General features: G+C 43.5%; 570 protein-coding genes, 16 tRNA genes, 3 rRNA genes, 2 other RNA genes, 4 pseudogenes and 1 riboswitch. Of the genes and pseudogenes, 333 read left to right on the top strand and 262 right to left on the bottom strand.

Translation table 11 applies throughout. The features are described from left to right. Positions 1-191 (top strand): annotated as a pseudogene (gene tuf / locus J3U64_RS04005) (elongation factor Tu); the annotation flags it as partial. A 17-nt stretch (positions 192-208) separates the two neighbouring features. Continuing rightward, on the top strand, positions 209-520 hold the full coding sequence (gene rpsJ, locus J3U64_RS04000) for a 30S ribosomal protein S10 (protein WP_025329903.1): 312 nt from the start codon (positions 209-211) through the stop codon (positions 518-520). Between the two features lie 184 nt (positions 521-704). Here rpsJ and J3U64_RS03995 read toward each other — a convergent pair whose 3' ends face one another. The 3 genes from J3U64_RS03995 to lptM form a co-directional block, all read right to left on the bottom strand. Further along, the gene (locus J3U64_RS03995; protein WP_267408355.1) at positions 705-1,916 is read right to left on the bottom strand and encodes a PLP-dependent aminotransferase family protein; all 1,212 of its coding nucleotides are present in this window, start codon (positions 1,914-1,916) and stop codon (positions 705-707) included. A 275-nt stretch (positions 1,917-2,191) separates the two neighbouring features. Further along, entirely contained in the window at positions 2,192-3,418 is a 1,227-nt protein-coding gene (gene lysA / locus J3U64_RS03990) for a diaminopimelate decarboxylase (RefSeq protein ID WP_267408354.1), read from the bottom strand. Continuing rightward, positions 3,411-3,581, bottom strand: a complete 171-nt coding sequence (lptM, locus tag J3U64_RS03985; RefSeq protein WP_100140802.1) for an LPS translocon maturation chaperone LptM — start codon at positions 3,579-3,581, stop codon at positions 3,411-3,413. Before lptM ends, lysA begins: the two co-directional genes overlap by 8 nt. 130 nt (positions 3,582-3,711) lie before the next feature. On the opposite strand from lptM, the gene cyaY reads away from it, so the two are divergent. The 6 genes from cyaY (at position 3,712) to J3U64_RS03955 (ending at position 9,448) form a co-directional block, all read left to right on the top strand. Continuing rightward, positions 3,712-4,035, top strand: coding sequence for an iron donor protein CyaY (gene cyaY, locus J3U64_RS03980; RefSeq protein ID WP_267392032.1), 324 nt, complete (start codon positions 3,712-3,714; stop codon positions 4,033-4,035). An 18-nt stretch (positions 4,036-4,053) separates the two neighbouring features. Continuing rightward, positions 4,054-4,953: a LysR family transcriptional regulator gene (locus J3U64_RS03975; RefSeq protein WP_267392033.1), complete on the top strand. Its 900-nt coding sequence runs from the start codon at positions 4,054-4,056 to the stop codon at positions 4,951-4,953. A 600-nt stretch (positions 4,954-5,553) separates the two neighbouring features. Beyond that, positions 5,554-6,687: a T6SS immunity protein Tli4 family protein gene (locus J3U64_RS03970; RefSeq protein ID WP_267408353.1), complete on the top strand. Its 1,134-nt coding sequence runs from the start codon at positions 5,554-5,556 to the stop codon at positions 6,685-6,687. 600 nt (positions 6,688-7,287) lie between these two features. Beyond that, positions 7,288-8,253, top strand: coding sequence for a thiamine-phosphate kinase (gene thiL, locus J3U64_RS03965; protein ID WP_267408352.1), 966 nt, complete (start codon positions 7,288-7,290; stop codon positions 8,251-8,253). Further along, on the top strand, positions 8,237-8,758 hold the full coding sequence (locus J3U64_RS03960) for a phosphatidylglycerophosphatase A (RefSeq protein ID WP_371687806.1): 522 nt from the start codon (positions 8,237-8,239) through the stop codon (positions 8,756-8,758). Before thiL ends, J3U64_RS03960 begins: the two co-directional genes overlap by 17 nt. 144 nt (positions 8,759-8,902) lie before the next feature. Further along, complete coding sequence (locus J3U64_RS03955) at positions 8,903-9,448, top strand: ZapG family protein (RefSeq protein ID WP_267392037.1); 546 nt, start codon at positions 8,903-8,905, stop codon at positions 9,446-9,448. Between the two features lie 72 nt (positions 9,449-9,520). Here the strand turns inward: J3U64_RS03955 and J3U64_RS03950 are convergent, their stop codons facing one another. Next, a complete protein-coding gene (locus tag J3U64_RS03950) occupies positions 9,521-10,939 on the bottom strand; it encodes a 3'-5' exonuclease family protein (RefSeq protein WP_267408350.1) in 1,419 nt (472 codons plus the stop codon). A gap of 219 nt (positions 10,940-11,158) precedes the next feature. On the opposite strand from J3U64_RS03950, the gene J3U64_RS03945 reads away from it, so the two are divergent. Together J3U64_RS03945 and J3U64_RS03940 are read left to right on the top strand one after the other, a co-directional pair. Further along, positions 11,159-11,235: transfer RNA gene (locus J3U64_RS03945), tRNA-Arg, on the top strand. 5 nt (positions 11,236-11,240) lie between these two features. Continuing rightward, positions 11,241-11,315: transfer RNA gene (locus J3U64_RS03940), tRNA-Glu, on the top strand. Positions 11,316-11,418: 103 nt separating this feature from the next. Here the strand turns inward: J3U64_RS03940 and J3U64_RS03935 are convergent. The 3 genes from J3U64_RS03935 to J3U64_RS03925 all read right to left on the bottom strand — a co-directional run bounded on the left by J3U64_RS03935 (position 11,419) and on the right by J3U64_RS03925 (position 13,876). Further along, positions 11,419-12,135: an SIMPL domain-containing protein gene (locus tag J3U64_RS03935; protein WP_267408349.1), complete on the bottom strand. Its 717-nt coding sequence runs from the start codon at positions 12,133-12,135 to the stop codon at positions 11,419-11,421. A gap of 119 nt (positions 12,136-12,254) precedes the next feature. Beyond that, positions 12,255-12,352, bottom strand: an RNA gene (ffs, locus tag J3U64_RS03930) — signal recognition particle sRNA small type. Between the two features lie 114 nt (positions 12,353-12,466). Further along, positions 12,467-13,876 (bottom strand): DEAD/DEAH box helicase, encoded by a 1,410-nt coding sequence (locus tag J3U64_RS03925; protein ID WP_267408348.1) that lies wholly within the window; start codon positions 13,874-13,876, stop codon positions 12,467-12,469. Positions 13,877-14,300: 424 nt separating this feature from the next. On the opposite strand from J3U64_RS03925, the gene recA reads away from it, so the two are divergent. Together recA and trpE are read left to right on the top strand one after the other, a co-directional pair. Next, entirely contained in the window at positions 14,301-15,350 is a 1,050-nt protein-coding gene (gene recA / locus J3U64_RS03920; protein WP_267392042.1) for a recombinase RecA, read from the top strand. A 232-nt stretch (positions 15,351-15,582) separates the two neighbouring features. After that, positions 15,583-17,058, top strand: a complete 1,476-nt coding sequence (gene trpE / locus J3U64_RS03915) for an anthranilate synthase component I (protein WP_267408347.1) — start codon at positions 15,583-15,585, stop codon at positions 17,056-17,058. A gap of 175 nt (positions 17,059-17,233) precedes the next feature. Here trpE and modD read toward each other — a convergent pair whose 3' ends face one another. Further along, positions 17,234-18,079, bottom strand: coding sequence for a ModD protein (gene modD / locus J3U64_RS03910; RefSeq protein WP_267408346.1), 846 nt, complete (start codon positions 18,077-18,079; stop codon positions 17,234-17,236). A gap of 733 nt (positions 18,080-18,812) precedes the next feature. On the opposite strand from modD, the gene J3U64_RS03905 reads away from it, so the two are divergent. From J3U64_RS03905 to rrf, 5 genes are all read left to right on the top strand, one after another. Continuing rightward, positions 18,813-20,351 (top strand): 16S ribosomal RNA (locus J3U64_RS03905). 77 nt (positions 20,352-20,428) lie between these two features. Further along, positions 20,429-20,505, top strand: a tRNA-Ile gene (locus tag J3U64_RS03900). A gap of 16 nt (positions 20,506-20,521) precedes the next feature. Continuing rightward, a tRNA-Ala gene (locus J3U64_RS03895) sits at positions 20,522-20,597 on the top strand. Between the two features lie 322 nt (positions 20,598-20,919). After that, positions 20,920-23,809: ribosomal RNA gene (locus J3U64_RS03890) — 23S ribosomal RNA — on the top strand. A 110-nt stretch (positions 23,810-23,919) separates the two neighbouring features. Beyond that, a 5S ribosomal RNA gene (gene rrf, locus J3U64_RS03885) occupies positions 23,920-24,032 on the top strand. Together the 16S, 23S and 5S rRNA genes with 2 tRNA genes alongside form the textbook arrangement of a ribosomal RNA operon. A gap of 66 nt (positions 24,033-24,098) precedes the next feature. Here the strand turns inward: rrf and J3U64_RS03880 are convergent. Then, positions 24,099-24,281 (bottom strand): annotated as a pseudogene (locus J3U64_RS03880) (tRNA (cytidine(34)-2'-O)-methyltransferase); the annotation flags it as partial. Positions 24,282-24,496: 215 nt separating this feature from the next. On the opposite strand from J3U64_RS03880, the gene J3U64_RS03875 reads away from it, so the two are divergent. From J3U64_RS03875 to J3U64_RS03860, 4 genes are all read left to right on the top strand, one after another. Next, complete coding sequence (locus J3U64_RS03875; protein WP_267408345.1) at positions 24,497-25,927, top strand: UbiA family prenyltransferase; 1,431 nt, start codon at positions 24,497-24,499, stop codon at positions 25,925-25,927. Positions 25,928-26,244: 317 nt separating this feature from the next. After that, complete coding sequence (locus J3U64_RS03870) at positions 26,245-28,572, top strand: hypothetical protein (protein WP_267408344.1); 2,328 nt, start codon at positions 26,245-26,247, stop codon at positions 28,570-28,572. A gap of 366 nt (positions 28,573-28,938) precedes the next feature. Further along, a complete protein-coding gene (locus J3U64_RS03865) occupies positions 28,939-30,126 on the top strand; it encodes a M20 aminoacylase family protein (protein ID WP_267408343.1) in 1,188 nt (395 codons plus the stop codon). A 38-nt stretch (positions 30,127-30,164) separates the two neighbouring features. Then, positions 30,165-31,445 (top strand): MFS transporter, encoded by a 1,281-nt coding sequence (locus tag J3U64_RS03860; RefSeq protein ID WP_267391493.1) that lies wholly within the window; start codon positions 30,165-30,167, stop codon positions 31,443-31,445. A 59-nt stretch (positions 31,446-31,504) separates the two neighbouring features. Here the strand turns inward: J3U64_RS03860 and tkt are convergent, their stop codons facing one another. Beyond that, complete coding sequence (tkt, locus tag J3U64_RS03855; protein WP_267408342.1) at positions 31,505-33,490, bottom strand: transketolase; 1,986 nt, start codon at positions 33,488-33,490, stop codon at positions 31,505-31,507. Between the two features lie 307 nt (positions 33,491-33,797). Here tkt and J3U64_RS03850 point away from each other — a divergent pair, with 307 nt between their 5' ends. Next, entirely contained in the window at positions 33,798-34,121 is a 324-nt protein-coding gene (locus J3U64_RS03850) for a ComEA family DNA-binding protein (RefSeq protein WP_267408341.1), read from the top strand. 25 nt (positions 34,122-34,146) lie between these two features. Here the strand turns inward: J3U64_RS03850 and J3U64_RS03845 are convergent, their stop codons facing one another. Further along, on the bottom strand, positions 34,147-35,034 hold the full coding sequence (locus J3U64_RS03845) for a LysR family transcriptional regulator (protein WP_267408340.1): 888 nt from the start codon (positions 35,032-35,034) through the stop codon (positions 34,147-34,149). Between the two features lie 228 nt (positions 35,035-35,262). On the opposite strand from J3U64_RS03845, the gene J3U64_RS03840 reads away from it, so the two are divergent. The 6 genes from J3U64_RS03840 (at position 35,263) to J3U64_RS03815 (ending at position 40,972) form a co-directional block, all read left to right on the top strand. Continuing rightward, on the top strand, positions 35,263-36,618 hold the full coding sequence (locus J3U64_RS03840) for a CitMHS family transporter (RefSeq protein ID WP_267408339.1): 1,356 nt from the start codon (positions 35,263-35,265) through the stop codon (positions 36,616-36,618). Positions 36,619-36,656: 38 nt separating this feature from the next. Next, positions 36,657-37,997, top strand: coding sequence for an acyclic terpene utilization AtuA family protein (locus J3U64_RS03835; protein ID WP_267408338.1), 1,341 nt, complete (start codon positions 36,657-36,659; stop codon positions 37,995-37,997). Between the two features lie 2 nt (positions 37,998-37,999). Continuing rightward, positions 38,000-38,302 (top strand): hypothetical protein, encoded by a 303-nt coding sequence (locus J3U64_RS03830; protein ID WP_100139627.1) that lies wholly within the window; start codon positions 38,000-38,002, stop codon positions 38,300-38,302. Between the two features lie 126 nt (positions 38,303-38,428). Beyond that, a complete protein-coding gene (gene atoD, locus J3U64_RS03825) occupies positions 38,429-39,082 on the top strand; it encodes an acetate CoA-transferase subunit alpha (RefSeq protein WP_267391484.1) in 654 nt (217 codons plus the stop codon). A 12-nt stretch (positions 39,083-39,094) separates the two neighbouring features. Further along, positions 39,095-39,760 (top strand): 3-oxoacid CoA-transferase subunit B, encoded by a 666-nt coding sequence (locus J3U64_RS03820; RefSeq protein ID WP_267391482.1) that lies wholly within the window; start codon positions 39,095-39,097, stop codon positions 39,758-39,760. 30 nt (positions 39,761-39,790) lie between these two features. Continuing rightward, a complete protein-coding gene (locus tag J3U64_RS03815) occupies positions 39,791-40,972 on the top strand; it encodes an acetyl-CoA C-acetyltransferase (protein WP_267408337.1) in 1,182 nt (393 codons plus the stop codon). 116 nt (positions 40,973-41,088) lie between these two features. Here the strand turns inward: J3U64_RS03815 and J3U64_RS03810 are convergent, their stop codons facing one another. Both J3U64_RS03810 and J3U64_RS03805 read right to left on the bottom strand, forming a co-directional pair. Next, the gene (locus tag J3U64_RS03810; RefSeq protein ID WP_267408336.1) at positions 41,089-41,505 is read right to left on the bottom strand and encodes a GFA family protein; all 417 of its coding nucleotides are present in this window, start codon (positions 41,503-41,505) and stop codon (positions 41,089-41,091) included. Between the two features lie 116 nt (positions 41,506-41,621). Beyond that, positions 41,622-42,005: an MAPEG family protein gene (locus tag J3U64_RS03805; RefSeq protein WP_267408335.1), complete on the bottom strand. Its 384-nt coding sequence runs from the start codon at positions 42,003-42,005 to the stop codon at positions 41,622-41,624. 254 nt (positions 42,006-42,259) lie between these two features. Here J3U64_RS03805 and J3U64_RS03800 point away from each other — a divergent pair, with 254 nt between their 5' ends. The 3 genes from J3U64_RS03800 (at position 42,260) to J3U64_RS03790 (ending at position 47,001) form a co-directional block, all read left to right on the top strand. Next, positions 42,260-43,435, top strand: coding sequence for a phosphoglycerate kinase (locus tag J3U64_RS03800; RefSeq protein WP_267408334.1), 1,176 nt, complete (start codon positions 42,260-42,262; stop codon positions 43,433-43,435). A 466-nt stretch (positions 43,436-43,901) separates the two neighbouring features. Continuing rightward, positions 43,902-46,310, top strand: coding sequence for a membrane-bound PQQ-dependent dehydrogenase, glucose/quinate/shikimate family (locus J3U64_RS03795; protein ID WP_267408333.1), 2,409 nt, complete (start codon positions 43,902-43,904; stop codon positions 46,308-46,310). Between the two features lie 190 nt (positions 46,311-46,500). Next, on the top strand, positions 46,501-47,001 hold the full coding sequence (locus J3U64_RS03790) for a Spy/CpxP family protein refolding chaperone (RefSeq protein WP_100139635.1): 501 nt from the start codon (positions 46,501-46,503) through the stop codon (positions 46,999-47,001). Between the two features lie 71 nt (positions 47,002-47,072). Here J3U64_RS03790 and J3U64_RS03785 read toward each other — a convergent pair whose 3' ends face one another. From J3U64_RS03785 to recC, 5 genes are all read right to left on the bottom strand, one after another. Beyond that, positions 47,073-49,166, bottom strand: a complete 2,094-nt coding sequence (locus J3U64_RS03785) for a TonB-dependent receptor domain-containing protein (RefSeq protein ID WP_267408332.1) — start codon at positions 49,164-49,166, stop codon at positions 47,073-47,075. A gap of 119 nt (positions 49,167-49,285) precedes the next feature. Then, the gene (locus J3U64_RS03780) at positions 49,286-50,599 is read right to left on the bottom strand and encodes a DUF445 domain-containing protein (protein ID WP_267408331.1); all 1,314 of its coding nucleotides are present in this window, start codon (positions 50,597-50,599) and stop codon (positions 49,286-49,288) included. Positions 50,600-50,852: 253 nt separating this feature from the next. Beyond that, positions 50,853-51,254, bottom strand: a complete 402-nt coding sequence (locus J3U64_RS03775) for a hypothetical protein (protein WP_267408330.1) — start codon at positions 51,252-51,254, stop codon at positions 50,853-50,855. 50 nt (positions 51,255-51,304) lie between these two features. Next, complete coding sequence (recB, locus tag J3U64_RS03770) at positions 51,305-54,934, bottom strand: exodeoxyribonuclease V subunit beta (protein WP_267408329.1); 3,630 nt, start codon at positions 54,932-54,934, stop codon at positions 51,305-51,307. After that, complete coding sequence (recC, locus tag J3U64_RS03765; RefSeq protein WP_267408328.1) at positions 54,931-58,158, bottom strand: exodeoxyribonuclease V subunit gamma; 3,228 nt, start codon at positions 58,156-58,158, stop codon at positions 54,931-54,933. Before recC ends, recB begins: the two co-directional genes overlap by 4 nt. 242 nt (positions 58,159-58,400) lie before the next feature. Between recC and J3U64_RS03760 the strand changes: the two genes are divergently transcribed. Next, the gene (locus J3U64_RS03760) at positions 58,401-58,772 is read left to right on the top strand and encodes a hypothetical protein (protein ID WP_257377951.1); all 372 of its coding nucleotides are present in this window, start codon (positions 58,401-58,403) and stop codon (positions 58,770-58,772) included. A 77-nt stretch (positions 58,773-58,849) separates the two neighbouring features. Here the strand turns inward: J3U64_RS03760 and dsbD are convergent, their stop codons facing one another. Beyond that, positions 58,850-60,709 (bottom strand): protein-disulfide reductase DsbD, encoded by a 1,860-nt coding sequence (gene dsbD / locus J3U64_RS03755; protein ID WP_267408327.1) that lies wholly within the window; start codon positions 60,707-60,709, stop codon positions 58,850-58,852. Between the two features lie 154 nt (positions 60,710-60,863). After that, positions 60,864-61,637, bottom strand: a complete 774-nt coding sequence (gene folE2, locus J3U64_RS03750) for a GTP cyclohydrolase FolE2 (RefSeq protein ID WP_267408326.1) — start codon at positions 61,635-61,637, stop codon at positions 60,864-60,866. A gap of 257 nt (positions 61,638-61,894) precedes the next feature. Here folE2 and J3U64_RS03745 point away from each other — a divergent pair, with 257 nt between their 5' ends. Genes J3U64_RS03745 through J3U64_RS03735 form a run of 3 tightly spaced genes read left to right on the top strand, consistent with a single transcriptional unit; the run spans position 61,895 to position 64,678 of the window. Then, a complete protein-coding gene (locus J3U64_RS03745) occupies positions 61,895-63,052 on the top strand; it encodes a trans-sulfuration enzyme family protein (protein ID WP_267408325.1) in 1,158 nt (385 codons plus the stop codon). 20 nt (positions 63,053-63,072) lie between these two features. Continuing rightward, positions 63,073-63,855 (top strand): J domain-containing protein, encoded by a 783-nt coding sequence (locus J3U64_RS03740; RefSeq protein ID WP_267408324.1) that lies wholly within the window; start codon positions 63,073-63,075, stop codon positions 63,853-63,855. A gap of 49 nt (positions 63,856-63,904) precedes the next feature. Then, positions 63,905-64,678, top strand: coding sequence for a ferredoxin--NADP reductase (locus J3U64_RS03735; protein WP_267408323.1), 774 nt, complete (start codon positions 63,905-63,907; stop codon positions 64,676-64,678). A gap of 450 nt (positions 64,679-65,128) precedes the next feature. Here J3U64_RS03735 and J3U64_RS03730 read toward each other — a convergent pair whose 3' ends face one another. After that, entirely contained in the window at positions 65,129-65,773 is a 645-nt protein-coding gene (locus J3U64_RS03730) for a cysteine hydrolase (protein ID WP_267408322.1), read from the bottom strand. 158 nt (positions 65,774-65,931) lie between these two features. Between J3U64_RS03730 and J3U64_RS03725 the strand changes: the two genes are divergently transcribed. The 8 genes from J3U64_RS03725 to J3U64_RS03690 all read left to right on the top strand — a co-directional run bounded on the left by J3U64_RS03725 (position 65,932) and on the right by J3U64_RS03690 (position 76,819). After that, positions 65,932-66,228: a MerR family transcriptional regulator gene (locus tag J3U64_RS03725; protein ID WP_100139646.1), complete on the top strand. Its 297-nt coding sequence runs from the start codon at positions 65,932-65,934 to the stop codon at positions 66,226-66,228. Between the two features lie 11 nt (positions 66,229-66,239). Next, positions 66,240-66,656, top strand: coding sequence for a DciA family protein (locus J3U64_RS03720; protein ID WP_267408321.1), 417 nt, complete (start codon positions 66,240-66,242; stop codon positions 66,654-66,656). Between the two features lie 758 nt (positions 66,657-67,414). Then, positions 67,415-70,090: a preprotein translocase subunit SecA gene (gene secA / locus J3U64_RS03715; RefSeq protein ID WP_267408320.1), complete on the top strand. Its 2,676-nt coding sequence runs from the start codon at positions 67,415-67,417 to the stop codon at positions 70,088-70,090. A gap of 265 nt (positions 70,091-70,355) precedes the next feature. Continuing rightward, positions 70,356-71,132, top strand: a complete 777-nt coding sequence (locus J3U64_RS03710; RefSeq protein WP_267391459.1) for a ferredoxin--NADP reductase — start codon at positions 70,356-70,358, stop codon at positions 71,130-71,132. A gap of 111 nt (positions 71,133-71,243) precedes the next feature. Beyond that, positions 71,244-72,161: a lysine exporter LysO family protein gene (locus J3U64_RS03705; protein WP_267391458.1), complete on the top strand. Its 918-nt coding sequence runs from the start codon at positions 71,244-71,246 to the stop codon at positions 72,159-72,161. Positions 72,162-73,733: 1,572 nt separating this feature from the next. Continuing rightward, complete coding sequence (locus J3U64_RS03700; RefSeq protein ID WP_267391457.1) at positions 73,734-75,002, top strand: MFS transporter; 1,269 nt, start codon at positions 73,734-73,736, stop codon at positions 75,000-75,002. 21 nt (positions 75,003-75,023) lie between these two features. Further along, positions 75,024-75,848: an amidohydrolase family protein gene (locus J3U64_RS03695; RefSeq protein WP_267408319.1), complete on the top strand. Its 825-nt coding sequence runs from the start codon at positions 75,024-75,026 to the stop codon at positions 75,846-75,848. 419 nt (positions 75,849-76,267) lie between these two features. Continuing rightward, on the top strand, positions 76,268-76,819 hold the full coding sequence (locus J3U64_RS03690; protein ID WP_100152170.1) for a hypothetical protein: 552 nt from the start codon (positions 76,268-76,270) through the stop codon (positions 76,817-76,819). Between the two features lie 257 nt (positions 76,820-77,076). On the opposite strand, the pseudogene J3U64_RS03685 reads toward J3U64_RS03690, so the two are convergent. Then, positions 77,077-77,942, bottom strand: a pseudogene (locus J3U64_RS03685) (P-loop NTPase fold protein). 238 nt (positions 77,943-78,180) lie between these two features. Continuing rightward, on the bottom strand, positions 78,181-78,507 hold the full coding sequence (locus J3U64_RS03680; RefSeq protein ID WP_267408318.1) for a P-loop NTPase fold protein: 327 nt from the start codon (positions 78,505-78,507) through the stop codon (positions 78,181-78,183). Positions 78,508-78,996: 489 nt separating this feature from the next. Here J3U64_RS03680 and uvrB point away from each other — a divergent pair, with 489 nt between their 5' ends. Further along, positions 78,997-81,024 (top strand): excinuclease ABC subunit UvrB, encoded by a 2,028-nt coding sequence (gene uvrB, locus J3U64_RS03675; RefSeq protein ID WP_100139657.1) that lies wholly within the window; start codon positions 78,997-78,999, stop codon positions 81,022-81,024. A gap of 68 nt (positions 81,025-81,092) precedes the next feature. Here uvrB and J3U64_RS03670 read toward each other — a convergent pair whose 3' ends face one another. Further along, a complete protein-coding gene (locus tag J3U64_RS03670) occupies positions 81,093-81,215 on the bottom strand; it encodes a hypothetical protein (RefSeq protein WP_267408317.1) in 123 nt (40 codons plus the stop codon). 3 nt (positions 81,216-81,218) lie between these two features. On the opposite strand from J3U64_RS03670, the gene J3U64_RS03665 reads away from it, so the two are divergent. Both J3U64_RS03665 and mqo read left to right on the top strand, forming a co-directional pair. Next, the gene (locus J3U64_RS03665) at positions 81,219-81,662 is read left to right on the top strand and encodes a hypothetical protein (RefSeq protein WP_267408316.1); all 444 of its coding nucleotides are present in this window, start codon (positions 81,219-81,221) and stop codon (positions 81,660-81,662) included. Between the two features lie 385 nt (positions 81,663-82,047). Next, complete coding sequence (mqo, locus tag J3U64_RS03660) at positions 82,048-83,571, top strand: malate dehydrogenase (quinone) (RefSeq protein WP_267408315.1); 1,524 nt, start codon at positions 82,048-82,050, stop codon at positions 83,569-83,571. 1,987 nt (positions 83,572-85,558) lie between these two features. Here the strand turns inward: mqo and J3U64_RS03655 are convergent. Further along, positions 85,559-86,041: a hypothetical protein gene (locus tag J3U64_RS03655; RefSeq protein ID WP_267408314.1), complete on the bottom strand. Its 483-nt coding sequence runs from the start codon at positions 86,039-86,041 to the stop codon at positions 85,559-85,561. A 956-nt stretch (positions 86,042-86,997) separates the two neighbouring features. Between J3U64_RS03655 and J3U64_RS03650 the strand changes: the two genes are divergently transcribed. From J3U64_RS03650 to J3U64_RS03635, 4 genes are all read left to right on the top strand, one after another. After that, the gene (locus J3U64_RS03650; RefSeq protein WP_267408313.1) at positions 86,998-88,689 is read left to right on the top strand and encodes a glutamine--tRNA ligase/YqeY domain fusion protein; all 1,692 of its coding nucleotides are present in this window, start codon (positions 86,998-87,000) and stop codon (positions 88,687-88,689) included. A 132-nt stretch (positions 88,690-88,821) separates the two neighbouring features. Next, positions 88,822-90,984: a YccS family putative transporter gene (yccS, locus tag J3U64_RS03645; protein ID WP_267408312.1), complete on the top strand. Its 2,163-nt coding sequence runs from the start codon at positions 88,822-88,824 to the stop codon at positions 90,982-90,984. A 188-nt stretch (positions 90,985-91,172) separates the two neighbouring features. Then, positions 91,173-92,738, top strand: coding sequence for a glycine betaine/L-proline transporter ProP (proP, locus tag J3U64_RS03640; RefSeq protein WP_100152177.1), 1,566 nt, complete (start codon positions 91,173-91,175; stop codon positions 92,736-92,738). 109 nt (positions 92,739-92,847) lie between these two features. Beyond that, positions 92,848-93,795 (top strand): hypothetical protein, encoded by a 948-nt coding sequence (locus tag J3U64_RS03635; protein ID WP_267408311.1) that lies wholly within the window; start codon positions 92,848-92,850, stop codon positions 93,793-93,795. A 622-nt stretch (positions 93,796-94,417) separates the two neighbouring features. Here J3U64_RS03635 and J3U64_RS03630 read toward each other — a convergent pair. Genes J3U64_RS03630 through tsaD form a run of 4 tightly spaced genes read right to left on the bottom strand, consistent with a single transcriptional unit; the run spans position 94,418 to position 98,339 of the window. Beyond that, positions 94,418-94,840, bottom strand: a complete 423-nt coding sequence (locus tag J3U64_RS03630; protein ID WP_267408310.1) for a DUF4124 domain-containing protein — start codon at positions 94,838-94,840, stop codon at positions 94,418-94,420. 21 nt (positions 94,841-94,861) lie between these two features. Beyond that, positions 94,862-95,347, bottom strand: coding sequence for a hypothetical protein (locus tag J3U64_RS03625; protein ID WP_267408308.1), 486 nt, complete (start codon positions 95,345-95,347; stop codon positions 94,862-94,864). A gap of 24 nt (positions 95,348-95,371) precedes the next feature. Then, positions 95,372-97,276 carry an ATP-binding cassette domain-containing protein gene (locus J3U64_RS03620; RefSeq protein ID WP_267408307.1) on the bottom strand — a complete coding sequence of 635 codons (1,905 nt, stop codon included), beginning with the start codon at positions 97,274-97,276 and terminating at the stop codon, positions 95,372-95,374. Positions 97,277-97,316: 40 nt separating this feature from the next. Next, the gene (tsaD, locus tag J3U64_RS03615; protein WP_267391444.1) at positions 97,317-98,339 is read right to left on the bottom strand and encodes a tRNA (adenosine(37)-N6)-threonylcarbamoyltransferase complex transferase subunit TsaD; all 1,023 of its coding nucleotides are present in this window, start codon (positions 98,337-98,339) and stop codon (positions 97,317-97,319) included. 196 nt (positions 98,340-98,535) lie between these two features. On the opposite strand from tsaD, the gene queC reads away from it, so the two are divergent. From queC to lipA, 4 genes are all read left to right on the top strand, one after another. Beyond that, a complete protein-coding gene (gene queC / locus J3U64_RS03610; protein ID WP_100152182.1) occupies positions 98,536-99,198 on the top strand; it encodes a 7-cyano-7-deazaguanine synthase QueC in 663 nt (220 codons plus the stop codon). 110 nt (positions 99,199-99,308) lie between these two features. Beyond that, positions 99,309-99,581, top strand: a complete 273-nt coding sequence (locus tag J3U64_RS03605; RefSeq protein ID WP_100156240.1) for a YbeD family protein — start codon at positions 99,309-99,311, stop codon at positions 99,579-99,581. Further along, positions 99,578-100,222, top strand: coding sequence for a lipoyl(octanoyl) transferase LipB (gene lipB / locus J3U64_RS03600; RefSeq protein ID WP_267391442.1), 645 nt, complete (start codon positions 99,578-99,580; stop codon positions 100,220-100,222). The genes J3U64_RS03605 and lipB overlap by 4 nt, the downstream gene beginning before the upstream one ends. Next, a complete protein-coding gene (gene lipA, locus J3U64_RS03595) occupies positions 100,219-101,175 on the top strand; it encodes a lipoyl synthase (protein WP_267408305.1) in 957 nt (318 codons plus the stop codon). The genes lipB and lipA overlap by 4 nt, the downstream gene beginning before the upstream one ends. Before the next feature lie 141 nt (positions 101,176-101,316). Here the strand turns inward: lipA and J3U64_RS03590 are convergent, their stop codons facing one another. Continuing rightward, on the bottom strand, positions 101,317-101,526 hold the full coding sequence (locus tag J3U64_RS03590; protein ID WP_267408304.1) for a hypothetical protein: 210 nt from the start codon (positions 101,524-101,526) through the stop codon (positions 101,317-101,319). Between the two features lie 819 nt (positions 101,527-102,345). Between J3U64_RS03590 and gltB the strand changes: the two genes are divergently transcribed. Together gltB and J3U64_RS03580 are read left to right on the top strand one after the other, a co-directional pair. Then, on the top strand, positions 102,346-106,812 hold the full coding sequence (gene gltB, locus J3U64_RS03585) for a glutamate synthase large subunit (RefSeq protein WP_267408303.1): 4,467 nt from the start codon (positions 102,346-102,348) through the stop codon (positions 106,810-106,812). A 49-nt stretch (positions 106,813-106,861) separates the two neighbouring features. Then, positions 106,862-108,271, top strand: a complete 1,410-nt coding sequence (locus J3U64_RS03580) for an FAD-dependent oxidoreductase (protein ID WP_267408302.1) — start codon at positions 106,862-106,864, stop codon at positions 108,269-108,271. Positions 108,272-108,352: 81 nt separating this feature from the next. On the opposite strand, the gene J3U64_RS03575 is transcribed toward J3U64_RS03580, so the two are convergent. Together J3U64_RS03575 and J3U64_RS03570 are read right to left on the bottom strand one after the other, a co-directional pair. Continuing rightward, positions 108,353-109,981: an FAD-dependent oxidoreductase gene (locus tag J3U64_RS03575; RefSeq protein WP_267408301.1), complete on the bottom strand. Its 1,629-nt coding sequence runs from the start codon at positions 109,979-109,981 to the stop codon at positions 108,353-108,355. Between the two features lie 13 nt (positions 109,982-109,994). Continuing rightward, on the bottom strand, positions 109,995-111,503 hold the full coding sequence (locus tag J3U64_RS03570) for a polyamine aminopropyltransferase (protein ID WP_267408300.1): 1,509 nt from the start codon (positions 111,501-111,503) through the stop codon (positions 109,995-109,997). A 244-nt stretch (positions 111,504-111,747) separates the two neighbouring features. Between J3U64_RS03570 and J3U64_RS03565 the strand changes: the two genes are divergently transcribed. Genes J3U64_RS03565 through speD form a run of 4 tightly spaced genes read left to right on the top strand, consistent with a single transcriptional unit; the run spans position 111,748 to position 115,442 of the window. Next, positions 111,748-112,146 carry a DUF350 domain-containing protein gene (locus tag J3U64_RS03565; protein ID WP_100139677.1) on the top strand — a complete coding sequence of 133 codons (399 nt, stop codon included), beginning with the start codon at positions 111,748-111,750 and terminating at the stop codon, positions 112,144-112,146. A gap of 28 nt (positions 112,147-112,174) precedes the next feature. Continuing rightward, a complete protein-coding gene (locus J3U64_RS03560) occupies positions 112,175-113,206 on the top strand; it encodes an SPFH domain-containing protein (protein WP_267408299.1) in 1,032 nt (343 codons plus the stop codon). Positions 113,207-113,214: 8 nt separating this feature from the next. Further along, positions 113,215-115,077 carry a DUF4178 domain-containing protein gene (locus J3U64_RS03555; protein ID WP_267408298.1) on the top strand — a complete coding sequence of 621 codons (1,863 nt, stop codon included), beginning with the start codon at positions 113,215-113,217 and terminating at the stop codon, positions 115,075-115,077. Then, the gene (gene speD / locus J3U64_RS03550; protein WP_267408297.1) at positions 115,077-115,442 is read left to right on the top strand and encodes an adenosylmethionine decarboxylase; all 366 of its coding nucleotides are present in this window, start codon (positions 115,077-115,079) and stop codon (positions 115,440-115,442) included. The genes J3U64_RS03555 and speD overlap by 1 nt, the downstream gene beginning before the upstream one ends. A gap of 386 nt (positions 115,443-115,828) precedes the next feature. Here the strand turns inward: speD and J3U64_RS03545 are convergent, their stop codons facing one another. Beyond that, the gene (locus J3U64_RS03545) at positions 115,829-116,635 is read right to left on the bottom strand and encodes an outer membrane protein assembly factor BamD (RefSeq protein WP_100152195.1); all 807 of its coding nucleotides are present in this window, start codon (positions 116,633-116,635) and stop codon (positions 115,829-115,831) included. Here J3U64_RS03545 and rluD point away from each other — a divergent pair. Then, on the top strand, positions 116,634-117,758 hold the full coding sequence (gene rluD / locus J3U64_RS03540; protein WP_267408296.1) for a 23S rRNA pseudouridine(1911/1915/1917) synthase RluD: 1,125 nt from the start codon (positions 116,634-116,636) through the stop codon (positions 117,756-117,758). The two genes, J3U64_RS03545 and rluD, sit on opposite strands and share 2 nt — an antisense overlap. 12 nt (positions 117,759-117,770) lie before the next feature. Continuing rightward, positions 117,771-118,565 carry a peptidoglycan editing factor PgeF gene (gene pgeF / locus J3U64_RS03535; RefSeq protein WP_416384974.1) on the top strand — a complete coding sequence of 265 codons (795 nt, stop codon included), beginning with the start codon at positions 117,771-117,773 and terminating at the stop codon, positions 118,563-118,565. Between the two features lie 86 nt (positions 118,566-118,651). Here the strand turns inward: pgeF and J3U64_RS03530 are convergent, their stop codons facing one another. Both J3U64_RS03530 and J3U64_RS03525 read right to left on the bottom strand, forming a co-directional pair. Beyond that, positions 118,652-119,377, bottom strand: a complete 726-nt coding sequence (locus J3U64_RS03530) for a hypothetical protein (protein ID WP_267408295.1) — start codon at positions 119,375-119,377, stop codon at positions 118,652-118,654. Between the two features lie 346 nt (positions 119,378-119,723). Next, positions 119,724-120,176 carry a hypothetical protein gene (locus J3U64_RS03525; RefSeq protein ID WP_267408294.1) on the bottom strand — a complete coding sequence of 151 codons (453 nt, stop codon included), beginning with the start codon at positions 120,174-120,176 and terminating at the stop codon, positions 119,724-119,726. A gap of 593 nt (positions 120,177-120,769) precedes the next feature. Between J3U64_RS03525 and J3U64_RS03520 the strand changes: the two genes are divergently transcribed. The 17 genes from J3U64_RS03520 to J3U64_RS03440 are packed head-to-tail and all read left to right on the top strand — an operon-like array spanning position 120,770 to position 135,406. Further along, positions 120,770-121,498 (top strand): beta-ketoacyl synthase chain length factor, encoded by a 729-nt coding sequence (locus J3U64_RS03520; protein WP_267408293.1) that lies wholly within the window; start codon positions 120,770-120,772, stop codon positions 121,496-121,498. Next, the gene (locus J3U64_RS03515) at positions 121,498-122,280 is read left to right on the top strand and encodes a lysophospholipid acyltransferase family protein (RefSeq protein WP_267408292.1); all 783 of its coding nucleotides are present in this window, start codon (positions 121,498-121,500) and stop codon (positions 122,278-122,280) included. Before J3U64_RS03520 ends, J3U64_RS03515 begins: the two co-directional genes overlap by 1 nt. Then, a complete protein-coding gene (locus tag J3U64_RS03510) occupies positions 122,268-122,528 on the top strand; it encodes a phosphopantetheine-binding protein (RefSeq protein WP_100139688.1) in 261 nt (86 codons plus the stop codon). The genes J3U64_RS03515 and J3U64_RS03510 overlap by 13 nt, the downstream gene beginning before the upstream one ends. Before the next feature lie 31 nt (positions 122,529-122,559). After that, the gene (locus J3U64_RS03505) at positions 122,560-122,817 is read left to right on the top strand and encodes an acyl carrier protein (protein WP_100139689.1); all 258 of its coding nucleotides are present in this window, start codon (positions 122,560-122,562) and stop codon (positions 122,815-122,817) included. Beyond that, entirely contained in the window at positions 122,810-123,364 is a 555-nt protein-coding gene (locus tag J3U64_RS03500; protein ID WP_267408291.1) for a hypothetical protein, read from the top strand. The genes J3U64_RS03505 and J3U64_RS03500 overlap by 8 nt, the downstream gene beginning before the upstream one ends. After that, positions 123,361-125,064 (top strand): AMP-binding protein, encoded by a 1,704-nt coding sequence (locus tag J3U64_RS03495; RefSeq protein WP_267408290.1) that lies wholly within the window; start codon positions 123,361-123,363, stop codon positions 125,062-125,064. Before J3U64_RS03500 ends, J3U64_RS03495 begins: the two co-directional genes overlap by 4 nt. Next, on the top strand, positions 125,061-125,801 hold the full coding sequence (locus J3U64_RS03490; protein ID WP_267408289.1) for a glycosyltransferase family 2 protein: 741 nt from the start codon (positions 125,061-125,063) through the stop codon (positions 125,799-125,801). The genes J3U64_RS03495 and J3U64_RS03490 overlap by 4 nt, the downstream gene beginning before the upstream one ends. Beyond that, positions 125,794-126,744: a glycosyl transferase family 2 gene (locus tag J3U64_RS03485; RefSeq protein ID WP_267408288.1), complete on the top strand. Its 951-nt coding sequence runs from the start codon at positions 125,794-125,796 to the stop codon at positions 126,742-126,744. The genes J3U64_RS03490 and J3U64_RS03485 overlap by 8 nt, the downstream gene beginning before the upstream one ends. Continuing rightward, positions 126,728-127,186: an acyl-CoA thioesterase gene (locus J3U64_RS03480; RefSeq protein WP_267408287.1), complete on the top strand. Its 459-nt coding sequence runs from the start codon at positions 126,728-126,730 to the stop codon at positions 127,184-127,186. The genes J3U64_RS03485 and J3U64_RS03480 overlap by 17 nt, the downstream gene beginning before the upstream one ends. Beyond that, entirely contained in the window at positions 127,180-127,782 is a 603-nt protein-coding gene (locus tag J3U64_RS03475; RefSeq protein ID WP_267408286.1) for a LolA family protein, read from the top strand. Before J3U64_RS03480 ends, J3U64_RS03475 begins: the two co-directional genes overlap by 7 nt. Next, the gene (locus tag J3U64_RS03470) at positions 127,766-130,105 is read left to right on the top strand and encodes an MMPL family transporter (protein WP_267408285.1); all 2,340 of its coding nucleotides are present in this window, start codon (positions 127,766-127,768) and stop codon (positions 130,103-130,105) included. The genes J3U64_RS03475 and J3U64_RS03470 overlap by 17 nt, the downstream gene beginning before the upstream one ends. A 2-nt stretch (positions 130,106-130,107) precedes the next feature. Continuing rightward, positions 130,108-131,361, top strand: coding sequence for an NAD(P)/FAD-dependent oxidoreductase (locus J3U64_RS03465; RefSeq protein ID WP_100139696.1), 1,254 nt, complete (start codon positions 130,108-130,110; stop codon positions 131,359-131,361). Then, positions 131,355-131,795, top strand: coding sequence for a hypothetical protein (locus J3U64_RS03460; protein WP_267391413.1), 441 nt, complete (start codon positions 131,355-131,357; stop codon positions 131,793-131,795). Before J3U64_RS03465 ends, J3U64_RS03460 begins: the two co-directional genes overlap by 7 nt. After that, a complete protein-coding gene (locus J3U64_RS03455; protein WP_267408284.1) occupies positions 131,788-133,008 on the top strand; it encodes a beta-ketoacyl-ACP synthase in 1,221 nt (406 codons plus the stop codon). The genes J3U64_RS03460 and J3U64_RS03455 overlap by 8 nt, the downstream gene beginning before the upstream one ends. Continuing rightward, a complete protein-coding gene (locus J3U64_RS03450; protein ID WP_267391409.1) occupies positions 132,989-133,459 on the top strand; it encodes a thioester dehydrase in 471 nt (156 codons plus the stop codon). Before J3U64_RS03455 ends, J3U64_RS03450 begins: the two co-directional genes overlap by 20 nt. Next, positions 133,452-134,186, top strand: coding sequence for a 3-oxoacyl-ACP reductase FabG (gene fabG, locus J3U64_RS03445; RefSeq protein WP_267391408.1), 735 nt, complete (start codon positions 133,452-133,454; stop codon positions 134,184-134,186). Before J3U64_RS03450 ends, fabG begins: the two co-directional genes overlap by 8 nt. Beyond that, positions 134,180-135,406 (top strand): beta-ketoacyl-ACP synthase, encoded by a 1,227-nt coding sequence (locus tag J3U64_RS03440; protein ID WP_267408283.1) that lies wholly within the window; start codon positions 134,180-134,182, stop codon positions 135,404-135,406. Before fabG ends, J3U64_RS03440 begins: the two co-directional genes overlap by 7 nt. Here J3U64_RS03440 and J3U64_RS03435 read toward each other — a convergent pair. Then, the gene (locus J3U64_RS03435) at positions 135,390-136,034 is read right to left on the bottom strand and encodes a 4'-phosphopantetheinyl transferase family protein (protein ID WP_267408282.1); all 645 of its coding nucleotides are present in this window, start codon (positions 136,032-136,034) and stop codon (positions 135,390-135,392) included. The genes J3U64_RS03440 and J3U64_RS03435 overlap by 17 nt on opposite strands. A gap of 32 nt (positions 136,035-136,066) precedes the next feature. On the opposite strand from J3U64_RS03435, the gene J3U64_RS03430 reads away from it, so the two are divergent. The 10 genes from J3U64_RS03430 to J3U64_RS03385 all read left to right on the top strand — a co-directional run bounded on the left by J3U64_RS03430 (position 136,067) and on the right by J3U64_RS03385 (position 144,998). Further along, positions 136,067-136,492, top strand: a complete 426-nt coding sequence (locus J3U64_RS03430; protein WP_267408281.1) for a hypothetical protein — start codon at positions 136,067-136,069, stop codon at positions 136,490-136,492. A 242-nt stretch (positions 136,493-136,734) separates the two neighbouring features. Further along, entirely contained in the window at positions 136,735-138,525 is a 1,791-nt protein-coding gene (locus J3U64_RS03425) for a 2-isopropylmalate synthase (protein ID WP_267408280.1), read from the top strand. A 227-nt stretch (positions 138,526-138,752) separates the two neighbouring features. Next, on the top strand, positions 138,753-139,055 hold the full coding sequence (gene ureA, locus J3U64_RS03420) for an urease subunit gamma (protein ID WP_100156253.1): 303 nt from the start codon (positions 138,753-138,755) through the stop codon (positions 139,053-139,055). Positions 139,056-139,145: 90 nt separating this feature from the next. Then, positions 139,146-139,460 (top strand): urease subunit beta, encoded by a 315-nt coding sequence (gene ureB / locus J3U64_RS03415; RefSeq protein WP_267408279.1) that lies wholly within the window; start codon positions 139,146-139,148, stop codon positions 139,458-139,460. Positions 139,461-139,542: 82 nt separating this feature from the next. Continuing rightward, the gene (gene ureC, locus J3U64_RS03410; RefSeq protein ID WP_267408278.1) at positions 139,543-141,264 is read left to right on the top strand and encodes an urease subunit alpha; all 1,722 of its coding nucleotides are present in this window, start codon (positions 139,543-139,545) and stop codon (positions 141,262-141,264) included. A 300-nt stretch (positions 141,265-141,564) separates the two neighbouring features. Further along, positions 141,565-142,086: an urease accessory protein UreE gene (ureE, locus tag J3U64_RS03405; RefSeq protein WP_267408277.1), complete on the top strand. Its 522-nt coding sequence runs from the start codon at positions 141,565-141,567 to the stop codon at positions 142,084-142,086. Between the two features lie 11 nt (positions 142,087-142,097). Continuing rightward, on the top strand, positions 142,098-142,817 hold the full coding sequence (locus J3U64_RS03400; RefSeq protein WP_267408276.1) for an urease accessory protein UreF: 720 nt from the start codon (positions 142,098-142,100) through the stop codon (positions 142,815-142,817). Between the two features lie 23 nt (positions 142,818-142,840). After that, complete coding sequence (locus J3U64_RS03395) at positions 142,841-143,398, top strand: HupE/UreJ family protein (protein ID WP_267408275.1); 558 nt, start codon at positions 142,841-142,843, stop codon at positions 143,396-143,398. Between the two features lie 137 nt (positions 143,399-143,535). Then, on the top strand, positions 143,536-144,171 hold the full coding sequence (gene ureG / locus J3U64_RS03390; RefSeq protein ID WP_100139710.1) for an urease accessory protein UreG: 636 nt from the start codon (positions 143,536-143,538) through the stop codon (positions 144,169-144,171). Beyond that, on the top strand, positions 144,171-144,998 hold the full coding sequence (locus J3U64_RS03385; protein WP_267408274.1) for an urease accessory protein UreD: 828 nt from the start codon (positions 144,171-144,173) through the stop codon (positions 144,996-144,998). The genes ureG and J3U64_RS03385 overlap by 1 nt, the downstream gene beginning before the upstream one ends. A gap of 540 nt (positions 144,999-145,538) precedes the next feature. Here the strand turns inward: J3U64_RS03385 and J3U64_RS03380 are convergent. Beyond that, positions 145,539-145,614, bottom strand: a tRNA-Ala gene (locus J3U64_RS03380). 245 nt (positions 145,615-145,859) lie between these two features. Between J3U64_RS03380 and mltG the strand changes: the two genes are divergently transcribed. From mltG to J3U64_RS03350, 6 genes are read left to right on the top strand one after another with little or no spacing between them, the layout of a single operon-like run. Next, positions 145,860-146,864, top strand: a complete 1,005-nt coding sequence (gene mltG / locus J3U64_RS03375) for an endolytic transglycosylase MltG (RefSeq protein WP_100152219.1) — start codon at positions 145,860-145,862, stop codon at positions 146,862-146,864. A gap of 14 nt (positions 146,865-146,878) precedes the next feature. Then, positions 146,879-147,505 carry a dTMP kinase gene (gene tmk, locus J3U64_RS03370; protein WP_267408273.1) on the top strand — a complete coding sequence of 209 codons (627 nt, stop codon included), beginning with the start codon at positions 146,879-146,881 and terminating at the stop codon, positions 147,503-147,505. Further along, on the top strand, positions 147,502-148,485 hold the full coding sequence (holB, locus tag J3U64_RS03365; RefSeq protein WP_267408272.1) for a DNA polymerase III subunit delta': 984 nt from the start codon (positions 147,502-147,504) through the stop codon (positions 148,483-148,485). Before tmk ends, holB begins: the two co-directional genes overlap by 4 nt. 15 nt (positions 148,486-148,500) lie before the next feature. Beyond that, entirely contained in the window at positions 148,501-148,860 is a 360-nt protein-coding gene (locus tag J3U64_RS03360; protein ID WP_100139715.1) for a PilZ domain-containing protein, read from the top strand. Between the two features lie 2 nt (positions 148,861-148,862). Beyond that, a complete protein-coding gene (locus J3U64_RS03355; RefSeq protein ID WP_370389647.1) occupies positions 148,863-149,642 on the top strand; it encodes a TatD family hydrolase in 780 nt (259 codons plus the stop codon). Then, complete coding sequence (locus tag J3U64_RS03350; protein WP_267408271.1) at positions 149,639-150,430, top strand: MBL fold metallo-hydrolase; 792 nt, start codon at positions 149,639-149,641, stop codon at positions 150,428-150,430. The genes J3U64_RS03355 and J3U64_RS03350 overlap by 4 nt, the downstream gene beginning before the upstream one ends. Positions 150,431-150,684: 254 nt before the next feature. On the opposite strand, the gene J3U64_RS03345 is transcribed toward J3U64_RS03350, so the two are convergent. After that, positions 150,685-151,794: a hypothetical protein gene (locus J3U64_RS03345; RefSeq protein WP_267408270.1), complete on the bottom strand. Its 1,110-nt coding sequence runs from the start codon at positions 151,792-151,794 to the stop codon at positions 150,685-150,687. Positions 151,795-153,307: 1,513 nt separating this feature from the next. On the opposite strand from J3U64_RS03345, the gene J3U64_RS03340 reads away from it, so the two are divergent. The 19 genes from J3U64_RS03340 (at position 153,308) to J3U64_RS03250 (ending at position 176,786) form a co-directional block, all read left to right on the top strand. Next, positions 153,308-156,037 carry an SdrD B-like domain-containing protein gene (locus tag J3U64_RS03340; RefSeq protein ID WP_267408269.1) on the top strand — a complete coding sequence of 910 codons (2,730 nt, stop codon included), beginning with the start codon at positions 153,308-153,310 and terminating at the stop codon, positions 156,035-156,037. A gap of 534 nt (positions 156,038-156,571) precedes the next feature. Next, the gene (locus J3U64_RS03335; protein WP_267408268.1) at positions 156,572-157,441 is read left to right on the top strand and encodes a L,D-transpeptidase family protein; all 870 of its coding nucleotides are present in this window, start codon (positions 156,572-156,574) and stop codon (positions 157,439-157,441) included. Between the two features lie 1,121 nt (positions 157,442-158,562). Continuing rightward, the gene (locus J3U64_RS03330; protein ID WP_267408267.1) at positions 158,563-159,423 is read left to right on the top strand and encodes a hypothetical protein; all 861 of its coding nucleotides are present in this window, start codon (positions 158,563-158,565) and stop codon (positions 159,421-159,423) included. A gap of 131 nt (positions 159,424-159,554) precedes the next feature. Then, positions 159,555-163,256, top strand: coding sequence for an Ig-like domain-containing protein (locus tag J3U64_RS03325; RefSeq protein WP_267408266.1), 3,702 nt, complete (start codon positions 159,555-159,557; stop codon positions 163,254-163,256). A 48-nt stretch (positions 163,257-163,304) separates the two neighbouring features. Then, positions 163,305-167,564: an RHS repeat-associated core domain-containing protein gene (locus J3U64_RS03320; protein ID WP_267408265.1), complete on the top strand. Its 4,260-nt coding sequence runs from the start codon at positions 163,305-163,307 to the stop codon at positions 167,562-167,564. A 12-nt stretch (positions 167,565-167,576) separates the two neighbouring features. Then, positions 167,577-168,092, top strand: coding sequence for a hypothetical protein (locus J3U64_RS03315; protein ID WP_100156269.1), 516 nt, complete (start codon positions 167,577-167,579; stop codon positions 168,090-168,092). Positions 168,093-168,192: 100 nt separating this feature from the next. Next, positions 168,193-168,726 carry a hypothetical protein gene (locus J3U64_RS03310; protein WP_100156270.1) on the top strand — a complete coding sequence of 178 codons (534 nt, stop codon included), beginning with the start codon at positions 168,193-168,195 and terminating at the stop codon, positions 168,724-168,726. Positions 168,727-168,809: 83 nt separating this feature from the next. Further along, on the top strand, positions 168,810-169,268 hold the full coding sequence (locus J3U64_RS03305; protein ID WP_267408264.1) for a hypothetical protein: 459 nt from the start codon (positions 168,810-168,812) through the stop codon (positions 169,266-169,268). 54 nt (positions 169,269-169,322) lie between these two features. After that, positions 169,323-170,180, top strand: a complete 858-nt coding sequence (locus tag J3U64_RS03300) for an RHS repeat-associated core domain-containing protein (protein WP_323811391.1) — start codon at positions 169,323-169,325, stop codon at positions 170,178-170,180. Then, positions 170,171-170,452, top strand: coding sequence for a hypothetical protein (locus J3U64_RS03295; protein WP_267408263.1), 282 nt, complete (start codon positions 170,171-170,173; stop codon positions 170,450-170,452). Before J3U64_RS03300 ends, J3U64_RS03295 begins: the two co-directional genes overlap by 10 nt. Positions 170,453-170,749: 297 nt before the next feature. Then, entirely contained in the window at positions 170,750-171,511 is a 762-nt protein-coding gene (locus J3U64_RS03290; RefSeq protein ID WP_267408262.1) for an RHS repeat domain-containing protein, read from the top strand. Between the two features lie 250 nt (positions 171,512-171,761). Then, positions 171,762-172,019: a hypothetical protein gene (locus tag J3U64_RS03285; RefSeq protein ID WP_267408261.1), complete on the top strand. Its 258-nt coding sequence runs from the start codon at positions 171,762-171,764 to the stop codon at positions 172,017-172,019. Between the two features lie 32 nt (positions 172,020-172,051). Continuing rightward, complete coding sequence (locus J3U64_RS03280) at positions 172,052-172,270, top strand: hypothetical protein (RefSeq protein ID WP_267408260.1); 219 nt, start codon at positions 172,052-172,054, stop codon at positions 172,268-172,270. 337 nt (positions 172,271-172,607) lie between these two features. Further along, positions 172,608-173,426, top strand: a complete 819-nt coding sequence (locus J3U64_RS03275; protein ID WP_323811390.1) for an RHS repeat-associated core domain-containing protein — start codon at positions 172,608-172,610, stop codon at positions 173,424-173,426. A 34-nt stretch (positions 173,427-173,460) separates the two neighbouring features. Continuing rightward, on the top strand, positions 173,461-173,943 hold the full coding sequence (locus J3U64_RS03270; RefSeq protein WP_267408259.1) for a hypothetical protein: 483 nt from the start codon (positions 173,461-173,463) through the stop codon (positions 173,941-173,943). A 233-nt stretch (positions 173,944-174,176) separates the two neighbouring features. Further along, entirely contained in the window at positions 174,177-174,563 is a 387-nt protein-coding gene (locus J3U64_RS03265) for a hypothetical protein (protein WP_267408258.1), read from the top strand. An 852-nt stretch (positions 174,564-175,415) separates the two neighbouring features. Beyond that, positions 175,416-175,835 (top strand): DUF6911 family protein, encoded by a 420-nt coding sequence (locus J3U64_RS03260; RefSeq protein WP_267408257.1) that lies wholly within the window; start codon positions 175,416-175,418, stop codon positions 175,833-175,835. Positions 175,836-176,109: 274 nt separating this feature from the next. Then, a complete protein-coding gene (locus J3U64_RS03255) occupies positions 176,110-176,361 on the top strand; it encodes a hypothetical protein (protein WP_267408256.1) in 252 nt (83 codons plus the stop codon). Then, positions 176,358-176,786, top strand: a complete 429-nt coding sequence (locus J3U64_RS03250) for a DUF6911 family protein (RefSeq protein WP_267408255.1) — start codon at positions 176,358-176,360, stop codon at positions 176,784-176,786. Before J3U64_RS03255 ends, J3U64_RS03250 begins: the two co-directional genes overlap by 4 nt. 443 nt (positions 176,787-177,229) lie before the next feature. On the opposite strand, the gene J3U64_RS03245 is transcribed toward J3U64_RS03250, so the two are convergent. Beyond that, a complete protein-coding gene (locus J3U64_RS03245) occupies positions 177,230-177,442 on the bottom strand; it encodes a hypothetical protein (protein WP_267408254.1) in 213 nt (70 codons plus the stop codon). Between the two features lie 459 nt (positions 177,443-177,901). Next, positions 177,902-178,651: an amino acid ABC transporter permease gene (locus J3U64_RS03240; RefSeq protein ID WP_100156280.1), complete on the bottom strand. Its 750-nt coding sequence runs from the start codon at positions 178,649-178,651 to the stop codon at positions 177,902-177,904. 238 nt (positions 178,652-178,889) lie between these two features. Between J3U64_RS03240 and ribF the strand changes: the two genes are divergently transcribed. From ribF to J3U64_RS03210, 6 genes are all read left to right on the top strand, one after another. Continuing rightward, positions 178,890-179,819, top strand: coding sequence for a bifunctional riboflavin kinase/FAD synthetase (gene ribF, locus J3U64_RS03235; RefSeq protein WP_267408253.1), 930 nt, complete (start codon positions 178,890-178,892; stop codon positions 179,817-179,819). An 84-nt stretch (positions 179,820-179,903) separates the two neighbouring features. Further along, complete coding sequence (gene ileS, locus J3U64_RS03230; RefSeq protein ID WP_267408252.1) at positions 179,904-182,684, top strand: isoleucine--tRNA ligase; 2,781 nt, start codon at positions 179,904-179,906, stop codon at positions 182,682-182,684. Positions 182,685-182,782: 98 nt separating this feature from the next. Next, positions 182,783-183,274, top strand: coding sequence for a signal peptidase II (lspA, locus tag J3U64_RS03225; RefSeq protein WP_100152236.1), 492 nt, complete (start codon positions 182,783-182,785; stop codon positions 183,272-183,274). 43 nt (positions 183,275-183,317) lie between these two features. Beyond that, positions 183,318-184,259 carry a 4-hydroxy-3-methylbut-2-enyl diphosphate reductase gene (gene ispH, locus J3U64_RS03220; protein WP_100139731.1) on the top strand — a complete coding sequence of 314 codons (942 nt, stop codon included), beginning with the start codon at positions 183,318-183,320 and terminating at the stop codon, positions 184,257-184,259. Continuing rightward, positions 184,256-184,960 (top strand): ABC transporter ATP-binding protein, encoded by a 705-nt coding sequence (locus J3U64_RS03215; RefSeq protein ID WP_267408251.1) that lies wholly within the window; start codon positions 184,256-184,258, stop codon positions 184,958-184,960. The genes ispH and J3U64_RS03215 overlap by 4 nt, the downstream gene beginning before the upstream one ends. Beyond that, a complete protein-coding gene (locus J3U64_RS03210) occupies positions 184,960-185,769 on the top strand; it encodes an ABC transporter permease (protein ID WP_100139733.1) in 810 nt (269 codons plus the stop codon). Before J3U64_RS03215 ends, J3U64_RS03210 begins: the two co-directional genes overlap by 1 nt. 133 nt (positions 185,770-185,902) lie before the next feature. On the opposite strand, the gene iscX is transcribed toward J3U64_RS03210, so the two are convergent. From iscX to J3U64_RS03155, 11 genes are all read right to left on the bottom strand, one after another. Then, complete coding sequence (gene iscX, locus J3U64_RS03205) at positions 185,903-186,097, bottom strand: Fe-S cluster assembly protein IscX (protein ID WP_100152239.1); 195 nt, start codon at positions 186,095-186,097, stop codon at positions 185,903-185,905. Between the two features lie 80 nt (positions 186,098-186,177). After that, positions 186,178-186,519 carry an ISC system 2Fe-2S type ferredoxin gene (gene fdx / locus J3U64_RS03200; protein ID WP_100139735.1) on the bottom strand — a complete coding sequence of 114 codons (342 nt, stop codon included), beginning with the start codon at positions 186,517-186,519 and terminating at the stop codon, positions 186,178-186,180. A gap of 78 nt (positions 186,520-186,597) precedes the next feature. Continuing rightward, entirely contained in the window at positions 186,598-187,224 is a 627-nt protein-coding gene (locus tag J3U64_RS03195; RefSeq protein ID WP_267408250.1) for a glutathione S-transferase family protein, read from the bottom strand. A 52-nt stretch (positions 187,225-187,276) separates the two neighbouring features. Next, on the bottom strand, positions 187,277-189,145 hold the full coding sequence (gene hscA, locus J3U64_RS03190; protein WP_267408249.1) for a Fe-S protein assembly chaperone HscA: 1,869 nt from the start codon (positions 189,143-189,145) through the stop codon (positions 187,277-187,279). A gap of 86 nt (positions 189,146-189,231) precedes the next feature. After that, on the bottom strand, positions 189,232-189,735 hold the full coding sequence (gene hscB / locus J3U64_RS03185) for a Fe-S protein assembly co-chaperone HscB (protein WP_267391372.1): 504 nt from the start codon (positions 189,733-189,735) through the stop codon (positions 189,232-189,234). Between the two features lie 157 nt (positions 189,736-189,892). Then, a complete protein-coding gene (iscA, locus tag J3U64_RS03180) occupies positions 189,893-190,213 on the bottom strand; it encodes an iron-sulfur cluster assembly protein IscA (protein ID WP_100139739.1) in 321 nt (106 codons plus the stop codon). A gap of 43 nt (positions 190,214-190,256) precedes the next feature. After that, entirely contained in the window at positions 190,257-190,517 is a 261-nt protein-coding gene (locus J3U64_RS03175) for a TraR/DksA C4-type zinc finger protein (protein ID WP_267391371.1), read from the bottom strand. A gap of 7 nt (positions 190,518-190,524) precedes the next feature. Beyond that, a complete protein-coding gene (gene iscU / locus J3U64_RS03170) occupies positions 190,525-190,908 on the bottom strand; it encodes a Fe-S cluster assembly scaffold IscU (RefSeq protein ID WP_025330175.1) in 384 nt (127 codons plus the stop codon). Between the two features lie 132 nt (positions 190,909-191,040). Then, on the bottom strand, positions 191,041-192,255 hold the full coding sequence (locus tag J3U64_RS03165) for an IscS subfamily cysteine desulfurase (RefSeq protein ID WP_100139741.1): 1,215 nt from the start codon (positions 192,253-192,255) through the stop codon (positions 191,041-191,043). Positions 192,256-192,293: 38 nt separating this feature from the next. Continuing rightward, positions 192,294-192,764 (bottom strand): Rrf2 family transcriptional regulator, encoded by a 471-nt coding sequence (locus J3U64_RS03160; protein ID WP_100139742.1) that lies wholly within the window; start codon positions 192,762-192,764, stop codon positions 192,294-192,296. A 197-nt stretch (positions 192,765-192,961) separates the two neighbouring features. Beyond that, positions 192,962-193,324, bottom strand: coding sequence for a winged helix-turn-helix transcriptional regulator (locus tag J3U64_RS03155; protein WP_218966444.1), 363 nt, complete (start codon positions 193,322-193,324; stop codon positions 192,962-192,964). Positions 193,325-193,428: 104 nt separating this feature from the next. Here J3U64_RS03155 and J3U64_RS03150 point away from each other — a divergent pair, with 104 nt between their 5' ends. Continuing rightward, complete coding sequence (locus tag J3U64_RS03150; RefSeq protein WP_267408248.1) at positions 193,429-193,968, top strand: NAD(P)H-dependent oxidoreductase; 540 nt, start codon at positions 193,429-193,431, stop codon at positions 193,966-193,968. 85 nt (positions 193,969-194,053) lie between these two features. Here the strand turns inward: J3U64_RS03150 and pip are convergent, their stop codons facing one another. After that, a complete protein-coding gene (gene pip / locus J3U64_RS03145) occupies positions 194,054-194,995 on the bottom strand; it encodes a prolyl aminopeptidase (protein WP_267408247.1) in 942 nt (313 codons plus the stop codon). 101 nt (positions 194,996-195,096) lie between these two features. Continuing rightward, positions 195,097-195,939 carry a phosphoserine phosphatase SerB gene (gene serB / locus J3U64_RS03140; RefSeq protein WP_267408246.1) on the bottom strand — a complete coding sequence of 281 codons (843 nt, stop codon included), beginning with the start codon at positions 195,937-195,939 and terminating at the stop codon, positions 195,097-195,099. Between the two features lie 308 nt (positions 195,940-196,247). Here serB and J3U64_RS03135 point away from each other — a divergent pair, with 308 nt between their 5' ends. Next, positions 196,248-198,293, top strand: a complete 2,046-nt coding sequence (locus J3U64_RS03135; protein ID WP_267408245.1) for an OPT family oligopeptide transporter — start codon at positions 196,248-196,250, stop codon at positions 198,291-198,293. Between the two features lie 231 nt (positions 198,294-198,524). Here J3U64_RS03135 and J3U64_RS03130 read toward each other — a convergent pair. Then, a tRNA-Glu gene (locus tag J3U64_RS03130) sits at positions 198,525-198,600 on the bottom strand. Between the two features lie 560 nt (positions 198,601-199,160). Between J3U64_RS03130 and J3U64_RS03125 the strand changes: the two genes are divergently transcribed. Continuing rightward, positions 199,161-199,391: a hypothetical protein gene (locus J3U64_RS03125; RefSeq protein ID WP_267408244.1), complete on the top strand. Its 231-nt coding sequence runs from the start codon at positions 199,161-199,163 to the stop codon at positions 199,389-199,391. Positions 199,392-200,566: 1,175 nt separating this feature from the next. On the opposite strand, the gene J3U64_RS03120 is transcribed toward J3U64_RS03125, so the two are convergent. Genes J3U64_RS03120 through J3U64_RS03110 form a run of 3 tightly spaced genes read right to left on the bottom strand, consistent with a single transcriptional unit; the run spans position 200,567 to position 203,291 of the window. Beyond that, positions 200,567-201,928, bottom strand: coding sequence for an ATP-binding protein (locus J3U64_RS03120; protein WP_267408243.1), 1,362 nt, complete (start codon positions 201,926-201,928; stop codon positions 200,567-200,569). Further along, positions 201,925-202,587 (bottom strand): response regulator, encoded by a 663-nt coding sequence (locus J3U64_RS03115; RefSeq protein ID WP_267391293.1) that lies wholly within the window; start codon positions 202,585-202,587, stop codon positions 201,925-201,927. The genes J3U64_RS03120 and J3U64_RS03115 overlap by 4 nt, the downstream gene beginning before the upstream one ends. A 5-nt stretch (positions 202,588-202,592) precedes the next feature. Continuing rightward, positions 202,593-203,291 carry a VIT1/CCC1 transporter family protein gene (locus tag J3U64_RS03110; protein WP_267408242.1) on the bottom strand — a complete coding sequence of 233 codons (699 nt, stop codon included), beginning with the start codon at positions 203,289-203,291 and terminating at the stop codon, positions 202,593-202,595. 143 nt (positions 203,292-203,434) lie between these two features. Between J3U64_RS03110 and J3U64_RS03105 the strand changes: the two genes are divergently transcribed. The 3 genes from J3U64_RS03105 (at position 203,435) to dcd (ending at position 207,173) form a co-directional block, all read left to right on the top strand. Then, the gene (locus tag J3U64_RS03105) at positions 203,435-205,051 is read left to right on the top strand and encodes a phosphoethanolamine transferase (protein ID WP_267408241.1); all 1,617 of its coding nucleotides are present in this window, start codon (positions 203,435-203,437) and stop codon (positions 205,049-205,051) included. Positions 205,052-205,614: 563 nt separating this feature from the next. Continuing rightward, positions 205,615-206,517 carry a recombination-associated protein RdgC gene (locus tag J3U64_RS03100; protein ID WP_267391284.1) on the top strand — a complete coding sequence of 301 codons (903 nt, stop codon included), beginning with the start codon at positions 205,615-205,617 and terminating at the stop codon, positions 206,515-206,517. A gap of 89 nt (positions 206,518-206,606) precedes the next feature. Beyond that, on the top strand, positions 206,607-207,173 hold the full coding sequence (gene dcd / locus J3U64_RS03095; protein WP_100139758.1) for a dCTP deaminase: 567 nt from the start codon (positions 206,607-206,609) through the stop codon (positions 207,171-207,173). A gap of 45 nt (positions 207,174-207,218) precedes the next feature. On the opposite strand, the gene J3U64_RS03090 is transcribed toward dcd, so the two are convergent. The 6 genes from J3U64_RS03090 to J3U64_RS03065 form a co-directional block, all read right to left on the bottom strand. Continuing rightward, complete coding sequence (locus J3U64_RS03090; protein WP_100139759.1) at positions 207,219-207,563, bottom strand: DMT family protein; 345 nt, start codon at positions 207,561-207,563, stop codon at positions 207,219-207,221. Positions 207,564-207,897: 334 nt separating this feature from the next. Next, a complete protein-coding gene (locus J3U64_RS03085) occupies positions 207,898-209,004 on the bottom strand; it encodes a class I SAM-dependent methyltransferase (RefSeq protein WP_267408240.1) in 1,107 nt (368 codons plus the stop codon). A 148-nt stretch (positions 209,005-209,152) separates the two neighbouring features. Next, positions 209,153-209,845 (bottom strand): Bax inhibitor-1 family protein, encoded by a 693-nt coding sequence (locus J3U64_RS03080; RefSeq protein ID WP_267408239.1) that lies wholly within the window; start codon positions 209,843-209,845, stop codon positions 209,153-209,155. 210 nt (positions 209,846-210,055) lie between these two features. Beyond that, on the bottom strand, positions 210,056-210,670 hold the full coding sequence (locus tag J3U64_RS03075; RefSeq protein WP_267408238.1) for a 7-carboxy-7-deazaguanine synthase QueE: 615 nt from the start codon (positions 210,668-210,670) through the stop codon (positions 210,056-210,058). Beyond that, on the bottom strand, positions 210,667-211,095 hold the full coding sequence (gene queD / locus J3U64_RS03070) for a 6-carboxytetrahydropterin synthase QueD (RefSeq protein ID WP_267408237.1): 429 nt from the start codon (positions 211,093-211,095) through the stop codon (positions 210,667-210,669). Before queD ends, J3U64_RS03075 begins: the two co-directional genes overlap by 4 nt. Positions 211,096-211,181: 86 nt before the next feature. Next, positions 211,182-211,227, bottom strand: a riboswitch (PreQ1 riboswitch). A gap of 115 nt (positions 211,228-211,342) precedes the next feature. Continuing rightward, on the bottom strand, positions 211,343-213,007 hold the full coding sequence (locus J3U64_RS03065) for an ABC1 kinase family protein (RefSeq protein WP_267408236.1): 1,665 nt from the start codon (positions 213,005-213,007) through the stop codon (positions 211,343-211,345). A gap of 49 nt (positions 213,008-213,056) precedes the next feature. Between J3U64_RS03065 and J3U64_RS03060 the strand changes: the two genes are divergently transcribed. Beyond that, positions 213,057-213,620 carry a C40 family peptidase gene (locus tag J3U64_RS03060; protein ID WP_267408235.1) on the top strand — a complete coding sequence of 188 codons (564 nt, stop codon included), beginning with the start codon at positions 213,057-213,059 and terminating at the stop codon, positions 213,618-213,620. Further along, complete coding sequence (locus tag J3U64_RS03055) at positions 213,620-213,838, top strand: hypothetical protein (protein WP_100139765.1); 219 nt, start codon at positions 213,620-213,622, stop codon at positions 213,836-213,838. Before J3U64_RS03060 ends, J3U64_RS03055 begins: the two co-directional genes overlap by 1 nt. A 261-nt stretch (positions 213,839-214,099) precedes the next feature. On the opposite strand, the gene J3U64_RS03050 is transcribed toward J3U64_RS03055, so the two are convergent. The 3 genes from J3U64_RS03050 to J3U64_RS03040 all read right to left on the bottom strand — a co-directional run bounded on the left by J3U64_RS03050 (position 214,100) and on the right by J3U64_RS03040 (position 216,013). Further along, entirely contained in the window at positions 214,100-214,624 is a 525-nt protein-coding gene (locus J3U64_RS03050; RefSeq protein ID WP_267391277.1) for a hypothetical protein, read from the bottom strand. A gap of 143 nt (positions 214,625-214,767) precedes the next feature. Next, complete coding sequence (locus J3U64_RS03045) at positions 214,768-215,394, bottom strand: BON domain-containing protein (RefSeq protein ID WP_267408234.1); 627 nt, start codon at positions 215,392-215,394, stop codon at positions 214,768-214,770. A gap of 31 nt (positions 215,395-215,425) precedes the next feature. Further along, entirely contained in the window at positions 215,426-216,013 is a 588-nt protein-coding gene (locus J3U64_RS03040; protein ID WP_267408233.1) for a D-sedoheptulose-7-phosphate isomerase, read from the bottom strand. Positions 216,014-216,252: 239 nt separating this feature from the next. On the opposite strand from J3U64_RS03040, the gene rsmI reads away from it, so the two are divergent. After that, entirely contained in the window at positions 216,253-217,137 is an 885-nt protein-coding gene (rsmI, locus tag J3U64_RS03035; protein ID WP_267408232.1) for a 16S rRNA (cytidine(1402)-2'-O)-methyltransferase, read from the top strand. Positions 217,138-217,281: 144 nt separating this feature from the next. Then, a complete protein-coding gene (locus J3U64_RS03030) occupies positions 217,282-218,211 on the top strand; it encodes a peptidoglycan DD-metalloendopeptidase family protein (protein WP_100139770.1) in 930 nt (309 codons plus the stop codon). Between the two features lie 328 nt (positions 218,212-218,539). Here J3U64_RS03030 and J3U64_RS03025 read toward each other — a convergent pair whose 3' ends face one another. Beyond that, positions 218,540-219,097, bottom strand: a complete 558-nt coding sequence (locus J3U64_RS03025) for a cysteine hydrolase family protein (RefSeq protein ID WP_267408231.1) — start codon at positions 219,095-219,097, stop codon at positions 218,540-218,542. A gap of 105 nt (positions 219,098-219,202) precedes the next feature. On the opposite strand from J3U64_RS03025, the gene J3U64_RS03020 reads away from it, so the two are divergent. Beyond that, the gene (locus tag J3U64_RS03020; protein ID WP_267408230.1) at positions 219,203-219,595 is read left to right on the top strand and encodes an Lrp/AsnC family transcriptional regulator; all 393 of its coding nucleotides are present in this window, start codon (positions 219,203-219,205) and stop codon (positions 219,593-219,595) included. 9 nt (positions 219,596-219,604) lie between these two features. On the opposite strand, the gene J3U64_RS03015 is transcribed toward J3U64_RS03020, so the two are convergent. Then, the gene (locus tag J3U64_RS03015) at positions 219,605-220,180 is read right to left on the bottom strand and encodes a hypothetical protein (RefSeq protein WP_267391271.1); all 576 of its coding nucleotides are present in this window, start codon (positions 220,178-220,180) and stop codon (positions 219,605-219,607) included. A 199-nt stretch (positions 220,181-220,379) separates the two neighbouring features. Beyond that, the gene (locus tag J3U64_RS03010) at positions 220,380-221,015 is read right to left on the bottom strand and encodes a flavin prenyltransferase UbiX (RefSeq protein WP_267408229.1); all 636 of its coding nucleotides are present in this window, start codon (positions 221,013-221,015) and stop codon (positions 220,380-220,382) included. Between the two features lie 238 nt (positions 221,016-221,253). Here J3U64_RS03010 and J3U64_RS03005 point away from each other — a divergent pair, with 238 nt between their 5' ends. Then, positions 221,254-221,751, top strand: a complete 498-nt coding sequence (locus J3U64_RS03005; protein ID WP_267391269.1) for a hypothetical protein — start codon at positions 221,254-221,256, stop codon at positions 221,749-221,751. Between the two features lie 87 nt (positions 221,752-221,838). On the opposite strand, the gene J3U64_RS03000 is transcribed toward J3U64_RS03005, so the two are convergent. Both J3U64_RS03000 and J3U64_RS02995 read right to left on the bottom strand, forming a co-directional pair. Beyond that, on the bottom strand, positions 221,839-223,002 hold the full coding sequence (locus tag J3U64_RS03000; protein ID WP_267391268.1) for a polyamine ABC transporter substrate-binding protein: 1,164 nt from the start codon (positions 223,000-223,002) through the stop codon (positions 221,839-221,841). 55 nt (positions 223,003-223,057) lie between these two features. Continuing rightward, positions 223,058-223,327: a hypothetical protein gene (locus J3U64_RS02995; protein WP_100152267.1), complete on the bottom strand. Its 270-nt coding sequence runs from the start codon at positions 223,325-223,327 to the stop codon at positions 223,058-223,060. On the opposite strand from J3U64_RS02995, the gene alaS reads away from it, so the two are divergent. Together alaS and J3U64_RS02985 are read left to right on the top strand one after the other, a co-directional pair. Next, entirely contained in the window at positions 223,326-225,953 is a 2,628-nt protein-coding gene (gene alaS, locus J3U64_RS02990; protein WP_267408228.1) for an alanine--tRNA ligase, read from the top strand. The two genes, J3U64_RS02995 and alaS, sit on opposite strands and share 2 nt — an antisense overlap. An 87-nt stretch (positions 225,954-226,040) precedes the next feature. Continuing rightward, positions 226,041-226,658: an MlaC/ttg2D family ABC transporter substrate-binding protein gene (locus J3U64_RS02985; protein WP_100139778.1), complete on the top strand. Its 618-nt coding sequence runs from the start codon at positions 226,041-226,043 to the stop codon at positions 226,656-226,658. Between the two features lie 58 nt (positions 226,659-226,716). On the opposite strand, the gene J3U64_RS02980 is transcribed toward J3U64_RS02985, so the two are convergent. The 5 genes from J3U64_RS02980 to miaA form a co-directional block, all read right to left on the bottom strand. After that, positions 226,717-226,968 (bottom strand): GlsB/YeaQ/YmgE family stress response membrane protein, encoded by a 252-nt coding sequence (locus J3U64_RS02980; RefSeq protein ID WP_100139779.1) that lies wholly within the window; start codon positions 226,966-226,968, stop codon positions 226,717-226,719. Between the two features lie 293 nt (positions 226,969-227,261). After that, positions 227,262-227,468: a hypothetical protein gene (locus tag J3U64_RS02975; RefSeq protein ID WP_100139780.1), complete on the bottom strand. Its 207-nt coding sequence runs from the start codon at positions 227,466-227,468 to the stop codon at positions 227,262-227,264. A 279-nt stretch (positions 227,469-227,747) separates the two neighbouring features. Continuing rightward, the gene (gene glyA / locus J3U64_RS02970) at positions 227,748-228,998 is read right to left on the bottom strand and encodes a serine hydroxymethyltransferase (protein WP_100139781.1); all 1,251 of its coding nucleotides are present in this window, start codon (positions 228,996-228,998) and stop codon (positions 227,748-227,750) included. Between the two features lie 328 nt (positions 228,999-229,326). Beyond that, the gene (locus tag J3U64_RS02965; RefSeq protein ID WP_267391265.1) at positions 229,327-230,844 is read right to left on the bottom strand and encodes an acetyl-CoA hydrolase/transferase family protein; all 1,518 of its coding nucleotides are present in this window, start codon (positions 230,842-230,844) and stop codon (positions 229,327-229,329) included. 354 nt (positions 230,845-231,198) lie between these two features. After that, a complete protein-coding gene (gene miaA / locus J3U64_RS02960; protein ID WP_267391264.1) occupies positions 231,199-232,143 on the bottom strand; it encodes a tRNA (adenosine(37)-N6)-dimethylallyltransferase MiaA in 945 nt (314 codons plus the stop codon). A 495-nt stretch (positions 232,144-232,638) separates the two neighbouring features. On the opposite strand from miaA, the gene J3U64_RS02955 reads away from it, so the two are divergent. The 5 genes from J3U64_RS02955 to J3U64_RS02935 all read left to right on the top strand — a co-directional run bounded on the left by J3U64_RS02955 (position 232,639) and on the right by J3U64_RS02935 (position 238,132). Next, the gene (locus tag J3U64_RS02955) at positions 232,639-233,529 is read left to right on the top strand and encodes an NAD(+) kinase (protein WP_267408227.1); all 891 of its coding nucleotides are present in this window, start codon (positions 232,639-232,641) and stop codon (positions 233,527-233,529) included. Between the two features lie 240 nt (positions 233,530-233,769). Continuing rightward, on the top strand, positions 233,770-235,431 hold the full coding sequence (gene recN, locus J3U64_RS02950) for a DNA repair protein RecN (protein WP_267408226.1): 1,662 nt from the start codon (positions 233,770-233,772) through the stop codon (positions 235,429-235,431). Between the two features lie 820 nt (positions 235,432-236,251). Next, entirely contained in the window at positions 236,252-236,491 is a 240-nt protein-coding gene (locus J3U64_RS02945) for a sulfurtransferase TusA family protein (protein WP_416384973.1), read from the top strand. A 138-nt stretch (positions 236,492-236,629) separates the two neighbouring features. After that, positions 236,630-237,664: a dihydroorotase gene (pyrC, locus tag J3U64_RS02940; RefSeq protein WP_267408224.1), complete on the top strand. Its 1,035-nt coding sequence runs from the start codon at positions 236,630-236,632 to the stop codon at positions 237,662-237,664. Positions 237,665-237,670: 6 nt separating this feature from the next. Continuing rightward, complete coding sequence (locus J3U64_RS02935; protein ID WP_267408223.1) at positions 237,671-238,132, top strand: acyl-CoA thioesterase; 462 nt, start codon at positions 237,671-237,673, stop codon at positions 238,130-238,132. A 26-nt stretch (positions 238,133-238,158) separates the two neighbouring features. Here the strand turns inward: J3U64_RS02935 and J3U64_RS02930 are convergent, their stop codons facing one another. After that, positions 238,159-238,380 (bottom strand): YdcH family protein, encoded by a 222-nt coding sequence (locus J3U64_RS02930; protein WP_100139789.1) that lies wholly within the window; start codon positions 238,378-238,380, stop codon positions 238,159-238,161. Between the two features lie 144 nt (positions 238,381-238,524). Here J3U64_RS02930 and J3U64_RS02925 point away from each other — a divergent pair, with 144 nt between their 5' ends. Continuing rightward, entirely contained in the window at positions 238,525-239,115 is a 591-nt protein-coding gene (locus J3U64_RS02925) for a LemA family protein (RefSeq protein WP_267408222.1), read from the top strand. A gap of 835 nt (positions 239,116-239,950) precedes the next feature. Here J3U64_RS02925 and J3U64_RS02920 read toward each other — a convergent pair. Beyond that, entirely contained in the window at positions 239,951-240,544 is a 594-nt protein-coding gene (locus J3U64_RS02920; protein WP_267408221.1) for a glutathione S-transferase family protein, read from the bottom strand. Between the two features lie 600 nt (positions 240,545-241,144). On the opposite strand from J3U64_RS02920, the gene J3U64_RS02915 reads away from it, so the two are divergent. From J3U64_RS02915 to J3U64_RS02905, 3 genes are all read left to right on the top strand, one after another. Then, the gene (locus J3U64_RS02915; RefSeq protein ID WP_267408220.1) at positions 241,145-242,014 is read left to right on the top strand and encodes a TPM domain-containing protein; all 870 of its coding nucleotides are present in this window, start codon (positions 241,145-241,147) and stop codon (positions 242,012-242,014) included. Positions 242,015-242,137: 123 nt separating this feature from the next. Then, complete coding sequence (locus J3U64_RS09940; protein WP_323811389.1) at positions 242,138-243,067, top strand: DnaJ domain-containing protein; 930 nt, start codon at positions 242,138-242,140, stop codon at positions 243,065-243,067. A gap of 461 nt (positions 243,068-243,528) precedes the next feature. Then, on the top strand, positions 243,529-244,029 hold the full coding sequence (locus J3U64_RS02905; RefSeq protein ID WP_267408219.1) for a TPM domain-containing protein: 501 nt from the start codon (positions 243,529-243,531) through the stop codon (positions 244,027-244,029). A gap of 438 nt (positions 244,030-244,467) precedes the next feature. Here the strand turns inward: J3U64_RS02905 and J3U64_RS02900 are convergent, their stop codons facing one another. From J3U64_RS02900 to modA, 4 genes are read right to left on the bottom strand one after another with little or no spacing between them, the layout of a single operon-like run. Then, on the bottom strand, positions 244,468-245,337 hold the full coding sequence (locus tag J3U64_RS02900) for a TOBE domain-containing protein (RefSeq protein ID WP_267408218.1): 870 nt from the start codon (positions 245,335-245,337) through the stop codon (positions 244,468-244,470). After that, entirely contained in the window at positions 245,255-245,944 is a 690-nt protein-coding gene (locus tag J3U64_RS02895) for an ATP-binding cassette domain-containing protein (RefSeq protein ID WP_267408217.1), read from the bottom strand. Before J3U64_RS02895 ends, J3U64_RS02900 begins: the two co-directional genes overlap by 83 nt. Before the next feature lie 56 nt (positions 245,945-246,000). Then, a complete protein-coding gene (gene modB / locus J3U64_RS02890; RefSeq protein ID WP_267408216.1) occupies positions 246,001-246,681 on the bottom strand; it encodes a molybdate ABC transporter permease subunit in 681 nt (226 codons plus the stop codon). A gap of 51 nt (positions 246,682-246,732) precedes the next feature. Beyond that, positions 246,733-247,500, bottom strand: coding sequence for a molybdate ABC transporter substrate-binding protein (gene modA, locus J3U64_RS02885; protein WP_267408215.1), 768 nt, complete (start codon positions 247,498-247,500; stop codon positions 246,733-246,735). A gap of 473 nt (positions 247,501-247,973) precedes the next feature. On the opposite strand from modA, the gene fdnG reads away from it, so the two are divergent. The 7 genes from fdnG (at position 247,974) to J3U64_RS02850 (ending at position 256,917) form a co-directional block, all read left to right on the top strand. Next, on the top strand, positions 247,974-251,081 hold the full coding sequence (gene fdnG / locus J3U64_RS02880; protein WP_267408214.1) for a formate dehydrogenase-N subunit alpha: 3,108 nt from the start codon (positions 247,974-247,976) through the stop codon (positions 251,079-251,081). 12 nt (positions 251,082-251,093) lie between these two features. Then, positions 251,094-252,008, top strand: a complete 915-nt coding sequence (gene fdxH / locus J3U64_RS02875; protein ID WP_267408213.1) for a formate dehydrogenase subunit beta — start codon at positions 251,094-251,096, stop codon at positions 252,006-252,008. Continuing rightward, entirely contained in the window at positions 252,008-252,670 is a 663-nt protein-coding gene (locus tag J3U64_RS02870) for a formate dehydrogenase subunit gamma (protein ID WP_267408212.1), read from the top strand. Before fdxH ends, J3U64_RS02870 begins: the two co-directional genes overlap by 1 nt. Before the next feature lie 134 nt (positions 252,671-252,804). Next, positions 252,805-253,617 (top strand): formate dehydrogenase accessory sulfurtransferase FdhD, encoded by an 813-nt coding sequence (fdhD, locus tag J3U64_RS02865; RefSeq protein WP_267408211.1) that lies wholly within the window; start codon positions 252,805-252,807, stop codon positions 253,615-253,617. Positions 253,618-253,706: 89 nt separating this feature from the next. Continuing rightward, positions 253,707-255,032, top strand: a complete 1,326-nt coding sequence (locus J3U64_RS02860) for a cation:dicarboxylate symporter family transporter (protein ID WP_100139801.1) — start codon at positions 253,707-253,709, stop codon at positions 255,030-255,032. 253 nt (positions 255,033-255,285) lie between these two features. Continuing rightward, entirely contained in the window at positions 255,286-256,215 is a 930-nt protein-coding gene (locus tag J3U64_RS02855; RefSeq protein WP_267408210.1) for a formate dehydrogenase accessory protein FdhE, read from the top strand. 141 nt (positions 256,216-256,356) lie between these two features. Then, the gene (locus tag J3U64_RS02850) at positions 256,357-256,917 is read left to right on the top strand and encodes a hypothetical protein (protein ID WP_267404555.1); all 561 of its coding nucleotides are present in this window, start codon (positions 256,357-256,359) and stop codon (positions 256,915-256,917) included. Between the two features lie 493 nt (positions 256,918-257,410). Here J3U64_RS02850 and glp read toward each other — a convergent pair whose 3' ends face one another. The 4 genes from glp to J3U64_RS02830 are packed head-to-tail and all read right to left on the bottom strand — an operon-like array spanning position 257,411 to position 259,911. Then, positions 257,411-258,601: a gephyrin-like molybdotransferase Glp gene (gene glp, locus J3U64_RS02845; protein WP_267408209.1), complete on the bottom strand. Its 1,191-nt coding sequence runs from the start codon at positions 258,599-258,601 to the stop codon at positions 257,411-257,413. Between the two features lie 23 nt (positions 258,602-258,624). Then, positions 258,625-259,209 (bottom strand): molybdenum cofactor guanylyltransferase, encoded by a 585-nt coding sequence (gene mobA, locus J3U64_RS02840; RefSeq protein ID WP_267408208.1) that lies wholly within the window; start codon positions 259,207-259,209, stop codon positions 258,625-258,627. Continuing rightward, entirely contained in the window at positions 259,200-259,661 is a 462-nt protein-coding gene (locus tag J3U64_RS02835) for a molybdenum cofactor biosynthesis protein MoaE (RefSeq protein ID WP_100156326.1), read from the bottom strand. Before J3U64_RS02835 ends, mobA begins: the two co-directional genes overlap by 10 nt. A 1-nt stretch (position 259,662) precedes the next feature. Next, on the bottom strand, positions 259,663-259,911 hold the full coding sequence (locus J3U64_RS02830) for a MoaD/ThiS family protein (protein WP_267391244.1): 249 nt from the start codon (positions 259,909-259,911) through the stop codon (positions 259,663-259,665). Between the two features lie 185 nt (positions 259,912-260,096). On the opposite strand from J3U64_RS02830, the gene moaA reads away from it, so the two are divergent. After that, the gene (moaA, locus tag J3U64_RS02825) at positions 260,097-261,071 is read left to right on the top strand and encodes a GTP 3',8-cyclase MoaA (protein ID WP_267408207.1); all 975 of its coding nucleotides are present in this window, start codon (positions 260,097-260,099) and stop codon (positions 261,069-261,071) included. A gap of 55 nt (positions 261,072-261,126) precedes the next feature. Here moaA and J3U64_RS02820 read toward each other — a convergent pair whose 3' ends face one another. After that, the gene (locus J3U64_RS02820) at positions 261,127-262,770 is read right to left on the bottom strand and encodes a lactate permease LctP family transporter (protein ID WP_267408206.1); all 1,644 of its coding nucleotides are present in this window, start codon (positions 262,768-262,770) and stop codon (positions 261,127-261,129) included. A gap of 650 nt (positions 262,771-263,420) precedes the next feature. Between J3U64_RS02820 and J3U64_RS02815 the strand changes: the two genes are divergently transcribed. From J3U64_RS02815 to J3U64_RS02795, 5 genes are all read left to right on the top strand, one after another. Then, a complete protein-coding gene (locus tag J3U64_RS02815) occupies positions 263,421-264,998 on the top strand; it encodes an inorganic phosphate transporter (RefSeq protein ID WP_100152292.1) in 1,578 nt (525 codons plus the stop codon). Positions 264,999-265,174: 176 nt separating this feature from the next. Then, positions 265,175-266,311 carry a polyamine ABC transporter substrate-binding protein gene (locus J3U64_RS02810; protein ID WP_267408205.1) on the top strand — a complete coding sequence of 379 codons (1,137 nt, stop codon included), beginning with the start codon at positions 265,175-265,177 and terminating at the stop codon, positions 266,309-266,311. Positions 266,312-266,728: 417 nt separating this feature from the next. Beyond that, the gene (gene surE / locus J3U64_RS02805; protein WP_267408204.1) at positions 266,729-267,481 is read left to right on the top strand and encodes a 5'/3'-nucleotidase SurE; all 753 of its coding nucleotides are present in this window, start codon (positions 266,729-266,731) and stop codon (positions 267,479-267,481) included. Further along, the gene (locus J3U64_RS02800; RefSeq protein ID WP_323811358.1) at positions 267,475-268,152 is read left to right on the top strand and encodes a protein-L-isoaspartate(D-aspartate) O-methyltransferase; all 678 of its coding nucleotides are present in this window, start codon (positions 267,475-267,477) and stop codon (positions 268,150-268,152) included. The genes surE and J3U64_RS02800 overlap by 7 nt, the downstream gene beginning before the upstream one ends. A 684-nt stretch (positions 268,153-268,836) precedes the next feature. Then, positions 268,837-269,877: a zinc-dependent alcohol dehydrogenase family protein gene (locus J3U64_RS02795; RefSeq protein WP_267408203.1), complete on the top strand. Its 1,041-nt coding sequence runs from the start codon at positions 268,837-268,839 to the stop codon at positions 269,875-269,877. 88 nt (positions 269,878-269,965) lie between these two features. Here J3U64_RS02795 and J3U64_RS02790 read toward each other — a convergent pair whose 3' ends face one another. From J3U64_RS02790 to tsaB, 10 genes are all read right to left on the bottom strand, one after another. Next, positions 269,966-270,973, bottom strand: coding sequence for an aldo/keto reductase (locus J3U64_RS02790; RefSeq protein WP_267408202.1), 1,008 nt, complete (start codon positions 270,971-270,973; stop codon positions 269,966-269,968). A 194-nt stretch (positions 270,974-271,167) separates the two neighbouring features. Next, entirely contained in the window at positions 271,168-272,139 is a 972-nt protein-coding gene (locus J3U64_RS02785; RefSeq protein WP_267408201.1) for a LysR family transcriptional regulator, read from the bottom strand. A 399-nt stretch (positions 272,140-272,538) separates the two neighbouring features. Then, positions 272,539-273,339, bottom strand: coding sequence for an ABC transporter permease (locus tag J3U64_RS02780; RefSeq protein ID WP_267408200.1), 801 nt, complete (start codon positions 273,337-273,339; stop codon positions 272,539-272,541). Further along, a complete protein-coding gene (locus J3U64_RS02775; RefSeq protein ID WP_267408199.1) occupies positions 273,339-274,289 on the bottom strand; it encodes an ABC transporter ATP-binding protein in 951 nt (316 codons plus the stop codon). Before J3U64_RS02775 ends, J3U64_RS02780 begins: the two co-directional genes overlap by 1 nt. 981 nt (positions 274,290-275,270) lie before the next feature. Beyond that, positions 275,271-275,347, bottom strand: a tRNA-Asp gene (locus J3U64_RS02770). A gap of 33 nt (positions 275,348-275,380) precedes the next feature. After that, positions 275,381-275,456, bottom strand: a tRNA-Val gene (locus tag J3U64_RS02765). 65 nt (positions 275,457-275,521) lie between these two features. Beyond that, complete coding sequence (locus tag J3U64_RS02760) at positions 275,522-277,495, bottom strand: cation:proton antiporter (RefSeq protein ID WP_267408378.1); 1,974 nt, start codon at positions 277,493-277,495, stop codon at positions 275,522-275,524. A 90-nt stretch (positions 277,496-277,585) separates the two neighbouring features. Further along, on the bottom strand, positions 277,586-278,437 hold the full coding sequence (locus J3U64_RS02755; RefSeq protein ID WP_267408198.1) for a uracil-DNA glycosylase: 852 nt from the start codon (positions 278,435-278,437) through the stop codon (positions 277,586-277,588). Beyond that, positions 278,431-278,862 (bottom strand): ribosomal protein S18-alanine N-acetyltransferase, encoded by a 432-nt coding sequence (gene rimI, locus J3U64_RS02750; RefSeq protein ID WP_267391231.1) that lies wholly within the window; start codon positions 278,860-278,862, stop codon positions 278,431-278,433. The genes J3U64_RS02755 and rimI overlap by 7 nt, the downstream gene beginning before the upstream one ends. Then, a complete protein-coding gene (gene tsaB, locus J3U64_RS02745) occupies positions 278,859-279,542 on the bottom strand; it encodes a tRNA (adenosine(37)-N6)-threonylcarbamoyltransferase complex dimerization subunit type 1 TsaB (protein ID WP_267391230.1) in 684 nt (227 codons plus the stop codon). Before tsaB ends, rimI begins: the two co-directional genes overlap by 4 nt. Positions 279,543-279,789: 247 nt before the next feature. Between tsaB and gluQRS the strand changes: the two genes are divergently transcribed. The 9 genes from gluQRS to J3U64_RS02700 all read left to right on the top strand — a co-directional run bounded on the left by gluQRS (position 279,790) and on the right by J3U64_RS02700 (position 289,038). Continuing rightward, positions 279,790-280,683, top strand: a complete 894-nt coding sequence (gene gluQRS / locus J3U64_RS02740; RefSeq protein ID WP_267408377.1) for a tRNA glutamyl-Q(34) synthetase GluQRS — start codon at positions 279,790-279,792, stop codon at positions 280,681-280,683. Positions 280,684-280,721: 38 nt separating this feature from the next. Further along, positions 280,722-282,425 carry a thiol reductant ABC exporter subunit CydD gene (gene cydD, locus J3U64_RS02735; protein WP_267408197.1) on the top strand — a complete coding sequence of 568 codons (1,704 nt, stop codon included), beginning with the start codon at positions 280,722-280,724 and terminating at the stop codon, positions 282,423-282,425. Beyond that, a complete protein-coding gene (locus J3U64_RS02730; protein WP_267408196.1) occupies positions 282,422-284,080 on the top strand; it encodes an amino acid ABC transporter ATP-binding/permease protein in 1,659 nt (552 codons plus the stop codon). Before cydD ends, J3U64_RS02730 begins: the two co-directional genes overlap by 4 nt. Positions 284,081-284,479: 399 nt before the next feature. Further along, positions 284,480-286,024 carry a cytochrome ubiquinol oxidase subunit I gene (locus J3U64_RS02725; RefSeq protein WP_267408195.1) on the top strand — a complete coding sequence of 515 codons (1,545 nt, stop codon included), beginning with the start codon at positions 284,480-284,482 and terminating at the stop codon, positions 286,022-286,024. Between the two features lie 9 nt (positions 286,025-286,033). Then, positions 286,034-287,182 carry a cytochrome d ubiquinol oxidase subunit II gene (gene cydB, locus J3U64_RS02720; RefSeq protein WP_267408194.1) on the top strand — a complete coding sequence of 383 codons (1,149 nt, stop codon included), beginning with the start codon at positions 286,034-286,036 and terminating at the stop codon, positions 287,180-287,182. 58 nt (positions 287,183-287,240) lie between these two features. After that, a complete protein-coding gene (cydX, locus tag J3U64_RS02715; RefSeq protein WP_267391225.1) occupies positions 287,241-287,363 on the top strand; it encodes a cytochrome bd-I oxidase subunit CydX in 123 nt (40 codons plus the stop codon). Positions 287,364-287,616: 253 nt separating this feature from the next. Then, a complete protein-coding gene (locus J3U64_RS02710; RefSeq protein WP_100139828.1) occupies positions 287,617-287,898 on the top strand; it encodes a hypothetical protein in 282 nt (93 codons plus the stop codon). Positions 287,899-288,163: 265 nt separating this feature from the next. Then, positions 288,164-288,526, top strand: coding sequence for a DUF423 domain-containing protein (locus J3U64_RS02705; protein WP_100139829.1), 363 nt, complete (start codon positions 288,164-288,166; stop codon positions 288,524-288,526). 29 nt (positions 288,527-288,555) lie between these two features. Continuing rightward, complete coding sequence (locus J3U64_RS02700; RefSeq protein WP_267408193.1) at positions 288,556-289,038, top strand: hypothetical protein; 483 nt, start codon at positions 288,556-288,558, stop codon at positions 289,036-289,038. A gap of 100 nt (positions 289,039-289,138) precedes the next feature. On the opposite strand, the gene J3U64_RS02695 is transcribed toward J3U64_RS02700, so the two are convergent. The 3 genes from J3U64_RS02695 to J3U64_RS02685 form a co-directional block, all read right to left on the bottom strand. Then, positions 289,139-290,509, bottom strand: a complete 1,371-nt coding sequence (locus J3U64_RS02695; RefSeq protein WP_267408192.1) for an NAD-dependent succinate-semialdehyde dehydrogenase — start codon at positions 290,507-290,509, stop codon at positions 289,139-289,141. Positions 290,510-290,687: 178 nt separating this feature from the next. Then, positions 290,688-291,377, bottom strand: coding sequence for an LrgB family protein (locus J3U64_RS02690; RefSeq protein WP_267408191.1), 690 nt, complete (start codon positions 291,375-291,377; stop codon positions 290,688-290,690). 37 nt (positions 291,378-291,414) lie between these two features. Beyond that, entirely contained in the window at positions 291,415-291,819 is a 405-nt protein-coding gene (locus tag J3U64_RS02685) for a CidA/LrgA family protein (protein WP_267408190.1), read from the bottom strand. Positions 291,820-291,921: 102 nt separating this feature from the next. On the opposite strand from J3U64_RS02685, the gene J3U64_RS02680 reads away from it, so the two are divergent. Continuing rightward, positions 291,922-292,815, top strand: a complete 894-nt coding sequence (locus tag J3U64_RS02680) for a LysR substrate-binding domain-containing protein (RefSeq protein ID WP_267391221.1) — start codon at positions 291,922-291,924, stop codon at positions 292,813-292,815. A 964-nt stretch (positions 292,816-293,779) separates the two neighbouring features. Here J3U64_RS02680 and coaD read toward each other — a convergent pair. Beyond that, on the bottom strand, positions 293,780-294,295 hold the full coding sequence (gene coaD / locus J3U64_RS02675; protein WP_100139835.1) for a pantetheine-phosphate adenylyltransferase: 516 nt from the start codon (positions 294,293-294,295) through the stop codon (positions 293,780-293,782). A gap of 364 nt (positions 294,296-294,659) precedes the next feature. Here coaD and J3U64_RS02670 point away from each other — a divergent pair, with 364 nt between their 5' ends. The 11 genes from J3U64_RS02670 (at position 294,660) to nagZ (ending at position 306,847) form a co-directional block, all read left to right on the top strand. Then, positions 294,660-295,856: an efflux RND transporter periplasmic adaptor subunit gene (locus tag J3U64_RS02670; RefSeq protein ID WP_416384972.1), complete on the top strand. Its 1,197-nt coding sequence runs from the start codon at positions 294,660-294,662 to the stop codon at positions 295,854-295,856. 3 nt (positions 295,857-295,859) lie between these two features. Then, a complete protein-coding gene (locus J3U64_RS02665; RefSeq protein WP_267408189.1) occupies positions 295,860-297,797 on the top strand; it encodes a MacB family efflux pump subunit in 1,938 nt (645 codons plus the stop codon). A gap of 96 nt (positions 297,798-297,893) precedes the next feature. After that, positions 297,894-299,285, top strand: a complete 1,392-nt coding sequence (locus J3U64_RS02660; protein WP_323811388.1) for a TolC family protein — start codon at positions 297,894-297,896, stop codon at positions 299,283-299,285. 593 nt (positions 299,286-299,878) lie between these two features. Then, a complete protein-coding gene (gene dnaQ / locus J3U64_RS02655; RefSeq protein ID WP_267391217.1) occupies positions 299,879-300,616 on the top strand; it encodes a DNA polymerase III subunit epsilon in 738 nt (245 codons plus the stop codon). Continuing rightward, positions 300,613-301,320 (top strand): 2-C-methyl-D-erythritol 4-phosphate cytidylyltransferase, encoded by a 708-nt coding sequence (gene ispD / locus J3U64_RS02650; RefSeq protein WP_267391216.1) that lies wholly within the window; start codon positions 300,613-300,615, stop codon positions 301,318-301,320. The genes dnaQ and ispD overlap by 4 nt, the downstream gene beginning before the upstream one ends. Next, entirely contained in the window at positions 301,317-301,799 is a 483-nt protein-coding gene (gene ispF / locus J3U64_RS02645; protein ID WP_267408188.1) for a 2-C-methyl-D-erythritol 2,4-cyclodiphosphate synthase, read from the top strand. Before ispD ends, ispF begins: the two co-directional genes overlap by 4 nt. 81 nt (positions 301,800-301,880) lie before the next feature. Next, positions 301,881-302,549, top strand: coding sequence for a ribose-5-phosphate isomerase RpiA (gene rpiA / locus J3U64_RS02640; protein ID WP_100139840.1), 669 nt, complete (start codon positions 301,881-301,883; stop codon positions 302,547-302,549). Positions 302,550-302,711: 162 nt separating this feature from the next. After that, positions 302,712-303,380, top strand: coding sequence for a thermonuclease family protein (locus J3U64_RS02635; protein WP_267408187.1), 669 nt, complete (start codon positions 302,712-302,714; stop codon positions 303,378-303,380). Then, positions 303,377-304,018 (top strand): endonuclease III, encoded by a 642-nt coding sequence (nth, locus tag J3U64_RS02630; RefSeq protein ID WP_267408186.1) that lies wholly within the window; start codon positions 303,377-303,379, stop codon positions 304,016-304,018. Before J3U64_RS02635 ends, nth begins: the two co-directional genes overlap by 4 nt. Positions 304,019-304,098: 80 nt before the next feature. Beyond that, the gene (locus tag J3U64_RS02625) at positions 304,099-305,574 is read left to right on the top strand and encodes a DegQ family serine endoprotease (protein WP_416384971.1); all 1,476 of its coding nucleotides are present in this window, start codon (positions 304,099-304,101) and stop codon (positions 305,572-305,574) included. Between the two features lie 175 nt (positions 305,575-305,749). Further along, positions 305,750-306,847, top strand: coding sequence for a beta-N-acetylhexosaminidase (nagZ, locus tag J3U64_RS02620; protein ID WP_267408185.1), 1,098 nt, complete (start codon positions 305,750-305,752; stop codon positions 306,845-306,847). Positions 306,848-306,909: 62 nt separating this feature from the next. Here the strand turns inward: nagZ and adhP are convergent, their stop codons facing one another. Beyond that, positions 306,910-307,923, bottom strand: coding sequence for an alcohol dehydrogenase AdhP (gene adhP, locus J3U64_RS02615; RefSeq protein ID WP_267404508.1), 1,014 nt, complete (start codon positions 307,921-307,923; stop codon positions 306,910-306,912). A 593-nt stretch (positions 307,924-308,516) separates the two neighbouring features. Between adhP and truB the strand changes: the two genes are divergently transcribed. Continuing rightward, positions 308,517-309,440 carry a tRNA pseudouridine(55) synthase TruB gene (gene truB, locus J3U64_RS02610; RefSeq protein ID WP_267408184.1) on the top strand — a complete coding sequence of 308 codons (924 nt, stop codon included), beginning with the start codon at positions 308,517-308,519 and terminating at the stop codon, positions 309,438-309,440. A gap of 88 nt (positions 309,441-309,528) precedes the next feature. Continuing rightward, positions 309,529-309,795: a 30S ribosomal protein S15 gene (gene rpsO, locus J3U64_RS02605; protein WP_100139845.1), complete on the top strand. Its 267-nt coding sequence runs from the start codon at positions 309,529-309,531 to the stop codon at positions 309,793-309,795. 222 nt (positions 309,796-310,017) lie between these two features. Here the strand turns inward: rpsO and J3U64_RS02600 are convergent, their stop codons facing one another. Next, the gene (locus J3U64_RS02600; protein WP_180295869.1) at positions 310,018-310,593 is read right to left on the bottom strand and encodes an acyl-CoA thioesterase; all 576 of its coding nucleotides are present in this window, start codon (positions 310,591-310,593) and stop codon (positions 310,018-310,020) included. Positions 310,594-310,825: 232 nt separating this feature from the next. Between J3U64_RS02600 and J3U64_RS02595 the strand changes: the two genes are divergently transcribed. The 4 genes from J3U64_RS02595 to mpl all read left to right on the top strand — a co-directional run bounded on the left by J3U64_RS02595 (position 310,826) and on the right by mpl (position 315,831). Continuing rightward, entirely contained in the window at positions 310,826-311,029 is a 204-nt protein-coding gene (locus J3U64_RS02595; protein WP_267408183.1) for a hypothetical protein, read from the top strand. Further along, complete coding sequence (gene pnp / locus J3U64_RS02590; protein ID WP_267408182.1) at positions 311,011-313,134, top strand: polyribonucleotide nucleotidyltransferase; 2,124 nt, start codon at positions 311,011-311,013, stop codon at positions 313,132-313,134. The genes J3U64_RS02595 and pnp overlap by 19 nt, the downstream gene beginning before the upstream one ends. Before the next feature lie 659 nt (positions 313,135-313,793). Then, on the top strand, positions 313,794-314,210 hold the full coding sequence (locus J3U64_RS02585; protein WP_267408181.1) for a hypothetical protein: 417 nt from the start codon (positions 313,794-313,796) through the stop codon (positions 314,208-314,210). Between the two features lie 226 nt (positions 314,211-314,436). After that, complete coding sequence (mpl, locus tag J3U64_RS02580; protein ID WP_267408180.1) at positions 314,437-315,831, top strand: UDP-N-acetylmuramate:L-alanyl-gamma-D-glutamyl-meso-diaminopimelate ligase; 1,395 nt, start codon at positions 314,437-314,439, stop codon at positions 315,829-315,831. A gap of 208 nt (positions 315,832-316,039) precedes the next feature. On the opposite strand, the gene J3U64_RS02575 is transcribed toward mpl, so the two are convergent. Then, entirely contained in the window at positions 316,040-316,315 is a 276-nt protein-coding gene (locus J3U64_RS02575) for a hypothetical protein (protein ID WP_100139850.1), read from the bottom strand. A 183-nt stretch (positions 316,316-316,498) separates the two neighbouring features. Here J3U64_RS02575 and J3U64_RS02570 point away from each other — a divergent pair, with 183 nt between their 5' ends. Further along, positions 316,499-317,176 (top strand): S24 family peptidase, encoded by a 678-nt coding sequence (locus J3U64_RS02570; RefSeq protein ID WP_267408179.1) that lies wholly within the window; start codon positions 316,499-316,501, stop codon positions 317,174-317,176. Positions 317,177-317,348: 172 nt separating this feature from the next. Here the strand turns inward: J3U64_RS02570 and clpX are convergent, their stop codons facing one another. Then, on the bottom strand, positions 317,349-318,626 hold the full coding sequence (gene clpX / locus J3U64_RS02565) for an ATP-dependent Clp protease ATP-binding subunit ClpX (protein WP_267408178.1): 1,278 nt from the start codon (positions 318,624-318,626) through the stop codon (positions 317,349-317,351). A gap of 409 nt (positions 318,627-319,035) precedes the next feature. Between clpX and J3U64_RS02560 the strand changes: the two genes are divergently transcribed. From J3U64_RS02560 to J3U64_RS02550, 3 genes are all read left to right on the top strand, one after another. Then, a complete protein-coding gene (locus J3U64_RS02560; protein ID WP_267408177.1) occupies positions 319,036-319,986 on the top strand; it encodes a serine hydrolase in 951 nt (316 codons plus the stop codon). A gap of 162 nt (positions 319,987-320,148) precedes the next feature. Continuing rightward, the gene (locus J3U64_RS02555; protein WP_323811387.1) at positions 320,149-320,901 is read left to right on the top strand and encodes an SDR family oxidoreductase; all 753 of its coding nucleotides are present in this window, start codon (positions 320,149-320,151) and stop codon (positions 320,899-320,901) included. An 11-nt stretch (positions 320,902-320,912) separates the two neighbouring features. Then, on the top strand, positions 320,913-321,413 hold the full coding sequence (locus tag J3U64_RS02550; protein WP_267408176.1) for a Fur family transcriptional regulator: 501 nt from the start codon (positions 320,913-320,915) through the stop codon (positions 321,411-321,413). A gap of 161 nt (positions 321,414-321,574) precedes the next feature. On the opposite strand, the gene J3U64_RS02545 is transcribed toward J3U64_RS02550, so the two are convergent. From J3U64_RS02545 to J3U64_RS02535, 3 genes are read right to left on the bottom strand one after another with little or no spacing between them, the layout of a single operon-like run. Beyond that, the gene (locus tag J3U64_RS02545; protein ID WP_267408175.1) at positions 321,575-323,824 is read right to left on the bottom strand and encodes a UvrD-helicase domain-containing protein; all 2,250 of its coding nucleotides are present in this window, start codon (positions 323,822-323,824) and stop codon (positions 321,575-321,577) included. A 9-nt stretch (positions 323,825-323,833) separates the two neighbouring features. After that, on the bottom strand, positions 323,834-324,103 hold the full coding sequence (locus tag J3U64_RS02540; RefSeq protein WP_267408174.1) for a hypothetical protein: 270 nt from the start codon (positions 324,101-324,103) through the stop codon (positions 323,834-323,836). Positions 324,104-324,141: 38 nt separating this feature from the next. Further along, entirely contained in the window at positions 324,142-326,034 is a 1,893-nt protein-coding gene (locus J3U64_RS02535) for an ATP-dependent nuclease (RefSeq protein WP_267408173.1), read from the bottom strand. A 434-nt stretch (positions 326,035-326,468) separates the two neighbouring features. On the opposite strand from J3U64_RS02535, the gene J3U64_RS02530 reads away from it, so the two are divergent. Both J3U64_RS02530 and J3U64_RS02525 read left to right on the top strand, forming a co-directional pair. Then, positions 326,469-327,272 carry a carbon-nitrogen hydrolase family protein gene (locus J3U64_RS02530; protein ID WP_267408172.1) on the top strand — a complete coding sequence of 268 codons (804 nt, stop codon included), beginning with the start codon at positions 326,469-326,471 and terminating at the stop codon, positions 327,270-327,272. 227 nt (positions 327,273-327,499) lie between these two features. After that, on the top strand, positions 327,500-328,861 hold the full coding sequence (locus J3U64_RS02525; protein WP_267408171.1) for a sodium-dependent transporter: 1,362 nt from the start codon (positions 327,500-327,502) through the stop codon (positions 328,859-328,861). 709 nt (positions 328,862-329,570) lie between these two features. On the opposite strand, the gene J3U64_RS02520 is transcribed toward J3U64_RS02525, so the two are convergent. The 5 genes from J3U64_RS02520 to J3U64_RS02500 form a co-directional block, all read right to left on the bottom strand. Further along, positions 329,571-330,413 carry a class II glutamine amidotransferase gene (locus J3U64_RS02520; RefSeq protein WP_267408170.1) on the bottom strand — a complete coding sequence of 281 codons (843 nt, stop codon included), beginning with the start codon at positions 330,411-330,413 and terminating at the stop codon, positions 329,571-329,573. 170 nt (positions 330,414-330,583) lie between these two features. Then, complete coding sequence (locus J3U64_RS02515; RefSeq protein ID WP_267408169.1) at positions 330,584-335,425, bottom strand: calcium-binding protein; 4,842 nt, start codon at positions 335,423-335,425, stop codon at positions 330,584-330,586. 57 nt (positions 335,426-335,482) lie between these two features. Further along, entirely contained in the window at positions 335,483-336,355 is an 873-nt protein-coding gene (locus J3U64_RS02510) for a hypothetical protein (RefSeq protein ID WP_267408168.1), read from the bottom strand. 242 nt (positions 336,356-336,597) lie between these two features. After that, positions 336,598-337,467, bottom strand: coding sequence for a hypothetical protein (locus J3U64_RS02505; protein ID WP_267408167.1), 870 nt, complete (start codon positions 337,465-337,467; stop codon positions 336,598-336,600). 534 nt (positions 337,468-338,001) lie between these two features. Then, positions 338,002-339,636 carry a calcium-binding protein gene (locus J3U64_RS02500; RefSeq protein WP_267408166.1) on the bottom strand — a complete coding sequence of 545 codons (1,635 nt, stop codon included), beginning with the start codon at positions 339,634-339,636 and terminating at the stop codon, positions 338,002-338,004. A gap of 615 nt (positions 339,637-340,251) precedes the next feature. Here J3U64_RS02500 and hslO point away from each other — a divergent pair. Next, entirely contained in the window at positions 340,252-341,166 is a 915-nt protein-coding gene (hslO, locus tag J3U64_RS02495) for an Hsp33 family molecular chaperone HslO (protein ID WP_267408373.1), read from the top strand. A 75-nt stretch (positions 341,167-341,241) separates the two neighbouring features. Here the strand turns inward: hslO and J3U64_RS02490 are convergent, their stop codons facing one another. The 6 genes from J3U64_RS02490 to J3U64_RS02465 form a co-directional block, all read right to left on the bottom strand. Then, on the bottom strand, positions 341,242-342,564 hold the full coding sequence (locus J3U64_RS02490; protein WP_267408165.1) for an aminopeptidase P N-terminal domain-containing protein: 1,323 nt from the start codon (positions 342,562-342,564) through the stop codon (positions 341,242-341,244). A 2-nt stretch (positions 342,565-342,566) separates the two neighbouring features. Then, positions 342,567-342,953: a VanZ family protein gene (locus J3U64_RS02485; protein ID WP_267408164.1), complete on the bottom strand. Its 387-nt coding sequence runs from the start codon at positions 342,951-342,953 to the stop codon at positions 342,567-342,569. After that, positions 342,950-343,159: a dioxygenase gene (locus J3U64_RS02480; RefSeq protein WP_100139870.1), complete on the bottom strand. Its 210-nt coding sequence runs from the start codon at positions 343,157-343,159 to the stop codon at positions 342,950-342,952. Before J3U64_RS02480 ends, J3U64_RS02485 begins: the two co-directional genes overlap by 4 nt. A gap of 69 nt (positions 343,160-343,228) precedes the next feature. Beyond that, positions 343,229-343,957, bottom strand: coding sequence for a YebC/PmpR family DNA-binding transcriptional regulator (locus J3U64_RS02475; protein WP_100139871.1), 729 nt, complete (start codon positions 343,955-343,957; stop codon positions 343,229-343,231). 166 nt (positions 343,958-344,123) lie between these two features. Continuing rightward, the gene (locus J3U64_RS02470; RefSeq protein ID WP_267408163.1) at positions 344,124-344,606 is read right to left on the bottom strand and encodes a low molecular weight protein-tyrosine-phosphatase; all 483 of its coding nucleotides are present in this window, start codon (positions 344,604-344,606) and stop codon (positions 344,124-344,126) included. 1 nt (position 344,607) lies between these two features. Beyond that, entirely contained in the window at positions 344,608-345,708 is a 1,101-nt protein-coding gene (locus J3U64_RS02465; protein ID WP_267408162.1) for a conjugal transfer protein, read from the bottom strand. Positions 345,709-345,921: 213 nt separating this feature from the next. Between J3U64_RS02465 and htpG the strand changes: the two genes are divergently transcribed. Then, on the top strand, positions 345,922-347,820 hold the full coding sequence (gene htpG, locus J3U64_RS02460) for a molecular chaperone HtpG (RefSeq protein WP_267408161.1): 1,899 nt from the start codon (positions 345,922-345,924) through the stop codon (positions 347,818-347,820). A 317-nt stretch (positions 347,821-348,137) separates the two neighbouring features. Further along, on the top strand, positions 348,138-348,551 hold the full coding sequence (locus tag J3U64_RS02455; protein WP_267408160.1) for a DUF2628 domain-containing protein: 414 nt from the start codon (positions 348,138-348,140) through the stop codon (positions 348,549-348,551). 342 nt (positions 348,552-348,893) lie between these two features. Here J3U64_RS02455 and J3U64_RS02450 read toward each other — a convergent pair whose 3' ends face one another. The 7 genes from J3U64_RS02450 to J3U64_RS02420 form a co-directional block, all read right to left on the bottom strand. After that, positions 348,894-350,273 (bottom strand): amino acid permease, encoded by a 1,380-nt coding sequence (locus J3U64_RS02450; RefSeq protein ID WP_267408159.1) that lies wholly within the window; start codon positions 350,271-350,273, stop codon positions 348,894-348,896. A gap of 82 nt (positions 350,274-350,355) precedes the next feature. Then, positions 350,356-351,606: a kynureninase gene (gene kynU, locus J3U64_RS02445; RefSeq protein WP_267408158.1), complete on the bottom strand. Its 1,251-nt coding sequence runs from the start codon at positions 351,604-351,606 to the stop codon at positions 350,356-350,358. Positions 351,607-351,755: 149 nt separating this feature from the next. Continuing rightward, entirely contained in the window at positions 351,756-353,135 is a 1,380-nt protein-coding gene (locus J3U64_RS02440) for an amino acid permease (protein ID WP_267408157.1), read from the bottom strand. Positions 353,136-353,290: 155 nt separating this feature from the next. Further along, on the bottom strand, positions 353,291-354,748 hold the full coding sequence (locus J3U64_RS02435) for an NAD-dependent succinate-semialdehyde dehydrogenase (protein WP_267408156.1): 1,458 nt from the start codon (positions 354,746-354,748) through the stop codon (positions 353,291-353,293). 80 nt (positions 354,749-354,828) lie between these two features. Beyond that, on the bottom strand, positions 354,829-356,103 hold the full coding sequence (gabT, locus tag J3U64_RS02430; RefSeq protein WP_100139880.1) for a 4-aminobutyrate--2-oxoglutarate transaminase: 1,275 nt from the start codon (positions 356,101-356,103) through the stop codon (positions 354,829-354,831). 425 nt (positions 356,104-356,528) lie between these two features. After that, positions 356,529-357,734: a sugar efflux transporter gene (locus J3U64_RS02425; protein WP_267408155.1), complete on the bottom strand. Its 1,206-nt coding sequence runs from the start codon at positions 357,732-357,734 to the stop codon at positions 356,529-356,531. A 350-nt stretch (positions 357,735-358,084) separates the two neighbouring features. Beyond that, on the bottom strand, positions 358,085-359,086 hold the full coding sequence (locus J3U64_RS02420; RefSeq protein WP_267408154.1) for an asparaginase: 1,002 nt from the start codon (positions 359,084-359,086) through the stop codon (positions 358,085-358,087). Positions 359,087-359,199: 113 nt separating this feature from the next. Here J3U64_RS02420 and gltX point away from each other — a divergent pair, with 113 nt between their 5' ends. From gltX to J3U64_RS02405, 3 genes are all read left to right on the top strand, one after another. Beyond that, positions 359,200-360,585: a glutamate--tRNA ligase gene (gene gltX / locus J3U64_RS02415; protein ID WP_267408372.1), complete on the top strand. Its 1,386-nt coding sequence runs from the start codon at positions 359,200-359,202 to the stop codon at positions 360,583-360,585. 262 nt (positions 360,586-360,847) lie between these two features. Further along, positions 360,848-361,954 carry a tRNA 2-thiouridine(34) synthase MnmA gene (gene mnmA / locus J3U64_RS02410; protein ID WP_267408153.1) on the top strand — a complete coding sequence of 369 codons (1,107 nt, stop codon included), beginning with the start codon at positions 360,848-360,850 and terminating at the stop codon, positions 361,952-361,954. Positions 361,955-362,105: 151 nt separating this feature from the next. Further along, on the top strand, positions 362,106-363,770 hold the full coding sequence (locus J3U64_RS02405) for an AMP-binding protein (RefSeq protein ID WP_267408152.1): 1,665 nt from the start codon (positions 362,106-362,108) through the stop codon (positions 363,768-363,770). 240 nt (positions 363,771-364,010) lie between these two features. On the opposite strand, the gene purE is transcribed toward J3U64_RS02405, so the two are convergent. The 4 genes from purE to J3U64_RS02385 are packed head-to-tail and all read right to left on the bottom strand — an operon-like array spanning position 364,011 to position 366,103. Then, complete coding sequence (gene purE / locus J3U64_RS02400; protein ID WP_100139885.1) at positions 364,011-364,508, bottom strand: 5-(carboxyamino)imidazole ribonucleotide mutase; 498 nt, start codon at positions 364,506-364,508, stop codon at positions 364,011-364,013. 25 nt (positions 364,509-364,533) lie between these two features. Further along, on the bottom strand, positions 364,534-365,202 hold the full coding sequence (locus tag J3U64_RS02395) for a tetratricopeptide repeat protein (protein WP_267408151.1): 669 nt from the start codon (positions 365,200-365,202) through the stop codon (positions 364,534-364,536). Between the two features lie 29 nt (positions 365,203-365,231). After that, the gene (locus J3U64_RS02390) at positions 365,232-365,900 is read right to left on the bottom strand and encodes a class I SAM-dependent methyltransferase (protein WP_267408150.1); all 669 of its coding nucleotides are present in this window, start codon (positions 365,898-365,900) and stop codon (positions 365,232-365,234) included. A 17-nt stretch (positions 365,901-365,917) separates the two neighbouring features. Further along, complete coding sequence (locus tag J3U64_RS02385) at positions 365,918-366,103, bottom strand: DUF3460 family protein (protein ID WP_100139888.1); 186 nt, start codon at positions 366,101-366,103, stop codon at positions 365,918-365,920. 205 nt (positions 366,104-366,308) lie between these two features. Here J3U64_RS02385 and pcnB point away from each other — a divergent pair, with 205 nt between their 5' ends. The 12 genes from pcnB (at position 366,309) to J3U64_RS02325 (ending at position 379,428) form a co-directional block, all read left to right on the top strand. After that, the gene (gene pcnB / locus J3U64_RS02380) at positions 366,309-367,643 is read left to right on the top strand and encodes a polynucleotide adenylyltransferase PcnB (protein ID WP_267408149.1); all 1,335 of its coding nucleotides are present in this window, start codon (positions 366,309-366,311) and stop codon (positions 367,641-367,643) included. Further along, on the top strand, positions 367,640-368,146 hold the full coding sequence (gene folK / locus J3U64_RS02375; protein WP_267390038.1) for a 2-amino-4-hydroxy-6-hydroxymethyldihydropteridine diphosphokinase: 507 nt from the start codon (positions 367,640-367,642) through the stop codon (positions 368,144-368,146). The genes pcnB and folK overlap by 4 nt, the downstream gene beginning before the upstream one ends. A 13-nt stretch (positions 368,147-368,159) precedes the next feature. Continuing rightward, entirely contained in the window at positions 368,160-368,792 is a 633-nt protein-coding gene (locus J3U64_RS02370) for a deoxynucleoside kinase (protein ID WP_267390039.1), read from the top strand. A gap of 573 nt (positions 368,793-369,365) precedes the next feature. Further along, complete coding sequence (panB, locus tag J3U64_RS02365; RefSeq protein WP_267408148.1) at positions 369,366-370,157, top strand: 3-methyl-2-oxobutanoate hydroxymethyltransferase; 792 nt, start codon at positions 369,366-369,368, stop codon at positions 370,155-370,157. Positions 370,158-370,330: 173 nt separating this feature from the next. Beyond that, positions 370,331-371,155: a bifunctional hydroxymethylpyrimidine kinase/phosphomethylpyrimidine kinase gene (gene thiD, locus J3U64_RS02360; RefSeq protein ID WP_267390041.1), complete on the top strand. Its 825-nt coding sequence runs from the start codon at positions 370,331-370,333 to the stop codon at positions 371,153-371,155. 85 nt (positions 371,156-371,240) lie between these two features. Then, positions 371,241-371,900, top strand: a complete 660-nt coding sequence (gene ung / locus J3U64_RS02355; RefSeq protein WP_267408147.1) for a uracil-DNA glycosylase — start codon at positions 371,241-371,243, stop codon at positions 371,898-371,900. An 84-nt stretch (positions 371,901-371,984) separates the two neighbouring features. Beyond that, positions 371,985-373,985 carry a DNA helicase Rep gene (rep, locus tag J3U64_RS02350; RefSeq protein WP_267408146.1) on the top strand — a complete coding sequence of 667 codons (2,001 nt, stop codon included), beginning with the start codon at positions 371,985-371,987 and terminating at the stop codon, positions 373,983-373,985. A gap of 96 nt (positions 373,986-374,081) precedes the next feature. Further along, the gene (locus J3U64_RS02345; RefSeq protein WP_100139894.1) at positions 374,082-374,564 is read left to right on the top strand and encodes an FKBP-type peptidyl-prolyl cis-trans isomerase; all 483 of its coding nucleotides are present in this window, start codon (positions 374,082-374,084) and stop codon (positions 374,562-374,564) included. 175 nt (positions 374,565-374,739) lie between these two features. After that, the gene (gene glnE / locus J3U64_RS02340; protein ID WP_416384970.1) at positions 374,740-377,469 is read left to right on the top strand and encodes a bifunctional [glutamate--ammonia ligase]-adenylyl-L-tyrosine phosphorylase/[glutamate--ammonia-ligase] adenylyltransferase; all 2,730 of its coding nucleotides are present in this window, start codon (positions 374,740-374,742) and stop codon (positions 377,467-377,469) included. 140 nt (positions 377,470-377,609) lie between these two features. Further along, complete coding sequence (hda, locus tag J3U64_RS02335) at positions 377,610-378,278, top strand: DnaA regulatory inactivator Hda (protein ID WP_100139895.1); 669 nt, start codon at positions 377,610-377,612, stop codon at positions 378,276-378,278. Beyond that, on the top strand, positions 378,275-378,940 hold the full coding sequence (locus J3U64_RS02330; RefSeq protein WP_267408145.1) for an HAD family hydrolase: 666 nt from the start codon (positions 378,275-378,277) through the stop codon (positions 378,938-378,940). The genes hda and J3U64_RS02330 overlap by 4 nt, the downstream gene beginning before the upstream one ends. An 11-nt stretch (positions 378,941-378,951) precedes the next feature. Continuing rightward, complete coding sequence (locus tag J3U64_RS02325) at positions 378,952-379,428, top strand: GNAT family N-acetyltransferase (RefSeq protein ID WP_267408144.1); 477 nt, start codon at positions 378,952-378,954, stop codon at positions 379,426-379,428. Positions 379,429-379,496: 68 nt separating this feature from the next. Here J3U64_RS02325 and J3U64_RS02320 read toward each other — a convergent pair whose 3' ends face one another. Continuing rightward, positions 379,497-379,865: a hypothetical protein gene (locus J3U64_RS02320; protein ID WP_267408143.1), complete on the bottom strand. Its 369-nt coding sequence runs from the start codon at positions 379,863-379,865 to the stop codon at positions 379,497-379,499. Positions 379,866-380,200: 335 nt separating this feature from the next. On the opposite strand from J3U64_RS02320, the gene J3U64_RS02315 reads away from it, so the two are divergent. From J3U64_RS02315 to J3U64_RS02290, 6 genes are all read left to right on the top strand, one after another. Beyond that, positions 380,201-381,037: an HNH endonuclease gene (locus J3U64_RS02315; RefSeq protein ID WP_267408142.1), complete on the top strand. Its 837-nt coding sequence runs from the start codon at positions 380,201-380,203 to the stop codon at positions 381,035-381,037. Positions 381,038-381,673: 636 nt separating this feature from the next. Beyond that, positions 381,674-383,944 carry an NADP-dependent malic enzyme gene (locus J3U64_RS02310; protein WP_267408141.1) on the top strand — a complete coding sequence of 757 codons (2,271 nt, stop codon included), beginning with the start codon at positions 381,674-381,676 and terminating at the stop codon, positions 383,942-383,944. Positions 383,945-384,022: 78 nt separating this feature from the next. Continuing rightward, a complete protein-coding gene (gene greB, locus J3U64_RS02305) occupies positions 384,023-384,526 on the top strand; it encodes a transcription elongation factor GreB (RefSeq protein ID WP_267408140.1) in 504 nt (167 codons plus the stop codon). Between the two features lie 192 nt (positions 384,527-384,718). Beyond that, positions 384,719-385,630 carry an AAA family ATPase gene (locus tag J3U64_RS02300; RefSeq protein ID WP_267408139.1) on the top strand — a complete coding sequence of 304 codons (912 nt, stop codon included), beginning with the start codon at positions 384,719-384,721 and terminating at the stop codon, positions 385,628-385,630. Next, complete coding sequence (locus tag J3U64_RS02295; RefSeq protein WP_267408138.1) at positions 385,614-386,546, top strand: hypothetical protein; 933 nt, start codon at positions 385,614-385,616, stop codon at positions 386,544-386,546. The genes J3U64_RS02300 and J3U64_RS02295 overlap by 17 nt, the downstream gene beginning before the upstream one ends. Continuing rightward, the gene (locus tag J3U64_RS02290) at positions 386,546-388,555 is read left to right on the top strand and encodes a DUF3488 and transglutaminase-like domain-containing protein (RefSeq protein ID WP_267408137.1); all 2,010 of its coding nucleotides are present in this window, start codon (positions 386,546-386,548) and stop codon (positions 388,553-388,555) included. The genes J3U64_RS02295 and J3U64_RS02290 overlap by 1 nt, the downstream gene beginning before the upstream one ends. A gap of 826 nt (positions 388,556-389,381) precedes the next feature. Here J3U64_RS02290 and J3U64_RS02285 read toward each other — a convergent pair. Then, positions 389,382-391,094: a thiamine pyrophosphate-dependent enzyme gene (locus J3U64_RS02285; protein ID WP_267408136.1), complete on the bottom strand. Its 1,713-nt coding sequence runs from the start codon at positions 391,092-391,094 to the stop codon at positions 389,382-389,384. A gap of 274 nt (positions 391,095-391,368) precedes the next feature. Beyond that, the gene (gene grxB / locus J3U64_RS02280; RefSeq protein ID WP_267408135.1) at positions 391,369-392,016 is read right to left on the bottom strand and encodes a glutaredoxin 2; all 648 of its coding nucleotides are present in this window, start codon (positions 392,014-392,016) and stop codon (positions 391,369-391,371) included. Between the two features lie 236 nt (positions 392,017-392,252). Here grxB and hemF point away from each other — a divergent pair, with 236 nt between their 5' ends. Further along, positions 392,253-393,179, top strand: coding sequence for an oxygen-dependent coproporphyrinogen oxidase (gene hemF / locus J3U64_RS02275; RefSeq protein WP_267408134.1), 927 nt, complete (start codon positions 392,253-392,255; stop codon positions 393,177-393,179). 24 nt (positions 393,180-393,203) lie between these two features. Here the strand turns inward: hemF and J3U64_RS02270 are convergent, their stop codons facing one another. Then, positions 393,204-394,427, bottom strand: a complete 1,224-nt coding sequence (locus J3U64_RS02270) for a chloride channel protein (RefSeq protein WP_267408133.1) — start codon at positions 394,425-394,427, stop codon at positions 393,204-393,206. Positions 394,428-394,571: 144 nt separating this feature from the next. Here J3U64_RS02270 and J3U64_RS02265 point away from each other — a divergent pair, with 144 nt between their 5' ends. Next, positions 394,572-396,200 (top strand): ABC-F family ATPase, encoded by a 1,629-nt coding sequence (locus J3U64_RS02265; protein ID WP_267408132.1) that lies wholly within the window; start codon positions 394,572-394,574, stop codon positions 396,198-396,200. A 52-nt stretch (positions 396,201-396,252) separates the two neighbouring features. Next, the gene (locus J3U64_RS02260) at positions 396,253-396,798 is read left to right on the top strand and encodes a GNAT family N-acetyltransferase (RefSeq protein ID WP_267408131.1); all 546 of its coding nucleotides are present in this window, start codon (positions 396,253-396,255) and stop codon (positions 396,796-396,798) included. Positions 396,799-396,880: 82 nt separating this feature from the next. Here the strand turns inward: J3U64_RS02260 and crcB are convergent, their stop codons facing one another. Further along, positions 396,881-397,267, bottom strand: a complete 387-nt coding sequence (gene crcB / locus J3U64_RS02255; RefSeq protein WP_100139909.1) for a fluoride efflux transporter CrcB — start codon at positions 397,265-397,267, stop codon at positions 396,881-396,883. A gap of 124 nt (positions 397,268-397,391) precedes the next feature. Between crcB and J3U64_RS02250 the strand changes: the two genes are divergently transcribed. The 5 genes from J3U64_RS02250 to J3U64_RS02230 all read left to right on the top strand — a co-directional run bounded on the left by J3U64_RS02250 (position 397,392) and on the right by J3U64_RS02230 (position 400,529). Then, positions 397,392-397,922: an NUDIX hydrolase gene (locus J3U64_RS02250; protein WP_267408130.1), complete on the top strand. Its 531-nt coding sequence runs from the start codon at positions 397,392-397,394 to the stop codon at positions 397,920-397,922. Positions 397,923-397,945: 23 nt separating this feature from the next. Then, on the top strand, positions 397,946-398,704 hold the full coding sequence (gloB, locus tag J3U64_RS02245; RefSeq protein ID WP_267408370.1) for a hydroxyacylglutathione hydrolase: 759 nt from the start codon (positions 397,946-397,948) through the stop codon (positions 398,702-398,704). Positions 398,705-398,870: 166 nt separating this feature from the next. Continuing rightward, positions 398,871-400,211 carry a deoxyguanosinetriphosphate triphosphohydrolase gene (locus tag J3U64_RS02240; protein WP_267408129.1) on the top strand — a complete coding sequence of 447 codons (1,341 nt, stop codon included), beginning with the start codon at positions 398,871-398,873 and terminating at the stop codon, positions 400,209-400,211. A gap of 156 nt (positions 400,212-400,367) precedes the next feature. Then, positions 400,368-400,444 (top strand) — tRNA-Arg (locus tag J3U64_RS02235). A 10-nt stretch (positions 400,445-400,454) separates the two neighbouring features. Then, positions 400,455-400,529 (top strand) — tRNA-Glu (locus J3U64_RS02230). A gap of 612 nt (positions 400,530-401,141) precedes the next feature. On the opposite strand, the gene recG is transcribed toward J3U64_RS02230, so the two are convergent. From recG to J3U64_RS02150, 16 genes are all read right to left on the bottom strand, one after another. Next, complete coding sequence (gene recG, locus J3U64_RS02225; protein WP_267408128.1) at positions 401,142-403,178, bottom strand: ATP-dependent DNA helicase RecG; 2,037 nt, start codon at positions 403,176-403,178, stop codon at positions 401,142-401,144. A 223-nt stretch (positions 403,179-403,401) separates the two neighbouring features. Continuing rightward, entirely contained in the window at positions 403,402-405,270 is a 1,869-nt protein-coding gene (ilvD, locus tag J3U64_RS02220) for a dihydroxy-acid dehydratase (protein ID WP_267408127.1), read from the bottom strand. Positions 405,271-406,461: 1,191 nt separating this feature from the next. Further along, positions 406,462-407,040, bottom strand: a complete 579-nt coding sequence (locus tag J3U64_RS02215; RefSeq protein WP_267408126.1) for an RDD family protein — start codon at positions 407,038-407,040, stop codon at positions 406,462-406,464. Positions 407,041-407,297: 257 nt separating this feature from the next. After that, positions 407,298-407,948 (bottom strand): RDD family protein, encoded by a 651-nt coding sequence (locus J3U64_RS02210; RefSeq protein ID WP_267408125.1) that lies wholly within the window; start codon positions 407,946-407,948, stop codon positions 407,298-407,300. 154 nt (positions 407,949-408,102) lie between these two features. Next, the gene (gene nusB, locus J3U64_RS02205) at positions 408,103-408,519 is read right to left on the bottom strand and encodes a transcription antitermination factor NusB (RefSeq protein WP_100152718.1); all 417 of its coding nucleotides are present in this window, start codon (positions 408,517-408,519) and stop codon (positions 408,103-408,105) included. Positions 408,520-408,553: 34 nt separating this feature from the next. Continuing rightward, the gene (gene ribH / locus J3U64_RS02200; protein ID WP_100139918.1) at positions 408,554-409,006 is read right to left on the bottom strand and encodes a 6,7-dimethyl-8-ribityllumazine synthase; all 453 of its coding nucleotides are present in this window, start codon (positions 409,004-409,006) and stop codon (positions 408,554-408,556) included. A 130-nt stretch (positions 409,007-409,136) separates the two neighbouring features. After that, on the bottom strand, positions 409,137-410,033 hold the full coding sequence (locus J3U64_RS02195) for a DMT family transporter (RefSeq protein WP_267408124.1): 897 nt from the start codon (positions 410,031-410,033) through the stop codon (positions 409,137-409,139). A 150-nt stretch (positions 410,034-410,183) separates the two neighbouring features. Continuing rightward, on the bottom strand, positions 410,184-411,272 hold the full coding sequence (ribBA, locus tag J3U64_RS02190; RefSeq protein ID WP_370386422.1) for a bifunctional 3,4-dihydroxy-2-butanone-4-phosphate synthase/GTP cyclohydrolase II: 1,089 nt from the start codon (positions 411,270-411,272) through the stop codon (positions 410,184-410,186). A 1,324-nt stretch (positions 411,273-412,596) separates the two neighbouring features. Continuing rightward, positions 412,597-412,956 carry a DUF805 domain-containing protein gene (locus J3U64_RS02185; RefSeq protein WP_267408123.1) on the bottom strand — a complete coding sequence of 120 codons (360 nt, stop codon included), beginning with the start codon at positions 412,954-412,956 and terminating at the stop codon, positions 412,597-412,599. Positions 412,957-413,186: 230 nt separating this feature from the next. Further along, positions 413,187-413,795 carry a riboflavin synthase subunit alpha gene (locus tag J3U64_RS02180; protein ID WP_267408122.1) on the bottom strand — a complete coding sequence of 203 codons (609 nt, stop codon included), beginning with the start codon at positions 413,793-413,795 and terminating at the stop codon, positions 413,187-413,189. A gap of 22 nt (positions 413,796-413,817) precedes the next feature. Further along, positions 413,818-414,315 (bottom strand): acyl-CoA thioesterase, encoded by a 498-nt coding sequence (locus tag J3U64_RS02175; RefSeq protein ID WP_100139923.1) that lies wholly within the window; start codon positions 414,313-414,315, stop codon positions 413,818-413,820. A gap of 83 nt (positions 414,316-414,398) precedes the next feature. Then, positions 414,399-415,475: a magnesium/cobalt transporter CorA gene (corA, locus tag J3U64_RS02170; RefSeq protein WP_267408121.1), complete on the bottom strand. Its 1,077-nt coding sequence runs from the start codon at positions 415,473-415,475 to the stop codon at positions 414,399-414,401. A 23-nt stretch (positions 415,476-415,498) separates the two neighbouring features. Then, the gene (gene ppx, locus J3U64_RS02165) at positions 415,499-416,998 is read right to left on the bottom strand and encodes an exopolyphosphatase (protein WP_267408120.1); all 1,500 of its coding nucleotides are present in this window, start codon (positions 416,996-416,998) and stop codon (positions 415,499-415,501) included. 352 nt (positions 416,999-417,350) lie between these two features. Continuing rightward, complete coding sequence (gene glnA, locus J3U64_RS02160; protein ID WP_100139927.1) at positions 417,351-418,769, bottom strand: type I glutamate--ammonia ligase; 1,419 nt, start codon at positions 418,767-418,769, stop codon at positions 417,351-417,353. A 404-nt stretch (positions 418,770-419,173) separates the two neighbouring features. Continuing rightward, on the bottom strand, positions 419,174-420,304 hold the full coding sequence (locus tag J3U64_RS02155) for a P1 family peptidase (protein ID WP_100139928.1): 1,131 nt from the start codon (positions 420,302-420,304) through the stop codon (positions 419,174-419,176). 67 nt (positions 420,305-420,371) lie between these two features. Continuing rightward, positions 420,372-421,844 (bottom strand): MFS transporter, encoded by a 1,473-nt coding sequence (locus J3U64_RS02150; RefSeq protein WP_267408119.1) that lies wholly within the window; start codon positions 421,842-421,844, stop codon positions 420,372-420,374. A gap of 477 nt (positions 421,845-422,321) precedes the next feature. Between J3U64_RS02150 and aroE the strand changes: the two genes are divergently transcribed. Beyond that, entirely contained in the window at positions 422,322-423,125 is an 804-nt protein-coding gene (gene aroE / locus J3U64_RS02145; RefSeq protein WP_267408118.1) for a shikimate dehydrogenase, read from the top strand. Further along, positions 423,122-423,817: a monofunctional biosynthetic peptidoglycan transglycosylase gene (gene mtgA, locus J3U64_RS02140; RefSeq protein WP_100156830.1), complete on the top strand. Its 696-nt coding sequence runs from the start codon at positions 423,122-423,124 to the stop codon at positions 423,815-423,817. The genes aroE and mtgA overlap by 4 nt, the downstream gene beginning before the upstream one ends. A 32-nt stretch (positions 423,818-423,849) precedes the next feature. Here mtgA and J3U64_RS02135 read toward each other — a convergent pair whose 3' ends face one another. Further along, positions 423,850-424,116 (bottom strand): chaperone modulator CbpM, encoded by a 267-nt coding sequence (locus J3U64_RS02135; RefSeq protein WP_100139932.1) that lies wholly within the window; start codon positions 424,114-424,116, stop codon positions 423,850-423,852. A 15-nt stretch (positions 424,117-424,131) separates the two neighbouring features. Beyond that, positions 424,132-425,100, bottom strand: a complete 969-nt coding sequence (locus J3U64_RS02130; protein WP_267408117.1) for a DnaJ C-terminal domain-containing protein — start codon at positions 425,098-425,100, stop codon at positions 424,132-424,134. Between the two features lie 896 nt (positions 425,101-425,996). Here J3U64_RS02130 and aceE point away from each other — a divergent pair. The 6 genes from aceE to panS all read left to right on the top strand — a co-directional run bounded on the left by aceE (position 425,997) and on the right by panS (position 435,067). Next, positions 425,997-428,705: a pyruvate dehydrogenase (acetyl-transferring), homodimeric type gene (aceE, locus tag J3U64_RS02125; RefSeq protein ID WP_370386417.1), complete on the top strand. Its 2,709-nt coding sequence runs from the start codon at positions 425,997-425,999 to the stop codon at positions 428,703-428,705. A gap of 108 nt (positions 428,706-428,813) precedes the next feature. Continuing rightward, positions 428,814-430,439: a dihydrolipoyllysine-residue acetyltransferase gene (gene aceF / locus J3U64_RS02120; RefSeq protein WP_267408116.1), complete on the top strand. Its 1,626-nt coding sequence runs from the start codon at positions 428,814-428,816 to the stop codon at positions 430,437-430,439. 112 nt (positions 430,440-430,551) lie between these two features. Next, positions 430,552-432,306, top strand: coding sequence for a dihydrolipoyl dehydrogenase (lpdA, locus tag J3U64_RS02115; protein ID WP_267408115.1), 1,755 nt, complete (start codon positions 430,552-430,554; stop codon positions 432,304-432,306). Between the two features lie 260 nt (positions 432,307-432,566). Next, positions 432,567-433,685: an AI-2E family transporter gene (locus J3U64_RS02110; protein WP_370387135.1), complete on the top strand. Its 1,119-nt coding sequence runs from the start codon at positions 432,567-432,569 to the stop codon at positions 433,683-433,685. A gap of 129 nt (positions 433,686-433,814) precedes the next feature. Continuing rightward, a complete protein-coding gene (gene rpsT / locus J3U64_RS02105) occupies positions 433,815-434,081 on the top strand; it encodes a 30S ribosomal protein S20 (protein ID WP_025330392.1) in 267 nt (88 codons plus the stop codon). A 32-nt stretch (positions 434,082-434,113) separates the two neighbouring features. After that, on the top strand, positions 434,114-435,067 hold the full coding sequence (gene panS / locus J3U64_RS02100; RefSeq protein WP_267390074.1) for a ketopantoate/pantoate/pantothenate transporter PanS: 954 nt from the start codon (positions 434,114-434,116) through the stop codon (positions 435,065-435,067). Positions 435,068-435,201: 134 nt separating this feature from the next. On the opposite strand, the gene recX is transcribed toward panS, so the two are convergent. The 4 genes from recX to J3U64_RS02080 form a co-directional block, all read right to left on the bottom strand. Continuing rightward, the gene (gene recX, locus J3U64_RS02095; RefSeq protein WP_100139939.1) at positions 435,202-435,675 is read right to left on the bottom strand and encodes a recombination regulator RecX; all 474 of its coding nucleotides are present in this window, start codon (positions 435,673-435,675) and stop codon (positions 435,202-435,204) included. Continuing rightward, positions 435,672-436,379: a phosphoglycolate phosphatase gene (locus J3U64_RS02090; RefSeq protein ID WP_267408114.1), complete on the bottom strand. Its 708-nt coding sequence runs from the start codon at positions 436,377-436,379 to the stop codon at positions 435,672-435,674. Before J3U64_RS02090 ends, recX begins: the two co-directional genes overlap by 4 nt. 152 nt (positions 436,380-436,531) lie before the next feature. After that, positions 436,532-437,602 (bottom strand): aldose epimerase family protein, encoded by a 1,071-nt coding sequence (locus J3U64_RS02085; protein ID WP_267408113.1) that lies wholly within the window; start codon positions 437,600-437,602, stop codon positions 436,532-436,534. Continuing rightward, positions 437,589-438,902, bottom strand: a complete 1,314-nt coding sequence (locus J3U64_RS02080) for a replication-associated recombination protein A (RefSeq protein ID WP_267408112.1) — start codon at positions 438,900-438,902, stop codon at positions 437,589-437,591. The genes J3U64_RS02085 and J3U64_RS02080 overlap by 14 nt, the downstream gene beginning before the upstream one ends. 164 nt (positions 438,903-439,066) lie before the next feature. Between J3U64_RS02080 and J3U64_RS02075 the strand changes: the two genes are divergently transcribed. Both J3U64_RS02075 and thrC read left to right on the top strand, forming a co-directional pair. Further along, complete coding sequence (locus J3U64_RS02075; protein WP_267390078.1) at positions 439,067-439,414, top strand: hypothetical protein; 348 nt, start codon at positions 439,067-439,069, stop codon at positions 439,412-439,414. A 41-nt stretch (positions 439,415-439,455) separates the two neighbouring features. After that, positions 439,456-440,868, top strand: a complete 1,413-nt coding sequence (gene thrC / locus J3U64_RS02070) for a threonine synthase (RefSeq protein WP_267408111.1) — start codon at positions 439,456-439,458, stop codon at positions 440,866-440,868. Positions 440,869-440,935: 67 nt separating this feature from the next. Here the strand turns inward: thrC and J3U64_RS02065 are convergent, their stop codons facing one another. Both J3U64_RS02065 and J3U64_RS02060 read right to left on the bottom strand, forming a co-directional pair. Further along, positions 440,936-442,438 (bottom strand): cation:proton antiporter, encoded by a 1,503-nt coding sequence (locus J3U64_RS02065; protein WP_267390080.1) that lies wholly within the window; start codon positions 442,436-442,438, stop codon positions 440,936-440,938. A 103-nt stretch (positions 442,439-442,541) separates the two neighbouring features. Next, entirely contained in the window at positions 442,542-443,480 is a 939-nt protein-coding gene (locus J3U64_RS02060) for a Dyp-type peroxidase (protein ID WP_267408110.1), read from the bottom strand. Positions 443,481-443,812: 332 nt separating this feature from the next. Between J3U64_RS02060 and J3U64_RS02055 the strand changes: the two genes are divergently transcribed. After that, complete coding sequence (locus tag J3U64_RS02055) at positions 443,813-445,543, top strand: cation:proton antiporter (RefSeq protein WP_267408109.1); 1,731 nt, start codon at positions 443,813-443,815, stop codon at positions 445,541-445,543. Between the two features lie 180 nt (positions 445,544-445,723). Here J3U64_RS02055 and J3U64_RS02050 read toward each other — a convergent pair whose 3' ends face one another. The 10 genes from J3U64_RS02050 to J3U64_RS02005 all read right to left on the bottom strand — a co-directional run bounded on the left by J3U64_RS02050 (position 445,724) and on the right by J3U64_RS02005 (position 457,718). Continuing rightward, positions 445,724-447,079, bottom strand: a complete 1,356-nt coding sequence (locus J3U64_RS02050; RefSeq protein WP_267408108.1) for an MFS transporter — start codon at positions 447,077-447,079, stop codon at positions 445,724-445,726. 123 nt (positions 447,080-447,202) lie between these two features. Further along, on the bottom strand, positions 447,203-448,093 hold the full coding sequence (gene cyoE / locus J3U64_RS02045) for a heme o synthase (RefSeq protein ID WP_100139948.1): 891 nt from the start codon (positions 448,091-448,093) through the stop codon (positions 447,203-447,205). A 9-nt stretch (positions 448,094-448,102) separates the two neighbouring features. Continuing rightward, entirely contained in the window at positions 448,103-448,435 is a 333-nt protein-coding gene (cyoD, locus tag J3U64_RS02040; RefSeq protein WP_100139949.1) for a cytochrome o ubiquinol oxidase subunit IV, read from the bottom strand. Next, a complete protein-coding gene (locus J3U64_RS02035) occupies positions 448,432-449,043 on the bottom strand; it encodes a cytochrome o ubiquinol oxidase subunit III (protein ID WP_267408107.1) in 612 nt (203 codons plus the stop codon). Before J3U64_RS02035 ends, cyoD begins: the two co-directional genes overlap by 4 nt. Then, positions 449,043-451,028 carry a cytochrome o ubiquinol oxidase subunit I gene (gene cyoB, locus J3U64_RS02030; RefSeq protein WP_100139951.1) on the bottom strand — a complete coding sequence of 662 codons (1,986 nt, stop codon included), beginning with the start codon at positions 451,026-451,028 and terminating at the stop codon, positions 449,043-449,045. Before cyoB ends, J3U64_RS02035 begins: the two co-directional genes overlap by 1 nt. A 19-nt stretch (positions 451,029-451,047) precedes the next feature. Beyond that, complete coding sequence (gene cyoA / locus J3U64_RS02025) at positions 451,048-451,938, bottom strand: ubiquinol oxidase subunit II (protein WP_267408106.1); 891 nt, start codon at positions 451,936-451,938, stop codon at positions 451,048-451,050. A gap of 1,033 nt (positions 451,939-452,971) precedes the next feature. Next, complete coding sequence (gene hemB / locus J3U64_RS02020; RefSeq protein ID WP_267408105.1) at positions 452,972-453,985, bottom strand: porphobilinogen synthase; 1,014 nt, start codon at positions 453,983-453,985, stop codon at positions 452,972-452,974. Between the two features lie 1,073 nt (positions 453,986-455,058). Next, positions 455,059-455,829, bottom strand: a complete 771-nt coding sequence (locus J3U64_RS02015) for an endonuclease/exonuclease/phosphatase family protein (RefSeq protein ID WP_267390087.1) — start codon at positions 455,827-455,829, stop codon at positions 455,059-455,061. Between the two features lie 22 nt (positions 455,830-455,851). Next, entirely contained in the window at positions 455,852-456,295 is a 444-nt protein-coding gene (gene nudB / locus J3U64_RS02010; RefSeq protein ID WP_267408104.1) for a dihydroneopterin triphosphate diphosphatase, read from the bottom strand. After that, positions 456,288-457,718, bottom strand: coding sequence for a mechanosensitive ion channel family protein (locus J3U64_RS02005; RefSeq protein WP_267408103.1), 1,431 nt, complete (start codon positions 457,716-457,718; stop codon positions 456,288-456,290). The genes nudB and J3U64_RS02005 overlap by 8 nt, the downstream gene beginning before the upstream one ends. A gap of 333 nt (positions 457,719-458,051) precedes the next feature. On the opposite strand from J3U64_RS02005, the gene rpsF reads away from it, so the two are divergent. The 8 genes from rpsF to recR all read left to right on the top strand — a co-directional run bounded on the left by rpsF (position 458,052) and on the right by recR (position 464,316). After that, the gene (gene rpsF, locus J3U64_RS02000) at positions 458,052-458,432 is read left to right on the top strand and encodes a 30S ribosomal protein S6 (RefSeq protein ID WP_100139956.1); all 381 of its coding nucleotides are present in this window, start codon (positions 458,052-458,054) and stop codon (positions 458,430-458,432) included. Positions 458,433-458,451: 19 nt separating this feature from the next. Then, positions 458,452-458,748 (top strand): primosomal replication protein N, encoded by a 297-nt coding sequence (priB, locus tag J3U64_RS01995; RefSeq protein WP_267408102.1) that lies wholly within the window; start codon positions 458,452-458,454, stop codon positions 458,746-458,748. 5 nt (positions 458,749-458,753) lie between these two features. After that, a complete protein-coding gene (gene rpsR, locus J3U64_RS01990; protein WP_025330416.1) occupies positions 458,754-458,984 on the top strand; it encodes a 30S ribosomal protein S18 in 231 nt (76 codons plus the stop codon). Between the two features lie 15 nt (positions 458,985-458,999). Beyond that, positions 459,000-459,455 (top strand): 50S ribosomal protein L9, encoded by a 456-nt coding sequence (gene rplI / locus J3U64_RS01985; RefSeq protein WP_100139958.1) that lies wholly within the window; start codon positions 459,000-459,002, stop codon positions 459,453-459,455. Positions 459,456-459,575: 120 nt separating this feature from the next. Continuing rightward, on the top strand, positions 459,576-460,652 hold the full coding sequence (mltB, locus tag J3U64_RS01980) for a lytic murein transglycosylase B (protein WP_267408101.1): 1,077 nt from the start codon (positions 459,576-459,578) through the stop codon (positions 460,650-460,652). A 459-nt stretch (positions 460,653-461,111) separates the two neighbouring features. Further along, positions 461,112-463,091, top strand: coding sequence for a DNA polymerase III subunit gamma/tau (gene dnaX, locus J3U64_RS01975; RefSeq protein ID WP_267408100.1), 1,980 nt, complete (start codon positions 461,112-461,114; stop codon positions 463,089-463,091). Positions 463,092-463,147: 56 nt separating this feature from the next. Beyond that, positions 463,148-463,489 (top strand): YbaB/EbfC family nucleoid-associated protein, encoded by a 342-nt coding sequence (locus J3U64_RS01970; RefSeq protein WP_100139961.1) that lies wholly within the window; start codon positions 463,148-463,150, stop codon positions 463,487-463,489. A 221-nt stretch (positions 463,490-463,710) separates the two neighbouring features. Beyond that, the gene (recR, locus tag J3U64_RS01965; protein ID WP_267408099.1) at positions 463,711-464,316 is read left to right on the top strand and encodes a recombination mediator RecR; all 606 of its coding nucleotides are present in this window, start codon (positions 463,711-463,713) and stop codon (positions 464,314-464,316) included. A 346-nt stretch (positions 464,317-464,662) separates the two neighbouring features. Here recR and ilvA read toward each other — a convergent pair whose 3' ends face one another. Next, a complete protein-coding gene (gene ilvA / locus J3U64_RS01960; RefSeq protein ID WP_267408098.1) occupies positions 464,663-466,198 on the bottom strand; it encodes a threonine ammonia-lyase, biosynthetic in 1,536 nt (511 codons plus the stop codon). 204 nt (positions 466,199-466,402) lie between these two features. On the opposite strand from ilvA, the gene J3U64_RS01955 reads away from it, so the two are divergent. Continuing rightward, on the top strand, positions 466,403-467,551 hold the full coding sequence (locus J3U64_RS01955; protein WP_267408097.1) for a D-alanyl-D-alanine carboxypeptidase family protein: 1,149 nt from the start codon (positions 466,403-466,405) through the stop codon (positions 467,549-467,551). Positions 467,552-467,671: 120 nt separating this feature from the next. On the opposite strand, the gene J3U64_RS01950 is transcribed toward J3U64_RS01955, so the two are convergent. From J3U64_RS01950 to purL, 16 genes are all read right to left on the bottom strand, one after another. Continuing rightward, positions 467,672-468,964, bottom strand: a complete 1,293-nt coding sequence (locus tag J3U64_RS01950; RefSeq protein WP_267408096.1) for an adenylosuccinate synthase — start codon at positions 468,962-468,964, stop codon at positions 467,672-467,674. A gap of 36 nt (positions 468,965-469,000) precedes the next feature. Then, on the bottom strand, positions 469,001-470,152 hold the full coding sequence (locus J3U64_RS01945) for an ATP phosphoribosyltransferase regulatory subunit (protein WP_267403679.1): 1,152 nt from the start codon (positions 470,150-470,152) through the stop codon (positions 469,001-469,003). A gap of 151 nt (positions 470,153-470,303) precedes the next feature. Beyond that, positions 470,304-471,122 carry an undecaprenyl-diphosphate phosphatase gene (locus tag J3U64_RS01940; protein ID WP_100139967.1) on the bottom strand — a complete coding sequence of 273 codons (819 nt, stop codon included), beginning with the start codon at positions 471,120-471,122 and terminating at the stop codon, positions 470,304-470,306. A gap of 99 nt (positions 471,123-471,221) precedes the next feature. After that, positions 471,222-471,917 carry a thiol:disulfide interchange protein DsbA/DsbL gene (locus J3U64_RS01935; RefSeq protein ID WP_100139968.1) on the bottom strand — a complete coding sequence of 232 codons (696 nt, stop codon included), beginning with the start codon at positions 471,915-471,917 and terminating at the stop codon, positions 471,222-471,224. 35 nt (positions 471,918-471,952) lie between these two features. Further along, positions 471,953-472,663: an SPOR domain-containing protein gene (locus tag J3U64_RS01930; RefSeq protein ID WP_267408095.1), complete on the bottom strand. Its 711-nt coding sequence runs from the start codon at positions 472,661-472,663 to the stop codon at positions 471,953-471,955. A gap of 99 nt (positions 472,664-472,762) precedes the next feature. Further along, positions 472,763-474,259: a YifB family Mg chelatase-like AAA ATPase gene (locus J3U64_RS01925; protein WP_267408094.1), complete on the bottom strand. Its 1,497-nt coding sequence runs from the start codon at positions 474,257-474,259 to the stop codon at positions 472,763-472,765. An 11-nt stretch (positions 474,260-474,270) separates the two neighbouring features. Then, positions 474,271-474,573, bottom strand: coding sequence for an accessory factor UbiK family protein (locus tag J3U64_RS01920; protein ID WP_267390101.1), 303 nt, complete (start codon positions 474,571-474,573; stop codon positions 474,271-474,273). An 84-nt stretch (positions 474,574-474,657) separates the two neighbouring features. Beyond that, positions 474,658-475,098, bottom strand: coding sequence for a hypothetical protein (locus J3U64_RS01915; RefSeq protein WP_267390102.1), 441 nt, complete (start codon positions 475,096-475,098; stop codon positions 474,658-474,660). Between the two features lie 79 nt (positions 475,099-475,177). Then, positions 475,178-475,969 (bottom strand): NUDIX domain-containing protein, encoded by a 792-nt coding sequence (locus J3U64_RS01910; protein ID WP_267408093.1) that lies wholly within the window; start codon positions 475,967-475,969, stop codon positions 475,178-475,180. Then, entirely contained in the window at positions 475,966-476,352 is a 387-nt protein-coding gene (acpS, locus tag J3U64_RS01905; protein ID WP_100156850.1) for a holo-ACP synthase, read from the bottom strand. The genes J3U64_RS01910 and acpS overlap by 4 nt, the downstream gene beginning before the upstream one ends. 24 nt (positions 476,353-476,376) lie before the next feature. Next, entirely contained in the window at positions 476,377-477,105 is a 729-nt protein-coding gene (locus tag J3U64_RS01900; RefSeq protein ID WP_100139975.1) for a pyridoxine 5'-phosphate synthase, read from the bottom strand. A gap of 72 nt (positions 477,106-477,177) precedes the next feature. Next, complete coding sequence (gene yfaE, locus J3U64_RS01895) at positions 477,178-477,495, bottom strand: class I ribonucleotide reductase maintenance protein YfaE (RefSeq protein WP_267408092.1); 318 nt, start codon at positions 477,493-477,495, stop codon at positions 477,178-477,180. 61 nt (positions 477,496-477,556) lie between these two features. Then, positions 477,557-478,690 (bottom strand): class Ia ribonucleoside-diphosphate reductase subunit beta, encoded by a 1,134-nt coding sequence (gene nrdB, locus J3U64_RS01890; protein ID WP_267408369.1) that lies wholly within the window; start codon positions 478,688-478,690, stop codon positions 477,557-477,559. Positions 478,691-478,777: 87 nt separating this feature from the next. Beyond that, complete coding sequence (gene nrdA, locus J3U64_RS01885; RefSeq protein WP_267408091.1) at positions 478,778-481,057, bottom strand: class 1a ribonucleoside-diphosphate reductase subunit alpha; 2,280 nt, start codon at positions 481,055-481,057, stop codon at positions 478,778-478,780. 385 nt (positions 481,058-481,442) lie between these two features. Next, positions 481,443-481,949: an S-ribosylhomocysteine lyase gene (gene luxS / locus J3U64_RS01880; RefSeq protein WP_267408090.1), complete on the bottom strand. Its 507-nt coding sequence runs from the start codon at positions 481,947-481,949 to the stop codon at positions 481,443-481,445. 19 nt (positions 481,950-481,968) lie between these two features. Then, on the bottom strand, positions 481,969-485,904 hold the full coding sequence (purL, locus tag J3U64_RS01875) for a phosphoribosylformylglycinamidine synthase (protein WP_267408089.1): 3,936 nt from the start codon (positions 485,902-485,904) through the stop codon (positions 481,969-481,971). 165 nt (positions 485,905-486,069) lie between these two features. On the opposite strand from purL, the gene J3U64_RS01870 reads away from it, so the two are divergent. Beyond that, positions 486,070-486,408 carry a P-II family nitrogen regulator gene (locus J3U64_RS01870; protein WP_100139980.1) on the top strand — a complete coding sequence of 113 codons (339 nt, stop codon included), beginning with the start codon at positions 486,070-486,072 and terminating at the stop codon, positions 486,406-486,408. A gap of 82 nt (positions 486,409-486,490) precedes the next feature. Here the strand turns inward: J3U64_RS01870 and J3U64_RS01865 are convergent, their stop codons facing one another. The 11 genes from J3U64_RS01865 to dapA all read right to left on the bottom strand — a co-directional run bounded on the left by J3U64_RS01865 (position 486,491) and on the right by dapA (position 497,254). Further along, on the bottom strand, positions 486,491-487,081 hold the full coding sequence (locus J3U64_RS01865; protein ID WP_267408088.1) for a biotin transporter BioY: 591 nt from the start codon (positions 487,079-487,081) through the stop codon (positions 486,491-486,493). 83 nt (positions 487,082-487,164) lie between these two features. Then, on the bottom strand, positions 487,165-488,502 hold the full coding sequence (gene hslU, locus J3U64_RS01860) for an ATP-dependent protease ATPase subunit HslU (protein ID WP_267408087.1): 1,338 nt from the start codon (positions 488,500-488,502) through the stop codon (positions 487,165-487,167). Between the two features lie 58 nt (positions 488,503-488,560). Beyond that, the gene (gene hslV, locus J3U64_RS01855) at positions 488,561-489,094 is read right to left on the bottom strand and encodes an ATP-dependent protease subunit HslV (RefSeq protein WP_100139982.1); all 534 of its coding nucleotides are present in this window, start codon (positions 489,092-489,094) and stop codon (positions 488,561-488,563) included. Between the two features lie 228 nt (positions 489,095-489,322). Then, positions 489,323-489,880 carry a hypothetical protein gene (locus J3U64_RS01850; protein WP_267408086.1) on the bottom strand — a complete coding sequence of 186 codons (558 nt, stop codon included), beginning with the start codon at positions 489,878-489,880 and terminating at the stop codon, positions 489,323-489,325. Between the two features lie 256 nt (positions 489,881-490,136). Beyond that, on the bottom strand, positions 490,137-490,955 hold the full coding sequence (locus J3U64_RS01845; protein ID WP_267408085.1) for a symmetrical bis(5'-nucleosyl)-tetraphosphatase: 819 nt from the start codon (positions 490,953-490,955) through the stop codon (positions 490,137-490,139). A gap of 67 nt (positions 490,956-491,022) precedes the next feature. After that, the gene (locus J3U64_RS01840) at positions 491,023-491,409 is read right to left on the bottom strand and encodes a RidA family protein (protein WP_267408084.1); all 387 of its coding nucleotides are present in this window, start codon (positions 491,407-491,409) and stop codon (positions 491,023-491,025) included. Positions 491,410-491,447: 38 nt separating this feature from the next. After that, a complete protein-coding gene (hemW, locus tag J3U64_RS01835) occupies positions 491,448-492,647 on the bottom strand; it encodes a radical SAM family heme chaperone HemW (protein ID WP_267408083.1) in 1,200 nt (399 codons plus the stop codon). Beyond that, positions 492,640-493,251: an RdgB/HAM1 family non-canonical purine NTP pyrophosphatase gene (gene rdgB / locus J3U64_RS01830; RefSeq protein ID WP_267390122.1), complete on the bottom strand. Its 612-nt coding sequence runs from the start codon at positions 493,249-493,251 to the stop codon at positions 492,640-492,642. Before rdgB ends, hemW begins: the two co-directional genes overlap by 8 nt. Beyond that, on the bottom strand, positions 493,244-493,483 hold the full coding sequence (locus tag J3U64_RS01825) for an NGO_0222 family membrane protein (RefSeq protein ID WP_323811376.1): 240 nt from the start codon (positions 493,481-493,483) through the stop codon (positions 493,244-493,246). The genes rdgB and J3U64_RS01825 overlap by 8 nt, the downstream gene beginning before the upstream one ends. Before the next feature lie 1,700 nt (positions 493,484-495,183). Next, on the bottom strand, positions 495,184-496,332 hold the full coding sequence (bamC, locus tag J3U64_RS01820; RefSeq protein ID WP_267408082.1) for an outer membrane protein assembly factor BamC: 1,149 nt from the start codon (positions 496,330-496,332) through the stop codon (positions 495,184-495,186). A 46-nt stretch (positions 496,333-496,378) separates the two neighbouring features. After that, a complete protein-coding gene (dapA, locus tag J3U64_RS01815) occupies positions 496,379-497,254 on the bottom strand; it encodes a 4-hydroxy-tetrahydrodipicolinate synthase (RefSeq protein WP_267408081.1) in 876 nt (291 codons plus the stop codon). A 223-nt stretch (positions 497,255-497,477) separates the two neighbouring features. Between dapA and J3U64_RS01810 the strand changes: the two genes are divergently transcribed. After that, complete coding sequence (locus J3U64_RS01810) at positions 497,478-498,872, top strand: nucleobase:cation symporter-2 family protein (RefSeq protein ID WP_267408080.1); 1,395 nt, start codon at positions 497,478-497,480, stop codon at positions 498,870-498,872. Between the two features lie 77 nt (positions 498,873-498,949). Here the strand turns inward: J3U64_RS01810 and J3U64_RS01805 are convergent, their stop codons facing one another. The 8 genes from J3U64_RS01805 to J3U64_RS01770 all read right to left on the bottom strand — a co-directional run bounded on the left by J3U64_RS01805 (position 498,950) and on the right by J3U64_RS01770 (position 508,491). Then, on the bottom strand, positions 498,950-500,347 hold the full coding sequence (locus J3U64_RS01805; protein ID WP_267408079.1) for a DHA2 family efflux MFS transporter permease subunit: 1,398 nt from the start codon (positions 500,345-500,347) through the stop codon (positions 498,950-498,952). A gap of 516 nt (positions 500,348-500,863) precedes the next feature. Then, positions 500,864-501,610 (bottom strand): phosphate/phosphite/phosphonate ABC transporter substrate-binding protein, encoded by a 747-nt coding sequence (locus J3U64_RS01800; RefSeq protein WP_267390128.1) that lies wholly within the window; start codon positions 501,608-501,610, stop codon positions 500,864-500,866. A 1-nt stretch (position 501,611) separates the two neighbouring features. Beyond that, a complete protein-coding gene (locus J3U64_RS01795; protein WP_267390129.1) occupies positions 501,612-502,115 on the bottom strand; it encodes a PAS domain-containing protein in 504 nt (167 codons plus the stop codon). A gap of 430 nt (positions 502,116-502,545) precedes the next feature. Next, entirely contained in the window at positions 502,546-502,908 is a 363-nt protein-coding gene (locus tag J3U64_RS01790; RefSeq protein WP_100139998.1) for a roadblock/LC7 domain-containing protein, read from the bottom strand. 886 nt (positions 502,909-503,794) lie between these two features. Beyond that, positions 503,795-505,780, bottom strand: a complete 1,986-nt coding sequence (locus tag J3U64_RS01785; RefSeq protein ID WP_267408078.1) for a DNA topoisomerase IV subunit B — start codon at positions 505,778-505,780, stop codon at positions 503,795-503,797. A 126-nt stretch (positions 505,781-505,906) separates the two neighbouring features. Continuing rightward, positions 505,907-506,446, bottom strand: coding sequence for an RNA pyrophosphohydrolase (locus J3U64_RS01780; RefSeq protein WP_267390132.1), 540 nt, complete (start codon positions 506,444-506,446; stop codon positions 505,907-505,909). A 281-nt stretch (positions 506,447-506,727) separates the two neighbouring features. Next, positions 506,728-506,871, bottom strand: coding sequence for a hypothetical protein (locus J3U64_RS01775; protein ID WP_267408077.1), 144 nt, complete (start codon positions 506,869-506,871; stop codon positions 506,728-506,730). A gap of 285 nt (positions 506,872-507,156) precedes the next feature. Then, positions 507,157-508,491 carry a DEAD/DEAH box helicase gene (locus tag J3U64_RS01770; RefSeq protein ID WP_267408076.1) on the bottom strand — a complete coding sequence of 445 codons (1,335 nt, stop codon included), beginning with the start codon at positions 508,489-508,491 and terminating at the stop codon, positions 507,157-507,159. Positions 508,492-508,906: 415 nt separating this feature from the next. Between J3U64_RS01770 and J3U64_RS01765 the strand changes: the two genes are divergently transcribed. The 5 genes from J3U64_RS01765 (at position 508,907) to hisC (ending at position 514,864) form a co-directional block, all read left to right on the top strand. After that, positions 508,907-509,854, top strand: a complete 948-nt coding sequence (locus J3U64_RS01765; protein WP_267408075.1) for a class I SAM-dependent methyltransferase — start codon at positions 508,907-508,909, stop codon at positions 509,852-509,854. A gap of 29 nt (positions 509,855-509,883) precedes the next feature. After that, positions 509,884-510,498: a ricin-type beta-trefoil lectin domain protein gene (locus J3U64_RS01760; protein WP_267408074.1), complete on the top strand. Its 615-nt coding sequence runs from the start codon at positions 509,884-509,886 to the stop codon at positions 510,496-510,498. A 469-nt stretch (positions 510,499-510,967) separates the two neighbouring features. Further along, positions 510,968-512,152 carry a 5-(carboxyamino)imidazole ribonucleotide synthase gene (locus J3U64_RS01755; RefSeq protein ID WP_267408073.1) on the top strand — a complete coding sequence of 395 codons (1,185 nt, stop codon included), beginning with the start codon at positions 510,968-510,970 and terminating at the stop codon, positions 512,150-512,152. 24 nt (positions 512,153-512,176) lie between these two features. After that, on the top strand, positions 512,177-513,721 hold the full coding sequence (locus J3U64_RS01750) for a SulP family inorganic anion transporter (RefSeq protein ID WP_267390139.1): 1,545 nt from the start codon (positions 512,177-512,179) through the stop codon (positions 513,719-513,721). Between the two features lie 81 nt (positions 513,722-513,802). Further along, on the top strand, positions 513,803-514,864 hold the full coding sequence (hisC, locus tag J3U64_RS01745) for a histidinol-phosphate transaminase (RefSeq protein ID WP_267408072.1): 1,062 nt from the start codon (positions 513,803-513,805) through the stop codon (positions 514,862-514,864). Between the two features lie 67 nt (positions 514,865-514,931). Here the strand turns inward: hisC and J3U64_RS01740 are convergent, their stop codons facing one another. After that, positions 514,932-515,900 carry an FAD:protein FMN transferase gene (locus tag J3U64_RS01740; protein WP_267408071.1) on the bottom strand — a complete coding sequence of 323 codons (969 nt, stop codon included), beginning with the start codon at positions 515,898-515,900 and terminating at the stop codon, positions 514,932-514,934. A 25-nt stretch (positions 515,901-515,925) separates the two neighbouring features. Then, complete coding sequence (locus J3U64_RS01735) at positions 515,926-518,703, bottom strand: flavocytochrome c (RefSeq protein WP_267408070.1); 2,778 nt, start codon at positions 518,701-518,703, stop codon at positions 515,926-515,928. 534 nt (positions 518,704-519,237) lie between these two features. Between J3U64_RS01735 and J3U64_RS01730 the strand changes: the two genes are divergently transcribed. The 5 genes from J3U64_RS01730 (at position 519,238) to sbmA (ending at position 525,571) form a co-directional block, all read left to right on the top strand. Next, positions 519,238-520,488 carry a lipoprotein-releasing ABC transporter permease subunit gene (locus tag J3U64_RS01730; protein WP_100140014.1) on the top strand — a complete coding sequence of 417 codons (1,251 nt, stop codon included), beginning with the start codon at positions 519,238-519,240 and terminating at the stop codon, positions 520,486-520,488. Continuing rightward, a complete protein-coding gene (lolD, locus tag J3U64_RS01725) occupies positions 520,481-521,176 on the top strand; it encodes a lipoprotein-releasing ABC transporter ATP-binding protein LolD (protein ID WP_100140016.1) in 696 nt (231 codons plus the stop codon). The genes J3U64_RS01730 and lolD overlap by 8 nt, the downstream gene beginning before the upstream one ends. A 35-nt stretch (positions 521,177-521,211) precedes the next feature. Then, on the top strand, positions 521,212-522,996 hold the full coding sequence (recD, locus tag J3U64_RS01720; RefSeq protein ID WP_267408069.1) for an exodeoxyribonuclease V subunit alpha: 1,785 nt from the start codon (positions 521,212-521,214) through the stop codon (positions 522,994-522,996). 140 nt (positions 522,997-523,136) lie between these two features. After that, positions 523,137-523,856 carry a 5'-methylthioadenosine/adenosylhomocysteine nucleosidase gene (locus J3U64_RS01715; protein ID WP_267408068.1) on the top strand — a complete coding sequence of 240 codons (720 nt, stop codon included), beginning with the start codon at positions 523,137-523,139 and terminating at the stop codon, positions 523,854-523,856. A 512-nt stretch (positions 523,857-524,368) separates the two neighbouring features. Beyond that, complete coding sequence (gene sbmA, locus J3U64_RS01710) at positions 524,369-525,571, top strand: peptide antibiotic transporter SbmA (RefSeq protein ID WP_323811343.1); 1,203 nt, start codon at positions 524,369-524,371, stop codon at positions 525,569-525,571. Positions 525,572-525,816: 245 nt separating this feature from the next. On the opposite strand, the gene J3U64_RS01705 is transcribed toward sbmA, so the two are convergent. Continuing rightward, complete coding sequence (locus J3U64_RS01705) at positions 525,817-527,583, bottom strand: cation:proton antiporter (RefSeq protein WP_267408067.1); 1,767 nt, start codon at positions 527,581-527,583, stop codon at positions 525,817-525,819. A gap of 372 nt (positions 527,584-527,955) precedes the next feature. On the opposite strand from J3U64_RS01705, the gene fumC reads away from it, so the two are divergent. Further along, positions 527,956-529,344 (top strand): class II fumarate hydratase, encoded by a 1,389-nt coding sequence (fumC, locus tag J3U64_RS01700; protein ID WP_100140021.1) that lies wholly within the window; start codon positions 527,956-527,958, stop codon positions 529,342-529,344. Positions 529,345-529,446: 102 nt separating this feature from the next. Here the strand turns inward: fumC and J3U64_RS01695 are convergent, their stop codons facing one another. The 6 genes from J3U64_RS01695 to J3U64_RS01670 form a co-directional block, all read right to left on the bottom strand. Beyond that, the gene (locus J3U64_RS01695) at positions 529,447-529,890 is read right to left on the bottom strand and encodes an META domain-containing protein (RefSeq protein ID WP_267390149.1); all 444 of its coding nucleotides are present in this window, start codon (positions 529,888-529,890) and stop codon (positions 529,447-529,449) included. A gap of 90 nt (positions 529,891-529,980) precedes the next feature. After that, positions 529,981-530,817 carry an RnfABCDGE type electron transport complex subunit B gene (locus tag J3U64_RS01690; protein WP_267408066.1) on the bottom strand — a complete coding sequence of 279 codons (837 nt, stop codon included), beginning with the start codon at positions 530,815-530,817 and terminating at the stop codon, positions 529,981-529,983. A gap of 128 nt (positions 530,818-530,945) precedes the next feature. Beyond that, positions 530,946-532,352: an efflux transporter outer membrane subunit gene (locus tag J3U64_RS01685; RefSeq protein WP_267408065.1), complete on the bottom strand. Its 1,407-nt coding sequence runs from the start codon at positions 532,350-532,352 to the stop codon at positions 530,946-530,948. Further along, entirely contained in the window at positions 532,349-533,605 is a 1,257-nt protein-coding gene (locus J3U64_RS01680) for an HlyD family secretion protein (protein ID WP_267408064.1), read from the bottom strand. The genes J3U64_RS01685 and J3U64_RS01680 overlap by 4 nt, the downstream gene beginning before the upstream one ends. A 24-nt stretch (positions 533,606-533,629) precedes the next feature. Next, positions 533,630-535,309 carry an MFS transporter gene (locus tag J3U64_RS01675; protein WP_100140026.1) on the bottom strand — a complete coding sequence of 560 codons (1,680 nt, stop codon included), beginning with the start codon at positions 535,307-535,309 and terminating at the stop codon, positions 533,630-533,632. 781 nt (positions 535,310-536,090) lie between these two features. Further along, positions 536,091-536,166 (bottom strand) — tRNA-Thr (locus J3U64_RS01670). Between the two features lie 188 nt (positions 536,167-536,354). Here J3U64_RS01670 and J3U64_RS01665 point away from each other — a divergent pair. After that, entirely contained in the window at positions 536,355-537,593 is a 1,239-nt protein-coding gene (locus tag J3U64_RS01665; protein WP_100152432.1) for a uracil-xanthine permease family protein, read from the top strand. Positions 537,594-537,993: 400 nt separating this feature from the next. On the opposite strand, the gene J3U64_RS01660 is transcribed toward J3U64_RS01665, so the two are convergent. Beyond that, positions 537,994-538,197: a cold-shock protein gene (locus tag J3U64_RS01660; protein WP_025330479.1), complete on the bottom strand. Its 204-nt coding sequence runs from the start codon at positions 538,195-538,197 to the stop codon at positions 537,994-537,996. 226 nt (positions 538,198-538,423) lie between these two features. Here J3U64_RS01660 and clpS point away from each other — a divergent pair, with 226 nt between their 5' ends. Together clpS and clpA are read left to right on the top strand one after the other, a co-directional pair. Next, complete coding sequence (clpS, locus tag J3U64_RS01655) at positions 538,424-538,729, top strand: ATP-dependent Clp protease adapter ClpS (RefSeq protein WP_100140028.1); 306 nt, start codon at positions 538,424-538,426, stop codon at positions 538,727-538,729. 139 nt (positions 538,730-538,868) lie between these two features. Then, the gene (clpA, locus tag J3U64_RS01650) at positions 538,869-541,163 is read left to right on the top strand and encodes an ATP-dependent Clp protease ATP-binding subunit ClpA (protein WP_267408063.1); all 2,295 of its coding nucleotides are present in this window, start codon (positions 538,869-538,871) and stop codon (positions 541,161-541,163) included. Between the two features lie 244 nt (positions 541,164-541,407). Here the strand turns inward: clpA and J3U64_RS01645 are convergent, their stop codons facing one another. The 3 genes from J3U64_RS01645 to J3U64_RS01635 all read right to left on the bottom strand — a co-directional run bounded on the left by J3U64_RS01645 (position 541,408) and on the right by J3U64_RS01635 (position 544,990). Further along, positions 541,408-542,991: a phosphoethanolamine transferase gene (locus tag J3U64_RS01645; protein ID WP_267408062.1), complete on the bottom strand. Its 1,584-nt coding sequence runs from the start codon at positions 542,989-542,991 to the stop codon at positions 541,408-541,410. A gap of 7 nt (positions 542,992-542,998) precedes the next feature. After that, a complete protein-coding gene (locus J3U64_RS01640; RefSeq protein WP_267408061.1) occupies positions 542,999-544,000 on the bottom strand; it encodes a 2Fe-2S iron-sulfur cluster-binding protein in 1,002 nt (333 codons plus the stop codon). Between the two features lie 198 nt (positions 544,001-544,198). Further along, on the bottom strand, positions 544,199-544,990 hold the full coding sequence (locus J3U64_RS01635) for a basic amino acid ABC transporter substrate-binding protein (RefSeq protein ID WP_267408060.1): 792 nt from the start codon (positions 544,988-544,990) through the stop codon (positions 544,199-544,201). A 243-nt stretch (positions 544,991-545,233) separates the two neighbouring features. On the opposite strand from J3U64_RS01635, the gene panC reads away from it, so the two are divergent. The 3 genes from panC to J3U64_RS01620 all read left to right on the top strand — a co-directional run bounded on the left by panC (position 545,234) and on the right by J3U64_RS01620 (position 550,726). Next, positions 545,234-546,076 carry a pantoate--beta-alanine ligase gene (gene panC / locus J3U64_RS01630; protein WP_267408059.1) on the top strand — a complete coding sequence of 281 codons (843 nt, stop codon included), beginning with the start codon at positions 545,234-545,236 and terminating at the stop codon, positions 546,074-546,076. 51 nt (positions 546,077-546,127) lie between these two features. After that, positions 546,128-549,772 carry a DNA translocase FtsK gene (locus tag J3U64_RS01625; protein WP_267408058.1) on the top strand — a complete coding sequence of 1,215 codons (3,645 nt, stop codon included), beginning with the start codon at positions 546,128-546,130 and terminating at the stop codon, positions 549,770-549,772. Between the two features lie 576 nt (positions 549,773-550,348). Beyond that, complete coding sequence (locus tag J3U64_RS01620) at positions 550,349-550,726, top strand: DUF805 domain-containing protein (RefSeq protein WP_100140033.1); 378 nt, start codon at positions 550,349-550,351, stop codon at positions 550,724-550,726. A gap of 558 nt (positions 550,727-551,284) precedes the next feature. On the opposite strand, the gene J3U64_RS01615 is transcribed toward J3U64_RS01620, so the two are convergent. Together J3U64_RS01615 and J3U64_RS01610 are read right to left on the bottom strand one after the other, a co-directional pair. Beyond that, positions 551,285-551,647 carry a T6SS amidase immunity protein Tai4 family protein gene (locus tag J3U64_RS01615; protein ID WP_267408057.1) on the bottom strand — a complete coding sequence of 121 codons (363 nt, stop codon included), beginning with the start codon at positions 551,645-551,647 and terminating at the stop codon, positions 551,285-551,287. Continuing rightward, on the bottom strand, positions 551,632-552,096 hold the full coding sequence (locus J3U64_RS01610; protein ID WP_100140036.1) for a type VI secretion system amidase effector protein Tae4: 465 nt from the start codon (positions 552,094-552,096) through the stop codon (positions 551,632-551,634). Before J3U64_RS01610 ends, J3U64_RS01615 begins: the two co-directional genes overlap by 16 nt. A 561-nt stretch (positions 552,097-552,657) precedes the next feature. Between J3U64_RS01610 and J3U64_RS01605 the strand changes: the two genes are divergently transcribed. The 8 genes from J3U64_RS01605 to narI all read left to right on the top strand — a co-directional run bounded on the left by J3U64_RS01605 (position 552,658) and on the right by narI (position 564,765). Then, a complete protein-coding gene (locus tag J3U64_RS01605) occupies positions 552,658-554,589 on the top strand; it encodes a histidine kinase (RefSeq protein ID WP_267408056.1) in 1,932 nt (643 codons plus the stop codon). A gap of 19 nt (positions 554,590-554,608) precedes the next feature. Beyond that, positions 554,609-555,262, top strand: coding sequence for a response regulator (locus tag J3U64_RS01600; protein WP_100140038.1), 654 nt, complete (start codon positions 554,609-554,611; stop codon positions 555,260-555,262). Between the two features lie 185 nt (positions 555,263-555,447). Continuing rightward, complete coding sequence (locus tag J3U64_RS01595) at positions 555,448-556,671, top strand: MFS transporter (RefSeq protein WP_267408055.1); 1,224 nt, start codon at positions 555,448-555,450, stop codon at positions 556,669-556,671. A 12-nt stretch (positions 556,672-556,683) separates the two neighbouring features. Beyond that, on the top strand, positions 556,684-558,054 hold the full coding sequence (locus tag J3U64_RS01590) for a NarK family nitrate/nitrite MFS transporter (protein ID WP_267408054.1): 1,371 nt from the start codon (positions 556,684-556,686) through the stop codon (positions 558,052-558,054). Between the two features lie 98 nt (positions 558,055-558,152). Further along, positions 558,153-561,848: a nitrate reductase subunit alpha gene (locus tag J3U64_RS01585; RefSeq protein ID WP_267408053.1), complete on the top strand. Its 3,696-nt coding sequence runs from the start codon at positions 558,153-558,155 to the stop codon at positions 561,846-561,848. 16 nt (positions 561,849-561,864) lie between these two features. Beyond that, entirely contained in the window at positions 561,865-563,415 is a 1,551-nt protein-coding gene (gene narH, locus J3U64_RS01580; RefSeq protein ID WP_267390170.1) for a nitrate reductase subunit beta, read from the top strand. Positions 563,416-563,426: 11 nt separating this feature from the next. After that, positions 563,427-564,062, top strand: a complete 636-nt coding sequence (narJ, locus tag J3U64_RS01575) for a nitrate reductase molybdenum cofactor assembly chaperone (protein WP_267408052.1) — start codon at positions 563,427-563,429, stop codon at positions 564,060-564,062. Positions 564,063-564,075: 13 nt separating this feature from the next. Further along, the gene (narI, locus tag J3U64_RS01570) at positions 564,076-564,765 is read left to right on the top strand and encodes a respiratory nitrate reductase subunit gamma (protein WP_267408051.1); all 690 of its coding nucleotides are present in this window, start codon (positions 564,076-564,078) and stop codon (positions 564,763-564,765) included. A 244-nt stretch (positions 564,766-565,009) separates the two neighbouring features. On the opposite strand, the gene J3U64_RS01565 is transcribed toward narI, so the two are convergent. Further along, entirely contained in the window at positions 565,010-565,627 is a 618-nt protein-coding gene (locus tag J3U64_RS01565) for a LexA family protein (RefSeq protein WP_267408050.1), read from the bottom strand. 377 nt (positions 565,628-566,004) lie between these two features. Here J3U64_RS01565 and J3U64_RS01560 point away from each other — a divergent pair, with 377 nt between their 5' ends. Further along, positions 566,005-566,433 carry a hypothetical protein gene (locus tag J3U64_RS01560; protein ID WP_267408049.1) on the top strand — a complete coding sequence of 143 codons (429 nt, stop codon included), beginning with the start codon at positions 566,005-566,007 and terminating at the stop codon, positions 566,431-566,433. A gap of 629 nt (positions 566,434-567,062) precedes the next feature. Here the strand turns inward: J3U64_RS01560 and J3U64_RS01555 are convergent. Further along, entirely contained in the window at positions 567,063-567,653 is a 591-nt protein-coding gene (locus J3U64_RS01555) for a helix-turn-helix domain-containing protein (RefSeq protein ID WP_267408048.1), read from the bottom strand. A 364-nt stretch (positions 567,654-568,017) separates the two neighbouring features. Between J3U64_RS01555 and J3U64_RS01550 the strand changes: the two genes are divergently transcribed. The 4 genes from J3U64_RS01550 to J3U64_RS01535 all read left to right on the top strand — a co-directional run bounded on the left by J3U64_RS01550 (position 568,018) and on the right by J3U64_RS01535 (position 570,481). After that, complete coding sequence (locus tag J3U64_RS01550) at positions 568,018-568,917, top strand: phage antirepressor N-terminal domain-containing protein (RefSeq protein ID WP_267408047.1); 900 nt, start codon at positions 568,018-568,020, stop codon at positions 568,915-568,917. 248 nt (positions 568,918-569,165) lie between these two features. Beyond that, on the top strand, positions 569,166-569,654 hold the full coding sequence (locus J3U64_RS01545; protein ID WP_100140049.1) for a hypothetical protein: 489 nt from the start codon (positions 569,166-569,168) through the stop codon (positions 569,652-569,654). 3 nt (positions 569,655-569,657) lie between these two features. Next, positions 569,658-569,996: a hypothetical protein gene (locus J3U64_RS01540; protein WP_267390178.1), complete on the top strand. Its 339-nt coding sequence runs from the start codon at positions 569,658-569,660 to the stop codon at positions 569,994-569,996. 53 nt (positions 569,997-570,049) lie between these two features. Next, positions 570,050-570,481, top strand: coding sequence for a M15 family metallopeptidase (locus J3U64_RS01535; protein WP_267408046.1), 432 nt, complete (start codon positions 570,050-570,052; stop codon positions 570,479-570,481). A 641-nt stretch (positions 570,482-571,122) separates the two neighbouring features. Here the strand turns inward: J3U64_RS01535 and ssrA are convergent. Then, positions 571,123-571,483: a transfer-messenger RNA gene (ssrA, locus tag J3U64_RS01530) on the bottom strand. A gap of 214 nt (positions 571,484-571,697) precedes the next feature. Here ssrA and J3U64_RS01525 point away from each other — a divergent pair. The 25 genes and pseudogenes from J3U64_RS01525 to J3U64_RS01405 all read left to right on the top strand — a co-directional run bounded on the left by J3U64_RS01525 (position 571,698) and on the right by J3U64_RS01405 (position 593,766). Beyond that, positions 571,698-572,195: a DUF1841 family protein gene (locus tag J3U64_RS01525; protein WP_267408368.1), complete on the top strand. Its 498-nt coding sequence runs from the start codon at positions 571,698-571,700 to the stop codon at positions 572,193-572,195. 115 nt (positions 572,196-572,310) lie between these two features. Further along, a complete protein-coding gene (locus J3U64_RS01520) occupies positions 572,311-572,760 on the top strand; it encodes a DUF441 domain-containing protein (protein WP_100156895.1) in 450 nt (149 codons plus the stop codon). Positions 572,761-572,826: 66 nt separating this feature from the next. Beyond that, positions 572,827-572,917 (top strand) — tRNA-Ser (locus J3U64_RS01515). Positions 572,918-573,580: 663 nt separating this feature from the next. After that, positions 573,581-574,174 carry a phage protein Gp37 gene (locus tag J3U64_RS01510; RefSeq protein ID WP_267408045.1) on the top strand — a complete coding sequence of 198 codons (594 nt, stop codon included), beginning with the start codon at positions 573,581-573,583 and terminating at the stop codon, positions 574,172-574,174. Between the two features lie 40 nt (positions 574,175-574,214). Further along, entirely contained in the window at positions 574,215-574,394 is a 180-nt protein-coding gene (locus tag J3U64_RS01505; RefSeq protein ID WP_100156897.1) for a DUF2635 domain-containing protein, read from the top strand. Further along, the gene (locus tag J3U64_RS01500; RefSeq protein WP_267408367.1) at positions 574,394-575,824 is read left to right on the top strand and encodes a phage tail sheath subtilisin-like domain-containing protein; all 1,431 of its coding nucleotides are present in this window, start codon (positions 574,394-574,396) and stop codon (positions 575,822-575,824) included. Before J3U64_RS01505 ends, J3U64_RS01500 begins: the two co-directional genes overlap by 1 nt. Positions 575,825-575,883: 59 nt before the next feature. Next, on the top strand, positions 575,884-576,270 hold the full coding sequence (locus tag J3U64_RS01495; protein WP_100140057.1) for a phage tail protein: 387 nt from the start codon (positions 575,884-575,886) through the stop codon (positions 576,268-576,270). Next, entirely contained in the window at positions 576,270-576,647 is a 378-nt protein-coding gene (locus J3U64_RS01490; RefSeq protein ID WP_100152456.1) for a hypothetical protein, read from the top strand. Before J3U64_RS01495 ends, J3U64_RS01490 begins: the two co-directional genes overlap by 1 nt. 71 nt (positions 576,648-576,718) lie before the next feature. After that, a complete protein-coding gene (locus tag J3U64_RS01485; RefSeq protein WP_180295877.1) occupies positions 576,719-576,865 on the top strand; it encodes a hypothetical protein in 147 nt (48 codons plus the stop codon). A 129-nt stretch (positions 576,866-576,994) separates the two neighbouring features. Beyond that, positions 576,995-579,526, top strand: coding sequence for a hypothetical protein (locus J3U64_RS01480; protein WP_267408044.1), 2,532 nt, complete (start codon positions 576,995-576,997; stop codon positions 579,524-579,526). Continuing rightward, the gene (locus J3U64_RS01475; RefSeq protein ID WP_267408043.1) at positions 579,526-580,854 is read left to right on the top strand and encodes a DNA circularization protein; all 1,329 of its coding nucleotides are present in this window, start codon (positions 579,526-579,528) and stop codon (positions 580,852-580,854) included. The genes J3U64_RS01480 and J3U64_RS01475 overlap by 1 nt, the downstream gene beginning before the upstream one ends. Beyond that, entirely contained in the window at positions 580,844-581,983 is a 1,140-nt protein-coding gene (locus tag J3U64_RS01470) for a phage baseplate assembly protein (RefSeq protein WP_267408042.1), read from the top strand. The genes J3U64_RS01475 and J3U64_RS01470 overlap by 11 nt, the downstream gene beginning before the upstream one ends. A 42-nt stretch (positions 581,984-582,025) precedes the next feature. Continuing rightward, on the top strand, positions 582,026-582,706 hold the full coding sequence (locus J3U64_RS01465; RefSeq protein ID WP_100156902.1) for a phage baseplate assembly protein V: 681 nt from the start codon (positions 582,026-582,028) through the stop codon (positions 582,704-582,706). A 78-nt stretch (positions 582,707-582,784) separates the two neighbouring features. Beyond that, positions 582,785-583,135, top strand: a complete 351-nt coding sequence (locus J3U64_RS01460; RefSeq protein ID WP_267408041.1) for a phage GP46 family protein — start codon at positions 582,785-582,787, stop codon at positions 583,133-583,135. Positions 583,136-583,160: 25 nt separating this feature from the next. Beyond that, positions 583,161-584,213 (top strand): baseplate J/gp47 family protein, encoded by a 1,053-nt coding sequence (locus J3U64_RS01455; RefSeq protein WP_267408040.1) that lies wholly within the window; start codon positions 583,161-583,163, stop codon positions 584,211-584,213. Beyond that, positions 584,210-584,776, top strand: coding sequence for a YmfQ family protein (locus J3U64_RS01450; protein ID WP_100140065.1), 567 nt, complete (start codon positions 584,210-584,212; stop codon positions 584,774-584,776). Before J3U64_RS01455 ends, J3U64_RS01450 begins: the two co-directional genes overlap by 4 nt. A 2-nt stretch (positions 584,777-584,778) precedes the next feature. Further along, positions 584,779-584,964, top strand: a pseudogene (locus tag J3U64_RS01445) (phage tail protein); the annotation flags it as partial. Further along, on the top strand, positions 584,962-585,873 hold the full coding sequence (locus J3U64_RS09975; protein WP_416384977.1) for a phage tail protein: 912 nt from the start codon (positions 584,962-584,964) through the stop codon (positions 585,871-585,873). The pseudogene J3U64_RS01445 and the gene J3U64_RS09975, both read left to right, overlap by 3 nt. An 11-nt stretch (positions 585,874-585,884) precedes the next feature. Further along, the gene (locus tag J3U64_RS01435; protein ID WP_267408039.1) at positions 585,885-586,526 is read left to right on the top strand and encodes a hypothetical protein; all 642 of its coding nucleotides are present in this window, start codon (positions 585,885-585,887) and stop codon (positions 586,524-586,526) included. Between the two features lie 204 nt (positions 586,527-586,730). Continuing rightward, a complete protein-coding gene (locus J3U64_RS01430; RefSeq protein WP_267390192.1) occupies positions 586,731-587,402 on the top strand; it encodes a CerR family C-terminal domain-containing protein in 672 nt (223 codons plus the stop codon). Positions 587,403-587,414: 12 nt separating this feature from the next. Beyond that, the gene (gene hlyD, locus J3U64_RS01425) at positions 587,415-588,404 is read left to right on the top strand and encodes a secretion protein HlyD (protein WP_267408038.1); all 990 of its coding nucleotides are present in this window, start codon (positions 587,415-587,417) and stop codon (positions 588,402-588,404) included. A gap of 1 nt (position 588,405) precedes the next feature. After that, positions 588,406-590,160, top strand: a complete 1,755-nt coding sequence (locus J3U64_RS01420) for an ATP-binding cassette domain-containing protein (RefSeq protein WP_267408037.1) — start codon at positions 588,406-588,408, stop codon at positions 590,158-590,160. Next, the gene (locus J3U64_RS01415; RefSeq protein WP_267408036.1) at positions 590,157-591,284 is read left to right on the top strand and encodes an ABC transporter permease; all 1,128 of its coding nucleotides are present in this window, start codon (positions 590,157-590,159) and stop codon (positions 591,282-591,284) included. Before J3U64_RS01420 ends, J3U64_RS01415 begins: the two co-directional genes overlap by 4 nt. Further along, positions 591,284-592,381, top strand: a complete 1,098-nt coding sequence (locus J3U64_RS01410; RefSeq protein ID WP_267390196.1) for an ABC transporter permease — start codon at positions 591,284-591,286, stop codon at positions 592,379-592,381. Before J3U64_RS01415 ends, J3U64_RS01410 begins: the two co-directional genes overlap by 1 nt. Beyond that, the gene (locus J3U64_RS01405; protein ID WP_267408035.1) at positions 592,378-593,766 is read left to right on the top strand and encodes an efflux transporter outer membrane subunit; all 1,389 of its coding nucleotides are present in this window, start codon (positions 592,378-592,380) and stop codon (positions 593,764-593,766) included. Before J3U64_RS01410 ends, J3U64_RS01405 begins: the two co-directional genes overlap by 4 nt. Before the next feature lie 89 nt (positions 593,767-593,855). Here the strand turns inward: J3U64_RS01405 and J3U64_RS01400 are convergent, their stop codons facing one another. Then, on the bottom strand, positions 593,856-595,175 hold the full coding sequence (locus J3U64_RS01400) for an N-acetylmuramoyl-L-alanine amidase (protein WP_267408034.1): 1,320 nt from the start codon (positions 595,173-595,175) through the stop codon (positions 593,856-593,858). A 2-nt stretch (positions 595,176-595,177) separates the two neighbouring features. Then, entirely contained in the window at positions 595,178-595,648 is a 471-nt protein-coding gene (gene tsaE / locus J3U64_RS01395; RefSeq protein ID WP_267390199.1) for a tRNA (adenosine(37)-N6)-threonylcarbamoyltransferase complex ATPase subunit type 1 TsaE, read from the bottom strand. A 235-nt stretch (positions 595,649-595,883) separates the two neighbouring features. Between tsaE and murI the strand changes: the two genes are divergently transcribed. The 6 genes from murI to upp all read left to right on the top strand — a co-directional run bounded on the left by murI (position 595,884) and on the right by upp (position 600,356). Beyond that, positions 595,884-596,693, top strand: coding sequence for a glutamate racemase (gene murI, locus J3U64_RS01390; RefSeq protein ID WP_100152467.1), 810 nt, complete (start codon positions 595,884-595,886; stop codon positions 596,691-596,693). Positions 596,694-596,722: 29 nt separating this feature from the next. Continuing rightward, a complete protein-coding gene (gene purN, locus J3U64_RS01385; protein ID WP_267408366.1) occupies positions 596,723-597,355 on the top strand; it encodes a phosphoribosylglycinamide formyltransferase in 633 nt (210 codons plus the stop codon). A 16-nt stretch (positions 597,356-597,371) separates the two neighbouring features. Continuing rightward, positions 597,372-598,046 carry a DUF3108 domain-containing protein gene (locus tag J3U64_RS01380; RefSeq protein WP_267403599.1) on the top strand — a complete coding sequence of 225 codons (675 nt, stop codon included), beginning with the start codon at positions 597,372-597,374 and terminating at the stop codon, positions 598,044-598,046. Positions 598,047-598,055: 9 nt separating this feature from the next. Further along, positions 598,056-599,318, top strand: coding sequence for an RsmB/NOP family class I SAM-dependent RNA methyltransferase (locus J3U64_RS01375; RefSeq protein ID WP_267390477.1), 1,263 nt, complete (start codon positions 598,056-598,058; stop codon positions 599,316-599,318). An 18-nt stretch (positions 599,319-599,336) separates the two neighbouring features. Further along, positions 599,337-599,648: a Grx4 family monothiol glutaredoxin gene (gene grxD, locus J3U64_RS01370; RefSeq protein WP_100140078.1), complete on the top strand. Its 312-nt coding sequence runs from the start codon at positions 599,337-599,339 to the stop codon at positions 599,646-599,648. A gap of 75 nt (positions 599,649-599,723) precedes the next feature. Beyond that, positions 599,724-600,356: a uracil phosphoribosyltransferase gene (gene upp, locus J3U64_RS01365; RefSeq protein ID WP_100140079.1), complete on the top strand. Its 633-nt coding sequence runs from the start codon at positions 599,724-599,726 to the stop codon at positions 600,354-600,356. A gap of 192 nt (positions 600,357-600,548) precedes the next feature. Here upp and J3U64_RS01360 read toward each other — a convergent pair whose 3' ends face one another. The 6 genes from J3U64_RS01360 to arsC all read right to left on the bottom strand — a co-directional run bounded on the left by J3U64_RS01360 (position 600,549) and on the right by arsC (position 606,199). After that, positions 600,549-601,955 carry an ATP-binding protein gene (locus J3U64_RS01360; RefSeq protein WP_267408033.1) on the bottom strand — a complete coding sequence of 469 codons (1,407 nt, stop codon included), beginning with the start codon at positions 601,953-601,955 and terminating at the stop codon, positions 600,549-600,551. Then, the gene (locus tag J3U64_RS01355) at positions 601,931-602,593 is read right to left on the bottom strand and encodes a response regulator transcription factor (RefSeq protein ID WP_100140081.1); all 663 of its coding nucleotides are present in this window, start codon (positions 602,591-602,593) and stop codon (positions 601,931-601,933) included. Before J3U64_RS01355 ends, J3U64_RS01360 begins: the two co-directional genes overlap by 25 nt. A gap of 126 nt (positions 602,594-602,719) precedes the next feature. Continuing rightward, positions 602,720-602,986: a hypothetical protein gene (locus tag J3U64_RS01350; protein ID WP_100140082.1), complete on the bottom strand. Its 267-nt coding sequence runs from the start codon at positions 602,984-602,986 to the stop codon at positions 602,720-602,722. Between the two features lie 618 nt (positions 602,987-603,604). Then, on the bottom strand, positions 603,605-604,894 hold the full coding sequence (hemL, locus tag J3U64_RS01345) for a glutamate-1-semialdehyde 2,1-aminomutase (protein WP_267390204.1): 1,290 nt from the start codon (positions 604,892-604,894) through the stop codon (positions 603,605-603,607). Positions 604,895-605,173: 279 nt separating this feature from the next. After that, positions 605,174-605,842 (bottom strand): YdcF family protein, encoded by a 669-nt coding sequence (locus J3U64_RS01340; RefSeq protein ID WP_323811386.1) that lies wholly within the window; start codon positions 605,840-605,842, stop codon positions 605,174-605,176. Continuing rightward, the gene (gene arsC / locus J3U64_RS01335) at positions 605,843-606,199 is read right to left on the bottom strand and encodes an arsenate reductase (glutaredoxin) (RefSeq protein ID WP_100140085.1); all 357 of its coding nucleotides are present in this window, start codon (positions 606,197-606,199) and stop codon (positions 605,843-605,845) included. A gap of 270 nt (positions 606,200-606,469) precedes the next feature. Here arsC and J3U64_RS01330 point away from each other — a divergent pair, with 270 nt between their 5' ends. After that, positions 606,470-606,988: a TlpA disulfide reductase family protein gene (locus tag J3U64_RS01330; RefSeq protein WP_267408032.1), complete on the top strand. Its 519-nt coding sequence runs from the start codon at positions 606,470-606,472 to the stop codon at positions 606,986-606,988. Positions 606,989-606,991: 3 nt separating this feature from the next. Here J3U64_RS01330 and nadB read toward each other — a convergent pair whose 3' ends face one another. Both nadB and nadA read right to left on the bottom strand, forming a co-directional pair. Further along, entirely contained in the window at positions 606,992-608,521 is a 1,530-nt protein-coding gene (nadB, locus tag J3U64_RS01325; RefSeq protein ID WP_267408031.1) for an L-aspartate oxidase, read from the bottom strand. Then, on the bottom strand, positions 608,490-609,722 hold the full coding sequence (gene nadA / locus J3U64_RS01320; RefSeq protein ID WP_323811385.1) for a quinolinate synthase NadA: 1,233 nt from the start codon (positions 609,720-609,722) through the stop codon (positions 608,490-608,492). Before nadA ends, nadB begins: the two co-directional genes overlap by 32 nt. 220 nt (positions 609,723-609,942) lie before the next feature. On the opposite strand from nadA, the gene J3U64_RS01315 reads away from it, so the two are divergent. Both J3U64_RS01315 and nadC read left to right on the top strand, forming a co-directional pair. Beyond that, positions 609,943-610,899, top strand: a complete 957-nt coding sequence (locus J3U64_RS01315) for an NUDIX hydrolase (protein WP_267390210.1) — start codon at positions 609,943-609,945, stop codon at positions 610,897-610,899. Positions 610,900-611,181: 282 nt separating this feature from the next. After that, positions 611,182-612,030 (top strand): carboxylating nicotinate-nucleotide diphosphorylase, encoded by an 849-nt coding sequence (nadC, locus tag J3U64_RS01310; protein ID WP_267408030.1) that lies wholly within the window; start codon positions 611,182-611,184, stop codon positions 612,028-612,030. A 457-nt stretch (positions 612,031-612,487) separates the two neighbouring features. Here nadC and serC read toward each other — a convergent pair whose 3' ends face one another. Further along, entirely contained in the window at positions 612,488-613,591 is a 1,104-nt protein-coding gene (gene serC, locus J3U64_RS01305; RefSeq protein WP_100140091.1) for a 3-phosphoserine/phosphohydroxythreonine transaminase, read from the bottom strand. 314 nt (positions 613,592-613,905) lie between these two features. Then, positions 613,906-614,721 (bottom strand): competence/damage-inducible protein A, encoded by an 816-nt coding sequence (locus J3U64_RS01300; RefSeq protein WP_267408029.1) that lies wholly within the window; start codon positions 614,719-614,721, stop codon positions 613,906-613,908. A 132-nt stretch (positions 614,722-614,853) separates the two neighbouring features. Between J3U64_RS01300 and J3U64_RS01295 the strand changes: the two genes are divergently transcribed. Next, positions 614,854-615,669, top strand: a complete 816-nt coding sequence (locus tag J3U64_RS01295; RefSeq protein ID WP_267408028.1) for an META domain-containing protein — start codon at positions 614,854-614,856, stop codon at positions 615,667-615,669. Between the two features lie 91 nt (positions 615,670-615,760). Here the strand turns inward: J3U64_RS01295 and J3U64_RS01290 are convergent, their stop codons facing one another. The 5 genes from J3U64_RS01290 to trhA all read right to left on the bottom strand — a co-directional run bounded on the left by J3U64_RS01290 (position 615,761) and on the right by trhA (position 618,718). Continuing rightward, positions 615,761-616,189 (bottom strand): hypothetical protein, encoded by a 429-nt coding sequence (locus J3U64_RS01290; protein ID WP_267408027.1) that lies wholly within the window; start codon positions 616,187-616,189, stop codon positions 615,761-615,763. Between the two features lie 100 nt (positions 616,190-616,289). Then, positions 616,290-616,694, bottom strand: coding sequence for a type IV pilin protein (locus J3U64_RS01285; protein WP_100140096.1), 405 nt, complete (start codon positions 616,692-616,694; stop codon positions 616,290-616,292). Positions 616,695-616,759: 65 nt separating this feature from the next. After that, the gene (locus tag J3U64_RS01280; protein ID WP_257377998.1) at positions 616,760-617,074 is read right to left on the bottom strand and encodes a DUF2288 domain-containing protein; all 315 of its coding nucleotides are present in this window, start codon (positions 617,072-617,074) and stop codon (positions 616,760-616,762) included. 76 nt (positions 617,075-617,150) lie between these two features. Further along, complete coding sequence (locus tag J3U64_RS01275) at positions 617,151-618,017, bottom strand: MetQ/NlpA family ABC transporter substrate-binding protein (RefSeq protein ID WP_267408026.1); 867 nt, start codon at positions 618,015-618,017, stop codon at positions 617,151-617,153. A gap of 77 nt (positions 618,018-618,094) precedes the next feature. Continuing rightward, a complete protein-coding gene (gene trhA / locus J3U64_RS01270) occupies positions 618,095-618,718 on the bottom strand; it encodes a PAQR family membrane homeostasis protein TrhA (protein ID WP_267408025.1) in 624 nt (207 codons plus the stop codon). Between the two features lie 179 nt (positions 618,719-618,897). Between trhA and glyQ the strand changes: the two genes are divergently transcribed. The 6 genes from glyQ (at position 618,898) to J3U64_RS01240 (ending at position 624,692) form a co-directional block, all read left to right on the top strand. Next, positions 618,898-619,815: a glycine--tRNA ligase subunit alpha gene (gene glyQ / locus J3U64_RS01265; RefSeq protein ID WP_100152480.1), complete on the top strand. Its 918-nt coding sequence runs from the start codon at positions 618,898-618,900 to the stop codon at positions 619,813-619,815. A 22-nt stretch (positions 619,816-619,837) separates the two neighbouring features. After that, positions 619,838-621,901 carry a glycine--tRNA ligase subunit beta gene (gene glyS, locus J3U64_RS01260; protein ID WP_267408024.1) on the top strand — a complete coding sequence of 688 codons (2,064 nt, stop codon included), beginning with the start codon at positions 619,838-619,840 and terminating at the stop codon, positions 621,899-621,901. 41 nt (positions 621,902-621,942) lie between these two features. Next, on the top strand, positions 621,943-622,392 hold the full coding sequence (locus J3U64_RS01255; RefSeq protein ID WP_257377999.1) for a cell surface protein: 450 nt from the start codon (positions 621,943-621,945) through the stop codon (positions 622,390-622,392). A gap of 8 nt (positions 622,393-622,400) precedes the next feature. Then, the gene (gene gmhB, locus J3U64_RS01250; protein WP_100140101.1) at positions 622,401-622,976 is read left to right on the top strand and encodes a D-glycero-beta-D-manno-heptose 1,7-bisphosphate 7-phosphatase; all 576 of its coding nucleotides are present in this window, start codon (positions 622,401-622,403) and stop codon (positions 622,974-622,976) included. A gap of 6 nt (positions 622,977-622,982) precedes the next feature. Next, positions 622,983-623,744, top strand: a complete 762-nt coding sequence (locus J3U64_RS01245) for a lysophospholipid acyltransferase family protein (RefSeq protein ID WP_267390222.1) — start codon at positions 622,983-622,985, stop codon at positions 623,742-623,744. 249 nt (positions 623,745-623,993) lie between these two features. Next, on the top strand, positions 623,994-624,692 hold the full coding sequence (locus J3U64_RS01240; RefSeq protein ID WP_267408023.1) for a M48 family metallopeptidase: 699 nt from the start codon (positions 623,994-623,996) through the stop codon (positions 624,690-624,692). A gap of 110 nt (positions 624,693-624,802) precedes the next feature. On the opposite strand, the gene mfd is transcribed toward J3U64_RS01240, so the two are convergent. The 3 genes from mfd to typA all read right to left on the bottom strand — a co-directional run bounded on the left by mfd (position 624,803) and on the right by typA (position 631,072). Then, positions 624,803-628,213, bottom strand: a complete 3,411-nt coding sequence (mfd, locus tag J3U64_RS01235) for a transcription-repair coupling factor (RefSeq protein WP_267408022.1) — start codon at positions 628,211-628,213, stop codon at positions 624,803-624,805. 190 nt (positions 628,214-628,403) lie between these two features. Further along, positions 628,404-628,892 carry a DUF456 domain-containing protein gene (locus tag J3U64_RS01230; protein WP_267390225.1) on the bottom strand — a complete coding sequence of 163 codons (489 nt, stop codon included), beginning with the start codon at positions 628,890-628,892 and terminating at the stop codon, positions 628,404-628,406. Between the two features lie 365 nt (positions 628,893-629,257). Further along, positions 629,258-631,072 (bottom strand): translational GTPase TypA, encoded by a 1,815-nt coding sequence (gene typA / locus J3U64_RS01225; RefSeq protein WP_100152485.1) that lies wholly within the window; start codon positions 631,070-631,072, stop codon positions 629,258-629,260. Between the two features lie 232 nt (positions 631,073-631,304). On the opposite strand from typA, the gene J3U64_RS01220 reads away from it, so the two are divergent. Continuing rightward, positions 631,305-631,574 carry a DUF1289 domain-containing protein gene (locus J3U64_RS01220; RefSeq protein ID WP_267408021.1) on the top strand — a complete coding sequence of 90 codons (270 nt, stop codon included), beginning with the start codon at positions 631,305-631,307 and terminating at the stop codon, positions 631,572-631,574. A 50-nt stretch (positions 631,575-631,624) separates the two neighbouring features. Further along, positions 631,625-632,509 (top strand): DMT family transporter, encoded by an 885-nt coding sequence (locus tag J3U64_RS01215; protein WP_267408020.1) that lies wholly within the window; start codon positions 631,625-631,627, stop codon positions 632,507-632,509. 42 nt (positions 632,510-632,551) lie between these two features. On the opposite strand, the gene prfA is transcribed toward J3U64_RS01215, so the two are convergent. Both prfA and hemA read right to left on the bottom strand, forming a co-directional pair. Next, positions 632,552-633,634, bottom strand: coding sequence for a peptide chain release factor 1 (gene prfA / locus J3U64_RS01210; RefSeq protein ID WP_267408019.1), 1,083 nt, complete (start codon positions 633,632-633,634; stop codon positions 632,552-632,554). Between the two features lie 81 nt (positions 633,635-633,715). Further along, entirely contained in the window at positions 633,716-634,978 is a 1,263-nt protein-coding gene (gene hemA, locus J3U64_RS01205) for a glutamyl-tRNA reductase (protein WP_267390229.1), read from the bottom strand. A gap of 187 nt (positions 634,979-635,165) precedes the next feature. On the opposite strand from hemA, the gene pdxH reads away from it, so the two are divergent. Further along, positions 635,166-635,798 carry a pyridoxamine 5'-phosphate oxidase gene (gene pdxH, locus J3U64_RS01200; protein WP_267408363.1) on the top strand — a complete coding sequence of 211 codons (633 nt, stop codon included), beginning with the start codon at positions 635,166-635,168 and terminating at the stop codon, positions 635,796-635,798. 27 nt (positions 635,799-635,825) lie between these two features. Here pdxH and J3U64_RS01195 read toward each other — a convergent pair whose 3' ends face one another. Next, complete coding sequence (locus J3U64_RS01195; RefSeq protein ID WP_267408018.1) at positions 635,826-636,638, bottom strand: lysophospholipid acyltransferase family protein; 813 nt, start codon at positions 636,636-636,638, stop codon at positions 635,826-635,828. Positions 636,639-636,650: 12 nt separating this feature from the next. Beyond that, the gene (gene mutM, locus J3U64_RS01190; protein WP_267408017.1) at positions 636,651-637,472 is read right to left on the bottom strand and encodes a bifunctional DNA-formamidopyrimidine glycosylase/DNA-(apurinic or apyrimidinic site) lyase; all 822 of its coding nucleotides are present in this window, start codon (positions 637,470-637,472) and stop codon (positions 636,651-636,653) included. Between the two features lie 328 nt (positions 637,473-637,800). Between mutM and J3U64_RS01185 the strand changes: the two genes are divergently transcribed. The 8 genes from J3U64_RS01185 (at position 637,801) to J3U64_RS01150 (ending at position 644,798) form a co-directional block, all read left to right on the top strand. Next, positions 637,801-640,647 carry a tetratricopeptide repeat protein gene (locus tag J3U64_RS01185; protein WP_267408016.1) on the top strand — a complete coding sequence of 949 codons (2,847 nt, stop codon included), beginning with the start codon at positions 637,801-637,803 and terminating at the stop codon, positions 640,645-640,647. A 186-nt stretch (positions 640,648-640,833) separates the two neighbouring features. Beyond that, positions 640,834-641,460: a lipoprotein insertase outer membrane protein LolB gene (lolB, locus tag J3U64_RS01180; protein ID WP_267408015.1), complete on the top strand. Its 627-nt coding sequence runs from the start codon at positions 640,834-640,836 to the stop codon at positions 641,458-641,460. A gap of 19 nt (positions 641,461-641,479) precedes the next feature. Further along, complete coding sequence (ispE, locus tag J3U64_RS01175) at positions 641,480-642,331, top strand: 4-(cytidine 5'-diphospho)-2-C-methyl-D-erythritol kinase (RefSeq protein WP_267408014.1); 852 nt, start codon at positions 641,480-641,482, stop codon at positions 642,329-642,331. 10 nt (positions 642,332-642,341) lie between these two features. Beyond that, positions 642,342-642,417: transfer RNA gene (locus tag J3U64_RS01170), tRNA-Gln, on the top strand. Positions 642,418-642,434: 17 nt separating this feature from the next. After that, positions 642,435-642,510 (top strand) — tRNA-Gln (locus tag J3U64_RS01165). Positions 642,511-642,540: 30 nt separating this feature from the next. After that, positions 642,541-642,616 (top strand) — tRNA-Gln (locus tag J3U64_RS01160). A gap of 559 nt (positions 642,617-643,175) precedes the next feature. Then, positions 643,176-644,162: a ribose-phosphate pyrophosphokinase gene (locus tag J3U64_RS01155; RefSeq protein WP_100140241.1), complete on the top strand. Its 987-nt coding sequence runs from the start codon at positions 643,176-643,178 to the stop codon at positions 644,160-644,162. A gap of 63 nt (positions 644,163-644,225) precedes the next feature. Continuing rightward, positions 644,226-644,798 (top strand): 50S ribosomal protein L25/general stress protein Ctc, encoded by a 573-nt coding sequence (locus J3U64_RS01150; RefSeq protein ID WP_267408013.1) that lies wholly within the window; start codon positions 644,226-644,228, stop codon positions 644,796-644,798. Between the two features lie 429 nt (positions 644,799-645,227). Here the strand turns inward: J3U64_RS01150 and rnr are convergent, their stop codons facing one another. Further along, entirely contained in the window at positions 645,228-647,567 is a 2,340-nt protein-coding gene (gene rnr, locus J3U64_RS01145) for a ribonuclease R (RefSeq protein WP_267408012.1), read from the bottom strand. 87 nt (positions 647,568-647,654) lie between these two features. On the opposite strand from rnr, the gene J3U64_RS01140 reads away from it, so the two are divergent. After that, positions 647,655-647,741: transfer RNA gene (locus tag J3U64_RS01140), tRNA-Leu, on the top strand. Between the two features lie 274 nt (positions 647,742-648,015). On the opposite strand, the gene J3U64_RS01135 is transcribed toward J3U64_RS01140, so the two are convergent. The 8 genes from J3U64_RS01135 to yjgA form a co-directional block, all read right to left on the bottom strand. Continuing rightward, the gene (locus tag J3U64_RS01135; protein WP_267390237.1) at positions 648,016-649,317 is read right to left on the bottom strand and encodes a threonine/serine ThrE exporter family protein; all 1,302 of its coding nucleotides are present in this window, start codon (positions 649,315-649,317) and stop codon (positions 648,016-648,018) included. Between the two features lie 297 nt (positions 649,318-649,614). After that, positions 649,615-649,833: a hypothetical protein gene (locus tag J3U64_RS01130; protein WP_267408011.1), complete on the bottom strand. Its 219-nt coding sequence runs from the start codon at positions 649,831-649,833 to the stop codon at positions 649,615-649,617. A gap of 207 nt (positions 649,834-650,040) precedes the next feature. Then, complete coding sequence (locus J3U64_RS01125) at positions 650,041-651,639, bottom strand: peptide chain release factor 3 (RefSeq protein WP_100140119.1); 1,599 nt, start codon at positions 651,637-651,639, stop codon at positions 650,041-650,043. 214 nt (positions 651,640-651,853) lie between these two features. After that, positions 651,854-652,726, bottom strand: a complete 873-nt coding sequence (locus J3U64_RS01120; protein ID WP_267390241.1) for a YgfZ/GcvT domain-containing protein — start codon at positions 652,724-652,726, stop codon at positions 651,854-651,856. Between the two features lie 117 nt (positions 652,727-652,843). Continuing rightward, a complete protein-coding gene (locus J3U64_RS01115) occupies positions 652,844-653,128 on the bottom strand; it encodes a helix-turn-helix domain-containing protein (RefSeq protein ID WP_100140121.1) in 285 nt (94 codons plus the stop codon). Positions 653,129-653,442: 314 nt separating this feature from the next. Next, entirely contained in the window at positions 653,443-654,222 is a 780-nt protein-coding gene (gene map, locus J3U64_RS01110; RefSeq protein ID WP_100140122.1) for a type I methionyl aminopeptidase, read from the bottom strand. A 45-nt stretch (positions 654,223-654,267) separates the two neighbouring features. Beyond that, positions 654,268-655,056, bottom strand: a complete 789-nt coding sequence (gene trpC / locus J3U64_RS01105) for an indole-3-glycerol phosphate synthase TrpC (protein ID WP_267408010.1) — start codon at positions 655,054-655,056, stop codon at positions 654,268-654,270. Positions 655,057-655,141: 85 nt separating this feature from the next. Beyond that, complete coding sequence (yjgA, locus tag J3U64_RS01100) at positions 655,142-655,645, bottom strand: ribosome biogenesis factor YjgA (protein WP_100152732.1); 504 nt, start codon at positions 655,643-655,645, stop codon at positions 655,142-655,144. Positions 655,646-655,808: 163 nt separating this feature from the next. On the opposite strand from yjgA, the gene pmbA reads away from it, so the two are divergent. The 3 genes from pmbA to J3U64_RS01085 all read left to right on the top strand — a co-directional run bounded on the left by pmbA (position 655,809) and on the right by J3U64_RS01085 (position 658,992). Continuing rightward, positions 655,809-657,140: a metalloprotease PmbA gene (gene pmbA, locus J3U64_RS01095; RefSeq protein WP_267408362.1), complete on the top strand. Its 1,332-nt coding sequence runs from the start codon at positions 655,809-655,811 to the stop codon at positions 657,138-657,140. A 62-nt stretch (positions 657,141-657,202) separates the two neighbouring features. Continuing rightward, a complete protein-coding gene (locus J3U64_RS01090) occupies positions 657,203-657,700 on the top strand; it encodes a disulfide bond formation protein B (protein ID WP_267408009.1) in 498 nt (165 codons plus the stop codon). 50 nt (positions 657,701-657,750) lie between these two features. Beyond that, positions 657,751-658,992, top strand: a complete 1,242-nt coding sequence (locus tag J3U64_RS01085; RefSeq protein WP_267408008.1) for a DUF1615 domain-containing protein — start codon at positions 657,751-657,753, stop codon at positions 658,990-658,992. 55 nt (positions 658,993-659,047) lie between these two features. On the opposite strand, the gene J3U64_RS01080 is transcribed toward J3U64_RS01085, so the two are convergent. The 3 genes from J3U64_RS01080 to J3U64_RS01070 all read right to left on the bottom strand — a co-directional run bounded on the left by J3U64_RS01080 (position 659,048) and on the right by J3U64_RS01070 (position 663,190). Beyond that, complete coding sequence (locus tag J3U64_RS01080) at positions 659,048-660,955, bottom strand: ATP-binding cassette domain-containing protein (RefSeq protein WP_267408007.1); 1,908 nt, start codon at positions 660,953-660,955, stop codon at positions 659,048-659,050. Between the two features lie 91 nt (positions 660,956-661,046). Beyond that, positions 661,047-661,481: a type IV pilin protein gene (locus J3U64_RS01075; RefSeq protein ID WP_267390247.1), complete on the bottom strand. Its 435-nt coding sequence runs from the start codon at positions 661,479-661,481 to the stop codon at positions 661,047-661,049. 395 nt (positions 661,482-661,876) lie between these two features. Next, complete coding sequence (locus J3U64_RS01070; RefSeq protein ID WP_267390248.1) at positions 661,877-663,190, bottom strand: homoserine dehydrogenase; 1,314 nt, start codon at positions 663,188-663,190, stop codon at positions 661,877-661,879. 147 nt (positions 663,191-663,337) lie between these two features. Here J3U64_RS01070 and J3U64_RS01065 point away from each other — a divergent pair, with 147 nt between their 5' ends. After that, positions 663,338-663,715, top strand: a complete 378-nt coding sequence (locus J3U64_RS01065; protein WP_100140130.1) for an Mth938-like domain-containing protein — start codon at positions 663,338-663,340, stop codon at positions 663,713-663,715. 178 nt (positions 663,716-663,893) lie between these two features. On the opposite strand, the gene J3U64_RS01060 is transcribed toward J3U64_RS01065, so the two are convergent. The 3 genes from J3U64_RS01060 to rlmB are packed head-to-tail and all read right to left on the bottom strand — an operon-like array spanning position 663,894 to position 666,077. Continuing rightward, positions 663,894-664,847, bottom strand: a complete 954-nt coding sequence (locus J3U64_RS01060; protein ID WP_100152506.1) for an SPFH domain-containing protein — start codon at positions 664,845-664,847, stop codon at positions 663,894-663,896. Between the two features lie 2 nt (positions 664,848-664,849). Next, positions 664,850-665,284, bottom strand: a complete 435-nt coding sequence (locus tag J3U64_RS01055; protein ID WP_267390249.1) for an NfeD family protein — start codon at positions 665,282-665,284, stop codon at positions 664,850-664,852. 43 nt (positions 665,285-665,327) lie between these two features. Then, complete coding sequence (gene rlmB / locus J3U64_RS01050) at positions 665,328-666,077, bottom strand: 23S rRNA (guanosine(2251)-2'-O)-methyltransferase RlmB (protein ID WP_267408006.1); 750 nt, start codon at positions 666,075-666,077, stop codon at positions 665,328-665,330. Positions 666,078-666,445: 368 nt separating this feature from the next. On the opposite strand from rlmB, the gene J3U64_RS01045 reads away from it, so the two are divergent. From J3U64_RS01045 to J3U64_RS01035, 3 genes are all read left to right on the top strand, one after another. Continuing rightward, the gene (locus J3U64_RS01045; RefSeq protein WP_267408005.1) at positions 666,446-667,111 is read left to right on the top strand and encodes a DUF421 domain-containing protein; all 666 of its coding nucleotides are present in this window, start codon (positions 666,446-666,448) and stop codon (positions 667,109-667,111) included. Positions 667,112-667,237: 126 nt separating this feature from the next. Next, the gene (locus tag J3U64_RS01040; protein WP_267408004.1) at positions 667,238-668,044 is read left to right on the top strand and encodes a squalene/phytoene synthase family protein; all 807 of its coding nucleotides are present in this window, start codon (positions 667,238-667,240) and stop codon (positions 668,042-668,044) included. Positions 668,045-668,331: 287 nt separating this feature from the next. Next, positions 668,332-669,336 carry an ABC transporter substrate-binding protein gene (locus J3U64_RS01035; protein ID WP_267408003.1) on the top strand — a complete coding sequence of 335 codons (1,005 nt, stop codon included), beginning with the start codon at positions 668,332-668,334 and terminating at the stop codon, positions 669,334-669,336. Positions 669,337-669,368 lie beyond the last annotated feature (32 nt).

The following is a 669,368-nucleotide window of genomic DNA, read 5'->3' as shown; positions in this document are numbered from 1 at the left end:
ATTTCCGTACCACTGACGTAACAGGCGCAGTAAGTCTGGCTGAAGGTGTAGAAATGGTAATGCCGGGTGAAAATGTGACCATCGACGTAGAGTTGATTCACCCAATCGCAATGGAAGAAGGCTTGCGCTTTGCGATTCGTGAAGGTGGCCGAACAGTTGGTGCCGGTGTGGTTGCTAAAGTTATCGCTTAATCAGGAAGAATATAGATATGAAAAACCAGAAAATCCGTATTCGTCTGAAAGCTTATGACTACGCCCTGATTGACCGTTCTGCTCAGGAAATCGTGGATACTGCTAAACGTACTGGCGCTGTGGTAAAAGGCCCGATTCCTCTGCCTACTAAAATTGAACGTTTCAATCTGCTGCGTTCACCACACGTGAACAAAACTTCACGTGAACAGTTGGAAATCCGCACTCATCTGCGTCTGATGGACATTATCGACTGGACTGATAAAACCACTGATGCATTGATGAAACTGGACTTGCCAGCTGGCGTTGATGTAGAAATTAAAGTTCAATAATGAGCTGAACGACAAAAACGGACTGGATTTTATTCAGTCCGTTTTTAATTAACCACAGCATATAACAACTGTAGAAAAATCTCTCGTTACTATCGTTTGTACTGGTTAACTGCAAAAATTTCCATCTGATATACCTCAACACCAATACCTGCCGATATTGGTCAGTCAATGAATGATATCAAATTTACATCATCACTGTTTTTTCTTGCAGATGATGAATTCGATGATTAATCATCTCAGCCAAAATTTTTATACCACGTTCGATTTTTTCTTCCGGGACTGTCACAAAGGCAAGTCGAAAGCAATTGGTTTTTTCGGCATGAGCATAAAAAGTTTCGCCAGGAACAAAAGCCACTTTCTGGCTGATTGCGTCGCTGAGTAATTCAGTAGCATTGATATTTTCCGGTAACTCTACCCAAATAAACATGCCACCTTCAGGCTGATTCCAATGAACTTGTCTGGGCATATAACGTTTTAGTGAATCCAGCATGTACTGACAGCGCTTGGCATAGATTTCGCGAATTTTGGGAATATGGTGTGTAAGAAAATTATTCTTGCTCAGTACTTGATAGGCTATATATTGAGTCAGACTGGGAGTATGTAAATCTGCCGCCTGTTTGAGTTGTACCAGTTTGCCGATAAATTGCTCACTGGCGACAATAAAGCCCAAGCGTAGCCCCGGCGTTAATATTTTTGAAAATGAGCCCAAATAAATGGTGTTTTCCGATGCGAGACTATACAGACAAGGTAGACGATGACCCTGATAATCCAAATCACCATAGGGATCGTCTTCAACCAATATCAAATGATTATGTTTGGCTTTTGCTACCAGTGTTTGTCGCCGCGATTCCGTTAAACGACGACCTGTAGGATTTTGAAAGTTAGGGATTGTATACAAAAATTTTGCTTCAGCTGCCACATCATCGCTAATAGTTTCGGGTTTCAGCCCATCGCTATCACTTTCTATCGCAATATATTCTGGTGCGTATTGATTGAAAGCCTGTAATGCACCCAGATAAGTAGGGGTTTCTACCAAAACTTTATCATCAGAATCAATCAGCATTTTGCCTATTAAATCCAGAGCCTGCTGTGAACCGGTTACTATCAGAACCTGTGCTGGTTTTACTGCGGTTTGATCGCGCGCAGACAAATAATCAGCTATCCATTGGCGTAAAGGTGCATAACCTTCAGTGGGGCCATATTGCAATGCTCCGTAAATATCTTTGCTTTGTAGTACAGTGTCTGTGGCAGTTTTGATTTCTGTCAGCGGGAATGCATCGGGGGCAGGTAGACCTCCGGCGAAAGAGATGATATCGGGTTGCTCAGTTACCTTAAGAATTTCACGAATAGCAGAACTTTTTAATACCTGAGCACGATGCGAAAATTTCTGGTGCATATACGTATCTTTCCTGAAAGATAATCCATTTAATACGATAGAATATAGGTATAAGAATATTTATTTGTAACGAAGGGTTAGGGTTAAAGAATAAAAATTGATTAATTCAGACAATTATCGCTAACTGGCTGATATAACCAGATACAATAACAGCAAATATCAGGAATGAATAAAAAAATTTATCTATCGGGAGAAAATATAGCGTATTCGCCTAAGGATTGAGCTAATACGCTGTTAATAGATTTATGCGATGATATTTAACAGTTACTGGTTGTTTACAAACAGGCCTTTTCAGGACTCAGCAAATCAGTGAGGTTTTCACGTTGACGAATTAATTTATATTCTGCTCCATTTACCAGTACTTCTGCCGCTCGACAGCGGGTATTGTAGTTACTGGCCATACTCGATGCATAGGCACCTGTACTTTTAATCAACAGTAAATCACCAGCTTTAGCAGCAATGGTGCGGTCTTTGGCCAGAAAATCACCGGATTCACAGATCGGACCGACCACATCAGCGGTTAATTCATCTGCTGAAGTCTGGTTGGCATTAACAATGGCGTGATAGGCCTGATACAGCGATGGGCGCATCAAATCATTCATAGCGGCGTCGACGACAACGAAATTCTTTTCTTCGCCATGTTTAATGTATTCAACAGTAGTCAGTAAAGTGCCGGCATTACCAATCAGACTGCGACCCGGCTCCAGCATTAGCTGCAAATGACGACCAGCCAGCAACCGTTCCACGGCAGCAGCATAAGTAACTAAATCCGGCACATTTTCATTTTGATAAACAATACCAACTCCACCACCTAAATCAATATGTTCTAGGTGAATATTTAATGTGGCCAGTTTATCAACCAGCAGCAGCATGCGTTCCAGTGCTTCAACTAATGGCGATAAATCCGTTAACTGTGACCCGATGTGGCAGTCGATTCCAGTTATCAGCAGATGCGGTAAAGTGGCTGCCAGTTGGTAAGCTGCTATGGCATCTTGATAGGCAATACCAAATTTATTAGCTTTTAATCCGGTAGATATGTACGGATGAGTATGCGCGTTAACATCAGGGTTGATGCGCAAAGATATCGGGGCAATTTTGTCCAGTCTGGCTGCAATGGTATTGATGCGTTCTAGTTCCGGCAATGATTCAACATTAAAGCAGCGAATATTTTGCTTCAGCGCCCATTCTATTTCGGCACAGCTTTTACCCACGCCGGAAAAAATAATTTTTTTGGTATCGCCACCTGCAGTTAAAACGCGCTGTAACTCACCTCCGGAAACGATATCAAAGCCACAACCTAGTCGAGCAAAATAGCGCAAAATAGATAAATTACTATTAGCCTTAACTGCATAGCATATTAAGGGCTGTAAAGCGGCAAAAGCCTGCTGGTATTGATTAAGGGCCGCAGTCATGGCTTGCTGGCTGTATACATACAGTGGTGTACCGTATTCAGCAGCTAAAACGGAATAGGGTATTTGCTCACAATGGAAAGAATCAGTCATGTTTAGGTAGTGTTTTCTGGTCAATTGGGTCGATGGTCAAGCCGGTTTGTATTACGCCGTATTTGGCTTTATCACCTTCTTTAGGCAGATATAAGTCACCTTTATAGCCACAAGCAGACAAAAAACAGGTTGCAAGCACACTTAAAAATAAAAAACGAAGCATTAATCTGGCTCACTTTGATTTGAATGGCCGGTACGGCAAATTGCCATCACGGATAAAACTAGGATTTAGCCATATTATATGGCAAGATAACAGCTTGAATGTAATAAAATGTAGAGTTACGGTAAGCGAAATGACCGAAAGTGAATTTTTACAGTATAGCGATGAGCTGTTTGGTTATATTGATGAATGTATAGATACTGGTGGGTGGGAGTTGGATTGTGAGGCAGGTGGTAATGTACTCACTATTGAGTCCGACAACGGTGAGCAGATTATTGTTAATCGTCATGTGGCTACTCAAGAATTATGGATTGCTGCAAAAAGCGGTGGTTATCATTTTGCTTACCACGAAGGGCAATGGATTTCTGGTCGTGATGGCAGTGAATTTTTTGCAGTATTAAGCCAGGTATTATCAGCTGCCTGTAATGATACGGTGCTGATACCGGTATTAAACTAATTTATACAATGGGCGACTATGTTACACACCTTGATAAAACATGATTTAAAGGCTTTACAGGCATTTGTAGCCATTGTGGAGTGTCAGGGTGTTACTGCTGCTCAGAAGCGGCTTAATATGTCGCAGTCAGCCATCAGTACTCATCTGGCGCATCTGGAAGAGAGTCTAGGCGTGGTGCTATGCCGGCGTGGGCGTTCCGGTTTCGCCTTAACCAAAGCTGGCCATCAATTATATGAAGCTTGTACATTACTGCTTCAGGCAACCAGTGAATTTCACCGTGAGGTACAGAACATTAAGTGGCACCGCTCAGTGTTGTCTGGTACTTTGCGTATTGGACTAGTGGAATATCTGCCGGTAGATTTTCAGAATATCCTTAATAAGGTCATTGCCAGTGCATATCAGCATTATCCGGAGCTACGGCTGTCAATAGATATTTGTGCACCGCAGGATATTGAGATTGCCATCGCCAATAATCAGATGGATTTTGGTGTTGGTTATTATTACAGCCTTTTAAAGAATCTCCATTATCAACTGGTATTTGAAGAACGTGAGTATATTTATTGCCATATATCTCATCCAGCAGCTAAAGTGAGTGATTTAACATTAAATTTATTAGCTGAAGACTATCAATGGGTAAAACGTATTTATGCTCGGCAGCAAGAAGGTAATAGTTTGATGACAGGTAATACAACTGCTGTGGCTCATAAACAGCAAGCTACACTGATGTTTATTCTGGCAGGTAGCCATCTTGGCTTGTTATCTGAAGAAGTAGCGGAGTCTTATGTACGTAGCGGTGTATTAATACCACTGTTGACCCAGCAGGCTGCTAATATAGTAAATTATTTTGCTGTAACACGCCCGACCCCTGATCCTAGGGTAAACTGGTTTCTAGGAGAGCTGAGCGGGCTTTTGCCATGACTTAGAATTGTTTTCGCTAATAAAATTTTCTAATCCATTTTGTTTGTGCCATTTATTTTAATAACCAATAAGCATTTGTACTATAGAATGAGTGACTGTTCCCCGCTGCCAATAATCGGTCAAATAGATTTTCCGCGCAAAACTCCTAATTAAAGTAAAGCTAGCACAACAATTCTTTTTCATAGCAAATTGCAAATATAAAAGAGTATAAGTAAAAGCTAAAGGAGATTAATTTAGCGGATGTGCGCAATAGCTAAAGCCAGATAAAAACTTTTTTCTTGGTAAGAAATAACTCTATTTTTTACCTAAACGGATAGATAAAGTTATTGTTGCAGCCATTGTATTGGTTGCTGTTTAGGCGGTATTAAAGTGTATCAGTTATCGTACATTAATTGAAAAGACTTAATTCACAAACAGGCTAACAGCTAAATGTGCATAGAGATAATTTATATTATTTTGAAGGGCGCTTTATATGGGACTGGTGGAAGATTTAGATTCGAGCAAATAATGCTATTTATATGCAAGAAAATATTTTGAATTAACTATATAAAGAAGTTAATAAACCAGAATATTCTTCATAATGAAAAAGGTGCCTCTAGCATGAACACATTAACCCCCTTAAAAAAAAAGGGAGCCGTCACGATTGCTCTGTTGTTAACATTAATCAGTTGTCAGTCATTTAACAAAAATATCAAAAAATTGACTTTATCAGCAAACGAACAGCAGCAGGTTGATGCTTTACTAAACAATTCCCCGACACGCTGTGTTGGCACTTATTTAATTGATTTTCCTGCGGCATTTAAAGTCAATAATGAAAGCCTGTTTTATTATAAAGGCACGGGTGATTTTGTGATTACCACCCAAAAGCAGTATTTACCGCCGTTTAAACAGATGATCGCCCAGCGTGAGCAGGCGTTAAAAGATACTAAAACGATTGACCCGACCGATAGCCCCTATTTAAAAGCGGTGTATCCGGTACAGACTAATCATCCGGATAAAATGCAAGGGATTATTTTTGAACGGATGGAGAGTCCAGGTACCGATGATTCCGCCAGAATTCTTGAGGGTTACCGCTGGCAAGACGAAGTGACGTTAAAAATAGAGATGAAAGCGCAAAACGGTTCTGATAAAAAACATGATGAAAATCGGATGAAATATCCAGAACTCTATACAAATGATGTCCCAAAAAAATTACAAGAACTGCGCCAACTGTTTAAGCGAATTCAGCCACGTGACGATTTAAGTATTCCAACCACACCAGGCTTTTGTTTGTTACATGGATTTATGCAAGGTGAGGATAGCGAATGGAAAGATACCGGGGTTACTTATCGGTATAATGAGGACAATAATTTTTATTTTAGTATTTCGTATAACAATTATAAAGGTTTTTATAAGCTACTTGATCAAGCCGAAAGTTACGTAACCGATGATCGGGGGCACACTATTTATAAGGGCACGCGCGAAAGTCAAGGTTTGCTGTTAGAAGAGTGGTTAACCAAAGGGCAGTTTTTTTCGGATGAATCAGGTTATGAGTCAGATGACTGGTGGTATAAGTTTACATTAGGTATAAATATGCTCGATCCAACCTATAAAACGCCACAGTTGCAAATCAAAATGTATTATAAAATTCCCGAAGATGAAACTCAGGGGTATACGCAAGAGCAATTGATGGTGATTTGGCGAGAAATTACCAACAGTATTCGGGTGCGCACGGGTGCTTTTGGATTGGAGTAAAGACAAATAATAGTGATATTGCCTTAATTTATTGAGGTATTTTCTAATTTGCTTGAACAATAGTTCAATACTCGATCACAAACGGCGGTGGTAGTGTCCTCTAAAATGTGACGCTCTCCTTTGATGAGCCATCATTTTAACAAACAGTTTAGTTAAATCATTATTTCAGTTTATTTTCAAATTGAACAGGAGATAAATAATTCAAATGCGAATGTTTTGTCATCCGGTTAATGTAGGCTTCACAATACCACAATCGCATCGATTAGCCTTTTTCGACGCGATTAATAAATATCGTGATGACATTGGTTTAGTGGTTTTGATGTTGGCAATATAGCAATTATTTTTGTTTCTGTAGAATAATTGCTTATATATTGTTCAGTTATTATTATTTGAAGATGGCGATTATTCCTTGCTTTGTAAGTACTATATTGTCATTTTTTTAAATAATATGGGAATTAATCAAGCTTTGGAATAAAAAAATAAAGATTGCATATTTGGTTATTCATACAATTATCAGTATATTTAAATACAAGCTTTTGTGGCACGATAAGCTAAGAATCTTTAGAATTATCCTAGATTTTAGATAAAATTGGATATTTGGTGACAGAATTTGATTTCATTCAACAATATCTCTACCGGCAGCAGCAGGATAACGAACTGGTGTTGGGTATTGGTGATGATGCGGCCATTGTGCGGCCACGCAGTGGCTATGATTTGCATTTCAGTACAGATATGCTTGTGGGAGGAACCCATTTTTTTACAGATGTTGCCCCAGAAGATCTGGCGCATAAGGTATTAGCTGTCAATTTTTCAGATATGGCTGCTATGGGTGCTACTCCTCGCTGGGCTCTATTAAGCGTGGCATTACCGGAGCTGAAGCAAGACTGGTTAACCGCTTTTTGTGATGCATTGTTTGCACTGGCACGTCAATTTGGTGTTACCTTAATAGGAGGAGATACCACTAAGGGTAATTGGGTATTTAATGTTACCATTATTGGTGAAACACCACGCCAACAGGCATTACGCCGAGATGCAGCACAACTGGGTGATGATATCTGGGTGACCGGATTGCTGGGTTTGGCTGCGGCTGCTCTGGATGTGTACTTGCATAAGACTTCTTTACCAGCTGCAGTATTTGCTCAGTGTGAAGCTAAACGACTGCGTCCGGAACCTCGTGTTGCATTAGGAAAAGAGCTTTTATCACTGGCACATGCGGCACAGGATATATCTGATGGTCTCGCACAGGATATCAATCATATTCTCAAAGCCAGCAATGTTGGTGCAACAATAAATGTTGATTTGATTCCTTCATTACCAGATCTACGAATATCTGATGCATTTCTTCCGGCTCAGCTATACCATTGGCTTTTGGCTGGTGGTGACGATTATGAGCTGGTATTTACCGCTGCGCCCAGTCAACGTGAGGCAATTATGGCTGCAGCCAACAAAGTTAATACATCAGTAACAAAAATAGGTACCATTACCGCAGGGCGTGAGCTGCAATTAATTAATCATGCTGGCAATGTGATTCAGCTACAGCATCAGGGATTTGATCATTTTGGCTAATTCAGAAACGACTACACCTTTGGTTACCCCGACATGGCACTGGTTATGTAAGCATCCAGTGTGTTGGCTGGGCTTTGGCTTTGGTAGCGGTCTGGCACCTAAAGCACCTGGTACATTTGGGACGCTACCAGCATTGCCCTTGGCTGCATTGTGGCTCATGCTCGGTTTTTCGTTCTGGTACAACATTGTGTTTGCTGTCTTTCTTTTTCTGGTGGGTATTTTTATTTGTGATTACACTGAAAAAGCATTACACCGACAAGACTATGGTGGCATAGTCTGGGATGAAATAGCTGCCATGGTGCTGATTTTATTCTGCATACCAGCTGGCTGGATATGGTGGTTGGCTGCATTTGCGGTTTTTCGCTTTTTTGATGCAGTTAAACCTTGGCCGATTCGCTGGTTTGATAAGCGTGTCCATGGTGGTTTTGGGATTATGCTTGACGATTTGATTGCGGCTCTGTTCAGCTTAGTGGTGTTGTTACTGAGCGTCTATCTAATGATTTAACCAAATACAAATGTTGAAAATGTTTAGAACGACTAAATTTGAGCCATATAGCCGTAAATTAAATTACTTTATAGCTTCGATGGCTGTTATAGTCACAGCCGCTAGACATAACAAAAGCGATATTGATTGGAAAAGGAAAACAGTATGAATGGTCAGCTTTGGTTATATGTATCTTTAGCTGCAATAATCGGATTGTTGCTTGGATTGGGTTTGATGTGGTTAATTCTGCGCCGTGGAAAACAGCACCAGCACTATCAGGCCGTGAAAACCAGTTTTGATAACTATCGTCAGCAGGTAGACAAACATTTTATTGATACGGCTAATGCTATAGATGAAATGAATTGTAGTTATCAGAAAGTATTACAGCTATTAAATGCAGATGCGAAGCAATTAATGGAAAAAAAAGTCTTACAGGAGCAGCTGCGCAAACGTGCTGACAAGAGCATTACATTGGATTTCATGAGTAAAGGGGTGAATAAAAACTCTCCGGCTGATGCAGAATCATCCTTACCCTATACTGATATTACACAGGCAGCGGTTATACCGATTAATGGAATGCCGGACCAAGTGCCTGATCGCATCGGCCCCAATGTTGTTCACACGCATGAACAGCTGACTCAGCCCAAAAATTCCGTTCGGGACAATATAGCGACAACTAAAAACGAAGACTTACAGCAAAGCAAATCTTGAATACAAAATTATCATATTACTGAAAGCAGCTGGTTGTGACAGCTCATAAATACAACCTGCTGCTTTATTTCCTTAACAGATAAACTTAATATTTGTAAGTTTTTTCAGCCGTTGCTTCAGAAGTTTTGGTAGCAGCGGATGAAAGTACCAGTGTTGTTCATCCAGTCGAATGCAACCTGCCTGGGCTTCAATGATTACGTTGTTACCGGTAACAGCATCAATTTCAGTCAGCTGCAACTGGTGCCATTTGCCCCAGTCACAAACTGGTAATAACGGCGCATACTTTAAAACCAGCTTATTGTGTTTCTGGGTAGCAGCATCCTGTCGGCAATTACCATCACATAATCCTGCTGCCTGTTTAGGGCAGGGTTCATCTTGGGCAAGACTTTGTGGCGTTATATCCAGCACCGCCGGACACAAATCATACTGGCGAGCCCATTCTGCCAGTGCTCGCTTGGCTGCCCGTGGATGAACAAATAATCCAAACGGTGGTTGAGACAGGATCCCTTCTCTGAGGTGAACAATCCGAGCCTGCAGCTGACCATGAAAGTTTGGAACAAAAGTAACTGTATACCATTTCGCTGGTGCACTTTTTTCATCCGTACAACTATATCCATGATGCAACAAATAATAGCCTTGCAGCCAAACTGCATGCAATGTACTTACTGAAGGAATAAAATCTACGCTTCTAGCTAGCGACCAATCTTTTAAAGTATTTTTATGCTGGAGTAGCGTGCACATATCAGTAAATGCACGTTCCACTAACCTTATTTTGGTGTTTTCCTGCTGATTTGGCTGCCATAGAATCAGACCTGCACAATCTGGTAAAGAATACAACTGCTGGCGTAATTCTGATTGAAGCCATGAAGGCAGAAAACCAGGTTTAATCAATGTTTGCCAGTGGGTCATCCAAACTGATATGGTTTTTTCTTTTAAGCTGTATTGTAAAAATTCAGCCAGAGCTATGGCATCACCCATTGCCCGATGGCGTTTTGCAGCATCAATCTTAATTGCAAAGCGTTCAATAATGCTGTCTAGATTATGCTTAAAATATTGCGGATACAATTTGCGTGAAAATGGCACAGTGTCCAGGGTAGGAGCAGCAAAGTTAATCTGGCAGTGGGCAAAGGCATGGCGCAAAAAAGTATAATCAAAGCGGCTATTGTGCGCGACCAGTAAGTGCCCTCTTAATAAGGGTAATAATTCTGTGGCTATATCAGTAAAAACTGGCTTATCCTGCACCATTTCATTGCTGATGCCGGTTAACTGAGTAATGAATTCGCTAATAGGCTGCTGTGGATTAATTAGCCATTGATGCCGGCTGATACAACCTTCATGAAACCTCAAAATGGCTATTTCAGTAATCCGGTCATTTTCAAAGTGACCACCGGTGGTTTCCAGATCAACAATCGCAACTGGCAACGGCAGCGTGAACAAAACCGCTGCCAGCTCGGCAAATGCAGCGGCGTCATAATTGACAGCATGATTCATGACGCAAACAAATAACGCATAAAGAATAAGTATTTTATCTTAAAATGAATGCAAGTACAGCTAATAAAATATATGAAATGCATATTTAATCCTGTATTCAACCCCTTCAAATCGAAGAATTCTTTTTCATCAAAACAATATATTGCCTATTATTAATTTTTTTGAGCATCGCTAGTGTTGACACTGGAGTCAATGTTGCCTATACTGCACATCTTTCACGCACCCGTAGCTCAGTTGGATAGAGTATCTGGCTACGAACCAGAGGGTCGGGCGTTCGAATCGCTCCGGGTGCACCAAATCCGCGCCCATCGTCTAGCGGTTAGGACATCGCCCTTTCACGGCGGTAACCGGGGTTCGATTCCCCGTGGGCGTGCCAGTTTAAAAGAAAAGCCAGTTCATTCGAGCTGGCTTTTCTTTTATCTTTCGTATTCAACTAAAGTCAATAACATGGATATAGTTAAAAGAGCATTGAAGCGAGATTAGGGTAATCCGGTCACCTGTATCTTTCCATTAATGTTTAGAGTTAATTGGGTTTCTCCAGCTGCAACGTCCTGAATTGGAGCAGAGTTACTAGCTCGGCTCATCATCATAGGGCTAGCATAAGAGTTATAATTTCGACCACTCTGGCTGCTGCCTATACTCATATTCACTACTTTGTATCCATGTCCACCTAAATTATGAGTAATCTGTCGGGCTCGCTGCTGAAAAAGGGCAATGGCCTGCTGGGTCAATTTTGCTTCATTATTTTGCAGAGTAGCATCTGCAACCTGATAATCAATACCTTCAATCGCTGCCACTTTCTGTACTTCAGCAGCAAAACGATTTAGAGCAGATAAATTAGTACTTTTAATTTGTATCAGGGCAAAATCCTGCCAGCCATTGTCTATTCTCTTATCTTTTTGATAATCAAATCTAGGCTCAACCCTGCGGGTTAGCTGAGTGGTATTGAAATCCTCATGCCGGCGAGCAATGGCCAAAACCTGATTCAATTGATTAGTAACGTTACTGCTTACTTGTTGCCTGTTTATACCCTGCTGCTGAATTTTGAGTAGCAACACCATTTCATCGCGAGCTACAACTTGTTTCGCATCTGCGGTTAACTCAACGACACCATAATTCAGTCCTTCTGCCATGGAATTAAAACCACTAACAGACAGTATTATTGCGTACAAATAGGAAGAGTATCGAATATTCATTGTGTTAACTCTTGTTGTAATCAGATTGATGCAGATTAACAAAGCAGCAGAGTAAATACAATAATCAATTGATGAAAAGGAGAATAAGGAAATAAAAGATAGAATTTATTAGAGATGAGGGTGGCGAGCCAGACCCCCGGCACTGGTCGCTTTAAGCTGGGCTGCTTGCTTCCGCACCTGACCCGTTGTCCTAAATAACCATGCGGGGAGACCCGCCACAGCAGCGCATTATACCTATAGTTGGATTAATTCCCAAATTTTTTCACAATTTACTCATTTGCAAATAGAGTAGATGTTAAAACAATAAATATATCAAAGAATTAAATTCTCTCTAAATACGGATTTTCGTTTTTCGAGCGCCATAATTAGGTTGCAACAGGGCACATTGCGGATGATTATGCCGACTAAAGCGACGTGCTCGGCCAGGAATCTGCTGGCAAGTCACACTGACATCCTTATTGTCCAATCCTCTATTATTGTTTTCTGAATTAAATTTGCTATTGCGTTGATGCTGGTGTGGTGTGTGATTATTACTTTCCACTTTCACGGAGGATGTCTGTACAGCCTTATTTTCTGTTGGGGTCTGTTCCCACCAACGTGGCTCAAAACCCTCAATCCGCTCTATTAAAAGGTCATTTCCGGTCAATTCCTTTATCGCACCGAATACTTTCTGTTCCTGCTCATCCATTAATGAAATGGCCACGCCTTCTGCACCGGCACGTCCCGTACGTCCTATTCGGTGTACATAGTCTTCAGCATTCAGTGGCAGTTCATAATTAATTACAAAAGGCAGTTCGGCAATATCGAGTCCTCTAGCCGCCACATCAGTAGCCACCAGAACACGTAAACTGCCTTCCTTAAATTGAGCCAGTGTTTCCAGACGTGTTTGCTGCGATTTATCACCATGAATTGCCTGTGCAGTAATACCCCGTCGGTTTAATTCGCGATTAACCTGATCAACACTTTGCTTGGTGTTGCAGAATACAATTACCTGATTCATGTTCAGGTCGCATATCAGCCGTTGCAGAAGAGAACGTTTGCGCCCACTATCCAATGCAATAATATGTTGCTCCACATTGGCCGAAGTAGTATTTTGTGCTGTTACCTGAATTTTCTCAGGGTAATGCATGAAATCCTGTGCCAGCCGCTGAATTGCTGGTGCAAAGGTAGCAGAAAACAGTAGTGTTTGCCGTTGCGGCGGCAGCATCTGCATAATTTTGCGGATATCATCAATAAACCCCATATCCAGCATACGGTCTGCTTCGTCCAACACCACAATTTCCACCTTGTTCAGTTGAATATTTTTTTGCTGAACATGATCCAGCAGACGTCCTACTGTAGCAATGACAATTTCACAGCCCTGACGTAAATTCTGTTTCTGGATTTCCATATTCATACCACCAAACAAAACCGTCTGGCGTAAAGACAGATTTTTTAGATACCCCTGTACATTCTGGTCAATCTGATCTGCCAGTTCACGCGTAGGTGTCAGTACCAACATACGTACCGGATGCATCGCCGGAGAAGTACTGGTATTTCCATAACACTTTAGTCGCTCCAGACTCGGCAGCATAAATGCTGCGGTTTTTCCAGTACCGGTTTGTGCTGCCGCAAGTAAATCCGCACCAGCCAAAGCCTTTGGAATAGCGGCAGATTGGATAGGCGTAGGTTCCTGATAGCCCTGATCAGAAAGTGCAGAGACAATTTCCTGAGATAAGCCCAAATTGGCAAAAGCATTCATATAAGACAACCCCCAGCTGCTGCCAGCAATGACAAGCAACTGTAACGAATTCGATAGAACTAATTACTGAACAAATGTCAGCATTGTGAAAGACAACCTAACAACCGCTATCCGGCCGTCATGGAAGAGTCATAGCAACAACAAAGTTACTAAAGTAAGACAATAGTGTATCATCTTTATCAACCTCTTATAAACTTGACTGACAACCGTCTGCAATCAATAAAAATTCGTAAAAAATTATTCTGAGGAAATAACTTCATAAGTGGAAAACAGGCAGCAGTCGGACATTTCCACTCACAGCAGACAATAACAAAACTGTAAAATTCAAATACATAGCATAACTAAACTTTTGCTAAACACCTGACCAGAACCTTATGCGATAATTGATTTATTTAATCAATTATAAACAGGCGAGCACAACATCATGTCAGATGAAAAAAGCAAAGCACTGGCTGCGGCCCTAGCCCAAATAGAAAGAAGTTTTGGTAAAGGTTCCATCATGAAAATGGATGGCAGCCATACTGATGAAAACCTTGAAGTCATTTCTACCGGTTCACTTGGACTAGATTTGGCTTTGGGCGTAGGTGGCCTACCCAGAGGTCGTATTGTAGAAATCTACGGTCCAGAATCATCCGGTAAAACCACACTCTGTCTAGAAGCCATTGCTCAATGTCAGAAAGGTGGAGGTACCTGCGCCTTTATCGATGCCGAAAATGCCTTTGACCCCATCTATGCACGTAAACTAGGTGTAAAAGTTGAAGAATTATTGGTTTCCCAACCGGATACCGGTGAACAGGCTCTGGAGATCTGTGACATGCTGGTACGCAGTGGTGGTGTAGATATGGTTGTCGTTGACTCCGTCGCTGCACTGGTACCTAAAGCTGAAATCGAAGGCGAAATGGGTGACAGCCATGTTGGTTTACAGGCTCGTCTGATGAGTCAGGCCTTACGCAAATTAACTGGTAACATTAAAAAAACCAACACACTGGTTATCTTTATCAACCAGATTCGCATGAAAATCGGCGTAATGTTTGGAAACCCTGAAACCACGACTGGCGGTAATGCACTTAAATTTTACTCATCCGTACGATTAGACATCCGCAAAATCGGCCAGATTAAAAAAGGGGATGACGTCATTGGTAACGAAACACGCGTGAAAGTGATTAAAAACAAAGTTGCTCCACCGTTTAAGCAAGCCGAATTTGATATTTTATATGGCGAAGGCGTAAGCTGGGAGGGAGAACTGATAGATATTGGTGTTAAACTGGGTATCGTTGAAAAAGCTGGTGCTTGGTACAGCTACAATGGCAGCAAAATTGGTCAGGGTAAAGATAATGTACGCCAGTGGCTTAAAGACAACCCAGAAATTGCCAATGAAATCAATCTTAAAATTCGCAACAAAGTCGGTATCACTGCGCAGAATACCGAAGGGCAACTGGACGAAACTGACGGTGAAGCACCAGTTGACGAGTAAACCAGCAAAAAAGCTGCCCATCAAACGGCAGCTTTTTTATTGACAAGTCTGATTTCACTCCAAATAACAGTATATTAAGTCATCTCTCCTACGTGCATGTCATAACAAAAAAGCCTGCGTAAAAAATGCTTTTCATTATGAATTACGCTATGATATGAATCAGTAAAAAACAATAGTTTAAAAGCATCATTATTCTGAGCAAGCATATCAATACACAGACCAAATAAATATCATGATTACCCTAGCTGAATACCAGCAACAGACTGCAGCCGGCTATACGCATATCCCTTTAGTGCAGGAAGTGTTAGCCGACATGGATACCCCCTTATCGCTCTATCTTAAATTAGCAAACAAACCATTCAGCTACCTGCTCGAATCTGTAGTAAACGGCGAGCGGTTTGGACGTTATTCTTTTATAGGTCTACCCTGTGATACCTATTTGAAAATATCTGGGCAAACCACCAATGTATATCAGCAAGCGCAGCTAGTTGAGACATATCAGGGTAATCCACTGCCTTTTATCAACCAGTTTCAGTCCCGTTATAAAACACCTGCTATTCCGAATTTGCCTCGCTTTACCGGAGGACTAGTTGGCTATTTTGGTTACGAAACAATATACCATTTCGAGCAGATTGCTCACCGTCTAAAACAAGCAGATAAACCTAACCCCATAGGGACACCAGATATATTTTTATTACTTTCCTTAGAGCTGGCCGTAGTAGATAATCTATCCGGTAAAATCTACCTGATTGTTTATGCAGATACCAGCAAAAAAGACGGTTATCAACAGGCAAGGTCACGGCTGGAGGAACTCCGTACCGCTCTGCGTCAAAGCGTACAATTACCCCTTTCTCTTGGTAGCAAGCGTACAGAAGCTGTACCAGAAACCGGTGCTGAGCAGTACAAAAATTATGTTAAGCAAGTACGGGAATACATTCTTGATGGTGATTGCATGCAAGTCGTGCCTAGCCAGCGCCTAAGTATGCCTTTTCATGACAATCCACTCAGTCTCTATCGTGCTTTACGCACCTTAAATCCTTCACCTTATTTATTTTATTACCATTTTGACGATTTTCATGTGGTTGGTTCCTCACCGGAAATTCTGGTGCGGCGAGAACAGAACAATGTTATCGTACGTCCCATTGCCGGTACTCGGCCTCGTGGAAAAACACCGGAAGAAGATCAGGCGCTGGCACAGGAACTGAGCCACGACCCTAAAGAAGTAGCTGAGCATGTTATGCTAATCGATCTTGGTCGCAATGACGTCGGGCGCATCAGCAAAACAGGACAAGTAAAAGTGACCGATAAAATGGTTATTGAGCGTTATTCTCATGTCATGCATCTGGTTTCCAACGTTGAGGGTGTGTTACAGGATGGCATTTCCAATCTAGATGTACTCGCCGCAACTTTTCCAGCCGGAACACTATCAGGAGCACCCAAAGTGCGTGCTCTGGAAATTATCGAAGAGCTAGAACCAAATAAACGTGGTATCTATGGCGGCGCAGCCGGCTATCTAAGTTTTTCTGGTGACATGGATTTATGTATCGCCATCCGTACCGGAGTTATCAGAAATAACACTCTTTTTGTACAAAGCGGGGGCGGCATCGTATTTGACTCTGATGAAGAACTGGAATGGCAAGAAACTCAGAATAAAGCTAAAGCCGTAATCCGAGCAGCACATATGGTGCAGCAAGGGCTGGATAAATAACCAGTCTTCAGGCTTATACGGTAGATAAAAAACGATGGTTAAGCTGACATCACCAAAACACACCATCTTAGCCATCGTTAAACCAAATAAAATACAAAAACAAGCAAAGCATTGCATAAGCGGGGTCGATATTACAGAACCAACCCTTGAGCCATAACTTCGACTGAAATTCAACTCAAATAGGTTGTAAACGTACCTTAATATCTATCGGTGGCGCATAATAGGGCGCAGAAGTTACCAATAATAGCGCACCGGCACGCACATAATCCGCCACATTCATTAACGTAATTCCTCCTGCTGCTGATAGCAAACACCTCGGTGCCAGCGATTGAGCTTGCTGCATTACCAAAGCAAATTGTTCCGGTGAAAACTTATCCAATTGCACAATATCAGGCTGTACATTTAAAGCAGCCACAGCCTCTTCAATATTATCTGCTTCAACAATAATCTTCTTTTCCGGCGCAGACCGCCGGAGTTTAGTCACCATAGCATCCCAGTTATCGGGTTCTGCATAAAACCGGCGATGATTGGCAAATAACAACACCGATTCAGCCGTACCTGCACGATGTAAAATCCCCCCACCATCAATCACCGCCACAATTGCCAGCGTCTTAGTGCTGGGAATACTTTTGCGCGTACAGGCAATCTGTACCAGTGGATTTATAGCCTGAGCTGTGGTCACCATCTGCGCCATATATTGCGCCACACCGCCACACCATTCCAGCACATTTTGTACCACCTTCCAGCCCATATGCAGCTTTTCTGCTGAGCCGGAAGCCGTCACTAATACCGTACCTGCAGCCACATCTTCACCATCTTTCACATGAGCCACCACATCCAAAGCCAGCTTTTGCAACAACCTTACAGCCACAGCCACACCACTTACCCGACCGGCCATCTGCCGACAAAACGTCATCTGTCCTATACGGTCACCCACACCCAAAGCCCGTGTCGTTAAATCACCATATGCAACATCGTCCAGTAACAGCCTGTCCAGTTCAGCATCAGATAAATAAAACATTCTCTATTTCCCCCTAAAATTAATAAGCAACAAAATCAAAAAAAACGCATCTACAATTTCGTCATAATACAAACAATACATAATAGACTACTGACAGAGCGCGACCATATCATCAGTATTACCACTGTACCTTCGACCTAATTTAATTTGCAGGTAACTAGATGAAATAGTGCAAATGCTTGAGCAAATGCAAAACACGCGTGCATAACCATCAGATGAATCGCTAGTGAAAAAGCATCAACTTATAAAAAGCCTGGTAAGGAATAGACTTTAGCAGGCTTAATTTAACGGAAAAAAAATAGTAATCGCCGTTTCTAAAAGCCATAAACAGAAAAAAGAAAAGTCAAAGCACTACAACAGTCAAATCACAAAGGTATTGAGTTAAATGACTGAATGAAGACCAATATCGGGGCGAAAGCGGTAAAAATAAATCTTATTAGAACAGAGGTTTGGTGGATTGTATAAAAATAAGAGGAGGAAGTAGTTGACAGGGTGGATGTAGGGGCGTATAGTTCGCCTTCTTCGCTGAGACGCGAGCCGAAACGAACGAAACAGTTTAAAGTAGAACGCAGTCGAAAGCAACGCTCTTTAACAGAACAGATTACCGATAAGTGTGAGTGCGGATAAGCCTCACACTGATTCAGAGGGACAGGATAGTAATAAATCTTGTCAATAACTTTGAAGCAGACCAGTGATACTGAAGGGAACTTCAGGATTACAACAAGCTAAGATTAAACATAAGAGTTTGATCCTGGCTCAGATTGAACGCTGGCGGCATGCTTTACACATGCAAGTCGAACGGCAGCACGGAGAGCTTGCTCTCTGGTGGCGAGTGGCGAACGGGTGAGTAATGCATCGGAACGTACCGAGTAATGGGGGATAACTGTCCGAAAGGATGGCTAATACCGCATACGCCCTGAGGGGGAAAGCGGGGGATCTTAGGACCTCGCGTTATTTGAGCGGCCGATGTTGGATTAGCTAGTTGGTGGGGTAAAGGCCTACCAAGGCGACGATCCATAGCGGGTCTGAGAGGATGATCCGCCACATTGGGACTGAGACACGGCCCAAACTCCTACGGGAGGCAGCAGTGGGGAATTTTGGACAATGGGGGGAACCCTGATCCAGCCATGCCGCGTGTCTGAAGAAGGCCTTCGGGTTGTAAAGGACTTTTGTTAGGGAAGAAAAGCCGGGTGCTAATACCACCTGGTGCTGACGGTACCTAAAGAATAAGCACCGGCTAACTACGTGCCAGCAGCCGCGGTAATACGTAGGGTGCGAGCGTTAATCGGAATTACTGGGCGTAAAGCGAGCGCAGACGGTTAGATAAGTCAGATGTGAAATCCCCGAGCTCAACTTGGGACGTGCATTTGAAACTGTCTAACTAGAGTGTGTCAGAGGGAGGTAGAATTCCACGTGTAGCAGTGAAATGCGTAGAGATGTGGAGGAATACCGATGGCGAAGGCAGCCTCCTGGGATAACACTGACGTTCATGCTCGAAAGCGTGGGTAGCAAACAGGATTAGATACCCTGGTAGTCCACGCCCTAAACGATGACAATTAGCTGTTGGGGCACTAGATGTCTTAGTAGCGAAGCTAACGCGAGAAATTGTCCGCCTGGGGAGTACGGTCGCAAGATTAAAACTCAAAGGAATTGACGGGGACCCGCACAAGCGGTGGATGATGTGGATTAATTCGATGCAACGCGAAGAACCTTACCTGGTCTTGACATGTACGGAATCTCTTAGAGATAGGAGAGTGCCTTCGGGAACCGTAACACAGGTGCTGCATGGCTGTCGTCAGCTCGTGTCGTGAGATGTTGGGTTAAGTCCCGCAACGAGCGCAACCCTTGTCATTAGTTGCCATCATTAAGTTGGGCACTCTAATGAGACTGCCGGTGACAAACCGGAGGAAGGTGGGGATGACGTCAAGTCCTCATGGCCCTTATGACCAGGGCTTCACACGTCATACAATGGTCGGTACAGAGGGTAGCGAAGCCGCGAGGTGAAGCCAATCTCAGAAAGCCGATCGTAGTCCGGATTGCACTCTGCAACTCGAGTGCATGAAGTCGGAATCGCTAGTAATCGCAGGTCAGCATACTGCGGTGAATACGTTCCCGGGTCTTGTACACACCGCCCGTCACACCATGGGAGTGGGGGATACCAGAATTGGGTAGACTAACCGCAAGGGGGTCGCTTAACACGGTATGCTTCATGACTGGGGTGAAGTCGTAACAAGGTAGCCGTAGGGGAACCTGCGGCTGGATCACCTCCTTTCTAGAGAAAAGAAGAGGGTTATTCGCATTCACACTTATCGGTAAACTGAAAAGATGCGAGAAGAGACTGAATAAACTGGGTTTGTAGCTCAGCTGGTTAGAGCACACGCTTGATAAGCGTGGGGTCGGAGGTTCAAGTCCTCCCAGACCCACCACTTATTTAAGAAGAGAGGGGGCATAGCTCAGTTGGTAGAGCACCTGCTTTGCAAGCAGGGGGTCATCGGTTCGATCCCGTTTGCCTCCACCACACTTTACTTTGGAAATTAAATTGAGTTTATCTGGAAGCAGAAGAAGCGGAAGCTGAATTTAATTTGCGAAGTAACGCATCGATCTTTAACAAATTGGAAAGCCGAAATCAACAAACAAAGATTGAGGCATGGAAGCTGAGTCTGGAGACGGATGAAGTGGAAGTGCTGAAAGAATTGGGTGATGATTGTATCGCTGAGCAACGAAGACAAAAGGCGTTGTTCAGACAACCAAGAAGTAAGCTTTATGAGAGTAGGGAGCTTAAGTCATGATTACAGGTCAACGGTAGTTGTGATGAAGTCAAGAGGTTCTTGAAATGATAGAGTCAAGTGAATAAGTGCATCAGGTGGATGCCTTGGCGATGATAGGCGAAGAAGGACGTGTAAGCCTGCGAAAAGCGTGGGGGAGCTGGCAATAGAGCTGTGATCCCGCGATATCCGAATGGGGAAACCCACCATGTAAAAGCATGGTATCCTAAACTGAATACATAGGTTTAGAGAAGCGAACCTGGAGAACTGAACCATCTAAGTACCCAGAGGAAAAGAAATCAACCGAGATTGCGCAAGTAGTGGCGAGCGAACGCGTAAGAGCCTGTATATGATAGTCACTGAGATAGAAGAACAAGCTGGGAAGCTTGGCCACAGAGGGTGATAGCCCCGTATTTGAAATTTCAGAGATGGTACTAAGTATACGAGAAGTAGGGCGGGACACGAGAAATCCTGTCTGAATATGGGGGGACCATCCTCCAAGGCTAAATACTCATCATCGACCGATAGTGAACCAGTACCGTGAGGGAAAGGCGAAAAGAACCCCGGGAGGGGAGTGAAATAGAACCTGAAACCTGATGCATACAAACAGTGGGAGCGGAGTAATCCGTGACTGCGTACCTTTTGTATAATGGGTCAACGACTTACATTCAGTAGCGAGCTTAACCGATTAGGGGAGGCGCAGGGAAACCGAGTCTTAATAGGGCGACGAGTTGCTGGGTGTAGACCCGAAACCGAGTGATCTATCCATGGCCAGGTTGAAGGTGCCGTAACAGGTACTGGAGGACCGAACCCACGCATGTTGCAAAATGCGGGGATGAGCTGTGGATAGGGGTGAAAGGCTAAACAAACTCGGAGATAGCTGGTTCTCCCCGAAAACTATTTAGGTAGTGCCTCGAGCAAGACACTGATGGGGGTAAAGCACTGTTATGGCTAGGGGGTCATTGCGACTTACCAACCCATGGCAAACTAAGAATACCATCAAGTGGTTCCTCGGGAGACAGACATCGGGTGCTAACGTCCGGTGTCAAGAGGGAAACAACCCAGACCGCCAGCTAAGGTCCCAAATGACAGATTAAGTGGTAAACGAAGTGGGAAGGCCCAGACAGCCAGGATGTTGGCTTAGAAGCAGCCATCATTTAAAGAAAGCGTAATAGCTCACTGGTCGAGTCGTCCTGCGCGGAAGATGTAACGGGGCTCAAATCTGTAACCGAAGCTGCGGATGTCAGGTAACTGACATGGTAGGGGAGCGTTCTGTAGGCCGAAGAAGGTGTGTTGAGAAGCATGCTGGAGGTATCAGAAGTGCGAATGTTGACATGAGTAGCGATAAACAGGGTGAAAAGCCCTGTCGCCGAAAACCCAAGGTTTCCTACGCAACGTTCATCGGCGTAGGGTGAGTCGGCCCCTAAGGCAAGGCAGAGATGCGTAGTCGATGGGAAACAGGTTAATATTCCTGTACTTGATTCAAATGCGATGTGGGGACGGAGAAGGTTAGGTCATCGATCTGTTGGAATAGATCGTTTAAGCCGGTAGGTGGAGCACTTAGGCAAATCCGGGTGCTTAACGCCGAGAAGTGATGACGAGTGTCTAAGGACACGAAGTGACTGATACCACGCTTCCAGGAAAAGCCACTAAGCTTCAGTTTGAATGAAACCGTACCGCAAACCGACACAGGTGGGTAGGATGAGAATTCTAAGGCGCTTGAGAGAACTCAGGAGAAGGAACTCGGCAAATTGATACCGTAACTTCGGGAGAAGGTATGCCTCTGATGGTGAAAGATTAACTCTGTAAGCTATTAGAGGTCGCAGAGAATAGGTGGCTGCGACTGTTTAATAAAAACACAGCACTCTGCAAACACGAAAGTGGACGTATAGGGTGTGACGCCTGCCCGGTGCTGGAAGGTTAATTGAAGATGTGCAAGCATCGGATCGAAGCCCCAGTAAACGGCGGCCGTAACTATAACGGTCCTAAGGTAGCGAAATTCCTTGTCGGGTAAGTTCCGACCCGCACGAATGGCGTAACGATGGCCACACTGTCTCCTCCTGAGACTCAGCGAAGTTGAAATGGTTGTGAAGATGCAATCTCCCCGCTGCTAGACGGAAAGACCCCGTGAACCTTTACTGTAGCTTTGCATTGGACTTTGAAGTCACTTGTGTAGGATAGGTGGGAGGCTAAGAAGCAGGAACGCTAGTTTCTGTGGAGCCGTCCTTGAAATACCACCCTGGTGACTTTGAGGTTCTAACCCGGATCCATTATCTGGATCGGGGACCGTGCATGGTAGGCAGTTTGACTGGGGCGGTCTCCTCCCAAAGAGTAACGGAGGAGTTCGAAGGTTACCTAGGTCCGGTCGGAAATCGGACTGATAGTACAATGGCACAAGGTAGCTTAACTGCGAGACCGACAAGTCGAGCAGGTGCGAAAGCAGGACATAGTGATCCGGTGGTTCTGAATGGAAGGGCCATCGCTCAACGGATAAAAGGTACTCCGGGGATAACAGGCTGATTCCGCCCAAGAGTTCATATCGACGGCGGAGTTTGGCACCTCGATGTCGGCTCATCACATCCTGGGGCTGTAGTCGGTCCCAAGGGTATGGCTGTTCGCCATTTAAAGTGGTACGTGAGCTGGGTTTAAAACGTCGTGAGACAGTTTGGTCCCTATCTGCAGTGGGCGTTGGAAGTTTGACGGGGGCTGCTCCTAGTACGAGAGGACCGGAGTGGACGAACCTCTGGTGTACCGGTTGTGACGCCAGTCGCATCGCCGGGTAGCTAAGTTCGGAAGAGATAAACGCTGAAAGCATCTAAGCGTGAAACTCGCCTGAAGATGAGACTTCCCTAGGGATTTAATCCCTCTAAAGAGACGTTCGAGACCAGGACGTTGATAGGTCGGGTGTGGAAGAGTGGTAACACTTGGAGCTAACCGATACTAATTGCTCGTGAGGCTTGACTCTATCATTTGAAGGACTTCGCACACAGAAGATGTGCAAGGTAAATGATAAAGCTTACTGATGAGAATACAAGCATCACCAAGATTAAGGCTTTCTGATTTGACAGTTTAAAGTCTGGCGGCCATAGCGGGTTGGTCCCACGCCTTCCCATCCCGAACAGGACCGTGAAACGACCTAGCGCCGATGATAGTATGGATGCCCATGTGAAAGTAGGACACCGCCAGACACCCATTAAGAAGAACCCAGTAGACTATCTACTGGGTTCTTTGCTTTGTGCTGAATGAGAAACTGGTTAAGACAAACCAGCGAACCCCTGCTGCCGTAGCGCTTCGTACACTACGATGGCTGCTGCGTTGGATAGATTCAATGAGCGGATATGGGAAGTCTGAGGGATACGCAGGCAGTGATCTGATCTGGCCTGTGCGAACTCCTGCGGCAGGCCGGTGGTTTCGCGGCCGAAGAGGAAATAGATTGCTTGCTTACTGTTGCTGTAGTCAAATCCTGTGTGGTAGCGGGTATAATTAGTATAAAATTATTAGGTATATATTAACTCATAACTGTTTCTAAATCAGGGAAACTTATTCTTTAATTGTTTGATATCTGATTTAATCAAGATAAATAATCTATATGTTGATGGTATTGACAGTTATATATAAAATTATTTTTTGTTTGATTTGTTAAGGAAAAATAGTGCAAGAATCTAGTCATCCACTTGTAGTGGATTTAGATGGAACTTTAATTCTGACTGATTCGTTACATGAAACTTTAATAGCCTTGATTAAGATAAAACCTTATGTAATTTTTAAACTGATCAAGTTATGTTTTCATAGCAAGGTAGAATTAAAAAAATTTGTTTATGAGCAGACAGGTTATCGTGCTGAACAAATGCCTTATCGCCAAGAACTACTCGAATATATTTGGCATGAAAAACAAAATGGAAGAAAAATCTATCTAGCCACTGCTGCATATGAGGGTATTGCAGAAAAAACAGCTAACTATCTTCAATGTTTCGATGATGTTATTGCTACTAATTCTAGGCAAAATCTAAAAGGTATTAATAAACTCAATGCCATACAGGAAAAGATTGGTCAAGAATTTGTTTATGCCGGTGATAATGTTGCTGATTTAGTAATCTGGAAGGAAGCATGTGGTGCAATTGTAGTAGGAAAAAAAGTAAATCAATTAACTCTCAAGATTCAACAATCTGGAACACCTGTTTTAAAGAAATGGGAAAATACAGGTTTTAGCATCACTACTTGGATGAAAGCGATTCGCATACATCAATGGCTAAAAAATATTTTACTTTTTGTTCCTCTGTTAACTGCTTTTCAGTTCTTTGATTTGCATAAATTATTTACAACTTTTGTCGGATTTGTGGCTTTTTCTTTAGGTGCATCAGCAACTTATATCCTTAACGATTTATGGGACATAGAAAATGATCGTGTCCATAGTAATAAAATGCAGCGACCTTTCGCATCGGGAAAGTTATCAATCGTACAAGGTATAACAGCCAGTCTAGTACTATTAATCATTGCTGCTATTATTGCTATCAATATTTCTTGGATGTTTTTTAGTGTTTTTTTATTATATTTATTGATAACTACTATATATAGTTTGAGATTAAAACAAATTATATTGCTTGATATTATAATTTTGTCTGTTTTGTATACCATCCGAATTTTTGCTGGAGGTGTGGTTACAAATATTGATTTAAGCTATCCGCTTTTAGCTTTTTCAATTTCCATTTTCTTAAGTCTAGCTACAGTTAAACGTTGTACTGAGCTGATTGCTATGCCATATGAAAAAAAAGTAATTGCTGGTAGGGGTTATATTAAATCTGATTTGGATATACTTTGGCCTTTGGGTATAAGCACCTATATCGGAGCCATTATTCTATTTGGTTTATACATCACTGCGTCTGAAACAATTGTTCTTTATCATGTCCCCGCTTTATTGTGGTTGGTGCAGCTCCTCATGATTTATTTGATAGGTAACTTATGGATGATGACAAAACGTGGTTTGATGAATGAAGATCCAATTGTTTTTTTAATTCAGGATAAAAAAAGCCTAGCTTTGCTGGCTTTAATTATAGGTATCATATTATTGGCTAGATATTTATAAATTTAGAAAGTGGAAGAGTTGCAGAAATATTTTCTACTTGCTGTTATTAATTCTAGAATACCGTTATAAGCCATTTTAGTACATTTCAATTCCGAACTATTTGTTTAGCAGGTTCATACTGGATTCAATATACTTGGCGTATCATTTTTGATGATTTTGTATAACGCATCTATTCAAAGTATTGTTCGTGAACGTTGATTAAAAGTTTATGTTAGATACTGGTAAGATAATTCGATAATTTGTATGAATTCTGTCTAGTACCGATATTGAGTGATATGTGCCGATTGTAATAATCTTAAAGATTCGGATAAAAATCGATGAACCAAAATAAAATTAACCTTAAACAGGCTCTGTTATTTTCTACATTATATGCTATTACTGTTATAACTATTTGTTGTTTGTTTCAGAACGATTTTTTTTGTGTTGATGATGCCGAATTTGAAATGCTGGGTTTTTTCAGACAGATGGGTCATATATGGTCACTGGGTAAAATACCTTTAATTGTTGATTCGATGTATTTTGGCGGTAATGAAGTGATTGATTTAGATAGAGGAATTTTTTTGCCGCAAAATATTCTCGTTTCTCTCATTACTTCCAAGTTTGATGATATTCAGTTACCTGGACGGGTATTAGCTTTCATTAATATTGTATTAGTATGCCTTTCGTCTTTGTCTATTGCTAAAACGTTCAAACTGCAAAATTGTTATGCTTATGCATTTGCTAGTTTAGCTGTGATTCAGCCAATTTTTCTTTATCAGTATTTAGGTGCATGGTGGAATGCAGCTAGTGGGCAGGCTTGGGCCATGGTTTCTATTGCCACTTTTTTGTTACTTCTAAATCATTTTTCTAAAACAAATATTGTTTTAAATTTTATTTCAGTCATTTTTTTGTTAGCAGCTGGCTGGCCACATGGTGTCATCGGTTACGTTGTTTTTGTTGTAGTCAGTGTAGCTTATCAACTGAAACAATCTAATGGATTGCAAAAAGCATTTTATTTAAGTTTACCTACCGTTTTGGCTTTTATTTTTGCTTTTCCTATTTATTCTGAATATATTTTTTCTCATGAGTTAATTAACCGAGTTAGTGGATTTGATAACCAAAATAAAGCTTTTATACCGTCTTGGGCAACAATCATTATGGGTTTTTTCCCTACATTTTATGATTACATGACTTATTTTAGCTATAAATTAATACTCATTCCTTTAGGTTTTTCAACTTTATTCGTACCAATAGTTTTTTTTTACTACAATGTGAAATCATTATGGCAAAAAAATGACAATTTAAAAATATTTTTGACTTTAATGATTGCGTTTTTTGTTTTGTCACAAATGCCCAGTCAGTTTGGACCTTTTCGCTGGCCTTTTCGCTTTTTACCTTTTCTAAGTTTATTTGAGTGTTTAGCTGTATTCTATATTTTGCAATTTGCTCAAGGTATAAATGAGAAAGGTATAAAATTAAATAAAAAAATTTCTTTTGTTTTATACATTATATTGGGCTGTTTTTTTCTTGGATTACCTTTTTATGCCGGATTTGATACATTCGCGCTGATTTTATGTTTTATATTAATTTTATTTTTATTGGAGCGCGATTCATTTTTTTTAAATAAAAGTATTTTGGCAAATTTGAATAAGAAATATTTGTGTTTTATTCTTTTATCGTCAATATTTGTTTTTTTTAATTCTTGGAATCTCCATCCTATTTTTGTTGTGTTGCAGATTTTTTCAATTTGGTTACTTTTATTGAGCCCTATGTTTATAAAGAGAAAAAGCTCATTTTCAATGGTAGGGTTAAGTTTATTAATACTATTAATTATATTAAATGGATTGCCAACTTTGGGTGGCTATTATTCGAGACATACTGATTTAGCAGAGCAAATTAGTTTACCTAAAAATGTCAATTTGGAAGGCTATGTTTTATCGCTTCCAGATAATACTAATTTAAAACAGATTAGACAATTTAATGATATTGCTTCTGCTCTGTTTGGTTTTTATGGTATTAAATCAATAAATGGTTATACTCCGGTTGGTAATAAAAGATTAGATAAGATTCTGCCTGCAAATCAAACTTCGCATGGTATTTTCAAGCCTGAGATGTCTTTAAAGAATATTTTGCAATTATCTGACAAATCTCATGTTTGCCAGGCTGAGTTGATGCGTATTAGCACAATTATTGTAGATGAAGCTAAATATTCTGCTTTTAGTTCTCAGTTTAAGCAATGTGGATACACTGTGGTTCAATTTGCAGGAAGTAGGCATGATCTTTATGTTTCTTTACCGTTAGACAAAACTATAGGATGGAACAGAAATTCTCCTTTTGTATTTCCTAATATTGCGGGCGTTAATGTTTTATCACATCAGAATAATATTGATTTAATTAGAATCCCAGAACATAAAGAGGTGTTAACTCTTATTTTTCCTCGCTTATGGTGGTTTGGTTATACTGCAAAAATTAACGATCACTCTTTACCTGTTGTTGCGGATGATTCAGGATCTTTAGTGCAAGTTTCAGTCCCACCACAATGGAATGGTGTGTTAAAGCTTAGTTATTTTCCTGTTACTTGGCGCTATGTTTGGGTTTTACCTTTGGTTGCCATGTTTGCGCTAATTTTATTATTGATATTTAATAGAGATATGAAATTTAGGTAGAATATTGAATTTTTGTTAGAATTTAATATTCTGATATATATTAAAGCTGGATAATACGTTTTTAATGTTTAAATGCACTTTATATTTTGATGTAAAGTGCATTTTTTCTTTTAATTTTTTTGGATATTAAACTATCAATTAACAACTTAATTTTAATATTGTTGGAAATAAATTTAAGTTATTAGTTTGATTTTTGGTTATAAATATGTAATCTATTTAAATAAATCATATATTTATATAATAAGTTCTTAATAATTAGTGTCAATAACATCAAATTCTGTTTTTAATTATTCTTTTTTGTCAATGAAAATCGTGTTTGTTAAGCTATAATCCTTTCTTTTAAAGAATATGTGTAAGGGTATGTTTATGAAAGCAGTTAGGGAAATGGTAGAGGCTGAATTGGATACTTTTGTTCAGCTGCGTCATGATATTCATCAACACCCTGAGCTGGCTTTTGCTGAAAATCGCACCAGTGATCTGGTTGCTGGTATGTTGGAGCAATGGGGTTATCAAGTTGAGCGAGGAATTGGAGGCACCGGTTTAGTTGCCCAGCTTCGTGTTGGTGATGGTTCAAAGAGTGTTGGTATTCGTGCTGATATGGATGCGCTTCCGATTATGGAAGAAAGTGGTGTGACGCATTCGAGTAAACATGAAGGGAAGATGCATGCCTGTGGTCATGATGGGCATACGACGATGTTGTTGGCAGCAGCGAAAGTGCTGGCAAGTAGAAAGGCGTTTAATGGAACGCTGAATTTGATTTTTCAGCCGGCTGAAGAGTATGGTAAATCGGGTAGCGGCGCAATGCAGATGATTGCTGACGGCCTTTTTGAAAAATATCCGTGTGATGCGGTATATGGTATGCACAATATGCCTGGTTATCCTCAAGGTGAATTGCATTTTTATGATGGCTGGATGATGGCTTCTTCTGATGTGGCAACGATTACGGTTAAAGGGGTAGGTGGTCACGGGGCGAAACCGCATAATACGCACGACCCTATTGTGGCTGCTTCTTCTATTGTGATGGCTTTGCAGACGATTGTGTCTCGTAATGTAAATCCGCTTGATTCAGCAGTGGTGACTGTGGGTATGTTCCATGCAGGTGTAGCCAATAATGTGATACCGGAACAAGCTGAATTAAAGCTGACTGTGCGTTGTTTTAAGCCGGAAGTACGTAAGATGTTGCAGGAACGTATTGAGGCTATAGCTCAGGCTCAGGCACAAAGTTTTAATGTGGTGGCTTCTGTGGATTATCAACATGGTTATGCTCCTGTATTTAACACGAGTAAGGAAACACAATTTGCCCGTGATGTTGCCCGTGATGTGGTTGCAGAAGAAGATATTATAGACCAGACGCAACCTATGGCTGGTAGTGAAGATTTTGCGTTTATGCTGGAAAAGTGTCCGGGAAGTTATTTATTTATTGGTAATGGTCTGAAGGAAAAGGATGCCGCTTCTGGTTTTGATCTGCATAATCCTTATTATGATTTTAATGACAAGAATATTGCTATTGGTGCCACTTACTGGGTGGCGCTGGCAGAAAGATATTTAAAATAATTTTGTTTTGATTTTTTATTTTATCAGGGAGTTTTAATATGAATACAGGCCAAGAGGCTGTTGAACACAAGAAGCCACCGGCGAAAGCGATAGCTGCGGCAGTAGCGGGTAATGCACTAGAATTTTACGATTTTATTATTTATTCGTTTTTCTCTGTTTATATTGCAAAGTCTTTTTTTCCAAATGATGATAAATTTATCAGCTTGCTGACTGCTGTGGCTGTTTATGGTGTAGGTTTTTTTACTCGTCCTCTTGGTGGACTGTTAATTGGCACTTATGCAGATAAAAAAGGGCGTAGAGCTGCCATGATATTAACGGTAACGTTAATAACGATTGGTACGCTGGGGCTGGCTGCTACGCCTAGTTATGAAAGTATCGGTATTGCTGCACCAATTATTGTGCTGTTGGCTCGTCTAGTACAAGGTTTGGCGCTAGGTGGAGAGGTTGGTCCGGCTTCGTCTATGCTTATCGAATCAGCGCCTCCTAATCAACGTGCTTTTTATGCCAGCTGGCAAATGGCTAGTCAGGGTATTGCAGTGGCTGTAGGCGGAGTGGTGGGTTATGTTGTTTCTGCTACACTGAGTTCCGAGCAGTTGGCTAGTTGGGGATGGCGTATACCATTTCTGGTGAGTCTGGCATTAATTCCGATTGCCGTTTATATTCGCCGTGCTTTACCGGAAACTTTGGAAAAACCAGCCTATCATAGTGATTCTCAGATAATAAAGATAATATTCACGCGTTATCGAAAAGAGGTTATTCTGGGTATTTTAGCTTTGATGTCGACTGCTATTACGGCTCAGGTTGGCAATTATATGACTACTTTTGCTATTAATACGCTTGAGTTGAATCCGGCAGTTGCTCAAATTAGTACTGTTTTGGGCGGGGTAATGATGTTTCTGTTTTCTCTGCTAGCCGGTTTTCTGGCTGATAAATATGGGCGCAAAAGTATTATGCTCTGGCCACGTGTGGCTTTGATGTTGCTGATTGTGCCAATGTTTTATATGTTGGTAAAAACTGAAAGTGTGGCAATGTTGTTGCTGGTGACGATGACAGTTACGTTGTTAACAGGAATGAGTGGTGCCAGTAGTTTGGTGGCAATTCCAGAAATGATGCCGATTGCGTTGCGCGCAACGGGTGTATCGTTAATTTATGCGATTGGGGTGACATTGTTCGGAGGTACGGCGCAGTTTGTGTTAACCTGGTTAATAGAGCATTTTGGTGCAGTCTCCCCTGCTTATTATGTGGTGGTTACCAGTGTATTTTCTATCATAGCGATGCTGATGATGCCAGAAACGCGCCATGTTAATGTAAAAGATTGATGAGAATTGAACTGATGTAAAAAAGCCAGCAATTATTGCTGGCTTTTTTACAAGTTGATTTAAATTAGGCGTTTAACCACATCAATTACTTGTTCAACGGTAAAGCCAAATTCTTTGAACAGCTGCTCTGCAGGCGCAGATTCACCAAAGCGGTTGATGCCGATAATAGCTCCGTTGTTACCTACGTATTTGTACCAAGAATCACTGACGCCAGCTTCTATGGCAATACGAGGTAAGCCGGCTGGTAAGACGCTGTCGCGATAAGCTTTATCTTGCCTGTCGAAGATATTGGTATTGGGCATAGAGACAACGGTAGTGCCTATGCCCATTTCGGCTAGTTTGCTTTGCGCATTAATGGCTAGTTCAACTTCGGAACCAGTGGCAATCAGTACGGCCTGTGTTGTTTTTTCATTTGCGGTTTTTAATACGTATCCGCCACGGCGTATATCTGCTAGCTGCTGGCTGGTTCTTGGCATAAAAGGTAATCCCTGACGGCTGAAAATTAAGCAGCTTGGGTGGTTTTCAGCAGCTACGGCATCAGCCCAGGCCACCAATGATTCTGCGCTGTCGCACGGACGCCATACACTCATATTCGGAATGAGGCGTAAGGTAGCGATTTGTTCCACAGGTTGGTGTGTAGGGCCGTCCTCTCCTAAGCCAATTGAGTCGTGAGTAAATACGAATACCGGATTGATACGCATCAGTGCTGCCATGCGCAGGGCATTACGTGCATATTCGCTGAACATTAGGAAGGTGGCGCCAAACGGCTTGATGCCGCCGTGTAGGCTGAGGCCATTCATGATGGCAGCCATACCAAATTCGCGCACGCCATAGTGAATATAATTGCCGCTATCTGAGGGCGTTATAGAGGTACTGCCGGACCAGTCGGTCAGGTTTGAGGGTGTAAGATCTGCAGAACCGCCAACTAATTCTGGCAGAATCTCTGCCAGAATTTCGATACTGTTCTGACTGGCTTTGCGAGTAGCAACTTTTTCAGCTTTGTTGCATATGTCGTTCAAGGCTTTTTGTACATGGGCGTCGTAATTTTCTGGCAGTTTGCTATCCATACGGCGCATGAATTCTGTAGCTTCGGCCGGATATTGCTGCTGGTAACGGCTAAATAAATCTTGCCAGTCCTGCTCCAGTTTTGCGCCGGCTGCTGCTGCATTCCAATCGTCGTAGATTTCCTGTGGAATGGTAAAGGGCGCATGTGTCCAGTTAAGGGCTGTCCGTGTAGCGGCAATTTCTTCGGCACCTAGTGGGGCGCCGTGGGTTTTATGGCTACCCTCTTTATTAGCTGCACCTTTTCCGATTTTGGTTTTGCAACATATGATAGATGGTTTATCAGTTTCGGCTTTGGCGGCGGTGATGGCTGCGCGGATGGCGGCTTCATCATGGCCGTCTACATTGGCCACGGTGTGCCAGCCGTAAGCAGCAAAGCGTTCAGGAATGTTTTCGCTAAACCAGTTGTCTACTTTGCCATCAATGGAAATGTTATTGTCATCATATAAAACAATTAGTTTGCCTAGTTTGAGGGTGCCGGCCAGTGAACATACTTCGTGAGAGATACCTTCCATTAAGCAGCCATCACCGACGAAAACGTAGGTGTAATGATCCATGATGTTGAAGCCGGGTTTGTTGAATCGGGCTGCCAGAATTTTTTCGGCTAATGCCATACCAACTGCATTACCGATGCCCTGTCCCAGAGGACCAGTGGTGGTTTCGACGCCATCAGTGTAGCCATACTCGGGGTGGCCGGGTGTTTTGCTATGCAGCTGACGAAAGTTTTTCAGGTCTTCTATGCTGAGGTTGTAGCCGCTCAGATGCAGCAGGCTGTACAGCAACATGGAGGCGTGGCCATTGGATAAAATGAAGCGGTCACGGTTATAGAATTTAGGATTTGCTGGGTTGTGTTGCAGGAATTCGCGCCACAGTACAGTTGCCATTTCGGCCATGCCCATTGGTGCACCAGGGTGGCCGGAGTTAGCCTGTTGAATTGCGTCCATTGCTAGAAAGCGAATTGCGTTAGCCAGATGTGATGCCATGAAGTTGCCTTTTGATGAAGGGTGACAGCTGCCTGAATCAGCTTTGTTTTAGTAAGGTTCTAAACCTTGTTGTATGGGACAGGGTTTATCCGGTATGAATTATCCTGAATCTGTGCAAACCTTTCAAGGAAAGTATATTTTTTATGTTTGGTTTGTGGTGGGTTGTTTGGGTATTTGTGCTATATGAATTACTGAATGGGTATAAAAATAATATTTGCATAAATGTTATTTGTGTTTTATGCTTTTGGCACATTCTGAATGTAAGGATGTGCTCAATTCTTCAAGTGGATATTCAGGGGAGAAACAAATGCGGAAGATGATTGTGCTGCTGACATTATTGTTGGCTATGGTTTCGGCGCGGGCGGCGGTAAATATTAATTCTGCTACAGCGCAGCAGCTACAATCCTTACCGCATATTGGAGCGGTAAAAGCGCAGGCAATTGTGGAATATCGGAATGAACATGGTCCTTTTACTTCTACAGCAGATATTATGAAGGTGAAAGGTATAGGTAAAGCTACTTATGAAAAGTTGCGGTATGAAATTAGTGTGAGCGGTAGTAGTGCTCAGCCTGCTGAATTCTCTTCTGCATCTGGCCAGCGTCGTGCCCGTCCGGCTACTGCTGGAAAATAAAATAATTATTTGCTAATACGGGTAGTTAATCGCTGAAGATATTGGCTTTGATATGGTGGTAAAAATTCTCCGCCTGTGCTGAGAGTTTTCGTTCTTTGTGTTTTATCAGATATATGGATCGTTCCAGATTCATGTCTTGTACGTCTTTGACGACCAGATTATTGTGCTCAAACTGAAATAAGGTCAGTCTGGGCACAAGTCCAATGCCATAGTTTGCTGCAACCAGCCCCATCATGGTGGTGAGTTGACTGACTTCAACTACATAATTAATTCCAAATAAATCAACGATTTTATCGACATAGTGGCGGATGCTGGTGCCTTTGGTGAAGCCTATCATGTCGTATTCCAGTAGATCTTTGAGTTGGATATTGTCTTTGCACGCCAATGGATGGTTTATATGACAAATAAGATGAAATTTATCTGAAAAAAGAAATTCAGATGATATTTCTGTTAAAGACGGGGATTTGGCGGTTAAGGCCAGCTCGGCGTGTCCTTGTAATAAAGCTTGTAGGCATAAGTCCCATTGTGTGTCTAACAGTTCGACTTTGATGTTGGCATGCCGGTGATGAAAGGTGGCCAGCAGCTGCGACACCCATTGCACGACGATGGAGGGCATGACTGCGAGTATTAATTTTTCCTGATAGGCATTGGCATGAGAACGTATTTCTTTGGTTGTCCGTTCGTAAGCAAACATGAGTTCACGTGCCAGTTTGATGAAGTGGATACCGTTTTCATTTAGGCGAACTTTGCGGGTATCTCGGTCAAACAGGCGGTAGCCGATTTCCTGTTCTAAATTAGCTATAAGGCTGCTGAATGCAGGCTGAGATAAATGAATTTTCTGTGCGGCTCGGGTGAAATTGTCTTCTTCGACCAATGCGAGAAAAGCTTTTATCTGTTTGATTGATATATTCATATATCATTAATTGCCGTTTTTATTTTTATCATTTTCTACGATAGCATATTTTCTGCAAAGTTTATTATTTTTTTATCAATGTTTTTTAAAGCGGAATTGATTAATCGATTTTCTTTATTAATCCATCTTTTTAATCGATTAGACAGGGTGGGTCGTTATGGTGAGAATGCTGCATTGTTGGATATTGATTCTTTTTTTTATTAATAACGACCCAAAAAGGGGACTTTTATGCTGGCTTTAATAGGCATATTAACTATTGCAACTTTGCTGTTTTGTATTATGAGCAAGCGGCTATCGCCGATTGTCGCTTTAATTACGATTCCGATTCTGGGAGCGGTGGTTGCGCTTTATGCTGTGCCATTGTTTGATGGTGGTCAGGAAATTGTGCCACATTACACCACGATTCCTAAGATGGTGGTGGCGGGGATTGCGAAACTGGCACCGATGGCGGCTATGTTCGTGTTTGCCATTATTTTCTTTGGTGTGGTAAGCGATGCGGGGATGTTTGATCCGATTATTGCCAAAATTCTAAAGGTTGTCGGTACCAGTCCGAAGAAAATCATTATCGGTACGGGTGTGCTGGCGCTGATTGCGCATTTGGATGGTAATGGTGCGGTGACTTTTCTGATTACTGTGCCGGCGATGCTGCCTTTGTATGACAAGTTGGGCATCGATAAAAGAATTCTGGCCGGTATTACGGCATTGAGTGCAGGTGTAAATTTTCTGCCTTGGACGGGGCCGATGATTCGCGCTGCGGCTGCTTTGGATGTATCGACGCATGATTTGTTTACGCCTTTGATTCCTGCACAGATTTGCGGTTTGGCATTCATGGTATTTATGGGCTGGTACTGGGGTCGTAAGGAAGAACGGCGTTTGGGGCTGGCTGGAGCTACAGCCAGTGCTGGTGGTGATGAAAATGCGGTAACGCATTTTGCGCCTAAAGAGCTGACTGAGGAAGAACGCAAACTGCGTCGTCCGCATTTATTCTGGCCGAATATTATTCTGGTGGTTTTGGTGATTACCGGTATGGTGGCCACTAAGATTCCGCCGGTTGTTATTTTTATGGTGGCCTGCTGTATTGCGCTGACGCTGAATTACCGTAAACCGGCTGAGCAATCTGCGCGAATTAATGCGCATGCTAAGGGTGCGCTGATGATGGCTTCGATTTTGTTTGCGGCAGGTGTGTTCACGGGCATTATGGGTGAATCCGGCATGCTTAAGGCGATGGCGGTTTCTGCTGGTCATTTTGTGCCTGATGCGCTTTCTTCTCATATTCCGTTTATTGTCAGTCTGATTGCGATGCCGCTGAGTCTGGTATTTGATCCTGATTCTTATTATTTCGGCATTATGCCGGTAGTGGCGAATATTGGCGGTTTCCCGCCGATTGAGGTGGCACAGGCTTCTTTGCTGGGACAGATGACTACAGGTTTTCCGGTAAGTCCGCTGACGCCTGCTACTTTTCTCTTATGCAGTCTGTGTGGTGTGGATCTGGCCGATCATCAGAGATTCAGTATTCCGGTTTTGTGGCTGGCTTCTATTGTGATGGCGATTGGTGCAGTGGTGACGGGTGTATTCCCGCTGTAAAAGGCTGTTTGTAAATTATTGTGTGTAATGAGGTATGGATGATGAAAAAAATCAGAATTGGTTGCGGTGCCGGATATGCCGGCGACCGGATTGAGCCGGCGGTTGAGTTGGCTGAAAAAGGGAATATTCAGTATCTGGTGTTTGAATGTTTGGCTGAGCGGACGATTGCGATTGGTCAGCGCCAGAAAAAACACAATCCGGATGCTGGTTTTAATGAATTGCTGGGTGTACGTATGCGGGCGGTATTGCCGGCCTGTCTGGAAAAGGGCATTAGGATTGTGACCAATATGGGTTCTGCCAATCCGCGGGCTGCTGCGAAGTTAACTGCTGAGATTGCGCGTTCGCTAGGCGCTAAAAATCTGAAAATTGCGATTATTGAAGGTGATGATGTTTTTGAACAGGTCATGCAGCAGGATTTGTTGCTGGATGAGCAGCAAAAACCAGTTTCACAATGCGGCAAGAAAATTGTTTCTGCTAATGCCTATATTGGTGCGGAACCAATGGTGCAGGCGCTGGCTAACGGGGCAGATATTGTGATTGCAGGCCGTGTTTCTGACCCGTCTTTATTCCTGTCTATTATGATGCATGAGTTTCATTGGGCAGCGGATGATTGGGCGCATCTGGGTAAAGGCACGATTCTGGGACATTTGTTGGAATGTGCCGGCCAAATTACCGGTGGCTATTTTGCTGACCCAGGCTATCGTGATGTACCTGATCTGGCACGTTTAGGCTTTCCAATTGCTGAAATCAGTGCGGATGGTGATGCGGTGATTACTAAAGTTGAAGGTTCTGGCGGTATGGTGACGCCTGATACTTGTAAAGAACAGATGCTGTATGAAATTCACCGGCCGGATGAGTATAAAACGCCGGATGTGACTGCTGATTTCAGTCAGGTAACGTTTACTCAGGTGGGTAAGGATCGTGTGGCGGTATCAGGCGGTACCGGCCGTGCGCGTCCAGAAACGTTGAAGGTGTCTGTGGGTTATGAGGATGGCTTTATTGGTGAAGGTGAGATGAGCTATGCCGGCCCTGGTGCGGTTGAGCGTGGTCGTTTGGCTTTGGACATTGTGAAAGAACGTTTTGCGATTACTGCTGTGCAGCCACAAGAGGTTCGTTTCGATTTAATCGGAGTGGATTCTTTGCATGGGGCGACGTTGTCTCGGAATAGTCAGCCTTACGAGGTGCGTGTACGTGTGGCCGGCCGTTTTGAAACGAAAGCTGCTGCTGCGGTGGTGGGTAATGAAGTGGAAGCTTTGTATACCAATGGTCCTGCTGGCGGTGGTGGTGCAATGAAGTCTGTCAAAGAAATTGTGGCGATGGATTCTACTTATATTCCGCGTAATCTGGTGACAACCAGCATTGACTATCTGGAGGTTTGATAATGAAGCTACGTGAAATTGCACACTCTCGTACTGGTGATAAGGGCAATACTTCTAATATTTCGGTAATTGCTTATCAACCTGAAGACTTTGAGCGTCTGAAAGCGGCTGTTACACCGGAAAAGGTGAAAGCGTTTTTTGCTGACGTTGTGACTGGTGAGGTGGTGCGCTATGAGCTGCCAAATATTGGTGCGCTGAATTTTGTGATGTATGGCGCGCTGGGTGGCGGGGTGACCCGTTCTCTGGCTCATGATATGCATGGCAAAGGGCTAAGCGCCGCAATTCTAGATATGGATATTGAGTAATTGCTAAATGGCTGGCGGTAGCTGTGGGCACCGCCGGCCGACAAGACGATATGTCCTGATGTGCATGTAGGCTGGAAGGGTAGTTGCTTTTTGTCTGGATTTTGGTTTGTCTCAGGTTAGAAAAATATGAAAACGAAACAGCTCAGTTTGGCAGATGTGAAAAATCATCTGTGGGATGGCATGACAATTATGTTTGGCGGTTTTATGGGTATAGGTACGCCTGCCAGATTAGTACAGGCCATTCTGGATGCAGGGGTGAAAGATTTAACGATTATTGGCAATGACACGGCATTTGTGGAAACCGGTGTAGGGCCGTTGATTACGCATAATCGGGTGAAAAAAGTAATTACTTCCCACATTGGTACCAATCCGGAAACTGGTAAAAAAATGATTGCCGGCGAGATTGAGGTGGAGCTGGTGCCGCAGGGTACTTTGGCTGAGCGTATTCGCGCAGCCGGTGCTGGTCTGGGCGGAGTGCTGACGCCAACAGGGCTGGGAACGGTGGTTGAGGAAGGTAAGCAGAAAATTGAGGTGAATGGGCGCGAGTTTCTGCTGGAACTGCCTCTGGAGGCTGACTTGGCTATTGTGGAAGCCAAAACGGCCGATAAGCTGGGTAATTTGGTGTATGAGCTGGCGGCGCAGAATTTCAATCCGCTGGTTGCTCTGGCGGCGAAAACGGTAATTGTGGAAGCGAATAACGTGGTTGAAGTAGGCGCAATTACACCAGATGCAGCGATTACGCCAGCAGCACTGATTGATTATATTGTTTATCCAGCATAGGGGATTATTGCCATGAATGCAAAAGAGCTGATTGCACGCAGAATTGCGCTGGAATTTAATGACGGTGATGTGGTGAATCTTGGGATTGGTCTGCCAACACAGGTGGCCAATTATGTGCCGGAAGATGTGCATATTACCTTACAGTCTGAAAATGGTTTTCTGGGTCTGGCAGCATTTAATCCAGATGAAGCCAATCCGAATATGGTGAATGCTGGGGGGCAGCCGTGTGGTATTGCAGCTGGTGGCTGTACTTTTGATAGTGCGTTTTCATTTGCGCTGATTCGCGGCGGCCATGTGGATGCCTGTGTGCTGGGTGGTCTGGAAGTGGATCAGGAAGCCAGTCTGGCCAATTGGATGGTACCTGGCAAAATGGTGCCGGGCATGGGAGGAGCGATGGATTTGGTTACCGGAGCTCGTCGTGTGATTATCGGTATGGAACACTGCACGAAAAACGGTGAATCGAAGATTCTGAAAAAATGTAGTCTGCCGCTGACAGCTAAAAACAAGGTAAATCTGATTGTTACTGAGCTTGCGGTGTTTGCTTTTGACGATGGGCAGCTGGTGTTGCAGGAGCATGCGCCGGGCGTTGATTTGGAAACGATTAAGGCCAAAACACAGGCTGAATTTATGGTTGCAGAAAATTTCTGCGAAATGACAATCAGCCAGCGAGGTCTGTAAAACGGGCAGTTGTCAGGTAAAGGAGTAGATATGGAACATGCGGTAATTGTTAGTGCAGCGCGTACACCAGTAGGCAGTTTCAATGGTTCGCTGGCCAGTGTGGGTACGGTGGATTTAGGCAGATTAGTGATTGCAGAATCGATTAGTCGTGCCGGTGTCGATGCGGGGCTGGTTGATGAAGTTGTGATGGGTAACGTGTTGCAGGCAGGGCTGGGACAAAATCCGGCACGGCAGGCAGCACTGGCAGCTGGGTTGAATGATACGGTACCGGCTTATACGGTAAATAAAGTATGCGGTTCTGGTCTGAAAACGGTAGCTTTGGCGGCACAGGCTATTGCAGCTAAAGATGCAGAAGTGGTTATTGCGGGTGGTATGGAAAATATGAGCCGTGCACCGTATCTGCTGGACAGTGGAGCACGCTGGGGCTTTCGTATGGGCAATCAGCAGGTAATTGATACGATGGTTCATGATGGTCTGACTTGTGCGACCAATCATTATCATATGGGTATTACTGCTGAAAATATTGCACAAAAATATCAGATTAGCCGGCAGGAGCAGGACGGGCTGGCTTTACGTTCGCAGCAGCTGGCGGCACAGGCTGTGGCTGCTGGTGTGTTCGACGCTGAAATTGTGCCGGTGACGATTAAGTCGCGTAAGGGTGAAGTGGTGTTTGCTCGTGATGAGTATCCGCGTGCAGAAGCTACCGCTGAGGGGCTGGCTAAGTTAAAACCGGCTTTCCGCGCCGATGGTACGGTGACGGCGGGTAATTCATCTGGTATTAATGATGGTGCGGCAGCAGTGATGGTGATGGCGGAAAGTAAAGCCAGAGAGCTGGGTTTGCAACCGCTAGCGCGTATTCGTAGCTATGCCAGTGCCGGTGTTGATCCTGCGCTGATGGGGCTTGGGCCAGTGCCGGCGACTCAGAAAGCTTTACAGAAAGCTGGTCTGTCTCTGGCAGATATTGATCTGATCGAGGCTAATGAGGCTTTTGCTGCGCAGTTTCTCGGGGTTGGGCGTGAGTTGAACTTTGATATGGATAAAACCAATGTTCATGGTGGGGCAATTGCGCTTGGTCACCCGATTGGTGCCAGTGGTACACGTATCCTGGTAAGCCTGCTGTATGGTTTGCGTAAACGTGATGTACAGCTAGGTTTGGCTACGCTGTGTATTGGCGGCGGTCAGGGTATTGCCATGATAGTGGAACGGATGTGATGTTGTCGCAATTGTGTTAGCAAGGAATGGAATATGTGAGCCATGTAATACGGATGTGTTATGTGGCTTGTTTTTTGTCAGAAACTATACCAGTTGATATGGTGTGACTTGGTATTTTAGTTTTTATCTTCAATCATTTGCAGAATGTCGGCTTCTGTCATGTTTTGGGTTTGATTGGCGAAGGTGTAGCAGTCAGGTTTGTTGTCTATATACACTTGTAGGTTGAAGTCCAGTGGCAGGGGTGGTTTGAAAATCCATGCAGCTATGTAATATCGGCCGCTGTGTTTTAATCGGTAGTAAAGATGGGTGCCGCATGCTGAACAGAATGCCCGTTCTGCCCATTCTGATGATTGATAATGAGTAATCAGCTCTTTGTTGTGAAAGTGAATTTTGCCAGCATGCATGATGGTCATTAATGGACCAGCATTCCATTGGCGGCAGGTATGGCAGTGGCAGGCATTCATGGAATAATCTTCCAGTTCAAGGGAAAAAGTAATTTTTCCACACAAACATGAGGCAGTGTGATTTGCCATGTATGGACTCCGATAGAATATGTAAAGCGTAGTAGACGGCAGTAGTTAGGCTTTTGGTCTGACTACTGTTGTCTGTAAGCTTTGGTTATGTTTTTATATTGCTACAGACTACACTTTTAGATGGAAGCGATATATAAGGAGATGATGCACACGACGCCTACACCCCAAATGCAGGAGCGGGCAAAGGGTTTATCTTTGATGTAGCAATATAGGTAACCTAGCCGGCTGAGTATGAATAGAACGCTCCAGTAATTAATAGTGATCTGGGCAGCCTTGCCAGTGGCATGAGCTATGATAACCGCAGCGGCAAAGGGGGCAAAAATTTCGTAACCATTCTGTTGCGCTGCATCGGCGCGAGCAGCTTTGTCATACGCTCTAGCCAGAAATGCGCGCGGTCGATGATTGTCGTCGGCGATGAAACCACCGATTTTTCTTGCATAAAAGGCGGTAATCCATGGCAGTAGCATGGCTATAAAAATACACCAGTAGGCAAGGGTCATGATGTTATCCTGTTTGAGTATGCTTATGTGTTGGGTTGATAATGGTTTTAACTATATTAAGGGTATATGTGCTTTCGGTTTTATCCGGTTTCTGACTTTACCCTGAATTTAAATTATAAGATAATTCAAAGTTTTTCAAGTTTTTTGTGCTTGATAACTATTTTTATGTGTTTGTTGCGCTGATGAGGTGGTCGTCGGGCGGTTTTGGGTGGTAAGGCGATTTTGTCGGCGTTTTTTGTTTCGGGAACTCTACCATGTTGTTTAAAAAGTTGGCTGACCAGAATGTGTCGGGCAAGACTGTTGTTATTCGGGTGGATATGAATGTGCCGGTAAAGGATGGTGTGATTGCAGATGATACGCGCATTCGTGCTTCGCTGGCTTCAATCCGTTTTTGTTTGCAGCAAGGGGCTGCTGTGGTGGTATTGACGCATCTGGGGCGTCCGAAAGCTGGAGCACCGAAGCCGGAAGACAGTGTGGCGCCGGTAGCACAGCGTCTAGGCGAGCTGCTGGGGCAAGAAGTCAGGGTAGTGGAAGATTGGCGTGAGCATAAACCACAGTTACAGGCGGGAGAGGTGGTGATGCTGCCTAATGTGCGCCTGAATGTTGGTGAAAAAGAAAATGACTCAGCTCTGGCTGCGGCCTATGCTGCGCTGGGTGATGTGTATGTAAATGATGCGTTTGGGACGGCACACCGAGCTGAAGCTTCTACTGTGGCGGTAGCCGCGGTGGCGGGTATGTCCTGTGCTGGTATGCTGTTGACTGCTGAGCTAGATGCGCTGTCACAAGCGTTGCAAAATCCCCAAACACCGGTGGTTGCGATTGTGGGAGGCAGTAAGGTATCGACTAAACTGACGATTCTGGAGAGTTTGGCTGATAAAGTGGACCATTTGATTGTTGGCGGTGGGATTGCTAATACTTTTTTGCTGGCACAAGGCTTGCCAGTGGGACAGTCGCTGGCGGAATCGGAGCTAGTAAACAGTGCGCGGCAGATTCTGGACAAAATTGCGGCTAAGGGCGGGGATATTCCCCTGCCCACTGATGTGGTAGTGGCAAAACGCTTTGCGGCAGATGCGCCGGCTGAAATCAAAAATGTGGCAGATGTGGCGGCGGATGATATGATTTTGGATATTGGCCCGCAGTCGGCACAAAAGCTGGCACAGATGCTGAAATCGGCCAGAACAATTGTTTGGAACGGCCCAGTAGGGGTGTTTGAGTTTGCTTCGTTTGCGCATGGTACTGAGGTGCTGGCTGAGGCAATTGCGGCTAGTGAAGCTTTTTCAATTGCCGGTGGCGGCGATACGCTGGCGGCGATTGCTCAGTTTGGTGTCAAGGATGATATTAGTTATATCAGTACTGGCGGTGGTGCATTTTTGGAGTTTTTGGAGGGTAAGACTTTGCCAGCTGTGGCTGCGTTAACTGCCCGTGCGTAGGTCGGAATAATTCTGCCGGTACTGCTCTGGTATCTATGATGATGGCGAAACCGCTACTAATAGCGGTTTCGCTTTTTTTATGGCCGTAAGTCCGGCTGTTAGGACTACTCTGATGTGATGATAAAGAATGAGAATATGGATTTGTTTGGATTTAAATGAGTGCCGACGCAGGCAGAAAGCAGAATTTTTTTCAAAATGCGCACTTTTTTAATTTTTTGCTTGGTCTGTTTTTACTTATCAACTATAGCCTGAATGTTAATTTTTTGACAATGGCTTATTTTCAAGTTAATAATAATGCTGTTTTGTTAATTTTATTTTAATTTTGTTTGTTTAAGTCATTTAATTTCATTGATTTATAAATAATTATTTCAAATATTGGTATTGATTGCTGGCTGACGGGCAGGGTGGAGGCTTTGCGTGTTGGGTGGCAATTTTTTATTCACACACTTCAGGTTAGGAGTAGTTGATGTCTGGTTCTTCAGGTGGTTGCTGGCGTTGTTTACCTCGCTGGCTGCTGGTATTGATTTTACTGGCAAGTGGTCTGGCGCTGGGCTATGGCGGGATTGTGCTGCTGATGCAGGGCGGATCCATGTATTATCTGCTGGCCGGTATTGCTTATCTGGTGCTGGCGGTGCTGGTAGCTAAGCGTAAGTCTTGTATGGCTTTAGTTTCACTGCTGATTTTTGTGGCAACGTTTATCTGGGCATTGGTGGATGCACCGGAGCTGACTTTCTGGCCGCTATTGTCGCGACTGGTAGTGCCGGCTCTGCTGCTGATGATGACTTTCTGGTCAGGCAGTGGTTATTCAGGTGTTTCGACTGGGGCGCGCCGTTTCTACAACTGGGGCGGAGCAGTTATTTTCCTAGCGTTGCTGGCTACGCTGATTGCGGCATATTTTCCACATGGTGAGATTCGTAATCAGGTCGCCATTAGCGAGAATGCAGCTGCTGCTCAGGTAAGTGCGCGTAATCCAGCTGATTGGGCATTTTTTGGCCGTAATCAGCATGGGACACGTTTTGCGCCTTATACCCAAATTAATCCGGATAATGTACGTAATCTACAGGTGGCATGGACGTTCCATACCGGCCGCCGTACCAGTGGCAAAGCAATTGGTGTGGATGAGAATACGCCGTTGCAGATTGGTGACAAACTATATTCGTGTACGCCGGAAAATTTGGTTTCGGCTATTGACGCGGATACAGGTAAGCTGATTTGGCGCTTTGACCCGAAAGCGCGTACAGCTGAACATGTGACCTGTCGTGGTGTTGGCTATTATGATATGGATAAGGACGAAAGTCTGACTGCAGCTGAGAAAGCAGCCTATACTGAGCCAGTATGCCGCCGCCGTATTGTGGTTTCTACTGTTGATGCACGCTTATTTACACTGGATGCGGATAAAGGTACGTTGTGCCCAGGTTTCGGTAATAAAGGCTATGTGGACCTGAAAACGTATATGGGGCCGACTGAAAACAGTAAGCGCTATCACCCAACTTCGGTACCGGTAATGATGGGGCATCTGACGGTGGTTGGCGGCTGGGTACGTGATATCGTGCATGGTGAGCCTTCCGGTGCGGTGCGTGCGTTTGATGTGCGTGACGGTAAGCTGGTGTGGACTTGGGATATTGGTAAACCGGATGGTTTAGCTAAACCTGGTCAGAACTATACCTTAGAAACGCCAAATGTATGGACTATTCCTACTTATGATAAGGAACTGAATCAAGTTTACTTACCAACTGGTAATGGCCCTCCGGATTACTGGGGCGGTGACCGCAATCACATTAAAGAAAAATTCGGTGCGGCTGTGGTGGCTCTAGATGCCAGCACGGGTAAGCTGCGCTGGGTGCGACAGCTGATTCACCATGATGTGTGGGACTATGATCTGCCTTCTCAGCCGGTGTTGTATGATGTGACTAATGATAAAGGACAGAAAGTTCCTGCTCTGATTCAGACTACTAAGACCGGTCAGATTTTTGTGATTGACCGTCGCAATGGTGAGTTTGTGACTAAGGTAGTGGAACGGCCTGTACCGACTGCTCCGGCTGCAGAAGGTGAGCGTCTGGCGACTACGCAGCCGGATTCGGTAGGTATGCCGAGTATCGGAAATGAAACGCTGACTGAGCAACGGATGTGGGGTATTACGCCGTTTGACCAGCTGTATTGCCGTATTTTGTTTAAGAAATCGGTATACAAAGGCCGTTTCACGCCACCGGGTGTGCAACCCTATATTGAATGGCCTAGTCTATTGGGTGGTATGAACTGGGGCGGTATTTCGATTGATGAATCGCGCAATCTAATGTTTGTTAATGATATGCGCATGGCGCTGCGTATGCAGTTGGTCACCCGTGAGCAGGCTAAGCAGTATAAGGTATCCACTGATGAAGTACCTGGCTTTATGGGTACAATCCGGCCGCAGGTGGCAGGTATTTATGGTGGGGTGAAGATTGATATTCTGCAGTCTCCACTGGGTGTGCCGTGTCAGCAGCCTCCGTTCGGTACAATGAGTGCTATTGATTTAACCACTAAGCAGCTGGTATGGCAGGTACCTTTGGGTACGGTGCAGGATACTGGTCCGCTGGGTATTAAGACGCATCAGCAAATGCCGATTGGTATGCCTACTTTGGGCGGCCCTACGGCTACAGCTTCTGGTCTGGTGTTCTTTGCTGGTACGCAGGATTATTATCTGCGTGCTCTGGATGCGAAAACAGGTAAGGAAGTGTGGAAAGCGCGTCTGCCGGTAGGTTCTGTGGCTGCTCCGCTGATTTATGTTTCGCCGAAAACAGGTAAGGAATATGTAGTGATTTCAGCTGGTGGCACCAGCCATGCTACGGATGTAGGCGATTACGTAATTGCTTATGCGCTGCCGGATAAGAAATAATTCTGGCCGTTTGATTCAACAGCACCTGTAATGCAGGTGCTGTTTTTTTTCTGATGGCGCTATAATGGCATTGTTTACTTATTAATTGCATTTATATTCCTGTTTTTACGCTGGTTTATGAAATACTGTTGATGATATAAGAATGTGATGCTGTGGTGCATTGTTAACTGAAATAATAAGGAGTTGTGTTATGAAAAGTTTTACCCGTGTAGTAACGCTGGCTGCTTTGTCTTCTTTGAGTATGGCCGCTTTTGCAGCACCCGCAACGGAGGTGCCCACTGCGGTGATGACTGAAACTGTAGTGGTTCAAGAACATGCACCGGTAAAAGGGTGGGTGAATACGCATTCAATTTTGCCGCAGTTGAATTTGAGTACGCAACAGAAGGCGCTGGTGCAGAAAATTGATCATCAATATGCTAGTCAGCGTCCGTTGATGAGTAATGAAAATCGGCAGACATTGTCTAATCTTCAGCAGCTGCGTAGAAATCTGGTTACTGGCAAACGTTTTGATGATGCTAAGGCTAAGAATATGATTGCGCAGGAACAGCAGATATGGGCGCAGCAACAACAGGCTCGCGCTGATTATGATTTTTTACAGCTGAAACGGGAACACGATATTTATCAGATTCTGACGCCTAAACAGCAGCAGCAATATTGGCATTTACGCCAGCAGCAGAAGTTGTTGCGCTGATGCGCTGGTGTGTATTCTGTTGATTGAAAACCCCGGATATCCGGGGTTTTTGTATGTGGGTTGGCAATGTATCAGAAGCGTATCTGAGCCCGTGCCCAAAGAGTACGGCCGGGTTCGTTGACGCGACGTTCCTGTACGGAATAGGTGTCGAAGTCGTAGGCAGATTTGTTGACAGCTTCGGCATAGGTTTTGTTGAAGAGGTTGTCGATGCCGATTTGTACGAGTGCGTGTTTGTTGGGTTTCCAGCCTGCATTGAGGGCAAGCGTGCCGAAACCATTGATGCGGCCTAAATCCATGCCGACGATGTTGCCCTGATTTTTGGCATAGCGATGTTGGCTGGCAGCTAAACGCCAAAGGGCACCGGCGCTGAAGTGTTCGTTTTCCCAGTTGAGATAGGTGCGCCATTCTAGTGGTGGGGTTTGTGCTAGCGGCCGTTTGTCGCTGCGGTTGCTGGCATAGGTATAAGCTAGACTGCCACCAAGATTCCAGTGTGGGGCAAACTGCCAGTTAGTTTTGGCTTCGAAGCCATAGCGACGGGCATTAATCTGGCGGGCAAAATTTTTGTTGTTTATGCTTTCAATCAATATGAAATCATTGATTCTGCTAGCGAAGATGTCGATGGAGCTGGTGATGCTGCTGCCTTGATAGCTGAGGCCAGCGTCGATTTCGTGGTTGGTTTCTTTGTGCAGTTTTGCACCATTTGTTTTACTGCGTTCCCAGTAATCGGGGGCACGCTCGGCCTGACCATAGCCAATATAGCTGGTGAATCTGTCACCACGGTGTTGCAAACGCATGAAGCCTGCGTTTAGGCCTTCATGTTGATGTAGATAATTTGGGGCAATGGTATTTTTCTTAGGGTTGAACTGGGTATTGGTCCAGTCGTGACGCAGACCACCGTAGAGGCTATTGTTTTCGTCGAAATTCCATTCGCTTTGCACGTAGACGCCATGGCGTTTATAAGTCTGATTCCATTCAAACGGCCATCTGGTGAAGTTTTCTGCCTGATGTTTGTCTGTGCTCATTACCATCGGGCGTGCGCTGACTTCGTCACTCTGCCAGTCTGTGCCAATTTCGCTGTGGGTGTTGCCAAGCTCTATTTGTGCCGACAGTTTGGCTGATTTAATTTCACGTCCTGGATTCATGACTGAATACATGTGCCGTACCGGCATGGCTGCTTGATGCGTACTGTCCATTCCGTTCATGCCTGTACCCATTTTCATGCCCATACCCATGCCGCCATTCATTTTCATTGGTGGAGTAGTACGCAGGCTGAAGTTGTCCATGACATGATCAATTTTGCTGCGGCCGTATTCAAACTGTATCTGGCTTAGCCAGTCGGTTATGTTTTGCTGACGCAGTTTCATTGACCAGCCACGGCGGTTAAATTGGGTACCGTCCATTGATCGGTCGGCATAGCGGGCATGGCCGGTGCTGTGTTCGTACTGTACGGCCAGCAAGGTATCGGTGAAGGGTGTGAGGGCAGCCTGCACCATCTGGTTGTTGCGCTTGAAAGCGGAATGAACGGTGTCACCATCACCATCTTTGTAGTCTTTTGATTCGTTATGGCTGGCATTAAGTCGCAGCCAGCCGTACTGGTTGCCTAATGTGCTGTCTATGTAGGCATCGCTACGGCCAAATGAGCCTTTGGTAAGGGCGATATCGAGTTTGGCCGTGGGCTGTGTGAGTGGTTTTTCGTCACGCATGAATCGGACTGAACCAGTAATCATGCCCGGCCCTTGATTAACGGCCTGAGGGCCTTTAGTAATGATTACGCGGTCGTAGCTGGCCGGAAAGAGGTAGGATGTGGGCGGGTCCATGCGTCCGGGGCAACCACCGAGTACAAACTGGTCGTCGGCGGTAATGAGCAGGCGCGAACCGCCAAGACCGCGCAGCAAAGGGTCGCCGGAGCTACCGCCTTTGCGGGTAACACTCATGCCGGCTACGGATTTGAGTAAGTCGGCACCATCCTGTGTCGGTAGGGGTTGAAGGGCGGTTTTGGGGTCGATAATTTCGATACCGGGTGCATTTTGCTTTGAAGCAACAACCACAATGGGACTTAGTTCGGCGGTATGAGAATCAGAATTAACTGGCTGGGGCTGAGCCTGTGCTTTGACGAGAATGCAGGACAGTGCAAGAAAAACAAGAAAGCGGGAGGGAATATACATGGGGTGAGTCTGTCCAGATGCAGGTATGGATGTGGCTTATTATATCTTAATCAATACAAACAAATCTTTAAACAATAAAATCATTTGTTTAGGGGGACAGGTTAATGTGCTTTAATTTTTTAGTGACTTAACCATTGTGATAGTACGTAGATGATGAGACCGATACATCCGCCCACCAATGTGCCGTTGATGCGGATGAATTGTAAATCGCGGCCAACACTTAGCTCGAGTTTATCTACCATCTGCCGGCTGTCCCAGCTTTTTACTTTGTCTGCGATAAACTGGCTGACGCGATTTTTGTACTGCTGGATGAAATGGCGTGCACATAGTGTGATGCGGGTGTCGAGCCGGCGCATAAATTGTGGATACTGGCTGGCTTGCTGTTGCATATGGCAACACAGGCGGATGAGCTGTTGCTGCCACCAAGAGTTATGTTGAGTGATGTCCTGCTCACTCCAGCCGACGAAGCTATCCCATAAATCTTTGATGCTTTGCTGTAAGGCGGATGATTGTAGTAGTTGCTGCCGGCTGGTGGCCAGTTTGCGGTGCCAGCTGCGGTTGCGGCGTAACTGCCGCTCGATGATAAGAAGCTGTTTGCGACTGGCACGCCAGAATGCATGTTGTGGATTGGACAGTACAGCGTCTATATAGGAATCAGCCCAGTTGAGGGCTTTGCCGGCTACCCAATCATCTATCTGTGCAGTGAGGGTGGTTTTAAGGGAGGCTTTGAGTTTGTCCCATGTGGATGGATCGCTTTTTTCAATTCTGCCTACCCATGACAGCAGACTTTTTTCCAGCTGGGCTCGTGTCTGTTCGTTTTGTAACCAGCAGCGCACTTGTTGTAATAGAGCACGCAGGAGAATGGAGTCGATTCCTTGTTTATTGATTAGCAGTAGAATGTTGGCCAGTGTTCTACCTATGCGGGCACCACTGTACTGTGTATTTAGCAGTTGGCTGATGAATCGGGATACATCGCTAGCGGTAGCGGTGCGTAATAGGAGAGGAATCTGACGAGTAAGGATGGGCAACCATTGCTGTTGGTTGTGTGTATTGACCAGCCATTGTAATGCGCTGGTGGCCGGATGCAGACGATAAATGCGGCTGGCGATGGCTTTGTCTTGCAAAAAATTGTTTTCGATAAAGCGTGCGAGCTCGTCGGCAATTTTATTTTGCTTTTGCGGCAGAATGGCGGTGTGAGGAATGGGCAGACCGAGTGGATGGCGGAATAGAGCGGTAACAGCAAACCAGTCTGCCAGTGCACCTACCATGGCTGCTTCGGCAAATGCTTTCAGGTAAGCGAGTGCCGGATAGTGCTGCTGCCATAGACAACTGAACACAAATAAGACGCAGGCAGCAAACAGTAGGCTGGTAGCCAGTAGGCGCATGCGGCCTAATCGACGGCGTTGCTGCAAATTCTGTACGGTTTGGGACATGGTTTGGGCTGATGGTGTTCTGTAGTAGTGGTAGATGTAGTGATTTTAGTGGCTGGTGACCGGTTATCCAGTCTGATTTCCGGAATTTTACCCGATTAAGTAAAAATATGGATTTTGGGAGCAGGTGCGTGTGACAGGCTGTTGTTTTTTTGATGGCAGGGTTTGGACAGTGGGAAAGCCGCCTATCATGCGTAAATGAATTTGCGGCAAAACTATGGTTTTGCCGCACGATAGGCGTGATGCGAATAGAAATTTAAACGCTAGGCTGCGTGCGTTGCTGTTTATGCTGCCACCATTTGAAAGCATAGCCGGCAATAACCGGAATCAGGGCGTAGATAATGAGTGCTGTCCAGCTGCCGTACCAATGTACCAATTTGGTAGTGCTGCCATCACTATTGAGCATGATTTCGCTTGAGCCGTGGTGAATGGCACGCCACCAGCACATGACCAGTAAACCCAAAAATAATGGCCATATGTTGCGCGTGCGTGCGCGTTGCCATAGAAGAAAAAACACCAGTGCCCACACCAGTGTCAAGGTGGTGACGAGCAAACCCGTATCTGTTGGCAGTTGTAGATAGCGGCAGATAATAAAGGTGATCACTACCCAGATGCCGGCGAGAATGGCCATGATGAATTCTTCGGGTTTATTTAGCATACTGTTGCTTCCTTAGCGAATTTACGGCAGTTACGTTCAATATACCGCAGCTATTTTGCTTTGTCATGTGCTGGCAGCCATGGCTTCAGGGTACTGGTATCGATATCCCACTGCCAGATGCCATGCTGATTGAGCGGATTAAGGCCGCGCAGAAACAGATACCGTACGCTGATGGTGGGCGGCAGCTGTCCGTGGCTGTGCAAAAATCGGGCGCAGGCGATGCTGTAGATGAGTGCCTGTAAATAGTAATGATGTCTGGCGATAGCGGTGTCCATGTTTGCCTGGGTATAGTCGTCAAGGCGGTTGCCCAGATGGTTAGATTTGTAATCAATTACATATACTTGCCCGTTAATGTCTTCGCCCATTAGGTCGATGGCGCCGTTGATATAGCCGCTGACGGTGGCAAAGTCCAGCTCTTGAGCTGCCTGAACACAGCATTCAGGCAGGCCGGGTGCTTGGGCAAACCACTGTTGTAAATCTGCGATATTAAAGTCGTCGACGTGTAGCATGAAATTCATTTCGGCAACGCGCTGTGTGATGGGCAGGTTTGCTATGGTGGTCTGTGCGGACAAGGGGCAGTGGCGTACGGCATCGCTGAGTTCCTGCATGGTAGCAGCATGGGTGTTATCGAAACCGTAGCGGGCGAGACAGGCAAGTATTTGTTCTTGTTCGTCACTGTTGGCTGGCTGGCTAAATTCAGTCTGTTCTAGTATGGCATGCAGGCACAAGCCGGCATTGATGCCACGTTCAAATGCCAATAGGGCGGTTTCGGCTTCAGCGACGGGGGTTGCAGGCTGTGACAATATTTCCGCCTGATCGAGTGCTGGTGCCAGTTTTTCTTCTTCGAGGCTGTGTTCGTGGTGACGGTATTCGTGGCGGCTTAAGCTGGTGAAGCTGGTATAGCGTACAGTCTGAAATTCTCGTGGTGGCAGGGTCAGGGCGCGATAGGGTTGCTCTGGCGCTGCTGCTTCATCCGCAACGGTAGGCGCAACACTGCCTTCGCACCAGTGAAACATGGATGTGCTGCAGCCGGCTAATCGTTTTTGCCATGCTGCATGCAGGGTGCTGGAGAGATTTTTTTTATGGGTTTGTTGCCAAAACTGTAGTGATTGTTCAAGTGTGCCGTCGGGCTGTCCGTCCAGTAACCATGCCATAGGGTTGCTGGCGGTGTTGTTGCAGGCGGCTGTATAGAGAATGAGTTGTTCACGGGCACGGGTGAAAGCTACGTAATACAGGCGCAAACGTTCGGCCATGCTTTCGCGTACCAATTCTGTGCGGTCAGTGTCGCTAAGGAGGCTGCTGGCAATCAGTTCTGTCTTATCCTGCTGATGCAAGCGCTGCCAATTTTCCTGATTGCTGATGGCCTCTTTGCCGTCCCAAACAAAAGGACAGAATACGACAGGATATTCTAGCCCTTTGGAGGCATGCATGGTAACAATTTTAACCAATGCTTCGTCGCTTTCCAGCCGCAGCAGGCTGTTTTCAGCTGCCGGCCGTTCGTTGTCGATGGCACTGGCTAGCCAGTCGAGCAAGGCGGTGGCGGTGGGCAGGGTTTGTTCGGCGTCGGCAAGTAATTCAGTGAGTTGCCACAGATTGGTCAGGCTGCGTTCATTGCGCTGGCTAAGCAGGTTCGTTTCCATGCTGGTGTGGCCGGCAAACCACTGCATGGCGCTATAAATCCCGTACTGCTGCCATAGCTCGCGGGTTTGCTGTGCCAGTTGTATCCATTCGCTGAGGTCGTTTTCGTTTTCGTTCAGTTGTGCCAGTTGTGCCGCTGTTTGGTTATACAGTATGCCGCCAAGAATAAAGCGCAAAATTTCGGTACGTTGTGGTTGCAGCCAAAAACGGAGCAGCGCCAGTACAGCCTGTGCTTCGGTACTGGCAAATACGGACTGATTACCCAGTGACACACTCATGATACCGCAGCGTTTAAGTGCACTGGCAATCATGCTGCCCTCGTTGTGGGAATGTACCAGTACGGCGATGTCGCCTGCCTGTAATGGCCGAGTATTGAGTAACAGTTCATCTCGTCTGCCTTGATTAATCAGGCTGGCTATTTCGTGGGCACAGCATTCTGCTGCACGTACACGCAAGCTGTCTTTATTGGGGATAAGCTCTTCGCCTTTGCTGTTGAGCTCAATTTGTTCTGGTAGCCAGCGTACGACCACGGCAGGTACGACTGTTTTGTTCAGTCTGCTATGCAGGCGGCTTTCAAGCGCCTGTGCTTGTACCGGTGGGTAATCGATACCTTCCAGCACAAATGGCAGCTGTTTGCCATTGAAGAGATGCCCGATTGCCTGTACGAGTGCCTGATGGCTGCGGTAATTGGTGGTGAGGGTGTAGCGCTGTTGCGGCGGAGTATCGGCGGCAGCACGTAGATAGGCATGAATGTCGGCACCGCGAAAACGATAAATAGCTTGTTTGGGATCGCCAACCATAATCAGTGGTCGATTTTGCTCGGCGAAAGCGGTTTTGAATATTTTGTATTGCAGCGGGTCGGTGTCTTGGCATTCGTCTACAAGTGCTATTTGCCATGTTTGTGCTAATGCGGCAGCCAGTGCAGAGGCCATGGGATTTTCTGTAGATAGTGCCATACCAACGTCGGCAAGAAGATCGTCGTAGCTGCGTTGATGGCTGTGGCGCCGATGTTCGCTCAAACACTGTTTTACGTAATTGAAGCAATCCAGCTGTAATTGCAGTACAACGCTTGTGTCTGCAGCTTGCAAGGCGCTGAAAGCAGCGGCTAACTCGGCTAATACCGCTACTTCCGCTACCAGTACATCGTTTAGAGTTTGTCCTTTTCTGGTTTTTTCGTGCAGCTGGTCAGCAGACAGTTTGGCACATCTTTCTAGTGTTGCTGTGGAAAAGGTCGGTATGCTGGCTACACTTTCCAAAGCTGATTGTAGTTCGCAGAAAAGTTGTTGGTAGCTGCTAGTGCGATAAATATTGCCGTTGAGATGTGGCTGTAATTGCCAGAAAGCATCCTGAATATGAGCAAAGCGCGTACTGACAGTGTGCCAGGTCTGCTGCCAACATGCATGGATAGCATCTTTGTTTACAGCCGGCGGCTGGCGCAACTGGATATCGGCTATACCACAATAACGACCCATTTCACGCATTAGGCGTGCCGGTGTTAGTTTGTAGGTTACCACAAGCTCAGCTAAGCTGTTGTTGTTGCTGACTTGCCGGCGCCAGAAATCTTCGGCAAACCGGCACAATAGTTCAGGGTCGGTTTCGATGGTTTCAGTATCAAACGGTGTCTGGCACAAAAAGGCGTAGTCAGTGAGTACGCGCTGACAGAAGCCGTGAATAGTGTAGACGGCGGCGCGGTCGAATTGGGTAATCGCTGCCTGTAGGCGCAGTATCAGACTGTTTTCGTCTTCCTGAGCACGCGCATAGTCAATCAGCTGTTGCAGTACCGGATCGTTTTGTTCGGCGGGCAGAGTGTTTTGAAGTAAGGCCAGAGCTTGGTTGAGGCGTGTCCGCAGGCGGGTTTTTAGTTCGGCAGTGGCGGCTTTGGTGAAGGTCACCACCAGTATGGCGTCTACCGGCATGTGTTCCAGCAGTACCAGCCGTGCAAACAAAGCTGCGATGTTGAATGTTTTGCCGGTACCGGCAGAAGCTTCTATGAGGCTGCTGCCGTGCAAGGGCATGGTAATGGGATTTAAGGCTTGGCTCATTGTTCTTTTTCGGCTGTTTCCAGCGTGGCCATCATTGGCAGAAGTAGTTCTTCAATCAGCTGCCAAAACAGCGGGCTGTCAATCGGCAGGGTGTCGTCACGGCCGAATACTTGGGCTACTTCGGGATATTCGGCCTGCGGTTTGCCGTTGTGGCTGTCTATATACATTTTAAAAGCTGCGCTGCGTTCTTCCGAGCCATATTCTGCTGGAGTGTTGGCTTTTTGTAGGCGCTTATACCAGTAGCGGGCGGCACTGAGACTGGTTTTCGGAAAAAACGGCAGTGGCCGGTATTGCCCAAGCTGGTAATAATCCAGCCATAAGGCCAGCTGCGCCTGTGCATCCGGCCGGCTTAGTGCGGCTAGCTTGCGAGGCTGGGGCGGGTATAGCTCGTAGGTATCCTGTTTAAACTCAGTGGCGCAGGCGCAAAAAAGTAAATGGCGCAGGTACAATTCAATGTTATCTGGTGCGGTGGGCGCCTGAGAGCGCTCGAGTAATTGTCCGCACTGGTGTATATGGCTGATGTTGCCATTAAGCTGAAGCTGTTGATGATTGAAAACGAAAGCGATATCGGCTACAGCGGGGCTAAACAGTATTTCACCGTCCAGAGCGAGTGTTTGGGTGCGTAAAGTCTGGCTGACAACTAAACCAAGCGCGCCTTCTGGCACCAGTCCGCTGACCGCCAATGCTGCATCCACGTCGTTAAAATCCAGATGCTGCTGGCGCGCGCGCGTGTAAGCACTATAGATTAAGGCGCTGTTTTCAATGGCAAATGGTTCTGCGGCGCTGACCGGTGCTTCTTGATACGGTGCCTGCCATTGCAATTGTTGTTGTAGCCAATGGCGTACCGGATTGCGCCAGAAACGGATAAACGTTTCAGTATCAATTTCTTGTGGTTGTGGTTCGGCTTCTTCTGTGGCTGCATAAAATGGTAGTGGCTTGACCATTTTTTGATTCAAAGCTTCGGCATAATCAGAGCGGCTGCTATTTAGGTCTCCGTTAAAATATCGATAGGAAAACGGTTGTAATGGATGGCGAATGATATGTTGCTGATTGAACTGCAATGGGTTGCAGCCGGTCATAGCAGACAGTACATCTATTAGCTCATGCAGTAGGGCAGAGGGTGCCAACTCTTCGTTTTTGCGTATATCTTTACCAATGTATGACAGATAGAGTTTCTCTTGTGCGCTCAAAATGGATTCGAGAAACAGATAGCGGTCGTCGTTTCGGCGTGCACGGTCGCCTTGGCGTGGATGGCGGGCAATCAAATCGAAAGCAGCGGATTTAGTGGTACGCGGGTAGTCTCCGTCGTTTAGACCAAGTAGGCAAATGCAACGAAAGGGTAGACTGCGCATCGGCACCATACTGCAAAAGGTGATGCCACCCCGTAAAAAGCCGGCCTGACGAGTGCCGGATAGATAGTTCTGTAAATGCTCTATGGCAATTTCTGGCTCAATTAGACACTCAAATTGTGCCAGCTCTGCTTGTGCCTGCCATTCGCCAAGGCTGGTTTCCAATTGCTGCATGGCTTGACCAGCCAGAGAATCTGCATCGGCTATATCGCGCAGGAGCAGGCGTGTGCGGGCAATCCAATCGCTGATGCTGGCAGCGCTTTGCCAGCAGCTGTGGTGCTTAATCAGACAATCAATTAATTGTTGTCCCCGAGCTAGAATCTCTGTCTGACCAACATCGCCAAACCATGGCAATTGTTGCTGCCACAGGGCAGTGCGTTTATCGTCTGGCAGCAGCCAGCCTAGTACAGTTCGTTCTCGTGCTTGCTGCCAAGTAAAAAGTTTGCTTTCACCGCCATATTTATGGCGCATATCTGTGTCTATGCCCCAGCGCACACCTTGTTCTCGCCAGACACGGCTAATTAGTTCCACATCGCTGTCACTTAAATCGAAACGTGCGCGCAGCGGTGATTCGTCTAATAAGGGCTGTATGCTTTCGATGTCGAAGCGGCTTTGCATGAGTTGCAAGAGTTTTTCCAGCAATTGCAGTAATGGCTCCTGCAAGCTGATTTTTACGTCAGCAATGTTGTAGGGCAGTGCAGGGGTGTTGCCCTGAGTCTGACCAAATACCGCATGTATGAACGGTAAATAAGGCTCGATATGCGGAGTGAGTACGGCAATGTCTTGTGGCTGCCACTCTGGATGTGTGGCTAAATCCTGCATCAGCTGCTCTTTCAGAATTTGCAGCTCACGTAAGCAAGAGTGTGCAGACACAATCTGTATAGAATTATCATAAGCTTGCTGTACATAAGGTGGCTCGGTCTGTTTGGGATGGTGCAGACACTGAATATCGTTTTGTAGCCGGTGTAGCAGGCTGTCGGCAGTGTAGCCGCATTCTGCATAAACTGGTGGCATGTACACCACTTCGCCTAAATCATTGAGTGCATCAAAAAAATCACGCCCCTGTTTTCCCAGACTGGCGAGTAGTGGATGGCCGACCATACTTGAATCCGCTTGCTGCTGCTCGAGCAGTAAATCAGCAGAAAGGACATTGCCCCAGTATTCGGCACATGGATTCACTGCAAACACATGTACATCAGTGTGCTGTGCCATTATCTGCAAAGCGTGTAGATAGACTGGAGCCAGAGTAGCAATGCCAAAAACAAAAATACGTTTCGGTAGGTGTTCTTCTCGCAGCTGTGACATAAAATCTTGCATTAGGCCTGCACGATGGGGGAAACTGGTTTCCTTGCTTAGCCAATACCATAATTCTGCCTGCCAGTCCTCATCTTCTCCAAGACCAACTAATTCTTTTTTTTGCCAATTATTTATCCAATCATTGCGATAAATTAAATATTGGTCAAACATATCTGCAAGTTTGCCGGCAAGATGGTAGGGTGCCTGTATACTGCTTTCAAGGTATGATTGCAATGCTTTGGCAGTCAGGCATAATTGCGCTCCCTGTAAATCATTGCTACGAAACAGGCTGAATAGGCGCCAGCGTAGCACATCTGTCTGAAAAGGATTGAGTCTGGGCGTGTCAGGTAGTACTTTATGAGTTAACTGCCAGATGTAAGCAGCTGGTAGGCTGAAATGCAGATTGGCTGCGATGCCGTGTTCCTGAGCCAGATAGTGGTTAAGGTAGCGGCGCATACCCTGACTTTGAACTACAATTTCAGTCGGTGTCCAAGCTGAATACTCGGCGGTGTGCTGATACACGCTGGCCAAAAGTGCAGCTAAATCAGATAAGTGATTGGATTGATAAACATACAGCATAACAGCTTCCGCCCCTGTTCAATGTTGCTATTATAGCGGTAGCACGGTGGTTTGCATCTGATTCAGAACTGGAATTTGCTTCTGAGGGCTGACTGGGCTATCTGTATGAAGATAAATGAATATCGAAAAGAGCATCGAGTTAAAAAAATAGTTAATGCTGGTCAAAAGCGGGAAAAAATTGGAAAATAGATGCTTAAATACCCTGCCATAAGCAAGTATGGCATCAGAAGAAGGATATCACAGTGAGATTTGAAGGCGTCATTGATGAGCTGGCGGCAACTAAAGGTGTCATGGCGTGTGCTGTCGTGGATTATGAAAGCGGAATGTTTATAGATGGAGTCAGCCCGTCTGGCATGGATCTGGACATTCTTTCTGCTGGCAATACTGAAATTGTTCGTTCCGAGGTAAAAGCCATTGCACGCCTCTATGGGCAGGAAAGTAATGAAGATGCAATAGATGATATTCTCATCAGTCTGCACAAACAGTATTACTTACTGCGGCCGATGAAGAATGTGAAAGGCGTATTCATGTTTATGGTACTCGACCGTAAAACTGCCAATCTGGCTTTAGCTCGGAGAGCACTAAAAGTAGCCGACCGCAAATATCACGACTAAACACTTTTCTTTGATACAGCCGATACAGTTTGTTATCTGCGCGGCAGCCTCCCTGCATTTGCAGCGAGGCTGCTAATTTATTGTGCTTTCTGTACTTGTTTGTCATACCAACTTAATAATTCCGGTGCTGGTACATAGCCAATTAAGGGTTTACTGCGATAGCCGTTACTGTGTACCACAAATAGACCCGGTGGTCCGTACAAGCCATACTGTTGCAACATGTGTCGTTGCGCTGGTGTATTATTGGTAACATCGATTTGTAAGAAGCGATCTTCTTCAATAACTCTTCTGACCGCAGCATTACTTAATGTAAACGCTGTCATTTCTTTACAGGAAATGCACCAGTCGGCATAGAAATCTACGACTACCGGTTTGTCTGGATCCTTATCAAACAGCTCCTGCATGGCCTGTCGCAAATGAATTGGCTTAGTGAAATATCGTCCGAAATGCTGGCCGTTTGGCGGTGTTAATGTCAAAAAACGATGGAGCGGGGTGACATAGTGCATGACGCTGGCTGTCATAAAATAAATACCACCAGTCAGAAATAGTATGCCGGCCAGTGCTGTGAACCAGCGTCTGCGTTTGGGGGCATAATACCACTGCCAGCCCAGATAACACGCCGGTGCAACCATCAGCAAGGTATAAATGATGATTACCAAATAGTAGTTTAGAAACGGGGTGGCAATATAAGTGGCCGCGCCCAATAGCATCAACCCGAATAAATATTTTACACATGTCATCCAGTTTCCGGCACGCGGTAGAATATGTACGCCAAATACGGAAATCAGAATCAGTGGAACACCAGTACCCAGTGCCATGACATACAGTGCCATACCTCCCAGAGCAGCATCACCGCTCTGACCAATATAGCCAAGCGCAAAAGCCAATGGCGGTGCAACACAAGGACCGATAATTAGTGCCGACAATGCCCCCATAACCAGTACTGATAATAAATGACCGCCACGGAAATGGTTGCTCATGCGTTGAAAATATGCCTGCCAGCTGGCGGGTAGCTGAATACTGTATAAATCAAACATCGACAATGCCAGAACCACCAATATTGCTGCTGCAGATAGCACTACTGCCGGCTGTTGTAGCCAGCCGGTGAGAAAAGCTCCGGTACGTGCCGTTACAATACCCACCACGGTGTAAGTAAAAGCCAGCCCCTGCACATACACAAACGACAGCAGAAATGCCCGCCATTTTGTAGTTTTCTGGCGCGAACCCATGACAATTGCCGACACAATCGGCAGCAATGGATACATACATGCCGTCAGGCTCAAACCCATGCCGGCAATGAAAAACGTCATTAAATTGGTAATTAGGGTTGTCCGGGATAACTGAAACAGACTGTCACTGCCCGAATTGCCAGACCAGTCTGGAGGTGGAGCAATAGCAGGAGGGCTGCTAAAACTATCCAGCTCCGGCTGAGTAGACGCAGAAGAGGGGACAATATGATATTTGCCAGTGCGGCTGATGGTAAGAGTATTTTCCACTGGCGGATAACAGATACCAGCTTCAGCACAGCCCTGATAGGATAAGGTCAGCTGATATGGTTCGGTTTGTGTGCCTTTGTTATAGCGCCAGACCACATCAGTATGTTGGTAATAAACCTCTTGCTTGCCAAAGAATTCATCCTCTTTCTGTTTTCCCGACTGGTTAAACTGAGCGGCACCGAGCACGCCCGCCGGCTCAGTAGTAGCTAGAATTTTATTGCGGTATAAATAATAGCCATTTGCAATAACAAAATGTACCCGTATTTCATTATCATGTACATTTAACTGTGGCACAAAAGCCTGTTCCGGCGGCAACAGTCTGCCGTTATTACCGGCTGCCAGCCCAGTATGGCTTAGAACCAATAGCAGCGCAGATAACAGCAACAAATGCTTCAGTAGGAAATCCGTGCAGACACGCAAGCGAGAAAAAGAGTGATACATAAATGTCACAGTAGCCAGTTTAATTCCAACCAGAACATCGAACTCAGTAAATGGCTACCAGCAAAATCAGGCGGGGGTAGCCATTCACTTCCCCTTATGTTTCCTAAGTTTATCCACACAGAAACGGATAAAGATTGAATGTTGAGATATCAAATCAGGGGTATTGTATCAGTGCATAGGCCGAGTGATTGTGAATAGATTCGAAATTTTCGCTTTCCACGGTAAAAGATTGAATGCGCAGGTCGGCTTTAAGCGCCGTAGCTACATCACGTACCATATCCTCAACAAATTTCGGATTGTCGTAAGCGTATTCAGTTACATATTTTTCATCCGGCCGTTTCAGCAGACCATATAATTGACAGGAACCCTGCTGCTCCACCATATCAATGATTTCTTCAATCATCACGGCTTCGCAGGATTGTAGTGTAACTGTCACATGTGAGCGCTGATTATGTGCACCGTAAGCCGAAATTTCCTTACTACACGGACATAAGCTAGTTACCGGAATCATTACCTGCAACGTGTGCTGATAAATACCGTCCTTGATCTCCCCACAGAGCTTCACTTCGTAATCCAGCAGGCTGGAAATAGCCGTCACTGGTGCCTGCTTGCGCCGAAAAAAAGGAAAACGCATACTGATTTTACCAGCCGTTGCCTGTAGCTTCTGCAACATGCTCACGGTAAGCTCTTTGAGCGCCGCAAAATCAATGCTGACTTGCTGCGATTGCATTAACTCGACAAAACGAGACATATGCGTGCCCTTCTGCTCGGCTGGCAGCGCTACTGTCATGGTTAAATCAGCTATTGTGTGTTGTTCACCGGCCGCACTCATAATACATAGCGGTAGCCGTAAGCCCTTCACTCCAACCTGATTGATTGGCATATTGCGTTTATCAACACTGCTTTGCACATCGGCAATAGTGTCCATTCTGATGGTTTTCCTCTTGAAACAATGTCAAATCTGCCCGCCAGATACTATAAAAACATCCAAACCGGCGGCACATAAGGCGTAAAATTATACTTTATGGTTTAATTCCGAGCAAATCACTCGGGTTTAGGTATTCGGCAACGTGAAGCTGCCTCAGAAGCAGGGTGCATGCTAAACTAAGCACCCGCTGCAGCCTGTATATTGCCAGTACCTGCTGCGGTACCGACAAAACCAAGACTTATCCCAGCGGAGAAAATATGAAATTTGCCACACAGACCATTCATTCCAGTTATCAGCCTGAAGAGCATAACCGTGCTTTAATGCCGCCTATTTACCAAAACAGCATGTTTGCCCTGCATGAAATCGGCGAAAATATCCCGTTTCGTTATGCACGCATCTCCAACCCTACCCGTCAGGTGTTAGAAGATACGGTAGCCGAGCTGGAAAATGGTTGCGCTGGCTTTGCCTACGCCAGTGGTATGGCCGGAATTGATGCCGTGTGGCGTACTTTTCTGCGTCCAGGTGACACTATTGTGGCTGTAGCCGATATTTATGGTGGTGCCTACGACCTACTCACAGAAGTGTATGCCCAATGGGGCGTGAATGTTATTTTTGCAGACCTCACTAATCCAGCCAATCTGGATAGCATATTGGCACAAACAAAAGTCAAAATGGTATGGCTAGAAACTCCGAGTAACCCGTTATTGCGTCTGGTAGACATCTCCGCATTGTGTGAGAAAGCCAAAGCAGCCGGAGCCATTGTTGGTATGGACAATACCTTTGGCACTCCCTATGTTCAGCAACCGCTGAATCTGGGTGTAGACATCGTGTTTCATTCTGCTACCAAATATTTGTGCGGACATTCCGATGTATTAATGGGTATTGTCGTGGTTAAAGATGAGGCACATGCGCGGCAGTTGCGAGCATTGAGTATTCAAACCGGCGGCGTGGCCGGCCCAATGGACTGTGCGCTGGTATTACGCGGTATCAAAACTCTGGTGGTACGCATGGATCGGCATCTGGCCAATGCAGCTGAGCTAGCGCGCCGGCTGAAGCAGCATCCGGCGGTAGAAAAAGTGTTTTATCCCGGCCTGCCTGAACACGAACATCACGATATTGCCTGCAAACAGATGAAGCATGGCTTCGGCGGAGTAGTCTCCATCTACCTATGCCAGAACAGCCGCGAAGCGGCAAACAGCGTAATTAAAAACTTGCGCCTAATCCGCATGGCTGCTAGCCTTGGTGGCGTGGAAAGCTTAATTAACCACAGCTCCAGCCAGTCGCACAGCGGCATGAGTAAAGAAGTAAAAGAAGCATTAGGTATTCGGGAAGGTCTGCTGCGTATTTCTGCCGGCATCGAAGATATCGAAGATATCTGGGAGGATATCAGCCATGCACTCAATACCTTGATTTAACCAGTGTAAGTGAACAATCCGTGCACAATTACTACGACGTATTAAATGTAGCTCCCGGCGCGTCTGCAGAAGTGATTCGCGCCGCCTATCGGGCTTTGTCTCAAAAATACCATCCAGACCGCAATCCGCATAATCCGCAGGCACATCAGCGTATGGCTGAAATCAACGAAGCCTACAACGTGCTCTCGGACCCAGAAAAACGCCACCATCATGATGTGTGGATTGCGCGCCAGAGCCTGCAAGCACATGTGTCACCGGCCTTACTGGCTCGAAAGCAGACCCCGTTTGCTCCGCCAGTTTTGCTACCTAATCATCAAGACCACGTGGTTGACCTGCACGACCATGGCCATGGGTGGATGTGGATAGTGGGTATCGCGATTCTGATAGCCATGAGTGGCGTATGGTGGCGTCTGGCCTATCCGCCTGCGGAAAATACGCCTGCGCAGAACGGCGCACCAGTGCTAACAGCACCCAACGGACAGCTTTTTCCGCTTAAGGCTGCCTATGTATCCGGTTATCCAGTTTTGCGTGAACGCGGTAATAATACCATCATCGTGCACGCCTCATCCTTGCAATCGCCGGTATTTGCCCAATTATACGAATTGCACGCTGGAAAATTCACCGCTATCCGCTCTTTTTATATTCCAGCGGGCGAAACCTTTGCCCTGCATAAAATCGGCGATGGCGACTTCAGCCTGCAATACCAGCGTATCAACGATGGTAAATGGGCAGTAAGCGACGGCATTGAAATCAAAAATACCGAAATCAGCCGCAAATATCAGGACATCGATATCAGACTCTAACTCAATACAGCGCCGCCGCTTGGCTGGTGGCCGACACAGGAACAACTGCATGCAGGCTGCTGAAGCCAAATTTACCGAAGAAACTGTACTGTGGGTAAAATACCATACCCCGAAACTGCTGACTTTTGCCATTACCCGCCCCGAAGCCTATCGCTTCAGTGCCGGCCAGTTTGCGCGATTGGGTTTTCGCGATGGCGCTGGATATATCTGGCGCGCCTATTCCATTGTCTCAGCCGAATATGCTGAGACATTAGAATTTTTTGTGGTACTGATTGAAAACGGGCCGATGAGTGCAAGGCTGGCACAGCTAAAAGCAGAAGACACCATCCTGCTTGATAAAACTGCATTTGGCTTTCTATTGCCTGGCCGCTTCACCGATGGTGAACAACTGGTTCTGCTCAGTACCGGCAGCGGCATCGCACCGTTTCTGTCTATGCTACAACAACCATCGGTGTGGGAGCGTTTTCAGCAAATCGGGCTGGTGCATTCTGTTTCTCACGCAAATGAATTAATTTTTAGCAATTATATCAATGAATTAAATCATCATCCGCTGGTTGGTGAATATGTTGATAGATTATCCTACCAACCAGTGGTTACCCGTGAAAATGTCACAGGTGCGCTGAATGAACGTTTACCACAATTATTGTCAAATGGTTCTCTAGCCAAGGGCTTACGGCTTGATTTTACTCCAGAGAAGACTCGGTTTATGTTATGTGGCAATCCAAGCATGGTAGCTGATACATTTCAGTCACTGCTGAATATGGGCTATAGCATGCATCGCAATAGAGTACCAGGGCAGATTATTATGGAAAATGGTTTTTAACAAAGAGTACGATATTCAATTGCGTTCAGCATATTTTTCCAATTTGAGATATTGTGAATTCATGCCTGAGTCGCTTGAAATATTTTTTTGCATGGTAATATTTAGACCAGTATACAAATGGTAAAAGGTTGAAAAAATTAAATTCTTTTTTAAACATTATCAAGCTAAAATCAAAAATTTCTACACTGTGATCCGGTTGTTTTTTTAATATATTTAATTAATTGAATTTAATAAAAAAAATTATAAATGCTGATTTTTTTTAGCTAAAGCGATAAATTTGGATCCTACATTCATTTTATTATAAATTAAAATACCTTTTACCAGTTGATTTAAACTGTTAGTTAATATTTAGAATAAATTTGAAGAATGTGATTTAGCTATCCCAATCATCAGAATAGCTAAACAGGTTGTTCTATAAACTATTGAATTTATTTAAATTTAAATTAAAAATTAGCTATAGTCATATAGCCGCTCAAATTCGCTAGTCGTTATTGATTCACCATAATGGGGAACTGTATACTTCAGCATATGATCTTGTTGAATTCTATCAAATGTTCCAGTTGCATCACTAATAATGACTGGAAGATAGCCTTTGTCTTGAGCTTCACGGAAAGTTGATTCCACACAAACATTAGTAGCATATCCTACTAAATAAAGTGTTTCTATATTATTGTTTCTAAGGTAAACATCCAAATTGGAACCAGCAAATCCACTTGATCCAGTTCTTCCCATTACAATAAATTCATCATTTATTGGTGCTAAAGTTTCATAAAATTGTGAATTAAAAGTGTCAATAGGAAATGTACCATAGTGACTAATGGCACATCTCAAGCCTGTTTTTCCATTGGCTAATTCTGGATATCCCTTTTGAAATCTTAAACCACAATGAATAATTGGCATCTTAATCTGTCTTGCATAGACCAAAGCTGATTCAATATTTTTGATTGAATCTTCAAATAAATCTTTATCTTTAAAGCTCTGATATAAATGGCCTGTTGGGTGAAGCCATTCATTTTGGCATTCGATAAGAACCAATGCAGATTTTTTTACATCATCTGTCTTTGATTTCAATGTGGTTAAATTTGCTTTTGTCATATTATGTCTCTGAAAATTAGCGGTTAGTACAGGATAATCAGCTGATTACATTGCAATTTGGTATTTAATTTTTATACAGGTATACTATTTTACAGAATAAATTTATTTTTGCAATTTATTTACAATCATTGCAAATAAATTCCAAATAAGGTTGTAATATGGCATTTGATGATAAATTTTTAGAAACACTTATTGTGGGTATTGGTGAGGTGTCTCAGATAACAGGAATTCCAACACGGCAAATCCGTTACTGGGAGGACAAAGGTATAGTAACCAGTCTTACAAATGGTGAAGGAAAAAATAGAAGATATAATTATATCAATATAAAAAAAATGCTTTTGATTAAAGAGCTGATAGATGAAGGCTATACATTAGAGACAGCTAACTTAAAAGTTGTTAAACGTATGGAAATGATTGAATCTACAATGAACTCTTTGAAATCAATTCAATCTTGACAGTGACTGCTATGAATCTGAACCATTTTGGCCAAAAAAATAAGCAACTTCAACAGTTGTTGGCACAGTCTACACACTGGCAACGTTTGACAAACTGTCTCAAGCAAGAATTGCCTGCCACCATGAGACCGCACTTTAATGTAGCTTGTGTGCGCGATGGATGTTTGGTCGTCATCGCCTATAACAGCATGGCCGCTTCTCGATTACGCATGGTATTACCGGCATTATTACCACAATTACAATTGATTGATGGCACGGTTGAATCAGTAAAAGTTAAAGTACAGCCACCAGATTTAAAGCCTGAAGTAGTTAAACAAGCTAGTTTGGGTCCAGAGGCGCGCAGTGCATTGTCACGCTCTGCTCAGACCTTAGCCCATCATCCCGAACTGGCGGCTGCCTTACGCCGTCTGAGTGAAAAAAATATTTAAGCCAGCCAACTGTATCGCAAATTCGGATTTGTAGAGATTTCCGACTACTCATTAGAAATCATTGCTTCGATATTTAAATGAAATATTAATTCTAGCCAAATAAATATTATTCGAAAATATAAATTCAAATTCTAAATTTAATTTGTCTAGCTTGAAAACATGGTTTACATTTATTACGTTTTAATGAAAATCCACTACAGCATCAGGAGGAATATTCAAAAAAAATTTTTATAACAAGCATTTACTGTATTATATATTAAAATATTTTATATTCATAAAAATATATCCCGATTATGCTGCTTTTCAAAATTTCATTTTAGCTTATCGGGAAATCCGGTACATATGTAATTGAAAACATACCAGCGAGCCATTCAGATTTTGTTTACGATATTTCCATTTCATTGGCGCAAATATAAACAAAGAATCAAATGTTAACATCTAAAATATTCTCTTTATTAGTTGCAGAAAATTTAATTTATATGCCATTTAAGTGAAATAAAAAACCAGCCGACAACAAAGCCATGCGCCCCCCATAACACATAATAGATTCATTTCTGTAGCAGCAAAACTTGGAAAAAGCGGATTCACCATTATATTAAGCCGCAGAAAACACAGCCTGTATTAGCCAGCTGGTCACATATTACGCATAATTGACACAGGCATGCAATCAGCCGCACAGTAGCACAGAGGCTTGTGTTAAAATTCCCTATTTCATGCTTACTTTTTACTGCGCCCTTTAGGTGCCGGACTATTGATTTATGTTGAAGAACCTGGCAAAAAAAATTCTCGGAAGCCGCAACGACCGGCTTTTGAAACAATATCGTAAAGAAGTATCCAAAATCAATGCCGTTGAACCAACCATTCAGGCACTTAGTGATACTGAACTACAGGCTAAAACAGCTGAATTCAAACAACGTCTGGCCGATGGCGAAAAACTGGACCACCTGCTGGTAGAAGCCTTTGCCGTTTGTCGTGAGGCTAGCCGGCGCGTACTTGGCATGCGCCACTTTGATGTGCAGCTGATTGGCGGCATGGTGCTGCATCACGGCAAAATTGCCGAAATGCGAACCGGTGAAGGTAAAACACTGGTGGCCACCACAGCTGTGTATCTTAATGCTCTGGCTGGCAAAGGCGTGCACGTCGTTACAGTCAACGATTATTTGGCCGCTCGTGACGCCGGCATCATGCGTCCGCTGTATGAATTCCTTGGCATGTCTGTTGGCATCATTATCAGCAACATGGACCATGAAGATAAAAAAGCCGCTTATCAGGCTGATATTACCTACGGTACCAACAACGAATACGGCTTTGATTATCTCCGCGACAATATGGTCAGCGACTTGAGCGAAAAAGTACAGCGTGAGCTCTCATACGCTGTAGTCGACGAAGTCGATTCCATCCTAATTGACGAAGCACGTACTCCACTAATTATTTCCGGTCAGGCCGATGATAACGTCACTCTATATCAGGTAATGAACCAGATACCGCCGCAACTAATCGCCCAGAAGACCGAAGAAGGCGAGGGCGATTACTGGGTAGACGAAAAAGGTAGACAGGTCATTCTCAGCGATCAGGGGCATGAGCACGCCGAACAGATTCTCACCAAAATGGGATTGTTAAAAGAGGGCGATTCCCTTTACTCCACTACCAACATCATGCTGATGCACCATCTGATGGCTGCCTTGCGCGCCTATACCTTATACCAGCGCGACCAGCATTACGTGGTGCAGGATGGTGAAGTAGTGATTGTAGACGAGTTTACCGGCCGTCTGATGGCCGGCCGGCGCTGGTCTGATGGTCTTCATCAGGCAGTAGAAGCCAAAGAAGGTGTGGAAATCAATAAAGAAAACCAGACACTGGCTTCCATTACTTTCCAGAATTTCTTCCGCCTGTACGACAAACTAGCCGGCATGACCGGTACTGCTGATACCGAAGCATTTGAATTCCAGAATATTTATGGTCTTGAAACCGTCATCATCCCGCCAAATCGCCCGATGATACGCAAAGACCTGAACGACCAGATTTACCGTTCCATCGAAGAGAAGTTCGAAGCTGTAGTGGCTGATATCAAAGAACGCCACGCCAAAGGCCAGCCCATACTGGTCGGTACCACCAGTATCGAAAACTCCGAGCTGGTTTCCGCATTATTGGATAAAGAGCATTTGCAGCACAATGTGCTCAATGCCAAAGAGCATGCCCGCGAAGCCGACATCATTGCACAGGCCGGCCGCCCAGGCATGATTACCGTTGCCACCAACATGGCAGGCCGCGGTACCGATATCGTACTTGGCGGCAACATCAAGCCGCAAATCGATGCCATTCAGGACGACGAGAGTCTCAGTGAAGCTGCCAAAGCAGAAAAAATTGCCAAACTACAGGAACAATGGCAGCGCGATCACGATGCTGTAATAGCCGCAGGCGGGTTGCACATCATTGGTACTGAACGCCATGAAAGCCGCCGTATCGACAACCAGTTGCGTGGCCGCGCCGGCCGTCAGGGTGATGCAGGTTCGAGCCGTTTTTATCTTTCATTTGAAGACCCGCTGCTACGCCTGTTTGCCTTAGAACGTGCCACGGCCATTCTGAATCGCCTCGCGCCCGAACGTGGCGTTGCCATAGAAGCTGGCATGCTGACCCGCCAGATTGAAGGTGCCCAGCGTAAAGTGGAAAACCGTAATTTCGACATGCGTAAGCAAGTACTGGAGTACGACGACGTTGCCAACGACCAGCGTAAAGTAATTTACCATCAGCGTGCTGAAATACTGGCTAGCAACGATATCGACGGCCTGATGCAGGAAATTCGTCACGATGCTATTGTGGAAACGGTAGACAGCTTTATCCCGCCCGATAGCATGGAAGAGCAATGGGATATTGCTGGACTGGAGCACAAACTGGCCAGCGATTTCCACATCGAAGTTTCCATCAACGACTGGCTAAAAGAAGACAATAGCCTCGACAATGAAAGCATCTGTGAGCGCCTGCTAGACATGGTTGAAAAGGATTATGCTTATAAAGTCGAACAGGTTGGCCTTGAAACTATGCGAAGATTCGAACGCGATATCATGCTGCAAATCATCGACAACCGCTGGCGCGAGCATCTGGCCGATATGGATTACCTGCGGCAAGGGATTCATCTGCGCGGATACGCCCAGAAAAACCCCAAACAAGAATACAAACGCGAAGCATTTGAAATGTTTCAGGCCATGTGGAGCAACATACGCAATACCGTAGCCTCATTGCTGATTTCCGTGCGTTTCGAACAGGCGCCGGCAGAAGAAGAGACACTGCCGCCGCAGATGTTTGCAGCCGGTACTGACGACGATGAGGATTACAGCCCCACAGCCATGGAAGCACGCGGCATCATTGTGCGCCGCAACGACCCTTGTCCCTGTGGCAGTGGCCTGAAATATAAATTGTGCCACGGCCGCCTGTAATTTCGACTAAATTATTTCATCATTCACAATAGGCTGTCGGGAAACTGGCAGTCTGTTGCTGTATTGGCAGAAGCCTGTGCTGAATGTTTCCTGCCAGCTGAAATGATTAAAGTGATTACTCTAAAACCCATTGAACCGCGCATCAAATTGTCTTAAAATTCACACCTTACGCCAGCGCCGACAGCAAAAATGCTTATTCAGACATCAGGCTGGCGTATTTTCGGTTTACGCTAAAAATACCGCTTTCCTTAATCATGGATTATTAATGGCAGCCTACAACACTCAAAAAGTCCTGTCCGTACATCACTGGACAGATGCATACTTCACATTTACCTGTACCCGTGACGAATCTCTGCGTTTTCAGAATGGCCAGTTTGTCATGATTGGTTTGCTGGTGGATGGCAAACCGCTAATGCGTGCTTACAGTATTGCCAGTGCCAATTGGGAAGAAGAGCTGGCTTTTTTCAGTATTAAAGTACAGGATGGCCCATTAACCAGTCGCCTGCAACACCTGAAGCCGGGCGATGAAGTGCTCGTTAGCAAAAAGCCCACTGGCACATTGATTGCTGGTGATCTCAATCCTGGTAAAAACCTGTATTTGCTTTCTACCGGTACCGGTTTAGCACCGTTTCTCAGCGTCACCAAAGACCCTGATATCTACGAGCAGTTTGAAAAAATTATCCTGATTCACGGCGTACGCTACCAGAAAGATTTGGCCTATTACGACCACTTCACCACCGAACTGCCTAATCACGAATATCTGGGTGAGATGGTGCGCGAAAAACTGATTTATTATCCGGTGGTATCACGTGAAGACTACATTCATCATGGGCGCTTAACTGATTTAATGAAATCAGGTAAACTTTTCACCGACATTGGCTTACCGCCGATCAATTCCGCCGACGACCGAGCTATGATTTGCGGCAGTCCGGAAATGCTCAAAGATTGCTGTGACACCCTCAATAGCTTCGGGCTATCCATTTCCCCGAAAATGGGGCAGCGCGGTGACTATGTAATCGAGCGCGCATTCGTAGAGCAGTAAAGCTAAACCGGACGAATTCGGCAGCAGCCATTGTCAGTCAATGTGCTGCTGATTTTATTTAGTCTGGCAGCCATATCATGCTACTCATTTAACTGCACCTTAACCGCGACTATGCAAAATCTGCTTACTTTGTTCATCATCTTGATTCCGCTGTTTGCCGGATTTTGTATTCCTGTGCCTGCGCGTGCCGTTAGCTGGCTGAATATCGGACTCTCATGGCTGGTGTATTTGATTTTATTTTTGATTGGTCTGTCACTGGCACAAGTGCCCAATCTAGGCGCCGAGCTGGCCGTCATCAGCTTTACCGTAGCAGTATTATTTGTCTGCCTTATAAGTACCAATCTACTGCTGTTTATCTGGTTTGACCGCCGTTACCCGTGGCATCTGCAACGGCAGCAGACCGCCACCCAGTCTGGTGATATCAGCATTATGGGTAGCTTAAAACAGGTAGCCTGTCTGCTGCTCGGGTTGACCGCCGGCCACTTTTTTTCTTTTAGCTGGTTAGGCAATCCGCAGGCTGCTGTCAACAAGGCACTGATTATTCTATTGCTGCTGGTGGGAATGCAGTTGCGTAGTTGCGGTATTACCTTGCGACAAGTATTTCTGAATCGCCGTGGTGTGATTTGTGCCGTTTTGTTCACACTGGCCAGTCTGCTTGGCGGTCTGCTGTTTGCACTGTTGATGCCAAACGTATCCATTAGCAAAGGGCTGGCACTGAGTAGTGGATATGGCTGGTATTCGCTTTCCAGCATTATTATGAGTAAATCCTATGGAGCCGTGTGGGGCAGCATTGCCATGTTCAATGATCTGGCACGCGAATTCTTTGCCCTGCTGTTTATTCCTCTTCTGATGCGACGCTATCCTACTGCAGCCGTCAGCATCGGCGGCGCCACCAGCCTTGATTTTACCCTGCCCGCGATACAGGCTTCCGGTGGAATCAGCGCTGTACCATTGGCCATCAGCTTCGGCTTTATTGTTAACCTCACCGCACCGGTGCTAATGGTGTTTTTTTCTTCGCTGAATTTTTAGTGTAAAAATTTTGTTGTTTAGCTGTGCGATTGACCAAAATAGCCGTCTCATTTTTTTTATCTAAAAAATAGTTATTATGTTTATCAAGCGTGTATATACCAGAAAATAACGCATTACCGTATCAATATTCAAAATGGTTTCTGGCCAGAATGAATCAGTTGCGGTAAAAAATTGTTTGAGTTCACTGCATTACATGGATATGATCCATTACAATGTCCTTGCCCAACATTATTTGGATTATTTTAAAGTCCATAAATAATGGCATAACCCAAAATTTTTTGTCTACAAATGACATCTATCGTTAGGTTAATGTTACATTTAAATACAAAACAAATTACGCCTATATCAATACGACTAATGTGTTTTATATCCCGTTTTTTACCACTCTATCCGTACTTAGAAAAATTATGTTCTTCACTTATCCAACATAGAAATTTTATGAATTGAAGATGATATTAATTGTTGGAAGAAGCTAAATCATATTCACAAGTAAAATAAATAACTTTAAAGAAAATTTTGTCTGGTTTAGGTTTAACTCTTTCTATTAAATTTCAAAATATTTTCTAATTTGCATTAGCAATTGATTATTAATACCTACCTTGAAGGTATTTATTAAATGTTTGTGTCAAAGTTCAAACCATTTATCCAGATTTTATATTTCTGATTATTCATAATAAAATTATTAATAAGGTATTTTAAACTGATAATACTAAATATATATTATAAATATATAATTTACGAAATTATATTTTATAGAATTATATTCAAGCAAAACTAATTAAATCCTTTTTTTAAATCATTTATTTTGACAAAACTTATTTTAAGTATTAATATTTTAATGTTTAATTTAATAAATATAATGTAAAAATTGAAAACACAAGCTGTGGGAGAACAGCAACCAGACAGGAGGAACAATCTGCCGGATATCATCCGGCTAGCTATTCCGGCCGCAATAAAAAATGTTGCCTTAAATTTGGAAACAACATACAGGTATCAATCCTGATTTATTGCAATATCATTTAAATTTCACCATTCTCCAGCGGCAGTCAACAGTGCCAGAAGAAAGCAAAGCCACAGTGAATATTATTAAATATTAAATTAATGATTTGAATTAGAATTTTATGTCAAATATATCGATATATGCGCAATTTTTAACGATATATAAAAATATGTACGCAAATAGATTGCAACAAATGAAATATCTTCATTAAAATTAAATGAAATTGCTTATTCCTAACCATAATTTACAAATACAGCTTCACGAATTAGACCTGCCGTTGCTCGTGTTTAAGGCGCTGCATAGTATCTGAATGATACTCAGCCTGATTTAATCAATAAACTTCGATGAACCTATACGGTAAGAAAAGAGTTGATTAATAAGTTACTGAGTTTTAAAGATTCGAAAAAATCATTCTGCCTATTTGTTTTAGTTCAAATAAACAAAGCTTTTTTATTGGCTAAAAATGCTGTTAAGAGTAAATTAAAGGCATAAAGTTTTAAAAAAAACTTTAATCTGTAAGAAATTAATCAAAACGATATATTCTCAAAACTAGACAAAGAAAGAGAACCATCATGTTTATGTGGTATAAAAATGTATCAAGAAATGAGAGAAAAACTTTTTGGGCGTGTTTCAGTGGCTGGGCACTTGATGCACTCGAAAATCAGATGTTCGGATTGGTGATTCCCTCATTAATTGCCTATTTTGCCATTACCAAAGGGCAGGCCGGATTACTCAGCAGTGCGACATTAGTTACCTCAGCTTTGGGCGGTTGGTTTGCTGGAGCTCTTTCCGACCGCTATGGGCGCGTCCGGACACTGCAAATCATGATTGTGTGGTTTGCATTTTTTACATTCCTGGCTGCATTTGTAACCGACTACCATTGGTTGTTAGCACTCAAAGCCTTACAGGGTTTTGGTATTGGGGGAGAATGGGCTGCCGGAGCTGTACTGATGGCTGAAACTATCTCCAGTCAGTATCGTGGCAAGGTAATGGCTATTGTACAAAGTGCATGGGCTGTGGGATGGGGATTATCCGTAATCTTGTTTTCCATTGTGTTTAGTCTGGCACCAGAAAGCATGGCTTGGCGCATTATGTTTGCTGTGGGTCTATTGCCATCGTTACTTATATTTTATGTTCGCCGGCATGTAGAGGAACCGGTCAAGCAGACAGTCGAAACATCAAAAACCGAAGAAAGGCAACCATTAGCTGATGCACTCTTCGGTATTTTTTCACCCAAGCTTATTCGCACCACGGTATTGGGTGGTTTACTAGGACTGGGTGCACATGGCGGCTATCATGCCATTATGTCGTGGCTGCCAACCTTTCTTAAAGAAGAGCGCCATCTTTCGGTACTTAATTCTAGTGGCTATTTGGCTGTAATTATTGTTGCATTCTGGTGTGGCTGTATCGCTAGCTCGGTACTGCTCGACAAAATCGGCCGCCGCTTCAATGTAGCTTGCTTTGCCATCTGTTGTGTAATTACCGTTCGCATCTATCTTTTTGTACCATTGACTAATACCCAAATGCTGTTTCTCGGTTTTCCACTAGGCTTTTTTGCCGCTGGTATACCTTCAAGCCTTGGTGCATTGTTTAACGAACTCTATCCGCAACAGTATCGTGGTGCCGGCGTGGGTTTTTGTTATAACTTTGGCCGCATACTTTCCTCAATCTTTCCGTTTCTAGTTGGTCACATGAGTGCATCTATGTCACTGGGTTCCGCAATCGGTATTGATGCCAGCTGGGCTTATTCAATTGTAGTTATCAGTGTATTGCTCTTGCCGGAAACCAAAGGCCGTGATTTAAAGCAGATCAATCAGGATGGTCAGATTTCCGATAAGTAGTATATTAAATAAGGTAAAAAAATGATTCAGCCAACAATCGGCAGAATAGATAGTCATGCACATGTATTTACACTGGATTTGCCGATGGTGGCTTGCCGGCGCTATACACCGGCTCAGAATGCGCCACTGTCTGCTTATCTGGCGCATCTGGATGCGCTCGGCTGCACCCATGGCGTATTAATCCAGCCAAGTTTTCTGGGTAGTGACAATAGCTTTATGCTGCAAGCGATAGCTCAGGCTGCCCCCAGACTCAGAGGCGTAGCCTGTGTTACTCCAGATATCAGCTTGCCCGAATTGGAAGCATTAGACAGAAGCGGCATCGTTGGCATTCGTCTTAATGTTATCGATGGCACCCAGCCGGATCTGAATACTGCTGCATGGCAAGATTTGCTCGAAAAAATCAAATCTCTTAGCTGGCACGTAGAAGTTCATTGCCGCAGCAACAAACTAAGCTCCATTCTGGTGCCACTGCTTAGAAAGCAGATCAATGTGGTAATTGACCATTTCGGCCGGCCATCAGATTTTAATCATAGCCGTGATTACGGTTTTCAGCAGCTATTAGAATGGGGGCACAGTGGGCTGGTGTGGTGCAAAATCTCTGCGGTTTACCGCACCTGTGCTCATGCGGACGAGGGTCATAAATTTTTAGCCGATACTGTACCTAAGCTTGTGGAAAACCTTGGCCGTGAGCGCCTGATGTGGGGCAGTGACTGGCCGCATACTCAGTATGAACAGCAGATTAATCCTGAATATCTGACTACACAGCTGAATATGTTGTTACAGGATGAAACACTGGCACAGGCCGTATTGTGGGACACTCCGGCTAAGTTTTTTAAATTTGTTTAAACCAAGTTCAGATTGATACAACTTCTTTTATGCTAAATATATTTCTGGGCGCAATGTTAGCAAAAATCTCTGTTTTGTTATGCTGAAGCAACCCTTTATCATTTAGACCAATTCTGCAAACAAGTGGCGATAAGTTTCCCTTATTCGGAAAATGATTCAGAACATATTAGAAGACTGGTTTGTTATAAGTTTTGATGTATAAATTGAACAAATATTAGACACTTTTGGTTGTTATAACAGAAATGGTTATGAACAGTAGCAAAATTGTTTATATATTAATTTTGGCTGTTGGATTAAATTTATGCGATGGGTTAAATCAGAGCAAAAGTTCTGAAATTTTATAATTGCGAAGCATATATTGCAGGCTGTATAAAGAAAGTATGGCTTAATCCACTCATATAAATTAGGAATATTCACTTATGAAAAAATACATTTTAGCTTCTGCATTATTATTTGGGCTGTGTTCGGGCGTATTTGCTAAAGGATATAGCTATGATTCCTCTAACATCGAAGACTTACCTGCACAATGCATAACCTTGGAAACGGTTTTATCAACAACCTATAATCAATATAATATGGCTTACAGAGGGCAAAGATCGCTGGCGGATGCTGATAGAGTAGTGGGTACAGAAATTGAAAAAGCCTTTTTAAAAGGCACACCTGATGAGTACCTGCTCAATAAAAATCTACAACAATTTACTATGATTAAAAGAAACGGGCTAGAAAATGAGATTGCTCGAAACAGAATTTACAATCTTACCGGATTGATGACGAGACAGGAATTAATCAACATCGCTAAAAAAATGAAAAAGAAAGCAATGAATGGTGGTTTGACTGATAAAGATTATCGTATGTATGATGAATCAGTAATTAACGATTGCCTTGCCAGAGTGAAAAAACATCCGGAAGGTAATAGCGGCTCAGATTACTATAAAGCCATTGATTATTCAAAACGCAAAGCCACTAAATAATATATCCAGCCGCTAAATAGGCGGCTGATTATTTTATTAATAAATGGAAAGCATTAATCCAATATCCGATACCGGTGCTGGCAGCGGGGTAGGTTGGTCGCTGCGACAATGATGGAGTCTTCACTCAAAGATACAAATACAATCGGCTTTTAGGCTAAGTCTAAACAGATCCTTATTTTGTACATCTTTAGAGCCTTGCAGACGCTACACAATGTTGAATTTCTAATTCTTAAAATGAAATTTTATCAAGAATAAGTTCAAAAGCTGAAATTCGTTGAAATTTCAATTGCTTTTTTAATTTCTTGCAAAGTGGAAATACCAATTTCTTCAGTTTTACTTTTACGTAAACAATTATGTATAATTTTTATTTTTTCCTCATCAAGGTTAAATTTTTTCAAGTAATCAGTTATGGTTGGTGTGAGTATTTCTACTGAGTCAGAACTAAAAATGCTCAAAAGTAAGCATCCTAAATACTCAAAAAAATTCAAACGGTTTTTATCTACCAAAGTATAATTTGAATCGATATTTTCTAAGACATTATTTATAAAAATAATCATATTATCATTATCTTCACTATCTAGATTATTATAAGTTTTATAAATATCTGGAACTTTTATTTTTATAATAATGAAAAAGAAGACTAGAATAAGTTCATTTGTACGAAAACGATTATGAGATCTTGCTACGATATTCAAAATATTACAAAATGCTTCTATTTCTCTTAATGTTAATTGATATAAATAAATAAAATCCCAAATAAATACTCTTATTGTAACGCCACTGTAAAATATTACATCTACAATGTCGTTGAGTGATAATTTTTCCAGTAAAGTATTAATAAATTTATTTTTATTTGGTATTGGTAATAAATAATCAAAATCAATAAACCGGCGCAGATAGCCATTTACATCCAGTCCTTGCCCATATACTGCCCGAATGGAATGCGCTAGCTGGCTTTTATCTGTGGCCAGTACAAAAATAATATTGTCCACATTAAACAAATGTTTGGCTTTTTCCAGTACTTCAATTGCAAAATTGGGGGGCAGCGATCCAGCTCATCAATAAAGATTATCAATGGTTTCATTTCATTGCTAGGAGAATGGCATTCTGCCAGTTTACTCAAATTTTCTTTAAATTCATTTAAAATCTGTTTTGATTTTTCGTATTTTTCAATTTGCTTTTTGGCTAAGCAAGCACCCAAATTGTTTGTAAAATCTACAATTTTATCCGCTTTAATTCGTCCATTCGTAAAAAAGCTTCCTATTGCTGAACCAATTGCCAGCCAGTCTTTCGCAGAAGCATCTTTTACCAAATAGATTGATTTGTTCTTTAACGTATTTAAAAAATCATTGCCTTTTTCCTTATTTTTTTCCAGACAAATTTTCAATTGATAAACCAATCTCCCCAATCAAAGCAATCAGTGCATCATCAGTGTAATCACTTTCCCAGGCATTGAAATAAATAGTCGGAATAGATTGCTGATGCAAATATTTTTCCCACATCCTGATAAAAGTGGTTTTGCCTTGCCCCCAGCCGCCATCAATACACAGCACAATTGATTGTTCAAAGCTGGTGATAAACTTGGTGAGAATTTCAATATTGTCTTTTCTGTTCAGTACATCGTTCTGAAACGGATTATCATCTGGAATTTCGATAGGTACACATTTTTTCAGGCTGTTTTCACTCATTTCAGCTTATCCCCTGTAGCCAATTTGTTAGCGGCCACTTGGTTTACTCTGATTTTGTCTAGATTATAACTGTTTATGTTGTATACAAGTCCGATATCATTGCATAGGTGCAGCACATTAGCGCAATATAAATATTTTAACAGTCAGATAGGCATAAAATATCGAATCAGCACTGTATTCGGCCACTAAATTCCAGCGGCTTGTTGCAATTAGCTTTGCTAGTAGTAGCGATAAGCAGAACAACAGGCCTTGCATTTCAGTTGAGAGTATTAGTTCCATCTAATAAGATGATTTGTAAGAAAATTATTATGAATAGTAAAGTCTGGTCACGGCCGTTGCTGAAATGCCCGATTGCGTTATAAATCCCCTGTGGCTGCTTGCTTTTTGCTATAGATGGCCTTATGTGTAGATTAAACCGCGCACTGCGGTTTTTAGCCGTTATGAGCAGTGTCAATTTTTTGGATGAATTTATTTTCAGGTAGCAGATATATGGATGTGATTCAGTATCCCGGTAGTGTATTCAAATTGCACCAGCCGTTTCCACCGGCTGGCGACCAGCCAACGGCAATTGAGGGATTGCTGGAAGGGCTGGATGATGGTTTATCCAGCCAGACTCTGCTTGGGGTAACCGGCTCAGGTAAAACCTTTACCATGGCTAACGTTATCGCACGTAGTGGCCGTCCGGCCATCATCATGGCGCACAACAAAACACTGGCCGCCCAGTTGTACGCAGAGATGCGCGAATTTTTTCCTGAAAACGCCGTTGAATATTTCGTCTCCTACTATGATTACTATCAGCCAGAAGCCTATGTTCCCAGCCGCGACTTATTTATCGAAAAAGATTCGGCCATCAATGAACACATCGAACAGATGCGCCTGAGCGCCACTAAAAGCCTGATGCAGCGGCAGGATGTTGTGATAGTTGCCACTGTGTCTGCTATTTACGGTATTGGCGACCCCAATGAATACCATCAGATGATTCTGCACCTTAAAGAAGGTCAGAAAATCGACCAGCGCGACATCATAGCGCGACTGGTAGCGATGCAATATGAACGCGGCGACATCGACTTTGCGCGTGGTTCTTTTCGTGTACGTGGTGACGTGATTGATATTTATCCGGCCGAAAGCTCCGAGCTGGCACTGCGCGTAAGTCTGTTTGATGATGAAGTTGACCGCATGCAATTATTCGACCCTGTATCCGGCAGCTTGCAACAGCGTGTCGGCCGCTATACGGTATTCCCATCCAGCCACTATGTCACCCCACGTGATACGGTACTGCGTGCCTGTGAACACATCAAAGAGGAGCTGGGCGACCGCATCAAATGGTTTACCCACGAGGGGCGGCTGGTTGAAGCCCAGCGCATAGAGCAGCGTACGCGCTTTGATTTGGAAATGCTGTACGAAATGGGTTTCTGCAAGGGTATTGAAAACTATTCTCGCCATTTTTCCGGCAAACCTGAAGGCGAACCGCCACCCACTTTGATGGACTATCTTCCCAAAAACGCACTGATGTTTATCGACGAGAGCCATGTCACCGTCAGCCAGATTGGTGGCATGTATAAGGGTGATGCTTCGCGCAAGCAAAATCTGGTCGATTATGGTTTCCGCTTGCCTTCGGCACGAGACAACCGCCCATTGAAGTTTCACGAATTCGAGCGCGTGATGCCACAGACTATTTTTGTTTCCGCCACACCGGCGAAATACGAAGAAGAGCACGCAGGGCAGGTGGTCGAACAGGTGGTGCGCCCCACAGGTCTTGTTGACCCAGAAATCATCATTCGCCCTGTGGCCACGCAGGTAGATGATTTACTTTCAGAAATTAACATTCGCCGTGAAAAAGGTGAGCGCGTACTTGTCACCACTCTGACTAAACGCATGGCCGAGCAGCTTACCGATTACTACGCTGAGTTAGGCGTTAAAGTTCGCTACTTGCACAGCGACATTGATACTGTTGAGCGCGTCGAAATCATCCGCGACCTGCGACTTGGATTATTCGATGTACTCGTCGGCATCAACCTGCTACGTGAGGGGCTGGATATTCCCGAAGTTTCACTGGTGGCCATACTCGATGCCGACAAGGAAGGCTTCCTGCGTAGCCACCGCAGTCTGATTCAGACCATTGGCCGTGCCGCGCGTAACGTCAACGGCAAAGCCATTCTATACGCCGACAAAATCACCGACTCTATGAAAGCGGCGATAGACGAAACTGAGCGCCGACGTGCCCGCCAGATACAATTCAATACTGAACACGGTATCGTACCACAGCAGATAAAAAAACAGGTACGTGACCTTATCGATGGTGTGTATCACGACGAAAACGGCGGCAAAGGCCGAGGCCGTAGTAAACTCAAAGTTGGCGAAATCCATACCGAAGACGATGCGGTTAAAGAGATTGCTAAACTCGAAAAAGCCATGCAGGCAGCCGCCCGTGACTTACAGTTTGAAGAAGCAGCCCAGATACGTGACAAAATTCGCGCCATCAAAGAAAACCTGCTCTTCGGCGCCAGTGACACCTGAATGACAAATGTTTCCGGTATCGGCCGGTGTATTGCCATCCAATAGTGGTTGGCGCTGCCCAAAAAATACTAAGCCGGCCGTACTCGGAGCATAAAATTTCCGCCCTTAGCGCCACAGGTATATACTAACCTAGCTATCTCTATACGTGCCGGCCGCTGCCGCCCAGCACCGGCACACCATACTGGAGCCATACTATGCAGCTCTCGCATCGCCAGCGCTTGCTGGCTCTGGCCAGACTTCCCGCGCTGCTTCTGCAAACCGCCGCCAGCGTAGTGTGTACCGCAATATTTTGCTCCATCCTCTTCATATGGCGAGTAAGTAGCGAGCTGCCACTGCATCCCGTCAACCTGCTCAACCACAACGATTTTCGCCTTATCCTAATATTACTCTGCGGCTGCATGCTGTTTGCCTTTCTACCCTCACTTCTGTCTGCCATCCTCAGTAGCTACCTCAGCCACCACCTGCCACGTCTCATCATCAGTGCCGTAGCCGCCGGCACCGCTTTGTTTACTGCCCTGATACAGAACTGGCTGTTTGTCTGGCCGCTAGACTGGTTGCCCCTGCTCCTCAATGCACTGGCGGCCGGACTTAGTGCACTATGCTTTGCCAATGTAAAAATACTAGCAAAAAAACATTAGTTATCAGGCTGTAATCATCTGCACTCTCGCCATTACAGCCGGCTGTTATCGCAAATCTTCAATATCATCATACACATAATCGGCTCCCGTTCCTAAGCTGGTGTAGCCATCACCTGCTGTTATCAAAAAATTTCATCGTCATCATAACAATCGTCAAACAGCAAAATAATCAACCAGCTAATCGTTGCAAAACCGGCATAGCCGCGCCAGAACTAAATTTACTATTGCTGAGGACAAGTAAAAGTGCTTAAATTAAGCACTTATTATTGTCAATGATTTAAGTCAAAAACACATAAATCACACCAATAGTGAATACTTCTTTGTGCTAACTTCCAGATAAACACTTATCAGAACAACCTGAAGAGAAGAGAGAAGAGTTTGCGTTATGAAAAACACCAAATGCGATAGCTCAGCAGACGTCGTACTCATTGGCGCCGGCATCATGAGCGCAACACTGGGAACATTTCTCAAGGGGTTACAGCCAGACTGGCAGATAAACATCTACGAACGCCTTGCCGATGTAGCCGCCGAAAGTTCCGATGCATGGAATAATGCCGGTACCGGCCACTCAGCCCTGTGCGAACTCAACTATACACCTGAGCTAAAAGACGGCACAGTTGAAGTATCCAAAGCCATCAAAATCATCGAGCAGTTCGAGCTGTCCAAACAGTTTTGGGCCTCACTTGTTGACGCCGGCATGATTTCTGACCCTAGCGAATTCATCCGCAGCGTTCCTCACATGAGTCTCGTGCGCGGTGAAAAGGATGTAGATTTCCTACGCAAACGCTACCATGCCCTGCAACAATACCGTCTGTTTCAGGACATGCTCTACACCGAAGACAAACAACAAATCAGCCAGTGGGTACCCCTTATGATGCAAGGACGGGACAACAGTGAGCCCGTTGCCGTCACTTGGTCAGACCTTGGTACCGACGTAAACTATGGCTCTTTAAGCCGCCTCTTAATCAACAACCTTACCGAACACGGTTGTCACCTGCATCTTCAGCACGAAATTATTGACCTCCGGCAGGAAAGTGGCCGCTGGTTGCTTGATATCAGAGACCTCTCTACCAATACCCGTCAGCAGATATCTGCTCGTTTTGTATTTATCGGTGCTGGTGGTGGTTCCTTGCGTTTGCTGCAGAAAAGCCAAATCAATGTCAGCAAGGGCTACGGCGGCTTTCCTGTATCCGGACAATGGCTAGTGTGTAAAAACCCTGAAATCGTCCGCCGCCATAATGCCAAAGTCTATGGCAAAGCCTCCGTCGGTGCTCCACCTATGAGTGTGCCACATCTGGATAAACGCGTGATTAATGGCGAAGAAGCCTTACTTTTCGGCCCTTTTGCCGGCTTTACCACCAAATTCCTCAAACGTGGTTCCTTCAAAGATCTATTCAAAACCCTCAACTTTGCCAATATTCGTCCTATGCTCACCGTTGGCATGCACAACCTCGGCCTCGAACACTATCTCATCCAACAAGTGAGATTAAGCTTTGCCGACCGCATGAAAGAATTACGCACATTCTATCCTGAAGCTCGAGATGAAGACTGGCAGCTTGCCATCGCCGGTAATCGTGTGCAGGTAATTAAAAACGATCCACATAAGGGTGGTGTGCTTCAGTTTGGCACTGAACTGGTAAAATCTGCCGATGGCACTCTTGCCGCTCTTTTAGGAGCCTCCCCCGGAGCCTCCACTTCTGTATCCATTATGCTTGAGTTACTTGAACACTGCTTTCCCGCTCAAGTGGCTGGCGATTGGTCTGCGACCCTACATAAATGGATACCTAGCTATGGCCAGAAACTCGAACACAATCCCGAGCTTGTACAGCGCATCCGCGACTGGACCCTCAAGTCGCTAGGTCTGCATATCCCTGACAGACACACACCCACTCAGCCTGTCCATTCATAATAATAACGTTGCCATAAACTACCTGACCAAATTCTAAGAATTTGGTTTTTTTTTCATCTGTAACCCTCATACATTCCATCACAGCAGCGCTGACTACCAAATTTTTTGCATGCCTCTAACGAAGCAGCTACTTTAAGTTTTAGTGCTTCGACGTCTTTAATCCCGAAAAGTTTTCCACCGTATTAAGGGGAGGAAATGATTAGTAAAAGTTGGTTTTACTATTATATTTAGCGTGTCCGCATCGCCCTGCATTGAGGAAATTGGCCATAACAATATTTGTGTTAGCTAGGCACGTGGCAACTAGGATCTGACTTGTATTAACGTGATTAGAAAAATTAAAAAATCAAAAGTCATAGAATTCTAGAAAACATACAGAAATTGTAAAAGGTAAAGGTATCAGAAAGGGTAAACCATACTTATTAGTTAGTGGCACAAAAAGGCAAGTGAAGCAGGCTAAGATAATATCAGCAACAAGCGAGTAGTGTATAAGAATGGAATGTGTAAGCAACTCACTCTTGATGGCATTTAGCCGGCCAGGCTTAGCAAATTTCTCCTCAGCATCGTCAGAAAAATTTATATTGGCAACAAAGGTTGAAATTTAATAGAAGAAAGCCATAAATTGATGGTTAGATACCTGCATGGATTTCATCTCGAAAACATGCATTCCGGCATTTTTGATTGACACTTATTTGCCTAAGCGGAGACAGACACTTTCACCACAAAAGATTGAAATAATAAAAAAAGTATTGCTAAGTTTGCTGAATTAGCAGTAATCTCAATACAGCGTTTCATTAACGCTGACTTCGCCCCAACGCCATTGCATTGATATCCATGCAGTGGCGTTTTATTGTGTACATTGCCAATATCACTCTTTTTAAGTAGATTATAGTGTATTAATGATATTGGTATAATTAATCCCGTGGCTTTGCTTTAGCTTCTATTTATCAAAATATATCTTAATGGATAAATTACAAATAAAAGTATCGAATATAATTAAGAATTATATGCTATATAGTTTTTAAAGTAAATAAAAGAACTAAAGTAATCAATTTCTATATTATAGATAACTCTTTTTCAAATTTTCTAGAATATAGAAATAGATATTTTGTATGAATTATGCAAATATATTATTATTTATCAGGTTAACCAGCATATTATCGGCAGTTCCGGCTATCATCTCTTACAATTCGGCTTCAGACCTATTATCTTAATAACCTTCGGCAAAAACTAATCCAAAGCGGGCTCTGTAAAAGCACTCGTATACGATTGTGAAAATATGTACAGTGATCCAATCAACGACAACTGAATACAGGGTGCCAGAAATGGGGATGCTTACGAAATCGGTAAAAAATAAATGTGCATTCACCCTTGGTTCTTTTTATCTGTGAGAAAAATGGGGGCAGAAGCATGGTCGTGTATACATCATGGGTCGCGCTACTGTATTGAGAGTGGTAGATAAGTATTTAAATTTATTAAGATTAATAATAAAAAAGAAATGGTTATATTATGCCATATGCTAAAAAATATTTAGCTGATGTTTACCTTACCGCCCTCATCACCATCTGCCAGCGATGATTTTGGCAGGGTAAAAAATATCACCGTGCATTTTCTGGCTTGTAATCAGATTTTCATTACCTACAGTACTATTAAGAGGGTAGAAATACACCGATGCATTCTAAGCTATTTGCCAAAAGTTAAAAGCTATGCGCGCCACGACAGAGTCTTAAATCCATGGCCGATTATCGGCACAATTAAGCCAAGCTCGAAGCCATCAAGAAAGAGGGCGAAAACATCGCACAGATGATTATACCGGCATATAGAGGAATTACTACAGCAAGGCAAGCTGCCGGCAGCTTCGAATTAGACTGCAATGTATGCTGATTATGTGGCGGTATTGCCACCAGCACCAGCATGAGCCGACCTTGTGGCACCGGCGTAAAGCTACCTCGCAAAGTCAGAATGATATGCCGTGGCGTAGGTGAATGGTTTAGTTTTCTGTGCGGTGCTGTTTTAGTGCGTTTTGTTGTTGGTGCGGAACCGGCTGGCTGCTGATAATGTTTTTCTCACTATTGAGAGCGTTAAATAAGGCACGGAAGTTTTGCACGGTAAAGGGGAAGGGTTTGCGCACACCGGCAGGCGGAATGGTGAATATGGTGTGACCAGGGTTGGTATTTTTAAGGCGGATGATATTTCGAACTGAAGCAAAGATGATGAGGGCAATGCTGAGTAATAATGCGGTTTTGGCAGTAATTTGAATTGTTTTGATACGGTTTTTTCTGCGGATGGTTGCTGCTGGATGGAAGTAATAATGGCAGACTCGGCTCAGCAGTGAATGAGAGGGCGATGATGAGGCTACGCTATGCTTATCGGCAGCAGCGTGGTGATTAATTGATGCCTGTTGGTTGCCGATTTTGTGTTGCTGTTGTTCGGGCTGTGGCTTTAGCTTGCTGATGTTGTCTGTTGTTCCCATGTTTTGTCCTTTGATGCTGTGCCTGATGTTGTTTCTTACTCGCATTGGATGCGAAAAGCGTGGCACAGTGCTGCTTTAATTGAATTAATTGCCGTCCTTATGCTGTAACCACCAATTTATAGGCTTCGTTTTGAAGCGATAAATTGCAGGGAGCCCAGTATTTTTAGCAGTTTGTTGTTGTGCTGAAGCAGCGTGGATGTAAGTAAGATTTAGTTACTAAAACATAGCGTTAGTATTTTACATTAAACTTTTGTTCTATGCTCGGTATGGTATATGAAATTTGTGTTGGCATTGTGTGCAGTTGGACAAGTAGGTCTATACTTTATTTATTGGTAGGGTTAGCTGCAGGCTGATTGAGGTGTTTCTGGTGTAGGTACTGGCCGGCATTTGGAAAAAGGACGATACAGCGGTCAGGAATGTGGATTTACTTACGTGCAACTGCGGTGCTTGTGCTTAAGGCTATCGGCTTGAAGCCGGAAACTGCTGGCGTGGCGGCTGTAAAGCTTTGTGATAATTATTAGTATGTATGCAGGGGTAAATTTTGGGTGCTGCGGCACGGGGCTAAAAAAGAGTTATTTCGGCATAGGCTACTTTTATAGCTGCACTTGGACTAAATAGAAGGTGCTACGTGCTGAAAAATAGGGGTGACATTTGCTATGGCATGTTTTCCTGTAGCTGGTTGCTCTGCTATCCGTTTGATTAGCCGGATGCTGACTGAGGTAAAAATGCTATTTGAAGAGCTTAAGTAAGCTGATTACGGGTGTTAAAGTAAAATTTTGTTTGTATTTCGGTTAATTTGGTTTAGTATTTGCCAGACTATTACTAAAATACTTAATGCTTTTTTTATTTAGTATAATTGTATATTGCTTATATAAATTGGGTATATAATTATTACCTTTTGGTTGGTATTTTCAGCCGGTCTGCTGTGAATGCCTTTGCACATATTCAGAATAGCTATGCTTAATAAAGATCAGTTTGCCGATAATCATTTTATCCGTTCTATCATTGAGGAAGACCTGCAAAGCGGCAAGTGCCAGCAGGTGATTACGCGTTTTCCTCCGGAGCCGAATGGTTATTTGCATGTTGGCCACGCCAAATCCATTTGTTTGAATTTTGGTCTGGCTTATATTTATGATGGTTTGTGCAATCTGCGCTTTGATGATACGAATCCTGAGAAAGAATCGGATGAGTATGTGCGCTCGATTAAAGAAGATGTGCAGTGGCTGGGCTTTCAGTGGCATGAGGAACATTATGCTTCTGATTATTTCGAGCGTCTGTATGATTACGCAGTGGCGCTGATTCAGGATGGTAAAGCGTATGTGGATGATCTGGATGCGGAGGAAATGCGCCAGTACCGCGGTACGTTAACTGAGCCAGGCAGAAACAGCCCATATCGCGAACGTTCTGTTGAGGAAAATCTGGATTTGTTTGCGCGCATGCGTGACGGTGAGTTTCCAGACGGCAGTAAAACGCTGCGGTTGAAAATCGATATGGCGGCAGGCAATATCAATCTGCGCGACCCAGTGATTTACCGTATCCGCCGCGTGCATCATCACCGTACTGGTGATAAGTGGGTGATTTACCCGATGTATGATTACACGCATGCGATTTCAGATGCGATTGAAAATATTACCCATTCGTTGTGTACGCTGGAATTCGAATCCCATCGGCCACTGTACGACTGGGTGGTGGAAAACATTGCTATTGCCCATCAACCCCATCAGTATGAGTTTTCGCGGCTGGAGTTGTTATATTCGATTACGTCCAAGCGCAAGCTCAATCAGCTGGTAGTGCAGGATCATGTGTCTGGGTGGGACGACCCGCGTATGCCTACTATTTCTGGTATGCGTCGTCGCGGCTATACTCCCGAAGGGCTGCGCCTGTTTGCTAAGCGGGTGGGAATTTCTAAAAGTGAAAATGTAGTAGATATGAGTGTGCTCGAAGGAGCCATTCGAGAAGATCTGGAAAGTGTAGCGCCACGAATGATTGCGGTGTTAAACCCGATTAAAGTGGAGCTTATTAATTTTGATGAGGCAGTGACACAAAGCCGTGAAGCGCCATACCATCCACATCATCCAGAGATGGGTGAGCGTCTGATGCCGCTGAGCAAAACCATTTATATCGAAGCCGATGATTTTGCGTTAGACCCGCCTAAAGGCTGGCAGAGGCTCACACCGGGTGGCGAGGTGCGTCTGCGATACAGCTATGTGATTAAATGTGAGGAAGTGGTGCAGGATTCATCCGGCCGGGTGGTGTCGCTGAAGTGTTCCATCGATCACGAAACGCTGGCTGCCAAGCCGCAAGGGCGTAAGGTGAAAGGGGTAATACACTGGCTGTCTACGGAGCATGCGGTATCGGCCAAAGTACGTCTTTACGACCGGCTGTTTACGGTGGAGCGTCCGGATGCAGTACGTGGAGATGATGGTCAGTACCGCGATTTTACTGAATTTCTGAATCCGGCCTCGGTAACGGAAATTGATGCGCTGGTCGAACCAGTAGCGAATACGCTGGCACCGGAAACGCGCTATCAGTTTGAGCGGTTGGGCTATTTTGTTACCGACCGCTACGACCATACGCCGGAAAATCCGGTATTTAACCGCACGGTTACTTTACGTGATACGTGGCAGGCACAGGCAGAAAAAAAATAATTGTGCCTGTATTCCTGTGTATATAGCCGGCCGTTATGGCCGGCTTTTTGGTAAACAGAATCCGCCGGACGGGCAGCCGGTGGCTTGTTAAAATAAGCATAATGGTAAGTTCTGCTGATTAAGGACAGTCTGATGAGAACAATTCCGGTGCGTGCCGGTTATCTGGCTAATCTGCCGATGCTGCTGAGCATGGTGCTGGCCGCTTTGTGGGTTTGGTATACCGGTAATACGGCGGAAAGCACGGCTCTGTTTCTGGGGATTATCGCTGGCGGACTGGTAGATTTAGATGATGGTTTTACCGGCCGGCTACGTAATCTGTTTTATACGCTGATTCATTTTTCTTTAGCGGCTACGGCAGTTCAATGGACATTTGGGCACCCTCTGGCGTTTTCGCTACTGATGATTTGGGCGGCGTTTACCATGACGATGATGGGCGCCATTGATGCGCGCTACCGTACCATTGCGTTTGGTACGCTGCTGGTGATGCTGTATACGGTTCTGACTTATTCGCCAATGCTGCCTTGGTATACCAATCCGCTAATGCTGATTTGCGGCACCAGCCTGTTTAGTATATGTACGCTTGTGCTGCATTTGCTGTTTCCCAATCGGCCGGTACAGGATAATTTATCAGGTGCTTTTGCGCGTCTGGCCGATTATATGCTGGTGAAAGCACAGTTTTTCGACCCAGATGAGGCTGACTTGCTGGCAGAAAAGGAATTGGCGCTGGCGATGAAAAATACGGCTGTAATTGAGGGGTTTAACCGCTGTCGCGCAGCGCTGTTTTACCGTCTGCGCCGTCAGCATCGCCAGCGCGGTTTGGGCACCTTACTGCAATATTATCTAACCGCACAGAATATTCATGAACGCATCAGCTCGCGCCATGTGGATTATACGGCGCTGGCTCACAGGTTGGCTCATTCTGATCTGATTTACCGAATTCAGCGTTTGATTGTGCTGCAGGCACAGGCTTGCCAGCAGATGAGTGAGTGTCTGCACGAGGACAAACACTATGTATTCAATCCGATGCTGCGCCGTGCTGGTGAGGGCATTGAGCAGGCAGCTGAGCGCTATTGTGCTGAAAATGGTTGTGATGAAGATACACCAGGGTTGCAGCAATTGATAGCCAATGTTTTGGGAATCAATGAGCAGCTATTGTGGCTGGAGCAGGTAAAGACTGGTGCCACAGCAGAAGCGGTCAGCGAGACACAAATCGCAGGACTGGATGTGGCTCGCATTCGCGATATTCTGCCGGCTGTGCGCGCTCATTTTACTTTGCAATCAAATGTATTGCGTCATGCGGTACGGCTAGCCATCCTGACGGCAGTGAGCTGTGTGGTGGTGGAAGGCTGCCAGCTTAAAATGGGCTACTGGATTCTGCTCACTGGTGTTATTGTTTGCCAGCCCAACTATTCAGCCACTACTGTCCGTCTGAAGCAGCGTATCGTGGGCACGCTGCTCGGTGTGGTAGTGGGGTCGGTGTTGCCATATTTTGTGCCGACACTGGCTGGCCGGCTGGTGATTGTGGTAGTGAGTACGGTATTGTTTTTTGCTTTCCGTGTACGCCGTTATAGTTTTTCTACCTTTTTTATTACCGTACAGGTGTTGGTTGGCTTTGCTATTATTGGCATGGATACCCAGTCGGCAATGCTGTCGCGCTTTGTGGATACGATTCTGGGTTCGGTATTGGCGTGGTGCGCGGTGTCGTATCTGTGGCCAGACTGGCGTTATCTGACGTTGGGACGGATTGCCCGCCGTGCTCTGTGCAGTGACGCTGCCTATCTGCGGCAAGTGGCGCAGCAATTGCAGCAAGGGCTGCGTGACGATGTGGACTACCGTTTAGCCCGCCGCACGGCACATGAGCTGGCGGCAACGTTAAGTAATACGGTGGCAGATATGTCGATGGAGCCGGCGCGCTATGGACGACGTCTGCCCGAGGGCAAAACTATTTTGCAACTTAATTATGTGTTGCTAAGCTGTATTTCCGCACTCGGGGCGCTGCGGGCGCAGGTGGATCGGATGCGACCACAGCTGACGCCACAACGAATACAGCACTGGTCTGTTATCGCATCAGCACTGGCAGAGCTGATGGCGCAGGATGCTGCTGATGCTGTGCTACAAGCTGAATGGTCAAAACTGGACACAGATCTGGCGCAAAGCCGGCCTCAGGCGGATGAAGATGTGGTGGAGAAAGTGTTGTGGCGGCAGCTACACCGGCTGCATGAACAGCTGCCGGCCTACTGGCAGGCTTTGCAGGCGGATGCAAGGGCTGGTACTGCTGTGCAGGAATATCAATGAAAGTAGCGGAAAAAAACTTGCGTTAAGCTGGTTAAAATTCGTGACTGAATAAGTTAATCTTGACGTGCAGTGGTGTTTTCTCAATTATGCTATTGGTGGTTTTCTTTTAAAATCAGATATAAAGCTAAAATTTTGGCGTATGTTATACTGATATTCACCATTTCAATATTAATAATGAGAGGATTACCATGGCTGAACCTAATGAACAGATTGAGACTTCGTCTCAAGTACCGCCATTGATTCCTACCCAGAATGGTACACTGGAATTACACGACATTACGATTGTTGACCAGAGTAAGCTGAAAAAGGCGATTTCAGCAGCGGCGCTAGGCAACGCCATGGAATGGTTTGATTTTGGTGTCTATGGTTTTGTGGCCTATGCGCTAGGACAAGTGTTTTTTCCATCAGCTTCACCCAGTGTGCAGATTATCGCTGCGCTGGGTACCTTCTCCGTTCCCTTTCTGGTGCGCCCTTTAGGTGGCGTATTTTTCGGTATTCTTGGCGACCGTTTCGGCCGGCAAAAAGTGCTGTCGACCACCATTATTATTATGGCGCTCAGTACGTTCTGTATCGGGCTGATTCCTTCCTATCACAGTATCGGCATTTGGGCACCGGTGCTGTTGCTGCTATGCAAACTGGCACAGGGTTTTTCAGTAGGCGGTGAATATACCGGTGCAGCAATTTTTGTGGCGGAATATGCGCCCGACCGCCAGCGTGGTTTTCTGGGTAGTTTTCTGGATTTTGGGTCAATATGCGGCTTTGTGCTCGGCGCGGGGTTGGTGGTGTTGCTGGAAAATATCATGGGCTCGTCGCATTTCCTTTCATGGGGCTGGCGTATTCCATTTTTCCTAGCCGCTCCTTTAGGCTTGCTCGGCCTATATCTGCGTCATGCCGCTGAAGAAACTCCGGCTTTCCAGAAACATCTGGATATGATGGAAAAAGAAGAACAGGAAGCAGTGAGCAACCGCCCGCAGGTGTCGTTCAAAGAGGTCTTGCGCCGATTTTGGCGAACTTTGCTGGTCAGCGTAGGGTTAGTGCTCACTACCAATATTACCTATTACATGCTACTGACTTATATGCCCAGCTATTTGTCGCATAATCTGCATTACGGAGAAGACCGTGGGGTGCTGATTATTATCGCGATTATGATAGGCATGATGTTTATGCAGCCAATTATCGGATTCACTAGCGACAAAATCGGCCGTAAGCCCTTTGTGATTGGCGGTTCGATTGCTCTGCTGGTACTGGCCATACCGTGTTTTCAGCTGATTACCAGCGGCAAAGTAGGGTTGATATTCCTCGGTCTGTTTATTCTTGCAGTAATATTGAATTCCTTTACTGGCGTAATGGCCTCTACTTTACCGGCCTTGTTTCCAACACGTATTCGCTACAGTGCTCTAGCCAGTGCGTTTAATATTGCGATTATTATTGCCGGATTAACGCCAACCATCGCAGCAGCACTGGTGGACGCCAGCAATAATCTGTTTATTCCGGCCTATTATCTGATGCTGGTGGGCGTAATCGGAATTGTGACCGGTATCTGCCTGAAAGAAACAGCTAACCGCCCATTACGCGGTGTTTCACCTTCTGCCTCGAGTAAGCAGGAAGCGCGTGAGCTGCTAGCACAGACTTATGAGCATATTGAGCAGAGTGTGGAAGATATCGACGCAGAAATTGCACGCTTGCAGGAACAGATACAGACGCTGGAAATGCGCAAACAGCAGTACATTGATTTACATCCGAAGCTTGAATGAGCTTTTAGTAACTTATCCGCTTAAATTCAGCCACTAATGTTAATCTATATAGGTTAATATTGGTGGTTTTTTATGTATATTTAATTCCTTTTAGTAGAGGGGTAAGGCTGTGAACGATAAAACAAAATTAATACAATTCACGAAAGAAATGTTTAAATTCACGAGCGCTTTAAGTACTTTAATTGGATTTTTTATTGTCTTTTTTTATTGTATCGAGATTCATTATTTTCCTGTTGGTATCACAACTGGTGATGCACTCTTATTTGTTTGGGCGGTAATCAGTTTTGGTTTAATTTATGCGGTTTTCATTTATTTTATTTACACTGCTAATAGTGTTTATTTTTATATTGGCTCTATTCGTATAAATAAATTTTATAAAAAAACAATAATAGACAAATTACCATGTGGAAATAATAAATTCTTTATTTTAACTTTTGGTATAATTGCGCAAATATTTTTATGGATAATGGGTTGGCGTGTAGATTTTTTTTCGTTGATTTTAATAACAGTCTCACAATGCATAATGCTGATACTTTATTTTATAGGTTATTGTGCATATTACGATGTTAAATTCCCAAAAAAAAATAAAATTAATGAATCAAAAGAATCAAAAGATTCAAAAGATTCAAAAGATTCAAAAGATTCAAAAACAAATAAAAATTTTTACCTTATAATATTTGTATTAATATATATTTCTATACCACTTATATTTGGTCATGTAGGTATCGGTTTCATCAAAATTTCATTTAATCTGATTGGTATTAGACAAAATAATGTAGTTATCTATATAGATAAACAGTACCAGACTATTCTACAAAGCAGAATCAGTGACTATACAAAATCTGAAAAAAATCATTACCTTTTAATGGGAAAATTAAATTGTAGTGAGGTATGTAATATCGATAACGTCAATATTTTATTTACTGACATCGGTACTAAAATTCTCTTCGAGATACCTTCTCATCCAGATAAAGATGGAAATATCAAAGCCTTGCAATTTGAATTACCTGCCAGTGCAATCAAAGGGATTGAACGTAAAATAATTTACGTTAAGTAATTTTTTGAAATTGATACTTATGTTTTTCATTAATTTAATTAGAATAAAATTTTATAATGTATAACTAATTGAAATTTGCATTGAATAAAGATTTGGAATGATATCGAATATTTATTCTTATAGATATCAATCGGTGTGCTGTTGGTGATTACTACTGCTAGAGTTATAAGTTTACCCTAGCTGTCTGGTTATTGCCGATAAGCAGATTATCTAGTGGGAGATTCTTCTATTTGGCCTGAACTATATTGTGCTGAATAGGTTTTTTTCAGCCAGTGTGTTTTTTTTGCTTCTACAGAAGTTGTTTAACATTCTGTGATGTGAGTATATGGCACAACTCAAGGGTGCTGATTTGATGCAATAATATTTTTCTGGATGTTATGCCATCGGTAAACTTGCTCGATAAAAAATCATAGCTTTTGCATCTGGTATTTCACACTCGTGGTATTCAAGTGATCGGTGGCACAACAATAATACTAATCATTGATAATATGAAGACAGGGTGTAGTGTGCGCGATTGAAAAAATGGTTGATTTTATAGATTTTTATGTAAATATCATTCGTTTTATGAGTTATCCCTGCTTAAAGTTTGAAGGAAAAAACTGTAAGCAGGGATATCAGTGGTTTAGTTGCCATTCATGGCTTTGTCCAGTTCCTGTTGTCTGGCTTGTACGGCATCTTCTAATCCTTTGATGCGTTCCTGATAGCGTACGTAGTTGCGTTCGTTGCCCAAACGTACTTTTTTGCCTTCTTCCAGCGCTTTTTTGGCATCAGCAAGATTTTTTCGTGCTGAAGCTATTGCCGATTGGTTAGGCTGCTTTTCTGCTTCGTTGTTATCTGTGGGAGCAGAATGGTTATCCACAGCAGGTTTGTAAGCTGGTGTAGTGGAAAAATTTGCCCCTAGATTATTGGCCTGGCGACAGTTTTTGCCATTTGGTACTTCTGAATAGCTGTGGTTGCCACGGCTGTCCGTACATTCGTATATCTGTGCTAGTGCAGTAGTGCTCAGTAGGGAGCATAGTGCAGCCAGAATGAGGTTTTTTTTCATGATTTGTCCTTTGTCCGGGGGTTACATGCGGCCAAGTTCGCGCTGAATGGCCTGAATATTCTGCTGGCGGTCGAGTACGGCGCTTTGCAACTCGGTAGTATTGCCGCCTTTGCCAGTACGGCTGCGGTTAAGTGCTTCCTGTGCCTGAGCCAGTGCGTTGCGCTCGTTGGTCAGTTCCTGTTGCAGGATTGCACGACGAGTATTGTCGCTGCCTTTGGGTACGATATTTACCGAGGGCTGGGGTCCACTGTATGCTGTGGCTACGCGTGTGGCCGGGCGCGGTCGACTACGCACGCTTGTTGAAGAGCTACTACTGCGGTAGCTGGGGCGGCTGTCGCTATAGCTGCCGATAGCAGGCAAGCTAGCGACGGCACAGTTGCCTTTAGGTTTTGATGTATAGACAACTTCGCCGTTTTCAAGGCAGGTATATACTTTTGCCGATACTTGCGCACTGATTAGCAGGCTGCCAGAAATGATCAGTATGGGAAGCGCTTTTTTATATGTCATTATTAAACCTTGTACATCAATCATTCAGTTTTGTTGGCTGATGTCTTCAAGCTGTTGCTGCCATTCAAGCCATTTTTCTTCAGTTTGGGTTAATTTTACTTTGAGCTCGGCTAGTTGGGTAATGGTTTGTTGTAATTTTGTGCGGTTTTCGTCAAGGTAGGCTTCTTCGCTGGCGAGAAAGGCTTCGCCTTCCTGTTGCTGCTGTTGCCAGATTTCCATGTCGCGTTCGGCTTTTTCGATATTTTTCATCAAGGGTTTGGTCAGTTTGGCTCGTTCCTGCCGCTGTTGTGCTTCGATGCGCTTTTGCTCTTTGCGCTTAATGCTGTCGCTGGAGTTTTGCAGCTGGTCGATACTGGTTTGCTCTTGTGTCAGACGCCATTGGCGGTAGTTGCTTAGGTCACCATCAAAGTGTCTGAGCTCACCATGATTAAGGTATATCAGGGCGTCGGTGGTGGATTCGAGCAGGCTGCGATCGTGCGACACTACGATTAATGCGCCCTGAAAGCTTTGTAACGCCAGTGTCAGGGCATGGCGCATGTCTAAATCCAGATGGTTAGTGGGTTCGTCCAGCAGTAAAAGGTTGGGCTTCTGCCACACAATCATGGCCAGTGCCAGCCTTGCTTTTTCTCCACCTGAAAAGGGGGCTATAGGTTGCATTGCCATATCGCCGATAAAGGCAAAGCTGCCAAGGAAATTGCGAATTTCCTGTTCGCGCACGTCTGGAGACAGTTGCTGAATGTGCCATATTGGGCTTTGGTCGGCACGTAGGGTTTCAAGCTGGTGCTGTGCAAAGTAGCCGATTTTGAGTTTTTCGGCTCGCACAATCTGGCCGCTTAATGGTTGCAGGCTGCCGGAGATGGCTTTTATTAGGGTGGATTTACCGCTGCCATTGACACCTAGCAGACCATAGCGGGCACCTGATTCGACTGAGAGATCGATGTTATGCAATACCGTTCGGTTGCCATAACCTAGATTGATGTTTTCCAGTTTTAGCAGCGGATTGGGCAGATGGTCGGGCTGGGCAAATTCAAATGAAAATTCGCTGTCCAGATGAGCTGGTGCGATACGTTCTAATCTGGCTAATGCTTTGATGCGACTCTGTGCCTGTACTGCTTTGGTGGCTTTGGCTTTGAAACGGTCAATAAAGGATTGCAGATGCTGTATGTGTGCCTGTTGTTTGATATAGGCGGCCTGCTGCTGTGCGAGTCGCTGTGCGCGCTCTTGCTGGTAGAAATCGTAGTTGCCACCGTAAAGAGTCAGTTGTTGCTGTGCCAGTTCAACGGTTTGGGTGGTGGTGGCATTGAGGAAGTCGCGGTCGTGCGAGATGATTATCTGGGTAGTATCTAGACCGGCCAGATGTTGCTCTAGCCACAGGACAGTTTCTAAATCCAGATGGTTGGTGGGTTCGTCTAGTAGAAGCAGATCAGTACGACACATGAGTGCCTGAGCCAGATTTAGGCGCATACGCCAGCCACCGCTGAATGATTTTACTGGCTGTTGCTGTTCTTGCTGTGAGAAACCTAGGCCGTTTAGTAATTTGGCGGCACGTGCTGGTGCGCTGTAGGCGCCGATTTCATCTAGACGAGCATGGTATTCGGCCTGTTTGAGTCCGTCGTTGCCTGCTTCGGCCTGTTGCAGCAGTTGTTGTAGTTGCTGTAATTCTGTGTCGCCTTGAAGTACGTAGTCCAGCGCAGGGATATCCAGTGCCGGTGTTTCCTGCTTGACGGTGGCTAGCTGCCAGTGTTTGGGTAGGCGTAGGTCGCCGCTGTCATGGCTGATTTTTCCTTCCAGCAGGGCAAACAGGCTGGATTTGCCGGTGCCGTTTTTGCCAATCAGGCCGACGCGCTGACCGGGATAGATGGTCAGGCTGGCGTGTTGCAGAAGCTGTTTGCTACCACGCTGTAAGCTGAGATTTTTTATTTCAATCATACATATCAAACGCTACAAGTTGAGAGGCAAGGGGGGCGGGTTAGTTGACAATCTGGCTAAGCGGCCAGCGCGGTCTAACATTAAAACTGCCGGTAGGGCGGGCACTGGACAGATGCATAGCTCCGGCAAAGGCAATCATGGCACCGTTGTCGGTGCAGTAGGCTAGCGGAGGAAAGAATGTATGCACTTCAGGAAGGCTGCTGAGGCTTTGGCGCAACTGCCAATTGGCACCCACACCGCCAGCTACGACCAGTTGTTTGTAGCCGGTTTGCTGTAGTGCCTGTTTGGCTTTGCTGGTCAGTACATCGACAACGGCGTTCTGGAATTCGCGGCAGATATCATGTCTGATTTGTTCGGGTAAAGCTTCGCCGCAGCCAGTTTCTGCTTTAATTTTGTTGACGGCAGTGAGTACGGCGGTTTTTAAACCGGAAAAACTCATGTTCAGATCGTGCGAATGCAGCATAGGGCGCGGAAAATGCAGGCTGCCGCTGTGGCCAAGTCTGGCTAGCTCGGACAGTTTGGCACCGCCTGGATAGGGCAGGCCTAGTAGTTTGGCAGTTTTATCAAATGCTTCACCGGCTGCATCATCGATGCTTTCGCCCAGTAGGGTGTAGTCGCCGATGCCTTTGACGGCCATAAATTGGGTGTGACCGCCAGAAACCAGTAAGGCGACAAATGGAAAATCCGGTTTGTCGTCGCTGAGCAACGGCGACAGCATATGGCCTTCTAGATGATGGACGGGAATGATGGGTTTATTTAGGGCAAAAGCCAGTGCGTTGGCAAAGCTGGCTCCGGCCAGTAATGCACCACCTAGCCCTGGGCCTTGGGTATAGGCGATGGCATCAATGTCGGCAAAAGTTTTGCCGGCCTGATGCAAACACGCCTGTGTAAGCGGGGTTAGGCGGCGAATATGGTCGCGGCTGGCCAGCTCGGGCACGACGCCGCCATATTCGGCATGCATGGCAATTTGTGTATGCAGCTGATGAGCCAGTAGTCCGTGTTCGGTGTCGTATAGGGCAACGCCGGTTTCGTCACAGGATGATTCGATTCCCAGTACCAACATGTTTGAATATTTGAATTTAAAGCAGTAAAGCGGTTTATTTTACCTGTTTTGGTGGCTTTCGTGGACTGGCTATCGGTAGGGGGAGAGCAAATGTTTTATAATAAGTACTTGCGTGGTTCGCAAACTTCCCACGTCAGGCGGCGGTAAAAGCGGTTTTTACGGCTGTTTCTGAAATCAAAACTAAGGAAACGAAATAATGAAACAACATACTCGAGCGCTGGTGATTTTTTCCGGCGGTCAGGATTCGACGACTTGTCTATTGCAGGCTATTGCGACTTATGGACGTGATAATGTGCAGACGATTACTTTTCAGTATGGTCAGCGCCATGCGATTGAGCTGGAAAAGGCACGCTGGATTGCGCAGGACTTAGGCGTAGCACAGACGGTAATGGATTTGTCATTGCTGCAAAGCATTACGCATAATGCGCTGATGGATAAGCAGCAGTCTATTGAAACTCCGGCAAATGGGCTGCCGAATACGTTTGTAGATGGCCGTAATGCGTTGTTTCTGTTGTATGCCGCTATTTTTGCTAAAGGACAGGGTATTCATGATGTGATTGCTGGCGTATGTGAAACCGACTTTTCTGGCTATCCGGATTGCCGCAATGTGTTTGTACAGTCGATGAATGTGACGTTGAATCTGGCTATGGATTATGAGTTTCGTCTAATTACGCCGCTAATGTATCTGGACAAGGCACAGACATGGGCGCTGGCAGATGAGCTTGGCTATCTGGATTATGTGCGCGAGCATACGCACACTTGCTACAACGGCGTGGAAGGCGGCTGCGGTGAGTGCCCAAGCTGTGTATTGCGTGAACGGGGTCTGCAAACCTATCTGGCACAGAAAAGAGCTGTTTAGTATGGGTTTAGGGCCGCTGTTTGCCTGTGATTAAATTTTTTTACGTGATTAAGCCTGTTTTGCATGTGATTTACATGGTAAAAACGTGACCGAACAGGAAAGGTATGAAGATGAGTGATGATCTGAAAACCAGTATTATTGAATTTCCGCTGGATTTCCCGATTAAGGTAATGGGTGAACAGCATCCGGAATTTGCGGCTCGGGTGTTGGATGTGGTGCAGCAGCATGCGCCAGAAACCGCAGCTTCAGATATTAATACCCGCCCGAGCAGTAAGGGTAATTATATTAGTGCTACAGTGGTGGTTCGTGCCGAAAGTCAGCAGCAGTTGGATGATATTTATCGTTCTTTAAGCAGCCATCCGATGGTGAAAGTTGTACTATGAAAGTGGTGCAGCTGGGTTTACGCGCTTATCAGCCGGTATTTGCTGCAATGCAAGATTTTACGGCTGCTCGCACAGCCCAAACCGAAGATGAGTTGTGGGTTGTTGAACATCCGCCCGTATTTACACAGGGCATGGCCGGTAAACCGGAACATATTCTGGTGCATGATGATATTGAGGTAGTACAGATAGACCGCGGTGGGCAGGTGACTTATCACGGCCCGGGTCAGTTGGTGGTGTATACGCTGATTGATTTTAAGCGTCGCCATATTACCGTGCGTGAGCTAGTAAGCCGGTTGGAAAACAGTATTATTGCTACGCTGTCCGATTATGGCATTGCAGCGGAGAATGACCCGAAACGGCCCGGTGTCTACGTTAGCGGCCGGAAAATCGCGTCGCTGGGGCTGCGCATTAAACAGGGTGCGGTGTATCACGGGCTGGCGCTGAATGTGAATATGGACCTGACTCCGTTTACACACATTAATCCTTGCGGCTATGCCGGCTTGCATATGACGCAGATTGCTGAGCTGATAAAGCCGTGTCCAACACTGGCTGAAGTGGCAGAACGCTTAACCGGCTACCTGAGTTTGCAATTGAATGCTCCGCCTCCTGAGCGGCCATCTACACAGAAAGTTGTACTATGAATCAAGATAACAGCCAAGGGGTAAAACACAAGGGTGCAGAAAAAACGGCACGTATTCCGATTAAAGTGGTTCCTCTGGAACAAAAGCTGAAAAAACCGGAATGGATTCGGGCACGTTTGCCGAGCAGTCAGAAGTTTTTTGAAATTAAAAGTATCGTGCGCGAACAGAAGTTGCATACGGTATGTGAGGAAGCCAGTTGTCCAAATATCGGTGAATGTTTTAGCAAGGGTACGGCTACTTTCATGATTATGGGTGATATCTGTACTCGTCGTTGTCCGTTTTGCGATGTAGGCCATGGCCGTCCCAATCCGCTGGATGAGCAGGAACCAAGCCATCTGGCTGCTTCGGTAAAAGCAATGAATTTGCGCTATGTGGTGATTACGTCTGTTGACCGTGATGATCTGCGTGATGGTGGTGCGCAGCATTTTGCTGACTGCATTACTGCTATCCGTGAAGCCAGCCCGCATACTCAGATTGAGGTGCTGGTGCCGGATTTCCGTGGACGCCTAGATATTGCACTGGAAATTCTGGCGCAGACTCCGCCGGATGTGCTGAATCATAATCTGGAAACGGCACCGCGGCTGTATAAACAGGCGCGCCCTGGTGCAGATTATCTGCATTCACTGAAATTGCTGAAGCAATATAAGGCGCTACGTCCTGAAGTAGCCACCAAGTCTGGATTGATGGTTGGTCTGGGTGAAAGTGATGAAGAAATTCTGCAAGTGATGCAGGATTTACGCGACCATGATGTAGAAATGATTACCATAGGCCAGTATTTGCAACCCAGCAACAGCCATTTGCCAGTGCTGCGCTATGTGACACCGCAGCAGTTTAAAGCTTTTGAAAAACGTGCTTATGAGATGGGATTTAAGCATGGTGCTATTGGGGCGATGGTTCGCTCTAGTTATCATGCAGATGTGCAGGCTGAGCACGCAGGCGTGGTAAACGAATAAAACTTCAAGGGAGATGCGGGCATCTCCCTTATTCATTGATAACAAGATACAGCATACAAGCTAGAAGATGCGTATTTTGGTTGTTATTTACGATACTCGTGAATTTTAGCCGCTAAAATTTCAATGTGTCTTTTCGTTTTTTCAGCGGCATTTACGTGGACTTAGACTTTTTATTTCTTCGTTTGTATGTAAATCGTATACGCGAATAATAGCTCCTGGAGAACCTGCACACAGGCTAATTTTAGTGCTGGTAATACCTGTGCCATTTTGGGCAACAAATTTGATATTCGGAGCTAAATCTCTTCCAAATTCATCTTCCGCGACAATGTGATAATCGCCTTTCGGAGTCATACAACCACAGAGTAAGGCAATGGTGATCATGCAAAAAATATTTTTCATTTATTTAAATTTATTCTAATTTTGTAATGATATTTTATTTTATCGATAAATACTTTAAATGTCATTTGTTTGTCAATTTTCATTTTCTATCAGTTGTGTTTATTTAGGCAGATAGCTTTACCAGTGGGAGATTAAATGAATATTTTGGCAAAAAATTGATATTGGTTGGAATGGAAATGAATATATTGCCGGCGATCATCGGCATGGTGCTGCTCAGAGAATTTACTTTTCTGGTTCGGGATAGGGATTATTGAATACTATTTTTGGCGCAAGATATGCGCTGTTGTCGCAAACATAAATTAGTAAATTAGAAAATGTTTTAGGCTGGTGAGAGGATTTCAAATAAAGTCTGCACATTCATTTAAGTTAAAGATACGCAGGATAAGGACGATTTTTTTCTTTAGGGTCAGGTGTAGGCAGCCAGTTGTTATATATAATTGAATTACAATAATAATTGATTATTATTTTTATTTAGAATAATTTGCTGATGACATTATTCGTGTTTTCAGCAAATTTTTTTGCTTTTTGAAGTCTGATTAGCATGTTTATGTAAATTGGTGAAATATAGTGATTTTTTGATTAAATGCCGGTTTAATCTGCATATATATGTCTCTGGGTAGTGATTTATGCTGTAATTGATTCAAATTATAGCGTTTTTTTTATCATCTCTATGAAAAAAGGTTTTGACGTTAAAGGGTAAATTTTTGTATGTTTGTTACCTTGTCTAACTAAATTGTGCTTTGCAATCAGTGCAGCAAACGAGGTTTCCTGATGTCCGGCTTATATGACCATACTCTGGTAAAAGAAAACTGCGGTTTTGGATTAATCGCCAATATTGATGGTGAACCCAGCCATAAGGTGGTGCGTACCGCAATATTGGGGCTGTCGCGCATGCAGCATCGCGGCGCGATTTTGTCGGATGGTAAAACTGGCGATGGTTGTGGCCTGCTGCTGCAAATGCCGAAAAAATTCTTTCAGGCTGTGGCTGAGGAAAGCGGCATCACTCTGGCAAAAAATTTTGCCGTCGGCATGATTTTCTTTCCGCGCGATGAGGCGCTGGCACAGGAGTACAAAGCGATTATTGAAGAAGAGCTGACGCAGGAAACGCTGAATATTTCTTTGTGGCGTACGGTGCCCACCAACCCTAAAATGCTTGGCGCCATTGCGTTAGCCGATATGCCGCATATTGAGCAGGTGTTTGTAAATGCACCTGCCGGCTGGCTGCCGCGCGATTTGGAGCGGCGGCTGTTTATGACGCGCCGGCGGATTGAGAAACGCATTAGTCACCGAGATTTTTATATTTGCAGCTTGTCTAATCAGGTGATGATATATAAAGGGCTATGCATGCCCAAGGATTTGCCGCGCTTTTATCCTGATCTGGCTGATTTGCGTATGCAAAGTGCAATTTGTCTGTTTCATCAGCGCTTTTCTACCAATACGCTGCCGCGGTGGCAATTGGCGCAGCCTTTTCGCTATTTGGCGCACAATGGGGAAATCAATACCATTTCCGGCAACCGTGCTTGGGCACGAGCACGCTCCTACAAATACCATACGCCTTTGATTCCGGATTTACAGACCGCTGCGCCGTTTGTGAATGAAACTGGCTCGGATTCCAGCTCTCTGGATAATATGCTGGAGCTGTTTGTGAATGGTGGTATGGATTTGTTTCGTGCTATGCGTTTACTGGTACCACCGGCATGGCAGCACAATCCAGATATGGATGAGGATTTACGCGCATTTTACGATTTCAATTCTATGCATATGGAGCCATGGGACGGGCCGGCAGGAATTGTGCTCAGTGATGGTCGCTATGCAGCCTGTACGCTCGACCGTAATGGTCTGCGGCCAGCGCGCTATGTGATTACGCAGGATAAGCTGATTACTATTGCTTCCGAAGTAGGTATCTGGGATTACGCTCCCGATGAGGTGATTGAAAAAGGCCGTGTCGGCCCCGGTGAGCTGCTGGTGATTGATACGCGTGAAGGACGGTTGATGCAGTCGGCAGACATTAATACCGAGCTGAAAACGCGCCATCCGTATAAAGAATGGCTAGACAGAAATGTTTTATCGCTAATTCCATTTGAAAAACTGCCGGAAAATGAAACCGGAGAAGCCATTTTTTCAGCAGACCAGCTTTTGGTTTACCAAAAACTATTTGGCTATGACATGGAAGAGCTGGAAAGTGTGATTCGTGTGCTGGGCGAGAATGGACAGGAAGCAGTAGGTTCGATGGGAGACGATACGCCGTTTGCGGTACTTTCGCAGCGACCACGCCTGCTGTTTGATTATTTCCGCCAATATTTTGCTCAGGTAACCAATCCGCCAATAGACCCTTTACGCGAAAAGCATGTGATGAGCCTGAATACTTGTATCGGGCGTGAGATGAGCGTGTTCTTTGAGGCTGAAGGCATGTCTCATCGGGTGAATTTTAAATCACCAGTATTGCTTTACTCCGATATGCAGCAGTTGCTTCAGCTTTCTGCCGAACACTATCAGCATCATCACCTGCAGGCGGTGTACAACCCACATGAAACCAGCTTGCAGGAAGCTTTGCTGCATTTGTGTGATGAGGCAGTTGCTGCGGTCAGAAATGGGGCAGTTCTGTTGGTGGTATCTGATCGCAATGTCAGCCGTAATGCTATGCCGATTCCGGCTGTGCTCAGTGTGGGCGCGATTCAGCAGCGGCTGGTAGAAACCAATTTGCGATGCGATGCCAATATTGTGGTTGAAACCGCATCTGCACGAAATCCGCACCATTTTGCCGTGCTGATTGGTCTGGGTGCTACAGCGGTGTATCCGTATCTGGCGTATGAAAGTCTGGCCAGAATGGTAAGTATTGGTGCGATTACTAAACCTTTACGGCAGGTGATGCTCAATTTCCGTAATGGTATCAATAAGGGGCTGTATAAAATCATTTCCAAAATGGGTATTTCTACCATTTCGTCTTATCGCTGTGCCTGTCTTTTCGAAGCCATTGGTTTTCATCATGAAGTCATGCAGTTGTGTTTCAAAAATATGGTAAACCGTATTGAAGGGGCTACATTTGCACAGCTAGAAGATGATCTGCGCTGGTTCCACAAACGTGCATGGCAGAAAAGCCGTGGTCTGGAAATTGGCGGTTTTCTGAAATACAAGCCGCAGGGTGAATTCCATGCCTACAATCCAGAAGTGGTGAATACCTTACAGGCTGCCATCAACAGCGGTGACTATGCCCGTTACCGCCACTATGCGGATGCTGTGAATAAACGCCCTCCCTCCATGCTGAGGGATTTGCTACGGCTTAAAACGGAAGCAGCCACACCAGTGGCACTTGAACAGGTAGAAGCAGCAGAAAATTTATATAAACGATTCGATAGCGCGGCTATGTCGATTGGTGCATTAAGTCCAGAGGCACATGAGGCACTGGCCACGGCGATGAATCGTCTGGGCGGCTATTCCAACTCTGGCGAGGGTGGCGAAGACCCACGTCGCTACGGCACCGAACGTGTTTCACGGATTAAGCAAGTGGCTTCGGGACGTTTTGGCGTCACACCGGCCTACCTGATGAGTGCCGATGTAATTCAGATAAAAGTAGCGCAAGGTGCCAAACCGGGTGAGGGCGGACAGCTTCCCGGAGATAAGGTCACACCATACATCGCGCAATTGCGCTTCGCTGTGCCCGGTTCCACCTTGATTTCACCACCCCCGCACCATGATATTTATTCCATCGAAGATTTAGCACAGCTGATTTTCGATTTAAAACAGATTAATCCGCGTGCGCTGATTTCGGTAAAACTAGTGTCTTTACCGGGCGTGGGTACCATCGCTACCGGCGTAGCCAAAGCTTATGCAGATTTGATTACTATATCCGGCTATGACGGCGGCACTGGCGCCAGCCCGATAACCAGTGTGAAATACGCTGGTAGTCCGTGGGAGCTGGGACTGGCAGAAGCCCAGCAGGCACTGGTAGAAAACAATTTGCGCCACAAAGTGCGGTTACAGGTTGATGGTGGCTTGAAAACCGGTCTAGATATCGTTAAAGCGGCTATTCTGGGAGCGGAAAGCTTTGGCTTCGGCACTGGGCCGATGATTGCGCTGGGCTGCCGCTATCTGCGTATCTGTCACCTGAATAACTGTGCCACCGGCGTGGCTACGCAGGATGACACTCTGCGCCACGAACATTTCCACGGTCTGCCTGAAAAAGCGATGAATTATTTTAAATTTATTGCACAGGATGTGCGTGAAATCATGGCACAGCTCGGTATCACCCGCCTGACTGATTTAATCGGCCGCACGGAGCTATTGGAAATCGTTGCTGGCATTACCCCGAAACAGGGTACGCTGGATTTAAGTAAGTTACTGTATTCACCCAAGGTACCGGATGGCAGTGCTCGCTACTGTACGCAAACCAATCCGCCATTCGATACTGGTCGCCTCAATCACACCATCATGAAGGACATTGGCGATGCCGTACAGAGCGGTGCCGATGTGGATCTGACCTATGATATCAATAATACCGACCGCTCCGTAGGCGCTGCCTTAGCCGGACAGATTGCCGCTACTCATGGAAATCGTGGCCGTACTTCACAACGCTTTGACATCTATCTAAATGGTACTGCCGGACAGAGTTTTGGTGTTTGGCTGGCTGGTAGCATGAATCTGTATCTAACTGGCGATGCCAACGATTATGTCGGTAAAGGTATGGCCGGCGGCAAAATCGTGATTAGGCCGCATGGAGGCACTGCTTTCCGGCCAGAAGACACCACCATTATCGGCAATACCTGCCTTTATGGTGCTACTGGTGGCAAATTGTTTGCTTCTGGCAAGGCAGGTGAGCGCTTTGCGGTGCGTAATTCTGGTGCCACAGTCGTGGTGGAAGGTATTGGCGACAACGGCTGTGAATACATGACCGGCGGAGTAGTGTGTGTATTAGGCAAAACCGGTATCAATTTCGGTGCCGGTATGACTGGTGGCTTTGCCTATGTGCTGGATGTGGATGGCGGCTTCAGACAGCGTATTAATTCTGAGCTGGTTGAAGGTTTAGACATCGCCGCACTCACCATGCATCAGGAAAATCTACGCGGCCTCATCGCCGAGCATGTGGAAAATACTCACAGCCCGCTGGGGGAACGCATTCTGGCTGAGTGGGACAACTATGTGAACCGCTTTGTGCTGGTGAAACCAAAAGCCAATGATGTCGATGCGCTTCTGGGGCACAAACCGCGAACCGTCACTGAATTGCGCGCTGTTACCCAGTAAGAGCAGACATTAAGACAGCAATAATCAAAAATCGTGCAAGGAACACCACATGAGTCAACGCGAAAATGTTTATCAGTTTATTGATGTACCGCGTGTCGATCCACCGAAAGAACCGCTGAGCGTACGCCAGCAGGAGTTTGCGGAAATTTATCAGCCCTTTACCACAGCACAGGCAATTGCTCAGGCAGACCGCTGTCTGGCCTGTGGTAATCCGTACTGCCAGAATAAATGCCCGTTGCACAACAACATTCCCAATTGGCTGAGACTGGCGAATGAAGGGCGGATTATCGAAGCAGCCGAGTTAGCACACACCACCAACAGCCTTCCTGAAGTCTGCGGTCGCGTGTGCCCGCAGGATCGTCTGTGTGAAGGCGATTGTACCTTGAATGCGGAATTCGGCGCCGTTACCATCGGAGCCATCGAAAAATACATCACCGAGCAGGCATTTGCGCAAGGTTGGCATCCAGATATTGCCACCGTGGAAAAAGTGGGTAAAAAAGTAGCGGTGGTTGGAGCCGGACCCGCCGGCCTCGGCTGTGCCGATGTTCTCATCCGCAATGGTGTGGACGTGACCGTATACGAACGGGCATCCGAAATCGGCGGCCTGCTCACCTTTGGTATACCGGCGTTCAAATTGGAAAAAGAAGTCATGATGCGGCGGCGGCACGTACTCACTGATATGGGCATAGAATTCAAACTGGGTGTCAATGTCGGCACCGACATTAGCTTGCAAGAGCTTGAGCAGCAATATGATGCAGTGTTTTTAGGCGTGGGTACCTATCAGGGACTACGTGCCAGTATCGAAAATGAAGAGGCCAGCGGTGTTTATCTGGCTTTGCCCTATCTGATTGGCAATACAGAACATCTGCTAAACATCGATAGCAAAGATTATGTATGCATGGAAGGTAAGCGTGTCGTGGTGCTTGGTGGCGGCGATACTGCCATGGATTGTGTACGTACCGCGCTGCGGCAGCAGGCTAAAGAAGTAATCTGTGCTTATCGCCGAGATGCTGCCAATATGCCCGGCTCTAGGAAAGAATTCAACAATGCGCGGGAAGAAGGCGTGCAGTTTAAATTCAATGTGCAGCCTCAGGCTGTGGTGACAAACGAAGCAGGCATAGTAACCGGCATTCAGGTTGTCCGCACCAGCATGGGTGCACCAGACGAACGCGGCCGGCGCCGTGCCGAAATCATAGCCGGTAGTGAAGAAATCATTACCTGTGATGCCATAATTGTAGCCTTTGGTTTTGCACCGCACAGCATGCCGTGGTTAGGTGAAGTTGGTGTCACCGTAGACGAGCGCGGCCGTATTCAGACTAGTGGTGAATACAAACAGCAAACCGCCAATCCAAAAATCTTTGCTGGCGGCGACATCACCCGTGGTTCGGATTTGGTGGTTACCGCCATAGCAGAAGGGCGTGAGGCTGCACAAAGTATTATGGATTACTTCGAAATCTAGTATATATCAGAGCAGATTAAGCAGCCTGTGGACAAGTTCGTACACAGGCTGTTGTTATTCAAATCAGACCTGTAATCAATATTACTGTTGTGCCAGAATCTGCTCAGCGGCACGTTTACCCCAATAGCAGGCTTCCTCAAAAATCGAATAGCCGGATAAATCACTATGGGCAAACTGTAAACGACCCTGATACGAGCGCAACGCCATTAAGCCCGCATTGGTGAGATAACCGGGCTGTGGTACGGCCATGGCATGGCCGCGTAGACTGATACGCGCCTGTACCATACGCTTTCGCAACACAATGCCATAAATCTCTTCCAATTCTTTAGCCGCGCATTGGTATATTTCTTCAGGTGAGGCCGATAGCATCCAGTGACGTATGTTGGTCGGCGAATCATGATTCAATGCTGTATAGGCAGTGAAAGATGTAAAGGGTGGCGGCCCTTGCCGAATTTGCTGGTGCGTGGCCACCACATAGCCTAGTCCATCACCTTGATACAAAATGTTGTCCCATGCCAGCGCGCTGCCTCTTTTTTCTGGAGGCATGCCGCGCAGCAAAAAATTAGCCACAATCCAAGGGGCATACTGAGGCATATGGGTCTGCGGCTGAAAACCATATCGCTGAATATTCTGCACCACGTGAGCTGCAATATACAGTGGCATGGCACAGATCGCATGCCGTGCCTGTAGCCAGAAATATTGCTGTTGTGCAGTACAGATTAACAGACGTACTCCCTGAGCCTCTTCTTCAATCGAAACTGCATAAGCACGGAGACTGCGCGGCTGAGTCAATGGCTGATCGGTTTCAGGAATGTTTTCCATAGCTTGCAGACGGCAAAATGCGCGTATCCGCTGCGACAGCTCATGTAAACCGTGCGGCCAGGTCAGCACTGTACCGTGTTCATTCTGCTCTGTGCCACGGGCGCAGAAATAGTGCAGGCCGGCCCACGCACAGATTTGGCCGATGCCTTGCCCATAATCATCACGACAGCAATAGTCCAGATACCACAGCAGAGTAGGCGAGTGATAACCTTGCTGTTCCAGCCAATTGGCAAAAGTTATCCGTTCCAGACGGCGCCATTCGTTGTCGTTACTGGCCAAATCCAGCGGAATGGTAAATATACGCTTGCCATCCACACCGCGCTGGCTGCTGAGCTGATGAATAAAACGGAAAAAACGCTGACTATCGGCATCACGCTGAGGCAGCAATTCATTCTGCCAGTGTTGTTGATAGAATAAACGCTCATTGGGCACCTGTAGCAGTGAGCGCTCATCATACACACCATGCTGATACAGTTGTAAATCGCCGAGTAATTCTCGGATGTGTTCCGATTCCGGTGAGGGTAGGGGCAGATAATGCGCACCGGTGGGATAATCCACACCAAACTGGTGTTCACCGCGATTATTGCCATTGCGTTCAGCACCATCAAGTAAAATATAATCGTGCATGCCCTGTCTCGATAACTGCCAAGCAGCAGACAGCCCCGCCGCACCACTGCCGACAATCACCGTATTCACATGGCGTGTTGGAATATTAGCTGGAGGTTGTCGTTGCGCATCACGAATAGCATGCCCCACAGTCTTACCGGGGAAATCCACACTGATTGGTGGCTGCCCTGGTACAAAATAGCGCCACGCCTCATAGCTGCTCAAACCCACCATACTGGCGCCCAACACATTGCTGAGAAACCGGCGGCGACTGATTTTCATCTGTTTACCCCTATCAGCGCATCACCGCGCGCCAGTCAGCCTCAAAATATTCCACTAACTTCTGCGTGTTCAGATGATTGGGTTCTACTGCTCGCCGCTGCATATCTTTTGGAAACACAAACATTTCGCGCGTCGTTTCTGCATCTAGATAGCGTGTCGGCACCCGATAATGGTCTGGAATCAGAAACTCACCAGTCTGATTGGCCATCACATAGCCCCACTCACCAAAAGAAGGGACATACACATGAAAAGGTAGCGTTTTCAGTCCGGCAGCTTCCAGTGTATTGACAATGCACCAGAACGCATTGGGTGCAAAGTAAGGTGAAGTAGACTGCACCACCAGATTACCATGCGGATTTAAATGTCGCGCCACCATACGGTACATTGGTACCGAATACAGTTTGCCGAGGGAAAAATTGGAAGGGTCAGGAAAATCGATAATCACCACATCGAATTTTTCCTGATTGTGTTGCAGCCATTGTGCCGCATCCGCATTAATAATGCGCAGTTTCGGGTGATTAAGCGAGTTCTGATTCAGCTCACGCAAAGATGCCGAAGTACGGAAAACACGCGTCATACTTGCATCCAGATCCACCAGCGTAATCTGGCTTACCTGTGGATATTTCAGCACCTCCCGTGCTGCCAGCCCATCTCCGCCACCTAGTATCAAAATGCGGGAGGCCTGCGGATTCTGCTCCATCACCGGCAGTACCAGTGCTTCGTGATAGCGTGCCTCATCCACTGAAGAAAACTGTAAATTACCATTAAGAAACAATCTTGTATCATTATGCCATTTCGTAATCACCAGCCGCTGATAAGGAGAAGCGGTGCTAAACACCACTGGGTCACCAAAATAATGTTGTTCTGCTTTATTCGTAATGTGATTGGCGTAACAGAAAAACAGCAATAAAACCAACAGCACTATATTGCCGCGCATACGTAGACGCTGGTAACGAGGTAGCTCGTGCTTAAACAGCCGCGCTGTCAGCAGTGCCACTGCCGTATTTAAAATCCCGAACAACAGCGCACTTCTTGCCATGCCCAGCTTTGGAGCCAGAATCAGAGGAAACAACAACGAAACAGCCAGCGCTCCTAGATAGTCAAAAGTCAGTACACGGCTGACCACTTCTTTAAACTCCACCTCACGCAGATTCAGCACCCGCATCACCAGCGGCAGCTCCATTCCCGTAATAATACCGATAATCAGCACCAGCCCGTATAGCACCGAACGAAAAGGTGCCGCAGAAAAACCAAATAAAACAAACAAAAGCAGCGCCGAAACACCGCCGACAATTCCCACCAGAATTTCAATATCAATAAAGCGGCTCAGCGCATCACGGTCGGATATATAACGAGTCAGATGCGCACCAATGCCCATCGCAAACATATACACACCGATAATCGACGAAAACTGGAGTATCGAGTCACCAAGCAAATAGCTGGCCAGTGCCGCCATAATCAATTCATAAGCCAGCCCACAACTGGCCACAACAAACACAGAAACAATCAAAGCAGGATTCACAAATTATCCTTTTAATATTTTTTCAGCATCACAGCAGCCACCTGCCGTCCGTTGAAACCAGCTCTGTAATAAAAATAAAGCATCCCGATTAAAAAATACTTAATAAATATTTCTGCTCTAGCAACAAACCTGATACCACATTTCAAGCTAAAGCTAACAAATTGCAAAAAAAAGTAAATAATAAACTATACAAAAACATTATTATACGGTATGTTAAAAAACTAAACAGTCAGGATAATAAACTATGGTAATTACTCTCTGGCAGTACATACAATATTTAAAATATTTTGGCGTTGCCCTGTTGCTACTTATCGTATTTATTATTTTTTATATACGAATAACTCCGGTAGCCGAACTAAAATTGATTAAGCAGGGCAACCTTGCCTGTGCCGTCTCAATGAGCGGCGCCATGATCGGATTCTGCATCACCCTCATTTCCAGCATGTTGCAATCTGTCAATCTCATCAGTTTCATCATCTGGGGCGCGGCAGCTATGATTGTGCAGATTCTGGTGTACTTTATTGCCACATTGCTTATCCCCAAGGCCAATTTCGAACTGGCGAACAACAATATCGCCGTCGGCGCCTTGTTTTTCGGGCTGTCAGTGTCTATCGGCATCCTTAATGCAGCTGCACTAAGTTAACAATCAAACATCTGAACGGGATACAAAAATGGTTCTGAACTCAATTTTTGGCATTAACAAACTCGGTGGCTTCATCAAGAAACAATTCATTGATGTAATCCAGTGGGAAAACCCCGACCCTGAAGTCCTGATGTGGCGTTTTCCGATTAAGGATCAGGAAATTCAAAACGGAGCCGCGCTCATCGTCCGCGAATCACAAAATGCCTTGTTTGTAGACGAAGGCGCCATCGCCGACCTGTTTGGTACCGGTACATTCACACTCAATACCCAGAATCTGCCCTTACTAACCGATCTCAAACATTGGGGTAAATTATTTCAATCACCATTCAAATCCGACGTGTACTTCTTCAATATGCGTCAGCAGCTTTCCAGACGCTGGGGCACCGCACAGCCGGTTACCATCCGCGACAATGATTTCGGTGCTGTTTCTGTGCGTTCATTTGGTATGTATTCATTCCGTATTGCCCAGCCAGAATTATTTTTTAGCCAAGTAAGCGGCGTATGCGAAGAATACCGCACCGAAACACTGGAAGAACAGCTGCGCAATCTGGCTGTTACTCAGCTTGCCTCCGCTTTTGGCAACGCTAATATTCCTTTTCTGGATATGGCCGCTAATCAGATGCTGCTGTCGGAACAAATGACTACTTTATTACAACCGGCATTCACCGCCATGGGGCTGGCGCTGGAAAATTTCACCGTAGAAAGCATTACCCTACCAGAGAGCCTGCAAGAGCGGCTGGATGAACGCATGGGTATGGGTATCGTTGGCGACATGGGACGCTACACCCAATACCAGACGGCTCAGGCTATTCCACTGGCTGCACAGAATGAAGGCGGAGTAGCCGGCATCGGAGCTGGATTAGCTGCCGGTATGAATATTGCTAATGTCATGACTTCAGGTATCACCGGTACTGCCACTTCCGCACCGGCCTCTAAACCAGAAACAGCAGATATAACCGCTCGATTGTCACAGCTGAAAACCCTGCTGGAGCAGAATCTTATCAGTCAGAGCGACTATGATTCAGCTAAGGCCGAGATTCTCAGAAAACTCACTGACTAAATGGCTGTATGAACAGTTTTTCCTATCTGCTGCACAGTACTTGTCCGAGCTGTGGTGCCGAAATCGGTATACGCTCAGCAACCGCCGTCACCGCAGTTTGTGGCTATTGTCATTCTGTTTTATTAATCCAACAGAATGCATTAGTACTATCCGGCCGCCATTCTGCAGTTTTAAATGATCTATCACCACTGCAAATCGGTACTACCGGGATGTGGCAGGGTAAACCGTTCACCCTCATCGGGCGTATGCAAGTCAGCTACGAAGCCGGTTCGTGGAGTGAATGGCATGCACTGATGCATGATGGCAGCAGTGCATGGCTATCTGAATCCAATGACCGCTTTGTTTTCACCCGCCTGCAGCCTACACCTCCTCAAGCGAAAGCTTTACCAGAATTCAGCAATCTCAAAGTAGGAAGCTCTTATTTCAAATACAGAGACCGGCACTATGCCGTAGCCGATATCCGTGATATCCGCCGCGGCCAGTATGCAGCCGAAGGCGAACTGCCGGTGCCTTTACCTGAATCGGAAAAGGCACAGGTAGCAGATTGCCGCAATGGTACATCCTTCATTACACTAGATTACGCCGACGGTCAGGCACAGCCACAGGTCTTTGCCGGTAAAGGCGTGGCACTCAGTGCCCTGAGACTGCAAAACACCCGTACACCCGACCAGATTCGTACCCGTTCCGGTTATGTCAAGGGCAGTACCAAAAGAGGTAAATGTCCCAATTGCGGCGGGGAAATACGCTGGGTAAGCGGTGTGGCAGACCACGTTGTCTGCCAGTATTGCCGCAGCCAGCTCAACATGAGTGAAGAAACGGCTCACCAGAATGCGACGCATGAAATGCGTGAGCATCAACAACGCGCTCTAACCATTAAAATCGGCAGCAAAGCACGCATTGATAATGAAAACTGGTGGGTGCTGGGCGCCATGGTGTTGTATTACGTACCGGTAGAAAAAGTTATGCCGGATGTACCGCTTTATATCCAGCTGGCTGAACGCAAAGAAAGTGAAGATGAGGATGACTCAGCTGGCTGGACAGAATATCTGCTCTACTCACCCAAAAAAGGGTTTCTGTGGCTGGTGGAGCAGGGAAAAAACCAATGGGCAATAGCTACCACATTGGATGACTGGCCGGTTCTGAAAAAACCGCTAGAACCAATTGATGCAAACAAAGACAGCGTCCCATTTTTATATGATTACGCAGCTCAAGTTGAGTATGCAGCTGGAGCCTTTTACTGGCAAGTCTCTCCTAGCGACAGGATGTATTACATCGATTATGGGTGCGAAGAGCGTAAATTATCTACCACCCTGACCCGAAACGAACAATCATGGTCTGTCGTCAGCAATATACCGGCGACACTGGTGTCTGCATGGTTTCAGGGAAATAAAAACATCAGCATTGATGCCAAACCCATGCCTGCTGATAAAGCAGCAGTTCTTGTTCGTGAACATCAAAACATTAAAGCAAACGATTTTACCAAAGCCAACATTAAAAGCTGGCGGGTGAAAAACGTATTGCATCTCAGTACCGATATCTACACGCCAACCTTCTGGATGCTGGTATTTATTGTTTTGAATTTGCCTATTTTTATTAAAATTTTTATTGCTGGTGTAGCAGATTTTGAATATCTGTTCACGCCTTTGTGTTGGCATCTTCTTGCCTATGGATTACTCCGTGATTTTCCTTATCGGGAACTCTTTATATTCGGTTCAGCAGAAGGTTATAAAAAATTCAATATCTTCATGGCCATCCTGATTGTGATCGGCTTCACTTGGATAAATTATGCTTCGTATTCTTCTGAGAAAGCAGAAGATTCTACTGTTGGTCACAGCTATTATGGAGGTAGCAGTGGACATTGGCACAAATAATGCAGAATAATCATATTATCGGGCAGCACTGTCTGCTGGATGTTTATCAGTTGGACAGCAAATGGTTACAAAACAGTAGTGCAATCGAGCAGCTCTTGCGTCAGCTAGCCCAAGCTGCACGGGCACATATCTTGGAAAGCTATTTTCATACTTTTGGTGGTAGTGGAGGCGTAACCGGCGTATTGCTACTGGCCGAGTCACATATCAGTATCCATACGTGGCCGGAGCATCAGTATGCCGCTATCGATATATTTATGTGTGGGAAGTTACTGGCAGAAGCAGCAGTTACTGAATTAAAACAATTGCTACCAGACGCACAGATGCACATTCGCTGGCTGGCACGGACATATCAGCCACAAGCATAAATGCCACTTTCATTGCTTTTGAGCATAGAATTTCGCAGATTCAGCAATACTGCAAAAAATAAACAGCTGGCAAACAAATAGCCCAGTGCTACACAATTAGTAATCAGTAAAAAATTTTTAAAACGAGATATTAACTTTTATAAATGTTCATCACCATCGGCTACTATAACCAATCAAACCTAGAATAAATAATATCGATACAAAATCACCCTCAACTCAAAAATATTAATATCTAAATTATCATCTCACTGGATAGAATTTTTATAGCATATAAGATTAAAAAGAATTTCAGTCTCCAGTCCAAATAACCAAATAAAAAATTAGACCGATACCTTGTATCGATCTAATAGCACTGTTCATCAGATTTTGAGATTTACCGTTAGGCTTTACTTCCAATAACGCCACCATGGAATGGCATTATGATCCTGCCACGGAGATTGCAGATACGGGCTATTTGGAAAATTCTGTGCCAGAACGCGCTTAGTATCATCACTGAGCTTCTGCTCACCCAGTTTTTCATACGCAGAAACCATAATAGCCAGTGCTTCCTCCACATTAGGCGTATTCTGGTATTGAGAAATAACCGTCTGTGCACGGCCAACAGCCGCCAGCCATGCACCACGTTTCATATAATAACGTGCTACTGAAAGCTCATTCCCGCCAAGCGCATCCAGCAGTTTCTGCATCTTATCGCGAGCATCGGCAGCATATTTACTTTGAGGGAAATATTCTACTAGTTGAGCAAAAGTGGTATAAGCTTCCCGGTTAGCTTTCGGGTCGCGGTCAGACCAATCTTGTTTGGCCAGCTTATTAACAAAGGATTTGTCCTCATTCAGCTGAATCAGTGCTTTCAAATACAAAGCGTAATCCATATTGGGGTGCTGCGGGTACAAACGCTGAAACTGTTCAATTGCCGCCAATGCTTTATCATTCTCATCATCTTTATAATAAGCATATGCTGTGTCCAGCTGAGCCTGCTCCGCATACGAACCATACGGGAATCGAGACTGCAGAATTTCGTATAATTTCTCTGCATGAGTATAATTACGATGCATCAGCTCATCGTGTGCTTCATTATACAGACGCTGAACAGACCAGTCCTGAGTAATCTGGGAATCCTTATCGACCGTACTTGTGCTGGCACAGGCACTCAGTAAAAGGCCTAAGGCCACCGCCAAAAACAAATTTTTCATGAAAGACACTTCTTTGTTAGAGAATGATGACGATTATAACGATGATTTGCCCTTTGCGGCAGATGAAGCTGCACAAAGTTATAAAAATTGGACCGTACCTAATGAACTAGCCGGCCTGCGCCTGGACGCAGCATTGGCCAAACTGGCGCCTGAGTTCTCCCGCAGCCGTCTCACTGCCTGGATCAGGGAAAATCACGTTACCGTTAACGGCCACATCGTACCGCCGAAGTATAAACTGATCGGCGGTGAAACCATACAGGTAGCCATACAACAGGATGAAAGCCAGCTCGCATTCATCCCCGAAGCCATGGCACTAGACATTATATATGAAGATGATAGCGTACTGGTATTGAATAAACCGGCTGGTCTTGTTGTACATCCCGCAGCAGGCAATTGGCAGGGCACACTACTGAACGGCCTGCTCGCCTATTGCCCGGCACTGGGACAAGTACCGAGAGCCGGTATCGTGCACCGTCTAGATAAAGATACCAGCGGCCTCATGGTTGTAGCCAAAACCGTGCCGGCACAAACACACTTAGTACGCCAGCTACAAGCACGGACTGTTAAACGGACCTATCGTGCAGTGGCTGACGGAATCGTACCTTATAATGGCAAAATCGAAACACTGATTGGCCGGGATCCGCATAACCGTACACGAATGGCCGTGGTACCGTTTGGTGGCAAAGAAGCCATCACCCACGTCAAAGTGCTCGAACGGTATGCCGATTTCAGCTATATCGAATGTCAGCTCGAAACCGGCCGTACCCATCAGATACGTGTACACATGAAAGCTGCAGGCCATCCGCTTGCTGGAGATCCGTTATATGGCAACCCGCGCCATCCTGCTACCACCGAAGCTAAAGCAGCAATAAAAGTAATGGCACGGCAGGCACTGCATGCTTACCGGCTCAGTTTCATTCATCCGCAGACACAAGAAAAAATACAGTTTGAAGCTTCACTGCCCGAAGATATCTATCACTTACTTTCTGTACTGCGTCTACAGGCAGGCATGGATTCAGCCATCAAAAACGCTGATGAATGGCAGAAACGTCTGATCGATGATGAAGACGAAGACTGGGATGACGATGATTACGACGTGGATGTAATTTACATACGCGAATAATAAGGCCGCAGTATGAATACACAATGGGACATGAATCAGGCACTTGGTCTGTGCCAAGACAAAAACGCCTTTGCACAGGCAGACTGGCCAGCACCAAACAATGTACATACCCTGATCACTACACGACTGGGTGGCATCAGCAAAGCGCCATTTGCATCATTGAACGTTGGTGCACACGTAGGTGATCATCCTCAAGGCGTAGCACAAAACCGCGCCATCGTGCAGCAGCAGGCAGCACAGCCAATCGCCTATCTGAATCAGACTCACAGCGTAAATGTAATCGCAGCCACAACGGCATTATCTGCATTGCAGTCTGGACAGCCAGCTGAAGCCGACGCCAGTTATAGCCGCCAAGGGGAAAAAGTCGCCTGCGCCATCATGACAGCCGATTGCCTGCCGGTACTACTGTGTGACCGTGCCGGTACAACCGTAGCTGCCGCCCATGCCGGCTGGCGCGGACTGGCCGGTGGCATATTGCAAAATACCATAGAAGCCATGCGGGTCAGCCCATTGGAAATACTGGCTTATCTTGGTCCGGCAATCGGACCCGAAGCTTTCGAGGTCGGCTCCGACGTATGGGAAGCTTTCTGCCTGCATCAGCCCAAAGCACAGGCTGCTTTTACTGATATCGGCAACAACCATTATCTTGCCGATATATATGCGCTGGCACGGCTAGCTCTGGCAGATGCCGGTGTACATCAAGTCTATGGTGGCACAGAGTGTACGGTATTGCAGCGCGAACGCTATTTCTCGTATCGGCGTGATGGACAAACAGGCCGCATGGTTAGTGCCATCTGGCTTGATTAAAGCGTATCTCATCGGCTTAACTTTCCGTTTGGTTAATCACAAGCATAAAATGTGACATCAAACCCAAAGGTAGATTTCAAGAAAAATCAATTGTTAAGCGGCGGTAAACCAGCATTCTGCAATACAGCTTCAATTTCCTGCATTAATGCTGAGGCAGCACTTAGACCCAGACGGGTAGGGCAGGTAAACATATTTTCAGCCTGCCGATGAGAATACTGTGTACATTGATTAACCAATAAATGACTTTCCGGTGGTGCCGTTTTAATTAACCATTGCCCGCCAGCCCATGAAACCCAGTTTTCCCATTCAGCAGAAAAGCGGTTTTCTGCCAGCCTTATGTGAAAGCCACGGATATTCATCCACTTATTCGCTACGGGTGCCGGAATATTGTGGTAAATCTGAGCCTGACGCATCAGATGACCGGCGATCCGGATATCATGATTTCCACAGCCTACTGGATCCAGTGTAACTAAAAAACGGCAGCGGATACCATGAGCAGCCAATATCCGGCTCAGATGCGCACCGTTCCAGCCGCCAAGGCTGTGGCCAACAATAAAAACCTGAGTATGCTGGCCAATATTTTGGCATAAACGGATAAACGCCGGATTTAGTCTCAGCGAAGGCACCGAAGCATCATGATAACGTTTAGCCTCACGGTAAAAAATTTCTGTATAACTTAAATAATCACAACGATAATAATGCCGAACAAATACAGATGGCAGCTGCCAACGCGCTTGCAAATACCTAAATAAACGAAAATGAAAGCGCCGTACTAGATGATAGGTAATACGATGAGGCCACGGACTCTTCACAGGCAAATTGACATTACCCCTTAAAAAAGATTCCTTATCAGCTGTACCATCTATAAAGAGTACATAAATTAAAGGACTAGAAGAAGTATCATTTGTGAATATATGGTTTATAATTAAATGTACACAACAAATTAGTTTTCATATACACAATACTTCTCAAGATTTTGGGTTATTGCATAAAATTGAAGATAAGATGTCTAATACATACTCTAAAAATATAATTTAATCCTAATTTAACTGATTTTTCTGTCTAGTTAATTTTATCCATCCCTCTATATATTGCTACATGAAGCAGAAAACTTATATATTTATAGAATTAGTATGAAAACTACAAAAAACTTTAAGTTTAGCTGAGTAACGATTTTTTAATTTTATTAATACGGATACCATCACAAATATTTAAAATGATTAATATGCAGTTTATTAATCCGGCACATAGTTCTAAGGTTTGTACTGAATAAAAAGTACTATCTAACATCTTAAATGAGAGATACTCTAGATATATAGCACAAGGAATAAGGATAAAAACGCCATTCAACGCTATAAATGGCATTCTCTTTCTCTTCTTTAAAACATTAACATTTTTCGATTGCCTAGCCAGTTTGAAACCAATAGCCCCTGTGATAATTAAACATGGAATCAGAACAAACAGACCGCGCCAAACAATCAAAGATTTTACTTTTTGAATTAGAAGAATATTTCCACTTATTTCTGCATAAATGGTACTGACCATAAATAATAAAATTAATATTAAAGATATTAATCCTGTAACTTTATGCAAAATTTTCAATATTTTCATAACTTACCTTAAGGAACTAACCAATATTTAAATTTAGGTGAATATAAACTCGAATTTGAATATTTATTATCAATAATAGTTAATATATTTATTTTTATTTTAAGCAAAATCAAAGTTGATTACTCATTATAGAAATTAAGAGCTAAACAGAACCTTGAGTAAATGTTTAAATTAAGTCAATTAAACAAAATATCAGCTATGCTTCAAGAAATAGACCACTTAATTGCCTATTTTGTTAGCTTAAAATCTTTGACTAAAACTTTAGAACGGCATTATTCGCAATAGCGCATCCTCTGTCGCACTATCTATCACAGAACATTCATAATGATATGAAACTAATACCATCACTCTTACTTATAAAAGCTAAATAGAAATAAATAATGTCAGTTGTGTTAAGAGACAGCTATATCTATGGGTTATGATATTCTCTCTTTCATGATTATCAATGTCGGAAATATTTAATAATAAAATGTTAATGATGCTAATCAAATTATAGTAAATGTTTTCTGATTAACATTTTAGGAAACAGTTTAATTGTTCTTGGCAATAAATTTACATATAATGCGACATTTATAATATTTTTAAACAGATTTATGAAGTTTGCGATATCTGCATGGCGCGCGGTCAGCCCTTTTCACCGTACGTTAGCAGACTGGCAACAGTGGGTTGCTGAGGGGGAGGTAATAAAGAATTTATCTGCTGGAGAGATAGATGTTTCTTTTTTACCAGCCATGAAAAGACGTCGCCTTAGTTCCGCTGCACGCTTGATGTTTGCAGCATCATGGCCTTTGTTACCTGAATATACAGCTTGTCCTGTGGTATTCGTTTCTCATGACGGTGAAATAAACCGTAGCTTTCAATTATGGCAAAGTCTGATAAAACAGGAAGAGTTATCACCAACTTCATTTGCTTTGTCAGTACACAATGCCATCGTCGGTCAGTGGTCGATGCTTCGCGCCGATATGAGTGAATGTACCGCATTGAGTGCGCAATACAATGGACTGGAGCTGGGTGTAACTGAAGCGGTTGGTTTACTGCAAGAAGGTGCACAGCAGGTACTGGTTGTAGTGGTGGATGAACCAATGGCATCAGAATATGAAGTCAATGCGGTACGGGCACCATTTCCTATGGCACTGGGATTGGTTGTTACCCATGGCGATGAAGTCAATCTGGAGTATCGTGCCGAGTATCCTGCCATTACAGATGCAGGTAAGCTCAAATATTACAGCAGCACATTAGAATGGATTGTGCAGCGGATAAATGCACAGTCGGAGCGCTGGCAGTCTGCACCGCAGGGCGTATGGTATTGGCGGATAAACTGATGAATTGGTGTAATTGGTTATGGCGCTGGTGTGCAACAGCAATAGGCTTTTTGTTGTTTGGTATCTTCGGAATAGTGTTTAAAATTCTCCTTTTGCCTTATACCTTACCAAATACTCGGAAAAAAAGTGCTAGTCATTTAAAGGCGCGAAGACTGGTAGGCGGTATCTGGGCCGGGTTTATCCATTACCTGAGATTTACTGGAGTCATATCTGTACGCTATCAAGGGTTTGAACGTCTTGGCAGGCCGGGGCAGCTTATCATGGTAAACCATCCGTCTTTGCTAGATGTGGTGTTTATGCTAGCTAAGGTTCCCAAGCTAAACTGCATCGTTAAAAAGGATTTATTGTCTAATCCTATTATGAAAAGCCCAATTTTAGCCTGTGGATTTCTGCCAAATGATGAATCTTTACAGATTATTGAAGACGCTGATGCAGTATTGAAGGGCGGTCAAAGCCTGCTGATTTTTCCTGAAGGAACGCGTACCGGTTGGGATAATAAAATCTGCTTTAATCGTGGTGCTGTTTCTATCGGATTACGCAGCGCTACAGTAATCACTCCGGTAGTAATTGTGATGAATCCGCCGGCATTAAAAAAAAATCAACCATGGTATCAGATACCGAAACAAAAAATTCAATATGATTTTTATGTTGGCAACGATATTGATCCACAAGATTGGTTGCAAAGCAAACCCTTACCCATAGCGGCCAGACAGCTTAACCAGCAGTTACAGGAATATTTTCAGCAGGAATGTAAAAGAGAAAGTTTTAAATGGAAGATTTAATTATACAAATTAAAGAATTGATTATTGATAGTTTAGGTCTGGAAGATATCACAATAGACGATATCAAAGATGATACTGCTTTATTTGGTGATACTGGACTAGGGCTGGATTCTGTAGATGCTTTGGAACTTGGTCTGGCTATTCAGAAAAAATTTGGCTTGCAAATGGAAAGCGACAGCAGCGAGCTGCGTGAACATTTTTACAGCGTTCATTCATTAGCCAACTATATTCAAAGTAAATGCTTATGACAAATGTTGTATTGAATAGGGGAACTAGCAAATGACTGAACATGAAATCTATGCCATTCTGGCCAAAGCTTTGGAAAATCTTTTTGAAATTGAACCCGAACGAATTAAGCCAGAAGCCGATTTATTCAATGATCTTGAAATTGACAGTATAGATGCAATCGATTTAATTGATTATATCAAGCGACAAACAGGGCATAAATTAATGGCAGAAGATTTTCGCAATGTGCGTACAGTGGCTGATGTCATTCAGGCAGTGATAAACAAGGCAAAACAGTCAGATAATGCCTAGGTTGCAATTTTTCATAAATCTGACACTGGTACTGGTGACATTTCTCTATCCGTTTATTTGGTATTTCGGACAGATATATTTCGGCGTTACAGCAGTTACCATCCTGATGGCATGTATATGGTTGTTACGGGCTTTACTGAGTAAACAAAAATTACAGAAAATTATGTCGTTTGTTCTGGCGTTTATTTTTATGCTTTTATGCTGGATGAATTCAGCTAAATTCATGTACTGGTATCCGGTGATGGTCAGCATACTGCTGTTACTGATATTTGGTGCTAGTTTGTTCAGCAAACAATCAGTAATTGAACGCCTTGCTCGTTTACAGCATCCAGATCTGCCAGAAAGCGGAGTACGGTACACCAGATGTGTAACACAGATATGGTGCGGCTTTTTTATTGTGAATATTTTGATTATTTCCGCATTGATTCTGGGTGCATACTGGCGGGCATGGGCAATCTATACCGGCGTAATTTCTTATATGCTTATGGGAATGTTATTGAGCGGAGAATTCCTATACCGCCGTCTAATATTAAAAATATCCATATGATGATGGCAGAACATTTCTGGGCAGAACGTACCCAAAGTCAGCACTTATTTGCTACTGGTTCAAGCAATCTGAACTGGCAGCAAGCTATGGCACAGGTAGCTGGATTGAGCCGGTATTTATCCTGTAGATCTGTAAAATGTGCAAGTTTGTATTTCGATGACGCAGGCTATTTTGCCATTGCGTTATTGGCCTGTGTCAAGGCTGGTATTGATGTTTGCTTGCTTACTTATTTGTCACATGAAAACTGTTGCTGGCTTAATAAGTCATCGGATATTTTATTAACCGATGTCATGCCCGATAAACTGACTATTCCCACCTTTTTACCATCTGAGTGGTCAACCAATGCGCCTGCTGAGAGTAGCAGATTTGTCGTTCATAATATTAATATCTTGCTGCAAACATCTGGCTCTTCTGGAATAGCCAAAATAATAAAAAAAACATGGGAGGAATTATGGCTTGAGGCACAAACAATAGCTTCCGTTTTGCCGGCATCCGTTCTTCGACTAAAACCAGTTGTTTTAGGTAGTGTTAGTGTACAGCACATGTATGGTTTGAGTTTTCGGATAATGCTAAGCCTGTATCTGGGTCTGCCCATTTACCGGCAGCGTTTAGTCTTTCCAGAAGGACTTTTGGTCAGTAGTGCATCTTTTCAGCGCGTGATTTGGGTTAGCAGCCCTACCTTGCTGCATACCTTACGCTTATCGCATGATATTAAATTGGTTCAGGGACATGTTGCGACAATTATTTCAGCTGGCGGTGCCCTGGCCGAAAAAAGTAAATATTTTTTACAGCAACATATTTGTTCTGATGTTGTGGAAATTTATGGTAGTACAGAAACGGGCGTAATAGCTTATCGCAAGGAACAAGCGCACTGGCAATTTTTTCAGGATGTTATGCATAAAAGTACGGTAGACGGTCTGATTATTCAGTCACCACGGTGTCTGCCGGAGCAGATTCTGGCGGATAAGATAGCTGAGTATGAGGATGGTTTTGAGCTTTTGGGTAGACTTGATCGTATCATCAAATTAGCAGATAAGCGCATATCCTTGCTGCAACTGGAAAACCAGCTGATGCAACATGAATGGATATCTGATGTTCATATTCTAAAACATCCACATGGCAGCCATCTGGTTGCATGGGTAGCTTTGAATCATTCTGGTATTCATGCATGGCGTCAGTATGGACGCAAGCATATCATCAACCAGCTTAGAGAATGTCTGTCTAAAAATCATGAAAGAATTTCAATTCCTCGTTACTGGCGTTTTAGTACGGTTTTACCGCGAAATAGTCAGAGTAAGCTGAATCCGGTTGATGCTGAGCGAGTATGGGCAGAACCGGTTATTAAACCTATAGTGTTGCATCAGCAGGAAATAACGGCTGATGAATACTTGTTTCACCTTCAGATACCACTGGATTTGCTTTATTTTCGCGGTCACTTCGATAATTTTCATCTCGTACCTGGCGTTATTCAGCTTAAATGGTTCATAGAGTTGCTGCAACAATGCGGCTGGTTAAAACAGCATCCATTGCAGATAGAAAATCTGAAATTTCAAAACTTTTTACGGCCTGCTGATACGGTAGAACTGCATTTAAAACGTGATTGTGTACGCCAAAAAATCACCTTTCAGTGCATTATGAATGAAAAAAAAATTTCTTCTGGCCGTATGGTTATTCCTGCAGGTACAAGTGAAACGATATGAAATTGTTAGCATTGATTCCTCATTACAACCATTTACGCACAGTAGGAAAAGTGGCACAGGCTATGCAGGATTCCAACATAGACTGTCTGATTGTGGACGATGGTTCTGATAATGAAATCCGAAAAGAATTGCAACAATTGGTTCGTCCCAGTATCACCGTGATCTACCGTGAGAAAAATGGCGGCAAGGGCGCAGCTGTAAAAGAAGGTATCAATTATGCAGCTTTGCATGATTATACTCATGTATTACAAGTAGATGCAGATGCTCAGCATTGTTTGTCTGATACTTCAAAATTAATAAATGCAGCCATGAAGGAACCGAAATCGGTGATTTGTGGTCGACCGGTTTACGGACCCGGTACACCCAAATCTCGCCTTTATGGCCGTAAGATTACAAATTTCTGGCTAGCAGTCAATACGTTATCGACAGATATAAAAGATGGTATGTGTGGATTTCGTATTTATCCGGTTACACCAACGCTAGATGTTATTCATAGTGAATATGTAGGTAATTACATGGATTTTGATGCCGAGCTGCTTGTACATTTGCACCGGCGCGGGTGTTCCTTTGTCTGGATCGATACACCTGTGACTTATGCTCAGGATGGCATTTCTCATTTTCGCTTCTGGCAGGACAATGTTCTTATTTCTAGAATGCATGCACGTTTGTTTTTCAATATGTTACGAAATGCACCAGTTTTGCTAAGGCGTAAATGGTCAAGGATTCTGCATGGCTAAGAACATCCGCCATTGGGCAAATCAGCAGGAAAGAGGCAGTAGCGGTGCTTTATGGCTGACCCGTTATTTGGTTAAGTACTTTCCGGCTTGGGGACTATCTCCGATAGTTTGTCTGGTGGTTACGTATTTCTATATTACGTCTTCATCTTCCAGACGTAATATTGCCCGCTATCAGCAATTGCTGGCACAAAAATGTGTTTATCTAACACCTGTATTAAGTAAGAAAAGCTCGGTTTTCCGACAGTTTTATGCATTCGCGCAAAATATTGTGGATCGCTTTGCTGTGTGGCAAGGAAAATTTTGTTATGAAAATCTAATCATTCATGACCCAGATAAGCTTGGCCAGGAGATTGACCGGCCAACGGCTGGAAAAAGAGGACAAATATTTGTTTGCTCACATTTAGGCAATACCGAAATCTGTCGTGCATTGGTGAAAAAGCATAAGCATCTGAAGCTAAATGTGCTGATTCATAGCGGCCATTCAGTGAAATTTCATCGGGCATTGCAAGAAGCCGGAGCTTACCGTATCCGCCTGATTCAGGTCACATCGCTGGATGCAAAAATGATGATGGAACTGAATGATCGGGTACAGCGTGGAGAATGGCTGGCTATTGCAGCTGACCGAGTACCGGTTCACGGTGAAAAAATTGTCAATGTCCCTTTTCTAAATCAAATGGCCTGTTGGCCTAAAGGGCCGTGGTTATTAGCCGGATTGCTCAAAGTACCGGTAAATACCCTTTTCTGTTTTAAAGAAAATGGAAGCTACCATTTGTATTTACAGCGGTTTGCCGACAGTATTAATTGGCATCGGCATCAACGGGAACGCACTATAGAGCAGTATGTACAGCAGTATGCTGAGTTACTCACTGCATACTGTATCAAAGCGCCTAGGCAGTGGTTTAATTTTTTTGATTTTTGGAATCAAGATGACAAAGCAGTATAGTCAGTTGCGGTACAGTATGGTAATGGAAGTACCTTTTTTTGATGTTGATTCAATGGATATTGTCTGGCATGGACACTATGTTAAATATCTGGAAATAGCACGTTGTGCTTTTTTAAGTGCCATTGGTTATGATTATAATGTCATGAAGGCCAATGGTTATGGCTGGCCAATTGTGCATTTGCAGTTGAAATATGTGCGTCCAGCAGTTTTCGGGCAGAAAATTCTCATCGATGTCTTATTAAAGGAATATGAAAGCTGTCTAAAATTTGATTATGTTATTAGTGACTGTGCAACAGGTGAAAAACTGACCAAAGCATCTACTATGCAGGTTGCAGTGTGTATGAAAACTCGGGATACACAGTATCAAACCCCAGAAAGCTGGGTTAAGGCGGTCAAGTTAGCAATGCAGAATGGTTTTGCACAGGAAAAAAAATCATGTTAAGAAATTTTTTATTAGTAAGCTGGTTGTGCTTATTAAGTGGACTGGTAAGTGCTTTTGGTTTAACAGATTTACAAGCGCAGCTGCAACAGCCACAAAATATCAAAGGTGATTTTGTTCAGCAGCGATTTTTACGTGGCACCAGTAAGCCCATTGTGACACAGGGCCAGTTTATACTGGTGCCAAAAGCGGGTTTGTTGTGGCAAATGAAAAAACCTTTTACTAATACCATGCGGGTGCGTCAGACGGGAATTGAGCAGCTTAATGCAAATGATCAGTGGATAGCCAGTAGGCAGTCAGCCGCGGCGAAAAAAAATCAAGTGAAACTTTTTTTGGATTTACTTGGCGGTCAAACTAACGGAATTCAGAATCAGTTCAGTACGCGATTAACAGGAACAGCGCAAAACTGGCAATTGCATCTGCAACCTAAAAGCGTATTGATGAAACAGATTTTTACTAGCATTGATATTCAGGGTGACCAAGCAGTTAAGAAAATCATTCTGTCAGAAGTGCAGGGCGATCGCACTGAGATTGCATTCACAGCGCTAAAATTCAATTCAGCTCTAAACAGGTTTGAACAACATGCCATTTTACCGTAAACGTATTTGGACATGGCTGTACCTGCTACTAATATTGTGTGTGGCTATTTCTTTGCTGTGTAGCTGGCTGCAAAAAAATCGTCTGGATACGGACTTAATCAGCCTGCTTCCGTCTAACGGGCAAAACACACAGGCTCAGCAGCTAGCTGCAAAGCGCATGAATCAGCGCATGAATCGCGATATCGTGATTTTACTGAGCAGTGATTCAGCGGATAAAACCATCTCTGCAGCACAGATGTTGCAAAAAAAATGGCAGGCCAGCGGTATTTTTCAAACCGTTACCGGTAAAATTGAACTGGATGTTGAAGCTTTGACGGCCACTATGCAGCGTTTGCAATTGGCTGTTGTATCGGAAAATAGTTGGCGACATATTATCAATGATCCGAAAAGTGCTTTTGCTCAGCAGGCACAAGTGCTTGTTAATCCATTTGCCGAACGCAGTATTTTATCTCCAGATCAAGATTGGCTTGGATTGGGAAATATCATCATGCATCAGGCCAGTCCGGATGGTCCGATATTTTATAACGTTCAAACTGGCTGGTTAAATATTGAAGAAAATGGCAAGACATGGATTTTATTACGGGCGCGTTTGCCAGAAAAGTCTGGTCTGATTAGTGTACCAGATAAACTGCTGCCGTTAGTACAGGCTACACAAGCTTCGATGGCGCAGAAAAATGTACAAATTCTGATGGCTGGTGGTGCGCTCTTTGCAGCAGAAAATAAATCTTCTGGAGAACGAGAAAGCCAGTATATGAGCATACTGGGTATGGGGCTGACATTTCTGTTGTTGCTCATGATTTTTCGCAGTCTGCGTATTCTGTTTTTGGTACTTCCTATGGCTGTAGGTATTTTGTTTGGTGTGGCCGCTACAGTCTCTATATTCGGCAAAATACATATTCTGACCCTTGTTGTGGGAACCAGTTTATTAGGAATATTGCTGGATTTTCCTCTTCACTGGTTAGCTAGTGGCGTGATTCAGCAGCACTGGCAGCGCTGGCAAGCATTACATATTGCCGGCAAAGCTTTTTTATTAAGTCTAGTGATTACCTTACTAGGCTATGCGGCTTTGCTAATTACGCCGTTACCGATATTGCAACAGACAGCTATTTTTTCTGCTGCGGCATTGATTGGTGCATTTTTGTTCAGTTTGTTGTGCTTACCTTTGCTTTTCAGCCGTACTCAAGAAAAGATTCAACCCTGTTTTTTACAGGTAATGCTTTCTTTAGGAAATGCCATTACTAGCTATCGCCTGTTTGTAGTACAGAAAAAATGGCCGTTGTTATTAGGGTTTATTTTGCTGGGTGTGGGTCTGTTAAGTTTGAACACTCAAGATGACATCCGTCAATGGGTAAATTTGTCACCACAATGGCTGAGTCAGGCTCAGAAAGTTGGGGAGTTGACCCAGACTGCGCCTTCAGCTCAGTATTTTGTGATTCAAGCAAACAATGATGATGAGTTGTTGGCTAAAAATCAGGCTTTAGGGCAAGAATTGCAGAAATTAGTTTTACAAAAACAATTATCTGGGTTCCAGTCTCTGGATCAATGGGTTATGCCGACTGCTATTCAAAAGCAACGCAAAAGTGATGTTGAACGTTTGTTGAAAAATTCGGATAACTGGCAGGATTTAGTTTATTTAGGAATCGATGAAAACAATATAAGGAATTATCTGACTAATCTAAAACAATTGCCGGTTCAGTCTATATCTCAAAGCCTGAATAATGATCTGGCCACTGTGTGGCAGGATTTATATCTTGGCAAGATGGAGAATGGAGAGATAGCGTCTATTATTAGTTTGTCTGGAGTCAGACAGACAGCAGCCTTGCAAAAACTTGCAGATAAAAACAACAAGATTTATTTTGTTAATAATCTTCAGGCATTAAATCAATTATTTACTCATACACGCAATCAAGCTATTTTCCTGAAGTTAGCATCCTATGTCTTGGCAATTCTGTTATTAGTTTATGCGTTTGGCTGGCGCAAAGGATTATTGCTATTAGCCGTTCCCGTTTTGTCTTCGCTATCCTGTCTTGCGGTATTTGCTTTTGTGGGCTGGTCTTTGTCTTTGTTTGCGATCTTTGGTTTGTTTTTGGTTACAGCCATCGGTATGGATTATGCCATTTATGTTTCTACAGAGCAGATGGCTGTGGCTGAGCGTTTGGCGGGAGTATTGCTTGCCGCAATAACAACAATGATTTCATTTGCCATTCTGGGTTTCAGTGCGACTCCTGCTATAGCTAGCTTCGGTCGCAGTGTGGCTATAGGGGTGTTTTTTAGCATGATACTGGCTCTGAGTTTATTGCCTAGAGCCAAAAACAAGGGGTAGGTATGAGTCAGTTTGATGTGGTGATTATCGGTGCAGGGCCGGCAGGTGCCATTGCCAGTGCTCTATTAAATAAAAAAGGGTATCGGGTCTGTGTGCTGGAAAAGCAGGTTTTTCCGCGTTTTGTAATTGGAGAAAGCCTGTTGCCGCACTGTATGGAATTCATCGAAGAGGCAGGGATGCTTGAGGCTATAAAAGCAGGTATTTCTGATGGTTTTCAATTTAAAAACGGTGCTGCCTTTAGTTGGGGTAATCGCTATACGACTATCGATTTTACCGATAAGTTTTCACCGGGCCCAGGAACAACCTTTCAGGTAACCCGTGCCCGTTTTGACCATATTCTAATTAGTGAGGCGCAAAAGCAGGGAGTAGAAGTGCGTTTCGAGCATAGTGTTGAATCAATCGAATTTAACCGGCAGGCTGCTGTGCTTTCGGTGTCCGATCCACAAGATAAAGCTTACCAGATTGAGGCACAATTTGTACTGGATGCCAGTGGCTATGGTCGGGTCTTAGCGAAACTATTAAATCTCGAGTATCCCTCTTCGTTACCAGAGCGTATGGCTTATTTTACTCATATTGATGACAATGTGACTGACCCCACATTTGATCGCAATAAAATTCTGATATGTACTCATCCTGTTTTGCGTGATGTATGGATATGGTTTATTCCCTTTAGCAATAATCGCACATCGGTTGGTGTGGTAGGTCAACCGGAGTGCTTGAATAATTATGGTTGTGAGGGGGCAAAGGCAATTCTTAAGAAGTTTGTTAGTGAAGTACCAATGCTTAAACGTATTCTGAGTAATGCTCAATGGGATAATGAAGTCCCTTTTCGAACTCTGCGCAATTATTCTGCAAATGTTAAAAGTTTGTATGGTGAGCACTTTGCCTTGCTGGGCAATGCCTCTGAGTTTCTCGATCCAGTCTTTTCATCTGGGGTAACCATTGCCATGCATTCAGCCAAGTTAGCGGCGGATGTATTGCACCGACAATTTTCGGGTGAGGCGGTGAATTGGCAGCAGGAATATGCCGATAAATTACAAGTAGGTATCAATGCATTTAAAACCTATGTTAATGGCTGGTATAGTACAAAATTTCAGGATGTCATCTATGCAGAGCACAATAATCCTGAAATCAGGCGCATGATTAGTTCTATTCTTGCAGGATATGCATGGGATGAAAATAATCCTTTTGTCACTAATTCAGAACGTCGGCTGGATGTACTGGCTGAAATATGCGGTCCTGCTAAATCATGCTGAAGAATATTTTTATTTGCGTGTTGCTTATGGTGGTTCTGAATGCCTGCCACAGTGTACCGGTAATTAATGTACTCCCCGAATTAAAACACACGCTAAGTATGCAAATTATTGATGTAAATGGAAATAACAGTCTGCTGTTAATTGAGCCGTTGGGAAGACAGCAATGGCGTTTTGTACAGGTGGATAGTCTGGGGGCGCCGATTTCAAGACAGATATTGCAAAATGGTAAATGGCGTAATGATGGTTTTATGCCACCAAACCCCGGCGCCCGACAATTATTTTCTGTGGTCTATGCCTATCTTGGACAGCAGCATCACTGGCCGGTACCCTCTGTATTGAATGATGTCAAGATTGTTACCGGTAAAGGGGATACTGTTGCAGATATCAGTTGGAAGAACCAGCATTGGCAAATCAGAGAGTTAGCTGATGAATAGGCCGGTTTTTCTAAGTCAGCCGGCAATGGTCAGTTCGCTGGGATGCGGGGTGCATGAACATATCATAGCTTTGCTGGGTAAAAAAGATAATTATTTGACACCAAGTGATAGTTGGGTAAATGGACAATCTTATCTATTTGGTGCCTTTAGTTCCCCGTTAAGACCTTTTCCGACTGATTTGAGTTCAGATTTTCGCAGTCGGAATAATCAGTTGTTGTGGCATGCACTGTTTCAAATTGAGGATAAGATACAGGCTGCAATAGCAGAATATGGAGCTGATCGAGTAGCGGTTGTTCTAGGTACATCCACCACAGGCGGAGATGAAAACCGTTCTGCGATGGAGTATGGATTTATCAGACAAGACTGGCTGAACAGTGGTTATAAACAGAGCTTGCAGTTGATGTCTTCTCCCGCAGATTTTGTTGCACATATCTATCAGTTACGCAATGTTCATTATGGTATTTCAACAGCTTGTACATCTGGAGCAAGAGCCTTAATTAGTGCCGCACGATTGTTGCGTATGGGATTATGTGATGCCGTAATTTGTGGCGGTGTAGATACTTTGTCGGCACTGACCATTAATGGTTTCCATGCTTTACAGGTTTTATCCTCAGGACAATGTCAGCCATTTACTGCTGAGCGTGATGGCATCAATATTGGAGAAGGTGCTGCTGTTTTTATTATGACACTTGATGCAGACAAAGGTTTGCCATTACTCGGTTATGGTTCTTGTAGTGATGCCTATCATATGTCGAGCCCGAGACCGGATGCCGCAGGTGCCAGAAAAGTAATACAACAGGCTTTAGAAAAAGCACAATTAAAAGCCGGTTCTATTGGATGGGTTAATCTGCATGGTACTGGAACCATCCATAATGATGCTATGGAGGCACTGGCAATTCATCACGAACTGGGTGCTGAAGTATCCTGTGCATCAACTAAAGCTTTAACTGGCCATACGCTGGGTGCAGCTGGAGCGCTGGAAGCAGCATTCTTGTGGACGATAATCAGCCGTCAAACCAATAAGGCTGGTTTATTACCACCGCATCGGGCAAAGACAAAAATTGATCCTGCGCTGGCTCCTATTCATCTGACCCATTATTCAGAAACGTTCGATATTGAAAGTCCGCGCATTGCTATAAGCACTTCATTTGCGTTTGGTGGCAATAATACTGCTTTGATTATAGGGAGTAATAATGCAAACCCCGATTTATGAAGTGGCTTCTCTGCTGCCTCATAGTGGCAAAATGGTGTTATTGGATGAAATAGTATCCTATGATGCTCATAGTCTGACAGCATATGCTTGTGTAAAACCAGAACAGATACTGGTATCTGAAGGTTGCTTACCTTCGTGGGCGGCCATGGAGATCATGGCACAAGGAGTGGCTGCTTGGGCTGGAGTATTATCACGTGATGCTGGTGAACCGGTGCGGTTAGGTTTTTTGCTCGGAACCAGAAAGCTACAGCTTTATTTTTCTGCGTTGCCCGTTCCAGCAATATTGCAGATAAAAATACAGGCATCTTTGCAGGATGCAAATGGTTTTGGTGTTTTTGACAGCCAGCTTTGGTTGTGTGAGGAAAATCGAAAGCCAACAATGTTATTGGCTGAAGCGGCACTGAACGTTTACAGCCCTACTGAAAACATAATAACGCATGATGATGAATAACGATAAAACTATTTTGGTGACTGGTTCCGCACGCGGTATCGGCAAAGGCATTGCCCTCACATTAGCTCAGGCAGGTTGGGATATAGTACTTCACTGTCGCAAAAGGCGTGATTCTGCTGAATCCGTAGCAGCTGAAATAGCTGCACTTGGCGGTCGCAGCCGTATCCTCACTTTTGATATCAGTGAGCGAGAGGCATGCAAGGAAATATTGCAGGCTGACATAGAAGAGCATGGTGCATATTATGGCGTGGTTTTGAATGCAGGAATCACCCGTGATAATGCTTTTCCAGCTCTAAGTAATGAAGATTGGGATCAGGTGCTGAATACTAATTTGGATGGATTCTTTAATGTACTGCATCCAGTGATGATGCCGATGATACGCAGGCGTAAAGCTGGACGTATTGTTTGTGTGGCTTCAGTTTCGGGTATTACCGGTAACCGTGGGCAGGTAAATTATAGCGCATCTAAAGCGGGTCTCATCGGTGCAGCCAAAGCATTGGCCGTAGAACTGGCGAAACGAAAGATTACCGTTAATTGCGTGGCTCCCGGCTTGATTGAAACCGAAATGATTGATGAGCATGTACCTGTTGATGAGATTGTTAAAGCCATTCCGATGCAACGTATGGGACAGGTAGAAGAAGTTGCGCATGCGGTAGCTTTTCTAGTTTCCGAACAGGCCGGATACATCACACGGCAAGTATTGTCTGTAAACGGAGGATTATGTTGAGACGTGTTGTCATTACAGGTATGGGGGGAGTCAGCGCTCTAGGTAATAACTGGCCAGCAATAAAAGCTGGATTGCTTGCCTATAAAAATAAAGTAGTCCATATGGACAACTGGGAGCGTTATAAAGATTTGAATACCCGACTAGCAGCTCCGATTTTGAACTATCAACCGCCGGTACATTGGACGCGCAAGCAGCTACGTAGCATGGGTAAAGTCGCGCAGATGTGCACTCAGGCAGCAGAAGATGCACTTGCTGAAGCCGGACTGCTTGGTGATGAATCCATTAAAGATGGGCGCATGGGTGTAGCCTGTGGCTCTTCTACAGGTAGTCCACAGGACATAAGGGATATCAGTGAACTGGTTCTCAATGGCAGTTCGGCAAATTTTAACGCCAACACTTATGTGCGCATCATGCCGCATACCACTGCTGCTAATTTGTCTATTTTCTTTGGTCTAACCGGACGGGTGATTCCAACTTCCAGCGCGTGTGCTTCCGGTAATCAGGCAATTGGTTATGCCTATGAAGCCATTAAATATGGCAAGATTGACATGATGTTAGCCGGAGGAGGGGAAGAATTATGTGTTTCTGAAGCTTTTGTATTTGATTCACTTTTTGCCACCAGTTTGCGCAATGAGACTCCTGAATTGTCACCATGTCCTTATGATGCCAGCCGAGACGGACTGGTGATCGGTGAAGGAGCCGGTATTCTTGTTCTGGAAGAATATGAAATGGCTAAAGCACGCGGTGCTAAAATTTATGCTGAAATAGTCGGATTTGGCTGTACCAGTGATGGTTCACACATTACTCGTCCTGAACGTATGACCATGCGTCGTTGTATGGAGATGGCACTAGAAGATGCGCAATTGGACGCAGCTGAAGTTGGTTATGTAAATGGACATGGTACAGCTACGGAGCAAGGCGATATTGCCGAAACACTTGCCACTCAAGATGTTTTCGGACAAGTGCCCATTAGTTCTCAAAAAAGCTATCTGGGACATACGCTGGGTGCATGCGGAGCATTGGAATCTTGGTTTTCGGTTCAGATGATGAATGAAGGTTGGTTTGCGCCCACACTGAATCTAAATCAAGTGGATAGTCGCTGTGGCGACCTGGACTATATTGTAAACACTGCGCGTACGATCCATACCGAATTTGTAATGAATAATAACTTTGCTTTTGGCGGGGTGAATTCGTCTCTAGTATTCAGACGTCTGGATTAATTGGCCACTGATGCCAGTTAAATTGACAGTTTTGCCAGTGGCCGAAGGCAGAAGTACAGCACTGTGGGGATATAGAGAAGGAAGAGGGGTAAATAACGCTGATATGCCAGTTTTTATCAATCACGCAGCTATAGGCTTTCACAGGAGGATTGTGTGCCGGTATATGTATAGCATTATAACCTTGTGGTACCAAGCACCAGCGGTGCATGTCAGCCAATTGTCCACGGCTGACTTTGATGAAAGCTTCTTTGAGTGTCCATAACTGATAAAAAGCCGTGCTTAAATCGGCCTGTTGTACCAGCCACGCTTGTTCATTTTCTGTACAGAAAAATTGTGCCAGTTCAAGAAAATTGCGCTTTTGAGCGTATTCAATGTCAATTCCGATTGCATCTAGAGTAGTTGAAGTGGCAATCAAACCAGCATGGCCTTTTTTATGGGTCAGTGAATAAATGCTGTATGGATCAGCAAGCTGTTGTTTTAAAAAACGGCTCGATTGCCAGTCTGTACGCTGTTCTAATTCAGGATGTTGATGCAAACGCTTTCTGTCTGTGTTGTCCAGTTTCTGATTGCTATAAAGCCCGCATACATCAGCAGAGGCAAGCAGAATCACGCAGTCTATGTTCATCATGTAGTATTTTTTAACAATTAAAGGAGTAATGAATGAAGAAGTTTTCCCGTACCATCATAATGATTGCATTTATGGCGTGTGTAACTGCAGCTCATGCGCGTGATGACAAACTACTGCTTCCGATTCAGGAAGCACTCAATTCGCCTGAAGCAGTAAAAGTACTTAATCCAAATGTGCAACTATATTTTGCCAAAAGCTCAGGGCGGGTTGTGCAGGCTGGATTGGTGACTAATAGAAAAACCAGCAGCGTTGGTAAATCAGATGAAGCAGCATGTCAATGGGCATTTCTGGCTGCTGTAAAACAGTTGCAGGAACAGGCATCATCTAATCATGCCACTAAAGTAACGAATATTGTCAGCTATTATAAGAAAAACAGTATGGCCAGTACAAATGAATACGAATGCCATGCTGGTGGCGTAATTGCAGGTGTTGCGTTGAAAGGGGATTTGGCTAAATAAAAGCTCTTGCAGTTAGAAAAACCGTCGTCATATCCAATTAATTTTGGCTAATACGACGGTTTATGGTGCTTTTTTTTATAATAAATAAAACCATTATTCTGATATGTACAAAATGTCTAAAAAATAATTTCAATAATATCTTTGAATAAAATAAACTTGTTTTTTTGTCCAATTTTACGTATATTAGCGTAATAGAATAATTGTAGCATGATGAAAAAAGTAAATTGGACAAAAGGTCAGTTATGCAATTGAATATAGACCGCTTAATTGCCTATTTTGGTGGCGTAAATGCTTTAGCTGAAGCTCTGAAACAGCATTATCCTGATAGCGCAGCCTCTGCTGCAGCCATCTACAAATGGCGTAAGCGTGGTTCCTTACCACTGAATCAACTGCAAAAAATTATTCTGATGGCTGAGAAACAAAACAAGCCGCTCGATATCAATGCATTTATGCAACACAATAACACTACCTTGGAGAGACCAAGAATGACCAGTATTAATAATCGAGTCATTATATTTGATACCACTCTGCGTGATGGAGAACAGTCGCCGGGAGCGGCTATGACGAAGGAAGAAAAAATTCGCATTGCACGCCAATTGGAGAAGCTGGGTGTGGACGTAATTGAAGCCGGATTTGCGGCAGCCAGCCCAGGGGATTTTGATGCTATTCACACCATTGCTGAAATTATCCAGAATGCCACAGTGTGCTCATTATCCCGTGCAAATGAACGCGATGTACGTAAGGCTGGCGAAGCAATCGCACCAGCCAGGAAGAAACGAATTCATACTTTTATCGCCACCAGCCCCCTGCATATGGAGCATAAACTGCGGATGAAACCGCAGCAGGTGAAAGAAACCGCAGTCAAAGCCGTTAAAATCGCGCGCGAATATACGGATGATGTGGAATTCTCTTGCGAAGATGCATTGCGTAGCGATATTAATTTTCTAGCAGAAATCTGTCAGGCAGTGATTGAAGCAGGTGCCACCACCATTAATATCCCTGATACCGTGGGCTATGCCATCCCATTTCAGACAGAAGCCTTTTTCCGTGAATTGATTCAGAAAACACCGGGTAGCGATAAAGTAATTTGGTCGGCACACTGCCATAATGATCTCGGACTCGCTGTGGGTAATTCACTAGCAGCGGTGATTGGCGGTGCTAGACAGGTAGAATGTACCATTAATGGATTGGGTGAGCGTGCCGGCAATGCCAGCCTTGAAGAAGTGGTAATGGCATTGAAAACCCGCCATGATGTTTTTGGCTTGGAAACCAATATCGACACCACGCAGATAGTACCAACCTCGAAAATGGTGTCTACTGTAACCGGTTATCCGGTGCAGCCGAATAAAGCCATAGTTGGTGCCAATGCTTTTGCACATGAATCCGGTATCCATCAGGATGGCGTGCTGAAATGCCGTGAAACATATGAAATTATGTCTGCTGAATCAGTAGGTTGGAGTACCAACCGTCTGACACTAGGCAAACTCTCCGGTCGCAATGCTTTCCGTACCAAATTGCAAGAGCTGGGTATTGAACTGGATAGTGAAGAAGCTTTAAATGCGGCTTTTGCCCGCTTTAAAGAGCTGGCGGATAAAAAACGCGAAATTTTCGATGAGGACTTGCATGCACTGGTATCAGATGAGTTAGTCAGCCGCGCGCCTGATCGTTACAAATACGTTTCACTGAGTATTCATAGTGAAACCGGTGAAGAGCCGGTAGCTGAAATCGTCTTTAATGTGGACGGAAACGAAAAACGCGCCAGCAGCCATGGTTCTGGTCCGGTTGATGCTGTCTTCAAAGCTATTGAATCAGAAGCGGGTAGTACAGCTGATTTGCAGCTGTATTCGGTAAACGCCATTACAGCGGGTACCGAAAGTCAGGGCGAAGTAACAGTACGGTTGTCGCGTGAAGGCCATCTGGTTAGCGGGCAGGGTGCTGATACCGATATTATTGTTGCCAGTGCCAAAGCCTATCTGTCAGCCCTTAATAAACTGGAAAGCCAGCCAAGAGTAAAAGCTCAGGGAGTGATTTAACTTGCATTGTTCTTTATATTGGGCTGTTTATATTAAATAAATCCAGTTTTCAGCAGTGTTAAGCCCGTATAAGCATATGTTTATACGGGTTTATCAATTTCACCGAAACATTCAGCTACCTATATACAGAAACACTACTTTAAGTTTATTATCAATTGTAAATAAAACTATCTTAGTTTATAGCGCAATGTAAATAACGTTCAGATATTTACACAGGAAAACAAACCATGCATTTAACCAGTCGTGAACAGGAAAAACTAATGCTGTTTCTGGCCGGCGAACTGGCTGCCAAACGCCGTGCTCGCGGTGTACTGCTGAATTATCCCGAAGCCATAGCCTACATCAGCAGCCAGCTACAGGAGGCAGCACGTGACGGCATGAGCGTAGCAGAATTAATGCAATATGGTGCGACATTATTAACCAGTGCTGACGTGATGGAAGGTGTGGCTGAAATGGTAAATGAAGTACAGATTGAAGCAACTTTTCCGGATGGTACCAAACTGGTGACCGTGCACCAGCCCATTCGCTGATACAGAATTCAAACATTGCAGGTTACGCCCTGCTAAATAGCAACTGCATGCGAACAAAATATTCGTACAACGTCTGATCAGGAGAAATGTATGATTCCCGGAGAATATGTGCTGGCCGCAGACGATATTATCGCCAATCAGAATCGCCGTACCCTTACCATTACCGTAGTGAACCGTGGCGACCGTCCCATACAAGTGGGCTCACATTATCATTTTTATGAAACCAATGCGGCACTGGAATTTGAACGAGAACAAACGCGCGGCATGCGCCTGAATGTGCCTTCTGGTAATGCTGTACGTTTCGAGCCTGGTGAAGTAAAAACCATAGAATTAACCGAATATGGTGGTTTGAAAAATATATTTGGATTCCATAATGCCATTAATGGCAGTCTAAACAATCAATAATTATTTGTATCCAGATACCAGACAGAACCAAACTAAGTCACCACTAAACATTTCTACCAGTGAATTAAATCGAGAATCTGCCATGAGCCTGAAAATTTCCCGTCAGCAATATGTTGCTACCTATGGGCCTACCGTAGGCGATAAAGTGCGTTTGGGTGATACTGAATTGTTTGCCGAAGTAGAACGCGATTTACTTACTTATGGAGAAGAGGGCAAATTTGGCGGTGGAAAGTCCATTCGGGATGGTATGGCGCAGTCTGCTACTGCCACACGCAGCAACCAGAATGTGTTGGATATGGTAATTACCAATGTACTGATAATGGATTACTGGGGAATCGTCAAAGCTGATATCGGTATTCGTGATGGTAAAATTGTGGGCGTTGGGCAGGCAGGTAATCCCGATACTATGGATGGTGTGACACCAAACATGATTATCGGTGCGGCCACCGAAGTCCATAATGGTGCCAATCTGATAGCCACAGCCGGGGGAATAGATACCCATATCCACTTTATTTCACCGCAGCAGATTACCCATGCCATTGAATCCGGCATCACCACCATGATTGGTGGAGGGACAGGGCCAGCAGACGGCACCAATGCCACCACAGTCACACCAGGTGCGTGGCATATACAAAAAATGTTACAGGCGGCAGAACAGGCACCAGTCAATCTGGGCTTTTTTGGTAAAGGCAATTGCGCCAGCCTCGAGCCTTTACGTGAACAGATAGCCGCCGGTGCGCTGGGGTTGAAAATTCACGAAGATTGGGGTGCCACCGCGGCTGTTATCGATGCTTCCTTAAAAATTGCGGATGAAATGGATGTGCAGGTAGCTATCCACACCGATACTCTGAATGAAGGCGGATTTCTGGAAGATACCATGCGTGCTATTGATGGCAGAGTAATCCATACCTTTCACACAGAGGGCGCAGGCGGCGGCCATGCACCGGATATCATCAAAGCTGCTATGTATCCGAATGTTTTACCAGCGTCTACCAATCCCACACGCCCGTTTACCGTGAATACCATCGACGAGCATCTGGATATGCTGATGGTGTGTCATCATCTGGATAAAAGTGTGGCTGAAGATGTGGCCTTTGCCGATTCACGCATTAGACCGGAAACAATTGCTGCGGAAGATATTCTGCATGATATGGGTGTATTCTCAATTATGAGTTCGGATTCACAGGCGATGGGCAGGGTAGCGGAAGTTATCGTACGCACATGGCAAACTGCCGACAAAATGAAACAGCAGCGTGGCTCGTTGCCAGAAGAAACCGGCAACAATGATAATTTCCGTATCAAGCGCTATTTAGCCAAATACACCATTAATCCTGCCATTGCTCAAGGCATCAACGATTATGTCGGTTCAATCGAAGCCGGCAAAATCGCCGATTTGGTTTTATGGAAACCAGCTTTTTTTGGCGTCAAACCTGAAATTATCATCAAAGGTGGCACCATCAGCTACGCCCGTATGGGTGACCCGAATGCCTCTATCCCGACTCCTCAGCCGGTAATCTATCGTCCTATGTTTGGTGCACTGGGGCGGGCTGTGCAAGATACTGCCGTATTATTTGTTTCACAGGCTGGAGTAGATAACGATATCCGTAGCCGGTATGATTTGCATAAACAAACTCTTCCCGTGCGCAATTGCCGTAATATCGGTAAAAAAGACATGATTCATAATCATGCCATGCCGGTAATTACCGTGAATCCGGAAACATATGAAGTACGCGTGAATGGTGAGCATATTACCTGTGAGCCAGCTAAAAAAGTAGCTTTGGCGCAGCGGTATTTTCTGTTTTGAGGATGATTAAGAATGGAATGAAATCAATTTTTTTATTTTTAATGGTGTTAAAATTTAGGACAAAAAATTCATACCATTTGTCTCAATGCATAAAATTTGTTTATTCAGATAGTAAAATTAACTTTATGTTTTTGAAATAAATTTTCTTTGTATTGAAAATGTTGGATTGAATTTAATATGACGAAAAAAAATCTTTGTGATTCGAGTCAAATGTTTTTATATTAATCTGTTTGAAATTAAATATTTTTCATAATTTTTATTATATTCTCTTATTGTTACTTAAAATCATCAAAAATCAAAATGAATCTCATCATCCAAACCATTATCGGCAATCTGCAAACGCTTAAACAACAGCAGCAGATAACAACCCAGAAAGTCGATACCGTCTGCCTGCAATGGTTTGAAGCAGACCGCCGCATTATCCGCACCACCACCAATGACGGGCGAGAAATTGCTTTTCGCCTGCTGAAGGAAGGACAACGTCTGCATCATGATGATGTGGTGTATCTGGATAAGCAACTGGCTATCGTAGTGCAGATTGAGCCTAGTGAAGTGATAGTTCTGGCACCACAGACCCTAGCGGAAATGGCACGTGCCTGCTATGAAATCGGGAACAAACATACCCCATTATTTTTAGACGGAAATGAATTACTGTTGCCATTTGATAAACCATTGTTTGAATGGTTGCAAGCAGCTGGTTTTGCGCCTACACGCCAGCAAAGGCGGTTGAGTGAACAATTGCGTGCCAATTCTGCACCAGGTGTGGGCGGTAGTCACACGCATAGCCACAGCCATGATTTTGCAGAACACCACCATCATTAATGTTTGCATCTATGAGCAACTTTGGAAGCCAGCTTGATATTCACGCTTTAACCCGTGCAGGTTTATTGCTGCAACTGGCTGATCCTACGCTGCCAATTGGAGGCTTTAACCACTCCGGCGGGCTTGAAACCTTTGTCCAGCACGGCGCAGTACATAATGCGGCTACCCTGAAAGAATTTGTTTGTACCCAATTGCAGCAAAACTGGATACACAATGATGGTGCCTATGTATCATTGGCCTATCATTCCAGCAAAGACAATAATCTGCCAGCTCTGATACAGCTAGATAAACAGATAGGTGCTGCCAAAGTGGCTCGTGAACTGCGTGAGAGCAGCTACAAACTCGGCATACGCCTGCTTAAAATTTTTGCACCGCATTGCCAGACAGCCATAGTGAGATCCTTTCAGGATGCACTGTTGTCACAGCAGGTACGGGGATTTTATCCACTGGTATTTGGTCTGCTGGCGGCTGCAATGCATTTAGATAAAGCGGCTACCCTACAGGCATTTTATTACAACGCTGTAGTGGGCCTGATTACTAATGGGGTGAAATTGATTCCACTTAGCCAGATGGCGGGGCAGGAAATGTTAATTGAATTGCATGAAAAGATTGCTGAAACCGTTGCTGCTAGCATGCAGCCTTCTATAAAGCAATTAGGTGCGACAACACTGGCCACAGATATCAGAGCCATGCAGCATGAACGATTATATACTCGTTTATATATGAGTTAGATTCATCTTTAATGGAGAAAATTATGAAAAAAATATTTACCTTGTTATTATTAAGTCCGGTACTGGCTTTTGCTCACCCCGGGCATATTACTGAAGGCTGGCAGGCGGGTGCATTGCACCCGCTCAGTGGCTGGGACCATTTGCTGGCAATGCTGGCCGTGGGTTTGTGGGCTGCTACTTTCCGCGGAAAAGCACGCTGGCTAATACCATCAACATTCGTTGGTGTGATGATAGTTGGTTTTATACTTGGTGCACATGGTATGCAGATACCGATGCTGGAGCAGGGAATAGCCGCTTCGGTACTGGTACTGGGCCTTGCTGCAGCGTGGCTTAAAAAAGTACCGGCTTCAGCAGCCATGGTTTTGGTCGGATTGTTTGCTCTGTTTCACGGCGTAGCACATGGTGCTGAAATGGGTGCTCATGGCACATTCAGCTATGCATGTGGTTTTGTTATTGTTACCGCAGCGTTGCACGTCGCCGGTTTTGGATTGGGTACGGCCTTAGGCAAACAACAATGGTTATTACGACTCACCGGCAGCTTGATTGGTCTGGTTGGCTTTGGGATGCTGTTTACAGCCTGATCGCTATTAACTCTCCGTGCAGACAGAAAAGGCTGATTTGCCTTTCTGTATGTCCACATGAGTTTAAGAGTCTAAAAACATTGTTCACAAAATAAATACAAATAAGCGCTTACCAAAGCGAAAGGTCTGCACATAAGATGCGTCAATACATAAAAATCGGTGTTGCTGGTCCGGTGGGTTCGGGCAAAACCGCATTGATTGAAAAACTGACTCGCCATATGGCACAGCAATACAGCATTGCAGTAATCACCAATGATATATATACACAGGAAGATGCCGAGTTTCTGACCAAAAATAGCTTGCTGCCACCTGAGCGTATTATGGGGGTAGAAACTGGCGGTTGTCCGCATACCGCCATCCGTGAAGATGCCAGCATGAATCTGGAAGCAGTAGACGAAATGGTGGCGCGGTTTCCAGACATTCAGATTGTCTTTATCGAAAGTGGTGGCGATAATCTTTCCGCCACCTTTAGTCCGGATTTGGCCGATGTCACGCTGTTTGTTATCGATGTGGCACAAGGCGAAAAAATTCCGCGCAAAGGTGGCCCCGGTATTACCCGTTCTGATTTACTGGTCATTAACAAAACCGATTTGGCTCCTTACGTAGGTGCCAGTCTCGAAGTTATGCAGCATGATGCTCAGCGCATGCGTAAAGGGCAGCCGTTTGTATTTACCAATCTGATGGCAGAAGAGGGGATCAATACAATAATAGACTGGATTAAAAAATACGCCTTACTGGAAAATGTAGCAGAACCTGCAGGCTTGATACGCTAATGCACAGCCGATTAGCACTTATCACTCAGCTCAACCAGCGCAGACAGACAATCTTAGGCAATTGCTTTTATACCCCGCCACTGAAAATCCTGACTTTACCCCATATGTCTACACCGGTATGGCCTCAGGCACTCTCGGTGATGCAGATGAGTTCTTCGCCGGGTTTGCTAGCTGGTGATCATATAGATATTGAGTTAGAGCTGGCGCAACAAACACAACTGTACTTGTTCACTCAAGCCTTTACTCGCATCCAGTCCATGCCTGAGGCAACAGAAGCGCAGCAGCATACACGTATTTTTCTGCATGAAAACAGCCGGCTTTGCTATCTACCGCATCCATTGGTGCTGCATCGCGATGCGGCCTTAACTCAAAGTATGCAAATCAGTCTGGCGTATAACTGCCAGCTAATTTTGTGCGAATTCATCGCCTGCGGCCGCGTACTTAATCATGAGCGCTGGGATTTTCGTTATTTGTCATCACGAGTAACCATCGACTATCAGCAACAGCCATTACTAAGCGACAATATCTTCTGGCAACCCAATCGCCAACCTCTTAATGTATTGGGACAGATGGAGCAATACACTCACCAAGCCTGCCTCTATTATGTCAATACAGCCGCCAGCAAAACGGACATGCAGCAGCTAATTAACCAAATATACACCGCTTTATTGCCAGATTGGCCACTTGAGAACGATGATTATCTGTGGGGTATCACACAAGCTGCAGATTGCGTTTTATGTGTGCGTGCTTTGGGAATGAATGCAGAATCGCTGCAAAATTTTATATATCAAATAAACCAAAATATTTTGATTAATAAAAATGATTGAAATAATGAAATAAATAATTCAATTTTAAATTGCATTAAATTGAAATATAAATTTGTATAAACTTTAAAATTTATTTTATTCGAATAAAAAGAATCTCTTTTTTATTCAAATTGTATCTGTTACATAGCTAGATTGAGTACCTTTCCAAATGAGAAAACCTTGAAGCAGATAGCAGATTTCAAAATATGCTTAATCTTTAACCTTTAGCTACAGATAATAATTCACCTAAATTTAAATTCTACTTTAGTACTTTATTGTTTTCAATCTCTACACAGCTTCGGATATTAGTGGGTGAAATAACTTTCAATTAGAATGTGTATGAGCTTAATATTTTTAAAACTGGCTAAAATGGAATTCATGCGATTCATTTCTCTTATTTTTAAGCATGATTTTATTTACAAATAGTCATTTGCTTTTATTTCAAAGGTAAAAGAAAATCGAATAATTTATAAAACCGGAGCAAAACGCAAGCGCTGTAAAAAGCAGATACAAAAAAAGACGCATGTTTGCGTCCATTTATCTATAAAATTATTATTTATATGGTGGAGGTAAGCGGGATCGAACCGCTGACCTCTTGCATGCCATGCAAGCGCTCTACCAACTGAGCTATACCCCCGATTGTTACAGCGTTTATTGCTGAACAGGCTGCGCATTTTACCTGAACTACTGAATTTTGCAAGCCCTAGCTTAAGCTTTCTTGTTAAAGTGGAAATACAGTTCTCAATCTGTAAACTATTCTACCCAATAAGTATTGCAAATCTGGACACACATTTGGATTAAAGGCAGGAGTGGTGGCTTCTGCCATTTAAATTTATACTTACAGGCTGGTTTAAAATAATCTTATTTAACAGGATAGCTTTTATGCGGCGTAAACAACGACGGGCGGTATTGCTGATTTTGACGGGTTTACTGATGTTTGCGCTAGTATGGGCATTGTTGTTGTTTATGCCTAAAAGTAACGCGGGCTATCGTTTGAAAGTACCAGCAGGCTATGGTATTAGCGGAGTAAGCAGGATACTTACCAGTAATGATGTGATTTACAGCCGCTGGGTATTTGTTGGCACGGCCTATATGCTTGGCATGGGTGATAAAATTCATCGTGGCAATTATCGCTTGCCCCGCTCGGTATCAAGCTGGCAGATTCTGCAAAGGCTGCGAAATGGTAAGCCAGACAGTATTAATGTGCAAATTATTGAAGGTAGTACGTTTGCACAGATGCGCAGGATTGTTGATGGTACACCCGATATAGAACATCTTACTCGTGGCTGGACTGATGCCCAAATACTTAAACAAGTGGCAGATGATACCCATTATGCCCACGCAGAAGGGCTGTTTTTTCCAGCAACGTATGATATTAGCTCTGATAGCAGTGATTTATCGCTATATCAGCAAGCATATAAGGCGATGCAGAAACATTTGCAGGCCGCATGGGAAGAACGGCGCAGTAATCTTCCTTACCAGTCTGACTACGAAATGCTGATTATGGCCAGTCTGATAGAAAAAGAAACTGGACATGCGGAAGACAGAAGCAATGTGGCCGCGGTATTCGTTAATCGGCTTAATCAGCATATGCGCTTACAAACAGACCCTAGCGTGATTTATGGCATGGGCAGCCGCTATAAAGGTAAAATTGGCAAAGCTGATTTACGTCGTGACACACCGTACAATACTTATACTCGCGCCGGACTACCGCCCAGCCCGATTGCATTGCCGGGCAAAGCTGCTCTAGAAGCGGCTGCTCATCCGGCAAGTAATGATTACCTGTATTTTGTGGCGCGTAATGATGGTAGCGGACGTAGCCAGTTCAGCCACAGTCTGAACGAGCATAACGCAGCGGTTCGCCAGTATATTCTGAAAAAACCCTGAGCAGATTAGTATAGATGAAAGCAAAATTTATTACGTTGGATGGGATTGATGGTGCCGGTAAATCAACCAACCTCGATACCATTCGTACATGGTTTGAAAAACACCAATTGCCGGTACTCTTTACCCGTGAGCCGGGAGGCACTGCTATTGGTGAAGCGTTACGCGAGCTCTTGCTTAATCCTGCTACCCGTGCCAATGCCCGCACTGAAACACTGATGATTTTTGCTGCCCGTCAGCAACATCTGGATGAGGTGATTAAACCGGCTCTGGCACAAGGTATGCATGTTGTCAGTGATCGTTTTACAGACGCTACTTTTGCTTATCAGGGTGGTGGACGCGGTCTGCCTCTGGCTGATATAGCCATTCTTGAAAACTGGGTACAGCAGGGATTGCAACCTGATTTAACTTTACTACTGGATGTGCCCTTGATTGTGGCTCAGCAGCGTCTAAGTCACAACACAAGCCCCGACCGCTTTGAGCAACTGGATACTAATTTTTTTGAACACACACGTCAGATTTATTTAGACCGTGCCGCGGCGGCACCGCAACGCTATGCCATCATTAATAGCAGCCTGCAACTGGATGCTGTAGCAGAGCAAATCAATCAGAGTTTGTCACAACAGTTTGGATTGAACCCATGATTTACCCATGGCTCGAACCTGTTTGGCAACAGATTGCCCGGCACTGGCAGAAGCAACCGCAAGCATGGTTGCTTTATGGCCATCCGGGAATCGGTAAGCGGGAATTTGCCGAGCATCTGGCGCAAGCACTGTTGTGTGAGTCCCCGCAAGCCAATCATCAGCCTTGTGGTGTGTGTACTTCTTGTCATTTATTCAGCCAGCACAGCCATCCGGATTTCCTGATGGTGACGCCGGAAGAAGCAGAAAGCGACGGCGGTGAACGAAAGCTGGCACAAATTAAAGTAGAAACCATCCGTAATGTGCTCGACTTTGCTCACCTGAGTGCCCATCGCGGCGGCAAACGTGTGGCTTTGATTTACCCTGCTGAAAGTATGAATACACAAGCCGCCAATGCATTGCTGAAAATTCTAGAAGAACCTCCGGCTGGGATGGTTTTTATTCTGGTCAGCCATCAGAAAGATCGCCTACTACCTACCATTAAAAGTCGTTGTCGTCAGGTGGTGCTAACCATGCCCACACCAGCAGAGGCATTGGCCTTTGCTCAACAATTACATGGTGAAAAAACGGCTGATTTGCTTGCCTTTCACGGCGGGGCACCCTTGTTTTCTGATAACGACAGCCATACGCAGCTACGTAATGAACTTATCCCTTTGCTCGTCAAGCCACGTCTGATTGCTATGCTGGATTATGCTGCTGCTTTTGACAAACAGAAACTGGCTCTGGCAACCTTTCTCGACTGGCTGGCCAAATGGTTACTGGATATGTCTCTAGCGCAGCAACATATGTGTGCCATGTATTATCCGGCTTGGCAAAATGCATTGAACGAGATTACTGCACAAATTGACCCGTTATCCCTGTTTGCTTTAATCGACAGAGTAAATGCGCTAGCCCCTTACGGTAAACATACCCTCAATGTTAAAATGCAACTAGAAGACTTGTTAATAGATTATCTTAATGTGTGGCAGCATAAACACACATAAGCACAAAGGAAGTTTATGGCTGAAGCGCCTACCAATCTGCCGGGCAAAATGCTCAATTTAACCATTCCCGATAAACCAGAGCTGTATCGCAGCTATATGGCATTTCTACAGCATGGTGGCCTGTTTGCACCCACAACAGATACGTTTCAAATGGGTGAAGAAGTATTACTGGCGGTAAACCTGCCCGAATTCAACGAAGCCAAATATCTGCGTACAAAAGTAGTATGGATAAACACTGCCGCTACATCTACCGGCCAGCCTCAGGGAATCGGACTGGCATTTGGCAAAGATGAAGACAGCATTGCCGTAAAGCAGAGTATTGAAGATATTCTGCCTGGTTTACTGCTGAGCGAACGCACAACATATACCCTGTAATCATGCTTATCGATTCACACTGCCATTTGAATATGCCTGAGTTGGCAGCCAGACTGCCACAAGTTTTGGAGAATATGGCACAGGCAGAAATAGGGCAGGCTATTGCCATTAGCGTAGACCGCCAAAGTGCCGACGAAGTGCTGGCACTGGCCGAGCAGCATACAAATCTGTTTGCCAGTGTCGGAGTGCATCCTGAAGACCAAAACTCGGCGGAAATGAGTGTGGATGAACTGATTGCGGCTGCACAACATCCTAAAGTAGTCGGTATCGGGGAAACTGGCCTCGATTATCATTGGTGCAGTGGAGATCTGGCCTGGCAGCATGCACGCTTCAGCACGCATATACAGGCCTCCAACCAAACCGGTCTGCCCCTGATTATCCATACCCGTGATGCTGCTGCGGATACACTGCGCCTTTTACATGAAAATCAAGCACAACAAGGCGTTATCCATTGCTTTACCGAAGATACTGCCTTTGCCAAAGCAGTATTGGATTTAGGCTTTTATATTTCTTTCTCTGGTATTGTGACCTTCAGAAACGCGCAGCAGATACAAGAAGCCTGCAAATACGTGCCTTTAGATCGCATATTGGTTGAAACTGATGCTCCTTATCTGGCTCCAGTGCCCAAGCGTGGCAAACCAAATGAACCGGCTTACGTACGTTACACCGCCGAATTTGTCGCACAGCTTCGCGGCGACAGCATGGCAACCATCGAAGCTGTCACCACCGCCAATACCTATCGCTTGTTTAGCAAATTACCATCGCTGACTAGCCAGCCATGACACAGATTACCCTAACTGTACTTGGCTGTGGCAGCTCCTCCGGCACGCCAGTAATCGGTTGTGAATGTGCTACCTGCACCAGCAGCGACCCGAAAAACAGGCGCACCCGTTGCAGTGCTCATATTCAGATAGGCAAACAGCACTGGCAAATTGACACCGGTACCGATTTTTACTATCAGGCTTTACAACATCAACTGTCGCATATCGATGGTGTGCTCTACACCCATCCTCATGCCGACCATCTAAACGGTATCGATGATTTGCGCGCATTCTGCTACAAACAGCGCGCGCCCATACCTATATACGGCCATCGTGATACATTGGCTAATATTTGCAGCCGCTTTGATTATGCTTTTCTGGAACAAAATAACTACTGGAACCGGCCTGTACTGCGCGCACATGAGTTACCGTTAAATCAGGGGCAGAGCAGGGTTTTCACTATTGAAGATGTACCTGTATGGCAGTTTACTGTACCACATGGAAGCTGGACAAGCAGTGCTTATCGCATAGGCAACATTGCTTGGTTTACCGATCTCAACCATATTGAAGAATCCATTTTCCCACATTTACAGGGACTAGATTACCTGTTTCTCGATTGCTTGATGGACACTTCATACCCCAGCCATCTTAGTACCAAACAGGCTTTTGCTTACGCCGAACGCATTCAGGCCAAACATACTTACTTTATCCACATGACACATAAACAGGAATACCATAATTTAAAGCAGCGCTGTCCGAAAAACTGCGAACCTGCTTATGATGGATTGGTTGTGCACAGTAGTTATTAGTTTCGCTCTGAATTGAACTAACCTAATAAAAAACAATTATTTAATAAACTGCGCGTGCTATCTATAGCAAACACAAATTTGTTTGCAACAAAAAAACGATTACGCTTAAGTCGAAATCTATTTTATTTTAAAATTGATTCGGTGATAGTTGTATTAATAAGCAAATTTTTTCATATCTATTACTTGAAATGAATAACCTTATTGGTAAAAAAGCCTACCTGTAGGTTTGTATTTTTATTATTGAAATCTAAGCTTTACAATTCTTCTTTCTCCGCATAATCATCCACAACAGCATCTGTCATTCTATTTAAATGTTTTTGCTTACTCAATTCCTTTAAATTACTATAGGAAATATAACTACAGCTTTCAAACAGCGGTCCTTTATCCAAAAGAGAGAATACGGGCCTACGAATTTCTTGAAACACTTTCCCCTTTCTCGCGTCTGGTGCCACAATATGAAGATTAATATTCATATTTGGCTGTAATGCAAGCAAATCTGCCATCCGTAACAAACCGGAATAAATCGAAGTAGTATGTTCTACTTCAAAAGCACGAACAATTGAACGTCCTTTTAACCAAATTACATCAATTTGTTCAATTGTACTTAATGTTGCTTCGTCATAATTAAGCGGTAAATGGTCTAATAAAAGTTCTGTTCCGTTTTTCCACTCTTTTAATACCCTGCACCTGTCTGCTTTGGGCAGCCAGATACGTAGCCCCATACGAGCGCCTATCTGCGCTAGTAATGCTTGCATTTTAATCGATTCACGCACATCTTGAGATTGCTGCTGTTTATCACTTGCCAAGAATTCATCATCATTGTCAGGTACAGAAACTTCTACAACCTTATCAATGCGGTTCACGATATGGACTTTAAGACTTTTTTGTTCTTTTTCATCCAATGGGTGTAATTCTGGATTTACTGATTGCTCTAATAACGTACTAGCTAGAAATTTACCGTCTTTATCTGTAAATTTATTTAAACTACAACGTACAAAGCCTGTCCAGATGGTGCTTTTTTTATCACAAGATTGGGTAAATGAAAGTTGCTGCCATATTTCGTCTAGATGAATAGGTAATGTTTCATGCAAAGGTAGCCACACTTTAGCGCGAACATGAAAACGAACAATATAAGGATCGTCTTTTACCATAAATATGGGCGTATCATCCAGAAATGGTCCATCTACTATTTCTAGCAAACCGCACCAGCGCGATAAACGTGTCACATAGCAAATCAGCACATCCCCAGCCTTAATACGGTTTGCCACTCCTTGCTGTCGATTACGAAAACCAGTAATCGTTCTATTCGAATGAGTAAATGCAGCATAAGTTTCTGGTGAAAAAAGATTAAGGTAATAAGCCATGATTTTTGTTCTTATCCAATACTTTTTTATCTAAAAAATAACAGCATCGCCTTTGATAAAAATATCGGCTGCCATGTATCTGCAACACAATTTAAAATTTACAATACTTTTAATATAGTATGTTGGCTTTGCCATATTGGTAAATTTTATTACATATTCTTAATGTTATCATTTTTTCCTACACATGAAAAAAAATATCGGCTTCTATTATCGATATGTCTAGGCATCATTGAAACGAAAAGAGCTGAATGATTCAATCGTATAGTGAGGTTAATCAGTTTGGCAGGTACTGGTTTTTTGTATCTGTTAATGTGTATTAAACTTTAATACATAATTATATCTTTATTATTATTCCATCTATTTATAAATAAAGTAGCCTTAGTAGTGTTCTAAACTAATTCATGATGTTTAGTTTGTCTATATATTTATGCTTTTGGTATTTATTTGTACTAAGTTTGGCTTGCAAATGATAATTGAAAAAGGGTATAGTTAAAAAAATTTTATAAATAGGATTTTGCTGCACTGATTCATGTATAAAAACGGTGTAAAGATATTCGCTGTAATATTTATTATATTTGGCAGGATAGTTTATAAAAAGAGTAATGATGGGAATTAGAGGTTTAACATTTTGCAATAAATTATAGTGGGTCTGAATTCTATGATTTTTAAACATTTAATTTATAGAAGGAATTTTGATATATTTTACCGATAAAAAATTCAGCTTCGTTTGTTTAATCTTAATATAGGTTAGGTTAAATATTGATTTTGCTTGTGCAGCTATTATATTTCTCTTGAATACTATGTGTACTATTTATAGATTTTTCTTTGTGAACTTTGCTTCCAATTTAATGCAAATTTAAATTTTATTCATTGCATCCTTATGCTTTACAATAAAAAATCGTGCATTCCAGAACAAATATTAGGAAATTATTTCACTTGAAGAAATATAAGCCGGATGCTTGGATACTTTATTTTTGTGTCAGCATTAATTTTGAGTGCTGTACTTTTAATTCTTTCAACTAACGCGCCACATACAAAGCTTTAGTTGTAGTTTTTTGAAAAAATATAATTGATTTTTGTGCCGGCGGCTTTTTGCTTTGCTGGCTTTAATGGTCAGATAATATTCCACTTATATAGCTTAAAATAAAAGTATTGTCTTGATTATATTTATGTCTATGAGTTTGGGTTTGAAATCTATTTAGCTGATTTTGATATTTTATTTACGCTGTTTAAATTATAACTAAATGGGCATAATTTATCTGATAATTTTAAAAATATCATTATATTTTAATTACAATAATTTCATATGCATATTAAAATGGAGAATATAAGAATCTAAATAAAAATTAGAACTATCTATAAATAATATTTTTAAGGAGAGTAAACAGATAAATATTGAGAAGATGAGTAAGTGTGACTAGATTTATCTGTAAATTCAATAAAATGAATAATAATATATAAAGGTTAAATGATGAAGGGTACCCTGTTGAAATATGGTAAGGGGTTTTGCCATATGCTGACTCTTCTGGCATTTTTGTTCTGTAGCATTTTGCCGGTCAGATCGGCATTTGCGCAGGATGTGGAGTGTGCGGAAGTTAAAATTGTGATTGAGCAAAAGCTGTCTTTTGAGCGGCAAGCTTTTGATGCTCGGATGTTAATTAAAAATGGTCTGGATGCAAATCTGAAAAATATTCGTGTGGAGCTGGTTTTTACGGATAAGGATAATCAGCCAGTTGAAGTAACGCAAAAAACTGAGGATAGCCAGGCCAAATTCTTTTATCGTACTGATTCTTTGTCCGGTGTTGATGATATTAATGGGACGGGGCAGATTGCGGCCAAATCCAATGCTGATATCCATTGGATGATTATTCCTGCATTTGGCGCAGCTCAGGATAAGGACACGCTTTACAATATAGGCGCAAAACTCACCTATGAGCTAAATGGTCAGGAAACGACGGTAGATGTAGTGCCAGATTATGTGGTAGTGAAACCTCAGCCATTGCTGACGCTCGATTATTTTTTACCGGGAGAAGTTTATGGTGACGATCCGTTTACGGCTGAGGAAGAAACACCTGAGCCTTTTACTCTTGGTGTTCGTATTCGCAATGATGGTAAGGGCATTTCTTATCACACGGTGATTGATTCAGCTCAGCCGAAGATTGTGGAAAATAAGAAAAATCTTTTGGTGGATTTTTCTATTCTGGGCAGCTATATCAATAATCAGCCTGCAGATAAAAGTCTATTGCTGAATTTTGGAGATATTGCTGGAGGTTCTTCTACAGTAGGCCGCTGGAATATGATTGCCACACTGTCGGGGACATTTACGGATTTTAAGGCCACGTTTACACATGCGGATACACTGGGTGGGGCAGTGACCAGTCTGTTGAAAGCCACGAATACCCACTCCTTAATTCATGATGTAAAAGCTGATTTACCGGATAGCGATGATGTCAAAGATTTTCTGGCTCGTGATGGTGATGTAGTACGTCTGTATGAATCTAGTGGCCTGAACTCAGATGTGTCTGAGCAGAGCAGTCAAGCTTTATTGCAAGCAGGTGATAAAGGCTATCAGCTTTCTTTTCCTGCTACAAAAGGATTTGTTTATGCCAAGGTGGCGGATCCTTTTCAGGGTAGCAGACAGCCAGACGATGTGGTACGTTCGGATGGTAAACACTTGCTAAGTGATAATGTCTGGTTATCCAAATCGCGTAATAAGGATATGTCTTGGTCTTATTATGTGAATGTGTTCGATTCTGATTCTACCGGTCAGTATAGTTTATTTAAGCATAATGCTACGTATGCTCAGGGGCTGATAGCCGGTACAGTCTACAATGATGTGAATGCTGATGGCCTGCTAAATCATGATGAAAAGGGTTTAAGCCATATCAAGGTTGTTTTATCAGGGCAGAATGTGGCCGGTAAGCGCATTGAACAAGTTGCCTACACTGACGAATCAGGCAGGTTTAGTTTTGATAAGTTAGCGGCCGGTGATTATTCTATCTGGGTTGACGATGTTGCAGATATGATTGACGGACCAGCTGTGGCAGGTAGTGCCGGTGGTCAGGCTCTGGCAGGTAAAATCGAGCATATTGTTCTGCAAGACAATATGCATGCTGAGAATTATTTGTTTGCTAAGCAAGCTGCAGTTCAGCCGCCTGTGGCTGGTGATGCAGATATTGCTGTGAATATTGAGACAGTAGAGTGGAATGATAAACTGCCTGCGGATACGGCACAATTTTTACTGACTGTGTCGAACCAAGGGCCGGAAACAGCACGAAATATTCATGTGCAGCCTGAATTGTCATCTGATTTGGAAATTACTGAGCAAAAAGTTTTGTCTGGCAATTTCAATTCTGTGAAGCAGCGTATCGATGCACTTGGCGCCAATGAAACAGTTACGATGCTATTTACTGTGCGAATGAAAAATGCTGATGGTAAGGGTGAATTTACTGCACATATCAACAGTGATTCAGCTGACCCTGATATGAGTAATAATGTTGCATCTGCTGCTGTGGCTCCAGGTAAGACAGATGTTGCAATCAGTGCTGAAGCCGTTGAATGGAATAATTCTTTAGATCAAGATACCGCTCAGTTACTCGTCACAATTAGTAATAACGGACCACTGAGTGCACGTAATGTTTATCTCCAACCTGAGTTACCAGATAATCTGGAGATTACAGCTCAGCAAGTACTGGCTGGAAATTACAATACTCAGGAAGAGCGTATCGATAATCTAGCCGCCGGAGAAAGCACCACGTTGTTACTGACGGTTAAGGTGACCGGATCCGATAAGGTAAGCCAGTTTACGGCTCGGATTAAAAGTCAGACGGAGGATGCTAATTTAAATAATAATGAGGTCAGTATTCCTGTGATGCCTGGAGCAGCTGATATTGCTTTGGAGGTTGAAAAAGTAGAGCTTACTCCGGCATTACCGGCTGACTGTGTGCAATTGTTGTTGACTATCACCAACAACGGTCCTGCGGATGCGCGCAATATTTCTCTGCAATCGCTATCCGATGATGTACAAATCACGAAACAGAAAGTAGTGATGGGCAATTATAATGAGTCTGCAAACCGGATTGATAAACTGCCTATAGGCGAAGAGACGATTATTCTGCTGACAGTCAAAATTACCAGCGCAAACGGTAAGGCTGATTTTAAAGCACGAGTTCAGGGGTTGTTAGCTGATCCGAATAAGACTAATAATTTAGTTACCTTTCCGGTTTCATTAGAAAAAAAGTAAGAGACAAGCGGTAAAATCATTTTAGTAGGTTTCTGGACAGCGCATCACGTTATGTGTCAGCTGAACAGGAAGTAACAAACAAAAGCATTACCAATGGCTTATAGGCTGCGGGTAATGCTTTTTTTATTTCTTATTGCTAATAAATTTAATGTGTGAAATTATTAAGAAACAACAGATGTTTGTTCAGTAGTTTTTAATAGCAAATTGAAGCTGAAGCTGCATAAAATATTAGCTAATCTGTTTTAAAAAAATTAGTTGCAGAATGTTAACTTTTTCTGTTTGATTAAATACAAGTTTAGCATCAAGTTATTATAGATTGTCAAAAATCAGCAAGCAAGTAAATGATTGATTAGTCAATTTAAATTCTGAATAGAATGCTAAATAAATTGATTTATTTTTACATACTATAGTAATATAAGTTGAATAAGATACTTTTAATCTTAAAGCGCTGACGAAATCATATAAATCAGTTGTTTAACAACCAGCCATCAGTTTAAACAGTCAGATTTCTGTTGAAAAAATCAAAGATAATATATGTCAAAATTAATCGGAAACCTGCTTTGCCTCTCCAGCCTGATATTTTTGGTTGCTGTAGGGTTTGTTTTATTGATTTCGGCTGTAGTGAGAAAACGCAAAAACAATTTTAAATTCAGGAATAATAGAATCTTTGGTTTTTTTGTGGGTGGCTGTGTAATTGCTTTTATTGCTGGGTTTGTGCTGGTGTTGAAGAATAATCCGCTATACATTGATTCTTTATCAGCAATTAATCAGGCATTGAATCGATACCATCATGCTCAAGCTTTGGAATATCCACTTCAAACGAATCCGGCCAATTATCCAGTACGCGGGGATAATATTTATTTGCGTCTTTTTAAGCAGGAAGGGATTCTGGAAATCTGGACTCAACATAAAAATCAGCCATACAAGCTATATAAAACATGGAAAATTTGTACTTTTTCTGGTGGACTGGGACCTAAAAAAGCAGAAGGTGATGGCAAAAGTCCGGAAGGCTTTTATGCAACCCAGAAAAATCTGCTCAATCCACATAGCCGTTATCATCTGTCTTTTAATATTGGTTTTCCAAATATTTTCGATCAAGCAAATGGTTTTAGCGGTAGTTATATTATGATACATGGTAAATGTGTTTCTGCGGGTTGTTATGCCATGACAGACGCAAGTATAGAAGAAATATATACTCTCGTCAGCTTGGCATTAGACGGGGGGCAGAAGCAGATTCCTATACATATTTTTCCATTTATGATGAGTCCATCTAATATGAAAAAAAATCAGGATTCAGAATATTTTCCTTTCTGGCAACAATTGAAACCTGCATATGATATTTTTGAGACTCAGCGACGTATACCAGATATCAGCGTTGAAAGAAGGCATTACGTTGTCCAATAATTTTATTTTGTAGGTACTTAAATTCGCCTGTTTAGGAAAACCTTTTCATTAGGTAACTTAATCATTATCCAGAGATATTTTGGAAATTAATAACATAATTAAATTTAGCTTGTTGAAGAAGATAAAGATATAAACATCTCTAGAGGTGCAAATAATCGCGCTTGAAGCAGAAATATTTACAGATAGCTTCCTAAATAGTTGTATGGAAAAAAATAAGTATCATCTAATTTATGGTAGTAAAATAATGCTTTATTAGCGTAGTTAAGTAACTGATACAAATTATTTGCCTAAAAATATTAGGGTATGCTAATATTAAAGGTGTACAAAAGAAAGTTAATATCTAATTAGCAAAATTATTAACTGTTTACAAAATTTATTGGCTATATACAGCCGTATGAAATCCGGGATTCAGACTTCAGAACAAGATAGAGCGCAATCACAAAGCTCTGAAACCTTTAAATCTGAAATCCGTATATATAGAGCATCTGTACCATTTCTTTATCTTGATTCGCTTGTGAGCCTCATTAATGCGAGCAGGAGAATTGATTGTTGCAAATAATGGAGCTATGCAATTAAGTTAATATTTCATTGATATTTAGCTAATATAGAGGAACTATTCACAATAGAAAAATTTTGAATTTAATAAATAGATTAAAAATATTTGTATTTTAATGGCAACCATAAAATAGAGGTTGAAAGTTTTTAATGACAATTAATCTTATCTGGATTGTGGTAATAAGTAATTTATGCTTTTAAAATAAATATTATTTGTTTATTTTATGAAATATAGCTAATTAATAATGCTATTCGAAGATATTTAAAATTTTTCTAGTGGTTGCTAACGTGCAATCGCTCTATTACTGGCCACCGGAGTAGAAATTTTACGCGATTCAGAAATAAAAGCGCTTGTATGTTGAATTCAAATGATAATTTTTAGTCGAATAATGATTACATATTAGCAATAAACCATTTTAACCATTGTCAAATCAAGCTAATTGGTAAGTATTAATATTTCAATTAGATGAGAATACTATTTAGCTTGATTATTCAGCTGCAACACCACGATATATCGTTGTAGCTGTAAATTTTGAATGATAAACCAATAAAAATACAGATATGCGATGCTGAAGTTATCACAGATTATTTATATCACTGGAATTTTATTTTTTTTCAGTGTACGGATATTGGCACAGGAATTATCTGCCTGTCTCAATGATAAACCAGACTTGGCACAACAACCTGTAGCCGTAAACTGGCCGCAAAACCACGTTAAACAACCACTTGATCATAAATACTGGCTTAGCATAAAAGCGTTAAGTCAGCCGCAATGGCAGGATGCGGTGTGGGTGGATATCAGAACTGGTGCAGTGCAACAAGAGACAGGGTTGAAAATGCTGGCTGTACCGCTTAGTCGATTGTATAGTGCCGATTTTTTAGCTCATAAAACCGTGATTTTGGTTGGAACTGGTTTTGATGAATTACAGATAAATCAAACTATTAAAAATTTAAGAAAAAAAGGTTTTAACCACGTATATGCTTTAAGCGGAGGATTTTTTGTCTGGGAAAAAGTACAAAATCATAATAAGCCCAATCTGCAGGAAATCTCTGCACTTGAGTTTTTATCCGGTGGTCAATCCATACAATGGCAGGTGATTAGTATAGGTTTGAATTCACAACAAATGAATACTTTACCAGAACTACCTGCTAAACAATTTAGTCTTGCCCAGATATCTAGTCCAGAACTAAAGCAATACATCAGCCAAGGAGATAATCGTAATGATGCCTTTATACGCTATGTACTGGTTAGCCCAGATGAACACACGCTTAGGCTATTGCAACGGCAAATGAATTTTGCAGAAAACGACCATATTGTCTGGTTGCAAGGCGGATTAGCGGCTTATCAGCAATATATACAACAACAAAATAATTTAATGAATCATGCTGGACAAAGTTTATCCAGACCATGCCGCATAACTATTTAATTTATTTAAGGAGTATTCGAACTCATGAGGGGTACACAATGAATATTTATCAATACTGGAAAAAAAGGTTTTTCGGTTTAAACATAAAAAAAGAGCCAAAACATAAAAATAAGCAGAGAAAAGCATATGCAATGGTTGTCTGTGCATTATGCACCATTGCCAGTGCGGCAAGCTATGCCGGTACCGACACAAAACTGAAAGGTGATGATAAAGTCAGTGGCGCATTACCGATTGGTTTTGAGTTTAATTATTATGGCAAAAAATATAATAAATTTTATGTGAGTACAAATGGATTGCTGCAATTTTCGAATCCAAGCAGCAGTTACAATAACTCTTGCCTACCTGCAATCAATAATACACTGTTTGTTTTCTGGGATGATTTAAGAACTGATGTATATGGCCAGCCTGCGGGTACCATCAAGTACGAAACACAGGGGGAAGCGCCAAACAGAAAACTCATTGTGCAATGGACGAATCAGTATTTTTATAGTTCAAATCTGCCTATGGGTACCTTTGAAGCGATTCTTTATGAAGGCACAAATCAGATTAAATATCAGTATCGTACTTTAAATATTGATTTAAGCAAAGGCGAGAGTGCAACAATTGGTATTCAGGGCATCACGCCAAAGAACGTTCAAGTAGGTTGTAATAAAGCCAATATCATTAAACCAGAACAGGCTATTTTATTTACGCCAAATAATGATTTAAGTGAATATACCAAGAATGAGAATGCTGAGTACAATTTTATCGACATCTCTGATCTAACACCGGCTGCACCACAACCTGCTGCCCGTTATACAAATCAGGCACCAAGCTGGACATGGCAGAATATCAATACACTTGATACATGGGAAATTGAAATTCAGGATGCTTCCGGAAATACCGTCTATAAAAAAATACTGAATAAAGTAAATCAATATACTTATGATGCAGGTTTACAAAATGGACAGTCTTATCGCGCCCGTGTACGCGGAAGTATTAATCGAGGTGCTACCTGGGAAATGTGGTCTTCACCCTCTGAGCTCATTACCGTAGATACGACCAAACCGGTTGTGGAACTGAACCAATTCAGTCGCGTTAATGACAAAGCGGTGAGAATTGGTTACAGCAGCAGTGATAATCTGAGTGGTATAGCCTCTATACATCTGCAAATTGCCAATAATCCAGATTTCAATAAACCCATTATCGATCAGGATATTAATCTGCAAAGCAGTAATATGCAGATAGATAATGTGCCCGCCGGTGGTATCTTATATGCCCGACTGAATGCTTTGGATAAAGCAGGCAACAGCTCAGGCTATACTCAGGCATCTGCTATTACGGTTACACCTCCAGTACTTATCAGCCCTGTTACCCAGACAAAAGTTAAGAACGCAGCATTAAAAGTTCAGGGTACAGCTGAGTCTGGTGCAAAAGTTCAGTTGTATCTGAATGATAAACCAGTGAGTGAAAAAGTTACCGCTGATGCACAAGGCTATTTCACTCAGGATATTCTGCTGCCGAAAGAAGGTAGTTACCGCTTACATGCTGTAGCGCAGAATGATGCTGGCAGCAGTGAGCCCAGTGCACCGGTGCAGTTTGATTTCGCTTTACCGACACCCACTGCAATCATTACTACTCCCAGTGATAATCAAACACTTGCTGCTCCGGTTGATATTCAGGTAGATGCTGCAGATGAACTTGGTATCGAAAAAGTAGATTTATTGATAGATAACAAACAGTTTGCTACTCTGTCAGAACGCCCCTATCAGGCACACTGGCCTCTGACCATGGAGGATAATGGCAGCCACAAAATCAATGCAAAAGTGACCAATACCAGCGGCAAAACAGTGACCAGCACCCGTACGGTCAATGTCAAAATTGAACCACCGGCTCCGCCTCCCACACCTTATACCGGTAAAATTACCGCAATCAGCCCTGCGGTTAGTTATGGCCCGCAGCCAGTAACCATTAGCGGGCAGGCTGTTTATCGTGCTGAAAATACGATAGCTGTAAACGTACCGCTAAAACTGGTTTTGAATGTAAAAGGGTTTGAACGCAGAATAGCTGTTGCCACTGATGAAAACGGCCATTTCACCTATACCTTTACCCCGCAGGAATCTGACTCGGGTACATATCAGGTTGACATTATTCATCCGGATGAAAAAACTGTTACCAGTCAGGGTAGTTTTGATATCAACCGCATCGCATTTAATATACAAGGCTATCAGCTCAAAGCGCCGCGAACCATCACCACACCCATACAGGTTAATGCTACAGCCAGTACCGGTGCTAAAAACCTGCGCTGGGTATTGGCTGCTGAAAATCAGCCAGATGGCGTATTGCCTCAGGGCGTGAATATTGAATCTGAAGCTGTAAATATTGCCCCCGGACAGAGTCGCACGACAACAATTAAATTCACCGCAGACAATCATGCAGCCGAAAAGGGCAGCTTGTTTTTGGTGGCCTATGCCGATGATTCAGGAGATCTGGTACGCGGTAAATTACAGATTAATTATGAGCTTGGTCAGCCAATGCCTGAATTGTATGCATCGCCTACCTATATACAGACTGGCTTACAGCAAAATACCAGCTCCACAGCCAAAGTCAGCGTTGGCAATAAAGGATTGGCAGCGGCAAAAAATGTTCAGGTAGAGCTGGTAGATGAGCAGGGTAATCCCGCTCCGAGCTGGGTATTTATTGCCAGTGATAAAAATATTAATGAAATTGCGGTTGATGAAAAAGTACCGGTACAAATCATGGCTCAGCCGGACAACAGCATCCCCGACGGCATTTACAACTTTATTATCAGAGTATCCAGCAGCGGCAAAGTAGCAGGCACCATTCCGGTAAGAATTTCCGTTACCCAGAGCGGACAGGGCGTAGCTCACTTTGATGTGGCTGATATCTATACCGCCACCCTAGATGCAGACGGACAGCCCATCAAAGGCGTAAAAGGAGCAACCATCAAGTTGCAGAATGATAGTGTATTAACGGAACAATATACTTTCAATACAGACAAAGATGGTATCGCAACCTTAAACAAGCTGCCGGCAGGCATCTATCGCTATCGCGTTAGCGCACCTAATCATATGGATGCCAGCGGCCGTATAGTGATTCAGCCTGATAGCACAACTAATCAGCATGTATTTCTGGAGTATCAGACAATCAATGTAGAGTTTGGCGTGACTGAAACCTCCATTAAAGATGTGTATGACATTAACGTTAATGCCACTTTTAATACGCAAGTACCGGCACCTGTCATTATGCTCGAACCATTGTCTATTAATCTTGGTGCAATGCAGGTTGGAGAAGAAAAAACGGGGCAGATTACAGTCAGCAATTATGGTCTGGTACAGGCTGACCATGTGGTACTGAATTTGCCGAAAACTGATGCCCACTTCAAGTATGAATTTTTTGGTGAAGTGCCCAGTGTGCTCAAACCAAAAGAAAAAGTAGTGATTTCCTATAAAGTGACTGCTCTTGATCCGAAACAGCAGGCGCCGGCAGAAACCAGAATTGCTTCGCTATCAGACTTGCTACGTGCCGCACCAGAAGAAGACGACTGCACATCCTACGAAGCTAGCTATGAGGAATCACATCAGAGTGAGTGTCCCAGTGGTGACATTTCCAAAGGCAGCAGCAGTGGACGTTTCTATCAGTACACCGGTAAAAAATGCTCAACCAAGGGCAGTGGTATCGGCTGGGGAGGCGGCGGTTCACTTGGAGGAGTGGGCGGCGGCACTTTCGGAAATGGGGCTGTGGGTGGTTCGCCGGAGGCGATGCCAATAACGCCTGGCTGTACCCCAGATGCGCCCTGTGCTTCAGGTGGTTCGAAAGATGGTTCGCGCTAATGCCAACAAATAAAACAAAATAAATAAATTAAACACAAGGGTCAAAAAATGAAAACAAACAACCGACCTAGGAACAGCCTGAAGGAACGGCTGTTCCGGGTAATCAGCTACATACTCATGCTGGTAATGGCATTGCCGCAGATGGCTTATGCCCGCATCAGCGGCAATGACGAAAAAATATCTGGCATCAGTCATGCCAGCGTCAGACTACCGAATACCGAATTTACCGAAAACACCGTAGATATGCGGGTAAAAGTATTAGGTGGAGAAGTTAAACTCAACCGTACCTGGGAGAACGGGCGCTGGTATCTGAATCCGGCCTGGGCCGAACTACGCTTCGTACTGGATCCGCTCGACAGCACTGTCAAAACTATTGACCGAGCCGGTACCCTGTATCAGCGCAGCGGCGAAGCCGACTTATATACCTACAAACAAGTATCCATCAGCAAAACCGAAACCGGCTGGCGCTGGACGGATCCAGAGGGTAACTGGATAAACTATGACAGCAAAGGCCGGCCACTGGCCTATGGCAATGCCAACAACGTACAAGTTAGCTTTGAGCTAAATAAAGACGGACAGCGCAAAGCCATAAAAGATAACAACGGCGAACTCGTATACAGCCTAGACTATGACAATCAGGATCACCTAATCAAAGCCACCGACCGCAGTGGCCGCAGCGTCAGCTACAACTGGTCCGGAGACCGCCTGACCCAAGTAACCGACGTCATGGGCAACGTCTGGAAATATGGTTACGATAACAACGGACAGATAAACCGCCGCACCGATCCCGATGGTGGCGTCACCAAAATTGATTACATCGTGTCCGTACCCTCATCACAGTTTGCCATGGGCAGCGGCCGCAATGGTGGCGTAATATCACAAAGTGCCGTAGTGAGCACCGGTGCAGCCGATCATGAAAACAAACTGGCACGCGTAGGCAAAATCACCAGCAAAACCGGCGCCGTAACCGTTTATAATACCGAATACAATCGCGTCAACAAACAGTACACCATCACCGTCAACGATCCGGCCGGCCAAAAAACCGTCACCGTATTTGACAGCAATGGACGCGTACTGACCGAAAGCATAAACGGCCATCTTACCGCTCGCTATGATCGAGACAGCGCCAACAACATCGTTAAATACACCGATGAACGCGGGCAGATTACCACTACCCAGTACAACCAAGCGGACTATCCAGTTAGAATCACCTATCCGAATGGCGCAGTAGAAGAATATCAATACAATCAGGCCAACAAACCGGTCAAACAAATCAACGCCAAAGGCGACAGCATCACCTTTGAATACAATGCAGCCAACCAGCCGACCAAAATCACCTATGCTGCCGGCAAACCCGAGCAACGCATCGTCAACTTCGAGTATGACAACCTAGGTCAGCAAACCAAAGCCACCATAGGCAATAATCAAAAGAGCATCAGCCTGCAGCAAAGCTTTGACCGCTACGGCAACATAGCCAGCTATACCGATGGCAAAGGGCAACAGTATCAGTACAGTTATAACATACAAGGACAGCCAATCGAATTACAGAACCCTTTACAGCAGAAATGGCTATTGGGTTACAACGCTGCCGGTTACACAACACAAGTAACCGACCCACTCAAGCACACCTTTACCATGAAAACCGATGCCCTCGGCCGAATAGTAGAGATGACCGATGCGCGAGGCAACAGCACCCATTACAGCTATCAAAATACAGCAACAGGGCGCGAAGTAAAAACCACCGACGCATTGAATCAAGTCACCACCGAGCAGTATGACCAGCTCAACCGCCTGATTAAAACCATCACCCCATCCGGACTGGTTAGTGAACAGAGCTACGACAGCAACAGCAGAATCAGCCAGTATAAAGACTACAACGGCAATCAGCTTAGCTACGAATATGGCGCACCCGGCACCAGTCAGGCTGGACTCCTGACCAAAATAAACTACCCGACCTACAGCGAAAGCTACGATTATGACAACATGGGTAACACCATCAGCGTCAACCAGCAGCTGGACAGCAATACCCAGATAAGCAGCCACAGCAGCTATGACCAATTAGGCCAACAAATCAGCCGCACCGATGCTGCCAACCGCACCAGCCAAAGCCAATACAACGCACTGGGACAAATCACAGCCGACATAGATGCACTGTCAGGTAAAACCCAGTACCAGTATGACCTGTCTGACAACCTCAGCACACTGACTGATGCCAAAGGCAACCAGTACCACTTTGAATATGATCAAAATAACAACCTACTCAAAGAAACCAAAACACTGGGCAACGACGTCGAATACAGCTACAACGCTGCCAACCAGTTGACCGAACAGAAACAGGCCAACGGCAACCGCATACAGTATCAGTATGATGCAGCGGGAAACATCAGCCAGCAACACTACATCGCAGCCGGTACCGACACCGCCGAACAGACAGTCAACTACCAGTACGATGCCAACAACCAGCTGACAGATGTACAGCAAAGCGGCAGCACCAACAGCCATTACACCTATCAGCGCGATGCCCTAGGTCGAATCGTTGAAGAAAACATCAGCTATGGCCGCATCAGCAAAACCTTAAAATACAGCTATGATACAGATGGCAACCTAGCCAGCATCACCTATCCCGATAACAGCACAGTAAACTATCGTTATGCCAACGGCCAGTTACAGCAAGCCATACTGCCAAACGGAGAAGAAATCAACTGGCGTGATTACCAATGGAATCAGCCTAAACGTATCACCTATCCGCAAGTAGAACAAACCAACAGCTATGATGCCTTACAGCGACCAACACAAATCAAACTGGTTAGCAAAGGACAAACCCTACTCGAACGCCACTACAGCTACGATAAAGTTAGCAACATCAGCAGTATCCAGACAGAAAAAGGCAGCAGCAACTACCAGTATGACCAACTGGATCGCTTAACCCAAGTCAAACCGGAACAAGAAAACCAAGCGCAACGAGCAGAATCCTACAGTTACGATGCCATCGGCAACCGCACCGGTAGCGCCCAACAACCAGGTGAGTGGCAGTACAACGACCTCAACCAACTCATCAAATGGGGAGAAGGCAAACAACAGACCAGCCTCAGCTACACCATCAACGGGCAGCTAGCGACAGAAGAAAACGCCAATAAAAAACTCAGCTATAGCTACAACGCTGCAGATAGACTAAGTAAAGTCAGCAACGACAGCGGAGAAATAGCCAGCTACCAGTACGACCCGTTTGGTCGGCGCATCAGCAAAACCGTAAATGGCAAAACCACCTACTACATCTACAGCAGCGAAGGGCTGATAGCAGAACTGGATCAGACAGGACGGATGCAAGTAGCGTACGGTTGGGCACCAGACAGTGATTGGGGCACCAGACCCTTATGGCAGGCCAATCTAAACGAAGGCCAAACCCTAAAAAATGCCAGCTATCACTACCTGATAACAGACCATCTGGGCACCCCACAACTAGCAATAAACAGTGCAGGAGAACAGAGCTGGAAGATTACCAGTGATGCATTTGGCAATAGCGAACTGGATGCCAATAACCAAATCACCATGAACCTGAGGTTTCCGGGACAGTATTACGACGAAGAAACCGGACTAACGTATAACTACTTCAGGGATTACGACGCGAAGACGGGGAGATATATCCAGAGTGACCCGATAGGGTTGGCTGGGGGGATAAACACGTATGGATATGTAGGTGGAAATCCGCTGGTATACAGTGATCCGACTGGGGAGTATGCTCAAGTAATAATGCCTGTATTAATAGGAGCCGCTATTTTAAGTGCATGTGTAGTGTTACCAGTATGTAAAAAAATTGTCACTGATTCTTGGTCTGGTTTATATCAAAATATACGTGAAAGAATTAAAGGCACAGATGTTTTGCCTACATTAACGGAGCACAGAGAAGATGATAAAAATAATACAAAATCATGTGATAGTAATACAGTTAATATAAACGACCTTAATAATATAAGTACTAATGGAGCAGCTTCTCCTCCAGATCCTGATAATGAGAATGAACAAGATAAAGTTCTAGAGGATATTATCAATGATTCTACTCCTGGGCCAAAAACAAAAGGATCCAGTAAACAATATATACGTAATAAATCAGGATGGGAGCAAACACAAAAAGATTTTAATAATTTAAATCCGAGTAATGTTAAGAATGTAGGAAGAGAAAATGTTGTTTTACATGGTCAGCTTAAGGATGGCAGAATAGTAGTAATACGTCCTAATAGCTCTAGTGGCAGACCCACAATGGAAATAAGACCTATTAAAGGTAAACGAGTAACAAAAATTAGATATTAACAAGGATATGTAATGAACATTTGTGATCAAAATACATCTTTGTATAGAGATAAAATTGAATTTATACAAAGTATTTTAAATACTCACTGCGTCATTTCAAAAGATTTTATTTATAAAAATAATTGGGTAGCAATGATTATTCCTGAAAATCTTGAAATTATTGAGTCTGAATGGTTGTCTGATGCCATTCATAGATTTGGATTTACTACATATGAACAATATATTATCGAAAATAATGATAAAATAGAATATTTAGAAATTATTAATAATCAAGAAAATATTTATGATAGCGAATACGGTTTTTTGGATAAAAGAGTTATTCTAACTAATAAAAATATTGATTTTATGTATTATAAAAATTTAGATAATTTATATCATATATTTGCTGGAACTTATGATTTTGTTTATAGCTGCATTCAATGTAGTGAGCAAAATTGTAAAGAAATTTATAACGAGTACTATCATCAATTTATGAAAGATTCCAAAGAATTTCGAGAATGCAAATATATATGGGATTTATATCAATAAATTAATTTAGCTTTATTTAGTATTTAATCCTTGCCTTTTGGCAAGGATTTATATATATAATTTTTAATTAAGCGTAAGTAAATAAATAATGGGGCTAATAATGAGTAATTTAATTTCAAGAAAAGCATTATTTGAGAATAAAGCTAATTTTTCTGAATACTTACTAAATTCAGATAAAGGAATTTCTAAGCAATTTATAAATGATAAAGGATGGGTAGCTATGCCTTGTGCAGGCTATCTATATTCAATAGAGGCTGAGTGGCTTTCTGATGCAATTCATAGGTTAGGGTCTAATAGTTATTATCAATACTTATTCTATGACGATGGATTGGAAGAAATATTACAATTTAATAATAATAGTAGTAATATTAATTCTAGTGATTTAAATTATTCATATTGTCATACAATTATAACTAATGAAAATGTTGATTTTGTATATTACAGGCATGAATGGGGTTTATATCATATGTTTGCTGGTACACCTGATTTTGTTTATAGTTGTATTCGTTGTAGTAGAAGAATTAGTAAAAAAATGTTTTTAGAATATTGTTTTAATGATGCGGAAAGTCCAGCTGATTATGAAAAATGTAAACGAGCTTGGTTTTTATATCAAGGTGATGATTTGGAAAATTAATTTATATTGATCTGATATAATTAATTTATTTTAAATGTTTAATCCAATTATTAATTCTCAATCTTAAATAATTAATAATTGATTTGTTAATCCAAGTCAAACCGAAACAAGAAAGACAAGCGCAACGAGCAGAATCGTACAGCTACGATGCCATAGGCAACCGCACCGGTAGCGCCCAACAACCAGGTGAGTGGCAGTACAACGACCTCAACCAACTCATCAAATGGGGAGAAGGCAAACAACAAACCAGCCTCAGCTACACCATCAACGGGCAGCTAGCGACAGAAGAAAACGCCAATAAAAAACTCAGCTATAGCTATAACGCTGCAGATAGACTAAGTAAAGTCAGCAACGACAACGGAGAAATAGCCAGCTACCAATACGACCCATTTGGCCGGCGCATCAGCAAAACCGTAAATGGCAAAACTACCTACTACATCTACAGCAGCGAAGGGCTGATAGCCGACCTAGATCAAACAGGACGGATGCAAGTAGCGTATAGCTGGATACCGGACAGCGATTGGGGCACCAGCCAATTGTGACAGGCCAATCTAAATGAAGGCCAAACCCTAAAAAATGCCAGCTATCACTACCTAATAACAGACCATCTGGGCACTCCACAACTAGCAATAAACAGTGCAGGAGAACAGAGCTGGAAGATTACCAGTGATGCATTTGGCAATAGCGAACTGGATGCAAATAACCAAATCACCATGAACCTGAGGTTTCCGGGACAGTATTACGACGAAGAGACCGGACTATCGTATAACTACTTCAGGGATTACGACGCGAAGACGGGGAGATATATTCAGAATGACCCGATAGGGTTAGCAGGAGGAGTAAACACGTATGGGTATGTAGGTGGAAATCCGCTGGTATATAGTGACCCAACTGGGGAGATTGCTCCTGTAGCTGTTCCATTAATTGTTGCTGGAATAAGGGTTGCAATAAATGGAATACGATTTTGTGTGTTGAATCCTACTTGTAACAGACTGGCAAGCGAAGCGTTGAAATGGGGGATGGTAGGTTGGCTTACGGGATTACCCACAATACCAATGCTTAATGATAATAAAAGTAAGGATAAAAAGGACTGTGAAACTAAAGATGTTGAAATAAATGATGCAAACAGTCAAAATATAGTAGGTGGATCTCCTAATCCACCGGATCCTGATGATAAAAATGAATCAAAAAGTCATACAAAAGAATCTGATCATGGTAAATTAAGAAGAGAGCAAGCAGCTACTGATAAACATAGGCAAGTGGGTGATAGGAATAGAGTCATAAGAGAAGGTAAAAAATATAAAGATAGTGAGACAGGTTATACTGTACATGTTTCAGGAGATAGAGTTGTAATTACAAAATCAAATGGAGAAATACATACTAGTTTCAAAAATTCCAGAGCTAATACCAATATGAGAGTAAAGAAGGGAAAATGGGTTCGACAATGGGACTAAATTTATATAAAGAAAGCAGTATATTAATAAATCAATGTAATAATGATTGTAATAATATATGTAAAGCTAACTTGTTAGAAAGATTGAAAGATAATAAGTTTGCTGTAATATCAATAGATTATTTATACGATGATACTGATTTCGAGAAGGATTGTGTAAGCCAAAAAAAAAATTATTACGAATTAGTTAGAGAAGAATTTAGCTTTTCATATTTAAAATGGTTTAATACTGAACAAGAAGCATTAGACAATTTTTTTTATGATATGGTTTAATAAAAATGTACTTTATTTTATTTGCAATTAACTTTAAAGCTATGGATAAGTAAAATAGCGGTAAAATATATTTGGGCTTTAACTAAGATTAAATAGTTAAAGCTTTTTTTAATTTATTATTATTTGCAGATGCATAAATTCCGAACTATATAAATTAAAACGACTATTTAAGAAGAAATAGCCAGCTACCAATACGACCCATTTGGCCGGCGCATCAGCAAAACCGTAAATGGCAAAACTACCTACTATATCTACAGCAGCGAAGGGCTAATAGCTGAACTGGATCAGACAGGACGGATGCAAGTAGCGTACGGCTGGGCACCAGATAGCGACTGGTGCACCAGCCCACTGTGGCAGGCGAATCTAAACGAAGGCCAAACCCTAAAAAATGCCAGCTATCACTACCTAATAACAGACCATCTGGGCACCCCACAACTAGCAATAAACAGTACAGGAGAACAGAGCTGGAAAATTATCAGTGATGCATTTGGCAACAGCGAACTGGATGCAAATAACCAAATCACCATGAACCTGAGGTTTCCGGGACAGTATTACGACGAAGAGACCGGACTGTCGTACAACTACTTCAGGGATTACGACGCGAAGACGAGGAGATATATTCAGAGTGACCCGATAGGGTTGGCTGGGGGGATAAACACGTATGGATATGTAGGTGGAAATCCGCTGGTATACAGTGATCCGACTGGGGAGTATGCTCAAGTAATAATGCCTGTATTAATAGGAGCCGCTATTTTAAGTGCATGTGTAGTGTCACCAGTATGTAAAAAAAATGTCACTGATTCATTGTATGGTTTATATCAAAATATAAAAAATCGAAATGAAGAATTAGGATCTCTTCCATCAATTGCTATCTTAAACAAAACTAAAAATAAAAGAAAAAAGGGAAAAGAGTGTAATGAAGTAGATATTAATTTAAATAGTAGTTCTAATTCTCCTAATGGAGATTGTGATCCTAAAGAATCTGATTGCAAAAGAGAATTTAAAAAACGAATTCCTAAGCAATCGGGTAAAGAATCTGCTAACGATACTCCCGACTGAGTAAGAGGAAAACCACCATATAAAGATGAAACCCCTGAGCAATATGCACTTAGATTAATTAGAAAAAATATGGTAAAGATAAAGTTTTACAAAATTCGGAAAAAAGTGCAGGATCAGAGTACAGCCGAACCAAAAGAGCATGGAGAGGCTATAAGAAGATTTTATTTTTAAAAATAGTTAATTAATTTACAATTAAGATATAATAAAAATATAAGGAAAAAACCTTAATTTGAAAAGGATTAAAATAGTTATGACATTATTCCGGTTGAATTACGTAACTTATTCTTATCATGGTAATCAAGCTATTGAATTAGCATTTCCATATTCAGAAGATTTTGATGCTGAGGCAGAACTAATATTAGGTTTTTATAGCACTTATCATAAAGCCTTAGAAAGAAAAAAATATTATTCAAAAATTTTTTATCTAAGTAAATTGAAAAGGCTTGAAATTTATGATGTTAATAATATAGATGAAGATTCCTGGCGTGATGGTTTTGTGACTTTTTAATTGGATAAGATAAATTATAAAAGGTGTTAAATATGACTCAAAACAAAGTTTATACATTAATTCATGCCAAGGAAACAAAACAGAAAGGTTTAACTGAATTCGAAATTGGCACTTTTTCTTCTTTAGAAAAAGCACTTGAGGAAAAAAAGAAACGGGAGAATATTTCAGGCTTTAAAGATTATCCTAAAGGTTTCAGAATAGAGGTGTTTGTAATAGATAAAGATTTTTGTCATGAAATCATTTATCTATAAACAAAAATTTATAAGTTTAACCGATGAGACCGCTTAGCTCTGGTAAAACTAAAATAGAAATACCAGAGCAGCGGCCATATTTTACAGAATAATGCCATTGACAATTTAACTGGCAGCACCAGATGAATTAGAAAATGGCACTTCAATTAGCAGAATTAATTGATTAAATGGGAGAAAGAAAAGGATAGATCAATGATTTAACCTATACCAGCGATGACCAGCTATTGATCTATATGGCATTCGCGCTAGTAAAACTGCAAACTGCAAACGGCAAATCCACCTGCTACATCTACAGTAGCAGACGGCTAAAAACTGACTGTGTTAGGGATATCAGCCTATTGCGGCAGGCCAACATGAACGTAGGTCAGACCCCAAATTAGCCACCTATGACCATCTAATAACAGATATTCTGGGCACCCCACAACTAGCAATAAACAGTGCAGGAGAACAAAGCTGGAAGATTACCAGTGATGCATTTGGCAACAGCGAACTGGATGCCAATAACCAAATCACCATGAACCTGAGGTTTCCGGGACAGTATTACGACGAAGAGACTGGACTATCGTATAACTACTTCAGGGATTATGACGCGAAGACGGGGAGATATATTCAGAATGACCCGATAGGGTTGGCTGGAGGGATAAACACGTATGGATATGTAGGTGGAAATCCGCTGGTATACAGTGATCCGACTGAGGAGATTGCTCCTGTAGCTGTTCCATTAATTGTTGCTGGAATAAGGGTTGCAATAAATGGGATACGATTTTGTGTGTTGAATCCTACTTGCAACAGACTGGCAAGCGAAGCGTTGAAATGGGGGATGGTAGGTTGGCTTACAGGATTACCCACAATACCAATGCTTAATGATAATAAAAGTAAGGATAAAAAGGACTGTGAAACTAAAGATATTGAAATAAGTGATGCAAATAGTAAGAATACGGTAGGAGGTTCACCTGATCCTGATGATCAAGATAATAATTATAAAAAGAAATTAAAAAAAGGAGATCAAGTTGACTTAAGCCGATTTAATAAAAGACTTAAGGGTGGAGATTATCAAGATCCTAAAACTGGCTGGAAAATTTCTAAAGACAGAGCAGGAGTAAGAGGACATGGAGGTAGTTACTGGAAGTTATTTAACAAAAAGGTGATAGAATAGGTACATTAAGTAAAGAAGGAAAATATATAAGAGAATGAGAAATTTAATATACAAATTGATTAAATTAGATTTAAGTAATTTAAATGTATTAGAAAAAAAATATTATATTTTTTGTATTTCTATTTTTGATCATTTTTTAACAGAAAATGAATACATTAATGCTGATCTAGTTTCTTATAATGATGCAAAAAAAAGTGTAAGAAAAAAAATGTTATTTAATAAAATTGAAAATAAATTTATATTTATATATACATATTTGTTTAAAATTTCAAAAGCAAATGTTATTGCTATAATTGATAATAAACCAATAAGAATTAAATCGTTTAATAATTATATGTATTTATTGGATAATGTTCTTAAAGAAAAAAGATTGTATATATTTATTTATCCATTATTAGGTTGTTTTACAATCACTGGATATGATTTAACACATCAATTTTTTGTTAAAAAAAACAAATTTATTCTTAAAAAACAAATTGAAATTTTAGCAAATAAAACTAAATTAAACATAATATAAAATGAAATTTCATTTCAAAAAACAGCGTTTTCTTACGCTGTTTTTATATCTAATAAAGTTTCAAAAACATTTACAAAGGGTTGGATAACACCTAAGACTGGTGAAATAATAAGAACAAAAAAATTTGGCAACAGCAGGTCTAATAAAATGAAAGGCAAGATTAGTGGGGAAATAAATTAGAAAATGAATCGCATTCAACTAGGCATTTTGTAAAATAAATTTGGGAGATAAATATGAAAAAGATTTGTGATTTAGGATTAGGATTTACAAAAATTTTAAATCATGGTAATGATTTATCATTAGAACTAGTAAGTGTATACCATCAAGGCGAAGTAATGGGTAATATTATATGTAAAGATATTAAACTTTTGCATATTTTTAATAATGATATTGATGAAGATGAAGGTTTAGAAGGATGCTATATTTCATCTATTTGTATTAAAAAATTAGATAATATTTTGATTAAATACCCTTTTAAAGATAATATGAATTTTAAAATAAAAAAGAAAAGCGGTTATGAAATTTGTCTAGAAAGTGGTTCAATTAATGGAAAAATTATTTGTTTAGAAGCTATTTTAAATATTAAAGATAAATATAAAAATATTCTCATTGAAGAATAAATTACATGATAATAATGAAGATTTATAATTATCTAAAATGTATTTAATATTCTATTAACGCTGAGTGATTACAGCCTATATTTTTTATTTTAATAAATATTTGTTAATAAAGACTTAAAATGATTCATCTAAACGATAATGGAATAAAAACGGGAGATAAACTCAGTTTGGAAGGATGTATAACTAGACTACTAATATGCTTTTTGATTTTAAAAATTATCTTACTGAATCTAGTTATAACTATTAATTATTAATACACAAGGTTGAAATAATTGTAAATACTAATATTTTTGGTTTAATTCATTACTTGAAATTAAATGTCAATTTCAAATTGTTAAAAAGGGAAGGTTTACAAGCTACAGATATGTATATTTTAGATGAAATCTAAATATGATAATCCCGCAATTTATTATATTGCGGGATTATTTTTAATTTAAAGTTAGAACTTTGACTACAACGCCCCCGAGAACCTGAGTAAAGTCAGCAACGACAGCGGATAATTAGCCAGCTAACATACGACCTGTTTGGCCGGCGCATCAGCAAAACCGTAGATGGCAAAACCACTTAGTACAAAATACCGGATAGCGATTGGAGCACGAGCCCATTATGGCAGGTTAGTTTGAATAATAGCCAGACTTTATATAATAATGAAATTAACTACCTGATTAACGATTTATGTGTATCCCCCAACTGGCAGTAAATTTGAGGGGGCTGCTGATATGGAGAGGTATTGCTGATTCGTTTGGGAATTTTAAACTTGATTCTGCAAACCAGACTACTTTGAACCTTAGATGATATATTTTATGAATAAATAGCTGGTGAGCGTAAAATGAATAGAAAGAAGATTTCAAAATGAAAACAGAATTCAAATTTAATGGAACTCTTTTTGGTAATGTAAGTTGTAGTGGTAATCCAACATTAGAAGATATAAATAATGCTCTAGATTTATTTGCTTCAAGCGAAGGCGTACTTTATTTGATACAGGATTATGTGAAAGGTACAACGCCTTACGAATTGACGCTTTACGCAGATAAAGGAAAATATCTAGTCATGTTTTCAAAAAGGCTTCCATTAGCTGGAAATGAAGATGATGAAGATAATGAAGATGATGAAGTAAGAACTTTTTGGGACAGTAATCGATCGCGGGGTATGGTAGATTTACAAGGTGATTTATGGGATAATCGAGTCATAACCGAAGATTTTACGAAAGTCAGAAAAGCATTCAATGAATTTTATTTAACAGGAGATATTGATAGAAATCTTGTTGAATAGAAAAAAGCCCCGAAATTTTATTCGGGGTTTTTTTATTCTTCAATTCAATTCTAAAGCCGTAATTAAGATTCTGGATTGATTTAAAAATTGTTAAACCAATTCCTATCAAGGCTGTTGACTAATTTGTCAAAATTACTATTAATTTAATACAAGAGATTATTTGATTTTAGTAAAAAGGTAAATTAAAAAAAACGAGTTTATTTAATAAAATGTTGATACACAAGAAATAGCTAAGAAAGTAGCAAAATCCAAAAATCCAAAATCAAATGGTGATATGAAGAATGCACATGCAGAAATAGGAGCACTACAGCAGGCTGCTGATAAGGTTGTAACCGAAGGAGCTAATGCATATATGAGAGTTAAGGGAGAGGATGTGTGTACTTATTGCAGACATGATATTGTTTCAATGGCTAAAGCATCAAAATTGAATTCATTAAATATCAAAGCTGAGACTACAGAAGCAGATATATTTTATAAATGGAAACCTGGTATGAGTAAAATGGAAAGAACGGAGACTCCAAAATGAAAACAGAATTTAAATTTAATGGAAGAATAGTTGGTGATCTATACAAAAATAATGATGGAATTGTAAATCGTAACCCAACACTAGAAGATATAAATAATGCTCTGGATTTATTTGCCTCAAGTGAGGGCGTACTTTATCTGATACAAAATGATGTGAAAGGTACGACTCCTTACGAATTGAAGCTTTACGCAGATAATGGAAAATATCTAGTCTTGTTTTCAAAAAGGGCTCCATTAGCTGGAAATGAAGATGATGAAGATGATGAAGTAAGAACTTTTTGGGACAATAATCGAACTCGGGGTTTGGTAAGTTTATACGGTGATTTGTGGGATAATCGAACCATAACCGAAGATTTTACGAAAGTCAGAAAAGCATTTAATGAATTTTATTTAACAGGAGATATTGATAGAAATCTTGTTGAATAGAAAAAAAGCCCCGAAATTTTTTTTTGGGGCTTTTTTATGCTTCAATTCAATTCTAAAGTCGTAGTTAAGATTCTGGATTGATTTAAAAATTATTAAACCAATTCCTATCAAGGCTGTTGGCTAATTTGTCAAAATTACTATGTGGGAACCGTAAAATGGGGTGTGTAGTGATGTACCCCATGCTTGATTGGCGCTATGTCGGTTTAATTGTCCACCACCAAGTCCAACTACTGTCCAGTCTCCACCCAAACCAACAGTTTTGGCTCCTAAGGCCAATGTTGGATTGTTACCGACGAAGTCGAGAATAACGGCACATTTTTTGAATCAGTAATTTGGGTTATTTCTTTGGCAACGGTATCAATATCTTTATTAGTACGCACGACGTAATCGGCACCGTATTTTTTGGCTAATTCAAGCTTATCATCGGCAATAATGGTGGCACATTAAACATTTTTTAGAATTTGGACTGCCATATGTCCTAAGCCAACAATACCGATGACAAATACAAAAGCAGATGGTGTAATCTTGTTTGATGAACGTTTAATGGCATGACATGGAGTTAAGGCGGCATCGGTGAGTCTAGCCACTTCTTTGAAGTGTAATTTATAAATTTGCATCAGTGAACGGCTGGCAGAGACGATCATGTATTTAGTCATGCTACCATTAGTGCCCATGCCACGCCAAAAATTGGCGATTCAGTTTGATATATACATTAATTTTTAAGATTGCTAGCAAGGGGCGCAATGGCCGAAGCCCCATGCAGTGTAAACTTTAGTTGCTGCTCCAACTTTAAAATCATTCATACATTTGCCCTGTTCAGCAATCTAGTCTGGGTTTTCATGGACAAGGGTAAATGTAGATTCCCCATCTAGAGTGTCGATATGCATCAATATTAGTCGGAATGACAAATTTTGCCTGTGCCTATTTTTTATTTGTATTTCAAATGTTTGGGTGGGCTACTTAATTAAAGATGAGAAAATAAATGTATTTAGATCAGGCTATTTATTTGGTATGGTTTTTTAACATTTTTTAGCGGATAAAAAAATAGAGCGGTATATATATTTCAACCGCTCTGTATGATTGTTATATTTGATATCTTTTGCGTGAATTATGAATTAATGCTGATAACCTTTATTGTATCTTTTTTCAAGCCATGAAAAGAACCAACTCAATGCTATGGTCATGATCAAATAGATTATGGCGATGGTGTAGAGTGGGGTTTCATAGTTAAGGTATCGTCCGGCTGCTGCGCGGGCGGCAAAGGCCAGTTCGGCCACAGCGATGGCTGAAAGTAGAGAGCTGTCTTTAAGAAGAGTAATGAATTCATTCCCAATGGGTGGCAGCATGCGCCGGATGGCCTGTGGCAGGATAACGTAGCGCATGGCTTGTGTATAGCTGAGACCTAGTGAACGGGAGGCTTCAAATTGACCGCGGTCGATAGACTGAATACCAGCGCGGAAGATTTCGGTGATGTAGGCGCCGGAGTTGACTGACAAGGCCAGTGTGCCGGCAATCAGTGCGCCATAACTGCGCCGGAGTTCTACGGCAAGATCTCCGCTGATAATTAGGCCATCAGTTGGGTTGATGAGCAGTGGAAACCAGACGAAATACCAGATGAAAATTTGAACAAATAGCGGTGTACCGCGAAAGATGGTGACATACAGCAGCGAAATTTGCCGCAGTGTCCATACCAGTGCGCGTATGGGCAGGCCGCCCTTTTCGAGGCGGATGATACGCGTGAGGGCGAATATCAGGCCGAGTAAGGTGCCCATAAATGTGGAAATCAGGGTGACGCCTAATGTGGTAAGCGCACCGTAATAAAACATTTCACGGTATTCGTAGATGATGTCGAAACGAAAGGCCATTGTGTTACCTAATGGTGGTTTTTGGGGTATTGCTGCCGGCTGGGCTAAGCCTTGGCGTTATGTGGGCGCTATTTTAGCAAGAAATGCTGTTGTAACTGTATCAAATTTTGTTTGCCGTTGAGTATAAAGCGGATTTGTCGGTTGCAGAGGTTGGAAAATGCTGTTTAATTACGCTGGCTAAGGTGAGCTGAAGTGTTTACAATGATGTGTTTTATTATTTGATTCGTTCAAGAATTGTATGCAAGTTTGGTTGGGGAGCGGGCTGCGGCCGGATTGGTCTGGTGGTACGGCAGTAACAATCGGTAATTTTGATGGTGTGCACTGTGGACATCGCCATATTTTGCTGCGCTTGCGTCAGGAAGCTGATAAACGCGGGCTTGCTTCGGTGGTGATGATATTTGAACCGCAACCTCAGGAGTTTTTTGCGCAGCAGACAGGTAAGTCTTTGCCTTACCGGTTGTCGCCGCTGCGGGATAAGCTGAATTTGCTTGCTGAAAGTGGTTGTGTGGATGCGGTGTATGTGCTGCGGTTTAATCAGCAGTTTGCATTGATGCAGCCGATGGATTTTATCCGGCAGATGCTGATTGAAAAGTTATCAGCACGCTATTTGCTGGTGGGTGATGATTTTCGTTTTGGAGCCCATCGCAGCGGTGATTTTGCTTTATTGCAGGCTCAGGAGGCTTTTGTAACAGAGAGAACGCCATCTGTTGTGGTTGAGGATGTACGTGCCTCGAGTACGGCAGTTCGTATGGCGCTGGCTGCTGGTAACCTGGCTTATGCGCAGTTGCTGCTGGGACATGAGTATGTGCTCAGTGGTCGAGTGAAACATGGCGCCAAGCTTGGTCGCGAATTGGGCTGCCCAACGGCAAATGTGCATCTGCCGGCTTTGCATTATGCGCTGAATGGGGTTTTTGTGGTGGATGTAACTGGTGCTTTCGGACGTAAACGTGGTGTGGCCAGTTTTGGTAAAAATCCGACGGTTTCTGCAGGTAGCCAGCAGAAACTTGAAGTACATATTTTTGATTGTGCTGCCAATTTGTATGGTCAGCGCTTAGGGATACATTTTCTGCATAAGTTGCGTGATGAGCTGAAGTTTGATTCTTTGGCAGCGTTGCAGGCTCAGATTTTTGCTGATATGGATGCGGCACGAATATGGCAGGCTGCCTGAATTGCTAAGTAGCGTTCGGGTGGCCGTAAAATAATACTGATTTTTAGATTATTGAATTAACGGATATATTTTAAAGAGAAAGTCATGACTGACTATAGTAAAACTGTAAATTTGTTGGACACGCCGTTTCCAATGCGCGGTAATTTAGCCAAGCGTGAAGGTGGCTGGCTGAAATCATGGTATGAACAGAAACGTTATCAGAAGCTGCGTAAGCTGGCTGCCGGACGACCGAAATTTATTCTGCATGATGGCCCACCATATGCGAACGGTGATATTCATATCGGTCATGCAGTGAATAAGGTATTGAAGGATATTATTATCCGCAGTAAGACGCTGGCTGGTTTTGATGCGCCATATGTGCCGGGCTGGGATTGTCATGGTTTGCCGATTGAGCTGATGGTAGAAAAGAAGCACGGTAAGAATATTCCGGCTGCTAAATTCCGTGAGCTTTGCCGTGAATATGCGCGGGAGCAGATTGCGCGTCAGAAACAGGATTTTATGCGTCTGGGGGTGCTGGGCGACTGGGAGCATCCGTATCTGACGATGGATTATCAGACTGAAGCGGATATTGTCCGTACACTGGGAAAGATTCAGCAAGGCGGCTATTTGTATCGGGGTGAGAAACCAGTGCAGTTCTGTCTGGATTGTGGTTCTTCGCTGGCAGAAGCTGAAGTTGAATATAAAGATAAGGTTTCTTTTGCGATTGATGTGGCGTATCAGTTTAAGGATAACGCGGCGCTGGCTACTGTGTTTGGTCTGAATGAGATTTTAGGCGAAGCCTATGCGGTGATCTGGACAACTACGCCGTGGACTTTGCCGGCCAGTCAGGCAATTTGTGTGGGGCCGGACGTTGTTTATCAGTTGTTTGATACGCCAAAAGGTAAGCTGGTGTTGGCTAAAGAGCTAGCTGAAGCAGCTTTGGAACGTTTTGGTTTCGATGTGGATGATACTGCGGTACTGGCTGAAGTTGTAGGACGACAACTAGAGAATCTGCATTTGAATCATCCATTTCTGGATCGAGATATTCCGGTTTTACTGGGTGAGCATGTGACTACTGAGGCTGGTACAGGTCTGGTACATACGGCACCTGCACATGGTCTGGACGATTATTTTGCCTGCTTGCGGTATGGGATTCAGTTATATAACCCAGTGAATGCTGAGGGACGATATATCAGTGATGTGCCCAGATTGGCAGGGATGACGGTCTGGGAAGGTAATCCGGTGGTAATTGATTGGGTAGCCGAAGAGGGCAGATTACTGTCGAATGGAAAAATTACTCATAGTTATGCGCATTGCTGGCGCCATAAAACGCCTTTGATTTACCGTGCTACTGGCCAGTGGTTTATTGGTATGGATAAAAAAGGTACGGATGGCAAGACTTTGCGTGATAAGGCGATGGATGCTGTAGAGGTGACTGAGTTTTTTCCGGCATGGGGACGCGCGCGTCTGGAGGCAATGATTGAAGGTCGTCCAGACTGGGTGGTATCTCGCCAGCGTTACTGGGGCACGCCAATGGCCTTTTTTGCCCATAAGGAAACTGGTCAGCTCCATCCACGTTCGGCTGAATTGCTGGAAGAGGTGGCTAAGCGGATTGAGCAGCATGGTATTGAGGCGTGGTTTGCGCTGGATAAGCATGAGCTTTTGGGCGCAGATGCTGATGAGTATGATAAATTGCCAGATACGCTGGATGTTTGGTTTGATTCGGGCAGTACGCATTACGCAGTACTGCGTCAGCGCCCTGAGCTGGCATGGCCTGCAGATTTGTATCTGGAGGGCTCTGATCAGCATCGCGGCTGGTTTCAGTCTTCGCTGCTAACTGCCTGTGCTACAGTTGGCAGTGCGCCGTATAAACAGTTGCTGACACATGGTTTTGTGGTGGATGGCAACGGGCAGAAAATGTCTAAATCTGTGGGTAATGTGGTATCACCACAGAAGGTAAATGATAGTCTGGGTGCAGATATTCTGCGCTTGTGGGTGGCTTCTACTGATTATTCCGGTGAGCTGGCAATTTCAGATGAAATTTTAAAACGAGTGTCAGAAAGCTACCGGCGTCTGCGGAATACGCTACGTTTCCTTTTAGCGAATTTAAGTGATTTCAATCCGGCTACAGATGCGGTGCCAGTGGATGAGATGCTGGAGCTAGACCGTTATGCACTGGTTTTGGCACAGCAATTGCAGCAGCGTGTGGTTGATGATTATTTTGCCCGTTATGCGTTCCATTTTGCGGTACAGGATATTGTCCATTTCTGTTCAGAAGATATGGGTGCGTTTTATCTGGATATTCTGAAAGACCGTTTATATACAATGCAGGCTGGCAGCCATGGCCGACGTAGTGCGCAAACTGCACTGTATCATATTACGCGTAATCTGGTGCTTTTATTGAGCCCAATTCTTTGCTTTACTGCAGAGGAGGCTTGGGCAGTACTGAGTGGTGATGAAGAAGATAGTGTACTGTACCATACGGGGCATGAATTCCCGCCTGTGGCTGATGTAGATAGCTTAACACTGAAATGGCAGGCGATCCGAGCAGTGCGTGATACGGTGAATGTGGCTATTGAATCGTTGCGTGCGGATAAAAGTGTAGGGTCTTCTTTACAGGCTGATGTAGCGATTAAGGTGCCAACAGATATGCTGCCTTATGTGGCCGCGCTGGGTGATGAATTACGTTTTGTATTGATGGTAGCGAAAGTTACCGTAGAAGCTGGAGAAGAGTTATCTGCCACTGTATCGGTGGATCAGGGTACAAAATGTGAGCGTTGCTGGCATTATACTGATGATGTGGGCTCCGACCCTCAGCACCCGACTATTTGTGGTCGTTGTGTGCAAAATGTCGATGGTGCCGGTGAAAAGCGTTTGTATGCCTGAGACTAGGTAACGGCTGTAATGTTGTCGTTTTTTTAGGCTTGATTTGAATGATTCAGGTGTGGCAGATTTAGTCGGTCACGCCTGTTCTGGTTTTAAGGATGGTTATGCAACGTAAAAAACTGTTTTTATATGGTGCCATTATCGTACTGGGTCTTTTGGCAGACCAGTTAACGAAATATCTGATATTGCAGAATGTTCATTATCTGGAACGAATTGCGGTAATACCGGGTTTTTTTGATTTGACGCTGGCTTATAATCCAGGTGCGGCATTTAGTTTCCTTGCCGATGCGGGTGGATGGCAGAAGTTTTTCTTTATGGGACTGGCGCTGGTAATTTGTATTTACCTACTGCGTGGGATTATCCGCGATGAATTCGGAACAATAGGTAAAGTGGCTGCTGCGTTGATTATTGGTGGTGCGGCTGGTAATGTTGCTGATCGATTGGTCCATGGTCATGTGGTTGATTTTCTGTTGTTTTACTACCATAATTGGTTTTATCCGGCGTTTAATGTTGCGGATAGCCTGATTTGTGTCGGTGCGGTTTTGCTGGTGCTGGAAAGTATTTTTCATCAGAAGAAAAAGACAGCTTGATTGGTTTAATTTTGGTGAAATCAGCCAGCTAACGGGAAGTTGAATGAGCGACAAAAAGATTTTACTGGCTAATCCGCGTGGATTTTGTGCTGGTGTTGACCGAGCCATCAGTATTGTAGAACGGGCTTTGGAAGAATATGGTGCACCGATTTATGTGCGCCATGAAGTGGTACATAATAAGTTTGTTGTTGATAATCTGCGCAACAAGGGCGCAGTGTTTATTGAGAGTCTGGATGATGTGCCACCTGATGCCACATTGATTTATTCGGCACATGGAGTATCGCAGGCGGTGCAGCAAGAAGCGGTGGCGCGTGGTTTCCGTATTTTTGATGCTACTTGCCCTTTGGTAACGAAAGTCCACAGACAGGTATCTCGTCTTGATGAGCAGGGATATCAGATTGTGATGATCGGGCATAAGGGTCATCCGGAAGTAGAAGGTACGATGGGGCAACTGCCGCCGGGGGCAATGCTGCTGGTGGAAACAGTTGCTGATGTGGCAGGTTTACAGGTCCGCAATGAAGAAAAGCTGGCGCATGTGAGCCAGACAACGCTATCGGTAGATGAAACCAGCGGTATTATTGCTGCGTTGAAACAGCGTTTTCCTCACATTAAAAGTCCGCATAAAGAGGATATTTGTTATGCAACCACCAATCGTCAGGAGGCGGTAAAGAAGTTAGCCGCTACTTGTGATGTGGTAATTGTGGTAGGGTCTCCTAACAGTTCGAATAGTAATCGTTTACGCGAAGTGGCAGCTTTGCTGGGTGTTGATGCTTATATGGTAGATAATGCCAGCTGTCTGCAGACTGAGTGGTTTTCCGGCAAGAGCCGTGTTGGCGTTACTGCCGGTGCGTCAGCACCGGAGGTACTGGTTAATGATGTTGTACAGACGATTGTTTCCTGGGGATATCCAACAGTTACCGAAGGTGAGGGTGTGGAGGAAAATATTATGTTTGTGCTGCCGAAAGAACTGCGTGGTTCGTCATGAATACGCCAATTTTATCTGGTGAGGGTGTGTGTCAGCGCGCCCATGATGATGGCAGAATGTTATTACAGGATATCGATTTTCAGCTCAGAGCTGGTGCACGTGTGGCGATCAGCGGTGCATCCGGAGCAGGAAAATCGGTTTTTTTACGTACAATTTCTTTGCTAGATTTACCTGCTGCTGGTACGTTATATTGTCAGAATCAGCCTGTGAATTTGAATGCACATAGTATTGCACGGCACCGTAGCCAGATTGCTTATGTGCGTCAGCAGGCGGTATTGATTCCGGGTACGGTGCGTGATAATTTGCAGTTACCTTATACTTTGCATCATTATCAGCATTTGACGTTTCAGCCGGAACATGTGCTTCAGGTTTTGCAGAATCTGGGTAAAGATGAGCATTTTCTGGAGCGTGACGGTACTGATTTATCGGGTGGTGAAGCACAATTGGTTTGTCTGCTGCGTATTTTACAGTTGAATCCACCGGTATTGTTGCTGGATGAACCCACAGCATCTCTGGATGAGGATTCTGCACGCATGGTACAGAAACTGGTTAATCAGTGGCAACAGGCAAATCCGCAGGCTGCCTATATGTGGGTTTCGCATAGTGAGCAACAAGTTAGCGAAGTGGGTGATGAAATCTGGTATTTTGATGCCGGACGAATAACGCACATCAAGCATTCGGTAAAGAATGGGAGGCAATAATGCAAGGAACTAATTATATTAGTGTTGCTGAGCTGGCTCTGGCTTCTTTGCTGATTTTGGTGAGTGCCGGTGTATCATTATGGCTAAAGCTAGGGTTAACGAAACGGATTTTGATATCTGCTGTGCGTGCTGTGGTGCAGTTATCCATTGTAGGCTTGTTGCTTAAATGGATTTTTGCGGCTAATCAATGGTATTGGGTACTGCTGATTATTGCTGTGATGACCTTAATAGCCGGATTTTCGGCGCGCTCTCGTGGTAGCTATGTTTATCGTGGTCTGACTCGTGATGCACTGTCTTCGGTGTGGTTGGCTTCTTGGTTAAGTGCAGCAGTAGGACTGTATGCGGTGCTTCATATCCATCCATGGTATTCGCCGCAGTATGTCATTCCGATTTTGGGTATGGTGCTTGGAAATTGTTTAACTGCTGTAGCTTTATGTCTGGACCGGTTAACACAGGACTTACGCCAGCAGCAGGCTAGGGTAGAAGTGTTATTGTCCATGGGCGCCAGTGGCTGGGAAGCTTATCGGGATACGGCACGATCTGCCGTTGTCGCTGGGATGTTGCCGACGATTAATCAGTTGAGTGTAGTGGGGCTGGTGAGTCTGCCGGGAATGATTACCGGACAGATTCTGGCCGGTGCTTCACCTGATCAGGCCATTCGTTTTCAGTTGCTGACCATGTTTCTGATTTGTGCTGGTTCTGCCGGTGGCTGCCTGCTGTGTGCGATTTTTGTGTATCGCCATGTGTTCAACCGCTGCTGGCAGTTTTGTAGCTGGCGTTTGCAACGGCGTAATACAGAAAAAGCTTAGATATTTGGATAATTTATTTTTAGCCAGAACATTTGCCCTTAAGGGTGGCTATAGTGTTCTGGCTGTTATCAGTTGAGTTTGTTGCTTAAAATGTCATGATAGATATGGTTTGATTGCTGGTATGCTTTTCTGCTCAGTCAGTTTCATCTATCCATGCTTGCTGAATGGCTTCAAGTACGCGCTCACCGCAATGCTCTGGCTGGTCATCAAAGTCTGGTAATGCCAATACTAGTTCACGCAATCGAGTAAAGCGGATGGTGGTAGGATCGATGTCTTCGTGACGGTCTGCCAGTTCTTCGGCAATCTGATGTATATCAGTCCATTTCATGATGTGATTCTGTATTAATTGTTAAGAATTAGTAAAAAAAATAGTGATGGCAAGCGGTAATTTTGAGCTGTGCTCTGATATCAGTGTTCTTCACGTGCATGGTTAATAGTGTATTTGGGGATTTCAATGGTTACATCGCTATCTGCCAAACGAGCCTGACAGCTCAGACGTGAATCGGCTTCGAGCCCCCATGCCTGATCGAGTAAATCTTCTTCCTGTTCGCTTGGCTCAGGTAGGCTGTCGTAGCCCTGACGCACGAGCACGTGGCAGGTGGTACAGGCGCAGGATTGCTCGCAGGCGTGTTCAATTTCAATATCATGCTCAAGTAATGCATCACAAATTGAGGTGCCGGACGGAATATTGTCTAATATTTTTCCTTCAGGACAAAGTTGTGGGTGAGGCAGTACAGTAATTTTGGGCATGGTAGTTCCGTCATTCATAATGATGCAAGGCGTGGCTGGTGTCTATTCTTGCTACCAGCCACGCCGGAGTGAGTATTATTATATCAAGCCTTGTGCTTTCAGCACTGTGTTGACACCATTGTCAGCGCTTACCCGCTGAGCAAAAGAAGTCAAATGCTGATATTTGCTAAGATCAATTTTACATCTCTGAGCCCATTGCATTTCAATGAAAATGTAAACATCGGCAATACTGATGCTATTACCTGTTAAATAATCTTGCTGAGCCAGCATTTTATCTAACGATGCAAATGTGTTTTCAACATCACTACTAGCATAAGCAATAAGACTGTTCTGAGCAGCTTCACCATCAACCATTCTGGCTGCCCCGAATAGAGGCTTGAATTTTGTATGCAGGTCACTATTGGCAAAAGCCAGCCATTGCCGAGCCTTGGCACGTATTTTAGGGTCAGTAGCTGATGCAGCGCCATAGATACCTTTATCGGGTGCTAAATCATTAATATAATCAATAATAGCTATATTCTGACTTAGTGCCCAGTTTCCATCTACAAGTAAAGGTACCTGACCTTGCGGATTCAGAGCCCGATATTCTGCAGATTTTATTTTATCGCGACTTACTTCTTCTGCTACATAATCCAGTCCACTCCATTGTAGAGCTACGTGGGGGACAAATGAACATGCACCTGGTAGGTAATATAGTTTTAACATTGTTTTATCTCCTGTGTAAGTACAGATAGTTTTAGCTGTCTGTGGTTGAATTCTATATATCGCTAACGTTTTTACCTTGTAATGCACGCTGTATATTACGGTTCATGCGTCTGGCAGCAAACTCATCTGTGGCATGGCTAAGCTTTTGTATGGCATCGCGGATGTCCTGTGCATTGCCAATTTCCATCTGGTGTCTGATTTGTGCCAAGGCTGTGTCGATGATTTGCTGTTCGGCAGTACTGAGTAAATCAGCATCAAGATTTAGGGCGCTGCTGACTGCGCCCATAATGCTTTCAGCTTCTACTATTGCTTCCGCATGGGCGCGTTGCTGCGCATCAGTCTGTGCATGGGTAAAGCTGTCTTTTAGCATCTGAGTAATAACGGTATCATCCAGTCCGTATGAGGGCTTAACTTCAATATGAGCCTGTACGCCGGTAGTTTGTTCTCTTGCGGAAACAGATAACAGGCCATCGGCATCTACCTGAAAGGTCACCCGAATGCGTGCAGCACCGGCAGCCATTGGCGGGATACCGCGCAGAGTAAATTGGGCGAGACTGCGGCAATCCGAAACCAATTCACGTTCTCCCTGTACTACATGAATCATCATTGCGGTCTGTCCGTCTTTAAATGTAGTGAAATCTTGGGCGCGAGCGGTGGGCAAGGTGCTGTTGCGCGGAATGATTTTTTCAACCAAACCGCCATACGTTTCCAGCCCCAATGAGAGGGGAGTAACGTCCAGAAGCAGCCATTCATCATCGTTTTTATTTCCGGCCAGTACATTGGCCTGCATGGCAGCACCGAGCGCAACTACTTCATCGGGATTGAGATTATTCAGTGGCGTTTGGCCAAAAAAGGTAGCTACAGCCTGCTGTACATGCAGCATTCGAGTGGCACCGCCAACCATAATAACGCCTTTTATATCGTTTTTGCTGATATTCGCATCACGCATAGCCTGTTTAACCGGCTCCAGTGTTTTGGCTACCAGTGGTTGTGTAAGCTGATGGAACGTATCTCGGCTAATATCAGTGACTATTTGTTGACCATTGGAAAGCGTAGCAGCTATGGTGGTTGATTGTTCAGTGGTTAAAGATTCTTTAGCTGCGCGCGAAAGTGATTGCAGTAGGGCGCTGTCCTGTGCATTAAGCTGAGACAATTTGTTTTGTTCTAATAACCAACAAAAAAGGCGCTGGTCAAAGTCATCCCCACCTAAAGCACTGTTGCCATTGGTGGCTTTTACTTCAAATAAGCCACGGCTTAATGTTAGAACGGAAACATCAAATGTACCTCCGCCAAGGTCGTAAACAATAAACGTTCCTTCGGCGGCATTATCCAGACCATAGGCAATGGCAGCGGCAGTAGGTTCATTAAGTAACCGAAGGACGTGCAAGCCGGCAAGGCGCGCTGCGTCCTTGGTGGCCTGCCGCTGGGCATCATCGAAATATGCTGGTACGGTAATTACAGCGCCAGCCAGTTCGCCACCCAAACTATTTTCTGCCCGTGTTTTCAGCACGCGCAAAATGTCCGCAGAAACTTCTATAGGTGTTTTATTACCGGCGCGGGTCTGAATACTGATGATGCGTTCTTCATCGGTGAAACGATAGGGCAGGTAATGGGTTTCAGGCTGATTTCTAATGTCGTCCAGACTTCGGCCAATAAGGCGTTTGGCCGAACTAATGGTATTGGAAGGATCAATGCGCTGGGCTTTTAATGCATCTGTACCTACTTCTGGAGCACAATTCTGCTGATAACGGACTACTGAAGGCAGGGTAATTCGCCCTTGTTCGTCTGCTAAACATTCTGCATGACCGCTGCGTACAGTGGCCACTAGACTGTTGGTGGTGCCTAAATCGATTCCCACGGCACGTCGGTGCTCATGCGGGGCGGCAGAAAGGCCGGGTTCGGCAATTTGCAATAAAGCCATAATTTGAACTAAGTCCTGATTTTAGATGTTACTTATATGATTTAAACTTATTTTAAATCATATTTCTGACGCTGAAGTTAACGGTGTCAGAGCAATGCAGCCTGTATTTCGGCATTTAATTTGTATAAAAAACGCCCCTGACGCACCAATTCAGCTGCCTTATCCGCCTGATTCTGCGCAAAAGCGGTATCAAGTTTTTGATATAAATGGTTTTGTTCCTGCTGAATGGTTGTTGCCAATTCATGTAGAGTAGCTGTATCCGCCTCAGCTCGTGCATCTTCCAATGTTTCGCGCCACTGCATTTGCTGTATCAGAAATTCGGCTGGAAAATGAGTGTGTTCCGGTGCATCTGCATCTATGCCCTTCTGTTGTAACAGATAGGCCGCACGATCCAAGGGATTGCATAGAATACGATAAGCTTCATTTACCGTGGCTGCCATCATCATGGCCTGCTTCTGCTCAAAGCTGCTGCTGGCTGCAAATTTGTCAGGATGACATTGTGCAGCCAGTAAATGATAATTCTGTTCGAGCTGTTTAATATCAATGTTAAATTGTTCGGGTAGCTGAAACAAAGCAAAGTATTGGTTCATGTATTTCACCTTGTGGTGATAACAGGATAGAAGCAGAAGTCACATCAAAGTAATAAGGCAAATTTGGGATTGTTAATCTGCTTTTTCTGCAGTCAATGTCTCGTTGTGATGCGATACAAGGTAGTAGGTGATCGCTATTGGTAGCAATATTTCGTGCTTATACGTGAAAACTTTCGCCACAACCACACTCATCTTTTGCATTGGGATTGGCAAACTTAAATCCTTCCTGCAAACCTTCTTTAACAAAATCAAGCTCGGTACCATCCAGATAGACATGGCTTTTGGGGTCAACAAAGACTTTGACACCATGTTGCTCAAAAATTAAATCTTCCGGCTGGATTTGGTCGACAAATTCCAGTGTATAGGCCATGCCTGAACAACCGCTATTCTTGACTCCTAGGCGAATACCTTCGCCTTTACCACGTTTGGTCAAATAATTACTGATGTGCTGGGCGGCTTTTTCAGTCAGAGAAATCATATTCTCTCCTGTCAGAACTGAGGCCTGAATGAGCGTTAGTCATTCAGGTTTGATTACGGTTACGGTTAAAACGGCGTTTATAGGAAGAGAGAAAAGAGCGTTTAACGGCGATTTTTTCCTCACAATTACTACAAAAACGCGTGCCAGGATATTGAAACTGGCGTTCGGGTGAAATGGGTTCGTTACATTCAAGACAAAACTGATTGGAACACATTCTGATATTGTTTAGGCGTACTGCATTAACCTGCTGATTATCATTTTTTTCTGTAGTGGATTCATCATTGTTTGCGGTACTGCTTAACATTGTCATATCACTCGTTATGTTTTTTTCGATAATCTGCTACAGCAGCCTTGATGGCATCTTCGGCCAAAATTGAGCAGTGGATTTTCACTGGCGGCAATGCCAGTTCTTCTGCGATGGCACTGTTTTTAATGGCCAGCGCCTCATCCAAACTTTTGCCCTTTACCCATTCTGTAATTAGGCTGGAAGAGGCGATAGCCGAGCCACAACCATAAGTTTTGAATTTAGCGTCTTCGATGATACCGTTATCGCTTACCTTGATTTGCAACTTCATTACATCGCCACAGGCCGGTGCACCCACCATGCCAGTGCCCACGCTCTGGTCGCCCTTTTCAAACGAACCAACATTGCGTGGATTTTCATAATGATCAATGACTTTATCGCTGTAGGCCATGATATGTTCCTTTAACAATTATTATGCTGAGAGGCAAAATCCTATTCTGCACATCAAATAGCCCTCGGTTTAGAGGGAATGCTGCCTTAAACGTTACTAAAGCAGAAACCGAAGGTTACTATTGCACGCAGATTAATGAGCTGCCCACTCCACACTACTTAAATCAATACCTTCTTGATGCATTTCCCACAACGGTGACAACTCGCGTAATTTACCGATTTTGGATTTTATCAGTTCGGCAGCGTAATCCACTTCTTCTTCAGTAGTAAAGCGCCCAAAAGTAATACGCAGCGAACTATGCGCCAATTCATCATTACGGCCAAGAGCGCGCAGCACGTAGCTCGGTTCCAGACTTGCTGAAGTACAAGCAGAACCGCTGGATACCGCAATATCCTTCACCGCCATAATCAGGCTTTCACCTTCCACAAAGTTAAAGCTGATATTCAGATTCTGGTAAACGCGATGTTCAAGGTCGCCATTAATATACACTTCCTCAACATCTTTGATGGCATTAAGAAAACGGTCACGCAGAGCTTTAGCATGCGCATTATCTTTATCCATTTCCAAACGTGCCAGACGGAATGCTTCACCCATACCAACAATCTGATGAGTAGCCAGCGTGCCAGAGCGGAAACCACGCTCATGACCACCACCATGCATCTGTGCATTCAGACGTACACGCGGTTTGCGCCGTACATATAAAGCACCAATACCTTTAGGACCATAGGTTTTGTGAGCCGACATACTGAGTAAGCCAATTTGATTGGCCTTTACATCAATATGTACTTTGCCGGTAGCCTGCGCGGCGTCAACATGAAAAATTACCCCTTTTTCATTGCAGATTGCTCCGATAGCGGCAATATCCTGAATTACGCCGATTTCATTATTCACCCACATTACACTTACAACAGTAGTATCTGGACGGATTGCTGCTTTCAGTTCATCCAAATCAATTAGACCATTTTCTTTTACGCCGAGATAAGTGACTTCAAAACCCTCACGTTCCAGCTCACGCATCGTATCCAGTACAGCTTTATGTTCAGTTCTGACCGTAATCAGATGTTTGCCTTTACTGGCATTGAACTGAGCGGCTCCTTTCAGCGCCAGATTATCCGATTCAGTGGCACCAGACGTAAAAATAATTTCTTTAGAATCAGCACCAATTAATGCAGCAATTTCATTCCGGGCATTTTCTACTGCTTCTTCTGCCTGCCAGCCGAAACTGTGGCTGTTTGAAGCGGGGTTGCCGAAGAATTCAGTCAGATAGGGAATCATTTTCTCTGCTACACGCGGGTCTACTGGCGTGGTGGCTGAATAGTCCAGATAAATAGGAAGTTTTACGGTCATTGTCGTGTTCTCTTTAAATATCTATCACAGCGCTTGTTTTAGTGCAGATTAATCAAGGTAATCGGCTGCTCAAGGCTGCTTTTTTGTTCATTACTGATATTTCGGTAAGATTGTTGATTCAGGATACATTGCAAAGTAATTCCGCGCAGATAATCGTCTATGGTTTTATTTAGGTTGACCCATAAATCGTGAGTCAGACAAGGCGTACCATCCTGACAGTCTGCATGTCCGCCGCACAATGTTGCATCCATCGTGTCTTCTGCAGCTGCAATGATATCGGCAATATTGATATGGTCGGCTGCATGACTTAAAACATAGCCGCCACCCGGTCCGCGGATACTTTCTACTAGCCCTGCACGGCGTAATTTGCCAAAAAGCTGTTCCAGATAAGATAAGGAAATACGCTGGCGCTCACTAATCGCAGTCAGGTTTACCGCACCAGATTGCGCATGCATGGCTAAATCCAGCATGGCAATAACAGCAAAACGCCCCTTGGTGGTTAAACGCATGACAAAACCCGAAATAGATTGACAATGGTTGAATTATCTAATACCCGACAATTTTAGTCAACTTTATTCATGGCTAAATCAAGTAATTATGCTAGAGCCGAAACCAGCCAAAATAAAAGAATCAAATTGAAACCAACCCATTCAGATCGTATAAACCGGCCAGAAATCATAATTGAAAATTATTTATCTGCTTAAACCTAAAGCATTTTTTGATTTTCATCATTAATCACTTCGGCCCAGTTACATAGAGACATTAAAATCGGGCTAAGTAAATGACCTTTGTTGGTAAGTGCATAGCTCACTTGTACGGGAGGTTTATCACCTTTCACCGTTCGAGTAATTAACTCATCCTTCTCTAGCTGTTTAAGCTGAAGGCTTAGCGTCATTTCAGTAATATCTGGCATATTTTTTCTGAGTTCACTGAATCTTTTTGGTTGATTACGTAAATAATAAAGAATCACACCTTTCCATTTACCGCCAATTAGATTCATAGCTAAACTAATATTGCAATGATAGCGTTTACCACGATGGGTAATCGCACAGGAATCATCTGTATGCATGATTTTTTTCCTAACTCTCATATTTGATAGTTATAGTATTTTTTCTAAATTCTACTAAAATTATTTGAGTACATAAAATTTTTATAGTTTATTGAGGAAAAATCATGACCCTAATGATACTGGCGCACCCAGATTTTAAAAACTCCATTGCAAACAAAACAATCTCCGAATCCTTAGCTGTAAGACTACCGGATATAGAGATTAGAAATATTTACAACTTATATCCTGATTATCAGATTGATGTTGATGCCGAGCAACAAGCTTTGCTTCGTCATAAGCTTATTATTCTTCAATACCCAATGTATTGGTTTAATATGCCCGCTATATTAAAAATTTGGTTTGATCAAGTGTTCACTTATCAATTTGCCTATGGTTCACTAGGAAACAAATTGAAAGATAAAAAATTACTCGTCTCTATGACAGTTGGCCAACCAGAGATTAATTTTCAAAAAGAAAATCATTTTCTCATCGATGATTTTTTACAATCAGTAAAACAATCTGCGCAATATACGCAAATGAATTACCTTGGGTATACTGCCTTATATGGTATTTCTCCAGTATCGGGTATAGCAAAAAATGCCATAGCAGCAAAAGCTGAACAACACAGTGGCAGTTTATACAGTCTGATTCAGAAATTTTGCTAAGAAAGATAAAGGTAATTTTGATCAACATAAAAGGCCTGATTCGATTCAGGCCTGTTTAATTAAAGCTTAATCTTGTATAGGTTAACTATAGATTAGCAAAAGCGTCTGTAGCAGCCACCAATGCCGCTTGATTGGCTGGTTCAAATCCAGAATGACCCGCTATGGTGACCACCAGCTTGGCATGAGGCAAAGCCTGTTTTAACTCCCAAGCACTTTCAAATGGTGTGCACATATCATAGCGCCCCTGAACAATCACCATCGGAATATCAGCCAACACTTGAATATTTTCTAGTAAAGCAAATTCACTCGCCAGCCAGCAGCGATGAACAAAATAATGATTTTCAATGCGAGCGATTGCTAATGCTTTATAAGAATCGTCATATTCATCCACACCGGCTTGATCTGGTTCCAAATGAACAATATTGCTTTCCCACTGTGCCCATGCTCGAGCTGCATTAAGCTGGGAGGCTTCGTCGGTATATGGATGGCAAAGCAACTCATGATAGGCATCAATCAGATTGTGTTGTTTATTTTCAGCAATCGGAGCAAGGTAATTTTTCCATGCTTCAGGAAAAAAACGATTGGCACCCTGCTGATTGATCCAATCCATTTCATGTGGACGGCATAAAAATATTCCTCGAAGTACTAGCTCAGACACTCGATGCGGATAAGTTTTTGCATAGGCTAATGCCAACGAACTGCCCCAAGAACCGCCAAAGACTTGCCATCTCTCTATCTGTAGCATTCGGCGTACTTTTTCTATATCTTCTACCAGATCCCAAGTGGTATTGTCATCAATACAAGCATAAGGTAGGGAGCGGCCGCAGCCACGCTGGTCTATAATAATGATGCGGTATTTTTCTGGATTAAAAAAACCTCGGCAAGCTGGTGAAGCTCCTGCACCCGGTCCGCCATGCAAAAAAATTACCGGCTTACCGGCCGGATTACCGCTTGCTTCCCAGTAAATCTGATGAATTGCAGAAACTTGCAACAGGCCAGACTGATATGGCTCAGCTATCGGGTACATAAGTGTATTCCTAAAAATATCTATGTAACTATGTGATTATTCTTAATTCTAAATTAATTGCAATGAGTTTTTAATATAAGTCTGTAAGACAAAACTAAATATTAGCGGAACCATTTGCGCACCGCATCCAAACCACCAAAACGGACACTAATGGTCGTGGCAGCCTGAGTTTTGGGTTTGGCATGATAAGCTACACCAAAACCAGCAGCCTGTAACATCGGAATATCATTGGCACCGTCACCCATAGCCACAATCTGAGACTTAGCCAATCCTAGCATTGCTGAATATTCTGCCAGTAAATCTGCTTTAGCCTGTGCATCGATAATACGGCCGGTTAGCTCGCCAGTTAACTTATCGTTTTGCACTACTAATTGGTTGGCATATGTGTAATCAAGCCCGTATTGCTGTTTGAGACGATCAGTAAAGTAAGTAAAGCCACCTGAAACCAGCATAAACTTTACCCCATATTCTCGACATTGCTGTAGCAGCCATTCGGCTCCCGGTGATAATTTCAAAACTTCGTCATATACTCGGTTAAGTTCAGTAACCGGTAACCCTTTTAACAATGCTACCCGAGCACGTAATGATTGCTCAAAGTCAATTTCTCCCCGCATTGAGCGTTCAGTAATGGCTGTTACTTCTGCCTGCAGACCCACGCCGGCCGCAATTTCATCCACACATTCAATCGTGATCAGGGTTGAATCCATATCGCTGACAATCAGACCCAAGTCAGCAAAACGCTCATCCGGTAGAATAGCAAAATCTATATGCTGCGCCAGTAGCTTAGCTTGTACTGCCTCTTCAAGCTTGAATTCTTTCCGCACCGGTAAGCGTAATACTGATTTATTGAAACTGTACTCAGGTGAAATAGGCATAATTGCATCTAATGCAGACAAATCACAGGAAAGCAAATCAGCATGCTGTAAAACCAGAACGAAACTCATGACAAATACACAGCTTGATAAAAATGCCCAGTATAGACATCAGTATCAGGCTTGACAACAAACGGCTGGAAAAGAAACGATTTCAATAAATAATGAAATATCACCAGCTGATTTAAACCCAATTAACCTAATAAAAAATAAAATAAATATTATTTACATTAGATTCTTAAAATCTAATGAAAAAACACAGACCAGTTTGTACAATGCAGCTTTTTGTCCAAAATAGCGGCGGTAAAAGAATAAATTAATATCCAGAAATTTCAGAATTATTGCTATTATTCCAGTCCGCATCTTTATGGAGTTATTACATGCAACACCCCTCAACCACCTCATCGGCGGTCGATCAATACCGGGAATTAACCATTCGCGGCATGATCTTAGGTGCACTCATCACTGTTATCTTTACAGCATCTAATGTATATCTGGGGCTAAAAGTCGGCCTGACATTTGCATCATCCATACCAGCAGCCGTGATATCCATGGCTGTACTCAAATGCTTTCAAGGTTCAAATATTCTTGAAAACAACATGGTACAAACACAGGCTTCAGCCGCCGGAACATTGTCTTCAATAATTTTCGTCTTACCCGGCCTGCTGATGATTGGCTACTGGCAAGGCTTTCCCTTCTGGCAGACCACTTTAATATGTGTGGCTGGTGGTATTTTGGGTGTTATTTTTACCGTACCCCTGCGCCATGTACTGGTTGTTAAAAGTGATTTACCTTATCCAGAAGGCTTGGCTGCTGCCGAAATACTCAAAGCCGGAGATCACAATCAGCCGCAGAACGATGCTGATGCTCAGGAACCACAAAGTGGAGTAAAACAAATTGTTACCGGCGGTATACTCTCAGGTATATTCAGCTTTTTGGTCAGTGGATTGCGCATAATTAGCGAAAGCGCTAGCGCTTGGTTTAAAGTAGGGGGAGCAGTTTTTCAGGTACCCATGGGATTCTCACTTGCTCTACTGGGTGCCGGCTGGCTGGTAGGAATTACGGGTGGTATAGCCGTCTTATTGGGTATGTTTTTCTCATGGGGCATAGCAGTACCGTATTTTACCAGCACCACACCCATGCCTGAACATGCAAGCATGATTGATTTTGCCATCAATTTGTGGGTTACCAAAGTTCGTTATATTGGCGCTGGGGCAATAGCCGTGGCAGCAATCTGGACTTTAATCACCCTGTTCAAACCAATGCTTGAGGGCATGAAGCTATCTTTTCAGGCTTTTAGTTCCAGCTCAGATAGCGCACAGACACAGGAACGGGTGAATCAGGATTTATCTCCTAAAACCATGCTACTTATTGTGCTTGCTACATTGATTATTCTGGCAGCCACCTTTTATAGTTTTATTTCCTCTGTGCATATATCCGTTGGACTTGCCTGTGCGCTGGTAGCTTGTGCCACAATTATGGCATTTATTATTGGTTTTCTTGTGGCTGCGGCCAGTGGCTACATGGCCGGCCTGATTGGTTCTTCTTCAAGCCCAATATCCAGTATCGGAATCGTTTCAATTGTTATTATATCTTTAGTATTCATGGTAATTGGCCAGTCAAGTGGCATCTTTGCTATGGCAGGTGGCAACCAGTTTATGACCGCACTGGCGTTGTTTACAGCATCTGTAGTCATGGCTATTTCTACTATTTCAAATGACAATTTGCAGGATTTAAAAACCGGCCATCTCGTGCACGCCACTCCATGGCGTCAACAGGTTGCCCTGATTATCGGCTGTATTGTTGGTGCCATTGTTATTTCGCCAGTACTGGAATTGCTATATAACGCTTATGGCTTTACTGGCGCGTTGCCAAGAGCAAATATGGATGCAGCACAGGCATTGTCTGCGCCGCAGGCTACGCTGATGACTACTATAGCCAAAGGTATTTTCTCCCATAATCTGGAATGGACCTATATTAAAATAGGTGTCTTCCTAGGTATATTTCTTATCCTTCTGGATTTAGTAGTCAAAAAACTGCGCCCGGGCTGGAGTGTGCCTCCATTGGCAGTAGGTATGGGCATTTACCTGCCTGCTTCTGTAAATATGCCCATTTTTATTGGCACCGTACTTTCATACTTCTGTATGCGTCACATTAGAAATCGATACAGCGACCCTAAAACACAGCAGCGTGAGCTAAAAGGCACTGACCGCCGTGGAACTTTACTGGCAGCTGGCTTGATTGTTGGTGAAAGTATTGTTGGCGTGGTCATGGCCATGGTAATTGTGGTTTCCATTGCGTTAGGTGAAGGAGAAGCGCCGCTGGCTCTGAATTTGCATAACTGGGATAAAATGAGTGAGCTCTTGGGACTAATATTCTTTGCTTGCGCTATCATTTTCTTGATAAGACGCATTATTAGAAAATAGAAATAAGAGAAGTAATAAAAAAACAGCGTGTTAAAACGCTGTTTTTTGTTACGGTAGCTTAATTAGACTGCCTCTGACCAAGATATAATCCTAGTCAACAACATAGAGAAAATAGTTAAGGAATGCAGTAATTAAAAATAAATAGAATTGGACTGATAAAATTTTGACCAATACTTAAAAAAATTGAATAATCAGATTCATAATCTAAGCAATTAAATTAGCTTCGCAATTTGGCACGCCTACAGGGATTCGAACCCCGGTTGCCGCCGTGAAAGGGCAGTGTCCTCGGCCACTAGACGATAGGCGCGTGCATAATAGGCGTGCGAATTATCCCTAAGTGTGCATAGATGTGTCAAATTGTGTGGGTGAGTGGATTTTTGCTAAAATATCAACATACCAGTATATTTATCAAATAGAAATGTACTGAACTTTATTCAATTTACTATAAATTCATCTGTGGTTTTATTCAAAATTGGATATGAATAAAAATAGTATTTTATAAGCACTGTCAAAATTAATTCGAATAAAAATATTCTTTATTTCTAAATCTAATCAAAACAGACTTAATTTACCGGTATTAAATTATTTTTATAAATTAAATAATTCAAAAGGGCAAAAAAAAAATTTTACTTTGAAACAAGAAAATTAATTTATTTTCAATTTATCTGTTAGTAATGGAAATTACTTAATTATTGATGGTAATATTGTATTATGGTAATGGATTCAGGTTTCATTTATACCGTTATATAAAGGAATTAAACAAATTAATAAGTAAAGGTGATGATTTTTGTCTGTTATTTGAATCACAGCAAAACACAAATTCAATTAACAGGTTAAATATTATCTGGTGACAAAGGATTAATGTTAATGAAAAACGGTTTTGCCTCTATTGTTCTGGCTATATTGTTATCTTGCTCTTTAAGCAATGTTTTTGCTTATAAACCTTCGCAGTTTGATAAAATAAGGCTTAAAGAAAATTGCAAAAATGAGCAGGAGTCGCCTTTTAAAGATTTTGCCGGTACGCCCAGTTGTGACAAGCTGAAAAAAATTGAAATAGAGGAAAATCAGCCGATCTATCGGGTAAAGCAGGAATCGTAAGATTTGTTTATCTGCAAAGCTTTATGTTTTGGATAGTCTAAGGTGGGAATATAAATTCCATTAACTCTGATTTTAATGATGGTACTGCTTCTTTGCTGCAAAATGCCGCGGCTATGTCTATTATCTGCAACAATTAATTAAGCGCTGAACAGAAAAATGCCTAAATCAGCTTCAAGGTGGTTAAATATCTGCTCTATTGTTGCTGTGAAGAAGCACTTGTTCTGCATGAAATAGTGTATATGCTGGCCAAACGCGTTGCTCTAAGCAATAAGTGTTTTATTTCATTTTTTCTGAATATATCAAATTATAGCTGATTTAAAAAAATCATTATGTTATATTAGATAAACCTTTATCATTAAATATATAAGCATAAGAATTAGGTTTATTATATAAAAAATATAACCAAAATATACTTTCCTATTAAACCTGTGTTAAATAAAGTTTTGTTAGATTTTTGTAATGAAATAAATAATCAAAAGCCTTTATTAGTTAATGTTTTCCTGCCGATGATGCTCTTGTACATGAGTGTATAGATAATGTTTCTGAATATATAAAAGTTAATAGTCGAGATAGATGTTACACCAAGAAAATATGCTTCAAAAAAATTATTTTTACCAAATATAAATATAAAATATGAAGGATATCAAATTAATAATATTAGAAAACCTTTAACAAATTTGTCTTGTGTGCAAAATTATAGAGAATTACTTAATAAAAAAATTTGAAATTCTAAACAATGAAAATTTTAAAAATAAATTTGGGTTACTTAAATTATCTGGTAGAGATTCAGAACAAATGAATGGAATTTCAAATTAAATTTTTCATTTAAGTCCTGAAATTTTCAAATATGAATAAGTTATTGGACTTTATCAACCTTGTCCTTGTGGAAAAAGAAAATAGTGTGACTTTAAATAGCATTGAAACCAATAATCTATCAAGTTTATTAATATTGATAAATTATAAATATTAATATTTAATTTATATTTATGAACATTGTTTTTAATATATATAATTGTATTAAAATTCAAATAATTTTAAAAAAGTTATTTTAATAAAGTTGTTGTTGCCAAGTTAAAATGAATTAAATTAATAAGCTTATTAAAAATTCTGAAATTGATATATTGATATATGGATGGATAATTTCTTATTAATAATATTTTCATAGAAATACTTTCTTAAATTGGGAAATTTATCCTTGCTTGAAAAAAGATTAGTTCATTATAGGTTGGTTTTTTAGTATCCAGTTGAATTTTTAGCCCATGCAATTGCGCTACCCCCTCTACAATCGATAACCCCAGTCCGCTGCCGCTGCTATCCTGTCCGGCCGGCCGGAAAAACCGTTCGCGCAGGCGTTGCATGTTTTCGGGGGCGATGGCGTTGCAAGGGTTGGTGATGGTGATACTGTCGGCTGCTAGAGTGAGGTTGATGGTGCTGTGTTCGGGGCTGTAGCGGATGGCGTTATCCAGTAGGTTGCGGATAAGTATGGTCAGCAGGGTCGGGTCGCCGGTCAGAGGGAGTATGTCTGCTGTTTCGGCCTGATACTGGCGCCGGATGCGACAGTGGCGTTCACGTGCTTGAAGACTGACGTTTTCAATGGCTTCGTTGGTGATTTCTGTCCAGTTTACTGCGGTGGTATAAGTCGGGGAGGTAAGTGGGTCGAGGCGGGAAAGGGTGAGGAGCTGGTCGACGAGATGAGTGGTGCGGTCGATGCTGTGTTCGATGGTGCGTACGCGCTGCTGTTGGGCATCGCTGAGGCTGGTTAATGCCAATACTTCTGTTTGTACTTTGAGGGCAGCCAGCGGGCTGCGCAGTTCATGTGCGGCATCAGCAGTAAAACGCAGCTCACGGGCTCGGGTTTGTTCAATACGCTGGAGTAAGTCGTTCAGCGCGTTAATCATGGGTTGTATTTCGCTGGGAACGTCGCTGGTAATGGGCGTGACGCTATGCGGATCTCGCTGGTATAGGGTCTGGGTTAATTTTTGCAGAGGTCTGGTGCCTCGACGGACGCCCCATACAATGAGCCATAGCAGCAAGGGGATGGCAAGAATAGACACGGCTAATTGTGACCATACGGCGCGTAAGACGGTTTGCAGGCGTTCATGCATGCTGAAGGATACGGCTACTTGAAGTTGCTGCTGAGGGTTATTCAGGTAAAAGAGGCGCCATGCGTGACTTTGCCACCATTCCCCCTGATTGATGAAGCCTTGATAGTTGTTGCGATATGGGATGCTGTGGCCGGTTTGGTCTGCGTTGATAAGCTGTCCTTTGTACCAGATGGCATAGCCGGATTCTTTGCTGTCGATGAGTCCACGTTGTTTTTGTGGTATTTCCGGCAGGGTTGGGTAATGACTGGTATCAAGGTTGATGGGAGTATGCATCAGCCGCTGTGCGAGCTGGCTCATTTGAGTATCGCCGGCTTCGTCTATTTCATGCATGACGGCTGCTGCGCTAATAAAGGCAGTGACTAGCCACAAAATGGGCAGGGTGGCACCAAGATAGATAAGTAATCGCCGGCTGATGGCGGTGGTGGGCTTCATGGTGCCTCTCCGAGCTGATAGCCAAGACCGCGGCGGGTGCGGATGATGCTGGCACCGATTTTTTTGCGTAAATGATGTACGTGGACTTCTACGGCGTTGCTCTCAACTTCTTGCTCCCAGCTATAAAGTTTGTCTTCGATCTGAGCCCGCGTAAATACGCGCTGGGGGTGAGTAACGAGTAGTTGCAGCAGCAACCATTCGCGCTGGGTGAGATTTAGTGGCTGGCCATATAAGCTGGCGCTACAGCTGTTGAGACTAAGGATAAGCTGGCCAAAGCTGATTTGGGTCTGGCTGATGCCCTGACTGCGCCTTATCAAGGCGTGAAGGCGGGCAATGACCTCATCTAAGGCAAAGGGTTTGCATAGGTAATCATCTGCTCCGGCATTGAGACCAGCTAGCCGGTCTGGCAAGGCATCCCGTGCAGTAAGAATGAGTACGGGAGTATTGATTTCCTGTTCGCGCCAGTGTCTGAGTACGTCCATACCGTCTGTTTCGGCTAGACTTAAATCGAGTATAACGGCGTCGTATGGAGCAGCGCTCAGCGCTTGTTCACCCAGACGTCCGGAAGCAAAGATATCACAGGCCATGCCATGCTGGTGTAAGCCTGCATGCAGGCCATCTGCAATATCGCTGTCGTCTTCGAGTATCAGTATGCGCATGCTTTTTATATTGTTATGCCGATTATTCGACCGATCATGCTGGTAAAAGCGAGTGCCAGAGCACCGAGGATGATGATGCGGATGACTGCCGGTCGTTTGGGTGCCCCACCTAGATGGGCTGAGATGCAACCGAGGACGCCGAGACCGATTACGGTGGTGACAGCCAGTGTGCTCATTAGCCAAACGGTTGAGCTTAGTAGTGATAGTAATACGGGTAGTAGGGCGCCGCAAGCAAAAGAAAAGGCAGAAGCCATCGCTGCTTGCAAAGGGTTGGCTTTACTAACTTCGGTGATGCCGATTTCTTCGCGGGCGTGGGCTTCGAGGGCGTTGTGTTTGGTTAATGCTTCTGCTACTTGCTGTGCCAGTGTCTGATTTAAGCCGCGCTGCCTGTATATATCAGTAAGTTCTGCCAGCTCAATTTCGGGATAGCGAGTGAGAGAGTCGAGTTCTTTGCGTAAATCGGCAGCTTCAGTATCGCGCTGGCTGGATACGGAAACATATTCCCCGGCGGCCATGGAGACAGCACCGGATACAAGGGCAGCAATACCGGTAATGAGCAGGGTTTGGTGGTTTGGTTCAGCAGCGGCCAGACCCATCAACAGGCTGGCTGTAGAAATGAGGCCATCATTGGCACCGAGTACGCTGGCTCGCAGCCAGTTATTACGGTTGGAAAAATGTTTTTCTTCATGCCAGGATTGATTCATTTGTGGCTCCTGATATGTACAGGTTAATGCTTTTTGTTCTATACCGTATCACATCGCTATGGGGTGTGGGTACGGTTTACCTTAAGCTTCACTTAAGGCTGTTTTTTTACACTTGCCACTGTTTGGTTAACAGGGGCTAGCAAATGCAGTCTAAATGGGTTTTGAGCAGTAATCGAACGGTGTTATTGCTGAGTGTTTATATTTCTGTAGTTTTGAATTTCGGCTTCTGGAAATATCTGGTGCAGCATGTTAGTTTTAATCACAACATCATATTATGGTTAACTATACCCTTTTTTCTGCTGGCGGCGATGAATTTATGTATGCAATTGCTGTTTTGGCCTTATTTGCATCGGGTGATGGTGCCTTTGTTGCTGCTACTAGGTTCGGCAGTAAGCTATGCGGTAATGATGCAGAATATTTATTTTGATGCGAATATGCTGCAAAATATTATTCAGACTAATGTTGGTGAGGCTGGAGCTTGGTTGACGCCACAATTTTGGATGTGGCTGGGGATAACGGGTTTGTTACCGGCACAGTGGTATTGCTGGGGGATAAAGATTGGCTATGCTCGTCCTTGGTTTCGTGAGCTAGGTGGGCGTTTGTTGGTGATGGGTGGTTCTCTGGCTATGGTGGCAGCGATTATTTTTCTGGCATATGGTAGCTATATTTCTTTTTTTCGTAATAATAAGGCTGTGAATCATCTGATTGTGCCAACAAATATTGTGGGTGCGGCATTGAAAACCGCTTATAACGCTTATGATGCGCACCAGCCGTTACAGAAAATTGGGCTGGATGCCCGTCATCAGCAACAGGGGCCGAAGCGGTTGCTTGTGGTGGTGATGGGAGAAACCACGCGTGCACAAAGCTGGGGCCTGAATGGTTATCAGCGCCAGACTACGCCGGAGCTGGCGGCGATGGGAGAGCAAGTAATTAATTTTCCGCAAGTCACTTCTTGTGGTACGGCAACGGCGATATCTTTACCATGCCTGTTTTCCAATATGCCACGTCAGCACTATAAAGCCAATTTGGCTAAACATCAGGAAGGTTTATTGGATGTTTTGCAACGTGCGGGTGTGGATGTGCTGTGGCGTGATAATGATGGCGGTTGTAAAGGGGTGTGCGAGCGCATTCGCCATGTGGATGTACGAGATTGGGCACCGAATTTGAAATGCAACGGTGATGGGTGTTTGGATGAGAGTCTGTTGCTTAATTTACGGACTGCGATTACTGATTTACCGGATGATGCCGTGCTCGTACTGCATACCATGGGTAGCCACGGACCAGCTTATTATCAGCGTTATACAGATGCGTTTCGGCGGTTTACGCCTACCTGTGATACCAATCAGATTCAGCAGTGCAGTAATGAGGAATTGCGCAATACTTATGATAATACGGTGTTGTATACGGATCATGTGCTGGCTGAATTGATTAAGCTGTTGCAGCAGGAAAAGGGACTGGCCAGTGCCATGTGGTATTTTTCTGACCACGGTGAATCTTTGGGCGAAAATGGAATGTATCTGCATGCCACACCATACGCAATCGCGCCGGCAGAACAGACCCACGTGCCGATGGTGTTTTGGGCTAATCAGGATTTTGCCCGTGTCAGCCATTTGGACATGGGCTGTCTGCGCCGGCATGCTCAGCAGCAGGCCTATTCACACGATAATATTTTTCACTCAATGCTTGGATTGATGGATGTGCACACTAATGAATATCAGGCACAGCTTGATTTATTTGCAGAGTGCCGGTCGAAAGAGTAAATGATTCAGTTGAGTTGGTAATAAATGTTTAGGTTTGGTCGGTTTCGGGCTGGGTGGGGATAAATTACTGTAGCCATTGGTGCGTTGCAGTGGTATCAAATGCCTGACTGGCATAGCTCATTAATAGGAGATTATCCGGCTAGTACGCATCATATTTTTCCAGTTTTCTTTCCGGTACCTGCTCGGCCAGTATCCACGCTTCATCCTGCTGGGCTTGTGCCAGATGTTGCAGGATGGTTTTTATTTGCTCAATAAATATAAAATGTAAAAAGGTATAGTAGTGGGCGATTGTTTCGCCATTAAGGTCTGAAATCTAAATATTTAAGAGATTTGGGGGGTAAGTGTTTCATCTACACAAAACTTTAATTAAACATGAAAAATGTAAATTAATAATTGAAGCGCTACAAAATAATATTCGAACAATGTTGACTGATATTTGCATCGCTTTGCTCTGGTTCACACCTTAAAAATTAATTACCTTATCAGCGTCCAGCTTCAGGACGCTGTGGTGCAAGCTGCCGTATAATCTCCTCTTTCTCAGTTGAATGTGAAAGACATAACGCATGTGGTTTAAGCAATTAACTATTTATCCGCTTAATAAAGAGAATTTACCGGCTCTGGAAACTTTGGCCGACAAACTCGCTCAAGCTGAATTCAAGCCATGTATGGGGCTGGACTGGGATAGCATCGGATTTGCCAGCCCAGTATCATTTAGCCCGGAAATGGTGTTTCCGGCACAAAACACTTTGCGTATAGCATTAAAAAAAGAAGAAAAAGTATTACCGGCTGCAGTGGTACGCGATATTTTGGAAGAAAAAATCAGCGAAATCCGGGAAGCAGAAGGGCGTAATGTTGGCCGCAAGGAAAAGATGGAACTAAAAGAAACCATCACAGATGATTTACTGCCGCGTGCCTTTACCAAAAGCAGCAAAACAGAAGCGTTAATTGATACGCAGCGTGGTCTGCTGCTGATTAATCAGGCCAACACCAATCGCGCAGAAATGCTGCTTACCAAATTGCGTGATGCATTGGGCGGTTTGGAAGCTAGGCTACCGCGAACCCAGCAATCGCCGGGCAGCCTGATGACAGAGTGGCTGCTGAATGGTGCTGCAGCCGGCCATTTTGAGCTCGACAGTGATTGTGAACTGAAAGGTCTGGGTGATGCTGCACCGGTGGTGCGCATCAGCCATCAGGATTTGACTGCCGAAGAAGTGGTTAATCTGGTGAAAAACGGTAAAGTCGTTACTCAGCTGGGGCTAAGCTGGCAGGATAGAGTGCGCTTTGTGCTCACACAGGATTTTACTCTGAAGCGCATCCAGTTTCTGGACGTGATTCAAGAAGAAGCAGCCGGTCAGGGTGATGATATACAGAGCATAACTTTTGCTTCACAGATTCTGATGGCTGAAGCTTTGGGCGATCTGCTGGCTGAGCTGGTGCATCATCTTGGTGGCTGGATGGCCGATTAAATGTATATGCAGGCGTAAATTGCCGCAATAGGCCTGCAACAGCAGCATAGGCTTCGGTATAATGCGCTAAATTTATCAAGGGTATCGTCATGAGTATTAAATCAGACAAGTGGATCTGCCGCATGAGCGAAGAGCATGGCATGATTGAACCATTTGAACCGAACCAGATTAAACAGGTAAACGGTGAAAAAATCATATCCTATGGCACTTCAAGCTATGGCTACGATATCCGCTGCGCCCGTGAATTCAAGATTTTTACCAACATTAACAGCACCATTGTTGACCCGAAAAATTTTGATACGCGCAATTTTGTTACCGTTGAGGATGATTTCTGCATTATTCCGCCCAATTCATTTGCTCTGGCTCGTACAGTGGAATACTTCCGTATTCCGCGCAATGTGCTCACTGTGTGTCTGGGTAAATCCACTTATGCGCGTTGTGGCATCATCGTCAACGTTACGCCGTTTGAGCCGGAGTGGGAAGGCTATGTCACTCTGGAGTTTTCCAACACCACGCCGCTGCCAGCTAAAATTTATGCCAACGAAGGTGTAGCGCAAGTGTTGTTTTTTGAAAGTGACGAAGAGTGCGCTACTTCTTATAAAGACCGTGCCGGCAAATATATGGGACAAACCGGTGTGACTTTGCCGAAGGCCTGATAGGCGAATTTAAAAAAGGACGCAGATGCGTCCTTTTTTATTGGATTATCGTTTAAAAGCAAAATAAACTGCGCCGAGAATGAATGCAAAGCTGATCAGGTAATTTAGGCGGAATTCATCTTTTAGATACAGTATTGCAAACAGTGTAAATACTACTAGTGTAACAACCTCTTGGATAATCTTTAGCTGAAAAGGTTTAATACCCCATTGTGCGCCAAGATGATTCGCGGGCACTGCTAGACAATATTCAAACAGGGCAATACCCCAGCTGATAAGAATAATTTGCCACAGCGGAAAAATGTTATTGCTTGGCTTAATGTGCCAGTACCATGCTGTTGTCATCACTAGATTGGAAGCAGTCAGCAGACCGATAACGATTAAATAATGCATAGTAGTGTAGGTGGATCATCCAAAACGATTTAAGACATTAACTGTAATATAATATGAATTTAGCTGATTTGCAGAAAAGAATAGCAATTTCACTCAGAGTAATCTCGATTGGAATAATGGATTAGTAACTTTTTTGTTGTTGAGTAAAAAAGTAGCAGCTACCCAATTGCTGAGTTATCGGAATAGGTTTTATTCTGATTTAATGTGCAACTGGGTTTTTGCTAAGAGATTGGTATAAATAAAGCGGTTTATAAAAATAGATTAAAATCGAGAAATTAAAAACACTAAAATTTATGCTATTGAGTTAAATTTGTTTCTCGTTTTAGTTACAGTGTTATTGTGCTGATAACTGCCATAGGGAAGTAATTTCGCGGTTGCGTGCATTGGCCAGTGGGAGATGGTGTTGGTGAGCTTTTGGATGTGTTGGTTGAATATCGGTTTTGTGTATCACTTTTAAGCCGGCTGATTGTATCCACTGCGGTAATGCTTCTGTAGGTCGTAAACCCAGATGTTCAGCAATATCGGACATGATCAGCCATACCTGTCCATTCGAATTCAAGTGGTTGAGTGCCTGACTGAGAAAGGATTGCAGCATTTGGTGTGCCGGGTCGTAAAGGGCAGTTTCAATATCGCTGCTTGCTTTGGCAGGTAGCCATGGCGGGTTGCAAATAATGAGGTCGGCGCGGCCATCTGGAAATAGGCTGGTGTTTTGGATGTGAATCTGTCCAGCTAATCCGAGGCGTTGAATGTTGGCTTGTGCGCATGCTATGGCGCGTGGGTTGTTATCGGTGGCAGTTATATGAGCTATACCGCGCTGTGCCAGTATGGCAGCCAGTACGCCACTGCCAGTTCCAATATCCCATGCGCTGTGGCAGGGTTCGGGCAGTTGGGCTTCGGCTACTAGTTGCAGATATTCGCCACGTACAGGTGAAAATACGCCATAGGGAACATGGATTTTCTGCCCGTTGAGTGCGGGTATGCGGACACCTGTTTTATGCCATTCATGTGCGCCAATGTAGCCGAGAAGCAAATGAAGGGGGAGAAGCAAGTTGGTGTGGTTGGGGCTGCCATATACATCGGTGATCGCGCCTGCAACGTTGGGTGCACGATTATTGGATATTTGTCCGTCTGGTTGAATTTCTATAAGTAGCTGCTGAAACAGGCGGCTGTGTTGTGCCTGTTGCAGACGGTGTTTGTGAAAATCGTTGTGCGTGCGTGCTTTGCTATGTACGCGTTTTTTGATTGCTGCCAGTAACTGTTTGCCTTGGTGGTAATCACCCCGCCAAAGCAGTGCGATATTCTGGCGCATCTGTTGCAAAGCTTGTTCTGCACTGATTTGGCTGATTGTCTGAATTTGGGTGGGTGCCGGATGGCGGCTGTCACCGCCCCACATGGCTTGCATGCTCTGACCGTGTTCTGTCCAATGTATGGTTTGGTTCATGTTGATTCTGTGCTTAAAAGTCTATTATAAGAAAATGCTAGGTTAAATGGTGTGTTCTGAGAGCTTTAAACTTTGCTTTGCTGGGTAAAACAAAACTGCCTGAATCGATATGGGATTCAGGCAGTTTTTTCATGATATGTAGGGGATATCAGCGATTGTCCATTACGGCCAACAAAATTTGGATTAGGCTGGTAAAAATGTTGTAAATGGAAATAAACAGGGTTAGGGCTGCACTGGTGGGGCTATCTTCACCGCCGGCAATGACGGCACGGATTTGCCACATGATAACTAGTGAGCTGAAGATAACAAAACCAGCTGCTATGGTTAATCCAAGTGCAGGTATGTTCATAAACATATTGACAATCATGCCGATGATAAGGACAACTGCACCTACAGTCAGAAACTGGGCAATGCCATTCATGCTTGATTTAGAACGGTGTGCGATGGCGGCCATAGTGAAAAATACCCCTGCGGTCATCAGGGCAGCCATGCCAACAATTTGTCCGCCGATACTAGAGGCTAGAGCAAATTGTAAGATAGGGCTAAGGAAAAATCCGAAGCCGAAGGTGAATACCATCAGTAAACCAATACCCAAGTTGTTGTAACGGTTTTTTTCTATGGCAAACATGAGGCCGTAGGCAAAGATGAAAAAGGCGACGACAGATAGCCAAGAATTGCTAAACAATGCATAGAAATTGACATATGTTCCAGCGTAAGCACCAGCTGCGCAAGGCAGGAATGAGAGGCCAAGTAGAGCATAGGCTTTGCGCAGCACTACGGTTTGTGGGTTTTCACTAGCTTGTCCAAGCTGAGTGAAATCATAGCTGTTGCGTGGTTGCATGTGTGTAATTCTCCGTGATTTTGTGGGTAAATAATTTCTCAGGTTGATTATATTGTAACAATTGTTGGCATATATGCACAATGTGGTTGCATTGTAAGTAGTAAAGTTGAATTTTTTAATTTTGAAGTAAATTATCTTGCTTATGATATTGTGTTGATTTGCTGAATTTCAATGGTTTTTGGGATATTTGATAAAAAATACGTTGAAGATTTAAGCTATATCGGCCAGTTTATGTGTCTGCAAGCTGAGCAGCCATTTATTGTCGTGACGATGTTGGTTGAGCTGACCTAATGCTCGCAAAGTGGTAAGCATGTTGAAGCGACCGTTTTGTTCGCAGGGTGAGAGGAAGTAATGTCTGGCCTGTATGTGTTGTTCGATTTTTAGACAGAATGCTAAAAATTCGGGATGGTCTTCTACGACGATGCGTACTTCATCAGCCTGATTCTGAGCTGGAGACGGATAGTGCTGGCGGTAGTGAAATTTGGGACTTAGTGAGATGTAGTCTATTTGAGGGTCTATCTTTCCCAGTCCGTTGCTTTCTATGGCAAGGTAATAGCCTAATTGTTTGAGCTGCTGTAAGAGCAGGGGTAGTTTTTTGTTGATAGTGGGTTCACCGCCGGTGATGATAATGTTTTTGCTCTGATACTGTTGGACGGTGTTGAGGATTTGTTGTAGAGACATGCTTTGATAATGCATGTAGTCGGTATCGCACCATGGGCATCTGAGATTGCAGGCGGCCAGACGGATGAAAATGGCGGGCATGCCAGTGTTGTAGCCTTCGCCTTGTAGTGATTCGAAAATTTCGACAATGTTGAATTGAGTCATGTCTGGCTTTGCTGATACTCGCAATAGGATGTGGGCGTTTCCCACAGGGTGATTTTGGATACGGGTAGTTTGTCGCAGAGCTGATTGAAGATGAAGCGGCTCATGCCTTCGGCAGTGGTGCGGCAGGGAAAGGCGAATACTTTGCGCTGCATCTGTTGTAGCAGGGCGGCTATTTTGCATTCGTTGCTATTGCTGGCATCATACAGGTAGGCGTGATCTAGCTGGCTGATGATGCTTTGGTTGATAATGGTTTTAATGTCGGCAAAGTCCATTACCATTTCTTTGCTGGAGCCGTGTGGCCGGAGCTGGTCACTGATTTCGACTATCAGCCGGTATGTGTGGCCATGGAGATTGTGACATTTGCCTTTATGTCCATCTAGCATATGACAGGCATCGAATTGGAATTCTTTGGCGATTTTGTACATATTGCTTCTGCTTCAGCGGCTGTTTGAAAGACTAAAACCGTAATGAGCAGAAAATATGGCTGGATTCAGCTGAGACATGTGAATTGAGGCTCCTAGTTTTTTTGCGTGGGATGGATTGCGAACCACGTGGTTATTCTGTTGTTAATAACACTATATGCAGATTGATGATGCTTTGCTTCTATATGAATATATATTTTAATGGAAACGGGTGGGGTTTAACAAGGGTAACTTTGGGGTGAGATGGGTGTCAGTGCCGGCCTGAGCGCCATATAGACCAGATGACCCACAGGCTGTTACTGAATGCGAGCAGATAGCCAATCAGGCCGAAAAAAGACAAGCCGAAGATTTTTGGACCGGCGTTGATGTTCATTACGATGGAAGAACCGATAATCAGTGCCGCGGTAACGATCCCCATGGTTAGCCGGTTGGCTACTTTGTCTAGCTGGTTGTTGAATTTGTCGATATGCTGAATATTGATGCTGACGGGAAGTTGGCCATGCTGAATGCGCTTATTTAGTTGCAACAGGTTTTGAGGCAGGCTGTTTATGAGTTGTGAGAGTAGGTGCAGCTGCATTTTGCTGTGACGCCAGAATGTGCGGGTGTTGAAACGCTGGCGTAATACGTTGTGAATGGAGTTCTGGGCATGGCTAAGAAGTTCGAAATCACCGTCTATCTGTTTGATGACGCCATCAAGCGTAATTAAGCATTTGAATAAAATTACCAGGTCGGCCGGCAATGTGAGGCCGTGTTCGCGGATGATGTAGGTGATATCATTGATAATCTGGCTAATGCTGATATCGCCGCTGCTGAGCTGTTCATAGTTGAGCAGCATTTCGAATACGTCGCTGCCGAGCTGATTTTCGTTAAGTGGTTCGCCCTGTGCCCAGTTGGAGAGAATATATTGTAAAGCAAACTGGTCGCGTTCCAGCAGAGCTTGAATAAGGGAGATGATTTCCTGATGGCGCTGCTGGCTTAGGCGGCCTATAAGGCCAAAGTCTATTAGGGTGATACGGCCATCGTTTCGCACTAAGATGTTACCGGGGTGGGGGTCTGCATGAAACAGGCCGTGCTGTAATATCATGTCGAGTAGAATATCAACCAGTGCGGCAGCAAGCTTGCGTCGCTGTTCTTTGCTCCAGCTGCTGAGAGCAAGATTTTTAAGTAAAGTATCGTCAATATATTCTTGTACCAGTATTTGACGGTTAGAATACGCCGCATAAGTTTGCGGTATATGGATTTGCTGTTGGTGGTTGTAAAGACGGGCAAAATGTTGCATATTGCGACGTTCAGCAGTGAGATCTGTTTCTTTTTCAAGTGAGCGGGCAAAGTATTGCACCATTTGTACCGGATAGTAGCGTCTGGATTCAGGTATTTCTGATTCCAGTAGCTGAGCTATGTGGTTAAGAATACGCAGATCGGCGGCTACGGTGGATTCTATTCCCGGTCGTTTCACTTTGATGGCGACCTGCTCGCTGCTGCTGAGTGTGGCTCGGTGAACCTGTGCGATGGATGCGCTGCCGATGGGCTGAGCTGCTATGTGGCTGAAGATGCTTTCCAGTGGCTGGTTGAGCTGAGCCTGAATGATGTTTTTGATTTCTATGATGGGAAGAGGATGGGTATTGTTTTGGAGTTGAGCAAATTCCTCCGTCCATTCTTCTCCGAAAACATCTGTACGGGTGGCGAGTATTTGTCCGAGTTTGATGAATGTGGGCCCCAGCTCTTCAAAGGCAAGGCGCACGCGCCGCGGTGTACTGAGATAGCCCTGCTGAGCCGATGGGTCGGTATGTTTGTACCGGCGTATCGGCAGTTTGATACGAACAAGAAATTCACCCAGACCGTGTTTGGCCAAAATGGTAAGAATTTCACGCATACGAGTCCAGTCGCTAATGCGGGATGAGCTGGGTGAAAACATATGATTATGTCCCGAACAAAGTCTGCTTACAGGATAGCAGAATTGTTTGATGAACAGATGGAATAATGTTGGCATGAAGTGGATAAAAAAATTAATGAAAACGGCAACGGTATGCCTATGCGCCGGTTTCATTTTGGTGCCGCCGGTGATGGCGGCGCCTGACGAGGGACTGGATAATGCTGCACTGGAGCGTCTGATTCGTGACAGAACAGCAGCACCAGCCGTACGTACGGGTGATGATGCCAGTGACCTGATTATGAATGCGATGGGGTTGCTTGGGGTGGCCTATCACTTTGGTGGTAATTCACCCACCAGTGGGCTGGATTGCAGTGGATTTATGCAATATATTTTCCGCCGCAGTATGGGCGTGACGCTGCCGCGTAGCTCGCGCCAGATGGCTACGGTGGGTGAAGTGGTAAGTCGTGCTGCACTGCAACCGGGTGATCTGGTTTTTTTCAGCCCTAGCGGTGGTGGGATTTCGCACGTGGGTATGTATATTGGTAATGGTAGAATGATTCACGCGCCTCGTACGGGCAAGAATATCGAAATTACCAGTATTGAGCAGGGGTACTGGTCTAAAGCTTTTGTAACGGCGCGCAGGGTGAAACATTGATGAAACCTTTACCTCCGATGCCCAGATGGGTGGATGATGCCGGTAATGTGGTCTCTTGCACGGAAAAAATTAAAGTGATGCAGCAGAATATGCAAGAAATCTATGAGCTGGCACAGGAAGCCTTTGAAGATGGATTGCTGATGGGTTGTCAGGAAAAGCAGCTGCGTGCTTATCTGGCTGAATTGATGGCTACATTGGATAATCCCTATCAGAAATAAGTTTAGCTGTATCTGAACTTTGCTGGCAGCTAAATACAGGATTACGATTTATTCCGTTGTAGCGGCGTGTTTTGTGCAGCTTCAGTGTGCGGTAATTACATGGTAATGGGCGATGTAATGTACCATTACATATGTATGCTCTTGCCGATATTTTGCAGTAGCTGCTCAGGCAGGTGTCTGGATTGCATGTTTTCAATGTAAGCTGACAAAAAAACAATGCCCGTCCTTAAGACGGGCATTGTTGTTTATACCGGAGTGTTATCAGAACAGGTTGTCTAATGGTTTGCCATTGGCACTGTTGTTGGATGATTTGGGTTTAGGTGCAGGAGCTGGTGCGGCTGGAGTTTCCGGATTGTTGTCTCTGTTGGTAGCAGCAGGTGCATTGGTGGGTACCAGTGGCTGTAATTCTTCGTTGTCCGCATTGGCTTTTGGCTTAGTGCTATTTTTTATAGGTGTGGCCGGAGTCTGCGGAGCTGAGGCGCTGTCATTGTTATCACTGTCAGAAGCAGTGGTGACAGTAGCATTGGGAATAAATACCGGTGATTGCGTGGTATTGTTGTTTCCGGGAGCACCATTGGGTGTAAGAATTTCAAAACTAGCCTGTGAGGCATAGCCGGCTGTATCTGGTGCATTGTTCAGCACCTGCCAAGCGTGAAAAACAAACCAGACAACAAAAATAGCCAGAATCAGAAACAGGCTGAGAAGGATTTTAGTGAAGGTGCTTAGGCCAGCTTTAACCGCGTTTTTTTTGTTTTTGCTTTCGGGTGCGGTGGGTTTTGTGCTCATGATGTGGTAATCCTTTAAGGGATATCGTCGGGTGTAAGGCAGTTATTATACGCAAAATTGTGTTTACGCTAATCAGATACTTTACTTTTTAGTTGCTGCAACCGGCCGTTTGTGAGCATTTGATTGCAGCAGCTGGACGCTTATCAGGAATTGGCTGCTGTGGTAGTGGGGGTGTTTTCAAAGGTCTGATATAGAGTAACCACTTTTTGCACGCCAGAGGTGGTGCTGATGGCTGCGGTGACAGCCTGCTGTTCTGCTGGTGTCAGAATACCCATAACGTAGGTAACACCGTTAAAGGTAACAACCTTGACGTGATTTGGTGAAACGCCTTTGGTATTGAACAGGTTGGAACGGACTTTTGATGTAATCCATGTGTCGTCCGTCACATGGCTCAATTTACGGTTCTGACTGGCGATGTCTATGTAGTTGTAAACTTTCTGTGCAGCAGGCTGAGCACGGGCTACGCGTTCCACGAGATTTTTGTCATTTTCGTTGGCTACTAGTCCGAGTAGCAGGATTTGCCGATTGTAGCTGATAACGGATATGGTTGGCTGGAATTTGCTTTCCTGTGCTTGGCTGTTGAGATAGGAAATGGCGCCATCGTGAATGCGTACTTCCATTATTTTGTCATCGGTCTGAGCGCCGGTAGTGCGCCGATCGGTGACTGACAGGGTGCCAACGGCAGCTCCGCCTACCAGAACAGCCGGACATCCGGTGAGGGTGGTGGTCAGACACAGCCCCAATGCCAGGGCAGACAAGTATTTTTTCATGAGTTACACCTGTAATATGTATTGATGCTGTTTATAAACCACCGAGCAATAATTGGTCAATCTGTGCACACAGGGCATGAATGGTAACCTGATGTGCTTCAAGTACGCGCAGGGGATGGTCTCCAGGGACGTTTAGCCACAGATCATCATCGCGTAGTAAGGCGGCTACTTCGCCACCACTGCCGCCGGTAATGGCCAGTACACGCATATCGCGTTCGTGGGCAGTTTTGATTGCACTGACGAGATTTAGGCTCTGGCCATCGGCAGAGAGTACGCACAGCATATCGTGCTGTTTGCCGAGCGCATGAATCTGTTTAGCAAAGACATCTTTGGGTTCGCTATCTGTTAGCGTGCTGATTACGGAAGGATTGGTACAGAGAGATAAGGCAGCCAGAGCCATGCGATCCTGTTGCAGGCGGGTAACCATATAAGCGGCCAGTGTGTTGGCCAGAGAAGCATAGGCGCCATTGCCGGCTATCAGCAGTTTGCCATCGCTCATCAGAGCCATGAGAATGCCATGAGCCACTTCGGCAATGGGTTCTGCCAATAAATCAGCGCATTCGTTTAGTAGCTGGGCGCTATCGACAAAGTGTTGATGGGCGGAAATGGGTTCTGTCATATAAGTTTATGTGTCAATTAATATGAATTTGCGCTTTGTGTTTTGAGCCGATAAGGCAGCCGGATAATGTGCCCGTTGTTCGGTTAAATAGTATTTCTAGTGGTGGTTAGGTATTTCTGGTTGGTGCTTGAATACGAATGCAATGTGACATCGTGGTATAGTATTCATTTAAGGCTGAGTGCTGCCGGTATTCTGCCTTGACACTTAAATGATCACTTAACCAGATTACGGATTGATAAATGCAAGTCCATTACCAGAAAGCTGTTGCCAGCATTGTACCGCAAACCCTTTATGTAGTGGCTACTCCAATTGGTAATCTGGCTGATCTAAGCTTTCATGCTCTGGCTGTGTTGTCGCGAGCTGATTTGATTTGTGCCGAAGATACGCGGGTAACTCAGCAATTGCTGCGGGCTTATGGTATTTCGGGCAGGCTGATTAGTGTGCGTGAGCAGAATGAGCAAAGTATGGCGCAGCGGGTGATTGATGCACTGGCAGCAGGAGAAGTTGTGGCACAGGTTTCGGATGCCGGTACACCGGCGATTTGTGACCCCGGTGCCCGTTTAGTTACGCGGGTGCGAGAAGCTGGATTTATGGTATCACCTGTGGCTGGTCCTAGCGCGGTGATGGCTGCTTTAAGCGTGGCTGGAGTGACGGAATCTGATTTTTATTTTGCAGGTTTTGTGCCGGCCAAAAGTGGCGAACGTCAGCAGCGTTTAAAGGAGTGGCAAAAAGCAGTTTGTCCGGTGGTGATGTTTGAAACTCCGCACCGGATTATGGATACGCTGGCACAGATGGCTGTGTTGTATCCTCTGCGTAGTATGCTTTTGGCGCGTGAAATTAGTAAAACTCATGAAACTTATATAACGGGTACGGTGGCGCATATCCAGACGGTTTTACAGACGGATGCTAATCAGAAACGTGGCGAGATGGTATTGGTGCTGCATCCGGCCGAAGTTGAAAAGCAGGCTGATTTGTCTGCTGAGGCAATCCGTGTGATGCAGATTTTGGTGCAGGAACTGCCTACCAAGCAAGCCGCCGCTTTGGCTGCGGAAATCAGTGGTGAGAGTAAAAAAGCACTGTATGACTGGGCAATTGCTGAGAAAAACAGCCTGAATAATACATAATTATTAGGACATGTTAAAATAGTTTAACCTTGATGCTATTTTACACAATGCTGGGCATTGTTTATGATAATGTCTGAATTGGCTGTTGCCGCCGCTATCGCGCTGGCACCCCCTGAACATTGCAATGATTTAAGGTAAACCGTTATGTTGAAAAAAAACGTAATTCGTTCCAGCTGGTGTTTGCTGGTGCTGGCATTAGGTGCCTGTACTATTTTCAAACAACCGGCAGCACCGACAGAAACGGGCAGCAGTAACGCCGGTACTGCTGCTACCACTGCCGACAATCCTTATGGTGCCCCGCCTTATACACCACCGACAGATACGCCTCCGGCTTATACGCCCAATGCTGGCGCCACAGCCACTGGTTATGTAGGCAATTATTCACCGGTTGATATCAATGCTGCTACGCATACGGTACAGCGTGGTGACACGGTATACAATATTTCAAAACGTTATCAGATTACGCAGGATAATTTGCGTGCCTGGAATAATCTGGCTGATAACAATATTCGTCTGGGGCAGGTGCTGCGGGTGAAGCCGGCTGGGTATGTTGCACCGGCCGGAAGCAAAAATACCACCACTACGGTAACGACGCCGGTAAGCACAGCGAATGTGACAACGACCACCAGTACGACTACGACGACTACACCATCTAGCTCTACTACTGTCTCAACAAGTAAAACCGTAAGCACTGGTGGTGTGCGCAGCGTAAGCGGTATTGAATGGCAGCGTCCGACTGCCGGTAATATTCTGCAAAGCTTCGGCGGAAGCAGTAAGGGAATCGATTATGGTGGCAATGCTGGCCAGCCAATTATGGCCGCCGCTTCCGGTAAGGTGGTGTATGCCGGTAATGGTTTGCGCGGCTATGGTAATCTGATTATTGTGCAGCATAATCAAACCTATCTGACTGCCTATGGCAATAACCAAAGTATTATGGTGAAAGAAGGCCAGCAGGTGAAACGTGGTCAGCAGATTGCCACGATGGGTAGCACCGATGCTAAGCGTACCCAGCTGCATTTTGAATTACGTGAGAATGGTCAGCCGCAGGACCCAAGCCGCTATATCCCAATGTAAGCAATTAAGTCCAATCAGCAGATTGGCACTGAAAAGCATCTGTTTTCTGAATTTGGTAAACAGATGCTTTTTTATCTTTGTTAATTTGAAATTTTACATCTATTTTTTGCGAATAACTAAAGGTATCCGTGGCTATTTGTGTATATTACAGTACCGGTATATTTGTTTTTAAAATTTCAGAATAATCACTATATATATTGACAGTTTTAATATAAAAACAATAGGATGAAGAATGATAACTGCCTTGTTGTCTGACAATTATGTGTCAAACAGACGGGCAGTTATTTCTTTTTATTTGTGATGGCTAATAAAAAGTTTCAGAAATGATTTAGGCATTGGATGGATTTAAGAACTGGCTGGCGAACTGGATGTCAGCAAAAAAACTCAAAGCCGCGATAAAGCTATGCTGTACAGTTTTTGCCGGTATCGTCTCGCCATTCAGTTCGAGATCACGTGTGGCACAGGCGTCGGCAATTAGAATAGGTTGAAAATTAATTTCTGCTGCTTGGCGGGTAGTGGAATCTATGCAGATATGGGTCATCATTCCGCAGATAACCAATTGTTCTACTGCCTGCTTTTGTAGCTGCGTTAGTAGATCGGTTTGTACAAAGCTGTTGGGGAAATTTTTGCGGATAATCCATTCTGTCTGAGTGGAGATGGGCAGTAGCTGTGGATGAAGCTCTATTCCATGGCTATCCGGCAGGAAAAAAGTTGCATTATTACGAATATTGATATGTTGAATATAGAATATTGGTAGCTGCAGCCGGCGAAACTGTTGGCGCAATCTGAGTATATTTTCCAATGCCATTTGTGGCTGATGCAATGCCATTTTTCCTTGGGGGAAATAATCATTTTGCACATCGATGATAAGGAGTGCTTGTTTCATATATGTTTTCATGTTTGTTGTGAGGCTTCTATTATCTGTAATTAGCATGCAATACTGAACGGGTATATGAAAGCAGTAGGCAGGATTTATTTTCAGGATGAAAATATGGATAAAAAAGACCGGGCAATTGTGGATTTGTTGAAAATCAATAGCCGGATGTCATGGAAAGAAGTTGGGGAAAAAGTATTTCTGAGTGGTCAGGCAGTGGGGCTAAGGGTACAGAGCCTGCTTGATAGAGGCGTGATTGAGCGGTTCACGGTGTCAGAATATTATGAGTCAGAACAGTTTATTACGATTTATATGAACGGCAGCCGGTTTGAGGAATTTGAAAATATGGTCAGTTGCTTTGCTGCGGTAGAGGCTCTGCACAAAATTACAGGGGACGGCTGTTATTTTATCCATACTCGTTTTGCTGCTGCAGAACTGGAGCAGTTTTTGCAGCAGGTGGCGTTGTATGCCCGATATAAAGTTAGTCACAATCTACGCAGAATTAAATGAGTGCAGGTTTTAAATCTGGTGGCAGGCAGCCAGTATGCTGTTTTCGCTCAGACAATGCATACGGGCAAAATCGATGCTGTTTTGTAGCAGTCCTTTATCTTCTTCACATTGTGCTTCTGTTTCGATAATCAACATCTGTTGCGGCCGGCCGGCATGCAAACTCATACGCATTTGTGCCTGAGTAAAGGGAAGGTTGTGCTTTTGTGCAAACATACGGGCGCGGCTATTGGCCGTTTTCAGCATGGGGATTAAGGTGATATCCAGGTGAAAAATGCGCACGCCCATTACCAGGATACGGGCAGCAAACCAGTCTGCTTCTTCACTGATAATGTCTGGTGTAGGTTGATCAGAACTGAGCCGCTGTGCGGCTATTAACATGGCTACCATCCGCAGCTGTGGAATCAGTGCTTCACTAAGCATATACGGGCTTTGAAATTGTGGCTGAAGCTGTAACAGGTCGCTTCGGTGCTGATTGCCATCTACAATCATATACCAGCGCTGAAGTTGTGGTACAGGTGCTTCAGTGTGCTGCATTCGTTTCTGCGGTAATACCGGCATTTTATTCTCCAATAGTTGTTGATTCATTGTTATTGCCTTAGTGTACGAGGCGTTTATGGTATAAAAAAACCGCCTCGGATTGGCCGGGCGGTTCACTTTGTTTTTGCTTATGTTTTTTTAAATAAACGCAAAAAGGCACCGCACCGAGGTGTGGTACCAATAATAAGCAAAAGAGAAAGTGTGTTTGGTTTTCATTTTTATACAGTAAAACATTCAATGAGTGGTGTCAATAATTATTTTCTTCGCCCCAACGCGCTATCAGCCGGTGCGGAATCTGCAACTGATCCAGAATACGTGCTACCACAAAATCTACCATATCTGCTACGCTTTGCGGATGCTGATAGAAAGCCGATACCGGTGGTAGGATACAGACGCCTAGGCGTGCGAGTTTAAGCATATTTTCCAGATGAATGGCTGAAAGCGGAGTTTCTCGCGGTACGATAATCAGTGGTCGCTGTTCTTTGATGCAAACATCGGCTGCGCGTTCGAGCAAATGATCTGAGGTACCGGCAGCAATGGCGGCAACACAGCCCATGCTTGCCGGACAGATGATCATGGCATCTGCGGGATTAGAACCGGAGGCGGGTGGAGCAAACCATTCATCACGGCCAAATGCGGTGAGTTGAGATGGGTCGACCCTGAATTCACTACATAAAGCTGCGGTACATTGCTTGGCGTTGGTAGGTAGATGCCAATTGATTTCCTGCTGTGCCACTATCTGTGCAGCTTGTGAGTACAATAACCAGACTTTGATATTTGCTTGCAAAAGGCAGGCCAGTAGTCTTTTGGCATAAGGCATGCCTGAAGCGCCGGTTAAGGCGAGAGTAACGGTTTTTATGGGTCGGGCTGCTGAAAAAATCATGATAAGACTGGTGTGTGGCAAGATATGGCTGTTATTATAGCCACTTTGCTTTCGATATTACATTTGTTATGCAGGTGTTTTATGCATTGGCAAAGATTAATCAATTAATCATTATGTTATGCCCATGAAGTTAATAAAACTGGGCAGATTCAGTAAACCTGCTGCCTGTTGGCGGGGAAAAATTATGTCTGGGTTCAGTTTGGCATAGAACCTCTAGGCATCCAGTGGAAAATCAAACATGTTGTGGAAGAATTTATTATGGTGGCCTTGTCTATGTGCCAGCATGTTGGTGGGGTGTGCTCAGGTCACACCTTATGCGCAAGAAGAGCGCGAATGTGATTCAGAGGCTATGGCCAAAGCTTTATTGCAGGCTGACCAGCCCATAGGCAGTAAAGGTTTTCGTTGTGCGGTAGTCACAAAAGATGTCACGGTGCTGAAACCGGAACGTAGTACTCCGCCGGAAGTGAGCCTGAATATTGACCGGCCTGCTATCGAAGTCAGCAAGTGTTTGCACGATAAGTTGCAGTCTCGCTTTAATCTTCCACGTGAATTTTATCGAATAAGCAGTTATCCGAATGGTAGCCAGACGCTGGCGCTGGTTAATCCATTTACCGGTAAAGAAGGATTGCAGATAGATGTGGTTAAAGCGGGTATGGCGCAGAGTACGGTTAATTTATATGCAAATGGTATGACGTTGTCGCAGGCATGGCGGAAATTCCCTGAGCTTTGTCGTTAGCCGTGGAAAATTTCTGCCTCGGCGGCCGGCAATACAAAACCCCTCAGAAATGAGGGGTTTTGTATTGAGCAAATAGTGGCTAATGGTTTATTTGCCTGCTTTGAGATTTTGCCATAAGCGCAATTCGTATTTCAGAGTATCGGATTTGGCCGGTAAAACGAGATAGCTGTTGGCCAGCACTTCATCTGATGGGAAGATGCTGCTGTCTTCGCGATATTCTTTTTTCATCAGTTGTTTTGCTGGCAGGCTGGCGGGTGCATAGGTGACATGGTTGCCATTGCGGGCAGCAATCTGGGGTTCGAGAACCCAGTTTAGATAGCGGTAAGCATTTTTCAAGTTGGCGGCATCTTTGGGAATGGCCAGAGTATCCACCCATAGAGATACGCCTTGTTCAGGAACTAAAACTTGAATATCTTTTTTACCGGTGGCTTCTAGCCGACGACGTTTGGCGATATTTAAATCGCCACCAAAGCCGATGGCCACGCAGACATCTCCTCGAGCTAGATCGTCGATGTAGCCTGAAGAAGAGTAGCGCAGCACGTTGCTGCGGTTGGCTTTGATGAGATTGGCAGCCATGTCTATATCGTCTTTGCTTTGGCTGTTGGGATCTTTACCTGCATAGTGCAGTGCCAGCGGAATCATTTCTACAGGGCTGTCCATGTAGCTGATGCCGCAGCTTTTTAGTTTGTCTGTATATTTCGGATTGAAAACCAGATCCCAGCTATTTTCTGGCATTGGGGTGTCACCCAGTGCGGCATTGACTTTCTCAATGTTGATGGCGATGGTATTCATACCCCAGTAATTGGGGACAGCATATTGGTTGCCCGGATCGACATCTTTTAATAAATCAAGTAATTTCGGGTTAATGTTTTTCCAGTTGGGTATCAGACTCTTGTCTAGCGGCTGATAAGCGCCAGCTTTAATCTGTCGGCCGACAAAGGAGTTGGACGGTCCAACGATGTCGTAGCCAGACTGTCCGGTTAGGATTTTGCTTTCTAGTGTTTCGTCGCTGTCATAATAGTTGTAGGTAACTTTTATGCCGTATTTCTTTTCAAATTCACTGATGGTTTTTGGGTCCACATAATCAGACCAATTGTAGATTTTCAGTGTTTTAGTTTCGTTCAATGTGCCGGTGCTGCTGGCCGCTACGGCAGAAGCCGGCTTGGTGCCGCTATTTTCATGAGAACCGCTGCAGGCGGCCAGTATGCATAAAATCAAACTGGATAAACTCAGGCTGGCTGTGTTTTTCATGTTTGTCCTTTTCAAAGATGCGCCTGTTTTAGGCTGGCATGGTGATGGGGTATGATCACCTTGTAACTTCATATTCTGTGTGCTTAGGGCTAACTATACCGTAATCGGGTAGGGGTGTTGTCGGATTTGTCATTTTGGCATGGTTTTTAGCCAGTTCTGGTATGCTTATGCGTAAAACTGCGGTAAGATAAGCACATGATTTTAACAAGGGCGGTAGTTGGGATAGTTTATCCAGTGTCCTGTTTTTAATATCCATATTCAGGCAGTCTGTGTGTATACAGACTGCCTGAATACGATTAATCGCCCGCTCAACTGAAACTACCATGAAAACAGCAGATTTACGTTCTAATTTTCTTAAATTTTTTGCCAGTAAGGGGCATCAGGTGGTGCCGTCTTCTTCGCTGGTTCCACCTCAGGATGATAAAACCCTGTTGTTTACCAACGCAGGCATGAATCAGTTTAAAGATGTGTTTCTGGGTTTTGACAAGCGTCCGTACAGTCGCGCAACCACGGCACAGAAATGTGTACGCGCCGGTGGTAAGCACAACGATCTGGAAAATGTAGGCTACACTGCGCGTCATCATACGTTTTTTGAAATGCTAGGCAATTTCAGCTTTGGTGATTATTTCAAACATGATGCGCTACATTTTGCTTGGGAATTCCTGACGAGTAAGGATTGGCTTAATCTGCCAAAGGAAAAGCTGCTGGCTACCGTTTATGCAGATGATGATGAAGCCTATAATATTTGGTTGAATGAAATCGGCCTACCGGCAGAAAAAATTATTCGCATTGGCGACAATAAAGGTGCGCGCTATGCTTCGGATAATTTCTGGCAGATGGGTGATACTGGCCCTTGTGGTCCATGCTCAGAAATTTTTTACGACCATGGTGAACATATTTGGGGAGGCCCTCCGGGTAGCCCTGAGGAAGATGGTGACCGTTTTATCGAAATCTGGAACTGTGTGTTTATGCAGTATAACCGCGATGAAAACGGCAATATGAATCCGCTGCCAAAACCTTCGGTCGATACCGGTATGGGACTAGAGCGCGTGTCTGCGGTATTGCAGCAGGTGCACAGTAATTATGAAATCGATTTGTTTGTGCATTTACTGCATGCTGTAGCTCGTGTGGTTGGCGTGCCTTACAGTCAGGAAGTACCCAGCCTGAAGGTGATTGCCGACCATATCCGCTCTTGTGCCTTTTTGATTGCTGATGGTGTACTGCCGAGCAATGAAGGACGTGGCTATGTATTGCGGCGCATTATTCGCCGCGCGGTACGCCATGGCTACAAACTGGGCTGTAAACAGGCGTTTTTCCATTTGCTGGTAGCTGATCTGGTGCAGGAAATGGGTGCGTCCTATCCAGAACTGGTAGAAAAACAGGCACAAATCAGCGAGGTGCTGAAACAAGAAGAAAGCCGTTTTGCGCAGACGCTAGAAACGGGTATGGCCTTATTGGAAAATGCTTTGCAGGATGGTGGTAATACGCTTGCCGGTGAAGTGATTTTCAAGCTGTATGATACTTATGGATTCCCTTATGATTTAACTGCTGATATTGCCCGTGAACGCAATATTAGTCTGGACGAAGCAGGGTTTGAGCGCGAAATGGCTGCTCAGCGTGCGCGTGCGCGTGCGGCGCAGAATTTCAAAGCCAATACCCAGTTGGCTTATGATGGAGCAGATACTGAATTCACTGGTTATCATGAGCGTCAGAATGAAAGCACGATTTTGGCTTTGTATAAAGACGGTGAGGCAGTTGAACAGTTGCACGCAGGTGAAACTGGTGCCGTGGTGATTGATTTCACGCCATTTTATGCCGAATCTGGTGGTCAGACAGGTGATATGGGCTATATTTTTGCTGGTGAAAACCGTTTTCAAGTAGATGACACGCAGAAAATTAAGGCAAAAGTGTTTAGTCAGTTTGGAGAAATGGTTTCTGGCAGCCTGAAAGTTGGCGATGCGGTTACTGCTCAGGTAGATAGTACTTTGCGTGAAGCGAGTATGCGTAACCACAGTGCGACTCATCTGATGCATCGTGCCCTGCGTGAAGTGCTGGGTACGCATGTTGAGCAGAAAGGCTCGCTAGTGAATGCAGAGCGTACACGCTTTGATTTCTCACATACGCAGCCGGTAACCATCGCCCAATTGGCAGAAGTGGAACGCCGTGTAAATCAGGCTATTGTGGCCAATGTGCCAGTGTGTGCTCAGAATATGAGTTTTGATGATGCCATTGCCGCTGGTGCCATGGCGCTATTTGGTGAGAAATACGGTGATGAAGTGCGTGTATTGAGCATGGGTGAATTTTCTACCGAGCTGTGTGGTGGTACTCATGTGGCACGTACCGGTGATATCGGCCTGTTCAAGATAGTATCTGAGAGTGGTATTGCCGCCGGTGTACGTCGCATTGAGGCGGTAACCGGCTTGAATGCGCTACAGTATGTACAACAGCAGGAAGATTTGCTGAAAGCCGCAGTAGTGGAGGTGAAGGCTCAGACTGCTGAAGACCTAGTGCCTAAACTGCAAAGCATGCACAGCCAAATGAAACAGCTGGAAAAAGCACTGAGCGAAGCCAGAACAGAGCTAGCCAAACACGCGGGCAGTGCGCTGCTGGCACAGGCTCAGGCTGTGGGCACTGCGCGGCTAATACTGAACCAGATCGATGCTGACAGTAGTGCGTTGCGCGATATCGCTGCTGATTTGGTTTCACAAGGTGAGAATATTGTGGTGGTTTTGGCTGCTGTAAATGATGGTAAAATTGCCGTTACTGCAGGTGTATCGAAAGCCCTGAGTAAAACAGTTAAAGCAGGAGAGCTGGTTAATTATGTGGCTGCGCAGGTTGGTGGAAAAGGCGGTGGCCGTCCTGATTTGGCACAGGCAGGTGGCCATGATGTGGCAGCGTTGCCGAAGGCACTGGCCAGTGTAACTGACTGGTTAGCTGCTAAAGCAGTGTAGAGATATTTCGCAGATGAAAACAGCAAACGGTTTATGGAAGATAATTACATAAGCCGTTTTTTTTGCTTACCAATAGGAGAATGAAAAATGCAGAGGTATGTTAAAGCTTGTCTGGCTGCGTGGATGCTGATGGTATCGGTGTGTACGTTTGCCGCTACGCAAGAACAGCTGGCGCAACAGCAATTGCAGCAGAATGTGGATGCGGTGTTGTCGGTAGCACGTGACAAAAGTCTGAATGAGCAGCAGCGAATCAGTCAGATTGAGCGCTATGCGGATCAGTATTTGGATTACGAGCGTATATCAGCTTTGGCAGTAGGGTTGCCGTGGCGGCAATTTACTGCGCAGCAGCGGCAGGATTTCAGCGCGGCTTTCAAGAATATGATTGTACGAATTTACGCACATTCTGCTTTGATGGGTGCCAGCAATGCAACGGTAAAAGTCCTGCCCAAAGTGGTGAATCAGGGTAATAACAAACTGGAAACCTTCACTGAGATTGTCAGTGCCAGTGATAAACATTATACCGTGGGTTATCAAATGTATTATTCTAATGGGGTATTTAAGATTTATAATTTCCGTGTGAACGGCACTAGTTTAGTGACGGTCTACCGTAATCAGTTTGATCAGTTAATTCAGCAGCAGGGTATTGATGCAACGATTGCTCAACTTCGGGAAAAGGGGCTGGGAAAGGTGCAGATGAAGAAGTAAAGATATATTTGTTGAAAAAATGGTGGCGAATAATGTATTCGTCACCGTTTTTTTTATTCTATAATGGCCGGTTTTTAATTTTGCCGTAAATAAACAAAATAATACAGGCGAAGATAATCGAAGCGATTAAACCGGCTTTTTCTCCTGCATGATACCAGCCAAAAGCCTGACCAACATATCCAGCGAGTAAGGAACCACCAATACCCAGTAGTGTGGTAACGATCCAGCCAATTTGTTGTTTGCCTGGATAAATCAATTTGGCAATTACGCCAATAATGAAACCTACTACAATTGTCCAGATTAAGCCCATGTTGTACTCCCTGAAAATAAGGAAACTTTATCTTAATCCTTGAAACTTATGAGATGTTCGTTATTGATGTAAAATCACTAATTGAAATGCTTATTTTAAATAAATACGTGTTATCAGTATGTTATGTTTTGGGTGGTAAGGCGGTTTTTTTGGTATGAGAATGATATTTTAGTTTATGTTCGATAATGCATCGAAATAAGAAACGTGAATGAATATCAAAAAGCAAATATTGATAATATGGACGAAAAAAAAGCATAACTGAAAAGTTATGCTTTTTGATTATTACTCACTATTTAGTGATTACCAGCATAGGTATTAACAGTGCGGTATGGAGTGTTTTCGGGAGTTGAATCAGAAACATGAGTATTCTGGCCATTTTGAGCAGTGGATTCTGCAAAATTGCGCACATCGGTAGTGTCATTCTGAGAATTAGCCAAAGCAAAACCAGCAGTCATTGTTAAAGATGCAGCCAATAAAGCAGTAGAAACTAATTTTTTCATTTTGTTTCCTTTCAAATTTTATTATCAAGATACCTTAAATCTTAAAAGCAAAGTGTAAACTTTGCTTTTTCAATGAGGCTATATTAATACTTTATTGGTATTTTGATAATATCTGATTAGTTAAAGCTGGTTTTCCTGTAAGGAAATCCATGTTGATGTTTATATCATTAGAAAACAGATTAAAACATCATTTTATCGATATTAAATTAGCCTTATTTGAGTATAAATATTCTATAGTATCTAAGCAATAACTAGATATTAAGAATTTAATAATGTTGTTTATTTTCCATAAACGGGTAATCTATTGCAAATTTTCTGTACTTTTTCAGCCACCTCTGAAATTACCTGCTGATTATCTGCGTTGTCCAGTACGTCGGCAATCAAATGACCTAGCTCGCGGGTATCGGCTTCAGTAAAGCCGCGGGTGGTAATGGCGGCGGTACCTAGACGAATACCTGAGGTGACAAACGGTTTTTCTGGGTCGTTGGGAATGGCATTTTTGTTCACAGTGATGTGAGCCTGTCCCAACACTGCTTCGGCAGTTTTTCCGGTCAGTTTTTTCGGCTGTAAGTCCACCAGAAATACATGGCTTTCTGTGCGGCCGGATACGATGCGCAAACCACGTTCAATCAGGGTTTCTGCCAGTACCTTGGCATTGGCTTTAATCTGACGGGCATACTGTTTGAATTCTGGCTGCAAAGCTTCTTTGAATGCCACGGCTTTGGCGGCAATCACATGCATCAGTGGGCCGCCTTGCAGGCATGGGAAAATAGCAGAATTAAGCGCTTTGGCATGTTCTTCGCTGCGGCACATAATCACACCACCGCGTGGGCCGCGCAGGGTTTTATGGGTAGTGGTAGTGACAAAATCGGCAAACGGTACTGGATTTGGGTATTCTCCGCCGGCTACCAGACCAGCGTAGTGTGCCATATCCACAAACAGATAGGCGCCAACTTTATCGGCAATGGCACGGAAACGTGCCCAGTCGATTTCCAGTGCATAGGCAGAAGCGCCAGCGACAATCATTTTCGGTTTGTGCTCAAGAGCCAGTTGTTCTACTTGTGCGTAATCGAGGATTTCGTTTTCATCCAGGCCATAGGTAATGGCATTATATAAGCGTCCGGAAATGTTGACGCTGGCGCCATGAGTGAGGTGGCCGCCATGAGCCAGTGACATGCCCAGAATGGTGTCACCTGGTTGCAGCACACTGGCGTACACTGCCTGATTGGCTTGTGAACCGGAGTGTGGTTGCACATTAACATAGGTAGCGCCAAATAGTTGTTTGAGGCGGTCTATGGCCAGCTGTTCCACTTCGTCTACGTATTCACAACCGCCATAGTAGCGTTTGCCTGGATAGCCTTCGGCATATTTGTTGGTTAGCTGGCTGCCCTGAGCTTCCATTACAGCGCAGCTAACATAGTTTTCTGAGGCAATTAATTCCACATGATCTTGCTGGCGCTGGTCTTCGCGGGCAATGGCTGCGGCTAGCTGTGGGTCGAATTTTTCGATGGTTAACGCTTTGGAAAACATGGCGGTCTTTCCTTTTATGAAAGTAGAGAAATAAAGAGAGTGCTGTATGCAGCTAATGAGATTGAGTCGCGCTTATTTTAACTGATAGTGATGGCTGTGTGGCTGAATTTGATGCCTTGCCATGATGAAGGGAATTCATACAATGCGAATGTTTTGCAGTCAGGGTCAGACTGTGGGAAAAATTATTGTACAAAATGCTGTGCAGATGTAGTACTTAATACTGCCGAGTATAGGATACGAAACTATTAGTTGGCTGATGGTGCGTGTTGATTAAATAAACAAACAGCCCTGAATGATTCAGGGCTGTTTGGATACGGTATATGATGAATTACATTTTCATAGAACCGGTTTTTAGGAAATGTTCGTGCCAGCTTAAGGCTTCCGTCAGGATGTGTGGCGTATGAATACCTTTTGCGGTCTGCAATGCACGATCATAATAATCTTGCAACTGGTCGCGATAATCAGGATGTGCACATTTTTCGATAACCACTTTTGCACGCTGCCGTGGAGCCAGTCCGCGTAGGTCGGCCAGACCTTGTTCGGTAACAATAATCTGTGTATCGTGCTCGGTGTGGTCAACATGCGATACCATCGGCACGATGCAGGAGATTTTGTCATCCTTAGCAGTAGATGGGGTAACGAAGAAGTTTAGGAAGCTGTTGCGAGCAAAGTCGCCGGAGCCGCCGATACCATTCATCATGCTGGTACCCATTACGTGCGTAGAGTTGATATTGCCGTAAATGTCCGCTTCAATCATGGAATTCATGGCAATAATGCCTAAGCGGCGTACCAGTTCAGGATGATTGGAAATTTCCTGCGGACGCAGAATAATGCGTTCACGGTAAAAATCAATATTGTCGGCAAAGTCTTTGAATGCTTTGGCAGACAGAGAGATGGCTGTAGCGGAGGCGGTGGCCATTTTACCTGCGCGCAGCAAGTCTAGCATGCCATCCTGTAATACTTCAGTATAGCCGAAAAGATTTTCAAACGGACCGGTTAACAGACCAGCCAATACAGCATTGGCCACATTACCTACGCCGGACTGAATTGGCAGCATTTCTTTCGGTAAGCGTCCCATTTTGATTTCCTGAGACAGGAAGTCTACGATGTATGCGGCAATCTGTTTGGATTTGTCATCGGGTTCGCTGAATACATTGTCGCGGTCTGGAGCATTGGATTCTACAATGGCTACCACTTTGTTTAGATCGACTTTCATGTATTTTTCACCGATGCGGTCGTCTGCACGGGTCATGTTGATTGGAGTGCGATGAGGCGGAATGGCATTGCTCACCGGGATGTCGTGCATGCCTTCCATCTGTACCGGCAGACCAGTATTCACTTCCAGAATCACTTTATCGGCCATATCCAGCCAAGTCTGGTTGTTACCAATGGCAGTAGACGGAATCAACAAACCATCTTCGGTGATGCCCAGCACTTCGATAATAGCCACGTGCATGTGACCCAGAAAGCCAAACCAAGCTTGCTGCGCAACATGTGATAAATGCATGTCGATGAAGTTGACATCGCCATTATTGATTTCCTGCCGCATGTGGCGGTCGGTATTGAAGGGCAGGCGCTGATTAATAGCATGTGCATCAGCCAGAACGCCATCACACTCAGGTGCTGTAGACGCACCAGTCCAGACATTGATTTTGTACGGCCGGCCGGCAGCGTGTTCTGCACGAGCAAAATCGGCAATTGCCTGCGGTAATACTTTAGGGTAGCTGGCTCCGGTAAATCCGCTCATGCCAACATTGGCATCATTTTGAATCAGGGTTGCAGCCTGAGCAGCAGACATCAGACGGGAATGAAGTGAGGTATAACGGATGCGATCCTGTACGGACATCGTGTTTTCTCCTTATTAAATCAAAAATGCCTGACCCTTGCCTGGCTAGAGTGAGGCGTGAAGGATAAATGTTGTCTTTGCCGTTTATCTCTTTCGGAATGAATGAGAAGACGTAATGACGCTATCAACGGTGTGCATTTTACTGTAAATAATTGTCTTATGCTGTTTTGTCTGTGCATGGGTAAGGGGCTGTGCTGTACACATAGATAAATAATTATAGATTAATAATCAGTAAGATTAATTAATTCAGCATGTTGTGAATATGTCTATTGAGGAAGCATGCAGATGTTTACATAAATTTTTACTATTATTGCTTAAATATTCATAGCTAGAATTTTTCTGAAATGGATGATTTCAGGAAAAGAATTGCTGCATCAGATGAGCTGTCTGCTCAAAGAGTCCGGCTGGATTAAATGGGTCAAGCATATGCTGCGGATTGAGCTTGCGTAGCCATGTGAGCTGGCGTTTGGCTAGCTGGCGAGTAGCCACGATACTGCGTTCTACGAAGGTGTCGTAATCAATGATACCATTCAGATAATCAAATGCTTGCCGGTAGCCGACACAACGCATGGAGGGTAGGTCTGAGTGCAGGTCTGGGTATTGCAGACGCAATGCTTGCACTTCTTCTACAAAACCCTGTGCCAGCATGGTATGGAAGCGGGTGCCAATCTGAACGCGAAGGTGAGCACGGTCGGCTGGCAGCAGTGCCAGTGTGCATACGTCTACAGATGGTTGCTGGTTTTGCTGATTGGCCAGATGGCTACTCATCGGGATACCGGTAATATGATAGATTTCCAGTGCCCGTTCTATGCGCTGGCTATCGCCGGCAGGCAGGCGTGCAGCCGTAATTGGGTCTACTTTCTGCAATAAAGTATATAAATAATCCATGCCATGCTGTTGTTTTAGTTTTTCCAGCTCGGCACGGATATGTGGATTGGCTTCAGGCAGGCTGCTGAGCCCCTGAGTAAGGGCGTGGTAATACATCATTGTGCCACCCACCAGTAAGGGAAGGTGGCCGCGGCTGTGTATCTCTTTAGCTAAGCGTACACAGTCACTCACAAATTGGGCAGCGCTATAGCATTCCAATGGGGAAATGATATCAATCAAATGATGCGGTACTGCCTGCTGTTCTGCGGGTGTGGGTTTGGCGGTGCCGATGTTCATGTCCCGATAAATCAAAGCTGAATCCAGACTGATGATTTCTACCGGAAATTGAGCAGCCAGATTCAGAGCTAAACTGGTTTTACCGGAAGCTGTGGGTCCCAGAAGCGCAAATACTTTAGGCAAAGATGTAACCATCGCAGTAACTCTGTTTTTAAACGATTATTGTAGCTTGAACTAGCTAAATCAGCGAATGATAGTTAAATGGCAGCAGATAACTGCTATTTATGTGGCGATATCTGAAGTTGGTGGGTATTCGAAGAAAATTGTTTGTTTTTAGTCCAAAGCTATGCTGTAAATTAGGCTATATTTGCAAAATCAATGCTAATTTTTCAACAGTTTGCAAATAAAAGTGAGCATTTTATAGTTTGTATTTGAAGACAAATGCTAGTCAGCACTCAGATCAGATTTGTGTACACGCTGTTGCCAAGGTAATAATCATTTATTTTAAAATTATCAGGATTTACAGCTGATTAGCCCTTGAGTGTGATGTTGCGCCTGATTCATAAGAATTTTGCTGAAATCGGAGGATTACAATAAGGAAGTATATTAATGTATTACCCTTTATAATAAGCCATAAAAACCAAGGCAGTTGAATTCTGGGTGAGCTACTTTGTTAGGAACATGTAATTCATGAATAGCCAGTTTAACCATATCGGAATTGTGACCCGTCCGCAAACGCCGATGATGAGTGAAGTATTGAATGAACTTATTGCTTTTTTATTTGAAGCAGGGTTATCGGTGTATCTGGACGGCGAGGCACAAGCAGATAATCATATCAGTGCGGCTAATTTGCATTGCTGCCAGATCATTACCAAATGTGAAATGGGAAGACGCTGTGATTTGGTAATGGTGTTGGGCGGTGATGGCACACTGCTCTCAGTGGCTCGCAAACTGGCTCCCTATCGTGTGCCACTGATTGGTATTCATCAGGGGCACTTAGGGTTTCTAACACAGGTACCGCGTGCTCAAATGGTTAGCGAACTAACCGGCATGCTGACGGGCAAATATCTGCCAGAAGAGCGTATTCTTCTGGAAACGACGGTAGTTCGAGAAGGCAGAGACGTTTACCATTCACTGGCACTAAACGATGTGGTACTTAGCCGTGGTGCGCTGGGGCAGATGATTGAATTTGAAGTATTCATTAATAAAGAATTTGTTTACACCCAGCGTTCGGATGGTCTGATTGTGTCCACACCAACGGGTTCTACAGCGTATGCACTTGCGGCCGGCGGACCAATTCTACAGCCCACGTTGCGTGCATTCAGTTTGGTGCCTATCTGCCCGCAATCGATGTCAAACCGCCCGATTGCTGTAAGTGATACCAGTGAAATCGAAGTGTTGATTACCAAAGGCGGGGATGCGCGTGCGCATTTTGATGGGCAGGCATTTTTTGATTTGCAGACAATGGATAAAATCCGTATTAGTCGCTACCGCAATTCACTACGTATCTTACATCCAGTGAATTATCAGTATTACCGTACTCTACGCCAGAAACTGCACTGGGGTGATCAGCTGGTATGAAATGTGGCTGATAGTTTCTAATACATCTACATCCTTATTTAATTACGTTAATTTTAGGCTTTAGCTGACGTGGCATGACAGATGGTAATGCTTTAAAAGTGTAAGGCATGTAGTAAAAATTAATAAAATCGAAATTTTTATAATTAATTTTAGTTTTTTCTAAAAAATACCTTGCACTTTTTTTAAAAAATACTAAAATCAGCCCTGAATCATGGATGCTTTCTTGAAGAAAGGCTGTTTATGCTGCTGGCGTTGTCTTTACGTGACTTTGTGATTGTGGATGAACTGAACCTGAGTTTTCAGAGTGGATTTACCGTTCTGACTGGGGAAACTGGTGCCGGCAAATCAATCACACTGGATGCGCTGGGGTTGTTACTGGGTGATAAAGCAGATTACGGCCAAATACGGCATGGAGCTAAAGAAGCGCAGTTATCAGCCCTGTTTGATGTAAGCGATGTCCCGCAGGCGCAGTCCTTACTACAGGAACAGGGCTTATTGGATGCACAGGAAACGCAGCTGAGTATCCGCCGTACCATTGATGTGAAAGGCAAAAGCCGCAGTTTTATCAATAATCAGGCTGTGACACTGGGACAACTGCGCCAAATTGGTGAATTACTGATCGATATCCATGGCCAGAATGCTCATCATTCGTTAAATAGTGAAGCTGCGCAGCGCGTTTTACTGGATGCCTTTGCTGGGGCGGATAAGGAAGTTGCACGTGTGCGAGAAGCCTACCAGCGCTGGCAGGAAGCCGAACGCGAGCTGGAAAAAGCTCAGACTCAAGCTGACAGCCTGAATATCGAACGCGAACGCCTACAATGGCGCCTGGATGAGCTCAGTGCTTTAAATGTGCAGGAAAATGAATGGGAAACGCTGAGTCAGAGCCATGATGCGCTGGTACATGCAGCCGATATTCTGCACACAGCTGCCAGCGTAGAAGAGATTCTCAATGGTGATGATGGCTTGCAAAGCCGTTTGTTTCACTGCCGCCAGCAACTGGCTGCATTGATTAAGGCTGCACCGGCTTTTGCCGATAGTGTGACTCTGCTGGAATCGGTAGAAGCCGAGCTGGGTGAAGTCAGTGCTTATCTGCGCGAAGCCAGTGCCAGTGTAGAAACTGACGAAAATCTGCTGGTACAGCAGGGGCAGCGGATGCAGGAATTAATGAGCATAGCGCGCAAATATCGGCTGGAGCCACCGCAATTGCCGGAAGAATTGGCCAGAGTGGAATCTGCATTAAATGAGCTGGAAGCAGCGGCTGATATTGAGGCTTTGCGGGTGCGAGTAGCAGAGCGTGAAAACGAATATATGCAGGTAGCCCAGCAATTATCTGCCCGCAGGCATCAGGCAGCAGCGAAATTGGCTAAACAAACTACTGTTCATATGCAGAATCTGTCCATGCAGGGTGCACGTTTTCATATTGAACTGCTCAGTGCTTCTCCCTCTCTGCATGGTCTAGAACAGGTGCAATATCAGGTAGCCGCTAATCAGGGCACACCTTTGCGCGCCATGAGTAAAGTGGCATCCGGTGGCGAGCTGGCGCGCATCAGCCTGGCACTGCAAATGGTAACTAGCCAGTACAATGAAGTTCCTACGCTGATTTTCGATGAAGTGGACACTGGTATCGGCGGTGCAGTGGCGGACGTTGTTGGACATGCTTTGCGCAGTCTCGGGCAGAACCGTCAGATTCTGGCGGTTACCCATTTACCTCAGGTAGCAGCTTGTGGCCAGCAGCACTGGCAGGTGCGCAAACACAGCATTAAAGGGCAGACTGTAAGTGAAATAAAGGTTCTTACTGCCGATAGCCGGATAGATGAGATTGCCAGAATGCTAGGAGGTGAAACCATTACTGATACCACGCGCAATCATGCTCGCGAGATGTTGGCGCTGGCACAAAAGTAATTTGGTTTGACTATATACAGCATCTGGTACTGAGGAGGCGGTGGTTGCCGTACTTGGGTTGGAGTAGATTTTTATTTTTTTGCTGATTTTGCCTACAGTAAACTACTATATTTTTATCATATAGTTTGAAATAACTTCACAAAAAATTTGCCGCCCGTATAAACAATTTTATCTATTGAGAAGTATTTACAACTGTATATGACTTACTGAATCAACAATTAACGATGTGAATCAGCTAACATGCGAAAGAATTACGGATCTATTTGTTCGCAAACCCCAATCAGTCAGCTTGATTGTACAGATACAATGCTAGAAAAGAGTTTGTATTATCCACGGTGGTAGGAGGTACAGCACCGTAAAACACCTATAAGCAGGGATGGTTTAGGCAGAGGTATTGTATAAGAAAGTATGTTTGCTAACGGCACAATATAAAATCATAGAATCACTCAGTAGGTTGATTTTTTATCTCTAGTAATTTTCAGCTTAATCCAGCAATCCGATACTGTAGAAAACTGACAAATATCATTTATCAGATAACAGCCAAAATATGATAATGAGCTTCAGATATGATTCAACGAAATAGTGCTGTATTTAGGTATTAAATCTGATTTAATAAACAGAAAGAATATTTTTGAGAGTACGTAGTTATTTATTCACAGCCTGTACATGTTAGGCAGAGAAGGCCATGGAAAATAATATCCAGATGATAAATAGCTGTACTTTGTTCTAATTAATATGTTGGGCTTCTGCCCAGAGACTATTGGGCAAATGCATGCACGTTGTATAATCATATTTTTCAATTATCTGTGATGAGCTGATGATGAGCGAACCACATAGTGATGAGACATTGGATGTTATCGGCCTGAATTGCCCAATGCCGATTCTGCGAGCCAAAAAAGCCTTGGCCGCGATGGAGGCTGGAAAGATATTAAAAGTGTTGGCAACCGATAAAAATGCGCCAGACGATTTTGCTGCTTTTTGCTGCCAGACAGGCCATCAGCTTCTGCAAGTGCATAATGGCGAAGATGGTGTGATGCAGATGTGGGTGAAACACCGTTAGTTTTCGCGCTGCTGCGGATAAATGGCGGCATGAATACGATGTTTAGCCGTTCCATGCTGGCTACGGTGGTTCTACAATCTAAATAAGCCTAACTGTATTATTGAGCTGTAAAACAGTTTGTTAACGAAACGGATGCAGATGCAGACTCTTACTCTAACCAGACCAGACGATTGGCACCTTCATGTGCGTGATGGTGCAGCTTTAAAAGCAGTGGTGCCTTTTAGTGCACGTCAAATGGGGCGAGCTGTGATTATGCCTAATCTGAAGCCGCCGGTAACTACCGTTGCTGCTGCGCTGGCTTACCGTGAACGGATACTCGCCGCGGTACCGGCCGGCAACAGTTTTCAGCCACTGATGACTTTATATCTGACCGACCAGAGCACACCAGCGCTGATTCGTGAGGCCAAAGCCGCCGGTATCGTAGCGTGTAAATTATATCCAGCCGGTGCTACGACCAATTCCGCTGCCGGTGTCAGTGATTTATGGGCTCTGCTGCCTGTACTGGAAACCATGGCCGAAGTAGGCATGCCTTTACTGGTGCACGGCGAGGTAACCGATAGTGAAGTTGATATTTTTGACCGTGAAGCGGTGTTTATTGATGAGTTGTTGCAGCCATTACTACAACGTCTGCCTGAACTGAAACTAGTATTTGAGCATATCACCACCGCCCAAGCTGCTCAGCTGGTGGCGGCAGCAGGTAAGAATGTGGCTGCTACGGTAACGCCACAGCATCTGTTGTATAACCGTAATGCTCTGCTGGTAGGAGGCATGCAGCCGCATCATTATTGTTTACCGGTACTGAAGCGTGAAAATCATCGACAGGCATTGATACAGGCAGTATGTGGCCCACAATTTCATAAATTTTTTCTTGGCACAGACAGTGCGCCGCATGCGCAGACGCACAAAGAATGTGCCTGTGGCTGTGCCGGAATATTTAGTGCTTTTGCCGCTATTGAGTTGTACGCTGAAGCATTTGAGCAGGCCGGCGCACTGGATAAATTACAAGCTTTTGCATCGGAAAACGGACCAGCATTTTATGGTCTGCCACGCAATACGGATACCATTACACTGGTAAAAACCAATCGCTCGGTACCGGCATATTACCCGTATGGCCATGAGCGTTTGGTGCCACTACGTGCAAATAGCACAATTAGCTGGACACTGGTGGATTAGGCGCTTATGCAGAAATTAGAGCAGACACTGTCCGCTACAGTGCATCAGACTCAAATACGAGTACGCGGTTTTCATGTGGATGTATACCAGCATGTTAATAATGCACGATATCTGGAGTTTTTAGAGGAAGCGCGCTGGGAATATTTTGATACGGCTGGGCTGACGCCATTATTGGCTGAAGCGGGCTGCGGGATGGCAGTGATTAATATCAATATCAGCTATCGACATAGTGCTGTGTTTGGCGATGATTTGCTGATTGAAACTGCTTTCAGTAGGGTACATTCCCGCAAGGTCGAAATTTGCCAGTCTATCTTTTTGAAAGATACTGGCCAGACTGTTGTTCAGGCATTGGTAACGTTTGTTGCATTCGATCAGCAAAATAATAAGGCAGTTTCTTTTCCTGCTGCTATTTTGCAACGTTTCAAAACGCTAATGCTACATGATTGCATCCAAAAAAACCCTGCTTAAAGCAGGGTTTTTTCTGGACTGAATTATCAGGCTTTGCCATCTGCTTCGCGCAGCATGGCATAAATTTCATCTTTAAGACGTAATTTTTCCCGTTTTAGTTCATCCAGATTTTCCAGCCCGCTGGTTACCGGATTGTTGGTCAGGCCGGTGATTTTATCATCAAGACGGTTGTGTTCTTCAAATACATTAGCAAAATGAGTGTTTTCCGCCTTTAATTTGCTAATTAGGTCACGATATTCAGGAAACATATAACATCCTTTACAGTTTGGTAAAAATGATTTTTATTATTTTGCATTCATTATAGCTTAAGGTATATAAGATTTCGCTAGTAATGGCAAAAAAAGTAACGATGGCATGTTAAACTGACACAATAACACATACGGGAGTTTACAATGTATAAACGCTTAATGGGATGTTTAAGCGCATTTATTCTGACTCTGAGCCTGAGTGGCTGTGGTTATAATACCATGCAGTCTCAGGATGAGGCCGCCAATGCTGCATGGTCTGAAGTGCTGAACCAATATCAGCGGCGTGCCGATCTGGTGCCTAATTTGGTGAATACAGTTAAAGGCTATGCTAAGCATGAGCAGCAGGTGTTAACTGAGGTAACCAATGCGCGGTCGCGGGTGGGCAGTTTGAATATGACGAGCAGCGATGCGGATGATCCTGCAAAAATGCAGCAGTTTTCGCAAGCACAGGGTAATCTGAGTAATGCGCTTAGCCGCTTACTGGTTGTGACTGAAAACTATCCAAACCTGAAAGCGGATCAGAGCTTCCGTGATTTGCAGGCACAGCTGGAAGGTACTGAAAACCGCATCGCACTGGCTCGAAACCGTTATATCCAAACGGTGCAGGTGTATAACACGACCTTGCGTTCTTTCCCGAATAATGTGACGGCGAAAATTTTCGGAATGCATGTGCGGCCAAATTTTGTGCCGGAAAACGAAGCCGCTGTAAAACAGGCGCCTCAGGTAGAGTTTTAAAGCTCGAATAGAGGTACAAATTGTTTTACAAAGTGACAGCCGGTTCATGAGAACTGGCTGTTTGCTTTTGCTGAGAACATATAGAGTAGGACTTTTATGTGTAACAATAGTAAGTATTAATTTTTTTTCTAATACTATTGGTTACTTCTCGCCGTATAGCCATTATCTGCCCTTCACCATAAGCTTTGGGACTATCAAGCGGAACACTATATATTAAATCATTTAAACTATTAAGCTAGAATATTTATTATTGTCTTCTTCCGTATTGATGCCTAATTTAAAAATATAACTCTCTTTTTAATTCATTTATTATGGTTTTCAACATTAGAATCGTTATTTTTAACAATAATCTTTTTTAATATAGATGATGCCTTTCACATGTCACTTTATATCTTTTGCTCAACTGCCTGAATAATGAGATAGTCGGACGTCTCAAACGGTGAATTATCTCTGGCATAATTACTAATAATGGAAGTATTGAAAAATATATACTCAATATTTCGTTCAAAACTTGAGGATTTTATTAAAGGACTTAATGATAAAAATGCGATTTTATAAATATTCAAATGGCATATAATGGTTTTTTAAAGTGATTATAATGGTTGCTTATTCATAAGAGCAGTAGAGGAAATGCGTGAAACCTTGCCTTGCGCATCAGACATACTTAGGGCGCATAAAGAATTTGTTAGAAGACTAATTTATTTAAAACTTGAAGAGTATTCCGATAAAGCGTCTTTTAACTTGCTCAAGGCTTAACCAATCCAATTCAGTAAAGAGGGTTCAGTCAAAAAAACCGCCATGAAGCGGTTAATCAAAAAAGTAAAATAAATGAGAATTAATTATCATTTATTTTATGAGCTTTCAAAAACGCCGGTCTACTCGTCGCTTTTTGAAGATAGTTTTCAAGTTTTTTGTCCAACGTAATGCCAAATGCTTTTGCAAACATTAATCGATGAGATAAAAAGATATCTGCTAACGTAAAGGTATCACCAATGAGCCATGCATTTGTTTCTTTTAGTTCTATCCTAGACAAAACATCAATGGTTTGTTTTTTAAAGTAATTGATAAATTCTGGCCATTGCTGATCTTCAGGAGTAAACAGTATCTGTTTAGCAAGGCAAGAAAGTGGCGTTTCTAAGTCAGTAATCGAAAAACTGATTAAAGAATTGATGATAGCTTTTTCTTGTAAATTCGCAGGGTATAACGTATTTTGTTTTTTTTCACAAATATAAAGGCATATGGCCAACGTTTCACTTAATGAAAAGCTCCCTTCCGTTAAAAATGGCACTTTACCAAAAGGATGAGGTGATTTGACAACCGCATTATCTATGTGTATTTCAACCCGGATTGCTTCATAAGGAAGACCTATTTCTTCCAAGGCCCAGATAACAGCCAAAGATCGTGCTCCAGGTGCAGTGTATATTTTCAAGCTTAGTCTCCTTTTAATAAATCAAATAATCGGTATTGCGTAAAAGTAAGTATTCATTTTTGGTTTAAGTGATCATTTCCTATTGCAACTCTAGATGATCACCTTATGTGATGACAGATTGTAAAGTAGTTGCTGGATAAAACAAAATCTTTATCTTCTAAGATTTCTTGCAATTTGAATTTACTAATTTAATGCTGATAAATAAAAGGTAATATTCGGGTGGCAAGATATTAATATAATTCATTTAGGTTTTATCCCTCCCATAGACGATGCCTCGCGGTAGTGCTAAAAGAATGATTTTGGTGGTTTAGCGATTTGTCGAAATGTAGTTGTATAGATGCGATATTAGCCGGCTATTTTATCTGCCCTCAGTTTGTGCTTGCTGCTAAGTGTTAAATCTGTACCGATTTTAATTAAATCGTGCTAGCAGAGCCGAATTGATCTTTTGTCTAAAGCCTCTTAGCAAAGTGCTGCCGTGATGGCGGAAATGGCTGACTATCGGTTATGATTCAGATACATGGTCTAAATACAATTAGATTCTGATTCCGGTTTTACAGTCAGCGGAGACACTCTGCAGTACTGTTTCTAGGTAATAATGATATGAACACTATCCGCTTATCCATCCATAAACTGTTGGTATTTTTTCTAAGCTGCGTGCTTTATATTATGGCTGCGCAAGCGGAAAATTTGGCGCCGATACCTGCTTTAACTGCGCCGGTGATGGACACTGCAAATATGTTGCAGCAGGATACGCGAGAGGATTTAAATGGACAGTTGCTGGATTTCAGTCACCAGCATGGTAGTCAAATTGTGATTTTAACTGTCCCTACTATTGCACCGGAAACGCCGTTTGATTACGCCACCAGAGTTATGAATAACTGGCGGCCGGGGCGCATGGGTGTTGATGATGGTGTGTTACTGCTGCTGGTGCGTGATGAACACAAAACCTTTCTGGCCACTGGCCGCGGACTGGAAGGTGCTATTCCAGATGTGTATGCAAAGCGTATTCTGGATGATGTGCTGCGTCCGCAACTGCGTGCAAATAATACCGATGGTGGGGTACGACAAACGGTAGACATTTTGGAAAAACTGATTGATGGTGAGAAACTGCCGGCGGTATCACAGCAGCCTCCGCAAAAGCAAAGTTTCTCTGCCATGTTTATAGAAGCAATGATGTTGGTCTTTTTTGGGGGAGCATTTTTAAAAAATATTTTCGGCACTCGGCTAGGCAGTTTCATTTTAGCTTTACTGGTGTTGGCTCTGGGCTGGTATATTGGCTGGAACCTGATTCTGGCCGTTATTATTGCGCTTTTTTCCTATATCGTAACTTATGTTTTTGCCGGAAATGTATTTGTCAGTGACCATTACAATCCGCATGATGATAATTTTTGGGGTGGTGGCGGGTCAGGCGGAGGCTTCAGCGGTGGAGGCGGTGGATATGGTGGAGGCGGTGCTTCTGGTAGCTGGTGAAAGCGGCACAGGGTGGTGCTGAGCAGAATAAAATTCTGAAAAATTATCAGACTCCGCGTAAATTCATGTATAGTTATTTGTCTTACCTTACTATTTACTGATTTTATCTATCGGCTGGTCTACATGTCTAATCTCGGTGCAGGTATCTGTTTATTGCTGTTGTGGTTTTTACCTTTGCTCTTCGGTGCTGGTGGTGTGTTGCTGGATATTATACTGATTATCCTGATTTTGTTTTATTTATTTGCTGCCCACATTGTAGATGATGGTACTGAAGATTCCATTGCAACCGATAAAAATCTCTATGTAGCGGTAATGTTTGAAGTGGCCGGCCAGATATGTGCGTCTAAGGGACATGTCACGGATGAAGACCGTTCATCTGTTTATGCCTTGATTAAAAAGTTGCAGCTCAATGACGAATTGGCCGTTCTGGCGCGCTATGGCTTTAACATGGGGCAACTGAAAAACTATCCGCTTAGAGCTCGGCTGGGGCAGTTGTACCGTATCTACCGAAATGAAAAACGCGCGTTGATGTTGTTTTGTAAACACATGCTTGAGCTGGCGCTGATTGATGGCAGGCTGCACAATAATGAACGGCGTATCTTAAATATCATTGCTGATGAGTTTCATATTCCTTACTCGCAGATGCTGATTTTTGCCAGCCAAACTGTGCATGGGCAAGAGAGTGAATATAAGCGTTACTGGCAAACTAATGAGCAATGGAAGCATCAGCGTCAGAGTAAGCGCCAAAAGGAACGACAGCAGCAATCGCGGCAGCAACAACAGCAGTTCCGGCAACAGCAGCAGAGCAGTCGTCAACAGCATCAGACTGTTGAAGAACCGCTGGGCGGCGATCCGTATCAGGTGCTGGGTATCAATCCCCAAGCCAGTGTGCATGAAATCAAACAGGCTTACCGCCGCCTGATGAATAAATATCATCCGGATAAACTAGTAAAACAAAAATTGTCTGCAAAAGAAATGCAGCGGGCTACCGAGCATACTCAACGTATACAAGCTGCTTATGCTTACGTGAAACAGTTGCGTGGTTTTGTTTAGCTTAAATGATGCTTTGCTTTTGTGTATTGATGTTGAATAGCTAATCTATTATTTGGAATTCCGAGATAAAGTGTCAGATAGGTTGTTGGAAGCAAGAAATTTCTGATTCCGGAGTGGTTTTTTTCTAAGATGGCAACACCTATGAAAATTCATTTCTCAGCAGTGTAGTCCTGCCGGATCTTTGCTCTGAAGATACTGTGGATATTTTTTAAAAATATTTTGTATGGGCTGGTACCTGATTTTTAACGTGCTGAAAGAGGTAATAAGCTTGATTATATAAAAGCATTCAGCCGGTTCAGGGTAGACAGTTGAGCGTATTTCTCTGTCTTCGGTGTAGAAATAAATATTTCTCAGATTTTGATTTTCCCTATCTCTGCGTCCACGAAATCAGCTTGAAGTGCTACCATACTGATTCTGAAACTGCGAAAAGAGCGGACAGGATGCGCACGGATAAACTGAGTATGCGAATGTTGCCCCGATTATGGCGTCACTGGACCCATCCGCGCCAGCGGGTGAGTAAGTATTTTCCTGAAGAAGTGCTGCAACAATTGACCACACACATTGCCAATTCTGAACAGCGCCATACCGGACAATTACGCTTTGTGATTGAATCGCGTATCAATACGGCCAGTTTGTGTCACCATACAACGCCTCGACAGCGTGCGCAGTATTGGTTCAACAATTTGGGTATTTGGGATACTTCTGCACGTTGTGGCGTTCTGGTGTATGTCCTGTTTGCAGACCGCGCTGTAGAAATTATCGCCGATCGTGGAATAGATGCCTGTGTTAGTGCTGCGCAATGGCAGGAAATATGCACGCACATACTTATGGCTTTTCATCAGCAGAATTATGTGGATGGTTTAAGCCGCGGACTGGAAGAACTAACAGATTTGCTGGCGCAGTATTTCCCGCGTACTCAGGCTGGAAGAAACGAACTGGCCGATGATGTGATTTTGCGTTGATACTTGCAGAATAACATGGGGGTTGAGTATCTGTAAGTATCCGCAGATTATATGCTATCCGGCTGGTTAGTTCTGTGCGAAAAGCAATTTCATCTCCGGAAGTGATCAGCGGCATTAGAAACGATATTTTTATCCAATATTGCCACAATAGAAGAAACGCAATAATGGTAATTATTGATATTTATTATCAATAAACTTCTCTGAATTGATATAAATAATTTTTTTTGAATAAAATTTCAATGAAAATATAATTTACAGATAGGTTGGGTTTACAATAAGTTGCGGCTTTAAATGACAGATTGAAACAAAGAGCGCATGTATGGCCGCTGATAGCCTGTCTATCAGGCGTCACAACAGCCAGAATAAACTCATTGCTAAAATGGTTATTCTGGCTTCATTTTATTCATGATTACTTTGTGGTTTGAATCTAAAAAATGTTTAGCGTAAGCGTCCGAGAATAATGCTTGGAGCTTTAATTAGCAGCATGATTTCATCGCCGCTATCCAATTGCATCGTTTCAGCACTGTGCCGAGTAATACTGGCAGACAAGCTCAGCTCAGCACCTAAATCTACGGTCACAACACTATTCACGGCACCGGTGTCTATACGGCGTATGCAACCGCGAATTTGATTGCGAGCAGAAAGATTAAAATTGGTAGTAGGGCGAGCCAGTATGATGGCAGAGGCTTGAATCAGTGCCAGAGCATCTACACCCTCTGTGAGCTCCATTTGTTCACAGCTGTGGCGTGTGAGTATGGCCACCAGTTCCTGTCCGCTACTCAAGCGTAAATGAACTTCATGATTCACTTTGCCTTTTACAACTCTACTTACTGTTCCAGCTAGCTGATTGTCGGCACTCAAGTCCAAATTCATTTTTTGCCACAGGCCATAATGGCTATGGTCAGACTCGTTATGCAGTTGCTGCATCAACTGTTGATGGCGTTGTTGCATGGTGTGGTAATACTGAAGGAAAGCCGCACCATAGGTAGTTAAAGCGCTTTTACCGCCGCCCTGTCCACCAGTTTGGCGTACCACCAACGGCTGCGGTGCCAGATTATTTAGCGCGTCAATCGCGTCCCAAGCTGCCTTATAACTCATTGGTACTGCTTTGGCTGCCTGAGTGATGGAACCGAAACGCTGAATGTTTTCGAGCAAGATTATACGTTTGCTGTTTCCCATTCGTTGGCCGTTTATAGTGGGAATCAGCTCGGTATCCAGATTGAATTCATGCATGTCTATGGTCATTAGGAGCAGAATGTAGGCGACCATTATCCATGTGCCAAATAGTAGCGTCAAAAGCAGCGGCATCTGCCGGATCATGGGTAATCAGGAGCATGGGTAAATTTAGCTTCTGCTGCCATGCCGCCAGTTCAGTGCGCATTTGTGTGCGCAAATGGGTATCCAAGGCAGAAAATGGTTCATCCAGCAAAATAGCATGCGGCCGCGCAATCAGTGCACGAGCCAGCGCAACACGCTGACGCTGGCCGCCTGATAAATGTGCCGGATACTGTTCTGCAACCATATCAAGCTGCATGGCGTTGAGCCAGTGTTCAACTTCTGCCTGCCGGCTGCGCTTGCGCGGATTGAACAAACCATGCCGAATGCCGCAGGCGATGTTTTGGCGCACATTCAGATGAGGAAAAAGCGCATAATCCTGAAAAACATAAGCCAATCTGCGTTCTTGCGGACTCAGATTGAGTTGCTGCTCACTTTGATAAAGCGTTTTTCCGTTAACAATAATGTACCCCTGCTCAGGCGTCAGCAAGCCGGCAATGGCTTTGAGCATCAGGCTTTTGCCGCTACCCGAAGCCCCCATTATTATGGTACGTGGTGCCAGAGTTTGTAAGTTGATATTTAGAGTAAACTGGCTGCCATCGGCATGATGAATGCTTTTCTGGAAATTGATATCTAACATAGCGTCATTGGAGTGAATCAAATATGACCAAGGCGGCTTCTTATAGGAACATAGCTTTATCTGAGATTTGCTACTGGCACTTTGCCAGACAGCAGTCTGCTGGTTAACAACAATATCAGAATACATACCACCGATATAATCAGCACCAGCGTATTAGCGAGTTGATCATCACCAGCCTGTACTGCTTCATAAACCGCAATCGACAATGTTTGCGTCTGTCCAGGAATGCTGCCTGCTACCATCAGCGTAGCGCCAAATTCTCCCATGCTGCGCGCAAAAGCGAGTAATACGCCGGCCAGAATACCGCGCCAAGCCAGCGGGAGAGTAATGCGCAGAAAAACGCCGACATTACTGATGCCTAATACACGACCCGCTTGCTCCAGCTGCGGGTCCAGACTATCGAAGGCAGCACGTGCCGGTTTAAAAACCAGCGGAAACGAAACCACCGTAGCAGCTACTACTGCGCCTTGCCACGTAAAAATCAGATTGATGTTTAAATATTGCTGTAAGAATTGGCCGATAAAACCATTTTTACCCAGTACGACCAATAAATAATAGCCGAGCACCGTTGGCGGCATCACCATTGGCAGAGTGAGAAGGGTATCCAGCAATTCCCGTCCCCACACCGCTTTGCGCGCAAACAGATAGCCGATACCTACACCAAGAAACAGATTGAAAACTGTAGCCCACAGAGCAATTTTAAGCGACAGGGCAAGAGCAATCCACGCCGCAGCCATTCTCTCTCCTTGCAGGAAGATTTATCCATTTATGATAAAAGCATTATTTATTTAGCGCACACTCTGGAAACCATAGCGTTTTAGGATCTGTTGCCCTTTGGCCGAGCGAACGAATCCAATAAAACGGTTGGCTGCAGCCGGCTCTTTAGTATTTATTGTACGGGCAATCGGATAGCTGATTGCTTTAGTGGTGGGAATAGTAGCTGCTACTTGTACTTTATCCGGCATGATAGCTGCATCTGTGCCGAAAACAAAACCGGCCTCCGTTGACTGATTGGCTACATAGTCCAGTGCCTGCCGCACATTATTCACATTAACAATTTTTGGCTGTACCTTACTCCAGACTTTTGCCTGCTCCATCGCAGCCTGTGCATAACGGCCAGCTGGCGTATAAGCCGGATTGCCCAGTGCAATATGGTGGATACTAGCCTGTTGCAAATCTTTCATATTGCGTATGTTTAAAGTACTGTTTTTAGGGGTAATCAGTACCAGAGTATTATTTACAAAATTAACTCGGTCTGCTGCTCGTACCAGATTTTTGGCCTGCGCCTGATCCATAGTTTGCTGGTCTGCCGATGCAAATACATCTACCGGTGCACCATTCTGAATTTGTTGCAGCAATGAACCTGACGCGCCAAAATTTAGTCGCACCTTATCTTGTGGATATTGTTGTTGGTATGCTTTAGCAATGTCATTAAATGCATTGGTCAGACTGGCGGCAGCGGAAACGGTGAGGTCGGCAGCCAAAGAAGTAGTGCTCAGTACGCACATACCAGCAGTAGTTATCAAAGTGCTAAGACGGGCAGAAAGAGAGCGCATAAATTATCCTTAATCAAAGAGAACTAATATTCCAGCAGGGTTAAAAATTATCTGATTATAAAGTAAAACTGTTTCGAAATATACATGACTATATAACGAATACTAAATTGCAGGCTGGCTATGCTTCACAGCTTGAATACGAAAAAAATTAGATGATTAATGAGTTCAAAGTCAAAATATTAATAATTAAGAGAAATAATTAATTAGCGTAATAATCTTGCAATATTTTTTCAATTAATAATTGTATTGTTTAAATTAAAACAATCTTAGCAATACGTAAATAAATAATTTAAATGAAAATTATAATTATTTATTCAAATTAAAAAAAACAGATAAAACCACATAATAGTTTAAATAAGGTATTATAATGGCGTTAAATGTTAGAAATTATAAATTTCTCTATTATCAGCAAGCAGGACAGCATTCAGTTTCACTGCAAGATATAAAAAAAATTTAATTAGGAACCAACACACATGAACCTGACAAGACGCCAGTTTTTCAAGGTTACCGCAGCTGGTGCCGGCGCGACAGGATTAGCGGTAATGGGCATGGCACCGGCCACAGCCTTTGCCGAAGTCCGTCAATATAAACTTTTACGCGCAACCGAAACACGCAATAACTGTACTTATTGCTCCGTAGGCTGTGGTACGCTGTTGTACAGTCTGGGGGACGGAGCAAAAAACGCTAAAAAGAAAATATTTCATATAGAGGGCGATCCGGATCATCCAGTCAGCCGAGGTAGTCTTTGTCCTAAAGGCGCTTCCCTGATAGATTTTGTTAACAGTCCCAATCGGGTTTTGCATCCGCAAGTGCGTGAAGCAGGAACCAACGAATGGAAAGACATTAGCTGGGATGAAGCACTGGACCGCATCGCCCGCCTGATTAAAGACGAGCGTGATGCCAACCTGATTGCAAAAAATGCTGACGGCGTCACTGTAAACCGGCTAGAAACAATTGGTATGCTGTGTGCTTCAGCCAGCTCCAATGAAACCGGTATTCTGACCCAGAAATTCATGCGCTCGCTCGGGCTGGTAGGCACAGATTCTCAGGCACGTGTTTGTCATGGTCCTACTGTATCCGCACTGGCTGCTACATTTGGCCGCGGTGCGATGACCAATACTTGGACCGATATCCAGAATGCAGATTTTATTCTGGTAATGGGTGGCAATGCTGCCGAAGCGCATCCTGTTGGTTTCAAATGGGTAATCGAAGCTAAAAAACAAAAAGGCACCAAGCTTATCGTTTGTGACCCGCGTTTCAACCGTACCGCATCCGTAGCCGACCATTATCTGCCGATACGCTCCGGTACGGATATTGCTTTCTTGGGCGCAGTAATCAACTGGCTGATTAAGAATGATAAAGTGCAATGGGAATACGTTAAAAACTATACCAATGCTGCTTTTATTCTTGCTGATGATTATGGTTTTAACGAAGGACTATTTTCCGGTCATGCTGATTACACCAGTGCAGATGGACGTCCGACACCCGAAGCAGCGCCGAAAGGAGCCAAGGGCAGCGCTGTCTACAATAATGCCAGTTGGACTTATGAGCTGGACGAAAACGGCTTTGCCAAAACCGACCCAACCTTAGAAAACCCGCGTTGTGTGTGGCAGGTCATGAAACGCCATTATGCCCAATACACACCGGAAATGATGCACAAAATTACTGGCACACCAATAGAAGACTTTTTGCTGGTTTGTCAGGCTCTGGGTGCCACTTCAGCTAAAAATAAAGCCGGTACGATTTTATATGCATTAGGCTGGACGCAGCATACCTATGGTTCGCAGAATATCCGTACCATGGCCATGATTCAGCTCATTCTTGGCAATATCGGTATGCCCGGTGGCGGTGTGAATGCTTTGCGCGGCCACTCCAATATTCAGGGACTGTCAGACCTTGGCTTGCTTTCCACCAGCTTGCCGGGCTATCTTAGTCTGCCAAATGAAAAGAAAAATCCTACTTTTGAAGACTACCTGAGCGTACAGACACCGAAAGCAATGCGCCCGGGGCAGCTCAATTACTGGAGCAATACGCCCAAATTCATGGTCAGCCTGCTCAAATGGTTTTTCGGTGACAAAGCCACCAAAGAAAACAATTGGGGCTACGATTGGCTACCAAAGTGGGACAAAATGTACGATGTCCTCCAAATGGCGGAAATGATGTACCAGGGGCAGATGCATGGTCTGCTGGTGCAAGGGTTCAACGCCATGGGTTCTTTCCCAGATTCCAATCGTATCGTTGAAGCCTTCTCCCGCCTCAAATGGATGGTGGTGATGGATCCACTGAATACGGAAACAGCCACCTTCTGGGAAAATCACGGCGATGCGCATAATGTAGATTCCAGCTCCATTCTCACCACAGTATTCCGTCTGCCGGTACCGTGTTTTGCCGAAGAAAACGGCTCTATTGTTAATTCTTCACGCTGGTTGCAATGGCACTATGCCGGCGCAGAAGCACCGGAAGATGCTAGAGCTGATTTGGAGATTTTGGCCGAGTTACATCTGCGTATCAAAGCTTTGTATGAAAAAGAAGGCGGAAAAGTTCCCGAGCCGATTATCAATCTGAGCTGGCCGTACAAAGTAGCGCATTCGCCCACACCGGAAGAAATGGCACAGGAATCCAATGGCTGGGCGTTGGCCGATATCAAAGACGAACAAGGCAATATTATTGTGCCCAAAGGTGGGCAGCTAGATAGTTTTGCTCAATTACGCGATGATGGCAGCACCGCCTGTGCATGCTGGATTTTTGCCGGCTCATGGACCAAAAACGGAAACCAGATGGCTCGGCGAGACAATAGTAATGCCGGTTTGGGCAATACCCCCGGCTGGGCATGGGCGTGGCCGGCCAACCGCCGTATCCTGTATAACCGTGCGTCCTGCGATCCATCCGGCCAAGCGTGGGATCCCGAACGTAAACTGATTCACTGGGATGGCAGCAAATGGGTTGGTGCTGATGTGGCCGACTACAAAGCTGATCAGGCACCGGATACGGATATGAATCCGTTTATCATGAATGAAGAAGGTGTAGGCCGTCTGTTTTGTACTAAAAAATTGGTGGATGGTCCATTCCCGACATTCTACGAACCCACGGAATCGCCAGTAGGTAAAAATTTACTGTATCCGAAAGTTCTCAATACGCCCGCTGTACGCCTGTTTGACAGCGTAAAAGAACGCATCGGAAACAAAGACGAATTCCCATGTGTCGGTACCACCTATCGCCTTACTGAGCATTTCCAGTTTTGGACCAAGTCTGTGAAATTGCTGATGATTGCTCAGCCAGAACAGTTTGTGGAAATCAGCGAAGAGCTGGCAGCACAAAAGAAAATTGCCAAAGGTGATACCGTTAAAATCAGTACTAAACGCGGCTGGGTAGAAGCCAAAGCCGTGGTAACCAAACGTTTGCGCCCTCTGGACATCAACGGCCAGACCGTGCATCAGATTGGTATTCCCCTGCATGGTGGCTGGGTGAATGTTGGTGAGAAAAAACAATTTCTCATCAATACACTCACACCATTTGTCGGTGACTGCAACACTCAGACACCGGAATACAAAACCTTTTTGTGCAATATCGAAAAAGCGTGAGGGGAATAAATCATGGCTTTACAATCATTAGATATTAAACGGCGTTCGGCCACTAATCAGCTCACGCCGCTACCGCAGGCTCGTAAGCCCATAGAAATTGCCAAACTTATAGACGTTTCTACTTGCATCGGCTGCAAGGCTTGTCAGGCAGCTTGTTCCGAATGGAATGACATTCGCGACGAAATTGGTACTAATCATGGCGTTTACGATAATCCAATCGACCTAAGCGCTGATAGTTGGACCGTTATGCGCTTTTCAGAAACCGAAGAAAACGGCAAGCTGGAATGGTTAATTCGTAAAGATGGTTGCATGCATTGTGCCGATCCTGGCTGTCTGAAAGCCTGTCCTTCTCCAGGTGCCATCATTCAATATGAGAATGGTATTGTGGATTTTCATCAGGAAAACTGTATTGGCTGTGGCTACTGTATTTCCGGCTGTCCTTTCAATATCCCGCGTATCTCCAAAAAAGACAACCGTGCCTACAAATGTACATTGTGTTCCGACCGTGTGGCCGTGGGGCAGGAACCGGCTTGCGTGAAAACTTGTCCTACTGGTGCTATACATTTTGGTAGCAAGGAAGACATGAAGTTTTTGGCTAGTGAACGCATCAAGGATTTAAAACAGCGTGGCTTCGAAAAGGCCGGACTTTACGACCCGCAGGGAGTAGGCGGTACCCATGTAATGTATGTTTTGCATCATGCCGATAAACCCAGCCTGTATCACGGTCTGCCGGATAATCCGCATATCAGTACCACAGTTAAGCTATGGAAAAGTATGCTTAAACCAATAGCCGCCTTTGGTATTGCCGCCGCCGCTTTTGCTGGCTGGCTACATTACATTACCATTGGTCCCAATCGTCCTAATGATGATGAACAGGAAGTTCTGAATCGTGATGGTGAAATCCTCGAAGACAAAGGCGACGCATAATGACAAAAAAATTATTAATTCAGCGCTATAAAAAATCCGAGCGTTTTAACCACTGGGTTGTGGCCGGCTGTTTCGTACTGCTGGCCGTATCCGGTCTTGGCTTTTTCTATCCCTCTTTTTTCTGGCTCACTGAAGTATTTGGTTCTCCGCAGCTGGCGCGCATCTTGCACCCGTTTATCGGCGTCATTATGTTTTTAGGATTTTTTATCCAGTTTTTCCGCTATGTGAAACATAATTTTTTCGAGCGCGACGATATCAAATGGATGCTGGGTATCAAGCACATCCTGCTGGGTAAGGAAATCGGTGATACCGGTAAATACAACGCCGGACAGAAATGCATGTTTTGGCTGATGACAATCAGCATGGCGCTGCTGATTATAAGTGGTCTAATAGCATGGCGGCAGTTTTTCTCCGGCTATTTTCCTATTTGGGTGGTGCGGATTGCCTTGCTGGTGCATTCGGCTTCTGCCATTTTGTTGATAGTTGGTATCATTATCCATGTGTATGCGGCTCTGTGGATAAAAGGCACCATTCCAGCTATGGTTGAAGGTGTAGTGACGCAGGAATGGGCGAAAAAACATCATCCGCGCTGGTATCGTGAAATGATGGCCAAAAAAGCCGCCAAAGCGCAGCAAACATCTACGACGCAAAGTAGCGAATAAAACGCGTGCCTTTATGCAGCTAGCCTGTCTGGTGACATTATTAAGACAGGTAAATATTAATTCTCTAATCTGTCCTGAAGAATATTCAGGACAGCCTCTTAGCACTATTCCCTGCATGTAGGGACCTAAATCCCATGATACACACTCCCGCCGAAAGCCGTACTGTCTGGGTAGCTCAGGACGGAAAATGCAGCAGCATCTGTGACGATATCAGTGCCGAAATCCCTGTAGCACTGGTTTATAACGGTATATCCCACGTGGTACTGATGGCTACGCCGGATAACATTGCCGAGCTAGCTCTCGGATTCAGCTTTAGTGAAGGTATCATTGAAAGCAAGGAACAGATTTACGCCATTGAAATTAGCGAACAACAGCATGGTTTGGTAGCAGACATTGAGCTGGCCAGTGCAGCTTTTGCCCGCCTGAAAAACCGGCGCCGGCAAATGAGTGGACGTAGCGGCTGTGGCTTATGTGGTCTCGATAGCCTCGCAGCCGTACAGCCGGCAATTACCCCTATAATGCGTTCAGTGAATCTCGAATTTAGCAAAATAGGCGCTGCTTTGACCGATTTTAACCATCACCAACGCCTGCGCGCGCAAACTGGTTCCGTTCATGGTGTGGCGTGGGCTGATGGTGATGGCACAATTGTAACCGCGCGTGAAGACATTGGCCGACACAATGCTTTGGACAAACTAATTGGTTGGGGGTTGCAAGCAAAAGTGGATTGGAGGCAGGGTTTTGTGGTATTGTCCAGTCGCGCTAGTTTTGAAATGGTAATGAAATCAGCAATTACCGGTATCGGGTGTATCGTGGCTGTATCTGCGCCCACCACCTATGCCATTGATTTAGCTCACAAGGCTAATATCACGCTGGTGGGTTTTGCGCGTCATCATCGCCAAGTAATTTATACCCACCCTCAATTTTTTTCATCCTTAACGCATACATAAAACTAAAAATAATAGGGTATACTCTATTGTTTTTGTTTCGCTTGTAAGACTGAATAAGAACTATATTACCAATTACTGTAAGGACGACTATGTTATCGATTATTAAACGATATAGCCGTAATTTGGCCTGGCAAATTCTCTTTGCCCTGATTATGGGGGTAGCAGTGGGATTGTATCTGCATACCTTTTCAGATCCGTCTCACCCATACTACAAAACCTATCAATCTTGGGTAGTCAACGTATTACAGCCCATGGGCGATATTTTTATCCGCCTAATTAAAATGATTGTTTTGCCGATTATACTCAGTACCCTCACACTTGGTATTGCCGGACTGGGTAATTCCAAAAGTCTGGGTAGACTAGGTGGCAAAACCATTCTCTATTTCGAAATCATTACCACCATTGCCATTGGCGTGGGTCTGCTGTTTGGTAATTTGTTTCATCCAGGCAGTGGTATCGATATATCTAATCTGCAGCACAGCAACGTTACCCAGTATGTGCAGAAAAGTGAAGCGCTGGCTGAAAAGCCGCATGGCCTTGTTGTCATGATTCTGGATATGATTCCGCATAATATCTTTGATTCACTTAGCACCGGCGAAATCTTACCTGTAATCTTTTTCTGTGTATTCTTTGGTTTGGGATTGACCAAACTGCCGGATAATCAGCGTTTGTTTTTCTCTGATTTTCTGAAAGTCATTTCAGACGTGATGTTTAAAATCACCAATATGATTATGCGCTATGCGCCAATTGGTGTGTTTGGCCTCATGACAGTAACCATCAGCAAATTCGGTTTCGGCTCCCTGATACCGCTGATGAAGCTGATTCTGATTGTATATTTGGCTATGATTGTGTTTACGCTGGTGATACTGGGTGGTGTAGCCTATTTCTGCCGCTTTAATATTTTCACCATCATCAAAATTCTTAAAGATGAATTGATTGTGGCGTTCTCAACCTCCAGCTCTGAAACAGCGCTGCCTAAAATGATTGAGAAAATGGAAGCCTATGGTGCGCCGAAATCCATTACCAGCTTTGTTATCCCCACCGGCTATTCCTTTAACTTGGATGGTTCTACTCTGTATCAGAGTATTGCCGTAATTTTTCTGGCTCAGCTATACGGCATTTCGCTGTCTGTGACCGACCAGATTATGATTGTCATTACCCTGATGGTGGCCTCTAAAGGTATTGCAGGTGTACCGGGCGTATCCTTTCTGGTATTGTCTGCCACGCTGGCCACTACTTCCATACCATTGGAAGGTCTAGGCTTTATCCTTGGTATCGACCGTATTCTGGACATGGGTCGCACCGTTGTAAACGTAATCGGTAATGCACTGGCTTCATTGGTTATTTCGCGCTGGGAGCATGATTTCGATGATGAAAAAGCGCGTGCCTATGAAAAAACATTGGGTATCAAATAATTCAGTTTGAGGCACTAAAAAGGTTCAGAGACATCTGAACCTTTTTTTATGTACCACAGTGATTCAGACGAAACAGGTATATGCTGTACTGCAATATTTCTACTGGCGTTGTTTGGCCGATTAGATTCTAGACACAGCGGTAAAACCAGACAAAATACATGTTTTTAGTTAAACTTGGTTATTTTGACTCTTAATACTAGCTGTTTAACGTTAGCAATGGTTACGCAGCAATCCTTCACATAAACTAAGATACATGAAAACACAAGCAACACCGGAAGCCATACAGGCTCAGCCATTCTTTCATATCCCGTTTTGGCAGCAGCCCGCTGCTGATATTTTTAGCCAGCGTGCCTTGCGCCTAAACGAACTGGCCGCTGAAGACAGTAGCGATTGGCAGCCATATTTGCAGTTGCTGGCAGAGGTATGTACAGCTCAGCAAAGTTTACTAGAGCGTTATACAGAGGCAGACTGGGTATTGCCTGCCACTGTTGAGGAAGATTTACCACTCACACCGGCTTTGCTGAGTGAGAATCGTGGCTTAGCCGACCAGCTGTTTACTGATTTATATGCTTTGCTCCACGAGCAGTTGTCACCTACGGCGGTACAAGTATGGCAGGAAATATTGCATCTTAGCAGCGAGGAGCGCATCCGGTTGTGCCAGCAGGCAATCAGTCAGCAGCTAGGTCTAGCACAGCAGGATTATCAAATATGGTTGAATGCTGTTGTACAGATTATCTACACATTGGTGGCAAGAAGCTTAGCAGCAGACACAGTAAAACCATGCCCAGAACCTGGATTTTGTCCTTGCTGTGGTACCGATGCCGTTGGTGCTGTGATAATCGGCCATGGTGAACTTGAAGGTTTGCGCTATCTCTGTTGTGGCCTGTGCAATAGCCGCTGGCACAGTGTGCGCGCTCGCTGTAGCTTCTGTGATAATAGTCGGGATTTAGGTATACAGCGTATAGAGCAGACTACAGAAGGTGTTCTGGCTGCAACTGAAGCAGAATGTTGCCCCAGCTGTAATGCTTACCGTAAACGTTATCGTCTGGCTAAACAGCAGTATGCTGATCCAATAGCAGATGATCTGGCTTCTTTGATATTGGATATGCTTCTGAGTGATGAAGGCTGGCAACGTGGCGGAGCCAATCCATTTTTACTGATGGGAAAGATACCTAAACATTAAAATTAATGATAAGCTCTTTAATTATTTACCTTTATTGAAAATAATAGATTTAAACATTCAATTTGGACGATCAATTTCAATAAGACATTTATTAGCCGGAACCGTACGTGAACATTTATCTGTATATAGAAATTAGATTAAATGACCAAATTTGAGAAATTTTTTTTTATGACCATCGGGCCATTTATCATCATGCTGGGGATGTCTTGTTTAGTACATTCCATAGTTGATAAACAAAAATTTTATATTTCACTACAAAATAAAGCTAAATATCTATTGAGTCTGAATTGTAAGCTTAAGAAATGTGTCACTGAAGGACAAATAATATATAGTTATTCAGAATATTCAACAAATAATAATAGTAAATCTCTTAGGGCACCTATTTATCATTATCGTTATTACTTTGAAGTTAATGGTAAAACTTATAATAATGATAATCTACGGGTATTTAGCGAGGGCTATGCGCTCACTAGAGGCAGAATGCGATATATCCCTTCCAGTGAATGGGATTCGAATCAATATTCTACAGAAAAAATCATTTATGATCCTTATAATCCTAACATAAATTTACCTTTGGAGTATGCGAAAGTATTGCCGGATATACCTAATCCTTATGTTATATATGAAGATTTATTGTGTATTTTGCTTGGAATATATTTTACCGTAATTTGTTATAAGGATATAGGAATATTAAAACGATAGTGAAATTTAATCAGTGTTTTAATTGATTAAGTAACCATATTTTATTATTTTTTAAAGTATTTTAATAATATATAATCTGATATATTAGATCTTTATTTTATTGGATACATTAATACAAATATATATAGATGTACTATGTTTTCAGCAAACGATAAGAAGTATTTTTAATACTCTGCTATAAATGTAAAAATTGGACTAAAAGACTTTAAATTTTAGTAGTGCCAAATGCTAATTGTTTAGAAAGCTTTAATGCTTTTCATAACTTATGTATTGTTTGCTTTTAAAAAAGGGTCTGATAAATCTAAAGATAGAGAATTTATTTTTTTATCATTCATAGGTCAGGCAAGAATAAAATTTCAAGCTATAGAAATAAATGATTGAATTTTGTTAGGCTAAATTCAATTTCAATCTGAATATAATTCAATTGTTTCGAAATTAAATTAAAAGCCTGTATTTTCTACAGGCTTTTGAAGTTTTCAGTAGAGTAAATAATTTATATGGGATGTACTGTCAGCCATTGCCCTTGATGAATATCAGTTTGCGGTGGAATATCGATTAAAACTTGAGCATTTACGCAACTAGACAGCATATGTGAGCCTTGTTTATCCAGAATCTGAACTTCAGGGCCATTTTTGGTAAAGCATAGGGTACCACGTAGAAACTCTCGTCTTTTCTGATGATTTGGAGCGATGCTGAAGGCTGCTTTAGCCTGATAGCATGCGGGTAGGGATTGCTGAATAGGGCGGCCGGCGGCGGTTTGTAGTGCTGGCAGTCCCATTAGTTTGAAGGTAACGAAGCTGGCCACCGGATTGCCGGGCAGGAGCATGACACGGCATAGGTCGATTGTGCCCCATCCAAAAGGTTTACCGGGTTTTATTGCGAGTTTCCAGTGCTCGATGGTGCCCAGCTGCTGTAAAGCTGGTTTAACCAGATCGCGGTCGCCAACTGAGGCGCCTCCTGAAATAATAATACTGTCGCTGTCGGCTGCTGCGCGGGCGAGGGTATCGGTAATGATGTCGAGCTTATCCGGCAAAATGCCGCCATCAATAACCTCGATAAATGCATACTGGCGCAAACAGGCTAGCAGCATTGGCCGGTTGCTGTCGTATATCTGATGCTGCTCGAGCTTGTAATTGCCGCTTACCAGTTCATCGCCGGTGGTGAATACGCTGACGCGTAGTTTGCGGTACACTGGCAGTTCACAGGCACCTTGTGAAGCTGCTAGCCCGATGGCCTGAGGGGTAAGCAAAGCACCTTCCGGCAGTAAAACAGTGCCCTGCTTTAGTTCTTCGCCTTGACGGCGTATGTTTTCACCAGTATTAACTGTATGGGTGCTGGTAAGAATGTTTCCATTGACGCTGGTTTTTTCTTGCATGATAACGGCGTCAGTTTGAAGCGGAATGCCGGCGCCGGTGTAGATGCGCATAGCCTGTCCGTGTTGCAAGGTCTGTTGCCGGTTGTCTCCAGCCGCAGCTGTGCCAATAAGCTGCCATTCTGTGCAGTCCAGTCCGCACACGGCGTAGCCGTCCATGGCACTGTTGTCGAAAGCTGGCGCATCGGCCGTGGCGATGAGCGTCTGTGCCAAAATGCGACCGGCAGCCTGATTCAGTGTTACAGTCTCGCTATCTACTACGCGGACGGTCTGTTGTAGCAGGGTTTCCTGTCCCTGATAAAAATCCATCATGATGTTGTTACTCCGCAGCGTAGTCAGGTAAACATGGCGCTGCTGTTGTAGTTGGTAAAAGGGTGGCTGTTGGCAAAGGTAACGATAGCATGGCGGTATGGTTGAATAATTGAGCGCATGCTGTGTGAGCCGTTGCTGTGCAGTTGTTGTTGAATAGCTGCTAAATGATGCCGTCGCATCTGGCAGACAATGGGATGCAGATTGCTATTGTCTGCGGCACAAACGATATCCAGCTCTGTCTGTTGATACAGTGTCTGAAACAAGCCGTTAATAATCTCGGCGCTTAGAAAGGGCAGGTCGCAAGGTACTATCTGCACATATTCGATGTGTGATGGTAAGGTTTGCGCAGCGCTGACTATTCCGGCCAGTGGTCCCATTTGCTGATAGTCAGGTAGATCGGTACAGACGGGATATCCGTAGCGGCTCAACTTGTCGATATCGCGATTGGCACTAATGATGATGTGCTCGCTACAATGGTGCAGCTGTTGTAGAACAAGCGTGAGCAGAGGTTGTCCGTTAAGTGGCAGTAGGGCTTTGTTGGCTCCTCCAACACGAGTACCGAGTCCGCCGGCCAGTATAATCAGGCCAAGCTGTGCATTTATTGCCATGATTGCTTACGCTGTTGGTCGCTGTGTTTCATTTCTACCCAATGCTGTTTACCATTGGCAAAACATTCTTTTTTCCAAAATGGTGCTTCGGTTTTAAGATAATCCATGATGAAGTGATTGGCCTGATAAGCATGTTCGCGATGGCCACTGGCGGTAAGGACAAGTACGATCTGAGCGCCTACAGGCAAGTCGCCGATGCGATGAATCACGCAAACATAAGGTAATGTCCAGCGTTGTGCCGCCTGAGTGATGATATTGCTGATTTCATTCTCTGTAACTTCGGGCATGTGGGTGAGAAAAAGGTGGCTGAGAGGCTGCTGCGGATTGTCATTACCTCGGACTTTGCCAATGAAGCTGACAACAGCTCCGCAATCTGGTGCACTGGCTTCTGCCAGTGCCAGTTCGTGGCTGAGATTGAAATCTTCCGTCTGTATTAGAATCCTTGTCTGCATATCAGCCTCCGGTTACTGGTGGCAGCAGTGCGATACTGTCTCCGTCCTGTAGGCTGGTATTGCCATGCCGGATAACGTTATTGACGGCAATTTTGTAGACATTCCCCTCAGCCAGTACCTGTTGCCAAGGTTTGCCGCGCTGACGTAGGTGGGAGAGAAGGGTATTAGTGTCGGTAAAATTTAGAGGAAGCTGTTCTTGTGTCAGACCAAGCTCTTCGGCAAAGCGTGCCAGATAAATCACGGTAATCATGAAGCAAACATATAGCAATCAATAATGGTTTATTATGCCGTTTTTTTTCCTGCTGTGGCAGATGGCTGCTGTTGATGCAATTGTATTTATGCAGAAAAATAATATAAAATAGCTGTTTTTTCTCAAGTTTTCTAGAAATTTGCCTTTGCGGGAATAATATTCTGTATCAGGCACTTACTTTACTCATGCTGATTGACCGCTTCAACAGACGTATTGATTATCTGCGCATTTCGGTAACGGATAAATGCGATTTACGCTGTACTTATTGTATTCCGCAAGGATTTACAGAATTTGAAAAGCCAGCAAACTGGTTGTCGTTTGCGGAGATTGAGCGGGTGGCCGGAGCTTTTGCGCGCATGGGGGTGTCGCGGTTTCGGTTAACCGGCGGTGAGCCGTTGCTGCGAAAAAATTTGCCTGAACTGGTGGCGCGGCTGGCAGCATTGCCAGGGGTAGAGGATTTGTCTTTAACCACCAATGGTACGCAGCTAAAGAAATATGCTTCTGATTTGCGCCAGGCAGGGCTCAATCGGCTGAATGTTAGTCTTGATTCCTTGCGTCGAGAATGTGTGCAGGAGATATCCGGCAAGGATAGTTTTGATAAAGTAATAGACAGTTTGCAGGCGGCACGCGATGCCGGTTTTGAACGGATTAAAATCAATATGGTGCCGCTGCTCGGCGTTAATACTGCTGATATTGACGATATGGTGGCGTTCTGTATTGAAAACGGCTTTATTTTGCGCCTGATTGAGGTTATGCCAATGGGTATGAGCGGACGTAAACTGGAGTATTTCAATCTGCTCGAACTAATTGAAAATCTGCGGCCAAAATATCAATTGCATGAGAGCCAGCGTGTTTATGGTGGCGGGCCAGCTAAATATTGGGAAAGTGTTGATGGTCGTTTTACGCTAGGTTTAATTACACCGCGCTCGCAGCATTTCTGTGCTACCTGCAATCGGGTGCGGATGTCGGTTGATGGTACGTTGTATCTGTGTCTGGGTCAGGATCAAAGTATGGCTCTGAAGCCTTTGCTGGCTGCAAGCTGTAGCGATGAGCAATTAGAAGCAGCCATCCGGCATGCAGTGGATTTAAAACCGGAAAAGCATGAATTTAATGAGCAGCCGGATAAGATTGTGCGCATTATGGCCAAAACAGGTGGCTGATACTGAAGTTACGCCCTAAAAAAGCCCGCTGGTTTAGCGGGCTTTTTTGTGTCAATCAAAACAGAGTCAGTGTCCATGGAAGTAGATAGGTTTGCACCAATGTAAATATACCGGCAATCAGACAGAAAAACAGACTGTGACGCACAGTAAAGCGGAACAAGTCAGATTCCTTGCCCGCCAGTCCCACTGCAGCACAGGCAATGGCAATAGACTGCGGGGATATCATTTTGCCAGTTACCCCACCAACAGAATTGGCTGCTACAGCCAATACAGGATCCATGCCTACCTGCAAGGCTGTATTGGCCTGTAGTGCACCAAACAGGGCATTTGCAGAAGTGTCGGAGCCGGTTAGGAATACGCCTACCCAGCCGAGAAATGGTGAGAAAAATGGAAATGCTTTGCCAGTGTCAGCCAGTGCCAGAGCCAGTGTTGAGGATAGGCCTGAGTAGTTAACCACATAGGCAAAGGCCAATACCAGCCCGATAGAAAGCACCGGAAAACGCAGGTCATACAGAGTGCTTTTGAATGTATCAATGGCAAGACGTGGTTTAATTTTCAGGATAAGCACGGAAATGATGGCGGCCAGCAGAATGGAGGTACCAACAGCGCCAAGAATATTCAGCTTGAATTCAGCCGCTATCGGAGCGTTTTCAGCAACGATAGGAGCTGTTTTGATAACCAAATTATCCAGCATTGGCCAGTGAATCTTAATCTGACTGAATGAATTCAACCATGATTGCAGCGGTTTGATTGTCCATACGGCCACACACACAGTTAGGATAACAAACGGTGACCATGCCAGCATAATTTGTTTTTTACTATATTCTGTGGTTTTGCGCTCAGTGCTGGACTGCTGCATGCCGTTAAAGGTGAATATTTGTTTGGGCTGCCATTTTTGTAAAAACAGAGTCAGGCACACCATACTAACGAGTGCTGAAGTTACATCAGGTAATTCGGGACCAATGAAATTGGCGGTAATAAACTGTGTGCCGGCAAAGGATACGCCAGACACCAGCAGTGCCGGCCAAGTTTGGCGGATACCCCGCATGCCATCCATGATAAATATCAGATAAAACGGTATAACAACAGACATCATTGGCAGTTGGCGACCGGCCAGCTGGCCAATATGAAAGGGATCGATACCAGAAACCTGTCCACCGACCAGAATCGGAATACCCAGTGCCCCAAAAGCTACCGGAGCAGTATCTGCAATCAGGCATAAGCCAGCTGCAAACAAGGGTCTGAAACCCAACCCTACCAGCAATGCCGCACTAATAGCAACCGGTGCTCCGAATCCAGCCGCACCTTCTAGAAAAGAGCCGAAGCAAAAACCGATGAGCAGCAGTTGTAGACGCTGATCTTCGGTGATAGAGAGAATCGAAGCGCGGATGATGTCAAAATGGCCGGTTTTAACGGTCAGGTTATACAGAAATACGGCTGTAATGATAATCCACGCTATTGGCCACAGGCCATAGAAGAAACCATATAATGCGGAAGATAATGCAAGTACCGGCGGCATTTTATAGGCTGCTACGGCCACGATAATTGCCAGAACCAAGGTAATGGCTCCGGCGATATGGCCTTTCATGCGCAAGACAGTAAGTGCCACGAAGAAAAATATTATGGGTAACAGGGCAGCCAGTAGAGTCAGGTAGACACTGTTGCCTAATGCCGAGTAGTTTTGTACCCATGTTTGCATATGGTTTCTCCTCAATGTGTGAGTATGTTGGCTTAAAATTGATTGGTATATTCGGAATATTTGTGATTGGTGGTGATTTTTATGAATCAAATTAATGGTATTGCGGCCGTAATGCTGCTGTGACTGTTACTTTAAGAAATAAAAATGTTATCGTCAATGTTTGTGGTTTTATTTCAATAAATGTAATGATAAACGACTGACTAAATATGGCTGTTGCAGCTAACAAATGTTTATCTGCATGAGCTAAGTGTGTGATTGAGAGAGCCGGCTAGATTAGCTTGTGGCAGTAGCACAAGTATGTACGTACCTGAGTATTGGCTGACACTGTATCTGGTAGTAAACAGATAGACTCCGGTAAATCGTGGCAGATTGTACAGACTGTCTGTATACTCAATGTAACAAAATAGCGCATGAAGCCATATGGTTGAGGCTAAGCAAAGCTGTGTCTTGCTGAGAAAAGTATGTGATTAGTCGCAGCTTGAACAGCGAAAAAAAAATAGGCTTTTAAGGAGAAAAACCAACAGCCAGCAAAATTATTGTGCCTGTCACAAAGTTGTCATGTTGGTCTTTTACAATAAGTCAGGATAGCACCTGCTAATAGGGAGAAAACTGTGTCTGCTTCGTCTACGACCTCGTCGTCTGGGGCAATTATGTCTGTATCTGGGAAAACGGGTAAAGTAAGTATTGTTTTGTTTCTGCTGATATTGCTTAGCGGATTAGCTTATGCTGCGGTGTGTATCTATCATGATCTGCAGGGTATTCCCCGGTCTTCATTGCTGGTCTATGCCTTATTAACAGTTGCTTTGCTGATTGCACTGGCATTTGAGTTTGTGAATGGGTTTCATGATACGGCCAATGCTGTAGCTAGTGTAATTTACACACGCTCGCTCAGTCCTAATACTGCTGTAATCTGGTCTGGTGTGTTTAATTTTCTTGGGGTAATGTTATCTACCGGTGCTGTTGCTTATGGTGTGATTTCACTGCTGCCGGTTGAACTGATTCTTCATATGGGCAGTGGCGTCGGCTATGCGATGATATTTGCATTACTGTCCGCAGCAATTATCTGGAATTTAAGTACCTGGTGGCTGGGTTTGCCTGCATCCAGTTCGCATACGTTGATTGGTTCGATTATCGGTGTCGGAGTGGCCAATCAGCTAATGTCTGCACATCTGGGTACCAGTGGTGTGAGCTGGAAACAGGTGATCAATGTGGGCGAATCTCTGCTTTTTTCTCCGCTGATTGGTTTTGTGCTGGCTGGTCTGCTGCTGATTTTATCGAAAAAATTGCTGCGAATACCAGCTTTGTACCGTGCACCGGAAAATGACGCTCCGCCACCGTGGCCGATTCGCCTATTGCTGATTTTTACCTGTACCACGGTAAGTTTTGCACATGGTTCGAACGATGGTCAGAAAGGCATGGGACTAATTATGCTGATTCTGATTGGTACTGTCCCGATGGCCTATGCATTGAATCATGCTGTGCCCAGAGAAGAATGGGTGAAGTTTTCGGCTAATTCGCTGGCTGCCCAGCAAACTATACAAGGATTGCTGCCAGCGGGCTTGGTACTGCCGCAAAATGCAGATGCACGTGCTGAGGTCACTGCTTTGGTAGAAGACAAGCAGGGTACGCCGCAGCAGCTGGCAGCGCTCGCGCAGCTGGTGCATATTGTGGCGCATGATGTCAGTAAAAGCGACAGCCTGCGCAATCTGCCGCCGGAGCAGGTAGGCAATATTCGCAATGATATGTATCTGGTGTCAGAATCGCTAACCTTGCTGCAAAAAAATAGCTTGCATCGCCAATATAATCTTAATTCGGCACAAATAGCGAGTTTGAAGGCTTATCATACGTCTATAGACCATGCTACCAAGTATATACCGGTGTGGGTGAAGGTACTGGTGGCACTGGCGCTGGGACTAGGTACACTGGTGGGTTGGAAGAGAATTGTGGTAACAGTGGGCGAAAAAATCGGTAAAACCCATTTATCGTATGCACAGGGTGCTTCTGCCGAGCTGGTGACTGCTTCGCTGATTTTTGCTGCCGACCGTTTTGGCTTACCGGTCAGCACCACACATGTACTGACTTCGGGTATTGCCGGTACCATGGCTGCCAATAAAAGTGGATTGCAAAAGTCTACCATCCGTAATCTGGTTATGGCGTGGGTATTGACCCTCCCCGTTTCCATACTGCTGGCCGGTGTATTATTTTGGTTTTTCCGTACGATTTTTTAGCATATCGGGCAAGTTTGTGTCCTTGCTGGCTGCATACACTGTAATAATTTGCCAAATACTCTTGCGTGGTGCTGTATTTCACAGTTTAATGTCGGTTTAGAGGTGGCTGTGCTGGTGCACGTCATATAGATACTTGCTTCCCCCATTACTGTGGGCATACAAATTGGAAATCGTGTATGAAAAAATCACTGGTATTGTCAGCCATCGTCAGTGTGCTGATTGCTGCCTGCTCGGATGCCGGTACAGCAAACAAAAATGCGGCCTCCACTAACGGAGTGATGAATCCCACAGATCAGCTCAATATCTACAACTGGTCGGATTACGTAGACCCTGATACCGTAAAAACTTTTGAAAAAGAAAATAAAATTAAAGTTCGTTACGACTATTATGACAGTAACGAAACACTAGAAGCCAAAATCCTGATTGGCCGTTCCGGCTATGATTTGGTAGTGCCGTCTATAGCCAATGTCGGCCGCGAAATCAAGGCGGGCGCCTATCAGCCGGTTAACAAAAGCCAGCTATCTTACTACAATAATATCGACCCTAATCTGTTAAAAATGATGGATAAGGTCGATCCAGGTAATAAATACGCAGTACCCTATTTCTGGGGTATGAATACCATTGGCATCAATAAGGTTCTGGTTGATAAAGCACTGGACGGCAAGCTGCCAGATAATCTGTGGGACTTGGTATTCAATCCTGCCTATACGCATAAACTCAAAAGCTGTGGTATTTCGCTGTTTGACAGCCCTACCGAGCTGTATCCTCTGGCTTTGCATTATCTGGGTAAAGACCCGAACAGTAGTGCGCCGGAAGATATCCGTGCGGCAACCAATTTGATTAAATCTGTGCGTAATGACATCAAGCGCTTTAGTTCTTCAGGCTATATAGATGATATGGCGCGCGGCGACCTGTGTGTAGCCACAGGCTATGGCGGTGACCTGAATATTGCCAAAAAACGAGCTGAGGATGCCAAAAGCGGCGTTTATTTAGAGGTACTGGCACCGAAAGAGGGGGTGGGTATTTGGATTGATTCATTTATGATTCCCAAAGATGCTCAGAATGTTGCCAACGCGCTTAAATACATCAATTACACTCTTGATCCTAAAGTGGCTGCCAAAAATGGTAATTATGTAACGTTTGCTCCGGCCAGCAAACCGGCACGGGCTCTGATGAATAGCGAAATCAGTAGTGATCCAAGTATATTCCCGACACAGGCAGTGCTGGATAAAAGTTTTGTAGTATCACCCAAATCTCAGGATGCAGTGCGTTTGGCGGTGCGCCTGTTTCAGCAGGTAAAAGCAGGTCAATAGCGATTGATTGCTGAATTGCAAATGCTCAATCCTTTCAGTGCCTGCATCGTACTTAGTAGTCTAAAAAAACGAACCGTTTCGGTTCGTTTTTTTATGTTATTACTTTTATACAGTCTCAATTGATAACAGTTAATCAATACATCCTGTCTGTTCATTTTTACAATGAATATCTGCATTGCATGCTTGTTTGTTGGCACAAAATCAGCATATATAGCTGTCAGAACAGGTGTAAACCCTTATAATTAGTGGCTGAGCTTAAAGCAGATAGGTTTCAGCAGAGATTCTGGCAGTTGCCTGCAGATGGCTTTCGGGTGTCTCCAGCCTTTTATTTCAATAATTGAAACAGGCTACCAGCAATTTCTATGGGCTTAAAGTAGCCCAGTTGTAGCAAGACAAAGATTTTTAACTGGGATAGGTATGAGAATTTTAATTTGTAATGATGATGGATATTTATCCGCAGGATTAGCTCTACTAGCGAAAGTGGCGGCAGAGTTTGCCGAAGTCAGAGTCGTGGCACCGGAAAGCGACCAAAGTGGTGTAAGTAACTCATTTACCCTCAATCGTCCTCTGTCGATAAAAAAAGCTGCTAATGGCTTTTTTTATGTCAACGGCACGCCAACTGACTGTATTCACGTTGCGCTGCATACCATGTCCGATTTCAAACCAGATTTAGTGCTTTCTGGCATCAATCATGGTGCCAATATGGGCGATGATGTCTTGTATTCCGGTACCGTAGCTGCTGCTACCGAAGCTTTTCTGATGGGTATACCGGCACTGGCCTTTTCGATTAATGACCGCAGTGGCCGCTACTGGGAGACTGCTGAAAAAGCGGTAGCTACTGTTTTAACCAAAATATGCGCACATCAGCCAGCCCAACCGTTGTTATGGAATATCAATATTCCGGCTGTTACTCCAGAGAGTGTTCAGGGCTATCGTGTGGCCAGACTCGGTCGCCGGCATCACGAACAATGTATTGTGCCTTTAAATAGTCCACGCGGCGAAACCATGTATTGGATTGGTGGTGTAGGACCTGCCGATACCAGCTGGCAGGATACGGATTTCAGCGACAATGAAGCCGGTTTCGTGACTATTACACCGCTTACCCTTGACTTAACTGATTATCAGCAAATGGGTGCAGTCAGCACTTTTTTGCAAGATGTACAGTGGTGACAGAAGTGGGACAGGGCGTGAGCTGGACAGGCTATGAATTCCGGCGGGCACGGATGGTAGAAAGACTGCGCCAAATGGGGATTACCCGCACGGAAGTGTTATCCGCTATGTCTGCTGTGCCGCGTCACGTTTTTGTTGAAGAAGCGCTGCGTTCGCATGCGTATGATGATATGTCGCTGCCGTTAGGGTTGGGACAGACCATTTCCCAGCCGTATACCGTGGCAGTGATGACGCAGTTGTTGTTTGCCAGACGCGCTATCAACCCGAGTCTGCGTATTCTTGAAATCGGGACCGGCTGCGGATATCAGACGGCTATTCTACAAGCACTGGGTTTACGCGAAATTTATTCTATTGAGCGGTTGCGTCCGCTACATGAGCGCGCCAAACAAAACCTGCGTGCAGTTCGTTTACTTGCCCATGCACGGCTGGTATGTGGCGATGGCTATCTGGGCTTACCTCAGGAAGCACCTTTTGATTGCATTATTCTCACCGCTGCACCGAAAGAAGTCCCCTTGCCGCTGTTGCAGCAACTTTCTATTGGCGGGCGCATGGTGTTGCCACTGGATGAGGGCGGTGTGCAGTTTTTGTGGGTAATTGATAAAACAGCCGAAGGCTATCAGGAAACCTGTGTCCAACAGACTTTATTTGTGCCATTGGTGAATGATAAATAAATCTATCCTTGGAAAAATTAAGCTTGTTGTTAACAACTCTTCCGTGAGCCAAAGGCTGCTTACTGATATCAAGATAACATTCTTCGCAGATAGCAAAATGCCATCTTTGTAAATTAACAGAAAATCATTAAAACTACTGCCATCAAGATCAGGATTTGCGGTGCTATCTCAATTTGGTGTTCAGCTACTTGGCAAATAATGTCCTCATGTCCATAGGCATAGCAGCCGAGAATAATCATATTTCTTATGCAGGCTGTATTGTCTAACTACGATGAAATGGCCGCAAATATTTGTTGTATCAACTGCACCATCGGTAAACGAAGTGTTGAAATAACTTTTCTTTCTTCGTAGCTGATAGGCAGCTTAGGCTTAAAACACTTGTAATAATAGCTTTTGCTAACTTTAACGCACTGAAATTTTTGGTCATATCTTCATTACTGGTTAGATTACAATGCTGACGCAAACATTCACACTGTTGCTGCGCTCATCTTTCAAATCCAACTTACAAACGGAAGGTACAACAGCCTGACCGCGGTAAATTGGTTTGTCAGTTAGGGCAGAGTTTGTATCATCTTTACCAGTGCCGGTGGGAGAAGTAAGATAATCAAAGCAGATGAATTATCCGCTATAAGCAATTTAATGAATCTGGAATCAACCGATTCAATAAGATAGGGATAGATAAAGATGAAAGTTGCCGTTTTTGTGGAACCCGGTAAAGTAGCCATACGAGAAATGGACAAACCAGTTATACAGCAGCCCACTGATGCCATTATTCGTATTGTTCGTGCCTGTGTTTGTGGTTCAGACTTATGGTGGTTTCGCGGTATCAGCCAGCGCGAGTCTGGTAGCACAGTGGGTCACGAAGCCATTGGTGTGGTGGATGAGGTTGGCGATGCCGTAACTCATATTCGAAAAGGTGATTTTGTTATCGTCCCTTTCACCCATGGCTGCGGCCATTGCGCTGCATGTGAGGCTGGTTTTGATGGTAACTGCCTGAACAAACAAGATGGTGGCAATGGCGGCTATCAAGGTGAATATCTGCGTTTCAGTAATGCTGACTGGGCTCTGGTAAAAATTCCTGGTCAGCCACAGGATTATTCAGACGCAGTGCTCAATTCGTTGCTAACACTGGCTGATGTGATGGCTACCGGCTATCATGCGGCTTACAGTGCTGAAGTTAAAACAGGGGATACTGTGGTGGTGATGGGAGATGGTGCCGTCGGCTTGTGTGGTGTAATAGCAGCCAAACTACGTGGAGCAAAACGCATTATTGCCATGAGTCGCCATCCGGACAGGGCAGTGCTGGCACAGGAATTTGGTGCCACAGATATTGTGCCCGAACGCGGTGAAGCAGCTGTTGCAAAAGTTTTGTCCATGACGGCTGGAGCAGGCGCGGATGCGGTGCTGGAATGTGTAGGCAGTGAAGAATCTTTACAAACTGCTATCGCGGTTGCGCGGCCGGGAGCTATTGTAGGTTGTGTTGGCGTGCCGCATCAAAACGAAATCAAAACAGGTGATATTTTCTGGCGCAATATAGGGCTGCGTGGCGGTATCGCCAGCGTAACCACTTACGATAAGAATTTGTTGCTTCAAGCAGTGTTGGATGAAAAAATTCAGCCGGGAAAAGTATTTACCCAGCGTTTTGCTTTAAATGATATTCAGGCTGCATATGAAGCCATGGATCAGCGTAAGGCGATTAAGTCTTTGTTAGTTATTGATAATTAATTGATGATAAAAAATTCCCTGCCAGTAATTAACTATCTGGCAGGGAATATATTTTTTCAATAATGTTTTACAATGCTATGCTTTAAAATTAAAAGATACCTTTCATGCCTTCAGGGGTATAACGTTCGCCCTGAATGTTGATAGTATTTTTTAAATCATTTAAAGTCTGAACATCAGCTGCGTCCAGCTTTAACAGACTTGCCTGATTGTTTTCGTGCAGATATTTAGGGTTTTTGGTACCTGGAATTGGTACGATATGTTCCCATTGTGCCAGCAACCAGGCCAGTGCAATTTGTCCCATAGTGCAGTTGTATTTAACTGTCATTGGTTCGAGTGCCTGTAACAGCCGTTTATTATGTTCCAGATTTTCATCCTGAAAGCGTGGGTTAGTGCGGCGGAAATCATTTTCAGACAATTCGTCTTTGTTTTGAATTTTACCAGTCAGGAAACCACGACCCAGTGGAGAGTAGGGCACCAAACCAATATTTGATTTTTTCAAAATTGGAAGGATGTCATCTTCAATTTCGCGTGTCCATAAAGAATATTCGGTTTGAACTACATCTACCGGATAAACAGCACAGGCGCGCTGTAATACAGGCACAGATACTTCGCATAAACCAACATTGGCAATTTTGCCTTCTTTTACCAGATCAGCCAAAGTTTGCATGGTTTCTTCTATTACCGCATCTGGGTCAATACGGTGGATATAATAGAGGTCAATCTGCTCAATACCTAGTCGTGTCAAAGATTCATCACAGCATTTTCTAATATAGTCTGGATGGTTATTAATATTGCGGTTATATCCGGAAGTACTGTTTCTGTCTATACCGCACTTAGACGCGATTGTCAGCCCAGCGCGGGTTGAAGCCGGCAGGGTTTTTAATACTGAACCAATCAGCTTTTCATTAGCTCCGCGCCCATACATATCGGCTGTGTCAATTAGCGTAACGCCGCTGTCGATTACCTCATGCAACATTGAGCTTGCTTTAGCTGTATCAATGTCGCCATAGAATTCACTTAGCCCCATGGCACCATAGCCAATAGCTGAAACGGTTAAATGCTGGCCAAGTTTTCTTTGTGGTAGAGATTGAGTCATTATCGATTTTCCTATCAGTGAAATAATGCCAGAACTGTGTCTTTCAGGAATTTATCTTTTCGGCGCAGCTCTGAACAATGCTTAATTGCTGACACTGATAGTAATTAATCAAATCTGTTTAGAGAAATACAAAATTATTGATACAAAAAACATATCAATATAGTTGTGAATTTTTACTTATCACAAACATTAGCTTATGCTGATTCTTTAGGTAAATCTTGTTGTGTAAAGTATTCCGCGATGGCCTGAATAGTAGGATTATCCATAGCTGAAGTATGCCACAGAAGATGCATATCCATCGAAAGCATTTGTTCATATCTCGCAGTCAGTTTTTTATATACCACGCCTGCTACTTGGGCCTGTGCCATTGAATCAGGTAGTAGCAACATGGCTCTGCCCATAGCTATTTCCATAAGCATAGTCAAAAAATTTGGTAACTTTTCTTTTAGCAATAGTGGCTTGCTAAGTTGACTATTTACCTTTTGTAACTTATCGTACAAATTAGGATGCTGATAACGCTTACACCAATATAGCGGCAAATCCTGCACCATATTTAAATCAATTTCTTCTTCTACACTGGCAGGATGCTGCTCGGGCAAAGCCAAAACCAGTTTTTCCCGATGAACTAATAAACTTTTGGCTTGAAGGCTGGTGTTTTTATATTCAGAAATAATCACCATATCTATATTGCTTTTATTAAATTCAGCCATAAGTTCTTTGCAAGTATAATCTTGCTGTAACAAGTCGATATGTTGATTAAAGCGGCGGATAAATTCACTGAACAGTGGAATAAAATTAAAACCAAGAATCTTGGTAATACCCATTGTTACCTTACCAGCAGGCAAATTATGCACATAATTGACTGCCTGTGATAAACCTTCCAGCCAGCTTTTCGCTTTTTCCCTGAATTCTCTGCCTTGTTCGGTCAGCAACACATAACGGGTATTGCGCACCAGCAAAGTAGTTTGCAGTTTTTGTTCCAATTCCTTGATTTGCATAGATAGCGGCGGCTGACTAATGCCTAGGCGGCTGGCAGCTTTCCGGAAATTACCTTCTTCACACACTGCCAGAAAGTATTGCAGCTGCTTTATAGTTGGCAGATGCCGGCTGTAAAGAACTGAATTGTCTGGATGTAATTGTTCCTGAGGCGGTGGTGAATAAAGCATATTTTCCCCTGTTTAAAGTAATGAATAAACAGCAATAGAGATAGTATAAATCAATTTAATTTCAAAAAAATATATGTATTCTGGTTGCGAAATGTTAATTTATTTATTTATTTTCATAATTTTGCCGGTATTTGCAATCTGTTGAAAAAAATTCATTATGAGCAACTGATGATGCAGTATCTAAAAAAATGAAGCCAGTTACAAAGACCCAGACAGTGAAATTTTTACACTGAAGAATGGGTGTAATAAAACAGGTATAAGAGAAGTGGATACTGGCTTAATCTAATGGCCTATACCAACACTACAAATGAATATCAAGAGCAGCGTGTGAGTAAGTTTAGCTGAATTGGTAGGTTTGCAATGCCAATTCAGCTCGTGAACTTCTTTATTAGATTAAGTTTAATTGGCTAAAGATATATCCCGCCGTCTAAATATCATTACTGCTATAAGAAATAAGATGCAGGTATAGACAATATTGGCCGTAAAGGTAATATATAAATCTTTATCTACAGATTGAAAGTATGTGTTTTTGATCAATTCAATCAAATAATTATTTGCGTTTAGAGGGGATAATTTATAGATTAAACTATCTGGGGATAAATCAAAATAGCGTAAATTTATAATTTTCCACAGAATATCTGCAAAGAAATAATAGATAAAACAGAAGGCGGTTATAAAGGCGGTACTGCTGGTGAAGGTTGAAAGTAGTAGTGCTAGAGAGGAGTAAAATATCGTTACGACTAATGAGAGTGCAATAAATAACACGATCGTTTTCAATATTGCATTGAATTCGGGCAGATGAGCTGTGGCCAATAGCTGTAATAATAAAACACCGATTGCACTTAATATCTGTAATACCGGCATAAACAGAATAATGGAGCCTATTTTTGCTAGTAGTATTTTATAACGTTGGTAAGGGCGGGTAAGAATAAATTTGATTGTACCACGGGATATTTCTGTGCTCAGTGTATTAGATGCCATTAATATGGCAATATAATTAGAATAATAATAGCATATTGTCATCCCCCAAATAAATATCTTTTCTGATTTTTCAGGTGTAATAGCTGTATCTGATTTGCTGACTGCTAGATATATTCCGCCATAATAAAAGATATATACAAACAATAATATTAATGGCATAACAATTGTGTAGGTGGATTTACTAAGGTATTTACGCCATTCATTTAAAATTAACTTCATTATTTAATTCCTTTTTGATACTTTTGATTATCGTTATGAATGATGCTGAGGAATGATTCTTCCAGTGAGCTTTGGGTTAGTTTTATGCTCAGCAGGGGTATATTGTGTTCAATTAGTAGTTTGGCTATTTGTGATCTTGGGTCTTCTTCAGATTGGTTAATCATGATTTCGAGACTGTTAAGCTGATTGTTTACCTGATAACCATGTTGCTGAAGTATTTCTTCAGCCTGTAATATGTTTCCTCCGACTTCTAGATGAATGATATTATTGGATTTCCCTAGAAAATCATGTATGGAGCCTGCATATATTTGTTTTCCTCGATTGATAATGAAGATATCGTTTACAATTTCCTGTAATTCGGAGAGGAGATGGCTGGAAATAATAATGCTGTTGCCGTCGCGGACAAAGTCTTTCATTAGGCTACGAAAATCTTTTATTCCCTCTGGATCAAGCCCATTCATGGGTTCGTCCAGAATTAGAACTTTAGGCTGATGAATGGTGGCATTGGCAACACCTAATCTTTGCCGCATGCCTAGGGAGAAGCCTTTTACTTTTTTCTTTTCTGCGCCTTTAAGTCCAGTATGGGCCAATGTTTGCATGATCTCTTCATTGGTGATGGCCCGGCGGCTCATATTGGCAAAAATTTGCAGATTTCTGAAACCAGACATGTAATTATAGAATTCCGGGTTTTCGATTATTGTGCCTAAATTGAATGCCGCTTTTTCAAAATCTTTCTGGATATCATAACCACAGATTTTGATTTCTCCGCTATTGGGAAACATTAGGCCGGTAAGCATTTTCAGCATGGTGGTTTTACCAGCGCCATTTGGGCCTATAAATCCCATGATGCGTCCGGGGGCAATTTTAAAGCTGATGTTTTCCAGAATATGCCGGCCTGAAATTTTTTTGGAAACTTGGTTTACTTCTATCAGATAATCAGTATTGCTCACGATAAGCCTTTCTTATTGTTTGTTTTGTTGTGAATCGATTTGATGCAAGAGTTTCAAGTTTTGCATATTTGTCTCCGATGAAAAGATATATGAATAATGATTTAAAAATATTTTTGAATAATAATGTATTATACAAAAATTAACAATTATATCTAATAAAATATGCAGGGTAACTTTTATGTTTGTGCGCATTAGTTGATATGTATGAGTTTTTAGATTTTTGTGGTTTTTTGGGCTAGGATATTTAACAGATAACTTGTGAAATTGATTTAATCTACAGCTAAAAGGGTTTGATTTTTTTGTTACGGATTAGACCTTGATAAGTAACCAACTGTTTTATTCAGATTGATGATTTTACACTGAAGGTATTGCGGCCACATTTTTTAGAAATAAAGGCATGGCTACTAATATGTCGCTGTTTTTTATTAGTTCGTTGTAATCTTTTTTAAATCAATTGATTGGTTACATTAGTATAAAAGTTGTTTTAGATTTTTTTGAATATTTTTATATTAATAAATATATTGGTATATATTTGCTTGATTTTATACCCAGTATTTTAGGTACCTCTTTAAATTTTTGATATCGTTTATTTCTCAATAATGATTTAAAAACATTTTTATTAGGGAAACAAGGTTTATTTAAGGCTTATTAAAAGATTAGCAATTTTGTCTTTGTTGGTTCTAAAGTTCTTGGTTTATTGGGATTCTGAAAAATTTGGATTATATTGCTTTTTTACTAATTAGTATGAATACTGGAATGTAGTTCTAATTAGTGTTGAAGCTTGGCAAGCAGGATAGTGCTTGAGTGCTGGCTTGTTTGGATGATGCTGAAGTAGAAATTTTTAGCTCTAGAGAAGAATGCAAGTTGATCGCTACTGGGGGTATATTTGTTGAATTCTTAACAAGATTGGCTAGTGTGAAAATTCTTGGGTAAGGCTGATAATAAAAAAGCACAGCATAAGCTGTGCTTTTTTATATTATTTGGCGCGGCGGACGGGGCTCGAACCCGCGACCCCCGGCGTGACAGGCCGGTACTCTAACCAACTGAGCTACCACCGCGCAAGTTTTACGCTATTGCATAAAACAAAAAACTGGTGGGTGATGACGGAGTCGAACCGCCGACATTCTGCTTGTAAGGCAGACGCTCTACCAACTGAGCTAATCACCCGTACTTGGGAAAGACGCTATTAAACCAGATATGCTGTCGGCTGGCAAGTGTTGGATGTGAAAAAATTAGCTTGTACCTTGTAATGACCAGTTTTCAAAGAGTATTACTTTGTCTCTAGGACCAAGTACGACAAGTGTATCTTCGGCCTTAAACTGAAAATCAGGACTGAATGTGCGTAGCTGATGTGCATTGCGGCGTACAGAAAGTAGTTTGATTTTTAGTTTCTCAAGTGGAAGTTCGTTGATGCTTTTGCCGACGAGAAAAGCATCAGGTGGTAGGGTGAAGGCTTGACGATAGTAATGTATGTTTTCTTCGGACAGTTCATCATCGCTGCCAGCAAACAGGCCTTCGAGCGCTTGATAGCGGTTTTGGCGGATGCGCTGCATGATTTGATACACTTCATCAAATGGTTTGCCGGAACTGAGCAATGCTTGGCTGGCCAATGTCAGGCTTGATTCTTTTTCGTCGGAGACGATGTCGTCTGCACCCATGTTGGTAAACACTGGAATGTTGTCGTCGTTGGTTACGCGCACGATTACAGGCATGGTGGGTGCAATAAGCATGATGTTGTTGAGGATGTGTTTGGCCTCGGTCATGTTGTTGATGGTAATGAGTACGGTATTGGCTCGTTTCAAGCCTGCTGCCTGCAAAACTTCCTGTCGTTTGGCATCACCAAAGGTGACTGGCTCACCGGCCGCTTTGGCTGTGGCAACGCGCTCGGCATCCAAATCAATGGCGTAGTAGGGTGTGTTTTCTTGTTGCAATATGCGGGCGATGCTCTGGCCGCAACGTCCAAAGCCGATGATAAGGATGTGGTCGGACTTGCTCATGGTTTCAACGAGTATGGTTTGCAAGTCTGCAGCCTGTTCGTCCCAGCTGCGTTTTACCAATAATCCTGAGAGTTTATCTGCACTTTTCATGATAAAGGGCGCCAGTATCATGGAGAGTAGGATGGCGGCGATGGCAGTTTGTTGCAAATTGAGTGAGATAAGTCCAAGCGCACCGCTGATGGCAAGCATAACAAAACCAAATTCGCCTCCTTGTGCCAGATACAAGGCTGTTTTTGTGCTGTCGCTGCTGTTTTCTTTCATGTAGCGGCCAATGCCGTAGAGAACCCCTGCTTTAAGGACAATGAGAAGAGCACATAGAACCAGTATCATGAGCCAGCTGGATTGTAATACTTGTATGTTTAGCTTCATGCCAATGGTGATAAAGAAGAAGCCGAGGAGAATGTCGCGGAAGGGGCGAATGTCGTCTTCTACTTGATAACGGTATTCGGTTTCGGATATCAGCATGCCTGCAACGAATGCACCAAGTGCCAGTGACAGGCCGGCCAATTGGGTGAGATAGGCCACGCCAAGGGTCACCAGCAATACGTTTATCATGAAAAGTTCACTGGACTTGGTACGTGCAATTAAGCGAAACCATACGGGCATGATTCTGCTACCGACTATCAGCAACAAACCAAGTGCCAGTGCCATAGTTAGAAGTGCTTTGCCCATTTGCAGTATTAGGCCGTCACTACTGTGTGCTAGTGCTGGAAACAGAATCATTAAGGGTACGACGGCTATGTCCTGCATCAGCAGTACGCCCATAATCATGTGGCCGTAATGTTGGTTGAGTTCGTTTTTTTCAACCATAATGCGGCTGACGATAGCGGTAGACGACATCGTCATGGCGGCAGCAAGGGTAAAAGCCCATGTAAGTTGAATCCCCATCAGCCCAAAAATGATAAACAGGGCTAGGAGCGTAAGGATAACTTGTAGTCCTCCTAGTCCAAGTACCAGCCGGCGCATGGCTTTGAGTTTGCCAATGGAAAATTCAAGTCCGATGCTGAACATGAGGAAGGTGATGCCGATTTCACCAATGAATTCAGTGGCATGGCTTTGGTTAATTAAATGCAGCCAGCCCGGACCGGCCATAAAACCGACGACGAGATAGCCAAGCATGGCGGGAATGTGCAGACGTCGGCAGATGATGGCGGCCAAAACGGCTACCAAAAGAATCATCACGACAGGGCCAAGAGAAATATGCATAATTCTTTGATTTTATTTAATTAAAATTTTATTATCATATTTTAACATAGATGTTTTGGCTTGTGCGGATAATCCTGAGTATTGCTGATTTTTTCAGGTGAGTTTATGTAAATATTTGCGCAATTGTTTTAATGCGGTCCATGCTGTGGCTTTTAAATGGCTTTGGCGCAATAATCTTGCCGGATGAGGAGAAATGACATAGGGAATGTTGTGCAGATTCTGAGCCAGCACTGATTGATCCAGGCGGCTGAATGTTTGTCCTAAAAGTAATATTGCCTGAGGCTGAATGTGTTTGATTTGTGCACTCAGATAAGGCAGACATGCTTGTAGCTGTTCGCTGGTTACTTTAAGACTAACATTGGGCGCACATTTTACTTGACTGGTATAGAAAACTTCCTCGGAGCTAATGTTGATGGCGGCGAGCATATTGCTAAGCAGTTGGCCGACTTCGCCGCTGAATAGTTGCTGGTTGCTGTCGTCAGGTGGTGCCGGATTGGTGCTGATAACCAGTAGACGAGCATTTGCCGAACCATAGCCAGATAGAGGCGTGCAGCGCTCCTGATGCAGGTTGCAGCGGGTGCAGGCAGCTAATGCTGCAGGTATGGCTTCGTAGCTGAGTTTTAAATTGTCTGTTGTGCTCTGGCTGCAGAAGTTTTGCCGTTCTTCAGTTTGAGTGGTGGTCGTGGTATCTCTAGCTGCTTGAGGTGGCTGCCTGATGATGTGTTGAAGGGCTGCGCGGTGTGAATGATGAATAGTTTCTTTTGTTGTTGGATTCTGTATGGCACTGGTACTGGAATGTACGGATTCGCTAGGCGGTGCAGGTTGCTTAGCTGTGACGGTTTGTGCCGGAGCTGGCTGTACGGGGAGCAGGCAGGCAGTCTGTGCCAACCACATCGGTCCCAGCCCGAGTGCTTCGTGTAAATACAGATAACGGCTGTCTAACATCGTTTTTCCATGATTATGGCATCTTCACCATTTTGGTAATAGCTTTTGCGCAAGCCACAGTTTTCAAAACCATTGCGCTTGTACAGCTTGATGGCGCCCATGTTGCTGGAGCGTACTTCGAGCAATATACGGTCGATAGTCTCTGCTTGTACAATTTGAAAGAGATGATTTAGTAATTGCTGGGCATAGCCTTGGCGTCTGTGTGCCGGATGGGTGTCAAGCAGATGAATTTCTGCTTCATTCGGTATTTTTTGCCATACTAGCATGGCTACGATGCCATGTTCGGGTAGGTCGACAACCCAGATGGGCTGAGCTGCAGAGACGCTGTTGGTTAGCTGGGCTGTAGACCATGGTGATGGATTGCAAAGCTGTTCTAGCGTTTCCAAAACTGGAATGTCGGTTAGTTGAGCAGGACGTATGGTCATGCTGGCTGTCCTGTTGAGCGTCTGGCCGCTTGTTCGGTGGCGGTTAAGGCAATTTTGTTACGCACATAATGTAGGCTTGCTTCTGCAGCGGTGGTTACGGGATAGTGCCCGGTTAAAGCCAGTTGTGCATATACGTCTGCTTGCGGCATTTGGTTTTGCCCTGTGACGGGTAACTCAATATCCAATGCATAAGCGTTGCCGACACCGGTGCCATGGAGATGGCCGTCTGGCAGGTGGATGTTGCTGGCACTGTCTACGCGATATTCAGTGAGGCGGTTCAGATTACGGGTGTCATACCAGGCATAAAAAAGTTCGTTCATGCGGGCATCGGTAGCCGCCAGTACGCATGGTTGATCTGGTATCTGTGCAGCCACAGCGTCCAGACAAGGTATACCAATCAGAGGTAGGTTGTTCGGCAAAGCTAAACCGGTTGCTACCCCCAGTCCGATGCGAAGACCGGTAAAAGCCCCCGGCCCTTGTGCATAGACTATGCCATTCAGGTCGGCTAGGGTTAGGTTTGCTGTTTCCAGCAGTTGCCGGATACGCGGTAATATCAGTTCAGACTGTTTTGCGCCCACTGCTTCGTAAATGCTGTGGGTATGTCCGTTGTGATGAAGGCCTAATGATAGGTAGCCGGTGCTGGTATCGATCACCAGCAGACGTGAATTGGTACTGATCATGGTGTGTCAGAATGTTTAGATGGGTGGATTATACCTTTTTATAGCTTTTTAAATGACCCTGATGTCTGAGTTTGCTGTATCCATTATGACCGGGGCAGGGCTAATAAATGCTATTATGGGGTAAATTTTAATAATTAATTGTTTATCTTGCAGAGCTTGCTGCTATGTGAATTGGGTGGTTTGTTCTTTTGCAAATGGAATGTCAAGTTGCAGGTGATGTTCAGGATGGAAGCGGTTTGTGGCTGAGATGTATGTGGGGCGGTTTGCGCCCAGTCCGACTGGTTTATTGCATATTGGTTCACTGCTGACGGCTGTGGCTTCGTATCTGGATGCACGCAGCCGGCAGGGACGTTGGCTGGTGCGTATGGAAGATTTGGATCCGCCGCGGGAAATGCCCGGTGCGGCTGCTTCTATTTTGTCGACACTGGAGGCATTTTCGCTGTACTGGGATGGTGAGGTGGTGTATCAGAGCCGCCGCCATCATTTGTATGCGGCGGCATTGGATGCCTTGCGTGCACAGAATAGAGTCTATCCTTGTTTTTGTAGTCGTAAGACGGTGCAGGCTGAAGCACGGGGTATGGGTGTGGATGGCGTAATTTATGGTGGTAGATGTGCATTAAATGATGCAGCGATATCTGCAGTTGCGCATAAGCCTCCGGCATGGCGTTTACGCACAGATACAGCCATTATCGGTTTTCAGGATGCGGTACAGGGCTGGCAGCAGCAGTGTCTGGCTAGTGATACGGGCGATTTTATTTTGCTGCGTGCGGATGGCTGCTGGGCTTATCAGCTGGCGGTGGTGGTCGATGATGCAGCACAGGGTGTAAATCATGTGGTGCGTGGTCAGGATTTGCTGGTGTCGACGCCACGGCAGATTTATGTACAGCAGTTGTTAGGTCTTGCTCAGCCTGAGTATGCTCATTTGCCGTTGTTAACAAATGCGCAGGGTCAGAAGTGGTCGAAGCAGACGCGGGCACCGGCACTGGATTTGCGTCGACGTGAGGATTTGTTACGGCAGGTTTTGCTTTATCTGGGGCTGCCGCTGGCGCCGCAAGTGGATAGTTTGGCGGATTTGCTGGAATGGGCGGTATTGCATTGGCGGCTAGAGCGTGTTCGGCCACACGCTATTGTGGCTGAATAGTTTTAGGTAAGGGATTTTAGATTAAAGGGAGAAGCAGGTTGGCTACACCAAATGTTCAAGCATTTTCTGCGCGTTTTTATCTGCGTATGTGGCAAAAGCGCCAGCGTCGGTCTTTCCGGCTGGCATGGGTGCTGATGCTGACGGCAGCGGTATTAATTATTGTGCAAAGTGCTTTATTGGCCAATCTGTTTGCATTGTGGCTGGGTGGTGAGAATGTGATGGCGGCTCTCCGCCAGTTTCTGCCTTATTTGCTGGTGTGTTGGTTGCTGCGACCGTTGCTGAATTATTTTAAAGATCGGATGGTGGCGCAAGCCAGTGCGTCTATCCGTATGCAGCTACGCAGCCAGTTGTTAAGCGCTTTGGCTTTTCTGGGGCCGGAACGCAGCCAATATGGCAGTGATGGCGCGCTGTCTTCCTTGGTGTTGGAGCAGGTGGATGCGCTAGATGGTTATTTTAGCCATTATGTGCTGCAACAGCAGTTGGCAGCACTGATGCCATTGCTGATTGCGGCGGCAACCTGTTTTTACAGTCCGTTTGCAGCGGCTTTATTGTTGCTGACAGCACCATTGGTGCCGGTATTTATGATTCTGCTAGGGCAGGCTGCTGCGCGAAAAAATCGGGCGCAATTGTCTGCGCTTGCAGCATTGAGCGGCCGGTTTCTGGATTTATTGCGTGGTCTGCCGACGTTACGTCGGCTGGGAGCACAGCAGATTGCGCAGCAGGCAATTGATTCGGCTGCTCATTCTTACCGCAAGCGTACTATGGCGGTGCTGCGTCTGGCATTTCTGTCTACGGCGGTGTTGGAGTTGTTTGCTTCCTTGGCGATTGCACTGGTGGCGGTGTATCTGGGATTGGGGCTACTGGGTGTGTTGCCGTGGGCAAATGGTCAGGTGCCGGTACCTTATCAGGGGACGTTGTTTATTTTGCTGCTGGCTCCTGAATTTTATGCGCCGCTGCGCCAGTTAGGTGCGAATTATCATGATAAGGCCAAAGCGGAAGCGGCAACAGAAGCATTAATCCCTTTGTTTGAAGTTACTGAAACGGTGACAGCGTCCACTGCAGAGGTGGATTTTGTATTGCAGAGTCCGCCTGAGCTGCGAGGTGAATATCTGGTGGTTTACGGGCGAGATAAGCGAGTGAGGTTGCCTCAGTTTAGTTTTAGTGTACAGGCTGGCGAGCGGGTGCTGCTGCGGGGCGCTAGTGGTAGTGGTAAGTCGAGTCTGTTGCAGGCTTTGCTTGGATTTGCCCCTTACTCCGGTATTTTACGGATTAATCAATATGATTATGTCGATTTGAATCTGCCACTACTCAGACAATCGGTGGCTTATCTGGCGCAGTCGCCGCCGATTTTGGCATTGTCGATTGCTGATAATTTGCGGCTGGCTAATGCCAGTGCTTCAGATGAGCAGTTGCGTGAAGTGTTGCAGCAGGTGGGGTTGTGGGTGCTGGTACAGAGGCTGCCGGCTCAGTTAAATACGCTATTGGGTGAGCGAGGCAAGGGATTGTCAGGTGGACAGTTGCAACGTCTGGCGCTGGCACAGATGTTGCTGCGCAATTCCCCTTTTTGGCTGTTGGATGAGCCGACTGCACATTTGGATGCGCAAACAGCAGAAGAAATTATGCGGTTACTGGACAGACTCAGCTACGGCAAGACGGTGTTGCTAGTGAGCCATGATGTGAGTTATGCAGGTTGGACAGACCGAGAAATAATGCTGTCTTCTGAGCAGGAGCGGGTGCGATGAAACGTTATGATTTGTTGTGGTCGGGGCAGGAGCTAAAGTTATCGGGTCTTTTACGCAGCCGGCAGGGTGCGTGGATTCTGGCATGGTTTCTAGGGCAGGCTACGGCAATTGCTGGTATTGCTCTGCTGGCTTTGTCCGGCTGGTTTATTACGGCCGCAGGGCTGGCAGGAATGGTGAGTCTGGCTACGGCTTATACCTTTAATTATTTTACGCCAGCAGGAGTTATCCGCTTGCTGGCTATTTTACGTACGGCTGGCCGTTATGGCGAGCGTCTGGGTTCGCACGATGCGGTACTGGGATTGCTGGCTGATTTGCGTAGTGGTCTGTTTGCGCGGTTGGCCGCTGCCAGACAGCAGCAAGTGAGCTCGCTTCAGCAGATGCATCGGTTATTAAGTGATATTGAACTCTTGAATAATTGGCCGCTGAATGTGGTATTGCCATGGTTGTGGGCGTTTATGTTGTTGCTGGGTATTCTTGGTTTAACTCTGGTTGTAGCCGGTGGCGGGCTAACGCTAGCTCTGAGTATTCCTTTGGTTCTGGCAACACTGGTAATTCCGGCATTGGCTGCTGGCTACGGGCAGAATTGGGGTCGTCGGCAAGCGATGCAGGCAGAAATTCGACGAACTGCTTTACTGCAACCGCTGGAGGCGCTAACCGCACTATTGCAATGGCAGCAATGGCCACGTTTTGCGACTGCTTTTTTTGCTAAGGATGGGAATTATGTTGGCGCGCAGCTAAGTCAGCAGAGGCTGGCGGGTAAAGTGGTGCTGCTACAGCAGTTGTGTCTCGCAGCAGCGGCTGCGATGCTATTGTGGCAGGGTAGTGCTTTGTTGAGTACGGGAAAGTTGTCTGTGGCGATGTTGCTAGCTTTGCTGCTGGCAATATTCGGCTTTGCTGAGCTGGTATTGGTGCTGGGAATGAATGTGATGACTTTTGGTTTGTGTCGCGCCGCCTGTACCCGTCTCAATGCGATTGTGCCCAGCGGTGTGCCGGTGTCTGAACCAAAAAAAGAATTACCTCTGCAACTGCATTTGCAGGCAAGAAATTTGTGTGCGCGCTGGCCGCAGGCACTGAATAGTGCTGAGCATATTAGTTTCGATGTGAAAAACGGGGATATTTTATTGTTGCAAGGTGCCTCCGGTACCGGTAAGTCTACTTTACTGGCGGTGCTGGCCGGAGAGCTGGATGCAAATGATGGTGAGATAAGCTGTAATGGTAGGCCGTTTGCGCATTGGCAATGGACAAGGCAGGTGGGATATCTGGCACAGCAGCTAGATATTTTTGATTTAACGCTGGCAGAGAATCTGCGGCTGGGCAAAGCGGACGCGACTGATGAAGAGCTATGGGCAGTGCTGGCCAGTGTGGGGCTGATGGTGTGGGCTGAGCATCAGCCTAAGCAGCTGGATACGCCGCTGGGAGAATACGGTGCCGCAGTTTCAGGCGGGCAGGCGCGACGGATTGCACTGGCTCGATTGTTGCTGCGCCCTTATGTGCTGCTGATTCTGGATGAACCTTTTGCAGGTATGGATGAAGATACGAAGTTTGCACTGGCAGCAATGCTTCAGCAACATCAGCAGCATGGCATTTTGGTTGTGGCCAGCCATCAAGCTAATCCATGGCCACAAGCACAGGTTTTGCAAGTAGGCACGAGTTGAGCGGTATGTCTTTATTGCATTATGCGTATTGATACAGCCACATTGTGGCTGTTTTTATTTTGAAAAGAAACACGTTGTTTGATTTAAATCAAGTTAATGCTGTGCAGATAATAAATATTGATAAATCCATTGTTTTATAATTTATACTTATATGTGTATGAATTTTTTAAGTTGTAGAGTAAGTATTTTTTAATTATGTGTGATATCTTTTCGCTAATTTATAATCAAACTTTACAATTTGAAATTTATTCTAATTATAAGTATTTGAAAAATTTTATGTTAAGTTTCATATTCTCGATTTGAATAGTATTATTTTATCTATGTAATTGGAATATATATGCTATTCGGGCTGTGATTTTACTGAATAAAATTTAATTAATTAAAACAAGGAACAGGGCTATGGATTTGGTGGAGCTGTCTCGGCTGCAGTTTGCTCTAGTCGCGCTTTATCATTTTTTGTTTGTGCCGCTCACAATTGGGATGACATGGATTCTGGTCATTATGGAATCAGTATATGTCCTGACCGGCAAGCAAATTTATAAGGATATGACGCGTTTCTGGGGTAAATTATTCGGTATCAATTTTGCACTTGGGGTGACTACCGGTATTACCATGGAATTCCAGTTTGGTACTAACTGGTCTTATTACTCACATTATGTGGGTGATATTTTTGGTGCCCCTCTGGCAATTGAAGGTCTGATGGCTTTCTTTCTTGAATCTACGTTTGTAGGTTTGTTCTTTTTTGCTTGGGATCGCTTGAGTCGTCCTGGCCATCTGCTGGTTACGGTGCTGATGGCGCTGGGTACCAATTTGTCTGCATTGTGGATTTTGGTAGCCAATGGTTGGATGCAGGATCCGGTGGGTGCGCATTTCAATTTTGAATCTATGCGTATGGAAATGACCAGCTTTTCGGAAATCTTTCTGAACGAGGTGGCGCAAAATAAATTCGTGCATACAGTTTCCGCCGGTTATGTGACTGGTGCAATTTTCGTGATGGCGATTTCTGCCTGGTATATGTTGAAGCGTCAGGATGTGGAATTTGCTAAGAAAAGTTTCCGTATCGCGGTGGGTTTTGGTGTGGCTTCGATTTTGTCGGTGATAGTGCTTGGTGATGAATCCGGCTATACGGTTGGTAAATCACAGCAAACCAAAATGGCTGCGCTAGAAGCCATGTGGGAAACAGAACCGGCGCCAGCTTCTTTTAATTTAATTGCTCTGCCCAATGAAGATGCGATGAAAAATGATTTTACAGTCCGGATTCCATGGGCAATGGGCTTGATTGGTACGCGCTCGTTGGATAAGCAAATTCCGGGAATTAAGGAAATCATTGTTGACAACATTGAGCGTATCCGTAACGGACGTGAAGCAGTAATTGCACTGGAAGCATTGCGTAAAAATCGTTCTGACGAGCTGGCTAAAGAAAACCTGAAAAAATATGGTGATGATTTAGGCTTTGGTTTACTGCTGAAATCATATGTACCAGATGTGCGGCAGGCTACTGAAGCTGATATTGCACATGCGGCGCGGGAAACTATTCCGCGTGTGGCTCCGATGTTCTGGAGTTTCCGCATTATGGTGCTGTGCGGATTTCTGATGCTGTTATTGATGGCAGTGGCATTTTATGCTTCGGTTAAAAATAATTTTGCAGAAAAGCGCTGGTTGCTGAAATGGACGTTCTGGAGTCTGCCTCTGCCATGGCTGGCTTGTGAAGCAGGATGGTTTGTGGCCGAATATGGCCGCCAGCCGTGGACGGTATACGGTGTGCTGCCCACTAATCTGTCTGTATCTTCATTAACTGCCGCCAACATCTGGGGTTCTATTTTCGGCTTTGTGACTTTGTACACGATACTGCTGATTGTAGAAGTTTATCTGATGGTACGGTTTTCGCGTCAGGGACCGGGCTCGCTGGGCACGGGTCGCTATGCCAATGAAGCAGAGCATTAGGAGTTGAGCATGGAATTCTTGGATTATCCGGTATTGAAATTCATCTGGTGGTTACTGCTGGGCGTGCTGCTGATCGGCTTTGCCATAATGGATGGACAAGACATGGGGGTTGGCGCTTTGCTGCCGTTTGTGGGCAGAAACGATAATGAGCGCCGTGTGATTATTAATACGGTAGGCCCGCATTGGGATGGCAATCAAGTATGGTTTATTACTGGAGGTGGCGCGATTTTTGCTGCTTGGCCATATGCATATGCTACTGCTTTTTCCGGTTTTTACTGGGCCATGATGGCCGTATTGTGGGCGCTGTTTTTCCGGCCGGTGGGGTTTGATTACCGCAGTAAAATTAATAATCCGCTATGGCGCTCCAGCTGGGACTGGTTATTGTTTGTTGGCAGTTTTGTGCCGCCGCTGATTTTTGGTGTTGCATTCGGCAATCTGCTTTTAGGAGTGCCTTTTCATTTTGATGATGACTTGCGCTCTTTCTACACCGGTAGTTTTTGGGGATTGCTAAATCCATTTAGTCTGTTGTGCGGTCTGGTTTCAGCGGCAATGATTATTTTCCACGGTGCCATTTATCTGGCTTTACGTACGGAAGATGTGGTGAAAAAACGTGCGCTGCAGGCAAGTACCATCGCCCTGATAGTAGTAGTGGTGACCTTCTCGTTGGCTGGTCTGTGGATTAATTTGGGTATCAAGGGCTACAGCATGGTAGCCGGTAGCTATCTACCAGCCGCCGCACCCGACCCACTCCACAAACAGGTGGTCACCGCCACTGGTGCGTGGATGCAAAACTATCAGCAATATCCGCTGTTGCTGGTGATTCCGGTGCTGGCTTATCTGGGCTTTATTCTGGCTTGGCTGCTGGCCAAAAATGGTAAAGCATTCGCAGCGTTTTGGTCGTCTGCACTGGGTCTAGCTGGAGTGATTGCTACTGCTGGTGTGGCTATGTTTCCATTTATCATGCCATCCAATACCGATTTGCGTTCGAGTTTAACAGTATGGGATGCTAGCTCCAGTGAATTTACTTTGAAAGTTATGCTGGTGGCTGCGGTTATCTTTGTGCCGATTGTGCTGTTTTATACCAGCTGGTGCTACCGTGTGATGCGCGGTAAGGTAACCAGTGAGCATATCCGCCGCAACGATCACAGCACATATTGATAACGTAGTACCTGCCGGTATGCACCGGCAGGTCTGGCTAAACAGACGGGAGTATATTATGTGGTATTTTGCTTGGTGTTTAGGCATTGGTTTTGCCATATTGCTGGGTGTAGTGAATGCATTATGGGGCGAATATCAGCAGGATAGAGATTCTTTAGAGCAGAGCTCATCAGAATCATAAGAAAATATATGCAGAATCAGGCTGAGCGGAATAAGCTCAGTTAATCTGAACAGTTCCTTTGGTTTGCTGTATACCTATGTAACGGGTATACAGCTTTTTTTATTGCTTACGGCGTATATTCATTGAGTGGTGCACGTATCTACACAGTTGCTACTTTTGCGGTAAATATGGGTTGAAGAGATTAATTTTTCTGGAAATTTTTGCATTTTTATATTATTATGTTTGATGGATATTCTCTTCGGAAAGGACTCCGATGAATAAATTGATACGTAATGGCTTGATGTTTTCTGTTTCCATGCTGCTGGCTATGAGCGCTGGCGCTAAGGATATTAAAATTGACGGCAACAATACTTCCTATGCACCGGAAGAAGTGCAGAAGCTGGCCAGCACCGCTGTAAAAATGGGTGTGAAAGAGCCTCTGAATATGAATTTGGCCGCTGGAAATCTGACAGTATCTGGCGCCAGCAGTACTAAATGTGTGATTAAAGTAGGCACAGGACAGACACCGCAGATTGCTGGTATCAGTTGCAAATAAGCTGCTGATTCATGCTTTTCCTGTAAAGAATAAAAAACAGGCCAATCGTTGGGATTGGCCTGTTTTTTACTGGCAATTTGGCTCAGGGCGAGATGGTATAAGCGATTGATGCTCGATCGGTGGTGGGTCACCTAGTAGTAATGTGGTTTGTTATCCACACGGGTGGAAGATATACTGTGATTATCTGGCAGAAACAGAGTATATGGGTGTCTGATATATGATCAGTCAAACAGATTTTATGATTGAATAAATTAAGGGGAATGATATGTGGTTAGGTACGGCAGCAATAAATCTAGCTCTGGCGGTAATGCTCGGTGCATTTGGTGCACATGGTTTAAAGCAGATGGCCAGTGCACAGCAGCTTGAATGGTGGCATACAGCCACACAGTATTTTTTTTGGCATGCACTGGGATTGCTGATGCTCGGTGTGCTGGCCAGAACTGTACCGGCTTTTGCCGTTAAAACTCCATTCTGGCTGTTGCAGCTGGGGCTAATTATTTTTTGTGGTTCATTGTATCTGATGGCTTTAGGTTTACCGCGCTGGCTGGGTGCTATAACACCTGTAGGTGGGGTAACAATGATTATTGGCTGGTTAACGCTAGCTTGGATGGCGTTTAAGCAGTCTTAGCGGCAATTTTGCCAGACAGGAGGTATGGTATGCGCAGTACGGTTTACGTCATAATGTTGGCTTGGTTTGTGGCTGCTTTTCTGAGTGCCTGTCATCGAGTTACAGCAAAAGCGGCAAAAGGTTTGGTGCCCCAAGCACAGGCTGTTACTACCGTCCCTTATCAAGAGGCAAGACACTATTTTATTAAAAATACGGTCAACCGGCCGGTACCAAGGCATATCAATACTGCATCCGAGTTTTCACGTTATTTTGCTATGGCTGCAACTATGGGACCTAATGGTCAGCCAACACCGATTGATTTTAACACTCACGATGTTCTGGTTTATGATGCTGGAATTGTGCAGCGGCAGCTTGATATCACCCCTATGGCACTCAGTCGCACGCGGGATAAACTGATATTAGATATACGTATCCACAACGGTACCGCGCTTGATTATCAGATGCATCCGTTTGTATTATTGATTGTGCCAAAAAATTTGCCTCAGCAGGTGGATTTTAATATCCGAAAATAAATATTTGTTTGAGTTGGGTGTTGATGTGTTCTAGAGATGGCATAGGTGAAGTGCAAAAAAGCAGTCTGAATAACAGACTGCTTTTTTTAATAAAGAAAATTTATTCTTGACCAACTACTACCAGTTTGTGGTTTACGAATTCTTTAATGCCCAGATCGCTCAGTTCGCGGCCGAAACCGGAGCGTTTTACTCCGCCAAATGGCAGCTCAGCCACTGAATCCCCAAAGCGGTTGATGAATACCATACCGGTTTCGATACGGGAAGCCAGTTTTTTAGCGCGTTCGATGTCTTTCGAAAACACAGTTCCGCCCAGCCCAAAATTAGAATCATTGGCCAGAGCGACAGCTTCATCATCATTTTTCACCACATACAGATGCGCTACCGGACCGAAAAATTCTTCAAAATAAGCTGGATTGTCGCGGCTGATATTAGTAATCAGGGTAGGGGTAAAGAAGTTACCTTCAGCCGGTTGATTGCCGCATAATACTTTGGCGCCATGGCTGATAGCTGCATCAAGTTGTTTCTGCAAATCCTCTTTGCCCTTGCGAGATGATAGTGGTGCGAGCGTGGTATGTTCATCTAGTGGATCTCCCATTACCACATTGGCAAAATCTTCTTTGACAATTCGGATAAATTCTTCGGCCACTTGTTCATGCACGATAAATCGTTTTGCGGCGATACAAACCTGTCCGGCATTGAACAGGCGGCCACCAACGGCCGTATGTGCTGCTGCCGCCACGTCTGCATCTTCAGTCACTACAAAGACATCATTGCCACCCAGCTCCATGGTGGCTTTTTTCAATTTGCTGCCAGCCTGTCCGGCTACTATGCTGCCGGCACCTTCAGAACCGGTGAGCGCCACGCCTTGTACGCGCTTGTCGCTAATAATAGTGGCAATCTGCTGTGTGTTAACAAACAAATTGGTATAGGCACCTGCTGGTGCATTGGCTTCATGCAGCAAATCTTCCATCAGTTGTGCACATTGCGGCACATTGCTTGCATGTTTGGCGACCACTGGATTGCCAACAGCCATTGCTGGCGCAATCACACGAATCAATTGATATATTGGAAAATTCCATGGTTCAATCGCCAGAATAATTCCGATGGGATGATGTTCTACCCAGCCTTTACCTAGCTTACTTGGATAGGCTACTGGTTTGAGTAATTCGGCCGCCTGTTCGGCATAATACTGCACGATTTCAATGCAGTTAACCACTTCATTTCGACTTTCGGCCAGACGTTTACCCATATCCTGAGTAATGATTCGAGCAATTTTTTCTTGATGCAGCGTCATGACATCTGCTAGACGGCGTAAAAGTGCCTGTCTGTCACTCATGTTTTGTGGCTGCGACCACGCAGACTGATACAGCGCATAGGCCTGAGTGAGGATGTTTTCTACTTCAGCGTCTGTGTGATTGTTGAAAGTTTTAGTCAGTTCGTTGGTGAACGGATTGAGAGATTGATATGCCATGTGTAGCTACTCCCTATAGATATGCTATTAAGAATGTTTTGTCTGTAAATATATAAGACAAGAGAAACGTGCCGTCTGGTAATTACTAGTGCGGCTTTAATGTGATAAGGAATAGAAATAAGATGCCGAGAATCATTGTACGGCAGCGGTAAATATTTTGTAAAGTGAGGTTTAGACTTTACAGCCACACAATAAACCGTACCAGCATCGGGCCGACCAGCACCATAAATAAACCAGCTAATATCATGGTCAGACTGGCAACCACCCCTTCATCGGCATTGCGTTGAATGGCGCGTGAGGTACCGAAGCCATGAGCGGCGTTACCAAAAGCGGCACCATTAGCAAGATGCATGCGGCTGCGGCTGAAAGCCAGAGTGATGTCACCAAACAGCATGCCAGCTAACCCAGTAATAATGGTAAATACCGATACCAGTGCGGCCGAACCATGGATTTTATCTGCCAGCTCAATCGCAAACGGCGTGGAAACAGACCGTGCCATCAGGCTATAAGTAACTTCATGATTAAAATGAAACAAACGAGCCATAAGATAGGCACTGCCGACACCAACAGACATACCAACAATAATGGCCGCCAAGAGTATCGGTAGCTGCCGCTTCATGACCTCGCGATATTGGTATATGGGGATGGCAAAAGCCACTGTGGCTGGGCCGAGCAGACCAGATATATAACGTGTGTATTGATTGTAATCGGCGTAGCTAATGTTTAGCCACTGCATCACCGCAATGGTGATGACACTAAATGTAATAGCAGGGGATAACAGCATAATGGGTTTGGCGCGATAACATTTTTTGGCCAATGCATACAGCACGATGGTCCAGATAAAGCAGCCGGCAGCAATGATATTCATATAGGTTTTCTAAGCAGGAAAAAAGATTATTGGTTTTTTAGATATGGCGGCGCTTAATCCAGGCACGTCGCAAGCGGTAACAATATTTTAGCGTCAGAGCTGTACTGCTCATCACCAGAAAGGTGCCGCTGACGATACTTACAATCAATTGCCAGCCTTCAGCCATAAAAAGTGCTTTATATTGCACTACCGCAATCAGAATAGGCATGAAATACAGCATCAGTTCTCCAAGTAGCGCCTGTGCTCCACTGGATACCCACGACAGCTTGATTATTTTCAGTTGTAAAAGCACTAACAGCAGAAACAAACCGATTACACCAGCAGATAGAGGAATATGCGTGGCTTTTTCAATACTGAGTCCAGCTACCCAGAACAATATAATCACGCCGATCTGACTGCAGATACGCAAGCAGTTAGCCGGACAAAGGTGTAAGATATTCATATTGGCTTTCCTGATGCCATTAATTCAGGCGCTAAATTATAGTAAGCCTTATTAGGCGTAATATGAATTATAAGTTTTTTATTATTCTTTTTCTGAATAATTATGATTGATATAAAAGCACTTCAGTGCTGGGTGGCTTTGGTTCAGAATCACAGCTTTTCCGCCACCGCAGAAAAACTGGCTTTATCGCAGCCCAGCGTAAGCAAAATTATACATACATTAGAAAATGAACTAAATGTAGCATTACTTTATAAAGGTGAAAACGGCCGCAAACGACTGGTGCAGCCTACCGAAATTGGTCAGCGTGTCTATGATCGTTCGCAGCAGATACTGAATCAGGTCAATCTCTTGCAACAGGAAGTTGCGGATTACCGCAAATTAAAATCCGGTACCTTACGCATTGGTATGTCCCTGCTTGGGAGCCGTCTGCTTACGCCGGTTTTCTTCCGTTTTCATCAGCAATGTCCAGATATTGAGCTGGCGTTTATCGAATCCGGCACCCGCGATATCGAAGCTGCTTTGCTGGATAACCGGCTGGATGCCGGTCAGCTGCTGCTACCTGTAAGCGATGAATTTAACCACATTCCTTTGTGCGATTACCCGCTGATGGTATTGTTTCCGCGAAAAAGGCTGGCTAATATTCCCGAATCGATATCGCTGCGCAGCTTGCGTGATGAATCTTTTATTCTGTTTAGCCGAGGTTTTGCTCTATATGAGCGCATTGTCAATGCCTGCCGCGATCAGGGCTTTGAACCGAATGTTGTTTGCTGTACCAGCCAGTGGGAGCTATTGCGAGATATGGTAGAGAAAGAAATAGGTATTGCTTTACTGCCACGCTATTATACTGATGATTTTGATAGCAAAGTGTTTGCAGCCGTCCCTCTCACAGATCCTACAATCAACTGGCGTTTATCTATGGCGTGGCCGCGCCATAAAAAGCTGACGCCGGCACTTAAAGCGTGGCTAAATGTGGTGCGACAAGAATTCGCACAATAACAATTTCTACAATTAATGTTTATTAATATTAGTCTGATAAGAAAACGTTACTGATAGACATGCACTCTAGACAGCTTCCTCTCGTCTTGAGCATAAATAGCGCATTAGTAAAAAGCCAGTAAAAGAAATATATACTGTACGCAGCCATACAGATAAGTGAAAACCTGAGTTACATATAAGGCTAAAAGTTTTGCACTGAGCTGAATATTTACTACCAGAAGCAGTAGCGGTAAGAGCAGTGTGTGTATCATGCCATGATTTAAAAGATGAAGCCGAAATAATAGTAGCTATTCTAAATGCAATCAGCGCAAGAAATGCTGGAAAAGTAGGTATGACCACTTTTATATGGCCATGCACAGAGCAGGCTGTCAAAATCAAATCTTTACCGCCTATATCCAATGAATACTTGTATCCTATAAGGGTATATTTCGTATTGTGTACGTTTCTGCTTCGAAAAAACAGATAGATTGATTTTTAAGTTTTTAATTAAAACTTAAGTACAAATTTAATATAAATATATTTCAGAATATAAAAATTAAGTTTAAAATAAATTTGAGGTATAAATTATTAAAACCTCAGAAAATAATATTTAAATTACTTATGGAGATAAAATGATATGTCTGCAAATAAAAAAACGTCTTCAGCAATAGCATCCAATGCAGCTAAGACTTTAAAAAAACCTGATGCTTCCAAAATTCAAAAGCAGCTTGCCGCTTCTGCTTTGGCTCAATCCAGTACCACTAAACAAACCGGAAAAAAAAATAGAAACCATTGCATCTAAAGCTTTAAAAAGTTCAAAATATAGCGAAGAAACCAAATCCTTAGCCGGCTCGGTATTAAGCCAATCGAATAGCAAAAATTAAATAAATCCGAGTGGATAGACTAAACCGACAATTACATTAAAACCAGTAAACCTTGACTGGTTTACTGGTTGCAGAGCCGGAATCTAAACGTGCTGTACTGTTTAGTGTTCCTGATACAAATGATCCTGCATAATTTTTTCATACACCGCATCTGGTACATAGCGACGTATCATCGCCTGCCAGTTCTGCGGACCAACCATACCTTTTACCATGGTTGACGAGACTTCGGCATACTCTCGCGGTGGCATCAGAAAAACTGTAGAAATATCCGGCTGTAAATCATGATTGATATGGCGCATCGAACGCTCATATTCATAATCCGAAGCAGTACGGATACCGCGTACGATGAAATCGGCGCCAATACTACGGGCATAATTAACCAAATACTGATTCTGAAAACTGGAAATTTTCACATTAGGAAAATTGGCGGTAATGGCACGCAACATATCCTTACGCTCTTCTATGGTGTAGGTAGTTGCTTTTTCAGGATTCACGCCAATCGCAACCACTAGCTCATCAAACAACGGCTGGGCTTCGCGAATCATCCATAAATGGCCATTTGTCGGCGGATCAAAACTGCCGGCATATACAGCACGGCGGACATTCGAATTAGTCATTAGTGTGTGTTCCAAACAGCTTTCTGGGTTATTTCATTGAATAAATGCGACAGATTGCTGGATATTCATGATTTGATTGTAAACCGATGGTGTTTTTTTTCAATGCCGGCAAAAACAAAGCTGCGCAGCTTAATCAGTTATGTGTGTATTGTCAAAGCCTGCCCCTTTCCAAGGTAACTGCAGCACCGCCACGCTGAAAAGCGTAAATAATGGTTAATGAGTGCTTGCAGGTTCAGGTTTGGGCGCAGACTTATATATTTAATTATCAGATATATTGATGAGAATGGTTTTCATCCTTTACAATCTTAATCTTTTGCCGCTGGTATATTAAAAAGGGCAAAAACACTTAAGTGTGATACGGATAATGAAGCAAATGAAAAAAAAATGGGTGAAAAGGGTAGTATGGCTATTGGTTTTGTTGCTGCTAGCGGCAATCCTGTGGAACCTATTTTTCAAACCCAAAAATCAGATGAATTTTGTGACTGATGAAGTACGCCGCAGTGATATTACCCAGACAGTGAATGCGACCGGTGAAATTGCCGCAGCTCAACTGGTGGATGTGGGTGCACAAGCTTCAGGACAGATTAAAAAGTTGTATGTCAAACTGGGACAGCAGGTAAAAAAAGGCGACCTGATTGCCGATATTGATTCCACCACCCAGATGAATACCCTGAATACCAATAAAGCCAAGCTGGATACTTATCGTGCCCAGTTGGTATCGGCGGAAATCGCATTAAAAATGAAGCAGCGTGCATTTGCACGTGAGCAAGCTTTAATCGGACAAGATGCAACTTCCAAAGCGGATTATGATAATGCACAGGATAATCTGGCCGCTGCCCGAGCCAATGTGGCAGAGCTGAAATCTCAGATTCGCCAAACTCAGATTGCTATCAATACCTCAGAAGCAGATTTGGGCTATACCCGCATTACCGCGCCGATGGCCGGCACCGTGGTTTCCATTCCGGTGGAAGAAGGACAGACCGTCAATTCTAGCCAAAACACACCAACTATCGTCCAGTTAGCTGATTTAAGCAAGATGCTGAATAAAATGCAGATTGCCGAAGGTGACATGAGCAAGGTGAAGGCAGGAATGAATCTGACATTCACCACGCTGGCCGATAACAGCAAAATGCGTCAGGCGAAATTGGATGCCGTAGACCCTGGTCTGACTACTATGTCACAGGGTAGCTACAACACCAGTACCGATACCACCGATACTGCCATCTATTACTATGCCCGTGCACTGGTACCGAATGATGATGGTGCTCTGCATATTGGCATGACTACACAGAACAATATTTTTGTAAAAGCTGTGAGAAATGTACTCACCGTTTCCAATCAGGCCATCAAGCATCGTCGCGGCAAAAAAGTTGTTCAGGTACTCGATGATAACCAGCAGGTACAGGAAAGACAGATTCACACCGGCATCACTGATGGTATGCGGACTGAAGTGAAATCGGGGCTGAAAGAAGGTGAAAAGGTCGTATTATCCTCTTTGAGCAAAGCTGAAGCTAAAGATGGTGTCAGCATCGAACCGAAAAAGCGCGGCCCGAGAATGTAAGCCATGAGTCTATTGGAAATCAAAGGTATCAACCGCTGGTTTGGTCAGGGTGAAAACCGCGTGCAGGTACTTAAGGATATTAACCTGAGTATCGAAAAAGGTGATTTTGTTGCCATTATCGGCCAGTCTGGTTCTGGTAAATCGACACTGATGAACATCATCGGCTGTCTGGATGTGCCTTCCAGTGGTTCTTACAAAATTGACGGTGTGGAAACGGCCACTATGAGTGCAGACGAGCAGGCAGCACTGCGCCGCCGCAGTTTTGGCTTTATTTTTCAGCGTTATAACTTGCTAGGCACCTTAACTGCGCGTGAAAATGTGGCTCTACCGGCCGTATATGCGGGTATGGAGCACGATGAAAGGCTGCAACGGGCAGATGAATTACTGGCGCAGCTTGGCCTGTCCGGCAAAGAGGTCAATCGTCCTAGTGAGCTATCTGGTGGCCAGCAGCAGCGCGTCAGTATCGCACGCGCTCTGATGAACGGCGGGGAAATTATTCTGGCGGATGAGCCCACCGGTGCACTCGATACCGGCAGCGGACAGAATGTCATGGAAATTCTGCATAAACTCCACGACGCTGGCCATACCATTGTGATGGTGACCCACGATCCAAACATAGCAGCCAATGCCAACCGCATAATAGAAATCCGCGACGGACGCATTATTGCCGACCACAGCAAAAATCCGAATATTCCCCCAAGCCGCATCGAAAGTATCGAAGAGCGCAACTCGTGGCTTTTTTACCGCGACCAACTATTTGAATCGTTTCGCATGTCAATTCAGGCGATAATGGCGCATAAGATGCGCTCATTTCTTACTATGCTTGGTATTATTATCGGTATTGCATCAGTAGTATCAGTTGTGGCACTGGGACGTGGTTCGCAGGAAAAAATTCTTGAAAACATTAATGCCATGGGCACCAATACTGTGTCTGTTTATCCAGGTTATGGCTATGGTGATCGCCGTTCTTCGCGGATTAAAACGTTGACCGTAGGCGATGCCGAAGCATTGAAACAGCAGGACTATGTTGACAGTGTTACTCCTGGCGCCAACACCAGTGGCACACTCACCTATGAAAATCAGTCTCTTTCCGCCCAGCTCTATGGGGTGGGAGATCAGTACTTTGATGTACGCGGTATCAAACTTGCTTTTGGCCGCCTGTTTAACGAAGATGATGTTAGTCAAAACAGTCAGGTAGTGGTGATTGATGACAACACCAAAAATAAACTCTTCGCAGACGGCAGTAATCCGTTGGGTCAGGTAATTTTGTTTAATAAGCGCCCTTTGCGCATCATTGGCGTAGCCGCACCTAATAATAATGGATTTGCCGATACGGATAGTTTACAGCTTTATACTCCATATACCACCTTGATGAACCGCATTTCTGGCTCTAAATACATTACATCTGTTACTGTAAAAATCAAAGACAATGTGAATTCGCAGACTGCGGAAAAGGGCATTATTGAATTACTTAAAACCCGCCACGGTACTGAAGATTTTTTTACCCGCAATAGCGACACCATCAAGCAGACTATTGAAAGTACTACCGGTACCATGACAATGCTGATATCCAGTATAGCTTTGATTTCACTGGTGGTGGGTGGTATCGGCGTGATGAATATCATGCTGGTATCGGTAACAGAACGGGTGAAGGAAATTGGTATCCGTATGGCCATCGGTGCACGTCAGCACAATATTCTGGAGCAGTTTCTGATAGAGGCTGTACTGATTTGTCTGATTGGTGGGCTGGTAGGTGTGTTGTTTTCTTTTGCCATCAGTATGTTGTTTAACATGCTGGCCACCGATTTTGCCATGTCATTCTCAACCATTTCGATTGTGATGGCGGTTTTGTGTTCCAGCGTCATCGGTGTGTTATTCGGGTTTATGCCGGCAAAACGTGCTTCACAACTAAATCCGATAGATGCCCTGTCGCGAGATTAAGCCTATTACCAGTCCAGTATTCTGTAGCGGAAAGAGGTAGGCAGCAGTAATTAAATAAATGCATTGATGGCTGCTGCCAAGAAGATAAAATTAATCATGATGAAAAATATTTCTGTGAAAAAAAGCATCGCAGCTTTAATTGTAGGTTTAAGTGTGTTGCTGAATGCCTGCGCTACTCAGACACCTTATCCGCAGCAGAGCCTACATCGGGCCGGTATGCTTAGCAGTGCTGAAATTGCCGCAAAGTATCAGGTAAACGGCAACTGGTGGGAAATTTATCAAGATGCTACATTGAATCAGCTGGTTACTACAGCTCTGGCAAATAATATTGATTTACGGCAGGCTGCTATAACCGCTGAAAAAGCGCGCTACACTGCACGGCTGACGGGCACGGATTTATTTCCAAAAGCCAATGGTTCCCTTGGTGCCAATAGCAGTAAAGACCTGAAAGAGGGCGGAGCATCCAGCCGTAGCTTTAGCGGCCAGCTGGGACTAAGCTATGAGCTGGATGTGTGGCAAAAAATCCGTGCTAATACCAATGCCGCTATCTGGCGCTATCAGGCCAGCGAGCAGGATATGGCCGCCAGCCGGCTAGCACTAATAAACAGTGTAGTGGATAATTATTTTCATTTGGCCTATATCGATGGCGCCATCAGCCTGACTAAGGACAGCATCGAGCAATACCGTCAGATTGCTCGTATCTCGCAGGCACAGTATGCGGTGGGTAAAGTGAGCAGTATTAATGCTACTAATGCCAAACAATCTCTACTGAATGCAGAAAACAGCCTGACTTCTCTGCAACAAAATCGTGCCGACGTAGTGCAGACGCTGCACAATTTACTTAATCAACGACCAAATGAAACAACGGATATCCAGCCAACACCTTTGAATCAGATTAAATTCAGTGAAGTGAATCTGGATGTACCTTTATCCGTTCTCGCTAATCGTCCAGATCTACGCGCGGCGGAATATCGCCTACAGTCTGCCTATGCTACCCAGCAAGGCACTCGCCGTAGCTGGTATCCAAGCATCAGCCTCAGTACGGCAGTAAATTCTCGTTCAGATTCGGCAAACTCTGCCTTGCGTTTTCCTGTTGGTACGGCCAGTGTTAACGTCAACCTGCCATTTCTCGACTGGCAGACCTTATATTGGCAAAATAAGCAAGCCAAAGCTGATTTTGACAGCGCTAGACTGACATTTGAGCAGTCACTGACAACGGCACTAAATGAGGTAGAACGATATTATCAGCAATACACCCTTAGTCGTCATACCTTAGCCAATTCCGAACAAAAATATCAGTTTGATATAAAAAACAGCCGGTACTACCATGCACGCTATCAGTATGGTACCAATCCGCTCAGTGACTGGTTGGATGCGCTGAATACGCAATATTCTTCTGCACAGAATGTCCTGAACAGCCGCTACAACGTTTTACAAAATGAAAATCTGATTTATCAAGCCATGGCCGGACGTTATCAGCCGCGATAATGTGAATAATCTGACGATGTTGCGGCAGAGTTTACATTAGCTAATCTAGCCTAATTTGCTCAGAAGAGCCTGATGCTGGCAAAAAAAAATCGCCCCTAAAAAAGGGGCGCAAAAAGGAACACAAACCACTACCAATAGTTAACTACCAATATAAATCGTTGCGTAAGCAGCAATTTATATGTAAATCTGTTTGGATATTCAAATAAATCAGTACTTTATTTGGAAAAATTTGTTTTGTTGCGTGAACATAGGGGCATCATAAACAAATTGTTTTACAATTGCAAATGATAATTATTTTTATTTCTAAAAATAATTAGTATATTTTATTAAACATTTGTTTTTATTTAAAATAAAAATAGTCATTTCTTTGTGGTCTATTGTCTAAAAGGGCAAAAAGCTGGTTGAAATCTGATTTTAAGGTCTTGGCGATAGGTTATAGACCTTTCTGTCTAGGAATCGCTCAGAAATTAAAATCAATCGCTGTACACAATAGAAAACATACCTTGGTTGCCAATTGCATTGTGCGTGTAATGGGATTTTTTAGTATTATTGTTATTTTAAATCTGCGGTATTCTGCCGCTTAAAGCATTAGCATGCGTCAAATTATTCTCGATACTGAAACTACCGGCCTGTCTGCCAGTAATGGCGATAGATTGATTGAATTTGCCGGAGTAGAAATGATAGACCGGCGGCTTACCGGCAATAATCTGCATCTTTATATTAATCCTGAGCGTGATATACCCGAAGAAGCAGTGGCAGTTCATGGCATCACATTGGAAAAACTGCATGAGATGAAAGCTCCAGTCTTTGCCGAAGTTGCCCAGCAAATAGCTGATTATATCAGCGGAGCAGAACTCATTATCCATAATGCGGGCTTTGACGAAAGCTTTCTGGATATGGAATTTAAAAAACTTAATATGCCCGCTACCAGAACCATTACTGAGAAAATCACCGATACTCTGCAAATGGCGCGCGAAAGATACCCAGGACAGAAAAATTCACTCGATGCTCTGTGTACCCGTCTGGAAGTGGATCGCAGCAAGCGCGTACTGCACGGTGCGCTGATAGACTGCGAGCTGCTTGGTGAAGTTTATTTGGCCATGACCCGCAGCCAGTTTAGCTTGGTGGATGAGCTGATGGCAGGTAATACCGATACCAGTATTGCGGGTGGTGGCCAATATCAGATACAACATACAGCTCTTCCTGTCGTCAAACCCAATGCAGAAGATATGGCGGAACACGAAGCATATTTACAAACGCTGGATAAAATTGTCGGTGCACCATGTGCGTGGCGGCAGTGGCAGCAGCAACAAGAGGATAAATCTGCATGAGCCGGCGTATTGCGCTGATTCCGGCTGCAGGTGTCGGCGCACGCTTTGGTGCAGAGTGCCCGAAACAGTATGTCCGTTTAGTAGGGCGAACGGTGCTCGAACATACTGTCACACGATTAGCCGGAATACCAGCAATTGATTTAGTGTTCATTGTCGTGTCGGCACAAGATGAGTACATCGATACCATATATCCATCCGCTGCTTTACCTCCCAATATCGCTATTCTGCGCTGTGGTGGAGACACGCGAGCGCAAACAGTGCGCAATGGCATCAGACTGGCCCAGCAGCACTATGCCGTTCTGGATACAGACTGGCTGCTGGTACATGATGCCGCCCGCTGCTGTGTTAGTACAGAATCAGTTGAACGCCTAATAAAGGCAGTACAGCATCATCCGGTGGGCGGATTATCAGCACTGCCGGTGGCTGATACATTGAAGCAGGCAGACCCGGCACAGCAGGTCAGCAGGACGGTCAACAGAGCAGGTTTATGGCAGGCTCAGACGCCACAGATGTTTCGTGCAGGTATGCTGGCTGCAGCACTGGATCAGGCAGATTTAGACGTAATAACTGATGAATCTTCCGCTGTAGAGGCCATGGGGCTTGCACCGCTGCTGGTGGCAGGAGATATCCGGAACCTAAAATTAACCAGTGCACAAGATGCTTTACTGGCTACTTATTTCTTACAGCAGGATAACATTGAATGAAATCTATCAGAATCGGGCAGGGCTACGACGTGCATCAGTTGGTAGCCGGCCGGCCGCTGATATTAGGCGGAGTTTGCATCCCTTTTGATAAAGGATTGCTTGGACATTCAGATGCCGATGCCCTGCTGCATGCGATTACCGATGCTTTGTTAGGTGCTGCTGCGTTGGGTGATATTGGCAAACTTTATCCAGATACTGCTGCTGTGAATAAAGATGCAGACAGCCGCGAATTGTTACGCGGGGCTTATGCAGAAGTGCAGGCGGCAGGCTGGAAAGTAGTCAATGTAGACAGTACTGTGATTGCCCAGCAGCCTAAACTGCGCCCTTACATCGACCAAATGCGGCAAAATATAGCCGCTGTACTGAATTTGCCGGTTGATGCCGTTAATATCAAAGGCAAAACCAATGAAAAACTTGGTTATTTAGGGCGGCAAGAAGCAATTGAGGCGCAGGCAATTGTTCTGCTAACAGCGGTTTAATCTAATGCAGGCTTGAGCTATAATTTTTTGATACAGACAAACTAATTTGTCATCTATTTAGGATAAACAAGGAGCAGTTGTATGGCAGCACAAGATGAACTCAAGCGTCAGGCCGCAGAAAAAGCGGTTGAATATGTGCAGGAAAACGAATATCTGGGCATCGGCACCGGATCAACTGTACGTTTTTTTATTGAGGCATTGGCGCAAAGCAGAAAAAGAATCAAAGGTGCGGTATCCACATCTGCCCAGACTAGTGCGGCTCTGAAGAGCTTTGGTATTCCTGAAGTCACATTGAATGAAGTGAACGGCCTGCCGTTATACATCGATGGAGCCGATGAAATCAATCATTTATTACAAATGATTAAAGGCGGCGGTGGGGCTTTGTTGAATGAGAAGATTGTCGCCAGTGCAGCAGAAAAATTTATCTGTATTGCCGACGAAAGTAAATATACTAGTCGCCTTGGCCATGTGCCTGTACCAGTGGAAGTGATGCCAAATGCCCGTTCACTGGTGGCGCGTCGGCTACTGAAATTCGGCGGTGAACCGGAATTACGTCTAGGCTTTACAACTGATAACGGCAATCAGATTCTTGACGTTGCCAATTTGAATATCAGCGAACCAATAAAACTGGAAGATGCTATTAACGGCATACCAGGTGTGGTCGAAAACGGTTTGTTTACCCACCATCCTGCTGATTTGCTGCTGCTGGGTTGCCAGAGTGGCGTTCAGGTGTTAACAGCCAAAGTCTGAATCAGTTGCGGCAGAGGTGAACAAACATATTTGCACTTGTTTCTGTGCAGCCAGCTATTATCAATACCAGCAGCTGGCTGCCATTGTTTTAATGGCGATTTTTATGTCTGTCAGTCTGAGATAATTACAGTAGGGTTTTTTGAGGGGTAATTTTAGAGGTAAATGCAGAACAGACAAAAAGCACTAAGCAAATGGCGTAAAATTTTAATCTGGCTGGCGATGGTACTGACGCTGGCTAAAGTTTGGTTGCCCGACAGTATAATTGCGCCATTGCAAAACCAGATACAGAAAGCAGATAGTATTCTGCGTTCTGTACAAGATGTTTTCAATGGTCGGCCGCACGTTGCCAAAGGCAGAAAGTATGCACCGGCGAGCAAAGGACGTTACACAGGACAGGTTGACAGCGTACATGATGGGGACACCATTCATGTTAAAGATAATAATGGCTATATGCACAAAATTCGACTGGCCAGTATTGATGCGCCTGAAATCAAACAGGCCTATGGCATTGCCAGTAGAGATGCTTTAAAAACGCGAATTGAAGGTAAATCAGTCGCAGTGAATGTTGTGGCTATCGACCAATATCAGCGCGAAGTAGGGCAGATAATGCTGAGCAATGAAGACATAAATTTATGGATGGTACAGCAAGGCTATGCATGGCATTACAATTCTATTGCAAAAAAACAGCAGGATCGGCTGAGTTTTAGCCACTATCAGCAAGCCCAGCTTCAGGCACGCCAAAAACGGCTTGGTCTGTGGCACAATGCACGTGCTATTGCTCCTTGGCAGTTTCGCCAGCAACAGAAAACCGCTAATAGAACAACCTCATGAATGCACATAAACGCGATGAAATATTCAGTCGTTTGCAGGCTGCCTGTCCGCATCCGACCACTGAGCTGCAATATCATACCCCGTTTGAATTATTAATTGCTGTCATGCTGTCGGCACAGGCCACCGATGTATCCGTTAACAAATGTACCGTGCAGCTTTTTAAGCTGGCACCCACAGCACAGAGCATGCTGGCGTTGGGGCAAAGTAAACTAATGGACTGTATTCGCACCATAGGCTTATATAAAACCAAAGCCAAACATGTGATGGAAACCTGCGCAATTCTGGTTGAGCAATATGACGGCGAAGTACCACAGACACGAGAACAGCTAGAAGCTTTACCTGGTGTAGGTCGTAAAACAGCCAATGTGGTGCTGAATACCGCTTTTGGCCAGCCGACCATTGCTGTAGACACGCATATTTTTCGTGTGTGTAACCGGACCGGTTTGGCTCCAGGCAAAACCGTACGCGAAGTAGAAGATAAATTAATGAAAGTGGTGCCGAAACAGTATCGTTTGAATGCCCACCACTGGCTTATTTTACATGGCCGTTACATATGTAAAGCACGTAAACCTGACTGCGAACGCTGTTTGATAAATGATTTATGCGAATATCCGGCGAAGGCAACTTTAACTGTCTGATTAAGTAACTTTACGCCTCTTTTCGTTACAATATTATTGATCACCGCTTGTGTAAGAAAACAAACAAGATAGGGAAGTTGATGCGGATAAATCGCAAATATATGTTGACGGCAATTTTGTCAGCGTTGTTGGCGGCAGCTGGGTGTGACCGGCTGGAACACTGGTTTGGCAAAACAGCCAATCAGGGTTTTGTAAAAGAAATACCTGCCGGCACTGATGGTAACAGCAATCAGGTAGCCATGCTGTTGCCTGATTTTACTCGGCTGGTAGACCAGCAAGGTCCCGCCGTGGTAAACATACAGGCCACCCGAGATAACCGCAGCCTTGACGGTGACATTGAAAGCAGCTCCGATACGCTGCCCGATAATGACCCGTTTTACGAATATTTCAAACATCTGTTACCTAATGTGCCTCAGACGCCGCAGACAAATGATGATGAATACAATTTCGGCTCCGGCTTTTTCATAAGCAAGGATGGCTATATTCTCACCAATACACATGTTGTCAATGGCATGAACAACATCAAAGTCCTGCTAAACGACAAACGGGAATTTCAGGCAAAATTAATTGGTGCCGATCCTCAGTCTGACGTGGCTCTATTGAAAATCAACGCGGATAATTTGCCAGTCGTGCAGCCTGGCAATCCGAAAGAATTGAAAGTTGGCGAGTGGGTAGCAGCTATTGGTGCACCATTCGGTTTTGACAACAGTGTAACTGCCGGTATCGTTTCTGCCAAAGGGCGTAGCCTGCCAGAAGAGAACTACACTCCATTTATTCAAACAGATGTAGCCATTAATCCGGGCAATTCTGGTGGTCCCCTATTTAACCTAAAAGGTCAGGTAGTTGGTATCAATTCCCAGATATACAGTCGTAGCGGCGGCTTCATGGGTATCTCTTTTGCCATTCCGATAGATGTGGCCATGAATGTGGCTGAACAGCTAAAAACCACCGGTAAAGTACAGCGCGGACGTCTGGGTGTGGTCATTCAGGAAGTGAACTACAATCTGGCCAAATCTTTTGGGCTTAACAAGGCTAATGGCGCGCTGATTACACAGGTAGTAGCCGGTGGACCAGCAGCCAGATCAGGTCTGCAACCCGGTGACATTGTTGAAAGTGTTAATGGAGAAGAACTAGAAACCTCCAGTGATTTACCGGTCAGAGTCGGACTGCTGCCGCCTGGAAAACAAATTATTCTCGGGATATGGCGTAAAGGCCGAAAACAGGATATTAAGGTAACACTGGATAATATGTCACCAGCCATCAGTGCTCCATCTAGCGCAGCCAGCGACATTATGCCTACTGACGGTGATAATTTTTTAGAACAACACCTTGGTCTGGAGCTGCGTGCAAGCAGTAAAGGGCTGGTGATTGTAGATGTTAGCAAATTAGCTGCACAGGTTGATTTACGTCGCGGTGATGTCATTGTCGCTGTTGGTCCAAAATTGGTACACAATGAAAAGGATTTCGAGCAGGCAGTACAGGAAAGCGGAAAAAGTGTCCCTTTACTCATCCGGCGAGCCAATAATACTTTGTATATCGCCTTGATACTGCCCTAAAAGTAAACTAAAAATATTTGGCGGGGTAAACCGTCTTGTCAATTCAATGTGTATACAAGCGTAAATTAATCTATCGACTGACTTTTGTGTTCAGACCGGATTCATCATGTTGTCCCATCATTTTAAATTTTGTCAAAGCTACTAATTCAATTATTAAAGGTTCTGGAATCATTCTATGTTGTCAGCACAACCTCCGGTAACAGCACGCGGCCCGATTATGGCCGATGTGGAAGCTTTTCATCTGAGCGAAGTAGAACGCAGACGGTTAAGCCATCCCGCCATTGGTGGCGTGATTCTATTCCGACGTAATTATCAGTCTCGTGCACAGCTCACTGCACTTGTGGCCGAAATTAAAGCCCTACGCACACCCGAGCTCATCGTTGCAGTTGACCACGAAGGGGGGCGAGTACAGCGTTTTATTCCGGAATTTACTCGTTTGCCGGCGATGCGGACACTGGGGCAGTGCTGGGAACAGCACGGCGCGGCCATGGCTGATAAAATGGCTGAAACAGTAGGCTGGGTACTGGCCACAGAATTACGCGCTTGTGGTATCGATTTATCATTTACACCGGTATTGGATCTAGACTGGGGCGAATGTGCAGTGATTGGTAACCGCAGCTTTCATCAGCAACCAGCTGTTGTCAGCTTTCTGGCACTTGCTTTACAGCGTGGCCTGGCCCGTGGTGGCATGGCTACTTGCGGCAAACATTTTCCCGGACACGGTGCCGCCAGCGGAGATAGCCATTTGACTCTTCCTCAGGACAACCGTAACTGGGATGAATTATGGGCTGATGATATTCAGCCGTTTAACGATTTGATTCATCATAGCATGCCGGCACTGATGCCGGCACACGTGGTTTATCCTAAAGTTGACCCTACCGAACCGGCTGGTTTTTCCACACTCTGGCTGCAAGGTGTGCTAAGAGACAAAATGCACTTTGATGGTGTGATTTTTTCAGATGATTTAACCATGGAGGGTGCCAGCATTGCAGGAGATATTCGCCAGCGTGCAGCTCATGCTTTTGCTGCCGGCTGTGATATCGCACTGGTCTGCAACAAACCAGATTGGGTAGATACTTTGTTAAACGATTTTCAGTGGCCAGAAAATAGCCGGCTGGCACAGCGCTGGCAAATGATTGCCGGTAAAGGGAAAGTGGCAGATTACAAAGCCATCATGCAGACGCCAGAATTTCAGTCAGCACAACAACTGGTTGCTAGCCTTGCTTCCGCGCAAGATATCCTAAACGGCGTGCAAGTTGGCGAAGCCTGTTAATTTTGCTCATTCGATAAAAAAAGCCATAGTCAAACTATGGCTTTTTTATCACTTTGTCTTAATCAGGCATTTTTGAAATCAATTACCATCCGGCCAGTAAACTTACCTGCGGCCATTTCATCGAAAATATCATTGATGTCTTCCAGCGGACGCATGGTTACTTTTGGTACCACTTTGCCTTCAGCACCAAACTGGAATGCTTCACGCAAGTCTTCACGTGTACCCACCAGTGAGCCCACTACCTCAATACCATCAAGTACCAGACGCGGAATATTCAAATCCATGGTGTCTACAGGCAGAGCTACTGCCACAATACGTCCGCCAGCGCGTACAGCAGCAACGGCTGAATTAAACGCAGATTTAGCCACAGCAGTAACTACTGCAGCATATGCGCCGCCTACTTTTTCCTGAATGATTTCTTCAACTTTTTCCTTAGCCGGGTTCAGGGTCATATCCGCACCCATCTCGCGTGCCAATTCCAGTTGTTTTTCATTCACATCAATAGCAATCACTTTGGCATTAAACACATTCTTAGCATATTGCAAAGCCAGATTGCCCAGACCGCCCAAACCATAAATCGCAATCCACTGGCCGGGTTGAATATGAGATACTTTAATAGCCTTGTAAGTGGTCACACCGGCACAGGTAATACTGCTGGCTGCTTCAGAACTCAGACCATCCGGTACCTTCACCGCATAGTCTGCTACCACGATACATTCTTCCGCCATACCACCGTCTACAGTATAGCCGGCGTTTTTAACTTCACGACAGAATGTTTCACGGCCACTATTGCAGTATTCGCAATGCCCACAGCCCTCAAAAAACCAAGCCACACTGGCACGATCGCCTACTTTCAGCGAAGTGACATCTTCACCGACAGCAGTAACCACACCAATGCCTTCATGTCCCAGCGTTACACCAGTCACATCACCAAAATCTGCATTTTTTACATGCAAATCAGTGTGACAAACCCCGCAACATTCCATTTTCAGCAATGCTTCATTGGCTTTCAGCGGACGAACGGCTTTGTCCTGAATGGCCACTTTTTTGTCTTTTGTTACTACGGCTGCTTTCATAATGAACCCTTTTCATCAGTAAAGAAGAAGTGTTTGGCCTGTTAGTTTCTGTTGTCAGAAGTTAGACCGGTAGAACCTAAAAAATCAATCACCAAATAGAATCAATACCAGCGTCAGCATTATCCTGAATGAAAATGACAATCAAATTATTTAACAGCGTGAATTTCCCCCGTCACACCGACTAATTGCCGCCTGAATCAGGACTAACGTATAAATTCTCTGGCAGAGATTCTGACAGATGCTCCCTTGCAATACCAGCAGTAAAACTTAAATAATTGTAACTCTAAACAAAGCCTTTGCGTAAGAATAAATTAATGCCAGATACAATATATGTTTAAGAATTCATAGCAGATTTCAAATAATTGATTAATACTAATTCTTATCCTGCTTCAGCATCAGCCGAAACATCTTAAAACCAGCCTAACAGCAACAAACCACGAATTAAGACAACACATCAATTTGCAAATTTAGCCCTTTTAAGCGTAAGCGCTGCTTATCCCTGTTGGCAATAGATACACATACCAGACAGCCGCAGAAACCGTGTTATGATGCAGGCGCCTGAATAAAGTAAACCAAATTCCCCCCGAATCATCATGAATACACATATCAGCCGACGCAAACGCGCTCTCAGTGGTGTACTGCTGCTGGACAAAGACAGAGACATGAGCAGTAACAGCGCTTTACAGCGGGCGCGCTTTTTATATGGTGCCGCCAAAGCCGGACACACTGGTGTACTCGACCCGCTGGCCACCGGTCTACTGCCGGTGTGTTTTGGAGAAGCCACTAAATTTGCCCAGTATCTGCTTGATGCAGACAAAGCTTATACAGCGACATTACAGCTTGGCGTCGCCACCAGTACCGGCGATGCCGAAGGCGAAGTTGTGGCTACAGCCGATACCCACATCACACTGGCACAGGTGCAGTCTGCCATCGCTGCTTTCAGTGGTGAAATAACCCAGACACCGCCCATGTATTCGGCCATCAAACATCAGGGTAAACCATTATATGAATACGCACGCGCCGGCATCACCATCGAACGCAAAAGCCGGCAGGTAACCATTTATCAGATTGGTATTGTAGAGTTTGCTTATCCTACGCTGATTATCAACGTGCGCTGCAGCAAAGGTACCTACATCCGCACTCTAGCTGAAGATATAGCTCAGCATATGGGGACAGTGGCTCATCTGACAGCACTACGTCGTACCGCTACCGCTGGGTTTAGTATCGACCAGACCCATACCCTTGCCGTTATCAGCAGTCTGGATGAATCAGCACGTGATAATTGGCTGCTTCCCAGCGATGTGCTGGTACAACATTTACCGGCAGCCACACTTAGCGATAAAGAAATTTTGCAATTGCAGCACGGGATAGCCGTGCATTCCGGACAAAATTATGGCACAATGTGCCCCTTGCGTATTTATGCCGCCAGTGGACGCTTCATCGGGTTGGTTCAGTATCAGGCTGCCAGCAGCCGCCTCAAAGTACTGCGTCTGATGAGCACCAATGTAGAGAGCTAAATACCTATCTGGAGTTGGCCGTTGTCAGACATCATTGTTAGCTTGGCCAACTTGTCTGCCGAAAGGCTTTTTTAATAGAGTGAATTACATGTTATCTGTTGAACAAAAAGCACAAATCGTAAAAGATTATCAGCGTACCGAAGGCGATACTGGTTCTTCTGAAGTACAAATCGCATTGCTGACCTTCCGTATTAACGACCTTACCGGCCACTTCAAAGCTAATCCTAAAGATCATCACAGCCGTCGTGGTCTATTGAAAATGGTAAGTTCCCGTCGTCGTCTGCTGGCGTATATCCGTCGTACCAAACCGGATACCTACCGCGAGCTGATTGGCCGTCTGGGTCTGCGTAAATAAGCATGCTATGCTGCTAAAAAAGCCGTCTTGATTATAAGACGGCTTTTTTAATTCTATAGTTACTTGTAAAAAATTACCCCCAACCAAAGTCCACCCTGTATTTTGCCATCAATGCAGGCAGTAGGCAGAAAACCACATATACGGCACATCCTGTCTTATCGATGAAATAGACAAGGCCTGTGCTTAGCCTCGGCTGAAACGAAAAAACACAGGCCAGTAAAATCAGCCTATTTCATTATATAAATCAGGATTTAAACGCGCATTCTGAGTTTGGCACCAGTCAAGATGGTCTTTACTTAAATGAAAAGCTTTGGCCTGAAACTCTTTCAAACTTTCCTGCTGTTCTATTTTACGCGTATACGAACGCACAAAACGGCGTACCTCATTTGGTGTTTCCAAAATCAGCCCAGGTACAGTTTGCGGCTTACCGGTAGCAGAATCAATCGCCACCATAGTGAAATAACTAGAATTACTGTGGCGAATATCTCCGTTAATCAGATTTTCCGCTTCCACACGGATACCAATCATCATCGATGATTTTCCCACATAATTTACCCGAGCCTTAATGGATACCAGATCTCCCACATAAATAGGCGTACGAAAATTGACTGTATTAATTGCTGCCGTTACTGTTACGCAGCGCGCATGCTTACAGGCACAGGCATAGGCTGCCTGATCCATCAGCGCCAGAATACGGCCGCCGAAAATCGTATTATTAGCATTGGTATCTTCCGGATGCATGACCACCGAAAGCAATACATCACTGTCAGTTGGTTTTTTATACAAAAGTTCGGACATAATTATCATTCCCCATTAAAACAGGTACAGCCAATCCGGTTGAACCAATAAAATTAACACCAATAATATTAATTCTAACATATAACCCAATCCAATTAATATGCGCACAGATTGGTAAAAAGTTCGATCAGCATAAATATCCGTTCTTTTCCGCCAAAAAAGACCAAAAATACCTGCAAAAACTGGCTCTACTGGTTAGAAGACATCAGGTTAGAGATAAGCTAAAAAATATATGTTAGAATTTACCCATAATACAAAGCGTATTGAAGGTTATCACAACCCTGTTAATCCCAATCAACCATCATTTGCAAACCTCGCCCGGCCAGAAACCCTACCTATGTATATGTACAAAGCGTATACATCGTTAGGTTTTTTAGCAGGTGCGACTTTTGCAGAAACTGAAACAGAAAGTTCAGCATGTTCAATAAACACATAAAAACCTTTCAGTATGGAAATCAGACCGTTACTCTTGAAACTGGTGAAATTGCCCGTCAAGCAGCAGGTGCGGTCAAAATTTCTATGGGTGATACCGTAGTACTGGTAGCCGTTACTGCAGCAAAAGAAGTTAAACCCGGACAAGATTTTTTTCCGCTCACCGTAGATTATCTCGAGCGCACTTATGCAGCCGGTAAAATTCCTGGCGGCTTTTTTAAACGGGAAGGCAAACAAAGCGAAAAAGAAATTCTTACCAGCCGCCTGATAGATCGTCCAATACGTCCACTATTTCCTGAAGGTTTTTTCAACGATATTCAGATTGTGGCTATGGTGGTATCCATTGACCCTGAAATCGACTCTGATATACCAGCCATGTTAGGTGCATCCGCAGCTCTACTGCTGACTGGCGTACCATTTGCAGGCCCGATTGGTGCAGCCCGCGTTGGTTACGTAAATGGAGAATACGTACTCAATCCTACTAAAGCACAGTTGGCACAATCTCAGCTAGATCTAGTCGTGGCGGGTACCGAAAAAGCCGTATTAATGGTGGAATCTGAAGCCGATGTACTGTCTGAAGAAACCATGCTTGGTGCCGTAGTTTACGGTCACGACCAAATGCAGGCGGCTATCCGTGCCATTAACGAATTTGCCGATGAAGTTAATCCAGAAATATGGGACTGGCAGCCACCGGCCACCGACGATACACTGATTGCTCGTGTACGCGAACTTGCCGGAGCTACCATTGATGCTGCTTTTAAAATCAAACAGAAGCAGGCACGCACTGCCAAGCTCGACGAAGCTTGGTCCGCAGTAGAGGGCGCATTGATTACCGAAGAAACCGATACACTGCTAGCCAATCAGATTCGGGGAATTTTCAAAGATTTAGAAAAAGAAGTTGTACGTGGACAGATTCTTGAAGGCCAGCCGCGTATTGACGGTCGTGATACCCGTACCGTGCGCCCGATCAACATTCAGACCGGTGTTTTACCCCGTACCCACGGTTCAGCTTTATTTACCCGCGGCGAAACTCAGTCTCTGGCAACAGCCACTCTCGGTACTCAGCGTGACGAACAGATTATTGATGCACTGAGTGGAGAATATACTGACCGCTTCATGTTGCATTACAACTTCCCGCCATACTCTACCGGTGAAGTGGGGCGCATGGGTGCACCAAAACGCCGTGAAATCGGCCATGGCCGTCTGGCTAAACGCGCCTTACTGGCTGTGCTGCCGGATGTGGAAGACTTCAGCTACACCATGCGCGTGGTATCCGAAATCACAGAATCCAACGGTTCATCTTCCATGGCCAGCGTTTGCGCTGGTTGCCTGAGCTTGCTCAATGCCGGTGTCCCACTGAAAAGTCATGTGGCCGGCATTGCCATGGGTTTAATATTAGATGGTAACAAATTTGCCGTTTTGACCGACATTCTTGGCGACGAAGACCACCTCGGCGATATGGATTTCAAAGTGGCCGGTACCACCAACGGCGTTACTGCATTGCAGATGGATATCAAAATCCAAGGTATTACCAAAGAAATCATGCAGATTGCACTGGCACAGGCCAAAGAAGCACGTCTGAAAATTCTGAGCCAGATGCAGGAAGCTGTAGAAGGTCCGCAGGAATTATCTGCCCATGCACCGCGATTATTCACGATGAAAATCCATCAAGACAAAATCCGCGATGTGATTGGTAAAGGCGGCGAAACCATCCGTAACCTTACTGCCGAAACCGGTACCGAAATCAATATTGCCGAAGATGGCACCATTACCATTGCAGCTACTACCAGCGAAGCAGGTGAAGCCGCTAAACGTCGTATTGAAGAAATTACGGCTGAAGTGGAAGTGGGCAAAGTGTACGATGGCACAGTAATCAAGATTTTGGATAACAATGTGGGCGCAATTGTATCTGTTATGCCAGGCAAAGATGGTCTGGTACACATCAGCCAGATTTCCCACGAGCGTGTAAAAAATGTTAGTGACTACCTACAAATTGGTCAGCAGGTAAAAGTAAAAGCTTTAGAAATCGACGACCGCGGCCGTGTGCGTTTGTCCATCAAAGCGCTGCTGGAAAAAGCACCACAGGAAGCCAAACCTGAAGAACACTAAATTCAGTTTTCACCATTCAAACTGCCTTGCATCGCAAGGCAGTTTTTATATGTGGAAAGCTTGTGGATTAGCCAGATTCATCCACCTCATATACCAACCTGTTGAGAACTATAGGCCAGAATACATCTGCTAAATAGTGTTGTTCATTACTGCAGAGCACTCATCCTTGACAGATTGAGAGCCAAACAAGCTGGAATCAAGACACATGGCAGGGAGTTGCTTAAATTTTAAGCAGCGAAATAAAATTTCATTATAACAACTGCCTAAATTAGTTATCCACAGTTTATGTGCAGTAACATCCCAATATTTACAGGAATAATGTGTATTTATTCCCGCCATGACAGCTTTTGATAAACCTGTTTTGAAAAAATAAAGATAATCAGAGAAGCTATTTCTATCGTGTGGATAATTCTAATCAGACTTTCCAATGCGCTATTTCAGAAATTTATTTTCCTGCTAACATCTTCTTAGAGTATAGCAATGCAAGCATACCGTGATTAATCAGTTCCAATAAGTTGATGGCAGACATGATTGCTTAAGCTAAAAAATATTCACTGCAGCCAAAAAATAAAAGCACAACATTCATCCTCTTTAGTTTAAATAAAAAGCATATAGGAATATAATATTACAAAAGAATATCAATTTATCAAGGTAACATCATGGGAAATGGTTTAAAACTAGAAAACATTAAGACTTATTTCATACAGCATCAATTACCACCTTTAGATCAGTCTTCAATCATCTATGGCATGATTAATGCCAAAGCTTGGCAATATGCTTTACTATCTGGATTGGCAACTTTATTTATTCGGCATATTCTGATTTATTTTAATGCAGAAAAAATCATTCTCATTGGTCTAACGGCTAACGCCAATTTATCTGAATCTATAACCGTTATTCCGATGACCAAAATTACCAATCTGAGCTACAAAACAGGCTTTTTCAGAGGTGAATTAACGTTTATTTATGAGCAGCAAAAATACACTTTTAAAATTCCAAACTTTATATTAGCCGCCAAATGGCAAAAAAATAATCTGAAAAATATACTGCAACGTTACATCATCAGCGCCTCCTGAGCTGATAGCATTCCGTTAGCAGATATGCAGCTCACTATTAATAATTTCATGTTGTGAATGAAGAGTGCGGATACATAGCTATCAGTACTTACTTAGCACACATAAAAAACATCTCAGTACGCCAAAAATCTTTTTTATGGCTATCCGCTGCAAAAACGCAAAACAGACGCGTCACAGACATTAACAACGGTCTATAATGCTGGTTTTCAGCGCGCAGAGATAAAAAATGCAGCATATCCACGTTATCGGAATTGGCGGCACATTTATGGGAGGCCTTGCTGCCATTGCCAAACAGGCTGGCTACCGCGTTACCGGTTGTGATGCCAAAATGTATCCGCCTATGAGTACCCAGCTGGCTGATTTAGGTGTAGATGTGGTAGAAGGATTTGAAGCAGCACAGCTGGATAACTATCCGGCAGATATCTACGTCATCGGCAATGTTGCCCGTCGCGGCATGCCGGTGGTCGAAGCCATTCTCAATCGTAATCTGCCTTATACCTCAGGGCCGCAATGGCTTGCTGAAAACATATTGCAACAGCACTGGGTATTAGCCGTAGCCGGCACCCATGGGAAAACCACCACTGCCAGCATGTTGGCCTGGGTACTAGAAGAAGCCGGTCTTGCGCCTGGTTTTCTGATAGGCGGCGTACCCCAGAATTTTGCTGTGTCTGCCAGACTGCCACAAATTCCACCGGCTACACAGGCTGATAGCCGCGCCGAATCCAGCCCGTTTTTTGTAATAGAGGCCGACGAATACGATACCGCATTTTTTGATAAACGCAGTAAATTCGTTCATTATCACCCGCGTACCGCCATTCTCAATAATCTGGAATATGATCACGCCGATATATTTCCTGATTTGTCTGCCATCCAGACTCAGTTTCACCATCTAGTACGTACCATCCCCAGCGAAGGACTAATTGTAGTCAACGATGAATCCCAAGCATTATCCGAAGTATTACAACAAGGCTGCTGGTCTCAAGTAGAAGGCTTTGGCTCTGGTAGCGACTGGCAGGTAGGCGAAGTGTCTAAAACAGGTGGTTTCGATGTGCTTTTTCAGAAGCAGAAAGTCGGGCATATCGAATGGCAACTGCTTGGACAGCATAACCGCATGAATGCGCTGGCTGTCATTGCTGCCGCTCGCCATGTAGGTGTGACCGTAGAGCAATCATGCACCGCACTTTCACGTTTTCAGAATGTCAAACGACGCATGGAAATCAAGGGCGTCGTCAACAATATTACCGTATATGATGATTTTGCTCATCATCCCACCGCAATTGCGACCACCATTGCTGGCTTACGCCAGAAAGTCACTGGTGCCCGTATTTTGGCCGTATTGGAGCCGCGTTCTAATACCATGAAACTGGGTACTATGAAAGCAGCATTGCCCAGCAGTTTGGCCGAGGCCGATAAAGTATACTGCTATGCCGGTGGTGTGGATTGGGATGTAGCAACAGCATTAAGTCCGTTGCAAAATAAAGTGGAAGTATTTCAGGATATGCCGTCACTAATCGCTGCCATTGTAGAAGAAGCTAAGCAGGGTGATCATATTCTGGTCATGAGCAACGGCAGCTTTGGTGGTATCCATCAACAGCTACTAATAAAACTAGCAAATAAATAGCTGATTAATCATCATTGGTAAAGCAAACCAAAACCAAAACCAAAACCAAAAAAATATAACTATTCTCAGTTTGTTAAACCGGTTGCTCTCATGTGGGTAGCCGGCTTTAATTATTTTTATTTAGGCAGAATATTCAAACAGCTCATACCAATTCACAATTGTTAGCGTACAGCAGACACTCAATTGCTGCCGATAAAAAGTTTATCATTCAGGATGCTTCATCTACCATGGCTTTAGCTAACTCAGTATGGTTCATCTTGCCATATGTACTAAGCCAGTCACGGGCAGCTTCGCGCTGATCGCAGCTTTTGGCTGCTTCTGTCTGAACTGTATTCATCTCGGTATAGGTCAGTTGTGCCAGATACTGACAATTCAGCACTTGTGTAAACGAAGCTGGTGCAGCCATGGCACCGGCCGGAGTAGGGCGAAAATTGCCCAGTAATAACAATACAGCCACCAACCCGACAGTCTTCAACACATTCATGATTGACTCCGTAAATTAGATAAATCTAATAATTTATTTATTTTTTGCTATATTACTTAGAAAAAAATAAATAAACAACCTAAAAATTTCTTGAAAATTAATTTACTATTTATTTTTTTAAAATTGTTGTATAATAAAAACAAATTTAATAACGTTATTTCTAATAATTGCTGGAGTTTGTGCATGCAAACATTTAAGGATCGTCTGGCTTCGCTCTGGCCAGGGGAGCGCCAATCCAAAATTGCCACAGACATAGATATGACCATGGCCGGATTCAGCCGAATCTGGCATGAAGGCGGTCTACCTAAAGCAGAAACCCTGAAACGCATCAAAGAATTGAAGGGATGCAGTATCGACTGGCTGCTCACCGGAGAAGGAGAGCCTTTTCCCGAACAGCCTACACAGGCGGCACACGATACACTAGGTAATCCAGTGAATGCTGATGACTTTGTCTATGTGCCGCGTTATGCCATTGAAGCTGCTGCCGGACACGGTAGTCTAGTGGATAACGAAAAACCGATGTTTACCATGGCGTTTCGCAAGGACTGGATAAACGCAATGATTAGCCCCGAAGTGAGCGGCTTATCAGTTATATCGGTTAAAGGCGACTCCATGGAAGGCGTATTAAATGATGGCGATACTATATTGGTGCAGCAAATGAATCATATCCGCCGTGATGGCTTGTATGTATTGCGTATCAACGACAACTTATTGGTAAAACGTCTGCAGCTGATGCCGGGAAATGTGGTAAATGTGATTTCTGCCAACGAAGCCTATCCAAGTTTCGAAATCAGACTGGATAGCGAAAGTGACGATGTGCAGATTATTGGCAAAGTTTTATGGTTTAGCCGCTATCTATAAAATTGTGCAAAGCAGATATTAAATTATTGGTTTGAAAAAAAGATCCATAAGCTATTGCATCACAGCGTATAAGCCAGACTAATTTAGCCCACTACCGATGTCTATCTGAATCCATTAAAAAACCGTCTGAATGGCAGAATTCAGACGGTTTTTATATTTGGATAAATCTAGATTATTTTGGACTTTTATAAACACTACCATCCGCGAGTAACCATTCAGGCTCTGCACCTTTATCAATCACATCCTGATTTACCACTACCTTTTTCACATCGGTTAAATCCGGCAGAGCATACATTGTATTCAGCAATGCCTTTTCCACAATGGAGCGCAGGCCACGTGCACCAGTTTTACGTGCCATAGCCAGTTTGGCAATTGCTTGCAGGGCGGAAGGCTGTACTTGTAATTCCACACCTTCCATAGCAAATAATGCCTGAAACTGCTTGATTAAAGCATTTTTCGGTTCGGTCAGAATATTAATCAAAGCATCTTCATCCAGTTCAGCCAGCGTAGCAATCACCGGCAAACGGCCAATCAGCTCAGGAATCAACCCGAATTTAATCAGATCTTCTGGTTCCACTGTCTGAAATAACTCACTGACATTGGTATTTTCATCTTTACTGTGTACCGCCGCACCAAAACCAATACCACCTTTTTCAGTGCGCTGACGAATTACCTTTTCCAGACCGGCAAATGCACCACCACAAATAAACAGAATATTCGTGGTATCAACATTAATGAATTCCTGATTAGGATGCTTACGGCCGCCTTGGGGCGGTACTGAAGCCACCGTACCTTCTACCAATTTAAGCAATGCCTGTTGTACGCCTTCCCCAGATACATCCCGAGTAATAGAAGGATTATCACTTTTGCGAGAAATCTTATCGATTTCATCAATATATACAATACCTCTTTGCGCTTTCTGTACATCAAAATCGCATTTGCTTAGCAATTTAGTAATAATCTGTTCTACATCCTCACCCACATAGCCGGCCTCAGTAAGGGTTGTGGCATCTGCCATCACAAACGGCACATCAAGCTTACGAGCTAACGTTTGTGCTAGCAGCGTTTTACCGGAGCCGGTTGGTCCAATCAGAAGAATATTGGATTTAGACAGCTCTACCTGTCCTTCTTCTTTGCCAAAACGCAGGCGTTTATAATGATTGTATACAGCTACAGCCAGTGATTTTTTGGCCGTTTCCTGTCCAATTACATATTGATCCAGATTCGCCACAATTTCCGCCGGTGTTGGCAGCTTGTCTAGGCCGCTGTCGGTATCAGTACCACCTGCCGGCTTAAATTTTTCTGCAGAAGAAGCACCTGCATTATGTAGCATGTCGTTGCATGTATCCACGCATTCATTACAGATTAATGCGTTGTCACCTTCAATCAGATTTTTAACTTCGTTTTCCGGTTTCCCGCAAAACGAACAATAACGAATTTCTTTACTCATAAACAGGTTTTCATCAGAAAAAAGAGCTTATAGCGAAAGCCGATCCAGATGTCTAAAGCGCAAATTGCCCAGATCCGGCCAAAAAACGAGTATATAATGTTATTAGCTTGATATCAAACCAAATGCTGATGTTGTTTTATCCACTTGCGAAATCAGTTTAGCAATGCAAAACTAATTAAAATATCGTTTATAAACAGCTTTTAAACAATTAAATTGGCTCAGAAAATACCGGCCGTGATTGAAATTGCCTTATAATCAATAAGAGAAACAAAATTTCGTACTGATAATTTGTACGTTTAAACACGCCTCTCAATCATAGGTGTAGCCTAGCCGCACCTTTCGTACGTTCAGAATAAGCAACTAATAGAGAATTATATAACCCTCACACAGGGTCAAAAAGGAAGTTATCATGTCTCGTTTATCTTGTCTGCGTCGCTGGCAGTGGGTAAGCTTGTTAAGCAGTAGCCTGTTTTTTGCCGTACCTACGGTAGCCGGTGATCTAGATGTTCTCGGCAGATTTATCGAACAAAAACAGGCCGGTGGCCAGTCTGACACCCTCAGCTCATTTATCAGTAACCACCCAGATGCCAATCTGGAAGCTCGCGCACAAATTGCCGGTCCTTTATTAAGTTCTCAATCGGCCTTGATTATGAACAATCAGACCGGAGAAATCCTTTATCAAAAAAATATTAATCAAGTTCGTTCCATTGCTTCCATATCCAAGCTCCTCTCTGCCATGGTGGTGCTGGATGCCAATCAGAATATGAACGAGCCGATTACCATCACCGATGCTGAAATAGACCGGCTGAAAAACTCCACCAGCCGTCTATCTGTTGGCACAGTGATGACGCGGCGCGAATTGCTACACATCGGCCTGATGAGCAGTGAAAATCGTGCTATCCATGCGCTGGCACGCACTTATCCAGGAGGAATGCCGGCATTTGTAGAAGCCATGAATCGCAAGGCAGCCGAGCTGGGTATGAATAATGCACGTTTCTACGAACCAACCGGCCTCGACCCGCGTAATCAGGCTACTGCACGCGATCTGGCATTGTTGGTACGTGGCGCCAGCCAATATCCGCTTATCAGACAATATTCCACTGATAATTCCGGCTCGGTTTATACCAGTAATGGCCGTGTAGAGCTGTATCACAATTCCAACGCACTGGTACGTGAAGGTGTATGGCCGATTGCTCTACAGAAAACTGGTTATATCCGTGAAGCTGGCCGCTCCATGGTGCTGCTCACCAGTGTACAAAATCAACCCGTGACCATCGTGCTGCTTAATTCTCCAAGCTCCACCACCCGTGTTAGTGACGCCCGTGCGTTACGTTCATGGGCGATGCAGCAGTCTCTCTGATTACTGTACTGATACTGATTACCCCGTTAGCGATAACGGGGTTTTTGTTATCTTGCCGGTAAACCTGACTACTGAGCAGCTTAGACAACACGGCGGAACGTGCTAACATTGGAGGAAATACCGGAATCAATTCTGAAACAGACAACAGGAAAAGGTACAGATATGGCTATAATAATTACAGGTGCTTCTGCCGGTTTTGGTGCCGAAATGTGCCGGGTAATGGTTCGTGCCGGATATCAAGTTATCGGTGCGGCGCGGCGGTTGGAAAAACTACACCAATTACAAGCCGAGCTGGGTACCACCTTTTTACCCCTGCACATGGACGTTGCCGACAAACAAAGTGTAGATAACGCGCTGGCCTCCCTGCAAGGCACATGGGCAGATATCGATTTATTGGTGAATAATGCGGGTCTGGCATTGGGTATGGAGCCCGCTCAGGAAGCAAACTATGCCGACTGGGAAACCATGATTCATACCAATATTCTTGGTTTAACCTATGTTACCCGTCAGATACTGCCACGCATGGTAGCCAAAAATGCCGGTTATATCATCAACCTTGGCTCAACTGCTGGTTCTTGGCCGTATAAAGGCGGCAATGTTTATGGTGCCACCAAAGCTTTTGTGCGCCAGTTCAGCCTCAATCTACGTACCGATCTGGCCGGTACCCGCATACGTGTCACCAATATCGCCCCAGGCCTGTGTGGCGATACTGAATTTTCTAATGTCCGTTTTCGCGGCGATGAGCAGCAAGCTGCGGCTGTATACGAACACATCAGCTATCTGCAACCAGCAGACATCGCCAATACCGTGTTATGGCTCTATCAGACACCAGCTCATATGAATGTAAACCACATTGAAATTATGCCTGTAGCACAAACATTTGCCGGCCTAAGTGTAACCCGTGATTTGGATTGAGGCTGATTAGAATGAGTAGTAAGACCGTGTGGCAGTCCAAAGCTGAAGAAAAAGCCCGCATCATTGCTCAATGTGTCCAGCACAGCGTCACCATCACCCAATTGCGCGAACAAGTTCTGGATATTGTATTAAACATGAGCGGTGTCATTAAAGCTTATCAAGTACTGACACACATGCAGCAACACAGCAGCAGCACCATCGCTCCGCCAACTGCCTATCGCGCATTAGACTTTTGGGCAGAGCAGGGTGTATTGCATAAAATACCAGCGGTAAACGGTTATATTCTCTGTCGCCATGTGCAGCATGAATGTGATAGTGATTGTCATGAAGATGACATCCACCACAACGATTTTGTACTGGTTTGCAACCAGTGCGGTACTGTGGATGAACAAAGCCTGAGCTCTGAATGGGCAGCTCTACGCCGGCGTGCAGCCGACAATGGTTTCATATTGAATGATGAACACATCGTACTTACCGGAATCTGCCTGCATTGCCAGCTAAAGCCAGCCTAAAATATCTCCCTGAATTCAATCAGTTTTCCGCCTGCCTGCTATTCCAAACTTCAGGCTGTGCGGATTTTCGCCATATTTCAACAAGCATTATTCAGTCTTGCCAAAGTGCCTTCACTCTTTAGAAACCATAATGAACGATTAGATTGCCATTACCCCAGCAGCTATCCCTGATACTTAAAAGGCTTAATAGATGTAAACAGCTTCTTCAAGTTATCTTCGATATCATTAATATCATCCAAATAAAGAATCCAAAGTTTTTTCCGTGCGCGAGAGCAGGCGGTATAAAACAGATTACGGCTATTCTCCAATTTTCTGGTTTCCTCTTCCTTATACGTTTGTTCCGGCTCTAGAGACAGACTGGCAAAATAATTTTTAAATTTATGTTTATTGTTTTTCCCGAAGTTATGCTCCATAATTATAGCTACATTGTCATATTCTTCGCCTTTTGTACCGTGATAGGTATGGTATGTCACCGTTTGCTCCTTATTATGCTCATTATTGATAAAAGCTACCCATTGCTGCCATATATTTAAATCAATATTGAGAATCTCTTCTAGATCTTGGTGTCTTCTGTTAATTTCTTCATCAGCTTGTTCATCTGTAAGTTCCACATCGGGATTGAATTTTTCAATCTTTCCGTACATTTCTTCATACACTAGGCCATACATATAGTCCTTAAATCCAATGTTTTGAGTTTTGTTTTTGTTTCGGTTAAATAAATTTTGAAAATTGAATCCAAAGTTTTTTTTCAACCAAAACCGTACTGCTTCCTGTTCACTTAAAACTACATTATTTTGGTCTACACATAAGTCATTTAGAACGTTATCAATATGCTGAATAAATTCATGCAGATTGTTCGGTTGCTTACAGCGGAAGAGTTGTGCCAGTTTTAAGGCCACAGCAAAAGTAACTTCAGACTGGGTATCACCAAATAAATCATAAAGCGTCTTATGCGGGTTTATACAATTGTTATACGCTGTAACCAGTTGATACAAGCGCAGGACTGCGGGATGAAGTTTATCCAGTTCGCGCGCAAACAGCTTGGTATTTATTTCATCCCATAAGATAAAATTTGCTTTTTGAATAGCACTATAAATTTGCTCAAATCCTCTCATGGAGGCCACATACCGGTTTAACAACAACAGACAATCTATTTTTTCATTATCCCCTAAAGATTGAGCAAATTTCTCAATAAACTGCTTAATGATTAGATTATCCGTGCTTGTATCTCCTGAATATCCTTCCGTGTCCAGATAGTAAAAATTAACTTCACCATTTGTTTTATCTGGGTCTAAGCTTTTTTGGTGCAATTTATCGTTTCTAATTTTATTAATCAGCTCAATAATCTGTTGTTCTGAACGCAGGTTAAAAGGTTTCACTATCTCCTGTAGTTTTACTTGGCCCAGACCATTATCCGGAATGTTTTGATAGATATTGAGTATTTGATTGCCTATTCCAGAATCATATATGTTTTGCTGACTATCGCCAAAATAACCCACTAGCCAGCGTTGTCCTTTGCTATATTGTTGTAGTCCGGCCATCAGCTTAATCACCGATTCATGCGTATCTTGATACTCATCTATAAAAATATACGGATACTGGTCAATCAGTTTTTTTTGAAACAGCTTATATTTTTCTGCTAATGCCAGACTATATTCGAGTAATGTATCGTGGCTAAATTTCATGGCCGGCAACCGATCAGAATTAGACAGGCTGTCATAGTCTATCTGTATTTTTTTGTCATTATTTTCCGATTCGAGTTTATCGATAGCCTTCTTGAAGCTAATCTGCCGTGATACTAGCTTGAAAAAATTTTTAAAAGTATTAACATTTTTTATGATTTTTTCTTTAAATTCCGGTATTCGCTCTACCAAATCCGACTGCATCATTTGGTTTCTGAATTTATCTGCTTTGATCTTATTACGATCCAATGTAAAAAATTCTTCTTTCTTTTCCTCTATGAATGTACTGAATAATTCTAGGTTTTCCTTAGTTTTAAGGGTAGACAGATTAACACAATCAGTCTGAGTCTTTATTTCTGACTCAATATTTTCCAGTTCTTGTTTAAGTTTTTTTAGATGCAATACTGTTAACTCACTCCGCCGATACATTTTAATTTGCTGCCACAGCATTTCATGAATGGTGGACACCTGCACATATTGAGTTTCGCCCAACCGCTGGCGGATTTCATTTGCCGCCACATTGGTATAAGTAATGCACATAATTTTTTGATTGTGTTTGTCTAATTCATCGATTTTATAATGCAAAATATACTTTATGGATTCGATTAGCGTGTAGGTTTTACCAGCACCTGCCCCAGCTTGGATAATAAAACTGTCAAAATTATCAATGGCTGTAAATATTCGTTGCTGCAGCTGTTGCTCTTCAGACAAATTTTCTTTCAGACTCATTTTTCCCCCTTATTTGTTATTTAGTTGATTTTTCAGCCAATTCAATCCATCTTGAATATATTCAGGTAATGTTAACGTATTTTCTAATGGATCGGTGCCTGAAGTCAGGATAGTGAAAAGTAACGAACTGGCAAATTCGGTCTTGCTTACGTTATTATTAAGTTTGTGATGTATTTCGAAAGATCTATCTTTTTTGATTTCATCGATTTTATTGATTTTATTGTTTTGAATAAAGTCTGTAGATAATTTAGGTAAAGCTGTATTTAGTATTTCAACCATGCTTCGATGGTTGTAGTTGGTTAGAATAATTGCTTCCTCTAGACTAGTGGCATATTGTTGTTGAATAGTTTTTTTTGAAATACAACCAAAATATTTTCGCTTTCAATATATTCAACATTATCAAGTTCTTCAGTTCCTAGGAGTTCTTTCAAAGTTTTATTAGTAGTTTTTCTACCTTTTAAACTGGTAACTTGTTTAAAACTCTTTGGATGGTGTCCGTCTTTGTTGTTAGGACATTTCTTATTACATGTTTTATTTTTCTCGCAATCAGTACGCTTGATATCTATATCTGTAATTATTAAACAAGGTATCTGTAACTGTTTAATCAAAGGATAATATACTTTAGCATGAGCACCATCAATTCTAAATATTGATATATAATATTTTTTTAGAACTTCATCATGTTCAAGATAATAATTGAGTAAGAGCTCCTCAGTCCCACCTTCCACAAAGATCACGGCGTCTGAAAAAAAAAGTTCAGAAACTTTATATTTGATGTGTTTTTTTAGAAATATTAATTCTTTTTGTTCTTGTTCGTTCGAAGCTCCATCCTTACTAAGTAAAGCATCATATAATGGTATGACAGTGCTGCATCGGTCTTTAACAGTTAAATAGTTGATATTATTAAATGAATTGCTGCTATGAATTTTACTATTTACAATGTGTGAAGAATGCGTGGTGATGATAATTTGGCATTTAAGTAAAGCTGCAGTTGAGTCTGGCTTTTGAATTTGCTCTAATACTTTATTTACAGCTGAATCAATGCGTTTAATAAAAAACTCCTGCATTTGCGGATGCATAAATGCTTCCGGTTCCTCTATCAGTAGTAAATTAATGTGGCTGTGGTGGCTTGCTTCTGGATAAGTGTGAATATAGTGCACAATCTCTCCAATAATATTCACTAGATTAATATAACCCAGCCCAAACTGATTTTCAGGAATATAATCTTCACCTTCCCTGAAGCTGTATTTAATCAGCTTGTTTAAAATATCATCTTTAGAAACATTACCTCTCAATTGCATATCAAAATGATTGGGTTGCTCAATCTCTCTTAAAATCTCACTCACTGATTTATTTTTCTTTTCTACTCCAGAAGTAATGATTCCGTTTATATTATTTAGTCCCTCATTTAATACATCTTTGTTTTCTTCATTCATAAATAATGTGACAACGATTTTTTGGAAAATGCCGGATAAAACATCTTCTTTCAAATTGCGGTTTGCATCAATACATTTTATTTTTATTAAATTACTTAGAGAAAAATTGGTTACCTCTTCATCATAATTATTACGGTAGCTCAGTTTGTATTTTGTTTTATCTTTATCATCCAGCAGATTACATATTTTTTCTAGTGGCGCTAATTCAGGATTATTCTTATCTTCTTTGGCTTGAATTAAGGCTCTAACTTCTTGTAAAAAGCTTTCTTCTTCTTTTATGGAGTAATTTGCTTTGATTACAATGCTTTCTTTTTTATCTAGATTATCTAATGTTACAAACGGGCTCAGATTACTGATTAAATCTTCTTCAAAATTTTCTAATTTAACTTTTAATTCAAATTCTATTTTTGGTGTTTCCAGTTTAATATCCGTATTATCTTCTTCATGATTCTGAAATGCCGCGACATACGTCCCAACCAAATTTTTCAGATAATCCAAATTAAAATCGCTGGACGTAACCATTTTATTATCATGCAGCTTTTTTAAAGCGTTAGTAATAGTGGTTTTACCGGTATTATTTTTGCCGATTATCAGGGTACTTGAGGGTGAAATCAGAGGTACAGGAGAACTATTTTCTTTAGAATGGTCCGAAGTTTTATTTTGTGCTTGCTCTAAAAATTTATTTTTTATTTCATTAGAATTAACAAAAAATACTTTGTTGTCTTTTTCCCCAAACTTGCGAAAATTTTTAAGCGTGAAACTTTGTAGATACATTATGGTTATTCCTATGTAAATCAGTATAGCAAATGGGTTTTGCTTTTTTTCATTTTAGCCGGATGTTTGAGACTCATTATCAGCCGGACAGACACTACATTAGCAAGATGATATTCTGGTATGATTTCAGCAGAAGTTCCTCCTTTTAAATAATTGTATTGAATAAAGATTTATTATTTTGTATTAATGACAAATTCTAGTAACAGATGAAACAGAAAGTCAAAAAAAATTGATCAAATTTTTAAATTAATTAATAATATTAATATGTTAATTAAAATCGGTATGACAAACATTTGTTCATGTCTTCAATCTAATTTAAAAAGTATATTTGCCAGTCAAATTTCTTAAAAAAATTTGCATGTAAAATAAGTTGAGGCTATAAATAATTTTCATTCAACAGTTCTGGCAGCAGCATTCAGTTTAAGGAGATACATATGAATAACATCTCAGTGGGCATTGTGCAGATGGTTTCTGGCACGAACGTGGCGGAAAATATTCAGTCTATGCAGCGTCTGGTGCGGCAAGCTGCGGCTGCTGGGGCTGAGTGGGTAGTCTTACCAGAGTACTGGCCCATTATGGGGCAGAATGATACTGATAAGGTGAAGGTGGCTGAAGTATTTGGCGATGGACCGTTGCAAACCGCTTTAAAATCGCTGGCCGCTGAATTGGTTATCGTGCTCTTTGGCGGTACCATACCATTACAAAGCACAGATAAAGCCAAAGTGCTTAACACTATGTTGGTATACGGCCGCGCCGGTGAGCTGCTTGGCTTTTATCATAAAATGCACCTGTTTGGATTTGTGGGTGCCAATGAAAGTTATGCAGAAGCCGATACGATTTTACGTGGCATGGATGTACCGCAGTTAAAAGTAGATGATGTTTCCGTAGCTCAAGGCATTTGTTACGATTTACGTTTTCCTGAATTCTTCCGTGCTCAACTGCCTTTTGATGTACTTGTACTGCCCGCTGCTTTTACCTATACCACCGGTAAAGCGCACTGGCATACGCTATTAACTGCACGTGCAATTGAAAATCAGTGCTATCTTCTCGCATCAGCACAAGGTGGTACACATCAAAACGGCCGCCGCACCTTTGGTCACAGCATGATCATTAATCCGTGGGGTGAAGTGCTGGCCTGTTTGCCGGAAGGTGAGGGCGTGATTACCGCGGAGCTGAATAATGATTTTCTGCAATCAGTACGCAGTAAATTACCGGCACTCCTGCATCGCATATTGTAATCAGGAATGATTTGGTTCAATAAAACAGCAACCTTCGCACTGGAACTGACGAGTTTGATAGACGTTTTGTCTAAATAATCAAATCTGTAATCATTTAAACAGGACAATAGCAATCATTACTTGTCCAAAAAAGAGAATCATGGCATGATTATCGATTAAATTTTGACTATATAAAGTTAAATGTTGAATTTTCTATCAAATTTTGATTTAGGAAGCAGTGGGCAGTTATGAGTGGTGGAACTAAGAAAAAATCGCATTCGCAATGGAGCTCGCGGATGGGCTTTATGCTTGCCGCAGCAGGTTCGGCAGTGGGTCTGGGCAATATCTGGAAATTTCCTTACATGGCAGGGCAGATGGGTGGTTCTGCCTTTGTGCTGACCTATCTGATATGTATGTTTATCATTGGCCTGCCGATTCTGGTTGCGGAATGGTTGATTGGTCGCCGCGGTCAGAAAAATCCGATTCATACCATGGAAGATGTAGCTGCTGCTGAAGGGCGTTCTAAATCATGGCGCTGGGTAGGGATTATCGGCGTTTTAGGCTCATTCTTGATTCTGTCTTTCTATAGCGTGATTGGCGGCTGGGCTACCGATTATATCTTTCTGGCCGGTAGTGGTACCTTTAAAGGACTGCATGGCGATGGTACCAGTCAGGTATTTCAGCAATTTCTGGGTAGTGTAAGCCATCTGCTTACATGGCATACAGTGTTTATGTTTGCAACTGCATTGATTGTTGCCATGGGTGTGGGAGCCGGTCTGGAGCGTTCTTGTAAAATCATGATGCCGGGGTTGGGGGTTTTGTTGATTGGTCTGGTGATTTATGCGGCGGTTGTCAGTGGCCCTTCTTTTGGTAGAGCATTCACTTTCCTGTTTACCCCAAATTGGTCTGCAATTACCGGAAAAGCAGTGTTAGCGGCTCTTGGCCATGCCTTTTTCAGTTTATCGCTTGGTATGGGAATTATGATGGCCTACGGCTCCTATCTGGGCAAAGATGTTAATCTGATTTCTACTGCTCGTACTGTGGTGATTCTGGACGTTATCGTTGCCATGTTATCCGGCATGGCCATTTTTCCTCTTGTATTTGCCAATGGTTTGCAACCGGGCGAAGGCCCTGGCCTTATCTTCGTTACTTTACCAATTGCTTTCGGTAATATGGCTGGCGGTACTATCATCGGTATTCTGTTCTTTATTTTTCTCACTTTTGCAGCACTGACATCTTCAATTTCATTACTGGAACCAACAGTCGAACTGTTGGAAGAAAAAACGCATCTAGGCCGTAAATCCGCCACTCTGGTAAGTAGCGTGGTTATCTGGGCATTGGGTATTGCCTGTCTGTTGTCTTTTAATGAATGGCAGGATGTAACTATTTTCGGTAAAAATATTTTTGACTGCTTGGATTACCTCACCAGTAAACTGATGTTGCCATTAACTGGTCTGGGCACCATTATTTTTGCTGGCTGGATGATGAAACAGGAAACCATCCGGCAAGAACTGAATTTAAGTCCAGTAATATTTGCTGGGTGGAAATTTTTATGCCGAATCGTTATTCCAGTGGCAGTGATTGCTATTCTGATTTACGGATTTATGTAATCTTGGTATAATTCTTATTAGAATATAGGTTTATCACCAATAAAAGCACTGGCCGGCAAAGAAAAATGCCGGCCAGTGCTTTTATTGGTAGGTTTTATAACTATTTGATTTTTATTAAAATAAATAAAATAGTTATATTCTATCTAAATATAGTTCAATCTTAAAATAGCTTTTATAAAAACTTCCAAATCTTTCTTTTGTATAGTGAATTAGTACTGTATAAGTCATGCTGCTCGCTTTTAAATGATCTATTTTTCTACCATTTAATACAATGGATTCTTTTTCCATCTGGTTTAAGCAACAAAATAAAGAAAATGTGATATTGTTTTATGCTTAAGTAATGAAAAACTATTATGCAGAAATTATTTTTTAACTAAGTTGATAATACTTATGCTCTCCATCTTTGTGCCGATATTTTGAACTGGATGCAATTAAATTATTAGCATCTGATGATAAAAAAACAAAATTTTGTATGATAAATATTTGAGTTTTTGCAGTTTCATCAATGCGCTGCTGATATGTCGAATACCGGACTCTTTAAGAGTAAGCGGATAAATCATTTTTGTGGCAATAGCTCGCTACAGCACACTGGCTGATCATTTTTCAAGCCCGAATAAAATCAATTTTCTGGTTCTGCCTCACGTCCAGAACCATGTCTAGCAATTAGCTCTATACGCATTAGCAAATAAAATAGCTAGTATTAGCTCCTTCACATCGTTACGCCTGCCTTGCGCGCAATTGCTAAGCCTTCTTCCACACTCATATATTGCGGTGGCAGAACACAATCTCGCAATACAATCGCACCCTGACTAAACATAACTAATTCATTCACAGCCAGTTGTTGCCATTGTTCGTTACAGGTAAGGGGTAGGGTGGCGATTACAGCTACTCGGTCGTGTGGTGTAGTCACCGCAGAAAAATCAATCGCCACATCTTCATCTGATAGCACGGCCTTACCAAACGGCGCCTGTCGAATAATATAAAAGAGCAGGGTGCTGGCATGGGCGATTAACCAGTCGCCATTCGAAAGCATATAATTAAATAGCCCATACTGGCGCAGCTCATCTGTGATTTCTGCAATTGTTTTAAATAAAATTTCACGCTCAGGTTTATGGCGAAAACGCTGGCGTAGCTGTTCCAGTAGATAGCAAAATGCCTCTTCCGAATCAGTGGTGCCAACCGGAGTAAAATATTCTCCTTCGGCTGGTTTGAAACCGCGAAGATTACCATTATGTGCAAATACCCAGTATTCTCCCCATAGTTCGCGTACAAAAGGATGAGTATTTACCAAATGCACTTGTCCCTGAGTGGCTTTGCGGATATGTGCGATCACATTTTCGGATTTGATTTTATATTGCTGCACTAAATCGGCTACAGGTGAGCTGGCACAAGGTTTATCATCTTGCAGGAGGCGTACCCCATGGCCTTCGAAAAAAGCAATCCCGAAACCATCCGCATGATTATCAGTTAACCCACCGCGTAAACGAAATCCTTCAAAAGAAAACACGATATCCGTAGGGGTATTGCAATCCATGCCTAACAACTGGCACATACTAATATTTCTCCTTCAATCATTAAATACTGTAATAATAATGTTGCACTATTTTAAGATTATACAACCTGATTAAAGTAATCCATAATTCAAGCGCATAAATTATGATAAAAAGCCTGTAACTGTGGTTACAGGCTTACTTGTAGACTTACAAGACTAGACACTGACTTTTATAGTACTGATGAGGCAGATAAAATCTCAGCAGAAGAAGTAAAAGCTTTATATTCAGCTGAAGAACACGCCACACCAGCAACAGCAAATCCTTTATCCATGCTGGCAATGGCCTGATTAAGTAAAGCCGCCGTCGCATGATTAAAAACCTCATAGTCAGCGCTTGCAGTTACTGCAACATCCTTTACTGGTTTGCTGATCGCTGCTGCAAATGTATTTTCTGCCACCATATCATATGCATCATTGTCACTCAAAAAACCAGCATCTGGAAGCATCGTGCTTATATCCGGCCAGTTGAAATATTGTTGTTCCAACCTCGAAGCATTACTGTATGAATCATCTGCATCTCGCAGCAAACTATCGTCTATAGCATTTATCTGGCGGCTCTGAATAGCACTACTGATTGCTTCATTCTGTGGAACAGGGCTAAGTGTTTTTTTCTTAGTAATCAGATTTAATAAGGTCTTACCTTGCTTACCATCTTCTGTAAAAATGATATTCGCTAAATCTGAATCTTTTTTCTTGTTTTTAATATCATAGCCAACAAGATAAATTGCATCGCCATTCACCTTGTTTTTAACCATTATCCCATCTTTATAAGCGGTAAAAGAAAGCGATTTTAAGTTGTCCACTTTAATATAAGACAAGCCGTTATGATCATCAATAGTTGTGATTCCGTCGCCATTTTCCACAATATAATAATCATCTCCTAAACCACCATTCAGATAATCATTACCTTTACCACCTTTCAGTATATCGTTACCGGCACCGCCATATAAGTTATCGTTGCCTTCGCCGCCGTATAACTTATCATCTCCATCATCACCCTGGAGGTTATCATCACCTTTGCCACCACTGATGAAATCATTACCATTCCCGCCATAAAGCATATCATTACCGGTGGTACGGCTTGTATTATCATCTACAGGTTTTTCACTGTCGCCATAAATAATATCATTGCCATCACCACCATAAATCACATCGTTACCATCACTGCCTATTAGTTTGTCATCACCAGTGCCGCCGTCCAGATAGTCATTCCCGTATCCACCATTGATATAATCATTTCCACCTTCGCCATATAAAATATCATTTCCTACCGAAAGCTCTGATTCAGTGTGAAGGTCGCCATATATTTTGTCATCACCATCGCCACCGTAAATGACATCATCGCCTGTATATTTCATATTCTTGGTTATTAAATAAAGCGGTTCTAATTTATTATTAGATATTATCCAGCCAGTAATATTTAGGAAATCTCCGACTATCACATCGTTACCATTACCACCATAAATATAATCATTTCCACCTCCACCGTAGAGCCTGTCATTTCCCTCTCCGCCATCAACTACATCATCACCATATCCACCATCAATTAAATCATCACCATCTTCACCGTAGAGATGATCGGAGCCATTTATAGAGCTGTCTTCATTTGCAAAGGGTACATGTTCATCACCATATATTTCGTCATCATCTTTACCACCATAAATCCAGTCATCTCCGCCGCCACCGACCAAAGTGTCTGAGCCAGCGCCGCCGTCAATATAGTCGTTACCTTTTATTTCGTTGTTTTGATCATCATCTCCATAAATAAGATCATGACCATCATCCCCATAAAGCGTATCATTTCCCTGGCCGCCATAAATGAAATCATTATCATCGCCACCATAAATCACATCTTCACCATAGCCACCATAGAGCCTATCCATACCAGCATCTCCCCAGATATGATCATTACCTTGAAAATACACATCTAAATTAGTGCCAGAATAATAATCGCCGTAGATAGTGTCGTCATCATCGCCGCCAAAAAGAAAATCGTCTCCACCCCCACCCAAAATATAGTCATTGCCGCTACCACCGTAAATAGTATCGTTGCCATGATATCTAGCAGGTGCCATTTGATATATTGATTCTGGAATGAAATCGCCATACAGTTTGTCGTTGCCATCGCCACCAATAATCACGTCATTTCCACCACCGCCAATAATCTCATCAGCGCCTTCGCCGCCATCGATACGGTCATCTCCATGCTCATAAAGGGAAACATAATTCAGATAGCCAGGTAAGATAATACCATCGCCATATAAAATATCATTTCCTTTACCGCCGATAATATAATCATTACCTGCCATTCCATATACCGTATCATTACCGCACTCAGTACTGTCCGGCGCTGCGGAATCACCCTCAATATAATCATTCAGATTACCGCCAAGAATATAATCATTGCCATCACCGCCATATAAAAAATCACCATTGTAGCTAGCATCGGCTGAGATTGATGAAGTTTCATTTATACTTGAAGTGACACCACTCAGAATCTGAGTATCATTTTTATCAAGATAAACACCCCAGTTGGGGCCAGCATAAATAAGTTTCTTACCCGAAGCCGGCATTTTCCAACGCTCTTTCGGTGAGTGCCGTGCAGATATAGATAAATGATTGTTGGCTAAAATAAAATCATCTCCAGCTCCACCTTTTATCGTGTCCGAGCCACCACCGCCAGTGAGCAAATCCGTACCATCGCCACCATAAATCACATCGTCACCGGCATTGCCGTCTATGGCATCGCCTCCAGCCATGCCCCAGATTTCATCATTCTTGGCGCTACCGAAAATCACATCTTCAAATCCTTTTTCATCTAGGCCATTGATAATACGGCCATCTGAGGCACGATTATCCCAATCCTTATGATAAGTCCCTTTGTAAGGTAGCAAATCTTCATCAAAGTAGCCTTCTACATGAATTATTTTCGGCCGAGAATCACCCATAAATTTTTTTCTGTCTTTATCTGGTGCTGCGGCCATGGCAGGTAAATGAATGCCAAGCTGGTTTCCACTTTGCTTGCTCCATCCGCTGATGGTAAGTATATCTTTATCATTAATTAGCGATTGAATACATAAATCGCCTTCTTCATTCAGCCATACCTGCCATTTATTATCTTTAGTCTGCCACAGATTCAGCTCTTTTTTTATCCACTGATAGGAAGAAAAATGCTTATTATTCAAATAAACATCACCATTTCCGTCACTATCAATAATACGATCCTGCCCGTCACCACTATTGAAGTAATAAGCATCAGACCCAGCACCACCAATCAAGATATCATTACCGCCGCCACCTATCATTTGGTCATTACCATTACCCCCAACCAACACATCTGAAGCTGCTCCGCCTTGGGCAACGCCATTTTCATTGTCTGCCAGCATCACCACCTGATGCACAGAAGTATTGGCTTGAGGATTTGTGCTCCAGCTCTGGCCGGATACCCCATCTTTAAACATAATGGCATCATTATCAGAAAATCCGTAACTCTTGCGTATAGATTGCACAAAGGTTTTTAGCTGTTGATAGCGCGGCCGCTCAGAGAAGAAATCGTGAAATCCATCATAATCAAATTGCTTATCCACATACTGATTGAATTCAGAAGCCTGAGCATAGCGAAATTCCTGCAGCAGCCAGCAGCGTATTTTTACCCAATCTTCACCCATTTGTGCCAGCGTACGTTGCTCAGGTACAAAATCAGGATTCAGTACTATCACCGGATTCAGCTTTTCCAACGCATTCAGATAGAGAGACACTTTTTCTGTCTCACCCTGTTTGGTCAACCTTTGCAGTAAATCAAGTACTGATTCAGGTGCACCTTCTATCCAGTCCAGCTGATATTTGAATTCATATTCATCTTTAATGCCGTTTACCGGCTGCCGGTGCCCTGATTGAGAATCAAATACAAACTCCAGCCCTTTTTCCAGAAAATTCTGGTCATTAATAGAAGATATCAGTGCATCATGGCTATTGAGGATGCTTTTATTCAGTACGGCGGCCATAATCCATTTGGTTACAGCTGTACCGCCTGCCAGTAGCCAGTTATTTTTTAATTGTTGTTTGGTCGTTGTAGAAGTGTGGCTATTGCTGAAAAACTCGCCAGTGAGCTTATTTTCCGGCGAGGTATATTTATCATACCAGCTATGGCTGGATAAATTGAACACATTATGTTCCAGTACTTCTGCAGTTATTCCCATTCCTGCGGCCACGACATCCGTATCACGACACCATTGCTGTGCCTGCTTTTGTTCCTCACCAGAAATGGCAATCTTTTTAAAGCCCAGCTTATCTGCCAGCAGGTCTGGTAGTTCGGGTTTATTTAGTATCTCACCCAGTACACCTGCAGAAAGGCTGAGTGAAAAAGTAAATGAACGAATGATTGATTTTCTGGAAACCACATTCCCTGTGGATTTATCAACATAAATATAGCCATTCTTAGCATCCTGCATAATATTGTACAGCTCTAAACTTACAATCGGCCCGCCACTGACCACTTCGCCTTTGGTCTTGCGGATACTTTCCCACATATTTTCAGCAACCTGAGCACCTTTAATAATGCTGCCATCAGTTCGGGTAATGGAAGCATTATTCTGGATAATCGACATTGGAGTATATAATGTCCAATAATTGATATCTAAATTATTTTTATTAAATGTTTCTACATGAAAATCTAACATTTCATAATATTTTATATCTTGACCTCCTTTGCCTTGATTCAGCTTTTTTTGCAAAATGTCCAAATATCCTAAAACCATATCTCTGCGCACACTATCTACTCTTGCTTGCGTAAGCACCTGTTTATTATCTTTGGCTACAGCTTGCATAAATGCCAGCGCCCCATTGCCGGTGATGCTGTCGCCGGTGGCTACGCCAATTGCCCAGCCGGCATAATCATAGCCCTTATCCCGCAGTGCCTGATACACTTCGCCGATAGCAGCCAAATTACCTGTTTTGATTTTTTTATTCCATGCATCAAGTTCTTGTTTGGTTAATAGCGCTGGCTGAGACATATTTCATCCCCTTTCATCAATAGTTAATAATACATATCATCCCGTAGTCGGGAAATTTTACTTACCTGCCTGTTTCTTAATTAGTTTGCCTTCATTAGTCACCACCCAGCTATCCAGTATGGCAGCAATATTTTTTTCTGTTTGCTGCCATAGTTTCAGATAGACACGGTTGTATGTAATACTGACTTCTATAGGAAAGTTACTAATCATAAATTCATGATGACAATATTGTATCTTTCCAACAATATCACATAGGATAAGGGTTTTAATATTATTATTTGCATCTCGATAGATATACAGATCTTTTCCTGCAATATTATCAGTCCATGGCTGATTCGTACTGGGGTCTATACCGTTATTGGCTTGATAATAGGTTAAGCCAAATACTTTATCTGGTTTTTTAGAATATCCAAAATCCCAGTTTTCTTTTGACGATTCTAAAATATTATTAAACCATTGATTGAAAGTTTTAGGTTGTTTAGGGCTATATAAGTTATAAACAATCGTATAACCCCACGGAAAAGGCTTACCTTTAGGAATCAGATTTTTATTATCATTCATATAATCAATATCAGTTTGCTCTCTTCTAATTTTAATAGCACCATCCGTTACGCGGTATTGAAAATCAAAACCATCAATGGGTAGCTGATAAGTGATGGGGGGACGCTTGTATTCGCCGGCTTTTCTATCACGGTCGAAATCGCCAGGGTCTCCTACATAGTGTACCCACGTAAACACTACACCATCGGGAATACTGACTGGTTTACCGCCCAGATTACCAATGGAATCATAGCGGCCAAATCGGTCCTGATTAGTGAAAGGTACAGGCTGCTGTTTGGCTTTGTCTTTATCCTTATCAGAACACCCAGCCAGCAAAAGCAGGCCAGTTAAACAGACAGCTTTAGCATACGATATCAATAAATTTCTCATACTGATGTCTCCTAACCGACTAACATATAAATTAGCATAATTTTAGGATAATGCAAACAAAAACATACACAAAAATTAACTAATGTAATGAAAGATTAACTCTGAATGGATTATTATGTTTTAATATATATGCAATCTACCGAATATATATTTAGCGTAAAATAGCAAGCAAACTGGAATTTATCTAAAAAAATGGCAAAATTGGCTGAATGAGGTTGTATCAGTTGTGCATCTGTTTCGATTTATACCTTGCCAGCCTGCTTTTTAATTAATTTGCCATCATTAGTCACCACCCAGCTATCCAGTATGGCAGCGATATTTTTTTCGGTTTGCCGCCATAACTTGAGATAGGTACGGTCGTAACTAATACTGACTTTTACCGGAAAATTTTTGATGAAAAAATCATGCTTACAATATTTTATCTGACCGACCGTATCGCATAGGATAAGAGTTTTAATGTCATTATTTGAATCCTGATAAATATATAAATCATTTCCGATGAGATTATCTTCCCATGGTTGATTGGTTTTAGGGTTTATACCGTTATTGGCCTGATAATAAGTTAAACCAAATATTTTATTTGCCTGTTTGAAATATTCAAAATTCCAAGTTTCTTTTGTCGATTTCAGAATATTATTAAACCATTGGTTGAAAGTTCTTGGTTGATTGGGGCTGAATAAGTTATATACATTAGTATAACCCCATGGAAAATGCTTGGCCTTTGGAATTAAGATTTTGATATCTTGTTTATAATCACTATCAGTTTGTTCGTTTTTGCTTTTTACTGCACCATCGGTTAGTCGATAATCAAAATCTAATTCTTTTATAGGCATCTGATAGGTAATAGGCGGTTGCTTATTTATACTGCTTGTATCAAAATTTTCTGTGGCACCAATATAGCTCACTTCACTATAAAGAACGCCACTGGGAATACTAACCGGTTTACCCCCCAGATTACCGATGGAATCAAAGCGGCCAAACCGGTCTTTATTGACGAAAGGTATGGTCTGGTGTTTGGCAGCATTATCTTTATTATTATCAGAACATCCTGTAAGCAAAAGTAGGCCGGATAAACAGACAGTTTTAGTATACGTTATTAATAAATTTCTCATACTGATGTCTCCGGTCATATTGCTGGATAAATTAGCATAAAATTTAGATGATACAAAAAAATATATATCTATTCTTGTAATTTTATATTAGTTTTAAGGCTATAGATATTCACTGATAATTCTGATTTATATAACTAGAAAAAAGAAGAATACTGTAAAAATGGCAAAGACTAAGGCTGATGTGGATTTGAGATATCTGGAAATAACGGTGTTTTATTTGTTTTGATGTGTAATCAGATATAAATATAACTTAATAGCAATACTGTTAAGTAATAAAACTAATCAGCTTACTAATATAATCTACTTCTTTATGCCGCTTAAGTGAATTTGCCTATGATTAAAGGTAAAGAAATACTGATTAGCTCCTGAACTTCTATATAGCTAATCATACGTGTACCATCTATCAGGATATTTATTACTATTACTTGCTAACATCTCATCATTTTTAGTATCTACACCGAGATTTTGATAGCAATAAATTTACCTGCCATTATGGAAATGGCAGGAGTGATTGAACAAAATACGTGTAACTATTTATCCCCACATGGAAGAAACTTGGGATTGTTGGGTAAATTGCTGCATCTGGCTAACCATATCAGCTGATAATAATAAGTTTGCTTGATTGTTATAATCATGACGATCAATCCCATGAGCTGTGTCAAATGTAGCCATAGCATCAACCAGTTGTTTAATTTGGCTGGCTCCTATCTGTTTGCCATCAGCAGTAACAATATTGTAATGGTCAGAGTTAGAATAGTCTCCCCACATACTTACCACTACCTGATCACATGAACCAATATGTGTAATGGTTAGCTGGCCTTGGAATAAATTGAACCAAAGCTCATTACTGTTATATTCGGTGAAATTTAGAGTATTCATTTCTCCATCTAAAAACTCAGATTCATAGATAGAATCCATTCCGTGTTTGGCGCCAAAAATATATGTATCGTTGCCAGTACCGCCGGAAAGCATATCGTTGCCGGTACCACCAATCAGAATATCATCTCCGTTTCCGCCATCCAGATAATCATTGTTGCTGCCACCATCTAAAATATCATTTCCATCGCCACCCATTAGGCTATCAGTATTACTGCCGCCAGTCAGAATATCGTTTCCTTTTCTTCCGTATAAGAAATCTTCTCCAGCGGTGCCAGTTAAAACCAGATCGTCATATTGCCTTGGGTCATTATCATCAAGTGCTACATTGTCAGAGCTGGTATCAATGGCAGGTATAACTTTGATATCGGCCGGAATATCTTTAGCGGTTAATGAGCGATCATCAAAAGTAAATTTGAAATCGTCCTTTTCATAAATAAAGAAATTCAAAATAGTGACAACATCTTCATTGCCATAAGCTTTAACAAGGAGATTATCTCCTTGTTGAATAAACTGTACTTGATCAGCAGATGCACCCTTAAATACAAATTCATTCATGTATTTAAAATCATAATTGTCGTATGCTGCAGCATCAACAATATCCTGCCCATGACCTTTTTCGAATAAACATAAGCTGTTTCGGGCAGTGGTCTTTATATAGTCATTACCCTTTCCACCATTTATGAAAGTATATTCTGAGTTTTCAACGCTTATATAATCATCACCATCTCCACCCTCAAGAATGCTATAGCTCCCTAAGCCATATAATGTATCGTTACCTTTGCCTCCAATTAAGTGGGTAGCAGGCACAGTATTATTAAGTGGCCATTGGCCTAATGTATCCCCTTCCACTGAAGCAGATTCTACTTCCCCCTGTTTGAGTTGATTCAGAATTTCTGCTACATTTTGGCCCGTCTGTTGTGCCACGCCTAAGGCTACATCCACCACATCTATTATTTTATCTTCAGAGATAATAGTGAATGCACGGTACAGGGGGCTCAAAAAATAACTCGGTAGCCTGATGCTGTCTGCGTTGCCATAAGGATGGATGATTAAATCGTCATCTTCGCGAGTGAATACAATATCTGAAGCCTTTGCGCCTTTTAGTACAAGTTCATTACATTGATTTAAAAAAGGTAATTCAGAAATACCCCAGTCTGAAAGGATAAACTGTTTACCTTGGCTGCCCTGAAATATATAACGATCACTTTTCCACTGCCGATCTGGCTGATAGCAATTGTCTTCAGATAAGATAATGGTGTTCATTTCTGTTGTATTTTGTATGTCGGACATAATTATTTCCTGATATCTGCGTTGCTTGGGAGAAATGATTTCAGCTGTTTTTATGCTGAATTTTTAAATGAGTGTTGGTTAGTCTATACCCGATGAGACTTGGGTAATTTTGGACGAAATTCTATTGCGTTCTCCAATTCGTTTTTCATAGGTATAGGTGTTTAATTGGTGTTATGAATTGTTAAAATAACACAAATGTTTTATTCCATCAAGTTATATTATGGATTAGTATATTGAAATATTTAATTTTTTATTGTGTTTCTATTAATATTTCTAATGAATTTTTACTATCTATTGGTATGGATGTTTGTTAGTGCTAAGGTTAATTCTGAATTAAATATTTTAAAGTATGTGTTAATTGAATTTATGTTTTTAAGATTTATATCTATTTAAGATTATTTAAAATTGATTTTTTCAGTTTAAACTTATTATTTTTGATTTAGGAATGGGAGAAGATTTTTTTATAAGTGTATATGTGATGGTTTTAAAGGTTGTGAGGCAAACTGATGTTTGCTTAAAAAAATGAGTTTTGCAGATTGTTTGTATTGAGGTATGTAACTTGATTTTTATGTAGTAGCAGCCATATTAATTCTTTATTTTGTCGGGGTTTTGATGATGGCAGAAACTAAGTTGATATCGGCGGATCAGTTAACACGATTTGTGTTTGATGATTGTCCGGTGCGTGGTCTGCATATGAATTTGCAAGAAGTATGGCAGCATGTAGCAGAGAATAAGGCTTATCCTAAGGCGATTCACCGTGCTTTGGGTGAGCTGACTGTTGCAGCGGTGCTGCTGGCGAGCAATCTGAAGTTTGATGGTAATCTGATTGTACAGGTGCAGGGTAAAGGTGTGCTGAAGATGCTCGTTGCTGAAGCTACATCAGCTGCTACCTGCCGAGCTACAGCACGCTGGGATGAGTCTGCAAAAATCGATGAAAATATGTCGCTCGTGGATTTGCTGGGTGAGGGCGGTATGTTTGTGCTGACTTTACAGCCAGCTCAGGGTGAATCTTGGCAGGGTATAGTGGAGCTAGCCGGAAACAGTATTGCACAGATGCTGATGAATTATATGGCGCGTTCTGAGCAGCTGGCCACGCATATTACGCTGGCCGCAGATGAATCAAAGGCAGGTGGGTTGTTATTGCAGAGGCTGCCTGAACAAGATATCAATGATGATAGCTGGGCTGAATTGTGTGCTCTGGCAGAAACTCTGACAGCGGATGAGTTGTTAAATTTGGATGTGCAGACTTTACTTTTTCGCCTGTTTCATGAACATGATGTACGGCTGTTTTCACCGCAAAATGTGGAGTTTGCCTGTACTTGTTCGCGTGGCAAGGTTAGCGATATGTTATTATTGCTGGGAGGACAAGAGGTGGGTGAAGCTGTAGCTGAGCAAGGCAGTGTAGAGGTGAACTGTGATTTCTGTCATGAACGTTATGTATTTGATGAAGCGGATGTCAATGCTTTGTTTGGCAGTAATGTGGTTGCCACAGCTCAGCAGGAGCTGGCAGCGCGACAAATCAATCATTAATGCTTTAAGCTGAAAAAAGCAGCCAGTTCAATAACTGGCTACTTTTTTATACGCTGATGTATCTGAGATGCTAAGTTAATGTTGCATTAACGCTTCAATTTCAGGAATGGTTTTGGGTACGGAGGCAGTGAGGACTTCATTGCCGTTTTCCGTTACCAATACGTTGTCTTCGATGCGGATGCCTATATTGTGAAATGCTTTTGGTATATCATCTGCGGCGCTGATGTACAAACCGGGCTCTATAGTGGTGACCATGCCTGGCTGTAGTAGTATGGGTTGTTCTTGATTATCGAAACGGCCACCCACATCATGAACATCTAGACCTAGCCAGTGGCCAAGGCCATGCATGTAAAAACGGCGGTAAGTCTGCGCTTCGATGTTTTGTTCCAGACTGCCATGCAGTAAGCCTAGATCGATTAGTCCTTGAGTAAGCATTTGGATAGCCGCAGTGCTGATAGTTTGCCAGTTTGCTTGTTTGACTGTGGAAGCTATGCTGGCTTGATTCACCGCCAGTACGATGTCGTAAACATCTTTTTGAGCACTTGTAAAACGGCCGTTTATGGGAAAGGTACGGCTAATGTCGCCGGCGTACATTTGATACTCAGCACCGGCGTCAATCATAAGTAGCTCATTTGGCTTAAGCTGGCAATTATTGCTGACGTAATGAAGACAGCAGGCGTTTTTGCCACCGGCTACGATGCTGTTGTAGGAGGGAAAACGTGCTCCGCGCTGCATGAATTCGTGCAGGATTTCTGCTTCTACCTGATACTCGAATTGCCCCGGACGTGTGGTCTGCATGGCTCGTATGTGTGCTTGTGCGCTGATTTCGGTAGCGATGCGCATGATTTTTTGTTCGTGCTCATCTTTTATTAGGCGCATAGGGTCAAGTATGGTGGCAAGATTCACCATGCTGTCAGGTGCGATTGTACTGCCGTTGGTTTTGCGGTAATTAGCTATGCGAGCAATTTCATACCATAATTCCTGCACTTTAGAATCATTGTCGGGATAGAGTCCCCAGAGGGCAAACAGGTGGCGATGGCCGGACAGGGCTTTTTTGAGGTAAGCCGGCCACTGGCCGATGTCATCGGCGCAATCAAACGCAAATACTTCGCGCGCAGCGCTGTAGCCATAGCGGAAACCATTCCAGATTTCATGTTCGGGGTCTTTGTTGCGGCACAGTAAGGTAGCGCTGTGCTCGCGCCCGTTGAGAATCAGGGCTGAACCAGGTTCGGGAAAACCGGTGAGATAATGAAAATAGCTATCCTGTCGGTAAGGGTATTCGGTGTCGTTACTGCGTCTTTGTTCGGGTGCGGCAAAAATAATAGCCACTCCATCTTCGCCAATTTGACTAAGTACATGTTGGCGTCGCTGCCGGTAAACGTTGATGTCAGTATCCATTATTAGTATTTCTCCCTGCTGCCGTTGCGGCGAGCAGTTTGTATTTGTTGAGCCAGCCATAGTGCGAGTATGGCACCGCTAAGGTCGGCAATGGCATCCATTATATCGCCATTGCGGGTGGTAAACAGTGCTTGAATGACTTCGCTGGTGGCTGCCCAGATAATGGCGCTGATGAGAAGCAGACGTTGGGGTATGGTGAAACCAGCACTGAAACAGGCTTTGGCCATTAACCAGAATTGGCCAAAAAACAGGCCGAAGTGGCAGATTTTATCGAACTGTGGAATAGGCACAGGAGTGCCGCTGGATTTGAAAAACAGAAAATAAATGCTAGCTAAAAACCACACGATGGCAATGAGCAGCCATTTGTTGAAATAAATGGTAGCTTTCATCGGGATTCTGCTTCGCTGAGCCATTGCTGGCACAAAGATGCTAGGCGAATGAATTTATTGCCGCGCTGTAAAAATAGCTGTTGCCATTGCTGTATGGTTGCTGTATCCGGTGCTTCATCTATGCTGCATTCATTTAACCAAAAATCGAGAACTTCGGCACATTCTCCGGCAGAAGCAGTTTGAAAAAATTGGGTAGTGGCTTGCATGAATCTGAGCGTTTTGTGCCTGTTGAGGGGAGGTAAGAAAAAACGGACTGGATAGCAGTCCGTTTGGCTTTATTCGGTTTCCAGTACCGCGGTGGTGTAGACGTTCTGAACGTCGTCGAGATCTTCGAGAGCGTCAAGTAAGCGTTGCATTTTTTCTGCCTCTTCACCTTCTAGTACCGTTTCGTTGACCGGACGCATGGTGACTTCGCCGTCAGCAGCATGAAATCCTGCTTGTTCGAGAGCTTCTTTGATGCTGCTGTACTGATAAGGCTCTGTAATGACTTCTTTTGAACCGTCTTCCTGTATGATGACATCATCCGCACCGGCTTCGAGGGCGGCTTCCATGAGGCTATCTTCATCAACGTCGGGGCTAAAGAGTAAATAGCCCTGATGAGCAAACTGAAAGGCTACAGAACCATCTGTACCCAGATTGCCGCCGTGCTTGGTAAAGGCATGGCGTACATCGGCTACGGTACGGGTTTTGTTGTCGGTGAGGCAGTCTACCATCACTGCAGCACCACCTGTACCATACCCTTCATAGCGCAGTTCTACATATTCGACACCTTCGAGATTGCCAGTGCCTTTGTCTATGGCACGCTGAATATTGTCTTTAGGCATGTTGGCATCGGTGGCTTTGTCCATTGCCAGACGCAGACGCGGATTGGCTGATGGATCACCACCACCTAGTCTGGCGGCAATGGTAATTTCTTTAATCAGGCGGGTGAAGATTTTGCCGCGTTTGGCATCCTGACGCCCTTTACGATGCTGGATATTGGCCCACTTGCTGTGTCCTGCCATTTTAAAATCCTTGTTTCTATGATGATTTTATGTATCAAAACAATGCCAAAGCTTTTGGCTTTGGCAGGTTTTAACGCCATCAAATAATTGAAATATGGTATTAATTTTACCATATTGCTTTTTTATTGAGTAGGCTGCTCTATGGTTTGTATTGAGATGAAGCAAGCTAGAGTTTTTGTATATGTTGGCGTTGCCAATGATTTAACCATGCAATGCAGCCTGCATGGATGATGGTGTAGGTTTCGCTAAAATTGCCGCTGAAATAGGGATCGGGGACATAATCGTATTCACTTTCTGGTAGCAAGTCGGTAATTTTGTAAACTTTGTCTGGACGGCTATCGCCGAAAATACGGGCTAAATCATGTAGATTTTTGTCATCCATGGCGATGATATGATCGTAAATGGCGATATCTTCTGGCCTGACCTCGCTGCTTTGAAATCCATCGCTGTTGATATTATGAACACTGAGAATTTGTTTTGTGCCTTGATGCATGTCTTCGCCGTTGTGCCAGCCGGATGTACCGGCACTGGCTATTTCAATTTGTTCACTCAGCCCTTTTTCTGCTACGAGTTTGCGCAGGATATATTCGGCCATGGGTGAACGGCAGATGTTACCTAAACAGACAAATAATACTTTGGTGGCCGGCATGTCAGTGGCTCCGCGGAAATAGTGGATTATGCCCGATCATGTTGATGGATTGGGCATAGCTGGGTGGTTGTGCTTGCGCACTGATGGGCTCATGCAGTAGGTGGATGTTTTCAACATGGCATTCGGCCAGTAAATCTATGAAATTTTGTACGATGGTATCGATATCATCCGCTTGAGTAAGCGGCCAGCGGAAAATCTGCGGCTGAAGTTCGAATGCGCTGTCGGTAGCGTTGAATCCAAACAGGATATTGCCACCATCTTGTGCTGCGATAACCACGCCCACGCGCGGGCTTTGCAAGCGAATAGAACGGATTGCATTGGTGGTAAATACATCACACGCCATACGCAAACGCATAGCACTGCCGCTGCGTAAGGCATTGAGTGGTGATTGCGGTGGCAGCGGATTAGTAAATAATGTGGCTCCGGCACTAGCTAGATGGGTTTGCCAAACCTGCATCAGGGGTAGGGCGGTATCTGCTAGCTGATGGCCGAGGGCTGGTAGGATGTCTGAGCCGGCATAGCCAAGTGCGTAAAATACTTGTACTGATTGGCCTGTTTCCACTATAAGCGGGGTGTGCGGCAGCTGGCCGAAAAATTCTGCAGCGCTTTGTGGGTTTTGCTTGGCAGCGAACCATTGATTGGCTTTGATGTGGGTCAGGGTGGTGTCATTGATGAGGTGTGGTGCCCAGTGGATGGTTTGCCATGCGTCTGTCCATGGTTGGTTTTTAAAGATTTCAGCTATGGCAGTTACTGGGATGGTGTCGGGAAGACAAATATTTTCTTTGGCTCCACCTACAACGATGACAGGCAGTGCGAGCCATTGTACTTCTGTTGGGGTGTGTGCCTGTAAGACGTTTTCAAGGCTTTCCCATAGGATGTTGTATATCTTGCTGCTGGCTGCCATGGACAAGGCTACGGCTAGGTTGGTGTAATGATTTTGAGCCAGCATGCGGCTGATTTCTACATGCAGGCTTTCGCGGGCAAGGGTGGTCTGTGCTTTGGATGTGGGGTTGGCCAAGCTGGCTGCATGCATGAGCAGGTCGTTTTTGACTGGATCAGTTGGAAATGCCCTTGTATCAGGCAGACAGTGATGTGTGTTCATGATGTTGTGTCTGTTTAAGTAGACTTGTGTAAAGGTGATATTGTAGCAATTAGTTTTGTGTGAAACGAGTACAGGGGTATTTTCTGTTTGTGACCCGTGGAATTTTATACTTTAGATTGCTGCGGATTTGATTAGCTGTTTGGCTTGAAACTGAATCGGGCTGCCCTTATTTTTATCAAACAACAATTATTTTTGGGTAATTCGAGAACAATTATGAAACAAACACACAGTTTTCAGACTGAAGTTAAGCAGTTGTTACAGCTGATGATTCACTCTTTGTACAGTAATAAAGAGATTTTTTTGCGAGAGCTGATTTCCAATGCGGCCGATGCCTGTGATAAGTTGCGCTTTGAATCATTGAATGATGCTTCTTTGCTCGGTGATGATGCTGAATTCAGAATCACGGTAACTGCGGATGCGGAAGCCAAAACGATTACGGTTTCTGATAACGGTATTGGTATGAGTGAAGTAGATGTGATCGAGCATCTGGGCACTATTGCCAAATCGGGTACCAAAGCGTTTTTGGAAAAGCTGACAGGTGATGATAAGAAAGATGCCAATTTGATTGGCCAGTTTGGTGTGGGCTTTTATTCTGCTTTCATTGTGGCCGACAGCGTAACTGTTGAAAGTCGTAAAGCTGGTGTGGCTGAAAATGAAGGGGTGCGCTGGGTAAGTGCCGGTGACGGTGAATTTACTGTTGAGCCGATTAGCAAAGCTTCTCGTGGTACTGATGTGATTTTACATCTGAAAGAAGATGAGAAGGATTTGCTGTCTGACTGGACTTTGCGTCGCATTGTGACGACTTACAGTGACCACATTTCTGTGCCGATTTATATGAAAAAAGCACCGGAATATGATGAAGAAGGTAATGTAAAACCGTCTGATGAGCTGGAGGTGGTGAATCAGGCGCAGGCGCTGTGGCAACGCCCGAAAAATGAAATCAGTGATGAGCAATATCAGACATTTTATCGTCATGTTTCACATGATTATGATGATGCGTTGGCATGGACTCATTTTCGGGTAGAAGGCCGGCATGAGTATACGGGTTTGCTGTATATCCCTAAACATGCACCATTTGATTTGTATGAACGTGAACCCAAGCATGGGGTGCAGTTGTATGTGAAACGTGTATTTATTATGGATGACGCAAAAAAGCTAATGCCTTCTTATTTGCGTTTTATCCGTGGCGTGATAGACAGCAGTGATCTACCACTGAATGTATCACGTGAAATTCTGCAGGAAAGCCGTGATCTGGATGCGATTCGTGCTGGTAGTGTGAAAAAAGTTTTGTCATTGATTGAAGATTTAAAGAAAAACCAGCCGGAAAAATATACTGAATTCTGGCAGGTATTCGGGAATACGCTGAAAGAAGGTATTGCTGAAGATTTCAGTAATAAGGAAAAGATTGCTGGTTTGTGTCGTTTTGCTTCCACCCATAATGATAGTAGTGAGCAAAATGTTTCACTAGCTGATTATATTGGCCGCATGAAGGAAGGTCAGGAAAAGATTTATTACATTACCGCCGATAGTTATGCCGCAGCAAAAAACAGTCCACATTTGGAAATCTTCCTGAAAAAAGGTGTTGAGGTATTACTAATGACTGACCGTGTGGATGAATGGGTAGTAAATAGTCTGCCGGAATTTGATGGTAAGGCTCTGGTGAGTGTGGCCAAAGGATCACTGGATCTGGGTAATTTGGCCGATGAGGAAGAAAAAGCGGCACAGGCAAAAACCGAAGAAGACAATAAAGAATTGGTAGAACAGATCAAGACTGCACTGGGCGATAAGGTGGAAGCTGTGCGGGCAACTGCACGGCTGACAGATAGTCCAGCCTGTTTGGTAGTAGGTGAGCATGATATGAGCCAGCATCTGGCACGCATGCTTGAGGCTTCGGGTGCTGCCGGACAAATTCCGCATACGAAACCTACGCTGGAAATTAACCCCGAACATCCGCTGATTAAGAAAATTGCTGTGGAACAAGACGAAGCTCAGCGTAATGAGTTGGCTGAACTGGTTTATGACCAGGCACTGTTGGCTGAGGGCGGTAAGCTGGAAAATCCGGCTGCATTTGTGAAACGTATGAATCATTTGTTACTTACGATGAATCAGTAATAGGATTTTTTAGTCTAAGCTGCCTTATTTAAGGCAGCTTTTTTATGCCTAAGTAATTTTTTGATTTCAATATATTGCTGAATGATGCTATTTGTATTATTGGCTATGAATTGAATTTTTTCATGTTTGATGCAGATAATGGCAGAGGCATGAGTTATTATCTTCTAAAATATAAATATGACTATTTTTGAATCAAAATTTCAAATATCAGTAAATAAAATAATAGGATAGATTGCAAAATTGGTTAAATTGAAATATTATCCGTTATTAAATGTAAGGAAAATTCTATTTTTTTAACAATAGTTTTAGGTGAAACGATGGATGATAATAGTAAGGAAAATTTTGATTTTGCTAATTGGGGCTTAAGCAAAGCTTGGCAGTTCAGATTTGAATTTTATAAAGAAAATGGTTTGCCTGAACGTAAAAATGCATCAAGATTTAAAGAGGCATTTAAAGCTTTACCTATGGGTAAGCGTTTTATATTAGCAAATAATATAGGTTCATTATTTTTCGGTCCACTGTATTTTTTATGTACAGGCATGTGGCGGAAGGCTATTGTCTTGTTGTTTCTCTTAATATTTATTGATGTTTTTATTTCTGCTATTGGTGGAAAAAATTCGATTATAATATTTGTAAATATGTTTAGCTCAATGACACTTGCCAATCCGGCTTATTATTTACACCGGGTGAAGAAATCCAAATCTTTTAATATATTTGAAGGAGTGTTTTAAGCTGACTGAATAATACTCTACTCATGATTGTGAAACTTTAGTTGATATTTATTTGGTATAGATTTTCGTCATATATTTATTGATTATATTTTCTCATAAAATAAATAGTCGAATTATATATTTTGAATAAATGATAAGTTTGTGCTGAAGTATTAATGACAATTTTTTAGATAAATGTGCAAATATTGTTCATTATATTGCATTTGAAAAGCATATTTTTATTTAGTATATTAAGAAAATTATTTTTATCTATTTGTAATAATATGTGGTAATGTTTAAGAAATAAAAAAGCAGCTTCAGAGTAAGGCCTCGAAGCTGCTTTTGTATTTGAATAAGAAAGGTTTACTTTGCTGTGTTTTTTTTATGACATGCCTGAATGAGATAGGCTAGTACTAAGCACACTAGAAAAGGAAGACCAAATAGAAGAGTGGCGTGGAAAATCGGTGTAAACCATGTTGTTATCAGAATACTGATGATGGATATTAAACCGGCCAGCGTAATATAAGGAAATCCGGGTACACGAAATTTTAGTGTCTGCTGCTGTCTCTGCATGCGGATACGAAAACACAGATGGGTCAAAAATACGGATCCCCAACTGAATAAAGCACCAAACATAGATAACGCTATCATTACTGGAAAAGCGCTATCCGGTTTAAATATATATACCAGAGCCGCTACAGCAATTCCTGCGGAAGATAAAGCCAGCGCATTCAATGGCACACCGTTGCTTTTTACTTTACCGAGTATTTGTGGTGCTTCATTGGCGCGAGACAGGCTGAACATCATACGTGTAGCGATGTAGAGCATGCTATTCATTGCAGAAAGTGCGGCCACGATAACAATAAAATTAAGGATGCTGTCTGCATACGGGATGCCGACGTTTTGCATGACAGTTACAAAGGGGCTGGTACTACCTGTTTTGATTAGTTCCTGCCATGGTACCAGCATTACTATCAGACTGAGTGCAAGTAAGTAGAAAATCAACAGTCGCGCTAGTGTACCTTTGAAAGCCGTTTTTACTGCTTGCTCGGGGTGAGTGGCTTCTCCGGCGGCAATGGCAATCATTTCGATGCCCAGATAGCTGAATATCGAAATAATCACTCCTGTCCAAATACCCGAAAATCCGTGCGGGGCAAAGCCACTGCCAAACAAATTGTGCTCAATGCGGATGATACTGCCTTGCGATACCAATACAGCTACTGCCAGCAAAATGAATACTATGATGGCAAATATTTTGATGGTTGAGAACCAGTACTCTACTGAACCAAATGCTTTAACACTGTAAGCGTTGACGCCAATCAAACAGCAGGAAAACAGGGCTATCCATATCCATGAATCTACTTGCGGAAACCAGAATTTCATGTATTCGGCAATGGCGGTGACTTCTGTACCTACGGCTAATACGATGCAAGCCCAGTAACTGTAGCGTACCAGAAAGCCGGCCAGTGGGTGCAGATAGAATTCAGCATAAGCGCCAAATGAGCCGGATGTGGGGTGCTGGACGGTCATTTCTGCCAGACAGCCCATAAGTGCCAATGCAATTAGTCCGCCAAGGGTATAGCTGATAATTACAGCAGGGCCGGCAAAGCCGATAGCAAATTTGCTGCCTAAAAACAAGCCGGTACCAATGGCACCGCCAATGGCAATCATGCTCATCTGGCTGGCAGATAGTTTTTTATGCAGGCCGGTTTCCCGCGACTGTATACGCTCGAAATTGCTCATCTTTTTTCCTCAGGATGAGATGCACAAGCCGAGCAGAAGATTCACGCTCGGCTTTTAGCTGTCTGAATGAAAGAATGGTCTATCAGGTTACTTGTCCACGTGTATGAAACTTAGGCTGTGCCCATTCCTGATTGATCAATACATGTTTCAAATGCTGAACAGCCTGCCAAATATCGGTATAGCTCAGGTATAGCGGTGTGACGCCGAGCCTGATTACTTCGGGTTCGCGATAGTCACCAATTACCCCGCGGGCAATCAGTGCCTGAACGATGGCATAACCATGTGGATGGCGTAGGCTAACGTGACTGCCGCGATGCTCATGTTTGCGCGGGGTAATCAAGGTAAGTCCAAGGCCGGCACATTCCTGCTCAGTGAGGTTGATGAGTAAATCGGTCAGTTGCAGTGATTTGTGTCGTACGGCTTGCATATCAGTTTGGAGAAAGATATCAACGCCACACTCTATAAGGCTCATAGAGACAATTGGCTGTGTACCGCAGAGGTAACGGCGAATGTTGTCGGCAGGTGTATAGCTGACTGCCATATCAAACGGTTTTTCGTGTCCCCACCAGCCTGATAATGGCTGGCTGAATGCGGTCTGATAGCGCTGATGTACCCATAGCATGGCAGGAGCACCGGGGCCACCATTAAGGTATTTGTAGGTACAGCCGATGGCAAAGTCACTATTACTACTATTTAAATCAATGGGTACGGCACCGATGGAATGACATAAGTCCCAAATAAGCAGAGCACCATGACTATGCACAAGTTCATTGGTGGATGCCATATCGTGCAGGTAGCCGGTACGATAATTGACATGTGACAGCACAACTACGGCAGTATGCTGATTAATGCTTTCGGCCAGATCTGCCGGTGTATCGACTAATTGGAGTTGATAGCCCTGATTAATCAGCGCCATGAATCCTTCAATCATGTAGATATCTGTGGGGAAGGAATCACGTTCGGCAATAATGATTTTACGGCGGTTGTCTTTTTGTTGCTGAATATCGATCGCGGCTGCCAGTACTTTAAAAAGATTAAGGCTGGTGGTATCTGTAACGACGGTTTCATTTTCTCTAGCCCCTATGAGCTGGCCGATTTTGTTGCCAAGCCGCAGCGGCAAATCCCACCAGCCGGCTTTGTTCCAGCTGTTAATGAGGTCTGTGCCCCATTGTTGATTAATTACAGACTGTGCTCGCTCTGAGGACTGACGGGGCTTTGCGCCGAGAGAATTTCCATCCAGATAGATTATCCCTTGAGGTAATTCAAACTGGGTTTTAAATGCTGCCAGTTTGTCGCTGGCATCCCATTGCTGACATTGTTCTTGTGTAATCATTGTGCTCAGGTTGAATCTGAAAATGAATAGTGTACTGAATTGCAGCTGGTGATGGTAAATAAATTCACAATTTATTTAGTATGGTTAAGCTGTATCAATATTTTTCAGATTATGAAACCCTATGCAAGGCTATGTTGCATTTGATTTATTCAATACGGTTTTTGGCTGCCAATTTTGAATACCTGAGCCAACATGCCCATCAGCAGGATAACGGCAGCCAATATACTGGTGTAAATTACTTCATATTTATAGGTACCTTCGAATATCATGGTGATGATGGATGCAATGATCAGAGCGATAACCAAATAGGTGAGCCAAGGAAAGCACCACATTTTAAAATTAATGGTTTTACCCTGCTTTTCCAGTTTTTTGCGTAAAAATAATTGTGAGAAGCTAATAGCCAGATAGACATACAGAGCAATGGTGCCGGTAGCGGTCATCAATACGTCGTAAACATTCATTTTAGCTGTAGCGGTAAGGTATACGGCCAGTAAGGTAAAGACACAGGATACTAATACGCCAATTTGTGGGCTGCCGTTTTTTGAAGTATAGGCCATCATCCGGTGGGCATCGCCGCGTTTGGCTAATGAATAGAGCATGCGTGAGCAGGTGTACAGAGCGGAATTAAAACAACTGAGTACGGATGTGAGTACAACAAAGTTAACAATGTGGCGTGCCTGTGGAATACCAAGAGAAGTAAGTACCACGCTGTATGTGCCCCAAGTGGCATCCTTCAGATGCGGGTCGTTGTATTGAATCAGACACACGGTGATAAAAATTGAACCTACATAAAACAGAATAATGCGCCAGACTACGGATTTGGTTGCTTTGCGGATTTCTATAGCTGGATGGCTGGATTCAGCAGCGGCAACAGTAACGATTTCAGCTCCTATATAAGCAAACATAACCCCAAGCAGTGCGGTAACCACGGATGAGATGCCATTGGGCATAAAGCCCTGACCGGTTAAATGCGACCATCCTTGTGCATCTGCCTGTCCCCATGGCCATAAATGCATGATGGCTAGACTACCTATAATCAGAAATAGAACAATGGCGACTACTTTGATAAGGGCGAACCAGAATTCAAATTCGCCGTAATTCTTAACATCCATTAGATTGATGATGACTAATGCGATGGTTACTGCCAGCATGTAGCCCCAAATAGGTATCAGCGGAAACCAGTTGTTAAGAATTTTACCGGCTACATAAGCTTCCCAGCCCATTAGTAGAGCCCAAAAATACCAGTAAAGCCAGCCAATACTGAATCCAGCCCAGCGGCCGATGGCAATATCGGCATATGTGGAAAAAGAGCCACTGTCGGGATGAGCCACGGCCATTTCACCGAGCATTCGCATAATCAGCATCACCAATAGACCACCAGCAGCATAAGCCAATATGGCAGCCGGACCGGTATGAAAAATTACTGAACCCGAACCGATAAAAAGGGCGCCACCAATTACGCCAGCTATAGATATCATGGTCAAGTGGCGGGATTTCAGTCCATTTTTTAATGTAGATGACGTACTCAATGTTTTCTCCTCTAAAAGAATCAGTGCCAGACAGACTAATTAAGTCAATTGCAGCCCGCAAAAAGTCTTCCTGATCGATGCAGAGCATTCAGGTTTTTTTATAATTGCAGCGGGGAATGCGGCAGCATGGAAGAATGCTGCCGCTGATTCAGAATTTACAGATCGATACCGGCCAGTAGTATATATTTGATTTCAAGGTAATCTTCAATGCCGTATTTGGACCCTTCACGTCCAAGGCCAGATTGTTTGACGCCACCAAATGGAGCAGCTTCATTCGACAACAGGCCGGTATTGATGGCTACCATGCCATAATCCAGATTTTCGCTGACACGTACGATACGGCCGATGTCTCGACTGTAAAAATAGCTGGCCAGTCCGAATTCTGTATCGTTTGCCCAGCTGACCACTTCTTCTTCGTTGTCGAAGCGGAATACCGGTGCTAACGGACCGAAGGTTTCTTCACGTGCCACTTTCATTTCCTGTGTCACATTTTTCAGCAGGGTGGGCTGAAAGAAGAGTTCGCCGTGATGGTCTGCAGTACCTCCGGTTACAATTTCTGCACCTTTGCTTACTGCGTCAGCAATGTGTTCTTGAACCTTGTTTACAGCACTGGCGTCAATCAAGGGACCGACAGTAACATCTTGTTCTAGCCCATTGCCGATTTTCAGTTTAGCGATGGCCTGAGCCAGTTTGCTGACAAACTCAGCGTAAACTGCGCTTTGTACGTATAAGCGGTTGGCACAGACACAAGTCTGGCCGGCATTTCGGAATTTGGAAATCATTGCGCCTTCAACGGCGGCATCGATATCGGCATCGTTAAATACGATAAATGGTGCATTGCCGCCCAGCTCCATAGATACTTTTTTCACGGTGCCGGCACATTGCGCAATCAGTTTGCGGCCTACTTCGGTGGAACCGGTGAAGCTGAATTTTTTCACCCGTTCGTCTTCGGTAAGTACTTTGCCGATTTCACTTGAGCTGCCAGTGATAACATTCACTACGCCGGCAGGAATGCCAGCACGTTGAGCTAGTTCGGCAATAGCCAGTGCGGAGAGCGGAGTTTGTGAAGCAGGGCGGATAACAAAGGTACAGCCAGCAGCCAGTGCTGGCGCAATTTTGCGCGTAATCATGGCATTAGGAAAGTTCCACGGGGTGATTGCTGCGCATACGCCGATTGGCTGCCGGATAACTAGAATACGTTTGTCGTGAGAGGGTGCCGGAATCGTGTCACCATAAATGCGTTTAGCCTCCTCGGCATACCATTCTAGATAAGAGGCACCATAGGCAATTTCACCTTTGGCTTCGGCTAAAGGTTTGCCTTGTTCTGAGGTTAGGATAATGCCTAAATCTTCCTGATGCTGAATCATCAGCTCAAACCAGCGGCGCAGCAGATTGCTGCGTTCTTTGGCTGATTTGGCCTGCCATGGTTTCAAGGCAGCCTGTGCCGCGGCGATGGCACGTTCTGCTTCTGCGGCGCCCATGCGTGGTACATCGGCCAGATTGTGTCCGTTGGCCGGATTGATAACGGAAATAACAGCGCTGTTATCAGCATTTACCCATTGGCCATTTATCAGACATTGGGTTTTTAAAAGTGCAGGATCATGCAGTTGCATAATTTTTTTCCAAATTAACTGTATCAGACATTACAGGCTGCCAAATATGCGGTGAGCACCGGCAGCTTGCTGAGTAGTTATTATTGAGCCTGACGCACGGCTGCTTCAAGTATGTTTAGAGCTTCATCAAATACATTGTCTTCAATGGTGAGCGGATACAGGCAGCGGATGACGTTATAGTACTGGCCGCAGGTGAGAATCATCAGTCCGTTTTCAAGTGCTAACTGCTGAACTTTTTTGGTCATTTCGGCATTGGGTTCGGACGTGCCTGCTTTCACTAGTTCAAGTGCAACCATGGAGCCGGGGCCGCGTACTTCGGCAATTTCTGGTATGGTTTGTTTCAGACTGTTGAAGCGTTCCTTTAAACGGTTGCCCAGCACTGTGGCGCGTTCACACAATTTTTCGGTTTCAATCACATCTATCACTGCATCAGCCGCAGCCAGACCCAGCGGGCTACCTGCATAGGTACCACCCAGACCACCGACTACAGGTGCATTCATAATAACTTCTTTGCCCACTACGCCTGATAAGGGAAATCCACCGGCCAGAGATTTGGCAATAGTCATTAAATCGGGTTCAACACCTGTCCATTCTGTGGCGAACAGCTTGCCGCTACGGGCAAAACCAGACTGGATTTCATCAAAAATCAGCACAATGCCGTGTTCATCTGCCAGCTGTCGTAAAGCGCGCAGGAATTCATTTGGGGTAACATTGAAGCCTCCTTCACCTTGTACTACTTCGATGATGATAGCTGCAACGTCGCTGGCGGCCAGATGGCATTTAAAAATATTATGCAGACCATGAAGGGCATCCTCTATGCTCACGCCATGTAAAGCGTTGGGATAGGGCGCATGAACGATGTCGGCTGGAAATGGCCCAAAATCAACTTTATAAGGGGCAATTTTACCGGTTAAAGCCATGGTTAGATTGGTACGGCCATGAAAAGCACCATTGAAAGCAATGACGCCGCGTCGTTTGGTATAGGCTCGAGCAATTTTGATGGCGTTTTCTACTGCTTCGGCACCGGAAGTAACAAACATTGTACGTTTATCGCCGGAGATGGGCGCACGTGCATTGATTTTTTCGGCGACTTTGGCATACAGCTCATACGGCACAGTATTAAAGCAGGTATGAGAAAATTTCTGCAACTGGTCGGCCACAGCCTGTTGAACTTTAGGATGTAGGTGGCCGGTATTGAGTACGCCGATGCCACCGGCAAAATCAATATAACGTTTGCCTTCTGGTGTCCAAAATTCGGCATTTTTAGCGTGATCAATATAAAAGTCACACATAAAGCCGACGCCACGCGGGGCGGCAGCCAGCTGGCGCTGACGCACGTTGCTTGTTTGATTCATAAAATTCTCTCCAGAAAAATGTAGACCGGCCTGAGCTGGTGTTTTCGCTTACAGAAAGTAGGGTAATGCGATGTAACTATGTCATTAACTGACTGTATTTATTTAATCAAAAGGAAGATTTGGATTTTTTTGATAAGTTACGGGATTAAATTTGCACTGTCAATGCAACCGAAAGATGCATGTGCAAAAATTATGGTTTTAAATGCTGAATGAGTGGAATTATATAATTTTATCTGTGCTAATGTTGGTAATTAATATTACAAACTGATTTAATATAGTTATTTAATTGCTTAATTTATGCATATATTATTTTTTCTGATGAACGCTCGCCATACAGAAATCTTTGTTTATGTATATGCTGTAAAAAAAGCTGAACCGTTGAGTTCAGCCTGTAAGATGGCCAGAAATGGCTCAGGATGTGTGAATCAATTTTTTAAATGTTTGGTCTTATGTACCGGATTGGTAATTATTAGACAGAAAATCAGGGAAACCGATACCATGATTAAAGCAAGGATATAAATTAAATGATGGCCAAAATTGGCTGAAGCGGTGCCTTGCAACATACCGGCCAGAATGATGCTGCACGAAATACAGTTATTAAATAGTGTTGAGGCTACTCCCGTCCGACCTGGCAGCAGGTCCTGAAAATAAATCAGTCCAATACTGGCTACAATACCGATAAACAGGCCATTGAATAGTTGTAGCGCAATCAGTATCCATTCTTTCTGACTGATAATCATGCCTATATAGAAAATGATGCCACATATTACGGCAAAGCAAATTAGGTTTTTATTTCCAAAACGCGGTACCAGCATGCTAGCAACCAGCATGGCCGGAATTTCAATGGCTGCGGCTACGCCCATCAAATGTCCGGGCAGGGATGGGGCGGATGGCAAAATCTGGTTCAGATACAGCGGCATGTCAATTAAATACATCATATTGGCTGTGCCCATGCTGATTGAAGCGATAAATAAAAACATCACGTTGCGGTTGCGAAATATTTTTTCTTTTGGTCCTGAAGATTTGCTGGCTGGAGCAGAACGTCTGATAGCAGGAAAAAACATAAAAATAATTAGGAGGGCAACCAAGAACATAGCCGCTGCACTCAGATACATGGCGGTAAAACCATATTTAACTGCCAATGTAAAGGATAAGGGCGGTCCGATAACCCATGCTAATGATAACTGGGCGCGGAGAATGCCGTTGAATACCACGACATTACGTCCGGTATGGTCGGTATATTCGCGTGCTGAAGCAAAAATCTGCGGCATTGCAGCTGACGTGAATGCGGAAAAAAAGATACCCACAGAGATAAGCAATAGGTAGTGGCGTGAAAAGGCGAAGGTAATACAGTTGCCGATGCCCATCAGACAACAGAATAAAATAATATTGCGGCGGATACCTTTATTATCTGAATACTGCGCCAGAAGAAAACTCACAACAATACCAGCAATGGCATTGACTGAATAAAATAGGCCGATCTGATAGGGATTAGCTTGCACTTCTTTCGCCAGATAACGGCTGAGAGTGGGTGCCTGTAGCGCACCGGCAATACCAATAATGAATGCGGCCACCAGAAAAGAACCAAGAATAATATAGGCCTTTTGTTTTAAACTAATTTTTTCTTCCACGCTTAATTTATCTATACTGAAATAAAAGTGTTATATCACATATCTGCTGATACATTGTAAAAGCTGGTACCCAAAGGCTGTTTAATAAGTAAAGCGCGATCAGAGAAATTGTTAATAAATAAATTAAATAGTGAATATAAATGCTTGATAAACAATATTTCAAATAGGATACAGGTGATAGTGGAAATACATGAAAATGAAAATTGAGGATTTTATTTGTTAATCAAAAAAATTTTTTAATTAATAATGTTATTAAGATAAAAACAAAATTAATATTTTTTTGAATATATCGGGATATGCAGGATAAAAAGTTGGTTTCGACAAATTATCCTGCATTATGGTAGAACCGGTTAAATCAGCTGTTGCTCTTCTAACAGATTTTCAATTTTTTCTTTACTCCAATGATTGCTAGCAGCGAGAGTCAGAATGGCTACAGCGGTTTCCAGATTGCATTTACCGCCATTAATCACGCCAGCAGCGCGCAGTTCATGTCCTTGGGCATAAACTGCGGAGGCGTTGCCTTGCAAAACTTGGCTGATATTTAATACCGGTATGGATTGTTGACTGATGTGACGAATGGCTGCCAGAAAGCTTGCATCAGTTGGTGTATTGCCATTGCCGTAGCTTTGCAGTACCACTCCGTCCGGCGCGTTTTGATTTAAGCTGGCGCTAATCATGTCTAGATTGGCTCCCGGTGTAAGGGTAAAACAATGGATTCGAACGGTGTTGCTAATGCGGTAGCTTGCTGGTGCAGTAGAGGGGGGTGTGGCCGGAAGGTTAGTGTTAAACCAACCTTCGGTAGCCGACCATTGCGCGAGTGTACCAAATTGTGGGTTGGCAAAAGCCTCCGGCCGCTCGGTACTGATTTTTACACTGCCAATTGCTGGCCAGAGCTGGCCGTTGAATGCGATAGCAGTCTGATTAAAATCGCGTAAGCTAAACGCGGCCAATGCTGTGCGCAGATTCAGTGGGGCATCGCTGTTATCAGCTGCTAGTGGCAGCATAGCGCCAGTCAAGATAAGAGGAATACCTAGCTGTGGCCGTGCCAGTGCGATGATATTGGCAGTATAAGCCATGGTGTCCGTACCATGCAGAATCAGCAAACCATCATAATCTGTGGCTGTGCTGTCTATCCATTCTAAACAATGTTGCCAGTTGCTCAAGGTAATGGCCGACGAATCAATCAAGGGGTCGCTGATAAACCAATCACAATGTACTTCTTCACTAAATTCCTGAAAGATGGGGGCGGCCAGACGCGGCAGATCGTTTGCCGGCGCTAATCCGGCAGGAGTGGACTGCATGCCGATGGTGCCGCCAGTGTAGTAAACAGCCAGATGTTTCGGTGTTGTCATAAAGATTCCGCCTTTCCAAAGCTTATGGGTAGCAATAGCAAGCATAGCATGAACGGGTTTTGTTCAGGCTGGCTTACGCGTACAATAGCGGTTTTTCTGCGTCTGAAATGGTTATCATGATACGTACTCGTTTTGCTCCCAGTCCTACCGGTTTTCTACATATTGGCGGTGTGCGCACGGCTTTGTTTTCATGGGCATTTGCGCGTAAACATCAGGGTAAATTTGTGTTACGCATTGAAGACACTGATTTGGAACGCTCTACTGCTGAATCGGTGCAGGCAATTTTGGATGGGATGCACTGGGTAGGTCTGGACTATGATGAAGGCCCGTTTTATCAGACGCAGCGTTTTGACCGCTATGCTGAAGTATTGCGTGAGCTACTGGCTTCTGGCCATGCCTATTATGACTACACCAGCCGTGAAGAGCTGGAAGCGATGCGGCAGGAAGCAGAAGCACGTGGCGAACATTTCTGGTACGACCGGCGCTGGCGTCCCGACGAGGGTAAAACTCTACCTCCAATACCAGAGGGTGTGCAGCCGGTAGTGCGTTTTAAAATGCCGCTGACTGGTGAAACGGCATGGGATGATTTGGTCAAAGGCCATATTGCTATTGCCAATCAAGATTTAGATGACCTGATTATTGCCCGCGCCGATGGTACCCCTACCTATAATTTCTGTGTGGTGGTAGATGATTATGATATGGGGATTACGCAGGTTATCCGTGGTGATGATCACGTTAATAACACCCCGAAACAGATTAATATTCTGCGTGCTATGGGAGCCACGCTGCCACAGTATGCACATCTGCCAATGATTTTGAATGAAAAAGGCGCGAAAATGAGTAAGCGCCGTGATGCAGTTAGTGTGGTGGATTATGATAAACAGGGTATTCTGCCGGAAGCTCTGTTGAATTATCTGGCACGCTTGGGCTGGGGGCATGGTGATGACGAATTTTTCACGATGGCTCAATTCGTGCAATGGTTTGATTTAAAAGATGTCAGCCCTTCTGCCAGCCGTTTCGACCACGAAAAGTTGCTGTGGCTGAATGCTCAGCACATCAAAGCCAGTGATGATACACGTCTGGCTGAACTGGTACGCCCACGATTAGAACAGCAGGGCATTGCGGTGGCTGAACAGCCTGCTTTGACCGATGTAATAGCTTTGGTAAAGGAACGAGCTCAGGATTTGAATCAGCTAGCCTCAGAATGTAGCTATTTTTATGTCAAAGCCACACCGAGTGAAAAAGAAGTGGCCAAACACTGGGATATGGATGCACCGGTACGAATGCAACGTTTTGCCGCTGAGCTGGAAAAGCTACCACAGTGGGATGCGGAAAGTATACATGCTTTGTTTGCGCCATTCTGTGAAGCAGAAAATATTAAAATGGGTAAATTGGGTATGCCATTGCGGCTGGCAGTCTGTGGTACTGGCAAAACACCGTCGATTGATCAGGTATTGGCTTTACTGGGGCGGGATGAAGTATTGCACCGCCTGCATTAGAATTGAGTCTGATTTGCATTTGCACAGGCTGTCGGGATTGTGATTGATTTGCTTTAGGCAGATTACGCAGTGATGACAGCCTGTGTTTTTTATTTTGTTCCTACTCAAATTGATGTTTGCTTGTGTAAACACATTAATGTTTATTGCAATGTATTGTGTGTTTATGCTGGCGGTTAGCAAGCCTTATGCAGTTAATGCTGCCTGTAAGTTGTCGCTATGCTCCGGCTGTGGCAAAATCGGCGCCGATTTTGGATAAATGTAAATGAATACAAAAGCTGATTTATCTCAACGCATTGTTGTTGGAATGTCTGGTGGTGTGGATTCATCGGTGACTGCCTTACTGCTCAAACAGGGCGGTTATGATGTGCGCGGTGTTTTCATGCAAAACTGGGAAGACGATAACGATGACGAGTATTGCTCCATCAAGCAGGACTCACTTGACGCTGTTACAGTGGCCGATGTGATTGGTATGGATATAGACATTGTCAATTTTGCCAGCGAGTATAAAGATAATGTCTTTGCCTACTTTCTACAGGAATATCAGGCAGGGCGCACACCAAATCCGGATGTGCTATGCAATGCGGAAATTAAATTCAAATGTTTTCTGGACCATGCTCTGGCCGGTGGTGCTGATGTAATTGCTACTGGTCATTATGCCCGCAAAGAGGTGCGCAATGGTGTGCATTATCTGCTTAAAGGGCTCGACCAAAACAAAGACCAGAGCTATTTTCTATATCGTCTCCAGCCTTATCAGCTACAACGAGCATTATTTCCGTTAGGTGAACTTGAAAAAACTGAAGTACGCCGTTTAGCGGAGCAGGCACAGTTGCCGACAGCAACCAAAAAAGACAGCACAGGTATCTGTTTTATCGGAGAACGGCCGTTTAGGCAGTTTTTACAACGATATTTACCTACCAATCCGGGTGCAATGGTCACACCGGAAGGAAAAGTGGTAGGTGAACATGAAGGTCTGATGTATTACACGTTGGGTCAGCGTAAAGGGCTAGGCATCGGCGGTGATGGCGAACCATGGTTTGTGGCTGGAAAAAATCTGAAAAGAAATGAACTTTTGGTGGTACAGGGGCATAACCATCCGCTTCTATTCAGCCGTAGCCTGATTATGCACGATCTAAGTTTTACAACGCCTGAGCAGCCGGCTGAAGGTCGCTACGGAGTGAAAACGCGTTACCGCATGCCGGATGCTTCCGCTACTTTGCGCTATCTTGATAACGGCAGTGCCGAGCTTGTATTTGATGAACCGCAATGGGCTGTGACACCAGGTCAGTCAGCCGTCCTGTATGCTGGCGAAATGTGTTTGGGTGGTGGTATTATCAGCGATACCGATAGCCACAGTATTAATAATAATTAATTTAATTTCAACCGATTGCCTATAATCGGGCAATCATCTTGCTAGCAATGATGCAGTCGTACTGATTTGATGTTTTCTTTACAGTCTGTTTAGACTGATGTTCCCTTACTTCACATTAAATCAGGCGCATTGTTGCAAAGGAAAAAAGATAATGGAAAAAATCTGGTTACAAAGTTATCAGGAAGGGGTGCGCGCAGAAGTGGATGTTCGTGCTTATTCGTCGATTATTGACGTGCTGCACACCAGTGTGAAGAAGTTCGGACCGCAGCCGAGTTTTTCTAATATGGGTACCACTCTGACGTATACGCAGACTGCGACTTTGGTGAATCAGTTTACTTCTTATTTGCAGAATGTGCTTAAGCTGCAAAAGGGTGAGCGCGTGGCAATTATGATGCCGAATGTGTTGCAGTATCCAGTGGCCGTGTTCGGTGTATTGCAGGCTGGCGGCGTAGTGGTTAATGTCAATCCTCTGTACACACCGCGTGAACTGGCGCATCAGCTAATTGATTCAGGTGCGACGGCCATTATTGTGCTGGAAAATTTTGCACATACGGTGGAAAAAGTGCTGGATCAGACATCACTAAAACAGGTGATTGTCGCCAGTATGGGAGATATGTTGGGCTGGCTGAAAGGCACGCTGGTGAATTTCATGCTGCGCAAAGTCAAAAAAATGGTGAAACCATTTCATATTCCGCAATCCATTACTTTTCCTCAAGCGCTTGCATTGGGTAAAAAGCAGCGCTTTACGCCAGTGCCGCTTGGACTGGAGGATTTGGCCTTATTGCAGTATACGGGTGGAACAACAGGTATATCCAAAGGTGCAATGCTGACTCATGGAAATATTGTTGCTAATATGCAGCAAGCATCAGAGTGGATTAAGGCCAATCTGGTACCGGGGCAGGAAGTGGTAGTAACACCGCTTCCGCTTTATCATATTTTTTCGCTCACAGTGAATATCATGATATTTGCCAATGCCGGCTCTAAAAATATTCTGATTACCAATCCGCGTGATATCAATGCGCTGGTTAAAGTACTCCAAAGTAATCGTGTCACGGTAATGAGCGGGGTAAATACGCTATTCAATGCTCTGATTCATAATGAAGAATTCAAAAAAATTGATTTTTCATCATGGAAGCTTGTTTTGGGTGGCGGGATGGCGACACAAAAAAATGTGGCGCAGGAATGGAAAGCGATTACAGGGGTGCCAATTATCGATGCTTATGGTCTGACTGAGGCCAGCCCAGGCGTGTGTGCCAATCCGTTAAATAATCCTGAATACACGGGCACAGCCGGTTTACCAGTATCCAATACAGATATTGAAATTCGAGATGACAACGGTAAAGTACTGGGTATAGGTGAAGTAGGAGAGTTGTGGGTACAAGGACCACAGGTAATGAAGGGCTACTGGAACCGGCCCGAGGAAACGGCCAAAGTATTGGATAGCCGTGGCTTTGTCGCCACCGGTGATATGGCAGAAATCGATGCCAAGGGTTATGTACGTTTGGTTGACCGTAAAAAAGACATGATTTTGGTATCGGGATTTAATGTTTATCCGAATGAAATTGAAGAAATAGTAGCTGCTATGCCAGAGGTATTGGAAGCAGCCTGTATCGGTGTGCCAAATGAGAAAACAGGTGAGGCGATAAAATTATTTGTGGTTAAGCGTGACCCTGCACTGACACGTGAGCAAATTATTGCATACTGTCGCCAGAATCTGACGGGATATAAAGTACCGAAGGACATCGAATTTTGTGAAGAATTGCCTAAATCAGCGGTAGGCAAAATTTTGCGTAAGGATTTGCGTACTGAAAAATAATGGTTTTGCAGATTAATAGCGGTTGCTGTTATGGTGCGGCAACCGCTTTTGTATTTATAGACTGGTAGGTAGCTGATACTAAAAAGCTACTGTTGCTAATTTTCTCACTCTTATGGCTTAGAAACAGCAGCTATGGACAGTATTAAGCGATTATTATCAGAAAAAGTCTGTTAAAGATGCAAATTGTTTGGAAGAAAATAAACGCTACTTAGCATGAGGTGCAGGCCAATTCCTGATTTATCAGGCTGGCTGACTGGGTAAATTCATCGCTAAAACATTTTGTCTTTGATTTTCTCGAAATTCCGTGAGTTTCTGAGCTAGCTGGGGATTGTTGTTTGCCAGCATTGCAATGGCAAATAAGGCTGCATTGGCTGCACCGGCCTCGCCGATGGCAAAGGTGGCTACCGGTACCCCTTTGGGCATTTGTACAATAGACATCAAGGAATCCTCGCCATGCAGATATTTGCTTGGAATCGGTACACCCAGTACAGGCAGCGTGGTTTTCGCAGCTACCATGCCGGGCAAATGCGCCGCACCACCGGCACCAGCAATAATGGCTTTGAGTCCTCTGGAGCGTGCATTTTCGGCATATTCAAACATTAAATCTGGGGTGCGGTGTGCAGAAACAACTTTTATTTCATAAGGAATGCTGAATTGTTGTAAAAACTGTTCTGCTTGCTGCATTACCGGATAATCGCTGTTGCTGCCCATGATGATGCCGATTTGAGGAGTATTCATGTTTTGCTCTTATTCTGTTTGTAAATTATTTTTTCAGTTGATGCTTGGCTTTATTTGCTGCATTACTAGTGGGATAGTTGCTGATAATGCGTTGATAGGTGGTACGGGCAATATCCTGCTGCTGTAAATGTGTCTGGCATTGTGCCACCTGATATAGGGCATTTGGCGTTTGGCTATTTTGTGGAAACAAATTGCTGAAGCGTTTGCCGATATTGATGACCGATTCGCAATTATTTAGACGCATATGGCTCTGTAGTAGCAACCACATGCGCTCCTGTGCCAGCTTGCTGCCATTGCTGCCGCTATCTGCATTTTTTAAAAGTCTGATACTCTGAGCATATAGTCCGGCGTTGTAGAGGCGTCGGGCTTCATCTGTATTATCGCTATTGCCAGTATTTTTTATTGGATTCACCCGAGCAGGCTGAATATGTACATTTAAATAACGCGATAGAGTTGATTGTTGCTGGCGTAAATCATTTAATTGATTTTGTAGGCTGGTTACCTGACTTTGCAGACTCATTATCTGAGTTTTCATTTGGCTCAATTGGTCTGCTGTCTGAAGGGTATACGGTGTAGGCGCCTCTGAATTAGTTGTATTTTCAGGGGCAGAGGAGGTACTCATGGTACTGCATGAGCTGATGGTTATCATAGTCAGTGCAGCCAGCAATAGATAACGATAATTAAATAAGAACATTTGGTGTTGCTCTCTCTAGGTGATTGTTATTATTTTTTCTGCATCAAGGTCAGGCCATCACCCAGAGGGATGGTTAGTGGCTGCACACGCGAATCATGTTTCAGGCTGGCATTAAATGAACGCATAATCTGAACGCTTTCTGGTTCGTGCGTGGTTGCAGGTTGAGCCACACGCCCATGCAGCAGTACATTATCTATGGCAATAATGCCGCCAGAGCGAACCAATTGCAGGCAGCGTTCATAATAGTGAGGTGTTGGCGGTTTATCGGCATCAATCAAAGCTATGTCATATTGATTGCTTTGTCCTGCCGCAATCAGTTTATCCAACGTTATCAAGGCTGGTTGTAAATAGAGCTGTATTTTGTGACTGACATTGGCTTCTTGCCAGTAACGGCGGGCGATATCAGTGTAAGTGACATTAATATCACAGGCAGTTATGTGACCGCTTTCCGGCAAAGCCAGTGCCATGGCAGTGCTGCTGTATCCGGTAAAAACACCGATTTCAAGATAATGGCGTGCTTGTATCAGCGTTGCTAACCATGTCATCAGCTTCGCCTGCTCGGGCGCAATACTCATATTTCCTTTGCGGTGCCGGGCAGTTTCAGCACGCAGCTGTGCCAGTAAAGGGTGCTCTTGGGGATTTACCTCCGCCAGATAAGTATTAAGCGCAGGACTATTCACGCCAGCTCGTTGACTCATGACAGGTCGGCAAAAGATTATTCGGTTAAATAGGTATAGCCTTTTTTTGGCAGTTTGGCGGCAGCAAAATTTGCTTCATCTTCGGGATTTAGCTGAACATCCCACAGCAAGCCGCGATGCTGGATCTGAGCCTGAGCTTCCTCTGGGTGTTCATTTAAGTATTTATTCAGAAATTGGGTTGTGTCAGACTGATAGTTATACATATAAGTTTCTTCTTACATATGTTATTTAGAAACAGGTGTATTATTATATACAAAGTGCACCATACTGGTGAAGAAGCAGGCAGAATTGTACGAGTCTGGTCTGCTAACGATGATGAGAAACGAATAGATAGGTTATACTACGCTGTTTTAGTGGTCGTGTTTGCTGTGGCACGCGAGTATTTTTTTATAAGCTTATGTATTTTCTATGCTAAAAAAGTGGTTACACAGGGTTTTGCCGCGTAAGACTGTCAGTAAAGGCAGAAAACGGGAAATACCCTTTGCACAACATCATATTAAGGCGGATGAGCTGAGTTTCGCTGCGGAAAAAGTGATATCCCGTTTGCAGAAAGAAGGCTATGAGGCTTATGTGGTAGGTGGAGCAGTGCGGGATTTGCTATTGGGTGTGTCTCCCAAAGATTATGATGTCGCCACCAATGCCACGCCCGAACAGGTGCGTAAACTATTCAGACGCAGCCGCATCATTGGCCGACGCTTTCCGATTGTACATGTCATGGTGGGGCCAGAAACCATTGAAGTTACAACTTTCCGTGGTGGTGCCGTCAGTAGCCATAATGAGCTGGGGCGGATTATGAAAGATGTAAGTTTCGGTACGCTGGAACAGGACGCCATGCGTCGCGATTTTACCGCCAACGCACTTTATTATGATCCACACAGACAGGTCATATTGGATTTTCATCATGGCGTGGAAGATATTCGCAATCATCGTCTGGTTATGATAGGCAATCCGCAGGAGCGTTATCAGGAAGACCCGGTACGCATGTTGCGTGCAGCCAGACTCTCAGGCAAACTTGGATTTACGGTTGACAGACAGACATCCAAACCAATTGCCGAATGTGCGCAGTTGCTTCAGCGGGAGCCACCGGCACGGCTATTTGATGAAGTGTTAAAGATTCTATTCAGTGGTTATGCGCAAGCATGTTTGCGTCAGATGGATATATTGGGTTTAAAAAATATTCATCCGCTCTTGGATGCACTGATGCCTGGAGCAGGCGGCAGTGGGCACATAGCTGCGCTGGCTCTGCAAAATACTGATGAACGTCTACGTGCGGATAAGTCCGTTTCCATGGGATTTGTACTGGCGGCAGTATTGTGGCCGCATATGCGTGAAGCATGGATACAACAACAGGCGCGCGGTATGCGCAGTAATGGAGCCATGCATGCTGCCATGGCTTCCGAACGTCAGCACATAGATAAACACTGGGGTGTACCACAGCGCTATGGTGTTACTATGCGTGAAATCTGGTCTCTGCAACCGCAATTTGAAATAATGCGCGGTGGACGGCCATATCGTCTACTTGCTCAGCCGCGCTTTCGTGCTGCTTTTGATTTTCTGTGTCTGCGCGCCAATCTTGGCGAAGTGGCTCAGGAAACTGTGCAGTGGTGGCAGAATTTTCAGCAGGGAACGGATGCAGAGCGTGAGGAGCTGATTCACACTGCGATGCAGGTAAAAACAACCTCTACAAAATCAAAACGAAATCGTAATAAACGCACTAACAAATCCAAGCAGGAGGGAGCATGAAAACAGTAACAGCGGTTATTGCTTTGGGCGCTAATCTAGGAAATCCGCGCAAACAGGTTGAAGCAGCTATGGCTGCATTGAATCAGGTTAGTGGTATCCGTGTAAAGGCAATTTCACCACTTTATCTTACCAAGCCGGTGGGATTGACTGACCAGCCTGATTTTGTCAATGCGGTGGTTTTGGTTCATACCACTTTAAGTGCACAGGCATTGCTACATTCCATGCTAGAACTGGAAAATAAGCTGGGACGTGTGCGCAATGTGCCAAATGGTCCGCGTATGATTGATCTGGACGTAATTGATTACAATCATCAGACCATTAATGAACCTGATTTGAAATTGCCTCATCCAAGTGCGCATGAACGCGCATTCGTAATGGCTCCACTAGCTGCTATTGCACCATACTATGTAATCGGCACTCATGGCAGTGCCTCTACTCTGGCGGCAAAATTACTTAAAGCACAGCCGGATGCAGCCACGATTATTGAAGGCGATCAAAACTAAGTCAGGGGAAAATATGGATTATCGCTACATTGTCGTAGAAGGATCTATTGGCAGTGGCAAATCAGCTTTGAGCCGTCGTCTGGCACAGTATTTTGATGCATTACTATTATCAGAGATACCTGAAAGCAATCCGTTTTTAGAAAAATTCTATCTAAATGCTGCCAATCACGGGCTGGCCACAGAGATGCATTTTCTGATGCGCCGTTGTGAAGCCATCAATGTTATCTATGCTGAAGATGAACGGCGTTCACGTATTGTTGCTGATTTTCTGCTGGAGAAAGACCAGATATATGTACCGGTAATTCTGCGTGAAGAAGAGCAGACGTTGTATTGGCAAATCAAGCAAAAGGTGATGCCTAAATTTCCGGTACCGGATTTGGTGATTTATCTGGAAGCGGATGATGAATTGCTGGACAAGCGTCTGCGCCAGCGTGAGGATGGTATGATTAATTTGTTTCCTGCTGGTTATTTACAGCAGATTCATGCTGAATATCGCCGTTTTTTCCATTTATACCAGCATGCTCCATTACTGATTGCCAATACCAATGAGCTGGATTTTCTGGGTAATGAAGATCATTTTGAGTTGTTGCTAAATACCATTGCTAATATGCAGGGAAGTCGTAATTATCTGAATTTAAGCGAATAAGTGATGTGTTTTGCTGATGAGTAAAGCTGAATATTTTTTTGCGTAAGAAAGTTATTTTCAGCCGTTTTTTCTGTAGTAATTTTGCTATTTCAGTGTGCAGCGCAGTTTAATCGGGGTAAAAAAATATCAATGCCATTATGATGTTTGTTTGATATTTTTTGCATACTGATGTATGTGTTATTCAGTTTGGAAACCGTACTTTTTGGTAGAAAAAAGTACGGTTTTTGTTTATTGGATTGAAAATCAGTATACACATTCACACAATTTGCATGGTTTGGTTTCAAGCGTAAAAAAATGATGCTTGGCGTGATTGCTAGATGAGCAGATACGGATGATTAGTCATGTCGGGGGCAAGCGCACGTATCATCGTGCCGGTTAAATTTATCTTTAGCAAAATATTTGTTAATCTGCTCGGGTAAAAAGGTTGTCTGTGGTATTTTGCCGCACATTCAATTTGGCCGTTTGTTTATCAGTTTTACTGATTGATGAATTTGTTGTTTCCTTGCAGAAACAGACTGTGTATAACTACCGGCCGTGTTTTCTAATAAATATTATTATTTGATTTATCAATTTATGCATACCATTCACACTTTAAAAAAAATGAAAGCCGCAGGCGAAAAAATCGCTATGCTAACTTGTTACGATGCCAGTTTTGCTCGTCTGATGAGCGATGCTGGTGTTGACGTACTGCTGATTGGTGATTCCTTGGGTATGGCAGTGCAGGGACAAGCTTCTACTATTCCGGTTAGTGTTGACGATATTTGTTATCACACTGCGGCTGTGGCGCGAGGCAATCTACAGGCGCTGATACTGGCTGATCTGCCATTTGGTGCTTATCAACAAAGTAAAGAGCAGGCTTTTGCGGCAGCTGTTCGGCTGATGGTGGCCGGAGCACACATGGTAAAACTGGAAGGCGGTGAATGGATCGCTGAAACTACGCAATTTTTACAGCAACGCGGTATTCCTGTGTGTGCACATATCGGCCTGACGCCGCAGTCAGTACATACGCTTGGCGGTTATAAAGTTCAGGGTCGCGGTGAAGCTGCGGCACAATTGCTAGCTGATGCTCAGGCACATGCTCAAGCCGGAGCGGATATGGTGCTGATGGAGTGTGTGCCAGTTGCTCTGGCAGCAAAAGTAACCGCATCTGTAAGCTGTCCAACCATAGGTATTGGTGCCGGTGTCGATTGTGACGGACAGGTACTGGTGATGCATGATATGCTGGGAATTTATCCAGGCAAAACAGCAAAATTTGTGAAGAATTTCATGCACAATCAAACCAGTATTCAGGCTGCTGTCGGAGCCTATGTACAGGAAGTTAAAGCTAAGATTTTTCCTGATGCGGAACACAGTTTTACTGACTGATTGTTTGAATTAAATTTCTGTTTTTAATTGCAAATATTATATTTCTGGCGGTTTTTCCCTTTACAAACAAGGTTGCTTAAACTGATTGGTTTATTTGTATGGGCTTGTTTTTTTTGCAGGATGTATATATAAATTAAATCCTTGACTAATAAAAATTATTTTGGGAGTCGCTTATGGCCCTGGCCAAGCCTTACCCTCGTGCATTGACTATAGCCGGTTCGGATTCCGGTGGTGGTGCAGGTATACAAGCGGATTTAAAAACTTTTGCCGCACTTGGTGCCTACGGTACCAGTGTCATTACTGCAATAACAGCACAAAATACTTTTGGTGTGCAAAAGGTCATGGTGGTAACACCGGATATGATTGAGGCACAATGTTCGGCTGTGATGTCGGATATCCGTATTGATGCGCTCAAAATTGGTATGCTTGCGGATATTGAAAGTATACGTGTCGTTGCAGAGTCTTTGCAGCAATTTCATCTGCCTTTTACTGTATTAGATCCGGTAATGGTAGCCACCTCTGGTTCGGCACTGTCTATAGAAAATACCGTGCAAGCTATGAAGCAAATGCTTATGCCGCTTGCCGATATACTTACTCCTAATTTGTTCGAGCTGGCGTTGCTAACCCAGAAAACGATGGCTACTTCTAGTGATGAAATGCTGGAGCAGGGGCAAATTCTGCTGGATGAAGGTTGTCAGGCTGTTCTGGTCAAAGGCGGGCATCTCAGTGAAGATGAAGAAGCCATAGACTGGTTACTGGAAAAGGATTGCGAACCAGTTTGCTTTAAGAGTCTGCGTATTAAAACATCTCATACACATGGCACTGGATGTACGCTTTCAGCAGCAATTGCCGCTTTACGTCCACAGCATGAAACTTTAGCTAATACAGTAGCTGTGGCTAAATGCTATGTGCACGGCGCCATTGAGGCTGGACAGCATTGGCATTTAGGACACGGTTATGGTCCTCTGGCTCATTTCTGGCGTTTCAAGCATGATTAGTGGTTGTATCTGTATGCTAAAATTGGCTGCATGAGTGAGTATCAGGGTAAAGCAGAAATTATCCTAATCGTATAGGGGAGAACATATGCAGACATGGCATCAGGCAATTGGTGCAGAAAAACAGCAACCATATTTTCAGCATATTCTGGAAACTGTCCGTGCCGAAAGAATGGCCGGTAAAATTATTTATCCGCCTGCTCAAGATGTGTTTAATGCATTCAAGGCTACTGAGTTTGCACAGGTAAAAGTGGTGATTCTAGGGCAAGATCCTTACCATGGTCCGCAACAGGCTCATGGCCTCTCTTTCTCAGTCCGGCAGGGAATTGCTATTCCACCATCTTTGGTTAATATCTACAAAGAATTAGCAGACGATATTCCTGGTTTTCGTATACCACAGCATGGCTATCTGCAACACTGGGCGGAACAAGGTGTATTGCTGCTCAATACAGTTTTAACCGTGCGCGCTGGTCAGGCACATTCTCATGCTGAGCTGGGCTGGGAAACATTTACTGACCATGTGATTGCTGCACTGAATGCAGAACGTCAGAACGTTGTTTTTATGCTTTGGGGTAGTCATGCACAAAAAAAAGGAGCGATGATAAATCGCCAAAAGCATCTGGTACTGACTGCGCCCCATCCTTCTCCTTTATCCGCCTACCGTGGTTTTTTTGGTTGTAAACATTTTTCCAAAGCCAATGCATATCTGCAACAGCACGGTATGGCGCCAATCGATTGGCAAATTTAAGTTTACTATCCGATTCACAGATGTCAGGATTAGCTGTTTTAGGCAGAAGTCTCATCTATTGCGCCGGAAAGTATCTAGTAAATCATGTTGAATCTTAATCCACAACAACATCAGGCTATCCATTATTTGGATGGGCCGTTACTGGTACTTGCTGGTGCTGGCAGCGGTAAAACGCGTGTGATTACTGAAAAAATTGCCTATCTAATCAAGCAGGCTGGTTATCCACCGCATCAGATTGCCGCGATTACGTTTACGAATAAAGCGGCTCGGGAAATGCAAGAGCGTGTAGGGCATTTGTTGCACAAATCGCAGACCCGCGGTTTAAACATCAGCACGTTTCATTCATTGGGTATGCGTTTTCTGCGCGAAGAAGCGGCCGCAGCTGGTTATAAAAAACAGTTTTCTATTCTCGACAGTGCCGATGCGGGCAAAATTATCAGCGAGTTGCTGGGTAGCAGTGGCCGTGAAATGGTATTTAAGGCACAGCACCAAATTTCATTATGGAAAAACAGCCTGTTGTCACCAGAAACTATTATTCGGCAGGCAGATGATAGCTGGACACATCAAATAGGGCAGCTGTACGCCTCTTATCAGGATACTCTAATAAGTTATCAGGCAGTTGATTTTGATGATTTAATCCGCATACCGGTTGAGCTGCTGCAATCAGATGCAAACATCCGCTATAAGTGGCAGCTGCGCCTGCGTTATCTGCTGGTGGATGAATGTCAAGATACCAATACTTGCCAGTATGCGCTAATGCGTTTGCTTACAGGGGAGGATGGAAAATTTACTGCTGTAGGTGATGATGACCAGAGCATTTATGCTTGGCGTGGTGCCAATATGGAAAATCTGCGTCTGTTGCAGCAGGATTATCCGGATTTGAAAATCATCAAGCTGGAGCAAAATTATCGCTCTACTGCGCGTATTCTGCGCGTGGCCAATCAAGTAATAGCCCATAACCCTAAGTTATTCGCCAAAACTTTATGGAGTGAATATGGGCTTGGCGATATGATTGATGTGATTGCCTGTAAAAACGAAACCCATGAAGCCGATTTGGTGGTTAGCCGCATTGCGCACCAGAAACTGGTAGGCGGAGATGCGGTGCATTATCGCGATTTTGCCATCCTGTACAGGGGTAATCATCAGGCGCGAGTATTTGAAGAAGCTTTGCGCAGCAGACGGATTCCTTACCGTCTTTCTGGTGGGCAGAGTTTTTTTGACAAAGCTGAAATTAAGGATGTGCTCGCTTATGTGCGCTTACTCGCCAACCCAGATGATGATCCGGCTTTTTTACGCGCGGTGACTACTCCGCGGCGTGGAGTGGGCGAAACGACACTGGCAAAGCTGAACAATTATGCCAAAGTGGCGCAATGCAGCCTGTACGAGGCGGCGCGCAGTATGAGTGCTTTGGCAGAACTATCTGCCAAGAGCCGTGAGCCTTTACAGCAGTTTATGGCGATGCTGGCGGATTATCAAATACGCGCACGTACTGAAGCAGCTGGCAACTTGCTACACAATCTGTTGTCTGATATTGCTTATGAAGCACATCTACTGAACACAGAAGAAGGGCGTGCAGGTGAAATCAAGTGGCGTAATGTACAGGATTTGCTCGGCTGGATTAGTAAAAAAGGAGAGGAAGACGGTAGAAATATACTTGAAATAGCCCAGACCATTGCCCTGATGACCTTGCTGGATGGTAAGGAAGACGAAGATGCGGATATGGTGAGTATGTCCACATTGCATGCTTCGAAAGGATTGGAATACCCATATGTGTTTCTTGTTGGTTGTGAAGAAGGCGTTTTTCCGCATGCGGATAGCGTGGAGGAAGGCAATATCGATGAAGAGCGTCGGCTGATGTATGTTGGTATTACCCGTGCTCGTCAGACGCTCACGCTGACCCATTGTCATAAGCGCAAACGTGCCGGAACGTGGGAATTACATGAACCCAGCCGTTTCATAGATGAAATGCCGGCAGATGATATACGTTTGCTTGGGCGCAAAGGTAGTGAACCCATTGTCAGTCACTCGGAAGGCAAAAGTATATTGGCCGGAATGATGGCGCGACTGGACAGTCTGCAATCCTGATGGTGCCTTAACATCAGCAGCATGTGATGTTGCTGGTTCCATGTTAAACTACATCCTGTTTGCTGCTCGTGCAGTTTATTGATTATGGAAAAAATTATGAAAATCGCCAAAAACTCTGTAGTGACGCTGGATTATGAAATGTTTGATGCAGATAACCAGCTGATAGATAAAACGGAAGAACCTATCAGCTATCTGCATGGTGGTTATGATGGTATTTTCCCGTTGGTGGAAGAACAGTTGCACGATAAAGCAGTTGGCGATGTAGTAGATGTTACATTGTCTCCGGATGATGCTTTTGGCGAGCAGGAGGAAGATCTGATTCGCATCGAACCACTGGATGTGTTTCCGGTAGAAGTAGAAGTGGGCATGATGTTCGAAGCTGACGATCCAGAAACTGGTGAAGTGATGGTATACCGTATCACCGATGTGGCTGATGGTAAAGCCGTAGTGGATGGTAATCATCCCTTAGCCGGCCAGCGCATTCGCTTTAAAGCAACTGTAAAAGACATCCGCCCAGCTACTGCAGAAGAGCTGGAACACGGCCATGTACATGGTGCCCACGACCACCATCATCACTAATACATTACATCAATACGATTGTAACTGAATCTGTATAAAGAAAAGGGAATATTCATTATGATATGAATATTCCCTTTATTAGTATTTTATGAGTGATACCAACAGTATTGTACTGATGAGCCATTGTTAATTATCTGAAAGTTGTCAGTTCACAGTATTTAGGTCAGGCGGTATCATGCTCACACACAACTGTTACCAATTCAACAGCAACATGACTCCTGCACACATTCTCGTCACAGCCCGTCCATATTCATTGTTTCTCAGCCGTCTGCTAGATAACCATTTGCTCGACCAGAACAAACTTTTTCCATGGCTGGAAAGACGTCTGACGTTGGAAGATTTTCACGGTTTTGCCAACTGGACACAATTGCAGGCTGGTGAAAATGAGGCAGAGTTGAAACGCCAGTTGCGCCTGCTGCGCCGCCATGTAATTGCACATATCATGGCGCGCGATCTGGCACGGGTGAGTGATTTACAGGAAGTCACCACCACCATAACTCATCTAGCTGATTTCACCATCAATATCGCTGAACAGTATGCACATGCTTATTATGCTGGACTATATGGCGAACCAATTGGCGCCCTCAGCAATACATTTCAGCGGCTGAGTATAGTGGGCATGGGCAAGATGGGTGGATATGAACTGAATGTTTCCTCTGATATAGATTTAATTTTTGTTTTTCCGGAAGCTGGCGACACCGACGGTAAACGCCAGAAAAGCAATCAGGAATTTTTCACCAAAGTTGGCCAGAAAATCATATCGCTACTGAATGATATTACTGGTGACGGGCAGGTTTTCCGCGTAGATATGCGATTGCGTCCAGATGGTGATGCTGGGGCATTGGTAATAAATGAAACCGCGCTGGAACAATATCTGATACAGCAAGGACGGGAATGGGAGCGCTATGCATGGACTAAGGCTCGATTAATAACCGACTATCCGAATCATATCGCTGCACTTGTACGGCCGTTTGTGTATCGTAAATATCTGGATTTCAATGCCTACGATGCCATGCGCAATCTGCATCAGCAAATTCAGCGTGAAGTGACCCGCAAAGGCATGGCGGACAATATCAAACTGGGTGCCGGTGGCATTCGTGAAGTGGAATTTATTGCACAGATTTTCCAGCTGATACGTGGCGGTCAGATACGCAGCCTGCAACTAAAAGGCACACAGGAAACACTGCATGCCTTGCAGGAACAAGGCATGCTGTCAGCAGAAAAAGTTGATATCTTGCTACAGGCTTACCATTTTCTGAGAGATACCGAACACCGCTTACAATATTGGGATGATCAGCAAACGCAGATGCTGCCGGCCGGCACAGAGCAGCAACAAATGCTAGCAAAAAGTATGGGCTATGCCGATTATGAGCACTACCTTTTTGCATTGAATCAGCACCGTTGTGCTGTTAACCAGATTTTCAATGCCATTTTCACTGAGCCGGACGATAAGGCCAAAGCACAAGATCCTGATATGGTACGCGTTTGGCAGGTTGACAGTGATAGTGAAGAAAAAACTTCTTTACTAACAGCACATGGCTTTAATGCTCATAATGTAATTCAGCGTCTGCAACAACTACATCATGGCAGTCAGTACCGGCAGCTATCGTCATCTGCGCAACAGCGTTTTGATGACATGATTCCGTCTGTACTGAGCGTAGCAGCCAGATATCCGCAGCCAGATATTACATTAACCCGATTGCTTGATTTTGTAGAAACCATTGCTCGGCGCAGTTCATATTTGGCCTTTATGCATGAGCATCCCGAAGCTTTAGATAAACTGGCCGGACTCATGAGTCAAAGCAGCTGGGTTGCTACATACTTACAGCGGCATCCGGTATTATTGGACGAACTGCTTAGCAATGAACTAATGCGCAAGGATACTGATTGGACAGTACATGCGCAGGAGCTGACAAAGTTGTTGGATGATTGCCATGATGATGTCGAGGCGCAAATGGATGTTCTGCGCCGGTTTCAGCATGCATGGACTTTTCGTCTGGCTGTACAGGATTTGGCCGGTTTGTGGACAGTAGAAGGGTTGTCAGATCAGCTTTCTGCACTGGCAGACCTAATTATACAAAATGCACTGAATAGAGTATGGGCGCAATTACCACGACGTCACACTGAAACCCCGCATTTTGCTGTGATTGGTTATGGCAAACTGGGGGGTAAAGAATTAGGTTATACCTCAGATTTGGATTTGGTTTATGTATTTGATGATAACCATCCCGATGCTATTGATACATATACACGTCTGGCCCGTCGTCTTACCAGCTGGCTAACAGTACCAACCGGTGCAGGTACACTTTACGATATTGATTTACGGCTGCGCCCGAATGGCGATTCAGGTTTTACTGTTACCCATATACAGGCATTCGAACGCTATGAACGTGAAAGTGCATGGACTTGGGAGCATCAGGCCCTAACCCGAGCCCGCTTCATTGGTGGCGACAGCAACGTGGGCATACGATTTGATGGGGTACGTAGCGAAATTTTATGCCGCAAACGTGATACCGTCTCTTTAAGCAACGAAATCATCGCTATGCGCGAAAAAATGTTTCCTACACATCCACCCGTAGATACAAATGTAAAATATGCCCGCGGCGGAGTAGTGGATGTGGAATTTATTGTGCAGTATCTGATACTGGCACATGCGCATCAGTATCCGCAATTGCTAAACAATTACGGTAATATTGCCTTGCTCAGCATCGCTGCCGAATTGGGGCTAGTAGACAGCTGTATGGCCGAAGGCAGTCGCATGGCTTATCGGTATTATCGCCAGCAACAGCACAACACTCGTTTGCGCGATGCTGTCAACACCAACATAGACGCCACTTTGCTCGCCAATTATCAGGTCGTAAAGCAGCTTTGGACACAAGTATTTGGAGTAAAGCCAAAAGAATAATGTCATTTTTATGCCATGGGCAAGTGCAAACGTAAAATCCTTATTCCTCAGTAGCATTACTCCAATGTGCTGCTTGAAAGAAACAAAGCAGACAGCGTACAATCAAAGGCCACACTACCTTTTCAAACTGGTCTAACGTAGTGAACCAACTGATATTTGACTTTGATGATCGCAGCTATCCCGGATTTGACAAATTTCTCGGCCATACCAACGCTGAACTGATTTATGTTTTACAGCAGCAGGCAGATCCGTTTATCTTTGTTTGGGGCGAAGCCGGTAGCGGTAAAAGCCATTTACTAAAAGCATGGGTAGCGCAGGCGCAATCGCGCGGTCTGAAAGCCGAATATGTTGACGCTGCGAGCGAAGGCCTTGGTTATTGGCTGTTTGACCTTGATTGCGTTGCTGTGGATCAGATTGAATTACTCAGCCCTGCCGAGCAGCAGCAGCTTTTTTCTTTATTCAACCACTTTCGCAATACCCGTCAGGGCAATCTGCTTTTAAGCTCTGCCATCCCCCCCCAGCAGCTTATGATTCGCGAAGATTTACGTACCCGTATGGCTTTTTGTTTGGTATATGAAATCAAACCATTAAGCGACGAAGAGAAATTTAACGCATTGGTAGGCATGGCACGGGCTCGGCAAATACCGGTGGATGCTGAAGTTATCCGTTATCTGCTGGCTCACTGGCGCCGCGATTTGGACAGTCTATTGCTAATGCTCAATACCTTAAATGATTATTCACTTGCGCAGGGGCGGCGCATCACTCTTACCTTACTGCGGCAGCTACTTAAACAACAGGAACATGCATGAATCTGGCTATTTTTGACCTTGACCATACTCTGATTAATTGTGATTCGGATAACGAATGGCCGAAGTACCTGATGCAGAAAGGACTGGTCGACAAAGCGTTTGTTGACATGAAAAACAATAAATTCTATCAAGATTACCTAAATGGCTGTCTTGATATAGATGAATTCCTGCAATTCCAGCTCGCACCTCTGGCACGATTTACCCGTGCCGAACTGGACAGCATGCATAGCGAATACATGCATGACTTTATCGTACCGCATATTTCCACTATGGCAAAAATGCTGGTACAGGGGCATCGTGATGCTGGAGATGAAATGTTGCTATTATCGGCTACCAATGAGTTTATTATTGCCCCGATTGCAAAAACATTTGGTATTCAGAATATTATCGGCGTACAGTTAGAAACTGATGCAGCAGGTAACTATACCGGACGCTACATAGGCACACCCAGCTTTAAAGAAGGCAAAGTTATCCGTCTGCAACAATGGTTGGCACAACGAGGGCAACAACTGAGCGATTTTACCAAAGTTTATTTTTACAGCGATTCACATAACGATTTACCGCTCCTGCAACTAGTAACTGATCCGGTAGCCGTCAATCCTGATGAAAAATTAGCACAGTATGCCCACCGCCATGGCTGGCCGATACTCAATTTCATGTAAAAGGATGCATCATGAATATCGCAGAAAATGTGCAAATTGTTGATTACAGTGACCGCTATCATTCTGCTTTTCGTGATTTGAATGCAGCGTGGATAGCTAAATATTTCGAAATGGAAGACAGTGATTATCAGCTACTGGATAATCCCAGACAAGCCATCCTCGACAAAGGCGGCCACATACTGGTGGCACTGGAAAACGGCAAACCAGTAGGCGTATGTGCCCTGATAAAGCAGCATGGTGACCCATATGATTATGAGCTAGCCAAATTAACAGTGGCCCCAGAGGCACAGGGCAAACATATTGGCAGACATTTGATAGAGGCAATCATTGCCAAAGCCAGAGAAGAGGGCGCAAAAAAACTTTATGTAGAAAGCCATACTAGCCTGAAACCAGCCATCCATCTTTATCAGCAAGCCGGATTTAAAGAAATTACCAACCTTCATAGTACATTCAATAGAGTCAACATCCAGATGGAACTGACCCTATAAAACAATCAAACATAGGCGCAAACGCCAGTGAATTTGCTCAATAAATCCGCTGGCTTTTTCAAATGAAGTTATTCTTGAATGAGCTTATAAGCATGATACTGGCTGATGATTTCAGCATATTTACTGATTTCCGTCAGATAACACCTTAATCCGCTAATCAAAGCATTCAGATTACCGGCAAAATTCAACATTTCATCCATGGCTACACCAGCAATAATACCCAGATTTTCACGTTCAATCATCAGTTTGCCCAAAGTTTGCGTTATTTCCTGAAAGATATAATCTTCAGATTCATAATACTTAATTAACAAAGTCAAACCCTGCGCACTAAGTTGGCGCGCCTGTTCAGCTACAGGTAAATCGGGATTACAGATAATAGCAACGACTTGAGCGTTGAGTAAAAGCGTGACGGCAATGATATGGCTTATGAATAGCATTTGGGAATAAGCAAATACCGCACAAATATTAAAATTATGCGGTTGGCTACATTAAATCCAGTCCGCTAAGACTGACTGCTAAACAAAAAGCTGTAAAATAATACCGCCTTTACTTGTTGATATGTCAATATATTTTTAGAAAAATTATAAAAATTATGCCAGTTAATAGAATAAATTGATAAAAATTTTATTTAGCTTATACAAGCAAATATAGACACATAATCCTAAAAAAATTATTTGTCGATTGATATAGCTTGCACCTAAACCATTGTGTTGGCATTTTAAATAATTTGTTTTAAAGTGTTAAACATCAGTTTTTGCTTCCATCTAAACCCATGATTACGTTAACCCAAGGAACAATTTTAAATAACGAGCAATTATGTGATGTATTTCAATGTTCACCACAAGGGGGCATGCGTAAATCAAATCGAACTAACACATTAGTTCTGATAACCAATCATCTTGAGTCGGTCTATAAAGATGTGTGGAAAAATGACATTTTACATTACACCGGAATGGGCCAGATTGGTGATCAATCTTTAGATTTTGCTCAAAATAAAACATTAGCAAATATAGATAATAATGGCGTACAAGTACATTATTTCGAAGTGTTAGCAGAATATCAATATACTTATATTGGCGAAATGCTTAAAGCGGGAGAGCCTTATTGTACTCAACAGTTAGATGCTAAAAACCAATGGCGACAAGTATATATTTTTCCACTACGCTTGAAACAAGGTGGATTACCGGTAGAAATGGTGAATCATTTTGAGCAAGATAGATTAACCGCATTATCCAGATTTTCAGATAAAAAGCTCATAGCTAAAATTCAACGCCAAAATCAAGAAACTAAACAAACCAGTAAAATAACCGTAAAAACACCGCGCTATCGACGTAGTATGGAATTAGTGGAATATGTAAAACGCCAAGCGCGTGGTTATTGTGATTTATGTGAACAATTTGCGCCCTTTGTCAATCAAGAGCAACAACCGTATTTAGAATGCCATCATGTCGTATGGCTATCACAAAATGGCCCAGATACTTTAGACAATCTGGTCGCCTTATGCCCCAATTGCCATCGAAAAATGCATATTGTACAAGATAAAAATGATATTAATAAATTAACTGAAATTGCTTTCAAGCGTTTGTTCTTATTCAACGAAAATAACTGATTCTTGGAACAATGATTGAATTAGAAATGAAGCAGGATAAAAACTATTAACTTACCAAAAGATATACAATAAAAAATCTCTTAATTTTTATTTGCAACAGATGATCTTAAAAAAATCCATTATATTTATTCACAATTAAATTGTGAATTATGCCTCTTTCCAAATTTAATTTGTTTATAAACACCCTTATACTCAAATTAGAAAATATTTATTACAAGTTGCATGACAAAAAACTGAAAAGCAATTATGGTTACAGTGTAAAAGGTGAGCGCTAATCATTTCCTTAATTGCAAAAGTTAAAATTTAGTTTTTAGCTAGTATATAAATGAATAAAAATAAATGATTTAGGTTAATTTTAGATAAGCATTTGAAATAAAAATGTAATTTCAAATTTGGCTAAATTTGGTCAGCTATTTGTTTTATTAACGTTTGCAAGAGCCGAATCTGTTATTTATCCCACATGGCAGTTGATTATACTGATAATAAAACGGTGCATGATTTTGTTAAATAACGCTATAATGTGAACTACTTTTATCAATGCCTATGATTTATAAATTGCTCTGATAGAAGTGACTTTTAGCGTGCTCTTTCAAGAACAGCTTATTGGTGTTGAAAAACCTAAGACTGAGAACAGATATGGATGAATTAATCAAAGAAGCAGCATTACATTTTCACGAAGAACCCCGTCCCGGTAAAATTCAGATTACGCCAACCAAGCCGCTGGCTACTCAATATGATTTGTCACTGGCTTATTCACCGGGTGTGGCTGCACCATGTATGGAAATTCACCGTGATCCCTTGAATGCATATCGTTATACTGCTCGCGGTAATCTGGTGGCTGTAATTTCCAATGGTACAGCCGTGCTAGGGTTGGGCAATATTGGTGCATTAGCCGGCAAACCGGTAATGGAAGGCAAAGGGGTACTGTTCAAAAAATTTGGTGGTATTGATGTATTCGATATCGAAGTAAACGAAACTGACCCAGATAAATTAGTTGATATTATTGCTTCTCTGGAACCGACTTTCGGTGGTATCAATCTGGAAGATATCAAAGCACCGGAATGTTTCTATATTGAGAAAAAACTGCGTGAACGTTGCAATATTCCGGTATTCCATGACGATCAGCATGGTACTGCTATCATTACCGCAGCTGCGATTAAAAATGGTTTGGAAGTAGTAGGTAAAGATATCAGTCAGGTTAAGCTAGTCTGCTCTGGTGCGGGTGCTGCGGCTATTGCTTGTCTGGAGCTCTTGGTAGCGCTGGGCATGAAACGCGAAAACATCACTGTGTGTGATTCTAAAGGTGTAATTTACCAGAATCGCGAAGAAAACATGGTGGAATCGAAAAAACTATTTGCCATTCCTGATAATGGTCAGCGCAAGCTGGCTGATGCCGTACATGGCAAGGATATTTTCCTTGGCTTGTCCGGCCCGAATGTTCTGAGCGTAGACATGCTCAAAACCATGGCTAAAGACCCGATTATTTTGGCTATGGCCAATCCGACACCAGAAATATGGCCGCCGGAAGCCAAAGCAGCGCGGCCGGATGCTGTAATTGGTACAGGACGTTCTGATTTCCCGAATCAAGTAAACAATGTATTGTGCTTCCCGTTCATTTTCCGTGGCGCGCTGGATGTCGGTGCTACCACTATTAATGAACAGATGAAATTAGCCTGTGTGCACGCTATTGCTGAGCTGGCAAAAGCCGAGCTGAGTGACGAAGTTTCTGCAGCATATGGTAATGCCGAGCTGTCTTTTGGTCGTGAATATCTGATTCCGAAACCCTTTGACCCGCGCCTGATTGCGGTTGTTGCTCCGGCTGTTGCCAAAGCAGCGATGGATTCAGGTGTTGCAACCCGTCCGATTGCAGATATGGATGCTTATGTAGAAAAACTGAGTCAGTTTGTTTACAAATCCAGTCTGTTTATGAAACCGGTATTCTCACAGGCGAAGAAAGATGTAAAACGTGTGGTATTGTGTGAAGGTGAAGATGAGCGCGTTTTGCATGCTACGCAGCATATAGTCAATCATAAACTGGCTTACCCAATTCTTATCGGCCGTCCGGCCGTTATTGAAGCACGGGCGAAAAAGCTAGGTCTGACTATTCAGTCAGGCAAAGATTTTGAAATCGTCAATAATCAGGATGATCCGCGCTACCGTGAATATTGGCAGGCTTATTATGAGCTGCGCAAACGTCATGGCGTTACTGAAGAGATGGCACGTCGTCGCATGATTAGCAGCTCTACACTGATTGGTGCCATGATGGTACGAATGGGCAGTGCTGATGCCTTGCTTTGCGGTACAGTTGGCCGTTTCCATGACCATTTCAATATTCTGGAAGAAGTAATTGGCTATAACAATACTGAGCAGAATGCTTGTGCAATGAATGCACTCATTATGACTTCAGGCAATATGTTCATTGCTGATACTTACGTCAATTCTGAACCTACTGCCGAGCAAATTGCTGCAAACACACTGATGTGTGTGAATGAGATCAAACGCTTCGGTATCGAACCTAAAGTAGCGCTGTTGTCTAATTCCAACTTCGGTTCACTGGAACAGCCCAGCAGCAGCAAAATGCAGGAAGCTCTGGCTCTGATTAAAGAAGCAGATCCAGAACTGAATGTTGATGGTGAAATGCAAGGTGATCTGGCTCTGGATGAAAAACTGCGTCAGAAATTAATGCCGGACTGCAAGCTTAAAGGTGCAGCCAATTTGCTGGTGATGCCTAATGTTGAGGCAGCCAACATCAGCTACAATTTGTTGCGTACTTCTTCTAATGGTGTAACCATTGGCCCGATTCTGATGGGTATGAATGAATCCGTGCATATTGTTACTCCTATGGCTTCTGTACGCCGTATTGTCAATATGGTTGCTTTGGCTGCTGTGGATGCGCAGCGTAAATAACCACTGAGTCAGCTGAAAATGAAGCAGGCTGTCTGTATTTTTCAGACAGCCTTTTTGTGTTAAATATGGAGACAGATTATGTCTGATGTGCAGACGCAACCTGCGCCCAATTACATTACACCAGTCGGTCATCAGGCTTTACAGGACGAACTTTATCAACTGGTACACAAGGAACGGCCGGAAATCGTGAACGTGGTTAACTGGGCAGCCGGTAATGGAGACCGCAGTGAAAATGGTGATTATCTGTATGGTAAACGCCGGTTGCGAGAAATTGACCGGCGGATTCGGTTTTTGACTAAACGGCTTGAGGCTGCTCAGGTGATTGACCCAGAAACACGTGAGGCAAGTGATCAGGTATTTTTCAGTGCAACGGTAACCATTCTACGCGGCAATGGAATAGAACAAACGGTACGCATCGTAGGTACTGACGAGATTGATACTAGTCGTAATAAGATTTCATGGGTATCGCCGCTGGCACGTACATTGCTTAAAGCACATGAAGGTGATGAAGTACGCCTGCATGGTCCGGATGGGGTGGAAAATATTGAGATACTGGCTGTGGAATATATTCGCATTGATTAATTTACTATTTAGCATACATAATGTTAAAATTAGTTATTAATCATACAGTTTGTGTTTTCAGTCTGTACTTTTATCAATGCTTTTTGCATGAAAACATAATAAACAACTTTTGTTGTTTTATTATCTTTGAGAAATGCATTGTAACTATTATCAGTATTGCTGCCAAATACCCTTTATCTACTATTTTAATACATGAATCCAAAACTAGAACCAATTTTCAAACAGCTTAATGCCCTGATTCTGGGTAAACAACAATTACTGATTCAGATTGTGACCTGTGTTTTGGCTCGCGGACATATTCTGCTGGAAGATGTCCCAGGAGTCGGCAAAACCACGCTCGCTCATGCACTGGCTGCAGTACTGGGATTGAAATACCAGCGTGTTCAGTTCACCAACGATATGCTGCCGGCTGATTTGCTTGGTGTGAGTATATTCCAGCCTAAAAGTGGCGAATTTGTGTTTCATCCGGGACCGGTCTTCAATTCCTTTTTACTGGCCGATGAAATCAACCGTGCTTCACCCAAGCTGCAATCGGCTTTATTAGAGGCGATGGAAGAAGGGCAGGCTTCTGTAGATGGGAAAACTTATACACTGCCTAAGCCCTTTCTGGTAGTGGCTACACAGAATCCGACCGAACAGCTCGGTACCTATCCTTTGCCTGAATCGCAGCTTGATCGTTTTATGATGTGTCTGAGTATCGGCTATCCTGCTGAAAAAGAAGAGAAGCTGCTTTATGTTTCTGGCGGACGCCGCCAGTTTGTACCACGCCTAAAAGCCGTTTGTAATGGGGAAACACTGCAGCAGTGGCAGGCAGAAGTGGCTAAAGTTAATTTATCTGTTGCCGCTGCTGATTATGTGTACCGACTGGTGGCTGCTACGCGGACTCCGGGTATGTTTGCTGTAGGTCTGAGTCCTCGTGCTGGCTTGGCAGTGGTTCAGGCAGCCAAAGCCTATGCATGGATACATGGGCGGGCACATGTGGTACCGGAAGATGTGAAAGCTGTCTGGGTATCCGTGGGAGCACATCGCCTGCAACCAGTGCAGAGTCAATCCAGAAGCAGTACGCTGCTTAATGGGATGCTGGATAATGTTGCCGTGGTCTGAGTCCGTACCCACGTTGATAGACGGGCATACTGCTTTGCGTGCACGAAATATACGTTTTAATCTGACACGCATGGGATGGGGATTGGCTATTGCCTGTATTCTGCTGTGGATTATGGCGGTGAATTATCAGATCAATGTAGCTTATGCGCTCGTATTTTGGCTGCTTGGTATATTGGTGTTTGGAGCGCTGGCCAGTTTCCGGCAGCTAAGTGGTCTGATTCTGGCTGTTGTGCCGCAATCAGAATATTTTGCCGGTAAAGATTGTGTACTGACTTTACGTGCCTGTGACAATAGTAAACGAACACGTTGGTTATGGTTACAGACGGCACAGGAAATTAGCGGTACTCCAGAGGACTGGCAGCTGTGGAAAATTACACCTGAGAATACTGATTTTGTCTGGACTTTACCACCACAACGGCGCGGCATTTTGCCAACACTAATGTTAGCAGGTGCCAGTATGGCTCCGTTCGGTCTGGTAATGATTAAAACACAGTGGGAATTTACAGATGAAATTGTTATTTTTCCACAACCGATCGAACATACTATTTCGTCAGTAAAAAGCATTAGTGGTGAGCAAAACAGCCAAATCAGCCAGAGTGGACAAGATCCGGCTTATCTACTTCCACACCAAAATGCTATTTCAGCACGGCAGATTGCATGGAAGCATTATGCTAAAAGTGGTGATTTGCTGGATAAGTATTTTGACCAAGGTGCTCCGCTGACAGATCCATTGCTGATTTCCTATCGCGATTATCCGCAGGGCACCAGTGTAGAACAGATGGCCAGTAAAATGTGCTTCAGAGTATTGGCCGCAGATGCCCGTGGTGAAAAGTATATTCTCGAATTACCGCGTCAGCGCTATGAAGCAGCGACTGCACAACGAACACAATGTCTGAATGCTCTGGGTAGATGGTAATGTGGCTAGCTGATCCGGTATTTTTGCGTAAATCTCCCCCTAAGCATACGCAGTTAATTCTGTTGCTGATGCTGGCTTGGATAGCTTTACCGTTGCTGTTTGATTTACCTATGAGTGTTGGTGCAGCATTTGCCTTGCTGTGGCTGATACGAGTGGGTTTACTTTTTACTAAAATCAAAAAGCTGCCATTATGGGCATTGGTAATATTATTGCTGGGTTCAACGGTATGGATATATTTTCGACTGGGCACCATCATTGGACGTGATGCTAGTGTTTCCTTGCTGATGCTGATGATTATGCTGAAAGCCTTCGAGGGAGAAACCTTGCGTGACTGGCAAATTCTGCTTTTGGCTCAGTTGATTTTAATGGGTGGCGGCCTACTGTTTAATCAGAGCATATTGATGGCGCCCTGGCTGATTGTGGCTTTATTCTGCCTTATTTCAGCTTTAGGTTTACTCGCCGCTACTCAGCCATCAGCCGCTATTCGTCAGGGTGCATTGATTCTGTTACTGTCTTTTCCATTGGCGGTGATTCTGTTTCTAGTTGTCCCACGTAAGGATAAGCCCTTATGGGGAATACCCCAGCCGCAGCAATCAGCTGCTACAACAGGTATATCCGATACGCTGGTTGCGGGTAGTGTCAGTAATTTAGTCCTAGACAATGCGTTGATTTTCAATGCTACCTTTGATAATGATGTTAAACCCAGACAAGCCGATCTTTACTGGCGTGTATTGGTAATGGGTAGAAATTATGATGGTGAATGGCGGGCAGTAAAAGAACAATACACAGATAAAGACTCATTGCAATTGCCGTCTAAGGATAATTTGGCTCAGCAAAGCAATAATAGGCTTTTGGGTTACCAGCTGATTATTCAGGATGACCATGGCCGTATTCCAGCGTTAGATCAACCCTTGGCTGACGGTCAGCCAGATTTAAACCGACGCGTTGGCAATGTGGTGCGGGTAAATCGTAGCAGAGAAGGTTTACGTCGTATTCATTTGTATTCACAGTTGACGCCATATTTATATCAGCAGATGGATGAGGCTTTACTGAGTTATTACACTCAGCTGCCGGATGGATTAAATCCTCAAACTCGTCAATTGGCACAGCAGATGGCCAGACAATCTGGTAGTAGTGAAGAATTCATCCGTCATATAATGGATTATTTTCGTAATAATCACTTTCAATACACACTCACTCCTCAAACCAGTGATGAACCTGTAAATCGTACGGATTTTTTCTTATTTCAAAGTAGAGAAGGGTTTTGTGAGCATTATGCAGATGCCACTGTGTGGCTGGCAAGAGCAGTGGGTGTTCCAGCACGAGTGGTAGTCGGATATCAGGGTGGTGAATATCATCCTGAAGGGAAATTTTGGCAGATTCGAAGCAAGGATGCACATGCATGGGTTGAAATCTGGATTGCAGAAAAAGGCAGATGGCAACGTGTGGATCCGACTACCGCTGCTGCTGCCTCAAGGGTAGAAAAGGGAGTTGAAGATGCTCTTCCCGAAGCTCAGCGTGCCAGTTTGACATCTTCTTATCCTTTATTGCAGAAATATTTGGATAATGGCCAGTTTTACTGGCAGCAATGGGTTGTCAACTATGATACAGGAAGCCAGAAATCAATTTTAACGTGGCTAAATTTGAAAAATTTACCTGTCTCTGTACTGGTTGTGATGATTGTTGTTGTCATCATCATTATGACATTGCCGTTAGTTTTTTGGTTGCGGCGGCAGGGAGAGGTGCAGTCACAGCCGCTTACTGAAGGCATTAATTTGCTGAAGCAATCCGTAATAGAAGGTGAAGAAGCTGAATTAGCGGCAATGGGACCGCTGGAGCTGCAAGCTCTTCTGGCCGAACATAATCTCCTTAATGCAGATTTGGCAGCTTTGCTGATGCAATATATTGATTGGCAATATGGTGCAGGTGGATTGCCAGACAAGCGACAGCAGCGTATTTGGTATCGTAAGATGAAAAAAGCTGTCCGCCAGCTAAATAAACAGGAATAAACGGGTATATCCGTTTATATATCTCCGTTGATGCGGATTAAAATCGATTTTTAAACGAAAACTACCCAACTATTGAGTTTAACTCAATCGCTGGGTAGCTTATTACAGCTGTGAATGATCATATTAATTTCTAGCCTGAAGTTTTTCTGTGTGGTCTGTGAAACAGTCCGTACAAAATTCCCGCAGACAGATAGCTTTTAATCAATTTGATTAAAAGCTATGAAATAACAATACGTTAAATCATTTTGATTGAAAAGAATTAATTATTGTTAATATTTAACTATTTGATTTTAATAATTATAAATTTTTAATAAAGTGTTGTTAAAAACGAAATATCTTTTTTTTGCGTAGTTAATTAACTGATGATTGATTATTTGATGTTTGCTGTTTGAAAGGGATTGTTAAAAAGCAGCTATTATTGAACATAATAAGTTAACGTTTTAATTATAAAGTGTTGTTAGACTGTGTGAATTCTGTAAACTGCAATGATTTTCAAAACAGAATTCCCAAAACCAATTTAGGGCAAAGCTCGATTGAGAATGAGTCTAGGCTATATGGTATCTGATGATTCTGAGCCAAGGTGTGTCAGATACCTTAAGCTATTCTATTTAGTGATATTTTTTGGGATATTGGCTGGATATTATTTTTTTCTGATTATTTTGTATTTAGTAATGTGATATTTGGGAAAATTCCAAACTCTAAACTTAGGCTGATTTAGAAGCAGTTTCGTTAAGATAGATATTTTAAATGGTTTACCAAAATCTGACCGATATAATAAAACTTACTGCCCAACCGGATGCTGAGCAGTAAGTTTGTTCGTTTTGGTTTAAATATTATTTTTTATCATGTCGATAACATCTTTACCTTTGCCTTCAAGAATGGCTTTAGAACCATACCAAACCATGTTTTTAACATTCTCATAGCTGATTGAAGGAGGCATAATCAGTTCTTTGTCGCTGATAACCACGTCCAGCAAAGCTGGTCCTTTGTGTGCCAGAAAACTTTGAACGGCTGTTTCCAGTTCGGAAGATTTGCTTACACTTTGCGCGCTAAAGCCACAACCTTCGGCTATAGTCTTGAAATCGCCGTTTTTCAGGTCTACATACACTTCGACCAGTCCTTCACCTTTTTGTTCCTGCTCAACAAAGTTAAGGGAGCTGTTGTTAAAAACGACAATTTTAATGGGCAGATTTTCTTGTTTGGCAGTAAGTAAGTCACCCATCAGCATGGCTAGTCCGCCATCACCTGATAAAGAAATCACCTGCCGGCCTGGAAATGCTTTTTGAAAGCCATAAGCCTGAGGCATGCTGTTAGCCATAGTGCCGTGTTTCAGGCTGGTGAGAAAGCGCCGTTTACCGTTCATGCTTAGATAGCGGGCACCCCAGAGCATCGGTGTACCGACATCTGCCGTAATCAGAGCATCATCATCTGCATATTTATCAATTAATTCAACTAATTGCTGCGGATGTATTGGGTGTTTATCATCCGGGGTGGCAAATGATTGAAATTTCTCCATGATTTTGGCAAATAGTGCAGTGTAGTGATCCAGAAAGCTGCTGTCGCTTCTAGCTTGAATTTTTGGGAGCACAGTTTGCAAAGTGGTTTTTACATCTCCAACTAGTCCTAGATTGATTGGATGACGTAACCCCAGCTGAGTCGCATCATGGTCAATTTGAATGATGCTGGTATGGTCAGGATAATATTCAGACCATGCAAAGCCACAGCCTAATAATAAAAGCGTATCGCATTCCTTGATTGCTTCATAGCCGGCTTTGGTGCCGAACATACCCGTCATGCCTACTTGATAAGGGTTATCCCAGGCAATGCTGTCTTTAGCTCGTGAAGTGTGTACCACCGGCGCTTTTAGTTTTTCTGCCAGAGCAATCACTTCGTCATGAGCATCTTTACTACCATAGCCGGCGTAGATGGTGATTTTTTTACCCTGATTAATGGCTTTAGCTAGTTTTTCGATTTCTTGATCATTTGGTCTGGTTACCGGCTGTGGCTGCCAAATCTGTATGGGTTGTTCGGCTATTTCCATCTTGCTGATGTCACTAGGCAGGATGACCACGGCTACACCACGTTTATTGATGGCAGCCTGAGCTGCTTGCGTAAATATGCGTTGTGCTTCCTGTGGCTGATTTACCATCTGACAAAATACACTGGTATCCTGATAGACTTTAAGAAAATCAACTTCTTGCGGAAAGCCAGTTCCCATTGAAGTAGCGGCTAATTGGCTAGCAATGACAATCACAGGTGCATTGTTTCGATTTGATTCATATAGGCCATTAATCAAATGCAGGCTGCCTGGTCCACAGGAACCGGCACAAGCTGTAAGCTTGTTGGTAATCATGGCTTCCGCACCAGCGGCAAAGGCTGCAGCTTCTTCGTGACGGGTATGTACCCAGTTTATACTGCTTTTTTGGATGGCTTTGCCGACAAAATTCAAAGTATCGCCGATGATGCCATAACAGTTGCTTACTCCTGCTGCGGTGAGTACATCAACAAGTATTTCTGAAACGGTTTTGGTTTTAGACATGATGTATTTCCTCTAAAGTTGATTACTTATTAATGCTTTGAATAAATATAGAGTAGGCTGAATATTCATTTAAATATCATGCCTGTAATTTATATTCAAAATATTCAAATTAAAGGTATGTTAATTCTTTATCAATATTTAATCTATTGTAGTATTGTGAAATACACAATACAATAATGTTAATAAAATTCATTATAAGTTTATAATTTTAAATATTATTTAAATAAAAAAGCAGCCGCTAAATTTAGCGGCTGCACTTTTGGGAGAGGTTGTTTCAGATGGCGCGGTCATCAAACAACGGAATACGAGTAATGCGGCTCATGCTATGCATGTAGTCTAATACAGGTGCAGTCCATTCAATACCTTTAACCATAGTAAGATTGCGCAGAATCGGGAACAACAGGATGTCTTCCATGCCAAAAGTTCCATTCGCACCACGGTCGCTGTGAATGAGTGGTGATAAGGCAATTAAGTCGGCGTTCAGACGTTCGATGTAGGTTTGGCTGTTTAGTAGATGCTGTTGAAAATCGCCGTAGATGGCAGTTTTTTTGTTGACGAAATAATCAATGGCACTTTGGGTGGCAAATTCAGGCAGATTAATCTGTGTACAACGTGGCGCGGTGAGGAAGTTTCGGTAAGTATCAACGATTTTGATCCAGCCCTGAATTTCTGGTCGGACAGTAGGGCTTAAATGTGTACTGTCTGAAAGATTGTCGATGTAGTGCACAATATCCAGACTTTCACCCATGGCGCTGCCATCATCTTTGACTAGTATGGGTACCATTTTTTTGCCAATGAGTTTTATGGGTGTGTTTTCATCATCATTTAGCAGAAAAATATTTTCAACTGGTACTATTTTTTTTCCAAATATCATCCGCGCACGGACGCAAAAAGGGCAATGGTCGTAAAGATAAAGTTGCATTGAAATTTCCTTATTTTAATAGTGTGCGTAATAAATTTAGTGTCGAAGACACAATTCAGACATTTATCGGTTTATTGATATTTTTACTGGTGTATTGCAGTTGATAAATGTGCAGTAAAATACTTTTTCTTACACAATAATCCACAGATTTAAAAATTCTGTTGCTGTGGTTGTTTTGTGCTGTAAATTAATTAACATTATACATATATTAATTAATCAAAGTTTGTGGTTTTTTCATGAGTGGTGATGTATTTAATCAAGTTTTAGATTTTTTTAAAAATTTACAGATCGATTTAGCTGATACTTTGGCAGGAGCTGATGGAACGGGCAGTTTTGTAATAGATAATTGGTCTGGTGCTTTAGGTTCTGGTTGTACGAGGGTTTTAAAAGACGGGGCGGTATTTGAACAGGCAGGAGTAAATTTTTCCCATGTAAAGGGTAAAGCAATGCCGGTTTCTGCTACACGGCAACGTCAGCATCTGGCTGGAGCACCTTATGAAGCTATGGGGGTATCACTGGTAGTCCATCCGCGTAATCCCTATGTGCCTACTAGCCATGCCAATGTGCGTCTGTTTGTGGCCTATCCTGAGCACGCCAGTCCTGTATGGTGGTTTGGTGGAGGCTTTGATTTAACACCGTTTTATCCGTTTGAAGAAGATGTTTTACACTGGCATCGGGTAGCTCAGGCAGCTTGTCAGCCATTTGGAGAAGCAGTGTATCCGGAATTCAAACAGTGGTGTGACCGCTATTTTTATTTGCCACACCGGCGAGAGCAGCGGGGGGTGGGCGGTTTGTTTTTTGATGACTTAAACCGCTGGGATTTTGCTCAATGTTTTGCTTTTATAAAGGCGGTGAGCTCAGCCTATACACAAGCATATTTGCCAATTGTGGCGCGGCGCAAGAATTCATCATATGGCGAGCGTGAACGACAATTTCAACTCTACCGGCGCGGACGTTATATAGAATTTAATCTACTCTGTGACCGAGGCACACAGTTTGGTTTAAATGCTGGCGGACGTACGGAATCTATCCTGATGTCTATGCCGCCTGCTGCCCGTTTCGAATATCAGTATGAGCCTGAAACGGGTTCTGCTGAAGCTCAGCTAGCCAAGTATTTACAGATACACGACTGGCTGGCAGAGGGTGAAACTTGCTCAGTATAAATGAGGGAATTCGGCGCAGATTTTCTATTTGTTTAGTGCCTGCTGTACTGGAAGAGCAGTCAGCAGACACAAGCTGACTGGCATAATAATATCAGGTGTGATATTGGTTATTTCTATTACAAATAATATTGCGGTCAGAGGCATTTTTTGCTGTACCGCCAGAAAAACTGTTGCACCAACTACTACGGCTGCTATCAAGGGCACAGGAGGCAATATACTATTCCATGCGGTAGCTGCAAGTAAGGCAACAAGGCCACCAATCATCATTGATGGTGTAATAAAACCGCCATAAGCACCGGCTCGTGTAGCCAGTAACAAGGCAAGCCACTTGCCAATAAGCAGAGCTGCTGCATATTGCCAACTAATGCTGTCATTAAATAATAATTCATTACCTGCTTTTCCGTTTCCCAGTATTTCCGGCAGCCACATTGCCAGTACACCTATTAGTACGAATGCGGCGACACTGATAAAAATTAGACGCGGTGTGCTGCGGTTTGCGGGTTTACAGTAAGCTAATTGCTGTTGTAACAGCCAAGAACCGGCGGTGATAATAGGGCCGAGTAATAACGCCCAAACTAATAATGTACTATTAAGAGTAAGTGTCGGTAGCTGATAGGCAGTTGAACTGCCTAAACCCAACCGTGCTACCCATGCCGCAGTTGTGCAGCAAATTAAGGCAGCCATCACGCATTGGCGCTGAAAGCTGAAAAGTAGCGTTTCTAGAGCAAACAGGGCACCGGCTAGTGGTACATCAAATACCGCTGCCAGACCTGCTGCCGCACTACAGGCTAAGAGAATTTTCCGTTCCTCGGCGCTGATTTGCAATCGACGGCTGATGCAATCCGCCAGAGCAGAACTAATTTCACGTGGAGCGGTTTCCCGACCGAGGGGTGAGCCCATACCCACTGTTAAAATCTGCAGCAACGCATGAATCACAGTCGTACCTAGCGGTATGGGGGTGGTGCTGGTACTGATGGCCTGTTTGATATCTACAAGTTTGGCACCAAAACGGTGCAGCAGAAACCAGCCAATGCCACCCACTATGCCGCAGCCAGACACAGCCAGCAGACGATGCATAGCACTGGTTTGTTCTACCATGTCTCGAAAAGTGATGCCGTCAATACGCCTGATGCCATAGACAAGCTGCTGAATCATATGCAGCAGTCCGATTAAGGACATACCTGCCACACCAGCAATGGCTCCGCAGAGCAATAATAAAGCAATCATTCTGGGGCTTAATCGGGTCATGACAGTATGCATCAGTGGTAAATAAAAGTGGTTTTTACACTTTAATGCCTTTATTGTAAATGTCGGAATACGGTTTGCGGAATTTCGGCCTAAGCCTGTGCTAAAATCAGTCTATTTTGTCAGGATTTTAAAGGAAGCATTCCTGTGATTAGTACCAATAATATTACGATGCAGTTTGGCGCTAAGCCATTGTTTGAGAATGTATCGGTGAAGTTCGGTGGCGGCCATCGCTATGGTTTGATTGGTGCCAACGGCTCAGGTAAATCAACTTTTATGAAAATTCTGGGTGGCGATCTGGAGCCTACAAGTGGTGAAGTAGCCATAGATCAGGGGCTCCGTCTGGGTAAACTGCGGCAGGATCAGTTTGCTTATGAAGATATGCGTGTGCTTGATGTGGTCTTAATGGGGCACACTGAAATGTGGGCCGCGATGACAGAGCGTGATGCTATCTATGCCAATCCGGATGCAACTGAAGATGATTATATGCGCGCGGCAGATTTGGAAGCCAAATTTGCAGAATACGACGGTTATACGGCGGAAGCCCGAGCTGCTGAATTGCTTGCCGGCGTGGGTATAGATGAGCATTTGCATAATGCTAGCATGAGTGAAGTGGCGCCGGGGTTTAAGCTGCGCGTGTTGTTAGCGCAGGCATTATTTTCCAAACCGGATGTGCTGCTGCTGGATGAGCCCACCAATAATCTGGATATCAATACCATCCGCTGGTTGGAAGGTGTATTGAATAGTTATGAATCTACCATGATTATCATTTCGCACGACCGCCACTTTTTAAATGAAGTGTGTACGTACATGGCTGATGTGGATTACGGTGGCATTACGCTGTATCCAGGTAATTATGATGATTATATGCTGGCTTCTACGCAGGCACGCGAACGTACACTGAAAGACAATGCCAAAGCCAAGGAAAAATTGCAGGAGCTGCAGGAGTTTGTAGCTCGCTTTTCGGCTAATAAATCTAAAGCACGGCAGGCTACCAGTCGCGCCAAGCTGGCAGATAAAATCAAGGCCGATATGGTGGAAGTCAAGCCATCCAGCCGTCAGAGTCCGTTTATCCGTTTTAATGTTGATGATAAGAAAAAATTGCACCGGCAGGCATTGGAAGTGCAGGATTTATCTAAACGATTTGACCGCCAATTGTTCAAAAAGCTGAGTCTTATGCTGGATGCGGGGGAACGGCTGGCAATTATCGGCCCAAATGGTGCCGGTAAATCCACTTTGCTGAAACTCTTGGCAGGAGCTTATGATGAAGCTTATAACGAAGGTATTAAAGCGGATAGTGGTAGTGTGAAATGGGCGGAAAAAGCTCAGGTTGGCTATTACCCACAGGATCATGAAAATGATTTTGACGTACCGATGACGTTAACAGAGTGGATGCGCCAATGGGGTAAAGAAGGTGATGATGAACAGGTTATCCGTGGCACTCTCGGGAGGCTGTTGTTTGGCAGCAATGAAGTCGGTAAACAGGTACAGGTGCTGTCTGGTGGTGAAAAAGGCCGCATGCTGTATGGTAAGCTGATTTTACAAGAACCAAATGTGCTGGTTATGGATGAACCGACCAACCATATGGATATGGAAAGCATCGAAGCGCTAAATATGGCACTGGAAAAATTTCCAGGTACATTGGTGTTTGTATCCCATGATCGTCAGTTTGTTTCCAGTCTTGCAACGCAGATTATTGAGCTAGATGGTGAAGGTGGCTTTGAATATTATCTGGGTGATTATGAAGGTTATCTGGCCAAGAAAGGTCTGGTTTGATTTATATTGACTGCCTGTTTACACAGGCAGTTTTTTTATATGGGAGATAATGATGAGTACAAGCAAAAATTCTGCGGTAAAACTGGTTGATTGTAATGAGCAGGCGCACGCAGAAGCCATTTTGGCACTTTTTAATCATACGATTGCTTCTTCTACGGCTCTATATGATTATGAACCGCGTACACTGGCATTTATGCATGGCTGGTTTGCCGCCAAACGTGCGCGTAACTGTCCTGTAATCGGTGCAGTGAACGAGCAAGGTGATCTGCTGGCTTTTGCTTCATGGGGTGCATTCAGAGATTATCCAGCAAATAAATATACCGTAGAACACAGTGTTTATGTGCGTGATGACTGCCGTCGACAGGGACTGGCGCACATGCTGATGCAGGAACTGATTGAACGTGCACGCAAGGCTGATATGCATATTCTTATGGGGGTGATTGATGCGGCTAATAGTGGCAGCATCGCCCTGCATGAACAGCTGGGTTTCACTCATGTAGGCACGCTACCACAGATAGGATTTAAATTTGGCCACTGGCTGGATGCGGCTTTGTATCAGCTGATTTTGGACACCCCTCTCAGACCGATAGACGGTTGAGAAGAAGCAAGAAGAGAATCAACAGCATATCTATGCTGTTTTTTATTGGCAGTACTTTAATATGAATTATTTATAGTATTTTTCAGACGAATTTTAGCCACCACTGTATGCAAAACAAGCCGAATATGGTGAGCAGCAGAGAACCGCCTGTATGTAAAAGCATATGGGTGAGCGCAAGTACATAGCGGTGGGACTGAAGTAATTGTACTGATTCCATGGAAAAGGTTGAAAACGTGGTTAATCCGCCCAGAAATCCTGTAATAACGAACAAGCGCCATTCAGGGGCTATATTTACGAAATGTAGAAACAGACCACTTGACAACCCGATCAAATAAGCGCCAATCCAGTTTGCAGCCAAGGTGCCATAGGGTAGAGTGGAATGAATAGTGTTTAGACTGATACTTAATAGCCAACGTACAACAGCACCCAGTGCCGCACCACCAGCAATCGCAAATATAGACCGATACATAAACAAACTACCGAAACAGGATACAGATTCATTTATTTTACGCTAAAGCAGCGCCACTAATATTGTCAACTACAGTTGAAATGGCTACGCTAAGGTTCTCAACTACACTAAAAAATTTATTCTTATGAATCTAACCGAAACTAAAATCAGCAGTGAAGAAGTTTATCATGGTGCCTTTATCAATGTATTTGAAGATACTGTTTGTCTGCCCAATGGTAATCAGGCGCAACGGATAGTGGTGCAGCATCCAGGTGCAGCTGCAGTGTTGGCGGTAACATCAGAACAAAAAGTAGTATTGGTGCGTCAATGGCGTTATCCTGTAGGGGAAGCCTTACTTGAAATTCCCGCTGGTAAGCTGGATGGAAAAAATGAAGATCCGGCTCACGCTGCTGTGCGTGAATTGGCTGAAGAAACCCCTTATACAGCCACAGAAGTTAAACTCATTCACACTTTTTACACCGTTCCAGGCTTTGGTGATGAAAAAATGTATCTTTATCTTGCTGAAAATGTGCAAGCTGATAGTAAGCTGAGTGCAGACGAAGATGAGATAATCGAGCCTGTTTTACTCAGTAAAGAAGAGGTGCGTAAAGCGTTGGCCAGTAATCAGATTCATGATGGTAAAACATTGATTGCGTTGCAATATTGGTTATTGTAGTGCTAAAGTTGGAGTGGGCTGTGATGCAGATTCTTCCGATACCCGCCTTAACTGATAATTATATCTGGCTGTTACATCAGGAAAAGCAGGCTGTTGTAGTAGATCCCGGAGAAGCGCAAGGTGTCATTGATTATCTGATTGCGCATGAGATAACTCTAAGTGCCATCTGGCTGACTCATACACATTATGACCATATCGACGGGGTTTCTGCTTTGTTACAGCAGTTTCCACGGTGTGTGATTACTGGGTCGGATAGATGGAGGCTGGTAAACTGGCCAGTTACAGAAGGGAGTCGGTTTGCAGCTTTCGGACAACAGGTATACGTATGGCACATACCTGGGCACACAGAAGATCATCTGGCTTATATACTCACCGATGCCGAGAGCCGGCAACATGTGTTTTGTGGTGATACACTTTTCAGTGCAGGTTGCGGGCGGGTGCTTCCCGGAGCCATGGCCAAAATGTTTGCCAGTTTGCAACGTCTAAACAGTCTTTCTCCTGATACATTGTTCTATCCCGCACATGAATATACTGCGGCCAATCTAAGATTTGCGCATGCAATTGAGCCGGATAATGAGGCAATCCAGAAAGCCTCAAGACAAGCTGAAACGCTGCCAACTCTGCCTGTTACATTAGCTCATGAACGCGCTATCAATCCTTTTTTACGTATCAGCCAGCCGCAGGTAATCGCCGCTGCAATACAACATGGTCTGCCGCGACAAAATGCTAATCAGCCGCTGGCTGTTTTTACCTGTTTACGTGAATGGAAAAATCAATTCTGATTCCGATGCCGATTGCAGCATGTTATCATTAAGGCAGCATAATAACGAAGGAATAAATGAGTTGAAACAAGGTTGAATGCCTGATAAAGATGATATTGGACTGAAAAAATCAGGGAGCATTCAGCTTGTCAACTGCCGAAATATGAATACAACATCTCGATACAGGATGAACTGGAAACAACTGTTAAGTACCCAGCGTTTTAAACCGAACAATGGCAGTATCGTCCCAACCGTAACCGCGTCCAGTGAAGAAGGTGCAGAAGCTCTACGTACAGATTTTCATATAGACTATGACCGTGTGGTGTTTTCCAGTGGTTTTCGCCGGCTAGCACGTAAAACACAGGTGCATCCATTTGCTTTACATGACCACACACACAATCGCCTGACACATAGTGTAGAAGTGGCTAGTGTGGGACGTAGCCTGGGGAATCGAGTCGGCGTAATGCTTGCAAAAGGTGATTTTTTACCACCAGACAGTCACCCAGCTGATATCGGAGCCATTGTACAGGTGGCTTGTTTAGCACATGATTTTGGCAATCCGCCATTTGGCCATACTGGTGAAGAGGCTTTGCGTGAATGGTTCCGTGATCCGCAACATGCCCATTATTTACATAAACTCAGTGCCGTTGAACGCAATGATATTGAAACTTACGAAGGTAATGCACATAGCCTGCGTCTGGTAGCTAGTCTGGAAATGTATCAGAATGATGGCGGAATGAGGCTCACAGCGGCGGTTATCGGCGCTTTAATGAAATATCCCTGGACAAGTTCAGCACAAAAAGGGCGAAGTAAATTCAATATTTATCAGACTGAACTGCCTTTTATTCGCTGCGTAGCACAACAGCTAGGCTTGCTTACTGCGGGTGAGAATCAATGGGTACGGCATCCTTTATCCTATCTGATGGAAGCGGCTGATGATATTTGCTATGCATTACTCGATCTAGAAGATGCAGTCGAACTGGAACTATTGCAGGTAAAAGAAGTTGAGCAAATTTTATCTAGACTGATCAATCAGGAATATAACTTGCATTCAGACACTAGTCAGGCACACTGTGCACGATTGCGCGGTATCGCCATTGGCCGTGCTGTAGATGATATCGCGCATACCTTTATCAAGTATCATGGAGATTTATTAAACGGCGAATTTCGCGGTAAAGATCTTATTGAGCTGGCAAGTCCTGATGTTAGTGATGCGCTTAATGCTGCTAAGGATTTGGCATGTAAACGCATATTTCGTCATCAGAGCAAATTAATTACCGAAATCGCTACTTTCCCCTGTCTTGGTTCGATAATGGGTCTGCTGGTACCAGCAGTACATGACTTTATTAAAACCGACAAAATGAGCAAGCGGCAGGAGCTGGCTTTGTCATTATTGAAAGAGCAGAAACTAACTCGTGACGATAATTTGTATCAGGCTTATATGAAAGTGCTGGATTTTGTTGGCGGGATGACGGATAACACAGCAGCGAAGCTGGCACGCGAAGTGTCGGGTATTGGCATGTTGTAATTATTAGCACTGATTAAATGGATAAATAATTATTTAAATCATGTGTATAAATATTATTTTTAATTTTGTGCGGTTTTTTTCTTGCCAAGAAGCAAATTATTGCGTATTATCGCGCTTCTTGATTTTCGGTGACTCTTAAACGAGTTCGAAAGCAGTGCACCCGTAGCTCAGTTGGATAGAGTATCTGGCTACGAACCAGAGGGTCGGGCGTTCGAATCGCTCCGGGTGCACCATCAAGTTAACGCGCCCATCGTCTAGCGGTTAGGACATCGCCCTTTCACGGCGGTAACCGGGGTTCGATTCCCCGTGGGCGTGCCAGATTCTAAAAACCTGTTTGATTGTTCAAACAGGTTTTTTTTATTTTCTTATCTAGAAAAAAGAATAATCTGACTATTCATAGGTAATAAAATACAGATACAATGACGCATTTGGGATAAATATTTGAAATATTAAATAATTTATGATTGTCATAAAGTCAGGCTGAAATCATAATTGCATTTTATAAATGAGATATATATCTGCTAACGTAGAATATATGTTTATCAGTTATGCTTGAAGCTATTACTGTTGAATAACGGCCACTTGAAATCAATTTCGGATTTTGTCTTAACCGATGATAGTTGCTGGTTTGCTTTCCCAAATATCATTCAAGTATAAGATGGCATAAAAAAAGAAATAATTTTAAAAAATATATAAATACAAATGGTATTAATATATTGATAAATAATGAAATCATTATAATTATATTCAATAATCCTAAACAATTCATTCAGACATCGATAGATAAAACGAGCTAAAGAATGCACAGATTAATCTTGAGCGGAATTTTGAACTTATAAATGATGAAAAACTTAAAAAGGGATCGATTTTTTTAAAAATTGTGTGCAAGTAAAGTGTTAGTAGGATTTTAAATCCGGTAACCATCATCCTTTATACACCAAGATAAGCAGCTCGTTGCGCCAGCCAGCGCTGTAAATGCTTTCTGACCACTTGTGGTTGCTGATTAATCAGCAATGGTGCCAGATTGCGGGCTTTTTCCAGTAAGGGCAAGTCCTCTTCCAAATTTGCAAAACGCAGCATTGGTACACCGCTTTGACGCGCGCCAAGAAACTCTCCCGGTCCACGGATATTCAAATCCTGCCGAGCAATCTCAAATCCATCGGTATTTTCATAAATCACTTTCAAACGGGCTTTTGCCAAATCGCTCAACGGTTCACTAAACAATAAAACACAGCGACTGGCCGCAGAACCACGACCCACACGACCACGTAGCTGATGCAGCTGCGCTAGCCCCATCCGTTCTGCATGTTCAATGACCATCAAGCTGGCATTTGGGACATCTACACCCACTTCAATGACCGTTGTGGCTACCAGCACCTGTATCGTGCCAGCCGCAAATGCGGCCATCACTTCTGCTTTTTCCGTCGATTTCATGCGCCCATGTATCAGGCCAATGTTTAGCTGGGGTAGTGCCGCTTGTAACTGGGCAACGGTATCAACTGCCGTCTGTAACTGTAATGTTTCCGACTCTTCAATTAACGGGCACACCCAGTACACTTGCCGGCCCTGAATGCAGGTATGTTGTACCAGTTTTTCAACTTCTTGCCGACGCGTACTGTTGACCAGTCGGGTTACTATAGGGGTGCGTCCCGGTGGTAATTCATCAATAACTGAGACGTCCAGATCAGCAAAGAAGCTCATGGCTAATGTGCGTGGTATCGGTGTAGCAGACATCATTAACTGATGTACATCACTGCCCTTATTTTTCAGTGCTAAACGTTGAGCTACGCCAAAGCGGTGCTGTTCATCAACAATGACTAAACCCAAATTATGAAACGAAACATCTTCCTGAAACAGGGCATGTGTACCCACAGCGAGTTGCAATGTTCCATTTGCCAGCTCTGTTTTGGTTTTTTCTCTAGCTTTTTTGCGCACACTGCCCGAGAGCCAGCCAACTGTTATGCCTTGAGAGGCAAACCATTGTTGAAATTTCAGATAATGTTGTTCTGCCAGAATTTCTGTGGGCGCCATTATTGCAACCTGAAAACCTGCTTCCACCGCAATAGCGGCGGCCAGTGCACATACAATGGTTTTACCACTGCCTACATCTCCCTGTAATAGACGATGCATTGGATGTGTTTGTGCCAGATCGGTTTTGATTTCATTAATAGCACGTTGCTGGGGACTGGTTAAAGCAAAACCTAAATTTGTCTGTAGAAGCTTGCTGATGTGTCCATCACCAGATAAAGCTGCAGCATGTCCTTTTAATCGCTGCTGGCGTGCCAGCCGCATCGATAGTTGCTGTGCCAGTAACTCATCAAATTTCAATCGTTGCCAGGCAGGTAAGGTGCCTTGATGTAAATCCTGTACTGAGTATTCTGGTGGAGGAGAATGCAGAAATTTCAGACTTTGTAATAATGGTGGTAAGTGCAATTGCTGCAATAGCTCATCAGGTAATGTATCGTCGTCAGGCAGATGTTTCAGTGCGGCCTGAATCAGCCGCCGCAATGCAGGTTGATTCAGGCCATTAACCGTGGGATAAACAGGAGTTAGACTTTCTGATAGTCCTTGCTCAATATCAGTGCGGATTTTTGGATGCACCATTTCATCACCAAAAAAACCGTGTCTGATTTCTCCCAACGCCCGAATCACTTTTCCTTCTGCTAGTTGCTTTTGCTGACTGGGGTAAAAGTGAATGAATCGCAGATACAGAACATGTCCGGATAAATCTTGTACTTGTACGATTAACTGCTTACGGGGACGAAACTGGATTTGCTGATGAATGACTGTGGCTTCAATCTGTACGGGAATACCGGCACGAGCATCGGCAATTGGGGTAATATGAGTTTCATCCTCATAGCGTAAAGGCAGATGCAGAGCCAGATCCCAGATATTATTGATATTGAGCTTGGCCAGTTTAGCCTGTGTGGCGGTACTGACAGGGAAAGGAAAATCTGCTGTAGACATGGTCAGACAGTTAAGAAACAGGAAATATCCTTGTTAACATAACACGATTACACGCATCATGCTATTCCTGCTGATATCATGTAGATGTAATAATTAAGAAACTTTGGCTGCCAAATAATTTTTTATGAGCAAAACCAGAAATAGAGTTATATTAAGTATAAAAAATACCCGTTTTACAGATCAAGTTTTAATTTCGTTGCAAAACGGGTAATGTTTAGACTAATTAATCCTGTCTCTCTACCTGAGATACATCACGTACAGCACCAGTATCGGCACTTGTAGTCATGGCGGCATAAGCGCGCAATGCAACGGAAACATGGCGTTGACGTTTTACCGGTTTCCATGCACGAGCACCACGGCTTTCCATTTCTGCTCGACGCTGCGCTAATTCTGCATCGGTGACTGCTAAATGTATGCGTCGCTGCGGAATGTCAATTTCAATGATATCGCCCTCATGCACCAGCCCAATATTGCCACCTTCGGCTGCTTCAGGAGAAGCATGTCCGATAGACAAACCGGATGTACCACCGGAAAAACGGCCGTCGGTGAGTAGAGCACAGGCTTTGCCCAGACCTTTGGATTTCAGGTAACTGGTCGGGTAGAGCATTTCCTGCATACCGGGCCCCCCTTTGGGACCTTCATAACGAATAACGACAACATCGCCAGCCACAATCTGATTACCCAGTATCGCTTCAACAGCTTCATCCTGACTTTCAAATACACGGGCACGGCCAGTGAATTTCAGAATACTATCGTCGACACCGGCGGTTTTCACCACACAGCCACGTTCAGCCAGATTACCAAACAACACCGCCAAACCGCCATCCTGAGAGTAGGCATGCTCTTTATCACGAATACAACCGTTTTCGCGATCTAAATCAAGCTCAGGCCAGATGCAGCTTTGTGAAAAAGCCTCAGTAGAGCGTACACCGCCCGGAGCTGCCTGATAACGGTGACGGGCATCAGTATTGGCTGGATTGCCGATGTCCCAATGGGCGATGGCTTCGGCCAATGTAGGCATATGGACAGTGTGTACACTGGTATCCAGCAACCCGGCACGATTAAGCTGGGACAGAATGGCCATCACACCTCCGGCGCGATGGACATCTTCCATATGGTATTTTTGTGTGGCCGGTGCCACCTTGCACAGACAGGGTACATGCCGGCTCAACTGATCAATATCTGCCATTTTAAAATTCACACCAGCTTCAGTCGCAGCGGCAAGTAGGTGTAATACCGTATTGGTAGAACCTCCCATGGCAATATCCAGACTCATGGCATTATTGAACGCAGCCTTAGTTGCAATACTTCGTGGCAGCACACTGCAATCATCCTGTTCATAATAGCGTTTGGCAAGCTCAACAATTCGTCGGCCGGCCTCAAGGAACAGCTCTTTGCGTAGACTATGAGTGGCCAATAGTGAGCCATTACCGGGTAAAGATAAGCCCAGTGCCTCTGTCAGGCAATTCATAGAATTAGCGGTAAACATACCCGAACATGAACCACAGGTTGGGCAGGCACTGCGCTCCACTTTAGCAACGGTTTCATCGCTGATTTTATCGTTACCGGCCTCAATCATGGCATCAATCAGATCCAGTTTGCGTGTGTGCTGCTGGCCGTCTGTAGTGGCGATGATTTTACCGGCTTCCATAGGTCCACCGGAAACAAATATAGTCGGAATATTAAGACGCATTGATGCCATTAGCATTCCCGGGGTGATTTTGTCACAATTGGATATGCACACCAAGGCATCAGCGCAATGCGCATTAACCATATATTCAACGCTATCTGCAATCAAATCGCGTGAGGGTAGACTGTAAAGCATACCTTCATGCCCCATGGCGATGCCATCATCTACGGCAATAGTATTAAATTCTTTAGCGATCCCGCCGGAACGCTCAATTTCACGTGCAACCAATTGACCGATATTGTGTAGATGTACGTGGCCTGGTACAAATTGAGTAAAAGAGTTGGCAATAGCGATAATTGGTTTGCCAAAATCTTGATCGGCGACGCCGGTGGCGCGCCATAGTGCACGCGCACCGGCCATATTTCGCCCGTGTGTGGATGTCTGCGAACGGTATTGTGGCATGATGCATTCCCTTGTATTGTTTTTTATGTGTAAATGTAAAACAACTGTCAGCTATGGTACGCAGGCAGTTGATGTTTGTAAACTCAAAGCATGCTCTGATTACAATTGTTTTGGCTAAATAGTCTTCAAGCGTACGATGGAAATTCTCAGTACGAAACAGCATCATCATACAAATGACATAAAATAGTGCAATATGATTGGGTTAATTCAATGTAGGAATGATATTTGGATAGATAATCAAATTTATTGTTAGATTAATGACTATTAGCCCAAAAAAGACAATACAGAACGCATTAAAACTGTCCCTATAAACCTGGGATTGTTTCTGTTAATCACGATCACTATTATGACTATTAGTTTTTGCCAAATTTTTGCCTTTTGGTACTCATTAATATACTCTGGCCAACAAAAAAGATTATAAAGGTAAAAAAACACCTAATACGATATCGAATTTTTGAGCCATTTTGCTGTGGAATATTACACCAAAAAGGTAAATAAAATCGTTCCTAGCATTAATCACAGATATAAAATAAGTCAGTTAACGATAACCGTTATGGTACGTTTCTAAGGTGAAGCTAGCTCAACTTTAATTTCAGACTCATCGAATGAAAACGGCTCATATAAATATTTTGTGATTAAAAATTGGAAATTATCAGTTATATATATCGATAAGATTCAGAACCAATAACAGCTGACAATGTGTAATATGATAATACTTATAAGAATCAACAGATGATAAAACGGTTAGCCGACTCGATATACATTAAAACCTAGTATAAACAATTATTTTAGAAATAGTTCCAAATGACGCTGAACTTAGTATCTTATTATTTCATGGTAATATATTATTAATTGATATTAATGAGCGCATATTGCAAAATATTTAGAAAAAATTTTTTTAAACTAATTTTCTTGATTTGCATAAATGTATTTGGTAATTATTGTATTAAAAACATAATTTGATTAATTATTTAAATTTATATAATAAGGTGAGTGAAAGCAAAGCATGATATGAATAAAGTTGTTTTCTATATTGATTATCTGTTAGTTGATAGAGCAGCTTATATCACTGCTCTATCTGATTTGGTTAACTGACTCACTAATGCTTGTCATCATAGTTTAAAACAGTCTATGTTGTTTTAAAAATAAATTTATATATAAAAATATTTAGTTAATTCATACATACTATGTTTAGTTATTAACTTTGATTACTATTGTGCGGGCTAAATAATCCTGAAGTGTACGATGGAGGGTTTTTTTTCTAAAAAGCATTACTAGCAGAATAAATGGTATTAGATATTCAAAAAAATTACTGGTTAATGTGTCAGGAAAATTTAAGAGACCCACAAAAATAAACGTTAATATTAACGAAACAATAGTGGCAATCATATTAAAAACCATTTCACGGAGTAAAACTGTACCGATAAATCCAGGATTTCGTCCATCCATGCCAATAACTTTGATATTCATCATCCGCTTGCCTAACGATTGACCTTTTTTACTCATTAATATAATTTGCCAGATTCCATAAATGGCTAGCGGTATCATTATCCATAATACAGGTCCTATCAGATTATAACCTATAGATTTTGATCGAATCATTTCTATGATAAGGATGATTATTCCTGGTGTTACAACTATCGATGTCAACAGAGTATTGATGATGTAGGCGGCAATTCTGTTCCACGGACTAGCCAGTTCAACTTCTGTTTCTTTTTCAGACTGAGCATCCACGAGATTAGAATAAAAATTTTCGAGGTTATTAGGCATAATAATTGTCTATCGGTTATTGTAAAGGATGGGTTAAGTTTATAATTCAATGCTATTATTTAAGCATTTAAAATCAAATATTCTAAAGATTGCTATTTGTTTTTTCAATGTTTTGAAAATTAATATTCAAAATAGTTGCTGAATTTCTATGTATTTTTTCTTAAGTTTTAGATGTAAGTGGTATGTCAACATAAGAAATAGGTGTGGCGTAATTTTTACTTAATCGACATTAATTATACAATCACAAATACAGCTGCTCATTTAGGGAGTGTAATTCTGATTCTTTTATCTTTAACGGTATTTTTAGTAGAAACAACAATGGTACCAGCCATAAAATCCTGAAATGTACGTCGGTTCCATTTTTTAATAAATACCATAGCAGGAACTAACATAAATACAAAATATCCGATACCGAGTGTGATTAAACTAAAAACAATTACCAGAATTTGATAAATTAATTCACGCAAAATTACATTACGGGCAAAGCGAGGATTTTCTCCATTTGTTCGGATGACCCAGATTTTAAGTATGCGTTTACCTATAGATTGTCCGTATTTGCTCATCCAGTAAACCTGCCATAAAGTATAAACAATCAGTACAATAAAGGTTAAACCAATAATAAATTTTGTGGCAGGCTGGCTTATCCAGCTTACAAAATCTAGACTTGGATACTGATGTAGATCAGTTGCATTATCTGTATCGTAATCGGCATTATCTGGGATCGATAAACACATTTGAATATATAAAGGTATAAAAATCAAAGAAGTTAATACCTGATTGATCATTACGGCGCTCATACGATGGGCGGGGGAGGCCAGCTCCAGTCCATCTTTTGGCAGAGCAGGACAGTATTGCTGGTGTATGCCTAGATTTGAAACTGAAATTTTTATATTAGATTTATTTTGCATAAAATACTCAAGGAAATTATATACACTATTGTAAATATAGGATGAATTTTACGTAATATATGTTAAATATTATAAATTATGATCAGTACTTCTTTTGTAAAAAAAGCAGACTGTTTGTCAGTCTGCTTGTCATTCTGCAAAAATAAAACTTGTTTTAAGATGTAGTTCTCAGTTCGGCAGAAAGTTTATCCAGAATCCCATTGATGAATTTGTAGCCATCAGTTCCTCCAAAGGTTTTGGTAATTTCTATAGCTTCATTAATAATGACGGGATGGGGTGTTTCTGGCATAGCGGAAAGTTCATGACAAGCCATTAACAATACAGCACGCTCCACTGGACTCAGCTCGTCTTCATGTCGGTCCAGTAGCGGACGGATTCGTTTCATATAATCGCGCTGGTTGTTATAGGCACCGAAAAAAATCTGTGTAAATAATTCGCCGTCGGCTTTGGCAAAATACTCATTGTCACGAATATTCTGGGCAATAATGGCGGCGGATTCTTCTTTGTTTAGCTGAGCTTGATACAGAGCCTGTACTGCAAACTGACGGGCACGCCGGCGTGGAGTGATCATTGACATGTATAAGGTGTCCTTGTTCGGAAAATAATTAATATTTGGTTTTAAGCAAATTGGCCATTTCAATGGCCACCACCGCAGCTTCACTGCCTTTGTTATACATGCGTGCCAGTGCCTGTGCATCATTTTCGGTGGTAAGAATGGCATTGGCAATCGGAATTTGGTGTTCTAGACTGATTCGGGATACGCCTGCGGCAGCTTCATTGGATACCAGTTCGAAATGGTAGGTTTCACCACGAATCACTACGCCAATAGCAACTAAAGCGTCGAATTTTCCGCTGCGAGCCATGCTTTGTAATACCAGAGGTACTTCCAATGCACCGGGAACTGTGGCCAGTGTGATATCGTTATCGTTTACCCCTAGTTTAACCAGACGATCAGTGCAGGCTTTAACCAGTTCTACGCCAATCGGATTGGTAAAACGTGCCTGTACAATGCCGATATGCAGACCGGTACCATTATGTTCTGGGGTAATGATATTCATTTGATTTCCTTTTGTCAGTTTAGCCAGAAGCGTAAAGTGTAAGAACAGACAAATATGTTCACGCTCTTACAACGCTAATGCTGGTATTTATCGGACTGATTTTACCGAATTTGCTGATGGGGTGGAATGCCTATGCGGTTTTTTTCGGATTGTGTCTGGGTTTGAGTGAACCCAGATAGATGGCTAGAAGAGTTAAAGCTGTTCCTGTCCATTGGACTGCGTTAATGGGTTTATTGAGGATAAAAAAGTCTATTAATATGGCAGCCACTGGTTCGCTCAGTAATAACAGTCCGGTTAAGGTTAATGATAGGAGGGGTACGGCATAGGCAATCAATCCCCATGCAAAACATTGCATGACTACGCCGTAAATCATTATCAGCAGCACATCCTTCATGCTTGATGGCCAAAAACGATGAGTGTCTATCAGAATGCTGGGTACAATTAATGCAGCTACTGCCCCTACGCTTACCAGCAGCATGAGTGGAAATAATGAAACTGGTTCTGCCTGATGTGCCTGCCGGATACAGGCCATAGAGGCAGCCATGGCACCGCCTGAAATCAGGCCGATAAATATGCCGTATCCGCCATGGCTGTTGTGATGCAGCTCAGGATGGGCAATGAGTATAATGCCGATTACAGACAACAGCATGCTGAATAATTGTAGTTTACTCTGTCGTTCACCGAAGAAAAACCATGCGATGGCAGCTAGAAAAAAAATCTGCATGCTGTTGAGTAAAGTAGAAATTCCAGGCCCAACAGCGTGAATACTTTCATGCCAGAAAGCCAGATCGAAACCTAAAAATACGCCGGACAGAATACAAAACCGTTTAGCCGTACCGCTAGTTGGTAATTTTTGTCCAAAATGTCGGCTGAGCAGCAAAAAAACGATGCCACCTATGAATACGCGCCACAGGGCTACGGCATAGGAACCAATTGAAACAAATTTGACAATCAGACTGCCGAGCCCGAAAACCACGCAGCCAACAGTTAAACCGGAAGCAGCCCATTTTTGTGGGGTGAGTTGCATGAAATTCTATCCTTGAAAGCCACATTACAATAGGCTGTCCGAATTATCTGATGGCAGCAGATGATGACATCAGATAGTTCGGACAGCCTGAGGGTGCGTATTGTATTTCAAATAGGCTACTAAAATATATACTTGTTTCGTAAAGAAATATTATTTAGCAGGTTCTTCAAATCCAGATACTTCAAGACCAAAACCATTCAAACCGGTAAAGGCTGATGGCTTACCCATTACTCGCATACGCTTTACTTTGAGTCCGGCCAGTATTTGTGCACCGATGCCATAGGTTTTGCTGTCCCATTGTCTGGCCTGATGAGTGCCTTTTGGTAAAGTACGGTCGAGCAGGGTAGCACCGGTTTCGGTTCGATGCATAAGAATAATTACGCCAGCATCTGCTTGCTGAATACGAGCCATGGCTTCCGGTAGTGGCCATGTGTGTAGCTGATTCGGTTGTAAAAAATCCATGGCGCTGAATGGTTCGTGTACCCGAACCAATACTTCATCGGCTGTTTCTGGATTGCCTTTTACCAATGCTAGATGAGTTTCTCCTGATAGCTGATCTACATACACATGCTGAGTGAAATCACCCCATGTAGTATGAATGGTGTTGACACCCAATTCTTCTATCAAACTTTCATGGCGGCTGCGGTACTCTATCAGATCAGCGATCGTCCCGATTTTAATGTTGTGTTTTTCGGCAAAAATCTTTAGTTCCGGCATCCTTGCCATGGTACCGTCATCATTGATGATTTCACAGATAACGGCTGCCGGAATCAGACCAGCCAGTTTGGCTAGATCAACGCTGGCTTCAGTATGGCCGGTACGTACCAGCACACCACCTTTTTGTGCACGCAGTGGGAAAATATGGCCTGGTTGTACAATATCTTCTGCCTTTGCGGCTGGTGAAACAGCTGCCTGTACGGTATGAGCACGGTCTGCGGCAGAAATACCGGTAGTGATACCATGAGCTGCTTCAATGGAAACGGTGAAATTGGTGCCATACTGGGCACCATTATTCTGGGTCATCAGGGGCAGGCGTAGACGGTCTACAATTTCTTCTTCTAAAGGTAGGCATACGAGTCCGCGGGCGTACTTAATCATAAAATTGATGGCTTCCGGCGTAACAAATTGTGCCGCCATAATTAAATCGCCTTCGTTTTCACGGTCTTCTGCATCAGTAAGAATAACCATTTTGCCTGCTTTAATGTCGGCAATAATTTCTGGAATGGTGGCAATGCTCATGATGTTTTCAACGCTCCCTTGGCAAAATAATGTGTATTTTACTCCTGATTGGGTGATACCGGATGCTTTAATCTGCACTACTCGCGATGACTTGTGTAGATAGGCTGCAATAAGCTCTTGCTGCTTTGTTGTTTGCTGGAATATGCAGACTATTGAAATATCAGTTAATACAAAAAATACAAAATTTTGTTTCTTCTTTGGTTTACGATATTTTATTGCAGTGTTTATAAATATTTTATTGTTAGGTCGTTCTTCAGGTTTTATTCAGGAATGTTTGGGATGTTTGGTCTATTGGATAATATGTATCCCCTTTGAAATACCATCAGGTTAGATAGACCGCCAAACAAGCTGCGGGCAAAATTTGAAAACCACTACCAATAAAATAATATTCAAAGATAATAGAATGTTGGGTATACCGCAAATACAACCGATTACAATTATTACTTTATAGAGATTATTGGATTTTATTTCAAAAATCCAGACGGTTATTATGTGTATTAGTATTGATACGGCACAAAAATTGATAATGCTAATATATTATTCATGTAATTTGGTTTGGGGATGGTAAGTATTTCCATCATCAATTTTGCAATTATCATGCAATTGTTCAACTCAAACAAACTTAAATCAATAGGCCAAGCGCTGATAAACTATCATAAAAAAACCTGCTAAATAAGATAAGAAAACCTTTTTATTATATTCTATTGTTATATTTGTCTCGCTTTTTAGTATTTAATTTAATTCCGATAAAGCATTATGTTGAATGATTTTTTCTCGCAAGCAGTTTATCTTGTACTGTGTTATTATATTTAAATAATGCCATACAAATATAATTTAAATTAATTTATATGATTTGTTATTCAAGCTTAAATTTAGTTTGATTGGTTAGACAATTTATCTATTTCTCGAATGCTTTTTTTTAAAAAGAAAAATTAAATATATTTGAAATTTGATTAAAATTATATTTTGACTAAGAATAAATTTTGATTTTAGAAATTTTTTGTATTAAGTTTTTAATCATGCATTGGTATAACTGACATTGATTTGTTTAAAAAACGTTAATAAATACACTTTATCAAATAGAGAAGAAATGATTATTTATCATAAATCTTTAACTATTATTCGTATATAGCTTTTTCATTGAGTGCTTACGTTCTTATAAAGCTAAATCTGAGAAACCGATTAAACTGAATACTAAGTTAAGATTATCTTTATTTTAATTTACTAGAATATTTATAAAGCATATTAGTCTGGATATTAATAAAATTCTTATATAGTATTTTTAACCACCCCATGAACATTATTGCAGAGGTGGTTGAAGGTATTAATATTTAGGATTTGGACCGTATTCATTATCACCCGGTGTGGAGTCCAATAGGTTGAAGATAAATATTACTAGTGGGCCGATTATAGGAATTAAGTTTAATAAAATCCACCAGCCAGAACGACTGATATCGTGTAATCGACGCACTTGTACCCCTAAGGCTGGCATAAATAATACTAAACCCCAAATTAATTGAATCATTTTAATGGTTGATTCTTCTAATCCGAGAACAGATGCGATTATACCTATTAAAACGCCAATCAAGAATATTATTAAGGTAAAAAACCAGTATTCTTTACGACGGGCTCGACCTTGGAAATTACAATAATTTGTGGTCATACAGCTGATAAACCATTCCATAACAATAAGTATCCTAGTGTAAAATAATTAAAAATTGCAATAGCTTTATTATTTTAAATATAATTAATAATATATAGTAATTATTTACATATATTATCATTTAATGGTTTGGATTGTTGTTCTTTTCTAATGTTCAGGTTTTCCGTCTGCCTTTTTTATTAAATAGTAATGGCTGATAAGAATGCTTTAAAACAGGGTTTAAAAATTTGGTGTAGCAATGAATTTATTGTTTATGCATGCAATTGCATATATTTTTGCACTGTATCTACGATTGCCTGTGTCTGAGCATCTATCTCTAGATTGATGCAATCGTTTACCTGACATCTTCCAAAAAGTGTCCTGTTCATGGTTTCAGGTATCAGGTGGACATTGAATTCTTCTGTGGTTACCTCACCGATTGTGAGGCTGCATCCATTTAAACCAATAAAGCCTTTGGTGAGAATATAGGGAGCGGCACTAGCTGGTAATTTGAACCAAACTGTCCGATTAGGCGGGGTATCGTCAATGCGGGTTATGCTTGTAGTAGTAAAAATATGTCCGCTCATGATATGGCCACCAATTTCATCACCATAACGGGCGGCGCGTTCAATGTTTACGGCATCACCGATATTTAGTTGGCCGAGATTGGTTCTGGCCAAGCTTTCTGCCATTATATCGAAAGAGACTTTATCACCTTTAATAGCCGTGATGGTGAGGCAGCAGCCATTGTTGGCTACGGAGGCACCGATAGAGAGATTATCGCTGGCGCCTAGAGGCAGGCATACTTGTATAGTGCGCAATTGCTGCTTATCGCTGATAGCGGTGACGATACCTAATCCTTGTACGATGCCTGTAAACATTGATGCTAACTTTCTAAGATATTTAAACGGTTGGTTTGTGTTTGGCTTTAGCTGCTTTCAAGCGTGCTTCCTTACGGATAGCACCTTCCTGAAAACGGCGCGCCTGTTCTTCAGTGCCGATACATAATGGTGGTACTTTAGTAGGTTTACCGTTTTTATCGACGGCTACCATGCTGAAATAACAGCTATTAGTATGGCGGGCACTACGGTGTTGGATATCCTGTGCTTCTACCCGTATGCCTACTTCCATCGAAGTACGGCCTACATGATTGACGGAAGCATAAAAGGTCACCAACTCACCTACATGGATGGGCTCTTTAAAAATTACCTGATCGACGGACAGGGTTACGACGTATTCGCCAGAATAGCGGCTGGCACAGGCATAGGCTACCTGATCTAGCAATTTGAGTAAATCGCCGCCATGAACGTTACCATGAAAATTTGCCAATGCCGGTGTCATAAGTACGGACATAGATAGCTGATGCTGTGCACCTTGCGGTGGTAAGGGTGTAGGAACCATGGTTTTACCTTTGATATGTGTGTTTATATGTGAATAATTGTCTTTCTTTGAAGACTGTGTGTAATTATAAAAGCTGGTAAAGGTTATAACCAGTGGCGCCGGTAAAAATAAATTAACAGGCTAACGATGATGGTTGCCATCAGGCCAAGGACGATATAGTACCCATAGTGCCAGTGCAGCTCGGGGATGTTATCAAAATTCATCCCATATATGCCGGTGAGGACATTCAGAGGCATGACAATGATGGTAATTACAGTGAGCATGCGCATTTGTTCGTTAAGGTGGTTGGACTGATAGGATAGGTGTACATCCATCATGCCTGTTACAGTGTCGCGTGCGCTGTCGAGTGTTTCCATCAGTTGCTGCGTATGGTCGTAGACGTCAAGTAAATAGACGTGTATATCTTGGCTGAATAAAGAAAATTCATTATGTACAATGCGGCCGATGATATCGCGTATAGGTGAGAGGGTACGGCGTAGGCTGATGGCATCGCGTTTGAGCTGATGGATGGACATTAATAGGTTTTTGTTGCTGTTGCTAAATAAGCGTTTATCTAGTCCTTCTACGCGGTTATCAAATTCATCTACAGTTACAAAATAATCGTCTACTATACGGTCCAGTAATGAATAAGCCAGAAAATCAATGCCTTTGCTGTAAATGCTACTGTAATTGTGCTGGATGTATTTGCGAATGATGTGTAGTAAACCTAATGGTTCGAACTGAAAGGTGATGATGTAGTTTTGGCCAATGATGAGATAAATTTGGTTGTACTGAAGTTTCTGCTTTTTATAGACAAAAATACGTGCAGCGACAAATAGATAGTGACCGTAGTCTTCGATTTTTGGACGTTGTTTACGGCTGAGTATATCTTCCATCGCCAGTTCGTGGATGTTGAAAGGCTGTAATAACTGATGTAATTGGTCGTTATCTGTTATACCGACAAGATGAATCCAGGTCAGGCTGTCTTTGCTGAGAGACGGTATGTTTTCTGTGCGGATATCAGCTTCGGTGTAGGTGTGGTTGAGAAACTGGCTGGCATTAATCTGAATGATGGTCATGGATTGTGCCGGCATGTTGCTCACGTTGCTACGGTGAACCAGACTGGGTAGGTTGTGGGTCTGAACCAGTTTGTTACTGGAAACATGTTGCGGTGTACTCATGGGACAACCTCACTGAACAGGTTTCAGATAGCCTTGATTTCAAGCTGCAGGCCTATTTTCTGCCATAGAGCAGATTCCTGCAATAAAGCACTGGCGGTCAGCGGATTATGTTGCAACCATTCTTTGTCAAGACTGATGAGTAGCTGATGGCTGTTTTTGTGATAGTGGATGTCACAGTGATTTACAGGTATCTGTATATCCTGTCTTGCACGGCAAAATAGTACCGCTAGCCGCAGTGACAAGATACCAAGCCACAGCATTTCCTGCTGGCTAAACTCGGCTATTTTACGCAAATCGCCACGTTGTCCTAATACGAGCGTGGCCAATATGTGTTGTTCTTTGCGCGAAAAGCCGGGCATATCTGCCTGATCCAGTATGTAGGCAGCGTGCTTATGAAAGCCTGTGTGTGAAATATCCAGTCCGATTTCATGAAGTAATGCTGCCCAGCGAACGTACTGCTGCCATTGCTCAGGATGATCTGAGCTGATGGAGGCGGTGAGGTGGCTAAATATCATTTGCGCCAAAGTGGCAACTCTCTGTGCCTGAACAGTATCTACATGGTAACGTTTCTGGAAGTCAGCAATGGTTTGGTTGCGCATATCATCGCCAAGCTGGCGACCAATCATGTCGTAGAATACGCCATCGCGTAGAGCTGCATCAGTAATGGTCATTTCGCGGATGCTGAGCTCGGCAAAAGCTGCTGTCATTACGGCCAACCCGCCGGCAAAAACTTCCAGGCGATCAGGTTTTAATCCTTCTAGTCTGGCTTTTTTGGTACTGCCGGCGGCGATGATACGGCTGGCAATTTTCTGCATCTGCGCTGCAGTAATGGCATCAATAGATTCATCTCCAGCGGCGATAACATCGCGGATGGAACGGGCTGAACCCGATGTTCCAATAGCATAGCCCCAGCCAATATTTTTGAGTGCTACAGAGATGCGCTGTATTTCGGCACGTGCGCTATTGACGGCGGCCTGAAAATTTTTGTTATTTATTTTGCCACGTGGAAAAAAGCGCATACTGTAGGAAACACAGCCGAGGCTAAGGCTTTCGGTGATGGCAGGCTGTAATTCATGCCCGATGACAAATTCAGTTGAACCGCCACCAATATCGATAACCAGCATGTTTTCGCCTTTAGGTGGCAGGGTGTGAACCACCCCAGTGTAAATCAGGCGTGCTTCCTCGCGTCCGGCAATGATGTCGATGGGAAAACCCAGTTTGGCTTCGGCAAGAGGCATAAACTGGCTGATGTTTTTGGCTACTCGGAAAGTATTAGTGGCCACAGCACGTACCTGATCGGGACTAAAACCCCGCAGCCGTTCACCGAATCTGGCCAGACAGTCGAGGGCGCGTTGTTGCGAAGACTGATCAAGATTTTTCTGTTCATCAAGACCTGCAGCTAGACGCACCATTTCCTTGATGGAATCGACTACCTGTAAATGGCCATTCTGGTTATGACAAATTTGCAGACGAAAGCTGTTTGAACCAAGGTCTACGGTGGCGAGCATATCTTGCGCGGTCATAATGAAGATGTTTTAACTTTAGACAGACGTAATGTTACCTTATCGTTGTGATAACTGCTATGAATGGCTGTGTGGTGATATGCTTATCGCAAAAAAAAGATACACTTCTGATTTTTGTTATGAAGATTTGTGATGAATGAGGATATTTAAAAAAAGGTCCAGTGCTGCGAAATTGGCTGCAGAAAATTTGCTTGGTTCTAAGCTGAATATGTTGGCTGGCTTTAAGCTGCTTTTGTTTATGCTGGATGCAGCTATATTGAAAATAAGACCGCTACACATTCAGGATAAATGTGCCGAGAGCAATATGATCCTGAGTGTGAACGGTCTGAGTGATTAGTTTAAAGCTGGGCTCTTATAGGCTGTAATACAGTTCGAATTCAAGTGGGTGAGGAGCCATACGAATGCGTTTAACATCTTCGCTCTTGAAATCGATGTAGCTGTCAATCCAGTCCTGACTGAATACACCACCACGAGTGAGGAATTCGTGGTCTGCTTTTAATGCTTCCAATGCTTCCTCCAGAGAGGCGCAGACGGTTGGAACCAATGCATCTTCTTCTGGCGGCAGGTCGTACAGATTTTTATCTGACGGATCGCCCGGATGAATTTTGTTTTGAATACCGTCTAGACCTGCCATCAGCAAGGCGGTAAACGCCAAATACGGGTTGGCGGTAGGGTCTGGAAAGCGTGCTTCGATACGGCGCGCTTTGGCACTGGCTACATAAGGGATGCGGATAGAAGCTGAGCGGTTTTTGGCAGAGTAAGCCAGTTTGGTAGGTGCTTCGAAATGCGGAACCAACCGTTTGTAAGAGTTGGTGGACGGATTGGTAAGTGCGTTCAGTGCTTTGGCATGTTTGATGATGCCGCCGATGTAATACAGAGCCAGATCAGACAGACCGGCATAGCCGTCTCCGGAGAACAGATTCTGGCCGTCTTTCCAAATGGACTGATGTACGTGCATACCTGAACCATTATCACCCAGAATTGGTTTTGGCATAAAGGTGGCAGTTTTACCGAAATTATGAGCTACGTTCTGAATCACGTATTTCATGTCCTGAGTCCAGTCTGCGCGACGAACCAGTGTGTTAAAACGAGTTCCGATTTCCATCTGGCCAGCAGTAGCCACTTCGTGATGATGAACTTCAACCGGAATACCAATGGCTTCTAATGTCTGGGTGCAGGCTGAACGCAGATCCTGTCCTGAATCTACAGGTGCAACTGGAAAATAGCCGCCTTTTACACCCGGACGGTGGCCGGTATTTTGGCCGTCGTAAGATTCGCCACTGGACCATGCAGCTTCTTCAGAATGAATTTTGTAACGGGTGCCGCTCATGTCAGTTTGCCATTCTACGCCGTCAAATACAAAAAATTCAGGTTCTGGTCCGAAGAAAGCGGTATCACCAATGCCTGTTGACTTCAGATAAGCTTCGGCACGTTTGGCAATGGAACGCGGGTCGCGATCGTAGCCCTGACCATTTGCTGGGTCGATAACGTCACAGGTTAAAACTACGGTTGTATCATCATAAAAAGGGTCGATGAATGCAGTGGAGGCATCCGGTTTCAGGGTCATGTCAGAAGCTTGAATACCTTTCCAACCGGCGATGGATGAACCATCAAAGGCCTGCCCGTTTTCAAACCATTCTTCTGGATCTTCCAGCACAATTCGGGCAGGGACAGATACATGCTGTTGTTTGCCTTTGGTATCGGTAAAGCGCAAATCGATAAATTTAGCATCGTTTGCTTCTATCAGGCTGACTACTTCTTTTATTGACATTTTAGGACTCCCATTAAGGTATGGAGAGTGGTGCACTCTCTTGTAAGTTATCTTGATTCTGCCACAATTGTTTTGTAAAAAAAATGCACTGATGTAAAAAAAGAAGACTTTACTGTGGTTGTTAAATTAATTTATTTAAAAACATGTTGTTATAAATATTTATTCTTCTTTATATCTGAAATACTGAACTATTAGTCTAAGGTGGTCTAGAAAGTAGGGTGATTGTCGCAAATTGCTTTGCTTTATTTAATATCTAATCTTGCTTAAGTAGATCAACTTTGTGTTTGAAGATGGTTGGCAAAACCCAAATCTGAGAGTCTAGTTTAGATAGATGAGAAAAAAATGCTAAATCAAAATAGCCCGCTAACTTTACTAGCGGGCTGTAGTGTAATACTAGCAGGTAATTATTTAATTTTACCGTATTTTTTTAATATGGCTACAAGTTGGTTTTGCGGAAGAGCCTGTACCAGATTATGGTCGCGCCCTTCCATAGTTTCTGCTGCACACAAGGCATTCAGCACCGCTTCTTGTACAGCTTCTACGGTAGCGACATACAACGGATCGATGATTTCATCACTCAGAAAATCAATTTTGCTAATCCCAATTCCATATGCATCTTCATTGGCTGTAGAAAACGCCAGAAAAATGTCACCAGAACCATTATCGCCATAGGCGCCAAGTAAGCCAATACCAATTGGTACACGCTTAGCCAGTTTACTTAACTGCCACGGTAGTAAGGGTGCGTCGGTGGCGATAATAACAATAATTGAACCAGTACCCGGTTTGGGGGCAAAGGTATTGATAATCGGCATCGTTTCCGGACCGAATTCATCTTTGAGAGGAATTCCGCATATTTGAAAAGTGTCTCGCATGCCATGGTTGGCCTGTACCAGTACCCCCAGCGTGAAATTCCCTGCTTCAGTGCTGACCAGTCGTGATGCAGTACCGGTGCCACCTTTGAAATCATGACAAATCATACCAGTTCCGCCGCCAACATTACCTTCGGCAATCGCCCCTGGATGAGCATTATGCAAGGCTTCTAAAGCGTGTTTCGGTTTGATATGAAATCCGTTGATATCGTTGAGCAATCCATCCCAAGTTTCTCCCACTACCGGATAAAAATAACCAACTCCGTCTACTGGCTGGCCATTGTTAACATAGGGATAGTAAAAATGGTTGTCAATCATCCATTTGCTGGTGGTGTCGCGCACAATACCCACGCTGTTGGTATTGGTGATCAGTACCGGACCGTGTAGTAGGCCGGAATCGTCCACCCAATGTGTACCGGTTAGTTCTCCGTTACCATTTAAATCATGCCGACCAGCAAAAACGGCACTTCGCTGCCGACCTCTGGGCAAAATGGCGGTAACGCCAGTCCGGGCAAAAGGTGAACCGGGTCCGGTGTAATCATCTGGTGTACCGTATACGACGGTACTATAGCCGACTTCTACACCTGTAACATCGGTAATGGCATTGTATTTACCAGTGATACCTGTTAATGGAATACCTAATTCTCGGGCACGTTTTTTAGACATATTTCATCTCCTTGTAGTTTCATTTTTTGTTATAGGAGAGAAAAGGATACACTTTTTTAAAAAAAATTTAAAGTAATTGTTTGAAATCGCTGGAATTATGGGGCTTGCACGCTTTTTTTGCATTTAGTGCACTGAGTAATGCCTGATAGCGGCTGCGGGTGAGAGGATAGCCTATGGCGAAAAACGCAGCCACTATACCGGCGAGTGCATGAATCCATGTGTTTAGTTCTAGAATCGCGTACTGTGCTTGAGGTGGCTGAATGATATGTTGTTGCCCGCTGGACGAAATGTAGCCGTGCTGAGCTAGATACAATCCAATAAACCAGATGGCTAGAGCACTACCAAATTTTTGTAAAAATGACATCAGGGAAGTAATTGCGCCTTCCCTTCGTTTGCTGTGGATAAAATCATCCAGCTCACAGATATCGTACATCATGGCATAGTAAATAGTCCAAAAATAACTGTTTCCAAGCTGAAGCAGAATTAAATATAGCAGTAGCATGCTAGGGCTGGGAAAACCACTAAAGAAAAAAATTCCAGTACCGATAGAACTGATCAGCATGGATAGATAATAGACATTTTTCTTGTCAAATTTCTGTGCGGTGTAATTCACCACCGGCAGCCATGCCAGAGCGAGCAGGCTGAATATTAGGAAAGCAATGGCAGCATCCTTTTCGCTGTACGCCAGATTATTTAGAAACAGATAATAAAGTGCGCCGGTACTGAGGGCATAGGCTGCCGACCAGAAAAACACCGAAGCACCAAGAAATTTACTTGATGACAGCCGTCCTATTTCTTTCATGTTGCAAATAACTGCTTTGAAAAAAGCCAGTAAATGAATTGGATTGAGTGCTGAGGATGTTTTTTTCTGGGCTGGTAATTCGTAACCGCGGGTAAGATACCAGCACGAAAGGCCACTTCCTAGTGTAACAACAGCAAATATCAAGCTGACGCCATGCCAGCCACTGCTTACGCTGTAGCCAGCATCAACAATCCATTTAACGATTAAGGGCGGTGCTGAAGAAGAAATCAACACCGCTATATTCAGAGCATATCCTGCCCAGACACGTACCGACGTACGTTCATCAAAATCGTTAGTCATTTCTGCACCAAGTGTATAAAAGGGAATTACATAAATTTTGTAGGTAGACCAGAACAGAATGGCAATGATTGTGAAATATATCGTTTTCTGATTGATGCTAAGAGCTGGAATATCGGTATAGAGCAGCAACAGTAGTAGGCTGTAGGGAAGAATGGCCGCCAGCATTAGCGGCCGCCTTCTACCCCAGTGCAGGCTGATATTGTCGGAAAATTGCCCGACCAGTGGATCTGCCACCGCATCCCATACAACAGCTATCAGTACGATGGTTCCGGCCTGCGCAGGTGGGATGTTAGCCACGTTGGTAAGGAAAAACAGATAAAAAACATAAAAAAAATTGTAGGCAACTGAATCGGCCATTTGTCCGATAGCATAGCCTAGCTTAACGTGAAGGGGCAGTTTGTTTGTTAGGTGGGGTGTGAAAGTGTGATGTTTATGCATGAGTCATCCCGGATAATTACTGTATCAATGGCTTTGTACGTTTAGGTGCAGATATAAAAGGAATCTGAATGCCGGCTGTTTCAACAGTTTTAGACAAACTGAATGCTGGTTCAGAACATTGATAAGTAGTTATGTGTTTACCTGGATGTAATCAGGCTATATTTAGTATAGTTAGATAAAACGAATATAAAACGATTAAGTCTTAAGTAGATAATATAGTAAGTTTAGGTTAATTAAAAATAAATTTTTACGTATGTTGCTTAAATACAGGTCTGATTGTATGTTGGAAATCAGCTTATTTGCCCAAAAGCAAAAGTTGGCTGCTTTAAATCGAATGAGGCTGAATCAGAGTTATATCGTCATTAATTATTTAATTTTTTATTGTGCTCACACGTTTTTTCATGCATTTTTGCCATAGAGTGGTAGAGGCTGGATAATAGCAACAGCTAATTTTTTTGCAGAGGGGAACGGAACACTATGTTTGCTGTGTTTGGAAATCCGATTGCGCATAGTCGCTCGCCACAGATTCATCAGGCTTTTGCTGCACAGGAAGGACGGGAATTAATCTATGAACGTCGTTTGGCACCCATGAACGAATTTGCGGCTACTGCAAAGGCTTTTTTTGCAGCAGGCGGCATTGGTGCCAATGTTACGGTGCCGTTCAAGCATGAAGCTTTTACGCTTGCCGATAAGCTGACTTCCAGAGCGGAGGCAGCAAAAGCAGTCAATACACTGTTTTGGCATGATAATTGTTTGCTTGGCGACAACACAGATGGTATTGGACTAGTGCGAGCAATTGAAGAGTTGTTGTCGTTTTCACTCTTTAATCAGCACATATTGCTATTGGGTGCCGGTGGTGCGGCACGTGGAGTGATTCAACCACTTTTGCAGCAACATCCAGCTTCATTAACCATTGCTAACCGTACAGTGCACAAAGTACAGTCGTTGGCACAGGAACATGAAGTAAGTTGGTGTGAATATCATCAGATTCAACCTCAATATGATGTTGTCATCAATGCCACTTCTGGGAGTTTATACGGGCAGACCTTGCCCATACCATCTGCTGTGCTGGCAAAGGCCAAACTAGCCTACGATATGATGTATGCGGCGGAACTAACGCCGTATCTACTACAGGCAAAGACTGCAGGATGTCCGCTGCTGGCAGATGGTCTTGGAATGCTGGTTGCACAGGCAGCTGCTTCTTACGAATTATGGCATGGATTTAGACCGGATATCCGGCCGGTAACAGAGCAGATGCGCGCGGAAATGGAAAAAAGATGAAAATTGTGCGCAGTTTATTGATTATGCTGGTGACGTTGTTTTTGCTGTTTAATGCATACGTTTATGGCAGCCTTTTAACTTACCGAGCTGTAGCACCTCACCGTACGGTATTTATGTTGCTGCGTATGCATGAACTGGCTGCTTCCCGTCCTGATACGGAACTAAATTACCAATGGGTAGCATATAACCGCATTTCGCCAAATCTGAAAAAAGCGCTAATTGCATCTGAGGATGCACGCTTTGCCGAACATGATGGTTTCGACTGGAACGGCATTCGTACGGCAATTAAAAAAAATGAACATCAGGGCAAGATTCGGGCAGGCGGTTCTACCATCAGCCAACAATTGGCCAAAAATCTGTTTTTATCTGAAAGCCGCCATTACTGGCGCAAGGCAGAAGAGGCAGTAATCACTTCCTTACTGGAAGCCACAACGAATAAAGACAGGATTTTCGCTTTGTACTTGAATGTTATTGAATGGGGCTATGGCGTATATGGTGCAGAAGCGGCAAGTGAGACAATTTACGGACGTACAGCTATGCAATTATCGGCACAACAGGCAGCCAAGTTGGCCGCTCGAGTTCCTCGACCTTTATACTACGCTGACCACCCGCACGATAAGGAAATCCGCCGCAAAGCCAATGTAATTTTACGGCGGATGGGGTCAGCACAATTACCAGACAACGACCAGTAAGCTTGCTTTCACTGAATCAAAACCATACCGTACTAACCGCGACGGCGCAAATCTTCCACTTCATCTAATAATTGCAAGATCAGGGCGGTGGCACTGGCACTGGCATCGAAATCACGGTGAATGCGCCATGCACGCCGTGCAATTGCCATGTGATAGCCAGTGTAGCGTGCTAGTTCTGGTTTCTGAGTTGCAGGAATGACACTTTCAGCAATCAGACTCAGTACCCAACTGCTTTGATTGTCGCAGGCGCGAACCAAATCGTCAAAGCTTAACTCTATATCTTGTTGAATATTATTCATGTTACGCTCCTGCTATCAAACGTGGTTCTCAGGCTGAAAACCTGCATAGTGCTGAGCCAATGCCTGCCACGCGGCGCGGTCAGCTTCGGTGTCGCTCTTGGGTAGAACGATATTAATCAGCAGATACAAATCGCCAGCCTCTTTGGCTGGTATGCCTTTGCCTTTCAAGCGCATTTTCTGACCATTGTGACTGTTGGCCGGAAGATTCATACTTAACTTGCCAGCAGGTGTGCTGACGTCAATTTTACCGCCCAATGCTGCTGTCCATGGTGCCACACTGATGCGCTGGTATACATCCTTTCGATTCTGTACATACAGGTTGTCCTGATTGCGGAAACTGATTTTTAAGTATAAATCTCCAGCTGCTCCACCATTAAAACCCGGCAAGCCTTGTCCGCTAAGACGAATTTGTTGTCCTTCTGTTATACCAGCCGGAATTTTAACATTCAGGGTTTTACGCTCGTAGCTCATCTGACCCTGAGCATTGAGCGTAGGCATTTCCAGTGACATGCTGCGCTGAGCACCGTGGTAGGCTGCGTCGATGTCAATTACCAACTCAGCATGTTGATCTTCCCCTTTGATCGGACCAGTACGGTTTTGCTGAAAACCATGTCCCCCACGGCTGCCAAATGCTGAAAATAAATCGTCGAAATGAAAATCACCATTACCGAAAGCACCGTTCTGACCAAAATGGCTGGGGTCAAAATCGTATTGCTGATAATTAAATCCGCTACGACCACCGGCCTGTTGCTGGGCGCCATGGCCAAACGGATTGTCCAGCATAGCGTCGTATTCGGCTCGTTTTTCCTTATCATGCAAAGTTTCGTAGGCAATATTAATTTCACTGGTTTTGGCTACAGCATCTGGATCTTTACTGACATCCGGATGATATTTTCGTACCAGCTTACGATAGGCTTTCTTAATATCATCGTCGCTGGCTTTGCGGTCTACACCCAGAATTTCATAATAATTGCGGTCTGCCATGTTCCGTCCTTTGTGCAGATTTTTTTAGATTTTCAAATTAGCATTGTATCCAAACTTGGGGACAAACGGTTAAAGTTTAAAGTACCTAACTATCATGGTTTTCGCAGTAGCTGAATAAACATGGTTTAGGAAATTTCAGATAACAGAATCAAACCTGCATACCTTCTTACAGATTTATGTAATCCGTATTTTATAGTTTCTCAATGTAGTATTGGACTTACCGATGCTGACTAAAATCAACCCCGTATCTTCAAATTAACAACTCGATGTGAATAAGGCGCCGACATAAAAATAAATTTAAATAGAAATAAGAAAAACAAAGATACAAAAAATTTTTTCAGTGGATCTGAAGGATTTATTTTGTAATCTAAAAAACGTTTTATTATGTATATGTTATTAATGAATATAAAATATTTGTATTCATAATGGTCTGTGTAAAATTAAGCTTAATAGAATAATTTTTTTTTGTTTAGCGTTGTGTTTTTAAAATCATTCAAATATAAATGATTTATGTTAATGCTCATAACATTTTAAAGGTTATATCCCTCTTTCATTTACTTTATGCGCCAATGAATTACCCTTTTTTGTCCTTTAATCTACAGACTAAAAGGCTGATATATACTAATTTGTGAACATATGTTTGGTTGTTTTAAATCAGAAAATTGGTGTAAAAAGACATTGCCGATTGCCTGTTACACTGGTACGATTTAAGCGAAAATACAGTATGTTGCATCACAATAATGTATGCTTTTATCCAGTTTGGATTATGCTGAATTATTGTAAGTTGTTTGAATTTATATGTATTTTTTCTTATCAATTTGGTAAAGCAATTAAAGTAATTGATGATAAAAAGAAAATAAATAGATGAAATAGCAACAACATAAAGTGTTTTGTTCATGACTCAATCCCATATGAAAGAGGATATTGCTATGTCTGCTGACTTCCATGATCAAGATATCGATCCGATTGAAACCCAGGAATGGTTGGATTCGCTCAGTTCAGTATTAAAAGAAGAGGGGCCTGAGCGCGCACATTATTTAATGGAAAGCTTAGTGCGCTATATACGCCGCCGTGGCATCTACATGCCATTTTCAGCCACCACCGCCTATCTCAACACTATTCCTGTTGGTAAAGAAAAAAAATCACCGGGTAATCATGAATTAGAACATCGTATTCGATCATTGGTACGCTGGAATGCAGCGGCACTAGTATTGAACGCTAGCAAAAAAAATCTCGAATTGGGCGGCCACATAGCCAGCTTCCAATCCTGTGCTACTTTGTATGATGTCGGTTTTAATCATTTTTGGCATGGTAAAACAGAAAATCAAGAAGGCGACCTTGTATTTTTCCAGGGCCACAGTGCTCCCGGTTTCTACGCCAGAGCTTTTGTAGAAGGTCGATTAACTGAAGAGCAGATGCAAAATTTCCGGCAGGAAGTTCATGGCCACGGCCTATCTTCTTACCCACATCCCTGGCTGATGCCTGATTTCTGGCAGTTTCCAACCGTATCTATGGGGCTTGGTCCAATACAGGGTATCTATCAAGCTCGCTTACTGAAATATCTCGAATCCCGTGGTCTGGCCAAAACACAGGGTCGTAAAGTGTGGGTATTCTGTGGCGACGGCGAAATGGATGAGCCAGAAAGTCAGGGTGCGATTGCACTGGCAGCCCGTGATGGCCTAGATAATTTGATTTTCGTAGTGAATTGTAATTTACAGCGTCTGGATGGTCCGGTACGTGGTAACGGTAAAATTATTCAGGAATTGGAAGGCAACTTCCGCGGTGCTGGCTGGAACGTATTGAAAGTAATCTGGGGCAGCCGCTGGGATGCACTGCTGGCTCAGGACAAAGACAATCTGCTGAAACAACGCATGGAAGAATGTGTAGACGGCGATTATCAGATGTATAAGTCTCAGAATGGTGCCTATGTAAGGGAACATTTTTTCAATACGCCTGAGCTGAAAGCCATGGTGGCCAATATGTCAGACGATGAAATTTGGTCTCTGAATCGTGGCGGCCATGACCCGCATAAAGTTTATGCAGCTTACTACGAAGCCGTGAACAATCCAGATGGACGTCCGACCGTGATTCTGGCTAAAACCATTAAAGGCTATGGCATGGGTGCTTCTGGCGAAGCGCAAAATACAGCTCATCAGGCCAAGAAAATGGACATGAAATCGCTGAAACAGTTCCGTGACCGATTCGAAATTCCGGTTACCGATGAAGAGATGGAACACACTCTGCCATTCTTCCGCTTACCGGAAGACAGCGAAGAAATGCAATATATGAAGGAGCGTCGTGCTCAGCTCGGTGGCTTCCTACCATATCGTCACCCCGATTCTGAAAAGCTGCCAATTCCGCCACTGAGCGAATTTGCCGCACAACTACAAGATAGTGGCGACCGAGAATTTTCTACGACTATGGCGTTTGTGCGTATCTTGAGCACATTGTTGAAAGACAAAAACATTGGTAAGCGCGTAGTGCCGATTGTACCGGATGAAAGCCGTACTTTTGGTATGGAAGGTTTGTTCCGTCAGTATGCTATCTGGAATCCCAAAGGACAGATTTATACTCCGCAGGATCATGACCAGCTCATGTTCTATAAAGAATCTAAAAACGGTCAGATTTTTCAAGAAGGTATTAACGAACCAGGCGCCATGAGTTCATGGATAGCAGCTGCTACTAGCTATTCAAACAACGATTATCCACTGATTCCATTCTATATCTATTACTCAATGTTCGGTTTTCAGCGAATTGGTGATCTGGCGTGGGCTGCTGGGGATCAACGAGCCCGTGGCTTTATGCTGGGTGGTACCGCCGGCCGTACTACTCTAAACGGTGAAGGTTTGCAACATCAGGATGGCCACAGTCATATTCAAGCAGAACTGATACCAAACTGCATCTCATATGATCCTTCATTCTCTTATGAAGTAGCTGTAATTATTCAGCATGGTATGCAGCGCATGTATGTAGACCGTGAAGATGTTTTCTATTACATCACTCTGATGAACCAAAACTATAAACATCCGGCCATGCCACAGCGTGAAGGTATAGAACAGCAGATTCTGAACGGTATGTATTTGCTGCAGGAAGCTAAAGGCGACAAACTAAAAGTGCAGCTGATGGGTTCCGGCGTAATTTTGCAAGAGGTGATAGCTGCAGCAGAATTACTGAAACAGGACTTTGACGTAGAAGCCAATGTTTGGAGCGTGACTTCGTTTAATGAACTGTACCGTGATGGTATCAATATCGAACGTTACAACCGTCTGCATCCAACAGATACACAGAAAGTACCTTACGTTACTCAACTGCTGTCTGGCCATGAAGGACCGGTGGTGGCCTCTACTGATTATGTACGTCACTTTGCCGACCGTATCCGCGCTTACGTCCCACAAGATGTATTTACTGTGTTGGGTACAGATGGCTTCGGCCGCAGTGATTCTCGTGACAATTTGCGTGAGTTCTTTGAAATCAACCGTTACCACGTAGCGGTGGCTGCTCTGAATGGCTTAGCTGATGAAGGTAAAATCAGCAAACAGGTTGTTCAGGATGCCATCAACAAATATGGTATCAAGGCTGATGTAGAACCGAGCTGGACACGCTAATGAACCGACTGCCTGAATCCTCTTGGGTTTCAGGCAGGTTTTGTTGGCTGTATAAGCTAACGATTGTCGGACGCAGGCAACAGCCTGCTGTCACCAAAGGACATAATGATGAGTCAGATTGTAGAAATAAAAGTACCGGATATCGGTAATTATACCGGTGTCGATGTCATTGACGTGGCTGTAAAAGTGGGCGATAAAATTGCCGTAGACGATACTTTGATTACACTTGAAACCGATAAAGCCACCATGGACGTACCGGCTGACCACGCAGGAGTGGTAAAAGAAGTATTGGTCAAAGTGGGGGATAAAGTTTCAGAAGGCAGTGTGATTGTCAAAGTAGAAGCTGCTGATGCAGCCGCTACAACGCAAACGGCCGAAGCTCCGGCCAAAGCTGCAGCTACAGTACCGGCAGCTACCGCAGCCAAGCCGGTAGCCGTAAATGTACCTGATATCGGTAACTTTTCTAATGTAGATGTTATAGAAGTAGACATCAATGTAGGTGATGAAGTCGCAGTAGACCAGACACTGGTTACACTCGAAACCGACAAGGCCACCATGGATGTCCCATCCACAGTGGCCGGAAAAGTAACCGCTGTACATGTAAAGGTGGGTGACAAAGTATCAGAAGGCAGTGCACTCATTGAAGTAGCCGCCGTTTCTGCTCCTGCTGCTGAATCGGCTACGCAGGATCAGAAACAAGCTGCGGAAATCAAAAAACAGGTTGCAGCTACGCCGTCAGCAGAAAACAATGAATTGCGTGCCGAAATTAAGAGCCATGTTTCTCAAGCATTTGGCAGCTCTGATATCGACGAAAAAGGGTTTGAAAAAGCCCATGCAAGCCCCTCTGTGCGCAAACTGGCGCGTGAGCTGGGTGTAGATTTAGGTCGAGTAAGTGGCAGCGGTCGCAAAGGACGCATCACTCCGCTTGATTTGCGCAATTTTGTCAAAGAAGTCATGCAGAAAGTCGAGCATGGTGGTGCTGGCACTGCTCTGGGTGGTGGTTTGGATTTATTGCCATGGCCGAAAGTAGATTTCAGTCAATTTGGTGAAATCGAAGTCAAAGAGCTGTCGCGTATCAAGAAAATATCTGGTCAGAATCTGGCGCGCAATTGGGTAATGATTCCGCATGTCACCTTGCAAGAAGATGCGGACATGACCGAACTGGAAACTTTCCGCAAGCAATTGAATAAAGAATGGGAGCGCGCAGGACTGAAAGTATCTCCGCTGGCTTTTATCATTCTGGCCTGTGTGAAAGCCTTGCAAGAATTTCCGGAATTCAACTCATCTTTAGATGGCAATAACCTGATACTGAAAAAATACATCAATATCGGTTTTGCTGCTGATACGCCGAATGGTCTGGTCGTACCAGTTATCAAAAATGCTGATAAAAAAGGCCTCAAAGAAATCACGCAGGAACTGGCCGACATGAGTAAGCGTGCACGTGAAGGCAAGCTCAAACCACAGGAAATGCAAGGTGCCTGCTTCACCATTTCTTCTCTAGGTGGCATCGGCGGCACCGGCTTTACGCCAATTATCAATGCACCTGAGGTGGCGATTCTTGGCGTTTGCAAATCGCAGATTAAACCAAGCTGGAATGGTAAGGAGTTCGAACCGCGCTTACAGTGTCCGCTGTCACTATCTTTTGACCATCGTGTGATTGATGGCGCAGCCGGCATGCGTTTTCTGGTATTTATCAGCCAGCTGCTGGCTGATTTCCGCCGCGTTACTCTGTAAAACTTCAATTCCGGAGGCTGCCTGAAAACCGAAACGTTTTCGGCAGCCTGAATACATGAAATACAGGCACATACTGTTGTTTAACATACAACAGTCTGGAAAAGGTTAGATCATGAGCTTAATTGAACTGAAAGTACCGGATATTGGCAATTATCAGAATGTTGATATCATAGCGGTAGAAATCAAAACGGGCGATACCATTGCGGTAGACGATACCCTCATTACACTGGAAACTGACAAAGCTACGATGGATGTACCGGCTGAAATAGCCGGCGTGGTAAAGGAAGTTAAAGTTAAAGTAGGCGATAAAATTTCTGAGGGTGGGGTGATTGCTGTAATAGAAGCTGCAGCTGCAACAACCGAAGCAGCGGCACCGGCCAGTGAAACGGCTCCCGTTGCAGCTTCGCAAGCGGCCACTTACAACGGCAGCAGTGATGCTGAATATGATGTAGTCGTGTTAGGCGGTGGTCCTGGTGGCTATTCTGCAGCTTTTGCTGCGGCCGACGAAGGCCTCAAAGTAGCAGTTGTAGAACGTTATGCCACGCTCGGCGGTGTGTGTTTGAACGTAGGTTGTATCCCTTCCAAAGCATTGTTGCACAACGCTGCAGTGATTGACGAAGTGAAAGAGCTTAAAGCCAATGGTATTGAGTATCCGGCTCCAAAAATTGATATAGACCAGCTACGCAGCTACAAAGAAAAAGTAGTTGCCAGAATGACAGGTGGTCTTGCCGGTATGGCTAAAACACGTAAAGTCGATATTATCCGCGGTAATGGCCGGTATATCGATCCACATCACATTGAGGTCAAACTGACTTCCGGCGAAGGTAAAACAGAAACCGGCGAAAAAGTTACTCTGGCTTTCAAAAACACCATTATTGCTGCCGGCAGTCGTGTGGTGAATCTGCCGTTTATTCCAGAGGATCCACGCATTGTCGATTCAACCGGCGCACTGGCATTGAAATCTGTGCCCGAAAAAATGTTGATAATCGGTGGCGGTATCATTGGCCTAGAAATGGGCACGGTTTACAGTACACTTGGTGCACGCCTAGATGTAGTGGAAATGATGGGTGGCCTGATGCTCGGCGCTGACCGTGATATGGTTAGAATCTGGCAAAAGAAAAACGAACATCGTTTCGATAATATTATGCTGAACACCAAAACCACAGCAGTGGAAGCCAGAGAAGACGGTATTTATGTTACCTTTGAAGGTGATAAAGCACCAGCTGAACCACAACGCTATGATCTAGTACTGGTGGCTGCTGGCCGTGCCCCGAATGGTAAGCTGATTGGTGCTGAAAATGCCGGTGTAGAGGTTACCGACCGTGGCTTTATCAATGTAGACAAACAGATGCGTACTAATGTTCCGCATATTTATGCAATTGGAGATATTGTCGGCCAACCAATGCTAGCGCACAAAGCTGTACATGAAGGTCACGTTGCTGCCGAAAACTGTGCCGGTCATCAAGCTTATTTCGACGCACGGGTAATTCCTGGTGTGGCCTATACTAATCCAGAAGTGGCCTGGGCAGGTATAACCGAAGATCAGGCTAAAAAAGATGGTGTCAAAATCACTAAAGCAGTGTTTCCATGGGCAGCCTCTGGCAGAGCTGTAGCCAATGGTTGCAGTGAGGGAGCGACGAAACTAATTTTCGATGCCGATAGTGGATTGATTATTGGTGGTGCCATTGTCGGCCCCAGTGCCGGCGACATGATTGGTGAAATCTGTCTGGCCATCGAAATGGGTTGTGATGCAGACGATATCGGCCGTACCATTCATCCGCATCCAACACTTGGTGAATCTATTGGCATGGCTGCAGAAGTAGCCATGGGAACCTGTACTGATTTACCGCCACAGCGTAAAAAATAAGCTGTTGAAGCCTTGTTATAGCCAGCTGTTCGAATTGGTTCGAACAGCTGGCTTTTTTATTGGGCAGTGAGAAGATAGAAATCGATGAGATAGATTATTCAATTATCATTACGTAATATTTACAGATATAATCACCTTAGCAGATAAATTATTTCAGAACGTTATTTATTCAGTTATTATTAGAATAATAAAAGGCAGATTACTGCCAGATTATTGCTGCAAGCTTATTTTTTTAATCAGCAAGAGTATATTTAATGAATATCAACAGCAAAAAACATTCTCCTGTTACTCCATGGATTATTGGCGCGCTAGTACTACTGGCCACCATCAGTTTGTTTATCGGACTAAAACCGATATTAATGCCTTTTGTAGCAGCAGGGGTTCTGGCCTATATTCTTAATCCGCTGGTAGAAAAATTGCGCCGTTTGAAGATCCCACGCTCTATTGCAGCCATGCTCGTGATGCTGCTAGGGCTGAGTGTAATCGTGGTATTGCTACTAATTGTCGTACCAATGCTGATTAACCTGCTCGACAGCATTTATGAAAAGCTTCCAGATTTTCTCAATTGGGTTCATCATAAACTGGTTCCGTGGCTGAATCAGACTTTTCATATTCGCCTGCGCTGGGATGCTGATTATATGTCCCGCTATGTTGGTCAATGGATTCAAACCCACAATGCCAGCATTAAGGATGCTGCTTCGAAAGTGTTACCAGTAGTATGGCAGCATGGCAGCGGCATGGTGGAATGGATAACCAATCTGTTGTTATTGCCATTCCTGTTGTACTACTTTCTACTCGACTGGAACCGCTGGACAGCCGGTATCCGCCACCTGATTCCTCGCCGAGCCCTTCCGGTTTACAATCGCATTTCCACTAATATGGATACTGTTCTGGGTGAATTTCTGCGCGGTGAATTATTAGTGATGGTCATTATGGGGCTGGTATATGGTTTGGGACTCGCTCTGGTAGGACTAGAATCAGGATTTGCGATTGGCATGGTGGCTGGCTTGCTGGTATTTGTACCGTATCTGGGTGCATTTACCGGATTGTTGCTGGCTACGCTGGCAGCTTTATTGCAGTTTAATGGCTGGACAGGACTACTGATGGTATGGGGTGTGTTTGCAATTGGCCAGTTTCTGGAAAGTTTTTTCGTTACGCCGAAAATTGTCGGTGACCGCATTGGCCTGTCACCTTTTTGGGTAATTTTTTCCTTAATGGCTTTTGGGCAGTTGCTGGGATTTGTAGGCATGCTGCTGGCGCTGCCTTTGGCTGCCGTATGCTTGGTACTGATACGTGAAGGTACACAAGCATACTGGCATAGTGATTACTTCCGCCAGCTGCCGGAAAATGCCATCATCAAGGACGAAAAACACGAGTAAGCTAAGTAATCTTAATTACTTGCCACCAGCCGAAGCCAGCTAAAAAACAACAAGGGCACTTGCATTTATGCTGCGAAGTCATTAAAATTCGGCGTTTCATGATTTGTATATGTATGTTAGGAGATATTGATGGCCAATAGTGCACAATCTCGTAAGCGCGCTCGCCAAGCACTAAAACAACGTGCTCACAACGCTAGCTTGCGTACCGCTTTTCGCACTGCGGTTAAAAAAGTATTGAAAGCTGTTGAAGCTGGTGATAAGGCCGCTGCTCAGGTTACTTACAGCGAAAGCGTTAAAGTGATTGATCGCATTGCTGATAAAGGTGTTTTCCATAAAAACAAGGCTGCACGTCATAAAAGCCGTCTGGCTGCCAAAATCAAGGCAATGGCTGCCTAAGCTGATTACTGTTATTACATGAGAAAATTCTCGTGATTGCTATCATTACAAGGCTGTTCCCACTGTGGGCAGCCTTATGTTCTATCTTCGCCTATTTGAATCCTGCTGTTTTCGCACCACTGAAACCTTATATTTCAGAAATGCTGATGCTGGTAATGCTGTCCATGGGCATGACACTGAAAATAGCCGATTTTACCCGTGTATTAAAACGGCCGGCACCAATCGTGGCCGGTATTGGCCTGCATTATCTGATTATGCCGCTGGCAGCTTGGCTGATAGCCAGATTGCTTAACATGTCGCCGGAATTGCAAGCAGGCATGGTGCTGGTAGGGTGCGTAGCCAGTGGTACTGCTTCCAACGTTATGGTGTTTCTGTCTAAAGGGGATGTTGCACTCTCGGTAACCATCAGTGCGCTGTCTACTGTAGTGGGTATTTTTGCTACGCCATTACTGGCTAAATTGTACATTGCAGCTTCTATTGCTGTACCGGTAGTGAATATGCTCAAGGAAATTCTGCTTATTGTGGCATTACCGATTGCTATCGGAGTGGGGATAAATTATTTTATCCCGCAGCAAGTAAAAAAAATTGTACCCTCATTGCCATTGATTACCATGTGCGTAATTATCCTTGTATTGGCAACGGTAGTTTCGCTGAGCAGTGATAAAATAGGGATTGAAACAGCTATTGTTGTATTTGGCGTAATTCTGCACAATGGTTTGGGGCTGATTGGTGGATATTGGGGTGGACGGCTGTTTGGTTTTGATAAATCCATTTGTCGTACCCTTGCACTGGAAGTAGGTATGCAGAACTCAGGTCTGGCTGCAGTATTAGGCACGAATTTCTTTGGGCCAATGGCTGCAATCCCCGGAGCAATATTCTCACTGTGGCATAATATTTCCGGTTCGTTTCTTGCAGGTTACTGGTCAACCAAACCTACCGGCACCAGTAATGACAAAGTGAAACGTGAAGATGTCAGTCTGCATTGATATAGTCTGTCAATAATTAAAAAGTCCGGCCAATTACCGGACTTTTTAATTATCGCGATTTGCCAAAAACTGAGCGCGTAACTAATTCAGTTTTTTTCATCAAACCCATCAATTTTTTTATTGCCTTTTATACGCTATTCCCAAAACTCTTCCTCTGGAAGAATACTCTCTTCCCAAGCACGATGCATAGCTGTATTGATAATATCCATGCTAAATCCACGATAGGCTAGAAAATGCATATATTTGTGCTTTTCTTTTAAATCAGATGGAGGCCGGCGATATTTTTTTTGTAAAACAGCGACTGCATTACTGATTTGTTCCGCTTTGTTTGGCAGATAATCGGCAATCAGCTCCGCTTTAACTCCTTTTTGTTTAAGGCTTTGCTGTAATCGCAGATTGCCGTGTATACGGCTTTTACTGTTGATGTAGGTTTCCGCATAGCGAGCATCAGATTGCCAGTGCCGCTCGGCTAGTTCATCTAGCAAAGATTCAATATCATCGTTTTCTTCTACATGCGGGCGTAATTTACGTGTCAGCTCAGCACGGCTGATTTCTTGCCGTGCCAATATAGCAATGGCACGGCCGCGTAAGCTGATTTTTGGTTTCATGCGCGGATTTCACTATCGCCATGATGCCGCATGCCATCATCAATCTGAGGCAGGTGGTCAATAATGATATCTGGTTTGGTATCGGGGTTTTGTGCCAGTAGTCCCATATCGGCATAACCCCAAGTTACGCCACAGCTTAAGGCATCGGCAGCTTTGGCTGCAAGAATGTCATTTGCTGAATCACCCACCATTAATAAATTTTGAATAGCAACACCTAATACTTCGGCTGTGTGCAATAAGGGCATAGGGGAGGGTTTCTTTTCACTCAGTGTGTCACCACCTACCACTAAACTAAAAGAATCGGCCAGTCCCAGTTCGCACAATAATTCCACTGCAAGAATTTCATTTTTATTAGTAATTACCGCTAAGGGTAATCCTCTGTTACGAAATAGAGCTAGTGCGGTTTCAACCTCAGGATAGGGACGGGTATGAACACTTAGATGAGTACGGTAATAAGCAATAAATGCAGTAAAACCTTGTGCCCAGCTAGCTTCATCAGCCTGTCCGTCTTTACTTCCACTGAGCGCCCGATGCACCAGACTAGACAAACCATCGCCTACGTAGCTGGTGAGTTCTTCTGCGGGTAAAGGTGCCAGATTCATTTCGGCACGCATATGATTGGCCGCTGCACACAAATCGGCAATTGAATCGACCAGCGTACCATCAAGATCGAATGCTATGGCCTGAATATCATTCCATTTCATGCTAAGCAATATGGGTTGGTAAAAGACGTATTCATTTTATCACGAGCAATGTACCGATATGGTCCTTAGTCGAACTGGATTTACTCTGTTTAGCAATCAAAGATTTTACACCTTAATTTGCCTTCATCCAGCAGTTGTAGGTCTAAGTAGGGTTAACTACATATGGGTTGGATAGGATTGCGGCTAAATATATAGCTGATATGCTGTTTATATGTAGTCCCGGCCCGAAGAATATTATTGGGAAAAGCTGGCTGGTTTGCTGCATCGGTATAACCCTGCGGTTCAAAACAGATGGCAGCAAATGGTTGCAGTGCTTTACGTTGCGGTATCGGTTGTTTTGTTAGATGCTGGGCGTTATAAACCACCATTACCGGTGCATCAGTTTTAACCGCCATTGAAAGTCCCGTATCTGGCGCGCTAATACTCGCTACAATGCTTTGATTGGAATGAGGAGGTAAGATATAGGCAGTATCAATTACACTATTGCCAATAGGGCGGGCAGAATGGAAATCCAGTGCTGCTGGTGCCTTAGAAACCTCACCAGTAGGCATCATATCTGCATCTGTATCAATTACTTCCATAGGTAACAACCATAACTGATGCTCGCTGACAGTATTTTCTCGCAAAGCCAGATTGAAATAACTGTGTTGAGTAAGATTAATCAACGTATCTCGATCTGTTTCAGCGCTGAAATCAACATTTAACTCATTATTAGCTGTCAGAGTATAACAAACTTGAACGTTCAGATTGCCGGGATAGCCTTCTTCTCCATCGGCGCTGAATAATTGCAACGTGATGGAAGCACATTCGTCATCTGTGTGCGTGGTATGCACTGTCCACCATTTCTGGTCGAAGCCGCAAAATCCGCCATGCATGTGATGCTCGCCATGATTGGGTGACAACTGAATCCATTCCTGATTTAGCTTTGCTTTCGCATGGCTGATACGGCCAGCATGTCGCCCGATTACTGCTCCCAGATGCGGATTGTTGGCACGGTAGCTATTGCTGGCATAGTCTTCAGCATTATCAAAGCCCAGTACACATTCCACTGAATTGCCGTCTCGGTCTGGTATTACAATTGAAGTAATAATGGCACCAAAATTTATTATCGATACCTTCATGCCGTTGCTATTAGACAATGTCCATAGTGTGGCGCTGTCTCCATCTATCAAGCCAAATGGCTGGGTTTCAAGTGTACAGAGTGATTGCTTATTTGTTTGCATTCTGACCGGCCTCTTCGTCCAGATTATGTAAAAATGCCAGCTTGTCCGCGATTTTAATTTCCAGCCCGCGTGCTACTGGCTGATAAAAAGACGGTTCTTCCATACCGTCTGGCATATAAGTTTCACCAGCTGCATAAGCATTGGGTTCATCGTGTGCATAACGGTATTCTCTGCCATAACCCAGCTCTTTCATCAGCTTAGTAGGTGCATTGCGCAAATGTACAGGCACTTCACTGGAGGGATGCTGTTTAACAAATGCACGTGCCTCATTATAAGCCATATATCCTGCATTACTTTTGGCAGCACAGGCTAGATACAATACAGCCTGCCCTAGAGCTAGTTCGCCTTCGGGGCTGCCCAGACGCTCATAAGTAAGGGCTGCATCATTCGCTATTTGCATTGCCCGAGGATCTGCCAACCCGATATCCTCCCACGCCATACGGATAATGCGCCTTGCCAGATAGCGCGGGTCTGCGCCACCATCGAGCATGCGTGAAAACCAGTAAATAGCGGCATTAGGATGGGAACCACGTACAGACTTATGTAAAGCAGAAATCTGTTCGTAGAAGCTGTCACCACCTTTATCGAAACGACGCAGCTGTGTGCCAAGACTACTGGCCGTTAATGCTGCACTGATAACACTTTGCTGCTGAGCCTGTGCAGTGTGAATTAATTGTTCCAGAAGATTTAGAAAACGCCGACCATCACCGTCGGCACTGTTGAGAATGAGTGTCTGAGCATCCTCATCAATACTGAATGTTTTGAAAGCCTGCAGACTGAATACTTTCTGCTGAAGCTGTTTTAATTCTTCAATGCTGAGCGAATGCAGCTTATAAACCTGTGAGCGGCTTAAAAGAGCTGGATTCACTTCGAAAGAGGGGTTTTCAGTGGTGGCGCCAATAAATGTGAAAAGACCGTTTTCTACATAGGGTAAAAATGCATCCTGCTGAGATTTATTGAAGCGATGCACTTCATCTACAAATAATATAGTACGCTGACCATGTTGTAATGCAAGCTGCGCCTTTTCGACCGCCGCACGAATTTCCTTGACACCGGAAAAAACCGCTGACAATGGAATAAACTGAGCATTGAAACTCTGTGCCAGAATGCGTGCCAGTGTGGTTTTACCTACGCCAGGAGGACCCCACAACAGCATAGAGTGTAGATGTCCAGTTTCAACTGCGACCCGTAATGGTTTACCCTCACCAATCAGATGTTGCTGGCCGATCACTTCATCCAGATTCTGTGGACGTAACTGTTCTGCCAGTGGGGCTAAAGGTTTTTGATTAAATAAATCCATATCGTGTCATTCTGTACACGGCAATTCGTGTAAGATATTGTACCTGATTGAATGAAGTTTGCCCGCTATTCAGATTTTACATTGCGTGTATAATCGTGTGATTACATATCTTAAAAAAGGGTGGTTGTATTCGGGTTTGATTATAATGCAACTGACAAAAATTCATGAATAAAATATTGTTTCTGCTGGTTTTTGTAGTGGTAGTGATAGGGGTCGGTATTCAATATGATAAAAAAGCAGAATACGGACTGATCTCCGGCATAGCTGGTTACATGATTAATAATGAGTGTCAGCTTCAGCTGAGTAAGCCACTGCTTATCCGTGGACTCGGTACAATTGACCTTTCTGGAGTGAGTAAACAGTATTGTAGTTGTATTGCTGAGCAAAACAAACGTAAGTTCAGCATCGAAGAAGTAATCAAAATGGTCAATCCACAAAATCGCCAGCAGAATGTAAGTGTATTAATTGCATCAGAGGCTGAAAAATGCAGCTACGGAATGCAGCGTTATTAACTATGGTTCAGATATGATTTCAGAATCATACAGGAGAAACAATGAAATACATTAGTACCAGAGGGCAGACAGCACCAAAAAGCTTTAGTCAGGCATTAATGGCGGGGCTGGCTGATGATGGTGGATTGTTACTGCCACAAAGCTATCCACATATCGATGCATTTACTCTGCATGACTGGCGCTCATTGAGCTATGCTGAGCTGGCTCTGCAAATCATCAGCTTATTTGCTACTGACATACCTAAAGCGGATTTACAGACAATCATTAGCAAAACCTATACTGCAGATGTATTTGGTAGCGATGAAATTACGCCTCTGAGAACGTTGCATGACGGTGTCAATATTCAAGCGTTATCTAACGGCCCTACACTAGCTTTTAAAGATATGGCCATGCAGTTATTGGGCAATCTCTTTGAATATGTGCTTGGACGTGAAAACCGTTATCTCAATATTATCGGCGCCACCAGCGGTGATACTGGTTCTGCAGCTGAATATGCCTTGAGGGGTAAAGACAGAGTAAATGTGTTCATGTTATCGCCTTTTGGCAAAATGAGCGATTTTCAGCGTGCACAAATGTACAGCTTGCAGGATGGCAATATATTCAATATCGCTATCAAAGGTATGTTCGACGATTGTCAGGACATTGTGAAAGCTTTACAGAATGATCATGCTTTCAAGGCTAATTACCATCTGAGTACGGTTAATTCGATTAACTGGGGCAGGATAGTGGCGCAAGTGGTGTATTATTTTAAAGGCTATTTTGCTGCCACCAACAGTAACGAGCAGAAAGTATCATTTTGTGTACCAAGCGGTAATTTCGGTAATGTACTGGCCGGACATATTGCGCGAAGTATGGGTCTGCCCATTCACCGTCTGATAGTTGCCACAAATGAAAACGATGTATTGAACGAATTTTTCAATACTGGTCATTATCGTCCGCGGGATGCAGCACATACTTTTGTTACCTCCAGCCCTTCGATGGATATTTCCAAAGCTTCCAATTTCGAACGCTTTGTATATGATCTGCTGGACCACGATGGTGCTAAAGTGCAGCAGCTCTGGCAACAGGTAGCCACTGGCAGCGGGTTTGACCTAAGCCCATTGCTCGACAAAATCCACAGCCAATATGGCTTTGCTGCTGGTAAAAGCACACATACCGACCGTCTGCATACTATTGCACAAGTTTATGCAGAAGACGGCGAGCTAATAGATCCTCATACTGCTGATGGTGTAAAAGTTGCACGGCAATTGCGCGAAGCTGGTGAAATTATTGTTTGTCTAGAAACAGCACAGCCAGCTAAATTTGCCCAGACTATCCATGAAGCCGTAGGTGATAATGTCAAAATCCCGCGGCCAGATAATTTGGCTGGGCTGGAAGATTTACCACAGCGTGTTACCATCATGGATAACGATGCCGCAGCAGTACGAGAATTTATAGAAGCACAATTGAAATAAAAAAAGTTTGGCCTATATAGCTTAATAAAAATGCCGGCTTAATCAAGCCGGCATTTTTAGATTCGGATTAAAAATTATCCGGATTTTCCAATTTGTCTACTTTCTGTTTTAATTCTTCTGGTGTCAGAGCAATCTCTTCACTCGGGTCAGCAGCAGCGGTAGCTACAGCAATCGGATTATAAACAGAAATATATTCTGAACCATCAGACCGATCTTCAATAGTATACATCACGCCACTGCGGTTAAAACGATGACACTGGCGCTGATACCAGCCGCGAAAACCGGTTTTCGGTTCGTCCGGATTGTAATAAAACGCATTCAATACTTCCGGTAACCCCAGACCACATACCACACCTGATAGCAATACACAGATAAAAGTATAACCAACAAGAATATCGCTGTATTTGGCCAATGCCGGCATATTGGCTACGGCTAGAATCAAAGCCAGAGAAATACCGCCGCGTACACCACCCCATGACAGAATGGTCAGGCTGCCATGGTAGCTTTTCTTATGCACTTTAGGAAACAGCATAAAGGCCAGAATATTGCCGATAAAGCGGCTCAGATGTAGTAACACGAATGCAACAATACCGCCGATAACCAGCGTTTTGCTCATGTCTACAATAAAAAGTTCCAGACCAATCAGGGTAAATAGGAAAGAATTGATGATCCCTTCTACCGCATGCCAGAAATTATTAACATCATCTATTTCTTTTTTCTGCAATACTTCCTGCCATTTATTACCGACAATCAGACCTCCAACCACACAGGCAATTGGGCCGGAAGCATGGGCAAAATAGGCCACCAGATATGAACCAGAAGCGAGCAGGGCAGTGGCTAGAATCAGTGATTCATTTTCATGTTTACCGTGTAGCAGGCGTAATGCGCCGATACCAAAGATAAAACCGATAATCACGGCTACAATAATTTCATAGAAGAAATTCTCAATCACACCTATGGGTGAAACATGCTGGCCGTTAATCAGCGTTAGAATGGTCATAAACACCACGATACACATCGCATCGTTGAATAAAGATTCACCTTCCAGCTTAACCATCAAATGCCGAGGTGTGCGAACTGAGCTCAATACGCCTTTGATACCAATAGGGTCAGTGGCACCGAGGGCAGAACCAAGTAGTAGCAGCACGAGCAGCGGGACATAATCTCCTACCAGAAACTGGAAAGCATAAAGCAGCCCGCCAAACAGTACGGAACACAACAGCAAACCCAGAGTGGCTAAAATTAATATCTGACGCCAGTAGCGTTTTAAATCGGAAATCTTGAATTTGAGGGCAGAGGAAGTCAGGATAAAACAGATTACACCGTTAACCAGAAAATCATAAAAATTAATATGGCCAACTGCAGCTTTCAACGCCTGGATATCCACATGAATAAAATGATTGCGTCCGAACAAATTCATACCCCATTGCAGAGCGAATACAAGAATTGCGGAAACAATCGGCACACCGATGGCCTGTGGCATATCAAACAACCGTTTATTTAATAGCGTCGTGACTATGGACAACGAAAAAATAACGGTGATGGCCTGTAAAAAAAGTACACTACCCATGCAAACAGTTTTCCTTTATTGAGATGATGTTATAAATTAGAGTTAAACCGAATCTGTCGCAGTTTCGAGCAGGTTCCCCTTGAATAAAACATGCAAAAGTAACTTACGAATCAAATTCATCCATTAAATCAGGAGAAGGTATGAAGTATAGACTGCCGCTCACTGGGGTACTGAAATCCAGCAGACGATCGACATGTCCTTCTGCATTACCGGTGAACATTTGTTTAACCATCTGACGGGTAACAGCAAATGAACGGGCATAGCCAATAAAGAATGTACCATATTCATTTTTCGATGGATGGGCAAAAGCAACATTTGCGCGAACTATTTTTAGTTCATTACCCTCAGCATCATAAACTTTGCTGACATTGTTATGTGCTGTCTGCGGTTTTTCCTCATCGGAAAGTTCAATATCATTGAATCGGCGCCGACCGATAGTTTTTTCTTGTTCCTCAACTGATAATTGTCGCCATGCCTGCATGTTGTGCAGGTATTTCTGAGTGAAAGCATAGCTACCGTTACGAAACAGAGGATCTTCATCACCAACCACGGCATAATCTATTTTGCGTTCGTCGTCAGGATTTTCAGTACCATCGACAAAACCAATAATGGCACGCCCATCCAGATAACGGAATCCGCTGACCTCATCTATCGGATAAGTGGCCTCTCCCAGAATTTCATGAATCATTGCGGCCATTTCATAGCAAATATCCTGACGGTCTGCACGAATATGGAAAAATAAATCGCCTGGTGTGGCCACAGCAGTATGCTTAGCACCTTTGATTTCAGTAAAAGGCACTAGCTCTTTCGGTTTGGGTTTCGCTGGACGCAATCTGTCCCACGCATCCGAACCAATCCCCATTAACGCATTGAAATGTTCATCATGAAAACGGCCATGTAAACTGCGTATTAAAGCTGAAAAACCGGTGATAAAATCAAGAACATCAGCAACTGCTGTTTCATTGTCCTTAATACCAAGCGTAATAAACAAAGCGCTTTTACCCGGATAGGCAACTACTGGCGGTATCCTGTTTATAGTCATTAATAAAACTTTCCTAAACTAATATTATAGTGAATTTAACTAACCTTATTAAGTACAAGCAGACACAAATTTAAAAAATTTTAACTATTTCGCTCAGAAAAATAATATTTCCATATTCAACTAAGAATATGGAATATGGCTCCGAAATAAGTACGATTTGATGTCCCCTTTATTAATGCAGTTAATAAATGGGGATACTTAACTATAATATATGCAAAGATTAGATAAAAAACGATAATTATATATGAAAAGCTGATAAAAGCTTTTATTTATCAAAAATTATCCGTTAATATAGATTACTTACTATTACTGATTATTACCTAGAGAAATCAATGCACCACTCATTTCCACTGGTAGAAACCATTGTAGGCGGATTATTTTTTGCTTTTATACTCGGTTATATAGCCCACAAATTACGTATGCCACCTTTAGTTGGCTACCTCTTTGCAGGGATTATTGTCGGACCGTACACCAAAGGTTTCACTGCTGATATGCATTTATCACAGCAGCTGGCAGAGTTGGGCGTAATTTTGCTCATGTTTGGAGTGGGTTTACATTTTTCTATCCGTGATTTGCTTGCAGTCAAACGTGTTGCCATTCCTGGGGCACTGATACAGATTGCACTGGCTACCCTGTTAGGCTGGCTATTGGCATGGCTGGCCGGCTGGAGCACTGGTGCCGGAATTGTGTTTGGGCTGGCTTTATCTTGTGCTTCTACGGTAGTTTTAATAGCTGCTTTGCAGCGCTGGCATCTGGGGGATTCTACGCAAGGCCGCATTGCCACTGGCTGGCTCATTGTGGAAGATATAGCCATGGTGTTTGTGCTGGTCATGATTCCGGCGCTGGCGCCGGTATTGTCAGGACAAGGAAGTGTTTCGAGTGCTGATTTATTTTATTTACTAGGCAAAACCAGTGTTCAGATTATTGCGTTTGTGGTAGTGATGCTGTTTCTGGGGCGCCGTCTCATACCCTGGTCCTTACAGCGTGTAGTAAGCACCGGTAGTCCAGAGCTATTCCGGTTGGCGGTTATAGCCGTAGCGCTGGGTTGTGCCATATTAGCCAATTATCTTTTCGGTGTTTCATTTGCACTGGGTGCGTTTTTTGCTGGAGCCATCATCAGTGAAACCAGTATGAATCACACAGCTGAAGATGCTTCGAGCGGATTGAGAGAATTTTTTACAGTTTTGTTCTTTGTTTCAGTAGGGATGCTGTTTGACCCCAGTATTATTATTCGTGAACCATTATTGCTCATAGCAACCCTGCTGGTTGTGGTAATTGGCAAAAGTGCAGGCGCATTTCTGATTGTGCGCGTATTTGGTTATCCGCCACAAACAGCATTAACCATTGCTGTAGCATTGGCGCAGATTGGGGAGTTTTCTTTTATGATAGCCAGCTTAGGGTCGGTATACAAAATATTGCCTCCCTTGGCCAGCGATTTGATATTAGGGAGTGCCCTGATTTCCATTATTTGTAATCCTTTTCTGTTTGTCTGGCTTAACCGGTATTTAGAAAAACAGAATCAACAGGCTACCTCAGCAGCACCAGGCGTGATTGACAGCGGAATGATGTCTGATAAGCCTCATGCAAAAGTGGCTGCTCCCATTAAACCGGTATCGATTTATTTTGTTGATGAAGACATGGCTGTTGCGCCAGCTGTAAGCAATCATACCGTCCTCGTTGGTGCTGGTCCGGTAGGGCAGGAAATTATCAGGCATTTGCAGGCTCAGAATGAAACAGTATATGTTCAGGAAAACCGGCTTGACGTAGTAACAGAACTACGAGCACGTCAGATACCAGTGGCTTACGGACACGCTTTGTCTGATGGTATGCTTGATGCAGTATTTGTGTCCGAAGCCAGAAATTTGATTATTACCATCCAAAATAAAACAGAGATTGTTTCAATTATCAAAGCTGCACTGGCACTCAATCCTCAATTGCAAATCGTGACGTTTAGCCGATATGAACAGGATAAGCAATTATTTATCCAAGCTGGTGCTACAAAAGTAGTTGATAGCCAGATTGTGCTAGCACAGGAAATTATGCAGGCCTTTGAGCATGCATAAATTCTTCATTCCTGTGAAAATGGTAGAAAAGAAAATTATCAATATTGAATGCCATAAAATCCGGCCTAGTCTAAAAATAAAACTGCTTAGAAATAAATAATTAGCGCAAGTTATGTTCTGGCAGCTATTTTAATTTAAACTATGAGCCGGATACGGAAAAACCGTCTTGTTAATAGATACCTATCTGCAGATGGAGTTGATAAAAGCTTCCAACTGTTGGCGGCTGGTAATTTTACTGTCAATTTTAATGTAGATACTGTGTTCTTCAGGCACAATCAAAACTTGGCTAATACCATTCTGCTGCAATAATTGTTGGTGTGCATTCTCGGGCAAAATCTGATTGCTGCCCAGCGTCAAGCGCAGACTAGCCAGATAGGGTGGTTCCTGCATAGTAAAACTTAGCAGCAACCACACCACAGCTAATCCTGTACCAAACAAAAAAACTGAATGAGCACCACAATGTGCAGCCAGCCAGCCACCGATAGTGCCACCGCAGGCTACTCCGAGAAACTGTCCTGTAGCGTAAATGCCCATTGCTGTGCCTTTAAAACCGGCAGGCGCTTCTTTGCTTACCCAAGATGGCAGCAATGCTTCCATCAAATTAAACGCAATAAAAAACAACAATACACCTATAATTAGGGACCAAAAGGAAATATTGGCCAGCCATAAAACTGTTTCAGCAAGCATCAGACCGGCAACGCATATGATAAAAACGCGTCGCATCCGGCGTTTACTTTCTGCATAAATAATCGGTGGCAATACCGTAATAAATGCAATCAGCATTGTGTATAAATAAATTTGCCAGTGTTTGGATGCTGGAAATCCTGCTTGCTCAAGTTGCAAAGGCAGAGCAACAAAGGTAGACATCAGAAGAAAATGCAGACAGAAAATACCTATGTTGAGCTTGAGTAAGGGTGCATTACGCAATAGAGTACCAAAGCTACCCTTTACGATACCAGATTCACGATTGAACACATGAACACTGCTCACGGGTACAAAAAATAACGTCAGTGCAATAGCGATTACTGCCAGTGAGGCAATGACCCAAAATAGACCGTGTAAACCAAATGCATGTGTGATAATTGGGCCGCATACCATGGCCAATGCAAATGTTATGCCAAAGCTGATACCGATAAAAGCCATCGCTTTAGTGCGATTCTGTTCACGAGTTAAATCTGAAAGTAGAGCCATTACGGCTGCGGCAATTGCGCCGCTACCCTGTAAAGCTCGTCCCAAAATCACCCCCCAGATTGAGGTGGTTACAGCGGCAATGATGCTACCCAGAGTGAAGATTATCAAACCGCCCACTATCAGTGGCTTGCGTCCAAAACGGTCTGACCATAAGCCAAAAGGAATCTGTAGTAAAGCCTGCATCAGGCCATAAATACCAATAGCCAGACCGATCAGGCTTTCATTGGCTCCTTGTAATGTCATTCCATAAGTGGTCAGTACTGGCAGAACCATAAACATGCCCAGCATGCGCAATGAAAAAACCGCTCCTAATCCCCATGTTGCTCGCCTTTCGGCGGAGTTCATGTGTGTATCATTATTGTTGGAATTCATATTGAGTACAGCTTAAAAGAAAAACCTGCCTATTGTAAAAGAAACAAAGGCAGGTTGGGGTGGTTTGCGTATTATTATGTATTCATGTTTACGGTATCAACCAGCCAAGCTTAATACAGTAGGAGAGGCCGGTGTCATGAAATCTACCGACATCATAATGCTTAAGGTAGTGATAGCTATAATCGAAAATACAAACAGTTTACGTGCCCATATACGGTCATTATTCTGCGCTTTATAACCAGATAGTGCCATACACAGCCACCATACACTGACCGCAGCAGCCACCACCAGATATTTGTATCCGGCATAACCACCTATAGACAGCATCAGTGTCGCAAACATAAAAGCAATGATATAAAACGTGATATGGTGTTTGGCTACCGCAATACCTTTTACCACTGGCAAAACCGGAATATTGGCTGCCTGATAATCCTTAAAGCGATAAATCGCAATAGCGTAGGAATGTGGCATTTGCCAGAGACTGAAAATCGCTAGCAGAATAAGTGCACCAGCATCAAAATTATTGCTTACTGCACAATAACCAATCACTGGAGGTGCGGCACCTGACAGACTGCCAATAAGGGTACCGTAAACAGAATGCCGTTTCATATAGAGACTATAAATCCCTACATAAACCACAAAGCCCATTACAGATAACCACATGGCCAACGGGTTAGCACCAAAATAGAGCACAATAAACCCAGCAATACCCAGTATCGTGGCTAATGCAAAGGTCACCCGTGCAGAGGCAAGCCCTCGTACTAGAACACGATTCTTGGTACGTTCCATCTTCGGATCGATATCACGGTCAATCAGGTTATTGAACGCACAGCCAGAAGCTACTACCAGAGACACGCCCAGCAGAGTAAGAATTAGCAGGAAACCGTTAATGCTGCCTTTGGAAGCCAGCAAAAACCCGCCGACAACTGAAATCAGGTTGCCGACGATAATACCTGGTTTAGTTACTTGCAGGTATGGCTTAATCATGAACTGCCTTTAACCTAACACCATGTTTGCATTCAGGCTCCACATAATCCAAATGGAGAGGCCTACCAGCAATACAATCACAATTGCGGTGAAAATAAATGAAATTAGATTCCAGCGTTCTTCCGGATTACTGCCCAAATGGAGGAAACATACCAACTGAACAATAAGCTGTAATACAGCTGTAATCACAATCACCGCAAACAAAGTTTTCTTGTCTGCTGCATGATTCATGACCATCAGAAACGGAATCAGAGTTAATACCACCGACAGGATAAAACCAATGACGTAGTTTTTAGCACTGCCATGTTGTGGAATATGGTCTTGATGGTTTGACTGACTCATAACGCTACCCCCATCAGATATACAATTGAGAACACGCAAATCCACACGATGTCCAGAAAGTGCCAGAACAGGCTCAGGCAGTTAATACGCATACGGTTAACACTAGTCAGACCACGCGAAGCAATCTGAATCATCAGAACTGCCATCCAGATCAGACCGGCGGTAACGTGCAGACCATGGGTACCTACCAGAGCAAAAAAGCCAGACAGATATCCACTGCGATCCGGTCCCATACCATGTGTAATCAGATGATGGAATTCATACAGCTCCATCCCGATGAAGCAGGCACCGAATACAAAGGTTATAACCAGCCACAACAAAACCTGACTCTGATTATTGCGATTCATTGCCAGTACGGCAAAGCCGTATGTAATGGAACTCAGCAACAGAGCAAAAGTTTCTACCAGCACAAAAGGCAGCTCGAAAATGTCTTTGCCGCTTGGGCCACCAGCCGTGCCCGGCAGGAGCACGATATAGGTGGCAAACAGACAAGAGAACAAAATCAAGTCACTCATCAGGTAAATCCAGAACCCGAATACCTTCAGTGAACCGTTGTCGTGGTGAGCGTGTTCAGGCGCCTTACCGTGAATCAAGGTTTCAGTTGACATTATTTCAGTCCTGCTTTAGTTAATTCATTAAAACGTTTGCTTTCAATGGCTTCAATTTCAGCAACCGGTACGTAGTAATCCACGTCGGTGTCGAAGCTCTTGGCAATGAGACTAATAATCATGCCAGCGAAGCCAATGATGGCCATCCACCAGATATGCCAAATCATGGCAAAACCGAAAATCAGGGAGAATACACCGATAACGAGACCGGCAGCTGTATTTTTCGGCATATGAATTTCTTCATATTTAGCTGGTTTCTTATACGCAATACCTTTTTCTTTTTCGTCCCAGAATGCATCACGGGATTCAACTTGAGGTTGAATAGCGAAATTGTAGAAGGGTACTGGAGAAGAAGTAGACCATTCTAGTGTGCGGCCATCCCATGGGTCGCCGGTCACATCTAGATTTTCTTTACGATGTATGCAGGAAACCACTACCTGAATCACCATGCATACCACACCAAGAGCAATGATGGCAGCACCAGCAGCAGCTACGCACAGCAATGTGTGGAAAGCTGGGTCAATGTGCTGGCTCAAACGACGGGTCATGCCCATGAAGCCCAGTGCATATAACGGCATAAACGCAACAAAGAAGCCGATAAACCAACACCAGAAGGCGCGTTTACCCCATGTTTCATTCAGCTTGAAGCCAAATGCTTTCGGGAACCAGTAGTTGAGCGCTGCAAACAGACCGAATACGACACCACCGATAATGGTGTTATGGAAGTGGGCTACCAAAAACAGACTGCCATGCAGTACAAAGTCGGCACCCGGTACAGCTAACAGTACGCCGGTCATACCACCTACGGAGAAAGTAATGATAAAGCCTACCGTCCACAGCATTGGGACATGGAAAGAAATACGGCCTTCATACATAGTAAACAACCAGTTGAATATTTTCACCCCAGTCGGAATGGAAATAATCATAGTGGCGATACCAAAGAACGCATTAACGTTGGCACCAGAACCCATGGTAAAGAAGTGGTGCAGCCATACGATGAAAGACAAGATGGTGATACACACGGTGGCCCATACCATTGAGGTATAGCCGAACATGGTTTTACGTGAGAATGTAGCAGTTACTTCTGAATACACACCGAAAATTGGCAGAATCAGAATATAAACTTCTGGATGACCCCATGCCCAAATCAGATTGATATACATCATCATGTTACCGCCCAGTTCATTGGTAAAGAAGTGGGTGCCAAGGTAACGGTCTAATGTCAGCATCGCTACAGATGCAGTCAAAATCGGGAAAGAAGTCAGAATCAGAATGTTGCTACAGAAAGAAGCCCAGCAAAAGATAGGCATTTTCATCATAGTCATGCCAGGGGCACGCATTTTCAGTATAGTAGCGATAAAGTTAACCGCACTTACCGTAGTACCTATACCCGATATCTGCAGACTCCATATCCAGTAATCTACACCAACCCCAGGGCTGAATTCCAATCCAGACAGCGGTGGATAAGCCAGCCAGCCAGTTTGGGCAAATTCGCCCAGACCCAGTGACAGGTTAACCAGCACCACACTGACAGCGGTAAACCAGAAACCCAAATTATTTAGGAATGGATAAGCCACATCGCGCGCGCCTAGCTGCAACGGAATGACGAAGTTCATCAAACCAATAACAAATGGCATCGCTACAAAGAAAATCATGATTACACCGTGGGCGGTGAAAATCTGATCATAGTGATGTGGCGGCAGAAAGCCATCACTGGTACCAGAGGAAGCAAGTACCTGCTGGCTACGCATCATCACAGCATCGGCGAAACCACGTACCAACATCACCACTGCGACAATGATGTACATGATACCGATACGTTTGTGGTCAACTGTGGTAAACCATTCTTTCCACAGATAAGTCCATTTATGAAAATACGTAATTGCACCCACCAACGCCAAACCTATGACGATGATGGCTGTAATCGTTACCATGACAATTGGTTCATGGAACGGTATCGCATCTAAAGATAATTTTCCGAACATTGTTTATTTCCTCGCAAGCTTACTCAGCACTGCTGGCGGCACTGGCCTGTAGAGTAGCCGGCATATTGTGATTGGCAAATTTAGCAATCACGTTGCCGTACAAACTCGGATTTGCGCTGGAGAAGTATTCCACTTTGTGGAATTGGCTAGGCGCAGCCAGTTTGTTGAATGAAGCCATGTCATTAAGTGTATTTGGCGACTGTTTCACCTTTTCCACCCATTGATTGAAGCTGGCTTCATCCGGTGTAGCAATGGCAGTGAATTTCATACCAGAGAAACCGGCACCGCTGTAGCTGGATGAAATACCTTTGTATTCACCGGCAGTATCAGCTACCAGATGTAGCTTGGTCTGCATACCGGCCATAGCGTAAATCTGACTACCCAGCTGGGGGATGAAGAATGAATTCATCACTGTATTGGAAGTGATTCTGAATTCCACCGGTGTGTCTTTCGGAAAAGCGATTTCATTAACTGTAGCAATACCCTGTTCTGGATAAATAAACAGCCATTTCCAGTCTAATGAAATAACTTCAATTACTACTGGTTTTTTATCACTTTCCAGCGGACGATACGGGTCCAGAGAATGAGTGGTTTTCCAAGTGATTGTTCCCAGAATGAGAATAATCAGGATAGGAATGCCCCAAACTACGGCCTCGAGTTTATTGGAATGCGCCCATTTCGGCGAATATTTGGCATTGCTTCCCTCTCTGTATTTCAGAGAGAAGAGAATTGCCATAATAATCACCGGAATTACGACTATCAACATCAAGCAGATTGCTGTCAGTATCAGCGTGCGTTCTTCCTGACCTATATGGCCTTTAGGGTTTAGCAGAGCTGCATCACAGCCGCATAACAACAGCGAACCGATCAGCATCGTCAATACTATCCCTGAGAGCTTACTTAATTTCATGTAACGACCTCAACATTACGGGAAACACGATTAACGTTTGTAAAAAACGGGAGTTACTATTTTAAGACAATGTTGGCAAACTGTATATTGCCTGTGGCTATATGTTATTTAAGGAATGTTAAATAAGTATTATTCTTGTTTTTATTTCTGTTTTTATTTCTGTTTTTATTTTATATAAAAATCATACATTTATTTTTATTCTTTTTATAAACATGGGAAGAAATGGGTAAAGCTTAAAAATTACATTAATATATTAATACAATTATTAACACACAATTATTGCTACTGGATTACAATTCTGAATTGAAAATATCTTTACTAGGTATATGAATAAATAATTGATATATAACTAAAAATTATAAATTGGTTTTCTTCCTGCTGCTATCTAAGAAGATGATATTTACATGAATTACAATTTAGTTTTCTTAGAAATAATTAATCTATATCAAAATAAGCTCTATTATAATTTTAATTGCGCATATCGAATATGCTGATTGTATTTCAAAATAGAAAATAAGCTATAAAAAAAGGTAACAAATTATATTTTAAGGAATTTTATATAAATATAGTTTCGTGTTAAAAAAATTAGCTGTGTTGTAATTTTATCGCTAAGGATGAACGTGGTTGATAAGATTAATTAAAATACGACGCAAATAAAGTTTTTAATCGATGTAGATGCCTATTTTATTTAATTTTTTAATGTATCAATGTTAGATAGAGATTAACTTATTTCATTTTTCATTAAAGCAATTAATATGCCATTTTATAGCTGAGCCAAGAATTATTTAAATTAAATTGTAATAGCGCAAAGTAAATTCGAGTGTTTCAAAGTTATTAAATAAGTATGTAAATGATGCTGTAATTTTAATCAAAATTTTTAAGTGTAAAGGTAATTTAGATCAGCCTGAATATGAGAAAAAAGTAGAGCTTAGATTGTTCTGGGATTGCATGGATGCTGTCGTCCTTAACTATAGAAGAAGATTGGTTACGGCAGCTCTATGCAATCGTTATGGGGTTTATGATGAATGAATAATTAAACGTTGGATTGTTGTTTGAGCCGTTGAGCAGCATCTAGTGCGAAATAGGTCAGGATGCCATCAGCACCAGCTCGTTTAAACGCCAATAAGCTTTCTATTATCACCTTGTCCGCATCTAGCCAGCCATTTTGTATCGCAGCCTGAAGCATTGCGTATTCGCCTGAAACCTGATATGCATAAGTAGGTACAGCAAATTCATCTTTAACCCTTCGAATGATGTCCAGATAGGGCATACCTGGTTTAATCATTACCATGTCAGCACCTTCAGCAATATCTAGTGCGACTTCATGAAGTGCTTCATTGCTATTTGCGGGATCCATCTGGTAAGTATATTTATTCCCTTTACCCAAATTTCCTGCACTACCAACAGCACTACGAAACGGACCATAAAAAGCAGAGGCATATTTAGCAGCATAGGACATAATGCGGGTATGGATGAAACCATTTTCTTCCAGAGCTTCACGTACGGCGCCAATGCGCCCATCCATCATATCACTTGGTGAAAGAATATCTGCACCTGCGTCGGCGTGAGATAATGATTGTTTAATAATAGCTTCTATTGTTTCATCATTTTGAATATAGCCATTTGCATCTGGTAATCCATCCTGCCCGTGAGTGGTATAGGGATCAAGAGCCTGATCAGCCATCACACCTAATTCAGGAAAGCGTGATTTTAAAGCGCGAATAGCCCGCTGGATAATACCATTTTCATCCCATGCTGCACGTCCGTCAGCTGTTTTATATTCTGGATTGGGTACACCAAATAAATCCAGTACTGGTACACCAAGTTCAAGTGCTTGTTCGGCAACTTTTAATAATTCATCAATGGATAACCGTTCAACACCGGGCATACATTCGACCGGAGTGCGACCGCTTTTTTCGTGCACGAAAACCGGCAAAATAAAATCATTTGCTGTTAGGATGGTTTCACGCATCATGCGGCGTGAAAAATCATCATGCCGCATTCTTCGCATTCGGGTATTTGGCATGATACGGGGAGGAAAATTCATAATTGCTATCCTATTATTTTATTACTCAGCATACTGTTAATAGTATGAATGAGTTTGATATCACCGCCAGTGAGGTTTGGTGAAATTGAGTGTGGTATTTTAATCCTTTTTACATGGTACTTCTAATCGTCTTTTCGACACCAGATTGTTCTAAAGAGGTTCTGATTTTTTAGGTTGCATGGAAGTTTGTTTGATAATTAAACGAGTAAATGCACATTGTTATTAGCTGAATAATTATAATTTTAATTTATCAATAGATTGCTTAGATACTGTGTTTAAAATGTATTCAGCTAACATGTATCTTATTGTTTGGCATGAGGTTATGGGCTCAATGTATGCCGAGTGAAATTTATCAATGAATTCTAATGATTTGAAGACAGCAAATTTACCGATTGTATTTTTATGGATGGCAAACCTAAGCCTATATTCAACATCATAATTTAAATGGTTAAATTTAAATTTTAATATAAAATAATTTTATTAATAATGGTGAAAGAAATCTGGCGTCATTGTCTAAATAAAAATAGCCACATAGCCAGCATTACACTAAGTGCAAATAATTAAAGGTTGTGCCGGTAAACGAAATAGCGATAGAGCTGACTGAGAAAATTATATTCGGATGAATATGCTTGTTTAATTAAGTGAGTGCGAGACACAACCAAACAATTGGAAAGATAAATCTTTTACTAACAGGTTTATTTTAAATACGGTGTTATGAGTTTTTGCAATTGAAAATTTTCTGGAATCTTATATAAATAGAAAAAACTACCAGAAGAAATAAAAAATAAAATAGCAAAGAGTTGATGCCAAACTTCAGCATATTTTGTGATGTCTGCATAAACCAGTTTGGCATCTTGCAATTCGCTAATTAGTCATGATGAGAAAACTTTGCTGCTGAAACTGCTGAAAACTATTATGAAAATAGGCTCAGTATCTGTCTTGCAAAGAAAGCGAGCATAATTCAATCTGATATTTAAGGTATTAAGGTTAACAAAATAGTTACTAACTAATTATCTATCCCATTGTTTATTTTTGCTACTCTATATGGTTTTTGATTAATTGTAGCAGCACGATTAGTGTGCTGATGAATTTTTTTCGTTTTCAGGAGAAATGATGGCAAACAAGGGCAGGTGGTCAGATAGTTTCTGCCAAGGCTGACCAGTTAATGGTTTGGCTGCCAGTACTTTTAAATGGCGGATGAAAATTCTATCGAGGCTTAAAAGGGGTAAGCGTGCAGGAAAAGTTTTTGGTGCGTTGTGGTAATTACAAAATGCATCTTGCAGATTCAGTTTTGGGTCAAGAGTATTGTAAGAACGCTGGCGCCAGTCGTTGAAGTCTCCGGCCAGAATCAAGGGCTTCGCAGGGTCTATTTCACTTTGAATGTAATCATATATAGTTTGATACTGCTTAATACGATCTGGTTCGCGTAGATTGAGATGAGCACACAAACACACTAATGGCATTTGCCATTGTGGAAGCTGAACTTCGCAGTGTAACAGCCCGCGCTGTTCCATTTTATTGACACTAATATCCAGGTTATGGCAGGTGATCATGGGGTGGCGGCTAAGGATAGCATTGCCATGATCGCGGTATTTGTAGCGTGCATTGCGGCCGTAGCTCACGTGATAGTCCAGTTGTTCACTGAGAATCTGGTAATGTGGTTGGCGAGGAAAATCAGGAATATTGTCTGCTCGTTTGCTGTTGTATCCCTGTACTTCCTGTAAAAACAGGATATCTGGAGCAAGCTGCTGTAAAGCTGTAGTCATTTGCAACAGCTGTACTTTCTGGTTTAGTGCAGACATGCCTTTATGAATATTGTAAGTGGCAATAGTGATGGCGTTCATGAAAGGTGTTGGAAAAATAGAATCACCAGCGTTGGGGCAACTGGATAAGTGCTGCACGGTTGGAAGGTGAGAAAACCTGCTCAGCAGCTTGCCCCAGAGGGCACCATTGGTAACGCAGGTGCTCGCGTGGTGATAGTTTAATAGGAGTAGAAGCGTCTATACAAACCGAAAAAACATGTTCAGTGTTATGTGTTACGCCCGGTGCATAACGATGCCGCCAATGTGGATAAATTTCAAACACGCTTGAAAACTGCCAGTTGACAATATCGGTAGAAATAATACCAGTTTCTTCAGCCAGTTCACGTCTGGCTGTTTGTTCCAGAGTTTCTCCGGCTTCTTGACTGCCAGTGACTGATTGCCAGTAGCCGGGTTTATCTGCGCGCTCAAGTAACAGTATCTGGTGGTGGTTGTTATAAACCACCACCAGTACAGACACCGGCATTTTATAGGTGTTAAGACTACTCATGAGGTTTATGCTGGCCTGCATGAAAAGAAGAAACGCTGAGTGCAGTTGGCAGTGGTTCAGAAAAAGATGGTTCTTCTTCAGTAGTAACTTGGTGCGTTATGCTGTCACAGGTAATGGGATCGCTTGCATCGTTAAGTATGCGGATTTCCTGCTGCGGAAATGGAAATTCTATACCTACTTCTTTGAAACGGTTCCATATTTCCAGCAAAATGGCTGAGTTAATGCTCATAAATCCATTTTCGGGATCGCGAATCCAGTAATTAACGTACAGATTGATACCCGAATCGGCAAACCCAGTGACATAACTGTTTGGTTTTGGGTCGTCGCACACTCTTGCTTGCTTGGCTGCTGCTTCTTTTAATATTTCAAGTGCCTGTGGCAGGTCGGTATTGTAAGCAACCTGTAAGGTAAGATTGTTAGACATGATTTTGCTGGAATAGGAATCATTGATTACTGTATTGGAAACGAAGGTATCGTTAGGAATCAATGCTTCTGAACCATCACTGCTGCGCAATACCACAAAACGAGCGGTTATTTTGGTCACATAACCGGTAAAATTATTGATATTCAGCCGGTCGCCTGGTCTCACGGAATGGTCTGCCAAAATGATAAAACCAGATACATAGTTGCTGGCAATTTTTTGCAAACCCAAACCAAGTCCAACACCCAATGCACCACCGAATACAGACAGAATAGTGAGATTGATACCTACCATTGGAAGCGCAATCAGTACAGCCACAACCACAAGCAGAGTTTTAACAATTTTCACCAGCACATAGCGCAGATTTACATCAAGTTTTTCTGCTTTAAGTATATGCTGTTCGGTGATGCGCGATAGCCACATTGCGATAATGATAGCGATGCCAACAATAATGCTGCCGGTAATGACGGTGTACAGACTCAGACTGGTTGAACCTATTGGCAAGGCCAGTGATTTGAGTAATCGAATAATAAAGGTATCCAGACTGGTGAGCCAGAGCAGAAAGCATACCCATAAAAAGGTAGAAAGAGACCGCTCATAGCGTTCGTTGAAGCGGTTATTGGGTATGGCGTTGTGCAATACGGCCATGATAATACGAATCATCAGCAGCCAGCGTGCGGTAAAGGCCGTAAGCTGTAGCCACAGAACAGATTCACCGGTACTGACGCGCCAGATAACCATGGCAATGATGGTACACAGTAACAGTAATACCGGCCATAATAAGCGTGTAATAAAGTGAAACAGAACCGGAAATTTGATTTCTCTTTGCTGAGTATGTCGGTTGATGACGGCCAGTATTTTCAAGCTTAGCCAGTACGTACCAAACATAATTATCACTGCAAAGGCCAGTTCGAGCCAGCCACTGCTGGTTTTTAAGCTGTGTACCATCAGGCGTGCCAGAAATTCTTTGCGGGCAAACATGGAGTCGAAATAGTTATTCATGGTGGGGCAAAGAAACAATATTTGAATATAACCTTAATGGTAGGCGTTTTAGTGGAGTTCTGTAAACCGTCGTTATTAAAATTTAGTATGTCTACTGAAATGTTTTTGGGTTAATGATGTGACTTAAGAACAGTAAAGTGACATTTTGGGCTACAGTGATACAAAGAGATCTCATAGTATGCCTGTATATAAAACAGTTATTCACAATATTTGGGTGGAAATGGCAGACTATTATTTGATTCTGTATGCAAAAATATTTATAATAGCTGATTTTCCAACCTTGCCCTTTACACTTCGCATGGTAAAGGGATTGATTAGCCACAAGGAGTATTCATGCGTCATTATGAAATCGTGTTCATTGTCCATCCGGATCAAAGCGAACAGGTCGGTGCCATGGTTGAGCGTTACAAAACCATGATTACTGATGCCAACGGTAAAATTCACCGTTTGGAAGACTGGGGTCGCCGTCAGCTGGCTTACCCGATCAACAAAATTCACAAAGCACACTATGTGCTGATGAACGTTGAAACTACACCAGAAGTGATTGACGAAATTGAGACTGCGTTCCGCTTTAATGATGCGGTACTGCGTCATCTGACTGTGAAAATGGACGCAGCAGTAACTGAAGCTTCTCCGATGATGAAAGACGAGAAGTCCAAGAATCTGTTAGCAGGTAACAGCACTGAAGCCACTTCAGAGCAAGCTGAAGCCTGATTAATTTATTGAGGCTGGTTTGCTGAATCAATTATGTCTTTGTGCTCAGATTAAAAGTCTGAATGAATTACGTTATACCCCCGCTGGTTTGCCGGTATTGACTATGTGGCTTACCCATGAATCGTGGCAGATGGAGCTACAACAGCGGTTTCTGGCGAAAATGGAAATTCAGGCAAAAGCATTAGGTGATTTGGCTGCACACTGGCCGTATCAGCCGGGTAGTATGGTGGAAATCAATGGATTTCTGAGCCAAAAAGGTATTTATCATTCTCGGCCGGTACTGCATATCCAACAAATTCGCGAATATAAAGGTTAAACGACATGGCTCGTCAATCATTCAAACGTAGAAAATTTTGCCGCTTCACTGCGGAAGGTATCAAACAGGTTGATTATAAAGCAGTTGACTTGTTAAAAGATTTTATTACCGAAAATGGTAAAATCATTCCGGCTCGTATTACTGGAACCAAAGCACATTATCAGCGTCAGCTATCTACAGCGGTAAAACGTGCCCGTTTTCTGGCTTTACTGCCTTACACCGATCAACATAAATAATAAGGAAGAGTTATTATGCAGATTATTTTGTTAGAAAAAGTCGGTGGCCTGGGTAATCTGGGTGATCTAGTTAATGTAAAAAACGGCTATGCCCGTAATTTTCTGATTCCTCAAGGCAAAGCACAGCGTGCCAATGCTGCTAATCTGGCTGCATTTGAAGAAAAACGCGCTGAGTATGAAGCTCATCAAGCAGCAGTATTGGCCGATGCCGAAGCACGCAAGCTGAAACTGGATGGTCAGACAATCAGCGTTGCTCAGAAAGCTGGTGTGGATGGCCGTTTGTTTGGTTCAGTTACTACTCATGATATTGCAGAAGCCATTAAAGCAGCAGTCGGTGTGGAAGTAGTGAAAGCTAATGTACGTCTGCCTAATGGTCCGTTAAAAGCCATTGGCGAATATGAAATCGAAGTAGCGCTACACAGTGATGCTGTGGCTGCTATTACGGTAACTGTTGTGGCTGCTGCTGAATAAGTATAACTGACCACACATCAGGAAAGCGTAAGCTGTCTGGATTATTCCAGACAGCTTTTTTGTTATAGATGGTAAAAATAGTTTAGACTGTGCATAAAGCATATATTAGGAACCATAATAATGAAATACCTACTGATTACAGGTGCAGCCTTATTGCTGGCGGCCTGCCAAAGCACACAATCTATCCAGAATAAACCAATTAAACCTGTTGTAACGGCTACTGTAACCACACAGGCTGATGAAAAAGTGTTTGCATTAACCGATAGCGGTTTGGATTTGCTAGGCCGTAATGATGTGAACCGCTTTATTGATAATGAGATAAAACGTGGTCACTACAGCCGCGAGCAACTGGAAAATTTTTTTCGGCAAGTACGCTATCGCCCGAGTATTATCCGTGGCATGGATAAGCCGGGCACCTCTCTGCCGTGGTATACCTTTGTTCAGAATAATGCAAATAATGTTCGTATCAGTACAGGTAACGCTTTTTGGCAAAATAATGCAGCTGTGATTCAGGAGGTTTCCAAACGCTATGGTGTAACACCACAATTATTGGTTGCAATAGTGGGTATTGAAACCAATTATGGCGCGAGCATGGGATCGTATCGTGTGGCAGATGCGCTGACTACTCTTGGGTATCACTACCCGCGCCGTGCAGCTTATTTTCAGCGCGAGCTGGCAGAATTTTTGCAGCTGGCTTATGAGGAAAAGCAGGATCCATTTAGTTTTAAAGGTAGTTTTGCCGGAGCAATGGGTATGCCGCAGTTTATGCCATCCAGTTTTCATCAATATGCTGTAGATTGGGATGGTGACGGGCATAGGGATATCTGGCGCAATGCCGGTGATACGCTGGCTTCAGTGGCTAATTATATGAAGCAACATGGCTGGAAGTCTGGTGCACCGATTGCGGTACAGGTGAGTATGCAGCCAACGCCACAATTACAACAGATTATTGATGAGCCAACTTCCCTAAAATATACTGCTGGACAATTGCGTCAACTGGGTGTGGTGATTCCGGCGCAGATAGCTAATCAGGAGAAGGGTATTTTGTACCGGCTGGAAATTTCACCCGGTGTGTATGATTACTGGTTTGGGCTAAATAATTTCTATACTGTCTGGCAATATAATCACAGCCGGCATTATGTGGCTGCGGTGCGGCAGATTGCCAATAATCTGGCTGATGCTAATGCAAATTTATAATGTTTAATTTGTCATTTTGTCCAAGCTACTTGCTGAGCTAGGTAGCTTGGCGAGTAAGCTAAGCTATCTTCTGAATTTTGTACCGAGAACATAGAGCTACGAAGAAATGTGTTGAACTCATTATTCTAATTATATAAATTGGTCTGAGTTGTTTGATGTAAAGCTGGTATGGGTGCAGTAAATTATGTTTTACATTAGAATTAATCTGCTAGTGGCAATGAATTACAGAATGTAAAAAAGCCGTTTGCTGTAAATGATTGAATTCTTACTGACAGCCCTTATTAATATCATTTCTTCTAAACAATTTCTTATTGTTTCCTACGATTTTTTGCTGTCTTTTATCCTAACCACTTTTAGGTGTTTTTGGTTACAATGTGGTGCCTGTCTGTGTATTTCTGACAGACAAAATTTCTTTTTTTTGAGTATAGATTCTGCTGTGGCTGGCGGTTGTGGACGGTTATGACTTATCAAGTATTGGCGCGTAAATGGCGGCCGAAAAGGTTTGCCGATTTAGTGGGGCAGGAGCATGTGGTTAAGGCATTGGTGAATGCGCTTGATAAAGGCCGTTTGCACCATGCGTATATGCTGACTGGAACACGTGGTGTAGGTAAAACTACCATTGCCCGTATTCTGGCTAAAAGTCTCAATTGTTTGCATGTTGAACATGGCGAACCGTGTAATCAGTGCGATTCATGCCGTCAGATTGATGCTGGACGCTTCGTTGATGTACTGGAAATTGATGCGGCCTCTAATACAGGGATTGATAATATCCGTGAGGTGTTGGAAAACGCGCAGTATGCACCTACGATGGGACGCTATAAGGTATATATTATTGACGAAGTGCATATGCTGTCCAAAAGTGCATTCAATGCCATGCTTAAAACGCTGGAAGAACCACCGGAACATGTGAAGTTTATTCTGGCTACAACCGACCCACAAAAAGTACCGATTACAGTATTGAGCCGCTGCCTCCAATTTGTGTTGCGTAATCTGAACAGCACGCAGGTACACGATCATCTGGTTTATGTATTACAGCAGGAACAGATTGATTATGAAGATGCGGCATTGCTGCTGTTGGGTAGAGCGGCTGCCGGTTCCATGCGCGATGCGCTTAGTTTGCTTGATCAGGCAATTGCAATTGGTTCTGGCAAGGTGACCGAAGCAAATGTGCGCAATATGATTGGCGCGGTGGATAAAAGCTATTTGTATGCTTTACTGGAAGCGCTGGCTACAGGTGATGGAAAAGCTTTGTTATCCAAGGCTGAAGAAATGGCTAGCTGTGCAGTGGGTTTTGACAGTGCGCTGACAGAGCTGGCTTTATTGTTACAGCGTTTAACTATTTTGCAAACAGTGCCTTCTGCCATTGCATCGGATGAACCGGAATATGCGGCTTTAACCCGCTTTGCCGGCCAGTTTTCTGGTGAACAAATACAACTCTACTATCAATGCGCTTTACGAGGTAAAGCGGATTTACCTCTGGCACCCGATGAGAAGGCTGGGTTCGTAATGACTTTGCTCCGCATGTTGGCTTTTACACCACTTGCTGCTGTAAATACTCAACGTCTGCATGGTCAGCTTAGCGGCACTCAACTGCAAAATCCGCTGGATAGTAATCTTCTGGTTGCTGAAGGACAATATTTTAAATCTGTGGAGACACCAATATCTGCGGATATATCGGGTAACGAAGGGGTAAGCACAGAAGCTGAGCAAAATGTACAGGCAGAACCCGCTACACACGTGGAAACCACTCCAGCAGCAACATCTAGTGGTATTGATTATCAGGCAGTGTCACCTGACGTGAATGCTCATAGATCAGCAATGGCTGATGAGGGGTTACCACCTCCGTGGGAAGATGTTCCTTCAGATTTGCCTGATGCAGTTGATGACAATTCTATGTCACCCCCTTTGTTAATCTCTGATGAGCCTGATGTGTCCGAGCAGTTTTCTACCCCAGAGCTGGAGGCTGACTCAGGCAGCTTAGCTGCTGATCCGGCTGATAAAACTCATCCTGAAATACTTCAGAATAGTTTTCCGCCTCTAAGTGCTGAGAACTGGCCAGAAATATTAACTTTGCTGGCACACCGGCTTGGGGCTGTACAGTTGTTCAGCCAGCATTCTGCCGTTGCTGCCTATGAAGAAAATACTGGTGAATTGACGATTGCGCTTGCAGAGCAGGGAGAACCGACAGCTAACCGTGAATTATTAACGCGGCTGGCTGAAACGCTCTCGCAGGTTTATAAGCGACCGATTCGGTTGCAGACATGCAGCTGGCAAGAACAAAGTACGCTGGAAACACCACAGATGCGTCAACAGCGTCTGCATGCTGAAGCTCAGCAGCAGGCACAATCTATTCTGGAAGCGCAGCCGGCGGTGAAGATGCTAATGGATACCTTTAATGCAAGTTGGGTTCCTGAAAGCTTGCGTCTTGCTGAAGATTAATTACAATATCTGGTTTGATTTTTTTCCGTTTAAATTTGAAGTAAAAGGAAGTTGCCATGTTTGGAAAAGCAGGTTTAGGTGGGTTGATGAAGCAGGCGCAGCAGATGCAGGAACGCATGAAAAAGGCGCAGGCAGAGCTGGCTAATGTGGAAGTGGAAGGTGAATCTGGAGCCGGAATGGTTAAGGTAACCATGAATTGTCATTACGGGGTTAAACGTATTCATATTGATGACACTCTGCTTGCCGATGCAGCTGAAGATAAAGAAATGCTAGAAGATTTGATTGCGGCTGCGGTAAATGATGCAGTGCGTAAGGCTGAGGCCACTTCTTCTGAACGGATGGGGCAGTTTACGCAAGGTATGAATCTGCCTGCTGGTATGGGTGATTTCTTTAAATAATTTATTACACAGGGAGGGTGATTTGGATGAGTTGCTCTTCCTTTTATCTTAAAAAATAGCATAAATTGGCTGAACATGCGTTTGCAGCGGCTTTTTCCTTTTAGCTTTTGCCATGCGGTAATTGATTTAAATCTGAAATAAAATCAATCAAATGGCTGTTGCTGCTAATTGTATATTGGCTGATAAATTAAATCTTCAGCTGCGTGTTAATGAGTAACAGAATGAGCACAAAAAACACTGATGCTTTGAGCCGTTTAACCAATGCATTAAAAGTCTTGCCGAATGTGGGACCTAAAACGGCACAGCGTATGGCTTATGAATTACTACAGCATAAGCGTGCTGGTGCAGAGGAGTTAGTCGCCGCTATTCAGGCCGCTTTGTTACAGGTGCATCATTGTCGGTTGTGCAATACTTTTTGCGAAGGTGAATTGTGTGCCATCTGTGCGGATAAAACTCGTGACGCGAAGCGGCTGATGATTGTGCAGATGCCAGTGGATGTAGCCAGTATGGAATCAGCGAATTGTCATGATGGGCTGTATTTTGTGCTGATGGGACAGGTAAACCCGACACAGGGCGCAGATTTACAGGCTATAGCGCTGGATAAGCTGGTTACAAGGTTACAGGAATATGAAGTAGAAGAGATTATTATTGCTACGAGTTTTACAGCTGAAGGTGATGCTACGGCTTATGTCCTGTCGCAGTTGCTTACGGATTTTCCAGCTAAAATTACGCGGCTGGCTCGCGGTATGCCTCTGGGTGGAGAGCTGGAGTATGTCGATGCCGGTACCTTGGCGCAGGCTGTCTATGAACGACGGAATATAAAATAAATTTTGGCAGTATTAATTTTTGATTCGTATTTTTCTTATTATTTGTTATAGCTGAAGATTGGTTTAATCTTTAGCTTTTTTGTATTTTGATTGGACTTTTGTTGGGGAAAATATCGCTTTGAAAGAGGTTTTCTGAAAAAAAAGAGCTGATAATTCTGGCATGATGAGATAGGCAGGAATTGTTATCTTGTTAAAAATTATGGCAGGCTGAGCAATTTATTCCGCTTAAAAAAATTTGATTGTTGCAGCCTGCCAATAATGTCTTTTGATGTTATCAGTTATTTTTCTAATTTTTAAACACTTAAGACTGAGTTAATTCAAGCCATTACTACAGTCTATACTGGATTTATTTTTTGTCTGGGGTTTCACTCAGAAACAGCTGATAAGCAGCATTGTGCGTCTGTTCCTGATATAGATAACCAAGATGTTCCAGAAATGTATGGAATTTTTCTGTATCAGAAGGAGGAATATCCAGACCCACTAATACGCGGCCGAAATCTGCACCATGGTTGCGGTAATGAAACAGGGAAATATTCCAGTCAGACTGCATGTGTAACAGAAAGCGTTTTAATGCGCCTGGCCGCTCTGGGAACTCAAAGCTTATCAGGCGCTCATTGGCTACTTTTCCAGTGCGACCGCCCACCATATAGCGGATATGCAGTTTGGCCATTTCGTTATCAGTTAAGTCAATGGTAGGTAGGCCGTTGCTGTTCAGTTCCTGTGCAATCTGCTGTAAATCGGCGATGTCGTTACTCTGGATCCCGACAAAAATATGCGCTTTCTGGTTATCCCCGTAGCGATAATTGAATTCTGTAATACTGCGGTTGCCTATCAGTTCAATAAAGTGGCGGAAGCTGCCCGGTTTTTCCGGTATGGTAACAGCAAAAATACCTTCATGGCCTTCGGTCAGCTCACAACGTTCGGATACATAACGAAGCTGATGAAAGTTCATGTTGGCACCACTTGTGACGGCTATCAAATTTTGATGCTGGCACTGATTCTTTGCGATATATGCTTTTAGGCCGGCTAGGGCAAGTGCACCTGAGGTTTCGGTAATGCTGCGAGTATCATCGAAGATATCTTTTATCGCCGCACAAATGCTGTCGGAATCGACAATGATGATGTCGTCTAAAAGGTCGCGGCACAAAGCAAATGTTTCTTCGCCCACCAGTTTGACGGCGGTGCCGTCGGCAAATAGGCCAACTTCGGATAATTCGATGCGTTTACCTGCTGCAATGGATTGTTTCATGGCACAAGCATCTTCGGTTTCAACGCCGATTACTTTGATTTCCGGACGTACGTTTTTGATATAGGCGGCAACGCCAGCAGCGAGGCCACCACCACCGATGGCTACAAAAACTGCATCTATTGGTTTGGCATGCTGACGCAGAATTTCCATGCCAATGGTGCCTTGTCCGGCAATCACATCAGGATCATCAAATGGCGGAATGTAGGTTAAGCCGCTTTCGGCAACCAGTTGCATGGCGTGTTTATAAGCATCGTTGTATGACTCACCGGCCAATACAACTTTTCCTCCCCGTTTTCTGACGGCATCAATTTTGATTTGTGGTGTGGTTTGAGGCATGACAATTGTTGCTTCACATCCTAGTTTTTGCGCAGACAAAGCTACACCCTGTGCATGGTTGCCAGCTGAAGCAGTAATAACCCCTTTTTTTAGAGTAGTTTTGTCCAGCTTGGCCATTTTGTTGTAGGCGCCACGGATTTTAAAAGAAAATACCGGCTGTAAATCTTCACGTTTTAGCCAGATGTGGTTGTTGAGTCTGTCGGATAGGTTGGTGGCATAATCCAAAGGCGTTTCAATGGCCACGTCGTAAACAGCGGCGGTGAGTATGCGGGTAAGGTAGTTTGCGTGTTTGTTCATGATTGCTTATAAAGAAGAGTCTGATTTTATTATGCAGATTGTCTGCTTAACGGAATTAATCAAAAATTAACGATAACGCGGCTGTTTTTTTTATGCAAGTAAATTTGCCAATATCGCTTATCTAGTGCGGTCAAATGTTTATAATATCCGGTTAAAGATTGGGTGAATGCAGGCAAAGCCGATTTTGAATGTGCTAAAAAAATTATGAGAAATTTAATTTGTGGACTATGGGCAACGATATTGCTGGCAGTTCTGCCAATGACGCAGGCAGTGGAATTGCCTGTGATTAATGCTGCAGCGTATGCGGTGGCGGATGAGCAAAGCGGGATGATTCTGGCAAGCCGTGATAAGGATGCTCAGATTGAACCAGCAGCCTTGACTAAGCTGATGACAGCTTACTTAGTTTTTGATGCTTTGCAAAGTGGCAAACTGAAAGCTCGCCAGCAATTGCAGGTTTCTTCGACAGGTTGGCAGACAGACGGCAGCAGAATGTTTTTACAGCAGGGTGTGCCGGTACCTGCTGAAACAGTGGTGCAGGGTATGCTGGTGATTTCTGCCAATGATGCGGCAATAACGCTGGCTGAAGCAGTGGGCGGCAGTGAAAAAGCCTTTGTACAACGTATGAATACACAAGCGCAGAAAATGGGGCTGCATCACACCCATTTTATGAATTGCACCGGTTTGCCGGCACAAGGACAATACAGTAGTGTGGGAGATTTGCTGATATTAGCACAGAGACTGGTTAGTGATTTTCCACAGTATCAAAAATGGTTTGCTAAGAAATCATTTAGTTATAACGGAGTAACGCAGTTAAACCAAAATCTGCTGTTATTTCGCGATAATCAGGTGGATGGTCTGGCTGTAGGGTATAGTATTAATGGCGGATATAATCTGGCTGTAAGCAGCAAGCGCAATGACCGCAGTAATATTGCAGTACTCGTAGGTGCAGACAGTAGTGAGGCCAGAGCTGCTGAAGGCAGTAAGCTATTAAGCTGGGCTCTGACTTCTTTCAATACGGTGCGCTTATATCCGGCAGGACATAAACTTGCAGATATCACTGTTTACAAGGGTGCACATCGAAAGGTGCCAGTCGGATTTTTGCGTGATACCTATGTTACTGTGCCTGCTAATGGAGCTAAAGAGCTTTTAATTGAACTAGATGCTGTACAGCCTGTAGTGGCACCTGTGTATAAAGGTCAGAATATAGGGACGTTAAAGCTTCTGGCTGGAAACCAGACAATTGCTGAACAGCAGGTGGTAGCACTGCATAATGTGGATGAGGCGGGTTGGTTCAGTCGCTGGCTGGATAGTGTTGCTTTGTGGTGGCACAATCTTTTTCACAAAGCAAAATAGCTGCGCCGGTTATGAGAAAGAAGCAAGTGGCTTTTGATAGCATAAAATAGGTAAAACTCTTCAGGAACCTAACAATAATAAAAAACCCATCATATTGATGGGTTTTTGCTTTTTACTTATTTATTCATAGGGGTGTTGCAGCAAAATAGTTTCTTCGCGATCTGGGCCGGTAGAAATCATGGCAATTGGTGCACCACAGATTTCTTCAATGCGTTTCAGATAAGCTTTAGCATTAGCCGGTAATGCATCGTAGGTTTTCAGGCCGAAGGTACTTTCTTTCCAACCAGGCATGGTTTCATAAATAGGTGTGCAAGCGGAGACAGCATCTGAACCGCAAGGCAGAATATCTATTTTTTCACCATTATAATCGTAACCAACGCAGATGTTGATGCTGTCCATACCATCCATTACATCCAGCTTAGTAACACATAAACCAGAGATACCATTTACCTGAATGGAACGTTTCATCAGTGCGGCATCGAACCAGCCGCAGCGGCGCGGACGTCCGGTAACAGCACCGAATTCATTACCGCGTTGGGCCAGACCTTCGCCCACGCTGTCAAAGAGTTCTGTCGGGAACGGACCTGAGCCAACGCGGGTAGTATAGGCTTTGACGATACCCAGAACATAATCGATTTTAGTTGGTCCGACACCAGAACCGACTGTTGCAGCACCGGCAATACAGTTGGAAGAGGTAACAAAAGGATAAGTGCCATAATCGATATCGAGGAACGTGCCTTGTGCTCCTTCAAACAGTAATGATTCGCCGCTTGCGTTCATATCGTTCAGCTCGCGTGAAACGTCCCCGACCATCGGCCGTATCTGGTCGGCCAGTTCTAAAGTTTGCTGATAGATTTTATCTGCATCCAGAGCTTCTTGTCCGTACAGGCCAGTAAGCTGGCAGTTATAGATAGCAACAGCATCTTTAATTTTTTGCTCTAAGACATCTGGCTGAAACAAATCCATTATCCGTACTGCTCGCCGAGCAATTTTATCTTCATAGGCCGGACCAATACCACGGCCGGTGGTACCGATTTTTTTATCGCCTTTGGCTGCTTCACGGGCATGATCCAATGCAATATGATAAGGTAATATTAAGGGACAAGTTGGGGCAATTGTCAGCTGTTTGGTAACATCAATACCGGCTTGCTGTAATTCAGACATTTCACTCAGTAAGGCCTCTGGTGATACCACTACGCCAGAGCCGATAAAACAGCGTTTTCCTGTATGTAAAATACCGCTTGGAATTAGTCGCAATACGGTTTTTTTACCGTTGACTACGAGAGTATGACCCGCATTATGTCCGCCCTGATAACGTACCACGCCGGAGGCACGTTCGGTCAGCCAGTCTACAATTTTACCTTTGCCTTCATCACCCCATTGGGTACCGACAACGACGACGTTTTTTGCCATATAGATTTACCTGCTCATACTAAAGGTTGGTTATTGCTACAAAGGAATCAGTTGCCATTGCTGGTTTTGCCAGACAAGTTGGCGGTCGCATCCTTTAACTTCGTTGCATTCAGGAGTGTAATCAATGATGACACATTCACCGGCTGAACGCAGTTGCTCTATTTCGTTTTTTGCAGCGGGGGCATCGTGCACGCTGACTTTTATGCCGCGTAGTTTTTCTACTGGTGGCAGATGCCCAATTAAATCTCGTAAGTCAAAACTGAATCCTGAGGCTGGGCGGCTACGGCCAAAATATTTGCCCAATCCATCATAGCGGCCGCCTCGTGCCAACGCATCTGGCCAGTCTTCACTGTAGGCGGCAAACAGTAATCCGGTATGGTAATTGTCTACTCGCAGTTCGCTCAGATCGATAAAGATGCTGTTGCTAGCAAAAGCCGCACATATTTGCTGAAGCTGTTGTAGTGCTATGCTGATTTCGGGTAAGTCAGGCAATATGGTGCGGGCGGTCTGTAATACTTCTTGTGTTCCATATAGGGTGGGTAAGGCGATAAAGGCATCAATCCACTGTTGCGAAATCTGCCATTGCAGGACACATTTTTCGACGGCTGAGGCGTCTTTTGCCTGCATTAGCTGTAATAGTGAAGCAGCTTGCTGATCATCCAGTCCGGCAGCTTCAGCTAAAGCATAAAAAATACCGATGTGCCCCAGCGATAAGGTGGGTGCAGAAACATTAACGATAGCTAAACTTTTTAGCATTAAATCAATCAGCTCAATATCTGCATCGATACCTGCGTGGCCATATAGTTCGGCACCAATCTGTAAAGGTTCGCGAGTGCTTAGAAAGCCGTCAGGTCTTGCATGTAATACTGGACCGGCATAGCACAGACGGTTTAGGCCGCTGTTGGCAGAAAGTAAATGTGCGTCAATACGGGCTACCTGCGGGGTGATATCTGCACGCAGACCCAGTTGCCGGCCGCTAAGCTGGTCGACAACTCGGATGGTTTTAAGAGACAAACCTTCATCAATACGGGTAAGTAAAGATTGGCTATACTCAAGCAGAGGAGGGCAGACGAGTTCGTAGCCATGAACGCGATAAAGTGCTAACAGCTGTTCTTTGGCGCTTTCCAGCTGGCGCGCCGCAGAAGGAAGGATGTCGGCAATGTATTCGGGCAATTGCCAAGACTGCATTGATATTCCTTACAAAATACAAGCCACACTGCAGCGGAAGCAACAGTGTGACATGGACATGGAAAGGCAGGAAAATGCTGTGCCTGTGGTCTGTTAAAACATCACTTTATCACAATTTAACGTTTTTATACCAGAGGCAATACTGGCTGGCTTACCATTTTACCCAGCCTGTTACCCAAGTTAGCAGGATGATGCCGCCAAATATGATTCGGTACCAGGCAAAGGGAATATAGTTTTTGTGGGCAACGAAGCGCAGTAATGCTTTGACTGCCACCAGAGCAGAAAGAAAAGCGGCAATAAAGCCAATGGCAATCAGCAGCAAATCATCGCGAGTAAATTCATTCAAATGTTTGAGCATGTCGTAGCCAGTGGCGGCAATCATCACCGGTACGGCCAGAAAAAAAGAAAATTCGGTAGCGGCTTTGCGTTCAATACCCCACATCATGCCACCCATGATGGTACTGCCGGAACGGGAGGTACCCGGAATTAGTGCCAGAATTTGTGCTAGTCCTACGACAAGGGCATCACGCGGACGCATTTCCTCTACGCTGCGTACTTTGGGCTGACAACGGGTTTGACGTTTTTCAATCCATAAAATTAATAAGCCGCCGATAACCAGTGCTGTAGCAACGGTAATGGGGTTAAAAAGGTAATGTTTGATTTGTTCGCTAAAGAGTAAACCCATGATGGCGGCAGGAATAAAGGCAATGGCAAGATTGAGAACAAAACGGTTAGTGGCTGGTTCTTTGCCGATATGCGTGATGATGTGGGCAAAGCGGTGTTTGTATTCGAAAATAATAGCGAGGATGGCACCTAGCTGAATAGTGATATCAAATACTTCGCCAGTGGTCTGAAATTTAAGCAGGTTGCCAACAACAATTAGATGGCCGGTACTGGAAACCGGTAAAAATTCGGTTAAGCCTTCTACGATGCCCAGTATTAGAGCTTTGAGAAACAGGACAATATCCATTTTATTTACTGTTCTTTATAAATTGAAGCCACAAATTCTATGCAAAACAATAGTGTGTTTGAGGGAAACACACTATTGTTTTAAATCACAGGCTGAAATCTACCGATTTGCAGAAGCAGCTAGTGATGCGCCTATGCTTTTTGGTAGTTTACGTGCGCTTGCAGCACGTGCGCTATTCTCATTGCGTACTTTTTCAATTAATTCATTCAGGGTTTTCATTCCTGCTGCAAATCCTTGCGGAAATTTAAGTTCGTATTTACCGCCTACAATTACAGTTGGTGTGGATAGGATATTGTATTTTTCACCCATTTTACGCATGCTGGTAGCTGCGGCGGCATTTTCCAGACTGTTGTAAGATTTAACCAATTTTTGTCCGTCAAAGGCGGTTTGCTGTACCGCCCATTTATTGAATACTTCCGGTCGCCATAATTCAATGTGCTTGTTGAAAATGGCGTCGAAAATCAGCGGGTCTGCCTGTAATTTCATATTGGTGCTGTTAACTGCGGCGGCGACACGGGCAAGATTGTAGTATACGTCATCATCCCAGACTACATGTACTGGACGCAGGTAGGTATCGGGGGCGAAAGATTTCATTTCCTTGAGCATATAGGGTTCAAGGTGGGAGCAATGGATACAGCTGTAGGAGAAAAATTCCAGTACTTCTACTTTGTCTTTATGTAGCTGCGGTATAGGTTTGTCCAGCACAACGTAATCTACGTTAACGAGTGAAGCATGTACTAGGCCACTGGCGAATACCAATGAAGTGGCCATGATGGTAATAATTTTTTTTAGCATGTTGATTTCCTGTTTTTTTATGAAAGCTGAGTAACTCAGGATGCTGCTTTGGTCAGGCTATCGATATTATGTTGTTGCAGTATCTTTTTAATCTGGCCAGCTTGATTCTGGTTCAGATTGTCTGTCTGTACACGGTATTTGGTTGTGCCGTTGACTTTAGCTGTCTGTACTGTGCTATTGATACCGAGCATCACCAGTTTAGCGCGTTGGGCATCGGCATCGGTACGATTGCTGTAGGAACCGATCTGCAGATAGACTTTATTGCCAGTATGTTGTTTTTCTGCTGCCTGCTGAGCTTTTTCCAGACTGCCGTTGCTGAGTATCTGTTCGGGGGTGACATGAGTCTTGCTACCACCTGAGGGTACTTTTTTGGGTGTTTTAGCCGGCTCTTTATGCTCTTCATTTGGTCTGGTTGCCGGTGTATGCACGCCTGTAACCTGATTTTCAATGCCCCCGATGTTTAGCGGTTCTGAGGCAGAGGGCACAGTCTGCGACGGGCTGTTTGAAGATGCTGATGCTGCACCATCGGGAATGAATTGCTGGGTTGCAGATGCGCTGTTATCTGGAGTCAGTATTTCCGGCTTTTGTGGCGCAGATGCCTCAGGGATGGCTGGGGTTTTGAAATCAGACTTGCTTTTATTCAGGTAAAACAGGATACCGGCAATGATGGCAGTTGCTATCAATAAGCCGACGATAAAGCTGATTAATCCTTTACCTGCCTGACGAATCGGTGTGTACATATGCATGTTGAAAGCCTTTATGTTGGCATTTTATACGGCAAATTTTAATCAGGGCCGGATGCTTGTTTAGGGGAGGTGGCATCTGTTATTTTGCCCTATTTCATATTATAAAGCACGGCGAAAACTTATGGCGCGCAAAATGTGCCCGTTTCCAACGTCATGGTTATCATCCATATCGGCCAGAGTCCGGGCAATACGTAATATTCGGTGAAAACTGCGGGCTGAAAGAGATAGTTTTTCGATGGCACCGGCTAAAGTCTGTTTGGCTTCGCGGCTAATGCGAGCGATGTTGTCCAGCTCGCGGTTGCTTAGCTGAGCATTAATTTTACCCTGACGCTGATACTGGCGAGCACGGGCGGTGCTGACTCGTTCGCGGATACTACAGCTGCTTTCACCGTCTGCCTGCTGAATCAAGTCACTAGCTGGCAAGCTGGGTACTTCAATAATGAGATCTATGCGATCGAGGAGGGGGCCGGAAATTTTGTTGCGGTAGCGCACTATGGCCTCAGGTGTACAACGGCATGCTCGTACTGAGTGACCCAGATAACCGCATGGACAAGGGTTCATGGCTGCTATCAGCTGGAATTTGGCCGGATAAGTTGCCTGCCGAGCTGCACGGGAAATGTGTATTTCGCCACTTTCTAAAGGTTCTCGCAGCACTTCAAGTACTTTGCGGTCAAATTCTGGCAGTTCATCCAGAAACAGAATGCCATGGTGGGCTAAAGATATTTCACCTGGACGCGGATCAGAACCACCGCCGACCAATGCAACAGCAGAGGTGCTATGATGCGGAGAGCGAAATGGACGATTTTGCTGGTATTGTTGTTGTCCGTGTGGCAACAGTGACTGTAAAGACCAAACGCTGACCAATTCAGTGGCGGTCAGTGGCGGAAGAATACCCGGAAGACGTTGTGCAAGCATGGATTTACCGGTACCGGGCGGCCCAGACATGAGCAGACTATGGCCACCAGCGGCTGCGATTTCCAGTGCCAGCCGTGCAGTTTGTTGTCCGCGTACATCGGCCATATCTGGATAGCTGATTTCAGTAGGATACTGATGCAGATGTTCGGTATTTATGGCTTTAAGCGGCTCTTCATAATTGAGATGGGCAACTACAGCTGCAAGTGTTTCGGCTCCAAAGACTTGTGCTTCTGGTAGGAGAGCTGTTTGAAAAGCGTTGTATTGAGGCAGGATAAAGGCACGCTGTGCTTGCCGTGCTGCTTCCGCCATAGCGATGGCACCGCGAATAGGCCTTATTTGGCCGGATAAGCCAAGTTCACCGGCCAGCTCATAAGTCTGTAGTGCGCTTGGATCAATCTGGCCGGAAGCGGCCAATATGCCGATGGCGATGGGTAGATCAAAACGACCAGATTCTTTGGGTAAATCTGCGGGAGCTAAATTAACGGTAATTTTTTTTGCTGGAAAATCAAACCCAGACTGAATAATAGCAGCTCTGACGCGGTCGCGGCTTTCTTTAACTTCTGTATCCGGTAATCCTACTATACTAAATGCTGGTAGACCGTTGGCCAGATGTGCTTCTACTTCTACTAATGGTGCTGCCATGCCAGCCAGTGCACGACTATATACAACTGCCCATGACATGGCTTAGTTCCTTAGGCAGGTAAAGTGTTATTATTTTCTGCGGAGGATATTGGTTGTGCGCTGTCGGCGTTGCTGTTTTGTGCCAGCAAAGCTTCCAGTGCTATCACGCGGCTTTCCAGTTCAGCCAGTTTTTCTCTGGTTTTAAGAAGAACCTGCTGCTGGATATCAAATTCTTCACGGGTAATCAGATCCATGCGATTAAAAGCACTGCCTAGCATGGATTTAACATTTTTTTCCATGTCTTTGATGGGGCTATTACTGATGGTATCACCGAGTTTTTCGCTGATATCGTCAAAAAATTTTTTGCTGAGCATGGCGTGAATCCTTTTGATGGCAAGGTAATCAATGTGTGTGATTGTACGGGTGAATGCGCCGGCGATGCAATGCTTATATAGTATTCAGGGGGCGGAAAATACAATATTGTAATGTTGTCCATCCAGTGTTAGGTCGCCGAGAAAATCGTTGCGTTCATCCACACATACAGGGAGCACAGCGTGATGAGCCGTCCAGAAGCCATTTCCCTGTGGCTTAAAGTCTGTACGATTGAAACCCAAATCCATGTTGCGCATAGTGAAATGGATGCTAATGCGTTTAACTGATGCAGGTACCTGACGCATAGTGATATTGAAGGGTTTGGTAACGTCTGCCGGCGGGGTGAACTGGATAATGGCACCACCAGGCAGTATGCAGCCGTTGCGTATGTTGCAGTTACTAAGTGTGCTTTGTGCATCTATACGGCTGTTTTGCCAGAATATTATGCCAATAATGAACGGTACGGCCACAATGAATATCAGTAAGCCGATGATAACGGCTGTTGAATTTTTAGCAGGCTGGGACATGATGTTGGCGAAAAGTTTCAGTTTAGAATTGGTAAATGAGAATAAATAGGTAGCGGATTTTTAAATGGTATTTAATTACTTATTCCTGCTCGTGGATGATGCCATGTGCACCTAGATTCATCCAATCGGGTTGCGGTGTTGTTAAACCAGTTTTCTTTTGAAAAACCATGACAGGCACACTTGAGGGCTCTTGTTGTAACAGGGTAAGCAGTAATTTTATATCATCGATACTGGATATTGGCCAGATAATGGCAGCAGCTGATTGTGCCTGCTGCCACTGTTCACGGCTAGAGCAGATTGCCCAGATATGGTCTATAGGGTGTTGTTGTGCCAAATACTGTAATTGATTGGCAGGTGCATATATGCTGGCTGCTGCGGCAATACCAGAGTGATAAGGCAGTATTTTGAGCTGCGGCTCTTGGGCAGAGACAGTGTGAAAACCGGTATTAAACTGCCCACTCATCTTCGTAGGAATGGACAGAGCCGCCAAAATAGGTGCATTAGCCGGTAACATGGGTGTTACTGTAAGCTTACCCGGTTGCTGCCAGCACCAGCTTTGTTGCTCCCGAGCGCAAAGTTGTCCCTGCCATTGTCTGGCACCAATACGATAGAAATGCAGGTGAACATGGGCGTGTTCATATTTGTGAATTTTGGTGAGCCATGGGGTGGCTTGGATGACGTCAATGCCTAGCTCTTCTTTGAATTCGCGCTGTAGGGCGGTTAGATAGGTTTCACCTGTTTCTACTTTTCCACCGGCAAATTCCCAGTAGCCGGCATAAGCTTTACCTGCTGGACGGGAGCTAAGCAAAAATTCTCCTTGTGGGTTGTATAGTACGCCGGCTACAACTTCTACCAGTTTGTCGGTATTCATTTGAGATACTCAGCTACGACAAATGCCACAATATAATTTTCTTCATCGGTGAGGCTGAGATGGATACGGCCGATGTTTTTTTGGCTGAGCCATTGTGCTAAGGGTTTTTCTACTATAAATTCCGGACGGCCCAGCTCATTGTGACCGATGCCAATGTTTCGAAGCGTTACCGGGCTACGCAAACCGGTATGTACAGCTTTGGCAAATGCTTCTTTGGCGGCAAAGCGCTTTGCGAGAAATTGAACCGGCTGATTAGCTGAAGGCCATTCCAGTGCTTCTATCCGAGATAGCATTTTTTCAGCCACGGCATTGGCTCCGTAGGTTTTGCACATTTTGGCGATGCGATCGATTTTGACTAAGTCTGTACCTATGCCGTAAATCATTTTGTCCCTTTTACTGCTGAAAGATTAATAAGGAATACTGCGCGCACGGAAGATGGCGGTCTTCATTTGTTCGATGGCTTGGGGGAGACCGATAAAAATGGCCTGTGCAATCAATGCGTGGCCGATATTCAGTTCCTGAATAGCCAGAATTTTCGCTATGGGGGCGACGTTATGAATGTTCAGACCATGTCCAGCGTTGACGATGATACCCATTTCGCTGGCCTGATGGGCTGCTTCTTCAATACGAGCAAGCTGCTGCCTTCTCTGCTGTGGGGCGGCATCAGCATAGGCACCAGTATGCAGTTCGATAACGGGTGCAGCTACTTCGCGGCAGGCCTGTATCTGATTGCTGTCGGCATCAACAAATAAGGAAACACGAATACCGGCCGCTGTGAGCTTTTGAATATATTCTGCTACTTTATCCTGTTGCGATAATACATCTAGCCCGCCTTCGGTAGTAATTTCCTGCCTTTTTTCCGGCACGATGCACACATCAGCAGGTTGAACAGCCAGTGCGTTGTCCAGCATCTCCGGCGTAAGTGCCATTTCCAAATTTAAACGTGTGCTGATGGCATTTCTGACAGCAAATACATCGGCATCATGAATATGGCGCCGGTCTTCGCGTAAGTGCATGGTAATGAGGTCTGCACCATGCGTTTCAGCCAATAGTGCTGCTTCTAGCGGACTCGGGTAAATACTGCCGCGGGCATTGCGCACGGTGGCAACGTGATCGATATTGACGCCAAGTAGCATGTGCTTTTACCTAGAATTGATTATGAATAGGTTACGATACTTTAGCCTTGTAGGGCTGTAAAGAAAAACGTTTTAATTTTGTCCAGCAGGAAATAAATCATTTTCAAAGAGGTCAGGATTGTGTTCAGGTGTATCGCTACGCAGATGGCAGACAACATGTAAATCGGTTTCTGCTTTACAGCAGCAAGGCAGAATTTCTTCTGCTGCAATAAATGCCAAGGGCTGCTCTGGATAGCTTACTTGTCCGGAAAGCAGTCTGAGACGGCACGAACCACAATAACCACTGCGACACTGATATTCCACTTCGTGCCCGGTACGTTCCAGACCTTCCAGCAGGGTTTCGTCCTGTTGCAAAGTGAAGGTTTTGTCGCTAGTGGTGATTAAAGCCATGTTTGGTATTATCGTATTCCGGTCAGTTCTGTCCGCTTGGTTTATTTTGGAAAGTCTGGATTTATAGCTCGAAATCGCTTAAATCGTCTTCACTGAGTTCTGCGTCAATCTGGCCGACAAGATAAGAACTAACTTCTACCTCCTGTGGTGCCACCTGAACGTTGTCGGAAGAAAGCCAGGCATTTATCCAAGGTATCGGGTTTTGCTTGGCATGCTCAAAGGCTGGTGGTAAGCCAACAGCCTGCATGCGCAGGTTGGTGATGTATTCGACATACTGACCAAGAATTTCTTTATTCAGGCCAATCATAGAACCGTCTTTAAACAAATATTCCGCCCAGTCTTTTTCCTGCATAGCAGCACGACGGAAAAGCTGAAAGCATTCCTCTTCGGTTTCGGCAGCAATCTGTGCCATTTCAGGGTCGTCGGCGCCAGTACGCATTAGATTAAGCATCTGCTGCGTACCAGTAAGATGCAATGCTTCGTCACGGGCAATCAGTTTGATAATTTTGGCATTGCCTTCCATCAGTTCGCGTTCGGCAAAGGCGAAGGAACAGGCAAAAGATACATAAAAACGAATGGCTTCGAGTACGTTTACGCACATCAGACACAAATAGAGTTTTTTCTTCAGTTCATGCAGGTCGATGACTACAGTTTTACCGTTAATCTGGTGTTCGCCGATACCCAGCAAATTGTAGTATTGGGTATATTCGATTAAATCATCGTAGTAGCAGGCAATTTCTTCAGCACGGGCAATAATGTGTTTGTTTTGTACAATGTCATCAAATACGATGGATGGATCGTTGACGATATTGCGGATGATGTGTGTATAACTGCGGGAGTGAATGGTTTCAGAAAATGACCATGTTTCAATCCATGTTTCCAGCTCGGGTATGGATACCAAGGGCAGCAGAGCTACATTGGGGCTGCGACCCTGAATGGAATCAAGTAATGTTTGGTATTTCAGATTGCTGATAAAAATGTGCTTTTCATGCTCGGGTAGGTTGGCGTAGTCGATACGATCGCGCGATACGTCTACTTCTTCCGGACGCCAAAAGAATGATAATTGCTTTTCAATCAGTTTTTCAAAAATATCAAATTTTTGCTGATCATAGCGGGCGACATTTACTGGCTGACCGAAGAACATCGGTTCTGTCAGGGCGTTATTTGGTTTCTGACAGAATGTGCTGTAGTTCATTGACAGATGTTCACAGGCCATGATGTTACTCTTTATTTAGTTTAATGAATGGAATGGGAAATAAAAGGGTGCATGAGCACCCAGGAATCATATTTTACATGCACCGCTGGCGCAGCCGTCATCTTGAATGCTGGTCTGCATGTCGTCGGCTCCATCGCGGGTATTTTGGTAATAGAGGGTTTTCAGGCCAAATTTATAGGCGGTAAGTAAATCTTTAATTAATTGTTTCATCGGTACTTTCTGCCCTTCAAACCGCTGCGGGTCGTAATTGGTATTGGCTGAAATAGATTGATCGATGAATTTTTGCATAATACCTACTAAATGCAGGTAGCCTTCGTTATTTGGCATATCCCATAATAGCTCATATTCGTCGTGCAGACGTTCGAACTCTGGCACAACTTGTTTGAGAATGCCGTCTTTGGAGGCTTTTACGGATACTAGTCCGCGCGGAGGTTCGATGCCGTTGGTGGCATTGGCAATTTGACTGGATGTTTCTGATGGCATCAGTGCAGTGAGTGTTGAATTGCGTAATCCGTGTTTGACAATATCGGCACGCAGTGCTTCCCAGTCTAGATGAAGTGGCTCCTGACAGATTTTATCCAGATCTTTTTTGTAAGTATCAATCGGCAGTAAGCCTTGAGCGTATGTTGTATCGCTGAATTTAGGACATGCGCCCAGCTCTTTGGCCAATTTGACTGAAGCTTTGAGTAGATAGTACTGAATGGCTTCAAAGGTGCGGTGGGTAAGACTGATGGCAGAACCATCGCTGTATTTTACGCCGTTTTTGGCCAGATAGTAGGCAAAGTTAATAACGCCGATGCCAAGTGTACGCCGGTTCATCGTGGCCAGTTCGGCCGCTTTGATTGGATAGTTTTGGTAATCCAGCAGAGCATCTAACGCACGGGTAGCTAGTTCGGCCAGCTCTTCCAGCTCTTCGAGATTCTTTAGTGCACCCAAATTGAAAGCGGATAAGGTACAAAGCGCAATTTCTCCGTCTGGATCGTTTATGTCGTTCAACGGACGGGTCGGAAGGGCGATTTCCAGACATAGATTAGACTGACGTACCGGTGCTAGCTTAGGGTCAAACGGACTGTGGGTGTTGCAATGGTCGACGTTCTGGATATAAATGCGGCCGGTTCCAGCGCGCTCCTGCATTAATAATGAGAATAAGTCTATAGCCGGAATACTGCGGCTATGGATGCTATCGTCTTTTTCGTATAAGGCATACAGGCGTTCAAACTCATCCTGATCGGCAAAAAAAGCATCGTATAGCCCAGGTACTTCTGAAGGAGAGAATAAGGTAATATTTTCACCTTTAATCAACCGAGTATAAAGCAGACGATTAATCTGCACACCATAATCAAGATGGCGAACGCGGTTTTCTTCTACACCACGGTTGTTTTTAAGTACAAGTAGGTTTTCTACTTCTAGATGCCACAAAGGATAGAATAGTGTGGCCGCACCGCCACGTACGCCTCCTTGTGAGCAGGATTTAACTGCTGCCTGAAACATTTTGTAAAATGGGATACAGCCAGTGTGTTGAGCTTCGCCGCCCCGAATTTCGCTGCCCAGTGCACGGATGCGTCCAGCGTTAATGCCGATGCCGGCACGCTGCGATACATATTTCACGATGGCGCTGGTGGTGGCGTTGATGCTGTCTAGACTGTCATCGCATTCTATCAGGACACAAGAAGAAAATTGGCGGGTTGGAGTGCGTACGCCGGACATAATCGGCGTGGGTAAGGAAATTTTGAACGTGCTGATAGCGTGATAGAATTTTTTAACATATTCCAGCCTAGTGGCCTGCGGGTAGCGTGCAAACAGACACATAGCAACCAACATATATAAAAACTGCGGGCTCTCAAAAATTTGTCTGGTGACACGATTTTGTACCAGATATTTACCTTCCAGCTGTTTGACAGCAGCATAGGAAAAAGTTAAATCCCGGTTGTGGTCTATACAATCGTTGAGCTCATCGAATTCAGCACGGGAGTAGTCAGTTAGGATATGTTTATCGTATTTGCCTGACTGAGTCAAGCTGGTGACATGATCATATAAATGGGGCGGTTCAAACTGGCCAAAAGCGATTTTCCGCAGGTGGAATATTGCCAGCCGTGCAGCCAGATACTGATAATCCGGCGTTTCGGTAGAAATCAGGTCAGCCGCAGCCTTAATGATGGTTTCGTGAATGTCGTCTGTGCGGATGCCGTTGTAAAACTGAATGTGTGAGCGCATTTCTACCTGAGATACGGATACGTTATCCAGTCCTTCAGCCGCCCAAGTAACAACTTGATGAATTTTATCCAGATTGATGTCTTCCAAACGGCCGTTTCGTTTGGTTACTTTTATATTGGCTACCGCATTCATGAGTTATTCTTTCTAGCACAAGTAAAGCAGAAAAAAACAGTGACAACACAAAATGTAGTGGTCAACTGTTATTCTGAACACAATATACTGGTTTTTTGCTTTAAAAAAAAGACTTGTCAAAACCGACTATATCCGCTTCTTCATAATGAATGGGTTAAGTGATGTAATGATTTTGTTGATAGACAAATGGTTTGGCTAAGTTTGGCGTGTTTTGAATTAAAGTGTAAAAATTGCTATCTATTTTTAATTTTTATTAGTTTTTTTTTATCAGCTTTTAAATCTATGCTGTATCTGGCTAGTTTTACTAATAAAAATGAAAACTGTCTAAAATATAAGCCGTGTACCACTTCACTTATTTTTAGACAGTCGTAATCGTGTTTCGCTTTTAGTGTTGCAATAGTGACTCATCTAGTTTCAAGTCATTGTTGTAATTAATGCTTATTTGACTGTCGAGTACTTTTTGGGCGATGGCCTTGGCTTCTTCCAATGAGTGCATAATATAGCTGCCACACTGATAACGGTTCAGTTCAGGTATCTGGTTTTGGTTGGCTACAGATAGCACATCCTGCATCGCAGCAGCCCATGCACCGGCTACTGTGGCTTCATCTGGTGAGCCAATCAGACTCATGTAAAAACCGGTGCGGCAGCCCATGGGAGAAATATCGATAATTTCCACATTGTTGCTGTTGAGATGATCGCGCATAAAACCAGCAAACAGATGTTCGAGTGTGTGCATGCCTTTTTCCGGCAGGATGTCCTGATTGGGGTGACAGAAGCGTAAATCAAATACGGTAATTTCGTCCCCTTTAGGAGTAGACATGGTTTTGGCTATGCGTACTGCCGGGGCATGCATACGGGTATGGTCTACTGTAAAACTATCCAGTAATGGCATGATGTTTCCTTTGTCGATGTTAGCCTAAAACTTTGCGGGCACTGGCAAATAGGCGGTACCAGCCAGACATTTCTGGCCAGTTACGCGGTGCCCAGCTCATTTGTGCGGTCTGGAAGACCCGTTCCGGATGCGGCATCATGATGGTTACTCGCCCATCCTGACTACACACACCGGCAATACCAGCCGGAGAACCGTTAGGATTCAGCGGATAAGTATTTGTGACCTGATTGAGACCGTCTACGTATTGCAGAGCAATGTCTAGCTCCGACGGCAAATCAGACTGTGGCAGATGGCTGAAATCTGCTCGTCCTTCCCCGTGACTCACCACTACCGGTAAGCTGCTGCCGGCCATATCGGACAAAATCAATGATGTTGATTTTGGCACGGTCACCATACTCAGGCGAGCTTCAAACTGTTCGGAAATGTTGCGGCGAAAACGTGGCCACAATTGTGCACCTGGGATTATCTCAGCTAGATTGCTCAGCATTTGGCAGCCATTGCATACACCCAGTGTCAGCGTGTCCTGACGGGCAAAAAATTCGGCAAACTTCTGCCGCAGTTGCTGATTAAAAAGAATGCTTTTTGCCCATCCTTCACCGGCGCCGAGTACATCGCCATAGCTGAAACCACCGCAGGCAGCCAGTAGCTGAAAATCATCGAGACTCACCCGTCCAGTAAGCAAATCACTCATATGTACATCATAAGCCTCAAAGCCAGCACGGCTGAAAGCAGCAGCCATTTCTAACTGCCCGTTGACGCCTTGTTCGCGCAGTATGGCTGCTTTGGGCTGTTTGCCGCGCTGAATAAATGGCAAAGCAATATCTTCGGCCGGATCAAAGCTCAATTCAGCAAATAATCTGGGTAAATGCTCTTGTTCGAGTAAGGCAAACTCACTGTCTGCACAGTGCGGATTGTCGCGTAAGCGCTGCATGTGATAGCTGGTTTCGCTCCAGCTTTTTTGTAAATCTACGCGGTTTTCATTTAGCAGAACTGTATTTCCGTGATGTACCATCAAACGGTCAGTCGTATTGATGTGACCCAGTATGTGCAGGGCATCAGCCATACCGGCCTTGGCAAAAGTCTCTTGAATGCGTGCTAAATCGGTATTGTGTATTTGAATCACTGTTCCCAGTTCTTCATTGAACAGGCAGCGTACTGCTGCATCCTGAAGTTTCTGGTTGTGACTCTGATCGTTGATTTGCCGGATTAACGAGGCAATGTCGATGGTGACGCCGATGTGCGCTGCAAACATCATTTCAGCCAGTGTGACTACTAACCCGCCATCGCTGCGGTCATGATAGGCCAGAATTTTCTGTTCGTGAATTAATGACTGAATGATGCGGAAAAAATCAGCCAATAGAGAGGCGGAATTGACATCGGGAGCCTGACCAGTAAGATTTTTCCATACTTGTTGTAAGGCGCTACCACCCATACGGCTGTGACCCTGTCCCAAATCAATTGCTAGCAGTGTAGTATCGGGTATATTTTGTAGCTCCGGTGTGACGGTGTGGCAGACGTTGTTTACTGGTGCAAAGGCGGTAATCACTGCTGTGAGTGGTGACACCACTCTTTTTTCCTCACCGGTATCATGCCAGATGGTTTGCATAGAGAGAGAATCTTTACCAACTGGTATACTCAGCTCTAGTTGCTGGCACAGTGTCGATACTGCCGCCACTGTTTCATACAGACGGGCATCTTCACCAGCAAAACCACAGGCTGCCATCCAGTTGGCAGAGAGTTTGATTTTATCTAGCGTGCCAATGTCTGCAGCAGCAATGTTGGTTACTGCTTCGCCGATGGCCATGCGTCCTGAAGCAGCGCCGGAAAATAAAGCCAGAGGTGATTTTTCACCCATGCTCATGGCCTCGCCCAGCAGCGTGTTAAAGCCCATTTTTGTTACGGCTACGTCTGCAACAGGAGTCTGGAATCGTCCGACCATCTGGTCACGATGGGTCAGTCCACCGACACTGCGGTCACCAATGGTAATTAAAAATTGTTTACTGGCTACGGTTGGCAGGCGTAATACACGGTACAGGCTTTCGCGTATGTCTAGCCTGCTGCCGTCAAAAGCTGGGATAAATTCGGTAACGGTACAATCAGTACGGGTAATTCGGGGTGGTTTGCCCAATAATACATCTAGCGAAATATCTACCGGCAGATTGTCAAATAAATCATCGCGTAACTTTAATTGCCCATCATCAGTGGCAGTGCCTACTATAGCGAACGGACACCGTTCACGCTGGCAAATGTTTTGAAAGGTAGCCAAATTTTGAGGCAATATAGCCAGCACATAGCGTTCCTGTGCTTCATTACACCAGATTTGCAGTGGGTTCAGGCCATGTTCTTCCAAGGGAATGCGGCGTAACTCAAATGTGGCACCGCGACCGGCATCGTTTACCAATTCGGGAAAGGCATTGGATAGACCGCCTGCACCGACATCGTGAATGGATATAACCGGATTATCGTTGCCCATCTGCCAGCAGCGGTCAATAACTTCTTGTGCCCGCCGTTCCATTTCTGGATTGCCGCGCTGTACGGAATCAAAATCCAGGTCGGCGTGATTAGCGCCGGTGCTCATGCTAGAAGCTGCGCCACCGCCCAGTCCGATTAGTAATCCCGGACCGCCAAGCTGAATAAGTAATGCTCCGGCTGGAATGGTATCTTTGAAAACCTGTTGTGCCTGAATATTTCCAAGACCGCCGGCAATCATGATGGGTTTGTGAAAACCACGCATAGTGCCGCTGAATAATTCTTCAAAGGTGCGGAAATAACCCAGCAAATTGGGGCGACCAAATTCGTTGTTAAATGCTGCACTGCCTATCGGGCCATCAAGCATGATATCGAGGGCACTGCTGATGTGTGTCGGCTTACCGTACTGATTACGGCTGGCTGTGTATTGTTCCCAAGGCTGGGTAAATTCGGGGATGGAAAGGTTGGATACGCTGAAACCGCTTAACCCCGCTTTAGGACGAGCTCCTTTTCCGGTTGCGCCCTCATCGCGGATTTCGCCGCCCGAACCAGTGGCTGCACCAGCGAAGGGAGCAATGGCTGTCGGATGATTATGGGTTTCCACTTTCATCAAAATGTGGGTTTCTTCCGCATTAAATTGATATTGCTGTTGTTGATTAGGCTGCGGATAAAAGCGTTCAATATTCGCACCAGTAATAATGGATGAATTGTCTTTATATGCTACCAGTGTACCTTGGGGGTGTGCCTGATGAGTAGCGCGGATTAGGCTAAACAAGGATTGCGGCTGGGTTTTGCCATCAATAATAAATTCAGCATTAAAAATTTTGTGGCGGCAATGTTCTGAGTTTGCTTGTGCAAACATCATAAGCTCAACGTCGCTGGGATTGCGTTGTAGCTGCTGATAATTTTCAGCCAAATAATCAATTTCATCTGCGGACAAAGCCAAGCCCATTTGCCGGTTGGCTGTTTCCAGTGCGCTTTTGCCATCAGCTAGTACGTCTATATAATTGAAGCTCTGTGCTGATGAGGTATGAAAAAGTTTTATTGCTTCTTTCTCTGACGTAAGCACACTTTCAGTCATGCGGTCATGCAATATTGTTTGCCATTTATCCAGCTCCTGCTGGCTGAGCTGGCGGGAAAAAGAATACAGAATACCGCGCTCAATGCGTTCAATCATGCTCAGCCCACAATTGCGGGCAATATCGGTGGCTTTGGAGGACCAGGGAGAAATGGTGCCCAATCGAGGAATAATAAGTAGCTGAGTTCCAGACAGTTTGTGGCTGCTCTGTGGTCTGGCACGCAACAGTTGTAATAATTTCTGTTGATTGTCGGATGTGATTTCGGCGGATGAAGCCACGAAATAGCGGTATTCGCTGTTTATCTGAATCTCGCAGTTCAGTTGCAGTTTTGCTGCCTGCTGTAACAGTTTTTCGATACGGAATGGTGAAAGTGCGGCCTCGCCGCACAGTGACAGTACAACTGACATGATGAGGTAAGCTCACTTTGATAGTGGGTTTTGGCTGAGGCGCAATTTTACGCGAAAAACAAGAGTTTTGCTTAATTTTATGTTGTAAGGCAGGGCTGGTTTGAGTTTCAGATAAGGTTATGGTAGTTTTTACTTGTGTGGATACAGTTATAGGGAAGTGCACGTATGAAAAAAATTGAAGCAATTGTAAAGCCGTTTAAACTGGACGATGTTCGGGAAGCCTTGTCTGACGTTGGTTTTAGTGGCATGACTGTATCTGAGGTGAAAGGGTTTGGGCGCCAGAAGGGGCACACAGAAATATATCGTGGTGCGGAGTATGCAGTGGATTTTTTACCCAAGGTAAAAATTGAGCTGGTGTTGCCAGATGATCGGGTAGAACAGGCTATTGAAACCATTGTAGCTGCTGCACATTCGGGCAAAATTGGTGATGGTAAAATTTTTGTGTTGCCAGTAGAAGAAGCGGTACGTATACGTACCGGAGAACAGAACGAATCAGCTATTTAATCGCAGTCTTGTAATACCATCCGTCTAAAGCGCTGACTACTAAAGTATCTGTGCATTTAGACGGTTTATTTTTGTTTGAAACTTAATGATTCAGTGACCCAGAATGCCGCCACAAGGCAAACATGATTAAACTGGCTATAAAAAATTTAAGTAAATCAAAACCGGCAAAGGGTAGATAGCCAAGTTCTACTGCATGATAAATGCCGATATGCAGATAAAATGTCAGATAAACAACTCCAAACACAAAAATAATTTGATGTGCCAGAGCAAATGCACATAAGCCGCTGAGAAAATGCCGATCATAGCCTCGCTCAGCAGCCAGTCCAGCCAGATAGGCACTGACAACAAATCCGTATAGGTAACCTGCAGAAGCCGATACCAGTACGTTAATGCCGCCATGGCCGCCAGCAAAAAATGGCAATCCGCATGCACCAAGTAGTAGATACTCAAGTATAGCCAAAACTCCAAGCTTGCGCCCGAGGCCGGCACCGGTCAGTAATACTGCTAGTGATTGCAGGGATAATGGCACTGGCTGCAATGGGATACTAATATTGGCGGATAAAGCTATCATTAATGCGGCGATGGTGGTGGCCAGTAGCTGGGACTGCCATCCTGTTATTAAATAACGTTGCTGAAGATAAGGTTGATGGGTTTGAGTCAGTGTAGTATTCATGAAACGCCGTCGATATAATTGAGATACGGTGAAGAGATAATCAGCCAGATAAAAAAAGCGGCCGCAGCCGCTTTATTGATGATTTATAGTACGTATCGAGCCAGATCTTCGTCTTCGACTATATCCTGCAAACGCGCATTAACATAAGCTGCATCAATGGCGATGTCTCCTGCAGGCGCTTCAAAGGATACTTCTTCGAGTAGCTTTTCCATAACCGTGTGCAAGCGGCGTGCGCCAATATTTTCGGTTTTTTCATTCACTTGAAAAGCAATTTCTGCAATCCGAGCAATACCATCTTCGGTAAATTGTAATTTCACATCGTCAGTTGCCAGTAAAGCTGTATATTGTTCAGTCAGATTGGCATTTGTGCTGGTCAGGATGGCTTTAAAGTCGTCCACACTTAAATTTTTCAGTTCCACGCGAATGGGAAAGCGGCCTTGTAATTCTGGTATCAGGTCGCTGGGACGACTGAGATGAAATGCACCAGAAGCAATAAACAGCACATGATCAGTTTTAATCATGCCATATTTGGTTTGAACGGTTGTACCTTCCACAAGTGGGAGTAAGTCGCGCTGAACGCCCTGACGTGATACGTCGCCACCATGGCGGTTGCTGTCTGTAGCAATTTTGTCAATTTCATCCAGAAAGACAATACCGTTCTGCTCTACTGCTTTGATGGCTTGTTCACGTAATTCATCCTCGCTGATGAGTTTGGCAGCTTCTTCATCCAGCAATATCTTCATCGCTGCGCTGACTTTCATTTTCTGCGCTTTGGTTTTACCCTGACCCATGTTGCTAAACATGTCTTGCAGCTGGTTGGTAAAATCTTCCATTCCTGGAGGACCCATTACCGACATGGCTGGTGAAGGAGTGGCGGCAATTTCAACTTCAATTTCTTTATCATCCAATTCTCCTTTACGTAACATCTGCCGGAATTTTTGCCGTGTATGATTTTCCGGTTGAGCCTCCTGTGGTTCTCCTGCAAAGCCAACTGTGCGTGGAGGAGGTAGTAGCGCATCTAAAACGCGGTTTTCTGCGGCATCCTGAGCTCGGTCGCGGTTTTTTGCAATGGTCTGGCTGCGGATGTTTTTTAAGGCTATTTCAATCAAATCGCGAATGATGCTGTCTACGTCGCGGCCGACATAGCCAACTTCAGTAAATTTGGTAGCTTCTACCTTGATAAAGGGTGCATTGGCCAGACGGGCAAGACGGCGTGCAATTTCGGTTTTACCTACGCCGGTAGGGCCGATCATGAGAATATTTTTCGGGACAATTTCACTTTGTAATGGTTCGGCAACTCTGCTGCGGCGGTAGCGGTTTCTCAGTGCAACCGCTACTGCGCGCTTGGCCTGATTCTGGCCGATAATGTGTTTATCCAGTTCATGAACGATTTCGTTTGGTGTCATTACTACTGTACTCATCTTGTTCCTATCATAGGGCTGAACCGATGCTAATGATTTAAACTATCGGTCAAGACAATTATAAGGTTTCGATTGTATGGCTCTGGTTGGTGTAGATGCAGATATCACCGGCAATTTCCAGTGATTTTTTAACCACCACTTCAGGTTCAAGTTCCGTATTTTCCATCAGTGCCCGCGCAGCAGACTGCGCGAATGCACCACCGGAACCAATCGCAGCAATGCTTTGTTCTGGTTCAAGTACGTCACCATTACCAGTAATCACTAAGGTATTTTTTTTGTCGGCTACAATCAGCATGGCTTCCAGTCGGCGTAAAGCGCGGTCGGTACGCCATTCTTTGGCCAGCTCAATGGCAGCCAGCATCAGCTTGCCCTGATGTTTCTGTAATTTGCTTTCAAACAGTTCTATAAGTGTGAAGGCATCGGCAGTACCGCCGGCAAATCCAGCCAGCACTTGATTGTTATAAAGTTTCCGTACTTTACGTGCAGTACCCTTAATAATAGTGTTCCCCAATGTCACTTGACCATCGCCACCGATGGCGACGTTTTCGCCGCGCCGAACGGAAATAATGGTGGTGCCGTCAAATTGTTGCATGTCTTATGATCCTTTGCTGATCAACAGTCGCCATAACTGTTGGGAAAAATAACTGCCTTTAAATAAGGGCGCTGATGCAGGCTTTCAAGACATCAGGATGAGAGTAAATAGGCCTAATATATATGTCTGAAGTATGAATTGCCTGATACAGCCAAAAATTTAAGCCTGAATTGCATCAGTAAAAAAAAACGGCAACCTCTGTGGCTGCCGTTTTTTAAACATGGTTACTTATTTTTTGTGTTTGTATACTTTTTTGGTAGTTACAGTTTTAGTAGTTCTAACAGTTTTTGTTTTTGCAGGAGCTGCAGCGACAGCAACGGTACCATTATCAACTACACAGTTTTGAGTAACGATTTGCGGAACAATTCTTTCCTGACCATTAACAACCTGTTTGCTAGGCTGTAATAAGCCTAAAGCGCCTACTTTATCTACAGTATCGCTAGTAGCAATTGCTGTTTTCCAAGTGATACCTTCAGGAGAAACGAATGTATTGTAATTTACGTCACGCGCATCACGCATCATCACTGGAGAAAGTTTACCCTGATAGTTTACCTGTGCAGCCACAACGTTTTGGCCTTGTAGACCATACATTACACGTAAGTTGTTTTTAGCGTTGCCAGTACCGCATAAGTAAGAAACTTCTTTACGTCCGTCAATCTGTACATTGGCAGTAGTAGCAGCGGCAGTTGCAGTTGATTGTGCAGCGGGGGCTTTGTGATGAGATTTGGAAGCACAACCAGTCAGTGCAATCATTAACAACACAGCAGGAACTAGAACTTTTTTCATGACAACTCCTTCAAGTATTTATGAATAAATTATTAGATAACATAAGCCATGATACTTGGCTTAGGTAAAGAAGCAATAGATGTATCTTAGTCTTTTTTAGCTAATGTAGGTTAGTATTAAAAATGACTAAATAAACGTTATCGTTACTGAGTTAATAGTACATGATTAAAAAACTCTGCACAACTCAATGTTTTAAGAACATAAACTATTTATCACTTTGATAAAGGTAATATTTTAATTATTATTTTACCGGCATTTAATTTTCAAAATTTAACTTTGTTTGACTTGGTGTCTGTACCACGCTTCCGTTTTTAAGGTTGTAAGCTGTGAGACTTCCGCCCCATAGTGCTCCGGTATCGACACAAACAACATTGTCTTGATGGTACAGTCCTAATGCTGACCAATGGCCAAATAAAATAGTTCTGTCTGTGTTTTGTCTCGCAGGTGCTTTGAACCATGGCATTAACTGAGATGGAATATCACCAAGCATACCTTTGTAATCAAAATCCATGGCGCCATCAACGGTAAGTGCACGCATACGTGTGAAGCTGTTAGTAATAAAACGCAGCCGTTCATCGCCATTGAGGTTGTTGTTCCAGCGTACAGGTTTATTGCCATACATACGGGCAAAAAACTCTTGAGGATTGTTTTGTAATACGGTTTCCACTTCTACCGCTAGCCGTTGTGCCTGTTTGCAGTTCCATTCCGGCCAAATACCAGCATGCACCAGCACATAATCTTCTTCCTCACGGTAAAGAGGTTGCTGGCGTAGCCAGTCAATTAAATTTGTTCTGTCTGGGGCATTGAGAATGTCACTGATGGTGTCGCCACGCTTGAGTTTGCCATGACCGTAATGCAATGCGAGTAAATGCAAATCATGATTGCCGAGAATAGTCTGCATACAGCCATCATGCTGTTTGACCAGACGCAATGTGGCCAGAGACTGGGGGCCGCGATTGACTAAGTCACCAGTGAGCCAGATAGTGTCGGTACCGGGATTAAAATTTAGTTTATTTAGAAGCTGTTGAAATTCAGTCAGACAGCCTTGTATATCGCCAATCACATATTGCGCCATATTTACTCTCCAGTTCGTTCAGCTACAGGCAGTCTCAATACTTGCCTGTGCTGAACGAATCTGACTGTTATTTTTCTAATACTAGTATAGCTTCAGCTTCTACCAGTACGCCTTTAGGTAACGCAGATACTTCTACCGCGGCACGAGCTGGAAAGGGTGCAGTAAAGTATTGCGCCATAATTTCGTTGAAGGTGGCAAAATTGCTTAAATCAGTGAGATAGGCGTTTACTTTCACCAGGTCATTCAGATTACCACCGGCTGCCTGTGCTACAGCCTGTAGGTTTTTGAATACTTGATGAGCCTGCTCAGCAAAGCCGCCTGCAACAACTTGCATGGTCTCTGCTACCAAGGGAATCTGTCCAGACAGATATACTGTATCCCCTGCACGGACAGCCTGCGAATATGCGCCGATAGCAGCGGGTGCCTTATCAGTATGAATAATGGTTTTGCTCACAATGCTACTCCTTCGTATTAAAAGGGTTATCAAAAAAATCAGGCTTTCAGAAATAAAGCCAACAAGTCATTGAGAAAACTGCGTCCGAGTGTTGTAGGGCGCAGAAAAAATGGGTTGGCATCTAGTAAACCGCGTTTAACAGCTTCACTGACAGCTTGCCGGATTACCGACAGCGGAAGTCCGGTACGCTCATTGAACCATGCAGTAGGCACACCATCTGTTAAACGTAAAACATTAAGCATGAATTCAAATGGCAAATCCTCGGCAGCAACTGACTGGCGGCTAATGGCGCGTTGTGGTTGCTGCTGCATGCTTTGTATATAGTCTTTGGGATGGCGGCTGCGGGTGGTGCGCACGATTGACTGAGCGCTGGATATTTTACCATGTGCTCCGGCTCCGATACCGATATAGTCACCAAACTGCCAGTAGTTCAGATTATGCTGACATTGCTGATGCGAACGGGCAAAAGCCGAAGTCTCATAATGAATAAATCCGGCTTGCTTTAAAGCTGAATGCACGACTTCTTCTATATCGGCAAGGTGGTCTTCGTCTGGTAATTGTGGCGGCGGAGTATGGGTAAAAGGAGTGTTAGGCTCAAGAGTTAACTGATAGGCACTGATATGCTGTACACCAGTGGCAAGAGCTGCTTGAATATCTTCCTGTGCCTGCATAAGAGTTTGTTCGGGTAATGCATACATCAGATCTACATTTACTTTGGGAAACAGGGATAATCCGACTTCTATAGCTCTTAATGCATCATCGCGACTATGAATACGTCCCAATGTGGCTAGCTTATCGTCAGCAAAACTTTGTACACCAATTGACAGACGGTTAATACCGGCTGCAGCATACCCGGCAAAGCGTTGGCGTTCAAAGGTGCCTGGATTAGCTTCCAGTGTTATTTCAGCAGCGGGCTGCAGATTAATGCGGGCACGTATACCACTCAACAATTGTTCCAATGACGCAGCAGATAGAAGACTGGGCGTGCCGCCACCGATAAAGACAGTATGTACCGTCCTACCCCAGAAATAGGGAAGCTCGGCCTCAAGATCGGTAAGTAAAGCTGAAATATAAGCCCGTTCATCAAGCTCTTGTTTCAACTGATGCGAATTGAAATCACAGTACGGACACTTACGCACACACCAAGGTACATGGATATACAGGGATAAAGGAGGTAAATTTGTCAAATTGGGCGTGGCTGTCTGGTTATTGTGCAATGGTAGAGAAAACTCAGACATGCAGATTTAAACCGGATTGTTGCTTTAATTTAGTGAGTAAAATATTTAGCGCCTGCGCACGATGGCTGACACGATTTTTTTCGTCTTGACTCATTTGTGCTGCTGTGAGGTGCTGTTCGGGAAGATAAAAATGCGGGTCATAGCCAAAACCATTGTTTCCAGTGGCCGTGGATTGCCATAATCCCCTCCAGATGGCATCAGCAATCACTGGCTGTGGATCATCTGGATGGCGTACAAGCACCAATACACAGACGTAAAATACAGTTTTATCGCTGAATGGTTGTAAGTCGGCATCCAGTTTGGCATTGTTAGCTGAATCTGATTTGGGTTCTGTACCGGCATAGCGGGCGGAATAAACTCCAGGTGCTCCCTTTAGTGCATTGGCACAGATACCTGAATCATCTGCCAATGCCGGTAAGCCGCTATAGCGGCTGGCATGGCGGGCTTTTGCTAAAGCATTTTCAACAAAAGTAATATATGGTTCTGGACATTCTGGAATATTGAATTCAGCTTGTGGCACTATTTCAATATTTAATGATTGTAGCAGACGCTTGAACTCAGTTAATTTACCCTGATTATTACTGGCAAGAACAATTTTATTCATGTTTAATATCTTTAGAAGATAAAGTCCGATATATTTGCTGGGCAGCACGTTCACGTAATGTGAATGCCAACGCTGCAAACTGACCTAATGCGCTAACAAATGCGAGTAAACAGCAAATCAGCGCAATATTGCGCTGATTTTGTACCCAATAATAGCAGCCCAATATTATCCAGCCAATAAACATGAATGTACATGATGCTAGAATAAGTAATAAAAGTTTGAATTTTGTCATTTACGCAGGCTCAAAAACAACAGTATAGCGACAAATATGTTTTATTACTTAAAATTTAATGATTTTACGTTGAATCAGTTTCACGTTTTGATTCAAAAAAATGTTAAATCGTTAACTAAATACAAATCTAATAAATGTGATGCCATTTAATACTTTAGGTATTAAGGTTTTTGTTTTGTCCTAGTTTGGATAATTTCAAGCTTAATGGAATATCTATAATTAAACAAAATATACTGATGATAAAGCATACAGTGCTGTATGTTGTAAGCTGTTGCTCTTTTTGAAAAAGAAAATAGCCAGTGAAAAACGACACTATAAATACAATAAAGCTAATGCTAAGGAGAATTATTATTCTGAACATGGTTTTTAAATAAAATGTATAAAAGAATAAAAAAATGTTATTTCATTGAAGTTTACCTTATTTAATCTTAAAATTCCATATGTATTTTATTTTTTCTAAAGATTGAATTCTAGTCAGTTTTTTGTGATGTTAAGAAGAGATTTCTGGCTAATATTAATCAGTTTAATTGTAAAGAGTGCAATAATAATCAAACCTGTAATAACTATTGCAAAGCAGCACAGGCTATACCATAAGGGATAACGGATATCTGCAAAAAGGATAGTACCCAATATAAAAGCTTCAATAAACATGAATATACATGACGATAGAATAATTAATAAAATTTAAATTTTGTCATTTACTCAGGTTTAAAAACAACTGTATAGCAACAAATTCTTTATTACTAAGGCATTAGGTGATTTTGCGTTAAATCAGTTTCACGTTTTAATGCTGAAAGATGTTAAAGCGTTAACTGTATGCAATTCTGACAAATGTCATGCCATTTAATACTACTGATGAAAAAGCATACAGTACTATATGTTGTTAGCTGTTGCTCTTTTTGAAAAAGAGAAAAGCCAACGTAAAAGGACACCATAAACAGAATAAAGTTAATGCTCAGGGGAATAATTATTTTAATCATTGTATTTAAAATAAGTATAAAAAATTTTAAAAATTGTTATTTAAGTGTATCTTGCCCCATGTGATCTTGAAATCATTTTGTATTTTATTTTTTCTAAAGATTGAATTCTAGTCATTTTTTTGTGATGTAAGAAGAGGTTTCTGGCTAACTTTAATCAGTTTAATTGTAAAGGGTGCAATAATAACCAATCCTGTAATACCTACTGCAAAACAACACAAGCTGTACCATAAGGGGTAACGGATGTCTGCAAAAAAGATGGTACCCATAATAAATGCAGCAATTATCAGTAAAGATAGAAAACTATAACTGATTATCATTTTTTTCATATCAGTCGATTCAAGAATTTTATAAGATGAAAGCAAGTGTAGCTTAATTGCCAGCTATTGTATCTGATGAAGCATTTTCCTAGGTAATGGTTCTTAAAAACTTAAGATTATTGTGTTGATACTGTTTTATTTATCAAAATAATTTGTAGTCACGATTTGATTATAAAAGAGTTGTCAAAAGTATCTTACAGTATTGTTTCACGGTAGTGTTTAACTCATATTTGAAGTTTCTAAAGAAAGATGAGCTATACCAAGCCAATAATGTAATTAACGATATTGATTTTTATATTAGGTTTGTATTTAGAGTTTAGCTGCTTGAAAAGTAAATAAAAAAATTTTGGGCAATGTTAAAAGGTTGCTGATAAAAAAGCCTGCTGTAGCAGGCTTTTGGTTTTTATCGCAACTGCTGATCAAGTTGCTGAATCCATTTTTTACCATCTTTACCGGTATAAGGTGTACCGTCAACATTGGCTAGACTGACGCGTGTTCCTCCATCTTTCAATGGTTGAGCCAGTACCATCAAACGCGGCTGCTCTTTAGGCTGTTGCTGGCGTTCGATTTTTTTGCTGCGACCAAACATGCGGCTAAACAGCCCCGGTTTTTTGTTGGTTACAGATGAGGCTTCGGCAGCGGCCACTTCCACAAGATAGGCATACTGGCTCTGATTTTCGCCAATAACATTTAGCCCTACGCGATCCAGTGCCAGAGCAACGCGGCGCCAGTTGCGTTCCTGTGGGCCAAGCAGATAAACACTACTGCCATCGGTTCTGGCCAAAGCGTTCTCATTCGGATTTTGCTGTTGAGCGGCTACCTGTTGCTGTACCTGTTTGGCATCTGCACCTAGATACTGCATGAAGCGTGCCAGAAATGCTGCTTCTAGTTCAGGTTCATTAGGGCGAGGCTGCCATGCGGTACTGTCACCATCTTTGCTGGTATAGACTTCTTTCATGCCTTTCTGGCTGAAGAATACATCAGTACCACCCTTATTGTTTCTTTCCAGCCGGATGGTAAACATATCACGTTCACCACTGGAGTAAACGCCACCCAAGCCAACTTTTTCAAATATACCGCGAATGGCATCCGAAGGCAGTTTGGCCCGATTTTCAGCCCAGTTGGTCTGCATTAGGCCGATAGATGGTTCTTCACGCTCTATAGTAAAGCCCTGTTCCTGCCAAAAAGCTTTTAATAGAGGCCATAACTCAGCAGCTTGTTTATTGTCTACCGTTAACCAGCGGATGCTGCCATCACGTTGAAAATGAATATCCGGTACTTGTGTCAATACCTGCGTATTGGCTGCGGGCTGGTTTTTGTTATTGCGTTTGTTCAGATCACTGGCACGGACGGCACCATTAATCAGCGAGCTGCCAGGAGCACTGAAACGATTACCTTGATTGGGATCAGTCAAATCTGGCGGCACATCCAGCTGAACAATTTTTTTATTGTCTGACTGATAATCGAGTTTAGGTAGGTTTTCTTTTTTGCTGGCACAGGCGGCAAGACTGGCTGCCAGCATGGTCAGGACAACGGTTTTACTTATATTCATATCGGCCACTTTCTGTGTGTATTTTTCTGATAGGGTAGGCTTATGTTCAGATTAAGCCGGCTTCGCGCATGGCAGCTGTTACTATGGTCTGTCCTGCTTCAGTCAGCTCCGTAATGGGCAGGCGGCATACCGGACTGATTTTACCGATCCGGGACAGTGCCCATTTAGTAGGTGCCGGACTGGGTTCGCAAAAAAGGTCGCCATGCAAACGCTGTAATTTATCATTCAGGCTTCGCGCACCGGCTATATCACCGCGTAGTGCAGCATGACACATGTCGGCAAACATTTTCGGAGCTACATTGGCTGTCACACTGATAACACCATGGCCACCGCATAGTAGGAATGCCATCGCGGTAGGATCATCGCCAGAGTAAACTGCAAAATTTTCGGGAACATGTTTAAACAGATAACAAGCTCGGCCGATGTTGCCAGTGGCTTCTTTGATTCCGACAATATTTTCTATCTGAGCTAGCCGCAAAGCAGTATCCGGTTGCATATCGGCAACAGTGCGTCCAGGCACATTGTACAAAATCATCGGAATAGAAGTAGCTTCAGCTATGGTCTTGAAATGGCGGTATATGCCTTCCTGATTGGGTTTGTTGTAGTAAGGCACTACTGACAGTGTCATATCCGCACCAGCTTGCTGTGCTTCTCGAGCAAGATAAATGGCTTCGTGCGTATTATTTGCACCTGTACCGGCAATCACTTTAATGCGTCCGGCTACGTGTTCTACAGCAGTTTTAATTACGTTTAGGTGTTCATCAACACTAAGGGTTGCTGATTCACCTGTGGTTCCTACAGCGACAATAGCGTCGGTACCGGATTCGATATGCCAGTCAATAAGCTGTTTGTATTGGTCGTAATCAATACTACCATCTGCATGCATAGGCGTTACGATGGCAACCAGGCTGCCTGTCAACATAATTCTACCCTTTACAGGAGAGCTAAAAATGTGATGATTGTAGCGTATTTTATCCCTTGATGGAAAATAGGCCGTTCATAATGTTTTTTGATAAAAGAGGTTTGCTTGAGTTAAAGATTTTATTACTCAATTGTCTGATGTAGATTAAATGTATCAGCTTAGCTTAAAATACGGGGCTTTATATTCGTTTTTTGCAAGTATAAAGTAAATAAGAAAGGTTGAAATGGCCGATAATCCCTCTGTTCTTAAACAAGAAGAACGCTCTGATCTGGTCTATGGTCTGGAGGATAAACCTCCAGTTTTTAATGGTTTGCTGAGTGCATTAACCCATTTACTCGCTCTATTCGTACCCATGGTGGCTCCGGCTTTAGTGGTGGGCGGCGCACTGAAACTGCCGGCAGATATGACTGCCTATTTGGTATCGATGTCTATGGTTGCATCAGGTGTCGGTACGTATATTCAAGTGCACCGTTTCGGGGTGATCGGTTCTGGGTTATTATCGATTCAATCGGTTAATTTTTCATTTGTTACTGTGATGATTGCGCTAGGATTGGGCATGAAGGAAAACGGGATGAATGAACAAGCCATGATTTCTACTTTATTGGGCGTCTCTTTTGTGGGCGCCTTTTTAGTAGTCGGAGCATCATGGCTATTGCCGTTTCTGAAAAAAATTATCACTCCTACGGTAAGTGGAGTAGTGGTATTGATGATAGGCTTAAGCTTGATTCATGTCGGTATTACTGATTTCGGCGGGGGGCTCACTGCTAAAGCTAATCATACATTCGGTTCATGGCCCAATCTTGCTCTTTCTACTTTTGTTCTTTTTACCGTACTGTTATTTAACTGCTTTCGCAATGCATGGTGGCGTATGGCAGGTATTGCGGTAGGTTTGATTTCTGGTTATGTAATCGCCATTTTTATGGGTATTGTTGATTTTTCCAATCTACATGATCTGCCGCTGATTACCATTCCAATTCCATTCAAATACGGTTTTGCTTTTGACTGGCATGCCTTTATGGTAGCAGGAACCATTTATCTTCTGAGTGTATTTGAAGCTGTTGGTGATTTAACTGCTACTGCAATGATATCCAATCAGCCGGTGGACGGAGCAGCATATACTAGCCGCTTGCGCGGTGGCGTCATGGCCGATGGCTTGGTTTCTGTAATTGCTACTGCACTTGGTTCATTACCGTTAACTACATTTGCTCAGAATAATGGTGTGATTCAGATGACCGGTGTTGCATCTCGCCATGTAGGTAAATACATTGCAGTGATTTTGGTGATATTGGGCTTGTTCCCTTGGGTTGGCGCAATTTTTACCACTATTCCGAGCCCGGTTCTTGGTGGCGCAATGGTGGTTATGTTTGGTCTGATTGTTACAGCAGGTATCCGTATTATTATCACAGCTGGTATTCGCCGCCGGGAAGCAGTTATCTGTGCTACTTCTTTAGGATTGGGGTTGGGCGTAGCTTTTGAGCCGGAAGTATTTGCTCAATTGCCTATTCTGTTTCAAAACCCGATTTGTATGGGGGGTATTGTGGCTATCATACTGAATATATTACTGCCCCATGATAAAAGTGAACCAGCAGTGTATTTGAGTGATGATATTCCTCATTAATTTATTTATGCTGAGTGGAAGACTGCCTTTTTAAGGCAGTCTTTTTATTATGTAAAAAATAAAACGTTACTAGTAATTTATTTTTCTCTGGTAAGTAGATTATCACCATCGGTAGGATGCAGACGAGCGAATATCCAGCTGGAAAGCAGGGTAAAGACGCCCAAAATAATGAATGTGACGCGAAAGGCACTAGTGATATTTTGATGAATAAAGCTGGCTCGGCTAAGGTTTTGTAAAAGTAAGGCACCGATAGCGATACCAAAACTTAAGGCAAGCTGCTGATTAACTGCCATTAGGCTAGTACCACTGCTTACTTGATTAGGCCGCAAATCAGCCAGTGTAATGGTATTCATACCGGTAAACTGTAATGAATTACAAGCACCGAGTACGCACAGATGAAGCAAAATAAGCCATTGTGGGGTAGCAGCACTGATAAATGCCAGAGACATTATAAGTATGCCGATGATACGAGTGTTCCATGCTAATGTGTTGCGGTAGCCGAAATGGTTCATTAATGGTTTCAGGAAAGGTTTGGCAAATATTGCAGCCAGTGCCAACGGCATCAGTAGCCAACCTGAATTGACCGCATCGTAGCTGAATGCAACCTGAAACAGTAAGGGTAATAATAAAGGTAAAGCACTCATACCCAAACGGCTGACAAGGTTACCGGCCAATCCGAGACGAAACGTGCGTACCAGAATCAGATGAGGTGGATACAAAGCGCGGTTGTTCTGGCGTGCATGTGCTAAATAGGCAAATAATGCACCGATTCCGGCAACTGCCATCATACAGCCGAAAAGAATGTTATTAGCGTGAGACATGGTTTCAAAGGTCAGAGTCATGCAAAATGCGGACGCAGAAAATAAAAAGAAACCCAATCCGTCAAAATAATTAGCCGGCCGGTTAAAATCGGGCATGATGTACCATGTGACCAGCAATCCCAGCAGACCAATTGGTACGTTTAATAAAAAAATCCAGTGCCAGCTCATATAGACGACCAGATAACCACCAATAATCGGTCCTAATACTGGGCCGATAAGTGCTGGCATAATGGCATAATTCATAACGGTAATCAGTTTAGAGCGGTCATAGGCTTGCATCATGGTTAATCGTGCTACAGGAGTAAGCATGGCACCACCCAATCCCTGAATAATCCTAGCTAATACCAGCAGGGGTAAATTGTTGCTGGCTGCACAGAGAACTGAACCGATAATAAATATGACCATTGATCCCATGAAGAGCTTGCGGGTACCTAATTTGTCCGATAAAAAACCTGACAACGGCATCATGATGGCCAGCGTCAGTGCATAGGCAATAATTGCCGATTGCATATTCAAAGGCGATTGTCCTAAATCCGCAGCCATGGAAGGCAGAGCAGTATTCAGGATGGTGGCATCCAGCTGCTGCATGAAAATAGCTATTGCTAGTAATATAGGCAAATAGCGTGAAGGTTTTGTTGTGCTAATGGTAGCCATTGAAGCTGTTGATAACGATTATGATTTAATCCATTATAACAGAATCATGTTGTGTTCCATTAAACAGCATTGATACATTATTAGTTGGGTATGCCAGTATGTTGCTATGAATTATGGCTGGTAAAAGCTGTACTGGTACCAAATATTGTTGAGCTCAGATATTGATGTTGATTATTCTCAATTGATTGGTTTTATATCTATATTTAAATGTTCAAATTATTAATAGAAAATAATTTTATTTATTTCAGATTTTTTTTCAAAAAATATATGTGTTGATTGTATTATTAGAAAAAGGTGAAAGTGTTAATTTTAAATTTCACCTAACTATATTTATGAAATTATAAGGTAAAGGAATTATTACACTTGATAAGTTGGTGAAAAAATATATTTTTATTCAGTATATTTGAAAGATAAAGAAGTCGATAACTTTATTCTTATCTTTTCTGATTAGAAAAATTCGGCAGCCAAAAATTAAACCGTATAGGTGGTATCCTATACGGTTTAATCCAAGCTTGATTACTTTCTCATGGTGTCTACAACGTCGATCATGAATTCCATTTCTTCTTCTGATAATGCAGTAAAGCCTTCAGGGAAGTTTAATGCTTTTACAATATTGGCGCCATCGGCATCATCGGCCATTTTACATAGCACATCTTTCAGAAGTTCAGCGTTGGAAACTGCATCAGGATGATACAGCATAACGTGTGAAACTTCGTTAATACGGCTCTTCAATAATACTTTCAGCTGATCTTTGGTGACTGAGTTGAAGCTATCATATACATCAGATTGGATAATTCCTACTTTTGCATGATGCCGAATTACACCTGAAGCAACCATCAGGAAATTATCTTTGCGTTTGATAACTAGTTCATCATCACTCAGATTAGCAGGTTCTAGCAGGCGTAACCCAATGAAATTAGCATCTTCATTATTTGAAAGTGCTAATTCTACAGTTCCTTTCAGATCTTCAATTGCATTGATGTCTGAATCGGCGGCTGCAACGATGACAATTTCGTCTGATTTATTTTTAGGTCTAACGAGCGGTAAATAACCTTGTTCACGTACATAAGTACCAGCAGCAAAAGGGTTAACAAAAAGCATAGATACTTTTTCTTTTTCCTGATGAGCTGTGACTTCATCAAACGAAGGAGGCATGATCAGTGATATATTTTGATCGCTTTTCTTTTGAAGGTAGTTATTGAGCAGATACCAGGTACTGAATTGGTCAGGCAAATAATCAGGTACAACCATTAAACTTAGCATATTATTTTCCTTCCTGTTCAGATTTCAGCATTTCTGCATACTTCGCGCTCATTTCATTTACTTTTTCGCGGCTCGGTTTGCGGCGGATTGAGCTATAGCCGATAACTTTGCCCTGACGCAGGTTGGGAATAACAGTTGCATATACCCAGTAATGACCACCGTCTTTGCGCAGGTTTTTGACATAGCCATACCAGCGTTCTTTTCTTTGCAAGGTAGCCCACATGTCGGCAAAGGGTGCTTTTGGCATATCTGGATGACGTAATAGGCAGTGCGGCGCGCCAATAATTTCATCACGGGTCCAACCACTGATATCAACAAATACATCATTGGCATGTGTAATGATACCGTCAAGATCAGTACGGGATACAATCAGTGCGCCATCAGGATAGGGAAATTCCTGATTGGTAACATATATTGTGGATTCCCCTTCTTGCTGATAATGTTTGATTTTATACTCTGTAGATTCGCTCTGAGGTTTTGGCTGAATCCAACGACTCATATCCATGTTAATTTGTCCTTCAATTTGGTTTAATCTGGTGAAGAATGAGTGTGCTTAATGTAAGCATTTCAGTGTTATTATGTTTTTGTAGCAGCTCTGTCTGTTTTGATGTTATACGTCAATTGCTGCTGAAAACTTCTGAATATGCTTTTCGGGGACAGAGTAATCTTCGCCCGATGTTTATATGCTATGCTTTAATCTAAAGGATGCTTAAAGATATTAAACTTTCTGTCATACAGTAAAACCGGTTTTTGCTTATATGAATTTGCCTGACAGCGATCAATCCTGTTTATGAAACCGGATTTGAACAATACTGAAAGATTAAACCAAATTTTCAGTGTTGTGCTGATTACAAAAACCGTTTTGGATATATCATTTATTTTGCATGTATGGCTTTAATTAGGCATGGCACATTTCAGGTTAAGCAAACTGAATATTAACCAAAATGATCAGCTAGTTCTTTCAATGCACGTTTAGCTTCAAACAGAATCAAACCTAATTTGGCTTCATGTGTTGTGGTGATGGTTAACAAGATGGCTTCAGATGCCTGAAACAGCAGCATATAGCCCTTATCTGTATGAATAATAGTATTATCCAAAGAACCTTTTAATACTTCTTTAGCAGAGCGGTTACCCAATGAAAGTAATGCCGCAGCCATGGCACCGATTCGGTCTTCATCCATGCCACTTTGCAGTGCTGAGGCGATTGGCAGACCGTCAGTAGAAATAACAGCAGAAGATGTAATGTCAGGTGTACTGTTTAGTGTTTTTAATACGCCTTCGATGAAATCATATTTCATGAAAATTCCTCTAAAATTGACTGTAACCGTGTTAATTATAAAGATGGGTGAATTTTTTTGCAAAAAAATGTTATTAAATTTTATCAATTATCTTTATAGATAATTCTTATTTTTATTTTCGATGCATTTTTTTTCTGATTTGACGTTGTATTGAAAGTAATATTCTGTAGTATTTGATCAGTCTATTTTATTGGTCTTCAGAAACTATTCTTTATTATAACATTATTCTAAATATGGACAAAATGCTGGATTGCTTAAAGAACATTTATTTGATTTAAATCAATATCCGTTTGACTTAAAGTTCAATTTTAAGTTGTGTGACTACTATGTATAAATATAAATTTACATATCTAATTAGCAAATAATATACGACTTTGTTGGCCATATTTTAATTAAATTAATATTAAATAAAATTTATGTTCATTTATTTTAATGACCTGGTGTTTAGAGTTTGCTTTATCTTCTAATTAGGGTATGTCTTTATATAGTTTGTGACTCTTGATTTGGTTATGCTGTGAGATGTTTTAATTTTGCTGGATTTTGTACCGATTATAATTCTAAAGTTTTGGGTAGATTTAGTCTGTATTGCATGAAGGTTCTTGCTATACAGAATTTGTTTCAAGTTTTTTATTCGTGATGTAAGTTGAGCATTGTTGAACAAGCTAATTATATTATTTAGCGGTAATGGTGATATATTATTTGACTATTAGCTTAATTCTTATAAATAAAAAAGCATTGATACGTATTTAACCATATAAATGTAACTACAGGTTGTTATTTGTTAAAAACCTGTAGTTACATTTATATAAAACTTCATTGCTTACGGATATGCTTTGATACAGAGTCTTATGTATTTAGGTCAAGCCGATATTGGTTATATGGTTAATTATATATCGGTTTCTACTTTATCTCCTTCTGCTTCCATCCATATGCGTCTGGATGATGCTTCTCCTTTGCCCATTAGTTTAACAAAGATGTTGCGGGTTTCGTTGCTGTCTTCTTCTCTTATCTGTACTTGTAAAAGGCAGCGGGTATCGGGGTTCATGGTGGTGTCTTTAAGCTGATCTGGATTCATTTCTCCCAGACCTTTAAATCGACTGATACTGTAGGCACTTTCTTTAACCTTTTCGCTTTGCAGTCGATCCAGAATGGTATCTAGTTCTGCCTGATCCTGTGCATAAAGTTTACGCGCTGGTTTATTTTTACCCTGTGCGTTGACATCCACTCTGAATAGAGGCGGCTGGGCTACGTAGATGTGTCCTGCATCAATCAGACGGGGAAAGTGGGTATAAAAGAGGGTAAGTAGTAGTACTTGAATGTGAGCACCGTCTACGTCGGCATCGGATAATATGGCGATTTTGCCGTAGCGAAGGCCGGATAAATCTGGATTATCATTTTTTCCGTGCGGGTCTACGCCAATGGCTACAGAAATATCGTGAATTTCTGCATTGCCAAATAACTGATCGCGATGAATTTCGAAGCTGTTTAATACTTTGCCGCGTAAGGGCAGGATGGCTTGGGTATTTTTATCTCTAGCTAGTTTGGCAGAACCGCCGGCAGAATCTCCTTCGACCAGAAAAAGTTCATTTTCACGTATATCTTCACTTTCACAGTCTGTGAGTTTACCTGGCAAGACGGCTACTCCGGATCCTTTTTTCTTTTCTATTTTTTTGGTTGAGCGCATGCGCGCCTGCGCCTGACGAATGGCCAGTTCGGCTATTTTTTTTCCAGTATCGATATTTTGGTTCAGCCAGAGCTCAAGCGGATCGCTGCACATAGCTGCCACCAGTTTGAGTGCATCACGGCTGGTGAGTTTGTCTTTGGTTTGTCCCTGAAATTGTGGATCCAGCAGACGGGCGGATAATACAAAAGCGACGCGGGAAAATACATCATCTGATTGAAGTTTTACACCGCGTGGCAGCAGGTTGTGGTGGTTAATGAAATTATTGACGGCGTGAAAGACGGCTTGTTTGAGACCTGCCTCATGTGTGCCGCCAAGGGCTGTGGGTATGAGGTTTACATAGCTTTCACTGGGTGCATTACCTTCTTCTACCCAGCTTAATGCATAAGCTGCACCTTCGCCTTGATTGAAATCTGTGTCATGGTTGGCGCCTAGATAATTTTCACTAGCAAAGATAGGTGTAGCGGTTTGGCTATCTGAGAGGAGATTCAGTAAATAACTTTTTAGGCCATTCGGATAGTGCCAGTTTTGTGTCTGTGCTTCATCTGTACCATTGATATACCGAGTAAGGGTGACGCTGATACCTGGCAGTAATACTGCTTTGGCACGCAATGTGCGTTCAAGTTCAGCTATGTTGTATTGTGGGTTGTCGAAGTAATGACCGTCAGGCCAGATGCGAACTTCTGTTCCACTATCTTTGGAGGTGCATTTGCCAATTTCAGTCAGGGGCTGAATAACTTCTCCAGCTGCAAAGACAATTTGATAAATTTTGCTGTTTCTTTTAACGGTGACTTCTAATCTGGTGGAGAGGGCGTTGGTAACGGAAACGCCGACACCATGTAGCCCGCCAGAGAATGCGTAAGCACCATCACCACTTTTTTTGTTAAATTTACCACCCGCATGAAGCTGGGTAAAAACCAGTTCGACTACGGGAACCTGCTCAGTTGGATGTAATCCAGTTGGTATGCCTCGTCCATTATCCTTTACGGTTACTGAACCATCCTGATTTAGGATTACGTCGATGTTTTGTGCATAACCGCCAAGTGCTTCATCGGCAGCATTATCAATGACTTCCTGAATGATGTGGGTAGGGCTGTCAGTTCTGGTGTACATGCCTGGCCGTTCTTTAACTGGTGCCAGACCTTTGAGTACGGTTACGCTAGATTCATCGTAAGTTATGGATTTGCTCATAATTTATTTCAGACTGGTAGTATTGCCAATATAGAACAAATTACCGTAAAAAATTTAATTTTTCGGTAATTTGTTTTTGTTTTGTGCTGGGATCAGGCAGGTGAATGCCGGCTGAATGACCGGCTTTTATTCAGCCAGTGAATATTTATCATCGTGGTTCTGACGGTTTTGTACGAATTCAGTCCACTCCGGTAGTTGATGCAGAAAACGCGACAATTCGTGCAGTGCATTAAGATAGACATTGCGTTTGAATTCTATCACTTCATCCACTGGTGCCCAGTACTGGTGCCAGCGCCATGCATCAAATTCGGGATGGTGGGTGGCACGCAGGTGGATATCACTCTCCCGTCCGGTCAGACGCAGCAGATACCATATCTGTTTTTGTCCTTTATAGGAACCTCGCCATTCGCGTTTAATCCAATGTGTGGGAACGTCATAACGCAACCAGTCACGAGTGCGCCCAATGATTTTGACATGATGTGGCAACAGGCCTACTTCTTCCATCAATTCGCGATACATGGCAGCTTCGGGACTTTCTCCCGGTTTGATACCACCTTGTGGAAACTGCCAAGAATGTTCGTGTACCCGTTTGCCCCAGAAAACCTCATTACGGTCGTTGGTGATGATTATCCCGACATTGGGGCGATAACCTTCTCTGTCTAACATGGTAGTTCGCCCAGAAAATAAACTGAATTTTCGCACAAATCGAGATAGGAAACCAGTTAGGATTGTTTGATGATGAGACAAGGCTATTTGCTTAATTAAATGCTTTTGGTATTTTTGTTGGTTTTATATTAAAGGATTTATCAAACAAGAGTAGAGCAGGTAATATGTTATGTTGATTGTATATTGCAATTGAGTCAGTATTGGATATATTGATTATCTGGATAATTATGAATCAAGCCATATCTGATCAATATGGCTTGTTATGTATTACCTAAGTACCATTACTGGTGCACAGTTTCAAATAGAAGAATATTTTTTTCGTTTTCTTCTGGAATCTGCTCTTTTGTATTAACGGGCTGAGTGTGCTGGTAAAATGCAGCTCGTTTGGCTGCCTGAAAAATTTGTAATCTTCGACGATGTTGCATAGTTAAATCCTTTCTCGCTTGTCGGTGTTGTGCACCAACTGTTGTCATTAATACTTGTTTTACAGGTACTACTATAAGGTGACAATGCTTATGCCTGCCTAAATATTATTATTGTGCTTTTAAATAGTTTTTGTTTTGTTATAAGAATATATTAGATATAACAAAAATTTGCAAGACAGTAAAGATGTTCTGTTTGATGATAAAAAACAGATATGGTCTGAACTTAATGATTTTGAAGTTATCAGGCAGCAAAAGCTGCCTGATAAATGTGTAGATAATTAAGAATTAATGTTTTGGTTGGCTGTTGCTGCTATGTCTATTTTGCGGATTGCTGCGCTGACGTCCTGCTTGGTTGCCTTGGCGCGAACGGTTGGGCTGTTGCTCATTATTATGGCGACGGCCGGTATTCCAGTTGCCGCTTTTGCTTTGGTTGCCAAATGAACGACGACCTTTATTAGCAAATTTACTCGAACGCTTGCGAGTGGGTTCCATGCCGCTGATGGTATGTTCCGGCAGTTTCCGATTGAGGTAGCGTTCTATTTTGTGAACTTTGATGTATTCGTTCACTTCAGCAAAAGTAATGGCCAAACCGGTGCGACCTGCACGGCCGGTACGTCCTATACGGTGTACATAATCTTCTGCCTGTTTGGGTAGGTCGTAATTGATTACATGCGTAATAGTAGGTACGTCAATACCTCGTGCAGCTACGTCTGTAGCGACCAGAATTTTAATTCGGCCTTTGCGTAAATCCATCAAGGTGCGGTTTCGCCAGCCCTGGGGCATGTCTCCATGCAGACAGTTAGCAGAAAAACCTTTTTCGTATAGTTCGTCAGCCAGTTGTTCGGACATAGCTTTGGTGGCGGTAAAGATTACTGCTTGATCGATACTGGCATCACGTAACAAATGATCTAGCAGGCGATTTTTATGACGAATATCGTCACAATATAGCAATTGTTCATCGATTTTGCCTTGTTTTTCTTCACGGGCAATATCAATTTTCTGAGGCTGGTTGGTTAGTTTCTGCGCCAGTTTGCCAACCATGCCATCCCATGTGGCTGAGAATAATAGGGTTTGACGTTCGGCAGGAGTGGCTGCGACGATGGTTTCGATGTCATCAATGAAGCCCATGTCTAGCATGCGGTCTGCTTCGTCCAGAATGAGGACTTCCAAACGCCCAAAATCGATGCGTCCCTGACGCATGTGATCCATTAATCGTCCAGGAGTAGCTACAATCAGGTCGATGGGGCGCGCTAAGGCTCGGATTTGTTGTCCGAAAGCGGTGCCTCCCACTAGGGTAACTGTGCGCAGCCAAGGCATATTTTTGCCGTATATCTGAGCATTTTTTTCGACTTGCTGGGCAAGTTCACGTGTGGGCGTTAATACCAGTGCACGCGGGCCTTTGCCGGATTTTTCGCTGCGTTTAAGCAATTTTTGTAACGTTGGCAAAAGAAAAGCAGCTGTTTTGCCTGAACCTGTCTGTGCAGAAACCATTACATCCTGATTATTTAAAACAGCGGGAATAGATTCCAGTTGTACAGGAGTTGGGGTTTCATATCCGGCAGCAGTGAGCGCGCTGGTAATTTGTTTGTCTAAATGTAAATCTGAAAAAGACAATGTCATGGTTTTCCTTTGGTTAAACGACCAACCAAACGTGATAATCTAGTTTATTTTGTTGAAAATAGATTACTGGAAACTGTTGCTAGCTTAAGCCAAGGAGGAAAGTAATATAAAGATAGCAATTGGTTGTCGTTAGCTTGTGTGTGGGTATTTTATACATCGACGACAACCAAGTAGCGAAAGCAATACTGCGGCTAATGGTAGATGGCGTTACATCATAAAAGAGATTCTGGATACGCCGGAATTAACTCAGGTTGTAAACGATGGTTTCAAATTATTCGTTAAATTATAAGTTATTTTGGTTTTTTTAGCAACCTGATGACTGGATGGTTATTTCAAACGCGCTGGGGAGATGGTGGTTTTTTCCGTTACAATGTAGGTATTAGGTTGTTTATGGCAGATATGTAAAGTTTTATTTATGAGTAATGATATAGGTGCTTTTGCTAACCGTCTTGGTAAGAATATTAAACATTTGCGTAAGTGGGCGCAGCGTCAGGGGCTGGAGGCATGGCGGATGTACGACCGTGATATTCCTCAATATCCGTTTGCGGTGGATATTTATAAGGATCAGGTTCATTTGCAGGAATATGATACTGGCTGGCTGATGCAGAAGGCAGAGTATGAGGAATGGCTGGGCGGGGTTATTGAGGCGATAGTGTTCGTTACAGGGCTGCCTGCAGACAATATTCATGTTAAAAGACGGGCGCGCCAGAAAGGTAAAGAGCAGTATGAAAAAACCGGTGCCGAAGGCACAGATTTTGTTATTCATGAATACGAACGTGCTTTTTGGGTAAATCTGGATAAGTATTTAGATACGGGTTTATTTATAGATCATCGTAATACTCGCAGATTAATCGGTAATCTAGCTGAAGGTAAACGTTTTTTGAATTTATTTGCTTATACGGGTAGTTTTACGGTTTATGCGGCCACCGGTGGAGCCATGTTGAGTGAAACAGTCGATTTGTCAAATACTTATCTGCAATGGGCGAAACGTAATTTTGAGCTAAATGGATTGGATAGTTTAAAGCATCAGATTGTGCGTGCTGATGTGTTCCTGTATCTGCAGCAGGCAGCTGAACTAAGCAGGCAGTTTGATTTAATTGTAATGGATCCACCGAGTTTTTCTAATAGTAAGAAAATGCGAGATATTCTTGATATTCAGCGGGATCAGGAAAAGTTGATTGATGGGGCGATGCATTTATTGGCGCCACAGGGGGTGTTGTTTTTCTCAAATAATCTGCGGAGTTTCACGTTGAATGCTGGTTTGCATCAACGCTACAGCATTCGGGATATTTCTGCAAATACTGTACCTGATGATTTTCGCAATACCCGCATTCACCAGTGTTGGGAGATCAGGCATCGATAATTTCTGGGTTATGATTACGGGAGGTGATAATGATTGGCAATATACAATTCAAGCAAATTTTGATTTTGATGAGTATGCTGTGTTGTCCAGCTTTGACCGAAGCAGCGGTCATATATCATTCCGGTCATGGTGAACGCGATATCATTGTTGATTTGCCTATTTCACGAACCACTACGATTAATAAAACGGTACATATTGATGCCCCTGCTGGCGCAACTGTGATTTATACTGATACGCCAGTATATCCTGCTGCTCTGCCTTATCCAGATTATCCTGAAGGTTTACCTTATCCGCCTGTTTATCCTGTTTCTTCCAGTATCAGCTTGCGTCCGCTCAATAGTGTATGTTTGCGTACGAAAAGCATGGCTTCGGTATGGCAGCCTGTTTTGCTTGAAACTTGTACGGCTGGAGAAATCAGTGAGGCTATGTATTTCCATCAGGGAAAAGTATGGCTGAACAATCGTTGCCTTGCTGTTAAAAATCATGATGTTGGAGTCGTTTCTTGTACGCAAAGTAGAAGAAATAACTGGCTACTAACGGGACGCCAGCTTCGAGATAGGGATAGTAAATTATGTGTGGATGGGGCTAACGGCTCTTTGCAATTGCAACCCTGTAGTGATGTTTCTAGTCAGCAATTTCATTAAAACTATGAATAAATTGGGAATTGATTAAATGTATTTTGGGTTTGTGGTATCTAATTAGATGACTGTTGATTGCTCTGTTTTGCTAATTTTGCATTTAAATTGATGGATTGTAACTCGTCATTTGTGTTTGATTTTGTAATAAAGAATTGATTTATGTTAACATAATTGAAGGTAATATTATCTTTGGGTTTACTTAATTTTATTTTTCGATTGGTTAAGGTAATTTATTTAAAGAATTTTATTTTTTTATATAAAAATTCTGATATTTGGCTGATATGAAGGTTTTTTGCAACCTATCTGGCTGCTAAGTGCATTAATTACTATTATTATTTGTATAGTTTGTATATTGATTTGCTGACAGGTAAATTAGACACTGAGTAAGTTTAAGATCTCAATGCGATTAGCTGTTTTGGCATAAGATTATTTTAAAATGATATTGTTTGTATTCTGAGGGTTGTTCTATACCATTATGTCTTGTTTTTCTTCCTGTATTCTGCCACCTTCAATGCTGGGCATTATGGGCGGTGGCCAGTTAGGAGCAATGTTTACAGTTGCTGCTAAAACAATGGGTTATCAGGTGATGGTATGGGATCCTGATCCTGAAGCTCCTGCTGCACAATTTTCTGATGTGCATTTGTGCGCTGCTTTTGATGATTCTAAAGCTTTACAGGCTATGGCTGATTGTGCGGCGGTAACGACCGAATTTGAAAATGTCAATGCCCAGTCTATGCGCTGGTTGGCACAATTTACATCTGTGTCTCCTTCTGGTGAATGTGTGGCCATTGCACAAGACAGGCAGCAGGAAAAGGAATGGATTGCTAAAGCTGGGCTGAAAACGGTACCTTATCGTGTTGTTTGTGCCGAATCTGATATTGATAGCCATGTTGAAGAATTATTACCAGGAATTTTGAAGACGGCGACGCTGGGCTATGATGGTAAAGGTCAGATAGCGGTTAGCACAATAGCTGAATTGAAGTCTGCTTTTGCTAAATTAGGGCAGGTGCGCTGTGTGCTGGAAAAAAAAGTAGATTTGCGTGCGGAAATTTCGGTGGTAGTGGCACGGCTTGATGAAGAGCACACGGTGTGTTTTCCGGTTGCAGAAAACCAGCATGAAAATGGTATTTTGGCATATTCGCTTGTACCGGCTAGACTTCCTGTTTCAGTTTTACAGCAGGCTGAGCAGATGGCATGCCGGCTGGCTCAGGCCATGGAATATAGAGGGGTCATGGCAGTTGAGATGTTTGTTGTGGGCAGCAAGATGCATCTGGTAGTGAATGAAGTGGCGCCTCGGCCGCATAATTCGGGCCATTTTAGTATGGATGCCTGTATTTCGGACCAGTTTCAGCAACAGGTAAGGATAATGTGTGGTTTAAAACCGGCTGCTGCTGATTTGTTACAGCCTTGCTGTATGGCCAATATTCTTGGTGATGTATGGCCGCCGCAAACTGAGCCGAACTGGTCTGTCGTGCTGAATCATGCAACGGCATTTTTACATCTGTATGGTAAAAAACAAGTCCGTCCGAGTCGCAAGATGGGACATTTTACTGTTCTTGCGCAGGATTCTGAGCAGGCCTTGCAAATGGCTCGCGCTCTTCATCTGCGTTTGCAATCTGGTGCTCAAGAATTTTGCTCGACTGATGTTAATTTATCCTGATGATTTGGGCTAAAGGATAATACCTTGGAACTGAAAAGCTTTAAGTGGCGGCCTTTGGTATGGCTGTCACATGGCTGGAAGATGCTGGGCTATGTTTTGCCGATGGCTCTTGCCTGTGCCGGTATCACCGGCTTGCCCATTTCTATGGCTCTGGCCAGTTTGTTGTGTGCACTATTGTGCTGCCTTCTTTTTGGTGGCCGTAATAAAGTATTGCTGACGCCCGCACCGTTTTCAGCTTTGATGCTTACCGCATCGATAGCTTACTATGCCGGTGCGGTGTCGGATCGGCTTATGGTAGCGAGTATGCTGACTCTGTTTACTGGAGGTTGGTTAGTATTGCTGACTGTGATTCTGCCACGGCATTGTATGAACTGGATTGCCCGTCCGGTGTGGCACGGTATCGGAATGGGGATTTCCTTGACTCTGATGGTGATGCTGGCACCGATTATTCTTGGTGTGGCCGCCAATAATAGCTCATGGCTGGAGCAATGGGTGCTACTGCTAAATTGGCATAGCTGGAACTGGCCGAGCGTGGTGCTGGCTGCTCTTTCTCTTGCTTTACTGCTGTTTTGGCGAACGCAATCTCAGCCGAAAGCTTTGTGGGTGTTGCTGTTGGTATGGATGCTCAGCCATATTTGGCCGTTTACATTGCTGGGTGTGGCTACTCCGGTACAGCAAAACTGGCAAGTTTGGATGCAAGTGAGTCAAGTACATGCAGACTGGGCTTTGCTGGTATTTATGAGTGCTACGATTGCTTTATTGATTAATGTAGAAATTTGCCAATATTTACCAGATCGTTTCCGGTACAGCACGGGTTTGACTGGTTTGACTAATATTCTGTCTGCGCTGACTGGCGGTATGGTGGCCAGTGTGGGTTATGTAGATGATCAGGCTCTGCGATTAACCCGTTCGACGTTGTTGACTGCGCTGGTGATATTGTTACTGATCTATTGCTGGTCATGGTGGCGTGCGGTTCCGCTGCCAGTGCTGGCCGTAATTGCGCTGTATGCAATCTGCGTGCAGATAAACTGGAGTGAGTTGCGCTTGTATTATCGCCAATGGGGTGATTTGTTATGGTTGTGTGTTTCTGCGCTGCTGATTGTGTTGTTTGGTATCTGTGCCGGTTTATGGCTGATTATTTCTTTAGGCTTGATTGTGATGTGCTGGCATACTATTCGTCTGCGAGCATGGCCGTTGTTGCTGCCTGAAGTGCAGATTGTGGTACAGGAAGCTGTTATTACGCTGCCACAGATTTTGCTGTTTGCTAATGCCAGTAGCTTACTCCATCGAAGTTTTGATTTGGTTCGGACATTGAAAGTACAAAAGGTTTATCTGGATGTTAGTGCAGGCTGTCATACTGATGTGACGGTATTTGTCCATTTGCAGGTGTTGGCACGTAACCTGCATCAGCAAGGTAAAACTTTATATATCTGTGGCCTGAGTGAAGCAGCATGTATGGTGCTAACGACTAAAAAATTGGATTATTTGCTGCCTGAGCAATTGAGTACGCGTGATGCTGAATCTTTATTGATCAGCCCAAGCTATGCTGGTGAGCCTGTAACAGTATGAATTCGGTTGTGATACGGAGCTGAGTTGCGATTGTGTGGGTTTGTAAGTAACCAAGTTTTATAACAAGGGAATAGAAATAGAATGAGTAAATTTTGGAGTGAGAAGACAAAAGGGTTGCAGCCTTATGTACCCGGTGAGCAGCCTAAATTTTCCAATCTGGTTAAGCTGAACACTAATGAGAATCCATTTGCACCATCACCTTTGGTGTTACAGGCAATGCATGACGCGGTAAATGGGGATTTGCGTTTATACCCTGATCCGAATGCAGATAATCTTAAGCAGACAGTGGCAGACTACTATGGTTTGCAAAAATCGCAAGTGTTTGTGGGAAATGGCTCTGATGAGGTGCTGGCACACGCTTTTGCAGCTTTTTTTCAAGGTAAACAGCAGTTGTTGATGCCCGATATTAGCTATAGCTTTTATCCAGTGTATTGTCAGTTGTATGATGTGAAACCGCGTGTGATACCACTGGATGCGCAGTTTGCCATTAATTCGGCAGATTACGCTGGGGCAGTGGCGGGTGTGATTTTTCCAAACCCGAATGCACCTACCGGCTGTATCCTACCACTCGTAATGATTGAAAAGATATTGCAAGCTAATCCTGATTGTGTGGTGCTGGTGGATGAAGCTTATATTGATTTCGGTGGTGTCTCTGCGGTGAAGTTGATTACAGATTATCCTAATCTACTCGTAGTGCAGACATTATCTAAATCACGGTCGCTAGCTGGTATGCGAGTTGGTCTGGCATTGGGGCAGGCTGAATTGATTGAAGGGCTAGAGCGAGTAAAAAACAGTTTTAATTCCTATCCGCTGGATCGTGTGGCACAGGCGGCGGCTATTGCTGCCTTCAAGGATGATGACTATTTCCGTTCTACTTGTAAAAAAGTCATCGATAACCGTATCTGGCTGACTGAACAATTACGGCAACTGGGTTTTGAAGTCTTACCTTCTTATGCCAATTTTGTATTTGCTTGTCACGTAGAAAAAGCTGCCGAGGAAATTGCTGTCTTTTTGCGCCAGCAAGGTGTGGTGGTGCGCCATTTTCAACAGGCTAGGATTGATAATTTTTTGCGTATCAGTATTGGGACAGTTGAGCAACAGCAACGTCTAATAGCGGTCCTGAAAGAATTATTGATGAAATAATGATAATTAAAAATATTGGTTTATTATTTGGGTATTGGCTATTTCAGGCAGTTCGTAGGAATTCAATTTAGTTCATATGAACGATTTGGTAATCATCTGCTGGTGATTTAAATTCGAAGTGCTGATTGGATCTGATGATTATTTTTTTGTCTTTGGTCACAAATATGGCACCCATATATTGATGTTTATCTAATTCTTTTATTCCTCGTTCTACTCCCAAGCCATAAAGAATTGTGGAATAGATATCGCCAGTCAAGGAGTTGTCGGAAATGATGGTGACACTTTGCAGCTCATTGTCTAAAGGGTAGCCACTCTGAGGATCAATGATGTGGTGATACAGTTTTTCATTCAGGATGAAATAGCGTTCATAAATCCCAGATGTTACAACTGATTTATTTTGCAGATGCAGAATTCCCAGCAGGCTGTCTGCGGCGGCAAACGGGCGTTTAAGTCCGATATGCCATTGCTGATTGCTGGTGAGGGGCGAGCTTCCAATGGTTAATACATTACCGCCACAGTTGATTATGGCCTGATGGATGCCATAGCTGGCTAATACCAGTTTGGTTATATCTGCTATATAGCCTTTGGCAATGGCACCTAAATCTATTTCCATGCCGGTTCTGGTCAGAAAAACAGTATGATTTTTTTCGTCTAGTTTTATTAGCTCAGGATTAACTAGGGTCAGCCGCTTAGCAATTTCTTCAGCAGGCGGGACGCTGTGGCCGTTAAAGCCGATTTTCCATAGTTTAACCAGTGGTCCAATGGCAAAGTTGAAACAGCTATGGGGAAGTAGGCTGGCCTGTTTGGCCTGACGGATTAAATCAAAAACTAGTTTGCTGACTGCTACCGGCTGTGAGCCGGCAGCATGATTGATGCTCATCACTTCTGAATGGTTTCTGTTGACCGTTAATCGTGTTTCTAAAGCCTGTATGGTTTGAAATACAGCTGATACTGCCGGCAGGTTTTCTACAAAAAGTTGTAGGGAAACTGTTGTTCCCATGAGCTGCTGACTGTAGGTATGGCAGGTTTCTGACATGGTGATGAGCAAGGTAAATCAATAATTATAGGTCTTTTGCATAGGCAGCTGCCTGATCACCAGCCTGAATACCAAAAATAATGATATCGGCAATGGCGTTACCACCGATGCGGTTACCCCCGTGTACGCCACCAGCTACTTCGCCTGCTGCGTATGCACCTTTAATAACTTGCGCATTGGTATCCAGTACTTCTGTATTGGTGTTGATAGTAACACCACCCATGGTATGGTGGATACCTGGTGCAATCGGAATTGCATAGAATGATGGCTGGTTTAAAGGATGGCGCATGCCGGTGGTGCGGCTGAAATCTTCGTCATGCTGCTGTTCGACAAAACGATTATAGCGTTCTACCGTATTGCTGAGGGTTTCGGGATTGATATCCAGTTTTTCTGCCAGTCCAACTAAAGAATCGGCCTGTACAGCCAGTCCTTTGCCGATGTAGGTATCTGCTGCTTTGTTTTCCTGACGTATTTGCTCATCGAATAATATATAAGCATAATGATCGGTAAGGGCGATGATACTGTTGGAAACTTTATCGCGTGTGTCTAGCTCGTTGACAAAGCGTTTGCCATGCCGTGATACCAGTATGGCACCACCGCCACGTATAGATTCTGAAATCAGATAGGCAGTTTTTTGTTCGACTGTGGGATGAATCTGTATTTCATTCATGTCAACTGTACCAGCGCCGATTTTCTGTAACAGGGCGATGCCTGAACCGGTAGCGCCTTTGTGGTTGGTGGTTACAAAATTTGCTAAGTCTGGTCGGTAATGTGTAACCATCTGCGCGTTGGCACCAAAACCACCTGTGGCTACGATGATTGCTTTGGTGCCGATGCGTTGTTCATTGCCATCTTCGTCATTCACTATTACTGCATTGATCCGTCCATCTTTTAGTTCGATATCGGTAACGGAGGTATCGAGCATCAGTTCGATACCGCGCTCATTGATGTTTTTCAATAAGCCGCTAATCAGAAATCCGCCTACGGCCGCACCATTATTCGGACGATGGGTGCGGTCTACGCTCATGCCGCCTGTGGTAGTTAGATTGTTTAAGCGGATTCCTTTTGCGTCCAGCCAATTGATAGCCGCCGGCGCATGTTCGACAAAGTAGTGTAATAGTTCAGGATTGTTTTTGTTTTTACCGCCTTTTAGAGTTTCGTTATAAAACCATTCTTTATGGTCGGTAATGCCTGCCTGTTGCTGGAACAGGGTTTCTGCGGCGTTCATGCCGGCTGAGGCTTTATTGGTATTGCCACCGGCAATTGGCATTTTTTCAATGATGACGACAGATGCACCTTTATCGTGAGCTTCTATTGCTGCTGCCAGTCCGGCACCACCACTACCTACTACAACCACATCACAGGTTTTGTCGTCTCCATCGCCGCCTTCAACGATGCTGGCTACTTTGTAGGAGGTGGAAATGGCTTTTGTTACTGCTTTTTTAAAGGCATCGCACTGTGATGTGGCACCACTGATGGCATCGACATAAGGGCTATTGGCGGCCAATATCCGCTCTTTGATTTCGTTGAAATTGCGAACGGATACGTGGTCTAGCTGTTCGACATTTATCAGTGACATATCTTTGATGAAATCTTCTCCCAGCTCTACGTTGATAACGAATTTGTTTTCGTAGTCATCGCTGACTGTCTGCTGGTAGGTGCCGGCATGGAATTTTTTGGTGTTGATTTCTCGTACCATGCTATGGATAAGCGGAAAGCGCCATAAGGGCTCGGGTATGCATAGCTCGGTACGCTGATCGCTATTCATGGACAGTTGTAAATCATCGTATTGCTGTATACGATCTGCCCAATCTGGATAGGCAACGCATGCTCGTCCTGCAGCTACTAAATCATAGCCGTGTGCCATGGCTGTCTCTGCATCAGCCTTGTTTACTACATTACCTACGCCGATTACGGGTACTTTAGCCAGCGCTGCTGAACGCTGTTGAATGTATTTATCTATTAACGGTGTTTCGTCGTCAGTATCAATGATGGATGGACGTAAAGTCGCAGCCATGGAGAAATGGACATAGTCAAGACCGGTCTGTGCTAGTTTATCTAGTAAAAACAAGGAATCTTCAAAGGTAATCCCAGGTACTTCTAGCTCTTCTGGTGAGAAGCGGTAACCAATGATAAATTCTTTATTTGCATGTTCTTCTGCCATTTGCCGGCTGATTTCTAGTACCGCTAGCGGGAAACGAGTGCGGTTTTCACGGCTACCACCCCATTTGTCTTGTCGCTGGTTGGCATGAGGTGAGAAAAACTGTTGAATCAGATAAGTATTGGCGCCATGAATTTCAATGCCATCGAAGCCGGCGGCTATGGCTCGTCTGGCGGCATCGCCAAATTTTATAATCATGTCTTCCACTTCACCTGCGCTCATTGCTACCGGTACTGTGGCATTTGGTCGAGGAATAGCGATGGCACTGGGTGCTTTTGGTGTTTGGCCGCCGATAAGCTGAGGTTCCACCATGCGTCCGCCATGATAGATTTGTATAATTGCTTTAGAACCTTGTTTTTTGATAGCTGCAGCAAGCAGGCTCAGACCTTCGATGCAGTCGTCGTTATGTATGCCGATGGCGCCAGGAAAAGCCGGTCCCATGGTATCGACGAACCCGCATTCCACTATAACAGTTCCGATGCTGCCAGCTCGCTGGCGGTAATATTCAATTAGGTTGTCGGTAACCGTGCCATCATAGAATCCGCAGCATGTTGTCATTGGTGCCATGACCAGCCGGTTTTTCAGAATGGCCCCGTTGGGTAGGGTAAGCGGATTATATAGTGGAGAAGATGGGGTATTCATACGCATTATCAGTTAATCAGAATCAGTCTAAAATTAGAAATAGGCGCATGGTAGCGTAAACCTTTGTACTCTTCTATTGAGCAAAAGTAGTATATATAACAATGGCATATATTAAAGCTATTGTATTGATGATAATCAAAATTAGGCGGTTAATTCTGGTAAAACTAAGCTGATTTTTGCTATGTAGATGCTCTTTCAACAGTGCTGTATTTGTGTATTTGGAAGTATGTTTTGAAGGTTAGAATGAACTTGGGTTGATAAAAGCAGTTTGCTTTTAGGATGACATATTTATGCGTTTGTGCTTTTAGGTTTTTATGGTTCAGAAATTAAGTTCGACCTATAAAATATTTAAAAAGTTAAATATAATCAATTATTTGAATAGTCTAGTCTACTTGAGATGATAGATGTTCAACTGGTGCTGGTGCAAAACGATAGTTTGATTAACGAATATTAACATTATTATTGTAAGTGTTGAGCATGACGCTGCTCGTTACGCTCGGGTACAATCAGTTTTTTCTATTGAAATTTTTACTCATGGCATCTCTGGAAACATGGATTGGTTTACGTTATTTACGGGCCAGGAAACGTAACGGGTTTATGTCATTCATTACCGCAGTGTCAATTGCTGGTATCGCACTCGGAGTTACTACTTTGATTGTGGTGCTGTCGGTGATGAATGGTTTTCAAAAAGAAATTCGTAATCAGTTACTCAGTGTCGCACCGCATGCTGAAATGGGCTTTTATGAAAACAGTTTGGATCAGCATTGGCAGGATTTGCAAAAGTTAGTACAAGGGAATCCACAGGTGGTGGGCACGGCACCCTATGTAGCAGACCAAGCTTTGTTAGCCAATGCCGGCGAGGTACGTGGAGTGCAGATTCGCGGCATTGATCCCGCACTGGAAGGCAAAGTTGTGGATTATGGAGCCGGCATGCCCAAAAATGGTTTTGCTTCACTGAAACCTGGTGAATTCGGTATTTTATTGGGCAAGGATTTGGCAGAGGCGCTGGGTGCTAATATTGGAGACAAAATCACTGTTATCACGCCTGATGGGAATGTCACGCCCGCTGGCATGGTGCCGCGTCTGAAACAGTTTACTCTGGTAGGGGTAGTAAAAACCAAGATTTATGAAGTGGATAATACGCTGGCTTTAACCCATATTAGTGATGCTCAAAAGCTTTACCGGCTAGGAAATAATGTAAGTGGTCTAAGGTTGAAACTGGCTGACCCACAAAATGCACCAGATGTGATTCGCAAAATTGTGCCACCTAAATTACAGAATGAAATTTGGATTCGTGACTGGACTTTTCAAAACCGCAGTTATTTTGATGCAGTACAGATGGAAAAACGCATGATGTTTATTATTTTACTGCTAATAATTGCGGTGGCTGCATTTAATCTGGTGTCTTCATTAGTGATGGCGGTAACTGAAAAGCAGGCAGATATTGCTATATTACGCACTCTTGGGCTTTCCCCAGCCGGTGTAATGCGTATTTTTATGATTCAGGGGGCGGTAGCCGGTTTTCTGGGTACTTTTTTCGGAACTTTGTTTGGTGTCACTCTTGGTTTGAATATTGGCCGCATTGTTGCCTTTTTTGAGCACCTAACTGGTAAACATTTGATTCCATCGCAAATTTATTTTGTTAGCTACCTGCCTTCGGATGTGGAGTTTACTGATGTTTGTACTATTGCGGTGATTTCTTTGCTACTGGCTTTTGTGGCTACGCTGTATCCGAGCTGGCGTGCTGCCAAAACTCAACCGGCGGAGGCATTACGTTATGAATAAGCCGGAATATGTGATTGAATGTGAACATGTCAGTAAAACTTATGATGATGGCCATTTACAGGTATCGGTACTTGATGATTTGAATTTCAAAATCGGGAGTGGCCGAAGTATCAGTGTGGTGGGCGCTTCCGGCAGTGGTAAATCCACTTTATTACATCTTTTGGGTGGCCTGGATACACCCAGCTCAGGCAGCATTCGCCTAATGGGGCGTGATATTACTGAGCTGAGTCAGAAAGCCATTGGTCAGCTGCGAAATCAGTATTTGGGTTTTGTATATCAGTTTCATCATTTGCTGCCAGAGTTTACAGCGCTGGAAAACGTGATGATGCCTTTGTTGATTGGTCACATGCCCAAAGCACAGGCGGAAGAACAAGCGAGAGCAATGCTGGATAAAGTGGGTTTGAAACAGCGTTTGGCGCATCGTCCTGGTGAATTATCTGGCGGTGAGCGGCAACGTGCTGCCATTGCTCGCGCTTTGGTTACTCATCCAGCCTGTATTCTGGCGGATGAACCTACAGGAAATCTGGATCGTAAAAATGCCAGTAATGTGCTCGATATGATGCTCGATTTGCAACATGAGCTAGGCACCAGTCTGGTAGTGGTGACCCATGATGATGAGCTTGCTGTACGTTTTGATGAGGTATTAACGGTATCAGATGGGAAATTAATACCTTTTGCAGCAAACTGAACCGTAGGGTTAATGGCTAATGATGGTTGCAGTGTATGGCAAATGAAATAGCAGTGCAGGCAGGCTCTGAACAACCCGACCATCCGGCTCTGGCGGCAATGGCTCAGGTGCTGGGTACGGTTGTTCCGGCTGAATGGGCTGTGATGCAACCTTGGGCTAATGCACTGTTATGGGCGTTCAATCGGGGGGACAGTTATATTGTTGTTCCGCGCGAATACCGGACATCTGTCCGCAATTGTCGGATGCTGGTAGGGGCAGCCGGTGCGTATACGCCATTTGTTTTGCTGGATAATCATTTGTTTTCAGGCCGTATCTGGCAACTCGAGCAGGATATTGCTGAGAATCTGTGGAAACGCACAACAGTAAAATCTGTACCTTTAGATATGGAGGCTGTGACTGTTGATCTGACTGAGTGGTTTCCGGATGCAGACAGTGCACAGCAGAGGTTTGCAGCGGCGCTGGCTCTATTACAGCATTTTGTGGTTATAAATGGCGGGCCGGGTACCGGAAAAACGACTACTGTTGCCAAAATTTTGGGATTGGTGCTCAAGCACGCATGGAAATTATCACGTCCGCCGCATATTGCTTTGGTGGCGCCTACCGGTAAAGCGGCAGCACATATGGCCAATGCCTTGCAGCGAGCTTTAAGTAAACTACCTTTGGATCAAGACAGTAGACGTTTGCTGGGACGGCTTGGCGGTCAAACTGTACACCGGTTGCTTCAGCTACAACCGCCTCTTTTAACAGGCCCTTATGATGCTGAGCATCCTTTACCGGTGGATATTCTGGTGGTGGATGAGTCCTCAATGCTGGATTTATCTTTGTTTCGGGCATTGCTGCGTGCTCTGAAAGAGGATGTGCGTCTGATATTGCTTGGTGATGCTAATCAGCTTCCAGCTGTTGGTGCTGGTAATGTATTAGCAGAGTTGTCGCGGCCGACAGTATTGTCTCCTGCTCTAAAACAAAAGCTTACCACGCTGCTGCCAAATCAGATTCTGCCCGAAACCAGTAGTCAGGCTGGAATGGCAAGTCATGTGGCTACATTGAGTCACAGCTACCGTTTTGATGCTACGCAAGGTATCGGTGCTTTGGCGACTGCCTGTATTAAAGGTGATGATGAAAGTGCTATGAATGCCGTCCGCCGCTTTCCGGCACAGTTGCAGGTGCGTTCGGCTGATTGGCAGCGGATGTGTCATGATTTGTATGCTCTGCATCAGCCATGGTGGCAGGCCGTGGCCGATCATGATGTTGATGCAGTTTTTAGCCATCTAAATGATATTATGGTGTTGACAGCTTGGCGAGCTGATGCTGAAGCATTTAATCGGCATTACCGGCAGTTTTTGCGTAGTCGGCTGCATCTGAATACCGATAGCTGGTTTGCTGGTTTACCTATCATGATTACCCAGAATGATTATGCGGTGGGTTTGTATAATGGCGATATAGGTATCATTCTTCCTGATGAAAATCATTCTGGTCACCTGTGTGCCTATTTTAATGATGGTAATTCTTTTCGTTCGATGGTTCTCAGCCGTCTGCCTCCTCACGAAGATGCCTTTGCGATTACGGTACATAAAAGTCAGGGTTCGGAATATGATAGTGTGTGGTTTGTGGCTCCTCAGACTAACGCTGCAGCGGATGACCCACTGTTTAATCGAGCGCTTTTTTATACTGCTTTGACTCGTGCACGGGAGCAGTTTATTTTCTGTGGTACAGCCAGACAAATGGTTCAGGGAATTAAAAATAGCCAGCAACGACGCAGTGGGCTGGGTGCTGCTCTGGCTGGAAAAGTATTACAGCAGTCGCAATTGTCTTTATTTTAATTCTGCTACTAAATGTGAAATCAAATTATCTGGATAGGTTTAGGTAACAGTGAAATTGAAAGCATCCATGTCTATCTGGCTGTAGAAAGTAAATTCTGCTATCCTGTTTTTTATCAAAAAAATATGACAAAGATTGAATGATGCCAACACCTTTAATTGCCGTTATTGCTGCCATGCAGCCTGAGCTGGATTATTTACTAACTCAACTGGAAAAACGTCAGGATGATGTAGCTGGAGCAGTGCATTTTTATCTAGGTGAAATTAAGGGTGTGCGGGTAGTGCTGGCACTAAGCGGAATAGGTAAAGTCAATGCGGCACTGACAACGGCAATCATTATTGAACGATATACACCTGATTATGTGATTAATACGGGAAGTGCAGGCGGTCTTAAAGCTGGTATGCAGATTGGTGATGTGGTGGTAGGACAAGAAGTAGCTCATCATGATGTCGATGTTACTGCTTTTGGCTATGAGTCTGGTCAGGTACCACAGCTGCCACCTAGATTTAAAGCTAGTGAGCTTTTGGTTGAAGCAGCTACTTGTGCGGCGCAAGTATTCACTGGTGCACATATCCATACAGGCTTGATAGTCAGCGGAGATCAGTTTATTGGTACTGCCGAGCAGAACAGTGCCATCAAAGATAAATTTGCTGATGTGCTGGCGGTGGAAATGGAAGCCGCTGCCATTGCTCAGACCTGCTATCAGTTGCATATCCCGTTTGTCATCATCCGAGCCATTTCCGATAATGGTGACGCTAATGCTGCCATCAGTTTTGATGAATTTTTACAGCAAGCAGGCCAAAATTCTGCACGCATGGTAATTGATTTAATTACTTTAGGTCTGCAAAATAACCCTGAATGATATGTTAAATTAAGCGCTACAGGAAAGTGATGCCGGCTGTACATTAGTTGCCTGCATCGTTTAAGTATTTTGATGCTTAAAAATATAATGATAATGGGTTTGTTTCTTTGCTTTTTATAGTGAAATAAGCTAATAAATATTTAATATAGAGGATAATATTTTTGTGGAAAAAATGGCATATTTTAAATTTTCTAGCCATTGCTCATTTTCTGCTATCTTTTTTTCTGCTGGTGGACTTTTGGGTATCGTAATTTTTACGAACAAATCCAAATCCATTTTAAAATGGATGCTCTAAGCCAATTTGCTGTGCTTGAGACTAGCAGACACAACAAACAGATGTTTAAAATAAATTTGTTACTGGATTAACTATATTGATTGACTTTGTTGGTCACTCGCTTTTTAATAGCTTCTTTACAATCTCCGCTGATGCATGCATATGGCTGGTGACGCACGAGCTGACATTGTTGAAACCATCTTTTTTTAACCGGTAGTTTTTTTGTCAGGATGAAATTGTGTTCCAGTCGTTTTTTCCTAAGCCTCGTTGGTTTTTTTTGTCTGCCATTTTGTGGATTGGTTTAAATATTGCTCTCTGGTATACGGGAGGTAAGTCTGCTGGTGAATGGTTCGGCTTTCCGCAAGGCTATGCTGATAAGCCTCTGGCTATTGGCCTTTCTCGTTTTTGGTCGCCCGCTTTTGTATGGTTTTATATCTGGTTTGTGCTGGCTACGTTGGTATTCGCGGTTTTCTGGTCGGTGGTGGCACGCCATCCATGGCAGCGTTGGTCTATATGGGGTTCGGCATTAATTCTGTTTAACATCTGGTTTAATGTGCAGGTAAGTGTGGCGATTAATGCCTGGTATGGACCGTTCTGGGACATGATACAAAAGATGCTTAGCAGTGGTGGAGGGCCAATCAGTAATATTTATCAGAATATGCTGACATTTTTGCTGATTGCGATGGTTTCGGTGACTATGATTATGCTGAATGCTTTTTTTGTCAGCCATTATGTGTTTCGTTGGCGCACTGCGATGAACCAGTATTATATAGACCACTGGCCAAAATTACATACAGTAGAAGGGGCCTCTCAGCGGGTGCAGGAAGATACAATGCGCTTTGCCACTATTGTGGAAGAATTGTGTGTCAGTCTGGTACGGGCTGTGATGGTGCTGATTGCTTTTTTACCGATTCTATTTGAATTGTCGAGCCATGTACCTGTGCTTGCATTGATTGGTGAAATTAAATACTCGCTGGTTTGGGCGGCGATAGGCTGGTCTTTATTTGGTACGGTGCTGCTGATGGTGGTGGGGATTAAGCTACCGGGATTGCAATTCAATAATCAGAAAGTAGAAGCGGCTTACCGGAAAGAGTTGGTATATGGAGAGGATGATATTGCACGCGCCCAGCCAGCTACATTAAAAGAACTTTTTGAGCGGGTAAGGGTGAATTACTACCGATTGTATTTTCATTACGCCTATTTTAATTTGGTGAGTACATGGTACATGCAGTTGGATAATTTATTCGGTTTATTCATATTATCCCCTTCGATTGCAGCAGGCACGATGACTTTGGGGCTAATTAATCAGATTCTGAACGTGTTTGGCAATGTGCGTGATTCGTTCCAATATCTGATTAGTTCGTGGAAAACTATTATTGAGCTATTGTCGATTCATAAACGTTTGAAAGCTTTTGAATCGATATTAAATACTAAAAATTAATATTTATATTCTTACGTTATTTTGGCTATATGGTTTGCACATAAAACATAAAACCATCTTATATTGATTTTATATCAGGCAGAAGATTTATCTGGCAATGCTTACATATTTGCTGGCATTGAGTACGGCAGACGTGTCAGGATTAGCGCTTATTGTATTGGCCGGAAAATTAGCTAATTGTAATCTGATTCAGACAGCAAATCATTTAATGAGCCAATATTCGCTGAGATTTCCGGAACTGATGCTCAGTAATCCAATGCAATTAATCTTTTGCCAATGGCAGATGCTGGCTGAAATTCACTGCTGATGATATATAAGGTATTGTTTTTATCCTGTAAGAACAGAGGAATTGCTTGCGGATGGTCTTGACAGTACTGCTGATAGTTGTAGGCAGCAGTAATGTTGGTAATTTTTATGCGAGCCTGCTTGTTTAGCATGTTTTCCAACCGGCCGAATGTCACCTCTTTTTCAAACAGTTGGCGGGAAACAAACTGATGTTGTTTCTGGGCGCGAGCGGTTAAATGCTGTTCTTCGGCAAAACGGATACGATAGATATTCTGCTCGCCGAATTCATGCCGAAATTGGAGTTCACATAAGGTATTCAGTTCTTTATCGCGGCTGACGGCGAACAAATGGCCAATGCCAATTAGGTCGAGTTGTGTCTGTGCATTTTCTGATACCGGATTACCGAAATAGGTGCGAAGACCCTGCATGCGGGCACGGGCAATCTGTATGTAGTGATAATCGGCAACCAAAACATCGATATTCAGTTGTTTTAGGGTATTAGCCAGCATCAGGGCGACATCGTTGCTGCCAACAATCAGTACGCCGTTATTGGCTGGTTCGCGTACTTTCAAGATGATAGCAATTGTTTTTGCGCCCAGCCCCTGAATCAACACGGTACCAATAATAATTAGAAATACCAATGGTGCCAGTAGTTCTGTACCGGCTAAATGCTGGTGCTCTAAACGCATTGCAAACAATGAGGCAATCGAGGCTGCGACAATACCACGCGGTCCGATCCAGCTAATCATTAGTTTCTCCTGCTCGCTTAAACCGGAGTGGATAGAAGAAAACCAAACGGCCAACGGACGCGCAACGAACATGGCAATCATCAGTAGCAACAATCCGTGCCAGCCAAGACCAAGTAGCGCAGCTAGGTCCATACGTGCCGCAAGAATAATGAATAATGTCGGAATGAAGAGTAAGGTAAGGGATTCGTTAAACGCCAGAATACTTTGACGAGGAAATTGGGGCCAGTTAGCTAGTGCAAGTCCTAAAATCGTTACCGTGAGCAAGCCGGATTGGCTTTCCAGATAGTTGGAAAAAGAGAACAGAATAAGTACAAATGCAAAGGTGACGACGTTGCGCATGTATTCCGGCAGCCAATAGCGTTTGATGGCATTGGCTAGAATTACAGCACCCAGCCCACCACAGATTACAGCTACCAGCACAATTTTGCTAAAAAGCAGCAGTGAATTTTCGTGGCCGTTGGAAACTATGTACTCGTAGACGAGTACAACGGCAATGGCGCCGATGGGGTCGATGATAATGCCTTCCCAGCGCAGAATATTGGCAATCTTTGTACGTGGCCTGACGCTACGCAGCATGGGCGCAATAACAGTTGGGCCGGTGACACAGACGAGGGCACCAAACAGTATAGCCACCCGTATGTCCAGTTTAAACAGCCAATAGGTAGCTAGTGATAATACTGAAATAGTAATGAGGGTGCCAAAGGTCACCAGATTTTGAACTACACGGCCATGCTGGCTGATTTCGTGAAATTGCAGCGTAAGGGCGCCTTCAAACAAGATAATGGCTACACCTAAAGAAATACACGGAAAAAGGAGGTCGCCCATGACTTTATCAGGCTGAAACCATCCCAGCACTGGTCCAATGATAATGCCAGTGAACAACAGAAACAGTACGGATGGTTGTTTCAGATACCACGCCAGCCATTGTGCACCTATGCCCAGTGCCAGTAATGCTGAAAACTGAAAGGCTATATCCATTATTTTATATGTGTTGTTTGGTAGTTTCTATTCTGCCACAAACTGTTCCCTCTATTATTTTTTTTCATAATCAATAGCTGTTAGAGTGGCATGCAGTTAGGATATTAGCTTAGGAATTTGTATCTAAGTTCAGTTTAGTGTTGATAGGTAAATGATGTTGGAAATTTATAATCAAATCTTATGTTTATATTAATATCTATTTACAAATGTGATAAATTGGTGGCTAAGATAGCTGAATCGCTGCACAATTAAGCTTCTTTAGAATGGGGATTAAATATATTCCAGAGGGTCTGCGAGTGTAGTTAATGCCTGACCGCTGCACAAATGTTTGTTTTATTTTAAATAAAATGTGTGCGTAATCATGGAGACGTTATGAATACACGTATTGAACATGACAGCATGGGTGAGATCGCTGTATCTGAAAATGTTTATTGGGGAGCGCAAACTCAGCGTAGCCTGCAAAATTTTGATATCGGTGGTGAAACTTTGCCGCCAGCCATGATTCAGGCCATGGCTTTGGTAAAAAAGGCAGCTGCATTGACCAATCAGCAGCTCGGACGCATCAGTGACGAATGTGCCGGACTGATTGTACAGGCGGCAGAACGTGTTCTGGCTGGCGAACTGGCAGATCAGTTTCCTCTGGTTGTGTGGCAGACTGGTTCTGGTACGCAGAGCAATATGAACATGAATGAGGTTCTGGCTAATGTGGCAAACGAAATTGCCGGACAGCCTCGTGGTAGCTACAAACCAGTGCATCCAAATGATCATGTGAATCATGCTCAATCTACCAATGATTCATTCCCGACAGCCATTCATGTAGCGACGGCTATCCAAATTAATCAGCATTTGTTGCCAACAGTAAAAGCATTGAGAAACACACTGGCGGCGAAAGCTGAAGCCTTCAAGGATATAGTTAAAATTGGCCGTACACATTTGCAAGATGCTACACCGCTGACACTAGGACAGGAATTCAGTGGCTATGTTAGCCAGTTGGATCATGGTTTAGAACGTTTGCAACAAGCATTGCACTGGTTGTATGAGTTACCATTGGGCGGTACTGCTGTGGGCACTGGCCTGAACAGCCATCCGGAATATGCGGTAAAAGCGGCAGCAAAACTAGCAGAACTGACTGGTTTACCATTTGTAACTGCACCAAATAAATTTGAAGCACTTGCTGGCCGTGATGCTGTGGTGTTTGCTTCTGGTAGCCTGAAGACACTGGCAGTAAGTCTGAACAAGATTGCTAACGATATCCGCTGGCTGGCCAGTGGCCCGCGCTGTGGCATTGGTGAAATTACTATTCCAGCCAATGAGCCTGGCTCAAGTATTATGCCGGGTAAAGTGAATCCTACTCAGTGTGAGGCTATGACGATGGTCGCAGCACAAGTAATGGGTAACGACACGACGATTACTGTAGCCGGTGCGTCCGGTAACTTTGAGCTGAATGTGTTTATGCCTGTGCTGGTGTTTAATATTCTGCAATCAGTTCGCTTATTGGCAGATGCATGTAATAGTTTTAATCTGCGTTGTGCGGAAGGTATTGAACCGGTACGTGAGAAAATTGATGCCAATTTGCATCATTCTCTAATGCTGGTTACAGCTCTGAACCGCCATATCGGCTATGAAAAAGCTGCTAAAATCGCCAAAACTGCCTATGCGCAAAATACCAGCCTGAAACAGGCTGCTATTGAGCTGGGTTTCCTCACTGCCGAAGAGTTTGATGAGTGGGTGATTCCTGAAGATATGATTGCTCCGCATTAATTCAGAGTAATTAAATAGCCACATTGTCGCGGACGACAATGTGGCTATTTTTGTTTTGTAAGTGCTTGTAGATTATTTATTGCTAATAATGTAATGGAAAGCTTAATGTTGTTCGTTGTCGGCGTCTTTTAATAGACGAGCTTCGACACGTACATAGTGCTGTTTATCTAACAGTTGCAGCCGCACTCCGGTGGTATCGTTGATGATACGCCATGAATTAACGAAACCGAGGGTACCGGTACCGGTGCGTTCATCTTCGATGTTGGCACACATTTTATCGATACCGAAGGGTTGGCTTAGATGCAGAGTGTGGCGAAAATCTCGGTAGTTACCTTGGATATGATTACAGCCAAAAAAAGCATAATATTGGTGTGTATTTGGGTCGAAACGGATTCGAGCGCTGGTATCAGGAGTAGGCTCACCATTTAAAGTACGAATTTGCCAGTTACCGGACAGATAACGGGTATTGGGTTTATCTGCAATGGCACAGGCACTAACCATTAACAGGGCAGTCACGGTAGCCAGAATCAGTTTCAGCTTTTTCATTTGTTTAATTTCGTTAATTTATACAGCTAAATAATTTTAATTTAGCCTATAATTTTAGCATTTTTATTTAATTTTGTCAGGTTAAGCGCATTATTGTTGGGATTCGTGCTGTTGTTTGTATAAACGCAGCCATTCCTGTGCCTCTGCTTTTTGCTTTTCATTTCCATACTGGAAATCACGCATGGCGCGGCGGTAGCTGGCCTGTTGCTGAGCTTTGGCAATCTGCTGTTGCTGAAATGAATCGTGATTATCCGGCACACGTCGTTGCTGCTGCTGAGTATGAGCTTTAGCCATGGCTTTGGCAATCAGAGCCGCTGGATTGATGTTGCTTGCTGAATTTAATTTAGTTGTTGTGGCTGAGGTTTTCTTCTGCCGTGCCTGTAGTTGCTGTTGTTTTTGTTTTTGTAGACGATGCAAGCGTTCGTTACGGTGTTGGAAACGGGTATGAGCCTGTTTAGCTGCGGCAAAGCGCTCATTTTGAATGTCTTCAGTTAAAAGACGAGAGCGGGGTAACCATTGGTCTGCTACTGGCTGCATATGGATACAGTCTACCGGACAGGGGGGCAGACATAATTCACATCCACTGCATTCGTTGGTAATAACGGTATGCATTTGCTTGGTTGCACCAAAAATGGCATCTACTGGGCAGGCTTTGATACAGGCGGTACACCCAATACATTCGTCTTCATCAATGATGGCTATAGCCTTAGGCTGCTGAGCTTTATTGGTGTCAGCAGGAGGGATAACCGGTACATTGAGTAATTGCGCCAGATCACAGATAACGGCCATTCCTCCCGGTGTACACAGATTAATGGCTGCCTCGCCTCGGCTTAATGCCTGTGCATAAGGGGCACAGCCCTGATAGCCACATTGCCTGCACTGGGTTTGTGGTAATAGCCGGTCGATGTGTTCTGAAGCAATAAACATAATAAAACTGATTAAACGAATACTAATTAAAAATCAATTTTAACATACTGGATGTTGTGCCAATTTGCAGCAGGGTGCTGACTGACCGTTAAAAAAATTATGCTTGTTTCGAGAAATAAGTCCAAGTATCAATGATGGGTATCAGTGTTTCTAGCTGGTGTCCAGCCGCCACCCAATGCCTGATATAGTGAAACCTGTGCGTTCAGGTAATCCGCTTTACTCTGAATTAGCTGACTTTCTACACTGAGTAAATTGCGCTGACTGTCCAGTACGTCTAAGTAAGGTGAATATCCGGCACGATAGCGGTTGCTAGCGTGATGTAGAGCACTTGCCAGTGCTTTCTGCTCCATTTCCAATGCTTGTTCCTGTTCTTGCAGACGGTAGCTAGCGGAGAGCTGGTCTTCCACTTCTTTTAGCGCTGTGAGCACGGTTTTTCGATAATTCCATGCAGCTTCGTTGCGTCTGGCTACATTCAAATCAAAGTTGGCCTTGATACTACCGCCTTCAAAGATGGGTGCCAGTATACTGCCGCCTATACTCCAGACGTTTACCGGTTCTTTAATCGGAGCAGTGGAAAAAATACGGCCAAAAGCAGCACTGATTTTCACTGACGGTAGAAACTCTGCTCGCGCTGAAGCTAGATTGGCATCGCTGGCAGCCAGTAATAATGAAGATTGAACTATATCTGGACGATTCTGCATCAGTTCAGACGGCAGCATGTCAGGAATGGCCGGTGCTTGCAGTTGGGATAATGGTAAACCACGCTCAATGGTGCGGCTGCTGGAGCCAACCAGCATACTCAATGCATGTTCTTGCTGGCTGATACTCGATTGGACTGCCGGAATCTGCTGCAATGTGGCGGCATACTCTGCTTGTGCCTGATTTAGCTCAAGTTTGGATGTATAACCAACATTGGCTTTGGACTGGGCAATTTTCAGTTCGCGCTGTCGTGCATCTAATGTTTTTTGTAGCAGATTGAGTTTTTCATCCAGAGCTCGTAGGGTAATATAGGATTTCACTGTGGTGCTGATTACACTCAGGCGTGTGGCAGCTTCGGCCGTTTCAGTGGCTTGTCGGTTTAAACGTCCAGCCTGATAGGCATGGCGGTTTTTGCCGAATACATCCAGTTCATAGGCGGCCTGAAAACTGGGCTGTTCTACTCGTGTTAAAGTGGCCACTCCAAACGCATTCAGACTTTTCTGGCGGGTGGTGCCACCGCTGGCCTCCAGTGAAGGTAGCAACGAGGCACGCGAGGCGTGTTCCTGAGCTAGTGCTTCCTGAACACGGGTCTGAGCCAGAGCTAAATCAATATTGTTTGTTAGAGCTTCATTGATGAGCTGATCCAGCACAGGGTCATTCAGCTGTTTCCACCATTGAGCATCTGCGTTCTGATTAGTTGGTGTGGATTGTTCGTGCCAGTGAGCGGGGGCTTGTACTCGTGCTGTGGCCGGTACAGCCGGTATACGAGGAATACAACCGTTGAGGCCGATAGCAATAGCCGTAAGTATGGATAACTTAATCAGTGGGGCGTTCATGCTTTCACCCTAGTGGTATCAATACTGACTACTACCGACATGCCGGGACGCAGGCGTTCAAATAGTTCGTTATGGTTATCGATACGGATGCGTACGGCAATGCGTTGCGGTACTTTGACAAAGTTGCCAGTGGTGGTATCAGGTTTGATGGCGGAAAATTCACTGCCTGCAGCTGGTGAGATTTTTTCCACAGTGCCTCTGATTTTGGCGCCGTTTAATGCGTCTACGGTAAACCATGCTGGCTGGCCAACTCGAATATTGGCTGTCTGAGCTTCTTTGAAATTGGCCACTACCCATTTGCGTGCCGGTACCAGAAACATTAATTGTGTGCCTGCATTTACTAGTTGGCCATTTTTAACGCTGATTTCACTTAGACGGCCATTTTCCGGCGCTCTCACTACCGTATTGGACAAGTCAATCTGTGCCAGACCTAGCTGGGCATGTGCATTATCCACATTGGCTTTCAGGCCGCCCTTATTGACATGGGTGCTTTTCAGGTCTTCCTGAGCAACGCGGTACTGGGCTTTGGCTTCTGCAACGCCGGTTTGTGCCTGTTTTAATGCGGCACGTGTCTGGTCACGCTCACGCAAAGACAGAGAGCCGTCTGCCACCAGTACATTTACCCTTGCCATATCGGCCTGTGCTTTTTCCAGCTGAGCCTGTGCATTGGCTATATCTGCTTCTCTGGCAACCAGATTGGCTTCTTTGATACGGCGGTTTTGTTCGTAATTAGCTAGGGAGCTATCTTGCAGACCAATTCCGGCTTCCGCAGCCGCTACTTTCTGTTTATAGATGCGATCATCTATCTGAATAAGTGGCTGACCAGCTTTTACTTCATCAAAATCCTGTACATATACTTTGGTAACATAGCCGGTGACCTGAGGACTAATGATAGTGGTCTGGCCTCGTACATAAGCATTATCGGTAGAAACCATGGAATTGCGAAATGGTGGCAATTTCCATGCGCGTAAAATCATTAGAACACCCAGCATCAGCACCAGTACCAGCATAGCGGTGACAAACCATTTGCGTTTAGGTGGCTGCCACTGATTGGCTGATGGCTGAGTGGGTGACGTGTTATTCTGGCCGGCGGCCGGAGCACCGTTGTTTTGATTTGAACTGGTCTGTTTGTCACCGGTCTGTGCTGATGAAGAGGCGCTGCCTAAATTTTGGGTGGCAGATGCCGAGTTTTCAGGCTTGTTTGTTTCGGTATCTGGTTTTTGTCCAGATGTGTTTTGTGGTGTGTTTGTCATTATTATCCTAAATATTATTTCAGCTTATTGTTTGGGCGGTTCCTGCATCGCGCGCTGGCGTGCTGCTGCAAAGCCTCTGAGTTCTTTTCCGATAGGGTTGGTGCCATGCAGCTGATGCCACCAGCGTTGTGCGCCAACTACTAGAAAACAGATTAATGAACCAATGCCTACGGTAACGAATAAATCATTGTAAGCGGCTACTTGTGCCAGCATGGTATCTTGCTGAATCAATTTACTCACGCCATATGCGTGATTCCATGTGCTGTCGAAGCTGAATCGCTGGCTGGCTTGCGCATTTTGCTGGATGAGCTGATTAACCTGAGGGTCAGTTAAATAGGAACCATCGGCGCTATTGATTAAATGCACACGGGTACGGATGGTGATAAAGGCGTTCAGCAGAGCTGAACCAATTAGACCACCGACAGTTTGTGAAAATCCAAATACAGCGGAGAAGCTCATGATGTAAACAGGATCTTTGGCCAGCGCGCGAATCATACCCTCCATCATCACAGGACCGAAAAAGAATAATGATGCAAAAGCAATCATGAATTCTGGTAGGTAAAAATTCACTGGTCGCGACCACTGATTTTGTCCAACTTCCATAAAGCTGGCAATGGCGATGATGGCGAATGAAATCACCAGTGGTAATTTAATATCGGTAGGTTTGAATGTTAGTACGCTAGTCATTAGTCCCAATGCTGCGCCACAAGATGTTACGGCATAGAAATGAATCATCTGATCGTTACTTAGACCTAATGCTGTCATTAGACCAGCTGCCCCCATGTTTTGCTCGGACAGGGCTACGCGGATAAGTGAGCCGAAAACCAATACCTGTAACATGCCGTTGGTATGCATCATCCATTTGATATCAAACATTGGCCGCTTGCGGTTGTATTCAATAATTACGGAAAGCATACAGCATACAACGCCGGCAACAAACAGCCAGCCAATCCAGTCTTTGTCCCACCAGACAATGCGTCCCTGCACTGCACCAGCGGAAATAAAGGCGATGCCTGCAGCCATTAGAGGAAAACTAATTAGGTCGATTTTTTCGAATGATTTTTCCAGATAGCCAGAAGGAATAGGAAGTAGCCATACGGCTCCGCATACCAGCAACGCCATGCCAAGCTGAAAGCTGAACACTAGCTGAAATTGTTCGTGCTGCAACAGCAAAGGAGAAAGAAATCTGGCCAGCGGCTGGCTTAGCTGGGTCAAGCCGAGGCCGAGTAGTATGCCTTTACCGCGATGTATAGCGGGCATGGCTTGCATCATGTAGTACATGGCCATGCTATTTAAACTGCCACCTACGAGTCCGCTCATACCGCGAGCAAATAATTCCATATGATAATCATGGAAAAAAAATTGCAGGCAGTTGGTAATGATTAGTCCCGTAACAATATAGCTAACATAACGTGGCAAGCCGAAATTCTGTCGAATTTTAAATAGTAAGACGCTAATAATGGCACTAAACATGTAATAAGAGACTTGTATCCAGCCTCCTTGTTCGGGTGTCAGCCCCAAATAGCCTTGAATCTGAGGAATATTGGCCAGCATCATGCCATTAGTAAATCCGGCAGTTAAGCCTACGATCACGCCGATGATGGCATAGCAGACGCGGCGTTTCCACGGATGGTCCGGAAAGGAAGGGGAACCGGCCATCATTGGGCGTTCATGCGGTTTTAACTGATAGGTAGTATGAGACATGAGTTGATTATTGCAAGTTACATTATGCTGAGTCGGCCACAATTAAAAACGCCATCCAGTAATCCTGAGCAGCTCAGGTGGATGGGCGATGTTGGTTCAGCTTTTGCATATTCTAAAACAAATTATTGGTTTCTGCTAACAATAATTTAACAGATGTAATAGTTACTTGAGATGAAGATTTTTGATTAACAATTTATTTTAATTAAATTTTTTGTTATTTGCTGTATTGAATTATTAATTTGTGATGAGGGTGCTCTAATATGAATTGATTAATAAATACTAAAATTTATTAATCAATTTTATTTATTGGTTGCATCTAATGTAGTTGGATAGTGTTGCCTAACAGTATTTTTTGGACATAGACGAGAGTTTAAAAACACAACCATTATTTTAAAGTAAATATAAATGCCTGAATTAATTTTTTCAGTCATCAATTATGTAAATTGGGATGAGTTATGCCTGTTTTTATGGGTGAAGGTGCTAATAAAGCGTTGGGAATGACTTGAAAAGCAAGATACTCAATGGATTTGAAGGAGTGGGAGGCTTCTTCGACTCTAAATCTTCAGAAAATAAAATTCAGTATTTTATTTGTACCGGATGTTTTGTTTAGGCTGGCTCAACTGATTAGCGTTGTAATCCATAGGTTATATATGGCGGGTGCGTTATTATTAGATTAGGTGTGTAGAAGGGAAAACTTAGATTGTGGACTGATTATTCGAGAGATATAATGATTAAATTGCAAATAAAAAAGCGTAATCGTTTGATTACGCTTTTTTTTAACTGGTGCCGGCACCAAGAGTCGAACTCGGGACCTTCTGATTACAAGTCAGCTGCTCTACCAACTGAGCTATGCCGGCTAAAGAGAGGCGCATTATGCGCAATAATGAACAAATACGCAAGAGTTAATGGGAATTATTTTTTAAATTTACAAATAAGGCTATGATTTAAAAATTAATTAAATTATTCAAGCTTTAGCTGATTGGCGACAAATTATAACTATTTTTTATTTGGTACTAGACTATAATGAAGAGTTTTTGATTATTTTATGGGGAGTGTCTGGGTGGGACACCAATTTAAACTAGCGCTGGCCGGCGCACAAATTTTGTTTGTGGCCTTTGGTGCCATGGTTCTGGTGCCGTTGTTAACAGGGCTAAACCCAGCTCTGGCGCTGATGGGTGCGGGTGTTGGCACGTTATTATTTCAGATTTGTACTAAACGTAAGGTGCCGATTTATCTGGGTTCTTCATTTGCATTTATTGCCCCGATTATATATGCCATGCAGGAATGGGGTTTGGGTTCGACTATGTTTGGCCTGTTCGCTGCTGGCTTTATGTATTTTGTCTTTGCTGCGCTGATTAAGTGGCGCGGGCTGGCTTCAGTGCACCGTTTGCTGCCGCCGGTGGTTATTGGTCCGGTGATTATGGTAATTGGGCTTTCTGTGGCGATGGTAGCCTGTAATATGGCTATGGGTAAGTCCGGTGATAAACAAGTTGTGGATTATGCGCATTCGCTGTTTTTGTCGGGTTTTACTTTTGCGGTAACAGTAATTGTGACGGTATTCGGCAGTAAGATGATGCGTTTGATTCCGATTCTGATAGGTGTGGCAGCCGGTTATATAATGGCATTGCTAACCGGAATGGTGGATACCAGTGCTATGGCTGCGGCGCCGTGGTTTGCTGTTCCCCATTTTGCTACTCCGCAAGTTAATTGGCAGGCTGCGCTGTTTATGCTGCCGGTAGCGATTGCGCCGGCTATTGAGCACATTGGCGGAATTATGGCTATTGGTAAGGTGACGGGTAATGATTATGTGAAAGACCCCGGTTTACATCGAACTTTAGCTGGAGATGGTTTAGGTGTGTGTATTGCCGGTTTAATCGGCGGCCCTCCGGTAACAACCTACGGTGAAGTTACCGGTGCGGTGATGATTACCAAGAATAGTAATCCGGTAATTATGACATGGGCAGCTGTGTTTGCGATTTTAATGGCCTTTTTTGGCAAATTTAATGCTTTTCTGAGCTCAATTCCGTTGCCTGTAATGGGTGGTATCATGTTGCTACTATTTGGCACGATTGCTTCTCTGGGGCTAAAAACGCTGATTGATGCTAAAGTGGATTTAATGCAACCGCGTAATCTGGTGATTGTGAGTTCTGTTTTGATTGTGGGTGTAGGTGGCATGGTTGTGAAAATCGGTACCATGGCTTTTGCTGGTGTAGGACTATGTGCTTTACTGGCAATAGTGCTGAATTTACTGCTTCCAGCCGGAACATCCGTTCAAGCAGAATAACTATCAGATTTGAGTTGAAGACCGCAGCTTCTAATAGGCTGCGGTTTTTTTGTGCAGACTAATAAGAAGTTTAGATAAAGAGAGCAACAGTGTGCTTGATATAGTTACTTATGAAAATTGTATTCTGACGGGGGAACGGATAGGATTTTCTGAATCAGGACATTATTCAGGTTTTTAAGTACAATAAATTAAAAATCGGACCAGCTATTTATTTAGCAAATTCAGTTATTTATTTGAATTCTATTAAATTTGATGTGTCTAAACTAACTAACTGGTCCTAATTGAGCTGATATGAATAAATGACAGGCTACTGGTAATTGCAGAATGTAAGTATATTCAGTATCAAACAGAAAATAGCGGCATTGCCGCTATTTTTGTCTAACCGGACAACCGGCTAAGATTAAGCTGCCTGAATGTTGGCCGCTTGTTTACCTTTTGGACCTGTGGTCACGTCAAAAGATACGCGTTGACCTTCTTTCAAGGTTTTGAACCCGTTCATATTGATTGCAGAGAAATGAGCAAACAAATCTTCACCACCTTCATCAGGTGTAATAAAACCAAAACCTTTAGCGTCGTTAAACCACTTAACAATACCAGTTGCCATGAAACTTCCTATACATAAAAAACAAAATAAAGAACAAGTTTGCGACACAGCAGAACCTACAAATCAGTGAACAGGTGTACAACTATTTGTTTGGCAGTCTATGTCTGACTTGTTAAGTAGTCTTTTTACATAGGTTAAGAACTAACGTCAAGCAAGCTTACCGAAAAATGATAAAATTATTAAAACCGTTACTAAAAACCCACAGATACATGTAGATTTATGCACAATGTCAAATACTAGAACACAAACTGTTAGCCAGAATCAGGAAAGCATGTTAAAGCCACCGAAGCGCTATAAAGTGGTATTGTTGAATGATGATTACACACCGATGGATTTTGTGGTAACTGTACTCATGGAAGTGTTTCATTTGCCACATACTCAGGCGATTGCCATTATGCTGATGGTGCATGAGTCTGGACGCGGTGTGTGTGGGGTGTTTCAGAAGGATATTGCCGAAACCAAATGCAATCAGGTGCTTGAACGTGCCGAAGCTGCTGGCTTTCCTTTGCGGTGTCTGACTGAAGAAGAATGAGATGTTGTATTAAAACCTAGATGCCACGGTACACTCGGCGGGTGTTACTTGATTTTTAACGTGAGTGCTTCATGTATATGCTGATAATGCTGTGTGTTGCATTCTGAATTGAAAATGTTACTTTGTCAGGAGGTCGGGTATGATTTCGGCGCAACTAGAAAAAATTCTGCAGTATGTTTATGCCGAGGCTCGGAACCATGCGTTTGAGTTTATTGGTGTGGAGCATTTACTGCTCGGCCTGTTGCAGCAAAGTGAAGATGTGAGTGGGGTGCTACGGGCTGTAGGGGTGGATAATGAATTGCTAGCCAAACAGCTTCAGCAAAGTATTCATGAGAATACACCGGTGTTGCCGGAAAGTGTGGCAGAGCAGTCTGAGTTGGAGCCTACGCTTGGATTTCAGCGTGTATTGCAGCAGGCAATTGTGCATGTACGTGCTGCGCATACTGAAGGTGAGGTGACACCTGTGGATGTTCTGGTGGCCATTATGTCAGAAAAAGACAGCCACGCGGTTTATTTTCTTGAATCGCAGTCCGTGAACCGTCTGGATGTGCTGCGCTATCTGACACTTGGCAATCATAATCCGGTTCAGAATAAAAATACTGAACAAAATAATGAGGCAGATGCGGGCAAGGCAGAAGTAAAAGCTTTAGAAAATTATACTGTTAATCTGAATAGGGAGGCTCTTGCCGGCCGAATTGACCCGCTTATTGGCCGTAATGAGGAGATGCAGCGCCTGATTCAGACTTTGTGCCGGCGGCGTAAGAATAATCCTTTACTGGTAGGTGAAGCCGGTGTGGGTAAAACGGCACTGGCAGAAGGGCTGGCTTATATGCTGGTACAAGATAAGGTGCCAGAATCTATCAAAGGATCAGTGGTTTTTTCGCTGGATATGGGCGCTTTGCTTGCCGGTACCAAGTATCGCGGTGATTTTGAAGCACGCATGAAAGCCGTTATTAAAGAATTGGGCGAACTAGATAAGGCGGTATTGTTTGTTGATGAAATTCATACCATTATAGGTGCCGGCAGTGTGTCTGGCGGCACGATGGATGCGTCTAATTTGCTTAAGCCGGCATTGGCTAAAGGTAGTATGCGCTGTATTGGCGCCACAACTTATCAGGAATACCGTACTATTTTTGATAAGGATCATGCTTTAAGCCGACGATTTCAGAAAATAGATATTGTAGAACCATCGGTAACTGAAACGGTGCAGATATTACAAGGGTTGCGACCTGCATTTGAAAATTTCCATCAGGTACGCTATACGCGAGGTGCGCTTCAGGCAGCTGCTGAGTTGTCTGCTCGCTATATTAATGAGCGCTTTCTGCCAGATAAAGCTATTGATATTATAGACGAGGCCGCGGCAGCACAAAAAACCCAGCCGAAATCCAGACAACGTAAAGTTATCGGCCGTGCTGAAATTGAGGCGATTGTGGCAAAAGTTGCACGTATTCCAGAAAACACCGTTTCACATGATGATAAGCAGGTATTGCGCTTTCTGGCTGATAATTTAAAAGCAAAAGTATTTGGACAAGATCAAGCTATTGATGTACTGGTGGCGTCGATAAAAATGGCGCGCTCTGGTCTCAAACAGCCTGATAAGCCGATTGGCAGCTTTTTGTTTGCCGGCCCGACCGGCGTTGGCAAAACTGAAGTTGCCAAACAGCTAGCGCAGCTGCTGGACTTGCCTTTGCTGCGGTTTGATATGTCGGAATATATAGAACCACATGCTGTTTCGCGTCTAATTGGTTCTCCGCCGGGTTATGTGGGCTTTGAGCAGGGCGGATTACTTACTGATGCAGTCAATAAGCAACCATATTGTGTGCTGCTGCTGGATGAAATTGAAAAGGCACATCCGGATGTGTTCAATGTGTTGTTGCAGGTGATGGATTATGCCAATCTTACGGATAATAATGGACGCAGTGCGGATTTCCGGAATGTTATTCTGATTATGACCACCAATGCCGGTGCTGCTGAATTGGCTAAGCCTAATTTGGGCTTTACAGGAAAGCGCGGACAGGTTGATAGTCTGACCATTATTGAGAAAGTGTTTTCGCCTGAATTCCGCAACCGTCTGGATGCAATTGTGCCATTCACAGCTCTGGATCAAGCAATAATTGCGAAAGTCGTGGATAAGTTTTTGTTAGCACTGGAGCAGCAATTGCTGGCTAAACAGGTGGTGGCTGAATTCACACCAACTTTACGCAGCTATTTGGCCAAACACGGTTTTGATGCTGCACTGGGTGCTCGTCCCATGCACCGGTTGATTCAGGAGCGTATTCGTAAGCTGCTGGCTGATGAGTTGCTCTTCGGCCGTCTGAGTGAAGGAGGTGATGTATTGATTGATTATTTGCCGCAGTCTGATGAAGTGAAGCTGGTTTTTTCTGCCGCCAATCAATCCGGTTCTAAGAAAAAGGAATCGGTAACAATTGAATGATTTGACTAAGAAAGCTAAAATTAAAATAAAAAAAAGTGTGGCGAAACGCCACACTTAAACACACACATCAAGAGGAAACCAATCAAAGTAAATTCATTATAATGTTTTCATTTGAGTGTGTTTTGATACAAATCAAATGAAAATGTTTAAGAAAATTAAATCAAAAGTAATGTTATATCCCTGCTGAATAAATTGAGCAGGGATATTTATTTTTTATTACAGATAGTTAGTATAATGAGTTTATTTACTGTAAATCCGCAGGCAAAGGATCATCCCGCAGCTGTTTGACGGATTGTAAATGCTGGTTGAAGTCGAGAACCTGCGGATTGTTACTGTTTGCCGTGCTGAAAAACTGATTGGCAAATGGTAGTTGTGGTGAGCGGATGCCCAGCCATTGTGCAATTCCGTCTAATAGTTCCAGCCCACTACGCTGAGCCTGATTGTGTGTCTGCCTAGGCTGATCACTGTTGATAATGACTAACGGGACATGATAATTCTGATAAAAATGGTCGTTGTGGCGCAGGATGCTTGAAGAACGTACTAAACTGTTTTTCTCAAAGGTGTTTTTGTCATGACTCAGGCCATGGTCACTAAAATACAACATGCTGAAAGGCTCACCATTTTGCTGCAATGCTGTATATATCTGGCTTAATAGGGTGTCTGTCTGACGAATGGTATCGATATAGCAATTACTGTTGTTATTTTCCACATAGTGCTGTGGCGGGTTGGGCAGCCGGTCGCATGGGTTGGGATGAGAACCCATAATGTGCAATACAATCAGGCGGGACTGACCAGCAACCAGAGGCTGAGCCAGTACTTTCTGCAATGGCTCAATGAGCTGATTATCATAACTGCGTTGGCCGAAATCGTAGCCGGTAGTTTTTAGAAATGTGACGTGATTGGCCTGATGAGCAATCGTTGAAATGGATGTATCGTATTGTCCAAGTGCCCCCTGATTTGACAACCATGCTGTATCCATTCCGGCTTTTTTCGCCAGAGTAATCACATTATTCTGAATTGAGAATGATTTACCATGGCTGAGAGTAAGACCGTGTAAGAGCGAGATGGGCGTATTGGGACCGGCAGACAGCATGTTATCCATGATGATGCTGGCGTGCCTGTCCAGAAACGGGGTGTCCGGATATTTGAATCCGTATAGATGTAAATAATCTGCGCGGGCACTTTCACCAATAATCAATACATAGTTGCGGTATTGCTGTTGACTACTGCTAATTTGCCAATTATCTGGTTTAGCTAAGTCGGCTTTCATCTTTGCTAGTTCGGCGAAGTAGGCACGCGGTTGCAGATAAGCATCGGCCAGAAATTCTATTGGCTGTGCACGTAGGGCAAATCCACCGGTAGTATAGCCTTTGCGCGCTGTCTGTACTGTCATTACCATTAGTACGATCACAAGCGGAATAGCCCAGTAGCCGCGCCAGCGTGGGACAGCCGTATGGCGGCTGAAACGCATAATGAGTAGCGGTATAGCGGCCAGAACAATTGTCATTACATAGGTATGCCATGATATGGCTGCTATGTATTCACTTGCTTCACTGGCTGTGGTACTAAGTAATGAAGTGACGATGCCAAAACTCGGTTTTCCGTACAGAGTAGCAGTAGGATGATAGAACAGAACAATGATTGCGCTCAGCCACATCATGATGCACCATAGTCGTGAGCAGAAACGTTGCAATAATATGCTGACCAGCCATGTTTCAATTATGCGGTTAGGATTTGGCGGGTAGGCCAGTGCATAAATCATTACGATGCTGTAAATAAGTAAGAGTAATACATTCAGTGCATAATGTTTACGGGGCGTTAGTTTCATAGATCACTCAGACAGCTGGGGTGAAGTTATCAGCAAAAAATGCGTCTTCAGGCAATCCAGCCTGATTTGTAAATAAATTTTTGGCCTGATGTATCATTTGCGGATGGCCGCATGCATACACTTCATATTTATTCATATCTGGATGAGCAGCCAGTGCCGCTTGTTGAACATAGCCACGTGCACCTTTCCATGATGCTGATGGATGCGACAATACTGCTGACCACTGTGCCTGTGCTAACTCTGAACAAAGCTTATCCAGCACGGCAGCATCATACAAATTTTCTTCTGCTGCCATACCCCAGTATATTGATACCGGTAGTTGAAATTGCTGTTGTTTCAGTGTTTCCAGCATGGCTTCAATCGGTGCAATACCGGTACCGGAGGCCAACATAATAAGTGGTTTTTGCTGGCTGTTTAACTGAAAATTGCCCAGTGGCCCGTGAAAATGCAGAATGTCTTTCGGGCGCAAGCGGCCATCAAAGAGTTGTTCGGAAAAGACGCCACCATGGTGACGTCGTACATGGATAATTAACAGCCGGCTGTTTGTGTCAAAACCCGCTATCGAATAACTACGGCGCTGATTATCGGATAGCACAATATCGATATATTGGCCGGCAGTGAAATGAAATGGTTTTCGCTGTGCCAGCTTCAGCGATAGGATGGCAGTATGGCCACAATAGCGAATATCTTCAATTCGTGCAGTCAGCGTTTGTACTGGTTGTGCTGAATGGCCATTATAGTTGGGCAAATATAGAGTTAGGTCTGTTTTGGCACTTTGGCAGCACAGTAATATATCCTGCTGATTTGTGTCATTACTGTTCAGGGCAGACTGTGGGTTGATTTCAGTAGTTTGACCCTTGACTAGCTGAGCTTTGCACGCTCCGCAGCAGCCGCTTTTACACGCATGCGGCAGCATGATCCCCTGATCGATTGCTGCCTGTAGCAGTGATGTTCCCTCTGGTGCCTGAAAAGTTTCACCGGCTGGTAAAACCGTTATTTGATAACTCATTTTAGTTTTAGCTTATTTTAACGAGTTGGCTATTTTAGAACGCTGTGAAATAAAAGCCAAATGTGCAGATGCGTTTTAAGAAATGGAAACTAAAGTAGATATGGCTAGATATGGCTTTGGCCAGAATGTTGACACATACAGTTCAGCCCGCTATTCAGGATAACGGGCTGTTTTTTTCTTCTGAATGCAAATTAAATTTTAGTTGGAAAAGTATTTTGCATATATTTTGTCATATTCGCCACTAGCGCGGATTTTTTTCAGTGCATCATTCAGTTTCTCCACTGTGGCTGTATCGCCTTTGCGAACCACAAAGCCGTAATGGTCAACACCGAATTCGGGTACCTTATTAATGGTGAATTTATCAGCACCGTTGGCTTTAACATAATTACTGATTACGGCACCATCGGATACCATGGCTTCTACACCACCATTTTCGAGCTCTTTGATGGCCAGGGGGACGCTGTCAAAACGGGCAATTTTCGTGCTTTGTGCACCCAATACTTTTTGTACTGCCAAATCGCCAGTTTGGCCTGTGGCTACGGCTACGCGATGCATGTTATTTAATTCAGCCAGCGAATGGAATGTTTTGGCTTTTGGCGTGAGTACCATCATAGAAATATCAAAATACGGGTCACTAAATAGCATACTTTGTTTACGCTCATCAGTGATGGTCACACCGGAAGCCACAATGTCTAGATCGCCGTTGTTGAGGCTAGCAAATAGTCCATCCCATGGCTGATCTTTAAACTGTACTTTGAAATTGCCAGCTTTGGCCATGGCGTTGAGCAAATCAATATCAAAACCGGTGAGCGAACCGTCGGCTGTGCGGGATTCAAAAGGTGCAAATTCTGCATTGGTGCCAACTATAAAGGTTTTATCTGCATTGGGCTGAGCAGGCGCAGAAGCAGAATTGCTGTTGCTGCCACCACAGGCAGATAGTATCAGTGCAGAACACGCGGCTGCAGCGGTCAGCCAGTATTTGATTTTCATATACACTCCCTGAATTTTATTGAAATTATTGGCTGAAGGCTGCTTACAATACAATGGTTTGCATTTCAAAATATGCATCCTTACCGCCATGTCTGGCTTGATAGTAACATATTTCACTGTTGAAACAAGCTTTATCCGTACACTGTGTTACTGCTTAGCGGTGCTATAATCCCGCTTTCATGGAGACATGACTTTACATAATTTTGTGCTGTTTTAATTTGATTAAGTCTAACAGGATAAATAATGCATATATTTCATACCATTACTGAACTGCGTTCATGGCGCAAGCAAGTGAAAAGGGTGGCTCTGGTGCCGACAATGGGAAACTTGCATGCCGGTCACCTAGCTTTGGTGCGTACTGCCAAAGCACACGCTGATGCGGTAGTGGTGAGCATATTTGTTAATCGCATTCAGTTTGGAGTGGGCGAAGATTTTGATCTGTATCCGCGGACATTGGCTGAGGATGTGGAAAAGCTGACTGAGGCCGGTGCTGATGTGGTGTTTGCGCCGTCAGAAACAGAATTGTATCCAAATGGAACGCAGCAATATTTTGTTGAACCGCCGGCTATTCAGAATGAGCTCTGCGGCCGTAGTCGTCCTGGCCATTTTCGAGGTGTGGCCACAATTGTGACAAAGCTCTTTAATATTGTGCAGCCGGATGTGGCGTGTTTTGGTAAAAAGGATTATCAACAACTGGCAGTAATAAAGGGAATGGTGCAGGATCTGAATATGGATATTGACATTATTCCGGTTGAAATTGAGCGTGCTGATAGTGGTTTGGCTTTGTCTAGCCGTAATGGCTATCTGACAATTGAACAACGTGAACAGGCAGCGCAGCTATCGGCACAGCTAAGGACTATGGCTGAAGCAATGCGAAGAGGAAATCGGCAATTTGCTGCTTTAGAAAATAGTGCAGCAACCTATTTGCAACAGCATGGCTGGCAAGTGGATTATATTGAAGTCAGACACGCACAAACGCTGACAAAAGCTCAGATTTCTGATAAAAATCTGGTAATTGTTGCGGCTGCTATACTGGGGACGACGCGTCTAATTGATAATTTAGAAGTGCAGTTGGAGCACGAATAAAATAAAAGAGTCTGTAAACCGGATTTTAACCAAAAGGCAGCGTGAATACGTATGTGGTGGATTGTATTATTACTGTTAATTATGGCTATAGGCGCATTACTCTGGTGGCGCAATATTGAAGAGCGTAAATGGCAGCTGGAAATGACCTATTTAACCCGCTATGAAGAGCATTTAAAGCACAGTAAAGTGTCGTCTTCAGCTCCGGCTCCTGTATCTTTGCTGAAAAGTATAGTGAGAAAATTAGCAGTGCGGCGCAGTCAACAGCAACAGAAAGTACAATCGTCAGCAGAATCACAACATTCTTTACAGAAAGTACCAGCAGCACCGGTGGAAATTGCGTCAGCAACATCAGAGCAGAATGTACAAGCTGAGCCTGATGCAATGGATTCTGTAGCGAGCAAGTCTCAGCTGCCCATAAAACATCCTCTAGCCCGACAGATTACTGTAACTGAGGCAAGCCCGAAACCTTTAAAAGCCGAAACGCCTCATCCTGCTACGCTAGATAAAGAATATCTACAGTCGAAGGCAAAAACTGCTGAAGAGATGCCGGAAGCAAACAACACACAGTTGCCGATAGCAGATTCTTTCTCAACACAGAAAATGCAATCTTCCGTTGAAAATAAAACTGAGTCTGAACCAAAAGTGGTTGATGTCTACAACACTGATAAGGAACTGATAGCAGATACGGAAGGAGAGTCTACTACAGAAAAAATTTTGGTAAGCAGTGAAGAAGTGGCTGAGCCAGCGGTGGTATTTAATCAGAAGAAAAAACTGGAAGTTATTACATTAGCAGAAGCCACGCGTAAGGTAGCTACGCATCCTCTAACGGATGCGGTAGCTGAATCTGCTCCGGCGCTAGAAGTGATACAGATTAACTGGCAGCATAAGCCAGTAATTAGCCAAAAACAGCAGAATAGGCATGCCAGAGAAATTACTCCTGATGATCCGGCGTTAAACAGAGTTCGCTTGCATACTAAGGCTGAACAAGCCGCCCTGCTTAAAGCTCGAGCGCTGAAAAATTTCGATTTAAATGATTTACAGCAGGCTACTCAGCGCAAATTGGGAAACTCAGTTGGCGCTCCTTCGCATCTGGCTCATGCAGCAAACTCCCTTTCTGCTCACGCTCATCACGAACCTAGACAGCATAGTGATCACAATGGGGTTCATGTCATAAATGAAGAAGATATCCGTTTAAATTTGTTGCGCCAGAGATTGGCTCGTCAGCGCCATCAGGAAACGTCCACTCATGCTAATTCTGGCTATAGTGTACCGGTTATTGCGGAAGATGAAATTTACGCTAATCTGGCTAAAACCGATTCACCTTTAAATAAGCAGAAATTTCAGCGGCCTGTAGTACGCGAAAGTGTGATTCCGGCGGCTGCTCGAATTGGTAAGCGCCATGCTGTGCGGATGACTACTCCTGTAGCGGATATGTCGGCCGTAAGCCCCTATACAGGAGTGGCTGGCAGTGAACATACGCCACTATCTACACGTTTTACACCTTTTCAGCAGATGCCGGCAGCCATGGCTGCTGCGCCAGTAGTTACGGTACCATCAGCGGATGATTCTTTTTCTGTAGATGATGATTACACTCCTTCAGTGTTTGATGAGGACGAACATCGTGACAGCATTATGCATGATGCTGATCCCTCTGTAGGTAATCAATTTCAGTATGCGCCGGATATACCACCACCGGTGTCAGGTATAAGTAGTGATACCGGCTATACAAATACGACGTCTTTTAGTGATTTGAATCCGACCCATAATGCAGTTATTTCTTACACCGATGAGGAAAGCAGCAAAGAAGCGGATGTGGTTGAAAACCCTGTGCTGGCCACTGAAGACCCGTATTTCAACGATTCTGAAGAGCAGAAAGAAGTACCGTCTTTTTATTCTGAGCAGGCCGCAGCGGAAGAAGAAAATACTGATGTCGAAGTTTCTGATTATTGGTTGCCAGATGCTGTTGGCGTTAATGAGTCTGAAACAACTCCAGATTCAGTGCCGGAACAGGTGCAAAAAAGTCTATCTGAAACAGAGCCAGAAGTTAGAAGCGTGAGTGTGGTTACCCGTTTGAATCAACAACCGCTGCCAACAGAGCAAATAAATACTTCGGCAACTCAGGCTCAGACGGCAATCGGGATGGCATTACGAAAAGCGCTTAATCAGAATGCTTCTCATCAACCAATACCCTCACCGTCTTTGAAACCTTTGCTTCCGGGTATGGATTTATTATTGCCGCCATATTATGACCCTGCTGCGCGACAGAGTGAAGAAACCTTACTTGAAAACGGGATTACCATTGAAGAAAAACTGGCTGAATTCAAAGTTAAGGTACGTGTAATAGATGCTTTTGCTGGTCCGGTTATCACCCGATATGAAATTGAACCGGCTCAGGGTGTGCGTGGCAGTCAGGTTGTAAACTTAGAAAAGGATTTGGCGCGCAGTCTGGGCTTTGCATCTATACGCGTAGTTGAGACTATTCCGGGTAAAACCTGTATGGGGTTGGAACTTCCTAATCCGAAACGGCAGATTATTCGGTTGAGTGAAATATTCTCGGCTCCGGTATTTCAGCAATCACGTTCTAAACTGACGCTGGCGTTGGGTCAGGGTATTACTGGACAGCCGGTGGTGACTGATTTGGCCAAAGCACCACATTTATTGGTAGCGGGTACCACTGGATCGGGTAAATCAGTGGGTGTTAATGCAATGATTCTGTCGATGCTGTTTAAAGCTACTCCGGAAGATGTGCGTCTCATTATGATAGACCCTAAAATGCTGGAATTAAGCATTTATGAGGGTATACCGCATTTATTGGCACCGGTAGTGACGGATATGAAGTTGGCGGCGAATGCGTTAACGTGGTGTGTAAATGAAATGGAGAAACGTTACCGGTTGATGAGCCATGCTGGTGTGCGTAATTTGGCTGGTTTCAATCAGAAAATTGCTGAGCTAGCAGCGCAAAATAAAAAGCTGTTTAATCCGTTTTCGCTGAATCGGGACGACCCAGAACCACTAGAAAAGCTGCCTTATATTGTGGTTGTGGTAGATGAATTTGCTGATCTGATGATGACGGCAGGCAAAAAAATCGAGGAACTGATTGCCCGTTTGGCGCAAAAAGCTCGGGCGGCCGGTATCCATTTGATACTAGCGACACAGAGGCCGAGTGTAGATGTGATTACTGGCCTGATTAAAGCCAATATTCCTACACGAATTGCCTTTCAGGTATCTAGCAAGGTGGATAGCCGAACCATTCTTGACCAGATGGGTGCGGAAAATCTGCTTGGACAGGGTGATATGCTGTTTTTACCTCCCGGCACAGCTTATCCAGAACGGGTGCATGGGGCGTTTGTGGCTGATGAAGAGGTGCATCGTGTGGTGCATTATCTGAAACAGTTTGGTGAGCCGAAATACATCGATGATATTTTAACGGCCGGTGTAAGTGATGATGATATGTTTAGCAATGCGTCACCGCGCAATAGTGAAGAAGAGTTGGATCCTCTTTATGATGAAGCAGTGGCACTGGTGGTAAAAACTCGAAAAGCGAGTATTTCTTCGGTACAACGTCAGCTGCGTATTGGATACAACCGTGCAGCTCGTTTGGTGGAACAGATGGAGTCAGAGGGAATTGTTTCAGCTGCAGAAGGAAATGGTAATCGTACTGTACTTGCTCCGCAAAATAACCATCTAGATGATTAGTTATTCTAAATATCGATTATTCAAACCGTGTACTTTATGTATACGGTTTTTTATTTATGAGTTGATTAGTCAATTCATTCTATGAGTTATTATATTATTATTATGATATCTATATATTTATTAATTAGTTAATCTGATTGATATTATTCTAGAGTTATGGTTAAAACAGCGTATTTATATGTATAGATTTAATTAATATGTTGTGATTCTGTTGTTTTAATGAACAGTTATTTTGAAAAAAATCAATAAACAGGCAAATTTTATTAAATCATTTTTGGCTGTTTTACTTGGTATCGCTTTGCCAGCGATGTTTAATAAAATAAATAGTAGATGAAAGTGCAAAATATTGCTGATAAGTAATTAAATATTGTATCAATTAAAAAGGTAAAAGATAAAACATTCAATATTTAAGTAAGGTTTTATAAGAAAAATAAATTTTGTAATTAATTGTTTTGATTATTAAACGGTTTGAAGTGAAAAAAAATAAGTTTTAAGATGAATTTGGCTATTTATGAAATAAAAATTTATATCTTTAAGTGTTTAAATATATACAGGTTATTATTAGGAGATAGATTTATGATTGAGTCTTATAAACGTTTCTGGCACAACATTTTTAATTTTTCTGGAACTTCTAACCGTGCTGATTATTGGTGGCCGATTGTTATCAACTATGTACTGGGTATGTTGCTGATGTATGTACTTGAAAAAATGCTTGGCCATCCGATTAATGATATTTATACATGGGGTGACTGGACAGTTAATTTTGTAGTTTTGGTAATTGGATTTGTAGTATGGATTGCTACTTTATCATTACAGTTTAGGCGCTTACATGATACTGATCGCTCGGGTTGGTGGATTTTGATTACTCTGATACCGATTATTGGTCAAATCTGGTTTATTATTCTTATGTTATTGCCAGGTAAACCGAATCGATTTGAACAGAGAATGTTTTAAGCAGATTTACGATATACGTTTATTTGGCAGATAAATGGCAATAAATTCTTTATGAGACACTTTATTGTTTACTTCGAAATTGTTTGATTATCTTGATTCGGCAGCTTAGGTTTTATGAAATAGATAGCTGCCGAAGCCTGTATTCTTTTGCGATATATTTACTGGTATCAAATTTATTAATAATCTTTTTTGAAGAGTTAGAAACTGAATTGATAGTCATTAATCCATTTTTTTTTATTTTGTAGATATTTATAGAATTATGAATAATTAGTACAAAATATTAATGATATACTGAAAATATATTAACTGTATTTAAATAATTATAATTTGTTTTAGATCACAAACTAATACACAAAAAAATTTATTTTATTGTGAAAGTTGGAAACGTTTACATCTACCACGTGTTGAAAAGGTATATTCGTTTATGCCTAATTAAGATGGGATAAACCTGATAATTAAGGTTATATAAATACGACTAAAATTGTTCAATTATCTGTAAAATGAATAATCTGAAAACTGGAATTTTGCTTTATCTATATAATAATTTTCAGTAAAAAATTATTTTCTATGAGAAAAACGTTTTTTAATTGATTTTATTTCTTTGCTTTGTGAAGCATCTATGCATTTCATTAATATTAGCTGTACGCCTTCTTGATAACTTTTATAAGGACGCTTTGAGTAATTGCGTGCAACTAGTGCTGCTTCTTCATAAGCTTCAGCAGGATAGCGACCAAGTTCAACATAGGCGCCTACAGCCGCTTTTGCCTCCCGCTGCATAATGTCTCCGCTTTCACTCTGAGCTAGACAATAACTCAAGGTAAAATTTTCCAAATCATTTTTTAGCGGAGAGCGCGCCTGTGCGAATGCAGAAGAAATCGAAATTACTATTAGACTAAAAATTAGTTTTACTTTAATTTCCACATTTTCACCTCATTTGCATCGTCAAAATAGCAGTGGTCAGAACATTTGCTTCCATCCCATAATGTGGCATGACCCGACGCATCCGACCAAATAGAAACATTAAATACTAATAAACCTTTTACTCCATTAAATTGACTCATATTCGTAGTAGATTTGGTAATAATGTCTGGTTTACCAAAATTACATTCTAAAAATCGAATTAGATCAGTAACTTTAAATATATACCATTTTTTGTCGGCACCGGAAGATGTGCTCCATCTTGAATCTCGATTGATAGGAAAACCTGAATAATTTAATGCATAGCTCATTCGTATTGCACAAGCATTCTGGAAAATTTCTGAATCAATATTTTGTTGAACTTTACCTCCAATTTTTTTCCCTACTTCTTTAACGGGTACATTAACGTACTGAAAATTTGTCCACATAGTTTTGAAGTCAGGTTTTGCCATTTCATCCTCTTTTTAAGAAAATACAAGTAAAATAAAACACTGAATTTGTTAATAATGATTATAAAGTGTATATATTGGCGTTGTCTATCTTAAATATAAAATAATTAAAAATAGGATTTTTTAAAGCTAACTGATTTAAAACAATTTTCTCCAAGTTATTTTCCTATCTTCTTATATTGTTTCTTACAGAAGACGGTAAATTAAATTGTCCATATCGATCAAAAATTTCTGGGCAAAAATAGGGAATATGTCTATATGTGTCAATAAACTAAAAATGTTAATGTTGTTAACACCTTATTTTTTTATTTTGGAAATACTGACGATTTAAATATTTAAAACTTAAATGTGATTAACTTGGTTTCAAGTGTTTTTATGCTTTGTCATGTTTTAATTTTTTTCAGTATTTAAAAATAATAGAAAAGGGCAATAGTATGATAGTTGGTGTTTTATAATCTGAATAATTTATTTGATGCTCGCAATGATGTTATGGGATTTTAAATTTAAAATAATAATATAGTTATAGTTTAAGTTACTGTGCCTTCTGTTATTGGCAAGGGTGATATGAAAAGTTTGTGGCAAAAATTTGACCGTTGGTTTTTACGTGGGCAGAAGCTTTCTAAAGTATTAGTGGTGCTTATTGCTGTGTGGCTGTTTTTGGCTACCAGTTTAGTAGGGTTGTCGCTGAATACGTCTTGGCGGCTTGAAGAGCTGGGTATGGCAATAAATGAAGCTGGGAGTTTACGCAAACGGGTATTTTATATGGTGTTGGTAACGAAAACACCAGGAGCGGAGCTGCAGTTTGAGCAGGAGCAACGTCAGTTTGAAGAAATTCTGACGCATTTGCATGATTTGCATGAAACCGGTTTTGTTAATGGACGGCGACATCAGCAGCTTCTTGATCAAGTAGTAAAGATTGAGGAGCAGTTACAGGATTTTCTTGGTGACCGTAATGCTTATTTAAATGGACATCTGAGCGATGCGGCATTTTTGGCTGAAGCTCGTGAATTTACTGCGGTGATTGATCGTCTGGTACTGCTTATTGAGCAGGATAATACTCATAATATTCAGTTGTTGCGCTGGTTACAGGTACTTGTGCTGTTGATGGCTATTTTTTCTGCAATTGTTTCTCTTCTGTTACTGCACCATCTGGTTATTGCGCCGTTACTCCGTTTGAATCAGGGTATTGGTCAGATTGGTAAAGGCCGTTTTGATACGCGCTTGCAAGTGGGCACAGCTAATGAATTTGGTAAGGTAGCACAAGGCTTTAACTTGATGGCTGCCAAGCTAAATGAGGTTTATGACACGCTGGAAAATCGGGTAGCGGAACAAACACAGGCGCTAGTAAAGCGTAATCAGGATTTGGCTGTTTTGTATGCTATGACATCATTATTTCAAGAACAGCATGAGTTATCAGTGCTTGTGCAGGTGTTTATGCATAAAATGAAGGTGTTTAGTGGTGCGGATGCCTGTGTGGTGCAGTTGAAAAATCGGCATTCTCAGAGGCTTGAGCTGGCTGGATCTGACGGGCTGACCGAAGAGCAGGTGGATAGATTCAGAGATTATCGCTGTGATGGTGGGCGTTGTGCTCAGATGTTGCAATCTGTGCCGGTAGTTGAAACTGAATCATTGGCTATTTTTGATGAGCGTAATCGTTTCTGCCAGATAAGACAGGTTTTGCCGTTTTGTTTAACCTTTGCGGTGAAGTCTGTGGATGATGAAATTGGTATGCTGCATCTGTTTGCTAAAGTGCCCTTTGCGTTGAGTGAAGAAAATCAGCGCTTGATTTCTACTGTGTGTAGTCAGTTTGGGATTGCTATTGAAAGTATGCGTCTAAATGAGTTGGACAAACAGATGGCTATTCTGGAAGAACGTAATCTGATGGCACAGGGTTTGCATGACAGTATTGCTCAGTCGCTTTCATTTCTGAATATTCAGGTGCAGGTGCTGGAAAAAGCGTTAGGTGAGCATAAAAAACAACAGGCTGCACAGACTCTTGAATTTATTAATGAGGGCATTCAGCAATGTTATGATGATGTACGCGAATTGTTATCGAATTTTCGTGTTAGGCTGGTAACGGAAGGGCTGATTAGCTCATTGCAAGGAGTAATGAAGCGATTTGAACAACAAACTGATATTGTTGTTGATTGGTCTGTTGAAGGTGATGTTTATGAAGTTGAGCCAGAGGTGCAATTACAGGTAGTGTTTATTGTGCAGGAGGCTTTGTCAAATGTGCGTAAACATGCTCATGCAGATGCTGTTAAAGTATGTTTGGCTTATATGGCAGACCGGCTGAATCTGAAAATTGAGGATGATGGTGTTGGTTTTGCTGAAGATACACTTCTGCAGAAGGAGCAGCAAGGACATGTGGGTATACATATAATGAAAGAGCGCTCCGCTAAAATTAATGGAAAGTTGAAAATTTCTGCACGGGTGGGGGGTGGAGCATGTGTGGAGCTGATGGTACCACGTCAGTATATCCATACTCAGGAGTAATTCTTTTGGGAAATTAATGATGGCTAATGAAAAAAAGTACCGGATTCTGATTGTGGATGACCATACGCTCTTTCGGCGTGGCTTGCGTGCTTTGATTGATAGCTGTGAGCGTTTTGAGGTAGTGGGTGAAGCTACTGATGGGCTGGAAGGGGTAAAAATGCAACAGCAGTTACAACCTGATGCTGTGTTGCTGGACTTAGATATGCCTGTGATGCGTGGGTTAGAGGCACTGCCGCAAATGATGAGCCATAATCCTCAACAAGTGGTGCTGATGCTCACTGTATCTGAAGACGGTGGTGATTTAGTGGAATGTATGCGTCTAGGTGCACGGGGTTATCTGCTTAAAAATATTGATACAGAATTTCTGCTCGATAGTATCGAAAAAGCGATCAATGGTGACAGTGTGCTTTCACCCGAAATGACCAGTAAGTTGGTGACGCAGCTTAGGCGGAAGGAGCCTGTAAATCATGAGTTGAAGGAACCGCTAACGCCACGGGAACGGGAGATTTTACGCTGGCTGGCACGTGGTAACAGTAATAAGCTTATTGCGCGCAATCTGGAAGTAACTGAAAGTACAGTAAAAGTTCATATGCAGAACATTTTGCGCAAGCTTAATCTTGGGAGCCGAGTTCAAGCAGCAGTTTATGCTGTTGAACACGGTTTGGATAAATAGTGATGGGATAGTAGCTGTGTAATTTTTTAATTTTGTGTTTTGAACTGGCCTATTGATTTTGTCAATAGGCCAGTTTGCTTATATATGGTTGTTCTTTTGAAGTATCGATTCTGCATCTGATGACTAATGGGATATGAAAGAGGGATTACGTACACTAGGACAAATTTTTTTGGGGGAAGTGCAAGATGAATTCTGAAGTCAGAAAGTCGGTAACAGTGCTGACGTCCAGTACGATTGCTTTTGTTATTTGCTTCATGATTTGGATGGTATTTGCTGTACTTGGTTTGCCGATTAAACAACAGCTGCATTTAAATGAAACAGAGTTTGGTTTGCTAACTGCAATGCCAGTGTTGTCTGGTTCGCTTATTCGGGTGCCGTTGGGTATTTGGGCAGATCGTTTTGGTGGCCGGATTGTATTTTTTCTTTTAATGCTGGTGTGTGTACCTGCTGTCTGGCTGCTGGAATATGCGCATACATATAGCCAGTTTTTGTGGATTGCATTGTGGCTGGGTCTTGTAGGCGGTTCTTTTTCTGTTGGTACACCTTATGTGGCAAAGTGGTTTCGTAAGGAGCGGCAGGGTCTTGCCATGGGGATTTTTGGCGCAGGCAATGCGGGCGCAGCGCTGAATAAGTTTCTGGCACCGGTTTTGATTACTGCTTATGGCTGGCAGGCAGTACCGCGGGTATATGCAGTAATTTTATTGGTGATTACTTTGCTTTTCTGGTTTTTCAGTTATCCAGAACCGAAATTAGCCAATGCCAAACAGCCTAGTCTGAAAGCACAGCTATTGCTGATGAAAAATCCTCAAGTATTGAAATATAGTCAACTCTATTCAGTGGTATTTGGCGGTTATGTGGGTATTTCTTTGTGGATGGTGAGTTATTACGTTGGTGAATATCACTTTTCACTCACACAAGCTGCTTTACTGGCTGCGTGCTTTTCTTTGCCAGGAGGAGTGTTGCGTGCTTTCGGAGGCTGGCTGTCGGATAAATACGGTGCCTATAAAGTGACTTGGGCTGTGATGTGGGTTTGTTGGATTGCATTTTTTCTGTTGTCTTATCCGCAGACGCAGATGTCTGTCCGTACGGTAAGCGGTCATCTTGATATGCATATTGGTTTGAATGCTACGGTATTTACGATTTTGCTATTTGTCGTGGGTGTGGCTTTGGCGATAGGTAAAGCATCTGTATTTAAGTTTATTTCCGATGAGTTTCCGGAAGATATGGGCACGGTCTCAGGTGTGGTCGGTTTGGCTGGTGGGCTAGGTGGTTTTCTGCTACCGATTATGTTCGGTGTATTGGTGGACTGGACTGGTGTTCGTTCCAGCTCATTTATGCTGATGTTTGGTACGGTGTGTATTAGCTTAATCTGGATGCATTTTTCTCTGAAAAATCAGAAGCATCAATAATCTGAGGTTGATATGGGTAAAATTTTAAAAGAGTGGCGTCCAGAGGACAGTCAGTTTTGGCAAAGCAAAGGCCGTACGGTGGCTCGCAGAAATCTATGGATATCTGTTCCTGCTTTGTTGCTGGCGTTTGCTATCTGGCAGGTTTGGAGTGTGACAGTGGTGAAACTGCCACTTGTGGGGTTTAAGTTCAGCAGTAACGAGCTGTTTTGGCTAGCTGCGCTGCCTGCTCTTTCGGGTGCCACGTTACGAATTTTCTATTCTTTTGTGATTCCGATTTTCGGCGGACGCAAGTGGACAACGATTTCCACTGCCAGCTTACTGATTCCTGCATTAGGTTTGGGTTTTGCTGTACAGAATCCTAATACTTCATACAGTACGATGTTTGTGCTGGCACTGTTGTGTGGTTTCGGCGGGGCAAATTTTAGCTCTTCGATGTCCAATATCAGTCTGTTTTTTCCGAAAGCGGAAAAAGGTCAGGCCATGGGTATTAATGCCGGTCTAGGTAATCTAGGGGTATCTGCTGTGCAGATAGCGGTGCCACTGGCGATTACGACCTGCCTGTTTGGAACACTGGGTGGTGATGCACAAACTATTACGACGCCACAGGGTACAACGCAGGTGTGGTTACAAAATGCCGGCTTTATCTGGGTGCCATTTATCGTACTCAGTACGTTGGCAGCTTGGTTTGGTATGGATGATATTGGTAGCCTGCATTCTTCTTTAAAAGAACAGTCAATTATTTTCAAACGTTTGCACAATTGGATTTTGTGCTGGCTGTATGTGGGTACGTTTGGTTCGTTTATTGGTTTTTCAGCTGCTTTTCCGTTGTTGATTAGCCGTTCTTTTCCGCATATTGATGCCATTAAGCTAGCATTTCTGGGTCCGTTTGTTGGCGCGATACTGCGTGTAGTCGGTGGCTGGCTGTCTGACCGGATGTCGGCAGCAAAATTAACTGAAATCAGCTATGCCATGATGATTGTCGGGGTAATCGGGGTACTGGTGTGCCAGCCGATGGGTAGCAATTCTGGCAATTTTGTTGGTTTCTTTTGTAGTTTTATGCTGTTGTTTGCGTTCAGTGGTATTGGTAATGGTTCGACTTATGCGCAGGCACCACGGATTTTTTCGTTGTTTCACCGTCACTTGCATCAGGGTGATGTTAAAAGTGCGGAATTGCATGCTACTAAAGAATCAGCCACGGTGCTGGGCTTTATGGGTGCCATCGGCGCGTATGGTGGTTTTCTAATTCCAAAAAGTTTCGGTTCTTCGATTGAGGCTACTGGCAGTGTTTCGATGGCATTGTGGGGCTTTATTGTTTTCTATGTGAGCTGTCTGCTGATTAATTACTGGTTTTATGTGCGTAAGCAATCAGTAACGCGCTGCTAGTTTGCTGTTATGGCGCTGTGGTCGCGGACGATAGCGCTTAAAAATTATAAATCAATAAGAAACTGTTAGGGGCTGAGGCCTCTGTGGAGCACAAATTCATGAGCCATTTTTTAGACAGACTAAATTTTTTACGTAAAACCAAGGAAACTTTTTCTGCCGGACATGGTGCGGTGGTAGCTGAAGGACGCGAGTGGGAGGATGCTTACCGCCAGCGTTGGCAGCATGACAAAGTGGTGCGTTCGACGCATGGGGTGAACTGTACAGGTTCCTGCAGCTGGCGCGTGTTTGTTAAAAATGGGCTGATTACGTGGGAAATGCAGCAGACAGATTATCCGCGTACGCGTGCCGATTTGCCAAATCATGAACCACGTGGCTGCCCGCGGGGTGCCTCTTACAGTTGGTATGTGTATTCAGCTCAGCGGGTGAAATATCCGATGATTCGTGCGTCTTTGCTGCGCATGTGGCGCGAGAAACGTCAAAGCCTGGGCGCGATTGAAGCGTGGCAGAGTATTACTCAGAATCCAGAAAGTGCAAAAAAATATAAATCTCAGCGTGGTTTGGGCGGTTTTGTGCGTTTGGACTGGAATGAGGCATATGAAATTATTGCCGCTGCCAATGCATTTACAATTAAGGAATTTGGCCCTGATCGTGTAATTGGTTTTTCGCCGATTCCGGCAATGTCGATGGTGAGCTACGCTGCTGGTTCACGCTATCTAAGCTTAATTGGCGGGGTGCCGCTGTCCTTTTATGATTGGTACTGTGACCTGCCGCCATCCAGTCCGCAGACATGGGGCGAACAAACAGATGTAGCTGAATCTGCGGATTGGTACAACGCCAACTATCTGATGGTGTGGGGCTCAAATGTGCCGATGACACGTACGCCAGATGCGCATTTTTACACTGAAGTACGTTATAAGGGTACGAAAACGGTTGCGGTGTCTTCTGATTATGGCGAAATGGTGAAATTCAGTGATATCTGGATGGCGCCGAAGCAGGGTACAGATGCAGCGCTGGCGATGGCGATGGGACATGTGATTCTGAAAGAGTTTCATTTGCAGAATCCATCGGCTTATTTTGTTGATTACTGCCGCCGCTTAACCGATATGCCGAATCTAGTGGTATTGAATCGGGACAATGGTCGTTTGCTGCCGGGTTATTTCCTGCGTGCCAGCCAGATGGCCGGCGGTCTGGATGAAACTAATCATCCTGAATGGAAAACTTTGGTAATTGATGAAAATAGCGGCGACATTGTAGCGCCAAAAGGTTCGATTGGTTTCCGCTGGGGCGAGCAGGGAAAATGGAATCTGCGCGCGGAAAAATCCGACAGTGCCGATATTCAGGCTCAGATTTCGCTGGCCGAAAATCATGATGCGATTATGGGGGTGTCTTTTGATTACTTTGGTGGCGAAGATGCTGCCGAAGTAATTGTGAAAAATATTCCGGTTAAAAAAATTACTGGCGTCGATGGCAAAGAAATTTTGGTCACCACTGTATTTGATTTGATGTGTGCCAATTATGGTATTGACCGCGGCTTTGGTGGTGATGGTGTGACAGATGATTATCTGGCTGATGTACCGTATACACCTCTATGGCAGCAGAAGCATACGGGTGTTAAACCGGAGCTGGTGATTCAGGTGGCGCGCGAATTTGCGCAAAATGCACATGAAACTCATGGCCGCAGTATGGTAATTGTGGGGGCTGGTCTGAATCATTGGTACCACATGGATATGGCTTATCGCGGCATTATCAACATGCTGATGATGTGTGGTTGTATTGGCCAGAGCGGTGGTGGTTGGTGCCATTACGTAGGACAGGAAAAGCTGCGTCCGCAAACAGGCTGGGCCCCGCTTGCTTTTGCTGCAGACTGGAACCGTCCGTCGCGGCAAATGAATGGTACGTCTTTCTTTTATGCACATACCAGCCAGTGGCGACACGAAAAGCTGGATATGGCAGAAGTGATTGCACCTACTCATGCAGGCCAGCTGGCCAATATGAGTCAGCTTGACTTCAATGTAAAAGCGGAGCGTATGGGCTGGCTGCCCTCTGCACCGCAACTGGCGCGCAATCCACTGGATGTGACCCGTGACGCGGAAGCGCAGGGCAAAGACCCGATTACTTTTGCGGTTGAGCAGATGAAAGCCGGTGTGCTGGATATGGCTTGTAATGATCCAGACAATCCACAAAACTTCCCGCGCAACCTATTTGTATGGCGTTCAAATATTCTTGGTTCTTCGGGCAAGGGGCATGAATATTTTCTGAAATACCTGCTGGGTACACAGAATGCATTAATGAGCGATGAAACCGATGCCATTAAGCCGATGGATGTGAAGATACGGCCTGCTGCTGAAGGCAAGCTTGATTTGCTTACAGTGTTAGATTTCCGTATGTCTACTACTTGCTTATATGCTGATATCGTGCTGCCTACAGCTACATGGTATGAAAAAGACGATTTGAATACTTCGGACATGCATCCGTTTATTCATCCATTAAGCGAGGCAGTGAAACCATTATGGGAAAGCCGTACAGACTGGGATATTTACCGAGGTCTTGCCAAGGCATTTTCCGAAATCGCAAAAGATTACCTCGGTGTACGCAAAGATTTGGTGTTAACACCATTGATGCATGACAGTCCAGAAGAATTGGCTCAGCCATTTGACCCTAAAGACTGGAAACTGGGTGAGTGCGAACCAGTACCGGGTAAAACCATGCCAAAAATGACAGTAGTAGAGCGTGACTACGGCGCCATTTATGAAAAATTTACTTCTGTAGGGCCATTGCTGGAAAAAATTGGCAACGGAGGCAAAGGGATTAGCTGGCAGACTGCGGCAGAAGTGGATTTACTGCGCAAGCTCAACAATACGCAAAGCGATGGTGTGTCAAAAGGACAGCCGAAACTACACAGTGCTATTGATGCAGCAGAAATGATCTTGACTTTAGCGCCGGAAACCAATGGTCATGTAGCTGTTAAGGCTTGGGAGGCTTTGTCTAAAAATACCGGTATCGACCATACTCATCTGGCGATTGCACGTGAAGACGATGCCATTCGCTTCCGTGATGTTCAGGCGCAGCCGCGTAAAATTATTTCTTCGCCAACTTGGTCTGGTCTGGAAAGTGAAAAAGTCAGCTACAACGCTGGTTATACCAATGTACATGAACTGATTCCATGGCGTACGCTGACAGGACGTCAGCAGTTTTACCAAGATCATCAATGGATGCGCTTGTTTGGTGAAGGGTTGGTTTCTTACCGGCCAACGGTAGACCTGAAGACCACACTCAATGTCAAAGGTCATCAAAGCAACGGAAATCCAGAAATTGTGCTGAATTTCATCACCCCGCACCAGAAATGGGGGATTCACAGTACCTATTCTGATAACTTGCGCATGCTCACTTTATCTCGTGGTGGTCCGCATGTATGGATGTCGGAAATCGATGCTAGACGTGCCGGTTTGCAGGATAACGACTGGGTGGAAGTGTTCAATGTCAACGGCACATTAACCGCGCGCGTTGTTGTTAGCCAGCGTGTGCCGGAAACCATGATTCTGATGTATCACGCACAGGAAAAAATTGTCAACGTGCCCGGTTCGGAGCTCTCTGGCAAACGTGGCGGTATCCACAATTCTGTGACTAAAGTAGTAATGAAACCGACTCATATGATTGGTGGATATGCTCAATTGTCCTGGGGATTCAATTACTACGGTACGGTAGGTACCAACCGCGATGAACTGGTGGTAGTACGCAAAATGAACAAGGTGGACTGGCTGGATACACCGGCCACAACCCCGGCGGCTGAATAAGTAAGGAACACAAATTATGAAAATACGTGCACAAATCGGCATGGTGCTGAATCTGGATAAATGCATCGGTTGCCATACCTGTTCCGTGACTTGCAAAAACGTCTGGACCAGCCGTGATGGTGTGGAATACGCCTGGTTTAACAACGTCGAAACCAAGCCCGGTATTGGTTATCCAAAAAACTGGGAAGATCAGGAGCAATATAAAGGCGGCTGGGTACGCGAACGTACTGGTAAACTTAAGCTAAAGCAGGGTAATCGCCTAAAAATACTGGCAAATATATTTGCTAATCCAAATATGCCGGCCATCGACCAGTACTATGAACCGTTCACCTATGATTACGAGCATTTGCAAGCTGCTCCACTGATGCAAACCCCACCAACGGCACGGCCGGTGTCGGTATTAACTGGCAAGAAGATGGACAAAATCGAATGGGGGCCAAACTGGGAAGATGATCTGGGCGGTGAATTTGCCAAACGCTCAAAGGACAAACTGTTTGATGGCATACAGAAGGACATTTATGCCGCTTTTGAAAACACCTTTATGATGTATCTGCCACGCCTGTGTGAGCACTGTCTTAATCCAGCCTGCGTGGCCAGCTGTCCTTCTGGCTCCATTTATAAACGAGAAGAAGATGGCATCGTACTGATAGATCAGGATAAATGTCGAGGCTGGCGCATGTGCGTTTCCGGCTGTCCATACAAGAAAATTTACTACAATTGGGTGTCAGGTAAAGCAGAAAAATGCATTTTCTGCTATCCACGTATAGAAGGTGGTCAACCTACTATTTGTTCGGAAACCTGTGTTGGCCGTATCCGTTATTTAGGGGTAATGCTGTATGATGCCGACCGTATCAGCTCCAGCGCCGCTGTAGAAAATCCTCAGGATTTATACGAACAGCAACTTGATGTTTTCCTTGATCCAAACGATCCAGAAATTGCCCGCGAAGCGCTTGCTCAAGGCATTCCTGCCGACTGGATACAGGCAGCACAGAATTCTCCTGTATATAAAATGGCCGTTGAATGGAAAGTAGCGTTCCCATTGCATCCAGAATACCGCACCTTACCAATGGTATGGTACATACCACCATTATCTCCGATTCAGTCAGCATTGGAATCAGGAGTGATTGGTGAGCATGGCCTCATACCAGAGCTCAGAGAAATGCGTATTCCGCTCGAGTATCTGGCCAATCTGCTCACAGCCGGCAAAACAGAACCAATTGTCAATGCCCTTCAAACCATGATTGATATGCGTAAATACATGCGTACTAAAACAATCCATTCTGCTGAACAGGCTTTGCAGGAGCTGTCAGGCCACCGACTGAGCGCGCAGCAAATCGAAGAAATGTATCAGATTATGGCTATTGCCAACTATGAAGATCGTTTCGTCATCCCTAGCGCTCATAAAGAACTGGTTAGCAATACCTTTGAAGAAAAAGCTGGATGTGGTTTCACCTTTGGTGATGGCTGCCACAATGGCCATAGCAAAGAGAGCTTGTTTGGTACTCGTAAAGCTGCACCGATAGTATTTCATGGTTTGCGTAAGAAAAACGAACGCCAGTCAGTATAAGGAAACAGAAAATGTATAAGATATTATCCATTTTACTGAGCTATCCACGGCAACAATGGCTGAGCCATATTGAAGAACTGCATACTGCTGTCAACCAGTATGTTGCACTGGAACAGTCCGCAGCGCTGGAACCATTTTTTAATCATTTGCGTGCATACGATGAAATCAGCCTTCAGGAAGTGTATGTCGATACTTTCGACCGCAACCGCAACCATGCCCTGCATCTGTTTGAACATCTTCATGGTGAAGACAAAGCACGTGGGCAGGCAATGGTTGACTTGCTAGCAGAATATCAGGCACATGGTTTAGAACCAGAAAATAACGAACTGCCGGATTATCTGCCCTTATTTCTGGAGTTTCTATCCGGCATCGACAGCCAGCAGGCGCAGCAGTTGCTAGCTGATGCCGTGCATGTCATTGCATACATTGCGGCCAATCTGCATAAAAGCCAGTCCATTTATGCGCCGGTAATGGATGCAGTAGTGGCCTTGTCGCCAGTGGCACCGCAGCCATTAAAGGCAGCACCGGTACGTAATATGGATGAAGCCTTGGAAAAATTTGGCCCCACCGCAGAAGGACTCGAACCTCTGTTAAACCAGCCATCCGTACAGGAAGTGCAATTTTTCCGCCAGAAAAAACTCAGCTAAGCCGGGAGACAGCATGTATTATCTTAATCAATTCATATTCGGCATTTTTCCCTACATTGCCGCCAGTATCTTTTTTCTGGGCAGTCTGATTCGATTTGATACCAACCAATATTCGTGGAAATCCGAATCCAGCCAGCTACTATATCCGCGCTTATTGCGCATGGGTAATATCCTATTTCACATCGGCGTACTGGGTTTGTTTTTTGGCCATTTAGTTGGATTATTAACACCAGTGTTCGTGTGGGATACGCTGGGCATCAGTCATGAAACCAAGCAGCTCACAGCCATGATTGCCGGTGGCATCATAGGAACACTGGCTTTAATCGGTCTGATGATGTTGATTTATCGCCGTTTCAGTAGTGCGCGTTTACTCGCCAATAGCACGTGGCGTGATAAATTGGTATTAATCTGGCTGCTAATTACCCTGTGTCTGGGATTAGGAACCATTCATGTTTCCGCACACCATCTGGACGGGGAGGAAATGATTAGCCTGATGCAATGGGCGCAGCATATCGTCACTTTCCGCAGCGGAGCAGCTGACATCATTGCTCATACTCATCCGATTTTCAAACTTCACCTATTTATGGGCATGAGCGTATTTGTTATCTTTCCATTTACTCGGCTAGTACATATTTGGAGTGGATTTGGCGCATTAGTGTACCTAAAACGCCAAGCCCAGTTGGTCAGAAGCAAACGTTATTAAACAATTGCTTAGAACAATTTAAGGCAATACTGATATTCAGTATTGCCTTAAATTTATGACAGCCAAACCGTAGCAAAAATAAATCCACTAAAAAAATTGATTTACCACAGGCTTATCTAGCATAATGTGCTAGAAATCATCGCATTCTTAATGCGTAATCCACAAAAAAATGTCTATTACATCCAGTCAGCGTTGTCACTCTTCAGTTTCTCTCAACTTGCCTGTAAGATTCTTGTGTAACATTTTAAATATAAATTTTAAATTTCTCAGTCACAATGCCGCAAATATGGAACTGATCCGACATCTCGATAATCGGGTAGCGATTATTCAGCGGCTTCAGATAATGGCGATTACCCTCACTTACATATTGTTTAAACATCGCCTCATTACCACTTTCGCGCACTACCACAAAATTGCCATGTTGTACCGGCAGCTCTGGTTCTACTACAATTTTGTCGCCTGCCGTAAACTCTGGTTCCATACTGTCTCCCTTGATTTCCAATGCAAACGCCTGTGCACTGGGCTTGCGCAAAGCAGGTACCCAAATATTACTGGCAACCAGTAAGGTTTTTCTATCCAGCTGCTTAGCTGCATCTATCCATGACAACAGTGGTACTTTAAAGCCATTAAACAAAACTTCATTATCTTCAAATGCACCGATTCCAAAATGTTCCGGCTTCACAACATCGGCAAAATAGGATACCAACTTATCAATATGAGCTTTATCAACCCGCCCAGTCTGTATCCAGCTCGTTACCGAGGGAGGTTTTATCGCAAAAGCGCGCGCCACATCAGCTTTTCGCACACCCTTTAGCTCAATAGCAGTTTTAATTGCATCACCTAATTGTTTACCAGTGTACATAACTATCCTTAGTGTTTACCTAATCTTATTTAGACTTACTATAATTAGGCAATGATTTGCATTTAATTAGATATTGGCTTAATATTATATTTGTATTAAAACGAATATAAAATACTTTGTTGATTATTATCGATAATTGATAAGGTGTTAAAAATAATCTTCACACAGTGATTTAGTATTTAGTCAAAGGATTGATTTCAAAAGTTTAGAAACTCTGAAATTTTAAAAATATGCTTCAAAAGCAAATTTAAAAATAAACATTTATCTCATAATATGGCAAGTAACTTAAAAAAAGCAAATAACTAGTTTTCCTTAAACAATACATTAATTAAGTATCGCCTAATGGTTTTGGCACATCACTTACACAAGGTGAATCTATGACAGACTATAAATCAGAAATTGATCTTGCAGAAAAAGTACTGCGCGCGTATGAGTACTGCATGAAAGATAGCATCAAAAAGGGACATTGCCGAAGTATAGAATGGAAATATCAGCCAGAAACACCTAATAAAAGCCCCCAGCAAGCTTTTTATCCTACCTATCAGCCCGAAGTGTATGACATGGTAAAAAACACTATGGGCAACCTGTTTTACAAAGACCGCGAAGCCTTTGCCACTCTGTCTAGTAAATATTGCAAACTCAGCCCTTTATATAAGCGCCAGAATCAAAACTCCGTTAAACGCAACCAGCGCCGACGCTACTCCAGCAAAGAATGGAATCAAGCAATAGAACAAAGCTTATGGCGTTTTTGGCAGGAAATGAAACTTCAGCCACAATTTGAAAAATATTTTCGCTATAATACTTGACATAATCACATCACAGCTTATAATTAATTATACATTACAGGTATGCTTCACCTTAAACAGCTGTTTGATAAAGTTCCCGCAAGGGAGCTTTTTTGCATCTGGTGATTACGAAACCGGTTAAATCATGGCAGCGCATAATTAACAAAAATAAGAGATTTAGCACGGATTTTGCGTACAGAAATCCGTTTTTTTATACCTTTATAGGCAGTGAAGATGTGGTCAACCAGACCATAACTAATAATATTTAACCAAGCAGACATGAGCTTATATTTACAACAGTATCTGAGTTGTTAAACATATAAAATCAGACACCATAAATGAACTTATTCAGGCAAAAATACCAAAAAATATCTTTAATGGAAAAAGGAAGAATAAAAATGGTCAGGAAAATTCGTAATTGGTCAGATTTCAGATAAAATGGCTTGGAATCTGACTATGTTAAATTAATCTCATCAGTTAAATAACAAACGTAAAAATCATCTCATTATTCTCTTAAAATGATTGATATGTATATTACAGAACTCAACTACTGTATTTACGATACCAGCCGAATACTTGATAGCGTATTCGGCTGTACACAAACAAAAAAACTGAATATTGCGAGTAGCAAAAGCTGAATCTGGGAACATTTATATAAAACCGGCTTTGTATACAATTTGTCCAATAATTTCTATCTGATTTAATCCAACAGTTTCATCTGGGTATTCATGATTATTATAACTTTTCATTCTTACCCGCTCATTAGGTAAGTTTTGCAGTATCCTGATTCTGAGCAGACTACCCTGATTAAATGCATAAATCTTACCGTCTACAGGTATTTTTTTTGAAACATCCACAACGAGCTTGTCACCATCATTTAACAAAGTATGCATCGAATCACCACTCATGGTGATACTAACCAGATTGTCTACCTGCAAATTATTTAGCTTGATATCCTCTCGGTACAGATTAAGTTGAGAAGTATCTGAATGGGTATTTTGAGACGGAAGAGGAGGAATCGGAATAAACGCATCATCATTAAACAGGCCTTCCGATATGCTTTCACTGGGCTGAAAATTAAGGATTTGCATAATCCGGTTAACCGTTTCCAGTCTGGGTGCAACTTTACCCAGTTCGTAACGGGAAATTAGAGAAGGCGTAATGCCAGTTTTAAAGGCAAGCTCTTTTTGAGAAAGCCCAGCAGCCAATCTGGCAGCTTTAAGTTGAATGGCAAATTTCATGGTAAAAACATAAGATATTAATAAATAAAAATTTAATCGAAAAATGACAAAGAATGGTTAAAAATAGCCATTAAATGCTTGTAATTATCTTTTATAGATTTTAATATAGCCATAAATGGCTATATTTAATAACCGTAAGAGGTATATTACCTGAATTTATATTGAGTCAAAACTGTCATTAAGTTTAACCCAAAGTAGTTTTAAGTTATTTAAACTTAAATTAACAATAAACTAATACAAGGTGAAAATAAAAAAAATTAAATATATTTAATTAGTATAGCAACTTAAAAGGAAATACCTCAAAGGCTGCCACCTTTGAGGTATTAAGTAAACAAAATCCCAAGTTCAAATTAAGGAGTTTTGAATGAATAATAGTATCACATTTGTTTCTTTTAATGGGAGTAGTCTGGCTACAGTTAAAATCAAGAATACAGTTTACGTGTGCATGAAATCTGTAGTCAGCGGAATCGGTCTGGACTGGTCGACCCAGCATCGAAAACTCAGAGGCTGTTATCAAAAGTATGGTTGTGGATTTTTATCCATTCCAATTAAAAATGGCACCAAAAAAATATTAGCAATTCCATTGAAAAAGCTAAGTAACTGGCTGCAGAGCATCAATCCCAAAAAAGTGAAAGATAGCCTTAAAGACACCGTAGTAATTTATCAGCGCGAGTGTGCAGAAGCTATACAGGCTTACTGGCGTAAACCACGTACGTTAAAAAAGCCGTGCTGTCCACAACCAGTAGCCAAAAATAAATCCGGCTTACAACCTGACCAGATTGCTGTGATAAAAGCACTGCATCGGCAACTTGTATTATCCGTTGCCAAAGAAAAACAGGCAGAACTGGCCATGACATTATGGCAGGCAGTACAAACCCGCTATGGTGTCAGCTACGAGCATGTACCCGCATCCAAATTTAGTGAAGTGTTGTGTCTACTCAGCCGCGTAGCTGTAAAAAAAGTTAGTCTCGGTAATGCACAACCAGATAACAGTGGTTTTACAGATATCATGGTACCACCTGCTCAACTAGATAATCTATATGAATCATTTGTATGCTCACAGAATATGCGACTTATGTTTGAGCATTTACTGCCAGCATTGCATATTTTTGGCAGCAAATACGAAAATCAGGTCCATAAATATGCCTATGAAATAGAGCATGTCTTTAATAACTGCTATAAGGCTTTTCTACCTTTATTTGACAAAATGCCCGAATCAGAAATTAAAGAATCTGCGCGCAAGCATCTGGCTAAGCTGATGTAATCTTCCCAAGAGTTTGGTACTAAACGAAACTTACACACTGCTTTGCACAGAATATGATGGTAAACAGTTTTCATTTGATGAAGCTGGTAGAAAATCTTGAATTAATGACTAAATCACAGAAGGAGAAATATTGCAAAAACAAAACAAATATTTATACAATAAATTAAATATGAAAATTTTATTATTAATGGGTACAAAAACCGGCATTTGCCGGTTTTTTTGTTTTCTGAGGATTTGATGGTTGATTTATGAAAAATGTGGAAATGGTATTACAGTTACTTTATTCACTGCTGGATTTAAGATTTTTGCCGGATAAATTACAAAAATGGTTGTTTCATACAGGTACACGCGTTATTACCGTAACCAGCGCACTGATTATGATCGGTTTTGCCGGCATATTTCTTCTGGGCGGTAGCGAGGTTTTTAATCTCAAACTGTATAAAGGCTTTTTGTTATTACATCCGTTGACTCTTTCGGTACTGTTGATTGGTATGGCCGTATTGCAATTGCTTGTAACCATATTTAAATCTAATCGTTGCAACGTGCTTTGTGGTTATTTACTGATTTTATCCGCACTGATATGGGCAGTCATATCGGCTACGTTTTGGGCTTCTTATCCACCACTGACTACCGGAATGACAACTTATCCGGTATTAGCTGTTGTGTGTGCGCTAGCCGGACGTAATCAGATCAACTACACAAAACGGGTTGAAGATTTGAAACACAAGGGACGATAAAGTATGGAGTTGATAAAAAATGCTTTTTCCGTCTGTATTTTATTTGCGCTGATAGGCGGGCTGGCTGGTTCTTTATTGGTCACCGATTATAAACGCTACGGTTGGTTTATGACCATACTGTTTGTATTACTGGGAATGATATTTGCAGCAGCAGTGACCGATTACTTTTTTCCGCCAAACCGCCCATGGCTTTTTGCTGGTGTAGGAGTATTTGCAGGTATGTCTACAACATCCTTTCTTGATGCCTTCAAAGCCGCCGCGCCAGGACTGGCAAAGCGCATTATTGATATTGTAAGTAGAAAAGCAGAACAATTTGTTGGTCACGATGATACAACAAAATAATAATTATAAATGAGTATCAGCAGCCGAAAGGCTGCTTTTTTTGGATATTAAAAATGTATAAATTAAGTAATCGCTCATTGCAGCGACTGTATGGTGTAAATAACGGTCTAGTTAGAGTGGTAAAAAGGGCAATAGAACTGACCACTCAAGATTTTATGGTAACAGAAGGCCTACGCACACGAGAACAATGTTGCATCAATTACGGTAAAGGCCGTACCGAACAGCAATGTAAACTAAAAGGTGTGCCAGCTAAATATGCACAGCCAGCCGTAAGTAAAGTTACCTGGTTAAACAATCCGTTTGCCAGTAAACATGTTACTGGTAAAGCAGTTGATCTGGTACCGTATCCAGTAGACTGGAACGATTTGCATAAATTCCACACCATTGCTTTGGCAATGAAGCAAGCAGCAGCAGAACTAAATGTAAAAATTGTGTGGGGTGGGGACTGGAAAACTAACAAAGACTATCCTCATTTTGAGGTATAACACTACTGAATAGCACTAATGGAATTGTTGTGTTGCTGTCATTATTTATTGGTAATCAATACATTTATTAAATTTGTCATAAATTGGATAGTTTATAGATTTTTCATCATTATGCTGCGATCAGGCTAAAATTTGACTCTGAGATAATACAAAAGAATATAGCAATCACTCATGGTTGAGAAATATAATCAATTCTATTAGTCAGATTATTCTAAGAAGCTAAATATCTGCCTCCAAAATTTATTACTCGAATGATAATCGGAAAATTTACTTAATTTATATAAGAATGGCTAGATATTTATCTCATCAACATTTAAAAACGAATGATAAAATCTGTTTGGGTAAATTGTTTCAGAATTAAGTCTGGCTGGATGAAAATATAATAATCGAATGAGGAAAATTTAAATATATAATTATTTCAATTGGTTAAGATATTTTATTGACTTATACATAATAAATGCTATAATAAATTCAAATCACAGGTATGCTTCACCTTAAACAGCTGAATAGATAAGTTCCCTAAATGGGAGCTTTTTTGCGTTCTAGGGAAACAAATTTAAAAACAGTTTAATAAAATCAGATTGAAAATCAGGTGATATGGAAATGAATTAAATAGTTTTAAAAGAGAAATACTGTAGAGATGGTGGAGGCGGGGGGAATCGAACCCCCGTCCGAAAGTCCTCTACAGAGCGATCTACATACTTAGTCTTGCCAACTTCGAATCTTATTCACAAACCGCCGACAGACAGGCTGTTTGTAAACCAGTTGCCATAAATCTCGTTTAATGCCAGACAACACGACATTAAACCAGCCAATGTAAATGTCGTTGCGGTGAGTTGCCTCACACGGCCCATTGGCGAACCGTTGCAACGTTTAGCCTTAAGCGGCTAAAGCGTAAGTTTCGTCGTTTGCGACTATATAAATTCAGGGTTTAACGGGAATCTGAGACCCCGGTATGCACGCATCTGCTTTGCAACCCCCGTCGAAACCAAGGTCGCCCCCAGATAGTTTGTCAATTATACGTTTATTTGAGATATATGCAAACTTATTCTGAATTGCTATATGCTAACTAAGTTGGCTGCTGGATTAAAATATTAAATTATTTTTATTAATTTGCATATACACAATTAGAGCAGAATGTAAATCTGTTGATGCAATATCGTTGCCAAACGTATTGATTTATAATCTACAGGTTTAATTTGAAATCTTGGTTAATATGTACGATGTCAATACTGATGATGTACGTCATTTTTTTTCAGATGTCTGGCAGAAGCGGCAGCAGCCGCATCTGTTAGATGCTTTGCAGCAGAAAGCGTTACGGATTATTGACGCACATAGCGAATATGCGCCTTATTTAGAAAATGTCGAACAATACCTTAACCGTACATGGCGGCCGGAAGAAGGGGAGACTAACCCTTTTTTGCATTTGTCATTACATTTGTCAGTACAGGAGCAGGTTGCGATTGATCAGCCATTTGGTATTGCTGCCATCCATCAGCAGTTATGTAAAAAATATGCAGGTGACTGGGTCAAAGCCGAGCACGATATGATAGAAGCATTGGCGGAAACCCTCTGGCTGGCACAGCGTTATGGGCAGGGGCTGGATGTGAATGCTTATATGACGCGTCTGCGTAGTTTGGTTGGGCTCGGACAGGAAGACAACCCGCGTCTGAATCCGCATGAAATCGAAACAGCTGCCGTAAAAAAAGATTGAATTGCTCTAGTGTAAATTATAGTTTATTGTTTAACCATTTGTACCGATTTACTTTATTAGATTAAATGTGGTACATAATATTTTGGAATCTGTAAGCTTTAATTAAGGGATGGATATGTCTTTTTGGGCAAGTAATGCAAATGCTTTGTTGCTACTGTTGTTTGTGGCGTTGGGTATTTTCGGACATAATCCTTCAGTAACGATTTCTGCATTGATTATCCTACTGGTGCAGCAGACACCGTTATTGAAATATGCACCGTTATTAGAAAAATATGGGCTGCAGCTTGGAATTATGCTGCTGATGATCGGTGTATTGGCACCGCTGATTACAGGTAAGGTGCAGCCTGCGCAGATTGCGGCCTTGGCCAGTAGCTGGAAAACCATTGCTGCTGTAGTAGTAGGCATTGTCGTTGCGTGGCTGGGTGGCCGTGGGGTACAACTAATGCAAATGAATCCCACCATTGTGACAGGTTTGATGATTGGTACGATTATCGGAGTGGCTTTCCTGCGCGGAGTGCCGGTGGGACCTTTGATTGCTGCCGGATTACTGTCGTTAATTCTATAGGTATATTGCCTGAAGTTCTTGCCAGAATGAGGACCGCTCGTTATAATGCGCCCACTTCCATTTCTTGGAGAGGTGGATGAGTGGTTGAAGTCGCACGCCTGGAAAGCGTGTATACGTGAATAGCGTATCGAGGGTTCGAATCCCTTCCTCTCCGCCAGTTTCTATATAAAAGCTGCTTATGCGGCTTTTTTTATATATGTTTAATATGATATTGTTATATTATTTAAATGTATTTATTTCGTATAGCTTTTGTACTGAATTTGTTTTTATTTCCAAGTTAAATCAATGAATCTCACTAAATTGAGTGATAAGTCTATACTAATAAATGTACTAATGGAAAATACAAGATAAAGAAAATAAAAGTAGTGTTATAGAAACTAATCAAGATTAATGCGAGTAAGTGACATAGATCAGAAAATATTTGAATTTAAATTGCTATATAAATTACTACTGTAGCCGATATTGACTAAATTATTAATGGGTCACTGTGGTTATTTGTATAAAAAAATAGAATAAACACGCAAAGTTTGTTGAACCAAACGTATATTAAAATTTTATTCATTGAGTAATGCTTCATAAATATGATTAAGCATTTTGTATTGTTTTAATCATATCTTTGACTGACTGCAGGATAATTACGTGAAGTTATATCTCTTTCGAGAAGATATTGATGAATTATGTATATGAAGTGTGAAATACAAGAATTGTTTTTTGTACTAAAAGAAACATGATATTTAATATTTAATTCGATAGTTAAGTGAATGTAATACATAATATTTATGATAAATATATATAAAAAGAAAGGAGAAATGTATTTATTGTGCTTAATCAAATCCAAAATGCAATTATTGAGCGATTACATCAGGGGTTGGGATCATTAGTCACAGATATAGAAGTTTTTTTTGGTGGGCTTGAAAATAGAGATGCGTTCACCAACAAAGAAAAAAAAACATCTGTGTTATTAACTCTTAATCAAGCACATATAAAAATAAAGAGTTCTGAACGCCAACGTTTCGAATTAATAGCTAATTTTTATGTAGTTTGTGTAAATAATGAGATTAATGATTCAGAATCTTTGCAGAATACCAATATCAATGACTTAATTTATGCCGTATTACGTCTGCTGAGTGGACAGAGATTAAATGAACACTTAAATAGTTTAGGTTTGCAGCCCAAATCGGTTCGTCCGGTTTTTTTTAATCCTCCTGATGCCAATAGTAAAGATTTGAATATTTATGCCATTGAATTTGAGGCAGGTTTTGATATCTATGGGCTGGAAAGTGATCAATATCCCGAATATACCAACGATGTAAGTAATCCTGACTATTTATTTAGTAAATTTAATGGTAGTCATTCCGAACCACATGCTCCATTTACTTCACTGACGGTGAATATAGAAGAAATAGAAAATTAAGTTTGGCAGGATTAAGTTCTAACTATTCATGAGAAAGAAGATGAAGGTTAAAGCAGCAGATGGTTTGCGCGTACCAAAAGAAAAACGCGTTAATTCTTATATAACAACTCAATTGGTTAACGTACCGGACACTCTCTACTACCGTCGTTTGGTGGCTGATGGCGATCTGATAATGATAACTGAAAATTTCGAAGAAAATAAAACAGGAGTGAATGAATGATAGAAAATATCCAGTTTGATACTGTGCGAAATGATATTCGTGTACCAGGACGGTATATTGAATTCAATACTCGGACAGCAGTAAGAGGATTGCCCGCTAATCCGCAGAAGATGCTGCTGATTGCACCTATGCTACCAACAGGCAGACAGCCGGCATTATCACCCGTACAATTATTTAGTGACGCCGATGCTGCTAATCTCTTTGGTGAGGGGTCATGGGCTCATTATTGTGTCAAACAGGCATTTACTAATAATCCTTATTTGGATTTAACTATTATTGGTGTAAATGATGCTGAACAAAGTATTGCTGCTAAAGCCAGCATAGCCATTACGATTGCAGATCCGGGTGCTAACTCAGGTATCCTTACGATTAATATCGGCGGCACGGAATGTCAGCTGACAGTCAATAATGGTGATACTAACGCAGAAGTTTATAACCGGCTGGCAAATATAATTAACCAAGTAAACACATTAGCTACAGCAGAGGTTGTAAGCGATAAAATTCAGTTAACCGCTAAAAATAAAGGTTCGATTGGTAATGAAATTACTTTGTCGGCATCATTTAATACAGACACATCCAGCGCCAGCAGTGTAGTGCTGGATATCAAACCATTTGAAGGTGGACAGCTTAATCCCGATATCAGTGCTGCTCTGCAGAGAGTAGCCGGTAAGCATTATCAGATTATTTGTAATGCATTTACTGATAGTCTGAATGCTAAAAAATTATCGGATCATATAGATCTGGTATCAAATGCAATTGAAAAGCGCGGCTGTATAGGTGTAATGGGCTGGCGAGGTACCCTAAGTACGGGAACAACTTTTGCTAATAACATCAACAGTGGACGTATTACTGTAGCATGGTATAAAAATGCTGTAGAAGGTAATGCCATTATTGCTGCAGGCTATGCGGCTGTAATTGCCAGTGAAACTGATCCCGCCCGCCCATTGAATACTCTTGAAATAAAAGGTCTAAGTATTACGTCTGATGCCAGCTGGCCTTTATTTGCTGAGTTTAATAGTGCTTTATACAATGGTCTTTCACCGTTGCATATTGTATCTAACCGCGTACAGATTATGCGAGCAGTCTCAACATATGTAAAAAATGCAACTGGTACTGATGATCCGGCATTGTTGGATATTACTACTATCCGTACTCTTGATTATGTTCGAGATGCGATTAATCAACGCATAGCTTTACGTTTTCCACGAGAAAAACTGTCTGAACGTACACCTTTAAAAGTCCGTTCCGAAATTCTGGATGTTTTAAATCAATGTGAAAGCGCAGAAATTCTGGAACAGGTAATGGAAAATAAAGAAAAATTGATTGTACAGCGTAATCCCAGCGATCCAAATCGTTTGGATGCAGTGATACCGGCTGATGTAGTTAATGGATTGCATGTATTGGCTGCACGCGTGGATCTGTATTTATAAATTAATTATTAAAGGTGTTAATTTTTTATTAACACCTTATTAAATATAAAGGAAATTATATGGCAAATAAAACAGGTGCTAAATATGCAGGTGCGGTAATTATGGAAGTAAACGGACGAGAAGTGGAAATTATCAGCTTTAAGCCGGAAGTAACTACCGGACGCAAGGTGGTAAAAACCATGAATAAATCCGGTAAGGTTCGTGGTTATGCGGATGGTGTGACTGAATATACCATGAGTGTTAGTGCGGCTATTCCTTTGGATGAAAGTGGCATTGATTGGGACAATATTACTAACGCCAAAATTACTATTTATCCGCGTAATGCTGATGAAGCTCGCATTAGTTATATTGGCTGTACCAGTACAAAATGCTCGGAAGAATACAGTGTAGAAAATGAAGCACGTCGTGATATTGAAATGTTTGCATTGGATAAAGTGATTGAATAATGTTAAAAGAGACTGGAAAACTGGTTTATGGTCTGGAATACAATCAGCAGATGTATTTTGATTATACTGTTAAGCCATTGACTTTGGCCGATGAACTTAAGGCACTGGAATTATTGGAGGATACTGGTTTAATCACTGATGTTCCAGATGCAGAAAAAGCGATTATTACTACTCTGGCTTATTGGGCGCAACAGTTGCAAGTGCCAGGTATAGAACCAGAAAATCTAAGTGTTGAATTTCTTTTTAATAATCTGGCATCTGAAGATTATCAGTCAATTTTAACAAGTATGGAATCACTTCGGTCAAAATCGATTGCCGCTGGCCGGTCAGACCCAGCGGCATCCGAAAAAGCCGAGAGCAACGAAGCTTTGAAGTAGCGCATAAAAATTATAGACAGGCATGTATATTACTGGCCAAATCATTGATTACTCCTGAAATGGTAAGCAGGATGTGTCATTCAGAAGTATCAGTGTGGATTGAGACGGTGCTGGAAAGTATGGGCATCAAAAATGATGATGATAATGTAATTATTTCTTTACGTCAGAGAAAACCAAAACCTTTTCAGCCGGTTAAAGAAAGTTTGGCCGCTAATTAGCCTGATTAAATGCATAATCCCTGTCTTGTGGCTGGGATTATGCATTGATGCTGCTGAAGTCTATTCATTTCTTTCAATTCATTTAATCATTTGGAATTAATATAACTATAATTAAGAGAGAGTATTGATATGTCTTCCAATCAGGATTCGTTGGCAAAACAGCAGGCTTCTATCGTGAAAATGACAGAAGAAGTTAAAAAGCTTGAACAGCAGATAAAACGAACGGCAGCAGTTGCTATTCGGGAAAGTGAAAAGGCGGGTAAATCACAAATTCGCATTATTCAGCAAATTCAGAGAGAACAGCAACGAACAGCTGAAGTACGTTTACGCAAGGAGTTGCGTGCTGAGCAGCAGATTCAGCGTGAAATCATCAAAAGTGGGAATGCTTATAAAAATTTTGCGGCCACAGCCAGTGCTGCGCAAAAACAGATTCAGAATGCTAGTAAGGCATCACGCAATAGTATTCGCGAATTAAATAAAGAGTTAGAAAAAAGCTCTAAAATTCAGAAAAATTCGGGGGTTTCAAAAAATTCCGGATGGAATACAGCTAAGTCTGCAGGTAGCGCTATTATTAAAGGTGGCAAAGCTGTATATGATGCTGTTAGTCCATCAATTGATGATGAAAAAAAATTACGTTCGGGTGTGTTACAAACTGCTGCTAAAGCTTATGTATCCGATAAAAGTAAATCAACTGAATGGATTAAAACTGAGGGTGTAAAAGAAATTCAGTCTTTGGTGAAAGGACTGGTTGCCTCAAATGGTGGGACTTCACAAGCTGCTCTAGATTTGATCAATGATATGTTGCAACAAAACATGACTCTTGATCAAGTTAAAGCCACTATTCCTTATGCCCATCGTAGTATGATAAATTCATCCACTGAAGTGGGTAAATATGATCATGAAAATACGGCTAAACTGTTTAAATCTTTTGCAGATTATGGTTTAAAAAATCAAGATTATCATCAGGTTTCTGATCATATTATTGATTCAACTAAGCAGGGTAAGTTTTCGATAGCTGAGCTTAGTGGTGAGCTACCAGAATTACTATCATCTGGAAAAAAAGCTGGGTTAACAGATATTCGTGGTATTGATTATTTGATTTCTAGTTTACAAGCTACTTCTACCCATTCTGATTCGAATGAGGATGCTGGTAAGAGTGTTAAGGCTTTGCTTGGGGCTCTGGCTGATCCTAGTCTTACAGAGAAACTGAGTCGTGTTAAAGATCCTAATTCACCAAACAGACATTTAGACTGGAATAAAATAAGAGAAGAGGGTGGCAAGCAAGGCCTAAATGATGTTCAATCTTTGCTTAAGGTTTGTACTGAAATCTTAGCAAAAGATAAAAATTATCAGAATTTAAAGCAAAAAGCTGACTCTGGTGATTTGTATTCCAGTCAGCTGATGCAGGCTAGACAAGATAAGCTTCTATCATTTATACCAGAAGAGGCGAAAGATGCTGTTCATGCTAATTTAAGTAACCAAAATCTGTTACAACCGCAAACAAAATTATTTACGCAATCTGGTGAAAGTTCATCAGATAGACATGCAGCTGTTTTAGCTGCTAATCCAGAATTTCAGCAAGAAAAAAATCATGCGCTGACAACATTGGGTAGAAGTGAGGCTGTAGAATCACTTGTTGGCTTTCAAACTAAATTAACTGAATTGTCAGCGGAGTTTCCGGTACTGACTTTAGCGGTAACTGCTTTAGCTGCAGCAGCAGGCAGTGCTGCTACTGCATTGCAAACGTTGAGTTCACTATCTGGATCTGGACAGAAAAATGATATCGAGATTGATGGTGGTGACGATTTTGATAAAAAAAGAAATAAAAACAGTAAGAAAAAAGGTAGTAAAACGCCATCATCTTCTAAGACAACTTTGAAATCCAGAAAATTTCCGGCAAAAATGGCTGGTAAAGTGATGGGCCGGGGTAATTTAGCTTTATCTGCTATTGGTGGTGTAGCTAATGGAATTGCAATTGCAAATGATGACAGTTTAACTGCTGAACAGAAAAAGACCGCTCAAATAAAAAATGCATCCTCAACAACGGGAAGTATGGCTGGTGCATGGGCAGGTGGAGAGATTGGTGCGGCAATCGGCACATTTATATTTCCAGGTGTGGGTACTGTTCTAGGTGGGCTAGTTGGTGGTTTGATTGGTGGCATCGGCGGCAGTATGTTGGGCGATAAAATAGGCGATAAGGTTACCCAAACCAACGAAAATGAAAATATTCATACAGCAGCAAATACATTCAGTGGACAGAGGGTGTCTTCGGATTGGCATGATGCTTATGGCGTCAATCCTGCTTTGTCTAGCCAATTAAAATTGACTAGTGATAGGGAGCAGATGCTGAATGGCAATTATATGATGACATCCACAGCGATGATGATGTCGTATAAAAATATACCTGCCAATATGCATGCTGATGAAAATCAGTTGCCTGCTGGGCAATCTGTGTTGGTACAGCAGAATGAGCAATTTCAAAATGCTTTCCAATCTATTGTACTGGAACTGGGTATACGTTTAGACAAAATAGCTACCATACTTTCGAGTCAGCAACAAGTTATACAGAATAATGTAACTTTGACGCTGGATGGGAGAGTAATCAGTAATATAGTTTCACGTAATCAAGTGGAAATGTATAACCGAGGGGGAGCACAATAATGACCATGTGGAAAAATAATCTGCAAAAAGCCAGTTATAAAAATATTGCTTTTGATGTCATTTCTATTAATGATAAAAATGAAAAATCGCTGGTAAGACATGGCCGACCTTTCGCCAATGGCTCTGATATTGAAGACTTGGGTGCACAGGGACGGCAATGTCAGATTGCAGCTGTTTACTTTGGTTCAAGTTTTGATTCGCAGTTGATGAAGCTTCTTACCGTGCTTGAAGAACCTGGTGCTGGTACGCTGGTTCATCCGGTTTTGGGTTTGTTGCCCAATATGATTGCTGCCAGCTGGTCTTTTCGTACTGAGGCTGAAGCAGTTAATTATGTTGCACTGGATATAACGTTTTTTGAAGCCAAAGAGTCAGCACCGTTGTTTTTATTTGAAAATCAATGGTTGGTCAAATTAGAACAGATTCAGAATTCTCTTGATCAGTTTACGCAGCAGTTATTGGCATATAGCAACGTATTGTTAACGGTACGTGAGGGGAGGGCCTCTATTTGGGGGAGTAGTAATGGTGTGTTTGCTGCTTTATGTGGGGTAGCTGGGAGTGTGAGACGTTTTTTTGATCTTGATCCTTTGCTATATCAGACTTCTAAAAATTATTCTTCAATTACTTTTAGTCAGGATGTCAGGGGACTAATTGATACTATGGCCAGTATGGTGTGTTCTGGTTTGAATAACGAAAGTAATTTTGGCACAGGTAGTTTAAGCAGCAGACAGGCTTTTGATTTGATAGGTAATCGTGTAGATATTTTGAACCAATTGCCAGAAAATATTCTTCATAATCAGAATGTGCAGGAATCTCAGGAGGCAGCTATTAATCATGTACAAAGAATTGCGGAAATTCAGATGAAACCGGTTGCTCAGATTTTACAATTTCTGAGTACTGTGTATTTGGTTCAGATTACAGTTAATATCATTGAAATAAATAGTGATCATGTTACAGCTAATGAGCTGCAACTTATTAATAATAATTTACGGCTACGTATACAAGGTTTAATTAATAGTTTACGTGGAACTTATGATTATGCTGAAAATATAAAAAGTATTAATGCTGCTGCTTTTTATACGCAGACGACAATTTTAATACAGATGCTGGCCAATATAGCTGCTCAGTTTAATGATTATATTTTGTCTGTCATTAATCAAAAGCCACCTATGCGTACACGTAAAGCCGAAATAAGTGGAACGATTCATCAATTGGCTTATTTACTTTACCAAGATTTAAACCGGGCTAGTGAGTTGATCCGTCTCAATCCTCATTTGTGCCACCCTTCTTTCATTAAGCGTAATGACTGGATTAATTATTATGTTAAATGAAAGTGATTTGGCACCTTATCCTTATGGTAATGAAGTGGTGGTGCGGGTTGGCGGTAAAGAACATAAAGATTGGCTTAGTTATGATATCGACAGTGATTTTCTAATTCCTGCAGATGCGTTCAGTTTTGTAACTAATGTGTCACAAAATCAGGGTTTATTAGCGGATTATAGTTCTTTGCAATGTGAGGTGTTGATTAATCAGCAGCTGGTCATGACAGGTATTATTGGCCATCAGAATGAAGTGATAGATAAAAATAATCACAGTATTTCTTTTAATGGCCGCGACCTTGCCGGATTGCTGGTTGATTGCAGTGTGGCACAAATTAATGTCAAAGGAATGAATGTATTAAGTGCTGCACAAAAAATTGTCAAACCATGGCCGCAGATTAAAAATGTGGTTTTAAAGGCGGAAAAGAATCCGGTATTGGACAAGATTGACATAGAGCCGGGGGAAACGGCTTGGCAGGCACTGAGCAAAATTGCCTATAAAGCTGGGTTGCATGTCTGGCTTGAACCTGATGGTACGCTGGTAGTTGGAGGAGCCGATTATTCTAGCCAGCCTGTAGCTTCATTGTGTCATAGTAAAAATGACAATCGGCGTAATATTCAAAGTATTGAAATTGAGTACAGTACGGAAAATCGCTATTCGGAAGTAACGTTTCTTGGACAAAGCCATACACGCTATGCCAACTCATCTAAGCATGATCTGAAATGGGTTTATAAAGATGAAACCATGACGTTATATAAACCTAAAACGGTTGTCATTGGTGATGCTGAAAATCTGGAACAGCTCAAAGTTCAGGCTAAGAAAATGCTTTCTGACTGGCGCCTTGAAGGTTTTACTTTAACAGTTACTGTTGCCGATCATAAAACCCAAAATGGTGTTTTATGGAAACCCGGGCAAAGGGTGCATGTTATCGATGAAGATCAACAGATAGATGCGATTTTTTTTATCATGGGACGGCGGTTTTCTCTTAGCCGCAGCGGAGGAACGATGACAGAACTTCGCTTAAAAGAAGATGGAATTTGGACTCCGGATGCTTATGTGAAAAAGTCTGCTGCTGCACGTTCGCGCAAAGGTAAACGTAAAGGGGTGACTAACCGGCAGGTTAATCAATTGAAACGTTAGTAATGCGTTGAAATAAATTTATAACAATAATGGGTGTATTAAATGAGTTATGTTGCAAAATTAGTTAATAAAACCCGGACAACCATTTCTAATACAACTAGTTCTGTGCGGCAGGCTTTTCGAGGCAGGCTGACACGTGTCAATGCTACTGAGCCGATTCAATCTGCACAAATTTCTGCTCTAGCTGATGAGTTGTTACAGGATGTGGAGCATATGCAGCAATTCGGTTTTACCAGTAATCCACCGGTTGGTTCTGAAGCTATTATTTTACCGCTAAGCGGACAAACCACCCATGGCATTATTATTGGAACTGAGCATGGGGCATATCGTATAAAAGCTTTGGCTTCTGGTGAGGTGGCTGTTTATAACCAGTCTGGCGCATCTATTACATTAAAAAATGGCAGATTGATAGAAATTGACTGTGAGACTTTGAATATTAAGGCTCCAGCTGGTGTGAAAATTGAAGCAGCTGCCGGGATTAGTATTGATGCTCAGGCTGGTGTGGATATTACTGCTTGTAATGTTAGTTGTTCTCAGGAAATTACTGCTGCGGGTCAGATTAATGGAAATGGCGGATTGGAAATTAAAGGGGGGCAGGGTGCAACCTTTTCTGGCAATGTTGTTCAAACTGAAGGTAGCTTTACTACGGTAGGTGATGTTAAAGCCGATGGTATCAGTCTGACTGAACATGATCATACTGTAAGTGTAGGCAAACCTGTCTGAAATCTGCTAAAGCTGTTCAGCTTTAATTTTAATGCTGTAACACAAGTAAATTATAAAAATATATAAATGGAATGATTTATGGACAGAGAAATTAATACCCGAAATGGTGATTACAGCGGACAAACAATCAATAATCTGCAAAACGCTGTTTATCTGCGTCTAATGACGCCGCTGGGCAGCTATTGGGGAGATAAAAAATTGGGTTCGTTGCTTTATACATTGGAGCGTGAGAAAGATGTGCAATCTGTTAGCTTACTTGCTCAACAGTATGCACAGCAAGCATTACAGCCCATTATTGATGATGGACGTGCAACAGATATTTCTGTGACAACTTTGCAGACACATAATGGCCAGCTTCATTTGAATATACAGGTAACTGAGATGACAGGAGAAAAATTTATATTTGAATGTCCGGTTAAAGTAATCTGAAAGAATAATTAAATGGATTTTAAATATGCATAATATTCCTACCTTTGAAGAGATCCGTCAGGCTATTTTGCGTGATATGGTTTCATTAAATCCAGAAACAGATGTTTCTTCAGATAGTGATAATTATATACGTGCTAGTAGTTTGGCCAGCTGTGCCACTGGTCAGTATGCCCATCAGGCATGGATATTAAAACAGTTTTTTCCAGATACGGCAGATACGGATTTTCTGGAAAGACATTGTAATCTGCGTGGCATACGACGTAAAAATGCGACTTCGGCCAGTGGTACTGTTATCGCACATGGTATTCCGCAATCATCAATTGATGCTGATTTGCAAATTAAATGTGGAGAACATTTATATACGGTTTTGGAAAAAGCTTACATTAAAGAAGATGGTATTGTTGTTTTGAGCATAAGGTCGCTTGAGCCTGGTGCCATATCAAATCAACATAATAAGACGGCACAGTTTATGGCTGCTCCTGTGGGTGTATCCAGTGATCTGGTAAACCTTGATGTGACTGGTGGTACTGATGTCGAAAGTGACAATTCTTTATTAAATCGTTTGCTTGATTTATTGCGTCGTCCACCGGCAGGGGGTAATCAATATGATTATAAAGCTTGGGCTTTGAGTGTGGATGGGGTGACCAGTGCTTATGTATATCCCTTACGCCGCGGATTAGGTACGGTCGATGTAGTTATTACCAGTGGTGATAATGTGCCAAGTGACGACATAGTTAGCAAAGTACAAAATTATATTGATTCTGTGCGCCCTGTTACCGCTAAAAACAGTATGGTAGTCAAGCCTGATGTAACTAAGGTAGACATAGAAGTTAAGGTAAGCCTGTCCGGGGGGACTTTTGATAAAGCTGCTAACGATATTAAACAAGCACTACAAGAACATTTCAGCGCGTTAAAACCCGGGGATAGTGTGATTGCCTCTCAGCTGGAAGCTGTAATCAGTGATGTAACAAGCGTTACAGACCGAAAAATGACTTTGCCTAAGGGTAATCTTGTGGCTGAAACAAACAAAAAAATAGAGTGGTTTATGCTTGGTGAGGTTGATGTGGGCTTGCTATGAATTACAAAGATACCTTATTAGGATTATTACCTCCAGTTGCTTACAACCGCACGGCTTCCTCAATAAGAAATGCAGCCGCCGTTGATGGTGCTTGTCTGGATGAAGTCCAGAATGCGGCACGCCGCAAGCTTGGCGTTATTGACCCGCGTACGTCTGGTAACTACATCGTACGCTGGGAGGAAATGCTCAATCTGGATTGTACTGGGAAGAATGGTCAACAGCGAATACAAGCGGTTATCACGAAAATCAACGAAACAGGCGGCTTGAGTATTCCCTATTTTATGCAAATGGCTGCATCCATTGGTTATGACATTTCTATAACAGAACCACAGCCTTTTCGAGTCGGTATTAGTCGAGTAGGCCACAGGCTGGCACGTGAAGACATTATGTGGGTATGGTGGGTAAATATCAAAAATGCAGACAGTCGTGCAACTCGATTCCGTGCAGGTATGTCTACTGCCGGTGACAGATTAACAGCATATGGTGATGTCGTAATTGAAAGTGTTTTAAAAGATTTAAAACCGGCATTCACTGATATACGTTTTACATATAAGGATAAATAAATATGTATCCAATAGATACACAAGACGGCTTTTTTCACGATGGCGATGGTATTAGCGAACTAGGTACAGTTCTACCTGCCAGCTGGCTGAATCAGGTACAGGCTGAACTAATCGCCATCCTGACCGCAGCCGGCATCAAGCCAGAAAAGGCAAATCAGAGTCAAGCCATTGCTGCTATCAAAAAATTGATTGCCACCAATGTTCCTGCAAGTGCCACAGATAAGGTTGCCGGCATAACTCGGATTATAGATAGTTTAGATTCGGATGATGCTTTGGCGGCTTTATCAGCACGGCAAGGTAAAGCATTGTTTGATTGCAAACTGGATAAAGATGGGGTAGCTAAAACTGCACTTTATGCAGAACTGATTGCTGCACGAAAAATCGGTGGTGTGACATTTAATGCCAAAAGTGATATTGATTTACCCGGTGTTAATATAGCAGGTAATCAGGATACTACAGGGAATGCAGATTCAGCTACTAGACTAAAAACTGCACGATTGATTAATGGCGTCCCTTTTGATGGTTCAAAGGATATAAACACGACACCTTCTGGCGCAATCATGTATTTTTCCCAGAGCATGGCTCCTACCGGCTGGTTAAAAGCAAATGGGGCGGCCTTGTCGCGGACAACATATTCAAATCTTTTTGCCGCAATAGGTACGATGTACGGATCTGGCGATGGAAATACAACATTTAATTTACCAGATTTACGTGCTGAGTTTATTCGTTCATGGGACGATGGACGCAATGTTGATGGAGGCCGGAAGTTTGGTTCATGGCAAGATAGTCAAAATCTTAGCCACATGCACAATGGCAGAACGTGGGAATCTGGAGCCCACAACCATACCGGTTGGACTCATAACAATGGCGATCACAATCATGGGGTTCCAATTAGCACTAATGGTGCTGGGTCTAATTTTGAATCAAACGGCGGCAATATCGAAAGATGGGGATCTACTAATAATTCCGGTATTCACAGCCATTATTTTGTCACTGATGTCAACGGCAATCACACCCATGATTTTGCCACCGATGTGAGCGGAGGTAATGAGGCCCGACCTCGTAACATTGCGTTATTGGCCTGTATCAAAATTTAAGGATCGATGTTATGAAAAATTATCCTTTAGAAATTCCTGTTTGTCAGCTTGATGAAAACAATTTTTTTACGGGAATAACCAGCGCTGATTTAGACCCTCTTGAGGGAGGGGGCCATTATTTAATCCCACGCTTGTGTATTCAGACTGATGAGCCCGAACAAAAAAAAGGTTTTATTCCGCAATGGAATAATGGACAGTGGGAATATATAGAAGACCATCGCGGTGAAACCGTGTATTCTAAGAATACGGGTGAAAAACAAATTATTGTCGCGGTTGGTAAACTACCTGATGATGTAACTACTTTTGCTCCAGCGCCTTTTACTGAATGGTCAGAAGATGCCGCCGCTTGGGTGGATGTGGATAATGCAGATGAATTACGTCTGCAAGATAAAAAGGAAAAAGCAGGAATAATCACCCGCAGCCAGTTTTTGACTGCGATTGAATTGCAATTCAGTAAAAATAAAAAGGAATTGCTGGATATTGCTGAGCGTGAGCTAGTCGGAGACCATTTAATCAAGGTAAGAAATGTGATATCGGAAGCTCCAAGTTCTACGCTGATGGATGACGATATGTGGGATTTTCTTACGCAAACGTTAAATATCAGCAACGAGCAGATTTTTGTGCTCTGGGATGAAGCGAAGAAAAACTATTAATTAAGATTCGAAAAATGCGCTGGGAACTCTCGGCGCATTTTAAATTGATATGCCTGAAAACTTAAAAGTTTGCGCTATTATGCTTTATGTTCTGATTCTTTTTTTAATTCTATTTTAAAATTTTATCTAAATTTTAATTAAACGATTGACTTAATCAGTCGTTTAATTAAAAATATTACTTTGATAAATTCTGTGAACATTTTTATGAATGAGTTTAAAGAAGCGGAGCGAGGTGATTTAACACGCCGAGTGTTGATTGATGCTGCTATTAAAGTATTTGCCCGTGATGGCTTTCATGCGGCTAGTACACGGGAGCTTGCTCATGCTGCCAATGTGAATTTGGCACTGATTAACTACTATTTCAAAGGGAAACAGGGGCTGTATTTAGCGGCTTTTGAAAAAATTACGACCCAGTTAAAGAGTGAAATATCGCCAGTAGAAGACAAGATTCGCCTTTGTCTCGAGAAATATGATTGGTCGACATTGGATAAGGATGGAAGAAAGGAAATTCTTTTGCCCTTGTTGCTGGAGATGGCAAATACATTTTTAAAACTGCTGACCAGTGATAAAACCAAAGAGTGGGCGCAATTGATTATGCGTGAACAGCAAGAGCCTACAGCTGCTTTTGAATATGTGTTTTCAACCTTTATCAGGCCCATGCTGACGCAAATTATTAGATTGATAAAAGTTTTGCGTAATACTGATGAAGAGGAGGCTGCGATGATCACTTTCAGTGTTTTTGGGTTGCTAGCTGTCTGGCGGGTGGTTCGTACTGGTATTTTGAGACGAATGAACTGGACAACAATTGGTGAAGAAGAATTGCAGAAAATATTGCCAGTTGTGCATCGCAATATCATCGCGGTGGTCTTTGCCTGAGGGAGAGGGAGCATGATTAGCAGAAAACGGATATTGACTGGTGTGGTTGTCGTTATTGCTTTAATTGCGTTGTACTCAGGATGGCATTTTTATCAGGCAGCCAGACAGCCGCTGACGCTTTATGGGAATGTTGATATCCGCGAAGTTGATATGGGTTTTCGTCAGTCAGGCCGACTGTTGTATGTAAAAGTGAAAGAGGGTGATAAGGTTAAAAAAGGGCAAATATTAGCATTGCTGGATGATGTGCCTTATCGTCATGCATTAGCACAGGCTGAGGCTGAAGTGGCAAAAGCACAGGCAGAGCTGCAAAAACTTGAAGCCGGAAACAGGCAGCAGGATATAAAAGTAGCAGCTGCTGCAGTAACAAAAGCACAGGCGATGTTGCAGCAGAGCGAAGCGGATTTAAAGCGTCAGCAGCAATTAGTCAAAGCAGGCGATGCAAGTGAAAAAACGCTAGAACAAGTACGTCGAGATCGAGATGTAGCGGTGGCTTCACTGGCTTCGGCACAGCAGACTTTATCGCTGCAAAAATCAGGTGCGAGAATTGAAGAAATTGCGGCAGCGAGGGCGCAGTTGCGGGGCGCGCAAGCAGGTTTGGCACAGGCGCATACTGCTTTAAATGATACGGTGCTACGGGCCCCAGATAATGCTGTGGTGATGAGCCGAGTGCGGGAACCGGGCAGTATGCTAAGTACGCAAGATGCAGTGTATACGCTGTCGCTGCGCAAGCCGGTATATGTTCGTGCTTATGTTGATGAATCGGCTTTAGGCAAAATTGCACAAGGGACGCGTGTTTTTATTTACACGGATTCTTCAGCTAAAGTTTATTCCGGCCAGATAGGTTTTATTTCACCGCGTGCAGAATTTACGCCTAAATCTGTTGAAACCACGGATTTGCGTACTGATTTGGTTTACCGGCTCAGAATTACTGTATTGAATGATGATGATGCGTTGAAACAGGGTATGCCGGTGACGATTCGGCTGAGCGATAAGGGAGTCTGAAATGGCGCAGCGGCCTGCGGTGGTGCTGGATAAGGTTTCGCGATGTTTTGGTGAGGTCTGGGCGCTACATGATGTTAGTGCGGTTATTTATCCCGGCCGGCTCACAGGACTGGTTGGTCCAGATGGCGCAGGAAAAACAACGCTAATGCGGCTGATGACTGGTTTGCTGGCACCTGCTAGTGGGCATATTAATATTGTTGGGCTGGATTCAGTTCAGGATGTGGACAAAATTGCTTTTAATGTGGGTTATATGCCGCAGCGTTTTGGTCTGTATGAGGATTTGTCTGTACTTGAAAACATGAAGCTTTATGCCAGATTGCGCGGTCTGAATGCGCAGGAAAGCCAAAGATCGTTCAGTAAGCTGCTGGCATTTACCCGTCTGGAGCCTTTTTCCAAGCGCCTTGCTGGTCAGCTTTCCGGTGGGATGAAGCAGAAGCTGGGATTGGCCTGTGCGATGATGGCTGCCCCTGATGTTTTATTGCTGGACGAACCTGGTGTTGGTGTAGACCCCTTAAGCCGGCAGGATTTGTGGCAGATGGTGGCAAAGCTGACTGGTGACGGAGTCGCTGTGGTATGGGCAACAGCCTATTTGGATGAGGCGGAGAAGTGTGATTCGGTGCTGCTGCTAAATGAAGGCAAACTGGTATTTGATGGTAGACCATCAGACTTAACGGCCAGACTACAGGGGAGAAGTTTTGGATTAAATGGTTTTAGTGAAAACCGGCGGTTTCTTTTGAGTAGGGCATTGAATTTGGATAGTGTCTGTGATGGAACAATTCAGGGGGCTTCTTTACGACTGGTTCTCAGACACGGTCATGATGCGAGAGAAATTGAGGCGCTGGCTGCGGACACAAGGGGCGCGATCCGTCCGTTGGCACCCCGATTTGAAGATGCGTTTATTGATTTACTTGGTGGAGGTCCGAAAGGGACGTCGGCACTGGCGGCAAAGATGTCTTCTTTTCCTAATTTAGCCACGGCCGCTGTGGAATGTATTCATCTAACAAAAAAATTTGGGGATTTTATAGCCACAGATGATTCCAGCTTTCAGGTAAAACAAGGTGAGATTTTCGGGTTGCTTGGTCCCAATGGAGCAGGTAAATCCACCACGTTTAAAATGTTGTGTGGTTTGTTGCGTCCGAGCAGTGGACAGGCGAATGTGGCCGGACTGGATTTGCGCCATGCTACTAAAAAAGCCAAGTTGCAACTGGGCTATATGGCGCAGAAGTTTTCACTTTATGGCTTGCTGAATGTGGAGCAAAACCTGAATTTATTTGCTGGTATGTATGGTTTAAGTGGGGGCACCAAGCAGCAGCGCATTGAGGAGATGATTCAGATTTTTCAGCTGACACCTTATCTCAGACATTCACCTGATGAGTTGCCTTTAGGTTTCAAACAGCGGCTGGCATTGGCTTGTGCACTGATGCATCGTCCTCCGGTTTTATTTCTGGATGAGCCCACTTCTGGTGTAGATCCAATTACGCGTCGGGAATTCTGGATTCATATTAACGGAATGGTGCAGAAAGGGATGACGGTGATGGTAACGACACATTTTATGGATGAGGCAGAATATTGTGACCGTGTGGCTCTGATGTATCAGGGACGGTTGATTGCTTTGGATACACCCGACCGGTTGAAAGAAAAGGTACGTACAAGTGCAGGAGATGAACCAACGATGGAGCAGGCATTTATCCGATTGATTGATGCGGCGGATTGTGCAAACTCTGCTGAACGTAATGGCTGTACGGAGGCCGTATGAAGCAGGGGAAAAGTGCTGTTAAGAACCGTCTTGGTGCACTTATTTATAAAGAAAGCCTACAAATTGTACGCGACCCTTCGGCAATATTCGTCGCTTTTGTATTGCCGGTTATTTTGTTGCTGCTGTTTGCTTTTGCTGTTTCGCTGGATGTGCGTAAAGTGCCGGTAGGTGTGGTACTAAGCTCAGATACGCCGACGGCACAATCGCTGGCAGCAGCTTTTTCTGGTTCACGTTACTTTACTGTTTTGCCTATGCGTCATACTCAGGAGGCAAAAGCAGCAATCATAGCCAGTAAAATTCGAGGTTATGTTGTGATTCCTGCTGACGTAGAAACTCGTTTACATATCCGTAATAATGATCTGCTGATTCAGGTGATTGCGGATGGGTCACAACCTAATACCGCAAATTTTGTTACAGCCTATGCGCAAGGGATTGCTTCGCTGTGGTTAGCTCAGCATGGTCAGAGTACTGTTTCACCGGTATCAGTCCAGCCTCGTTTCTGGTTTAATGCAGAACTGGAAAGCCGGCGTTCACTGATTCCGGGTTCTATAGCCATTATTATGACGATGATTGGTACGCTTTTGACGGCGCTGGTGGTGGCCAGAGAGTGGGAGCGTGGGACGATGGAAGGCTTGCTATCTACCCCCGCAACGATTACGGAAATACTGCTGGGCAAATTGTTGCCTTATTTTGTGCTGGGTATGCTGGCAACGCTTGGTTCGGCGCTAATGGCCGTATTTGCTTTCGATGTGCCGCTCAGGGGGAGTTGGCTGGTGCTGATGATGCTGGCTGCAGTATTTTTGATTCCGGCTCTGGGACAGGGGCTGGTGATATCGATATTAGCTAAAAATCAGTTTATTGCCGCGCAGTTGGCTGCTTTTACGGGTTTTTTGCCGGCGTTTATGTTGTCCGGTTTTCTATTTGAAATAGACAGTATGCCATGGCCGATCCGATTGATTACTCATATTATTCCAACGCGTTATTTTGTTGAGGCGCTGCAAACGGTTTTTCTGGTAGGCAATGTTTGGTCGCTCTTATTGACCGATATGCTAGCCATGCTATTAATCGGGGCACTGTTGTTTGTTCTGGCACGAGCAAAATGTCATAGAAGTCTGGAGGGATAATGATGCTGTTTTCGCTTCAACTGCGCGCCCAGATTATCAAGGAAATTCTGTGTTTGCTGCGTGATAAAAGGGCGCGATTTATTCTGATTGTGCCGCCGATTATGCAGTTAATGATTTTTTCTTTCGCGATTACTCTGGATGTGCGCAATGTTACAGTATCGGTTTATAACCGTGACAATGGTTATTGGTCGCAGGAGCTGGTGCGAACCATAGAACATGCTGGTTTTGTAAGAGAGGTGCTGGTGACAGACAATCCGTCTGCGTTGCATGCCGATATAGACCGCAAACAGGTGCTGTTGGCGATTACTATTCCAGAAGATTTTTCTCGAGATATCGCTGCCGGTCAATCTGCCAGTTTGCAGGTGATTATAGATGGACGTCGTGCCAATGCCGGCCAAATTGCCTATTCCTATATTGAGAGAATTGTCCAGAATATGGGTGTGCAGGCACAGAAGACAGAACGGATTGCGGCTAGAAATTTCTTTAATCCGAATTTGAATTATCGATGGTTTGTTGTACCAGCATTATCTGGCATTCTGATATTTGTGATTGCGCTGATGACAGCTGCGTTGTCGATTGCACGTGAGCGGGAGCTGGGTACCTTTGATCAGCTGCTGGTTTCGCCTTGTACACCGGCTGAAATTATCATTGCTAAATGTGTCCCTGGTTTCATCATCAGTATTGTGTTGTCTTTAATGATGATTCTAGCGGCAGTGTTGATTTTCGGCATTCCGTTTACCGGTTCATTGCTGCTGTTACTGATGGCGATGATGGTATTCATTGTTTCCATTATCGGCATCGGACTGGCCATATCAGCTTTTTGTTCCACTCAACAGCAGGCAATTCTAGGGGTGTTTGGGGTCATGATACCGATGGTGATGATGTCTGGATTTGCCACGCCGGTGGAAAATATGCCGCAGGTGCTGCAATGGCTGGCAGAGCTGATGCCGTTTAAACATTATCTCATCATACTGCATGGTGTGTTTCTTAAAAATATGCCAGCAAAGGATATTTTCCATAATGCGTGGCCGATGCTCTTGATTGGCTGTGTAACACTGGGCATTGCGATTATTTCAGTACGGAAAAAATTAACATGAATAGATTGCGCTTATCCATTTTGTTTTCTAGTACTTTATTGCTCTGTGCCTGTATCAGTGCACCGCAGTATAAGGGACCACCCGCTGTCCAGATACCCAAACAATGGACGTTGCCTGAAAAAGATAATGAACCGGCAGAGGCTCTGGATCAATGGTGGCAAAATTTTCATGATCCGCTACTTGACCGGCTTATAGATGAGGGACTAGCCAATAATCATGATATCCGCCATGCCGTATTCAAAATCGAAGAAGCGCGTGCAATACTGGCTGGTACGCGCAGTGGTTTTTGGCCGACAGCGGATGCAGAGGGACGTAGTACACGTAGTCGCAACAGTGACAACGTTAGCTTACCCTATCAGCGCTATCAAACGCGAAATTATGCTGGCACCGCTATTACATGGGAAATTGATTTGTTTGGGCGTGTGCGTAATAGTGTAGCCGCGGATGCCGCACGCTATCAGCAGCTACAGGAAGATGCTGATGCCATTAGACTTAGCGTGGCTTCAGAAATTGTACGCAGTTATTTTGATATGAGAAGTGCGCAGGCTCAATTACAAGCTCAAGAGAGTATTTTGGAGGCACTGCGTGAAACACGTAAAATTGTGTTGCGCCGAGTGCAGGCCGGAGATTTGGCTCAAATAGAAATTCAGAATATCGATACACGTCTATTGTCTGCCCAGGCTGCTATTCCAGAAATACAAGCCCGCATCCGTGCCGAAGCATTAGCGCTGAGTATTTTGACCGGTGGTCAGCCAAATAAGGAGTTATTCCTAGTCAGCACTGCTATTCCAATACGCTCTTTGCCGGCTATTCCGGCAGGTAGTCCAGCAGATATTTTGCGTAGGCGGCCGGATATCCGTGCTGCTGAGCGTCAATTAGCAGCCAGCAATGCTGAGGTGGGGGTGGCGGTTGCCGCACAGTTTCCGCAACTCACCATTAATGCCAATGGTGGTTTTGATGCTTTATCACCAGTTAAATTAGTCCGCTCATCTAATGAAAGCTGGTCAGTATTTCCGTTTATTTCATGGCGGATTATGGATGGGGGCAAAATCAGAGCAGAAATACACGCAGCGCAGGCAAGACAGAAAATGGCGGCAGTGGATTATGAGCAAACAGTGCTTAAAGCGTTGAATGAATCTGAAACTGCGATGAGCAATTATCAATATTATCAAAAATCTGTGTCGAAGTGGACTGAAGCAGCGGTGCAGGCGCAGCAAGTTTTCCGCAGCCAGCAGCGGCGCTTCAGTGCTGGCGATATATCTATGGCAGATGTACTTGAAGCGCAACGGCAGTATGCCGAGGCACAGTACTCACTTGCACTGGCTCAAGGCAAAGCCAGCAGTGCCATAGTAGATGTGGTCAAGGCACTTGGCGGAGGCATTTGAGCATGCAAATCTAATTACTGCCCGCTAAAAATAGCGTTATCTAAGTGGCAAGTGGAATATACGTGTATAGGTTCAACACAGAAATTTTGTTAACGTCGAGCCAATATTGCGGTAGATAAGTATTCCTTTATGCCGCTGGCAATGGAGCTGGCCACTTTCTGACGGAAATCACTGCTGGATAGTAAACGTTCTTCAATTGGATTGGAAATAAAAGCAGTTTCAACCAGTATTGAAGGTATATCCGGTGCTTTTAAGACGGCAAAATTTGCCTGATCAACACTACCTTTGTGAAGATTATTGATTCGGCTTAATTGATTTAAAACATCCTTGCCTAGTTTTAGGCTGTCGTTAATAGTGGCTGTCTGGGTAAGGTCAAACAAGGTATTGTTGACATTTTTGTCTGTAGAATAATTTACCCCGCCGATTGAGTCGGCCGCATTCTGCGTCTGCGCCAGATATTTGGCTGCTGCACTGGTGGCGCCTTTGGGGCTAAGGGCATAAACCCCTGTACCTTTGGCAGATGGATTGGTAAAGGCATCGGCATGAACGGAGACAAACACATCAGCTTGCAGTTTACGTGCTTTGGCTACGCGTACTCCCAACGGAATAAAAATATCTTCGTTGCGAGTCATATAGGTTTTATAACCATATGAATCGAGTATTTTTTTTATTTCTCTACCAATAGCCAGTACTACATCCTTTTCATGCAGCCCAGATGGGCCGGTTGCTCCGGGATCTTCACCACCATGTCCTGGGTCAATCATGATAACCGGCTGGCGGTTAAGCTTGTTTGGTTTGCCGGGCTGTGCTGGCTGATTAGTCACCGGCGGTTTGATTACAGGTGTTTTTTGTACCGGCGGCGTGGAGGCAGTGGCCTGCGGACGGGTTGTGCCATCGCTATTGACCTTGCCGTGGCTGTAGTCTTGTAACAGTGCCATTAATGGGTCGTTTTTTTCCTGCTCCATGGCCACTGTAGCGGTAGGATATAAATCCACGACCAGACGATTTTTGAAATTGGCCACTGGCGCCAGCGAAAACACTTGCGGATTAACGGTGGTTTTCAAATCCATCACGATACGGATGGTTTCAGGATTAAACTGGCCGATACGGACACTTGCGATATACGGATCCATCGGAATCACTTTGCTGCTCAGCTCCCGCAATACCTGATTGGTGGCGGAACCTTGAATATCAATGACCAATCTGTCCGGATTTTTCAACTGAAAATACTTGAACTGGATAGGTGTGGTAGATTCCAATGTCATTCTGGTATAGGCTGTGGCCGGCCAGATACGAGAAGCCACGATGTCGGCGCCGGCCTGAGCGGCACGGGCAAATGGAGTAAGGCTAATTAAAAGCGAACCGGTGGAAGCAATCAATAATTTCCGGCGGCTAATGTGAATAGGCATGGTTATTCTGTGATCTTGTTTAGAGTGTGTTTTCCAGTGGCCGTGAGGGCGCTCATTCGTACGGTACGGCCATTTTCTTTTATTCTGATATTTAAAATAATGTCTGCTGGCGGAGCCAGATCACCGCCAAGCTGCGGCCATTCAATCAGAACAACGCTGTCTGAAGTGATTAGTTCGTCTAGTCCTGCATCCAGCCATTCTTCAGGGCTTTGAAATCGATATAAGTCAAAGTGATGCAAATCAAATCGATTGAAGGAATAAGTTTCGACAATATTATATGTAGGGCTTTTGACTGCACCCTGATGGCCCAGTGCACTGAGCAGACCGCGGGTAAAAGTGGTTTTGCCTGCACCTAGATCTCCCTCCAGCCAGATGATTAATGGCGGGCTAATATGCTGAGCAAAACGGCTGCCCAAGTGTAGGGTATCGTTTTCATCGGCCAGAACAGTTTCTTGGATGTGAGAGGCAGACATGATGAGTTTAGATAAATAAAACGGGTTTATTATGCGATAAAGTTTGTAAGAGTGAAAGTATTAAAGTTTAGCAGTTTTGTGATTTTGCCAAATTGATTCCGAATTTTTACTACGCCTATGATAGCTCTGCTGTAAGTATAAGCGCGGGTCAATGTTATAATTACCTTAATTAAAGGGTCTGTACCGGTTCAGGGCACGGTGTGCTGAATGGTTTAGGCTACAGATGAAGAGACTCATGACAGCAATTGAACAGCGCCCGATAGGCGTATTTGATTCCGGGGTAGGCGGCCTGACAGTGGTACGGGCGTTAATGGAACGACTGCCCAATGAAAATATTATTTATTTCGGGGATACGGCACGAGTACCGTATGGGGTGAAGTCCAGACACACCATCGAAGCCTATACCGAACAGATTGTTTCGTTTTTGCTAGAGCATGATGTGAAGGCGCTAGTGGTGGCCTGTAATACCATAGCGGCAGTAGCACGTGAGAGAATCCGGCAGTTGGCCGGCAGTATGCCGGTACTGGATGTGATAGCTGCCGGTGCGCAGGCAGCACTGAATAGCACACGCAATAATCATATCGGTGTGATTGCTACCAGTACCACTGTTAACAGCAATGCCTATGCACGGGCGATTCACAAGCAGAACCCGCAAACACGGGTTTTCTCACAGGCCTGTCCCCTATTGGTACCACTGGTGGAAGAGGGCTGGCTAGATCATGAAGTCACTCGCTTGACTGCACGCGAATATCTAAAACCGATACTGGCTGAAGATGTGGATACACTGGTATTGGGCTGTACACATTATCCTTTACTCAAACCCTTAATTCGACAGGAAGCACCGGGACTAAAATTGGTTGATTCAGCCATTACTACTGCAGAAGCCACGGCGTTAGCACTGGAAGAAAATCAGCTGGCCAATCCAGATCATACCGGCGCGCAATACAGGTTTTATGTCAGTGATATTCCTTTGCGCTTTCAGACTATCGGAGAACGGTTTCTCGGTCGCAGTTTGGAGCAGCTGGAAATGGTGTCTTTGGGGTAAAACTTCAGCAAGAGGGAGAAACTGACATGATGAAAAGAATTGTGATTCTGATTTCCGGACGTGGCAGCAATATGCAAGCCTTAGTTAAATCTAATATTGCACAGGCGGAAATTGTGGCTGTTATCAGTAATCAGAGTGATGCAGCAGGTTTGGCATGGGCGGCTGAGCATGGTTTGGCAACTGAAGCCCTAAATCATCGAGACTATGAAGGCCGAGACGCATTTGACAGGGCACTGATGGAGCGTATTGATACGTATCAGCCCGACCTTGTAGTTTTAGCTGGCTTTATGAGGATATTAACGCCGGTATTTTGCACGCATTATGTGGGCCGGCTGATAAACATCCATCCCTCTTTGCTGCCTGCTTTTCCCGGACTGCATACGCATCAGCGGGCATTGGAGAGTGGTTGCCGCGTGGCTGGCTGCACCATTCATTTTGTTACAGCTGAACTGGATTGTGGGCCTATTATTGCACAGGGTGTCGTCCCTGTTCTGGATGGCGATACAGCTGAAATTCTGGCTCAGCGCGTGCTACGGATTGAACATCAGCTCTTGCCGCAGGCAGTGGCTGATTTTGTTGCAGGCAATCTGGTAATACAAGGTAACAGAGTAAACAGATTGGAAGCTGGTATAACTGATGGTTTGGTCTGCTTAAAAAATTGATTGGTGTACGTGGCGTATGAAATTGAAATTGTGGGCGAAAATAGTGTTGGTTTGGGCTGGTTTAATGCTGGCTTCTATAATTCATGCGGGAGAATTGCCGCAGCGGGCACAATTACAGTTTGTTGACAATAATGGTCTGTCAGTCAATATGGATTTTGAGCAAAAAGGCGGGCAGTTTCAGATTAGCACTGATCTCAGCTTGCTGATTTACCAAATGCAGTTTGTCTCTAGCGGTACGGTAAGCGGGACAATGCTTAATCCGCTTACCTACACAGACAGTCGTTTTGGTAAACTCTACGCTCAGGCACGGTTTAACGGGCAGAGTGTGGATTATGGCAGGGTATCCGATACCAGCAGACATCTAGCAGTAAATGGACCAGTGTATGATATGTTTGCATTGGCCTGGCAGCTTGGCTTTAATCAGGGAAAACTTCCGGTAAATACGTATTTAACCAATGGCAAGAAAGTATACCCGCTGGATGCGGTTAAAAATCTGGGCTCCGCTCAAATAATGGTTAATGGGCAGCACATCGAAATCAGCCAGTACAGCATCAGTCGTGGTGATGATCGGGTGGAATATGCATTTGCACCGCAGCTGAACAATATTCCGGTACGCATCAGTTATATGGACAATGGTAAAGTATATACATTGCAGCTGAAGGCTGGCCAGATAAACGGAAAAGCTATTTAAACAATTATGATCAATGCACAACAACTAGATTTAACCACTTCCGCATTAGCGCAGGTGTTAACATTCCGCCAGCCGGCAGATGTCGTGCTGTCATCTTTTTTCCGCCGTGAGCGCAAACTTGGTGTTCGTGACCGGCAAGAAATAGCTGAAACGGTATTCGCCACCATCCGGCATTTACAGAAAATCCAGCAGATGTTGCCAAAACCGCATAATAAGCCTCGGCGCGCGGCACTCGCTGCGCTGGTTTTAGGCCGAGGCCTCAGTGTTCATGCGGTAGAGACTTTGTGTGATACCGATGAGAAAGATTGGCTGGTAGAGCTAAAAGCCCACAAGTCTGAATTTGCTAGTACGCTTTCCACAGCAGCAGAATTGCCGCAATGGATGATTGAATGCCTCCAGCAGCAGGATTGGGATGATGAGCAAATTGTTGCTTATGGCCGCAGTGTCATGCAATCAGCACCGCTGGATGTACGGGTCAATACCCTGAAAGGTAAACGTGATAAAATTTTGGCTGCGCTACAGGCTGAAGGTCTGCGTGCAGAAGCCACCCCCTATTCACCTTGGGGGATTCGTTTTCCCGATAAGCCGGCTTTAAACCGTCACCCACTGTTTCTGGATGGCGTACTGGAAGTCCAGGATGAAGGCAGCCAGTTGCTGGCATTACTAACGGGTGTAAAACGCGGACAGATTGCTGTAGATTTTTGTGCCGGCGCCGGTGGTAAAACACTGGCTATGGGCGCAATGATGGCCGGTAGCGGACGATTGTATGCTTTAGATGTGGCAGAAAAACGGCTGGCTAATCTTAAGCCGCGTATGGTGCGCGCTGGATTAACCAACATTCATCCACAGCGTATCGATAATGAGCACGATGCCCGCATTGCCCGTCTCAAAGCGAAGGCAGATTGTGTGCTGGTGGATGCACCCTGCTCAGGTCTGGGAACTTTACGCCGAAATCCTGATTTAAAATATCGCCAGAACAGTGACAATGTTGCTGCATTGCAGCAACAGCAGCAATCTATACTACAAGCAGCTTCAGCGTTGGTACGTCCCGGCGGCCGGCTAGTATATGCCACATGCAGTATTCTGGAGGCAGAAAACCAGCAACAGTTAAATGATTTTCTGGCGGCCAATAACGGCTGGCACATCGAACCGGTGAATACGTTGCTTAAAAGCCATACGCCGTCTTCCATGCACAGTGATTATCTTCAACTATCAACCAGTGAACATCATACAGACGGCTTTTTTGCCGCTGTGCTAACACGCATTAAGTAAATGAAACAAGGAAAGTAAATGAGTACTCAGGAAAGAATTAAAAACATTGTTACCGAACATCCAGTGGTGTTGTTTATGAAAGGGACAAAACAATTCCCACAGTGTGGTTTTTCATCCCGTGCAGTACAAATTCTGCAGGCAGCTGGTTTAAAAGACTTTTATACTGTGAATGTACTTGAAGATGAAGAAATCCGTCAGGGTATAAAAGAATATGCCGACTGGCCGACTATCCCGCAGTTGTATGTGAAAGGCGAATTTGTTGGTGGCTCTGACATTATGCTGGAAATGTATGAAGCAGGAGAATTGCAGACTTTGTTGGCCTCTGTCTGACCAGAATTGGTTCAGAGGATTTTCAACTAGCTGATTTCATTCAGGTGTTATAGCAATTATTTTTTGGAACAGGCTATGAATATTAATGTGATTGACCACCCGCTGGTAAAGCACAAACTGTCACTGATGCGTGAAGAGGATTGCAGTACCTATCGTTTTCGCACACTGACTAAAGAGCTGGCGCGTTTAATGGCATATGAGGCCAGCCGTGATTTTGACGTGGAAATTGTCAAAATGCAGGGCTGGTGTGGTGAGATAGATGCTTACCAAATTAAAGGTAAAACGGTAACCGTAGTGCCAATTCTGCGTGCTGGGTTGGGTATGCTCGACGGCGTATTGGATTTGATTCCAACTGCTAAAATCAGTGTGGTGGGCTTGCAGCGCGATGAAGAAACCCTCGAACCTGTACCTTATTTTGAAAAATTTGTCAGCCAGATGGATAAACGTCCGGCTCTGATTATCGACCCAATGCTGGCTACTGGTGGTTCTATGAATGCCACCATTGAGCTACTGAAGAAAAAAGGCTGTAAGGATATCAAGGCACTGGTGCTGGTAGCTGCTCCAGAAGGTGTGAAAGCCGTTAATGAGGCTCATCCCGATGTCACCATCTATGCGGCTGCTCTTGATGATCATCTGGATGAAAATGGCTACATTATTCCTGGACTAGGTGATGCCGGCGATAAGATTTTCGGTACCAAACACTGGTAATCTGAAATCGGATTCTTTCACCTGCTGACAATGGGTCAGACATGCATATACTAAAGCAGAATGCTTAGACTAAGTATTCTGTTTTTTTATGCCAAAAGAAAAAAGACTTCCGTAAACAGGGAACATTCTGTAAATTAAATCGGCGGAAATTATTATAACCAGCCATTCCTACAGTTCTATTTTATTTGGCCGTTATTGTGGCTGGATTTGGATGTCAGGAATGCTAAAAAGTAGAATCACAGCCAGCCCGGGTTTATCTTCATGGTTATGCAAGCTGGAATCAGCCAGACTAATACTTATATACCACTGTTCACACAGCGTTTTTACGATGGCTAATCCGAGACCACTACCGTTTTCATTGTTACCAAGAATGCGGTAAAACGGTTCGAAAACAAGTTTTCTTTCTGATTCAGCGATGCCCTGACCATTGTCTTCAATCCACATAGATAATTCATTTTCTGCATTTTGTTGGGTATGAATGCTGATGTGGCCACCGGCCGGTGTGTATTTAATGGCATTGCACAGAATATTTTTTAAAATTGTATGTAAATCATTGGTGCTGATTGGTAGTTTGATGTCTTCATTGATGTCAACACTCAAATTTTGCTGTTTTTGTTCTGCCAGTGGCAATATTTCTGCAATCAGGTCGCGCAATAAAGGGAGTAAGTCTGTGCTGGCCTGGGCTGCTTGTATGTGCTGCTGTTGCTGATGCTGTGCCCGTGCCATGGATAGCAGCTGGGTGAGTAATTGCTCAGTGCGTGCAATACCGGCTCTAATTTGCCCGATAAGCTTATGCTGTATGTCCTTTGTTAAATCTGGATCATCAAAACGTGCTATCTGAATGGTTAGTGCAGTGATGGGTGTGCGTAATTCGTGTGCAGCATGGCTAATGAATTTTTTGTCATGCTCTATTGCCGCTTGCAATTGGCTAAACAGTCGGTTTAAAGCAATAATAAACGGACGGATTTCTGTGGGTACATGCTTGGTGTCCAGCGGCGATAAATCATTGGCATTGCGGGCAGTCAGTTCAGTGCTCATTTCCTGCGTAGCACGAAATAGACGTCTAATCCAGATGGCGGTAAACAGCCACAGTAGGGGCATGAGAATCAAAAACGGCCATACCACGCTCAGGGCGCTGTCTTTGGCAATGTGATTGCGGTAGGCTGTGCGCTGAGCGACAACGATACGTTCGCGCTCACGAGTAAGGATGTATACACGCCAGTGCCGTGCTACAGTAGTGAAATTGTGAAAGCCATCCTGTAACTGTTGCAAGTTCTGCACTGCATTGTCATCACCCATCAGTATATTAAGATAGGGCGAATCCAGCGTTTGTGCCAGTACACGCGGTTTGGGCAACGTGCGTGCACTTTCAGGAAAGTTAAGATCTTCTTGTGTGTCCCGACGCAAAATGGAGCTGCGTGGGTCGAGTAAATGGGCAATCTGTTCCAGCTGCGCATCCTGCAAGTCTTGTGTTTCGCGAAAAGCAGTCTGATAGGCGAGAATATCGCCAATGATGGCAATGAAGGTAACTACAATAGTAATTACCAATAATAAGCGCCATTGAAGCGATGAAACTATCCGCGTTGATCCACCAGCCATCCCAGACCCCGCACATTTTTAATGACATTGCTGCCGAGTTTTTTGCGAATACCGTGAATAACTACTTCTACGGCGTTGCTTTCCACTTCTTCATTCCAGCCATAGATTTTTTCTTCCAGCTCCTGCCTCGACAATATTGTACCCGGCTGCAACAGCAGACTGTACAGTAAGGCATATTCTCTGGCTGACAAACGAGTAGATTGTCCATTGGCACTTACTTCCCGTGTTGCCGGATTCAGGGTGATAATGCCATTGCTCAACACTGGACTGGCATGCCCGCTACGTCGGCGCAGAAGTGCACGGATCCGCGCTAGTAGCTCCGTAGGGGCAAAAGGCTTGATTACGTAGTCGTCTGCACCACTATCAAGACCGTTGATTCGTTCTTCCACTGTATCACGGGCAGTAATCAAAATTACAGGCAAATCAAAGTTTTTTGCACGTAGATGGCGCAATACACTAAGACCATCCTGCTTGGGTACACCGATATCTAGTAAAGCGATATCATAGATGTTAGGCTGTAAGGCGTTTTCTGCGGCTAAGCCGTCAGTCACGCAATCAACTGCAAAACCGGCAACATGAAGCATATCGCTAAGTGCTTCTGCTATCATCTTGTCGTCTTCAAGAAGTAAAATTCGCATGGGTTAACAATTTTCCACGTAGACAGTGTTGAGCCGATATTGTTTCAGGCTTCAGGCTGCCTATGATAACAAAAACCGCTTCAGGATACCTGAAACGGTTTTGTTCAAACGTTAACCGCAGACTGATTAGTTTGCTTCAGTAGTAGTAGTGGTTTGTTTGGTAGTAGTAGTGCTAGCAGCAGCTTTTTTGGCGTGTGCTTTTTTAGCGTGAGTGCGTTTTACCTGAGCTTTTTTAGCAACCGGTTTAACAGTTTTAGCAGCTGGTTTTACAGTAGTTGTAGCAGCAGTGGTGTTAGTGGTAGTAGTAGTGGTGGCTGCAGCAGGAGCAGCAAAAGAAGCAGCAGCAGTTAAACCAAAAATAGCGCTTACAACAGCAGCAGTGATTTTTTTCATGACAAATCTCCAATTTAAGTAGTTTAGGACAATAACCATCTCGGTTCTTGTTGCTGAACAGTATGGTCGCCAATACTTAGGCAAGACTTAGATAAATGTATTTTATTGTTAAATAAATGTAATTATAAGTTAATAAATTATATATACTACAGGTTTAAATTAATTTTCTTTTTAATCTTCAAGTTTTTAGGTATTTTGCGGGCATAGTAGCCGTTTTTAGTGAAATAAAATGACGCTTATTAACTGCTATCTGACAAATGTAAGCGCAAATTAGCGTCAATGCCCGAGAAAATTTAAAAAAAACGGTAGAAAAGCCAGATTAAACATCATCTGCGATTGCCATATTACGCAATAAAATTTCAAAAATCTCATTATTAAACTCTATTTATACATCGGAATAGCGAAAACCTTTTCCGAGAAGTCAGAGATAAAATTGGAGATATCAAAAGCACGATTAATTATTTGAATTTCAAAAGTTATGCTAATGAGTTTCTGGTTAAAACTGAGACCATAGACTTGTGTAAGCAGCGTATATTTGTTGTGTTTCAAACATTCTCAGCAGAATAAAAAAGGCGTATCCAAAAAGGGTACGCCGGTAACAAATAAAAAATAACTGTGTTAAACAGTACGAGCAATTTCAGTCATGGATTCAGCAGCCAGTCCCAGTGTGTCAGCAATGATTTCGCTGTTATGAGCGGCAGAAACAAAACAGGACTCATAAGCAGATGGAGCGAAAGCGACGCCACGAGCCAGCATGGCATGGAAAAATTCTTTAAACAATACCTGATTGCACCGCTGCATATCGCTAAAACAAGTCGGAAGCTCGGCAGTGAAATAAAAGCCAAACATCCCACCTATACTGCGACTAGTAAAAGGAATATTTGCTTCTTCTGCAATGGCGGCCAAACCTTTACTCAGTTCTAAAGTACGGGCGCTGAGTGTGTTGTAGAAATCTGGTCTTTGGATAATTTCCAGCGTTTTAAGTCCTGCAGCTACACATACTGGATTACCAGATAAAGTGCCAGCCTGATATACAGGACCCAAGGGGGAAACGCAGGACATAATATCTGCACGCCCGCCAAAAGCCGCTACCGGCATGCCGCCTCCGATGATTTTACCGATGGTGGTTAAATCAGGTTTGATACCGTGAATAGACTGTGCACCGCCCAGTGCGACACGAAAACCGGTCATAACTTCATCGTAAATCAATACGCTGCCATACTGGTCAGTGAGTCTGCGCATGGCCTGCACAAATTCTGATGTAGCCGGTATCATATTCATATTGCCGGCGATCGGTTCCACAATCACACAAGCAATGCTGTCGCCCTTGCTGGCAAAAGTTTGCTCTAATGCTTCAATATCGTTGTAGGGCAGCACAAGCGTATGGCGGCTAAAATCCTCAGGTACTCCGGCAGAACTGGGATGGCCGAAAGTCAGCAGACCCGAACCTGCTTTGACCAGTAAACTGTCAGAATGGCCGTGGTAGCAGCCTTCAAACTTGATAATATTGTCACGTTTAGTAAAACCTCTAGCCAGCCGTATAGCACTCATGGTGGCTTCTGTACCGGAGCTAACCAGCCGGATCTGCTCCATACTCGGCATAATATGGCGGATTGCTTCGGCAATACGGATTTCATTTTCGGTGGGTGCACCGAAAGACAGGCCATTTTCTGCTGCGTGACACACGGCTTCTACTACTTCCGGATGTGCATGCCCCACAATAGCCGGACCCCACGAACCGACATAATCGATATAGCGGCTTTCATTTTCATCCCACACATAGGCACCCTGCGCCTTTTTAATAAAGCGGGGAATACCACCAACGCTGCCAAAGGCTCTTACCGGTGAATTCACACCGCCGGGAATAATGGTTTTAGCCTGTTCGAATAATTGCTGATTTCGATCCATGATTTTAACCTCTGTTATAAAATGATGCCGGATGAATGGCATTTAGGGATAATCATACTATTGATTGTGCACACTCGATAAGGGACTTGAATCATTCAGCCGCTTAGATGCTTCATAGTGTGTCCAAACAGGCTGGCATAAAAAGTTTCAATTGCTACACATAGCAATAAAGATTCAAACAACAGAAAATAATGCTATATCCTGATTGGCAAATAACGAAACGCGTAAGGGTATCCTGTAGCCAGCAGCTATTTCATTGCTCTGCCAGTGCCGGTTGGCTTAGGAAAAAGAAGAAAATTTGCTGCGGAATGACTGAATCAACTGGGGAAAGTGAGCGAGATGCTTGACCCACTGGTAGACCATGAGGGTATAACTTTCCTGAACCAGAAAACGTAGTTTGGACTGGGTAGCGGTATAACGGGTAGTAGGGGTGGGAGAAACCTGTACATCCAATCCTAAGTCGCGGGCCATGATACAGGCTCGCGCCAAATGATAGGGATCGCTAACAATAATAAAAGTGTCTATATCATTATCTTCAGCAAGTGCCTGAGCATTCACCAGATTCTGCCAAGTGTCACGTGAATGATTTTCATAAATGATATCGCTGGCATCTACACCGTTGCGAATAGCATAACGACGACCTACCGCTGCTTCAGTCATAAAACCGCTGCGCGGACTACCACCGGTGAATAGTATTTTTTTTACTTTTCCCGCGCGATAAAGATTGATGGCATGATTGATACGTTCACGAAAAACCGGTGACGGGCGCTTATCCCATGCCGCAGCACCGAGCACAATGGCTGCATCGGCTTCACTGAGCAGCTGCGGATGGCTAAACTGATAGACAGTCGCCATACTGATGGCGTAATTGGCGGCAACAAACAAGCTACCGGCAGTAATCACACTACGCAGACAATACCAGAAGCCGAAGCGTGTGCCATTGGACATTTATTGCTCTAATAAAGCTTCAATATTGGTTAACGGCCGGCCGATGGCTGCATGATCGCCAAAGACAGCAATAGGACGCTCAATGAGAATAGGGTGGGCAGCCATAGCTGCAATCAAGGTATCTTCATCTGCCTCTACCAGATTGAGCTGTGCATATAAATCATCTTTGCTACGCATCATCTCCCTTGCAGAATGGATGGCCAGCTTCTGCTTTAGCGCGCGAATCTGTGCCTCGGATAATGGTTCGGTCAGGTAGGGAATGACTTTAGTGTTGACATTGCGAACCTGTAGTAAAGACAAGGCGGCACGGGATTTAGAACAATTAGGGTTATGATACAGTATGACGGTATTTGTCATGATTATCCCTGAACTTCAAAATAAATGGAAAATCTAAATAGGAAGTGTGGACGAAACTTCAAATTTTGACAAGTATTATTAATTATTTTAAAGATCAGACTAAGTTTCAGTAGTGAGTGTAAATAAATTATTTGAATAAAAATACATGCTTGGCTTAGGTATTAAAACTAAAAGTAGTATGGTGAATAAACAGCTTGCCGCGTTGGCGCCGAAATTGTAAATAAAATATTTTATAATTACTGCTGTGAAACGTAATATTTAGGAAAGGCTATGTTTCAATTCATCCGTGTTTTGAAAAAAACAGTGGTATTAAGTTTATTGATTTCTGGCGGATTGCACGTGCAGGCAGCAGAGCTGCAAAGCTGGCCTCAAGGTAAGGCCGCAGTATTGCCAGCAAATAGTACTGTACAAGTGATTAATATCTGGGCGACATGGTGTGCTTCCTGCCGTAGTGAAATGCCTATGCTTTCGCGCTGGTATCTTCAGCAACAGAAATCAGGTAAAGGCAGGGTAAACGTAGCAGGGGTGGCATTAGACACTGAGGCTAATTTACAACGCTTTACCCGTCAGATAAAAGTCAGCTACCCGCTATATCGCTACACCGGCACGGACAGCAGAGCTTGGATGAGGCAGTTCGGCAATAGTATTGGCGGCATACCTTACACGCAGGTACGGGCGCCAGAATGCGGTTTTCAACAGTCTTTGATAGGTAGGTTAACTGAAGACAAGCTTAATCAGGCGCTTGCAGCCGCTAAAAAACAATGTGCTCAACGTAAAATACATATATAAATTTTAAGCAAAATCAACATTAAAGTGTGCACCACGATTTTCTGTTTGATTTAAACCGTCTTGTACCATCAGTAGTGCTGTAACCAGAGTCAGTTTATCTGTCTGGCTGACAGCATGCAGGTACCATTGCTGTAACTGCATGTGTAATGTGTGCATGTCTTCAGTGCGTCGGCATATACCAAAATATCGGCTCATGAGTTTTTGCAGTGCATTAAGGCTGAATGGCTGCACATGCATATCTGGCACTGAAACAGATGTCTGCACGGGCTGTTGCCACAATAGCTCGGTCGATTCTTTCTTTAGATGCTGAGGCCAAGTCAGGGTATGAGAATCTGAAGCGGCCATACTGGCGGCGGCCGCCCGTCCAACAACGACACATTCCAGCAAAGAATTACTGGCCAGACGGTTGGCTCCGTGTAAGCCCGTACTGGCGGATTCGCCAATAACATATAGCTGTGGCACATCGGTACGGCCAGCCGTGTCGGTGATAATACCGCCACAGGCATAATGCGCTGCCGGGGCAACAGGAATGAATTCGCAGGTAATATCAAGCCCTTGCTGTAGGCAATGCAGATAAATCTGCGGGAAATGTGTGTGGATAAAGTCTGCAGATAAATGCGTAATGTCCAAATAGACACAATGATGGCCAGAATTGTCTATTTCAGCAGCGATGGCACGAGCGACGATATCGCGGGGTGCCAATTCGGCGCGCTCATCATATTGAGGCATGAAGCGCTGCCCTTGGCTGTTGCGCAAAATGCCGCCTTCTCCACGTACTGCTTCTGAAATCAGAAAGCACGGATTAGCTGGTAGTGCAAGCGCAGTGGGGTGAAACTGTACAAAAGCAAGCTGGCGTGTTCTGCAACCCGCCAGCGCAGCAACTGCGATGCCATGCCCAGTGGCTGTAAGTGGATTAGTGGTCAGCGAGAATAACTGACCCAGACCACCGCTTGCCAATACAGTATGTTTAGCTCGAATGAGAATGGTTTCGCCACTGTCTGCTATCGTGACACTGGCGCCAGTGCAAACAGTATTTTCCAGTATCACCTCATTTATGAAAGTATGGGTGAGTACTTGTATATTGGGGCGAGCCAGAAGCTGTTGCTGAAGGGTTTCGCTGATGCTGCGTCCTGTGTGGTCGGCTGCGTGCACAATTCGCCGCTTGCCATGTCCACCTTCGCGTGTTAGATGTAATTGCCCATTTTCACGCGTGAATTCCACCCCATGCGCACATAACCACTCAATTGCATTAGCACCTTTACTCAAAATGGTGGCTGTCTGAGTTTCATCACAGCTTCCGGCTCCGGCAATAAGGGTGTCGGCTACATGTTCAGCCACACTGTCTGCTTCATCGATTACAGCGGCTATACCGCCTTGCGCCAGAGTGCTGGCACATATTGACAAGTCTTGCCTGACTACAACCGTAATATGAAAATGTTCAGGTAAAGACAAGGCTACTGTCAGTCCGGCCAGACCGGCACCAACAATCAGCACATCTGTCTCAGCAGTTGAGCAGGGAGGCAAAGTGGTCATGTTGTCTGATCCAAGGAATAAACTGATCGGATAAAATATTTAAAGTATTAGATGTAGAGCTAAAAGCTTGAAATTCACGCCAGGCTGATGAGAACTCAAGCATGCGCCGGATCGACAAGCTAGCCTGCTGGCTTAATGCTGCTGGAAGCTGTACGCGATGCTTCTCTTGGTGGTTTAGCGCGTCGATACAGGACTCCAGACCGTTCATGGCCATCCATGGGCAGAAAGCACACGATTTACAGGTAGCACCATTACCGGCAGTGGGCGCCGCCAGAAATGTTTTTGCTGGTGCCTGTTTGGTCATTTCATGCAGAATGCCTTGATCAGTGGCTACAATGAAAGTATCAGCCGTATCGTTGATTGCTGCCTGTAGCAACTGGCTGGTAGAACCAACCACATCTGCCAGAGCCACTACTGCTGCCGGCGATTCAGGATGTACCAATACTTTAGCGTGCGGATAACGGGCTTTCATCAATGCCAGTTCTTGCCCTTTAAATTCATTGTGTACCATACAGGAGCCCTGCCACAGCACCATATCAGCACCGGTCAGATTCTGAATGTATTCGCCTAAATGCCTATCCGGCCCCCAGATAATTTTTTTACCCTGAGCATGTAAAAAAGATACGATTTCAATCGCAATCGAAGAGGTAACAACCCAATCGGCACGGGCTTTAACTTCAGCGCTGGTATTGGCATAAACCACGATAGTTCGTTCCGGATACTGATTACAAAAAGCTGTGAATTCATCTGCCGGACAGCCGAGGTCTAAAGAACAAGTTGCTTGCATATCCGGCATGAGTATGGTTTTTTCTGGACTAAGTATGCTCGCTGTTTCGCCCATGAATTTCACTCCGGCTACCAGCAGTGTCTGTGCCGGATGGCGGGCACCGAATCGCGCCATCTCAAGCGAATCGCCCACCATACCTCCGCTAGCAAGTGCCAAATCCTGTAATTCTGGTTCAACATAGTAATGTGCGAGCATTACCGCCTGATGCTGCTGCAATAATGTAGTAATTTTCTCAGAATAAGCCTGCTTCTGTTCTTTAGTTGGTTGCGATGGAATTTTCGCCCATGCACATTCCAGTACGGACGTGGCAGGCTGACCATGCGTAGCTGCATCAGTAGCATATTTTTTTAGCTGTACAGATGGTTTTTCATAATCAAAAGCACGCCATTGTTTATGGTCGGGTACAGTTAGCATAGACACTCCTTAATCAGGATTAAATCATTATGCTCAATATGAGTATATAAAGCAACATGTAAAGATCGTGACAGGAAGAAAGTAAATAGATTTGATTATGGTGCTGTTTCATTAAATAGCTGAATGAATGGCTGATTCATAAAAACCGGCTGCGCAGGTTTTGTTTTTTTGCAACAATTTCTTTACAATTAATGAGTGTTGATTAAGGAGTATTACCTGCATGCACACAACAGCTGATTTACCCTCATCCAGTTATAGCGATAGTGCAGCTGAGCTGGTGGCCGTGTTGTTTGCAGTAACGGATTTTAGCGCCCGCGTGCTTACCATTCACGATGGCAGCTTATTGCCTTTTGGTCCGTTAAAACCAGTGCACCACTCCTTGCAGGCTGGAGCAAGAACATGGGTACATCAGCAGACCGGTCAGCCACTTGGCTATATTGAACAGCTATATACTTTTGTTGACATGAAGCGTAGCCATCACAATGGTCAGGCAGTTATCAATATTAGTTATCTTGGTCTAGTAAAAGAAACAGCCGAAAGTGGCCTGACGCTGGAAGCAAAATGGCAAGACTGGTATGAATATTTTCCATGGGAAGACAGCCGTCGTCCGCAACATGCGCATATTCTCAACCAGCTGATTCTGCCGATGCAAAACTGGGTGGATGCCGCACCCAATCAGGAAATCCGTAATCAGCGGCAGCAACGCCTGAATTTATGTTGGGGTATAAACGGGCAGCACTGGATTGCCGAAAATGCTCTGCTGCGCTATGAGTTGATGTATGAGACAGGCATTATTGCTGAGTCACCGTATTATGATAATCAGCTTCCGCCACAATTAACTGGTCGTCCCATGCAATTTAATCATCGTCGGATTCTGGCTACGGCTGTGTCGAGATTGCGCGCTAAATTACAATACCGGCCAGTTATTTTTGATTTAATGCCGCCCCAATTTACTCTGTATCAGTTGCAGCGCAGTATTGAAGTATTGAATGGTGTGGAGCTGCATAAACAAAATTTTCGTCGTTTGGTTAACAATCAGCAGCTTGTTGTAGCTACTGGTGAAACTATGGTTGCAGAGCGTGGACGTCCGGCACAACTATACCGTTTTAATGAAAATGTATTGCAAGAAAGCTTGCTTTCCGGTTATCGGCTCCCATTGATTGGTAATCACATATAATACCTTTCTGTATCATCAAGGTTTTTACCAAAATTTTTTGACATTAATATCATAGGGATACATATGCTGTACATGTTGCGGCAGAGCTAAGATGCTTACTTTATTAAAATACAGAATTAGAGTTTATCTAATCCTGCTTTTGGCATTGTGAACACTGAACGCACTTCTGGCGCGCATCAACCTTATAGCAAAAATTAAATCAAGACATGTCTAAATTTTCCTTTTCGTAAAAGTCTTATCTCATATATACTCTAAACGAGTATAAATACAAATGAGAAAATCATGATGAATGATTTATCTGAAATTATTACGCGTCCATTAGTACAGGCAGCACTAGTGGAAGATTTGGGGCGCCGCGGAGACATTACCTCCCAAGCAGTTGTACCGGCCGAGAGCCTTGCACAATTCAGCATCGTGGCTCGGGCAGAAGGAGTAGTCTGCGGGCTAGAACTGGCACGGCAAAGCTTTGCATTAATCGACTCTAATCTAAATTTTAAAATATATCAAAATGATGGTGATATCATTTCCGCAAATACTGTGCTGGCACAGGTTACAGGTAATGCTCGGGCAATTCTGGCTGCTGAGCGTACAGCCCTAAACTTTCTGACTCATTTAAGCGGTATTGCCACTACCACACACGAACTTCAGACACTGATTGCGCCTACAGGTGCCTTGCTCACCTGTACCAGGAAAACTTTGCCTGGCCTGCGCGCTATTCAGAAATATGCAGTACGAATGGGGGGCGGACGTAATCATCGAATGGGACTGGATGATGCTATTCTGATTAAAGATAATCATATTGCTCTGGCCGGAGGTGATATTGCTCTTACCCTACGGCAAGCAAAGGCTTATGCAGGACATCTTATCGCTATAGAGGTGGAAGTAGATACCCTAGCGCAGTTGCGTCGGGTACTGGATGTAGGTGTTGATTTAGTATTGCTGGATAATATGTCAGTGGAAGAATTGCGAACAGCAGTAAGCTGGTGCAAAGGGCAATGTCAAACAGAGGCATCTGGCAATCTACGTCCAGATACACTTTTGGCTGCAGCACAAACCGGTGTTGATTTTCTGGCAATGGGCTATCTGACGCACAGCGCGCGTTATCTTGATATTGGTCTGGATTATCAGTAAACCCGATTAACTGTCCTGGACCAGAAAGATGAAATTCTTGTTGTATTTACTATTTTCCACTTTGCTAAGCTTATATAAAACATTATATTGCTGATTTTTAAGCCTGCTTGTTATAGAAAATATCAAAAATACAATAATGGATTAGGTTACGAAACCGGAAAACATAGTAGGTGGGTTTCAAACGTTTTCAATTTAGGAAATAGCCGAAGTGCTTGAGTTTGAAAACACTTTTAACTTTATTGATGATAACGCTCAGTAAAGCGAGGCAAGTAGCGGCTGTGAAATATTTCTGCATCCTGAATACTATCGTTTTATTGCGTGTCAGTTTGAATTGTAAATATGCCTGTAATAAAAAATTAGTGTTTTAATTTTTTACACATGCATAGAAAACAGAATGATTCATATAAAAAGGTGCAGCCTAATAAGGCTGCACCGTACTGATACAAAACAGAATCTATTAACCGTATCGGCGTTGAAATTCTTGCATAAAGCTCACTAAGGCTTCTACACCCTGTAATGGCATAGCATTATAAATACTGGCACGCATGCCTCCCATGGATTTGTAGCCCTGTAACGTACATAATCCATGCGCATTAGCTTGTTGCACAAATAGTTTATCCAGCTCTTTTTCAGGTGTGTGGAAAATAACATTCATGTACGAACGCGCATGTTCTTTTACATTATTGATATAAAAACCATTACTGTTATCTATGGCGGAGTACAGGGTTTCTGCTTTCATGGTATTGATAGCCTGCATCTGTTCCACACCACCATTGGCTTGTAGCCAGCGGAATACCAAACCAGAAATATAAATCGGATAGGTGGCTGGTGTGTTATACATGCCCTGACGGATAATATGGCTATGGTAATTCCATACGTCCGGTATGCGATCGGAGCAGCGTTCAAGCAAATCTTCACGGATAATCACAATGGTGGCACCAGAAGGGCCGATATTTTTTTGTGCACCGGCATAGATTAAGCCGAAATCCGCAACATTAATTGGCCGTGACAGTATCTCACTCGACATGTCACAGACAATTGGTGGTAGTCCATCGGGTTTGGGGATATTGCGATACTGCAGGCCATGCACGGTTTCATTAATGCAGTAGTGAACGAAAGCTGAATCCGGATCAACGTCCCAAGTTTCTGGTGCCGGAACATCAGTATAGTTATACAGATCACCACCATGGGCAGCAAGATGAATCTCAGCATCAGATAGTTTACCCATCTGGCTGTGAGCGATACGGCTCCAATTGCCACTCACAACAGAGTCCACCCGTTTAAAACCATTGGCTAGATTCATGACAACCATATTGAACTGAGCACTGGCGCCGCCCTGCATAAACAAAACCTTGTAATTATCTGGAATATGCAGCAACTGACGCAAATCCAGTTCTGCATGATGCAGGATACTGAGAAAAGCATCGGAGCGATGGCTCATGGTCATGACTGAAGTGCCGGTACCATTGTAATCCAGCATTTCAGCCTGAGCTGTCTGTAATACGGCCTCAGGTAGAATGGCCGGACCGGCAGAAAAATTGTATTTGTGCAGTGTTGTCATGAATAATTTAAAACCTGTTGCTAAGCTGTATGTATAGAGGTTTTGCGTCCCGTGGAAATGCTGCATACCGCGTTGAGGTTTAACGCAAAACCAGGTGAAGTCTTGAGTTGCTGGAATTCTAGTTGTTTGCCAAATGAAAGGCAAATACAAAACCGTTTTGCATGTAAAGGAGCGAAAGTATGGTTTTTTCTGCCTGTGAGCGAGAAAGATTTAGTTTGAAACCCTTTTATTTTGCTTTTGCTCAGGTAAATTTTCTATAAATTACCGGATTTATCTGGTTGTCAGACCCCTTTAATCGCATAGAGAATCTGATTTCAGCCCTCACTGCTGTTTTCCAGTAAGGTAATTTTGGTGGCCCCAAGCTGCTTTAAGCTGTGTAGAGCTTCATGCCATGCTTGAGGTAGATTTTCGCAGTCTTTATCCCATGCTTTTAAACCAAATTCCAAACGATATTGATGGATTTGTTCATCGTTAGGCAAATCTTCCCGAATAGTTGGGAGGCTAAACGTTTTGATACCTGGCCATTTTTGTTCAATCTGCTCCATCAAGGGGGCGATTCTAGATTCAGGTACACCGTCAACCAGCGCGGCTTTAGCCGTGATCTGATGCTGAAAAAAATTCTTGCTGTAATAGGTATTCAGCACCCATTCAGCCATGGGGTGTGCCATTTTGGGAAAGCCGGGGAAAAAATAATGCTCTTTAATAGAAAAGCCGGCAATATTATTAAACGGATTGGGAATAAGCGCTGCCCCTTGTGGAAATTCAGCCATTTTGGCACGCTGTAAATGAGATGGACTATTAAGTGAGTCGCCTTGTCTGATTGAAATTGCTTCAATATTTTTTAATGCTTCAGGATGAGCTTGCAAGGGTAGATTTAAAGCAAGTGCACAAGCTTGGCGGGTGTGATCATCTGGCGTTGCGCCAATACCGCCGGTTACAAATACGGGTAGTTTTTCTTCAAAAGACTGTTTCAATTGGTGAGTAATGGTATCGCTGTCATCGGGCAGATACTGTGCCCATGCCATTTGAAGGCCGTGTTGCTTAAATAAATGTTTAAAAAATATAAAATGGCCGTCTTGTCTTGATCCATTCAGAATTTCATCGCCGATAATAATGATGCCGATTTGCATGCAGGTTCTCCTGAGTTGTGTTTGTTGTTGCAGTATGGCTATATATTTCAATGATATAAAACGTGGCTATTGTTTTATGCTCAAATTTATTTTAATGTGCAGGTGTCGTGTTATTTTAGCAAGGATGTGATTATGAGTATCAAAAAATTGGCCATCACTGCCCTGGTTGCAGGTAGTCTTGCTGCCTGTGCCCACACATCAGACCGTAAGGTGAATATGCGTGCAGCGAATGCGCAGCTACTCAGTGCTTACGATTGGCAGCTGGCAGAAGCTACAGACCGGCACGGCCGACCTTTGGCTAGCCTTGCCGGCAATACCAATCTGAAACTGAATTTTAACGGTCAGCGGCTAAATGTTTCTGGTGGCTGTAATAATATCAGTTCGGTTTTCCAACTGAACGGTGAAGATATGCACATTCAGGCGCCGGTAAGTACGATGAAAGCGTGTGCTCCCGATGTCATGGCGCAGGATGCAGCAGTTGTATCTTTTATGAACGGCCAGAAGTTACATGCTGGTTTATTGAATACTGAAGATAGTCAGAATGCTGAACCAAAGCTATGGATTGAAAATCGCCGAGGTGAGCATTTGCTGTGGCGGGGTGTGCCTACTGCAACAGCACAGTATGGACAACCAACAGTGGTATTTTGGGAAATTAGCCCAGAAACTCAGGCTTGTCAGACAGCGCAGGGTGCTGCTCAATGCCTGAAAGTACGTGAAGTGACCTATAACGAGCAGGGTATCAAAGTTAAAAATGGTGTATGGCGTAATTTCGCTGGTACGATTGATGGTTGGCAGTTTAATCCGTCCGAAAATCAAGTTTTACGTTTGAACGTATATGAAATTAAACCAGCCGATGCCTCTGCAGAAAGCCAATATGTTTATAAATTGGATCAGATTATTGAGCGCTCAGCGGTGAATACACCTAAACATAAACATCAACGTAAATAAGCAGTACGGGTTATTGAAGCAGAAAAAGGCAATGAAATTTCATTGCCTTTTATTATGCTGGTATTTCAGTGCGTAAGAAATTGAACTGAATTTATTGTTTTAAGTAGATTTCTGGCTGACCTGCCGCATTATCAAGTATCAGTGTCTGATTATTTTTATTTTGAATCAGTCTGCCACTGCGGCTAATGGATTTGCTGCGGCCATCTTTGCTGACTTGATTTTGATAAGTAAATTGATGGTTCGGTTCTAGACGGAAAGAAGTGGTTTCACTGTATTGATGACATTCAGGTTGTTTGCAATTCTTAAACAGTTTAACCTGATTTTCATCTTGTTGGATGGAGGCAGATAGGTTCTCAATTTCTTTTTCAATCTGTTGTTGCTGATGCAACATTTGGCTCATAATTCTTTCAGCATCATCATTAATATAACTCTCGTCTGTAGGCTGATGGCTTGCAGCTATAGCAGTATTGGCCAGTGTAAATATTGTGGTGATCAAGAGGACTGATTTCAGTATTTGCATGTGTTTTCTCTTTTTCTTAGTTGAGTGATTCAACGTTTCTATGAATACTGTGATTTGGAAAAAAATGTAGTGGTTCAGATCAATATTTAACTATTGAAAACTAGAAAATATCGCAATCTGTATAATTTCCATTATCATCTTTTTGGTTAGTACAAAGCAGCATGCCCTTTAAACTACTATAGACTACACTTTTTGTTTCCCCACTATTAGCTGCCTTTGGGGTAGCAATTAGTGTATAGCTGCTAGGATTGTATATACCTGTTAAAGTAAAAAAAGTTTTACTTCGATTCTGCTCAAGTTTGTTGTAGCCGACAAATGTTTTGTTTTGGGAATAATACCTTTCCAGCATGTTTATATTGGATAAGATATCAGCGCGTGCATTTTCTGCTCTGGCTTTAAGAACAAAATTATGATAAGTGGGATAGCTGATGGCAGTCAGAATGGCAATAATAACGATGGTTATCATCATATCAATCATGGTGAAACCGTAATGGTGACGATGCATTGTATTCTCTTCCTTATTATGAATGCTGATTAATTGCTTATGATTTATCTGCTCTCGATACGGGCTTAATCTGGCTGCACCAGCACATAAGGCTTTACCACAACAGCCCACATCGACTGATTATTATCAAAAAATTGCTGTGCCATTATGTCGCTGACTTTGCTAATTTTACCTTCCTGAATCAAAAGTGCAATGGCAGCACTGTCGTCTGTTGCTATCTTATGTGCAATGGTAACTAAATCCAGCTCAGGTGCAATATAAATACAGTTGCCGCGGGCAAAATAGGGCTGGAGTTCATGCCAGCTGATACGGGCAGTCTCCAGATTAATTTTTTGTTCCAATGGTACTTCAGTATTCATACTTAAATCATCTGGTTTCATGTTTATCATATGTTTGCTAAAAGGCATTTTGTTATAGATACCGGTAACAAAATGCCTTTTAAAACTACTTCAAAAATTATTGTAACGCAGTAGATGCAGGAGAAGTGCTTTGTATGCCCCATGATTCTGGATATTTATATCCGGCAAAGCGTTTAAACGCATATTGTTTAAACGCTGCTGAATTGTACGCAGCAGTAATGTCTTTTACCCATTGGGTATCTTTATCAGCCGTGCGAATTGCTGCCCAGTTGACATAGGTGTAGCCAGGTTCAAGGAATAATGCTGATGTGAACTTTAGTCCCGAGCTCGTGGCAAAATTGCCATTAATGACCGCAAAATCCACATCATGACGAGAACGAGGTAATTGGGCTGCTTCCAGCGCCACTAGCTTGATGTGTTTATTGTTACTGGCTATATCTGCTAGTGAGGCCTTCAATGGGTTAATATTGTTTTTTAGACTTATCCAGCCGAGCTTATCCAGCATCACCAATGCGCGGGCAAGATTAGAAGGATCGTTAGGAACAGAGACACTAGAACCACTTTTGACTGCACTCAGCTCATGTAGTTTGCCGCTGTAGATACCGAGCGGACCAGTTGGTACTTGAAACACGGGCATGATGGCCAGATGACGAGACTGGGCAAAATCATCCAGATAAGGTTTATGCTGAAATACATTGATGTCGATAGATTTATCTGCCAGAGCAAGATTGGGACGGACATAATCCGTAAACTCCAATAGCTGAACGTGGTAGCCTTGTTTTTCCAGTTCAGGCTTGACCTGATCGCGCACCATATCAGCAAAATCGCCTACAGTGGTGCCAATGATAATTTCTTTTTTTGTTTGAACTGATGAAGCAGCGGAGTGATGAGTTTTTTCGCCACCACAGGCAGAAAGGAACAGGAGGCTCAGGCAAACAAAGAGGGTGTTCAGAATTATTTTCACACAATGTCTTTCTTTTAATCGTTAGTATGCACAATGATTGTTTAGTGTTTTTTGTCAGGCGCATCTAACTCTTGTTCTCATATGTAGGCATAGACACAAATAAATTGTGCTAGACTGCCCAGCATCACAAAAATATGCCAGATGCCATGTCCGTGGCGGATTTTTTCATCATTAATAAACCAGTATATGCCAATACTGTATGCCAATCCACCGCTAATAAGCCAGAAGAGGCCAGGAGCGGACATGTGGTGTATCAGTGGATAGATGGCAACAATAATTAGCCAGCCCATCAATAAATAGAGTATCAAGGATAGAATACGAGTTTCACTTTTACGCCCGATAGTCACTTCTTGAATGATACCAAATATTGCCAGTCCCCATGATATACCAAATAGGGACCAGCCCCAGCCGCCGTTGAGTGTGGTGAGTGTAAAAGGAGTATAACTACCGGCAATCAGCAAATATATGGCGCAGTGGTCAAATTTTTGTAGTACGGCTTTAGCGTGATGTGAGCGGATGGAATGATATAAAGTGGAGATACCATACAGAAATATCAGACTACCACCATATATGGCCGAGCTGACTATTCGATAAGCATCGCCATACATTGCAGATTTTATTAGCAGAAAGACCGTTCCAATGATAGATAGTATAAAGCCGGTCAGGTGAGAGTAAGCGTTAAAACGTTCGCCATAATACATTTTGAAATAACTTGACTATTAATTAAGAGTCTATCGTTTCACTACCTGCGTTAGGGCGCAAGTGTTTTTTCGTTTATTATTTGCTATGAGGTAGTGTTTAGGTACTGAATGATGGCTGTTCAACTGCTAGTAAGCACAGTAAAATAGATAATTTTGCAGACTATCAGAAATTTCCTTTCATGCTGACTTTCCAAGAAATAATTTTTACATTACAGAATTACTGGGCCCGTCATGGCTGCGTGGTATTGCAGCCGCTGGATATGGAAGTGGGTGCGGGTACCAGCCATCCGGCCACCTGTCTGCGCGCGCTGGGGCCTGAGCCGTGGTTTGCTGCCTATGTTCAACCCTCCCGCCGGCCTAAAGACGGACGCTATGGTGAAAATCCTAATCGTCTGCAGCATTATTATCAGTTTCAGGTAGCGTTAAAGCCGGCTCCAGATAATATTCAGGAATTGTATTTGGCTTCTTTGCAGGAGCTGGGAATAGACCCTCGTCAGCATGATATCCGTTTTGTGGAAGATGACTGGGAAAATCCAACGCTTGGTGCCTGGGGATTAGGCTGGGAAGTTTGGCTTAACGGCATGGAAGTCACTCAGTTCACTTATTTTCAGCAAGTGGGCGGCATGGATTGCTCGCCAGTGCTCGGTGAAATTACTTATGGTGTTGAACGGCTGGCAATGTATTTACAGGGTGTAGACAATGTTTACGATCTGGTCTGGGCGAAAACGCTAGACGGACAGATTGTGACCTACGGTGATGTCTACCATCAGAATGAGGTTGAACAGTCTACTTACAACTTTGAATACAGTAATGCTGATTGGCTTCTGACACAGTTTAATGATTATGAAGCTGAAGCCAAACGTCTGTTGGCTGTTGAAGATATTAGTCTAGCACTACCTGCTTATGAACTGGTGCTGAAAGCAGGACACACATTTAATCTGCTTGATGCGCGTGGTGCAATTTCGGTAACCGAACGTGCCACCTATATTGGCCGTGTGCGTGCATTAAGTCGTGCGGTGGCGCATAAATATGTGGAAAGCCGTGAAAAACTGGGTTTCCCTCTACTGAACAAAAAATCTACCGGCCACACAGCCTGATTCGAATGAAAGTATTATTTGCATGAATGCTCCTTTATTAATTGAACTGCGTACTGAAGAACTGCCACCTAAGGCGCTGAATAATTTGGGCGAGAGTCTTGCTGCCGGTGTTGTGGACGGACTGGAAAAAGCACAGCTCATAGATGGTGTGGCTGATTATCAGGTCTTTGCTGCGCCAAGACGTTTGGGCGTACTGGTTCAGAATGTAAAAGCAGTACAGGCAGACCAGCGCATTATCAAAAAAGGGCCTAGTGTGGCAGCCGGTATGAAAGATGGTGAACCCACTAAAGCCTTGCAGGGATTTGCACGCAGTAATCAGATTGAAATTAGTCAGCTTACACAGATAAATGATGGCAAACAGATGGTGTATGCGTATGAATATACGCAGGCAGGCCAGCCCTTAAGTGCTCTCTTAAGCGAAATTCTTAATCAGGCTATTAAAAAATTGCCTATTCCCAAGGTTATGCACTGGGGCAGTAGTACGTTTACTTTTGTACGGCCGGTGCACGGACTGATTATGTTGCATGGCAGTGAAATCGTTGCAGGTAGTGTATTGGGTCTGAGTAGCCAAAATTGGACTTTAGGTCATCGCTTCCTGAGCGAAGGAAGAATTATTATTCAGCATGCTGAAGATTATGCACAGCAAATGCTGGAACAAGGTAAAGTAGTAGTTAGTTTTGCTGAACGTCGTGCTCGTATTGAGCAAGATTTAAGCACTGCGGCCGAATCGCTGCATGCGCATGTGGCTTATGCAGATGGACTGTTGGATGAGGTAACCGCGCTGGTAGAATGGCCGGTGGTACTACAGGCAAGTTTCGATGAGCGTTTTTTACAGGTACCACAAGAGTGCCTGATTCTGACCATGCAGCAGAATCAAAAATATTTTCCACTACTTAGCGGTGACGGTAAGCTGATTAACCGCTTCTTGCTAGTGTCTAATTTACAGACTGAAAATCCAGTTCACATTATTCATGGTAATGAACGGGTATTGCGTGCTCGTCTAGCCGATGCAGAATTCTTTTACCGTCAGGATCAGAAATTTACGTTGGCCAGCCGTCTACCTCGTTTACAAAATGTGGTTTATCACAATAAGCTGGGTAGTCAGGCTGAAAGAGTTCAGCGAATTATCCGTCTAGCTAAAACAATTGCTCCGTTGTTAAATGCAGATGTTAATCTGGCTGCACGTGCTGCAGAACTGGCTAAAGCTGATCTACTGACTGATATGGTAGGAGAGTTCCCTGAATTACAAGGCACAATGGGTAAATATTATGCGTTGCATGATGGTGAGAATCCAAATGTTGCTGTCGCGATAGAACAACATTACTGGCCACGCTTTGCTAATGATGTCTTGCCGGATAATGTGTTGGGAACGGTAGTGGCACTGGCTGACAAACTTGAAACCTTGATAGGTATTTGGGGTATCGGCCTTGTTCCTACTGGTGATAAAGACCCATATGCCTTGCGTCGTAGTGCTCTGGGTATTTTGCGCATGCTCATGCAGCATCATTTGGCGCTGCTGCCATTACTAAAGGCCGCGTTTGCTACTTTCCCTGCCGGTAAACTAGGGGAAAATACTGTAGCTGAAGTGGCCGGATTTATGCAGGCTCGACTGGATATTCTGTTGCAGAATAATTATGAGCAGGATGTGGTTGCCGCGGTACTTGCAGGGCAAGTGGATGATTTGGGTGAATTAGATGCGCGTTTAGCCGCTGTTACCCAGTTTAAGCAGCTTGAGGAAGCAACAGCGCTGATCGCTGCGAATAAACGTGTACATAATCTGCTGAAAAAAACGGACGTATCAGCTTTGCCAGCTGTTGATTCTTCAAAATTGCAAGAACAGGATGAACTGAATCTATACCATGCTACTGAAGAAGTCGCTGTGCGCATTCAGGCAGCTATGAGAAAACAAGACTTTATTCAGGCATTGTCCGAACTCACCGGAATTAAAAAAAAGGTGGATGTATTCTTTACTAATGTAATGGTAATGGATGAAAATGAGGCCATCAGAAATAATCGTCTGGCTTTATTACTGTTTTTGTCTCACCAGATGAATGCTGTGGCTGATATTGCTCTTTTGAATGAGTAGTACTGCCTTAACCCGTTCCCTTAATAGATGAAAGCTGAATTATGATATTAGATAATGTGGTGTTTCATACTGAAGAAGATTATCCGCCGGCATTGGCTCTGGCCAATGCGGCCACACACATGGGATATTATTGGTCTTGGATTGTGCGGCGTGGTCTGTACAATCCAGAATGGGATGAAGCAGCAGAAGAAGACATGGGCGCTTTAAAGGCACAGGCGATAAGTGGTGCTGAATTTGTACTAAATAATATGGCTGGCTGTCTGGAAGACAGTGATTTTAACGAAGAAGGATGCCGCTTTTCTCTGTATTACTACGATGATGAAGAGGAGGGGTATGGTCGTTTTATGGAAGATTATGTCCAAACACTAAATACGCCGGCGCTGGAAAGCTTTTATCATGTTGAAATTTCCGATGAAAATCAGGCTTTACTGGACGGGGTATTTGATAGTGCCCTGATGCAGTGGAGGCAAAGTCTGAAACCTGCACAGTAAGGATATTTATGATATTGAGTGGAAAAGGCAAACTAATTATTCTTGATCGAGATGGGGTGCTCAATGCAATGCAGCCGCAGCCTATTAGTGATCCAGATCAATGGCATCCTCTGCCAGGCAGCATGGATGCGGTGGCCTTTCTAACTCAAAGCGGATACACGGTAGTGGTAGCAGAAAATATGTCGGGTATCGGGCGCAATCAAGTCACGATGGAACAACTGAATGAAGTGCATGGGAAAATGCACAATTATATTCAGAAAGCTGGTGGTCGACTGAGCGGTGTGTGGTTTTGTCCGCACACCAGCAATGCAAAATGCCATTGCCGCAAACCTCAGCCGGGTTTATTGCTGGATATACTCGACCGGCTACATATGAGAGCAGAGGATACATGGCTGGTCGGTGATGGTATTCGTGATATGGAAGCAATAGCAGCCATCGGAGGCCATCCAATACTGGTATTAACGGGGAAAGGCAAAGAAACGCTAAAAATGGAAACTTTGCCTGAAGATACGCAGGTGTATGACGATTTGCTTGATTTTGCTAAATTCTGTCGTACACAGGCTGAAAAATCAGCCGAGGAATAATTTAACATGCTGTTGTTACGTAATTTAATTTACTGGTTTTGTTTGTGTATATTCTCGCTAGTTTGGCTGATGGTGGTGATTGTTTCCATGCTTGTCCCTAAAGGCGTGACATGGACGACAACTGCATGGGGTAAAACCCTGTTCTGGATGCTGGAACATATTATTGGCCTTAAATATGAAGTAATTGGCCGGGAAAATATTCCGCAGGAACCGGGTATCGTATGTTGTAAACATCAATCGGGCTGGGAAACGCTGGCCATGTTGTATTTTTTCCCAGATCTGGCTTTTGTGGCAAAACGTGAGCTTTTTCGGATTCCGGTATTTGGCTGGGCGTTGAAATGGCGTGGTACTATCGGGATAGACCGTAACAATCCCAAAGCAGCAAATGCGCAGATAATCAGTCAGGGCAAAATATGCCATCAGAAAGGCATGTGGATTTGCATCTTTCCTGAGGGTACCCGTATTAAACCGGGCTATCGCGGTCATTATAAAAAAGGCGCTGCGCGCATGGCTCAGGAACTACATCTTAATTTGATACCAGTAGCCTTAAACAGTGGTGAATTCTGGCCTAAGGACTCTTTTTTGAAGTATCCAGGTAAAGTGACCGTAGTGATTGGTGCGCCAATACACTATGAACAGGCACATAATCCTGAAGAGCTAATTAAGCATTGTGAGCAGTGGATAGAAGACAAACAGATAGAAATTCAGGGTGTGGGACCTTTTGCACCGAAAAATCCTCAAGTACCCACGCCTGTCTTACCTCACTAATCAATTTAATGAGGCCAAATATTAGATTGAAAATCAATTCATTAATTACGATTTATTGTTTTTTAATTGGCTAACTTAGTGTTGCTTAGTTGTCTGTAATCAAAATCTAGTTTCTACATGGCTGTTTAAAGAAGAGATAGTTGATTTTTCATAAATGCTTTGATTAAGCGATGGCTAGGTCGTGCATACATTGATAAATCTGTTACGTTTATTCGCGTTTGCCGATCAGAATTCTGCTAGAGCATAAATATGTCGGTGATTATTCACACTACTCAAGATGGCTGTGCTATCAAGTTTCACTTGCGGCGGACGGCGCGGAAAAATATCATTGTACGCGTCGCTTCGGCTTCTATATTAACTGTCAATATACCGCCTTTTGTCTCCCTGAAACAATTGCAGCAATGGTTTGGTGCCAATGAAGCGGCGCTTAAGCAATTGTGGCAGCAGTCGAAAACTATTAAAACAGAGTTACCGAACACTATCTGGTATCGTGGGCAACGTTTCTCTTATACCTTTGCTAAGGGGCTCTCGGCTGTTCAATGGTATCAGCAACAGGGCTTTTTGTTACCAGAGACATCTGAAGCATCCGCGCTTGATATACTGCGAACGTGGCTAAGGCAGTGTGCTCAGACTGAGCTAATATCGCGTTTACAGTATTGGGCACTCGTGATGCAGCAACAACCCGCCTCCATGGCGTTAACTCAAGCACGTACTTTTTGGGGTGTATGCCGCAGGCGTACCGGTATCCGTCTAAATTGGCGTTTAATTGGTGCTCCGGCGTTTGTGGTTGATTATGTTTGTATTCATGAATTATGTCATCTGCGCTATGCGAATCATGGTAGGGACTTTTGGGCAATGGTGGCCAAATATACATCAAAGACGCATGATGCGCGTTTATGGTTGAAACGGCATGGATCTGAGTTGTTTGCACTGGATAATGTGCGCTAAAAATCGGCAAACAGCGCAATTGTAGTAAGCTGTAATTGCGCTGAATGATATACAAGTAAATCTCAATGAGTGTGTTAAAAAGCTGGTGTCAGATATAAATACATTCGGTTTCAGCTGGCATCTACTGCGAGTTGTTTCATAATATTCTTGATTATTTGCACTCGTTGTTGCACGTCTTCTATGCCGATATTCACTCTGAGTTTGTCTGCACCGACAAGGCGGTAATTTTTATCATTTTGCATCATGGCAACGATGGTTGCCGGATTAATACAGTGATGCTTGCCAAATGTGAACGTTATGCTTTCGCTGCTGGCATCTATGGTATCTATACCCAGATTTGCTGCTTCGAGGCGCAGATGGTGACTGGCGATCAGTGTGGATACTGCCGGTTCAAGCAAGCCAAAACGGTCAATTAATTCTTCGTGAATCTGGTCTATTTCAGCTTCGGTTTCACTGCTGGCCAGCCGTTTGTACAAAACGAGGCGTGCATGGATGTCTGGACAGTAGCTTTCTGGCAACAAAGCTGGACTGTGTAGTTTAATGTCGCTGGTAATGCCTAGTGGCGCATCTAAATCCGGTTCGCGGCCTTTTTTCAAATTGCGTACTGCTTGTTTTAACATTTCAGTGTAGAGGGTGAAACCTACTTGAATCATTTCACCAGACTGACCTTCTCCGAGAATTTCACCAGCACCGCGAATTTCCAGGTCTTGCATCGCTAGAGTGAAACCGGCGCCTAAATCATCGGCCATTTCAATTGCTTCCAGTCGTTTCTGAGCATCTTTGGTCATGGCTTCGGGCACAAGTAAATAAGCATAGGCCTGATGGTGCGAACGACCTACACGGCCGCGCAGCTGATGTAGCTGTGCCAGGCCGAATTTATCTGCACGCTCAATGATAATAGTATTGGCATTAGGGATGTCTATGCCGGTTTCGATAATGGTTGAACATAGCAGCACGTTATAGCGCTGTTGTAGAAAGTCACGCATTACTTGTTCCAGCTCGCGCTCTCGTAGCTGTCCGTGTGCAATGCCAATGCGTGCTTCTGGCAATAAACTACTTAGTTTTTCATAAGCATTTGCGATGGTGTCTACTTCATTGTGCAGAAAAAAAACTTGGCCACCACGTTTCAGTTCGCGCATTACTGCCTCACGTATCAGTCCATCGCTGAGGGGACGGACAAAGGTTTTAACGGCTAAACGGCGGCTGGGTGCGGTGGTTATCAGGGAAAAATCACGTAGACCCTCTAAAGCCATGCTCAAGGTACGTGGAATCGGTGTGGCGGTAAGAGTCAGTACGTCAACATTGGCGCGAAGGCTTTTTAGCTGTTCTTTCTGACGAACGCCAAATCGATGTTCTTCATCGATGATGACCAGACCAAGATTTTTGAAATGGACATCCGGCTGAACCAGTTTATGTGTGCCGATAACAATGTCAACAGTGCCATCTGCTAGTCCAGCAAGCGTGGCTTGTGTCTGTTTGCTGGTATTAAAACGTGAAAGTTGAGCAACTTTAATGGGAAAATCTGCAAAGCGGTCGGCAAAATTCTGGGCATGCTGCTCAACCAGCAGAGTAGTTGGAGCCAGTACCACGACTTGTTTGCCAGCCATAGCGGCTACAAAAGCTGCCCGTAAGGCAACTTCCGTTTTACCAAATCCTACATCGCCGCAAATAAGCCGATCCATTGGTTTTTCTGCGCATAAATCCTTAAGAGTGGCGGCAATAGCGGCCGCCTGATCTTCAGTTTCTTCATAGCCGAAGCCATTGGCGAAGGCCTGATAATCTATTTCGTTAAGGTTGAAGCGATGCCCTTGCTGTGCTTCACGCCGTGCATAGAGGTTTAAGAGTTCGGCAGCGGTATCTCTGGCTTTTTCAGCAGCTTTATGCCGTGCCTTATCCCATGCACCATGTCCGAGTTTGTGCAGGCTAACATTTTCATGTGCGCTACCGGCATAGCGGGAAATCAATTGCAGCTGGCTGACTGGTACGTATAGCTGTGAACCTTCGGCATACTCCAGCAGCATCATTTCACTGGCACCTTCACCCAGATCAAGTGTTACCAGACCTTGATAGCGACCAATGCCATGCTGTTCGTGTACAACAGGGTCGCCAATTTTGATTTCTGCCAGATCACGCAGCATACCGTCGGAAACGGCACTGTGTTTGCGGCGGGTGCGGCGACCACGTACGACGTATTGATATAAGTCGGCTTCGGTGATGATGGCCAACCTTTGTTCGGCCAACAGGCAGCCATAGCTTAATGGTGCAATGGTCAAACACAACTCAGCCTTGGCTTGAAGAAAATCTGCCCAGCCACTGACGATATGTGGCTGCAATTGATACTCACGCATGAAATTAAGCATGGTTTCACGTCGGCCAAGGCTTTCAGCACAGATTAATACTTTACCAGACCACTGCTGCAAAAAAGCTTTCAGAGAGTGCAGAGGATCGTCAGACTGCCTATCGACGGCAACATCAGGCAAGGTGTAGCTATTATGGTTGCTTAGCTCCGGTACCACACGTGCATATGCTTTGATGCGTGCCCCAATCTGATCTTCACTCATATATAAATAATGCGGAGCCAGCGGTGGATAGGCTGGGTCGCCTTGTGCCATGGTATAGCGCTGTTTAACATCCTGCCAGATACGTGCCGCTTCGTTGTGTATATCTCCTAGATTGACCAGAATAGCATCCTCATTGATGTAGTCAAAAATGCTGACACATTCTTCTTCAAAGAATAGAGGCAGATAATATTCCACTCCGGCACCGAAGTGGCCTTCGGATACAGCTGCATAGACTGTTGCTTTACGAGGATCACTGCTGATTTCTTCACGAAAACGGCTACGAAAAATTTTTTGGGCATCGCTGTCGGTGGGGAATTCATGTGCAGGCAGCAGGCGGATTTCTTCAACACTATTCAGGGTGCGCTGAGTATCGGCGTCGAATGTTTTAATGGTGTCGATTTCATTATCAAATAAATCGAGACGGAATGGGGTGTCACTACCCATCGGGAATATATCCAGTATCCCACCACGGGTAGCGAATTCACCGGTGGCTACGACATGGGTAACATGGTTGTAGCCTGCTTCTATCAGACTGTGTTTGAGTGCATCAGTGTCCAATTGCTGGCCGGTCTTGAGCCAGAATGTACGACCCAGCAAAAATGAAGGCGGGGCGATTTTTTGCATTGCTGTGGCTAGAGGCAACAGTAAAACATCAACCAGTCCGTTTTTTAATTGCCATAATGTGCTAAGGCGTTCGGATACCAACTCCTGATGGGGAGAAAAATGTTCATATGGTAAGGTTTCCCAGTCAGGAAAAAATACAATACGCGCAGCTGGGTTGAAAAACTGCCATGCTGTCTGAATACGAATAGCCTGCTCGGCATCCGCTGTGAGCACAATTTTTAGTTTTTTTTCAGGCAAATGCTTGCTGAGAAGAAATGGCAGACTACCAGCATTTAAATCTGGCCAGTGTACGATCTGACTGCTTTTAGGTAACGCAAAAGGGGCAACAGCGGACATAGTTTCTGTTTTATAGGTAATAATTAATTAGATTTTCAATAGTTATGGGCAAGCTATGATAAGACAAGCCTGCGCCGACCGGCAATCATTGCCGCATACGTGAGAATGGATAAAATTTTAAAAAGTAAAGGCTATGTATTCTATTACAAATACAGTAGCCTTTGCTCTTGGTGGTTAGTTAAATATTCAGTTAATATAAATGATACAGATACATCACGGCGATGGTAATCAGAATGGCAAATGCGCAGCCGATTTTGGCAACAACGCCGAGAACTAGGCCAATTAGGGTAGCGAATCCTACTTTTCCAGCGGCCACCAAATTACGTCTAGCAATGAATTCACCGGTCGCTGCTCCGATTAACGGGCCTAATATCATACCTGGAAGGGCAAAGAACATACCGATAATGGCGCCGATAAAAGCCCCCCAGATGGCTTTTCTGCTTGCACCACTATGCTTGGCTCCGAGTACGCCAGCCATGTAATCCATACCACATCCTAAGGCGGTGAGAATTGCCAACGTAATCAGTGTGCCTGTACCCATAATCTGATAATCGCTGCTTAGAGCCAATAGCCATGCGCCGCCAAACATAAGTGGCAATCCGGGTAGGGCGGGCATAAATGTACCTAACAGCCCGATAAGTAATAAAACAATAGCCAATATCACCAAAACTGAGGTCATGGCAGATAAGTCCTCGCGAAAAAAGGAAGAATATTTGTAGATTGGGGATGCTGCTGTCACACTCAAGAGTAAATTATGTTGTGAAGGTAAAAGTTATGTAATCGGTTAGGACTAACCAATAATTGTAGCAGTTAGAAATGGTATTTGTATATTGATGTCTGTTCCGGACGCAGTGGCCGTTGGAAAAGTATGCATATATGAAAACTCCATGATTCTCTTCTTAAACTTATTTTGCTGTTGAAGCTGTGATCAGCAATCAGCGATGAAGGTGAATCCCATATAATGGTATGCGAACTTTTTTTATTGTGTAAATGCTGAAACAGGCAGCCATTTTGTGGCTGCCTGTTGTGCTGGAAAGGTCGGAATCAATCCAATTTTTTAAAGTGTTTGCGCCGTTCCTGCTCGCTTAGATAACGTTTACGCAGGCGAATGGTCTGAGGAGTGATTTCTACTAGTTCATCATCATCAATGAATTCTACTGCTGCTTCCAAAGACATTAAAACCGGCGGAGTAAGGCGTACAGCTTCATCGGTACCGGAGGCACGGACATTGGTCAGTTTTTTGCCTTTCAGCGGGTTGACTACTAGGTCGTTGTCACGGCTATGGATGCCAATAATCATACCTTCGTAAATTTTCTCGCCCGGATTGATAAACATGCGGCCGCGGTCTTCAAGATTCCACAGTGCATAGGCAACAGCGTCACCTTGTTCTTGTGAAACCAGTACGCCATTACGACGGCCGGGAATTTCTGCCTTCACCGGTGCGTAGTTATCAAATACATGGCTCATCAGTCCCTGACCACGAGTCATGGTCATGAATTCGCCCTGAAAACCAATCAGGCCGCGGGCTGGAATACGGTATTCTAGGCGAGTGCGTCCTTTACCATCACTTTCCATATTGGTAAGTTCACCACGGCGGCGACCCAACTCTTCCATGACAGCGCCCTGGGTGTTGTCTTCTACATCGACAGTCAGATTTTCGTAGGGTTCGCATTTTACGCCGTCGATTTCGCGGAATACTACGCGTGGTTTGCCCACGGCTAGCTCATAACCTTCGCGGCGCATGTTTTCAATCAGAATGGTTAGATGCAGTTCGCCACGGCCGGAAACGCGGAAAACATCGGCGTCGGCGGTGTCTTCCACCCGCAGAGCAACGTTAGTCAGCAGTTCTTTCTGCAAACGTTCGCGAATCTGACGGCTGGTAACGAATTTGCCTTCTGTACCGGCCAGAGGGCTGGTATTTACCATAAAGTCCATGGTAAGAGTAGGTTCGTCCACGCTGAGCATTGGTAAGCCTTGTGGCTGTTCGCGATCTGCGATGGTGACGCCGATACCAATATCTTCTAGTCCGGAAATGGTGACGATATCACCAGCTTCTGCTTCCTGTAGTGGAATGCGCTCTAGACCTTTAAAGCCAAGTAGCTGATTGATTCTTCCCTGACCAATCTGCTGGTCTTCATTCATAATAGCCACTACCTGACCCGGTTTTATGCGTCCGTTCAGAATACGGCCAATACCGAGACGGCCGGTGTAATTGTCATAATCCAGCTGGGAAATCTGCAATTGCAAAGGTTGGTCGGCATCGCCGGCCGGTTCAGGTGTATATTTGAGAATGGTCTCAAACAGCGGACGCATGTCGTTGGATTCGTCCTCTTCATTCAGTTTAGCAAAGCCAGTCAAACCGGAAGCATAAACAATGGGAAAGTCGAGCTGTTCGTCTGTGGCACCCAGTTTGTCAAAAAGTTCGAAAGTCTGGTCGATTACCCAGTTTGGACGTGCACTAGGCTTATCAATTTTGTTGATAACCACAATCGGTTTTAATCCCAGTGCCAGTGCTTTTTTGGTGACAAAGCGGGTTTGCGGCATCGGGCCTTCCTGTGCATCGACCAGTAGTAGTACGCAGTCTACCATGCCCAGTACGCGTTCTACTTCACCGCCGAAATCAGCGTGTCCCGGGGTATCGACGATATTAATGTGATAGCCTTCATATTCGATGGCAGTATTTTTAGCCAGAATGGTAATGCCACGCTCTTTTTCTAGATCGTTGCTGTCCATTACCCGCTCGTCTACTTGCTGGTTGGCACGAAATGTACCAGACTGGCGTAGTAACTGGTCTACCAGTGTGGTTTTGCCGTGGTCGACGTGTGCGATAATGGCAATATTGCGAATTTTTTTACTCATGGGGGTGTGTAACCTAGTTGTATTTGCTATTCAGAGGTAAATTAACCTTGAATTATAACATTTACTCTGCTTTTCGTGGAATTTTTAGCAAAATCAGGCTGTCTGCTAATCTTAATCGCGCGGATTTGTTTCGACTGCTGCTAGGTTATAGCCATGAAGCGTCTATTGTGCTTTGTCGGCTAAAGAGGCTATCTACGAATGCTGTATTGTTTTATATATAGGAATCTGCGTAATGGAACAGTTGGAATTTTTTGTTATTCCGAGCCCCTGTCGCGGTGTATGTGAAAGTAATCAAAAAGGCTATTGCAAAGGTTGCCTGCGCAGTAGGGATGAGCGTCTGTATTGGTTAAAATTTTCTGATAGGCAGAAGCAGCAGGTACTGCGTTTATGTCAATTGCGCCGGCGTAAGCTTGAACAACTGTTGCAGCAGTCACAACAAGTTGGTGAAGACAAGGACAGTTTAATAGAAAAATTATGGATACAGGCGGATTTTGATTTTTAAATTTCTGAATAAGCTGTTAATCTGCGCTAAATTTTGTTTTAGGGGAAAAAATGCATTTTCTGATTATCAGTATCTTATGTAGTGTGGCTGTATCCGTATTGCTGAAAGTAGCACGTAGAAATGGAGTGGTTATTGCTCAGGCGGTAGCGGTGGGTTATCCAGTTGCCGCTCTATGCAGTTGGTTGTTTCTGCATCCACAGTTATCAGACTGGCAAGTTTATGCCCACCACTGGATAATTTTTCTTGCACTGGGTATCGGGCTGCCACTAGGCTTTATTGTGTTGGGCAAAGCCATTGAGCAGGCCGGTATGGTTAAAACAGATGCGGCACAGCGCCTTTCGTTATTTTTACCTATACTGGCGGCTTTTATATGGTTTGGTGAAAGCCTGAGTAATAATAAAATAATTGGGATTGCACTAGCTCTGATGGCTTTGCTGTCGTTACTTTATCGCGAAAAATCGCCTAAAAGTAAGCAAAAGGGTGGTTTTTTCAGTACCGCAGGCTGTCTTTTCGGGGTGTGGCTGTGTTATGGCACTACGGATATTTTATTTAAGCAGATGGCTAAAAGTGGCACAGCTTTTGCCCCTACTTTGCTGATAGCATTTATTTTGGCTGCTGTGCTGATTATAGGCTATTTGCTTTTACGCCGAACAGTCTGGAATGCAGCCAGTATTCTGGCCGGTTTACTACTGGGCTGTCTGAATTTTGCTAATATTTTGTTTTATATTCGTGCTCATCAGCAGTTTCAGCAGAACCCGTCACTGGTATTTGCTGGTATGAATCTAGGTGTGATTACGCTAGCTACGGTAATTGGTGCTTTGATATTTAAAGAAAAAATTAATGGCATGAATCTAGCGGGTATTGTGCTGGCCATAGCTGCTATCTGGTTTCTGTTTTACGGCAGCAGTCTCCATTCAATTTTGCCAGGTATGTAAAATAAAAGCTGTTCTGGTGTACCAGAACAGCTTTTTTATGCTTTAGCTGGCATTGCTAAGCTGCGCTAGCTGCTGAGCCTGATGCTCGGCTATCAGTGCCTGTGTCAATTCGCTTAAATCACCGTCCATAATAAAATCAAGTTTATGTAAAGTAAGATTAATGCGATGGTCTGTGACCCGTCCTTGAGGGTAATTGTACGTGCGTATGCGCTCACTGCGGTCACCACTGCCAATCAGACTTTTGCGCTCGGCTGCTTCTTTGGCATGAGCTGCATGCTTCTGCTGTTCGTATAAGCGTGAAGCAAGTACCTTCATTGCCTGTGCTTTATTCGCATGTTGTGAACGGCCATCCTGACATTCTACTACCATACCGGTGGGTAGATGGGTGATACGTACGGCCGAATCGGTTTTATTGATATGCTGTCCGCCAGCGCCGGATGCACGGAAGGTATCAATACGCAAATCATTCGGATTCAACTGTACTTCCGCAACTTCGTCAGCTTCGGGCATGATGGCTACGGTGCAGGCTGAAGTATGTATTCTGCCTTGACTTTCAGTAGTCGGTACACGTTGTACTCGATGTCCGCCTGATTCGAATTTGAGCTGGCTGTATACATTCATGCCGGCAATACGTGCAATCACTTCCTTATATCCGCCCAAGTCGCTTTCACTGGCTGATACAATTTCTACCTGCCAGCCCATACGTTCGGCAAAACGGGTATACATGCGCATCAAATCACCTGCAAACAAAGCTGCTTCATCACCGCCGGTACCGGCACGGATTTCGATAAATATATTTTTATCGTCGTCTTCATCTTTAGGTAAGAGCAGTTTTTGCAGTTCACCATCTAACTGAGCAATCTGATTGCGCGCATGGGTAATTTCTTCTGCTGCAAATTCTTTTAATTCTGGGTCTGTCAGCATTTCTTCAGCAGCTGTCAGATCAGTTTGCGCTTGTGTGTACTGGCGGTATGTATCCACCACCGGCGTGAGTTCTGCATGTTCACGAGTGAGGCGACGATATTCGTCTATATCGTTGGTAACATCAGGAGAAGCCAGCAATTCGGTTACTTCCTCCAGACGTTCTGTCAGGTGCTGTAACTTTTCTATCAATGAAGGTTTCATCTGGAATCCTGTAATTATTTAAACTTTTAATCAATTGAAACTTTGGGTGAGTACTACTGCAAACCTATTGCTGAATTACATTTACTGCTGTAAATGTGAATCATTCAGGTGATAAATCAAACTAATGGCCTTTGCCAGCTCAGGATGTTGCTGGCTGTCTTTATTCAGCGCACGAGTAGGGGCATGCAGGAGAGTATTGGTAAGTTCATGGCTCAGACGTTGCAATACTTCTTCAACTGCTGTGCCATTACGCAAGCGGCGCATAGCCTTAGCTACCACTTTGCAGCGCTGTTCTTCGCCTTGGCTACGCAAAGCGCAAATCAAGGGTGCACTGCTGCGTGTCTGCTGCCAGGCAATAAATTCAGCCACTTTGGAAGCCACCATTTTTTCTGCAGCTGCGGCAGCTTGCTGTCGGGCAGCCTGCCCATGCTGCACAATACTGACCATATCGTCCACAGTATATAGATAAGCATCGTTGAGCTCGCCGGCTTCAGTCTCGATGTCACGCGGCACAGCTAAATCAAGCAGAAATACAGGCATACCGCGCCGTAGTTTAAGTGCCCGTTCGACCAAGCCTTTGCCAATGACCGGAAACGGGCTGGCAGTGGAGGACACCACCACATCGTATTCGGGCAGGATATCAGGTAAGTCCGTCAGAATACGGGCATTAGCACCGTTATTCAATTTGCTGCACAACTCCTGAGCTCTGGTTAGTGTGCGATTAAGTACCGTAAGGCGTCGCGGATGCTCTGCAGCAAAATAGGTAGCCACTAGCTCAATCATCTCACCGGCACCCACCATTAACACATTCAACGCGGCAATATCAGGAAATATCTGTGCAGCCATTTTCACCGCTGCCGCCGCCATGGACACTGAATTTTCACCAACGGCACTTTCATTGCGAATCTCTTTGGCTGCTGCAAAGGTTTTTTCAAATAATGCATTCAGGTGCTGGTGTAAAGTATGTTGACAGCGAGCTATGCGCACTGCTTCTTTAAGCTGTCCCAGAATCTGTGGTTCACCCAGTACCATGGAATCCAGACCGCAAGCTACCCGAAAAGCATGCTGTATGGCCTGCACATCGTGCAGTCTGTACAGATAAGGTGCGAATTCTGTGAATGGTAACTGATGATAACTGGCCAACCACTGTATGGCAGCGTCAGCATCTCCAATACAATAGATTTCGGTGCGATTACAGGTGGACAAGATCATCGCTTCAGCAATATTTGTCTGACAGCCGAGTGAACACAGTGCTTCTGACAGTACAGCAGCCGGAAAGGCCAGACGTTCGCGCACAGAAACAGGAGCTGTTTGGTGATTAAGTCCGATAACGGTTAAAGACATGTTGCCTGAAGTTATTTGCGTTTACCCGCTGCGGCGGGTAGGATAATTGCCAACCAGACTTTATATTACGATTAAATATAAAGCTGTTAAAGCGCTCAATTATACGCTATTAGTACCGAAAAATCAGCAAGACGGTCTTGCACTGCTATCATCATTTTTGCGTGTATAAATTAATACTATGAATAATCTGGATTTGCATGACATACGTCAGGATTACAGCCAACAGTCACTTAGTGAAGCCGATTGTTGTGCTCATCCACTAGAACAGTTTCAAAAGTGGCTAACAGAAGCCATACATGCCAAAGTGAATGAACCTACTGCGATGAATGTGGCTACAGTGGATCAACATGGCCGTCCCAATGCGCGCATCGTATTATTAAAAGAAGTGACCGAAAAGGGCTTTGTGTTCTTTACCAATTATCACAGCCGTAAGGGTCGTGCTTTAAGCCAGCATCCCTATGCTGCACTGACTTTTTTTTGGCCAGAGCTGGAACGTCAGGTGCGGGTGGAGGGCGTAGTACTGCAGCTAGCTGCTGAAGATTCTGATGCTTATTTCCGTTCCCGTCCCTACAGCAGCCGTATCGGAGCCTGGGCAAGTGAGCAAAGTTCGGTTATCAGTAGCAAAGCCGTGCTGATGTCTCGTGCCGCTGCGTTTGGAGCAAAATACTTGCTGAACGTACCACGTCCTCCGCATTGGGGTGGGTATCTGGTCGAGCCTGATCTTGTGGAGTTTTGGCAGGGAAGACCTAGCCGTCTGCATGACCGTGTTCAGTATATGCGAGAAAAAGGCCTATGGATTAAGCAGCGATTAGCACCATAGAATTTGCTGACATTTTTCTAGTTAATACTATTGCTCACGGTTCATTTTGTTTGCGAAAGTTGTAGCCAGCGGGCTGTCGCTCAGAACTTTCTGCTGAATAAATTCTTCTGCCATCGTTTTAAGTTGAAAACGATCTGCATGTTGATTTTCTGTAATCATTAGTGGTTCAGCAAAATCCACTTTTACTGTAATTTCAGGTATCGAAACTATGTTCCACAGACTGCGCAGCAAACTGGTTTTACCGGCAAAGGCTACTTTAGGTGTGCGTTTGGCCTGTGTATCGTAATAACGTATGGCAACAGACATTACCGGCCGATTTGCATCAATGGCGGCTTGAAATAGAGCAGCTTTAAAGGGTAAGGTGGTCAAACCTTCAGAGGTGTACGCTTCGGGAAAAAAGAGCACATTTCTGCCTTGCAGCAAAGCTTCTTTGATAGCTTTAATCACAGGGCTAATATCCTGCCGTGACAGCCTGTTAATGTAGACGGTACCACCATTAGTAGCAAGTTTGCCCAATACAGGCCACGACTGAATACTTTGTTTGGCAATATACCCGCCTGGTATATAGGCCATCAGCACAAATATATCCAACCAACTCACATGATTAGCCACAGTCAGCCACGGCATACTGGCTGTATTTGGTAGAGGTTGTTGCGGTTCTACCTTAATATGAAGTATGTTGAGCAAATTTCTTCCAATGGAAACCAGTTCTCCATTCCGTTCGGTTGCACTGAGTTGCTCAAAATGATTAACCCGTCTGATGGTTTGTCGTAGCCACAATGCCAATTTAAAAATACGTTTATAGCGGGTAAAAAAAGAAGTAGATTTTGATGATGTCATTGTTATTTATCGTTATTTTTGGCAATGAGGGCAATAAAAACTGCTACGTTGCCCCAATACCATTTTCTCAATCGGATGGCCGCATTTTAAACACGGTTCTCCAGCTCGTCCGTATACATAATGTTGTAACTGAAAATAGCCACTATTACCAGCACTGTTTACAAAATCGCGCAGCGTACTCCCACCAGCATTAATTGCTTCCTCCAATATTTGCTTGATAGCTCTAGTCAGTGCATTAACCTGAATTTTGTTTAAGCTCATGGCGGCGGCTGCAGGATGAATGCCGGAGCGAAATAGTGCCTCATTGGCGTAAATATTGCCTACACCCACCACCGTATGATTATCCATAATTGCCAGTTTAATCGCTCGCTTTTGTTTAGCCAGTTTTTGCTGCAAATATTCCTCATTAAATTTTTCACTTAGAGGTTCTGGTCCTAAATTAGCCAATAGAGGATGGTGTTCAACTACGCCAACAAACCACAAGACCGCCCCAAAGCGTCTGGGATCATGAAAGCGCAGCAAAGTGCCATTAGTAAACATAATATCCAGATGGTCATGTTTTTTCACTGCTGGCGCGCTGGAGTCAGTAAAAATACGCAGGCTTCCAGACATACCTAAATGAATAATCAAGGTTCCTGAAACTAATCCAATTAACAGATATTTTGCCCGCCGTTTCACCGAAACAACTATTTCACCCTCAAGTTGCGCACTCAGATTCTCCATCACCGGCCAGCGCAACTGTGGCTGTCGCACTTCAACACAGTCAATAGTCTGATTCACAATATAAGGCGCAATTCCTCGCAGAGTGGTTTCAACTTCAGGAAGTTCGGGCATAATTTAATGATAAAATTCTGAATAAAATCGACACAATATCATCATGAAAATAAATTTGAAAGTGTATACCTCTGCCATGGGCAGTAAGATAAAACTGTTAGATGTATGCGCAGCCAAAAATGTCTGTGGTAAAGTAGCAAATTACTTTACCGCAATGAAAAATAGTTATTAAGCGGGCAACGGCCGGTTTTCAAGATTGTCTGCATAACATAAATGAACAGACATCTGATTTAGCTGAATAAATCGAAACAGCCCATACCGTAATAGAATTGTTATTAGTTTAAAATCAGTCTTTACAACAACTGATCAGCATATTTGGAGAAGTTTAATGCCTCGTTGGATTCATCGCCTTACCCCGATTGTTATGAGCTTAATCGCCATCAGTGCGGCTAATGCGGGCAATACTCAAGAACGGCCGATATCAATACCCTCGATTCAGACCAGAATAGAGCGGGTAAACCAAATTACTTCACCCGATGATGCTGAATCACTACAAAGGCGTCTTACTATTGCTAGCCGTGCTAATGACATCTTCACCCTCTTTGCTAGCGAACTTATTTATTCGCAGGGAAAAAGCGATATCGCATTGGCAACAGACATGCGCATGCTCGAACATACACAGGAGCCTGAAGTTGCTGAACGTGCTATGGAAATGGCTCTTGGATCCAATAAAATAGCCGAAGCGCAAGCTATTGCTGAGCGCTGGAAGCAAATCGAACCAAATGAAACTCCTGCTAGACAGCGCCTGTTGTGGGAGCTGGCATTGGCCAAAAACGATTTCCCGCAAGTAGTCAAAAACACAGACGCCGTTTTATCTCATGCCAACGATTATCAGCTGCGTCGCCTGTTTTTAAAACTGGCACAATTTCGCTTGAACCACTTGAATGCCTCGGATGAACTGAATACGCCAATCCACAAAACCGCAGTATTACATCCTGAGATGGCCGAAGCTATGATTGCTGATGCCATCTATGGGGTAACCGGTGCACATGAAGAGCAGACCATCAAAGCATTACAGGCACTGGTACGTTTAGATAGCGATATTTTTCCGGCTAGCCAACTCACTCTAAACTTAATAAATATTAAACAGCCACAATATCTGCTGGATTTTTATCAGCAAACCGGTGTAGATAGTATGCCTTCTAAATGGCAAAGTTTATATATAGAGTTACTTATCAAAAATAACAAATTGCAGCAAGCCTATCAGACCCTGCAACCTTTGCTGGCCAGAAGCAAAAGTGCCGATCTTTATTTGCAGGCTGCATTCCTCGCCGTTAGTCAGAAAGCGGACACCGCTACTATTGCTTCTTATGCTGAAAAAATAGCCGAACTGGGTAACCGCAATCAGCGCAGTAAAGCGGCAATCATGGTAGCTATGCGCTATTATGATGAACACAACCTAGCAGCATCACGTGCATGGGTGGCAAAAGCTGATGATCCCCAATTTGCTTTTGATCAAGCGCTTATGATGTGTTCACTCGAAGCGGAAGAAAAACACTGGTCAGCTGCGCAGAAATGGTTGAACAAAGCTCAGGCAAGCAAAAATCCGGGGATTTTCTTCAGCGCGACCGATTTATTACGACTACAAACATTCGTTAACAGCTCTTCACTCACCAGCCGACAGTACGAACAATATCTGAATAAAATGTTGGCCAAAGCAGAGCAGGGGAATTCAAAAGAGCGCACAGAAAATGTGCCACCTTTATTACTTCTGCGTGGCTTGTTATACGCAGATAAACTTAACGAGCCAGCCAAAGCCGTTGCCGATATGCGCCGCTTTGTACAAATGCGGCCAGATCAAGTAGATGGCCTGAATGCGTTAGGCTATACCTTACTGAGTTTGCCGAAAGAAAACTGGCACGAAGCTCAGGTACTGCTTGAGCGCGCTTACGCCTTAAGTAGTCAGTCCCCTGCTGTCAACGACAGTCTGGGCTGGGCGTATTATTTAAATGGTAATGCTCAGAAAGCCTTGCCTTTGCTTGAGTATGCGTATCAGCAGCAGCCGGAAAGTGAAGTGGCTGCCCATTTGGGCGAAGTATACTGGCATCTGGGCAGAGAATCAGATGCACGTCGAATATGGTCTCAAGGCTGGCTTAAGCCTAAAAGCGACCGTAAAATACTGACTCAGATTCTAAATAAACATGGTATCAAGCCAGACAGCCTGCCGCTAAATACAGCGAAAAAAGAAGCATCACAGTCAAATGTGGATTTTTACCTGCAACAAGCCAGTGCTTTATATTCTAATGACGAACGTACATCTGCCGCATTTATCGACAACATCAACAAAGTAATGCAGACAGGAAATGCAACTCAGCGCAGTGAAGCAGCATATATGGCAGCCTCACGCTATTTTTCTGAAAAAAATCTTCCTGCTACACGTGAATGGCTAAGTAAAGTTACCGACAATAAATTTGCCACAGATAAAGCATATCTGATGGGTATGCTTGAAGTGGAACAAAATAATTTGGCTGCAGCTCAGCAGTGGCTTCAGCGCATGAATCAGAGTAAACAACCGCTGTATTTTGAAGGCGTATTCTTACCACAGGCTCTATCCATATACATTGATTCTAAAACGCTTGAACCCAAAGCATATGTGCGTAAACTGACTCAGCAACTAGAAGAGGCACAGAAAAAGGCCATCGTTACAAAAAACAATTTGCCGGTAGTGCTTATACTCTATTTCCGCGGAATAACTTATGCAGAAAAACTTGATCAGCCAAAAAAAGCAATCAAGGATTTTCGTGCCTATACCGAATTGAAACCGGATGATGCAGAAGGCTACAACGCATTAGGCTATACCATGCTGAGTATGTCAAAACGTCATTGGGCTAAGGCACTAACCATTCTGCAACATGCCTATCAGATTGAACCAGATTCTTACGCTATTCAAGATAGTCTGGGCTGGGCGTATTACCTTAATGGTGATTCCAAAAAAGCTTTACCTTTGCTGCGTACTGCCTATGGCAATACAAAAGAAAGTGCCATTGCTGCACATTTGGGAGAAGTCCTTTGGCAAATGGGTGAACAACAGCAGGCAAAGCAGGTTTGGGCACAAGGCCTGACTTATCAGGATTCTGACCAAAAAGATTTACAGCAGACCTTAAAAAAATTTGCTGTCAATCCGGCCAGCCTGTCAGACAAAGCAGCATCAGAGCAGACAGAGCAAAGTAAATAAACCTTAATCAGACTATTAGTTAAAATGAGTCTGAAAGCCAGATTTTAATTGAACTTCCAAAGAAGCTACCGCAATGGCAATATATGCGGCTGCATTTGATTAACAGGCAGACTGTATCCAGAATATCAGCTTAGTAATCAAACCATATTGATATATAAACGATACTAGGAACCAGAACGGAATATTATGTATTCATTGCTGCGCAAACCATGTCTTCAGCTATCAGCGGCCGTTATAAGCTTAGCTTTAAGCGCCTGTAACAGCATGGCACCAGAGAAAATTACCACTACCTCGGACTGGCAGGCAGGTCACGAGCAGACATTATCCGGATTTGATAGTTCAGGCCGGCTTGCAATCAAAGATCAGGGAAAAGGAACCTATGCCAACTTCAGTTGGCAGAATTTAGGTTTAATACAAACCATCGAAGTAAAAACACCTCTGGGCAATAGTGTAGGGGTTTTATGTCAGGACAGCGACGGCGTTATTGCTGAAGACAGCAAAGGTCAAGTTTTTTCCGCCAGCAGCATTGAAGAATTAAGCCAACGTATGCTTGGATTTGTACTACCCTTTGATCATCTCAACCAATGGGTACAAGGATACTGGATTGAGAATGAACCCTACCAGCTACTACCCGACGGCAAACTCAAACAGTCTGGCTGGATTATTCAGCGTCAGCCGCAAATAAATAGCCGTAGTCCCCATATTGTAGAGCTGAATAATGCACGTTTTGATATCAGGCTAGTTTTTGATGAATATACTGATACTCCAAGCCAATCATCAACCAAATGTGAATTACGGCATAAAACATCCTGAACTCAGGAATTAGCATAATATGGATAATTTTCAGCCAGCGGCTGATGCCAGCCATTTCTTGGTACCTGCCAAACTGAATCTGGATTTACGCATTATCGGTCGCCGCGCAGACGGCTATCATTTGCTTGAAACCATTTTCACCTTAATAGCACTGTATGACCATATCTGGCTTAGAAAAAACACCAATGGCAGCATAACCATGCATACGCCCGTATCTGGTGTCGAATCTCAGCAGGATTTATGTGTACGTGCTGCACAATTGCTGCGCGGCCATACCGGCATCGAGCAGGGAGCAGACATTTGGCTAAACAAACAGATTCCCATAGGTGGAGGACTGGGAGGGGGTAGTGCTGATGCGGCAGTGGTGTTAATGGCACTCAATCGCCTCTGGCAACTGAATCTAACTAAAAACCAGTTACTACATTTGGGCGTACAACTAGGTGCTGATGTGCCATTTTTTATTTTCGGACAGAATGCATTTGCACGCGGTATTGGTGAAGACTTGGTACCTATATGCTTGCCAAAACAATGGTATGTGATTATCAAGCCACCAGTGCATATCAGTACAGCGAAAATTTTTGCACATAAAGACTTGACACGAAATTCCAAGCCACGCATAATGCCAGACTTCCAAGCAGGACAGCACTGGCGCAATGATATGCAGAGCGTTGTTTTAGCTGAGTATCCAGCGGTAAGGGAAGCATTTGAAGCTTTGGCTGAGTATGGTTCACCCATGATGAGTGGTTCTGGAGCATGTGTATTTTTGTCATTTGATTCTGAAAGTGCCGCTCAAGCTGTTTACAATAAAGTTTCTGACGCGCATCAGGCGTATTGTGTTGCTTCCCTGACGAGGCATCCGTTTTATCAATGATGTGTGTTGTTGGGGAGTCGTCAAGTGGTTAAGACACTGGGTTTTGATCCCAGTATGCGTAGGTTCGAATCCTACCTCCCCAGCCAGTTGTTAATATAAACACTGGGGAGTCGTCAAGTGGTTAAGACACTGGGTTTTGATCCCAGTATGCGTAGGTTCGAATCCTACCTCCCCAGCCACACTTGGAATAATATAGTAGTAAACCATTTTGGGGAGTCGTCAAGTGGTTAAGACCCCGGATTCTGATTCCGGTATGCGTAGGTTCGAATCCTACCTCCCCAGCCAAATTCAGATAAGCGTGTAAGGTCTACTTACACGCTTATTTAATGTTTAAATGACAAACCATTGAGTAAAAGCATGATTACCCCGCCAAAAGTGGTATAATCTGCTGCTTGCATAGTCTGGTTGATGCAAAACAGGCATCGATTAGACGCAACGAAATTGCATCAAGGAATAAACGTTTATAATTTAGTGGTAGACAAACCGGTTAAAGGATTGCAAAACATACAGATTCAGTTACCGTGATAGGGATATGGTTGTTTATCATGCTGCTATCTGCAATGACTAATATCCGCTGATGAAACCTGATTCACACCTGATACTGCAGCAAACCATTACATACCGGCAAATATTTTCAAAAGAAGTGGTGATTACTTTTAAATTAAAGGTAACGAGAAAGCATAATAGCTGATAGAGTAAGTAAAATTGCTTGATCTGAAAATTATGCCCTACTTGTTTGATGACAAAGCACCTGTATTCTAGGTGCGAAGAAAGCCATAGATTAATGTTTAATCTACCTCACACAAACCAAAGCAAACCAAAACAGGATTCAGGTACAACAGAAATGGCAGCATACGACAGTTTGATGGTGTTTACCGGCAATGCGAACCCAGAGCTGGCTAATAACGTAGCCAGACATTTGGACATTTCATTGGGAAGAGCCTCTGTAGGAAAGTTTTCAGATGGCGAAATCGCAGTTGAGTTACTGGAAAATGTACGTGGGCGCGATGTATTTATCGTACAGTCCACCTGTGCGCCAACTAATGACAACCTGATGGAAATCCTTACCATGGCTGATGCACTCAAACGTGCCTCTGCTGGCAGGATTACCGCTGCCATTCCTTATTTTGGCTATGCTCGTCAGGATCGTCGTCCACGTTCAGTGCGGGTACCGATTTCAGCCAAACTGGTAGCCAATATGCTGTATTCTGCTGGTATCGACCGCGTGCTCACCGTGGACCTGCATGCCGATCAGATTCAGGGGTTTTTTGATATACCAGTTGACAATATCTATGCTACCCCGATTCTGGTGCATGATATTGAAAAACAGCGCATTGATAATCTCACTGTAGTCAGCCCTGATATCGGCGGAGTAGTTCGTGCGCGAGCTGTGGCCAAAACTTTGGGTACTGACTTAGCCATTATTGATAAACGTCGTCCCAAAGCTAATGTAGCAGAAGTCATGAATGTGATTGGTGAAATCCAGAATCGTACCTGTCTGATTATTGACGATATGATTGATACGGCCAATACCTTGTGTAAAGCAGCTTCTGCATTAAAAGAACGTGGTGCCGAACGTGTATTGGCCTATGCTACACATCCAGTATTTTCTGGTGAAGCCATTGAGCGTATAGCATCATCGGAAATCGATCAGGTGGTGGTAACCGATACCATTCCACTATCCGTAGCTGCTCAGAATTGTGAACGAATTCGTCAGGTAAGCATTTCAGGCTTATTGGCTGAAACCGTACGTCGTATTAGCAACGAAGAATCCGTGTCATATCTCTTTAATGAAGATGTGGCCATACCGGGAGCGATGTTTCTCCCTTAATCCCCCAGATGCCGTCTTAAGCTGGTCGCGGCCGATGACGGCATGATTAACCTTGGAGTAGTTATGTCTTACGAAATTAAAGCAGAAATCCGTGAAGCTCAGGGCACTGGTGCGAGCCGCCGCCTGCGTCGCGAAGGAAAAGTACCAGCTGTATTGTACGGTGAAGGCACCGAGCCGGTAGCCATTACTGTAGATCACCGCACCTTATGGTATGCTCTGGAAAAAGAAGCTTTCCATACTGCCATCATCAAGCTGGACGTAAATGGTAAAACCTACGACGTTATCGTACGTGATTTCCAAATGCATCCGTTTAAACAGCAGGTACAACATATCGATTTTCAGGCTGTTGATGCCAATAAAGCCATCAATATCCGTGTACCACTGCATCTGCTGAACGCTGCTATTTCTCCAGCAGAAAAATTGCAGAGTGGCCGTGTATCTCTACTGGCTACCAGTGTAGAAGTAAATGCTTTGCCGAAAAATATTCCTGCGGTGCTGGAACTGGATGTTGCTACTATTAGCGCTGGTGAAATCCGCCACCTGTCTGATTTGGTGTTACCGGAAGGCGTAACTTGCGTTGCTCTGAGTCGTAAAGAAAATCTGGCCATTGCTTCAGCCACTGGTAAAAACAAATAAGTTGTTAAGAATTCAATCTGTTGCATCTTAATATCTATAAAAAGCCTAAATCTGTTAAGACAGACTTAGGCTTTTTCTTTATTATTCTTATTCTAATCAATGTATTCCTGACAGAATAAAAATGCCCGATGATTTTGTATTATCAAAAGTTCCAACCAATATCATTGGCCTTAAAAAATTTACTTTTAAGAGTTAGATACAAAATATTCTGTGATAAATTGAAGTATTAAAATTATACACCCTCTCTATTATCTAGTATTGGTAATAAAAAACCAAGATGCCATTAGATATAGTAAGTTTGAACATATAATATAAAAGCTTCCATAGATTCAACAATAGAAGCTTTATCATAAATGCAATATCAACTAAGCTGCTTTTCAGCTAAAAATAATTATTTAAAAAATAAAAGAATAATAGATAAAATTAGAATTAGGTTTTTTTGCTGCCGGATTGTCTGCGTGTACGTTTTTCAGACTTTGGATGCTGGCTTTTGCCTAAATTTAGTTTGTTTGTCTTTTGCTTTTTATTAGTTACTTTTTGTGTCTTTCCAGAAGAAGAGACATTCAGTTTATTCTGAATTTTTTGGGCATTATTTTTCTGGCGTCGCTTACCGCTATTGGCACTGATTAATACCAAATCAATTCGGCTGGTATCGAGATCGGCTCGTGCTACTTTTACGGTAACCTTATCGCCCAGTTTGAATCGAATACCGCTACGTTCTCCAATAATGGCCATTAATTCTGGATGAAAATTGAAATAATCCTCACCCAAATCACTGATATGGATCATACCGTCAATATAGACATTATCTAACGTTACAAACAATCCAAAATTGGCCATGCCGGAAATTGTACCGGAAAATACCTCTCCAATTTTGTCACGCATATAGTAAGTTTTAAGCCAGTTTTCAACATCACGGCTCGCATTATCAGCTTTACGCTCAGCCAAAGAGCAATGTACTCCAAGCTCAGCCCATGATTTTGGCTGATACTGCTTATGCTGTAAAACAGCCTTGATGGCACGATGTACAGTCAGATCGGGATAGCGCCGAATCGGAGAAGTAAAATGAGTATAAGCAGGATATGCTAAACCAAAATGGCCAATATTTTGAGGCTCATATACTGCCTGCTGCATTGAGCGTAATAGCATCACACCGATAACATTGCGATCCGCTCTGTCTTTAATTTTTTCGCTCAGCTCAGCATAATCCTTAGGTGTTGGATGATCGCCACCATTCAGACTCAAGCCAAGCAATGCAAGTTGTTCTCGCAATGTATTTAAACGCTCACTGGTTGGACCAGCGTGATTACGATACAGGGTAGGGTGCTTGTGCTGTTTAAGAAATTCTGCAGCGCAAACATTTGCTGCCAGCATACATTCCTCAATTAGCCGATGAGCCTCATTGCGCTCAACTGGGACAATTCGTTCAATTTTACCCTGCTGATTAAAAACCATCTGCGTTTCAATACTTTCAAATTCTACAGCACCACGTTGCAGACGTTTTTTCAATAATATCTTATACAGCCGATATAAATTCATTACATGCGATTTAAGCGGATCGTCAAACTGATCATTACTAATCCAGTCCCAGGCTTGCGTATATGTCAGGCGCGCATGAGAACGCATAACAGCTGGATAAAACTCATAACTTTTTATATTGCCGGCATAAGTGATAACCATATCGCAGACTAGACACAAACGCTCAACATTAGGGTTAAGTGAACATATTCCGTTTGAAAGATTTTCAGGTAACATGGGTATGACACGGCGCGGGAAATAAACACTGGTCGCGCGCTCCTGAGCATCACGGTCAATTGCATCATCGGGCTGAACATAATGGCTGACATCAGCAATTGCAACCAGAAGTCTATAGTTACGTCCAATTTTTTCAGCATATACAGCATCATCAAAATCTCGGGCAGTTTCACCGTCAATCGTGATTAAAGGCAACTCGCGCAAATCAACTCGGTTTTTTCGCTCAGTAGGCTTTACGTGATCGGGTATTTTAGCTGCCTGCGTCAGACATTCTGAGCTGAATTGATAAGGTAAATGATGTTTGCGAACAGCAATTTCAATTTCCATTCCACTGTCTGCATAATCCCCCAAAAGTTCTATTACCCTAGCCACAGCAGCCTGTGTTGCGTTAGGATAAGATTCGATTCTGGCTACCAATACTTGTCCTGTTTTGGCTTTACCCAATGAATCAGGCTGGAGGACAATACTGGCTCCTAATCGCTTGTCTTCTGGCACCAGCATTGCGACACCATGCTCTATAGCCAGGCGGCCGACTACATCTCGATTGGCACGCTCTATCACATCCAATACCTGACCTTCACGACGACCGCGTCTATCTGTGCCTGCTGGTCGTACTGTAACAATGTCACCGTTCATTAACCCACGCATCTGGCGGGTATAGAGTACAAAGTCACCGCCATCACCTGGATTTAAAGGTACTGCAAAACCAAAATCATCCTTGTGAACTTCCACTCGGCATTTTACTAAAGCCAGCTTATTAGCGACACAGACGGCACCGCGACGATTGATTAAAATTTGTCCGTCACGTGCCATAGCAGTCAGGCGGCGCTCAAAAAATTCTTTTTCATCCTCAGTAATGGTGAGTTTTTGTGCCAGCTCATTGATTTTGACAGGAATGCCGATTTTTTCCAAAACGGCAATAATCCACTCACGGCTGGGTAAAGGATTAGGATATCTCTGTAATTCTCGTTCTAAATAAGGGTCTTGATGGCGTAAATCTGATTTTTTTTTCATATAGTATTGACAATCTCTTTAGAGAATATATAATGCATTTCCTCAGCTAAAGACATACTTTAACTGAAAGTTGCAATATATGCAAAAGCCCAGGTGGCGGAATTGGTAGACGCGCATGGTTCAGGTCCATGTGCCAGCAATGGTGTGGAAGTTCGAGTCTTCTCCTGGGCACCAGAATTCCAAAAAAAAGATATCCAAGCGATTGGATATCTTTTTTTTAACTATGTAGTAATAAACTAAAATTTTGGGCACATTGATTGCCTTATCTTTTAATCAATGAGTATATGCAGATTCAGATTAAAGTTGGATAGGGTGATAAATCGAATATTCAATGTTTAATTAAAATAGTGTCTGATGTGATATCCTCAGTAGCCTATTCCAATGATTTTTTCCTTGCAGAATAATATTTATTAAGTTTGATAAAATTAAGAAAATATCAAGATTTGAACTACTTTCTTACATTAACTGGTAACTGATTGAATGCCCATTCTTTATCTGTGCAAACACGTGCCAATACCAAACCTAGGGGCAGAGAAAGTACGATAAGCATGGCTTGTGCACCCCAGTTAATGGCGTTAATGATATCGTTTTGCTGGAGAAAATACATAGCTCGGAACATATAAATTCCTGGTACCATAATACATACTGCCGGTACAGACAAAGCAATACGTGGGGATTTACTGTGATGGCTAAAATAAAACGCACTGAGACCAACAATGAAAGCAGCTATTAATGAAGCTCCCTGTATAGGAATGTTGGTAAAGTCAATTAATTCTAGGCGTAAAGTATTGGCATACATGCCGATAAATGCAGTTGTCAAAGCTGTTTTAATCGGACTATTGAACAATAATGAAAAGCCCAGCACGCCAAAAAAGCTGGCAAGCAAACGAAAAAAGGCTGTCCATATGGGATACAGAGTAGGAGTCAGCATGGGTTCTGGTGCCATGTGTATGCCGGCTGCTACAATCCAGGCAGCAAAAGTGGCACAAAAAATCACTGTCACCGCATAACCCACACGCTGGATTCCAGAAGAAAAGTCTTGTTTGGCTAAATCGAGTACCCCGGTAATTAGTGGAAAACCGGGTATCAGAAACAGCATTGAAGCTATATAACCGGCAGTATGTTGAATATTAATTTTTAATGATATGTAGCTGATGCCGATAATCATAAAATATAAACTTGAAGCCACAGCAGCTGCCAGCATGGTAACGACAAACTGATTCAGGTGCTTATGTAACAGCGTACGCCGTAGAGCCTGCCCGAAGCCAGATGCAATAAATACGCCCAGCATTTCTACCGGCCCTCCGCCAATTAAAAAAGTAAACGATGAGCAGGCAATAGCTGCAAATAATGCAGATTGTGGAAGATTATATAAGGCCGGTTGGTTTTCGATTTTTGCCAGAGATTGGTCGAGATAACGAATCAATTCGCTTTCGCTCATTTGTTGGTAACGGTTTTGTATGTCAATTAATAGTGTTTCCAGTAATTGAATATTATTGGTATTAATGCCTACACTTTGTATGTTGGTTACCTCGGTTTTAAACTGTTTGCCACTACGACAGGTGGAATTGATTTCGGTTAGTGTAATATGCGCCTGATTTTCTACTCCCAGCATACTGGCTACATGGCGCATAGATTGTTTGATACGGTAGCTGCCGGTACCTGCTGCCAGACATATTTTGCCTACACGTAATACCAGATCAGATTTTATGTTTAGCTGAAGTTCATCGGAAGATAGGGGTAGTGGCATAATGTTTTTATTTGATAAGAATGTAAGTCGATATTATAACGCTTGTAATTATAGAAAGTATTAGGGTTAATTATTCTTGTTAATATTGATTGTAGGGCTGAAAAAAATCTGCTGATTCATTCCAAAAATATATATATGAATTGCTAGTATTTATTTTAAAATTTGATTATAAAAATGATTTATTTTTATTGAAGATGAATTTAATAAACCGGCTAAAACCGGTTAAATATAAGTAATGGTTCTGTAGGGAAAACAATATTAACCATTTTATTTATAAGTAATTGTTTATAGTTTGTTTCAATCCCATTCCTTGGGTTTGAGTTCGGGATGCTCCCTGAATGCAGGCTCTAGGAAATCAAGCATTTCTCCCATAATTCTTCCGACTATTCTTCTGTAAGCTCTGAATTCTTCTTCAGGACAACAATCCTGGACTTTAAAAAGCGTCTGGTTTAAATCGTTGGTTATTTTAAACATTAAATCTCTGATTTCTTCGGCAATTACTGGATCTTTTATCATATTAGAATACCATTGGTATATTATTATAAGCATTAAGTAGTTTAACTCAATTTTATATAATACGTCATATACTATTGGGTTTTAATTGGACTTATTAAACATTTATGCTTTAGTTACATAGGATATTTCAGATTTGTTTTAGTGATAAAAAAGCAGCTTGTAATGTAATCTGACAAGCTGCTTTTTCTGAATTAAAAAATGAATGAGTTATTCGTTTATTTGCGCTGTTAATTCTCTTGTTTCATGGAAACGGATATCTGGCCAGCGTTCTTCAGTTAAAGATAAATTAACACGGTTGGGCGCGAGATAAGTAAGGTTGCCACCGGCATCAGTAGCAAGATTGAGTACGTTGGCCTTTTCGAATTCGGCCAGTTTTTTCCGATCTGCACAGGATACCCAGCGTGCTGACCAGATGCTAACAGATTCAAATACGGCATCAACGCCATATTCATTTGCTAGTCTGGCAGTGACTACTTCAAATTGCAATACGCCAACGGCGCCAAGTATAAGGTCGCCACCGTTGTGGGGGCGGAATACCTGCACGGCACCTTCTTCGCCTAACTGTTGTAATCCTTTTTGAAGCTGTTTCATTTTCAATGGATTTTTAATCCGCACTGCGCGAAACAACTCGGGGGCGAAAAAGGGGATACCAGTAAAGGTAAGACGTTCACCTTCAGTGAAGCTATCACCAATCTGGATATTGCCATGATTGGGAATTCCAATGATATCACCAGCAAATGCTTCTTCAACTAATTCGCGGGTGTGAGACATAAAAGTCACCACACTGGAAGCAGCAATATCACGGTTCAGGCGCAGATGTTTGATTTTCATACCGCGAGTAAACTCTCCGGAACAAACGCGCAGAAAAGCAATACGGTCGCGGTGCTTAGCATCCATATTAGCTTGAATTTTAAAGACAAAACCAGTGAATTTGGCTTCAGTTGGTTCGACAACGCGTTCTAAGGTTTCCCGTGGCTGTGGCGCAGGTGCCCAGTCAATCAAAGCATTAAGAATTTCCTGTATGCCAAAGTTATTAATGGCAGAACCAAAAAATACTGGTGTCAGTTCACCGCGCAGAAAGGCATCTAAATCAAATTCGTTGGATGCTGCTTGTACCAATTCGATTTCTTCACGTAATTGCTGGATTTCAATGGGAAAAAGTTCATCTAAACGCGGATTGTCAATGCCTTTGATAACGTCAAATTCATGGGGAAGTTTTTCACCTCCAGCTTCAAACAGATATATTTCGTCGTTAAGGATGTGATATACGCCTTTGAAGTTTTTACCCATTCCAATTGGCCAAGTAATCGGAGCGCAGCGGATGTGCAAAATATTCTCTACTTCATCCAACAATTCTAATGAGTCCCGCACTTCACGATCGTATTTATTCATGAAGGTGACGATAGGGGTATCACGTAAACGACAGACGTTTAAAAGCTTGATGGTTTGTGCTTCAACACCTTTGGCCGCATCAATTACCATCAGAGCACTATCAACTGCAGTGAGTACACGATAGGTATCTTCAGAAAAATCTTCGTGTCCAGGTGTATCAAGTAAGTTGACCACATGTTGGCGGTAGTCAAATTGCATTACTGAAGAAGCTACAGATATTCCGCGTTGCTTTTCGATTTCCATCCAGTCTGAAGTGGCAAATTTGCCAGATTTCTTTCCTTTTACTGTACCTGCGGAAAGAATGGCACCAGAAAACAGTAATAGCTTTTCGGTGAGGGTGGTTTTACCGGCATCAGGGTGGGATATTATCGCAAATGTACGGCGGCGTGCCGCTTCTTGGGCAATCTGGCTCATGATTTTATATATTCTGCAAACAATAAAACAAGACGGCTACGGCCGTCTTGTGAGAATATTTATATTGTAGCACAGATTAATATTAGAACTGTTAATTGTGTGGTTTAGCGAAAAAAAAACAAATTAATATTTTTGTATGAAAAGATGCTTTGAAATGTGTAGCCTTGTATTTTAAGTCAGTACATAATCAGAAGTTCAGGGCATCATTTAATGCTTAAGAATTTTCTGTATTAGCAGGATTAAAAAAACATTTTTTTATAACAATAATATTATTGTCACATTTTAGTTCTGATTCGGCTGCACTGTGTTTGATTACTGCCAAAGCCAGCGTAGAAGTTTGCTGTGATACTTGATTGATTATTAGTCCGACTTCTTCATTATGGTTGTCAAAAATTGGTTTACCTTCTGAAACTGAACCGTTTATTTCCATAAGTGCTAGCCCTCTTTTTACCTGACCACGGTATTGAGCGCGGGCGATGATTTCCTGACCGGGGTAGCAGCCTTTTTTAAAATGAACAGCACCTATTAGTTGCTGATTAAGCATTTGTGCAACGCAGGTTTCTGTGGTCTCTATGCTAATCCATGGATTACCGCTGGTGATTTCATGTAATTTCCATGATTCTATAACTTCTGTATTAAACGGGGGCAGTTGGCTGGTTTTTCCAATCTGGATTATTGACCCATCTGGCAAGTTGATGGACCAGATTTGATTAGTCTGGCTAGTTGGCAATACATACTGAGGTTCTGATGCTGTGGATAATGTTTCGGGTACGCTGACTGCTGCACCCCAGTCTGTCATGATTTCCAGTTTTACTTTACTGCGCATGATGTATATTTGCAGTTTTTTTTGTAAGGTGTCGATGAGGCTGGCTGAGGTTAATATAATAATATCATTATCTCGATTAAGTACCAGCATATTGGCTATTACGCGACCCTTGGCTGTATTGTAGGTAGCCAAACAAGCATGGTTGGCAGACAAATGATTGATATCATTTGATAATTGGTTGTGTAAAAAGGTTGCTCGATCTTCGCCGCTTACACGTATCAGTCCGAAATAAGGCATCAGGGAAGATGCTGTGTGTGTCATGGAAAAATCCTGTTTGTTTTGCAGGCCTTTATTATAATACTGAATGCTTAGCTAACAAGCTAAAAGCTCCGCCCAATATCTGGTGCGGAGCTTTGTTTAAGGGGCTTAATGAAGGATTTATTTTCCTTCTACTTTTGCTTTAAGTTGTTGATACATATCTGGATGCTCGTTTTTCAGTAATTCGGCAACTTCCATATTTATGCGATTGAGCTTGCTTAATTCCAGCTGTTCAACATGTACCAGCCGTACCAGTTCGCGAACTGGTTTCGGAATGTTGCGGCCTGCTTCATACCGAGAACCGCCGGATTGTGTAACACCTACCTGACTCCAAAATTCAATCTGGTTCAAACCGAGTTTTTTACGGATTTCGCGCACATTGTTGATAGGTTTAAAAGCTTTCATAATTTTTATACCTTAAAACGAGTTGTCTATGTTTAAGTAAAATTAATTAATATGATCATTCATAAATATTAGTTGTTTTGGTAAGTTTGGTCATTTATTGTAATAAACCATACTTATCAATATGCATAATTATCTATGGACTTCAATATTATCACAATATTTTTTACATTCAATACAATATTGCTAATGGTTTACCTGTTTAAGGTGATTTTGAATGGTGTATTTTTATTTTAATTAAACTATTTTAAAATTTATTGCCTTAAATCAGATATAGATGTTGTATTAATGTAAAGTTTTACGTTTTTTTTGGTATTTTAAGGTTTTCCTGTCAATGGGCTGATTGTGAGTATCTCGTAGCCATTATCTGTTACTAGTACTTCATGTTCCCACTGGGCGGAGAGTTTGTGGTCCTTAGTAACTACTGTCCAGCCGTCACCGAGAATACGCAAATGGCGTTTTCCTTGGTTAACCATTGGTTCTACTGTAAATATCATTCCCGGCTGTAGTTTTAAGCCGGTATGGCGGCGACCATAATGCAACACTTGTGGTTCTTCGTGAAAACCTTTTCCCACTCCGTGGCCGCAGAATTCTTGAACCATGGAATAACCGGCATTTTCTGCTACCTGCTGACAGGCATAGCCAATGTCTCCCAGTGTTGCTCCTGGTTTAACAACGGATATACCGGCCATCATACTTTCATGGGTGACATTAATTAGGCGGCGTGCCTGTGGACTGATTTCGCCTACAGCATACATGCGACTGGAATCTCCGTGGAAACCATCTTTAATGATGGTGACATCGATGTTGATGATGTCGCCGTTTTTTAAAGGTTTGTCATCGGGGATACCATGGCAGATAACATGATTGACGGATGTGCAGCAAGATTTGGGAAAGGGTGGATTGCCATATCCCAGTGGAGCGGGATAACCACCCTGTACGTTAATGTGGTAATCATGTATCAGTTTGTCGATTTCGTTGGTGGTGACACCTGGTTTGATAAATTGGCCAATATAGTCCAGTGCTTCAGCTGCCAGCCGGCCGGCTACGCGCATTGCGGCAATTTCTTCTGCATTTTTAATAATCACGCCCATGATTTTTCCTTTTAGGCTAATTAAAACTGTTTAAATGATAGTTATGCTTCAAGCATTTACTAGAAGGCTTAGTTCTTCTGCTATGTTTTGTTTGCGCATCAAGCTTTCTCCAATGAGAAATGTATTTACCTGATGCTGCTGCATCATGTGTATATCATCTGTGGTAAAAATGCCGCTTTCGGTAACGACTGTTTTGCCATTTAGTGCAGGCAGAAGTTTGATTGTTTGCTGTAGGTCTACTTCAAAAGTGCGCAAGTTACGGTTATTTACGCCCCAGAGTGGGGTAGACATAGAGATGCATTTCTCTAATTCTTCTTCATGATGGATTTCAAGCAATACGGTCATACCTAGCTCGTGGGCTATGGCTTCATATTCATTTAACTGGGTACGGCTGAGTGCTGCTGCTATCAGGAGTATAGCATCGGCATTATGTGCTCGTGATTGATACACCTGATAGATGTCGATGATGAAATCTTTTCGTAATACCGGCAGGCTGCAGGCATTACGGGCAATATTCAGGTATTCCAGACTTCCTTTAAAGTAGCTTACGTCGGTCAGGACGGACATGCATGCGGCGCCACCTTGCTGATAAGCATGAGCAATATCGGCGGGTGAAAAATCAGGACGAATCAGTCCTTTGGAAGGGCTGGCTTTTTTTACTTCGGCAATGATGGCTGCTTTGCCTTGCTGATGTTTATGATGTATGGCTTCCAAAAATGGTCTTGCCGGTGCCTGATCATAAGCTTTGGCACGTACTTCAGCCAGTGTTTCAGCGGACTTGGCTGCAACCATTTCGGTTTTTTTGGTAGCAATGATTTTATTTAGGATATCGCTCATGGTTTTGGTCCGGACTAGGATGCTGATTGTTCACAAGATATGACCGCTATATTCATAAATCTAATTTAAGTCTGACTTATGAATTTTAGGATTGTGTGTCTTCGGTAATTTCGTTTTTTAATAACTGAAAAATAGATCTGAATGCCTTAGGCGCTTTACCAGCGGCCTGTTCTTTACGCGCATTGCGTATCAGTGTGCGCAGGTTATTGATGTCAATATGTGGGTACTGGCTGATAACTTCTGTGAGACTATTGTCGTCTGCAATCAGACGCTCTCGCAGGTATTCGAGTCTCTGTAAATAGGCATTATGCGCACTGTTTTCGCCTTTGAGGCGTGATAGAAAATCGCTGATCGGTGCGGTATCAATTTCCCGCATCAGGCGGCCAATATATTGTGCCTGACGTTTGAGGGCGCTGTTAGAGCTGATTTTTTGATAGCTTAATACAGCCTGTAATAAGTCTTCGGGCAGATTGATTTTTTTAAGAGTATCTGCGGATAGTTTGGTTAGTTGCATACCCAGTTGCTGCAAATCATTCATTTGCTTTTTCATACGGGTTTTGCTGACCCATTCTTCTTCTGTCTGAAGTATGTTTTCAGTATGGCTGTTCATATGTTACGTATCACTAGTGTATCTGAATTTTATTTGTGTATTTTAGCAAAAAATCCGTATTATTTCAGTTGGCATGGCTGTTTTGCGGCTGCCAGTGCTGAATTCAGCATGCTAGAATGCATGCTTCTTGGCAAGAAGGTAAATTATGTTTCATCACGGTGCTGAACAGTTACAAGAGTTGTGCCGGCAGGCATTGTATAAAGCTAGGGTGCAAGGTGCGAGCGCGGCTGAAATTGATATCAGTGAATCAGTTGGACAGAATGTGCAAGTACGCCAGCAGGATGTTGAACATATTGAATATCAACAGGATAAATCTTTAGATGTGACGGTTTATTTGGGTCATGCCAAAGGCCGGGCTAGTAGTGCTGATTTTAATAATAGCGCCATTGATGAGGTGGTTACAGCAGCATTGAATATAGCTCGCTATACGGCACAGGACGAATGTGCAGGACTGGCTGATGCTGACTTATTGGCTACTGATGTGGGTGATACGGATAGTTATTTCCCCTGGCCGTTGTCTGCTGATGAAGCTATCGCTATTGGTAAACGAACAGAACGGGCTGCACTGGATACAGATGCACGCATCAGCAATTCTGAGGGTGCTGAGGTTCAGACAGACCATTATCAGTATGTCTATGCCAATAGTAATGATTTCTGTGCTTATCAGCGTGGCAGCCGGCATAGCATATCCTGCAGTGTAGTGGCCTCTGATGCGTCTGGTATGCAGCGTGACTACTGGTATGATTTGGCGCGTGACCCTAAGGATTTAGATACAGCAGAGAATATCGGTAAGACTGCTGCTTCTCGTACTGTGCGTCGGTTGGATGGTCGCTCTGTAGCGACGGGCAAATATCCTGTAGTATTTGATACGACGGTGGCAGGAAGTCTGATTGGACATCTAGTGGGAGCGCTTAGTGGTGGCGCTTTATATCGAGAGACTAGTTTTCTGGTTGATTCTCTGGGTAAACAGATTTTGGCACCATGGGTGTGTCTACATGAAAGACCGCATGTAAAAAAAGCTCTAGCCAGTACTTATTTCGATGCCGAAGGTGTGGCTACGCATGATCGCACTATTATTGCAGATGGATATGTGTCGGGCTATTTTCTGAGTAGTTACAGTGCGCGTAAGCTAGGCATGACTACGACGGGTAATGCCGGTGGTGTACATAACTTATATTTAAATCATACGCATAAGTCTCAGGCAGAGCTGTTGCAGACTATGGGTACGGGTTTGCTGGTTACTGAGTTGATGGGTCAGGGTGTAAATGGTATTACGGGTGATTATTCTCGTGGCGCGGCTGGTTTCTGGGTAGAAAATGGAGTCATAACATATCCCGTAGAAGGTATTACGATTGCGTCACGTTTACAGGATATGTTTATGGCGATGATAGGTGCCGCTGACGATGCATTGAAACGCAGTACGCACAAGGTGGGTTCTATTCTCATTGGGGATATGACTGTTGCTGGTTCATAAGTGTCTATTTATGTATCAGATGATGGAAATGATGTATTTGGGTCAGTTTGAAAGGACTTAAGATGAGCTTCCGTAAAGCATTATGGTGTGTGTTTTTTCTGGCTGTACTGTGTGCTGCTGCTTCGTTTGTCGGCCAATATGTTTTGGGTATGAATCCTTGTGTATTGTGTATTGTGCAACGAGTGGCGGTGATCCTTACTGCATTGCTGGCTCTGTTATGTGCTTGTTGCCCTAATCGCAACTGTATTGAAAAAGTGATTAATGCAATTGTGGTTAGTTTGGCTCCGATTGGCGGTCTCTGTGTGGCGATTTACCAGATTTATATTCAGCACTTACCTTTAATTGACCAGCCGTCTTGCGGAGCTCCATGGACATTTCGGTTGCGTGATGCGCCGCTATTTCACTGGTATGAACCGATTATCCGTGGTACCGGTAATTGTGGTGAGGTGCAGCATATATTGTGGATACCGTTACCAGTATGGAGTGTTTTATTTTTTGTTGCAGTATTGCTGTGGGTATGGGGATGGTTATGGCAGTGTCGTACTCGCTCCAGAAAATGATAATGCTCTGTGTATTCTGTAATTGATTTGCCTGAATGAATGTATATGGTATGAAAGCTAGATTTTTACTAAAAACGGCAGCTAGGTTGACACTGACTGGATTATTGTTGTGTGGTTTATCTGCGTGTAAGGAGCATGGTAGCTGGAGTGGAGCGGATGATGATTCTCCGGATGATAACGGTAGAATATTGACTCAGCCTGCGCAAATAAGTCGGCTGATACCTGCACGTGTTGCTGAGCGGGATGCATGGGCAGCTGATATCAGCCAGATTATGGATGAGCTGAAAATCAGTAAAACCAAGGAAAATGTATGTAGTGTGGTAGCGGTAGTAGACCAAGAGTCGAATTTTGTTGCTAATCCTACTGTACCTGACTTAGGAAATAAGGCGATTAAAGCTTTTCAGACTGAAGTACCGCAGAAATTTGTGAAACAGTTTGGTCCGGCTCTTGGCCCGGCTGTTTCGCGCTACTTTACATATGTATTGATTAATGAACCCAGTAAAGACAACAGTTTTCTAATACAAATGCGTTCGGTAAAAACCGAGCAGCAGCTAGACTGGATATACCGGCAGATTTTTGCTTATGTTTCCAAACAATTTTATGCTGATTCGATAGCTAATGCAGCAGCTAAATTCATGGGCAAGGATTTGGGGGAGGAAAATAATCCCATTACGACCATTGGCTCAATGCAGGTATCTGTAAAATATGCGCGTGAACATCAGCGTGACCATGCTTCTGTTAATGAGTTGAGGGATTATATGTATACCCGAGAGGGCGGCTTGTATTATGGTATTCATCGACTGATGAAATATCCTGCTGCCTATGATAATGCACAGTATCGGTTTGCTGATTATAATTCCGGTATGTATTCGAGCCGTAACGCTGCTTTTCAACAGGATATTAATAAATTATTGAATCTTGATATGGCTTTGGATGGGGATTTATTGGTTTATGATAAGGATGATAACCCTCAATCTATGCCAAGTCAGACTGAAACTGCTTTGAATCAGTTATTTGCTGACCATGGTATTTCAATGAAACCGGAAGATATTCGTTCGGATTTGTTGCATGAAAAACAGGCTGAGTTTGAAAATACGTCCACGTATCAGAATGTGATAGCAATCTATAAACGTCAGTTTAATAAAAATCCTCCGTATGCAATTATGCCGCAAGTTGTGATTAGCGGGCCTAAATTAAGCAAGGATTACAATACTAACTGGTATGCGAATAATGTTAACCGACGCTATGAGGCATGTATGCGACGCGGTGGCGGACGCCATCCAAAGAAATGAATCAGGCTTAAATTGATGGCTAGTGTGTTTATGCACTAGCCATTTTTTATATATTTTAATTTTGGGGTTTCTGTTTTGCTTCCAGTGTTTCCCAACGTTCAAGGTTTTCTAGCAATAATTCTTCAATTTCTGCAACACGTGCCTGCCATTGTGCAGCCTGTTTGTAATCGTTTTTAAAGATTTCAGGATCAGAAAGTTTATTATTTAATTCTGTTTGTTCTTCTTCCAGAGCAGCTATTGTATCGGGTAAGCTGTCCAGTTCACGTTGTTCATTGAAAGAAAGTTTTTCACTGCGCCGGTTTTTAGGGCGTGTTTTATCAGCGGTGTTGTTATTGGCCTTGTTTGTAATATTTAAAGGTGCTTGCAGGCTTTGCTCACGTTTTTGGGCATTAATATAATCCTGATAGCCGCCAATATACTCTTTTAGCTGGCCATTTCCGCTAAATACAATGGACTGAGTGACAACATTATCCAGAAAAGTACGGTCGTGACTGACCAAAAACACCGTACCTGTATAATCACGTAATAATTCTTCCAGCAATTCCTGTGTATCGATATCCAAATCGTTAGTAGGTTCATCAAGTACCAGTATGTTGGCAGCGCGGGTAAACAGCTTAGCCAGTAGCAAGCGGTTCCGTTCTCCGCCAGACAATGATTTTACCTCGCTACGCACTCGCGCAGGTGAGAACAGAAATTCTTCCAGATAGCCGATAACATGTTTGCGCTGACCACCAATTTCTACGTAATCGTTACCTTGGCCGATGGTGTCGAAAACGGTATCGTTTTCATTCAATGCACTGCGGAATTGGTCAAAGTAGGCTACTTCCTGACGTGAACCCAAACGGATTTTACCGGATGTGGGTTGTAGCTCTCCTAAAATCAGCTTCAGAAATGTGGTTTTACCCACCCCATTTGGCCCGATCAGGCCGATTTTATCGCCACGCTGAATAACAGCGGAGAAGTAGCGCATGATGATGTGATTACCATAGGAAAATCCTGCATGCTCAAGTTCGGCGATGATTTTGCCGCTGGCTTCGCCTCGGTTAAGGTTGAAACTGACTTGACCCTGAACTTCTCGCCGTGCGGCACGTTCTCGCCGTAGTTGTTCCAGTCGCTTTACCCGCCCTTGATTGCGGGTGCGACGAGCTTCTATCCCTTTTCGTATCCACGCTTCTTCCTGTGCATGGAATTTATCGAATAGGCGATTGTGTTCGACCTCAACAGCCAGCTCTTGTGCTTTTTTTTCACTGTAAGCACTGAAGCTGCCCGGATAGCTGCGCAGATGTCCACGGTCAAGCTCTACGATACGAGTAGCCACTTTATCTAGAAACCGTCTGTCGTGAGTGACGACAATCAGACTGCCGGCAAAATTACTCAGCAGATTTTCCATCCATTCAATTGCTTCGATGTCCAGATGGTTGGTGGGTTCATCTAGTAAGAGAATATCCGGTTTTTGCACCCATGCTTGTGCGAGTGCAACTCTTTTTTTCTGACCGCCACTGAGATTAGCGATAATTTCATTTTCAGGTAGGTTAAGTTCGCTCAAAGTTTGGGCAATCAATGCATCAAATTGCCAGCCATTACGGTTTTCCAGTTCGTTTTGTAATTCCGTTAAACGATTTAAGCTTTTTTCATCGCTAATATTCTGGCTAAGTTCGTGATATTCATGCAGTAGGTTTTGTAATTCGCCTAATCCTTGAGCAATGGTATCGAAAATAGTCGCCTGTGGATCGAAAAACGATTCCTGCGGTACATAAACGATTTTCTGGTCGTTTTGAATGGTGAGTATTCCATCATCCAGTTTTTGTACGCCGGCGAGAATTTTTAATAATGTTGATTTACCGGCACCATTGCGGCCGATGAAACCGATTTTTTCTCCCGCATCCATTTGCAGAGAAGCATGATCTAATAATGGGTGATGGCCAACTGCAAAGCAGGCATTATCCAGAGACAAAATACTCATATTTCAACCAGACTACGTTAGGATATTTGTGATAGAAAGACTGGGTATTGTAACAGTTTCATCATTGAATTGTTGCTGTTGTCCTGTATGGCTACTGGTTAAAAATTTGGCAACTTTGGTCGGGCTGGCGGCTAGCGTGAAAAAAGTCCTCTTCTTCATCGCAACGGCTGCTGCTGGTTTGACACATAATAATTCGGCCATCCTGATTAAGTTTAAGTATACGTGGTTCTTCATTAGTATCCAGAGCAACGGCTTTAAGGGTGAAGTGCTCTTCTCGGGTAAAGCGAGGATTGCCTTGAAAGCGGAAGCAAAAATATTGATTTTGTGTAATAGGTAGGGTTGGCCAGCTGTTTCCATTTTTTCGGTAGCTGATATGATGCAGATAGTGTTTAGCTAGATACTGTCCGTTGATAAGTAAATCTGCCTGAGCCTGATGAAGTCGGGCTTGTAGAATGTGTTTACGGTAGGAAGGATAGGCTATGGCGGCTAATATTATAATAATGGAAAGCGTGATTAATAAATTCAATAAACTAAATCCCGATGAGTATCGTGTGGCTGAATATAGTTGATGTCTGAATGGGAATCGACGAGGTACCATGATTTAATAAATAATTATATACTATCGGCATTATATTATAACAACATATATATACGGAATATATTTTATTCGAATAAATCATTCTGCTTTGGGATTGAATGTGGTTAATAAAATAATAATCAAAATATAAACAAAAAGTTATTTTTATTTTATTTGTTTGAATTTTTGTTTAATATTTGGCTGATTTCACAGAAATGAATCTACTTACTTAAATAGTGGATTAATAGAATTGAATATTTTTAGTTGCTTTTTTGTTTTGTACTAAAAAAATGAAACGGGCTATATTGCCCGTTTTGTAATATGTTAAATACTTTTTCGTGTTATCAGCGAGGATGTAAACTTTCCATGCGAATCATCGTTACAGGCGACAATACGCGTGGTAAGGCTTGAATCTGTGACATCGCTTGTTTGATAAAGCGTTCTTTAGTTGAATGGGTCAGGATCACAATTTCCGCAGTCTCTTTATTGATAATGCCTTTTTGAATGAGTGCTTCGATAGATATATTTTCTGCTGCCAGAATATTGGCTATTTCACCCAGAACACCTGGTTCATCGCAGGCAGATACGCGTAAATAATAACTACTGGTGATTTCATCCATGGGCAGAATGGAAATATTTTGTAGTGAACTAGACTGAAATGCCAGATAAGGTACGCGATAGCTGGCTTCAGCATTCTGTAATCGGGTGACATCCATGATATCTGCCATGACGGCGCTAGCTGTAGGACCGGCACCGGCACCGGCACCATAATACAATGTCTGCCCGATCATATCAGCCTGAACTGATACGGCATTCATTACGCCTTCCACTTTTGCTAGTAGGCGGCTTTCAGGTATCAAAGTAGGGTGTACCCTAAGCTCAATACCTTCTGGAGTTTTGCGTGTAATACCAAGGAGTTTTATGCGATAGCCTAGTTCTTCAGCATAGCAAATATCCAGACTTTGCAGCTGGCTGATGCCCTCCAGATAACACTGACTGAAATTAATTGGGGTACCAAAGGCCAATGCTGAGATGATGCTAAGTTTATGGCCTGCATCATGTCCTTCAATATCGAAAGTCGGGTCTGCCTCGGCATAGCCTAAAGCTTGAGCCTGTGTCAGTGCTTCAGGGAAGGTGCTTCCGTTAGCACGCATTTCGCTGAGAATAAAATTGCTAGTGCCATTGATGATGCCGGCAATAGATTCGATATGGTTGGCTGCTAGCCCTTCACGCAATGCTTTGATAATCGGGATACCACCAGCCACTGCTGCTTCATACATCACCATTACGTTGTGCTCAGAGGCCAACCGGAAAATTTCGTTGCCGTATTCAGCCAGAAGCTTTTTATTTGCTGTAACGATATGTTTGCCATTTTTGATCGCCTGAATCACTGCATCTTTGGCAATGGTTGAACCTCCAATCAGCTCTACTACCACATCGACATCAGGAGCTGTAACTACATCAAATACATTGTCTGTAATGTTGGTATCGGGGCCGCATATTGTTCGCGTTCGCTCAAGATTTCGGCTGGCTGCATGTGTAATAATCAGCTCCCGCCCCAGTCTGCGGGTGATTTCATGTGCATTATTCTGTAATAGTTTGACGGTACCACCACCAACTGTACCTACGCCCAGCAAACCAATGCGAAGTGGCTGCATTTTTACTCCTTAAATTAGACGAATATGATTGTATGATTGACTGATGCTTGCAATTTTACGTAAATAATCTACTATGCTAGCGGAAAACCGCTTTTTTGACTACTACTGCACTATCTGAAGATGTGTCTTAGGCGTAAGGAATATTTAATGCAGATTGATGAAATCCGTGACAAACAGGGTTTGTGGATTGAAGAAATTGATACGGGACTAATTACTATTAATGGAAAGCAATATTCAGAGCCTGTTTGTATTACAGATATTGAAGTATTGCCATTAGCTAAAAATAATGCGGCAGAATTAAGTATTGAAGATTTTGCTCTTGCCTTGCAGAAATATCCGGAAGTTATTCTGATTGGTACGGGTAGTCAGCATGTATTTATTCATCCGCGGCTGACCGCTCAGCTGGCAGCCAAAGGAATTGGTGTAGAAAGCATGACTACTGCGGCTGCCTGTCGTACATATATGGTATTGCGCAGTGAAGGCCGTAGTGTTTGGGCTTGGTTGTGGCCGTTAATGGAAAATTAGAGTTTTGCTGGGAATCAGAGTTCTGTATGGATGGATTAGTCGCCAAGTGTGTAGATACGTTTATTATATTGGCTAGATAGTGTTTGTTTAATTAAATGCTTGGCATTATCTTTTGAGTATAAAAATCAGGCTGCCAGCAAAAATGAATGGCAGCATGTATCTTATTTATATCAGCTATTTATTTTACGATTGTTGTATTCTGGCCTTTGATTATGCTCATACCGGCACTAACGAGGCTGCCAATATCGGCTACATTGGCCGGCATAATCAGTGTATTGTTGGTTTTCGCCAGTTTGGCAAAGGCATCTACATATTGTTCCGCAACTTTAAGATTGACAGCTTCGGTACCGCCAGGTTCTTTTACTGCGGCAGCAACCTGACGAATGGCCTCAGCGGTAGCCTGAGCCACCAAACGCAGGGCTTCAGCTTCACCTTCTGCACGATTGATTTGAGCGACTTTGGCGCCCTGAGATTCATTGATTGAAGCTTGTGCTTCACCTTGAGATTTCTGAATTTCGGCTTCACGCTGACCGGCTGCCAGATTAATCTGCTCTTGCTTGATACCTTCAGATTGGGCAATACGGGCACGCTTTTCTCGTTCAGCGGTAATTTGTGCCTGCATTGAACGTAAAATTTCCTGTGGTGGTACTAAATCTTTGATTTCATATCGTAATACTTTTACGCCCCATGATACGGCTGCTTCATCCAGAGAGGCTACCACTGTACGATTGATGTCGTCACGTTCTTCAAATGTTTTGTCCAGCTCCATTCGGCCGATAACTGAGCGCAATGTGGTTTGTGCCAGCTGGGTAATGGCTACAACAAAGTTGCTGGAACCATAGGAGGCAAGTTTAGGGTCTGTTACCTGAAAATAGATGATGCCGTCTACTGTAAGCTGGGTATTATCCCGAGTGATACATACTTGGCTGGGTACGTCCAGCGGGATTTCTTTCAGTGTATGTTTATAAGCTACTCGGTCAATTATCGGAATAATAAAATTCAGACCTGCTTCAAGCGTGGCATGATAGCGTCCCAGACGTTCGACAATGTAAACCTCTTGTTGTGGCACAACTTTAAATGCCATGCAAATAAAAACGACTATGGCAGCAAGGAAGATGAAGGTCAGAATCATGATTATTCCTGATGGTTGATAGATGCAGATAGAGTGAGATTTAAAATATTTCCGTTATGACTGATGATATGAGCAGTGTCACCGGCTTTGGCATGGGTAGGCTGAGTAAAACGTGCCTGCCAAATGGTGCCGCGGTATTGTACTTGCCACAAGCCATCGGTAAGTGGTTTGGACAGGATTACAATCTGGCCATAGTCAGGACTGTCACTTGCTTTGGCTTTGTTTTCACGCGGATGCTTCTTTTGCCATACACGTACAATAATGATACCGATAAGTGAAAAAAACGTGGCTAAAATTGCGTTGGTATTGTTACTGGTGTGTAGCAGCCATTCAGCTAAACCAGCGCTTAAGAATGAAGCACTGATGACAAGTAAATAAAATGTACCGCTAAACATTTCAAGTACAAACAGTACTAGGGCAAGAATGCACCATATCATTAAAATCTCCTTTTTTTGTATTGGTTTTTTAGGGAATTGTTAATTATTCATGAGCTGCATATACCCGTTGCCGGCGCGTTTCACTTAAAACGATTCCGGTGCTGACAGAGACATTGAGGCTTTCAACCGTACCAAACATGGGGATAGAGACGAGTGTATCACACAAGTCACGCGTTAAGCGGCGCATGCCGCTGCCTTCTGCACCCATTACCCAAGCTACTGCTTGTGGTGCATTAAAATGATATAAATCATCATTGCCATCCATGGCTGTTCCAACAATCCAGATGCCGTGCTGTTTCAAGTCACGGATGGTACGCGCTAAGTTGGTTACGGTAATGTAAGGTACTGTTTCTGCTGCTCCGCAAGCTACTTTGCTAACGGTGGCATTGAGGCCGGCACTTTTGTCTTTGGGAGCGATGACAGCGTGCACGCCCATTACATCGGCTACGCGCAAGCAGGCACCTAGATTATGCGGATCGGTAATGCCATCCAGAATCAGCAATAAAGGTGGTTCATTCAGATTATCTAGTACGTCTTCTATGTCTATATGTTGTTTGGAGGCATCGATAAAACCAACTACACCTTGATGGCGCGCGTGTTTGCTTAAGGTATCAAGGCGAGCATTATCAACGCCGATAATGCGTACATTTTCTGCTTCAGCTTTATTTATGACGTCACGCATACGGGCATCATGTTTTCCTTCGAGTACATAAAGTTCGATAATGCTACTAGGGTTTTGCCATAGACGTGCATTAACTGCGTGAAACCCGATGATGAGACGCTGATTAGACATAGATATTACTTCAATATGTAAAGTGGACAATTATAGCGGAAAACGTAGTATCAATCTGATTGTACCTGATAAATATAATATTTAATATGTTAATGTAATTTGATTTTATCTGGCTATGTTTGGTTTGCTTTGATAAAAGTGTGCTAGTTTTGGTATGTATAAAAGATGCAAGAAATTATATGATTTTGTAAAAATTGTAATTACAAATTATTATTGTGATTCAATGGGTTGTAATGGCGTTAAAGTGTGTCATTCTGTTTGCAATATTGAAGCATTAAACTGTCTGTTGTGGCATCTGGATAATCAAAACTAAATGGCATAGCCAATTTTTGTTTGATGAATAACCTTAATCACCGTAAGGAGTATCTATGGAATACTATTTGTGGGTGTTGGCAAAGTTTGTTTCTGGCTTTCTGATTGTTATTCTTCATCTGAATTTTACTGGTAAAACTCAATTAAATCAGATGACTCCGGTGGATTTTATTGGGAACTTTGTCCTCGGCGGTATTATCGGCGGGGTAATTTATAATCAGGATATTCCATTTTATCAATATATTATTGTGTTGTTGATGGGTGTGGTGCTGATTTCAATTTTAAATTGGTCGTGTAAGCATATTTCATTTTTAAGAATGTTTGCTATTGGTGAGCCGATTCCGATTATGAAAGATGGACGCTTTCTGATGGATAATATTTTAGATAAAAGAAATAAAGTTGATATTCTGAATATTGCTTCTATATTGCATGCACAGGGTGTGACTTCTTTTCAGGAAGTGAATTATGCCCAGATTGAACCTAGAGGTGATCTGACTGTTTTGACCGATAAAGGAAAATATCCTTCATTGATTTTATTTAAGGACGGAGAGTTTCGCAAATCCGAACTAAAGAGAATTCATGAGGAAGAGGAATGGCTGAAACAAAAAATTCAGCAGGAGCATCTGGCAGAAGACGATATCTTTATGGTTGAGTTTTGGAATGGACAGCTGAATTATATTTTAAAGACTGGTGAAGTGAAAAAGGAAAAACAGGAGAGATAGTTGAATTACATGGTAATGCTGGAGAAATGCACAGAAGAGGTTACAATAGCATTTTGATTAAAGTTTTTTATTGCTGTGCAGCCATTAGAATATTGTTATCAGAAGATAAGCCATGGCAGAAATGTCATGGCTTTTCGTTTTCCTTTTCTTTCTCGTAGTCAGCGTCAGGCACTGATCGTACTTTATGCTTTGCAGCAGGAGTTGCAGGATGTGGTACAGGATTGTTCGCAAGCTGATCTGGCTCTGACTACACTCAGCTGGTGGGAGAAGCAGATAAGCGGTTTGTTTGCAGCAACAGATAAACCCGAACATCCACTGATGCAGGCGCTGCTACCTCTGATTAGATTATATTGTCTGCCACAGTTGGAATTACTGGCACTGATAGATGCTTATCGTACTGAGTTAACTCAGGCGAGATTTCAGAATATGGCTCAGTTGCGCGGATATGCAGCGGCAGCTGGTATGGTACAAGGGCGTTTAAGTAGCAGGGTATTAGGATTTTCTGTTCCCCAAACATTGGATTTTGCCGGCAAGGTAGGTGAAACAGTTATATTAGTAAGGTTGTTTTCCAGAATTGGAGCGGATGCACGACAAGGAAAATTATATATTCCGGTAGAAACATTACAGGCTTTTAATGTTCCGGCTCATCTGGTGATAAACAGACAAGGTGGGGAAGAATTCAAAACTTTACTGAATATGTCGATGTCTGAGCTGCAACAGCAGATAAAATCAGTTGTTGCCATGCTGCCATCGGTAGATCGGCGCCGTCAGCGTGGCAGTCTGGCTGTGCTTGCAACAGTAGCAGCTTTGCTGGAAGAGATTAGGCTGGATGGGGTAGAAAATATAATGAATTATCAATTAATTGTTCCACGTGCACGCCAGCAGCGACTGGCATGGAAAACATGGTTGTTTGGCTTTAAACCCGTAAGTTAAGTTGTTTGAATAGTTATCATGGCAGCAGGTTTAGAAAAGTGAGAAATGGCACAAATTGCTATCATTAAGCATATTTTATTTTATTTAATCTTATTATTGATATTTTATTGCTTAAATAAATTAAATTGTGAATTTTTATTTCAGTATAAAATAGTTTGCTTTGGTAATTTCGATACGCAATCAGACTGGATTTTTGTATAATTTATGCCATCATCTGCTTCATTAAGTGGGTGATGGCAATTTTATTGCGGAAAGTTTTTGAATAACCCTGTGCTGAGGAAATTACTATGCTCAGAGCAAAACAAACCTTAATGATTCTGGGCTTCACTGCTGCCTGTCTGCTTACAGCCTGTTCGCCTTCTGGTCAGAGTGAAAAAGCCGGTACTGATAATCATGGTATGAAAAAGGTAGCCATTACGGCAATTGTTGAACACCCGGCGCTAGATGCGGTGCGTCAGGGGGTGATAGATGAATTGCGTGCTGAAGGTTATGAACAGGGTAAGAATTTAAAGCTTGATTTTCAGAGTGCGCAGGGTAATACAGCTACTGCAGGCCAGATTGCGAAAAAATTTGCTGGCAGCAATCCTGATGCAATAGTGGCGATCGGAACCCCTAGTGCGCAGTCCATGGTGGCCGCAACACGTAATATACCGGTGGTATTTGCTGCCGTGACCGACCCTGTGGCTGCTAAGCTGGTACCTAGCTGGGAGCCAAGCAAGACCAATGTTACCGGTGTATCTGATGAGCTACCTTTGCAGCCACAGATTGCTTTGATGAAGCAGGTTGTGCCAAATCTGAAAACGGTAGGATATGTATACAGTCCGGGAGAAGTGAATTCCACTGTGGTACTGGGTCAGCTGCAATCTTTATTGGCTAAAGATGGTATTAATGTAGCTGCTGCACCAGCACAGCGCACCACTGATGTACCTATGGCGACTAAAAGCCTGCAAGGCAAGGCCAATCTGATTTACACTTCGCTGGACAATAATGTGGTTTCAGCTTATGAATCCATGTATAAGGTTGCAAAAGATATGAAAATGCCGCTGGTGGCTTCGGATACTGGTTCGGTTAAACGAGGTGCAGCAGTAGCATTAGGCGTGAATTACCATGAGCTGGGTATGGCTACAGGCAAAATTGTCGGTCGAATCCTGAAAGGCGAAAAAGCGGGCAATATTGCTCCACAGCGTATGTCGGCGGAACAGCTGGATTTGATGGTAAGTAAATCCCATGCTGTTGAACAGGGAATTACTTTACCGCCGCAGTTGCTTAAAGATGCTAAAATAATTGATTAGAATTACCAGTCTGAGGGCTGAAAACCGTGACA

Origin of the sequence: Snodgrassella sp. B3800 (assembly GCF_026535865.1) — a bacterium.
Lineage (GTDB): Bacteria > Pseudomonadota > Gammaproteobacteria > Burkholderiales > Neisseriaceae > Snodgrassella > Snodgrassella alvi_E.
This window is presented reverse-complemented; position numbering and strand designations above follow the sequence as displayed.

What these genes read in the sequence shown, in the direction of transcription:
- rpsJ (WP_025329903.1), top strand. Translation starts at nt 209, where the DNA reads ATGAAAAACCAGAAAATCCGTATTCGTCTGAAAGCTTATGACTACGCC.
- J3U64_RS03995 (WP_267408355.1), bottom strand. Translation starts at nt 1,916, where the DNA reads ATGCACCAGAAATTTTCGCATCGTGCTCAGGTATTAAAAAGTTCTGCT.
- lysA (WP_267408354.1), bottom strand. Translation starts at nt 3,418, where the DNA reads ATGACTGATTCTTTCCATTGTGAGCAAATACCCTATTCCGTTTTAGCT.
- lptM (WP_100140802.1), bottom strand. Translation starts at nt 3,581, where the DNA reads ATGCTTCGTTTTTTATTTTTAAGTGTGCTTGCAACCTGTTTTTTGTCT.
- cyaY (WP_267392032.1), top strand. Translation starts at nt 3,712, where the DNA reads ATGACCGAAAGTGAATTTTTACAGTATAGCGATGAGCTGTTTGGTTAT.
- J3U64_RS03975 (WP_267392033.1), top strand. Translation starts at nt 4,054, where the DNA reads ATGTTACACACCTTGATAAAACATGATTTAAAGGCTTTACAGGCATTT.
- J3U64_RS03970 (WP_267408353.1), top strand. Translation starts at nt 5,554, where the DNA reads ATGAACACATTAACCCCCTTAAAAAAAAAGGGAGCCGTCACGATTGCT.
- J3U64_RS03955 (WP_267392037.1), top strand. Translation starts at nt 8,903, where the DNA reads ATGAATGGTCAGCTTTGGTTATATGTATCTTTAGCTGCAATAATCGGA.
- J3U64_RS03950 (WP_267408350.1), bottom strand. Translation starts at nt 10,939, where the DNA reads ATGAATCATGCTGTCAATTATGACGCCGCTGCATTTGCCGAGCTGGCA.
- J3U64_RS03935 (WP_267408349.1), bottom strand. Translation starts at nt 12,135, where the DNA reads ATGAATATTCGATACTCTTCCTATTTGTACGCAATAATACTGTCTGTT.
- J3U64_RS03925 (WP_267408348.1), bottom strand. Translation starts at nt 13,876, where the DNA reads ATGAATGCTTTTGCCAATTTGGGCTTATCTCAGGAAATTGTCTCTGCA.
- recA (WP_267392042.1), top strand. Translation starts at nt 14,301, where the DNA reads ATGTCAGATGAAAAAAGCAAAGCACTGGCTGCGGCCCTAGCCCAAATA.
- trpE (WP_267408347.1), top strand. Translation starts at nt 15,583, where the DNA reads ATGATTACCCTAGCTGAATACCAGCAACAGACTGCAGCCGGCTATACG.
- modD (WP_267408346.1), bottom strand. Translation starts at nt 18,079, where the DNA reads ATGTTTTATTTATCTGATGCTGAACTGGACAGGCTGTTACTGGACGAT.
- J3U64_RS03870 (WP_267408344.1), top strand. Translation starts at nt 26,245, where the DNA reads ATGAACCAAAATAAAATTAACCTTAAACAGGCTCTGTTATTTTCTACA.
- J3U64_RS03865 (WP_267408343.1), top strand. Translation starts at nt 28,939, where the DNA reads ATGAAAGCAGTTAGGGAAATGGTAGAGGCTGAATTGGATACTTTTGTT.
- J3U64_RS03860 (WP_267391493.1), top strand. Translation starts at nt 30,165, where the DNA reads ATGAATACAGGCCAAGAGGCTGTTGAACACAAGAAGCCACCGGCGAAA.
- tkt (WP_267408342.1), bottom strand. Translation starts at nt 33,490, where the DNA reads ATGGCATCACATCTGGCTAACGCAATTCGCTTTCTAGCAATGGACGCA.
- J3U64_RS03850 (WP_267408341.1), top strand. Translation starts at nt 33,798, where the DNA reads ATGCGGAAGATGATTGTGCTGCTGACATTATTGTTGGCTATGGTTTCG.
- J3U64_RS03845 (WP_267408340.1), bottom strand. Translation starts at nt 35,034, where the DNA reads ATGAATATATCAATCAAACAGATAAAAGCTTTTCTCGCATTGGTCGAA.
- J3U64_RS03840 (WP_267408339.1), top strand. Translation starts at nt 35,263, where the DNA reads ATGCTGGCTTTAATAGGCATATTAACTATTGCAACTTTGCTGTTTTGT.
- J3U64_RS03835 (WP_267408338.1), top strand. Translation starts at nt 36,657, where the DNA reads ATGATGAAAAAAATCAGAATTGGTTGCGGTGCCGGATATGCCGGCGAC.
- J3U64_RS03830 (WP_100139627.1), top strand. Translation starts at nt 38,000, where the DNA reads ATGAAGCTACGTGAAATTGCACACTCTCGTACTGGTGATAAGGGCAAT.
- atoD (WP_267391484.1), top strand. Translation starts at nt 38,429, where the DNA reads ATGAAAACGAAACAGCTCAGTTTGGCAGATGTGAAAAATCATCTGTGG.
- J3U64_RS03820 (WP_267391482.1), top strand. Translation starts at nt 39,095, where the DNA reads ATGAATGCAAAAGAGCTGATTGCACGCAGAATTGCGCTGGAATTTAAT.
- J3U64_RS03815 (WP_267408337.1), top strand. Translation starts at nt 39,791, where the DNA reads ATGGAACATGCGGTAATTGTTAGTGCAGCGCGTACACCAGTAGGCAGT.
- J3U64_RS03810 (WP_267408336.1), bottom strand. Translation starts at nt 41,505, where the DNA reads ATGGCAAATCACACTGCCTCATGTTTGTGTGGAAAAATTACTTTTTCC.
- J3U64_RS03805 (WP_267408335.1), bottom strand. Translation starts at nt 42,005, where the DNA reads ATGACCCTTGCCTACTGGTGTATTTTTATAGCCATGCTACTGCCATGG.
- J3U64_RS03800 (WP_267408334.1), top strand. Translation starts at nt 42,260, where the DNA reads ATGTTGTTTAAAAAGTTGGCTGACCAGAATGTGTCGGGCAAGACTGTT.
- J3U64_RS03795 (WP_267408333.1), top strand. Translation starts at nt 43,902, where the DNA reads ATGTCTGGTTCTTCAGGTGGTTGCTGGCGTTGTTTACCTCGCTGGCTG.
- J3U64_RS03790 (WP_100139635.1), top strand. Translation starts at nt 46,501, where the DNA reads ATGAAAAGTTTTACCCGTGTAGTAACGCTGGCTGCTTTGTCTTCTTTG.
- J3U64_RS03785 (WP_267408332.1), bottom strand. Translation starts at nt 49,166, where the DNA reads ATGTATATTCCCTCCCGCTTTCTTGTTTTTCTTGCACTGTCCTGCATT.
- J3U64_RS03780 (WP_267408331.1), bottom strand. Translation starts at nt 50,599, where the DNA reads ATGTCCCAAACCGTACAGAATTTGCAGCAACGCCGTCGATTAGGCCGC.
- J3U64_RS03775 (WP_267408330.1), bottom strand. Translation starts at nt 51,254, where the DNA reads ATGCTAAATAAACCCGAAGAATTCATCATGGCCATTCTCGCCGGCATC.
- recB (WP_267408329.1), bottom strand. Translation starts at nt 54,934, where the DNA reads ATGAGCCAAGCCTTAAATCCCATTACCATGCCCTTGCACGGCAGCAGC.
- recC (WP_267408328.1), bottom strand. Translation starts at nt 58,158, where the DNA reads ATGCTGTATGTTTATCAATCCAATCACTTATCTGATTTAGCTGCACTT.
- dsbD (WP_267408327.1), bottom strand. Translation starts at nt 60,709, where the DNA reads ATGTATCACTCTTTTTCTCGCTTGCGTGTCTGCACGGATTTCCTACTG.
- folE2 (WP_267408326.1), bottom strand. Translation starts at nt 61,637, where the DNA reads ATGGACACTATTGCCGATGTGCAAAGCAGTGTTGATAAACGCAATATG.
- J3U64_RS03745 (WP_267408325.1), top strand. Translation starts at nt 61,895, where the DNA reads ATGAAATTTGCCACACAGACCATTCATTCCAGTTATCAGCCTGAAGAG.
- J3U64_RS03735 (WP_267408323.1), top strand. Translation starts at nt 63,905, where the DNA reads ATGCAGGCTGCTGAAGCCAAATTTACCGAAGAAACTGTACTGTGGGTA.
- J3U64_RS03730 (WP_267408322.1), bottom strand. Translation starts at nt 65,773, where the DNA reads ATGACAAAAGCAAATTTAACCACATTGAAATCAAAGACAGATGATGTA.
- J3U64_RS03725 (WP_100139646.1), top strand. Translation starts at nt 65,932, where the DNA reads ATGGCATTTGATGATAAATTTTTAGAAACACTTATTGTGGGTATTGGT.
- J3U64_RS03720 (WP_267408321.1), top strand. Translation starts at nt 66,240, where the DNA reads ATGAATCTGAACCATTTTGGCCAAAAAAATAAGCAACTTCAACAGTTG.
- secA (WP_267408320.1), top strand. Translation starts at nt 67,415, where the DNA reads ATGTTGAAGAACCTGGCAAAAAAAATTCTCGGAAGCCGCAACGACCGG.
- J3U64_RS03710 (WP_267391459.1), top strand. Translation starts at nt 70,356, where the DNA reads ATGGCAGCCTACAACACTCAAAAAGTCCTGTCCGTACATCACTGGACA.
- J3U64_RS03705 (WP_267391458.1), top strand. Translation starts at nt 71,244, where the DNA reads ATGCAAAATCTGCTTACTTTGTTCATCATCTTGATTCCGCTGTTTGCC.
- J3U64_RS03700 (WP_267391457.1), top strand. Translation starts at nt 73,734, where the DNA reads ATGTTTATGTGGTATAAAAATGTATCAAGAAATGAGAGAAAAACTTTT.
- J3U64_RS03695 (WP_267408319.1), top strand. Translation starts at nt 75,024, where the DNA reads ATGATTCAGCCAACAATCGGCAGAATAGATAGTCATGCACATGTATTT.
- J3U64_RS03690 (WP_100152170.1), top strand. Translation starts at nt 76,268, where the DNA reads ATGAAAAAATACATTTTAGCTTCTGCATTATTATTTGGGCTGTGTTCG.
- J3U64_RS03680 (WP_267408318.1), bottom strand. Translation starts at nt 78,507, where the DNA reads ATGAGTGAAAACAGCCTGAAAAAATGTGTACCTATCGAAATTCCAGAT.
- uvrB (WP_100139657.1), top strand. Translation starts at nt 78,997, where the DNA reads ATGGATGTGATTCAGTATCCCGGTAGTGTATTCAAATTGCACCAGCCG.
- J3U64_RS03670 (WP_267408317.1), bottom strand. Translation starts at nt 81,215, where the DNA reads ATGGCTCCAGTATGGTGTGCCGGTGCTGGGCGGCAGCGGCCGGCACGT.
- J3U64_RS03665 (WP_267408316.1), top strand. Translation starts at nt 81,219, where the DNA reads ATGCAGCTCTCGCATCGCCAGCGCTTGCTGGCTCTGGCCAGACTTCCC.
- mqo (WP_267408315.1), top strand. Translation starts at nt 82,048, where the DNA reads ATGAAAAACACCAAATGCGATAGCTCAGCAGACGTCGTACTCATTGGC.
- J3U64_RS03655 (WP_267408314.1), bottom strand. Translation starts at nt 86,041, where the DNA reads ATGGGAACAACAGACAACATCAGCAAGCTAAAGCCACAGCCCGAACAA.
- J3U64_RS03650 (WP_267408313.1), top strand. Translation starts at nt 86,998, where the DNA reads ATGCTTAATAAAGATCAGTTTGCCGATAATCATTTTATCCGTTCTATC.
- yccS (WP_267408312.1), top strand. Translation starts at nt 88,822, where the DNA reads ATGAGAACAATTCCGGTGCGTGCCGGTTATCTGGCTAATCTGCCGATG.
- proP (WP_100152177.1), top strand. Translation starts at nt 91,173, where the DNA reads ATGGCTGAACCTAATGAACAGATTGAGACTTCGTCTCAAGTACCGCCA.
- J3U64_RS03630 (WP_267408310.1), bottom strand. Translation starts at nt 94,840, where the DNA reads ATGAAAAAAAACCTCATTCTGGCTGCACTATGCTCCCTACTGAGCACT.
- J3U64_RS03625 (WP_267408308.1), bottom strand. Translation starts at nt 95,347, where the DNA reads ATGACATATAAAAAAGCGCTTCCCATACTGATCATTTCTGGCAGCCTG.
- J3U64_RS03620 (WP_267408307.1), bottom strand. Translation starts at nt 97,276, where the DNA reads ATGATTGAAATAAAAAATCTCAGCTTACAGCGTGGTAGCAAACAGCTT.
- tsaD (WP_267391444.1), bottom strand. Translation starts at nt 98,339, where the DNA reads ATGTTGGTACTGGGAATCGAATCATCCTGTGACGAAACCGGCGTTGCC.
- queC (WP_100152182.1), top strand. Translation starts at nt 98,536, where the DNA reads ATGAAACAACATACTCGAGCGCTGGTGATTTTTTCCGGCGGTCAGGAT.
- J3U64_RS03605 (WP_100156240.1), top strand. Translation starts at nt 99,309, where the DNA reads ATGAGTGATGATCTGAAAACCAGTATTATTGAATTTCCGCTGGATTTC.
- lipB (WP_267391442.1), top strand. Translation starts at nt 99,578, where the DNA reads ATGAAAGTGGTGCAGCTGGGTTTACGCGCTTATCAGCCGGTATTTGCT.
- lipA (WP_267408305.1), top strand. Translation starts at nt 100,219, where the DNA reads ATGAATCAAGATAACAGCCAAGGGGTAAAACACAAGGGTGCAGAAAAA.
- J3U64_RS03590 (WP_267408304.1), bottom strand. Translation starts at nt 101,526, where the DNA reads ATGACTCCGAAAGGCGATTATCACATTGTCGCGGAAGATGAATTTGGA.
- gltB (WP_267408303.1), top strand. Translation starts at nt 102,346, where the DNA reads ATGTCCGGCTTATATGACCATACTCTGGTAAAAGAAAACTGCGGTTTT.
- J3U64_RS03580 (WP_267408302.1), top strand. Translation starts at nt 106,862, where the DNA reads ATGAGTCAACGCGAAAATGTTTATCAGTTTATTGATGTACCGCGTGTC.
- J3U64_RS03575 (WP_267408301.1), bottom strand. Translation starts at nt 109,981, where the DNA reads ATGAAAATCAGTCGCCGCCGGTTTCTCAGCAATGTGTTGGGCGCCAGT.
- J3U64_RS03565 (WP_100139677.1), top strand. Translation starts at nt 111,748, where the DNA reads ATGGTAATTACTCTCTGGCAGTACATACAATATTTAAAATATTTTGGC.
- J3U64_RS03560 (WP_267408299.1), top strand. Translation starts at nt 112,175, where the DNA reads ATGGTTCTGAACTCAATTTTTGGCATTAACAAACTCGGTGGCTTCATC.
- J3U64_RS03555 (WP_267408298.1), top strand. Translation starts at nt 113,215, where the DNA reads ATGAACAGTTTTTCCTATCTGCTGCACAGTACTTGTCCGAGCTGTGGT.
- speD (WP_267408297.1), top strand. Translation starts at nt 115,077, where the DNA reads ATGCAGAATAATCATATTATCGGGCAGCACTGTCTGCTGGATGTTTAT.
- rluD (WP_267408296.1), top strand. Translation starts at nt 116,634, where the DNA reads ATGAAAGACACTTCTTTGTTAGAGAATGATGACGATTATAACGATGAT.
- J3U64_RS03545 (WP_100152195.1), bottom strand. Translation starts at nt 116,635, where the DNA reads ATGAAAAATTTGTTTTTGGCGGTGGCCTTAGGCCTTTTACTGAGTGCC.
- pgeF (WP_416384974.1), top strand. Translation starts at nt 117,771, where the DNA reads ATGAATACACAATGGGACATGAATCAGGCACTTGGTCTGTGCCAAGAC.
- J3U64_RS03525 (WP_267408294.1), bottom strand. Translation starts at nt 120,176, where the DNA reads ATGAAAATATTGAAAATTTTGCATAAAGTTACAGGATTAATATCTTTA.
- J3U64_RS03520 (WP_267408293.1), top strand. Translation starts at nt 120,770, where the DNA reads ATGAAGTTTGCGATATCTGCATGGCGCGCGGTCAGCCCTTTTCACCGT.
- J3U64_RS03515 (WP_267408292.1), top strand. Translation starts at nt 121,498, where the DNA reads ATGAATTGGTGTAATTGGTTATGGCGCTGGTGTGCAACAGCAATAGGC.
- J3U64_RS03510 (WP_100139688.1), top strand. Translation starts at nt 122,268, where the DNA reads ATGGAAGATTTAATTATACAAATTAAAGAATTGATTATTGATAGTTTA.
- J3U64_RS03505 (WP_100139689.1), top strand. Translation starts at nt 122,560, where the DNA reads ATGACTGAACATGAAATCTATGCCATTCTGGCCAAAGCTTTGGAAAAT.
- J3U64_RS03500 (WP_267408291.1), top strand. Translation starts at nt 122,810, where the DNA reads ATGCCTAGGTTGCAATTTTTCATAAATCTGACACTGGTACTGGTGACA.
- J3U64_RS03495 (WP_267408290.1), top strand. Translation starts at nt 123,361, where the DNA reads ATGATGATGGCAGAACATTTCTGGGCAGAACGTACCCAAAGTCAGCAC.
- J3U64_RS03490 (WP_267408289.1), top strand. Translation starts at nt 125,061, where the DNA reads ATGAAATTGTTAGCATTGATTCCTCATTACAACCATTTACGCACAGTA.
- J3U64_RS03485 (WP_267408288.1), top strand. Translation starts at nt 125,794, where the DNA reads ATGGCTAAGAACATCCGCCATTGGGCAAATCAGCAGGAAAGAGGCAGT.
- J3U64_RS03480 (WP_267408287.1), top strand. Translation starts at nt 126,728, where the DNA reads ATGACAAAGCAGTATAGTCAGTTGCGGTACAGTATGGTAATGGAAGTA.
- J3U64_RS03475 (WP_267408286.1), top strand. Translation starts at nt 127,180, where the DNA reads ATGTTAAGAAATTTTTTATTAGTAAGCTGGTTGTGCTTATTAAGTGGA.
- J3U64_RS03470 (WP_267408285.1), top strand. Translation starts at nt 127,766, where the DNA reads ATGCCATTTTACCGTAAACGTATTTGGACATGGCTGTACCTGCTACTA.
- J3U64_RS03465 (WP_100139696.1), top strand. Translation starts at nt 130,108, where the DNA reads ATGAGTCAGTTTGATGTGGTGATTATCGGTGCAGGGCCGGCAGGTGCC.
- J3U64_RS03460 (WP_267391413.1), top strand. Translation starts at nt 131,355, where the DNA reads ATGCTGAAGAATATTTTTATTTGCGTGTTGCTTATGGTGGTTCTGAAT.
- J3U64_RS03455 (WP_267408284.1), top strand. Translation starts at nt 131,788, where the DNA reads ATGAATAGGCCGGTTTTTCTAAGTCAGCCGGCAATGGTCAGTTCGCTG.
- J3U64_RS03450 (WP_267391409.1), top strand. Translation starts at nt 132,989, where the DNA reads ATGCAAACCCCGATTTATGAAGTGGCTTCTCTGCTGCCTCATAGTGGC.
- fabG (WP_267391408.1), top strand. Translation starts at nt 133,452, where the DNA reads ATGAATAACGATAAAACTATTTTGGTGACTGGTTCCGCACGCGGTATC.
- J3U64_RS03440 (WP_267408283.1), top strand. Translation starts at nt 134,180, where the DNA reads ATGTTGAGACGTGTTGTCATTACAGGTATGGGGGGAGTCAGCGCTCTA.
- J3U64_RS03435 (WP_267408282.1), bottom strand. Translation starts at nt 136,034, where the DNA reads ATGATGAACATAGACTGCGTGATTCTGCTTGCCTCTGCTGATGTATGC.
- J3U64_RS03430 (WP_267408281.1), top strand. Translation starts at nt 136,067, where the DNA reads ATGAAGAAGTTTTCCCGTACCATCATAATGATTGCATTTATGGCGTGT.
- J3U64_RS03425 (WP_267408280.1), top strand. Translation starts at nt 136,735, where the DNA reads ATGCAATTGAATATAGACCGCTTAATTGCCTATTTTGGTGGCGTAAAT.
- ureA (WP_100156253.1), top strand. Translation starts at nt 138,753, where the DNA reads ATGCATTTAACCAGTCGTGAACAGGAAAAACTAATGCTGTTTCTGGCC.
- ureB (WP_267408279.1), top strand. Translation starts at nt 139,146, where the DNA reads ATGATTCCCGGAGAATATGTGCTGGCCGCAGACGATATTATCGCCAAT.
- ureC (WP_267408278.1), top strand. Translation starts at nt 139,543, where the DNA reads ATGAGCCTGAAAATTTCCCGTCAGCAATATGTTGCTACCTATGGGCCT.
- ureE (WP_267408277.1), top strand. Translation starts at nt 141,565, where the DNA reads ATGAATCTCATCATCCAAACCATTATCGGCAATCTGCAAACGCTTAAA.
- J3U64_RS03400 (WP_267408276.1), top strand. Translation starts at nt 142,098, where the DNA reads ATGAGCAACTTTGGAAGCCAGCTTGATATTCACGCTTTAACCCGTGCA.
- J3U64_RS03395 (WP_267408275.1), top strand. Translation starts at nt 142,841, where the DNA reads ATGAAAAAAATATTTACCTTGTTATTATTAAGTCCGGTACTGGCTTTT.
- ureG (WP_100139710.1), top strand. Translation starts at nt 143,536, where the DNA reads ATGCGTCAATACATAAAAATCGGTGTTGCTGGTCCGGTGGGTTCGGGC.
- J3U64_RS03385 (WP_267408274.1), top strand. Translation starts at nt 144,171, where the DNA reads ATGCACAGCCGATTAGCACTTATCACTCAGCTCAACCAGCGCAGACAG.
- mltG (WP_100152219.1), top strand. Translation starts at nt 145,860, where the DNA reads ATGCGGCGTAAACAACGACGGGCGGTATTGCTGATTTTGACGGGTTTA.
- tmk (WP_267408273.1), top strand. Translation starts at nt 146,879, where the DNA reads ATGAAAGCAAAATTTATTACGTTGGATGGGATTGATGGTGCCGGTAAA.
- holB (WP_267408272.1), top strand. Translation starts at nt 147,502, where the DNA reads ATGATTTACCCATGGCTCGAACCTGTTTGGCAACAGATTGCCCGGCAC.
- J3U64_RS03360 (WP_100139715.1), top strand. Translation starts at nt 148,501, where the DNA reads ATGGCTGAAGCGCCTACCAATCTGCCGGGCAAAATGCTCAATTTAACC.
- J3U64_RS03355 (WP_370389647.1), top strand. Translation starts at nt 148,863, where the DNA reads ATGCTTATCGATTCACACTGCCATTTGAATATGCCTGAGTTGGCAGCC.
- J3U64_RS03350 (WP_267408271.1), top strand. Translation starts at nt 149,639, where the DNA reads ATGACACAGATTACCCTAACTGTACTTGGCTGTGGCAGCTCCTCCGGC.
- J3U64_RS03345 (WP_267408270.1), bottom strand. Translation starts at nt 151,794, where the DNA reads ATGGCTTATTACCTTAATCTTTTTTCACCAGAAACTTATGCTGCATTT.
- J3U64_RS03340 (WP_267408269.1), top strand. Translation starts at nt 153,308, where the DNA reads ATGCTGACTCTTCTGGCATTTTTGTTCTGTAGCATTTTGCCGGTCAGA.
- J3U64_RS03335 (WP_267408268.1), top strand. Translation starts at nt 156,572, where the DNA reads ATGTCAAAATTAATCGGAAACCTGCTTTGCCTCTCCAGCCTGATATTT.
- J3U64_RS03330 (WP_267408267.1), top strand. Translation starts at nt 158,563, where the DNA reads ATGCTGAAGTTATCACAGATTATTTATATCACTGGAATTTTATTTTTT.
- J3U64_RS03325 (WP_267408266.1), top strand. Translation starts at nt 159,555, where the DNA reads ATGGTTGTCTGTGCATTATGCACCATTGCCAGTGCGGCAAGCTATGCC.
- J3U64_RS03320 (WP_267408265.1), top strand. Translation starts at nt 163,305, where the DNA reads ATGAAAACAAACAACCGACCTAGGAACAGCCTGAAGGAACGGCTGTTC.
- J3U64_RS03315 (WP_100156269.1), top strand. Translation starts at nt 167,577, where the DNA reads ATGAACATTTGTGATCAAAATACATCTTTGTATAGAGATAAAATTGAA.
- J3U64_RS03310 (WP_100156270.1), top strand. Translation starts at nt 168,193, where the DNA reads ATGAGTAATTTAATTTCAAGAAAAGCATTATTTGAGAATAAAGCTAAT.
- J3U64_RS03295 (WP_267408263.1), top strand. Translation starts at nt 170,171, where the DNA reads ATGGGACTAAATTTATATAAAGAAAGCAGTATATTAATAAATCAATGT.
- J3U64_RS03290 (WP_267408262.1), top strand. Translation starts at nt 170,750, where the DNA reads ATGCAAGTAGCGTACGGCTGGGCACCAGATAGCGACTGGTGCACCAGC.
- J3U64_RS03285 (WP_267408261.1), top strand. Translation starts at nt 171,762, where the DNA reads ATGACATTATTCCGGTTGAATTACGTAACTTATTCTTATCATGGTAAT.
- J3U64_RS03280 (WP_267408260.1), top strand. Translation starts at nt 172,052, where the DNA reads ATGACTCAAAACAAAGTTTATACATTAATTCATGCCAAGGAAACAAAA.
- J3U64_RS03270 (WP_267408259.1), top strand. Translation starts at nt 173,461, where the DNA reads ATGAGAAATTTAATATACAAATTGATTAAATTAGATTTAAGTAATTTA.
- J3U64_RS03265 (WP_267408258.1), top strand. Translation starts at nt 174,177, where the DNA reads ATGAAAAAGATTTGTGATTTAGGATTAGGATTTACAAAAATTTTAAAT.
- J3U64_RS03260 (WP_267408257.1), top strand. Translation starts at nt 175,416, where the DNA reads ATGAAAACAGAATTCAAATTTAATGGAACTCTTTTTGGTAATGTAAGT.
- J3U64_RS03255 (WP_267408256.1), top strand. Translation starts at nt 176,110, where the DNA reads ATGAAGAATGCACATGCAGAAATAGGAGCACTACAGCAGGCTGCTGAT.
- J3U64_RS03250 (WP_267408255.1), top strand. Translation starts at nt 176,358, where the DNA reads ATGAAAACAGAATTTAAATTTAATGGAAGAATAGTTGGTGATCTATAC.
- J3U64_RS03245 (WP_267408254.1), bottom strand. Translation starts at nt 177,442, where the DNA reads ATGACTAAATACATGATCGTCTCTGCCAGCCGTTCACTGATGCAAATT.
- J3U64_RS03240 (WP_100156280.1), bottom strand. Translation starts at nt 178,651, where the DNA reads ATGGCCTTTCGTTTCGACATCATCTACGAATACCGTGAAATGTTTTAT.
- ribF (WP_267408253.1), top strand. Translation starts at nt 178,890, where the DNA reads ATGCAAGTTTGGTTGGGGAGCGGGCTGCGGCCGGATTGGTCTGGTGGT.
- ileS (WP_267408252.1), top strand. Translation starts at nt 179,904, where the DNA reads ATGACTGACTATAGTAAAACTGTAAATTTGTTGGACACGCCGTTTCCA.
- lspA (WP_100152236.1), top strand. Translation starts at nt 182,783, where the DNA reads ATGGTTATGCAACGTAAAAAACTGTTTTTATATGGTGCCATTATCGTA.
- ispH (WP_100139731.1), top strand. Translation starts at nt 183,318, where the DNA reads ATGAGCGACAAAAAGATTTTACTGGCTAATCCGCGTGGATTTTGTGCT.
- J3U64_RS03215 (WP_267408251.1), top strand. Translation starts at nt 184,256, where the DNA reads ATGAATACGCCAATTTTATCTGGTGAGGGTGTGTGTCAGCGCGCCCAT.
- J3U64_RS03210 (WP_100139733.1), top strand. Translation starts at nt 184,960, where the DNA reads ATGCAAGGAACTAATTATATTAGTGTTGCTGAGCTGGCTCTGGCTTCT.
- iscX (WP_100152239.1), bottom strand. Translation starts at nt 186,097, where the DNA reads ATGAAATGGACTGATATACATCAGATTGCCGAAGAACTGGCAGACCGT.
- fdx (WP_100139735.1), bottom strand. Translation starts at nt 186,519, where the DNA reads ATGCCCAAAATTACTGTACTGCCTCACCCACAACTTTGTCCTGAAGGA.
- J3U64_RS03195 (WP_267408250.1), bottom strand. Translation starts at nt 187,224, where the DNA reads ATGTTAAAACTATATTACCTACCAGGTGCATGTTCATTTGTCCCCCAC.
- hscA (WP_267408249.1), bottom strand. Translation starts at nt 189,145, where the DNA reads ATGGCTTTATTGCAAATTGCCGAACCCGGCCTTTCTGCCGCCCCGCAT.
- hscB (WP_267391372.1), bottom strand. Translation starts at nt 189,735, where the DNA reads ATGAACCAATACTTTGCTTTGTTTCAGCTACCCGAACAATTTAACATT.
- iscA (WP_100139739.1), bottom strand. Translation starts at nt 190,213, where the DNA reads ATGATTTCTCTGACTGAAAAAGCCGCCCAGCACATCAGTAATTATTTG.
- J3U64_RS03175 (WP_267391371.1), bottom strand. Translation starts at nt 190,517, where the DNA reads ATGTTAAGCAGTACCGCAAACAATGATGAATCCACTACAGAAAAAAAT.
- iscU (WP_025330175.1), bottom strand. Translation starts at nt 190,908, where the DNA reads ATGGCCTACAGCGATAAAGTCATTGATCATTATGAAAATCCACGCAAT.
- J3U64_RS03165 (WP_100139741.1), bottom strand. Translation starts at nt 192,255, where the DNA reads ATGACCGTAAAACTTCCTATTTATCTGGACTATTCAGCCACCACGCCA.
- J3U64_RS03160 (WP_100139742.1), bottom strand. Translation starts at nt 192,764, where the DNA reads ATGCGTTTAACCACCAAGGGGCGTTTTGCTGTTATTGCCATGCTGGAT.
- J3U64_RS03155 (WP_218966444.1), bottom strand. Translation starts at nt 193,324, where the DNA reads ATGCATACAGATGATTCCTGTGCGATTACCCATCGTGGTAAACGCTAT.
- J3U64_RS03150 (WP_267408248.1), top strand. Translation starts at nt 193,429, where the DNA reads ATGACCCTAATGATACTGGCGCACCCAGATTTTAAAAACTCCATTGCA.
- pip (WP_267408247.1), bottom strand. Translation starts at nt 194,995, where the DNA reads ATGTACCCGATAGCTGAGCCATATCAGTCTGGCCTGTTGCAAGTTTCT.
- serB (WP_267408246.1), bottom strand. Translation starts at nt 195,939, where the DNA reads ATGAGTTTCGTTCTGGTTTTACAGCATGCTGATTTGCTTTCCTGTGAT.
- J3U64_RS03135 (WP_267408245.1), top strand. Translation starts at nt 196,248, where the DNA reads ATGCAACACCCCTCAACCACCTCATCGGCGGTCGATCAATACCGGGAA.
- J3U64_RS03125 (WP_267408244.1), top strand. Translation starts at nt 199,161, where the DNA reads ATGAAAAACGGTTTTGCCTCTATTGTTCTGGCTATATTGTTATCTTGC.
- J3U64_RS03120 (WP_267408243.1), bottom strand. Translation starts at nt 201,928, where the DNA reads ATGAAGCCCACCACCGCCATCAGCCGGCGATTACTTATCTATCTTGGT.
- J3U64_RS03115 (WP_267391293.1), bottom strand. Translation starts at nt 202,587, where the DNA reads ATGCGCATACTGATACTCGAAGACGACAGCGATATTGCAGATGGCCTG.
- J3U64_RS03110 (WP_267408242.1), bottom strand. Translation starts at nt 203,291, where the DNA reads ATGAATCAATCCTGGCATGAAGAAAAACATTTTTCCAACCGTAATAAC.
- J3U64_RS03105 (WP_267408241.1), top strand. Translation starts at nt 203,435, where the DNA reads ATGCAGTCTAAATGGGTTTTGAGCAGTAATCGAACGGTGTTATTGCTG.
- J3U64_RS03100 (WP_267391284.1), top strand. Translation starts at nt 205,615, where the DNA reads ATGTGGTTTAAGCAATTAACTATTTATCCGCTTAATAAAGAGAATTTA.
- dcd (WP_100139758.1), top strand. Translation starts at nt 206,607, where the DNA reads ATGAGTATTAAATCAGACAAGTGGATCTGCCGCATGAGCGAAGAGCAT.
- J3U64_RS03090 (WP_100139759.1), bottom strand. Translation starts at nt 207,563, where the DNA reads ATGCATTATTTAATCGTTATCGGTCTGCTGACTGCTTCCAATCTAGTG.
- J3U64_RS03085 (WP_267408240.1), bottom strand. Translation starts at nt 209,004, where the DNA reads ATGAACCAAACCATACATTGGACAGAACACGGTCAGAGCATGCAAGCC.
- J3U64_RS03080 (WP_267408239.1), bottom strand. Translation starts at nt 209,845, where the DNA reads ATGCAACCACGCAACAGCTATGATTTCACTCAGCTTGGACAAGCTAGT.
- J3U64_RS03075 (WP_267408238.1), bottom strand. Translation starts at nt 210,670, where the DNA reads ATGACTCAATTCAACATTGTCGAAATTTTCGAATCACTACAAGGCGAA.
- queD (WP_267408237.1), bottom strand. Translation starts at nt 211,095, where the DNA reads ATGTACAAAATCGCCAAAGAATTCCAATTCGATGCCTGTCATATGCTA.
- J3U64_RS03065 (WP_267408236.1), bottom strand. Translation starts at nt 213,007, where the DNA reads ATGTTTTCACCCAGCTCATCCCGCATTAGCGACTGGACTCGTATGCGT.
- J3U64_RS03060 (WP_267408235.1), top strand. Translation starts at nt 213,057, where the DNA reads ATGAACAGATGGAATAATGTTGGCATGAAGTGGATAAAAAAATTAATG.
- J3U64_RS03055 (WP_100139765.1), top strand. Translation starts at nt 213,620, where the DNA reads ATGAAACCTTTACCTCCGATGCCCAGATGGGTGGATGATGCCGGTAAT.
- J3U64_RS03050 (WP_267391277.1), bottom strand. Translation starts at nt 214,624, where the DNA reads ATGAGCACAAAACCCACCGCACCCGAAAGCAAAAACAAAAAAAACGCG.
- J3U64_RS03045 (WP_267408234.1), bottom strand. Translation starts at nt 215,394, where the DNA reads ATGAAAAAATACTTGTCTGCCCTGGCATTGGGGCTGTGTCTGACCACC.
- J3U64_RS03040 (WP_267408233.1), bottom strand. Translation starts at nt 216,013, where the DNA reads ATGACAGAACCCATTTCCGCCCATCAACACTTTGTCGATAGCGCCCAG.
- rsmI (WP_267408232.1), top strand. Translation starts at nt 216,253, where the DNA reads ATGCAAGTCCATTACCAGAAAGCTGTTGCCAGCATTGTACCGCAAACC.
- J3U64_RS03030 (WP_100139770.1), top strand. Translation starts at nt 217,282, where the DNA reads ATGTTGAAAAAAAACGTAATTCGTTCCAGCTGGTGTTTGCTGGTGCTG.
- J3U64_RS03025 (WP_267408231.1), bottom strand. Translation starts at nt 219,097, where the DNA reads ATGAAACAAGCACTCCTTATCATCGATGTGCAAAATGATTATTTCCCC.
- J3U64_RS03020 (WP_267408230.1), top strand. Translation starts at nt 219,203, where the DNA reads ATGGATAAAAAAGACCGGGCAATTGTGGATTTGTTGAAAATCAATAGC.
- J3U64_RS03015 (WP_267391271.1), bottom strand. Translation starts at nt 220,180, where the DNA reads ATGAATCAACAACTATTGGAGAATAAAATGCCGGTATTACCGCAGAAA.
- J3U64_RS03010 (WP_267408229.1), bottom strand. Translation starts at nt 221,015, where the DNA reads ATGATTTTTTCAGCAGCCCGACCCATAAAAACCGTTACTCTCGCCTTA.
- J3U64_RS03005 (WP_267391269.1), top strand. Translation starts at nt 221,254, where the DNA reads ATGTTGTGGAAGAATTTATTATGGTGGCCTTGTCTATGTGCCAGCATG.
- J3U64_RS03000 (WP_267391268.1), bottom strand. Translation starts at nt 223,002, where the DNA reads ATGAAAAACACAGCCAGCCTGAGTTTATCCAGTTTGATTTTATGCATA.
- alaS (WP_267408228.1), top strand. Translation starts at nt 223,326, where the DNA reads ATGAAAACAGCAGATTTACGTTCTAATTTTCTTAAATTTTTTGCCAGT.
- J3U64_RS02995 (WP_100152267.1), bottom strand. Translation starts at nt 223,327, where the DNA reads ATGGTAGTTTCAGTTGAGCGGGCGATTAATCGTATTCAGGCAGTCTGT.
- J3U64_RS02985 (WP_100139778.1), top strand. Translation starts at nt 226,041, where the DNA reads ATGCAGAGGTATGTTAAAGCTTGTCTGGCTGCGTGGATGCTGATGGTA.
- J3U64_RS02980 (WP_100139779.1), bottom strand. Translation starts at nt 226,968, where the DNA reads ATGGGCTTAATCTGGACAATTGTAGTAGGTTTCATTATTGGCGTAATT.
- J3U64_RS02975 (WP_100139780.1), bottom strand. Translation starts at nt 227,468, where the DNA reads ATGAAAAAATTAGTTTCTACTGCTTTATTGGCTGCATCTTTAACAATG.
- glyA (WP_100139781.1), bottom strand. Translation starts at nt 228,998, where the DNA reads ATGTTTTCCAAAGCGTTAACCATCGAAAAATTCGACCCACAGCTAGCC.
- J3U64_RS02965 (WP_267391265.1), bottom strand. Translation starts at nt 230,844, where the DNA reads ATGTCCGTACAGGATCGCATCCGTTATACCTCACTTCATTCCCGTCTG.
- miaA (WP_267391264.1), bottom strand. Translation starts at nt 232,143, where the DNA reads ATGGTTACATCTTTGCCTAAAGTATTTGCGCTTCTGGGACCCACAGCT.
- J3U64_RS02955 (WP_267408227.1), top strand. Translation starts at nt 232,639, where the DNA reads ATGAATAGCCAGTTTAACCATATCGGAATTGTGACCCGTCCGCAAACG.
- recN (WP_267408226.1), top strand. Translation starts at nt 233,770, where the DNA reads ATGCTGCTGGCGTTGTCTTTACGTGACTTTGTGATTGTGGATGAACTG.
- J3U64_RS02945 (WP_416384973.1), top strand. Translation starts at nt 236,252, where the DNA reads ATGAGCGAACCACATAGTGATGAGACATTGGATGTTATCGGCCTGAAT.
- pyrC (WP_267408224.1), top strand. Translation starts at nt 236,630, where the DNA reads ATGCAGACTCTTACTCTAACCAGACCAGACGATTGGCACCTTCATGTG.
- J3U64_RS02935 (WP_267408223.1), top strand. Translation starts at nt 237,671, where the DNA reads ATGCAGAAATTAGAGCAGACACTGTCCGCTACAGTGCATCAGACTCAA.
- J3U64_RS02930 (WP_100139789.1), bottom strand. Translation starts at nt 238,380, where the DNA reads ATGTTTCCTGAATATCGTGACCTAATTAGCAAATTAAAGGCGGAAAAC.
- J3U64_RS02925 (WP_267408222.1), top strand. Translation starts at nt 238,525, where the DNA reads ATGTATAAACGCTTAATGGGATGTTTAAGCGCATTTATTCTGACTCTG.
- J3U64_RS02915 (WP_267408220.1), top strand. Translation starts at nt 241,145, where the DNA reads ATGAACACTATCCGCTTATCCATCCATAAACTGTTGGTATTTTTTCTA.
- J3U64_RS09940 (WP_323811389.1), top strand. Translation starts at nt 242,138, where the DNA reads ATGTCTAATCTCGGTGCAGGTATCTGTTTATTGCTGTTGTGGTTTTTA.
- J3U64_RS02905 (WP_267408219.1), top strand. Translation starts at nt 243,529, where the DNA reads ATGCGAATGTTGCCCCGATTATGGCGTCACTGGACCCATCCGCGCCAG.
- J3U64_RS02900 (WP_267408218.1), bottom strand. Translation starts at nt 245,337, where the DNA reads ATGCCGCTGCTTTTGACGCTACTATTTGGCACATGGATAATGGTCGCC.
- J3U64_RS02895 (WP_267408217.1), bottom strand. Translation starts at nt 245,944, where the DNA reads ATGTTAGATATCAATTTCCAGAAAAGCATTCATCATGCCGATGGCAGC.
- modB (WP_267408216.1), bottom strand. Translation starts at nt 246,681, where the DNA reads ATGGCTGCGGCGTGGATTGCTCTTGCCCTGTCGCTTAAAATTGCTCTG.
- modA (WP_267408215.1), bottom strand. Translation starts at nt 247,500, where the DNA reads ATGCGCTCTCTTTCTGCCCGTCTTAGCACTTTGATAACTACTGCTGGT.
- fdnG (WP_267408214.1), top strand. Translation starts at nt 247,974, where the DNA reads ATGAACCTGACAAGACGCCAGTTTTTCAAGGTTACCGCAGCTGGTGCC.
- fdxH (WP_267408213.1), top strand. Translation starts at nt 251,094, where the DNA reads ATGGCTTTACAATCATTAGATATTAAACGGCGTTCGGCCACTAATCAG.
- J3U64_RS02870 (WP_267408212.1), top strand. Translation starts at nt 252,008, where the DNA reads ATGACAAAAAAATTATTAATTCAGCGCTATAAAAAATCCGAGCGTTTT.
- fdhD (WP_267408211.1), top strand. Translation starts at nt 252,805, where the DNA reads ATGATACACACTCCCGCCGAAAGCCGTACTGTCTGGGTAGCTCAGGAC.
- J3U64_RS02860 (WP_100139801.1), top strand. Translation starts at nt 253,707, where the DNA reads ATGTTATCGATTATTAAACGATATAGCCGTAATTTGGCCTGGCAAATT.
- J3U64_RS02855 (WP_267408210.1), top strand. Translation starts at nt 255,286, where the DNA reads ATGAAAACACAAGCAACACCGGAAGCCATACAGGCTCAGCCATTCTTT.
- J3U64_RS02850 (WP_267404555.1), top strand. Translation starts at nt 256,357, where the DNA reads ATGACCAAATTTGAGAAATTTTTTTTTATGACCATCGGGCCATTTATC.
- glp (WP_267408209.1), bottom strand. Translation starts at nt 258,601, where the DNA reads ATGATGGATTTTTATCAGGGACAGGAAACCCTGCTACAACAGACCGTC.
- mobA (WP_267408208.1), bottom strand. Translation starts at nt 259,209, where the DNA reads ATGGCAATAAATGCACAGCTTGGCCTGATTATACTGGCCGGCGGACTC.
- J3U64_RS02835 (WP_100156326.1), bottom strand. Translation starts at nt 259,661, where the DNA reads ATGCAGACAAGGATTCTAATACAGACGGAAGATTTCAATCTCAGCCAC.
- J3U64_RS02830 (WP_267391244.1), bottom strand. Translation starts at nt 259,911, where the DNA reads ATGATTACCGTGATTTATCTGGCACGCTTTGCCGAAGAGCTTGGTCTG.
- moaA (WP_267408207.1), top strand. Translation starts at nt 260,097, where the DNA reads ATGCTGATTGACCGCTTCAACAGACGTATTGATTATCTGCGCATTTCG.
- J3U64_RS02820 (WP_267408206.1), bottom strand. Translation starts at nt 262,770, where the DNA reads ATGCAAACATGGGTACAAAACTACTCGGCATTAGGCAACAGTGTCTAC.
- J3U64_RS02815 (WP_100152292.1), top strand. Translation starts at nt 263,421, where the DNA reads ATGTCTGTATCTGGGAAAACGGGTAAAGTAAGTATTGTTTTGTTTCTG.
- J3U64_RS02810 (WP_267408205.1), top strand. Translation starts at nt 265,175, where the DNA reads ATGAAAAAATCACTGGTATTGTCAGCCATCGTCAGTGTGCTGATTGCT.
- surE (WP_267408204.1), top strand. Translation starts at nt 266,729, where the DNA reads ATGAGAATTTTAATTTGTAATGATGATGGATATTTATCCGCAGGATTA.
- J3U64_RS02795 (WP_267408203.1), top strand. Translation starts at nt 268,837, where the DNA reads ATGAAAGTTGCCGTTTTTGTGGAACCCGGTAAAGTAGCCATACGAGAA.
- J3U64_RS02790 (WP_267408202.1), bottom strand. Translation starts at nt 270,973, where the DNA reads ATGACTCAATCTCTACCACAAAGAAAACTTGGCCAGCATTTAACCGTT.
- J3U64_RS02785 (WP_267408201.1), bottom strand. Translation starts at nt 272,139, where the DNA reads ATGCTTTATTCACCACCGCCTCAGGAACAATTACATCCAGACAATTCA.
- J3U64_RS02780 (WP_267408200.1), bottom strand. Translation starts at nt 273,339, where the DNA reads ATGAAGTTAATTTTAAATGAATGGCGTAAATACCTTAGTAAATCCACC.
- J3U64_RS02755 (WP_267408198.1), bottom strand. Translation starts at nt 278,437, where the DNA reads ATGTTAGACAGCCGTTATCTGTATTTACACGAAGCACTCGGGCTGGGA.
- rimI (WP_267391231.1), bottom strand. Translation starts at nt 278,862, where the DNA reads ATGACCATACGTCCTGCTCAACTAACCGACATTCCAGTTTTGGAAACG.
- tsaB (WP_267391230.1), bottom strand. Translation starts at nt 279,542, where the DNA reads ATGATCAGTACCAATTCACGTCTGCTGGTGATCGATACCAGCACCGGC.
- gluQRS (WP_267408377.1), top strand. Translation starts at nt 279,790, where the DNA reads ATGTATGTGGGGCGGTTTGCGCCCAGTCCGACTGGTTTATTGCATATT.
- J3U64_RS02730 (WP_267408196.1), top strand. Translation starts at nt 282,422, where the DNA reads ATGAAACGTTATGATTTGTTGTGGTCGGGGCAGGAGCTAAAGTTATCG.
- J3U64_RS02725 (WP_267408195.1), top strand. Translation starts at nt 284,480, where the DNA reads ATGGATTTGGTGGAGCTGTCTCGGCTGCAGTTTGCTCTAGTCGCGCTT.
- cydB (WP_267408194.1), top strand. Translation starts at nt 286,034, where the DNA reads ATGGAATTCTTGGATTATCCGGTATTGAAATTCATCTGGTGGTTACTG.
- cydX (WP_267391225.1), top strand. Translation starts at nt 287,241, where the DNA reads ATGTGGTATTTTGCTTGGTGTTTAGGCATTGGTTTTGCCATATTGCTG.
- J3U64_RS02710 (WP_100139828.1), top strand. Translation starts at nt 287,617, where the DNA reads ATGAATAAATTGATACGTAATGGCTTGATGTTTTCTGTTTCCATGCTG.
- J3U64_RS02705 (WP_100139829.1), top strand. Translation starts at nt 288,164, where the DNA reads ATGTGGTTAGGTACGGCAGCAATAAATCTAGCTCTGGCGGTAATGCTC.
- J3U64_RS02700 (WP_267408193.1), top strand. Translation starts at nt 288,556, where the DNA reads ATGCGCAGTACGGTTTACGTCATAATGTTGGCTTGGTTTGTGGCTGCT.
- J3U64_RS02695 (WP_267408192.1), bottom strand. Translation starts at nt 290,509, where the DNA reads ATGGCATATCAATCTCTCAATCCGTTCACCAACGAACTGACTAAAACT.
- J3U64_RS02690 (WP_267408191.1), bottom strand. Translation starts at nt 291,377, where the DNA reads ATGAATATCATTGCTGCCGGCTGCTTTATCTGGACCATCGTGCTGTAT.
- J3U64_RS02685 (WP_267408190.1), bottom strand. Translation starts at nt 291,819, where the DNA reads ATGAATATCTTACACCTTTGTCCGGCTAACTGCTTGCGTATCTGCAGT.
- J3U64_RS02680 (WP_267391221.1), top strand. Translation starts at nt 291,922, where the DNA reads ATGATTGATATAAAAGCACTTCAGTGCTGGGTGGCTTTGGTTCAGAAT.
- coaD (WP_100139835.1), bottom strand. Translation starts at nt 294,295, where the DNA reads ATGACTAATTCGAATGTCCGCCGTGCTGTATATGCCGGCAGTTTTGAT.
- J3U64_RS02670 (WP_416384972.1), top strand. Translation starts at nt 294,660, where the DNA reads ATGAAGCAAATGAAAAAAAAATGGGTGAAAAGGGTAGTATGGCTATTG.
- J3U64_RS02665 (WP_267408189.1), top strand. Translation starts at nt 295,860, where the DNA reads ATGAGTCTATTGGAAATCAAAGGTATCAACCGCTGGTTTGGTCAGGGT.
- J3U64_RS02660 (WP_323811388.1), top strand. Translation starts at nt 297,894, where the DNA reads ATGATGAAAAATATTTCTGTGAAAAAAAGCATCGCAGCTTTAATTGTA.
- dnaQ (WP_267391217.1), top strand. Translation starts at nt 299,879, where the DNA reads ATGCGTCAAATTATTCTCGATACTGAAACTACCGGCCTGTCTGCCAGT.
- ispD (WP_267391216.1), top strand. Translation starts at nt 300,613, where the DNA reads ATGAGCCGGCGTATTGCGCTGATTCCGGCTGCAGGTGTCGGCGCACGC.
- ispF (WP_267408188.1), top strand. Translation starts at nt 301,317, where the DNA reads ATGAAATCTATCAGAATCGGGCAGGGCTACGACGTGCATCAGTTGGTA.
- rpiA (WP_100139840.1), top strand. Translation starts at nt 301,881, where the DNA reads ATGGCAGCACAAGATGAACTCAAGCGTCAGGCCGCAGAAAAAGCGGTT.
- J3U64_RS02635 (WP_267408187.1), top strand. Translation starts at nt 302,712, where the DNA reads ATGCAGAACAGACAAAAAGCACTAAGCAAATGGCGTAAAATTTTAATC.
- nth (WP_267408186.1), top strand. Translation starts at nt 303,377, where the DNA reads ATGAATGCACATAAACGCGATGAAATATTCAGTCGTTTGCAGGCTGCC.
- J3U64_RS02625 (WP_416384971.1), top strand. Translation starts at nt 304,099, where the DNA reads ATGCGGATAAATCGCAAATATATGTTGACGGCAATTTTGTCAGCGTTG.
- nagZ (WP_267408185.1), top strand. Translation starts at nt 305,750, where the DNA reads ATGTTGTCAGCACAACCTCCGGTAACAGCACGCGGCCCGATTATGGCC.
- adhP (WP_267404508.1), bottom strand. Translation starts at nt 307,923, where the DNA reads ATGAAAGCAGCCGTAGTAACAAAAGACAAAAAAGTGGCCATTCAGGAC.
- truB (WP_267408184.1), top strand. Translation starts at nt 308,517, where the DNA reads ATGAATACACATATCAGCCGACGCAAACGCGCTCTCAGTGGTGTACTG.
- rpsO (WP_100139845.1), top strand. Translation starts at nt 309,529, where the DNA reads ATGTTATCTGTTGAACAAAAAGCACAAATCGTAAAAGATTATCAGCGT.
- J3U64_RS02600 (WP_180295869.1), bottom strand. Translation starts at nt 310,593, where the DNA reads ATGTCCGAACTTTTGTATAAAAAACCAACTGACAGTGATGTATTGCTT.
- J3U64_RS02595 (WP_267408183.1), top strand. Translation starts at nt 310,826, where the DNA reads ATGTTAGAATTTACCCATAATACAAAGCGTATTGAAGGTTATCACAAC.
- pnp (WP_267408182.1), top strand. Translation starts at nt 311,011, where the DNA reads ATGTTCAATAAACACATAAAAACCTTTCAGTATGGAAATCAGACCGTT.
- J3U64_RS02585 (WP_267408181.1), top strand. Translation starts at nt 313,794, where the DNA reads ATGGGAAATGGTTTAAAACTAGAAAACATTAAGACTTATTTCATACAG.
- mpl (WP_267408180.1), top strand. Translation starts at nt 314,437, where the DNA reads ATGCAGCATATCCACGTTATCGGAATTGGCGGCACATTTATGGGAGGC.
- J3U64_RS02575 (WP_100139850.1), bottom strand. Translation starts at nt 316,315, where the DNA reads ATGAATGTGTTGAAGACTGTCGGGTTGGTGGCTGTATTGTTATTACTG.
- J3U64_RS02570 (WP_267408179.1), top strand. Translation starts at nt 316,499, where the DNA reads ATGCAAACATTTAAGGATCGTCTGGCTTCGCTCTGGCCAGGGGAGCGC.
- clpX (WP_267408178.1), bottom strand. Translation starts at nt 318,626, where the DNA reads ATGAGTAAAGAAATTCGTTATTGTTCGTTTTGCGGGAAACCGGAAAAC.
- J3U64_RS02560 (WP_267408177.1), top strand. Translation starts at nt 319,036, where the DNA reads ATGTCTCGTTTATCTTGTCTGCGTCGCTGGCAGTGGGTAAGCTTGTTA.
- J3U64_RS02555 (WP_323811387.1), top strand. Translation starts at nt 320,149, where the DNA reads ATGGCTATAATAATTACAGGTGCTTCTGCCGGTTTTGGTGCCGAAATG.
- J3U64_RS02550 (WP_267408176.1), top strand. Translation starts at nt 320,913, where the DNA reads ATGAGTAGTAAGACCGTGTGGCAGTCCAAAGCTGAAGAAAAAGCCCGC.
- J3U64_RS02545 (WP_267408175.1), bottom strand. Translation starts at nt 323,824, where the DNA reads ATGAGTCTGAAAGAAAATTTGTCTGAAGAGCAACAGCTGCAGCAACGA.
- J3U64_RS02540 (WP_267408174.1), bottom strand. Translation starts at nt 324,103, where the DNA reads ATGGTTGAAATACTAAATACAGCTTTACCTAAATTATCTACAGACTTT.
- J3U64_RS02535 (WP_267408173.1), bottom strand. Translation starts at nt 326,034, where the DNA reads ATGTATCTACAAAGTTTCACGCTTAAAAATTTTCGCAAGTTTGGGGAA.
- J3U64_RS02530 (WP_267408172.1), top strand. Translation starts at nt 326,469, where the DNA reads ATGAATAACATCTCAGTGGGCATTGTGCAGATGGTTTCTGGCACGAAC.
- J3U64_RS02525 (WP_267408171.1), top strand. Translation starts at nt 327,500, where the DNA reads ATGAGTGGTGGAACTAAGAAAAAATCGCATTCGCAATGGAGCTCGCGG.
- J3U64_RS02520 (WP_267408170.1), bottom strand. Translation starts at nt 330,413, where the DNA reads ATGTGCCAGTTGTTAGGCATGGATTGCAATACCCCTACGGATATCGTG.
- J3U64_RS02515 (WP_267408169.1), bottom strand. Translation starts at nt 335,425, where the DNA reads ATGTCTCAGCCAGCGCTATTAACCAAACAAGAACTTGATGCATGGAAT.
- J3U64_RS02510 (WP_267408168.1), bottom strand. Translation starts at nt 336,355, where the DNA reads ATGAGAAATTTATTGATATCGTATGCTAAAGCTGTCTGTTTAACTGGC.
- J3U64_RS02505 (WP_267408167.1), bottom strand. Translation starts at nt 337,467, where the DNA reads ATGAGAAATTTATTAATAACGTATACTAAAACTGTCTGTTTATCCGGC.
- J3U64_RS02500 (WP_267408166.1), bottom strand. Translation starts at nt 339,636, where the DNA reads ATGTCCGACATACAAAATACAACAGAAATGAACACCATTATCTTATCT.
- hslO (WP_267408373.1), top strand. Translation starts at nt 340,252, where the DNA reads ATGGCAGAAACTAAGTTGATATCGGCGGATCAGTTAACACGATTTGTG.
- J3U64_RS02490 (WP_267408165.1), bottom strand. Translation starts at nt 342,564, where the DNA reads ATGGATACTGACATCAACGTTTACCGGCAGCGACGCCAACATGTACTT.
- J3U64_RS02485 (WP_267408164.1), bottom strand. Translation starts at nt 342,953, where the DNA reads ATGAAAGCTACCATTTATTTCAACAAATGGCTGCTCATTGCCATCGTG.
- J3U64_RS02480 (WP_100139870.1), bottom strand. Translation starts at nt 343,159, where the DNA reads ATGCAAGCCACTACCCAATTTTTTCAAACTGCTTCTGCCGGAGAATGT.
- J3U64_RS02475 (WP_100139871.1), bottom strand. Translation starts at nt 343,957, where the DNA reads ATGGCAGGACACAGCAAGTGGGCCAATATCCAGCATCGTAAAGGGCGT.
- J3U64_RS02470 (WP_267408163.1), bottom strand. Translation starts at nt 344,606, where the DNA reads ATGCCGGCCACCAAAGTATTATTTGTCTGTTTAGGTAACATCTGCCGT.
- J3U64_RS02465 (WP_267408162.1), bottom strand. Translation starts at nt 345,708, where the DNA reads ATGAACACACATCACTGTCTGCCTGATACAAGGGCATTTCCAACTGAT.
- htpG (WP_267408161.1), top strand. Translation starts at nt 345,922, where the DNA reads ATGAAACAAACACACAGTTTTCAGACTGAAGTTAAGCAGTTGTTACAG.
- J3U64_RS02455 (WP_267408160.1), top strand. Translation starts at nt 348,138, where the DNA reads ATGGATGATAATAGTAAGGAAAATTTTGATTTTGCTAATTGGGGCTTA.
- J3U64_RS02450 (WP_267408159.1), bottom strand. Translation starts at nt 350,273, where the DNA reads ATGAGCAATTTCGAGCGTATACAGTCGCGGGAAACCGGCCTGCATAAA.
- kynU (WP_267408158.1), bottom strand. Translation starts at nt 351,606, where the DNA reads ATGATTACACAAGAACAATGTCAGCAATGGGATGCCAGCGACAAACTG.
- J3U64_RS02435 (WP_267408156.1), bottom strand. Translation starts at nt 354,748, where the DNA reads ATGCAACTGCATGATCCTGCACTTTTAAAAACCCAATGTCTGATAAAT.
- gabT (WP_100139880.1), bottom strand. Translation starts at nt 356,103, where the DNA reads ATGAATCAAACAAGCAACGTGCGTCAGCGCCAGCTGGCTGCCGCCCCG.
- J3U64_RS02420 (WP_267408154.1), bottom strand. Translation starts at nt 359,086, where the DNA reads ATGACAACACCGAAACATCTGGCTGTTTACTACACTGGCGGCACCATC.
- mnmA (WP_267408153.1), top strand. Translation starts at nt 360,848, where the DNA reads ATGAATACAAAAGCTGATTTATCTCAACGCATTGTTGTTGGAATGTCT.
- J3U64_RS02405 (WP_267408152.1), top strand. Translation starts at nt 362,106, where the DNA reads ATGGAAAAAATCTGGTTACAAAGTTATCAGGAAGGGGTGCGCGCAGAA.
- purE (WP_100139885.1), bottom strand. Translation starts at nt 364,508, where the DNA reads ATGAATACTCCTCAAATCGGCATCATCATGGGCAGCAACAGCGATTAT.
- J3U64_RS02395 (WP_267408151.1), bottom strand. Translation starts at nt 365,202, where the DNA reads ATGTTCTTATTTAATTATCGTTATCTATTGCTGGCTGCACTGACTATG.
- J3U64_RS02390 (WP_267408150.1), bottom strand. Translation starts at nt 365,900, where the DNA reads ATGAGTCAACGAGCTGGCGTGAATAGTCCTGCGCTTAATACTTATCTG.
- J3U64_RS02385 (WP_100139888.1), bottom strand. Translation starts at nt 366,103, where the DNA reads ATGTATAACTATCAGTCTGACACAACCCAATTTCTGAATAAATACTTA.
- pcnB (WP_267408149.1), top strand. Translation starts at nt 366,309, where the DNA reads ATGCTAAAAAAGTGGTTACACAGGGTTTTGCCGCGTAAGACTGTCAGT.
- folK (WP_267390038.1), top strand. Translation starts at nt 367,640, where the DNA reads ATGAAAACAGTAACAGCGGTTATTGCTTTGGGCGCTAATCTAGGAAAT.
- J3U64_RS02370 (WP_267390039.1), top strand. Translation starts at nt 368,160, where the DNA reads ATGGATTATCGCTACATTGTCGTAGAAGGATCTATTGGCAGTGGCAAA.
- panB (WP_267408148.1), top strand. Translation starts at nt 369,366, where the DNA reads ATGCATACCATTCACACTTTAAAAAAAATGAAAGCCGCAGGCGAAAAA.
- thiD (WP_267390041.1), top strand. Translation starts at nt 370,331, where the DNA reads ATGGCCCTGGCCAAGCCTTACCCTCGTGCATTGACTATAGCCGGTTCG.
- ung (WP_267408147.1), top strand. Translation starts at nt 371,241, where the DNA reads ATGCAGACATGGCATCAGGCAATTGGTGCAGAAAAACAGCAACCATAT.
- rep (WP_267408146.1), top strand. Translation starts at nt 371,985, where the DNA reads ATGTTGAATCTTAATCCACAACAACATCAGGCTATCCATTATTTGGAT.
- J3U64_RS02345 (WP_100139894.1), top strand. Translation starts at nt 374,082, where the DNA reads ATGAAAATCGCCAAAAACTCTGTAGTGACGCTGGATTATGAAATGTTT.
- glnE (WP_416384970.1), top strand. Translation starts at nt 374,740, where the DNA reads ATGCTCACACACAACTGTTACCAATTCAACAGCAACATGACTCCTGCA.
- J3U64_RS02330 (WP_267408145.1), top strand. Translation starts at nt 378,275, where the DNA reads ATGAATCTGGCTATTTTTGACCTTGACCATACTCTGATTAATTGTGAT.
- J3U64_RS02325 (WP_267408144.1), top strand. Translation starts at nt 378,952, where the DNA reads ATGAATATCGCAGAAAATGTGCAAATTGTTGATTACAGTGACCGCTAT.
- J3U64_RS02320 (WP_267408143.1), bottom strand. Translation starts at nt 379,865, where the DNA reads ATGCTATTCATAAGCCATATCATTGCCGTCACGCTTTTACTCAACGCT.
- J3U64_RS02315 (WP_267408142.1), top strand. Translation starts at nt 380,201, where the DNA reads ATGATTACGTTAACCCAAGGAACAATTTTAAATAACGAGCAATTATGT.
- J3U64_RS02310 (WP_267408141.1), top strand. Translation starts at nt 381,674, where the DNA reads ATGGATGAATTAATCAAAGAAGCAGCATTACATTTTCACGAAGAACCC.
- greB (WP_267408140.1), top strand. Translation starts at nt 384,023, where the DNA reads ATGTCTGATGTGCAGACGCAACCTGCGCCCAATTACATTACACCAGTC.
- J3U64_RS02300 (WP_267408139.1), top strand. Translation starts at nt 384,719, where the DNA reads ATGAATCCAAAACTAGAACCAATTTTCAAACAGCTTAATGCCCTGATT.
- J3U64_RS02295 (WP_267408138.1), top strand. Translation starts at nt 385,614, where the DNA reads ATGTTGCCGTGGTCTGAGTCCGTACCCACGTTGATAGACGGGCATACT.
- J3U64_RS02290 (WP_267408137.1), top strand. Translation starts at nt 386,546, where the DNA reads ATGTGGCTAGCTGATCCGGTATTTTTGCGTAAATCTCCCCCTAAGCAT.
- J3U64_RS02285 (WP_267408136.1), bottom strand. Translation starts at nt 391,094, where the DNA reads ATGTCTAAAACCAAAACCGTTTCAGAAATACTTGTTGATGTACTCACC.
- grxB (WP_267408135.1), bottom strand. Translation starts at nt 392,016, where the DNA reads ATGCAACTTTATCTTTACGACCATTGCCCTTTTTGCGTCCGTGCGCGG.
- hemF (WP_267408134.1), top strand. Translation starts at nt 392,253, where the DNA reads ATGAGTGGTGATGTATTTAATCAAGTTTTAGATTTTTTTAAAAATTTA.
- J3U64_RS02270 (WP_267408133.1), bottom strand. Translation starts at nt 394,427, where the DNA reads ATGACCCGATTAAGCCCCAGAATGATTGCTTTATTATTGCTCTGCGGA.
- J3U64_RS02260 (WP_267408131.1), top strand. Translation starts at nt 396,253, where the DNA reads ATGAGTACAAGCAAAAATTCTGCGGTAAAACTGGTTGATTGTAATGAG.
- crcB (WP_100139909.1), bottom strand. Translation starts at nt 397,267, where the DNA reads ATGTATCGGTCTATATTTGCGATTGCTGGTGGTGCGGCACTGGGTGCT.
- J3U64_RS02250 (WP_267408130.1), top strand. Translation starts at nt 397,392, where the DNA reads ATGAATCTAACCGAAACTAAAATCAGCAGTGAAGAAGTTTATCATGGT.
- gloB (WP_267408370.1), top strand. Translation starts at nt 397,946, where the DNA reads ATGCAGATTCTTCCGATACCCGCCTTAACTGATAATTATATCTGGCTG.
- J3U64_RS02240 (WP_267408129.1), top strand. Translation starts at nt 398,871, where the DNA reads ATGAACTGGAAACAACTGTTAAGTACCCAGCGTTTTAAACCGAACAAT.
- recG (WP_267408128.1), bottom strand. Translation starts at nt 403,178, where the DNA reads ATGTCTACAGCAGATTTTCCTTTCCCTGTCAGTACCGCCACACAGGCT.
- ilvD (WP_267408127.1), bottom strand. Translation starts at nt 405,270, where the DNA reads ATGCCACAATACCGTTCGCAGACATCCACACACGGGCGAAATATGGCC.
- J3U64_RS02215 (WP_267408126.1), bottom strand. Translation starts at nt 407,040, where the DNA reads ATGCCTAATAACCTCGAAAATTTTTATTCTAATCTCGTGGATGCTCAG.
- J3U64_RS02210 (WP_267408125.1), bottom strand. Translation starts at nt 407,948, where the DNA reads ATGCAAAATAAATCTAATATAAAAATTTCAGTTTCAAATCTAGGCATA.
- nusB (WP_100152718.1), bottom strand. Translation starts at nt 408,519, where the DNA reads ATGATCACTCCACGCCGGCGTGCCCGTCAGTTTGCAGTACAGGCTCTG.
- ribH (WP_100139918.1), bottom strand. Translation starts at nt 409,006, where the DNA reads ATGAATATCATTACCCCAGAACATAATGGTACCGGTCTGCATATCGGC.
- J3U64_RS02195 (WP_267408124.1), bottom strand. Translation starts at nt 410,033, where the DNA reads ATGCAACTCACCCCACAAAAATGGGCTGCTTCCGGTTTAACTGTTGGC.
- ribBA (WP_370386422.1), bottom strand. Translation starts at nt 411,272, where the DNA reads ATGAGCATTGCCACCATTCCAGAAATTATTGCCGACATTAAAGCAGGC.
- J3U64_RS02185 (WP_267408123.1), bottom strand. Translation starts at nt 412,956, where the DNA reads ATGGAATGGTTTATCAGCTGTATGACCACAAATTATTGTAATTTCCAA.
- J3U64_RS02180 (WP_267408122.1), bottom strand. Translation starts at nt 413,795, where the DNA reads ATGTTTACAGGCATCGTACAAGGATTAGGTATCGTCACCGCTATCAGC.
- J3U64_RS02175 (WP_100139923.1), bottom strand. Translation starts at nt 414,315, where the DNA reads ATGGTTCCTACACCCTTACCACCGCAAGGTGCACAGCATCAGCTATCT.
- corA (WP_267408121.1), bottom strand. Translation starts at nt 415,475, where the DNA reads ATGAGTACACCGCAACATGTTTCCAGTAACAAACTGGTTCAGACCCAC.
- ppx (WP_267408120.1), bottom strand. Translation starts at nt 416,998, where the DNA reads ATGACCGCGCAAGATATGCTCGCCACCGTAGACCTTGGTTCAAACAGC.
- glnA (WP_100139927.1), bottom strand. Translation starts at nt 418,769, where the DNA reads ATGTCAATAAAAGAAGTAGTCAGCCTGATAGAAGCAAACGATGCTAAA.
- J3U64_RS02155 (WP_100139928.1), bottom strand. Translation starts at nt 420,304, where the DNA reads ATGTCTAAAAAACGTGCCCGAGAATTAGGTATTCCATTAACAGGTATC.
- J3U64_RS02150 (WP_267408119.1), bottom strand. Translation starts at nt 421,844, where the DNA reads ATGCATAAACATCACACTTTCACACCCCACCTAACAAACAAACTGCCC.
- aroE (WP_267408118.1), top strand. Translation starts at nt 422,322, where the DNA reads ATGTTTGCTGTGTTTGGAAATCCGATTGCGCATAGTCGCTCGCCACAG.
- mtgA (WP_100156830.1), top strand. Translation starts at nt 423,122, where the DNA reads ATGAAAATTGTGCGCAGTTTATTGATTATGCTGGTGACGTTGTTTTTG.
- J3U64_RS02135 (WP_100139932.1), bottom strand. Translation starts at nt 424,116, where the DNA reads ATGAATAATATTCAACAAGATATAGAGTTAAGCTTTGACGATTTGGTT.
- J3U64_RS02130 (WP_267408117.1), bottom strand. Translation starts at nt 425,100, where the DNA reads ATGGCAGACCGCAATTATTATGAAATTCTGGGTGTAGACCGCAAAGCC.
- aceE (WP_370386417.1), top strand. Translation starts at nt 425,997, where the DNA reads ATGACTCAATCCCATATGAAAGAGGATATTGCTATGTCTGCTGACTTC.
- aceF (WP_267408116.1), top strand. Translation starts at nt 428,814, where the DNA reads ATGAGTCAGATTGTAGAAATAAAAGTACCGGATATCGGTAATTATACC.
- lpdA (WP_267408115.1), top strand. Translation starts at nt 430,552, where the DNA reads ATGAGCTTAATTGAACTGAAAGTACCGGATATTGGCAATTATCAGAAT.
- rpsT (WP_025330392.1), top strand. Translation starts at nt 433,815, where the DNA reads ATGGCCAATAGTGCACAATCTCGTAAGCGCGCTCGCCAAGCACTAAAA.
- recX (WP_100139939.1), bottom strand. Translation starts at nt 435,675, where the DNA reads ATGAAACCAAAAATCAGCTTACGCGGCCGTGCCATTGCTATATTGGCA.
- J3U64_RS02090 (WP_267408114.1), bottom strand. Translation starts at nt 436,379, where the DNA reads ATGAAATGGAATGATATTCAGGCCATAGCATTCGATCTTGATGGTACG.
- J3U64_RS02085 (WP_267408113.1), bottom strand. Translation starts at nt 437,602, where the DNA reads ATGCAAACAAATAAGCAATCACTCTGTACACTTGAAACCCAGCCATTT.
- J3U64_RS02080 (WP_267408112.1), bottom strand. Translation starts at nt 438,902, where the DNA reads ATGGATTTATTTAATCAAAAACCTTTAGCCCCACTGGCAGAACAGTTA.
- J3U64_RS02075 (WP_267390078.1), top strand. Translation starts at nt 439,067, where the DNA reads ATGAATAAAATATTGTTTCTGCTGGTTTTTGTAGTGGTAGTGATAGGG.
- thrC (WP_267408111.1), top strand. Translation starts at nt 439,456, where the DNA reads ATGAAATACATTAGTACCAGAGGGCAGACAGCACCAAAAAGCTTTAGT.
- J3U64_RS02065 (WP_267390080.1), bottom strand. Translation starts at nt 442,438, where the DNA reads ATGGGTAGTGTACTTTTTTTACAGGCCATCACCGTTATTTTTTCGTTG.
- J3U64_RS02060 (WP_267408110.1), bottom strand. Translation starts at nt 443,480, where the DNA reads ATGACTATAAACAGGATACCGCCAGTAGTTGCCTATCCGGGTAAAAGC.
- J3U64_RS02055 (WP_267408109.1), top strand. Translation starts at nt 443,813, where the DNA reads ATGCACCACTCATTTCCACTGGTAGAAACCATTGTAGGCGGATTATTT.
- J3U64_RS02050 (WP_267408108.1), bottom strand. Translation starts at nt 447,079, where the DNA reads ATGAACTCCGCCGAAAGGCGAGCAACATGGGGATTAGGAGCGGTTTTT.
- cyoE (WP_100139948.1), bottom strand. Translation starts at nt 448,093, where the DNA reads ATGATTAAGCCATACCTGCAAGTAACTAAACCAGGTATTATCGTCGGC.
- cyoD (WP_100139949.1), bottom strand. Translation starts at nt 448,435, where the DNA reads ATGAGTCAGTCAAACCATCAAGACCATATTCCACAACATGGCAGTGCT.
- J3U64_RS02035 (WP_267408107.1), bottom strand. Translation starts at nt 449,043, where the DNA reads ATGTCAACTGAAACCTTGATTCACGGTAAGGCGCCTGAACACGCTCAC.
- cyoB (WP_100139951.1), bottom strand. Translation starts at nt 451,028, where the DNA reads ATGTTCGGAAAATTATCTTTAGATGCGATACCGTTCCATGAACCAATT.
- cyoA (WP_267408106.1), bottom strand. Translation starts at nt 451,938, where the DNA reads ATGAAATTAAGTAAGCTCTCAGGGATAGTATTGACGATGCTGATCGGT.
- hemB (WP_267408105.1), bottom strand. Translation starts at nt 453,985, where the DNA reads ATGAATTTTCCTCCCCGTATCATGCCAAATACCCGAATGCGAAGAATG.
- J3U64_RS02015 (WP_267390087.1), bottom strand. Translation starts at nt 455,829, where the DNA reads ATGAACGCCATCACTATTGCCACTTACAATATTCATAAAGGCATGTCT.
- nudB (WP_267408104.1), bottom strand. Translation starts at nt 456,295, where the DNA reads ATGAGTAGTCTTAACACCTATAAAATGCCGGTGTCTGTACTGGTGGTG.
- J3U64_RS02005 (WP_267408103.1), bottom strand. Translation starts at nt 457,718, where the DNA reads ATGAATAACTATTTCGACTCCATGTTTGCCCGCAAAGAATTTCTGGCA.
- rpsF (WP_100139956.1), top strand. Translation starts at nt 458,052, where the DNA reads ATGCGTCATTATGAAATCGTGTTCATTGTCCATCCGGATCAAAGCGAA.
- rpsR (WP_025330416.1), top strand. Translation starts at nt 458,754, where the DNA reads ATGGCTCGTCAATCATTCAAACGTAGAAAATTTTGCCGCTTCACTGCG.
- rplI (WP_100139958.1), top strand. Translation starts at nt 459,000, where the DNA reads ATGCAGATTATTTTGTTAGAAAAAGTCGGTGGCCTGGGTAATCTGGGT.
- mltB (WP_267408101.1), top strand. Translation starts at nt 459,576, where the DNA reads ATGAAATACCTACTGATTACAGGTGCAGCCTTATTGCTGGCGGCCTGC.
- dnaX (WP_267408100.1), top strand. Translation starts at nt 461,112, where the DNA reads ATGACTTATCAAGTATTGGCGCGTAAATGGCGGCCGAAAAGGTTTGCC.
- J3U64_RS01970 (WP_100139961.1), top strand. Translation starts at nt 463,148, where the DNA reads ATGTTTGGAAAAGCAGGTTTAGGTGGGTTGATGAAGCAGGCGCAGCAG.
- recR (WP_267408099.1), top strand. Translation starts at nt 463,711, where the DNA reads ATGAGCACAAAAAACACTGATGCTTTGAGCCGTTTAACCAATGCATTA.
- ilvA (WP_267408098.1), bottom strand. Translation starts at nt 466,198, where the DNA reads ATGAACAAACACGCAAACTACCTTACCCGCATACTCACCGCCGCTGTT.
- J3U64_RS01955 (WP_267408097.1), top strand. Translation starts at nt 466,403, where the DNA reads ATGAGAAATTTAATTTGTGGACTATGGGCAACGATATTGCTGGCAGTT.
- J3U64_RS01950 (WP_267408096.1), bottom strand. Translation starts at nt 468,964, where the DNA reads ATGGCAAAAAACGTCGTCGTTGTCGGTACCCAATGGGGTGATGAAGGC.
- J3U64_RS01945 (WP_267403679.1), bottom strand. Translation starts at nt 470,152, where the DNA reads ATGCAGTCTTGGCAATTGCCCGAATACATTGCCGACATCCTTCCTTCT.
- J3U64_RS01940 (WP_100139967.1), bottom strand. Translation starts at nt 471,122, where the DNA reads ATGGATATTGTCCTGTTTCTCAAAGCTCTAATACTGGGCATCGTAGAA.
- J3U64_RS01935 (WP_100139968.1), bottom strand. Translation starts at nt 471,917, where the DNA reads ATGCTAAAAAAAATTATTACCATCATGGCCACTTCATTGGTATTCGCC.
- J3U64_RS01930 (WP_267408095.1), bottom strand. Translation starts at nt 472,663, where the DNA reads ATGCATATGTACACACCGATTCGTCAGGCAGGTAAAGGATTAATCAGC.
- J3U64_RS01925 (WP_267408094.1), bottom strand. Translation starts at nt 474,259, where the DNA reads ATGTCATGGGCAGTTGTATATAGTCGTGCACTGGCTGGCATGGCAGCA.
- J3U64_RS01920 (WP_267390101.1), bottom strand. Translation starts at nt 474,573, where the DNA reads ATGCTCAGCAAAAAATTTTTTGACGATATCAGCGAAAAACTCGGTGAT.
- J3U64_RS01915 (WP_267390102.1), bottom strand. Translation starts at nt 475,098, where the DNA reads ATGTCCCAGCCTGCTAAAAATTCAACAGCCGTTATCATCGGCTTACTG.
- J3U64_RS01910 (WP_267408093.1), bottom strand. Translation starts at nt 475,969, where the DNA reads ATGAATACCGACAAACTGGTAGAAGTTGTAGCCGGCGTACTATACAAC.
- acpS (WP_100156850.1), bottom strand. Translation starts at nt 476,352, where the DNA reads ATGATTTACGGCATAGGTACAGACTTAGTCAAAATCGATCGCATCGCC.
- J3U64_RS01900 (WP_100139975.1), bottom strand. Translation starts at nt 477,105, where the DNA reads ATGCTACTTGGCGTCAATATCGATCACGTTGCCACCGTGCGCAATGCC.
- yfaE (WP_267408092.1), bottom strand. Translation starts at nt 477,495, where the DNA reads ATGGCTTTAATCACCACTAGCGACAAAACCTTCACTTTGCAACAGGAC.
- nrdB (WP_267408369.1), bottom strand. Translation starts at nt 478,690, where the DNA reads ATGAACTACAGCACATTCTGTCAGAAACCAAATAACGCCCTGACAGAA.
- nrdA (WP_267408091.1), bottom strand. Translation starts at nt 481,057, where the DNA reads ATGAATGCGGTAGCCAATATAAAAGTAACCAAACGAAACGGCCGTTTG.
- luxS (WP_267408090.1), bottom strand. Translation starts at nt 481,949, where the DNA reads ATGCCATTACTGGATAGTTTTACAGTAGACCATACCCGTATGCATGCC.
- purL (WP_267408089.1), bottom strand. Translation starts at nt 485,904, where the DNA reads ATGTCAGTTGTACTGTCACTGTGCGGCGAGGCCGCACTTTCACCATTC.
- J3U64_RS01870 (WP_100139980.1), top strand. Translation starts at nt 486,070, where the DNA reads ATGAAAAAAATTGAAGCAATTGTAAAGCCGTTTAAACTGGACGATGTT.
- J3U64_RS01865 (WP_267408088.1), bottom strand. Translation starts at nt 487,081, where the DNA reads ATGAATACTACACTGACTCAAACCCATCAACCTTATCTTCAGCAACGT.
- hslU (WP_267408087.1), bottom strand. Translation starts at nt 488,502, where the DNA reads ATGAGTACAGTAGTAATGACACCAAACGAAATCGTTCATGAACTGGAT.
- hslV (WP_100139982.1), bottom strand. Translation starts at nt 489,094, where the DNA reads ATGCAACAATTTGACGGCACCACCATTATTTCCGTTCGGCGCGGCGAA.
- J3U64_RS01850 (WP_267408086.1), bottom strand. Translation starts at nt 489,880, where the DNA reads ATGAAAAAAGTTCTAGTTCCTGCTGTGTTGTTAATGATTGCACTGACT.
- J3U64_RS01845 (WP_267408085.1), bottom strand. Translation starts at nt 490,955, where the DNA reads ATGGCGCAATATGTGATTGGCGATATACAAGGCTGTCTGACTGAATTT.
- hemW (WP_267408083.1), bottom strand. Translation starts at nt 492,647, where the DNA reads ATGTCTGAGTTTTCTCTACCATTGCACAATAACCAGACAGCCACGCCC.
- rdgB (WP_267390122.1), bottom strand. Translation starts at nt 493,251, where the DNA reads ATGAATAAAATTGTTCTTGCCAGTAATAATCAGGGTAAATTAACTGAG.
- J3U64_RS01825 (WP_323811376.1), bottom strand. Translation starts at nt 493,483, where the DNA reads ATGACAAAATTCAAACTTTTATTACTTATTCTAGCATCATGTACATTC.
- bamC (WP_267408082.1), bottom strand. Translation starts at nt 496,332, where the DNA reads ATGAATATAAGTAAAACCGTTGTCCTGACCATGCTGGCAGCCAGTCTT.
- dapA (WP_267408081.1), bottom strand. Translation starts at nt 497,254, where the DNA reads ATGTTGACAGGCAGCCTGGTTGCCATCGTAACGCCTATGCATGCAGAT.
- J3U64_RS01810 (WP_267408080.1), top strand. Translation starts at nt 497,478, where the DNA reads ATGGCCGATAATCCCTCTGTTCTTAAACAAGAAGAACGCTCTGATCTG.
- J3U64_RS01805 (WP_267408079.1), bottom strand. Translation starts at nt 500,347, where the DNA reads ATGGCTACCATTAGCACAACAAAACCTTCACGCTATTTGCCTATATTA.
- J3U64_RS01800 (WP_267390128.1), bottom strand. Translation starts at nt 501,610, where the DNA reads ATGCTAAGTTTAATGGTTGTACCTGATTATTTGCCTGACCAATTCAGT.
- J3U64_RS01795 (WP_267390129.1), bottom strand. Translation starts at nt 502,115, where the DNA reads ATGGATATGAGTCGTTGGATTCAGCCAAAACCTCAGAGCGAATCTACA.
- J3U64_RS01790 (WP_100139998.1), bottom strand. Translation starts at nt 502,908, where the DNA reads ATGAAATATGATTTCATCGAAGGCGTATTAAAAACACTAAACAGTACA.
- J3U64_RS01785 (WP_267408078.1), bottom strand. Translation starts at nt 505,780, where the DNA reads ATGAGCAAATCCATAACTTACGATGAATCTAGCGTAACCGTACTCAAA.
- J3U64_RS01780 (WP_267390132.1), bottom strand. Translation starts at nt 506,446, where the DNA reads ATGTTAGACAGAGAAGGTTATCGCCCCAATGTCGGGATAATCATCACC.
- J3U64_RS01775 (WP_267408077.1), bottom strand. Translation starts at nt 506,871, where the DNA reads ATGCAACATCGTCGAAGATTACAAATTTTTCAGGCAGCCAAACGAGCT.
- J3U64_RS01770 (WP_267408076.1), bottom strand. Translation starts at nt 508,491, where the DNA reads ATGACATTGTCTTTTTCAGATTTACATTTAGACAAACAAATTACCAGC.
- J3U64_RS01765 (WP_267408075.1), top strand. Translation starts at nt 508,907, where the DNA reads ATGAGTAATGATATAGGTGCTTTTGCTAACCGTCTTGGTAAGAATATT.
- J3U64_RS01760 (WP_267408074.1), top strand. Translation starts at nt 509,884, where the DNA reads ATGATTGGCAATATACAATTCAAGCAAATTTTGATTTTGATGAGTATG.
- J3U64_RS01755 (WP_267408073.1), top strand. Translation starts at nt 510,968, where the DNA reads ATGTCTTGTTTTTCTTCCTGTATTCTGCCACCTTCAATGCTGGGCATT.
- hisC (WP_267408072.1), top strand. Translation starts at nt 513,803, where the DNA reads ATGAGTAAATTTTGGAGTGAGAAGACAAAAGGGTTGCAGCCTTATGTA.
- J3U64_RS01740 (WP_267408071.1), bottom strand. Translation starts at nt 515,900, where the DNA reads ATGTCAGAAACCTGCCATACCTACAGTCAGCAGCTCATGGGAACAACA.
- J3U64_RS01735 (WP_267408070.1), bottom strand. Translation starts at nt 518,703, where the DNA reads ATGAATACCCCATCTTCTCCACTATATAATCCGCTTACCCTACCCAAC.
- J3U64_RS01730 (WP_100140014.1), top strand. Translation starts at nt 519,238, where the DNA reads ATGGCATCTCTGGAAACATGGATTGGTTTACGTTATTTACGGGCCAGG.
- lolD (WP_100140016.1), top strand. Translation starts at nt 520,481, where the DNA reads ATGAATAAGCCGGAATATGTGATTGAATGTGAACATGTCAGTAAAACT.
- recD (WP_267408069.1), top strand. Translation starts at nt 521,212, where the DNA reads ATGGCAAATGAAATAGCAGTGCAGGCAGGCTCTGAACAACCCGACCAT.
- J3U64_RS01715 (WP_267408068.1), top strand. Translation starts at nt 523,137, where the DNA reads ATGCCAACACCTTTAATTGCCGTTATTGCTGCCATGCAGCCTGAGCTG.
- J3U64_RS01705 (WP_267408067.1), bottom strand. Translation starts at nt 527,583, where the DNA reads ATGGATATAGCCTTTCAGTTTTCAGCATTACTGGCACTGGGCATAGGT.
- fumC (WP_100140021.1), top strand. Translation starts at nt 527,956, where the DNA reads ATGAATACACGTATTGAACATGACAGCATGGGTGAGATCGCTGTATCT.
- J3U64_RS01695 (WP_267390149.1), bottom strand. Translation starts at nt 529,890, where the DNA reads ATGAAAAAGCTGAAACTGATTCTGGCTACCGTGACTGCCCTGTTAATG.
- J3U64_RS01690 (WP_267408066.1), bottom strand. Translation starts at nt 530,817, where the DNA reads ATGTTTATTGCTTCAGAACACATCGACCGGCTATTACCACAAACCCAG.
- J3U64_RS01685 (WP_267408065.1), bottom strand. Translation starts at nt 532,352, where the DNA reads ATGAACGCCCCACTGATTAAGTTATCCATACTTACGGCTATTGCTATC.
- J3U64_RS01680 (WP_267408064.1), bottom strand. Translation starts at nt 533,605, where the DNA reads ATGACAAACACACCACAAAACACATCTGGACAAAAACCAGATACCGAA.
- J3U64_RS01675 (WP_100140026.1), bottom strand. Translation starts at nt 535,309, where the DNA reads ATGTCTCATACTACCTATCAGTTAAAACCGCATGAACGCCCAATGATG.
- J3U64_RS01665 (WP_100152432.1), top strand. Translation starts at nt 536,355, where the DNA reads ATGGGGAGTGTCTGGGTGGGACACCAATTTAAACTAGCGCTGGCCGGC.
- J3U64_RS01660 (WP_025330479.1), bottom strand. Translation starts at nt 538,197, where the DNA reads ATGGCAACTGGTATTGTTAAGTGGTTTAACGACGCTAAAGGTTTTGGT.
- clpS (WP_100140028.1), top strand. Translation starts at nt 538,424, where the DNA reads ATGTCAAATACTAGAACACAAACTGTTAGCCAGAATCAGGAAAGCATG.
- clpA (WP_267408063.1), top strand. Translation starts at nt 538,869, where the DNA reads ATGATTTCGGCGCAACTAGAAAAAATTCTGCAGTATGTTTATGCCGAG.
- J3U64_RS01645 (WP_267408062.1), bottom strand. Translation starts at nt 542,991, where the DNA reads ATGAAACTAACGCCCCGTAAACATTATGCACTGAATGTATTACTCTTA.
- J3U64_RS01640 (WP_267408061.1), bottom strand. Translation starts at nt 544,000, where the DNA reads ATGAGTTATCAAATAACGGTTTTACCAGCCGGTGAAACTTTTCAGGCA.
- J3U64_RS01635 (WP_267408060.1), bottom strand. Translation starts at nt 544,990, where the DNA reads ATGAAAATCAAATACTGGCTGACCGCTGCAGCCGCGTGTTCTGCACTG.
- panC (WP_267408059.1), top strand. Translation starts at nt 545,234, where the DNA reads ATGCATATATTTCATACCATTACTGAACTGCGTTCATGGCGCAAGCAA.
- J3U64_RS01625 (WP_267408058.1), top strand. Translation starts at nt 546,128, where the DNA reads ATGTGGTGGATTGTATTATTACTGTTAATTATGGCTATAGGCGCATTA.
- J3U64_RS01620 (WP_100140033.1), top strand. Translation starts at nt 550,349, where the DNA reads ATGATTGAGTCTTATAAACGTTTCTGGCACAACATTTTTAATTTTTCT.
- J3U64_RS01610 (WP_100140036.1), bottom strand. Translation starts at nt 552,096, where the DNA reads ATGGCAAAACCTGACTTCAAAACTATGTGGACAAATTTTCAGTACGTT.
- J3U64_RS01605 (WP_267408056.1), top strand. Translation starts at nt 552,658, where the DNA reads ATGAAAAGTTTGTGGCAAAAATTTGACCGTTGGTTTTTACGTGGGCAG.
- J3U64_RS01600 (WP_100140038.1), top strand. Translation starts at nt 554,609, where the DNA reads ATGGCTAATGAAAAAAAGTACCGGATTCTGATTGTGGATGACCATACG.
- J3U64_RS01595 (WP_267408055.1), top strand. Translation starts at nt 555,448, where the DNA reads ATGAATTCTGAAGTCAGAAAGTCGGTAACAGTGCTGACGTCCAGTACG.
- J3U64_RS01590 (WP_267408054.1), top strand. Translation starts at nt 556,684, where the DNA reads ATGGGTAAAATTTTAAAAGAGTGGCGTCCAGAGGACAGTCAGTTTTGG.
- J3U64_RS01585 (WP_267408053.1), top strand. Translation starts at nt 558,153, where the DNA reads ATGAGCCATTTTTTAGACAGACTAAATTTTTTACGTAAAACCAAGGAA.
- narH (WP_267390170.1), top strand. Translation starts at nt 561,865, where the DNA reads ATGAAAATACGTGCACAAATCGGCATGGTGCTGAATCTGGATAAATGC.
- narJ (WP_267408052.1), top strand. Translation starts at nt 563,427, where the DNA reads ATGTATAAGATATTATCCATTTTACTGAGCTATCCACGGCAACAATGG.
- narI (WP_267408051.1), top strand. Translation starts at nt 564,076, where the DNA reads ATGTATTATCTTAATCAATTCATATTCGGCATTTTTCCCTACATTGCC.
- J3U64_RS01565 (WP_267408050.1), bottom strand. Translation starts at nt 565,627, where the DNA reads ATGTACACTGGTAAACAATTAGGTGATGCAATTAAAACTGCTATTGAG.
- J3U64_RS01560 (WP_267408049.1), top strand. Translation starts at nt 566,005, where the DNA reads ATGACAGACTATAAATCAGAAATTGATCTTGCAGAAAAAGTACTGCGC.
- J3U64_RS01555 (WP_267408048.1), bottom strand. Translation starts at nt 567,653, where the DNA reads ATGAAATTTGCCATTCAACTTAAAGCTGCCAGATTGGCTGCTGGGCTT.
- J3U64_RS01550 (WP_267408047.1), top strand. Translation starts at nt 568,018, where the DNA reads ATGAATAATAGTATCACATTTGTTTCTTTTAATGGGAGTAGTCTGGCT.
- J3U64_RS01545 (WP_100140049.1), top strand. Translation starts at nt 569,166, where the DNA reads ATGAAAAATGTGGAAATGGTATTACAGTTACTTTATTCACTGCTGGAT.
- J3U64_RS01540 (WP_267390178.1), top strand. Translation starts at nt 569,658, where the DNA reads ATGGAGTTGATAAAAAATGCTTTTTCCGTCTGTATTTTATTTGCGCTG.
- J3U64_RS01535 (WP_267408046.1), top strand. Translation starts at nt 570,050, where the DNA reads ATGTATAAATTAAGTAATCGCTCATTGCAGCGACTGTATGGTGTAAAT.
- J3U64_RS01525 (WP_267408368.1), top strand. Translation starts at nt 571,698, where the DNA reads ATGTACGATGTCAATACTGATGATGTACGTCATTTTTTTTCAGATGTC.
- J3U64_RS01520 (WP_100156895.1), top strand. Translation starts at nt 572,311, where the DNA reads ATGTCTTTTTGGGCAAGTAATGCAAATGCTTTGTTGCTACTGTTGTTT.
- J3U64_RS01505 (WP_100156897.1), top strand. Translation starts at nt 574,215, where the DNA reads ATGAAGGTTAAAGCAGCAGATGGTTTGCGCGTACCAAAAGAAAAACGC.
- J3U64_RS01495 (WP_100140057.1), top strand. Translation starts at nt 575,884, where the DNA reads ATGGCAAATAAAACAGGTGCTAAATATGCAGGTGCGGTAATTATGGAA.
- J3U64_RS01490 (WP_100152456.1), top strand. Translation starts at nt 576,270, where the DNA reads ATGTTAAAAGAGACTGGAAAACTGGTTTATGGTCTGGAATACAATCAG.
- J3U64_RS01485 (WP_180295877.1), top strand. Translation starts at nt 576,719, where the DNA reads ATGTGTCATTCAGAAGTATCAGTGTGGATTGAGACGGTGCTGGAAAGT.
- J3U64_RS01480 (WP_267408044.1), top strand. Translation starts at nt 576,995, where the DNA reads ATGTCTTCCAATCAGGATTCGTTGGCAAAACAGCAGGCTTCTATCGTG.
- J3U64_RS01475 (WP_267408043.1), top strand. Translation starts at nt 579,526, where the DNA reads ATGACCATGTGGAAAAATAATCTGCAAAAAGCCAGTTATAAAAATATT.
- J3U64_RS01470 (WP_267408042.1), top strand. Translation starts at nt 580,844, where the DNA reads ATGTTAAATGAAAGTGATTTGGCACCTTATCCTTATGGTAATGAAGTG.
- J3U64_RS01465 (WP_100156902.1), top strand. Translation starts at nt 582,026, where the DNA reads ATGAGTTATGTTGCAAAATTAGTTAATAAAACCCGGACAACCATTTCT.
- J3U64_RS01460 (WP_267408041.1), top strand. Translation starts at nt 582,785, where the DNA reads ATGGACAGAGAAATTAATACCCGAAATGGTGATTACAGCGGACAAACA.
- J3U64_RS01455 (WP_267408040.1), top strand. Translation starts at nt 583,161, where the DNA reads ATGCATAATATTCCTACCTTTGAAGAGATCCGTCAGGCTATTTTGCGT.
- J3U64_RS01450 (WP_100140065.1), top strand. Translation starts at nt 584,210, where the DNA reads ATGAATTACAAAGATACCTTATTAGGATTATTACCTCCAGTTGCTTAC.
- J3U64_RS01435 (WP_267408039.1), top strand. Translation starts at nt 585,885, where the DNA reads ATGAAAAATTATCCTTTAGAAATTCCTGTTTGTCAGCTTGATGAAAAC.
- J3U64_RS01430 (WP_267390192.1), top strand. Translation starts at nt 586,731, where the DNA reads ATGAATGAGTTTAAAGAAGCGGAGCGAGGTGATTTAACACGCCGAGTG.
- hlyD (WP_267408038.1), top strand. Translation starts at nt 587,415, where the DNA reads ATGATTAGCAGAAAACGGATATTGACTGGTGTGGTTGTCGTTATTGCT.
- J3U64_RS01420 (WP_267408037.1), top strand. Translation starts at nt 588,406, where the DNA reads ATGGCGCAGCGGCCTGCGGTGGTGCTGGATAAGGTTTCGCGATGTTTT.
- J3U64_RS01415 (WP_267408036.1), top strand. Translation starts at nt 590,157, where the DNA reads ATGAAGCAGGGGAAAAGTGCTGTTAAGAACCGTCTTGGTGCACTTATT.
- J3U64_RS01410 (WP_267390196.1), top strand. Translation starts at nt 591,284, where the DNA reads ATGATGCTGTTTTCGCTTCAACTGCGCGCCCAGATTATCAAGGAAATT.
- J3U64_RS01405 (WP_267408035.1), top strand. Translation starts at nt 592,378, where the DNA reads ATGAATAGATTGCGCTTATCCATTTTGTTTTCTAGTACTTTATTGCTC.
- J3U64_RS01400 (WP_267408034.1), bottom strand. Translation starts at nt 595,175, where the DNA reads ATGCCTATTCACATTAGCCGCCGGAAATTATTGATTGCTTCCACCGGT.
- tsaE (WP_267390199.1), bottom strand. Translation starts at nt 595,648, where the DNA reads ATGTCTGCCTCTCACATCCAAGAAACTGTTCTGGCCGATGAAAACGAT.
- murI (WP_100152467.1), top strand. Translation starts at nt 595,884, where the DNA reads ATGACAGCAATTGAACAGCGCCCGATAGGCGTATTTGATTCCGGGGTA.
- purN (WP_267408366.1), top strand. Translation starts at nt 596,723, where the DNA reads ATGAAAAGAATTGTGATTCTGATTTCCGGACGTGGCAGCAATATGCAA.
- J3U64_RS01380 (WP_267403599.1), top strand. Translation starts at nt 597,372, where the DNA reads ATGAAATTGAAATTGTGGGCGAAAATAGTGTTGGTTTGGGCTGGTTTA.
- grxD (WP_100140078.1), top strand. Translation starts at nt 599,337, where the DNA reads ATGAGTACTCAGGAAAGAATTAAAAACATTGTTACCGAACATCCAGTG.
- upp (WP_100140079.1), top strand. Translation starts at nt 599,724, where the DNA reads ATGAATATTAATGTGATTGACCACCCGCTGGTAAAGCACAAACTGTCA.
- J3U64_RS01360 (WP_267408033.1), bottom strand. Translation starts at nt 601,955, where the DNA reads ATGGCTGGTGGATCAACGCGGATAGTTTCATCGCTTCAATGGCGCTTA.
- J3U64_RS01355 (WP_100140081.1), bottom strand. Translation starts at nt 602,593, where the DNA reads ATGCGAATTTTACTTCTTGAAGACGACAAGATGATAGCAGAAGCACTT.
- J3U64_RS01350 (WP_100140082.1), bottom strand. Translation starts at nt 602,986, where the DNA reads ATGAAAAAAATCACTGCTGCTGTTGTAAGCGCTATTTTTGGTTTAACT.
- hemL (WP_267390204.1), bottom strand. Translation starts at nt 604,894, where the DNA reads ATGGATCGAAATCAGCAATTATTCGAACAGGCTAAAACCATTATTCCC.
- J3U64_RS01340 (WP_323811386.1), bottom strand. Translation starts at nt 605,842, where the DNA reads ATGTCCAATGGCACACGCTTCGGCTTCTGGTATTGTCTGCGTAGTGTG.
- arsC (WP_100140085.1), bottom strand. Translation starts at nt 606,199, where the DNA reads ATGACAAATACCGTCATACTGTATCATAACCCTAATTGTTCTAAATCC.
- J3U64_RS01330 (WP_267408032.1), top strand. Translation starts at nt 606,470, where the DNA reads ATGTTTCAATTCATCCGTGTTTTGAAAAAAACAGTGGTATTAAGTTTA.
- nadB (WP_267408031.1), bottom strand. Translation starts at nt 608,521, where the DNA reads ATGACCACTTTGCCTCCCTGCTCAACTGCTGAGACAGATGTGCTGATT.
- nadA (WP_323811385.1), bottom strand. Translation starts at nt 609,722, where the DNA reads ATGCTAACTGTACCCGACCATAAACAATGGCGTGCTTTTGATTATGAA.
- J3U64_RS01315 (WP_267390210.1), top strand. Translation starts at nt 609,943, where the DNA reads ATGCACACAACAGCTGATTTACCCTCATCCAGTTATAGCGATAGTGCA.
- nadC (WP_267408030.1), top strand. Translation starts at nt 611,182, where the DNA reads ATGATGAATGATTTATCTGAAATTATTACGCGTCCATTAGTACAGGCA.
- serC (WP_100140091.1), bottom strand. Translation starts at nt 613,591, where the DNA reads ATGACAACACTGCACAAATACAATTTTTCTGCCGGTCCGGCCATTCTA.
- J3U64_RS01300 (WP_267408029.1), bottom strand. Translation starts at nt 614,721, where the DNA reads ATGCAAATCGGCATCATTATTATCGGCGATGAAATTCTGAATGGATCA.
- J3U64_RS01295 (WP_267408028.1), top strand. Translation starts at nt 614,854, where the DNA reads ATGAGTATCAAAAAATTGGCCATCACTGCCCTGGTTGCAGGTAGTCTT.
- J3U64_RS01290 (WP_267408027.1), bottom strand. Translation starts at nt 616,189, where the DNA reads ATGCAAATACTGAAATCAGTCCTCTTGATCACCACAATATTTACACTG.
- J3U64_RS01285 (WP_100140096.1), bottom strand. Translation starts at nt 616,694, where the DNA reads ATGCATCGTCACCATTACGGTTTCACCATGATTGATATGATGATAACC.
- J3U64_RS01280 (WP_257377998.1), bottom strand. Translation starts at nt 617,074, where the DNA reads ATGAAACCAGATGATTTAAGTATGAATACTGAAGTACCATTGGAACAA.
- trhA (WP_267408025.1), bottom strand. Translation starts at nt 618,718, where the DNA reads ATGTATTATGGCGAACGTTTTAACGCTTACTCTCACCTGACCGGCTTT.
- glyQ (WP_100152480.1), top strand. Translation starts at nt 618,898, where the DNA reads ATGCTGACTTTCCAAGAAATAATTTTTACATTACAGAATTACTGGGCC.
- glyS (WP_267408024.1), top strand. Translation starts at nt 619,838, where the DNA reads ATGAATGCTCCTTTATTAATTGAACTGCGTACTGAAGAACTGCCACCT.
- J3U64_RS01255 (WP_257377999.1), top strand. Translation starts at nt 621,943, where the DNA reads ATGATATTAGATAATGTGGTGTTTCATACTGAAGAAGATTATCCGCCG.
- gmhB (WP_100140101.1), top strand. Translation starts at nt 622,401, where the DNA reads ATGATATTGAGTGGAAAAGGCAAACTAATTATTCTTGATCGAGATGGG.
- J3U64_RS01245 (WP_267390222.1), top strand. Translation starts at nt 622,983, where the DNA reads ATGCTGTTGTTACGTAATTTAATTTACTGGTTTTGTTTGTGTATATTC.
- J3U64_RS01240 (WP_267408023.1), top strand. Translation starts at nt 623,994, where the DNA reads ATGTCGGTGATTATTCACACTACTCAAGATGGCTGTGCTATCAAGTTT.
- mfd (WP_267408022.1), bottom strand. Translation starts at nt 628,213, where the DNA reads ATGTCCGCTGTTGCCCCTTTTGCGTTACCTAAAAGCAGTCAGATCGTA.
- J3U64_RS01230 (WP_267390225.1), bottom strand. Translation starts at nt 628,892, where the DNA reads ATGACCTCAGTTTTGGTGATATTGGCTATTGTTTTATTACTTATCGGG.
- typA (WP_100152485.1), bottom strand. Translation starts at nt 631,072, where the DNA reads ATGAGTAAAAAAATTCGCAATATTGCCATTATCGCACACGTCGACCAC.
- J3U64_RS01220 (WP_267408021.1), top strand. Translation starts at nt 631,305, where the DNA reads ATGGAACAGTTGGAATTTTTTGTTATTCCGAGCCCCTGTCGCGGTGTA.
- J3U64_RS01215 (WP_267408020.1), top strand. Translation starts at nt 631,625, where the DNA reads ATGCATTTTCTGATTATCAGTATCTTATGTAGTGTGGCTGTATCCGTA.
- prfA (WP_267408019.1), bottom strand. Translation starts at nt 633,634, where the DNA reads ATGAAACCTTCATTGATAGAAAAGTTACAGCACCTGACAGAACGTCTG.
- hemA (WP_267390229.1), bottom strand. Translation starts at nt 634,978, where the DNA reads ATGTCTTTAACCGTTATCGGACTTAATCACCAAACAGCTCCTGTTTCT.
- J3U64_RS01195 (WP_267408018.1), bottom strand. Translation starts at nt 636,638, where the DNA reads ATGACATCATCAAAATCTACTTCTTTTTTTACCCGCTATAAACGTATT.
- mutM (WP_267408017.1), bottom strand. Translation starts at nt 637,472, where the DNA reads ATGCCCGAACTTCCTGAAGTTGAAACCACTCTGCGAGGAATTGCGCCT.
- J3U64_RS01185 (WP_267408016.1), top strand. Translation starts at nt 637,801, where the DNA reads ATGCCTCGTTGGATTCATCGCCTTACCCCGATTGTTATGAGCTTAATC.
- lolB (WP_267408015.1), top strand. Translation starts at nt 640,834, where the DNA reads ATGTATTCATTGCTGCGCAAACCATGTCTTCAGCTATCAGCGGCCGTT.
- ispE (WP_267408014.1), top strand. Translation starts at nt 641,480, where the DNA reads ATGGATAATTTTCAGCCAGCGGCTGATGCCAGCCATTTCTTGGTACCT.
- J3U64_RS01155 (WP_100140241.1), top strand. Translation starts at nt 643,176, where the DNA reads ATGGCAGCATACGACAGTTTGATGGTGTTTACCGGCAATGCGAACCCA.
- J3U64_RS01150 (WP_267408013.1), top strand. Translation starts at nt 644,226, where the DNA reads ATGTCTTACGAAATTAAAGCAGAAATCCGTGAAGCTCAGGGCACTGGT.
- rnr (WP_267408012.1), bottom strand. Translation starts at nt 647,567, where the DNA reads ATGAAAAAAAAATCAGATTTACGCCATCAAGACCCTTATTTAGAACGA.
- J3U64_RS01135 (WP_267390237.1), bottom strand. Translation starts at nt 649,317, where the DNA reads ATGCCACTACCCCTATCTTCCGATGAACTTCAGCTAAACATAAAATCT.
- J3U64_RS01130 (WP_267408011.1), bottom strand. Translation starts at nt 649,833, where the DNA reads ATGATAAAAGATCCAGTAATTGCCGAAGAAATCAGAGATTTAATGTTT.
- J3U64_RS01125 (WP_100140119.1), bottom strand. Translation starts at nt 651,639, where the DNA reads ATGAGCCAGATTGCCCAAGAAGCGGCACGCCGCCGTACATTTGCGATA.
- J3U64_RS01120 (WP_267390241.1), bottom strand. Translation starts at nt 652,726, where the DNA reads ATGACACACACAGCATCTTCCCTGATGCCTTATTTCGGACTGATACGT.
- J3U64_RS01115 (WP_100140121.1), bottom strand. Translation starts at nt 653,128, where the DNA reads ATGAAAGCTTTTAAACCTATCAACAATGTGCGCGAAATCCGTAAAAAA.
- trpC (WP_267408010.1), bottom strand. Translation starts at nt 655,056, where the DNA reads ATGAGCGATATCCTAAATAAAATCATTGCTACCAAAAAAACCGAAATG.
- J3U64_RS01090 (WP_267408009.1), top strand. Translation starts at nt 657,203, where the DNA reads ATGAGCTTCCGTAAAGCATTATGGTGTGTGTTTTTTCTGGCTGTACTG.
- J3U64_RS01085 (WP_267408008.1), top strand. Translation starts at nt 657,751, where the DNA reads ATGAAAGCTAGATTTTTACTAAAAACGGCAGCTAGGTTGACACTGACT.
- J3U64_RS01080 (WP_267408007.1), bottom strand. Translation starts at nt 660,955, where the DNA reads ATGAGTATTTTGTCTCTGGATAATGCCTGCTTTGCAGTTGGCCATCAC.
- J3U64_RS01070 (WP_267390248.1), bottom strand. Translation starts at nt 663,190, where the DNA reads ATGCAGCCACTTCGCATTGGTTTGCTGGGCGTAGGTACAGTTGGTGGT.
- J3U64_RS01065 (WP_100140130.1), top strand. Translation starts at nt 663,338, where the DNA reads ATGCAGATTGATGAAATCCGTGACAAACAGGGTTTGTGGATTGAAGAA.
- J3U64_RS01060 (WP_100152506.1), bottom strand. Translation starts at nt 664,847, where the DNA reads ATGATTCTGACCTTCATCTTCCTTGCTGCCATAGTCGTTTTTATTTGC.
- J3U64_RS01055 (WP_267390249.1), bottom strand. Translation starts at nt 665,284, where the DNA reads ATGATATGGTGCATTCTTGCCCTAGTACTGTTTGTACTTGAAATGTTT.
- rlmB (WP_267408006.1), bottom strand. Translation starts at nt 666,077, where the DNA reads ATGTCTAATCAGCGTCTCATCATCGGGTTTCACGCAGTTAATGCACGT.
- J3U64_RS01045 (WP_267408005.1), top strand. Translation starts at nt 666,446, where the DNA reads ATGGAATACTATTTGTGGGTGTTGGCAAAGTTTGTTTCTGGCTTTCTG.
- J3U64_RS01040 (WP_267408004.1), top strand. Translation starts at nt 667,238, where the DNA reads ATGGCTTTTCGTTTTCCTTTTCTTTCTCGTAGTCAGCGTCAGGCACTG.
- J3U64_RS01035 (WP_267408003.1), top strand. Translation starts at nt 668,332, where the DNA reads ATGCTCAGAGCAAAACAAACCTTAATGATTCTGGGCTTCACTGCTGCC.